This window comes from Cellulophaga sp. HaHaR_3_176 (assembly GCF_019021925.1).
GTDB lineage: Bacteria > Bacteroidota > Bacteroidia > Flavobacteriales > Flavobacteriaceae > Cellulophaga.
Window position 1 is genome coordinate 2,067,672 of the sequence record NZ_CP058990.1, and the last position, 922,746, is coordinate 2,990,417.

General features: G+C 31.8%; 782 protein-coding genes, 8 tRNA genes, 3 rRNA genes and 1 pseudogene (2 of these 794 running past the window's edge). 395 read left to right on the top strand and 399 right to left on the bottom strand.

Translation table 11 applies throughout. The annotated features are described in order from the left end of the window. The 9 genes from H0I23_RS09170 to H0I23_RS09210 form a co-directional block, all read left to right on the top strand. Nucleotides 1-743: the final stretch of a PLP-dependent transferase gene (locus H0I23_RS09170; protein ID WP_216782927.1), read on the top strand. The gene continues 1,096 nt to the left of window position 1, outside the view; the window shows 743 of its 1,839 coding nt (coding positions 1,097-1,839); its start codon lies beyond the left edge, outside the window; its stop codon occupies nt 741-743. Between the two features lie 445 nt (nt 744-1,188). Next, nucleotides 1,189-2,286 (top strand): serine/threonine-protein kinase, encoded by a 1,098-nt coding sequence (locus tag H0I23_RS09175; RefSeq protein WP_216782928.1) that lies wholly within the window; start codon nt 1,189-1,191, stop codon nt 2,284-2,286. Nucleotides 2,287-2,492: 206 nt separating this feature from the next. Next, nucleotides 2,493-3,023 carry a hypothetical protein gene (locus H0I23_RS09180; RefSeq protein ID WP_216782929.1) on the top strand — a complete coding sequence of 177 codons (531 nt, stop codon included), beginning with the start codon at nt 2,493-2,495 and terminating at the stop codon, nt 3,021-3,023. A gap of 208 nt (nt 3,024-3,231) precedes the next feature. Further along, a complete protein-coding gene (locus H0I23_RS09185; protein WP_216782930.1) occupies nt 3,232-4,116 on the top strand; it encodes a hypothetical protein in 885 nt (294 codons plus the stop codon). 253 nt (nt 4,117-4,369) lie between these two features. Continuing rightward, on the top strand, nt 4,370-4,975 hold the full coding sequence (locus tag H0I23_RS09190; RefSeq protein WP_216782931.1) for a DUF998 domain-containing protein: 606 nt from the start codon (nt 4,370-4,372) through the stop codon (nt 4,973-4,975). Between the two features lie 229 nt (nt 4,976-5,204). Continuing rightward, complete coding sequence (locus tag H0I23_RS09195) at nt 5,205-5,903, top strand: tRNA-uridine aminocarboxypropyltransferase (RefSeq protein WP_216782932.1); 699 nt, start codon at nt 5,205-5,207, stop codon at nt 5,901-5,903. Nucleotides 5,904-6,210: 307 nt separating this feature from the next. Next, nucleotides 6,211-6,465, top strand: coding sequence for an autorepressor SdpR family transcription factor (locus H0I23_RS09200; RefSeq protein ID WP_216782933.1), 255 nt, complete (start codon nt 6,211-6,213; stop codon nt 6,463-6,465). Between the two features lie 3 nt (nt 6,466-6,468). Then, the gene (locus H0I23_RS09205) at nt 6,469-7,116 is read left to right on the top strand and encodes an SdpI family protein (RefSeq protein ID WP_216782934.1); all 648 of its coding nucleotides are present in this window, start codon (nt 6,469-6,471) and stop codon (nt 7,114-7,116) included. Nucleotides 7,117-7,175: 59 nt separating this feature from the next. Continuing rightward, a complete protein-coding gene (locus tag H0I23_RS09210) occupies nt 7,176-7,349 on the top strand; it encodes a DnaJ domain-containing protein (protein WP_216782935.1) in 174 nt (57 codons plus the stop codon). 199 nt (nt 7,350-7,548) lie between these two features. Here H0I23_RS09210 and H0I23_RS09215 read toward each other — a convergent pair whose 3' ends face one another. Both H0I23_RS09215 and H0I23_RS09220 read right to left on the bottom strand, forming a co-directional pair. After that, nucleotides 7,549-9,843: a TonB-dependent receptor domain-containing protein gene (locus tag H0I23_RS09215; RefSeq protein WP_216782936.1), complete on the bottom strand. Its 2,295-nt coding sequence runs from the start codon at nt 9,841-9,843 to the stop codon at nt 7,549-7,551. Between the two features lie 26 nt (nt 9,844-9,869). Then, complete coding sequence (locus H0I23_RS09220; RefSeq protein WP_216782937.1) at nt 9,870-11,165, bottom strand: sorbosone dehydrogenase family protein; 1,296 nt, start codon at nt 11,163-11,165, stop codon at nt 9,870-9,872. 475 nt (nt 11,166-11,640) lie between these two features. Here H0I23_RS09220 and H0I23_RS09225 point away from each other — a divergent pair, with 475 nt between their 5' ends. From H0I23_RS09225 to H0I23_RS09245, 5 genes are all read left to right on the top strand, one after another. Continuing rightward, nucleotides 11,641-12,204: a hypothetical protein gene (locus H0I23_RS09225; RefSeq protein ID WP_216782938.1), complete on the top strand. Its 564-nt coding sequence runs from the start codon at nt 11,641-11,643 to the stop codon at nt 12,202-12,204. Beyond that, complete coding sequence (locus H0I23_RS09230; RefSeq protein ID WP_216782939.1) at nt 12,201-12,644, top strand: hypothetical protein; 444 nt, start codon at nt 12,201-12,203, stop codon at nt 12,642-12,644. Before H0I23_RS09225 ends, H0I23_RS09230 begins: the two co-directional genes overlap by 4 nt. Before the next feature lie 104 nt (nt 12,645-12,748). Beyond that, entirely contained in the window at nt 12,749-13,285 is a 537-nt protein-coding gene (locus tag H0I23_RS09235; protein ID WP_254073582.1) for a M23 family metallopeptidase, read from the top strand. 146 nt (nt 13,286-13,431) lie between these two features. After that, complete coding sequence (locus H0I23_RS09240) at nt 13,432-13,794, top strand: PadR family transcriptional regulator (RefSeq protein WP_216782940.1); 363 nt, start codon at nt 13,432-13,434, stop codon at nt 13,792-13,794. Nucleotides 13,795-13,800: 6 nt separating this feature from the next. Further along, on the top strand, nt 13,801-14,223 hold the full coding sequence (locus H0I23_RS09245) for a hypothetical protein (protein ID WP_216782941.1): 423 nt from the start codon (nt 13,801-13,803) through the stop codon (nt 14,221-14,223). 83 nt (nt 14,224-14,306) lie between these two features. On the opposite strand, the gene pgl is transcribed toward H0I23_RS09245, so the two are convergent. Together pgl and zwf are read right to left on the bottom strand one after the other, a co-directional pair. After that, nucleotides 14,307-15,020, bottom strand: a complete 714-nt coding sequence (gene pgl, locus H0I23_RS09250) for a 6-phosphogluconolactonase (protein ID WP_216782942.1) — start codon at nt 15,018-15,020, stop codon at nt 14,307-14,309. Between the two features lie 9 nt (nt 15,021-15,029). After that, nucleotides 15,030-16,559 (bottom strand): glucose-6-phosphate dehydrogenase, encoded by a 1,530-nt coding sequence (gene zwf, locus H0I23_RS09255; RefSeq protein ID WP_216782943.1) that lies wholly within the window; start codon nt 16,557-16,559, stop codon nt 15,030-15,032. A gap of 210 nt (nt 16,560-16,769) precedes the next feature. Here zwf and gndA point away from each other — a divergent pair, with 210 nt between their 5' ends. Further along, on the top strand, nt 16,770-18,182 hold the full coding sequence (gene gndA / locus H0I23_RS09260) for an NADP-dependent phosphogluconate dehydrogenase (RefSeq protein WP_216782944.1): 1,413 nt from the start codon (nt 16,770-16,772) through the stop codon (nt 18,180-18,182). A gap of 79 nt (nt 18,183-18,261) precedes the next feature. Here the strand turns inward: gndA and H0I23_RS09265 are convergent, their stop codons facing one another. Next, nucleotides 18,262-19,464 carry an MFS transporter gene (locus H0I23_RS09265; RefSeq protein WP_216782945.1) on the bottom strand — a complete coding sequence of 401 codons (1,203 nt, stop codon included), beginning with the start codon at nt 19,462-19,464 and terminating at the stop codon, nt 18,262-18,264. Nucleotides 19,465-19,716: 252 nt separating this feature from the next. On the opposite strand from H0I23_RS09265, the gene H0I23_RS09270 reads away from it, so the two are divergent. After that, nucleotides 19,717-20,154, top strand: coding sequence for a response regulator (locus H0I23_RS09270; protein WP_216782946.1), 438 nt, complete (start codon nt 19,717-19,719; stop codon nt 20,152-20,154). Between the two features lie 3 nt (nt 20,155-20,157). On the opposite strand, the gene H0I23_RS09275 is transcribed toward H0I23_RS09270, so the two are convergent. From H0I23_RS09275 to ilvD, 7 genes are all read right to left on the bottom strand, one after another. Beyond that, the gene (locus H0I23_RS09275) at nt 20,158-21,750 is read right to left on the bottom strand and encodes an NADP-dependent glyceraldehyde-3-phosphate dehydrogenase (protein WP_216782947.1); all 1,593 of its coding nucleotides are present in this window, start codon (nt 21,748-21,750) and stop codon (nt 20,158-20,160) included. Nucleotides 21,751-21,930: 180 nt separating this feature from the next. Then, complete coding sequence (gene ilvA, locus H0I23_RS09280; protein WP_216782948.1) at nt 21,931-23,181, bottom strand: threonine ammonia-lyase IlvA; 1,251 nt, start codon at nt 23,179-23,181, stop codon at nt 21,931-21,933. A 71-nt stretch (nt 23,182-23,252) separates the two neighbouring features. Beyond that, a complete protein-coding gene (gene ilvC / locus H0I23_RS09285) occupies nt 23,253-24,722 on the bottom strand; it encodes a ketol-acid reductoisomerase (protein ID WP_216782949.1) in 1,470 nt (489 codons plus the stop codon). A gap of 34 nt (nt 24,723-24,756) precedes the next feature. Beyond that, on the bottom strand, nt 24,757-25,281 hold the full coding sequence (ilvN, locus tag H0I23_RS09290) for an acetolactate synthase small subunit (RefSeq protein ID WP_216782950.1): 525 nt from the start codon (nt 25,279-25,281) through the stop codon (nt 24,757-24,759). A gap of 55 nt (nt 25,282-25,336) precedes the next feature. Further along, entirely contained in the window at nt 25,337-25,918 is a 582-nt protein-coding gene (locus H0I23_RS09295; protein ID WP_216782951.1) for an O-methyltransferase, read from the bottom strand. A gap of 3 nt (nt 25,919-25,921) precedes the next feature. After that, nucleotides 25,922-27,661: a biosynthetic-type acetolactate synthase large subunit gene (gene ilvB / locus H0I23_RS09300; protein ID WP_216782952.1), complete on the bottom strand. Its 1,740-nt coding sequence runs from the start codon at nt 27,659-27,661 to the stop codon at nt 25,922-25,924. Nucleotides 27,662-27,708: 47 nt separating this feature from the next. Continuing rightward, the gene (gene ilvD, locus H0I23_RS09305; RefSeq protein ID WP_216782953.1) at nt 27,709-29,385 is read right to left on the bottom strand and encodes a dihydroxy-acid dehydratase; all 1,677 of its coding nucleotides are present in this window, start codon (nt 29,383-29,385) and stop codon (nt 27,709-27,711) included. 426 nt (nt 29,386-29,811) lie between these two features. Here ilvD and H0I23_RS09310 point away from each other — a divergent pair, with 426 nt between their 5' ends. Continuing rightward, a complete protein-coding gene (locus H0I23_RS09310; RefSeq protein WP_216782954.1) occupies nt 29,812-31,179 on the top strand; it encodes an aldehyde dehydrogenase in 1,368 nt (455 codons plus the stop codon). 1 nt (nt 31,180) lies between these two features. Here H0I23_RS09310 and H0I23_RS09315 read toward each other — a convergent pair whose 3' ends face one another. From H0I23_RS09315 to H0I23_RS09335, 5 genes are read right to left on the bottom strand one after another with little or no spacing between them, the layout of a single operon-like run. After that, the gene (locus H0I23_RS09315) at nt 31,181-32,020 is read right to left on the bottom strand and encodes a biotin-dependent carboxyltransferase family protein (protein WP_216782955.1); all 840 of its coding nucleotides are present in this window, start codon (nt 32,018-32,020) and stop codon (nt 31,181-31,183) included. Further along, complete coding sequence (gene pxpB, locus H0I23_RS09320; protein ID WP_216782956.1) at nt 32,013-32,750, bottom strand: 5-oxoprolinase subunit PxpB; 738 nt, start codon at nt 32,748-32,750, stop codon at nt 32,013-32,015. Before pxpB ends, H0I23_RS09315 begins: the two co-directional genes overlap by 8 nt. Continuing rightward, nucleotides 32,747-33,490: a 5-oxoprolinase subunit PxpA gene (gene pxpA, locus H0I23_RS09325; protein ID WP_216782957.1), complete on the bottom strand. Its 744-nt coding sequence runs from the start codon at nt 33,488-33,490 to the stop codon at nt 32,747-32,749. The genes pxpB and pxpA overlap by 4 nt, the downstream gene beginning before the upstream one ends. Before the next feature lie 2 nt (nt 33,491-33,492). Further along, nucleotides 33,493-34,683 (bottom strand): Nramp family divalent metal transporter, encoded by a 1,191-nt coding sequence (locus H0I23_RS09330; RefSeq protein WP_216782958.1) that lies wholly within the window; start codon nt 34,681-34,683, stop codon nt 33,493-33,495. Between the two features lie 2 nt (nt 34,684-34,685). Further along, nucleotides 34,686-35,786 carry a DUF2891 domain-containing protein gene (locus H0I23_RS09335; RefSeq protein ID WP_216782959.1) on the bottom strand — a complete coding sequence of 367 codons (1,101 nt, stop codon included), beginning with the start codon at nt 35,784-35,786 and terminating at the stop codon, nt 34,686-34,688. Nucleotides 35,787-36,009: 223 nt separating this feature from the next. On the opposite strand from H0I23_RS09335, the gene H0I23_RS09340 reads away from it, so the two are divergent. The 5 genes from H0I23_RS09340 to H0I23_RS09360 all read left to right on the top strand — a co-directional run bounded on the left by H0I23_RS09340 (nt 36,010) and on the right by H0I23_RS09360 (nt 40,224). Beyond that, nucleotides 36,010-36,453, top strand: a complete 444-nt coding sequence (locus tag H0I23_RS09340; protein WP_216782960.1) for a hypothetical protein — start codon at nt 36,010-36,012, stop codon at nt 36,451-36,453. A gap of 250 nt (nt 36,454-36,703) precedes the next feature. Next, nucleotides 36,704-37,693: a glycosyltransferase gene (locus H0I23_RS09345; RefSeq protein ID WP_216782961.1), complete on the top strand. Its 990-nt coding sequence runs from the start codon at nt 36,704-36,706 to the stop codon at nt 37,691-37,693. 175 nt (nt 37,694-37,868) lie between these two features. Next, nucleotides 37,869-39,071 carry an ATP-binding protein gene (locus tag H0I23_RS09350; protein WP_216782962.1) on the top strand — a complete coding sequence of 401 codons (1,203 nt, stop codon included), beginning with the start codon at nt 37,869-37,871 and terminating at the stop codon, nt 39,069-39,071. Between the two features lie 81 nt (nt 39,072-39,152). Then, on the top strand, nt 39,153-39,641 hold the full coding sequence (locus H0I23_RS09355) for an FMN-binding negative transcriptional regulator (protein ID WP_371736626.1): 489 nt from the start codon (nt 39,153-39,155) through the stop codon (nt 39,639-39,641). 118 nt (nt 39,642-39,759) lie between these two features. Next, on the top strand, nt 39,760-40,224 hold the full coding sequence (locus H0I23_RS09360; protein ID WP_216782963.1) for a hypothetical protein: 465 nt from the start codon (nt 39,760-39,762) through the stop codon (nt 40,222-40,224). 33 nt (nt 40,225-40,257) lie between these two features. Here H0I23_RS09360 and H0I23_RS09365 read toward each other — a convergent pair whose 3' ends face one another. After that, nucleotides 40,258-40,737: a Dps family protein gene (locus H0I23_RS09365; protein WP_216782964.1), complete on the bottom strand. Its 480-nt coding sequence runs from the start codon at nt 40,735-40,737 to the stop codon at nt 40,258-40,260. Between the two features lie 103 nt (nt 40,738-40,840). Here H0I23_RS09365 and H0I23_RS09370 point away from each other — a divergent pair, with 103 nt between their 5' ends. Then, entirely contained in the window at nt 40,841-41,782 is a 942-nt protein-coding gene (locus H0I23_RS09370) for a LysR substrate-binding domain-containing protein (RefSeq protein WP_216782965.1), read from the top strand. A 40-nt stretch (nt 41,783-41,822) separates the two neighbouring features. Here H0I23_RS09370 and H0I23_RS09375 read toward each other — a convergent pair whose 3' ends face one another. Next, complete coding sequence (locus H0I23_RS09375) at nt 41,823-42,020, bottom strand: hypothetical protein (RefSeq protein WP_216782966.1); 198 nt, start codon at nt 42,018-42,020, stop codon at nt 41,823-41,825. A gap of 137 nt (nt 42,021-42,157) precedes the next feature. On the opposite strand from H0I23_RS09375, the gene H0I23_RS09380 reads away from it, so the two are divergent. Further along, a complete protein-coding gene (locus tag H0I23_RS09380) occupies nt 42,158-43,432 on the top strand; it encodes a D-alanyl-D-alanine carboxypeptidase/D-alanyl-D-alanine-endopeptidase (protein ID WP_216782967.1) in 1,275 nt (424 codons plus the stop codon). Here H0I23_RS09380 and H0I23_RS09385 read toward each other — a convergent pair. From H0I23_RS09385 to H0I23_RS09395, 3 genes are read right to left on the bottom strand one after another with little or no spacing between them, the layout of a single operon-like run. Next, the gene (locus tag H0I23_RS09385; protein ID WP_216782968.1) at nt 43,416-43,931 is read right to left on the bottom strand and encodes a peptide-methionine (S)-S-oxide reductase; all 516 of its coding nucleotides are present in this window, start codon (nt 43,929-43,931) and stop codon (nt 43,416-43,418) included. The two genes, H0I23_RS09380 and H0I23_RS09385, sit on opposite strands and share 17 nt — an antisense overlap. Nucleotides 43,932-43,944: 13 nt before the next feature. Further along, nucleotides 43,945-44,535, bottom strand: coding sequence for a GDP-mannose pyrophosphatase NudK (gene nudK / locus H0I23_RS09390; RefSeq protein WP_216782969.1), 591 nt, complete (start codon nt 44,533-44,535; stop codon nt 43,945-43,947). A gap of 14 nt (nt 44,536-44,549) precedes the next feature. After that, the gene (locus H0I23_RS09395; protein WP_216782970.1) at nt 44,550-45,020 is read right to left on the bottom strand and encodes a DUF4442 domain-containing protein; all 471 of its coding nucleotides are present in this window, start codon (nt 45,018-45,020) and stop codon (nt 44,550-44,552) included. 137 nt (nt 45,021-45,157) lie between these two features. Here H0I23_RS09395 and H0I23_RS09400 point away from each other — a divergent pair, with 137 nt between their 5' ends. From H0I23_RS09400 to H0I23_RS09425, 6 genes are all read left to right on the top strand, one after another. Further along, the gene (locus tag H0I23_RS09400; protein ID WP_216782971.1) at nt 45,158-45,640 is read left to right on the top strand and encodes a DUF4870 domain-containing protein; all 483 of its coding nucleotides are present in this window, start codon (nt 45,158-45,160) and stop codon (nt 45,638-45,640) included. Nucleotides 45,641-45,800: 160 nt separating this feature from the next. Further along, complete coding sequence (locus H0I23_RS09405) at nt 45,801-46,136, top strand: PadR family transcriptional regulator (RefSeq protein WP_216782972.1); 336 nt, start codon at nt 45,801-45,803, stop codon at nt 46,134-46,136. A 2-nt stretch (nt 46,137-46,138) separates the two neighbouring features. Then, on the top strand, nt 46,139-47,941 hold the full coding sequence (locus H0I23_RS09410; RefSeq protein WP_216782973.1) for a PspC domain-containing protein: 1,803 nt from the start codon (nt 46,139-46,141) through the stop codon (nt 47,939-47,941). A 99-nt stretch (nt 47,942-48,040) separates the two neighbouring features. Beyond that, complete coding sequence (locus H0I23_RS09415; RefSeq protein ID WP_216782974.1) at nt 48,041-48,775, top strand: head GIN domain-containing protein; 735 nt, start codon at nt 48,041-48,043, stop codon at nt 48,773-48,775. A gap of 100 nt (nt 48,776-48,875) precedes the next feature. Continuing rightward, nucleotides 48,876-49,886 carry a dipeptide epimerase gene (locus tag H0I23_RS09420; RefSeq protein WP_216782975.1) on the top strand — a complete coding sequence of 337 codons (1,011 nt, stop codon included), beginning with the start codon at nt 48,876-48,878 and terminating at the stop codon, nt 49,884-49,886. Beyond that, a complete protein-coding gene (locus tag H0I23_RS09425) occupies nt 49,886-50,941 on the top strand; it encodes an aminotransferase class I/II-fold pyridoxal phosphate-dependent enzyme (RefSeq protein ID WP_216782976.1) in 1,056 nt (351 codons plus the stop codon). The genes H0I23_RS09420 and H0I23_RS09425 overlap by 1 nt, the downstream gene beginning before the upstream one ends. 100 nt (nt 50,942-51,041) lie before the next feature. Here H0I23_RS09425 and H0I23_RS09430 read toward each other — a convergent pair whose 3' ends face one another. The 3 genes from H0I23_RS09430 to trxB form a co-directional block, all read right to left on the bottom strand. Next, nucleotides 51,042-52,526, bottom strand: a complete 1,485-nt coding sequence (locus H0I23_RS09430) for a SusD/RagB family nutrient-binding outer membrane lipoprotein (protein WP_216782977.1) — start codon at nt 52,524-52,526, stop codon at nt 51,042-51,044. 11 nt (nt 52,527-52,537) lie between these two features. Next, entirely contained in the window at nt 52,538-55,660 is a 3,123-nt protein-coding gene (locus H0I23_RS09435; protein ID WP_216782978.1) for a SusC/RagA family TonB-linked outer membrane protein, read from the bottom strand. 692 nt (nt 55,661-56,352) lie between these two features. Next, the gene (trxB, locus tag H0I23_RS09440; RefSeq protein WP_216782979.1) at nt 56,353-57,315 is read right to left on the bottom strand and encodes a thioredoxin-disulfide reductase; all 963 of its coding nucleotides are present in this window, start codon (nt 57,313-57,315) and stop codon (nt 56,353-56,355) included. 240 nt (nt 57,316-57,555) lie between these two features. Here trxB and H0I23_RS09445 point away from each other — a divergent pair, with 240 nt between their 5' ends. Both H0I23_RS09445 and H0I23_RS09450 read left to right on the top strand, forming a co-directional pair. After that, a complete protein-coding gene (locus tag H0I23_RS09445; protein ID WP_216782980.1) occupies nt 57,556-60,459 on the top strand; it encodes a PEP/pyruvate-binding domain-containing protein in 2,904 nt (967 codons plus the stop codon). Nucleotides 60,460-60,461: 2 nt separating this feature from the next. Further along, on the top strand, nt 60,462-61,721 hold the full coding sequence (locus H0I23_RS09450; protein ID WP_216782981.1) for a serine hydrolase: 1,260 nt from the start codon (nt 60,462-60,464) through the stop codon (nt 61,719-61,721). Between the two features lie 30 nt (nt 61,722-61,751). On the opposite strand, the gene H0I23_RS09455 is transcribed toward H0I23_RS09450, so the two are convergent. The 3 genes from H0I23_RS09455 to H0I23_RS09465 form a co-directional block, all read right to left on the bottom strand. Next, nucleotides 61,752-64,568, bottom strand: coding sequence for an Npt1/Npt2 family nucleotide transporter (locus tag H0I23_RS09455; protein WP_216782983.1), 2,817 nt, complete (start codon nt 64,566-64,568; stop codon nt 61,752-61,754). A 20-nt stretch (nt 64,569-64,588) separates the two neighbouring features. Continuing rightward, the gene (locus H0I23_RS09460) at nt 64,589-65,506 is read right to left on the bottom strand and encodes a serine hydrolase (RefSeq protein WP_216782984.1); all 918 of its coding nucleotides are present in this window, start codon (nt 65,504-65,506) and stop codon (nt 64,589-64,591) included. Nucleotides 65,507-65,774: 268 nt separating this feature from the next. Then, nucleotides 65,775-66,563, bottom strand: a complete 789-nt coding sequence (locus tag H0I23_RS09465) for a hypothetical protein (RefSeq protein WP_216782985.1) — start codon at nt 66,561-66,563, stop codon at nt 65,775-65,777. 407 nt (nt 66,564-66,970) lie between these two features. On the opposite strand from H0I23_RS09465, the gene H0I23_RS09470 reads away from it, so the two are divergent. The 6 genes from H0I23_RS09470 to H0I23_RS09495 all read left to right on the top strand — a co-directional run bounded on the left by H0I23_RS09470 (nt 66,971) and on the right by H0I23_RS09495 (nt 82,041). After that, the gene (locus H0I23_RS09470; RefSeq protein ID WP_254073583.1) at nt 66,971-73,600 is read left to right on the top strand and encodes a polyketide synthase; all 6,630 of its coding nucleotides are present in this window, start codon (nt 66,971-66,973) and stop codon (nt 73,598-73,600) included. A gap of 135 nt (nt 73,601-73,735) precedes the next feature. After that, complete coding sequence (locus tag H0I23_RS09475; protein ID WP_216782986.1) at nt 73,736-77,716, top strand: non-ribosomal peptide synthetase; 3,981 nt, start codon at nt 73,736-73,738, stop codon at nt 77,714-77,716. After that, nucleotides 77,709-78,464, top strand: a complete 756-nt coding sequence (locus H0I23_RS09480) for a 4'-phosphopantetheinyl transferase superfamily protein (protein ID WP_216782987.1) — start codon at nt 77,709-77,711, stop codon at nt 78,462-78,464. Before H0I23_RS09475 ends, H0I23_RS09480 begins: the two co-directional genes overlap by 8 nt. Before the next feature lie 143 nt (nt 78,465-78,607). Further along, nucleotides 78,608-79,258, top strand: coding sequence for a GDSL-type esterase/lipase family protein (locus H0I23_RS09485; protein ID WP_216782988.1), 651 nt, complete (start codon nt 78,608-78,610; stop codon nt 79,256-79,258). Between the two features lie 11 nt (nt 79,259-79,269). Beyond that, the gene (locus H0I23_RS09490; RefSeq protein ID WP_216782989.1) at nt 79,270-80,886 is read left to right on the top strand and encodes a family 20 glycosylhydrolase; all 1,617 of its coding nucleotides are present in this window, start codon (nt 79,270-79,272) and stop codon (nt 80,884-80,886) included. 21 nt (nt 80,887-80,907) lie between these two features. Continuing rightward, nucleotides 80,908-82,041 carry a lactonase family protein gene (locus tag H0I23_RS09495; RefSeq protein WP_216782990.1) on the top strand — a complete coding sequence of 378 codons (1,134 nt, stop codon included), beginning with the start codon at nt 80,908-80,910 and terminating at the stop codon, nt 82,039-82,041. 4 nt (nt 82,042-82,045) lie between these two features. Here H0I23_RS09495 and H0I23_RS09500 read toward each other — a convergent pair whose 3' ends face one another. The 5 genes from H0I23_RS09500 to ruvX form a co-directional block, all read right to left on the bottom strand. Next, nucleotides 82,046-82,435, bottom strand: coding sequence for a response regulator (locus H0I23_RS09500; protein ID WP_216782991.1), 390 nt, complete (start codon nt 82,433-82,435; stop codon nt 82,046-82,048). Continuing rightward, on the bottom strand, nt 82,435-83,526 hold the full coding sequence (locus H0I23_RS09505; protein WP_216782993.1) for a PAS domain-containing sensor histidine kinase: 1,092 nt from the start codon (nt 83,524-83,526) through the stop codon (nt 82,435-82,437). The genes H0I23_RS09500 and H0I23_RS09505 overlap by 1 nt, the downstream gene beginning before the upstream one ends. A gap of 193 nt (nt 83,527-83,719) precedes the next feature. Further along, nucleotides 83,720-84,154, bottom strand: coding sequence for a DUF5606 domain-containing protein (locus H0I23_RS09510; protein ID WP_216782994.1), 435 nt, complete (start codon nt 84,152-84,154; stop codon nt 83,720-83,722). Nucleotides 84,155-84,211: 57 nt separating this feature from the next. Next, the gene (gene def / locus H0I23_RS09515) at nt 84,212-84,802 is read right to left on the bottom strand and encodes a peptide deformylase (RefSeq protein ID WP_216782996.1); all 591 of its coding nucleotides are present in this window, start codon (nt 84,800-84,802) and stop codon (nt 84,212-84,214) included. Nucleotides 84,803-84,806: 4 nt separating this feature from the next. After that, nucleotides 84,807-85,217 (bottom strand): Holliday junction resolvase RuvX, encoded by a 411-nt coding sequence (ruvX, locus tag H0I23_RS09520; RefSeq protein ID WP_216782998.1) that lies wholly within the window; start codon nt 85,215-85,217, stop codon nt 84,807-84,809. 101 nt (nt 85,218-85,318) lie between these two features. On the opposite strand from ruvX, the gene H0I23_RS09525 reads away from it, so the two are divergent. From H0I23_RS09525 to H0I23_RS09540, 4 genes are read left to right on the top strand one after another with little or no spacing between them, the layout of a single operon-like run. Next, nucleotides 85,319-86,134 carry a 2,3,4,5-tetrahydropyridine-2,6-dicarboxylate N-succinyltransferase gene (locus H0I23_RS09525; RefSeq protein WP_216783000.1) on the top strand — a complete coding sequence of 272 codons (816 nt, stop codon included), beginning with the start codon at nt 85,319-85,321 and terminating at the stop codon, nt 86,132-86,134. 30 nt (nt 86,135-86,164) lie between these two features. Next, a complete protein-coding gene (locus H0I23_RS09530) occupies nt 86,165-86,926 on the top strand; it encodes a glycosyltransferase family 2 protein (RefSeq protein WP_216783001.1) in 762 nt (253 codons plus the stop codon). Beyond that, nucleotides 86,923-88,038, top strand: a complete 1,116-nt coding sequence (locus tag H0I23_RS09535; protein ID WP_216783003.1) for a glycosyltransferase family 1 protein — start codon at nt 86,923-86,925, stop codon at nt 88,036-88,038. Before H0I23_RS09530 ends, H0I23_RS09535 begins: the two co-directional genes overlap by 4 nt. Next, nucleotides 88,039-89,124, top strand: coding sequence for a glycosyltransferase (locus H0I23_RS09540; protein WP_216783005.1), 1,086 nt, complete (start codon nt 88,039-88,041; stop codon nt 89,122-89,124). It abuts the gene before it with no gap. An 18-nt stretch (nt 89,125-89,142) separates the two neighbouring features. Here H0I23_RS09540 and H0I23_RS09545 read toward each other — a convergent pair whose 3' ends face one another. Then, nucleotides 89,143-89,913, bottom strand: a complete 771-nt coding sequence (locus H0I23_RS09545; RefSeq protein ID WP_216783006.1) for a glycosyltransferase family 2 protein — start codon at nt 89,911-89,913, stop codon at nt 89,143-89,145. Nucleotides 89,914-90,088: 175 nt separating this feature from the next. Between H0I23_RS09545 and H0I23_RS09550 the strand changes: the two genes are divergently transcribed. The 8 genes from H0I23_RS09550 (at nt 90,089) to H0I23_RS09585 (ending at nt 106,745) form a co-directional block, all read left to right on the top strand. Then, on the top strand, nt 90,089-90,649 hold the full coding sequence (locus tag H0I23_RS09550) for an L-threonylcarbamoyladenylate synthase (RefSeq protein WP_216783008.1): 561 nt from the start codon (nt 90,089-90,091) through the stop codon (nt 90,647-90,649). A 4-nt stretch (nt 90,650-90,653) separates the two neighbouring features. Beyond that, nucleotides 90,654-92,075: a CCA tRNA nucleotidyltransferase gene (locus tag H0I23_RS09555; RefSeq protein WP_216783009.1), complete on the top strand. Its 1,422-nt coding sequence runs from the start codon at nt 90,654-90,656 to the stop codon at nt 92,073-92,075. Between the two features lie 402 nt (nt 92,076-92,477). Further along, a complete protein-coding gene (locus H0I23_RS09560; protein ID WP_216783010.1) occupies nt 92,478-101,072 on the top strand; it encodes a gliding motility-associated C-terminal domain-containing protein in 8,595 nt (2,864 codons plus the stop codon). A 26-nt stretch (nt 101,073-101,098) separates the two neighbouring features. Continuing rightward, nucleotides 101,099-102,031, top strand: a complete 933-nt coding sequence (locus tag H0I23_RS09565; protein ID WP_216783011.1) for a type IX secretion system membrane protein PorP/SprF — start codon at nt 101,099-101,101, stop codon at nt 102,029-102,031. Nucleotides 102,032-102,040: 9 nt separating this feature from the next. Next, nucleotides 102,041-103,969: an OmpA family protein gene (locus tag H0I23_RS09570; RefSeq protein ID WP_216783012.1), complete on the top strand. Its 1,929-nt coding sequence runs from the start codon at nt 102,041-102,043 to the stop codon at nt 103,967-103,969. A 114-nt stretch (nt 103,970-104,083) separates the two neighbouring features. Further along, on the top strand, nt 104,084-105,118 hold the full coding sequence (locus H0I23_RS09575) for a heme A synthase (RefSeq protein WP_216783013.1): 1,035 nt from the start codon (nt 104,084-104,086) through the stop codon (nt 105,116-105,118). 27 nt (nt 105,119-105,145) lie between these two features. Further along, nucleotides 105,146-105,640, top strand: a complete 495-nt coding sequence (locus H0I23_RS09580; protein ID WP_216783014.1) for a plasmid pRiA4b ORF-3 family protein — start codon at nt 105,146-105,148, stop codon at nt 105,638-105,640. A gap of 46 nt (nt 105,641-105,686) precedes the next feature. After that, entirely contained in the window at nt 105,687-106,745 is a 1,059-nt protein-coding gene (locus H0I23_RS09585; protein ID WP_216783015.1) for a nucleoid-associated protein, read from the top strand. Here the strand turns inward: H0I23_RS09585 and H0I23_RS09590 are convergent, their stop codons facing one another. Beyond that, the gene (locus H0I23_RS09590) at nt 106,746-107,825 is read right to left on the bottom strand and encodes a hypothetical protein (RefSeq protein ID WP_216783017.1); all 1,080 of its coding nucleotides are present in this window, start codon (nt 107,823-107,825) and stop codon (nt 106,746-106,748) included. It abuts the gene before it with no gap. A 94-nt stretch (nt 107,826-107,919) separates the two neighbouring features. On the opposite strand from H0I23_RS09590, the gene H0I23_RS09595 reads away from it, so the two are divergent. The 3 genes from H0I23_RS09595 (at nt 107,920) to uvrB (ending at nt 111,759) form a co-directional block, all read left to right on the top strand. Next, nucleotides 107,920-108,822: an ABC transporter ATP-binding protein gene (locus tag H0I23_RS09595; RefSeq protein WP_216783019.1), complete on the top strand. Its 903-nt coding sequence runs from the start codon at nt 107,920-107,922 to the stop codon at nt 108,820-108,822. Nucleotides 108,823-108,855: 33 nt separating this feature from the next. Beyond that, the gene (locus H0I23_RS09600; protein ID WP_216783021.1) at nt 108,856-109,692 is read left to right on the top strand and encodes an ABC transporter permease; all 837 of its coding nucleotides are present in this window, start codon (nt 108,856-108,858) and stop codon (nt 109,690-109,692) included. Between the two features lie 78 nt (nt 109,693-109,770). Beyond that, nucleotides 109,771-111,759: an excinuclease ABC subunit UvrB gene (gene uvrB, locus H0I23_RS09605; RefSeq protein ID WP_216783022.1), complete on the top strand. Its 1,989-nt coding sequence runs from the start codon at nt 109,771-109,773 to the stop codon at nt 111,757-111,759. A gap of 99 nt (nt 111,760-111,858) precedes the next feature. Here uvrB and H0I23_RS09610 read toward each other — a convergent pair whose 3' ends face one another. Then, nucleotides 111,859-112,296 (bottom strand): Hsp20/alpha crystallin family protein, encoded by a 438-nt coding sequence (locus tag H0I23_RS09610; protein WP_216783023.1) that lies wholly within the window; start codon nt 112,294-112,296, stop codon nt 111,859-111,861. 245 nt (nt 112,297-112,541) lie between these two features. Here H0I23_RS09610 and H0I23_RS09615 point away from each other — a divergent pair, with 245 nt between their 5' ends. Next, nucleotides 112,542-112,910 (top strand): DUF1456 family protein, encoded by a 369-nt coding sequence (locus tag H0I23_RS09615; protein ID WP_216783024.1) that lies wholly within the window; start codon nt 112,542-112,544, stop codon nt 112,908-112,910. Between the two features lie 38 nt (nt 112,911-112,948). On the opposite strand, the gene H0I23_RS09620 is transcribed toward H0I23_RS09615, so the two are convergent. From H0I23_RS09620 to H0I23_RS09630, 3 genes are all read right to left on the bottom strand, one after another. After that, entirely contained in the window at nt 112,949-113,284 is a 336-nt protein-coding gene (locus tag H0I23_RS09620; RefSeq protein WP_216783025.1) for a hypothetical protein, read from the bottom strand. 402 nt (nt 113,285-113,686) lie between these two features. After that, nucleotides 113,687-114,877, bottom strand: coding sequence for an ADP-forming succinate--CoA ligase subunit beta (gene sucC, locus H0I23_RS09625; RefSeq protein WP_216783026.1), 1,191 nt, complete (start codon nt 114,875-114,877; stop codon nt 113,687-113,689). A gap of 81 nt (nt 114,878-114,958) precedes the next feature. After that, nucleotides 114,959-115,597 (bottom strand): LON peptidase substrate-binding domain-containing protein, encoded by a 639-nt coding sequence (locus H0I23_RS09630; protein ID WP_216783027.1) that lies wholly within the window; start codon nt 115,595-115,597, stop codon nt 114,959-114,961. Between the two features lie 157 nt (nt 115,598-115,754). Between H0I23_RS09630 and lysA the strand changes: the two genes are divergently transcribed. Next, nucleotides 115,755-116,993, top strand: coding sequence for a diaminopimelate decarboxylase (gene lysA / locus H0I23_RS09635; RefSeq protein WP_216783028.1), 1,239 nt, complete (start codon nt 115,755-115,757; stop codon nt 116,991-116,993). A 142-nt stretch (nt 116,994-117,135) separates the two neighbouring features. Next, the gene (locus H0I23_RS09640; protein ID WP_216783029.1) at nt 117,136-117,666 is read left to right on the top strand and encodes a DUF255 domain-containing protein; all 531 of its coding nucleotides are present in this window, start codon (nt 117,136-117,138) and stop codon (nt 117,664-117,666) included. 1 nt (nt 117,667) lies between these two features. Here the strand turns inward: H0I23_RS09640 and H0I23_RS09645 are convergent, their stop codons facing one another. From H0I23_RS09645 to H0I23_RS09680, 8 genes are all read right to left on the bottom strand, one after another. Continuing rightward, nucleotides 117,668-118,480: a sulfurtransferase gene (locus H0I23_RS09645; protein WP_216783030.1), complete on the bottom strand. Its 813-nt coding sequence runs from the start codon at nt 118,478-118,480 to the stop codon at nt 117,668-117,670. A gap of 77 nt (nt 118,481-118,557) precedes the next feature. Beyond that, nucleotides 118,558-120,030 (bottom strand): IMP dehydrogenase, encoded by a 1,473-nt coding sequence (gene guaB / locus H0I23_RS09650; protein WP_216783031.1) that lies wholly within the window; start codon nt 120,028-120,030, stop codon nt 118,558-118,560. Between the two features lie 133 nt (nt 120,031-120,163). Further along, on the bottom strand, nt 120,164-122,611 hold the full coding sequence (locus tag H0I23_RS09655) for a TonB-dependent receptor (protein WP_216786059.1): 2,448 nt from the start codon (nt 122,609-122,611) through the stop codon (nt 120,164-120,166). Then, a complete protein-coding gene (locus H0I23_RS09660; RefSeq protein ID WP_216783033.1) occupies nt 122,592-123,956 on the bottom strand; it encodes an HTTM domain-containing protein in 1,365 nt (454 codons plus the stop codon). The genes H0I23_RS09655 and H0I23_RS09660 overlap by 20 nt, the downstream gene beginning before the upstream one ends. Next, nucleotides 123,956-125,086, bottom strand: a complete 1,131-nt coding sequence (locus H0I23_RS09665) for an imelysin family protein (protein WP_216783035.1) — start codon at nt 125,084-125,086, stop codon at nt 123,956-123,958. Before H0I23_RS09665 ends, H0I23_RS09660 begins: the two co-directional genes overlap by 1 nt. A gap of 75 nt (nt 125,087-125,161) precedes the next feature. Next, nucleotides 125,162-126,385, bottom strand: coding sequence for a DUF4856 domain-containing protein (locus H0I23_RS09670; RefSeq protein ID WP_216783037.1), 1,224 nt, complete (start codon nt 126,383-126,385; stop codon nt 125,162-125,164). A 133-nt stretch (nt 126,386-126,518) separates the two neighbouring features. Beyond that, nucleotides 126,519-127,385 carry a hydroxymethylglutaryl-CoA lyase gene (locus H0I23_RS09675; RefSeq protein WP_216783038.1) on the bottom strand — a complete coding sequence of 289 codons (867 nt, stop codon included), beginning with the start codon at nt 127,383-127,385 and terminating at the stop codon, nt 126,519-126,521. Between the two features lie 34 nt (nt 127,386-127,419). Continuing rightward, nucleotides 127,420-128,046 carry a LysE family translocator gene (locus H0I23_RS09680; RefSeq protein ID WP_216783040.1) on the bottom strand — a complete coding sequence of 209 codons (627 nt, stop codon included), beginning with the start codon at nt 128,044-128,046 and terminating at the stop codon, nt 127,420-127,422. Nucleotides 128,047-128,118: 72 nt separating this feature from the next. On the opposite strand from H0I23_RS09680, the gene H0I23_RS09685 reads away from it, so the two are divergent. Further along, nucleotides 128,119-128,535: a Dabb family protein gene (locus H0I23_RS09685; protein ID WP_216783042.1), complete on the top strand. Its 417-nt coding sequence runs from the start codon at nt 128,119-128,121 to the stop codon at nt 128,533-128,535. Here H0I23_RS09685 and H0I23_RS09690 read toward each other — a convergent pair whose 3' ends face one another. The 3 genes from H0I23_RS09690 to H0I23_RS09700 form a co-directional block, all read right to left on the bottom strand. Continuing rightward, nucleotides 128,536-129,576, bottom strand: coding sequence for a quinone-dependent dihydroorotate dehydrogenase (locus H0I23_RS09690; protein WP_216783043.1), 1,041 nt, complete (start codon nt 129,574-129,576; stop codon nt 128,536-128,538). An 80-nt stretch (nt 129,577-129,656) separates the two neighbouring features. Next, nucleotides 129,657-130,070: a hypothetical protein gene (locus tag H0I23_RS09695; RefSeq protein ID WP_216783044.1), complete on the bottom strand. Its 414-nt coding sequence runs from the start codon at nt 130,068-130,070 to the stop codon at nt 129,657-129,659. A 124-nt stretch (nt 130,071-130,194) separates the two neighbouring features. Further along, nucleotides 130,195-133,131, bottom strand: a complete 2,937-nt coding sequence (locus H0I23_RS09700; protein WP_254073584.1) for a TonB-dependent receptor — start codon at nt 133,129-133,131, stop codon at nt 130,195-130,197. Nucleotides 133,132-133,342: 211 nt separating this feature from the next. Between H0I23_RS09700 and pepT the strand changes: the two genes are divergently transcribed. Next, nucleotides 133,343-134,575: a peptidase T gene (pepT, locus tag H0I23_RS09705; protein WP_216783045.1), complete on the top strand. Its 1,233-nt coding sequence runs from the start codon at nt 133,343-133,345 to the stop codon at nt 134,573-134,575. Between the two features lie 203 nt (nt 134,576-134,778). Here pepT and yajC read toward each other — a convergent pair whose 3' ends face one another. The 3 genes from yajC to nusB are packed head-to-tail and all read right to left on the bottom strand — an operon-like array spanning nt 134,779 to nt 136,558. Beyond that, on the bottom strand, nt 134,779-135,084 hold the full coding sequence (gene yajC / locus H0I23_RS09710) for a preprotein translocase subunit YajC (protein WP_216783046.1): 306 nt from the start codon (nt 135,082-135,084) through the stop codon (nt 134,779-134,781). Between the two features lie 4 nt (nt 135,085-135,088). Then, the gene (locus H0I23_RS09715; RefSeq protein WP_216783047.1) at nt 135,089-135,565 is read right to left on the bottom strand and encodes a DUF1573 domain-containing protein; all 477 of its coding nucleotides are present in this window, start codon (nt 135,563-135,565) and stop codon (nt 135,089-135,091) included. Between the two features lie 45 nt (nt 135,566-135,610). Continuing rightward, nucleotides 135,611-136,558, bottom strand: coding sequence for a transcription antitermination factor NusB (gene nusB, locus H0I23_RS09720; protein WP_216783049.1), 948 nt, complete (start codon nt 136,556-136,558; stop codon nt 135,611-135,613). Nucleotides 136,559-136,730: 172 nt separating this feature from the next. Here nusB and H0I23_RS09725 point away from each other — a divergent pair, with 172 nt between their 5' ends. Next, entirely contained in the window at nt 136,731-138,485 is a 1,755-nt protein-coding gene (locus tag H0I23_RS09725; protein WP_216783050.1) for an ABC transporter ATP-binding protein, read from the top strand. Between the two features lie 74 nt (nt 138,486-138,559). Further along, nucleotides 138,560-138,952 (top strand): PUR family DNA/RNA-binding protein, encoded by a 393-nt coding sequence (locus H0I23_RS09730; RefSeq protein WP_216783051.1) that lies wholly within the window; start codon nt 138,560-138,562, stop codon nt 138,950-138,952. A gap of 48 nt (nt 138,953-139,000) precedes the next feature. Here H0I23_RS09730 and H0I23_RS09735 read toward each other — a convergent pair whose 3' ends face one another. From H0I23_RS09735 to H0I23_RS09750, 4 genes are all read right to left on the bottom strand, one after another. Beyond that, complete coding sequence (locus H0I23_RS09735; RefSeq protein WP_216783052.1) at nt 139,001-140,044, bottom strand: lysophospholipid acyltransferase family protein; 1,044 nt, start codon at nt 140,042-140,044, stop codon at nt 139,001-139,003. After that, on the bottom strand, nt 140,041-140,964 hold the full coding sequence (locus H0I23_RS09740) for a bile acid:sodium symporter family protein (RefSeq protein WP_254073585.1): 924 nt from the start codon (nt 140,962-140,964) through the stop codon (nt 140,041-140,043). Before H0I23_RS09740 ends, H0I23_RS09735 begins: the two co-directional genes overlap by 4 nt. Nucleotides 140,965-140,968: 4 nt before the next feature. Further along, a complete protein-coding gene (locus H0I23_RS09745) occupies nt 140,969-141,304 on the bottom strand; it encodes a tRNA-binding protein (protein WP_216783053.1) in 336 nt (111 codons plus the stop codon). Between the two features lie 118 nt (nt 141,305-141,422). Then, entirely contained in the window at nt 141,423-141,950 is a 528-nt protein-coding gene (locus tag H0I23_RS09750; protein WP_254073586.1) for a YfiT family bacillithiol transferase, read from the bottom strand. Between the two features lie 126 nt (nt 141,951-142,076). On the opposite strand from H0I23_RS09750, the gene H0I23_RS09755 reads away from it, so the two are divergent. Further along, nucleotides 142,077-142,715 (top strand): peroxiredoxin, encoded by a 639-nt coding sequence (locus H0I23_RS09755; protein WP_216783055.1) that lies wholly within the window; start codon nt 142,077-142,079, stop codon nt 142,713-142,715. A gap of 118 nt (nt 142,716-142,833) precedes the next feature. Continuing rightward, the gene (locus tag H0I23_RS09760) at nt 142,834-143,025 is read left to right on the top strand and encodes a cold-shock protein (protein WP_215956506.1); all 192 of its coding nucleotides are present in this window, start codon (nt 142,834-142,836) and stop codon (nt 143,023-143,025) included. A 482-nt stretch (nt 143,026-143,507) separates the two neighbouring features. Here H0I23_RS09760 and H0I23_RS09765 read toward each other — a convergent pair whose 3' ends face one another. From H0I23_RS09765 to H0I23_RS09775, 3 genes are read right to left on the bottom strand one after another with little or no spacing between them, the layout of a single operon-like run. Next, nucleotides 143,508-144,440 carry a peptidylprolyl isomerase gene (locus H0I23_RS09765; RefSeq protein WP_216783057.1) on the bottom strand — a complete coding sequence of 311 codons (933 nt, stop codon included), beginning with the start codon at nt 144,438-144,440 and terminating at the stop codon, nt 143,508-143,510. Between the two features lie 51 nt (nt 144,441-144,491). Next, nucleotides 144,492-145,892 carry a M20/M25/M40 family metallo-hydrolase gene (locus H0I23_RS09770; protein ID WP_216783059.1) on the bottom strand — a complete coding sequence of 467 codons (1,401 nt, stop codon included), beginning with the start codon at nt 145,890-145,892 and terminating at the stop codon, nt 144,492-144,494. Beyond that, nucleotides 145,892-146,773, bottom strand: a complete 882-nt coding sequence (locus H0I23_RS09775; RefSeq protein WP_216783060.1) for a PPK2 family polyphosphate kinase — start codon at nt 146,771-146,773, stop codon at nt 145,892-145,894. The genes H0I23_RS09770 and H0I23_RS09775 overlap by 1 nt, the downstream gene beginning before the upstream one ends. Before the next feature lie 176 nt (nt 146,774-146,949). On the opposite strand from H0I23_RS09775, the gene H0I23_RS09780 reads away from it, so the two are divergent. Further along, on the top strand, nt 146,950-147,642 hold the full coding sequence (locus H0I23_RS09780) for a hypothetical protein (protein ID WP_216783062.1): 693 nt from the start codon (nt 146,950-146,952) through the stop codon (nt 147,640-147,642). A gap of 2 nt (nt 147,643-147,644) precedes the next feature. Here H0I23_RS09780 and H0I23_RS09785 read toward each other — a convergent pair whose 3' ends face one another. The 9 genes from H0I23_RS09785 to H0I23_RS09825 form a co-directional block, all read right to left on the bottom strand. Beyond that, nucleotides 147,645-148,808, bottom strand: a complete 1,164-nt coding sequence (locus tag H0I23_RS09785; protein WP_216783063.1) for a sigma-54 dependent transcriptional regulator — start codon at nt 148,806-148,808, stop codon at nt 147,645-147,647. 57 nt (nt 148,809-148,865) lie between these two features. Then, a complete protein-coding gene (locus H0I23_RS09790; RefSeq protein ID WP_216783064.1) occupies nt 148,866-149,750 on the bottom strand; it encodes a mechanosensitive ion channel family protein in 885 nt (294 codons plus the stop codon). 4 nt (nt 149,751-149,754) lie between these two features. After that, complete coding sequence (locus H0I23_RS09795) at nt 149,755-151,092, bottom strand: ABC transporter permease (RefSeq protein ID WP_216783065.1); 1,338 nt, start codon at nt 151,090-151,092, stop codon at nt 149,755-149,757. After that, nucleotides 151,085-152,020 (bottom strand): ABC transporter ATP-binding protein, encoded by a 936-nt coding sequence (locus H0I23_RS09800; protein ID WP_216783067.1) that lies wholly within the window; start codon nt 152,018-152,020, stop codon nt 151,085-151,087. Before H0I23_RS09800 ends, H0I23_RS09795 begins: the two co-directional genes overlap by 8 nt. Before the next feature lie 218 nt (nt 152,021-152,238). Next, a complete protein-coding gene (gene dnaJ, locus H0I23_RS09805) occupies nt 152,239-153,363 on the bottom strand; it encodes a molecular chaperone DnaJ (RefSeq protein WP_216783068.1) in 1,125 nt (374 codons plus the stop codon). 9 nt (nt 153,364-153,372) lie between these two features. After that, nucleotides 153,373-153,948 (bottom strand): nucleotide exchange factor GrpE, encoded by a 576-nt coding sequence (locus H0I23_RS09810; RefSeq protein ID WP_216783069.1) that lies wholly within the window; start codon nt 153,946-153,948, stop codon nt 153,373-153,375. A gap of 179 nt (nt 153,949-154,127) precedes the next feature. Beyond that, nucleotides 154,128-155,045 carry a TIGR01777 family oxidoreductase gene (locus H0I23_RS09815; protein ID WP_216783070.1) on the bottom strand — a complete coding sequence of 306 codons (918 nt, stop codon included), beginning with the start codon at nt 155,043-155,045 and terminating at the stop codon, nt 154,128-154,130. Nucleotides 155,046-155,174: 129 nt separating this feature from the next. Then, the gene (gene mnmD, locus H0I23_RS09820; RefSeq protein ID WP_216783072.1) at nt 155,175-155,843 is read right to left on the bottom strand and encodes a tRNA (5-methylaminomethyl-2-thiouridine)(34)-methyltransferase MnmD; all 669 of its coding nucleotides are present in this window, start codon (nt 155,841-155,843) and stop codon (nt 155,175-155,177) included. A gap of 1 nt (nt 155,844) precedes the next feature. Next, on the bottom strand, nt 155,845-156,348 hold the full coding sequence (locus tag H0I23_RS09825) for a DUF4920 domain-containing protein (RefSeq protein ID WP_216783074.1): 504 nt from the start codon (nt 156,346-156,348) through the stop codon (nt 155,845-155,847). 106 nt (nt 156,349-156,454) lie between these two features. On the opposite strand from H0I23_RS09825, the gene H0I23_RS09830 reads away from it, so the two are divergent. Next, complete coding sequence (locus H0I23_RS09830; RefSeq protein WP_216783076.1) at nt 156,455-157,525, top strand: branched-chain amino acid aminotransferase; 1,071 nt, start codon at nt 156,455-156,457, stop codon at nt 157,523-157,525. Nucleotides 157,526-157,561: 36 nt separating this feature from the next. On the opposite strand, the gene H0I23_RS09835 is transcribed toward H0I23_RS09830, so the two are convergent. Further along, a complete protein-coding gene (locus tag H0I23_RS09835; RefSeq protein WP_216783077.1) occupies nt 157,562-157,945 on the bottom strand; it encodes a nucleoside triphosphate pyrophosphohydrolase family protein in 384 nt (127 codons plus the stop codon). Between the two features lie 334 nt (nt 157,946-158,279). On the opposite strand from H0I23_RS09835, the gene H0I23_RS09840 reads away from it, so the two are divergent. The 7 genes from H0I23_RS09840 (at nt 158,280) to H0I23_RS09870 (ending at nt 163,983) form a co-directional block, all read left to right on the top strand. Next, nucleotides 158,280-158,450, top strand: coding sequence for a hypothetical protein (locus H0I23_RS09840; protein ID WP_216783082.1), 171 nt, complete (start codon nt 158,280-158,282; stop codon nt 158,448-158,450). A 17-nt stretch (nt 158,451-158,467) separates the two neighbouring features. Beyond that, nucleotides 158,468-158,839, top strand: coding sequence for a fluoride efflux transporter CrcB (gene crcB / locus H0I23_RS09845; protein WP_216783083.1), 372 nt, complete (start codon nt 158,468-158,470; stop codon nt 158,837-158,839). Between the two features lie 477 nt (nt 158,840-159,316). Beyond that, complete coding sequence (locus H0I23_RS09850; RefSeq protein WP_216783085.1) at nt 159,317-159,655, top strand: P-II family nitrogen regulator; 339 nt, start codon at nt 159,317-159,319, stop codon at nt 159,653-159,655. A gap of 29 nt (nt 159,656-159,684) precedes the next feature. Continuing rightward, a complete protein-coding gene (locus H0I23_RS09855; RefSeq protein WP_216783086.1) occupies nt 159,685-160,962 on the top strand; it encodes an ammonium transporter in 1,278 nt (425 codons plus the stop codon). Between the two features lie 110 nt (nt 160,963-161,072). Beyond that, complete coding sequence (locus H0I23_RS09860) at nt 161,073-162,110, top strand: outer membrane beta-barrel protein (protein WP_216783088.1); 1,038 nt, start codon at nt 161,073-161,075, stop codon at nt 162,108-162,110. A gap of 246 nt (nt 162,111-162,356) precedes the next feature. Further along, the gene (locus H0I23_RS09865) at nt 162,357-162,695 is read left to right on the top strand and encodes a P-II family nitrogen regulator (protein WP_216783090.1); all 339 of its coding nucleotides are present in this window, start codon (nt 162,357-162,359) and stop codon (nt 162,693-162,695) included. A 10-nt stretch (nt 162,696-162,705) separates the two neighbouring features. After that, nucleotides 162,706-163,983, top strand: a complete 1,278-nt coding sequence (locus H0I23_RS09870) for an ammonium transporter (protein WP_216783091.1) — start codon at nt 162,706-162,708, stop codon at nt 163,981-163,983. A gap of 56 nt (nt 163,984-164,039) precedes the next feature. On the opposite strand, the gene H0I23_RS09875 is transcribed toward H0I23_RS09870, so the two are convergent. Beyond that, nucleotides 164,040-164,681: a DUF1684 domain-containing protein gene (locus tag H0I23_RS09875; protein WP_216783093.1), complete on the bottom strand. Its 642-nt coding sequence runs from the start codon at nt 164,679-164,681 to the stop codon at nt 164,040-164,042. A gap of 174 nt (nt 164,682-164,855) precedes the next feature. On the opposite strand from H0I23_RS09875, the gene H0I23_RS09880 reads away from it, so the two are divergent. Further along, entirely contained in the window at nt 164,856-165,584 is a 729-nt protein-coding gene (locus tag H0I23_RS09880; RefSeq protein ID WP_216783095.1) for a DJ-1/PfpI family protein, read from the top strand. Here the strand turns inward: H0I23_RS09880 and H0I23_RS09885 are convergent. Together H0I23_RS09885 and H0I23_RS09890 are read right to left on the bottom strand one after the other, a co-directional pair. Then, a complete protein-coding gene (locus tag H0I23_RS09885) occupies nt 165,571-166,989 on the bottom strand; it encodes an alpha/beta hydrolase (protein ID WP_216783096.1) in 1,419 nt (472 codons plus the stop codon). The two genes, H0I23_RS09880 and H0I23_RS09885, sit on opposite strands and share 14 nt — an antisense overlap. A gap of 82 nt (nt 166,990-167,071) precedes the next feature. After that, complete coding sequence (locus H0I23_RS09890; RefSeq protein ID WP_216783097.1) at nt 167,072-167,524, bottom strand: Lrp/AsnC family transcriptional regulator; 453 nt, start codon at nt 167,522-167,524, stop codon at nt 167,072-167,074. A 111-nt stretch (nt 167,525-167,635) separates the two neighbouring features. Here H0I23_RS09890 and H0I23_RS09895 point away from each other — a divergent pair, with 111 nt between their 5' ends. Continuing rightward, complete coding sequence (locus H0I23_RS09895) at nt 167,636-168,022, top strand: hypothetical protein (RefSeq protein ID WP_216783099.1); 387 nt, start codon at nt 167,636-167,638, stop codon at nt 168,020-168,022. A gap of 15 nt (nt 168,023-168,037) precedes the next feature. Here H0I23_RS09895 and H0I23_RS09900 read toward each other — a convergent pair whose 3' ends face one another. After that, entirely contained in the window at nt 168,038-171,493 is a 3,456-nt protein-coding gene (locus H0I23_RS09900) for a methylmalonyl-CoA mutase family protein (protein WP_216783100.1), read from the bottom strand. 141 nt (nt 171,494-171,634) lie between these two features. Here H0I23_RS09900 and purU point away from each other — a divergent pair, with 141 nt between their 5' ends. From purU to H0I23_RS09920, 4 genes are all read left to right on the top strand, one after another. Continuing rightward, entirely contained in the window at nt 171,635-172,486 is an 852-nt protein-coding gene (gene purU / locus H0I23_RS09905; protein WP_216783102.1) for a formyltetrahydrofolate deformylase, read from the top strand. A gap of 41 nt (nt 172,487-172,527) precedes the next feature. After that, the gene (locus tag H0I23_RS09910; protein ID WP_216783103.1) at nt 172,528-173,235 is read left to right on the top strand and encodes a DUF4197 domain-containing protein; all 708 of its coding nucleotides are present in this window, start codon (nt 172,528-172,530) and stop codon (nt 173,233-173,235) included. A 359-nt stretch (nt 173,236-173,594) separates the two neighbouring features. Next, a complete protein-coding gene (locus tag H0I23_RS09915) occupies nt 173,595-176,630 on the top strand; it encodes a TonB-dependent receptor (RefSeq protein WP_216783104.1) in 3,036 nt (1,011 codons plus the stop codon). A gap of 13 nt (nt 176,631-176,643) precedes the next feature. Further along, on the top strand, nt 176,644-177,993 hold the full coding sequence (locus H0I23_RS09920) for a RagB/SusD family nutrient uptake outer membrane protein (RefSeq protein ID WP_216783106.1): 1,350 nt from the start codon (nt 176,644-176,646) through the stop codon (nt 177,991-177,993). 79 nt (nt 177,994-178,072) lie between these two features. On the opposite strand, the gene H0I23_RS09925 is transcribed toward H0I23_RS09920, so the two are convergent. Beyond that, complete coding sequence (locus H0I23_RS09925; protein WP_371736627.1) at nt 178,073-178,879, bottom strand: alpha/beta fold hydrolase; 807 nt, start codon at nt 178,877-178,879, stop codon at nt 178,073-178,075. A gap of 204 nt (nt 178,880-179,083) precedes the next feature. On the opposite strand from H0I23_RS09925, the gene H0I23_RS09930 reads away from it, so the two are divergent. Next, entirely contained in the window at nt 179,084-179,275 is a 192-nt protein-coding gene (locus H0I23_RS09930; protein ID WP_216783108.1) for a hypothetical protein, read from the top strand. Here H0I23_RS09930 and pyrF read toward each other — a convergent pair whose 3' ends face one another. From pyrF to H0I23_RS09975, 9 genes are all read right to left on the bottom strand, one after another. Next, the gene (gene pyrF, locus H0I23_RS09935; protein ID WP_216783110.1) at nt 179,276-180,097 is read right to left on the bottom strand and encodes an orotidine-5'-phosphate decarboxylase; all 822 of its coding nucleotides are present in this window, start codon (nt 180,095-180,097) and stop codon (nt 179,276-179,278) included. It lies immediately after the preceding gene. 141 nt (nt 180,098-180,238) lie between these two features. Continuing rightward, nucleotides 180,239-181,315, bottom strand: coding sequence for a peptide chain release factor 1 (gene prfA / locus H0I23_RS09940; protein ID WP_216783112.1), 1,077 nt, complete (start codon nt 181,313-181,315; stop codon nt 180,239-180,241). 152 nt (nt 181,316-181,467) lie between these two features. Beyond that, nucleotides 181,468-182,754, bottom strand: coding sequence for a DUF3570 domain-containing protein (locus tag H0I23_RS09945; protein WP_216783114.1), 1,287 nt, complete (start codon nt 182,752-182,754; stop codon nt 181,468-181,470). A gap of 14 nt (nt 182,755-182,768) precedes the next feature. Then, nucleotides 182,769-182,978: a DUF4266 domain-containing protein gene (locus H0I23_RS09950; RefSeq protein ID WP_216783116.1), complete on the bottom strand. Its 210-nt coding sequence runs from the start codon at nt 182,976-182,978 to the stop codon at nt 182,769-182,771. A 4-nt stretch (nt 182,979-182,982) separates the two neighbouring features. After that, nucleotides 182,983-183,939 (bottom strand): FAD:protein FMN transferase, encoded by a 957-nt coding sequence (locus H0I23_RS09955; protein WP_216786063.1) that lies wholly within the window; start codon nt 183,937-183,939, stop codon nt 182,983-182,985. Between the two features lie 41 nt (nt 183,940-183,980). Next, nucleotides 183,981-184,415: a thioredoxin family protein gene (locus tag H0I23_RS09960; RefSeq protein WP_216783117.1), complete on the bottom strand. Its 435-nt coding sequence runs from the start codon at nt 184,413-184,415 to the stop codon at nt 183,981-183,983. A gap of 27 nt (nt 184,416-184,442) precedes the next feature. Continuing rightward, on the bottom strand, nt 184,443-184,898 hold the full coding sequence (locus tag H0I23_RS09965) for a Rieske 2Fe-2S domain-containing protein (protein WP_216783118.1): 456 nt from the start codon (nt 184,896-184,898) through the stop codon (nt 184,443-184,445). Between the two features lie 47 nt (nt 184,899-184,945). Beyond that, nucleotides 184,946-186,124: an AIR synthase related protein gene (locus H0I23_RS09970; RefSeq protein ID WP_216783120.1), complete on the bottom strand. Its 1,179-nt coding sequence runs from the start codon at nt 186,122-186,124 to the stop codon at nt 184,946-184,948. Between the two features lie 82 nt (nt 186,125-186,206). Further along, complete coding sequence (locus H0I23_RS09975) at nt 186,207-188,393, bottom strand: glutamine synthetase III (RefSeq protein WP_216783121.1); 2,187 nt, start codon at nt 188,391-188,393, stop codon at nt 186,207-186,209. Nucleotides 188,394-188,598: 205 nt separating this feature from the next. Here H0I23_RS09975 and H0I23_RS09980 point away from each other — a divergent pair, with 205 nt between their 5' ends. Then, nucleotides 188,599-189,621, top strand: coding sequence for a glutamine synthetase beta-grasp domain-containing protein (locus H0I23_RS09980; RefSeq protein WP_216783123.1), 1,023 nt, complete (start codon nt 188,599-188,601; stop codon nt 189,619-189,621). Between the two features lie 80 nt (nt 189,622-189,701). Here the strand turns inward: H0I23_RS09980 and H0I23_RS09985 are convergent, their stop codons facing one another. Continuing rightward, on the bottom strand, nt 189,702-190,637 hold the full coding sequence (locus H0I23_RS09985) for a calcium/sodium antiporter (protein ID WP_216783125.1): 936 nt from the start codon (nt 190,635-190,637) through the stop codon (nt 189,702-189,704). A gap of 538 nt (nt 190,638-191,175) precedes the next feature. Here H0I23_RS09985 and H0I23_RS09990 point away from each other — a divergent pair. From H0I23_RS09990 to H0I23_RS10010, 5 genes are all read left to right on the top strand, one after another. After that, nucleotides 191,176-191,328, top strand: coding sequence for an SsrA-binding protein (locus tag H0I23_RS09990; RefSeq protein WP_216783127.1), 153 nt, complete (start codon nt 191,176-191,178; stop codon nt 191,326-191,328). 354 nt (nt 191,329-191,682) lie between these two features. After that, nucleotides 191,683-191,756, top strand: a tRNA-Arg gene (locus tag H0I23_RS09995). A 135-nt stretch (nt 191,757-191,891) separates the two neighbouring features. Beyond that, nucleotides 191,892-192,884, top strand: coding sequence for a GntR family transcriptional regulator (locus H0I23_RS10000; RefSeq protein WP_371736629.1), 993 nt, complete (start codon nt 191,892-191,894; stop codon nt 192,882-192,884). A 20-nt stretch (nt 192,885-192,904) separates the two neighbouring features. Continuing rightward, entirely contained in the window at nt 192,905-194,053 is a 1,149-nt protein-coding gene (gene galK / locus H0I23_RS10005) for a galactokinase (protein WP_216783129.1), read from the top strand. 17 nt (nt 194,054-194,070) lie between these two features. Next, complete coding sequence (locus H0I23_RS10010) at nt 194,071-195,090, top strand: UDP-glucose--hexose-1-phosphate uridylyltransferase (RefSeq protein ID WP_216783131.1); 1,020 nt, start codon at nt 194,071-194,073, stop codon at nt 195,088-195,090. Between the two features lie 185 nt (nt 195,091-195,275). Here H0I23_RS10010 and nagB read toward each other — a convergent pair whose 3' ends face one another. From nagB to H0I23_RS10025, 3 genes are all read right to left on the bottom strand, one after another. Then, entirely contained in the window at nt 195,276-197,204 is a 1,929-nt protein-coding gene (gene nagB / locus H0I23_RS10015; protein WP_216783133.1) for a glucosamine-6-phosphate deaminase, read from the bottom strand. 9 nt (nt 197,205-197,213) lie between these two features. Then, on the bottom strand, nt 197,214-198,560 hold the full coding sequence (locus tag H0I23_RS10020; protein WP_216783134.1) for a sugar MFS transporter: 1,347 nt from the start codon (nt 198,558-198,560) through the stop codon (nt 197,214-197,216). A 445-nt stretch (nt 198,561-199,005) separates the two neighbouring features. After that, complete coding sequence (locus H0I23_RS10025) at nt 199,006-201,309, bottom strand: chondroitinase-B domain-containing protein (protein ID WP_216783136.1); 2,304 nt, start codon at nt 201,307-201,309, stop codon at nt 199,006-199,008. 378 nt (nt 201,310-201,687) lie between these two features. Here H0I23_RS10025 and H0I23_RS10030 point away from each other — a divergent pair, with 378 nt between their 5' ends. Both H0I23_RS10030 and H0I23_RS10035 read left to right on the top strand, forming a co-directional pair. After that, entirely contained in the window at nt 201,688-202,236 is a 549-nt protein-coding gene (locus H0I23_RS10030) for a YSC84-related protein (RefSeq protein WP_216783137.1), read from the top strand. A gap of 177 nt (nt 202,237-202,413) precedes the next feature. Beyond that, on the top strand, nt 202,414-202,599 hold the full coding sequence (locus H0I23_RS10035; RefSeq protein ID WP_216783139.1) for a CsbD family protein: 186 nt from the start codon (nt 202,414-202,416) through the stop codon (nt 202,597-202,599). Nucleotides 202,600-202,701: 102 nt separating this feature from the next. Here H0I23_RS10035 and fucP read toward each other — a convergent pair whose 3' ends face one another. From fucP to H0I23_RS10105, 14 genes are all read right to left on the bottom strand, one after another. Further along, a complete protein-coding gene (fucP, locus tag H0I23_RS10040) occupies nt 202,702-204,000 on the bottom strand; it encodes an L-fucose:H+ symporter permease (RefSeq protein ID WP_216783141.1) in 1,299 nt (432 codons plus the stop codon). Nucleotides 204,001-204,018: 18 nt separating this feature from the next. Beyond that, nucleotides 204,019-205,596, bottom strand: coding sequence for a solute:sodium symporter family transporter (locus H0I23_RS10045; protein ID WP_216783142.1), 1,578 nt, complete (start codon nt 205,594-205,596; stop codon nt 204,019-204,021). A 91-nt stretch (nt 205,597-205,687) separates the two neighbouring features. Beyond that, nucleotides 205,688-206,566 carry an inositol oxygenase gene (locus tag H0I23_RS10050; RefSeq protein WP_216783144.1) on the bottom strand — a complete coding sequence of 293 codons (879 nt, stop codon included), beginning with the start codon at nt 206,564-206,566 and terminating at the stop codon, nt 205,688-205,690. A gap of 150 nt (nt 206,567-206,716) precedes the next feature. Next, nucleotides 206,717-210,751 (bottom strand): two-component regulator propeller domain-containing protein, encoded by a 4,035-nt coding sequence (locus H0I23_RS10055; protein WP_216783146.1) that lies wholly within the window; start codon nt 210,749-210,751, stop codon nt 206,717-206,719. Nucleotides 210,752-210,818: 67 nt separating this feature from the next. Further along, nucleotides 210,819-212,663 carry a metallophosphoesterase gene (locus H0I23_RS10060; RefSeq protein WP_371736630.1) on the bottom strand — a complete coding sequence of 615 codons (1,845 nt, stop codon included), beginning with the start codon at nt 212,661-212,663 and terminating at the stop codon, nt 210,819-210,821. Between the two features lie 11 nt (nt 212,664-212,674). Further along, nucleotides 212,675-215,641: a glycosyl hydrolase 115 family protein gene (locus H0I23_RS10065; RefSeq protein WP_216783148.1), complete on the bottom strand. Its 2,967-nt coding sequence runs from the start codon at nt 215,639-215,641 to the stop codon at nt 212,675-212,677. A 4-nt stretch (nt 215,642-215,645) separates the two neighbouring features. Beyond that, the gene (locus H0I23_RS10070) at nt 215,646-216,716 is read right to left on the bottom strand and encodes a phosphatidylinositol-specific phospholipase C1-like protein (RefSeq protein WP_216783149.1); all 1,071 of its coding nucleotides are present in this window, start codon (nt 216,714-216,716) and stop codon (nt 215,646-215,648) included. Continuing rightward, entirely contained in the window at nt 216,716-219,274 is a 2,559-nt protein-coding gene (locus tag H0I23_RS10075) for a glycoside hydrolase family 3 protein (protein WP_216783151.1), read from the bottom strand. The genes H0I23_RS10070 and H0I23_RS10075 overlap by 1 nt, the downstream gene beginning before the upstream one ends. Before the next feature lie 28 nt (nt 219,275-219,302). After that, nucleotides 219,303-220,721 (bottom strand): alpha-L-fucosidase, encoded by a 1,419-nt coding sequence (locus tag H0I23_RS10080; protein WP_216783153.1) that lies wholly within the window; start codon nt 220,719-220,721, stop codon nt 219,303-219,305. 36 nt (nt 220,722-220,757) lie between these two features. After that, nucleotides 220,758-222,059, bottom strand: coding sequence for an alpha-L-fucosidase (locus H0I23_RS10085; protein ID WP_216783154.1), 1,302 nt, complete (start codon nt 222,057-222,059; stop codon nt 220,758-220,760). Then, nucleotides 222,056-224,386, bottom strand: coding sequence for a GH92 family glycosyl hydrolase (locus H0I23_RS10090; protein WP_216783156.1), 2,331 nt, complete (start codon nt 224,384-224,386; stop codon nt 222,056-222,058). Before H0I23_RS10090 ends, H0I23_RS10085 begins: the two co-directional genes overlap by 4 nt. 5 nt (nt 224,387-224,391) lie before the next feature. Continuing rightward, nucleotides 224,392-226,455 (bottom strand): glycosyl hydrolase 115 family protein, encoded by a 2,064-nt coding sequence (locus H0I23_RS10095; protein ID WP_216783157.1) that lies wholly within the window; start codon nt 226,453-226,455, stop codon nt 224,392-224,394. Between the two features lie 110 nt (nt 226,456-226,565). Next, nucleotides 226,566-228,212, bottom strand: a complete 1,647-nt coding sequence (locus tag H0I23_RS10100) for a RagB/SusD family nutrient uptake outer membrane protein (RefSeq protein ID WP_216783159.1) — start codon at nt 228,210-228,212, stop codon at nt 226,566-226,568. Between the two features lie 18 nt (nt 228,213-228,230). Beyond that, nucleotides 228,231-231,302 carry a TonB-dependent receptor gene (locus H0I23_RS10105; RefSeq protein ID WP_216783160.1) on the bottom strand — a complete coding sequence of 1,024 codons (3,072 nt, stop codon included), beginning with the start codon at nt 231,300-231,302 and terminating at the stop codon, nt 228,231-228,233. A gap of 300 nt (nt 231,303-231,602) precedes the next feature. On the opposite strand from H0I23_RS10105, the gene H0I23_RS10110 reads away from it, so the two are divergent. The 4 genes from H0I23_RS10110 to H0I23_RS10125 are packed head-to-tail and all read left to right on the top strand — an operon-like array spanning nt 231,603 to nt 237,435. Further along, a complete protein-coding gene (locus H0I23_RS10110) occupies nt 231,603-232,991 on the top strand; it encodes a DUF1080 domain-containing protein (RefSeq protein ID WP_216783162.1) in 1,389 nt (462 codons plus the stop codon). Continuing rightward, nucleotides 232,984-234,345 carry a Gfo/Idh/MocA family protein gene (locus H0I23_RS10115; RefSeq protein ID WP_216783163.1) on the top strand — a complete coding sequence of 454 codons (1,362 nt, stop codon included), beginning with the start codon at nt 232,984-232,986 and terminating at the stop codon, nt 234,343-234,345. Before H0I23_RS10110 ends, H0I23_RS10115 begins: the two co-directional genes overlap by 8 nt. A 53-nt stretch (nt 234,346-234,398) precedes the next feature. Further along, nucleotides 234,399-235,580, top strand: coding sequence for a Gfo/Idh/MocA family protein (locus H0I23_RS10120; RefSeq protein ID WP_216783165.1), 1,182 nt, complete (start codon nt 234,399-234,401; stop codon nt 235,578-235,580). Nucleotides 235,581-235,599: 19 nt separating this feature from the next. After that, complete coding sequence (locus H0I23_RS10125; protein ID WP_216783166.1) at nt 235,600-237,435, top strand: family 78 glycoside hydrolase catalytic domain; 1,836 nt, start codon at nt 235,600-235,602, stop codon at nt 237,433-237,435. A 27-nt stretch (nt 237,436-237,462) separates the two neighbouring features. Here H0I23_RS10125 and H0I23_RS10130 read toward each other — a convergent pair whose 3' ends face one another. After that, nucleotides 237,463-238,515, bottom strand: a complete 1,053-nt coding sequence (locus tag H0I23_RS10130) for a substrate-binding domain-containing protein (protein ID WP_216783167.1) — start codon at nt 238,513-238,515, stop codon at nt 237,463-237,465. A gap of 182 nt (nt 238,516-238,697) precedes the next feature. Here H0I23_RS10130 and H0I23_RS10135 point away from each other — a divergent pair, with 182 nt between their 5' ends. The 8 genes from H0I23_RS10135 to H0I23_RS10170 all read left to right on the top strand — a co-directional run bounded on the left by H0I23_RS10135 (nt 238,698) and on the right by H0I23_RS10170 (nt 247,960). After that, a complete protein-coding gene (locus tag H0I23_RS10135; protein WP_216783169.1) occupies nt 238,698-239,513 on the top strand; it encodes an SDR family NAD(P)-dependent oxidoreductase in 816 nt (271 codons plus the stop codon). Nucleotides 239,514-239,529: 16 nt separating this feature from the next. Then, nucleotides 239,530-240,705: a mannonate dehydratase gene (gene uxuA, locus H0I23_RS10140; protein WP_216783170.1), complete on the top strand. Its 1,176-nt coding sequence runs from the start codon at nt 239,530-239,532 to the stop codon at nt 240,703-240,705. A gap of 3 nt (nt 240,706-240,708) precedes the next feature. Then, nucleotides 240,709-242,118, top strand: coding sequence for a glucuronate isomerase (gene uxaC / locus H0I23_RS10145; protein WP_216783172.1), 1,410 nt, complete (start codon nt 240,709-240,711; stop codon nt 242,116-242,118). Between the two features lie 5 nt (nt 242,119-242,123). Beyond that, nucleotides 242,124-243,098, top strand: a complete 975-nt coding sequence (locus tag H0I23_RS10150; protein ID WP_216783174.1) for a TRAP transporter substrate-binding protein — start codon at nt 242,124-242,126, stop codon at nt 243,096-243,098. A gap of 2 nt (nt 243,099-243,100) precedes the next feature. Then, on the top strand, nt 243,101-243,592 hold the full coding sequence (locus tag H0I23_RS10155) for a TRAP transporter small permease (protein ID WP_216783176.1): 492 nt from the start codon (nt 243,101-243,103) through the stop codon (nt 243,590-243,592). Between the two features lie 2 nt (nt 243,593-243,594). Then, nucleotides 243,595-244,899 (top strand): TRAP transporter large permease, encoded by a 1,305-nt coding sequence (locus H0I23_RS10160; RefSeq protein WP_216783177.1) that lies wholly within the window; start codon nt 243,595-243,597, stop codon nt 244,897-244,899. A gap of 344 nt (nt 244,900-245,243) precedes the next feature. Beyond that, complete coding sequence (locus H0I23_RS10165; protein WP_216783179.1) at nt 245,244-246,272, top strand: LacI family DNA-binding transcriptional regulator; 1,029 nt, start codon at nt 245,244-245,246, stop codon at nt 246,270-246,272. Between the two features lie 98 nt (nt 246,273-246,370). Then, nucleotides 246,371-247,960: a solute:sodium symporter family transporter gene (locus H0I23_RS10170; protein ID WP_216783181.1), complete on the top strand. Its 1,590-nt coding sequence runs from the start codon at nt 246,371-246,373 to the stop codon at nt 247,958-247,960. A 94-nt stretch (nt 247,961-248,054) separates the two neighbouring features. On the opposite strand, the gene H0I23_RS10175 is transcribed toward H0I23_RS10170, so the two are convergent. After that, nucleotides 248,055-248,882: an amidohydrolase gene (locus tag H0I23_RS10175; RefSeq protein ID WP_216783183.1), complete on the bottom strand. Its 828-nt coding sequence runs from the start codon at nt 248,880-248,882 to the stop codon at nt 248,055-248,057. Nucleotides 248,883-249,143: 261 nt separating this feature from the next. Between H0I23_RS10175 and H0I23_RS10180 the strand changes: the two genes are divergently transcribed. The 3 genes from H0I23_RS10180 to H0I23_RS10190 all read left to right on the top strand — a co-directional run bounded on the left by H0I23_RS10180 (nt 249,144) and on the right by H0I23_RS10190 (nt 251,262). After that, entirely contained in the window at nt 249,144-249,701 is a 558-nt protein-coding gene (locus H0I23_RS10180) for a YeeE/YedE family protein (RefSeq protein WP_216783184.1), read from the top strand. A gap of 2 nt (nt 249,702-249,703) precedes the next feature. Beyond that, nucleotides 249,704-250,117 (top strand): DUF6691 family protein, encoded by a 414-nt coding sequence (locus tag H0I23_RS10185; RefSeq protein ID WP_216783186.1) that lies wholly within the window; start codon nt 249,704-249,706, stop codon nt 250,115-250,117. Nucleotides 250,118-250,209: 92 nt separating this feature from the next. Further along, nucleotides 250,210-251,262: a Gfo/Idh/MocA family oxidoreductase gene (locus H0I23_RS10190; protein ID WP_216783188.1), complete on the top strand. Its 1,053-nt coding sequence runs from the start codon at nt 250,210-250,212 to the stop codon at nt 251,260-251,262. On the opposite strand, the gene H0I23_RS10195 is transcribed toward H0I23_RS10190, so the two are convergent. The 12 genes from H0I23_RS10195 to H0I23_RS10250 all read right to left on the bottom strand — a co-directional run bounded on the left by H0I23_RS10195 (nt 251,259) and on the right by H0I23_RS10250 (nt 268,985). Then, nucleotides 251,259-252,026, bottom strand: a complete 768-nt coding sequence (locus H0I23_RS10195; protein WP_216783189.1) for a family 16 glycosylhydrolase — start codon at nt 252,024-252,026, stop codon at nt 251,259-251,261. The genes H0I23_RS10190 and H0I23_RS10195 overlap by 4 nt on opposite strands. Before the next feature lie 9 nt (nt 252,027-252,035). Continuing rightward, nucleotides 252,036-254,300 carry a beta-glucosidase BglX gene (bglX, locus tag H0I23_RS10200; protein ID WP_216783191.1) on the bottom strand — a complete coding sequence of 755 codons (2,265 nt, stop codon included), beginning with the start codon at nt 254,298-254,300 and terminating at the stop codon, nt 252,036-252,038. A gap of 99 nt (nt 254,301-254,399) precedes the next feature. Next, on the bottom strand, nt 254,400-256,049 hold the full coding sequence (locus H0I23_RS10205; protein WP_216783193.1) for a glycoside hydrolase family 16 protein: 1,650 nt from the start codon (nt 256,047-256,049) through the stop codon (nt 254,400-254,402). A gap of 18 nt (nt 256,050-256,067) precedes the next feature. Further along, complete coding sequence (locus H0I23_RS10210) at nt 256,068-257,666, bottom strand: hypothetical protein (protein WP_216783195.1); 1,599 nt, start codon at nt 257,664-257,666, stop codon at nt 256,068-256,070. A gap of 17 nt (nt 257,667-257,683) precedes the next feature. Continuing rightward, complete coding sequence (locus tag H0I23_RS10215; RefSeq protein ID WP_216783196.1) at nt 257,684-259,162, bottom strand: RagB/SusD family nutrient uptake outer membrane protein; 1,479 nt, start codon at nt 259,160-259,162, stop codon at nt 257,684-257,686. A 4-nt stretch (nt 259,163-259,166) separates the two neighbouring features. Beyond that, nucleotides 259,167-262,214: a TonB-dependent receptor gene (locus H0I23_RS10220; protein ID WP_216783198.1), complete on the bottom strand. Its 3,048-nt coding sequence runs from the start codon at nt 262,212-262,214 to the stop codon at nt 259,167-259,169. A gap of 228 nt (nt 262,215-262,442) precedes the next feature. Continuing rightward, on the bottom strand, nt 262,443-265,250 hold the full coding sequence (locus H0I23_RS10225; RefSeq protein ID WP_254073588.1) for a triple tyrosine motif-containing protein: 2,808 nt from the start codon (nt 265,248-265,250) through the stop codon (nt 262,443-262,445). A gap of 66 nt (nt 265,251-265,316) precedes the next feature. Then, a complete protein-coding gene (locus H0I23_RS10230; protein ID WP_216783201.1) occupies nt 265,317-265,592 on the bottom strand; it encodes an ATP-dependent Clp protease adaptor ClpS in 276 nt (91 codons plus the stop codon). A 58-nt stretch (nt 265,593-265,650) separates the two neighbouring features. After that, nucleotides 265,651-266,490, bottom strand: coding sequence for a 50S ribosomal protein L11 methyltransferase (gene prmA / locus H0I23_RS10235; protein WP_216783203.1), 840 nt, complete (start codon nt 266,488-266,490; stop codon nt 265,651-265,653). A gap of 64 nt (nt 266,491-266,554) precedes the next feature. After that, on the bottom strand, nt 266,555-267,304 hold the full coding sequence (gene tpiA, locus H0I23_RS10240) for a triose-phosphate isomerase (RefSeq protein WP_216783204.1): 750 nt from the start codon (nt 267,302-267,304) through the stop codon (nt 266,555-266,557). A gap of 32 nt (nt 267,305-267,336) precedes the next feature. Next, nucleotides 267,337-268,434, bottom strand: a complete 1,098-nt coding sequence (locus tag H0I23_RS10245; protein WP_216783206.1) for a BT_3928 family protein — start codon at nt 268,432-268,434, stop codon at nt 267,337-267,339. Nucleotides 268,435-268,439: 5 nt separating this feature from the next. Beyond that, the gene (locus H0I23_RS10250; protein WP_216783208.1) at nt 268,440-268,985 is read right to left on the bottom strand and encodes a DUF1599 domain-containing protein; all 546 of its coding nucleotides are present in this window, start codon (nt 268,983-268,985) and stop codon (nt 268,440-268,442) included. Between the two features lie 107 nt (nt 268,986-269,092). On the opposite strand from H0I23_RS10250, the gene folP reads away from it, so the two are divergent. From folP to H0I23_RS10265, 3 genes are read left to right on the top strand one after another with little or no spacing between them, the layout of a single operon-like run. Further along, the gene (gene folP, locus H0I23_RS10255) at nt 269,093-269,926 is read left to right on the top strand and encodes a dihydropteroate synthase (protein ID WP_216783209.1); all 834 of its coding nucleotides are present in this window, start codon (nt 269,093-269,095) and stop codon (nt 269,924-269,926) included. Nucleotides 269,927-269,969: 43 nt separating this feature from the next. After that, complete coding sequence (locus H0I23_RS10260; RefSeq protein ID WP_216783211.1) at nt 269,970-270,755, top strand: diadenylate cyclase; 786 nt, start codon at nt 269,970-269,972, stop codon at nt 270,753-270,755. Between the two features lie 29 nt (nt 270,756-270,784). Then, on the top strand, nt 270,785-271,564 hold the full coding sequence (locus H0I23_RS10265) for a DUF3667 domain-containing protein (RefSeq protein ID WP_216783213.1): 780 nt from the start codon (nt 270,785-270,787) through the stop codon (nt 271,562-271,564). Between the two features lie 2 nt (nt 271,565-271,566). Here the strand turns inward: H0I23_RS10265 and H0I23_RS10270 are convergent, their stop codons facing one another. Continuing rightward, nucleotides 271,567-273,333, bottom strand: coding sequence for an ABC transporter ATP-binding protein (locus H0I23_RS10270; RefSeq protein WP_216783215.1), 1,767 nt, complete (start codon nt 273,331-273,333; stop codon nt 271,567-271,569). Between the two features lie 2 nt (nt 273,334-273,335). Further along, nucleotides 273,336-274,079, bottom strand: coding sequence for a tRNA pseudouridine(38-40) synthase TruA (truA, locus tag H0I23_RS10275; protein WP_216783216.1), 744 nt, complete (start codon nt 274,077-274,079; stop codon nt 273,336-273,338). A 103-nt stretch (nt 274,080-274,182) separates the two neighbouring features. On the opposite strand from truA, the gene H0I23_RS10280 reads away from it, so the two are divergent. Beyond that, nucleotides 274,183-274,677 carry a metallophosphoesterase gene (locus H0I23_RS10280; RefSeq protein WP_216783217.1) on the top strand — a complete coding sequence of 165 codons (495 nt, stop codon included), beginning with the start codon at nt 274,183-274,185 and terminating at the stop codon, nt 274,675-274,677. 79 nt (nt 274,678-274,756) lie between these two features. On the opposite strand, the gene H0I23_RS10285 is transcribed toward H0I23_RS10280, so the two are convergent. Together H0I23_RS10285 and H0I23_RS10290 are read right to left on the bottom strand one after the other, a co-directional pair. Further along, nucleotides 274,757-276,301, bottom strand: a complete 1,545-nt coding sequence (locus H0I23_RS10285) for a hypothetical protein (protein ID WP_216783218.1) — start codon at nt 276,299-276,301, stop codon at nt 274,757-274,759. A 162-nt stretch (nt 276,302-276,463) separates the two neighbouring features. After that, nucleotides 276,464-276,874: a DUF4293 domain-containing protein gene (locus tag H0I23_RS10290; RefSeq protein WP_216783219.1), complete on the bottom strand. Its 411-nt coding sequence runs from the start codon at nt 276,872-276,874 to the stop codon at nt 276,464-276,466. A 192-nt stretch (nt 276,875-277,066) separates the two neighbouring features. On the opposite strand from H0I23_RS10290, the gene rho reads away from it, so the two are divergent. Together rho and H0I23_RS10300 are read left to right on the top strand one after the other, a co-directional pair. Then, the gene (rho, locus tag H0I23_RS10295) at nt 277,067-278,767 is read left to right on the top strand and encodes a transcription termination factor Rho (RefSeq protein ID WP_216783220.1); all 1,701 of its coding nucleotides are present in this window, start codon (nt 277,067-277,069) and stop codon (nt 278,765-278,767) included. 985 nt (nt 278,768-279,752) lie between these two features. Then, nucleotides 279,753-280,142, top strand: coding sequence for a DUF2306 domain-containing protein (locus H0I23_RS10300; protein WP_216783221.1), 390 nt, complete (start codon nt 279,753-279,755; stop codon nt 280,140-280,142). An 82-nt stretch (nt 280,143-280,224) separates the two neighbouring features. Here the strand turns inward: H0I23_RS10300 and rpsT are convergent, their stop codons facing one another. The 4 genes from rpsT to proS form a co-directional block, all read right to left on the bottom strand. Then, the gene (gene rpsT / locus H0I23_RS10305; protein WP_216783222.1) at nt 280,225-280,476 is read right to left on the bottom strand and encodes a 30S ribosomal protein S20; all 252 of its coding nucleotides are present in this window, start codon (nt 280,474-280,476) and stop codon (nt 280,225-280,227) included. 57 nt (nt 280,477-280,533) lie between these two features. Next, a tRNA-Glu gene (locus H0I23_RS10310) sits at nt 280,534-280,605 on the bottom strand. A 59-nt stretch (nt 280,606-280,664) separates the two neighbouring features. After that, a tRNA-Glu gene (locus tag H0I23_RS10315) sits at nt 280,665-280,736 on the bottom strand. 78 nt (nt 280,737-280,814) lie between these two features. Then, complete coding sequence (gene proS / locus H0I23_RS10320; RefSeq protein WP_216783223.1) at nt 280,815-282,290, bottom strand: proline--tRNA ligase; 1,476 nt, start codon at nt 282,288-282,290, stop codon at nt 280,815-280,817. 99 nt (nt 282,291-282,389) lie between these two features. Between proS and H0I23_RS10325 the strand changes: the two genes are divergently transcribed. Both H0I23_RS10325 and H0I23_RS10330 read left to right on the top strand, forming a co-directional pair. Then, a complete protein-coding gene (locus tag H0I23_RS10325) occupies nt 282,390-283,550 on the top strand; it encodes a hypothetical protein (RefSeq protein ID WP_216783224.1) in 1,161 nt (386 codons plus the stop codon). Nucleotides 283,551-283,583: 33 nt separating this feature from the next. Next, on the top strand, nt 283,584-285,092 hold the full coding sequence (locus H0I23_RS10330; RefSeq protein ID WP_216783225.1) for an OmpP1/FadL family transporter: 1,509 nt from the start codon (nt 283,584-283,586) through the stop codon (nt 285,090-285,092). 49 nt (nt 285,093-285,141) lie between these two features. Here the strand turns inward: H0I23_RS10330 and H0I23_RS10335 are convergent, their stop codons facing one another. Together H0I23_RS10335 and H0I23_RS10340 are read right to left on the bottom strand one after the other, a co-directional pair. Continuing rightward, nucleotides 285,142-286,581 carry a T9SS type B sorting domain-containing protein gene (locus H0I23_RS10335; protein WP_216783226.1) on the bottom strand — a complete coding sequence of 480 codons (1,440 nt, stop codon included), beginning with the start codon at nt 286,579-286,581 and terminating at the stop codon, nt 285,142-285,144. 107 nt (nt 286,582-286,688) lie between these two features. Next, on the bottom strand, nt 286,689-288,482 hold the full coding sequence (locus H0I23_RS10340) for a T9SS type B sorting domain-containing protein (protein WP_216783227.1): 1,794 nt from the start codon (nt 288,480-288,482) through the stop codon (nt 286,689-286,691). 136 nt (nt 288,483-288,618) lie between these two features. Here H0I23_RS10340 and folE point away from each other — a divergent pair, with 136 nt between their 5' ends. Together folE and cysS are read left to right on the top strand one after the other, a co-directional pair. After that, nucleotides 288,619-289,299 (top strand): GTP cyclohydrolase I FolE, encoded by a 681-nt coding sequence (folE, locus tag H0I23_RS10345; protein ID WP_216783228.1) that lies wholly within the window; start codon nt 288,619-288,621, stop codon nt 289,297-289,299. Nucleotides 289,300-289,314: 15 nt separating this feature from the next. After that, the gene (gene cysS / locus H0I23_RS10350) at nt 289,315-290,796 is read left to right on the top strand and encodes a cysteine--tRNA ligase (RefSeq protein WP_216783229.1); all 1,482 of its coding nucleotides are present in this window, start codon (nt 289,315-289,317) and stop codon (nt 290,794-290,796) included. A 7-nt stretch (nt 290,797-290,803) separates the two neighbouring features. Here the strand turns inward: cysS and H0I23_RS10355 are convergent, their stop codons facing one another. Next, nucleotides 290,804-291,718, bottom strand: coding sequence for an AraC family transcriptional regulator (locus H0I23_RS10355; protein WP_216783230.1), 915 nt, complete (start codon nt 291,716-291,718; stop codon nt 290,804-290,806). Nucleotides 291,719-291,938: 220 nt separating this feature from the next. On the opposite strand from H0I23_RS10355, the gene H0I23_RS10360 reads away from it, so the two are divergent. The 9 genes from H0I23_RS10360 (at nt 291,939) to H0I23_RS10400 (ending at nt 300,127) form a co-directional block, all read left to right on the top strand. Beyond that, the gene (locus tag H0I23_RS10360; protein WP_216783231.1) at nt 291,939-293,462 is read left to right on the top strand and encodes an aldehyde dehydrogenase family protein; all 1,524 of its coding nucleotides are present in this window, start codon (nt 291,939-291,941) and stop codon (nt 293,460-293,462) included. 11 nt (nt 293,463-293,473) lie between these two features. Next, nucleotides 293,474-293,854, top strand: coding sequence for a DUF779 domain-containing protein (locus H0I23_RS10365; RefSeq protein WP_216783232.1), 381 nt, complete (start codon nt 293,474-293,476; stop codon nt 293,852-293,854). 99 nt (nt 293,855-293,953) lie between these two features. Then, nucleotides 293,954-294,175, top strand: coding sequence for a membrane protein insertion efficiency factor YidD (gene yidD / locus H0I23_RS10370; RefSeq protein WP_216783233.1), 222 nt, complete (start codon nt 293,954-293,956; stop codon nt 294,173-294,175). A 99-nt stretch (nt 294,176-294,274) separates the two neighbouring features. Continuing rightward, nucleotides 294,275-295,237 carry a prolipoprotein diacylglyceryl transferase gene (lgt, locus tag H0I23_RS10375; protein WP_216783234.1) on the top strand — a complete coding sequence of 321 codons (963 nt, stop codon included), beginning with the start codon at nt 294,275-294,277 and terminating at the stop codon, nt 295,235-295,237. Continuing rightward, complete coding sequence (locus tag H0I23_RS10380) at nt 295,237-295,719, top strand: DUF192 domain-containing protein (protein WP_216783235.1); 483 nt, start codon at nt 295,237-295,239, stop codon at nt 295,717-295,719. Before lgt ends, H0I23_RS10380 begins: the two co-directional genes overlap by 1 nt. A gap of 28 nt (nt 295,720-295,747) precedes the next feature. After that, a complete protein-coding gene (locus tag H0I23_RS10385; RefSeq protein WP_254073589.1) occupies nt 295,748-296,254 on the top strand; it encodes a GNAT family N-acetyltransferase in 507 nt (168 codons plus the stop codon). Nucleotides 296,255-296,279: 25 nt separating this feature from the next. After that, a complete protein-coding gene (locus tag H0I23_RS10390; RefSeq protein WP_216783237.1) occupies nt 296,280-297,512 on the top strand; it encodes an ATP-binding cassette domain-containing protein in 1,233 nt (410 codons plus the stop codon). Between the two features lie 430 nt (nt 297,513-297,942). Next, nucleotides 297,943-298,647, top strand: a complete 705-nt coding sequence (locus H0I23_RS10395; protein ID WP_216783238.1) for a response regulator transcription factor — start codon at nt 297,943-297,945, stop codon at nt 298,645-298,647. Further along, nucleotides 298,637-300,127: a HAMP domain-containing sensor histidine kinase gene (locus H0I23_RS10400; protein ID WP_216783239.1), complete on the top strand. Its 1,491-nt coding sequence runs from the start codon at nt 298,637-298,639 to the stop codon at nt 300,125-300,127. The genes H0I23_RS10395 and H0I23_RS10400 overlap by 11 nt, the downstream gene beginning before the upstream one ends. A 107-nt stretch (nt 300,128-300,234) precedes the next feature. Here the strand turns inward: H0I23_RS10400 and secDF are convergent, their stop codons facing one another. Both secDF and H0I23_RS10410 read right to left on the bottom strand, forming a co-directional pair. Next, nucleotides 300,235-303,219: a protein translocase subunit SecDF gene (gene secDF / locus H0I23_RS10405; protein ID WP_216783240.1), complete on the bottom strand. Its 2,985-nt coding sequence runs from the start codon at nt 303,217-303,219 to the stop codon at nt 300,235-300,237. Between the two features lie 147 nt (nt 303,220-303,366). Further along, complete coding sequence (locus H0I23_RS10410) at nt 303,367-304,293, bottom strand: malate dehydrogenase (protein WP_216783241.1); 927 nt, start codon at nt 304,291-304,293, stop codon at nt 303,367-303,369. Nucleotides 304,294-304,536: 243 nt separating this feature from the next. Here H0I23_RS10410 and H0I23_RS10415 point away from each other — a divergent pair, with 243 nt between their 5' ends. Continuing rightward, a complete protein-coding gene (locus tag H0I23_RS10415; RefSeq protein ID WP_216783242.1) occupies nt 304,537-304,899 on the top strand; it encodes a hypothetical protein in 363 nt (120 codons plus the stop codon). Nucleotides 304,900-305,234: 335 nt separating this feature from the next. Here H0I23_RS10415 and H0I23_RS10420 read toward each other — a convergent pair whose 3' ends face one another. The 3 genes from H0I23_RS10420 to asnB all read right to left on the bottom strand — a co-directional run bounded on the left by H0I23_RS10420 (nt 305,235) and on the right by asnB (nt 310,174). Further along, on the bottom strand, nt 305,235-306,233 hold the full coding sequence (locus H0I23_RS10420) for a DUF6588 family protein (RefSeq protein ID WP_216783243.1): 999 nt from the start codon (nt 306,231-306,233) through the stop codon (nt 305,235-305,237). A 73-nt stretch (nt 306,234-306,306) separates the two neighbouring features. Beyond that, nucleotides 306,307-308,268, bottom strand: coding sequence for a DNA topoisomerase (ATP-hydrolyzing) subunit B (gyrB, locus tag H0I23_RS10425; RefSeq protein WP_216783244.1), 1,962 nt, complete (start codon nt 308,266-308,268; stop codon nt 306,307-306,309). Between the two features lie 232 nt (nt 308,269-308,500). Continuing rightward, nucleotides 308,501-310,174 carry an asparagine synthase B gene (asnB, locus tag H0I23_RS10430; RefSeq protein WP_216783245.1) on the bottom strand — a complete coding sequence of 558 codons (1,674 nt, stop codon included), beginning with the start codon at nt 310,172-310,174 and terminating at the stop codon, nt 308,501-308,503. Between the two features lie 231 nt (nt 310,175-310,405). On the opposite strand from asnB, the gene H0I23_RS10435 reads away from it, so the two are divergent. Together H0I23_RS10435 and H0I23_RS10440 are read left to right on the top strand one after the other, a co-directional pair. Next, the gene (locus H0I23_RS10435; RefSeq protein ID WP_216783246.1) at nt 310,406-310,954 is read left to right on the top strand and encodes a DUF2911 domain-containing protein; all 549 of its coding nucleotides are present in this window, start codon (nt 310,406-310,408) and stop codon (nt 310,952-310,954) included. Between the two features lie 148 nt (nt 310,955-311,102). Beyond that, nucleotides 311,103-313,319, top strand: a complete 2,217-nt coding sequence (locus H0I23_RS10440) for an FUSC family membrane protein (RefSeq protein ID WP_371736631.1) — start codon at nt 311,103-311,105, stop codon at nt 313,317-313,319. Here the strand turns inward: H0I23_RS10440 and H0I23_RS10445 are convergent, their stop codons facing one another. Then, nucleotides 313,320-314,939 carry an amidohydrolase gene (locus H0I23_RS10445; protein ID WP_216783248.1) on the bottom strand — a complete coding sequence of 540 codons (1,620 nt, stop codon included), beginning with the start codon at nt 314,937-314,939 and terminating at the stop codon, nt 313,320-313,322. A 168-nt stretch (nt 314,940-315,107) separates the two neighbouring features. On the opposite strand from H0I23_RS10445, the gene H0I23_RS10450 reads away from it, so the two are divergent. The 3 genes from H0I23_RS10450 to H0I23_RS10460 are packed head-to-tail and all read left to right on the top strand — an operon-like array spanning nt 315,108 to nt 319,003. After that, nucleotides 315,108-315,803, top strand: coding sequence for a hypothetical protein (locus tag H0I23_RS10450; RefSeq protein ID WP_216783249.1), 696 nt, complete (start codon nt 315,108-315,110; stop codon nt 315,801-315,803). Between the two features lie 37 nt (nt 315,804-315,840). Continuing rightward, on the top strand, nt 315,841-317,322 hold the full coding sequence (gene mqo, locus H0I23_RS10455; RefSeq protein ID WP_216783250.1) for a malate dehydrogenase (quinone): 1,482 nt from the start codon (nt 315,841-315,843) through the stop codon (nt 317,320-317,322). A gap of 43 nt (nt 317,323-317,365) precedes the next feature. Further along, nucleotides 317,366-319,003 (top strand): ABC-F family ATP-binding cassette domain-containing protein, encoded by a 1,638-nt coding sequence (locus H0I23_RS10460; protein WP_216783251.1) that lies wholly within the window; start codon nt 317,366-317,368, stop codon nt 319,001-319,003. A gap of 4 nt (nt 319,004-319,007) precedes the next feature. On the opposite strand, the gene H0I23_RS10465 is transcribed toward H0I23_RS10460, so the two are convergent. The 5 genes from H0I23_RS10465 to H0I23_RS10485 all read right to left on the bottom strand — a co-directional run bounded on the left by H0I23_RS10465 (nt 319,008) and on the right by H0I23_RS10485 (nt 327,293). Further along, nucleotides 319,008-319,616: a YkgJ family cysteine cluster protein gene (locus H0I23_RS10465; RefSeq protein WP_216783252.1), complete on the bottom strand. Its 609-nt coding sequence runs from the start codon at nt 319,614-319,616 to the stop codon at nt 319,008-319,010. Nucleotides 319,617-319,828: 212 nt separating this feature from the next. Next, the gene (locus H0I23_RS10470; RefSeq protein ID WP_216783253.1) at nt 319,829-320,917 is read right to left on the bottom strand and encodes an OmpA family protein; all 1,089 of its coding nucleotides are present in this window, start codon (nt 320,915-320,917) and stop codon (nt 319,829-319,831) included. A 138-nt stretch (nt 320,918-321,055) separates the two neighbouring features. Then, the gene (locus H0I23_RS10475; protein WP_216783254.1) at nt 321,056-322,810 is read right to left on the bottom strand and encodes a TonB-dependent receptor; all 1,755 of its coding nucleotides are present in this window, start codon (nt 322,808-322,810) and stop codon (nt 321,056-321,058) included. A gap of 25 nt (nt 322,811-322,835) precedes the next feature. Continuing rightward, nucleotides 322,836-325,853: a tetratricopeptide repeat protein gene (locus tag H0I23_RS10480; RefSeq protein WP_216783255.1), complete on the bottom strand. Its 3,018-nt coding sequence runs from the start codon at nt 325,851-325,853 to the stop codon at nt 322,836-322,838. Between the two features lie 222 nt (nt 325,854-326,075). After that, nucleotides 326,076-327,293 carry a PAS domain-containing sensor histidine kinase gene (locus H0I23_RS10485; RefSeq protein ID WP_254073590.1) on the bottom strand — a complete coding sequence of 406 codons (1,218 nt, stop codon included), beginning with the start codon at nt 327,291-327,293 and terminating at the stop codon, nt 326,076-326,078. A gap of 241 nt (nt 327,294-327,534) precedes the next feature. On the opposite strand from H0I23_RS10485, the gene H0I23_RS10490 reads away from it, so the two are divergent. The 3 genes from H0I23_RS10490 to ppgK all read left to right on the top strand — a co-directional run bounded on the left by H0I23_RS10490 (nt 327,535) and on the right by ppgK (nt 329,852). Continuing rightward, the gene (locus H0I23_RS10490) at nt 327,535-328,218 is read left to right on the top strand and encodes a cell division ATP-binding protein FtsE (RefSeq protein ID WP_216783256.1); all 684 of its coding nucleotides are present in this window, start codon (nt 327,535-327,537) and stop codon (nt 328,216-328,218) included. Between the two features lie 5 nt (nt 328,219-328,223). Then, nucleotides 328,224-329,039 (top strand): NUDIX domain-containing protein, encoded by an 816-nt coding sequence (locus tag H0I23_RS16870; protein ID WP_216783257.1) that lies wholly within the window; start codon nt 328,224-328,226, stop codon nt 329,037-329,039. 63 nt (nt 329,040-329,102) lie between these two features. After that, nucleotides 329,103-329,852, top strand: coding sequence for a polyphosphate--glucose phosphotransferase (gene ppgK / locus H0I23_RS10500; RefSeq protein ID WP_216783258.1), 750 nt, complete (start codon nt 329,103-329,105; stop codon nt 329,850-329,852). Between the two features lie 56 nt (nt 329,853-329,908). On the opposite strand, the gene H0I23_RS10505 is transcribed toward ppgK, so the two are convergent. Next, entirely contained in the window at nt 329,909-330,541 is a 633-nt protein-coding gene (locus H0I23_RS10505) for a 7-carboxy-7-deazaguanine synthase QueE (RefSeq protein ID WP_216783259.1), read from the bottom strand. A gap of 129 nt (nt 330,542-330,670) precedes the next feature. Between H0I23_RS10505 and H0I23_RS10510 the strand changes: the two genes are divergently transcribed. From H0I23_RS10510 to H0I23_RS10535, 6 genes are all read left to right on the top strand, one after another. Further along, nucleotides 330,671-332,179, top strand: coding sequence for a helicase HerA-like domain-containing protein (locus H0I23_RS10510; RefSeq protein ID WP_216783260.1), 1,509 nt, complete (start codon nt 330,671-330,673; stop codon nt 332,177-332,179). Between the two features lie 32 nt (nt 332,180-332,211). Further along, nucleotides 332,212-332,832, top strand: a complete 621-nt coding sequence (locus tag H0I23_RS10515; protein ID WP_216783261.1) for a hypothetical protein — start codon at nt 332,212-332,214, stop codon at nt 332,830-332,832. Nucleotides 332,833-332,960: 128 nt separating this feature from the next. Beyond that, a complete protein-coding gene (locus tag H0I23_RS10520) occupies nt 332,961-333,359 on the top strand; it encodes an ACT domain-containing protein (protein ID WP_216783262.1) in 399 nt (132 codons plus the stop codon). A 91-nt stretch (nt 333,360-333,450) separates the two neighbouring features. Beyond that, nucleotides 333,451-334,386: an NAD-dependent epimerase/dehydratase family protein gene (locus tag H0I23_RS10525; protein ID WP_216786066.1), complete on the top strand. Its 936-nt coding sequence runs from the start codon at nt 333,451-333,453 to the stop codon at nt 334,384-334,386. Nucleotides 334,387-334,779: 393 nt separating this feature from the next. Further along, nucleotides 334,780-335,619 carry an alpha/beta fold hydrolase gene (locus tag H0I23_RS10530; protein ID WP_216783263.1) on the top strand — a complete coding sequence of 280 codons (840 nt, stop codon included), beginning with the start codon at nt 334,780-334,782 and terminating at the stop codon, nt 335,617-335,619. Between the two features lie 8 nt (nt 335,620-335,627). After that, nucleotides 335,628-336,053, top strand: coding sequence for a VOC family protein (locus H0I23_RS10535; RefSeq protein WP_216783264.1), 426 nt, complete (start codon nt 335,628-335,630; stop codon nt 336,051-336,053). Here the strand turns inward: H0I23_RS10535 and H0I23_RS10540 are convergent, their stop codons facing one another. From H0I23_RS10540 to argS, 5 genes are all read right to left on the bottom strand, one after another. After that, a complete protein-coding gene (locus tag H0I23_RS10540) occupies nt 336,054-337,115 on the bottom strand; it encodes a PAS domain-containing sensor histidine kinase (RefSeq protein ID WP_216783265.1) in 1,062 nt (353 codons plus the stop codon). It abuts the gene before it with no gap. A gap of 65 nt (nt 337,116-337,180) precedes the next feature. Beyond that, nucleotides 337,181-338,068, bottom strand: a complete 888-nt coding sequence (locus H0I23_RS10545; RefSeq protein ID WP_216783266.1) for a bifunctional 5,10-methylenetetrahydrofolate dehydrogenase/5,10-methenyltetrahydrofolate cyclohydrolase — start codon at nt 338,066-338,068, stop codon at nt 337,181-337,183. An 81-nt stretch (nt 338,069-338,149) separates the two neighbouring features. Next, the gene (gene ffh, locus H0I23_RS10550; RefSeq protein WP_216783267.1) at nt 338,150-339,487 is read right to left on the bottom strand and encodes a signal recognition particle protein; all 1,338 of its coding nucleotides are present in this window, start codon (nt 339,485-339,487) and stop codon (nt 338,150-338,152) included. 167 nt (nt 339,488-339,654) lie between these two features. Next, nucleotides 339,655-340,431, bottom strand: a complete 777-nt coding sequence (locus H0I23_RS10555) for a zinc-dependent peptidase (protein WP_216783268.1) — start codon at nt 340,429-340,431, stop codon at nt 339,655-339,657. Between the two features lie 18 nt (nt 340,432-340,449). Further along, nucleotides 340,450-342,228 (bottom strand): arginine--tRNA ligase, encoded by a 1,779-nt coding sequence (gene argS, locus H0I23_RS10560; protein WP_216783269.1) that lies wholly within the window; start codon nt 342,226-342,228, stop codon nt 340,450-340,452. 258 nt (nt 342,229-342,486) lie between these two features. Here argS and H0I23_RS10565 point away from each other — a divergent pair, with 258 nt between their 5' ends. Genes H0I23_RS10565 through H0I23_RS10575 form a run of 3 tightly spaced genes read left to right on the top strand, consistent with a single transcriptional unit; the run spans nt 342,487 to nt 345,815 of the window. Then, the gene (locus H0I23_RS10565; RefSeq protein WP_216783270.1) at nt 342,487-342,912 is read left to right on the top strand and encodes a hypothetical protein; all 426 of its coding nucleotides are present in this window, start codon (nt 342,487-342,489) and stop codon (nt 342,910-342,912) included. Next, complete coding sequence (locus tag H0I23_RS10570; protein ID WP_216783271.1) at nt 342,913-344,340, top strand: SDR family oxidoreductase; 1,428 nt, start codon at nt 342,913-342,915, stop codon at nt 344,338-344,340. 2 nt (nt 344,341-344,342) lie between these two features. Next, complete coding sequence (locus H0I23_RS10575) at nt 344,343-345,815, top strand: BCCT family transporter (protein WP_216783272.1); 1,473 nt, start codon at nt 344,343-344,345, stop codon at nt 345,813-345,815. Between the two features lie 3 nt (nt 345,816-345,818). Here H0I23_RS10575 and ctlX read toward each other — a convergent pair whose 3' ends face one another. The 39 genes from ctlX to rpsL form a co-directional block, all read right to left on the bottom strand. Beyond that, nucleotides 345,819-346,748: a citrulline utilization hydrolase CtlX gene (ctlX, locus tag H0I23_RS10580; protein ID WP_216783273.1), complete on the bottom strand. Its 930-nt coding sequence runs from the start codon at nt 346,746-346,748 to the stop codon at nt 345,819-345,821. A 20-nt stretch (nt 346,749-346,768) separates the two neighbouring features. Continuing rightward, nucleotides 346,769-347,680 carry a dimethylarginine dimethylaminohydrolase family protein gene (locus tag H0I23_RS10585; RefSeq protein WP_216783274.1) on the bottom strand — a complete coding sequence of 304 codons (912 nt, stop codon included), beginning with the start codon at nt 347,678-347,680 and terminating at the stop codon, nt 346,769-346,771. A gap of 117 nt (nt 347,681-347,797) precedes the next feature. Further along, nucleotides 347,798-349,081, bottom strand: coding sequence for a citrate synthase (locus tag H0I23_RS10590; protein WP_216783275.1), 1,284 nt, complete (start codon nt 349,079-349,081; stop codon nt 347,798-347,800). Nucleotides 349,082-349,218: 137 nt separating this feature from the next. Continuing rightward, entirely contained in the window at nt 349,219-350,760 is a 1,542-nt protein-coding gene (locus H0I23_RS10595; RefSeq protein WP_216783276.1) for a glycogen synthase, read from the bottom strand. 143 nt (nt 350,761-350,903) lie between these two features. Continuing rightward, nucleotides 350,904-352,196 (bottom strand): phosphopyruvate hydratase, encoded by a 1,293-nt coding sequence (gene eno / locus H0I23_RS10600; protein WP_216783277.1) that lies wholly within the window; start codon nt 352,194-352,196, stop codon nt 350,904-350,906. Nucleotides 352,197-352,313: 117 nt separating this feature from the next. Further along, a complete protein-coding gene (carA, locus tag H0I23_RS10605) occupies nt 352,314-353,426 on the bottom strand; it encodes a glutamine-hydrolyzing carbamoyl-phosphate synthase small subunit (protein ID WP_216783278.1) in 1,113 nt (370 codons plus the stop codon). A gap of 149 nt (nt 353,427-353,575) precedes the next feature. Beyond that, nucleotides 353,576-354,277, bottom strand: a complete 702-nt coding sequence (locus tag H0I23_RS10610; protein WP_216783279.1) for a hypothetical protein — start codon at nt 354,275-354,277, stop codon at nt 353,576-353,578. A 74-nt stretch (nt 354,278-354,351) separates the two neighbouring features. Continuing rightward, the gene (gene rplQ / locus H0I23_RS10615; protein ID WP_216783280.1) at nt 354,352-354,858 is read right to left on the bottom strand and encodes a 50S ribosomal protein L17; all 507 of its coding nucleotides are present in this window, start codon (nt 354,856-354,858) and stop codon (nt 354,352-354,354) included. 55 nt (nt 354,859-354,913) lie between these two features. Then, the gene (locus H0I23_RS10620) at nt 354,914-355,906 is read right to left on the bottom strand and encodes a DNA-directed RNA polymerase subunit alpha (RefSeq protein ID WP_216783281.1); all 993 of its coding nucleotides are present in this window, start codon (nt 355,904-355,906) and stop codon (nt 354,914-354,916) included. 17 nt (nt 355,907-355,923) lie between these two features. Then, a complete protein-coding gene (gene rpsD, locus H0I23_RS10625; RefSeq protein WP_216783282.1) occupies nt 355,924-356,529 on the bottom strand; it encodes a 30S ribosomal protein S4 in 606 nt (201 codons plus the stop codon). A gap of 105 nt (nt 356,530-356,634) precedes the next feature. Then, the gene (gene rpsK, locus H0I23_RS10630; RefSeq protein WP_216783283.1) at nt 356,635-357,027 is read right to left on the bottom strand and encodes a 30S ribosomal protein S11; all 393 of its coding nucleotides are present in this window, start codon (nt 357,025-357,027) and stop codon (nt 356,635-356,637) included. Between the two features lie 107 nt (nt 357,028-357,134). Next, nucleotides 357,135-357,509, bottom strand: coding sequence for a 30S ribosomal protein S13 (gene rpsM / locus H0I23_RS10635; protein WP_216783284.1), 375 nt, complete (start codon nt 357,507-357,509; stop codon nt 357,135-357,137). 2 nt (nt 357,510-357,511) lie between these two features. Continuing rightward, entirely contained in the window at nt 357,512-357,628 is a 117-nt protein-coding gene (gene ykgO, locus H0I23_RS10640; RefSeq protein ID WP_216783285.1) for a type B 50S ribosomal protein L36, read from the bottom strand. Between the two features lie 11 nt (nt 357,629-357,639). Beyond that, the gene (infA, locus tag H0I23_RS10645; RefSeq protein ID WP_013751343.1) at nt 357,640-357,855 is read right to left on the bottom strand and encodes a translation initiation factor IF-1; all 216 of its coding nucleotides are present in this window, start codon (nt 357,853-357,855) and stop codon (nt 357,640-357,642) included. Between the two features lie 3 nt (nt 357,856-357,858). Then, complete coding sequence (gene secY / locus H0I23_RS10650) at nt 357,859-359,199, bottom strand: preprotein translocase subunit SecY (RefSeq protein ID WP_216783286.1); 1,341 nt, start codon at nt 359,197-359,199, stop codon at nt 357,859-357,861. A 10-nt stretch (nt 359,200-359,209) separates the two neighbouring features. Beyond that, nucleotides 359,210-359,662 carry a 50S ribosomal protein L15 gene (gene rplO / locus H0I23_RS10655; RefSeq protein ID WP_216783287.1) on the bottom strand — a complete coding sequence of 151 codons (453 nt, stop codon included), beginning with the start codon at nt 359,660-359,662 and terminating at the stop codon, nt 359,210-359,212. Nucleotides 359,663-359,674: 12 nt separating this feature from the next. Continuing rightward, nucleotides 359,675-359,854: a 50S ribosomal protein L30 gene (gene rpmD / locus H0I23_RS10660; RefSeq protein ID WP_216783288.1), complete on the bottom strand. Its 180-nt coding sequence runs from the start codon at nt 359,852-359,854 to the stop codon at nt 359,675-359,677. A gap of 12 nt (nt 359,855-359,866) precedes the next feature. Further along, complete coding sequence (gene rpsE, locus H0I23_RS10665; protein WP_216783289.1) at nt 359,867-360,391, bottom strand: 30S ribosomal protein S5; 525 nt, start codon at nt 360,389-360,391, stop codon at nt 359,867-359,869. A 7-nt stretch (nt 360,392-360,398) separates the two neighbouring features. Beyond that, nucleotides 360,399-360,755: a 50S ribosomal protein L18 gene (gene rplR / locus H0I23_RS10670; protein ID WP_216783290.1), complete on the bottom strand. Its 357-nt coding sequence runs from the start codon at nt 360,753-360,755 to the stop codon at nt 360,399-360,401. A gap of 11 nt (nt 360,756-360,766) precedes the next feature. Beyond that, nucleotides 360,767-361,309, bottom strand: a complete 543-nt coding sequence (rplF, locus tag H0I23_RS10675; RefSeq protein ID WP_216783291.1) for a 50S ribosomal protein L6 — start codon at nt 361,307-361,309, stop codon at nt 360,767-360,769. 20 nt (nt 361,310-361,329) lie between these two features. After that, a complete protein-coding gene (gene rpsH / locus H0I23_RS10680; protein ID WP_216783292.1) occupies nt 361,330-361,728 on the bottom strand; it encodes a 30S ribosomal protein S8 in 399 nt (132 codons plus the stop codon). 70 nt (nt 361,729-361,798) lie between these two features. After that, nucleotides 361,799-362,068 (bottom strand): 30S ribosomal protein S14, encoded by a 270-nt coding sequence (rpsN, locus tag H0I23_RS10685; RefSeq protein WP_216783293.1) that lies wholly within the window; start codon nt 362,066-362,068, stop codon nt 361,799-361,801. A gap of 1 nt (nt 362,069) precedes the next feature. Continuing rightward, nucleotides 362,070-362,621, bottom strand: a complete 552-nt coding sequence (gene rplE, locus H0I23_RS10690; protein ID WP_216783294.1) for a 50S ribosomal protein L5 — start codon at nt 362,619-362,621, stop codon at nt 362,070-362,072. A 2-nt stretch (nt 362,622-362,623) separates the two neighbouring features. Beyond that, nucleotides 362,624-362,938, bottom strand: a complete 315-nt coding sequence (rplX, locus tag H0I23_RS10695; protein ID WP_216783295.1) for a 50S ribosomal protein L24 — start codon at nt 362,936-362,938, stop codon at nt 362,624-362,626. Between the two features lie 12 nt (nt 362,939-362,950). Continuing rightward, complete coding sequence (rplN, locus tag H0I23_RS10700) at nt 362,951-363,319, bottom strand: 50S ribosomal protein L14 (RefSeq protein ID WP_216783296.1); 369 nt, start codon at nt 363,317-363,319, stop codon at nt 362,951-362,953. Nucleotides 363,320-363,321: 2 nt separating this feature from the next. Further along, nucleotides 363,322-363,579, bottom strand: coding sequence for a 30S ribosomal protein S17 (gene rpsQ, locus H0I23_RS10705; RefSeq protein WP_216783297.1), 258 nt, complete (start codon nt 363,577-363,579; stop codon nt 363,322-363,324). 13 nt (nt 363,580-363,592) lie between these two features. Then, on the bottom strand, nt 363,593-363,784 hold the full coding sequence (gene rpmC / locus H0I23_RS10710; RefSeq protein ID WP_216783298.1) for a 50S ribosomal protein L29: 192 nt from the start codon (nt 363,782-363,784) through the stop codon (nt 363,593-363,595). A 19-nt stretch (nt 363,785-363,803) separates the two neighbouring features. Continuing rightward, nucleotides 363,804-364,223, bottom strand: a complete 420-nt coding sequence (gene rplP / locus H0I23_RS10715) for a 50S ribosomal protein L16 (protein WP_216783299.1) — start codon at nt 364,221-364,223, stop codon at nt 363,804-363,806. Nucleotides 364,224-364,245: 22 nt separating this feature from the next. Continuing rightward, nucleotides 364,246-364,965: a 30S ribosomal protein S3 gene (rpsC, locus tag H0I23_RS10720; protein WP_216783300.1), complete on the bottom strand. Its 720-nt coding sequence runs from the start codon at nt 364,963-364,965 to the stop codon at nt 364,246-364,248. Nucleotides 364,966-364,968: 3 nt separating this feature from the next. Beyond that, nucleotides 364,969-365,376 carry a 50S ribosomal protein L22 gene (gene rplV, locus H0I23_RS10725; RefSeq protein WP_216783301.1) on the bottom strand — a complete coding sequence of 136 codons (408 nt, stop codon included), beginning with the start codon at nt 365,374-365,376 and terminating at the stop codon, nt 364,969-364,971. A 3-nt stretch (nt 365,377-365,379) separates the two neighbouring features. Beyond that, entirely contained in the window at nt 365,380-365,658 is a 279-nt protein-coding gene (gene rpsS, locus H0I23_RS10730) for a 30S ribosomal protein S19 (protein ID WP_216783302.1), read from the bottom strand. A gap of 13 nt (nt 365,659-365,671) precedes the next feature. After that, nucleotides 365,672-366,496, bottom strand: coding sequence for a 50S ribosomal protein L2 (rplB, locus tag H0I23_RS10735; protein WP_216783303.1), 825 nt, complete (start codon nt 366,494-366,496; stop codon nt 365,672-365,674). Between the two features lie 9 nt (nt 366,497-366,505). Continuing rightward, entirely contained in the window at nt 366,506-366,796 is a 291-nt protein-coding gene (gene rplW / locus H0I23_RS10740) for a 50S ribosomal protein L23 (protein ID WP_216783304.1), read from the bottom strand. Nucleotides 366,797-366,803: 7 nt separating this feature from the next. After that, nucleotides 366,804-367,433, bottom strand: a complete 630-nt coding sequence (gene rplD, locus H0I23_RS10745; RefSeq protein WP_216783305.1) for a 50S ribosomal protein L4 — start codon at nt 367,431-367,433, stop codon at nt 366,804-366,806. Beyond that, on the bottom strand, nt 367,433-368,050 hold the full coding sequence (rplC, locus tag H0I23_RS10750) for a 50S ribosomal protein L3 (RefSeq protein WP_216783306.1): 618 nt from the start codon (nt 368,048-368,050) through the stop codon (nt 367,433-367,435). Before rplC ends, rplD begins: the two co-directional genes overlap by 1 nt. A gap of 157 nt (nt 368,051-368,207) precedes the next feature. Next, nucleotides 368,208-368,513, bottom strand: coding sequence for a 30S ribosomal protein S10 (rpsJ, locus tag H0I23_RS10755; RefSeq protein WP_008613600.1), 306 nt, complete (start codon nt 368,511-368,513; stop codon nt 368,208-368,210). Nucleotides 368,514-368,523: 10 nt separating this feature from the next. Beyond that, entirely contained in the window at nt 368,524-370,656 is a 2,133-nt protein-coding gene (fusA, locus tag H0I23_RS10760; protein WP_216783307.1) for an elongation factor G, read from the bottom strand. A gap of 9 nt (nt 370,657-370,665) precedes the next feature. Further along, nucleotides 370,666-371,142: a 30S ribosomal protein S7 gene (gene rpsG / locus H0I23_RS10765; RefSeq protein ID WP_216783308.1), complete on the bottom strand. Its 477-nt coding sequence runs from the start codon at nt 371,140-371,142 to the stop codon at nt 370,666-370,668. Nucleotides 371,143-371,162: 20 nt separating this feature from the next. Continuing rightward, a complete protein-coding gene (gene rpsL, locus H0I23_RS10770) occupies nt 371,163-371,537 on the bottom strand; it encodes a 30S ribosomal protein S12 (protein ID WP_013305196.1) in 375 nt (124 codons plus the stop codon). A 334-nt stretch (nt 371,538-371,871) separates the two neighbouring features. Here rpsL and H0I23_RS10775 point away from each other — a divergent pair, with 334 nt between their 5' ends. The 5 genes from H0I23_RS10775 (at nt 371,872) to rlmB (ending at nt 379,490) form a co-directional block, all read left to right on the top strand. Then, nucleotides 371,872-375,015, top strand: coding sequence for a SusC/RagA family TonB-linked outer membrane protein (locus tag H0I23_RS10775; protein WP_216783309.1), 3,144 nt, complete (start codon nt 371,872-371,874; stop codon nt 375,013-375,015). An 8-nt stretch (nt 375,016-375,023) separates the two neighbouring features. Then, the gene (locus tag H0I23_RS10780; RefSeq protein WP_216783310.1) at nt 375,024-376,475 is read left to right on the top strand and encodes a SusD/RagB family nutrient-binding outer membrane lipoprotein; all 1,452 of its coding nucleotides are present in this window, start codon (nt 375,024-375,026) and stop codon (nt 376,473-376,475) included. 11 nt (nt 376,476-376,486) lie between these two features. Then, entirely contained in the window at nt 376,487-377,395 is a 909-nt protein-coding gene (locus H0I23_RS10785) for a hypothetical protein (protein WP_216783311.1), read from the top strand. A gap of 22 nt (nt 377,396-377,417) precedes the next feature. Beyond that, a complete protein-coding gene (locus H0I23_RS10790) occupies nt 377,418-378,689 on the top strand; it encodes a hypothetical protein (RefSeq protein ID WP_216783312.1) in 1,272 nt (423 codons plus the stop codon). A gap of 66 nt (nt 378,690-378,755) precedes the next feature. Beyond that, nucleotides 378,756-379,490 (top strand): 23S rRNA (guanosine(2251)-2'-O)-methyltransferase RlmB, encoded by a 735-nt coding sequence (gene rlmB, locus H0I23_RS10795; protein WP_216783313.1) that lies wholly within the window; start codon nt 378,756-378,758, stop codon nt 379,488-379,490. A 1-nt stretch (nt 379,491) separates the two neighbouring features. On the opposite strand, the gene H0I23_RS10800 is transcribed toward rlmB, so the two are convergent. Further along, nucleotides 379,492-380,235: a rhomboid family intramembrane serine protease gene (locus tag H0I23_RS10800; RefSeq protein ID WP_216783314.1), complete on the bottom strand. Its 744-nt coding sequence runs from the start codon at nt 380,233-380,235 to the stop codon at nt 379,492-379,494. Nucleotides 380,236-380,324: 89 nt separating this feature from the next. Here H0I23_RS10800 and H0I23_RS10805 point away from each other — a divergent pair, with 89 nt between their 5' ends. Continuing rightward, the gene (locus H0I23_RS10805) at nt 380,325-381,602 is read left to right on the top strand and encodes a replication-associated recombination protein A (protein WP_216783315.1); all 1,278 of its coding nucleotides are present in this window, start codon (nt 380,325-380,327) and stop codon (nt 381,600-381,602) included. On the opposite strand, the gene H0I23_RS10810 is transcribed toward H0I23_RS10805, so the two are convergent. From H0I23_RS10810 to radC, 6 genes are read right to left on the bottom strand one after another with little or no spacing between them, the layout of a single operon-like run. After that, nucleotides 381,599-382,402, bottom strand: a complete 804-nt coding sequence (locus tag H0I23_RS10810) for a hypothetical protein (protein WP_216783316.1) — start codon at nt 382,400-382,402, stop codon at nt 381,599-381,601. The genes H0I23_RS10805 and H0I23_RS10810 overlap by 4 nt on opposite strands. Before the next feature lie 9 nt (nt 382,403-382,411). Then, nucleotides 382,412-383,860: a DUF5723 family protein gene (locus H0I23_RS10815; RefSeq protein ID WP_216783317.1), complete on the bottom strand. Its 1,449-nt coding sequence runs from the start codon at nt 383,858-383,860 to the stop codon at nt 382,412-382,414. Further along, complete coding sequence (locus H0I23_RS10820; RefSeq protein ID WP_216783318.1) at nt 383,857-384,393, bottom strand: hypothetical protein; 537 nt, start codon at nt 384,391-384,393, stop codon at nt 383,857-383,859. Before H0I23_RS10820 ends, H0I23_RS10815 begins: the two co-directional genes overlap by 4 nt. A 52-nt stretch (nt 384,394-384,445) precedes the next feature. Beyond that, nucleotides 384,446-385,135, bottom strand: a complete 690-nt coding sequence (locus tag H0I23_RS10825) for a YjjG family noncanonical pyrimidine nucleotidase (protein ID WP_216783319.1) — start codon at nt 385,133-385,135, stop codon at nt 384,446-384,448. Further along, nucleotides 385,128-386,423 carry a polysaccharide deacetylase family protein gene (locus H0I23_RS10830; protein ID WP_216783320.1) on the bottom strand — a complete coding sequence of 432 codons (1,296 nt, stop codon included), beginning with the start codon at nt 386,421-386,423 and terminating at the stop codon, nt 385,128-385,130. Before H0I23_RS10830 ends, H0I23_RS10825 begins: the two co-directional genes overlap by 8 nt. 8 nt (nt 386,424-386,431) lie before the next feature. Beyond that, nucleotides 386,432-387,130: a DNA repair protein RadC gene (gene radC / locus H0I23_RS10835; protein ID WP_216783321.1), complete on the bottom strand. Its 699-nt coding sequence runs from the start codon at nt 387,128-387,130 to the stop codon at nt 386,432-386,434. A gap of 62 nt (nt 387,131-387,192) precedes the next feature. On the opposite strand from radC, the gene H0I23_RS10840 reads away from it, so the two are divergent. Next, nucleotides 387,193-387,633 (top strand): DUF1569 domain-containing protein, encoded by a 441-nt coding sequence (locus H0I23_RS10840; RefSeq protein WP_216783322.1) that lies wholly within the window; start codon nt 387,193-387,195, stop codon nt 387,631-387,633. 42 nt (nt 387,634-387,675) lie between these two features. On the opposite strand, the gene murC is transcribed toward H0I23_RS10840, so the two are convergent. Next, on the bottom strand, nt 387,676-389,037 hold the full coding sequence (murC, locus tag H0I23_RS10845) for a UDP-N-acetylmuramate--L-alanine ligase (RefSeq protein WP_216783323.1): 1,362 nt from the start codon (nt 389,035-389,037) through the stop codon (nt 387,676-387,678). Nucleotides 389,038-389,418: 381 nt separating this feature from the next. Here murC and H0I23_RS10850 point away from each other — a divergent pair, with 381 nt between their 5' ends. From H0I23_RS10850 to H0I23_RS10870, 5 genes are all read left to right on the top strand, one after another. Next, complete coding sequence (locus H0I23_RS10850; protein WP_216783324.1) at nt 389,419-389,736, top strand: cupin domain-containing protein; 318 nt, start codon at nt 389,419-389,421, stop codon at nt 389,734-389,736. Nucleotides 389,737-389,744: 8 nt separating this feature from the next. Continuing rightward, complete coding sequence (locus tag H0I23_RS10855) at nt 389,745-390,530, top strand: SDR family oxidoreductase (protein WP_216783325.1); 786 nt, start codon at nt 389,745-389,747, stop codon at nt 390,528-390,530. Between the two features lie 138 nt (nt 390,531-390,668). Further along, nucleotides 390,669-396,725, top strand: a complete 6,057-nt coding sequence (locus H0I23_RS10860; protein ID WP_216783326.1) for an alpha-2-macroglobulin — start codon at nt 390,669-390,671, stop codon at nt 396,723-396,725. Nucleotides 396,726-396,856: 131 nt separating this feature from the next. Next, complete coding sequence (locus H0I23_RS10865; protein ID WP_216783327.1) at nt 396,857-397,585, top strand: carboxypeptidase-like regulatory domain-containing protein; 729 nt, start codon at nt 396,857-396,859, stop codon at nt 397,583-397,585. A gap of 3 nt (nt 397,586-397,588) precedes the next feature. Then, complete coding sequence (locus H0I23_RS10870) at nt 397,589-398,599, top strand: transglutaminase domain-containing protein (protein WP_216783328.1); 1,011 nt, start codon at nt 397,589-397,591, stop codon at nt 398,597-398,599. A 56-nt stretch (nt 398,600-398,655) separates the two neighbouring features. Here H0I23_RS10870 and H0I23_RS10875 read toward each other — a convergent pair whose 3' ends face one another. From H0I23_RS10875 to H0I23_RS10945, 15 genes are all read right to left on the bottom strand, one after another. Then, nucleotides 398,656-399,789 (bottom strand): DinB family protein, encoded by a 1,134-nt coding sequence (locus H0I23_RS10875; RefSeq protein WP_216783329.1) that lies wholly within the window; start codon nt 399,787-399,789, stop codon nt 398,656-398,658. A 10-nt stretch (nt 399,790-399,799) separates the two neighbouring features. Further along, nucleotides 399,800-400,531 carry a LytTR family DNA-binding domain-containing protein gene (locus H0I23_RS10880; protein WP_216783330.1) on the bottom strand — a complete coding sequence of 244 codons (732 nt, stop codon included), beginning with the start codon at nt 400,529-400,531 and terminating at the stop codon, nt 399,800-399,802. Next, on the bottom strand, nt 400,528-401,625 hold the full coding sequence (locus tag H0I23_RS10885; protein WP_254073591.1) for a sensor histidine kinase: 1,098 nt from the start codon (nt 401,623-401,625) through the stop codon (nt 400,528-400,530). Before H0I23_RS10885 ends, H0I23_RS10880 begins: the two co-directional genes overlap by 4 nt. Then, nucleotides 401,580-402,662: a sensor histidine kinase gene (locus H0I23_RS10890; protein ID WP_216783331.1), complete on the bottom strand. Its 1,083-nt coding sequence runs from the start codon at nt 402,660-402,662 to the stop codon at nt 401,580-401,582. The genes H0I23_RS10885 and H0I23_RS10890 overlap by 46 nt, the downstream gene beginning before the upstream one ends. A gap of 257 nt (nt 402,663-402,919) precedes the next feature. Further along, nucleotides 402,920-403,276 carry a hypothetical protein gene (locus tag H0I23_RS10895; protein ID WP_216783332.1) on the bottom strand — a complete coding sequence of 119 codons (357 nt, stop codon included), beginning with the start codon at nt 403,274-403,276 and terminating at the stop codon, nt 402,920-402,922. A gap of 31 nt (nt 403,277-403,307) precedes the next feature. Further along, nucleotides 403,308-403,508 (bottom strand): hypothetical protein, encoded by a 201-nt coding sequence (locus H0I23_RS10900; RefSeq protein WP_216783333.1) that lies wholly within the window; start codon nt 403,506-403,508, stop codon nt 403,308-403,310. 32 nt (nt 403,509-403,540) lie between these two features. Then, entirely contained in the window at nt 403,541-403,933 is a 393-nt protein-coding gene (locus H0I23_RS10905; protein WP_216783334.1) for an ankyrin repeat domain-containing protein, read from the bottom strand. A gap of 216 nt (nt 403,934-404,149) precedes the next feature. Next, on the bottom strand, nt 404,150-404,539 hold the full coding sequence (locus H0I23_RS10910) for an ankyrin repeat domain-containing protein (RefSeq protein WP_216783335.1): 390 nt from the start codon (nt 404,537-404,539) through the stop codon (nt 404,150-404,152). Between the two features lie 216 nt (nt 404,540-404,755). Further along, complete coding sequence (locus tag H0I23_RS10915; protein ID WP_216783335.1) at nt 404,756-405,145, bottom strand: ankyrin repeat domain-containing protein; 390 nt, start codon at nt 405,143-405,145, stop codon at nt 404,756-404,758. Nucleotides 405,146-405,361: 216 nt separating this feature from the next. Next, a complete protein-coding gene (locus H0I23_RS10920; RefSeq protein ID WP_216783336.1) occupies nt 405,362-405,751 on the bottom strand; it encodes an ankyrin repeat domain-containing protein in 390 nt (129 codons plus the stop codon). Between the two features lie 210 nt (nt 405,752-405,961). Then, entirely contained in the window at nt 405,962-408,283 is a 2,322-nt protein-coding gene (locus tag H0I23_RS10925; protein WP_216783337.1) for a S9 family peptidase, read from the bottom strand. Nucleotides 408,284-408,440: 157 nt separating this feature from the next. After that, entirely contained in the window at nt 408,441-408,812 is a 372-nt protein-coding gene (locus H0I23_RS10930) for a hypothetical protein (protein WP_216783338.1), read from the bottom strand. A gap of 141 nt (nt 408,813-408,953) precedes the next feature. Further along, nucleotides 408,954-409,484 carry a DUF4136 domain-containing protein gene (locus H0I23_RS10935; RefSeq protein ID WP_216783339.1) on the bottom strand — a complete coding sequence of 177 codons (531 nt, stop codon included), beginning with the start codon at nt 409,482-409,484 and terminating at the stop codon, nt 408,954-408,956. 59 nt (nt 409,485-409,543) lie between these two features. Continuing rightward, a complete protein-coding gene (gene obgE, locus H0I23_RS10940) occupies nt 409,544-410,545 on the bottom strand; it encodes a GTPase ObgE (RefSeq protein ID WP_216783340.1) in 1,002 nt (333 codons plus the stop codon). Nucleotides 410,546-410,591: 46 nt separating this feature from the next. Further along, nucleotides 410,592-411,701 (bottom strand): adenylate kinase, encoded by a 1,110-nt coding sequence (locus H0I23_RS10945; RefSeq protein ID WP_216783341.1) that lies wholly within the window; start codon nt 411,699-411,701, stop codon nt 410,592-410,594. A gap of 116 nt (nt 411,702-411,817) precedes the next feature. On the opposite strand from H0I23_RS10945, the gene H0I23_RS10950 reads away from it, so the two are divergent. From H0I23_RS10950 to H0I23_RS11230, 57 genes are all read left to right on the top strand, one after another. After that, the gene (locus tag H0I23_RS10950; protein ID WP_216783342.1) at nt 411,818-412,990 is read left to right on the top strand and encodes a 5-(carboxyamino)imidazole ribonucleotide synthase; all 1,173 of its coding nucleotides are present in this window, start codon (nt 411,818-411,820) and stop codon (nt 412,988-412,990) included. 26 nt (nt 412,991-413,016) lie between these two features. Next, a complete protein-coding gene (locus H0I23_RS10955) occupies nt 413,017-413,937 on the top strand; it encodes a hypothetical protein (RefSeq protein WP_216783343.1) in 921 nt (306 codons plus the stop codon). Between the two features lie 5 nt (nt 413,938-413,942). After that, entirely contained in the window at nt 413,943-414,431 is a 489-nt protein-coding gene (purE, locus tag H0I23_RS10960; protein ID WP_216783344.1) for a 5-(carboxyamino)imidazole ribonucleotide mutase, read from the top strand. Nucleotides 414,432-414,484: 53 nt separating this feature from the next. Further along, on the top strand, nt 414,485-416,500 hold the full coding sequence (locus H0I23_RS10965) for a M3 family metallopeptidase (protein WP_216783345.1): 2,016 nt from the start codon (nt 414,485-414,487) through the stop codon (nt 416,498-416,500). A gap of 101 nt (nt 416,501-416,601) precedes the next feature. Next, nucleotides 416,602-417,168 (top strand): GNAT family N-acetyltransferase, encoded by a 567-nt coding sequence (locus H0I23_RS10970; protein ID WP_216783346.1) that lies wholly within the window; start codon nt 416,602-416,604, stop codon nt 417,166-417,168. Further along, nucleotides 417,153-418,265: a serine hydrolase gene (locus H0I23_RS10975; RefSeq protein ID WP_254073592.1), complete on the top strand. Its 1,113-nt coding sequence runs from the start codon at nt 417,153-417,155 to the stop codon at nt 418,263-418,265. The genes H0I23_RS10970 and H0I23_RS10975 overlap by 16 nt, the downstream gene beginning before the upstream one ends. Nucleotides 418,266-418,678: 413 nt before the next feature. Then, nucleotides 418,679-419,542 carry a hypothetical protein gene (locus H0I23_RS10980; protein ID WP_216783347.1) on the top strand — a complete coding sequence of 288 codons (864 nt, stop codon included), beginning with the start codon at nt 418,679-418,681 and terminating at the stop codon, nt 419,540-419,542. Nucleotides 419,543-419,813: 271 nt separating this feature from the next. Next, nucleotides 419,814-420,209 carry a transposase gene (locus tag H0I23_RS10985; RefSeq protein ID WP_254073593.1) on the top strand — a complete coding sequence of 132 codons (396 nt, stop codon included), beginning with the start codon at nt 419,814-419,816 and terminating at the stop codon, nt 420,207-420,209. Next, nucleotides 420,209-421,066 (top strand): IS3 family transposase, encoded by an 858-nt coding sequence (locus tag H0I23_RS10990; protein WP_216783348.1) that lies wholly within the window; start codon nt 420,209-420,211, stop codon nt 421,064-421,066. The genes H0I23_RS10985 and H0I23_RS10990 overlap by 1 nt, the downstream gene beginning before the upstream one ends. Before the next feature lie 94 nt (nt 421,067-421,160). Then, nucleotides 421,161-421,838, top strand: a complete 678-nt coding sequence (locus tag H0I23_RS10995) for a response regulator transcription factor (protein WP_216783349.1) — start codon at nt 421,161-421,163, stop codon at nt 421,836-421,838. Further along, complete coding sequence (locus H0I23_RS11000; protein WP_216783350.1) at nt 421,835-423,121, top strand: cell wall metabolism sensor histidine kinase WalK; 1,287 nt, start codon at nt 421,835-421,837, stop codon at nt 423,119-423,121. Before H0I23_RS10995 ends, H0I23_RS11000 begins: the two co-directional genes overlap by 4 nt. A 66-nt stretch (nt 423,122-423,187) precedes the next feature. Continuing rightward, complete coding sequence (locus H0I23_RS11005) at nt 423,188-424,129, top strand: SdiA-regulated domain-containing protein (RefSeq protein WP_216783351.1); 942 nt, start codon at nt 423,188-423,190, stop codon at nt 424,127-424,129. A gap of 86 nt (nt 424,130-424,215) precedes the next feature. Continuing rightward, on the top strand, nt 424,216-424,662 hold the full coding sequence (locus tag H0I23_RS11010; RefSeq protein ID WP_216783352.1) for a PepSY-like domain-containing protein: 447 nt from the start codon (nt 424,216-424,218) through the stop codon (nt 424,660-424,662). Between the two features lie 14 nt (nt 424,663-424,676). After that, nucleotides 424,677-425,447 (top strand): DUF2490 domain-containing protein, encoded by a 771-nt coding sequence (locus tag H0I23_RS11015; protein WP_216783353.1) that lies wholly within the window; start codon nt 424,677-424,679, stop codon nt 425,445-425,447. A 208-nt stretch (nt 425,448-425,655) separates the two neighbouring features. Further along, nucleotides 425,656-426,216, top strand: coding sequence for a YdcF family protein (locus H0I23_RS11020; RefSeq protein ID WP_216783354.1), 561 nt, complete (start codon nt 425,656-425,658; stop codon nt 426,214-426,216). 171 nt (nt 426,217-426,387) lie between these two features. Further along, the gene (locus H0I23_RS11025; protein WP_216783355.1) at nt 426,388-427,353 is read left to right on the top strand and encodes a hypothetical protein; all 966 of its coding nucleotides are present in this window, start codon (nt 426,388-426,390) and stop codon (nt 427,351-427,353) included. A 175-nt stretch (nt 427,354-427,528) separates the two neighbouring features. Beyond that, nucleotides 427,529-428,011: a DUF2004 domain-containing protein gene (locus H0I23_RS11030; protein ID WP_216783356.1), complete on the top strand. Its 483-nt coding sequence runs from the start codon at nt 427,529-427,531 to the stop codon at nt 428,009-428,011. Between the two features lie 22 nt (nt 428,012-428,033). Further along, complete coding sequence (locus H0I23_RS11035; RefSeq protein WP_216783357.1) at nt 428,034-428,600, top strand: hypothetical protein; 567 nt, start codon at nt 428,034-428,036, stop codon at nt 428,598-428,600. Beyond that, entirely contained in the window at nt 428,600-429,733 is a 1,134-nt protein-coding gene (locus tag H0I23_RS11040) for a hypothetical protein (protein ID WP_216783358.1), read from the top strand. Before H0I23_RS11035 ends, H0I23_RS11040 begins: the two co-directional genes overlap by 1 nt. 79 nt (nt 429,734-429,812) lie before the next feature. Next, nucleotides 429,813-430,616, top strand: a complete 804-nt coding sequence (locus H0I23_RS11045; RefSeq protein WP_216783359.1) for a hypothetical protein — start codon at nt 429,813-429,815, stop codon at nt 430,614-430,616. Between the two features lie 128 nt (nt 430,617-430,744). Next, complete coding sequence (locus tag H0I23_RS11050) at nt 430,745-431,749, top strand: hypothetical protein (protein ID WP_216783360.1); 1,005 nt, start codon at nt 430,745-430,747, stop codon at nt 431,747-431,749. Continuing rightward, nucleotides 431,750-432,241: an SMI1/KNR4 family protein gene (locus H0I23_RS11055; protein WP_216783361.1), complete on the top strand. Its 492-nt coding sequence runs from the start codon at nt 431,750-431,752 to the stop codon at nt 432,239-432,241. 113 nt (nt 432,242-432,354) lie between these two features. Next, nucleotides 432,355-433,083, top strand: coding sequence for a hypothetical protein (locus H0I23_RS11060; RefSeq protein ID WP_216783362.1), 729 nt, complete (start codon nt 432,355-432,357; stop codon nt 433,081-433,083). A gap of 224 nt (nt 433,084-433,307) precedes the next feature. Next, nucleotides 433,308-433,565: an immunity 17 family protein gene (locus H0I23_RS11065; protein WP_216783363.1), complete on the top strand. Its 258-nt coding sequence runs from the start codon at nt 433,308-433,310 to the stop codon at nt 433,563-433,565. 26 nt (nt 433,566-433,591) lie between these two features. After that, nucleotides 433,592-434,254 (top strand): hypothetical protein, encoded by a 663-nt coding sequence (locus H0I23_RS11070; RefSeq protein ID WP_216783364.1) that lies wholly within the window; start codon nt 433,592-433,594, stop codon nt 434,252-434,254. A gap of 213 nt (nt 434,255-434,467) precedes the next feature. Further along, nucleotides 434,468-434,896 carry a hypothetical protein gene (locus H0I23_RS11075; protein WP_216783365.1) on the top strand — a complete coding sequence of 143 codons (429 nt, stop codon included), beginning with the start codon at nt 434,468-434,470 and terminating at the stop codon, nt 434,894-434,896. A gap of 117 nt (nt 434,897-435,013) precedes the next feature. Continuing rightward, a complete protein-coding gene (locus H0I23_RS11080; RefSeq protein ID WP_216783366.1) occupies nt 435,014-435,409 on the top strand; it encodes a hypothetical protein in 396 nt (131 codons plus the stop codon). Nucleotides 435,410-435,612: 203 nt separating this feature from the next. Then, entirely contained in the window at nt 435,613-435,984 is a 372-nt protein-coding gene (locus H0I23_RS11085) for a cupin domain-containing protein (RefSeq protein WP_216783367.1), read from the top strand. Between the two features lie 322 nt (nt 435,985-436,306). Continuing rightward, a complete protein-coding gene (locus H0I23_RS11090) occupies nt 436,307-436,627 on the top strand; it encodes a hypothetical protein (RefSeq protein WP_216783368.1) in 321 nt (106 codons plus the stop codon). Nucleotides 436,628-436,997: 370 nt separating this feature from the next. Beyond that, entirely contained in the window at nt 436,998-440,249 is a 3,252-nt protein-coding gene (locus H0I23_RS11095; protein ID WP_216783369.1) for a two-component regulator propeller domain-containing protein, read from the top strand. A 406-nt stretch (nt 440,250-440,655) separates the two neighbouring features. Continuing rightward, complete coding sequence (locus H0I23_RS11100) at nt 440,656-441,630, top strand: MBL fold metallo-hydrolase (RefSeq protein ID WP_216783370.1); 975 nt, start codon at nt 440,656-440,658, stop codon at nt 441,628-441,630. Nucleotides 441,631-441,746: 116 nt separating this feature from the next. Next, nucleotides 441,747-442,544: a S9 family peptidase gene (locus H0I23_RS11105; protein WP_216783371.1), complete on the top strand. Its 798-nt coding sequence runs from the start codon at nt 441,747-441,749 to the stop codon at nt 442,542-442,544. Nucleotides 442,545-442,607: 63 nt separating this feature from the next. Beyond that, the gene (locus H0I23_RS11110; protein WP_216783372.1) at nt 442,608-443,258 is read left to right on the top strand and encodes a peroxiredoxin-like family protein; all 651 of its coding nucleotides are present in this window, start codon (nt 442,608-442,610) and stop codon (nt 443,256-443,258) included. Nucleotides 443,259-443,615: 357 nt separating this feature from the next. Continuing rightward, nucleotides 443,616-444,188, top strand: coding sequence for a hypothetical protein (locus H0I23_RS11115; RefSeq protein WP_216783373.1), 573 nt, complete (start codon nt 443,616-443,618; stop codon nt 444,186-444,188). A gap of 4 nt (nt 444,189-444,192) precedes the next feature. Next, nucleotides 444,193-445,011 (top strand): hypothetical protein, encoded by an 819-nt coding sequence (locus tag H0I23_RS11120; RefSeq protein ID WP_216783374.1) that lies wholly within the window; start codon nt 444,193-444,195, stop codon nt 445,009-445,011. Nucleotides 445,012-445,170: 159 nt separating this feature from the next. Beyond that, the gene (locus tag H0I23_RS11125) at nt 445,171-446,682 is read left to right on the top strand and encodes a hypothetical protein (RefSeq protein WP_216783375.1); all 1,512 of its coding nucleotides are present in this window, start codon (nt 445,171-445,173) and stop codon (nt 446,680-446,682) included. Between the two features lie 402 nt (nt 446,683-447,084). Beyond that, nucleotides 447,085-447,492: a hypothetical protein gene (locus H0I23_RS11130; protein WP_216783376.1), complete on the top strand. Its 408-nt coding sequence runs from the start codon at nt 447,085-447,087 to the stop codon at nt 447,490-447,492. Between the two features lie 200 nt (nt 447,493-447,692). Continuing rightward, on the top strand, nt 447,693-448,361 hold the full coding sequence (locus tag H0I23_RS11135; protein ID WP_216783377.1) for an imm11 family protein: 669 nt from the start codon (nt 447,693-447,695) through the stop codon (nt 448,359-448,361). A 122-nt stretch (nt 448,362-448,483) separates the two neighbouring features. After that, on the top strand, nt 448,484-448,891 hold the full coding sequence (locus H0I23_RS11140; RefSeq protein WP_216783378.1) for a hypothetical protein: 408 nt from the start codon (nt 448,484-448,486) through the stop codon (nt 448,889-448,891). Nucleotides 448,892-449,059: 168 nt separating this feature from the next. Beyond that, the gene (locus H0I23_RS11145) at nt 449,060-449,422 is read left to right on the top strand and encodes a DUF427 domain-containing protein (RefSeq protein ID WP_216783379.1); all 363 of its coding nucleotides are present in this window, start codon (nt 449,060-449,062) and stop codon (nt 449,420-449,422) included. Nucleotides 449,423-449,492: 70 nt separating this feature from the next. Then, nucleotides 449,493-450,008: a DUF1648 domain-containing protein gene (locus H0I23_RS11150; protein ID WP_216783380.1), complete on the top strand. Its 516-nt coding sequence runs from the start codon at nt 449,493-449,495 to the stop codon at nt 450,006-450,008. Between the two features lie 505 nt (nt 450,009-450,513). Further along, a complete protein-coding gene (locus tag H0I23_RS11155; protein WP_216783381.1) occupies nt 450,514-452,100 on the top strand; it encodes a sulfatase in 1,587 nt (528 codons plus the stop codon). Nucleotides 452,101-452,350: 250 nt separating this feature from the next. Beyond that, a complete protein-coding gene (locus H0I23_RS11160; protein ID WP_216783382.1) occupies nt 452,351-453,121 on the top strand; it encodes an SDR family NAD(P)-dependent oxidoreductase in 771 nt (256 codons plus the stop codon). 99 nt (nt 453,122-453,220) lie between these two features. Beyond that, entirely contained in the window at nt 453,221-453,658 is a 438-nt protein-coding gene (locus H0I23_RS11165) for an RbsD/FucU family protein (protein WP_216783383.1), read from the top strand. 270 nt (nt 453,659-453,928) lie between these two features. Next, a complete protein-coding gene (locus tag H0I23_RS11170) occupies nt 453,929-455,140 on the top strand; it encodes a bifunctional alpha/beta hydrolase/OsmC family protein (RefSeq protein WP_216783384.1) in 1,212 nt (403 codons plus the stop codon). Between the two features lie 128 nt (nt 455,141-455,268). Then, nucleotides 455,269-455,958 (top strand): hypothetical protein, encoded by a 690-nt coding sequence (locus H0I23_RS11175; protein WP_216783385.1) that lies wholly within the window; start codon nt 455,269-455,271, stop codon nt 455,956-455,958. Nucleotides 455,959-456,116: 158 nt separating this feature from the next. Continuing rightward, entirely contained in the window at nt 456,117-456,719 is a 603-nt protein-coding gene (locus H0I23_RS11180; RefSeq protein ID WP_216783386.1) for a TetR/AcrR family transcriptional regulator, read from the top strand. Nucleotides 456,720-456,768: 49 nt separating this feature from the next. After that, nucleotides 456,769-457,572: a haloacid dehalogenase type II gene (locus tag H0I23_RS11185; protein ID WP_254073594.1), complete on the top strand. Its 804-nt coding sequence runs from the start codon at nt 456,769-456,771 to the stop codon at nt 457,570-457,572. Between the two features lie 4 nt (nt 457,573-457,576). After that, entirely contained in the window at nt 457,577-458,314 is a 738-nt protein-coding gene (locus tag H0I23_RS11190) for an SDR family oxidoreductase (RefSeq protein WP_216783387.1), read from the top strand. Nucleotides 458,315-458,573: 259 nt separating this feature from the next. Next, nucleotides 458,574-460,103 (top strand): M20/M25/M40 family metallo-hydrolase, encoded by a 1,530-nt coding sequence (locus H0I23_RS11195; protein ID WP_216783388.1) that lies wholly within the window; start codon nt 458,574-458,576, stop codon nt 460,101-460,103. A 230-nt stretch (nt 460,104-460,333) separates the two neighbouring features. Next, entirely contained in the window at nt 460,334-460,897 is a 564-nt protein-coding gene (locus tag H0I23_RS11200; RefSeq protein WP_216783389.1) for a TetR/AcrR family transcriptional regulator, read from the top strand. A 74-nt stretch (nt 460,898-460,971) separates the two neighbouring features. Further along, nucleotides 460,972-461,520: a carboxymuconolactone decarboxylase family protein gene (locus H0I23_RS11205; RefSeq protein WP_216783390.1), complete on the top strand. Its 549-nt coding sequence runs from the start codon at nt 460,972-460,974 to the stop codon at nt 461,518-461,520. A gap of 84 nt (nt 461,521-461,604) precedes the next feature. Beyond that, the gene (locus H0I23_RS11210; protein WP_216783391.1) at nt 461,605-462,420 is read left to right on the top strand and encodes an SDR family oxidoreductase; all 816 of its coding nucleotides are present in this window, start codon (nt 461,605-461,607) and stop codon (nt 462,418-462,420) included. 98 nt (nt 462,421-462,518) lie between these two features. Continuing rightward, nucleotides 462,519-462,827, top strand: coding sequence for an EthD family reductase (locus H0I23_RS11215; protein WP_216783392.1), 309 nt, complete (start codon nt 462,519-462,521; stop codon nt 462,825-462,827). A 63-nt stretch (nt 462,828-462,890) separates the two neighbouring features. Next, the gene (locus H0I23_RS11220) at nt 462,891-463,556 is read left to right on the top strand and encodes a peroxiredoxin-like family protein (RefSeq protein ID WP_216783393.1); all 666 of its coding nucleotides are present in this window, start codon (nt 462,891-462,893) and stop codon (nt 463,554-463,556) included. Nucleotides 463,557-463,583: 27 nt separating this feature from the next. Next, a complete protein-coding gene (locus tag H0I23_RS11225; protein WP_216783394.1) occupies nt 463,584-464,276 on the top strand; it encodes a haloacid dehalogenase type II in 693 nt (230 codons plus the stop codon). A 46-nt stretch (nt 464,277-464,322) separates the two neighbouring features. Further along, a complete protein-coding gene (locus tag H0I23_RS11230; RefSeq protein ID WP_216783395.1) occupies nt 464,323-464,967 on the top strand; it encodes a DsbA family oxidoreductase in 645 nt (214 codons plus the stop codon). A gap of 165 nt (nt 464,968-465,132) precedes the next feature. On the opposite strand, the gene H0I23_RS11235 is transcribed toward H0I23_RS11230, so the two are convergent. Further along, nucleotides 465,133-465,759, bottom strand: coding sequence for a hypothetical protein (locus H0I23_RS11235; RefSeq protein ID WP_216783396.1), 627 nt, complete (start codon nt 465,757-465,759; stop codon nt 465,133-465,135). 234 nt (nt 465,760-465,993) lie between these two features. Here H0I23_RS11235 and H0I23_RS11240 point away from each other — a divergent pair, with 234 nt between their 5' ends. The 5 genes from H0I23_RS11240 to H0I23_RS11260 are packed head-to-tail and all read left to right on the top strand — an operon-like array spanning nt 465,994 to nt 469,237. Continuing rightward, entirely contained in the window at nt 465,994-466,497 is a 504-nt protein-coding gene (locus H0I23_RS11240) for a GbsR/MarR family transcriptional regulator (protein WP_216783397.1), read from the top strand. Between the two features lie 54 nt (nt 466,498-466,551). Next, the gene (locus H0I23_RS11245; RefSeq protein ID WP_216783398.1) at nt 466,552-466,920 is read left to right on the top strand and encodes a hypothetical protein; all 369 of its coding nucleotides are present in this window, start codon (nt 466,552-466,554) and stop codon (nt 466,918-466,920) included. 51 nt (nt 466,921-466,971) lie between these two features. Beyond that, on the top strand, nt 466,972-467,412 hold the full coding sequence (locus H0I23_RS11250; RefSeq protein WP_216783399.1) for a hypothetical protein: 441 nt from the start codon (nt 466,972-466,974) through the stop codon (nt 467,410-467,412). A 12-nt stretch (nt 467,413-467,424) separates the two neighbouring features. Next, nucleotides 467,425-468,312: a cyclopropane-fatty-acyl-phospholipid synthase family protein gene (locus tag H0I23_RS11255; protein WP_216783400.1), complete on the top strand. Its 888-nt coding sequence runs from the start codon at nt 467,425-467,427 to the stop codon at nt 468,310-468,312. A 7-nt stretch (nt 468,313-468,319) separates the two neighbouring features. Continuing rightward, complete coding sequence (locus tag H0I23_RS11260) at nt 468,320-469,237, top strand: TIGR01777 family oxidoreductase (protein WP_216783401.1); 918 nt, start codon at nt 468,320-468,322, stop codon at nt 469,235-469,237. On the opposite strand, the gene H0I23_RS11265 is transcribed toward H0I23_RS11260, so the two are convergent. Then, nucleotides 469,227-469,583: a rhodanese-like domain-containing protein gene (locus H0I23_RS11265; RefSeq protein ID WP_216783402.1), complete on the bottom strand. Its 357-nt coding sequence runs from the start codon at nt 469,581-469,583 to the stop codon at nt 469,227-469,229. The genes H0I23_RS11260 and H0I23_RS11265 overlap by 11 nt on opposite strands. A gap of 79 nt (nt 469,584-469,662) precedes the next feature. Between H0I23_RS11265 and H0I23_RS11270 the strand changes: the two genes are divergently transcribed. Together H0I23_RS11270 and H0I23_RS11275 are read left to right on the top strand one after the other, a co-directional pair. Further along, nucleotides 469,663-470,223, top strand: coding sequence for a sigma-70 family RNA polymerase sigma factor (locus tag H0I23_RS11270; RefSeq protein WP_216786070.1), 561 nt, complete (start codon nt 469,663-469,665; stop codon nt 470,221-470,223). Then, entirely contained in the window at nt 470,220-470,447 is a 228-nt protein-coding gene (locus tag H0I23_RS11275) for a hypothetical protein (protein ID WP_216783403.1), read from the top strand. Before H0I23_RS11270 ends, H0I23_RS11275 begins: the two co-directional genes overlap by 4 nt. Here the strand turns inward: H0I23_RS11275 and H0I23_RS11280 are convergent. Next, nucleotides 470,431-471,267, bottom strand: a complete 837-nt coding sequence (locus H0I23_RS11280) for a hypothetical protein (protein WP_216783404.1) — start codon at nt 471,265-471,267, stop codon at nt 470,431-470,433. The two genes, H0I23_RS11275 and H0I23_RS11280, sit on opposite strands and share 17 nt — an antisense overlap. A gap of 136 nt (nt 471,268-471,403) precedes the next feature. Between H0I23_RS11280 and gcvP the strand changes: the two genes are divergently transcribed. The 3 genes from gcvP (at nt 471,404) to H0I23_RS11295 (ending at nt 476,016) form a co-directional block, all read left to right on the top strand. Then, entirely contained in the window at nt 471,404-474,253 is a 2,850-nt protein-coding gene (gene gcvP, locus H0I23_RS11285) for an aminomethyl-transferring glycine dehydrogenase (RefSeq protein ID WP_216783405.1), read from the top strand. 170 nt (nt 474,254-474,423) lie between these two features. Continuing rightward, nucleotides 474,424-475,482 carry a 3-oxoacyl-ACP synthase III family protein gene (locus tag H0I23_RS11290; RefSeq protein ID WP_216783406.1) on the top strand — a complete coding sequence of 353 codons (1,059 nt, stop codon included), beginning with the start codon at nt 474,424-474,426 and terminating at the stop codon, nt 475,480-475,482. A 12-nt stretch (nt 475,483-475,494) separates the two neighbouring features. Continuing rightward, entirely contained in the window at nt 475,495-476,016 is a 522-nt protein-coding gene (locus H0I23_RS11295; protein WP_216783407.1) for a methyltransferase, read from the top strand. A gap of 80 nt (nt 476,017-476,096) precedes the next feature. On the opposite strand, the gene H0I23_RS11300 is transcribed toward H0I23_RS11295, so the two are convergent. From H0I23_RS11300 to H0I23_RS11310, 3 genes are all read right to left on the bottom strand, one after another. After that, nucleotides 476,097-476,726 carry a response regulator transcription factor gene (locus tag H0I23_RS11300; RefSeq protein WP_216783408.1) on the bottom strand — a complete coding sequence of 210 codons (630 nt, stop codon included), beginning with the start codon at nt 476,724-476,726 and terminating at the stop codon, nt 476,097-476,099. Between the two features lie 779 nt (nt 476,727-477,505). Next, complete coding sequence (locus tag H0I23_RS11305) at nt 477,506-479,221, bottom strand: type IX secretion system membrane protein PorP/SprF (protein ID WP_254073595.1); 1,716 nt, start codon at nt 479,219-479,221, stop codon at nt 477,506-477,508. Between the two features lie 161 nt (nt 479,222-479,382). Continuing rightward, nucleotides 479,383-480,612, bottom strand: a complete 1,230-nt coding sequence (locus H0I23_RS11310; RefSeq protein ID WP_216783410.1) for a cell envelope biogenesis protein OmpA — start codon at nt 480,610-480,612, stop codon at nt 479,383-479,385. A 248-nt stretch (nt 480,613-480,860) separates the two neighbouring features. Between H0I23_RS11310 and H0I23_RS11315 the strand changes: the two genes are divergently transcribed. Beyond that, complete coding sequence (locus H0I23_RS11315; RefSeq protein WP_216783411.1) at nt 480,861-481,712, top strand: glycosyltransferase family 2 protein; 852 nt, start codon at nt 480,861-480,863, stop codon at nt 481,710-481,712. On the opposite strand, the gene pafA is transcribed toward H0I23_RS11315, so the two are convergent. Beyond that, nucleotides 481,704-483,389, bottom strand: a complete 1,686-nt coding sequence (pafA, locus tag H0I23_RS11320; RefSeq protein WP_216783412.1) for an alkaline phosphatase PafA — start codon at nt 483,387-483,389, stop codon at nt 481,704-481,706. The genes H0I23_RS11315 and pafA overlap by 9 nt on opposite strands. A gap of 185 nt (nt 483,390-483,574) precedes the next feature. Between pafA and H0I23_RS11325 the strand changes: the two genes are divergently transcribed. Both H0I23_RS11325 and H0I23_RS11330 read left to right on the top strand, forming a co-directional pair. Then, the gene (locus tag H0I23_RS11325) at nt 483,575-484,312 is read left to right on the top strand and encodes an ABC transporter permease (RefSeq protein ID WP_216783413.1); all 738 of its coding nucleotides are present in this window, start codon (nt 483,575-483,577) and stop codon (nt 484,310-484,312) included. Then, entirely contained in the window at nt 484,312-485,079 is a 768-nt protein-coding gene (locus H0I23_RS11330) for an ABC transporter ATP-binding protein (protein WP_216783414.1), read from the top strand. The genes H0I23_RS11325 and H0I23_RS11330 overlap by 1 nt, the downstream gene beginning before the upstream one ends. Nucleotides 485,080-485,081: 2 nt before the next feature. Here H0I23_RS11330 and H0I23_RS11335 read toward each other — a convergent pair whose 3' ends face one another. The 9 genes from H0I23_RS11335 to porV all read right to left on the bottom strand — a co-directional run bounded on the left by H0I23_RS11335 (nt 485,082) and on the right by porV (nt 494,759). Further along, nucleotides 485,082-486,596: a DUF389 domain-containing protein gene (locus H0I23_RS11335; RefSeq protein WP_216783415.1), complete on the bottom strand. Its 1,515-nt coding sequence runs from the start codon at nt 486,594-486,596 to the stop codon at nt 485,082-485,084. A gap of 3 nt (nt 486,597-486,599) precedes the next feature. Further along, nucleotides 486,600-487,679 carry a mannose-1-phosphate guanylyltransferase gene (locus tag H0I23_RS11340; protein WP_216783416.1) on the bottom strand — a complete coding sequence of 360 codons (1,080 nt, stop codon included), beginning with the start codon at nt 487,677-487,679 and terminating at the stop codon, nt 486,600-486,602. Nucleotides 487,680-487,684: 5 nt separating this feature from the next. Then, nucleotides 487,685-488,287 carry a SprT-like domain-containing protein gene (locus H0I23_RS11345; RefSeq protein ID WP_216783417.1) on the bottom strand — a complete coding sequence of 201 codons (603 nt, stop codon included), beginning with the start codon at nt 488,285-488,287 and terminating at the stop codon, nt 487,685-487,687. A 42-nt stretch (nt 488,288-488,329) separates the two neighbouring features. Continuing rightward, complete coding sequence (locus H0I23_RS11350) at nt 488,330-489,010, bottom strand: SDR family oxidoreductase (protein WP_216783418.1); 681 nt, start codon at nt 489,008-489,010, stop codon at nt 488,330-488,332. A gap of 8 nt (nt 489,011-489,018) precedes the next feature. Continuing rightward, on the bottom strand, nt 489,019-490,059 hold the full coding sequence (locus H0I23_RS11355) for a M20/M25/M40 family metallo-hydrolase (RefSeq protein WP_216783419.1): 1,041 nt from the start codon (nt 490,057-490,059) through the stop codon (nt 489,019-489,021). 114 nt (nt 490,060-490,173) lie between these two features. Next, a complete protein-coding gene (locus tag H0I23_RS11360) occupies nt 490,174-491,793 on the bottom strand; it encodes a pyruvate dehydrogenase complex dihydrolipoamide acetyltransferase (protein ID WP_216783420.1) in 1,620 nt (539 codons plus the stop codon). Nucleotides 491,794-491,797: 4 nt separating this feature from the next. Next, complete coding sequence (gene pdhA, locus H0I23_RS11365; RefSeq protein ID WP_216783421.1) at nt 491,798-492,796, bottom strand: pyruvate dehydrogenase (acetyl-transferring) E1 component subunit alpha; 999 nt, start codon at nt 492,794-492,796, stop codon at nt 491,798-491,800. Nucleotides 492,797-492,991: 195 nt separating this feature from the next. Beyond that, nucleotides 492,992-493,474 (bottom strand): cytidine deaminase, encoded by a 483-nt coding sequence (gene cdd / locus H0I23_RS11370; RefSeq protein ID WP_254073596.1) that lies wholly within the window; start codon nt 493,472-493,474, stop codon nt 492,992-492,994. A gap of 136 nt (nt 493,475-493,610) precedes the next feature. Then, nucleotides 493,611-494,759, bottom strand: coding sequence for a type IX secretion system outer membrane channel protein PorV (gene porV, locus H0I23_RS11375; protein WP_216783422.1), 1,149 nt, complete (start codon nt 494,757-494,759; stop codon nt 493,611-493,613). A 438-nt stretch (nt 494,760-495,197) separates the two neighbouring features. Between porV and gldJ the strand changes: the two genes are divergently transcribed. Then, nucleotides 495,198-496,856: a gliding motility lipoprotein GldJ gene (gldJ, locus tag H0I23_RS11380; protein WP_216783423.1), complete on the top strand. Its 1,659-nt coding sequence runs from the start codon at nt 495,198-495,200 to the stop codon at nt 496,854-496,856. Between the two features lie 68 nt (nt 496,857-496,924). Next, the gene (gene murF / locus H0I23_RS11385; protein ID WP_216783424.1) at nt 496,925-498,199 is read left to right on the top strand and encodes a UDP-N-acetylmuramoyl-tripeptide--D-alanyl-D-alanine ligase; all 1,275 of its coding nucleotides are present in this window, start codon (nt 496,925-496,927) and stop codon (nt 498,197-498,199) included. 385 nt (nt 498,200-498,584) lie between these two features. Here murF and H0I23_RS11390 read toward each other — a convergent pair. The 7 genes from H0I23_RS11390 to H0I23_RS11420 all read right to left on the bottom strand — a co-directional run bounded on the left by H0I23_RS11390 (nt 498,585) and on the right by H0I23_RS11420 (nt 504,560). Next, a tRNA-Val gene (locus H0I23_RS11390) sits at nt 498,585-498,659 on the bottom strand. Between the two features lie 80 nt (nt 498,660-498,739). Next, nucleotides 498,740-499,951 carry a folylpolyglutamate synthase/dihydrofolate synthase family protein gene (locus H0I23_RS11395; RefSeq protein ID WP_216783425.1) on the bottom strand — a complete coding sequence of 404 codons (1,212 nt, stop codon included), beginning with the start codon at nt 499,949-499,951 and terminating at the stop codon, nt 498,740-498,742. A gap of 3 nt (nt 499,952-499,954) precedes the next feature. Continuing rightward, on the bottom strand, nt 499,955-500,842 hold the full coding sequence (locus H0I23_RS11400; RefSeq protein WP_216783426.1) for an energy transducer TonB: 888 nt from the start codon (nt 500,840-500,842) through the stop codon (nt 499,955-499,957). Continuing rightward, the gene (locus H0I23_RS11405) at nt 500,842-501,228 is read right to left on the bottom strand and encodes a biopolymer transporter ExbD (protein WP_216783427.1); all 387 of its coding nucleotides are present in this window, start codon (nt 501,226-501,228) and stop codon (nt 500,842-500,844) included. The genes H0I23_RS11400 and H0I23_RS11405 overlap by 1 nt, the downstream gene beginning before the upstream one ends. Nucleotides 501,229-501,238: 10 nt before the next feature. Continuing rightward, complete coding sequence (locus tag H0I23_RS11410) at nt 501,239-501,931, bottom strand: MotA/TolQ/ExbB proton channel family protein (RefSeq protein ID WP_216783428.1); 693 nt, start codon at nt 501,929-501,931, stop codon at nt 501,239-501,241. A 48-nt stretch (nt 501,932-501,979) separates the two neighbouring features. Beyond that, nucleotides 501,980-503,320, bottom strand: a complete 1,341-nt coding sequence (gene nhaD / locus H0I23_RS11415; protein WP_216783429.1) for a sodium:proton antiporter NhaD — start codon at nt 503,318-503,320, stop codon at nt 501,980-501,982. Between the two features lie 13 nt (nt 503,321-503,333). After that, complete coding sequence (locus H0I23_RS11420) at nt 503,334-504,560, bottom strand: Glu/Leu/Phe/Val dehydrogenase dimerization domain-containing protein (RefSeq protein WP_216783430.1); 1,227 nt, start codon at nt 504,558-504,560, stop codon at nt 503,334-503,336. A 322-nt stretch (nt 504,561-504,882) separates the two neighbouring features. Between H0I23_RS11420 and H0I23_RS11425 the strand changes: the two genes are divergently transcribed. The 3 genes from H0I23_RS11425 to H0I23_RS11435 all read left to right on the top strand — a co-directional run bounded on the left by H0I23_RS11425 (nt 504,883) and on the right by H0I23_RS11435 (nt 512,335). Next, nucleotides 504,883-506,025, top strand: a complete 1,143-nt coding sequence (locus H0I23_RS11425) for an acyl-CoA dehydrogenase family protein (RefSeq protein WP_216783431.1) — start codon at nt 504,883-504,885, stop codon at nt 506,023-506,025. Between the two features lie 335 nt (nt 506,026-506,360). After that, nucleotides 506,361-510,872, top strand: a complete 4,512-nt coding sequence (gltB, locus tag H0I23_RS11430) for a glutamate synthase large subunit (RefSeq protein ID WP_216783432.1) — start codon at nt 506,361-506,363, stop codon at nt 510,870-510,872. Between the two features lie 2 nt (nt 510,873-510,874). Next, entirely contained in the window at nt 510,875-512,335 is a 1,461-nt protein-coding gene (locus H0I23_RS11435; protein WP_216783433.1) for a glutamate synthase subunit beta, read from the top strand. A gap of 538 nt (nt 512,336-512,873) precedes the next feature. Here the strand turns inward: H0I23_RS11435 and rrf are convergent. The 6 genes from rrf to H0I23_RS11465 all read right to left on the bottom strand — a co-directional run bounded on the left by rrf (nt 512,874) and on the right by H0I23_RS11465 (nt 520,466). After that, a 5S ribosomal RNA gene (gene rrf / locus H0I23_RS11440) occupies nt 512,874-512,985 on the bottom strand. A gap of 187 nt (nt 512,986-513,172) precedes the next feature. After that, nucleotides 513,173-516,005: ribosomal RNA gene (locus H0I23_RS11445) — 23S ribosomal RNA — on the bottom strand. A 161-nt stretch (nt 516,006-516,166) separates the two neighbouring features. Beyond that, nucleotides 516,167-516,240, bottom strand: a tRNA-Ala gene (locus tag H0I23_RS11450). Between the two features lie 166 nt (nt 516,241-516,406). Further along, a tRNA-Ile gene (locus H0I23_RS11455) sits at nt 516,407-516,480 on the bottom strand. Between the two features lie 133 nt (nt 516,481-516,613). Continuing rightward, a 16S ribosomal RNA gene (locus tag H0I23_RS11460) occupies nt 516,614-518,132 on the bottom strand. The 16S, 23S and 5S rRNA genes sit together here with 2 tRNA genes alongside, the layout of an rRNA operon. Before the next feature lie 351 nt (nt 518,133-518,483). Further along, a complete protein-coding gene (locus tag H0I23_RS11465; RefSeq protein ID WP_216783434.1) occupies nt 518,484-520,466 on the bottom strand; it encodes a putative porin in 1,983 nt (660 codons plus the stop codon). A gap of 170 nt (nt 520,467-520,636) precedes the next feature. On the opposite strand from H0I23_RS11465, the gene H0I23_RS11470 reads away from it, so the two are divergent. Then, nucleotides 520,637-524,908 carry a thrombospondin type 3 repeat-containing protein gene (locus tag H0I23_RS11470; RefSeq protein WP_216783435.1) on the top strand — a complete coding sequence of 1,424 codons (4,272 nt, stop codon included), beginning with the start codon at nt 520,637-520,639 and terminating at the stop codon, nt 524,906-524,908. Next, on the top strand, nt 524,905-525,624 hold the full coding sequence (locus H0I23_RS11475; RefSeq protein ID WP_216783436.1) for a hypothetical protein: 720 nt from the start codon (nt 524,905-524,907) through the stop codon (nt 525,622-525,624). The genes H0I23_RS11470 and H0I23_RS11475 overlap by 4 nt, the downstream gene beginning before the upstream one ends. Nucleotides 525,625-525,682: 58 nt before the next feature. Here H0I23_RS11475 and H0I23_RS11480 read toward each other — a convergent pair whose 3' ends face one another. The 4 genes from H0I23_RS11480 to H0I23_RS11495 form a co-directional block, all read right to left on the bottom strand. Beyond that, nucleotides 525,683-526,399 carry a hypothetical protein gene (locus H0I23_RS11480; protein WP_216783437.1) on the bottom strand — a complete coding sequence of 239 codons (717 nt, stop codon included), beginning with the start codon at nt 526,397-526,399 and terminating at the stop codon, nt 525,683-525,685. 411 nt (nt 526,400-526,810) lie between these two features. Then, nucleotides 526,811-527,545, bottom strand: coding sequence for a DUF1735 domain-containing protein (locus tag H0I23_RS11485; RefSeq protein ID WP_216783438.1), 735 nt, complete (start codon nt 527,543-527,545; stop codon nt 526,811-526,813). Between the two features lie 13 nt (nt 527,546-527,558). Further along, a complete protein-coding gene (locus H0I23_RS11490; RefSeq protein ID WP_216783439.1) occupies nt 527,559-529,001 on the bottom strand; it encodes a RagB/SusD family nutrient uptake outer membrane protein in 1,443 nt (480 codons plus the stop codon). 21 nt (nt 529,002-529,022) lie between these two features. Continuing rightward, entirely contained in the window at nt 529,023-532,088 is a 3,066-nt protein-coding gene (locus H0I23_RS11495; protein WP_216783440.1) for a TonB-dependent receptor, read from the bottom strand. Nucleotides 532,089-532,420: 332 nt separating this feature from the next. Between H0I23_RS11495 and H0I23_RS11500 the strand changes: the two genes are divergently transcribed. Further along, nucleotides 532,421-533,017 (top strand): ribonuclease HII, encoded by a 597-nt coding sequence (locus tag H0I23_RS11500; RefSeq protein ID WP_216783441.1) that lies wholly within the window; start codon nt 532,421-532,423, stop codon nt 533,015-533,017. A gap of 55 nt (nt 533,018-533,072) precedes the next feature. After that, a complete protein-coding gene (locus tag H0I23_RS11505) occupies nt 533,073-535,526 on the top strand; it encodes a ribonuclease HII (protein ID WP_216783442.1) in 2,454 nt (817 codons plus the stop codon). A gap of 40 nt (nt 535,527-535,566) precedes the next feature. On the opposite strand, the gene lipB is transcribed toward H0I23_RS11505, so the two are convergent. Both lipB and H0I23_RS11515 read right to left on the bottom strand, forming a co-directional pair. Continuing rightward, entirely contained in the window at nt 535,567-536,283 is a 717-nt protein-coding gene (gene lipB, locus H0I23_RS11510) for a lipoyl(octanoyl) transferase LipB (protein WP_216783443.1), read from the bottom strand. 28 nt (nt 536,284-536,311) lie between these two features. Next, complete coding sequence (locus H0I23_RS11515; RefSeq protein ID WP_216783444.1) at nt 536,312-536,467, bottom strand: YqaE/Pmp3 family membrane protein; 156 nt, start codon at nt 536,465-536,467, stop codon at nt 536,312-536,314. A gap of 153 nt (nt 536,468-536,620) precedes the next feature. Between H0I23_RS11515 and lysS the strand changes: the two genes are divergently transcribed. The 5 genes from lysS to H0I23_RS11540 all read left to right on the top strand — a co-directional run bounded on the left by lysS (nt 536,621) and on the right by H0I23_RS11540 (nt 542,503). Further along, entirely contained in the window at nt 536,621-538,312 is a 1,692-nt protein-coding gene (lysS, locus tag H0I23_RS11520) for a lysine--tRNA ligase (protein WP_216783445.1), read from the top strand. Nucleotides 538,313-538,705: 393 nt separating this feature from the next. Then, nucleotides 538,706-541,198 (top strand): zinc-dependent metalloprotease, encoded by a 2,493-nt coding sequence (locus tag H0I23_RS11525; RefSeq protein ID WP_216783446.1) that lies wholly within the window; start codon nt 538,706-538,708, stop codon nt 541,196-541,198. Nucleotides 541,199-541,370: 172 nt separating this feature from the next. After that, complete coding sequence (locus H0I23_RS11530) at nt 541,371-541,544, top strand: hypothetical protein (protein ID WP_216783447.1); 174 nt, start codon at nt 541,371-541,373, stop codon at nt 541,542-541,544. A gap of 182 nt (nt 541,545-541,726) precedes the next feature. After that, on the top strand, nt 541,727-541,921 hold the full coding sequence (locus tag H0I23_RS11535) for a hypothetical protein (RefSeq protein WP_216783448.1): 195 nt from the start codon (nt 541,727-541,729) through the stop codon (nt 541,919-541,921). A gap of 141 nt (nt 541,922-542,062) precedes the next feature. Then, nucleotides 542,063-542,503 (top strand): hypothetical protein, encoded by a 441-nt coding sequence (locus tag H0I23_RS11540; protein ID WP_216783449.1) that lies wholly within the window; start codon nt 542,063-542,065, stop codon nt 542,501-542,503. 42 nt (nt 542,504-542,545) lie between these two features. Here the strand turns inward: H0I23_RS11540 and H0I23_RS11545 are convergent, their stop codons facing one another. The 6 genes from H0I23_RS11545 to H0I23_RS11570 form a co-directional block, all read right to left on the bottom strand. Next, entirely contained in the window at nt 542,546-543,910 is a 1,365-nt protein-coding gene (locus tag H0I23_RS11545; RefSeq protein WP_216783450.1) for a GH1 family beta-glucosidase, read from the bottom strand. Nucleotides 543,911-543,912: 2 nt separating this feature from the next. Further along, nucleotides 543,913-544,911, bottom strand: coding sequence for a glycosyltransferase family protein (locus H0I23_RS11550; RefSeq protein ID WP_216783451.1), 999 nt, complete (start codon nt 544,909-544,911; stop codon nt 543,913-543,915). 193 nt (nt 544,912-545,104) lie between these two features. Then, a complete protein-coding gene (hemL, locus tag H0I23_RS11555; protein ID WP_216783452.1) occupies nt 545,105-546,394 on the bottom strand; it encodes a glutamate-1-semialdehyde 2,1-aminomutase in 1,290 nt (429 codons plus the stop codon). An 8-nt stretch (nt 546,395-546,402) separates the two neighbouring features. Further along, nucleotides 546,403-547,233 (bottom strand): glucosaminidase domain-containing protein, encoded by an 831-nt coding sequence (locus tag H0I23_RS11560; protein WP_216783453.1) that lies wholly within the window; start codon nt 547,231-547,233, stop codon nt 546,403-546,405. Continuing rightward, nucleotides 547,233-548,138, bottom strand: a complete 906-nt coding sequence (locus H0I23_RS11565) for a 1-aminocyclopropane-1-carboxylate deaminase/D-cysteine desulfhydrase (protein WP_216783454.1) — start codon at nt 548,136-548,138, stop codon at nt 547,233-547,235. Before H0I23_RS11565 ends, H0I23_RS11560 begins: the two co-directional genes overlap by 1 nt. Continuing rightward, nucleotides 548,131-548,478 carry a hypothetical protein gene (locus H0I23_RS11570; protein WP_216783455.1) on the bottom strand — a complete coding sequence of 116 codons (348 nt, stop codon included), beginning with the start codon at nt 548,476-548,478 and terminating at the stop codon, nt 548,131-548,133. Before H0I23_RS11570 ends, H0I23_RS11565 begins: the two co-directional genes overlap by 8 nt. A 184-nt stretch (nt 548,479-548,662) precedes the next feature. Between H0I23_RS11570 and H0I23_RS11575 the strand changes: the two genes are divergently transcribed. From H0I23_RS11575 to H0I23_RS11585, 3 genes are all read left to right on the top strand, one after another. Continuing rightward, entirely contained in the window at nt 548,663-548,824 is a 162-nt protein-coding gene (locus H0I23_RS11575) for a DUF5522 domain-containing protein (RefSeq protein WP_216783456.1), read from the top strand. Nucleotides 548,825-548,899: 75 nt separating this feature from the next. Beyond that, nucleotides 548,900-549,451 carry a DUF4136 domain-containing protein gene (locus tag H0I23_RS11580; protein ID WP_216783457.1) on the top strand — a complete coding sequence of 184 codons (552 nt, stop codon included), beginning with the start codon at nt 548,900-548,902 and terminating at the stop codon, nt 549,449-549,451. Between the two features lie 143 nt (nt 549,452-549,594). Beyond that, complete coding sequence (locus H0I23_RS11585) at nt 549,595-551,346, top strand: aromatic amino acid hydroxylase (protein WP_216783458.1); 1,752 nt, start codon at nt 549,595-549,597, stop codon at nt 551,344-551,346. A gap of 2 nt (nt 551,347-551,348) precedes the next feature. On the opposite strand, the gene H0I23_RS11590 is transcribed toward H0I23_RS11585, so the two are convergent. The 3 genes from H0I23_RS11590 to alaS all read right to left on the bottom strand — a co-directional run bounded on the left by H0I23_RS11590 (nt 551,349) and on the right by alaS (nt 555,612). Next, nucleotides 551,349-551,960 carry a DUF4230 domain-containing protein gene (locus H0I23_RS11590; RefSeq protein WP_216783459.1) on the bottom strand — a complete coding sequence of 204 codons (612 nt, stop codon included), beginning with the start codon at nt 551,958-551,960 and terminating at the stop codon, nt 551,349-551,351. Then, complete coding sequence (locus H0I23_RS11595; RefSeq protein WP_216783460.1) at nt 551,957-552,907, bottom strand: GSCFA domain-containing protein; 951 nt, start codon at nt 552,905-552,907, stop codon at nt 551,957-551,959. The genes H0I23_RS11590 and H0I23_RS11595 overlap by 4 nt, the downstream gene beginning before the upstream one ends. 89 nt (nt 552,908-552,996) lie before the next feature. Then, complete coding sequence (gene alaS, locus H0I23_RS11600) at nt 552,997-555,612, bottom strand: alanine--tRNA ligase (protein WP_216783461.1); 2,616 nt, start codon at nt 555,610-555,612, stop codon at nt 552,997-552,999. 189 nt (nt 555,613-555,801) lie between these two features. Between alaS and H0I23_RS11605 the strand changes: the two genes are divergently transcribed. Both H0I23_RS11605 and H0I23_RS11610 read left to right on the top strand, forming a co-directional pair. Continuing rightward, on the top strand, nt 555,802-556,779 hold the full coding sequence (locus H0I23_RS11605) for a M23 family metallopeptidase (protein ID WP_216783462.1): 978 nt from the start codon (nt 555,802-555,804) through the stop codon (nt 556,777-556,779). Further along, nucleotides 556,779-557,108, top strand: coding sequence for a MerR family transcriptional regulator (locus H0I23_RS11610; RefSeq protein WP_216783463.1), 330 nt, complete (start codon nt 556,779-556,781; stop codon nt 557,106-557,108). The genes H0I23_RS11605 and H0I23_RS11610 overlap by 1 nt, the downstream gene beginning before the upstream one ends. Before the next feature lie 154 nt (nt 557,109-557,262). On the opposite strand, the gene der is transcribed toward H0I23_RS11610, so the two are convergent. From der to H0I23_RS11625, 3 genes are all read right to left on the bottom strand, one after another. Then, on the bottom strand, nt 557,263-558,570 hold the full coding sequence (gene der / locus H0I23_RS11615; protein ID WP_216783464.1) for a ribosome biogenesis GTPase Der: 1,308 nt from the start codon (nt 558,568-558,570) through the stop codon (nt 557,263-557,265). A 242-nt stretch (nt 558,571-558,812) separates the two neighbouring features. Continuing rightward, nucleotides 558,813-559,700 carry a GTPase Era gene (gene era / locus H0I23_RS11620; RefSeq protein ID WP_216783465.1) on the bottom strand — a complete coding sequence of 296 codons (888 nt, stop codon included), beginning with the start codon at nt 559,698-559,700 and terminating at the stop codon, nt 558,813-558,815. Nucleotides 559,701-559,748: 48 nt separating this feature from the next. Next, nucleotides 559,749-561,230: a Na+/H+ antiporter NhaC family protein gene (locus H0I23_RS11625; protein ID WP_216783466.1), complete on the bottom strand. Its 1,482-nt coding sequence runs from the start codon at nt 561,228-561,230 to the stop codon at nt 559,749-559,751. A 233-nt stretch (nt 561,231-561,463) separates the two neighbouring features. Here H0I23_RS11625 and H0I23_RS11630 point away from each other — a divergent pair. Next, a tRNA-Met gene (locus H0I23_RS11630) sits at nt 561,464-561,536 on the top strand. Between the two features lie 83 nt (nt 561,537-561,619). On the opposite strand, the gene H0I23_RS11635 is transcribed toward H0I23_RS11630, so the two are convergent. After that, entirely contained in the window at nt 561,620-562,495 is an 876-nt protein-coding gene (locus tag H0I23_RS11635) for a helix-turn-helix transcriptional regulator (RefSeq protein ID WP_216783467.1), read from the bottom strand. A gap of 146 nt (nt 562,496-562,641) precedes the next feature. Between H0I23_RS11635 and H0I23_RS11640 the strand changes: the two genes are divergently transcribed. Continuing rightward, a complete protein-coding gene (locus H0I23_RS11640; protein WP_216783468.1) occupies nt 562,642-563,028 on the top strand; it encodes a DUF983 domain-containing protein in 387 nt (128 codons plus the stop codon). Nucleotides 563,029-563,630: 602 nt separating this feature from the next. Continuing rightward, nucleotides 563,631-564,266, top strand: a complete 636-nt coding sequence (locus H0I23_RS11645) for an SDR family oxidoreductase (RefSeq protein WP_216783469.1) — start codon at nt 563,631-563,633, stop codon at nt 564,264-564,266. Between the two features lie 5 nt (nt 564,267-564,271). Here the strand turns inward: H0I23_RS11645 and H0I23_RS11650 are convergent, their stop codons facing one another. From H0I23_RS11650 to H0I23_RS11685, 8 genes are all read right to left on the bottom strand, one after another. After that, nucleotides 564,272-564,454, bottom strand: a complete 183-nt coding sequence (locus H0I23_RS11650) for a CPXCG motif-containing cysteine-rich protein (protein WP_216783470.1) — start codon at nt 564,452-564,454, stop codon at nt 564,272-564,274. Between the two features lie 2 nt (nt 564,455-564,456). Next, entirely contained in the window at nt 564,457-565,815 is a 1,359-nt protein-coding gene (locus H0I23_RS11655) for a TolC family protein (protein ID WP_216783471.1), read from the bottom strand. A gap of 20 nt (nt 565,816-565,835) precedes the next feature. Then, the gene (locus tag H0I23_RS11660) at nt 565,836-569,039 is read right to left on the bottom strand and encodes an efflux RND transporter permease subunit (protein ID WP_216783472.1); all 3,204 of its coding nucleotides are present in this window, start codon (nt 569,037-569,039) and stop codon (nt 565,836-565,838) included. Next, nucleotides 569,039-570,169: an efflux RND transporter periplasmic adaptor subunit gene (locus tag H0I23_RS11665; protein WP_216783473.1), complete on the bottom strand. Its 1,131-nt coding sequence runs from the start codon at nt 570,167-570,169 to the stop codon at nt 569,039-569,041. Before H0I23_RS11665 ends, H0I23_RS11660 begins: the two co-directional genes overlap by 1 nt. Before the next feature lie 192 nt (nt 570,170-570,361). Then, a complete protein-coding gene (locus tag H0I23_RS11670; RefSeq protein ID WP_216783474.1) occupies nt 570,362-571,249 on the bottom strand; it encodes a hypothetical protein in 888 nt (295 codons plus the stop codon). Between the two features lie 195 nt (nt 571,250-571,444). After that, nucleotides 571,445-572,356, bottom strand: a complete 912-nt coding sequence (locus H0I23_RS11675; RefSeq protein WP_216783475.1) for a leucine-rich repeat domain-containing protein — start codon at nt 572,354-572,356, stop codon at nt 571,445-571,447. Beyond that, nucleotides 572,349-573,224 carry a hypothetical protein gene (locus tag H0I23_RS11680; RefSeq protein WP_216783476.1) on the bottom strand — a complete coding sequence of 292 codons (876 nt, stop codon included), beginning with the start codon at nt 573,222-573,224 and terminating at the stop codon, nt 572,349-572,351. The genes H0I23_RS11675 and H0I23_RS11680 overlap by 8 nt, the downstream gene beginning before the upstream one ends. Nucleotides 573,225-573,418: 194 nt before the next feature. Next, a complete protein-coding gene (locus H0I23_RS11685; RefSeq protein ID WP_216783477.1) occupies nt 573,419-575,332 on the bottom strand; it encodes an ABC-F family ATP-binding cassette domain-containing protein in 1,914 nt (637 codons plus the stop codon). An 88-nt stretch (nt 575,333-575,420) separates the two neighbouring features. On the opposite strand from H0I23_RS11685, the gene H0I23_RS11690 reads away from it, so the two are divergent. Continuing rightward, complete coding sequence (locus tag H0I23_RS11690; protein ID WP_216783478.1) at nt 575,421-575,819, top strand: DUF983 domain-containing protein; 399 nt, start codon at nt 575,421-575,423, stop codon at nt 575,817-575,819. 4 nt (nt 575,820-575,823) lie between these two features. On the opposite strand, the gene H0I23_RS11695 is transcribed toward H0I23_RS11690, so the two are convergent. From H0I23_RS11695 to H0I23_RS11735, 10 genes are all read right to left on the bottom strand, one after another. Continuing rightward, a complete protein-coding gene (locus tag H0I23_RS11695) occupies nt 575,824-576,876 on the bottom strand; it encodes an FAD-binding oxidoreductase (RefSeq protein WP_216783479.1) in 1,053 nt (350 codons plus the stop codon). A 118-nt stretch (nt 576,877-576,994) separates the two neighbouring features. Continuing rightward, nucleotides 576,995-577,897, bottom strand: a complete 903-nt coding sequence (gene gldN, locus H0I23_RS11700) for a gliding motility protein GldN (RefSeq protein ID WP_216783480.1) — start codon at nt 577,895-577,897, stop codon at nt 576,995-576,997. A 101-nt stretch (nt 577,898-577,998) separates the two neighbouring features. After that, the gene (gene gldM, locus H0I23_RS11705; protein ID WP_216783481.1) at nt 577,999-579,558 is read right to left on the bottom strand and encodes a gliding motility protein GldM; all 1,560 of its coding nucleotides are present in this window, start codon (nt 579,556-579,558) and stop codon (nt 577,999-578,001) included. 59 nt (nt 579,559-579,617) lie between these two features. Further along, nucleotides 579,618-580,271 (bottom strand): gliding motility protein GldL, encoded by a 654-nt coding sequence (gldL, locus tag H0I23_RS11710; protein WP_216783482.1) that lies wholly within the window; start codon nt 580,269-580,271, stop codon nt 579,618-579,620. A gap of 76 nt (nt 580,272-580,347) precedes the next feature. Then, the gene (gene gldK / locus H0I23_RS11715) at nt 580,348-581,715 is read right to left on the bottom strand and encodes a gliding motility lipoprotein GldK (protein ID WP_216783483.1); all 1,368 of its coding nucleotides are present in this window, start codon (nt 581,713-581,715) and stop codon (nt 580,348-580,350) included. A gap of 117 nt (nt 581,716-581,832) precedes the next feature. After that, nucleotides 581,833-582,990, bottom strand: a complete 1,158-nt coding sequence (locus H0I23_RS11720; protein WP_216783484.1) for a formimidoylglutamase — start codon at nt 582,988-582,990, stop codon at nt 581,833-581,835. A gap of 12 nt (nt 582,991-583,002) precedes the next feature. Next, the gene (topA, locus tag H0I23_RS11725) at nt 583,003-585,516 is read right to left on the bottom strand and encodes a type I DNA topoisomerase (RefSeq protein ID WP_216783485.1); all 2,514 of its coding nucleotides are present in this window, start codon (nt 585,514-585,516) and stop codon (nt 583,003-583,005) included. Nucleotides 585,517-585,744: 228 nt separating this feature from the next. Then, on the bottom strand, nt 585,745-585,930 hold the full coding sequence (locus tag H0I23_RS16800) for a hypothetical protein (protein ID WP_254073597.1): 186 nt from the start codon (nt 585,928-585,930) through the stop codon (nt 585,745-585,747). 35 nt (nt 585,931-585,965) lie between these two features. After that, complete coding sequence (locus tag H0I23_RS16805; RefSeq protein WP_254073598.1) at nt 585,966-586,334, bottom strand: hypothetical protein; 369 nt, start codon at nt 586,332-586,334, stop codon at nt 585,966-585,968. A gap of 640 nt (nt 586,335-586,974) precedes the next feature. Further along, nucleotides 586,975-587,646, bottom strand: a complete 672-nt coding sequence (locus H0I23_RS11735; RefSeq protein WP_216783486.1) for a class I SAM-dependent methyltransferase — start codon at nt 587,644-587,646, stop codon at nt 586,975-586,977. Between the two features lie 145 nt (nt 587,647-587,791). Here H0I23_RS11735 and miaB point away from each other — a divergent pair, with 145 nt between their 5' ends. The 7 genes from miaB (at nt 587,792) to groL (ending at nt 594,528) form a co-directional block, all read left to right on the top strand. Next, entirely contained in the window at nt 587,792-589,237 is a 1,446-nt protein-coding gene (gene miaB, locus H0I23_RS11740) for a tRNA (N6-isopentenyl adenosine(37)-C2)-methylthiotransferase MiaB (protein ID WP_216783487.1), read from the top strand. Nucleotides 589,238-589,252: 15 nt separating this feature from the next. Further along, complete coding sequence (locus H0I23_RS11745) at nt 589,253-590,524, top strand: sigma-54-dependent Fis family transcriptional regulator (protein WP_216783488.1); 1,272 nt, start codon at nt 589,253-589,255, stop codon at nt 590,522-590,524. Between the two features lie 39 nt (nt 590,525-590,563). After that, nucleotides 590,564-591,070 (top strand): LptE family protein, encoded by a 507-nt coding sequence (locus H0I23_RS11750; RefSeq protein ID WP_216786072.1) that lies wholly within the window; start codon nt 590,564-590,566, stop codon nt 591,068-591,070. Between the two features lie 9 nt (nt 591,071-591,079). Beyond that, complete coding sequence (locus tag H0I23_RS11755) at nt 591,080-592,024, top strand: stage V sporulation protein AA (protein WP_216783489.1); 945 nt, start codon at nt 591,080-591,082, stop codon at nt 592,022-592,024. Then, the gene (gene secG / locus H0I23_RS11760; RefSeq protein WP_216783490.1) at nt 592,021-592,374 is read left to right on the top strand and encodes a preprotein translocase subunit SecG; all 354 of its coding nucleotides are present in this window, start codon (nt 592,021-592,023) and stop codon (nt 592,372-592,374) included. The genes H0I23_RS11755 and secG overlap by 4 nt, the downstream gene beginning before the upstream one ends. A 153-nt stretch (nt 592,375-592,527) precedes the next feature. Continuing rightward, nucleotides 592,528-592,806: a co-chaperone GroES gene (groES, locus tag H0I23_RS11765; RefSeq protein WP_216783491.1), complete on the top strand. Its 279-nt coding sequence runs from the start codon at nt 592,528-592,530 to the stop codon at nt 592,804-592,806. A gap of 93 nt (nt 592,807-592,899) precedes the next feature. Beyond that, nucleotides 592,900-594,528 (top strand): chaperonin GroEL, encoded by a 1,629-nt coding sequence (gene groL / locus H0I23_RS11770; protein WP_216783492.1) that lies wholly within the window; start codon nt 592,900-592,902, stop codon nt 594,526-594,528. A 221-nt stretch (nt 594,529-594,749) separates the two neighbouring features. Here groL and H0I23_RS11775 read toward each other — a convergent pair whose 3' ends face one another. The 5 genes from H0I23_RS11775 to H0I23_RS11795 all read right to left on the bottom strand — a co-directional run bounded on the left by H0I23_RS11775 (nt 594,750) and on the right by H0I23_RS11795 (nt 601,025). Next, entirely contained in the window at nt 594,750-595,106 is a 357-nt protein-coding gene (locus H0I23_RS11775; protein ID WP_216783493.1) for a heavy-metal-associated domain-containing protein, read from the bottom strand. Between the two features lie 27 nt (nt 595,107-595,133). Next, nucleotides 595,134-597,374, bottom strand: coding sequence for a TonB-dependent siderophore receptor (locus H0I23_RS11780; protein WP_216783494.1), 2,241 nt, complete (start codon nt 597,372-597,374; stop codon nt 595,134-595,136). A 19-nt stretch (nt 597,375-597,393) separates the two neighbouring features. Further along, nucleotides 597,394-599,883, bottom strand: a complete 2,490-nt coding sequence (locus H0I23_RS11785; protein ID WP_216783495.1) for a heavy metal translocating P-type ATPase — start codon at nt 599,881-599,883, stop codon at nt 597,394-597,396. 71 nt (nt 599,884-599,954) lie between these two features. Then, a complete protein-coding gene (locus tag H0I23_RS11790) occupies nt 599,955-600,521 on the bottom strand; it encodes an AraC family transcriptional regulator (RefSeq protein ID WP_216783496.1) in 567 nt (188 codons plus the stop codon). A gap of 96 nt (nt 600,522-600,617) precedes the next feature. After that, entirely contained in the window at nt 600,618-601,025 is a 408-nt protein-coding gene (locus tag H0I23_RS11795) for a hypothetical protein (RefSeq protein WP_216783497.1), read from the bottom strand. 142 nt (nt 601,026-601,167) lie between these two features. Here H0I23_RS11795 and H0I23_RS11800 point away from each other — a divergent pair, with 142 nt between their 5' ends. From H0I23_RS11800 to rodA, 8 genes are all read left to right on the top strand, one after another. After that, nucleotides 601,168-602,118 carry a hypothetical protein gene (locus H0I23_RS11800; RefSeq protein ID WP_216783498.1) on the top strand — a complete coding sequence of 317 codons (951 nt, stop codon included), beginning with the start codon at nt 601,168-601,170 and terminating at the stop codon, nt 602,116-602,118. A 57-nt stretch (nt 602,119-602,175) separates the two neighbouring features. Further along, nucleotides 602,176-602,628 (top strand): GAF domain-containing protein, encoded by a 453-nt coding sequence (locus tag H0I23_RS11805; protein WP_216783499.1) that lies wholly within the window; start codon nt 602,176-602,178, stop codon nt 602,626-602,628. 91 nt (nt 602,629-602,719) lie between these two features. Then, nucleotides 602,720-604,252, top strand: a complete 1,533-nt coding sequence (gene purH / locus H0I23_RS11810; RefSeq protein ID WP_216783500.1) for a bifunctional phosphoribosylaminoimidazolecarboxamide formyltransferase/IMP cyclohydrolase — start codon at nt 602,720-602,722, stop codon at nt 604,250-604,252. A gap of 55 nt (nt 604,253-604,307) precedes the next feature. Further along, on the top strand, nt 604,308-605,336 hold the full coding sequence (locus tag H0I23_RS11815) for a rod shape-determining protein (RefSeq protein WP_216783501.1): 1,029 nt from the start codon (nt 604,308-604,310) through the stop codon (nt 605,334-605,336). Nucleotides 605,337-605,425: 89 nt separating this feature from the next. Beyond that, nucleotides 605,426-606,259: a rod shape-determining protein MreC gene (mreC, locus tag H0I23_RS11820; RefSeq protein WP_216783502.1), complete on the top strand. Its 834-nt coding sequence runs from the start codon at nt 605,426-605,428 to the stop codon at nt 606,257-606,259. Further along, nucleotides 606,249-606,758 carry a rod shape-determining protein MreD gene (mreD, locus tag H0I23_RS11825; RefSeq protein ID WP_216783503.1) on the top strand — a complete coding sequence of 170 codons (510 nt, stop codon included), beginning with the start codon at nt 606,249-606,251 and terminating at the stop codon, nt 606,756-606,758. Before mreC ends, mreD begins: the two co-directional genes overlap by 11 nt. A 67-nt stretch (nt 606,759-606,825) precedes the next feature. After that, nucleotides 606,826-608,694, top strand: a complete 1,869-nt coding sequence (locus H0I23_RS11830) for a penicillin-binding protein 2 (RefSeq protein WP_216783504.1) — start codon at nt 606,826-606,828, stop codon at nt 608,692-608,694. Beyond that, nucleotides 608,684-609,967: a rod shape-determining protein RodA gene (gene rodA, locus H0I23_RS11835; RefSeq protein WP_216783505.1), complete on the top strand. Its 1,284-nt coding sequence runs from the start codon at nt 608,684-608,686 to the stop codon at nt 609,965-609,967. Before H0I23_RS11830 ends, rodA begins: the two co-directional genes overlap by 11 nt. Here the strand turns inward: rodA and H0I23_RS11840 are convergent. Continuing rightward, nucleotides 609,964-610,764, bottom strand: coding sequence for a DNA/RNA non-specific endonuclease (locus H0I23_RS11840; protein ID WP_216783506.1), 801 nt, complete (start codon nt 610,762-610,764; stop codon nt 609,964-609,966). The genes rodA and H0I23_RS11840 overlap by 4 nt on opposite strands. A gap of 74 nt (nt 610,765-610,838) precedes the next feature. Between H0I23_RS11840 and H0I23_RS11845 the strand changes: the two genes are divergently transcribed. Continuing rightward, the gene (locus H0I23_RS11845; RefSeq protein ID WP_216783507.1) at nt 610,839-612,404 is read left to right on the top strand and encodes a YdiU family protein; all 1,566 of its coding nucleotides are present in this window, start codon (nt 610,839-610,841) and stop codon (nt 612,402-612,404) included. Nucleotides 612,405-612,461: 57 nt separating this feature from the next. On the opposite strand, the gene H0I23_RS11850 is transcribed toward H0I23_RS11845, so the two are convergent. Continuing rightward, nucleotides 612,462-614,579 (bottom strand): carboxy terminal-processing peptidase, encoded by a 2,118-nt coding sequence (locus H0I23_RS11850; protein ID WP_216783508.1) that lies wholly within the window; start codon nt 614,577-614,579, stop codon nt 612,462-612,464. Between the two features lie 191 nt (nt 614,580-614,770). Between H0I23_RS11850 and surE the strand changes: the two genes are divergently transcribed. From surE to H0I23_RS11875, 5 genes are all read left to right on the top strand, one after another. Continuing rightward, nucleotides 614,771-615,547, top strand: coding sequence for a 5'/3'-nucleotidase SurE (gene surE, locus H0I23_RS11855; RefSeq protein WP_216783509.1), 777 nt, complete (start codon nt 614,771-614,773; stop codon nt 615,545-615,547). Continuing rightward, entirely contained in the window at nt 615,544-615,825 is a 282-nt protein-coding gene (locus H0I23_RS11860) for a hypothetical protein (RefSeq protein ID WP_216783510.1), read from the top strand. The genes surE and H0I23_RS11860 overlap by 4 nt, the downstream gene beginning before the upstream one ends. Nucleotides 615,826-615,828: 3 nt before the next feature. Then, nucleotides 615,829-616,947: a lipid-A-disaccharide synthase gene (lpxB, locus tag H0I23_RS11865; RefSeq protein WP_216783511.1), complete on the top strand. Its 1,119-nt coding sequence runs from the start codon at nt 615,829-615,831 to the stop codon at nt 616,945-616,947. Nucleotides 616,948-617,041: 94 nt separating this feature from the next. Continuing rightward, a complete protein-coding gene (locus H0I23_RS11870; protein WP_216783512.1) occupies nt 617,042-617,608 on the top strand; it encodes a C40 family peptidase in 567 nt (188 codons plus the stop codon). 15 nt (nt 617,609-617,623) lie between these two features. After that, a complete protein-coding gene (locus H0I23_RS11875) occupies nt 617,624-619,642 on the top strand; it encodes a ComEC/Rec2 family competence protein (protein ID WP_216783513.1) in 2,019 nt (672 codons plus the stop codon). Here H0I23_RS11875 and H0I23_RS11880 read toward each other — a convergent pair whose 3' ends face one another. Together H0I23_RS11880 and H0I23_RS11885 are read right to left on the bottom strand one after the other, a co-directional pair. After that, complete coding sequence (locus H0I23_RS11880; RefSeq protein ID WP_216783514.1) at nt 619,643-621,175, bottom strand: peptide MFS transporter; 1,533 nt, start codon at nt 621,173-621,175, stop codon at nt 619,643-619,645. It abuts the gene before it with no gap. A gap of 30 nt (nt 621,176-621,205) precedes the next feature. Continuing rightward, nucleotides 621,206-623,371 (bottom strand): S9 family peptidase, encoded by a 2,166-nt coding sequence (locus H0I23_RS11885; RefSeq protein WP_216783515.1) that lies wholly within the window; start codon nt 623,369-623,371, stop codon nt 621,206-621,208. A gap of 167 nt (nt 623,372-623,538) precedes the next feature. Here H0I23_RS11885 and H0I23_RS11890 point away from each other — a divergent pair, with 167 nt between their 5' ends. Then, nucleotides 623,539-624,858 (top strand): hydroxymethylglutaryl-CoA reductase, degradative, encoded by a 1,320-nt coding sequence (locus tag H0I23_RS11890; RefSeq protein WP_216786073.1) that lies wholly within the window; start codon nt 623,539-623,541, stop codon nt 624,856-624,858. Continuing rightward, nucleotides 624,858-625,766, top strand: coding sequence for a GYDIA family GHMP kinase (locus tag H0I23_RS11895; protein ID WP_216783516.1), 909 nt, complete (start codon nt 624,858-624,860; stop codon nt 625,764-625,766). The genes H0I23_RS11890 and H0I23_RS11895 overlap by 1 nt, the downstream gene beginning before the upstream one ends. Before the next feature lie 77 nt (nt 625,767-625,843). On the opposite strand, the gene H0I23_RS11900 is transcribed toward H0I23_RS11895, so the two are convergent. The 7 genes from H0I23_RS11900 to H0I23_RS11930 form a co-directional block, all read right to left on the bottom strand. Then, nucleotides 625,844-627,964: a peptidylprolyl isomerase gene (locus H0I23_RS11900; protein WP_216783517.1), complete on the bottom strand. Its 2,121-nt coding sequence runs from the start codon at nt 627,962-627,964 to the stop codon at nt 625,844-625,846. Between the two features lie 93 nt (nt 627,965-628,057). Continuing rightward, complete coding sequence (locus H0I23_RS11905; RefSeq protein WP_216786074.1) at nt 628,058-629,287, bottom strand: hemolysin family protein; 1,230 nt, start codon at nt 629,285-629,287, stop codon at nt 628,058-628,060. A 56-nt stretch (nt 629,288-629,343) separates the two neighbouring features. Continuing rightward, on the bottom strand, nt 629,344-629,550 hold the full coding sequence (locus tag H0I23_RS11910; protein ID WP_216783518.1) for a hypothetical protein: 207 nt from the start codon (nt 629,548-629,550) through the stop codon (nt 629,344-629,346). Further along, nucleotides 629,543-630,154 (bottom strand): LPS export ABC transporter periplasmic protein LptC, encoded by a 612-nt coding sequence (lptC, locus tag H0I23_RS11915; protein WP_216783519.1) that lies wholly within the window; start codon nt 630,152-630,154, stop codon nt 629,543-629,545. The genes H0I23_RS11910 and lptC overlap by 8 nt, the downstream gene beginning before the upstream one ends. Nucleotide 630,155: 1 nt before the next feature. Continuing rightward, complete coding sequence (locus H0I23_RS11920) at nt 630,156-631,526, bottom strand: hypothetical protein (protein WP_216783520.1); 1,371 nt, start codon at nt 631,524-631,526, stop codon at nt 630,156-630,158. Nucleotides 631,527-631,543: 17 nt separating this feature from the next. Next, nucleotides 631,544-632,809 (bottom strand): hypothetical protein, encoded by a 1,266-nt coding sequence (locus H0I23_RS11925; RefSeq protein WP_216783521.1) that lies wholly within the window; start codon nt 632,807-632,809, stop codon nt 631,544-631,546. Nucleotides 632,810-632,812: 3 nt separating this feature from the next. Continuing rightward, nucleotides 632,813-633,538, bottom strand: a complete 726-nt coding sequence (locus tag H0I23_RS11930) for a type III pantothenate kinase (RefSeq protein WP_216783522.1) — start codon at nt 633,536-633,538, stop codon at nt 632,813-632,815. A gap of 102 nt (nt 633,539-633,640) precedes the next feature. On the opposite strand from H0I23_RS11930, the gene H0I23_RS11935 reads away from it, so the two are divergent. Then, nucleotides 633,641-633,713 (top strand) — tRNA-Phe (locus H0I23_RS11935). Between the two features lie 302 nt (nt 633,714-634,015). Then, on the top strand, nt 634,016-635,500 hold the full coding sequence (locus tag H0I23_RS11940; protein WP_216783523.1) for a VCBS repeat-containing protein: 1,485 nt from the start codon (nt 634,016-634,018) through the stop codon (nt 635,498-635,500). A 10-nt stretch (nt 635,501-635,510) separates the two neighbouring features. On the opposite strand, the gene H0I23_RS11945 is transcribed toward H0I23_RS11940, so the two are convergent. After that, complete coding sequence (locus H0I23_RS11945) at nt 635,511-636,368, bottom strand: AraC family transcriptional regulator (RefSeq protein ID WP_216783524.1); 858 nt, start codon at nt 636,366-636,368, stop codon at nt 635,511-635,513. Nucleotides 636,369-636,703: 335 nt separating this feature from the next. On the opposite strand from H0I23_RS11945, the gene H0I23_RS11950 reads away from it, so the two are divergent. The 8 genes from H0I23_RS11950 (at nt 636,704) to H0I23_RS11985 (ending at nt 648,602) form a co-directional block, all read left to right on the top strand. Next, a complete protein-coding gene (locus H0I23_RS11950) occupies nt 636,704-639,829 on the top strand; it encodes a TonB-dependent receptor (RefSeq protein ID WP_216783525.1) in 3,126 nt (1,041 codons plus the stop codon). A 4-nt stretch (nt 639,830-639,833) separates the two neighbouring features. Next, a complete protein-coding gene (locus H0I23_RS11955; protein ID WP_216783526.1) occupies nt 639,834-641,537 on the top strand; it encodes a RagB/SusD family nutrient uptake outer membrane protein in 1,704 nt (567 codons plus the stop codon). A 178-nt stretch (nt 641,538-641,715) separates the two neighbouring features. Beyond that, complete coding sequence (locus tag H0I23_RS11960; protein WP_216783527.1) at nt 641,716-645,027, top strand: VCBS repeat-containing protein; 3,312 nt, start codon at nt 641,716-641,718, stop codon at nt 645,025-645,027. Between the two features lie 112 nt (nt 645,028-645,139). Continuing rightward, nucleotides 645,140-645,628 (top strand): rhodanese-like domain-containing protein, encoded by a 489-nt coding sequence (locus tag H0I23_RS11965; RefSeq protein ID WP_216783528.1) that lies wholly within the window; start codon nt 645,140-645,142, stop codon nt 645,626-645,628. Nucleotides 645,629-645,638: 10 nt separating this feature from the next. Beyond that, nucleotides 645,639-646,256 (top strand): TIGR04282 family arsenosugar biosynthesis glycosyltransferase, encoded by a 618-nt coding sequence (locus H0I23_RS11970; protein WP_216783529.1) that lies wholly within the window; start codon nt 645,639-645,641, stop codon nt 646,254-646,256. Then, nucleotides 646,253-647,068, top strand: coding sequence for a purine-nucleoside phosphorylase (locus tag H0I23_RS11975; protein ID WP_216783530.1), 816 nt, complete (start codon nt 646,253-646,255; stop codon nt 647,066-647,068). The genes H0I23_RS11970 and H0I23_RS11975 overlap by 4 nt, the downstream gene beginning before the upstream one ends. 111 nt (nt 647,069-647,179) lie before the next feature. Beyond that, nucleotides 647,180-647,911 carry a DUF547 domain-containing protein gene (locus tag H0I23_RS11980; RefSeq protein ID WP_216783531.1) on the top strand — a complete coding sequence of 244 codons (732 nt, stop codon included), beginning with the start codon at nt 647,180-647,182 and terminating at the stop codon, nt 647,909-647,911. Further along, nucleotides 647,898-648,602: a TIGR04283 family arsenosugar biosynthesis glycosyltransferase gene (locus H0I23_RS11985; protein ID WP_216783532.1), complete on the top strand. Its 705-nt coding sequence runs from the start codon at nt 647,898-647,900 to the stop codon at nt 648,600-648,602. The genes H0I23_RS11980 and H0I23_RS11985 overlap by 14 nt, the downstream gene beginning before the upstream one ends. Before the next feature lie 2 nt (nt 648,603-648,604). Here the strand turns inward: H0I23_RS11985 and H0I23_RS11990 are convergent, their stop codons facing one another. From H0I23_RS11990 to H0I23_RS12015, 6 genes are all read right to left on the bottom strand, one after another. After that, a complete protein-coding gene (locus H0I23_RS11990) occupies nt 648,605-649,615 on the bottom strand; it encodes an N-acetylmuramoyl-L-alanine amidase (protein ID WP_216783533.1) in 1,011 nt (336 codons plus the stop codon). A 64-nt stretch (nt 649,616-649,679) separates the two neighbouring features. After that, nucleotides 649,680-650,645: a hypothetical protein gene (locus H0I23_RS11995; protein ID WP_216786105.1), complete on the bottom strand. Its 966-nt coding sequence runs from the start codon at nt 650,643-650,645 to the stop codon at nt 649,680-649,682. Then, a complete protein-coding gene (locus H0I23_RS12000; RefSeq protein ID WP_254073599.1) occupies nt 650,602-651,858 on the bottom strand; it encodes an outer membrane protein assembly factor in 1,257 nt (418 codons plus the stop codon). Before H0I23_RS12000 ends, H0I23_RS11995 begins: the two co-directional genes overlap by 44 nt. 31 nt (nt 651,859-651,889) lie before the next feature. Beyond that, complete coding sequence (locus tag H0I23_RS12005) at nt 651,890-652,894, bottom strand: glycoside hydrolase TIM-barrel-like domain-containing protein (protein ID WP_216783534.1); 1,005 nt, start codon at nt 652,892-652,894, stop codon at nt 651,890-651,892. Between the two features lie 48 nt (nt 652,895-652,942). Next, nucleotides 652,943-653,812: a transporter gene (locus tag H0I23_RS12010; RefSeq protein WP_216783535.1), complete on the bottom strand. Its 870-nt coding sequence runs from the start codon at nt 653,810-653,812 to the stop codon at nt 652,943-652,945. A gap of 11 nt (nt 653,813-653,823) precedes the next feature. Then, nucleotides 653,824-654,540 carry a DUF547 domain-containing protein gene (locus H0I23_RS12015; RefSeq protein WP_216783536.1) on the bottom strand — a complete coding sequence of 239 codons (717 nt, stop codon included), beginning with the start codon at nt 654,538-654,540 and terminating at the stop codon, nt 653,824-653,826. Between the two features lie 214 nt (nt 654,541-654,754). Between H0I23_RS12015 and H0I23_RS12020 the strand changes: the two genes are divergently transcribed. The 17 genes from H0I23_RS12020 to argH all read left to right on the top strand — a co-directional run bounded on the left by H0I23_RS12020 (nt 654,755) and on the right by argH (nt 672,771). Beyond that, the gene (locus H0I23_RS12020) at nt 654,755-656,101 is read left to right on the top strand and encodes an NAD(P)/FAD-dependent oxidoreductase (RefSeq protein ID WP_216783537.1); all 1,347 of its coding nucleotides are present in this window, start codon (nt 654,755-654,757) and stop codon (nt 656,099-656,101) included. An 18-nt stretch (nt 656,102-656,119) separates the two neighbouring features. Then, complete coding sequence (locus tag H0I23_RS12025; protein ID WP_216783538.1) at nt 656,120-657,700, top strand: 4Fe-4S dicluster domain-containing protein; 1,581 nt, start codon at nt 656,120-656,122, stop codon at nt 657,698-657,700. A gap of 6 nt (nt 657,701-657,706) precedes the next feature. After that, nucleotides 657,707-658,189: a toxin-antitoxin system YwqK family antitoxin gene (locus H0I23_RS12030; protein WP_216783539.1), complete on the top strand. Its 483-nt coding sequence runs from the start codon at nt 657,707-657,709 to the stop codon at nt 658,187-658,189. Then, nucleotides 658,189-658,878 carry a glycosyltransferase family 2 protein gene (locus H0I23_RS12035; RefSeq protein ID WP_216783540.1) on the top strand — a complete coding sequence of 230 codons (690 nt, stop codon included), beginning with the start codon at nt 658,189-658,191 and terminating at the stop codon, nt 658,876-658,878. The genes H0I23_RS12030 and H0I23_RS12035 overlap by 1 nt, the downstream gene beginning before the upstream one ends. A gap of 1 nt (nt 658,879) precedes the next feature. Continuing rightward, a complete protein-coding gene (locus tag H0I23_RS12040) occupies nt 658,880-660,364 on the top strand; it encodes a cellulose synthase family protein (RefSeq protein ID WP_216783541.1) in 1,485 nt (494 codons plus the stop codon). A gap of 2 nt (nt 660,365-660,366) precedes the next feature. Next, nucleotides 660,367-661,746, top strand: coding sequence for a mannosyltransferase (locus H0I23_RS12045; RefSeq protein ID WP_216783542.1), 1,380 nt, complete (start codon nt 660,367-660,369; stop codon nt 661,744-661,746). 196 nt (nt 661,747-661,942) lie between these two features. After that, nucleotides 661,943-662,581: a GNAT family N-acetyltransferase gene (locus tag H0I23_RS12050; protein ID WP_216783543.1), complete on the top strand. Its 639-nt coding sequence runs from the start codon at nt 661,943-661,945 to the stop codon at nt 662,579-662,581. Next, nucleotides 662,578-663,768 (top strand): argininosuccinate synthase, encoded by a 1,191-nt coding sequence (argG, locus tag H0I23_RS12055; RefSeq protein ID WP_216783544.1) that lies wholly within the window; start codon nt 662,578-662,580, stop codon nt 663,766-663,768. Before H0I23_RS12050 ends, argG begins: the two co-directional genes overlap by 4 nt. Beyond that, nucleotides 663,761-664,735 (top strand): N-acetyl-gamma-glutamyl-phosphate reductase, encoded by a 975-nt coding sequence (gene argC, locus H0I23_RS12060; RefSeq protein ID WP_216783545.1) that lies wholly within the window; start codon nt 663,761-663,763, stop codon nt 664,733-664,735. Before argG ends, argC begins: the two co-directional genes overlap by 8 nt. 34 nt (nt 664,736-664,769) lie before the next feature. Then, nucleotides 664,770-665,570, top strand: a complete 801-nt coding sequence (gene proC, locus H0I23_RS12065) for a pyrroline-5-carboxylate reductase (RefSeq protein ID WP_216783546.1) — start codon at nt 664,770-664,772, stop codon at nt 665,568-665,570. After that, a complete protein-coding gene (locus H0I23_RS12070; protein WP_216783547.1) occupies nt 665,567-666,691 on the top strand; it encodes an aspartate aminotransferase family protein in 1,125 nt (374 codons plus the stop codon). Before proC ends, H0I23_RS12070 begins: the two co-directional genes overlap by 4 nt. A gap of 47 nt (nt 666,692-666,738) precedes the next feature. Beyond that, nucleotides 666,739-667,887 carry a glutamate-5-semialdehyde dehydrogenase gene (locus H0I23_RS12075; RefSeq protein WP_254073600.1) on the top strand — a complete coding sequence of 383 codons (1,149 nt, stop codon included), beginning with the start codon at nt 666,739-666,741 and terminating at the stop codon, nt 667,885-667,887. A 2-nt stretch (nt 667,888-667,889) separates the two neighbouring features. Then, entirely contained in the window at nt 667,890-668,651 is a 762-nt protein-coding gene (proB, locus tag H0I23_RS12080; protein ID WP_216783549.1) for a glutamate 5-kinase, read from the top strand. A gap of 27 nt (nt 668,652-668,678) precedes the next feature. Further along, nucleotides 668,679-669,617, top strand: a complete 939-nt coding sequence (locus H0I23_RS12085; protein WP_216783550.1) for an acetylornithine carbamoyltransferase — start codon at nt 668,679-668,681, stop codon at nt 669,615-669,617. After that, nucleotides 669,614-670,393, top strand: a complete 780-nt coding sequence (argB, locus tag H0I23_RS12090; RefSeq protein ID WP_216783551.1) for an acetylglutamate kinase — start codon at nt 669,614-669,616, stop codon at nt 670,391-670,393. The genes H0I23_RS12085 and argB overlap by 4 nt, the downstream gene beginning before the upstream one ends. A gap of 2 nt (nt 670,394-670,395) precedes the next feature. Further along, on the top strand, nt 670,396-671,460 hold the full coding sequence (locus tag H0I23_RS12095; RefSeq protein WP_216783552.1) for a M20 family metallo-hydrolase: 1,065 nt from the start codon (nt 670,396-670,398) through the stop codon (nt 671,458-671,460). Nucleotides 671,461-671,490: 30 nt separating this feature from the next. Beyond that, on the top strand, nt 671,491-672,771 hold the full coding sequence (gene argH, locus H0I23_RS12100) for an argininosuccinate lyase (RefSeq protein WP_216783553.1): 1,281 nt from the start codon (nt 671,491-671,493) through the stop codon (nt 672,769-672,771). Nucleotides 672,772-672,896: 125 nt separating this feature from the next. Here argH and H0I23_RS12105 read toward each other — a convergent pair whose 3' ends face one another. After that, on the bottom strand, nt 672,897-673,052 hold the full coding sequence (locus tag H0I23_RS12105) for a hypothetical protein (RefSeq protein WP_216783554.1): 156 nt from the start codon (nt 673,050-673,052) through the stop codon (nt 672,897-672,899). A 258-nt stretch (nt 673,053-673,310) separates the two neighbouring features. Here H0I23_RS12105 and H0I23_RS12110 point away from each other — a divergent pair, with 258 nt between their 5' ends. From H0I23_RS12110 to H0I23_RS12125, 4 genes are read left to right on the top strand one after another with little or no spacing between them, the layout of a single operon-like run. After that, nucleotides 673,311-680,150: a BspA family leucine-rich repeat surface protein gene (locus H0I23_RS12110; protein WP_216783555.1), complete on the top strand. Its 6,840-nt coding sequence runs from the start codon at nt 673,311-673,313 to the stop codon at nt 680,148-680,150. Nucleotides 680,151-680,154: 4 nt separating this feature from the next. Beyond that, complete coding sequence (locus H0I23_RS12115) at nt 680,155-681,087, top strand: PorP/SprF family type IX secretion system membrane protein (RefSeq protein WP_216783556.1); 933 nt, start codon at nt 680,155-680,157, stop codon at nt 681,085-681,087. 11 nt (nt 681,088-681,098) lie between these two features. Next, entirely contained in the window at nt 681,099-681,641 is a 543-nt protein-coding gene (locus tag H0I23_RS12120) for a hypothetical protein (RefSeq protein WP_216783557.1), read from the top strand. 19 nt (nt 681,642-681,660) lie between these two features. Continuing rightward, on the top strand, nt 681,661-682,260 hold the full coding sequence (locus tag H0I23_RS12125) for a toxin-antitoxin system YwqK family antitoxin (protein ID WP_216783558.1): 600 nt from the start codon (nt 681,661-681,663) through the stop codon (nt 682,258-682,260). Here the strand turns inward: H0I23_RS12125 and H0I23_RS12130 are convergent. The 6 genes and pseudogenes from H0I23_RS12130 to H0I23_RS12155 form a co-directional block, all read right to left on the bottom strand. Next, a complete protein-coding gene (locus H0I23_RS12130; RefSeq protein ID WP_216783559.1) occupies nt 682,247-682,669 on the bottom strand; it encodes a hypothetical protein in 423 nt (140 codons plus the stop codon). The two genes, H0I23_RS12125 and H0I23_RS12130, sit on opposite strands and share 14 nt — an antisense overlap. 8 nt (nt 682,670-682,677) lie before the next feature. Further along, a complete protein-coding gene (locus tag H0I23_RS12135) occupies nt 682,678-683,520 on the bottom strand; it encodes a pseudouridine synthase (RefSeq protein WP_216783560.1) in 843 nt (280 codons plus the stop codon). 99 nt (nt 683,521-683,619) lie between these two features. Next, nucleotides 683,620-684,569 (bottom strand): annotated as a pseudogene (locus H0I23_RS12140) (carbon-nitrogen hydrolase family protein). Then, entirely contained in the window at nt 684,570-685,475 is a 906-nt protein-coding gene (locus H0I23_RS12145; RefSeq protein WP_216783561.1) for a geranylgeranylglycerol-phosphate geranylgeranyltransferase, read from the bottom strand. A 9-nt stretch (nt 685,476-685,484) separates the two neighbouring features. Next, entirely contained in the window at nt 685,485-686,423 is a 939-nt protein-coding gene (locus H0I23_RS12150; RefSeq protein WP_216783562.1) for a mevalonate kinase, read from the bottom strand. Nucleotides 686,424-686,488: 65 nt separating this feature from the next. Beyond that, nucleotides 686,489-687,571, bottom strand: a complete 1,083-nt coding sequence (locus tag H0I23_RS12155) for a diphosphomevalonate/mevalonate 3,5-bisphosphate decarboxylase family protein (RefSeq protein WP_216783563.1) — start codon at nt 687,569-687,571, stop codon at nt 686,489-686,491. A gap of 93 nt (nt 687,572-687,664) precedes the next feature. Between H0I23_RS12155 and H0I23_RS12160 the strand changes: the two genes are divergently transcribed. Beyond that, nucleotides 687,665-688,138, top strand: a complete 474-nt coding sequence (locus tag H0I23_RS12160; RefSeq protein ID WP_216783564.1) for a TspO/MBR family protein — start codon at nt 687,665-687,667, stop codon at nt 688,136-688,138. On the opposite strand, the gene H0I23_RS12165 is transcribed toward H0I23_RS12160, so the two are convergent. After that, the gene (locus H0I23_RS12165) at nt 688,135-688,620 is read right to left on the bottom strand and encodes a DUF1697 domain-containing protein (RefSeq protein ID WP_254073601.1); all 486 of its coding nucleotides are present in this window, start codon (nt 688,618-688,620) and stop codon (nt 688,135-688,137) included. The two genes, H0I23_RS12160 and H0I23_RS12165, sit on opposite strands and share 4 nt — an antisense overlap. 176 nt (nt 688,621-688,796) lie before the next feature. On the opposite strand from H0I23_RS12165, the gene glpK reads away from it, so the two are divergent. Together glpK and H0I23_RS12175 are read left to right on the top strand one after the other, a co-directional pair. Further along, the gene (glpK, locus tag H0I23_RS12170) at nt 688,797-690,290 is read left to right on the top strand and encodes a glycerol kinase GlpK (protein WP_216783566.1); all 1,494 of its coding nucleotides are present in this window, start codon (nt 688,797-688,799) and stop codon (nt 690,288-690,290) included. A 15-nt stretch (nt 690,291-690,305) separates the two neighbouring features. Continuing rightward, on the top strand, nt 690,306-691,037 hold the full coding sequence (locus H0I23_RS12175) for an MIP/aquaporin family protein (protein ID WP_216783567.1): 732 nt from the start codon (nt 690,306-690,308) through the stop codon (nt 691,035-691,037). Here H0I23_RS12175 and H0I23_RS12180 read toward each other — a convergent pair. From H0I23_RS12180 to H0I23_RS12205, 6 genes are all read right to left on the bottom strand, one after another. Further along, entirely contained in the window at nt 691,015-692,298 is a 1,284-nt protein-coding gene (locus H0I23_RS12180) for an NAD(P)/FAD-dependent oxidoreductase (RefSeq protein WP_216783568.1), read from the bottom strand. The two genes, H0I23_RS12175 and H0I23_RS12180, sit on opposite strands and share 23 nt — an antisense overlap. Beyond that, nucleotides 692,299-693,048 carry a glycerophosphodiester phosphodiesterase family protein gene (locus H0I23_RS12185; protein WP_216783569.1) on the bottom strand — a complete coding sequence of 250 codons (750 nt, stop codon included), beginning with the start codon at nt 693,046-693,048 and terminating at the stop codon, nt 692,299-692,301. Between the two features lie 6 nt (nt 693,049-693,054). After that, nucleotides 693,055-694,833 carry an alpha-amylase family protein gene (locus tag H0I23_RS12190; RefSeq protein ID WP_216783570.1) on the bottom strand — a complete coding sequence of 593 codons (1,779 nt, stop codon included), beginning with the start codon at nt 694,831-694,833 and terminating at the stop codon, nt 693,055-693,057. A 13-nt stretch (nt 694,834-694,846) separates the two neighbouring features. Beyond that, nucleotides 694,847-697,159, bottom strand: coding sequence for a glycoside hydrolase family 65 protein (locus H0I23_RS12195; protein ID WP_216783571.1), 2,313 nt, complete (start codon nt 697,157-697,159; stop codon nt 694,847-694,849). Between the two features lie 48 nt (nt 697,160-697,207). Then, entirely contained in the window at nt 697,208-697,861 is a 654-nt protein-coding gene (gene pgmB / locus H0I23_RS12200; RefSeq protein WP_216783572.1) for a beta-phosphoglucomutase, read from the bottom strand. A gap of 61 nt (nt 697,862-697,922) precedes the next feature. Further along, a complete protein-coding gene (locus tag H0I23_RS12205; RefSeq protein ID WP_216783573.1) occupies nt 697,923-698,945 on the bottom strand; it encodes a LacI family DNA-binding transcriptional regulator in 1,023 nt (340 codons plus the stop codon). A 518-nt stretch (nt 698,946-699,463) separates the two neighbouring features. Here H0I23_RS12205 and H0I23_RS12210 point away from each other — a divergent pair. Further along, on the top strand, nt 699,464-700,792 hold the full coding sequence (locus tag H0I23_RS12210; RefSeq protein WP_216783574.1) for a vanadium-dependent haloperoxidase: 1,329 nt from the start codon (nt 699,464-699,466) through the stop codon (nt 700,790-700,792). Between the two features lie 302 nt (nt 700,793-701,094). Here H0I23_RS12210 and H0I23_RS12215 read toward each other — a convergent pair whose 3' ends face one another. Then, nucleotides 701,095-702,747 (bottom strand): solute:sodium symporter family transporter, encoded by a 1,653-nt coding sequence (locus H0I23_RS12215; protein WP_216783575.1) that lies wholly within the window; start codon nt 702,745-702,747, stop codon nt 701,095-701,097. Between the two features lie 222 nt (nt 702,748-702,969). On the opposite strand from H0I23_RS12215, the gene H0I23_RS12220 reads away from it, so the two are divergent. Further along, nucleotides 702,970-703,821, top strand: coding sequence for a hypothetical protein (locus tag H0I23_RS12220; RefSeq protein WP_216783576.1), 852 nt, complete (start codon nt 702,970-702,972; stop codon nt 703,819-703,821). Nucleotides 703,822-703,828: 7 nt separating this feature from the next. On the opposite strand, the gene H0I23_RS12225 is transcribed toward H0I23_RS12220, so the two are convergent. Next, nucleotides 703,829-707,542 (bottom strand): metallophosphoesterase, encoded by a 3,714-nt coding sequence (locus H0I23_RS12225; protein WP_216783577.1) that lies wholly within the window; start codon nt 707,540-707,542, stop codon nt 703,829-703,831. Between the two features lie 56 nt (nt 707,543-707,598). Between H0I23_RS12225 and H0I23_RS12230 the strand changes: the two genes are divergently transcribed. Further along, nucleotides 707,599-708,801, top strand: coding sequence for a Pycsar system effector family protein (locus tag H0I23_RS12230; RefSeq protein WP_216783578.1), 1,203 nt, complete (start codon nt 707,599-707,601; stop codon nt 708,799-708,801). A gap of 142 nt (nt 708,802-708,943) precedes the next feature. Here H0I23_RS12230 and H0I23_RS12235 read toward each other — a convergent pair whose 3' ends face one another. Next, nucleotides 708,944-711,322 (bottom strand): GAF domain-containing protein, encoded by a 2,379-nt coding sequence (locus H0I23_RS12235; RefSeq protein ID WP_216783579.1) that lies wholly within the window; start codon nt 711,320-711,322, stop codon nt 708,944-708,946. Nucleotides 711,323-711,433: 111 nt separating this feature from the next. On the opposite strand from H0I23_RS12235, the gene H0I23_RS12240 reads away from it, so the two are divergent. From H0I23_RS12240 to H0I23_RS12260, 5 genes are all read left to right on the top strand, one after another. Then, a complete protein-coding gene (locus H0I23_RS12240; protein ID WP_216783580.1) occupies nt 711,434-712,330 on the top strand; it encodes a metallophosphoesterase in 897 nt (298 codons plus the stop codon). 67 nt (nt 712,331-712,397) lie between these two features. Further along, nucleotides 712,398-713,048 (top strand): hypothetical protein, encoded by a 651-nt coding sequence (locus H0I23_RS12245; protein ID WP_216783581.1) that lies wholly within the window; start codon nt 712,398-712,400, stop codon nt 713,046-713,048. Between the two features lie 93 nt (nt 713,049-713,141). Then, a complete protein-coding gene (locus H0I23_RS12250; protein WP_216783582.1) occupies nt 713,142-713,795 on the top strand; it encodes a hypothetical protein in 654 nt (217 codons plus the stop codon). A 69-nt stretch (nt 713,796-713,864) separates the two neighbouring features. Beyond that, nucleotides 713,865-714,572 (top strand): SGNH/GDSL hydrolase family protein, encoded by a 708-nt coding sequence (locus H0I23_RS12255; RefSeq protein WP_216783583.1) that lies wholly within the window; start codon nt 713,865-713,867, stop codon nt 714,570-714,572. Between the two features lie 153 nt (nt 714,573-714,725). Then, nucleotides 714,726-716,465, top strand: coding sequence for an ABC transporter ATP-binding protein (locus H0I23_RS12260; protein ID WP_216783584.1), 1,740 nt, complete (start codon nt 714,726-714,728; stop codon nt 716,463-716,465). A gap of 65 nt (nt 716,466-716,530) precedes the next feature. Here the strand turns inward: H0I23_RS12260 and H0I23_RS12265 are convergent, their stop codons facing one another. From H0I23_RS12265 to H0I23_RS12300, 8 genes are all read right to left on the bottom strand, one after another. Further along, on the bottom strand, nt 716,531-716,860 hold the full coding sequence (locus H0I23_RS12265; RefSeq protein ID WP_216783585.1) for a 2Fe-2S iron-sulfur cluster-binding protein: 330 nt from the start codon (nt 716,858-716,860) through the stop codon (nt 716,531-716,533). A gap of 76 nt (nt 716,861-716,936) precedes the next feature. Beyond that, nucleotides 716,937-717,176, bottom strand: coding sequence for a NifU family protein (locus H0I23_RS12270; protein WP_216783586.1), 240 nt, complete (start codon nt 717,174-717,176; stop codon nt 716,937-716,939). A gap of 2 nt (nt 717,177-717,178) precedes the next feature. Then, nucleotides 717,179-718,327 (bottom strand): Mrp/NBP35 family ATP-binding protein, encoded by a 1,149-nt coding sequence (locus H0I23_RS12275; RefSeq protein WP_216783587.1) that lies wholly within the window; start codon nt 718,325-718,327, stop codon nt 717,179-717,181. Between the two features lie 244 nt (nt 718,328-718,571). Beyond that, complete coding sequence (locus tag H0I23_RS12280; RefSeq protein ID WP_216783588.1) at nt 718,572-718,910, bottom strand: MGMT family protein; 339 nt, start codon at nt 718,908-718,910, stop codon at nt 718,572-718,574. A gap of 1 nt (nt 718,911) precedes the next feature. Further along, nucleotides 718,912-719,541, bottom strand: a complete 630-nt coding sequence (locus H0I23_RS12285) for a LysE family transporter (protein WP_216783589.1) — start codon at nt 719,539-719,541, stop codon at nt 718,912-718,914. A 6-nt stretch (nt 719,542-719,547) separates the two neighbouring features. Then, nucleotides 719,548-720,219, bottom strand: coding sequence for a tRNA (guanosine(46)-N7)-methyltransferase TrmB (trmB, locus tag H0I23_RS12290; protein ID WP_216783590.1), 672 nt, complete (start codon nt 720,217-720,219; stop codon nt 719,548-719,550). 103 nt (nt 720,220-720,322) lie between these two features. Further along, the gene (locus H0I23_RS12295; protein WP_371736632.1) at nt 720,323-721,264 is read right to left on the bottom strand and encodes a sensor histidine kinase; all 942 of its coding nucleotides are present in this window, start codon (nt 721,262-721,264) and stop codon (nt 720,323-720,325) included. 116 nt (nt 721,265-721,380) lie between these two features. Continuing rightward, complete coding sequence (locus H0I23_RS12300; RefSeq protein ID WP_216783592.1) at nt 721,381-722,067, bottom strand: response regulator transcription factor; 687 nt, start codon at nt 722,065-722,067, stop codon at nt 721,381-721,383. Nucleotides 722,068-722,244: 177 nt separating this feature from the next. On the opposite strand from H0I23_RS12300, the gene H0I23_RS12305 reads away from it, so the two are divergent. The 5 genes from H0I23_RS12305 (at nt 722,245) to H0I23_RS12325 (ending at nt 728,534) form a co-directional block, all read left to right on the top strand. Beyond that, on the top strand, nt 722,245-725,010 hold the full coding sequence (locus H0I23_RS12305) for a TonB-dependent receptor (protein WP_216783593.1): 2,766 nt from the start codon (nt 722,245-722,247) through the stop codon (nt 725,008-725,010). A 167-nt stretch (nt 725,011-725,177) separates the two neighbouring features. Beyond that, nucleotides 725,178-726,374: a hypothetical protein gene (locus tag H0I23_RS12310; RefSeq protein WP_216783594.1), complete on the top strand. Its 1,197-nt coding sequence runs from the start codon at nt 725,178-725,180 to the stop codon at nt 726,372-726,374. A 198-nt stretch (nt 726,375-726,572) separates the two neighbouring features. Next, the gene (locus H0I23_RS12315; RefSeq protein ID WP_216783595.1) at nt 726,573-726,881 is read left to right on the top strand and encodes a T9SS type A sorting domain-containing protein; all 309 of its coding nucleotides are present in this window, start codon (nt 726,573-726,575) and stop codon (nt 726,879-726,881) included. Nucleotides 726,882-727,129: 248 nt separating this feature from the next. Further along, entirely contained in the window at nt 727,130-727,450 is a 321-nt protein-coding gene (locus H0I23_RS12320; protein WP_216783596.1) for a T9SS type A sorting domain-containing protein, read from the top strand. A gap of 106 nt (nt 727,451-727,556) precedes the next feature. Beyond that, nucleotides 727,557-728,534 (top strand): acyl transferase, encoded by a 978-nt coding sequence (locus H0I23_RS12325; RefSeq protein ID WP_216783597.1) that lies wholly within the window; start codon nt 727,557-727,559, stop codon nt 728,532-728,534. A gap of 2 nt (nt 728,535-728,536) precedes the next feature. Here the strand turns inward: H0I23_RS12325 and H0I23_RS12330 are convergent, their stop codons facing one another. Together H0I23_RS12330 and tyrS are read right to left on the bottom strand one after the other, a co-directional pair. Further along, nucleotides 728,537-728,932, bottom strand: a complete 396-nt coding sequence (locus H0I23_RS12330; protein WP_216783598.1) for a hypothetical protein — start codon at nt 728,930-728,932, stop codon at nt 728,537-728,539. Nucleotides 728,933-728,979: 47 nt separating this feature from the next. Further along, the gene (gene tyrS / locus H0I23_RS12335) at nt 728,980-730,275 is read right to left on the bottom strand and encodes a tyrosine--tRNA ligase (protein WP_216783599.1); all 1,296 of its coding nucleotides are present in this window, start codon (nt 730,273-730,275) and stop codon (nt 728,980-728,982) included. A gap of 90 nt (nt 730,276-730,365) precedes the next feature. Between tyrS and H0I23_RS12340 the strand changes: the two genes are divergently transcribed. Further along, a complete protein-coding gene (locus H0I23_RS12340; RefSeq protein WP_216783600.1) occupies nt 730,366-731,370 on the top strand; it encodes an NAD-dependent epimerase/dehydratase family protein in 1,005 nt (334 codons plus the stop codon). Here H0I23_RS12340 and H0I23_RS12345 read toward each other — a convergent pair. The 3 genes from H0I23_RS12345 to H0I23_RS12355 are packed head-to-tail and all read right to left on the bottom strand — an operon-like array spanning nt 731,367 to nt 733,850. Further along, nucleotides 731,367-731,780 (bottom strand): DUF4296 domain-containing protein, encoded by a 414-nt coding sequence (locus H0I23_RS12345; protein ID WP_216783601.1) that lies wholly within the window; start codon nt 731,778-731,780, stop codon nt 731,367-731,369. The two genes, H0I23_RS12340 and H0I23_RS12345, sit on opposite strands and share 4 nt — an antisense overlap. Nucleotide 731,781: 1 nt before the next feature. Next, on the bottom strand, nt 731,782-733,119 hold the full coding sequence (locus H0I23_RS12350; protein WP_216783602.1) for a dihydroorotase: 1,338 nt from the start codon (nt 733,117-733,119) through the stop codon (nt 731,782-731,784). Continuing rightward, nucleotides 733,119-733,850, bottom strand: coding sequence for a polyprenol monophosphomannose synthase (locus H0I23_RS12355; RefSeq protein ID WP_216783603.1), 732 nt, complete (start codon nt 733,848-733,850; stop codon nt 733,119-733,121). Before H0I23_RS12355 ends, H0I23_RS12350 begins: the two co-directional genes overlap by 1 nt. 154 nt (nt 733,851-734,004) lie before the next feature. On the opposite strand from H0I23_RS12355, the gene H0I23_RS12360 reads away from it, so the two are divergent. From H0I23_RS12360 to H0I23_RS12370, 3 genes are read left to right on the top strand one after another with little or no spacing between them, the layout of a single operon-like run. Next, entirely contained in the window at nt 734,005-735,672 is a 1,668-nt protein-coding gene (locus H0I23_RS12360; RefSeq protein WP_216783604.1) for a glycosyltransferase family 39 protein, read from the top strand. Beyond that, nucleotides 735,669-736,328: a DUF4271 domain-containing protein gene (locus H0I23_RS12365; RefSeq protein WP_216783605.1), complete on the top strand. Its 660-nt coding sequence runs from the start codon at nt 735,669-735,671 to the stop codon at nt 736,326-736,328. The genes H0I23_RS12360 and H0I23_RS12365 overlap by 4 nt, the downstream gene beginning before the upstream one ends. Nucleotides 736,329-736,333: 5 nt before the next feature. Beyond that, nucleotides 736,334-737,080 (top strand): uroporphyrinogen-III synthase, encoded by a 747-nt coding sequence (locus tag H0I23_RS12370; RefSeq protein WP_216783606.1) that lies wholly within the window; start codon nt 736,334-736,336, stop codon nt 737,078-737,080. 64 nt (nt 737,081-737,144) lie between these two features. On the opposite strand, the gene pckA is transcribed toward H0I23_RS12370, so the two are convergent. Further along, nucleotides 737,145-738,752 carry a phosphoenolpyruvate carboxykinase (ATP) gene (pckA, locus tag H0I23_RS12375; RefSeq protein ID WP_216783607.1) on the bottom strand — a complete coding sequence of 536 codons (1,608 nt, stop codon included), beginning with the start codon at nt 738,750-738,752 and terminating at the stop codon, nt 737,145-737,147. Between the two features lie 77 nt (nt 738,753-738,829). Then, nucleotides 738,830-739,216 (bottom strand): DUF423 domain-containing protein, encoded by a 387-nt coding sequence (locus H0I23_RS12380; protein WP_216783608.1) that lies wholly within the window; start codon nt 739,214-739,216, stop codon nt 738,830-738,832. Nucleotides 739,217-739,287: 71 nt separating this feature from the next. Between H0I23_RS12380 and H0I23_RS12385 the strand changes: the two genes are divergently transcribed. Both H0I23_RS12385 and H0I23_RS12390 read left to right on the top strand, forming a co-directional pair. Next, nucleotides 739,288-740,661, top strand: coding sequence for a saccharopine dehydrogenase family protein (locus H0I23_RS12385; protein WP_216783609.1), 1,374 nt, complete (start codon nt 739,288-739,290; stop codon nt 740,659-740,661). 64 nt (nt 740,662-740,725) lie between these two features. Next, nucleotides 740,726-741,196: an Lrp/AsnC ligand binding domain-containing protein gene (locus H0I23_RS12390; RefSeq protein ID WP_216783610.1), complete on the top strand. Its 471-nt coding sequence runs from the start codon at nt 740,726-740,728 to the stop codon at nt 741,194-741,196. A gap of 57 nt (nt 741,197-741,253) precedes the next feature. Here H0I23_RS12390 and H0I23_RS12395 read toward each other — a convergent pair whose 3' ends face one another. From H0I23_RS12395 to leuS, 3 genes are all read right to left on the bottom strand, one after another. Beyond that, nucleotides 741,254-741,952 (bottom strand): zinc metallopeptidase, encoded by a 699-nt coding sequence (locus tag H0I23_RS12395; protein ID WP_216783611.1) that lies wholly within the window; start codon nt 741,950-741,952, stop codon nt 741,254-741,256. Nucleotides 741,953-742,093: 141 nt separating this feature from the next. Further along, the gene (gene ald / locus H0I23_RS12400) at nt 742,094-743,185 is read right to left on the bottom strand and encodes an alanine dehydrogenase (protein WP_216783612.1); all 1,092 of its coding nucleotides are present in this window, start codon (nt 743,183-743,185) and stop codon (nt 742,094-742,096) included. 346 nt (nt 743,186-743,531) lie between these two features. Then, entirely contained in the window at nt 743,532-746,345 is a 2,814-nt protein-coding gene (leuS, locus tag H0I23_RS12405; protein ID WP_216783613.1) for a leucine--tRNA ligase, read from the bottom strand. Nucleotides 746,346-746,685: 340 nt separating this feature from the next. Here leuS and H0I23_RS12410 point away from each other — a divergent pair, with 340 nt between their 5' ends. The 5 genes from H0I23_RS12410 to H0I23_RS12430 all read left to right on the top strand — a co-directional run bounded on the left by H0I23_RS12410 (nt 746,686) and on the right by H0I23_RS12430 (nt 750,151). After that, nucleotides 746,686-747,564, top strand: a complete 879-nt coding sequence (locus H0I23_RS12410; protein WP_216783614.1) for an ABC transporter permease — start codon at nt 746,686-746,688, stop codon at nt 747,562-747,564. Between the two features lie 9 nt (nt 747,565-747,573). Continuing rightward, a complete protein-coding gene (locus H0I23_RS12415; RefSeq protein ID WP_216783615.1) occupies nt 747,574-747,840 on the top strand; it encodes a DUF3098 domain-containing protein in 267 nt (88 codons plus the stop codon). After that, on the top strand, nt 747,841-748,635 hold the full coding sequence (locus H0I23_RS12420; protein ID WP_216783616.1) for an undecaprenyl-diphosphate phosphatase: 795 nt from the start codon (nt 747,841-747,843) through the stop codon (nt 748,633-748,635). Nucleotides 748,636-748,654: 19 nt separating this feature from the next. Continuing rightward, entirely contained in the window at nt 748,655-749,353 is a 699-nt protein-coding gene (gene truB, locus H0I23_RS12425; protein WP_216783617.1) for a tRNA pseudouridine(55) synthase TruB, read from the top strand. A gap of 63 nt (nt 749,354-749,416) precedes the next feature. Continuing rightward, nucleotides 749,417-750,151 carry a hypothetical protein gene (locus H0I23_RS12430; protein ID WP_216783618.1) on the top strand — a complete coding sequence of 245 codons (735 nt, stop codon included), beginning with the start codon at nt 749,417-749,419 and terminating at the stop codon, nt 750,149-750,151. Here H0I23_RS12430 and H0I23_RS12435 read toward each other — a convergent pair. The 5 genes from H0I23_RS12435 to H0I23_RS12455 all read right to left on the bottom strand — a co-directional run bounded on the left by H0I23_RS12435 (nt 750,128) and on the right by H0I23_RS12455 (nt 756,009). Then, nucleotides 750,128-750,757 (bottom strand): thioredoxin family protein, encoded by a 630-nt coding sequence (locus tag H0I23_RS12435; protein WP_216783619.1) that lies wholly within the window; start codon nt 750,755-750,757, stop codon nt 750,128-750,130. The two genes, H0I23_RS12430 and H0I23_RS12435, sit on opposite strands and share 24 nt — an antisense overlap. A 145-nt stretch (nt 750,758-750,902) precedes the next feature. Continuing rightward, nucleotides 750,903-752,306 (bottom strand): TolC family protein, encoded by a 1,404-nt coding sequence (locus H0I23_RS12440; RefSeq protein WP_216783620.1) that lies wholly within the window; start codon nt 752,304-752,306, stop codon nt 750,903-750,905. Further along, the gene (locus tag H0I23_RS12445; RefSeq protein WP_216783621.1) at nt 752,306-753,655 is read right to left on the bottom strand and encodes an HlyD family secretion protein; all 1,350 of its coding nucleotides are present in this window, start codon (nt 753,653-753,655) and stop codon (nt 752,306-752,308) included. The genes H0I23_RS12440 and H0I23_RS12445 overlap by 1 nt, the downstream gene beginning before the upstream one ends. 8 nt (nt 753,656-753,663) lie before the next feature. After that, nucleotides 753,664-755,331: a peptidase domain-containing ABC transporter gene (locus H0I23_RS12450; RefSeq protein ID WP_216783622.1), complete on the bottom strand. Its 1,668-nt coding sequence runs from the start codon at nt 755,329-755,331 to the stop codon at nt 753,664-753,666. 3 nt (nt 755,332-755,334) lie between these two features. Beyond that, nucleotides 755,335-756,009 carry a TetR/AcrR family transcriptional regulator gene (locus H0I23_RS12455; RefSeq protein WP_216783623.1) on the bottom strand — a complete coding sequence of 225 codons (675 nt, stop codon included), beginning with the start codon at nt 756,007-756,009 and terminating at the stop codon, nt 755,335-755,337. A gap of 173 nt (nt 756,010-756,182) precedes the next feature. Here H0I23_RS12455 and H0I23_RS12460 point away from each other — a divergent pair, with 173 nt between their 5' ends. The 3 genes from H0I23_RS12460 to H0I23_RS12470 are packed head-to-tail and all read left to right on the top strand — an operon-like array spanning nt 756,183 to nt 757,978. Further along, nucleotides 756,183-756,746, top strand: coding sequence for a DNA-3-methyladenine glycosylase I (locus H0I23_RS12460; protein WP_216783624.1), 564 nt, complete (start codon nt 756,183-756,185; stop codon nt 756,744-756,746). After that, the gene (locus H0I23_RS12465) at nt 756,733-757,308 is read left to right on the top strand and encodes a hypothetical protein (protein ID WP_216783625.1); all 576 of its coding nucleotides are present in this window, start codon (nt 756,733-756,735) and stop codon (nt 757,306-757,308) included. Before H0I23_RS12460 ends, H0I23_RS12465 begins: the two co-directional genes overlap by 14 nt. Further along, on the top strand, nt 757,289-757,978 hold the full coding sequence (locus tag H0I23_RS12470; RefSeq protein WP_216783626.1) for a DUF2490 domain-containing protein: 690 nt from the start codon (nt 757,289-757,291) through the stop codon (nt 757,976-757,978). Before H0I23_RS12465 ends, H0I23_RS12470 begins: the two co-directional genes overlap by 20 nt. On the opposite strand, the gene aat is transcribed toward H0I23_RS12470, so the two are convergent. The 3 genes from aat to H0I23_RS12485 form a co-directional block, all read right to left on the bottom strand. Next, nucleotides 757,973-758,617 carry a leucyl/phenylalanyl-tRNA--protein transferase gene (gene aat / locus H0I23_RS12475; RefSeq protein WP_254073602.1) on the bottom strand — a complete coding sequence of 215 codons (645 nt, stop codon included), beginning with the start codon at nt 758,615-758,617 and terminating at the stop codon, nt 757,973-757,975. The genes H0I23_RS12470 and aat overlap by 6 nt on opposite strands. A 105-nt stretch (nt 758,618-758,722) precedes the next feature. After that, nucleotides 758,723-759,103: a DUF3127 domain-containing protein gene (locus tag H0I23_RS12480; RefSeq protein ID WP_216783627.1), complete on the bottom strand. Its 381-nt coding sequence runs from the start codon at nt 759,101-759,103 to the stop codon at nt 758,723-758,725. A gap of 6 nt (nt 759,104-759,109) precedes the next feature. Next, nucleotides 759,110-760,009, bottom strand: coding sequence for a flavin reductase family protein (locus H0I23_RS12485; protein WP_254073603.1), 900 nt, complete (start codon nt 760,007-760,009; stop codon nt 759,110-759,112). Between the two features lie 98 nt (nt 760,010-760,107). Here H0I23_RS12485 and H0I23_RS12490 point away from each other — a divergent pair, with 98 nt between their 5' ends. Both H0I23_RS12490 and H0I23_RS12495 read left to right on the top strand, forming a co-directional pair. After that, on the top strand, nt 760,108-761,256 hold the full coding sequence (locus H0I23_RS12490) for a HAMP domain-containing sensor histidine kinase (RefSeq protein WP_216783628.1): 1,149 nt from the start codon (nt 760,108-760,110) through the stop codon (nt 761,254-761,256). Between the two features lie 3 nt (nt 761,257-761,259). Then, nucleotides 761,260-761,616, top strand: coding sequence for a hypothetical protein (locus tag H0I23_RS12495; protein WP_216783629.1), 357 nt, complete (start codon nt 761,260-761,262; stop codon nt 761,614-761,616). 4 nt (nt 761,617-761,620) lie between these two features. On the opposite strand, the gene H0I23_RS12500 is transcribed toward H0I23_RS12495, so the two are convergent. The 3 genes from H0I23_RS12500 to greA are packed head-to-tail and all read right to left on the bottom strand — an operon-like array spanning nt 761,621 to nt 763,020. Further along, nucleotides 761,621-762,022: an HIT family protein gene (locus tag H0I23_RS12500; protein ID WP_216783630.1), complete on the bottom strand. Its 402-nt coding sequence runs from the start codon at nt 762,020-762,022 to the stop codon at nt 761,621-761,623. A 37-nt stretch (nt 762,023-762,059) separates the two neighbouring features. Next, nucleotides 762,060-762,488 (bottom strand): BLUF domain-containing protein, encoded by a 429-nt coding sequence (locus H0I23_RS12505; protein ID WP_216783631.1) that lies wholly within the window; start codon nt 762,486-762,488, stop codon nt 762,060-762,062. Nucleotides 762,489-762,543: 55 nt separating this feature from the next. Next, a complete protein-coding gene (gene greA, locus H0I23_RS12510) occupies nt 762,544-763,020 on the bottom strand; it encodes a transcription elongation factor GreA (RefSeq protein WP_216783632.1) in 477 nt (158 codons plus the stop codon). A gap of 112 nt (nt 763,021-763,132) precedes the next feature. Here greA and H0I23_RS12515 point away from each other — a divergent pair, with 112 nt between their 5' ends. Continuing rightward, nucleotides 763,133-763,582: a hypothetical protein gene (locus H0I23_RS12515; protein WP_216783633.1), complete on the top strand. Its 450-nt coding sequence runs from the start codon at nt 763,133-763,135 to the stop codon at nt 763,580-763,582. Here the strand turns inward: H0I23_RS12515 and H0I23_RS12520 are convergent. The 3 genes from H0I23_RS12520 to H0I23_RS12530 form a co-directional block, all read right to left on the bottom strand. Then, nucleotides 763,579-763,989, bottom strand: coding sequence for a cell division protein (locus H0I23_RS12520; RefSeq protein WP_371736633.1), 411 nt, complete (start codon nt 763,987-763,989; stop codon nt 763,579-763,581). The two genes, H0I23_RS12515 and H0I23_RS12520, sit on opposite strands and share 4 nt — an antisense overlap. A 70-nt stretch (nt 763,990-764,059) precedes the next feature. Then, a complete protein-coding gene (locus tag H0I23_RS12525; protein WP_216783634.1) occupies nt 764,060-765,034 on the bottom strand; it encodes a Gfo/Idh/MocA family protein in 975 nt (324 codons plus the stop codon). A 100-nt stretch (nt 765,035-765,134) separates the two neighbouring features. Further along, nucleotides 765,135-767,261 carry a TonB-dependent receptor gene (locus H0I23_RS12530; protein ID WP_216783635.1) on the bottom strand — a complete coding sequence of 709 codons (2,127 nt, stop codon included), beginning with the start codon at nt 767,259-767,261 and terminating at the stop codon, nt 765,135-765,137. Between the two features lie 374 nt (nt 767,262-767,635). Here H0I23_RS12530 and H0I23_RS12535 point away from each other — a divergent pair, with 374 nt between their 5' ends. Beyond that, nucleotides 767,636-770,116, top strand: coding sequence for an ATP-binding protein (locus H0I23_RS12535; protein ID WP_216783636.1), 2,481 nt, complete (start codon nt 767,636-767,638; stop codon nt 770,114-770,116). Here the strand turns inward: H0I23_RS12535 and H0I23_RS12540 are convergent. The 11 genes from H0I23_RS12540 to H0I23_RS12590 all read right to left on the bottom strand — a co-directional run bounded on the left by H0I23_RS12540 (nt 770,091) and on the right by H0I23_RS12590 (nt 778,279). Continuing rightward, nucleotides 770,091-771,455, bottom strand: coding sequence for a sigma-54 dependent transcriptional regulator (locus H0I23_RS12540; RefSeq protein WP_216783637.1), 1,365 nt, complete (start codon nt 771,453-771,455; stop codon nt 770,091-770,093). The genes H0I23_RS12535 and H0I23_RS12540 overlap by 26 nt on opposite strands. Nucleotides 771,456-771,598: 143 nt before the next feature. Continuing rightward, nucleotides 771,599-771,901 (bottom strand): hypothetical protein, encoded by a 303-nt coding sequence (locus H0I23_RS12545; protein ID WP_216783638.1) that lies wholly within the window; start codon nt 771,899-771,901, stop codon nt 771,599-771,601. Nucleotides 771,902-772,218: 317 nt separating this feature from the next. Beyond that, nucleotides 772,219-772,524, bottom strand: a complete 306-nt coding sequence (locus H0I23_RS12550) for a hypothetical protein (protein WP_216783639.1) — start codon at nt 772,522-772,524, stop codon at nt 772,219-772,221. A gap of 249 nt (nt 772,525-772,773) precedes the next feature. Further along, nucleotides 772,774-773,079 (bottom strand): hypothetical protein, encoded by a 306-nt coding sequence (locus H0I23_RS12555; RefSeq protein ID WP_216783640.1) that lies wholly within the window; start codon nt 773,077-773,079, stop codon nt 772,774-772,776. Nucleotides 773,080-773,404: 325 nt separating this feature from the next. After that, on the bottom strand, nt 773,405-773,710 hold the full coding sequence (locus H0I23_RS12560) for a hypothetical protein (RefSeq protein WP_216783641.1): 306 nt from the start codon (nt 773,708-773,710) through the stop codon (nt 773,405-773,407). A 478-nt stretch (nt 773,711-774,188) separates the two neighbouring features. Continuing rightward, the gene (locus tag H0I23_RS12565; protein WP_216783642.1) at nt 774,189-774,494 is read right to left on the bottom strand and encodes a hypothetical protein; all 306 of its coding nucleotides are present in this window, start codon (nt 774,492-774,494) and stop codon (nt 774,189-774,191) included. Between the two features lie 191 nt (nt 774,495-774,685). Further along, entirely contained in the window at nt 774,686-776,233 is a 1,548-nt protein-coding gene (locus H0I23_RS12570) for a DUF4301 family protein (protein ID WP_216783643.1), read from the bottom strand. Continuing rightward, a complete protein-coding gene (locus H0I23_RS12575) occupies nt 776,230-776,793 on the bottom strand; it encodes an AAA family ATPase (RefSeq protein ID WP_216783644.1) in 564 nt (187 codons plus the stop codon). The genes H0I23_RS12570 and H0I23_RS12575 overlap by 4 nt, the downstream gene beginning before the upstream one ends. Then, nucleotides 776,754-777,386, bottom strand: a complete 633-nt coding sequence (gene pnuC, locus H0I23_RS12580) for a nicotinamide riboside transporter PnuC (RefSeq protein WP_216783645.1) — start codon at nt 777,384-777,386, stop codon at nt 776,754-776,756. The genes H0I23_RS12575 and pnuC overlap by 40 nt, the downstream gene beginning before the upstream one ends. Then, complete coding sequence (locus H0I23_RS12585) at nt 777,370-777,630, bottom strand: thiamine-binding protein (RefSeq protein WP_216783646.1); 261 nt, start codon at nt 777,628-777,630, stop codon at nt 777,370-777,372. The genes pnuC and H0I23_RS12585 overlap by 17 nt, the downstream gene beginning before the upstream one ends. Before the next feature lie 16 nt (nt 777,631-777,646). Further along, the gene (locus H0I23_RS12590) at nt 777,647-778,279 is read right to left on the bottom strand and encodes a 4'-phosphopantetheinyl transferase superfamily protein (RefSeq protein ID WP_216783647.1); all 633 of its coding nucleotides are present in this window, start codon (nt 778,277-778,279) and stop codon (nt 777,647-777,649) included. Between the two features lie 76 nt (nt 778,280-778,355). Here H0I23_RS12590 and ahcY point away from each other — a divergent pair, with 76 nt between their 5' ends. Together ahcY and H0I23_RS12600 are read left to right on the top strand one after the other, a co-directional pair. Continuing rightward, nucleotides 778,356-779,672: an adenosylhomocysteinase gene (gene ahcY, locus H0I23_RS12595; RefSeq protein ID WP_216783648.1), complete on the top strand. Its 1,317-nt coding sequence runs from the start codon at nt 778,356-778,358 to the stop codon at nt 779,670-779,672. Between the two features lie 77 nt (nt 779,673-779,749). Then, on the top strand, nt 779,750-780,853 hold the full coding sequence (locus H0I23_RS12600) for an SDR family oxidoreductase (RefSeq protein WP_216783649.1): 1,104 nt from the start codon (nt 779,750-779,752) through the stop codon (nt 780,851-780,853). Nucleotides 780,854-780,923: 70 nt separating this feature from the next. On the opposite strand, the gene H0I23_RS12605 is transcribed toward H0I23_RS12600, so the two are convergent. From H0I23_RS12605 to rplU, 5 genes are all read right to left on the bottom strand, one after another. Continuing rightward, the gene (locus H0I23_RS12605) at nt 780,924-781,949 is read right to left on the bottom strand and encodes a phytase (protein WP_216783650.1); all 1,026 of its coding nucleotides are present in this window, start codon (nt 781,947-781,949) and stop codon (nt 780,924-780,926) included. A gap of 97 nt (nt 781,950-782,046) precedes the next feature. Next, nucleotides 782,047-784,911: a TonB-dependent receptor gene (locus H0I23_RS12610; protein WP_216783651.1), complete on the bottom strand. Its 2,865-nt coding sequence runs from the start codon at nt 784,909-784,911 to the stop codon at nt 782,047-782,049. A 166-nt stretch (nt 784,912-785,077) separates the two neighbouring features. Then, nucleotides 785,078-786,655: a tetratricopeptide repeat protein gene (locus H0I23_RS12615; protein WP_216783652.1), complete on the bottom strand. Its 1,578-nt coding sequence runs from the start codon at nt 786,653-786,655 to the stop codon at nt 785,078-785,080. 145 nt (nt 786,656-786,800) lie between these two features. Further along, a complete protein-coding gene (rpmA, locus tag H0I23_RS12620) occupies nt 786,801-787,061 on the bottom strand; it encodes a 50S ribosomal protein L27 (RefSeq protein WP_216783653.1) in 261 nt (86 codons plus the stop codon). A 26-nt stretch (nt 787,062-787,087) separates the two neighbouring features. Then, complete coding sequence (gene rplU / locus H0I23_RS12625) at nt 787,088-787,747, bottom strand: 50S ribosomal protein L21 (protein ID WP_216783654.1); 660 nt, start codon at nt 787,745-787,747, stop codon at nt 787,088-787,090. Nucleotides 787,748-787,962: 215 nt separating this feature from the next. On the opposite strand from rplU, the gene H0I23_RS12630 reads away from it, so the two are divergent. After that, on the top strand, nt 787,963-788,379 hold the full coding sequence (locus H0I23_RS12630; protein WP_216783655.1) for a hypothetical protein: 417 nt from the start codon (nt 787,963-787,965) through the stop codon (nt 788,377-788,379). An 8-nt stretch (nt 788,380-788,387) separates the two neighbouring features. Here H0I23_RS12630 and gldD read toward each other — a convergent pair whose 3' ends face one another. From gldD to mutY, 4 genes are read right to left on the bottom strand one after another with little or no spacing between them, the layout of a single operon-like run. Beyond that, nucleotides 788,388-788,954: a gliding motility lipoprotein GldD gene (gene gldD / locus H0I23_RS12635; protein ID WP_216783656.1), complete on the bottom strand. Its 567-nt coding sequence runs from the start codon at nt 788,952-788,954 to the stop codon at nt 788,388-788,390. Continuing rightward, complete coding sequence (gldE, locus tag H0I23_RS12640) at nt 788,944-790,272, bottom strand: gliding motility-associated protein GldE (protein ID WP_216783657.1); 1,329 nt, start codon at nt 790,270-790,272, stop codon at nt 788,944-788,946. Before gldE ends, gldD begins: the two co-directional genes overlap by 11 nt. A gap of 23 nt (nt 790,273-790,295) precedes the next feature. Next, nucleotides 790,296-790,769, bottom strand: coding sequence for a single-stranded DNA-binding protein (locus H0I23_RS12645; protein ID WP_216783658.1), 474 nt, complete (start codon nt 790,767-790,769; stop codon nt 790,296-790,298). Nucleotides 790,770-790,794: 25 nt separating this feature from the next. Beyond that, complete coding sequence (mutY, locus tag H0I23_RS12650; RefSeq protein ID WP_216783659.1) at nt 790,795-791,832, bottom strand: A/G-specific adenine glycosylase; 1,038 nt, start codon at nt 791,830-791,832, stop codon at nt 790,795-790,797. A gap of 126 nt (nt 791,833-791,958) precedes the next feature. Here mutY and H0I23_RS12655 point away from each other — a divergent pair, with 126 nt between their 5' ends. The 3 genes from H0I23_RS12655 to H0I23_RS12665 all read left to right on the top strand — a co-directional run bounded on the left by H0I23_RS12655 (nt 791,959) and on the right by H0I23_RS12665 (nt 794,671). Next, nucleotides 791,959-792,249, top strand: coding sequence for an HU family DNA-binding protein (locus tag H0I23_RS12655; RefSeq protein ID WP_013549904.1), 291 nt, complete (start codon nt 791,959-791,961; stop codon nt 792,247-792,249). Nucleotides 792,250-792,545: 296 nt separating this feature from the next. Further along, entirely contained in the window at nt 792,546-794,096 is a 1,551-nt protein-coding gene (locus H0I23_RS12660; protein ID WP_216783660.1) for a ribonuclease E/G, read from the top strand. Between the two features lie 98 nt (nt 794,097-794,194). Next, nucleotides 794,195-794,671: a regulatory protein RecX gene (locus H0I23_RS12665; RefSeq protein WP_216783661.1), complete on the top strand. Its 477-nt coding sequence runs from the start codon at nt 794,195-794,197 to the stop codon at nt 794,669-794,671. A 52-nt stretch (nt 794,672-794,723) separates the two neighbouring features. Here H0I23_RS12665 and H0I23_RS12670 read toward each other — a convergent pair whose 3' ends face one another. From H0I23_RS12670 to H0I23_RS12705, 8 genes are all read right to left on the bottom strand, one after another. After that, nucleotides 794,724-795,218 (bottom strand): DUF6646 family protein, encoded by a 495-nt coding sequence (locus H0I23_RS12670; protein ID WP_216783662.1) that lies wholly within the window; start codon nt 795,216-795,218, stop codon nt 794,724-794,726. Nucleotides 795,219-795,286: 68 nt separating this feature from the next. Then, a complete protein-coding gene (locus H0I23_RS12675) occupies nt 795,287-796,144 on the bottom strand; it encodes a cupin-like domain-containing protein (protein WP_216783663.1) in 858 nt (285 codons plus the stop codon). A gap of 110 nt (nt 796,145-796,254) precedes the next feature. Continuing rightward, complete coding sequence (gene bioB / locus H0I23_RS12680; protein ID WP_216783664.1) at nt 796,255-797,343, bottom strand: biotin synthase BioB; 1,089 nt, start codon at nt 797,341-797,343, stop codon at nt 796,255-796,257. Nucleotides 797,344-797,476: 133 nt separating this feature from the next. Next, the gene (locus H0I23_RS12685; RefSeq protein ID WP_216783665.1) at nt 797,477-798,631 is read right to left on the bottom strand and encodes a beta-ketoacyl synthase N-terminal-like domain-containing protein; all 1,155 of its coding nucleotides are present in this window, start codon (nt 798,629-798,631) and stop codon (nt 797,477-797,479) included. Between the two features lie 10 nt (nt 798,632-798,641). Next, a complete protein-coding gene (bioA, locus tag H0I23_RS12690; RefSeq protein ID WP_216783666.1) occupies nt 798,642-799,910 on the bottom strand; it encodes an adenosylmethionine--8-amino-7-oxononanoate transaminase in 1,269 nt (422 codons plus the stop codon). A gap of 89 nt (nt 799,911-799,999) precedes the next feature. After that, the gene (gene bioD, locus H0I23_RS12695) at nt 800,000-800,617 is read right to left on the bottom strand and encodes a dethiobiotin synthase (RefSeq protein WP_216783667.1); all 618 of its coding nucleotides are present in this window, start codon (nt 800,615-800,617) and stop codon (nt 800,000-800,002) included. Nucleotides 800,618-800,621: 4 nt separating this feature from the next. Continuing rightward, nucleotides 800,622-801,002: a DUF2007 domain-containing protein gene (locus H0I23_RS12700; RefSeq protein ID WP_216783668.1), complete on the bottom strand. Its 381-nt coding sequence runs from the start codon at nt 801,000-801,002 to the stop codon at nt 800,622-800,624. Further along, nucleotides 800,995-802,164: a pyridoxal phosphate-dependent aminotransferase family protein gene (locus H0I23_RS12705; protein ID WP_216783669.1), complete on the bottom strand. Its 1,170-nt coding sequence runs from the start codon at nt 802,162-802,164 to the stop codon at nt 800,995-800,997. The genes H0I23_RS12700 and H0I23_RS12705 overlap by 8 nt, the downstream gene beginning before the upstream one ends. A 200-nt stretch (nt 802,165-802,364) precedes the next feature. Between H0I23_RS12705 and H0I23_RS12710 the strand changes: the two genes are divergently transcribed. From H0I23_RS12710 to H0I23_RS12745, 8 genes are all read left to right on the top strand, one after another. After that, entirely contained in the window at nt 802,365-804,824 is a 2,460-nt protein-coding gene (locus H0I23_RS12710) for a hypothetical protein (protein ID WP_216783670.1), read from the top strand. An 89-nt stretch (nt 804,825-804,913) separates the two neighbouring features. Continuing rightward, nucleotides 804,914-809,821: an AHH domain-containing protein gene (locus H0I23_RS12715; protein ID WP_216783671.1), complete on the top strand. Its 4,908-nt coding sequence runs from the start codon at nt 804,914-804,916 to the stop codon at nt 809,819-809,821. A 3-nt stretch (nt 809,822-809,824) separates the two neighbouring features. Further along, nucleotides 809,825-810,496 (top strand): hypothetical protein, encoded by a 672-nt coding sequence (locus H0I23_RS12720; protein ID WP_216783672.1) that lies wholly within the window; start codon nt 809,825-809,827, stop codon nt 810,494-810,496. A 269-nt stretch (nt 810,497-810,765) separates the two neighbouring features. Further along, on the top strand, nt 810,766-811,161 hold the full coding sequence (locus H0I23_RS12725) for an endonuclease domain-containing protein (RefSeq protein WP_216783673.1): 396 nt from the start codon (nt 810,766-810,768) through the stop codon (nt 811,159-811,161). Next, nucleotides 811,158-816,119, top strand: a complete 4,962-nt coding sequence (locus H0I23_RS12730) for a hypothetical protein (protein ID WP_216783674.1) — start codon at nt 811,158-811,160, stop codon at nt 816,117-816,119. The genes H0I23_RS12725 and H0I23_RS12730 overlap by 4 nt, the downstream gene beginning before the upstream one ends. Before the next feature lie 119 nt (nt 816,120-816,238). After that, nucleotides 816,239-818,299, top strand: a complete 2,061-nt coding sequence (locus H0I23_RS12735) for a fibronectin type III domain-containing protein (protein WP_216783675.1) — start codon at nt 816,239-816,241, stop codon at nt 818,297-818,299. A 3-nt stretch (nt 818,300-818,302) separates the two neighbouring features. Then, nucleotides 818,303-823,252 (top strand): T9SS type A sorting domain-containing protein, encoded by a 4,950-nt coding sequence (locus H0I23_RS12740; protein ID WP_216783676.1) that lies wholly within the window; start codon nt 818,303-818,305, stop codon nt 823,250-823,252. Nucleotides 823,253-823,331: 79 nt separating this feature from the next. Continuing rightward, on the top strand, nt 823,332-828,341 hold the full coding sequence (locus H0I23_RS12745) for a T9SS type A sorting domain-containing protein (protein WP_216783677.1): 5,010 nt from the start codon (nt 823,332-823,334) through the stop codon (nt 828,339-828,341). A gap of 353 nt (nt 828,342-828,694) precedes the next feature. Here the strand turns inward: H0I23_RS12745 and H0I23_RS12750 are convergent, their stop codons facing one another. Then, on the bottom strand, nt 828,695-828,991 hold the full coding sequence (locus H0I23_RS12750) for a hypothetical protein (protein WP_216783678.1): 297 nt from the start codon (nt 828,989-828,991) through the stop codon (nt 828,695-828,697). Nucleotides 828,992-829,270: 279 nt separating this feature from the next. Between H0I23_RS12750 and H0I23_RS12755 the strand changes: the two genes are divergently transcribed. The 22 genes from H0I23_RS12755 (at nt 829,271) to H0I23_RS12855 (ending at nt 853,821) form a co-directional block, all read left to right on the top strand. Further along, nucleotides 829,271-829,744 carry a UpxY family transcription antiterminator gene (locus H0I23_RS12755; protein WP_216783679.1) on the top strand — a complete coding sequence of 158 codons (474 nt, stop codon included), beginning with the start codon at nt 829,271-829,273 and terminating at the stop codon, nt 829,742-829,744. A 558-nt stretch (nt 829,745-830,302) separates the two neighbouring features. Next, entirely contained in the window at nt 830,303-831,415 is a 1,113-nt protein-coding gene (gene gmd, locus H0I23_RS12760; RefSeq protein WP_216783680.1) for a GDP-mannose 4,6-dehydratase, read from the top strand. A gap of 99 nt (nt 831,416-831,514) precedes the next feature. Further along, complete coding sequence (locus H0I23_RS12765) at nt 831,515-832,597, top strand: GDP-L-fucose synthase (protein ID WP_216783681.1); 1,083 nt, start codon at nt 831,515-831,517, stop codon at nt 832,595-832,597. 160 nt (nt 832,598-832,757) lie between these two features. Continuing rightward, complete coding sequence (locus H0I23_RS12770) at nt 832,758-834,107, top strand: undecaprenyl-phosphate glucose phosphotransferase (protein ID WP_216783682.1); 1,350 nt, start codon at nt 832,758-832,760, stop codon at nt 834,105-834,107. Between the two features lie 148 nt (nt 834,108-834,255). Further along, on the top strand, nt 834,256-836,556 hold the full coding sequence (locus tag H0I23_RS12775) for a tyrosine-protein kinase domain-containing protein (protein ID WP_216783683.1): 2,301 nt from the start codon (nt 834,256-834,258) through the stop codon (nt 836,554-836,556). A 45-nt stretch (nt 836,557-836,601) separates the two neighbouring features. Continuing rightward, a complete protein-coding gene (locus tag H0I23_RS12780) occupies nt 836,602-837,969 on the top strand; it encodes a lipopolysaccharide biosynthesis protein (protein ID WP_216783684.1) in 1,368 nt (455 codons plus the stop codon). Beyond that, nucleotides 837,966-839,123, top strand: coding sequence for a glycosyltransferase family 4 protein (locus H0I23_RS12785; RefSeq protein WP_216783685.1), 1,158 nt, complete (start codon nt 837,966-837,968; stop codon nt 839,121-839,123). Before H0I23_RS12780 ends, H0I23_RS12785 begins: the two co-directional genes overlap by 4 nt. Nucleotides 839,124-839,131: 8 nt before the next feature. Next, complete coding sequence (locus H0I23_RS12790) at nt 839,132-839,947, top strand: hypothetical protein (protein WP_216783686.1); 816 nt, start codon at nt 839,132-839,134, stop codon at nt 839,945-839,947. 12 nt (nt 839,948-839,959) lie between these two features. Further along, the gene (locus H0I23_RS12795) at nt 839,960-840,997 is read left to right on the top strand and encodes a glycosyltransferase (protein WP_216783687.1); all 1,038 of its coding nucleotides are present in this window, start codon (nt 839,960-839,962) and stop codon (nt 840,995-840,997) included. A 193-nt stretch (nt 840,998-841,190) separates the two neighbouring features. Beyond that, a complete protein-coding gene (locus H0I23_RS12800) occupies nt 841,191-842,534 on the top strand; it encodes a hypothetical protein (protein ID WP_216783688.1) in 1,344 nt (447 codons plus the stop codon). An 11-nt stretch (nt 842,535-842,545) separates the two neighbouring features. Continuing rightward, nucleotides 842,546-843,481 carry an acyltransferase family protein gene (locus tag H0I23_RS12805; protein WP_216783689.1) on the top strand — a complete coding sequence of 312 codons (936 nt, stop codon included), beginning with the start codon at nt 842,546-842,548 and terminating at the stop codon, nt 843,479-843,481. A 75-nt stretch (nt 843,482-843,556) separates the two neighbouring features. Continuing rightward, the gene (locus H0I23_RS12810) at nt 843,557-844,699 is read left to right on the top strand and encodes an acyltransferase (protein WP_216783690.1); all 1,143 of its coding nucleotides are present in this window, start codon (nt 843,557-843,559) and stop codon (nt 844,697-844,699) included. A gap of 26 nt (nt 844,700-844,725) precedes the next feature. Next, a complete protein-coding gene (locus tag H0I23_RS12815; protein ID WP_216783691.1) occupies nt 844,726-845,877 on the top strand; it encodes a glycosyltransferase family 1 protein in 1,152 nt (383 codons plus the stop codon). A 26-nt stretch (nt 845,878-845,903) separates the two neighbouring features. Beyond that, nucleotides 845,904-846,350 (top strand): VanZ family protein, encoded by a 447-nt coding sequence (locus tag H0I23_RS12820; protein ID WP_216783692.1) that lies wholly within the window; start codon nt 845,904-845,906, stop codon nt 846,348-846,350. Continuing rightward, complete coding sequence (locus H0I23_RS12825; protein ID WP_216783693.1) at nt 846,338-847,588, top strand: WcaI family glycosyltransferase; 1,251 nt, start codon at nt 846,338-846,340, stop codon at nt 847,586-847,588. The genes H0I23_RS12820 and H0I23_RS12825 overlap by 13 nt, the downstream gene beginning before the upstream one ends. A 183-nt stretch (nt 847,589-847,771) precedes the next feature. After that, nucleotides 847,772-849,100 (top strand): phenylacetate--CoA ligase family protein, encoded by a 1,329-nt coding sequence (locus tag H0I23_RS12830; RefSeq protein WP_216783694.1) that lies wholly within the window; start codon nt 847,772-847,774, stop codon nt 849,098-849,100. Nucleotides 849,101-849,118: 18 nt separating this feature from the next. Further along, on the top strand, nt 849,119-850,168 hold the full coding sequence (locus H0I23_RS12835; RefSeq protein WP_216783695.1) for a sugar-transfer associated ATP-grasp domain-containing protein: 1,050 nt from the start codon (nt 849,119-849,121) through the stop codon (nt 850,166-850,168). Nucleotides 850,169-850,220: 52 nt separating this feature from the next. Further along, nucleotides 850,221-851,210, top strand: coding sequence for a glycosyltransferase family 1 protein (locus H0I23_RS12840; protein ID WP_216783696.1), 990 nt, complete (start codon nt 850,221-850,223; stop codon nt 851,208-851,210). Next, entirely contained in the window at nt 851,207-851,419 is a 213-nt protein-coding gene (locus H0I23_RS16810) for a hypothetical protein (protein WP_254073604.1), read from the top strand. The genes H0I23_RS12840 and H0I23_RS16810 overlap by 4 nt, the downstream gene beginning before the upstream one ends. 8 nt (nt 851,420-851,427) lie before the next feature. Continuing rightward, the gene (locus H0I23_RS12845; protein ID WP_254073605.1) at nt 851,428-852,378 is read left to right on the top strand and encodes a glycosyltransferase; all 951 of its coding nucleotides are present in this window, start codon (nt 851,428-851,430) and stop codon (nt 852,376-852,378) included. Beyond that, a complete protein-coding gene (locus H0I23_RS12850; protein ID WP_216783697.1) occupies nt 852,371-852,916 on the top strand; it encodes a putative colanic acid biosynthesis acetyltransferase in 546 nt (181 codons plus the stop codon). The genes H0I23_RS12845 and H0I23_RS12850 overlap by 8 nt, the downstream gene beginning before the upstream one ends. Further along, on the top strand, nt 852,916-853,821 hold the full coding sequence (locus H0I23_RS12855; RefSeq protein WP_216783698.1) for a glycosyltransferase family 2 protein: 906 nt from the start codon (nt 852,916-852,918) through the stop codon (nt 853,819-853,821). Before H0I23_RS12850 ends, H0I23_RS12855 begins: the two co-directional genes overlap by 1 nt. An 87-nt stretch (nt 853,822-853,908) precedes the next feature. Here the strand turns inward: H0I23_RS12855 and H0I23_RS12860 are convergent, their stop codons facing one another. Next, nucleotides 853,909-856,179 (bottom strand): hypothetical protein, encoded by a 2,271-nt coding sequence (locus H0I23_RS12860; protein WP_216783699.1) that lies wholly within the window; start codon nt 856,177-856,179, stop codon nt 853,909-853,911. 424 nt (nt 856,180-856,603) lie between these two features. Here H0I23_RS12860 and H0I23_RS12865 point away from each other — a divergent pair, with 424 nt between their 5' ends. Continuing rightward, nucleotides 856,604-856,759, top strand: coding sequence for a hypothetical protein (locus tag H0I23_RS12865; RefSeq protein ID WP_216783700.1), 156 nt, complete (start codon nt 856,604-856,606; stop codon nt 856,757-856,759). Nucleotides 856,760-857,086: 327 nt separating this feature from the next. On the opposite strand, the gene H0I23_RS12875 is transcribed toward H0I23_RS12865, so the two are convergent. The 6 genes from H0I23_RS12875 to H0I23_RS12900 form a co-directional block, all read right to left on the bottom strand. Then, on the bottom strand, nt 857,087-857,368 hold the full coding sequence (locus H0I23_RS12875) for a F0F1 ATP synthase subunit epsilon (protein WP_216783701.1): 282 nt from the start codon (nt 857,366-857,368) through the stop codon (nt 857,087-857,089). Between the two features lie 33 nt (nt 857,369-857,401). After that, nucleotides 857,402-858,910 carry a F0F1 ATP synthase subunit beta gene (gene atpD / locus H0I23_RS12880; protein WP_216783702.1) on the bottom strand — a complete coding sequence of 503 codons (1,509 nt, stop codon included), beginning with the start codon at nt 858,908-858,910 and terminating at the stop codon, nt 857,402-857,404. Between the two features lie 188 nt (nt 858,911-859,098). After that, a complete protein-coding gene (locus H0I23_RS12885) occupies nt 859,099-861,885 on the bottom strand; it encodes a TonB-dependent receptor domain-containing protein (protein WP_216783703.1) in 2,787 nt (928 codons plus the stop codon). A 191-nt stretch (nt 861,886-862,076) separates the two neighbouring features. Further along, nucleotides 862,077-863,924 (bottom strand): glutamine--fructose-6-phosphate transaminase (isomerizing), encoded by a 1,848-nt coding sequence (gene glmS / locus H0I23_RS12890; RefSeq protein ID WP_216783704.1) that lies wholly within the window; start codon nt 863,922-863,924, stop codon nt 862,077-862,079. A 122-nt stretch (nt 863,925-864,046) separates the two neighbouring features. Beyond that, nucleotides 864,047-865,843, bottom strand: coding sequence for a DUF4270 family protein (locus H0I23_RS12895; RefSeq protein WP_216783705.1), 1,797 nt, complete (start codon nt 865,841-865,843; stop codon nt 864,047-864,049). A gap of 5 nt (nt 865,844-865,848) precedes the next feature. Next, nucleotides 865,849-866,658 (bottom strand): glycogen/starch synthase, encoded by an 810-nt coding sequence (locus H0I23_RS12900; protein WP_216783706.1) that lies wholly within the window; start codon nt 866,656-866,658, stop codon nt 865,849-865,851. 103 nt (nt 866,659-866,761) lie between these two features. Between H0I23_RS12900 and panC the strand changes: the two genes are divergently transcribed. The 4 genes from panC to H0I23_RS12920 are packed head-to-tail and all read left to right on the top strand — an operon-like array spanning nt 866,762 to nt 870,110. Continuing rightward, the gene (panC, locus tag H0I23_RS12905; RefSeq protein ID WP_216783707.1) at nt 866,762-867,607 is read left to right on the top strand and encodes a pantoate--beta-alanine ligase; all 846 of its coding nucleotides are present in this window, start codon (nt 866,762-866,764) and stop codon (nt 867,605-867,607) included. Between the two features lie 17 nt (nt 867,608-867,624). Further along, nucleotides 867,625-867,975: an aspartate 1-decarboxylase gene (panD, locus tag H0I23_RS12910; RefSeq protein WP_216783708.1), complete on the top strand. Its 351-nt coding sequence runs from the start codon at nt 867,625-867,627 to the stop codon at nt 867,973-867,975. A gap of 1 nt (nt 867,976) precedes the next feature. Further along, on the top strand, nt 867,977-868,942 hold the full coding sequence (locus H0I23_RS12915; protein ID WP_216783709.1) for a lysylphosphatidylglycerol synthase transmembrane domain-containing protein: 966 nt from the start codon (nt 867,977-867,979) through the stop codon (nt 868,940-868,942). A 25-nt stretch (nt 868,943-868,967) separates the two neighbouring features. Next, a complete protein-coding gene (locus tag H0I23_RS12920) occupies nt 868,968-870,110 on the top strand; it encodes an alpha/beta hydrolase (RefSeq protein WP_216783710.1) in 1,143 nt (380 codons plus the stop codon). A 26-nt stretch (nt 870,111-870,136) separates the two neighbouring features. Here H0I23_RS12920 and H0I23_RS12925 read toward each other — a convergent pair whose 3' ends face one another. Further along, nucleotides 870,137-871,576 carry a PLP-dependent aminotransferase family protein gene (locus H0I23_RS12925; RefSeq protein WP_216783711.1) on the bottom strand — a complete coding sequence of 480 codons (1,440 nt, stop codon included), beginning with the start codon at nt 871,574-871,576 and terminating at the stop codon, nt 870,137-870,139. A 107-nt stretch (nt 871,577-871,683) separates the two neighbouring features. Between H0I23_RS12925 and H0I23_RS12930 the strand changes: the two genes are divergently transcribed. From H0I23_RS12930 to radA, 3 genes are read left to right on the top strand one after another with little or no spacing between them, the layout of a single operon-like run. Beyond that, on the top strand, nt 871,684-872,418 hold the full coding sequence (locus tag H0I23_RS12930; RefSeq protein WP_216783712.1) for a hypothetical protein: 735 nt from the start codon (nt 871,684-871,686) through the stop codon (nt 872,416-872,418). A gap of 21 nt (nt 872,419-872,439) precedes the next feature. Continuing rightward, a complete protein-coding gene (locus H0I23_RS12935) occupies nt 872,440-873,843 on the top strand; it encodes an aminotransferase class V-fold PLP-dependent enzyme (protein WP_216783713.1) in 1,404 nt (467 codons plus the stop codon). A gap of 59 nt (nt 873,844-873,902) precedes the next feature. Beyond that, on the top strand, nt 873,903-875,264 hold the full coding sequence (radA, locus tag H0I23_RS12940) for a DNA repair protein RadA (RefSeq protein ID WP_216783714.1): 1,362 nt from the start codon (nt 873,903-873,905) through the stop codon (nt 875,262-875,264). A gap of 13 nt (nt 875,265-875,277) precedes the next feature. Here radA and H0I23_RS12945 read toward each other — a convergent pair whose 3' ends face one another. Both H0I23_RS12945 and H0I23_RS12950 read right to left on the bottom strand, forming a co-directional pair. Next, nucleotides 875,278-876,318, bottom strand: coding sequence for an aldo/keto reductase (locus tag H0I23_RS12945; protein WP_216783715.1), 1,041 nt, complete (start codon nt 876,316-876,318; stop codon nt 875,278-875,280). Between the two features lie 80 nt (nt 876,319-876,398). After that, a complete protein-coding gene (locus H0I23_RS12950) occupies nt 876,399-877,160 on the bottom strand; it encodes an exodeoxyribonuclease III (RefSeq protein WP_216783716.1) in 762 nt (253 codons plus the stop codon). A gap of 1,294 nt (nt 877,161-878,454) precedes the next feature. Between H0I23_RS12950 and H0I23_RS12955 the strand changes: the two genes are divergently transcribed. The 12 genes from H0I23_RS12955 to H0I23_RS13010 all read left to right on the top strand — a co-directional run bounded on the left by H0I23_RS12955 (nt 878,455) and on the right by H0I23_RS13010 (nt 888,433). After that, nucleotides 878,455-878,859: a hypothetical protein gene (locus tag H0I23_RS12955; RefSeq protein ID WP_216783717.1), complete on the top strand. Its 405-nt coding sequence runs from the start codon at nt 878,455-878,457 to the stop codon at nt 878,857-878,859. A 48-nt stretch (nt 878,860-878,907) separates the two neighbouring features. After that, the gene (locus H0I23_RS12960; protein WP_216783718.1) at nt 878,908-879,642 is read left to right on the top strand and encodes a hypothetical protein; all 735 of its coding nucleotides are present in this window, start codon (nt 878,908-878,910) and stop codon (nt 879,640-879,642) included. 85 nt (nt 879,643-879,727) lie between these two features. Then, entirely contained in the window at nt 879,728-880,060 is a 333-nt protein-coding gene (locus tag H0I23_RS12965) for a hypothetical protein (protein ID WP_216783719.1), read from the top strand. Nucleotides 880,061-880,098: 38 nt separating this feature from the next. Continuing rightward, nucleotides 880,099-882,495 carry a TonB-dependent receptor domain-containing protein gene (locus H0I23_RS12970; protein ID WP_216783720.1) on the top strand — a complete coding sequence of 799 codons (2,397 nt, stop codon included), beginning with the start codon at nt 880,099-880,101 and terminating at the stop codon, nt 882,493-882,495. Nucleotides 882,496-882,513: 18 nt separating this feature from the next. After that, nucleotides 882,514-883,074, top strand: coding sequence for a type 1 periplasmic binding fold superfamily protein (locus H0I23_RS12975; protein WP_216783721.1), 561 nt, complete (start codon nt 882,514-882,516; stop codon nt 883,072-883,074). Nucleotides 883,075-883,305: 231 nt separating this feature from the next. Continuing rightward, the gene (locus H0I23_RS12980) at nt 883,306-883,905 is read left to right on the top strand and encodes a GNAT family N-acetyltransferase (protein ID WP_216783722.1); all 600 of its coding nucleotides are present in this window, start codon (nt 883,306-883,308) and stop codon (nt 883,903-883,905) included. Nucleotides 883,906-883,976: 71 nt separating this feature from the next. After that, nucleotides 883,977-884,207, top strand: a complete 231-nt coding sequence (locus H0I23_RS12985) for a hypothetical protein (protein ID WP_216783723.1) — start codon at nt 883,977-883,979, stop codon at nt 884,205-884,207. Continuing rightward, nucleotides 884,189-884,557, top strand: coding sequence for a hypothetical protein (locus H0I23_RS12990; protein ID WP_216783724.1), 369 nt, complete (start codon nt 884,189-884,191; stop codon nt 884,555-884,557). The genes H0I23_RS12985 and H0I23_RS12990 overlap by 19 nt, the downstream gene beginning before the upstream one ends. 155 nt (nt 884,558-884,712) lie before the next feature. After that, entirely contained in the window at nt 884,713-885,309 is a 597-nt protein-coding gene (locus tag H0I23_RS12995) for an ASCH domain-containing protein (protein WP_216783725.1), read from the top strand. Between the two features lie 20 nt (nt 885,310-885,329). Next, nucleotides 885,330-886,247 (top strand): hypothetical protein, encoded by a 918-nt coding sequence (locus tag H0I23_RS13000; protein ID WP_216783726.1) that lies wholly within the window; start codon nt 885,330-885,332, stop codon nt 886,245-886,247. Nucleotides 886,248-886,285: 38 nt separating this feature from the next. Next, nucleotides 886,286-887,110: a phosphodiester glycosidase family protein gene (locus tag H0I23_RS13005; RefSeq protein ID WP_216783727.1), complete on the top strand. Its 825-nt coding sequence runs from the start codon at nt 886,286-886,288 to the stop codon at nt 887,108-887,110. A 180-nt stretch (nt 887,111-887,290) separates the two neighbouring features. After that, nucleotides 887,291-888,433: a sterol desaturase family protein gene (locus H0I23_RS13010; protein ID WP_216783728.1), complete on the top strand. Its 1,143-nt coding sequence runs from the start codon at nt 887,291-887,293 to the stop codon at nt 888,431-888,433. Nucleotides 888,434-888,624: 191 nt separating this feature from the next. Here the strand turns inward: H0I23_RS13010 and katG are convergent, their stop codons facing one another. The 3 genes from katG to H0I23_RS13025 all read right to left on the bottom strand — a co-directional run bounded on the left by katG (nt 888,625) and on the right by H0I23_RS13025 (nt 893,574). Beyond that, nucleotides 888,625-890,859 carry a catalase/peroxidase HPI gene (katG, locus tag H0I23_RS13015; RefSeq protein WP_216783729.1) on the bottom strand — a complete coding sequence of 745 codons (2,235 nt, stop codon included), beginning with the start codon at nt 890,857-890,859 and terminating at the stop codon, nt 888,625-888,627. 240 nt (nt 890,860-891,099) lie between these two features. Then, nucleotides 891,100-892,641, bottom strand: coding sequence for a glycine--tRNA ligase (locus H0I23_RS13020; RefSeq protein ID WP_216783730.1), 1,542 nt, complete (start codon nt 892,639-892,641; stop codon nt 891,100-891,102). Between the two features lie 36 nt (nt 892,642-892,677). Then, nucleotides 892,678-893,574, bottom strand: a complete 897-nt coding sequence (locus tag H0I23_RS13025) for a hypothetical protein (RefSeq protein WP_216783731.1) — start codon at nt 893,572-893,574, stop codon at nt 892,678-892,680. A gap of 47 nt (nt 893,575-893,621) precedes the next feature. On the opposite strand from H0I23_RS13025, the gene H0I23_RS13030 reads away from it, so the two are divergent. Together H0I23_RS13030 and H0I23_RS13035 are read left to right on the top strand one after the other, a co-directional pair. Next, nucleotides 893,622-894,329, top strand: coding sequence for a ComF family protein (locus tag H0I23_RS13030; protein WP_216783732.1), 708 nt, complete (start codon nt 893,622-893,624; stop codon nt 894,327-894,329). A gap of 86 nt (nt 894,330-894,415) precedes the next feature. Beyond that, nucleotides 894,416-896,032 carry an Ig-like domain-containing protein gene (locus H0I23_RS13035; RefSeq protein WP_216783733.1) on the top strand — a complete coding sequence of 539 codons (1,617 nt, stop codon included), beginning with the start codon at nt 894,416-894,418 and terminating at the stop codon, nt 896,030-896,032. On the opposite strand, the gene H0I23_RS13040 is transcribed toward H0I23_RS13035, so the two are convergent. Both H0I23_RS13040 and H0I23_RS13045 read right to left on the bottom strand, forming a co-directional pair. Then, nucleotides 896,016-896,792 carry a nitrilase family protein gene (locus H0I23_RS13040; RefSeq protein ID WP_216783734.1) on the bottom strand — a complete coding sequence of 259 codons (777 nt, stop codon included), beginning with the start codon at nt 896,790-896,792 and terminating at the stop codon, nt 896,016-896,018. The genes H0I23_RS13035 and H0I23_RS13040 overlap by 17 nt on opposite strands. A gap of 8 nt (nt 896,793-896,800) precedes the next feature. Further along, nucleotides 896,801-897,274: an ankyrin repeat domain-containing protein gene (locus tag H0I23_RS13045; RefSeq protein ID WP_216783735.1), complete on the bottom strand. Its 474-nt coding sequence runs from the start codon at nt 897,272-897,274 to the stop codon at nt 896,801-896,803. A 351-nt stretch (nt 897,275-897,625) separates the two neighbouring features. On the opposite strand from H0I23_RS13045, the gene H0I23_RS13050 reads away from it, so the two are divergent. The 4 genes from H0I23_RS13050 to H0I23_RS13065 all read left to right on the top strand — a co-directional run bounded on the left by H0I23_RS13050 (nt 897,626) and on the right by H0I23_RS13065 (nt 902,177). Beyond that, complete coding sequence (locus H0I23_RS13050) at nt 897,626-899,800, top strand: HAMP domain-containing sensor histidine kinase (RefSeq protein WP_216783736.1); 2,175 nt, start codon at nt 897,626-897,628, stop codon at nt 899,798-899,800. Between the two features lie 3 nt (nt 899,801-899,803). Further along, the gene (locus tag H0I23_RS13055; protein WP_216783737.1) at nt 899,804-900,211 is read left to right on the top strand and encodes a response regulator; all 408 of its coding nucleotides are present in this window, start codon (nt 899,804-899,806) and stop codon (nt 900,209-900,211) included. A gap of 97 nt (nt 900,212-900,308) precedes the next feature. Continuing rightward, nucleotides 900,309-901,775 carry a PAS domain-containing sensor histidine kinase gene (locus H0I23_RS13060; protein WP_216783738.1) on the top strand — a complete coding sequence of 489 codons (1,467 nt, stop codon included), beginning with the start codon at nt 900,309-900,311 and terminating at the stop codon, nt 901,773-901,775. 3 nt (nt 901,776-901,778) lie between these two features. After that, the gene (locus tag H0I23_RS13065; RefSeq protein WP_216783739.1) at nt 901,779-902,177 is read left to right on the top strand and encodes a response regulator; all 399 of its coding nucleotides are present in this window, start codon (nt 901,779-901,781) and stop codon (nt 902,175-902,177) included. A gap of 8 nt (nt 902,178-902,185) precedes the next feature. Here the strand turns inward: H0I23_RS13065 and H0I23_RS13070 are convergent, their stop codons facing one another. Both H0I23_RS13070 and H0I23_RS13075 read right to left on the bottom strand, forming a co-directional pair. Continuing rightward, on the bottom strand, nt 902,186-903,559 hold the full coding sequence (locus tag H0I23_RS13070; protein ID WP_254073606.1) for a DUF5689 domain-containing protein: 1,374 nt from the start codon (nt 903,557-903,559) through the stop codon (nt 902,186-902,188). A gap of 12 nt (nt 903,560-903,571) precedes the next feature. Beyond that, the gene (locus tag H0I23_RS13075) at nt 903,572-906,265 is read right to left on the bottom strand and encodes a TonB-dependent receptor (protein ID WP_216783741.1); all 2,694 of its coding nucleotides are present in this window, start codon (nt 906,263-906,265) and stop codon (nt 903,572-903,574) included. 153 nt (nt 906,266-906,418) lie between these two features. Here H0I23_RS13075 and H0I23_RS13080 point away from each other — a divergent pair, with 153 nt between their 5' ends. Continuing rightward, nucleotides 906,419-907,462, top strand: a complete 1,044-nt coding sequence (locus H0I23_RS13080; RefSeq protein WP_216783742.1) for an endonuclease/exonuclease/phosphatase family protein — start codon at nt 906,419-906,421, stop codon at nt 907,460-907,462. A gap of 29 nt (nt 907,463-907,491) precedes the next feature. On the opposite strand, the gene H0I23_RS13085 is transcribed toward H0I23_RS13080, so the two are convergent. The 9 genes from H0I23_RS13085 to uvrC all read right to left on the bottom strand — a co-directional run bounded on the left by H0I23_RS13085 (nt 907,492) and on the right by uvrC (nt 921,965). Further along, entirely contained in the window at nt 907,492-907,932 is a 441-nt protein-coding gene (locus tag H0I23_RS13085) for a hypothetical protein (RefSeq protein ID WP_216783743.1), read from the bottom strand. A gap of 97 nt (nt 907,933-908,029) precedes the next feature. Continuing rightward, entirely contained in the window at nt 908,030-911,242 is a 3,213-nt protein-coding gene (locus H0I23_RS13090) for a carboxypeptidase regulatory-like domain-containing protein (protein ID WP_216783744.1), read from the bottom strand. A gap of 172 nt (nt 911,243-911,414) precedes the next feature. Further along, a complete protein-coding gene (pgi, locus tag H0I23_RS13095; RefSeq protein WP_216783745.1) occupies nt 911,415-913,052 on the bottom strand; it encodes a glucose-6-phosphate isomerase in 1,638 nt (545 codons plus the stop codon). Between the two features lies 1 nt (nt 913,053). After that, nucleotides 913,054-914,331 (bottom strand): peptidoglycan DD-metalloendopeptidase family protein, encoded by a 1,278-nt coding sequence (locus tag H0I23_RS13100; protein ID WP_216783746.1) that lies wholly within the window; start codon nt 914,329-914,331, stop codon nt 913,054-913,056. Nucleotides 914,332-914,333: 2 nt separating this feature from the next. Continuing rightward, nucleotides 914,334-915,299: a tryptophan 2,3-dioxygenase family protein gene (locus tag H0I23_RS13105; RefSeq protein ID WP_216783747.1), complete on the bottom strand. Its 966-nt coding sequence runs from the start codon at nt 915,297-915,299 to the stop codon at nt 914,334-914,336. 125 nt (nt 915,300-915,424) lie between these two features. Then, nucleotides 915,425-916,213, bottom strand: a complete 789-nt coding sequence (locus H0I23_RS13110; RefSeq protein ID WP_216783748.1) for a DUF3108 domain-containing protein — start codon at nt 916,211-916,213, stop codon at nt 915,425-915,427. A 369-nt stretch (nt 916,214-916,582) separates the two neighbouring features. Beyond that, nucleotides 916,583-917,746, bottom strand: coding sequence for a 4-hydroxyphenylpyruvate dioxygenase (gene hppD / locus H0I23_RS13115; RefSeq protein ID WP_216783749.1), 1,164 nt, complete (start codon nt 917,744-917,746; stop codon nt 916,583-916,585). A 172-nt stretch (nt 917,747-917,918) separates the two neighbouring features. Next, nucleotides 917,919-920,159: a patatin-like phospholipase family protein gene (locus tag H0I23_RS13120; RefSeq protein ID WP_216783750.1), complete on the bottom strand. Its 2,241-nt coding sequence runs from the start codon at nt 920,157-920,159 to the stop codon at nt 917,919-917,921. An 18-nt stretch (nt 920,160-920,177) separates the two neighbouring features. Beyond that, nucleotides 920,178-921,965, bottom strand: coding sequence for an excinuclease ABC subunit UvrC (uvrC, locus tag H0I23_RS13125; protein WP_216783751.1), 1,788 nt, complete (start codon nt 921,963-921,965; stop codon nt 920,178-920,180). A gap of 582 nt (nt 921,966-922,547) precedes the next feature. On the opposite strand from uvrC, the gene H0I23_RS13130 reads away from it, so the two are divergent. Next, nucleotides 922,548-922,746 carry the 5' end (the start) of a 5-formyltetrahydrofolate cyclo-ligase gene (locus H0I23_RS13130; RefSeq protein ID WP_216783752.1) on the top strand. It continues 365 nt past the right edge of the window, so 199 of the gene's 564 nt are visible here — the first part of the coding sequence; it begins with the start codon at nt 922,548-922,550; its stop codon lies off the right edge, out of view.

Consider the following 922,746-nt stretch of genomic DNA (forward strand, 5'->3'; position numbering starts at 1 on the left):
TAGAGCAATTAAAAGCCGTTTTAAGTAAGCTTAGAAACACGGCTAGTGGCCAACCAGCAATTGACCCCGTTTTTATATTAGATCAAACTTTTTGCCCTAATGTTTTATTCTTAGGTGAAGGTGAAATACTATCTTCTGTCAGAACTATTTCGTATGTCAGCGGCTCTAAATTTCCTAGTGGTGGCCAATGTACTGCTGGTTATTGCGTAGGGAATAACAAAACAGAATCATTACTACAAAAAATAGAAAAGCACCTTATACTTTGCGATAATGAAGCTACGGCATTACAATTAAAAATATTAGCAAAGCAATTACCATCAATGATTCAAAGAATTGAAGATGCTTATAAAAATACACGTGAGTTTGTAAATTTTATTCACGAGGTTTTACCTGCTGCAAAAATTAATTTTGTTTCAGAAGAATTAGCTGAGCAAGGTTTTACACCTTCTGTATTTTCGTTAGACTTGCCTGCAAAAGGAGATACTATTCAAGAAAAAGAAGCTTATAAAAGAGCTGCAAATCATACCTTAATTAATTTAATGATAACAGAAATACCTGACGAAAGTAAGTACTGTGTTAGTTATGGCCAATTGAAAGGTTGTTATTGGACAATACCTGCAACATCAACACAAGGTACTACTAAAGAGGGTGATAAAGATTATATAATTCGTGCATCGCTTTCTCCTAACTTAAACCTTGAATTGCATAAAAAAGTGTTTTTACAATTTGTAAAAGAAAACTAAATAAGTAAACATCAAATCGATATGTTCTTTTAGTATTTTTTTATAAATATTCAATTTATGATAAATTGAACAATCTAAATTGAAGAAAATAACATTTGTGATTATCACCTTTTTTATTTTATCATCTTGTACTACTCAGTAATAATTTTATAAAACGGAAATTGGAAACTTTACTACAAAAGCGGAAATGTTTTAGATAAAAGCACATTAACTAGTGGCAATGGAACATGACGTTATAGGGCAAGAAAGGTTAATTATTAGAAATAACATTATATAAAAATGGTAACTATGTAAATTACATATTTCCAAAAAAAACAAACATAATGTCTGGTTTTAAATAAATATAGTATTTTTTCTTATGTTTATAACCAATTAACTATATACTGATAAAACACAAATAACCGTAATTGTACGGTTATCCGTACGTTAGCTACAATTTAGAAAAATGAAAATCCAAGACCTAAATAACATTGCAGAAGAAGACGATATTGTCTTACAGATTGAGCAATTCAAAATGGGTTTAATTTCACGAGCTACGGGTGGCGATTTTGAACAAAAAGAATATAGTCGTTTAAGGAAAATGGTTTTAGGAATTCCTGGTGTGGAAAAGATAATACCAAGATTTCTAAAACTATGTAGGACAGCAGATGAATTTTGGGGATATATCAAAGGCGCAGCTCCTTCATATGCGGAAAGACGCGTAATAATTGCGGAAGCTCTGAATCCAATTTTGGAAATGGTTGAGTATGAAACGGGAGAAGGTTCTCTTGAATTCAAGAAAAACTATGAAGAAAAGAAAATTATCGGGCAAGGTGGGTTTGGATTAGTTTATTTATTTGAACATAAACTATTAAAACTTCCTTTTGCAGTTAAAATATTTGCTCCGGCATTTCACGAAGGTGGCGAAAAAGAACTTGAAAGGTTTTTTCAAGAAGCAAGAATGCTTTTTAAATTAAATCATCCATCAATTATTAAGGTTTATGATGCTGGTTTAATTGGTCAAAGACCATTTATTCGAATGGAATACTTTGAAGGCTCGAACCTAAATGAGATTTTAAATAAACACGGCAGATTAACACCCGAAAAGGCTCTAATAGCGATGAAAAGCATAATTGAAGGAATGCATTATGCGCACGAGGAAGTCGGAATTATTCACCGTGATTTAAAGCCTAGTAATATTATGGCTTCTGCTCCAAATCAATTTAGAATAATCGATTTTGGATTGGGAATTTTTATTGAAAATGAATTGCATTCTAGATTGACAAAAACTGGAGAAGCAACTATTAGTGGATACTACAATGCTCCCGAATTAATTGAAAATCCAAAGTTGATTGACAAAAGGTCTGATATTTATTCGTTAGGAGCAATTTGGTTTACACTTATCACAGGGCAACCACCAGCAGGAACTTCCATTTTAGAGTCTTTGGAAGAAATTGACGGAATTAGCGAAGATTATATAAAATGTATTGTGAACTGTCTTGCAAACATAAATTTGAGAACAAAAAATTGCGGGTTATTACTTGATGAAGTAAAAAAACTGTAGCTAACAAAGTGTATAAAACATAGCTATTAAGCGCTAAAACGATAGGTTTGCGCCTATTTACGAAGACCGCCAAATTTTTAAATTTGGCTTTTAAAATAGAAAAAGTAAAAACAAAACATAAAAATTCGGCTCTGTGTTAATCCGAAAAGTTAGTGTTATTTTATACGCTACGTTTCATACACAAACCGTTATCTGCAAGCTGAAAAATGTTGAATATAATAAACATAGAAACTATAATAAGTGAATTAGTAAATACTAATAACTCAATTGTAAATTTTCCTAAAAAAAACACTTTTGAGTTTCCTCTTGATTATAAGAACCTTGTCACTCAGATAAAAACGACGGAAATATCTGCTGAATGTGTTCTATTTGACTCGGTTAAATCTGTTAATGTGTCCAAAGAGTTCTCGGATTTAGATTATTGGAATGAAAATTTTGACGCAAAAAAAATCAAAAACTATTGGTTCTTTGGTGCGAATGGACAAGGCGACTCTTGGATTTTAGATAAAAAAAATAATATTTTGTTTTATGACCATAATAATGGGGAAATATCAAATAAGAATTTGGTTGATTTAGAACTAACTTTTCATCAATGGTTACAATTTGCATTTCTTAATAAAGAGTACGAAGAGATTAGTTTAAATAGTGCTTTAACTCCAGAATTGAAAAATATTTATAAATCAAAGCTATCCGAATTAAGCGTTGGTTTTGAAAAAAAATACCCGTTTGACTTATAAAAGCCAGCAGATAACAAAACCTATAAACAATACGGGCTTCAGGCTTAATCGAATGGTTTGCGTATTTTTATGAAGTCGCAAAATCTTTGGGATTTTGCTTTGGACAAAAAAAATAAAACTAAGCAATAAGCTTTAGCTTCGTGCGCAGACGGAAACGAAAAGTTTCCTTACTACCGCACTACGTTTAGCCTAGTCGTTAGCAAATATTATGAGAAGAGTAATTTATTTTTTATTAATAGTCATATCTACATATTATTCATGCAGGCAAAAAAATAAAGAAATTATAACTAAAAAAAATAAAATTATAGATAGCGTTAAAACATATACGCAACCAAGTAAACTGACAAATGAATACGTTAATTTCAATTCTCCAAATGCAATAAACCGAATAGCCGAAATCGAAAACGAATATTTTAATAGCTATCGACTAAATTCAAGTAAATATTATGGAACCAAGTGGTACGATTATGTAGGACTAAGCATGGAATTATCTGACTCGATAACTATTTTCGATAGATATTCTATAGAAAAAGATAACACAAGGTTAGATAGTATGCATTGCACTATTTTTGCTGTAAAGGGTTTAGAATCTGGATTTGGAAAAGAATTTGAAATAATTAAAAAACATCATATCGATATTTGGTCTGATCGTGAATATGCAGGTTGGAGTTTGGGGTATATATTAACAAAGCACTATAATTGGAAAGCATATCTTTTTATTTCAAAATATTCTGACGAATATGATATTTGTATTAGGAATTACAAAAAAGATAAAAAATATCATGTTTGGAAACAGCCAAATATTCCTATCGAAAAAATTTTCGATGTTGATGATGATAAAGATAAAATTAATAGTCTTTTAAAACTTAATGAGTTTGGTTGGGGTTTTAGTAATCAAGGATGGCATACTTGGATCACTAGGTTTGATTATTTGAAAGAATGTAATTGGCTTGGAGCACCTGCTAAAAAATATGACACAGAAGGTAATCAACCTTTATTCTTGAAAACTAAATTTATTGATTACTATGATTATGATTCTCACATAATAGTTTTCCCCCCGAAAAAAAATAAAACATTTGCTAACAAGGTATAAAAAACATAGGACGTTTGTGCTAAACCGAAAGGTCTGTGAATATTTACAAAGTCCACTAAATATAAAATTTGGCATTTATAGAACAAAAGATAAAAGCAAAATATTTATATTTGACTTAGTACCAGTCCGAAACGTATTGCTTATCACCTGCCCTACGTTTCTTATACGAGACGCTACCTGCAAGTAAATAAAATGAGAATTAATCAAAATAATGGATAAAAATAAATTTACTTTTTTAATCGGAATATTAGGAGTGAGTTTCTTTATTGTTTCTTCTATTGTAGGTGGTTTTCTAATTGAAAACTATAGCATATTGAGTCAATATATAAGTGAAACCTATGCAATTGATACTGAATACGGAGTGATTTTAAGAACCTTTGGATTTATCCCAAGTGGAATTCTTCTCACCTTATTTTGCTTTATTGGGGTAACATATTTTCAACCTTCCAAACTAATCAAAATCGGATTTTATGGTATCGGAATATTTTATGGATTAGCCACAGTAATTGTTGGAATCTTCCCTTGTGATAGTGGATGTAATAGACAGTTGGTTGACCCTAGTACTTCTCAATTAATTCATAATCTAATGGGTTTATTAACATATATATTCGTTCCTATATGTATGATTCTAATTGGTGTAGGGTTAAGAAAGTTTTCAAATAACAATAAGTTCTCTGTACAATCAATCGCATATGGAGCAATAAGCATTTTATTTGTCTATTTATTGATCTATAACTCGAATTCTGTATACATCGGACTATATCAACGAATGGTAGAAATAGTATTTATTATATGGATAATTTCCTGTGCTATTACAATTAAAAATAAAAAACCTACAGGTAACAAAGAACTGTGGTAAAAAACATAGCTAGTTTATACTAAATCGGAAGCTTGTGCGTATTTGCAAACACCGCTAAATCTTTTGGATATAGCTTTGAAAAAGAAAAAATAAAACTAAACAAAAAGCTTTAATTAAGTAATAAACGTAACGTACTAACCACTTATCCTACAATCATTATAGATAATGTTATAGCTATTAGAGAAACAAAAAAATATTCACATTGCAAGTAAAAATAAAAAACCCGAGAATGAAATGTTACAAATGTATGAGGCCTACAAGCACATGTATTTGTAAGCACATTAGTACTCTACAAACTAAAACTCGTTTTATTATTCTTATGCACCCTAAGGAGTACAAGAAAGAAAAAAACGGAACGGGGCATATAACTAATCTACAACTTGAAAATTCAGAAATTATAATTGGTGTCGATTTTACCAATAACAATCGCGTAAATGAAATACTGGCTAAAGAAAATAGTTCTTCTTTCTTACTTTATCCAGGAAAAGATAATTTCAACCTATCAGTAAGAAAGAGTTCAGAAATAAATTCTTTTATGGGTAATAGCCCAACCATCTTCCTTATCGATGGCACATGGCCTTGCGCACGTAAAATGCTTAAACTAAGTAAAAACTTGCAACAACTAAAAAGAGTCAGTTTTGATAATAAAATAAAATCAAAATTTATTATAAAACAGCAGCCTGAATCCCTTTGCCTTAGTACTATTGAGTCAGTCTATACTGTATTAAATTTACTTAAGCAAGGTGACTTAGAACAATGCGAAACGAAAGATTTCCTTATTCCTTTTGAAAAAATGATCGAGCATCAACTTGAATATATGTTAAACCCAAATAGTAAAAACTATTGTTCTACCACGAAAATTGACATTGTACCTAAGACCTTGTATAAGAAAAATACGGAACGAAATATTATTTTTGAACAAGATTAAATCTAATTACTGAATCAAAAAAAGTAATCAAAAAAAATGTAGAAAAAAAATAAAAATTCTCTTCTCTCTCAAGCTAATTCACTATTATAAATATCATATCTAAAAACCAAACATACAAGACGAGGCATATAGAAATGCAAACTACTCAAAAGCAAAATATTTATATTTAGCTAAGTAATAAACCGAAACGAATCGCTTACCACCTGCCCTACGTTTCTTATACCTAGACGTTCTATTCCATTTGAAAAACGAAAAACATTTGGACATTTGAAATAATATTTAGATATTTACCTAAATAACTAAACAAATGAATTCACTATTTAAAGCTCTTAATGATGAAACTCGTAGACAAATTGTCGAATTATTAAAAGAGAAAGATATGAATGCAGGAGAGATTGCAGAACAATTCAATATATCCAAGCCAAGTATTTCGCATCATCTTGACATTTTAAAAAGAGCAGATTTAATAACAAGCGAGAAAAAAGGACAATTTGTAGAATATTCATTAAACACTAGCATATTAGAAGATTTAATAAACTGGATAATAACATTAAAAAAATAAATTATGAACCTAAAAAAAGAATTACCACTAATTACAATCGTATTATTACCCTTTATCTATTTTACATACATCTGGAATCAATTGCCCGAAAAAGTTCCTATGCATTGGAATATTAAAGGAGAAATAGATAGATATGGAGAAAAAATGGAATTAATAATAATCCCGATTTTATTACCTCTACTTGTTTATATTATCTTTCTAGTCGTTCCGAAAATTGACCCAAAAAATAAACTGAATAAAATGGGAAATAAACTTCAAACCATAAAGGTTTTATTAACTACTTTTATGTCAATACTAGCCTTATTTATAATTTATTCAGCTAAAAATCAATCTTTCGTCAATCCGAATTATATTATATTATTAATTGGAGTTTTATACATTATACTTGGTAATTATTTTAAAACAATAAAAGCAAATTATTTTATCGGAATTAGAACGCCTTGGACTCTGGAAAATGAATCAGTTTGGAAAAAAACTCATAAATTAGGCGGGAAATTATGGTTTGTAGGTGGGATTATTATTGTGCTTACAAGTTTGATTTTAGATAAAGAACCGAATGTTTCCGTATTTTTAATAATTACTGGAATAATTACAATAATACCAATAGTGTATTCATACATTATATTTAAAAAAGAAATAAAAGCGGCATAGAACACCGTGTATAATTAATTGCTTTGGCAAGTGCTTATTTGGACAAAACACTTTAAATTATGTTCAAAGATTACTACGACATTCAAAAAATTGTACCTCCGGTAACTGCCGAAGAAATTAAAAAAGCATTCAGAAGCCAATGTATGATTTGGCACCCTAAAAAAAATCCTGACATAAGAAAGACCAAAAGATTAATATTGAAGACTCTTCGCTTTAATATTACTATTGAATAATTGAGTACATCTTTAACATAAAAAACGTTGTACAACAATAGTTACCGTTGCACATGCCAATAATTTATACTTTGAAAATTATGACCGCCTTGAAAGACGGTCATAATTTTAAATGCAATTACGCTACTTTTTTTAAAGAAAAGTAAGCGGCCTTTCTACCCTACATTTTTTCAATTTTAATTGAATTTTAATTATTTATTCAAAGTGTATATTCAATTTTCAAACCACTAAACCAATTTCTTGGTATACCAGGATAATAATAACGGGGTTCAGCTGATCCAAATCCTACTGCATTTATAAGTATTGATGATGCATAAGTTTCATTTGTAAAGTTGTTTACACCTACATTAACTCCAATTGTAAGATGATTGGTAATATTATTTTTATAAGATAACTTCGTATTAAAAATAGTGTACGCATCAGAGTACAATGTATTTGCATCGTTAAGAGGCATGTCTCCAATATGTAATATATTAGTGTTCAGACTAAAATTTTTAAGTCCAAAAGATATTCCTCCATTTACTTTGTTATTGGGTACTCCTGTAAGGTCATTACCCGAATAATCATTAATTCTATCTACAAAATCAATAAACCTATTCTGTGTAATTTCAGCATTTATATATGGGGCAATCTTAAATCCATTTATAAATGTATGCGTATATGAAAGGGAAAGTTCAATACCTTTATGTTCTGTTTTCCCTGCATTTCTACCTACATATTGATCATCACCTACGCGCTCTGCTACTAATAAATTATTTATATCTAGCAAATAAGCCGATAATTGTAGATGTAATGCACGATCAAATACATATACCTCGGTACCTATTTCATAATTAAAGCCTGTTTCAGGTCCCAATTCAGGGTTAATAACACCTTCTGGCGTTAATGTTTCTTCAATAGATGGATAATTAAATCCGCGACTTACATTTATATAAGCGTTTGTATTTGGAGTTAATTGGTATAATATATTTAGATTGGGAGCAAAAATAGGATCAAAATTACGATTAGCATCTTTATTATTCTCTCCTGTATTGAATACATCAATAAAATCATAATTAGTCTTATTGATATTTACACCCAACTGTGCCTTTAGTTTTTCAGTAAAAGGAAGTGTTATTGTCGCAAAAACATTTAAATTATTTCGATTCTCGATATTGTCACTAAGCAGTGAACCTTCTAAACTACCATTCCCATTATTATTCTCATACAAATTCTCTTTAGTTTTCCAATTGTATTGATCCCTATAAAATTCACCTCCGAAACTTAAATTTGCTTTTGCTTCTAAAAAATTAAAATCTTTTGCAAAAAGTGTTCGCATCCCGTAACCATTAGTAAATTCATCTAAAATATTAAATGGTCGTGGCTCATAATGATCTAAATAGTTGTAAAACACAGCCGTTGTATTACTGAAGTTTTCAGAAAATAGATGTGTATAATGTATTCCTGCTAGCACTTGCTTATTATCTTCATAACCTTGAGCAGCACCCCAGGTATATGCTGCTTGTGTAGGATCTTCTTCAAAAGCTGATTTACTAATAGAACTCGGTATTTGAGCATTATTATCTGTATAATTAAATAACACACCTATTTCATTTTTTTCATTAAAGGTGTAGTTAGAATTTAATAATAGGGTACTTCTATCATACCTACTATTATCTCGAAAACCATCAAACTCCATATGGTCATAATTTAAATTGAGAGTCGATTTATCAGTCGCTGTAGCAACAGAAATACTATTTTTTATAAATCCGAAACTCCCTACAGTACTACTGTTTTTAATATATGTTTCACCTGCTGAAGCTTGTTTTGAATTCAGTAATAATGTTCCCCCTAAATTAGTTCCGTATTGAGTAGCTTTGGGGCCTTTAACTATTTCTATATCCGAAATATCTTCTGAGTTAAAAGCATCAATATCTGTAGACCCAGTACCATTTGTGATAGGAATACCATTAAAATAAGCTCTAATTTTATTTGTTCCATACAACGTCCGAGATCCTACACCACGTATTACGATCCTGTTCGTATTCAATGCTCCACTCTGTATATAAACCCCTGGAGTTTCATTAATCGCTGAAACTAAATCAACAGGACTGTATTCATCAAATTTAATTGCTGTAGTTTTCGACGTTGGAATAATGACCTTACTTTGCTTTTGATAAGTTGATGAAATAATCACTTCCTCAAGAGCTTGTGTATTTTTCAAAGCAGACAGTTTAAATACGTTGTTATTTTTTGATAATACAAATTCTTTATTATAATAATCAGGATGTTGAAATTTAATTTTAAGGGGTAACTTAAACGTTTCTGCTACGGTAAAAATACCTTTTGCATCTGTTTTAGAAATTATTTTACTATTCCAGAAAATAACGACATCTGAAATTGGATTATTTGTTTCGTTAGTGACCCGACCACTAATATTTTGAGCATATGCTTTATTTATAGTGGCGATTATAAAAACAACCCCCACCATTAAATGTACTGACAAATATTTCATACTGTTCTAATGTTGGTTTTTAGGAATTAATTGGTATAACTTACTTTCCAAATTGTGTTACCTGAATCATCATTTACCAATAAATCTCCTGTAGGCATAACCGTTACACAAACAGGTCTTCCGTATACTTCAGTATCACTATTTTCTGCAATAAATCCAGTAAGAAAATCTTCTGGTTCTGAAATTGGTTTTCCGTTTTCAAATGGAATAAAAACAACACGATACCCAGAAAGTACTGAGCGATTCCAAGAGCCATGTTGCCCTACGAATACGCCATTCATATATTTTTCTGGAAAATTTCCTTCATCATAAAACGTCAAACCTAAAGAAGCGGTATGTGACCCTACAGATACATCTGGTACAATAGTTTTCGCTACTAAGTCTGGAGCTTCTCCTTTTAATCTTGGATCAGGTATAGCTCCATAATAAGCATAAGGCCATCCATAAAAACCTCCTTGTTTTACACTAGTTACATAATCTGGCACCAAATTATCGCCTATTTTATCACGTTCGTTTACGGCTGTCCAAAGATCACCATTTGCAGGGTTCCAGTCCATCCCTACCGGATTTCGGAGCCCACTAGCATATATTTTTTCATTTCCTCCATCTATATCAACCTCTAAAATATTAGCACGACGAACTTCTTCTTCCATACCATATTCGGCAACGTTACTTGCTGAACCCACAGAAATATAAATTTTATCTTCATTTTTATTGGTTATGATATTTCGTGTCCAGTGATTATTGTACCCTCCAGCAGGAAGATTTACAATTTTTTCACCTTTAGAAGGATCTAATTTAGTTTGTCCTGTTTTATAAGGATATTTATAGAGGCCATCTGTATTAGCCACATAAAAATTATTCTTAATAATTAACATCCCCAAAGGTTGTTTTAATTCTTCAAGAAAAGTTTCCCGCATCTCAATTGTACTGTCGTTATTTTCATCTCTCAATAAAGTGATTCGACCCGCACTATTTTTAGTATTAGCCTCACATACAAAAATATCGCCATTAGGACCAATATACGTCCAACGCGGATTTTGGAATCCGTCCGCAAATTTGGTGACTTTAAATCCATCTGGAGCCGTTGGCATTTTCCCAGCAGGCCAGTCCACAAGTTTATTTTCTTTTTTTACTGATTCTGTAGCATATGGTTTTGGTAAAATTAGCTCACCAATCGCAGTTTGAACCGTATCTGCTGGTTGTTGAGAAATCATAGCTTTCACTTCTTCAGACACTTCTATTTTATTTTTTTCTTTAGATTTACAGGCAAATAATACCGCTGCAATAGTGATAATTAATAAGGGAGTAGTTTTCTTCATAATTAAAATTTTTATGAAAATATAGAATTCATTAAATGCTTATTAACTCAATCGATTTTTTAAAATAATTTTAACATTTCTTTATATTTTTTTCAGAATTAAATATTGCTTGAAAATAACTTAAGGCGCCCCAAAAATGAAAAGGTTTTGTTTGTTTATAAAGGTTGTCAAATCTGTTTGATATGATATTTTAATTTAAAAAAAATCAAATCTAAAGTAAATTTTAATTTGTGATAAATACACAGATTTAAGACGCATGTTTGCCAGTAATATTTCATCCTTAAAAAAAGGAAAGCTCTCTAAGATTCCATTATAACTACGTTAGTTTTTATTAGTAAGAAAACCCACTTTAAGTTTATTAATCGGGTAGTAATTACTAATTTTGTATTATAAATACAGCGTAGAAACAACTGTAGTTTTAAATTAGGATTCCTATCAAAACAGATACGGCACAACCTGTAAACATAACTTTTCTATGAGGAAACATAAAGCCATAAGGGTTTTTATGGTATTGACTGTAGTATTGATTCAAATAGTATTTTTAACCACTATTATAAAAGATAAATACGAAAACGATAATTTTGTTGCTATACTATCTATACTCCTTTTAGTGATAACCCTTTTTTTTGGATATCGCTATATAAACTTACATCATAAAAATTACGAATATGAAAAAATAGGAGTCATTATTTGGGTACCCATAGGTGCTATCATTTGTTATTTATTAAATATTTCTGCAGGCTTAGGTAGTGTTTTGTCTGCTGGCATTACTGGCACTTTAGCATCATTAATACCAGAAATAAATAAAGAATCTCGCTATTTAGAAAAATTGCCAGCTGCCATTTACTGTGGTGTTTTTGTTGGTATGTCTAGCTCAGAAATTGTACCCTCCATTGGTTTTGTGGCTGCTGCTGGTCTATTAGCAGGTGTGCTTCTTATGCTCTCTAAAAATTTATTTTTAGGTGTAGGCGGTAAACTAGGTACCGTAGCTTTCGTTGGTGTAATTATTGTTTCATTGCTTTACGGATTGGCCTTATGAATTATGTAATCATATTCATAACTGCTATTCTGGGGGCTTACCTCACTTTTTTTACCAGCGAACGGTTAAAACAAGGTCCGGTAAGGTCATCTGCTGCTCTTTCACTAATTGTAGGACTATTTTTTTATTATTTGCCTGAACTATGTAGTGCATACTTAACAAAAAATATTCCGATTGTATTTATAGGTGCCTCATTTATCGGCATGATATCTCCACAAGCAAAAGGAAACTACATCCGTTTGACTATAGCCGCTAGTTTGTTTAGTATTATATATTTGAATAAAGGTGATTTTTTTGAAGGTTATGGAGGTGCACTGGGAGCCTTAGCTTTTATTGCTCTACTATCAGCCATGGGTTTTTCGGTTATTATCTCCAGAAGTTCTCGACTAAAAAAAGGTATCGTAAAGCTCAGAAACAAAACTTTAAAACAAAGAAAGTAAACCCAACATAAAAACAGGAAGAGAATAAAAATTAGTACTAAAAATAGCACGATTAATATGTGTTTTAGCACTTTTAATTCTGATAATTAGCAAAACATAGTATATTGAAAATTAAAACTGTATTGAAAAAAAGAAACAAAATTTTAATCTGTATTTTAATATTTCTAATAGTAGGATTTTTGATTCCCCAGAATTTACAAATGCCTGTTAAGGGTGCTACAAAATCTGACTATAATGCTAAAACTTTTTGGTTTTCCCCTTGGGGAAAATCTGTCACACATAAAGGAGTTGATATTTTTGCTAAAAAAGGAAATGAAATTAACGCCTCAACTTCCGGTCTTGTTTTATATTCTGGAGAAATAAGTATGGGAGGGAAATTTATTTTAGTACTTGGCCCAAAATGGCGATTACATTATTATGCACATTTAAATGAATTGAAAACATCTTCGTTTTCTTTTGTTAGTAAAAACTCAACAATAGGCACAGTTGGTACCAGTGGTAATGCTGCCGGTAAATCGCCACATTTACATTATTCTATTTTAACAATTATTCCTTATGTATGGAGAATTGATTCGGACAGACAAGGTTGGAAAAAAATGTTTTATTTAAACCCAATTGAATATTTTAAATCTGAAAATTAACTTGATCTTTTAGGTTTTTACCACCATATATTTCTTGCAAAATCATTAATCATAATTTACCTGAAATCTAAAAAAATTAATAAAATATAAAAACTCAAAAATATTTGTATATTTGTATTATACAAGTTGAATAATACTATTTGATTATGAGTAAAAATATATTACCTGATTTACTATCTTCTTGGGAAGAAACCTACAAAAAGGGTCAATTAACATTATGGATATTTCTTGCATTAAAAGATGGACAAAAATATGTTGATGAAATAAAGGAATTTATAGAAACTAAATCGAAGAACACCATCAACTGTGAAGAACAAAGTTTGTATAGAAACTTACGAAAATACCAACATATTGATGTGGTCTCTTTTGAAAATAAAAAAGGAAATAAAGGGCCTGATAGAAAATATTACTTTTTAACTAAAATGGGAAATGAATTACTTGAAAAATTTATTGATAGAAATATCAAATTGTTTTTCTCTACTGAAATAAATAATCTTTTGAAAAAATAAATAGTGATGAAAAAATTAATAACACCGAATTTATCAAAATTCACTTTAGCTGCAGTACTACTTACGATAATTTTCAGAATTGGATTAAGTACTGCTATAACTAACCAAATAACAATAGTAATTATTTTAAGTGCTGTACTTTATGGTATTTTAATGTGGCTCAATGGCAGTTATTTTGGAAAAAAAGAATATGAACACCTACCTATTTATGATATTGGATTTAGGTTTCATTTAGCTACATTTTTAGCACATAATGTAGTGTCTATATTATGGTTTTCATTGGCATTTCAATCAAAATATGAAAACATTAAAGTTATTTATACGACTGCTTTACTATGGTCTATATTTTTAATTATTCACCTAGTTTATTATTTATCTATTCGAAAGTCAACAATAAATAACTTAAACAAAGAAGACCTTTTCGAATAATTAACTACATGCAAATAAATAGCCTAAAAAACAAAGCCTCCCTTTTGAAAAAAAGGGAGGCTTTGTTTTTAAATAAGTTAATACTAACTAATATCTTTAGCTGCATCAGCATCTAAAAACCATATCAATTTTCCTGCTGTAGGCTTTACCAACGTTGCAGGGTAATCTTTATAATTATCTACCTCTTTTACTATCTCTCTTACTTTTTCTGCTTTGCTTGCCCCTGTAACTAAAAAAGCAACAACCTCAGCATTATTTATAATTTTACCAGTTATCGAAACTCTGCGCTGTCCAGATTCTGGGTGTATTGCTACTTCACAATTTTCTTTAGAGTCCCACAAATGTATTTCGTGTGGAAAAACAGAAGCTGTATGTCCATCATCACCCATACCTAAAATTACTAAATCAAATTTAGGTATATTATTCTCACTAGGTAAATTCTTTTCTAAAACATCGCTATATCTAATTGCTTCATTTTTAGGGTCACTCTCTCCTAGTATTCTGTGTATGTTTTCTTGAGGAATCGTTATTTTAGACAATAAATGTTCTACTGTCATTTTATAATTACTCTCATCATCTGTAGGCGCTACACAACGTTCATCTCCCCAATAAAAATGTATATTAGACCAGTCTATTTCTTCCGAAAAAATATCTGCTAAATAATCAAAAACTATTTTAGGTGTACTACCTCCCGATAGCGCTACATTAAACGTTTTTCCATTTGAAGCTGTCTCTTTAAAAAACACAGAAAATTTTTCTGCTACTATTTGCTTTGTATTGTATATTCTAACTTGCATTGTATGCTTTTAATTAATTTCACAGAAACCAGATTCATCAGTTAAGCGTGGCCCAGGGTTTCTAAAGCCATGGTCGCCTTCTAACAATTGATCTGCATTTTCAGGACCCCATGTACCTGCTGAGTATCCGTAAGTCTTTACATTTTTATCTGCCCAATAATCTAAAATAGGATCTACAAATGCCCAAGCAGCCTCAACCTCATCTGCTCTTGCATATAAAGTTGCATCGCCTTGCATAGCATCTAATAATAATCGCTCGTAAGCATCCATTATATTAGAATCAACTAAACTAGAATATTGAAAATCTAAATTAGCACGTTCTACTTTAAACCCTTGTCCTGGTACTTTTACACCAAATTTCACTAAAATTCCTTCATCTGGTTGAATACGAATAATCAATTTATTATCCATATTGGCAATATCTTGATCTTTATATACTTGATGGTGTGGAGTTTTAAAGTGTATAACAACCTCTGTAACCTTTGTTGGCATACACTTAGCTGTACGTACATAAAAAGGAATATCTTTCCAACGCCAGTTGTCTACAAAAAACTTAATTGCTGCAAAGGTTTCTGTTCTAGAGTCTGCATTTACACCATCTTCTTCTCTGTATCCTTTTACCTCTTTACCATCAATTTTGGAAGCTACATACTGCCCTTTTACAGTATTTGTATATAGCGACTCTTCGTCACGCATTATCCTAAGCGATTTTAAGGCTTTTACCTTTTCATTTCTTATTTCTTCTGCGGTAGAGTTTATTGGTGGCTCCATTACAATTAAAGAAACTATTTGTAATAAATGACTCTGAAACATATCTCTCAATGCTCCTGACTTATCATAATAACCACCACGTTTTTCTACACCTACAGTTTCTGCATTTGTAATTTCAATATGGTGAATGTAGTTTCTGTTCCATAAAGGCTCAAAAATAGAATTAGCAAAACGGGTAACTAATAAATTCTGAACAGTTTCTTTACCTAAATAATGATCTATTCGGTATATCTGCTTTTCTTTAAAATATTTCTGTAAACCTGTATTTAAGTCTTTTGCAGTTTCTAAACTATAACCAAAAGGTTTTTCAACAATTATACGTTTCCAACCGTCACTCTCATCAGTTAGGCCTGCATCGCAAAGGTTTTTTGCGATAGCCTCATACAAACTTGGTGGGGTAGATAAATAAAAGATATAGTTATTGTTTGTATTGTATTTAGAGTTTAAATCAGAAATACGCTTACTTAAACGATCATAATCAGTATCGTAATCGTCTCCTAAATCTTCATAAAATAATTTGTCTGAAAACTCATTGATATAATTGTTTTCTTCTTTAGAAACATCATCTGCTAAAAAAGCACTTTCATGAACTACTTTATTTCTAAACTCTTTATCAGTAATATTACTTCTACTTGCACCTAAAACTATAAAATTTTCAGGAAGATGTTTTCCTTTATATAAATCATAGATTGCGGGAATTAACTTTCTTGCGGTTAAATCGCCCGAAGCTCCAAAAATGATCAGCATTTGGTTCTCAGTCTTATTCATAAAGCTTAGCTTATTTAGGTAAATTTGTTGTATATCCAATTTTTTAATCAACATTGGTTAGTTTATTACGACAAACCTTTTAAATTGGATATTTTAAATTAATTTTGATATCAAATTACGGCTAAATTAACACTATTTTACATGAAAAAATAGTTCAACCGTACACTTAACACAATATTTACACCTATTGTTAGGTAATAAAACAAACATATGGAGCATAAAGATTATGATTTTGGACTAGTAGGACTTGGCGTTATGGGACGCAATTTTATTTTAAATGTTGCTGATAATGATTTTAAGGCTTTTGGTTATGATTTAGATCAAGAAAAAGTTGACGCATTAAAAGTTGAAGGCGGTAATTTAGAAAAAGTTAATGCGACCAGTGATATAGAAACTTTTATTAGTGCTTTAGCACAGCCTCGTAAAGTTATGTTATTAGTACCTGCTGGTAAAATAGTAGATGCTGTTATTGAAAATCTTCTTCCTTTTTTAGATAAAGATGATATAATTATTGATGGAGGAAACTCTTTCTTTACAGATACTGACCGTAGAGAAACTTATTTACAAGAAAAAGGTATTCACTTTTTTGGTTCAGGAGTTTCTGGTGGTGCAAAAGGAGCTAGAAAAGGACCTAGCATTATGCCTGGAGGTAATAAAAAAGCCTATGCTCACGTAAAACCTATTTTCGAAGCTGTTTCTGCTAAATTTAATGGAGAGCCTTGTGTAGCTTATTTAGGCCCTAAATCGGCTGGTAACTATGTGAAAATGGTTCATAATGGTATTGAGTATGGCTTAATGCAATTAACTTCAGAAATATATGACCTTCTAAAAAAATCATGTGCACTTACTAATGATGAGCTGCATACTGTTTTTGACACTTGGAATAAAGGCAGGTTACAATCTTTTTTAGTTGAGATTACTGCTGAAATTTTTAAACAAGATGATGATTTAGGTAATGGTCGTTTAGTAGATAAAATTTTAGATAAAGCAAAACAAAAGGGAACTGGAAAATGGACTTCTCAGAATGCAATGGATTTAGGAATACCTGTTCCTTCAATTGATATTGCAGTAAGTATGCGTGAAATTTCTGCATTAAAAGATGAACGTGTTATTGCTGATAAATTATATGACAGACCTGAGCCTGCTAAAATTGATAAAGAAGAATTAATCAGTATGGCTGAAGAAGCTTTATATTTTGCTTTTATAAATACATATGCACAAGGGCTTCACCAATTAGCAGATGCATCTAATGAATATAAATATGAATTAGACTTATCTGTTATTGCTAAAATATGGCGTGCAGGTTGTATTATTAGAGCCGGCTTATTAGAAGATATTTCTAGTGCTTATGTTACTGATAACAAGCTAAAAAACTTACTACTAGCACCTTCTTTTGTCCCTAAAGTACAAAAGGCTGTTCCATCGGCTAGAACATTGGTAGCTTATGCTGCTAAGAGTGGAATTCCAGTACCAGGCTTATCAAACTCTTTAACGTATTTTGATGCCTATACTTCTAGTAACTTACCTTTAAACCTAATACAAGCTCAAAGAGATCATTTTGGTTCTCACACATATGAGCGTATAGATAAAGAAGGTATTTTCCATACAGAATGGGGAGCTTAAAAGATTAATTATCAGCCTATTAATAATAAAAAAAGCCAATTGTAAATTTACAATTGGCTTTTTTTATTATTAATTATTTTTATCGATACGATAATCGTTTAAATTTTTCTTGTTTAGCAGTTACTCGCCTACTTACAATAATACCTACTGCAATTAATATTCCTGCTGCTGCCATTGCCGCTCCAACATAACTAGCTGATGTAATGCTGTGTCCCATTGCAATTGGTAAACCGGCCAAATAAGCACCAGAAGCATTCCCCATATTAAATGCACTTTGGTTCATTGATGAGCCAAGCATTTCTGATCCTTTTGATGAATTTATAATCGCCATTTGAATTGGTGTAGCAACTGTAAAAGAAATCATTCCGATAAAGAAAGTTAATATAAGTATACCGATCGGACTTGTTGCTACGATTGTATTTATCAGTAGCGCTAAAACCATCATTGATAAACTTATAACTACAGCCTTCATAGGTGTTAATTTTTCTGCCATTTTTGCTCCTAGAAAATTACCAACAACCATACCTAAACCTGCTAAAATCATAGCATAGCCGACCATACTTTCAGGATACCCTGTTACATCTGTTAATAATGGCGCTATGTAGCTATACCAAGCAAAAAAGCCTCCAGTACCTATTGTTGTCAATAAAATTAAAACCCAAAGTTCTAATTTCTTAAATATTTTAAAATCTTTAGCCATACTCCCGTTTGAGGATTTTGGAAAACTAGGCATCCAAAAATAAACACTTAACATTGCTAATACGCCAACTACCCCAACTAATAAAAACGAAATATTCCAGCTGAAATGATGTCCTAAATAGGTACCTAAAGGAACTCCGATAACATTAGCTATAGTAAGACCCGCAAACATAGTAGCAATAGCATGGGCTGATTTACCTGGCGTTGCTAATTTACCTGCAACTACAGCTCCTATGCCAAAAAATGCTCCGTGTGGTAAACCAGATAAAAACCTAAAAACTAATAGACTTGTATAATTTTCTGAAAAAGCGGAAAGTGTATTAAAAATAGTAAACCATACCATTAAAGCTAATAAAACTTTATGAGCCGGCCATTTACCACCTATACTAGTTAATAATGGAGCTCCTACTACTACGCCTAATGCATACGCAGCTATAAAATGACCTGCTTCCGGTATGGTAATATTTAACGAACCTGCTACATCTGGTAAAATACCCATAATAACAAACTCTGTCATTCCAATACCAAAACCACCTACTGCTAAAGCTATTAATGCTTTTTTGTTTGATATATTCTCTTTCATAACCTTTCTGATTTAAATTATTGAATACAACCTTTTCAATCCATTAAATTAATCCACAAAAATAAGAAGCTTAATTTGTTTATATGCTATGCATATTTATCTAATATCTGTTTAATTCTAACATTTAATATATGCTTCAGAAACAATTAATAAATACTTATTCATTTTATTTTTGAATAGTATAATACTAAATCTAAAAAAACACCGTTATAACAAAATGTAATACTTTTCTTACTGAGAAAATATATTCTAATGATTGATAAAAAAATAATTTCGAATACTGATGAGACCTCTGGTAACCTAAAAGGAACCAGGATACTTATTGCTGAGGATAATGAAATTAATATTTTTATTATCAAAAAATATTTTAAAGATTGGGAAGTAGATTTTGATATTGCTAGTAATGGAGAAAAGGCTATAGAATTAGCAGAGGCTAATACCTATAACCTTATTTTAATGGATCTTAATATGCCAATTTTAAATGGCTATGAGGCCACAAGAGCAATTAGAAAGAATACATCTTCTAGCAATCACAATATTCCTATTTATGCTTTATCTGCTTCAATTGGTATTAGTGTAGACGACGAATTAAATGAATCTGGAATGAACGGTCTTTTATATAAGCCATTTGTTCCTCTTGAATTGTACACTACACTATCTAAAATAATTAAAGACAGCAAAACAAAATAGTTTTTACAATATGTAATCTGTACTCACAAAATTAGAAAGCTTAGCATCTAATAGTTGTTCAATTATTTCTGTATTCAATTCATTGTCTTTAAAAGCTACAAATGTTCTAATAGAAAAAGAACGTAATGCATCATGCACACTTAATGTTGCTTGAGCAGAATCTTTTCTTCCTGTAAATGGATACACATCTGGCCCACGTTGACAAGAACTATTCAAATTCACACGGCAAACTAAATTTACCAAAGTATCAATCAACGGAGCCAAAGTATATACATCTTTACCAAACAAACTTACTTGTTGTCCGTAATTAGATGCTGCCATATCATCTAAAGGCTCTTCAATATCTTTAAAAGAAACAACAGGTATTACTGGTCCAAATTGTTCTTCTTGATACACAGCCATATCTTTTGTTACAGGATATAATACTGCTGGCCATATATAATTCTCTGAAGTTTCTCCTCCTTTTTTGTTTAAAATTTTAGCTCCTTTAAGCTTCGCATCATCAATTAAACCTTGAATATAAGCTGGTTTTTGAGGCTCAGGTAATGGTGTAAGCTTTGCCCCATCATCCCAAGGGTTTCCAAATTTTAATTCATCTACTCTTTTTGCAAAGCGTTTATTAAACTCATCTACAATTTCTTCATGAACATATACGACTTTTAAAGCAGTACAACGTTGGCCATTAAATGATAGCGTACCTGCAATACATTCGTCTATCGTTAAATCTAAATCTGCATCTGGCAAAATAATAGCAGGATTTTTAGCCTCTAAACCTAATACTAAACGTAAACGGTTACTTTTAGGGTGTTGATTTTGTAATGCATTTGCTGATTTACTATTACCTATTAATGCTAAAACATCTACCTTACCTGTTTGCATAATAGGCGCTGCAACAGCTCTACCTCTTCCAAAAATAATATTAACTACTCCCTTTGGAAAACAAGACTGAAAAGCTTCTAATAAAGGTGTTATTAATAAAACACCATGCTTTGCTGGTTTAAATATTGTTGTATTACCCATTATAATTGCAGGTATCAACAATGCAAAAGTTTCATTTAACGGGTAGTTATATGGGCCTAAACAAAGAACAACACCTAATGGCCCTCTTTTTATATGTGCATAAACACCATCGTGCTTTTGAAATTTTGCTCCGTTACGATCTAGCTGCTTATAATCTTCAATAGTATCATAAATATATTCTACAGTTCTATCAAATTCTTTTTGAGAGTCTGGTAAAGATTTACCTATTTCCCACATCAATAATTTTACAATCTCTTCACGCTTGGTTTCCATCTTTTTTACAAAAGACTCCATGCACTGTATCCGATCTTTAACGTGCATTGTAGGCCAAACTCCTTGTCCTCTTCCAAATGCTTTGTGAGCGGCATCTAAAGCATCCAAGGCTTCAGTTTCGCCCATGTCTGGGATGCTACCTAATAACGTTGGTTTGTATTCTTCTGTAGATGATATTGTAGAAAAAACTTCTGTGGTATTACCACTCCATTTTTTGAGCTCTCCATTTACAAGGTATTTTCTTTGATCTATAGTTTCTTTAATCTGAAACTCTTCGGGAATTGAGGTGTTTATTTTACTCATAATATAAATTAACTTGAAGTTAAAGTTACATATATTGAATATAATACACCTATAAAACTATTCTCTAATTATAAAGAATAGGGTAATATTAACATAAAACTCAAATTCTATCAAAATCAAACGTTTTCGTTATGCCTCTGTTGTAAATTTGATTTTAAAGAATATACCTCATGCGCTATATTATACTAAATATTGAAACAAATCAGGCTTATCATTTATATAATCTCCAAAGAAGTTATTAGCTTTCATACGCTCCATTAAAGGTTTTAAATCCTCTGCATTTTTCAACTCAATACCTACTACTGCTGGTGCATTTTCTTTACTTGATTTTTTTGAATATTCAAAATGTGTGATATCATCATTAGGACCCAAAATATCAACTACAAACTCTTTTAAAGCTCCTGGACGTTGCGGGAAACGAACAATGAAATAATGTTTTAAATTACCATAAAGCAATGCTCTTTCTTTTATTTCGGCTGTTCTTGTAATATCATTATTGCTACCACTTACAATACACACAACATTTTTACCTTTAATTTTGTCTGCATATTGATCTAAAGCAGCAAGTGTTAAAGCTCCTGCTGGCTCTACTACAATTGCATCTCTATTATATAAATCTAATATCGTTTGGCAAACTTTCCCTTCCGGAACAGTTATGACATCACTTAAATACTCTTGGCAAATTTTAAAGGTTAAATCACCTACTTTTTGAACTGCAGCGCCATCTACAAATTTATCTATTTGTTCAAGCTCTATATTTTTCCCTTCTGCTATAGAGTTTTTCATAGAAGGTGCACCTAATGGCTCTACTCCTATTATTTTTGTATCGGGAGAAAGTGACTTAAAAACAGCGCATAAGCCTGAAGCTAAACCACCACCACCAATAGCTACAAATACATAATCTATAGGTGTTATTGTTTGCTCTAATATTTCTAAACCAACAGTACCTTGCCCTTCAATGGTTTTTGGATCATCAAAAGGATGAACAAATACTTTATTATTCTCTGTACAGTTTTTTATTGCAGCTTTAGAAGAGTCGTCAAAAGTATCGCCTACTAAAACTATGGTTACCCATTCTCCACCAAACAATTGTGTTTGTTCTACTTTTTGTTTTGGAGTTACAGATGGCATGTAAATAGTACCTTTTATACTCAAGTGATTACATGCAAATGCAACACCTTGAGCATGGTTACCTGCACTAGCACAAACTACTCCCCTTTTCCTTTCTACATCTGTTAAAGAGCTTATTTTATTGTAAGCGCCTCTAATTTTATACGAACGAACTCTATGCAGATCCTCTCTTTTTAGAAGAATATTCGCATTAAATTGTTTTGAATATCTAATGCTTTCAAAAAGTGGCATAACTGCCGCTACCTCTCTAATAGTTATAGCAGCTTTACGTATATCATCAATGTTTGGGAAATAACTCATCGTGTAAAAATAAAAAACCTGTCAGGTTTAAAAAAACTTGACAGGTTTAAAAAAAATTATAGTCTAAATATTTATACTATTGGTTTCATTGCTGTCATTGAAGCTCTTAATCTAGCTCCAACAATTTCAACTGGATGCTCTCTTAATGCTTTGTTTACACTAATTAACTTAGCGTTATCTACACCATTACCTTCACCGAATTTTTTACCGATAACATCTGTATCAATGTTTTTCATAAAATCAGCTAATAAAGGCTTACAAGCATGATCAAATAAGTAACAACCATACTCAGCAGTATCAGAAATAACACGGTTCATTTCAAATAACTTTTTACGTGCGATTGTATTTGCTATTAATGGCGTTTCATGTAAAGACTCGTAGTAAGCAGATTCTGCAATAATACCAGACTCTGTCATTGCTTCGAAAGCTAACTCAACACCAGCTCTTACCATAGCTACCATTAATACACCATTGTCATAAAATTCTTGCTCAGAAATTTTATCACTTCCTGCAGGAGTTTTTTCAAAAGCAGTTTCTCCAGTCGCTGCTCTCCAAGTCAATAGGTTTTTATCATCATTAGCCCAATCTTCCATCATTGTTTTAGAAAATTCACCTTGAATAATGTCATCCATATGTTTTTGAAATAATGGACGCATGATTTCTTTTAATTCTTCTGATAATTCAAAAGCTTTAATTTTTGCTGGGTTAGACAAACGATCCATCATATGCGTGATACCACCATATTTTAATCCTTCTGTAACAGTTTCCCAACCGTATTGGATTAATCTAGAAGCATATCCTGCATCAATTCCTTTTTCGACCATTTTGTCGAAACATAAAATAGATCCTGTTTGTAACAAACCACATAAAATAGTTTGCTCACCCATTAAATCTGATTTTACCTCAGCAACAAATGAAGATTCTAAAACACCTGCTCTATCGCCACCTGTAGCTACAGCATAAGCTTTAGCCTCTGCAAATCCTTTTCCTTGTGGATCATTATCAGGATGTACTGCAATTAATGTAGGTACACCAAAACCTCTTTTATATTCTTCACGAACTTCAGAACCTGGACATTTAGGAGCAACCATGATTACCGTTAAGTCTTCACGAATTTGCATTCCTTCTTCTACAATATTAAAACCATGAGAGTAAGATAATGTAGCTCCTTTTTTCATCAAAGGCATAATAGCCTTTACTACACTTGTGTGTTGCTTATCTGGAGTTAAATTGATTACTAAATCTGCAGTAGGAACCAACTCTTCGTAAGTACCAACATTAAATCCGTTTTCAGATGCATTTTTAAATGATTGTCTTTTTTCTTTGATAGCTGCTTCACGCAATGTGTAAGAAATATCAAGACCTGAATCACGCATGTTTAAACCTTGGTTTAAACCTTGAGCACCACAGCCAACAATAACTATTTTTTTCCCTTTCAAAGCGGATACACCTTCAGAAAATTCACTTGTGTCCATGAATCTACATTTCCCTAATTGGGTCAATTGCTCTCTTAATGATAGTGTATTGAAATAATTTGCCATTTTCTAAACTCGTTTATTAAATTTAATTGTTTTTTTATTTTTGAAACTTTGCTAATAATGCCGAAATAGGCATTTCCTCTTTACTTACCGCTATTCTTCCAGAACGTACAAATTGCATAATTCCGTAAGGTAATAGTTGATTGTACATTTCATCTATTTCATGTTTTCTTCCTGTTTTTGCTAAAACAAAGAAATCTCTTGAAACTGTGACGATTGTTGCGTTACAATCTTTTATAATATTCTGAATATTTCTTTCATCAAAAAGTAAGCTAGAGTTTATCTTAAACAAAACAGACTCTTGATAAATAGTTTCATCATCAATATGGTAATATGCTTTTATAACCTCTATCTGTTTTTCAATCTGACCTACAATTTTACGCGCAACTTCTTCTTCTGTAAAAACTACTACCGTAAATTTAGAAACATCTTCAATTTCTGATTTTGAAACATTTAAGCTTTCAATATTTATATGTCTTTTTAAAAAGATACCAGAAATTCTATTTAATAATCCAACATTATTCTCTGAATAAACGGATATTGTGAACCACTTTTTTTCCATTATACTTAATTCTTAATCATACAAAACATCGAATATTAAAAACGATGCCTATTTTTTACGCTACCCTAGTAGCTATAATTAAACCTGTTGACCAATTCATCTTAGTCAAGCTAAAATCTTTTCTTTTCTCTAAATAAGCTATCAAGCCATCTACATTATCAGAATGTCCTTCTGGCCAGTTTGGCTGTTCAGTCATATCATCGATAATATAAAAACCACCTACCTTTACTAGTTTTAAAACCTCATCAATTTCGCTGTACTTACCTGGCCATGCATCTGCAAAAACTAAATCGAATTTACCCTGTTTATAATTTTTTAACCAAATACTACCATCTTCACAAACTAGTTGAAGTCGTTTATCATCTTTAAAAAAATCTTTTGCAATAGCTATAAGCTCTTCATCATTATCAACCGAAATCATAGTCGACTCAGAATCCATGCCATCTAACATCCATGCTAAAGACAGCCCTATTCCTGTACCTAATTCTAAAATAGAAGCTGCAGGTTTAGAAGCTACTAAGGTTTTTAATAAGCTCCCAACATACAAATCAGAAGGCATTGTAAAACCAATCGCTTTAGACTTATCTTCTATTTTAGATAGAATTTCAGGCTTATTTGTAAAGATGTTATCGTTCATGGTTTATTTCAATCTCATGTCTGATACCGATGCTCCTGTTGGAATCATAGGAAACACATTATGTTCTTTCTCTACTTTTACTTCTAAGAAATAAGGCTCATCAGAAGCTATCATTTCTTGTATGGTAGCTTTTAAATCTTTTCTTTCGCTAATACGAGTTGCTTTAATGCTATAACCTTCTGCTATTTTCACAAAATCAGGATTTACCATTACTGTTGATGCATACCTTTTTTCGAAAAATAATTCTTGCCACTGGCGAACCATCCCTAAGTGATCGTTATTTAGCACAACTATTTTAACGGGTAATTTATGCTGAAAGATTACACCTAATTCTTGTATCGTCATTTGGTAACCACCATCGCCAATAATGGCAACAACTTCTCTATCCATCGCTCCCATTTTAGCACCTATAGCTGCTGGCAAAGCAAAACCCATTGTACCTAAACCGCCAGAAGTAACATTACTTTTTGTCTGGTTAAATTTAGCATACCTACAAGCTACCATTTGATGTTGACCTACATCGGTAACAATAATAGCACTATTTTTAGAAGCAATATTTATTTCTTCAATAACCTCAGCCATTGTCAACCCTTCTTTCGTAGGGTGTAAATCGTTTTTGATTACTTCGTTGTATTCTATTTCGTATTTCTTTTTAAACTCATTATGCCAGGCCTCATGACTATTTTTACTAATCAACGGCAATAACATTTGTAATGTTTCTTTAGAGTTTCCTAAAACAGCTACATCAGATTTTACATTTTTATTAATCTCAGCAGGATCTATTTCAAAATGAATAACTTTTGCTTGCTTAGCATAGGTTTCTAAATTACCTGTAACACGGTCATCAAAACGCATTCCGATTGCAATTAATAAATCGCATTCGTTGGTTAATAAATTTGGACCATAGTTACCATGCATACCTACCATACCTACATTTAAAGGATGTTCTGTATCCATTGCAGAAAGTCCTAAAATGGTCCAAGCTGCAGGTATACCTGCTTTTTCTACCAACTCTTTTAATTCTTTTTCTGCTTGACCTAAAATAACGCCTTGTCCAAAAACAATCATTGGTTTTTTTGCTGCGTTTATTAAAGTTGCTGCCTCTTCTACTTTTGTTACATCAACTTTAGGAAATGGATTATAACTACGAACACCTTTGCATTTTTCATAAGAAAAATCAAACTCTTCAAACTGAGCGTCCTTAGTAATATCAATTAAAACTGGACCTGGACGACCTGATTTAGCAATAAAGAAAGCTTTTGCTAAAATTTTAGGTATTTCTGATGCCTTTGTTATTTGGTAATTCCATTTTGTTACGGGAGTAGAAATACCAACAATATCGGTTTCTTGAAAAGCATCTGAACCTAATAAATGACTACCTACTTGGCCTGTAATACAAACCATAGGTGTAGAATCTATTTGGGCATCTGCCAAACCTGTTACTAAATTTGTAGCTCCTGGGCCCGATGTTGCAATAGCAACACCAACTCTACCAGATACACGAGCATAACCTTGTGCAGCATGTGTTGCACCTTGTTCATGACGTGTTAATATATGTGTTAGTTTATCTTGAAATTTATATAATTCATCGTAAACTGGCATTATGGCTCCACCTGGATAACCATAAATCAAATCGACATCTTCAGCTAATAAACAATGTATTATTGCTTCTGCTCCTGTAATTTTCATACTGGTATCCTGGCCTTCTGCCTTCTTTTTATTTTTTAATGTATCTGTAGCCATTCTCTTAATATTGAGATTTCCGATGTACGGAAATGATAAAAATCTATTTAAAACTCATCTGTAACACAACCTTGTGAAGCCGACGAGACCGAACGTGCATATTTGTAAAGCACTCCTTTTTTAAATTTTAAAGCAGGTTCTACCCACGCTTCTTTACGCTTTGCTAACTCATCTGCAGTTACATCTACATTTATAGCATTTGTTTCTGCATCAATCGTTATAATATCACCATCTTTTACAAGGGCAATTGTACCACCATCTTGTGCTTCAGGCGAAATATGACCTACTACAAAACCATGTGTACCTCCTGAAAAACGACCATCTGTAATTAATGCTACTTCTTTACCTAAACCTGCACCCATAATAGCTGCTGTTGGTTTTAGCATTTCTGGCATTCCAGGACCGCCTTTAGGACCTTCGTAACGGATTACAACAACATCTCCTTTTTTAACCTTACCATCGCGAATACCATCATTAGCATCATATTCACTATTAAAAACTTTTGCTGTTCCTTTAAATAACAAACCTTCTTTACCCGTAATTTTTGCTACAGAACCATTTTCAGCTAAATTTCCGTAAAGCATACGTAAATGACCTGTACTTTTTATAGGGTTATCTAATGGACGAATTACATCTTGCCCTTCTTCCATATCAGGTACATCAGCTAAGTTTTCTGCTAAAGTTTTACCTGTAACAGTTAAACAATCGCCATGTAATAAACCATTTTGTAATAAATACTTTAATACTGCTGGAATACCACCTATACGGTGTACATCTTCCATTAAGTATTTACCACTAGGTTTTAAATCTGCTATAAATGGTGTAGTATCACTAATATGTTGAAAATCTTGTAATGTAAATTCAATATCAGCAGCTCTTGCAATTGCTAAAAAGTGAAGCACTGCATTTGTAGAACCTCCCATTATGGTAACTAAACGAATTGCATTTTCTAATGATTTCCGTGTTACTATATCTAAAGGCTTAATATCGTTTTCAAGTAGGTAAAACATTCTTTTACCTGCCTCTATACATTCTACTTCTTTATCTTTACTTATGGCTGGGTTTGATGAATTGTAAGGTAACGACATACCTAATGCTTCAATTGCTGAAGCCATAGTATTTGCCGTGTACATACCACCACAAGCACCTGCTCCTGGAATAGATTTTTTTATAATACACTGAAAGTCTTCTTCTTTCATTGTACCTGCTACTTTTTCTCCCCATGCTTCAAAAGCAGATACTACATCTAGTTTTTTATCATTATGACAACCAGAAGCAATTGTACCACCATATACTAAAATAGAAGGTCTGTTTAAACGTAGCATAGCCATTAAAGCTCCAGGCATATTTTTATCACAACCAACTACAGTCACTAAACCATCGTAAGACATACCTTGTACTACAGTTTCCATAGAATCTGCAATAATATCTCTTGATGGTAAAGAAAAACGCATCCCTGGTGTTCCCATAGAAATACCATCACTAACACCTATTGTATTAAAAATAAGACCGACTGATGCCTGTGAATTAACACCTTCTTTGACCAATTTAGCCAAATCATTTAAATGCATATTACATGGGTTACCTTCGTAACCTGTACTAGCTACACCGATAATAGGTTTTTCGAAATCTTCATCTTTAAAACCTATTCCGTACAACATTGCTTGTGCTGCAGGTTGTGTTGGATCTTGAGTGACGTTTTTACTATATTTATTTAATTCCATTAAACTTATGCTTGTATATTTAAAATCTTCTCTGTGACATCTATCTACTCAAAGATAATTGTTTATAATTCTCTATTTTTTTAACATTCTAAATTGGTTCAAATCCAATTTTATAATAATACACTTAAAAACCTAATAATCAATAATTTAAATATCAATTTCATACCATATTCAATACTTTTAAAGTATTTTAAAAGGACATATTTATAATGATAAACTCATTCGTTTTAGATAAAAAAAAGAGCCTATATCGTTAATTGTGATACAGGCTCTTTTCTTAAAACAAAAAATATCTGCATCATCTCTTTTCTGAGACAATAGTGATGCTAATATTATTTAAAGTGCTATTTTTCATTTTAAGGTTTAAAGATATATAATAACTTGATAAGAGCACAATCTGCCTCAACTTTTATTTAAATTTGACACATGAAAACAGTATTAAACAATCAGCATATTTTTTTTGACACTCAGAAAACAAAAGATGTCAATTTTAGAATTTCATATCTTAAAAAATTACTGAATGAAATTATTGCAAAAGAAGATGTTATTTGTGATGCTCTATATCTAGATTTTAAAAAACCTAAATTCGAGACTTTAGCAAGCGAAACTCAATTTGTTATAGCGGAACTAAAGAGTCTTATCAAAAAAACGAAGTCTTGGGCTAAGCCAAAACGAGTTTCTTCGGCACTACTCAATTGGCCCTCATCTGATTACATATATAAAGAACCTTATGGTGCTGTTTTAATTATTGCTCCTTGGAATTATCCTTTTCAATTAGCCATAGCACCATTGATTGGGGCAATTGCTGCAGGAAATACTGCTGTAATTAAACCTTCAGAAATAACACCAAATACTTCTAAAATTATTTCTGAAATTATAAAAAATGTTTTCCCTGAAAATTATGTAACTGTAATACAAGGTGGTGTAGAGGTATCTGAAAAACTATTAGCCGAAAATTGGGATTATATATTTTTTACAGGAAGTACTAAAGTTGGAAAAATAATTTATGAAAGTGCAGCAAAGCATTTAACCCCTGTTACATTAGAACTTGGAGGAAAAAACCCTACAATTGTAGATGAAACAGCCAATATAGCTGTAGCTGCAAAGCGCATTGTTTGGGGTAAATTTTTAAATGCAGGCCAGACATGTATTGCTACCGATTATATATTAGCACACAACAACATTAAATTGAAACTTATTGGAGAGCTTAAAAAGGCTATTACAGCTTTTTATGGTGAAGATATAGAACAGTCAAATGATTTTGCTAGAACTGTAAGCAAAAATCATTATAATGGTTTAGTTGACATGCTTAATGGTGAAAAAATACTTTTTGGAGGACAAAAAAATGATTCTGATAATTATCTTGCTCCTACTCTAGTTTATGAGCCAAAAGCGAATAGCAAATTAATGGAAGGAGAAATATTTGGCCCCATTTTGCCAATTATTGGCTATGAAAAAGACGAAGAGATTCAGCAACATATTTCGCGCTATGGCAAACCATTAGCTACTTATGTTTTTAGTGAAGACAAATCTTTTCAAGATAAAATTATAGCTAACTATAGTTTTGGTGGTGGAGCTATAAATGATACTGTAATACATATAACGAATAAAAAATTACCTTTTGGTGGTGTTGGTAGTAGCGGTATTGGTGCCTACCATGGGAAAACCTCTTTTGATTTATTCTCGCACTCTAAAAGTATCGTTAAAAAGGGAACTTGGATTGATATTCCTTTACGCTATGCGCCATACACAACGCCAATAAAATGGGTGAAAAAAATACAGAAATTATTTTAGTCTACATCAATTTTAAAGTAATTACATCACCTGTTTTTTTCTGAGATAATATTGAAATACCCTCATCTGTTAATTGCAAAATTCGAGGGTAACCCCCAGTTGTTTGCCCATCTTTCATTAAAATTATTAATTTACCCGATGGTGTAAATTGTATAGTACCAGGTAAAGTAGCTGAGGTTAACATTGATTTAGAATGCCCCATAATTATTTCTACTAATTGGTAAGCCATTCTATTATTCTCGTTTGCTATTGTAAATTTTTTAAAGAATAAACTCTCTAATTGTTTGTCTGACAATAAATCAAATTCAGGTCCTTTAGCTACATGCAAAACTTCTTCACTTAAAAACTCATCTACTTTTAAAGCATTAATTTTAGGTTTAAAAGAATCTACTTTTTTATAATCTACAGTACTTTTATCTTTTAGTATTCCGTTTAATTTTATAGACGAATAATACGATCTACTCCCTAAAACCATATTAGTCTGAAACCCTCCTTTTATAGCAATATAAGCTCTAAATCCTTTTTTTAATCGACCATAAGAGAGAATATCACCTTCTTTAACTTTAATTACTTTATAATTATCTATAGGCTCATTATTCAGCGTCATTGATAACTCAGCGCCTCCTAAAGAAATGAATGTGTTTTTTTCAAATTCTAATGTAGGTCCTGTCATTGTTATTTCTAAAACAGCGTCATTTTCTTCATTTTCAAGCAGCATATTTAACTTATACACTGTTTTTATATCCATAACGCCAGATACTGGTACGCCTTTGTCTCTAAAACCAAAACGACCCAAATCTTGAACAGTAGTAAAAAGTCCTGATTTTAATACCTTAAGCATCTATTTTAATTTTTTCAAATTGATAAATTCCGACTTCTGCTTCAATTTTATGCAAATCGTACTCTGCTTTAGAAATCGCATAAAACTGAACCTTATCTCCCACTTTTACAATACATGGATTTTCCTTTTTAGGATCAAAAATAGGTACCGAGCAATTTCCTAAAATATTCCATCCTCCTGGAGATTCTTGAGGGTATATACCTGTTTGTTTACCTGCTAAACCAACAGAACCTTTTGCTACTTTAGACCTTGGTGTTTCGCGCCTTGGCACTTCAAGGTTTTTAGGTAAACCACCCAAATACATAAACCCTGGTAAAAAACCAATACCATATACGGTATAAACACTTGCTGTATGAGTTTTTATAACCTCTTCTATTGTGGTATTAAGTTTTTCAGCTACTTCTACTAGATCTAAACCAAATTGAGCATCATAACAAACTGGCAAACGCCACAAATAATTTTCTTCTAAAAAAGTTTCTTCTTTAGTTAGGTACCATTCATTTAATTGAGTTTTAAAGACATCAAATTCTATTATTTCTCCTCTTAATACAAGTGTTAAAGAATTGTAAGCTGGTATAAACTCCCACTTATTATCTTTCAAATGATTCCGCTTTAAATCTGAAATAAAAAACAGAATATCTTTAAGAATATCTTCTTCTACCTGTTCTGGCCACTCTATTAAAACAGCATGAACTCCAAAAGGGCGTATTGAAACTGGATATTTTTTCACTTTTTAATAGCTATAAAATGATTTTTTAACTCTTTATGAAGATACGTTAATATTTTCAAAGCATCAGAAGTATCGCCATGAATACAGTAGGTATTTGCTTTAATTTTTATTGATGTATCATTTACAGAAATAACCTGTTCATTTTTGACCATTTCTAATAGATGTTGTAATACTTTTTCAGGAGTTTGAATTAGAGAATTTAGTTTGCTACGGGCTACTAAACTTAAATCATCATTATAATTTCGGTCTAAAAAAGCTTCGTATACGATGTCAAAAGATTGCTTTAATGCTTCTTTTTCTATTATTGAATTGTATGGAACGTATAATTTAATTTCATTTTTATGTGGGAGAATTGCTTCTAAAAAAACTAAAGCTAATTTTTTATCTTTTGCTATATCATTATACAAAGCTCCATGGGGCTTTATATGGTTTAAAATTGCTTTCTCTTCTTTACAAATTTCAGAAAAGTTAGTTATTTGATCACGGATACTTGTTATTAAGTGTTGATGCTGAATATCTATAGAAAGTCTACCAAAATTATTTTTATCAGGATATGATGGATGCACACCGATTAATACAGTATGTTTTTTAGCCAGCTGTATAATATCTCGCATACTATTATTATCACCTGCATGACCACCACAGGCTATATTGCATGATGATAAAAGAGGCAAAAGAAGTGCCTCATTACCAACCCCTTCTCCTACATCGCTATTTATATCTATAAATATTCTATCCATTTTTAATACCCAAAAACTTTTATGATACTTTTAATTCCTAAAACTAGAGTGATTACTATTATTATAGTTCCTAAAATATTTTGAAAAGGAGTATTTTTATAGTTCCCCAAAATGGTTTTTTTATTAACCACCCAAAGTAAAAATACAGCTATTACTGGTAGTAGTATTCCATTTGCTATTTGAGCAAATTTAATAATTTCAATAGGTGTTACCCCTATGTATAAAAAGGAAACCCCTATCACTATAATCAACATCCAAACAAGTTTGAACTTTATATCTTTTAAACTCGCTTTCCAACCAAAACAACTATTTACAACATAAGCAGCAGCCAACGGAGCTGTTATTGCAGAGGTAATACCAGCAGCAAACAAACCAATTCCCATAAGATATTTAGCTGCTGCACCATACAAAGGTTCAAGCCCTAATGCTAAATCCATAACATTTGTAATATTTTTATTTGGAATAACAGAGGCAGAAACCATAATACCCATAGATACTAAGCCACCTAAAGCTATCGATATAATTGTATCACGCCTAACCTGCTTTAAGTCTGATACAGATTTCCACTTTTCACTTACTAATGATGCGTGTAAAAACAAATTATATGGCACTACTGTTGTGCCTACTAATGTAATTATCGTTAAAAGGCTATTATCGGGGAAAGAAGGTACAAAAGCACCTTTTAGGAGTTTACTGATATCTGGTTTCGTAATTATTGCTGTTATAAAAAAAGATAAGCTCATTAAAATAACAAGTGAAACCAACACCTTTTCTAAAACTTTATAATTACCATAATACAATAAAACGAATGCCAAAAATCCTATTATTAATGGATAATACGGAGTAAGTTCTTCTCCAAAAACAGCTTGTAAACCTAATGTTGCACCTCCAATATTACCCCCTTCATAAGCGGCATTACCTATAACTATAGCTGAAAGTATAATACATAAAACTGAATATTTAACCCATGGTATTTTAATTTCTGATTTGATAACATCTGCCAAACCGTTCTGACTAACTAAACCTAGCCGAGCAGACATTCCTTGTAATACAATTGCTGCTATTATAGATAAAAGCATTGCCCATAATAATGCGAAGCCAAATTTAGCACCTGCTAATGTACATGCCGTAACTGTTCCAGGCCCTATAAAAGCTGCTGCTACTAAAACTCCTGGACCAAATTTTTTAAACATAATTATTTTGCATTATTCAGTGCATGCAAAGCAAAACTACCCAACCAATGTGTTCCGCTATAATTTGCATCAATTATATTAGGCAGCGAGTATGAAATGTGGTTATTAGCCATTTTTTTTAAATGAGAATACTCTGGTAAAGTTTCTGCTATACCATATAAACACCAAGCTCTACTAAAATTAAGGCCATCTAAATGTACTAATTTACCATCCGTTCTATCTGAAACTTTACCTGGTTCTAACTCATAATCAGCATCTGTTAGTTCTGGTAAAAAAGCATCAAACCAAATTTTAAAATCATCAGCTGAATATATTCTACGAACTAAATTAGCTTCTTCTAAGCATGGTGATAAAAAATCAAACCCACTAGGTTCCCAACTTAAAGGGCAATCAGCATCATCACTATAAAATCGAGTAACACAATTTTTAATACCTTCTATTAACCCATTATTTTTCAATGTTTCAGCATAATCTAGTGCTAATGATAAACCGAAAGCTGTATTGGTATGCTCTCCTACTCGTATTGGGTAATTTAGTTTTGGTAAAAACTCTAAATAAGAGCTTACAATTAAATCCGTTAATGGTTGTAAATTTTTCTCTAAATCACGCGCTAATGGATCCTCCCAAGTATGTAATTCTTCTGCTAATTTTAAAATCCAAGCCCAACCATAGGTTCGTTCATAAGAACTATTCCCTTCCATCTTAAAATATGCTATTTCTACTGCTATATTTTCAGCCGTTATATTTGCTGCCAATTGAGCTCTAATAGTTGCTGCTTCGTGCAAACTTGGGTATTGTTTTAATAACGATACTAAACTCCAATGACCATGTACTGAAGAATGCCAATCAAAACAACCGTAAAAAGCAGGGTGTAATTCTTTCGGAGAAGCAATGTGACTTGCATCATTTAAAGATTGATTTAATTTATTAGGATACTCTATTTGTAAACATGCTAGCGGCAAACCTGCCAACCTATTTGCCTCTTTAAAAGTCAATTCTGGCACTACTATATTATCTTCTACTGTACTTTCTTTTTTTACATCCTCTTTACAACTATTCAAAAAAAAGGATAATAAAAGAATTGAAATAAGCTTACTATTCATGTGCTACGCTGTTTAAATCTAACCTCATTTAAGAAGGAAGTAAATATAAAGAACTCCTTTTAAACTAGGCAAGTTAGAACTCAATAAAACTCGTTAAACGGTTAAAATACATGTAGTTCATCTAAAACTTTACCGTTCGTCTAATACTTGGTCTTAAAATATACTAATTGAAAAAATCTCAGGTTATAATAGTCCCGAATACCTATTTTTAACCTACTTAATAATGAATTGTTTAGAATGTAACAAAGAGCTAAGTTATGTCAATCATCAAAATGCTATCGACACTTATGGTGTCCGACTTTGCAAACAGCACAAGAGTAGATTAGACAAACTTGTATTAGAAAAAAACACCCCAATTGAGGCTGTTAAACTATATTATGGTTTAAGAGAAATCGGAATAAATTCGATGCTCGAATGGTGGGATGGTAAAAAATCTGTTGACCTAGCTATTTCACGTGTTAAATTAAACATTGAAATAGATACAGAGTATAATACTATCTCGCACGAACAAGCTATAATGGACCTTGAAGAAGCTATGCATTCTTTCAAGAATGGTTTTACAACAATCAGAATTCCTCACGTAGTCGTCAAGTACTATTTGAAAGAAACAGTCAATAATATTAAAGGAATTGTCGAAGGTTTAAAAATGAATATTAAAACTATTTAGCTCAAATAAATTGTAGCTTTATACTACCATATTCTGACAATTTCATTTATTGAATGAATAAAGACAAGTGTATAATTACATTGTTTTTATTCATTCAGTAGTATTACACATTCAGGTTACCTATTTTATATTCTTTAAAAGATAAATATTTTAATACTATTATATTCATAAATAATGGGTCATATTTTATGATCTTTACTGTAATTTTACAAAACACTTATTTATCTATTTTGTAATTTACAAGTATCTTATGAGAATATTAATAGTAAATAAAAGTTTAATTCCCGTAACTCTTTATGGAGGTACTGAAAGAGTAATCTGGTACTTAGGCAAAGAATTATCTAAACTAGGCCATAAAATCACTTATTTAGTAAAAAACGGATCAACTTGTGACTTTGGCACTATTATTCCTATTGATGATACCAAAGATATTATTGAACAAATACCAGATAATGTTGATATTGTTCATTTCAATTTTTCTCCACCAAATATTGACCAAATAAAAAAGCCTTACATAGTAACAATGCATGGCAACGCCAATACTACAAACGAGCTAAATATTAACACTGTTTTCGTTTCTAAAAACCATGCAAATAGATTTGGCTCAGAATCATATGTATATAACGGACTAGATTGGGAAGATTATACAAAACCTAATTTAACAACTAAAAGAGATTCTTTTCACTTTTTAGGTAAAGCAGCATGGAGATTAAAAAATGTACAAGGTGCTATTGATGTTATAAAAGGAACAAAAGCTGAACGATTGAAAGTACTAGGTGGTACTCGATTAAATATTAGCATGGGTTTTCGCTTCACTACTTCTCCTAGAGTTACTTTTTATGGTATGATTGGTGGTACAAAAAAAGATGCCATACTTAACAAATCTAAAGGCTTAATATTTCCTGTAAAATGGCATGAACCTTTTGGTTTAGCACTTACCGAAAGTCTTTATTACGGAGCTCCTGTTTTTGGCACCCCTTATGGCTCTTTACCTGAACTTATAACAGAAGAAGTTGGTTTTTTATCTAATAAAAAAGCAGATCTTGTTAATGCTGTTTCTAATGTTAGTAGTTTTTCTAAAAAAACATGCCATGATTATGCTGTAGAAAATTTTAACAGTAAAAAAATGGCGTTGTCTTATTTAGATAAATATGAAACCATTTTATCTAATCAAAAAATAAATTTAAAATCTCCTCAGTTAATAGCACCTCTAAAAAATAAATTTTTAGATTGGTATTAAAGCTACAATCTTTTTTTTTGCTTCTAAATACTTCGTTTACAGATAAATATTTGGTTTGGTTTATTTTAACTAACCAAAAAACAATTATGTAATTTTTTATTCGTTATCTTAGATTGAAGAAAGAAAAATACTACACATTAATATTGTTTTCTATCTTAGAATAAAAAAAAGATTTATGATTACTCCTAAAGTATATGACAAGGAAAAAGAAAGATTAAATAATTTAAAATCTTATTCAATACTCGACACATTACCTGAAGAAGATTATGATAACCTAACTCGTATAGCTGCAAGTATTTGTGGAACTCCTGTATCTTTAATAACCCTTATCGATTCTGATCGGCAATGGTTTAAATCTAGTCATGGTATTGGAGTAAAAGAAACCGATGTTAATATTTCTTTTTGTGGGCATTTAATAAATGACCCTGAAGAGGTTTTGATGGTGCCAGATTCTAGGTTAGATATTCGTTTTCATGACAACCCACTTGTTACAGGAGATACCAAAGTTATTTTTTATGCTGGAGTATCTTTAGTAAGTGATGAAGGTTACCCCCTAGGCTCTTTATGTGTTATAGATAATGAACCTAAAAAACTTAATAAAGATCAGTTAGATTCTTTAAAAGCACTTTCTAAACAAGTAATAAATTTGCTTAGACTTAGAAAAAATGAAAAAAAATTAAAACACACGTTAGCTATATTAGAAGATAAAAATTTAGAACTAGAGCGCTTTGCTTACATTGCTGCTCATGATTTGAAATCGCCATTGAATAACATATCAGAAATGGCTAAGCTATTTTTAAAACAATACAGTATAAAATTAGATGATGAAGGTGTTGAAATGATGCAAATGATACTAAATTCTTCTGATAAATTAAAAAAACTAGTTCATGGTTTATTAGAATTTAGTAAAAGTGAAACCATTTTAAATGAGAGTAAAGTATCTATAAATTTAAAAACTTTACATAAAAACCTATCCACCTTGTTTTCATTTGAAAATGATTTAAATATAACTTTAGAAACTAAGCTTACTGAAATACAGGCTAATGAAACTGTATTAGATCAAATATTAATAAACCTGCTTACTAACGCGATTAAATATAATGATAAAAACCTCACTCGTATTGAAATTAGCATAACAGAAAACAAAACACATTATAATTTTGATGTTATAGATAATGGTCCTGGAATACCACCAATACTGCATGATAAAATTTTTACCATTTTTAAAATTGGTGCTAACCAAGATAAATATGGTAAACAAGGTAACGGAATAGGACTTGCTACTGTAAAAAAAATTGTTGAAAAATCTGGTGGAGATATTTCTGTTAGTTCAGAACTTGGTAACGGAGCTAAATTCAGCTTTTCTATTAAAAAATAAATATCTCAAATCTATCTTTAAAAAATCATTACTAGAGAATACCTATTTTTACGTGTATAATTTCAATTACATCATTTAATTATGCACATTCCGTCTTCTTATAAAAAAACTGATGTTACTGACATAAAAGACTTTTTAATTCAAAATAGCTTTGGTATTTTAATTAATCAAGTAAATGGCAAACCTTGGGCCACACATATCCCCTTAGAATTAGATGTAGATAAAGATAGTAATGACGTTCTTGTAGGTCATATCTCTAAGGTAAACCCTCAAGCTGATAATTTTATCGAATCAAACGAGGTTTTATGTATTTTTAATGGCCCTCATTCCTATATTTCATCTTCATGGTACGAAAAAGAAGATGCACCTACTTGGAACTATATAGCAGTACATATATATGGAAAATTACATATACTTAGTGAAGATGAGATAATGGAATCTTTTCATAAATTAGTAAACAAATACGAGAAAAATTCAAAAAATCCAATCTCGACAGCTGATATGTCTGAAAAAACATTGAAGGAAATTAAAGGTGTTGTTGGTTTTAAAATTTTAATTGAAGATATATAGGCTGCATATAAATTATCTCAAAATAGACCTCAAGATCATTCTAAAATTATAAATGAACTAACTGATACTGAAAATGCGAATGCTATTGCTATTGCTAAAGCAATTAAAGAACAATAAAATGAAAAACTTTAAACTGAAAATTTTGTTATTCCCAACAGTATTTTTCACATGTATGGTAAGTTATGCACAGTCAAATATAGTTCAAGACACAATATCTGGTTTTTACTTAACGAAAAGCTATGAGGGATATACAGGAAGTAATTATGAAAGTCTTGTTTTAGAAGAGCGCCCAATTATACACATATCGTATATAGAAAAAGTTGATCGAGGTTTTGATTCTAATACAAGAACGGTTGTCATTTTAAAATTAAACAAAGAGGGTGCTCAAAAATTAAAAACAACAACAACAAACCATATCGGAGAGCCAATGGTTTTAGTTTTTGAAACAAAAATAATTACTGCTCCATTTATATCTGGCACTATTGACAGTGGTTATTTAGAAATATCAGGGGATTTTTCTGTTCAAGAAGCTACAAGTATTGTTAACTGGATTAAGAAAAAAACAAAAGCCTTTAAGAATTAACTAAAAGGCTTTTATTTATATTTAAATAGTAGCTTAAATTTCTTCTGTTAACCAAGCTTTCATCATCCAAACTGTTTTTTCTTGCTCACTAATAAAGTCACTCATCATAGAGTTTGTTCCTTCATCATTTGCATCTCCTGCAGTTTCTAAAATTCGTCTTTCGATAACTAATAATTTTTTAAGAGAGTCTACTACTAATCTAATTGCATCCTCATCTCTCGTAATATTTTTACCTACAGCAATTTCTGAATTAGAAATATAATCTTCAAAAGTATGTAAAGGCACATCGCCTAATGTTAATATTCTTTCTGCAATTTCATCTACTTTTAAATTTGCATCAGTATACAATTCTTCAAACTTAACATGCAGGTCAAAAAAACGTTTCCCTTTAATATTCCAATGAATACCTCTTAAGTTTTGATAATATTGTTGAAAATTAGCCAATAATATATTTAAATCTTTACTTAAAATTTCTGATTTTTCGGCGCTTAAGCCTATGCTATTAAGTTTCATATCTCTATCTTATTTTATATCAACAAATTTAAGAAACATTAGTAACTTTACACTATAAGCTTTATCGATAGTTTTTATAATTTTATAGCCTAAAACAATACAAATGACCATTACTCAATTACAATATGTACTTGCCGTTGCAGAATACCAAAATTTTACGCTTGCTGCCGAAAAAAGTTTTGTTACCCAACCAACGTTAAGCATGCAGGTACAAAAACTTGAAGATGAATTAGATATTTTAATTTTTGACAGAAGTAAAAAACCAATTGCTGTAACTGAAGTTGGAAAAAAAATTGTCAGTCAAGCAAAAAATATTGTAAACGAAGCTAATAGAATCAAAGATATTGTAGATCAAGAAAAAGGATTTATAGGCGGAGAATTTACCTTAGGCATTATACCTACCATTATGCCTACTCTTTTACCTATGTTCTTAAATACGTTTATAAAAAAATACCCAAAAGTAAATTTGGTTATTAAAGAACAAAATACAGACGATTTAATACGAAATTTACAAGATGGGCATATAGATGCTGGAATTGCTGTTACACCATTAGAAATTGAATATATAAAAGAAAGACCACTGTATTACGAACCATTTGTAGGTTACGTTCCTAAAAACCATCGATTAAGTAGTTTTAAAAAAATTACATCTACCGATTTAGATATTAACGATGTGCTATTACTACAAGATGGACATTGCTTTAGAGATGGTGTTATCAATCTTTGCAAAGCTTCTGAAAGTCTGTACGATGAAACTTTTCAACTACAAAGTGGAAGTTTTGAGACCTTAGTTAATTTAGCAAATGAAGGTATGGGAATGACTTTACTTCCGTTTTTAAATACACTAAATTTAGATGATAAAAGAAAAGAAAACTTAAGGTATTTTGAAAATCCATCTCCTGCAAGAGAAGTAAGTCTTATATATCATAAAAGTGAATTAAAAATTCAGATAACAGATGCTATAAAAGATGTAATATCTGGTATTGTTCGAGGTGCTATTGCTTTTCAAGATGTGAAAATAATTAGCCCTTTAAATAAAAAGTAAAATAGCGAAATAAAAAAAAGCCACTATATGGTGGCTTTTTTTATGCTTTTAAGTAAATTAAACTTTGTTGTAATTCTGGTTTATCTGTAATAAACTGTATAATCCAATCTTTTAATTCTTCTACTTCTTCAGGTAATAGAGTTGAAACTCCTTTTTTAACCTCTTTACAAAACAATTTCGTATCAAAACTAACTTTTTTAAGTACCGTTTTTGTGTACTCAAGCATAGTTACTCCCATAATTATTTCTATTTAATGATATTTAAATTTAACTAAAAAAAACAAATCATATTGTTTTATCATTGTTAAATAATTGATAAATTGCTCTTAATGTGTATCCAAACAACTAAGTATTCTCAGTTTAAACTCGCTTTATAATGATAAAAAAAAACATCCTATTTCTACTAATTATAAGCATTTTACAAAGCTGCGCTAGTTCAAATCACAAAAGAATAAATAAAAAAACACTAATTTCTCTTCATGATGATTTTTACAAAAATCAGTTTACAGGGTTTATGGTTTTTGATCCTTTTACAAAAGATACGTTAGTAAATTATAATAGCGAAAAATATTTTACACCTGCTAGTAATACTAAAATTGCGACACTCTATACTGCTTTATCAACCTTACCTGATAGCATACCTACTTTAAAATATATCGTAGATCAAGACACTATACATGTTCAGCCAACCGGAGACCCGACCTTACTTCACCCTTATTTTAAAGACAGTACACTAATTTCTTTTTTAAGAAAATTTAAAAATATAAACTTAGACCTCACCAACTTTAAAGATGATAAATATGGGCCAGGTTGGGCTTGGGAGGATTATGCCTATTATTATCAGCCAGAAGTTAGCAAGTTTCCGCTTTACGGAAATGTAGTATCTATACATAAAACAGACTCTTTAAATATTACCCCTTTATTTTTCAAAAAAAATGTTTCTGAGATAGCTTATAATACCTATCGAGAAGAACTTGAAAACACGTTCTATTTTAACCCTTCTAGAAAAGATACACTTCATATACCTTTTATTACAGACAGTATTGTTACAAAACAATTACTCGAAAAAGCTTTAAATAAAAATATCAAGTTAGAAACCTCGTTTCCTAAAGGCATTAAAAATACTTTATATAGTCTACCATCAGATTCTGTATATAAAAGAATGATGTTTAAAAGTGATAATTTTTTAGCAGAACAACTTCTTATACTTTCAAGTGCTGTACTTTCTGATACATTAAGTGGTTCTATTGCTAGAAAGCATATGTTATCAAATAATTTATCTGATTTAAAGGAGAAACCTAGGTGGGTTGATGGCTCTGGATTATCACGTTACAACTTGTTTTCACCAGCATCTTTTGTACATATATTATCAAACCTTTATAATGAGCAACCTCGAGAGCGAATCTTAAATATATTCCCTGCAGGTGGCACATCAGGAACTTTGAAAAACTCATATAAAAATGGTGATAAACCATATATTTATGCAAAATCAGGCTCGTTAGGAAACAATTATTCTTTAAGTGGGTATCTAATCACTAATTCTGGTAAAACACTCATATTTAGCTTTATGAATAATCATTATACTCAACCCACTTCAGAAGTAAAAAAACGAATGGAAGCTATTTTTGAAAATATTAGAGATCATTATTAACCACCTTCTCTTTATTTACATATTTTGAAAATTTATCTAATACTAGTTTTAGTTTCGGAGCTATATAAGTATCGCAAAATGGTTTTTCCGGATTGCTGAAATAGTAATTATGAAACATAACCTCTGAAGGTTTAAACCCCTTAAAAGTATGTACTTTAGTAATTATTTGCTCTTTAAAATTTTTCTGAAGATATAATAAAATTGACGTTATCTTTATCTTTTCTGAATCGTCAAAAACATACACTGCAGATCTATATTTAGTTCGCATTGTATGGTTTTTAGTACTCTTATGGGTATATAAATGTATTTCTATTAAAATATGTAAAGGGATAACTTCTGTATTATAATGTATAATTACAGCCTCTGAAAAAGCAGAATGCTCATCTTCTCCGGCAATAAAGCCCTGTTCAACTAAAGTTACCCCCAAGAGAGATTGAAAAACTGCTTCTGTACACCAGTGACAGCCACCACCAAAAGCAATTTTTTTTATTAAACTCATTTTTTATTTCTATTTATTCTGCTCCAAAAACTTGATTAACTTTTGCATAATATAATAACATTACTGTTTTTGCATCATTAATTTCACCTGATGTTATCATTTTTAATGCTGTATCAAAAGAATATTCTAAAACTTCTATATTTTCTGTTTCATCTTCTGCACCACCACCTTCACTAATTTTCATATTTTCTTCGTAAGAACCTATAAAAAGATAAATGATTTCTGTTACAGAACCTGGTGACATATAAGACTGAAGTACTTTTTTTACTTTATCAACCTTGTAACCTGTTTCTTCTTCTACTTCTTTTTTAATACAATCTTCAGGGTTATCACCATCTAAAAGACCTGCACAAACTTCAATCAACATTCCATCTTCATTACCATTCATGTAAGTTGGCATTCTAAATTGTCGAGTAAGTAACACTGTCTTTTTTGCTATATTATATAAAAGAATTGCAGCACCGTTTCCTCGGTCATAAGCTTCTCGTTGCTGTTCTTCCCAAGTTCCATCTTCTTTTTGGTAGTCGAATGTAATTTTATTTAGTGTATACCAATTGTCAGACAACAACTCTTTTTTAATATTTTTTACTTTACCGTTTTTCAAAATATTTTATATTTCTAAGTTGTTGTCTTATTCTTCTTTATTCTGATAGTCCATTCAAAATTAAATGTAGATACTATTACACCATCTGTATTTACACCCACCGATTTCATCCAAATAGTTTGCCCCTCGCCTGTTGCAACAGTATTAGCTATCGCGTCTTTTATTAAATGTCCATCTTCACATGTAAATGTAATTTTACCTGTAGCTTTTTTGGTAAAACTTGCATTGTTATTTGCTACTAACATCGAAATTTTATGGCCGCTTTCTTTAATTTGATCAATCATCATGGCACCTGTACTTAATTCTGCAGCCATACCTTGTACTGCCCAAAACATAGATTTAAAAGGGTTCTGATTTACCCACCTATGTTTAACAGTTACTACCGCTTTAGTAGTATCTATATGACGTAAACGAACGCCGCACCACCAGGCAGATGGTAATTTAAAAAAGGTAAAAGAATTAAACTTACTTACAGAAACTCCCATGTATATGTGCTTATATTTTTCATAAATGTATTGAAAATAAACGAAGTATAAAATGTTAAATTAATGTTAATATTTAGTACTATGCAACACATAGTACCTTTTTTTAAACATATATTTGCATAAGAAATTACTAAGCCATGACAGATACCTTAACAAAACACGAAAGAAACTTATCCGCTATTATACATGCATCTACGTTTTCTAAGTTTTTTATCCCTTTCGGAAATTTTATAATTCCGTTAGTTTTATGGACTGCTAATAAGAAAGAATATGAGTATGTGAATTACAATGGTAAACAAGCATTAAATTTTCAAATAAGTCTTTTGTTATATTCTTTTATACTAGGTATTGCATCTATTCCATTTTTTATAGGTTTTTTACCAAATGTATTCGACAGTGGTAATTTTAATTTTGGAAACTTCAGCCATTTAAACAACTTCAACTTTCATTTTAATTCTGATAATTTCAGATTAAGCAATTGGTTAATTCCTTTTGGTATTACTGGTTTATTACAAGGTGCTTTAACCATCGTAAATATAGTTTATACGATACTTGCTGTAATAAAAACTAACGAAGGCGAAGTTTTCAAATACCCAATCACTATTAAGTTTATAAAATAAAAAGGTATTAATCACACCTCTAGTATCAAAGTTTATTCATCAATCAAAAAATCAATCAGGATGTTTATTCATCAATCAAAAAACGAACAGTTAATTTATGCAGAACCAATTTTTAAAACTACTTAAAATAAGAGTTCTGCATATCAAGAAAAATTAAATTATGAATGTAGAAAATACAAAAGCGCAAATGCGCAAAGGAGTTCTGGAATACTGCATACTATCTATCTTAAACGGAGAAGATAAGTATGCTTCAGAAATTTTAGGAACTCTAAAAGATGCCAAAATGCTTGTTGTTGAAGGCACTATATATCCATTACTTACAAGGTTGAAAAATGCAGGTTTATTAAATTATAGATGGGAAGAATCTACCTCTGGACCGCCCAGAAAGTACTATACACTTACTGAAACTGGAAAACTTTTTCTGAAAGAGCTAGATACTACTTGGGATGAATTAAGGAATGCCACTAACCTAGTAACCAACAACATAAAAAACTAAAAATGAACAAAACTGTAAATATAAACCTAGCGAATGTACTTTTTCATATTGATGAAGAGGCATACAATAGAATGAAAAGATATCTAGAATCGATAAAACGATCTTTTTCAAATACTTCTGGTAGTGATGAAATTTTAGCAGATATTGAAGCAAGAATTGCAGAACTTTTTCATGAAAAACTAGCAAATGAAAGACAAGTAATTACCTTGAAAGAAGTTGATGAAGTTATTGCTATCATGGGGCAACCTGAAGATTATATGGTTGACGAAGATATTTTTGAAGATGAACCTAAACAAACTTCTTTTGCTTCTGAACAAAAAAGACAGAAAAAATTATTCCGCGATATTGAAACTAAATATGTCGCTGGTGTTTCTGCTGGTTTAGCTCATTATGTAGGTATAAGCGCCATTTGGGTGCGAATTTTATGGATTCTTTTAACCGTTTTTTCTGGTGGTTCTTTTATTTTGATTTACGGGTTGCTGTGGATCCTTATTCCTGAGGCAACCACAACTGCGCAAAAATTAGATATGCGTGGTGAAGATGTTAACATCAGTAATATTGAAAAAAAAGTAAAAGAGGGTTTTGAAGATGTTGCCGAGCGCGTAAAAAACGTTGACTATGAAAAAGTAGGCCACAAAGTTAAAAGTAGCAGTAAAACATTTTTCGATACCATTGGTAGCATAATCATGTTTTTCTTTAAGATCATTGGTAAATTTGTTGGTATTTTTCTAATAATTGGTGGCGCAGCTGGACTCATTGCTTTATTAGTTGGCCTGTTTACTGTTGGTGTTTTTGATAGCGTACATTTTGGACCATTAAACTTATATGAACTTGTAGATGCTACAAATACACCTATTTGGCTTGTTTCGATATTCGCTTTCTTTTTAGCTGCAATTCCTTTATTTTTCTTACTTTATTTAGGTTTGAAAATTTTAATTACAAACTTAAAATCAATAGGTTCTATTGCAAAATTTTCTTTACTAGGGTTGTTTCTTATTTCTTTTATTGCCATACTTATTTTAGGAGCAAAACAAGCAACATCTAGAGCTTTTTGGGATAGTACGTCTACAGAAAATGAGCACTATCTAGAAAATGCAAATGATACTTTAAATATTTCATTTACAAGTAACGATTTACATTGGAATAGAAAGAGGTTTAATATTGGTGACATGATTGTTAGTTATGATGATAATGGTAACGAAATTTTAGTTTCTAACGATGTAGAGTTTAAATTTAAAGTTTCTAAAGATTCTTTAATACATGTTGATGTCCAGAAAAATGCGAATGGCAGCACCTTCTCAAATGCTAGGCTAACTGCCGAAGAAATTGAATATTCATATTCACTACAAAATAACAATTTATACCTAGATGATTTCTTAACTACTAAAAGAGAAAATAAATTTAATAATCAAGAAGTAATTGTTATCATCTATCTACCTAAAGGTATTTTACTCGATTTTCAGAAAGAAGACTCTCACTGTCGAAGAATCAATTTTAAAAACAATCAAGATTTTGGTGGCTGCGATGTTACAAAATATGCTTGGCGAATGGGTTCTAACGGAGAATTACAATGTTTAAATTGTCCAAATGATGATGATGATAATGACAATACTGATGATAACCGAATTCAAATAAATGGTAACGGCATACATATTAATATTAATGAAGATGGCGAAAAAGGTAAAATTCAAATTAACGAAAATGGCATCGATATAGATGTTAACGATAACGGAGAATCTTTTAAATTAAAAATAAATGAAAATGGTGTTAAAGTTAACACCGACGAAAACACCTCTACAAATTAAACAACAATTCATCAATCAAAATCAACAACTGGGTAGTAATCGTTATTATCTATCATAAATAAATAACAAATTTACATCAACCAAAAAAAAACGACAATCATGACAACACTAGTAAAAATTGCAATTACCATCGCTTTTACAATACTTTTATCTTCTTGCGGCTTAGATATTAATATCGGAGATTTTAACTCCGGAATAAAAGGTAACGGAGTTGTTACTGAAGATGCTCGAAGTATTAATGAAAATTTCACTTCAATATCTGCTTCAGAAGGTTTAGAAGTTTATGTTACACAGGCTACCGATTTTTCAATATTAGTAGAGGCTGATGAAAATGTAATAAACTTAATTGAAACAGATATTAAGGATGGAGAACTACATATTCATACAGAAAAAAACATAGGTAATGCTACCAAAAAAGTATATGTTTCTTTACCTAAAATTTCAACATTAAATAGTTCTAGTGGGGCTTATGTAAAAACAGAAAACACCATAAAAACAGGTAGACTTTCTATAGCTTCTAGTAGTGGTTCTATTGTAAATATTGATATAAATGTTGACAACCTAAATCTTGATTCTAGCAGTGGTTCTAACCTTAATATATCTGGCACTGTTGGTAATTCTGAAATAGAAGCCAGTAGTGGTTCAAATATTAATGCGAAAAAATTAACAACTAAATATTGTAATGCATCAGCTAGCAGCGGAGGTAATATAAATATATATGTGAGCGAATCTATAAACGCAAATGCTAGTAGCGGAGGTAATGTTTCTTACTCCGGAGACGCTACATTAACTAGTAAAAAAAGTATTTCTGGCAGTGTTTCATTTAACGATTAAACAAGCAATCTAAACTTAATTAAAAGCCACTGAAATTTCAGTGGCTTTTGATTTTATAATCCTTATGGTTTATCTATTTTAGTACAAACATTCGTTTATCATGAAATTTAGTCTTAAAAAATACATTTTACCATTAAAACATACTTTTAGCATATCTAGAGAGTCACACGATTTTCAAAATTCTTTAATTGTGAGTTTATCAGAAAATAACCAAACTGGTTATGGCGAAGCTACTTCTAACCCATATTACAATATAACGGTAGAAAGTATGATGAACGAAATTAATAGTATTAAAAACGATATCGAGAGTTTTAATTTTACAAAACCAGAAATATTTCATCAATTTTTAGTTGATAAAGGATTATCTAATTTTGCTATTTGCGCATTAGATTTGGCTGCTCATGACCTTTACGGCAAATTATTAGGTAAGCCTTTGTATGAGATTTGGAATACAACAACTGCTACCTACCCTACCACCAATTACACAATTGGTATTGCAAGTATTGATAAAATGGTTGCCAAAATGAAAGAAACTCCTTGGCCTATTTATAAAATTAAACTGGGTACTGATGATGATGTAAATATTGTAAGAGAGTTACGTAAACACAGTGATGCAATTTTTAGAATAGATGCTAATTGTGCTTGGACTGCAAAAGAAACAATTTTTAATGCTCCCCTCTTAAAAGACCTTGGTGTTGAGTTTTTAGAACAACCTTTAAAAGCTGATGATTGGATTGGTATGGAAGAGGTTATGCACCACAGCGTTTTGCCTGTTATAGCTGATGAAAGTTGTATTGTAGAAAGTGATGTTGAAAAATGTGGCCTCCATTATAGCGGAATAAATATAAAGCTTACCAAGTGTGGCGGACTAACCCCTGCTCTTAGAATGATTAAAAAAGGAAAAGAAATGGGTCTTAAAATTATGGTTGGTTGCATGACAGAATCTACCGTTGGTATTTCTGCTATTGCACAACTTTTACCTCAATTAGATTATGTTGATATGGATGGCGCCCTTTTACTTAAAGAAGATATTGCTAACGGAATTATTATACAAAATGACGCTAAAGTAATTTTTCCTTCATTGGGTGGTAGCGGTATAACACTTAATTAATGGTGAATTATATAGACTCTTTTCCTGGTAGAGAAATATCTATTAATAATGAAAAGCATCTTTATTTTGGAGGTACATCGTATTTAGGCTTACAACTAGATGAAGAATTTCAACATTTATATATTAACAATTTAAAAAAATACGGCACTAATTACGGAGCTTCAAGAAAATCAAATATTAGAATTTCCATTTTTGATCAAGCCGAAGATTATTTAGCAAACTTAGTGGGTAGCGAAGCTGCTGTAACAATGTCATCAGGGTATTTAGCTGGGCAGTTTGTAGCACAATCACTATTAAAAAGTAACCATAAATTATTTTATGCTCCCAATACTCATTCTGCACTTTATTTATCTGATACCAGCAAACCCTATGTAACGTTTTCTGCATTAAATATTGCACTTAGAGATCATATTGATAAGAACAAAAAAACAATTCCAGTTGTATTTTTAGATGCTGTAGATTTTTCAGGAGCTAATTACCCCAATTTTGATGGCTTGCAACAATTACCTTTAAATGATATTATTTTAATTGTAGATGACTCGCACGGTATTGGTATTGTAGGTGAAAATGGAGGTGGTGTTTTTGAAACAGTAGCTAACTTAAACCCTAAAGAATTAATTGTTTGCTGCTCATTAGGGAAGGGGTTTGGTGTACAAGGTGGTGCTATTTTTGGTTCTCAAAAAAGAATTAATGCATTAGTTGATACTGATTTTTTTGGAGGATCTAGTCCTGCATCACCTGCTAATTTAGCAAGTATTTTATACGGTGAAAATATTTATACTTCTAAAAGGGTTTTACTTGATATTAACACTCAACTTTTTATAAAATCTTTAGGTAATAATGTTAATTTTAAACATATGCCTAATCACCCTGCATTCAGTTTTTCAAACGAAGAACTGACTACCTATTTAGAAGATAATAAAATTATTATTACAAGTTTTAGATACCCAAATGAAGACTCTAACCTGATGAGTCGGATAGTTATTAGTGCTGCACACACTAAAAAAGATATTTTAAAAATATGTGAGATTATAAACTCTTTCTATAATTCTTAAAAAATAAAAGCTGAACGGTAAAATACCATTCAGCTTTAAAGTTTACAAACATATTGTTTAGTTCACTAAAGTAATTAGTCAACTAATTTCATCATTCATATTAATTATCCCACCAAACTGGTGTAACAGGAGTTTGTTGATTTGCTAATACATTAGTCTCATTTCTAGAGATTTCAGTTGACGGATACTCAGCTCTTCTATACCACTGACCTTCATATTCGTTATTATCAGCTGCATCTTCTAATCTAATTTGAAGCCCCTTAAAAGCATCTTCTGAAAAGTCATATCTTCTAAAATCAACAAACGTTTCCGGGTTTAAGAAGTTATGGATGTATTTTTCTTTTAAAATATGGTTTAACATTAATCCTGCCTCTCCAACAGCTATAGCTGCGTCTGACAAGTAATCAGCACCATCAACACCATACATATCCATGCTTGCCTGTACACCAGATAAATATGCCGTATAAGCATCTAAATTTGAACCTGTACTAATTGTCGTACCTCCGTTAGCTAAAAATGCAGCTTCTGCTTTTATAAACATAGCTTCGGCATAACTAATTAGCATTAATGGAGAATCTACACTAGTATAATATCCATCAGTTTTAAAACTTGTATTTGCATCAGACCCATCTGTTGATATTCCTAAACCTCCACTTACAAAACCTCTGTACTCAATATCTTCATCAGGTATTTCTGCAAATAATGGCAAACGAGGGTCTATAATTACACTACCACTCTGAAATGGGTAATACTCTCCATTCATTGAACTCACTAACTGGCTTGCAATATCATTACTAAAATTACCTGTTGATCTTGCTAAAACCTCAACTGAATACCAAGGATTAATATTTTTATCATCGTAAAACATTTGAAAATCATCATCTGTAGAAGTATAACCATTTGCAATTGTTGTTAAAACATCATTTGCTGTTACAATTCCTTTATTTACTAAATGCAATTGGTAACGTGCTTTAATAGTGTAAGCTGTTCGTAACCATTTATCAGAATCACCTCCATAAATAAGATCAGAGCTTCCTAAATCAAACCCAGAATCATCAGTACTTTCTAAAGCAGAAATTGCATCATCTAATAAAATAAATATTTGAGTATATATTTCTTCTTGCGTATCAAATGTTGGAAAATTATTATCAGGTCCATTTGTTGCATCTGAGTAAGGTATATTATCCCAAGTATCTGTAGCAATACCTAAATTAATTGCAGTTAACACATCAGTAATCGCTCCAATATGTATCGCATTACTTTCAATTGATTTTTCTTTAATTACCTTCAAATTTGGCAAAATATAAAGATACACTTGATCCCAAAGCCCACTTGCTGTTGTTTGTCCAGCAGCTCCTCCTCCTGTACTAACAAAATTTTGCACATAATTACCAAAAGATAACTCAGCAGAGCGTTGAGCCTCCATTGTACTGTGAATTATTGGTGCAATTAAATCTTGCATACGTAATTGGTCTACCGTTGCTGTATTTGAGGGTGTGTTTACTTCAAAATACTCTTCGCTACAGGCTACAAAAACAGCTGTAAATAAAATTAGTATTATTATTTTAGTTATTATATTTTTCATAATTATATTTTTTAGAATCCTATGTTTATACCTAATGAATAGCTTTCAGATATTGGAACGCTTAAGCCTGTAAAGCCATATACATTACTACCTGCACTGTATTGGTTTCCTTCTGGATCAAAACCATCAAAAGGAGTCCATATTAGTATATTATTTGCACTAGCGCTTATACTTACTTTTGATAAATTTAATGAGCTTATAAACTTACTATCAAAATCGTATGAAAGACTTATGTTACGTAGTTTTACCCACGATGCATCTTGAACTAAAACTTCTGAAGCCCTATTGTATTGATTTTCATTTCTATAATAATCTTGATCTATTAATCCTTCTCTTGTATTAGTTACATAACCACCAATACCGTCATCCATAACTCCATCAAGTACAACCAACTCATCTCGTAATAAAGTACTTAAAGGGTTTCCATTTCTTATAGAGTTTCTTAAACCAGAATCATATAAATCGCCTCCTTTTTTATATTCTAGTAAGAAATTAAATCCTATTCCTTTCCATTTAAAATCACTACCTATTGACGATACAAAATCAGGAAAAGCATTACCTACTTTTACTCGCTCATCTAAATTTATTACAGGTAAACCATCTGGAGCAATATATCGCTCACCATCTACATACGTCCATTTATAACCGTATAATGACCCCATCTTATCACCTGCACGAATTTCTGAAGTCACACCCACAAATCCTGAATCTGCAAAAATTATAGACTCAATATCATCAGGAATTTCTAAGACTTTACCTTCACTTGTTGACCAGTTTAAAATAAGATCCCATTTGAAATCTTTTTTCTGAATGATATTTGCGCTTATTAATAATTCATGACCAAAAACTTCAAAATCTCCAGCATTTCTAGTTATCCCTGATAAGCCTGAAGAATACCCTGTACCAACAGTGAAAATCTGATCTTTAACTCTTGTTTCATAATACGCATAATCTAATCTAATACGATCTTTTGCAAACCTTAAATCTGCACCAAACTCAGTAGATTGATTTCTTTCTGGAACTATTTCTAAATCTCCTAGCTGTGTACTTCTTCTATACCCTCCAGAACCTCCGAAAGGAAAATCACCATCAACAATAAAATATTGACCAACATCACCAAAACCAGGTCCTTTACCTACCTCTGCCCAAGAAGCTCTTAATTTTCCGAAAGTAAATACATTGTTATCTCCAAATACATCAGAAATGTCATAAGCTAAACTAGCTGAAGGATAAAAGAAAGATCTATTTTCTTTAGGCAATGTAGATAACCAGTCATTTCTACCTGTTAGGGTTAAAAACAATTTATCATCATAACCTAATTTCAGTTCACCAAAAACACCCATATTACGTAACTGAGTAACCGTATTATTTATAAAAAAATTAGTTGTATTTCCTATTTCATTTATGCCGGGCACATTTAAACCTTCACCTCTAGCTTCTGCATAATCTCTTTTAGAATCAGAAACCTGATGACCTAATGTAAGGTCTGTAGTAAATTTATCAGACCAATCTTTATTAAAGGCTACTAAGAAGTTAGATTCTAATGCTGTAAAATTTATATTTTGATTTAATATAAAACCACCAACTTGTGAACCTCCATCTAAATCAGCACCAACAAAACGATTACGTTTATCTGAGTAATTATCAACTTGCGCTGCATATGTTATATTCACCCAGTCTTTAGGTGCCCAATTGAATGTAGCATTACCTACCCAACGGTTTACATCGTCAATTAAACTACTCGTTTCCATTAAATATCTAGGGTTATCGATAATTCCGAAAGAATAATCACGTTCAGAACCATCAGCATTCTTGTAGTCATTAATAGGAAATGTACTTGAATAAAATGATAATGCACTCATTACCGATTTATCACCACCATTTGCTCTTTTTCCTCCTGAATTAGTATACGATATAGATGTATTGATATTAAAGTTATCGGTTACTTTATAGCCTGAATTTAATCTGAAATTAGTTTTCTCATAATCAGTATTAGGCAAAACCCCTTCTTCACTATTATTACCTAATGAAAAGAAGTAATCTAATTTTTCGTCGGCCCCACTAATACTTAAATTGACTTGAGAATTAAACCCTGTTCTAAAAAGATCATAAGGGCTATAAAATTGATCTCCTGTCAAATCTACTATTGTACCATCACTTAAAGTTGCAGAATCCGCCGCATACTCAGGGCCCCAATTGTAAAAAGAAATTGCATTCTCAACTCTATTAAAGCCTGTTTCTGAAGTAGGATCGTAAAGCGTTCTAGGGAGTCCATTATAACCTTCTCTATACGTTGTTTGCAGTGATGGTGTTTTGTTTATATTTCTAAAAGTAGTTGAAGCCGTTAAAGATATCTTAGCCTTCCCTTTTTTACCTTTTTTAGTGGTAATAATTATTGCGCCATTTGAAGCTCTAACACCATATAAAGCAGTTGCTGCAGCACCCTTTAAAACATTAAAACTTTCAATATCTTCAGGGTTAATATCTCCTGCCCTGTTTGAGAAAGCAAATTGTTCAGAACTACTTGCTGAATTTGAACCTGAACTCGGTCTAACTTCTCCTGAAAAAGTATCATTATTTAATGCAATACCATCTACTATGATTAATGGTTGATTACTTCTATTAGGGTTTACAGATGTTACACCTCTAATTAAAATATCAACTCCGCCACCTGAAGTACCTGAAGTTCTATTAATTTGAACCCCAGCAACTCTACCTTGCAAACTTTCGATTGCATTTGACTGCCCTGCTAAATTTAAATTTTCAGCCTTAACTTGCGTTACTGAATACCCTAATGATTTTTGTTTCTTTTCCACCCCAAAAGCTGTTACTACAACTTCATCTAGGGCACTTGCATCTTCTTCTAAAACAACGCTCAATCTAGAATTTGAACTAATTTTAATGTCTTTAGATTTCATACCTAAATATGAAACTCTAAGTACATCTCCTATTGCCGCTGCAATCTCAAAATTTCCATCAAAATCTGTTGTTGTACCAACCGTAGTTCCTGTAATCAGAACTGTAACTCCTGGCAATGGACCTCCATTTTGATCCTTTACCTCTCCCGTGACATTTTGTGCTATACCATTTGCGCAAAAAAATAGCGCGGTAAGCATTAAAAGTGCTTTTTTCATATTCTCATCTTTTGGTTATTATGAATCTAAAGTCTTAAAAAAAACCAAAAAAACAAACCCTAAGTTTAACTTATACGATATTATTATAATTGAGAATAAAAAAAGAATTATACCTATAAAAAGCATACTATAAATCATTTTTATTGATTTTGATTTAAAAAACAAAAAATGTAAGTTATTTCATGTTAAATCACGCAAATAACTAACAAACAAATACTTAAAAAAAATGGGTGTGAAAAAATAATTAGATTGTTGGTATTGCTTTTAGTTTCTCTTAGTGAAATACCCAGATCTATAATGAGAGACTTTTTTTTTAAAAATACCTGTCAATTTTTTAATTATGATGATATGAATATATCAGATACTATTCAGAACTTAAATGTTTATCTAAAAACAAAGATTTAAAGTAAAGGGCAACTTATGTAGACTCGATATTCAATTGAAGATCTAGCTGGATAGATTTTTTCATTGAAATTATTCAAAAAAAAAGATACTTTAGAAGAGAGACTAAAGTTTAATTCTGAAACTATAATAAATATTCAAAGTACTGTTAATTTGAACTTCATTTAGCTGCTATTAATTATAGCTAAATAATTATTGATGATAATGGGATTAAAATATCATCAGAAAATCACAAATAAATAGACAAAAAAAAAGCCGCTAAATTAGCGGCTTTTTAGTTATTTATATTTTTATACTGTTTCTGGCATTTCTATACTAGCTAAATACCTTTCTGCATCTAAAGCTGCCATACAACCCGTACCTGCTGCTGTAATTGCTTGACGGTACTCTTTATCTTGAGAGTCACCACATGCAAAAACTCCAGGAAGGTTTGTTTTCGTAGATTTACCTTTAGTTATTAAATAGCCTGTTTCATCCATATCTAATTGGCCTGCAAATATATCTGTATTCGGTTTGTGCCCAATTGCTATAAATAAACCTGTAATTGCAATATCGTCCTTTTCACCCGTTATATTGTTAACCATTCTTAAGCCTTCAACAACTTGGTCTCCTAAAACCTCATCTACTTCTGTATTAAAACGAATTTCAACATTAGGTAGACTTTTAACTCTGCGTTGCATTGCTTTTGAAGCTCTCATCTCATCTTTACGAACTAACATTGTAACTTTGTTACAAATATTAGCTAAATAAGAAGCTTCTTCTGCAGCAGTATCTCCTGCACCTACAATAGCAACATCTTGTTTTTTATAAAAGAAACCATCACAAACAGCACAAGCAGATACTCCACCACCTCTAAGCTTTTGCTCACTAGGTATATTTAAATACTTTGCAGTTGCACCTGTTGATATTATAATTGTTTCCGCTTCTATTTGTTTAGAGTCATCAACAGTAACTTTATGAATACCACCAACTTTGTTACTAAACTCTACAGCAGTAATCATCCCTATTCTAACCTCTGTACCAAAACGCTCTGCCTGCTTTTGCAATTGCATCATCATAGTAGGCCCATCAATACCTTCTGGATAGCCTGGGAAATTATCTACTTCTGTAGTCGTAGTCAACTGCCCACCTGGTTCCATGCCCGTATAAACAACAGGCTTTAGATCTGCTCTAGCTGCATATATTGCAGCTGTATATCCCGCAGGACCAGAACCAATAATTAACGTTTTTATTCTTTCAATGTTATCTGACATAATCTAGTTCTTCATTAGTTACTTCAAAAGTAGGTTTTTTGTTAAAAAACTTACATTAAAAGTTATCAAAAGTTTTTATACTTCTATATAATTAAATAGCTATTCTATATTTTAAAGTAAATTACCATCTTTTAAGAATTAAAATTAGCAGCTTCTAATGTATTAAAAATATTCATTTTATTTTCTCTTATGCTATTACAAAAAGTATACTTTTACTATGATTTGAAATTTACCCAACCTATGAAAATTACGTATTTCACATTATTTTTTTTAATTATAGCTACGCCTGTCATACATTCTCAAAAGATTAGTAATGAGAAGATAACAGAACAAATTAATGCCTACAAAAATGATATTCGAGGTCCGTATAAAGATATTCGATGGTTTTGTACTGACGGAAGTATTAGGCAACCCAAAGACCCTTGTCCTGAAAAAATAGGAGCAGGAGTACAACATGCGCGTTACAAAGATGCTGTTGTAGCTTTAGGCACGAGTAATCATGTGTTTTTAGGTCAAATTTTGGCTTATACTGATGCTACAGATTTTTGGGATATTGAATATAACCACTCTCGCTTAAAACAATATCAAATAGATAAATATTTAAAAACAATTGACAATGGTTGGGTTTTACAAAAAGGTCAATATTATAGAGGCTCTATACAATCGGAAGATGAACAAGCTTGGGGTGTTAAATTTTATAAGTGGCTACTTACTGACAAAGAGCGAGTTGCTGAAAATTATTTTTTAATCAGACAATCTTTAAAAGATATACCGCATGAAGGCGATGATAATACTTCTCAATTAATGAGAAGCCAATCTAAAGTCATATCTGATACTTTCGAACCTTTTATGGATCTTAGAGTTAAAATTCATAGCCAGCCAGAATACACTGATATTCAAAAAGTTAAAGATTTTAAACAAAAAAATACTACTAAATTAACGAGTGTAATTCAAAAACAAATTGATGAGTTAATCAATACAATGAATGTGTTTTACATTCCTATTGATGCTAATAAATTTTTAGAAAAAGCGCCTTTGATTAAACAAACTTTTATAGGCGAAAAAATTGCGGCTTATGCCATTACTTCTAAAACAGAAAACCCTCAGGGTTTATTAATTAATTCTGCTGAATTATTATTTGATATTAGAACTGCTATTTTAAGTGAAGCAAACCCTGCTATTAAATTACAATTACTTGATATTTCTTTAAAAATTGAAGAAGTATTATTTAAAAATGCTCCTAAATGGGAACCTTCAAACATAAACGAATTACTTGAAAAAATTTGTTATTTAGGTATGGCAACTGCTGGTGCAGGATATACTGAAATTTGGGAATGGCAAGAGTTAAAAGGATCATTAAGTAACTATGAAAGTGAAAAAATGACTCTGGGTGAGCTTACTTCTGTGTTAGAAAAAGCGCGTAGAGAAGTAGAATGGAGTGCTTCAATGGTTAAAGCCATCTATCAAGATATTGTGAATGAATATACTGCTTTTGAACCAAAAGCTTATGGTTTTATAGATGATAAAATCAGAGGTTCTATTGCATTGCATTTAGGGAAATCAGTTGGTGAACTAGGAGATTTTATTGCTAAAGAATCTTCTTTAAGTAATAAAGTATTGAACATAAAAAACCAAAGTACATTTCGAGGTTTGAACCCTGGCTATGCTCATGGCGAATTAGTGGTTGTAGATGGCTCACCTGATGATATTGAGGTGTCTTCTGATAAAATATACATCTTTCAACGACCTCCTGCCGATCTAAAACCAGTTGCTGGCATTGGCACCGTTGCTGAAGGAAATATGGTCTCGCATGTACAATTATTGGCTCGTAATTTAGGTATACCAAACACAGCGTTATCTGATGAAAATTTAAAAGATTTGAAACAGTACGATGGTGAAAAAGTATTCTATGCTGTTTCTAATAAAGGAAATGTTATTCTGAAATTAGAAAAAGATATGTCAGCTGATGAGCTTGCACTTTTTGCTAAAAAAGAAAGAAAAGAAGAGAAAATTGCTGTTCCTGTAGAAAACATTCGTTTAGAAGAAACTGCAATTTTAAATATGCGTAATGTAGATGCTGAAGACTCTGGTAAACTCTGCGGACCAAAAGCTGCGAATTTAGGGCAATTGAAAAAAATGTTTCCTGATAATGTAGTTGAAGGTTTGGTAATCCCGTTCGGAATCTTTAGAGATCACATGGATCAGACTATGCCTGGAAAATCAGTTTCTTATTGGACGTTTTTAAATGATATGTTTGCTGAAGCAAATAAAATGCGAAACAATAATATAGAAGAAAAAGAAGTTGAAAATTACCAACTTATACAATTAGAAACACTGAGAGCTGCTATTAAAGAAATGCCTTTAAAAAGTGAATTCACAGCAGGATTAGAAAAAGAATTCTCATCTGTTTTTGGTAAAGCATTAGGTGATATACCTGTTTTTTTACGCAGTGATACTAATATGGAAGATTTGAAAGATTTTACAGGTGCAGGTCTTAACCTTACCATATTTAATGCTGCCGCTAAAGAAAAAATTATTACAGGTATTAAAGATGTTTGGGCTTCTCCGTATACTGAGCGTAGTTTTAAATGGCGCCAAAAATATTTATTAAATCCTGAAAATGTTTTTCCTTCTATTTTGGTTATCCCTAGTGTTGATGTAGATTATTCAGGTGTTTTAATAACAAAAGGATTGAGTTCTGGTAATGAAAAAGATTTAACTATTGCTTTTAGCCGTGGAGCTGGTGGTGCTGTTGACGGTCAATCGGCTGAAACGTATTTGATTAAAAAATCTGGTGGGTATGAGTTACTAGCTCCTGCTCGTGAACCGTACCACAATACATTACCTATTACTGGTGGTACTGGCAAAAAAATGGTAACTTTTGAAAAATCAGTACTAAATAGTCAGAATATTAAAGAAATACGTGAGCTTTCTGAAACCATACGAAAAACAATGCCTAAAGAAACAAAAACAGACTATAACGGCGCTTATGATGTAGAGTTAGGGTTTAAAAATGATAAATTATGGCTTTTTCAAATTCGCCCTTTTGTAGAAAACAAAAAAGCATTAAGCTCTACGTACCTAGAGTCTATTACTCCTAAAATTAATATTAATAAAGAAATAGATCTTTCAACAAAACTATAATTATGAAAAAACTAGCACTATTCGCACTACTAATTAGTTCTTGTTTTGCATTTACAACTATTATTTTTTACCCTATTGATGGGTATGAAAAGACAGGTATTAAAAGATTACTACGTCTAGAATTAATAAAAAATGGTGAATTAAAAGATGCTAGCCCTTTACCTGAAGGAGCTAAAAAATCATGGAATGACATTCAACTAAATCTAACCGCAAAAGCATCTGATAGTGTTGGTACTTTTTTACAAGTAGATGATGCTTTTCAGAAGGAAATTAATAGCTTATTTAAAGGATTAGATAAAAGCTATTCTTTGGCTGTTTTAGATATTTCAAATTTAGATAGTATCCGTTATGCCAAAAGAAATGAAACAGCAGGCTACCAACCAGGTAGTGTAGGTAAATTAGCGGTTTTAAATGCTTTATTTACTCAATTAGCTAAGATTTACCCTGACTCTTGGGATAGTAGAACTGAGCTATTAAAAAACAAAACTGTAAAAGCTGGTGTTTGGGGTTTAACTGACGAACATACTATACCAATTTATAACGTAGAAAAGAAAACGTTAGTTAAAAGACAAGTAATTGCTAGCGATGTTTTTTCGCTTTATGAGTGGACAGACCACATGTTATCAGTTAGTAATAATGGTGCTGCAAGTATTGTTTGGCGTGAAGCTTTATTAATGGCTGCTTTTGGTAAAGAGTACCCAGAATTAACTGATGAAAAAGCCCTAGAATATTTTAAAACAACGCCTAAAAAAGAGATTACAGATTTAGCTAATGATGTTGTCAATTTACCGCTTCGCGATTTAGGTATTTCACATGATGAGTGGCGCTTGGGCAGTTTTTTTACGGGAGGTGCAAATACTTATGTTGGTGATAAAGGTGGTAGTATAGGTTCTCCCGCTGGTCTGATGAAATTTTTAATTCAATTAGAACAAGGTAAAGTAGTTGATGAAAAAAGTAGCTTAGAAATGAAACGTTTGATGTATATGACTGATCGTAGAATTAGATATGCACAATCGCCAGCTTTAAAAGACGCTGCTGTTTATTTTAAATCAGGTAGCTTGTATAAGTGTGATCGTTCTAACGGGCAAACCTGTGGTAAATACATGGGGAATATTCAAAACTTTATGAATTCTGTAATAATTGTAGAACACCCTGATAATTGTACTTACATGGTCGTATTAATGACAAACGTATTACGCAAAAACTCAGCTTCTGACCATATGTATTTAGCTTCTGCGATTGATAAAGTAATTCGAAAATAAGTTTTATAAAACTATTAACGAATTAGAAAATTAGCTGTTTTTTAATTCGTTAATAGCTTCATTGGCAAAAGTTCTAACCTTAGTATTATCATCATTTACATACTTTTCTAATAAAGTCATATATTTTTTATCATGCTGTTTACTTATTAAATAAAATACAGCAAGTTTTAATTTTTGATCATTAGCCTCTAATAATAGCTGAAAACACTCTAACTCGGTTAACAATTTCTGTTTAAATTGATGAATTACTTCTTCTGAGGTTACATCGATTGTACTACTTTCTATTATCGGTAATAACTTTCGTTTCAATTCTCCCGAAAGTAAATTGTCTAAAAACTCAATTGCATTTGTTCTTGCTTCTTGCTTTTCGCTAACTAAACCTGCGTAAGCGATATTCATATCTGTTTGTTTGTATTTTAGACCTAATAACTTAAAAATACGTTCTAAGCCTGAATCCAATCTTCTTTCTAATAATTCTAACAAGCTAGCGCGAGCATCTCTTTCAGCTTCAGAAATTACTTCTTTTGATTTCTTTCTATTTCGATATGAAACTATAATTTGAGTATGCATTGCCGAAAGTGTATTGTGATATAGCTTACATTCTTCATAAATACTTTCAATTATTTTAGTTTTGTTAAAATGTAATGTGGAATGCTCTGCTTTCAAATCACTCAATGCACGAATGGCTGCTAAACGAACAGCTAAATCTCTATCTTCTAACAATTGAAATAAATAACGTACTGCCTCTTGAGAATGAAATGCTCTTAAAACTATAGGAATAAAGCGAGCTACTTCTATTGAAATCGTATGCTCTTTTACCATATTCACCAACGTTGGCTCTACTTGTTGTCCAAAATTTTGAAGTGCTTTAATCGTACTTAAACGCATCTTTTTATTTGGTAAAAAATTGACTAATAGAGGAATAAAGTCTGGGTTTATAGTCTGTCCAGCTGCTACAATTGAAGCCTCAACAATCTCATCATTTGGGTGTTGTATATATTCTTTTATAAATACATGAAACTCTATAATATTTGCTGCACCAATAATTTTTAGAAGTATAATAAGGCGCTCTAAATCACTATTATCTTTTTTATATTTATCAATTTCATCAGCTATCCTATCCTTCAAATTATATGTAGTTCGTAATGTATAATTATCTCTCGATTCTCGAGCCAAACATAATAATGCTGTAATTGCAATTAAAGGCTTTTGATGATCAAGATAGGTATCAAATACAATAGCTTCATTTTTCTCTGCATGCAATAATAAATAAGCTAACGTAGCTTCTATCAAATCTTCATCATCACTTTTTAGTAATTCTGGAATTTGAGAAACCATACTCTTACTATTTAAAAAATATAAACTCTGTATAGCTGCTGTTTTAACCTTATCTGATGAATGATTTAAAAGAAGTTCCACATCTACAATAAAGCGTTTATCATTTATCTCTTGCAATTTTTGGAGCATATATAAAATCTGATTTTCAGATCCAGATTTAAATACCGATTTCATACCCGCAACAACCGAAACATTTTTAGTAACAACCTTCGTTTCTTTGACTTTGATATTTGCCATATCAGCCAAATTTTCTCTAAAGGTTTGAAAATATTCTTTTCGAACCTTTACTATAAAATATACCCAAACGAGTACTAAAACTAAAATTATAGATGTAATAAAATAGGTAGGTAAATCAAGACCTTTAATAGCGAAAATTAAAATAAAACCAGCAATACCTGTTGCTATACTATCGACAACAACATCAATAAATGATTTAGTTTTATTCTTTAAATCAAAAGATAACGGTAACGAAAGTAACTCGGTTGCACTTTTATGAATTGACTGTTTTAAGGTTCCATCAACCGCTTTAATAAATATAATAACTGATAATTCTGGGATTACAAAAAATAAAGCTCCTCCTAAAAAAACACCTAAAGGCAATAATACTAATGAAAAACCTACTCCCCAAATACCCACTACTTTTTGAGTAAAAAACAGCTGAATTATCAAAGAAATTAAATTGAATGTAGAAAACCAGAACGCAAAAAATGATGTTAACTCATCAGGATCTTGAATGGTTGCTGATGCAAAATCGCTATACAGGTAATCTACTAATTTAGCGACTATTACACTTACACCTACAATACCTGCTAAGTACGTCAAATGCTTTGAGTTTTTAATTAAGGTAATTGGTTTAACCTCACGTACTCCCGTTCTTTTCTTTTGTTTAAAAGTGTTTAATTTAATGATTCTAGCCTTCCAAATTTTGTTCAATAACAAAATACAAATACCTAAAAATAAGGCTGCAATAAAAATTACATTTTCATTACCAATTAAAGGTGCTAAAAGGGATGTTAAATACCCTCCTAAAATTCCACCTAATATTGCTCCGGAGCCTATAAAACCAAATAAACGCTTTGCTTCTCTAGTATTATATACCAAATTTGCCATCACCCAAAATTGGGATGCAGAAAGAACGGCATGTATAGCTACCCAAACATAAAAAAAATAAAGAGCCCATTTATTTAAATAATCGAACCTCAACAAAAGTGCTAAAGCTATGATTAGAAATATAGAAATAGACAATGTAAAACGAATAATTTTTTTCAATGAAAACTTAGCTAATGCCCTAGAATAAAAGTAAGAACTTATTATTGCTATAGCTGCCACCAATAGAAATGCAGTAGGGAGGTTTTCGACTCCTAATTCCGATAAAAAAAGGGCATTTACTGTTGGCTTGATAATTAACAATGATGCTATTATCAAAAAAATATAAGCCAACATATAGAAAGATATTTTAAACTCTCCCTCTCTTATATCAAATGTTTTCTTAATTAAGGTTAGGAACATATAAGTTTTAAACTATTTTGCTAGTTACTAGCCAAAGATATCCGCTTTTTTAAAACTTTTTCTACAGGCTTTACTAAATCTCTAATAATTTGTTCGCCATTAGGGTCATCAATTAACGCCACTAAAATATAACGACGTTCAGAATCTTCTCCCCAGACAAGTATAGAATCGGAGTGAAAAGTACGCCAAGAACCTGATTTTCTAAACAAACGGGCTTCTGGTGCTATTATATCAAGCGTATTCACAAACTTATGATGTAGCTCTGGATTTTCCATGATATCTAACATTTGCTTAGATCGCTTTTCATTTACTAATTTACCATTTGCTAGCAAGTAATAATAACGGCAAACTTGAGTAACTGTTGCTGCGTGACTTAAATTTTTTAATGGCTCTCTATTTGTATCGCCACCGCTACCATATCGTTTACCAACCCAAAGCCCTCCTCCTTTATGCTCATCGTAAAAAGCATATTTAGGATCTGTCATTACGTCCTCTATTTTTTTATAACCTACTCTATCAATCATTCTGGTTGATGCTTGATTATTTGATTTGCTTATCATTAAACGCATATCTTCTTTCACCTCTTGTGTCTCCTCCAGTTGGCCTTTTTCTATAGCGTCCATTGAGGCTAACAAAACTGCTATTTTAGGTAAACTTGCGGCATACATCATATAATTGCCATTTATTCTTGCAAACCTTGCATTATCAGGTTTACTTAAATCAACCACACCTATTGCCATTTTCTTTTGGATAATTAGTTTTTTCCATTCAGGATTAGCTTTTAATTCTTTTTCTAAACTAGACTGCAAAGCCTTATTTAACAAAGTCGGCAATTGTTTAACCTGTGAGTCAGGAAGCTTAATAGGTAGTTCATCTTGAGCAAATGTAGATGCACCTATTAGTACTAATAAAACCAAAAGCAATGAATACTTTTTCATAGAAAATCTATATATTAAAACAGATCAAATGTATTTTATTTATTCTATAATAAATTGTTAAATTTTTATTCTTGTACAAAATAACACATCCGCATAAACAACTAATCATCAATAAGTTAGTTATTTTATTTTTAAAAGATTTAAAAAGAGTATATTTTATAATTCAAAAACTTATTCTAAAAACAAAAAAGCATTAATAATCAAACGATTACCAATGCTTTTAAACTTATTATGAATAATAAAATTAACGATAGAACATAGCTGCTAATTAATCTGTAGCTTTCATAGTTTTTGATGGATTCATAAAATACATAAAAACTAACATAGTTATAAAATAAATAATAGAAAAAGCTGTATAAGTAGGTATACCACCAACTCTTGGCGACACTGGCATTAACAAGATAGACATATTCAACATATATTGTAATAACCAAACGCATATACCACTTTTTGTTTTGCCATAAATTACAGTACACATACCTGCTGCTCCCAACATATTAAATAATAAAGGCCAAATTGGAAGGTCAGTAATAACACCTGCATTAAGATAAACTACAGGAACCCACCATAAGGTCCAAAAAGCACCTACAATTTGACTTGCATAAAATGGTTTTGTGATTTTTGTTAATTGACGAACAGAGTAACTAACCCATACTACTTCACCTACAAATGCCCAAATTAATATAAAAAAAGCTGCTCTAAAACTTGTAGCAGAGAAATCTAATTGAACAAGTGAGAAGAATTCTTCTCCGTTATAAAAACCTTTTAACAATAATGTAATAGTAGCTATTGTTAATGCAAATAAAAGGCTGAATAAATACCACTTTGGATGAACTCTCCAATTTAACATTGGTCTAAAAACATCCTTTATTCCTTCATTACCTCTTGTAAATTTTACAATACAAACTAATAGAAATAAAAGGGCATAAAACCGACCATGAGTATATGCAAAACCCGGAATTATTCCCTTTATTCTAGCGTAAACAATTATGGTACTTATTAATGGGGCTAGAGTTAAAAATATCCAAACCTCGTACTTCTTTATAAAATCTTTCATAACTTTTTTAAAAAAATTAATTTATCTAACACAACCATCTGTTTTTCAGATAATTAAATTAAAAAAACAACGCTTAATTTTTAGGATTTATTTATTAATATTTAAGATGTGTATTTCATCGATAATTATAGTGTTTACAAGGGATAAATTGCTCGATTTTACTCAATATGTATTATTCTTGCATCGTTAAAATTACCCTTCAAATAAATATATATTTTTTTATTTGCCGCAAATATAACTAATTAATTAACATATGAATTAATAGATAAATAGCCCTCAATAATCTCTGATTATTAATAGATATTTTATCAATGATAATTGTAAAATACTGTTGTGATTTGAGAAGCTAAATCTTTTTATTTTTCAGATTATTTTAATTAAAATACTATTCAAAACTAACCAAAACAATGAAACCTGCTTATACAATACAAGGACCTGCACTTGAGTATCCAAAATCAACTCTTCATGAACTTTTAGAGAAGCAGGCTATAGCTTACCCTAGGGCCGTAGCTTTGGAGTTTGATAATGAAAAAATTTGTTACGGTAAGTTACAAGAAGATATAAATAAAACAGCCCATTACTTATGGAGTAAAGGGGTTCGCCCTGGTCAGGTTATAGCTATTTCATTAGACAGGTCTCCTGATTTAATTACTTCTATTTTTGCTGTTTTACAATGTGGTGCTGCTTATGTACCTATTGACGCTAGCTACCCCACAAAGAGATTCGAAATGATTATTGCTGACTCAGAAGCAAGCTATATCATTTGCAAATCGACTAAAAATGATCTTTCAGATACGTCTAAAAATATTTTCATTGAAGACATTATTAAAGGCAGAAATGATAATTCTTCAAAATCTCTTGATATAATAGTACAACCAATATCGGTTGCTTATATAATTTACACTTCGGGTTCTACAGGCAAACCCAAAGGGGTTCAAGTTTCTCACCTTAATACTATCAATTTAGTTTATTCTATGGGTGTAGAACCAGGAATTAGTAGAGAAGATAAAATTTTCGCACTTACTACCATTTCATTTGATGCTATGGTAATGGAAGTTTTTCTTCCATTAATTCATGGGGCTTCTATTGTTTTAGTTGATGAAGAAACAAGACTTGATGGTGAAATACTATTAGAAAAAGCTTTAAAAGATAATATTACCATGATGTGGGGAACTCCAAGCATCTGGCAAATACTTTTAGATTCTGACTGGAAAACACCTTTAAATATTAAAGCGTTGATTGGTGGTGAACCTGTACCATTAAATTTAGCTAATAAGCTCTTAGAGCTTTGTAGCGAATTATGGAATATTTATGGGCCAACAGAGACTACTGTTTGTGCTTTTCTGACAAAAATTTCTAAAGGCGATACTCAAATTGCAATCGGTAAACCTGTTGCAAACACACACGCTTATTTAATTGATGAAAAAGGAAACCATGTTACTAAAGGAGAAGTTGGTGAAATTGTTATTGGTGGTGATGGTGTATCATTAGGCTATTTAAATAGGCCCGAACTTACTACTGCTTCATTTATTGATGATCATTTTGTTGCAAATAATAAAATGTATTTATCTGGCGATTTAGGGAAACTTTTGCCTAATGGACAAATGCAATGTTTAGGCCGCAGAGACCAACAGGTTAAAGTTAGAGGACATCGAATTGAATTAGGAGAAATTGAAAAAGTTATTGAAACACTGCCAAATATTAAAAAAAATGCAGTTTTAGTTAATAATTTAAAAAGCGGAGAACCAAGATTAGTTGCCTATTTACAATCTGCAACAGCTGATCAAGACTCGAATATTGTTCGGAATCAATTAGAAGAGATTCTTCCTGAATCTATGATTCCTTCAATTTTTATTTGGTTAAACGAATTTCCAATTACTACAAATGGTAAAATTGATAAAGAAAAATTACCACAACCAGAATATGTAAGACCAGATTCTGCACCACTTTTTAAAAAACCACGCACAAAGTTAGAAAAAGATATCGCATCGATATGGAGTGAGCAACTTCAGGTGCCAAGCATAGGTATTGATGACAACTTTTTTGAAATGGGAGGAACATCACTCCTTACTCAAAAAGTAGCAACCTTAATGAGGAAGCGTTTCAAACTAAAAATACCAGTAACAAAAATTTACCAACATCCTACTATAAAAGAAATAGCAACGTATATTGAAAATGACGACAAAACAGCGCCTTCTATTGATTATTCAAAAGTAAAAAAGAATAAAGCATCTAGCGATGTCGCTATTATTGGCATGGCAGGAAGATTCCCCGGAGCTGAATCAATTGATGAGCTATGGGATGTTCTTAAAAATGGAAAAGAAACGACTTCGTTTTTTACTCCAGAAGAACTTGATAAATCTATTTCAGAATCTTTAAGAAATGATCCGCTTTATGTAGGAGCTAGAGGTATTGTACCTTCTGTCAAAGAATTTGACGCAAAGTTTTTTGGTTTAAACAAAAAACTTGCCGAAGCAATGGATCCGCAGCAACGCTTATTTTTAGAAATAGCATGGGAAGCTTTGGAGCAATCAGGTCACCTTCCTAAACATTATAAAGGGAGTATCGGTGTTTATGCTGGTACAGGTACAAATACTTACTATAAAAATAACGTACTACCTAATAAAGAATTATTAAAACAAGTAGGTGTACTTCAGGCCAATACGGTTAACGAAAAAGATTATATATCTTCAAGAACAGCATATCATTTAAATTTAAAAGGGCCTGCAGTAAGTGTACACTCTGCTTGCTCAACATCTTTATTAGCTATAGCAGAAGCTGCAGATGCTATTAGAAATGGTCGTTGTGATGTTGCTTTGGCAGGAGGCTCAAGTATAACGGCACCTATTCATAGCGGACACCTTTATCAAGAAGGCTCTATGCTTAGTCATGATGGTCATTGCCGTTCTTTTGATGAAAATGGCAAAGGAACTGTATTTAGTGATGGGGCTGGTGTAGTACTTCTTAAAAGCTTAGAAGATGCTAAGGCTGATGGAGATATTATTTACGGCGTTATAAAAGGAGTCGGCATAAATAACGATGGCGGTAATAAAGGAAGTTTTACAGCCCCAAGTACAGAAGGGCAAGCTGGTGCTATATCTAACGCGCTAATTGATGCTGGTGTACAACCTTCTGAAATTAGTTACATTGAAGCTCATGGTACTGCAACACCTATTGGTGACCCAATAGAGATTGAAGGGCTAAAAATGGCTTTTGGTAAACAGGCTATTAATGGGTATTGCGCTATAGGTACTATCAAAAGTAATATGGGACACCTTACTGCTGCAGCTGGTGTTGCTGGTGTAATTAAGACAATATTATCATTAAAAAATCGTCAAATTCCCCCATCATTAGGTTTTGAGAAACCAAATCCATCTATTGATTTTGAAAATAGTCCGTTTTACGTTAATAACAAATTAAACGCTTGGGAATCTGATGGTCTCAGAAAAGCAGGGATTAGCTCTTTTGGAGTTGGCGGAACAAACGTGCATATCGTTGTCGAAGAATATAAAAATGAACAAAAAGTTTCTAGTGCTTCGCGATCGTTACAAATTTTACCTTGGTCAGCTAAAACACAAAATAGTTTACAAGGGTACCAATCTAAATTAGGTCATTATTTAAAAATAAATTCTGATTTTTCGCTTGCTGATGTTGCTCATTCTTTAGTTAATACGAGAGATTCGTTTACAAACAGAGGTTTTGTAATCGCAGAGAATATAGAAGATGCTTCTAATAAATTAACATTTGAAGACAATAAAAACATTAAAACAAATTTACTAAGTATTACCTCTAGTGAATTAGCTTTCTTATTCCCTGGGCAAGGTGCACAATATCTTCAAATGGGTAAATCTCTTTATACTGAAGAAAAAATATTTAAAGAAGCTGTAGATAAATGTGCTGAGTTATTAAAGTCTTATTTAAAATTAGATATTAGACAAATAATTTATCCTGATGAGAACTCAGAAGAGGCTGAATTAAAATTAAAAGACACCAAATACACACAACCAGCATTATTTGTTGTAGAGTACGCGCTTTCGCAACTATGGATGAGTTGGGGAATAAAGCCAACATTACTTTGTGGCCATAGTGTTGGGGAATTTGTAGCAGCTCATTTAGCGGGTATATTTACTTTAGAAGATGCATTACATCTTATTACAATGCGAGGTAAGCTAGTTAGTGAACTTCCGGGTGGTAGCATGTTATCTGTTCGATCTAATGTTGAACTTGTTAAAAATATAATTCCTAAAACACTATCCATTGCTGCTATCAATTCAGATCGATTAATTGTAGTTTCAGGTCCTGATAATGAAATTGAAAGTTTTTCAAAAGTCTTAGATGCAGAAAATATTGCTAATAAGCTTTTATTAACGAGTCATGCATTTCACTCTACAATGATGAATCCTGTTTTAGATGTTTTTGAAACAGAGGTAAAAAAGATAACATTAAATGTTCCTCGATTACCTATTGTATCTACAGTAACTGGAGATTGGTTAACAGATGCCGAAGCGACTAGTTCAGAATATTGGACAAATCATTTAAGAGCAACTGTAAACTTTTCGGGAGCCATGGAAACTGTTTTAAAGCTAGAAGATCCTTTATTGCTAGAAGTAGGCCCTGGTCGTGCGCTAACGACTCTGTCTATGCAAAAAACAGGTTTAAAATCTTTAGCTTCTATTGCTAGTTTATCGCTTCCTAAAGAAAATGAAACAGCTCATCATTCTGTGTTATCAGCATTAGGTACTTTATGGCTACACGGAGTAGAACCTAATTGGAATTCTTTTTATGGAGAACAAACCAGACAAAAACTTTTATTACCATCATATGTATTTGATCGTAAACCTTGCTGGGTAGAGCCTCTACCTATCGAGTTAAATAGTAACAAACAAACCAATAATATAGTAAATACCGAAGATCAATCTATTGATCTAGTACATAATACCGATTATAAATTTATGAGAAAACCTATCCTTCTTAATAAAATATCAGAGATTATAGAAGAAAACTCTGGAGTTGAAATTGAAGCTAATGATTTTAATCACAGTTTTTTAGAACTTGGCTTAGATTCTTTAGTGCTAACTCAAATGGCTATAACTTTTAAAAATGAGTTTAACACGCCAATTACCTTTAGACAGTTAAATGATGAACTTGGTTCTCCAAATTTGTTAGCAGATTATATTGATCAAATTTTACCTAAAGAAGTTTATGCTCCTGCCCCAACTGCTAATCCTGTTCAAGCACAAGCTCCTGTAAATCATGCAGCGCCAAATACAACAGTAGCACAACCTATAAATGTTTTAAGTAACCCTAATCAAAATACAGCATTAGGTTTAATTGCTCAACAATTACAACTTCTTGGGAAACAAATGGAGTTATTACAAGGAAACGACAATACAGTTGCACAAGTACAACCTGCGCCTGTTGCTCAACAACAAAAACCAGTAATAGCACCTGTTATTATTGATCCAGAAGGTTTATCTGAAGACGAGAAAAAAGAGCATCAAAAACCTTTTGGTGCATCACCCAAAATTGAAAAAAAATCGACAGGTGTAAATAGTAGTCAAAAAGCATTTTTAGATAATTTAGTTGAAAGCTATAATACTAAAACAGCTGGTAGTAAGGCATATTCTCAGAAGCATCGTAGTTATATGTCTGACCCAAGAGTTGTATCAGGTTTTAAACCAGAAACAAAAGAACTTATATACCCTATTGTTGTTGAAAGATCATCAGGAAATCGTCTTTGGGATTTAGACAACAATGAATACATTGATACTTTAAATGGTTTTGGATCATGTCTATTTGGTCACCAACCAGATTTTATCAAAGAAGCATTACACAAGCAAATTGAAAGTGGTTATGAGGTAGGACCTCAACACCCACTAGCAGGTGAAGTTTGTGAGTTACTTCGTGATTTTACAGGGCATGATCGTATTGCACTTTGTAATACAGGTTCTGAAGCTGTTTTAGGTGCTATGCGTATTGCTAGAACCGTTACTGGCCGTTCACTTATTGTTGCTTTTTCTGGTTCGTACCATGGTATTAATGACGAGGCACTTGTGAGAGGTTCTAAAAAATTGAAAACTTTCCCAGCTGCGGCAGGTATTTTATCTCAATCTGTACAAAATGTATTAGTATTAGAATATGGTACAGATGAAAGTTTAGAAATCATTCGTCAACGTTCGCATGAATTAGCTGCCGTTGTTGTTGAGCCAGTACAAAGTCGTAGACCTGAATTTCAACCTATTGAGTTTCTTAATAAAGTTCGTGAAATTACAAAAGCATCGGAAACAGCACTTGTATTTGATGAAGTTATTACTGGGTTTAGAATGCACCCAGGTGGAGCGCAAGCTTTATTTAATATAAAAGCAGATATTGCTGCATATGGAAAAGTAATAGGTGGAGGTCTTTCTATTGGCGCGATTGCAGGAAATAGCACTTGGATGGATGCCATTGATGGTGGTTTCTGGAAATACGGAGATAAATCTTATCCTGAAGTAGGTGTTACTTATTTTGCAGGTACTTTCGTTCGTCACCCACTTGCTTTAGCAGCTTCTAAGGCTTCTTTAATTTTCATGAAAGAACAAGGGCCCGAATTACAGACTAGGTTAACAGCTATGACTGAAAGTTTAGTTTCAGACTTAATCCTTGAAATTAAAAAACGTAAGCTACCAATTGAAGTTAATTACTTTGGTTCTTTATGGCGATTAAAATTCTTAGAAGAAGTACCTTATTCTGAATTGCTTTTTGTTCTAATGAGAGAAAAAGGTATTCATATTTGGGATGGTTTCCCTTGTTTTATAACTAATGCTTATAATGAGCAAGATATAAATAAGCTTAAAAGTGTATTTACTTCTTGTCTTGATGAACTTATTTCGGCTGGTATTTTAATCTCAAATTCACAAAATAATACATCATTTACATCAGATTTAAATAAGCCACCAGTGACAGGTGCAAGACTTGGTATGGATGAGTTCGGTAACCCTGCTTGGTTTATTAAAGACGTTAATAAAGAGAGTGGATTTGCTAAAATTGAATTATAACAATTTAAAGATTGTTACAACTTAATCTTTATAATGTGAGTTTTAAACGAAAAATGGAGAATTAAAGTAATAAAAATTAGTAAATTACGACTGTTTTAGAGCTTGATTCCATACTAATGAAAACAACCAAAAGCCTTGAATAAAATTAATAATTTCAACCCTTTCTCAGGACCAGAACTTGAAAAAGTAATTCATACAACTCAATCACAAGCTGAAATTTGGACTGGATGTAAGCTTGGTGGCACAGAAGCTAACAGAGCTTACAATGAATCTATATCTCTTATTTTAGAAGGTGAATTAGACCATTCTGCTTTACAAGGTGCATTACTAGCATTAGTACAAAGGCATGAAGCCTTACGCTCTGTATTTAGTTCTGATGGTCGTTTTATGAGTATCATGAAATTCACACCTTTGGAATTTGATATTCAGGATTTTTCCCAGCTTTCTTTTGGAGAAAAAGAAAAATCTTTATCAAATTACTTATTAGGAGATGCTAATTTTATTTTTGATTTAGCAAAAGGTCCGTTAATTAAATTCGGTTTAATTAAAACAAACGCATTAGAACATCAGTTAATTATAACGGCTCATCATATTATATGTGATGGTTGGTCTTTCGGTATTATGCTTGAAGAACTAGGCATTTTATACTCTGCAAATGTTAAAAATGAAGTACCTAATCTTCCTAAAGTAGATCATTTTAGTTCTTATGTTGATGACTTAATCACATATTCTGGCTCTCAAGAAAAAGTTAAAACAGATAACTTTTGGATAGGTCAATATAAGACATCTATACCTGAACTAAATTTACCAACTGATTTTAAAAGACCAGAATTAAGAACTTTTAAAAGTGCTCGTTTAGATTTTCCTATCGACAAAGAATTACTTTCTAAATTAAAAAAAATAGGAATACAGTCTGGCTGTAGCTTTGTAACTACTTTAATGTCTGCTTTTGAAGTATTTCTTTATAAACAAACTGAACAAGACGACATAGTACTGGGCTTACCATCTGCTGGTCAATCTGTTACTGGTAAAACACAATTAATAGGTCACTGTGTAAACTTACTCCCTTTGCGAACTAAAATGGATGTAAATCATTCTTTTAGTGAATATTTAAAAGAGAGAAAAGTTTCTGTTTTTGATGCTTATGATCATCAACAGTTAAGCTTTGGTGAATTATTACAAAAGCTTCATTTGCATAGAGATCCTTCAAGAGTACCTCTCGTACCAGTGGTTTTTAATATAGATATGGGCATGACTAGTCATGTTAATTTTTCAAATTTAAAATTTAAAGTACTTAGCAACCCTAGAACTTCTGAAACCTTTGAGCTATTTTTAAATGCTACTGGCACTGAAGATAATTTTATTTTAGAATGGTCTTATAACTCTGCTCTTTTTACACCATCTACTATAAAACAAATGATGGACTCTTTTAAGAATGTATTAAGTTCTATTATAGAAAAATCAAACATTACAATTGGTGAAATTATAAAAGTGGACGATTCTGACTATGTAAAATTGAATCAAACAGCTGTTTCGTTCCCTCAATTAGCCTTACACGAACTTATAGGAAAAAAAGCCGAAATATTCAATAAAAAAGATGCTATAAAATTCGAAAACACTACAATTTCATATAAAGAATTAGAGCTTCAAGCAAACCGTTTATCTCATTATTTTATTGAGCAAAATGTTAAAGCTGGTGATATTGTAGCTGTAGCCTTACCCCGATCAATAGAACTCGTAGTATCGCTTATTGCTATTATGCAATGTGGAGCTACCTATTTACCATTAGACCCCAATTATCCGAAAAAACGATTGGAGTTTATGCTAGATGATTCAGAAGCTAACATCTTGATATCATCAAAAGAATTTTCTTTATCATTAAACACAAAGGCTTCAGTGTTAACATATGAAGATGTATTTTCGAATTTATCAAAATATTCAGAAAAACCACTTCCTTTAAAAGTTGGAAATAATGAAGTTGCTTATATTCTATATACATCAGGTTCTACAGGTAAACCAAAAGGTGTCTCTGTAACTCATAAAAGTTTGGTTAACTTTTTATATAGTATGATGAAAGAACCAGGTATTAATGAAACAGATAGATTGTTATCAATAACAACAATTTCATTTGATATTGCTGGTTTAGAATTATTTCTTCCATTATTATCAGGCGCTACATTAGTAATTGCTAATGATGAAACAGCAAAAGATAGCCGCTTGATGTTACACCTTTTAGAGTCTGAGAAAATAACAATGTTACAAGCTACGCCTACTACATGGCAAATGTTATTAGATGCCGGATGGGAAAAATTATTACCAATTAAGGCTATTTGTGGTGGTGAAATGCTGCCATTACCTTTATCTAAAAAAATATTAAATAGAGTTGATGAATTGTGGAACGTTTATGGCCCTACTGAAACTACAATTTGGTCTACTGTAAAGCAAATTAAAAAAGATGATGAGTTAATTACGATAGGTGAGCCTATAGCTAATACTCAAATTTATATATTGAATGAAAAAGGTCTATTAGTCGGGTCTGGTAAAACTGGAGAAATTTGTATTGCAGGAACTGGTGTTGCTAAAGGATACTGGAAACGCCCTGAGTTAACTGCTGAGAAATTTGTAGAAAACAAATTTGATGCTGATTTTAAAACAAAACTTTACAGAACAGGAGATTTAGGCAAGTTACTACCTACTGGAGATATCTTATGTTTAGGTCGAATAGATCATCAAGTAAAAATAAGAGGTCATCGTATTGAGTTAGGTGAAATAGAAGAGGCTTTAGATGCCGAAGAAGAAATACAATCTTCAGTTGTTTTAGTAGACTCTAACCACCTTACTGCATTCATTATTCCTACCAATTTAGAAAAATTTTCAGAGGATAATATAACTAAATGGAAGAAGAACTTATTTAATAAGCTTCCAGACTATATGGTTCCTAAAAATTATAATATGGTAAGTAATTTTCCGACTACTTTAAATGGTAAAATCGATCGAAAATCTTTATTAGAGAATAATTTATCTAAGAAAACAAATGAAGCTGATTATACAGCTCCTCGTAACAAAACAGAACAGATTGTTGGAGATATCTGGAAAGAAGCCTTAAACCTTGATAGTATTGATATATTTACCAATTTTTTTGAGCTTGGTGGTCATTCACTTATTGCAGTAAAAGTTATGGTGAATTTAGAAAAAGAGACTGGCACTAATTATCCTCTTTCTTCTTTATTAGAATACCCTACAGTTGAACAACTCGCTAAATTCATTGATTCCGACAGTGATTTATCTGATTGGAGTTCATTGACACCTATTAAAACTGAAGGAAAAAAAGATCCGTTATATGTTATACATGGTGCTGACCATAATGTTTTAATATTTGAAACTTTATCAAGAACACTTGATAAAGAGCAACCTGTATATGGCTTACAAGCAAAAGGTTTAAATGGAATTGATGAACCCCATGATGCTGTAGAGAAAATGGCATTACATTATGTTTCTGAAATTTTAGAAGCAAACCCAACTGGGCCCTATGCTATTGCAGGATATTCGTTTGGTGGGCTTATAGCATTTGAAATGGCTAAAATTTTAAAAGCTAAAAATAAGAAAGTAAAGTCATTAATTATGTTGGATTCTTATGTCTATCCAACTTACAAATACAGTCCTTCTTCTTTCAGAAAAAAAAGAGCACAGCTATCATATACTATGGGCCAAGTTTTTTTCACTATTAAAATGATGCTTAAAGACAAAAAGAGTTTTAATAGATGGCTAAATATATTTAAATTAAAAATTAAATCTTTTACTAATAATAGTAATTCAACTGAAACAAAGGAAGAAAATACGAAAGTTCCATGGCCTATTGAATTAAATAGAATTCATAGATCGGCTATAAGTAAATATCAAATATCGCCTGAGAATTTTAAAATTGACTTACTTAAGGTTGAGGATAACGATGTGTTTTATGCACACGACACTAATTATTTAGGGTGGGAAGAAATAGCTCAAGGAGGTATAGATAGACATGTTATTCCTGGGAACCACCATAATATGTTTAGAAACCCGAATGACAAAAAATTAGGAAAAACACTCCAGACTATTTTAGACAGAGATAATGAATAATTCTCCAATTAAAATATTTTGTAAAACATTCGATATAAATAGTAATGAATTTGTTACGCCTAACAGTTTATTGTTAGGCATAAAAATTTATAAGATTAAAATTTCAGATTATATACAATTTCTACCCAAACTAAAACTTTTTTTAAACGTTTCGGAAAATACACGAGCAAGTAAATATTATCATGAACATGACAGCCACAGATTTATAATTTGTCGAGGCTTATTAAAATTTATTTTAGGAGATGAAACTGGCATGAGTGCTTCTGAAATAGAACTTAAAATAGATAGTAATAAAAAACCCTACCTATCTACCAACCCCTCCATACACTTTAATGTATCACATTCAAAAAATTATGCACTAATTGCTGTAGCCAGCCAACCTGTTGGTGTAGATATTGAATATCTAGCAAAAGATTTTAATTTTTCAGAAATTATCTCGACTGTTTTTAGTGTTACCGAAATCAATGAAGTTCAAAAAAAAGACAATAATAAAAGGTTGCTTTTTAAATTATGGACAAGAAAAGAGGCTATTGTAAAAGCTACTGGAAAAGGTATAAACGATAACATCATAAATATACCGGTTCTTGATGGTGACCATTTATTAAATTCAGATTTTTTGAATTTTAATAAAGATTTACAAGTAATAAGTTTTAATGTTGAAGAAGATTATATTGGAACAATTGCATATTCTGGTCTTCCAGAGCATACTAAAAATCTCCATTTTCACCCTATACCTTTCAATATTTAAGATTTAAATAATTAATTTAATTTCAATTAAAAATCACTGCCATTTTTTATAATTATTGAAATATTATAGAATTATACTATTAACCTTACTTCTATTGACCTTTTAATTTATAAAAAGTATCTTAGAAGCTTAATACTTATTACGTGAAAAATTTTTTAGTCCTATTATTGCTGTTACCTTTATTTTGCAATTCTCAGAAAAACTCTTTTTTTAAAGAAGAAGTTTTAGGTATATCCAAAAAATATGATACTTTGTGGAATTCTTCTCGTGAAACTATTGTTTTTACAGGTAGCTCAAGCATACGATTATGGAGAAATTTACAAGATCTTTTTCCTGAACATCAAATTGTAAATTCTGGTTTTGGAGGTTCACAAGCGATTGATTTATTAGGCTATACTGATGATCTTATTTTAAGGTTTAAACCCAAAAAAGTTTTTATTTATGAAGGTGATAATGATATTTCTTCTAAAAAAAGACCTAATAAAATCTTAAAAGTATTTTCGAAAATTATAGCAAAAATTAAAACCGATAATAAAGCTACCAAAATTGTACTTATTTCTCCTAAACCAAGCATTGCTCGACAAAAATTACAACATAAATATATAAGACTTAATCGAAAATTAAAACGCTTCTGTGAAAGTAACGAAAACATAGAATACGCAAATGTATGGGACATTATGTTCGATTCTGATAAAAAATTAAAAACAAATTTATTCATAAGCGATGGTTTACATATGAATGAAGGCGGTTATGAACTTTGGCATAGTATCATAAAAAATTACATGGATAATTAAAATTTAAAAAAATGAAGAAAAATTTATTTATTGGAGTACTATTGATACTTATTTCTATCGTATTTATTTCATGTGGAGAAAACAAGAAAAAGATTATCTTAAATTTCCCAGAAACGGATTTACTTTCAGAAAATATAATACCGAAGCCTTCAAAAACAATTGCTACTAATTCTGCTTTTGGTTTAGATAAAAACACAGTAATATACACTTCGCAAACAACAGAAGGTTTTAAAGAAGTTGGAGATTTTTTATCAGAAAAAATAAAAGAAATTACTGCTTTTACAATTCCTGTTAATGAAACTAATTCAGAAACTGTTGATCGAATTATTTTCATTAATCAATCTGATAGTACTGATTTACAAACTAAAGAATCTTATCAATTATACATCACTAAAGACTCTATTATTTTAAACTCTAAAACAGCAGAAGGAGCATTCAGAGGCATACAAACGTTAAGACAAATAATCCCTACAAAAAGTAACGATACTATTACAACACACCCAATGTGGCTAGTGCCAACTGGCAAAATTATTGATAGCCCTACTTTTGAATACAGAGGTGCTATGCTAGATGTTGCAAGGCATTTTTTTTCAGTTAAAGATGTCAAAAAATATATTGAGCTTTTAGCTTATTATAAAATAAATGCACTTCACCTACATTTATCTGACGATCAAGGTTGGCGAATTGAAATAAAATCATGGCCAAATTTGACTGTAGCCTCTGGCGGAACCGAAGTTGGTGGTGGAAAAGGTGGTTTTTATACTCAAGAAGATTATAAGGATATTGTTTCTTTTGCCGCTAAACATCATATTACTATTATTCCTGAAATAGATATGCCTGGACACACTAATGCTGCTTCAGTTGCATACCCTTTTTTAAACGGGAATGGAAAAACTCCGAAAACATATACAGGAACACATGTTGGCTTTAGTACTTTTGATGCTAATAAAGACACTGTTTATTCTTTTATAGATGATGTTATTAAAGAAATAGCTACCATATCTCCTGGACCTTATTTTCATATTGGAGGAGATGAAAGTCATGTTACCAAAAAAAGAGATTACGTTAAATTTGTTTCTAAAGTAGAAAAAATTGTTCAAAAGCATGGCAAACAAATGATTGGTTGGGATGAGATAACACAAGCATCTTTAAGTACTAATTCTATTGCTCAACATTGGAGCGCTGAAGCTAACGCTATTAGAGCTGCTAAAAATGAAATGAAAATTATCATGTCGCCTGCTAAAAAAGCCTATTTAGATATGGAATATGATAGTCTTTCTGAATATGGGTTACATTGGGCTGCTTATATACCCGTAGATAGCGCTTACAATTGGTCTCCTGAAAAATACATACCTGAGCTACCACAAGATAACATTTTAGGTATTGAAGCTCCTCTGTGGTCTGAAACTATAACAAACATGGCAGAGTTAGAATATTTAGCTTTTCCTAGAATTATTGGTTATGCTGAATTAGGTTGGACAGCCGATGATAATAGAGATTGGGATGACTACAAAAAAAGATTAGCTAATCAAGTACCATACCTTGAACGTATGAATGTCAACTTCTATAAGTCTAAATTAATAGATTGGGTATCTAAACCTTTAGATACTGAAGTAAAAGTTGAATAATTTAAATATAAAACAAACTAAATGAAAACCTATATTATTTTACTTATAACATTAGTTTTAATAAGCTGTAAAGACGAAAAAAAAGTGAAAAAGGAAATAGTTGAAATAAATAAAGTTAGTGAATTTTATGTTGGTACTTATACTGACAAAGATAGTAAGGGTATTTATAAATATAGCTTAGGTAGTAATGGTATCTTAACTAAAATTGGTCTAGCTGCTGTTTCTGAAAACCCTTCTTTTTTAGCTTTAAGTCCTGATAAAAAATACGTTTTAGCTGTTAATGAAGTAAATAAAGATAATGTAGGTTTTGTTGAATCTTTTGAAATAGAAAATGACAGTTTAAAGCTGATCAACAAATCATCATCTGGTGGTGCAAACCCTTGCCATATAATTATTAATACAAATGGATATGTTTTAACTTCTAATTATAGTGGCGGAAACGTAGGTTTATTGAAATTAGACACCAATGGTAAAATTAGTAATATTCTAAATGTACAACAGCATCTTGGAAAAGGCACCACCGAAAGACAAGAAGCTCCACACGCCCATTCTGCTTGGTTTGATAAAGATGATGCTAATAAAGTTATAGCAATAGACTTAGGAACAAATGAGTTGTGGTTTTCTGAAATAAATACAGAAACTAACAAACTAATAAATAATAAACCTAGCAAGCTCGCTATGGCTGAAGGTGCAGGACCGAGGCACCTTGTGTTTCATCCAAATAAGAAAATAATTTATGTTTTAAATGAATTAGATAATACAATAACTACTGTTTTAAAATCAGAAAATCAAGAGTATTCCAAAAAAACTACAGTATCAATATTACCCGATAACTTTACTGGCTTTAGCAAAGCTGCAGATATCAGAATTTCTAATGACGGTAACTTTGTTTATGCCTCTAATAGAGGTCATAATAGTATTGCTATACTAAAAGTTGATTCAAATGATTACTCACTTTCTTTAGTTGGTTTAGAATCTACAAAAGGTGAAAATCCAAGAAATTTTTCTTTATCTCCAGATAATAAATATCTGATTGTCGCTAATCAAGATACAAATAATTTAGTATCATTTAAAAGAGATGTAAAAACTGGGTTATTAACCTTTAAATCTGAAATAAAAGCTCCTACTCCTGTTTGTATCCTTTTTAACGAATAGTATTTTAAGAGTTCATTTTTAAAAGTATTTGTTGTATTTTTTTAAAATCTAATGGCTTTTCTAGATAGTCAATTACTGACTCATAATTATCAGCAGTTTCCTTATCTGATGGTCTGCCTGATGATGTTAAAATGATAATAGGAGTTCCATTGTAAAGGTTGTTTTCCTCTACATACGATAAAAACTCAAAACCATCCATCACAGGCATATTAATATCTAAAACTATTAAATTTGCATAATTTTTTTCTAAATGTTTTAATGCTAGTTGGCCATTTTCTACTGCATTTACATTTTCAAAACCTAAATGCTTTAGCTTATTAATGGTGATAAAATTTGTGATTTCATCATCATCTACAAGTAAAATCTTAAATGGCTTTTTTGATTGCTCTATCATTAGAAATTTATTTTAAATTCTGTTCCTTTATTTATTTTACTATTTACTTTAATGCCACCTCCATTGTTGTTTATTATAGAGTGAATTATATATAAACCTACACCTAAACCATCAACATGTGTATGCATTCTTTTAAATAAACCGAATATTTTATTAGGATTTATGTCTTCATCAAAACCAATTCCGTTATCCTTAATTGTAAGTGTTTTTTTACCATTTACAATTTTAGTTTTTATATATATTACAGGTTTTCTTTTAGGGTGTTTATATTTTATTGAATTAGAAATCAAGTTATGTAGTATACTCTCAAATTGAATAGGATCATATAAAATTGTTGGACAACTCGAAAAATCTTCTTTAATTATTGTTCTACTATTCAATATTTCTTCAGAATGTGTTACTTTAATTTTGTTTATAATTGCCGAAAAGCTAATCTCTTCTTTTCTTTTCCCAAGGCTTGATTTTAAAGCAATTACATTATTTAATGCTTTTAACTTATCGCACATCTGGTTTCCTACATACTGCACTTTTTTAAATATAGGTTTTCCTATTTCTGAAATTGCATTCTGCGCCTCTAACATATCTAACAAGCTATGCAAGTTTGTTAAAGGTGCCCTTAAATCATGAGCTGCGACATATGAAAACTCTTCTAGTTCTTGATTTTTTTGTTTCAAATTTTTATTAACCTTTTCTAAGTTGGTTTGTGTTGATTTTAGCTGCTCTATGCTATTCATTAAATTCGTAACATCAAGCGTAGTGATTCCTAAACCTTCTCCAATTTTAAAAGCTCGAATTATAAACTTGAAAATACCTTTATCTGTATGAATAAAAACTTCATCAAGACCAATTGGCTCCCCTGTTTCTATAACTTTTTGATAAGCACTATATTTTTCAGTTCCAGATAAGTAAGGAAACAACTCTAACATACTCTTTCCAATAAAGTCTTCTCTTTTTACATTTAATGTAGAAATTGCTGCTTGATTCGTATCAATAAATACTAAATCTTTATTCAAAATTACAAATGGCGAATGCGCCATATCAAAAAAAGCTCCTTTTAAATCATTTTCTACAGTTGCTATATTTCTGTCCATAATTTTGTATTATTTGGGGTATTTTACTTAATTATGGTGCTAATTTCCAATTATTTAACAGAAGCAATCTTCAAGTTCTTTAAAAACGTTTAAACTATAGATGAATAGATATAAAGCTTCGATGAAGAAAATAAAAAAGGGGCGTAAATATGTAAAACATACGTACGCCCCTTTTTAGCTATTAAAATACAACTTACTCTTCAGTAGCTGCTTCTTTCGTGTCTTCTTCTTTTACTTTTTCAGAAAAATCGTTTATCCCCTGCTCTTGTAATAAGTTATACCACTGTACCACTTTTTTAATGTCGCTAGCATAAACTCTATCCTCATCATAATTAGGTAATACTTCAAAAAAGTATTCTTCTAATTTTAATTTATCATCTTTATGGCTAACAGGAGTTTTTTCTCCTTTTTCTTTATCTTTTATTTTTTGAAAAACTTCTCGTAAAGGTACTTCTGCATCTAACGTATAAATTGCAATTTCAGAAAGTACACTTACATTATTTTTAAAACTTACAGTAATTTTTTTACCATCTAATAAAGATTCTGCTACAAAACCTGCTCTTGTTTGTGTTAACAATTTATATAAACCTGGCTTTCCTCCTATTGATAAAATTTTATCTAAACTCATGTATAATTTTTAATTCTGGGCAAATATTAAACTTTTAAATTAATAAAAAAAACAAGATTACCTTCCTTTTTTCATATCAGGAAAACGCATTCTGTATTCAGAATTTATTTTTCCCTTTGATATATTACCTAATTTATTCTTAATCAATCTCTTTTTTAAACTTGAAAGCTTATCCGTAAATAAAACTCCCTCAATATGGTCGTATTCGTGCTGTACTACTCTAGCTCTTAAACCATCAAATGTTTCTTTCTGTTCTTTAAAATTTTCATCTAAGTAAGAAATAACGATAGTGTCTTGTCTACTAACATCTTCTCTAACGTCAGGTATACTCAAGCAACCTTCGTTAAAAACCCATTCTTCACCACTCTCTTCTTCGATTGTAGCATTGATAAATACTTTTTTAAATCCATTTAAAGCTTCTTGCTCTTCTTTTGCTAAATCTTCATCATCAGAAAAAGGCGTTGTATCAATAACAAATAATCGAATTGGCAAGCCTACTTGAGGAGCTGCTAAACCTACACCACTTGCATTATACATGGTTTCCCACATATTTTCAATTAATTTATCAAGGTTTGGATGTTCTTGATTAATATCTTTAGCTACTTTCCTTAAAACTGGATCTCCGTAAGCTATAATTGGTAATACCATACTCTTAAATTCTATTTAAATATGCTTGTAATATTATAGTTGCGCTAATTTCATCTACCAACGCTTTATCTCTTCTTTGTTTCTTTTTCAAACCACTATCTATCATGGTCTGAAATGCCATTTTAGATGTAAACCTCTCATCTTGGCGTTCAATAGGTATTTTAGGAAATGTATCAGATAATTTCTTTAAAAAAGGAATAATTAAAGCTTCTGATTCTGATACCTCATTATTCATTTGTTTAGGCTCTCCAACAACTATTCTTTCTACATTTTCAGTTTGAACGTAATCTCTTAAAAAAGTTAGTAAATCTTTAGTTTGCACAGTTGTTAAACCAGATGCTATTATCTGAAGTTCATCTGTAACTGCCACACCTGTTCGTACTTTCCCAAAATCTAGTGCAACAATTCTACCCATTCTAATATTTTTTGCAAAAATAAAGGATAAATTGTTATAACTATAAATTAGTGCAATTAATTACCTTGTTCGACTTATATTTGGGGAAATTTTAAGAGAAAATGACCGAATTACAACAACAAATAGAGAAAGCTTGGGATAACCGAGACCTATTAAAAGAAACTGCAACCCAAGATGCTATTAGATCTGTAATTTCTTTATTAGATGATGGAAAGTTAAGATGTGCTGAACCAACAGAAAATGGTTGGCAAATTAATGAATGGGTTAAAAAAGCTGTAGTACTATATTTCCCTATTCAAAAAATGGAAACTTTAGAAGCTGGTATTTTTGAATATCACGATAAAATGCCTTTGAAAAGAGGTTATAAAGAAAAAGGTATTCGTGTAGTACCCGGAGCTACTGCAAGACACGGAGCTTATATTTCTGCAGGTACAATATTAATGCCTAGTTATGTAAATATTGGTGCTTATGTAGATGAAGGCACTATGGTTGATACTTGGGCAACTGTTGGTAGTTGTGCACAGATCGGCAAAAATGTACACCTTAGTGGCGGTGTTGGTATTGGTGGTGTTCTAGAACCTTTACAAGCTGCTCCTGTTATTATAGAAGATAACGTTTTTGTTGGATCAAGATGTATAGTTGTTGAAGGTGTTAGAGTTGAGTCTGAAGCTGTTTTAGGAGCTAATGTAGTATTAACAGCATCTACTAAAATCATAGATGTTACTGGTGATACTCCTGTTGAACGTAAAGGTTTAGTGCCTGCTAGATCAGTAGTTATACCTGGTAGTTATACTAAAAAATTCCCTGCCGGAGAATATAATGTACCTTGTGCTTTAATTATCGGAAAACGTAAAGAAAGTACCAATAAAAAAACTTCTTTAAACGATGCTCTTAGAGAGTATGATGTAGCCGTATAGTTTTAATACAGAATGTGATAAAACATAGTGATGAGTAAAATTTCTGGTGTAATAATAACCTTTAATGAAGAACAGTATATTGAAAAATGTATCGCTTCTTTAGTTGGCATTGTTGATGAAATAGTTGTTGTTGACTCTTTTTCTACTGACAAAACAAAGGAAATTTGCGAAAAATATAATGTTGTTTTTATTGAACAAAAATTCTTAGGGTATTTAGAACAGAAAAATTTTGCTCTTAAACAAACTTCTCATGAATACGCTTTATCTCTTGACGGAGATGAAGCGTTATCTGAAGAACTTAAACAACATATTTTAAGTATAAAAGACGACTTAAAGTATGATGGTTACGAATTAAATAGACTGAATAATTATTGTGGAAAGTGGATAAAACACTCCAACTGGTACCCTGATTCTAGAATTCGCTTAATTAAGAAATCATCAGGAAAATGGATAGGCAAAAATCCACATGATTTTTTGGAATTAGATAAAGGCGCTACACTAGGAAAATTAAATGGAGATTTGCTACATTGGGCGTATGACTCTCACGAAGAGCATTTTTTAAAAGTAAATAACTTCACAAATATTTCTGCAAGAAGCCATATTTCTCAAAGCAAGAAAAAAGTAGGATTTGTGAAAATTTTTCTAAGTCCTTTTTGGAAATTTTTTAAGAACTATTTTATTAAATTAGGCTTTTTAGATGGCCTTGACGGTTTTGTTATTTGTTCATTTGCATCTTTCGGAACATTTTTAAAATACATAAAGGTTAAAGAACTTCAAGATAAGCAAAAATGAAAATAGGTTTTGAAGCGAAAAGAGTCTACCATAATACTACTGGCTTAGGAAATTACGGAAGAGATTTAATACGATCATTAGCTAATTTTTATCCTGAAAATCAATATTTTCTTTACAATCCAAAAAAAAGACAAGAAGCTTTATTTACTTCTGAAGCTCAAAATGTTTTTGAAAAATTACCTTCATCAAAATTTTACAAAAAATTTAAAAATTATTGGCGACAAAAAGCTGTTGTCAATGATCTTATAAAAGACAAAATAGAGTTATACCACGGTTTATCTGGCGAACTACCTTCTGGACTAAGTAAAAACAATATAAAAAGTGTAGTGACTATTCATGATTTAATTTTTGTTCACCACCCTAATTTATACTCTTTTTTTGATAGGAAAATTCACTTCTTAAAATTTAAAAAAGCAGCAGAAAATGCTGATATAGTTATTGCTATTAGTGAACAAACAAAACGAGATATTGTTCAATATTTAAAAATCGAATCAAAAAAGGTCAAAGTAATTTATCAAACTTGCCATGATGCTTTTAAAATAACATATGCTGATCAAGAAAAAGAAGATGTACGTATAAAGCATAATTTGCCCAGCAATTTTTTATTAAATGTAGGCACTTTAGAAGAACGTAAAAATGCATTAACAATAGTAAAAGCTATTAAAAATATTGATACAAAACTCGTTTTAATAGGTCGAGAAACCACTTATTCCAATACTATTAAAAGTTATATTAAAGAGCATAAATTAGAAGATAAAATCATCTTTTTAAAGAACATAAATATTAAAGAACTTGCTATAATTTATCAATTAGCGACCATCTTTATTTACCCTTCTATTTTTGAAGGGTTCGGCATCCCTATTATAGAAGCTCTTTACTCTAAAACACCTGTAATCACTTCAAATAGTGGTGTTTTTCCTGAGGCAGGAGGACCAGATTCTCTATATATAGATCCATATGATAGTGATGATTTAAAAGAGAAAATACAGATGTTATTAGTTGACCAAAATCTTAGAAATTCGATTAGTGAAAAAAGCTTTAAATTCGTTCAAAAATTTTCTGCAGATCAAATAGTAGAAGAAGTAAATAACGTATATAAATCTATTCTTTAAATGGGGACTATTTGTTTTTTTAATAGTGTAAAAGCTTGGGGTGGTGGCGAAAAATGGCACTTCGAAACTAGCTTACATATGCATCAAAAAGGACATTCTGTTTTAGTCATAGCCCATACTGATAGTGTACTTATAAAAAAGCTAAAAGAACATAATGTTCCTTGCATTGGAATAAAAATCAATAACCTAAGTTTTTTAAACCCTTTAAGTGTAAATAGTCTTAAAAATAAATTCAAAAAACACAATATTGAAACTATCATTATTAACCTTTCTAGAGATTTAAAACTAGCAGGCTTAGCTGCAAAAAAAGCAGGCTTAAATAGAATTATCTATCGTAGAGGAAGTGCTATCCCTATAAAAAACAGTGGACTAAATCGTTTTTATTTTAAAAATATTGTTACCGATATTCTTGCAAATTCTATAGCAACAAAAAAGACGGTATTAGAAAACAATAAAGACTTATTTCCTGAAAATAAAATAAAAGTTATATATAACGGATTAGATGTAAGTGAGTTTAAAAACAATGAAAACATTACTTCAAGCACCAACAAAAAAGACATAACAACCCTAGTAAATTTAGGAAGATTAGAGTATCAAAAAAACCAACAGTTTCTTATACATGTGGCTGATGAGCTGAAAAAAAGAAAAATTGATTTTAAAATGCTTATTGGTGGAGATGGTAGTTTAGCTAATGAATTAAAAAAACTAACTGAAGATTTAAAATTAATAAAAGAGGTCGAGTTTTCTGGTTTTATTGACAACCCAAAAAAATTCATCGAACAGGGAGATATTTTCTTACTATCATCACACTGGGAAGGTTTTGGGTATGTTCTTGCAGAAGCATCTTTATGTTACAAACCTATTGTTGCATTTGATATTAGTAGTAACCCTGAAGTTGTAATTAATGGCAAAACAGGAATATTAACAAAAGAACAAGACGTTAATGCCTTTGCAGATGCTATAGTGAAGCTTATTAATAATAAAGGTTTACAATACGAAATGGGACTACAAGGATCTAATTTTATACTTAATACATTTTCTAAAAAAGAAATATTAAACAAAATAGAGAGCTACTTATTACAATAAAAATATCATTAATAATTTTTAAAAAAGCAGTTGTTTTTTCACTTCTTTATATTGTTCATTAGCTTTTATACATTTTAAACCGACATAATATGCGGCAATATAAGACCAATAAAAGCCCTCACGACCATTCATAAAATTAAGGTGTAAAAAATACTTTCTCAAAAACTGCAGTTTCACTTTAAAAAAAATAGATACTATCGAGAATTTTTCACCTTCTAAATATTTTTCTTCTGCAAAAATAGATGCTGACATATCTACTTTTTTCAAAAAATCACCTATAAAACTACCTGAATAATGAAAAAAGTGATTTTTTAGACGAATTGAATTCCCTTTTACAATAATATTTTCAAACCCTTTTTTAGTATCAAAAGCAACTTTATCTTTTTTAAATAACCTAAGGTAGTATTGTCTACTCTCATGCCCGTATTCAAAAATTTTTCCTAAAAAAACATGTTTGCTATTCAATAAATAACCATCAACATTTGTAGTCTTACTTAAAATATCTTGAATCTCACTTATAAGCCCTTCTGAAAGAATTTCATGAGCATCTAAACTTAACACCCAATCATTTCTAGTTTGCTTTAAAGCAAATTGTTTTTGCGCTTTAAATCCTTCAAAATCTTTATGAAAAAGTTTCACATTGTATTTTTGGCAAATTTCAATTGTAGCATCTGTACTACCTGAATCTATTACAATTACTTCATCTACCCAAGTTAATTTTTTTAAACATTTTTCAATTATTCGCTCTTCATTATATGTAATTATAAAAACAGATAGCTTACTCTTCATATATCCTCCTAAATAACATCTATTATTCCCTTTACACAAATTACGTAAAAAAAATAGATTTAGTTTTTTTAAACCTATTTAGATGGTAATTTATTGTCTTAAACACACATCTATATTATGAATTTATTGATAATAAAAACTAAAGCCATATTTTTGGCCTTTTAAAAGTTTAAAAATGCAAGAAGAAATTAATAAATGTATTGAAGTACTCTCTAACGGAGGGTTAATTCTATACCCAACAGATACTGTTTGGGGCATTGGTTGTGATGCTACTAACCAAGATGCCGTTGCTAAAATTTATGCATTAAAAAAACGTGTAAATACTAAAACAATGATTTGTTTGGTAGCTAATGACTTTATGTTAGAAAAACACGTAAAAGAAGTACCTGAAGTTGCTTTTGATATTATTGATTTAGCTACAAAACCAACAACTATTGTTTATGATAACCCTGTTGGTCTTTCTAAAAATTTAATTGCAGAAGATAATACTATTGCTATAAGAGTTGCTTCTGATAAATTTTGTCAATACTTAATTAATAAATTTAAAAAACCAATTGTTTCTACTTCTGCTAATATTGCTGGCAAACAAACACCACAAACTTATAAAGAAATTAGTCAAGCTATTTTAAAAGGTGTAGACTATGTGGTAAATTTGCAAAGAGAAGAAAATTCAGGAACACCTTCATCTATCATTAAACTCGGAAATGATGGATTAGTAAAAATTATCCGAGAATAGCACGATGCAAACGAATTACAAACTAGCCCTTACAAATCCTATTTTTTCAACTATTTCAGAAGCTGCTGATGAGCTTGGAATAGACTGTTATGTTATTGGCGGTTTTGTTCGTGATTTTATATTGAAAAGAGGCTCTGCTAAAGATATTGATGTAGTTGCTATTGGTAACGGAATTGACTTAGCAAAAAAAGTAGCTTCTAAAATAAAAGGAAAACCTGAAGTATCTATCTTTAAGAACTTCGGTACTGCCATGGTTAAGCTCGACGATACTGAATTAGAGTTTGTTGGTGCTAGAAAAGAAAGCTACCATACTGATAGCAGAAAACCTGTTGTAGAAGATGGTACTTTAGATGATGACCAAAAAAGAAGAGACTTTACTATAAATGCACTTGCTATATCTTTAAACAAAAAAACTTATGGCGAATTATTAGATCCATTTAATGGCATTGAAGATTTAGAAAATAAAACTATCAAAACTCCTTTAGAGCCAGGTATTACTTATTCTGATGACCCTTTAAGAATGATGCGTGCTATACGTTTTGCAACTCAGTTAAGTTTTGAAATTGAAGAAACTTCATTAAATGCTATAACAGAACATAAAGACAGAATTAAAATTATATCTAAAGAACGTATTGTTGATGAGCTGCACAAAATACTTGCTAGCAAAAAACCCTCTGTAGGTTTTACTTTATTGCATAAAACAGGTTTACTTGATTATATTTTACCTGAGCTAACTGCTTTACAAGGTATTGAAGAGGTAGAAGGTCAACGTCATAAAGATAATTTTTGGCACACACTTGAAGTTGTCGATAACATAGCAGAAAACACCGAAAATTTATGGCTTAGGTGGGCTGCATTATTACATGATATAGGTAAAGCACCAACTAAAAAATTTGATAAAAAAATAGGATGGACATTTCATGCGCATGAATTTATTGGTGCTAAAATGGTATACAAACTATTTAAAAGATTGAGAATGCCATTAAATGACAAAATGAAATTTGTTCAAAAAATGGTAATGATGAGTTCTCGACCAATTGTACTTTCTCAAGACATTGCTACAGATTCAGCTGTTAGAAGACTGGTTTTTGATGCTGGTGAATATGTCGATGATTTAATGACATTATGTGAAGCAGACATCACAACAAAAAACCCTAAAAAACAGAAAAAGTATAAAAACAATTTTAAAATTGTCCGCCAAAAAATTGTTGAAGTTGAAGAGCGAGACCATGTACGTAACTTTCAACCTCCTATCACTGGAGAAGAAATAATGGCCACATTCAATCTAAAACCCTCAAAAGAAATAGGTATTCTTAAAGAAGTAATAAAAGAGGCTATTTTAGAAGGCGACATACCTAATGAGTATAAATCTGCTTATGCTTTAATGCTTGAAAAAGGTAAAAAAATGGGTTTAAAATCAATTTAACACATTTTACTTCAGCATTTTACCTTTAAAATTACAGCGCTTTTACACTTACAAAGTGCTTAAAAAGCTTACAATTCATATTTTTCTCACAGGATAGTCAAAAAGAACTATAATTCCGACAAAATCAATTTTTATCGGGTAAAATACACATAAATATAGAATTTATTATATTATTTCGTATTTTACTGTAAGTTATTACTTACTAAGTAAGTGATCAAAAACTAACTACACTTAACGCATGTTTCGTGTCATTATTAGCTAGTTTCACAACAAAAAATTATTTAAAAATTTACACTCGGTTATATTTGAAGTCAATTGAAAATGTTTCTTTTTCTAGTATGAAATATCAAAAAGACTAAAAAGAAGCGGCCTCATAAGTAATCAGTTTCAAAAAAACCAAATATGAAAAAAACAAGCTTAAAAAAAAATAGATACCTTAAGTATTTCTATCTTTTATTTTTTATTTCGTTTGTAGGCTTTCCAAATATTGGAATTTCTAATTTAGTAATTGATAGTATTTCAAATTATACTTCAACTTTATTTGCTGACCCTATTTTAGATTTAAATTCTACAACTGCAGGGGTAGACAAAGAAGTTCAATTTAAACCTACTACAGGAAATCTTTCTGCTTTGGCGACAGTTCCAAGTTTAGCGTCTGATACAAATACAATTTTAAGTGCGACCATAAATTTTTCTGGAAACACTGATAATACTGAATTTCTTTATGTAACTAATGGCCCAGCACAATTTAATTTCACGACTCCTAGTAGTACTCAAAATTTTAATGTAAATAGTACTACAATTACACTTACTCAAAATTTAAGTAACTTCACAATTACCGAAGAATTTGGAAACCCTATACCTAATGCTGATTTTTTAGCCTTTTTAAATACATTATTTTATAGAAATAATACAAATACGCCAACCGATGGTATAAGAGTTGCTGATATAACAATAACAGATGCTAGCTCTGCTACTGCAACAGCACAAAGTATTATTAGAGTTTATACAACTGCTCCCGTGGCAACTGATGATTCTAATTCTATAATTGCAAATTCAACAGGTACCGTTACAGGTAATATTATTACAAATGATACAGGTAATTCTCTTTCTGTTTCTGAGGTAGACGTTTATCCTGCACAAGTTGGTAATCCGTATCAAACATTATATGGTTCATTAACAATACAAGCAAATGGTACTTATACATATGATGTTGATGAAACGAGCTCTTCTGTTACAGGTTTAAAAAGTGGAGAATCTTTAGTAGATATTGTATCATATACAATTGCTGATAATATGGGTATTATAGATTATGGTATTTTATCGGTCACAATTAATGGGGTTGATGAAGCTCCTGTAGCTCAAGATAATGCAGATGAAATTGTTGTAACGACAGAAACTAATATCTCAGGTAATATTATTACTGATATAGGTGATGATGGTGCCGATTCTTTAGATAGAGGCTTATCTACACTTGTTTGGGAAAATGAATATCCAACAAATGGTACTGCTGTAAATGGCACTAATAGAACCATTGATGGTGTAGAACTTAGTTTTACATCAACAGACCCTTCAAATATTGGCGAGGCTACTAACCAAACGGTAACAACAGCTACAAATGGTGGTCATACAGGTTATTTATTGTATCGAATAAATGCAGAAACAAGCCCATCAAACGATACCGAATTAATTATAGATTTTGATGAACCCGTTTACAACCTAGGATTTTTATTGGTTGATATTGATTTCCCTCAAAGCACATCATGGCAAGATCAAATGAAAATTAATGGTTCATTATCAGGTACTACATCTAATTTTGATTTTGTTACAACAGGTGGTGTTGTAGATGCAGGCAACAATACCTTTTATGGTATTGGTAATGCTATTACTAGTGATGCTACAGGAAATGTAAATGTTTATTTTACTGAACCAATAGATCAATTAATACTAAGCTACAATTATGGACCAAATGCTACTGATAATGACAAAGGTACACAAATAGCAGGCGTATCTGATATATACTGGCAGGGTGGTCTTGATAATATAGTAATTTCTCAAATAGATGGTTCCGCCGGTAATGTAGATACATCATATGTAGGCACTTACGGAACTATATTGGTCAATTCTGATGGTAGTTATACGTATACACCAGATACAAACAATCCTGCAGTTGCTGGTTTATTAACTGGCGACACTCTTACCGAATCTTTTTCATATAGACTTTCTGACGGTACTAATTTCGATGATGCAAATTTAATAATTACATTAAAAGGTTCTAAAACTGCTCCGACTATAGATATAACAACTCCGATTGAAGGTGATGGTATTGTTAATGCTACGGAAGATGACGATGTAACAATTTCAGGTGTAACAACAGATGTAGAAGATGGACAAATTGTAACCGTAACTTTTGATGATGGTACAAATACTCCGGTAACAACTACAGCTACCGTAACTGGTAATGCTTGGGCAGCTCCTGATGTTGATATTTCTGGATTGAATAATGGTAACATTATTGTAACTGCAGATGTAACAGATTTTGGAGGTAACCCTGCAACGGATACTGAAACGATTATTTTAGATAATACCACTCCTACTATTGATATTACAACTCCGATTGAAGGCGATGGTATTGTTAATGCTACGGAAGATGACGATGTAACAATTTCAGGTGTAACAACAGATGTAGAAGATGGACAAATTGTAACCGTAACTTTTGATGATGGTACAAATACTCCGGTAACAACTACAGCTACCGTAACTGGTAATGCTTGGACCGCTACAGATGTAGATATCTCTGGATTGGATGATGGGAACATTACCGTTACTGCAGATGTTACTGATGTAGCACTGAATCCAGCAACGGATACTGAAACGATTGTTTTAGATAATACCACTCCTACTATTGATATTACAACGCCGATTGAAGGTGATGGCATTGTCAATGCTACGGAAGATGGAGATGTGACAATTTCTGGTACAACTACCGATGTGGAAGATGGACAAATTGTAACCGTAACTTTTGATGATGGTACAAATACTCCGGTAACAACTACAGCTACCGTAACTGGTAATGCTTGGACCGCTACCGATGTAGATATCTCTGGATTGGATGATGGGAACATTACCGTTACTGCAGATGTTACTGATGTAGCACTGAATCCAGCAACGGATACTGAAACGATTGTTTTAGATAATACCACTCCTACTATTGATATTACAACGCCGATTGAAGGCGATGGCATTGTCAATGCTACGGAAGATGGAGATGTGACTATTTCAGGTGTAACTACCGATGTAGAAGATGGACAAATTGTAACCGTAACTTTTGATGATGGTACAAATACTCCGGTAACAACTACAGCTACCGTAACTGGTAATGCTTGGACCGCTACAGATGTAGATATCTCTGGATTGAATAATGGTAACATTACCGTTACTGCAGATGTTACTGATGTAGCACTGAATCCAGCAACGGATACTGAAACGATTATTTTAGATAATACTACTCCTACTATTGATATTACAACGCCGATTGAAGGTGATGGCATTGTCAATGCTACGGAAGATGGAGATGTGACTATTTCTGGTACAACTACCGATGTGGAAGATGGACAAATTGTAACCGTAACTTTTGATGATGGTACAAATACTCCGGTAACAACTACAGCTACCGTAACTGGTAATGCTTGGACCGCTACAGATGTAGATATCTCTGGATTGAATAATGGTAACATTACCGTTACTGCAGATGTTACTGATGTAGCACTGAATCCAGCAACGGATACTGAAACGATTATTTTAGATAATACCACTCCTACTATTGATATTACAACGCCGATTGAAGGTGATGGCATTGTCAATGCTACGGAAGATGGCGATGTGACTATTTCTGGTACAACTACCGATGTAGAAGATGGACAAATTGTAACCGTAACTTTTGATGATGGTACAAATACTCCGGTAACAACTACAGCTACCGTAACTGGTAATGTTTGGACCGCTACCGATGTAGATATCTCTGGATTGGATGATGGGAACATTACCGTTACTGCAGATGTTACTGATGTAGCACTGAATCCAGCAACGGATACTGAAACGATTGTTTTAGATAATACCACTCCTACTATTGATATTACAACGCCGATTGAAGGTGATGGCATTGTCAATGCTACGGAAGATGGAGATGTAACAATTTCAGGTGTAACAACAGATGTAGAAGATGGACAAATTGTAACCGTAACTTTTGATGATGGTACAAATACTCCGGTAACAACTACAGCTACCGTAACTGGTAATGCTTGGACAGCTACCGATGTAGATATCTCTGGATTGGATGATGGGAACATTACCGTTACTGCAGATGTTACTGATGTAGCACTGAATCCAGCAACAGATACTGAAACGATTATTTTAGATAATACCACTCCTACTATTGATATTACAACGCCGATTGAAGGTGATGGCATTGTCAATGCTACGGAAGATGGAGATGTGACTATTTCTGGTACAACTACCGATGTGGAAGATGGACAAATTGTAACCGTAACTTTTGATGATGGTACAAATACTCCGGTAACAACTACAGCTACCGTAACTGGTAATGCTTGGACCGCTACAGATGTAGATATCTCTGGATTGAATAATGGTAACATTACCGTTACTGCAGATGTTACTGATGTAGCACTGAATCCAGCAACGGATACTGAAACGATTATTTTAGATAATACTACTCCTACTATTGATATTACAACGCCGATTGAAGGTGATGGCATTGTCAATGCTACGGAAGATGGAGATGTGACTATTTCTGGTACAACTACCGATGTGGAAGATGGACAAATTGTAACCGTAACTTTTGATGATGGTACAAATACTCCGGTAACAACTACAGCTACCGTAACTGGTAATGCTTGGACCGCTACAGATGTAGATATCTCTGGATTGAATAATGGTAACATTACCGTTACTGCAGATGTTACTGATGTAGCACTGAATCCAGCAACGGATACTGAAACGATTATTTTAGATAATACCACTCCTACTATTGATATTACAACGCCGATTGAAGGTGATGGCATTGTCAATGCTACGGAAGATGGCGATGTGACTATTTCTGGTACAACTACCGATGTAGAAGATGGACAAATTGTAACCGTAACTTTTGATGATGGTACAAATACTCCGGTAACAACTACAGCTACCGTAACTGGTAATGTTTGGACCGCTACCGATGTAGATATCTCTGGATTGGATGATGGGAACATTACCGTTACTGCAGATGTTACTGATGTAGCACTGAATCCAGCAACGGATACTGAAACGATTGTTTTAGATAATACCACTCCTACTATTGATATTACAACGCCGATTGAAGGTGATGGCATTGTCAATGCTACGGAAGATGGAGATGTAACAATTTCAGGTGTAACAACAGATGTAGAAGATGGACAAATTGTAACCGTAACTTTTGATGATGGTACAAATACTCCGGTAACAACTACAGCTACCGTAACTGGTAATGCTTGGACAGCTACCGATGTAGATATCTCTGGATTGGATGATGGGAACATTACCGTTACTGCAGATGTTACTGATGTAGCACTGAATCCAGCAACAGATACTGAAACGATTATTTTAGATAATACCACTCCTACTATTGATATTACAACGCCGATTGAAGGTGATGGCATTGTCAATGCTACGGAAGATGGAGATGTGACTATTTCTGGTACAACTACCGATGTGGAAGATGGACAAATTGTAACCGTAACTTTTGATGATGGTACAAATACTCCGGTAACAACTACAGCTACCGTAACTGGTAATGCTTGGACCGCTACCGATGTAGATATTTCTGGATTGGATGATGGGAATATTACCGTTACTGCAGATGTTACTGATGTAGCACTGAATCCAGCAACGGATACTGAAACGATTGTTTTAGATAATACCACTCCTACTATTGATATTACAACGCCGATTGAAGGCGATGGCATTGTCAATGCTACGGAAGATGGAGATGTGACTATTTCTGGTACAACTACCGATGTGGAAGATGGACAAATTGTAACCGTAACTTTTGATGATGGTACAAATACTCCGGTAACAACTACAGCTACCGTAACTGGTAATGTTTGGACCGCTACCGATGTAGATATCTCTGGATTGGATGATGGGAACATTACCGTTACTGCAGATGTTACTGATGTAGCACTGAATCCAGCAACGGATACTGAAACGATTGTTTTAGATAATACCACTCCTACTATTGATATTACAACGCCGATTGAAGGTGATGGCATTGTCAATGCTACGGAAGATGGAGATGTAACAATTTCAGGTGTAACAACAGATGTAGAAGATGGACAAATTGTAACCGTAACTTTTGATGATGGTACAAATACTCCGGTAACAACTACAGCTACCGTAACTGGTAATGCTTGGACAGCTACCGATGTAGATATCTCTGGATTGGATGATGGGAACATTACCGTTACTGCAGATGTTACTGATGTAGCACTGAATCCAGCAACAGATACTGAAACGATTATTTTAGATAATACCACTCCTACTATTGATATTACAACGCCGATTGAAGGTGATGGCATTGTCAATGCTACGGAAGATGGAGATGTGACTATTTCTGGTACAACTACCGATGTGGAAGATGGACAAATTGTAACCGTAACTTTTGATGATGGTACAAATACTCCGGTAACAACTACAGCTACCGTAACTGGTAATGCTTGGACCGCTACAGATGTAGATATCTCTGGATTGAATAATGGTAACATTATTGTGACTGCAGATGTAACAGATTTTGGAGGTAACCCTGCAACGGATACTGAAACGATTATTTTAGATAATACCACTCCTACTATTGATATTACAACGCCGATTGAAGGCGATGGTATTGTCAATGCTACGGAAGATGGAGATGTGACTATTTCTGGTACAACTACCAATGTGGAAGATGGACAAATTGTAACCGTAACTTTTGATGATGGTACAAATACTCCGGTAACAACTACAGCTACCGTAACTGGTAATGCTTGGACCGCTACCGATGTAGATATCTCTGGATTGGATGATGGGAACATTACCGTTACTGCAGATGTTACTGATGTAGCACTGAATCCAGCAACGGATACTGAAACGATTGTTTTAGATAATACCACTCCTACTATTGATATTACAACGCCGATTGAAGGTGATGGCATTGTCAATGCTACGGAAGATGGCGATGTGACTATTTCTGGTACAACTACCGATGTGGAAGATGGACAAATTGTAACCGTAACTTTTGATGATGGTACAAATACTCCGGTAACAACTACAGCTACCGTAACTGGTAATGCTTGGACCGCTACCGATGTAGATATCTCTGGATTGAATAATGGTAACATTATTGTGACTGCAGATGTAACAGATTTTGGAGGTAACCCTGCAACGGATACTGAAACGATTATTTTAGATAATGTGCTCCCTACTACTCCTACAGTTGTAATTACAGAAGATACGAATAATGATGGGTTATTATCAGAAGACGAATTAATAGGAAATATCGGAGTACAAGTTAATTTACCAGCTGATGCTATTGCAGGTGACACGGTTACTATTACAGATGGCAATGGAGGATTACAAAACGTTGTTCTTTCTCCTACTGATATTACCAACGGAACTATAGATATAGAGTTTGTTAGTCCTGGTGACGGTGGAACAATCGTAGCTACGGCTACTATTACTGATATTGCTGGCAACGTAGGACCTGATAGCACAACAGATACTGCTGTACTTGATCTTACTGATCCGATAGTTGATAGTTTCTCTACTATAGATATAACTCCCCTACTAGCTGGTCAAGGAAATCCTAATGAAACTATAGTATTAGAGTTAGATATTGACGGTGATAACATCACAGATATTACATACACTGTAGTTACAGATAATAATGGTGATTGGAGTTTGGATACAGAAAATGCAACTCCTGATAGTGGCAACTTCCCTATACTTGTCGATGAAGATATTATAAATATTACAGCGACAGACCCTGCTGGAAATTCAGGAACTGGAGCAGTAACTATTTCTGTTGATACTGATGGTGATGGACTTACTGATAACGATGAAGTTAACTTAGGAACAGACCCTAATAATACTGACTCTGATGGTGATGGAATTAATGACGGACAAGAAGTAACTGTTGATAATACGAATCCACTAGATGATTGTAGTTCTAATGGAGGTACAGGATTACCAGATAGCGATTGTGATGAAGACGGATTAACTACTGCAGAAGAAACTGCGGCTGGCACAGACCCTATCAATCCAGATTCTGATAATGATGGTTTAACTGATGGAGAAGAGATTGCTTTAGGAACAGATCCTTTAAATCCTGATTCTGATGGAGATCTAATTAATGATGGACAAGAAGTAACAGATGCGACAAATCCTTTAGATGATTGTGATTCTGTTGGAGGTACAGCCTTACCTGCTAATGACTGTGATGGCGATGGATTAACCACATCACAAGAAGATGCAATAGGAACTGATCCGAACAACGCAGATACTGATGGAGACAATATTAATGATGGACAAGAAGTTATTGATGGTACAGATCCATTAAATGCTTGTGAATCAATCGGTGGAACTCCCTCTATAGAAAATGGATGTAACCCTGAAATTGTTGAAAGTGGAATCGCAATAAGTAATGAAATTTTAACTCCTGATAATGATGGTGTAAATGATATCTTTAGAATTGAAAATATAGAATCATTCTCAGATAATACTGTACAAATTTACAACAGATGGGGTGTCATTGTTTACGAAATGACTGGTTATGATAATGGAGGAAATTCTTTTAAAGGAATTTCAAATGGAAGAGCTACAGTTCAATCTGATTCTGAATTACCTGTTGGAGTATACTTCTATGTTATACAATATAACAATGATGGAAGAAACTTAACCAAAGCAGGTTACTTATATATTAATAGATAAACATAACCATATATTAAAAATACAACATGAAAAAATACATTTTTATACTGGTATTCATAATTGCCGGATTTGAAACAATTACGGCACAGCAAGACGCTCAATATACACAGTATATGTACAACACTATTGCTATAAACCCCGCTTATGCTGGATCAAGAGGTGTATTAAGCATAGCTGCTTTACATCGATCACAATGGGTAGGGTTAGATGGAGCTCCAACAACACAAACGCTAAATTTAAATAGCCCAGTTTCTGAAAGAGTCGGCTTAGGTTTATCTATAATAAATGATGAAATTGGAAACGGTACAAATCAAGATACCTATTTTGATGCAGCCTTTTCATATACTGTACCTGTTTCTAATGAAGGAAAACTTTCCTTTGGTTTAAAAGCTGGTGGTCATCTTTTAAATGTAGATTTTTCGAAACTTAGAAATTATGGAGCTGAAAGCAACCTACCTAATATAGATAATAAGTTTTCTCCAAATTTTGGAGCTGGTATATATTATCATGATGAAAAATTTTATGCTGGTCTTTCTGTTCCTAATTTTTTACAAACAGAACATTTTGACAGTGCTGGAAATAATAGCTCTTCTTTTTTAGCTAATGAAAGAATGAACTTTTATTTAATTTCTGGATATGTATTTGATTTAAATCACAACTTAAAATTTAAGCCCGCAGGACTTTTAAAGGCTGTTCAAGGTGCTCCATTACAGTTAGATGTTTCTGCTAATTTCTTATTAGACGATACGTTTTCATTTGGAGCTGCTTATAGATGGGATGCAGCTGTCAGTGCCTTAGTAGGTTTCCAAATATCAGATCAATTCATGCTTGGTTTAGCATATGATAGGGAAATAACAGACTTAGGCGCTACCAGATTTAATGATGGTTCTTTTGAGGTGTTTTTAAGATATGAACTCTTCACTAGATACAAAAAAGTTTTAACTCCTAGATTTTTCTAAATTCACACTATGAAATTAACACACATACTACCTTGCTTAATTTTATCTTGTTTTGCTTCATATGGGCAAGAAAAAAAAGCTGAAACTCGATTTGATAACTACGCATATTCTGATGCTATAGAATCTTATGAAACCTTAGTAAAAAAAGGACATTCATCAACAGAGATATATGAAAATTTAGGAAATGCCAACTATTTTAATGCTAATTATGATGAGGCAGCTAAATGGTACGGTAAACTTCTCGAATTAGAAAATACTACTATAGATGCTGAGTATTATTACAAATATGCTCAAGCCTTAAAATCTTTAAAAAAGTATGAAGAATCTGATAATTGGATGGTAAAATTTGATGCTCTTAAAGAAAAAGACAATCGTGGAAAGTTGTTTTCTCAGCAATCAAATTACATGAAAAATATTAAAGAGAATTCAGGTAGATATACTATTGAAAATAGTTATTTCAACTCTAACACATCTGATTTCGCACCTTCTTTTAATGGTTCTCAATTAGTTTTTTCTAGTGCTAAAGATTCTGGCATAGCTAGTAAAAAAATTCATAATTGGAATGGGATGAGTTTTTTAGATCTATATACTGTACCTATATCTGAAGATGATACTAATTCTGAAAGCATAATAAAACTATCAAAAACCTTAAACAAAAAAACTCATGAATCATCTACCGCATTCACTAAAGATGGTTCTACTATTTATTTTACTAGAAACAATTCAAAGAAAGGATCCTTTGCTAGAGATGATCAAGGTATTAGTAGATTAAAAATATATAAAGCTAGTTTAGTAAATAATCAATGGAAAAATGTTACCGAATTACCTTTTAACAATGATGAGTATTCTGTAGCTCACCCTACTCTATCACCTGATGAATCTAAACTATATTTTGCTTCTGATATGCCAGGAACCGTTGGTGCTTCTGATATATTTTATGTTACTATTAATGAAGACGGTAGCTATAGCGAACCTATTAATTTAGGGAAAAAAGTTAATACGGAAGCCAGAGAAACATTTCCATATATAACCGCTTCTAATAAATTATACTTTGCATCAGATGGTCACCCAGGCCTTGGTGGTTTAGATGTTTTTGCTGTAGATTTAAATAATTTAGAAGAAACTAAAGTTCAAAATGTTGGTTCCCCTCTGAATAGTGAAAATGATGATTTCTCTTTTATTTTCAATGAAGAAAACCAAAAAGGGTATTTTGCTTCAAATAGAGAAGGCGGAAGAGGTGCTGATGATATTTATAATTTCACAGAAAGCTCTCCTCTTAACTTTTCTTGCTCTACTATTGTTACAGGTGTAGTAAAAGATAAAAAAACAAATGCGGTTTTACCTGATACTAGATTAACCGTTTTAAACCCTAAAGGAGAAAAAATTGGAAATACTATTTCTGAATCTAATGGTAATTATACTTTTAAATTAGATTGCTATGAAGGCGATTTTACTTTAATTGCGAATAAAGCAAATTATAAAGAAGAAAATAACAAGTTCAAATTATCACCTGAAAAAGATGAAAACATTGTAAATGTACTTTTAGCATCATCTCTTGAGAAAGCTAAAACAGGTAATGACCTTACCAAAACATTAAATTTAGAACCTATCTATTTTGATTTTGATAAATCGTATATTAGAAGAGATGCTAAAGTTGTTATGGAAAAAGTAGTTGATTATTTAAATCAATACCCAGATGCCATGATACAAATAGGATCTCATACAGATTCTCGTGCTAATGATAATTACAATTTAGCGCTTTCTAAAAAAAGAGCTAAGTCTACTCGTAAATATTTAATATCGCAAGGTATAAATGCTAATCGATTAACCGCTGAAGGATTTGGAGAAACTAAACTCACTAATAACTGTGATAATTCTAGTAGTTGTTCTAGTGAAGCACATCAAAAAAATAGAAGATCTGAGTTTATTATAAAATAAAAAATAACTTTATAAAAAAGAAAAGAGAAAGCATTGCTTTCTCTTTTCTTTTTTAATCAATTTTGACTTCTTTTCTACCCTAAAGGTTTTATTTTTGCATAAGAAGTAAATAACATGCAAAAACAGTTTAGAAAGATTACCATAGTAGCAATAATATTAGTTTATTTAGTTATTATTGCGGGTGCAGTTGTTCGAATGACAGGTAGTGGAATGGGTTGCCCTGACTGGCCTAAATGCTTCGGATACTTGATACCACCTACTGATGAATCTGTATTGCAATGGCAAGAAAACCGAGCTTTTGAAAAAGGACAAGTTATTATTTATGATCAATCTTTAAAGGTCGCTAAAACCACATTTAATACTTCTAAAGAATACAATACGAATAACTGGGAAAATTATACAAAACATGACTATGCTACTTTTAATGTTTGGCATACTTGGATTGAGTATATAAATAGACTTTTTGGAGCGTTAGCTGGCTTAGGAACTCTTGCTTTGGCCATATATTCTTTTAAATATTGGAAGACTAAAAAAAGTATTACCATACTATCTTGGCTCGTGGTTTTTGGGATGGGCTTTCAGGCATGGTTAGGTGCTACAGTTGTATATTCTGTTTTAGAACCTGCAAAAATAACTACACATATGGTAATGGCGCTAGTTATTGTCGCAATATTATTATACATTTTAAATTCTAGCTCTACTAAAAATCGTACAAATATTTACAATAAAAAGCTATTTATTTTATTATCTACAGCTATTGCTTTAACATTTATTCAAATAGTTATAGGTACACAGCTTAGGCAATTTATAGATCATCAAATAGATATTTTTGGTGAGAATTTAAAAACCAAATGGCTAGCTAACCCTGAATTAAATTTCTATGTTCATAGGTCATTTTCAATACTAGTCGTAGCTATAAATTTGTATATCGCATTTTACATATCTAAATTCAATTTAGGTTTTAAAAAAATTAAATGGGTACTTATTTTAATTACGATAGAAGTTATTTCAGGTATGACAATGTATTATGTTGATTTTCCGTTCGGTAGTCAGCCTTTACATTTAGTAATTGCCTCTCTCCTATTTGGTGTTCAATTCTATTTAGTTTTAGAAGCATTAAAACCTTCTAAAAGTCCTAAAACTTTGTAACTTTACCATCACTTTAAAATCAAAGTAATGATTTATAAAATTCGAATAATATTAGACGCTGAAGATGACATCTTTAGAGATTTAGAGGTAGATGCTAGTACTACATTAGAAGATTTTCATAATGCAATTACACAAGCATTTGGATTTTTAGGAAATGAAATGGCTTCATTTTATACCTGTGACGAAGACTGGAACCAAGATGAAGAAATAGCATTACATGATATTAGTGAAAATGGAACTGATATTAAGTTAATGAACGAAACCTTCTTGGAAGATATCGTAACAGAAAATACACCTAAGCTTATTTATGTGTATGATTTTTTAAGCATGTGGACGTTTTTCGTTGAACTTGCTGATATTGTAGAAAAGGAGGACGGAAGAACATACCCAAATATTTTATTCAGTTTTGGTGAGTTACCAGATTCTCCGCCAGAGAAAAAGTTTGAAGCTGACCCAACTATGGAGTTTGATGACACTTTTGACAGCTATGATGATTTAGATTTCGATGAAAATTGGAATTAACCACAGTGCTATTTATTAACAATACCAAAACCTTCAACTCTATACAATGATCAATTTATACGCTACTCAAATAGAAACAATTTCACTACACAGAGTAGGAAATAAAAATAAAGGTGAAGCAATTTTCTTGTCTGAAAACTCACATGCTTTAAATGATGAAACAACAGGTTTATTAAAAGAATATTTCTTTAAGCCTTTTAGAGAAAAAGAAGAAAACTATTTCAATTTTGCAAATGAGGTAGATGTAGAGTTTAACGAAATGTTTAAAATTGTTTCTGATGTTTTTTCAGATCCAGATAGCTTACACGCTAACTCAAAAAAAATTGCAAGTTACTTATACGAACAATCTAACCACCCACACATTAAAAGTGGCGAGGTTTATATTGCCTATTTAAATGGTGTTTTACTAGATAATGTAAAGGTAAATGCTATCGGTATTTTTAAAAGTGAATTAAAACACGATTTTATTCAGTTTGAAGAAAATGGAAGCAATATTAATATTGTTGTTCAACAAGGCATCAACATAAATAAATTAGATAAAGGTTGCTTAATTTTTGATACGGAAAAAGAAGCCGGCTACAAAGTATTATCTGTCGATAGTAACAGGTATGATACCAAATATTGGTTAGAAGAATTTTTAGGTGTCGAAGCACTTTCTGATGACAATTTTAAAACTAAAAACTATTTAAAATTCTGTCAAAACTTTGCTAAAGATGTTGTTTTACCTGCTGAAGATAAGCAGCAAGAGGTTTTGTTTATGAACCGCGCTGTTAACCATTTTGCTAAAAACGATTCTTTTGAAGAAAGTAATTTTTTAAATGAGGTTATGGAAAACCCCGATTTAATTCCTGAATTCAAACATTATAAAACTGAAAAAGGACCAAAATATAGCGTAGAAGATGTTTCTACTTTTGATATCGCAAACAAAGCAGTTTCTGATGCCAGAAAAAAAATTAAAAACGTAATAAACCTAGATACAAACATTCAGATAAAACTTGATTTTATAAATCCAGAATCAGCTGAAAAATTTGTAGAAAAGGGTTGGGATGAAGAAAAGCAAATGTATTACTACTTAGTATACTTTAACAAAGAGCAAAAAAGCTAATTAGAGGTTAATCTGATGTTCCATGATTTGTTTCATACTAACATCTTCATAATTCCGTTTCACAAAATCTAGGGCGAGGTTCAATACTTCGCCCATTTTTTTACAACTTTTAAAATCTACATCTGAGGTAAGTTCATAAATTTCTGATTTTAAAAGCTCTGTATTTTCCTTTGTTGATATATTATCAACTAAACAAGCCTTTAAAAGTCTTTTTATTCTATTTCCTGAACTTTTAATTCTTTTAGCTACAATTGAACGCTCCTCCAATTTATACTGATCAACTGATTTTGACTGAAGTTTAGCTCTTACTAATTCTACCATTTGATAGTTCTCTTTGAAAAATTGTGGCCTATATATTTTTAGTTTTCCTTCAAAGCATTGTTGATCAAAATCTATCGCTCTAATTTTATATACTACATGATCAAAATCATGCGTAGGTACAATTACATAATTATAAGAACGCATATCACCCAAAAGACGAATCATGCACCGTTCATTAAATTTCACAAACTCTTTAGCTAACTGTGCTTTTTCTGTTTCAGTACAATTTGGCAACATTTCTTTTATAAAAACATCTCCAGGTATACCTGCTATATGCTCCTCAATTAATGTATTTTTATATACCAAAAAGTTAAGGTTATAAGGCGAAAGCATATGCTCTAACTCTAAACCATATACTCGAGATGCATCAGTTTTTTTTACATAAAAATAAGTGAAATTATCATTCAAAATATTCCTTACTTTAATTCTAAATGGCTTAGAATTACCGAATGTACAAAAATCAACAGCATCAACATTTAAGTATTGAAAAATTTGATCTCCTCCATCAGATAATAAAATAGAATACACTTTCTTCAAGCTAATATCAATTTCCTGTCTTTCGTATTCAGAATAATAAACTCTTACCCACAAACTATCTTCATCATTAGAATCATAAACTACAACAGAACCAGAAAAACGTAACAAATCTTCATAAAAAATAGGAATTTGTATATTACGGTTATAATGCTCCAAATAACTGTTTAACTTAGCACTTACAGGGTATGCAGGCTTTTTCTTCGACATCAATCGATCAGACATTTATATTTTTTTTTAATTATATGTGTTTAATGCTGTAACAAAATAAGCATTTCCTCGTCAAGTATGTGTACAACCCACCAAAAATAAACTCATTTTGGAAAAAATACTCACAGTAAATAATTTAACAAAAAAATTTGGCCCATTAGTCGCTGTTAATGATTTGACTTTTACCATTGAAAAAGGTAATGTTTATGGCATATTAGGTCCGAACGGAAGTGGAAAATCTACCACATTAGGAATTGTTTTAAATGTAGTAAACAAAACTTCCGGAGAGTTTAGTTGGTTTGGAGGAAAATCGACAACACACCAAGCCTTAAAAAAAGTAGGCGCTATAATAGAACGACCTAACTTCTATCCATATATGACGGCAATCCAAAATTTAAAATTGGTATGCAAGATTAAAGAGGTACCTGATGATAAAATTGAAGAAAAATTAGAACTAGTTGGTCTTCTAGATAGAAAAAATAGCAAATTTAGAACCTACTCATTAGGTATGAAACAACGTTTAGCTATCGCCTCTGCCCTGCTTAATGATCCTGAAATTTTAATTCTAGATGAACCTACAAACGGATTAGATCCACAAGGAATACACCAAATTAGAGAGATTATTAAAAAAATTGCATCATTTGGCACTACTATACTATTAGCCTCTCACTTATTAGACGAAGTTGAAAAAGTTTGTAGTCATGTTATTATTTTAAGAAAAGGTGTAAAACTATATGCTGGTCGTGTTGATGAGATGCTCGTTAGCCATGGTTTTTTTGAATTGCGTAGTAAAAACGAGAAAGAGTTGATAAATTATTTAGAATCGAATGCTAATTTTGGAACTATTAAAAATATTGAGGGAACCATAACAGCTACATTAAAAGAAGATTTAGATGCCGATGAGCTAAATAAAGTTTTATTTGAACAAGGAATAGTATTGTCGCTACTTTTAAAAAAGAAGGAAAGTTTAGAAGAACAATTTTTAGAACTAACGAAAAACGCAACTAATTAAACAGTACTACTCGAAACTTTAAAAAAACTAAAAATGATACGTTTATTACATATAGAATTTATAAAGCTTTGGAATAACAGAGCTAGTAAGGTTTTAATATTTTCTTATTTTATTTTAATTTTAGGTATGGCATTAATATCTATGATAAAAATAGATAGACCTCCAATTGTATTTAATATTGCAGACCAGGGTATTTTCAACTTCCCTTATATCTGGCATATGAATACCTGGATAGCTTCTTGGTTAAAGCTATTTTTTGCAATTGTAATTGTTTCAATGACCGCAAATGAATACAGTAACAAAACAATCAAACAAAATTTAATCGATGGCCTATCAAAAAAAGAATTTATTTTAAGTAAGTTTTTAATGGTAGTAAGCTTTTCTATTTTATCAACCATATTTGTTTTTCTTGTTTCACTAGTATTAGGATTATTGTATTCAGATTTCAATGAAATTTCTATTATATTTTCTGATCTTCAATACTTTTTAGGTTACTTTGTTAAGCTTATTGGTTTCTTTTCTATGTGCTTATTTTTAGGCATTTTGGTTAAAAGATCTGCATTTGCATTAGGCTTCTTAATTTTATGGTGGGCTGTTTTCGAAAATTTAATTATTAGGTTTACTTCTTGGAAATTATTCGATAAAGAAGCTTCAGACACTATTATAAGTATTTTACCATTAGAGGCTATGTCTAATCTAATCATAGAGCCAATTTCAAAATTTAAAGCCGTTAAATCAATTAGCTCTCAACTAGGTACAGATTTTTCACGAGATTACGAAGTACACTGGTACACTGTTATAATTGTACTCATTTGGACAGCTATTTTCATGTATTCTTCTTATGCTTTATTGAAGAAAAGAGATTTGTAGTTATTTAAAAATTAAATGGGTTAAAAATATTACTAAGACATGCATTGACTAAAACCAATCCTTTCGTAATTTTATAGGATGAAATTTAAGGTCGTATCAGAATTTAAACCCGCAGGAGATCAACCAAATGCAATTAAAGAATTGGTTGAAGGTTTAGATGCTGGAGAAAAATACCAAACATTATTAGGTGTAACAGGTTCTGGTAAAACATTTACCGTTGCTAATGTAATTGAAGAGGTGCAAAAACCTACTTTAATTTTAGCTCATAATAAAACACTAGCAGCGCAGCTATATTCAGAGTTTAAGCAGTTTTTCCCTGAAAATGCAGTAGAGTATTTTGTATCTTATTATGACTATTATCAGCCAGAAGCTTATATACCATCTTCTGGTTTATATATTGAAAAAGATCTTTCTATTAATGAAGATATTGAAAAGCTTCGTTTAAGCACAACCTCATCCTTACTTTCCGGCCGAAGAGATGTTATTGTTATAGCATCAGTATCGTGTTTATATGGTATTGGAAACCCTATTGAATTTCAAAAAAATGTAATTTCTATACACAAAGACCAAGTAATTTCTAGAACTAAACTACTGCACCAATTAGTGCAAAGTTTATACTCAAGAACTACGGCTGATTTTAGGAACGGCAATTTTAGAGTTAAAGGAGATGTTGTTGATATTTTTCCTAGTTATGCTGATCATGCTTTTAGAGTTCATTTTTTCGGTGATGAAATTGAAGAAATTGAAGCTTTTGATCCTGTTAAAAATAAACTTTTAGAAAATTATGAGAACTTAAACATATATCCTGCAAATATGTTTGTTACCTCTCCTGATATTCTTCAAAATGCTATACATCAAATTCAAGATGATATGGTAAAACAAGTTGATTACTTTAAAGATATAACAAAACCTTTAGAAGCAAAAAGACTAGAAGAACGTACTAGTTTCGATTTAGAAATGATTCGCGAATTAGGTTATTGCTCTGGTATTGAAAACTACTCTCGTTATTTAGATGGTAGAGAGCCTGGTACAAGGCCTTTCTGTCTTTTAGATTATTTTCCTGATGATTATTTGATGGTGGTCGATGAAAGTCACGTTACCATTTCACAAGTACACGCCATGTACGGTGGTGACCGTTCTAGAAAAGAAAACCTAGTTGAATATGGCTTTAGGCTTCCTGCCGCAATGGACAATAGACCTTTAAAGTTTGAAGAATTTGAAGCGCTACAAAATCAAGTTTTATATGTAAGTGCTACACCTGCAGATTATGAATTAGAATTGAGTCAAGGTGTTTTTGTAGAGCAAATTATTAGACCTACAGGTCTTTTAGATCCGATTATAGAAGTACGACCAAGTCTAAATCAAATTGATGATCTTGTAGAAGAAATTCAACAAAGAACAGAAAAAGATGAACGCACCCTTGTTACTACGCTTACTAAAAGAATGGCTGAAGAGTTAGCAAAGTATTTAGATAGAATAAGTGTTCGTTGCCGTTATATACATAGTGATGTTGATACGCTAGAACGTGTAGAGATAATGCAAGACCTACGTAAGGGTATATTTGATGTATTAATTGGAGTAAACCTACTTAGAGAAGGTTTAGATTTACCTGAAGTATCATTAGTAGCTATTTTAGATGCTGATAAAGAAGGTTTTTTAAGAAGTAACAGATCATTAACGCAAACTGTTGGTAGAGCTGCAAGAAATTTAAATGGGAAGGCCATTATGTATGCTGATAAAATAACAGCAAGTATGCAAACTACTATTGACCAAACCAATTATAGAAGAGAAAAACAAATTGCATTTAATACAGAACATAATTTAGTACCTAAGGCACTAAACAAGAGCTTAGATAGTGCTTTATCTAAAAACTCAGTATCTACATATCATTTTGAAAAAGAAGAACTAAGAGCAGCTGAACCTGATCTAGATTACCTAACAAAAGAACAACGCGAAAAAATGATCCGAGAAAAAAGAAAAGCAATGGAGAAAGCTGCGAAAGAATTAGACTTTATGCAAGCTGCTAAATTTAGAGATGAAATAAAAGCTTTACAAACTCAAGATTAAAAATAAGCGTCTCTATCATTATTGATAGAGACGCCCTCAATTAAACAACCTAAACCAACTATTATGCAATGCCTACTGGCATACATATTTTTTTATACATTACCCTAAAGCAATTAATCTTTTAGGTTTTGGTAATGCTTCTTCTTTTTTTGGAAGTGAAAAACTCAAAATACCATCTTCATAAACAGCTTCTATCTTTTCAGTATCAATTGTATCAGGTAATGTAAATGCTCTTTTAAATGATGAAAAAGAAAATTCTCTTCGTGTATACTTTTCCGTATTTGATTCATTCTTTTCAGAGGCTTCTTTTTTACTTTCAGATGAGATTGTTAAAATGTCGTTGTCAACCTCTATCTTAAAATCATCTTTCTTTCTACCTGGCACATTTAATTCTAACATATAAGATGAAGTATCTTCTTTAATGTTAACTGCTGGCATTCTATTATTTAACACTTCTGCTCCTCCTAACCAATCTGGTTTTAATAAATCATTCATGAAAGAAGGGAACGATACTAAATTTTTATTTACTGTACTCATAACTTATATTTTTTAATTAATCTATTTACTTTAATTGTTTAGCTATGTTCAAAACATATACCAATACAAAAAACAAGTCATTTTGTCACTAAACACAATTCAAAAGATGTCATATTGTCTTAATTACTGCGTAAATAAGTCTCTAATAGTCAGTTTTTATTAAATTTTAAATAGTAGTTAACGAAAAGAGTGTTGCTTCAATAGCATGAACATTAAAAATAGTACCTTGCGAAAAATATTTTCGTATGACCAATAATGACATTTTAAAGAAGCTAAGAGTAGCTTTAATGTTAAGAGATGATGAAATTGTAGACATTTTAAAATTAGTAGATTTTAAAATATCTAAAGCAGAGCTTGGTGCGTTTTTCAGAAAAGAAGACCACCCGAATTACATGGAATGTGGAGATCAAATACTTCGAAATTTTTTAAATGCCCTTGTAATTCACTTTAGAGGAACTAAAGAAAATCCGAAAAATCCGAAAGCAGAATTAGCTAACATAAAAAAAGGGCCTAAAGCTAAAAAAGGATATGACCCTGATTTTAAAGCCAAACAAGAGAAGAAAGTAGATAAGAACGTTATCCACGGAAACTATAAAAACAAGAAAAAATCCTGAGTTACCTCAGGATTTTTTTTTTGATTAACTTAAACTACTTACTCTGTAATTCTAACAGAAACAGTATATGTTCTACCTTCTCGGTAGTCTTCTAAGTTTACCCTCTGATAATTTAATTTTGATTTTACAAAACTCTCTGCCACTTCACTGTTTGTTACAACCGTTAAAACAACAATTTCCCTATCCTTATTTAATACAAAAAGAACATCTGCCGTTAACTCATCTTCAACTTCTAAATAACTATTACTTAATAATGTTGTTATTTGAGTTGATAAACTTTTAGCTGGTTTCTCAGACTTCTTATTGTCGTTTGCAAAAACCGATCCTGTTAATACTAAAAATGCGCTTACAAATACTAGACTTAAATTTTTCATGATAACTTGTTTTAAGATTGATTTATTGATGATATCAGAAAGACCTTTCAAAAAATATAATGTTACACTCGAATCTCGTTTTAACACATTCTTTATTTAATGATACGCTTCTAAATTCGTGTCAAAATTAAAACTTATAAAGACTTAAATATAACTTTACCATGAGCCTTAACACACATTTAAACCTCTTAACACTAAGGTAAAATAACGCTATCAAAAAAATTATAAATTACATATATTAAATATTGATGTAGAGCAGCAAAATACTAATTATGCACAACACAAAGCACAAAATCATTGCACTATTTTTAAGTAATAGTCATTTTTAATGAAAACAAAAAAATGGGCAATGTTAAAATAACATTGCCCATTTCAATAATATATTTTCCGAGTATTTTTAAATTAACCCAATACTGCTTTTACTTTATCTGCAGCTTCTTGAAACTGTACAGCAGATTGTACATCTAAACCAGAATTATCAATTAATTCTTTCGCAACATCTGCATTAGTACCTTGTAAACGAACAATAATTGGAACATTTATAGTTCCCATGTTCTTATATGCATCTATAACACCTTGAGCAACACGATCACAACGAACGATACCACCAAAAATATTAATTAATATAGCTTTAACTGCAGGGTCTTTTAAAATAATTTTAAAAGCAGCCTCTACACGAGCAGCATCAGCAGTACCACCTACATCTAAAAAGTTAGCTGGCTCACCACCTGCTTGCTTAATTAAATCCATAGTCGCCATTGCTAAACCAGCTCCGTTAACCATACACCCAACATTACCTTCAAGATCTACATAATTTAAACCTAAAGCTCCTGCTTCAACCTCAATTGCATTCTCTTCACGAAGATCACGCATTTCAGCATACTGCTTTCTTCTGTAAAGTGCATTATCGTCAATAGAAACCTTAGCATCTACTGCCATAATTTTATCATCCGAAGTTTTTAAAACTGGATTGATTTCAAACATACTTGAATCACTTTCAACATATGCTTTATATAAAGACGCTACGAACTTCGTCATTTCTTTAAAAGCTGTACCTGATAAACCTAAGTTAAAGGCTATTTTACGTGCTTGAAAAGGTAATAACCCTGTTGCTGGATCAATTTCTTCTGTAAATATTAAGTGAGGAGTGTTTTCAGCTACCTCTTCAATATCCATTCCACCTTCAGTAGAATACATAATCATATTTTTACCTGTACCACGATTTAATAAAACCGATACGTAAAACTCACTTGTTTCACTAGCACCTGGGTAATAAACATCTTCTGCAACTAATACTTGGTGTACTTTTTTTCCTTCAGCAGAAGTTTGAGGAGTTACCAGATTCATTCCGATAATGCTTCCTGCAATTTCTTCAACTTCTTTTAAATTTTTAGCTAATTTAACTCCGCCACCTTTGCCACGTCCACCTGCATGAACTTGTGCTTTAATAACGTGCCAACCTGTTCCAGTTTCTGCAGTTAATTGCTTTGCAGCATCTACAGCTTCTTTTGCATTATGAGCCACTATTCCACGTTGGATGCGTACCCCAAAACTTGCTAAAATTTCTTTTCCTTGATATTCGTGAAGATTCATAAGTAAATCGTGTCTTTATTTAATATGGACAAAAATAACAAACCAATACTAATTACCCTAATGAAATTACGCCATGATTGTTTAAAATTTAAAATCATCAAATTTCAAGGGGTCAAGATTCTTAAAATGTCCATTAAATTTTATAGTTTCTTTTGTTCTATTAACCTCTTTTAATACTACAATTAACTCATCTAAATGGGTTTCAATAAAACGCAACCTATCACTCTCAATACTAATCTGTAATAATTTATATTCTTGACTTTTAGATAATCCTATTTTATGAGCTAATGTAAAACTATCAAATTCTTCTGCTAAAGTTTGTACTGACGGAATTCCCATTAACTGATATAACACCTGTATTTTATTAACCACCCTACGTTTTATTTCTATTTCCCCATCTCTTATATCCTCTATGATCGTAACAACACCTCCTGAATATAGCTTGTCACCCATATTTTTTTCAAACGCAACTATCTTAATTACTTTTTTCGCTCTGCATATAATATCCATTTCACCTGTTGAATAGAGTTTAACTATTTCCTCTAAAACTACCTCTACTCCAAAAGGCATTAGTTGATTTAAGTAAACAGGAATACCAAATGAGATTGCTTCATTTTTACAATCGTAGATAAGTTGTAAATAGCGAGGTTCAAAAATATGTAATGGTATTTTTTCTCCTGGAAAAAAAATAGATTGGAGGGGGAACAGAGGTAGTCTCATTTTTTATTTTAAATTTACAACTCACATTCCTATTTATCAAATCTATCTTTTGACATCATTTGTTTTAAATATAACAAATTGTTGCATTTTGACTTTTTGTTGAATTATTTTGTTCAAACGTTATAAGAAGTATAAATTTGCTAAAAAATTCATTGCAATGACGCAAAACGACTTATTGAACATAGCAAAAACATACGGAGATCCTGTATATGTTTATGATTCTGAAAAAATAATATCTCAGTTTAACAGACTGACTAACGCTTTTAGTGGTGTTAAAAAATTGAAATTAAATTACGCTTGTAAAGCATTATCAAATATTACCATATTAAAGTTAATGAACAGCTTAGGTAGCGGTTTAGATACCGTTTCTATTCAAGAGGTTCAATTAGGTTTACTTGCTGGTTTTAAACCTGAAAATATAATATACACACCAAACGGAGTATCTTTAGAAGAAATTGAAGAAGCTTCTAAATTAGGTGTTAGAATTAATATAGATAACTTATCTATATTAGAACAATTTGGCAGCAAATACCCTACTGTACCTGTTTGTATACGTATTAACCCACATGTTATGGCTGGAGGAAACTCTAACATTTCTGTTGGTCATATCGATTCTAAATTCGGTATTAGTATTCATCAAATTCCTCATTTATTACGCATTGTGGAGTTGACAAAAATGAATATTAATGGTATTCACATGCATACTGGTAGTGATATTTTAGATATCGACGTTTTCCTTTATGCTTCTGAAATATTATTCGAAACAGCTACAAACTTTAAAAATCTAGATTTTATCGATTTTGGTAGTGGCTTTAAAGTACCTTATAAAGAGGGGGATATTGAAACAAATATTGAAGAATTAGGAAAAAAATTATCTCAGAAATTTAACGAATTCTGTAAAGAATATGGAAAAGAGCTTACATTAGCCTTTGAGCCTGGTAAATTTTTAGTGAGTGAAGCAGGTTCTTTCTTAGCAAAAGTTAATGTTGTAAAACAAACTACATCTACTGTTTTTGCTAGTATTGATTCAGGCTTTAACCACTTAATACGCCCAATGCTTTACGGGTCACATCACCAAATAGAAAACATTTCGAACCCTAATGGTAGAGAACGCTACTATTCAGTGGTTGGTTATATATGCGAAACTGATACTTTTGCAAGTAACCGTAGAATAAACGAAATATCAGAAGGTGATATCTTAAGCTTCAAAAATGCTGGTGCTTACTGCTTTACAATGGCTAGTAATTACAATAGTAGATTTAGACCGCCAGAAGTATTATGGCACGACGGCAAAGCTGTTCTTATTAGAGAAAGAGAAAACTTAGATGATATTATTAGAAACCAAGTTGATACGAAAGACTTGTTTGCCAAGAAAGAAAAAGCATCTACGAAATAATATTACACTTATATTCTTTAAATAAAAAAAATCCTGTTGAGCAGGATTTTTTTTATTTACAATCCATTCTTTATAAAATAAAACCACCCTAAATTCGTTAGGTTTTTTAGATATAGTAGACTAACATAAAAAATATCTCATTATGAAAAATAACACCCAAATATCAAAGTTTACTGTTTTCGTTTTTTTCTTATTTATTTCATTAGGTATGAACGCTCAAGAAGTAACTTGGTTAACTTGGGATGAAGCCGCTAAACTAGCTGAGACAGATAAAAAACCTAAGAAAATTTTTGTAGATGTTTATACTGACTGGTGCGGTTGGTGTAAAAAAATGGACAAGGATACTTTTCAAAACACTGAAGTAGCTGCTTACATGGAAAAAAACTACTACATGGTAAAGTTAGATGGCGAAGGAAAAGACCCAATAGAATTCAAAGGAAAAACATTCAAGTTTATACCTTCTGGAAGAAACGGATATCACGAATTTGCTGCTGCTTTAATGCAAGGTAAATTAAGTTACCCTACTACTATATTTCTTGATGAGAAAATGAATATGCTATCTCCCGTACCTGGATACCAAAAACCAGATGCTTTTTTAAAAATAGCAAAATATTTTGGCGATGATATTCATAAAGAAAAAGATTGGAAAGCCTACTCTGAAGAAACGAAATAAGCTATTTCACCCTTTGTGCCCATTCTGTCCAAGAACCATCAAACACTGCTTTTTCGTTAGTTATATTAGCTATTTTACTTGCCAGTAAAATAATACAGGCTGTAATACCCGATCCACAACTAAACACTAACGGACGGTTTTCCTTTTCAACATCTTTAAATATCAATTTCAATTCTGATACAGATTTGAATTTCCCGTTATTTAAAACATTTTCATAAGGTATATTGATGGAATTCGGAATATGACCACTTCTTAAATCTTTTCTAGGTTCTGGTGCTGTACCATCAAACCTACCACTAGATCGAGCATCAATAAGTAAAGTATTTTCTGCAGTTGTATTTTCTAACACTGAAGTGAAATTCACTAGTTTACTTTTATCAAAAGATGTTTTAAAATCTCCTTTATTTGATGTGTCAAATATTCGATTTTCTACAGGTAAACCACTACTCATCCATTCTGGAAGGCCGCCATCTAAAACTGCAATATCGCTATGCCCCATTGCGTTAAACATCCACAAAACCCTAGGGCTCCAGTATACTCCTAAATTATCATAAACTACAATTTTACTAGTTGAATTAATTCCTAAGTTTTGGCAAGCTAATTGAAATTTTTCCGCTGATGGTAATGTATTTGGGTATTTACTATCTGTATCTGAAAAATCATTTTTTAGATCAAAAAACCGAGCGCCAGCAATTTTCACACTATCTAAACGTGCCTCTTTCGCTGCAATTGCAACAGAACTAGCATCTAAAATAATTAAATCAGAATCACTCAAGTGATTTTTTAACCAATCAACAGTAACCAAAGAATCCATACTCAAACATTTAAAATTAAAACAAAAAAAAGAGATAACTAAGTTACCTCTTTTTATACATTTTATAAAGTTTAAGTCTACCTACTATAATTAGGAGATTCTTTTGTAATTGTTACATCATGTGGGTGACTTTCATTAATACCACTTGCTGTAATTTTCACAAACCTACCAGTATCTTGGAGTGTTGCAATATCTTTTGCTCCACAATAACCCATACCTGCTTTAAGACCACCAATAAATTGATGTATACTCTCAAACAAATCTCCTTTGTAAGGTACACGACCTACAATACCTTCTGGCACTAATTTTTTAATATCATCTTCTACATCTTGGAAATAACGATCTTTTGAGCCTTGTTTCATCGCTTCAACAGATCCCATTCCTCGATATGATTTGAATTTTCTTCCCTCGTATATAATAGTTTCTCCAGGAGACTCTTTAGTTCCTGCTAATAGCGATCCTAACATTACCGTATCTGCACCTGCTGCAATTGCTTTTGGAATATCACCCGTATAACGAATACCACCATCTGCAATTACAGGAACACCACTGCCTTTAATAGCAGCAGCAACTTCTAATACAGCAGAAAATTGAGGAAAACCTACCCCAGCAATAATACGTGTTGTACATATTGAACCTGGGCCAATACCTACTTTAACAGCATCAGCACCTGCTTCTACTAAATATTTAGCAGCTTCACCTGTTGCTATATTACCTACAATAACATCTAAATCAGGAAATTTAGCTTTTACTTTTTTCAAAACATCAACCACACCTCTTGTATGCCCATGAGCAGTATCAATAACAACAGCATCAACACCTGCATTTACTAACGCTTCTGCTCTTTCAACAGCATCTGCAGTTACACCTAAAGCAGCTGCAACTCTTAACCGACCATATTGATCTTTATTCGCAATTGGTTTTTGAGTAAGCTTTGTAATATCTCTAAAAGTTATTAAACCAACTAATTTATAGTCTTTATCAACAACTGGTAATTTTTCAATTTTATTTTCTTGTAAAATATCTTCTGCTTGCTCTAACGAAGTACCTTCTGCAACTGTTACTAAATTTTTAGTAGTCATCACTTCAGCAATAGGACGATCATTGTTTTTCTCAAAACGTAAATCTCTATTTGTAACGATACCAATCAATTTATCCTCTGCATCAACAATCGGAATACCTCCAATACTAAATTCTTTCATACATGCTTTTGCATCGCGAACTACAGAGTTTAATGGTAAAGTTACTGGGTCGATAATCATACCGCTTTCTGCCCTTTTTACTTTACGTACTTTAAGCGCTTGTTGCTCTATTGACATGTTTTTATGTAACACACCAATACCGCCTTCTTGAGCCATAGCAATTGCCATTTTTGACTCAGTAACAGTATCCATAGCGGCAGATACAATTGGAACATTAATAGTAATGTTACGTGTAAATTTTGTTTGAATATTTACTTCTCTTGGAAGTACTTCAGAAAAAGCTGGGACTAAGAGTACGTCATCATAAGTAAGACCTTCTCCAACAATTTTATCAAGATGTGCTTGCATGGCAATTAAAGATTAATTGCGTGCAAATATACGATATTTATTGGTTTAATTGAATCGAACAACTCATTATTCGAATTTTAACTTTATAACATGAAAAGGTTAGCTGATTATAAATGAATACTAATTTATAAGGTTATAATTTAAATTGTAATGTTGTATAAAATGTTCGTGGCTGAGAAGGTAAGATACCAGGTCCTGGATAGCCTGTAGCTCTACGCGTAAAATAACTATTATCTAAAAGGTTATTTACACCTGTTTCTAATTTGAAATTTTTATAAGAATATGATACTGATAAATCTAAAATATCATAAGCAGGTATCTCTCCAATGATACCACTTTGACTCTCAAAATCTCTTGGAGAATTGGTGGCGTCTGTAAACTGACTACTTAAATATGTATACTGCAAACTACCTAACAGATCTTTATATCCAAAACCTATTCCTGTTTTTATATTAAAATCAGGAATAAACTCAACTTTATTTCCTACCACGTTATTCTCTTCTGATGAAATATACTCACTACCTGTAAATGCCATATTTGCAAATACATTCAGCTTACCACTCTTGTTATGTGATAGTACTTCCCACACATTAAAATCAACAAAACTTTCTAATCCGTATGTTATAGCATCACCTATATTACTTCTAAAACGCTCTTGTTGAATATCACTAACAGAGCGAAGTATGACACCTAAACGATCATCATATCGCAATAAAAAGCCTCCTATATCATAGGATAAGACATTAGATATTCTACCCCTTGCTCCCAAATCAAATGTATAACCACTTTCATCTGAAATATCTGGATCTACAGTTAATGAAGGGTTATTAATACGAATATCATTAAAAGTAACCGATCTATAATTTTGACTAAAATTACCATATAACTCTAATGAATTAAGCGGCTTATAACTCACTCCAACACCTAATAAAACAAATTGACGTGCAAAATCTTTATTATCTGAAACATCTTCATTCAATATAGGATTGCCTGCTATATCTAAATTTATTTGCTTGAACTCCCCTTCGCTTTCTGTTTTTATATATTCGAAACGTATACCTGGAGTAATTGATAGATTATCTTTTATCTTAAAAATATTCTCTGCAAAAATTGCTAAATTCAAGTTAGGAAACTCAAAGTCACTTTGTCTTGAATAGTTTGGATATTCATCATTAGCAAAACTAAAATCTGCATCAGCTCCATTTGTTCCCGGCCCTTGACGCTCTGAATTTTTAGATTGATAATATTTAGAGCCTATTAAAAAAGTATGGTCTCCATCGAATAAATTATATCGCGTTAAAACTCTAGCTTCTGCTCCCCAGTTGTTAAAATTGCCAACAATAAGCTCTCTTGGTGCTGTTAAATCATCTTCTTGAGAAACTCTATTTTCTCTAAAACCAACAGATTTTCTAAAAGCATCTAAAGCAAACAGATTTAAACTAAAGTCTGTTTTGCTCGAAAAAGCATGATCTAATCTCATAGAATACAATTTCCAGTCTACATTAAACCAGTTTCTCGTTCTATTACTAAACGTTGGGTCATCTTCAAATTGTTGATCCGTTAAACCTCCTGGCTGGTGTGCCAAATAATTTAAATAACTAAATTCAAAAGTAAGTTTTGTTCTATCAGTAAAATTATGGTTTACATGAATATAGCCATTATAAGAATCAAATTCAGAATTTGGTCGAAATCCATTTCCTGTTTTATAATTATAAAAAGCATAATACTGTGTTTTACCTACCGTACCTCCGAGACTATTAAAGCTGGTGAATAAATTATTAGACCCCAATGTTTGCCTAGAAATCCACTCTATTTCTTTGTCAGGGTTAGGTTGCTTCATCTTAAAATTAATAAGCCCGCCAAATTGAGTTCCGTACTGTAAAGATGCTGCTCCTCTAACCACTTCTATTTTATCTAAACCTTCTGCTGGTGGCGTATAATAACTCTCAGGATACCCCAAAACATCTGCAGAAATATCATATCCATTTTGCCTCGTATTAAAGCTTGCCGTTCTGTTTGGGTCTAGGCCTCTACCTCCAATATTAAGCTGTAAACCAGCATCACTATTATCGTATATATTTAAACCTACTACCTGCGCATATAATTGCCTAGCTGTACCACTTGCTAAATTCGCTGTAAGATTATCAATTAACACAACCTCACTCTTTTTTCCTTCATAAATTGCAGTCCCTTCTACTGCCTTTAATTTATTTAAAGCAAAAATCTTTTCTTTTCTAGCCACCAAAACAACTTCCGATAATTTTTCGCCAAGAGTTTCTAATTTTAAAGATAAAGAAGTGCTTTTATTCACCTCTAAAGTGTTTTCTAATATTGCATATTCAAAAGAAAAAACAACTAATTTATAGGTACCCGACTTTACATTTTCGAAAGTAAAAGCTCCATTTGAATCACTAATAACTTTTTTTGATAACTCATAGATGTAAATCTCTGCTCCTGTTACAGGTTCGTTATCTATAGCGTTAGTAACTGTGCCCGAAATAGTAAATTGAGCATTCATACAAGCAGATGCTAATAATAAAAATATTACTATTATAATCGTTTTAAAATCCTTTAATATCATCATTAAAATTAAGTATCCATTTTTTTGGTTTGAAAGAATCTTTTTCTTCCACTAAATCAACTTTCGGATCTACATAAGGTTGACTCAACCGACCATTTAAAGCTACATAACTTTCTACATAAACTGCTATATTTTTCTCCCCGTTATCAGAAAAATGATTCGCTAGAAAGTGTGCATATTGTAAAATAAAATCTGGCTGCGTACTCATTTGTTTTTCCTGAAAAGAAGATAAAAAATCATCATTATCAACTAAAAAAGAAGTCCCCTTTTCTTTATCAACCACTTTAAATTGTGCGTAACCTGCTTTTTCCATTAGCATAACCCGCCATGAAAAACGATACCCCTCTTCTGTCCAAAAGAGTTCGTTTTTATAAGCTAAATAACGCCACGGCAAAAGTAATTGTATTATTAGAAACAGACCTAATATTAACAGTGGAATTTTATGATTTGATATTGTATCTATCTGGTTACTAACACCATCTTGTTTGATAGGCTTTAAGCTTAAAAGTTTTGATGTTTTTTGAATTAACTTTTCATGAAAACTAGCATCAAAAAAGATTAATGCACTTACTATCATTACAAAAGGAAATACTCCGATAGGAAATAAAATACGAGTTAACACGTGAAACATTATTACTAGAAAAAAACCCAACCAACGTGTTGGTTTATATAATAATAAAAAAGGAATTAATAAATCATAAAGAGCACCGCCCCAACTAAAAGCATAATGCACCCACTCTTTTTGCAATAAGCTACCTAACAATGGTAAATCGTAATTAGATGGTAACCAAATTTTAAGTGGCATAGCACTCAATAACCAATCACTATTAAGTTTTGCCAAACCTGCATAAAAATATACAATAAACAGCATTACTTTTATACAGTCTATATTCCATTTAGGAATAATCAATTTTTGTTTTAAAGGATTTAAATAAGCGTCTATAGAAAATGTTGCATTAGCTGGTAAAAACATAAGCATAAAACTAAGACAGCTAACAAAATAATAATGATTTAAGTATGTTGTTTTATCCATCAATTCGATATATGTAAAACACAGAAAGAAGAGAACAATACTAAATCTATATTTGTAACCAATAGTTATTAAAATAGAGGTTACAAAACATACAGCAAATAAAAAATAAGTGTAAATACCTAGTGGCTTTATCCATTCAAAACCAAAATAAGAAAAGAAAAATTTAGGTTGAATATACAATTTATCTACCCAACCATAACTTAAAAACCTGATTGTACTGAATAACATCATTAAACCAAAAAAAACACGAAAGACCGCTAAATTAGCGGCCTTAGTGTTTTTAGATAAATATGTGTTCAGTAAATATTTCATTAATCTCCGTCTGCATCAACAAAATCAACGTTTATACTTAATGCCTGCATCATATCAACTTTAAGCAAAATTACATTTCGTTGTAATTCATCGTAAGTCTCTGTCATTTTAGTATTATCATTTTCAACTTGAAAAGATAAATCTGCATTTAATTCCGCAGCTTTTACTTTTGACGTTTCAAACTGGTTATTAATTAAAGTACTTAAGTCTTCGCTATTTTTAATTGTATTTAAAAAATCTAAATATGCTTTTAGACTTAAACCCGTTTCATTTGAATTGAAATTTTTTCCATTAAAAAAATCTTGACTTGCATCAATTGCACTTAACAACAATTGTTTTCCAATTTGTTTACTATACAAAGCCTCTACGTTTAAAGGTAATGGTTCTGTTGAAAAAACACCCGCTGGAATACCAACTTTACCTGCTCTCAACGATTTTTCGTAGTAAAAAAGAAAATCATTAACCAATTTATCAACTGAGCCTGTTGCTGAAGAGCTTGTTGCTGCAACAAATGAAGCTCTATAACTACCTTGCCAATCAGATAAAACTGTTGTTGATAATTCTAAAACAGTAGTTGCAAGATCGTTCAAATATTTTTTATACCCTTCTGAATTTGAACCCGTACTATAAAAACTAACTATTTCTACATCTGTAGTTGCAAGACCATTAATCATATAGTCAATTGCAGGAAAACCTTGAATAGCTATATTTGATGGTAATGCAAAATTATAAGATCCACTAGTAATACTACTTTCTATATTTGTTACAGCTGTAGGATATACGTTTAAACGGTTTCTAAAATTAATTTCTTCTGCTTTCCCTATTTCAAACATTGAAACACTTTGAAAAGAATCATAAGATGCTACCCATATATCACGTAAGCTTTGTAAATTTTCTTCATTAGGATTTTCAGTAAACACTGTTGAAGCTTGGGCTAAAGCAGCAGCACTAATATTAAAAGATTCATGAGCAGGTATAATTATATTATCAGCCCAATTTATAAGCATTGCTCCTCTATCAAAAGAATCTTCAATTCCTGGTCCACCATCAGATTCTCCATCATCACTTGTAGAACAAGCAAAAACTACTAATCCTATAAGAATACAACTCCAAATTTTCATCATTTTCATACCAATCTTTTTATCAACACTAAGCCTTCTTTATACTATAAAGAAGGCTTAATTTTTTATTTATGTAAAATATAATTATTCAACACTTGCAGCTTGTGCAACAGTAAAATCAAATTTAGCAGCAATAGCTTCTGATATTTCTTCTATTGTTTCTGCCTCTAAATCCCATAAACCATTTTCACCATCTCCTAAAAGTTGTAAAAGTAATCCATCAACTTCTTCTTTACTAAAAAATGGAGTATTTGTTCCTGGTTTTCTAGTAAATCTTAAGCTATAAACAAAACCATAGGCTTCTGATAATGCGTGGAATGAACCTGTTCTTTCTTCACTTACAATTTTTGTTTTTGCTTGTTGAAGATAATAGATACCTCTAACTGCTATAACTTCAGATATTTTTTCACGAATTATTTCTGCTTGCTCATCACGAACATCGTATTGTTTTGCTACAATCGCAGCTCTACCTAATTTAAAAGCTTCAAAAATTTCTGAAGCGATTGTTGAGAAGTCTGCATCATCATTAACACGACCTGTATATTCATTTAAAAATTTATCATCTTCACCAATCGTTAAATTTGGGTTGGCAATATTTTCAGAAGTACCATATATATAACCATAAGCTTCATCCCATTTATGCTCCATAGATGTGTATGTTTTTCCATCTTCAAGTACATCGTTATCATTATTCTCACGGTTACTTTCTGCATCTAAAACAGAAGTACTTAAGTAGTTATTCAAAATTTGATCTGTCATTAAAGCCCCTAATAATGATTTTGCAAACATTTGATTGTACTCCAAACCATTAGCATTAACATACCTTGTTGAGGTACCATCAGCAATTTGACCTGCAACACCTGCAGATGCAACTGTATTTTCATTAGGAAAAACCTCATTAATTTGACCTGCAATATAACCCTCAAAATCTGCTTTTATAATTGCAGCCTCAGTAGTATTAGCTGCAAAAAAATCTGAAGATGCCGCTACTTTACTTCTTAAACTTTTATCTGAACTATTTAATGCTGTATCTGAAAAGTCATTAGCACCCTCTTCATGAGCAAACATTGCATTTAATGATGTTTCAGTTGCTGTATCAAAAGCCCTAAGTGCATCTACCGTTTCCCCTGCCATTAAAATTCTAGTCGTTTGTCCATCAAAACTCACTGTCGAGATACCATCTCTTTCAAACATGTATAATGAAGGATTTGTAATCCCTTCAATTTCCTCTACAGAATCGTTATCATCATTATCACAAGAAACAAATAATAAACTTGCACAAAGTGGCAATAAAAGCAATTTTTTCATAACTATACTTATTAAGATTTAATATAAATAATCTTTCGATTGCAAATATATTATCAAAAATGGATTTGACAAATTTTATTTATAATAAATCTAAATAAATCTTAAAATTTATGATTTCACTAATAAAAGCTTATTAATGATATGAAGAAAATAACTCGGTAGCTTTATTATATGCAGCCTCAAATACCATCCAATTTACATTTGTACTAGCCTTTTCTGATGTAAAATAAGAAAGCATTTTTTCAGTTGGCATATTACCTGTCAATTCATCTTTAGCCATTGGGCAGCCTCCAAAACCTTGTACAGCACCATCAAACCTTCTACAACCGGCCTTATATGCGGCATCTACTTTTTCGTGCCATTTAGTTGGTATTGTATGCAAATGCGCCCCAAACTCAATATTTGGATAATTAGGAATTAAATTGGAAAACAAATATGTAATATCTTCTTTGGTTGATGTGCCCACTGTATCAGAAAGTGATAAAACATCAACCCCCATATTTACCAACTTTTCAGTCCACTCTCCTACTATATCAACATTCCAAGGGTCGCCGTAAGGATTTCCGAAACCCATCGAAATATAAGTAACTACTTTTTTATTATTCGATTTAGCTATTTCAATTATCTCTTTCAAAATATCAATTGACTCTGCTATAGTTTTATGCGTATTACGCATTTGGAAGTTTTCAGAAATAGAAAATGGATAACCTAAGTAATCTATTTTTGATTGCGCTGCAGCATCTTCTGCTCCGCGAGTATTAGCAACAATAGCTAGTAATTTACTTTCTGTTTTCGATAAATCTAACAAAGAAAGAACCTCTGCTGTATCTACCATTTGTGGTATTGCTTTCGGGGAAACAAAACTACCAACATCAATAGTATCAAAACCACAACCTAATAACGATTGAATATACTTTACCTTTTCAGCCGTAGGTATAAAGGTTTTAATGCCTTGCATGGCATCTCTCGGACATTCAACTATTTTAACTTTATTAGACATTGCTTTATAGTTACTCTAGTTATCAAAATTACTACTATTTATTTGAAAATAACAGATAGACTGCAATACCCAAGAAAACAGATACCTGAAGCCATTTTAAAACGACTCCAACCTTATTATTTCCCTTAATAAAACTTGAGAGTTGACTTGCAAGAATTGCAATTAAACTAAAAATAATAAACGAAACAAACATAAACAGCAATCCTAAAATATAAAACTGTAATAATGCGCTTATTGTTTCACTAAATAAAAACCCAGGAAAGAAAGCTAAGAAAAAAATGGTAACCTTTGGGTTTAACACATTCATTATAAAACCTTGCTTAAATAACTGAAAATCTGATTTATCAGTTACACCCTTCTGCTGCAAATTTATATCAGAAGGACTTTTACAAACCATAAAGGCTAAATACACCAGATAAGCTGCTCCAAATAATTTTATAATAAAATAGATTGATTCATTCTCTTTTATTAATGCCGAAACACCAAAAGCCAAAAGCGATGTATGCACCAAACAACCAGAAATTAAGCCATAAACAGTGGCTAAGCCTTTTCTTTTACCATTAGCAATACTCTGTGTGAGTACAAATATATTATCTGGTCCTGGAGATACGGCTAGTGTAGCTGTTGCTAAAACAAATGCCAAAAGTATTTGATAGTTCAAATTTCATAATGCTTTTTGAAATTACAAAATACAAATAAGATTGTGCTTTATTTTATATCTTGTATAAAAAACATGAATCTTAAATTATTTATTTACACAATTGTTTCTTCATTATTACTCTTAAGCTTCAACACTTTTGAAACAAAAACTCCCAAAACAACTAATTTGATGATATCAGAAAATGACTCTCTGCTCAGGCATGTCGTACTTTTTAAATTTAAAGACAATGCTCCTGATGAAAAAATAAAAGAAATAGAAAATGCATTTAACGAATTACCCTCTAAAATACCTCAAATACTAGATTATGAATGGGGATTAAACAACAGTCCAGAGAATCTTAATAAAGGACTTACTCATTGCTTTTTCTTAACTTTTAAAAACGAAGCTGATAGGGCAATTTATTTACCTCACCCAGATCACAAAGCTTTCGGAACTTTATTAGATTCTTACTTAGATGATGTTTTAGTAGTAGATTATTGGACGAAATAATTAAGCTTGCTTTTCTAAAATTGCTTTATTTATTTTTTTAACTAAAGCTGGCCCTTCATAAATGAAACCAGTCCATAGTTGTATTAAATCAGCACCTGCATCTAATTTTTCTAATGCATCTTCTGCTGTATTAATACCACCTACCCCTATAATTGGAAACGCCTTATTACTTTTTTCTGATAAAAAACGAATTACTTCAGTACTTCTTTCTCTAAGCGGTTTACCACTTAATCCTCCGTTTTCTTTCAACAGAGATTCTGAAGATTTTAAATTATCTCTTGCTATAGTAGTGTTAGAAGCTATTATACCATCAATTTTTGTATCGGCTACAATAGTGATAATATCTAACAATTGATCATCAGTTAAATCTGGTGCTATTTTTAATAAAATTGGCTTTTCTTTTGCATCCTTAATAACTGCCAATTTAGAATTTTCTAATTTTAGCTGATTTAATAAAGCTGTTAATGGTTCTTTATCTTGTAATTCTCTTAAACCGGGTGTATTAGGTGAACTTACATTTACAACAAAATAATCAACATGTTCAAATAAAGCATTAAAACAGCTTAAATAATCATCCGTAGCCTTATCATTAGGTGTTACCTTATTTTTACCTATATTGCCTCCAACAATAACTTTATGCTCTTTTTTAAGCTCTTTGACTGCCTCTAAAACACCAAGATTATTAAACCCCATTCGATTAATAATTGCTTTATCCGCTTTTAATCTAAAAAGTCTTTTTTTTGGATTACCATCTTGTGGCTGAGGAGTAAGTGTTCCTATCTCTATAAATCCGAAACCAAAATCGGATAACTCGTTGTATAGTTGTGCATTTTTATCAAAACCAGCCGCTAAGCCTACTGGATTTTTAAAGGTAAGACCAAATAATTTTCGCTCAAGTTTTTTATCTTCTATTGAATAGATAGATCTGAAAATTCTTGAAAAACCAATTTTTCCGAAAAATTTAATCATTGAAAATGAAAAATGGTGTATTTTTTCTGGATCAAATAAGAAAAAAATAGGTCGTATTAATAATTTATACATTTCAGCGAAATTTTTGCAAAAATACAAACATCACCAATGAAATTAACTATTTACCACCACTTTTATCAAAAAAAATAATACTACTCTTCAGTAATCGTAATTGGAGTTCTACTCGCTGTATTACATAGTAAAACATATCTTTCGTATTGTTTTTCATTAAAAATTGAAATCAATTTTTGATCGTATTCAATAATCACACCGAACATCTCTTCCTCTAATTCTTTATGTTTTTCAGCCAACACAGTAAGTTCTTCTGGAGTACTCTGAGGATGTGTTTCTAATAACACTTTAACTTTTTCATCAATTGCATCAGTTGCTAACTTCACATCATCTTTCAAAACTTTTAAAGTTTCAAGTTGCTTTTCTTTTAGTTGAAAAGTTTCAATTACTTTTTCTGAATTTTTGCTCCCAATATCCAATATACAAACTTGAGATGTTGCAAAAACTGAAGTTAAACTAAAAACAAAAAGTGCTATTATATGTTTGTAAGTCATCTTAAAAATTTATTATAGAGAATAAGTATATACCTTAATAACGTTGTTTTAGAAAAAAAGTATTTGAAAATAAAAAAGCCACTTTATAAGTGGCTTTTTCTATTGTAAAAATTGAATACTAATCTTATTTTAAATTAAGGCTTACTCTTGCGAATAAAAATCTACCTCCAATACCAAATTGTTGAGCTCTTCTTGACCAATCAAAACGACCATCACTTCTATTTCCAAAAGCTTCTTCTGCTCTGTCTGGATAAATATCAAAAAGGTTGTTTGCTCCGATTGTGAAAGTCAAGGCTTCTGTTGCCTTATAACCTACAGATAAATCTGTAACCAATTTTTCTCCGAATACTTGCTGATTATCAATAACTGTTGTTGCTTCTGTAACTTCACCAAAATATACATTTCTTAAAAAGAAAACTAATTTTTGAGATGTTAAGCTATTCGATAAATTAATTTTAGTTCTTGGCACAGCTTCTTCTAAATAAACTCTACTATCTTCAGGAAAATAAGTATCTATTAAACCTGCATCTGTTAAAACTTGAGAAGCATTAATATCGCCTACTTTTTTAGTTTTTGATAGAGTACCTGCTAAATCTGATTTTAATCTCCAATCATCTCCAAATGATGTTTTATGAGTAATTACAACATCTAAACCTTTAGATTCTGTATCGATTGCATTTGCAAAAAATGAAGCTGCTGTTGCATTAGCTTGACTTAATAAATTATCTAATTCAGTTCCAGTTCCTGGGCCTTCAAATTGACCTGTATACACTACTCTATCTTGAATTTTAACGATATAACCATCAATAGTAACTGTTAAGTTTGCATTAGGAATTTTAGCTGTTAAACCCAAACTAGCACTTTGAGAAGTTTCTTCTTTTAAATCAGGGATACCTAATAATTTAGCTGCTCTACTATCATTTGCAAATGTACCAACCTCTTGAGGATCTCCATTTTGATCAAAAATAGTTGATGTTGAATTAAAATTAATTTGATGTAATGATGGTGCTCTAAAACCTGTATTTAAAGCTGTTCTAACATTTATATTTTCAGAAATTTTATATCTAGATGCTAATTTAAAGTTAATTGTAGAACCAAAATCGCTATAATTTTCAAAACGAGTAGCAAAACTCATTAAAAGTTTATCTGTAATATCTGCTTCTGTATCAAAATATGCAGCTACACTATTGCGACCTCTTGATAATTCGTTTTTAGGACTAAACCCAGGAAAAACCTGAGATCCACCTGGTCGTGAGTTTCCGAAAAAATCTTCAGAAGCTTGCTGTGTTGAAACCGTAATTAATTCTCCTGTTGCTGTATACTGACCATAAGATGCTGGCTCTCCACTAACAATATCATAATTTTCAACTCTATACTCTGCACCGAAAGCGATGTTTAAACCAGATAATACATCATCAAAAAATTGAGTAACATCTAAATTAGATGTGTTTTGAGAAAAAGAAAATCCACCTGCATCAAATAAAGTTGGTGATGCATTCTGTAAAGACGCGTTAAAAGTATTACCAATAGTATACAAAAATGAGTTTTTACCATATGTATTACTAAAATCTACACTCCAATCACCAACTTTACCTTTAATCCCTAAAGAAAATGATTTGTCTTTTATAGTTGAATTAATTTCAGGTAAAAATCCATTCATATACGCTGGCGTGTATGTTCTGCTTTGGTTTGGTAAACGGTAAAACCCTGCCGAATTACCTGTTCTAGAACTGATACCTGCAAAAGAGTACAATTCAGTACCATTTACATCTAATGGAATAGACAAGTTTGCGAAAATACGCCCACCTCTTAATGCTGATTGACCAACACGCATATTATAATCACTTCTTTCTTGGCCTCTTGCTGCTAGTTCCGCTGTTGTATTATCAGCACCAAGAACTGTTCTTAAATCTTCTTTAGTTGTTGCGCCATTTCTATCAAACCCTGCCTGATCTGTATATTGAATAACATCTGCAACATCATCATCTAATAAATTAGAAATATCATAACCGTCAGCTCCCGCAAGGCGTTCTATAGTGTTGTAACGATTAAATATAGTGCCTTCCCATTCATTCATACGACCATATGCATCACGCACATCAAAATCTCCAGAAAGATTAATAAAACCACCATTTTCACCAATTGGCAAACCATAACTTGCCGCAACATTAGTTGTCTGACCATCTACGCCACCTGTTTGATCATTTGCATTTTTAGAGAAATTTGCTCCAGTTGTAACAGTTGCTGTTAACTCGTTCACACTTTTATTTAAAACAATATTTATAACACCAGCAATTGCATCTGATCCATATTGCGCAGCAGCCCCATCTCTTAAAACCTCAATACGTTGTATTGCTGCTGCAGGAATTGCATTTAAATCTGTACCCACACTACCCCTACCAAATGTTCCATTAACATTTATTAAAGATGATGTATGTCTTCTTTTACCATTAATTAAAACCAAAACTTGATCTGGACCTAAACCTCTTAACGAAGCTGGATCAACATGATCTGTACCATCTGATATCGTTTGTGTATTTGATGTAAATGAAGGTGCAACATAATTTAAAATCTGATTTAAGTTTACTTGTGGAGCAATATTATTTAACTCCTTCATATCAATAACATCAACAGGTACCGTACTCTCTGTTGCTGTTCTATTAGGATTACGAGAACCCACAATTACAACCTCTTCCAATGCTAAACCAGAAGATAATTGTATTGTCATTTTCGAACCACTAACTGTAACATTCTTAGTTTCGAAACCGATATACGAAACAATAAGAACATCTCCAACAGCACCTTCAATAGTGAAATTCCCATCAAAATCTGTTGTAGCTCCTTTAGTCGTTCCTTTTCTAACAATTGAAGCTCCTGCTAATGGCGCTCCATCTTCATCTAAAACAGTACCTTTTATATCTTGCTGTACTTCTAGCAGAACATTACTTAGTGCTATCTCATCTTCACTTACTACTAAAAAACTATTAGCAGCAACATTCTTCACCACTCCAATCATAAAGGATAAGAGTAACATTAATTTAAGTGTTTGTTTGTTCTTCATAAATTTGAGTATTAGTTAGTATTAACATATATAAGTATAGAGTTTGTTTTACATATTTATACCCTATTTTTTTTGATAAACTTCAATAAACTTATCATGACTATAATTTAGGAATTTTAAACTGTTAAAACAATTATAAAATTACCAATTAAAAAACCAAATAGCTTATCTATTTAATTAATTCAAATTGTATTTTTATAAAAAAATAAAAATGCAACATATTATAGATAGGTTTATTAGCTATATAAAGATAGATACTCAAAGTGATGCTACATCTGAAAGTACACCAAGTACTGAAAAACAATGGAATTTAGCTCACAAACTTATAGCCGATTTAAAAGCTATTGGTATGCAAGATGTGACTATTGATGATAACGCCTACATAATGGCTACGTTACCAAATAATACAAAAAAAGAAGATATACCTGTTATAGGTTTTATTTCTCATTTTGATACTTCTCCTGATTTTTCAGGAACTAATATTAACCCACAAATTATTAAGAATTATGATGGAAAAGATATTGTTTTAAACGAAGAGCAAAACATTATCCTATCTCCTGATTATTTCGATGATTTATTACAATATAAAGGACAAACAATAATAACTACAGATGGCACAACTCTTTTAGGGGCCGATGACAAAGCTGGTATTACAGAGATAATTACAGCCATGGAATACTTAATTAACAACCCTGAAATTAAGCATGGTACTATTAAAGTTGGATTTACCCCTGATGAAGAGATTGGAAGAGGAGCTCATAAGTTTGATGTTACTAAGTTTGGTGCTGATTGGGCATATACTATGGATGGTAGCCAAATTGGGGAATTAGAATACGAAAATTTTAATGCCGCTGGTGCTATTGTTACAATTAAAGGCAGAAGTGTTCATCCAGGATATGCAAAAGGTAAAATGGTAAATGCCATTACTATTGCAAATGATTTTATGTCATTATTACCAGCTGAAGAAGTACCGCAGAAGACTACAGGTCGTGAAGGTTTTTTTCACGTTCACCATATTTCAGGAGAAATTGAAAATGCAACAATTGAACTCATCATAAGAGATCATGATAAAGATAAATTTGAAGAACGAAAAAAATTAGTTTCTAAAATTGGAGATGATTTAAATGCTATTTACAAAGATGCTATTACAGTTGAAATAAAAAATCAGTATTTTAATATGAAAGAAAAAGTAGAGCCTGTTTTTCATATTATTGAAACTGCAAAAGAAGCTATGGAAGCATTACACATAAAACCTATATTAAAACCTATACGAGGAGGTACTGATGGTTCTCAATTAAGTTTTATGGGACTACCTTGCCCTAATATTTTTGCTGGCGGACATAATTTTCATGGTAAATATGAGTATGTACCTGTTGAAAGTATGGAGAGTGCTGTTGCCGTTATTGTGAAAATTTGTGAACTTACTGCTGCAAAAGCAAAATAAATAATAAAACAAAAACTTATATAGCATTAGAAGTTTTCAGATTTATCTGAAATAAATAAAACTTTAGTTTTCCTCTATATTAACTAATCTATCTAAGAAAATTATAGAAACCAATTGCTAAGAACAGAGGTTTGAATGATTTATATATAAAATAAAAAAGCACCTTAAAAAGGTGCTTTTTTTATTGAAAAAATATAAATTTATTATTTTTTAGCTTCTTTCTTAACTTCAACTGGTGCGTTAAGTTTAGAACTCATTTCCATAGAAATTGCAGATCTATCAAACTTAATTTTACCCGCCATAGTTTCTACTACACATGAAGCATCTTTATCATTCAATTCAACAACCTTACCATGCATTCCGCTTTTAGTGATAATTTTATCACCTTTTTTAAGCTCTGAAGCAAACTTTTTTTCTTGCTTAGCACGCTTTCTTTGAGGTGCTAAAATGAAAAAATAAAATACTACAAATACGGCAATTAACGGTAAAAAAGGATATTTCTCTAACATGTGATTATGATTGTTTTAATGGACCTACTGCCGCAGCATCTTTAGGTGTTACAAATGCTTTTATTCTTAATTGCTCAGTACCTTTTGCTGTGTTTGCCGTTACTGTAATAACTTTTGTTACAGCATTAGCTCCAGAACCATTAAAGTTTACTACTAATTCTCCTGTTTCACCTGGAGAAATTGGACCGTTTGGTTTTTTTGGAACTGTACACCCACAAGTACTTTTTGCATCTGTGATAATTAATGGCGCATCACCCGTATTTTTAAATGTAAAAACAGTTTCTTGAGGCGTATTCTGTACAATATTCCCAAAATCATGTTCTACTTTTTCGAAACTCATTACAGGAAGTTTTTTAGCTGCAGCATCTCTTTCACTAGCAACTTCAACATTTTCTGTGTTAATTTTACTAGATGCGTTTTCCTTACAAGAAACCATTGCTAGTACTAAAACTAAATTTAATGTGATAACTATTTTTCTCATGATCTGTATATATAATTTTAAGATTTAAACAAAAATAAACAATATTTATAATAAGCCTCTCCCGATTTTGTTTAGTTTACCTTCTTGTTGGTATTCTTTAACTAACTTATCTAAAATACCATTTATGAACGTACTACTCTTTGGCGTGCTGTATTCTTTAGCAAGCTCTAAGTATTCATTAATAGTAACTCTTTCAGGTATTGAAGGGAAATTTAACAACTCTGCAATAGCCATCTTTAATAAAATAGCATCAATATCTGCTATTCTATCCTTATCCCAATTAGGAGTTTTGCCTTCTATCTCTTTTACTAATGATTCATTATTTAATAATGTTTTAGCTAATAACCTTCTAGAAAATTCTAAATCTTCAACATCTTTAATTAAAGGTGGTAAAAAATAAGATTCTAAAGCATCTGGTTTTGCTTTTTTAAGCAACTTTAATAAAAAAGTGTTTACTAAAGGAATATCATCTACCCAAGTAAGTTTATCGTCTTCGAAATAATCGTAGATTTTTTCATTAGGTGCAATAATATTTTTAAAAATACTTACCACTAACGCCTTATCTTGATCGAAACTAGTTGTCTCAGCATACATATATGCTTTATAGACATCACTAGCTGTAATTTCTTTATAAAGTAGTTTTACGTATTCTTCGTTTAAATACCAATGTTTTAAATTACGGTTTTCTAATTCAGCCTCTAAAGATTTATTATCAGCTATTAGTTTAATAAAACTATTATTTACAAACCTTTTACGATCTATAAAATCATTAGATTTATCAGCTAAATATCTATTAGAAGAAAGTTCTACTTGTTGGTCTGCCAAAGAGTGAATCTCTTTTAACATGCTCAACATCAATAAGTATAAAGAGTACGTATTGTCTATACTGAACTTTAAAAATTTTTGCTGTTTTTCTAATGAATCGTCATTAGAACGTGTCAATGCATAAATACCTTGCATTACTTTTACTCGAATATGCCTTCTTGTAAGCATTTTTAAAGAACTTAAATGGGTTAAACTTGAAGGCGCAAAAATAGAACTATATTTTCAATACTAAGTAAAGGTTTGATTATATCTTATAAGTTTTATAACATTTGTTTTTACTTCAATGAGTTATCTTTGTAAAAATGTTTTAAAAACAGCAAAATATTAGGGTTACCAGCAAATGAAGGAATTAAAATATATCAACAAATACCTAAAAAAATACGGCGTACAATTACTTTTAGGCTTATTTATTACAATTGTAGCAAGAGTATTTTCATTGTTTACACCTTCGTTTGTAAAAAAGTCTATTAAAGTTATTGAAGATTATGGAAACGACATCATCAGTAAGTCTGAAGCCAAGGAACTACTTTTAGAACATATTCTTATAATTTTAGGTACAGCATTACTTGCTGCTTTGTTTACTTTTTTAATGAGGCAAACAATTATAAAAGTTTCTAGATACATTGAGTATGATTTAAAAAATGAAGTATTTGATCATTATCAATTTTTAAATCTAAATTTTTACAAAAAAAACAGAACTGGTGATTTAATGAATCGCATCAGTGAAGATGTAAGTGAAGTAAGAATGTATGCTGGCCCTGCATTAATGTATGGTATAAATACCATAACACTCTTTGCATGTATTGTACCTTTAATGTTTATTACAGCCCCAACACTTGCAGCTTATACATTAATCCCGTTACCAATTTTATCTGTTTTAATTTATAACATTAGTAAAGTTATTCATAAACGAAGCACTGTTGTTCAGCAATTTTTATCAAAGCTTTCTACTTTTACTCAAGAATCTTTTTCTGGTATATCGGTAATTAAAGCCTATGGGTTAGAAAATAAAATTAATGAAGAACTTATTAGCTTAGCTAATGAAGGCAAAACAAAAAGTATGAATCTTGCTAAAGTTAACGCATGGTTTTTCCCTTTAATGATTTTGCTAATTGGTATCAGTAATATTTTTGTTGTTTATATTGGTGGTAAACAATATATAAATGGTGAAATAGATTCAATCGGCGTTATTGCTGAATTTGTAATTTATGTAAATATGCTTACTTGGCCAGTAGCTGTTGTAGGTTGGTTAACATCAATAGTTCAAAGAGCTGAAGCTTCTCAGAAAAGAATTAATGAGTTTTTAAATATACTCCCTACTATTAAAAACGAATACTCAGAAGAAACACTTATAAATGGCAAAATTGAATTTAAGAATGTAACATTCACTTATGAAGATACTAATATTACAGCTCTTAAAAACATATCATTTACTATTGAAGAAGGCGAAACTGTAGCCTTTATAGGTAAAACAGGATCAGGAAAGTCGACTATACTAGATTTAGTTGCTAGACTATATGATGTAAGTTCTGGAGAAATTTTAATAGATGGCATACCAATTAAAAAGCTAAACCTTAATAGTATTAGAAAAAGTATTGGAGCTGTACCACAAGATGCTTTTCTTTTTTCTGATTCGATTAGAAATAATATAAAATTTGGTAAAAAAGATGCTACTGATGATGAAATTATAGCTGTAGCAAAAAAAGCTTCGGTACACAAAAACATAGTAGGTTTTAGTCAAAAATACGATACTGTACTTGGAGAAAGAGGCCTTACATTAAGTGGAGGGCAAAAACAAAGAGTATCGATAGCAAGAGCTTTAATAAGAGATCCGAAAATATATTTATTTGATGATTGCCTATCAGCAGTAGATACAGAAACCGAAGAAAAAATACTACAAAATTTAAAAAACGCTTCTAAAAATCGAACCACTTTAATTGTCAGTCATAGAGTATCTTCTACGAAAAACGCAGATAAAATCATTATATTAAAAGAAGGTGAAATCTTACAAAAAGGCACTCATAGTTCTCTAATTGAGGAAGATGGATATTTTAAAAATTTATACAACGACCAGCTATTAGATAAAGAATCTTAAAAAAAGTTGTTAGATTAGCTTTTTTTTTTCATTTTTGATAACACACTAATGATTAACTATAGATTTTTTTTAAAATGGGGGAAAAAGATACAATGGATCAGGAAGAGATTTATTCAAAGGTTTTAAGAGCCGGAAGAAGAACTTATTTCTTTGATGTTCGAAGTACAAAAGCAGGAGATTACTACCTTACTGTAACAGAAAGTAAGAAGTTTACGCATGATGATGGTTCTTTTCATTATAAAAAGCATAAAATTTACCTTTATAAAGAGGATTTTTCTGCTTTCAAAGATAATTTAGATGAAATGATGAGTTATATTATTAAGGAAAAAGGATCTGAAGTTATATCAGAACGTCATCAAAAAGATTTTAAAAAGGAAGATGATTATACTTATGAAGGCGAAGACATTAACGCTGCCGAGACTTCAAAAGCAGAAAGTTTTACTGATATTAGTTTTGATGATATTTAAAATTTATTAAAATTCACAAAAAAGGCTCTTATAAATAAGAGCCTTTTTTTATTCTAATTTTTTATAAATCATATTAAAAACAAAAATGCTCCCAACAGAAACTATACTAACTATTAATCCCCAGCAATAAAAACTAATAAATCCTAAAATTAGAAAGTAAATAGAAAAAGCTACTATTGAAAAAACAAAACGAGCTGTACTCAAAAATTCCTTTTCTTTAATTCTTTTTTTAAGTATCATTTTCCAAATAATCAATACCGGAAAATTAAATATATAAAATAGAGTAATTAATATTTTATCGAACCAACCATCTGTTTCTATAAATTCCTCAAAACTATTAAATACCGCAATAGTATCTAGCGTTTTATTTACACTTTCAGGCTTTAAATAATCTACTCCAATTGCATCCAACTTAATTATTGTTGCCTCATATTTATCTTCATTTTCAATGTGTGTTGTCAAGCTCTTTAATCTTTCAAACACAATATCTACAACTCTATTTTTTGATAATTGTCCATCTTCTGAAAGATAAAAATCTTTAAGTAAAATTGGTTTTCCATAAAAAATACTTACTCCATCTGGAAATTTACTTGCATTTTTATAATTTAATCCAACAGGTACTAAGTGTATATCTAAATCTGGATATTTTTCTAGTGCAGTAATTAAAATTCTTGTAAAACCTTTACTTAATGGTCTAACTCTTCTTTTTAAATTATGATTTGCTTCTGGAAAAATAACTATAGATTTATCTTCTTTAAATAAGTCTGAACAAAGATCAAACGTCCTACTATTATTTTTTAAAGCATCTACTCCATCTCTTATTCTATAAATTGGAATCATCTTAAACAAAGAAAATATTTTGTTTAAAAAATTATCCTTAAAAATATCTGATCTAGTTAAAAAATAAGGACTCCTGTTACAATCTGTTGCAATTAAAATAGTATCTAAAAATGCATTTTGATGATTAGATAAAAATAGGACTGGTTTATTTTTCGGAATATTAGATAGCCCATTAATTTCTATTTTTCCAAAATATACGTGCAATAAAAGCTTAATTACAACTCTTGTTATTTTATATACAAACCTCCTCAAGTTAGTTTCCTTTTAATCATATTATTTTTATTGCGCCACAAATTAGCTAAAACTAAACCTGAAATTAAGTGCCAAATACCCCAAAAAGCAGTTAATAAAGCCATACCTCCTAATCCATTAAAAAAGGTGAAAATTAATAAAAGTCCCAAACCTGAATTCTGTATTCCTGTTTCAATAGTAATAGCTTTTGTATTTTCTACTGATAAGCCAAAGGCTTTTGCTAAAGAAAAACCTGTGGCAAATGCAATTATGTTATGTATTACTACAATCCAAAAAACATATAATATATAATTTAAAAAAATATCTATATTCTTATAAAGAGCTAAAAATATTAAAATTATAAAAAACACTAACGAAACATATTTTAAAATATAAGCACTTTTTTTTGCGAATATTGGCTTGTAATGGTTAATTAATACTCCTAAAAAAAGAGGAATACCTAATAACAAGAAAACCAACTTAACCATATCTAATGGCTCAATTGCAACTTGCTTTAAAAGAACAGCTGTAGGCGAATAAAGAGAACCCCAAAAATTCAGATTATAAGGAGTCAAAAATACTGCTAATAAGGTTGCTATTGCTGTTAAGCATACAGATAAGGCAGAATTACCATTAGAAAAATGTGTTATAAAATTAGATATATTCCCCCCTGGACAAGCTGCAACCATAAACATACCTAATGCTACACTAGGTATCGGTTTTATAATTAAAACGAGTAAAAAAGTAACTAAAGGAAGCATAAAAAACTGGCTAAAAGCACCTATAAAAATAGGTTTAGGATTTTTAGCTAATTTTTTAAAATCTGAAATAGAAATATCTAAAGCAATACCAAACATTACTAATGCCAAGGCTGAATTTAAAACCCATAGCGATTGGGAATCAAAATTTATATGTATGCTATCTAAAATAGAATCTGACAAATTTTTATGATATCTTTAAACCATTCTTGACCGATAAACCAGGATGCAGTAAGGTTACATCTTTACCATCAACAGCACCTAATATAAGACATTCACTCATAAAATTTGCAATTTGCTTTTTAGGAAAATTAACTACAGCTACTATTTGACGACCAATAAGTTCATTCAAGCTATAAACTGTTGTTATTTGTGCTGAAGTTTTACGAATACCTATTTCACTACCAAAATCGATTTCTAGCTTATAAGCAGGGTTTCTAACTTCTGGAAATTCGTTTGCCGAAATTATAGTTCCTACACGCATATCAACTTTAGAAAAATCAGACCAACTAAGTGTTTCCATAAATTATTAATTAAAATTTAAATATAAAGACCTTTGCGTTAATAAATAAAAATAGAGTCGCTTTTTAATAATAAATCTATAATTATTAAAAATTAGCAACACAAAGACTTAAAATAAATTACCATCCATTTCTATCTAATAAACCTTGTATATGGGCTAAGTGATGGTTACTATGCCAAGCGTATATTCCTATATTTTTCTTTAAAATTATTTCTACCTTGCTTTCTGGATGAATAAATTTTTTCTCTAAATCTTTTTCAGATAATCCTTTAAGTAAATAAACCAACTTAGCATGTAGTGCTATTAAATAATCTAAAGAAAGGTTTATAGGTGCCGTTTTTGCATCAAAGAGCTCGCTCCAATCTTTTTCTTCATATGCTTTAATCATCGGCTTATTTTCTGTCAAAGCCCATTTAAACCTAGTATAACTATGATGATGACTATCTGCAATATGGTGTACTAATTGCCTCACCGTCCAACCTTCTGGTCTATAAGCCGTATTCAACTGCTCTGCTGATAAGTTTTCTACCAAAGCAGACAAACGATTTGGTAAAAGTTCTAAATCTTTAATCCATTTATTAACATGCTTGTTTGTAATATTTTCAGGACACTCAAAAGCACCTATCGGATATTGTAATTTTTCCATAGAAGTATTTATCATACTTTAAAAATAGAAAATTTTAATAGATTTTTAACCTCTTATAATGAAGAAATGGCTTTTAATCCACTAATTTTATAGGACAATAATATTAAACTTAAAAAACAATATAAAATGGCAACATTAAGATTAGGAGATGTAGCTCCAGATTTTACAGCAGATAGCTCAATGGGAATGATAAATTTCTATGATTATTTAGGCGATGGATGGGGAATTCTTTTCTCTCACCCTGCAGATTTCACACCAGTATGTACAACTGAACTAGGTACTGCTGCTAAATTTAAACCAGAATTTGATAAAAGAAATGTAAAAATGCTTGCTTTAAGTGTTGATGGAGCAGCTTCGCATGTAGAGTGGATTAAAGACATTAATGAGGTTCAAGAGACTACAGTTAATTTTCCTATCATAGCTGATGAAAATAAAAAAGTGTCGGACTTATATGACATGATTCACCCGAATGCAAATAGCACATTAACGGTACGTTCTGTTTTTATAGTTGGGCCTGATAAAACAGTAAAATTAATACTTACTTACCCAGCATCTACAGGAAGAAATTTTAACGAATTGTTACGCGTTATAGATTCTTTACAATTAACAGCCTATCATAAAGTCGCAACACCTGCAAATTGGAAAAATGGAGATGATGTTGTTGTAAGCCCAGCAATAGCAACAGAAGATGCAAAGAAAATATTCTCTAAAGGTGTTGAAGAAATAAAGCCATATTTGAGAATGACACCTCAGCCAAATTTATAGAAACAACTGATACTAAATTAATTAAACGTTAAGAAAAAAATATAACTATCAAAAAATCACTAAGTTAAATTTTAATATATTATATTTGTTACTTAATTAATTTTTTTAATATTTTATAATGAATAAAGGAACAGTAAAATTCTTCAATGATTCTAAAGGTTTTGGATTTATCACTGAAGAGGGCTCAAGCGAAGATCACTTTGTACACATTTCAGGTTTAATTGATGAAATTCGCGAAGGTGATGTTGTAGAATTTGAATTACAACAAGGTAAAAAAGGATTGAACGCAGTAAACGTTAAAGTACTTTAATACATACGATACGTAACAACTTTTTTTTGTTAGAAGCTCAACCACTAGGTTGGGCTTTTTTATTGGATAAAACTCAACTAAAATAAACGTTATTTCCTCTAAAAAATTTGTCTGACAAAAAAAACTTATATTTTTATCTCTTTTTGACGCAACGTTTTTCTTCATTTTACATCTACATGAAAAACGACCTAACTAACTATCTTAGAATAAAGCCATTTTTAAATTTTTGAATTGCCTCACTTTAATTACAGCTACTTGTTATTAAAAACGAAAGCTTCATTAATAAGTTTTATTCTTTTAAAAGTTAAATTATAACAACCACCAAAATAGAAGATATGACCACATTCTTTAGTATTCTTTGTAGCCTTATTGTTGTTAACTTATTATTACTTATTTTAAGTGTAAATAGAAAATCTAATAAAATATAAAAAGGGTTCCAACATATTGGAACCCTTTTATTATATTATGGTTAATTTTAAAAATTAACTTACTTTCATCAACTCTACGTCAAAGATTAATATTGCATCTGGTGGTATAACCCCTCCTGCTCCTGCGCTACCATAACCTAAGTTAGATGGAATAACAAAACGAGCTTTATCTCCTACGTTTAAAAGGCAAATACCTTCATCCCATCCTTTAATTACCTGACCAACTCCTACTTGAAAATCAATTGGTTCTTTTCTCTTATAAGAAGAGTCAAAAACAGTCCCGCTTACCAAAGATCCTTCATAATGAACAGAAACTTCCATTCCTGCTTCAGCTTTAGCACCTGTTCCTTTTTGAATTATCTTATAACGTAAACCACTTTCTGTTTCTGAAAAGCCAGCAGATATTTCATCTAATTCAGCTGATTGCTTTGCTTTTTCTTCTGCTAATCTTTTTTCTCTAGACCCTTCAAAAGTTCTAAAAGACTCAACAGCATTCCAAGCTTCTGCTTCTGCCCCAACTCTAACAATCTCTAAAGATTCTATTTTATCGCCCTGAGCAATTGCATCAACAATATCTTGACCTTCAATAACATTTCCGAAAACAGTATGCTTATTATCTAACCATGGTGTTGCAACGTGAGTTATGAAAAACTGGCTTCCGTTTGTTCCTGGGCCAGCATTAGCCATAGATAACACTCCTGGAGTATCATGCTTTAAATCTGGATGAAATTCATCATCAAATTTATAACCAGCATCGCCAGTACCTGTACCTAAAGGACAACCACCTTGTACCATAAAATCAGGAATTACTCTATGAAATTTAATACCATCATAATATGGTGTACCCTGAGGTTTTACTTTATTTTCTAAATTACCTTCTGCTAAGGCCACAAAATTACCAACTGTTCCTGGCGTTTTATCATGTGTTAATTTTACTAAAATTTCTCCTTTTGAAGTATTGAATTTTGCGTAGATTCCGTCTTTCATTTTATTTTTTTTATGAGCCACAAAGGTAATACTTTGTTTTGTGTTAGAAAACTAGCCTTTAATAATCTTGGTAGTTTTAATTACACCGTATTTATCAAATAAATAAACCAAACTTGCCATTGTTGCGGCTCCTAATTCTAACTCTCTTTTATTTACATGCTCGAACGTATCGTTTGCAGCATGGTGATGGTCAAAATAACGTTGTGAATCTGGTCGTAAACCCGCTAACACCATCTGACTATCTTTCAAAGGGCCAATATCAGCCCCAGCAAACCCCTTCACAAACATATGTATTAAATAAGGTTCAAATAAGGGCTTCCACTCTTGTACTTTATTAAAATTTTCTTCTGTACAGTCAAAAGAAAAACCTCTAGGAGAAAAACCACCAGAATCACTCTCTAAAGCAAAAACATGATTTTCTTTTTTGTTTTTTGCTATTTCAGCATATTTACTACCACCTCTAAGGCCATTTTCTTCATTCATAAATAAAACAACACGTATTGTTCTTTTAGGCTTATAACCTGTTTCTTTTAATAATCTAAGAACGTCCATACTCTGAACAGATCCAGCCCCATCATCATGAGAGCCATCACCCAAGTCCCAAGAATCTAAATGACCACCAACTACCATTATTTCATTTGGATATTTGCTTCCTGTAATTTCTCCAATTACGTTATATGATTGTACATCATCATATTGTTGACAGCTTTGTTTAAAATAAAAATTAATATCTGGATTTAATGTTAATGATACACTTAACAAATCGGCTCCATTTGTACTAATTGCTGCTGCTGGAATTCTTTCATTAACAGGAGTATCACCATAACTCATAGCTCCCGTATGTGGCAAGTCGTCCAATCTTAAGTTCATAGATCTAACGATTACACCAACAGCTCCATATTTAGCAGCTTCTTTAGCTCCTGCATATCGCTGATCTACACAGCCTGAATATGATGAAAATGTATTAATGTTTGTCGCTTCCATAGGTCTGTTAAAAAAAACTATCCGACCTTCAAGACGTTGTTTCCCTAAAATTGCTAAATCATCTATACTTTTAACTTCTACTACATTTGCTTTTAAACCACCTAAAGGCGTTCTTACCGATCCACCTAAAGCGCAAATTGGAATATTTGTTGTAACTCCTGGCTTAGATTCGAAATACGCAAACTCTGGTGCACCACGAGTCCACTTAGGAACCATAACAGGTTGTAACCATACTTTATCTAAACCTAAACCTTCTAACTCTTTTTTTGTGTAATCAACTGCTTGTTGAGCTTGAATAGACCCTGATAAACGTCCTCCTATTTGATTTGATATATGATTAAGCCAATCGTATGCTTTACCGTTTGATAAAGCCGTATCGTAAATAGATTTAATTTGGACCTCATCTGAATCTTGCGAAAAAATTGTTGTCGTTAGCAAAAAACAAATTGCAAAAATTAATTTTTTCATTATTCTCCGTTTTGTAATTGATTTTTATAAACTTCTAAATTAGCCATTATTTTATCATCAAGGGCAGGCTCTTTAATATCTTTGTATTTTTTTAACTCTTCTAATAATGTTTTTGCCACAATTAAACGCGCTGCCTTTTTATTATCTGCTGGGATTACAAACCACGGTGCATGTTTTTTTGAAGTTTTATTTATTGCATCTTGATAACATGCCTGGTATGTATCCCAAAGTTTTCTTTCTTTTAAATCTCCCGGAGAAAACTTCCAGTTTTTTTCTTTTAGGTTTAACCTTCTTAACAATCTTTGTCTTTGTTCTTCTTTTGACAAGTGCAAAAAGAATTTAAAAATTATAGTTCCATTATCAGCTATGTGCTTTTCAAAATTATTTATTTGACTAAAGCGTTTTTCCCAGAATTTATCGTCAATATCTTTTACAGTATGTATACCTGGTATATGTTCACCTAAAACATATTCAGGATGCACTCTTGTTACTAAAACGTTTTCATAATGAGTTCTATTAAAAACTCCAAATTTTCCTTTAGCGGGTAATGCTATATAATGTCTCCATAAGTAATCATGTTTTAACTCTAACTCAGTCGGCACTTTAAAACTATGTACAACAACACCTCTCGCATTAAAATCTTTAAATATTTCTCTTATCAGACTATCTTTACCAGCAGTATCCATACCCTGTAAACAAACTAGAACACTATATTTTCCATGTGCATATAACACATCTTGTAATTCACCTAATTCCTTTCTTACCTTTTGTAATTCTTTTTTTAACTCTTTGTCTTCTGAGTCAAAGTTTTCAAAAGTTGAAATATCTTTTAGATTTACGGGCTGATTAACGCTATAATTTTCTGATTTAATTTTATTCATAATCTGAATATAAAATAAATAATTAAACATTTAAGAAATAAGACTGTAAAACATTTAATCTAAATTACTCGTCCTTACTAAAAAGTATTTTGTCGAAAAAATTGAAGCACTTAAAACCAGTGCCTTATATTTGCAATAAGTTACATCCCAAATGTTACTTATTAATCTTACAACCTATGAAAATCAAGTACTTACTACTTATTTTTTTCCTATTTATATTCTTATCCTCTTTCAATAAAGAAGAAGATAGAGCTTGTGAATACGTAGGTTCTAATATAGAATATATATCATCGCAAACACAAAAAGCTTTACTAGAGACTGATCTCAATAAAACCAAATATCAGATATATAAAGCTATTAATGCTATTGAAAAAACTAAGAAAAAACTAAAAGATTGCGGTTGTAGCTATGCTTCTAAAAATTTATTTACAAGTTTAGACAATTTAGTAATGTCTACAAAAACTTCTAATTTAGGAAATGCCAGAATATTCTTGAACAGGTCTTTAAAAAATACAGCTTCGAGTTTAGAGTCTTTACAAGAACACCATACTCACCAAAGTAAGTATCAAAATGGTGTGTTAAGTTTAAATACGAAAACAGACGAAAATTTAAAGAAAGGATCTCCAATACCAAATGATCGTTATTTACACCAAAAAATAGATTCTTCTCTTGTTAAATTTGAAAAATCGTTAGATGACGTTGTTCGTACAATCGAATGTGGGAAAGCAAAAACATTTACCCAAAGGGTTTTTAATATTTCTGAAAAAGAACTTTTAAAAGAGAACCTTAGTGAAGGTAAAAAATATTATCATTTACGCACTAAGGCTATAGCTGCAGAAGCTCTTAAAAAATTAGAAAACTGTAAATAAATTTATTTGCTAGCAAATAAATTTACATCTTCAACATTTACTTCTGTATTACCTAAAATTATAAGCCTTTCAACTACATTTCTTAATTCACGGATATTTCCTGTCCAATCATAAGCCTTTAATAAATTAACAGCCTCATCAGAAAATGTTTTGGGAGATGTACCATGCTCTAATGCTATTTTTTTTGAAAAGTGATTTATAAGTAAAGGAATATCTTCTCTTCTATCATTAAGCGCAGGAACTTTAACTAAGATAACCGCTAAACGATGGTATAAATCTTCTCTAAACCTACCTTCTTCTATTTCTAGTTTTAAATCTTTATTTGTTGCTGCTACAACTCTAACGTTTACCTTAATATCTTTATCTGATCCAACTCTAGAAATTTTACTTTCTTGCAAAGCTCTCAACACTTTTGCTTGCGCAGACAAACTCATATCTCCTATTTCATCTAAAAAAATAGTTCCATTATTAGCCGCTTCAAACTTACCTGCTCTATCTTTTACAGCTGAAGTAAAAGCACCTTTAACATGCCCAAACAATTCACTCTCAATTAATTCTGAAGGTATTGCCGCACAGTTTACTTCTATAAATGAAGAACTACTACGCGAACTTTTCTCATGAACCCAATGCGCAACAAGTTCTTTTCCTGTACCATTAGGTCCCGTTATCAATACACGAGCATCTGTAGGTGCCACCTTTTCAATCATGTCCTTTATTACTCCAATAGCATCGCTCTCGCCTACCATTTCATAATTTTTACTGACCTTCTTTTTTAAAATTTTATTTTCTAATACTAATTCTTTTTTATCTAATGCATTACGTACCGTAGTTAAAAGTCTGTTTAAATCTGGTGGTTTTGATATGTAATCAAAAGCACCTAAACGCATCGTATTTACTGCTGTATCTAAATCTCCATGTCCAGAAATCATTATAAAAGGTATTTCTGGTTTTATTTTTTTACATGCCTCTAACACCTCAACACCATCCATTTTTGGCATTTTGATATCGCAAAGCACTAGGTCATAATCTTCTTTTTTAAGTGTCTCGATACCCTTTAGCCCATCTTCTGCTTCTTCTAAAATATAAGTATCGCTTTCTTCAGATAAAATTTTAACTAAAACTCTTCTAATCGCAGCTTCATCTTCTATTACTAGTATTCTTGACATGCTTTTATATTTTTAATTTTCGAATGAAAGTTTCTTGATTCATTTAAAAAATTATAATTAACTATTTTTAATATGTACATCGCGCTGTGGAAAAGGAATAGATATATTATTCTCTTTAAACTTAGCATCAATATTATACCGTACGGCACTTTTTATTCTAGGATCAGAAAAACTATCACTTATATAAAAGTTCACAGCAAACATTAATGCAGAGTCTCCAAAATCTTCAAAAAGCACAAATGGTTTAGGGTTTTTTAAAACACCTTTTAATGAGATCACCGAATCTTCTAAAATTTTCGTTACTAAATTCAGATCACTACCATAAGCCACACCGACTCTTACTGTTTCTCGTGTTGTTTTATGGTTCTGCGTATAGTTGTATATTGTTTCATTTATAAATTTATGATTTGGTATTATTATAACCTTATCATCTCTAGTTATACATCTAGTGGTTCTTAATTTAATTTCAAAAACCTTACCAACTTTACCATCAACTTCTACAATATCTCCTACACTTAAAGATTTATCAACTATTATAAAAACACCTCCAATAACATCTTGAAATAACTCTTGTAGAGCCAAACCTAGGCCCACAAATAAAGCTGCGGAAGCCGTAAGCAGTATTGTTATATTTATACCCGCAGCACTCATTGTAAAAACAATTACAATAAGATAAACCACATATCTCATAAATTTAAAAACACTGACAAACTTATTTTTATCATCGGTTTGCATGTTACGAGTAAAAACATGTCGCAACCATTTTAAGACAAAGCTTGTGATAATAAAAGCTAATATTAATAGTAAAATTAAGCCAATAGTAATATGAATTTCTTTTTCATCTTTACCAAAACGGATACCCCAATCAAGAAAATTCTTTATACCGCCCCAAACATCATCCTCTAATATGTCTTTAACTTTTTCAGCATTATCTTGTATCATATACTTAATACTTTAACCACTTATAAATTTCTTTATAACTTGGTTTTTTTCCGTACATCAAAATACCTACACGATAAATTTTAGCAGCTAACCAAACTATTCCAATAAATGTAATAATTAATAATAGAATAGATACTACTAACTGCCAAATTGGTACTCCACCTTCTCCTAAACCACTAGACAACCTCATTAACATAACTATAGGAGATGTTAATGGAAACAATGAAAAACCTACAGCTATTGGACCGTGCGGATTATTAAATACAGAAAAGAAACCCACATATATAGCTAACATTAACGGTGTTATTACTGGCAATACAAATTGTTGCGTGTCTGTTTCGTTATCTACTGCGGCACCAATTGCAGCATAAATAGAACTATAGATTAAGTAGCCTAAAAGAAAATACACTACAAAAAAGGTAATAAGCATTAACCAAGGAATTTTTAATATCTCGACCCCTAATGTCATTACTTTCTCATTCACTCCAGATATTGATGGAATAGGCATTGCGCCGCCACCTGGCATTTGGTTTGCACCACTTAAAACGGCTGGGTCTATATCAAAAATAAATATACAAACAGTAAGTAGTAATGATGCTGAAAAAATCCAAATTGCAAATTGTGTTATCCCTGCTAAAGAAGTTCCTATAATTTTACCCATCATCAATTGAAATGGCTTAACTGATGATATAATTACCTCTATAATTCTACTTGTTTTTTCTTCAATAACACTTCTCATAACAAAGCTACCGTAAATGATTATGAACATCATTATTAAATAACCAAAGCCACCACCTATAAATGCTCTAATTTCATTAATTCCTTTTAAGTTTAACTCTCCTGAAAATGTAGATGTATGTATGTTAAAACTATTTGTAATTTCCGTAAAATCCTTTTTTGAAACACCAAGTTCTTGCAACCTACTTTCTTCAAGTCTACTTTTAAAAATATTTTCTAATTTTTCAACAACAGTAGTACTTGGAGCTTCTTTTGTATAAAAAAATGTTTTTGATGCTATAGCTTCTAAATTTGAGGCATCGGGTATATATAACAATCCGTAGTTACCCATGCTAATTGTAGAGTCTAAAGCTTTTTCTAACGAGATGTTTTTAAAATTTATATATGATGTTGTCTCTGTAGTTATAAACTCGTTTCCAAAATAATCACTTTCATTTAAAACAGTAATAATATGTTTTTCACTATCATTCACTTTTGTTAGAAAAGCAATTAACAATACCATACCCACCATTAAAATTGGACTTAAAAAGGTCATTATAACAAACGACTTATTGCGTACTTTGGCTAAATACTCTCGTCTTATAATTAAAAATAATTTATTCATGAGAATTTTTACTTTCTATAGTTTGTATAAAAATATCGTTTGCTGAAGGTATTTGCTCTAAAAAGTGATTAATAGGTGCTTTTGAAGATAAATGAGTTAAAACTTCTTTTGTATTGTTTGATGATAATTGTAAGTTGAATTTTAATTGGCTCTCATTACTATCGAAAATATCATCTGTAATAGCAAAGTGTTCTTTTAAATCTGTTAAAATTTCTACTCCATTATCAGTATGCATACCTACCTCAAAAATATTCTTTTTATACTCTTTTTTAATATCAGAAAGCTTACCATCTAATATTTTTTCAGATTTATGTATTAAGGCTATATACTCACATAATTCTTCTACAGATTCCATTCTATGAGTTGAAAAAATGATTGAAGTACCTTTTCGTTTTAACTCTAAAATTTCGTCTTTTATCATATTTGCGTTAATAGGATCAAAACCACTAAAAGGCTCATCAAAAATCAACAATTTAGGCTCATGCAAAACAGTTACTATAAACTGTATTTTTTGAGCCATACCTTTAGATAATTCTTGTACTTTTTTACCCCACCAATCTCCTATTTCAAACTTATCAAACCAAAATTTTAATTTCTGCTTTGCATCAGCTTTAGACATACCTTTTAGTTGAGCTAAATATAAAGCTTGCTCACCGACTTTCATGCTTTTATACAATCCACGTTCTTCTGGTAAATAACCAATCATCGCAATATGTTTTTGCGACAAAGGTTCTCCATTAAAAAGAACACTGCCTTGATCAGGATGCGTTATTTGATTAATAATTCGAATTAATGATGTTTTACCTGCTCCATTAGGACCAAGTAAACCATAAATGCTATTTTCAGGAATTTCTAAAGAGACATTATTAAGAGCAGTATAATCTCCATACTTTTTACTGACTTCTTTAGCTACTAAAATATGGTTCATGTAAACAATTTTATCAAAGATATAGAATTGGATTAAAAGACGTATTCTGTTTAACTATTTAGTCTTTAAAAAAACACACGTACTTCTACAAAAACAAAACCCACCCTTAATAAAATCAAGGATGGGAAAAAAATTGCTATGAAAAAGAAAATTAACGTTAGCGAACCAACGTTAAACCAAATATACGTTTTATTTTAATAAGTAAAATTACAAACTACTTATGAAAACATATCTTTCACTTTTTCAAAAAATGATTTATCAGATTTTTCTGGGTTAGGTACAAAATTTTCATTGTCCTGCATTTTTTCAAAAAATTCTTTTTGTTCTTTATTTAAAGTCTTCGGTGTCCATACGTTTACGTGAACCAATAAATCACCAGCTCCATACCCATTAAGACTAGCAATACCTTTACCTCTTAATCGTAATATTTTACCCGATTGTATACCTGGTTCTAATTTTATACGAACCTTACCTGTCACAGCATCTATCTCTTTAGATGTTCCTAAAACAGCTTCAGAAATGCTCACATATAAATCATAATGTAAGTTGTCGCCTTCTCGTTTTAAAGTTTCATGCTCTAATGTTTCAATAGCAACAATTAAATCTCCTGGCACTCCATTACCTGGAGCATCATTACCTTTACCTGAAACTTTAAGTTGCATTCCATCTTCAACACCACCTGGTATTTTAACTGAAACAGTCTCTTCTTTAACAATCATACCTTGAGCATCTGCTTCACTAGGTCTTTTGTCAATTATTTGCCCACTACCACTACAAGTAGGACACGTGGCTGCTGTTTGCATTCTACCTAAAATTGTATTCTGAATTTTAGTTACCTGCCCTCTACCACCACAAGCGCCACACGTTTTATATGTTACACCGCTTGCTTGTATTTTTCTTTTTACTTTTATTTTCTTTTCAACGCCATTAGCAACATCTTCTAATGTTAAAGCAACTCTAATTTTTAAGCTACTTCCTTTAGCTCTTCGTTGGCCTCCGCCACCGCCAAAACCGCCAAAGCCACCAAAACCGCCGCCACCGCCGCCGAAAATATCACCAAACTGGCTGAATATGTCATCCATATTCATACCACCTCCGCCACCGCCAAAACCACCTGCGCCATCAAATGCCGCATGTCCGTATTGATCGTAACGTGCTTTTTTATTATCGTCACTTAAAATCTCGTAAGCTTCAGCTGCCTTTTTAAACATATCTTCCGCCTTTGCATCACCAGGGTTTTTATCTGGGTGATATTGCACTGCTTTTTTGCGATATGCTTTTTTAATCTCAGCTGCTGTAGCCCCTTTACTAATACCTAATATGTCGTAATAATCTTCCTTCATATCTTATTTTTAATTCCCAACAACCACTTTTGGGTGACGGATAACTTTATCTCCAAGCTTAAAACCTTTTTCAATAACATCAATGATTTTACCTTTCATCTTTTTGTCAGGTGCTGGTATTTGAGTAATGGCATCATGAAGGTCTGCATTAAAAACATCTCCTGCTTTTGCTTCTACTTCTTCTAATCCCTTTGCTTTAAGTACTTGTGTGAATTTATTCTGAATAAGCTCAACACCCTTAAACATTTCTTTATCTTTTGATTTTGCTAATTCTAACATTGCTCTATCAAAATCATCAGAAACTGGCAAAAGAGCCACAATTACTTCTTGCCCCGCTGTACGGAATAAATCCATACGTTCTTTAGATGTTCTTTTTTTGTAATTCTCAAACTCAGCAAAAAGTCTCAAAAACTTATCCTTTTCTTTGGTTAAATCTTCTTTTAACTGATCTTCAACAGAAAGTTCTTCTACCTCAACCTCTAATTCCTGTTGATTTTCTGTGTTTTGATCCTCAGTTTGGGCTTCTTGAGATTCGTTATTAACGTTCTCGTCTAATATATCTTCTGTTTTATCTTTTTTGCTCATCTGTAATTCAATTTTGCATTCGCAAGTTACAATTGGCAAAAGTACTGCCAATTCTTCAAAAATGTCAAAATGTCACCAAACTTTACACTAAAAAAGCGCCAAACGGCGCTTTGTGTATATTTATCTTAATTATAGTTTTAAAACCTATAGTTTAAATTCAATTTTCTGACATTTATACATTAGTCTTTTTTACTATAAAAAGATTCCAATGCACTCCCCACATTATCAAAAGCAAAAGTAAAACCTTCTCCTATAATTTTTTTATTGCTAACTCTTTGGCTACTTAATAATATTGAAGACATTTGCCCTAGTATAGCTTTTAATACAAAAGCAGGCACTTTCGGTAATAAAATATTACTCCCTAAACTTTCTGCAATTTTATCTACCAACTTTTTATTAGTAACAGGGTTAGATGCTACTGCATTATAAGCTCCGTTTAATTCGTTTTCTATCGCAAATAAAAAAATACCGGCTAAATCTTTAATATGAATCCATGATTGCCATTGTTTTCCACTCCCAAATGGAGAACCCACAAAATACTTTATAGGCCTTGCCATTTCTGGTAATGCACCTCCTTTATTTGACAAAACTAAACCTACCCTTATTTTAGATACCGAAAAATTAAAGCTTTGAAATTTATCAGCTGCAGCTTCCCAAACACTAACTACTTCCGACAAAAAATCATCTGACTTAACCTCTTCATCTTCACTATAAAATTTACTTAAAGAAGATGGGTATATACCTATAGCAGAAGCTGATACAAAAGATTCTATAGCTGATGAATCAACCTTAGTTAATCCTTTATATAAAGTTTCTAAAGAAGAAACCCTGCTTGATATAATTTTTTTCTTGTAAGATGATGTCCATCTTTTTGATATAGATGCCCCCGCCAAATTTATTATAGCAGAAACATTTTCAAAACAATTTACATCTATTTCAGAAACACTAGGATTCCAATAAAATCCTTTATAATTTTTTTCATGTACTATTTTGCTTTTACTAGTTGTTAAATAGTTAACGCCAATGTTATTTGCATGACATGCTGCAACTATTTCTTGACCAATTAAGCCAGTAGCACCTGTTATTAAAATATTCATAAGCAATTTTTATCAAATATAAATATTTTAATTAGCAGCTAAACAGTCTTTAATTTAGGTTTAACACTTTGATTTACAATAACATTACTTTACCCTTAAAGGCACACAAAAAAAAGTTATTACAATAACTTATATCGTTATTTTTCTTGCTCTAAGCATTTCTCTTTTGCCCGGCGGGCCATCTAAACGTTCTACGGTAAATCCTACAGCAAGCATTGCTCTTCGCACGCTACCTTTTGCTGCATAAGTAACTAACACACCATTTTCCTGTAAAGCTTCGAACATGATTTTAAAAATTGACTCTGTCCATAATTCAGGCTGAACTCTTGCTCCAAACGCATCAAAATAAATAAGGTTATAAGTATCCTTATCATTTATCTCCATAAAGTCTTTTTGCTGCTTTGTTAATTGAAAATCATCTGAAATAAAAGAAGAGGTTTCCCATTCAGACTTGTGCATTACATTAAATTGATTCTCGTATGGCTCAGCTTTTAATTGTTCTATATAATTAAGCTGGCTAATTTCGTCTGAACTAACAGGATAAGCCTCTACACCTGTATAATCAATATTTAGATTAAATTTTTCTGCCTCAATTTTAGTTATGATAGCATTAAGACCTGTACCGAAACCTATTTCCAAAATTTTTACCATCTGATTTTCAAAAAGAGATAATCCATTTTTTATAAAAACGTGATATGCTTCTTGAATCGCTCCATGTATAGAATGATATTGCTCATCCCATTCTACAATTTGTATTGTAGTAGAGCCGTCTGATGTTTTTATTATTTTTCTTTCCAAATTATTGTTTTAATAATACACCATCAGCTTCAAACCTAAATGTTTTTTTAGGTGTCACTATTAAAGCTATTGCTTCATCTGATTCTCCTCCATCTTTAGCATAATGTCTTTGCTCTTGAACAGACATCTCTTCAATAAAAGCTTTCCCATTTACTACAACTTGCTCACCAGCGATACCTTTGGGCATAAAAAAACTATAATCTTTAAATTTAACCATAGCCTCACTTCCACCATCTAATTTAAGTTTCATCCAACAACCTTTTGCTTGGCAAACCTCACTTACTACTGCTGAAAATTTTGTCTCAATAGTGTCTTTTGCAGATAAATTTTCATATTTTTTAGTTATCACCTCGCTTTTAAAAGCATCTTTCACATTAAAAGATGCACCAAAAGAAGCATAATTTACCTTTTCAACAGGATTTAAACCTTCTTCCTTCTGTTTATCCTGCTCTTTGCAAGAGAAAATCAATAAAGTAAACACAACTAATATGTTAATTCTTTTCATTTATATCAAGTTTTGAGCGATAGTTACAAAGTTGGTTATTTTTAAAGAAAAAAAGAAGCTGTAATTATTATATTTCATTAATTTTATTCCTTTAAATAAAAAACAAATGGAAAGTAGCACTAAAAGCCAAATTACGGTAGAAAAGAGTAAGACTTCAAAAATTGATCAAGTAGATTTTGATAATTTAGCATTCGGGAGTGTCTTCTCTGACCACATGTTAGTTTGTGATTACAAAAATGGAGCTTGGGAAACACCTAAAGTTGTTCCTTACGGCCCATTAACTCTTGACCCATCATCTAAAATATTTCATTACGGACAATCTATTTTCGAAGGAATGAAAGCTTATAAAGATACAGAGGAAAAAGTCTGGCTTTTTAGACCTTTAGACAACCATAAAAGGTTAAACATTTCTGCTAAAAGAATGGCTATTCCTGAAATTCCTGAAAACTTTTTCATGGAAGGTCTTAAAACACTTTTAAAAGTTGACGAAAATTGGATTCCTACTAAAGATGGTAGCTCTTTATATATAAGACCATTTATATTTGCTTCTGGCCAAGGTTTTCATGCTTCGCCTGCAAATGAATATAAATTTATGATTTGCCTTGCTCCATCTGGATCTTATTTTTCTGGAAAAGTAAAGGTATTAATCGAAGAAACATATTCTCGCTCTGCAAATGGCGGTGTAGGTTTTGCTAAAGCTGGAGGCAACTACGCAGGTCAGTTTTACCCTACACAACTTGCTGTTGAAAAAGGGTATAACCAAGTTATTTGGACAGACGACAACACGCATGAATATATTGAAGAAGCTGGCGCAATGAATATTTTTGTTCGTATTAATGATACCTTAATCACTGGACCTACTAGTGATAGAATTTTAGATGGTATCACAAGAAAAAGTATTATTCAAATTGCAGAAGACGAAAACATTAAAGTTGAAGTTAGAAAAATAACAGTTAAAGAAGTTGTTGAAGCTGCTAAAAACGGAAGCCTAAAGGAAATGTTCGGAGCAGGTACTGCTGCTGTAATATCTCCTATCTCTACTTTTGGTCATAAAAACACAGACTACGATTTACCTGAATTAACAGATAAAAGTTACTCTTCTACTTTAAAGAAAAGAATAACAGATATTCAATACAATAGAGCTGAAGATAAATTCGGATGGCGCCATGAAGCGTAAGTAAAAAAGAAAAACCGCCAATTGGCGGTTTTTCTTTTATTTTAAAATATCTTTAATATTAGGCTTAAAGTAATTTGGACCTTTTAACACCTTACCATCTTCTCTATATATAGGCTTACCATCCTTACCCAACTTACTCATATTACTACGCTGAATTTCATTAAAAACTTCTTCTATTTTATGCTCCATACCATGCTCCAAGATGGTACCACATAATATATACAACATATCACCTAAGGCATCTGCAACCTCAACTAAATCGTTGTTTTCAGCAGCTTCTAAATACTCTTTATTTTCTTCATCCATTAAATTAAAACGAAGCATATTTTTATCTTTACCTAAGGTTGCTTTCATTTTATCAGAAAGTCCTATCCCGAATGTTTCATGAAAAAGTGCTACAGCGTCAAGTTTATTTTTCATCTATATATTATTAGGTTATTTTTGCATAAAAATATAAAATATGTTCAGTACAGGACAATTAATATTCGCTGCTATTTTTTTCGTTGCTTTTAGCATAATTATCTTCTTTACTTATAAAAAAGACAAAAACCTACATCTTAAAAACTACAAAGGTGTTAAATGGATTGGTATATTCTTTGCTATTTTCATAATCACACTATTTTTAATTAAGTATTTACTCAATAATTAACATTTTACTTACGTTCACCACAAAAATCAAACACTTCACAACAATTTTAACTTTTTTGTAAGAAAACACGTATTTTTGCGTTGTATTACTTAAAACAACAGTTATATGGTAACTTTCTTTAGTATTTTATTTATTTTAATAGGAATAAATGCAGCTCTTTTATTGTTTAGCGTTAACAGAAGTAGTAAAAAACAACAACGTACTATCACTAATATGTACAGTACACCTACTTATCCGTTAAATAGTATTGAACCAAAGTATCAAAAAGCAGTTTAGTTTTATACTTTTAGGGTATGAAACAAATTGCGCTCATATTTATAGGTGGAGGTTTTGGATCTGTTTTACGTTTTTTAATCAGCAAAACATTTAACAATACAATATCTAATTTTTATTTAGGAACTTTCTTTGTAAATTCAATCGGGTGTCTACTAATCGGTTTCCTTCTTGGCCTTTCTCTTAAAAACAACTTTTTAAATCAAAACCAAACTTTATTATTAGTCACTGGTTTTTGCGGAGGCTTTACTACATTTTCAACTTTTGCTTTCGAAAACTACTCTTTCTTAAAAACAGAAGACATTTTTTACTTTTCAATATATACTATTTCAAGTATAGTAATAGGTATTGCTGCAGTATCTTTTGGTGTCTGGATTACTAAATTTATTTAACTAGTAAAAAAAATTAGCTCGTATTTATATCGCTAAGCAAATCATTTATTAAAAATAATTACTTCCACAAAGTACTTCTAGTAATAACATTCCTTAATTACAACCTCATTATATATTATACAATATATAGTAATACTATTACTTAATTTTTTTAAACTCAATTACAATTCCCCTCTTTGTTATAAATAACACAGAGCACTACCCTTTTTTTAAATTTTAAAGTATTAACACCATTTATTGTTAGTTTTTAAACAATTCTTAAAAAAACTACTAAGAAAATTGAATTAAGCCACTTTTTGAAGCAAAAACACAAGTGAATTCAAATAAATAAATATTTAAATTGAATTATTTTGATCATACCCATAAAATTTGAGGGTATAAATTATTATATATGTAAAAATAAAACTGATACCCATCAAATTTAAGGGGTGTTAAAGTTTTTAACATACATTTGCCTCAACAACAAACAATTCAATTATGAAAAAAATCGAGGCAATTATTCGAAAATCAAAATTTGATGAAGTAAAGAAAGCACTCCATCAAATTGAAGTAAACTTTTTTAGTTACTGGGACGTAACAGGAGTTGGAAACGAAAAGCAAGGACATGTTTATCGCGGAATTTCATATAGTACTTCAGATATTCAAAGACGTTATTTGACAATTGTAGTTTCTGATGAGTTTTTAGAAAAAACACTTAATACAATTTTAGAAACAGCTAGCACAGGAAATGTGGGCGACGGAAAAATATTTGTTTCAGATGTAAATGAAGCATATAGAATAAGAACCAAAGAAAATGGTCAAGCCGGAATTAACTAAAAATATTAAGACTTTTAAAAACTATCATTATGACAGAAGTACAACAAGAAGCATTAGATAAAGCTGTTGAAACAATCAACGGTGACATGGGTGCATTATGGATTATAATTGCTGCTATTTTAGTGTTTTTCATGCAAGCAGGATTTACATTAGTAGAAATAGGTTTTACACGCAGTAAAAATGCTGGTAACATTATTATGAAAAACATTATGGACCTTTGTATTGGTTCTATTATGTTTTGGGCTGTAGGTTACGGTATTATGTACGGTAGCGATGCTATATTAGGTGGCTTTTTTAGATCTAGCCCAACAGAACAAGGATATTTCTTTTTTACAGCAACAGATTGGTACAACTTATTTTTCCAAACTGTATTCTGTGCTACTGCCGCAACTATAGTATCTGGTGCAATAGCCGAAAGAACAAAATTTTCAACATATTTAATATTCTCTGCAATTTTAACTACTATCATTTACCCAATTTCAGGTAGCTGGTACTGGCCATTTGATGATGATGCTTGGTTAAATGTTGCTGGTTTTGTTGATTTTGCAGGTTCTTCTGTAGTACATGCTGTAGGTGGTTCTGCCGCTTTAGTTGCAGCTATATTAGTTGGTCCTCGTATCGGTAAATATAAAGATGGAAAAGCAAATGCAATACCAGGTCACAATATGACATACGGTGCATTAGGTGTATTAATACTTTGGTTAGGCTGGTTTGGTTTTAACGGAGGTTCTCAATTAGCTTGGGGTGGTGATAATACAGTTGCCGTAGGTAGTGTAATTATAAACACAAACCTTGCTGCTGCTATCGGAGCAATTGCTGCATTAGTTTTAACTTGGATTAGATACGGAAAACCAGATATTTCAATGACATTAAATGGTGCTTTAGCTGGTTTAGTTGGTATTACTGCTGGTTGTGGTGCTGTAAATGCATGGGGAGCTTTAGCTATCGGATTAATCTGTGGTACATTAGTTGTCTTCTCAATTGAATTTATCGACAAAAAATTAAAAATTGATGATCCAGTAGGTGCAATATCTGTACACGGTGTATGTGGTTTTATAGGTACTGTATTGGTAGGTGTTTTTGCTTTAGACGGAGGTTTAGCTTTCGGAGGTGGCATTGACTTAATAATAGTACAAACTTACGGTTCATTAGCATACATATTATGGGCTGCTTTTGCTTCATTCATCGTATTATTTATCTTAAAGAAAACTATTGGATTAAGAGTTACTAAAGACGAAGAAATGGATGGTTTAGATATTCATGAGCATGACTCTAGTGCATACCCTGAGTTTACAATAAACGATTAAGAAATTTATTAAACATAAAACGGAGTGTTTTACAAAACGCTCCGTCTATCAATCAATTAAATAACATTTTCAACATCCTTATATAAAAAGGACTTATTAAATTATTAATTATGAAGACGATTAAAAAAACAAACTACGTAAAGAATATCTTTTTAGCAGCATCATTGTTTGTAGGCGCTACATTAGTAGCTCAAGAAGAAGCTGAAGAAAAAAAACCACTTAGTATTAGTGGTACTGTTGATGCTTACTATAGAACAAATTTAAGTTCAACTGATGTTGGATCACAAGCTCCAGGTAGTTCGTTTGCAAACGAATCTGGTTTTGCTTTAGGTATGGCAAATGTTATTGCATCTTACGAAGGTGAAAAAACTGGTGCTGTTGCTGATTTAGCATTCGGACCAAGAGCTTTAGATGCTGTAGGTGGTGATCAAGGAGTATTCGTTAACCAATTATATGCTTACTGGAATGTTAGCGAAGGAACGACTTTAACACTTGGTCGTTTTAATACATATTTAGGGTACGAGGTTATTTCACCTGCTGCTAACTTTAACTACAGTACTTCTTACTTATTTTCTAGTGGTCCATTCTCACATGTTGGTTTAAAAGCTGATTTTGCTTTATCTGATGATTTTAGCTTAATGTTAGCTGTTATGAATGTTACTGATGAAAACTTTAACGGTACTAGTACTAATTCTATTCCTGGAGCATATTCTTTAGGAGCTCAGTTAGGATATTCTGGTCAATTTTTAAACTTCTACTATGATGGTAAAGCTAAATTAGGCTTCGAAGTAGATTATACTGGTGGATTTGATCTTTCTGAAGATTTCTTCTTAGGTATTAACGCTGCTTATGCTGATAATGATGGTGCTGGATTTGCAGGAGCTGCATTATACCCACAATTAGCTACTTCTGAAAGCTTTACTATTGGGTTAAGAGGTGAATATTTTTCAACTTTTGATGGTGTAGATGGTACTGATGACCCTAGTGTTTTTGCTGCGACATTAACAGGTAGCTACACTATTGAAAATTTAACTATAAAGCCTGAATTACGTTTAGATAGTAATTCTGAAGAAATATATTTTAATAATGATTTAGAAGGAACTAAAAGTTTATCATCTTTCTTAATTGCTGCTATATACTCTTTCTAATAAAATTTTTGTTTAGTGTTTATATAAGGAGGCTGTTCTTAAGGAACAGCCTCCTTTGTTTGTATACTCAAATCTCACAAATTATTTATTACACGTAAATTTCATAACAACTCAACTAATAAAATTTGAATTTTAAATAACTCATTTTCAGATAATTAAACACAAGTCCTTTTATAGACTTATAATATTGAAAAAGAGTTAATATTATTTTTGTTCTATTTTTACAGATAATTAAACCAATCTATTATGAAAAAAATCGAGGCAATCATCAGAAAGTCTAAATTTGATGAAGTGAAAAAAGCGCTTCATAAAATTGATGTTAACTTCTTTAGTTACTGGGATGTAACTGGTGTTGGAAACGAAAAACAAGGACATGTATATCGTGGAATAACATACAGTACTTCTGACATTCAAAGAAGATACTTAACAATTGTAGTTTCTGATGAGTTTTTAGAAAAAACAATAAATACGATATTAGAAGCCGCTAGTACTGGTAATGTAGGTGATGGAAAAATATTTGTTTCAGAAGTTATTGAAGCTTATAGAATAAGAACCAAAGAAAGCGGACAAGCTGGAATAAACTAAGAATTAAATTATGACTGACGGATTATTTACAGCGAATAACATATGGATGATGATATGTACAGCTCTTGTATTTTTCATGCATTTAGGATTTTCTTTTTTAGAAATTGGACTTACTAGACAAAAAAATACAATTAACATATTATTCAAAAACCTTTTTATTATTTGTGTTGGACTTTTACTTTATTACATAGCTGGGTTTAACCTAATGTACCCAGGCGAAGGCTTTAATGGCTATTTAGGTTTTGGAGGTTTTGGACTTACTCCTCCTGAAAATGGAATGACTGCTGAATATGCAGCGTCAGGTGGATATACCTATTGGACAGATTTTCTTTTTCAAGGTATGTTTGCCGCAACAGCTGCAACAATAGTTTCTGGAGCAGTTGCTGAACGTGTTAAAATTGGTGGTTTCATGATTTTTACAGTAATATACCTTGCTTTAGTTTACCCAATTGTAGGTTCATGGCAATGGGGTGGCGGTTTTCTATCTACCCTAGGTGATACTGTTAATGAAGCAGGCGAAGTTATTGAAAAAGCAGGTTTTCACGATTTTGCTGGCTCTACTTTAGTCCACTCTGTTGGTGGCTGGGCTGCTTTGATTGCCGTAATTTTACTAGGGCCTAGAGTTGGTAAGTTTGATGAAGATGGAGGATCGCAAGCTATACCTGGACATAATATTCCAATTGCAACTGCAGGTGTATTAATACTTTGGTTAGGTTGGTTTGGCTTTAATGGAGGTTCAGTGTTATCTGCTGATCCAGCAGGAACCTCACTTGTTTTAGTGACTACATCATTAGCTGCTGCTGCTGGCGGAATTTCTGCTTTTATTTTTTCATTTGCTCTTTATAAAAACCTTGATTTAACAATGTTTTTAAATGGCATACTAGGCGGCCTTGTTGGTATAACTGCTGGAGCAGATTTAATGTCTCCGAATGAAGCAATAGTAATTGGTTTAATCGCAGGTATTATAATTGTTTGTGCCGTTGCTTTTATTGACAAAATAAAATTAGATGATCCTGTAGGTGCTATAGCCGTTCACCTTATCTGTGGTATATGGGGCACATTAGCTGTTGGCTTTTTTGGAGCAAAAGCAGGCGGAGCTCAAATAATGTATCAATTAGCAGGTATATTTATAATAGGTGGTTTTTGCTGTCTGACTTCTTTTATTATTTTATTTATTCTTAAGAAAACTGTAGGTATTAGAGTATCGAAAGAAGAAGAAATGGAAGGTTTAGACCTTCATGAACATGGAATGGATGCATACCCTGATTTTAGAATGAATCAGCATTAATGATATAATATTGAATAGTACACAAAAAGGTCTGACTAAAATCAGGCCTTTTTTTATTACTTTTTAAATGATTTAACTCCTGCTAAAACAGAGAGCTCTAACGTATTTACTGTTGGCACTATAGGACAAGAATATTTTTTATTATACGCACAATAAGGATTATAAGCTTTATTAAAATCGATTGAAATCGTATCTGAATTTGGAATTCTTAAATCAATATACCTACCACCAGTATAGGTATCTTTACCATTTGTTGCATCTAAAAAAGGTAAAAATAAATAATCTTTAAAGCCATCTCTAGCTGTTAACTCGGGGTTTTGATAAACCTCTAACTGATATTCTTTTCCTTTTAATTTAAAATAAGCAATACCATAAACCACTTCGGTTGATTTACGATCTGTAGTTGTTGGCATTAAAAAAGGTAATGCTTCTGGTGTACGCACAAATTTAGCGGTTACGATAAATGTTGTGTCTGGCATAAAAAAATCTAATCCTGTAAAATCTTTTCGATCTTTATTATATAATGGAGAGGTTTTAGGGTCTTTATATTCTTCATTTAACTCTTTTTGAAACTCTAAAACACTAGCAACACCACTAGGTAAGTCTTGTATAACACTATTATCAGACAAGTCATGATATTTTTTTTCTTGTTTACAACCTGTAATTAAAACAAAAAGAGCAATCAAAACAAATTTCATATCCAACAATTTAATTATCTATAAAAATACAACAATATTGATTTTATTTCAACATAACTTTAAATTCAAACATTGACATTAATCACATTATTAAAACTACTTTTAACATCAAATTTACTTTTGTTTACTTTATAAAATCTATTGTTTGTAATTTTGATTTAATTAATAAAAGCCATGAAGCCGTATTTACCTTATTTACTATTGTTAGTATTAATGATAAACTCATGTAGTGACAAAAATGCTAGTAATAATAAGGCTACTGCAGAAAAAATCATAAAACCAGATCGTTACAATGTGGCTTTTCTTATTATGGATGGCACTTACAATACTGAGTTAACAGCTCCATTTGATATTTTTCAACACACTCAGTATCGTAAAAACATAAAAGCAATGAATGTTTTTACGGTAGCTAATACATTAAGGCCTATTACTACTTTTGAAGGCATTAAAATTTTACCCGATTTTGATTATACAAAAAGGAATTTGCCTAAAATTGACATTCTAGTAATTCCAAGTGCAGAACACCATATCGACACCGATTTAGAAGATGTAGTTATGCTTAGTTTCGTTAAAAAAGTAGATGAAAAAGCTTTATTTATGACAAGCCATTGTGATGGTGCTTTTGTTTTAGCTAAAACAAATTTATTAGACACTGTTGCCTCTACTACATTCCCTGGAGATTTAGATAAATATCAAAAAATGTTTCCTGACTTAAACATTAAAAGGAATTCTCTTTTTGTTCATGATGGAAAATACATAACATCAGCAGGAGGCGCAAAAAGCTTTGAAGCTGCACTCTATTTATGTGAATTTTTATATGGAAAAGAAATAGCAGACTCTTTAGCTAAAGGTTTAGTTATTGATTGGGATAAAAACAAAGTTCCTCATTTTATCGCTCCTTAAGGTCGTAACGAGAATCTTTTAAATACTGTTCTACTAAGTCATTAAACTCTGGTGTTATACGCAATAGAGCAGTATTTTCTATAGCATAAATTTCTTTTTTATTTTTAAACCCAGATTTTAAAAGCTCTTCTAAATAATATAGAGAAGTACTATAATCTTCATTTTTAGCACTGTATGATATTACACTTTTATAAGCTTCGAAATTATCTGAATCTATAATTGTTTTTAACATCCATAAAAAGGTTAATCCCTCTTCATCTTTAACTTTTTCTACATTTAAATCAGCAATATAACTATCCACCAAATAACTCAAAAAACCAATCAGCCTATTACCCATTTGTCTCTCGAAAGGGTTATTACTTGCTACATGCTTGTTAAGCTCTTGCATTTGATAATTCCACCAACCCAAATTATTAAAATTATAAGTGGATGTATCCTCATAAATTGAATAATCATAATCTTCTCGCAAAAGAGATTCACTAAATTTCATGGTCGATTGTGATCGATCCATAGTTTTATACAGCTTATCTTTTCTAATTCTTTTTTCTAATGATTTCAAAGTATCTATATCAAAAAGAGTTCTATAAACATCCTGTGTTTCTACTGATAGACTGTAAGATTGTGTAAATTTTTTTTTATTAATTAATTTATTAATTAAAGCAATATTATTTTTAAATGAAGTATTTAAAAACACAGAATCCTTTGATATATCGCCATTAGCCATAGCCCTTAATGTAAAAATATCAAGTGCTTTATCAATGTATTCAATTAATGTTGGACTTAATTTATTATCGTAAACAAAAAGTTGATTCGGATACCCCAGAAGATTCATAACCTTCTCATTAGCTTCCATTTCTAATAAATTATAATCATCAACAGATACAATACCTATATAATGAAAAGGTGATTTTGCATTTAAAACATCTGTATTAGTAATTGCCCCTCCTAAAGATATCACTCCTTTTATATTCTTTATCAAAATTGGTAATACAGAAGCAAAACGACCACTATCAGCGAAACCAGCCGTATATATTCTATTATTATCAATCGGAAGTATAGAAAGTACGTTATTCATTAACCTACTTGCTATTAAAATGTTCTCAGACAATGTAAGTGAATCTCTAACGCTATTAGAAGTAGCTATTATATAACCTTCCTTTTCTGCCGAATTGACAAACATTTGACTTGTTTTTTTTCCTTCTCCTTTTTTAACGTCGAAAAGAAAGACTATTGGCCATTTTTTATTAACATCAAAATTTGTGGGAAGGTATAAAGCAAATGTTTCTGCTATGGAGTCGTTTATTTTAACGGAGTCTATTACAGTTCCTTTTTTAAGAACCAATTGTTGTGCACTTACTATGCTAAAACATAATAATAGCACCAAGAAAAGTATATTTTTTTTCATAAAAGAATATTCCACAAAAATCTAGCCAAGATTTTATTTTTAAAGCTACAAAAAAATAAATATCAATACTTTTTAAAAGAAATTATTTTACCCTCTTTTTTATAGGTGCATCTGAAACAACTTCTGATAATATAATGTGTGTACGAGTTTCTCCATATTGAATCAACTTATCTATAAAAATTTCTAAATGAAACTGATCTCTAAAAACAACATCCATTATAATATTCTCGTTACCTGTTATCCTATAACAGTTAGATACTTCTTCAAAAGTTTTAACAGCCTCTAAAAAAGGTTTCAATTTTCCCATAAAAGCACGGAGTGTTATTATAGCCTTTAATTGATAACCGGTTTGGGTATGAGAAACGATTGCTTTGTAGCCATTTATAATACCTAAATCTTCCATTTTTTTTATACGCTCTGCTACCGCAGGAGGTGTAAGTCCCACTTTTCGACCAATATTAGCAAAAGATTCTCTAGCATTTTCCTGTAAAATTTGAAGAATACCCCAATTTAAATCATCTATCTTTTGATTCATTAGTTTTTTAGTTTAAATAAATTGTTTTACAAAGCTAAATTAATATATTACTATCTAATAATAAGCTGAAATTTTAAATCTGGTCGTAATTTTATAAAAAAATTAATACCAATGCCGTACAGAAATTTAGGAACGCTTCCTGTTTATCGTAAAGCTTTAGACCTTTGCTTAATTAGTAGAGAGATAGTTTCGTACGTAACAAATAACAAAGATTTATTACATTTATATAAATCTGACAGACACAGAGATATCATTGCAGATTCTCTTTTGACTGATGCAATTTTAATTCCTCAAAAAATAGAATTAGCAGAACGCTCTGATTCATTGAGTATTAGAACATCTACAATACACCATATTAATATAATGACCAAAAACATTTTATCATACTGTATTGGTCTTGAAAAAGATGGTTTAAAAGAAAAAGAATATTTAAATCTGCTTCGAGAAGAAATAAAGATTTTTAAAAAATCATATAAAATTTGGAAACGCTCTTTGTAAAAAGAGCGTTTTTTTTTACATATTTCTTCTATACTGACCTCCAATTTTGAAAAGCGCATTCGTAATTTGCCCTAAAGAGCTCACTTTGGTAATTTCCATAAGTTTTTCGAACAAGTTATCATTCTGCATTGCAGCATTTTGTATTTCAGATAAAGCTAATTCAGACTTTTCTTTATTAATTTCTTTTAAATTCTCTAGAGTTTCAATTTGCGCCTTTTTTTCTTCATCTGTAGCTCGAATTACTTCGGCAGGTAATACCGTTGGCGAGCCTTTTGAACTTAAAAAGGTATTTACCCCAATAATAGGAAATTCACCATTATGTTTTAATGTTTCATAATACAAACTCTCTTCTTGTATTTTTGAACGTTGATACATGGTTTCCATAGCCCCTAACACACCACCTCTTTCTGTAATCCTATCAAATTCTAATAAAACAGCTTCTTCTACCAAATCTGTCAATTCTTCAATAATAAAAGAACCTTGCAATGGATTTTCATTTTTAGCTAAACCTAATTCTTTATTTATAATCAACTGTATTGCCATTGCCCTACGTACAGAATCTTCTGTTGGTGTAGTTATAGCCTCATCATATGCATTTGTGTGTAGAGAATTACAATTATCATAAATAGCATATAAAGCTTGTAAGGTTGTTCTAATATCATTAAAATCTATTTCTTGAGCATGCAAACTGCGCCCTGAAGTTTGAATATGATATTTAAGCATTTGTGCTCTCGGACCCGCTCCGTACTTATTTTTCATAGCTTTTGCCCATATTTTACGAGCAACACGACCTATAACAGCGTATTCAGGATCAATTCCGTTAGAAAAGAAGAAAGATAAATTAGGCCCAAAAGCATTAATATCCATTCCTCTGCTTAAATAATACTCTACATAAGTAAAACCATTAGATAATGTAAATGCCAATTGGGTAATCGGGTTTGCACCAGCTTCGGCAATATGATACCCTGAAATAGAAACTGAATAAAAATTACGCACCTTATTAGTTATAAAATACTCTTGCACATCACCCATTAACCTAAGTGCAAATTCTGTAGAAAAAATACAAGTATTTTGCGCCTGATCTTCTTTCAAAATATCAGCCTGCACAGTCCCCCTAACTTCACTTAATGTTTTAATTTTTATGTCATTATAAACACCTAAAGGCAAAACTTGATCACCAGTAACACCTAACAAAAACAAACCTAAACCATTATTACCTTCTGGAAGCTCTCCTTTGTAGGTTGGTCTTTTATCTTCTTTTCCTTTATATATAGATACTATTTTGGCCTCAATTTCTTTTTCTAAGCTATGTTCTTTTATATATTTCTCACAATTTTGATCAATAGCTGCATTTAAAAAGAAGCCTAAAATCATAGGAGCAGGTCCGTTTATTGTCATACTCACTGAAGTCATCACATGAGTCAAATCAAAACCAGAATACAATTTTTTAGCATCATCTAAACAACAAACAGAAACTCCTGCATTACCTATTTTACCATAAATATCTGGTCGAATATCTGGGTTATTCCCATAAAGAGTAACCGAGTCAAAAGCAGTAGACAATCTTTTTGCTGGCAACCCTAAACTAACATAATGAAAACGCCTGTTTGTACGTTCTGGTCCACCTTCGCCCGCAAACATTCTTGTCGGGTCTTCTCCTGTTCTTTTAAATGGGTACAAACCTGCTGTATACGGAAATTCACCTGGCACATTTTCTTGTACCATCCAACGTAACAAATCTCCCCAAGCTTTATATTTTGGCAAAGCTACTTTCGGAATTTGAGTATGTGATAGCGACTCTGTATGAGTTTCAAGCCTCAACTCCTTATCTCGAACTTTAAATGTATAAATTGGATCTTTGTATGTTTTTACTTTTTCTTCCCAGTTTAAGATAGACTCCCAATGATATGGATCTAAATCTAACTTTACCCTATCAAATTCTTTTATTAATAAGGAAAGAAATTGCTGGTTTTCTTCACTAATTTCTATACCAAAAATAGCATCTTCATCTAAACCATTTTTAGATAAATAGGTCTGTTCTGATTTTTCTGGTTTTATATTTAAAATAGATAAAATAGCTTGAAAAACACCATAAAGCCTTTGAGCTACATGAACTTGCTCTACTCCATTTTTATCGTAACCTCTATTACTTTCTGCTATTTCTGATAAATATCGAGTTCTCGATGGTGGTATTACAAAAGCATGTTTTACATCATCTGTTAAAAAATTAAAATTAGATTGTAAATCTGCACCTGCATTTTCTACTAACTTTTGCATGACCACCTGATACAACTTATTTGTACCAGGGTCATTAAATTGGCTTGCCATTGTACCAAAAATTGGTAAATCGTCTTGGTTTGTATCCCAAAGATTATGATTGCGCATGTATTGCTTTTTCACATCACGCAAAGCATCCAGAGAACCTCTTTTGTCAAATTTATTTATAGATACAACATCTGCAAAATCGAGCATATCTATTTTTTCTAATTGTGTAGCTGCGCCAAATTCAGGTGTCATTACATACAACGAAACATTTGAATGCTGAATTATTTCCGTATCAGACTGGCCAATACCTGAAGTTTCTAAAATTATCAAATCAAACTCAGCCGCTTTTAAAACTTGAACGGCTTCTTCTACATATTTTGACAATGCTAAATTAGATTGCCTTGTCGCTAAAGAACGCATATAAACACGCTCATTATTTATGGCATTCATTCGTATACGATCACCTAACAAAGCACCTCCTGTTTTTCTTTTAGACGGATCAACAGATATTAAACCTATTCTTTTATTTGGAAAATCTACTAAAAAACGACGTACCAATTCGTCTACCAAACTAGATTTACCTGAGCCCCCTGTACCTGTAATCCCTAAAACAGGAATGGTTTCTGGAACATTTATTCCCGAAAAATGTTCTTTAAATTCCTCTGGTCTATTTTCAGCCAAAGAAATTAATCTTGATATTGTATTTATATCTTTAGCTTTTAATGCTTCTGTTACAGATGTAAAGTTTGCCGTTTTTAAGGATGGGACTTTAAAATCACTTTTCTCCACCAAATCATTTATCATACCCTGTAACCCCATTGCCCTACCATCATCTGGAGAATAAATACGAGCTATTCCATAATCCATCAATTCTTTTATTTCTTCAGGCAAGATTACTCCACCGCCACCACCGAAGATTTTTATATGCTCTGCCCCACGTTCTTTTAGCAAATCATACATATATCTAAAATATTCATTATGGCCACCTTGGTAAGATGTTAAAGCTATTGCATTCACATCTTCTTGAATAGCACAATCGACCATTTCTTGCACACTTCGGTCATGACCTAGATGTATCACCTCTACTCCTGTAGATTGAATAATTCTTCGCATGATATTTATGGCAGAATCATGACCATCAAAAAGAGATGCAGCGGTTACAATTCGTATTTTATTTTTTGGACTGTATGGTGTATTTTGTTTCATTGACAATAAAAGGTGTTTTTAATAGGTGCAATTTACGATAATCGTAAATATTAATTGATATTTTTTACAATATTGCAAAAATAAACTTTAAGCAAGAGCCATTGTTTTCAATATCATAATTTTACATCTTAAATTAAACTCGTGAAAACAACTATTTTAATCCACTGTCCAGACCAATCAGGCCTTATTTGTACAGTAACCGGTTTTATACATACTCAAGGAGGAAACATTATTTATATAGATCAGCATGTAGATAAAGAATCTGGGGAGCTTTTTATGCGCTTAGAAAGTGAATTTTCGAGCGATGAATTTACTATTGATAATTTTAAGTCAGTATTTGATAATACCCTTGCTAAAAAATTTCAAATAAAATGGAGTATTCATACTGATGAAATAAAACCTAAAATGGCTTTATTTGTTTCGAAATACAACCATTGCTTATACGATTTATTAAGTCGTTTTAATTCTGGCGAATTAGCGGTCGACATTCCTTTTATCATTAGTAACCATAAAGATTTAGGTTTTATTGCTGAACAATTTCAAATTCCTTTTTACCATATACCTGTTACAAAAGACACCAAAATAGAAGCCGAAACTAAACAGTTAGAACTTTTAAAAGAATATGAAATTGACTTTATTGTTCTTGCAAGGTATATGCAAATTGTAACCAGCCGAGTTATAAATGAATTTCCTAATCGAATCATTAACATACATCACTCATTTTTACCTGCTTTTGCTGGTGCCAAACCATACCATGCAGCCTATAAAAGAGGGGTTAAAATAATTGGAGCTACTGGGCATTATGTTACTGAAGAATTAGATGCTGGACCAATAATAGAACAAGATACTACAGCTGTAACACATACTCACTCCATTCAAGATTTTGTTGCTAAAGGTCGAGATTTAGAAAAAATCGTTTTATCTAGAGCCGTAAAATTACATGTAATGAGAAAAACTATGGTTTACAATAACAAAACAGTTGTTTTCTCTTAATCAATTTAATTATTATTTTAACTTTGAAAAAAACAAAAATTATGAAAAACAAGATTGTATTAATTTGTCTATGCTTTGTGTGTTTTAGTTGTAATGAACTACAACAAGTTGTTAATCAATTACCACAAAGTGGAGGAGCAATAGGTAACGATCAAATAGCTAGTGGACTTAGGGAAGCTTTAGATTTAGGAATTGAAAAACAAGTAACTAAGCTTACACAAGAAAATGGTTTTTTTGGAAATGATTTAGTAAAAATACTTTTACCTGAAGATTTGCAAAAAGTAGATAATGCTCTTAGAAAAATCGGATTAGACAATTTAGCTGATGAAGGATTAAAAGTTTTGAATAGAGCTGCTGAAGATGCGGTAAAAGAAGCTACCCCTATTTTTGTTAATGCTGTAAAAGGAATAACTTTTAGTGATGCTAAACAAATTTTACTAGGTGGTGACAATGCTGCTACAACTTATTTAACATCTACAACAGAAACTGAATTATACACTTCTTTCAGTCCTGTTATAAAAAATTCATTCGAAAAAGTAGGTGCCGATAAAGTATGGAGCAACTTAATTACAAAGTACAATAACATACCTTTTGTTAACCAAGTTAACCCAGACTTAACAGATTACGTAACACAAGAAGCCTTAAAAGGGGTATATACAATGATTGCTGTAGAAGAAAAAGAAATAAGAACAAAAACAGCATCAAGAACCACTACTTTATTACAAAAAGTTTTTGCTTTACAAGATTAAAGTAACTTATTTAAAATAAACGTTTTACAAACACAATAACTTAAAAAAGTTACCGTTACTATAATATAATTCTTTGATTAAAATTAACTTAAGGTTAGTTTAACATTAAAGTCTAAAAATGATATTACTTTTGAATAATATTTGAGTTTAGTAATTTTTTGAGTTAGTTAGTCTAAAACCGATGGGAGCATCGGTTTTTTTATTTTCAAAAAATCATTATACCGCATTAATAAAAACAAATTCTTCATTTTTTAACACTTTCATGAGAATTTAACATAAGTGTTTTTCCAATTCAATTCTGCTTTGCATTTTTAAGTTTATTTTATGATTTTAGATAGTGTAACTCTAAAAAATATAAGATGCAAAAAAAGATTCATGCATTACTAATCCTATTGATGCTCGTGTCAATTCAAAAAGTAATCAGCCAGGAACACACTATTACCGGTAAAGTAACAGACCAACAAAGCCTACCGTTACCAGGTGTTAATGTTATCATTAAAGGAACTACTTCTGGAACTCAAACTAATTTTGATGGAGTATACTCCATCAAAGCTAATACCGGAGATATTATAATTTTCTCTTATTTAGGCCAACGAACATTACAAAAAACGATAGGTACATCAAAAAACATTGATGCTCAACTAGAAGAAGATGCCGCACAACTTAGTGAGGTAGTCGTAGTAGGTTATGGTACTCAGAGTAAAAGAAAATTAACTGGAAATATATCAAAACTTACATCTGATGACATATCAGATGTGCCAAATCCCAATTTGCAAAATGCTTTGGTTGCTAAAGCTGCTGGTGTTCAAGTAACCCAAACAAATGGTAAAGTAGAAGGTGGTATAAACATCAGAGTTAGGGGCGCTGCTAGCGTTAGTGGCGGAACTCAACCCTTATATGTGCTAGATGGCATACCTTTAATAGATCCGACAGGTGGAATAACCTCTGTTGGTAACGGCGCCCCAACAAACCCACTTTTAACTTTAAGTGCCAACGAAATAGAATCAATAGATATTTTGAAAGATGCTTCTTCTGCTGCAATTTACGGGGCAAGAGGCGCTAATGGTGTTGTTCTTATAACTACTAAGAAGGGTAAATTAGGAAAAGCTAAATTTAGTATCAACCTTTCTCAAGGTATTAGTCAACCTACTAACAAAAGAGAATGGCTAAATGCAGAACAATACATTGAACTATTTACTGAAGCTGGAAGAAATTCACCATTTTTCACTCCAGAAGAAGGACAAGCAGAAGCAGAAGCTACTTTTGATTTTTTAGCAGGCGACACTGACTGGAGAACAAATGGTGTAGATACAAACTGGTCTGATATTGCTTTTCAAAATGGGTACCAAACAGATGCTGATTTCTCAATGTCTGGTGCAGATAAAAAAACATCTTATTTTTTCTCTGGTGCATATAATAACACTGAAGGTATTATAAGAGATAACGAATTAGAGCGTATAAATGCTAGAGTTAATGTAAGTCATCAGTTTTCTGATAAATTTAAAGCAGGCATGAATATGAGCTTTTCAAGAACAGAAATAGACCGTATAGCAAATGACAATGCTTTTTCGACACCTTTACAAGCTATTGCTCAATCGCCTCTTTCTGTTGCTAGACTTGAAGACGGATCTCCAAACCCAAATACTTTATATGGAAATTTCTTACTAGATGCTGAAAATGCATTTTTTAATACCAATATAAGAAGAACAGTAGGTAAAGTTTTTGGAGAATATAAATTCACACCTTCACTATCAATAAATTCAGATTTTTCTTATGATTTATTTTCTCAAACAGAGGATAATTTTAGTGGGCAAAATGCTTTATTTCAATCAACTAATGGCGAAGCTTTTTCTTCTGATCTAGGGTCTGAAAGCTACACTTTTAGTAATTACATTACATACAATAAGCTCTTCGCTGAAAAACATAATATAAATATTGTAGCTGGAACAGAATTTATCAATTACAATAGAAGAATTACAAGTGTAACTAGTCAACAATTTGCTTCTGATGATTTATCAACAGTAAGCGGAGGAGCTGAAATTACTGCCGGAACAGGCATCGAACTAAGAAGCGCTTTTTTATCATATTTTGCAAGAGCAACTTATGATCTTAATGGAAAATATTTATTAAAAGCTAGTATTCGACGTGATGGATCTTCTCGTTTTGGTAACAATGTAAGATTCGGAACTTTTCCTGCTTTTTCTGCTGGATGGATATTAAGTGAAGAAAATTTCTTAAAAAACTCTGATGTATTATCATTTTTAAAATTAAGAGCAAGTTGGGGTAAACTAGGTAATGCAGATATTGGTGGTGATTACCCATCATTATTTTTATTTTCAAGTGTATCGTATAACCAAAAACCTGGTTTAGCTCCGAACCAACCTGGCAACCCTGATTTAACTTGGGAGCAATCAACTCAATCTGATATAGGACTTGAGTTCGGCTTTTTAAATGGGCGAATTTCTGGAGAATTAGATTATTATAAAAAAGACACTGAAGATTTACTATTTAGCGTACCACTAGTGCCTAGTAGTGGAGCATCAACTATTAATCAAAATATTGGAACGCTAGAAGGTGATGGTATCGAATTTGTTTTAAACACATCTAATATTGAAACTGAAAAATTCAGTTGGACTTCTAATTTTAATATTAGTAAAAATGATAATAAACTGACATCCTTACCAAACAATAATGCAGATATTATAACTGGACGCCATATAAACCGTGTAGGAGAAAATGTTGCTGCTTTTTATCTATTAGAATATGCAGGTGTAGATTCTGACAACGGAGATGCGCTATACTATTTAAATACACAAAACGATGATGGTAGTTTAAACAAAAACACAACAAACGATTCTAATGAGGCACAACGTGTTGTATCTGGAAATCCATTTCCTGAAATCATTGCTGGTTTAACGAATACAATTTCACTTAACAATTTTGATTTCACATTTACTTTTCAAGGTGAATGGGGAGCAGATATTTATAACTCAGGTGGTATTTATCAATCTGTTAATGCTGATTATTTTGACAATCAATCGATAGATCAATTAAACAGATGGCAACAACCTGGTGATATAACTAATGTGCCACAAGCAAGGTTATATGCTGGTAATGGTACAGCTCATTCTACTAGATTTTTAGCTAGTTCAGATTTTATACGTTTACGTAATTTAACACTAGGGTACTCGATACCTAGTGCAACTACAGAGAGAATGGGCTTAAGTAAACTTAGACTTTATGTTACAGCTATAAACCTACTTACGATTACAAACTATCCTTTTGAAGACCCTGAAGCTAGGTATGATGTAAATGACCAAAACTCTCCTGGTGAAACTTTCTATTCATCTCCTCCTGCGAAAACAATTACTGTTGGAGTTAATATTAATTTTTAATAAAAAAAGAATCATGAAAAAATTTAAAATTATATACACCTTTATCGTCGTTCTTTTAATCTCAGCATGTGAAAATGAACTAGACATAAACCCAACCAATAACCTACCAGGGGAGCTAGCTTTTAATTCTGAAGTAAACATATCGTCTATTTTGATTGGCACCTATGAAGAAGCTGGCCAAGCAGATAGTTACGGAGGTAACTTACAAATGTTTACTGATTTACTAGGGTCTTCTGACCAACTGTTTTGGAATGGTACGTTTCAAGGGTACAGACAGGCTTTTCAAAAAAATATTTTAAATGACAATATTTTTATAGATGAAATTTGGGCCAATGCTTACGAAACTATCAATCAAACAAATCTTGTAATTGACAATATCGAGACTGTTACCAGCAGTACAGAAGAAAAAAATCGAATTGAAGGTGAAGCTAAATTTTTAAGAGCTTTAAATTATTTAGATTTAGTAAAAAGTTTTGGAATGCCATACGTAGCAGGGCAGGTTAATTCGCAATTAGGAGTTCCTTTACGCTTAAATGGAATTATTGATTACACATTAGACACAGCAATTGCCAGAAATACTGTTGAGGAAGTATACACTCAAATAATAGCTGATGCAACTGATGCTTACAATTTATTACCAGATACCAGTGATGAGTTTTATGCAGATAAATATGCTGCACAAGCTTTATTATCTAGAACATACTTTCAACAAGGTAATTATGAAGCCGCTAGAGACGCTGCAGACGACGTGATTGAAAACAGTGGGCATAGTTTGACTTCTAATTTTGCCTCAGCATTTAACAATGATAACAATAGCTCTGAAGACATCTTCGCTTTTCAAGTAACAAGCCAAACAGGTGCTCATGATTTAACAGTACATTATGCATCAGAAGCTGATGGAGGACGAGGTGGTGACATTACCATTGAAGATGGATATTTAGCTTTATTTGATGATGCTAATGATGAAAGAGCAAACTTTACATACATTAACCCTATTAACAATAGAAGACTTACTCTTAAATACACAAATCAATTTGCTAATATTAGCATATTTCGTATTGCTGAAATGCACCTAATAAGATTAGAAAGTAATTTTAAATCGGGAACTTCTATTGGCTTAGACCCTTTAACAGAAATAAATATACTAAGAGCAAGATCAAGTGCACAACCTTTAACTAGTCCGTTAACTTTAGATTTAATTTTTAATGAAAGACAGTTAGAGTTAGCCTTTGAAGGTTTTATTTTAAATGACGTAAAAAGAACACAACAGTCAGTTGGAAGTATAGCTTGGGACGATGACTCATTAATTCTGCCTATTCCTCAATCTGAAATGGATACAAACCCATTAATGGTTCAAAATTAAGAAGAAAAATATTTTCAAAAATCATAAAAACCGGTGGAAACATCGGTTTTTTTCTTTTAAAAAGTAAAAGGTAAGAAGCTTATAGCTTTTTTAAATATTCAATTACAGTAGTATTGAATATACTTGGTTGCTCTACATTTACTACATGCCCGCAGTTTTCAACCACAAAAAGATCTGATTTTACATGAGAAGCAACTATTTTTTCTATAGATGGTAAAAACAAATAATCTTCTCTACCCATTACATAAAGTGTAGGTATCTTAATATCTACCATTCTAAAAAAACGTAACAAAGGTTTTATTTCAGAAGTTAATTTAAACCAACGTATAAATTCTTTTTGATATAACTTTTTTGCCTCACGTACAAATAAAGATCTAGACTCTTTATGATTTTTGTTAGGCATGATTACAAAAGCAAAAAACTTATATAACCATATGTAAGGTATCACCGATTTAAAAATGACCCCTAAGCGCATTAAAACACGTGATCTCAGGTTTAATTTCATAATAGCACCACCCATAATCATACTTTCTACTCTGGTTGGGTATTTTTCGGCAAGATTACGAATTAAGATAGTTCCTAAAGAAATGCCTACAAAATGAGATTTCTCAATCTTTTCGTAATCGATAACGTCTAAAATATCATCCGTAATACAATCAAAAGTGTATTTATCACTAAACACATCTTTTAAATGTGTTTTTGAATTTCCGTGGCCCCTTAAGTCTAAAAGTAGTACGTTAAAATGTTTTCTAAACTCTCTAACTTGCTTAAACCAAATAGTCGAACTACCTCCTGCTCCATGAACAAAAGTCACCCACTTTGATGATGTTTTATGTATGTGTTTGGTGTAGCTAAGCAATTCTATTTTTTTGTAAATATAATCCATTTTTTCTCATGGAGTACAAAAGCATTAACCCTAAACTTTTAATGCAAATAATGTTACCATTAATCGATGTTTTTTACCATTCATCATCAAACTAAAACCACACACACAAAACAACTGATTTTTAGATAGATATAACGTTTTCTAAACATCCAAAATACCTATTTGAACGTATATTTGTAATAAACCATTAATACAACAACTATCATGAAAAGCCAGTATTGCAAAGTAGGCTCTGTTAAACCAATAAACAGTGGCGAACACTCAAACCTAATTATAGAAGGTTTTTACAGAGATTTTATAGATAAATCTAGCAATAATGAATATGCAAATACTAAATTAGGTGAGTTTTTTCAAACAAAAGCATTGCAATTCGAAAAGTTGTTAAATAGTATCTAATTAAAATTTAGCAGCTAATTCTAAATACATTTCTTGTTGTAATTCTTTAGCTTTTACCATTGCAGCTTCTGCAAAATTTTCGTCTGCGCTTGCATATATTATTCCACGTGAAGAGTTTACTAGCAAGCCCACAGATGAACTCATACCATACTTACACACTTCTTTTAAGCTTCCGCCTTGTGCACCAACACCTGGTACCAATAAAAAACTTTCTGGAACAATCTGCCTGATTTCTTCTAAAAAAGTAGCTTTGGTAGCACCTACTACGTACATTAAATTTTTTGAATTTTTATATGTTTTTGAAGTTTCTAAAACACGCTTATACAATTCTTTTCCTTCTAAAGATTTTGTTTGAAAATCAAAGGCACCTTCGTTAGATGTTAAAGCCAGTAAAATAGTATGTTTATCTTCAAAAGCTAGAAATGGCTCTACAGAATCTTTACCCATATATGGAGCTATTGTAACAGAATCAAATGCTAAATCTTCAAAAAAAGCTTTTGCATACATTGTTGAAGTATTACCAATATCACCTCGTTTTGCATCTGCAATCGTGAAAATTTCAGGATACCTCTCATTAATGTATTTGATGGTTTTTTCTAAAGCTTGCCACCCTTTTATACCGTAAGCTTCATAAAATGCTGTATTTGGCTTAAAAGCCACACAATACTCATGCGTAGCATCAATAATAGCTTTGTTAAATGCAAAAATCGGATCTTCTTCCTTTAACAAGTGTTTCGGAATCTTATTTATATCAACATCTAAACCTACACATAAAAAAGATTTTTTTTTATGTATTTGCGCTACTAACTGTTCTGTGGTCATTTCTGGTAATTTGTTATTTGTTTTCTACTTTAGCTATTCTATAAAATAAAAAAAGATTTTGTAATTGATTCTTGAACTGGATTTTCCCATATTTCAAAGTATCGTTTTACAAAATCTCTTCTTACTATTTAATTTAAAAAATTAGAAAATCTCTGAAGCTTCTTTTAGTTTCTCTGTATTTTCTACTAAACTTAATTCATCTAATATTTTCTGAATGTCACCATTCATTATATTTTGCAAATCGTATAATGTAAGTCCTATTCTATGATCGGTAACTCTACCTTGCGAATAGTTATATGTTCTAATTTTTGCAGAACGGTCACCACTACTTACTTGAGAGTTTCTTTTAGCAGCATCTTCTTCTTGTTTTTTCGCCAATTCTTGATCATACAAACGAGATCTCAATACTCTAAATGCCTTTTCTTTGTTTTTATGTTGTGATTTCTGATCTTGACATTGTGCTACCAAACCAGATGGAATGTGCGTTAAACGTACTGCTGAATAAGTTGTGTTTACCGATTGCCCACCAGGACCTGAAGAACAGAAAAAATCAATACGAACATCTTTTGCCTCTATATGAACATCAAACTCTTCTGCTTCTGGCAATACCATAACAGTAGCTGCACTTGTATGAACTCTACCTTGTGTTTCTGTTTGAGGCACACGTTGCACACGGTGTACACCTGCTTCAAACTTTAAAGTACCATAAACATCTTCACCAGTAACCTCAAACTGAATTTCTTTATACCCACCACTAGTACCTTCACTTAAATCTATAACATTGGTTTTCCAACCTTTAGATTCGCAATACTTTGTGTACATTCTAAATAAATCTCCAGCAAATATACTAGCCTCATCACCACCTGTACCTGCTCTTACCTCTACAACTACGTTTTTAGAGTCTTCAGGATCTTTAGGTATAAGCAATAGTTTTATTTCTTCTTCTAAACCTGGCAATCCAGACTTAGCCTCTTCCATCTGCATTTTGGCCATTTCAACCATCTCGGCATCGCTCCCATCAGAAATTATCTCTTGAGCTTCCTCTATATTATTTGTGTACTCAATATAAATATCTCTTTTATCTACAAGACTTTTAAGATCTTTATATTCTTTATTTAAGCTCACATAACGCTTTTGATCTGATATAATATCTGGTTGAATGATTAAATCAGATACCTCATCAAAACGCTGCTTTACTATATTTAATTTATCTAACATAATCGTGCTGACATTTTGTGCGAATTTACAATAAATTTGCACATTTAAACATAACTTAATACTGTGATACATTCAATTTTTAGAAAATTAACTCACTATTTAAGCTGAAATTAATTTTTAATAAAATTTTTCTATCTACAAATTTAAAAAACTTACCTCACAAATGTAGTTCCGAAAGTAACAATGTAAGAATTTAAACCATCACTACGATCGTATTTAGCAAATCGTAAATCGATTGTTTTAAGACCAAATGAAAAAACTTTAGCACTCGTAAATATATCCTTATAACGAAAACCCATTCCATATTGGTGTGCGTTAAAAGCTGATAAATCATAATCTGATGTGTAATATTGCAACGTAGACAAAGTCGTTTCTTTTTGATAAAAATAATCAGCTGCTGTTTGGCTATAATATCTATACGTTGGGTATGCCGTAAAAGTAGTACTCAATTTTATAGGAATTTCTAAACTGGCAGTATGAGATGTAATTCCCCAATCATCAGAATAAAAACGATAATAACTTCTTACAATAAAAGTATCATTAAGAAAGTAATTTAAACGTGCCCCTATCGGAATTTTAAACCGCGTATCTGGCAATCGTTCTACATCATCTGCTAATTGAAAATCTTCAATAAAAAAATCTTCTGTATCAGAAAAATAAACCCTTTGAAAAGGAGTACTCAACAAACCGTTCTGAGAAACCACGTCTAAAAAAACAGACCCTTGCAAACGCTTACTTAAAATTTGAGAAACACTTAATGATAATGAATACGAGTTTCTAACATCAGAATTGAAACTAGAAAAATTAGGACTATAAGTTCCATTTCCAATAATTCTATCATCAAAAAATACACCTCTTAACTCAATCGGATATTGAGGGTTCCACTTGTCAAAATATACTTTTGCACTTGCCGAAACCTCTGTATTTTTTTCATTGAACAACTGAGTGTAACCTCCTCCAAAACCTATAGAAGAATAATCATATTCAGAAGAAAAATAGGCATTTGCATTCCATACCCTGTTCCTATCATCTGAACTATGCTGGTATGATGGATTTAAATGAACCAAAGCATCTGACCTTGAAGCACCTGATGAAGCATTAAAAGGACTTGCTTGTTTGGTACCATCTAGCGGGTTTATATTACTTGAAGATGCCGAAGTATATGTTGAGATGCCGACATCTACAGTCAATATATCATCATCATTCATTGGCACTCTAACAATTAATGAACCTGTTGCATCTGTTAGCTCTTCAGTTCCTTCGCCACCTGAAACTGCCGCGTGCTCACCATCTTGACTGTAATAACTAAAAAGAGCATCAATTTCAGTACTTTCTAACACTCTTTTTTTATAGGATGTGTCTTTTGTTTCTTGAGAATAGCTAACAAAAATTCTGAAACATAAAAAAAGGCATAGATATACAATGTTTTGTTTTTTCATAATTCTAAAGTATTCTAATTACAACCGCAACCACCACCTGTTTTTCCACCATTAGCACCTGAAGAGGCCTCCCTGTATATCTGAAAATTAGTTTCAAATTGCTCTGAATTTTTAGCAGACAACATCATCTCATCATCATTTAAATATACCTTATCATACTCTTTAACCACTACACATGATGTACTACATAATGTTAAAAGTAAAAGAACAGTAATTTTTCTCATAAGTCTAAAGTTTAGCATTGGTATCAAATTGTATTCCTTCGCTTTTATGTACTTTATTATCTGAATCTACAATTATAATTTCAGCACCTTTTAATTGATTTATAAATGACAAACCTGTGTCTTTACCCATTATAAAAACAGCGGTCGCTAATGCATCACACAATTCTGCTGTTTTAGAAAAAACAGAAACACTATTTATACCTTTTGATGGATATCCTGTTCTAGGGTCTATAATATGCGAGTACTTTTCTCCTTTAAATGTAACGAACTTTTCATAATTACCAGAAGTAGCTACAGATGATTCGCTAATAGGAAGCCAAGAAAAAATCTTTTCTTTGTCTAAAGGGTTTGCGATACCTACAATCCATTTTTCACCAGATGCTTGACTACCCCAGGTTGTTAAATCGCCAGAAGCATTAATTATACCTGCATATACCTTTTTAGAAATCATTAACTGCTTAGCTTTATCAGCTGCATACCCTTTACCTATAGCTCCAAAACCAATTTTCATTCCTGGTAACTTTAAAAAAACTGTAGATTTTTCTTTATTTAAAATGATGTTTTTATAACCGACTTTTGAAACAGAATTTGCAATTTCAATTTCGGTAGGTTCAAATTTCATCGTACCATCGTATTTCCAAATAGCATCCATTGATGCATATGAAATATCAAAAGCACCATCTGTAATTTCTGAAATTTTAATTGCTCGTTCAATTAAATCAAACAATTCTGAACTAACTTTAACAGACTTAATACCTGCATTTTTATTAATTAATGAGGTTTCTGAACTTTTATCCCATGAGGATATCATGCGTTCAATTCTATTAATTTCAGCTACAACTTCTTTAATATTTATAAAAGCAACCTCTTCACTTTCTGATACAATTGTAATATCAAAACGAGAGCCCATAAGTTTCATAGACCTTTCTACCGTATGAAGCTTTTTTGCTTGACTTTGCATTCCTACAGAAAATATAAAACCTAAAATAAGAAGTATAACTCTCAATCTAAAAATGAATTTAATAAGGAAATATATGCTTTAGAATTTATTTTTTTATAACCAGTTTTTCCTAAAACATTATTTTCAGAATCTAAAATAACTACTAAAGGAAAGTACCCTTTGGAGTTATATTTTTCTGCTAATTTTTTATTTTGATTTTCTAAATCATCTGAAAGCTTATTCGATTTTCTTTTGGGAAAATCAGCCTTGTAGAGCACATAATTTTCATCTGAGTATTTTTTAAACTCCGCAGACTGCCAAATGTCTTTATCTAACTTTATACATGGCGCACACCAATCTGATCCTGAAAAAACAAGAATAATTGGTTTTTTATTCTTGTTTGCAATAGCCTTTGCTTCTTCAAAATTCACATTCCAATTTTGACTATAAACCGTAACCCCACAAAAAAGCATGGCAACAAAAAGTATCTTCTTCATTTACTTTGTGGATTTTAAGTTTAATGTTTATCCAAAAACTCTAAGCATATTATTACTTAGCTCTTCTGTATTATACACTAACAATCTACTAGTTGTTATCGAATTTAAAGGCTGACCTGTTTGATCAAAACGAGCTCCATGTTCACTACAGCTGAAAATACCGCCACTATCAGATATAAAAGTAACTTTTTTATTTGCTTCATGACTACATACTTGGCTACCCGCTACAAAAACACCTTCTAAATTACGAGCAACAACTATACTATTTGCTATAATAAAACCTCCGTTTGTTGATAAATTAGAAGCTTCTGATGAGTTTAAATCTATTGTAAAATCAATACCTGTAGGGGCCTCTAAACCGCCTCCTTCACCTTCTTCTACCTCTCCACTACCTGAATCAGACGAACAACCGTGCAAACATGGGAATGCTATTGCAAATGCAGCTCCTGCTCCTAATGTTTTTAAAAATGCTTTTCTTTCCATAATGCTTCTTTTTATAAAAAACGAAAAAATAAAGACATTGTTACTTATTAATACTTAAAAGTTCCTTTATCGCTAATAATGGTTAATTTTTTCGAAGTACTTTCTTCTACTCTACCTACAATTTTACCTTTTACACCAAAACTATCTGCTATTGCTATTATATCTGAAGCGATGCTCTCATTTACATAAAATTCTAATCGATGGCCACAGTTAAAAACTTGATACATCTCTTTCCAGTCTGTACCTGATTGTTCTTGTATTAAATTAAACAATGGAGGCACTTCAAATAAATTATCTTTTATAATATGTAGGTTTTCTACAAAATGAAGAATCTTTGTTTGTGCTCCTCCACTACAATGTACCATACCATTAATTTCATTAGAAGAAAACTTCTCTAATACTTTCTTAACTATTGGCGCATATGTTCTTGTAGGTGATAATACTAATTTACCAGCATCTAATGGAGAGTCTTTTACGGCATCAGTTAATTTCACATTACCTGAATACACTAAATCTTCAGGAACATCGGCATCAAAACTTTCTGGATATTTATCTGCTAAGTATTTTGAAAAAACATCATGTCTTGCAGATGTTAATCCATTACTTCCCATTCCGCCATTATATCCTTTTTCATAAGATGCTTGACCGAATGATTCTAAACCAACAATAACGTCACCTGCTTTAATATTTGCGTTATCAATAACATCACTCCTTTTAATACGAGCAGTTACTGTAGAGTCTACAATAATTGTTCTTACCAAATCTCCAACATCAGCGGTTTCACCACCTGTAGAATGTATTGTAATTCCGTGATTTTTTAAATCAGAAATCAATTCTTCTGTACCATTAATAATAGCAGAAAGAACCTCTCCTGGTATCTTATTTTTATTTCTCCCGATTGTTGAAGAAAGCATAATATTATCTGTCGCTCCTACACAAATTAAATCGTCAATATTCATTATCAGAGCATCTTGAGCAATCCCTTTCCAAACAGATATATCTCCAGTTTCTTTCCAATACATATATGCTAAAGATGATTTTGTACCAGCACCATCGGCATGCATTACTAATGCATAATCCTCATCATTTGTTAAATAATCAGGTACTATTTTACAAAAAGCTTGAGGAAACAAACCTTTGTCTATATTTTTTATAGCATTATGCACATCTTCTTTAGAAGCAGAAACACCTCTTTGATTATATCTTTCACTGCTTGACGAACTCATAAATAACGATTTTGGACAAAAATAATGGAAACCATAAAAAAGCACACGTAAATGTGTGCTTTTAAATTAAAAAAAATTAAAATTACTTTTGAAACAGCAATTCTCTATACTTTGTAAAAGGCCAAAGCCTATCATCAATTAAACTTTCTAGCTTATCGCAATGCGATCTTATCTGATCGTAATACGGTTTTACATTATCACAATATGCAAAAGCCTTTTTACTAATATCTTTTTGTGCATTTGCACTCCTTCTTGCATCCGTCATCAAATCTGATAATTTTTTTACATCAGCAATATGCTCTGCAATTTGCTCAATAATAGTTAATTGACCGTCTGATAATTTTTTATGTGCTGCACCATAAATATCTTTTAGCCCCATCACATTTTTAATCAAAATATTCTGATAATCAATAGCTGCTGGAATTACATGGTTGTATACAATTTCATTATAAACCCTACCTTCAATTTGTGTTTGAAAAATATAAGTTTCTAATTCTACTTCCTTTCTAGCTGAAATTTCAATTTCACTCATCACATTCATCGATTTGAATAATGCAATGGTTTCTTTTGAAGTTAGTACTTTAAGTGCGCTAGGGGTATTTTTATTATTACTTAACTTTCTTCTTTGTGCTTCTTTCTCCCATTCATCACTATACCCATCACCATCAAAACGAATTCTTTTTGAAGTTTTTATATATTCTCTTAAAATATTAAAAACAGCCTCATCTTTCTTTAAGCTCTTTTTATCAATTAAAGAATCAACTTCTTTTTTAAAATCTTTAAGTTGCTTAGCCATAATAGTGTTCAAAACCGTCATAGGCTTAGCACAATTGGTTTTAGCACCAACACCACGCATTTCAAATTTATTACCTGTAAAAGCAAAAGGCGATGTTCTATTTCTATCGGTATTATCAAGTAGAATTTCTGGAATTTTACCAACTACATTCAACTTCAATTCTGTTTTTTCTTCAGGTGATAATTTCCCTTGAGAGACACCTTCTAATTCGTCTAATACGCTACTTAACTGACTACCTACAAAAATTGAAAATATTGCCGGTGGTGCTTCATTTGCTCCTAACCTATAATCATTACTAGCTGATGCTATAGATGAACGTAACAACTCTTCATAATTATCTACCGCCTTTATCGTATTAATAAAGAAGGTTAAAAACTGAAGATTTTTCATTGGTGTAGAACCTGGACTTAATAAATTAACCCCTGTATCTGTTGCTAAAGACCAATTATTATGTTTACCCGAACCGTTTATACCTGCAAATGGTTTTTCATGAAAAAGTACTTTAAAATTATGCTTATCAGCTATTTTGTCCATCACATCCATTAATAACAGGTTATGATCAACAGCTAAGTTTGCCTCTTCAAAAACTGGCGCTAATTCAAATTGATTAGGAGCCACCTCATTATGTCTTGTTTTTACTGGAATACCAAGTTTTGTACATTCTTTTTCAAGATCACTAATAAAGCTCAACACCCTTTCTGGAATAACCCCAAAATAATGATCATCTAATTGTTGACCTTTTGCCGCTTGGTGACCAATTAAAGTTCTACCTGTCATTACAATATCTGGTCTAGAATAAGCAAGAGCCTTATCTATTAAAAAATATTCTTGCTCCCAACCTAAAGTAGCATTAACTTTAGATACATTTTTATCAAAATATTTTGCTACAGCTGTCGCCGCTTCATCAACAGCACTTAACGCTCTTAACAATGGTGCTTTATTATCTAAAGCTTCGCCCGTGTATGAAACAAAAATAGTAGGTATACATAAAGTTGTACCATATATAAATGCAGGTGATGTAGGATCCCATGCAGTATAACCACGTGCTTCAAACGTATTTCTAATCCCACCACTAGGGAAGCTAGATGCGTCTGGCTCTTGCTGTACTAATTGTCCTCCTCCAAATTTTTCTAATGCTCTACCATCTGGTAGCAAATCAAAAAAAGCATCATGTTTCTCAGCTGTAGAACCTGTTAATGGCTGAAACCAGTGCGTATAATGAGTTGCCCCCATTGTTATAGCCCAAGCTTTCATAGATTCGGCTACTTGATCTGCTATTTTTCTGTCTATTTTTGATCCCGAAAACATAGCACTCCTAACACTATCTAAAGCATCTTTTGTTAAATATTGGAGCATTCTTTCTTGATTAAACACATTAACTCCAAACAACTCAGATCTTCTACCTTTTTCTTCTATTGTAATACGCTGTCTTTCTTGAATTTTAGAAAGAGCATCAAACCTCATTTTAGACATATTTTCGATTTACTTTACGATTTGCAAAATTAAGAAATTATTAATTTTTTGCTATAAAAAATATATTAAATACAAAATACCCTTCAAAAAGCACGGTCAAATCAAATTATATAGAAAAATTTAATATTTAACCCCTCTAAAATACAAAGTAATGCTAAAAAAATATATTTTTGTTGAAATCAAAAAATTATAATAACAAGATATTATGGCTAAGATTAAATTAGAATACATCTGGTTAGATGGATACTTCCCAACGCAAAACATGCGTAGTAAAACAAAAGTTGAAGAGCATGAAGACTTCAAAGGAACAATTGAAGAATTAGGAAATTGGTCTTTTGACGGATCTTCTACAAAACAAGCTTCTGGAGGAGCATCTGACTGTATTTTAAAGCCAGTTGCAATTTACCCTGATCCAGCTCGTATCAATGGTTATTTAGTAATGACAGAGGTTTTAAATGCTGATGGAACTCCACACGAATCTAACGCTCGTGCAACTATTGAAGATGATGATAATGATTTCTGGTTCGGATTTGAGCAAGAATACTTTATTATGGATACTGATACTGATTTACCTTTAGGTTTCCCAAGAGGTGGTTACCCAGCTCCACAAGGTATGTACTATTGTTCAGTTGGTGGAAAAAATACTCACGGACGTGATTTTGTTGAAGAGCATGCTGATTTATGTATTGAAGCTGGATTAAACTTTGAAGGTATTAACCAAGAGGTTGCTTCAGGACAATGGGAATTCCAATTGTTTGCTAAAGGTGCTAAAAAAGCAGGTGATGAAATTTGGATTGCAAGATACTTATTAGATCGTTTAACTGAAGGTCGCGGAATGTACATTGAGTACCACCCAAAACCATTAGGAAAAGATATGGATTGGAATGGTTCAGGTATGCATGCTAACTTCTCTAACGAAGTTTTAAGAACTTGTGGAGATAAAGATGTTTACGCAAAAATATGTGAAGCTTTCCGCCCAGTAGTAAAAGAACATATTGCTGTTTACGGTGAGTTTAACGACCAACGTTTAACTGGTTTACATGAAACTGCATCTATCCATGATTTCTCTTGGGGAGTTTCTGATAGAGGTGCATCAATCCGTATTCCAATTATAGCTGTAGAAAAAGGATACAAAGGATGGTTAGAAGATCGTCGTCCATCTTCAAACGGTGACCCATACAAAATTGCAGGTAGAATTATTAAAACAGTTAAATCTGCTAAATTATAATCTAGCTTACAAATTTTTATACAAAAAAGAGCCATTGTTTAACAATGGCTCTTTTTTTATTTATTATTTAAGTATTGGTATTAAATTGTAAAGTATACAAATACAATATAAGCGATTAAAAGTATTAAACCTTCCCATTTGCCTAAACGCATTTTTTTAGGAAAGAATACTAACGGTAATAATACAAAAGATATACCTAGCATCCATAATATATCATTATCTAACAACCTTTCATCTACTAATTTTATTGGCGTTATTATAGAGGTTATACCTAAAACGGCTAATAAATTAAAAATATTAGATCCTATTAAATTCCCTAATGAAATAGCTTTCTCTTTTTTAATAACTGCAATTATAGATGCTGCTAACTCTGGAATACTTGTACCTATAGAAACAACGGTTACGGCTATTACACGCTCACTAACCCCGTAAAAACTAGCTAAACCAACTGCTCCTTTTATTAATAACTCTGACCCTCCCCAAAGTGCGACACCACCTAAAGCTAAAAACAAGGCGGTTTTCCAATTAGGTAACAAAACATCGTCTTCAGGCATTTCATCTTCAACAGCTTGTTTTTGAAAACGTAATATATATATTAAAAAAGCTAACAAAAAAACAACCATCAACACTCCCTCGTATTGTTGAATTTCATGATCAAAATATATAAAACCAAAAAAAACTAAAGAAGCTAGCATCATTACAGGCCAATCGGTCGTATAAAAACTCTTTTTCACATCTATAGCTCCTAATAGTATCGTTATCCCTAAAACCAAAGCAATATTAGCAATATTAGAACCAACTACATTACCTAAAGCTAAGTCAGGAAAGCCATCTAAAGCGGCTTTAATACTTACTATAAGTTCTGGTGCCGAAGTTGCAAATGAAACAACTGTCATACCTATAACTATTTTCGGAATCTTTAAGCGTAGAGATAAAGCTACAGCCGATTTCAGCAACCAATTACCACCAAACACCAATAAAGCTAAACCTGCAACAATAAATAAAATGTCTTGCATTTCTGTTTTTTCTGCAAATATAAGAGAATTCAATTCGCTTTTATAGTGTATTAAAAATTGGAAAATTAAAATTTTAAATAATCAAAACCATTAAAAAAAGCTACCTAACAACCATATTCTCCTTGCTAATTAAAAGGTAGCTAAAAAGCCCCCTTCATTAATTTCATATTAAAATAATTTAATCATATTTAGTATTAAAATAAAACTAAATACAAGACAAAAACATAAACATTGAAACACAAACCGTTCATTAAATCATAATATCGTATTCAAAATTAATAAATCGGTAGTACTAGCTTGGTTAATAGCATTACTATTATATATATTGAATGAACAATTAATTATTTAACCATTTATGAACCCTAAAAACCTCCAATTATGATTACTCTCGCTAAATTTATTGTATTAGTACTATTGTCACTGATCATGGCAATAGTATAAGAAGAATCATATAGGCCTATACTATAAAGACTACTGTTCGGTAGTCTTTATCTTTTTCTTAAAAATTTCATTCTATATTTGTAAAAAACCAACGAAGATGAAAAAGTCTCTATTTAAATTTTTAGCCAAAATAAATAAGGTACTACTTCCTTCTTTCTCTAAAAAAAACTTAGACCTATCAAAGGCTTCTAAATTTCAATTAGCTATCATAGGTTGGCGCTATTTTGTAACCACCAATGCGATTGATTAGTTCTTTAATAAGTATTAGATTAAACAAAATAACTCTTCCTTCTATTTTCTGTTTCTTTACTATTACACTATATTAAAAAATCTTTTAACTGTAAATAAGTAGCATTTATCAGAATAAATTTTGAGTTTTAAAGGTTTAATTACAGCTTCTTCTTTTTCAAGGCTAGTACAAAGTAAAAAATTTACATATTTAAAACTTAAATACACAATCATAAACACCTATAAAACAACACCTTATTTAAAAAATAATTTATAATTGATATGCACTTTTTAATTTCTATATAATTTAGTGCTTCTTATTTTGCTATATATTTAAAAAGAAATATATTTGCACCCCGTTAATAAGGAAATTATCGGCCTCGTGGCGCAACTGAATAGCGCACTTGATTACGGCTCAAGAGGTTACTGGTTTGAATCCAGTCGAGGTCACTACTAAAATTGCAAAAACCATATGAATTTTAAAATTCATATGGTTTTTTTAGTTTTAATACTCTCCATTTCCTATAAATCAAAAAACCTACTAGTACCTACTAGTTGTTTATTTAGTATATTTGCATCATGCAAATGATTCATATTAAAAAAGAAAAAGGAACTCCTAAATACAAACAAATCATAGCATCTATTGAAAATGCTATATTATCTGGTACTTTAAAAAAAGGAGATCAACTACCTTCATTAAATAGTATCCGAGATACCAACGAATTATCTAGAGATACCGTTTTAACAGCCTTTAATGAATTAAAATCAAGAGGGATAATTGAATCTATTGTTGGCAAAGGTTATTACATATTAAGCGATGATATACATGTACACCTAAAAATATTTCTACTTTTTGATGAATTTAATTCCTTTAAAGAAGATTTGTACAATGCTTTTATACATGAATTAGATAAAAATGTGCGAGTCGATATTTACTTTCATCATTTTAATGAAGATATGTTTTCTAAGCTAATAAGCGAAAATAAAGGCTCATATAATTATTATGTATTAATGCCTGCTAACTTAAAAAACACCCATAATGCAATTAACGAATTACCTAACGATAAGGTTTACATACTCGATCAAACACACCCAGAATTAAGTAATTATTCAAGTATTTATCAAAACTTTGAAAAAGATTTAATTTTAAACCTTACCAAAGCACTATCACTTATTAAAAAGTATAGTAAAATTATTTTGCTTTTTGATGAAAAAAAACAACCTGAAGGAATGTTAATTGGATTCCATAAATTCTGTAAAACTAATAAAATAGAGAATGAAGTTATTCATTCTTTAAAAAACAGCATACTTGACAAAAACTCAGTTTACATTATTCCTGATGATAAAAACTTGTTACGATTTATAAAAAAAGTAAAAGAAGAATCACTAATACTTTCAAAAAACGTAGGCTTGATTTCTTATAATGAAACTTTGCTTAAAGAAATTGTTGCAGGCGGAATAACAACAATCTCAACTGATTTTTCTGCAATGGGAAAACAATTAGCACAAATGATTTTAAATAAAAAACATTTAAAAATAGAAAACACCCACAACCTAATTATAAGAAATTCTTTATAAGAAAACTCAAATATATAAGAATGAATAAAGCCTTCATTAAAACCATTAAAAAAGGATTCACAACCCAATTTAATGCTATTCCGACATTAATTTTTTCTCCTGGAAGAATTAATATTATTGGAGAACACACTGATTATAACGATGGTTTTGTATTTCCTGCAGCTGTAAATAAAGGTATTATTACAGCAATACATAAAAGTGAATCAAATAGCTCATTTGCTTATGCTATAGACAAAAATGAGTTATTAGAGTTTTCTTTAAATGACATAAAACCATTACCTAAAGGTACTTGGCAAAATTACGTCATAGGTGTTGTAGCTGAAATGCAAAAAAAGGGAATTACAATTGGTAATTTTAATATTGCTTTTGGAGGTAATATTCCTGCTGGAGCAGGTATGTCATCATCAGCCGCTTTAGAAAATAGTGTTGTTTTCGGTTTAAATGAAATTTTTAAACTAAGCTTATCTAAAGAAGATATGATTTTTATTTCGCAAAATGCTGAACATAATTATGCTGGCGTAAAATGTGGAATTATGGATCAGTACGCAAGTATGTTCGGCATTAAAAACAACGCACTACTACTCGATTGCAGAACAATACAAGCTAAACCATTTGAAATAGATTTTAAAGACTACGAGCTTATTTTAATAAATACAAACGTTAAACATAACCTATCAGATAGCGCATATAATAACAGACGCTCGATTTGCGAAAAAATAGTAAAACTTTTAAAAGTTAAAGCACTGAGAGATGTATCTGAAGATGATTTAAAATTGATTGCACATAAAATTAGTGTTGAAGATTTTGAAAAAGCACACTATATAATACAAGAAAATAATAGGGTTTTATTAGCCTCAGATGCAATACTTAAAGGTGATTTAAAAACTCTTGGCAAATTATTATACGCTTCACATAATGGTTTACAAAATAAATTTAAAGTAAGTTGTGATGAGTTAGACTTTCTAGTTGAACAAGCCAAATTAAATCCGCATATTCTAGGAGCTAGAATGATGGGTGGTGGTTTTGGAGGCTGTACAATTAACCTTATTTCAAAATCAGCTACAGCTGCTTTTAAAACACATATTTCTAAGGTTTATAAAAATAAATTTAATATAAATTGTTCCATATACACCGTATCCCTTTCTAACGGGACTCATGTTATAAAATAATTTCAACAAAAAAATTCATGAATACAGATTTACAAGATTATTCTCATAAACGCTTAAACATACTTACTAATGAATGGGTTTTAGTATCACCACACAGAGCTAAAAGACCGTGGCAAGGGCAAAATGAAGAAATCATTAAAGTTAAAGCATCTGCTCATGACCTTTCATGTTATTTATGTGCTGGCAATAAAAGAATTAATGGAGAACAAAACCCCGATTATAAAAACGTTTTTGTTTTTATAAACGATTTTGCTGCATTACAAAAAGACTCAAAATCTTTTGAAGTTAATGATGGTTTACTAACAGCACAGAGTGAAACAGGTATTTGCAAAGTAGTTTGTTTTAGTCATGACCATTCTAAAAGTCTTGCTGATTTAACCGCTGAAGAAATTCAAAAAGTAGTTTTTGCCTGGCAAAAAGAATTTAAAGAGTTAAGAGAAAATGATACTATAAATTATATACAAATTTTCGAAAACAAAGGTGCTGTTATGGGCTGCAGCAACCCTCATCCGCATGGGCAAATCTGGAGCCAATCGACCCTACCTAATGAAGTTGCTAAAAAAGATAAGCAACAACAGTCTTATTTTTTAAAAAACAAGACGAGTTTACTTGGTGATTATCTCTCACAAGAGCTTAAAAAAAGAGAGCGTATCATTTTTGAAAATGATGCTTTCGTAGTTCTTGTGCCTTTTTGGGCTGTTTGGCCTTTTGAAACAATGATTATTCCTAAAACGCACCAACCTAATATTGCTGATTTAAATGCCAAAGAAGCGTTGCTATTTGCTGAAGCTATTTCAGTTATTACAAAGGCGTATGACAAACTATTTAATACTTCGTTTCCCTATTCAAGTGGGATACATCAGTCACCAACAAATAATAAAAATAATAACCACTGGCATTGGCATATGAGTTTCTATCCACCGTTATTAAGAAGTGCTACTGTAAAAAAATTTATGGTAGGCTATGAAATGTTTGGCTCTCCACAAAGAGATATTTCGGCAGAACAAGCTGCTGAGAGTTTAAGGAAGGTTTTATAATTTACTTATAAATATAAAACCTACATTATAGTTTATGTAGGTTTTATATTGAACACATACCTCAATAGAACATAAATTTCTAAAGAGAATAAAGTAAATGAGCTATCTTAAATTTTCTTTAGCACTAGATTCCAATATTTTACATCTTACAAACCTAGCATCGATTAATTTAGTATAGTTTTTTTTTAGAATTCCCACCTTACAAAAGCTTCCATTGCAGCGTAATGCGATAAACCCAACTGATGGTAAACATCTGCAGTTTCTTTATTCCGGTCTTCAGCTCGCTGCCAGAATTCTCGACTATCCGCTCCTTGAAAAACCACTCCATCTTTTTGAGATTGATGTTTAAAAATACCTTTTCGTTTTTGAAGTACTTGATCTGGCCCCATCGGTATTGCCATTTCTATTTCATCGATATTCCATTCTTGCCACGCACCTCGGTATAACCAAACCCAGCAGTCATCCATAAATTTTTTAGGTTTCAATTGTTTAATTGCTGAGAAAATAGCATCTAAACACACTTTATGGGTTCCGTGCGGATCAGCTAAGTCACCAGCTGCATATATTTGATGCGGCTTTATTTTTTCAATTAAAGCTACAATAATATCTATATCTGCTTTTGATAAAGGATTTTTAGCTACCCCACCTGTTTCATAAAAAGGCATTTCAAGAAAATGAATATTCTCATCAGGGATACCAACAAAATGACATGTCGATCTCGCTTCGCCTTTTCTTATTAACCCTTTAATATTTCTAACTTCAGAAATATCAATCTCACTCGATTTTTTATCTTCTAAAAATTCAACAGCCTTTTTGTAGATTCCTTCTGCTTCTTTATTTTTAATTCCAAACTTATCATTATAATCAGTTACAAAATTAGCAAACCGCAAGGCTTCATCATCTGCAACCGCAATATTACCTGATGTTTGATACCCAACATGCACTTCATGACCTTGTTCATGTAAACGTTTAAACGTGCCACCCATGCTAATAATATCATCATCAGGATGTGGACTAAAAATAAGAACTCGCTTTTTTTCTGGCTCTGCTCTTTCTGGTCGTTTAGTATCATCTGCATTTGGCTTACCTCCTGGCCAACCTGTTATGGTATTTTGAAGGTTATTGAATATATTGATATTAATATCATATGCTGGTCCTGAATCGGCTAACAAATCACTCATACCATTTTCAATATAATCAGCATCGGTAAGCATTAAGATTGGTTTATCTAAATGAAGAGCTAATTTCAGTACAGCTTTTCGTGTTAACTTATCTGTCCAATTTATTTTTTCAACTAACCAAGGTTTATTTATTCTTGTTAGTTTAGAAGAAGCTTCTTTATCTAAAATAAATGTAGCATTATTATGGTCTTGTAAGAATGATGCAGGAACTTTACTTGTAATTTCACCTTCAACTGAAGCTTTTATTATTTTAGATTTACTTTCTCCCCAAGCCATTAAAATGACTCTCTTTGCTTCCATTATTTTTTTAATCCCTAATGTAATTGCTGTTCTCGGAGTATTATTTAATCCTGAAAAATCTCCGCTTGCAGCTACTCTAGTAATATGGTCTAATGCTACTAACCTTGTTTTTGAATTTTGTAATGACCCTGATTCGTTAAAACCAATATGTCCATTACCACCTATTCCTAAAATTTGTAAATCTATTCCTCCTAATGCTTTTATTTTAGCTTCATATTGGGCACAATATTCTGCAATTTCTTCTTTAGCTAAAGTACCATCAGGTATATGATAGTTTTCTGGTAATATATCTACATGATTAAAAAGTTGCTCTTTCATAAACCGCACATAACTATGTACAGAATCTGGTTCCATTGGGTAATATTCATCTAAATTGAATGAAACAACATTTTTAAAACTTAAACCTTCTTCTTTATGTAAACGTACAAGTTCGGCATATAAACCTTTAGGTGATGACCCCGTAGCTAAGCCCAGAATACAAGGTTGCTTTTGCGCTTGTTTCACTCGAATTAAATCTGCTATTTCATTTGCGATATCTACTGACGCATCTTTCGAATTTTCGTAAACAACAGTACCTATATTTTCAAATCTCTTCTCAAAGCCTGTCGCTTTATCAATTATACTTTTTAACATAATGTAGGTTTATTTTTGTGTGTTATTTTCTGATTTAGTCCAACTTTTAATCTTATGTCCCCAAAGAGCAAAAAATAGAATTATAGCATAGCAAGGAATTAAAATCCAATAACTAGAAGTTGAAGCCATTGAAGCAGCATCTGAATTTTGTATTCCCTGATTAATTAATTCTCCTTTATTAGCATCTACCATTCTACCATAAAGTATTGGAATTATAGCTCCACCTGATATTGCCATAATTAATAACGCTGATGCGGTTTTCGTAAATTTACCTAAACCCTCGAGTGTTAAAGGCCAAATAGCTGGCCATACTAATGCATTTGCAATACCTAGTGCTGCAACAAATAATATAGATGTAAACCCTGTAGTTGTAATAATGCAAATGCTAAATATAATACCTAATACAGCACTAATTTTTAAAACATTACCCTGCTTTAAATACTTAGGTATCAACACAACACCTAATGCATAAGTTGCTACCATTGCCATAAGTGTATATGTAGTAAAGAATTTTGCTTCTTCTCCGGTGAAACCTAATGATATACCATAAGAAATTATAGTATCACCCGCTATTACCTCTGCCCCAACATATACAAACAAAGCAAATACTCCTAACCATAAATGCGGGAATTGGAATAGGCTTGTTTTAGTGCTTTTACCTACCGTTACCTCTTCTGGTTCTGATGCTTCTACATTTGGTAAAGGTGCTTTTCTTATTAATATTCCTAAAATAAATAACACAATAGCCATAATTAAATATGGCATAAAAACGCTATCTGCCATTGTATCTAACAATACATTCTTTTCTTCAGGACTAGCTACTAAAACTTTTTCTTTTACCTCATCAATACCCGTTAATAATAAAGCTCCAAAAATTAAAGAACCTAAGGCTCCTGCTGTTTTATTTGCAATACCCATAATTGCAATACGCTTTGCTCCACTCTCAATAGGGCCTAAAATAGTTATATAAGGGTTGGAGGCTGTTTGCAATAAAGTCATTCCTACACCTTGTATAAAGATACCAGTTAAAAACACCCAATATGTTCTGGCTTCAGCAGCTGGAATAAACACCAAAGCGCCAATGCCCATTATTATTAAGCCTAATGACATTCCTTTTTTATAACCTATTTTACCTAAAATGTACGATGCGGGTAATGCCATAACTACAAAAGATATATAAGAGGCTGATGCTACTAAATAAGATTGTGAATCGGTTAATTCGTTAATAGTTTTCATAAATGGTATTAGTGCTCCATTTATCCAAGTAACAAAACCGAAAATAAAAAACAGACCAGCTATAATTAAAATAGCACCTGTGGTGTTTTTTGTTTTACTGGCATTTTCATTGTTATTCATGAGTTGTTTTTGTTTAGTTAGTTGTTGTTAAAAATTGGTTTGTTTCTGCTTATAAATTAAGTTCAGTGTTGTATTTTGTTTTATAATGAATTTCTCCATTTAAAAAACGTAAACCCACAGTAAGAATCATCTGCATTAATAACTATAAAGCTTTTTGTATTTAAATTATCAATACAAACACTTATTCCTCTTATATTTTTAAATTTACCCACACTAAAATAGCGAAGAAAAAACACAATCTAATCAATCAACCTCTTAAAGTTTTAAACTTTACAAATAAAGTAATGATTGATATTTCTCTTAATTGAAGTCTCTCTCATTAAATAATTCTTTAAATACTATCATTAAAAATTAAATAGGTTTTATTATAAATGAAAAAAGCTCTAAAAACGAATGTTTTTAGAGCTTTTATATCAATTATTTTAAATGTAAAAACGTATAGAATTTAGTACATTAATTTTTGCTTTAAATTTTGTTCTATTCTTATTTCTCCAGAATTTGTTATCGTATTATTTACTGGTTTTTGTCCTTTTTCTCCCCACAAAACAGCAATTTCTTTTACTGCATTATCTGTAAAGGTATTATCTGAGAAATCAACATTTACAATACCGTGATTTTGAATTAAAATTCCGCTTTCATCATCTTCTCCACTATTGGTAAATGTATTATTTTTTAAGACTAAGCTACCTCCAATAGTTGACTCATCATAACCACCACGATAGTAATTTAATACTGATGCTTTAACATTGTCAAATTTAGAATTCGTGATAAATACAAACTCTGCATTATAATCACCTTTAGCATCAATCTCAGTATTCAATAAAATACCCGTTAAGCAATCTTTAATTATAGTATTATCAATTGAAATAGTATCCGCAAAAGATGCCTTATAAGCGTTTATTACGCTTTTAAAGTTTGATATCTCAGTATTTTTAATGAAAAGATTGTATCCCTTAGACATATTTTTATCTAAAGTTGCAATTGCATCCTGTGTCTTATCTCCTTTTAAAATAACATTATCTAAGTTTAAAATTCCTTTAGGCTGCATTTCAAAACCTGATTTACCTGTAGCAAATCTCAATTCAGCTTTTTTGCTTTTACCTTTAGATGTTATAGTAATATTTTTATCAATAATTAACGTTTCACTTAATTTATAAACCCCACTTTTTAATGATAAAATATCACCTGACTTTGCACTCTTAAGCTTAGCAACTAATGTCTTTGCTGATGTTACTTCTATTGTTCTAGACTTGTCGTCTGATTTTTCGGTTGAAAACCATTTTGCCCCATAAAGTTCTTTCTCTATCAATAAAGGATTTCCTTTTACGGGTAACGTAATAGCACCTACGTTATTTTGATTTTTTCTATCTGCTCCAAAAAAGTCGTTTTTTATGTTTTCAAAATCGAAACCTTGATAAACGTCTTCTTGATTTTTTGTTGGTACATAAAGGTTTTCAGATAGTTTTTTCACCTCAAAACTACGTGTAATAATTCCTTCACCAGAAACATCTCCTTTATTTTCACTGTTAAATAGGTTGTTTTCAAAACTCACACCTTTAACATCATCGTAATTTACAATTGGGTAATTATCTTCTTCATGGTTGTAAACTAAATTGTTTGCAACAATCATACGTTCTGGTCTTGCTGAACGAATTTCAGAAGCTGGTAATACATCTTTTTTATCAATGTTGGTTCCTACACCAAACTGAAATGGTGAAACACAATCGATATATGTATTGTAAGCAACAACAACATCTGTTACTTGGTTATACCTATTTAATGGCGATTTTGGAATACCATTCATCACTGCTAAAGCACTTCTAAATTCGTTTCCTTTTATCTTATAAAAATAATTATTCGTTATCCAATGTCCCGTATTAATTACACGTATACCTCCAATAAATTCTGAATCATCACTACCAATAAAAATATTACCATCAATAGTACAATAGTTTCCGTGTCTTAAAACTAAAGAGCCTTCACTTTCAAAAAAGATATTATTTCTATACTCATTAAAATTCGATTTATTTGAAATAATCTCAACCTCTCCATTACATCTATCAAAAAAATTGTTAGATACATTTGTATGAGAAGGTGTCATTGATGTATAACTACTACCTATCTGTAAAGTTTCTCCATGAGGCCCACCCTTACGTGGTCTTGGTCCAAAATGATTGTTAATGATTTGATGATAGTTATTAACATGTTCATTACCTCTTAAAAAAACTCTTACTGTTGGTCCAAAGTTTGACTTACCTACAATATTACAATGGTCTAACTGGTTATTTCTACCCCAAAATTCTACCCAATGATCTGAATCCTCTCTATTTGGCTGTGTAAACTCATCAATAACACAATTAGTAATACGGCTATGGTTCGCAATAGTGTCATTATCAATTTTAAATTGAATAACACTATTAGATGGTGTATAACCATTTACAAAGTGTAAATCTTTAACAACTAAGTATTTTCCCCCTAATCGTAAATTCGAAACTCCTTCTATGGTAACTTTACCTGGTGTTTCTGCTCTTAAAGTTATAGGGCTTTTTTCTGTACCTTCTCCATAAAATTTAATCTGAATATCTTTCCAAACTCCGTTTTTCATTATAATCTCGTCACCTGCTTCAGCTTTAGCTATAGCCTCTTGCAGTTCAGTTGAATTACTGACTTTAATGGTTTGGGATATTAATTTCTGTTGGTAAGAAACCAATGTAAAGGTTAATAATAAAAGAATAAGACTTTTTTTCATGCTATCTGGTTTATGTGATTTTTAAAAAGTAATCTGCTAAACAGGTAACCACTATTAGTATGCCAAAAAATAAACTCTAATATATTTACTTAAAATATTAAGGTCTATTTAGTGAAATGATCACCATAACTGGTTCACCAAATTGGTTTACCAAATATACAGTTAGTTTACCATTTTGCAGAATTTTTAACTTATTTTTCATCTTATCCAAAATCTATAAGCGACATTTTATGATATTTATTAAAAATGAATAATACCGATATGGAATAAACTTTAATATTGGTGATTTTTTAATGAGTCAAAGAATTGATCAATCAAGCAAATCTGTTCGTTATAATGTCTATAATTTTACAGTATTAATAATTTAAACATACACATATGAAAACTTTAAAAACAATATTTTTATCAGCAATACTATTCACTTCATATAGTGGATTTTCTCAAACAGAGAAAGAAACCAAAATCATTAAAGATTCTGAAGAAGTAAAAATTAAAATGGTTGAAACTGACGAAGGTTTAAAAACTTTTATGGATAACTCTACAGCATACGTAATTTTCCCAAATGTTGGTGAAGGAGCTTTAATTGTTGGTGGTGCTTCAGGTAACGGAGTGGTATACGAAAACGGAAAAGCAATTGGTTTTGCTGATCTAAAAAAATTAGATATCGGACTACAAGCTGGTGGACAATCGCTTTCTGAAGTTATATTTTTTGAAACTGAAGAGGCCTTTGCTAAGTTTAAAGATGATGAACTTACATTTTCAGCCGAAGCATCTGCAGTGATTTTGGAATCAGGAGCTTCAAAAAATGCTAATTACAGTGATGGTGTTGTAGTATTTGCTATGCCTAAAGCTGGTGTAATGGCCGATTTATCTGTAGGTGGTCAGAAACTAAGTTATAACTCATTTGAGGATGAGTCAGGTAAATAATAATATATTATAACTATTCTAAAAAGGCTGTCTAAAATAGACAGCCTTTTTTGTTACTCATTACTGTAAAACAATCAATTATGTATCGCGTCAAATTTTAAATGTTATGGAGCAACGTGACTTACTAATCAGTTGTAATTTTATGTAAACGAAATATTAATCTAAAATATAAACGATATGAATACTACACAATTGGAAGGTAAATGGAAACAAGTTAAAGGTGATTTCAAACAAAAATATGGTAAACTTACTGATGATGACTTAACATATACAGAGGGTAAGTTTGACGAAATGATTGGAAAACTTCAAGAAAAAACAGGAAAGAAAAAAGAAGAAATTGAAAAAGAAATTCAAGATTTATAAGAGCACAATGTTCTTATAAAATTTACTTTTCATTTATAATGATTAAGTAAAAAGAAACCCACTATAAAAAATAGTGGGTTTCTTTTTTAATTATTTTAAAAATTAATCTGCAAATCTTTTATAAACTAAACGGCCGTAAAATGCTATAAATAAAAAGCAAATGAAAGGAAGTATAAATGAAAAGTTTACTTCTGTTACTCCTAAAATTTTAATATCATCTACACTATTACCACCTAAGTCAATTATCATTCCCTGCATTTTAGGCATTAAAGCTCCACCTACAATTGCCATAACCAAACCAGCCGCACCAATTTTAGATTCTTCTTCCGCTAAGCCATTTAATGCTATACCATAAATAGTAGGGAACATTAGAGACATACAGAATGAAACTAAAACTAAACAATACAAGCCAAGTATTCCATTAATAAAAACAGCACCTAAAGCAAATATTGATGCAAGAATAGCTGTGTACATTAACAATTTACCTGAGCTTAAAAAACGAAGCAGGTAAGTACCTATTACTCTGCCCACCATGAATAAGAAAAAAGCTACAAATTGATAATTAGCGGCATCTTCACTTGAAATTAAAATTGCCTCTGCATATTGATAAATATAAGTCCAACACATAATTTGAGCTCCTACATACATAATTTGGGCTACAACCCCTAAAACATATTTATGGTTTTTACCCAGATCTTTAAATGTAGTAGCTAAACTCGGCATCGTGCCATCTTCTTTAGCTTGTGGCATTTTATTAATAAAAATTAGAACGAATACAGCTAATATTACCAAGCCTAAAATCACATAAGGATCTCTAATTACCATTAAATCTGATGTTCGTATCAAAGCTCTCTTAGCCTCCGTAAGAGCACTAAAATTTTCAATATCATCTGATTGTAACCTTTTAAGTACGAATTGTTGCGCTACTAATAATCCTAACAATAAACCTACTGGGTTGAATGCTTGAGCTAAATTTAAACGAAGAGTAGCCGTTTCTGGCGCTCCCATAGCTAAAACATATGGGTTTGCGGTTGTTTCTAAAAAAGCTAAGCCAAAGGTTAAAATATAAAGTGCTAAACAGAAAAACCAGAACTGTTGTGTAATTGCTGCAGGGTAAAATAAAAGCGCTCCTCCTGCAAAAAGTGCTAAACCTATAAGTATCCCTGTTTTGTATGAATACTTTCTAACAAATAAAGCTGCTGGTAATGCCATACAAAAGTACCCTCCATAAAAAGCCATCTGAACCCAAGCTGCCTGAGAATTAGATAATTCTAATACTTTTTTAAATGCTTGTACCATAGGGTCTGTAACGGCATTTGCAAAACCCCATAAAGCAAAAAGTGATGTGATAAGTATAAAAGGTAATAATACCTTTTTTGAGACAATTGCTGGTTTACTCATGTTTGTTTATTTATGGTTTTAGTTTGTACCTAAAAGTACGTAAATGATTATAGTAATTGCACATAACAATATTGCCATAGGCTTGGTATATTTCCATTCCTTCATTTCAACATAATCATGTTCTTCTTCTAATTGGGTTTTATTACTAGGGAAGAAATAAGAAACAGTAAACATTACTATAATATTTAAAACAAACTCTATTCCCCAAATATGAACGAAATGAATATCAACTTTAAATATAAATGTCGTTAAAATATAAAAAGCTAAACCTATAAACAGTGCTGCTTTTGCACCTGTTGCAGATACTTTTTTAAGAAAAAAGCCTGCTAGCATTATAGAAGCGATAGGAATAAAGAAAATTCCGTTTAATTGTTGTAAAAGTTGATACAACCCATCTGGTGCATTTGCAACCATTGGAGCTACAAGTATGGCAAAAATTGCTAAAACTGCAGATGTAAGTTTCCCTATTTTAACAAGCTTCCTATCATCTGAATTTTTTCCAAGATGTCTTTTATAAACATCAATACTAAAAATAGTTGCCGCACTGTTTAAAACACTATTAAAAGTACTTAATACTGCACCCATTACAATTGCAGCAAAGATACCTACTAAGCCAACAGGTAGTACTTTTTTAATTAACTCTGGATAAATCATATCTTGATCTTCAAACAACGAATCACCAAAATAATAAAAACCAATAACACCTGGTAGAATTATAATTATAGGTACTAAAATTTTTAAAACTCCTGTAAATAATAAACCTTTTTGAGCTTCAACTAAGTTTTTCGCTCCTAAAGCTCGCTGGACAATAGTTTGGTTCATGCTCCAAAAATATAATTGGTTTATAATTAAGCCTGTAAACAAAACCTCAAAAGGTAATACTGAATCTTTAGCTCCTATTACATTAAATTTTTCAGGACTATGGTTGTAAACTTTCATTAAACCATCTAATGGGTTACCATCACCAATGCTTACCAATGCGATTATCGGAATAGCTAAACCACCTAATAATAGACCATAACCATTAATAGTATCTGAGATCGCTACTGCTTTTAAGCCCCCAAAAATGGCATATATAGAGCCAAGTACTCCTATTGACACTACGGTAATCCATAAACCTTGTTCTTTTGAAACATTTAAAACTTCAGAAATATTAAAAATACTTTCAATGTTTATAGCACCTGTGTAAAGTACGATTGGTAATAGCGTTACAATAAAAGAAATCATTAAAAATAATGCTACTAGGGTTCTCGTGGTGCTATCAAATCGTTTTTCTAAATATTCAGGAATAGTGGTTAATCCCATTTTTAAATATTTGGGAACAAAATAAATAGCTGCTACGACCAAGGCAATAGCTGACGTTACTTCCCAAGCAATAATAATAAAACCATTTTTATAGGATGAACCGTTCATTCCTATTAAATGCTCTGTAGATATATTAGTCAATAACATTGACCCTGCAATTACAACACCTGTTAAACTTCTACCGCCAAGAAAATAGCCGTCTTTTGAGTCTAACTTTTCTTTTCGGAGTTTAAACCATGAATAAAATGCAACAAAAGCTGTAAAAGCAATGAATGTGATAGCTGTATACATGAAGTAGTTAGTTTGGTTAGAAATATAAAAGCAAAAAAATGCTCTAGTATAAAAATGCTAGAGCATTGGGAAATTTAAAAAAATAACACTACTAAAAACTCAACTTTTCAGGCAAGTATTTTGCCACTAATTCTTTATAATAAGGAAGTAATTCTTTAGCATCTGGCGGTACCGGTGCTTTTGAATACAAATCGTAAGGATTAAATTTTTTCACCCATTCGAACAATTCAATATCTTTTTCATTCATTAAATGTAAATAGTCATTTTCTCTATGCTGAGAATAGAAAGAATGATATCTAATGATATATAATGCTGGATCTGGTAAATAATCTTTCATTATTTGGTATAAATACTCATCATGGCCCCAACTCATCTTTACATTATCTAAGCCGCAATTTGGTTCGTAAACACCATATTTTGTATTGTAACGTTCATCTGTCGAATCAGGATTTGCACTAAAAAATTCTGGATAAACAATTTTATCAGAAAAAGCACAACCCACAGGGAAGGTGTCACCAACAACAGCCCATTGTGGCTCACCAAATAAGCATAAAATTTTACCTAAATCATGAATAAAGCCTGTTAGTACAAACCAATCTGGTTGCCCGTCTGCTCTAATAGCTTCTGATGTTTGTAAAAGATGCTGTAATTGATCTAAATCAATATCTGGATCACTATCATCTACCAAAGTATTTAAGAAATCTACAGCTTCCCAAATAGACATTTCTTTTTTATCAAACTTTAAAAATTCCTTTTCCTTCTCACAAACAAAATCATATGTTTGATATTGATGGTTAATTTTATAGAATTCTTTAACTGTATCTAATCTCTCAGAATCTACATAATTTCTAAATTCTTCTTTTTCTTTTTTTGCTTCTACCGGATCAGGATATCTTTCTAGTAAATTATCCTCCCAATCATCAATGTTATCCATTGGATTTTTGTGGTTACTATTTAATGATTTTTCCATTAAAATTTTATTTGTATTGTTGAGTCAATATTTTCAATGTAATTAAAACCATAATTACACTAGGCAATTTATAATTTAAATTACTTAAGCAAATGGACTAAAACACCAAAAACATGGATTTTTATATACAAAACGAAAAATTAAGACACTCTACTTCAACAGTTTACTAGGCGGGAAGCCAAATTGCTTTTTAAAGCATCGGCTAAAATAAAGTGGATCATTAAAACCAATTAAATCAGTTACTTCTGATACATTGTATTTTTTTGTTTTTAATAATTGTGCTGATTTTTTCAATCGAATAGTTCTGATAAATTCATTAGGAGCAAGATCTGTTAGTTCTTTTATTTTTCGATATAATTTTGAAGAACTCATACCTAACTCTTGACACAAAAAACTAGTTGTTAAATCTGCCTTATCTAAATTATCTTCAATCAAATTTGTTATTTTCTCCATCAATTCCTTATCAACAGGTGAATGTGTCAATAAACCAACTTCACTTTCTACTTCATCAGAAAATTTAGTTTTTAATTCTAATCGTGTTTTTATAATATTTACAATTACCGATTTTAATAAAGAAGGGTCAAAAGGCTTCACTAAATATGCATCTGCACCTACATCATACCCTTTTACTTTGTCCTCATTTTCTGATAAAGCAGTTAATAATACAACAGGTATATGACTTATAAATTCATCATTCTTTAACTCATTACAAAATTCAAGGCCATCCATAACAGGCATCATTACATCTGCCACACATAACATTGGTTTTATTTTTCTGCAAATCTGAAGTCCTTCTTCACCATTTTCAGCTTCATAAACTTTATAATAATCAGATAAATAATCAATCAGATATCTTCTAAGTTCTATATTATCTTCTATAACCAATACTTTCTCTTTTATTTCTGTATTTGTTGTTACTTTTTTAACTGGCACAAAAGGCATAGGCTCTTCAACCTCTGCAGTAGATACAAATTCAAAAACTTCTTTTTTAGTATATTGTTTTCTACTTATTGGAATTTCAAACGTAAAAATACTCCCTTGTTTAGGTTTACTCTCTACTGTTATTGTTCCTTTATGAAGCTCTACTAATGATTTTACTAATGATAAACCTATACCAGAACCTGTGTTATTTTCTTTACTATTTGTTGCTTGGTAAAACCTTGTAAAAATCTTCTCTTGACTTTTTAAAGGTATACCGATACCATCATCACTTACCTCAATAACTAGTATACTATTATCCTCTCCTTTAAGTTTTATAAACAAATCAACATGACCATATTTATTAGTAAACTTAATGGCATTTGATAATAAATTATATAATATTTTATCGTATTTATCCTTATCTATCCAACCAAAAAGGGTCTCATCTTCACTATTAAAATTTAGTTCGATATGTTTATTATAAGCAAATTCTTTAAACGATTCAAATGTGTTTTTTGTATATAAAAGAATGTCCGTTTTAGACACTTTAAGCTTTAACTCCCCTGTCTGTGCTTTTCTAAAATCTAGAACTTGGTTAACTAAATTCAGAAGCCTACTCGCATTTTGGTGAATTAAATTAAATCTGCTCTTTTGATATTCGCTACTACTATCATCGGCTTCTTCTAATAATTGCTTTGCAGGTCCTAGAATAAGTGTTAAAGGCGTTCTTAACTCGTGTGATATATTTGTAAAAAACCTCAGCTTTTCATTATTTAATTTAACATCACGTTCTCTATTTACTTTTTCAGTAACTAATTCCTGCTTTAATCTTAATCTGTTTTTTATTTCTTTTCTTACGATATAAATTACAAAAAACAACAATACCATAAACAACAGTAAAGCTTGGTATGTTAACCAAAATGGAGGTGTTATTTTTATTTTATATGAAACCACTTCACTCCAAAAACCATCACTATTACTTGATTTTATTTTAAATATATAGTCCCCAGGAAATAAATTAGTGTACTGTACTGTTCGTGAATTGCTTGTTGTCGAAATCCAATTCTCATCAAACCCCTTTAGCATATATTCAAACTTATTTAGTTTTTCATTTGCATATGATGGTACCGAAAATTGCAACGAGAAGTTTCTATTCTTATAATTTAAAGCTATATTTTTATCATCGTTAATATCCTTTTTTAAAGGAATTTGATCATTTATTTCTTTTCCTGGGTAAACAACTTCATTCTGGATTTTAAATTCTGTTATTACAGGGTTCGGAGCTATTTGATTTTCTCTAATCGTATAGGGAGAAAAATAAATAATTCCATTTTTACCACCTAAATAAATATTAGAATTTCCAAAATTATAAAAACCACTAGAACTAAAAACATCTAGTCGGTTACCGCTATTTACATTATATATATTGTAGTTTTTTAAATTAGATTTTAACCTCGCAACACTATTATTATTCATGTTTAACCATAAATCTCCATTTGTATCAGTAAGCATATCAGTAATCCATTTCCCCTGAAGTTCTTTAGGTTCTTTTAATGCTTTAAAATTATTTGTTTGAGGGTCAAACCAACTAATACCCTGTCTGGTCGCTGCCCACAATCTTCCTTTTTGATCAAACAAAATATCACTCACATTATCATGCGGTAAGCCATCTTTTTCTATTCTTGATTTTCTATAATATGCAAAAGTATCAGAAGATATTGTATACTTTACAACTCCTGTTTCTGTAGCAAACCAGATATATTCATCAATTTCTTTTACAATCTCATTAATTTGAAATCCTTTTAATAAGTGCTCAGTGCCTTCTTCTTTTTTAAGAGTTTCTGTATTAAAAATAACCGCTCCTTCACCAAATGAACCTAAAACAAGCTTATTATTTCCTAAATTTTCAAAAGCAAAAATGGCCGATTGTTCAAAACCTACACTTATAACTTTTGATGTGTTATTTTTATAATCATACACTAGTAACTTACCATTCCATAAACCGCAATAAAATACTTCACCATCTAATGAGTAAATGCTTGCGATATCTTTCTGGTTATTATATAGAGGTATAAAGCTATCCTCTTCTGAAATAAATAATCCATTATGCCTTGTAGCTACGATTACTTTTCCATCGTGTGTTTTGTTAAAACCACGAATACGAGGTACTTGGTTATTAATATGAAGTGAAATATCTTTATTAATATTAAACTGATTTTCGAAAGGATCATACTTATCTAAACCATCTTCTGTTCCTATCCATAATACCCCTGATGTATCAAAATATAAAGCAGAAACAAGATTATCTACAAGAGAGTTATCGTCTGGTAAAACAGAATAATACCATTTAAATTCACCCCTACTTATATCTTCTAATTGGTTGCATACAATTATGCCCCCTAAAGTACCTAACCAATACTTACCATCTGGCGCTTGTATAACTGATAGAAAATAAGGTCCTAAACTATCTTTAATATCAAGGTTTTCAATCTCAAGGTTTTCAATTTCATTCGTTGTTTTATTAAGCTTATAAAGCCCCTCTCTTGTACCTACAAAAATATCAGATTTAGCATCTTCATAAATAAAATTTAAATACGGGTTTTTTTCAATAGAATTAGGTATTGAAAGTGTATATGTTATAGCTTGCGAAATTTCGCCTTCAGAATCTATTGTTATTCTAGCGACACCTCCACTATCATAACTACCTATCCATATATAACCATTTTTATCTTCAAAAATTTCTTTTATATAGTTGAAATTATTTATTACAACTTTTTTAAATTTTTCATTTTCTGGATTAAAAATATAAAGCCCCTTTGTTTTTGTCCCAACCCAAACTCTTTTCAGCTTATCAACATAAACAGATCTTATTTCTGCATCAGGCAGACTATTAGGTTTATTTTCATCAGGCAAATACGTCGTAAACGTTTGCTCATCTGTTTTAAAAAGCGTTAATCCATTTCTAGTACCAATCCACAAATTATGCGAATCTTCATCAAGAACTAAAGCTGTTATATCATCATTGTAAATTTTATTATCTCCTGTAGATGTACTCAAATACGATTTAAACTCATACCCATCAAATCTATTAAGGCCTGAGAAGGTTCCCAACCACAAAAAACCGTATTTATCTTGAACAATATGGCGTACCGAATTATGCGATAAACCGCTGTCATCGTTATAATGTTCAAATTTTATATTCTGTGCTGTGCTGCACAAAACCGAAAATAGTGCAAAGAATGTTATCGCAACAATGTTTCGCATATGCTAATTTTAATACTTAAGTTGAGTTAAGGTTAAATTTACAAAAGCTAATTGAAAGAAGCCTTTATTATTTAGATACTATTCTTGTAATTTTGTTTGTACTTAAATTTATGTTGAAATGATTTGAAGGCTCTCCATTCTTACTCTTTTCAAAAATTTGAGCCCAAAGCTGGTATGATGTATTTTTAGATTTTTTAAATTCCTGACAGATAATCGCATATTGTTTTAAACGATTAACGCTAATATCAGATAGCGCCAGTTCATCTGCACTCCTTAGCTTATAAAAATCATAAATCATATCAAAACCAGACCAAGATTTAAATTCTTCAAGGCTTAGATTTTTCGCTTCTAGTTGCAACTTGATACTTTCTATATCATCAGAATTTTCTAGTAACAATTCTTTTCCTGTTTTATTCAGCATAGCTTCTGAAAACTCAACTGGCCAATCGTCTGGTAAAAATCGTAATCGAACTAACTCCTTCAAATGCCACTTTGTAAAATCCCTATAATTTTTAGTTGTTAATATATCTTTATCCCAAACCCCGGTTGCTCCTGATTCTTTTAAATAGGCATATTCTCGCTCATATAATGGGAACAAACTGTTGAAGTTTTTGGCTGACGCGATAACCACCGTTTCTACTTCAAACTCAGATGTAGACTTAATGGTTAAGATTTTATAGGCAGGAGCGTAAGCGGCTAAAGAGGGTGTTTGTATATTGAACAAGGTATTGCCTTGATCACTTGTTCTCACCCCAGTATCGTTAATATGCATATGACCACCAAAGTGAATTTGTAGACCTACATCTGCAAAAGTTTGTGCCACTTCTTCCTTTGGAACACGGTGCAGTTGCATTTTAGTAGCACCAAAAAATTGTTTAAGTTCATGAGAAGCATCGTCATTGAAATCTACCATAGGATAATGGCTAAAGGCAATTAAGACTTTCCCTTTTTGCTTTGCTAATGCCGCTACCCTTTTAACCCAAGAGATTAAATGAGACTTTTGCAAAAGCACATTATTATACCCGGTACTCGCCCCTGAAAAATCTTTAGGGTTTGTAGACGCTTCTGTTAATTCTTTATTCGGGACATACACATTGGCGTCTATGGCCAACAGCCAAACACCCTCAGTAGGTTCTACTAAATAACTAGCATCAGGATGTACATTATAAGCATCAATAGGGTATGTTCTTTGTTTTAAAGCTGATGCCGATTTTGCTTTATCAAAACTATAATCTTCATAGGTATAGGTAGAAAAAGGGGTCTCCCAATACACATATTCTTTCTGTGGGTAAAACCCAAAAGAAGACATTTCATTCAAAATATCAGTATAGCCCCATTTTTTAATTTCTGAGGTAATAACTGGTGTAAGATCTCCCGCTACAGATTCCTTTAAATTAGTAACAGTACTGGTAATTATTTGTTCCCTACCTCCTATTCCTAAAAAATCTGATTTACCTGATTCTTGGGTAAATGGTTTTACAGGGTCATGATTCCCGGTTGTTGCAAAGAAGAACATTCCATGCTTTTTAGTATACGAATCCAATATTTTACGCAGCCCTTTTACATGAATAGGTTGCCCGTCATCACTAAAATCTCCAGGCAAAGCAACATATTTAATTCCTCTAGCTGCGATATCATCTAAAGCTTCTATAAACGCAAAGTAGTTTTCGTTAAATATTCTGGTGGACTTTAATTGTGCATTCATCGTTCTGATATTCACAAAGGTTTCCGTGTTTGGTATCTTTATCCCTTGGTAGTCAGCATCTTCAAAATGTGCGTAAATATCTTGAAAATGTGCATCTGCTATAAAGGCAATTTGAACATTCTCGACACTTTTTTCTACCGTTTTATCTGCACAAGAAAGTATTGAAAACAATAAGACCATTAGAATACTCCGCCCTATTATTTTCAATAACAAACTGTTTATTTTTTTGCTGTTTCTTTCGGAAACGCATAGCTCTTTTTCCATCCTCCTAAATCTATCAACACTTGATCTATCATTACTCCAGGGTCTACCATCCATATTTTTAAGGTATGTTCTCCTGCTTTATTTACTACTTGTTTTGCTGATTTTACTGATACATTTTTAAGTACATTCTCTTTCCATTCATCACTACGCCCCATGGTCTGAAAATCTACTAGTACAGGTGCTGCATCATCAATAGCAACGGCGCAACGTACGCCAATCCCAGCGTGTGGCGCATGGGTAGGCACTGCTTGTAAATTTACAGCTACTTCTCCAAAGTTAAAAGTATAAAAATCATATTCTAAAACAGGGCTATTTGCCTTAATGGTATCTAAATTCACATTTGGCGTTGTATTTCTAGGCAAAGCAGTAATTACCTTATTCGTATAACCAATACCCTCAAACAACTGCCAATCTGCTTCATTACCTGCTTTTTTTCGCGTATAATTCTCCGCATTTATGGATACATATCCTTTGTCTTCTACAAAACCTTCATAGTTTTTCAAATTATCAAATTCAGGATTATAAACTGAAACTCCTATCGTTGTTGTTTTTCCTTCCGATATAAAATCTATAGCACTATTTACTTTAAAACTTGGTGGGATCAATTGAAAATCATGACCTAGAGGAGCTTCTTTTTTGTTCTCTCCTTTTGGTACTTTAGTCCAATCGATACTTACCCAAATACGTTTTTCTAGATTTTCAGAACGTAAGGTGCCTTTATCTTCTGATAATTTTATCCAATCTGCTTTTGGTATTGCTCTCCAATCTACTGATCCGTTACCTTCTGCAAAAACATCAATAAAATAAGTGCTATTGGTGTAGCTATTAAATACAGGCAGTACATCTGCATAACTGTTTATGATTTCATCGTTAACTTCCATCTGGTACCCTTCTAAAGCTAAGCCTAATTTTGCTTTTTGATCTGTTTGCACACTTGATGTTGCAGGTTGCGCAAAAACAGGTAAAAACCGAGGAGCCATGGTCATGATATGATTCCACTTTCCGTTTTGAAGTTTTGTATTGTAATATGTTGTTTCTTTTTCTATACGATGGTAAGCTTCTTTTGATAAAGCTCCAAACGCATTGGCACTCTGCCTGCCTTGCTTTGCCGTAAATTTATTTTTAAAACTATACAGCCATTTCTGGTTTAGTTTTGATGCTCCAATTACAGGATAATATACGAGTTGATAAAAAGCATCTTTTCTATAATCAGCTATACCTGCATATAAATCTTCTGTAGTTTCAATAATAGTTTCATAACTCTTAATACGTTCTGAAACCTCATCGCCATAATGGTACTGCGTTAATTCTGTTTCTCCTTCTTTTGTTACAGGTTCTACCTGACTCCAAGCCATAAATTCTGGGCGCCTGATGTAGGCTAGGCGGTTATTTTCGAATAAAACATCGGTAATTTCGGCGGCCGTTTCTTTTCCAAATTCACGTGCTGCCCAACTTTGCATATGTGTTTTCACAGCCGTACTCTTTTCAAAGTTATCCATATCCCAAGCCATGTCTAAAAATAGCTCAATATTATATTCGTGAGGTTTGATATCGCCACAATTCAAAATCCAAATATCACGCGATTGGAACTCGTAAGCTTTAGACATTTCTTCCCACATTAAAACAGGGTTGGTAGAATTTAGCCATAGATAATCATGTGGCCTTCCCCAATATGAAGTATGGTAATATACTCCTGCCCCACCTGGTCTTGTTTGTTCTTTAGGAGTACTTAATTGACGCATATACCCATAATTATCATCCGTCCATACCAATGTAATATCTTCTGGTAATTTTAATCCGCTTTGGTAGTAATTTAATACTTCTTTATAAGGCACAAATGCTTGTGGAATAGTTGTTGGATTCTTTTTAGTTTCCTTTTTTAATATGGCACGTTGATCTGTAATAACACGCTCTAATAAATGAACCTGTGCATCTGTATCATCCTCACCAACAATCATGGGCGAATCATGCTCTCCACGCATTCCTGTAGTATAAATACCTTCTAATTTTGCTGTTTCTTTTACTCTTTTCGTAAATAGATTTTTAATAGTTTCTGAATTTGTATCATAGCGATACTCACCCATTTTATCATGTTTCCACTCTGTATTAATGTTGCTCAACATAGGCTCTGCATGTGATGTGCCTATCACTATAGCATAATCATCTGCCACAAATTTATTCTCAGGATACGAGTAAAATGGTTTGGTACTCGAATGCATAGCAGGCCAAATAGTATTGGCTCTTAATCGCAATAACAATTCAAAAACTTTAGCATACGTTTTAGGACCTATATCTCCTGTTTCTGGTTCAAAATTTAAAGCTGCCCAACGTTGTAAACCCCAATCTTCATCATTTAAAAATACCCCTCTATATTTTACAGACGGACTTTTAGACACCGTATTTTGAATACTAACAGAAAGTACTTCTTTCTTTTCTGGTGTTACATCTGCCCACCATTCCCAAGGAGATACACCAATTTTTCTAGACAATTCTAATAGACCATAAGCTGTTCCTCTGCGGTCGCTACCTACAATGACTAAAGCTTTATCTATACCCTTACTTGGGTTTTTAACAATTTGAATTGCATAACGTTCCCATTGATTTTGAAGCTCAGAAACGTCTAACTTCCCAGAGGCAATCAGTTTATCTATCATGGTATTTTTACCAATAGTCCCTACAATTATAGCCGAAGAAGTTAATTGGGCTTTCGAACTTACAACTGGCTTTTTCCCTGTTACTTTTAAAACATCATTTGCAAAAATAGCTGCTGCAATAGAAACCACTTTTGCATCTTTTTTGTCGATTAAAATTGTTACAGTATTACTCTCATCAACAATTGAGAATTCTGTCTTCTTAATCTCTTGCGCCATTACAATAGCCCCTTGAAAACAAACCAAGATTACTCCTAGATATTTAAACATACTTTTATTTTTTAATTCTTTCATAGGTACCATCATCAAAAATCACTTTATACTCAGAAGTAAATAAGGTAGACCGCACATAATAATCTGTAGAAATTATTTGTGCTCCAGAAGCTTCTGCCATTTTAAATTTCTTATAATTGTTAGTACGTGCTTCTTTTGTAGCCGCATCTGCTCGCGTGCGTACCATATACCCTTTGGCTACTAATGTTTTAATATATTCAAAATCTTTAACGGGGTTATTTATAATTCTAAAGGCTGCTTCAGGGTTACCTTCTTTACTATTTACAAAAAGAACTCTTCCTTTTAAAGATTGATGATCTACTAAATAGTCATTAATTCTCTCTTCTTTTTCATCCAAAACAAATAAGAACTTGCCTTTTAAATTCTTTAGTTTAGGCCAACCAACAGTTAAAATAGCTTCTTCTAAGGTTTTAAAATTACCACGAACAAGATCTGGGGTGATCAATTTATCCGAAGGAAAAACACTTCTAATTTCTACGTCTAAACTATCTAAGGCATTTTTATCAAAAACTAAAGGCGTTCTTGTTTGCGGAACCTTTTGATCTTTTGTATTCATTAAAATAACAATTGGGGAATGGTCTGGATGATTATCAGACCATTTTTTTAAAGATTGTAGCCCGTCTTTAAAGAGTAAATCATGACTTCTAAAATCAATATCTTGTACATGAAACATTTTAAGCCCTGGTACTTTTAATTTTTCTTCCACATCAAAAGCCAAAGGCTCTTCTCCTAAAGATTTTATAATTGCTAATCCTTTTGGATTTGAAAAATGCCCCCCTAGTGGATCATGAAAAACATCTAGCTCTAAATTTCTTAACCCTAAATCTAATTGTTTTTCTAATGATATATGTCCGTACTGTAATCCTTCTATTTTTTCAGGTTCAAGGCTATACAAATAATCATACAAAGGCTTTTCTATCGCTATTTTATAAGAGTTATGGCTGCCTATAACTTGAATATCATTTAGCCTAGTCTTATTACTTTTACAACCAATTAAGGTGAATAATAAAAGTGCTAAAACGCTACGAACATATGAGAGCGAGAAATTCATTATTTGATTGCTTTTGTTTTTTGTAACCTGATATCCTTAGAAGAAGCTCCGATCATAAATTCATAATCACCTTCTTCAAAAGTCCACTTTTTTGTTTTTTCATCCCAAAATTCAAGCTCCTTTTTAGCAACATCAAATGTGATTGTTTTAGAGACTCCTACCCCCAAAGATTCTCTTTTGAAGCCTATTAATTTTTTAAATGGTCTTTTCTCAGAAGGATGTATCGCTTTAAAATATAACTGCACTACTTCATCCCCTTTATACTTTCCAATATTTTTTACGGTTGTTGTTACTGTAATTTTATCAGCCTTTGATTTTACTTTAAGCTTATCATACTCAAATTTTGTGTAGCTTAATCCGTACCCAAAAGGATACAAGACATCACCTTCAAAATACATATAAGTTCTTCCGTTAGACACTTCATAATCATCCATATCTGGCAGGTCTTTTACCGACTTGTAAAAGGTAAAAGGCAATCTACCCGCAGGGTTATAATCACCAAATAATACATCGGCAATGGCCGTACCACCAGCTTCTCCAGGATACCATGCGTCTACTATTGCTGGTACATTTTCATCCATCCAATTTATAGCCAGAGAACTCCCTGCTACTAAAACCACGATGATATTTTTATTTTCGGCATAAATCTCTTTTAGGTAGTTCACTTGATCTTCTGGTAATTCTAAATCTGTTCTATCTCTACCTTCTTTTTCAATAGATTTATTAATTCCCATAACGGCAATAACATAATCACTAGCTCTAGCAACCTCTTTATCTTCTTTATACAAATCATCGGTTAAGGTTGGTACTTCCCATAACAATTGGCAAATAGCATCGCCTCCATTATCAAAATATTCTAATTTGATGGCATATTTTTTTCCCGCCTCCATCGCTATTTCTACTTGATCTGTAGTCATTCCCCGATTGTGCCATTCATCAACAACAAGCTCATCATTCAACCACATTCTTACACCGTCATCAGAATTAACTCCGATTTTATACGTCCCTGAAAAGTTAGGCGTAATATAACCTGTCCAACGCATAGACTTATGTCTAAAACTTGTATAAGGATCTGGCGGATTATTTACAGGATCAAAATTAACAACCTTATCTACTCTTGTTTGCGGAGTTCCTTCTAAGAATTTATCATCAAAATATTCTCCATACAAGCCCGTTTCCTCATTATGGTCATTTCGTAAATTTTCAGCTTCAATAAGGTTTAAATTCCTAGCTGCTGTTTTCCATTTTACATACGTAATATCGGCACTACTACCTACTTTTGCTTTAATACCTTCTAAAGGCGATACTGGTTTTACTACAGATAAGCCACTATAATCTCCGAAAACAACTTGATTTGCATTAAACCCTACCACCGCTATTTTTTTCTTTTGAGAAAGATTTATAGGTAATATATCATTTTGATTTTTTAATAATACAATAGATTGCCTAGAAGTTTCTAAAGCTAAATTTTGATGCTCTTTTGAGCCAATTACATCTGGAGAAATTTTAGTATAAGGGTTAGCTTCAGTACTATCAAAAATTCCTAATTTAAAACGTGCCTTTAAAATTCTTGTGATTGCTTTATCTATACTTTCTTTAGTTACTAAGCCATTATTATAAGCAGTAAGTAAGTGTTTGGCGTAAATATCATTACCGCATTCTAAATCTAAGCCACCCTCTAACGCTACTTTTGCTGCTTGTTCTTTTGTAGATACATATTTGTGTGATTTTTCAATATACGTCGGTGCACCACAATCGCTCACCACATACCCTTCAAAACCCCATTCATCTCTCAGCACGGTGTTTAACAACCAACTATTCGCGGTGCTAGGCACTCCGTTAATGGCATTATAAGCACTCATTATAGATTGTGCATTTCCTTCTTGCACCGTTGCTTTATAGGCCGGAAAATAATATTCCCGTAATGACTTTTCTGATATTTTAGCATTATACGCAAACCTGTTATCTTCTTGGTTGTTGGCTACAAAATGCTTTGGCGTAGAAACCACCTTTAAATACTTAGCATTATCACCTTGTAAACCTTTTACAAAAGACACTCCTATTCTACTGGTTAAATAAGGATCTTCACCATAGGTTTCTGGTGTTCTGCCCCATCTTGGATCTCTAGCCATATTAATGGTTGGCGACCAAAATGTAAGCAAATCGCTATATACATTTTTTTGATCTTTACCTTGGTTGTAAAAATTCCATTTACCCCTAGCTTCATCAGAAATAGCAGTAGATACATCATAAATTAAATCAGGATTCCAAGTTGCGGCTAATGCAATAGCCTGTGGAAAAACCGTAAAACGCCCCCCTTTGACCACACCATGCAATGCTTCATTACCATGGTAATATTTTTCTACATCTAATCTAGAAATTGCTTCGGCTGTAGAAACCATCATGGAAATTTTTTCTTCGATAGTTAAGCGCTCTATTAAATCATCTACCCTTGTTTCAATAGGCAACTCTTGATTTTGAAACGTGTATTTTTCCTGTGAAAAAACTAGGACAGGAAGTAGTATTAAAGCAATTATGAAACTCTTTTTTACTATCATTTTAAAACTAAAATTATGCATTCGTTTTTTATTTTAATTCAATTCTAAAACCAGAAATAGGAATAACTTGATCACTAATCACAGGTATTTTTAAGGTAAGACCCTTTGTGGTTTGCTTCCATTTTGCATTTTTTGAACTGTCTAGTGGTGTCACCGATTTTATTTTAGCTCCGTTTTTTGTCGCTAATGCCGTAATGGTTACTTCTTCAGTAGTTGTACTGCACACGTAGGCATAGATAAAGTTATTCTTTGTTGTGAATATTACTTCTGGGAAAATGTCTTTAGAAGTGCCATCATGCAAATTATCTTTCATGGTATCTTCTTCTTCAGAAGCATTAGTTTCCTTAACGCTTTCAACAATTTCTGTAAGTCTTTCACTTTGTACGCTCCATGGTTTAGAGCCATAGATGCCTTCAGCATTCTGTTTGATCCAAGAACCCATTTCAGCTAATCGTTCTTGCGCTAAATCTGTAATTTCTCCTTTTGCAGTTGGACCGTTATTCAATAATAAATTCCCTCCTTTACTTACAATTTCAAGAAGTTGTCTGGTCATTAATTCTGAAGATTTATAAACGGTATCATACTCAATATACCCCCAATTTTTCCCCATGGTAATACATGCTTCCCAAGGTTCTACTTCCAAGCCATCAACAATTTCTTGCTCAGTAACTTTATAGTCTCCAAAACCATGTTTAATACGGCTGTTTATAATACAATGAGGTTGTAAATCAAGTATCAACTCTCTCAATTCTTTGCTTTCTTCAGAACTAATTAATTCTGGAGTATCAAACCACATAACATCAATTTTCCCATATTGGGTAAGTAATTCTTTTACTTGTGGCTTCACTTTTCGTTCAAAATAACGACTAAACACTTTTATATCTTCATCTGGATAATCTACCAAATTACTACGTCCGCCTTTATGTGGCCAATTTGTTGCCACATCAGGATCTTCCCAATCACGACCTAAAGAGTAATAAAACCCAAATTTCATGTCGTGCTTATGGCAAGCGGCCACCAATTCTTTCATAGGATCTTTGGCGTAGGGTGTTCTACTTTTTATATTATAATCGTTTGACGGAGAATCAAACATTGCAAAGCCATCATGGTGTTTAGAGGTGATGATGATATATTTCATGCCTGCCTCCTTTGCGGTAAGCACCCATTTTTCTGCATCAAAGTTAGTCGGGTTAAAATCGTCTGCAATAGTAGCATACTCTTTTAAAGCTATTTTTTCATGAATCATGAAATGTTCATTTCCTTTTGCTACATGTCCATCCCAATACCCAGCAGTCTGCGAGTATAAACCCCAATGCATAAACATACCAAATTTGGCATCTTTCCACCAGTCCATTTTATCGGATGATTGGGCTAAGGCACTACTCATAAAAATAATTACAAAACCTAAACTCAAATAAAAATTTCTACAGCATACGTCGTTCTTCATTGGTTCTTATTTATGATTCAATTTAGCATTAAATTCTTATTTAGTAATAAACTCTACATCTGTAATTTTTACCACAATTGGGTTTGGCCATACTTTATCGTTATAAAGCCTCTGTGCTCTACTTATTGATATTTCTAACAAATCCTTATGCTGTATAAACCGAGACGTCGGCGTATTTTCTGGCCAATATTCTACTATCAAATCATTCTGCCCTAATACAGAAACAGTAGTTTTTTTAGTCGATTTTATGTTTTTTAAAAGAAAATTTCTTCTAAAACCTTTAAACCAATCTTTTTGTCCTGTAATAAATACATATGCGGTATTTTCATCTTTATCTTTTGTAAACCACATATCACCATCTTTAACAATAGTAGGTACTGGCCTTACATTTTTAACACCTTCTTCATTCACATACATCCAAAGTCCTATTTCACGCAAACGTTCTTCTTGCTCTAAAGGAATTTCACCATTTGGCTTAGGGCCTATATTCATCAAAAAATTTCCACCTTTAGCTCTAATTTCTATTAATTTCTCAATTAATTCTGAACCATCTTTATATTCTTCATTTGTAGGTTTGTATTGCCATTGCGTACCCATCGTCATACACGTTTCCCAAGGGCCAGGCATAGCGCCACCGGGAATAGATTGTTCTGGAGTACTCATTTCTCCTCTGGTCACCACAATATCCGGATTTATTTCATGAACATATTGCGCCATTGGCTTAGCTTGGAATGCATCAAAAAACATCACATCTATAGGGCCGTAATTATTAATTAGCTCTTTAACTTGTAATTTATCGTATTCAAAAAGCTCTTTATTTGCCGTTACTTGTGTCATTGGACCTTTTCGAGAAATTAAATGTCCTTGTTTATGGATAAAACTAAAATCTTCAGGAGAAAAATAAATACCTACTTTTAAATTGTATTTACGTAATGCTGTTATTAATTCTCCAACAATATCTTTACCATAAGGCGTATTCATGATATTAAAGTCCGTCGTTTTTGTATCCCACATACAAAATCCGTTATGGTGTTTTGCAGTAAAAACAACATATTCTGCACCCGCTACTTTAAATAAACGCGCCCATTCATCAGCATCAAATTTATCTGGATAAAATGTTTTAGGAAGTTCGTTAAAATACTTATTCACATAATCATCAGAAGCCCCCACTAAAGAGTGACTAATAACACTCCCCAATTGTGAATCCATACTCCAATGGACAAAAATTCCGAAGCCCATATCCATAAAATCTTCGTTGAGTTCTGGTTTATTTTTCAATTGTGAAAATGCTGAAAAGCAAACGAAAAATAGTATTACAAATGTGTATTTAGATTTCATTTATTAGGTTTGTTAGACATTTCTAATAGTAATTCTCCACCAGCAACAACCTCACTTTGTGAAATTTTATAATTGTCTATTGGGGCACCATTTAAGGTTATTTTATTTACATACACATTTGTTGAGCTATTGTTAATCGTTTTTATTTTAAACGAACTGTTTGCGTAATACGCTGGATTTAATGCAATCGTTACTTCATCAAAAATAGGACTCCCTATTTGGTATTCAGGGTTTTCTTCTGTTCCGCCATTCATTTGAAAAAGGCCTACTTTGAGTAATACATTTAAACTCCCCATCAAGCCCTGATCTTCATCTCCATTATAACCTGTCGATGGTGCTAAACCACTAAAAGTTTTCGCTATTACTTTACGTGTCCAAAATTGCGTAAGGTCTGGTCTGTTTAATTGATTAAACACAAATGAAGTTTGTATCGAGGGTTGGTTACCAAAGTTGATAGGAATTCTACTATATTCAGGATGCATTTCTTGAGAATGAGATGAACCTGCTGTAAAGCCTAATTTCTCTGCTTTTTCAAATTGAATATTTAACTTATCAACTGCAGCTTTTTCTCCTCCCATTAATAATGCCAAACCTTTTAAATCATGTGGAACAAACCATGTAGATTGTGCTCCGTTTGACTCTATAAAGCCGTTTTCAGCTTGATACGGATCATAATCTTTTTTCCATACTCCTTGAACATTTTTTGGAGACATCCACCCTATTTCCTTATTAAAAACATTCTTATAGTTTGATGATCGTTTCATAAAGTACTCGTAATCTTCAGTATGATTTAATTTCTTTGCGAGTTGTGCCAAAGTCCAATCTTGGTAAGCATACTCCATAGTCATACTAGCTCCATCTTGGTGGCTACCAAAATCTCCTTCCGGAATAGGATAAGGAACAAACCCATTATCTATATAATATTTTAAACCGCCACCTAAATTTGTGGTGTGTTCATACCCCGCTTTACCCATAATACCATTCAACATATGGTTCTTTTTTAAAGCTTGATAAATACCTTCTAAATCATCTTTTACAATGCCTTTTTGAATAGCACTAACTATAAACGGTGTAGCAGATGCTCCCGTCATTACATAGGTGTAATTTCCTCCTGATGGTCCTCTAGGAATGAGTCCTCCATCTTTATAATATTGCATTAATGAATGTGTGAATTCTTCTACAATTTCAGGATAAGCAAGACCCCATAACGTATTTAAAGTCCACTGTGCTCCCCAGAAAGAATCTGAGTTATACTGGTTAAATTTTGGTTTACCATTAGCACCTAATGGCAATTGCCCTATTTTAAATTCTTTTCCTGTATTATCTGGGTACGCACCATTTACGTCGCTAATTGTTCTACGGCCTTGAAGGGCATGCCATAAATCGGTGTAAAATCTTTTTTGGTCTTGTTCGGAGCCACCTTTTACTTCAATTCTACTTAATAAACTGTTCCATTCTGTTTTTGAATCGTCAACAATTTCATTAAAGTCCCAATTCGGTAATTCTTTATCAATATTGGCAATTGCATTTGATACCGATGTGTATGAAATACCAACTTTCATTAGTACTGAATTTTGATCATCTTTTAAATTAATAAGATAATTACCTGTTTCCTTATCCTTATCCAAAGAAGCTATTTCTGTATTTAATAGCACTTTAAAATATACAGTTATTGGTTTCGGTCTTCTATGCGTAGGTGTCATTACCAATTTACCTGATAATTCTTTACCATTATTTTGTTCTAAAAAGCCATTTATATTTTCACAAGGGCCTAATATTGTATTTAAGTTGAATAGTATTCCCTTTTTGCTGTTTTCAGGAAACTTATACTGATGTAAACCTACTCTTTTTGTACTCGTTAATTCTGTTTTAATTTGATATCTATCTAATTCCAAAGAATGATACCCTGGTACTATTTGCTCAGTTTCATGACTAAATTTCGAATAAAAATCTTTATAAATAGATTGCTTATTATTTTCATTAATAGTAACAGGCATTACAGAAACACCCGATAATTGCCATGCATGAATATGACTAAAACCTTTAATTGTGTCTGTTTTATAGCGATAACCACTACCCCAAGCGCCTCCTATTTGTGTGTCTGGATTTAAATTTACCATACCAAAAGGACGATTTGCAGACGAAAAGAAAAACCACCTTGAATTTTCTGAATCTAATAACGGATAAACTTTAGCGGTATAATCTACCGTTTCTTTAATCGTGTTCTGAGCTAATTTATTTTCTGTCTCATCTTTACAAGAAGTAAGAAAAAGGAGAGAAATACCTAGTAAAGCAACGCTGTTTTTAAGTGTTTTAATTAATCTCATTTTTCTTAATTTAAAGTGTCCATTTTTTTAAGATTTGCTTCAATAGCATCTAACATCTCATACGTTGGGAAACCATTATTTTGTCGGCGAATACTTATAGAATACCAATTTTCCCATTTGTTATCTAAATCGCCAGTACTTCTATGATCAAAAACTATTTTAAGTTTGCTTTTTGCTTCTGGAAGTATTGCCATAGCCTCTTCTAAAAAAGTATCGTCCTTTGTAGTTTCGTATCGCTTTTTAAGCACTGCCATTTTATGAAGTTCTGTTTCAAACTCAATTAAATCTGTGTACAACTGAACTGGAAGAAAGATATACGAATGGTAAAAAACATCTTTTTTATCTGTTTTTTTATATCCTGTTTCTGCTTCAAAAAATGCTTTTTCTAAATATGATTTGGTTCTTGCTGTATTTTCTAAATCTCCTAAAACACGCTCATAATCATAAGGGATTGGAGTTTTTCCTGGGCGTACTATTGGAGCATTAGAAAGGTAAGAGACTGCTTCTCTTATTTCCCATAAATGCTCTACATAGCCTTTTCTACCTTCTTGTGCTTTATGTAGATATTGCATTGACGCCACAGCGTGTTCTGCAACATTAGGACTGAAATAACGCTCTGTCCAATTTTTATAAAAACTATCACTTGTAAAAGTTTCTGGATTGTAACAAACTTGACTATAAGCCTCAAGATTTAATAAGAATGGTCTAAAATTTTGGCCATTAACTAAGCAATATTTATCTGCTTCATATTTTTGAAACATGTCTTTCATTACCGTTTCAACAAGCTCTGGATACGGGTTATGAACGGTGTGATTTAACCAATACCCTGCATGCATATAGGTGCCAAAATCAAAACCTTTTGTATCTTCTATTTCGTGGTCAAAAGTTCCAAAACCATGGTCTGACCAAACTACTGTCCAATCTTCTGGAGGGGTGAAACCTTCATTAAACATTTCCATACCGTCACTATAACAGATGGCTACTTTTTTAGCATCAGGGTTATATTGATCTACAAGAGCACCAAAGGTCTCATAAACTTCATTAAAAACATCAATTTTAGATTCGCCACAAGAGCTTTTATATTCCCAATCCCAAACTTGATTTCTAGGGCGTAAAACATAAATATCTGTTTTACTTAAAGGTGTTTTTTCTAAATAATATTTCCAAGCAGTGATCCAGTCTTCTTTATACTCAGCCCAACATTCTGCTTTACTTTCATCCATTGGATGTATTTGGTACCCTAATTCAAAATCTATTTGAATTTTCATGCCCTTTAATTTGGCATAATCTATCATCTTGTCTAGATATTCAACATCTATCTGATAGTTCGGGTTTAATTTTTTATATTCAGGTCTTACAAAAAATTCTGGCCTGCCCAACATGTCAAAAAATTGGATTGCATTATAACGTAATCGTACTAAAGAGTTTATCATTTCTGTATAACTCTCCCAATCGTATTCTAAAAGTTTCCCCCTGTAATTTGCTAATTCATCTACATCATTCTCAAAGTATGCTAAAATTGGCACTTTTGGTGGTGCTATAGTTTTGGGTTTAAAATCATAAATAGCCGTTTTAGTTTTCGCACTAGGCAATTTACCTGTCCAATATTCAAATGGATCTACACCTAATATTTCTTTTGCGTAATCATATATTGCGTATTGAAATCCTTCTACATCAGACCCTCCAATAACAATTGCTTCCTGCTCATTTTCTAGTTTTGTTTTTGCCCAAATTCCTCCTCTTGACCCTGGTAACTTAGTAGAGAGTACTATTTTTTTATCAGAAGCTAATTTTTTAATAATTGTATTAGATTCTGTAGTTCCAAGTATAAAAAGAGTACCAGATTCTGGTAATTTTTCTACATCTGTAAGAATAAAAATTTCTTCATTTACAACCTTAGAAAGGTCTTTTTTTAGATCGTTCACAACCTCTAACTCCACAGCATTAGCGGATGAACCAACAATTAAATAATAGTGATCAACGTTAGATTTTGAACATGAAAAAAGCATGAAAAAAACTATGACAGACAAAATGATTGCCACATTTTTTTTATAAAGAGTAGTAGTCATATTATTGATATATAAGACTTAAAAAAGGGTGTAAGAATTTAAAAATATTGGCAGGCAAAAACTTACCTGCCAATAAATTTATTTAAAAAACTAATTCAAAAAAATGATGCTTAATAACCTGGGTTTTGAGTCATCGTTCCTGGTGAAAGTGTCAATTCCTGAGATGGAATTGGACGTAGTAAATGAACATTAGCATCAAATGCACCATGATTTACTACTGCTGGGTTATAAAGGTTTATTCTTTCCTCTAATTTACCAGTTCTTTTTAACACTGCCCATCTATTATCTTCACCTGCAAGTTCTAATGCACGTTCGTTCAAGATATCATCAATAGTAATAGCTGCATATTCATCAGCTACACCTGTAGCTCTTTCACGTACTCTATTAATATGAAATAATGCCTGACCAGAGTTACCTGCACCTAAATATGCTTCTGCAGCAATTAAATGAGTTCCAGCTACTCTAAATACAAACGTATCACGTGCTCCTTCTCCTGTTTCATTAAAATCTAAATCATCAAATTTTTTGAAAATTGGAAAATTGGAAAATTCTGTATTTTCAGAGTATAAAAAAGTTGTACCAGGTATATCAGTTGGTCTACCAAAGCCATATTGATCTGGCTGATATACCCAATGACGATCTAAATGATCTGCTAATTCAACTGCATCTAAAGCCACTTTAGGAAAATATATAATAGTATCACCTACTGCTATTTCTGCTATACCACCTGACTGCTCTTCGTCTGCAATAAGAGCTCGATGTATTGTAACATCTTCACGTGAGTCATTTTCAGAAAATAAAGAATAGAAAAATGGTGTAGGCATATTATTATCGCCTTTAAACCCATAAGGATTACTTCTTGAAATACCTGGCAAGTTAAAAACCTGATACATAAAAAGAGAATGCTTATTATTACTCTTATCTTCAATAATACCTTCTGCTCCAAATTGAGTTGCAAATAACACCTCATCATTTACTTGATTGTTATAATCAAATACTTCGGCATATGACTGACTTCTGATATCATAAGAGCCTATAGCTTGTTCTGCTAAAGTAGCAGCAGTTGAAAAATCTGTACTTGAACCAAAAGATAAATATGCTTTCGACAAATACACTTCTGCTAATACATGCTGAGCTGCTCTTTTAGAAAACCTACCTGGTTCAGGAGCGTCTTCTAAATTTGGAATAGCTGCTTCTAGATCTTCAATTATTTGTGCATAAGTTTCTGCCTCTGTAGAACGAGTATAATCAGAACGAATAGTCAAAGTTTCTTCCAAATCTAGTACCACACCACCAAATTGTTGCACCAAGTTAAAAAAGGCCAAACCTCTCAATGCTCTTGCTTGTGCTATACCGTAAGCTTTTTCACCTAAACGAGATTCACTCCAGCTTATTTGAGTCTCATACCTATTAATTGCTGTATTTGCTTTTGCAATTATATCGTAATTTGAACTCCACAAACCATTAGTATTTGGAGCTGTAACTCCAACATAGTCATTACCTGCACTAATAGAAGTTACATCATTTTGGCTCGTAAATATATCTGTACCTTCATATTTATAGGTGTAGTTACTATAAGCCGAACGTACTTCACCATAAACACCAACTATTAACTGATCTGCGGTATCTTCGTCAATAAAGTTCTCACTAGTTATATCCGAGAATATATCTTCTTCTATATATTCTTCACAAGAGTTTAACAGCATAGCACATGCTATAAAAGCTGTTGTATATTTTATGTTTTTTAAAAATTTCATCTTTATATAATTTAAAAATTAGTAAGATAATTTTAGGCCAATTAAGACTGTCTTAGTCAAGTACCCTCCATTGTAGTTATTTTGAAGTCCTGTTTCAGGATCTGAACCATAATAATCGGTAAACGTAAATGGATTCTGAACATCTAAAGAAATACGCATACTACTCATGTTCAGTTTATCTAATGCTTTTTTAGAAAGCTCATATCCTAAACCTATATTACCTATGCGGATAAAATCAAAATCAGTATAAAACCAATCTGCATTTGCTCCATACTCTAATGCTGGATTTTCAGAATCTGGATTATTAGGAGTCCAATAATCTGTATTTACTTTATTAAATGTAGCATCATCTCCATTCCATGGCAATGAAAGTGAGTTAAATTCAGAATGTCCAAAACTACCCTGTCTTGTATAAGCTTGAATTGAAAGGTCTAAATTTTTATAGGTAAATGTATTTGTCATACCTGCTGTCCACTCTGGAGATAATTGACCTAAAACTACTTTATCATCATTATCTAAAACACCATCTTCATTTACATCTCTAAACTTATAAGCACCAGGAAAAGTATCATAAACAGCAGCTTCTGCAGCTTCGTCTAATTGCCAGATACCAATTTTATCAAGTGCCCAAATAGCATCTGCTGGTTGCCCTACTTGTAAAACACCATGATCTTCGTAAGGCAATAAATCTAAATCGCCATCTAACTCTAAAATCTTATTATTATTTTTAGCAAAATTTAAATTCGTTGACCAACTGAAATTATCAGTTACAACATTTCTTGTATTTAAAGTAATTTCAATACCCTTATTACTAACTGAACCAAAATTACCAATTGCATCATTATATCCTGATATTGGTGATAATTGTCTACCAAAAATACTTCCTACTGTCTTTTTATCATATAGTTCTAATGATAATCTTAATCTATTACTGATAATACCTAAATCTAAACCAATGTTAAATTCTTTAGTACGTTCCCAAGTTAAATCAGCATTAGACAACCCAGATATAATAACACCATTAGATGGATTTCCTCCAAATAAATAATCACTATTACTTAAAAAAGCTAAAGAATCATAAGCGTTTACTGAAGTATCATTACCTGCTTCACCATAACTCAAACGCAATTTTAAATTACTCAACCAGTCTGCATTTTGCACAAAGTTTTCATCAGAAACTTTCCAAGCAAAAGCTGCCGATGGAAAAAATGCCCATTTGTTATCTTTTGCTAATTTAGAAGATCCATCATATCTACCTGAAAAGGTAAAAAGATATTTATCTTGGATATTATAATTTATTCTACCAGCAAATGATGCCAATGACTCTTTCACGTATTCAGAATCATAATCTCTAATATCTGTACCAGACTCTGTATTGAAAAATAAATATGCATTTGTATCAAAGTTTCTAGTTTCTATATTAGAAGACTCTCTTTGATTGTGATATAATGAAGAAATAAGTGTCGCTTTAAGGTTATGACCTTTTGCTACATCGAAATTAAAATCAACTATATTATCCCAAGTATAAGATGTGTTGAAAAAAGAATCATAATGAGATTGAATTCTACTAGGGTCATTACGAGCTGCTTTTGTAAATAAACCTCTAAATTCTCCGAATCTAGTATTTTTTACATTTGGTGCAAATTGCGTTTTAAAACTAATCCAATCGTTAGGCTTATAGTTTAAAAATACATTTGCAATAACATCCATAGACTTCGTATTTACAGTCCACTCACCATTTGCATCGTAATATGGGTTTGTAAAACGAGTATCTTGATCATCTGGAAATAAAATAAGATTACCTTCTGTATCACGAGAATTAACAGTTGGTGCTAAACGTTGTGTACTTCTATACAATTCTCTACTTCCTTCTTCACGTTCTGAATAAGCTAAATACGTTTTTAAACCTACCGTAAATTTATCATTTATTCTTTTAGAAAGTGAAAGACTTAAGTTATAACGCTCAAAAGCTTCAATACCTATAACACCTTCATCTTTTAAGTAACCTAAACTACCATTGTAAACTAATCCATCAGATCCACCAGACATACCTAAGTTATGACTTGTTTGGATTCCTGTTTTTTGAAAATCTTTAATCCAGTTTGTGTAATTTCTGTTAGCTGCATTACTAGCTTCTTCATTTGTAGTTCTTATTTCTGTATTGATAAAAGATCCTACATCTACATTATTATAATCAGCAACTGTAGGTGTACCAGTACTAAAACCTTTAACCCATTCTCTACTTTTTATAACATCACTTACAAAATTAACATATTGATCTCCATTGAAATAATCAGGCTCATTAGCAACTGAACGAATACCTGCTGTAGTTTCGTAAGTAAACACTGTCTTACCTTCTACACCACTTTTCGTGGTTATAATAACAACTCCGTTTGCTCCACGAGATCCATATATAGCTGTCGCTGATGCATCTTTCAAAATATCCATTTGTTGAATATCTGCTGGATTTAAAATATTAATATCTTCAAAAAAGATACCATCTACAACATATAAAGGCTTTGTTCTATCTGATGTTGGATCATCACTTGCTCCATCACGACCTACATAAGCATCATTTCTAATAGCTGTATTTCCTCTAATTCTAATGCTAAGAGGTGCTCCTGGTTTGTTACTAAGTGATCTAACATCTACCCCTGCTACCTGACCTTTAATCGCCTGGCCAATATCTGTCTTCTTTTGCTCAGTTAAATTATCTGCACTTAAAGAAGCAACAGCACCAGTTAAATTGGTCTTTTTCACTGAACCATAACCAATTACTACAACCTCATCTAACAACGCAGTATCTTCTGACATTGTAACATTTAATGAAGACTGTCCTTTATAAGCAACCTCAGTTGAAGTATACCCTATATAAGAAAATTGTAAAGTCGCTCCACTACTTGCTTGAATCTCAAAAATTCCATCAAAATCAGTAACAGTTCCACTCGTTGTTCCCTTCACTACTACATTTACTCCCGGAATGGGCATACCCTGTTCATCTGCAACAACACCAGACACTTTAGTCTGCGCCATTAGTGTCGATGATAAACCTAATAATAAGGTAACCATTAATAGTTTTAGTTTTTCCATTTTTTTCTTTGTTAAGTTAATTGTTCGCTAAAGTAATGTTAAGGGCTTGTTAATGAATGGACATATTATTCTGATATATGGACAAAATATCCATATCAAATTAATCAATTTCATAAAAAAATGACTTTAAAATATTTTTATCACATTAATATCACCCTTAAAATTGTAAATATTAAATTTTGATATGCTATTTTTAAAGTCTAGAATAAACAACCTGTCCATAGTTTGGAGTGATTTATCCATTCAAAAAAACAACATATATAGTAATTTGCCTAACTTAATAACAAACTAAAATTTACAATGAAAAATTCCATTTTCTTAAATAAATTAATACTACTGTCTGTAGCTACTTTATTTTTTAACTGTAAAAACGAACCTAAAGATGATACTCCATGGATAAGCTTATTTGACGGAGAAACACTAAACGGATGGAACCAAAAAGGAGGAGTTGCAAAATACAGTGTTAGAGACGGAGCTATTGTAGGTAGCACTATTCACGATACGCCAAATTCTTTTTTAACGTCTGATAAAATGTATGGCGATTTTATTTTAGAATTAGATTACAAAGTAGATTCTAGTATGAATTCTGGTATACAAATACGTAGTAACAGTTTTCCTAACTATAGAGACGGTAGAGTTCATGGTTATCAAGTAGAAATTGACCCTTCTGATAGAGCTTGGAGTGGCGGTATTTATGACGAATCTAGACGTGGTTGGCTAAACCCGTTAGATGGCAACCCTGATGCACAAAAGGCATTTAAGCAAAATGATTGGAACCATTATAGAATTGAAGCAATTGGTGACACCTTAAAAACTTGGGTTAATGATGTGCCTGCTGCTTTTTTAATTGATGGTAAAACTGATAGTGGATTTATTTGCTTACAGGTTCATGAAATACATGCTGATAAAAAAGAAGGAACAGAGATTATCTGGAAAAACGTAAAAATTATTACTGATAGTGTTTCTAAATACAGTAGAAAATCACCTATCAAACCTATAAACACAAAAAACCAATTAACTATTGATGAGAGAAAAAAAGGTTGGAAATTATTGTGGGATGGTGAAACTACTAATGGATGGCATGGTGCTAAGCTTGATAAGTTCCCAGAAACTGGCTGGAAAATTGAAGATGGAATTTTAAGTGTTTTAGCTTCTGGTGGCGGAGAATCTACTGCTGGCGGAGATATTGTTACAAATGAATTGTATGCTGATTTTGAACTAACTGTTGATTTTAAATTAACACCTGGTGCAAATAGCGGTATAAAGTATTATGTAGATACCGAATTAAATAAAGGTGATGGTTCATCTATTGGTTTAGAATACCAAATTTTAGATGATGCCTTACACCCTGACGCAAAGCTTGGTAATCATGATGGTAGTAGAACAGTATCTTCTTTATATGATTTAATACAAGCTGATACTAATAAGCCTATTCACCCAATTGGAGAATGGAATACTGCTTACATCATATCTAAAGACAACCATGTTGAACATTGGTTGAATGATGTAAAGGTTTTAGAGTACGAAAGAAATAGTGATGAATACTTGAAATTAGTATCTGAAAGTAAATATGAAAAATGGCCAAATTTTGGCGGTTTGGAAAAAGGGCAAATATTATTACAAGATCATGGTGATTTAGTATCCTTTAAAAATGTAAAAATTCGTCCAATTAATACTATAAATGAATAAGAAGATGGGGTCAAACAGAAGAGATTTTATAAGAAAAACAGCCATTGGAGCTGTAGGAGTTACTTTAGGAAGCCATAGCGTAAATGCAATGTCTGCAAAAAGCTACTCTAAAATAATAGGTTCTAATGACAGAATACATGTAGCTATTCAAGGTTTAGGAAGACGTTACAATGCCTATATATCAGCTATGGGCGATAAAAAAAATAACATTGAACTTACCTACTTATGTGATGTCATGAAAAGTCAGCGTGATAAAGCTGCTATTAATGTTTCTAATTCAATTGGCGCTAAACCAAAATTAGAGAATGACATCAGAAACATCATTAATGATAAAAATGTTGATGCTATTTTTATGGCAACTCCTGATCATTGGCATGCACCAGGCGCATGTATGGCTATGCAAGCAGGTAAACATGTTTTTTTAGAAAAACCATGTAGTCACAACCCTGAAGAAGGAGAGTTACTTGTTGCATATCAGAAAAAATACAATAAAGTAGTGCAAATGGGGAACCAACAACGTTCTTCTTTACAGTCTCAAGAAATTATTAAAGATATACACAATGGTGTTATCGGTGATGCATATAAAGCAATTGCTTTTTACACAAGCAAAAGAGGCGCTGTTCCACATCAAGTAAAAGCGAACCCTCCTGAGGGTTTAGATTGGGATTTATTTCAAGGTCCTGCTCCAAGAAGAGAGTATACAGACAATACTTGGGATTATAACTGGCACTGGTATGGTTGGGACTATGGTACTGCCGAAATGGGAAATAATGCAACACATGAATTAGATATTGCACGCTGGGCTTTAGATGTAGAATATCCTGAGCACGTAGATATCAACGCAGGAAAATTCCAATTTAAAGATGATGGTTGGGAAATGTATGATACTATGGAGGCTACTTTCAAATTCGCAGATAAAAAAACAATCCAATGGGATGGTCGTAGCCGTAACGGATATGATAAATATGGTGCAGGTAGAGGTACAATTGTATACGGATCAGAAGGGTCTGCTAAAATAGATCGTGATGGATACCGCTTATACAACCTTAGAGGTGAATTAATAAGAGAAAATGTTGTACCTGGTATAGAAGATGGAAATGCACTAGGTGGTGGTGGACAGCTTTCTGCTGCACATACGGTAAACTTTTTTGATGCTATAAGAGGAAAAGCAGAATTAACTTCTCCTATCGATCAAGGTGCTATAAGCCAAATGCTTACTCACTATGCAAATATCGCCTATCGAATTGATAATTCTTTTGAGGTTGATGAAACCACAGGACGTATATTTAATAGAGAAGCTATGAAATTATGGTCTAGAACTTACGAACCAGGATGGGAGATAAAATCAGTATAAGTTTTTCAATTTAAAAATCTTACATTACCTATTACAACTATTAAAAGTTTGACATGAAAAGAAGAGAATTTATAATCAAAGGTTCTGTTGCATCAGCAGCTTTAACAACATCTGCAGTAGCTTTAGGAAACGTTTTTGATTTTAAAAATGCAAATGACACTTTAAATATTGGCGTTATAGGTACTGGTGACAGAGGAACTGGAATGATATCTAATATCAATAAAATTGATAAATTTAATGTTAGTGCATGTTGCGACGTTTTACCTTTTAGATTAGAACAAGGCTTAAATGCCGTAAAAGGAAAAGCAAAAGGATATGATGACTATCGTAGATTATTAGATAATAAAGCTATTGATGCCATTCTAGTTTCCACACCTTTTAATACACATTCTCAAATTGCTATTGATGCATTAGATGCTGGTAAGCATGTTTATTGCGAGAAAACAATGGCAAAAGGTTATGATGGTATTGACAAATTGACACAAAAAGTTAACCAAGCCAATACTACATTTCAAACGGGTCATCAATACCATAGTTCTAGGCTTTATACCCATGTGGTTGATTTAATAAGAAATGGAAAAATTGGAAAAATTGCCTCATTTGAATGCCAATGGAACCGCCATGGAGACTGGAGACGCATGGTGCCAAAACCAGACCTTGAAAGAGCTTTAAACTGGCGTATGTATCGCGAATATTCAGGAGGGCTATTAGCTGAACTTTGCTCGCATCAAATAGATTTTGCAAATTGGGTTTTAGGTGAAGTACCACACCAAGTTATGGGTGCTGGTGGTGTAGACTATTGGAAAGATGGTCGTGAAACTTTTGATAATATTCACTTAATTTATAGCTACCCTAGTGGTGTAAAAGCAACATTTACTTGTTTAACTAGTAATGCTAAAGATGGATATAAAATTAGAGTTAAAGGAGACAAAGGGTCGATTATTTTAGAATATTCAAAAGCTTGGTTTTATCCAGAAGGAAATGAAAAAAAAGAAATAGGCGTTTTGGATGGTGTTTCTGGAGCAACTATTAAATGGGAAGAAGGTTTAGGCATTCCTATTACTATGGAACATCTTGAGCCAAGTGAACAAGCTTTAATTGATTTTAGAGATAGTATTATTTCTAATAAAAAGCCAATTTCCGATATCGTAACAGGTGCCAATACAGCTATCTGCATACAAATGGGGTTAGATGCCATGTACAAAAATGCCATCATTACTAACCCTAGTTTATAATTATTTTATTACAAATACTATGAAAAAGCATATTGTTTTTCTTCTATTTATTGCATTTATTACAAAAATTCAAGCACAAAACAATAGCGGTAACGTTGAGCTAGAAACGACTCTAATTAGTCCAAAAAAAATCACCAAACTAAGTGAAGGATCTTATCTAATAGATTTTGGAAAAGCTTTTTTTGGCACAGTTCAATTAGAAAGTAAAAAAGCTCAAAACGATTCACTAGTTTTTCATTTAGGTGAAAAATTAGATAACCAGAATAAAGTAGACAGAAACCCAGGAGGCACAATTCGATATCAAAAAGTAGTTTTAAATGGGTTATCTGCAAATAAGAATAATACGCTAACGCTTAGTCCAGATAAAAGAAATACAAGTGGAGCCGCCATACTACTCCCTGAATCTATCGGAGTAATTATGCCTTTTAGATATTGTGAAATAGAGAATTTAAATATCCCCATTGAAGAAATTCAATTCTCTCAAAAAGCAATTCATAATAGATTTAATGATAACGCTAGTGATTTTACATCATCAAATAAGGTTCTAGACTCTATTTGGGATCTTTGCAAGCACACTATAAAAGCTACTAGCTTTACAGGTTATTACGTTGATGGTGATCGTGAAAGAATCCCCTACGAAGCTGATGCTTACATCAATCAATTAAGTCATTATAGCGTAGATAGCGTTTATACTATAGGTCGTAGAACTAACGAGTATTTTATTGATAACCCAACATGGCCAACTGAATGGTTGTTACATACTGTTTTAATGTTTTATACCGATTATATGTATACTGGAGATTTAACACCTTTAGAAGAGCATTATGAGAATCTTAAATTAAAAACTTTAATGGATTTAGAGCGAGAAGATGGTTTAATAAGCTCATCATCTCCAAACCTTAATAGGGAATTAATTAAACGATTAGGTTTTAAAAAACCAGATACCAAAATAAAAGATATTATAGATTGGCCTCCTGCTCAAAAAGATACGGGCTGGAAATTGGCAACTGCTGAAGGAGAAAGAGATGGATATGAAATTGTACCTGTAAATACCGTTGTAAATTCTTTTTACTATTACAACTTAAAACTAATGACTGAAATTGCTGGTTTTCTTGACAAAAAAGAAGATGTTATATTCTTTAAAAATAAAGCAGCGGCTGTAAAAAATGTAATCAATACCAAGTTATTTGATGCTGAAAAAGGATATTATATTGATGGAGAAAACAGCACACACGCCTCTTTACATGGCAATATGTTACCCCTAGCATTTGATTTAGTACCAGATGAGCATATAAAAAGCGTCACCTCTTTTGTAAAAACAAGAGGTATGGCTTGTAGTGTTTACGGTGCTCAATATTTATTAGAAGGTCTTTTTAAAAATGGCGAAGCACAATATGGTTTTGATTTAATTACCGAAACTGAAGGCGATAGAAACTGGTGGAATATGATTGAAGTGGGTGCAACTATGACTATGGAAGCTTGGGATGTAAAATACAAACCAAATTCTGATTGGAACCACGCTTGGGGAACAGCTCCTTTAAATATTATAACACGCTATATGTGGGGTGTAAAACCTAAAACTGCAGGCTTTAAAATTGCAGAAATAAAACCTCAATTAGCAGAATTATCACATACGACCATTAAAGTACCTACTAAAAATGGTATAATTTCTGGAACTTACGAAAAGGATGAAAAATCAGAACTCTATACTATCGAAATTCCTGAAGGAATAACAGCAGAATTTACACTACCTTCTAACCAAAAAAAAGGCTTACTTAATGGCAAGAAAATTAAAAATAATAAAACTGTAATTATTCTCAATAGTGGAATTAATAAAATTCAATTAAAACAGTAAAATTATAATTTTACTGTTTTAATTGAATTACTTATTATGTTTACTAAAGCTTACATTTTCTTTAGTTAAAATCTCTATTGGTGAATATATTCGTTCATCTAATTCCTTTTTATCTACTAAAAAATCTACTATTAATTTAATAGCTTCATAAGCTTCTTTAAAAGGCTGTTGCGATATTAAAAATGCTACTTTTTCATTTTCTAAGCACATTACATTCTTATCAGTACCATCAAAACCAATAAGTACTAAATCGTTTATTTTTGTAGAGCTAATGGCGTTTGCAAATGTAAACACCCTACTATTAGGTACATAAACGCCTTTTATACTAGGGTTCTCAATAAACATAGTCTCCAACTTTTCTTTTAACTCTTTCGTATTATCTAAATCAATGACATTTACATTAATAACATTGATAGGCGCTCTATTTGTCGGAAAATAATCTTCAAAACCTTTTATTCTATTATATATAGCATGGTTATTATCTAGGTTTATCCTTGTTTGCATAATGGCAATCGTGCTCTTTCCCTCTAAAGAAAGCCGCATTAATTTCCCTGCTAAAAAACCACTCATATACGAATCTTGCCCGATAAATGAAATATTATTACATCCTTCTAAATTAATATTCAAGAATAAATAAGGAATCTCTTTCTGATCTAATTCTTTTGTTAAAACTCTAGTAGCAGAACCAAATAAAGGAGCTAATAAAATAGCATCTGGCTGTGAAGTAATTATTTTTTTTAATTGATGTACATAAGAAGCTTCATCAAACTGATTAAAATTAAAACACGCCACATTTGCTCCAATTTTCTTCACTTCATCTTTAGCTTTCAAAACTCCCATTGTTGGAGATTTCCAAAAAGTATTTTCAGTGTCATAATCAGGAATCAGAACTGCAATTTGAACCCTTTTATTTAAAGCTAATGAGCTTGCTAATGCATTAATTTGAAAATCATGTTTTTCTATGATTAACTTAATCTTAGCTTCTGTTTTCTTAGAAACTCCTCCCCTATTGTGAATTACCCTATCTACAGTACCTGCAGAAACTTTAGCCTCTTTTGCAATGTCATTAATAGTAACCATATAGAGCTATTCTAGTTAAAAAATTATTTTTACGTGTGCGCACACAAATATTGGTAAATATAGTGAATATAAAAAAATTCTATCTATATTTACGTGTGCGTACACGGAAATTTTAATAAAAAATTAAAATCAACATGTAACACTTCGTGTTTATAAAAATAACCTAAGTAAAATAACAGGTAATGAATTTGTTTGATATAGAAAATAAAGTAATCTTAATCACAGGCGGTGGCGGCGTATTAGGCGGTGAAATGTCTAACTACCTATTGGGAAATGGTGCTACAGTTATTGTACTTGATCGTAGAGAAGAAACTATAAATACTTCTTTAGATAAATTAAAAAAAGTTAGCACCAATGTTTTCGGTTATGTATGTGATGTACTAGATGAAACTAGCTTAAAAGAAATTGCCGATAAAATTGTAGAGGCACATGGCAAAATAGATGTACTGATTAATGCTGCGGGCGGTAATATGCCTGGCGCAACAATTGGTGTCGATCAAACAATTTTCGATGTAAACATTGATCACTTTAAAAAGGTTGTCGATTTAAATTTATTCGGAAGTATTTTACCTGCTCTAGTTTTTGGCAAAAAAATGGTTGAAAACAAAACAGGTGTTATCATCAATATATCTTCAATGACTGCCCAGAGTGCTATTACACGTGTAGTTGGTTATTCTGCATCTAAAGCAGCTATTGATAATTTCACAAAATGGTTATCTGTAGAATTAGCTTCTAAATTTGGAGAAGGATTACGTGTTAACGCAATTGCTCCTGGCTTTTTTATTGGCAATCAAAATAGAGACTTATTAATAGATAAAGAAACGGGTAAATATACCGATCGCGGAGATACTATTATTAGAAATACTCCTATGAATCGTTTTGGAGAAACAGATGAATTAAACGGGACTATTCATTATTTATGTGCAGATGCTTCAAAGTTTGTTACAGGAATTGTAGTACCTATTGATGGAGGATTTAGTGCATTTAGCGGAGTCTAATTAAAATATTAAAAAGATGGAACAAACATGGCGTTGGTACGGACCAAATGATCCCGTATCGTTATCAGATATAAAACAAGCAGGCGCAACTGGTATTGTCTCTGCTTTACATCAAATTTCAAACGGAGAAGTTTGGGAAGTTGCTGCAATTAAAGAACGCAAAGCTATTATTGAGAGCGTTGGATTAACATGGAGTGTGGTAGAAAGTATACCCGTTCATGAAAACATTAAAACACGTTCTGGTAATTTTGAAACATATATTGAGAATTACAAGCAGAGTATTAAAAATTTAGCTTCTTGTGGTATCCATATTATATGTTATAATTTTATGCCCGTTCTAGATTGGACCAGAACATCACTTGATTACGAAGTAGAAGATGGTTCTAAAGCACTACGTTTTGATGTAACTGCTTTTGCTGCATTTGAATTATTTTTATTAAAAAGACCTGGTGCAGAAAACACATATTCAGACACTCAAAAAGTTGAAGCTAAAGCATATATTGATCAATTATCAGATGCTGACAAAACACAATTAATAAATAATATTATTGCAGGGCTACCTGGTGCTGAAGAAGGCTACACTTTAGAGCAATTTCAAAAAGTTTTAGATACTTATGATGCTATTGATGCTCCTAAATTGAGAGAAAACTTAGTGGCTTTCTTAAAAGAAATTATTCCTGTTGCTGCTCAAGAAAATGTAGTAATGTGTATTCACCCTGATGACCCTCCTTTTCCTATTTTAGGCTTACCTAGAGTAGTTAGTACAGAGGCAGATTATGCTTATTTATTTAAGCAAGTACCACATATAGCAAACGGGATAACCTATTGCACTGGGTCTTTAGGGGTAAGAGAAGACAATAATTTAGTCCAGATTTTTAAGCATTTTGCCGATCGTGTACATTTTATTCACCTTAGAAGCACAAAAAGAGATGCAAAAGGCAACTTTTTTGAAGCTAACCATTTAGATGGCGATGTAGACATGTATAGTGTCGTAAAAGAAATTCTTTTAGAGCAAAAGCGTAGAACTAAAGAAGGTCGAAAAGATGCTATAATACCTATGCGACCAGATCACGGCCACCAAATGTTGGATGATTTAAAGAAAAAAACAAACCCTGGATACTCAGGAATTGGAAGGTTACGTGGTTTAGCAGAATTAAGAGGATTAGAATTAGGTATCAAAAACAGTTTATAAGCAATGGCTTCAATAACATCAAAAAACTTTATTACAGATAATTTTTTATTGAATTCTGATATAGCCGTAAAACTATATCATGATTTTGCTAAAAACATGCCAATAATTGATTATCACAATCATTTATCACCAAAGCAAATTGCAGAAAATAAGCCTATGGCTAATCTTTCTGATGCTTGGCTAAATGGTGACCATTATAAATGGCGCGCTATGAGAGCTAATGGTATCGATGAAAAGTATATTACAGGTAATGCATCACAAGAAGAAAAGTTCAACAAATGGGCAGAAACAGTACCTTATACCTTACGAAACCCTTTATTTCATTGGACACATTTAGAGTTAAAACGTTATTTTGATGTAGATGAAATTTTACAAGAAAATACTGCTTTCGCTATTTATAGTAAAGCCAATAAAATTTTAGCAGATAAAACTCCTGCACAACTTCTTAAACAAATGAATGTAGAAGTTATTTGTACTACAGATGACCCTATTGATAGTTTAGAATACCATCAAGAAATTGTAAAGCAAGGTTTTTTCACTAAAGTATACCCAACTTTTAGACCTGATCAACTTTTCTTAATCAATAAAGATTCTTTCAAAAGCTATTTAGAGAAATTAGAAACTTGTGTTTCTTTCTCTATAAATTCTTTAGATGATTTATTAAAGGCTATACAAAGCAGAGTAGATTTTTTTGATGATAATGGTTGTCGTTTATCTGACTTTGGATTAGAGCAAATTTATGCCTTTCACTTTACAGATGATGACGTTAATACTATTTTGAAAAAAAGACTTTCTGGAGCTGAACTTTCTGAAAATGAAATGAATAGTTACAAATCATGCATACAATATCATTTAAGTAAAATGTATCATGCTAAAAATTGGATACAACAGTTTCACTTAGGAGCACTTAGAGATAATAACACTCGTTTATTGGAAGAATTAGGAGCCGATTCTGGTTGTGATTCTATGGGAGATAATACGCATGCAAAATCCATGTCTGCCTTTTTCGGTAGGTTAGATTATGAAAATATCTTAGCTAAAACTATTAGTTATAATTTAAATCCGTCGCAAAATGAAGTTTTTGCTACTATGATGGGAAATTATAATACTGGAGAATGTGCCGGTAAAATGCAATGGGGATCTGGTTGGTGGTTTTTAGACCAAAAAGATGGTATGGAAAAACAAATGAATGCACTTTCTAATATGGGATTATTAAGTAAATTTATTGGAATGCTTACGGATAGTAGAAGTTTTTTATCTTTTCCAAGGCATGAATATTTCAGACGTATTTTATGTGATTTAATTGCTGAAGATGTTCGCAAAGGTTTAGTTCCTGATGACATCAACTTCTTAGGTAAAATGATCCAAGATATTTGTTATAATAATGCGGTAAATTATTTTAAATTCAACTAAAAGTTATGAAGTATCGTACGCTACTCTTTATCATTCTTACCTTGTTTATCGCTTCGTGTAAAGAAGAGTCTGGAAGTAAAACGCTTTATTTAGCACATACTTTACCACAAACTCATCCTGTACACAAAGGAATTTTAAAATTTCAAGAAGCTTTAGATAAAAAATCTGGTGGTACTTTAAAAATCAAAATTTTCCCTGATGGCCAATTAGGGTCTGAACGTGAAGTTTTAGAATTATTACAAATTGGAAGTGTTGCTATAACTAAAGTTAGTGCTGCAACTATGTCTAATTTTGTGCCTGAATACCATGTACTAGGCATACCTTATTTATTTAGAGATAAAGAGCATCAATTTGATGTTTTGGAAGGGCCGATTGGTAAATCTATCTTAGAAAAAGGAAGTAAATTTTACTTACGTGGCTTATGCTATTATGATGCAGGTAGCCGAAGCTTTTACACAAGTAATAAAGCAATTAGAACTCCTGATGATTTAAAAGGGTTAAAGATTCGTGTAATGAACAACCAAATGGCAATTAACATGGTTAATGCTATGGGAGGTTCTGCTACACCAATGGCTTACGGAGAATTGTATACAGCAATACAACAAGGCGTTGTTGATGGTGCAGAAAATAATGCACCTTCTTTTGTTTCTTCTAATCATTTTGAAGTAAGTAAATATTATACACTTGATCAACATTCTGCAGTACCAGATGTACTTTTAATAAGCACTAAATACTGGGACACATTATCTGAAGAAGAAAAGATTTGGGTACAAGAAGCCGCAGAAGAATCTGCTGAAGCTGAAAAAAAATACTGGAACGATTCTGTTGAAGAGTCTATGAAAATAGCTTCTGAAGCTGGTGTAGAGATAATTATTCCTGAAAAATCTTTATTTGCTGAAAAATCTAAATCAGTTTTAGAAGAATTCGAAAAGGAAAATCCTGAATTAAAAAGCTTAATTAAACAAATTAAAAAGAACTAATAATGAACAAATTAGATACACTCTTTAAAAATACTTGCAAAGTAATGGAAGTACTTTTGATACTTATTTTTGCGTTATTAGTTTTAGACGTTTTATGGCAAGTTTTCTCTAGATACCTTTTAAATATATCTTTTTCTTGGACAGAAGAGTTTGCTCGTTTTTCATTGATTTGGCTCGCTATATTAGGGGCAGCTTATTTAAGTGCTAAAAGAGAGCATTTATCTATGGATTTTTTATATCAAAAATTCTCACCAACTACCAGAAAAAAAGTACTCCTATTTATTGAAGTGTGTGTATTTCTATTTGCTTTAATTGTTATGGTTGTCGGAGGGTTCAACCTAGTTTATACTACATTAGATTTAGAACAACTTTCAGGAACTCTAAGAATACCATTAGGGTATGTTTATAGTATTTTTCCTTTAAGCGGGTTACTAATGATGTGCTTTTCTATTTACCATATATCCAAAATAAAATCTAACCAAATAACCGAATAATTATGAGTATTGAAGTTATAAGTATTATCGTTCTATTTGTTAGTTTTTTTATTTTATTAATGCTTAAAGTACCTGTAGCATATTCTATAGGTATCTCTACCACCATTAGTTTGCTACTAAATATTGAAAGCTTACCAGGTATCACTACTATAGCACAGCGAATGATTACTGGTATTGATAGTTTTGCACTACTTGCCATTCCATTTTTTGTATTAGCAGGTGAAATTATGAAAAGAGGTGGTATTGCCAATAGGCTTATCAACTTTGCAAAATCTTTAGTCGCTAGTTTACCTGGTGGTTTAGCTTATGTAAATGTATTAGCTTCTATGCTTTTTGGAGCTATTTCGGGGTCTGCAATTGCTGCAACTTCTGCTATAGGTAGTATTATGACAGATAGAATGGAAGAAGAAGGATACCCTAGAGAATTTAGTGCATCTGTAAATATTACATCATCTACTACAGGGTTATTAATTCCACCAAGCAATATTTTAATTGTATATGCTTTAGCCAGTGGAGGTACTGCCTCTGTAGCTGCCTTATTTATTGCAGGTTATTTACCTGGAATTTTATTAGGCTTGGCATTAATGGGCTATGTTGCTTTTGTGGCTATTCGCAGAAAATTTTCAAAAGAACAAAGAGCACCTTTAAAAGAAATATGGACTTATTTTAGAAAAGCTTTTTTTAGTCTTCTTTTACTTTTTATTGTTGTTGGAGGAATTGTTGCTGGTGTTTTCACTGCAACAGAGGCTTCTGTAATTGCTGTTTTATATGCTGCTATTCTTGCATTAATATATGGTGATATTCGCGTAAAAGATTTCCCTAGTGTATTATTAACTAGTGCAAAAACTACAGCCGTTGTAATGTTTTTAATTTGTACTTCAATGGCAATGTCATGGTTGTTTTCTTTTGAAAGCGTTCCTGAACTTATGAGTAACTTTTTATTAGAGCAGTTCAGCAATAAATTTGTCATCTTTTTAGTGATCAATATTATCTTATTAATTGTCGGGACATTTATGGATATTACTCCTGCAGTATTAATATTTACACCAATTTTTCTACCTGTTGTTGTAGCCTTAGGAATGGATCCTGTTCATTTCGGAATCGTAATGGTGTTGAACCTTTGTATTGGACTGTGTACCCCACCCGTAGGCACCATCCTTTTTGTGGGAAGTGGTGTTGCAAAAATATCAGTATCACAGGTCATTAAACCTTTATTGCCATTTTTAGCCATCATGGTTATTGTACTATTATTAGTACTTTATGTGCCTGAAATATCAATGTTTTTACCAAGATTATTTGATTTATAATCTATATTAAAACATGAATAAAAAAAGCCTTGTAACTAAAAAATACGGGGCTTTTTACATATAGTCTTAAAATTTACATCACACAGAAATAAGAGATAAAGAAACAACTCTATAAAGTAATACCTGTTATACAGTTGACTTGCTTACAAACTATTTAAAGCTTGAATTAACATAAAAAATAGAATTTTAATTAGCACTTTTTTTTGTAGATTTAATATCTCTTGAGCAAGTTAAGCTTATGAAATTGAGAGTTTTAAAATTATAAATTAAAGTATTCGAACATCTATTACAAATAAAAAATAGTAGCTAACCTCCTTTAATTATAGTAATTAATTAGTATAGATATGAGTAAAAAAATTACACTTAAAGAACTTGCTATCATATCTAAATTTTCTGTTTCAACTATTTCGAAAGCTCTTTCCGATAATAATGAAATCAGCACAATAACCAAGAAAAAAATAAAAGCCATTGCTCGAAAGCATAATTACAAACCAAATGCAATGGCTAGAGGCTTAAAGTCTAAAAAAACAAAAACGATTGGCGTAATAATACCAAATATACTTACTCATTATTTTGCAAAAGTATTATCGGGTATAGAACAAGAAGTTACTAAAAGTGGTTATAATATAATTACTTGCATTTCAAATGAATCTCATAAAAAAGAAGTAAAAAGTATAGAATTACTTGCTTCTGGTAGTGTTGATGGGTTTTTAATTTCTTTATCTAAAGAATCTCAGAAAAAAAATGATTACAGCCATTTAAATGATGTTATCGAAAATGGCCTTCCCATTGTTATGTTCGATAGAACCTCTAATGAAGTTGTTTGCGATAAAGTTATTATCAATGACTTTGAGTCTGCATATAACATAACTGAAGTACTTATTGATGCCTCGTGTAAAAACATAATATACATTTCTCCTTTAGGTGATACTAATGTAGGTACTGAAAGAGCTAACGGATATTCTAAAGCTATCGAGGACAAATTTAACAACAGTACTAAACCAGTTGTATTAAATTTTACTGATTACTCTAAATTCTCTATTGAACTCGAAGAATACTTAGAAAAAAATGTTGTTGATGGTATAGTTTCTTCTAATGAACTTTCTGGAATATTTGCAATGAATTTAGCTATATCAAAAGGATTGAAAGTACCAGACGACATCGCTTTTGTTGCTTTTACTGATGGAATTTTATCAAGAAATAGCAACCCTCCACTAACTATCGTTAATCAAAATGAAACAGAACTAGGGCGGCTAGCGGCAGCTACATTAATAAAAAGGTTAGAAAAAAAGAGTGATAATCAGTTTACGACTCAAATTTTAAACACCTCTATAATTCATAGAAAATCATCAAAAAAAAATATTCTTATTTGAGCTTTAAAAATTAAAAACCTTGTTGCCTTTTGTTGCAAAAAAAGAATACACATTATTATTGAGTATAAGTAAATCAAATTAACAATTAAATCAAGATTATGGAAATTATTTCTTTTCTAGGTTTTACTTTATTGGTTGCCATTATTGCATATTTGGCAACTAGAAAAACCGATGAAACCTCATCAGATGGATACTTCTTAGGAGGCAGAAGTCTTACCGGACCAGTGATTGCTGGATCATTACTTTTAACTAACTTATCTACAGAACAAATTGTAGGTGTAAACGGTGTTTCATTCGCCGATGGGTTACCAATTATGGCGTATGAAGTTTTAGCCGCCATAGCTATGGTATTTACAGCTTTAATTTTATTGCCTAAATATCTCAAAAGTGGTATTACAACTGTACCACAATTTCTTGAAAATAGATACGGAAAAACAACTAAAACCATTGTTTCTCTATTATTTTTATTAGGGTATGCAATTTCAATGTTACCTACAGTATTATACTCTGGTGCATTAGCTATAAATACAATGTTTGACATACCTGAATCTTTAGGTATGGGGCCAGAAGCCGCTTTATGGGTTACAGTTTGGTCTATGGGTATCATAGGTGGTATTTACGCCATATTTGGTGGCTTGAAAGCTGTTGCTGTTTCTGATTCAATCAATGCTATTGGATTACTTATTGGAGGTACTTTAATTCCTGTATTTGGATTAATGTATATTGGTGATGGCAATGTTTTGGAAGGTTTAGATAGATTAACTACTAAACTTCCTGAAAAATTTGATATTATAGGAGGTCCTGAATCTTCTGTTCCGTTCTGGACACTTTTTACAGGTATGATTATCGTAAATTTCTATTACTGGGGAACAAATCAAGCCATAATTCAAAGAGCATTAGGTGCTAAAAATTTAAAAGAAGGGCAAAAAGGACTTTTATTAGCTGCATTTATTAAAATATTAGGCCCTATTATTTTAGTGCTACCGGGTATTATTGCTTTCTATATTTTTAATGGTGATTTAACAAATGCTGATGAAGCTTACCCAATGCTAGTTAAAAAGGTACTCCCTACTGCTCTCGTTGGTTTTTTTGCTGCTGTACTTTTCGGGGCTATACTGAGTTCATTCAATAGTGCTTTAAATAGCTCTGTAACATTATTTGGTCTTGACCTTTACAAAGAATATATCAATAAAAATGCTTCAGAAAAACAAACTGTAAGAGCTGGTAAAATATTTGGTGTAATATTAGGTTTATTCTCAATGGCAATTGCTCCATTATTATATGGTGTTGAAGGTGGTATTTTTACTTATTTGCAAGAATTAAATGGTTCATACAGTGTACCTATTTTAGCAATTGTAATTATCGGTATTTTCTCTAAACGAGTAACTGGCAGTGCTGCGAATGCTGCCATCATTTTTAGTGTTGTCTTATATTTAGTATCGCTATATATTATCAAACCTATATTTGTAGAGTCTGGAATATTCTTTCCTCATTTTTTACATTTAATGGGCATTATTTTTGCGCTCGCAGTTATAATCATGTTTACAATTAGCGCTATTAAACCAAGAGAAACCGACTATATTCAAAAATATACGATGCAAGTTGACATTACTAACTGGAAATATGTATTACCTGTTGGACTTAGTATTTGTACAACTGTAATTTTAATATACTATCTACTTTCTTAAATTTTAATAGAATGCATAAAAAAGCCTTTAATAATATATTAAAGGCTTTTTTGTTACTAAGCTGAATTACATTTTATAAAAAACCTAATAGCTTTTATAAGCTATAAAAATTAATAGCATTAGTTCCCATTATATTTTTTTGTTCTTCAAAACTACATTTAGATATAAAATCGGTAGTTAATTTTTTTATTTCAGAATACTTTCCTGCAACTAAACATACTGGCCAATCTGATCCAAACAATATTCGATCAGCTCCAAATGAATCTAGTACTAAATTCATATAAGGCTCTATCTGGTCTACTGTCCATTTTTTATAATCTGCTTCAGTAACCATGCCTGATAACTTGCAATATACATTTTCACATTTTGCTATCTCTTTCATTAAAATAGCCCAACCTTCAAAAAAACCATCTTTAATATAAGGCTTAGCTATATGATCTATAACAAACTTCTGATTTGGAAATTTTTTCACAAACTCTAACGTAGCGGCTAATTGATGAGGGAAAATTAAAATATCGTAAGTATAATTATACGTATCTAATTTAGAAATTCCTCTGATAAAATTTGGTCTAAGTAAAAAATTAGGATCCGGTTCTGCTTGCACAACATGCCTAAAACCTTTTAGTTTTTTTTCGCATGAATAAACAGATAAAAGTTCATCTATATTTTCTGATCTTAAATCTACCCAACCAACAATTCCTTTTATAAAATCGTTTTTCTTTGATAAATTTAAAAGAAAATCAGTCTCTTTTCCATCTTGATTTGCCTCCACAGCAACACAACCTTCAATATTATTTTCTTTGTAAACTTCTTTTAGATCTTCTGGCAAAAAATCTTTTCGAATTGTAGACATACTGTCATCCAACCAAGAGTGTTTATCTTTATTATAAATCCAAAAATGTTGGTGGCTATCAATTATCATTATTTTTATTTAGAAATAATAGAAATTTTAATTATTTATTACACTTCTCTGTACGGTGACATTTATTTATAATAATGATTATAAGTAACATTATTAATACTGCAATATACATTCTTTGTCATAATTTAAAAATCATCGTCACCATAAAAACGTTCGAGAAATTTACTTTTTCACTATTAAAAATAAATTAAAGCACTGTGTAACATACATTACATACTGCTTGAAATCTGTATGCTATATTTGCCTTATAAATATTTACATATGGATTTTATTTTAGACCCATGGCCTTGGTATGTTTCTGGCCCATTAATAGCTTTAATATTATTGATTTTAGTATTGTTTGGCAAAACATTTGGAATGTCTTCTAACCTAAGAACTCTTTGTGCTATTGGCGGTGCCGACAAGTATTCTGATTTTTTTAAATTCGATTGGAAATCACAACGATGGAATTTGGTTGTTGTTTTAGGTGCAATTATAGGTGGTTATATAGCAACTTTTTTTCTATCAAGTAATGCTCCTATTGATTTAAGTAGTGAAACTATTTCTGACTTATCTAAATTAGGTTTCAACAATGCAGGGCAAACTCTTTTACCTCCCGAAATTTATAGTTGGGAAAACATACTTAGTATTAAAGGCATGCTCATTATTATAATAGCAGGTTTTTTAGTTGGTTTTGGAACAAGATATGCCGGTGGTTGTACATCGGGGCATGCTATTACTGGTTTAAGTAACTTACAAATACCATCTTTAATTGCTGTTATCGGCTTTTTTATTGGCGGTTTAATTATGACTCACTTTATTCTTCCTTTAATTTTTTAATTATGAAGTTTTTAAAATTTTTACTCGTAGGTATCTTATTCGGAATTGTTTTAGTAAAATCTGAAGCTGTTTCATGGTATCGAATTTTTGAAATGTTTAAATTTCAATCTTTCCACATGTATGGAATTATTGGTTCCGCTGTTTTTTTAGGCATTCTATTTTTAGGTCTTATAAAAAAATATAAAATAAAAAGTATAGAAGGTGAGCCAATAAACCTACCCCAAAAAGACAAAAGTTTTGCTCGTTATATTTTAGGCGGAACTATTTTCGGCTTAGGTTGGGCTTTAGCCGGTGCATGTCCAGGGCCAATGTATATTTTAATCGGAGCTGGTTTTTCTAGCATGTTAATTGTCATATTTGCAGCTCTTTTAGGAACATTTGTTTACGGACTTTTAAAAAATAAATTACCACATTAAATCTCAGTCATCATTTTTGGAAAAATTACTTAAAAATTGAGTGCTTTTTAAAGTAATAAAATATATTTTTAGGTAATTGATAATTTTTTGAAATGAAACCAATTACTACTGCACTCTGTTCTTTTGGAATGAGTGGCCTTGTTTTTCATGCCCCATTTATAGCAGCAAACCCAAAGTTTAACTTATACGGTGTCTTAGAAAGAACAAAAAACTTAGCGCAAGAGAAATACCCTCTTATAAAAACGTTTAGATCTCTTGAAGATTTACTTGCGGATGATGCTATAGAATTGATAATTGTAAATACGCCTAATATTACCCATTATGAATTTGCTAAAAAAACTATTCTCGCTGGCAAAAACCTAATTATTGAAAAACCTTTTACAGCCACTGTTGCTGAAGCTGAAGAATTAATAGCATTAGCAAAACAAAAAAATGTTACGATTGCTGTTTATCACAATAGACGATATGACAGTGATTTTCTAAGTTTAAAAGAAGTCTTAAATAGTGGTGTACTTGGTACTATCGTGGAAGCAGAATTTCATTACGACAGATATAAGCCCGAATTAAGTGAAAAAGTGCACAAGGAGGTACCTACCGGAGCCGTTGGTAGCTTATATGATTTAGGGTCACATCTGATAGACCAAGCACTACAATTGTTTGGCACTCCTGATGCGGTGTTTGCTGATATTGCTGCGTTTAGACCAAACTCACAAGTTGGTGATTATTTTGATTTAAAGCTCTTTTATCCAGCACACAGAGTCATTCTTAAATCTAGTTATTATGTTCGTGAGCCTTTACCTGAAAACATCTTACATGGCACAAAAGGTTCTTTTATAAAAACAAAAGCAGATGTTCAAGAGCAAGATTTACAAGCAGGAAAAATACCAAATTCTATGTATTGGGGAATAGAACCCGAAGCCGATAAAGGAATTTTACATACCGAAAAAAACGGGGTAGTAGTAAAAGAAAAAATCACCTCTTTGAAAGGTGATTATATGTTGTATTACGATGCCATCTATAACGCTATAAGAACAGACAAACCTGTTCCTGTAAGTGCAGAAGAAGGTATGCAAGTAATCCGTGTCATTGAAGCAGCACTCCAAAGTAACCTAGAGAAAAGGGTAGTGCCTTTAAGTTCTGATTAGTTTTTATAGACCTTGATATAGTCAATCACAAAATCTTGAGGAAATAGGTCATCATCAATATCATTTCCTCCTAAGTTACCCCCTACTGCTGTATTTAAAATCACATAAAAAGGTTGATTAAATGGCCAATTTTGTGGTGTTTTGTGATCAGGCTTGTATTCAAACATCTTAGCATCATCTACAAAAAATTCAATTTTATCAGGAGACCATTCTACGGCGTACGTATGAAAACCGACTTCTATCCCTTCGATTTCTGTGGTTTTGGAATATCCATTATCCCCAAACTTTTCGTCAAAATGTAGTGTTGTAAATATGGTATTTGGTTTTCTACCAATGTATTCAAGTATATCTATCTCTCCACACAAAGGCCAACCTACTTCTGTAATATTTGAACCTAACATCCAAAATGCTGGCCACAAACCTTTAGCCAAAGGCAGCTTTGCCCTTGTTTCTACTCTTCTATATTTAAATTCTTTTTTTCCTTTTGTTGTTATCCGTGTAGAAGTATATTTTTCATCTTCCTTTTTAATATTAATATGTAAAAAACCATCTTTAAGCGTGTGGTTAGTTTTTGTATAGATTTGCTTTTCATTATTACCCCAACCACATAATTCTGGACAGCCATCTCCTAACTCATAATTCCAAGCTTTCTCATCTAAAGTAGTCCCATCAAAATTTTCTTCCCATACCAATGCTCTTTTATTCGCACAACTTTGCACAAAGAGAGAAAGGCATAAAATAGCTATACGGATGTAATTATTCATAAAGATATATTATTCTACTACCGAAAAATCTGATGTTAATTGTGTCTCAGAACTACCTCCTATAAATACGTTAAAATCTCCTGCCTCTGTTTCCCATCGGTTATTCGCCGTATAAAATTGAAGTTTCTCTTTATCAATTTTGAAAGTCACCGTTTTTGATTCATTGGGTTTCAGAGAAACCATTTTAAAATCTTTTAACTCTTTTACAGGTCTAGTAACGCTAGCAAAAAGATCTCGTATATACAACTGCGCCACTTCTTTACCTTCGTATTTTCCTGTATTTTTTAAGGTAAAAGAGACGGTAATTGACTCTTCTTCTTTCATAGTCGGTGTACTTAAGCTCAAGTTACTATATTCAAATGTAGTATAACTCAAACCATGACCAAACGGGTATAATGGTGCATTACTAACATCACTATAATGTGACCAGAAAACAACATCTTCTCCGGGACTTGTTGGTCGCCCTGTATTTTTATAATTGTAATAAATAGGAATTTGACCTACATTTTTAGGAAATGTCATCGGTAGTTTACCACTTGGGTTGTATGCACCATACAGTACCTCAGCTATAGCATTACCACTTTGAGCACCTAAATGCCAAGCTTCTACAATTGTTGGGATATGTTCTTGTGCCCAGTTAATTGTCAACGGTCTACCGTTCATTAATACTAAAACAATATTTTTATTTACCGCGTATACTTCTTTCAATAACTCCTCTTGTAAGCCTGGGAGATCTAAAGATGTTCTGCTACGTGCTTCTCCTGTTTGAAAGCCGTATTCTCCCAATACCATAATTACAACATCTTTATTTTTAGCAGCCGCTACAGCCTCCTTCATTCCTGTCCTATCTGTGGTATTAATCTTCGTTTCTAAGACAAATTTATTCTCTCCCGTAGTTAGGTTTACTCCCTTTTGGTAGTCTAAAGTATTCCCTGTATACTTTTTTAAACCTTCTAACACAGAAACCGCAGTATTGTCATCTCCTGCAATTCTCCAACTCCCTAAAGGACTATTTTTATCGGCCGCTAACGGACCAATTAAAGCCATTTTTAAACCTTTCTTCTTTAAAGGAAGAAGCTGGCCTTCATTTTTTAAAAGAACAATAGACTTCTTAGCAATATCTAATACTGTAGCAATGTTTTCTTTACTCCCTATTACCTCTTTTTCTCGAGATGTATTGCAATATAAATAAGGATCATCAAAAAGACCCAATTCAAACTTTACGCGCAATATTCTTTTTACTGCATCATCAATCTTTGCTACGTCTACCTTACCTTCTGCTACCAATTCTTCTAAGTATTTTACATACACATAAGATTCCATGTCCATATCAGAACCTGCATTCAATGCTAAATTCGCCGCTTGTTTTCCGTCTTTTGCGTAGCCATGGGAAATCATCTCGCTAATTGAACCCCAATCTGAAACCATAAAACCTTTGTAATCCCACTCTTTTTTTAATACTTCACGCTGTAAAAAGGCATTTCCTGTAGCAGGAATACCATTTAACTCGTTAAAAGCATTCATAAAGGTTTTCACATCTGCTTTAATTGCTGCTTGAAATGGTGGAAAAATAATATTGTATAAGGTTGATGTACCCACATCTACCGTGTTATAATCTCTACCTGATTCTGAAAAGCCATAGCCTGCAAAGTGCTTTGCTGTTGCTGCTATTGTATTGGGCGCACTCAAATCATCTCCTTGAAATCCCTTTACTCTAGCATAGGCAATCTTACTCCCGAGATACGGGTCTTCGCCTGCTCCTTCCATCACTCTACCCCAACGTGCATCACGAGAAATATCTACCATAGGAGCAAAAGTCCAATTAATACCACTGGCTGCTGCTTCTGCTGCGGCAACTTCCGATGATTTTTTTATAGCATCAAGATCCCAACTTGCAGCTTCTGCTAAAGGAATAGGGCTAATGGTTTTATAGCCGTGTATAACATCAAAACCTATAATTAGCGGTATCCCTAACCTTGTTTCTTCTACTGCTATTTTTTGCACTTTACGAACTTCTTCAACTCCGGTAACGTTTAACATTGACCCTACTAAACCGGTTTTAAGGTGTTCGTATTTATTAGCTGCATCACCAGCTTTAGGTACGGGGCCCGTTACATTCCAGAACCCATTATATTGATTCATCTGACCAATTTTTTCTTGAAGGGTCATAATAGAAAGTAGTGAATCTACCTTCTGATCAATGCTTGATTTTTTTCCTTGACTTAGGCCTAGATTGCAAAACAATCCGATACAAATAATCACTTTGAAATTCATGTGTTCTAATTTATTATAATAGTACGGTATTTTAGTTAACTAAAAAAAAGGAGTAATCGAGCTATGAATTCTCAATTACTCCAACATAAAAAAACTCAATTATTGATATACTCTTACATAATCAATTTCCATAGTATCTTCTGTAAAAGCTGCATCTATTGTTCCTCCTAGTGTACCTCCCATAGCAATATTCATAATTAAGAACTGATTTTCATCAAAAGGCCATGTTTGATCATCTTTTACCCCAGGATTATACGTGTAAAAAATAACATCGTCTATTAAGAAAGATATTTCATTTTCAGACCAATTCACAGAATAAATGTGAAACTCTGATGAAACATTAGTTGCTGTGGTTTCTCCTTTATTTATTGTATTTCCAAAACTAGATGGCGTATGAATAGCAGATTGCACAACATTTAGGTTATTTCCAACATGCTCCATGATATCTATTTCTCCGCTAGCAGGCCATCCTACGGTTTCAAAGTTTGATCCTAACATCCACAATGCTGGCCATGTACCAGCAGCCTGTGGCAACTTAGCTCTTATATCTACCCTTCCGTATGTAAAATCAAAAAGTCCTTGAGATTTTAAACGCGCAGAAGTATAATCGCTTCCATTGAAGGTTTCTGCTTTCGCTATAATTTTTAGAGTACCGTCAGAAACTACAGCATTATCAGTGCTATTGGTATAGTACTGAGATTCATTATTACCCCAGCCTCCAGCTCCGATGTCATAGGTCCAATTGGCAGCATTAGGTGTTCCATCCACATCAAAATCATCAGACCAAATTAAATTGGTGTACGTAACATCTACAGAGGAAGGTTCCTGCACTACACCTTCATCATCAGCAGTTAAAATAAACCACCAGTTAAATTCATTATTACCATCAGTAGTGGTAAGAATCATTTCATTTGCTGTTCTGCTAAAAATTCTGTAATTATGGTCACCTCCTGTGTAATACCCTAAAAAAGCAGTACCTCCTAAACTTAAGGTTTCTAATCCATCAGGAGCAGAAAGAGTCCATTGGTTTGAATAATCAGCATATGGGTAATTTTCAATATCTGATCCGTTAGGCTCTTCATTATGAGCACCAAGTTCATCTACTAAATTAATTCTTCCAACTATAGTTCCACTTGTATTTTCAGTAGGGTCATCATTTACGCTATTCGTAATATGAGTAAAACTACCATCGCTATTAAAAATATAACGATCATCATACATACCTGTAGCAGATTTTTCATTTGCTGTTGCACTGTACCATTCTGCTGGAATATTGCCTCCTACAGGGCCAAGTCCGAAATGTCCACCAGATTCTGCTTTAATTCGCCAGGTTCTAGCCCCATCTGCTACCAACATTTGCAATAAATCTTCTGGAGCAGAATACGAGGCAAAAACGTCTAAATCTAACAAATAACTTGTAGACAAGCCTGCACTACCAACTGCAATTACAGTAACGGTATAGGTGTTTAGCCCAGTAGTACTAAAATTATAAGTTTTAGACCCTGAAGGTATAGCCTCCCTATTACCGTTATAAACAAACTGATAAGAGATAGCATCATCTGCTGTAGCTGTTAAATTTACAGTACCACTACCATCGCCATTTGGATTATCTGCATCTGCACCCACCAACTCAACAGATACTTGCAAGTTAGATGGCGCTACTATAACATCTAAATCAGGTTCATCTTCTTGACAACCTAACAAGATTAAGCCAAAAACACTTAATAGAATTATTTTTATATTTTTCATAATAATAGCTTTTTCTTATTAATCTTTTACAAGCTTGAATTGCCAAAAAACACCAGAACCTGTTCCTGTCTCAATCACTACACTCATCGTATTATTATCTATAAATGTAGCATTATAAACAATTGAACTAGGCGCATCTTCTGGAGCGGCTAACTCACCTGTATTTGTTCCTTTCGCAAGTGCAATATATGCTCCAATGCCATTTATAGTAATAGTACCTGCAGACTCATCATAAGCATAAGTAGCAGACGCAGTACCATCATGAGGCGCTACTGAAGCTCCACAAGAATCAGAACCACCTTGCCAGCCTTCAATCCAAGTTTCCGTCCCTAAATTCACAGAATAACTATCATCAGATCCAAAAATATATTCATCATCTATTAAACAAGCACGATCAATAATTCCTTGATCATCTAAAGAAAACCAACTCACATCTCCAATAGCAGGACCAACCCCATAAGAGCCTGATTCTGATGCTATCCTCCATGTACCAATAATTGGAGAAACAACTTTTTTAACTAATTTAAATTGCCAAAAAACACCCTCAGTAGTTTCTAAATAAACGTTCATAGTGTTTTTATCATCAGATAAAGAAACTGTGTACGTAATTGAATTTGGAGCATCAGCAGGTGCGCTTAATTCTCCATTATTAGTTCCTTTAGCTAAAGCTATATAAGCTCCAGTTCCTGTAATGGTAATTGAACTAGATGCATCATCATAACTATACGTTGCTGAGGCAGAACCATCGTGTGGCGCTACAGGAGTTCCACAAGCATCTGTGCCGCCTTGCCAAGCTTCAATCCATGTTTCAGAACCTAAAATAGTACTAAATGTACCACCTGATCCAAAAACATACTCGTCATCAATAAAACATGCTCTATCTTCAATACCTTGTGCATCTAATGAAAACCAACTAACGTCTCCAATAGCAGGACCTACTCCAAAAGAACCTGCCTCTGATGCAAGAACCCAAGTACCTATAAAATCTTCTGAAGTTGCAGAAACAGGGTCGCTTATGCTCACTGTATCTTCATATTCAATAGTGGTGGCACTAGCACCTTTAGCGATAACTCTAATGGTATAATCTCCTGCAGCTGCATAAGTATATGTAGCCACTTCACCTGCCATAATCGTAGTTGCCTCTTCTTCCAATGCTTCTCCAAAATAAACATCAAAAACGGTAGCATCATCTGCAGTAGGAGTAACACTCACCTCATAATTATTAACTACAATTATATCAGCTGATAAATTTGACGGTGGGGTAAAAGAAATTGAAACATTTCTATTAAACTCACTAGTAAGACCTGAAGCACTTAAAGCTACTACTCTTAAAACATACTCACCTTCTTCATAAATATGTGAAACTTCTTGCCCTGGAGCAGCATCTGTAGGTGTTTCTTCTTCAACATCACCAAAATAAACTTGAAAGGCTGTTACACCTTCTGCTGTTGGTGTAAGTGTTACAGTGCCCGTATCATCATTAGATATATTAAATGACGCAGCTACATTGGTTGGAGCTGATACCTCATTAAAAGCATATGAAACTTCATCATCTGCACAAGAATTAAGTGCTATTACTGTTAAAAAGCAAATAACTAAATTTTTTATAATCTTCATTTTTACAATTTTTTTTATTAATATCCTGGGTTTTGCTCCCAACGGTTTCCTGACAATTCTATTTCTATAGATGGGATAGGAAATAATTCATGCTTCCCTGCTTGAAATCCATCTATTTCTTGAGCTGCTCTTCCTGTTCTTACTAGATCGAAAAAACGATGCCCTTCTCCTACTAACTCTACCCTTCTTTCTTGATAAATTGCTGTAGTTAAACTTGAACCTGTCATAGTAACGTCATCCAAATTTGCTCTTTCTCGTACTCGATTTAAATATATAAGTGCACGTGTATCGCTAATATTACCCCTATTTAAAGCTTCAGCTGCCATTAATAAAACGTCGGCAAAACGTATAGCTCTATAGTTATTTGGGTTCGTTAAATTTGCATCACCTGTATTAGAATCTTCAGCTGCATCTAATCTTGGAAGGTATTTTCTGTTGAAATATCCAGTATGCTCATTACCTGTTCCAAAAGTTGCACCGGTTTCTTCTGCCCATGCATCAATATCTAGTATTGCAATATCTCTTCGTGTATCTCCCTCTTCAAAAGCATCGTAAGCTTCTTGAGTTGGTATATTAAAGCTAAATCCTGATTCAAAACCAGGGCCAGCATAATTTCTAATTCCATTAAACCCCACAGCAACATTACCTTCACTACACTGTAAGCACTCAAAACCAGCACCTTCTTTGTCCGTATATTGTACTTCGAAAACAGATTCTATATTATTCTCATTATTTAATTCGAACATGGTACTGTAATCTTCTAAAAGATCATAAGGACCATTATTTATTAATTCCTCTAACACGTTTGCTGCTTCTGTAAACTTATCTTGATATAAATAAGCTTTTCCTAAAAGTGCCTGTGCTGCTCCTTTAGTAATTCTTCCTTGTTGTGTTTGAGTATACGGTAAATTATCTGCTGCATATTGTAAATCAATTTCAATTTGAGCATAAATTTCAGTAACTGATGTTCTCTCTACTAAGTATTGATCGCCAAATAATAATCGTTGATCTACAGCTAAAGGAACATCTCCGAACCATTTTACTAATTCAAAATAATAATAAGCTCTCAAAAAGGTAGCTTCTGCTAAAAGAGCCTCTTTTCCTGTAAAATCAGTTTTATCTTTAAATTCTAAAACATAATTAGCGCGGTTAACTCCGGCAAACATCCATCCCCAAATACTTTCTAATTGTACATTTAAAGAGGTATGTAACATATCATCTATTTGCTGTATGCCTATTACATCTGTAGCACTTTCGCCACCTGCCAAGGTATTATCCGAAGCAATTTCTCCTAACATTACATTAAGATATGTAGATTGAAGTAAATCATAAGCGCCAGTTAAAGCTGATTGATAATCTTCTTCTGAATTGAAAAAATCTTCTGAATTTTCATCTTCTGATTCAACATTTACAAAGTCATCACTACATGATATAGAAAATATCAGAATAACAGCAAACGCAATAACGTGTTTTAAAAAAGTGTTTTTTATCATCATTACATTAAAATTTAAGGTTTAAACCTAATAAGTAGGTACGTGGTACTGGGTAAAATCCTGAATCAAATCCTGAACCTATTGGATCTCCAGAAGATGCTGATGGATCGAACCCTTTATATTTAGAAAAAGTAAAAAGATTACTCGCAGAGACATATAAACGTAATTTATTTATACCCATATCTTTAATACCCTCGCTATTTAAAGAATATCCTAATTGCATGTTCTGCGCTCTAACAAAAGAGCCATCTTCTACATAAAAATCTGAAAATAAAATATTTGAAGTTGCTCCGTTTGTTACCCTTGGATATGTATTAGTACTCCCTTCTCCTGTCCATCTATTTAAAGCATACACAGACTGATTTGTAATTGGATTATTTCTGTCGTAATTTCTAACAATATCATTACCTATTGACGCAAAAACATAAGTTTGGAAATCAAAATTCTTATAATCAAATGAAATATTTAAACCCATTGTAAAATCAGGAATCGGATTTCCAAGATTGGTGCTGTCATCAAAATCTATAGTTCCATCTCCGTTTACATCAACGAAACGAATATCTCCAGGAGCTGCCTCTGAACCAAGGCCTATTTGACTTGGATGTGCATCTACTTCTGCTTGGTTTTGAAAAATACCATCTGTTTTGAGTCCGTAAAAATATCCTATAGGCAGACCAGCTTCCATACGAGAAACGCCTGATTGGCCTATTCCAAAGCTACCGCCTTGCTCATACCCTATTCCATTTTCAACACTTAATACTTCGTTTTCTAAATATGTGAAATTATAATTAATTCCAAATCTAAAATTTTCTGAGTATGGTGTTTCATAACCAATAGCAAACTCAAAGCCACTATTTCGTACAGAACCAGCATTGGCAATAGGATTTCCTGCACCTGGCGCAGAGGTCCCTAAAACACCTGAAGATTCTACTACTAGCAGTAAATTATCTGTTTGTTTATTGAAATAATCTGCAGTAATATTAATTGTATTGTTAAATAATTTAGCATCTAAACCAATATCTAAGGTAGTCTGTTCTTCCCATTGTATTTCTGGATTAGAAACTCTACCTACCGCTTGTCCAAAAACTAATTCATTATCAAATACATAAGTACCTTCACCCGACAATAAAGAAACAAATCCAAACCCAGGTATTCTATCGTTACCTAAGACTCCATAAGATGCTCTTAACTTAACAAAATTTAGCACGTTACTCTCTTTAAAGAAATCCTCATCAGATACTACCCAACCTAAAGAACCTGAAGGAAAGTAACCAAATTTGTTCTCTGGACCAAATGCTGTAGAACCATCTCTTCTTACTACAGCAGATAGCAAATATTTTCCTTTATAATTGTATTGCATTCTAGCAAAATAAGAGAGTAACCTAGAGTCATATAATCTGTTTGCACGTGTTACAAAAGAATCGTTAAATAAAGTTGCTGTTTCTAAATTAGGATCAGACAATGTGGTATTTGTAACACCTTCATAAGTTCCGCCATATTCATCTGCCGTAGTTTTGAATACAGAAGTACCTAATGTAACTTTTAAATCATGAACCTCATTGAAAACCTTATCATAATCAATATAGGCATCAAAAGTATAATCTCTATAAAATTGATTAGATACAACGTAAGAAGCAGTTGTTCTATCAAACACTGTATTATTTCCTACATTCCCAAAATCTGAAATTGGAAAATAAGCTGAATAATCTATCTCTGAATAGTTCCACTGATAATTAGAAGTTATTTTGAAATTATTTAAAAAAGAATAATCTAAACCAAAAACTCCACTGATTTTATCAATTTTTGTTCTGTTAAAAGTATTCTTTGATTGCGCTAATGGGTTTATTACCTCAATTGGATGCCCAACTGCTCTGGTATAACTTCCATCAATATCTGTTGCACTTAATATAGGTGAAATATTTAATGCATTAAATAATACAGAACCCAGACCTCCCTCAGCAAGTATTTTTCTTAGTGTACCTGTGTAAATTAAATTTGCCTTAAAATTTAAACCATCAAACAATTCTGTATTAAAATTAGCCCTTGTATTATAACGTGTAAAATTAGCTTTAGGACCACCAATAATACCATCTTGTGTGAGTACAGATGAACCAAAAGAATATCGAGATTTTTCAGTACCTCCACTAACTGTTAAATTATGATTGAAAATAGGAGCATTTTGAAAAACCTCGTCTTGCCAATCTGTACCAGTACCTAATATTGCTAAATTAGGATATGGAATAGATTGCCCATTTGCCGCAGCTGCCTCATTTTTTATAACACCATATTCTGTGGCATTTAATAAAGGTAATTTTCTTGTAGTTTGCTGAAAACCACCATAAGTATCATAAGAAAATTGTAATGGTGTTGACTTTTTTCCTGTTTTTGTAGTAATTAAAATAACTCCATTTGCTGCTCTTACCCCATATATACCAGCTGTAGCATCTTTTAAAACATTGATACTTTCAATATCTCCAGGGTTTACAACACTCAAATCTTCAATAACGTTTCCATCAACTAAAATTAATGGGTTATTATTTCCATTAGTTGAAACACCTCTAATTCTAATATTTGATGCGCTACCAGGAGAGCCTGATTGAGAAGTAATATTCACTCCTGCAACTTGCCCCTGTAAAGCTTGCTCAATACGTGTTGGTTTTAACTGCTCAATTGTCTCTGCTCCGATAACTGTTACAGCACCCGTAATTTCTTTTTTGGTCTGAGTTCCATACCCTATTACTACTACCTCATTTAAAGCACTAACGTCCTCATTTAATAAAATGGTAATAAAATTAGAATCTTTAATAAAAAATTCTTTAGTGGCATACCCTATGTATGAAACCACAAGTACATCTCCTACTTTTAATTTATCGACGGTAAAATTACCATCAAAATCTGTTGTAGTTCCTCGTGTCTGATTTTTCACAACCACATTAACCCCTGGCAAAACATCATTTATACTGGCATCTTTTACAGTACCCTTTACTGTAAATTCTTGAGCCCAAGAAGTTGTGGTTAAAAAAATTGCTAAGAGCAACAAAAATATGTTTTTCATTATGTTGAGTTTTAGAATTACGAATTTAAAAAGACATATTTTATCATTATAATAATATACCACAACAAAAAATATACATATCGTAATTAAAACTCAATAATTAAAGATATCAATAATGAGAGTAAGCCCTCACGTAGTAAAAGGTTAAGATAATATTATAATAAAAAACTCTTAAAACACACTTTTGTATGGGTAATGTTGTAGTAGAATAAATACGTGTATTGTTAATTAAAGCTTAATGATGTAATCAGTTAAACCCATTTCGTGTGGTAGATCCATTTTTTTACGTAAACGGTAACGTTTTACCTCAACACTTCTTACCGAGATATTTAATAATGGTGCAATTTCTTTAGAAGATAAATTTAACCGTAAATAAGCACACAACCTTAAGTCATTTGGTGTTAAGTCTGAATGACTTTTTTTGATTTTTTTTAAAAATTCTTTATCTGCATTATTAAATGCATCTTCAAAAAATTTCCAATCATCTTCATTATTAATATTCCTATCAATAGTTTTAATTACGGAATTTACTTGTTGTGGTGTCTTACTCTCTTGTAGTTGTGCTTTAATCGTATTTAAAAATTCATTCTTTTTAATAATACTCATGGTAGAAATAGCAAGTTCTCTACTTTTATTATCAATTTCTTGATTTAATTTTTCATTTTTAATTTGAATAAGCTTCTTCTCTGCTTTAATTTTTTTTCGTTTAAGCTTCTTCTCATTCTCTTTTAAAATTTGCTCTTGCTGCTTTCTATAATACCTACGATACAACCTATGTATAAAATACCCTAGAGTAATAAAAAACAGTATGTATATTAATATTGCCAAATTTGAAGCATACCAAGGTCGTAGAATTTCGAAAGTATAGCTCACTATATTCTCACTTAATTCATTACCTACTTTTCCTCTTACCTTAAATGTATATTCCCCAAATGGCAAATTTTCAAAAGCAACTTTAGAATCTTCTGACCATGAGCTCCATACCTCTGATAGACCTATTAATTGGTATTGGTAATTTACCTCTGTATATTTTTCAAAACTTGGAATACTATATTCAAAATACAAGTTGTTATTTATATATCTAAAGGCTTTATCAACACCCTTTAATTCAACTTTTTGTAATAAAGTAGAATCATTATTTTTATTAAATACATCCGTTAAAGCTATACTGAATTTATTAGCACTTAGCTTATCAAGATGCAGTGTTATATAGCCATTAGAAATACCTATTAAATACGTTTCATCATCTATTTTCTTTATATTTTCAAAACCTAAAACTCCTAAACTTCGTCTCAACGAACTTGGGATAGCAATTTTTTTGACTTTTGGTTGTCCATTGAATTTATTAGCAGTTAATGCTATAATATTTTTATTGGTAAAAGCCCATAACATATCATCACTAATATCTGGTATAACAATACCAGATAAACTTTCTTCTGGTTCAAATAAGAGATTGGTTAACAAAGAATCTCTTTCTAATTTTTGGTTTGATTCATTAAAACGCAATACTCCATTATTTGAAGCATGTAAAATGGCTTTCTCATAAGAAACTAAACTTGCACCTGTACCTAACACAGGTGTTTCTACAAGTTTAACAACCTTAGAATAGAAAGAATCTAAGGTTAACCTAAAAACACCTTTAAATTCGTGATTAACGATAATATCTTTATTCTGGGTTAGTTCAAAAAATCGGCTAGAAATATCAAATCCTTCAATTTTGTTTCTAAATGTCCACCCTGTATTCTTCTTTTCAAGAATACTTATTCCGTTATAATTACCTTGTAATAAAAGAGAATCATTTCCTGGAATTTTTTTAATATCCCAAGCTCCTGGGAATGAAGCTATTTGTATTACTTGATTGCCTTCTACAGTAAAAGTTCCTGCATTATGACCACAAAAAAGAATACCCTCAATTTCTTTTAAAAACCAAACCTGACCGTTTGTATTGGCTATAATCTTAAAATCATCATTGCTTGATTTTTGTTTATAAAATAAACCTTGATTAGTACCCAAGTATAAGTAATTTTTATGGATCGCGGCAGTGTACACAACCCCTAATTTACCTACCGTATCAATATATTCTTTAAAAGGCGCACTAAAATTTAGCACACTGATACCATTATTTAATCCCAACCAAACATTTCCATCAAGGTCTTCAAAAATAGAAAGTATAGTATTATCATTTAATCCTTTTTTCTGATTGATCTTTTCTAATAATACGCCAGACTCACTAACATGGTAAACTCCATCTGAAATTGTTCCTAATATAAAACTGCCATTTTTTAATTGAGTACTACTATAAATATTAACCTCTTGCAATTCAGCATTTACAGGCACTTTCCATATATCTAATTCTCCATTTTTTAAAATATAAAAACCTGATTTTTCAGTAAGTATTAACGTACCAAAAGAGGTGTCAAACATACCTATTACAGAATTAGATTTAAAAGCAACATTTTCTGAAACTAAAAGACTTTTACCGCCTTCTATTTTGAAAAGACCTTTTCCTGATTTTTGGAAATAAACACTTGTTTTAGTTTTAAAAAGCCTAGCTCTAGTACTCTGAGAACGTATTATACTAAATTTATCTGTTTTTAAATTGTAGATATAGATTCTCTGCAAAGACTGAAAAAGCACATAAGAATCTAATGTAATAATATTCCAAAATTCCTCATCTTCAATCATTGGAGTAGGCAATTTTTGTTTTAAAGACTCATATAATAGATCTCCAAAATCATCTTTATACCAATACCCAAACTCCATATAACACCCCGTAAAAATACGATCATCTACAACTTTGACTGCGCGTATATGAGAACCGTTAGGAGAAGCGTATGTTTTCCAAGAAGCACCATTATATTCTAACAGTCCATAATTATTACCTACATAAATATTTTTCTTAGCAGATTGAGAAATATTCCAATTTTGATTACCTGCGTTATATTCTAAAGGAGTAAAATTATTTATAGGCGGTAGCTCTTGCGAAAAACAGGTTAACGAAAGAAGTAAAAAGAAATAAAATTTAAAAAAATTCAAATGCATGTTTTTAAAACCATGGGCAGATCATGGATTTGAAGGTAATGAAATAGTATAAGAAAACAATTAAACAATCTCTGCACTTAAACCTGCTTGCAGTAATTTACTGCACCTTGGCTTAAGATCATCATAATCGCCTGTTTTAACGGTACACTTACCGTTATGATGTACTATTATTGAGCATTGCTCTGCTTGCTCTGGTGTATGATCACAAACACCTATAAGTGTATCAATAACATGATCGAAAGTGTTTATGTCATCATTAAATAAAACAATTTCGTTCTGCTTTTGAGTCTCTTCTTCTACAAGTAGATCCTCTGAGATCTTTTCTTTAGTGCTCATAGATTCTTTTTTACTAATATACAAATTCTTTAAAATACTTAAATATTAATTATACTTATTAGAAAGTATATTTTGCGGCTACCCAATTATTCTTTTCTAAATTCGAATTGTACTTCAAAGAAACTTCTTTACATTTTTCTGATATAATTTCGATGTCTTCAGTATAAAAACCACTTAAAAATAATGTTCCATTAGTATTTAAACATTTGGCGTATATTGGTATGTCGCTCAACAAAATATTACGATTAATATTAGCTATAATAACATCGTACTTTTTACCCTCCAACAAACTAGCTTCGCCTTCGTAAACATTTATATGACTACAGTTATTACGCTCTACATTCTCTAAAGCATTTAAATAACACCAATTATCAATATCAATTGCATCAATAGTACTAGCACCTTTCATTGCTGCTAATATTGCTAAAACTCCTGTTCCGCTACCCATATCTAAAACAGAAAGTCCTTTAAAATCTGTATCTAAAATATGCTCTAACATCATATGCGTAGTTTCATGATGTCCAGTTCCAAAGCTCATTTTTGGTTCAATAACAATATCGAACTCAACATTTGTTTTTTCATGAAAAGGCGCTCTTACTGCACATTTATCACCCACTTGAATAGGATTGAAATTTTGTTCCCAAGTAGCATTCCAGTTTTCTTGTTCAATTTCTTTAAAACTATGTTCTATTTTAAAATTAGAATTATCAAATATTTCAATATTTTCTAAAATATTTTCTGACCAATCTTCTTTTTTAATATACGCTAAAACACCTTCTTCTGTTTCTACAAAACTTTCAAAAAGCACTTCTCCCAACTCTGCAATTAAAATATCTGAAGCCGGTTGTATTGGCGCTACTTTAAATTGATATTCTATATAAATATTATATTGCTCCATCCTTATTTTAGCATAAAAAGGGCATCTAAAAAAGATGCCCCATAAAAAATTATTATTTGTAAAATTATATTGCTTTTATAATTGCAATAAAATCATCTGCAACTAAAGCTGCACCACCGATAAGACCTCCATCTACATCTGGCTTAGAAAAAATTTCTACTGCATTACCAGGTTTAACACTACCTCCGTAAAGTATAGAAACGTTATTAGCAATTGTAGCATCATAAGCTTCAGTTATTGTTTTACGAATAAAAGCATGCATTTCTTGTGCTTGCTCTGGAGATGCTGTTTCTCCGGTACCAATAGCCCAAACTGGTTCGTACGCTAGAATAATATTTTTCCAAGCACTTGCATCTAAATCAAATAAAGCATTTTTTAATTGACTTTCTACAACGTTAAAATGATTATCAGATTTACGATCTTCTAACTCTTCACCAAAACAAAACATAACACGAATGTTTTTAGCTAAAGCCGTTTTTACTTTTTTAGCTAGTATCTCATCAGTTTCTCCAAAATAAGCTCTGCGCTCTGAATGACCTATGATAGCAGTATTAATACCAACACTTAATAGCATGTCTGCAGAAATTTCACCTGTATAAGCTCCGTTTTCTGCAAAGTGCATATTCTGAGAAATTACTTCAATTGTAGATGCTTCTAGATTACGTACTGCTGCCGTAAGGTTTATATATGTTGGGGCAACCATTACCTCTGCTTGTGTATCTGGCAATTTCGCAGAAAGTTCTGTTAATAATGCTTCCGTTTCAGAAAGGTTTTTATTCATTTTCCAATTTCCTGCTACAATTTTACTTCTCATTATTATATATTTTATGGTAATACTAATTTCTTTTATTCAAATTTTAATTCATCTAAATCATTAAAATGTACCTTTTGTTTAATTGTACCATTTTCAAGCACCAATACACCTGGGTTAGATCTCACAATTGTTTTTAATGTTGTTTGATCGGTAAAATAAAAATCAAAATTCAACTTATATTCTTTCTGTAATTTAATCTTAAAATCTTCACTAGAAGCAGACATACCAATCACCTTATATCCTTTTTCAATTGCATCATCAGTTATTGTTTTAACTTCTTCAAAAGCTTTATAATTACTCTTAGCTAAATCATAAGCTACAACCACAACTAATTTAGGTTCATTTAAAAATTCTGGTGCCATATCAACACCTTCTTTCTCTATTGTAAAATCATGTATTGGTGGCTCATAGCCTGCCTGTACCTCTATCGTTTCTACATCTACAAAATCTCCATCTACAGTTGGGTAATCTCCTTGTGTTGTTATTATTTTTTCTTTACCGTTAATTTTAAATTTCCAATGGTAATCAAAAATAGCTTTCGGTGCATCTTCTGGCACAGACATGCCTTCTGTAATATTAGCTCCTATTTTATAGGGCCTAAAGTCTATTGCTGGTAAATGATTTAGTACATAATAAGCAAATACGGTACATGCTAATAAAGAAAGCATAGTAACAAACCTATTAAAACCTGCCCCAAAAATTAGCTTTATATACCCTTTCTTAAAAAACAATATCAATATTAATATTAATAAGATTATGTCTTTTGTAAAAGATTCCCAAGGGGTTAATTTTAAAGCATCACCAAAACAACCGCAATCTGTAACTTTATTATAATATGCAGAATAAAAGGTTAAAAACGTAAAACCAACTATCATTAATAATAAGCTCCAAACTGTAAACCTTACTCTAAAACCGATGAGTAAAAGCACACCTAATAAAACTTCTAAAATAACAACTACAATCGCAATTTTTAAGGCATGAGGCTCTAAAAAAGGTAAGTTTAAAACTCCAAAACTAAAATATTCTTCTAGTTTAAATGAAAAACCAACAGGATCATTAAGTTTTATAAAACCACTTATTATAAATAATAAACCGACAAATACTCTACTAAATCCAACTAAAATTTTCATGTATATTATTTAGATTTTGCTGTTAAATGTATCATCGCAAATATTGCATAGTTTACCATGTCTTGATAATTTGCATCTATACCTTCACTAACCAATGTTTTTCCTTTATTATCTTCAATTTGCTTAACTCGTAATAGTTTTTGTAATATTAAATCGGTTAAAGAGCTAACTCGCATATCTCGCCAAGCTTCACCATAGTCATGGTTTTTATTCTCCATTAAAGACTTGGTAATTACAGTATGCTTATCGAATAAATTAATAGCTTCTTCAACATCAATATCTGGTTGATCAGCAATTCCTTTTTCTATCTGGATTAATGCCATTATAGAATAATTTATAATTCCAATAAACTCAGACTGCTCCCCTTCCTCTACTTTACGAACATCATTTTCTTGCAGACCTCTTATACGCTGTGCTTTTATAAAAATCTGATCTGTTAAAGATGGCAGCCTCAGTATTCGCCATGCACTACCATAATCTTTCATTTTTTTAGAGAATAAATCTCTACAAACTTTAATTACTGCATCGTATTGTTCTGAGGTTTTCTGCATGTATTCTTTCTAATTTGTGTAAATTTCGTTCAAAATTTTTAATTGTTCAAGTATCCCGCTTTAAACTTGACCTCTAAACACCGAAACTTAACTAATTATATTAAGAAATGACAATTAATTGTAAAGGAAATCTTATAGATCTAAAGAATCCTAAAATTATGGGAGTTTTAAATGTCACTCCAGATTCTTTTTATGATGGAGGAAAATTTAAAAAAGAGAATGAAATTCTTTTGCAGGTAGAAAAAATGTTATCTGATGGAGCAACTTTTATAGATGTTGGAGCATATAGTTCTAGACCTGGTGCAGTTCATGTATCTGAAGTTGAAGAATTAAAAAGAATTGTACCTATTGTTACGTTATTAGTTGATAACTTTCCTGAAATTATACTTTCCATTGATACTTTTAGAAGTAAGGTAGCCGATAATTGCCTTACTCATGGTGCAGCGATAATTAATGATATTTCTGGAGGCAATTTAGATTCTAAAATGTTTGATATTGTAGCAAAACACAGAGCACCATATATCGTCATGCATATGAAAGGCACCCCTCAGAATATGCAAGAAAATACAAATTACACTAATTTGCTAACTGATATCTTAAACTATTTTTCTGAAAAAATAAAGCTTGGACATTCGAAAAAACTAAATGACATAATCATCGATCCTGGTTTTGGTTTCTCAAAAACTTTAGAACAAAATTATGAGTTAATGCATAAAATAGAACTTTTAAAACCATTAAGCGCACCTATATTAGTGGGTATTAGCAGAAAATCTATGATTTATAACCTTTTAGAGACTGATGCTAAAAACGCATTAAATGGCACTACTATTTTAAATACAATCGCTCTTTTAAAAGGTGCTAATATTTTAAGAGTGCATGATGTAAAAGAAGCCAAAGAATGTATTAAACTTGTAACTCAATTACAGGCCAAAACTAGTTAGTTTTAGTTCATCTATTTTTCTTAATTTTACAAAAACAGCAAGCTTGAATTTTTTAAATTTTCTAGATTTTAGAATTACAGATTTTATCGACATTATTCTTGTCGCAATATTACTCTATTACATTTATAAACTTGTAAGAGGTACAGTTGCTATAAATATTTTTATAGGAATTGTACTTGTATGGGGGTTTTGGAAACTTACCGAGTTGTTAGAAATGAAAATGATCAGTAGTATCATTGGTGGGTTTATGCAAGTTGGTTTAATTGCTTTAATTATAGTTTTCCAACAAGAAATCAGAAAGTTTTTATTAATGATTGGTTCAACAAACTTTGCCAACAAAAGAAATTTTTTAAAACATTTTAAATTTTTAAAGCAAGAAGCTGGAGCTATAGGAACAGATGTAGATTCGATATTGAGCGCTTGTGAAAAGATGAGTGCATCAAAAACTGGTGCTATTATAATTATAAGTAGAAGTAACTCTTTAGATTTTGTGAAATCTAGCGGAGATAAGATGTATATTGAAATTACACAACCTATTCTAGAAAGTATTTTTTACAAAAACAGCCCTTTGCATGACGGTGCTGCTATTATTGAAGATAACTACATTGTTGCTACACGTGTAATATTACCCGTATCTAACGAAAGAAATATTCCATTACGCTTTGGATTAAGACACAGAGCTGCTGTAGGTATTACTGAAAAAACAGACTCCCTTGCTTTAGTCGTTAGTGAAGAAACAGGAATGATTACTTATATTAAAAATGGTGAATTCACCCTTTATAATGATATTAACGAGCTTTCGAGTATGATTAAAGAAGATTTGACGTAAAAAACAAACCACCAACCAAAACCACTTTTATGGAATGCAAAAATTGCAATCTCACCTTAGAAGACAATCATAATTTTTGCACTGATTGTGGAGCGAAAGTGATTAGAAATAGAATTACTACAAATAACCTTTGGTACGATTTCACAGAGCAATTTTTTAATTTAGATAATACTTTCCTACTTACTTTCAAACATTTATTTACAAAACCTGAAACAGTAATAGGCGGTTATATAGATGGCGTTCGAAAAAAATACATGAACCCTATAAGCTACCTAACAGTAGCATTAACATTAACAGGACTTATGGTTTTCTTTTTAAAAAGAACATTTCCTGAAGGGATTGATTTTGATATATTTAAAACAGGTATTTATAGCCCTGAAACATCTAAAAAAATGACAGACTTTCTGTTTGCTTTTTATTCGATACTCTATATATTATACATTCCTATTTTAGCTGCGTGTGGTTGGTTATCATTTAAAAATAAGAATTATTATTATTCTGAATTTATCGTCTCTTTTATATATAGTCAAGCTCAATTAAGTTTTATTTCAGTATTTACAACATTACTAACTATAAGTATAGCTCCTAGTTTGTACACGCTTTTATCTATGCTATCATTATTAATTATGATTAGTTATAGCTTATACGTAATGAAAAGAATATCTGATCAGAAAAAAGGAGAATTTTTACCAAGCGCACTTATATTTCTAGTTATGTTTGGTTTCGGTTTTTTTATATTATCTATACTTCAATTTATTTTGATGTATATGTATGGAGTTATATCATTTGAAGCTTTTATACCTAAATAAAATTAAGCAACTTCATCAGCTGAAAACTGAGCTTCGTAAAGGCTATTGTAGTACCCGCCATTTTTAAGAAGTTCTTTATGGCTACCCATTTCAACAATACGTCCAGCATCCATAACTATAATTTTATCTGCTTTTTTTATGGTAGCTAAACGGTGAGCTATTATAATAGAAGTTCTACCTTCAGTTATCTTATCTGTTGCTTTCTGTATTAATTGCTCTGAATATGTATCAACAGACGATGTAGCTTCATCTAAAACCAATATACTAGGATTACTTACATATGCTCTTAAAAAAGCTATTAATTGACGCTGACCACTTGAAAGCATCGCACCACGTTCTTTAACATTGTAGTTATAACCTTCCGGTAAACTCGATATAAAATCATGTACTCCAATTTCTTTTGCCGCAGCTTCAATATGCTCAATAGTTACATTGCTATCTTTTAAAGAAATATTGTTTGCAATTGTATCTGCAAAAAGAAAAACATCTTGCAGTACTACAGCTATTTTAGATCTTAACGATTTTAATTTAAAATCGTTAATCGCAACTCCATCAACGGAAATAACTCCTGAATTTATTTCGTAAAAACGGTTTAATAAATTTATTATAGTCGATTTTCCTGCTCCTGTTGAGCCTACAATAGCAACAGTTTCTCCTGCTTTTACACCAAATGAAATACCATGTAAAACTTCTTCATCATCTAAATAACCAAAACGTACATCTTTAAACTCTATAGCTCCTTTTACAGATTCTACTTCTACATCTCCAGAATCTTCAATCTGACTATCTGTATCTAGTATTTTAAAAACTCTGTTCGCTGCTACCATACCCATCTGTAAAGTATTAAACTTATCTGCTATTTGCCTTAATGGCCTAAAAAGCATATCAGAAAGAAGTATAAAAGCAAAGATTGCTCCATATTCGCTTACTCCAACACCTGCAACATTTAATAATCCGCCATACCAAACAATTAAACCAATTGCTATAGACGATACTATTTCTGCGATTGGAAAAAAGATTGAGTTATACCAAACTGTTTTTAACCAAGCATCCCTATGCTTTTTATTTATTTCTCTAAACTTTTCTTTTTCAATTTCTTCGCGATTAAATAAATGAACGATTTTCATTCCTGTAATGCGCTCTTGAACAAAAGAATTTAAATTAGAAACCTGAGTTCTAACTTCTGTAAAAGCTATTTTCATTGCTTTCTGAAACACTCTTGTTGCATATGCTATAACAGGCATTAAAGCAAAAACAATTAAAGCTAATCTCCAGTTTTGATAAACCATTACACCACCAACAACTATCATTTTCAATAGATCGGCTACGATTACGAAAAAGCCTTGACTGAAAACCTCTCCTATTCGTTGCATATCAGAAACTGCTCTAGTTACCAAAAGCCCTATAGATGAATTGTCGAAATATTTCATTTTAAAACCAACCATTTTTCCAAAAAGGTCTATCCTAACATCTTTTATTACAGATTCGCCTAACCAGTTTGCGTAATAATTAAAACCAAGCTGACTTATTACTTGTCCTAACAAAACTACAATCATAGCAATAGTTAAGTACAATAGCTTATCTGCATCTTTTAATGTAATAGCTTCATCTACAATATTACCAACTATAATAGCAGTCATAACAGCAAAACCTGACAATAAAATTGCCGCAATTGCCACTCCGTAAAAAGTTACTCTATAAGGTTTTGTATAGGCTATTAACCTTTTAAACAAAATCAAATCAAATGCTTTTCCTGACTTACTATCCATACTTATTTATACAATTTTTCGGGGTACAAAACCTTCGTCAAATATAATCCTTTTGCAGGCACTGAAACCCCTGCTTTACACCGATTTTTGCTTTTTATAATAGCTTTAACACTATTGATTTCTGATTTACCCAAACCAACATCTAACAAAGTACCGACTATAGCCCTTACCATGTTTCTTAAAAATCGATCTGCTGTTATCGTAAAAACCAAAACTCCATTTTTATTTTCCCAATATGCCTCTCGTATATCACATAAAAAGGTATTCACTTCTGTATTTGATTTTGAGAAACACTCAAAATCTGTATGTTCCAATAAAACCGCAGCAGCCTTATTCATTTTTTCAACATCTAATGGATATTTTATATAATAAGCATGCCCTGTATAAAATGGATTTTTTTGTTGAACAATCCAATACTCATAAGTTCTTGATGATGCATCAAACCTAGCATGAGCTTCGTCTTTAGTTTCAAAAACTTTCTGAACAGCTATATCTTGCGGTAACAATGAATTTAAACGATATTCTAGATTTTTTAAATCCTTTATCTCTGAAAAATCGAAATGGGCATACATTTGTTTTGCATGTACTCCTGCATCTGTTCTACCAGCCCCCATTAAAGAAACTTTTTCTCTTAATAATTTAGAGAAAGCGTCTTCTAAAACTTCTTGAACTGTAATTGCATTAGGCTGTTTTTGCCATCCGTGGTATTGCTCTCCGAGGTATGAAAAAGCGACAAAATATCTCAATCGAATACACTATTTTTGTGAACTACAAAGGTAAGAAAGAAAAACTGAATTGAATTTAACTCTTACTACTGTACTTTATTGATTTCATCTTTCAAATTATTCCATGACCCGAATTCTTTTACTTTCTGACACACACAGCCACATTGATGATTCTATTTTAAAATACGCAAAAAAAGCTGACGAAATTTGGCATGCAGGTGATATTGGATCGTTAAACGTTACCGATACTTTAAAAAAAGTAAAACCACTGCGTGGCGTTTATGGTAATATTGATGATAATGTTGCTCAAATGGAATTTCCGTTAGATAACAGATTTATGTGTGAAGGTGTTGATGTTTGGATTACGCACATAGGTGGATACCCTAATAAATACTACCCTAGAATTCGCGAAGAAATTAAATTGAACACTCCTAAATTATTCATTAGTGGTCATTCACATATTTTAAAAGTTATGTGGGACAAAAAATTAAACCTTTTACACATGAACCCTGGTGCTTGTGGCAAACATGGTTTTCATCAAGTACGTACTATGCTGCAATTTGTAATTGATGGAGAAGATATTAAAGATTTAGAAATTATAGAGCTAGGTCAACGATAAAAATTAAACACCATATTTTAAAATAAAAAAGAGGATAATTACATTAAAGTAACTACCGTCTTTTTTATTCTAAGTAAATTTATTCACATGTATTTAGAGCGTTACTAAAAGCTATTAAACTTTCTTGCGTGTTTTTAAATTCCCCCGCTTCAACTCTGGTTTTTAATGCTGGACAACTTTCACAAAAAGAAGCTAACTCTTTATTAAATCCAAAAACAAAATCTTTTCCCATTGTTGAAACACCTTTTTCTGAACCATTTAACAGAAGCACAAACTCACTACCCATATGTTCATAAAGGCTAAATTTAGCACCTTCTACTAATGCTTTAGTAAACTTAAGAGATGGTTCTGAATCACTTTCTATTGATGATTGAAAGTTGACAACAACATAAATATCTCCGTTCGCAACCACCATTTTTTTAACTCCTGTTGCCTCAAAAATTTGTTGTTCTTCATTTTCCGAATTGAAAAAATTAGCAACCGAACTCATTTTAGATAATTCATTTGCTGTTACATTAGTTTGCAGAGTATCATTTTCAATTGTTATTAAAAAGGCTATTGATTTTTCTGAATTATCTTCTGGTGTTTCTACAAAAACTTCTGTAACAACAGGCTCATCAGAAATATCCTCTGTTATAACCTCAAGATGCCTAGTTGTTGTTGCATTAGCCTTCAGTAACTCAATTAATCTATCAGCCCCTTCTATAATTCTTTTACCGTCATTTTTATCATAATCGTTTGCTATTAGCTTTTCAGCATACTCTTTTGCTTTTTCTGGCTGATCTAATTTTAAGTACATCAAAGCTGTATTATAATAACTAGCGTATCTTATTTTTTTGGATTTTTTATCATCACCCGAATATCTTGAAACTACATCATTAAAATAATCTTCATATTTTTTAACGCTTTCTACTTGAGCATCTATTGGTTGATCATATTCTACCTCATCAAAAATTCTAATTAAATTTTCTGCTACTTCTTGATGTTTTGATGTTTCTGGATGTTTTTTAGATGCTAGTATCCAAAAATTATTAGAATTAGTACTTGTATAAGGAACATAACCATAATCACTATTAATTTTATAATAAACACGAGACTCCATAGCTTTACGATGCTTTGTTCTAAATTCGTTTCTAATAGTGTAACGATTCGTATTATAATATTTACTTGCTGCCGAATAAGACGTAAATGTAGAACTTGAATACCTATCTGATTCTGAATAAGAATAAGAATCACTCTCTTCTGAATCACTATTATTTATTGATAAAGAACCTGAAGAAGAAAAACTAGTAACTGCACTATAATAATACTTTGTAGACGTAACGTTACCATCTTTATCTTTTTCCTCGACTTTATCTTTTACAATTTCAACTTCGCCTACTTTAGTTCCGTTAAAATCGAACCTAAGGTCTATAGTACCATTGGCTGCTATTTTAGTAAAACCAGATAATCTAATGCCACTTGTATTACTTGAATATATTCTTTTAGAATTATCTAATATTGGTTTTGATGGAAGCTTTACATAAGAAACCTTAAAATATTCTCTATTTAAATTTGCACTCTGTGCAAAAGATGATAATTGTGAACCTAAAAATAAAATAAATAAAAAAATACATTTTTTCATGAAACAATTGTTTGCTGTTAAAATTATGTTAACGAATAAAGTCAACTCTAACAACAAAAACAAATATTTACATAGAAAATTATCTTCATTTTTTTAATTAGAAAATAAAAAACCCGGGAACAACCCCGGGTTTAACGCACTAATACTACTAAGATGTTAGGCTTAACGTAAGCGATCAACAGATTTTACAAGATCCTCATCCTTCCTAATTGCCTTGTTGGCCAAGACTAAAAAAACGATAGAAAAAATAGGAATCAGCATCCCAATACCTTTCTCTGAAACCAAAGTTTCTCCAGATAAATTTAGCGATCGATAAACGAAAAATCCTAGTAAAAAAAGATTTAATATCATATTCAGTCTGTTTGCAACAAATTGATTTTGTCTTTTCTTAAATAAAACTATAGCTATTAAAGCCAAAACAGCAGAAACATAAAATGCTGCAGAAATTAAAATATCATTCTGAGCATATATATGAGTTCCATTTGAATCTGACCATAGATTAACCCAAAACGGTAAAGCTGCAGTTAAAAGTATAACTATTAGTAAATATAATGTTTGGATTCTTTGAATCATTCTTTAAATTAAAATTTAAGACTGCAAAATAACTGTCTTTTTAAGAAATATCAATGAAATATTGAAAATAATTTGTAATATTGTCTCGAAGTACAATAATACTTACCAATTTTAGGACATCGTTCCATAAACTATCAAGATCACAAGAATACACTTCCAATTTTAAAAGACGTATAATTTATCCAATTATTAATGTTTGAGATTTCAGATTTAAAATCAAAAAAGCTTCCTGAGCTTCAAGAGATTGCCAACGGTTTAAACGTACCTAAGTACAAAACCTTAAAAAAATTAGACCTTGTATATCAAATTTTAGATGTACAAGCTGCCAACCCAAAAGTTGTTCAAGAGGCAATAAGTAAAACTGCTCCTGTAGATATTACAGAAAAGCCTAAGGCTAGAGAACCAAGGCCTAAAAAACCAAGAGTAACAGCTAATAAGCCTAAAGAGGCAGATAAACCTGCTGAAAAAACTGAAACTGTTGACACCAGAACTGAAGTTCCTGTAAAAAAACCTAAGCCAAACCCTAGGCCTAGAGCTGCAGCTCCTGCAAAAGAGAATACAACTAAACCAGAAGCGGCAGTAGCTAAAAATGATAATGCAAGTAGAGAACCTAGAGCTAATCAGCCTAGAAACCCTAATCAGAATCAAAAAAAGGAGTTTCAAAAGAAAACACCTGTACACAACAATCAAAACAAGCCTAATCCGCGTCCTAAACAGGAAAAGAATAACAATTTCGATAAGGATCTTAAAAATAGATACAAAGAACCAGAATATGAGTTCGACAGTATTATAGCAAGTGAAGGTGTTTTAGATATCATGCAAGACGGTTACGGATTTCTACGTTCGTCTGATTATAATTATTTATCATCACCTGATGATATATATGTATCTCAATCACAAATTCGCTTATTCGGATTAAAAACAGGAGATACTGTTTTAGGAAATGTGCGCCCACCAAAGGAAGGTGAAAAATATTTTCCTTTAATTAAAGTAAATAAAATTAATGGTATTGACCCTCAAGTTGTACGCGATCGTGTAGCTTTCGAACATTTAACCCCATTATTCCCTCAAGAAAAATTTAATTTATCAGATAGACAAGGAACAATATCTACAAGAATTATCGATTTATTCTCTCCTATAGGAAAAGGACAAAGAGGTATGATTGTATCGCAACCTAAATCTGGTAAAACTATGTTATTAAAAGACATAGCAAACGGTATAGCTGCAAACCACCCTGAAGTTTATCAAATTATATTATTAATTGATGAACGACCTGAAGAGGTTACTGATATGCAACGTAATGTTCGTGGCGAGGTTGTCGCTTCTACTTTTGACAAAGAACCAACAGAACACGTTAGAGTTGCCAATATCGTTTTAGAAAAGGCCAAAAGATTAGTAGAATGTGGACACGACGTAGTTATCCTTTTAGATTCTATAACACGTTTAGCTCGTGCATATAACACTGTACAACCTCCATCAGGTAAAGTACTAAGTGGTGGTGTAGACGCAAATGCATTACACAAACCAAAACGCTTTTTTGGAGCAGCTCGTAATATAGAAGGCGGAGGATCACTTTCGATCATAGCTACAGCATTAACTGAAACAGGCTCTAAAATGGATGAAGTAATCTTTGAAGAATTTAAAGGTACTGGTAACATGGAGCTACAATTAGATCGTAAGATTGCTAATCGTAGAATATTCCCTGCGATCGACCTTACATCTTCTAGTACACGTAGAGATGATTTATTACTTGATGAAGCAACGATACAACGTATGTGGATAATGCGTAAGTACTTAGCAGATATGAACCCTGTCGAAGCTATGGAGTTTATAGAGCAACGCATCAAACAAACAAAAAACAATGAAGAATTTTTAATGACGATGAGTCAATAAAAACTTTTTATTTGAAATATTAAAACCCAATGACAGAATCATTGGGTTTTTTGTTATCTAAACTTTAAGAAAGTATAGTAAATGAACTGAAAGTAAAATTATTAAACTCTCTAATTTCTTATTTTTAAATATATTTACAAAAATCACAAAAACGCCCCCTAAAATAATTGAAAAATTTACTTATTATCAATAAAAATACTGAAAGAGTATGTCTAAAATAATAAACATACTCCAAGATAATTTATTCATGATATTTTATGTAACATCATTATTATTTTCATTATTTAATTATAAGAAATACTATCACACGCCTTTAAAATATTTTCCAATTCTCTTATTCTATATTTTCTTAACAGAATACCTTGGCTTTCTAATAAAAATAGACCCTACAAAAAATCCATTTTATTCAGAGTTATATGCTAATTACAATTACGTAATCTACTTTATATATCATCAATTTTTTTTTATTTACTTCTACTTCCTTTTTTGGAAATGTTGCGTGTTAAAGAAAAATAAAAAAATCATTTTTTATGGCATAATAGGCTTTATTATCATCACTACAACAAATGCTTTTTATAGAAACATAGCTACAAATAGGCAGTTATTTGCAGACACCTACTCCTCTATATTATTAATAATATCTATTGTACTATATTTTTCAGAAAAATTTAGAAAAATAGAACTTAGAAAGTCTATTCTTTTTTGGATAAGTATAGGCCTAGTTGTTTATCAAATAATTTATGCACCAATAAATATCATTTACAGCTATTTAACCTACGAAACTAATTATATTTATTACCAACTTAAACCTATACATTTATCAGCTACTTATTTTATGCACTTATGTTTTATGATAGGCCTCACCAAGAAAAAACTTTAAGACCTACATTAACAAAATACAGTTCAGCATACCTCTTCCACAGTTCAGTCATCATTATCAATACCCCATAGGTTACTTTTATTATTTTAGTAAAAAAACAACCTTATGACCACAACTTACAAAATTTTAATGTTTACACATTTAATAACTGTTACACCTTGTTTATTTATTGGTGCTTATCTATTATTATTTAGTAAAGGAACTCCTAAACATCGGTTAATTGGCAAAATCTATCTTTCGCTAATGTTTTTTACCGCTATTGTAAGTCTATTTATTCCTGCCCATGTAGGCAGCCAATTCTTAAATCACTTCGGTTGGATACATTTATTTAGCTTATTAACAATTTATTCAGTCCCCACATCCATATTAGCGATCAAAAAAGGCAATATTAGAGTTCATAAATTTAAAATGGTAAGTTTATATTTCGGAGCACTTATAATTGCAGGAGGATTCACCTTAGCACCTGGAAGATATTTACACTCTGTATTTTTTTAGATAAAACAGAGCTACGATAGAAAACAAAAAAGCGCTCAATCTTGAGATTGAGCGCTTTTAATATTATTAAAATTAGCTTAAATTATAGAGCAGCTAATTGCTTAGATAACTTACTTTTTAAGTTAGCAGCTTTATTAGAATGAATGATATTGCGTTTTGCTAATTTATCAATCATACTAACAACTGTAGGAAATAATGTTTCAGCAGATTTTTTATCTTCTTCAGCACGTAACTTTCTCAATGCATTACGCATTGTTTTGTGTTGGTATTTGTTACGTAAACGTACTGACTCGTTTCTTCTGATTCTCTTTAACGCTGACTTGTGATTTGCCATTTTATTTCTTATTTGTTTAATTTAGGATTTATTAAAATCCCGAAAATGTTTTTTTAGTAGTCCGTAGGGGAATCGAACCCCTGTTACCAGGATGAAAACCTGGCGTCCTAACCCCTAGACGAACGGACCATTGTTTTAACTAGAACTTTTTAAATTCGGTTAAAAACTTACGCTTTCAACTTCCTTAGTAGTCCGTAGGGGAATCGAACCCCTGTTACCAGGATGAAAACCTGGCGTCCTAACCCCTAGACGAACGGACCATTGCCTTGCGCAATTGCGGATGCAAAAATACAACTATTTTTTACTATTGCAATAGCTAGCTATTATTTTTTTTAAAATTAATAGGCCTTTGCAAATAATACTCTTTTAGAAGACGGTTTTCCGGTCACCATACAGCTCCCATTTTCCAGCTTCGCATCTATCGGAATGCAACGTATTGTTGCCTTCGTCTCATTTTTAACTTTTTCTTCTGTTTCAGAAGTCCCGTCCCAATGTGCAGAAATAAAACCGCCTTTATTTTTTAAAACTTCTTTAAATTCATCATAAGAATTAACTTCTGTTATGTGATTTGAACGATAATCTGATGCTTTTTTATAAATATTCTTCTGAATATCCTCTAATAAAAATTCTATTTTATCAATAATCGAATCTGCATTTACAGTCTCTTTTTCAAAAGTATCTCTCCTTGCTACCTCAAAAGTGTTGTTATCCATATCTCTTTGACCTATAGCCAAACGAATAGGAACACCCTTTAACTCATATTCTGCAAACTTAAAGCCAGGCTTATATGTATCCCTATTATCAAACTTAACAGAAATTCCTTTCTTTTTTAACTCTTTTACTAGAGGAGCAACTCTTTCTGAAATTGCATCAAGTTGATCATCACCTTTATAAATTGGTACAATAACTACTTGAATAGGCGCTAATTTTGGAGGTAAAACCAATCCATTATCATCACTATGTGTCATTACCAAAGCCCCCATCAATCGAGTAGAAACCCCCCATGAAGATGCCCAAACATATTCTTGCTTCCCTTCTTTCGTTGCAAACTTAACATCAAAAGCTTTTGCGAAATTTTGCCCTAAAAAATGCGATGTACCTGCCTGTAAGGCTTTTCCATCTTGCATTAATGCTTCAATACAATATGTTTCTATCGCACCTGCAAAACGCTCTGATGGCGTCTTCAAACCTTTAATGACAGGCATTGCCATAAAATTTTCTGCAAAATCAGCATATACATTCATCATTTGCTCTGTTTCCTCTATTGCCTCACTTTCAGTTGCATGTGCCGTATGCCCTTCTTGCCATAAAAATTCAGCAGTACGCAAAAACAAACGAGTTCTCATCTCCCATCGAACAACATTTGCCCATTGGTTAACTAATATTGGCAAATCTCTATAAGATTGTATCCACCTTCTGTAAGTATCCCAAATAATAGTTTCTGATGTTGGCCTAACAATAAGCTCTTCTTCTAATTTTGCATCAGGATCTACAATAATCCCACTTCCATCTTCAGCATTTTTCAATCTATAATGTGTCACAACAGCACATTCTTTAGCAAAACCTTCTATATGACTTGCCTCTTTACTTAAATACGATTTCGGAATAAACAAAGGGAAATAAGCATTCTCATGCCCTGTTTCTTTGAACTTTGCATCTAAAGCCGCCTGCATTTTCTCCCAGATAGCATAGCCATACGGTTTGATAACCATACAACCTCTTACTCCTGAATTTTCAGCTAAATCTGCTTTAACAACGAGTTCATTATACCATTTAGAATAATCCTCGCTTCTTTTCGTTAAGTTTTTACCCATGTTTACTAGTTTGGCACAAAACTTGTGCTTTTATTTTAAAAAAAATAGTTCGGTAAAACTAACTATTTTTACAATGTTCAACAATTAAATTTCTAATAGATGATACATACTATACCCTTCAAAAAAATTAGAAGATCTTTATTAATACTTGCCTCTGCCCTATTTTTAGCTTCTTGCGGTTCGTATCAACAATCTTCATATTATGATAATGATGGAATTTATTCTAATAATAACCAGCAAGTTACCGATAATAATCCACAACAATACCAAACAAACGATAATGAATATGCTGCTTATTTTGGAGAAAAAGCAGATCAATATCAAGATATTTTAGATAATGAAATATTTACTGATATTGATGATTATTACGGTCAGGCTGAATATACTGATGAAGAATTAGCTTATCAAGACGATTCTAATAACTATGATGGCTATGGTGGATGGGGTGAAAACCCTACAAGCGTTTCGATAAACTACAATAACAATTTAGGTTGGGGTGGTTACAATCATTGGGGATATGGATACGGAGCATATGGCTACGGTTACAACAATTGGGGTTGGGGCGGTTATAACTCATATTACGGAAGACCTTGGGGTTACAACAGATGGAATAGCTGGGGAGGATACGGATATGGGTATGGATACGGTTATAATTATGGCTGGAACAACTATTATAGACCTTATGGTTATTATAATGCTAATAGATATTACAACAATAATTATAACAGAAGATATGCCTACAACTCAAGAGGCAGAAACTTTACTAACACCAATAATTTAAGAACTTCGTACAGAAGTACGCCATCAAGAAGTAGATCAGCTTCTAACACTGCAAGATATAGAACTACAAGTAGCAGGTCTACAAATAACACAAGAGCTTACAGATCTTCTACTACAAATAGAAATACTCAATATAGAACAACAAGAAGCACAAGAGTTTCTCCGACTTATAGAAATTCTTCAAGCAGTAGTGGATACCAAAGAGGCACAACTACTAGTTCTAGAACATCTAGAAGTACAGCACCAACAAGAACATATACCCCACGAAGCTCTTCTTCTTCATCTACAGGCGTAAGGTCATCAAGCTCTAGAAGTAGCTCTCCTACTACAAGAAGTTCTAGCTCTGGAAGCCGCAATAGCGGATCTTCTGTAAGAAGTTCTAGCAGCAGATCAAGCAGCAGTGGATCTTCTTCAAGAAGCTCTAGTAGCGGGAGTAGCAGCAGATCTTCTTCAGGAAGCAGTAGAGGAAGAAGCAACTAAATTTAGTATTTAAAAAGGCTTAAAAAAATTGAAATGAAAAAATCTATAGTTTTCGTAATAACATTGGCATGTTCATTTGCCAGCGCACAAAACATTAATGATGTTTTACGTTTTAACACTAGCAACACCCAAGGCACCGCAAGATACCAAGCAATGAGTGGTGCTTTTGGTGCTCTTGGCGGAGATTTATCCTCACTAAATAACAACCCTGCTGGTTCTGCCGTATTCAACAACAGCTTAATCTCTTTTTCAGGAACCAATTATAATTTAAAAAACACAGTAACTACTAGAAGTGGAATAGCTCCAAGAGCTAGTAATAACAATTTCCAAATTAATCAAATTGGTGGTGTTTCTGTATTAAAAAACAGCAATCCAAACTCTGATTGGAAAAAGATTACGCTTGCTTTCAATTATGATAGAACTCAAAATTTCAATAGTCAATATAGCGCAGCTTATAATACAGATACAGGTATTGATAATTATTTTTTAAATTTTGCCCAAGGCACTCCTTTAGGCCCATTAAAATTGCAAAATAATGAATTTATTGAAAATGCTTATTTAGATATCGGAGCCAGTTTAGGTTTTGCTGACCAACAAGCCTTTTTAGGTTTTTTCGGAGGCATTATAGACCCTGTTGATATTAATAACGATAATAATACTGACTACATAAGCCTAACTAAATACAATACTGTAAATCAAAATTACAGAAAAACAACCTCAGGTTATAATGATAAATTTACTTTTAATATTGCTTCTCAATATCAAGAGAATTTATACTTAGGCGCTTCTATAAACGTTCATTCTATTTTATACGATCAACTTAATGAGCTAAGCGAAAATGGTTACGATGCAGATTCTGAAGTTCAATTTTCATCATTCGACAATTACTTAAGAACTCAAGGAAACGCTTTTTCTTTTAGTCTAGGTGCAATTGCTAAAGTAAACGATGCTATTAGACTTGGAGGTAGTTACGAATCACCTACATGGTATCGACTATTTGATGAATCTTCACAACAGATAAATTCTAATATTGCCGATGGTGATATTGGCTTTTTAGATTTAAACATCATTAATGTTTATGAAAAATATACTATAAAAACACCTTCTAAACTTACGGGTAGTTTAGCTTTAGTTTTTGGAACGGATGGATTATTGAGTTTAGATTATGGCTACCAAGATATGTCACAAGCTGAATTAAGACCAGAAAGTGATTCTAATTTTGCTGATGAAAATATTTTTATAAGTCAGCAACTACAAGCTGTTTCTAGCTTAAGACTTGGTGGCGAATACAGAATTAAGCAAATAAGCTTAAGAGGTGGCTATCATTATGAGCAAACCCCCTATATTAATGAAAGAATTGGAGATTTAAATGGTATATCAGGTGGTATTGGCTATAGTTTTGGGCCAAGTAAATTAGATATGGCCATAAATACATATTCTAGAGATATAAATGAAAATGTACTAAGCACAGATACCGCACCTACATTTAGCATCGACCAAAAAAATACTAATGTTACATTAACATACACGGTTAATTTTTAATAAAAAACATTATATATCAAATAAACTAAAGACTCACGAAAGTGGGTCTTTATCTTTTTAAAGAAAAATGATTCTGTGCTAATTTAGTCACTAAAACCCCATTTTCAGGTTCAGCATACTCGAGTTTAAACCAATAATCTGAAGCTGGCATCTGACCACCAATGTATGTACCATCCCAAGGCGTGTTTTCATTTAGTTGCTTCAAGAGTTTACCATATCTATCAAAAACATACACCATAGGGTCTGTCAACTCTTCTAACCCCTTTATATTCCATTCATCATTAATACCATCGCCATTTGGTGTGAAAAATTTAGGATAACCAATTACCAAAAACTCTATTGGCTCTGTAATTCCACAATTATTTTTATCATTTACAATCACCATATTTAAACCCGGAGGCACATCTAAAAAGATAGGACTGTCTTGAAACTCACCTCCATTTATAGCATATTCAAATGACCCATTCCCTCTTTCATCCTCTACAATAACCTCAATATTATTCTGATCGGGGTTGTTTGATAGGTTCGAGTTAAGAGTAACAACATCTTGTAATACAGGAGGACCAAAAACAGTTACTAATACACCGCTTTCATCAACAACCGTAATTGGTGATCCTGAAGCTGTAGTAATTTCAACAAAATACCTCCCTGAACTTAAAATTTCAGTAGATACAATTAATTCATCTGCTACACCTATTGGCCCACTTAACAAATTATCATCATCAACAATACCATCATCGTCATAATCTACATACCACCTTATATTAGCTATATCTGGTCCCGCAGGAGACCGCAAAGCACTTAACACAATATCAGCATCATCTTCACAGGCAACAATATCCAAACCTAAAAACTCATCTCGCAAGGTGCAATCTAAAGCTGTATCTTGATCCGCACTTACAGAACTACCAGTAAATGTAATTCCAAAAGATTCTGGATCACCGTCGAAATTCGTGTTATAGTTATTTATTAAAATGTAATATATTTCCCCAGTAGTTACTTGCAAATACTCATCGTATGTATTTAAGCTTTGTGTTAAGTTTGGACGACCTATATCGCCATTTTCAGGATTTACGCCTAATCCAGTAAAATCAGTATCATTAACTTCATAATTGCAACGAATAGGTTCCGCCGTACCATTACTAATAGCAGCACAATCAACATCTGGCCCGTAAACTGCAAAATCCCATTCAGCTGTTGTCGAAAGAGCTTCTAAATCAAACCCAACTTCACCATCAGTACCAGCACGGAAAACAAACCATGAAGTATTATGCTCTATATTTGAACTTGAACCACTACCTTTTTCTAAGCAACCTGTTTGAACCATGTTTTCTGGATCAAAATCCTCAATATCACCAAGCCCATTTGCCTTACCAATATAAGGCATATCAGCACATACAGGAATTGCTGTTCTACAATCGGGCGAATTTTGGGAATAACTAATTAAAGAGAACAATAGTGTGGATATAAAAATGAATGGTATTCTCATAATAATGATGATCTGTGGTGCTTTCTAGTAACTTTATATACGCTGATTTAGTATTTTTAGCTGATATATTTTACCGTTAATCGATGAAATACACAAAAAATGACTTTCTATCGCTTTAAAGAAAAATGACTATTTATATATTTTGCTACTGTACGGTCTCCATTTTCTTCTAAATAACTTAACTGAAACCAATAATCTGAAGCAGGCATTTGCACTCCGTTGTAAAAACCATCCCAACTAATTTTTAAAGGGTTTAGTTGCTTCATTAGCTTACCATAACGATCGAATATTAAAACAACAGGACTATTGAGTTGATCCAACCCTTCTACCAACCATTGATCATTAATACCATCTCCATTTGGTGTAAAAAATTTTGAAAAGCCCATTACAACAATACTTTCTGTAACCGAACCACATCCTTCAATATCTCGAACCTCAATAATATGCGATCCTGGTAAGACAGTATTAAAAAATGACTCAGTTTGATATTCTCCATCATCAATTCGGTACTCAAAATTACCATCGAACTCCGTTTCTATTGTTACCGTATTATTTTCTTGTAAGCTTTCTATTATTACATTTGAAATTATTGGTGTTCTAGAAATTATTACATCAACAGTAAAAACCTCTGAACAAACAACACCTGAAATAATACTAGAAATAGTTACCGTATAAAAACCTTCAGAGTTCACTAGTATCGAAGGTGTATTCTCACCTGTACTCCACTCATAAGTAAAATTATTATTCGGAGTATCATCTCCTACAATAACTGTTGTATTTCCTTCACAAACGGATACTATACTCGGAAAATCCTGCTCGATTTCTTCTGAAACAATCAAATCAAAATTTTGAGAAACATCAAAACATTTTGGATTTTCAAATGAATTTACACGTATATAAATTGTTTCTACTCCTTGATTTTTTTTATGATTTTTATTCAAATTATTTACACCACTTACGGCATCTGAAAAATTAGAATGGTATGAAACAATAAACCTATCTGAACTTTGACTTCCTAATACTTCTGCATCAATAGCGGCCAAATCATAAGTGTCTTCACTATAACAAACCACCTTATCATCCACAGGGCTCGCCGTAGGGTTAGGGGTAAAATTAACCTGAACATCACTTATAATAGTTTCTCCTGGCAAGGTAACCACTACCCTATATAAACCAGAATTAACAACCTCAAAAGTTGCATTATTCTCGCCTATAATTTGATCAAAACCACTATTACTTTCTACATACCAATCATAAGAAAGAACATTAGCAGTTGTCGCATCCAATTCTATAAAATCAGATTCACATGCTGCTATAGGCGGACCTAAAAGGTTGTTTATTATTGTACAATCTAAAGCATCATAAGGGTTGGTAACAAATATATTTCCTGAAAATTGTATTGAAAAACCTGAATTTATATTCGAAAAATTATTGATTAACAAATAATAATCTTCCCCAGGAACCACATCTAACCAGTCTTCATAACTCAGGTTTTCCGTATTCCCTGTAGGATCTTCGCCAACTCCTAAAAAAGAATCTTGATCATCGTTTTCTTTAAAATTACAACGCACTGGCTCACCAAGGTTATTACAATCGGCTGATTTATAAAGTGCAAAATCCCAATCCTCACTAGAATCCATACTAATATTAAACCCTAATTGCCCCGATGCTCCTGTTCTAAAACGATACCATGCAGAGTTTGATTCTATTGCCCCAGATAATGATTTTTCTAAACAACCAGACTCATTTGCCCCGTTAAAGTCATCTATACCATAACTATCTGTGCCACTATTTACTGGCGTATTATTACATATAGGTATTGCTGTTGAGCAATCAGGAGATATTTGCGCAACAGAAAAAAGAGAAAACAATAAAAAGATTATAAATAAACTATATTTCATAAGACGATAGTCCTTCGTAAGGATAAATATAAAAACTCGACATAACGCTCACTAATTAATGTTGTGTAACATAGGTAAACATGCTATTAAATATTAGATTATGTATATCTTTGCAGCACTTAAGAGATAATTTAAGATGAAAATTGACAGCACATTAGAAGAGCAATTTGAAGAAATGGGAGATAACCATTTAGCTACTTCTGAAGATACTCCATTACGAAAAGACGCTTTTAAATTAAGCGATGAGGAGAAAATTGATAAAATAAAAGCAAACGTTTCTGAGATTTTAGAAACCTTAGGCCTCGACCTAACCGACGATAGCTTAAAAGGCACCCCGAATAGGGTTGCTAAAATGTTTGTAAAAGAAATTTTCTCTGGTTTACATCCAGAGAAAAAACCAAAATCGTCAACATTTGATAATAAATACAAGTACGGTGAAATGTTAGTTGAAAAAAACATAACATTATACAGCACTTGCGAACATCATTTATTACCAATTGTAGGTAGAGCTCACGTAGCCTACATATCTAATGGTAATGTAGTTGGTTTATCAAAAATGAATCGTATTGTTGATTATTTCGCAAAAAGACCACAAGTTCAAGAACGATTAACTATTCAAATTGTACGAGAACTACAACATGTTTTAAACACAGAAGATGTAGCCTGTATTATAGACGCTAAACATTTATGCGTAAATTCAAGAGGTATTCGCGATATAGAAAGTAGCACAGTAACTGCCGAGTACGGTGGTAAATTTAAAGAAGAAGCTACTCGTCGTGAATTTTTAAACTTCATCAAATTAGAAACAAAATTTTAACGTTCTACATTTAGCATGCAATTATATAAAAGTCAAAATCTAAAAGTTTACAATTCTTTATCCGGAAAAAAAGAAATTTTAGAACCTATCACTGAAGGTATTATCGGAATGTATGTTTGCGGACCAACAGTATACAGCAATGTACATTTAGGTAACTGCCGTACATTTATGTCTTTTGATATGATTTTTAGATATCTAAAGCATTTGGGTTACAAGGTACGTTATGTACGTAACATTACAGATGCAGGGCATTTAGAAAATGATGCTGAGGATGGCGAAGATAAAATTGCAAAAAAAGCACGCTTAGAACTAATTGAACCCATGGAAGTTGTTCAGCGATATACTGTTGATTTCCATAATATATTACAGAAATTTAATTTTCTACCTCCTAGTATTGAACCAACTGCTACGGGGCATATTATAGAGCAAATAGAAATTATTAAAGATATTCTTAAAAAAGGATATGCTTATGAGAAAAATGGATCAGTTTATTTTAACGTTCCTAAATTCAACGAATCTCATAACTACGGTAAATTAAGCGGTAGAAAGTTAGAAGACATGATTGCAAATACTCGCGAATTAGCTGCTCAAGATGAGAAGCTAAGTCCACAAGATTTTGCACTTTGGAAAAAAGCTGAACCACAACATATCATGAGATGGCCTTCTCCTTGGGGAGATGGTTTTCCTGGCTGGCACCTAGAGTGTACCGCTATGAGCACCAAGTATTTAGGTAAATCATTTGACATACACGGTGGTGGTATGGATTTGAAATTCCCGCATCATGAATGCGAAATTGCTCAAGCCGAAGCTACAAACGGAGTATCGCCTGTTAAATATTGGTTGCATGCCAATATGCTGACAATGAATGGCAAAAAAATGGCAAAATCTACAGGTAATAATATTTTACCTGACGAGATTTTTTCAGGAGATAACGATATTCTTTCAAAAGCTTTCTCACCTACTGTTGTTCGCTTTTTTATGATGCAAGCACACTATACTAGCATATTAGATTTAAGTAGTGATGCTTTACTTGCTTCAGAAAAAGGATATTTAAAATTGATGGATTCTTTAACTTCAATCGATAATTTAGAAGCCTCTAGCAGTACTGATTTTGATATAAACGCATGGAAACAGAAATGTTACGATGCAATGAATGATGATTTCAATACACCTACTTTAATTGCTCATTTATTTGAAGCTGTTAAACATATAAACTTGATTAAAGAAGGGAACGAAAAAATTACAGCTGAAGATAAAGTGCTATTAAAAATTACATTAAATGATTTCATTTTCGACATTTTAGGTATTGAAGACAAGAATGAATCTGGCGTTGATTCTGATAAGTTACCAGATGTTGTTTCTTTACTTATACAATTAAGAAAAGATGCGCGTGATAATAAAGACTTTGCTACTTCAGATAAAATAAGAGATCAATTAGCAGCTTTAGGCATACAACTTAAAGATGGTAAAGACGGAACCACTTTTAGCATTTCGTAAATTACTATCAAAAATACTGTTGCATTTTTAGTTGATATTCTCCCGGAGAAATATGTTGTTTGGTTTTGAAAACCCTATTAAAATAAGAACGGCTTTCAAAACCACACTCCATATAAACATCTTTTATCTTTCTTTTAGGGTTTTGTAATAAACTTACCGCCAATTTTATTCTTTCATTTTTAATAAACTCTACTGGCGATATCCTTAATTCGCTTTTGAAAACACGATGAAAATGAGATGGACTCATACATGCCTTTTTACTTAATTCTTCAATAGTTAATGGTTCATGAATATTACTTCTAATATATTTTACAATAAAAGACAACCTATTATCTTCTGTTAAAGACAATGTTTCTTTAGTATAAATTTTTTGTTGGTTCGTTTGTAAAATTCTAATTATAAGTTCACGCAACATGTTATCTACAAAAAAATCTTTTGAAGCGTGGTTCTCTGTAAATAAAAATAGTAAGCGCTGTAGTATTTGATAAATTCCTGAGTCATTTACAAAGTGAAAATTATAATCCATTAAACTCCATTCTTTACCACTATCCTTAGGCATGTTTTCGTTCATTAAACGCAAAACATTATTTATTTTCTCTTCAGAAATGGCCATGGCCAAACATTTTGTCGGGTTCTTATCTTCTGCTTCAGGAAAATCTATAGACATAATTTCCTTTGCTGGCAATATTAAAGATTCTCCTGGTAAAAATTGAAAAGATTGATGATCTCTTAAATGCATCACTTTTTTACCCATTATCATACTTGCTAAAACAGGCTGATCAAACTGCAACATAACTTTATCTGCTTGTTCATGTGTTTCAAAAACATGCATAGCTGCATTATTTAAAGTATATGAAGTCTGGTTTTCTACAAGAGACTCTAATTTTCTTCCTTTAATAAATTCGTCAGATAACTTAAGCATAACTACTAATTTCAACAATTAAAAAATAGATAACATATTAAATTTATAAAAAAATACGCTAATAATTGTTAAAATCATAAAGTATGATAGTATTGTTCATCAAATTGATAGAATTATTCAAATAAAATAAAAAAATGAAAAGTACTTTTATGAAGTAGCTGAAAATCAACACTTCATAAAATTGATCGCTATAAAATATAAACATTTAAAATATTGAATCATGAGCAACGTACAAACAACAGAACGCAATGTATTAGAAAAACCTAAATTCAAAAGTCAATATGAAAATTATATTGGAGGCAAATGGACATCTCCTATAAAAGGAGAGTATTTTGACAATACATCGCCTGTAGATGGTAATGTATTTACAAAAATAGCAAGATCAACATCAGAAGATATTGAGTTTGCAATTGATGCAGCATGGAAAGCAGCGCCAGGCTGGAACAACTCATCAGCAACAACGCGCAGCAATATGCTTTTAAAAATTGCGGATGTAATGGAGCAAAACTTAGAAATTTTAGCTCGTGCAGAAACATGGGATAATGGCAAAGCTATTAGAGAAACACGTGCTGCAGATATACCATTAGCTGTAGACCATTTTAGATACTTTGCAGGTGTTATAAGAGCGGAAGAAGGGTCAGTAAGTGAATTAGATGCTAACACTGTAGCACTTAACGTAACTGAACCACTTGGCGTAGTTGCACAAATCATTCCTTGGAATTTTCCGATACTTATGGCTACATGGAAACTTGCACCTGCGTTAGCCGCCGGAAACTGTGTTATTATAAAGCCCGCAGAACAAACACCTGTTGGTATATTAGTACTTATGGAATTGATTGAAAATATTTTACCTGCTGGTGTATTAAATATTGTTAATGGTTTTGGCGCAGAAGCTGGTAAACCATTAGCATCAAGTCCTCGCATAAATAAAGTAGCTTTTACAGGAGAAACAACTACAGGGCAATTAATTATGCAGTATGCTTCTAAAAACATTACACCTGTAACTCTAGAATTAGGAGGGAAATCACCAAATGTTTTCTTTAATAATATAATGGATGCCGATGATGATTTTTTTGACAAATGCCTTGAAGGCGCTGTAATGTTTGCATTAAACCAAGGAGAAGTCTGCACAAGCCCATCAAGAATGCTAGTACAAGAGGACATTTTTGATGCATTTGTAGCTCGTGTAGTTGAAAGAACGAAAGCTATAAAATTAGGTCACCCACTAGACCCAACTACAATGATGGGTGCTCAAGCATCGAATGATCAATATCAAAAAATATTAGATTATATTAAAATTGGAAAAGAAGAAGGTTGTGAAGTTTTAACTGGAGGTGAAGCTGCTTACAACGAAGGCCTTGAGGGTGGATATTATATTCAACCAACAATTTTAAAAGGAAATAATAAGATGCGAGTTTTTCAAGAAGAAATTTTTGGACCTGTTGTTTGCTTAACATCGTTTAAAGATGAAGCTGAGGCTATTGAAATAGCTAATGACACATTATATGGTTTAGGGGCAGGAGTTTGGACAAGAGATACTCACCAGGCTTATAAAATCTCAAGAGCTATACAAGCTGGTAGAGTTTGGGTAAATTGTTACCACCTATACCCTGCTCATGCTCCATTCGGAGGGTATAAAAAATCAGGTATTGGCAGAGAAAATCACAAAATGATGTTAAGTCATTACAGACAAACCAAAAATATGCTTATCTCTTATGATAAAAAAGCAATGGGTTTCTTTTAATAGCATTTAAGATGAATGTAAAAAGAATTTTAATTACTAAGGATGCAGAAATCATTCTGAACACATTAAAAGAAAAGTACGGCGACCTTATGTTCCATCAAAGTGGTGGATGTTGTGATGGTTCTTCTCCTATGTGTTTTGAAAAAGGAGAGTTTATGCTAAATGAAAATGATGTTTGGCTTGATATTACTTCTGATTGTGATTTTTATATGTCTAAAGATCAATACGAATATTGGAAACACACACAACTCACTATTGACACAGTGGTTGGCAGAGGTGCTAGTTTTTCGCTAGAAGTTCCTTTAGGTGTTCGGTTCATTACTAAATCTAGGTTATTTACCGAAGAAGAATCAAACAATTTAGAACCCATTAAATATGCTACAACATATTAATTTGTAATTTATTTTTATAAAAAACCCGCTACTTAGCGGGTTTTCTATTACTATACTTTTATTGTATTTTTGATTGAGATTCCATCAGAAAACCTATTAATGAAAAAGATTCTTATTGCTCCTTTTGTTTTTTTAGTCCGTTTCTACCAGTTAGTTATATCTCCATTAACACCTGCAAGTTGCAGATATGCACCAACTTGCTCACAGTACACACTTGAAGCCTTAAAAAAACATGGTTTATTTAAAGGTGGCTGGTTAGGTTTAAAACGTATTTTCAGTTGCCATCCTTGGGGAGGAAAAGGCTATGACCCTGTTCCTTAAAAGAGTTATTTAACGGTATACAAATTTCTATTTTCTTTATCAATCAATCATTCACCTAGCTTGTATTTTGTTATCTTAGCCTAATAAAAAAATACAAGAATGCACTTTTTAGGAATCAACTGGAATCCAGACGGAACTCTTTTTAATATTGGGTTTATTCAAATTAAATATTACAATCTATTATGGATTGCCGCTTTTGCTCTTGGTTGGCTTGTTATGAAGAAAATTTTTCTTCGTGAGAAAAAAACTATGGAGCAGCTAGACTCCCTTTTTATTCATTGTGTCGTATCTATAATGCTAGGTGCTCGACTAGGCCATGTTTTCTTTTACGACTGGGACTATTACAAGAATCACTTATTAGAAATTTTACTACCTATTCGAGAAAATGCTAACGAAACTTTATTTGGCTTTATTAATGGCTATGAATTTACTGGCTTTACTGGTTTAGCGAGTCACGGAGCTACAATTGGCGCTATTGTTGGCCTTTACCTTTTTACAAGAAAATATAAAGACATAAAATTACTTTGGTTATTAGACCGTGCAGTGGTAGCATCAGCAATTGGTACTTTCTGTGTACGTTTAGGTAATTTTTTTAATTCTGAAATTGTAGGTAAACCTGTTGAGGAATCTTTTATTTTTGCGACTCGATTTATTCGTAATTCAGATGATCTGCCTGCTTATAAGGCCATGGCAATTACAAAAGCAAAAACAGCTAATGTAGCGTATGAACTTATAGAGAACAATCCTAAGTTTGCATCCATTTTAGAGCAAATTCCTTTTAGACACCCAGGACAACTATACGAAGGTATTTGTTATATTTTTGTTTTTATCATTCTTTATCTATTATATTGGAAGACTGACAAAAAAGACAAGCCTGGTTATTTATTTGGTTTATTTTTAGTTTTATTATGGAGTATCAGATTCTTTGTAGAGTTTGTAAAAGAACGCCAAAACTCATTAGATGAATCTATGCAAATACTTTCTATCGGTCAATGGCTAAGTGTACCTTTTGTATTAATTGGTCTCTACTTCATGTTCCGCCCTACTAAAACAAGAGCATAATGAAATTATTTACATCTCTTTTAATTATTACAATAGTTTGCTTCACTTCTTGTAAAGAAAAAGTAAAAAACAAAGTAGAAACTGTTACTGTCGAATTCAAAAAAGAAGGAGAGCTTACTATTTACAAAGCAAAAACAGATTCTATAATCGGCTCTTTTGATATTGAAATTGCAGATACGGAATACGAAACTAGCACAGGATTAATGTACCGAAAATCAATGAAAGCAAACAGAGGTATGTTATTCGTTTTTCCTGATGTAGCTATGCATTCATTTTATATGAAAAATACTGAAATACCTTTAGATCTTGTTTTTATTGATGAGAATATGCACATTGCAAGTTTTCAAGAAAACGCAAAGCCTTTTAATGAAACTGGTTTATCATCTCAAGTACCTGTAAAATATGTTCTAGAACTTAATGCTGGTATTTCAGAAAAATTATTACTTGAGGTAAAAGATAGTATTTCTTTTAAAAAAATATAATTCTGATGTTTTTTTGATGAATTATTTAATGGATAACATAGAATCTGAAAGACTTGTTTTCAGAAAACTAGTTCCTGATGATTTTTCATTATGGCTTCCTTTTCATGAAGACAAAAGAACCTCACAACATTGGGAAGGAATACCAACAAATCCCGTTGATGCTTGTAAAGTTGATTTTGACAGAACATTTTATCGATACAAAAATAACTTAGGAGGCAAACTAGCTTTACTAAAAAAAGATACAAAAGAATTTATAGGTTTATGCGGATTATTGATTCAAGAAATTGATGGCAAGCAAGAGCTTGAGATAGCATACTCTTTACTGCCAAAATATTGGAAAAAAGGTTTTGCAACTGAAGCCGCTATACAGTGTAAAATATATACCACTGAGTATAAATTATCTTCTTCTTTAATTTCAATAATTAGCATCACAAATATACCTTCTCAAAAAGTAGCGTTGCAAAACAAAATGGTTATTGATTACAAAACTTCATATAACAACAATCCTGTATATATCTACAGAGTTCAATTCTAATACTACTCATGCAAAACTTATACAAATGAACAATACTCAACATTATATAGTTTATACGGATAACGAATCAAACATTAATTTATTTACAACACTTATTTTAAAAGGTGAATTACCTGAACTGCTTGTTTCTTTAAAAAATTTAAAAGGAGACGTACTTAACAAGTCAAAAATTAATGATTTAATTTTTGAAGAAGAGGTTCATGATATTAAAATTGCCACAAAAAATACATCACAATCTTTGAAATCAATGTCTAGTGGTGAACAGAAAAAAATAGTTTTAGAACACATCTTATCCCAAAAACCAGATTTTATTCTTTTAGATAGTCCATTTGATAACCTAGATATATCATCAGTACAAATATTAAAAGACAGGTTAAAAGTTATTTCAGAAAAAACATGTTTGATTCTTTTAATTAGCAGGCAAAATGATAGTTTAAGCTTTATAAAAAATCAATTTATACTTTCCAAAGACAATACATTACTAATCTCAAAAAAAATAGAAAAACGAAAGAAAACTGAATTTCTATTACCCATACCAAAACCTCATAATAAAAGTACATATTCAGATGATGTTCTAATAGACATGAAAAACATCACTGTCTCATTTGAAGATAGGATAATACTAAAAAATATAAATTGGACAATTAATCAAAATGAATTTTGGCAGCTTAAAGGCAAAAATGGTAGCGGAAAAACCACATTGCTATCAATGATAACAGGAGAAAACAGTAAAGGATATGGCCAAGAGCTATATTTATTTGGTAATAAAAAAGGTACAGGAGAAAGTATATGGGATATAAAGAAAAAAATAGGATACTACTCCCCTACTTTAACTCATAATTTTAATGGGTTACACTCTGTTGAACACATGCTAATATCTGGGCTAAACGATTCTATCGGACTCTATAAACACCCTACAGAATTACAAAGAAAATTAGCTGATGAATGGCTAGATGTCTTAGATATGAAATCTTTAAAAAATTCTTTATTTATTGATTTAACAACAGGAAATCAGAGATTAGTAATGGTTGCAAGAGCTATGATCAAACAACCTTTGTTATTGATTTTAGATGAACCTACTGAAAACTTAGATGATAAAAGTGCATATTTATTTGTTGATTTAGTCAATAAAATTTCAAAGGAAAGTACTACTACAGTACTTTTTGTTTCTCATAGAGATGAGCCGGGATTAAAACCCAAAAAAATATTTGAACTTCAAAAAACAGAAAATGGTGCCACAGGCTCCATTACAAATTAAAAAAAATTATTATTTAAGATTTTTTTATACCTGATTAATGTCTAAGCATAAATTTGATGAGTTTTAAAGCCAATTGAGCTCATTAACAACTATAGCTACTAAATTCTACCGATAAAATAGTTTTTACTCATTAAATCTATTTAAAATAGCTAATTAATGAAACCTATCTAATTATACCAAGAGTACAAATCTCAATTATTTTAATAGTACTAATTGTAATAACATCTACTATTACCAATCTTCTTTATTACTTAAAAAAAGGCACTAAATAACAGCTTATAATTAGAAATAATATAAAGTTTCGTAGCTATTTGTAAGGAGGCTATATTAAAGACTACCAATAACATACCTAAATTATAAAAAGCAAAAAGTGAAAATAGCTAAGTTGTGATGTTAGCGTGATACTTTTTAACTTGATTCGTATATAAATATGAAAAAAATACTAATTATAGAAGATGATCTTGAAATAGTCAAACTTTTAGAGATACATCTTACTGATCAAATTTTTGAGACCTCAAAAGCTACCGATGGTGCTACAGGGCTAGAAATGGCCTTACAAAATGATTACGACTTAATAATACTAGACTTAACATTACCAAATATGAATGGTATTGAAGTTTGTAAAAATTTGAGAGCCAAAAAAAATACTCCAATAATAATGTTAACTGCTAAATCAGAAGAAATTGATCGAGTTTTAGGATTAGAAATTGGTGCTGATGATTACATGACAAAACCATTTAGTATTAGAGAATTATTAGCAAGAATAAAAGCAGTTATGCGAAGAAGCAATACTGTTAAACAAAACACTAAAGAAAGCTCTATTATTAATGTAGACGGAATGCTAATAGATATTGATAAAAGAAAAGTACTTATTAATGATGTAAAAATAGAACTCTCTCCAAAAGAATTTGAACTACTACATCTTATGGCAAACAACCCTGGAAGAAATTATTCGAGAACAGAATTACTGAATATTATATGGGGATATAATTTTAGCGGATATGAACACACCGTAAACTCTCATATTAACAGACTAAGAGCCAAAATAGAAACAGATATGGCAAACCCAAACTACATACTCACCACTTGGGGGATAGGTTATAAATTTAACGAAGATTTACCGCATGAAATCTAAAAGCAAAGCACTAACACCTAAATTAATTAAAAAATTATGGCTTGCATTTGGCTTATTAATTTTATTAATGGGTATATCCTACATTCTTATAACAGGGTACTATGCAAACAAACATAATAGAGCTACAATTCAACAAGTAAATGTCGACGTTGCAAATCATGTAATACAAGAAAAGTTCACAAACGCATCTCCATTTTTAGAAGATGGAAGCGTAAATAAGCTTTTGTTTGGCGATTTAATGCATGATATGATGGCAGTAAACCGCAGTATCGAAGTTTACTTATTAGATGATGTAGGTGAAATTTTATATTCTGTAGTTTTAGATCATAGCAAAAATGCCCCCTCTAAAAAGGTTTCTTTAGAGCCCATTAAACAATTCATTAAAAATAACGGTAGTACGTATATTGAAGGTGATGACCCAAAACACCCTGGTACAAAAAAAATATTTTCAGTAGCACCCTACAATACTCAAGGCAAAAAAGGGTATATCTACATCATTTTAGCTGGCGAAGATTTTCAACATATTAGCGAAGATTTATTGGGCATGTACTTTAAACAATTAGGTTTAGGAGCAACTCTTTTAACCATGCTTTTTGCTGGTATCATTGGCTTATTAAGTATTTGGTTTTTAACTAAAAATTTAAGATTGATTACAAATACAGTAATCCGTTTTAGAGAAGGTGATTTAGAGGCTAGAATTGAGAATTCTGAAAAATCAGATATAGCAATATTCGCAAATTCTTTCAACGAAATGGCTGACACAATCGTAGACAACATGGATAAAATGAAATCTGTTGATTTACTTAGAAGAGAATTAATTGCTAATGTATCTCATGATTTAAGAACTCCTCTAGCTGTTATTAAAGGATATATAGAAACATTACAGATAAAAAAAGAAACACTATCTGAAAAGCAGAAAGAAGAATATTTACAAATAACACACAACAATGTAGATAAACTCTCAAACCTTATAAATCAACTCTTCGAGTATTCTAAATTAGAAGCCGAACAAATTACACCTATTAAAGAGCCATTTTCAATTACTGAACTCTCTTATGATATTATAGCAAAATTCAAGGTTATATCACAGAAAAAAGAAATCAAATTATCGTTAGAATGCCCTGAAGAAAATTGCATGGTATATGCCGATATCAGCCTTGTTGAGAGAGCGCTACAAAACTTAATAGAAAATGCGATAAAATATACAAATCCTTTTGGATCTGTAACACTATCTCTTAAAAAGCTATCAGATGATATTGAAATAAATATATCTGATACTGGAACAGGTATTCCTGTTAACGAGCAACCGTATATCTTTGATCGTTATAAACAAGTAAGCAAAACAAGTAAGCAAGGCCATGGCTTAGGCTTAGCAATTGTAAAAAAAATAATGGATATACATGAAACTACTATTGTTGTTTTAAGTAAACCGAAAGAAGGAAGTTCTTTTATCTTTAACCTACCTTCTTATCAATCTTAAATAAGATAATAACAACAAAATAAAACCCCCAAGAGATAAATCTCTTGGGGGTTCTTTATTTATAAAAGCAAACTAGATAGCTTACTTTTTTTGAATTGGATGATAAACTATTCAGTTATTACATCTTCTTCAGTACCATCTTGAACGCTTTTCTTTAATGTATCATACATTACAGGAGTTGCGATAAATAAAGATGAATATGTACCAACAACAACACCTATGATCATTGCAAACATAAACCCTCTTAATGAATCTCCACCAAAAACGAATATAGCTAAAAGAACTATTATAGTTGTTAATGACGTATTTAACGTTCTTCCTAATGTACTATTTAAAGCCAAGTTTGTGTTTTCCCCTGTCTTCCAACCTCTTTCTGCAATAATTTCACGAATACGGTCAAAAACAACAACAGTATCATTCAATGAATAACCAATTACCGTTAATATAGCTGCAATAAAAGCTTGATCTATCTCCATATTAAAAGGCATGATTTTACCAAATATAGAGAAAATACCTAGCACAAGTAATACATCATGGAATACCGCTGCAACAGCTCCTAAAGAGAATTGCCATTTACGGAAACGGAATAATATATATAAGAATACTACCGCTAAAGACCCAATAATTGCCCAAAAAGCATTGTTTTTAATGTCATCAGCAATTGTAGGACCTACTTTAGTAGACTTCATAATACCTACTGCTTTTGTATCACTAGCAACTACAAACTCATCATAAGTTATACCATCTGGAAGGTACTTTTGTAATGTTGTAAATAATTTATTTTGAATTTCAGCATCAACTTCAATACCTTCTACATCAACTTTATAAGGCGTTGTAAGCATTACTTGATTATCTTCTCCATAAGTTTTAACGTTAGTTCCACTACCGAAAACTGTATTAAACTCTGCCGCTAATTCAGAAGCACTTACTGGCTTCTCAAAACGAACTTGGTAAGAACGACCACCAATAAAATCTACACCTTGTTGTAAGCCTGGGCCAAAAAACAATGAATAAAGACCTATTAAAACTAAAACAGATGAAAGTATGTAAGCAATTTTACGTTTCCCTAAGAAGTTAATGTGAATATTTTTAAACAAGTTTTTAGTAATACCTGTTGAGAAATCTAATCTTCTGTCTTTTCCTGATAAATACCATTCGATTAATAATCGTGTAATAAATATTGCAGTAAACAATGAAGTAATAATACCTATTATTAATGTTGTTGCAAATCCTTTAATCGGACCAGAACCAAATATGAAAAGTATTACAGCAGTTAAACCTGTTGTTATATTGGCATCTAATATAGAAGACAATGCATTGCTAAAACCATCTGCAATTGCTAAAGACTTTCCTTTACCTTTATCTATCTCTTCTTTAATACGTTCGAATATCAGCACATTTGCATCAACAGACATACCAATCGTTAAGACTATACCTGCAATACCTGGCAATGTCAAAACCGCTTTGATACTTGTTAATACTCCAAATATTAATAAAATATTGAATAATAAAGCTACATCTGCAAAAGCACCTGCCTTACCATAATAAAATATCATCCAAAGCAATACAAAAACCATTGCTATAGCAAAAGAATTAAAACCGCTACTAATTGCTTCTTGACCTAATGAAGGACCAACAATTTCGGATTGTACAATTTCCGCTTTAGCAGGTAATTTACCAGCCCTTAAAACGTTTGCAATATCTTTAGTTTCGTTAATTGTAAATGTTCCTGTAATTTCAGAACGTCCACCAGAAATACCACCTGCTTGAGAAACACCTGGCGCAGTATATACTTTATTATCTAAAACAATAGCGATACCTGTACCATTTACGTTAGCATCACTAGTTAGTTTTTCCCATTCTTTAGCTCCTTTTGTATTCATAGACATGCTAACTGCAGGTCTATTACGAGTATCAAAAACATCACTAGCATCACTAACAACATCCCCACTAATTCTTGGACTAGATGTTCTATTAGATTTTACTGCGTAAAGACCAACAACTTCAGCTCCTTCTGTAGGTCTTTCCCACAAGAATTTTACAAATTGTAATTCTTTAGGCATTAATCTACGAACTTCAGGCATGTTTAAATATGCACTAACCTGGGCAGTATCTTTAGTTTGTGCTCTAACAAAAGAATAACTGTTTGGATCTGCTGGTATCAATAAATTACCTAATGGATTTACTTGACTAGCAAAATCAATTGAATCTTGTGCTACATCAGATAATAAAGAATCTATTTCAGACTCTTGCTTATCTTCAACTTGTGGCTTTTCAATATCAACAATAGTTTTCAATTTCTCATTTGCATCAAATAAGAATTTACTCAAATATTGATTATCTGGTCTGTATGTTTCCCAAAACTCTAATTGAGCTGTACTTGAAAGTAACTCTTGAGCTCTAGCTATATCTTTAGCTCCTGGCAATTCTACTAAAATACGACCCGAAGTTCCTTCTCTTTGAATATTAGGCTGAGTTACCCCGAAACCATCAATACGCTCTCTTAACACTTCAAAAGCAGATATGATAGATTCATCAATTTTAGTTCTAATGATAGGCTTAACCTGATCATCAGTCATCTGAAAATTAATAACATCACTTAAACCTTTATTAGCAAAAATTTCTGGTGAAGCTAATTTTGTATCACCTTTTAAATTTTCGAAAGCTTGAAAAAATAGATCTACATACGTATCACTACTATTTTTAGAAGCAGTATCTGCCTCTGCTAAAGCTTTATTAAAAATTGGATTTTGAGTGTTATTAGCCAAACCTTTCAATATATCTTTTACAGATATTTGAAGCGTTACATTAATACCTCCCTTTAAATCTAAACCTTTATTAAGCTCTTTTTTCTTAGCATCATTATAGTCGGTAAATCCCAAGATGGAATTACTTCCGATAGAGTCTAAATAACTGACTTCCAAATCCTTTCTACGATTCAAATAATCATCTTCAGTACTAGATATACTGTTTGCTGCATATTCCGCAGCTTTCTTCTCTACATTGTTTGTAATGAATGTGTAAGACAATTGGTAAATACTCACCAATCCAAACAAAAAAGCGAAAAGCTTTATAAGTCCTTTATTTTGCATTAGTTACTATATTAATTTCTGGTTTTTTTTGTAAGCGTGCAAATATATCATTTAAGATAAGAATTGACAATATATTTTTACATTTATAAGTAAGGGCAGCTACCGAAGTGATAACTGCCCTTGTCTTTTTTAATTTAATAAAGCATATTAAAGCTCTAATAAACCATTAGTTTTCTTTACGCCTTCTGCGCTTTCTTTAATTTTAGCTTTATCAGCATCACTTAAAGGTATATTTACAATTTCTTCAATACCATCTTTACCTAAAACGACTGGAACTCCGATACAAATATCACTTAAACCATATTCACCATTTAATAATGTTGAACAAGGGAATATTTTCTTTTGATCACAAGCAATAGCTTGAACCATACTCGAAACTGCTGCACCCGGTGCATACCAAGCACTAGTACCTAATAATTTAGTTAATGTAGCACCACCAACCTTAGTATCTTGCGCAACCTGCTCTAATCTTTCTTCTGATAAGAATTCTGAAACTTTAATACTATTACGTGTAGCATGCCCCGTTAAAGGTACCATACCCGTATCACTATGACCACCGATAACCATACCGTCTACATCTGAAATAGGAGCTCCTAACGCTTCTGCCAAACGATATTTGAAACGAGCGCTATCTAAAGCTCCGCCCATACCGATTATTTTATTTGATGCTATACTTGTAGTCTTGTGAACTAAATAAGTCATCGTATCCATAGGATTACTAACTACGATTAGAATAACATTTGGAGAATGCTCTATTAGGCTTGAAGCTACTGTTTTAACAATACCTGCATTTATACCTATTAATTCTTCTCTTGTCATACCTGGTTTACGTGGTATACCTGAAGTAATTACAGCTACATCACTACCAGCCGTAGCAGAATAATCATTAGTAATACCAGTTATTTTAGTATCAAAACCATTTAAAGAGGCTGTTTGCATTAAATCCATTGCCTTACCTTCAGCATAACCTTCTTTTATATCTAACAATACAACTTCTGATGCAAAATTCTTAATTGCTATATACTCAGCGCAACTTGCACCAACAGCACCTGCTCCTACTACTGTAACTTTCATTTTATATAATTTTTATTGAATTTATTTGTCCAAAAATACTGAATTTAAATAGAAAATTAGTGATGAAATTTACTTTTTAAATTCTCTTTTTGTTAATTTTTTAAAGATGCTTCATTCCTACTTAATGTTAAAGAAAAGTGTATTTTAACGAAAATTCTTACATTTTAAAGTGTTTCATCGAAAAAAAATGTTGTGAACACTTCATTTTCGTATGTTTACAGTCCCAAATTAAACCTACTTATTATGAACAAGTACACACCCTACACTGTGCTTTGTGCTGCGCTTTTATTTTTTAGCTGCGCTAAAGCCCCAATTAACAACGACCCTGTTATCGGAATATGGACTAACACTATCGAAACAAGTGTTAGCGGAAAAGCTGAACTTCAAACAGAATATGAATGGATTTTCAATGATGCATATCTTGGAAGACATCATCAATATGAAGGAAACGACATTACCGTGGAAACTGATTTTAGATGGCAACAAGAAGATGGTATATATACCATTACATATCCTGGAACAGATTTCCCTGAAGACACTGTAGAACTTATTAATTCAACACTACAACATACAGACGGAGATATTTTAGCGATTAGAGAAAATTAAAATAACTTTTTTTCAATGCAAAAGCCTGAATTTAAAAATTCAGGCTTTTTTTATTCCCTATATTTTTACAAAAAAAGCACAGTAAATATTACAAATCTTTATAAATCAACCAATTAAAGTAAAAACATATAAGGATTTAAGAACACCTAAACAAAGCTAAATAACACTTCCCTAATCACCTTCTCTTAACCAATATCACACCAAGAAAACTCATTGCAATCATTTTCAACAGCTAACAGCCTCAACATTTCATAAATTACTAGATTAACTAAAAAAAACTCCTAAAAGCTAATTGCCTTTAAGAGTTTTTTTTGTTTTAATAATGTGGTTTTATACTATCTAAACCCAAAATTTAAACCTACTGAAAAACTATTAAATTCAGCTATTGTATAATCTGCATTAAGCCTAAAAAATCCAAGTTTCAATTTTGTTCCGATATTAGCAGTAACACCACTAGCGTCTGTATTTAAAGAAAAAGGATCTTCTATTGTTTGCTGAAAAGGCCCTTCTTGAACTATATAAGTTCCTAAAATATCTGTTTTAGACTTTCCTGTCAAATACCCTATACCTCCATAAAAGTTAATTACAGGAAGCTTTGTTGAAACTATCGCTTGAAAATTCCAAGTATTAACTCTTGTTTCTATTTTTTGATTTTCACCCGCTATAATATCCGTATCAGAAAAATCATAACTACCATTTAAATGCGTATACCCTATAACACCAGAAATCGCAACAGGCCAAATTTTATCTACAGGCAACAAACTAGTAAATTCGTGTTGAATACCTAATCCATAAAAGCCAACTGCAACCTCATCTGTACTAATTTTAGGTAAAAATCGAGCTTTAATTTCTGTTCCCTTAATTACACCTACACTAGCTTGCAAAAAAGCAGAAGGAACAAAATTAACACCTTCAGCAGACAAACCTGATGGTAGTGTAAAATTCTGACGAAACAAACCATCTTCATCCTCTACATACACTCCTATACCTTCTAAGTCTCCTAGAGCACTCGAAACTAGTTTAGAATCACTACCATCAGCAAATTTTATATTCTCATAATCTGATGTATTCAAAACAAATGATTTTTTTTCATCTTTAAAAGGAGAAACATTTCCTATTATAGAAATCTCAAAACCACCTAATGGTTTTGCACTTGCCGAATTGTACCATCCATTTGATATGCTATAAATCATACCTTCGGAAACTGGGTTCATATAATCATTAGTAAATCGCTCGGCATCATTTACACCTGCAGCAAAAATATCATTAATATTTGCCTGTCCGATAACCAACGTTGTACACAACATTGCGAATGATAAAAATAGCTGTTTCATAAAATCTTAATTTTCTATAAAACTAAAAAACTCGTACCGATGGTACGAGTTTTTGTTGTGTAAGTATTAGTTTCTATGCATCAATGTTCGCATAAACAGCATTTTTCTCAATAAATTCTCTTCTCGGAGGAACCTCATCACCCATTAACATAGAGAAAACACGATCGGTTTCCGTAGCATTATCAATAGTTACCTGCCTTAATGTTCTGAAATCAGGGTTCATAGTTGTATCCCATAATTGCTCAGCGTTCATTTCACCAAGACCTTTATAACGTTGAATACCAACACTACCGTTAAAACTTTCTGCAATTTCATCACGCTCTTTATCATTCCAAGCATAACGTTTTTTAGCTCCTTTTTTAACTAAGTATAGTGGAGGAGTTGCAATATAAACATGACCTCCCTCTATTAATTCTCGCATATACCTAAAGAAGAATGTAAGAATTAATGTTTCAATATGACTACCATCGACATCGGCATCACACATGATGACTACTTTGTGATATCTTAATTTCTCAAGATTTAAAGCCTTACTATCTTCTTCTGTTCCTATAGAAACACCTAAAGCTGTATAAATATTTTTAATTTCTTCGTTTTCAAAAACTTTATGCCTCATCGCTTTCTCAACATTCAAAATCTTACCTCTTAGTGGCAAAATTGCTTGAAACATTCGGTCACGACCTTGCTTTGCAGTACCACCCGCCGAATCTCCCTCAACAAGGAAAACTTCACAATTAACAGGGTCTTGATCTGAGCAATCTGATAATTTACCAGGCAAACCACCTATACTCATCACCGTTTTACGCTGCACCATTTCACGAGCCTTAGTAGCTGCATGACGTGCTGTAGCCGCAAGAACTACTTTCTGCACGATGATTTTAGCGTCTTCAGGGTTTTCCTCAAGATAATTAGTCAGCATTTCTGATACTGCTTGACTAACAGCTGAAGAAACTTCTCTGTTTCCTAATTTTGTTTTGGTCTGTCCTTCAAATTGTGGCTCTCCAACTTTAACAGAAATAATTGCCGTTAAGCCTTCACGGAAATCGTCTCCTTGAATTTCGAACTTTAATTTATCTAACATTCCAGAAGCATCAGCATACTTCTTTAACGTACCCGTTAAACCTCTTCTAAAACCAGATAAGTGAGTACCACCTTCATGTGTATTAATATTATTCACATAAGAGTGTAAATTTTCAGTGTAAGAAGTATTATAAACCATTGCAACCTCTACAGGTATACCGTTTTTTTCTCCCTCCATAGAAATCACTCCATTAATAAGTGGCTCACGATTTCCATCTAAAAACTTAATAAATTCTTTAAGACCTTCTTCTGAATAAAAACGCTCTTCTACATATCCGTTTGGAGCATCTTTATCTTTTTGTCTTTTATCAGACATTGTAATAGAAACACCTTTATTCAAAAAAGAAAGCTCTCGCATTCTATTTGAAAGTGTTTCATAACTAAATTCTGTAGTCTGTGTGAAAATAGTTTCGTCTGGATAAAAAGTAACTTCAGTACCTCTTATATCAGTTTCTCCTATACTTTTTACAGGATATAATGCTTTACCTTTTTCGTATTCCTGCTCATAAACAGTTCCGTTACGGAATACTGTTGCCTTAAGGTGTTTAGATAGTGCATTTACACACGATACACCAACACCATGCAACCCACCAGATACTTTATAAGAATCTTTATCGAATTTACCACCTGCACCAATCTTAGTCATTACAACTTGAAGAGCAGATACTCCTTCTTTCTTATGAATATCAACAGGGATACCACGACCGTTATCTCTAACCGTTATAGAATTATCTTCATTTATTGCAACAGTAATATTATCACAATGCCCCCCCATAGCCTCATCTATAGAGTTATCAACCACCTCATAAACCAAGTGGTGTAAACCTCTAACTCCGACATCACCAATATACATGGATGGACGCATACGTACATGCTCCATTCCCTCAAGGGCCTGAATACTATCTGCTGAATAATTATTCTTTTTTTGCTCGTCTTTATTTGCTTCTTCGCTCATAAATTAATGGTTTCAATATAAATTTAGCAATCTTACAAATATAACTAATACCGAGCTAAATAAGTGTTTTGAACGCCTATTACAGGTATTAAGTTATCAACAATAATTGTAAAAAATATGAAAGTTAATATTTACGAATTTTTTTAAATAAAAGAAGCACCTTAGTAAGGTGCTTCTTTTTGACTAATTATAATTAAAACTGTGAACAGTGGTAATTCTTATTTTAAAGGCATTAAGCTTTTACGTATGCATCTGAATGCACATTAGCAACGGCTCTACCAGATGGATCGTTCATGTTCTTGAACGCTTCATCCCATTCTAAAGCAATTTTAGTACTGCACGCTACAGAAGCTTCTTGAGGCACACAAAGCGCCGCAGCATCTGAAGGGAAATGTGATTCAAAAATTGCACGGTAATAAAACTCTTCTTTTGAAGTTGGCGTTTGTAATGGGAATCTGAATTTAGCATTTGCTAATTGTTCATCTGATACTTCTTCTGCCACAACTTCTTTCAAAGTATCTATCCAGCTATACCCTACACCATCTGAGAATTGTTCTTTTTGTCTCCAAGCAACACTCTCTGGTATCATATCTTCAAAAGCTTTACGAACAACCCATTTCTCCATGCGTTCTCCGTTAATCATTTTATCTTGTGGATTAATACGCATTGCCACATCCATAAATTCTTTATCTAAGAAAGGAACACGACCTTCAATACCCCATGCTGCTAATGATTTGTTAGCTCTCAAACAATCGTACATATGCAACTTGCTTAATTTACGAACTGTTTCTTCATGAAACTCTTTAGCATTTGGTGCTTTATGAAAATATAAATACCCTCCAAACAATTCATCAGCTCCTTCGCCTGATAGTACCATTTTAACACCCATAGATTTTATAACTCTAGACATTAAGTACATAGGAGTTGAAGCTCTAATCGTAGTTACATCATATGTTTCTAAGTTATAAACTACATCTTTAATAGCATCTAATCCTTCTTGAATTGTAAATTTTATCTCATGATGTATTGTTTTTATATGATCTGCAACTTTACGTGCAGCTGCTAAATCTGGAGAGCCCTCTAACCCTACAGAAAAAGAATGTAATTGCGGATACCAAGCATCAGCAACATCATCAGATTCTATTCGTTTTTGAGCATATTTTTTAGCAATTGCAGATGTTACCGAAGAATCTAAACCTCCTGAAAGTAACACACCGTAAGGCACATCAGACATTAATTGTCTATGAACAGCAGCTTCCAATGCTTCTTTTATTTCTTTTATGCTAGTCTCATTATCCTTAACCGCATCATACTCCATCCAATCACGAGTATACCATTGCTTTAACTCTCCGTCAGAACTGTGCATGTAATGCCCAGGAGGAAAAAGTTCTATTTTAGTACATATACCCTCTAGTGCTTTTAATTCTGAAGCAACATAAAATGTTCCGTTCTTATCCCAACCCATATATAAAGGAATAATCCCCATGTGGTCTCTAGCTATAAAATACTCATCTTTTTCAGTGTCATAAATTGCAAAACCAAAAATTCCATTCATTTCATCAATGAAGCTTGCACCTTTTTCTTGATACAAAGCCAATATAACCTCACAATCAGATTCTGTCTGGAACTCATACTTACCCTCAAACTGCTTTCTTAATTCTCTGTGATTATATATTTCACCATTAGCAGCAAGTACTAACTTATTATCTTTACTAAATAAAGGTTGTTTTCCTGAAGCAGGATCAACAATAGACAAACGTTCATGAGCTAATATTGCTTTATCATTCGCAAAAATTCCACTCCAGTCTGGTCCTCTGTGTCTAATTTTTTTAGACATCTCTAACAACTGAGGTCTTAAGTCTTCTGTACTTTCTTTTACATCAAAGGCGCATACTATTCCACACATAATTTTATATTTTATAAGCAATCTTAAAGCAAAGATGCACTTATTGTTTCTATTAAAAAACATAAACACCAATACTGATTACAATTTAAAACATAAAACCTATAAATTACTAAAAAAAGAAAGTAATCAACAATTCCAAACTATAGTTTCTATTTTTTTGTAAGTTTTAAAAAATGTACCGACTTTAGTACCTTATAATCATATTCACATTTAAGATCTTAATTTAATAACATGAAAAAATTCTTATCAGTAGTATCATTCGCAGCTTGTTTGTTACTTATTTCAACAACTGCAAATGCTCAAAAATTTAGTAGCTTGGACAAAAGTCCTTTAGATGCTGCTGCATACCCTTCTAGTTATAAAGTAGCAGAAAAATTAGTAAAAGTAACGTATAGCAGACCTCAACTTAAGGGGCGTTCAATTTCTGAACTTGCACCAGCTGGAGCTGTTTGGAGAACAGGAGCTAACGAAGCTGTTGAAATTACTTTTTATAAAGATGCAACTTTTGGAGGTAGCAATGTTACTGCAGGAACTTACTCTTTATTTACTGTACCAGGTGCTAAAGAATGGACTTTTATTTTAAACAGTAAATTAAACCAATGGGGAGCTTACACATATGATGAAGCTGCTGACGTAATTAGAGTAAAAGGTACCGTAAGCGAAGGCAAAGATTCTCTTGAAGCTTTTTCTATTGTTTTTAATGAAAGTGATAAGAATGCTGACTTAATATTAGGCTGGGGTAAAACTCGAGTATCTGTACCTGTTTCTGCAAAAATGTAAAAAAACAAACTCAAACTTAAAAATAGCCCTCAATCTTATGGTATTGAGGGCTATTTTTTTTACTATACTTACCTAAAAATCAAAGTAGTTAATTAAAATAGATAAGTACCTTTGCATAATGATTAAGGATTATATAAAAGCAATAATTTTGTTTCTAAAAAGCTCTAATTTCTACAGGGGTGTATTACAAACTATTGCTGTCATAATCCCATTAGCATCATTTAATGCTTTCGGATATATAACTTACGCCATACCAATTGCTATTGGTGTTTTTTTAAACGCCCCTGGAAATACACCAGGAACCTTAAAAAGAAAAACATATAGTATATTAATTGGAACATCGCTAGTAATGGCCGTAACCCTTTTAATGTCTTTTGCTAAAATCAACTTTCTGTTATTAATAGCAACAATAGCTGTACTTTCTTTTCTTTCTGCATTAATTTCCGCTTACGGCTTTAGAGGTTCGCTGATTGCTTTTTCAGGTTTATTAGCCATAGTTTTAAGCTTATCTAAAGATGTTACTGAATTTGGTATTTGGCTACATGTTGGTTTAATAGGTGTTGGCGGACTTTGGTTTTTATTCGTAGTTAGTGTATTTTACTGGTTAGCACCTAAAAAAGATGAAGACCAACTACTTTCAGAAACCCTTTACAGTACAGGAAGCTACCTTAAAATTAGAGGTAAATTATTAGTTGAAAAAGAAAATAGAGAACCTCTTTTAAATGAAATTCTAAAACTTCAAACACAGCTTAATGAGAAACATGAAGTTTTAAGAGAACTACTACTAAGCGAGCGATTAAAATCAGGTCGTTCTCACTTTGACGAAAAAAGAGTGCTGATTTTCATTTCTTTAGTTGATATTCTTGAATTAGCACTAGCAAACACTATAGATTACAACAAGATTGATTTAATATTTGAAAACAGAAAAGCCCTTAAGAAGTTCAAAAAAATGAATATAACTATGGGCAAGCATTTACAAGTGCTTTCTGAAATTTTAGTCCATAAGAAAAAAGTGCAAAGCAAAAAAGATTTACTTGTTGGTTTATCTCAAACGCTGAAATTTATAGAAAAACACATTAAAAATACAAAGCTACCAGAAGGCAGAGAAGGTATTTTAATATTAAGAAATTTGTATGATTACCAAGAGCGCCAAGTTGCTAAAGTAAGAGCAATAAGGCGTATTATGAACAACGTAAGTCAAGAAGAAAAAATTACCTTAAAGCGAACAGAAGTACAACAATTTATTACAACCGAAAATTACTCTATTCGTATTTTATTGCAACATTTTACAATTCAATCTCCTATTTTCAGGCATTCATTAAGACTTACAATTGCTATAGTTATTGGTTTTATTTTCGGAACTCTTGTTGGTGTTAAAAATCCGTATTGGATAATACTAACACTTGTTGTACTAATGCGGCCAAGTTATGGCCTTACTAAAGAAAGAGCTATCAACCGTATTATAGGCACCTTAATAGGCGCTACTTGCGCCACCATAATTATACTTATTACAACAAATACTATTGTATATATGGTATTAGCTGCAATATCATTAACAATTGCCTTTTCTCTATTACAGCAAAGTTACAGGTCTGCCGCTGCTTTTATTACCGTTAATATTATTTTTATCTATGCTTTATTTGAACCTAATAGCTTTATCGTTGTAAAGTATCGAGTTTTAGATACCATAATTGGTGCCATACTAGCTGTAATTGCAAATTATGTTCTTTGGCCTACTTGGGAGTTTATGAATCTAAAACCAATCATCAGTACCACCATACAAAAAAATAGAGCTTATTTATTAGCTATAAAAAACTTATACCACACTAAAGATACTAGTAATTTAAATTACAAAATTGCACGTAAAAATGCTTTTTTAGGTATCAGCAATTTAAATGCTGCGTTTCAAAGAATGACACAAGACCCAAAATCTAAACAAAAAGAAGTTGGCTTAATTTATGAAATTGTATCATTAAATAACACTTTTATTTCTGCTTTAGCTTCTACAGGAAGTTTCATACAAAACCACGAAACTACAACCTCAAGCGAATATTTTGATGCTTTTATTTCTCATATTGAAAATCAATTAGAAAACTCAGAAGTTTTATTAGATAAAGACAGACAAGCCGTTATAAAACAACATTTAAGTATTGAAACTGCTCAAGAAAAACTAAAAAACTCTTATGATATTTTAAGTAATAAAAGAGATCAACAAATTAAAGCAGGCCAAACTATAATTGACAAACAAATGCGTACACAACTACAAGAGGCGCTTTTAATAAACAACCAACTAACTTGGTTAAAAACGTTATCTGAAGACATTCATAAAAGCACAAAAAAATATAATAAAATTTTTATGCCTTAATTACTCTGCAATTTCACCTGATATAAAAACGCTTTGCACATTTGTACTAGGAATTTCAGATTCATCTATAACCATTATATCTCTATCTAAAATCACAAAATCAGCAAACTTACCCGTTTCTATACTCCCTTTTTCTTCTTCTTCAAAATTACTATACGCAGCCCAAATCGTCATTCCTTTCAGCGCTTCACTTCTCGTTAAAGCCTCTTCTTTTTGAAAACCTCCTTCAGGATACCCTTTTACATCTTTACGAGCAATAGCTGCATAGAAAGTTAAAAATGGACTAACCTGTTCTACCGGAAAATCAGTACCCAAAGCAACAATACCTGATTGATTTAAAAGTGTTTTAAAAGCATAAGCACCATGCATACGCTCTGCGCCTATTCTATCTTCTGCCCAATACATATCACTAGTTGCATGTGTTGGTTGTACCGATGGGATAATTCCATCTTTAAAATAATCAAAATCTAATGTACTCAATATCTGCGCATGTTCTACTTTCCAACGTCTATCTTTTTTATTTTTTAAAGCATTTTTATAAGCCCTTAAAACCACAAAATTTGCCGAATCACCTATAGCGTGTGTATTCATTTGATAATCTGTAGCTGCAATTTTATAAGCTAAGCTTTCAATTTCATCAACCGGTGTTACCATTGCTCCGAAATGATTTGGCTTATCAGTATATGCTTTTTTCATTACCGCTCCTCTAGATCCCAATGCACCATCACCATATACTTTTACAGACCTAACATTAAGTTTCTCGGTTTTTACAATTCCTTTGTTCAAATAGTATTTTAAATTTTCAGGGTAATTTGAAACCATAGCATATACTCTAATTTTCATATCTCCAGCTTGTTGTAAACTATCAATTAACTCAATAACTTCTCTAGACAAACCTGCATCATTTACTGTAGTAAGTCCATTTTTAATTGAAATTTGTTCAGCATCTTTTAAAGCGGCAATCATTGTTTCTTTTGATGGTTCAGGAATAATAGCATCGACTAAACCCATTGGACCATCAATTAAAATTCCTGTTAATTCTCCATCTACTTTCACAATTTCACCTCCGATAGCAACTGTTTCATTTGTAATTCCTGCCAGATCTAAAGCTTTCTGATTTACTAAATAAGCATGACCATCAATACGTTCTATAGCTAAAGGTGTATCAGGAAACATTATATCAATTTCTGCTTTAGTCGGAAATTCTTTAATTTCCCAATCGTTTTGATCCCAACCTCCACCATAAATAAATTCTCTTTTATTTTCAAGTTGAAAATCTTTAACACGTTCTAATACTTCAGAAAAACTTGTTGTTGCTACCAAATCAACTGCTTGTTGATTTTGTCCTAATCTATAAAAATGACAATGCGCATCAATTAAACCTGGTACTATTGTTTTTCCTCCTGCATCAACTCTATTTTCAGTCTTATATAATTTCTCAACTTCTTCATCTTTACCTAAAAAAAGAAATTTCCCATCTTTAACCGCAAAAGATTGCGCTTTTGAAAAAGATTCATCAACTGTATAAATATTAGCGTTTAATACAATTAAATCCACCTCTTCTTTTGGAGAGTCACAACTGCAAAAACATGCTAAAATAATTAAGAGTACTTTTTTCATTACTGTAGTTTTAGAAATAAATAGAATATTAACACCACTAAATTACACTTTTTAATTCAACAGTAACAACTGGTGATTATATAGCTAAAACTTCATTTTCATATCTTTATACTCTATTTATAATATGCTTTTTTCACCGATAGAAATATCCATTACTCTAATATATTTATGAATAAAAATCAGGTACCGATTACCAATATTCCGAAAGATTTACAACAGAGAATTGACTCTTTAAAAGCTATTTTAAATACGCTTGAATTAAAAGTAAATACTTTTGAGAATACACTCCGCAATCATTTAGAAGATGCTATTATTGAAGAGCAAGAACTATCTGTACTTTATAAACAACTAAAAAAAGATAAAAAAGAAAAACGCATACTCCAAAAAACAAAAGGAAATAAATTTAAAGAAGAAGTGATTTCTACAGCTAGCGAGACCAAAAATCAAAACAACAAAAATTTCCCTGAAGAAAAAGAAAAAAAACGCTTATACAGAGAAGCTATGCTAAAGGTACACCCCGATAAATTTTCAACAGAAATTGACAAATTAGAAATAGCCACAGAAACCACCACTAAACTTATCGAAATATATTCATCTGGTGATTTAAAAACACTAAAAGCATTTCATCAACATATACTAAATGGCACTATTTTCAACTCTGTTCCTACTATTAAAAGAAACATCGACAATGAATATTTACTTTTAGAAATTGACAAATTAGAACAACAAATACTAGCATTAAAAAACAAACACACTTACAAGGTATTAGAAGAATATGCTAACCCAATGACTTTTTTAGATGAGTTAAAAGCTTATTACGAAGATCGACTTTTTAAACTTCGAAAAAGAACAAGAAAAGGTTAGCAAAGGTTTCTTAACTTTAGAACACTAAATTTAAAAAATGAGTTCTAAACATAATTTTACATTTATAGGCGCCGGAATAATGAGCGCCACATTAGGCGTTCTTATAAAACAATTAATACCAGATGCTCAAATTAATATTTACGAACGTTTAGATAAAGTTGGCGCAGAAAGTTCTGATGCATGGAATAATGCAGGAACAGGGCATTCAGCCTTTTGCGAACTTAATTACACACCAGAAACAGATACTGGTGAAATTGACATAACAAAAGCTTTAAAAATTAGCGAGCAGTTCGAAATTTCAAAACAACTTTGGGCTTATCTAATAAAAAATAATTTAATAGAAACAAACTCTCCTTTTATAAACGATATTGACCACATGAGTTTTGTTTGGGGTGATGGTAATAATGCTTTTCTAAAAAAAAGATATAAAGCGCTTACCAAATTCCCGATTTTTTCAGATATGAAGCACTCATCCGATTTTGATGAAATAGCAAATTGGGTTCCATTGATGATGAATGGACGAAACCCTAATGAAAATATTTCTGCTACAAGAATGCCAATTGGTACTGATGTAAATTTTGGTGCACTAACAAGAGGAATGATAGCTTATTTAGAAAAATGTAATGGAGTTAACATTAATTTAGGGCATCAAGTAGAAGATATTGACGACAAAAAAGACGGTACATGGGAAATAGAAGTTACTGATTTACATACGGATAAAGAAAAAACAATTACAACCAATTTTGTATTTATTGGCGCAGGTGGTGGCGCATTAAAATTATTAGAAAAATCTGATATCCCTGAAGGAGAAGGCTATGGCGGATTTCCTGTGAGTGGGCAATTTTTAAAATGCAATAATCACGAGGTTATTAAACAACATGAAGCAAAAGTATACGGTAAGGCAGAAGAAGGCTCACCACCAATGTCTGTTCCACATTTAGATACCCGCATGTTGAATGGTGAGCGCTCTTTACTCTTTGGTCCGTATGCAGGGTTTTCAACAAAATTTTTAAAGAATGGATCTTATTTTGATTTGCCTTTATCTATTGATGCACATAACATATTCCCTATGCTATCCGCTGGCTTACACAATGTATCGCTCACCAAATACCTTATCGAGCAAGTAATACAATCGCCCAAAGAACGCTTTAATGCTTTATTAAAATATTACCCTGAAGCAAATTTTGATGATTGGGAACTAATTACTGCAGGCCAAAGAGTACAAATTATAAAAAAAGATAAAAAAGAAGGTGGTGTTTTAAAATTCGGTACTGAAATAGTCACTAACAAAAATAAAACATTGGCGGCCTTACTTGGAGCCTCTCCTGGTGCTTCAACATCAGTTTCTATAATATTAAATGTACTAAATGAGTGTTTTCCTGAACAAATAAAAAGCAAAGACTGGGTTATCAAATTAAATGAAATTTTCCCTAGCTATGCCCATTCATTAATAAATGACGGTGCACTTTGCGCTAAAATCAGAAATTATACCACATCCATATTAAAATTAGAAGAATAAATACATTGCTTTTAATTAGTTTTACAACTTCAAATTTTCTGTTATGATTTCTGTTGATAATATTGCCGTTGAGTTTAGTGGAGAAACCCTTTTTAGTGATGTTTCGTTTGTAATAAATGAGACTGACAAAATTGCCCTTATGGGTAAAAATGGTGCTGGAAAATCGACCATGATGAAAATTATTGCTGGCGTACAAAATGCGACACGTGGTAATATTCGTTTCCCTAAAGATGCTGTCATAGCTTATTTACCTCAACACCTACTAACAGAAGACGATTGTACTGTATTTGAAGAAGCTTCTAAGGCTTTTGCTCAAATTTTTGACATGCGAAACGAAATGGATCGCGTTAATAAAGAGCTAGAAACAAGAACAGACTACGAATCTGACAGCTACATGAAGCTTATCCAGAGAGTATCTGACTTAGGCGAAAAGTATTATGCTCTTGAAGAAATAAACTACGAAGCAGAAGTTGAAAAAGCATTAGCTGGTTTAGGTTTTAAACGTGAAGATTTTCATCGTCAAACAAGTGAATTTAGTGGTGGATGGCGTATGCGTATTGAGCTTACTAAGATTTTGTTACAGAAACCAGATTTAATTCTTTTAGATGAACCTACAAACCACGTAGATATTGAATCTGTAATTTGGTTAGAAGATTTTTTATTAAACAAAGCAAAGGCAGTAGTTGTTATATCGCATGATAAAACATTTATTGATAATATTACCAACCGTACCATTGAAGTAACAATGGGCCGTATATATGACTACAAAGCAAACTACTCTCATTATCTACAATTACGTGAAGAACGCAGAAGTCATCAAATAAAGGCATATCAAGAGCAGCAAAAATTTATTGCAGACAACCAAACTTTTATAGACCGTTTTAAAGGTACTTATTCTAAAACTAACCAAGTTACCTCTAGAGAGCGTATGCTTGAAAAGTTACAAATTATAGAAATTGATGAAATTGACAATGCATCATTAAGGTTAAAATTTCCACCTGCGCAGCGTTCTGGCGATTACCCGATAACCGTAAACGAGCTTACGAAAACATATGGAGACCATGTTGTATTTAAAGATGCAAACATGAGTATTTCTCGTGGTGAAAAAGTATCTTTTGTTGGCCGAAACGGAGAAGGAAAATCGACAATGATAAAAGCAATCATGGGTGAAATAGATTTTGAAGGGAAATGTGAATTAGGCCACAATGTAAAAGTTGGCTATTTTGCTCAAAACCAAGCATCTCTTTTAGATCCTAATTTAACAATTTTTCAAACTGTTGATGAAGTTGCAAAAGGAGATATCAGAACTCAAATAAAAAATATTCTAGGTCGCTTTATGTTTAGTGGTGAGGATATTGAAAAAAAGGTAAGTGTTCTTTCTGGTGGAGAAAAAACACGTTTAGCAATGGTTAAACTTTTATTAGACCCTGTTAATTTACTAATATTAGATGAGCCTACAAATCACTTAGATTTAAAATCTAAAGATGTATTAAAGGAGGCTTTATTAGATTTTGATGGTACACTTATTCTAGTTTCTCATGATCGAGACTTTTTACAAGGCTTATCTGAAAAGGTATTTGAATTTAAAGAAAAACGTGTAATAGAACATTTTGAAACTATTGATGCTTTTCTTATACGAAACAGAATAGAAAATTTAAAAGAGATTGATTTAAAATCTTAGCAAACTAGGCACAGTTCTCAAAGCCACTCGGAAAAGGTCGGTATGCATAATACTGCAACACCTCTTCTATTGCTAGCTGTAATGCTTTGTTTACTGGCACAATTACATTTCCTAGTTTAAAATCTATCTGAGAAAGATTCATATAATAATCGGTAAAAATTGGCACGTATAAGCCATTTTTCATCGCTGTTTTAGCATTCTCGTAATTTTCTGCTTGCCCTTCTTTAATAATCTTACAAGTTGCTAAACGTAATTCGCCTAGCTTATCTCTACTTGCACCATAACCAAATAGCCTACAAATTAAACCTCGATATTGATAATCACTACATTTTCCACTAGCAACATCAACAATAGATAGTGGTTGATATATATGACAAGTAGCGCTTGTTTTTAACTTTAACTCTTCTAAAGTTGTATATGCAGTTCCATTTAAAAATAAGTGAAATGCCCATGGAAGAAACTCTAAAGGGGATGCATCCACCTCAGCATATGTACAACATCTACCGCAGCCTGCTTTACAATGTAAATTGGTTTTTGATTGAAATATTGCAATCTCTTTATCTAAATCAGCGTATAATAAATCTACTGCTTTAACTTTCTTTTCTATAGACATTTAAGGGAAGTAATTCGGCGCGAATGTACGCTAAAAACTAATCCGTTAAACATTTAACTATAATATTAAAAATAAGAATTTACAGAACATAAATAATTAATTTACTGATAGTTACATTAACTATCAACTATTACATTTAAAAACAATTAAAAAGATAAATCTGAATACCCTACAGCTTATTGTAACAAAATAAGATACAGCTACTTTACAACTTATAATTTTTCAAAAACAGTTTTAGCATAGCTACTATTTTGCTCTGTAAGCAAAAACTCAACTCTTCTGTTTTTAAACTGTAAATCTTCTTTCTCGTCTGTCACTATTGGTTTTCTAAATCCAAAACCTTTCCATGAAATTCTATTTTCACTTAAACCAGATTTGATTAAAAATTTGGCTACAGTTTCCGCCCTCTTTTGCGATAAATCTTCATTATATTTTAAAGAACCCTTAGCATCAGTATGACCGTATAAATAAACTTTTAATTTAGGGTTTGATTTTAAATGAGAAACTAACTTTTTCAATTGCTCATTATAATTAATCTCTACAACTGTTTCATTAAAATCAAAGTTTAAATTATCAATAACATATAACTCTTCCAGTTTATAAGAATCTACAGCTTTAACAGAAACCATATCTATAAAGTAATAAGCAGACTTACGTGTTGCCTTACGAACAACTTCTTTTTTTGTTCCGCTATTTGTTCTGAAATTACCTAAGGTTAAAAAACGTTCTCCTCCTTTTGCTTTTATAGTTGCTGAAATCTTGGTCCAAGTATCAGAATCTGATATAAATTTAGATTCTATAATTCTTTTGTAATTAGTAGACATACCTGATCTAACATAGTATAAGTCTAAATTTTTGGAAGTATCCATTGTAAAGAGTTTTTTGGTTAATAAAACATCAAACTCATTAATTGCAAACTCTACATTTTCTGCTAAGTTTACCATAAAAGAAATTTCATATGACATCCCTCTCTCTAAAGGAGTAGTCAACTCTGCAGTTATATATTCTCTATAATCATTTGGCGCATATAAATAGAACCCAGCGAACGACTCGCCATCATAAGGTTTTTGAGAACCTATAAAATTGTTTTCAGGAGAAAGTTCTTCACTACATGTTGTGAAATAATCTGTTGTACCTGAAGTTGGTTTTCTCCAGCTTACAGCATCTTCACTTAATGTTCCTAATTCTTTAGGACACCTATTACTAATTTCAAAACTTGGGTTTTTAACTAGGTTTTGACTTTGTAAAAAAAAACAAAATAAATTTGTAATTAAAAACAAGATTCGGGGGAGATTCTTCATTATTTTAATTTTATTATGTAGGTAAAATACTACATAATAAATCGATTTACCCAAAAAACCTGATGAAATGAAATAAAAACCAGTTGAAATGTTAAAATTAGCATTATTTAAGTAAGAATAATGCTAATTTATAGCTTTTTAAAAATCAAATTTATAGGTAGCTCCTAACAATACTTGGAACCCTTGTACTGGATAGTTTGCCCACCTTTGGTAAGAGTTACCAACTATATTGTTTGCTTTTACAAAAGCAGAAAGTTGCGTATTAAATTTATAACCTAGCTGTGCATTTGCATCAAAATAGCTATTTAAAGTAATAATTTCCGAAGGAAATTCAGAAGGTTGCACATTCTGTACTGCATCAGTAGCTAAGTCAGTACGCTCCCCTACATAAAATAATGTTGCACCTAGAAACCAATTATCTAAAAAGTGATAATCTGCAAATAAAGACCCTTTTAGCTTAGGTAAATTCCAAGCAGGATCATCTGTTTCTGTTGTGTATGAAAAAGCTTCTCCATTTACTCCTAAAGTAAACTCTTTTTTAATATTAAAGTTTAATTCTCCAAAAATTCCAATCGTCTTTAAGTCATCATAAAAAACCTCGAAAGAATTTCGATAATAATACCCTTTTTCATCATCCCTAAATTCATTTAAAGGGTTCCACTTAAAAAGAGGTTTTCTATTTTCTGTTTTATATGATGCTTTTACATTATAACTTAAATTCGGTAACAACTGACCTTTTATACCTGCATATGCATTATACTTTTGATCTGTTGGCTGTATTGTTAATGTTGGCGAAACAAAAGAGTTCTCTTCAACAAAATCATGAAACGAGTTTTGTATCAACTCACCTTGAATACCTCCGTAAGCAATAACTGTATCATCTACCAACCTATAACTTGCAGTAATATCTGGGTATATATAGAAATTGCTATCACTGTTTTCTATATCCATGCCGTAAACTAGATTAACACCCAAATTCAATGTTAAATCGTCTCTAAGTATTTCTATACTTGGCCCTATACCTATTTGAAAAAAGCCATAATTTATAGCTGGAGAATTATCAATATTTTTTACATCTGCATTTTTAAAATCTCCCCCTAAATAATCTAGTTTTGTTTTAATAGCTATGTTTTCGTCTCCAATAGGTATTTCTGCAGCACCTTTAAGCATTGCTCTATTTTCGGCAGAATTTGTAGCATCCCAAAAACGACGAATCAGTACTTCTCCTCTTTCAAAATAGCCATCATCTATACTCAAGTGACCAGAAACCTCTGCATTAAAGTAATTTTGTTTAGCATCAATATCGGCTATTTGTTCATCAGTATAGATGCCTATAGGCAATCCGTACCAATTATAAAGCTGATGTTGCAACTCAACATTGGCTCCCCAATCCATATCTCGATCTCTTTTAGAGTATGCCCCTGTCAATTTTGTATCGTAAAAAGCATTATTTAAAGCAACACGATCTACATCTCCTCTAGCTGAATGATGCATTAAACCTATATCTAAACGCTCATCTCTATTAATAGACCTACTTGTATAAAACTCTGCTAAGGCATTATCATATGTTCCAAAACCTAATGATGCATATGAATTAAACAATACAGGCGGTGGTGTTTTTTCAACTTTAGAAGCTTGCCCTTTTTCAGGTGTAAATGTTGATGCTACAGGAACAGAAAATATATTATAGCTAATATTTTTTTTCTTTAAAACTATAGAATCATTAATTACAGGACTAGACTTTATTTTAAAAGCATCTGAAATAGTTGGCTTATATGCCTTAACAACTGTTACCGTTTCTGTGCCAATACTATCTTTATTTTTTTCTTGTGAAACCGCAGTTTGGAAATATCCAAAAAATAAAATTGCGATTAATTTTATGTACTTATGCATATAGTGTCTCTTTTGCAACTTGATATTAGTTTTGTGGATTTACAGACGAATTACTCTTCGCTTCTTTCGATTTAATTCTAAAAGCTTCTTCTTTAGCTTCTTTTACCATTTCAGGATATTGTGCAAAATTGACAATTACACTATCTAAAATGTATGTAGCTTGATAAGCATCGCCTAATGCATCAAAGTTTTTTGCCATAATTATAAGTCCTTTTCCTCCCCACTCTTTATAAGCTGAATAATCTTTAGCTAATTTTTGAACAGAAATATTTGAAGCTTCATAATCTTGTGCCTTATTTTTAAAATATGCATCATAGTACAAGGCTTCAGCTGCTATACCCCCCGTAGCAATTGGTAAAACTTTTTCGTAAGCTTCTTTAGCTTTTTCTTCATTGTTTGTTTTAATAGCAGAACGAGCTATCATAATTTGTGCATCACTCTTAATTCTATTATCTATTTTAGCTGTATTCAACACTTTTTCGGCATACATAATTGTATTATTATAATCTCTTTGCTCAAAATAACCTTTCATTAAGTTAGATTGTGCAAAGGTTACATTCTGTTGAATATTTGCTGTTCTTTCTAATTTTTCTAAAAAGGGAATCGCAGTTGTGTAGTTTGAGTTACCCACATATATTTCGCACACTCTTGCAAGCGCTTGCTCTGAATACTCATTTGCGCCACTTTCAGCAACATTTTTATAATTTTCTAAAGCTTTATTTTTTTCGCCTTGAAAATAGTATAATTGCGCTAAGTTGAAATTTGCTTTTAAAGCATGTATTCCTTTAGGAAACTCTTTTAAATAATTCTGATATCCTTTTATCGCTTGATCTTTTTTTCCTTCTAGATTTTTTTGATCTGCAGATTCATAAGTTGCATTATCTAAATCAGCATCAGTAACCTCAACAAAATCTAAATCTTTAACCCACTCGGCATACTCATTAACCTTACCTAAATCTACATAAATAAGTTTTGCTGTAGTTACTGCCTGTATTGCTTCTTGTGTATTTGGATAATCACGAACAACTGTTTTAAATTTAGTTAAAGCTTGTTCATTTCTATTAGAGTTATAATATACTAACCCTTGCCTAACAATAGTTTCTGGTACTAAAGAACTTCCTTTATATTCATTTATTAATTTTTCATAAATACGAAGCCCTTGGTCTTGACTATTCGCTCTCACATACGAGTTACCTAATTCAAATAAGACATCATCTTTTAATTTAGAAGAAGGATATTTTGTTAAAAATGAATTTAACTCTTCTATTTTAGTTGCTACTCTATCTGTAAATCCATAACAAAGTGCTTTTTGAAAAGCAGCATAATCTTTTTCGCTACCAGTACCTTCTAGTGCACTATTATAAGCCTCAATAGCTGGCCAATATTTACTAGAAGCAAAATAACTATCTCCTAATCTTAAATATGCATCATGTTTTTTATCTGACTCACTTGTTGTACTCGCAAAACGTGTAAAAGATGATGATGCACTATTATAATCTTTTAATTTAAAATAAGTATACGCTAAATTATAATCTAAATTACTATACTCTGGTGTTGATGCCGCCTGAGTATTTTGTTGAAACTCAACAAAACTAATTAAAGCATCAGTAAAGTTATTGCTATTATATTCTGCTTCAGCTTTCCAAAAACTTGCTCTTGCTTTAAAATTAAGATCTTCTGGCTTATTTAAAGATTTTTTAAATGCAATTATTGCTCCTTCATAATCTGCATTTAAAAACAACTCTACACCACGATAAAAAGCAACTTTTTGATATGTGGCATCACTAGCATAAGACCTATTTTTTTCTAAAAGCTCCATTGCTCCTGCAAAATTCTTAGACGTAATATAAGAATCGACTAATAACTCTTGAATCTCATTTGCTCTGTCGTCTTTAGGGTATTTTTCTAAATATTGAGTAAGTACATTTGGCACACTTTCATATGCATTACCAATTTCGTAACTTAATCTAGCATAATTTAAAAAAGCATCTTTTTGAATATCTTTAGAAAACTCCATTTGTGAAGCATTCCTAAAAGCATTTAATGCTTCTGATTTTTTATCTAGTTTTAAATAGCACTCTGCTAGATGGTAGTATGCATTCTGTGAAACGCTATTTGCACCACCTATAATTTTATTAAACTGCTGAATTGCATTAGCAAAATCTCCTTGCTTATAGTAACTATACCCTAGTAAATAATAATCTGTATTACTCCACTTACCATTTTTACCGTTATAATCTAACAGGTAAGGTGTTGCATTATCGTATTGCTTTAAGTTGAAATAACTTTCACCAATAATTTTGTTCAACTCAGATTTTTCTTGTCGTACTGATTTTGGCAATTGTTTTTTTGCTAAACCAATAGCTTCTTCAAATTTCCCTAATTTAAAATTTAAATCGGCCTGGTAGTAAGATAACTTTTCGTCTAAAATTTTCTGATCTGTAATTTGATCAAATCTTTGGTTTGCCCCATCGTAATCATCTTGTTGGTAAGCTATGTAGCCTAAATAATATTTTGCTTGAGAACCATAAGTTTTAGAAGTTGCTACTTTTGTTAAATATTTTTCAGCTTCTTTGCTATTTTTAGAGGTAAATAAAGCGTAACCATAGTTAAAATTATACTTATCTAATTCATTACGAGATAGTGAAGATTGATCTACTTTTTTATACCATTTTAAAGCATAAGGATATTTGCCAGTTTCAAAATAATATTCAGCAACATCAGAATAAGCAGAGTTTCTTTTTGTAGAAGTTGGATATTTTTCAACAAAATCTTCCATTAGCTTATCTGCTCCCAATTGGTTTAACCTAACTGCAGCATTAGCAGCATAATAAGTACTATTTGCTTCTGTTTCAGGATCACTAGTACTATGTTTTACTTTTTCAAATACAGATTGTGCTGCTTGAAATTGTTCATTGTTGTAAAGAGTCAGCGCTTGCTGATACTCCTTTTGATCATGTGTATATATTTTTGATTCTTGTGCGGCTATAAAGTGCAAAGTTCCTATAAAACTAAGCAATAGTGTAGTTTTTTTATTTAGCATAATGTTCTCCAACAATTAAAAAGTACCTTTTTATTATTAATTATAACGGCAAATATTGTACCTAAGTATATTAAAATTTATTTATTTCCTGTATTTCAAGAATGATAATCACCTGTAATTCTATAACTATCTGACTATCAAAATCACTTTAATTTTAAACATAAAAAAAGGTTTAGAATATTTAATTATTATTCTAAACCCAAAATATAATTAGCTCTAAAACTATTGTATAAATGGCAGTAAAATTTTAAAATCACTGCCTTTCCCTTCTTCACTTTCTACCCAAATTTTACCTCCTAATTTCTCTGTAAATTCTTTACACAAAACCAATCCAAAACCAGTACCGCTTTCATTTGCAGTCCCAAATGAAGAATGGCAAAAATCTGATGAAGCATCAAATAACTTTTCCCTAATCCTATCTGGTATTCCTACGCCATTATCTGACACTGAAATTTCTATATAATTATCTTTTGGTTTTGTCAAAATAGAGACTTCACCACCCAAATTCGTGAATTTTATTGCATTAGAAATAAGATTGCGCAAAACTGTTTTTAACATTCTTACATCTGTATGAAAATTAACATCTTCGCAATTACCTATTTTTAGAGAAATACTTTTAGTTTTCGCTATTAAACTAGATTGTTTTATAACTTCATGTACGATACCCGATAAGCTTACTTTTTCTATTTTATGATTAAGCTGCCCAGTTTGCGATTGTGCCCAATTCAATAAATTTTCTAACATTGTTAAACCATCTTTAGCACTCATGCTCATCATATTTAAACACTCATTTACCTTAGCATCATCTCCATCTTTTAAATCACTAGATATAATTTCAGATAAAACTAGAATATTAGAAAAAGGAGTTCTTAAATCATGACCAATTATTGAAAGTAATTTATCCTTTGTTAAATTAAGTTCTCTAAATTTATTTTCACCTTGCTTAAAAGCATCTTCTGCTTTTTTTCGCTTAGTAACATCATTTATTACACCAATTACAAATTTATTACCATCACTATCTATCAATCTCATCTTACGAGTTGATATAACTAATTGCTTGGCTCCTCGTATAGTAAGCGACTCTTCGCTTATATTTTCAATACCATCTGACAAAACTTGTTTATCGATTTTTAAAAAATCTTCTCTTTCTTTTTCTGAAACATGTTCTGCTAAAGTTCTTCCTAGTATGTTTTCCCTTGAAATTCCGAAAACATCACAAAATGAGTCACTAATAAAGACTAGTCGGCTTTGATCATCTTTCACAAAAACAGGGTCACCCATGCAGTTTAATATCGAATGAAAATATTTATTATTTTCTTTTGATCTAATTTCCTCTTGTTGTAACGATTTTAATAATAACTCATTTATTTTTTTTAACTGAGTAATTTCAGTCTCTAATTCTTGACGTGTCAACTTATAATTCATCCCCCATTGATTCATAAATTAAATAATATGAAATACATTTTTTAAGTTTTAATTTAAAAAATAACATCATATAAAATACTGACACTAATATACTTAAATAAAGAGACAAAAGTTTTATTGTCATTAGATTTTTACAATTAATAGTATCTAAACACAACCTGTAACATCATCAATATTTTCAAAATAAGAATTTAACTAGAAAGTTTTATTTAGTTTCGATATTAACTTACTACTTTTATAACGACAATAAAACACCATGGTAGAAAGCGTATTAAAATTAAAAGATGTAGCTGTTTTTCAAAAAGAAAACTTAGTCTTAAATGATATTAATTTAGAAATTAAGAAAGGTGAATTTATTTATTTGATTGGCAAAACAGGTAGCGGAAAAAGTAGTTTTATGAAAACGCTTTATGGAGACCTACCTTTAAATCAAGGATCTGGCAGTATTGTTGATTTTGATTTAAAAACTTTAAAAGAAAAAGATATTCCTTTTTTGAGAAGAAAATTAGGTATTGTTTTTCAAGATTTTAAACTTTTACCTGATCGCACAATTAACAACAACTTATTATTTGTTTTAAAAGCTACTGGCTGGAAAGATAAATCTAAAATGGAAACACAAATAGATGCTGTTTTAGATAAAGTAGGTATGAAAACAAAGGGATTCAAATTTCCTCATGAACTATCTGGTGGAGAACAACAACGTATAGCAATTGCAAGAGCTTTATTGAACGATCCCGAACTTATCTTAGCAGATGAGCCTACTGGCAATCTAGATCCTCAAACTAGTGTTGAAGTAATGAAAGTATTACAAGACATAAATAAAACAGGGCGTACTATTTTAATGGCAACACATGATTATGCTTTAATTTTAAAATACCCTTCTAAAACTTTAAAATGCGATGGCAATAAGGTTTTTGAAGTAGTACAAAAAGCAATGTAAGCAGTATGATCTTAAAAAAACAAACATACCAACCTGATAAAAAAGCGAATCCTTTTATTGGTATTTTGTTATTCTTCTTGTCTATTATTCTATTAGCAATTACTGCTCCTCTTGGTTTCATATATGGTGTTTTTTACAACTTATTTACTAAAAGACTAAGGGGTTTAGGCGAATATTGTCTAAAAATTGCAATTTCAGTAGACCAACTAGGTAATGTGATAATGCAACACTTATTAAACTCTCTTTGGACAAAAACAAACGGTTATAATTTCGGAAATAGAGATGAGACAATATCTAGCGCTATCGGACGAAATAAAAAACTAAAAACATTAACTAAGTCTGGAAAATTAATAGACTATATTTTAGATAAAATAGACCCTAACCACTCTCTAAACTCTATAGATTACTACATAGAACCTTCTGATCAAATTATTGATAAACTAGCTTGGATTCATATTATTGATAAAAAAATTTTAAGCACAAAAAGTAAAGGAAAAACAAAATATTATATTCCTGGAGGTAAAAGAGAAGAAGGCGAATCTGACTATGCTGCACTTTTTAGAGAAATTAAAGAAGAGCTACAAGTTGAACTTGAAATTAAGAATTTAGATTTTGTTGGTATTTTTGAAGCGCAAGCAGATGGACAAAAACCTGGTGTTTTAGTTAGAATGACATGCTTTTCTGGATTATATACAGGTGAATTAGCTCCTGATTCTGAAATTGAAGAAATGGTTTGGCTAACTTATAACGATAAAAACATGGTTTCAGAAGTAGATCAACTAATTTTTGATTACTTACACCATAAACATCTACTTGACTAATAACCGCAAAAGCGGTCCATATATATTTTTCGTTACTTTTGCTTAAACACAAGACTATAATTAATGACATTATTAGGAATTGACATTGGAGGATCTGGAATAAAAGGAGCATTAGTAGATACCATTACTGGAGAGTTATTAACTGAGCGTCACCGAATCGAAACTCCTAAATCTAGAAAACCTGAACATATGGCTAAAGTAGTAGCCGAAATAGTAAAACATTTTGACTATAAAGGACCTGTTGGCTGTGGTTTTCCTACAATTATAAAAAACGGAGTAGCCAGAGCTCATGGAAACCTAAGTAAAAAATGGGTTGGAGTTAATGTTGAAGATCTTTTTAGCGACTTTACAGGCTTACCTTTTACAGTTATAAACGATGCTGATGCTGCAGGTTACGCAACCATGAAGTACGGTACTGGAAAAGATAAAATGGGGCTAGTTTTAATGATTACTATTGGAACTGGCTTGGGCAGTGGTGCTTTTTTCAATGGTGAATTAATTCCAAATTTTGAATTAGGTCAAATTCCATTTAAAAATTATGAGAAATTTGAATTATATGCTGCCGCCTCTATAAAAGAAAAAGAAAAACTTAGTTATAAAAAATGGGGTAAAAGGTTCAATAAATTTTTACAGCATGTTGATTTAATTACTTCTCCTGATTTAATTATACTTGGAGGAGGAACATCTAAAGATTTTGATGAATTTAAAGATTATATCAAAATTGACACCCCTGTGGTTCCTGCAGAATTAAAGAATAGCGCTGGTATAATTGGTGCTGCAACTGCTGCTCTAGTTAAAAAGCCTAGAAAATAAAAACGTATCATTAATTAAAAAGCCTTAAATCTATATGGATTTAAGGCTTTTTAATTTTATGGAATATTTAAATATTTATGTGTTTGCAATGATACTTTCCATTTCGGATTTTTCATCACATAATCAACAATTAGTGGTACCATTTTATCACGTACACTCCATTCTGGTTGTAAATACAGAATACAATCTTTATTAGTCTTAGCAGCTTGTTCTTCAGCAAAAATAAAATCGTGTTTATTAAAAATGATTATTTTTAACTCATGAGCTTCGTCGTATATTCTACCTTCTGGCAATTTATTTTTCTTTGGAGACAAACAAATCCAATCCCAAACACCTGAAAGCTTATAAGCACCTGATGTTTCAATATGTGTTTGTAAGCCTTTAGCTTTCAAACCTTTTGTTAATGGCCCCATATCCCACGTAAGTGGTTCTCCTCCTGTAATAACAATTGTATCTGAATATTTTGCAGCATTATCAATGATAGTGTTAGTGCTTGTTGGTGGATGCGTTTCCGCATTCCAACTTTCTTTCACATCACACCAATGGCAACCCACATCACAACCACCTACTCTAATAAAATAAGCAGCAGTTCCTTTATGAAAACCTTCTCCTTGAATTGTATAAAATTCTTCCATCAAGGGTAACATTTCCCCTTTGTTGACCAATGTCAAAACTTCATTTTCTACCATTCCGCAAAGATACATTATAGTTGCGAGTCTACCTTACACTATACAAAAATGTACAAATACTATCTACAAGCTATTTTCATTTTCTAATTTGATTAAAAAAACCCTTATTTTTATACAAAATAAACTTCCATGAATCCCAAAGATCAATTCATAAAACATATAGAAGAAGGTTACACTACCAAAGGTGATTTTATCACTATGGGTTCTGCTATTTTAGATGGCGAAACCATGACCAATTCTTTTGTAAAAATTCCTTTAAAAACCTTAAACAGGCATGGTTTAATAGCTGGTGCAACAGGTACAGGTAAAACAAAAACACTACAAGTACTTGCCGAAAACTTATCGAATAAAGGCATTCCTGTTTTACTAATGGATTTGAAAGGGGATTTAAGTGGATTGGCACAACCTAGCCCTGGACATGCTAAAATTGATGAAAGACACACAAAAATAGGCTTACCTTTTGAAGCCAGTAGCTTTCCTGTTGAAATTCTGTCTCTATCAGAACAAAAGGGTGTTAAATTAAGAGCTACAATTTCTGAATTCGGCCCTATTTTATTATCAAGAATATTAGATTTATCTGAAACACAAGAAGGTATTGTTGCTGTAATTTTTAAATATTGTGATGATAATAAAATGCCACTTTTAGACTTAAAAGATTTTAAAAAAGTATTGCAATATGCTACTGAAGGCGGTAAAGAAGAATTCACAAAAAACTATGGTAGAATTAGCACAAGCTCAACAGGCACAATACTTAGAAAGGTAATTGAACTGGAACAACAAGGGGCTGACTTATTTTTTGGAGAAAAATCTTTTGATGTAAACGATCTTACACGAATTGATGATAAAGGAAGAGGCTATATTAATATTTTAAGATTAACAGACATACAAGATAGACCTAAATTGTTTTCCACTTTTATGTTAAGTTTACTTGCTGAAATATATGATACATTCCCTGAACAAGGTGATAGCGATAGACCTGAACTGATTTTATTTATTGATGAAGCACATTTAATATTCAAAGAAGCATCAAAAGCATTATTAAATCAAATTGAAAGTATCGTAAAACTAATACGTTCTAAAGGTATCGGGCTATACTTTGTTACTCAAAACCCAACAGATGTTCCTAATGATGTGCTTTCTCAATTGGGGTTAAAAGTACAACATGCCTTACGAGCTTTTACTGCTAGAGATAGAAAAGCTATAAAATTAACAGCTGAAAATTATCCAGAATCTGAGTTTTATGACACCAAAGAAGTATTAACATCATTAGGTATTGGAGAAGCTTTAATTTCTGCTTTAGATGAAAAAGGAAGACCTACCCCATTAGCTGCTACTATGCTTCGCGCACCTATGAGCCGTATGGATGTTTTATCAGACAATGAACTAAATAATCTTATAGACTCTTCTAAATTGGTGAAAAAATATGGTGAAGTAATAGATCGTGAAAGCGCCTATGAAATTTTAACTAAAAAAATAGAAAAGGCTGAAGAAATTGCTGAAGAAGAAAGTAACAAATCAAAAACTTCTAGAGCAAAATCCACTCGAAAAAGTACTGCTCAAAACCCAATTATAAAAGTACTTACAAGTGCTACTTTTATTAGAGGTGTACTAGGTGTACTTAAAAAAGTAATGCGTTAAAAACCAAAATATTAAAAATTGAAATTCTAAAAATGAAAAAAATACTCTTTGTTGTCTGTATCGCAACGTCTTTACTATTTATTAATTGCGAAAAAGAGAACACTAAATTTAAAATTACAAAAGACGCTATTGGTAATTTGACAAAAGATTCGAAAATTTCTGAATTGGAAACTATTTACGCAAACGACTCTATTGTTGCAACTAATGGCTATCCTAAAAACAGAATGAATTACAATCTTAATTCTAATTTAAATGATACTTTAAACGCTGACACAAGTGTTATTAAAGATGATTTCGTTTATCAAAAAATTGAAATATTTGAGAAAGGTGGAACTCATTTATTAAGTTTAACACCTTCAAAAGATACCGTACCTACAATCGAAAACATACGTATTTACGATGCTCGTTTTACGACTGAAAAAGGGATGACGATAAACAGCACTTTTAAAGATCTTAAAGACAAGTATACGATTAAAAAAATAATTACTTCAATGAATAACGTAGTCATTATTTTAAAAGAAAATGGACTTTATTTTACGATTGATAAAAAAGAACTTCCTTCAAGTCTTCGTTATAATTCTAGTGTAAATATTGAAGCTGTTCAAATACCAGATGCTGCCAAAATAAAATACATGATGCTTGCTTGGGAATAACTGATTATTCTTTAAATAGATAATTGAATTTTTATATCTTCTTTTTCATATTACAAAATATAACATAAAATTACTTTTTACAAAATCGTAAATAATAGTAATTTTAATAAAAAAGTAAGAAACAAAAAATGACAGGAGTTAAAAACTTATCAGAGTTAATTAAAAACATGACTCCAGAACTGAATGATGGTATTTATGTTTTTGCAACTGTAAAAAATATTAATACTATTGAACGTTCTAAAGCTATTTGTGAGTTCAAAGAAAAAGAAGGCACAACAGTTATAGTTGATCAAGAATACGCTGATAAATTAGGCCTAGCCTATAATTACACTGCAGCATGGATTACCTTAAAAATTCATTCATCATTAGACGCTGTTGGCTTAACCGCAGCATTTTCTAATAAATTAGCTGAAAGCAATATCAGTTGTAATGTTGTTGCTGGCTATTATCATGATCATATTTTTGTTGAAAAGAAAGATGCCAAGAAAGCTATAGCTGCTTTAAAAAAGTTTTCTATAGAGAAATAAATCTTAAAATAATAAACAATTGATTTTTACTTTGTAAGTAAAAAATGATAATACCTACTTATTACTAGAAGAATAAATGAAGATGAAAAATATGCATACGATACTAGGCGCGAATGGTATTATAGGGGAAGAACTAGCTAAAGAAATTAGAAAAAACTATTCTCAAAACATTAAACTAGTTGGCAGAAACCCTAAAAAATCACATCAAGAAGATTTACTTTTTAGAGCAGACTTACTAAGCTTAGAAAATACTATCGAAGCACTACAAAATACTGAAATTGCATATTTAACTGTAGGTTTACCGTATAACTCAGAAGTGTGGCTCCGAGACTGGGTGCTTGTTATAGATAACGTAATTAGAGCATGTAATCATCATAAATGCAAACTAGTTTACTTTGACAACACCTATGCTTACCCACAAAATATAAAAGTTCAAAAAGAAACTTCACCACTTTCTTCTGATGGAAAAAAAGGAATTGGAAAAAAACTAGCTGCAGAAAGACTTTTAGAAGCTATTGAAAACAATGAAATTAATGCTGTAATATGCAGGGCTCCTGAATTTTATGGACCAGGAAAAACTAAAGGGTTTACAAACAACATGATTTTTGATGCTTTAAAAGAAAACAAAACAGCTAAAGTTTTTTTACGAGATGATGTTTTAAGAACTCTAATATACACACCAGACGCAAGCAAAGCAATGGCATTAATTGCAAATACACCTGACGCCTATTCACAAACATGGCATTTACCTTGCGATGATAACCGTCTTACTTCTAAACAATTTATAAAAGAAATTTCGAACCAATTAGGTCGAGATATAAAATATAAAGTCCTAAATTCTTTTTCACTAAAAATCGCCAGTTTTTTCAACAAAACTATAAAAGAAACACAAGAGTTATTTCCTAGATATAAAATTGATAACATTTTCGATTCTTCAAAGTTTAAAAATCGTTTTCCTGATTTCAAAGTCACTAGTTATCAAGATGGTATTTCAAACATTCTCAGTGATTTTAATTTGAAAAAATAAATTTATACAGATCGGGTTATACCAAACACCAGTCTAAACTAGAAAACCATAGCTCCGCTATGGTTTTTTTATATAATAATTAAAAAATCGCCTTATAAATATGAAAACCATAGAAATTGTATGGTTTTTATATAGTTACCTTTCAATATATTCAAATATATTTGATGATAATTGCAAACGAAAAGCCTTTTTCCCATAAAAATAATAAACGGACTTAGTTAATTAGTTTAGTTACATTTCAAATTTTTGTTATTAAAACTATTGTGAACCAGTATACTTATTATCTTCAAAAATAATAGTATCTGTTATTTACAATAGTTTTTATTTTTTAAACTTATCATTTTTATTATTTTTAAAATAGTGTTCTCAAAAAGTCCCTTACTTTTGCTATACATGAAAAAAATAATTAACAAATATATTCCTCTTGTTTACGGCAGTTATTTTAACTCCTTAGCCTATTTTTCGAGCGAAAAAGCTGCAAAAAAAGCGTTCGCTTTATTTTGCACTCCTAGAAAAGGAAAAATCTTAGAGCATCAAAAAGAGTTTTTAGATAACGCTAAGAGTAACACTATAAAAGTTAATAATTTAGAGCTTCAAATGTACCATTGGAAAGGTACTAAAGATACTATATTACTAATACATGGTTGGGAAAGCAATGTATTTAGATGGAGAAATTTAATCAACTTTCTTGTAAAAGAAGATTATAATATAATAGCTTTCGATGCCCCTGGACATGGATATTCTGAAGGAAAAATACTAAATGTTCCTCTTTACACCATTTGTGCAAATGAAATTATTGAAACTTATAATCCGAAATATATTATTGGTCATTCACTTGGTGGAATGACATCAATGTATAGCCAATACAAAAAACCTTCTGAATCTATTCAAAAAATAATTTCATTAGGTTCGCCCTCAGAATTATCTGAAATTATGGGGCACTACAAAAGTCTTTTAAAATTAAACAGTTCTGTTATGCTTAGCTTAGATAGCTATTTTAAAAAAACATTTAACTTTAATATTGATGAGTTTTCGATATCAAAATATGCTGCGAAATTTACAAAAAAAGGACTTTTAGTTCATGATAAATTCGATTTAATAGCTCCTTATAGTGCTGCTACAAAAATACATCAAAATTGGAGCAATAGCACTTTAATAACAACTGAAGGATTAGGACATTCATTACATCAAGATGATGTAAACAACCAAATTATTGCCTTTTTAAAATCTTAAAAAATAAAATGAATACTGTAACTCCTTTCCACATAGCAATACCTGTTCACAATCTTGATGAATGTAGAATATTTTACAGAGAAGTTTTAAATTGTGAAGAAGGAAGAAGTAGCGATTATTGGGTTGATTTTAATTTATTCGGCCATCAACTAGTAATTCATTACAAACCAAAAGCAGAAACAGATACTTTACACCATAACCCTGTAGACGGACATGCAGTTCCTGTTCCTCATTATGGTGTAATTTTACCTTGGGAGACTTTTCATGATTTCTCAGAGAAACTAACATCGAAGGGAATCAAGTTCGTTATAGAGCCTTATATTAGATTTAAAGGAGATGTTGGTGAACAGGCTACAATGTTTTTCTTAGACCCTGCAGGCAATGCTTTAGAATTTAAATCTTTTAAAGATATGAACCAATTGTTTGCTAAGTAATTAAGATTTAAATGCAATGGTAAACGTAGCCCCTTTATTTATTTGACTATCAACAGTTATAGTCCCTCCTAAATTTGTAATATGACTATTAACTAAATACAAGCCAACACCTTTACTATCGTTATTATTATGGAATTTTTGATGTAAATTAAATATTTTCTCGCCTACTAAATCCATATTAAAGCCTAAACCATTATCCGTAAATATTAGTTTTTTAATATTTTCTTCTATTTTAGTCTTAATAGTAACCTTAGGATTTACACCTGGCTTACTATATTTAATGGAGTTAGTTATTAAATTTAAGAAAATACTTTCTAAATACGATCTATTAAAAGATATGCTTTTTAATTCAGAAAAATCTACTTCAAATTCAATTTTAGAGTCCTGAATTAAAGCAAATATTGATGTTTGAACTTTTTTTAATGATGAAGCAAAACCAACTTTTTCTAAACGAGTTTCCACAACATCTTTTTCAATTTCATCTATATATGTATCTAATGATTTTTTAAGATTATTAGATGATTTTTTAATCAAATTTACAATTTGTATCATCTGAGGATCAACTAATTTTGTTGCGTCAAGTAAGTTACACAACGTAAGTAAATTATTAATAGGTGATCTTAAATCGTGGGAAGTTTTAAAGTTTAACGTCTTTAATTCTTGATTTTTCTTATCAAGAGTTAAAAGATAATTTCGCCTTTCTTCTTCAATTTTTTTCTCATGTGATATGTCTTTAGCAGTAACATACATGAGGTTTTCTTCTACTAAAGGTATTGCGTTCCAGTGCAACCAAATAATCTCGCCTGTTTTGGAAACATAGCGACTTTCAAGATTAACAATTGGTATATTCTCAGATAAGCTCTTTAAAGATGATAGCATTAGATGTTTATCATCAACATGAACCAAATCTATAATTTGAGTTGCATATAAAACATCTTCAGAGTATTGTAGCAAGTTTACAAAAGAAGGATTTAATTTTTTAAAATATCCATCAAAACCAGCAATACAAAGAAAATCTAAAGAAGTCTCAAAAAAAGGCTTCAACTCTAAATTAAGGTTCATTTATGTAGTAGTTAACGACACTAAAATAAACGAAAAAATTTAATCTAGCAAACTAAAATGCTAATCTACTGCTTTTTAGCTCTATGCCTATCTCTTGCTAATAGAGTATTTTTAAGCAACATTGCAATAGTCATTGGCCCTACACCACCAGGTACAGGTGTTATGAACGAAGCTTTTTTACTTACATTTTCGAAGTCAACATCACCCGTAATATAATATCCTTTTTCTTTAGTATCATCAGCAACACGAGTAATACCCACATCAATAATTACAGCACCCTCCTTTACCATTTCAGCTTTTAAAAATTTAGGCACGCCCAAAGCAGAAATAACTATATCTGCCTGAGATATTATTTGAGTAATATTTTTTGTGTGACTATGTGTCAATGTTACTGTAGAATTTCCTGGCCAACCTTTACGCCCCATTAAAATACTCATAGGTCTGCCGACTATATGGCTTCGACCGATAACAACAGTATGTTTTCCTTTAGTTTCAACTTTATAACGCTCTAAAAGCTCTAAAATACCAAAAGGAGTTGCTGGTATAAATGTGCTCATATCTAAAGCCATTTTTCCAAAATTCATCGGATGAAAGCCGTCAACATCTTTATCAGGGTCTACCGCTAATAATACTTTTTGGGTATCAATTTGCGGAGGCAATGGTAATTGCACTATAAAGCCATCTATATCATCATTTTCATTTAGTTCTTTTATTTTTCTTAAAAGTTCTAATTCTGATGTTGTACTTGGTAATTGAATTAAAGTAGACTCAAAACCTATTTTCTCACAAGATTTAACTTTACTACCAACATAGGTTAAACTAGCCCCATCGTTGCCCACAAGTACTGCCGCTAAATGAGGAACTTTTTCTCCTCGCTCGCGCATTTTCGTTACTTGTTCAGTTATTTCTTCTTTTATCTGATTTGATATTTTTCTACCGTCTAATAATTCCATTTTTGTGGCTAGTATTATATCCTTGTTTAAATTAAGGTAAATTGTTTATTGTGTGAAAACTATATGATTGAAAACTTAAATTTATTTCATGCCTTTCATAGCTCCCATCATTTGCATCATTTTTTTACCGCCACCGCCTTGCATCATTTTCATCATCTTACTCATTTGATCAAATTGCTTTAGTAACTGGTTTACTTCTTGTATTGTTCTACCACTACCCTTTGCAATTCTCTTTTTTCTACTAGAATCTAGTTTTGCAGGTGTAGATCTTTCTAATGGAGTCATCGAATGAATAATAGCTTCAACATGTTTAAAAGCATCATCATCAATATCTAAACCTTTTAATGCTTTACCAGCACCTGGAATCATTCCCATAAGGTCTTTAATATTACCCATTTTTTTAATTTGTTGAATCTGACTTAAAAAGTCATCAAAACCAAATTGATTTTTGGCAATCTTCTTTTGAATTTTTCTACTCTCCTCTTCATCGAATTGCTCTTGAGCTCTTTCAACTAATGAAACAACATCTCCCATTCCAAGGATACGTTCTGCCATACGAGATGGATAGAAAACATCAATAGCCTCCATTTTCTCTCCTGTACCAATAAATTTAATAGGCTTATCTACAACAGATTTAATAGAAATTGCTGCACCACCTCGAGTATCTCCATCTAATTTTGTTAAGATAACCCCATCAAAATTCAATATCTCGTTAAAGGCCTTCGCTGTATTAACGGCATCTTGCCCTGTCATTGCATCAACAACAAACAATGTTTCTTGTGGCTGGATAGCTTTGTGAACGTTTGCAATTTCGTTCATCATTTGCTCATCTACAGCTAAACGACCCGCCGTATCAATAATTACAACATTATATCCATTTTCTTTAGCGTATTTTATACCTGCCTGAGAAATTGCAACTGGGTCTGTATTTCCTCTATCTGAATATACCTCAACACCAATTTGATCTCCAACTACATGTAATTGATCAATAGCTGCTGGTCTGTAAACATCACAGGCAACCAATAAAGGGTTTTTAGCTTTCTTAGTTTTTAAAAAATTTGCTAATTTACCAGAAAAGGTAGTTTTACCTGAACCTTGTAAACCAGACATTAAAATAACAGATGGTGTGCCTGATAAGTTGATACCTTCTGCATCGCCACCCATTAATTCTGTTAACTCATCTTTAACCAATTTAACCATTAACTGGCCTGGCTGAAGAGAAGTCAATACATCTTGACCGAGTGCTTTTTCTTTTACTCTGTTGGTAAACTCTTTTGCAATTTTAAAGTTAACATCGGCATCTAATAAAGCTCTCCTAACTTCCTTTAAAGTTTCTGCAACATTAATTTCTGTAATCTGTCCATGTCCTTTTAGAACATGTAACGCTTTATCTAGCTTTTCACTTAAATTATCAAACATAGTAATACTGTATTATCAAGATTTGCAAATTTAATAATAACAACGGGAAGTCTGAAGTTTGATTGAAGATTTTAATGATAAAAAACAGCAAACTTTAAAAAGTTGATTATTTATTCGTATTTGCATACACTAATTTTCATTTTTTACCTTAAATATTCAAGTAAATTTTAATTTGATGTAGGGTTGTAAAAATCAAACTTTAACATATCACCCATTATATCATAAAATTTTGGAAACTCAGCTTTAAATTGAACAGGTGTTTCAACATAATTTTCAGCGGCAACCGCAAAAAATTCGTGCATATTAGTTCGGCTATATGACCTAAAATAGGTGCTATTTTCTAATTGTAAAAGAAATTCAGGAGCATCAAATAAATGATGTACTTTATCTAAATGCTTTTTAAAAAATCGAGATTCACGTGAGTGCTCAAACATAGTATTAAAACTCAAAGCATGTGCAAATTCGTGCACTCCTAAATTTTTATTATCATTCGGAATATCAAAACCTTGTTTCACATGTTCAGCCGAAAAAACAAGTGTTTTTAAACCTAAGTTGTATTCTCCAATATGATTTTGATTGTTTATTACAGAAAAGTATTGGCTTGGATAAATAATGATACGTTCTATTGCTGGAATCTTATATTTCTGTAAGCCCAAGGTGAGCATTGTTGCCGTTGCACTTAACAACAAAGCCATATCTTCTTGCCTTGATATTAAACCATTAAAAACAAATTGTTTGTCTTTTCTAAATCTTAAAATCCGGTATTCAAATTTTTGTTTCTGTTTAACAGAAAGCTTTTTATATACCGGAAAATTATTAAGTATTATTTTCTTCTCTGATAATGATAATGGCTCTAAATCAGAAAAATATATACGGTATGCATAACGAACTATATACAAAAAGTAAGACACAAATACTAATAATACAAGTATAGGTGCTAGCATATATTTTCTATCTTATAATTACATTCTTTCAGGAACTTCAATTCCTAAAAGTTGAAATGCAGAAGCAATTACTGCACTTACTTTTTCAGAAAGCGCCACTCTAAATGCTTTTTTCTGATTATCAGTCTCGCCTAAAATAGATACATTTTGATAGAAAGAGTTAAACTCTTTTACTAAATCATACGTATAATTTGCAATTAAAGCAGGACTATAATTTGTAGCTGCCAGTTGAATAGTTTCAGGGTATAATTGCAATTGCTTGATCAATTCTTTCTCTTTTTCATGAAGTTCTATAAGACCTGCAAAACCATCAAGATTTAAATCTTTCGCCTTTCTTAAAATAGATTGTATTCTAGCAAAAGTATATTGAATAAACGGACCTGTATTACCTTGAAAATCTACAGACTCTTCAGGATCGAATAATATTCTTTTCTTAGGGTCTACTTTTAAGATGTAATATTTTAATGCCCCTAAACCAATCATTTTATATAATCCCTGTTTTTCACCATCTGAATAATCATCAAGCTTACCTAACTCTTCTGATATTTTTGTAGCAGTATCAGTCATATCTACCATTAAATCATCAGCATCAACAACAGTACCTTCTCTACTTTTCATTTTCCCGCTAGGTAAATCTACCATGCCATAGCTTAAATGAAATAAATTATCAGACCAAGAAAAACCTAATTTCTTTAATATTAAAAATAATACTTTAAAGTGATAATCTTGCTCGTTACCAACAGTATACACCATTCCCGAAACATCTGGATTATCTTTTACCCGCTGTATTGCTGTACCAATATCTTGAGTCATATACACCGCAGTACCATCTGATCTTAAAACTATTTTTTCATCAAGTCCATCTTCTGTCAAATCTATCCAAACACTACCGTCTTCTTTTTTAAAGAAAACACCTCTTTCAAGACCTTCTGCAACAACATCCTTACCCAATAAATAGGTGTCACTTTCGTAATACAGTGTATCAAAATCTACTCCTAAGTTTTTATACGTAACCTCAAAACCTTTATAAACCCATTGGTTCATCTTTTTCCAAAGAGAAACAACCTCATCATCACCAGCTTCCCACTTTAAAAGCATTTGTTGTGCTTCTTGTAGAATTGGAGCTTGCTTTTCTGCTACTTCTTTATCTATCCCTTTTACTATTAAATCAGCTATTTCAGCCTTATATGCTTTATCAAAAGCTACATAATAATTACCAACAAGTTTATCGCCTTTTAAGCCTGTACTCTCAGGCGTTTTACCTTCTCCAAATTTTTGCCAAGCCACCATACTTTTACAAATATGAATACCACGATCATTAATTATTTGTGTTTTGTATACTTTTTTACCTGAAGCTTTTAAAATTTCAGCAACAGAATATCCTAATAAATTATTTCTAATATGCCCCAAATGCAATGGTTTGTTAGTATTCGGAGATGAATACTCTACCATTACAGCATTATTACTATTCGTTTTAACATGACCGAAAGTTGCATCACTAGCTATTTCAGTAAAGTAATTTACATAAAAACTATCTTCAATCACTAAATTCAAAAAGCCTTTAATAACATTGAAAGAAGAAACTTCAACAACTTCTTTTACCAAGTACTCACCTATTTGGTTTCCTATCTGAACAGGGTTTCCTTTTATCACTCGTAACATCGGAAAAACTACAATAGTAATGTCTCCCTCAAAATCTTTACGTGTTGGCTGAAATTCTACCGTTGGTAAATCTGCTTTAAATATAGCGCTAACCGCTTCTTTTACTTTGGCCTCTAAAACCGTTTGAATACTCATAGAAATTTAACTTATCGAGCTGCAAAACTAAACATTTTTTACGCTTTTAATAGCACGTTATCCACTAAAACCATCTTGATTTTCTTAACTTTATAGGAAAAGCGCAAAATGAAACACTTTACAAAAGTTGTTCTAATATTTTCTACGCTTCATATTTAAAAAACATCTTCTTTTACTAAAAATAAAATCAGGCATAGCATGATGCCTGATTTTAAGTTAAAATAGTAATATGGAAAACCTTGGTTAAAACTTATAATAATGCTAGTAAACGTATCTTACAACAATAAAAATATAACTCGAAAAGTAGATGATGCTGTTGGCAAACCATTTACTTTAAAAGAACGCTGGAATATGAAAGGTATTGGTTCTCCTAAACTTTTTATTACAGAAACAAGTTCAGAAATTTGGAATCTTTTAATTTTAGATAATAACACAAATTCTTGTAATATAGAAATGCGCCCAAAAGGAATTATTGTCCGTTTTAGATCTCTTTTAGAAACTTTTGCGCTTGTTATACCTTATTACAAACTAACAATTTACAAAGGTGATTTTGCAGTTTTTTCAATATATAAAGATCATTATTTCATAAAAATAACATCTGACACCAAAGCTATTCAAAAATATATTAGAAAAGTACTTGATTATAAAGCTGACAATTTACCAACCTCAATCTCTGATTTATAAATGAAAATACTACTTACAGGCGCAAATGGCTACATTGGTATGCGGTTACTACCCATACTATTAGAACTCGGACATACAGTAATTTGTATGGTTAGAGATGAAAGCAGACTCTCAATAGATAAAGATATTCGTAAAAAGGTTGAGATTATAGAAGTTGACTTATTAGAAAATATAACTCCTAATAAATTCCCAAAAGACATAGATATTGCTTATTTTTTAATCCACTCCATGAGCTCTTCCACGGATGATTTTGACAAGAAAGAAGCCATCACTGCTGAGAATTTTAACGCTTACATGTTACAAACAAACGTACAGCAAGTAATTTATTTAAGTGGTATTGTAAATGACGAAAAACTATCTAAACACTTAAGTTCTAGAAAAAACGTAGAAGACATTTTATACCAGGGTAATTTTAAACTTACCGTATTACGTGCAGGTATAATTGTAGGCTCTGGTAGCTCTTCATTCGAAATTATTAGAGATTTATGCGAAAAACTTCCTTTTATGATTACCCCTAAATGGGTACTTACAAGAACACAGCCTATTGGCATTAGAGACGTACTTAGTTTTTTAACTGGCGTAATTGGTAATAAAAAAACTTATGATGATTCATTTGATATCGCAGGCCCTAATATTTTAACCTATAAAGAAATGCTTCACCAATATGCTGAAGCAAGAGGCTTTAAAAACTGGATAGTTACTGTACCCATAATGACTCCGAAACTATCATCATATTGGTTATATTTTGTCACATCTACATCATATAAGTTAGCTATTAACCTTGTCGATAGCATGAAAATGGAGGTAGTTGCTAAAGATAAAAGACTTGAAGAAATTTTGAATATCAAACCACATTCTTACAAGGAAGCAATTGATAAAGCTTTTATCAAAATTGAACAAAACCTAGTTATCAGTAGCTGGAAGGATAGTATGGTAAGTGGTCGTTTTAAAAAAAATCTTGAAAAATACATTCAAGTACCTAAATACGGCGTGTTAACAGATATTAAAACCATAAAAGTTACAAACCCCGATGTTGCATTAGAAAACATTTGGAAAATTGGAGGTGATAACGGATGGTATTATGCTAATTGGCTTTGGAAAATAAGAGGCTTTTTAGACAAAATATCAGGCGGAGTTGGTTTGCGAAGGGGTCGAACACATTCTAATAAAATATATACAGGTGATGCTTTAGATTTCTGGAGGGTTTTACTTGCTGATAAAAAAAATAAGCGCCTTTTATTATTTGCAGAAATGCGTTTACCAGGTGAAGCTTGGTTAGAGTTTAAAATAGATGATAAGAATATACTGCACCAAACAGCTACTTTTAGACCACGAGGATTAAGAGGTCGATTGTATTGGTACAGTGTTCTTCCTTTTCATTATTTTATCTTTGGCGGAATGTTACGCGGAATAGCAAATAATAAATAAATTTGAAAACAAAAAACCCACTTTTAATTGCACCAGTTACGGTATTACTCTCGCTATCGTTATTTGCACTTATAAAAACCAAAGAAACGTATGATGCTATAGATGCAGCATCTTTATGGGTAAGAACTTATTTCGGATATTTTTATCTATACCTAGGCTTAGGCTGTGTTCTATTTTTACTCATTATAGCTTTTTCGAATTTAGGAAAAATAAGGCTTGGTAAAAAAAATGAAAAACCAGAACATTCACTTTGGTCATGGCTTACTATGCTTTACAGTGCAGGTATGGGGTCTGGTATTTTATTAAGAGCAGTACAAGAACCTGTTTTTATGCAACAAAACCCTCCTTATGAGTCTGACCTGAGTGCCAATACACTAGCTCTTGAGTATACATTTTATCAATGGGGTTTTACGGCTTGGGCTTTTTATGGCTTATTTGCAATGGTTATCGGCTACCATATGTTTGTAAAAAAGAAGAAAACTGCCATCAGCAATACTGTTGACAATATAATACCAAATAAAATAGCATTAAAAAGTATTGATGTACTAACTATATTAACTACAATTTTCGGACTTATTGCTGCTGTTGGTTTAGGCACAACACAAATAAGCGGAGGCATAAATCACCTTTTTAATGAAAACTTTGGAGTAACAAGCAGTCTAACTTTAGCTATTGTGATAACAATAATAGCTGGAATAAGTGCTTGGCAAGGAGTAAATAAAGGAATTAAAATAATATCTAAACTTAATATTTTAATTGCCTTAGCACTATTATTCTATATTTTTTTTATGAGTGATATAAAAGCTATTTTAAGTCAATTTTTAAATAGCAGTTATAATTATATTATAGACTTTGTTCCCATGAGTTTATCAATAGGGAACTACAACCCCGGAATGGCATTCTTATCTGACTGGACTTTTTACTATTGGGCCTTTTGGCTTGCCTGGGCTCCATTTACAGGCATATTTATCGCTAGAATATCAAAAGGAAGAACACTACGTCAAATATTGCTCGGTGTTCTCATAATACCTTCTTTAGGGACTTTCTTTTGGTTTTCTGTATTTGGAACATCTGCTTTTCAACTAATTGAAAATTGGGGTGCGTATAACAATGAATTTGGAAATGTATTCTCTTCTATTTTTGTTTTTTTCGGAAGTTACCCTATGGCTACGCTTTTAAACACAACAACCTTATTTTTATTGGTCAGCTTTTTAGTAACCTCTGTAGATTCTGCTGTTTTTGTTTTGAGTATGTTTACCGATAATGGCAATAAAAACCCTAGTAAAAAACATAGAATACTATGGTCTTCTATAATTCTTATTGCCTCTTGTGCTTTAATTTTTTTAGGTGACGTAAAACCCGAGGTTGATGTTTTAACAGCTGTTCAAAAACTGCTAATTATAACATCTTTACCTTTTGCAATTTTTATACTTGTTATGATTGTTGCCTTTTTAAAAGAAACTGTAAAAAAATAGGGTCTATTTTTTCGGCAAAAACACTTCAGCCATCATACAACGCGCACTACCGCCACCACAAGTTTCAATGGTTTCTAAAGAGCTATGTATAATTTCGCAATGTTTTTCGATAGCTGTAATTTGACCTTGGTTTAAACTATTAAATGCAGAAGAACTCATTACTAAATATCTTTTATCATCAGCACCTAAAACCTGAAGCATGTTTCCTGCAAATTGATGCATTTGTGCTTCGTTTATTCTAATCACCTCTCTACCATCATTTTTAAGATGATCAACAACAGCTTTACGTTCTTTTTTATTGTCTATACTATCTGTACAAATAATAGAAAAAGTTTCTCCTAAAGCCATCATCACATTGGTATGATAAATTGGCATTCTCTTATCATCTACAGATTGGTTTGCTGTAAAAATTACAGGAAAGTAATCAAAATCTTCACAAAACTCAATGAACAATTCCTCATCCGCCCTATCCGATAATGCACAATAAGCCTTATTGTTTAACCGATCTAACAAAATACTACCTGTACCTTCTAAAAAATAACCTTCGTCTTCTGCTGCAGTATAATCAACAACATCTTTTATCATAAATCCATTTTCCTCAAGTGTCTGAAAAATATCTTCTCTACGCTCATTTCTTCTATTTTCTGCGAACATTGGATATAAACCAATTGTACCATTTTCATGAAAAGAAATCCAGTTATTAGGAAAAATAGAATCTGGTGTATCAGGGCTTTTAGTGTCATCAACAACGATCACATGTACTCCCTTATTTTTTAATTCTGAAACAAAAGCATCAAACTCAGCTTGAGCCTTTTCATTAATTTCAGTGTTTTTTATATCAATATCTTCTTGAAAATAATTATTCACTGCCGTTTGTTCGTTCATTCGAAACCCAACAGGCCTAATCATTAAAATGGTATTTGTTACTTGCATTATTTTTTATTATTTAAAGATTAAGCTCTAATTAAAGGCATTGTACTACAGCGAAGCAAACCTTCTTGTTTTGAAATTTCTGCATATGGTATTTCTTCAACAATAAAGCCTTTACTTCTTAACCAATTGTTTAATCTTGTAAAACTCTTCTCTGAAACTACTACTTTTTCGGAAATTGAAAAAACATTACTAAACATAGCATACATTTCATCACCTGTAATTTCAAATACGTTTTCTTTTCCAAAATAATTTACCAACCACTGATACTCTTCTTCTATTAAAAAACCATTTTTATGTAAAATAGCTTTGTCTTTACCTACTGGCTGAAAACAACAATCTAAATGCAATGCATTCTCTTTTGCATTTATTGATTTCCTTAATTCAAAAGACTTCACTTTTTTATTTGGAAATAATTTTGCAATATAATCTACCGCTATTTTATTAGTACGTGCTGTAATTTGATGAGAATAATTTTCTGCTGTATATGTCCCAATAAAGATATGATCATTCCAAGGCATAACATCTCCACCCTCTATATGGGCCTCCTCTGGTAAATGAATAACTTTTTTAGGATCAATTTGATCAATAACATTAGAAATTGCCAAAAACTCTTCTTCTCTATCTGGAAGTATATTTGCTTTAAAAAAAATATCATCAATAACAAAAGCGATATCTCTTGAAAAAATTTGATTACAATCTTTTAAAATAGCAGGCCTAAAAACTTGAACATCATACTTTTCCAGTACAGTACAAAAAGCATCCATTTCTACCACCATGTCTTCTTCCTTCGGATACGTTCCTGCTAGAATATGTTCTAATGATTTAGGGTCATAAGCATCTTCAGGTTTTGGTGTTGGTCCACAGTCTTTTGCTGTTCCTAATATAACAGTTTTCAACCTAGAAGTTTCATCCCTAACATTTAATTCAAGCATAAATTATTCTTTTTGCAAATATGGAAAGTATTTTCCTAAATAAAAAACTAGAAATCATTAATAAAAAAAGCCTTTTTGAATGAACAAAAAGGCTATTAAATACTATAAAATGTATGTTTATCTTTTTTCTACGGGAACAAAAGATCTTAAGTTTTCACCTGTATAGACTTGTCTTGGACGACCAATAGGCTCTCCATTCAATCTCATTTCTCTCCATTGCGCTATCCAACCCGGCAATCTACCTAAAGCAAACATTACTGTAAACATTTCAGTTGGTATACCTAATGCACGGTAAATAATACCTGAATAAAAATCTACATTTGGATATAATTTTCTATCAACAAAATATTGATCTTCTAAGGCTTCTTTTTCTAAACCTCTTGCGATTTCTAAAATAGGATCTTCGATTCCTAAATCTCCTAAAACTTCATCAGCTGCTTTTTTGATAATTTTTGCTCTTGGATCGAAGTTTTTGTAAACTCTATGTCCAAAGCCCATTAATCTAAAAGGATCTTCTTTGTCTTTAGCTTTAGCCATGTACTTTTTAGTATCACCACCATCTGCTTCAATAGCTTCAAGCATTTCTAAAACCGCTTGGTTAGCTCCACCATGAAGAGGACCCCATAATGCAGATATACCAGCTGATAAAGATGCAAATAAACCTGCATGAGATGAACCTACGATACGTACTGTTGAAGTAGAACAGTTTTGTTCATGATCAGCATGTAATATTAATAATTTATCTAAAGCATCAATAATTACTTTGTTTTTAGTGTAATCTTGATTTGGTTTTTTGAACATCATTTTATGAATATTCTCTACATAACCTAAAGAGTCATCTCCATAATCTAATGGCAATCCTTTTTTCTTTCTCAAAGTCCAAGCAACAAGAACTGGGAACTTAGCCATAATTCTAACTATAGCCCAGTACATTTCTTTTTCTGAAGTTACATTAACAGATGTTGGATTAAATGCAATAAGTGCACTTGTTAATGAAGATAAAACACCCATTGGATGTGCTGATTTTGGGAAACCGTCCAAAATCTTTTTCATTTCTTCATCTACATGAGATTCTGATTTTATATCAGCATGAAATTGCTCTAATTCTTTTGTATTAGGAAGTTCTCCAAATATAAGTAAGTACGCAACTTCTAAAAAATCTGCTTTTTCAGCTAATTCTTCAATTGAATACCCTCTGTAACGTAATATACCTTTTTCACCGTCTAAGAAAGTAATTGCACTTTCACAAGAACCAGTATTTTTAAAACCTGGATCAATAGTAATAAGACCAGAAGCTGATCTTAGTGTTTTGATATTAATTGCTAATTCTTCTTCCGTACCTTTTACAACTGGAAATTCGTACTTTTTCCCATTGTATTCTAATGTAGCTTTTTCTGACATGTGGATTGTTAACTTTTTAAACTTCGTAAATTTAAGAAAAAGCAATGCGATTAACAATTACTTAAAATCATTTATTGTATTATTAACAAAAATCGATTTTCAATCAATATTATATAAGAATTCGTAATAATTTTTCACTACATCGTTATAGAATAAAGTTGCTTATAGTAAGCATCAACAGATTTCTCCCAAGTAAACCTCATTTTTTTAGCATTTAATTGCAATTTTTTCCATGTGGTTTTATCGTTTTTAAAGATTTCTAATATGTTATCGAAAGAATTTACCATATTATCTATTTTCTCATCATAGGTATTTCCATCGAAACTAAATCCTGTTTTCATATGTTCTACCGTATCTTTCAAACCTCCTGTATGATGAACCAAGCAGGGGTTACCATTTCTCATTGCTAACATTTGACTTATTCCACAAGGCTCAAAAAGACTTGGCATAAAATAGAGATCTGTTTCTAAATAAATAGAGTCTATAACATCTTCAGATTGACCATTAATAAATATAAAATTTTTATGCTCATAACTCACCTTTCTTAACAACTCTTCATATTCTGGTGCTCCTGTACCTAAAAGAACAAAAACTCCATTTACTTCCTCCAATTTTTTTAATATACATATTAAAGCATGCGGAGAACGAGAAAAGAAATAAAATTTTTGCTCAGTCAATCTTGCCACACTCGAACATATAAAACTTGGAGGATTCCATAAGAAATCAGATACTTTCTCGCCTGTATGTGCTAAAAAATCTGCTTTATATTTTTTAGACTCCTCTTGCAGCCATACAAAAATAGCTTTGACAATATTTTTGTAGATATTTTTTTTACTAGCTACACGTATATTTTTATAATTACTACCGTTTAAAATTCCGAATAAACGTCCTTCATTGTCTGCTTTTCTTAAATCATCCTCTAAACCTTCTCCTCCAATAAACTCAGGAGGATTACTACTTTGTAAAATATCATCTTTATACGATGGCGAAACTGTATGTACTGCATCTGCAAAACGAATACCTACAGCCATCAAATTAATACAATCTTGATATCTGTAGTCTTTTAAAGAATCATAATCTAAATGAACTTCAGGAAACCAGTTTCTTAGAGATGAGTAGTTGTTTTCAAAAGGACGAATGCCTTGAATTGCCAAATTATGAATACTATAAACAAAACGCATTCTTTTTAATATTGAAAAATCAGGATGATAAGCTCTTAAATAAAGTAATAAACTTGAATGCCAATCATGTAAATGAATAATATCCAAATCTCCAAATGCATTTTGATTAACGGCCTCTCCTACAGCAGTACAAAATATAAAATACTTAATTGCATCTGTATAAAATGGTTCTCTTGGGTCGTTATGATAAATATGTGCAATATCACCTGGTTCTATTTCAGGATGATGAATTACATAATGTGTTATATTATCAAACTCTTTTTTAGGAGATACTTTATATAGCTCTGCTGTATAATTTATATTTCTCAGTCTAAAGTTAAGAAACATAAGAAACTCTCCATCTTTATGCAGCCTAGAGTATGCAGGAACAACAACGTGAGTAGAATCTCCTCTTTCTGAAATTTGCCTAGGAACATCTCTAACTACATCACCCATACCACCAGCTTTACACTTAGGTATTGCATCATTTTCCGCAGCCACAAAAAGAAAATTATTCATCAGCAAAATTTAAAAATTACAAACTAATCATTTTATGAGTTTAATATAATTATTTAATTTCTGCTTTGACTTAAAAAATCCAAAAAATCCAAAAAAAAAGCCTTTCTAAAAAATAGAAAGGCTTTTAAATCTTTAAAAAACTATTACTTTATTTTAAAAGCTTTTTCTTGAGGATAATATGCCATACTACCCAATTCTTCTTCAATTCTTAATAATTGGTTATATTTTGCCATTCTATCTGATCTTGAAGCAGAACCAGTTTTAATTTGACCAGTATTCAAAGCAACTGCTAAATCAGCAATTGTATTATCTTCAGTTTCTCCAGAACGGTGAGACATTACAGATGTATAACCTGCATTTTTAGCCATATTAACAGCTGATATTGTTTCTGTTAAAGTACCAATTTGATTTACTTTTATTAAAATAGAATTTGCAATTCCATTTTCAATACCTCTAGACAAACGCTCTACATTAGTAACAAATAAATCATCCCCAACTAATTGAACCTTATCACCTACTTTTTCTGTTAAAGATTTCCATCCATCCCAGTCATTTTCATCCATACCATCTTCAATAGAAATAATAGGATATTTAGCAGATAAATCGGCTAAGTACTGAGCTTGCTCTTCAGATGTTCTGATTTGTCCTTTATCACCTTCAAATTTTGTATAATCGTATTTACCGTTTACATAAAACTCCGCTGCAGCACAATCTAAAGCGATCATAACATCGTCACCTAATTTATAACCTGCATTATCTACCGCTTTTGCAATTGTATCAAGAGCATCTTCAGTACCACCAGCTAAATTTGGAGCAAAACCACCTTCATCACCAACTGCTGTACTCAAACCTCTATCATGTAATACTTTTTTAAGGTGATGAAAAATTTCAGTACCCATTTGCATTGCATGAGAAAAAGTTTTTGCCTTAACTGGCATAACCATAAATTCTTGAAAAGCAATAGGAGCATCAGAATGCGAACCTCCATTAATAATATTCATCATTGGCACTGGCAAAGTGTTTGCGCTTACACCACCAATATATCTATATAAAGGCATTCCTAACTCTTCAGCTGCAGCTTTTGCTACCGCTAAAGAAACACCTAAAATTGCATTAGCACCTAATTTAGATTTGTTTGGAGTTGCATCTAATTCAATCATCGTTTGATCGATAAGATTTTGCTCAAAAACAGACATACCAATAATTTCTTCAGCGATGTCTGTATTAACATTAGCAACAGCTTTTGTTACACCTTTACCCATAAAAGCTTTCCCCCCATCACGAAGTTCAACAGCCTCATGCTCACCTGTAGAAGCACCAGAAGGAACCGCAGCTCTTCCCATTACTCCATTTTCAGTAATCACATCTACCTCTACAGTAGGGTTACCTCTTGAATCTAAAATCTGTCTTGCATGAATGTTAATAATGATACTCATATATATTTTTATTTATGTTGTAAAAAATCACCGTAAATATACAAAAGTAAGCTGTTAGAAAATTGCCTTACCTTCTTAAAAACTGTGACAAATAACCTTTATTTAAACTATAACGTTTTAGTTAAGCTTTGTTTTTATTAAATCAAAAAATTGATCGAACAAATAGTCAGCATCATGAGGTCCAGGACTTGCTTCTGGATGGTATTGTACAGAAAAAACACTTTTATCTTTCATTCTAATACCAGCTACAGTATTATCATTCAAATGAAGATGAGTAATTTCTATTGCTGAATTAGATTCAGCCTCTTCTCTATTTATAGCAAAACCATGATTTTGAGAAGTAATTTCACCTTTGCCTGTTATCAAATTTTTAACAGGGTGATTAATCCCTCTATGCCCATTATGCATTTTATAAGTTGATATTCCATTTGCAAGTGCAATAACCTGATGCCCTAAGCAAATACCAAATAAGGTTTCATTATTTGAAATAATATCTTTAGCTGTATTGATAGCTTCTTTTAATGGTTCTGGATCACCAGGTCCATTAGAAATAAAATAACCATCAGGATTAAAATCCTTCATTTCATCAAAAGTAGCATTATAAGGATACACCTTTATATATGCATCTCTTTTTGCTAAATTTCTTAATATATTTTTTTTAATTCCAATATCTAAAGCTGATACTTTATAAGTAGCATTTTCATCTCCATAAAAATAAGGCTCTTTTGTTGACACTTTTGAAGCTAATTCTAACCCTTGCATGTTAGGCACATTCTCAAGCTGTTCTTTCAAACCTTCAATATTATCAACATCAGTTGATATAACAGCATTCATAGCTCCATTATCTCTTATATAGCTAACTAAAGCTCTCGTATCCACATCTGATATTGCAAATAAATTACTTTTATTTAAAAATTCTTCTAAACTTGAATCCGCTCCTACTCTAGAATAATTATAACTAAAATTTTTACAAATTAAACCTGATATTTTTACTGAATCAGATTCAACTTCGTTTTCATTTGTTCCATAGTTCCCTATATGGGCATTAGTAGTTACCATTAACTGTCCAAAATATGAAGGATCTGTAAATATTTCTTGATAACCAGTCATACCAGTATTAAAGCAAACCTCTCCAAAGGCTGTGCCTTCCTTATCACCAACAGCTTTACCATAAAATATGGTACCATCTGATAATAATATTAGTGCTTTTTTTCTAGTTTGATATTTCATTTTTTAATTTTTTTTTAAAAATAATACAACAAAATTTATACAAAAAAAAAGATAAGCTTTTCAACTTATCTTTAAATATATATTAAAATTAAAACATTAAATATGTTCTAACAATAACAAAATTAAATAATTTATATTTATTCATAATATTAGATACTAGTAAAGTAATCAAATATTTCGACTAAATCACTTTCTTTTTTTGCTGAAAATTTATTTTCAGAAATAAATTTTTGCAATTCAGAGGACTTAGAGTTTGTTAAAAATTTAATAAGCTTACGATTATTCATAGGTAGTTTACGAAGTAAATTATTAGAATTTGTCATAAAATAATCTACCTCAGATAAATACTTACTTGGAGACTCTTTTTGGGTCATCGGATTAAAAACACCATCTTTTATCTGTTTGCGATATCTCTTTAATAAGATTTTACCTTTATTATTTGAAATAATTTCAAAAAAATTATTATCACCATATTCTGGATCTAAATATCTCTTAAAAGTATGGCTACCTAATCTAACCTCATTAATACCTGATGGATTAAATGAATAAACTGAATCTTTAGAAATTCTAGCAATCATTCGATCTAATACAATATTATAATTTAAACCTTCTAGCTTATACTGCTTTCCTTCAGTTGTCGAAATAACTGAAATAGTATTCCAATTATCTAACAAATATGGACTACCTTTAATTTCAGTTGCTTGATTTGAATTACTAATCCAAGCACCAGTAGTATAACTAGACAAACTACGAACATCATCAACACCACTACCTTGACCTAAATTCCCACCTTGTGCAGAAATGTAACAAGTAGTAAAAAAAAGATAACAACAGATAAAATATTTACTCATAGTTTTTAAAAACAAAAATAGGATAAACTTGTTAGTTTATCCTATTTTTTAATATTTACAGTAATAAATACATTTTACTCTTCAGTATTTTCTGATTTAGTTTCTGCAGGAGCTTCTACAACAGGAGCAGCATCATCAGTTTTCTTTGATCTACTTCTTCTTGTTGTTTTCTTAGCAGGTGTCTTAGATGCGTTATAGATTTCATTGAAATCAACTAACTCAATCATTGCCATGTCTGCGTTATCACCTAAACGAGTTCCTAATTTGATAATTCTAGTATAACCACCTGGTCTATCTGCAACTTTTTCAGATACAGTACTGAATAATTCAGTAACAGCATACTTATCTCTAAGGTTTTTGAAAACGATACGTCTATTATGTGTACCTTTTTCAGTTGTCTGATTGTTTTCAGTTTTCGATTTAGTGATCAATGGCTCAATAAACTGCTTCAAAGCTTTTGCTTTTGCAACAGTAGTATTAATCCTTTTATGCTCAATTAGGGAACAAGCCATGTTTGCAAGCATTGCAACTCTATGTGCTTTTTTTCTACCTAAATGATTAACTTTTTTACCGTGTCTCATTACTTTATACTATTTTCTTCCTTATCAGAGTTTATCCCTTCTAATAGAAGTAAAATTAATCTTTATCTAATTTATATTTTGACAAATCCATTCCGAAACTTAAACCTTTATTGATTACAAGTTCTTCTAATTCTGTCAATGATTTTTTACCGAAGTTTCTAAATTTCATTAGATCATTCTTGTTGAATGATACTAAATCACCTAAAGTATCAACTTCAGCAGCTTTTAAACAATTTAGTGCACGAACCGATAGATCCATATCTACTAATTTTGTTTTTAATAACTGACGCATGTGTAATGATTCCTCATCATATGTTTCAGTTTGTGCAATTTCATCAGCTTCTAATGTAATACGCTCATCAGAGAATAACATAAAGTGATGAATTAAAACTTTAGCACCTTCTGTTAAAGCATCTTTTGGAGCAATTGACCCATCAGATTCGATTTCGAAAACTAATTTTTCGTAATCAGTTTTTTGCTCAACACGGAAGTTTTCAATACTATATTTTACATTTTTTATAGGTGTAAATATAGAATCAATAGCTATCGTACCTATTGGAGCTCCAGATTTTCTATTTTCTTCTGCTGGTACATAACCTCTACCTTTTTCAATAACCAACTCCATGTTGACATTTACTTTAGCATCCATGTTACATATAACTAAATCTGGATTTAAAACTTGAAATCCAGAAATAAATTTTTGAAAATCGCCTGCTGTAAGTTGATTTTTACCACTAACTGATATAGAAACAGTTTCAGAATCAACATCTTCAATCTGTCTTTTAAAACGAACTTGTTTTAAGTTCAATATAATTTCAGTTACATCTTCTACAATACCAGATATTACAGAAAATTCATGTTCTACCTTGTCAATTCTAACAGATGTTATAGCAAAACCTTCCAAAGACGAAAGCAATACTCTTCTTAATGCGTTCCCAACAGTCAATCCATAACCAGGTTCCAAAGGGCGGAATTCAAACTTCCCTTCGAAATCGGTAGAATCAATCATTATAACTTTATCGGGCTTCTGAAAATTAAATAATGCCATAATTGGATCAGTGTTGTTTATTTAGAGTATAACTCGACGATTAATTGTTCTTTGATATTCTCTGGAATCTGAAGTCTTTCAGGAACAGCAATAAAATTACCTTCCATTTTTTCAGTATTCCAAGTAATCCATTCATAAACACTGCTACTAGCAGCTAATGAATCTTGTATTGTTGAAATAGATTTAGATTTTTCTCTAACACCTACTACATCACCAGCTTTTAAAACATAAGATGGTATATTTACCAACTCACCGTTTACTGTAATATGTCTATGAGAAACTAATTGTCTAGCACCACTTCTTGAATTAGAAACACCCATTCTGTAAACAACGTTATCTAAACGAGATTCACATAATTGAAGTAAAATTTCACCAGTAACACCATCTTTTCTTTTAGCTGTTGCGAAAATATTTCTAAATTGCTTTTCCAATATACCATAAGTATATTTAGCTTTTTGCTTCTCCATTAATTGGATTGCATATTCAGATTTTTTTCCACGACGTCTAGCGTTTCCATGTTGTCCCGGAGGGAAATTTCTTTTTTCGAATGACTTATCGTCTCCGAATATTGCCTCGCCAAATTTACGAGCGATTTTTGTTTTTGGTCCTGTATATCTTGCCATTTTCTTTAAGTTTGAAAGTATGATTATGAATTAAGGCTTATCCTTCGATAATCGTATCAATACTTTCTGTGAAATATCCGTTGATCGGACAAATATTAAATGTAATTAAACTCTTCTTCTTTTTGGAGGTCTACACCCGTTATGAGGCATTGGAGTAATATCGATAATCTCTGTTACTTCGATACCTGCATTATGCAAAGATCTCATTGCTGATTCTCTACCATTTCCAGGGCCTTTAACGTAAACTTTAACCTTTCTTAATCCAGCTTCATGTGCAACTTTAGCACAATCTTCTGCAGCAATTTGGGCAGCATAAGGGGTATTCTTTTTAGAACCTCTAAAGCCCATTTTACCTGCTGAAGACCAAGAAATTACGTCTCCTTTTTTATTTGTCAAAGAAATAATAATGTTGTTAAAAGATGCAGTTACATGAGCTTCTCCTACTGATTCAACAATTACTTTACGTTTCTTTGTGACTTTTGAATTTGACTTTGCCATAAATTTTTAGTTTCTAGTTGTTAGTTCTTAGTTATTGGAATCCTAAACTTTTAAATTTCAAACAGATTCTTCTAACGTCCAAATACTAATTGACTAATGTCTATTTATTATTTAGTTGCTTTCTTCTTGTTAGCAACAGTTTTTCTTTTACCTTTTCTAGTTCTAGAGTTGTTCTTAGTTCTTTGACCTCTTAACGGAAGACCAGATCTATGACGAATTCCTCTGTAACAACCAATATCCATCAAACGTTTAATGTTTAATTGAGTCTCAGATCGAAGTTCTCCTTCAATAGTAAAAGTCGCAACAGCTTCACGGATACGGCTAATTTCATCATCGTTCCAATCAGATACCTTTGTATCTTCGCTTACTTGGGCTTTAGTCAAAATTTCTTTTGCTCTACTATTACCTACTCCGAAGATGTAAGTAAGAGAAATAACCCCTCTTTTCTGTTTTGGTATATCTACACCTGCAATTCTTGCCATAATTACCCTTGTCTTTGTTTAAATCTAGGATTCTTTTTGTTTATTACGTACAATCTACCTTTTCTGCGAACAATCTTGCAGTCGGCACTTCTTTTCTTTAATGATGTTCTTACTTTCATCCTATTAAATCTTAATATCTATATGTAATTCTTGCTTTACTAAGATCATAAGGGCTCATTTCTAATTTAACCTTATCACCTGGAAGTAATTTTATATAATGCATTCGCATTTTACCAGAAATGTGTGCTGTAACAACATGACCATTTTCTAATTCTACACGAAACATTGCATTTGATAATGCCTCTATTATGCTACCATCTTGCTCTATTGCTGCCTGTTTAGCCATACGTTATGCTACTTTTCTATTTTTACCTGTCTTCATTAAACCATCATAATGACGATTTAACAAATAAGAGTTAACCTGTTGTACAGTATCAATTGCAACACCCACCATAATAAGTAAAGATGTTCCACCATAAAATATTGCCCATCCAGCTTGTACATCCATTAATTTTACAATTATAGCTGGAAGTACAGCTAATAATGCAAGAAAAACAGAACCTGGTAAGGTAATCAAAGACATAATCTTATCTAAGAAATCACCAGTCTCTGCACCAGGTCTTACTCCCGGTATGAAACCACCACTTCTTTTTAAGTCATCTGCCATTTTATTAGTCGGTACAGTAATTGCGGTGTAAAAGTAAGTAAAAACTATAATTAAAAAAGCAAATAATAAATTATATGCTAATCCGAACATATCTTGAAACTGAACTTCCATCCATTGACCCCAAGATGTTTCATTAAAAGTCTTACCTATTAGACCAGGTGCAAACATAATTGCTTGTGCAAAAATGATAGGCATAACTCCTGATGCATTTAGCTTTAAAGGTATATACTGCCTTGATCCCATAATATCCTTTTCATATCCACCAGAGGCAGATCTTCTTGCATACTGAACAGGAATCTGTCTAGTTGCCATTACTAGCAACACACATAACAATATAACCACAAACCAAATAATAACTTCTACAATAACCAACATTGGACCACCAGTACCACTCCATCTAGACAAAGCTTCTTGAGCAAATGCTTGAGGCATATTAGCAATAATACCAACCATAATTAATAGTGAAATACCATTACCAATACCTTTATCAGTAATTTTTTCACCTAACCACATAGCAAATACTGTTCCTGTAACTAATATAATTACTGAAGGAATCATAAAATCTAAACCCTTACCTAATAAAAAAGCACTATCAGGTACACCAAACTGGCTCAATCCTAATAAATAAGTAGGTGCCTGTAAAATACAAATACCAATAGTTAACCACCTAGTTATCTGATTGATAGTTTTCCTTCCACTTTCACCTTCTTTTTGTAACTTTTGTAAGTAAGGAATTGCTATTCCCATTAATTGAACTACAATAGATGCAGAAATATAAGGCATAATACCTAACGCAAAAACAGAGGCTTTCGAAAAAGCTCCGCCTGTAAATGCATTTAAAATACCAAAAATTCCATTTTCCGTACCAGAAGACAACGCTCCTAATTGTGCTGTATCAATACCAGGCAAAGCAATTTGTGCTCCAAAACGATAAACCAACAACAAACCAAGAGTTACAAGGATTCTTCCTTTTAATTCTTCTATCTTCCAAATATTAGATAATGTCTCGAAAAATTTCTTCATAGTATATTTCTTATAAACTTATTGCTTCACCACCTGCAGCTTCGATAGCCGACTTAGCAGTTGCAGTAAATTTATGTACAGATATTTTTAATGAAGTTTTTAATTCACCTCCACCTAAAATTTTAACTAAATCGTTTTTATCTACCAATCTGTTTTCAATTAAAACATCTAAAGTAATAGTATCTTTAACAATACCATTATCTACTAAAAGTTGTAATTTATCTAAATTGATACCAGCATAATCTTTTCTATTGATATTCGTAAAACCAAACTTAGGAACACGACGTTGCAAAGGCATTTGACCACCTTCAAAACCAATCTTTTTAGAATAACCAGATCTAGATTTAGCACCTTTATGACCTCTAGTAGCTGTACCACCTTTACCAGTACCTTGTCCACGACCTACAATTTTACCTGCACGGTGAATAGCTCCTTCAGCCGGTTTTAAACTATTTAAATTCATCTTTTATATTTTTTAAGCTTCCTCAGTAGAAACTAAGTGATTAACTTTAGAAATCATACCCATAATATTAGGGGTATTTTCGTGCTCTACAACTTGACCTATCTTCTTCAAACCAAGAGCTTCAAGAGTCCTCTTCTGATTCTGAGGCTTCTTTATAGCACTCTTAACTTGTTTAACTTTAACTTTTGCCATAATACCTTTAATTTATCCCTTAAAAACTTTTTCAAGAGAAATTCCTCTTTGACTAGCAATTGTCTTAGCATCTCTAATTTGCAATAAAGCATCAAAAGTAGCCTTAACAACGTTATGTGGATTTGAAGATCCTTGTGATTTAGAAAGCACATCATGAACCCCAACAGCCTCTAGAACTGATCTTACAGCACCACCAGCAATAACACCAGTACCATGAGAAGCAGGCTGAATATAAACTCTAGCCCCTCCAAATTTACCTTTTTGTTCATGTGGTATAGTACCTTTATTTAAAGGTATTCTAACTAAGTTTTTCTTAGCATCTTCAATAGCCTTTGCAATAGCTGTAGCAACTTCTTTAGATTTACCTAAACCTTGTCCGACAACACCATTTTCATCACCTACAACAACTATAGCAGAAAATCCAAATGCTCTACCACCTTTTGTTACCTTAGTTACTCTTTGTACACCAACCAAACGATCTTTTAAATCAAGACCTCCTGGTTTTACAACTTCTACGTTTCTGTATTTTTGGTACATATCTTATTTAGAATTTAAGTCCTGCTTCTCTAGCTCCTTCAGCTAATGATTTTACTCTACCATGGTATAAACAACCACCTCTATCAAAAGCTACAGTTTCCACCCCAGCTTTTTGTGCTTTATCAGCAATAGTTTTCCCTACTAAGTTTGCGATTTCAGTTTTAGTTCCTTTTGTTTTTGCAATTTCCTTATCTCTAGAAGATGCAGATACTAAAGTTACTCCACTATTATCATCTATAACTTGTACATAAATCTCTTTGTTACTTCTAAAAACCGATAATCTTGGTCTTTCAGCTGTACCAAATGATACTTTACGTATTCTTCTCTTAATTCGCTGTCTTCTTTCAGTCTTTGATAATCCCATAATTCTACTTATTATGCTGACTTACCAGCTTTTCTTCTTAATTGTTCACCTACAAACTTGATACCTTTTCCTTTGTAAGGCTCAGGTCTACGGAAAGATCTAATTTTAGCAGCCACTTGACCAACTAATTGCTTGTCGAAAGACGTTAATTTAATTATTGGATTTTTTCCTTTTTCAGATATTGTTTCGATTTTAACCTCTGGAGCTAAATCAATTACAATATTATGAGAAAAACCTAAAGCTAAATCTAATTTTTGACCTTGGTTACTTGCACGATATCCTACTCCTACAAGTTCCAATTCTTTAGTCCACCCTTTTGAAACACCATCAACCATATTCCTAACCAATGATCTATATAAACCATGTTTAGCTTTATGATCTTTAGAATCAGATGGTCTAGTTACAAAAACCTGACCTTCTTCAACCTTTATTTCAACAGCGCTATATTCTTGAGTTAACTCACCCAACTTACCTTTAACAGTAAGTACATTATCTTTAATTTCAACGGTAACCCCTTCAGGAATCGTTATTGGATTATTACCTATTCTAGACATTTTTCTAAATCTTTATAGTATTAATAAACGTAACACAATACCTCGCCACCAACTTTTTCTAACTTAGCTTGCTTACTAGTCATAACTCCATGTGAAGTTGAAACAACAGCAATACCTAATCCGTTAAGTACTCTTGGCAAATCTGCAGAACCAGCATACTTACGTAGACCTGGTTTACTTACGCGCATAATTTTTTTAATTATCGGTTCTTTTGTTAGCTTATCATATTTCAAAGCTATTTTAACCGTTCCTTGAACTTTATTAGGTTCAAATTTATAACTTAATATATATCCTTGTTCGAATAATATTTTAGTTATTTCTTTTTTTAGATTAGATGCAGGAATCTCAACGATTCTATGCCCAGCACTGCTGGCATTTCTAATTCTAGTTAAATAATCCGATACTGGATCTGTTACCATATTTATTTATTTACGGAATTGGTTTTTAGCAAAACTACTAAACCTGAAACCTGTTTATACTAATAATTAATTACCAGCTAGCCTTTTTAACTCCAGGTATTAAACCTTGGTTAGCCATTTCTCTAAAAGTAACCCTTGATAATCCAAAAGTTCTCATGTAACCTCTTGGTCTACCAGTAAGCTTACATCTATTATGTAAACGAACAGGAGATGCATTTTTAGGTAATTTCTGTAATGCTTCGTAATCACCAGCTTCTTTCAAAGCCTTTCTTTTCTCAGCGTACTTAGCTACCGTTTTTTCTCTCTTAACCTCACGGGCTTTCATTGATTCTTTAGCCATACTAGTTCTTTTTGAAAGGTAATCCTAATTGAGTTAATAATGATTTTGCCTCTTTATCTGTCGGCGCAGAAGTTACAAAGGTAATATCCATTCCGTTTATTCTATTGATTTTATCAATATTTATCTCAGGAAAAATAATTTGCTCAGTAACACCAAGGTTATAATTACCTCTACCATCAAATCCAGTAGCTTTAATACCTTGAAAATCCCTAACACGTGGCAAGGCACTAGTAACTAAACGATCAAGAAATTCATACATTCTTTCACCCCTTAATGTTACCTTACAACCAATAGGCATTCCTTTTCTAAGTTTAAAAGACGCAACATCTTTCTTAGATATTGTAGTTACAGATTTTTGACCTGTTATTGTTGTAAGCTCCTCAACCGCGTGATCAATTAACTTTTTATCAGCAACAGCAGCACCAACTCCTCTACTTACTACAATTTTCTCTAGTTTAGGGACTTGCATAATGTTCTTATACCCAAACTCTTCTTTAAGAGCGCCAATAACACGCTCATTATATTCTTTCTTTAACCTTGTAACGTAAGCCATAACTATATTACTTCATTAGATTTTTTAGAGAATCTTACTTTTTTCCCATCTCTAACCTCGTAACCTACTCTCGTAGTTTCACCAGATTTTGAATCTATCAAAGATAAATTAGAAATATGAATAAGTGCCTCTTTTTTTACTATACCACCTTGAGGGTTTTTTGCACTAGGCTTTTCGTGTTTAGAGACCATATTAGCCCCTTCTACGATAGCTTTATTTTTGTCAAAATCTACCTTCATAACCTTACCTTCAACACCTTTATGGTCTCCAGCTACGATTCTTACGATATCTCCTACTTTTATTTTTAGCTTTTTCATCTGTTCTAAATGTTATAGCACCTCAGGAGCTAATGATACAATTTTCATGAACTGTTTGTCACGAAGTTCTCTAGCTACAGGTCCGAATACACGAGTTCCTTTCATTTCACCCGTTGGGTTTAATAAAACACATGCGTTATCATCAAAACGAATATAAGAACCATCTTGTCTTCTTACTTCTTTTTTTGTTCTAACAACAACCGCAGTAGAAACAGCACCTTTTTTCACAGTACCATTTGGAGTAGCTTCCTTAACAGCTACTACAATTTTATCTCCTACAGAAGCGTATCTTCTTTTTGTACCACCTAATACTCTGATTGTCAAAACTTCTTTTGCACCAGTATTATCAGCTACTTTTAATCTTGATTCTTGCTGTAACATAATTATTTAGCTCTTTCAATGATTTCAACTAATCTCCAACATTTGGTTTTACTTAATGGACGGGTCTCCATTATTCTCACAGTATCACCTATGTTGCAATCGTTTTTTTCATCGTGTGCAACATATTTTTTAGTTCTTAAAACGAACTTTCCGTACATAGGATGCTTTACTCGCTTAACTTCTGAAATCACAATTGATTTCTCCATTTTATTACTAGTAACAACTCCTACTCTCTCTTTTCTTAAGTTTCTTTTTTCCATAAAGCAGAACCAGTTATTGGTTATCCCTTTTAGTTAATTCTGTCGCTATTCTAGCCACTATTCTTCTCGCTTTTCTTATTTGAAGCGGGTTCTCAAGTGGTGTTACACTGTGAGCTATTTTCATATCTGAATGTTGCTTTTTAGCTTCAGCTAATTTCAAGCCTAATTCTTCAACAGATAATTCCTTTACTTCTGATTGTTTCATGATTCTTTACAATTAAAAATTAAGCTGAATAATCTCTAGCAACAATGAATTTTGTTTTTACTGGCAACTTCTGCGCCGCAAGACGTAAAGCTTCTTTTGCGATCTCTTGAGATACACCACCGATTTCAAACATAATTCTACCTGGCAATACAACAGCAACAAAGTACTCAGGAGCACCCTTACCTTTACCCATACGAACCTCTAAAGGCTTTTTGGTAATTGGCTTATCTGGAAATATTTTAATCCACATTTGCCCTTCTCTTTTCATATATCTAGTAGCTGCAATACGTGCAGCTTCTATTTGTCTAGACGTTATAAAACTTGTATCCAAAGATTTTATACCGAACATACCATTGGAAAGTTGGTGACCTCTACCAGAGATACCTTTCATTCTTCCCTTTTGCGTCTTACGAAATTTCGTTCTTTTTGGTTGTAACATTTTTTCTTACTTCTTTAAAAAATTACTTTCTACGACGTGGCTTCTTGTTACCATCCTGCTTCCCTCCTTTAGATGATTGACCTTTTTCCATGCCAACTAAAGGTGATAGATCTCTCTTACCATATACTTCACCTTTCATGATCCATACTTTTATACCTAATCTTCCATAAGTAGTATGAGCCTCGTGTAAAGCATAATCAATATCAGCTCTAAATGTAGATAATGGTATTCTTCCATCTTTATAAGACTCAGAACGGGCCATTTCAGCTCCATTTAAACGTCCAGAAATTTGAACTTTGATTCCCTCTGCATTCATACGCATTGCAGCTGCAATTGACATTTTGATAGCACGTCTAAACGAAATTCTATTTTCAATTTGACGAGCAATACTAGCCGCAACTAAATTTGCATCAACTTCAGGTCTCTTAATTTCAAAAATATTTATTTGAACCTCTTTATCAGTAATCTTCTTAAGCTCCTCCTTCAACTTATCTACTTCCTGACCACCTTTACCGATAATAATACCAGGTCTAGCAGTTGTAATAGTAATAGTTATAAGTTTTAGAGTACGCTCAATAATAACTCTTGACACACTCGCCTTAGCTAAACGTGCATGAACATATTTTCTGATTTTATCGTCTTCGGCTAATTTATCACCGTAATCATTTCCACCATACCAGTTAGATTCCCATCCTCTGATGATACCTAAACGAATTCCTATTGGATTTGTCTTCTGTCCCATACTCTAGCTTTGTACGTTATTGTTAGAATCCAATACTAATGTAACATGATTGGAACGTTTTCTAATTCTATGTGCTCTACCCTGCGGAGCAGGTCTAAGTCTTTTCAACATAGCCCCACCATCAACTCTAATCTCCTTAATAAAGAGAGCAGCATCTTCAACACTAGCGTCTTCATTTTTAGCTTGCCAGTTAGCAATTGCTGATAAAAGCAATTTCTCTAATTTACGAGAAGCCTCTTTAGAATTGAATTTTAAAATAGCAAGTGCTTTTTCAATTTCAACACCCCTTACCAAGTCAGCAACTAAACGCATCTTTCTTGGTGAAGTAGGACAGTTATTTAACTTAGCAAAAGCAATCTGCTTTTTCTCTGCCTTTATTCTTTCGGCCATTTGTTTTTTACGAACTCCCATAGCTTACTTTTTTCCTTTATTTTTCGTACCTCCATGACCCCTAAAAGATCTAGTTGGTGAAAATTCTCCTAATTTATGACCAACCATGTTTTCTGTAACAAATACAGGAACAAATTGCCTACCATTATGAACAGCTATAGTTTGACCAACAAAATCTGGTGTTATCATAGAAGCTCTTGACCATGTCTTAACGACTGCCTTTTTACCAGAATCTACATTCTGTTGAACTTTCTTTTCTAAACTAAAGTGAACATAAGGTCCTTTTTTCAGTGAACGTGCCATTTCTTTCTACTTTTTATTTCTTTCTACGTTCTAATATATATCTATTTGTAGCCTTAGTCTTAGAACGAGTTCTATATCCTTTAGCAGGAATACCGTTCTTAGATCTTGGATGACCACCCGAAGCTCTACCTTCACCACCACCCATTGGGTGATCGACAGGGTTCATTGCTACCGGTCTAGTTCTAGGTCTTCTACCTAACCACCTACTTCTACCCGCTTTACCAGATACCAATAACTGGTGATCAGAATTAGATACCGCACCAATTGTAGCTAAACACAAAACTAAAATCAATCTAGTTTCACCTGATGGCAATTTAACTGTAGCAAATTTACCATCTCTCGCCATTAATTGAGCGAAAGTTCCAGCACTTCTAGCCATTACAGCTCCCTGACCAGGACGCAACTCTATACAAGAAATAATAGTACCTAAAGGAATAACACTTAAAGGAAGTGCATTTCCTATTTCAGGAGTTGCATTCTCGCCAGAAGAAATCTCCTGACCTACCTGCAATCCATTTTGAGCTACAATATACCTCTTTTCATTATCTGCATATTTCACTAAAGCAATAAATGCAGTTCTATTTGGATCGTACTGTATTGACTCAACAACACCAGCAACATCTTGCTTGTCTCTTTTGAAATCAATAACACGATACCTTCTCTTATGACCACCACCTCTGTGTTGGATAGTCATTTTACCTTGACTGTTTCTACCTCCAGATTTTTTTAACGAAGAAAGCAAGCTTTTCTCCGGCTTATCAGTAGTAATGGCGTCAAATCCATTAACTACTCTAAAACGCTGACCTGGAGTGATTGGTTTTAATTTTCTAACTGACATTTCTTGTCTTTATAGATTATTGTAATAATCAATTATATCTCCTTCAGCAACATCTACAATTGCTTTCTTAAAAGCATTTGATTTACCGTGTTGCACTCCGGTTTTTGTATAACGGGTCTTTCTTGAAGGACCGTAATTCATTGTTCTAACTTTATCAACCGAAACTCCATAAGTAGTTTCAACAGCTTCTTTTATCTGTAGTTTGTTCGCTTTTGGATTAACAATAAATCCATAACGATTATACAACTCACTATCTGAAGTCATTTTTTCGGTAATAATAGGCTTTATTAACACACTCATGTCTCTACTATTTTGTTAAGTTAGACTCTATTCCTTCTAAAGAACCTTCTAGAAGTACAATATTATTAGCATTTAAGATCTTATAAGTGCTTAAGGCTGAGTTGGTTACAACTTCAGTCCCTTTTAAATTGCGTGACGACAAATATACATTATTATTTGAATCACCCAACACAAATAGAGATTTTTTATTTTCCAATCCTAAAGACTTTAAAACATTTTTAAAATCTTTCGTTTTTGGAGCTTCAAAATTGAAATTTTCAACAACTAAAATCGACTTTTCATTTGATTTTATAGTTAAAGCTGATTTTCTAGCTAAACGTTTTAAATTCTTATTCAATTTCTGCTTATAATCTTTAGGTCTAGGGCCAAAAATACGACCACCACCTCTAAAAACTGGAGATTTAATACTACCCGCACGAGCAGTACCTGTTCCCTTTTGTTTTTTAATTTTTCTTGTACTACCAGCTATTTCAGCTCTTTCTTTTGCCTTATGCGTACCTTGTCTTTGGTGCGCTAAATACTGTTTTACATCCAAGTAAACAGCATGCTTATTTGGCTCTATCGCGAATACAGAATCAGAAAGCTCAACCTTTCTACCTGTTTCTTTTCCTTTAATATCTAAAACTGCTACCTTCATTACTTCTCAATAGTTACGTAAGCGTTCTTATGACCAGGTACACAACCTTTTAAAACTACAAGGTTTTTTTCTGGAACTACTTTTAAAACTTTAAGGTTTTGAACAGTTACTCTATCACCACCCATTCTACCTGCCATTTTCATTCCTTTGAAAACGCGAGCAGGATAAGAAGCAGCACCTACAGAACCTGGAGCTCTTAACCTGTTATGCTGACCGTGAGTAGCTTGACCCACACCCGCAAAACCATGTCTTTTAACAACACCTTGAAAACCTTTACCTTTTGAAGTGCCTATTGCATCAACAAATTCACCTTCTGCAAACAAATCAGCACCAATGGTGTCTCCTAGTTTGTAATCACCTTCAAAATCTCGGAATTCAACGACTTTTTTCTTAGGAGAAACACCTGCTTTTTTAAAATGGCCTGATTCAGCCTTATTAGCACGTTTTTCTGCCTTGTCATCGAAACCAAGCTGAAGGGCACTATACCCGTCCACCTCTAAGGTTCTGACTTGGGTAACTACACATGGACCAACTTCGATTACTGTACATGGCATATTTTTACCATTTTCATCGAAAATACTAGTCATGCCTACTTTCTTTCCTATTAACCCAGACATATTTAATTTAATTAATTAGTATTAACTTTTATTATTCACTTTTATTCAAAAAATCAGGGCCAAAAATAAATCGACCCTGATTTTATTTTTTTCCGTTTTTCCTTTGCGAAACGCTTAGGACATGTATATCGTAATTACATAAATTACGACAAGATAATTAAACCTTGATCTCTACCTCAACTCCACTAGGAAGCTCTAATTTCATAAGAGCATCAATAGTTTTCGAAGAAGAACTATAAATATCCAAAAGTCTTTTATAAGAACTTAATTGAAACTGCTCTCTCGATTTTTTATTAACGTGAGGAGAACGTAGTACAGTAAATATTTTCTTATGCGTTGGTAATGGAATTGGACCAGTTACAACAGCACCTGTAGTTTTTACAGTTTTTACGATTTTTTCAGCAGATTTATCTACTAAATTATAATCGTATGATTTTAGTTTTATTCTAATTTTTTGACTCATTTTCGTAAAATTAAGCTGTTAAACCTTTTGCCGCTTTGATAACTTCTTCAGAAATATTAGAAGGAGTCTCAGCATAGTGTGAAAATTCCATTGTTGATGTAGCTCTACCTGAAGACATAGTTCTTAATGCCGTAACATAACCGAACATTTCCGATAATGGAACTTCACCTTTTATCACTTTAGCACCAGCTCTATCACTCATATTAGTAATAGTACCCCTTCTTCTGTTTAAATCTCCAACAATATCACCCATGTTTTCCTCAGGTGTTAAAGCTTCAATTTTCATAACAGGTTCCATAATTACGGCTCCAGCAGCTTTACCAGCAGCTTTATAACCCATTTTAGCAGCTAATTCAAAAGAAAGTGCATCAGAATCGACAGGGTGAAAAGAACCATCTGTCAAAACAACCTTCATACGATCCATTTCATAACCCGCTAAAGGACCAGCCTGCATTGCAGATGTAAACCCTTTTTGAACAGCAGGAATAAATTCCTTAGGAATACGACCACCTTTAATTTGATCAACAAACTGTAAACCAGTTCCTTCGAAATCATCATCAGCAGGACCCATTTCAAATACAATATCACCAAACTTACCACGACCACCAGATTGCTTCTTGTAAGTTTCCCTATGACTAGCCGTTTTAGTTAAAGCTTCCTTATACTCAACCTGAGGCTGACCTTGACTTACTTCAACTTTAAATTCACGTCTTAAACGATCTACAATAATATCTAAGTGAAGCTCACCCATACCCGATATAATTGTTTGACCAGAAGCCTCATCAGTTCTAGCTGTAAATGTAGGGTCTTCTTCAGAAAGTTTAGCCAAAGCCATTCCTAATTTATCAACATCTGCTTTAGTTTTAGGCTCTACAGCTATACCAATAACAGGATCAGGAAAGTCCATACTCTCTAAAACAATTGGATGCTTCTCAGAAGACAATGTGTCACCAGTTTTAATATCCTTAAAACCTACAGCAGCACCTATATCTCCAGCCTCTATATAATCAATTGCGTTTTGCTTATTAGCATGCATTTGATAAATTCTAGAAATACGCTCTTTATTACCAGAACGATTATTTAAAACATAAGAACCCGCATCTAATCTACCAGAATACGCTCTAAAAAATGCTAAACGACCAACAAACGGATCAGTTGCAATTTTAAAAGCTAAAGCAGCAAACGGCTCCTTAACATCTGGCTTTCTAGTGATTGGCAATTCAGTATCAGGATCTGTACCCGTAATTGCTTCCTTATCCAAAGGAGAAGGCAAGTAACGACAAACAGCATCTAACAAAAACTGAACACCTTTATTTTTAAATGACGAACCACAAATCATAGGTATGATACTCATATCCATAACCGCAGCCCTTAAAGCAGCATGCACCTCATCTTCCGTAATAGAGTTTTCATCTTCGAAAAATTTCTCCATCAAAGTATCATCATATTCAGCAACTGCCTCAATAAGATTAGCTCTATACTCTCTAACTTCTGCCTTCATTTCTTCAGGAATATCAACTACATCAAAAGTTGCCCCAAAGTTATCTTCATGCCATATAATAGCTCTATTTTTAACTAAATCAACGACACCTCTAAAGTCCGCTTCATCACCTATCGGTAAAACTATTGGAACAGCATTTGATTTCAACATCTCTTTGATTTGCTTACAAACCATTAAAAAGTTAGAACCCTGTCTATCCATTTTATTCACAAAGCCCATTCTTGGAACTTTGTAATTATCAGCAAGTCTCCAGTTAGTTTCAGACTGAGGCTCTACACCATCAACCGCACTAAACAAGAAAACTAAACCATCAAGAACACGTAAAGAACGGTTTACTTCAACCGTAAAATCAACGTGGCCAGGAGTATCAATAATATTAAAGTGATACGGCTTAGTTTCATCAATTTTCTCCCCATTTTTCATTGGAAAATTCCAAGTACATGTAGTAGCCGCAGAAGTAATTGTAATACCACGCTCTTGCTCCTGCTCCATCCAATCCATCGTAGCAGCACCATCATGCACTTCTCCAATTTTATGACTTACACCCGTATAAAATAATATACGTTCAGTTGTTGTTGTTTTTCCCGCATCAATATGAGCAGCAATACCTATATTTCTAGTAAATTTTAAATCTCTTGACATTTCTGATAATTAAAATCTAAAGTGAGAGAAAGCCTTGTTAGCCTCTGCCATTTTGTGAGTATCTGTTCTTTTCTTGACTGCAGCACCCTCTTCTTTAGCAGCTGCTAGTATTTCACCAGCTAACTTCTGTGACATAGCTTTTTCATTTCTCTTACGAGAAAAACTAATTAACCACTTCATAGCTGTTGATATTTTTCTATCCGGTCTAATTTGCATAGGAATCTGGAATGTAGCACCCCCAACTCTTCTACTTCTAACCTCTACATGAGGCATAACATTAGAAAGAGCATCTTTCCAAATCTCTAAAGCCGTCTTTTCTTCGTCTGTTTTCTTTTCCTCTACAATATCAATTGCATCATAGAATACTTTGTATGCTATAGACTTCTTACCATCCCACATCATCATGTTAACAAAACGCGTCACTAACTGATCATTAAATCTTGGATCCGGTAAAAGAGGTCTCTTCTTAGCCTGTTTTTTTCTCATTGTTTCTGTTTAAAGCTTGATTACTTCTTAGGTCTTTTAGCACCATACTTAGATCTACGTTGAGTTCTCCCAGCAACACCTGCTGTATCCAAAGCACCTCTAACGATATGATACCTAACACCTGGTAAATCTTTAACTCTTCCGCCCCTTACTAATACTATCGAGTGCTCTTGAAGATTATGTCCTTCTCCAGGGATGTATGCATTTACTTCCTTACCATTCGTCAACCTAACCCTTGCAACTTTACGCATTGCAGAATTTGGTTTTTTAGGCGTCGTAGTGTAAACACGAGTACAAACCCCTCTTCTTTGAGGACAAGAATCCAAAGCAGCCGATTTACTCTTCTTAGTAATCGTGGCCCTTCCTTTTCTTACTAATTGTGAAATTGTTGGCATACTATAATTGTATCTTATATATAACTTACCCTATTTTAAGGGTCGGCAAATGTAGTGATTATTACTTACAATTCAAACACTCAAGCATTTATTTTAAAAAATAGTTTAAAACTCGTAAAGAAAATAAGTTTTGAAAAAAGAACATTACGCCGATTTGCATAATAATAATTTAGGATGCTCTAAATTAATAATACAGCAAAATAAAACTGTCAAAAAAGAGAATTAACAATCCATTAACAGTCCTTTAACAAGTTCATAAAATATTCTTAATTTTTATTAGGAATATTAACTTCTAATTAAGACTTTCGCTTTAACTAATTCAAATAAATTAATAATGAAAACAAATTTAAAAGGAATTTTCACGCTTCTTTTAGCGTTTGTTGTGCATTTAACATTTGCGCAAGAAAAAACAATTTCCGGTACGGTCTCAGACCAAGATGGCCTCCCTCTACCCGGTGTAAACATCTTAGTAGTTGGAACATCTAACGGTACTCAAACTGATTTTGATGGAAACTATACTATCAAAGCTGATACGGGCACAACAATCTTATTTTCCTATGTTGGACAAAAAGATAATAAAGTGGTTGTAGGTTCTAGCTCAACTATTAATATTCAAATGACTGAGGATGCCGAAGCACTTGAAGAAGTTGTTGTTACCGCTTTAGGTATCAAAAAAGCTGAAAAATCGATTGGTTATGCTGTTCAAAATGTTAAAGGTGATGATATCGCTCAATCACGAGAAGCTAACTTAGTAAATGCATTAAGTGGTAAAGTTGCTGGTGTACAAATTACTAATAGTAGTGGTGCAGCGGGAGCATCTTCACGTATTGTTCTTCGTGGAGCTTCTTCTATTACAGGAAATAATCAACCATTATTTATTATAGATGGTATTCCTATAGATAACAGTAACCAAGGTGATGCTGACGCATTTGGTGGAATTGATTTACCAAATGGAGCTGCTGATATTAACCCTGATGACATAGCATCTGTTTCTGTTTTAAAAGGACCTAATGCAGCTGCTATATATGGATTAAGAGCATCTAATGGTGTAATTGTAATTACAACAAAAAGAGGGACAAAAGGAAAAGCTTTAGGAGTTACGATTAGTAGCTCAGTAAGCTTCGAAAACCCACTTCTTTTACCAAGTTTTCAAAATTCATACGGACAAGGTAATGTTACTAATAACTTTGACTGGATAGATGGAACAAATGGAAATGGTGGTGTGGATGAAAGCTGGGGCCCTCCAACTGATGTTGGATTAGAATTTGTTCAGTGGAATTCTTATACTGTAGATGGAGCTCCATTACCATGGGTATCTCAACCAAATAACGTTAAGGACTTTTACCAAACAGGTGTTAGCTTAAATAATAACGTTTCTTTAAGTGGTGGTAGCGAAAAATCATCTTTCAGACTTTCTTTTTCTGGTTTTGACCAAAAAGGTATGGTTCCATTTACTGATTTCAAACGTTATACAGTTGGTGGTAACTTCACTCACGAATTATCTTCCGCAATAAGCGCAGGTTTAAATGTAAGATACATAAAATCAGGAAGTGACAATGTAGTAACTCAAGGGTATAGCAATGACAACCCTACACAACAGATTAATGGTTTCGCAGGTAGAAACGTTGATTTTTCTGCATTACAAGACTGGCGTAATCTGCCACTTGCAGCAGTAGGTACAAATGCAGAAGGAACTCCAATAAACTGGAATACAGTTTACCAAAACAATGTTTACTGGCAATTAGAAACTAATACGAATGCTTTTAATAAAGATAGAGTTATTGGTGGTGCTAATGTATCTGTTAATCTTACTGATAAATTAACGGTAACTGGTAGAACAGGTATTGACTACTGGACATCTAATGTAACTGTTAAAAGAGCTCAAGGAAGTAATGCTGACCCTGAAGGAAGATTTAGCCTTGATACTCAATCAAGATATGAGATTAACTCTGAAGCTCTATTTTCATATAGTACAGAGATAAATGACGATTTTGATTTATCTTTAAATGTTGGTGGAAATAGTTTAGTCCGCACATTTGACCGTGTACAGATGGAAGCTCCTCAATTAGAACTTCCTGGAATATATAATATCAATAATGTGAAGTCAGGTATTACACCTGTAATTTCTAATTACACTAGTGAACAAAGAATTAATAGTGTATACGGTTTCGGACAATTAGGTTATAAAAACATGTTGTTTTTAGACTTTACTGCAAGAAATGATTGGGCTAGTATTTTACCTGTTAATAATAATTCATTTTTCTATCCTTCAGCAACACTTAGTGCTGCTTTAAATGATATATTCAAGATGCCTAAAGATAAAGTATCTCTTTTAAAACTTAGAGGTGGATGGGCTCAAGTTGGTAGTACAGGAGTATTAGATCCTTACCAATTACAACCGGTATATCAATTTAGCGACACCCCTTTTGGAAGTACATCTTTAGCATTTTTCCCTAGTTCATTAAACAACCCTAACATTGGTCCTGAAACTACAACCAGTATCGAGGCTGGTATAGATTTAAGATTGTTTAAAAACAGATTAAGATTTGATGCTACATATTATGACTCTACCAGTGAGGATTTAATTGTTGATGTACTTGTTAGTGGATCAAGTGGTATTACTTCTACAATTCAAAACATTGGAGAACTAAACAATAAAGGTATTGAAATACAATTAGGAGGTACCTTAGTAAGGACTGATAATTTATCTGTAGATTTAGATTTAAACTTCGGAAAAAACAACAACAAAGTTGTTTCTCTTGGAGATAATTTAGAAACTTTAGTTATAGGTTCTCAATGGAATGTAAATACAGAAGCTAGAGTTGGCTTACCATATGGCTCTTTATTTGGCCCTGCTTTTGAAAGAAGTCCTGATGGTGAAGTAGTTTACGTTAATGGACTACCTCAGATTGCTGATGAAAATAAAGTTTTAGGTGATATTCAACCTGACTGGACTGGTGGTGCTAATTTAACTGTAAATTATAAAAACTTCAGTTTTGGAGCTCTTGTTGATGCTAAAATTGGAGGTGACATTTACTCTATTACAAATACTTGGGGTAGATACGGTGGTATATTAGAAGAAACATTAATTGGTAGAGAGACAGGTGTAGTTGGCGATGGTGTTAAACTAAACTCAGAAGGTGTTTATGTACCTAATGATGTTGTTGTATCTGCTAAACAATATAATCAAAATGCTTTTAGTAATTCAATTGCTGAAAGTTCTGTTTTTGATGCTTCTTATGTTAAATTAAGACAAGTATCTGTAGGCTATAGCATACCTAGTAAAATGCTTTCAAATACACCTTTACAGTCATTAACATTTTCTGTAGTTGGTCGTAACTTAGCAATTTTACATAAAAATGCTCCACATATTGATCCTGAAAGTGCTTTTAGTGATTCAAATGCAAGTCAAGGACTAGAGTCTGGACAAATACCTTCTGCACGCAGCGTTGGTTTTAATATTAATGCTAAATTCTAAAAAATATTATGAAAAATAAAAGTATAATACTTGTAGTTCTTTGTACTCTACTCACATTCTTCGTAGGTTGTGATAGGGATTTCGAAGAAGTTAACTTAAACCCTAACGACCCTACAGAAGTTCCTGCAGATTTATTGTTAGGTAATCTTTTGTTCAATACAGCAAATGCACTATATTCTGTTCAAGCTTCAATTGACCAAGGAGCAGGATGGGCACAACAAATGGCTAAAGTTCAGTATAATGACGAAATGCGTTACATACCAAGAGAAGGTACAATCCTAGGTGCTTGGAATAATTTCTATGTAGTTACAGCCTCTGATGGTAAAAAAATGGCTGACTTAGCTATAGAGCAAGACAATACCGCTATTCAAGGTGTAGCTTTAGTGATGCAAGCTTATGGTTTTTTAATGTTAACCGATTTATTTGGTGATGTTCCATTTACTGAAGCTTTATCAGCTGAAGAAGGTAATACCTTAGCTGCTTACGATGAACAAGAAGTTGTTTATGCTGGATCAATAGCTTTCTTAGATCAAGCTATAGCATTACTTTCTTCAAGTTCAGATGAAATCAGTTCAAGTCAAGATTTAATTTATTCTGGTAATAAATCTTCTTGGATCAAGTTTGCTGCCTCATTAAAATTTAGAGCTTTAATGCGCCAATCTGGTGTAGTTGATGTTTCTAGTCAATTACAACAATTAGTTAATAGTGGTAACTTATTCACTTCAAGAGATGATGAAGCTAAATTTCCATATTTAGAAGCAGATCCTAGTGCAAATCCATTATTCGAAACAGTAGATTTTGGTGGTAGAGGTGAATATAAAATAAATCAAGTTTTAGTTGAGTATATGGATGGTACTAATGCTATTACAGATGCTAGACTTGCTGTTTATGCGGAACTTAATGATGACGATGAATACAGAGGAAAACCTTCTGGATTATTAGATTTACCAAGTGATGAATTTGGTTACACTAATGTTTCTGATATTGGCGCTAAGTACTTAGATCCAACAGCTCCTGGTTACTTTGTTTCTTATACTGAATTACAATTTTTATTAGCAGAAGCTGCTAAAAAAGGATTTATCAGCGGAGGAGATGCTGCTGCTGAAGCTTACTATTTAGCTGGTATAAGATCTTCTTTAGCAGAAAATGGAGTTGAAGATTCTTTCGACACTTATGTAGCTCAAGGTTCAGTAACTTATACTACAACTGCTGCAATAGAAAAAATTGCTTTACAGAAATGGGTTGCTCTTTACGGACAAGGAATGGAAACATGGATTGAATGGAGAAGAACAGGTGTTCCTGAATTAACTCCAGCAATAGGAAGTACATTAGGCTCTATACCTGTAAGATTTACTTATCCAAATTTAGAATCATCATTAAACGGAACTAATTATGATGCTGCGGTTTCAAGTCAAGGTCCAGATGCATTAACAACCCCAGTTTGGTGGGATAACAATTAAAAAAAACAGAAATGAAAAATATAAAATTTTTAACCTTAATTTTATTTCTAGCTTGTTTCGTACAATCATGCGATAATGACTTAGAAAAAAATGAATCTATAGTTCCTGAAGCTGTTGGTGGTTTGTTAACTGTAAACAATCAGGCAATATCTTATGTTGCTGGCTCTGATGGGACTTACACTTCAACTGGAAGTGTTTATCAAGGTGATGTATCTACAACTAAGATTGATGTATATAAATCATTCAGTACAACTGATGCTGTTAGTAATGAAGTATTGTTAACTTCATTAGATATTGAGCAAAACAGTGGCGCTACAGTGCCTTACAGCTTTAGTTTCACTTATGAAGATTTAGCTAGTGATTTAACTCTTGAAGGTGCTCCGCTACCAGCAACAGATTCATCATTGAATATTGGAGATTTCTGGACACTTAAGTATGTTGCAACAACATCAGAAGGCACTGTTCATGAAAATTCAGTAATAACTAAGGTTGCTGTTGGTACTAGATACGCAGGTGTTTATACCGTTGTTGAAAGTGCTTATTGGAATTCTGGAAGTAGTCAAGGTGGATGGAATGGAGATGAAGTAATTATTGAATCTGTTGATGCTTCAATTTACAGACATGTAGGTTTAGGTGCCTTCCCTGAAAACGAATACTATTTTACTGTTAATAATGAAACAGGCGTTATCACTATTTTACCAACAGACCCTGAAGGAAATGCTGTTTTACTTAATGATTCTCCAATAATGACATGTGCTGGAGCTAATGCTTTCGAAAGTCTTATTTGTGATGATACTACTAACCTAGCAACACCTGATGATGTAAATGGTGAAGATCAATTACAATTTACGACAGGATACTTTAGAGGCGTAGGTGCTACAAGAGAATTTTACGAGAAATTGGTGAAAAAGGTTGACTAATTAATATCCAAAAAATACAAAAATGAAAAATAAATTTTTAAAATATACTTTGGGCTTGGCAATTACAGCTTTCACGTTAGTGAGTTGTGATGACGACCAAAATGTTGATCAAAGTACATTGGTTCCTACAGATCCAACAGTGAGCGTAGCGTTATCTTTCGAAAATTCTACTACATTAATAGAGCAAAATATAGACTATACTTTTACGGTTTCATTAAGTGAGCCTCAGATAGTCGATGTAAAAGTCTATTTAAGCCAAACAGGTGGAGATGCTACTCTTGGTGAAGATTACGACATGCCAGATAGTGTAATTATTCCAGCAAATTCAAATTCTACTACAGGAGTAATTTCAATTTTAGAAGATGATGTAATTGAAGATTTAGAAACTGCAGTAATTACTATTGGTGCAGGAGTAAGAACAGCAAATGCAACTGTAAACTCTACAACTGTAACATTTAACATTGCCAATTTAACAACAGGTGATTTAATGGCTAACTTATCATGGGCTGCATCAGAAATTGCTACTAACAGCTTTGGTGAAGAAATAGAAGCTACTGATCTTGCAGATTTACGTCTTTTAGTTACAGATGCTCCTTACACTACTATCATCGAATCAGAAGATGGAGCAGGTTTTGAAACATTAACGTTAGGAGCTGATACTCCTGATGGTGAGTACTATGTTGTTGCTGATTTTTTCCAAGCTTCTGATATTGTACGTGATTTAGATTTAACTTTATCTATTGATCAAATTGGAGTTATTAATGGACAATCTTTCACATTCCCAGCTGCTTTAAATACTGGGTCTACTTGTTCTGCTGTTTACGCTATACTTGTAAAAGTTATTAAAAGCGGAAACACATATGAAATCGAAGAGGTAGGTCAGACAGTTACTGCTACTGATCTTAGTGCTTTTGTTGGCACTTGGTCTGGTACAGATTCGTTTGGATATGAAACGCAAGTGATAACTTCTTTAGATATTAATGGACAACTTCAAATCACAGGAATGGGACTTGGATGGATGTTAGATTATTGGGGAGAAATAGTAACTAATCAAGAAGTATTACCTGTTACAGTGAATGTTGAAACTGGTGAATTTACTATCGATGAGGCTTATTATTTAACTACAACTTATAATGGTGCTATTCAAGACGATTACAACTTAAGTGCAACGGGTACATTAAACCCTTGTTCTGGAGGAATGTCTATTGTTTACGACTTTATTCAAGCTGGAATATCGTATACTGAACAAGATTACGGACCAGGAGAGTTTTCTGAAAACATTACTGTTGATTAAAACAAATAGTATTAAATAAAAGAAAGGCTAGTTAATTAACTAGCCTTTTTTTATACCTTTACCCCAATGGAAAATACAACCCAAATTTACGGTATAAGAGCAATAATTGAAGCAATTAAAGCTGAGAAGCCAATTGATAAAGTTTTTATTCAAAAAGGCCTAAAAGGTGACTTATTCAAGGAACTAGAAACTGTTATTCGTAAAAATGGAATTAACTCTTCATATGTACCTATTGAAAAATTAAATAAATTAACTAGGAATAATCACCAAGGTGTAATAGCCAACATTTCTCCAATTCGTTTTTATGAATTAGAAGAACTTGTTGAAGGTGTAATTGCTAAAAAAGAAACTCCTTTATTTTTACTTTTAGATCAATTATCTGATGTTAGAAACTTCGGTGCAATAATAAGAACAGCTGAATGTACTGGTGTTGATGGTATTATTATACAAAAAAAAGGTACAGCTCCTGTTACCGGTGATACTATAAAAACTTCTGCAGGTGCTGCTTTCAAAGTTCCTATAGCAAAAGTTGACCACTTAAAAGATGCTGTGTATTTTTTACAATCTTCTGGAATAAAAATTATAGCTGCTACTGAAAAAACAGAATCTTCAATTTATGATGTTTCTTTCAAAGAAGGTTGCGCCATTATTATGGGTGCTGAAGATGTTGGTATCTCCCCTTCTATCCTTAAAGCTGTAGATGCCAAAGCAAAACTACCCTTGCTAGGTGAAATCGGATCTTTAAATGTTTCTGTTGCTTGTGGTGTATTTTTATACGAAACAGTAAGACAGAGAAGTTAATTTAATCTTTTTTATCTGTAGGTTTAATTTCTGGTTTAAAAACGTAATTATATAGAATCTCATCCTGGCTTTCAATTTCAGGCGATTTTTCTATAAAATTACCATCAGCGTCAAAATGCTGAAGAAACTCATCATCTTCTTCATTAAAATCATCTCTCTCCCAATCGTACTTTTTTTGTATTGGTAGCGACATTTTAAAAATTGAAGCAAACAACAAACCCGTCAAAAAACCAGCTAAATGTCCTTCCCATGATATATTTTCTTCAATTGGGAAAATATACCAAATTAAGCTTCCATAGACAAAAACCACAATTAAAGACAGCGCTACCAATCTGTAATATTTTGTAAAAATCCCTTTAAAAAATATAAAGCTAGCAAGTACATAGATAACACCACTGGCTCCTATATGAAAAGATTCTCTACCGATACACCATGTTAAAAAACCAGAGAGTAAAACACCATAAATAAGCACTCTGAAAGCTATTTTTTTATAGAAATAAAATAGAGAGCTTGTAAGTACTGCTAATGGGACAGTGTTATTAAACAAATGCTGCGCAGAACCGTGAATAAAAGGGCTAAATAAAATCCCTTTTAAACCAGATAATTTTCTCGGCATCACACCATACGAATTCAAATTTATACCTAATCGAATTTCAATAAGAAAAACAATCCAAATAGAAAGCACAAAAAGTATTGGCACAAGGATTACCGTATTTGAAAATTTAAAAAACTTATCCTCTTGCATATAACCAATTTATAAAATAGAATTCAAAAACACTACCAGAATTACAAAACATGATAAATTGTCATTCATAGAATTAGTATTTTTGTAATATGAATGAACCACTTGCAGAAAGAGTACGTCCAAAAAATCTAGAAGATTATATTAGTCAGCTTCATTTGGTAGGTGATAACGGGTCTTTAACACATCAAATTAAAAAAGGTATAATTCCTTCTTTAATTTTATGGGGACCTCCTGGAACTGGTAAGACAACCTTAGCTAATATAATTGCTAAGGAAAGTAATAGACCTTTTTATACACTTAGCGCCATTAATAGTGGCGTAAAAGATATTAGAGAAGTTATTGATAAAGCAAAACAAAGTGGAGGTTTATTTACCTCCAAAAACCCTATTCTGTTCATTGATGAGATTCATAGATTCAGTAAATCTCAGCAAGATTCTTTACTTGCTGCTGTTGAAAAAGGATGGGTTACTTTAATTGGAGCTACTACAGAAAACCCAAGTTTTGAAGTCATACCCGCATTATTATCTCGTTGTCAAGTTTACGTATTAAACGATTTTGGAAAAGATGACCTTATTGCTCTTTTAAAAAGAGCCATGAGTGAAGACTCTTACTTAAAATCTAAAAAAATTGAACTTAAAGAAACTGAAGCTTTACTTCGTTTATCTGGTGGAGATGGAAGGAAGTTATTGAACATATTTGAATTATTAGTCAATTCACAAAGCACGGATACCGTTATCATTACTGATGAATTGGTAATGCAAAAACTTCAAAAAAACACAGTTAGATATGATAAAACTGGTGAACAGCATTATGATATTATTTCTGCCTTTATAAAGTCTATTCGAGGTAGTGACCCTAATGGTGCAGTGTATTGGTTAGCTAGAATGATTGAAGGTGGTGAAGATGTAAAATTCATAGCAAGAAGAATGCTAATTTCTGCATCTGAAGATATTGGATTAGCAAATCCGACTGCTTTAGTAATGGCTAATACAACTTTTCAGGCTGTAACCACTATTGGTTACCCCGAAGCCAGAATAATACTTAGCCAGTGTGCTATATATTTAGCTACGTCACCGAAAAGCAATGGTAGTTACATGGCAATTAACAGAGCCTTAAAGACGGTTTCAGAAACTGGAGACCTATCTATACCATTAGCTCTAAGAAATGCTCCCACAAAGCTAATGAAAGACTTAGGTTACGGGGCAGAATATAAATACGCCCATGACTACCAAAATAATTTTGTAGAAGCCGAATTTTTACCTGAAGAAATATCAGGGAAATCATTTTATAAGCCTAATCAAAACCAACGTGAAAATGCTATAAAAGATTTTTTGAAAAATAGATGGAAAGATAAATATGATCTTTAAAATTTAATGTTTAATGTTTTCAATAAAAGTTTTCCTTCTAAATAATATTCAAAATACCATTGATTATTTTTAGAATATAGCAAGCCTGATGCACCACTTTCCTCTTCTCCAATAAAAATATTTTGCTGAGAGGTTTTAAACATTTTCATTACTATTTTGGGAGTACTATCTACCAACTGATATCCATTTTCAATACTTTGAGCATAAAAAATATTTGAATCTGTGTTGGGAGTTGTAGTACTAGTTGCTATAGCAGGTGAAATTTTTTCTACTTCTTCAACTATAACTTCTTGAACATTTGAAGTTTGAGTGTTTTCTTCTAATTTCTTAACATCATTCTTATAAGATATTGTAATTGGTTCTGATGCTTTTTTATTATAAACATAGGCATAACTTGATATCGTTTCAAAAGATTTATTAATAGACTCTGCATACGATAAATCAAATTCTTTTTGCTTGCTTACTCCTTCTTTTAATATAAAAATCTCTTTTGAGTTACAATCTTTAAAAACAACACTTGTTTTTGTTGTAAACATGTTTGAATTATCTAATAGATTTGCCGTTAAACCCATGCATCTATTATTACTTAATTCTGCTGGTAACTGATCATCATAAATTACATTAAACCCCTTTTCAGTAAGTAGATGCTTTACAAGCGTACTAGTTTTATACTGGTTTTGTTGCTTAAAAGCATCAAATTGTTTCGGAACAATAATATACTTGTAGTCGTTTAATTCTGTTTGTCCGTAAGTGTTAGATAGGAATCCTATTAAAAGTATTAGCAATATTTTCTTCATCATTGTATAATATTATTTCTTGCCCCAAGATATAATATTTAATCCAAATTGTAATGACGAATAATGGCTATCTGTAATATTAGCGTAGCCTATTAAGTTATCTGCCATAATATACATATTTACTGGACCTGCTTGTATACTAGCTCCTAAACCAATATTTGTATATGAAAATTTATCAACAGTATAAGTTGTTTTTACACTCATTACATTACCAAATCTATGCTGATAAAAAGCTGTTAACGCTGTTTGTGGACCTCTAGGTCTATTAATAGCGTATAGGTGTCCTCCAACACTATTCTTATAAGCCTTTGTTATTTTGCTTCCACCTGGACGCGTAGAACAATTACAATCTTGCCTAGAATCAATCTCATCACCAAAATCATGTCTAATTGAAGCATTCAATTTCGTTGGTCTGAATGTTAGATAATTTTCACTTGTAACTTCGTAAGGTACCATATCTCGTATATCATCAACAAGACTCTGCCATTGATCTTGCCCTACAACACCTAAATCTCTTGGCAAAATATATTCTAAGCCTTCAACACTTGCCGAACCTTTAAGGCTATATGTACGAACATCTTTATTATGGTATATAAAACCTATATCTAACAAACTACCTGTAATTTTTGTTTGTTCATTTAAGTGATACGTAAACCCAAGATCGAAACCAACACCTAAGTTACCACCCAAGAACGCTCTTTTAGATAAAATTTCAGAAATAGCCGGTCCGTTACTTATATTATCATCTTCAATAATATCTTTTAAATCGTAGACTCCTGAAGTTTGTAATTCAATATCAGCAACTATCGTATTTCGTATTAAATTATTATCACCTTCTGTTGTTGTAAAATAACCTCTATTACTAGTTGATGTTACATTAAATAAACTAGAATATAATTTAGCTCTAACTCCGAGGGTTAAATCTCTTGACACTTTTTTATTAACTCCGAAATGAAAGACATTTACTGCCTCACCTCTAAGTTTTATATCATTAAAATCAAATTTTTCATTTATCAAATTCGCATTACCCTCATATGCTAATGTTACAATGTCTTGCGGATAATAACCAATACCTTCTATTTCTGTATAAATACCAAAAGAATAATAGTTATCAGAATTTTTACCTCTAAAACCTCCATTCAATATTTCAACCTGAATATTACCACTCAGCTCATCTTTATTATCCATACCGTATACAACCTTCTCACGGAATTTTGTATCGTAAAGTACGCCATCATCTAAAAATAAATCGGTTGGTGTAGCCCCTGTGTTTCCAACCTGAAATGAAAAACCACCTAAAAGTGGCACACTAGAATGCCATTTATAACTAGTTGTCATACCTGGGTTTAACAACAGAGATTGAGGTACCTCTTCAAAATCATATAATAATTGTTTGTTCTGTGCTGATAATGCAGTGTTAAACAAAAATAATGATACTATTAAAATATAGAATATTCTCATTTTATTAATTGAATCTTAAACTCTCCTTTTGATTTTAAAATAACCTTTGGATCTGGATTACTAGATGTACTTACATTCCCGCTATTGTTTGTAAAGGTCAAGCGTATTTGTGATAAATTTTTAATTATTTCTATACTTTCACCACCAGGACCGTATATAGCCTCTCTAATCTCTGTTTCATTTTCTTCTAAATTAAAGGATTCATTTCCTAAAAAATTTCCATCTTCATCTAAAAATTCTATTAAAACATCTAATTCTTTGCTAGTGGTATTTATCAACTCATAAGTAATTGTACCAGAAAGCACCCTCCCTGAGAAAAAATCAACTTCAAATGCATCAAAATTTACCGTTTGTGTATACGTATTAATTGTTGTTGCATTCAAAAGGTCTTCAGGGGTTTCTAAATAAAGAATACTGCCTGTAACTGTAGGTCTAAACACGCTACTTACGCTTTCATCTACCAACTCATCTGCACAAGAAATAGCTAAGCTACATAGTATTATGGTTAATAACCCTATTATATATTTTCTCATTTTCATATCAAATTTTCATATATAATTACACAGATTCCAGCTGTGTAAACTTTTATAAATATTCTTTTATTTCATTTAAATCAATAATCATATTACAAATGTCATGCCTTTTTTCATTATGAGCATTAAAATGTAAAGCACTCATACCACAGGCCTTAGCTCCTAAAATATCAGCTTCAAAACTATCGCCAATCATTAAAGCATTTTCAGGCAAAACCCCAGCTTTATCAAGTGCCAACTTAAATATAACAGGATTTGGTTTTTTAACTCCTGCCATTTCTGAATCAATAACATGAACAAAGTAATCTGCAATATTAGAATTCTCAATTTTTTTATTTTGCACTTCTTTAAAACCATTAGTTATAATATGTAATTTATAATTTGGTTTTAAATAATCTAAAATATCTATTGCGTTTGGGAACAAGTAATTAAATGATGATAAATTATCAATATAATCTTCTGCTAATTTATTTATTACATCATCTTGAACCTGATAATTCAATGCATCAAACGTTGTTTTCAAACGTTGATACCTCAACTCAGATTTTGAAATTTTTTCTTCTCTAAACATTTTCCAAAACAATAAATTATTTGGAACATAAACTCTTAGAAAATCGGATAAGCTTATATCTATAGCATTTAGCTTTAAAATTTTATCGAAAGTAAGTTCTGAATTTTTTTCAAAGTCCCAAAGCGTATGATCTAAATCAAAAAAAATATCTGTTATATGTTCTTTATACATTATAATTTTTCAAAATATGTTGGTAAAGTTTTTTCCATGATATTTTAGATTTCTCTCCAAATAATTCATTAGAAAAAACAGTTACAAAACTACCATTTACTTTTTTAACTTCGTTATATACCTTTGCTACTTTCTCTTCAATTTCTTGATTATTCTTTAATTTTAAAAAAGCGTAATCATGAATTGCAAATGGATGTACCTTAACAGGTTGTTGCAATTCCAAATTTATATCATAAAAGTAATACGGCGTGCATGTACTCGCTCTAAAACCTATTTCATGGGTGTAACCCATTGTATAGTCGTCTGTAAATTCTGCTTCTACTAAATTTCGGTATGTTGAAGGGACATCTACTCTGTTATATCTTAATCTTGAAGAACTTACCGATCTATTAATAACATTTGAAAGATTCTTTTTTTCTTTTTTCAAAATTGATATATCCTGAAAAGAACTATATGATGCGCATAAAGAAACAATACTGTAATCAGATACCGACTTAATTAAGTATTTAAAGTTATTATTATAGATAGAAACATTTTTATCAAATGTTGAGTAATCTGCAAATTGAAAAAAGAACATACTCTTAATTTTAAATTTTTTATGATTTTCTATCAACCAACTAAAATTATTGTAAGGATCTTTTTCTGAATTAAACCAAACTTCTATTCTTTTAAATACTCTTTTAAGTTTTAATGATGTTATATCTAACACTAAACCTGACAAACCCCTAACAATACCCCTATTTGCAAAGCAATGAGACGACGTCACATCTATCACTGATGTATAGTTGTAACTATTCTTTTTTGATTCTAAATCAGGAAATTTTTCTTTAAGTTGTTCTAAGAGTTTGTGTGCCCAAATATCAACTAAAGGCTTCTCTAAAAAACCTTTTTTATATGCCAAACTTTCCATTGGCGGAAAACGACCATGTGTGTCTTTTACATGTGGCACATATTCTTCATACCTACTCAGCAAATAAAAGCTTGCCGAAAATATATCAAAAGGTATAGTACTTCTGTCACCTGCATTAAAAAAACATGGAACCCCTTCCCATTCGCTAATCTTTATCTCTATTTCATTTATACCCTGCTCAAACAAAAGATCATTGCTTCGTATAAAAAACTCATTCTGTAACGGTAACTTGGTATATGTGATTTTTGCACCAGAATGCTTTATAAAGTCTTCAACTTTAGCCGTAAATTGAATTTCTAAACCCAAAATACGCTCAAAAATCTGTTTCATTACAAAACTAAATCTAGGCGTTATTTTATGGGTGTAAATTAATAGCATAATTAAATTTAAAGAATATTTTCATCTGCAAAGCTAAAGTAATCTGACTGGGTAATAATCACATGATCTAAAACTTTTATATCTAACCCTTCAGCCGCCTTTTTTATCTTCTGTGTTATTTGTTTATCAGCCTCACTTGGCTTTAATGTACCTGATGGGTGATTGTGAGATAAAATCATTGCAACGGCTCCACACTCCAAAGCTTCTTTCATTATTAAACGAACATCAACTAAAGTACCTGTTATAGAGCCTTTACTTTGTTGTGATTGTTGTAATACTTTATTTGAGTTATTCAAATATACAATCCAAAACTCTTCATGCGGTAACTCTCCCAATTTAGGTTGTAGTAAATCAAAAACACTTTTACTACTGGTTATCTTTGTAATTTTCTGAACATCTCCTCCTCTACGTCTTCTTCCTATTTCTAAAGCTGCTGCAATACTCACAGCCTTAGCTTCTCCAATACCTTTAAACTGCATTAGTTTTTTAATAGAAAGTGTGCCTAAATCGTTTAGATTATTATTTACTGATGCTAATATTTTTTTAGATAAATCAACTGCACTTTCATTTCTACTCCCTGAACCAATTAATATAGCAATAAGCTCTGCATCTGATAAGGCTGATCTTCCTTTTATAATTAGCTTCTCTCTTGGCTTATCATCATCTGACCAATCTTTAATTGAAAAGGAGTTTGAATGTTCTTGCATTCTCTAAAGATAAACATCTAATTTTTTTATTGTAATTTTCATGTATAATAAATCTGACTTTTATGAAATCTATTTTTGATGAGACTACTAAACTTGAATTAATTGACCGTATTAATTTATTAACAGAGGAGTCAGAAAGGCAATGGGGTAAAATGACCGTCGCGCAAATGGTATGGCACTGCCAATATCCTTTAAAAGTTGCTGTAGAAAATAAAAATGTAGGTAATGGAAACTTATTCGTTCGTTTATTTTTAAAAAAAGCAATGTATAATGATAAGGTTTGGAGACAAAATCTACCAACTAGCCCCCAATTGAAAACCACTGAAAACAAAAATTTAAAAATTGAAGCTGAAATACTAAAACAGCTTACTATACAAACCCATAAATTAAAAATAAGAAATAAATGGAATCCACATCCATTGTTTGGAAAACTTACAAAAGAAGAATGGGGTAAAATGGAATACAAACATTTAGACCATCATTTAACTCAATTTGGAGTATAAAAAAAAAGAGCTTTATAATATTATAAAGCTCTTTTTTTGAAACTAATATTCTTCAACGTGAGTTTTTAAATCTTCTAAATTTAGACCTCCATAATTACCAGAACTCATTAATAGAACAACCGAATCAGTTAGGTTTTGATCATATAAATATGCTCTAAATGCTTCCGCATCTGTCATAATTTTTAAATCATCTCTTTTAAAAGCTTCTGCTATTTGGGGTGCTAAAACTGGAGCTAATTTTTTAATTTCTACTGATTCTGGTAAATAGAAAACAATTGGTGAATCTGCCGAATCTAAAGCTCCTTTATATTCTTTTAAAAACTCAGGGTTAAAACTACTATACGTGTGTAATTCTAAACAAGCTATTAATTTTCTGTCTGGAAATTGCTCTTTTACAGCTTTTGTAGTTGCTGCAACCTTACTTGGTGAATGTGCAAAATCTTTATAAGCCACACATGTTTTTCCTTCTGCGATTTTCTCTAATCGTTTTGATGCTCCTTTAAATGTTCCAATTGCCTCATAAAAATCATCTTCATCAATACCCATATTTTGGCAGATCCATTTTGCACCAGATAAATTACTAAGGTTATGTTTTCCGAAAACCTCAATTGGCATTGGCCCTTCTGGAGTTTCTAAAAGTGTTTGACCGTTTTCAACACTATACTCTGGTGTTGTATATGGTAATTTTCGAATTGCATTTTCAGATCCCTCAACAACATTTTTCACATTTTCATCTTCTTCATTATAGGTTATGCTACCACCCTTTACAATACTATCTACAAAAATCTGAAACTGGTCAACGTAATTATCAAAAGTTGGAAATACGTTTATATGATCCCAAGCGATACCACTTAACAAAGCAATATTAGGTTTGTAAAGATGAAACTTAGGTCTTCTATCTATCGGAGAAGACAAATATTCGTCGCCTTCTAAAATTATAAAATCGTTATCTTCTGTTAAATGCACCATTCGGTCAAAACCATCTAACTGAGCTCCTACCATATAATCCACATCTCTACCATGGTAATTAAGCACATGTAAAATCATAGATGTAATAGTAGTTTTACCATGGCTACCACCAATTACAACACGTGTTTTATTTTTTGATTGCTCGTATAAAAATTCTGGATATGAAAAAATATCTAATCCAAGTTCTTGTGCTTTTAATAACTCTGGGTTATTAGCCTTTGCATGCATACCAAGTATAACCGCATCTAATTCAGCTGTTACTTTTTCTGGAAACCATCCAAAATCATCTGGTAATAATCCCTTTTCTGCTAGTCTTGTTTTAGACGGCTCAAAAATAACATCATCACTTCCTGTTATTTTGTATCCTTTATGGTTTAATGCCAAAGCTAGGTTGTGCATTGCGCTTCCGCCTATGGCAATAAAATGTATATTCATGGAGCTTAAATTATGCTGTAAAGATAGGGATTGCTTCATCTATTTTCAAAACTGATTACCATATTGCGTATAAAATAGGGTCTAAAATTATCAAACGCTCACAACTTAAAAACTCACTTTAATAGATTATTTACATTTTCATAACACAAACCCTTATTTTTCAGCCAATGACTTAACCAACTAATCATCAAAAATAATTGAATTACTGCAAATAAAATATAACGTATTGTAAAATACCCTACAGATGATTCTTGCTCAGAAGAAGAACATGGGCTTAACAGAAGGTGCGAATTTATTATTGTAAAATGGAATTAACATTCCTCATTTCTAAAAATTTTAATCCATTGTTTATTTTTACCTTAGAGCTAAATTTTAACAGAAATGGACATTAAATTATCAGAAGTATCTACTAAAGAAATAATACCTGGTTACCACGGTAAGCTTATACACACTAAAAATATGAGTTTAGCTTTTTGGGAAGTTGAAGAAGGCGCTATTGTTCCTGAACATTCTCATGTAAATGAGCAAGTAATGCAAGTTTTAGAAGGTTCTTTTGAGTTTACTTTAAATAACAAAACCAAAATTTACAAACCAGGTGAATTAGTAGTTATAGGTTCTTATATTCCACATAGTGGCAAAGCACTTACAGCTTGCAAATTAATGGATGTTTTTAGTCCAACTAGAGAAGAATATAAATAAAACTACACATGAAAATTTTATTAAAAGATAAACGAGCTTTAGTTGGTGGCAGTAGCGATGGTATAGGTAAAGCAATTGCCATACAATTAGCAGAAAGCGGTGCTAGTGTTACCTTAGTTTCTAGATCAGAAAACAAACTAAAAAACATAATAGCAACATTACCTACTAATGCCAGTCAGAAACACAGTTATATCGTTGTTGATTATTTAAACTTTGCAGACTATAAAACTAAAATAATAACATATTTTAACTCTAATACTATAGATATATTAGTAAATAACACACAAGGTCCACAAGCAGGTACTGCATTAGAAAAAGGTCTTGATGATTATCAAAATGCATTTGATCTTCTGTTTAAAACCACTGTATTTACAACAGAACTTGCTTTAAAAAATATGATTTCTAATAAATGGGGACGCGTTATTAATGTTGCTTCCGTTTCTGTAAAAGAGCCTCTACCTTATTTAGCACTTTCAAATACTATTAGGGCTGCTGTCGTTACGTGGGGAAAATCTTTAGCTTCTGATGTTGGAGAGCATAATATTACTATAAATAGTATTTTAACTGGATATTTTGACACAGAGCGCATTACACAACTAAACGCTACAAAAGCAAAACAATTACAAATTTCTGAAGAAGAAGTACGCAACCAAATGGAAGAAAAAGTATCTCTAAAGCGTATTGGTAACCCTATAGAGTATGGTTATTTGGTTGCCTTTTTAGCTTCTGACAACGCTGCTTATATTACCGGCACTGCCATACCTATTGATGGTGGATTATTAAAATCGCTATAATAAATAAGCAATTTTAATAGCTCGGTATATTATTGGTTTACTTTTTAATACCCCTAACTCACTATAAACAGGGTTTCACTCAATTGTTATTGTACTTAACTTTGCTAAGTCGCATATTTGTTATGTAATTTTATTCTTATGAAAAAAGCAACACTTGTATTATCTCTAATCTTATTCTCTCAATTTATGAACGCTCAAGATGATAAAGAAGTATATTCTGATTTATGGGCTCAAGTTCAAAAATTGGAAAATGAATCTCTTACAAAATCAGCTTTAAAAATAGTAAGCAGCATAGCCGATAAGGCAAAAAAAGAAAACAATTCTCCTCAGATAGTAAAAGCACTGCTATATAGTTCTAAATATGCTTTAACGCTTGAAGAAAATGCACAACTCAAAATTATTGAAGATTTTAAAGCTGAAATTAGCAAAGCTGAATTCCCTACTAAAAACGTTTTAGATAGCTATTTAGCAAATTTGTATTGGAAGTTTTTTCAACAACATAGCTATCAATTTTATAATAGAACAAAAACTGAAGAAAAAGTAGATGAAACAGATTTCAGAACTTGGGATTTAACCACAATATTTAATGAAATAAGTATTCACTTTAATGCATCATTAGAAAATACTACAGAACTGCAGAAAGTAAAAATCTCTGATTTTGATGTTATTTTAAACCAGTATACAAACTCTGAAAAACACCGCCCTACCCTTTTTGATGTATTAGCACATACTGCTTTATCATTTTATAAAACGAATGAAAATAGTATAACTAGACCTGCTGATAAATTTGAAATTAATAATACTGAAATGCTATGTGAAGGGTACGAATTCACTAAACAAAATATAGATACTACTGATAAAACATCATTACAATCTAAAGCATTAGAAATTTACAAAGAGTTACTTAAATTTCATGCTAACGATGTTGATATTGAAGCGTATACTGTAATTGATATTGAGCGTTTAAATTTTATAAATGACAACGCTACATTTAGTAATAAAGAAATTCATTTTGTTGAAATTCTAAAAAATTCTGCTGAACGAATTAAAAAAGATGAAAACGCTGCATTATATCTATATGAAATTGCACAAAAATACCAACACTGGGGAAATACATATGTACCTAAAACAAATGAAGAACATAGGTGGAAACATAAAGAAGCATTAGAAATATGTGAGTCTGTTTTTAATTTATACCCTAATAGTATTGGCGCTAAAAAGTGCATCAACCTTAAGGCTGGTATACTCGGGCAAAGAGTTACTATAACAAACGAAAAATACGTTCCGATTAATAAACCATCGCGTTTATTGGTAAACTACAAAAATTTAGATAATCTAAATTTTTCCGTTTATAAAAGTTCTCCTAATGAACTTAAAAAGTTAGAAGATATTTATGATGATGAAAAAGAGATTGAATTCATTAAAAAACTAAAAGTAGCTAAAACATGGAACGCTAATTTAAAAGATGAAAAGGACTATCAACTTCATACTATCGAAGTTTTGGTTCCTGAATTAGAAAATGGCTTTTATATTATTGTGGCCACTAGCTCTGAAGCCACAGAAAACTCATATGAATATAGTAGTTTTCAAGTTACAAATACGGTTTTAGTCGAAAGTCAAGATAGTGAAACACATACATTCCAAGCTATCGACAGAACTACCGGAAAGCCTTTAGCAGATGCAAAAATTCAACTTAAATATAAAATTAATTACGATAAAAAATTCTTTACAAAAACTTTTATCACTACTGAAAAAGGTTTTGTTGAAATAAAAAAAATAGACAAAAGCTGGACAGATGTTAGCGCTAAAATCGCATATAACGGAGATACTGCATTTTATGGTGATTATTATATAAATACTAATTATTCTAGAAACGAAAATAACTACACCAATTATTCTTCATTTTTATTTACAGATAGAAGTATTTACAGACCTGGCCAACCTTTATATTTTAAAGGTATTGCTATAGCTGAAAGCAATGAAGAAACTAGAGTTAAGGCACAAACAAATGTTACTGTTTCACTTTTAGATGCAAATTACCAAGTAGTTAAAAAACTAGATTTTAAAACTAATGAATACGGATCGTATACAGGTGAATTTATAATCCCCAATACTGGTTTAACAGGTGCATATCAATTACAAGTAAGTTCTAACGAAATAAATTTGAATGGTAGAACTTCTTTTTCTGTTGAAGAATATAAGCGTCCTAAATTTGAAGCTTCTTTTACCCCTGTAACTGAGACTTACAAAGTAAACGACATAATTACTGTAGTCGGACAAGCTAAAGCTTATGCAGGCAGCTTAATTACAGATGCAAAAGTTACATATAAAGTAAGTAGAATTGTACATTACCCACGTTGGTACTATTGGTATAGACCTTATTTTAATTCTACACCACAAGAAATTACAAACGGAGAAACAGTTACTGATTCCTCTGGTAATTTTAAATTAGATTTTAAAGCAATCCCAGACACTAATACCTCACCAGAAAACCTACCAACATTTAGTTATGAAGTTACTGCTGATATTACTGATGTTAATGGCGAAACACATAGTACATCTACTATTGTAAATGTAGGCTACCACTCATTAACAGCGTCAATTTCAATTCCTACAAAAATTGATAAATATGCTAATGATAATAAAATTTCAATCCACACTTCTAATTTAAATGGTCAGTTTGTTGCCTCAAAAGGAACTTTAAAAATATATAAACTAAAAGCGCCTACTTCTGTATTGAGAAATAGACCTTGGGTTGCACCAGATTACGATAGCTTTGGAAAAGACAAATTCAAAGAACTTTTCCCGAATGAAGCATATGCTAACGAAGATGATTCTAGTAAATGGGACAAAGGAAAACTTGCTTATGAAACAGCATTTGATACTGGTAAAGAAAAAGAATTTTCTTTACCTAACCTTAAAAAATGGCTTTCAGGAAATTACATCGTAGAAATTGAAACAAAAGATAAATTTGGACAAACCGTACAAGACAAAGCAGAAACAGCTTTATTTAGTGAAAAAGATAAATCATTAGCAGACAATCAATTGTTTGATGTTACAACAGATAAGTCTTCTTATAAAATTGGGGACGAAGCTAAAGTTAAATTTAGTTCTGCTGCAAAAGATTTAACTATCACAGTTTCAATAGAAAAAAATCATGAAATTATTGATACTAAAATTATTCATTTATCGAATAACTCTAAAACAATAACACTACCTGTACAAGAAAGTGATTTAGGGGGTTTTGTTTTAACGTATAGTTTCTCAGCCTACAACTCTTTCAATTATGGCTCTGTAGCAGTTTCTGTTCCTTACCCAACTACTGATTTGGAAATAGAAACTGTTACCTTTCGTGATAAATTACAACCAGGTACTGATGAAACTTGGACGTTTAAAATAAAAGGAGCCAAAGGAGAAAAAGTAGCTGCTGAACTTTTAGCAAGTATGTATGATGCTTCTCTTGACGCTTTTAAAGGTCACTCATGGTATTTCAATCCTCTCTATAAGCAATTGTATTATTCAAGTAGATATAGTAATGCTAATAACTGTTTTGGGACTACTAATTTTTCAAATTACTTGAGGTTTGACAGTACAACTGTTTCTGTTTATCAAAATTATGATTCATTCAATTGGTTCAATTTCAATTTTGATAATTATAGAGTGTCTAGAACTAGAAAAATGTATAAAAAAACTGGTGTCATGTCTGTTGAATCTATGGAGATGGAAGACAGTGCAGAAGTAAGTATGGAACTAGAGGCACCAATGGCTTTAGCATCTAGTTCTTCTGAAATGAAGAAAGAAAAAGATTCATTAACAAACAAACCTGAAGAGAAATCTACAGAACCAAGTTTTGATACTATTACAATTCGTAAAAATCTTCAAGAAAATGCATTCTTTTTTCCACAATTACTTACCGATAAAGAAGGTAGCGTTTCATTTAATTTTACAACACCTGAGGCACTAACAAAATGGAAGCTACAATTATTAGCCCATACTAAAAACGCAGAAAGTGCGACTACCACTTTACAAACCGTTACTCAAAAAGAGTTAATGGTAACACCAAATGCACCTCGTTTTTTACGTGAAGGAGACAAAATCATCATCAGTACTAAAATTGCGAATTTAACTGACAAGGTTTTAAAAGGGCAAGCAAAATTAGTATTAACAGATGCTGTTACAGGAATTGATATAACTAGCAAATTAACGAATGTTATTCAGAAAGAATTTTCTGTTGACTCTGTTGGTAATACTCAGGTTTCATGGTCATTAACCATTCCTGAAAATTTGCAGGCTGTTCAATATAAAGTTTTAGCAAAAGCTGGCGATTTTAGCGATGGAGAACAAAACGTATTACCTGTACTAACAAATAGAATGTTGGTTACAGAATCTTTACCAATGTGGGTTCGTAGCAATCAAACAAAAACTTTTAGTTTAGATAAACTAAAAAACAATAATTCGACCACACTCAGCAACCATAAATTAACTTTAGAGATTACATCTAACCCAGCTTGGTATGCCGTACAGGCATTACCTTACTTAATGGAATACCCTTACGAATGTAATGAACAAACATTCTCTAGGTATTATGCAAATGCATTAGCTAGCCATATTGCAACCAGCAACCCAAGAATACAAGAGGTTTTTGACCAATGGGCTAATTCTGATGCTCTACTAAGCAACTTAGAAAAAAACGAAGAACTGAAATTACTTATAATTCAAGAGACCCCTTGGTTACGTGACGCACAATCAGAAACGGAACAAAAAAAGCGTATTGCTTTACTTTTCAACATGAATAAAATGAAAAGTGAACAAGCAACTGCTTTACGTAAGTTAGAACAAAACCAAATGTCATCTGGTGCATGGTCTTGGTTTGCTGGCGGTAGAGAAAATCGATATATAACGCAGCATATAGTTACAGGCTTGGGGCACCTAAACAAACTTACCTCATCATCTGAATCAGGATTAGAGTCTAGCCAAAAGAAAATGATTAATAATGCTATTTCGTATTTAGACAATGCTTTTGTGGCGGAATATAATTACATGAAAAAGCATACAAAAAATATAAATAATGATCACTTGAGTTATACTCAAATTCACTATTTATACATGCGTAGCTTTTATAAAGATGTAAAAACATCTAAAAAAGTAAATACAATAACTGACTATTATAAAGGGCAAATTCAAAAATACTGGAAGAGTCGAAACTTATATTCTAAAGGCATGTTAGCATTAATCATGAATAGAATGGATGATGCAAAAACTGCTGAAAAAATTATTCATGCTTTAGAAGAAAACAGTATTACAAATGATGAATTAGGGATGTACTGGAAAGAGAACACAAACTCTTGGTACTGGTATCAAGCACCTATAGAAACACAATCTTTATTAATCGAGGCATTTTCTGAAATTCAAAATGATGTTGAAACTGTTGATAATTTAAAGATTTGGTTATTGAAAAATAAGCAAACTAACCAATGGAAAACGACAAAAGCAACTACAGAAGCCGTGTATGCTTTACTACTTCAAGGTAGTGATTGGCTTTCTCTTACCGATGCTGTGACTGTTTTAGTTGGCGGAGAAAAAATAGATTCTACTAAATTAGAAGATGTTAGGGCTGAAGCCGGAACAGGATATTATAAAACATCTTGGGATACAAAAGAAATAACTCCTAAAATGGCAGATGTTCAAATTTCGAAAAAAGGAAATGGTATTGCCTGGGGTGCAATGTATTGGCAATATTTTGAAGATTTAGATAAAATAACATCTGCAGAAACTCCTTTAAAATTGAAGAAGAAACTATTCTTAAAAAAGAATACAAATACAGGAGAAGAACTTGCTGAAATTACAGAAAAAACAGTTCTTAAAGTTGGTGACTTAGTGCGTGTTAGAATAGAACTACGAGCTGATAGAGATATGGAATTTGTTCACATGAAAGATATGCGTGCTGCTGGTTTTGAACCTATAAATGTAATATCAAGCTACAAATGGCAAGATGGTTTAGGGTATTACGAAAGCACTAAAGATGCGAGTACAAACTTCTTTTTCGATTACTTATCTAAAGGTGTTTATGTATTTGAGTATGATTTACGTGTAAATAATGCAGGAGATTTTAGTAATGGCATAACAACTATACAAAGTATGTATGCTCCTGAATTTAGTAGCCACAGTGAAGGAGTTCGTGTTACTATCGAATAATTTATAAAAGACATACTTTTTAAACTAATTGAAAGTAACCGTTTACTCAACAAGTATTAGATTTAGCTAATTCGTGGTTTTTATTACCGCTCTATACACCTAGTTTAGAGGTATAATAAAAACCACAAATTATGAAAAACACAATAAAAATTTCAGTAAAAAAACCATGTTCAGAAAAATTTAGTAATTTTAGTAAAACTGAAAAAGGAGGCTTTTGCGCTTCTTGTGAAAAAGAAGTTGTCGATTTTACAAATATGCCTCAGACGGAAGTATTAAAACATTTATGTGAGAGTGAAAATGGAATTTGCGGTAAATTCAACACATCACAGCTAGGCGAGTTTAAACACTATTCAACCCCATCAACTATGACAAACTATATATCTAAGGGAATTGGAGCCATGAGTTTTTCACTACTTTCTTTATGTGCCATGAATACAATGGAAGCTCAAGAAGCAAACGCAAACATTCATCTTCAAACTGATCTTGTAATGGGAAAATCTTCTTATTCAAATACCATTAACCAAGATGCTACATACCAAGTAAAAGGTGTTGTTATCGACGAAACAAACTCACCTCTTCCTGGCGTATCTGTCGTTTTAAAAGGGACTACTGATGGTGTTGTTACCGATATAGATGGTAAATTTGAATTCATGAAACCTCTTAAAAAAGGAGATGAGTTAGTTTTTAGCTATATCGGATACCAGACTATAAAACACACCGTAACAAATAACAAAGCAGATAATTTAAATATTGCTATTACTTTTAATGCTGAGCAAATAGAGCTTATGGGCGAAATTGCAATAGAAGGTGTTTATAAGCCAAAAAGAAACTTAGTTCAGAAAATAGGAGATATATTTTAACGGATGAAATATGCCTTTATATTTTTACTAATCTTTATAAAAATTGGTTATGCACAACAGTCAGATTTTAGCCATATTAATTTTCATAAAGCGGATAGTATTGCTCTAAATTTAAAAGGAGAAAGTTTAAAAAACTTACCCATACTTAGTTATAAGTTAACTGCTGAGTTAACTACCGATACTGAAAAATTTAGAGCAATTTATTTGTGGGTTAGCACAAATATCGAAAATGATTACGAATCTTATTTGAAGACAAAAAAGAAACGGAAAAAATTATCAAATGATAGAGTTGCTTTTTTAGAGTGGAATAATAATTTTACTCCAAAAGTTTTCGAAAGACTTGTAAATTATAAAAAAACAGCTTGCACTGGCTATGCTTATTTGGTACGTGAATTAGCTAATTTAGCTGATATTCATTGTCAAATAGTTGATGGTTTTGGAAGAACAGCAACATTAAACCTAACAGAAAACAGTGAACCAAATCATTCTTGGAATGCTGTAAAACTAAATAACAAGTGGTATTTGTGCGATGCTACTTGGTCTGCTGGGTCTATTGTTTTAGAAGATAACCTTCCTAAATTTAAAAGTGATTATTTTGATGGCTATTTTTTAGCTGATCCTGATTTATTTTTAAAAAATCATTATCCAATAAACACAAAGTGGGCATTAACAACTTTCACTCCTGAATTTAAAGATTTTATAGCAGGACCCGTAATTTATAAAGATGCTTTTAGTTTAAATATCACACCTATTTCACCAAAAATGGAATTAGATATTTTTAGAGGAGAAACTATAGCTTTTAAATTAAATGCGCCTGACATAAAAGAAATTGATCACTTCAGCCTGCTATTAAATAATGGACATTCAAATAACAAAACTGAAGCAAAAATTACTGTAGATAACGATATTTATAATTTAGAATATTCTTTTTTAAGACCAGGGTTTTACAGTGTACATATATTATGGGAAGATAAAATTATAGCGACACATATCGTAAAAGTAAAAAGAAGATAATTTATTCTTAGTTAGATATAAAAAATAAAGAGGCTACTTTTAAAAAATCTATACTTTCAATTCTTAATTATTGGTGTTAAATTAATCTCTGGTTTTGGAGGAATTCGCTTTGCTAAAAACAATATTTGCCCTAAATGGCTAGATTGGTGTTCCATAACATGAAACCAACAGTAATGGTTTGTCCAACCGTAACTTGGCTGAACTTCTTCAAACCATTTATCATCACGCTTTTTAAGCTCTTCAATTGTTTTTTCTCGCACCTCATTGTAAATATCAAGGTAATATTGCGCATCATGTCCCTTATACTTTTCTTGTGATGCTGTACTTAAAATCAATGCCTTACCCCAAATTTTCTTTTCCTCTTCATTAAAATCTCTTCCTTCGAATGTAAATACTTGATAATATTTTTCAGCTGCAGCTAAATGCATTATTAAAGCTCCTATTCTGTTTGCTTTTTCATCATGTAAATGATCTAATTCATAAATAGACATATCCTTAACTGTATACTCTACTCTATTTTTTAAATCCTCTAACATTGAAATCATTGCTCCGATTTGAGGAGATGCTCCTTCTACTCCACCAATAGTTTCAGGAACTGGAGGTTCAATACCAGCACCTACATACAGCAATGACTTTTTACCATGGGCTGCATCTGTACTAGAACTAATTTCGTATTCTTTTATTTTCACTATATTCTCTTTTGATACCCCTTGACTCCATTTAGGAATACCACTATAGCTTACAACATTTTCAAAACTTGAATTATTGATTTTAATTTGCTGCAAGACGCCATTATCATCTTCTATATACAGCTCAAATTTATCAAAGTAGAATTTACCATTACTAACACAAACACCTCCAAAATTTAATGTCTCTGAGTTTTCGTTAATTAATCCTTCTACTGTATATGACTTCCAGACATTAGACTTTATAGGTCTATCTCCCATATTATCAAAAAAGCCCTGTTCTCCTCCCTCATCATCTACACGAGCCCAAACACCTGCCCAAGCATTATCGTCGCCCGTATCTACTTTTACATGAGCTACGACTTTAAATTTCTTTTGTTTATTTGATGAAATTTCTAAAAACTGACTAAATGAAGTCCAATCTCCTGAAACTTCTTTAACATTTTGCGCATTTACAGAAAAACTAAAAAGCGTAACTAAAGCTATTACATACTTATATATCATAATAATAAATTTATAGACTCATTCTGTCTTTGAAAATGTACGATTGTCGCCTTGAAACCTCTACCTCTTCACCATTATCCATCTTAAGTTTTAGCTTACCACTAAACCATGGAATAACATTTAAAATATGATTCATGTTAATTATTTGTTGCCTGTTTACTCTAAAGAAATTTGCTTCAGGCAACTTTTCTTCGACCTGATTTAATGACTTATACAGCATAGGTTTTTGATCTTGAAAATACACACGAGAATAATTCCCAACAATTTCAATTAGTGAAATATCTCCTATTTTAACCAACCAACATTTTTCGCCATCTTTAATAAAAATTTGACTACTATCTACTAATCTTTCTATTGAAATTATAGTTTCTTCTGGCTTACTTTCTAGCTTTGTTTTAACTTTTTCAATGGCTTGACTAAACCGTTTATCATTTATTGGTTTTAATAAATAATCTAAGGCATTATACTCGAATGATTTTATAGCATACTCATCGAAAGCAGTTGTAAAAACAGTTATTGGTACTTCATCAAGCATTTCTAACAACTCAAAACCATCCTTTTCGGGCATGTTTATATCTAACAATAATAAATCTGGTTTTGTTTTATTTATAAGTTCATAACCTTCATCAACGTTCTCAGCTTCTCCCACTAAATCAAGTTCTGGGTGCTGCTTTAGCAATTCTTTAATTTCGTTTCTAGCTAAACGAGAATCTTCAACAATAACTGTTTTTATTTTATTCATGCTATGGGAATTTTAATACAAGCAACAACCTCTCCGCTTATTTCCTCTAAAGTAAATAATGCATTTTTACCGTACAATAAATACAACCGCTGCTCTATATTTTTTAGTCCTAATTTAGTTGACTCTTTATCAATACTCAAACTACCTGTATTAGATACTGTAATATTCAATTCTTTTTCTTCAACTTTTGTTATTAATTTAATACTACCACCTTGTTTTAATTTTGATATTCCATGTTTTGCAGCATTTTCTACAAGCAATTGGACTACCATTGGAGGAATTTTTATGGTTTCTGATTCTGAATCAATCTTTTTGATATATGTAAGCCTATCCTCCATCTGAATTTTTGCCAACGCTATATAATTATCGACCATTTCAATTTCTTCACTTAAAGCAATCGCATCAACTGTATTTTTAGATAATGCAAACTGTAACATTTCTGAAAGCTTAGTAATCATCTCTCTAGATTTAGTTACATCTTCTAACATTAAACCTCTAATATTATTAAGGCTATTGAACATAAAATGTGGGTTTATTTGCCCTTTCAAAGTATTTAATTGTGCTTCTTTTAAAATAGAATTTAACTCTAATGTTTCTAATCTATTTTTATTTGAGTTACTAATAAATTTTATCGAAAAATAAATTACTGACCACCCAAAAACTGTAAAAAAACTAGTTATACTTGCAACTATAAAAGATCCATTTTCTTTTATTAAATTGATTTCTTCTTCTGTTTTATGGAAAAAAACATCATACAATTCATCTGAAGCTAAGCCTACTACAAAATAAGCTAAAGAACAAATAATTAAGGCTATAAAAAGTTTATATATACTCTTATAATTAATAGCATCAATATTAAATTCTTTTTTTAAATATAACCTATAAATACTAGTTACTATAATACCCAGTGCTGATGCTGTTATAAAAGAAAAAAATTTGAAAGTAATTGTTAAATTTGGGAGCATGAATAAGATAGAATTCATCATACTAAAGCCTACAATCTGAAGCAGCCAAAATAATAACTCTCTATTTTTATTTAAATCCATATTTATTCCACCTCCGTTTTTAATGAATTTAATGGTAAAAGCACCCAAATTGTATTTTTATCAATTTCAAAATTACTCATATAAACAAACTCATTTACTCCAAATAACAATTTTAATCTTTGCTTTATTGTAGTTTCTAGAACTTGGCGGGGCTTACTAATTTCTGCTTTTCCATTATGGATTATACTGATTTTTAGACCATTTTCTCTTAACTCCGTTTGTAATTTTATTGTCCCATCTTGCTTTAAATTCAACACTCCAAAACGTGTTGCTAATTCTATTAAATTAGTAAGTAACATTGGCGGTATATTCAATTGCTCTGTTTCTTTTGCAATATCATAAGTAACTGTAAATCTATTTTTACCTTCTATATTTAATATTAAAATATAGTTCTCCGCTATCTCTAAATCATCTTCTAGTTTAACTGAGTTTATATTATTCTTTGTTAAAGAATATCTCAACATTTCTGATAAGGTTGTCAACATTGCTCGCGATTTAGTCACATCTTCTAACATTAACCCTTTAATATTATTTAAAGATGTAAATATAAATTGTGGGTTAATATGACCTTTAAGTGTATTTAATTGTGCTTGTTTTACTTGATCTTTTAATTGCAAACGATCAATTCTCAATTTTAAAGATTTTTTTAATAATTTAATGATATAAAAGAATACAGTCCACCCTCCAATAAGAATAAAATAAAAAACATACTTGCCATAACCACTTTTTGATGGTGAACTATTTTTAAAAGCATCAATATCACCTATAAAATAACGAACTATTGAAGCTGTAAAATACCCAAAATAATAAGACAGCATTGGAATAATCGAAACAACAATTGCAATAGCCGCTAAAACTTTTAAAGCTGAATATATATTAAACTTTTCTAATGGAGCTATTTTATTGAGTACCCACCTTAATGCAGATGTAGATAGTATTCCAATAAACATGATGGCCAGCTCAATTATTAAAACCTCAACAAGACTATCATCGGTACCGCCAACATAACCAATAAACATGGATAAGAAACCCCAGCCTATAAATTGTAAGACCCAGAAAAGGTTTTTGCTTATTATTTTTTGCATTAATAGATTATCTAATTTTAAAGTGTAATGCCCCAATTAATAGGTAGCTATATATTTATTTTTAAAGTAATATAACACTAATAATTGCCTCTATTAAAATTTTCACTAAAGATATCATATTGGTCGAATTTAAGCTGGTTGAATAATTTGTTATATAAAAATACTTTTTGATGGCCTTTTTTAAAATGTATTTATGGCGAACGGTAAAATTGAATATGTGAACGGTAATATATAATTCATTTTACGTACTCTAAAAATTAATGTGTTATCTCCGATAGATATATACCAGCTTTCAAGCCAATTGAAACAGCAACTATTAAGAAGATAATTTTTCTTTTGACAAGAATGCTTTTTTCTTTTTTTGAAATTAGATTACTTAAAACTTGAACTTTACCTGATTTATAAAATGTGAATGAATATCCATTCATTGCAGATAAATCAACCCCAGATATAACTTTATAATCCTCATTTTCGATTTCAATATTGTGAACTGTCCCGAAAACCGAATACTTACTGGAAACCTTTTCACCTCCAACAATTATAGTCTCTTTTCCAAAAATTGAATTGTAAACTTCAATGCACGTGTTTTCTATTTTATAGTTTATATATTTCATAGCTTTTTAAAGTTTAGTTGTTTTCTATTACTCATTTACAAAGCGTAACATATGCTGTAGGCACGTACCATAAATTTGTACCAAATGATACCGTAACGATTTCGTACCCTTCAGCATTTTTTTCATTTATGAACTGTTCCACTTCTAAACGTAAAGTTTCACTAGACCAGCAATTACTTCTTTTTATAATCGTGTATTTTCTCATATTATTTACCTGTACTATTGAATTCATGTATTATAATAATTAAATAAGAAAAAGTATACTTATATGTTTCTCAAAACTTTTACAGCTTCTTTAGCTCCAGATAATTCAGCATACTGTAAAGCTGTATATCCTATTTTAGATTTTACTTCTTCGTCTGCGCCATTTGCTATAAGTATGTTTATCAGCTCTACATTATTATAACGTGCAGCATACATTAAAGGCGTCATACCGTTTACTTTGGTCTTAACTTCTACATCTGCGCCAAAAGCTATAAACTTCCTTACAATTGCTACATTATTCTGTGCAACCGCAATACTTAATGGTGCTACATCTTTAATTGATGTTGCAACTATTTTCTTTGATTTTAAATCTGAATTGTTGTTGTTTGCATTTGCTGCAGTTGTCAATGTCATTCCAATAATAAGTCCGAAAGCGATGATTGATTTTTTCATAATATAAAGTTTTAAAATTATTGTTATTTTGTTTCTTATTGTAAATTTACATTGATTATCAAGTAATTAAACTTCTTTTATGACCAACGGTAAAATTTAATCACTGAACGGAAAATCATATTTAAATACTTTTTTACATACTTCGTAAAAATTAAAAAACAAAAAAGCGAACCCATTGGCTCGCTTTTTTTATTGATTGATGATGATTATATTTTATTACTTTCTCAAAAGTTTTACAGCTTCTTTAGCTCCAGATAATTCAGCATATTGTAAAGCTGTATATCCTATTTTAGATTTTACTTCTTCGTCTGCGCCATTTGCTATAAGTATGTTTATCAGCTCTACATTATTATAACGTGCAGCATACATTAAAGGCGTCATACCGTTTACTTTGGTCTTAACTTCTACATCTGCGCCAAAAGCTATAAACTTCCTTACAATTGCTACATTATTCTGTGCAACCGCAATACTTAATGGTGCTACATCTTTAATTGATGTTGCAACTATTTTCTTTGATTTTAAATCTGAATTGTTGTTGTTTGCATTTGCTGCAGTTGTCAATGTCATTCCAATAATAAGTCCGAAAGCGATGATTGATTTTTTCATAATATAAAGTTTTAAAATTATTGTTATTTTGTTTCTTATTGTAAATTTACATTGATTATCAAGTAATTAAACTTCTTTTATGACCAACGGTAAAATTTAATCACTGAACGGAAAATCATATTTAAATACTTTTTTACATACTTCGTAAAAATTAAAAAACAAAAAAGCGAACCCATTGGCTCGCTTTTTTTATTGATTGATGATGATTATATTTTATTACTTTCTTAAAAGTTTTACAGCTTCTTTAGCTCCAGATAATTCAGCATATTGTAAAGCTGTATATCCTATTTTAGATTTTACTTCTTCGTCTGCGCCATTTGCTATAAGTATGTTTATCAGCTCTACATTATTATAACGTGCAGCATACATTAAAGGCGTCATACCGTTTACTTTGGTCTTAACTTCTACGTCTGCGCCAAAAGCTATAAACTTCCTTACAATTGCTACATTATTCTGTGCAACCGCAATACTTAATGGTGCTACATCTTTAATTGATGTTGCAACTATTTTCTTTGATTTTAAATCTGAATTGTTGTTGTTTGCATTTGCTGCAGTTGTCAATGTCATTCCAATAATAAGTCCGAAAGCGATGATTGATTTTTTCATAATATAAAGTTTTAAAATTATTGTTATTTTGTTTCTTATTGTAAATTTACATTGATTATCAAGTAATTAAACTTCTTTTATGACCAACGGTAAAATTTAATCACTGAACGGAAAATCATATTTAAATACTGTTTTACATACTTCGTAAAAATTAAAAAACAAAAAAGCGACCCCATTGGCTCGCTTTTTTTATTGATTGATGATGATTATATTTTATTACTTTCTTAAAAGTTTTACAGCTTCTTTAGCTCCAGATAATTCAGCATATTGTAAAGCTGTATATCCTATTTTAGATTTTACTTCTTCGTCTGCGCCATTTGCTATAAGTATGTTTATCAGCTCTACATTATTATAACGTGCAGCATACATTAAAGGCGTCATACCGTTTACTTTGGTCTTAACTTCTACATCTGCGCCAAAAGCTATAAACTTCTTTACAATTGCTACATTATTCCGTGCAACCGCAATACTTAATGGTGCTACATCTTTAATTGATGTTGTAACTATTTTCTTTGATTTTAAATCTGAATTGTTGTTGTTTGCATTTGCTGCAGTTGTTAATGTCATTCCAATAATAAGTCCGAAAGCGATGATTGATTTTTTCATAATATAAAGTTTTAAAATTATTGTTATTTTGTTTCTTATTGTAAATTTACATTGATTATCAAGTAATTAAACTTCTTTTATGACCAACGGTAAAATTTAATCACTGAACGGAAAATCATATTTAAATACTTTTTTACATACTTCGTAAAAATTAAAAAACAAAAAAGGGAGCCAATTGGCTCCCTACTTTTCTGAATCTTAAAATATGTTTTAATCTCTTAAAAGCATCACTTCAGATTTATTACCTAAATGCTTTGCATAAAAACCTAACATTGCTTCATACAACTCAATTATATTTTCTTCCTTAGAAAAACCGTGTCCTTCATCGTATTTTACCATGTATGGTACATCAACTCCTTTTTCTCTAAGAGCACTTACAATTTGATCAGACTCGTCAATATTTACACGTGGGTCATTAGCACCTTGAACTACAAAAAGTGGTTTTTTAATTTTATCAATATGAAATACCGGTGATACTTCTTCCATAATCACTTTTTCCTCAGGAACATCCTCATCATACCAAACCTCTTTTATAATCTTTACATATGGTTTCCAATAAGGAGGCATTGTATTCATAAACGTAAATATGTTAGATACTCCTACATAATCTACACCACAAGCATATAAATCTGGTGTTTTTGTCAAGCCTCTTAAAACAGCATAGCCACCGTGACTTCCACCATAAATTGCTGCTTTATCTTTATCTACCCAACCTTGTTCTATAACATACTGTAAACCATCTTCCACATCGTCCATTGCTTTTCTACCAATTTGCTTGAATCCAGATTCTAAAAATTCTTTTCCGTAACCGCCAGAAATTCTAAAATTTACTTGCAATGTAGCATAACCTCTACTTGCAAAAAGTTGTGCTTCTGGACCAAATCCCCAAGAATCTCTTATCCCTTGTGGTCCACCATGTGGATTTACAATTACAGGAACTTTTTCCCCATTTATTGCTGCTTTAGGTAAGGTTATGTATCCATGAATAGTTAAGCCATCTCTACTTTTAAAGGTAATTGGTCGCATTTCGGCCATATCTTCTTCCTTTAGTTGAGGCATTAGGTTATATACCAATTTAAATTCGTCTTTCTTCACATCATATGAATAATAAACTCCATATAATTTATCGCTACTTACAACTAATAAATAGTTATTTTCATCATCGGTAGCATCCGTAATTCCAAATTGCTTTCCTGCAAATTCTTTTTCAAATTTTTGATGTAATTTTTTATAATAAGCACTTACAGGCACAATAACAGACTTTTCTCCTTCATACTGAAAATAGTCTAATTCGTAATTACGCTTTCTAGATAATGCTAAGTTTGATACATCATAATCTTTATTCGAAAAAACTTTTTTCAGCTCTTTGTTCAATTTAAAATCATATAATATGATTTCAGATTTATCACTATTCAAATTAGAAACTACATAAGCGTCATTTGGGTTCTCTGTAGCATAATTAAAGCTTAAAATAGTAAAAGCATCTTTCCAACTTAGACTTTTTACCACTTCAAAAACGCCATCATTATTAGCATAATATAAATCTTGATCTACACCATCACGTAATTTAGTAAACGCTTTTAATTTTCCATCTTCATCAAAATTATAACCCATAATTGGGTTTGTAACATCTTCATTTGTATATAATTGCTCTAATTTTCCTGTTACTACATTCAACTTATACGGATCAAAAATTTGAGGATTATTCTTATTTAAAGAGATAATAATATGATCTTTATCTTCCTTTAATAGCTTTAAAAAATCGGCTTGTACTTTTTCAAAAGGCGTTAAATCTTTCTGATTAGAACCATCTAAATCTGCAGCATATATATGATAGTTTTCATCACCACCTTTATCCATTAAATATACAAGGCGATTGTTGTTTACCCAACCATATCGACGAATTAATTCGTCTTTCTCTTCAATAGCTCTCGTAACATTTTCTGTAGCTATTTCTTTTACATACACATGGCGTTTTCCATTTTTATCTTTCTCCATGTATGATATGTATTTACCATTTGGAGAATAATTAAATGAAGAAGCGTTAGGCTTTGCAAAATAATCCGAAACGGAGTATTTAAAATCACCTCTATCTGCACTTGCCATTGCTTTCAATGCTTCATCAGAACTAGGTAATGCTGTATTTCCAGGAATCATTATAACTGTTTTTTCCAAAACTAAAGGAAATTCCATTTCTCCTTGGTAAAAAGTACCAGAAATTTTATCATTTTCAATAGCACCTACATATTTTATACCTGCTTGTTTAAAAACAATTGTCAATTCCTTATCCACTAAAGTAGTTTCATCCATTGGGATACCTGTTGCACCCTGTGCCGGACTATCCATGGTAGTAGTTAATTCTCCATCAGTTTCCGTAATATTAAAAATTAGCGGCATGTCATTTCCCTGAACAGTAAGTGTTCCTTTCCAAGATCCTGATACATCTTGGGCATTTGCAAATTGTGCACTCAAAGTTGTGACCGTGAATAGCACAAAAAAAATAAATCTAATTTTGTGGTTGTTTTTTTTCATAATATATAGTTTTAAGGGTATTTATTTCTAGTGTAAAACTACAACGACACTACTGGTTTACATATCAATATATGACTAGCGGTAAAATTTAGTGACTGAACGGAAACTTAAATAATGTAAATGTTTTAAATGCTTATTAGCAAACACTTTAAACCTATTACCAAATTACCTTATATAATTGCATACCTATAATAAAGCCTAACCAGAGTCCTAAAATTATAATTAAAATCAGTAAATTTCTAGAGCTTTTTGCCATATAGTTTTCTATATTTAATGGCATACTATTTTTATGAATTTTAAAAGATTTAAAATTGGGGAATACTAAATTTCTTTCAAAACGAACATCATAATTGTTACCTCCAAAAGTAAAATAATGTTCCGAACGTAATAGCCCAAATTTCTCAGAAACTTTAGCTCCATTTAATAAAACCCGTTCTTTGCCCATTAAGGAATTAAAAACTTCAATTTTATTATCTTCTATATAGAACTCTGCTCGTTTTTTCATTGAAATAGCCTGTGTCGTCTTCAAGAAAAGACAACTTAAATTATAATTTTTTGTTTTATCGGGGAGGTTGGTAATATTTACGTTCAAAACGCAAATTTGGATTACAAAACTAAAAAATAAATTAAATAAAAAACTTAAAGTTGTGTTAACACTAAGGTTTGAACGTTAATGTCTTAGTTTATTCGGAGGATATTTTTCAAAAACTTTACTTACAATAGCTTGTAAGTTTTTCTCTCTTGCTTCTGGAGAACTTTTTTCATTAAAGCTACTTACCCCTGTTGCTTCCCAAAATAAAAATTCTTTTTGACTATCAACAAGATCAAATTGAATTTCTCTTTCTTGTTTAGCATTACCTAAAGGTAAACCTATAGATATTCCTCCACCAAGATTACGCCCTGAACCACCAAGACCAACACCAACATTATTATTTTGTGGCGCTTTGTAAGATGCGCTTTCTATATTAATAAAAAAATCAGGCTCTTCAGATAATTTAATACCCTTTGCTTGCATTGTAGAATCAACAAGTACTAAAATTCTTTTTGTATCTAAACCGCTTAATCCGGTTTCCATATTTGGATAATAATTATAAGTAGAATAACTAGAAAAGTCTGTTTCTTTATCATAGTCATAATTTACGTTAACTGCAGCGCAAGAAACGAATAATAGAACTACTAAAAAGAAACCTATCTTTTTCATTTGTAAATATTTAATTTAAAAATAAGCAAAAAGCACCCTTACATCAAACAATTAACAAATTAATCGTTTAACATTCTCCAAAGTTTATCTTTTAGCTCAATAAGTCCGGTTTGCACAACAGAAGAAATAAAATGATACGGCGTTCCTTCAAACTCTACATCAAGCTCTTTAGCCATTTCTTCTTTAAGCTCATCATCTAACATGTCACTTTTAGAAATAACTACTAAACGTTCTTTGTCTAACATTTCTGGGTTATACCTACGTAATTCATCTAAAAGAATTTCGTATTCTTTTTTAATATCTTTACTATCTGCAGGTACCAAAAATAATAGCGTTGAGTTACGCTCTATATGTCTTAAAAAATAATATCCTAACCCTTTACCTTCTGCTGCTCCTTCTATAATTCCAGGAATATCAGCCATAACAAAACTCTGAAACTCACGATACTTTACAATTCCTAAATTAGGCTTCAGCGTCGTAAACTCGTAATCTGCTATTTTAGGTCTTGCTGTCGTTAAAACTGACAGTAAAGTAGATTTACCTGCATTAGGGAAACCAACCAAACCAACATCTGCCAATAGCTTAAGCTCTAAAATTACGGCTAACTCTCCTCCTGGTATTCCAGGCTGAGCATATCTTGGTGTTTGATTAGTTGATGTTTTAAAGTGCCAGTTTCCTCGACCACCTAAACCACCTGGCAAAAGAACTTTCTCTTCTCCCGCTTCCGTAATTTCCATAATTACTTCTTCGGTATCTGCATCTTTAATTACAGTACCTAATGGCACATCTAAATACACATCTTCACCATCAGACCCTGTACTTCTACTTTTTGCACCATGTGCTCCATGCCCTGCTCTAAAGCTACGCTTGAATTTAAAAGTTAACAGTGTCCATAAATCTTTACTACCACGAACTATAATATGACCTCCACGACCACCATCACCACCATCAGGACCACCTTTAGTAATAAACTTTTCACGGTGCAAATGCACAGAACCTTTTCCTCCGTTACCAGATTCCAAATTTACTTTTACGTAATCTACAAAATTTCCCTCCGTCATTGCTATCTAAATGTGTTGTGTTCTATTGGTATTTCAGCTTTAAATATTAAAGCTTGTCAATAACCGCTTTTAAGCGATTTGTAATTTCTGCAATTTCACCAATACCATTTACGCTATAGAATTTATTTTTCCCTTCGTAATATGATTTTAATGGCGCTGTTTTCTCGTTATATTCTTCAAAACGATTACGGATTTTAGCTTCGTCTTGATCATCTGATCTTCCGCTTACTTTACCTCTTTCTAGTAATCGTTGTATTAAAATTTCATCGTTAGCTTCTAAAGCAACTGTTGCATTTACTTGCATATCTTTAGAATCTAAAAAAGCATCTAATGCTTCTGCTTGTGCGGTAGTTCTTGGAAAACCATCAAATATAAACCCACTTGCATCTGCATTCTTTTCAACCTCATCTTCCAACATTTTTATAGTAACCTCATCTGGTACTAAATCTCCTTTATCAATGTAAGATTTTGCTAAAATACCTAGTTCAGTCCCATTTTTTATATTGTATCGAAAAACATCACCTGTAGAAATATGTTTCAGATTATATTCTGACTTTAAAAACTCTGCCTGCGTGCCCTTGCCAGCACCTGGTTTTCCGAAAATCACAAGATTGATCATAGTATTTTGGTTTAGTTGATATACTTCTTTTAAATTTCTTCCTAGCTCATTATAATCAAGGCCATACCCTACAATAAATTTGTCTGGTATTTCCATTCCCACATAATCTATATTGTATTCTCCATTATAAACTGAAGGCTTATGAAATAATGTCGCAATTTTAAATTCTCGTACATTGGTTTTTGAAAACAAATGCACCAGTTCTTTCAAAGTTCGCCCAGTATCAATAATATCTTCAATAATAATTACGCTTCTTCCTTTTATTGATTCGGAAGGAACCTCTAATAAAGTTTCAACAATACCTGTTGATGTTAACCCACTATACGAGCTTAATTTCACAAATGAAACCTCACAAGGGTGTTCGTAAGCTTTCAGTAAGTCAGAAACAAACATAAATGAACCATTTAAAACGCCAATAAATATTGGTGTTTCATCCTTATAGTCTGCTGCAATAGCATCTGCAACTTTCTGTACAGCTACCTTAACTTCTTCTTGGCTAAGGAATGGTCTAAAATGCTTATCGTGTAGCTTTATCACGGTATTTTTTTTTGAGTTGACAAATATAGCGTTTTGATTTCTCTTTTTACTTCTAACATGGCTGGTTTTAAGAATTCGGTGTATTTTTGTAATCAACATAGAATTCTGTAACAATTATGTCCAATCAAAACACAAAAAATTACTTTTCTTCAGATTTTAAACTCGGAATATTAGGCGGCGGACAATTAGGAAAAATGCTTTTATATGAAACTCGCAAGTTTGATATACATACTAAAGTATTAGAAAAAGCTAATGATGCCCCTAGTAAAATTGCTTGCGATGAATTTATCATTGGTGATTTAATGAATTTTGATGATGTTTATAATTTCGGAAAAAAGGTTGATGTTTTAACGATTGAAATAGAAAATGTAAACCTTGATGCTTTAGAAAAGTTAGAAACCGAAGGTTTAAAAGTATACCCTCCGACAAAAACATTAAGAACAATACAGAATAAAGCAAGGCAAAAATTGTTTTATGTTGATCATAATATTCCTACGGCCCCTTTTAACCGTTTTGCTTATACCAGCGAAATTAAAGACAGTATTGAAAACGGAGGCCTACAATTCCCTTTTGTTTGGAAAGCGGCACAATTTGGTTATGATGGCCAAGGTGTAAAAGTGGTACGTACAATTGCAGATTTAGAGGGTTTACCTAATGGTGAATGTATTGCTGAAGAAATGATACCTTTTAAAAACGAATTGGCTGTTATTGTTGTACGCAACCCTAATGGCGATGTAGTTACTTACCCTGTTGTTGAAATGGAGTTTCATCCTGAAGCAAACCAAGTAGAATATGTTATTTGCCCTGCGCGAATTGATGCCAAAGTAGCGCAAAAAGCAACAGAAATTGCGCTTCAAGTATCAAAAAAAATGAACCACATCGGTATTTTAGCGGTCGAGATGTTTCAAACTGAAGATGACCAAATTATAATTAACGAAGTGGCACCAAGACCTCACAATAGCGGCCATTATAGTATAGAGGCGAGTTACACCAACCAGTTTGAGCAACACATCAGAGCCATTCTAAACCTTCCATTAGGCAGTACCGAAAGTAAAGTTGCAGGTATTATGGTAAATCTTGTAGGTGCCGAAGGCTATACAGGTGATGTTGTGTATGAGAATATGGAAAATATTTTAAAATTAGAAGGTGTTACACCGCATATATACGGCAAAAAACAAACCAGACCGTTTCGTAAAATGGGACACGTAACTATTGTAAATAAAGATATTTCAGTTGCTCGTAGCATTGCACAGCAAGTAAAAGAAACCATTAAAGTTATTAGCAAGTAATAACGCATTCGATTTTAAATTTTTATATGAAGTATAGCATCATCATTTTATTGCTAATCACTATTTTTTCTTGCAAAACAGAAAAAGACAAACACCCTGAAATGTTGTTTTTTGAAGAAGCTTTAAAAAAAGACTTTAATATTGAAAACCTAGGTAACAAGCCTAATTACTCCGCAGATACTGCCGAATATGTATTCTTTAAAACAGATAACTCTGCTCCTGAAAAAGAAATAGATATCTATGATAAAAAGAAAAAAGAAAAAATAATAAGCTTATCTATTGATCATCTTAAACTTGTTATCGATAACAGCGGTACAATTTTCGGTTTTGATAACGATTTAAAAACTGCTTTTAAATACGAAGCCCCCAATTTTAATAAAAAACAAATTGAAATTGTCTCGCTGGCACATCTTTCAGATAAAAATTTAAAAGAAACTTATGCTTCTGAAATTGCACGAAAAAAGCTAGATGAAGCTAGCACTAATAAATTTATAAACGAAGTAAGAAACAAAACCATTCAAACAAAATTTGTAGATAGTTTAGATTGTGCTATTGAATTGTATGGCTCTTACGAATTGATTTTAAAATACCCATCAAAAGAAATTTATATAAACGATTGGTTACTTTTTAAAGGATCATTTCTTAAATCGAAAAAGTACAACATGAAAGATTGTACTTTAGCAAATACCAATTTAGATGAAACCGACTATTTTGGTGCTAAACATTTAAAACTAGAAGACGAAATTACGTTAGCTTATAATTTAGAAGGCAGCAACCATTTTGTAATGGGTGTATCGTCTAATAAATTGTACTATTACGAGTTTAAACTAAACGATAAAATCACAAAATTTAAGTCTGCCTACCCTATTACAGAAATTGATAATTTTGAAAATCAAATCTTATTAGAGATGGGGTATGACAACTATAAAATCACCACAAAAAAATAAACAACATGAGTAAAGTAGCCGTAGTAATGGGTAGCACAAGCGACATGCCTGTAATGCAAGAAGCCATAGATATTTTAAAAGGTTTTGATATTGAGGTTGATGTAGATATTGTATCTGCACACCGTACTCCTGAAAAATTATTTGATTTTAGTAAAAATGCACATCTTAATGGTTACTCAGTAGTTATTGCTGGTGCAGGTGGCGCAGCACATTTACCAGGTATGGTAGCTTCAATGTCGCCATTACCAGTAATTGGTGTACCTGTAAAAAGTAGCAACTCCATTGATGGTTGGGATTCTGTTCTTTCTATTCTACAAATGCCTGGTGGTGTTCCTGTAGCTACCGTTGCCTTAAACGGAGCTAAAAATGCAGGTATCTTGGCTGCTCAAATTATTGGTGCTTCTGATAAGTGTGTTTTAGATAAAATAATACTTTATAAAGAAGGCTTAAAGGCTAAAGTTATTGAAGGTGCAAAATCTATCAATAAAAAATAATAGCTACACATCAGTTGTTTTAAATACTATTTAATTTTTTCAATACGTTACAAATGAATCCACTTTTAACTTCTTTCGATACAGCACCTTTTTCTACCATTAAAAACGAGCATTTTATGCCTGCTTTTACAAAAGCAATTGCAGATGCTAGAGCAGAAATTGATGCTATAGCAACTAGTATAGAGGCTCCTACTTTTAAAAATACAATTTCTGCATTAGATTATGCTGGCCAACATTTAGATAGAATTTCAAGTGTGTTTTTTAATTTAAATTCTGCCGAAACTAATGAAGAAATTCAGAAAATAGCACAAGAAATTTCTCCACTATTATCTGAGTTCGGTAACGATATTACATTAAATGAAGATTTATTTAAAAGAGTAAAAGCCGTTTATGATCAAAAAAATGATTTAGATTTAAGTACTGAAGAACATACACTTTTAGATAAAAAATATAAAGGTTTTAGCCGCAATGGTGCCAACCTTACTGAAAACAAAAAAATACGCCTTAGAGAAATTGATGCTGCACTTTCTAAACTGAAACTAAAGTTTGGCGAAAATGTATTAGCTGAAACTAATAAATATCAACTGCATTTAACAAACGAAGCCGATTTAGATGGTTTGCCTGATGGTGAAAAAGAAGCTGCTGCACAATTGGCAAAAGCTAAAGAGTTAGAAGGTTGGTTAATTACATTAGACTACCCTAGCTATATTCCGTTTATGAAATATGCTACCAACAGAGCACTTCGTAAAGAGTTATCTATTGCTTTTGGTAGCAAAGGTTTTAATAATGATGCCTTAGATAATCAAGAAAATGTACTGCAAATTGCAAATTTACGCCATGAGCGTGCTAACCTTTTAGGCTATGCTACTCATGCACATTTTGTTTTAGAAGAACGTATGGCTGAAACGCCTGAAAAAGTACATGACTTTTTAAATGAATTGTTAGAGAAAGCAAAACCTGCTGCTCAAAAAGAATTTAGACAGTTAGAAGATTTTGCAAAAAAATTAGACGGAATCGATCAATTAGAAAAATGGGACAGTTCATTTTATTCTGAAAAGCTAAAGCAAAAACTTTTTGATTTAGATGATGAAAAGCTAAAGCCTTATTTTAAACTAGAAAATGTAATTGCAGGTGTTTTTAAAGTTGCTGAAAAATTATTCGGTTTACAGTTCGAAGAGGTTTTTGATATAGATACGTACCATGATGATGTAAAAACATACCGTATTTATGATGATAACAAGGCATTAGTTTCTTTATTCTATGCCGATTTTCACCCTAGAGCAGGCAAACGTGGTGGCGCATGGATGACTTCGTATAAATCGCAATATGTAGAAAATGGTGTAAACGTACGCCCTCACGTATCAAACGTATGTAATTTTACTAAACCTACAGCCAGCAAACCTTCTTTACTTACTTTTAATGAGGTTACTACTTTATTTCATGAATTCGGACACGGATTGCACGGTATGCTAGCAGATACAATTTACCCTGGTTTATCGGGCACTTCTGTTTATTGGGATTTTGTAGAATTACCAAGTCAGGTGTTAGAAAACTGGTGTTACGAAAAAGAGGCTTTGGAACTTTTTGCTACCCATTATGAAACTGGCGAATTGATACCGATGGAATTGGTACAAAAAATTAAAAACTCTGCTACTTTTCAAGAAGGCATGCAAACCCTACGCCAATTAAGTTTTGGTTTGTTAGACATGTCTTGGCATGGCGCAGACCCATCTAACATTACAAATGTAAAAGAGCAAGAAGAAAAAGCTTTTGAAGGTACCAACTTATACCCTGATACACCTGAAACTTGTATGAGCACCTCATTTTCACATATTTTTCAAGGTGGTTACTCATCTGGCTATTACAGCTATAAATGGGCAGAAGTTTTAGATGCTGATGCATTTGCGTACTTTAAAGAAAAAGGTATTTTCAATAAAGAAGTAGCTGCAAAATTTAAAGACCATGTACTCTCAAAAGGTGGTACTGAAAACCCAATGGAATTATATAAAAAATTCAGAGGTTCTGAACCTAAAATCGAACCTTTATTAGAACGTGCAGGTCTATTATAATTTTTTAACTTAGTACACATAAAACAGAAATAACCGTAATTGTACGGTTATCCATACGTTATGCCACATTATGAAAAACATCTAGCCTTCACAAAAACAATATGAACTTAGAAACATTTTTCTCATCTGAATTGATTCTTGAAAACGAGTCAATTTTAATACGCCCTTTATCAATTAATGATATTGACAAAATAGAATCTATAAGCTATAACAAGGAACTAGGAGAGTTTGGTGCAAGGGTAAAAAACAGAAATGACTTATTGGATTACTTTGACTTTTGTCTAAATTCAAAAAAAGACAAAGAAATATATCCGCTATTAATTACAAGTAAAGAAAATAATAATCCAATCGGAATCACAATGTTTGGAAATATTAGTTTCCCCAGTAAAAGATTAGAAATAGGCTGGACATGGATTGGTTATAAATTTCAAGGAACGGGCATTAATGCGGTTTGTAAAGGACTTTTATTAGATTATTGCTTTGACGTTTTAAAACTTAGAAGGGTTGAGTTTAAGATTGACATAAATAATGTAAAATCTCAAAAGGCAATCGAAAAGATTGGAGCTTTCAAAGAGGGTCTATTGAGAAATTACAACATCCAATCATATGGAGATAGTAAAGGAACTTTTATATATAGCATTCTTAAGGAAGAATGGAAAAAGCCATAAGCAAAAATATAAAAACGATGAAATCCAAAATATCAATCCACACAGCGATAGCGCTTCTGCTATTTCTAACTAATTCTTTTGGACAAACAAAAGAGATCGAAATCAATTTATTTTTGGACAACTTAAAGCCAAGCAATTTTTCAGGAACAATTTTGGTTGCAAATAATGATACGATAATTGAGAAGAGAGCTTTTGGTCTTGCCAGTATAGAATATGGAATCCCCAACAAAGTTGATACAAAGTTTAACATTGCCTCGATTACCAAAATGATTACAGCAGTCGCAACCTTGCAACTTTACGAAAATGGCAAAGTCGAACTTAAAAGACCTATTGGAGAATATTTACCCAATTATCCAAACAAACTTGTGAGGGATTCGGTAACAATCCATCAGCTACTGACGCACACATCGGGTAACAATAATTTTTATGTGGGCAACTTCTTGCAAGAGGAAAAATCGAAATACAAGAATATATCGGATTTTGTTCCCTTGTTCGTTAATGACACTTTATTGTCCCGTCCAGGCACAAAATACGATTATAGTGCATCTGGTTTTGTGATTCTAGGTCTTATTATCGAGAAAGTAAGCGGACAAAATTATTATGATTATGTAAAGGAAAACATCTTTAGAACCGCAGGAATGATGAACACGACCGAATTGGAAATCGATTCGGTCGTACCAAACAAAGCTAGTGGATATACTACTTTTTTTGGAGGAAGCAACATTCCAAAAAGAAACGAATATTATCTTTCAAAAGCATCGCCCGCAGGATTCCATTATTCAACTGTTGAAGATTTGTTTAAATTCTCGAAAGCATTGAGAAACGGAATATTGCTAAAAAAATCAACTGCCGAATTAATGTTCGAGCCAAAAGTAAAAGGCTATAACACAAATTTGGGATATGGTATAGACATCGATTTACGTTATAACCAGACTATTCAGGGGCATAGCGGAGGTTGGTATGGTGTTCGAGCGGAACTTATGGATTTTATGAAAGACAAGTATACCGTAGTTATTTTATCTAATATTGACGACAATGGAAAGACAGGTGCTTCTCATGTGGCTGATTTCTTTAAAGAATTGATAGCGGAAAAGTAGACTGAAAAATAACGGGGCATAACAACGGCTATAGCAAATAGGGCGGTAAGTGCTTAATTCAAAGGCTTGGGTATATTTGCGAGGTCGCCAAATCTTTTGATTTGGCTTTTAGAAAAATAAGATAAAACAAAATGCAAAAGATTTGGCTTAGTACAAAATCGAAAGTAAATGTCTGTAACCTGCCCTACTTGCCATAGCCCAACCGTTACCACACATTTTGCAAAACCATCAAAATTTTATAAAAAGTAAAGATTATTGAGATGTTTGAACTTTTAGATAGTGAAGAAAAAATTGGTGGATATGTACTGTCGGAAAAGTATTTTGTTTTCACAAAGTCTTCAAGTGATTCAAGATTTAAGATAATCGTCAAAAATATAAGCGGCTCCACTATTTTTACTTCTAATGAAGAAAAAGTGAGCAGATTTCACTTAGTAGATGATTTTCTAATATACTGCTCAAGAAATGAAGATTTCACAAGAATTGTGAACCTAAAAACATTTGAAGTAAAAAATATCAACCAAATACTTTATAACTTATTACCTAAGAGTATAAACATTTTTGAGAATATTTATTATTCAACAAATGGCTCAAAAGACAATTTAGTTTATGATTTAAAAACTGGTAAAGTTATTTCCAAATTAGTTTTAGATGGGGACTTGCAATTAAATGAAAAGTCATTTTTACTAACAAAATCGAATAACAATTTAACCAAATATCTTAAGCCAACCTTTGAAAAATCATGGTCTATAGAGCTAGGTAACGAAATCAATTATATCGATTTTGATAGAAAAGAAAAAGCAGGAGAAATTAAGAAAGTATATAACTGGGAAAATAAGATTATCGTTCTCACAAAATGTTATTTAATATGTTTGGACTCAGACGGAAACATTCAGTATAAAATAAGATTCCCTGATTTATTGAGAGCACAAACTTTAGTAATTCATGAAAATAACGGATTTATATATAATTATCATGATTACGTGATTATTGACCTGCAAAAAGGAGAACTCATATTCCATAAAGAAATTAAGTCTTTTAAATACGAAGGAAAGGAATTTAACAATTTTGCGCAGGACTTAACGTTTCATGATGGCTTCTTACTTCATTCCGTAAATAGTCTTGGTTTTAGTTTCATACTTGCAATAAAACCTGGAACAGGAGAAACAAAATGGATTAAGAGAATAACTAACAAACACATAAACTCTATTCGTTTTCACAAAGACAAAATGTACATTTTAGATGGAGATGGCACATTGTATATACATGAAAAGAAATAACTCATGCCTAATCATTATGCAGATGGAATTAGCACTCGAACGGAAAAAACGTGTGGTAACAAAACCTATAAACAATACGGGCTTCGGGCTTAAACTCTAAGGTTTGCGTATTTTTATGAGGTCGCAAAATCTTTAGGATTTTGCTTTGGACAAAAAAAGATAAAACAAAACAAAAAGATTTCGCTATGTGCGTGGCGGAAAGCAAACGCTAGTTTGCTCCCGTACTGTTCATAGCTCAACCGTTGTAGCCAATGTTGACCCGTCCTGAAATATGTATACAAAACACTTCAAGTATATGTATAAAAATGATGGATATGTAAAACGCTATAGTGAGAGCTTTAAGCTCAAAGTCTTGGCAGAACTTACCAAAGGAAACCATTCCAAAAGACAAATTGCATTAACTTACGGTATTCAATCCAGTACTATAAACGTATGGATCAAAAAGTATGATCGTAAAGATTTAATGAATACCCGTGTAACCGTGCAAACAGACGATGAACTTTCCCGTATCAAAGCCCTTCAAAAAGAGCTCAATCAACTTAAGGACCTTCTCATTAAAAAGGACCTGGACAAACTGGTGACCGATAGCTATCTCGAGGTAGCGGCCGAGAACCTAGGCTATAGAGATGTTGAAGAATTAAAAAAAAACTTAAACATAAAGCCCTAATGAAAGTAGCACCGATAAACCGTAATGAAAGGCTCTATTCAATTTGTACTATCTGTAATGCCTTTGATCTGAAAAGAGATGCCTATTACAAATTCCAAAAACGTTTTGTTATCAAAAAACAGATAGAACAAGATGTAATCCAACTTGTTCGGGAAAGTAGAAGAACACTACCTCGAGAAGGTACCAGAAAACTCATGAGATCATTAAAAAATGAGTTTCAAAAGTACGACCTTAAAGTCGGTAGAGACCAGCTGTTCCGTATCCTAAGAGAAAATCGATTACTCGTTAGAAGAAAAAAATATTCTTCTAGAACCACAAATTCATATCATAGGTTTTATAAGTATGGTAATATTATAAAAGACTTGAAAATCAATAGACCTAATCAAGTCTGGGCTTCCGATATAACCTACATCAGAACCATTAAAGGATTCTGTTACCTAGCATTGATTACAGATATGTACTCACGTAAAATCGTTGGATATGACCTAAGTGATAGCCTAGAACTAAAAGGGTGTGTCAGAGCTTTAAATAAGGCTATTTACAATGCCAAGAATATTGACCAACTTATTCATCACTCGGACAGAGGTATTCAATATTGCAGTAATGTCTATACTCAAATATTGAAAAGAAAGAAAATTAAAATCAGTATGACTGAAGAAAACCATTGCTATGAAAATGCCCTAGCAGAAAGGGTAAACGGTATTCTAAAAGATGAATTCTATCTTGACCAAACCTTTACCAGCGTGATACATGCGAAAAAAGCAGCCAAAAATGCAATCAAATTATACAACTCTAAAAGATTGCATTTATCTTTAGATTATAAAACACCTAATTACGTGCATCAATATGCCGCTTAAAACTAATATTAATCTGTAGCCGTATTTTAGGACGTGACATGTAAAAACACGACAATTCCCAATTCTTTCCAACATCTTAAAGTAAATTTATCGCGTGAAAATTTTAGTAATCGAAGACGAACCGCAGTTGCTCAGCAACATTAAAGAATCTCTTGAAAAAGAGAAATTTCTCGTAGAAACCGCTACAGATTATCATAGTGCCATAGACAAGGTTTTCATTTATGAGTACGACTGCATTTTACTTGACATTATGCTCCCTAATGGCAGTGGGCTAAATATTTTAGCAGAATTAAAAAAAGAAGGAAAGAGTGAAAATGTAATAATTATCTCTGCAAAAGATTCGTTAGATGACAAACTTAAAGGACTTGAACTTGGAGCAGACGATTACCTTACCAAACCATTCCACTTAGCTGAGCTTAATGCTAGAGTAAAGGCGGTTTTGCGAAGGAATAAATTAGAAGGTAAAAACACCATTGAATTCACCAATATCATTTTAGATTTAACAGAGCGATCATTCCTTGTGAATAACCAAATAATTGCACTCAATAGAAAAGAGTTTGATATTTTAAATTATTTTTTACTCAATAAAAACCGATTGGTTACAAAATCTGCATTAGCTGAACACGTTTGGGGTGACAACTCTGATGATGCTGACAATTTTGACTTTGTATATTATCAAATTAAAAATTTGAGGAAAAAATTGCAATTATCTAATGCAGAGATAGAAATTGAATCCATTTATGGAATTGGATACAAACTTGTTGCAGTATGAAACTACTCAACCAATCCATAAAGTATATATCCGTTTCAATTTTAGCAATTGTTACAGTTTGGGCTACAGCATTTTACTTCAACATGCTCAACGAAATAAAAAGTAGCATTGACGAAGGACTTGAAAATTATAAACGAATAATCATTCAGAATGCCCAGCAGGACTCAACCATACTAACCAAAAATTACTTTGACGAAAGTTTTTTCACCATTCGAAAAATTGACAAACAGCAGGCACTTTCAATAAAAGACAAATATCTTGACACCATTCTAAACATGCAAGATGCCGATGACGAAGAACCTGAAGCTGAACCAGTAAGAATGCTCATTACTGCATTTGAACTAAACAAAAAATATTATGAACTGAAAGTTGCCAACTCAATGGTAGAAGAAGACGATTTAATCAAAGAACTTCTTTACGATATTATTTGGTTATACATAAGCTTGATAATTAGCATTGTTTTCATCAACAACCTTGTGTTAAAAAAGATTTGGAGACCTTTTTATGATTTTTTAAATCAATTAAAAGAATACCGTTTGGGAAAAAGCCCGATGCTACCCGAAGTAAAAACCAAAACAAAAGAATTTACCGATTTGCAGAATGCGGTAAATACATTATTACTCCACACTATCGAAACCTACGAACAGCAAAAGCAATTCATAGGAAATGCTTCACACGAATTACAAACACCTTTAGCAATTGTTACCAACAAATTAGAACTACTTATTGAAGATGGAAACCTCCAAAAAAAACAAGCCGAAAATATTGCAGAAATAATGAGCATTATTGAGCGTTTGGTGCGTTTAAACAAATCATTGCTGCTATTAACCAAAATCGAAAACAAACAGTTTTTGGACAATCAACAAATTCTGCTAAATGATATAGTTCAAAAAAATGTTAGTGATTTAGAAGAAATAGCAACATTTAAGAAAGTAAAAATTAGGGTAAATGAAAATGCCAAACTATCCATTCAAATGGATTCCTCTCTTGCCAATGTAATTATTTCAAACGTACTGAAAAATGCAATTTTCAATAATGTTCCTGACGGAGATATATTTGTAGAGATTGCTGAAAATATCGTCAAAATAAGCAATACCAGCAATTCGGAAAAACTTGATGAAAACCTAATTTTCAATCGATTCTACAAACCCAATAATAACTCTAAAGGAACAGGGTTGGGATTAGCCATTGTAAAAGCTATTTCAGATTTATATGGTTTTCAGGTTTCTTATGCTTATAACAACAATGTTCATACTTTCGAAATTGCATTTCTTGCGACCTAAAGCTCATTCCCAAATCTTTCCAATTTTGTACTGTTCATTTGTTGCTTAACAATTTCAACGAGCGTTATGAAAAGAATTTTCTCAACATCATTTTATATTTTCTATACAGTGTTCATTAGTTTGAGCTGTGCCAGTCCGGCTAGCAACGAACCGGTAGAAAACCTAGCAGTTGTTGCGGAAAACGAAAACAGTCACTTTTCATTTCAATATGATTTGACTTCACCCGAAATGGTGCACGAATTGCCCGCTATTCTTGATGAAATCTCTGGACTTACGGTAATTGACTCTGCTCATGTTGCTTGTTTACAAGACGAATTGGGGATTATTTTTATTTATGACTTCGTTAAAGACAGCATTGTTTTTACGCACCAATTCGATTCAAAAGGCGATTTTGAAGGCATCACTTTCACAGGGAATTCGCTATATATATTACGAAGTGACGGTCGTTTGAGCATTTTTAAAAACTTTGATCCTTTTGCTGATAATGAACAAATTACACATAAACAATTATCACTAGAAAGTAAAGACAATGAGGGTCTTTGTTTCGACACCAAAAACAACTGTTTATTAGTCTCAGCTAAGAGCAAACCTATAAACCACGATTATAAATCTGAAAGATTTATTTATAAATACGATCTAATAAAAGAAGCTTTATCTAAATCTCCCGCTTACAAAATAAATATACACGAAGTTAAAAAAGCTTGTGAAAAATTCAACGTAGAAATCAATACTGAATTAAATAAAAAGGGTAAGGCTAAACCGTTTAATTTTCGACCTTCAGCCATAGCGATACATCCTAATAATGAACTCATTTTCATTTTATCCGCCTCTGATAAATTATTCCTGGCAATGAACAGAGATAAAACTATTTTACACATAGAAAAATTAGATGAAAAGTTATTCCCAAAAGCAGAAGGTATTTCATTTTTAGAAAACGGAACTTTATTAATTTCCAACGAAGGAGATGGAAAAACACCCACAATTTTGGTGTTTCGGCAAAAAGAATAATCCGTCTAAATTCCTTCCCAGATCTTTCCATATTCGGGTCTTTACTTTGTCTTGTAATTAATTATTTAATCTAAAAAATTTACAAGATGAAAAAACAAATTTTAATTTTTGGTGCCGTAATATCTATCGTTTCAACTCTGCAAGCACAAGATATTCCACAAAGTCAAGTTCCTTCGGTTATTCTAAACGAGTTTAACAAGCAGTTTCCAAAAGCTACAGATTTAGAATGGGAAATGGATGGAAATTTATACAATGCTGATTTCGAAATTAGTTGGAACATAGACCACGAAGTATGGTACAATACTGAAGGAAAAATGGTGAAGCACAAGGAAGATATTTCTAAAAGTGAATTACCCAAAGCTGTGAACAACAGAATACAAGCAGATTTTAGTGATTATTCAATAGATGACTTAGAACGCATAACCGACAACGGAAAAGTAGTCTTCAAAATGGAGCTTAACGCACTAACTCAAACCGATTGGGATATTGTGATAGATTCAGAAGGTAAAGTAATAAGTAAAATAGTCGACTAAAGTTTCCACAAGACATGCTAAGAACTTTCTTTACTATCCTTTTGGGAATATTACTCAGTACAAAATGTCTTGCTCAAATCTCTCCACCAGGTTTGGGCAAGGCAAATACTGCTTTTTGGTTTGCCATTGGGTTAAACCAAAATATTAACAAAAAAGATAACATTTCATCTACTACTTATTTCGGGTTAGGACGAATTAGCAGACCAGATAACTACAACCTATTCAACAAACAAGCCTTATATGTAATAAATGAAGAAATAGCACATAGATTTAAGAAAAATTGGAAATACTCATTCGCTCTAAGTTACCGTTGGCAAAACAAATACAAAGCTACTCCTCCTTATGAATTTGACGTACCGAAAGCACGACAAGAACTAAGATTTTATAGTCGATTTTCATATCTCAATTCGTTTAGAAGATTAAACTATTCCTTCAGTTATCGACCAGAAATTCGTTTTTTTTACAACCCCGATTTCAGCACTACGACAAAAAACACTCAATTTCGTTCTCGCTTACGTGGAAAAGTGTCATTTAATCTAAATTCATTAAATACGCATAAAATTATTACGACAACAGAATTGTTGTTTTCTACTACTCATATGAGTCATTGGAGTAAGTTTGAATATCAAGAAGTTCGATTTTGTTTGTACTATTCAGTTTTATTCCCGAAACAAAAAATTGAACTTAATATCGGCTATATGAACGATTTGATAGGGAAATCATTTATAACCGATGTGAATTATCTTGCTTTCGACATAGTAATTAAAAACCCTTTCGAGAAATAAAAAACACAGGCTACAACAATGGCTATACGTAATGCGGGGTGCAGAGTAAAATTAGACTTTGTAATTCGTATTACGCCAAAGCTAAGTTTAGTATTTTTAGAATCAAATTAAAACACAAAACTTAGCTTTGGCTTACATTGGTGCTAGACTGAATGTTTGCAGTTTCAAATCCCGCACTACACATAGCCGGGTCGTTCTATGCAATTCAATGAAAAATCGAAAACAGAAATATAAGTTAGTTTTTACTATATTATTAATATGGTTTTTTGGGCATATAGCTTATATCACAATTGACGGATTAACCAATAATAAAAAAAATGTAGATATTGCAGTAATCCTTGGCAATAAAGTAAATGAAGACGGAACACTTTCGGTAAGACTTGAAAAACGTTTAGAGTGCGGATTAAATTTGTATCAAAATGGACAAGTAAAAAAAATATTTGTTAGTGGTGGTTTGGGAAAAGAAGGTTTTTACGAAGGAGACAAAATGAAAGAATATTTAATTAAAAAAAATGTCCCTGATTCCTTAATTATTGTTGACAATTATGGAAATAATACTCTTGCAACTGTTAATAACACAATTAAAGTAAAAGACAGCCTAAATTTTAAAAGTATAATAGCTGTGTCACAATACTTTCATCTGACAAGAACAAAAATGTTGTTTAAAAAACAAGGTTTTAAGAATATTAGTAGTGCAAGTCCTAAGTATTTTGAACTTAGAGATTTCTATTCCTTATTTAGGGAATTTGTAGCTTATTATGTAGGATAAAAAAATACATTCAAAAATGGCTATAATTAATACGGGTTTCGGGCTTAGACGAAAGGTCTGTGTATATTTATATATGTCGCTAAATATTTGATCAAAAGTTCACTCCTTTTAAGTACAGTACTAATCTGTACCCGAGACGTTAGTTCCAATTTAAAAAACCGATTTATAAAAATGAAAATTGAAGAATACGAGTTTGACCAAAAAACTTTTCTATCTATAAGTGTAGATAATAAACTAACTCCTTCTAATTTAAATAAGATTGAAGATTTAGCATCGAATGATACTATCGGCTATATTTCATTAAATTCTCAGCAAACACTTAAAACTTGGCAAGAAATAAATAGAATTATAGTTACATATAGTCCGGCTATCAGAATTAGTTTAAGCCACCGCGATGATGAATTTGACGACCTATCTTTTTTAGAGAATTTACCAGATATACAAGAACTTTATATATTTCTGTACAAATTAAAAGATTTGAGTCCTATTTCTCATTTAAAAAAACTTAAAGTACTAAAGTTTTTTAATGCTTTTCAATCTGCAAAAGTTCGCTTAAAGCCTTTAACCAGCTTAAAACAGTTAGAAGAACTCAGTATATTTCACGTTAAAGACATAGAGGAGATTACAAACTTTACTTCTTTAAAGAAGCTTGGTCTTAAAAGTCTAAAATCTGATCATCTTAATTTTTTAAAACCTTTAATAAACTTAGAAAAAATTGAATTAAGATCTAGTGATAGAATCACAGATTACTCTGGCTTGTACGATTTACCAAAATTATCAGAAGCTTTTATCGTAAAGAATTATAAAGACACTACAGCAGAATTCGTTTCACATTTAAAACATTTAAAAAAACTTGACATAACGGACTTTAATTCTGTGTCAAAATTTCCATCATTAGAAAAACTAGATAAACTAACTGATTTATCAATAACGAGTTGGAAAATATTAAATGATATCAGTGGTGTTGCCAAAGCAAAAAACCTGATAGAATTCTCTGCTTTCGTAGGTCCTGAATTTAAACCGTCTGCTTTAACGGTTTTAAAAGGACACCCAACTTTAAAAAATATAAGAGCTGGGTTTAACACAAAAATAGAAGAAGCGGATTATGAGACACTTAGAAAAGAAATTTTAGAATAAAAACATATGCTTACTTCTTAATTAAGTAGTAAGCCATAAACTCTAACAATCTGATTCTCTAAAACAATAAAATTTTCAATTTTCAAGTAGTTTAAAACTATTACTAAAAGATATTCGTTATTTAATTGAGTAAACTCTGTACTTAACAATTTCAACAACCAAAAACTTAGAGGATATGAAGCAATTTAAACTGCCATTTTTCAATAAAATAGTTATTGAAAACATTACGGAGGAGCAGGAATATATGAGTGTAGTTTTCCAAGACAGGAATATTATTTTAATGTGGTTTGTAGAAAATGAAATTGACGATGCGTATTTTAAAAATGCTAATACTATTCTTAACGATTTAGATAAATTTGATGAACAGAGTCAACTGTTCCTTCAAACTGAGTTCTCCAACGCTCAAGATAAAACTGTTTTAGAATATTTAGAATTTCATTTAGATGAATTGAGTGAAGAGTTGCATGAGATCATTTGCAAAAGCACTGAGAAATCTGAAAAAACTCAAAAACTATTAAATGCATTGAAGCTAAAAAGTATTGCTTTCCATGATGATGACATTGTAGCAGATTATGTACTAAATAATGAAGTATCTGACGAAATTTTAGCAATTTTCATCAATAAAAATGGCGAGAGAAATATTGCTTGGGAAAGCTAATTCAGCATAAAAACCAAATAATTTGAAAAAAGAAATCGAAATTGGAGATTGGGTTAATTCTTATTCTAAAGGAATATTTAGAGTCGAAAAAATATTTGATAGGTTTTATGAAGAGAGCTCTCCTTTAATACCAAAAGGAAAGAAAATTGGAGATCCACAAAACAGAATTGTTCTTTCGAAAAGGTTTTTAAACTCTAAATTCAAAAAGTCTTTTAGCTATGATAGATGTGATGAATCCTTAATTACACATCTAACAAAAAAGGATCTCAACGTATTAGATAAAGTCATTACCGAAAAACCTGAACTTATAGTTGAACTGGATACGTACGAAATACCACCGCTAACTTCTATTTATAATACAGACTTACAAATCGACAATGAAAATGATTTACAGTTAGTCAATGAATTGGTTGAATTTATAAAAAAGGGAAGGTCCTTTCTAGAAATTGAAACAGAAATGAAAAGACTAGACATACTACGTTTAATACCTAAGTACTTTGGAAACTACAAGTTTCAACTGTTTAATTTCGATGAAGAATCTATGGATAAACGCAAAGTATGGAGAGATGCTAAATTAAATACATACTAATGATTAAAAAACACTCACTTCTAAATAAAGAATTAAATAAGATCTTTAATATTGAGTTAGTAGGCTTGAAGGTTGTTTATGAATCTGGTAAAATAGATAAGCCAAGAACTTATGAGAAAGAGTTTAAATCTGACGAAGAAGCTTTAAAATTCTTTTATAAAAAAGAATGGGAAATGTTGAAAAAAGGATTTGTCTTAAACAATCCAGAAGCAACATTCGGTAATGCCAAATTGCATTATTTTACGAGTAGTGGCTATTCTGGTTGTTTATCTTTCGCAAACACTCCTAATGATATTTTTGTCTATGAACAGGGCTCTTATGATGACCCTAAAGACCAATACGACTTTTTAATTAATATTGATAAAAGCGGAAACTTAAAAAGTAAAATAAAACTTCCCGATATTTTACCATGGGACATTCAGTATAACTCCAGCAACAATTCTTTACTAATTAAATTAGACCATCACATTTACACCTTCAATATCAATGATCAAAGTTTTCACAAAATAGCAGATAGGGAAAAAGGCAACTGGGCAAGTTTCATTTCAATTGCCAAAAAAGCTTATGCATACGGTACAAACGAACAATTGACAGTTAAGGATTTTGACAATACTATCTTATTCAATCAAAATTATAAAGTGGAAATAATTAAAGGAAGTAATTGTTTTTCTGCCACGCTGTCCAAGACTAAAAATATCATTGCTCTTCATAACAAACTAGGCGAAGTTGAATTATTTGACTTTAAAACAAACAACTATTTAAAGACCATTAAAGGTGACTTTAAAGGTATTGATAAAATGGAATTTGTAGCATCTGACAGCATCCTAATTTTAAAACAGCACTACCACCAACCATTACTATATATTAATGTCGAAAAAAATGAACAAGTATATTACCCTAGTTTAGAAATTCCGGAATATTTTAAAGGTGTAGTAGATTTTTGTTTGAATAAAGAAGCATCTAAATTAGTTCTGTCTCAAGGTAATAAAGCCCATGTTTACGACATGGAGAATAAAAAGCACCTTCATAGTTTTAAAATAGAGCATTCCGTAAAAACAGCAAATATAAAATTCATTGATAACGATTTAGGCGTAAGAACAGATTATGGGTGTTTTAGTTTGTACACAGTATAAAACACGGGACATAATACTATAAACGACAACTAAAGCGTTCTTGATAAACTAAAGCTCTTCCCACTTTATAAAATTATATATGACCCATAAACAGATTTTAGATAAGATAGGCTTTATCGCTCTAACTCAAGCAATAGATGAAGACTTAGCCAGGTTGGTTACTAGAGGATTGGCATTTAAAAAAGGAGGAAGTATAACAGACGTTTCTTCCTATGTTTTACCTAAGATTTTAATGCGGTGGAACTGTGTTCTTTTAGCAGATAGCGGTCTTGCTAAATTTTATAAAGAAAAAGTTGTTCTTACCCTAGCTATTCTATTACATAAATATGGCTTTTCTGATAATGAAATAACTAAAAAGGCAACAATCGCAATAGATACTCTAAATGATGGAGTGGTTTTAAGTGATGATTTTTACAGAAAATCTAGTCAAATAAAAGATTTTCTTTTAACCAAACCAAAAGAGCTAAAACGAAAACCTGCAAAACAGCAGAGCATTACATTTTTCAGAGCAAAAGATGTTATTTTCATTAATGTTTCAGGTAAATTTTATATTGCATATATACATGAATTGACAGGAACAAATGAAAGTCCTGTAATAGAATTGTATGATGTTACGTACGATAAAAAACCTACACTAGAGGATATTAAAATGCTTAAGGCAAAAGGAGTAATGTATAATGACGGAATTATAAGAAAGGCTCTTTTTGCAATTTATGGAATGAAATATCAACCAGATTTTGCAAATCAAATTCATTTATTAAAATCTTGCTCAGGTTCAGAAATGTTACCGGAAGACAGCCATTTAGAAGAATCTGTAGGGGTTTATACCGTTAGTAATCTATTTGTCATGCAAGATAAAATCATAGACATGTTTGCAAGCTAATTACCACCCTACAAAGCTGTGTATAAAACATAGCTAGTAACACCTAACTTAGAGGTTTACTTATCTGATTAACAAAAAGCTAAGTACATTTAATTCCCCAACTATAACAGAGACGTAAAAAACAAAGCATGAAATTAAAATGGATAACTAATCCGGTAAGTATAGACAAGTCTTTTATTGAAACGGAAGTTACGTCTGGCAATAATGTTATTGTTCAATGGGATAAAACTACGTACACTGACGAAATGCTTTCTGAGCTAAATACGCTAGCTGGTAAATTAGATAATAATTTGCAGATTAGATTTTACGGACACAGTGATAAAACATTCGATTGTAAAACACTTTTAAAAGTCAGTAACGTTAAAAGTCTATCCATTAATTGTTTGAAAAAAATCAAAAACCTAAATCAGTTGTCTGAATTAAAAAATTTAGAGAAACTTATTATAGGTTTAGATGATTTTAAAGATGTCGAGCTATTAAAATCTGATAATTTAAAAAGTATTACAGAACTGCATTTAGGTGATACTAAAAACATGAATCTAGAATATCTAAAAGATTATAACAAATTAAATAGTTTGGGTATCTCTGGGCAATTCAAGAATATAGATTCCATAGGGGAAATAGAAAACCTAGAAACACTAACCCTAAGTTCAATTGGTCATAAAGAATCTTTAAGTTTTGTCAACCAATTAAAGAAACTAAAACACCTACATATTAGTTTAGGCAGTAGAGAAAATATCGATGAAATTAATGGGGAGCAGTTAGAGACATTAAAACTACTTTGGATTAAAAATCTACAATCACTTAATAACCTAAGTCGATTTAAAAACTTAAAATACCTGCAAGTTGAAAATCAAAGAAACATAACGACACTTGAGTTTAATTCTGAAATGAAATCATTATCAAGACTGGGAGTTATTAATTGCAAAGGATTAGAAAAATTAGAAGGATTAGAAAAACTAAAAGCTCTAAAAACTTTAGTAATTACTAGGTCATTAAAACTTGAATTCGATAGTGTTATAAATCAAAAATTAGCGCCCACATTAGAGCATTTCAACTTTATCACAGAACGAAAAGCTATAGATAAAGGCATCAAAGAAAAAATACGAGAATTAGGGTATAAAACAACTTAAATGGAATTAGAATTATATAAAAAATTGACTACTGCAGGGTTTAATGTAGTACACGCTTTATCTAAAAATGAAATTTCTAAAAGCTTGTTGGAACGCTATGCAAACCTACCTTCAGATTATTTACAATTTCTTAAAAACTTTGAAAGCATTTCTAATTCAACCAATACTGCTTGGTTTAACTTAAACAGTGACTTTAACGGTGAAACGGGCAGTGAGTTTAAATGGAATGAATTTGAGTTATTAAGTTTGGAATGGAGTGAAGATGACAAAGAGGAATTAATGAATATTAAAGAATTTTGGAAATTCCACATCCCCATTGTTTTGTCTGTAAATGACGGATATCAATTTTTCGCAATTTGTTTGGAAGATGAAAAATATGGCAAGATAGTTCATGGGCAAGAACCCGTTTTTGAAGATGTATCTAAAATTTGCAACAGCTTTATAGAACTAATTGATTTATTGGAGAAAAAGCAAATACCAAACATCATTTAATTAAACGAAATAAAACTAAGTCTTACCCGTTCCAAACAGGTAGGTTCAGCAGTTTAGCAAGCTGCTGTTCCCAGTAAAATCTAGATTATATAGCAATCATTAATTAAAGAAAAATGAAATTATTCCCGACTATTGAAGAGGTTTTTAAAGAACCAAAAGAGCACTATAAGTATATATTCTTTCCATTATTGACACTAGTTTTAGAAGAACATAACCTTGGTAAAGGATTGGTTCACTTTGTTTCTGTTTGGGGAAATGGAGATCCTGATAATGAATTAGACCCTGGTAATTTTGAGTACAATTATATAAAATTTAATCGCGAAGGAAATAAATATGTTTTCAATGGCAAATTAGACGAAATCGATACTTTTAAAGATATAGAGAAATGGTATAACGAAGCAGATAAAGAATACCAAGAGAATAAAGGTGATTACTTAAAACAACGAGAGCGTAACGAAGTTAGTGAGAGTAATTTACAGAAAAATCTTGATAGAAGAGAAAAAGTTGGCTTTGACTACTACCACTACTCAAAAGGCATTTTCAACTATTGGATTACTCGTGACAAATATTTAGAAACCGGAAAATTTATTCAGGGTGGTTTTTATTCAGATGCTGAAAGCGGACACGAACGAGAAATATTCGAACAAATTGGTGGCGAAATTGATTACGATGAATTCGAATATTTTATTGAGTTGTTAGAACAACTTAATGAAAATAAAGAAGCGAAACAGTTTATAGGCTCTTTAACTGGCTATGACTATTTAAGTTTTGGGGAAGATAAAATTCACCTATTTTTAGATAACAAAAAAAATGAAGTACTACTTTATTCTGATTGGAGTTAAATAGCTTCTTTTTAAGCGCTTCGCATCATGAACCCACTTTGGCTTTACGCTAAAACAGCAGTTCATCCAACATTTATTGAAACGCTAAAACAATTACCAAATGACAAACAGTCAAAAATCATTGAAAATATAAAGCTGGTTAATAAAATAAAGTTTAAACAATTGCAGAAAGAAATAAACAACAATTTGCACAACATATAAACCTAAAACATCAAACTAAAAATATGGAAGAAAAATTTCAACTAGTAGTCGACTTTTTCCAACAAAACCCAGGGTACGCTTATTTACTGTTGTCTGCTGTTTTTCTAGTATACGGAATCGGTAATTTAATAAACAAAGATTGGGCAATAGACCCTGCAAACAGTACCCAAAAGTTTAACTATGAAATATTTGGACATAATGCATTTAGGTTTGTGAAAGGCTTTTTGTTTATATTAGGAGCTATTGCAGGTATTGTCGGGTTCTTTTCAACTTTAGATTAATAAAATTTAACTTATCCTCTACCCTAATGAAAATTAAATCTGTTATCATATTACTTTTAGTCTTAATAGGGCATTCTTGTAAAACAGCTGTAAAGAAGACGAACACAAATCGAAAAATAAAGATTGAGTGGACTGAAAATTTAGAAGGCGACTTTTCTTTCAAAGAAAATTGGAGTTATAAAGAATCTATATATAAAAACTCCCACGGGCAATTAAGTTGTGATGGAGATTGTCCTCCTGAAATTGATCAAATGAAAGATGAATCAGGTAAAATTTATAAAGATTCATTACAAGCATTCTATACCATTATTGATACAACACATATAAATCACTCTTTACAATCTGAAAACAAAATGTATGAATATTCTGGAACAGATTTTATTGAATTTCAAAAAGTGGAAAACGAAATTATAAAAGGGAAATCGGCAAATAATGTATCAACAAACAGCAGTTTAATAATAGAAATCAAAAACGATTTTTGCTCTGTTTGGGTTGATTTTAATAGCATTAGAGATTTAGGTCAAAATATTTTTCCTCTTGAAAATGGAACAATTAAAATTGACCGCAAACTATTTAAAAAAGGAACTTTGAAAGCTGTATTTGATTTTAAATTCAAAAACACTTTAGAACCTAAAAAAGCTCTTTTTTGGAAAGGTAAAGTTTATAGTGAAATAAAAAATAAAACATAATTTAGTATTTAATCGAAGGTTGTTTGCATTAATATTGTCTTTACTTTTTACAAGTTGTACGAGTGATGTATATTTTGTAGGAACTATATGGATATAACCCTTCTTGTTCTGAAATACAAATTACTGGAAATGGTGGTTGCGAGAGGTAACTTTGCAATCAAATTTTAGAATTAACCCAATTTTAAAATAGTTTAAAAAACGTTATTTATTTTAATGTCAAGAAAAAAAGGATTGCTATTAATGGTTGGCTTTATGATAATCACAATTACGGTTATCAATTTAATTGCAAATAAAAGTATTACTAATTCACGTAAAATCGAAGTTGAATATTTTAAAAATTTAGATTTGAAAGTAACAGGAGTAATTTGCGGAATTGAAAAACAGACTGATACTTATAAATTTCTTATCACTATAAAAAATATAAAATCGAATTATAAAGAGTATTCCAAACCCAGTACTTTAGGCCCGTATTTTTGTATTATAAAAAATGATATAGCCATTTTTGCTGACAGTAATGATGGTTATAAACTCGGAGACTCTATATACATAGGAGAAAATAATACTGATCTTATAAAATGTGTTTCCAAAATGGCAATACTAAATTTACTAAAAAAAGAAAGGATGCTATGCTTTACAGCTTAGGTATTCCGAATAAAAGAATGACAGAATTAATTAAAATTGGTTGTGAATAAAAATTCACCCCCACCAATACTTGTAAATAATGCTAGATTAGTTATTCGAGATAGCTGTATTGAAATTATGAATAAAATACTAAAAAAAATAATCTGGCTACTATTATATTTAGCATTCAATATCTCACTATTTTTTATTGAAATCATTTTCATCTTTAAAAAAAATGACACAATTTACACAAGCAATACTGGGTTTAACTCTTTAGATGATTTAGTAACCATATCTAATTCTGCTTTTAATTTCTTAGGAGAATTAGCGCTAGTAAGTTTTTCATTTATAGCTATGGGTTTAGCACTAATCGCTTTTTTACTTTTTATACCTGTTTATATTTATTTTATAAAACCAAAATACAAAAACCACAAGAAGAGGTTTTTATTTAGCCTGTTAGCTTCTTTTGTTGTAGTGATTGTGCTAAAATTAATCCTGTATACTTGGATGTTTATTGATCTGAATTATTTATAAGACAAATTAAAGATTAACATCAATAAATTAAGAATAAAATTTGATGATGAAAAAACATATGCGCTTGTTTATTGTTGTGCATATTGAGAAAATTTGTTGCTAACAAAATATTAAAATCACAAAATTTATAATTTTTAAACCTCTAGTTTTTTAGAAATAAATTATCTTGCTCAAATCATTATTAATTATAAAAAACAAAGAAAATGGAACGATTAAGTAAAAAATACATCAGCACAAAAAAAATGGAGTGGGAAGTACTTGGTGGAGGTGTATCTAGACAATTTTTAGGTTACGATAACCAAATCATGATGGTAAAAGTAAAATTTGACAAAGGTGCATTAGGTGCTCCTCATCAACATTTTCATACACAAGCTACTTTTTGTGTTTCAGGTAAATTTGAATTTGAAATTGATGGTGAAAAGAAAATCGTAGAAGCAGGAGATGGTGTTTACATTGAGCCTAACTTATTACACAGTGCAGTTTGCTTAGAAGAAGGAATGCTAATTGATACATTTAGCCCTGTAAGAGAAGATTTCTTAAGTGGTGGTGGTGTGTCTTATTTCGGAGACAAATAGTCATAAATAAAAAATAATTTACTCTAAGCTCAAAGATTCAAAACTGATTCTTTGAGCTTTTTTTCATTACATCATTTTCCTCACTTTCTTAGGCAATATTAAATCAAACTCTTCTCTCACTTGCTTAAACTAAAATATTATTCAGATAATCCATTTATATGATGATATCTGAGGATTATATTAGCAAAATTAATATCGAATTTTTTCTTAAGTTTATAAGCTATTAACTATACACGACTATATCGGCGTAAATGTGTAATACAAGAAAAACATAAATTACAAAAGAACCACAAAGTGAACTTTATTAACTTTAATAATTTTTATGAGCATATTTAATCTATTCAAACAAAGAAAAAAAGATAAAACGGAATTTAAATTTAATGATGCTGAAAACAAAGCTGTTTTTACTTGCAACCACGTGACAGATGAAAAAAGCCCAATTTTATACGCATCACACGATAGTGACGGAGATTGGCAATTCTTATGTGGACAAAATAATCACGCAGAAGAAACTGCGAAAATTATTTCTTTGAAAAACGCAGTAGAATTAGATAATACTTTAAATGAATTATTTGAAATGCCTATTGGAGTTGGAGCTGAACGGGATGGAATTGGAAAAAAATGGAAACCGTTTAGAATTTAATTGGAGTTGATAATTAAAAAAAATATAACACGACAACACAGCTTATAAAAATTTGTTATTTTTAACTTAAACAACATTAGTTATTCTGTTTACTACTTCTTATTTTTATAAGGAAAATACTTTCGACAAAACACAACTATTCTTACATATAACCGTTATAAAGTAATAAATTATATTACGAAACATAGACTTGCAATTGAAACTCAATTAAATTATTAAGTGAGTTACAAATTTCAATAGTACTAGAGTTACAGAAAATGTAAGAACATTTTACTCCTCTTGAATTGGAAAATAAAAGTAATAATAAAAGAGTTTTAATTTTCGAATTAGATATTATTTAGGATCATCATACAGTAAAAATAATTTATAAATGCAACGCTTCTCCATTAGGATATTCTTAACCTCTGTATTATACATCCTAACAATATTGGGGCTTAATGCGCAATCTAGCAATCAATTTTTAGAGAAAATTGAAATTAAAAATGGGCTTTCATCAAATTATCCTACAAGTCTTATTGAAGACTCTAATGGATTTATTTGGATTGGCACCAATAATGGATTAAACCGATACGATGGTTATAAACCTAAAGTATTCAAGTATGATCCAAAGGATAGCAACACAATCTCAGAAAATTGGATTACTAGTTTATTAGAAGATTCTAATGGCGATATATGGATTGGAACAGAAGGTGGCGGCCTAAACCTGTACAATACAACTACAGGGGCTATAACTAGATTTATTCACAAAAAAAATGATTCCACTACTATTAGTAGCGACGTAGTAAACAGAATATACGAAGATAGTAAGTCAAGAATTTGGATTAGCACAAAAAATGGATTGAATTTACTGGATCGTTCTAAGCAAACCTTTCAGCATTGGATACAACCTAAAGAATGTAAAAATTGTGACTATTCCATAAAAGCGGTAGCTGAAGATGACAAAGGTAACCTTTGGGTAGGAGACGAGTTTCAGGGGCTTTACTACTTCATCCCCTCAAGTGGTAAATTCACCAAAACTACTTTAAGTGATTCCAATGAAAATGCACTTCCTTCAGAATTTATAAATGATTTGTATTATTCAAAAGGTATGTTGTGGGTTGGCACAGACAATGGATTAGCGATATTAAATACACGTACTGAACCATTTAAAAAAGTATTATTAGATGAGAACGATAAAAATTCTATTGGCGAAATGTGCATATGGAAGATTTATAACGACAATGATGGGAGCATATGGTTATCTACTAATGGTAGTGGCTTAATAAATTATAATTTAAAGACACACGATATAAAAATATATAAGTCTGATGGAATCTCTGCATATAAAATAGGAAGTAATTCTATAGAAGATGTAATCGTAGATAAATCCAAAAATATCTGGATGGCAACCACAGGAAACGGATTAAACAAATTTGACTTAAAAAACTTAAACTTCAGTAGTTGGGAAAAAGACAATAATAATAGTAATTCGCTGGTTAATAATGGCGTGCGAGCAATGTTGCAAGATCTAGACGGTACCATATGGATAGGAACCAACAATGGTCTAAGCCGGTTCAATCCAAAGTCTAATCAATATAGAAATTATGTAAAGGATTTTAGTTACAGAGGTGATGTTAAAATTTCGAGAATCCGTGCTATTCATCGTTCAAAAAATAATAAAATATGGATAGGTACGCAAAGTGGTGGACTTTATAGATATGATCCAAAGCAAGATAAATTTATCTTAGAAGTAGGTTTTACAAATAACACATTAGCAAGTAGAATAGGTCATATACAAAGTATATATGAAACGGAAGATGACATATTGTTGATTGGAACTATAGGAGCTGGTATGGTTACCTACAATACAATTACAAATGAAATTAAGAGTGTATACACAAAAGATAATCCTAATAAAATCTTAACAAGCTTAACTGCTTACTGTGTATTAAAATCTTCTAACTCAGAAATATGGATAGGTAGCGACAGAGGTTTAATTTTGCTTAACACTAATACTTTTGAATTTAAATTATGGGAACATAAAGAGGCTTGCGAAAACTGTATTGTTGGAAATAAAGTTCGTTCCTTATATCGTGATAATAACAATAAAATATGGATTGGAACTAGAAGCGGCTTAGCAATATTTGACCCAGAATCTGAAAAATTTGAGCAATATAGAATAGATGACGGCCTACCCAGTGATATCATATTTGGAATTCTACCTGGCAGTGATGGTAATATTTGGCTGACAACCCCCAATGGATTGTCACAAACAAACCCGCTCAATATGCAATTTAAAAATATTACTATACCCGGAAATAATATTCTGGATATGGGTGGTCATTCTCTAGGCTTAAACGGGAATTTGCTAGTAGGAGGCACATCTGGGTTTACAATTTTTAATCCAAAAGATATCAAAAGCAATCCATACATACCTAACGTAGTTTTTACAGATGTTAAGGTTAATAATGCGCCTATAGAGTTTGATAAAAATATTTCAGAATTGAACTATATAAACTTACCCTATGATCAAAATAATTTAAACTTTGAATTTTCTGCTTTAGAATTTACAAATTCTCAAATCAATACATACAAATACAAATTAGAAGGGTTTAACGATAATTGGGTTGAATATGGTAGTAAACATGACCTTACTTTTACAAATTTAGATCCAAAAACATACGTTTTAAAAATTAAAGGCTCCAATAATGAAGGTGTCTGGAATGAACAAGAAACATCATTAACTATTATCATAAAACCACCTTTTTGGAAAACACTATGGTTTAGAATACTTAGTATTTTATTAATTATAGGAATACTTTTTACAATTTATTATTTACGTATTAAAAGATTGAAAAATACAGAAGTTATGCTTCAAAAAGAAGTGTCCAAACAAACAAAGGAACTGGTAGAAAACAACAAAAAACTAGAGGAACTACATAGAGAAAAGGACGGAATCATTGGTATTATTGCACATGACCTTAGAGGTCCTCTTAACAATATCCAAGGCCTTAGTCAACTATTAGAAAGCAATGAGAATTTAGATGAAAAACAAAAAACATACCTTAGCTATATTAATAAATCTATTAAAAGTGGCAATAGCTTAATCACAGATTTGCTTATCATGAGTAATGTAAATCACCCAGAAAAAACAATTGAATTAAAAGACATTGAGCTTTCTGATTTTATAGAAGAATGGGAAAAAAGTTATATAAAGAGATTAGAGAAAAAAGATCAAGAACTGAGAACGTTTATTGATAAAAAACCTCTTATACTTCATACAGATCAAAAATTGGTAACTCGTATTTTTGATAATTTAATGACCAACGCTATTAAGTTTTCAAACAAAGGAAGTAAAATTGATTTATCAGTAAATTCTAATAACGATTCAATATTTATTTCTTTCAAAGATTACGGCCCTGGTATATCTGAAGCTGATAGAAAAAAGGCGTTTAAAATGTTTCAAAAACTCACTGCAAGACCCACTGATGGAGAAAGCTCCCATGGGTTAGGTTTAGCTATTGTTAAAACATTGGCTGAAAAACTAAAGGGATCAATTAAAATAAAAAGCGAACTTGGGCAAGGTACTGAGTTTATTATCAATTTGCCTAAAATATCAAAATCTAGTCAATTAAGACCATAACATTTTCTCACAACCTTGGTTGTGCCGTTACATCTAAGATGTTTTAATCATACTGTTGACTACTTATATAAACGCAAAAACAATCTAGGTTTAATTGACTTTTCAACCAAGCTGCAGAAATTGGGTTAGTCAATTTCGAAATTGATTTTATCGAAAAATAAAAGTACTAGGCCTGAACTTCAGTTTATTTTAATTATACACCTTTACTTTTAAGTAACAGGGTTTACATCTCTTCACAATCAAAATAACATTCAAAAATTCAGTACATTTAAAAAATGTAAATAACACGATACAAAAAGGTTTAAATAATTCAATTTAACGTCGTAAAATCGTTCTCAATTTAAATTATTCTACCTTCAAATTAAGAAATACCAAAACTAAACCGCTGGCCTTAATTCGATAAAAAATGAAATATTATCTTATTTTTATAGTACTAACATTAATTTATTCTTGTTCAGACAAACCATCTTCTAAGAATACGTCTAAAACCAATACAGATCAAGTATTAAATAAAAAAAGCACTTCTTTAATCGTCCTTGGAACTATTCAAGATGCAGGTTCGCCACATATAGGCTGTATTAAAGAATGTTGTAAAGACCTATTTAAAAACCCTGATAAGGATAGGCAAGTTGCTGCATTAGGCTTGGTTGACAACAACTACAGTAAAAAATATTTGTTTGAGGCAACGCCAGATATCGCAAGACAAATGAAAGCGCTATCAAGAGATGATATTCAGAGTAAGAATGAAATGGTTGACGGAATTTTTTTAACCCACGCCCACATTGGTCATTATGCCGGGTTAATGTATTTAGGAAAAGAAGCGACTAATGCAAAAAACGTTACTGTATTTGGCATGCCTAGAATGAAAAGATATTTAGAAACAAACGGCCCTTGGAGCCAGCTTGTTTCAAATAAAAATATTTCATTGACTCAAATTGAAGAAGAACAATCAATTTCACTTTCGCCAAATTTAATCGTTACTCCTTTTTTAGTACCTCATAGAGATGAGTATTCTGAAACGGTTGGTTATAACATTAAAGGCCCACATAAAACTGCTTTGTTTATACCTGATATTGACAAATGGAATAAGTGGAAAAAAAGTATTGTAGAAGAAATTAAGAATGTAGATTATGCTTTTTTAGATGCTACTTTTTATAGTGGCAAAGAAATAAACAACCGTGATATTTCTGAAATTCCACACCCTTTTATGATTGAAAGCCTTGAGATTTTTAATGAACTTGATATGCCTAATAGAAATAAAGTAATATTTATTCATTTGAACCACACAAACCCAACTATTGATATAAATAGTGATGAAGCAAAAAAAATAATAAATCAAGGTTTTAATATTGCGAGAATTAATGATGTTTATGATTTGTAACCAACATACCCCCTTTACAAATGGCCGACAGCTGTCTCCTATCAATTAAGTTTAGGCAAAATAATAAAGGCTTCTAAACCTTTTCCTATAAAATGCTATTATAAAAAAATACAATAATGAAAAAAAAGATATCCATTTTCGTTCTGTTTATAGTTTTTATTACAATAACATCATTCCGTAATGATACCGTATTTGCAGAATATAAAGTAAAAGAATTTTCGTTTAAAGGGCATGATGCAAAAGTTGTTTTCCCCAATAAACAAAATAAAAATAAAAATTGGATTTGGAGGGCAAGGTTTTGGGGCCATGAACCACAAGTTGACAAAGCATTGTTAGAAAAAGGATTTCATGTTGTTTATATAGATGTTTCTAATTTGTTTGGGAATAATGAAGCTGTAAATTTGTGGAATGACTTTTATGCATTTTGCGTATCAGAATATGGTTTTAATGAAAAAGTTGTTTTAGAAGGTATGAGCCGTGGCGGTTTAATCGCATATAATTGGGCATCACAAAACACAGATAAAGTTTTTTGTATTTATGCTGATGCTCCTGTATGTGATATAAAAAGTTGGCCTGGCGGAATGTTTAATGGAGAAGGAAATTCAGAAGCTTGGCAAACTTGTTTAAAAGCATATAATTTAGATACGGTTTCGGTAAAAACATTTGATAATAGCCCAATACATAATTCTGTAAAGATTGCAAAAAGTGGCATTCCTGTTTTACACGTATTTGGCGATTCAGATAAAGTGGTACCTTATGAAGAAAATACGGCTCTATTAGCTGAAAAATTTAAAGAAGCTGGTGGTCATATCGAGTTAATACGAAAAGAAGGCGTTGGCCATCACCCCCATTCTTTAAAAGACCCTAAGCCAATCGTAGATTTTATATTGAGAAACGTTGGTAATCAGAAATAATATATAAAAACTTCAGCGTAAAATTAGATTTCTGAATTTTATAAAAAATTGAATTATAATTAAATGAAAAAATTAAAAGAATTAACTGATGCTAAAATTGAATCAGGACGAAAAGCAAATCCTGATTTTATGAATGGTGTTGATGCTATTATCAAACAAGCAAAAGCTTTTCAAGAAGGTAATGATGCTATTAAAGTCGGAGAAAAAGCTCCTGATTTTCAATTACCTAACCCTGAAGGTAAAGCAGTATCGTTAAATACATTACTAAGTACAGGCCCAGTTGTGGTTACTTTTTACCGTGGTAACTGGTGCCCATACTGTAATTTACAGCTTAGGGCATTACAAGACAGATTAGATGATATTCATACATTAGGCGCTACATTAGTTGCCATAAGCCCACAAGTACCTGACGGATCAATGACAGATGATGAAATTAGCAAAATGGACTTTATTGTACTATCTGACCAAGATGCAAAAGTTGCTTCGCAATATGGTGTGGCATGGAAGGTACCTGAGTTTTTAGCAGACCATATGCGTGTAGATAGAAATCTTGATTTAGAAAAAATAAATAATGGTAATGGTAGTATTTTACCAATACCTGCTACGTTTATAATAGGTAACGACGGGCTAATAAAATGGAATTATGTTAATGTTGATTATAGAACACGTTCTGAGCCTGATGAGATTATTGATGCCTTAAAAAGCTTATCTTAATTTACACAAGAAACTATTTAAAATTCATTAATAGTATGGTTCGTTTTTATATCTGAAATATTAAAGTAAAGCAAATAAATACTTCATTAAAATAACACGTTATTACGCTAAGCTTATAGATTCAAAAATTGATTCTATGAGCTTTTTTTATTGCACTTATTTACTATTAAAAAAAATAACACATAAGACATTATTTATATGGCTCATTTACAACGCTCTAATTTTACTTAAAAAAAATAATATCGTATTTTTTCTTAATTTTATAACCTATTAACTATATATCGCTAAATTGGCGGATAACCGTAATAGTACGGTTATCCGTACGTTAGCCACAATACCGAAAAACCAATATACCGAATGAGTAAACTGAATTTAGATGTAAGAGACAATTACGAGTATTTACAAAAATTATCGTACGAAGAAAAGAACCTCTCTACCAATCCAATTGTACTCGAACCGAAAAAAAATAATGGAGATTGGCTAAAACAATCAACAAAAATTGACCATTTTACTGTTAATGAAAACATCACATTGATTGTAGAAAAGAAATTATCTCTATACAAATATGGAATTAAATTACATTGCCCGAATTTCACGGAAAAACCATATTTTCGATTTGATTCCGATGGTCCTGCCCATAGAAATAAAACAGAATTACCTCTATCGGAACAAAAAATCACAACACCTCATTTTAATACTTACGATGAAAAAGGACAAGAATTTGCTTATAAAAGTGATACTTTAAAAAGTGAAGAAGATGCTAAAGCAATTGTAGAAAATTTGGATTTTGGAATTAGTCATTTTTTCCAAGAAACAAATATTAAAACAAATGGAAAAACAGAATACCCAGAAATAAAAGTCGATAACCCAGAGTTATTTGAAATTGAGCCTGAGACTGACCCATTAAATGGAATTGATTTTTTAGATTAGCGGAATGGATAAATTGTTAGACATATTTAAGACAATTAAAGATGATTTCTGCTCTCTCACAACTTACAAGTTGAGAGGAGAGAGTTTAGAAATAATCACGCCATTTTCTACTTTAAATAATAAGTTTGTATCTGTTTTTATAAAAGAAATTAAAGGTAAGTATGTTATTTCTGATGCTGGATGGACTGATTTAAACTACTATGATGTTAGCATTAGTGAAGAATCTGATGATATAATTGAACGGATTTTCACTTATTATAAACAAAGTTTTGGAATTTCAACAGCTTCTGACAAAGCTGGTACATTACATTATTTTAAAACTTGTTCAAATCCAAGAGATATTCCTGCAAATGTTTATGATTTAGCAAATTTTGTTGTTGGAGCTGTAAATTCTTTAGGTATTAGATACAAAGACGAGAAGGAAGAAAAAGAAAAGGAGACATTTCGAAAAGATGCTAATACTTTTTTAAAAGTCAATTATAATGACAATGTAAAACTTCAAAAACCTCTCGATGATTTACAAAACATAAAATTTAATGCATTAATTACTAAAAACTCTGATATATATTTAGTGACTTATGTAACAGGAAGTAGTGCATATTATTTCGCAAATGATTTAAGAAAAACTATTGTGAATTTTGAGATTTCAGAAAAATCAAAATACAGAAGTTTTATACGAGAAAAAGTATCTATCATAAATGACAAAGCGGATGGATATCATCCAGAGAAGTTGAGCAGTATGATGAATTTACTTAATGAAAAGGTTACGCAGGAACCAATAAAATGGACTGAAAAAGAAAAGATTTTAGAAATAATCCGATAAAAGTACTGTGGCTAACACCGTATAAAAATAATTGCGGTTTAGTGCTTAAACAAAGGTCGTTGCGTGTTTGTAACGTCTGATTTTCCTTCGGAAAATCAGACGTTACAAACACGCAACTATTCTTATACATAAACGTTACCAATAATTTTAAATAAAAAAATGAAAAAAAACTTATTAATTCAAACACTTGTAATCTTTTTAATTTTTAGTTGTAGTAAAGATGATGAACCAATACCACTTCCTGAAATTGTCACAATAAATATTTTAAATTATGACATCGATGACAGCAGTGTACTTTTAAGGGCTACTGAATTCAATAATGGTCTTACTGGTTTTTGGTCTTTAGAAAGTAATACAAATGGTGATTTTTTGGACCCAACAGACCCTACAACAACATTTAGTGCCAACCTTTTTGAAAGTCATAAAATAAGATGGACTATCTCTAATGGTTCAGATGAAATTTATGAAGAAACTACCATTCAAATTAGTGAAAATTTCACTTTAATTCAATTATTAAATGAAGGTATTGAAATAGAAGTACTTTTAAATGAATATACAATTCAAGAATTATTAGCTGCAAATGTTACTATTGAACAACTATTACAAGCAGGTGTTACTGTACAAAACCTACTAGATGCAGAAGTTACTATTGCTGAACTGCTTTCGGCTGATGTTACAATCCAACAATTATTAGATACAGGTATTTCCATACAGCAATTATTAGCTACAAATGTTACCGTTGAACAACTATTACAAGCAGGTGTTACTGTACAAAACCTACTAGATGCAGAAGTTACTATTGCTGAACTGCTTTCGGCTGATGTTACAATCCAACAATTATTAGATACAGGTATTTCCATACAGCAATTATTAGCTACAAATGTTACCGTTGAACAACTATTACAAGCAGGTGTTACTGTACAAAACCTACTAGATGCAGAAGTTACTATTGCTGAACTGCTTTCGGCTGATGTTACAATCCAACAATTATTAGATACAGGTATTTCCATACAGCAATTATTAGCTGTAAATGTTACCGTTGAACAACTATTACAAGCAAGTGTTACTTTACAAAACCTACTAGATGCAGAAGTTACTATTGCTGAACTACTTTCGGCTGATGTTACAATCCAACAATTATTAGATACAGGTATTTCCATACAGCAATTATTAGCTGTAAATGTTACCGTTGAACAACTATTACTAGCAGGTGTTACTGTACAAAACCTAATAGATGCAGAAGTACCTTTAATACAAATTGTGGAAGCTAACGTTTCTTCATTAACTCTAATAAATTTGGGCGTTTCTAAAGAAAATTTGCAAGCAGAAAATATTATTGTTGAAATTCCAGGAACAAATCTGTATGTTTTAAATTATTTAAGAGAAAAATATTCTCATCTTAGTGCTACTGATTTTTGTAATAATCTAACAACAGGAAATTTCGTTGACTGGCATCTTCCAACAATAGAAGAATTAAGACTTATTTTCACAAATAGAAGCCAAGTACTTTACGAATTTACCGATGAGGATTACTGGTCATCTACTTTTTCTCATAATGGGACGGATGAGAACGGAACAAATCCAAACTATTTTACTAAAAATATGACAACTGGATTTGAATCAACTTTTTACGGGTTTGAAAAAAGAATAATCCCTGTCATTCAACTATAAACTATTGGTAACAAGGTATAAAAAACATAGGGCGTTTCTGCTAACCCGAAAGGTCTGTGTTTATTTACAAAGTCCGCTAAATATAAAATTTGGCGTTTATAGAAGAAAAGATAAAAGCAAAATATTTATATTTAGCTAAGTAATAAACCGAAACGATAGTGCTTATCACCTGCCCTACGATTTCTTATACTTAACGTTGTAAAACATTTTAAATAAACATTGAGCTACACATTTATAACAATATTAGGTTTCCTCATAATCACACCAATCATAATTGCGTATTATTACGATTACAAAGCTAATCCGAAGGAATTTTCACTTTCAATAAAGATTCTAGGCAAAGGACTTATAAAAGGATTAATTTATGTTTCGGTCTATTTAGGAATAAACAAAGTATATGAATTGACTATCCCCTTTAATAAAAATCACGGAATAGAATTTAATTTAGAACGTGAACAACTTAAAATTCCAACTTTAAAATCGAATTGGGAGATTAGTGAATATGAATCTGAACAATTCACAACATATTGGAGGAAACCTGAACCTCATAATGGACATTTCAAGAAAGTAATTGAATACGGAATTTTAGATTGTAAAACTGAAACGGATTATTATCATAACGTAAAATTTAAAGGAACCTCCGCTTGGTCGAAATATGATTATGATAAAGAGTCATTTACCTATTTTATTGAATCACCCAATGTTGAAAAAAGAATAACACAAGTTGATGGATGGAAGGTTTTAGCTCAAACAATTTTAGACGTGGTGTCTAAAGAAGAATTCGAACATTATATTGCGGAATCAAACTAATGACTACACGATATATAGCAAATTGGGCGATTAGTGCTTAACCAAAAGGCTATTATCTATTTGCATAGTCTCCAAATCTTTTGATTTGGTATTAAAAGAGAAAAATTTAATTTGTGACTAAACAGAAAGTAACCGCTTATTTTCTGCCACAAATTACCATATATTAAACATTGTTCGTCATTAAAAACACTCTCTCAAAAATGAAATTTTATAAAATCAGACCGAATGCTGAAATAGTTGGAGAAAGAGAAGTTTATCCGAGTTGGGAATATGATGCTAACCAAGAAAATTCAGAAACGAAACTTGAACACACTACTCTACCAAATTTTAAACCTGTATTCTCAAATGTATATATAAACAGGCTAACAGATGTTATGTTTTGTAATAATATAGGAGGAAAAGGTTTTATTGTGAGTGAAAAACTAAAAAAATTATTAGCAAAACATAATATAGATACTCACAGATTTTATAACCTAAACTTATTTTATTACGATACAAAAAAGCAAGTCCTTAACAATTATTATTGGTTTCAAATTGTTTCTACTAACTTTTTAGATTGGATTGATTATAACAACTCAAAATTTTATTTATTTGATGATTTTGAAGAAAATAAAGTTATGGAATTAGACTTAAAAAATAAAGAACAATTAGCCGAGGAAGTCAAAAACACAATGAATACTGACAATATAGTTATATACGAAAAATTGACTTTCAACTCTAATTTTAAAAATTTGGATTTTTTCTATATGGATGACCTTTTTGATAATCTCTTCAATTATCCTATTGTATCTGAAAAATTAATGTATGAAATTGAAAAAAACAACATTCAATCATTTGAATTTAAAGAAGTGAATATTGTTAAGAATTAACGAAAACGAAAGCTATAACTAGCAAGGTTTTGCTGTTTAACATTAAGCTTCGTTTTACAAAGCAAAAAAAATGCTGACTTTTAAAACGTTCATCAGTATTATTTTCCAAATATTATACCTAAATGAATAAATCACTTAAAAAAAAACTCTTTTTCACCTCTTTATTATTAATTTCATTTTTTCTAGGCACTATTTTTAATAGCCTCAATGATTTTTTGAATAAAGAACCTTCATATAACATTTCAGATGTCGTTCTTATAAGTCGTAGTCCTGAATGGAAATATGGTTTAGGCTTTTATGTTGCTGTAATACTAATTGAAAAGTCAGAAAACGGTTTTGATGTTAGTTGTAAAGTTCATGTTGGCAACCATAATTATTTTGAAAACATACCACTTGGTTCTGTGTCAACAATTGAAGAGGCTTATCATAAGTGGGACACCATTACATGGACTAATGATGAACTTATAATTGGTTCCTCTAGTGATTCTCCCGTAATTGTAAAGCGTAATAAGATTGAGCAACATCGTTAATTTATATTGAATTAAGTTACGTATAGGATCCTAAAAATATACTTTACACTAATTAGAGTGTATAAAATTCTTATTTTAGTATAACATAATGGTCCATACTTGGTTTGTTACCTATCATATTAAGGAGCAAAAACAAAAAAGGGCATATAGTTTTAACAAACAACAAAAATGGAAGAAAAAAGACATTATACCGTTATCGACAACTATAAAAGAAAATTAACTCTAAAATATTTGAATAAGGTAATAGCTGAAACAACAAGTGCCTTAATCTTAAAAGAGGTTGGAAAAAGTGTCTATGATCCTGTATTTTATCTACCAAAAGAAGATGTTTTAATTAAATTAAAACCAGAACCAAATCGTCAAAGTCATTGCCCTATTAAGGGAGATGCCTCATATTGGAATGTTGATGGTGATTTTACAGACAACTATTTTGCTTGGAGCTATGAAGATACATTACCTCGCTCTAAAAAAATCAAAGGCTATGTTGCTTTCAACATGGAGTACATTACGTTTATCTCTGAGCCTATTTGAGCACCAAATCTCACTAAAAAAATCAACACCAAAAAAGTGAAGTGAAAAACAAGTTTTTTTTAAAAAAATTATGAGAGAGAAACCTAAAATAAAATTAGACTTAGCAAATACTGATAAGGTAATTGAAATTACTGGTTGGACATTACTCGTAGGTACTTGGCTTTTAGCAATACTAAGTTTTTCGGACTTACCAGAATCAATTCCTACTCATTTTAACGCGGCCGGAAAAGCAGATGGATTTGGAGGAAAGAATACTATTTTTGTTTTACCCTTTATTGGAACGATTCTTTTTTTTGGAATGACAATGCTTAATAAAAATCCACACATTTTTAATTATCCAAAAACCATTACAAACGAAAACGCACTAAGTCAATATGCCAATGCAACACGAATGATTAGAGTATTGAAATTAATAATCGCATTTGTTTTTGGACTTATATTAGTAATGACTTTACAACATACGAATGGCAATACTGATGGACTTGGAGTTTGGTTTTTACCCCTTACAATAAGCCTATTTATAATTCCAACTTTATACTTTTTTATTAAAGCAATGAAAATAAATTCAAATAAGAAAAACCATTAGCTACTACAAAACTTCAACATGTTCTTGAAAAGAATTGGTATGACTTTCAAGAATTTAAAAGTCCAAAATATAAGGAATATAAAAACGCGACTGAACAACCTCAAATATGGTTACAGAGTATATTGGAAAGTGATACTGATCGAAAAAAATTCGCCGAATTATTTCGTAAGGAACTAAAAAAATAAAAAAGCTATTGCCAAAAAAAGTTATAATTAACACAAGCTTTAGTGCTTTTAACAAATTACATAAAATCTTTACCAAGCTATATTTTAGCTACAACTATTACCTCGCATCTTACGAAAGAGTAAAAAAAATAAAATACTATTTTCAATATTAATACTAACTTTAGGCTGGTTGATGATTGGAAAAGATTATACCATTAAAAATGGTCACCCAATAAGCACTATTTTATTTTTATTGGGTATGGTTATTTATTTTGCTTATTAAATCTTGAAAAAAATCTTAATTAAAAATAAATATTAAAGCATAAAACTATTAAATAGGAATGAAAAAATATTATACTTCATATTTGTTACTCACGCTCTCGCTTTTAATAATATTCAGTTGTGAAAAACCAAAAAAAGAAGTTATTAAGCCTAACATTCTATTTATATCAATTGATGATCTTCGACCTACTTTGGGTGCTTACGAAGATCCTACGGCTATTACCCCAAATATTGATCAGCTCGCTTCTGAAGGAATGACCTTTAGGCAAACTTTTTCACAAGTAGGAGTTTGCGCTCCTTCGCGAGCAAGTTTAATGACAGGCATAAGACCCGACTCCACTCGTGTTTGGCACCTTGGAGATAAGTTTCGTAACATCAACCCGAATACAGTTACCATGCCGCAACATTTTTCGAAATTTGGATACCATACTGTTAACCTCGGTAAAATTTTTCATAATTATATGCCCGACTCTATTTCTTGGGACGAGCCAGACTTGCGCCCTGCTCAATATTTACAATCAGATTGGTTAAAGAGAGATGGTGAAACATTTTATATCAGTGAAGAAGTCAACCGTTCGCAAGCTATTAAAAGAGATTCTTTATTAAAACTTAGACCCGAAAGGTATGCTGATGGATGGAATACTGGCCCAGCTTGGGAAGCTGCTGCTGTACATGACACAATGTATTATGATGGAGCACAAACCGAATTAGCAAAAAAAACATTAACACGCCTAGCTAAAAACGATACTCCTTTTTATATGGGCCTTGGTTATTTTCGACCACACCTACCTTTTACTGCTCCTAAAAAATATTGGGATTTATACGACCCTAATAAAATTCCTCTGGCAGCAAATCAAAATGTTCCTGAAAATGCTCCAGGTCATACCATGAATTCTATGTATGAATTGCGACATTATGATGGGTTCAACCAAATTGGTCATCCTGAATCATCATACCGAATGGATGAAGATACCTCTAGAAAATTGAAACACGGATACTATGCTAGTGTCAGCTATGTTGATGCCTTATTGGGAAATCTAATATCTCATATGAAAGATATAGGCATTTACGAGAATACCATTATTATACTATGGGGAGATCACGGTTGGAAACTTGGCGAGCATAACAGCTGGGGAAAAATGACCAATTATAATATTGACCTACAGGTTCCTATGATTATTCGTTATCCGAACCAAGAAAATAGAGGTGCTCAAACATTTGAAATTACCGAACTAATAGATATGTTCCCATCACTATGTGAATTAGCAGAAATAGAAGTTCCTGATTATATGCAAGGAACAAGTTTTGTGCCTTTGATAAAAAACCCTAAACGCCCGTGGAAAGATGCTGCTTTTAGTCAGTTTCATCGCAGACCAAAACATGCTGCCGATGGAAAGAGGTACATGGGGTATTCTTTAAACACCAAAAAATACCATTATATAGAATGGTACTCATGGGATAATACAACTGGAACTAGAGGAGAATTAAAAAATCTTGAATTGTTTGATCGAGAAAACGACCCGAATGAGACCGTTAATATTGCTGCGCAAAAATCACTCAGTAAAACTATAAAAGCTTTATCTGAAAAACTTGCTAGCGGCTGGAAAAACGCAAAACCTAGCAATACTCAGTTAAATTCTAAATAGCTAATACATATAATTAACAATCTTAAAATAAAAAGAGATTAATCAAAACCACCTCGAATAAAAATTTAAAAAACACAATTAAACTTCTCATTTTTAAAACATTTACTTTAGAAGAAAAAAGACACTCTTATTTCTGTTTTAAATTTCAAAAGCTATTATATTATATTTGTAAAAAACGAAGAGGTCTCTTCAATTTGCACAGGTAGTGATTTTTACAATAATTATTAATTTTATTAGAATTTAAAATAACATGGAAAGCAATACTAAATTAAACGGAAAAAATGTTCTTATCACTGCTGGTGCTCAAGGAATTGGAGAGGCAATTACAAAACATTTTATTGATAATGGTGCAAATGTTGCTATTCACTACTTTTCTAGTGCAGATACTGCAAATGAGTTAAAAGAATATGCTGCTAGTAAAGGACAAAAAGCAGTTGTTATAAGTGGCGACTTAACAAAAGAAGCAGATGCTAATGCTATGGTTGAAAAAACAATAGAAGCATTTGGTGGTTTAGATATTCTAATCAACAATGCAGGCTCACTTGTTGCGCGTAAAATGCTAAATGAAATGGAATCTGAATTTTGGCATAAAGTAATGGACATTAACTTAACGTCTATGATGTTCGTAACACGAGCGGCAGCTCCACATCTTGCAAAAAATGAAAATAGTAGTATCGTTAATTTAGCATCACTTGCTGGGCGTAAAGGTGGCCATCCAGGATCATTAGTTTATGCTACTAGTAAAGGAGCCATCTTAACATTTACAAGAGCACTTTCTACCGAATTAGGGCCTCAAGGTACTAGAGTTAATGCTGTTTCTCCGGGTCTAATTCTTGGTACTTCATTTCATAATACCCATACAACAAAAGAATCAGCGGCAGCAACAACAGCCGGTATTCCAATACAACGAGCAGGTAATGCAGATGATGTAGCTAGAGCGGTTTTATACTTAGCATCTGAATACGATGGTTTTATTACTGGTGCCACGCTTGATATAAATGGTGGTGTTTACAATATGTAATCTCCATTAGTTTTTAATTGACTGTTATAAAACAAGAAATCATTAAGAGCTATTTTACCTCATTATTTTAAATTTAATTAGTATTGAAAACATAAATTTATGCTTAAGACTCCAGTAATACACCCAACAATTATGGAAGTTCTTGCTCGCTCAGGGCATTTTGCACAAGTTGTTATTGCTGACGGTAATTTACCTGTTGGAGCCATGACAGGCTCTAACTCAACTACCGTACACCTCAATTTTCGTCCAGGCCTATTAGATGCTCTTACAGTACTCGAAGGCATATTAGAAGTTTGTCCTGTTCAAGGTGCTATAGTTATGGAAAAACCTATTGAAGCAAATGCTGAAATACACGATTCATATAAAAAATTATTAGGTGATGATGTTACTTGGGATGTTATGGAGCGTTGGGCATTTTATGATCAGATAAGAAATCCAAACACAACATTAATTATTCAAACAGGTGAACAACGTCGTTTTGCTAATTTGATACTGACTGTTGGGGTTGTAAAAATGGCTGAAGAAAGTAACTTTTAATACTTTAGTTTTAGTTTTAGGCTATACAGTTAATCATTAAAAACATTTCGAATAAATAATTTAGAACCACTTTATTTTCTCAAAGTGGTTTTTTTATGACTTTAAATCAAATAGTAAAATCATCTCTTGAAAAGAGATTAGAAATTTGAAAAACTGGTACTAGTAAGAACATTCAAGTATTCGTTAAAAAATACCTCACCCTTTCAAATCTTTTTTTTATTTACTAAATTACATACTTGGCTATACATGCCATTTAAAAGTACTACCTACATGAAAAATAAAACAATATCATTCAAAAACTCAAAAGGAGTAATACTATCTGGCAAACTTGAGTTACCAGCAAACCAACACCCTATTGCCTATGCCCTATTTGCTCACTGTTTTACTTGTAATAAAAATTTAACTCCAGTCAGAAATATATCAAGAGCGTTAACGCTTCATGGTTTTGGTGTGATTCGTTTTGATTTTACAGGTCTCGGACAAAGTGAAGGTGACTTTTTAGATACAAATTTCTCTTCTAACATTCAAGACCTAGAAGATGTCGCAAATTATATGGCTATCGAATTAGAAGCACCTAAATTAATTATTGGCCATTCATTAGGTGGTGCTGCCGCAATTTATGCCGCAAAGGAGATAGGCTCAGTTGAAGCTGTTGCAACAATAGGAGCACCTTCTTCTCCTAAACATGTTCAACACCTTTTTAAAAGTGGTATTGAAGAAATTGAAGCAAATGGCAAAGCAACTGTTGATATTGGAGGTAGACCCTTTGCTATTTCAAAGCAATTTATTGATGACATTTCGAATAAAAATATGGGTGATATTGTAAAATCATTACGAAAACCCCTTTTAATATTGCACTCTCCACAAGATACTACTGTTGGTATAAAAAATGCTGCTGAAATATATACTGAGGCGATGCATCCTAAAAGCTTTGTGTCATTAGATGGTGCTGATCATTTATTATCAGATAAAGAAGATTCTGCCTATGTTGGTAATTTAATTGCGCAATGGGCATCAAGATATATCAAAAAAGAAGACAAAAAGAAACTCACAACATCAAAACAAGTTGTGGTAAAAATTGGGAATAAAAGTCTTACCACATCAATTTTAGCCGCCGGACATCCACTAATTGCAGATGAACCTGAAAGTGTTGGAGGTAATAATTTTGGCCCTGCACCTTATGATCTTTTACTTTCATCTTTAGGAGCTTGTACAGCAATGACTTTACGATTATATGCTGACCTGAAAAAATGGGATTTAAAAGAAGTAATTGTACATCTTACACACGGCAAAGATTATATAAAAGACTGTATGGAGTGTGATGAAAAAAAATCTAAAATCGATCACATTGAAAAAAATATAGAACTAATAGGTGATTTAGATGATACACAAAAAAAACGCCTACTTGAGATTGCTGATAAATGTCCTGTTCATAAAACACTTCATAAATCTGTTGTTGTAACTTCTAACTTGGTCAACTAAACTAGTTTTTAGTTTTGGAGTTATCAATTGAATGAAATGAGCTAATAAAAATTATCACTTATTTTTCTTATAAAAGCATAAGAATTATCTTTAAAAAATCAAATATTTAATTTTTTAAAAAATAATTTATGCGTAAAATAATTTTAGTTTCCTCTTTAATCTGCGGCCTTTTATTTAATAGCTGTGCTAATAAAGCTGATAAAAAAGAAACTACAGAAATTACTACAAAGGATACCAAAAAAGAATTAAAATTTACAAATGAACAGTTTTACGATGATCAAGGAAAATTTCTTGAAGAGAAAGCAAAAGATGCTTTATTGGAAGTACTTGAATATCATAATTATCCAATTTTTGATGGCTTAAGAGAAAAAATATGGGTTACAGATTATAATGTTGGTAATTATTTAGAGCTAGGCTTAGCATCTGTAATGTTTGTAAATAACGAAGAAGATAAATATATGCTAATGGATATATTTCTTTTACCTAATCAAATGTTAGGGGAACATAAACACATAGCTGCTAATGGAAATCCTGTAAAAATGGAAGGTTGGCTTGTAAGACATGGAAAAAGTTATATTGCTGGTGTAGGTGATAATAACAGAGATGAATTTCCGGAAGTTGTCGTACCACATACCCATTGGGATGGAAAAGTGACTACAAACCATATTATTGAAGCTGAAGAAGGAGATTTTGCATCTTTAGTTGAAGCAGAATCATCTCACTGGCAATTTGCTGGTCCAGAAGGTGCAGTTGTAACAGAAGTAGGTAATGTACACACGAATGAAGGTGTATTGCGTTCTGACCCTAAAATGAATTAAAAAAAATTATCTATTTATAATATCAAACAGCACAAATTAAATTTTGTGCTGTTTTGCTTTATAGGTAGTGTTATATCATTAAAAAATTACAGCATGAAAAATAATCGAACTTAAATTACAAAAACATACTACTTGTACTTTTTTATTATATTTGTAGTATGCAGCAAGATTTAAAATCTGAAAATACCAAGCTAATAATTATTGATAAGGCTTTTAATTTATTTTACGAAAACGGTTTTAAAACAACTAGTATCGATAAAATCATGAAAGCTACTACTATGAGCAAAGGTGCTTTTTATCATCATTACAAAAACAAACAAGAATTAGGACTTGAGGTTATTAGCCTTAAAGTTGAAAAAAGAGTTGTTGACGGAATGATAACGCCACTAAAAAAATCTGGTAACGCATTTCAGATATTGGAGCATGTTTTTACAAAACGCTTAAAGGCATTTCCTTTTTATGATAAAAAACATGGTTGCCCTATGAATAATTTGATAAACGAAATTGGTGATAATGAAATTGTTTATCAAAATGCTTTAAAAAGTATTATTGAACAATGGAAAATTGCTTTAGTACAGTTAATAGAACGAGGTAAAAGTGAAAAGTCAATTCGAGAATCGATTTCTAGTAGTGCAGTTGCTATTTATTTAATTAGTTCATTTGAAGGTATTAGAGGTATACGTAAGTTGTATGACAATGACCTTATTTTGGAAGAATATATAGAAGGGCTTTCATTATACTTAAAGCAAATAAAAGTTTAATTTTTTTAATCTAAAAACATACCGATACGTATGTTTTTAACGTAATAATATGATTGATATGACAAATGAAAGAAGGAATTTTTTGAAAAAATCTGCGATAGTAGGTCTAGGTGGTGCAGCAATTCCACAATTTGGTTTCGCAGCTCAAACAAAAAAAGAAAACCAAGATTTAAGTACAAAGCCTAAGGTTTTATTTTTTGATGTAAACGAAACTTTATTAGATTTAACAGCTATGAAAAAAAGCGTAGGTGAGGTTTTAGGTGGCAGACCTGATTTATTATCGCTTTGGTTTACCACAATGTTACAATACTCCCTAGTTTCGACTGTTGGAAGGCAATACAATGATTTTGGAATTATTGGAGCAGCAGCATTACAAATGGTAGCTGCAAACAATAATATTAGCTTAACTGAAGAAGAAGCTAGAGAATCTATACTCACTCCTATACGTTCTTTACCTGCTCATCCAGAGGTAAAAGAATCTTTAAAAAGATTAAAAGACGCAGGTTACAAATTAGTTTCTTTTACAAACTCATCTAACAAAGGTGTCGAAACTCAATTTAAAAATGCAGGCTTAACTCAATATTTTGATGAACGATTAAGTATTGAAGATATTGGTAAATTTAAACCTCATTCAGATGCTTATGATTGGGCTGCTAGAAAAATGGGGATACAACCAAGCGAGTGTATGCTAGTTGCTGCTCATGGTTGGGACATTGCAGGTGCACTTTGGGCTAATTGGCGAGGAGCATTTATTAGTAGACCAGGAGCTCAACTTTACCCACTTGCTGAAAAACCTGAATTTAATGAATCGGATTTGAAATTAATTACAGATAAGTTAATCGCCTTAAAATAAAATCATGCAAAAATTAGAACATAAAGTAATCATTGTAACTGGCTCATCAAAAGGAATTGGTAAAGAAGTTGCTATTCTATTGGCTAAAAATGGAGCTAAAGTAGTAGTAAATCATTCGAATAGTCAGAAAGAAGCAGATGCTACAGTTTCTGAAATTATAGAAAACGGAGGAAAAGCTATTGCTGTAAAAGCTGATGTTAGTGACAGAGATCAAGTGACATTATTATTTGATAAAGCAATAGAAGCATTCGGAAAAATTGATGTTTTGGTAAATAATGCCGGCACCATGATTTCAAAGAAATTAAAAGATAACACTCAAGATGATTTTACAAAACAATTTAATGTTAATGTAAGAGGAATTTTTAATGCGCTACAAGAAGCTGATAGTAAATTAGCCGACAATGGTATTATCATTAACTTTTCATCAAGTACAACAAAATTAATGCTACCAACGTATGCGCTTTATTCTGCAACTAAAGCAGCTGTTGAACAAATGACTCGTGTATTTTCTAAAGAAATAGGAAGAGGTATTTCTGTTAATGCAATTGCACCTGGAGCTACTGAAACTGAACTGTTTTTAACAGGCAAATCTGATGAACAGATTGAGAAACTAAGTGCCATGAATGCTTTTAACAGACTAGCAAAACCAATTGATATTGCAAAAGTTGTTTTGTTTTTAGCTAGTGATGATTCTAAATGGATTTCAGGACAAGTGATTGGTGCAAATGGCGCATTGGTTTAGTATAGCTTGCTCATTTTTAAAAAGGGTATTGCAATCATGTAATGCCCTTTTTTAATAAACTAAAATATTAGTATTAAAGTTTGATTAAATAAAATACGAAGTACGTATCTAAAAAAATATAGCATTTATTAACTTTGGTTTTCATCTGTCTGCTTAATTTTATGACAAACCATCTATTTTTAGATAGTTATCAGAAAAATAGAAATCAAAGTTAATCCAATCAAAAACCGATAACTAGCACATAAATCATTACTACATTATGAAACTAAAAAACAGTATTGCACTTCTCCTTTTAATAGGATTGTCTTCTAGTGGCTTTACCCAAATCGCAAATGAAAAAAATATGCTATCAGCAATTAGCGATGAAGGTTTTAATAATTCTGAAGCAATGACTAGATTAAGCCAACTAACTGATGTTTACGGTCAACGTCTTACAGGTTCTAGATCTTATTTAAAAGCTGCTAATTGGGTTTCTGATGAGATGAAAAAAATTGATCTCCAAAATGTACATTTCGAAAATTATTGTGCTGATTGTAGAGGTTGGGATATAAAATCATTTAATGTTGAAATGGTTGCACCCAATTACATGAATATTTCCGCTTATCCTTTAGCGATGTCTAAAAGCTCAAAAGGTACCGTATCTGGCTCAGTAATAAGTATCGAAAGCTTTTCTGATATGAACGATGTTAGAAAACAGTTTAAAGGAAAACTAAACGGCAAAATTGTTTTATTAGGAAAAGAGCCAAAAAAGAAATCATTAACAGATACCATCGAGTTTAGATTTACAGAAAGTGAATTAAAAAAAATGGAGCAGAAAAAAACTGCTGAAATTAAAACAACACCATTACCAGAGCTTTTTGAAGGATGGAAAACTGAAGATAGAACTGATCAAGATTTTCTAGAATTTATTGAAGCTGAAGGCGCTTTAGCTGTACTTACAACAAAATCTATGTATTTAGGTGTTTTACACCCATCTGGTACGTATTATTATAAAAATGGAGATTTAAAACCTCTACCCTATTTTGCTATAATGCCAGAACATTTTAGCAGATTGTATCGAATGATACAACTAAAAACAACACCAACTATTAGACTTAATTTAGAAACTGAATTTTATTCTGAACCTGAAAATAATGTAAATATAATTGGTGAAATTACTGGTAATGATCCTAAACTAAAATCAGAAAGTATTTTATTAGGCGCACATTTCGACTCATGGCATTCTGGTACTGGTGCTACTGATAATGGAGCAAATGCCATCGTTTTAATAGAGGCATTGCGTATTCTTAAAAAATTAAAATATCAACCTAAAAGAACTTTAAAAATCGGACTTTGGGGTGGCGAGGAACAAGCTTTTTTAGGCTCTGCAGCTTACGCCGAAAAGCATTTTGGAGTTTTAGATAAAAAACCAAATAAAGCATCTAAAAAAATAAGTGCTTATTTAAACTTAGATAATGGCGCTGGTTTGATAAGAGGTATTTATTTACAAAACAATGAATTGGCCAGACCTGTTTTTAAAAAAATATTTGATCCAATAGCTACAATTACCAACAATGCAATTACCATTGAGAATAACCTATCTACAGATCATGAAACTTTTGATTATTACAACATACCAGCTTTTCAATTCATACAAGATAATCTAGCTTACCAAAGTGTTACCCACCATACCAATCTTGATTTTTTAGAATATGTTCATGAAGATGATTTAATGAAAAACGCTGTTATTTTGGCTTTTACAATTTATAGTTTAGATAATATGCAAAATCAGGTTCCTAGAAAATTATAACAATTATACTATTTATTTAAACCACTAACGCTACAATACAATTAGTTAGTGGTTTAAATTTTCCCTTAACACATTTGAAAAACAAGCTATTCAGACCATTCTTCATCAAAAAGGTTTTAACTTGAATTATAGTAAAACCTCAACCCCATTTTTACCAAAATATTAAATAAAAGTTAAAGATTTTTTTATTACTAAACGATTGGTTAGTTTTGTAGCGTATTACAAATATAATGGCACGGAAAAAGCAATATATAGAAGAAGAAGTTATAAACAAAGCAATGCATTTGTTTTGGCGTAATGGTTATGAAAACACTTCTATGCAGATGCTTGAAAAAGAAATGGGTATCAATAAATTTTCTATCTATTCTAGTTTCGGAAGTAAACATGGTGTTTTTTTAGAAAGCTTAAAAAGCTATAAAAAAAGCATTAACAATATTTTCGAAAAATTTAAAAACGGAACAGAGGGTATTGCTGATATTAAACAATTTTTTTATGATTCTGTTGCCCTTAATAATGAAGCTAACAACCAGAAAGGATGTTTAGTTACAAATACATATAATGAGTTTTCTGAAAGTGATGATCAATTAATTAAAGAACAAATGGGGGAATTTATGGATAACCTTAAAGTTTTAATAATTGAAAAACTTGAAATGGACTCTACTAAAGATAAAGACACTGTACGTAAACAAGCTAATTTTTTAGTGCTCGCCAAACATGGTTTAGCAGCAGCTACTAGAGTTAATAGCTCAAAAGAAATTGAAGATTATATAGAAATGACATTTAGTAATATATAAAAACATTTTTTTACACAATAACTAAACGACTGTTTAGATTTAAACCGAAAATTAATAAATTAATAATAGAAATTATGACAACATTAAAAGTTCACAACATTGAGAGTGCTCCTGAAGAAAGTAAAGCATTATTAGAAAAATCACAAAAAGCTTATGGTATGATACCTGGTTTACATGTTGTATTAGCTGCATCTCCACAAGCTCTTGACGCGTACCAACAATTACATGAGTTATTTGTAAACTCTTCATTTAACGAAAATGAATTGACTGTAGTGTGGCAAACAATTAACGTAGAACATGCATGTCATTACTGTGTACCTGCACATACCGGAATCGCTAAAATGATGAAAGTTGATGATTCTATTACTGATGCTTTACGTAATGAAACACCTCTTGCTGATGCTAAATTAGAAGCATTACGTACAATGACTCTTTCTTTAGTTCGTAACCGTGGTAACGTTTCTCAAGAAGAATTAGATGCATTTTATGCAGCTGGATATGGTGAAAGACAAGTACTTGATATAATTTTAGGTATGTCACAAAAAGTGATAAGCAACTATACAAACCACATCGCAAATACACCTGTTGATGCTGCATTTGAAAAATTTGCTTGGAAAAAATAATTTATATTTTTCCTCTACTACATTTTAATTTAGAGGAGCCTTCCGTTATTATTTCGGGAGGCTTACTCATTTAATACAACTTTTATGCATAGATTAGAAGAAAAATATGGTAATACTGCTTTAATAACCGGAGGTTCTTCGGGCATGGGAGAGGCTATTGCTTTTGAATTAGCATCCAAAGGTATTACACCCATTTTAGTAGCAAGAAATAAAGAAAAACTAGCCGTTACTGCTAAAAAAATAGCATCTAAACATAAAATAAATGCTATAACATACTCTGTAGATTTATCTGATATAGAAGCTATAAAAGTTTTTCTTCAAGAAATAAGCAATACTGATATAGGCCTTTTTATCAACTGCGCAGGTATAGAGAATAACGGAAGTTTTACTGAAATTGAAACTGATAAAGAAATTCAGTTAATTAATTTAAATATTACTTCTACATACTTACTAACAAAGCATTTTGCCGATAAAATGGCTAAAAATAAAAAAGGCGGTATCTTGTTATTTTCAAGTTTGTTTGGTTTAATGGGTAGTCCATATTTTGCCAATTACGCTGCTTCAAAAGCATATGTTCATAATTTAGCTATTTCCTTATATCCAGAGCTTAAAGAATTGGGTGTAGATATTAGTGTGTTTGCCCCTGGGTTAACAGATACAGAAATGACCAAAACAGCTGATGTTGACTGGTCTAAAATTCCTATGTCTACAATGCAACCTGATAATGCTGCAAAAATTGCTTTATATAATTTAGGTAAAAAGGCTACTATAATACCTGGTTTTATGAATAAAATGATGGTATTTATGGCTAAAAGAATATTCTCTATGAAAAGCTTTAGTTTAATGAATTCTAAAATGATTCGAAAAGCAATACCTAATAGTAAACTACGTAAAATATAAAAAACTAAATTTTAATACGTGTATTGAAATTAAATAGTACAACAATAAATAGTTGATTTCTATTTTACAATCTTATATAAATTTTAATTAAAAAAGACATGATAAAATTAACAGTAATGTACCCTAATAGTAAAGATTTAAAGTTTGATAAAGACTATTACACAAAACAACACGGTCAATTAATTGGTACTCTTTTAGGCGATGCTATTATTTCATCTGATGTGAATTTTGGTTTGGCTGGAGCAACTCCAGATCAACCTGCACCTTTTGTGGTAATCGCTAATCTAACTTTTGCTTCAATTGAGTCATTTCAAAAATCATTCGGAGCAAATGCTGAAACTATTTTAGCTGATCTTGTAAATTTTACTAATGTAAAACCTCAGGTTCAAATTAGTGAAATTGTATAAAAGCAAATAAAGACACTAATTTTTATAAACCTGATTTAAAATAAATAATTCAACAATTAATATATGGAACATAATAAGAGTAAAGGTGAATTAGATGCATTGTTAGAAGTAAAACGTAAATCAGGTGTTGCTAAATTTACTAAAGAAAAAAATAAAATATATACCGACGGTATTACCAGTGTCGATGAATCCGGGATACTTGAAAAGGCTCTAAATATAGGTGATAAGGCCCCTAATTTTACATTAAAAAATGCCTTAAACAAACCTGTATCGTTATATGACGAATTAAAAAATGGCCCTGTAATATTAACATGGTACAGAGGTGGTTGGTGTCCATATTGTAATATCACTTTACATTATTTACAAGAAAAGCTACCTGAATTTAAAATTCAAGGAGCAACTCTATTAGCATTAACACCTGAATTACCAGACAATTCTTTAAATACTTCTGAAAAAAACAATTTAGAATTTACGGTTTTAAGTGATATTGGTAATACGGTCGGTAAAAGCTATGGTGTTGTCTTTGAATTAACAGAAGAGGTGGCTTCAATTTACCAAGCTGGTTTTGGTTTGAATGAAAAAAATGGAGACACCAGTAACGAATTGCCTTTAGCTGCAACTTATGTTATTGATGAAAATGGAATAATTACATATGCCTTTTTAGATGCTGATTATAAAGAACGAGCTGAAGCAAGTGACATTATCACTGCATTGAAAGCTTTGAAGTAGAAAATATTTTTTCAATAAAAATTACTAATGATGGAAACTAGAAAAAAACCTAAAGTACTATTTTTTGATGTTAATGAAACATTACTTGACCTAACTAAAATGAAAAAACAGGTTGGTAATGCCCTTGGCGGTAATGAAGATTTACTACCCTTATGGTTTACCACTATGTTACAATATTCATTAGTGGTTTCGGCTAGTGGCAAATATGAACCTTTTGGTCATATAGGAGCTGCTGCCTTGCAGATGGTAGCTGCAAACAACAATATTACGATAGCAGAAGAAGAGGCTCGTAAAGTCATCTTAACTGGTTTACGTGATTTACCACCACACCCTGAGGTAAAGGAGGCCTTAACTAAATTAAAAAAAGCTGATTATACTTTAGTTTCATTAACAAACTCATCTAACGAAGGCGTTAAAAAACAGTTCGAAAGTGCTGGTTTGAATGATTATTTTGATGAAAGATTAAGTATTGAAGATGTTGGTAAGTTTAAACCCTTTTCAGACACCTACGCATGGGCTTCTAATAAGTTAAATGTAAAACCTGAAGATTGTATGCTGATTGCTGCACACGGTTGGGATGTTGCTGGTGCCCTATGGGCTGGCTGGAGAGCTGCTTTTGTAAGCAGACCCGGACAACAAGTTTTTCCTCTTGCTCCAAAAACAGAGATTTCAGAACCTGATTTAAAACAAGTCGCAGAAATTCTTATTAGCTATAAATAATGTTCATATTAAAAAATGTTAATGATAAACCGAAAAAAATAATACTATGAAAGAAAAATTGAAAATAGATATCGTTTCAGATGTAGTATGCCCATGGTGTATTATTGGTTATAAACGCTTACAAAAAGCAATATCTGAACTAGGTATAGAAGACCAAGTAGAGATTGAATGGCAACCGTTCGAATTGAATCCTTTTATGCCTGCAGAAGGTCAAGACCTTAAAGAACATATTACTGAAAAATACGGATCTACTTTAGAACAACAAAAACAGTCTCAAGAAAATATGACTGATGCCGGTGCTGAACTAGGATTCACATTTGATTATTTTAATGAAATGCGCATGGCAAATACTTTTGAAGCGCATATTTTACTAGAATACGCAAAAGACTTTGGCAAACAAACCGAATTAAAAATGCGTTTAATCAAAGCATTTTTTAGCGAAAGAAAAGATGTTTCTAAAAAAGAAATTTTAAAAGAAGCTTTATTAGATGTTGGTTTAAACGCTGAAGAAGCATTAGCCAAATTAGATAATGAAGAAGCACGCTCTGAAGTAAGAAACAAAGAAAATTATTGGAAAAATTTAGGTGTTAATTCTGTACCAACAGTTGTTTTTAACAGAAAAAGCGCTGTAACAGGTGCTCAACCCGTAGATTCCTTCAAACAAATTTTATCAGAATTAATTGATGCTTAACAAAGCATTGTTTTAAGAAAACATTTAAGGCTAAAAGCCTATATAAAATACAGCCAGACTTTTATTTCTTTATTTGTTATTGAACAACGATAATAAAAGTCTGGTCGTGTTTTCTTTAAAATATTACGAACTGTAACTAAGTCTTTTGGCTTTATTAATCAAAAATTATTTTTCATAATACGCCTCATATAAATTAGCCATTTTTAAATAATACAAAGCATCTTTAATATCTGGTTGATGTGCAAATTTCTTATACTTTTCGTACACTTCTTGATACTTTTTTTCTTCTGTATTATATGTATAAGCACCTGCTAATAAATATTGATTTGCTGCAATCATCCAATCTTCTTCTCCTTCTTCTAATTCTAAACCTTTCTCTAAATAAGGCCCTGAAATAAAATACTTCCCTTGCTGATTATATAAAAGACCCAGCATAATATTAGCTCTCCCATGGCATTCACAATTACTTATCGCATTCCTATAAGCCTTTTCTGCTTCATCAATAATTTTCTGTCCAGCTCCAGAAAGTTCTTTTTCACTTGCCGTTGCTAAACCTGGCTGTAATGCAATTGTAAGTATTCGTCCATAATCAAAAACTCTATTTGAGCTTTCAGGTTGGGCTAATACATCTGCATATTCAGCCTCTAATTTCTCTAACTGTTTTGAATCCACCTCTCCATTTTCACTAGCTTCAGAAATCCAAGTATCTAAAAGCTTTTTTTCCGCAGGAATAAAAGTCACTTGCGCAATTGCAATCTGTGTTGTTAAAATAAATAAGAATACGTATTTCATCTGTTTATAGGTTTAATTTTAAAAACCTTTGAAAATCGTCGAATACAAGGTTTTTTATGCAATTTAACAAGATCTTTTTTATTAAGAAACCCTGTTTTTAGGGATATTTGATTAAATATAAAACGATTTAACTTTTAGAATTAGTGCATGACTCACTTATTAATATAAAATGATATTCAAAAACAAACTTTCACAAATTATTGAAAGTTTAAAAATAATGATTATATTTGTTTCATGGAATACAAAGAAGCTAAAGATAAATTTATAGGTACTTGGGGAAGCTTAGGTACGCTTTGGGGTATAAATAAAGCTATGGCTCAAATACAGGCTTTACTTTTTATTTCTACAAAACCACTTTCTACTGAAGAAATAATGGAAGAGCTTCAAATATCAAGAGGTAATACGAGTATGAATGTTCGTCAGTTAATCGATTGGGGAATTGTTACTAAAGAATTAGTACCTGGTGAACGTAAAGAATATTTTTCTACAGAAAAAGATGTGCAAGAATTAGCTCGTGTTATTGCTAAAGAACGTAGTAGAAGAGAAATACAACCTGTAATAAAAACTTTAAAAGAAGTTTCTTCTATTAAAGATGATGGCACCGAAAAAACGAAAGAATTAATTAAACAGACCAAAGCATTACATGATTTGGCTGATACTGCAGATGTAATGCTAAATAAATTAGTAAATCAGAATCAAAACTGGATGACAAAATCTCTTTTTAAACTATTTAAATAAAAAAAATTTAAATCATACTTTCAATATTTTCTGAAACTTCTAAATACATAAATTATGAAAACGATACATAACTTAAATAAATGGAGTTTTAATATCACACTTGTATTTTACTTAACCATATACCTAGGGCTTATGGCTCAAATAATACTAGGGTGTATACAAATTCTTATAGCACTATATATTACATTTTATTTAAAATTAAATACTGATGTTCTTAGTAAACTAAAAACATATTGGTCATTTGTAATACCATACTTGCTTTCATTATTGTTTTTAACTGATTATGTAGACGAAACCCTACTCATAGGAATTTACTATGCGTTAGTCCCAATGTCTATAGCTGGTTATTTTGTTTACATAACAAAAACATTAAATAATGAAATACTTCTATTAAAAAATAAAGCAAAAGCAAAAATGCACTGATAGTAAACCATCCAACATTTTCTATTAATTTAAAATTATAAAAAACAAACTATGCAACATACTGTCCCAAATTGGTTACTAATTATCGCAGGATTAGGTCAGATATTTACAGCTTTAATTTACCCATACATTCGTCACAAAGTTTTTGATTGGTATAACGATGTAAAGCAACTGAAGCCTTTAAATCAAGAAATTGCTAAAACTTATGGTAGGTACATTCAAGGTTTGAATTTTTCTTTTGGGTTGATTACAATTTTACTAACTGATGATTTAAAAAACGGAAGCAAATTAGCAATCGCAATTTCTGGTTTAATAGCAGCGTATTGGATTGGTAAAGTCGCTACTCAAATTGCATATTACCCAATGTATGATATTCCTAAAAAGGCACTTTTTAAATTCGGAGGTTACTTTATGAATATACTTTTCACCCTTTTTGCTTTAGTCTTCGCCTGGCTATTTATTATAAACTGCATGTTGTTTTTTAACATCTAAAAAATTAAATCTATGGAAACTACTATCGTAAACATTTCAGAAATTACAAATTCAGAATCTAATCAGAATCGTATAGAAACCGCAAATTTTTATAACGAAGCTACTGCTGATTATAAATTTTGGAGTACTGATTTCAATATGCATTTTGGTTATTTCATTCCTTTTAAAACAAATCCTTTTAAAAGAGATTCAATGTTGAATGAAATGAATAATCAAGTTTTGAAAAAATTAGAGATTCCAAATAACACTGCTACTATTGCTGATTTAGGTTGTGGTATGGGAGGCACTATGCGGTATGCTTTAAAACGATATAAAAATTTATCTGCTTTTGGAATAACATTATCAGACTTTCAGGTTCAAAAAGGAAACGAATTGCTTAAAAACCTGAAAGGGATTATACTTAAGGAAAATTACAACCACACCTCTTTTAAGTCTAACTTTTTTGAAGCCGCAACAGCTATTGAAAGCTTTTGCCATTCAGGCCATAGCAAACAATCTTTCAGAGAGGCATATAGAATACTTAAACCTAATGGCAAACTTGTAATTGCAGATGCCTTTTTAAAAATAAATGAAGATCAATTATGTAATGGTGGTAAATACGCATATCAAAAACTTTGCAACCATTGGAGTTTAGAAAAACTAGGTACCATAACAGCTGTTGTAGAGCAATTAAAAAAACAAGGTTTCTCAAAAGTTGAAGTTGAAAATATTTCATTTAAAGTAGCTCCCTCTGTATTACATGTGCCGTTTGCTATTTTAGGCTTTACTTTTAAAAATTTATTTAAGAAAAACGGTTTAAAAAAAGAAAGTTATCATAATTTAAAAGGTTCTTTCTATGCATTACTATCTGGTTTACATATGCGTAGTTTTGGATATTATATTATTACATGTACTAAATAATTTAGCTATGAATAAACTTATAATCGTAGGTGGTTCAGGATTTCTCGGAAATGCAATTGCCAAACATTTTGTAAATACATTTAAAGACATTGTAATTTTAACAAGAGGTGCTTCTGAAACTAAAAATGGAATCCGATATACTTCATGGGATGCAAAATCGGTTGGTAGCTGGGCAAAAGAGTTTGATAATTGTGATGTTCTTATAAATATGGTAGGCCGCTCTGTAGATTGCAGATATACTAAGAAAAACAAGAGCTTAATTTTATCTTCAAGGGTTGATGCCACTAAAGTTTTAGGTGAAGTACTTTTAAAAAGTGAAAAACCACCTAAAATTTGGTTGAACTCTTCAACCGCTACAATTTACCGTCATTCTTTAGATCTGCAAATGGATGAAATTTCTGGAGAAATTGGAAATGGTTTTTCTGTTGAGGTTGCTAAGGCATGGGAAAAGACTTTTTTCGCTTCACCATTAAAAAACACACGAAAAATTGCTTTACGAACCTCAATTGTATTAGGGAAAAATGGAGGTGCATTAGTTCCTTTAAAAAAATTAGCTCAAATAGGTTTTGGTGGTAAACAGGGTAACGGAAATCAATTTTTTAGTTGGATTCATATTACTGATTTCTTAAGAAGTATCGATTTTATTATTAAAACAGAAAATATAGAAGGTCCAATAAATATTGTTGCACCACAACCTTGCACAAATGCTTACCTAATGGAAAAGATTAGAAAAAGCATCTCTATTGGTTTTGGTATTCCGCTATCTGAAAAGATATTAAAAATAGGAGCTTTATGTATACAAACAGAAACAGAGCTAATTTTAAAAAGCAGAAATGTAATTCCTGGTAGATTACTAAATAAAGGCTTCGAATTTCAATACCCAACTATTGAAAAAGCGTTAAATGATTTGAATACTACTTCTTAGTTTTTAAATATGCATCATAACCCCCTTCTAAATTAACAACAACATACCCTAAAGAGTCTAATTTTTTGGCTGCCTTTGCACTTCTGCCTCCTACCTTGCAATACACATACAATATCTCTTTTTTATTAAATTCTTTTTCAACCTTAATCATAAAGTCTTTATCAAACCAATTAATATTTAACGCATTTAGCAAATGACCTTCATTATATTCCTCAGGGGTTCTAACATCTAACAACACATTATTATCAAATTCACTTTGTGAAACTTCTGTGATAGATTTTGATTTATTTTGAGCGTAATTAACGTTAAATAAAAACAACAAAATAAGGGTAATAACAAGTCTCATATTATAAAAAATTTACTTTAAAAATAATACTATTTCTTAACAAAAAAATCTTGTAACTTTGAAACTAGCAAAAACTTATATGACTTCTCATTCATTGCACCCTGAAACATGGGTTGATCAATATGCAGATTATCTGTTTAATTATGCCATAACACGCGTAAATGATACTGATATCGCGAAAGATTTAGTTCAAGAAACTTTTTTTGCAGGACTCAAATCTGCCAAAAATTTTAAAGGTGAAGCTGCTGAACGTACTTGGTTGATTGCCATCCTAAAAAGGAAAGTAATAGATTATTACCGAAAAATAAATTCGAATAAAGGTAAAGCAGAAGTTCGGATGAACTATAGCTCTAGTTCCGACTCTGAAGGAGATTGGCTAGAAGAACAAGTAGCCGACCCTTTCAGTATGTTAGAAAATGATGCTATAGAAAATGAAGAATTGGGTTTAGCTATTCAAAGTTGTATTTCTAACTTACCAAAAAAACAATCTCAAGTTTTTATGATGAAAACGGTTCAAGGAATAAGTACTGAAGATATTTGTAATGAACTTGGAATTAATCCGTCTAATCTTTGGGTGATGATTCACAGATCGAGAACAAACTTGATGAATTGCCTTAATCAAAATTGGTTTAAAATATGAATTCTTGCGAAAAAGCTGCAATCATTTGCAATAAATCACAATATAACGAAGCTTCTATTATCGAAATAATGAAGCTTAAATTTCACATGCTTATGTGTAAAACATGTTCTAAATTCAGTAAAAAAAATGCTGTATTAACATCTTTATGCCAAAAAGTTAATTTAACTAGCTTATCTGAAAATGATAAAGCTAAAATGAAAGAAATGCTTAAAAAGCAGGATTAAAAAAATAATAAAATATACTTATTACAACCCACCAAAATATAGGAATTGACTCTATCCAAAAAGATGCATAATATTTTTTTTGATCCCTTTTTGTGATAAACATACAAAAGCCTAATAAAATAAATAAGACTCCTTTAGCAATTATATCTAAAGGCAAGATACTTTCTTTTAAAAAAGTTAAAGCAAAAAAAACTACAACAATAAAAGACCCAAATACTTTGGTATTAGCTACTCCAAATCGTTGAGGTATCGTTTTCAAATCTGGAGAATCATAAGCTAAGTCTCTTATTTCAAAAGGTATTAATAAAATTAAAACTATTAAAAACCGCTGAATAGTTTCTATAATAATATCCCACAGTATCACTTTTGAAATTGCTATAGCAGGAAGAACCACTGTAGTGCCTGCCCAAACTAATGCCACTATAAACACTTTTAAACCCCCTAAATTTCTTAAGTTTTTAGTATGTGGCAAAACAGGTATAGCATATAAACCTGTTAAAGCTACCATTACCAATAGAAAAAGTAAAGTTTCTTTTGACAAAAAAAACATACTATACAATGCTATCAGAAGACATATAATACTGAAAACTTGTATTTTTTTAATATAACGTGTTGCTACTAGAATATATTTTTCGGCTTCTACCCCATATTTTACAAAATTATAAGCAGCTATAGTTCCAAAAAAAACAAATGTATTTAAAAAATTATCTGCCGGAATGTTTAACAAAAAATCTGTTACTTCTAAAAGTGCCAACACAGCTAAAGCAACATGTATACTGGCATTAATATAGAAATTAAAAAAACGTATCAACAGCTTCATTAAACAAAAATAGGTAAACTGTTCATAACCTTCATTTTTAGTTAAAAACTTTAATTTAACCGAGATTCAAAGACTCTATTTTCCAGTAATTAATCATTATTTTTGCGTGACTAATTTTTTGAAAACTACTTACTTAATGAAGACAGACGTGTTTGCATCTCGCCATATCGGCATAAGAGCAGAAGATCTTCCTCACATGCTAAAAACAGTTGGTGTTGAAAATCTAGAACAACTTATTTACGAAACAATACCCGAAGATATTCGTTTAAAAAAACCCCTTGCTCTAGATAATCCTATGAGCGAGAATCAGTTTTTAGAACATCTTGAAAACCTATCTCAAAAAAACAAAGTATACGCTACATATATCGGCTTAGGATATCATGAAAGCTTAACTCCTTCTGTTATAAAAAGAAATATTCTTGAAAACCCGGGTTGGTATACTGCTTACACACCTTACCAAGCTGAAATTGCTCAAGGTAGATTAGAAGCGTTATTAAATTTTCAAACCATGATCTGTGATTTAACAGGTATGGAACTTGCAAATGCTTCTCTTTTAGATGAAAGTACTGCTGCAGCGGAAGCTATGACTATGCTTTTTGAAGTAAGAAGTAGAGAACAAAAAAAGAATAATGTTTTGAAATTCTTCGTATCTGAAGAAATATTACCACAAACACTTTCTCTTTTAAAAACAAGGGCTACCCCATTAGGTATTGAATTGGTAATTGGAAATCATGAAAACATGGATTTCAGTACTGATTATTATGGAGCTATGTTACAATACCCAGGTAAAACTGGACAAGTTTTTGACTATGCTAGTTTTGTTTCGAAAGCAAAAGAAAACAATATTAAAGTTGCTGTAGCTGCTGATATTTTAAGTTTAGTTTTACTAACCCCACCTGGTGAGTTTGGTGCTGATGTTGTTGTAGGAACTACACAACGTTTTGGTATTCCATTAGGTTACGGTGGGCCCCACGCAGCGTTTTTTGCTACAAAAGAAGCCTACAAAAGAAATATTCCTGGTCGTATAATTGGTGTAACTAAAGATACTGATGGCAACCCTGCATTACGCATGGCTTTGCAAACCAGAGAACAACATATTAAAAGAGATAAAGCTACATCTAATATTTGCACTGCTCAAGTTTTATTAGCTGTTATGGCAGGTATGTATGCCGTATATCATGGCCCAAAAGGCTTAAAGTATATTGCCGATACTGTACACACCTCAGCTGTTACTCTTGCGGATGCTTTAGAAAAGCTAGGCCTTTACCAGGTAAACACATCATTTTTTGATACTATAACTGTAAAAACTGAATCAGCCCTTGTTAAACCTATTGCTGAAAAATATGAGGTAAACTTTTTATACAGTGATGAAAATACAATTTCGATAGCATTAAATGAAGCTACTTCTATTGAAGACGTACAGCTTATTGTTACTATATTTTCTGAAGCTTTAAATAAAGATACTATTCAAATTACAGATTTGAAAGAAAACTCTGCAATTGAATCGAACTTACAAAGAACAACTTCTTATTTAGATAATCCTGTTTTTAACTCGTACCATTCTGAAACAGAAATGATGCGATATATTAAAAAACTAGAACGTAAAGATTTAGCATTAAACCATTCTATGATTTCATTAGGCTCTTGTACTATGAAATTGAATGCTGCTACTGAAATGCTACCGTTGAGTTCTGCTAATTGGGGTAATATACACCCATTTGCACCTGTGGAACAAGCAGAAGGGTATCAAATTATGTTGAAAGAGCTTGAAAAAAGCTTAAATACAATTACAGGGTTCGCAGGCACATCTCTACAACCAAATTCTGGCGCACAAGGTGAGTATGCAGGTTTAATGGTTATTAGAGCATACCATGAATCTAACAATGAAGCACATAGAAATATTTGTTTAATACCAGCTTCTGCACACGGCACAAACCCTGCTTCAGCTGTTATGGCAGGTATGAAGGTTGTTGTTACTAAAACAGATGAAAAAGGAAATATTGATGTTACTGACCTTGAAGAAAAAGTAGCTAAATACTCTGGAAATCTTGCTGCCTTAATGGTAACATACCCATCTACTCACGGTGTTTTTGAATCATCAATAAAGCATATTACAAAACTTATTCACGATAACGGTGGGCAAGTATATATGGATGGCGCAAATATGAATGCACAAGTAGGCCTTACAAACCCTGCTACTATTGGCGCTGATGTTTGTCATTTAAATTTACACAAGACGTTTGCTATACCACATGGTGGTGGTGGACCAGGTGTTGGACCAATTTGCGTTGCCGAACAATTAGTTCCTTTTTTACCAGGCAATCCAATAATTAAAACTGGTGGAGAGAATGCAATTTCTGCAATTTCTGCTGCTCCTTGGGGAAGCTCTTTAGTTTGTTTAATATCTTATGGATATATAAAAATGTTAGGAGAATATGGCTTAAAACGCTCTACTGAAATTGCAATTTTGAATGCTAATTACATCAAACATCGCTTAAGTGGAAACTTTGAAGTTCTATATACAGGAGAAAAAGGACGAGCTGCTCATGAAATGATACTTGACTGCCGACCTTTTAAACAAAATGGAATTGAAGTAACTGATATCGCTAAAAGATTAATGGATTATGGTTTTCATGCTCCAACAGTTTCTTTTCCTGTTGCAGGTACTGTCATGATTGAACCTACAGAAAGTGAAGGCCTAGCTGAATTAAATCGTTTTTGTGATGCTATGATTTCTATTAGAAAAGAAATTAATGAAGCATCTGATAGCGACTCAAACAATGTTTTAAAAAATGCGCCTCATACTTTAAAAATGGTTACTAATGATACTTGGGATTTTCCTTATAGTAGAGAAAAAGCTGCCTTTCCTTTAGAATATGTATCCGAAAATAAATTTTGGCCATCAGTTCGAAGAGTAGACGATGCTTATGGAGACCGTAATTTAATATGCACATGCGCACCTATTGAAGCCTACATGGAAGCATAATAAACCCAACAAAATCAATACCTTAAAGCCTTTTCATTTTTTTGAAAAGGCTTTTTTTAAACCTATTATTTTAAAAAAAAGCAATTTGAACATCGGGATTTTTACTATGCATGCATAGCAATGATTCTACTTTTTATTACCTTAGTGCAGATTACACCAATACCATAAGCATGAAAATCGGAATTACTGGAACAGGTTCTTATATACCAACTGTTTTAACCACAAATAAAGACTTTATAAATCATAAATTTCTTAATAATGACGGAAGCACGTTCGCATATGAAAATGATGTTGTTATTGATAAATTTAAAGCCATAACAGGTATTGCAAACCGACGTTATGTTACAAATGATTTAAATACTTCTGATATTGCATTTTTTGCTGCTGAAAAAGCAATTGCAGATGCAGGAATTGATAAAGAATCACTAGATTATATAATTTTAGCTCATAATTTTGGTGATGTAAAGCATGGTCAATCACAAGGAGATACATTACCTAGTTTAGCAACAAGAGTAAAGAGTAAATTAAAAATTAAAAATCCTAAGTGCGTTGCTTATGATATTTTATTTGGTTGCCCTGGTTGGATTGAAGGCGTAATACAAGCTAATGCTTTTATTAAAAGTGGCATTGCTAAAAAATGCCTTGTTATTGGTGCCGAAACACTTTCTAGAGTAGTAGATGATTACGATCGAGATTCAATGATATATTCTGATGGTGCGGGAGCTACGATTATAGAAAGCTCTGATGAAAATGGTGAAATTTTAGCTCATGCTTCTGCTACATACGCTTTTGAAGAGTCTAATTATTTATTTTTCGGACAATCGTACTCTTTAGAAGACACTACAACCACTAACTACATTAAAATGCATGGTCGTAAAATTTACGAATTTGCAGTAACAAATGTACCGGCTGCTATGAAAGATTGTTTAGATAGCAGTGGATTACATATTAGCGATGTGAAAAAGATTTTTATTCATCAAGCTAATGAAAAAATGGATGAAGCCATTGTTAAACGCTTTTATAAAGCTTATGGCATGCAAATGCCAGAAGGTATTATGCCTATGAATATTAAAGAATTAGGAAATAGCTCAGTTGCGACCATCCCTACTCTTTTTGATATGGTAAAACGTGGAAAATTAGAAAATCAAGCAATTGAAAAAGGAGATGTTGTTATATTTGCAAGTGTTGGCGCAGGAATGAACATAAACGCCATTATATACAGACACTAATATCCTTTTTTAATGTACGAAAACAGTTTTCCGAATAAGCGTTTTGAACATACTTTAAACTTTCTTCAAAAACATATTTCGACCTCACAACCTATACTCGATTTAGGTGTAGAAAACCCGTTTTCAAAAATCATGAAAGAACATGGTTTTAAAGTAGAGAATACGAAAGGTGAAGATTTAGATATAGATTTTTCTTCTGTTATAAAATCTGATGCAGATGTAGTTACTGCTTTTGAAATTTTTGAACACCTACTCGCTCCTTTTAATGTTCTAAGAGAAATAAAAAGTAAAAAACTAGTTGCTAGTATACCGATGCGATTATGGTTTTCACCTGCTTACCAGAGCAAAACTGATAAGTGGGATAGACATTATCATGAGTTTGAAGATTGGCAGTTTGATTGGCTATTAGAGAAGGCTGGCTGGAAAATTATCGATCGCGCAAAATTTACTAACCCAATTAAAAAAATAGGCTTTCGACCATTATTAAGAAAGTTTACACCTCGCTATTACATTATTTACGCTGAGCGCATTTAAAACTTTCTAAGCAGCACTTGCTTTAAACAAGTGCTAACTTAAAAAGATAATTAAAACACATTAACCCGATTTTAAATATTTTAATATGCGTCTAATGTCTGAAGCTTTTCTAATGCTTCTGATTTAGAATTTACGTTCAATTTTAAATAGATATTTTGAATGTGAAAATTAACAGCACTTGTTGTAATAAATAGCTTTTCGGCAATCATTTTATAAGTACCACCATTACACAAACATTCTATAATTTGGTTTTCTCTCTTCGAAAAAGAATCGTAAGTTTTCTTTTGAAACATAGAGAATAATTTTTCTGCAATATCATGACTCATTGCAGCTCCTTCAAATTTTATAGAATCTAAAGCATGATGCAACCTCTGCTTAGTAACAGGCTTTGTCAAATAACCATTAGCTCTATTTTTAAAAGCGACTTTAACTAATTCAAAATCACTTTTAGTACTAAGCATTATAACCTTAACATTAGGGTCTATTTTTCTAAAATACTTAATAGCTTCAATACCTCCGATATCAGGGATATCGACTTCAGATATAATAATATCTGGCATTATATCGTTATAAACTAACAAAGCATCTTTTACTGTTTTAAAAATTCCTGCTAAGGAATAATCGTGGTAAGTTTCAAAATAATAACGGTAAGCTTCATGAAATTGGGGATCATCATCAAGCACCATTATTTTAGGCATGTAGGATTTCATATTATGGGGGATTTGGGGGACCAATCTTTCAACTTCAAAAATTGAAAAACCAGAGATTAAACTAATTACAATTATACAACTCACCAAGTTCTTTTTTTTTCAAAAAACATAGCAATGACCTTTTACTATTAAAAATAGTAAACAAAAAAAGTCACTTTTTTGCCTTAAATCATTATGAAATAAATGACAAATGTTGGAGCTTTATAAAAATCAGGAATTAACTAGAAAGTGTGTTCTATTATAATTGCAGGAAAAATAGGTTACAATTATTTTTCGAATATTACTTTCTCTTAAATTAATAAAAGGAGGGTAATTAATTAGCAATTTTAAATCTAAATTGCTTTTTAGGTAATCGGTTAGGTTAAGTTTAGTTTTCATAAATTGGGGGATTTAGGATTACTGTTTTTTATCTTTAAGCGTATTCTTGTTCTATTTCTATTTGGTTTTAATAAAAAAATTATCACTCTATTTAAAAGAAATTATGTGCTTTTAAATTTTACTTATTGCTCTAATTTTTTTTAAAAGTAATAAAATATTGATAACATCAAGAGTCTTTAGTAATCTTTTTCCTACAACATATTCAAGATCAACTAATTTCAAGCAACATTAAAGTCGGTAAATATCTGATTTTCAATCGTTAAAAGTTTATTTTTTATCGATATACCGTTCATCGAAAAGTTTATTTAAAAAGAAAGCTATCGTGAAAACAACTTAAAAAGCCCGCTAAATATTTACATATTTTAGCAGGCTCTTACCTCAATTAAACCAATTTTCAATGCTTAATCTTCATACAAATTAACAGCTGTTGCTGAAAAATCATCTACTTGCATGATCCATTTTTCATCATTATACTTACCATTTAAGTTTGACCCGTAAGCCATTTCTGCATCTTGCTTAATATCAAAATCTGCTAAATAAACATAGTACAAACCATTCTCTTTGTTATAAAATTGTTTTGCATTTAAGCCTTTAGCTTTTAAACCATCTATAAAAGCTGTTAGGTATTTTTTAGTTTTATACACATTTGCAATAACATAATACCCAGATTTCACCCCTACAATATCTGTTTGATTTAATACTTTAATTGGTAGTTTTTCATATTTTTTATGATTTACATTATTTAAAGTATAACTTTTTTTAACTTCCTTATAATCATTAGAAGCTACCGATGTTGATGTTTTATTACTAACTGAATTCTCCCCCTTTAAATCTTTTGCCTTTTCTAAATCGTTTCTCAAAATTCGTACTATCGCTTCAAAACGGTCTTCAAAAGCGTCGTTTCTCGCTGTTTCAATAGAGTCTTGTCTTAATATAAGTTCATCTAAAATTAATCTGTTCTCATAAGCCATAGAGTTATCTTTTTCTTCTACTTCATCAATACTAGCTAACCCTAACCCACTACTACCTGCACCAGAATCTATTGTTTTTCTTCTTTTCTTACCACTTTTGGTTGCTGGCTTAATAACTTCTTTTTTAACAGCCTCAATTGTTTCTTCCCCACTTTTATTTTCCTGATCTGCCATTAACTTAAGTATCTGCTCTTCATAGTTTCTAATAATAGCATCTACTTTACTGTCTTGAGAACTATCTACATAATCAGCTAGTGACTTTTTATTATTCTTAAAAGTATATGCTACAGAAACCTCATGATTCCAACCCAAATCTGCTTGATCTTCAACAACGTCTTTTTCCATTAAATACCCTAAAGACATTTTTTTATTCAAATTAAAACCAAAACCCATAGATAAACCATATTCATCATCTAAAGTACTTTGAACCCATCCGAATTCAGGCAATTCTAATATTACAGAACCAACATAAGAAATACTATTATCGTAATTTTTACCAACTTGAAGTAATGGTGATAATCTTGCATTTGCAAACAACCCACGTGAAGCTCTTAAGAAATGAGTGTATTGAACAGATGCTTTTATACTTTTATCATTAAGGTTCGTTAAAAAGCTATTTGTTGTTTGGTTATACTTAAACAAATCTTGTGCATATAAACTAAAATCAAATTTACCAAGAGACAATGTAATACCTGGTTGAATAGCTATTTTACTTTCTCTATTTACATCTGCCAATTCAGGATCTTCTTCCGAAGAGACCATTCTATTTTTATCTAAACCATCACTAAAATAGCTAACATTAGTACCAAATGTTAATGTGCTTTTTTCTCCCAACTTTACAGAAGTTGCATAATTTGCATTAAAGCCAAACTCTTGAACAACGCCAGCCCACTGGCTATAAACACCAATACCTAAAGCTGTATGGTCGTTAATTTTGTTACTAAAACCAACAAAATAGTTTTGATTATTATCTTCAAAAGTTGTGTATTGATTTCTATGCAAAATATTTAAATATGACTTTTCTTCTCTTACCAAAGAAAATGTTGGGTTGATCAAAAATCTATTGAAAAACAACTGATTATGGTATGTTGTTTTAGATCCAAAATCAGCAACACTTTCTTGAGCAGCTAAATTATTACTGCTCAAGATTAAAGTCACTATTAATATAAAATAAATTTTGTTCTGTATTGTTGAAATTGTGTGGGTCATAATTGAAATAATTAATGTTAATCTAAAACTTAACCTTCCGATAATACTTGCTTATTTGGGGATAAACTATCGGTCATAGCTCTTTTAAGACTGCCCTATTAATCTTCGAAAATTGAAGTAGAATAGTTTATTTCAGATTCTTTATTTAATGCTTCAAAACTATTATACTCTTTTCTATTTCTGCTAGGCTCATGGTCATCTGAATAAGAAAAGGCAACTTGTTTTAACCCGCCTTTATCATCAGATCTTTTTAATAATACATAACCTGATCCATTATCCTTCATAAGATCTACAGAGAACTCATCTGAACCGCTATTGATGGGACTTCCAAGGTTGACACTACTGCCAACCTTGTTTTGTGCTACTTCTACCATATAGACATCTAATCCCCCATAGCCTTGATGTCCATTTGATGCGAAGAAAAGCGACGTCCCTCCCACAATATTTGGATATAAATCATCTTCGTTTGTATTTACTTTTTTACCTAAGTTTTTAGCAACTCCAAAAGTTCCATTACTTTTTAAATCTGCAACATAAATATCGAACTCACCAAATGTACCTGGCATATTCGAAGCAAAGAACAAACGCTTACCATCTTGAGAAACTGCAGGATGCATTGTTGAGGAATTCTTCGGTGCCAATGACACTTCTTCCACAGTTCTCCACTGCCCTTTTATTTTTTGGGCTTTATATATTTTACTTACTAATTCTTTTTTTGAAAAAACACCATATAGTGGCTTAACCAAAACAGGTTTCGCATAATATGCTGTTGTGCCGTCTGCCGTTAAAGCTATTGGCGTATGGTCATCTTCAATAGCTATTACTTCATTATTCTCTTTAGAGTTAATATCTTTAGCTAACTTAATTTCTCTACTTACAAAATCTTCTAAAGCCTTTAAATGACTTTTTGATGCAAAGTCAATTTCTCTAAATCGATCAGATGTTTTAACTTTCTTTGTTACATAATCTTGTTTTACTACAGTTGTCCAATCTTTACTATTAGATGCTGCTTTAGAAGTACTTTTACCCGCCATTTGTAATGCAAATTGGTAACGCTCATAATAGCTATTACTTACTCCGTTACCATCTGTAAATTTGAAAAGTTTATTATACCAAAAAATGGCAGTTTCATAGTTGTCACTTAAAAAATTAGCATTACCTAAATCTTCATAAATTTCCTTTTCTTGGTAACCTAACTTTCTTAATTCGTTAAAATTCTCAATTCTTTTATTTAGCTCTAAAGAAGTTGAATTTTGTGCTGATAATGTAGTATTTGAAAACACCAATAAGGTTGTAATTAAAATACTGTTGATTATAGTTTTTTTCATAATAGTAGGATATGGGGTTATAATTCTTAAGCAAAATTCAGAAAACATTTGGATGTAATAACTAATAATATTTCATAGGTTTTACATAGTTTTATGTATTTCATCGAAAAAATATGTTTTTGAGCGTGTATTTTTCGAAAATAATTTTAAATATTAGCCTAATTTGCTTAAACATTCATTTCATTAACGTCCTTATTTTGACATTTTTTATTAACTAGATACTTACCTTTGATTTTTTTAAGCATTATATGAATTACTATATTGTTATACCTGCTCATAATGAAGAGTCTTTTTTAAGGCTAACCTTAGAATCAATCTTAGAACAAACATTACTTCCCAAAAAAGTAATAATCGTCAACGACAACTCTACAGATAACACAGAATCTATTATTGATGATTTTGCTAAAAAAAATCAAATATTCTCAAAGTTAAATATCACATCATCACAAGAGCATATGCCCGGCAGTAAAGTAATAAATGCTTTTAATAAGGGAACTAACCTATTAATTGAAGATTATGATTTTATTGTAAAGCTTGATGCCGATGTTATTTTACCCAACAATTACTTTAAAACAATAAGCTCTATTTTTAATAAAAATCAAAAAGCAGGAGTTGTAGGTGGTTTTGTTTATGAAAAAAACAATGAAGGCCAGTGGTTATTAAATCACCCAATGAATAAAAAGCACGTTCGAGGAGCATTTAAAGCATATTCAAAAGAATGTTATTCTGCTATTGGCGGCTTAAAAAGTGCCATGGGATGGGATACCGTTGATGAATTATTAGCTCAATATTATGGTTTTGAAATTATAACTGATGACAATTTAAAAGTAAAACACCTTCGCCCAACTGGGAAAGCGTACAATAAAAAGGCTAAACTTTTACAAGGTAAAGCTATGTATACTATGAGGTATAAATTAATTATCACATTAATTGCTTCATTAAAAATGGCTTTAAAACAAGGCAAACCAAATGCTTTTTTTGATAATATGAAAGGCTACCTAAAAGCCTCAAAAGAAAAAGCCCCCTTTTTGGTTTCCCAAAAAGAAGGCTCTTTTATTCGTGATTTACGCTGGAAAGGTATAAAAAAACAATTATTTTAACACCTCAACAATCGGCTCTCCTGTTGTGCCACTTGGGTAAGCAATACCTAATAATGATGCTATCGTTGGTGCAATATCAGGAATAACTGTTTTTTGATGCATTGCTCCCTTTTGTATTCCTTTTCCGAAAAATAATAACGGTACATGCGTATCATATGTATAAGGCGACCCATGAGTAGACCCCGTAGTTGAGTAACTAATAAAATTAGGCTTCAATACAATCAATACATCACCTGATCTTTTTTGATTATATCCATTTTGAAGAATGTATGGAATTCCGCTTGTATAACTATTTTGTTTCATCTGGTTTGCAGTGTATGTTCTATCTATATAATCATAAGACAGTAACTCATTTGCAATATCCTTTTGAACATCTTCTAAATCTATATCAAGATTTTTTACAATTTTATGATCTAAAAAAATTTGTCCATTCGATATGTTTTTAACAATATCAACAGTACCATAATTATAATTTAAAAATACATTCAGCTTTTCTTTAATAAGATTAAAATCAACATAACCTGCTGGTATTTTCTTATCTTTTAAATATGAAGGCACATCTACACCTGCATGATCTGCCGTTAAAAAAACAGTATACTCACCCACACCTACTTTAACATCTAAAGTATTTAATAATTTTTCTAAATCAGCATCTAACCTTAAGTAGGTATCTTCAATTTCTTTTGAGTTCACTCCAAATTTATGCCCAACATAGTCAGTACTTGAAAAACTTACTGCTAAAAAATCAGTAATAGCATCCGCACCTAAACTTTCACCTTCTAAAGATGCGATTGCGAAATCAACAGTCAAACTATTACCATAAGGTGTTGCTTTAATAAGGTCATATTCATCATTAGCTGCCCAAAGTGCAGGCAAATCATGAGGAAAAGAAGAATTCATTTCACCTTCAAAAAGTCCTTCATAAGCATTTACATCTGTACCACTTTGTATGTATTCATTTATATTTTTTAAAGTATTCCATGGTTTTTTATATGATATAGCTATGTCTGAAGCATTAAAATCTGCAACCCACTTAGGCAATTCATTCATATAATAAGTGCTAGTAATCCAATTACCCTCATCTTTTCCATGAAACCAGTATGCTGCATTTGCAGAATGACCACCCGGTAAAACAGCACCTCTATCTTTTAGCGCCACTGCAATAACTTTACCTCGCATTTCTGTATGAAGGCGCAATTGATCTGTAATTGTCGTTACGTTGTTTCTAAAAGGTGACATTTTCCCAGCATCTGATGTTGTCCCAACAGAGTTGTAAGTGTCATCTGAAACACAATAAACACTTTCTCCTGAATCTTTATCGTACCAGTTATTTCCTATTATACCATGTGTAGCAGGTGTTGTACCTGTATATACTGATGTATGCCCAGGAGCTGTATATGTTGGAGCATAATTAAAATGATTATTTTGGCAATTAAAACCATCTTTTATCAACCTTTTAAAACCACCATCTCCATATTGCGACCAAAACCTCGTTAAATAATCATATCTCATTTGATCAACTACAATACCAACTACTAATTTTGGACTTGTAAATGGTGCTGTAGCAACAGCTGATTCTTGAGATTTGTTTTTAGATTTTCTTTGTGCACTTAATGAAAGTCCACTCAAACAAATTAATGCCGATAGTAAAAAAGCAGCATGTTTATTTTTAGTCATGAAATTGAATTTTATAAAACAAAATTAATTAAATATATATCGTTTAAAAGAATTTAAAGTTAAATCAATTTAAAAATTAAGTCATATTTCAAAGCTTATGTATATAACAATTTTCTTTTCTTATAATAACAAGTCTCAAACAATATAATATTATTATTTTTACATGAACTAGATTATTTTAATTAATGAATTACCTAGCATCTATTGGCAGCTATTTTATTATGATTCGGGAGGTTTTTAAAAAACCTACCAAATGGAGAATAATGAAAACTCTTATTTTGAAAGAGATTGACGAACTTATATTCGGTTCTCTTGGCATAATCATATTTATTTCCTTTTTTATCGGAGGTGTTGTTTCTATACAAACAGCTTTAAATATGACGAACCCATTAATACCTCGAAATCTTATTGGGTTTGCTACTAGACAATCTGTTATTTTAGAATTTGCCCCAACATTTACTTCTATTATTATGGCGGGGAAAGTTGGCTCGTATATTACTTCTAGTATTGGTACTATGCGAGTAACTGAGCAAATTGATGCCTTAGAAGTTATGGGCGTAAACTCTTTAAATTATTTAGTTTTCCCTAAAATTATTGCTTTATTATTATATCCGTTTGCAATAGCTATTGCCATGTACGTCGGTATTTTTGGAGGATGGATTGCTGGAGTTTTTGGTGGATTTAGTACAAGTGCTGATTTCGTTGAAGGGATTCAATTAGATTTTATTCCTTTTCATGTTACATACTCATTTATAAAAACTATAATATTTGCATTTATTATAGCTACCATACCCTCCTTTCATGGTTATTATATGAAAGGTGGAGCTTTAGAGGTTGGTAAGGCAAGTACAACATCGTTTGTATGGACGAGTGTTGTTATTATTATTGTAAATTATATACTAACACAACTTTTATTAGGCTAATGATTGAAGTAAATGACATACACAAATCTTTCGGAGATACAAAAATACTTAAGGGTGTAACTACTTCTTTCGAGAAAGGAAAAACAAACCTTATAATTGGACAAAGTGGTTCTGGAAAAACTGTTTTTCTAAAGTGTCTTCTGGGTTTATTTGAACCTGAAGAAGGATCTATTTGTTATGACGGAAGAACATACTCCAGTTTAACAGGAGATGAAAAAAGAGATTTACGTCAAGAAATGGGCATGGTATTTCAAGGTAGTGCTTTGTTTGATTCTATGACTGTTGAAGGCAATGTAATGTTTCCTCTTGAAATGTTTACAAAACAATCTAAATCTGAAATGCAGGATCGTGTTGATGCTGTTTTAAAACGTGTCAATTTAATTGAAGCACACCACAAGTACCCTTCAGAAATATCTGGAGGAATGCAAAAAAGAGTTGCTATTGCAAGAGCAATAGTTATGAACCCGAAGTATTTATTTTGTGATGAGCCAAACTCTGGACTTGATCCCAAAACCGCTATATTAATTGACAATCTAATTCAAGAGATTACAGAAGAGTATAATATTACAACTATTATTAACACTCATGATATGAACTCTGTTATGGAAATAGGTCAGAAAATTTTATTCTTAAAAAACGGTTTAAAAGAGTGGGAAGGCACAAATAAAGAAATATTCAAAACCGATAACGAAGCCGTTACCGATTTTGTATATTCATCAGAATTGTTTAAAAAAGTGCGTCAAATGTATATTGAAGAGCGTAATTAAATTTAATTTAATTCCGCTTTAACCTCAATTTTATTATTCTTTAAACGAAGTTTTAGCCAATCAGATAATTTCTTAGTATCTATTTCTGCTTGACCTTTCTTAATTTCTTTTTTCCAACTTACTTCAAAAACAGGAATTGTATCTAATTTTTTAAAATCTGTTTTAATTGTATACGAGAAACCAAGTGTTTCTAAATTTTCATAGTTTGTTTTAGCCTCAGCACTTATATCTTCAAAAGGAATTTGCGAAGTTTTTAGCTTATTCAACTTCACTAAATCTTCTTCTAAAATTTTTATTCGCTCATCTTTCGATAACAATTCTGCTTTTTTAGATTCATAAAGCTCATTTACATATTTAAATTGATCGATAACTTCATTTTTAGAACCTTGAATTATTTTCAGGTCTACATCTTTCAACTCCGTGTAATCTTCATTTTTTATAGATCTCCAACTTGAAATTATGTTATCTGGCACTAATTCTTCTCCCATAAACATAAGTTCTATAGCTGAATTTTCTCTTTTAGTTTTACTACCAAAAATCATTTCAAAAAAATTCTTATCATTACCATGATACTCTATATTGGTGAAATTCCCAAGAAACATTCCATTTCCTGCAAATTGATATTTCTCAATATTATTAGTGATAAAACTTTGAGCTTCACTTTTAAACTTAGATTCTTTCCAAGCTTGAAAGAATGTAAAACTAGCAGGTATCATAACTAAAATAGCTACTAATGATGCCAACCTTGCTATTGTTCTCCTTCTTTGAGAGTTAGCGTAGCGCACCATCGGAAAGCCTAAAATTTTAATAACCAGAAAAGTTGCCAGACCAATAAAGATGGTATTTATTATAAATAAATACATTGCTCCACTAGCATAATCCCAGTTACCAATAGCTAAACCAAAACCTACTGTACATAAAGGAGGCATTAATGCTGTTGCAATTGCTACACCAAATATAACACTAGCTATCGTGCCTTTTTTTGCTCTAGCAATCACCAACGCCAAACCACCAAAAAAAGCTATAAGAACATCTCTAATATCAGGCGCCGTACGTGCTAAAAGCTCTGAAGATTCATCACGTAATGGAAAAAGTTTAAAAAACAGAAAAGCTGTTAAAATACTAAGAACCACCATTACAGCAAAATTCTTTAACGAACGACGAAGTGTATCAACATCATTAATTGCCAATGACAATCCCATACCTAATATAGGACCCATTAGTGGCGAAATTAACATGGCCCCAATAACAACAGCTGTTGAATTTGCATTCAAACCAATTGAAGCTATAAATATAGAGCATATTAAAATCCACGATGTATGGCCTTTAAATGGTATATCTGCAACAATAGATTCTCGAGTAGCTTCTTGGTCAGTATTACTTCTGATATCTAATAACTCTGACAAAAACTGTTTAGTAGAACCTAAAAGACCTTGAAGATCTTTTTTCACCTCTTCTCCTTTAGCTCCTTCATTGCTGTTGGGCGCAATATGTTCTTTATTTAATTCGTCATTCATATTCTAGGTATACTGTTTACCAAATTTTTCTTTCACCTTAACAAGTACTTGCTTAATATCTTGTTCTTTAGATTTTGGGTAGATTAGTAAAACATCTTCTTTATCTACAATAATGTAATCCTTTAAGCCATCAACAACAACAATTTTGTCTTTTGGAGATCTAATCATATTCCCTGTAGCATCTTCTAACAAAACTCTGCTGTTAACTACAGCGTTATCACCTTCTTCTTTATCTAACTTATCATAAAGAGAACCCCAAGTACCTAAATCATTCCAATCAAAAGTAGCAGGAAGAACATAAATCTTTTTTGATTGTTCTAATATTGCATAATCAATAGATATATTTTCTGCCTGAGGATAGTTCTCATTAATAAACTCCTGTTCAGAATCTGTATTATACAAAGCAATTCCCTTTGCAAATAATTCGTATTGCGATGGTTGGTAAGCTTTAAAAGCGTCAACTATTGTTTTAACGCTCCACATAAATATACCCGCATTCCACAAAAAATTACCTTGTGCTAAAAAATCTTTAGCAGTTTCATAATTAGGCTTTTCTCTAAATTGGTTTACCTTTTTAAGGTCTTCTTTATTTTCTTTATCAAATTCTATATATCCAAAGCCTGTGTTCGGAAAAGTTGGTTTAATACCTAAAGTACAAAGTGCATCTTCTTTTTCACATTTATCAAAACACGCTTCAACATTTCTTGCAAAACCTTCTTCATCTTCAATCCAATGATCACTAGGTGCTACTATCATCACCGCATCTGGATTTTTCTTTTGTATTTTTAATGACGCATATAATATACATGGTGCTGTATTACGCATTGCAGGCTCAAGAACTACTTGTTCTTGTTTTACCATGGGTAATTGCTCTAATACTAAATCATTATAGCGCTCATTTGTTAAAATCAGAATATTCTCTGTAGGAACAAACTTATTTAAACGTTTAAAAGTTTTTTGAATTAAAGTATCTCCCGTACCAAGCATATCGTGAAATTGCTTAGGAAATTCAGATGTACTAACTGGCCAAAAACGAGATCCAACTCCACCTGCCATTAAAACTGCGTAATAATTTTTATTCATTTCTTTTAGTCTTTTATTAACTCTACTTCTGCATTAGGTTGAAACAAATAAATATTATTTGTACTCAACTCAATACATTCGAATCGTTTTATTTTTTTATTCCCTTTTTTAAAAATTCTACCATTTTTTAATCTAAATACGCTTCCGATTGGTAATTGAAAAACGTACGAATTTTCTTTAAATTGTGCATCAAATTGTTTTAATGCTATTGATAATTTAGCATCTGTATCACTACTCGCACTGGGGTTTCTAAAGTGATTTGCTATTAATGGCAAAACCTTTGGCGGAAAAACCTCTGGACGAATAAAAGGAAGCATTAAAAATTGAAATGTTTTTTTCCATTCTAATCCATGTGGCTTAATTTTTCTTCCATATTTTTCAAAAGCTACTAAGTGTGCTATCTCATGCACCAAAGTAATTAAAAAACGATACTTATTTAAAGATGAATTAACTGTTATTTTATGTGTTCCGTCTGGTAATCTCCTATAATCACCATGACGAGTAACACGTTGATTTACAATCTTTAAATTAACACTATTTTCCTTTATCAGATCAGCGCACAACTCTACTGCTCGTTCAGGAAGGTATTTTTCTAGTGTTTTATACATTCAACAAAAATAAGATAAATATCAAAAAATTAAACAGCTATTTTATGGTGTGCTATTACTAACCTGTATTAATTTTCCATTAAACAACACATTACCCGTTAAAGCAAATTCTTTAATATAATTAGCCATTTCTAAAGCTGTCGTTGGCGCTTGATAACCCGGAAAAGCTTCTTCTAACATTTCTGTCTGTACCGCTCCAAGAGCTAAAACATTAAATGAAGGACCCGATTCTTTAAACTCTTCTGCCCATAATTCAGTTAATGTAATTACAGCTGCCTTACTAGAACTATATGCTGCTAAACCAGGAAATTTAAGACTTCCTTGCACTCCACCCATTGAACTAATTGTTATAACATGACCTGTTTTAGCCATTTTAGGCACTACAATCTTAGTTACGCTCGCTACACCAAAAACATTCACCTTATACACCTCTTCAAATTCTGATGATGTAATATCTAAAAAGGGTTTATTTAAAAGCTTACCTGCATTATTAATAAGAACATCAACTTGTTCCCATGAGTCTTTAATAAATTTTTCTAGTTTATCTAAATCTTTTTCATCGGATAGATCAAAGGGAAAGGAAGTGATATTAAGATGTTTTAAATCGGAAATAGGCTTATCATTTCTAGACAATGCTAAAACTTGATGATCAGCATCTGCAAAAAGCTTAGCCATTTCAAATCCTATTCCCCTACTTGAACCTGTAATTATAATATTTGCCATTGGTAACCTTAATTGAACTTAATTTCTTTTGTTGTTGCATTTACAATACCAGTAACCATTGGTATTGATTTGTTTACTACAGTTGCCATATGATTAAAATCCATCAATTCTGCTTCGTCATCAACACCATGATAATGGTTGAAATTTGTAAAATCAAATGTGCAAAATGTCTGAGAAGGCACACTAAACTCTTCATAAAATGCATAATTATCAGACCGTTTAAATAAATTCATTTTTTTTGCAGATGGCAAAAAACCAATCAATTTCTCTCCAGAATAATCATTTGCCACTTGTGCTAAGTTTGAATTTTCATACCCTGTAACATACATAAAGTAATCTTTATTTTGTAAGGCAACACCAACCATTTCAAAATTAAGCATAGTATATAAGTTTATATTTCTTTCTTTCAGTCTTTTCGCTAAATCCTTAGATCCCAAAAGACCTTTTTCTTCTGCTGTAAATAAAGCAAATACAATAGTTCTCTTATTATTTTTTGTAGTCGCAAAATAACGAGCAAGCTCTAAAACTGTAGTTGTCCCAGAGGCATTATCATTCGCTCCATTTGCTATAGCATCTCCATTCTTAGGAGCAATTAAACCTATATGATCATAGTGCGCACCAATAACAACAATTTCATTTTTCAAAGAAGCATCTATACCCTCTAATACACCAACCACATTATATGCAGGTTTCTCATAATTTGATATAGTGTCTTTATAATATTCAAAATAAGGCTTAACACCGTTTTCCTTAAAAATATCTTCAATATAATTAGCAGCTATCTCAATTCCCTCACTACCAGCTTCTCTACCTTTTAAATCATCAGAAGATAAAAAACTTATAATATCACCTACATCTTTACTTTTTGAAAACGATGTTGTTGGAATTGCTTTTCTACTTTTCTCCTCAATAACTTCCTCCTCTACATTAACCGTTTCAGAAACAGGTGTTACAGCTTCAATATTATCAGGGTTTGTTTCTACTATTTTAGGAGCTTTACAGCTGTATGTAAAAAGGATTCCAAAAATAATTACGCTAATTTTTTTCATTTATATGTTATTTACTTTTAAATTAAATATTATTTTATCTCGGATTTAAAGATAAAAAAAAGCATCCCAAATAAATGGGATGCTTTAGTATAATATTTAAAAACTACTTATTAACTAAGCAAGCATTGTAACTGGGTTTTCTATATAAGACCTCAACGTTTGTAAAAATTGAGCTCCAGTTGCCCCATCTACAGTTCTGTGATCTAATGCTAAAGTAAGTTTCATTGTATTACCTACTACAATCTGACCATCTTTAACAACAGGTTTTTCTATAATGGCACCTACTGAAAGTATTGCAGAGTTTGGCTGATTAATAATAGAAGTAAAACTTTCTATTCCAAACATTCCTAAGTTAGAAACCGTAAAAGTACTTCCATCCATTTCTGCTGGAGTTAACTTTTTATTTCTTGCTTTACCTGCTAATTCTCTAACAGAACCTCCTATTTGAGAAAGCCCCATTTGATCTGCAAATTTCAAAACAGGAACTACAAGCCCATCTTCAACTGCTACAGCTACACCTACATGAATATGATGATTAAAACGTGTTGAATCAGCACTCCAAGTAGTGTTTACTTGTGGATGTTTTTTCAGAGCCATTGCACATGCCTTTACTACCATATCATTAAATGATACTTTAGTCTCTGGCAAGCTATTTATTTGAACTCTAGATTGCATTGCATTACTCATATCTACCTCAATATTTAGGTAGTAATGTGGTGCAGTAAATTTCGATTCACCTAAACGTTTAGCAATAACCTTACGCATTTGGTTGTTCTTAACTTCTTCAAAGCTTTCCTCTCCTACGGCAACATTTACTGGTGTTGCAGAATTAGAAGCTGCTTTTGATGGAGCTGCAGAAGGTGTATAATTTTCAATATCCTTCTTTACTATTCTTCCATTATCTCCTGATCCAGCTACTTTTGCTAAATCAACTCCTTTTTCTGAAGCTATTTTTTTAGCTAAAGGTGAAGCAAAAACACGCTGACCATCGCTTACTACCGGGGCAGCATTTGGACTTGACACAGTTTCTTTTTTAGCCTCTTCCTTCTTAGCTTCTGCTTTAGGAGCACTTTCCTTTTTCGGAGCAGATGGTTTAGATTTTAAAAGACTATCAACATCAGTACCTTCTGGCCCTATAATTGCCAAAATAACATCAACAGGTGAAGATTCTCCTTCTTGAGTACCTATATATAATAATGTGCCTGAATAGAAAGACTCAAACTCCATTGTAGCTTTATCTGTTTCTATCTCAGCAAGTATATCTCCTTCTTCAACTTTATCACCTACTTTTTTCAACCAAGAAGCTACAGTACCTTCTTCCATAGTATCACTAAGTCTAGGCATTTTAATAATTTCAACACCTTCTGGAATATCAGCTGCTTCTGAAGATTCTTCATTTGAAACTTCTTCAACTGCTGTATTTTCTTCTTTAACTTCTTCTGACTTATCAGCCTCAGCTGCTCCTGAACCGTTTATTAAATCCGAAATATCTTCTCCTTTTTCACCAATAATAGCTAATAAAGTATCAACAGGAGCACCATCGCCTTCCTGAATTCCTATATGAAGTAATGTTCCTTCATCAAAAGATTCAAACTCCATTGTAGCCTTATCTGTTTCGATTTCAGCTAAAATATCACCTTCTTCAATTTTGTCACCTACTTGCTTTAACCACTTAGCAACTGTACCTTCTTCCATGGTATCGCTAAGTCTCGGCATATTTATTACTATTGCCATCTAACTATAATTTATGTTGTAAAAATGGATAATCTTCTTGATCGTAAACCATATCATACATTTGGCTTACTGGTGGATAATCTGACTCTTCTGCAAATTTCTCACATTCAGAAACTAATGCTTTGATTTTTTTGCCTATCGCATCAATTTCATCATCAGATGCATATTTCTTGTCCTTAATCACTTCTAATACTTGACTGATAGGATCAATTTTCTTGTATTCTTCTACTTCGTCCTTAGTTCTGTAATGTTGTGCATCAGACATAGAGTGGCCTCTATATCTATATGTTTTCATTTCTAAGAAAGTTGGTCCGCCACCACTTCTTGCTCTTTCGATAGCTTTACTCATTTCTTTAGCAACAGTAACTGGATCCATACCATCTACTGGTCCACAAGGCATTTCATACCCCAAACCTAATTTCCAAATATCAGTTGAATACGAAGTTCTTGCTACAGATGTTCCCATAGCATAACCGTTATTTTCACAAACAAAAACAACTGGTAATTGCCATAACATCGCTAAATTGAATGACTCATGTAAAGAACCCTGTCTTACAGCACCATCACCCATATAACATAAAGTGACAGCATCACTTTTTTTGTATTTATCAGCAAAAGCTAAACCTGCACCTAAAGGAATTTGACCACCAACGATACCATGACCGCCATAAAAACGATGTTCTTTAGAAAAGATGTGCATTGACCCTCCCATACCTTTTGAAGTACCTGTTACTTTTCCGAATAACTCAGCCATTACTCTTTTTGGATCCACACCCATACCTATCGGCTGTACATGGTTCCTGTAAGCTGTAATCATTTTATCTTTAGAAAGATCCATAGCATGAAGAGCTCCTGCTAAAACAGCTTCTTGACCATTATAAAGATGTAAAAATCCTCTAACTTTTTGTTGTATGTAAACGGCTGCTAATTTGTCCTCGAATTTTCTCCAGAACAACATATCTTCATACCATTTTAGGTAGACTTCTTTTGTGATTTTCTCCATTAAATGCGAATTTTTATAGAACTATAATTATTTCTACTCAACTTTAGGAACAAAAATTGAAAAGCAAAAATACACATATAAATCAATAGGTGAAAAAAATTAAACAAAAAGCTTAACCGCAAATAGAAAATACACGAATATTGATCATAAAGTGAAAAAAATGCAAAAAAAAGACCCTATTTCTGGTTTTTCAATTTATAAAAATGAGCTATTGAATGCTAAAGGAAGAATATCTAACAAAGAATCTATTTTTAAAACCTCTCCTTTTTCTCCCATTAATAAAATTTTGATAGGTAGTTTTTGCTTTTGCTCATACTCAATCATAGATTGTCTACAATTTCCACAAGGTGCTGCTGGCGAATCAACCACATAATTTTTTGATGTTGCTGAAATTGCCACAGCCTTTATAATCACGTTAGGGTATTTTGCACTTGCATGATATATTGCAACTCTTTCTGCACAAAGTCCAGAAGGGTACGCTGCATTCTCTTGATTACTACCAATAACAACTTCTCCGTTCTCTAAAAGAACAGCTGCTCCAACCTGAAAATTTGAATATGGGGCATATGCATTTTTACGAGCCTCTACTGCCGATATCATCAACTCCAAATCTTCAGCATCTAAAGCTTTACAAGATGGATATACACTATAATCAATTACTAATTTATGCTTTTTCAAATTTTATTTTTAATTAAATATAAGTCAACAAATCTAACTTTTACAACTATTTAAAATGTTAATTGATGAAAACTAAAAAATCCAAACCAAAACTACATAGTTTTAATTTGGATTTTCTTAATATGTATATTAGCACTTAATCGTTAAAAAACTCTTCTCCGAAATTAAATGTTAGAGAAAAACGAAGTGTATTTTCTAATGGGTTTTGAATTTTAGAAGATGAAAACAAATAAGAAAGATCTATTTGTGTTGCCTTAAATTTAAAACCCGCTCCAACAGACATAAATTTTCTAGATCCTTTCTCTTCACTTTCGTTAAAGTAACCCGCCCTTAACATAAAAGCATTTTGGTATCTATATTCAGCACCTAAAGCCCATGTAACTTCTTTAATCTCTTCTGAAAAACCTCCAGGAGCATCATTAAAAGATTTAAAAACACCTTCTAAGAAACCTATACTCTGGTATTCTTGTGCATCATCTCCATTAACATCTCCATCATTATTAAAATCTTGAGGCGTTGGCACTAACAATTTATTAAATTCAGTACTTACTGCTATTGTATTATCTCCATCAAGTATAAAGTCAAATCCACCACCAAACTTTAAATTCGTTGGTAAAAAATTCTCTTGTCCTCCTTGATCATAAGAAATCTTATTTCCTAAATTAGATATATTAAATCCAGCCCTCCATCTACCATCAAAATTATTATAAGCAACTTCTCTAGACCTATAATAACCGGCAACATCTACCGCAAACGCATTTGCTGCCTGAGAGTCTGTATTCGCTTGGTCTTGAAATTTAAGGTTAGAACTAATAAAACGCCCCGCTACTCCCATTGAAAATGTTTCACTAAGTTTTAGCGAATAAGAACCATCAATTGCAAATTCATTTGGCTTCACAATTCGAGGGTTGTCTTCAAAATTTTGACGTAATTGTATTTCTCCTAACGTAAAATATCTAATACTTGCCGCAAAAGCACTTCTATCATCAATCTTATTATAAAAATTTGCATTTAACAATGCTATATCTGTAATTATACTTTCTAAATAAGGTGTATAACTTACCGCAATGCCCATTTTATGCTCTGCAAAAGCAAATTTAGCAGGGTTCCATTGTTGAGAATATGCATCAACTGATGTAGCCACACCCATATCTCCCATACCAGATGCTCTAGCATCTGCTGCGATTGTTAAAAAGGGTACCCCCGTCGAAATAACTCTATCATTATCTTGAGCAAACACATTTGCAATGCTTAACAAAAAAGAGACTAAAATTGCTTTTTTCATTTTTGAATTTCTATCAATTTAAAATATAGGTTCTATTGTTAACTTAAATGTAATGAAAACTAAACTATACATTCAATCATATAACTAACGCCTGTATTCTAAAAAACTTATCTAAGAAGATAAAAAAAATGATATTTATTTAAAAAATAAGACTATAACACTTCCTTAAATTTATTACTATATACCTTATTAATTGAATCACAATAATAATTAACTAATAAAAAGAAAAAACAAAATACTAATACTAACTTTGCTGCGTTATAAATGGTGTAATTACTATTAAGCCGAAAAATTAATTTTCTTTAAATAATTTACTTTTCATAAAATATTCTAAAGAAAACATCGTTCTTAAAGCCGAAAGCAATAATTGCAAACCAAAAATATTGATTTACCAAACTACATTAATGTAGTTGATTTTATTGAACTCAAGTCCTAATTATGAAAAAACAATTCATCAAAGTTGTACTCTCTTGTGCTGTTATAGCAAGTAGTGTAAGTAGTTGTAAAAACTCTTCTTCTAAAAACACATCTAGAGCTACAGGTTGGAAAATAAATGCAAAGGAAGGTGGTTTTCAGCACAATACAGATTATAAAGAGCAAGAAACTGCTCCTGGTCTAGTATTCGTTGAAGGTGGTACTTTTACCAAGGGTAAAGTGCAAGATGATGTGATGCATGATTGGAACAACACGCCTACACAACAACACGTTCAGTCTTTTTACATGGACGAAACCGAGGTAACTAATTCTATGTATTTAGAATATTTAGATTTCCTTAAAAAGGTTTACCCTCCTGAAGATCCTCGTTACGCAAATATTTACACAGGTGCTTTACCTGACACATTAGTATGGAGAAACCGTTTAGGTTTCAACGAAACTATGACAAATAACTATTTACGTCACCCAGCATACGCAGAATACCCTGTTGTTGGTGTAAATTGGATTCAAGCTGTACAATTTGCAGAATGGAGAACAGACCGTGTTAATGAAATTATGCTAGAAAGAGAAGGTTACCTATCTAGTGAGGCTAAATACAAAGCTTTAAATAGTGAAGCCGAAGGTACTTTTAGTACTGAAGCTTATTTGAACAGACCAGAATCTGTTTATAATGGTCAAATAGATTCATTACAAGGTAAAATGAAAAAAGATTCTATTTCTAATTTTGCTTCACGTAGTACAGGTATCATTTTACCTGAATACAGACTACCTACCGAAACTGAATGGGAATATGCAGCTGCTGCTCAAGTAGGATCAAGAGAATACAATAACTACAGAGGTAGAAAAAAATATCCTTGGGAAGGTGATTACACTAGAAACGGACAACGTGTTGGTCGTGGAGATCAATTAGCCAATTTCAAACAAGGAAAAGGTGATTATGGCGGAATTGCAGGTTGGTCTGATGATGGTGCTGATATTACTGCCGAAGTAAAATCATACAAACCTAATGATTTAGGCTTATACGATATGGCTGGGAATGTTGCTGAATGGACAGCTGATGTTTATAGACCAATGGTTGATGACGAAGTAAGTGATTTTAACTACTATAGAGGAAATGTTTACATGAAAACCGCTATCGGAGAAGATGGTAAAGTAAATGTTATTAGAGACTCTATCGTTTACGATACTTTACCTAACGGAAAAATAGTAGCAGTAAACTTACCTGGAGAAATTAAAATGGTAGCTGTTGATGAGCAAGAAACTTATTTGAGAACAAACTTCTCTTCAAGTGACAACAGAGGCTATAGAGATGGCGATGCCGGATCATCAAGATTTTATGACAAATTTAATGATGACGAAGACGGAGATGAAAAGAAGAAAATGTACAATTCTCCTAACCATAAAGTTGAACGTGATTCTGCCGGAACAGTTGTTCGTCAATACGATGAATCAAATTACAGAACAACACTTATAAATAATGAAGTAAGAGTTTTTAAAGGTGGTTCTTGGAGAGACAGAGCATACTGGTTAGATCCTGCACAACGTAGATACCTACCACAATATATGGCAACAGATTATATTGGTTTTAGATGCGCAATGTCTAGAGTTGGTTCTAAATCAAAAACAAAAAATAAAACTGTTAGAGGTAAAAAAGCTAAATAATAGCTTAAAACACAAAATTCTTAAAAGTCCTGATGTAACCATCAGGACTTTTTTTATACTTTAGTTTCATGAAAATAGAAAAGCTACACAAACTGTTTTTACAGTTCCCTATAATATGCACAGATACTAGAAAAATATCTGAAAATTGTATTTTTTTTGCTTTAAAGGGCGATAATTTCAACGGTAATTCTTACGCAAATAAAGCTATAGAAGGCGGAGCTTCTTTTGCTATTGTCGACGAAGAAGAGTACGCCACTAACAACAATACCATATTAGTTTCTAACACACTAGAAACACTACAAAAGCTAGCCAATTACCATAGAAATTATTCAAACGCAAAAGTTATTGGCCTAACTGGCAGTAATGGAAAAACTACTACAAAAGAACTAATCAACTCAGTGCTATCAACAACATACAAAACAATAGCAACAGTCGGTAATTTAAACAATCATATTGGCGTACCACTAAGCCTGTTAACCATAAAAGAAGATACTGAAATTGCAATTATAGAAATGGGCGCTAACCATAAAAAAGAAATTGAATTTTTGAGCAGTATAGCTGAACCTGATTTTGGCTATATCACAAATTTTGGAAAAGCACACTTAGAAGGATTTGGAAGCGAAGAAGGCGTGATAGAAGGAAAAAGTGAACTTTATGAATTTTTAATTAATAATGACAAACAAATATTTTTTAATGCTGATGACGCCATTCAATTTGAAAAATTAAATAGTTATATAAAAAAGTACGGGTTTAGTCAAATCGATTCCAAATTCTATCAAATAAAACTAATCGATGCCAATCCTTTTGTTGAAATTGAATTTGACAACATATTAATTACCACCAAACTTATAGGCGCTTATAATTTTATCAACTGTTGTGCAGCTATTACAATGGGGAAATATTTCAACATTACTATATCTGAAATAAAAAAAGGAATAGAAAGTTATATTCCTTCAAACAATAGGTCACAAATAATTGAAAAAAACGGAAATAAAATTATTTTAGATGCTTACAATGCAAACCCTAGCAGCATGCAAGTTGCCTTAGATAACTTAAAAAACCTTAAAGCCGAACATAAAATAGCATTTTTAGGTGATATGTTCGAGCTTGGAAACACTGCTAAAAAAGAACACCAAAATATAGCCGACTTAGCTTTTTCTATGAATTTTGATATTACTTTTTTAATAGGTGAAAATTTCTCAAACACAAATACGAATAACAAAATCTACACATCTTTTGACGAATTAAGAGAACACCTTAAACATAATAAAATCGAAAAAAGCACTATTCTGATAAAAGGATCTAGAGGAATGGCCCTAGAAAGAATCTTAGACTTATTGTAAAACCAGAAATCCATTCAGAAATTACCTATTTTCTAAATTCTGAATGGATATATGTCAAACCAAAAATTTACAGCTTTACTAATTAGCAATAATATTAAAAAGTGATATACAACAAAATCAACAACTGATTTAAAGTTAAAAACATTATTCCGCCACCATTAATCAAAAGCCCACCAAAAGCCACCATTAAAGCTAAAACGCACTTATTTTTGAAAAGCCAACAATAAGAACATCACAAGCGACGACAACTATTCCACTAAGTGCACTTTACCTTAATTAAAGTTCATTAAAATTTTGATTTAATTCAAATTAGAATTTGAAAGAAAACGCAATAGTATAGAAAACAAAAAAACCCTTCAATTTCTTGAAGGGTTTTTAATTACTGTGGGCCCTACTGGATTCGAACCAGTGACCCCCTGCTTGTAAGGCAGGTGCTCTAAACCAACTGAGCTAAGAGCCCGATTTGCTTAACATTGTTTCGCTAAGCGAGTGCAAATATAGAACAGTTTTTTAATTCTCAAAAGAAAAAAAGAAAAAATTTTAAATAATTTCTGCAATTACAAAATTGCTTCCTCCCACAAAAACAAAATCTTCTTTACTTGCATTTTCAATAGCCGCATTAAACGCTTTATTTACAGATAAATAAGAGTCAATTTTAAGTCCGAAGTTTAAAAATCTACTTCTTAATACTTCAACATCTAAACCACGGTCAATATCAGGTTTACACAAATAATATTTTGCGTTTTTAGGCAAAAGAGGTAAAACAATGTCTAAATCTTTGTCTTTTACAAAACCCATCACTATATGCAAATTCTCAAACTGTTGGTTATTGATTTGCTCAATTACAATTTTTAACCCCTCAGAATTATGTGCCGTATCACAAACCACCATTGGCTTATCAGATAAAATCTGCCAACGCCCAAGCAACCCAGTATTTTCAACAACCTTTAAAAGACCTTGCTGAATGTTATTAGATGATATTTTAAAGGACTTTAATTGTTTTACAACACAAAGTACTCCTTTTACATTCTTAACCTGATAACTCCCTAATAAAGAGGTTTTATAATTTTCTATAGTTTCACTGTCTGCAAAAACTATTGAAGCATTTTTATTTTCAGCAATTTCTCTAAACACTGAAGAGGTCTCCTTTTGCGTCTCACTAATTACAACAGGAATATTGTCTTTTATAATTCCACCTTTTTCTACTGCAATTTTCTCTAGCGTATCACCCAACAAATCTACATGATCGAAACCTATGTTTGTTATTAAAGAAACTTCTGGAGTTATAATATTTGTAGAATCTAAACGCCCTCCTAAACCAACTTCTACAATAGCAATATCAACCTTTTCCTTTGCGAAAAAATCAAAAGCCATACCCACTGTCATTTCAAAAAAAGACAGTTTATTCTCTTTTAAGTACACTATATTATCTTCTATAAAGCTTACTACTTTATTTTCATCGATACAGTTTCCATTAATTTTAATACGTTCTCGGAAATCTTTTAAATGTGGAGATGTATATAAGCCGACTTTATAACCAGCCTCTTGCAGAATTGAAGCCAACATGTGACTACTAGAACCTTTCCCATTAGTTCCCGCTACATGAATGCTTTTAAATTTATTTTCAGGATTTTTAAGATACTTAGATAATGATAAAATACCATCTAACTTTCCAGAATGTGCGATTTTACCTTTTTGTTGATACATTGGAAGTTGAACAAACATCCAATTTAAAACCTCATTATAAGTCATGTATTATTCTCGAACTTTAAAATCTACTACTACAAAACCTACTTGTTGGCTTGGCGCATTAGGATCTGGTTTCCATGTATGAGAATTTGCAGTTGCTTTTGCCGGCCCCATTAAACAAGGATCCGTATTCGTTGTACCTTTTACTCCAGGAATAGCATCGATAACTCGACCATTTCTATCTACAAAAATTTTAACAACAACCCTACCTTCTTCATTACAGTCTGGCTTTACAGAACTATTGCCTGCCAATGACCTGCCATTCAATCCATATCCCTTAGTTCCACTTCCTGAACCTGGAGCCCCATAATAACTAGTAGCATAAGGATTACCATCTGGACTACCTTTATCTCCCGATTTCGAATCATTGCCTTCACCACCAGATGATGATCCATCAGATTTATTGAGACCACCCATCATTTCATCAAGCTTTTTGCGTTTAGCATCTTGCTCTCTTTGGGCTTTCTCTTTTGCTTCCTGCTTATCTTTTTCTACTTTATCAGCCGCTTCTTTAGCTGCTTTTGCTGCAGCATCAGCTTTACGCTTAGCTTCTTTCTGTTGTTTTATAACCACAGACTCTTCACTTTCTTGCGTAATAATTTTCTCAGAAGGCTGCTCTTTTGGGGATTCCGCCTCAGGAACTACTTCTTCCACTTTTTCTTGCTCTACAGGAGGTGTAATTGGTTTATCTAAAGGCTCTGACTTTATTTTCTCTGTTGGCTGCACTTTACCGCTACCAAAATCAGTAGTACCAAAATTTATAGCAATTCCATTTTCTTCTGGAGGATCTAAAGATGTAAGTCCGATATAAAAAAGCAACACCAAGAGTGCACTTAACAATATTGTTGTAAGTGTAAGTGATTTCTTCTTGTGTTTTGTATCTAGTAACGACATTAATTAGGTCGCACAGCCAAAATAACTTTAAAATTATTCTTGTTAGCTATATCCATAACATTAACTGCTTCTTTAATAGCTACGCTTTCTTCGGCTCTTAGAATAATAGTTGGTTTCTCTTGACCTTTTAGTGCTTTTTTTAATTCAATTTCAATGTATTCTCCGTTAATTCTTTCGTTATTTACGAAGTACTCTAAATTCTTATTTATACTTACAGATACATTTTGAGAGCTTGTCGACTTTCCTTTTGCTTTTGGCAATAATAAATCTAATGCATTAGGAGAGTTAGATGTCAGCATAAAAAACACTAACAATAAAAAGACAATATCTGTCATTGAAGACATACTAAAGTCTGGGCTTACTTTATTTCTACCTTTTAGTTTCATAAATTAGAAATTAAAGAGGTTCATTCAACAAATCCATAAAATCAACTGCATTAGCCTCCATTTTATGCACAACTTTATCTGTACGGTTCACTAGGTGATTATAACCAATATAAGCTATAATACCAACTATCAAACCTGCCACAGTAGTCGTCATTGCAGTATAAATACCCGATGCCAAAGATCCCATTTCTGCCTGGCCTCCACTTGATGCCATTTCATGAAAAGCTAAAATCATACCAATTACAGTACCCAAAAAACCAATCATTGGTGCCGCACCCGCAACTGTAGCTAAAATACTTACGTTTTTCTCTAGCTTATACACTTCTAATGTTCCTGCATTCTCAATTGCTTTATTAATATCCTCTAATGGCTTACCTATACGAGATATTCCTTTTTCAGTTAACCTAGCTACAGGAGAATCTGTTTGAGCACAAAGAATTTTTGCTGCATCCAATTTACCATTAGTAACGTGATCCCTAATTTGATTCATAAAATTTTTATCAATCTTAGAAGCCGCTTTAATAGCAAAAACACGCTCAAAATAAATATACAAGGCAACAAAAAGCATTACAAATAATACTGATATAATAATAATACTACCTGTACCACCATTAATGATTAAATCTATTACGGAAAGCGTTTTCTCTTCAGAAATAACTTCACCAATTTGAGTTTCATCTACAAGATCTTGAAACAATAACATATACTATTTTATTTAAGTTGCCTTTATAACGTTCTTTTGGAAATTAAATTATGCGTTTAACACAAAATCTCTCAACAATACAAAAGTACCTGCACCAGCTAAAAACCCAATTAAAGCTAACCATGCAATATTCTTTAAATACCAGAAGAAATCTATTTTTTCCATTCCCATTGCAACAACACCCGCAGCAGAACCAATTATTAACATACTACCACCTGTACCAGCTGAATATGCTATAAAGTGCCATAATGGAGCATCCATACCTTCAGAAAACATACCTAAACTTGCAGCAACCAAAGGAACATTATCAATCACAGCTGAACCAACACCAAATAACATTACTACAATATCAGTATTAGGAATTGCTTCATTTAAACTTCCTGCAGCATGAAACAAAATACCTAGAGACTCCATTGCAGCAACAGCTAATAAGATACCAAAGAAAAATAAAATACTTGGCAACTCAATTTTAGATAAAGAATGATGAACTGGGCTATGATGACCTGCAGCTTCACTTTCTCCACCATCTACATTTGTAATATTAAATTTAGAATTACTATATATTTCAGCAAATGTTGCAACAACTGCTAATGATAACATCATACCTACATAAGGAGGTAAATGAGTAACTGTTTTAAAAATTGGAACAAATACGATTGCACCAAGACCTAAATACAACATTATTGCTCCATATTTAGATTTCGGAACAACTTCTTCTTCCTCTAATTCTCCTTCAATTTTACCTTTAAAAACCTTAAACTTACTAGCTACAAACACAGGTATAACCATACACACAATTGATGGGATTAATACATGTTCTACTAACTGTAATGCTGATACTTTATTCGCAATCCAAAGCATTGTCGTTGTTACATCTCCGATTGGAGACCAAGCACCACCTGCATTCGCTGCAATAATGATAATACCCGCAAACCATAATCTAGTTTCTCTTTCTCTTATAACTTTTTGCAAAATAGTAATCAATACAATAGTAGCCGTAAGGTTATCTATAATTGCAGAAAGAATAAAAGCTAAGATTGAAAAAAGCCATAAGAGTCTTGTTTTACTTTTTGTTTTTATAAAGCCTTTTATAGTGGCAAAACCATCGAAATAATCAATTATTTCAACAATTGTCATTGCACCCAATAAAAAGAATAAGATTTCTGCTGTTTTACCTAAATGATGCAGCAGTATTTCTTCTATATGAGTAGGCTCTAATTCTCTAAGTGCTGTATTTACCTCAAAAACATCCATATGAGATAATGCAATTATAGCCCAAAGTATAGCCATCATTGCTAATGCTGGTATAAGTTTGTCTATTTTTAGATTATGCTCTAAAGTGATAGCCAGGTACCCGGCAAGAAAGACAATAATAATAATAGTTTCCATAAAGTTAAGTTAGTTATATTAATTGTTTTAAAGCTATTTCAAAAGCTGTTTTACTTATATTTTGCTTTGTTTTGTTTTGCTCAAAGATATTTAAAATTGCTTTTTTTATTGTAGTAGAGGTGTCATTAAATATTAATTCATCATCCATTGGCACTCTTCCTTCCATAAAGTAAGCAAAAACACGAGCCATTCCACAGTTTGAAATAAAATCAGGAATCAAACTCACCTTTTCATCCGTGTACTCCATTATAGGACCAAAGAAAATTTCTTTGTCTGCAAATGGAACATTTGCACCACAAGTTATCACCTCTAAACCAGAATCTATCATTCTAGAAATTTGTTCTTTAGTAATCAATCTTGAAGCAGCACAAGGAGCAAAAATTTCTGTTTGAAGATCCCATATTTTATTATTTATCTCCTCAAAAGAAAGCATATTATCTGCCACTAATGTATTTCCATCTTTATTTCTATAAAAGGCAACTATTTCATCAAAAGAAAAACCTTCTTCATTAATTACACCACCTGCTCTATCAATAATTCCTACGATAGAAGCCCCCATTTTAGATAAATAAAAAGCAGCTGCGGCTCCAACATTACCAAAACCTTGCACTATAGCCCTTTTGCCTTTTACAGAACCTCCATAAATTTCATAATAATGTTTTACAGCTTCTGCAACGCCATAACCAGTTATCATATCTGCAACAGTGTACTTCCGAGAAGTATCTGGAGAAAAGTTACTTCCTTCTAAAACCTTTACAACACCAAGCCTTAACTGCCCAATTCTGTTAATTTTATCAGCTTCAGTAGGCTTAAAATGTCCATTAAAAACTCCTTCTTGAGGATGCCACACTCCAGCGTCTTCTGTAATAGGAATTACCTCATGTATCTCATCTACATTTAAATCTCCCCCAGTACCATAGTAGCTTTTCAATAAAGGAGCAACAGCATTATACCATCTTTCTAAAACTCCTTTTTTCCTAGGGTCATTTGGATCGAAGTTTATACCAGATTTAGCACCACCTATTGGCGGGCCAGATACTGTAAACTTAACTTCCATAGTTTTTGCCAGAGACAACACCTCGTTTACGTCTAAACCTTCACGCATTCTAGTACCTCCACCTGCTGCACCACCTCTTAATGAGTTAATAACCGTCCAACCTTCAGCTTCTGTTTCTGAATCTTTCCAGTTAAATACTATTTCTGCAGGTTTATTTTCGTATATTTTTAGTAAATTTTTCATTTATATTTTAATTTTAAAAACAGCATAATATTGACATGACTAATTCATGTATTTTTTTTGAAGTAATACTTATGAACAAAACCCCCTAGGGTTAGTGCTGTCTCATATCTGAATTTTTAAAATCAATTAAATGATAATTATTAGCAAATATAAAAATTATGAGTAGAAAAAAAGCCTTTAATTAATAAAGTAAACTCAGATTATTAATAATAAGATTATTATCAATGACATTTACACAATTCCCTAAACTACCCCCTTTAAATTAAAAATAAAATAATATTAACTTATATTTGTAATGCTTTTTTAAATATTTCACAATTATATGGATTTCAAATTAACAGAAGAGCAGCTGATGATTCAACAAGCTGCAAGAGATTTCGCTCAAAACGAATTACTACCAGGTGTAATCGAAAGAGATGAGCATCAAAAATTCCCTACAGAACAAGTTAAAAAACTTGGCGAACTTGGGTTTTTAGGTATGATGGTAGACCCTAAGTATGGAGGAAGTGGTCTAGACACTATTTCTTATGCCATTGCAATGGAAGAGCTATCTAAAGTAGATGCATCTTCTTCTGTTGTAGTTTCCGTAAACAACTCTTTAGTTTGTTGGGGACTTGAAACATTTGGAAATGAAGAACAAAAACAAAAGTATTTAACAAAGTTAGCTACTGGAGAAATAATTGGCGCTTTCTGCCTATCTGAACCAGAAGCAGGAAGCGATGCTACTTCTCAAAAAACAACAGCTATCGACAAAGGGGATCATTACCTTTTAAACGGAACCAAAAACTGGATTACAAACGGCAGTACAGCAAGTGTTTATTTAGTAATTGCACAAACAGATAGAGAAAAAGGACATAAAGGTATTAATGCATTAATTGTTGAAAAAGGTGCTCCTGGTTTTGAAATTGGTCCAAAAGAAAACAAACTGGGTATTAGAGGTAGCGACACACATTCTTTAATGTTTAATGACGTTAAAGTTCCGAAAGAAAATAGAATTGGTGAAGATGGGTTTGGATTTAAATTTGCAATGAAAACTTTAGGTGGAGGTAGAATTGGAATTGCAGCTCAAGCATTAGGAATTGCAGCTGGCGCATATGAACTAGCTCTTAAATACTCTAAACAGCGTAAAGCTTTTGGAACAGAAATTTACAACCATCAAGCTATTGCTTTTAAATTAGCAGATATGCACACCCAAATTGAAGCGGCTAGACATTTAGTTTATAAAGCGGCATGGGACAAAGATAATGGGAACAATTATGATGTATCAAGCGCAATGGCAAAACTATACGCATCACAAGTTGCAATGGATACTACTATAGAAGCTGTGCAAGTACATGGTGGAAATGGTTTTGTCAAAGATTACCATGTAGAAAGATTAATGAGAGATGCTAAAATTACTCAAATTTACGAAGGTACTTCAGAGATTCAAAAAATAGTAATTTCGAGAAATATCATCAATAAATAACGCTTTTTTAACTTTTTTAATTAAAAAATTAAAATCACCCCCTAATAATATTAGGGGGTGATTTGTTTTAAACACACTTAAATCCAATTCAACCCAACAAAAAACACATCAATCAATCAAATTAACACACAAAACACCAACCACCCCCCTTTAAATTACTGACAATAGGTTTATTTAACACAAATTTATCAAAATGATAAAATTAACCCCTCATAAAATCAAAAATGAATAATTAATAACGTTTTATTCCAAACGTTGCTTTTTTTGTTAGATAATGTAACATAGACTTCAAATAACCCATTAAAAATGATATTTTTGAGGAAATACTATATTTTATGACGTGGAAAAAACAGGGTTTATACCTACCGGAATTTGAGCATGAAAACTGTGGAGCAGGTTTTATATGCAACCTTAATGGAGAAAAGAACAATCAAATTATTCACGACGCATTAGAAATCTTAGTAAAATTAGAACACCGTGGTGGGGTTAGCTCTGATGGAAAAACAGGAGATGGTGCTGGATTATTAATCGATATTCCACATGCTTACTTTAAAAGAGTATGTGATTTTGAAATACCTGAGCAAAGAAAATACGCTATAGGTATGACATTTTTACCTAAAAATAAAAATCAATACAAGCATTGTAAAGCTGAATTTGAAAAAGAAATAAAAGCACAAGGTTTAGATATTTTAGGCTGGAGAAAGGTTCCTGTAGATTCTTCTCAATTAGGAGAAATAGCTTTAGCGTCAGAACCTAATACTGAACAAATTTTTATTGCCCAAGGAGATTTAGAAGAAAACATATTTAGAGCTAAGCTATATATGGCTCGTAAAATTGCAGAACATTCTATTCGCAATTCTAAAATGTCAGAATCTAATTATTTCTACTTATCTAGTTTATCAAACACAACACTTATATATAAAGGTATAATAATGCCTGAAGATATAGGTCCATATTATACCGATTTACAACAACCTGATTTAGTTACTAGACTAGCTTTAGTTCATCAAAGATTTTCTACTAACACAATGCCTACTTGGGAATTAGCACAACCATTCAGGTTTTTATGTCAGAACGGAGAAATAAACACTTTAAGAGGTAACGTATCTAGAATGCGTGTTCGTGAAGAAATCATGAAATCTGGAATATTTGGAGATCAGATAGAAAAACTTTTCCCAATTATTTTACCAGGTAAGTCTGATTCTGCCTCAATGGATATGTCTGTTGAATTGTTAACATTAACAGGCCGATCTTTGCCAGAGGTTATGATGATGACAATTCCTGAAGCATGGGAGAAGCACGCTACAATGTCTGAAGAAAGAAAAGCGTTCTATGAATACAACTCTTGTATTATGGAACCATGGGATGGCCCTGCATCTGTACCTTTTACAGATGGAGATTACATAGGAGCTTTATTAGATAGAAATGGATTAAGACCCTCTCGTTATACAGTAACAAAAAGTGGTAAATTAATCATGTCTTCTGAGGTTGGTGTTGTTGATATCGATCCTGCTGATGTAAAAAGTCACGGTCGTTTAGAGCCTGGAAAAATGTTCTTGGTTGACATGAATGAAGGAAGAATCATTGATGATGAAGAAATAAAGAATAAGATTGTATCTGAAAGACCTTATCAAAAATGGTTAAAAGAAAACAGCTTACAATTAAAAGATGTACCGAATACAAACTCAGCTTGCCCAATTGAAACGTTAGACTTAAACACAAGACAACGTTTATATAATTACACTATTGAAGATATTCAAGAAGTTATTGTCCCTATGGCACAAGTAGGCAAAGAAGCTTTAGGCTCAATGGGTATTGATACACCTTTAGCTGTACTTTCTAATAATCCACAAATAATATCTAATTATTTTAAGCAATTATTTGCCCAAGTAACAAACCCTCCTTTAGATGGTATTAGAGAAGAAGTTGTTACTGATATTAGCCTTGCATTGGGTCATGACAAAAATATTTTTGACATTACACCTGAGCAATGTAAAAAATTAAAAATTCAAAATCCTGTAATCTCTAATAACGATTTAGAGAAAATCAGAAATATAGACATTAATGGTTTCAAAGCTGAAACTATTGAAATGCTATATCAGAAGGATAAAGGAATGAATGGTTTAGAGGATGCTCTTGAAAATATAATCATTAGCATTACTAAAGCCGTTGATAAAGGAGTAAATATTATTATTCTTTCTGATAGAGGTGCTAAAAAAGGCCTAGCTCCTATCCCATCATTATTAGCATGTTCTTATGTTCATCATCAAATGAATCGCTTACGTAAGCGATCTTATTTTGATATTGTAATAGAATCTGCTGAACCTCGCGAACCACATCATTTTGCTACATTATTTGGTTATGGTGCATCTGCTGTTAACCCTTATATGGTAAATGAAATTATTCGTTTACAAGTAAAGGAAGGTTTTATTGAATTAGATGAGCAGAAAGCTGTAGATAACTTCAATAAAGCAATTGGAAAAGGGATTTTAAAAGTCATGAATAAAATCGGAATCTCTACATTACATTCATATAGAGGTTCTCAAATTTTTGAAATTGTTGGTTTCAACTCTAGTTTCGTTGAAAAATATTTCCCTTACACAGCTTCAAGAATTGAAGGTATTGGCTTATATGAAATAGAGAAAGAGATTAACGAAAGATACAAACACGCATATCCTGACACTTCTATCGACAAACGCCTAGGCTTAAACATTGGCGGAGAATATAGATGGAGACGTAATGGTGAAAATCACCTATTTAACCCAACGACAGTTGCAAAACTCCAGCAAGCGGTTAGATTAAATGATCAAGATTCTTACGATGTTTATAAAAATGCAATTAACGAACAGTCTAAAAACCTACTTACAATTCGTGGTTTATTTGAATTTAATAACTTAGATCCAATTCCTCTAGAAGAAGTAGAACCATGGACAGAAATTGTTAAACGTTTTAAAACAGGTGCAATGTCATACGGTTCTATTTCTCGTGAAGCCCATGAGAATTTAGCAATCGCAATGAACCGTTTAGGCGGTAAATCTAACTCAGGAGAAGGTGGAGAAGATAGAAGACGTTTTCAGCCCGATGCAAATGGTGACAACAGAAATTCTGCTATTAAACAAGTTGCTTCAGGGCGTTTCGGAGTAACATCTCATTACCTTAGTTCTGCTAAGGAGATTCAAATTAAAATGGCTCAAGGAGCTAAACCAGGTGAAGGTGGTCAATTACCAGGTCACAAAGTACTACCTTGGATAGCAGAAACAAGAAACTCTACTCCCTTTGTAGGTTTAATTTCTCCTCCTCCTCACCATGATATTTATTCAATTGAAGATTTAGCTCAATTAATTTACGATTTAAAAAATGCAAATCGTGATGCTAGAATTAACGTGAAATTAGTATCTGAAGTAGGTGTTGGTACTATTGCAGCTGGTGTATCTAAAGCAAAAGCTGACGTTGTATTAATTTCTGGTTATGATGGTGGTACAGGAGCTTCTCCTTTAACATCATTAAAACATGCAGGATTACCTTGGGAACTTGGTTTAGCAGAAGCACAACAGACTTTAGTATTAAACAACTTAAGATCAAGAATAGTAATCGAGTGTGATGGACAATTGAAAACAGGTCGTGATGTTGCTATAGCTACATTATTAGGAGCTGAAGAATTTGGTTTCGCAACTGCTCCATTAGTTGCCTCTGGTTGTATTATGATGCGTAAATGTCATTTAAACACTTGCCCAGTTGGTATAGCAACTCAAGATAAAGACTTAAGAAAAAACTTTAAAGGTACTCCTGAGCATGTAATTAATTTCTTTTACTACGTTGCTAACGAATTAAGAGAAATTATGGCACAACTAGGTTTCCGTACTATGGATGAAATGGTTGGTCAAACTCAGAAAATTAACACTAATAAAGCTATTAAACATTATAAAGCAAAAGGATTAGATTTATCTGCCATACTATATCAACCAGCAGATTATAAAAATTATACAGTAAAAAATACCGAAAAACAAGATCATAATTTAGATAATGTAATTGATTTTCAAATTTTCAAAGATGCTCATGCAGCAATCTTTAGAAAAGAAGTTACAAGCTTAAATTATAAAATAAAGAATACTGATAGATCTGTAGGAGCTATTTTATCACATGAAATTTCTAAAATATATGGCCACTTAGGCTTGCCTGAAGATACATTAAAGTTAAACTTTAAAGGTTCTGCAGGGCAAAGCTTTGGAGTGTTTGGTGCTCATGGTATTACTTTCACTGTAGAAGGTAATACAAATGATTACTTAGGAAAAGGATTATCCGGAGCTAAAATAATTGTAAAGAAGCCAGTAGAGTCAGATTTTATTGCTGAACATAATATTATTGTAGGTAATGTTTGTTTATTCGGAGCCGTACAAGGAGAAGCGTATATTAACGGTATTGCAGGAGAAAGATTTGCTGTTCGTAATTCAGGAGCCACAGCAGTTGTCGAAGGACTTGGAGATCATGGTTGTGAATATATGACAGGAGGTAAAATTGTTGTTTTAGGTGATACTGGACGAAATTTTGCAGCAGGAATGAGTGGTGGATATGCTTATGTACTAAATACTACTGGCAAATTCACAAATGGATTATGTAACGAAGAAACTGTAGATTTTGATCCTATCTACGAAGAAGATGCTTTAGAATTAAAAGAATTAATACAGAAGCATGTAGCACACACCAATAGTAATAGAGGTGCTGAAATTTTAGCAGACTGGGAAAATAGTCTAGCTAAGTTTGTAAAAGTAATGCCTAAAGAGTACAAAGTAGCTCTAGAGCGTATTGCAAATGAAGAACCAATGGTCGAAGAATTAACTGTATCGTAATTATGGGAAAAGTAACAGGATTTAAAGAAATAGAAAGAATAGACGAGCAATACGAAGCTGCAGATAATCGTATAAAAAACTACAAAGAGTTTACAGTAGCGTTAAGCGAATCTGAAATTAAATCACAAGGTTCTCGTTGTATGGATTGCGGTATACCTTTTTGTCATAGTGGTTGCCCATTAGGAAATTTAATTCCTGATTTTAATCATATGGTACATCAAGGTGAATGGCAAAAAGCATCATTAATTTTGCATTCTACTAATAACTTCCCAGAATTCACAGGTCGTTTATGCCCAGCTCCATGTGAGCAAGCCTGCGTATTAGGTTTAATAGACGACCCTATCTCGATAGAAAATATTGAAAAAAATATAGTTGAACGTGCTTTTAAAGAAGGTTGGATAAAACCACAACCGCCAAAAACTAGAACAGGTAAAACTGTAGCTATAGTTGGTTCAGGACCTGCTGGTTTAGCAACTGCTCAACAATTAAATAGAGCCGGCCATACTGTAACTGTTTTTGAAAGAGATGATGAAGTTGGAGGTTTATTACGATATGGTATTCCAAATTTCAAAATGGAAAAAGGAATAATAGACCGCCGTGTTGATATTTTAAAACTTGAAGGAATTATCTTTAAAGTAAACTCTAATGTTGGTAAAAACGTTTCAATTGATGAATTAAAGGCGTTTGATGCTATCGTTTTAACTGGAGGAGCTACACAAAGACGTTCATTACCTACACCTGGTATTGACGCTGATGGTGTTGTTCAAGCAATGGATTTTTTAACACAACAAACTAAAGTAGTTTTCGGCAAAGAGGTTAAAGATCAAGTTTTAGCTACTGATAAAAATGTTATTGTTATCGGCGGCGGAGATACAGGATCTGACTGTGTAGGCACATCAAATCGTCAAGGAGCTAAATCTGTAGTTAATTTTGAGATTATGCCAAAACCACCTGGACATCGTTCTCCTTCTACTCCATGGCCTTATTGGCCGTTACAATTGAAAACTTCATCTTCACATAAAGAAGGTGTTGAACGTAATTGGCTTATAAATACAAAAGAATTTATAACCAATAATAATGGTAAGTTAACAGGTTTAAAAACTGTTAATGTAGAATGGAAAATGGTTCCTGGACAACGCCCTCAATTAATCGAAATTGAAGGAACTGAGAAAGTTTGGGATTGTGATTTAGCATTATTAGCATTAGGTTTTACCGGTCCAGAAAATTATTTAGCAGAACAATTAGGTTTGCAAACCGATGCTCGTTCTAATTATAAGGCTAGTATTGATAAGTATCAAACTAATGTTCCTAATATATTCACTGCTGGTGATATGAGAAGAGGTCAATCATTAATAGTTTGGGCAATATCTGAAGGTAGACAAGCTGCATATCATGTAGATACATACTTAATGGGATCTTCTGATTTACCATTAAAAGGAGAAGGAGATTTACCTACTTTATAGAGGTATACTTCTACATATATTACATAATCCTAAATGAAAACATTCATTTAGGATTTTTTTTGTTTTATAATTGAATTGACATATGACTCCTATAAGTAATACTTCTTAGACTATTTATTAGTATCCATACTAATATACAAGTTCATAGAGACCATTTATTACACACTATTTAAGAATAATTATATATAGCGATTAAGCAGTAAGCCTAGTTCTCCCCCTCCAAACAGTCATTATGTAAATGATATTTATAAGAAAAATGATAATCATACTGAAGTTATAGTATGATCTACAATAAGCAAATGTATTTTTAAGTATAAACCAAGTGCCGTATTTGTATTTTTCTTAGAAGGTTCTTTATCTACACATAAAGTATAAACTTATTAAAGAGTAGCTTGTTGTCAATAGTTATAGTGTACTACAGTTATATTTTGTCATGATAACCACGTACAATCCAAGCTTGTACATCTTTAGATATATCTTAATACAAACTTCTATAAACAAAAAAAGTCCTTCATATTTCTATGAAGGACTTGATTAAAAAAGGCGACGACCTACTCTCCCACTTGGTATAGCAGTACCATCGGCGCTGATGGGCTTAACTTCCCTGTTCGGAATGGTAAGGGGTGGACCCCATCGCCATGGCCACCTTAAACTTTCAGTTGCGTATATTTATTATTATAAGTAGACTAACAACAATATTGTTAACATATTAAAGGGACAAAATGGTGCCTAAAGACACTCACAAGATTTTAAAAAGTAATTAAAAGTAAACTATAATAGTAGTTTGTAAGTAAAAAGGGTTTCTTCTCCCTGTCTAAGCGAACTCAAACAGGGAGAGCGTGCAAGCCTATGGGCTATTAGTATCACTCGGCTACAGACATTACTGCCCTTCTACCTATGACCTATCAACGTAGTCATCTCCTACGGCCCTTTAAAGAAATCTCATCTTGTGGCTGGTTTCGCGCTTATATGCTTTCAGCGCTTATCCAATCCCGACATAGCTACCCAGCAATGCTCCTGGCGGAACAACTGGTGCACCAGCGGTCAGTCCAACTCGGTCCTCTCGTACTAGAGTCAGATCCACGCAAATTTCTAACGCCCGCAGTAGATAGAGACCGAACTGTCTCACGACGTTCTGAACCCAGCTCGCGTGCCACTTTAATGGGCGAACAGCCCAACCCTTGGGACCTTCTCCAGCCCCAGGATGTGACGAGCCGACATCGAGGTGCCAAACCCCCCCGTCGATATGAGCTCTTGGGGGAGATCAGCCTGTTATCCCCGGCGTACCTTTTATCCTTTGAGCGATGGCCCTTCCATACGGAACCACCGGATCACTATGCTCTTGTTTCCAACCTGTTCGACCTGTATGTCTCTCAGTCAAGCACCCTTGTGCCATTGCACTCTACGTACGATTACCAACCGTACTGAGGGTACCTTTAGAAGCCTCCGTTACTCTTTTGGAGGCGACCACCCCAGTCAAACTACCCACCACGCACTGTTCTCTCAATAGAGAGTTAGGCCCTAGATAAGCAAAGGCTGGTATTTCAACAATGACTCCACAACGCCTGGCGACGCCGCTTCAAAGTCTCCCAGCTATCCTACACATTACTTACCCAGAACCAATACGAAGCTATAGTAAAGGTGCACGGGGTCTTTTCGTCCCACTGCGGGTAACCGGCATCTTCACCGATACTACAATTTCACCGAGCTCATGGCCGAGACAGTGTCCAGATCGTTGCACCATTCGTGCAGGTCGGAACTTACCCGACAAGGAATTTCGCTACCTTAGGACCGTTATAGTTACGGCCGCCGTTTACTGGGGCTTCAATTCAATGCTTTGCCGAAGCTAACATCTCCTCTTAACCTTCCAGCACCGGGCAGGTGTCAGGCCCTATACTTCATCTTTCGATTTTGCAGAGCCCTGTGTTTTTGATAAACAGTCGCCTGGACCTCTTCACTGCGGCCCTCCTAAAAGGAGGGCGACCCTTCTCCCGAAGTTACGGGTCTATTTTGCCTAGTTCCTTAGCCATGAATCTCTCGAGCGCCTTAGAATACTCATCCCAACCACCTGTGTCGGTTTACGGTACGGGCTGCTTCACTTGTTTTTCTCGGAGGATGTTACGCTGGATTATCAACTTAGCCGAAGCCTTGTCGTACTATCGGGGTGTCACCACTCCCTTCAACGCGCTATTCCGTCAGCGCGCACCAACACCACATCCCCGTCACTTTTAACGTGAGCAGGTAGCAGAATATTAACTGCTTGTCCATCCACTACCCCTTTCGGGTTCGCGTTAGGTCCCGACTGACCCCCAGCTGATTAGCATAGCTGGGGAAACCTTGGTCTTTCGGCGTGCGGGTTTCTCGCCCGCATTATCGTTACTTATGCCTACATTTTCGTTTCTATGCGTTCCAGCAAACCTTACAGTTCACCTTCAACACCCATAGAATGCTCCCCTACCCCTCTGTACCGAGTACAGAAGCCATAGCTTCGGTGGTATACTTATGCCCGATTATTATCCATGCGGAATCGCTCGACCAGTGAGCTGTTACGCACTCTTTAAATGAATGGCTGCTTCCAAGCCAACATCCTGGCTGTCAATGCAATTCCACCGCGTTATATCAACTTAGTATACACTTGGGGACCTTAGCTGATGGTCCGGGTTCTTTCCCTCTCGGACATGGACCTTAGCACCCATGCCCTCACTGCTGCAAAACATTTTATAGCATTCGGAGTTTGTCAGGAATTGGTAGGCGGTGAAGCCCCCGCATCCAATCAGTAGCTCTACCTCTATAAAACTATTGCAACGCTGCACCTAAATGCATTTCGGGGAGTACGAGCTATTTCCGAGTTTGATTGGCCTTTCACCCCTACCCACAGGTCATCCCAAGACTTTTCAACGTCAACGGGTTCGGTCCTCCACTTTGGGTTAACAAAGCTTCAACCTGCCCATGGGTAGATCACACGGTTTCGCGTCTACTACTACTAACTATGGCGCCCTATTCAGACTCGCTTTCGCTACGGCTCCGATCCTTAAAATCTTAACCTTGCTAGTAAAAGTAACTCGTAGGCTCATTATGCAAAAGGCACGCCGTCACCCCTAAAGGCTCCGACCGCTTGTAAGCGTATGGTTTCAGGATCTTTTTCACTCCGTTATTCACGGTTCTTTTCACCTTTCCCTCACGGTACTGGTTCACTATCGGTCTCTCAGGAGTATTTAGCCTTACCGGATGGTCCCGGCAAATTCATACAAGGTTTCACGTGCCCCGCACTACTCAGGATACCACTATCAATAACGTCCTTTACTTATACCGGGCTATCACCGTCTTCGGCCTGTCTTTCCAAACAGTTCTAATTCATCGCGCATCAAATGTCGTGGTCCTACAACCCCAGCATTGCCGAAACAATACTGGTTTGGGCTAATCCGCGTTCGCTCGCCACTACTAACGGAATCACTTTTGTTTTCTCCTCCTCCGGCTACTTAGATGTTTCAGTTCACCGGGTTTACTTCTCTTACGAGATACTATACCTTCAATATAGTGGGTTGCCCCATTCGGATATCCGCGGATCACAAGTTGTGTGCACCTCCCCGCAGCTTTTCGCAGCTTATCACGTCCTTCATCGCCTCTGAGAGCCTAGGCATCCCCCATACGCCCTTTTCTAGCTTGTCACTAGTCCTTTTTATTCTATTATATCATAATCCGAAAATTACAATACCTATTATCGTACTTTACTCTTTTTTAATTTGTGTTTCTTGTAACTACAGTATCCCTGAAGATATCTATAATCACTTTGTCCCAATATGTCAATGAACTTTTGGCTGTTAAGCCTTGTGGAGAATATCGGAGTCGAACCGATGACCTCCTGCGTGCAAGGCAGGCGCTCTAGCCAGCTGAGCTAATCCCCCATTTGTTGTCGAACTACATCAGTTAACAGTTATCAGTTAATTGATGACTTATACGTCAACTGGAGTTACCCAACTTCTAAAATTTCCTTTCAATTGATACCAATACTAATCAGTACCATCTTTTTAATGAACGTTTTGACTAAATTAATAATCAAGCTTTAAGTTGTAGTCTCAGGCAGACTCGAACTGCCGACCTCTACATTATCAGTGTAGCGCTCTAACCAGCTGAGCTATGAGACTCTCACTTTGCGAATCTTGCGACTCAATCAATATTTTTATATAACATATATATAAGACAGCGATAAAATTAATATAACTCAAAAATACAAGGACTAGATTCCTACTAAATTACATCTGTGATGCTTTTCTCTAGAAAGGAGGTGTTCCAGCCGCACCTTCCGGTACGGCTACCTTGTTACGACTTAGCCCTAGTTACCGATCTTGCCCTAGGCCGCTCCTTACGGTGACGGACTTCAGGCACTCCCGGCTTCCATGGCTTGACGGGCGGTGTGTACAAGGCCCGGGAACGTATTCACCGGATCATGGCTGATATCCGATTACTAGCGATTCCAGCTTCACGGGGTCGAGTTGCAGACCCCGATCCGAACTGTGACCGGTTTTATAGATTCGCTCTCTGTTACCAGATGGCTGCTCTCTGTACCGGCCATTGTAGCACGTGTGTGGCCCAGGACGTAAGGGCCGTGATGATTTGACGTCATCCCCACCTTCCTCACGGTTTGCACCGGCAGTCTTGCTAGAGTCCCCGACATGACTCGCTGGCAACTAACAACAGGGGTTGCGCTCGTTATAGGACTTAACCTGACACCTCACGGCACGAGCTGACGACAACCATGCAGCACCTTGTAAATTGTCCGAAGAAAAGTCTATCTCTAAACCTGTCAATCTACATTTAAGCCCTGGTAAGGTTCCTCGCGTATCATCGAATTAAACCACATGCTCCACCGCTTGTGCGGGCCCCCGTCAATTCCTTTGAGTTTCATTCTTGCGAACGTACTCCCCAGGTGGGATACTTATCACTTTCGCTTGGCCGCTCAGTCCGAAAACCGAACAGCTAGTATCCATCGTTTACGGCGTGGACTACCAGGGTATCTAATCCTGTTCGCTACCCACGCTTTCGTCCATCAGCGTCAGTGTATAGTTAGTGACCTGCCTTCGCAATCGGTATTCTATGTAATATCTATGCATTTCACCGCTACACTACATATTCTAGCCACTTCACTATAACTCAAGACCGCCAGTATCAAAGGCAGTGCATACGGTTGAGCCGCAGCATTTCACCTCTGACTTAACAGCCCGCCTACGGACCCTTTAAACCCAATAATTCCGGATAACGCTCGGACCCTCCGTATTACCGCGGCTGCTGGCACGGAGTTAGCCGGTCCTTATTCTTACAGTACCGTCATCAATCTACACGTAGATCTTATTCTTCCTGTATAAAAGTAGTTTACAACCCATAGGGCAGTCTTCCTACACGCGGCATGGCTGGATCAGACTTCCGTCCATTGTCCAATATTCCTCACTGCTGCCTCCCGTAGGAGTCTGGTCCGTGTCTCAGTACCAGTGTGGGGGATCTCCCTCTCAGGACCCCTACCCATCGAAGCCTTGGTAAGCCGTTACCTTACCAACTAACTAATGGGACGCATGCTCATCTCTTACCGTAACCTTTAATATAAAATCGATGCCGACTCAATATAATATAGGGCATTAATCCAAATTTCTCTGGGCTATTCCCTAGTAAGAGGTAGATTGCATACGCGTTGCGCACCCGTGCGCCGGTCGTCAGCGGAGCAAGCTCCCTGTTACCCCTCGACTTGCATGTGTTAGGCCTGCCGCTAGCGTTCATCCTGAGCCAGGATCAAACTCTTCATCGTTGTTTTGTAAATATTATTACAACACAAAATATAAAATCATCCGAACCTAGCCCTTAATATTCTTTAAGCTATTATGTTAATTCAATTTATTTAATTACCGTTTCCAGTAATTAAACGCTGTCTTACAATATGTCAATGAACTTTTCTATTCCTATTTTCTCAGCTTATTTACGTGTCGTTGTTTCCCTAAGCGGCTGCAAATATACACCCTCTTTTTAAACCCACAAGCTTTTTTTTAAACTTTTTTAATCTTTTTTCTTTACTATTTCGTAACTACCTAGAAACAAAGAACTAACGATAAATTTACTTTTAAATAAAATTGAAATTAAATGAAATCAATAGAGAAAACGATTAAGAAAAGAAATTCCACACTACACCAAAACGAACGATAAAATCTCGATATGGATAGCTAGGAGCTGAATAATAGTTATTACCAGTAAAGGATGAGTTTATGTGTTCAGCTTTTAGATACAGCCTTGTTTGTTGAATTTTAGCATTTATAAAGAGGTCTATTAAAGGAAAGCCTCCTAAGGTTTCATTATTTTGAATATAGAACTCCCCTAATAATGGATTAAATGAATTCATGTTATAAGAGGTAAAGTATTTAAAAGTCACACCTGTTTGCAAGAACATTGCTTTATCAAAAATCTCTTTTGAAAAATACAATGTATTCCTTGCTGTAAACTGTGGCACGTTTAGAACATCATTAGATTGAGAAACTGCCTGATACATTATAGTGTTATCTAAAGCAAATTTTCCGTACTTAAACTCTTTTCTGTATTTAACTTTTAAATGACTTATACTATTAGACTCCTGATAAGGCTTTATGTATTGGTTTTCAAAACCCCCTTCTTCTATCGTAACAAGAGGATCAACTGCAAAGTAAGTGTAATTATCTAATGTTGTAAACTCCACCGAAGCATCACCTAATAATTTCGATTCAAAATCAACACCTATTATATTCGTATTAACTTTTTCAAAATTATTTTCATTTGACCAATTGTAATTAGCGTAATCACTTTGATATAATAAGTAATTAAAATCTGGCATTCTAGAAGATGAATGTATATGAGCATGAAAAGCCATATCATCATTAAACCTATAGCCTGCAGAACCATTTAAAAGAGTTCCTGTCAAATTACCAGAGAGATTATATGTTAAGTTTCCTTTTACATCAAAATCTCCTATTTTCTTTTCATAATTAGCACCCAAAGAAATTTCTTCTCCCTTTAACTTACCTACCGACAATCCATCATCTTGAATTAGAAATGTATTAAAGTAATAATTATAGTTATAAACATTGACAAACCCCTTTAACCTTCCTAATGTTGTATTATAAAATTCCGCACTTAATTGATTATAAAAAGATTTAAGTCTTGCTTTATCAGATATTTCTCCTGAAACAAAAGCATCTCCAAAATAATCGTTTTGAGTCGTTTGTGTAAATTCATAAAACCTAGTCTCATAATTAAATACATGACCTAAAGACAATGAGGTTTTATCAATAGCACTAGAGTCTCCCTCCTTTTTAACAAGCTTGTATTGGTTTTCAAAGAAATAGCGCTTACCTAATATTTTAGTATCTACATCATTAAAAAAAACATCTATCCCTATTCTATCTTGAAATTCAGAATCTCCAGACTCAAATTGATCTTTATTTGATATACCTCCATTCTCCTGGTTTTCTAAATCTTGAACAGCAATATGAGCTCTTAGATTATATCTTTTATTTTTGCTTTCATAATTTGTAGTTGTTATAAAATTACCTGCTTCGGATTCCGTAGAGTTATATTTACCGAAAGATCTAAAACCAGTATAAGCTATAGAATAATTTAATCTTTCTGACGTATTAAATGTTAGCATTATATCCAAAAATTGTCCTTCAGAAAACACCGTTTTAAACATTACATCCGTAGTGGGCGTTGGAACATTATAATAATTTATATCTTCAATTTCCTTATAATTGTAATGTTTTGCATTTGCACCTATAAAGGGGTAAAACTTATCGTAATCAGTTTTTAAACTTAAACTATTATATGTTTGCCCCATATTAGAAAAGGGTAACAACTCAAAATTGTCTTTACGCAAGTAATTATTCTTATACTCCTTACTTATAGTTAAAGTCGTATCTAAAAAAGTAGTATCTCTTTTAAAGCTAATTATCTTGTACTTATCTATTGAAGGCTTCTTTTGTATAGAATCATTTTTCTTACCTAAAGCTTCTTTATCTTTTTTTTCCAAAGAATTAGAATCTTTACCTGGCTTAGTTGGCCTGTCTTGTGAAAAAACCAAACCTACATTAAATACAAAAAATATAATAAAAAATTGTCTCATTGATATTTACTTATTAAAACAAAGGTAATTTTTTTTGCTGTTAAAGGGATGTGAAAGTTTTACGAATACTCAATAGTCATTTATATTTTAACTACCAACTATTTAACTTTTCTTTAGAAAAAAAATATGAAATTCTAGTAATTTATGAGATATTTACAAAAAAAGATAAAATGCTAAGAAAGTTATTTTTTATTTGCTTCATTATTTCTTCGTTTTCATATGCGCAATTTAACCAAAATGCGCCTTGGATGGATACTTTAGAAAAAAACAGTGTTTCTTCCAAAAAGAATAACACACCCCATTCACTTTATGATATATCAAAAGCATTTGATGAATACTGGGAAAACAAAGATTATACAAAAAAGGGAAGTGGATTTAAACCTTATAAGAGATGGGAAAACTATTGGGGTTATTATATAGATAAAGATGGGAATTTACCAACACCTAATAAATTATGGGAATCTTGGAAAGCAAAGCAAGGTAGCATTGGAAAAGCACTGAACCCTACAGCAAATTGGAATGCTATAGGCCCTTTTACCCACGATACTTATTCAGGTGCATTATCTGGACAAGGAAGAATCAACGCAATTACTGTAGACCCTAATAATACAAACATTTGGTATGTTGGAGCTCCTGCTGGAGGTATTTGGAAATCAATTGATAATGGATCTTCTTGGGTTAATTTGTTTGATGATTTTCCACAAATAGGTGTTTCGGGTATTGCCGTTGACCCAAACAATTCTCAAATTGTATATATAGCTACTGGTGATGATGATGCTGCAGATTCATATAGCGTTGGTGTTTTTAAATCTGTCGATGGCGGAAACTCCTGGAATGAAACAGGATTAAACCCTAGCAATTCAAACATAAACCTTTTAATGAGTGAAATAACCATTAACCCGACAAATTCTAATATTATCTGGGTAAGCACAAGTAATGGCTTACAAAAATCTACTGATGGAGGAAATACATGGGAAGTAAAACTAGGTGGTAACGTTCAAGACTTTAAATTAAAACCGAATAGTCCAAATACAATTTATGCAGTTACCTCTAATTCGTTTTCAAAATCTACAGACGGAGGAGATACTTTTATCGAAATCACAAATGGATTGCCTGTTAACTCTGGAAGGTTAGCAATTGGAGTCAGCGAATCTAACCCTTCTGGTGTATATATACTTAGAGCATTAACAGGTGGTAATAGCTTTGCTTTTGGCGGACTTTATAAATCGTTAGATAGTGGTGAAAGTTTTGAAAGAACAGCTAGTGGGCAAGATATATTCGAATCAAACCAAGCTTGGTTTGACTTAGCAATTGAAGTATCTCCTTCTAATTTTAATGAAGTTTATACGGGTTGTTTAAATGTATGGAAAAGCACTAATGGTGGTGACACCTTTATTAGAATAAATAGATGGAATGTAAGTGACCAAGGTTATACACATGCAGATATACATACTATCAAAATATTTAATAATCAATTATTTGTTGGTAGTGACGGAGGTATTTACATGTCTGAAAACGGAGGAAGCTCTTTTAATGACTATACTGCTGGTTTATCTATTAGTCAGTTTTATAGAATTTCAGTTGCAAAAAATGACTCAGGAAAAATTACTGGTGGACTACAAGACAATGCAGGCTTCATTAGAGACCAAGAGCAATGGAATGTATTTACTGGTGGAGATGGGATGGATTACGAAATTGACCCAAACAACAGTAGTTTAATTTATGGATTTGTTCAGTTTGGCAGTAGCCTCTTTATTTCTTCAGATTCTGGCCAATCGGTCGGAATTGTAGGTGCACCCAGCGACACTAACGGAAATACAATACAAGGTAATTGGATTACACCTTTAGCGATAAGTTCTGATGGTTCAGTTTACGCAGGTTTTGATGCTCTTTATAAATTAGTAAATAATCAATGGTCAAAAATATCATCATCAATAGGAACAGGTAATATTGATGATATAGAAATCGACCCAAAAAATCCAGACATTATTTTTGCTGCTGAAAGCAACCTATTATACAGGAGTAGTAATGGCGGAGCAACCTTTTCTATTATTAAAATTTTAGATTCAGAAATTTCTGATATTGCAATTAATAGTAACGACAGTAATATAATTTACGCAACCACTTCTGATAGAGTTGGTGTTGAACTAAGCAAACAGCCTGCAGAGAGAGGCGTTTTCAAAATAACTATTGACGGAGGCACTATAACATCTGAAAACATTACATATGATATACCTACAGATCAAGCATTTTTTTCTATTGCTCATCAAGGCAGGCATACAGACAACCCTATTTATGTAGGTACAAGTTTAGGTGTTTATAGATTAGATGACACCTTAACAGAATGGGAAGAATATTATACAAACTTACCAAATGTTGCTATTAGTGATTTAGAAATAAATTTAGATGGAGAAAAAATCATAGCATCTACTTACGGAAGAGGAGTTTGGGAATCTACAATTCCGATTCAAATACCTGAGAATGAAGTTAGGTTAATTTCTATCTCACCAAATAGTAATACTGTTTTCTGTGATGAATTTGCTCCAACTGCGATTGTAGAAAACCAAGGTCTTAATGAAATAACAACAATTGAAATTAGCTATACTATAGGCGATAGTGCTATTAAAAATTTTACTTGGTCTGGTAACTTATTAAGTAATGAAACCACCACAGTAGAACTGCCTTTAGAGACAGCTGCTATTTATGGCGAGTCTAACATTAACTTAACAGCTACGATTGAAAATGATACTTATGATGATAATAACAACTTAAGTAATCGATTCTTTGTAAATAAAACAGATATTGGTGGGGTTATCAACACTTTTGAAACCGAACAAGAATCACTTATAACATATAATGACGGAAACGCCGAGAGTGTTTGGCAAAAAGGAGTGCCAACTGGGTCTAAATTAAACCAAGCTTCTTCTGGTACAAATGTATATGGCACAAACTTAAGCGGTAATCACCCTAATAGCACTAAAGCAAATCTTTTAAGTAATTGCTATGATATGACTTCAATTCTAGCTCCTGTACTTAAATTTGATATGGCTTATGATCTTGAGTTAAATTTTGATATAATTTATGTTGAGTATTCGATAGACAGTGGAAGTACCTGGGGTGTTTTAGGTAATATTGATAGCCAACCTAATTGGTACAATAGCAATCGTACAAATGCAAAATCAGAAGAGGCCGATGATTGTCAAAATTGTCCAGGCGCACAATGGACAGGAGAAAATACAGAAATTACAGAATATAGTTATGATTTTACTGCAAACGCAGCAAACGGAGAGCAAGATCTTACTACTGAAACTAATGTTTTGTTCAGAATTGTATTTCAATCAGATCCTGCCGTTACTGGAGAAGGTGCCATAATAGATAATTTAGTTGTTGATGGTTTACTAGATGACGATGATGATGATAATGATGGTATTTTAGATATAGATGATAATTGCCCATTAATAGCAAATGCAGATCAACTTGATACTGATGGTGATGGCGAAGGAGATGTTTGTGATTCTGATGATGATAATGATGGTGTTTTAGATATAGATGATAATTGCCCATTAATAGCTAATCCAAATCAAGAAGATGATGATTTAGATGGCATTGGCAACTTATGTGACGAAGACAGTGATAATGATGGCGTACCTAATAGTATTGACGAATGTGACAATACTGAAACTGGAGTAACCGTAAATACAACCGGGTGTGAAGTATTCTCGCTACCGAATACAAATTTTCAAATTATTACAACTGGAGAATCCTGTTCTTCAAGTAACAATGGAAATATTTTTATAACTGCTCAAAATAAATCTTATACTTATAACGCAGCACTTACAAACACAGACAACTCAATTGATATTAGTTTTTCTGACACTACATCGTTTACAGATTTATCATCTGGCACGTATCAGTTATGCTTAACTGTAGAAGGGCAACCTAATTATGAAACATGCTTTGATTTAACTGTTTCACAACCTGATGCTTTATCCGTAACTTCTAAGGTTAACTCTTTAAATAATGAGGTTACTTTAAAGCTTTCTGGCGGTGAAATATATACAATTTCTTTAAATGATAAAATTTATATTACTTCAGCTAAAGAAATCACACTGCCCTTAGAGAGCGTAACGACAAAGGTATTCGTTAAAACAAGCTTAGATTGCCAAGGTATACATAATGAAGAAATAATGTTAAGTGATGAGTTATTCATTTACCCTAACCCAATTGAAGGTGGTGATTTAACAATTCTATTAAGCCAAAATACATCTGAGAAAATAACTATTTCTCTTTTCAATGCAACTGGCACTAGCCTTTTGAGTAAAGAAATGACTCCTATAAACAATGAGATTAAAATAAATGTTGATGGTTTACCTACCGGTATTTATTTTTTAAACGTTAAATCAGGTAATACATTATCTAATTATAAAATCATAAGAAAATGAAAAAATTAAAATACATATATTTATTTAGCACTCTAAGCTCTTTAGTACTTTCCTGTAGTAGTTCTTCAAGTGAACCCACTACAGAACCTACAACTCCTGTGGCAATAACTCCTAGTTCTGCTTTATTAATTTTTCCAGATGATGATACGGAATGTAATGAAGGGGTAATTGATGCTAACAATGATAGTAGAAGTACGGTAACATTTGAATGGTTAAGTGCTGAAAATACCGATTCTTATGAAATAAAACTTAAGAATTTAGATACAGGCAGTATTACAACTAGTACATCTACTACTAATGAAAAAGATATTAGTATAAATAGAGGAACTCCTTATGAATGGTATGTAATATCACTAGCAAACGGTACAAGTACAACTGCAACTAGTGAAACATGGTCTTTTTACAATCAAGGTAAAGGAATACAAAATTACGCTCCTTTTCCTGCAATTGCACTAACTCCTCAAAGAGGAAGTACAATTACAAATACTGAAACTGTTACTTTACAATGGTCAGCTTCTGATGTAGATAACGATATTGCATCATATGAAATATTGTTTGGAACAAATGAAACTCCAGAAAATTCATTAGGCGACACTACAGAAACTACAATACAAGTAACTATTGCAGCGGGTAATATATATTATTGGAAAGTGATAACAACAGATTCTTATAACAACAGTTCAAATTCAGAACTATTTGAGTTTAGAGTTGAATAAATTAAAAAAGCCAGAAAACATTAAATTGTTTTCTGGCTTTTTTAATAATAGATAGTTTCTATTTAGAAACAGAATTATAATAATTCAAAAACGAAATTACATCTTCCTCTTTTTTCAAGTTCAATTTATTTTCTTTCACATAAATTTTCATCTCTTCTTTTTTATCTCCAGTAAAATCAAGAATATTATTTTTAGATAATTTTATTTTAATAGCATGATTTTCTTGGTCCTTGTTAGATTGATCTAAAATATAGTAAGAACTATTCCATACATAAGTTGGCGGTACATATTTTTCATATGATGTACTAGGCCTTCTTGCTTGTTTTAATACAGATTCTGGTTTAAACAAAAGCTTTAAACCACCTTCATTTAAATCAGAAAAGTAACTTGTTCTAACAGCATCTCTGGAATCTTTATATGTAAAAATACGATACTTCTTATTTCCAATTCTCACACTTATGTATGACCTTTTTAGAAGTGAGTAATAAGAATCTATAGCATCATTATTTAATATTTCTACCTCATTACCATGAGCATTGAATCTCATTTTACCAACAAGTTCAACTTTATCATTTACAATGATTTCACCATCAACAAAACTCTCATTTAAATATGGTGTACCATTAGTTTTACTATCTGTTATTTCAGTAGTGCTTGTTACAAAATTCACAATTCCTTCTTCAGGTACTGGCGAATATGCTTGTTGAGCAAAAGATGATTTTACACAAAAAAGGACTATTGTGGTTAAGGTAAAAAGTTTAGTTATTTTGATCATAAATTTTTTTTTAAATTTAATTATTTATTCTATAATTGATATAAAAAACAATGTTATTAAAAACTTAAAATAACGATTCTTTTCTATGTCATTTTTAAGTTATTGCTGTTAAGGGTTTTTAATATTTAAGAACGGTATAGCTTCATTATTTAAATTATAATGATACGATCTCCAATAAAAATCATCTCCTTCAAATTCCCAAACAATTTTCTTCTCATTACTGACTTCTAAAAAACAAGAAGAGTCACAGGTTACCAAACCGAACTGTTTCTGAAACTTTAGGAAAAAAAACTGATTTACCTTAACTCCAAACCATTTCTAATTCATTATTTGATGAACACTTAACAAAAAAAAATCAGGCTAAATTGCTTTAGCCTGATTTGAAGTTATATTACAATAAAAGTTAATCTCTTATTGGTTTATACAAAACTCTTTAGATTCTGATGCACCAAATGCACCACCTCCGTCTATAATATTTAAAACAGAACATGTAATTGTATAATTACCAGTAACTGTACCATCAGATTGACCATCACCGAATGAATCAAAAATAGTAAATGTATAACAACCATCTTCTAAAAACACTTCTTTAGTAACCGTTTCAACAGCATCAGAAAATGGACCATCAGTAGCAACAACAGCTCCTGATGCATCAGTAATTTCCCATGAAGTTTCACTTCCAAAAGCATCTGTATTAACAGTAACTACAATATCATTACAAGGTAATTCTTTAAAATACGTAATAGTTGCCGTTTCATCAAAAGCAACACCACCTTCAATAGGGGTAAGATTTAGCACTAATGAATAAACTTCTTCATCTACTAACGGCTCAAAATTAAGTGAAACTGCCAATACAGCTGAATAAGCACCTGCTGGTATAGTAACCGTAGAAGCTAAAGCATAATTTTCAGATGCCCCAACAGATGAATCATCAATTGAAACATTAAAAGTTCTATCTGAACTTGAAACAGTAGTAACATTTACTGGAATTTCAATTGCTACACCTTCTGAAGGTATTGTAAGATTATAACTAGTTGTTGCAAAGGAAACACCCGTTTGCCCATTTTCTTTATCAAATACTATTGACTCCTCTTCACAAGAGATAAAAGCAAATAGCACAGATAATATTAATATATATTTTTTCATAATTTTTTAAGTTTTAGTATCCAGGATTTTGAACCATATTTTGATTAGAATTAATCTCCGCAATAGGAATCGGCAATTGAAATCTGAAGTTGTCTGCCGCTAATGTTGGGAAATCTGGAGATGTTCCACCGCCATTAATAAAATCACCCATTGTAGAACGCATAACTGGCTCTCCTCTACGTTTTAAATCAAAAAATCTATGACCTTCAAAAGCTAATTCTGCTCTACGGTTGTATTGGATAGCATCTTCAAGAGCTTGACCAGTTTCACCACCTGCATAAGAAACAAATCTTAAATCTCTAAGTTCGTTTAACGTTGATAATGCATCTTGACCCAATTCGTACTGAGCTTCAGCTTTGTTAAGTAAAACCTCTTCAGCACGCATTACTTTAACATCAACACGACCATTAACCTCACCTGCTTCACCTAAAAATTTAGAGATAGCATTGTATTGATTTCCTGTATTTTCACCTATATAAGAGATAATAGCTAATCTTTGATCATTTGCATCAAAACCGTTGAAAAAATCAAAATCAAATGCAAACTCTAAAACATCTGCAGTTTCAGTTGTTTGACTATACAAAACTCCTACATTATTACCTGCACTTTCAACAGAAGTATTAATAGCTAATTTAACAACTATACCTGCTTCATTACTATCTGTATAAAGATCTTCTAATTCTTCTGCTGTAGCCAATGGAACGCTTACACTATCAGCAGCATCAATTGCTTTTTGGAATTCACCATTATAAAGGTATACTCTAGAAAGTAAACCATAGACACCGTCAACATTTAATTTACCTTGACCATTGTCATCTCCAATTAACTGAACAGCTCTTTCTAAGTCACCAATAATCTCAGTATAGTTACTAGCAACAGTTTCTCTTGCAGGTTCTGCAAAAGGATCTAAAGTATCACCATCTTCAACTTTGATATAAACAACTCCTAAAGAAGCATTTGCATCTGCAGATTGTGTAGGTATTTTTCCATATACCCTAACAAGATCAAAATGAGCTAAAGCTCTAATTGCTAATGCCTGACCTAAAATATTATCTTTATCAGCACCATCTCCTAAATTATCTATTTGACCAATAACTAAGTTCGCGACATTAACTGCCTCATAAGCCTCACTCCAATATAAAGAAATAGCACCACCTGTAGCTGGTGTATATCTATAGTTATAATAATCACTATTAGAATTTCTACCTGTTTGTGCAAGAATTACATTATCAGATAAAATATCAGGAATACCCTGTAAGCCAGAACCCGTATCAGAATAATAGTTCCATAATTGTCTATAAGCACCATCTACACCATTTTGAAAAGCAGATACGCTATTAAAAAATGTTTCTGGATTTCCTTCGACAAAAGGTTGTAAGTCATTTAACTCATCGTTACAGGACGAAAAAAATCCGAACGAAAATAAAAGAACTAATAATTTTATGTTATTTTTCATTTTTAACTTTTTTTTGTTTGTTTAAAATCCTACTTCAATTCCAAATGTAAATGATCTTGTGTTTGGATAGCTAAATAGATTAAATGATCCTGGTACAAAACCAACATCTCCTGGCTCACCTGATTCTGCCGAACCAATACCAACTTCTGGATCTCCACTGAAATTAGTTATTGTGAATATATTTTGACCTGATAAAGAAAATCTAACAGAGTTCAAACCTATATTCTCAAAAGCTTTTCTAGGCATGTTATAATCTAATGTAAGAGTACGTAATCTTAAGTAATCACCTTTCTCTAAAAATCTAGTTGAAGTCTGATCTGCTTCACCTTGAAATAAAGGACTAGGTAAAACATTTGTATCACCTGGTTGCTTCCAGTAATTAAAAGCATCAACTCTTTGGTTTGCATTAATACTACCTATTGCAACACCTGATTGAAGTTGATTGTTATAAATGTAGTTTCCTCCTTTAAAAACAAAATCAGTTCTAAGGCCAAAACCTTTATAAGAAAATGCTGAATAAAAACCACCTTCAATATTTGCAATTGGCGATTTTCCTTCTTGAATTTGTTGAAAAGAAGTACTGTATTCGTTTGTGATATTACCATCTAAATCGTAATATAATGGCTCACCATTTGCAGGGTTTACTCCAGCATACTCTACAGCGTAATACGAATTAATTTCTTCGCCTACTCTTAATATATTATCTCCAAATGTACCTGTTATGATGTCTTCACCATCAACCAATGCAATAACTTTATTGTCAATAAAAGTAATGTTACCACCAAGTGTCCATTTAAAGTTTTCTGTTCTAATAACATCTCCACTTAAAGAAACTTCAATACCTGAGTTTTCAATTTCCCCAATGTTAGAAAAAATTGAATTATTTTCATCACCAACAGTATTAGAGATAGGACGATCTAAAAGTAATTCATCTGAATTTTTCTTAAAGTAATCTACAACACCATTAAGTCTATTGTTAAATAAACCAAATTCAACACCAACATCAAAAATAGCTTGAGATTCCCATTGTATTTGAGGGTTACCTACTCCTACAGGTAATGCAGTAGTCTGTCCATTATATGTATTAGCAAAATCAAGTAAATTCAAATAGTTGAAATCACCAATATTCTGGTTACCCGAAGTACCATAAGAAGCTCTTAACTTAAGTGTATTGAAAATAGAATTTTCCATAAAACTTTCGTTAGAAATATTCCATGCTGCACTACCACTATAAAAATATCCAAATTTATTATCTGGTCCAAATCTAGAAGAACCATCACGTCTTACAGATCCTGAAACAATATATTTACCATCATAATCGTAATCAACAAATAAACCTTGAGAGAATAAAATTCTTCTAGATTCTGTAGAACCAACTGCTGTAGGCTCTGCAGCTACATCTAAGTATGGAATACTTGGTGAAGGAAAACCTCTACCTGACGCAAATAAATCTGTAGATATATTTTCGTTATATTCTAATAAGAAACTTGTAGATAAGTTATGTAAACCATTAAATGTATCACTATAAGTAAATATGTTGTTTACATTGTATTCAAAATCTACAATAGATTCATCTGTTTGTGTTCCAGGAAAAGCTGCCGAACCAACAATTGAGTTTAATACTCCACCAGATATTGAACGAGATGTTCTGTTGTATCTATTGTTAATTAAACCAACACTGAAGTTGTTACTGAATTTATCAGAAAAAGTCATTCCTGCAGAAATATTACCTATCAATAATAAGTTTCTAGTATCCTCAGGCTCTGTTTGTAATGCTAAAGCAATTGGAAACCCTTGACTTGTTGGATTGTATACTTGATCTCCTTGATCATCTGTAACAATGCTACCATCGTTATTAGTTAAAAACAAAGGCTCATAAGGATTATAAGAGTACATAGCTCTAAAAGGGTTCTGAACATTATTTCTATCTCTTGGTAAATCTGTAGTACTACGAGAAACAGAAACATTCATTCCAATATTTAACCAGTCTTTAGCTTGATAATTTGTATTTAAACGAGATGATATTCTTTCAAAACCATCAATATTATCAATAATACCTGAGTTTTTGTCATAACCTAAAGACATATAGTATGTCAATTTCTCATCTCCACCTGAAATAGAAAAGTTATTTGATTGAATAACTGATTTTCTAAGTAAAGCTTCTCTCCAGTCTGTATCTAAAGAAACTAACCTTGCTAATTCAGCAGGCGTAGAAGTAGCCCCTGGCAAACTAGAAGCAGCTCCAACACCTAAAGCAGCATACTGACGCTCTAATTCTAATTTTTGAGAAGCATTCATGATATCGTAATTATCAGGAATCATTTCACCAAAACCGTAAGATGATGAAAATTTAATTTGTGCATCACCAGATTTACCTTTTTTAGTTGTAATTAAAATTACACCATTTGCACCACGAGAACCATATTTAGAAACTGTTGCCGCATCTTTTAATATAGAAAAAGTTTCTATATCACTTGGGTTTAAGTTACTAATAGGATTAAAATCTCTTTCTGTATCAATAGGAATTGGAACTCCATCAATAACATATAAAGGAGTCGTTTGAGCATTAATAGAACCTACTCCACGAATTTGAACAAACGCCGTGTTACCTGGTCTACCATTAGAGGCAGTTACCTGAACACCTGCCGCTTGACCTTGAAGTATATTATCAATACTTGTTGAAGGTACAAAAGCTTCAATTTTCTCAGTAGATACTGTTGAAATTGCAGACGTAGAAAGTTCTCTTGATCTTGAACCATAACCAACAACAACAACCTCTTCTAAAGATTGCGAATCCTCTTCTAATTGAACACTAATAGAACCCGAAGCTCCTATTAATTTTTCTACTGTTTTCTGACCGATATAACTAAACCTTAATTTCTGCCCAACAGTAGCAGTTATGGTATAATTACCGTCAAAATCTGTTTGTGATCCTTTAGTAGTACCTACTACTAGAACAGAAACACCAGGTAATGGCAAACCAGATTGGTCTGTCACTGTACCCGCAATTGTTTTCTCTTGCGCAAAAGAAAAACTCATCATTAACGCCAACAAGGGCGTTAAAATCCATGTTAATTTCGATTTCATTTAAATAAATTTTTGAATTAGTCTGTGACAAAAATGATAATTTAATGTTAATAAAGCAAGTAAACATCGACATTCAAGCCCCTTTTTGTTAAAAAAAGGTTATATTTTATGATATAATTACATTAATTCATCTTAAAATATGATAAATTTATTTTTTTAACTCAAAATCATATATTTTAATTACGAAATAGAACATAAGGATATAATTGTTAGAGATTTTCGTTTATTCATTGCGAATTCATCTAAGCATAAAATCATTTTGTAAGTATATTCGTATTGCAAACAAGCTAAATAATTCATGTTAAAAAATTACTTTTACACAGAAAAAACAAATGCTTGAAAAGTGCTTTTTTTTACCTCTTGAAATAGGAACCGATGAAGCTGGCAGAGGTTGTTTGGCTGGACCCGTTACCGCTGCTGCAATAATTCTTCCTGAAGATTTTAAAAATGATATTTTAAATGATTCTAAAAAATTATCTGAAGTAAAAAGAAATATTCTTCGACCTATTTTAGAAAACGACGCTATTAGCTATGCCGTTTCTCATATCAATCCAGAAAAAATAGATGAAATAAATATATTAAACGCTTCTATTTTAGCGATGCACAAAGCTATTGATCAATTAAATTCTGACGCTACCCATATTATTGTTGATGGTAATAGATTCAAGCAATACAAAAAACATACTCACGAGTGCATTGTTAAAGGTGATGGAAAATATCTAAGTATTGCTGCTGCTTCTATTTTAGCAAAAACATATAGAGATGAAATTATGAATATGCTACATGAAGAACATCCTATGTATAACTGGAAACAAAATAAAGGATACCCAACTAAAGAACACCGAGAAGCTATTCGGAAGTATGGAGTCACAAAATACCATAGAAAAAGTTTCAGACAGCTACCCGAACAATTAAAATTAAATATATAAACTACTTTACTGCTTTAGATATTTGAAAACTTTAAATTTGTCAAAAGATCTTTTCATGAAGTTTAAAATACTCACCTTTATTCTAATTTTATTTTTCAGCTGTAAAAAAGAAGAAACTAAAACAAGCTCTCAACTAGATTATATACCACAAAATGCATCAATCATTATAAAAATTAATGATTTTGATTTATTTAAAAGTGAGTTAAAAAACAATAACTTTTTAAAAGAATATAAACAAACAAAGCACTTTGCGGAACTAAAAGGTAAAGTAAATTTGTTTGATTATTTAAAACCCGAAGAAGAAAGTATTATTTCGATAATTGAAGTTGGCAAAGAAAGTTTTGAATTTCTTTTAAAAACTAAGACCTCAATAAAGTTACTTGATTTAAATGAAGCAACTAATAAAACTATTGAAGAACTTACATATGAAAATTATAGTTACAATAAAATAACCCTTAACTCAGAAACTTTTTATAGTTATATATTAAACGAATCGGTTTTTATTACATCTTCTCAATTATTAATAGAAAATTTAATACGAACTAAAGAAATACCTGAAGTTAATAGTGATTTAAAAAAACTTTACAACACTTCTAATAAAACTAAACCTGCTGTGATTTTCATAAACAGCTTGAATAGCAATTCTATAACATCATCTTTATTAAATGAAAATTCAGCATTCAAGCTTTCAGATTTTTCTGACTGGGTTTCTTTAGACCTCTTAACTGAACAAAATGAATTTAAGCTTTCTGGTATATCTAACTCTAATTCTTCTACTAAGTTTATAAGCTTATTTGAGAACGTTAAACCCTTAAAAAACAATACTCCTTTATATGCTCCTATAAACTCAGAAGCAATAGCCTCGTTCACTTTTGATAATTTTGACGAATTTCACAAAAACAACCAAAAGTATTTAGAGCTTAAAGCTACTAAAGACACTGTTTTTAACAGTGCTCAAGAAATAGGAATAATATATACAAATAATAAAAAAAGTGTTATTCTTGAATCCTACAACACAGACCACATTACAGAGTACTTAACTCTTTTTTCTAATAAAGACTCAAGCTACCAAGGCAATGATATATTAAGCTTAAATAAAAAAGATCTTTTAATTGCTTTTGAATCTATTCTGCCTGATTTTGAAACTAATTACTATTCCGTTATAGAAAACACTATAGTTTTCTCAGAAGATATTGAAACTCTTCAAAACATCATAAGCAGTTATAAAAACGAAGCTACTTTTGAAAAATCATCAATCTACAATACAAGTAAAAAAAGTATTGTAGATGAGTCAAACATTTTATTAATTGCTTCCCCTAAAGCCATCGAAGACTTCATTAACGATGATTTTAAAAGCTCAATTTCTAACGACATAAAATCCATTGATTTTGCTAACCAAATATTGATTGGACAAGTTGTTAGTGATCATAACTTTGCCCATACTAGCATTATTCTAAAAAAAGAAATATCTCAAAGTGAGGTTAATATGACTACACCACTATTTACCGTACGATTAGATAGTGATATAGCCACCCAACCACAGTTTGTAACCAACTACAGAACTCGCAAAAAAGAAATAATAGTTCAAGATCAAGACAACAACCTATATCTTATATCTACAGAAGGGAAAGTACTTTGGAAAAAGCAACTGGATGGTAAGGTACAAGGAAAAATTGAACAGGTAGATATTTACAAAAATGGAAGACTACAATTTGCGTTTACCACTGAAAACTCTTTTTTAATTTTAGATAGAAATGGAAAAACTGTAGAGCCATTCAATATACAATTTGATGGAGGTGATTTAAAAGAATTAGCTGTTTTTGATTATGAAAACAACAAAGATTATAGATTTTTAATTACTCAAAACAAGCAGTTGAAAATGTATGACAATAAAGGTGAAATTGTTAATGGATTCAATTTTAAAGATGCTAGCAGCCCTATTACAAGCACTCCTAAGCATTTTAGAATTCAGAAAAAAGATTACATCGCATTTTCTTTAAAAGATGGTACACTTAAAATTTTAAGTAGAGTCGGATCTGACCGCATACAAGTAAAAGAAAAGATGAACTTTTCTGGAAATTCAATTTTCAAGTATAAAAATAAAATTTCAACAACAGATTCCGCAGGTGTTTTACACCAAGTAGATCAAAATGGAGCAATTACTAAAAGTGATTTTAAACTAAATAAAGACCACGGTTTATACACTACAAGTAACACCTTAGTAACCATGAATGATAATGTTATATCTATTAAAGGAAAAAAGACTGAACTAGAATTAGGACTTTATTCTAAACCCATAATATTTTATATAAACAATAAAATATATGTTAGTGTAACTGATATTCAAAATCAGAAAATTTATCTTTTTGATAGCAATTCTAATCCCATTCAAAATTTCCCGATTTATGGAAACTCTTTGATAGATTTAGCTGATATTAATAACGACAAAAAGCTTGAACTTGTGGCTAAAGATTTAGAAAATTCATTAATAGTCTACAAAATCAATTAAGTACGCAAACGCATTTAACTATAAAAAAGAAACCGAAGTTTTAAACTTCGGTTTCTTTTTTTATAAACGTTGCTTTAAAAAGAGTTGCAAAATGTTTTTTCAACTTTTCTTTAACCTCTTCCATATCTACAACATCCTTACCTAGTTCTACATTTAATGAGGTTACCGCTTTATCTTTAATCCCACACGGAATCATTAAATCAAAATAACCTAAATCTGCATTTATATTTAAAGCAAAGCCGTGCATAGTAACCCACCTGCTAGCTCGAACTCCCATTGCACAAATTTTGCGAGCAAACGGAGTACCAACATCTAACCAAACACCTGTTTCACCATTTGATCTTTCAGCTTTAATACCGTACTCTAAAAGTGTAAGAATCACTACTTCTTCTAAAAAACGAAGGTATTTATGAATATCAGTAAAAAAATTATCTAAATCTAAAATAGGATAGCCAACTATTTGCCCTGGGCCGTGATAGGTAATATCTCCGCCTCTATTTATTTTATAAAAGGTAGCTCCTTTAGCTTTTAGCTGAGCTTCATCTATTAATAAATTTTCAATAGATCCACTTTTACCTAAAGTATATACATGAGGGTGTTCTACAAATAGAAAATAATTAGGCGTATCAATTGATAGCTCTTCCCTTCTATTCTTAATTTTCAAATCAACAACAGACTTAAAAAGGCTTTCTTGATAATCCCAAGTCTCTTTGTAATCTTTTAGACCTAAATCTTTTAAAATGACTTTCTTATTCATTACTACAAAGATACAAAGCTTACATTATTTAATCTGGGTTATTTAAAATTACTAGCGCTGCAATAACTCCAGGCACCCAACCACAAAGGGTTAGTAAAAACACAATAATTATAGATCCGCAGCCTTTACCTATAACCGCTAAAGGGGGAAATAAAATAGCTAATATAACTCTCCAAATACTCATTTTTTGATTTTGATTGATGATTGTATCTATTAGACGAAAAAGTAATAAATATGTTACACTTTTTATTTAAAACCTATAAATGATAATATTTACTTTTCTCAGATTGATGAATTCGAGCATAGTACCTATATTTGCAGCCTTAATATTTAGAAAATGCAACTGTCAGAACAAGAGGTAATCAGAAGAGAGAAATTAACCAAGTTACGCGAATTAGGTATAAACCCTTACCCTGCGGCTTTGTATCCTGTAGATACTACATCAAAAAGTATAAAAACAGATTATAAAGATGGTAAAAAAGTAATTGTTGCAGGTAGGTTAATGCGAAAGAAAATACAAGGCAAAGCATCTTTTGCTGAATTACAAGACAGTGAAGGTCGTGTGCAATTGTATTTTAATAGAGATGAGATCTGTACTGAAGATGACCATTCTAAATATAACGACATTTTTAAAAAGCTAATCGATCTTGGTGATATTATTGGTGTAGAAGGAGAGTTATTCACTACTCAAGTAGGTGAAAAGACTGTTCTTGTAAAAGATTTTACAATTTTGTCTAAAGCACTAAGACCTTTACCTCTTCCAAAAGTAGACCCTGATGGAAAAATACACGATGAATTTAACGACCCTGAATTACGTTACCGTCAGCGTTATGTAGATTTAATAGTAAACCCTTCTGTTAAAGAAACATTTATTAAAAGAACCAAAATAACGAATAGTATCAGACAGTTTTTTAATGACAGAGAATATCTTGAAGTTGAAACTCCAATTTTACAACCAATACCAGGTGGAGCATCTGCGAGACCTTTTTTAACACACCATAACGCACTAAATATTCCGTTATACTTACGTATTGCAAATGAGCTTTATTTAAAGCGTCTAATTGTTGGTGGTTTTGATGGTGTTTATGAATTTTCTAAAGACTTTAGAAACGAAGGTATGGACCGCACCCATAACCCTGAATTTACTGTTATGGAATTGTATGTTGCTTATAAAGACTACAATTGGATGATGGATATGACAGAGCAACTACTAGAGAAAATATCTGTAGATGCTAATGGAAAATCTAAGATACAAGTTGGTGATAACGAAATTGAATTTAAAGCACCATACCCAAGAGTTCCTATTTTAGATGCTATTAAAGAACATACTGGTTATGATGTTGCTGGTTTAGGGGAAGTGGAATTAAGAGAAGTTGGTAAAAAATTAGGTCTTGAAGTAGATGATACTATGGGTGTAGGAAAGCTTATAGATGAAATTTTTGGTGAAAAATGTGAACATTTATATGTACAACCAACATTTATAACTGATTACCCTAAAGAAATGAGCCCCTTAACCAAAGAGCACAGAGATAACCCAGCTCTAACAGAGCGCTTTGAACTTATGGTAAACGGTAAAGAGTTAGCTAATTGCTACTCAGAGCTTAATGATGCTATAGACCAAAGAGAACGTTTTGAAGAGCAATTAAAATTATCTGCTAAAGGTGACGATGAGGCTATGTTCATTGACCAAGATTTTATTCGTGCATTAGAATACGGAATGCCACCAACAGCAGGTATTGGTATTGGTATTGATCGTTTGGTAATGTTAATGACCAACAACGCTTCAATTCAAGAAGTATTATTCTTCCCTCAAATGAGGCCAGAGAAAAAAGCCTTAGATTTATCTGATAACGAAAAAATAATATTTGAAATTCTTAAAAAGAATACACAAATGCCTCTTGCAGAATTAAAAGAAGCTTCTGGCTTGAGCAATAAAGCTTGGGATAAAAGTTTAAAAGGATTAGGTAAACTAGGTGTTACAAAAGTTACGAAAACTGATGACGATTTAATTGTAGAATTGCAAGACTAAAAATTATTATCACAAACATTTTATACTAAAGGGGGAAATCAATTGATTTCCCCCTTTCTTTTTTTTAAACGCTTTTGAGATTATTAGAAAAAACAAAACCTCTGAATAACAGAGGTTTTGAATCGACTAATTCCAATAAAAAAATACTTTTCGATTACGCATAAATTATCGAACATCACAAATAGACACTTAAAAAAGCATATTATTACACTTTTACTACTTAATTAACATTATAAACTCTGTTAGTTAGATTTTAAAGCTTATTTGTTATTAAAATACAAATTCAACCTTAATTATCATATTTATCAAACAACGCTGGTTAAGAATTCATTAACATAAATTAAATTATAATTTTCTTTATTTGGAGTAGACTAATTAAACTAAACTATCAAAATGTTAAAAAATGCAATTCAGAAAACACTTTTTGTTTTCTTATTAGTAGGTTGTTTTACGACAACCCAAGCTCAGATTTTTAAAAAGAAAAAAGTAGCTAAATCAGAAGAAAAAACAGCTGCTAAAAAAGGTGATATTCAGCCTTATGACAAGATTATTACTAAAGAGGCTACCACAGACGAAGGACTTTTCAAAGTACATACTGTAGACAGCAATTTTTTTTATGAAATTCCAGACTCTTTATTTAATAAAGAAATGCTTATGGTTAGCCGAATATCAAAAACGGCAAATGGCATAGGTTTTGGTGGAGGAAAAATAAATACTCAAGTATTAAAATGGGAAAAAAGAGACAAAAAAGTATTACTACGAGTTGTATCGTATGATGTTGTTGCCGCTGACTCTTTACCTGTTCATGAAGCTGTTGTAAATTCAAATTTCGAACCTGTTTTATATTCTTTCGATATTAAAGCTTTTAAGAAAGATTCTTTAAAACCAGCTACAGTTATAGAGGTTAACGATTTATTCGAAAAAGATGTTAACGCTTTAGGCATGCCTGATTTTTACAGAAAAAGATATAAAGTGTCTAGACTAGATGCAGATAAGAGCTATATCGAATCTGTAAAAAGTTACCCATTAAATATTGAAGCCAGACATGTAAAAACATATACTGCAAGCAACTCACCTTCTAACAGCAGTTTAGGTACAATATCTATAGAGATAAACAATTCAATGATATTACTACCTGCTAACCCTATGAAAAGACGTTATTTTGATGAACGTGTTGGTTGGTTTGCTCGTGGTCAGGTAGATTATGGTTTAGAAGCTCAAAAAAGTAAAACGATAAACTTTTTAGATCGTTGGAGATTAGAGGTTAAAGATGAAGACCTTGAGAAATTTAAAAGAGGGGAGCTTGTTGTTCCTAAAAAACAAATAGTTTATTATGTTGACAGGGCAACACCTAAGGAATGGGTGCCTTTTATAAAACAAGGTATTGAAGATTGGCAAGTTGCTTTCGAAGCTGCTGGTTTTAAGGAAGCTATTATAGCTAAAGACCCACCCACTAAAGAAGAAGACCCAGAATGGTCTCCTGAAGATGTACGTTATTCTGTAGTTAGATATTTAGCTTCACCTATCCCAAATGCAAACGGACCTCACGTTAGTGATCCAAGAACTGGAGAGATATTAGAATCTGACATCAACTGGTATCATAATGTAATGACATTATTAAGAAACTGGTATTTCATACAAACTGCGGCTATTAATGAAGATGCTAGAGGAACAGATTTTAAAGAAGAAGTAATGGGACGTTTGATACGTTTTGTTTCTTCTCATGAAGTTGGTCACACATTAGGGCTTCCTCACAATATGGGGAGCAGTGTTGCTTACCCAGTTGATTCTTTACGTTCAGCATCTTTTACTAAAAAATACGGCACTGCACCTTCTATAATGGATTATGCTCGTTTTAATTACGTTGCCCAACCTGGTGATGAAGGCGTTGCTTTAATGCCTGAAATAGGAATTTATGATAAATATGCAATTAGCTGGGGTTACAGGCCTATTTTAGAAAAAACAGCTGAAGATGAAAAGAAAACATTAGATAGCTGGATTTTAAAACATGCTGGAGACCCTTTATATAGGTTTGGACATCAACAAGCTGGAGATGTTGTAGACCCTAGTTCTCAAACAGAAGATTTAGGTGATGATGCTATTAAAGCAAGTACATATGGTATTGCTAATTTAAAACGAATAGTTCCTAATTTAGCAAGTTGGATTGCTGAAGACGGTAAAACCTATGATGATTTAGGCATTTTATATAAAGAAGTTTTATCACAATATAACAGATACATGGGGCATGTTTCTAACAACATTGGGGGTGTTTACGAACATTATAAAACTTTTGATCAAGAAGGAAATGTTTATACCCCTGTAGATAAAGAACGTCAAAAAAATAGCCTTTTATTTGTTCAAAATGAATTATTTAAAACTCCTACTTGGCTGCTAGATACTAGTATTTTTAATAAAATTGAATATACTGGTTCAATCGAACGTTTACGCTCTATACAAGTTAGAACACTAGATAACATTTTAAATTTAGGTAAAATGGCTCGTATTATTGAAAATGAAACTCTTAACGGAAACAGTGCCTACACGCTAACTTCTATGATGAAAGATTTGCGAAATGGTATTTGGTCAGAACTTTCGAGAGGAAGTAAAATTGACACCTATAGAAGAAATTTACAAAAAGCACATATTGATAGATTAGCTTATTTAATGACTACAAAATCTCAAGAGGTTAGCAGAAGGACGAGTCCATATGTTAAATCTACAGCTGTGAACACTAGCCAATCTGACATTAGATCAGTTGCAAGAGCTGAATTAAACACTTTAAACAGAGCTATTAAAAGTGCTATCAATAGAACATCAGATACAATGAGTAAATACCACTTACAAGATGCTGTTGAGAGAATTGATATGATATTAGATCCAAAATAAGCAGCTTTATTTTAAACCAAATTTATTCATACATAGCTGTAGTTTTTTATTAACCTAAAAATACTTAACTACAGCTATTTGTTATTAAACAACAAAAAACAACTGTTTGACAACAATGAATAATTACGATACTTTTTTTTTATTAGATTTAAGGAAATAAAACCCCCAGATCATGACACAAAAAGCAAAAAGTATTGTTTATTTTTCAGTACTAGTAGTTACTTGTATACTTTACAGCTATACAGATACTGAAGAGTCTAATCAGGGTAATTTTGGTGCTATAGAAAATCAAAGCACTCAAAAAATTGATATTGCTTCTACAAGTAATATTTACGGTTTAAACTAAAATAACAAAAACATATTTTAAAAATAGGCATGATATACTCATGCCTATTTTATTTACTGTTCTCATTGAATTTACAGAACATTAAAGTCTTTAATGTTAACCACAAAAAACAAGACTCTCACAACATAAGCATTTTTTTAATAAAGTTTTTTCCTACATTTGTAATCCCAAATTATTACACTATGAAACCTAAAAATAAAAGTATTATATACTTAATTTGCTTTATTGCATGTGCATTATTCTATAACTATTTTATTGAAAATGAAAATACAAAGAATGATTTAAAGTCTGAAAATTTTGCAAAAATACAAATGATAGATTTGGAAAATGATGAGGAAAATTTTGAATCTGAAAGCATTGATGATAGTTTAAATTAAAAAATACCAACCTACCATATTAATTTAAAGCGAACTTAACCAGTTCGCTTTTTTTGTTAAATAAAAACTAATTACTCTATTGTTTTTAAACCTTTTACATCTGCTAGAGTCCTATAGATATAAATTTAAAAAAATAGAATTATGAAAAAATCAATTTTAATCTTACTACTTTTTATAGGGTTTAACTCTTTTGCTCAAAACAGAGAAAAAAGAAATTATACTCCTGAACAACACGCAACGCTTTCTACAAAAAAGATGACGCTAGCTTTAGATTTAAATGAGAGTCAACAGACAAAAATTTACAATTTGAATCTTGATAATGCAAAAGTTAGAAAAGCTAAGATGGAGGAGTTTAAAACACTCAGAAAAAGTGACGAAAACAAAAGGTTAAGTTCTGATGAACGTTACAAAAAAGAATCTGAAATGCTTGATCATAAAATCGCTCAAAAAGAAAAAATGAAATCAATTTTATCAAAAGAGCAATTTGAAAAATGGGAAAAGATGATGCTACATCAAAAAGGAAGAAATAAAAAAAATTCTGACAATAAAAAAAGTAGTCACAAAAATAAGGACAGAAAATAAAAATAAATAAAACCGAGATGAATATCTCGGTTTTATTTTATACTAACTTTTTAAAAACTTCCCAAACCATTTTCCTGAAGCCTTAAGTATCCTTTTTTGAGTTTCAAAATTTACATGTACTAAACCAAACCTTGGCCTATACCCTTCTGCCCACTCAAAGTTATCTGTTAAAGTCCAAACAAAATAACCATCTACTTTCAACCCTTTTTCTTTTGCTTTATAAACCTGTTTTAAATATTCTTTCAAAAACTTCTTTCTTTCCACATCATTTACTTCACCTTTTTCAATAACGTCTTTAAAAGCAGCTCCATTCTCTGTAATTATCAATTTGTTTATCCCTTTATACGAATTAAACTTCTTAATCATTTTATAAATACTCTTAGGGTACACCTCCCAATTCATTAATGTCGTATTTACATTTCGCTTATTTGCTTCAATAATTTTTGTATTTAAATAAGGTACAAAATAGCTATGTTGTACTACTTCACGGGTATAATTTTGTATGCCTATAAAGTCAAAATTAAAAACTGCATCGTCTTCATCACCATCTTTTATATATGGTTTTAAACGCTTTAATATTGGAGCCGATTCAAAAGGATAACCTAACCCTAATGAAGGTTCTATAAATAACCTATTTAACAAAGCGTCTGCTTTTTCTGCTGCTATTATATTTTTTTTCTTCTTATCAATAGGTGTAATATAAGAACATGAAAATGTAGTTCCTACAAGAGCATTCGGCACCATTTTCCTCAATATTCTACCTCCTGCAGATTGACATAAAACAGCATGATGTATTGTCGGTAAAAAATTATTCAAACCTTTACGACCAGGTGCATGAACTCCTAAAAAATAACCTGCTCCTGTAAAAACCATTGGTTCGTTTAAAACCATCCAATGTTTAACTCTATCTCCAAAATTTTGCGCACAAACGCTAGCAAATTCTTTGAACCATGAGATGACTTCTCTATTTACCCAACCTCCTTTTTTTTGTAAAACCTGTGGCAAATCCCAATGATATAATGTCACCCAAGGCACAATACCTTGTTCTAAACAAAAATTAATTACATCATTGTAAAATTGAATCCCTTTTTCACTAACCTCTCCAACTCCATTAGGAATAATTCGCGACCAAGACAATGAAAATCTAAAATTAGAAATATTCATTTTCTTCATCAACAGTATATCTTCTTTGTAATTATGATAAAAATCGCAACTCGTATTAGCATGTTGATTTTTATGAATAACACCTTTTTTACTTGTAAAAGCATCCCAAATTGAAGGGCTTTTATCATCCTTATCATGAGCTCCTTCTATTTGATAGGCAGCTACAGAAACTCCCCAAACAAAATCTTCTCCGAACTTTTTACTTGTAAACTTAGTTTTTTTTGAAGTTTTGTTTTTAATCATAATTAACGAGTCTTCAAATTCTCTAACAATACGGTATCAATTATATCTTCTGTGATATTTGGGTAATCAACAACAACCTTAGCATCATTTACAATCCAATTTTTTATGTGATTTAAATGCTTTTTCTTAAGTGACCTCATCACAGGCACACCTATTTTTTTAAGTGCAGCTGCATTACATTGTTGTTCGTATTGCCCTTTCATTGGTATAACCAATAATTTCTTATTTAAAAATAATGCCTCTGCAGGTGTTTCAAAACCAGCACCACATAGAACACCTAAACTTGTTGCCATGCTTTCAATAAATGCCTCATTAGTAATAGGCTTTATTGTAACGTTACCACTTGTTACAATTTGTTTATTATGTTTTGAAAAAACTTCCCAAGTAGCGTTAGGAACCTTAGATAGTATTTTTAATATTTTCGCATCACTATACGATGGTAAGTAAACGCTATAATGATTTTTTACCTCAACTTTAGCCTTTCGCACATCTTCACGAATTACGGGCGTAAAAATACTAGGGTTAAAATTGCTAAAATGAAATCCATATTGTTTTGTAGTAGGCGCGTATCTCCTTAAAATCAAACGTCCCAACGGATCGGGCTTTCGTGGTTTAGGGCTACCCTTCATTAATACTGCCGCTTGATGACTTACACTAATACAAGGTTTATTTTTTAATTTACATGCCCATGCCGAAACGGGTTCAAAATCATTTATAATTAAGTCATAATCATCAATAGGCAAACTTTTTATTTCTTTCTGGAGTCTTTTTGAATTTGCTCTGATATACGTTTTCCACAAATCAACACCACCTTTTTTTCCAAAAATGAAACTCAAACCCTTAAACTGATATTTTATAGGGTATGGAATATCAATATCTGCTTGCGTTCCGCTCAATAAAATATCTAGTTCGAGATCTTTTTTTAATAAGATAGGAATAATATCACGAGCCCTACTTAAATGTCCATTCCCTGTCCCTTGAATTGCATATAATACTTTCATTTATAATAGCTATTTAGATAGTGTATTTGATCTACAATAAAGAAAGTAAACAAACCTATTTTCAACCCTATCAAATATTATATTATTTTACAGAGATAAATGAATGAGTAGTTTAAGAATACATTATGTGATTGTTAAGCACAAAAAAGAGGCTTTCAGCCTCTTTTTTTTAACTATTAATATAAAATTTAGTCTATTTCAAATCATCGACAATGCTTTCTAAAGCGGTTATTGTTGCATCTAAATCTTCATAAGAAAGTGCATCATTTAAAAAATAACTTTCGAAAGCACTTGGTGGTAAATAAATACCTTTATTTAACATGCCATGAAAATATTTCTTAAAAGTTTCATTATTACCTTTTGCTGAAGATGCAAAATCTACAACAGGCTCATCTGTAAAATGAACAGAAATCATGCTACCAAATCTATTAATTTGGTGTTTTATTCCATTATCTCTCAATACCTTTTCTAAGCCTTTATGCAAATAAGATGTTTTATCTGCTAAACTTCTAAAGATATTAGGGTTTGCGTTAAGTTCTGTTAACATTGCTAAACCTGCACTCATAGCTAACGGGTTACCACTAAGTGTACCTGCCTGGTAAACAGGTCCATCAGGTGCTAATTTTGCCATAATTTCATTACGTGCTGCAAAAGCACCTACAGGAAGACCTCCTCCTATAACTTTTCCGAAAGTAACTATATCAGCATTAATACCTAATACTTCTTGAGCTCCACCTTTTCCTAATCTGAAGCCTGTCATTACCTCATCAAAAATCAAAAGGATACCCTCTTTTGTACATAATTCTCTTAATCCTTTAATAAAATCTTCTTGTGGTATAATACAACCCATATTACCTGCAACTGGTTCTATTATTACAGCTGCAATTTCTCTTTTGTTTGCATCAACTAAAGACTGTACACTTTCTAAATCATTATAATTTGCTAATAATGTATCTTTTGCAGTACCTTGAGTTACCCCTGGACTATTTGGGCTACCAAAAGTAACAGCTCCACTACCTGCTTGAATTAAAAAAGAATCTGAATGCCCATGATAACAGCCTGAAAATTTAATAATTTTATCTTTTCCTGTATAACCACGCGCTAAACGAACAGCACTCATACAAGCTTCTGTACCACTATTTACAAATCTAATTTTATCAATATTGGGCACCATTGAAACTGCTAATTTTGCTAAATCCGTTTCTATTTCCGTTGGCATACCAAAAGAAGTTCCCTTTCTAGCTTTTTCAATCACTGCATTAATAACAGGATCATAAGCATGACCTAAAATTAACGGACCCCATGATGCGATATAATCAATTAAACGATTACCATCCTCATCAATCAAGTAAGCACCTTTTGCTTCTTTTACAAATATTGGTGTCCCGCCAACAGCTTTAAAAGCTCTAACGGGCGAATTTACGCCTCCAGGTATATACTCTTGGGCTTCAGCAAATAATTTACTGCTTCTTTGATATTGCATTTGTAATTCTATTTTTTTAATGATTTTACAACTAATCGTTGACCTACAGATAAGTTGCTATCATTCATTTTATTGATTTTCATTAATTCATCTACAGAAACAAAATACCTTCTTGAGATAGAATATAACGTATCCCCTTTTTCTACAATATGTGTTTTAGTCTCATATTGTTTTGGTGGTTTTGTTTCTGGATATCCTTTATTCACAACACCCCTATCATATTTATGTAATTGATATTGTTCTATAAAAGAAATTAATTTATTGGGATATTTTTTATCAGTTGCATAACCAGCCTGCTTTAGGCCTTTTGCCCAACCACGATAATCATCGTGCCCTAAATCAAAAAGAAAAGAGTAACGTGCTCTTGTAGTTAAAAAAATACTATGATCTCTAAAAGAATACATCGGGTGATTGTACTTTCTAAAACACTCTCCTTTTTCATCATCATCATGAAAATCATAATCGCCCTCCCAACCCTTATGACATTTAATTCCGAAATGATTATTTGTTTTTTTAGCTAAAACACTACGGCCATACCCACTTTCTAAAATACCTTGTGCTAAAGTTATACTTGCTGGTATTCCGTAAGCTTTCATTTCAAACTGAGCAATTTCAGCAAACGTATCTATATATTCTTGCACTGATGTTATAGGAAACTCTATAAATTTACCTGAATCTTCTGGCAACACGTAAACATCACCATTTTCTGTTTCAATTTCAGTAACCTTAACTTCTTCTCTTTTTTCTATAGTAGGTTTTTTAGAGCTAGAAACTGTTCGTTTTTTTGATTTACATGCAGCAAAAAAAACTAAGATGATTATTAGTGTAACTTTTTTCATTATACTTTTAATAGTGGTAAACTTTTCTTTTTCAAAACAATATTCATTCCATTTACACCTTGTAAACCTCCTGTGTGTATTGCCAAAATTTTAGTGCCTGGCTTAAAATAATCTTTAGCAATCAAATCTAACAAACCAAACATCATTTTACCAGTATATACAGGTTCTAATGCTATTGTTGTTTTGTACTTAAAATCATTTATAAAGTCTATCAACTCTTTAGAAACTTTTGCGTAACCCCCAAAATGATAGTCTGTTTGTAACTGCCAGCCAAATTCTGGTGCAAATTTACAAATATCTTTAATTAAAAAATCACCTTTTAAAGCAGGAAAACCAATAACTTTTTGATGTTCTTTAGCTGAATTAATAATCCCAGCTATAGTACTACCTGTTCCAACGCATGATGTAATTACATCAAAATCAGCATCATCTTCATTTAATATTTCTTCACAACCTTTTACTGCTAACGTATTACTGCCGCCTTCCGGTATTATATAAAATTTTTCAAATTCGTTTTCGAGTTCTTGATGTGCCTCTTCACTATTTTTGTTTCTAAACCACTCTCGGGTAACAAACTTAAATTGCATGCCGTTTTTTTTAGCAAAAACTAAAGTAGGGTTGTCGTGCCACTTGTTTGCTAACTCTTCACCTCTAATAACACCTATAGTTCGCAATCCATTTTCTTTACCAGCATAAGCTGTTGCAGCTATATGGTTACTATAAGCCCCTCCAAAAGTTAAAATCGTTTTATAATCTTTTATGTTTGCTTCAATTAAATTATACTTTAATTTTCTGTACTTATTACCTGAAATAAATGGGTGTATCAAATCTTCTCTTTTTACAAAAAGAGAGATTTGTTTTTGATCTAATAAAGGAAGTTTTACTTGTTGATTTATACTATTCACCTTTATGCTTTGAAAGCCAAAGATATTTAATAAAGCTGAAAGGTTTTCTTTCTGATGCGTATTTTAAGTTTTTCTCATTTATATAAGCTTCTCTTTCAAAGCTTATATTTTGGTATGCTTTATAACTATCAAAATAGTAAACGCAACGCAATACCCACTCAAACAAATACAAGATATAAAAAGGCAAAAGCAACAATTCTTGCTGCTGTTTTAAATGAATACGCTCATGGTTGATAAGAACTGTATCCTTTTTAAGCGAGCTATTTTTAAGAATAATAAAAGGCCATAATGTTAACCCTACGTAATTCTTATAAAAAAAATGTTTTGAAACTAAAATCATTCTGACGTTTTGCAATCTATACGAATATACAAGCTAAAAGTGTGCCATAACAAATTTCATAGATTTACAGCCCACAAATGCGACCAAGTACAGAATTGTGAAAAATACAAAAGGTTAAAGTGCTTATTAATTATCGTATTTTATTTAAGAAGATTTATTTTTACAATATAGCTTACTTAAAAATATGAAAAAAAACATACCTATTGAAGAAGGCGATTTTTACCTATCAGAACAAGGGTATAAAGTTTTTACAGAACAGTTTCATTTAAAAAGAGGTTATTGTTGTGAAAGCGGCTGCAGGCATTGCCCATATGGCTATAACGGAAAAACCAACTCACGCAACTGATTATCAATGATTCGGCATGATTGTTGATGCCTTATAAATAGAAAAATTAATGTTAATCCAATAATATAAATTATTATGAAAATAGTTAGACTTTTAGCGATACCTGTGCTTGCTTTACTGGTATTCAGCTCTTGTACTTCTGTACGTGTTTTAGCAGATTACGATAAAGAAGCCAATTTTAATACGTTTAAAACGTATGCTTTTTACAAAACAGGTATTGATAAAGCTCAGATTTCTGATTTAGACAAAAAAAGAATTTTGCGTGCTATTGAAAGCGAAATGAGTGCTAGAGGTTTTTCTAAATCTGAAAATCCAGATATATTAGTAAGCATTTTTACTAAAGAGAAACAACAAGTAGATATCTATAACAACTACTGGGGCGGTGGTTTCGGTTGGGGCTGGAACCCGTATTGGGGTGGAGCTAACATGTATGGAAACCAAGTTAGCACTCGCACTGAAGGGTCTTTATATATAGATTTAATTGATGCCAAAAACAAGCAATTAGTTTGGCAAGGAAAAGGAATTGGATCATTATATCAAACAAAAAAAGTTGAGAAAAAAGAAGAACGAATTAAAGAGTTTGTTTCTGAAATTCTAAAAGCTTATCCGCCAATGGCTGCTAACTAAAAAATACAAACCCGCTACTCAGCGGGTTTTTTATTATATTAATTTATCTTCAAAAATTAATCATAAAAAACTATAACACTCAAAGCTGTACTAATAAGTGTTATCTGTATTTCGTATCTTTAGAACTGAATAATAATTTAATTATGTCTTACGAAAGCAATCCTATTTTAGATAAACTTCCAAAGCATTTACAGCAATTTATAAAACCACAAGACTATAGCGAATACACCGCTGTAAACCAAGCTGTATGGCGTTATGTAATGCGTAAAAATGTAGATTATTTAAGCAAAGTTGCTCATAAATCGTATTTAGTTGGACTGAATAAAACTGGAATTTCTATTGACAACATACCTAACATGTATGGTATGAACCGCATTTTACAAGAAATCGGCTGGGCTGCTGTTGCTGTAGATGGCTTTATACCTCCATCTGCTTTTATGGAATTTCAAGCCTATAATGTACTTGTAATTGCTTCTGATATTCGCCAATTAGAGCATATAGAATATACTCCTGCACCAGATATTATTCACGAAGGTGCTGGGCACGCCCCCATCATTGCTAATCCTGAATATGCCGAATACTTAAGACGTTTTGGTGAAATTGGAAGCAAAGCTATTTCTAGTGCTAAAGATTATGAACTATATGAAGCTGTTCGACATTTATCAATCATTAAAGAAGCTCATGGCACACCACAAGATTTAATTGCCAAAGCTGAAAAGCATATTGAAGATTTACAAGATAATATGGGTGAGCCAAGTGAAATGGCTTTAATTAGAAACTTGCATTGGTGGACTGTTGAGTATGGTTTAATTGGCACTACTGAAAATCCTAAAATATATGGCGCTGGTTTACTTTCTTCAATCGGAGAAAGTGCTTGGTGTATGACCGACCAAGTTGTTAAACTACCCTATTCTATTGAAGCTGCTCACACTCCTTTTGATATTACGAAACCACAGCCGCAGTTATTCGTAACGCCTAATTTTGCATATTTAAGTCAAGTTTTAGAAGAGTTTGCGAATACTATGGCCTTAAGAAAAGGTGGATTATCCGGAATTAAAAAACTTATCGCATCAAAAGAGTTAGGCACTATAGAGTTAAGTACAGGTATTCAAATTTCAGGAAGTTTTACAAATGTTATTGAATTTGATAGCAAACCTGTTTATTTTCAAACCACAGGAAAAACAGCTTTATCTTATAGAGAAAAAGAATTAGTAGGGCATAGCACAAAACACCACACCGAAGGTTTTGGTTCGCCTATCGGAAAATTAGTAGGTATAAACCTTGCTATTGAAGATATGAGCCCTAGAGATTTAAAGGCTTATAATATTTTTGAAGAACAAACAATTACATTAGATTTTGAAGGTGGTATTAAAATACATGGCGACATTATTACAGGAACACGTAATTTAAGAGGAGAAATCATATTAATCACTTTTGAAAACTGTACTGTATCACACGAAAAAACTATTTTATTTAAGCCTGAGTTTGGTTTATATCACATGGCTATTGGTGAACATATTGCATCTGCCTTTAATGGCCCTGCAGATTTATCTAGTTTTGATTTAATTACTCATCAAGTAATAAACACTACTATTAAGCCTATTAAAAACGAAGAGAGTTCTCTACTAGAGCTTTACTACCAACAAATAAAAGAATATAGAGAAGGTATAAATATGACTATTTCTAGAAATAAGGTTTTTCAAGAAATTAAAAGCAACTACCCTAAAGATTGGCTTTTATCAGTAGAGTTGTATGAACTTGCTAAGAACAGTAATGATAATGATTTTGCTCAAGAAATTATTCTTCATTTGAATTCTGTAAAACAAAACAACCCTAAAGTTGGTCATTTAATAGATGACGGTTTAACCTTAGTAAATCAAAGTTTAGTTGTTTAAAACTAGCCTTTTATTAATTCTAGAAGATTATCATCAACTACATTACCATTATATTCCAAAGTCCAGCCCATAGAGCTTGTTAAAATATAAAACTTAGAAAGCTCACTTAACAATCTATTCTGGGCATTGCTTTTTAGTGAAGAACTCTCGACTTTCTTCATTAAAGATGCTCTAACGTTTTTCTTTATTTTATTATAATCATCAGCATCAAACTGGTTTAAAAAATCTGACGTGACATCGTAGTATTCAAAATCAGGATTCAATTTAATCTCTGGCTCTGGAATACTTTTTATAATTAAAGTTTTTGTTTCTTCTTCTACTTTAAATTCTATTTTACTTAAATCGTAACCTACAGTTACATCAGCATTAACAACTACCAATGCTTTTTTCTCTGCAGTTACCAAAGGCCCAAATAAATCTTTAGAATCTTTATAATTATAAACCTCAGCAAAATGCCCTTCTGTTACTATTAACTTAGAAACATTAGCTATTTGCTCTTGAATAAGCATAGAGTTCTCTTTCAAAATAGATTTCTCTTTTTCATCTTCAGAGCAAGATCTAAAAACAAATACTGCTGTTAAAGTGATTAAAACACCTACTATAAATCTTTTCATTTTTTAAAATTCATAAATGAATATTCTTCTTGAAGATAAGCAATTTTACGCTCTAAATTAACAGTGAATTTCTGATGTTGTTCTGACTCTTGATTAAAAGGTCTATGACGTAACCCTTTCTGAATTGAATCGACATCATTCATAATTGGTTCAATACTATCAGATACCCAAACGCTTTTAAATTGCTCCCAAATATAATTTACTGCCATTGTATTTGGGTGTATCATATCATCTGCATAAAAACGATAATCACGAAGCTCATCCATCATAATTTCATAACTAGGAAAATACACCGCATTTCCATCTTTAAGCACTTCATGAATTGCCGTTAACAAATGAGCCTTACTTAATTGATTTTCTACAAAACCATCTTTTAAGTGACGAACAGGTGAAACTGTAAAAATAATTTTCACCTCAGCATTAACACTTTTTATTTGAGCGATTGTATTTTGCAAACTAGCTACAATCTCAGAAACACTTAGTATTTTCTTATCAAACTCCCTCTGTGGTACTTTATGACAATTTGCTACCTCTTGAGCTGTTTCCTTTAAAGCATACACCCATACCGTACCTAGTGTTATAATAACATGAGATGCTTTTTTGATTTGATCTAGTGTAACAGACAAACCATTGTTTAAATTTTGAACTAATTGATCTCTAGAAACGGAAGATAAATCGGAATGCGCATCATAACATTGCCATCTTTCATTTAAATAAAATACATCTTTCTCTGTATATTCATTTTGACCAATAGCCCTTGATATTAATTTTTCAATTGCTAAAGGGTGAAACAAAATTCCGAATGGGTTTTGAACCGTTTGAAATTTATAATATGAAAACTTCTTGCCAATATTTTCTACAAAACAAGACCCCAGCAATAACATTTGACTGTTATAATCAATAGGATGTTCTACTTTTGATAAAGGCACTTGTGTTTGAAGTTTCATTTATTAAAATTAAAAAAGACTTAGTACAATTTACCAAAAGTAAACTACTAAGTCTTATTTATAAATATTTAAGAATAATTATACCGTATCTAAACTAAATATCCTTGCGCTTTTTCTACAGCTTCGGCTATTCCGCCTGGGTTTTTACCTCCAGCAGTTGCAAAGAAAGGTTGGCCACCACCGCCACCTTGTATATACTTACCTAACTCACGCACAACAATTACCGCACTTAACTCTTTACTTGCAACTAACTCTTTTGATATGTAGCAAGAAAGTAATGCTTTCCCATCATTTTCAGCGGCTAGCAACAAGAATAAATTTTCTTTATTACTGCCCATTTCAAAAGATAAATCTTTAATACCCGAGGCATCTAAATCTACCTTTTTCGCTAAAAAGTCTATTCCATTTATAGTTTTTATTTCATTTAATAAATCACCTTTTAGGTTCTTTGCTTTATCTTTTAATAAACCTTCTATTTCTTTTTTAAGTTTTGCGTTTTCTTCTTGCAAGGCTGTTACTGCTTTTACAGGATCTTTTGCATTATTTAAAATATCTTTTACCTGAGATAATTTTTGATTATTTTCTGAATAAAAATCTTTTACAGCATCAGATGTTATTGCTTCAATTCTACGAATACCTGAAGCTACAGCTCCTTCTGATTTTATTTTAAAATGCCAAATATCGCCTGTAGACTTTACATGTGTACCACCACAAAGCTCTATTGACTGACCAAAACGAATGGTACGTACAGCATCTCCATATTTTTCACCAAACAAAGCCATTGCTCCTTGGTCGATAGCCTGCTGCATTGGTATGTTTCTACCTTCTTCTAATGCTAAATTTCCTTCAATTCTTGAATTTACATAATTCTCCACCTCCCTAAGCTCATCACTTGAAACTTTAGAAAAATGAGAAAAATCAAAACGTAAATATTTAGAATGCACAGCAGAACCTTTTTGCTCTACATGTGTACCTAGAACTTCTCTTAACGCTTGATGCAACAAATGTGTAGCTGTATGGTTCGCTTCCGTTCTGCGACGTTGTTTTTCATCTACAACAGCTTTATACACTTCAGTTCTATTTGCAGGTAAATCTTTCGTAAAGTGAATAATTTCGTTATTCTCCCTTTTCGTGTCTAAAACATAAACAACATTGCCGTTACTTTGCTCTAAATACCCTTTATCACCTACTTGACCACCACCTTCTGCATAAAAAGGCGTTAAATTAAATACTAGTTGATATTGTTCTCCATCTTTTTTAGAGGTAACTTTTCTGTATTTAACTAACTTCACGTTAGCTTCTAGCGTATCATAACCAACAAACTCTTGTTCTGAATCGTTTAATAAAACTGTCCAATCTTCTTTAGAAATCTCTGATGCTGATCTAGAACGTTTTTTCTGCTCTTGCATTGCTACATCAAAACCTTTTTCATCTAAACTAAGGCCTCTTTCATTTAAAATAAGTGCTGTTAAATCTATAGGAAAACCATAAGTGTCATATAATTCAAATGCTTTTCTACCATCTATTTCTTTAGAGTTTGCGTTTGATATTATTGTATCTAATAAAACTAAACCTTGATCTAATGTTTTTAAGAAAGAATGCTCTTCTTCTTTAATAACATTTTCTATTAATTGACGTTGACTTTTTAATTCAGGGAATGCAGCACCCATGCTATCACAAAGTACTTTTACCAAACGATACATAAAAGGCTCTTTTGTATCTAAGAAAGTAAACCCATAACGAATAGCTCTACGTAATATTCTACGAATTACATAACCAGCACCTGTATTACTCGGCAACTGCCCATCAGCTATAGAAAATGATACTGCACGAATATGATCTGCAATTACCCTAATAGCTATATCTATTTTTTCATCTTTAGCATAGGTACTATTTGTAATCGCTTCAATTTCTCTTATAATTGGTGTAAAAACATCAGTATCATAATTAGACTGTACGTTTTGCATAACCATACACAAACGTTCAAAGCCCATTCCCGTATCTACATGCTTTGCTGGTAAAGATTCTAATTGACCATTAGCCTTACGATTGTATTGCATGAAAACTAAGTTCCAGATTTCAACCACTTGAGGGTGATCTTGATTTACTAATGATGCGCCCGAAACTTTTGCCTTTTCTGCTGCTGAACGAATATCTACATGTATTTCTGAACAAGGTCCGCATGGTCCTTGATCTCCCATTTCCCAAAAATTATCTTTTTTGTTTCCGAATAAAATTTGAGATTCTGGCACAATATTTTTCCAAAGGTTTAGTGCCTCTGTATCCTGCTCTAACTTATCTGCATCTCTACTGCCTTCAAAAACAGTAACGTACAAACTATCTTTATCAATCTTACAAACATCTACAAGAAACTCCCATCCCCATTCAATTGCTTCTTTTTTAAAGTAATCACCAAAACTCCAGTTGCCTAACATTTCGAACATAGTATGGTGGTACGTATCTTTACCAACTTCTTCTAAATCGTTATGCTTACCACTAACCCTCAAACATTTTTGACTATCAGTAACTCTAGAAGATTTAGGCTCTGTATTTCCTAAGAAAAATTCTTTAAACTGATTCATTCCCGCATTTGTAAACATCAAAGTAGGATCATCTTTCACAACCATTGGTGCAGATGCAACGATTTTATGATCTTTCTCTTTAAAAAATTCTAAAAATTTTGAGCGTATTTCTTGCGACTTCATTAGTTTAATTTTATTGTTCTCAGCAGATAAAGCAAAGTTACAGTCATTATTTTATAGAAAAACGTTTTAATTACCTAAATTTTATAGCAAAAAGCTAAGGTTTTGATAATTTTAACAGAATCTACAAAACAATTTTTATATTTGTTTGTTACCTTATTTAAAAGCACAAAAATAGGATAAAATCCATTTATGTCTAAAGTAAAATATTATTACGATCCAGATACTTTATCGTATCGCAAAATAGAAGCTCAAAAATCTAGAAAATACAGGAATGTTGGCCTGTTTTTACTGGGTTCGCTTTTATTTGGCCTATTAGGCTTGACTATATTATTAAATACAAGTTTTATAAATACACCGAAAGAACTATCATTAGAACGAGAAGTTAGAAACTATGAGCTTCAATTTGAACTTTTGAATAGAAAAATGGTTCAAATAGAACAAGTATTAGCCAATATAGAAGATAGGGACAATAACATATATCGATTATATTTTGAAGCTAACCCTATACCTGACGAGCAAAGAAGAGCTGGTTTTGGTGGTGTTAACCGTTACAAATCATTAGAAGGATTTAATAATTCTGAAATGATTTCTGCTACAACAAAAAGAATGGATATTATACAGAAGCAAATGGTTATACAATCTAAATCATTAGATGAGATAACAATACTTGCTGAAGAAAAAGAAAAGCTACTTGCTGCAATACCTGCTATACAACCCATAAATAATGAAGATTTAAAAAGAATGGCTTCAGGTTATGGCTGGAGGTCTGACCCGTTTACAAAAGCAAGAAAGATGCACTGGGGAATGGATTTTTCTTCTCCAAAAGGAAGTCCTATTTACGCTACAGGTGACGGAAAAGTAACTAGAGCCGACAGTAACTCATCAGGGTATGGTAATCACATACGAATAGATCACGGCTTTGGCTATGTAAGTTTATATGCCCATATGAGTAAATACAATGTTACCGCTGGCAGAAAAGTTAAACGTGGTGACCTAATAGGTTTTGTTGGTAGCACAGGAAGATCTGAAGCACCACACCTACATTATGAAATTTTTAAAGACGGTGAACGCATAAACCCTATTAATTTTTACTACGGAAGTTTAACGGCCGAAGAATTTGAAAATATGTTAAAAACTGCAACGCAGGAAAACCAATCACTAGATTAATGCATATAGAACTTCCTGAAAAAAGATATTATGGTATCGGCGAAATTGCTAAAGCATTTGGCGTGAACACTTCATTGATTAGATTCTGGGAAAAGGAATTTGATGTTTTACAACCTAAAAAAAATGCAAAAGGCAATCGTAAGTTTACACCACAAGATGTAAAGAACTTGCAATTAATTTTTCACTTAGTAAAAGAGCGAGGTTTTACTTTAGAGGGCGCTAAAACACATTTAAAGGAAAATAAGAGCCAAACGCTTTCTACTTTTGATATCATCCAAAAATTAGAAGGTGTTAAAGCCGAACTTATCAAAATTAAAAGTCAATTATAATTTAAGGAACTTACAGTCAATGTAAATTGACATATTGTGCTAATTTAAATGCTGCTGTTCTATTTATTATAATTACTAATATTGACAATAAAAAGAGGGCTGAATTCTTTATTAGAATTCAGCCCTCTTTTATATTTTAACAGTAACCATTTATTTATTTCTTCCTCATAAAAACAGAGATCGGCACTCCATTAAAATCAAAATTCTCTCTTAATTTGTTTTCTAAAAAACGCTTATATGGGTCACGCACATACTGTGGTAAATTACAGAAGAAAGCAAATTGTGGATATGGAGTTGGTAACTGCGTACAAAATTTAATTTTCACAAACTTACCTTTGTAAGCTGGCGGAGGATTGTTTTCGATAATAGGAAGCATCACATCATTAAACTTACGTGTTTGAATTTTGCGACTTCTACTTTCATATACCTGAACTGCAGTTTCAATTGCTTTAAAAATACGCTGCTTAGTTAATACTGATATAAAAAGAATTGGAACATCTGTAAAAGGTTCCATAGCTTCTCTTATTTTTTGAGTATAATGCTTTATACTATTTGTTTCTTTTTCCTCTATTAAATCCCACTTATTAACAAGTATTACAATACCCTTGTTATTACGTTGTGCTAGCCAGAATATATTCTGAACCTGACCATCAAAACCACGCGTAGCATCTAAAATAAGAATACAAACATCGGCATGCTCAATCGCCCTAACAGAGCGCATTACTGAATAAAATTCTAAATCTTCTTTTACTTTAGCTTTTCTACGAATACCCGCAGTATCTACTAAATTAAATTCGAACCCAAAACGATTATATTTTGTATCAATACTATCTCTTGTTGTACCTGCTACATCTGTTACAATGTAACGCTCTTCGCCTATCAATGCATTTATAAAAGATGATTTACCCGCATTTGGCCTACCAACTACAGCAAAACGAGGCAACTCATCATCTTTATCTATTTCTTTCTCAGGCAGTACTTCTACTAAGGCATCTAAAAGATCTCCTGTACCACTACCGCTTGTACTTGCTATGGTAAAATATTCTCCTAAACCTAAAGAATAAAACTCTACAGCATCTTCAGCTCTTTTTGAGTTATCCACTTTATTAACAGCTAATAAAACTGGCTTTTTTACTCTACGTAACAAATTAGCTACATCTTCATCCATGCCAGTAACACCTGCTTCTACATCTACCATAAAAATTATAGCATCTGCCTCATCAATAGCTAATTCTACCTGCTTATCAATTTCAGCTTCAAAAACATCGTCACTACCTTTTACATATCCTCCTGTATCAATAACAGAGAATTCTCTACCATTCCAATCACTTTTGCCATAATGGCGATCACGTGTAACACCACTAACGGCGTCAACAATAGCTTCTCTACGTTGAATTAATCTATTAAAAAAGGTTGATTTACCAACATTAGGTCTTCCTACAATGGCTACAATAGCACTCATACTTCGTTATTTTGCTGCAAAAGTACTATTATTATTTGAAGAAAAATGATATCTTCTATGCCTAAATAGCTGTTACTGTGAAAAGTCGGCTAAAAATAGCTAAAACTTTGATATAAAGTATGAAAGGAGGCTCTATAAATAGAAAAATCCTTAAATCGTATATCAATTTAAGGATTTTTCTTATATTATTTATTACTATTTTATGTTTGAAACATAAAATATATTTAAAACCTAACTACTTATTACCCTTGGTTGTAGCCAAATCTTTTTAACTGGTTTGCATTACTACGCCAGTTTTTATTAACTTTTACGTACAACTCTAGGTGCACCTGCTTATCAAAAAATACTTCTAAATCTTTTCTAGCTTCTACACCTACTCTTTTTAAAGCGGCACCTTTATGCCCAATTATAATTCCTTTTTGAGAATCGCGCTCTACCATAATTACAGAACGCATTCTGATAATAGCCTCATCTTCAAAAAACTCTTCAGTATCAATTTCTACAGAATAAGGAATTTCTTTTTTATAATTCTGTAATATTTTCTCTCTAATAGTTTCATTTACAAAAAACCTTTCTGGCTTATCTGTTAACTGATCTTTAGGGTAAAATGCTGGCGAAACAGGTAGCAATTCAATTATACGAAGAAAAACTTCTTTTACATTAAAATTTTGCAATGCACTAATTGGGTGTATTTCGGCTGTTGGCAATTGCTCTTGCCAATATTGCACTTGCGCTTCTAAAACACCTTGTTCTGAAACATCAATCTTATTTAATAATAAAATAACTGGAATTTTACTATTTTTTAATTTATCGAAGAAACGCTCATCTTTCAATGCTTTCTCTCCTATTTCTACCATGTATATTAAAATATCTGCATCTTCAAAAGCAGATTTCACAAAATCCATCATAGAAGACTGCAACTCATAAGCAGGCTTGATAATACCAGGTGTATCAGATAGGATCATTTGAAAATCATCACCATTAACAATACCTAATATTCTATGTCTTGTAGTTTGTGCTTTTGAAGTGATAATTGATAATTTTTCACCTACAAATGCATTCATTAATGTAGACTTACCTACATTCGGATTTCCTATAATGTTTACAAAACCAGCTTTATGATCTGCCATTTTACTATTTTATCATTTAAAAATACAAAGGTAGTTTATTGTATTGCTTTAATTCATAAGAAACCCTAAAATTAAGTACAACACTACTGTAACTCCTCCACCAATTAAGGCATAAGGCAGTTGTGTATTTACATGATCTATATGATCACTTGCCGATGCCATTGACGAAATTATAGAGGTATCAGATATAGGAGAGCAGTGATCTCCGAAAATACCACCACCCAAAGTTGCCGCTATTACTAAGGTTATAGATGCATCATGAACTTCTGCCATCGGCACAGCTATAGCCATCATGATAGCAAAAGTACCCCATGAAGTACCTGTAGAGAACGCTATAAATGAACTAATTATAAATATAATTGCTGGCAAAAATTCTGGTGACAACCAATCTCTAGACCAGTTTGCTACAAAAGCTCCTGTACCTAATTGGTTACATGCATCACCAATTGCAAATGCTAATAACATTAATAAAGCCAACGGCATTAACTCACTTATCCCTTTTAAAACCAAATCAATCATTTCTTTGGTTTTCATTATTTTTTGTGATCGATACATTACCATTGCTACCAAAATAGCGGTAAGTACTGCATATAAAACAGATGATGAGCCTGAGCCTTGCCCTATGGCCTGAAAAACGTGATCAGAAAATGAAGTAGCATTTTCAACTGATTCCCAACCTGTGTAAACCAAATTAATTGGCATCATAAATACCATTGTTGCCAATGGCACTATCATATTATAAGCTTTTGCCTGTATACCTACTTTTGGAGCTAAAGAAGTTACCTCACTAGAAAGCATTGGTTTAGAATTGTCATTTAAAAGTTTGCCTGTTTCTCTAGTTCTTTTTTCAGCTTTAGCCATCGGACCAATATCTTTTTTGGTCAAAATGACTATAAAAACAATTATTATAGCTAGTATAGGGTAGAAATTATACATTATAGAAGAAAGTAATAACCCAAAAGGATTTTCTAAACCCTGTGTAACTAACAACCCCATTATAAAAGCTCCCCAAGCATTAAAAGGAATTAAAATTGAGGATGGTGCAGAACTAGAATCGGCAATGTAAGCCAACTTCTCTCTTGGTATTTTTAATTTATCAAAAACTGGCCTATACAGCGTACCAACTGTTAAAGAGCTAATGCTTGTTTCTACAAACAATAATAAGCCTGTAAATACTGCTAATAACTGAACTACCACTCTGCTATACCCCTTTTGCTTTTTCTCAAAATATGTTATTACTTTATTTAATTGATTTATAAAACCCTCTACCCCTTTTGAGTATTGAATAAATAATAATAAAGCACCAACAAGTGCACTAAACATTATCGTTCTTGTGTTTCCTTCTGATTTAAAAACATTTACCATACCCTCTATGGCTGATAAGGTTCCTGTCAATACATTCCAATCGTTCATGATTACCCACGAAAACCATATTCCAAAAAGTAAAGCTATATATACTTGTTTAGTTTTAAGCGCTAAAATAATCGCAATAACTGGTGGCAAAATTGACAGTAAGCCGTAGTTTTCCATAAATAAGTGTTTTGTAATGGGGTAGTTTTTTAAAACCCGTACAAAATAGTAAGTTTTTAAGTAAGTAGCTCACAAATACCCTATTTTAAGTAGTTAAATAAAAAAAATGACATTTAATTGAAAATAGATTTGGCAAATCATAAAAAGTAACTATCTTTGCAGTCCGAAATAATTCAGTCAGCATTATGAACTGAAAGCTTAAAAGCTAAGTTGGTTATTTTGAAAACGCAAATCGCGGGATAGAGCAGTAGGTAGCTCGTCGGGCTCATAACCCGAAGGTCACTGGTTCGAGTCCAGTTCCCGCTACTAAATTCAAAGCCTTTCAGGAAACTGAAAGGCTTTTTTGTTTTACACACTTTTATTTAAATAACAATTAATCAATTCAAACTTTACCACTTATCAGCTCCAAGCCGTTCTCTAAATTTTGAAGGTGTAGTTTTTGTATATTTTTTAAAAATTTTAGAAAAATACGAATAGTTTTCAAATCCTAATTCTTGAGCAATATCACCAACAGCTCTATCACTAAAAGTTAACATACGCTTACTTTCAATTACAATTTTCTCTGCAATAAGCATGGTTACCGTTTTATTTAAAACATGCTTACAAATTCGGTTTAAATGTTTTAAAGTAATATTTAACTCCGATGCATAAAAAGATGGGGATTTTTCTGTTTTATAATAATTTTCTAAAATAACATCAAAGCTTTCCAAGCGTTGATGGTATGAATGATACATGTTTACATTTTCTTCTAAATGTTTTCTTGAAGTTTCAATATGAATACAATCAATAAGATTTAATAGCTTATCTATTTTTCTACTATTATTAATTATATTTTCTTTAATAAGAAGTCTGAAATAAACTTCAATATCATCTAACTCCATTTCAGTAAACTGGACTTCGGAGATATTGTTTAAAGATTCATAAAATGGATAATCTTGTATTTTTTTCTGACCGAAATAAGAATTATAAATTTCTTTCGAATAAAAAATTATATAGCCATCTATATCGTCAGATAATTTCCAACTATGTACTTGCCCTGGCTGTATTAAATACATAGCCCCTTTTTGTATTTCAAACGTATTAAAATCTATTTTATGGGTTCCTGTCCCATTTGTAAATAAAACTAATAAATAAAAATTATGCGAATGAGAACTCTCTATAAAACTATGGTTTATTAAGTGATTTTTAAATGTATTAATATATAAATCATTCGTGTTTAAATGAGCATTAAAATTCTGGATTTCATAAATAGGGTAATTCTCCATTCAAAATGTCTTTATAGTATCTAAAAATGCGAATATAAGCGTTATTATACTCCTTAAAAACAATTAAATTAGCCTTTAATTTAGGGAAATTGATTTTGATAAATATATTCAAATGTCCTAAATGTTACATTTTAACGTATTTTAATATGAATTTATTTAAAGAAACAAAATTATATAGTATGATTACAGGTGCCTGCCCTGTATGCCACCAAGAAAGTATGTATATCGAGTCTAACCCATATAAAATTGGGTCTACATTAAAAATGCATGAACGTTGCAGCCATTGTAGTACAAAATATAAAATGGAGCCTTCTTTCTTCTTTGGAGCTATGTATGTTAGTTACCCTGTTGGTATCGCATTTGCATGCGCAGCTTTTGTTATTTCTTATTTCATTTTGAAAATTGACATCTTAACTTCTTTTTTAATCATTTGTGGCGTAATGATTTTTCTGCTCCCAATTATACTTCGATTATCTAGGAATATATGGATCAATTTTTTCAAAAGCTATAAAAAACAAAAAACACCATCTTAAAGTTTAAGATGGTGTGATTAAAAATTTAATAAAAAACGATTTTTAACTATTTGAACCTTCTTTTAGATAATTCTTTTTTATTTCAAGATAAACCAAAACTACTAAAACAATAGCACTGATAACTATAGAGATAGTTGGATTGTTCTCAATAAATCCTAAACATAATTTCAATAATTCTTCCATTCTCAATATTATAATATTACTACTTACTAACGTACAGTAGATGCTATTTATTGAAAGAGTTGCGTACAAAATGTCTTAAAAAAATGTTATTTAAGACCCTTAGTATCAATTCATAATACTCAACTCACTATGATTGTAGATTTATCTTACAAAATTAAAATAACAAGTTAAAAGGTCTCTAAATAAATGATAACAATTATAAAAATTTGCTAAGCTGGTAAATTAGTAATGAACAAACTAAAGTAGTTTTTATTTAAAAAATCTCCCTTAAAAGTTTAAGTATACGTACAGCTCGTTTATTTAAGTTTAATAAAAAATCTTTAACTAACATATCTTATATGCGTTAATATAGATATTGTCTACGACATCAACTTCTCCTCATTGCCTTTAACTTTGTTTTCAAATAAAAAAGAAAGAAAATGGAAAATATATTAATAGCTGGCGCCAATGGTACCACAGGAAAAAAAATAGTAAATCTTTTAAAAGAAACTCAATATTTTAACCCAATAGCAATGGTTCGTAAAGAGGATCAAAAAAAGCAGTTTCAAGATAAAAACATAGACGTTATACTTGCTGATTTAGAAAATAAAGATCTTTCTAAAGCGACAGAAAACATAGATAAAATAATTTTCGCAGCAGGATCTGGTGGAAAAAAAGTTGTTGAAGTAGACCAAGAAGGTGCAAAAAACTTAATTAATGCAGCAAAATCTAATGGAACTAAAAAATTTGTTATGCTTAGCACAATGGGTGCTGACAACCCCGACCAAGCAAAGGATTTAAAAGAGTATTTAGAAGCTAAACACAATGCAGATGTATTCTTGAAAGAAAGTGGATTAAACTATGCTATTGTTAGACCTGGGAGCTTAACTAATGATAAAGGAACTGGAAAAGTTACATTATCTAAGAAATTAAATCAACAAGGTTCTATTAGCAGAGATGATGTAGCACAAACATTAGTAAGGAGTTTACATGATGATGTTGCAAATAAAGAAATGTTCGAAATTTTAAAAGGTGACACTTTAATTGGTGATGCTCTTGATACTGTAAAAAGTTAAACTATTTACTGTTCAATATCATTAGCTTCAAATCCGATAAGCTCATTATCCTGAAATTTAGGCGTGAGCTCTATCGGGTTACAACAAACCTCACAATCTTCAATATATGTTTGATTTGTTACAGAACTATCTAAAAGCATTGATATCTCTTCCCAACAGTATGGACATTGAAAATAATGTTCGAACATAATTAATATTCTACATTTAATAATTGACCTGTAAGTTGTAATAATTGCAGCTCTGCTAATTTAGCATCATACTTGGCTAAGTTTTTATTTGTATTAGCATTCAGCAAATTTATCTGTGCTTGCCTAAACTCTATTGAACTTATTCTACCTAATTGAAATTGCTCTTTAGATCTATTAAAATTATTCTCATTTGTAAGTACATTTTGTTCTTGTATCTGATAAATGTTTAACAAATTACTATAGATAGCTCTTGCATTTTCAACGTCTCTATTAACTTCTAACGTTATCTGCTCCTTCAATAATTCTTGATTTTGATATGCAATTTTAGAATTTCGCACTCTAACTGTTGTACCACCTCCATCAAACAAATTCCATGTTAAACTTGCTCCTACTGCTAAGTTATAACTATCTCTACTTGTACCAGGTATAATTTGACCTGGTAAAAATGATGAGGGTGCACTATTGTTTAAGTTCCAACCGTACGACCCCGATAAACCAACAGTAGGTAAATACCCTGATTGATTAACTTTTATATCGTACTCATTAATTTTTAGGTTTTTCTCATTTCGCAATAAAGAAACATTATTCTCATTAACCTTAGCTATATAACTATCTAACAGTAAAGGAGAAATAAATGACACAATGGTATCTACTTGAAAATTTTCATTTAAACTTCTACTTAATACAACATTTAAATCGCGTTTTGCATTCGTCAACTGTTGCTTTGCATTTAAAAGAGATATGCTATCATTTGTTGCATCTACTTGTGCATTTAAAATATCTAGTTTAGTATTTTGTCCATATTCAAAGGCATACTCTGCTCTTTTTATTCGATCATTTGAAATCTCTAAGGCATTTTTCAACACATTTTTATTTTCAGTCAATCGTGCTACTTGAAAATATACACTAAACATTTGAACAACTGTACTCTCAATTGTTTCTCTTGCCTGTAACGCACTTAATTGATATTGTTCTTTTAATTGCTTATAACTATAATACCTACCTAAACCATCAAACAATGTATAGTTTAAATTTAAAGAAGCATTAAAAGAATTAGACTCAGCATCATTTATCTCTAAATCTGGTCTTGCTTCTCCACTATCAAGAAATTGTCCTGGATACTCTGTATTACTATTTAATTTATTATAATTAACTCCTGAATTACCTGTCAAGGTTGGTAAGTAACCTGAATTTAAAATACTCTTGTTATTTTCTGCTACCTTAATATCGTTTTTAGCGATTTTAATTCCAAAATTATTCTCTAATGCAGATTGTATTGCTTCTTCTTTTGTTAATAGTTTTTCTTGAGCAAAAAGTCCGCCATAGAAGCTGAAAAATAAAATTATATATAGTTTCTTCATTACTGATTATACTTTGTTGGCTAATTAAAATGTTCTTCCTCTTCTTTTTCTTTGATGGCTCTTTCAACCTCTTCTTTTTTGATTGTTTCTCCTGTAACTAACCACTTTGTAATAACTTTTAATTTATTACTAAAAGCTAAAAACAAAGGCAACATTACCAATGTTAAAACTGTTGCAAATGCAATACCATATGATATTGAAATTGCCATTGGCTTTAAAAACTGTGCCTGCCTACTTACTTCTAAAAGCAATGGTGCTAAACCAGCAATAGTTGTTATAGATGTTAAAAATATAGCTCTAAAACGAGATCTTCCTGCCTCATAAATTGCATCATCAAATGTCATACCTTCTTTTAGGTTCGAGTTAAACTTACCGATAAGCACAAGGCCATCGTTAACCATAATACCTATTAATGCTATGATACCTAATAAAGAAAGAATATTTACAGGAAAACCATGTATCCAATGCCCCCAAGATACCGCTGGCAAACAAAAAGGAATCAATAACAACAACATTAAAGGCTGACTGAAGCTACGGAATGTAAAAGCTATAGTTATATAAATCAGCGCTAATACAGAAAGCCCTACAAACCTTAATGAATCAACAAACTTGTTAGCTTCTCTGTTTTGCCCTTCATATAAGGCTGATACTGAAGAATATTTAGATTGAATATCTGGTATTATATTCTGTTGAATATCTAACATTATATCAGTCGCACTAGTTTCTTTACTGTTTTTTAAATCAGCCGTTATTTGTATTTCTCGTTGTCCTTCTAAGTGGTTTATAGCTACATCACCACGTTCTATAATATAACTCGCGATTTCTTTTAAAGGCACCTTACTACCACTCGGAGTGGTAATTCTCATTTCGTCTAAATCTGTTATTGATGATCTGTTTTCTCTATCATAACGAACCCAAACTTTAATTTCATCTTCACCACGCTGGAAACGTTGTGCTTGCACACCAAAAAAGCCTGATCTTACTTGTACCATTATTGATTGCAAGTCTAATCCTAATAAATAAGCGTTTTCTTTTAACTGTAGTTTAATTTCTTTTATACCTGCTGGGTCATTATCAGCAACATCTTTTAATAATGAATTGTTTTCTAGTGCTAATTTCAATTCTTTTTTAGCTGCTTTTAATTCATCTATATTATTACTTAACAATGAAACTGCAATAGGATTACCACCAAAATTACCTCCACTACCATAAACTAAACTTTCTACACCAATTACTGGTCCAACAAGCTCTCGCAACCTATTTGTAACCAATTCTGATGTAATTTCGGCTGGCCTTTCTTCTCCTGGTAAAAGATTTATTGCTAATGATGCTGTAGAAGAGCCTGAGCCTATCGTTTTTATTAAATTATCAAAAAGAACTTTATCTGTCCCTTTTAAGTATTTTTCTGTAAATTCTTGATTTACAATTTTCGCTTTAGATTCTATTAAAGTTATGATCGAATCAGTAATAATTTCATTTGTACCATTTGGCATTTCTAAACTAACCGACACTCGATCACTCGCTACATTTGGAAAAAAAGCAGTTCTAATAATACCTGCTCCTACAGAACCAAAGGTTAATGCTAACGCAATTGCAAAAAACGAAAACGTAAGAATTTTATAATTTAATGCAAATTTTAATATTGGACTATAAAATTCATCCCGCATCCAATTCATAAAACGATCGCCTGCTTGGTTGATGACTCTTAATTTCGCAAAAGCTTGTCCTATTTTAGATTTTGGTTTTTTATCAGTTGGTTTTAGAGCCTTAGAGTGTGCTAAATGTGCAGGAAGTATAACTAATGCTTCAACTAATGATACCACAAGAGTTAGTATTACAATTACAGAAACCTCACTAAATACATCACCAATTCGACCATCTAAAAACAAAAACATTGAAAATGCTAATAGCGTCGTAATGATAGCTGATACAATTGGGGGAACTACCTCTAAAGTACCATCTATTGCTGCTTGCATTGGTGATTTACCCTTCTCGTAATGTTGATAGATATTTTCCGCTATAACAATACCATCATCGACTAAAATACCGATAACGATTATCATACCAAACAATGATAAAATATTTATAGTTACATCAAAATAACCTGCAAAAATAAACATTCCTAAAAAAGATATTGGCAACCCAAAAGCTACCCAAAATGCCAATCGTGTATTTAAAAATAATGATAAAAATATAAGCACTAACAACATTCCTTGCCATGCATTTGTAATCAAAAGCTGCGTTCGTTGGTTAAGTGTTATTGATAAATCCCTAACAACACTCAGTTCTACATTGTTATATTTTTGATTAAAATCTTCTATATATTCATTTACTCTTTCTGCGGAGGTTAGTAAATCTTCAGAATTTGTATTTGTAATTGAAACTGATACAGACAAGTTTCCGTTGTAATATGATGCATTTGGAGATTCTTCAAAACGATCTCTAATAATAGCTACATCTTTTAACCGAATTACTTGGCCCGTTATTGATGCTTTAATAATAAGGTTCGTAAGCTCATCTCCATAATAAGACCTATTGTTAGCCCTTATTAGATACTCTTCTGCATCCGTTTTAATATTACCACCTGTTACTAAAATGTTTGCATTCGAAACAGCCGCTGCCACATCGCTAAACGAAAGGCCATAAGCCAAAAGGCTGTTTTCATTTACAGCTATTTCTATTTCTTCATCTGGAAAACCAGAAATTTCAATTTGAGAAATTCCCTCTATACCTCTAATATCATTCTCAATTTGCCTACCAATTTGTTTTAATGTTACAAGCGGTATATTATCGCCACTTATTGCAAAACTAATTGTCTCTCTAATATTTTCATTTTTAGCGACTACCAAAGGCTCCATACCTGTAGGGAAAGAAGGAACTCTATCGACTGCATTTTTCACTTCTAAAAGCATGAAATCGATATTTTCTCCTTTTTCAATTTCAACGTTTATAGAACCACTATTTTCTCTTGAAGTAGAAGTCACCCTATCAACACCTTCAAGCCCTTTTAAATTATCTTCTATTTTTAAAACAATTCCCTCTTCTATTTCTTGAGGTGAAGCTCCTGGGTAAGCAATTGTTATCGATATGATTTTTGAATCTACTAAAGGAAAAAAAGAAGATTTTAAAGATAATACACCTACGATACCAAATACTGTTACAGCTAAAACAAATACAGAAACCGCTACATGATACTTAATGAAATACGCTATAATACTTCTCATTAGTCGTTCGTATTTTCTAAGTTATCGTCTATTTTTTTCACTAACATACCTGCATAAGCACCAACTACGGGTTTAGAAACTATAGTTACTCCATCAGGAACATCTTTTAATATTACGGTTTTATCTGAAAAGTAAATTGGCTTAACATCAATGACATCTAGAATAGTATCTCTAACTACAAAAATCTGATCACTTTCTAAAAGTAATCCTCTATTTACTTCAATAGCGTTTTCTTCTTGTTTTGCATTTAGTTTAGCTTCTAAATACATTCCTTCCTTCAAGCTTTCATTTTTAATTTCAATAAAAGCTTTAATGGTTTGTGACGCTTGATCTACATTACCATTTATTCGGGTTACAACACCTTTATATTCGTCTGTTTTATTTAGGTTTATTAAATTAACACTTTCGCCTATCTTTAATAAATCGCTATATGTTTTAGGTATAGATACTTCAAGCTCATAAACATCTATATTTATAAACTCTCCAAGTTTTTGACCTGTTCGAACCAACGTGCCTTCATTTACTAAAACCTCTGTTAAAACTCCTTTAAAAGGAGCTGATATTCGATATTTGGCCAATCGTTGTTCAAGATTTTTAACATTGTAATAATTCGTCAATAAGCCACGGCCTGAAATAAAATACTTTTCTTTTTCAGAAACCATTTCTGGAAAAACAGGTGTTGTTGCATTCATATCAAATGCATTTAAGTAGGCTTGCCATTTGTCAAAAATCCCAGGATAATCTAATCTTAAGTCTGGCATTATCGAAGTTATAAGATTGTATAAATTGCTTTTAGCCGATTGTACACTAGCCTTATATTCTGATGCATCAATTCTAATTATAGTTTCTCCTTGATTATAACTTTCTCCTTCTTTGAAAAATTTATTCCCTTTTTTAAAAACCCCTTGTACTTCTGCATATAATTCAACACGTCGTTTTGCAACAACATTACCATGTGCTGAAATTATTATAGGTACCGAACTGTTTTTAGCTATTGTAGTAAATACAGTTTTTACTACTTTTTCAGGTTTAGGCTTTTTGGTGTTTTTACTATTTATTAATAATGTAGCTGCATAAATAGAAAGTGCTATTAGGACAAGGCCTAAAATAGATAATACTATTTTTCTCATAATTATTTTTGATGGCTTGGAAAGGGTATTGACTACAAATCTATCCAATAGTTTAATCGCGTTTAGTTAAACATATCTTAAAATAAATTCATCATAATGATTAACCTATTTAAGCTAATTTTTTTTAATTAAAAAAGGCACACTATTTTAAGTATAGCATGCCTTTTTTGTTTTTATATATCTTTATATTTTTCAATTCTCTTTTACGTCTTCTAATTTAGAATTCACAATTCTTGTAGTACTTAAGTCTAGCTTTTCAAAATCTTTATTAAGCTGAAAATCATCACTATCAAATGCTAATAAACCTTCCTTTTTTATGTTTTGAATACTTGCAAATGAGTTAAACTTATTGCCCTGTAACTGTAAATATTTTAATTCTTCTAAATTACCTATACCATTTGGCACAGCTCCTTCAAAATTATTATATGCTAAACTAATTTCTGATAACTTCGGTAATTTTTTAAAATCAATCGCTATCTCTCCATCTAGTTTATTCCCAAAAAGACCCAAGACTTCTAAATTAACTAAGTCTTCGACTGACTTAGGTATGCTTCCGCTAAAATAATTACCTGAGATATTTAGTACCTTTAAACTTTTTACATCGCCTATTTTTGATGGAATTTCTCCATCTAAGTTATTATTATATAATGTCAATGTTTCTAAATTTTCACAACCTAAAAATTGGCTAGGCAAACTCCCTTTAAAGTTATTCATTTCTAAAGCTAGATTTTTAATCTGCTTTAACTCAAACAACTCTTTAGGCAACTCTCCTTTTAACCCGTTCATTGCTAAATTTAAATTTGTAAGTTTTTCTAGCTTTAAAAAAGATTTTGGCAACCTACCAACCAAATTATTATAATTTAAAATTATAGATACGACATGATTTTCTTTTATAGTAACACCATACCAACTACTAATGGGTGCCTCCAAATCCCACTTTGTTGTCCATTCTTTTCCATTTGTACTACTGTAAAAATCGAGCAAAGCTTCTTTTTCTTGTTCTGAAACTTGTGCAAACGAAAATGAACTAATACTTAAAACAAAAGTTGCAAGTAGGTATTTTGCATGGTTAACGGTCATAAATGGCTAGTTTTAAAATAAATTTGGGTAAAACTTTCTTCTGTTTGTTTTTACATATTTAACATACAAAAAATAGTATTTATTCTATGATAACGCACAAATTGTCGTTTTCTGATATTTACTGTCTATTTAAATGAAAAAAGGAATACAAAATGTATTCCTTCTTCTAATTTAATAACTAACTCAAATTAAATATTATTCATCTTCGAACTTGGTATCTGCCATTCTCGTAGAGTAAACATTTACGTCTGTATATTTTGGAAATTTTTCAATTTTTTCTCTATCAAAATCAAACACCAACAGATTATTGCTTTTAAATGAATTTACATTCTCAAAAGAATTAAATCCATTATTTTGTATTTGAAAAACTTCTAAACTTGCTAATTCACCTACCTCTTTAGGTATTGACCCCTCTAACATATTATTAGCAAGAACCAATTCTTTCAATTTTGATAATTTTCCAAATTCTGAAGGCATTTTACCTTCTAATTTATTTTCAAATAAACCTAAAGTCTCTAAGTTATTCAAATTACCTATTGAAACTGGTATAGTCCCTTTAAAATTGTTACTAGATAAGTTAAGAATTTTTAAGTTTTTTAAATCACCTAATTCACTAGGTATAGAACCGGTTAAAAAATTATTGAAAGCTGAAAGCTCTTGTAAATCTGTTAAGTTATTTAAGCTATTTGGCAAATCACCTTTTAACCTATTCATCTCTATTTTTAAAACCACTAATTTACTTAAGCTATTAATTTGTTGAGGTAATACACCTGATAATTTATTAAATGCGAGGTTTAATGATTTTAAAGCTTTTAAATTACCTATGCTTGTAGGTAAAATACCGTTTAAATTATTATTAAATAAATTAAGTTTAACTACTTCATCGTTATTTACTGTAACACCATGCCATGTTGCAACGGGCTTTTTCAAATCCCATTTATTACTCCAGTTTTCTCCGTTAGTAGCATCATAAAGGTCAATTAGAGCCTGCTTCTCTTCTTTAGAGATTTCTGCATAACTATTAAAACTCATAAATAATAATGCAGCAAATAGTAAATTCACTTTTATGAGTGATTTAAAATCAACTTTTTCTTTAGGTTTATTCATTGTCTTCAAATTTAGTTTGGGCTGTTCGTATTTGATTATTAAAATATAATTCTTTAAAATTTTCTTTCTTTTCATTATCAAAATCAAAAATTGCTAAAGTATTTTCTTCTAACAAAAGTTCTTGCATAAAAAAAGCATCAAAATTATTTTGTTGAATTTGCAACACTGCAAGGTTCGGAAGCTTTAAAATACTCTTCGGAAATGAATCTGAAAATGAGTTATCTGCAATGGTAAATGTCTTTAATGATTTAATTTCTGAAATAACAGCAGGTATAGCACCATTAAGTTTATTGTTAGAAAGCTCTAAACGTTCTAAAAAAACAAGATTACCTATAGATGTAGGTATTTTTCCTGTTAAGCTATTATCTGAAAGTGAAATAACTTTTAATGTTTTTATAAACCCTAATTCACTTGGCAAAACTCCATAAAACTTGTTGCCAAAAAAATCTAATATTTCTAATTTTCTAAGCTTAATAATATCAACAGGAAAAGAGCCTTCTAATTTGTTTTTACCTAATCTTAAAACCGTAAGATTTTCAAGCTTAAATAATGTATCTGGTATTTCTCCTTCAATAAAATTTAATGCTAAATTTAAAACCGTCAAATTTTCGAAGTCACCGATAGTTAACGGGATGTTACCTGACAAATTATTATTAAATAAAGTAATAGAAACCACTCTGTTATTTTCTATAACAATACCTGACCATTTCGATACTGGCTTTGACAAATCCCAAGAATTTGTCCAGTTCTCTCCATTTGTATTATGATACAAATCAATCAATGCATTTTTTTCAATTCTAGGTATTGCAAATGCAAAACTAGATAGCATTAAAAATAATAAAATAGATATTTTGGCTTTAAAAAACATAGGCAATAAAATAATCTCTAATTATCTGATTGTGCACCACCTATCATTAAATAGGAATACTCCTACAAAACTAATGTAAAATAAAAAACAAAAACAACTTACTCGACGAACAGCTTCTAATTTTTATATTTTTGTTGTGAAATGCAAAAAAAACATTGTCTATCAGACAAAATGCATGTTAATCATTTATATAACTACTCTAACTTTTCAATTTTAAGAGTTATACTCTCCCACTCTTCCATATTTTTTTTAAGAGAATTTTTCTTTTTCTCATACAAATCAAAAAAGTTAGGTTTAGCTATAGTAGCATCGTAATTCATTAATAAATCATGATCTATTTCAGCAATATCTTTCTCTAGCTGAGCAATAGAACTTTCGACATTACTAAGCTTATTATTTAAAGATTTAATTTTCTTTTGATCTTCGTAACTAACTTCCTTAACTACTTTTTTAACTTTTTGCTTAACAACAGGCTGCTTCTTTTCAATTTCTCTAAAATCTTCTACTTTACGCTGCTCTAAGTAAAAATCTATATCTCCTAAATACTCTTTTATTTTACCATCTTTAAATTCATAAACATTCTTTGTTAACCCCTGAAGAAAATCTCTATCATGAGAAACTAGTATTAATGTTCCTTCAAAACTTTTCAATGCCTGTTTTAAAACATTTTTTGATTTTATATCTAAATGGTTCGTAGGTTCATCCATCACCAAAACATTTAAAGGCTGTAAAAGCATTTTTGCTAACGCAAGTCGGTTTCTTTCACCTCCAGAAAGTACTTTCACATATTTTTCTACCTCATCACCTCTAAATAAAAACGATCCTAAAATATCACGAACTTTACTTCTATTGGTTTCGTTCGCCTCATCTATCATCGTATCTAAAATGGTTTTATCACCATCTAAATACTCCGCTTGGTTTTGAGCAAAATAACCTATCTGCACATTGTGTCCTAGCTTTAGTTTACCTTGGTGTTCTAGTTCTCCTACCATTATTTTAGCCAAAGTAGATTTCCCTTGCCCGTTTTGACCCACAAAAGCAGTTTTAATATCACGCTCAATCAGCAAATCTATTCCTTGTAAAACGTGTTTATCTCCATAGCTTTTTGAAAGGTTTTCAATTTCAACAACTATCTTACCTGGTACTTTTGAAATAGGAAACTTTAAATTCATTACACTATTGTCATCCCCATCAACCTCTATTCGATCTAGCTTATCTAATTTTTTAATTAAAGATTGTGCCATGGTTGCTTTAGATGCTTTTGCTCTAAATTTCTCGATAAGTTTCTCGGTTTGCTGTATTTGCTTTTCTTGATTTTTCTGAGCACTTAATTGCTGCTCTTGAATTTCTTTACGCAAAATCAAAAACTCTGAATACGGTTTATTATAATCGTAAATCCTCCCCAACGATATCTCAATGGTTCTGTTCGTCACATTATCTAAAAACATTTTATCATGAGATACAATTGCTATCGCACTATTACTTGTTCTTAAAAATTGCTCTAACCAAATTATAGATTCTATATCTAAGTGGTTGGTAGGTTCATCTAATAATAAAACATCATTTTCTTGTAATAACAGTTTTGCTAATTCAATTCGCATACGCCAACCTCCTGAAAAGGTATCTGTATATTTATCAAAATCTTCTCTTTTAAAACCTAAACCTTGCAAGATTTTTTCAGTTTGACCTTGGTAATTATATCCACCAAGTATTTCATATCGGTGAGTAATATCACTCATATCTTCAATAAGCTTCGTATAGCCATCACTTTCGTAATCTGTACGTTCTGCTAGTTGTTGATTGATATAATCTAATTGAGATTCTAACGATTTAATTTCTTCGAATGCTTGATAAGCCTCTTCCAAAACTGTTCTTCCTTGTTCAAAATCTAAATCTTGTTTTAAAAAACCTATTCTAACCTCTTTATCAGATGCTATGATACCAGTATCTGGTTGCATTTCTTTAGAAAGCAATTTTAGCAATGTAGATTTACCTGCTCCATTTTTACCAATAAGTCCAACTCTGTCTCCTGAGTTTAATCGGAATGATATTTCTTCAAATAAATATTCTCCACCAAAAGAGACAGAAAGGTTATGGATATTAAGCATTATATTTTAGATATTTAATTTTGAGAATTATGTCTTAGGTTACACATGTTACCTAATGAAAATCTTATTTTTGTATAAACTTTTGCAAATGTTAAAAAAAGGAAACAAACTATACAGTATTTTAACAGGAACTTGTCCTAAATGTCAAGAAGAAAGCATGTATTTAAACAAAAACCCATATTATATGGGGCAAATATTTAAAATGCATGAACGTTGTTCTCATTGTAATACCAAATACAAAATAGAACCTTCTTTTTTTTACGGCGCAATGTACGTAAGTTATGGCTTAGGAATCGCTTTTGCTGTTGCTGCTTTTGTAATCTCTTTTTTAATACTTAAAAGCTCATTAAAAGTTAGTTTTATTGCCATTATGGGTACTCTTATTTTCTTTATGCCTATAATTATGAGAATATCTAGAAACATTTGGATAAACATGTTTATGAGTTATGACCCTAATGCCAAAGAAGCTTTTTCTAAAAAGAAATAACTTTTTACTTAAAGTGCTTTTTTGTGAATCTATTTATATCCATTTCAGCATCAATAACCTCGTTTTTTTCAATAGCATTAAATAAAGCTTCTGATGCCGTTGGCGCAATCATGACTCCTCTTGAGCCAAACCCATTTAACACGTGAATATTATTATGTATTGGGTGCGTGCCGACTAAAGGTCTTCTATCTGTTACCGTAGGTCTAATACCTGCTACATGAGAAACTATTTCATAATCGCATTGTAAAAATGTGTCTAATTTTTCTAACAATTCAATCTTAGCATCCTCTGTAGGTACATTTGTTTTATCTTTCCATTTATATGTAGCACCTACCCTATATAAATCGTCACCTAAAGGAATTATAAAAACAGAAGATTTAATAACATTTTCTTCTTTTAAACCTGGGGCTTTAATTGTCAAAAGCTCTCCTTTTGTTCCATTTAAAGGTAAATATGAAAAATATGGGTTACTTTTTAAACCAAAGCCTGTAGCAAAAACAATATGTTTTGCTTCTAACCCTTCATATACCACGCTATTTTCTTTTACCTCTAAGGCTTTAAAGTCAAAAGTACTAGCTATTAAATTATTATTTTCTTGAAGATATGTCTTATAAACAGATAACAAGATCTTAGTATCTATTCGCCCTGTACCTAATACCTCTCCATATCCGAAATTAGCAGCTATAGCCGTATTTACATTTTCTTTTATTACAGTAGATAAGAAAATTGAAAGTTGCTTTTTATCTGCCGCTTCAAACCACATATTCTGTTCTTCTATAGAAGCAAAACGTCTTAAAACTGGCACTTTAAAATCTAAGCTTAACTTTAGCTTTTTTTCTAATTTTTCATAAAAAGGTAATGCTTTCTCTAATTGTTCTTTTGCATTCCATGCTAGTGTAAATCTTTTTAATATTACAGGGTTATACAACCCACCCGCAACAACTGATGATGTTTGAGATTCATCTGTTATAACTTGAAAAGATTTACCATTATTTTCTAATTGTTCACAAAAAGAAATACCTGCTAAGCCAAGGCCAACTACTATATAATCTAACATCTTGCAAAGGTAAATTAAAGGAAGTATATAAATTATTATTAAACTAATAAACGCAAAAAAGCCTCGACATAAATGCCAAGGCTTTTTTATTCTATATTTTGAATTGGAATATTCTAAATTAATAACTCCACATATCTTGTTCTTTATCTCGAATAGTTTCTTTAATTCTTTTCGATTCTAACAATTGAAATAATGAGTTATCAGAAATATAATCTTTAATTTCACGATCACCATACACGTTATCTTCTTTATAAATAGTTGCATTAAAACGCCTAGCGTTTAACAACATATCGAAAGATATTGGTTGTGCTGAATTTCGTTGGTTAAATACTTTAGCTTCGTGAAGCACTTGCCTAGCACTCGGGTACCAGATCCAGAATAACGCTACTTTATTTTCTTCTTGATCCATAGAATCATCATCAATAAAGTTAACATCTGGAGCTCTTGGAGCAATACCTAATAAACGATATTTCAATTCTCCTTGACGCTTATCAAAATACCAAATTCCTTTGACTAAGTATTCTTCTAAATCAGCTGCTGTTAAATCTCTTTTATTAATATACTCAGGTGAAATTTGTTCTCCTGCGTTATATTGCTCGTAACCGTATTCTGTTGTATCAATTTTTTGCAAAGTTGCAGAAAGATCACTAAAATCTCTTTTTTCAGTAAAATAAGAATCTACATAGATATCTTTAATTCTACCATTTTTAATATTCTTTACAAGAACATCATACAAAGATCTTCTATCAGATCCTATATCTACAGTATCAATTGGGTAGTATAGAGGAAAGTTTACACGTTCATCTAAATCGATAACCTCCCATACTGTTTTAGACCAAAGAATATCTCTATCATCTACATAACCGTATTCTAATGGAGTATCATTATCCATTTCTATCTGAGAGTTTGTTTTTTTACCTATCTCTTCTGGCTTTTTGGCATTTAATATGTTTGCCTGAGCCATCATAGATATTGGTAATAAAGCTACCGCTCCAATTAATAAAACATTTTTCCAATTCATTTTTAAAATTTTATTTGTTGTACACCTTTACCGAAATTAGAAGTAAACCACTTGAAATTGTATTCAAGCGATTTACAACTTGTTTCAATAAATTTTACTTACTAGTTTGTAAGTTCAACCACTACTGGAGAAACTTTCTTAAGCTTGTAAGATTTGTTATTTGTTATGTAAGCTTGTATGTCAAATATTTGAACAGCATCTCCACGACCAGCTCTTTTTAAAGCAGACTTTGCAGGACCATTTAATTTGTTACCTCTAACAACTACTGTTGGTTGACCAGGAACTTTAAATTTGAAACCACTTACTGCAAGATTTAAATCGAAATCGAAATCTTCTAATAAAGCACCAACTGTAGCAATTTCTAAGTTAGTTCTTGGCATTTTAGCAGTATTAGTTTCTCCTCTAATAGAACCGTTAGGTCTAGGAATATCTTTAATTCTAAATTCAAGCTTAGAACCTACTGGCTTACCATCTGGTAAAGTTCCTGAAGCAGTAATAGTTACTGTTCTACCTGTACCTGGGTTCATAACATAGCTACTACCACTACGTTTAGATAAACCAGGAGCAGATGCTCTAACTTTATTGTTTGGTATACCAGGTATTGATATCGACATTGGGTTAGCAACACCACGGTAAACTACATTCATTTTATCAGCCGCAATTAAAGCAGCACCAGGCTTACTTATTGTTGCAAAACTACTTTTAACCTCAACAGCAATTTCCTCACCATCTTGCTTAAAGTAAATGTTACCAGCAACTTCGTGATCACCAGGAGCACCAGCTGAAATTAACATTTTAACACCTCCAGCTTCGATCTTATAATCTTTACCGTCAGTTAATTTTCTACCATCTAAAGTTAATTCTGCTCTAACTGGAGTAGAAGAATTATCTGTTTTACTGATAATGATTTTACCATCATAAGACTCTCCACCGTAGAATGCAGATTTAGATCCAAAAAGTGATGTTTTAAAGTTCTTTAATGATACCTGATCAGTTAAGTTACCTTCTAACATTGCCTTTAAAGCATCTTCTTCTGTAGATTTAATATCAGATTGTAAAGCTGTGATTTTAGTTAAAGAAGCAATTAATGGAAAACTTTCATAATGATAATTAATCCAATCTTGCTTTGTTTTATCTTTTTTCTCAACTTTACCATTAGCATCACCTGTTTCGAATCTAGCAATAACAGATCCTTTTAATTTTTCAGGCACTAATAAAGATACTTGAGAACGATAATCTTTAATTTTTTTCATGAACTCTTTACCGCCTTCAGCTAAAGTTTCTCCATTAAAGAATTTTTGATCCAAATAATCTGACTTATCCATTACTTGGTAATCCTTTGGGTCTTCAACATCTTTAGTCATCTCTTTCTTTAGACCTTCTAAATAGTCATAATACTCTTGAGATAAAGTTTGAACTTTTTGAGCCTTCTTATAATCCTCTGCATATTTCGCAGCATCTTCTTCAGCTTTAGTTTCAAGACCTGCTAAAAAGGCCATGTTGCTATCCGTCGTTTTAGAGTTAGAAACTTCCATCTTCTCATTCATAAGACCGAATGCCGCTAGAACTTCTTTACTCATATTTAATGCCAGCATACAAATGAATACCAAGTACATTAGGTTTACCATTTTCTGACGTGGTGACTGTTTTCCTCCTGCCATGTTTTTCTAATTATTTTAGTTAAATTTTAATTTGGGTTTGGTTTAAATACTAAAACTAATTAGTTCTTACTCATTGCAGAAAGCATACCACCATATACTCCGTTAAGAGATGACAAGTTTGTAGATAAAGATGCCATTTGATCTTTTAAAGCTGTAGAGTTCTGAACAACTTCTTCATTAATTGAAGCTTGCTTACTAGCACTCTCTAATTGTACTTTATATAAACTGTTTAAAGATTCCATTTGAGAAGCAGCTTGTACCATTTCATCAGAATATTTACGCGTAGATTCCATTGCATCAACAGTTGGAGCGATACCTTTTGCAGCACCTTCAAAGTTTTTGATACTAGAACCTAAGCTTTCCATAAGACTTGCATCTACACCAGCTTCTTTTAATAAGTTATCTAACTTTTTAGATAATGAAGCTTCTGTTTCTGCAATTTCAGCTTTTACGTTTGATTTTTTAGCTGATGCTTCACCACCTGCTAATTCAGGGTACACTAAAGACCAATCTAAATCTTCATCTAAAGGTTCGAATGCACTAATAGCAAAAATAAGTGCCTCTGTAATAAGACCGATTGCTAATAATACACCTCCATTTAAAGGTCCTAATTCCCAGTGTAATATTTTAAATAATGCTCCAATAATTACGATTGATGCTCCAAGGCCGTAGGCCATGTTAAATAATTTCTTTGTTGCTTTTGACTGTGCCATAATTTAATTTGATTTCAGGTTAACGTTAATAAAAATAAGGATTTGGTTATAATTTAATTTGTAATAATTCAATTTACTATTTGTTTAGTGGCTTAGATTCTTCTACACCCATGTAATCTTGTACAGTTCTAAAACCGATATAACTACGAGCTGAATCTTGGTATTCATAATCTCTTGTACTCACCTGTAAAAAGTAAGCAACATCTTTCCATGAACCACCTCTAATAACTTTACGTGCATTTTTACCTGTTCCTCCATTAGGGTTCATAGTAGAAACATATTCGTATGAATTTGGATCGTAACTAGAGTCTGTCCATTCTGATACATTACCAGCCATGTTATAAAGGTTATAATCGTTAGGTTCAAATGATTTAGCTTCAACAGTGTAAAGTGCAGTATCAGCAGCATAATCACCACGCTGAGGTTTAAAGTTTGCCATAAAACAACCTGTGTCGCTTATAACATAAGGACCACCCCAAGGGTAAGTTCCTCCTTCAATACCACCTCTTGCAGCATATTCCCATTCAGCTTCTGTTGGCAATCTAAATTGATTAACAAACTGCTTGTTTTTTGACTTTTGATCGTCATTTTTAAATTTCGTTCTCCAATTACAAAAAGCTTTTGCTTGTTTCCAACTAACACCTACAACTGGGTACTCGCTGTAAGCATCATGCCAAAAATAATCGTTATGCATTGGCTCATTATAAGAATACTCGAAATCTCTAATCCAAACTGTTGTATCTGGGTATATTTCTAACTCTTCTTGTTTGATAAAATCTTTTCTGCTTCCTTTACCTTTAGCTCTAGCTGCAGCTTCAATATCCATCCAAGAATACTTATATTTTAATTGTGTTACATCAATAGTACGTTGACCATTATACGACTCCTCTTCAGGAATATATAATTTGTCCATTACCTCAACATAATACTCATCTGGGTATTCTGATGTTTCCCAAACTAAGTTTTCATCTAAATTTAAGCCACGACCCTCATAACCAGTTTCTCCCATTCCTGAGTAGTTATCAATCATATACTTATCATAAGCAGATAATCTTGTCGTATCTGCATCTTTAAATGCATACTCTCCAACACCACCATCAGCAGGTCCTAAACCTAACTCATCTGCGAGTATTGCCAATTTAGTTCTAACGATAGAATCTCTTACCCATTCTACGAATTGTCTATATTCGCTATTGGTAATCTCTGTGTCGTCCATATAAAAAGAGCGTACAGTAACTGTTTTGGTTGGTGCGTTGAGAACTTGAGCTTGATCTTCTTCACTCTTACCCATTATGTAGGATCCCTGAGGGATTAATTCCATACCGAATGGTTTTTCTGGATACCACTTCTTTCCTTGTGATCCAACTAGTTCTCCTTTTGTTTTAGACCCACAACTGCTGAGCAAAAAAACAAACGCTATAGATGATAACAATAGCTTCTTCATACTTTAGGTTAAATTTCGATTAAGACTGTACTTATTAAACACTTTTACTACTCTCTAAAACTACGTTTTATATGTTTTATTGTGTTTAATTGTATTATGTTATTAATATTTTTTAATTTAATTAAAGCCTTTTTTATAGGCTTTATACCACCTTTCAGGAATAATTTGATTACAAGCATCATAATAATCCTTCTCCGTGCAAGGTAATAACGCTGCTAATTCCGATTTATTATGTGATGTTAAAATAGTAGGCACTTCTACCCACCAACGATTTGTCATGCTACTTTTATGGAAAATTAAATCATCAGCATCTGTTGGCACAATGAATTTTGTAAAATTTTCACTCTTTATAAATGGCGACTCTACAACCCTATAATTATGGCCTTCTATAAAGTACCATATTATCTGTGCTATTAGCTGATAACACTGCGGACTGTTTTCTCCTTCATAAACTCCAAAAACTTTTACCTTATCGCTTATACCCGCATACCTCGCTATTGAGCATATTTCTTTACCATCAAACCCATTAGGTGAAAAATTTTCTGAAAAAGAAACTTCACTAGCCTTAACTGATCGTAAATCAATACTAACAATATGGGCATCTCTAAGTACAGGTTCCGCTAAAGATATATCAGACGAAATTTCACCCAAACGATATCCATCAAAGAAAAGACGATCCATAAGGTCTTTTTCTTCTTGAGCACAAAAATAACTTTGATACCCTAAGTTTGAGAAATTAAAAAGGTTATTGGGTTGATCTGTAATAATCTTACTAATGTAAGAATGTGATGAAATAAGCTCATCTTCTTGACCAAAATCAAACCTACTATCTACCGATACTAAGTTTACCATGTTCCGCAATCCGTCAAAAGCTCTGTATGTTGGGTATGTAATATCTTGTGTTGCACCTATTACAATCGGTATTACATCTTCTTCAAGCAACTCAGCAACAACCTGTCTTACAACAAAATAAGTATCTTCTACTGTTTCTCCTTCTTCAATATCACCTAAATCTACAATAGTACTATTCCAATTACCTATCATCAACTTATATAATTGAAGACGGATATCAGAAATATTTAAAGATTTTGGTTTTTTCTCAAAAGCATTTCGAGACTCATTAACACCTATAAGAGCAAAAGAAGCATTTGCTAAAACTGGCAAACCCTTCCGCTCTGAATGTTTATGTATTTTATTTCCTAATGCCTGTGCCGGTAGAAGTTCACAGTGAGCTAATATTTTATCATTAACTGGAACCAAAAAATCAAATGCCATAATTTTCTATACTTACTTTTTTGCTTTCGTCTTAGGCTTCGCTTTAGGTTTTGCTTTGGCTTTAGCTTTCTTTTTGGGAGTTTTAGCCTCAATTAAAGCAATTGCTTCTTTTAAAGTAATTTTAGTTGCATCTACTTCTTTAGATAATTCAACTTTAATTTTACCCTTTAATACATTATGTCTTCCCCAACGTGCTTTTTCTACCCTAATTCCTTCTTCTTTCCAATCATGAATAACCTTGTCTATTTCTTTCTGCTTTTTGGTTTCAATAAGCTCAATGATATCATCTGTAGATAGGTTATCAAAATCGTATTTCTTATTCACGTTGATAAACATTCCGTCCCACTTAATAAATGGTCCAAAACGCCCTGTACCTTTAGTTACTTCTTTATCTTCATAATTAAATATAGGAGCATCTGCCTTTTGTTTAGCTACAATAAGTTCTATTGCTCTATCTAAAACAACATCGAAAGCGCTTTCTCCTTTATCTAGAGATATAAATTTATCACCAAACTTCACATAAGGTCCGAACCTACCCACATTAGCAAGTACTTCTTCCCCTTCATAATTACCCAATGTTCTTGGCAATGTAAATAGCTCCATTGCTTCTTCGAAGCTAATTGTATTTAAAGATTGCTCTGGCAATAAACTAGCAAAAACAGGCTTTTCTTCTTCTTCAGATGTTCCTATCTGAACCATTGGCCCAAACCTACCTAAACGAACTAAAACTTGTCGTCCAGATTTTGGATCTGTACCTAAAATTCGCTCGCCGCTAGCTCTATCTGCATTTTCTTCAACATCTATTACTTTTGGATGAAAATCTTTATAAAAATCCTTCATCACTTTCTTCCAATCCTCTCTTCCTTCTGCAATTTCATCAAAGTCTTCTTCAACTTTTGCAGTGAAATTATACTCCATAATTCCAGAAAAATGACTTACTAAAAAGTCAGTAACTATCATACCTATATCCGTAGGCACTAATTTTCCTTTTTCTGACCCTACAGTTTCCGTTAAGTTATTTTCTTTAACGGCGTTATTTTCTAAAACCAACTGAACATATTCTCTTTCAACACCTTCAACTGTACCTTTTTCTACATACCCTCTATTCTGTACTGTCGAAATTGTCGGTGCATAAGTAGATGGTCTACCAATACCGAGCTCTTCTAACTTTTTTACTAATGATGCTTCTGTAAATCGGTATGGTGGTCTTGAAAAACGTTCTGTAGCCGTGATATAATTATTTCCTAAAGCTTCTCCTTTTTTCATTGCAGGAAGCATACCTTCTTGCTCTTCTGATGTATCTTCATCATCAAGGCCTTCCATATATACTTTTAAGAAACCATCAAATTTGATAACCTCACCGTTAGCACTAAACTCATCGGTATGGCCTGAACAACTTATTTTAACATTGGTGCGCTCTAATTGCGCATCACTCATTTGCGATGCCAAAGTACGTTTCCAAATAAGTTCGTATAATTTTGTCTGATCTCTTTCTAACGAAACTGACTGAAGTTTCATATCAGTAGGGCGAATAGCCTCATGTGCTTCTTGTGCTCCTTTTGATTTTCCTTTGTAATTACGTGTATTACTATACTCTTTACCGTAATTTTCTTCAATTGCCTCTTTCGCAGCATCTAAAGCTTCTTTCGATAAGTTTACACTATCAGTTCTCATGTAGGTAATTAACCCTGCCTCATATAAACGTTGTGCAACTTGCATGGTTCTACTTACTGAAAAATATAGTTTCCTAGAAGCTTCTTGCTGTAATGTAGATGTTGTAAATGGTGCTGCTGGCGATTTTTTAGCAGGCTTCTGATCTAAACTAGCTACTTCAAAATCAGAACTCATATTCTTTTTCAAGAATGTATTTGCTGCTGATTTAGATGGAAATGTTTTATTCAGTTTAGCTGAAAAAATACTTCCTGCACTAGTTTTAAATTGTGCTGTTATTTTAAATGACGCTTCTGTTTGGAAAGCATCAATATCTCTTTCTCTTTCTACAATTAAACGCACAGCCACTGACTGAACTCTACCTGCTGAAAGACCTGGTTTAATTTTCTTCCAAAGAACTGGCGACAACTCATACCCCACTAATCTATCTAATACACGCCTTGCTTGTTGGGCGTTTACCAAATCGTAATTAATCTCTCTTGGGTTTTCTATTGCTTTTTGTATTGCTGACTTAGTAATGCTATTAAAAACAATACGTTTTGTTTTAGATTTTTCTAAACCAAGTTCTTGTTCTAAATGCCAAGAAATAGCCTCTCCCTCGCGATCTTCATCACTCGCAAGCCATATTGTTTCTGCTTTCTTCGCTAAATCTTTCAATTTTTTGACTAAAGCTTTTTTATCTTGACTTACAATATATTTTGCATTAAAATCATTTTCGACATCTACGCCTAACTCCTTTGATGGTAAGTCGGCTATATGACCAAAACTGGATTCTACTTTAAAGTCTTTTCCTAAAAATTTCTCAATTGTTTTTGCTTTCGCTGGAGACTCTACGATTACTAAATTCTTTGCCATTAACTAGTTTTTGGTATTACAAAAGTATACCAATTTTTTTATTTAAACTTGCTTCCTTTATATATAGGCGCAAAAAAGACCAAATTAAACATTAAAAAACACACTTAAAGCAGTGTGTTTTTTATTAGTTTTTAACTCTAAACTTTAATGCTTATTTTAATAATAACGTACTCATTAATTTCATTTCATTTTCTAAATATTCATATTGATACAACACCTCTTCTCCTATCATAAGCAAACTTTTTCTAACGGAATTACATCAAAAGTATTTATATCATTAAAATGATTTAATGGTATTAAATTCTCTACATCTGTTTTATCATATACTTTTAATCCCGAGTCTCCATCACAAACAAAAATCTTATCACCTTTAATTCCAAGACCATAAGGGCTGTCCATTGCATACGACTTCACTAAATTAGGATTCGACAAATTATTAACATCAATTATTAACAACTACTTTTTGTAGCTCCGCATGAGTTACCACTACGCAATGTTACATACGCATAATTTTCATCAGCAACGACAGGGTCACAAGTCTTACCATGTTGAAATTCTGAAACAGAAACTGGTTTAGATGGCGATGATATATCATAGATATACATTCCGCTTCTGCTTCCTAAAAAAAGATTGTCACCTAAATTAAAAATAGTTTCAATATCAAAGCCCGCATGCACACTTTCTACTTTTTCTGGACTATTTAAGTTTTCAATATTAAAGACGTTTATATTATGACTATCTACTGTATACAAATAATCTTTCACAATTTTAAAGCGAGCTAAAGAGCCTCCTTGCCCTACAACTACATCATTCGTCATCTCTGCAAAAAGAACACTTGACCCTCCAAATCTGTTCTCATATTCCTCAATTGATCTACGCTCTGTAATAGTTTCCCTACCAACAATTATTTCTTATGAAAAATCTACTACGTCATACTCCACAAAATCAACATTTACAGGCCAAATAACATTATTTTGAAGAACGTTTTCTAACCTTTCCACTTTTTTAATATTATTAATATCAGAAATATCTAGCACCACTAAATCTGTAACACTATCTGCATATAAAAATTCATTTTTGATAGAAATATCGACTTTCCCTGCTATTTTTAAATAAGCTACTTTTTCAGGCGCATTTGGGTCTCTATTATATGAATTCCTTTATATTTATCATTTATAAAAATATAATCTTTATAAGCATAAATTTCACCAGACTCTTTAATAAATTTTGGAGGAAAAACACTTATGTCGCTTTTAAACTCTTCCACAGATATATTTAATGGCCTTACTACTAAATATTCAGCATATTTATTATCATCATCGTCATCACAAGAAAAAAACCAAGACTAAGAGAAATAAACAACAATACAATTCTAATTTTCATACCTATTTGTTTTTTTAGTGGTTATTAAATAGATACATCAAATGCATATTGGTTGAGAACTAAAATAAAATAGTATCAAAAATTTTGATAAACGATAGTTTTTATAACACTCTTATCATCATAATCTACCTCTAAAAACAGCTCTTCTTTTGATGGTTTTAAATTAAATGGAGCCTTAGTAATGACTACTCCGCTCTTCTTTTTCAATCGAATACCCTGCCCCGTAATCTTATCTACATTTGGTTCAAAATCATTAGATGGTAAATGTTCTGTAATTATTACGAATTTGAATTTCTTAAATTTTTCAACAAGAGTGTTTATTTCTGTATTTGACAAATGTTGCATTACCTGCCTAACCATTAAACAATCTGCATTTGGTATTTCATCTTTACAAATATCTAAACATTGAAAAATTAAATTATTCTCCTTAAAAAAATTTCGATTTCTCTCAATCAGAGCATCTACAACATCAATAGCAACATATTTTTTAGTGTAGTGAACAAGCTGCCTACCAATATTAAAATCTCCGCAACCTAAATCACAAACCGTTAGTGGCTCTTTAAAAGATTTTAAAAATTCAGAAACAACCTTAACATAAGGCGTTACAATTTTAGAATCGTGAGAACCTGTACCTGAATAAAAATCATAATCTGCCCCTCCCCACATGTGCTGATTATAAATTTGAGTCATAACTGCTTTAGTAGACCATCTTTTTTTTTCATTCAAAACTTTCTTTTCTTTACCCATAAAAATATTTTCAAAACCAATGTAAAAATCATTATTGATAAACCAGTTACAAATTTCACGAATTTTTAACTGCCAATATGACAGAACGCTCGTAAAAATCTTATCTTTGCAAACTAATTAATTATTCAGTTGATTATCATACCGCATGGAGGAGAAGATTATTGATGAAGAAAACCAAGGACAACCTTTAGTTCTTGACAAAACCTTAGGTAACAACCGTAAACTTTATATTGAAAGTTATGGGTGTGCTATGAATTTTTCTGATAGTGAAATTGTAGCATCTATTTTAGCTAAGGAAGGCTTTGACACAACAAATGAGCTTGAACAAGCTGATTTAGTTTTAGTAAACACCTGTTCTATTCGCGAAAAAGCAGAACTTACTGTTCGCAAACGATTAGAAAAATATAACGCTGTAAAAAGACTAAGACCACATATGAAGGTGGGGGTTTTAGGCTGTATGGCTGAACGACTTAAAAGCAAATTTTTAGAAGAGGAAAAAATTGTAGATATGGTTGTTGGCCCAGATGCTTACAAAGATTTACCAAACCTTATTCAAGAAATAGATGAAGGTAGAGATGCCGTAAATGTAATCTTATCTAAAGATGAAACTTATGGCGATATTGCCCCTGTTCGATTAAACACAAACGGGGTTAGTGCATTAGTATCGATAACTAGAGGTTGTGATAATATGTGTACTTTTTGCGTTGTACCTTTTACCAGAGGTAGAGAACGTAGTAGAGAACCACAATCTATTCTAAAAGAAATACAAGAGCTTTCTGATAAAAATTTTAAAGAAATTACCCTATTAGGTCAAAATGTAGATAGCTACTTATGGTATGGTGGCGGCTTAAAAAAGGAATTTGTTAACGCATCTGAAATGCAAAAAGCAACAGCAGTGAATTTCTCTGCTTTGTTAGATATGGTTGCAAAAACATTTCCAAAAATGCGTATTCGTTTTTCAACATCAAATCCTCAAGATATGACGCTTGATGTTATTGAAACGGTTGCAAAACACGACAATATTTGTAATCATATACATTTACCTGTACAAAGCGGAAGTAACCGTATTTTAAAAGAAATGAACAGGTTACACACTATCGAAGAGTATTTTGAATTGATTGATAATATTAGAAAAATACTGCCTGATTGTGCAATTTCTCAAGATATGATTTCTGGCTTTCCTACAGAAACAGAGGAAGATCACCAAGATACATTGAACGCTTTAAAAAGAGTGCAGTATGATTTTGGTTATATGTATTCTTACTCAGAAAGACCAGGAACAATGGCTGCTCGAAAGCTAGAAGATGACATACCTGAAGAAACGAAAAAAAGAAGATTAGCAGAAATAATTGCTGTTCAGCGTGAAGCTGGTCATTATAGAACAAAACAACACTTAGGAAAAATTGAAGAAGTTTTAATTGAAGGTCCTTCAAAAAAATCTGATCAACATTGGATGGGAAGAAACTCTCAAAACGCTGTTGTAATTTTTGCAAAAGAAAATTACAGTGTAGGTGAATTTGTTTTAGTAAAAATAACTGATTGTACTTCTGCAACCCTACTTGGTGAGGCTGTAAAACTTGCAGACAAATAAAAAAGATTAACACTAATGGAATCTGTACAAGCAACAAAACAACGATTTGAAATTATTGGTAATGATTTAAAATTAAATCGTTCAATTGAAAAAGCTATCCAAGTAGCCCCAACAGATATTTCTGTTTTAGTAACAGGAGAAAGTGGTGTTGGTAAAGAGGCTATTCCTAAAATAATTCATTCTCTTTCTCATAGAAAGCACGCAAAATATATTGCAGTAAACTGTGGTGCAATACCAGAAGGAACCATAGACAGTGAACTATTTGGTCATGAAAAAGGGGCTTTTACTGGTGCAACATCAACCCGTAGTGGTTATTTTGAAGTTGCCGATGGTGGAACTATTTTTTTAGATGAAGTTGGAGAACTACCACTAACTACTCAAGTCCGATTATTACGTGTTTTAGAAAATGGAGAATTTTTAAAAGTAGGGTCTTCTCAAGTACAAAAAACAGATGTTAGAATTGTAGCCGCTACAAACGTGCACATGTTTGAAGCGATTAAAAAAGAAAAATTCAGAGAAGATTTATACTATAGATTAAGCACTGTGGAAATTGCAATTCCACCTTTACGAGAGCGTAAAGAGGACATTCATTTATTGTTTAGAAAATTTGCTTCAGATTTTGGTCAGAAATACAAAATGCCAACAATTAGGCTAGATGATGATGCTGTTCATTTACTTTTAAAATATAGGTGGCCAGGTAATATTAGACAATTACGAAACATTGCCGAACAAATATCTGTTTTAGAAGAAAAAAGAGCTATTTCAGTAGCTACTTTACATGGTTATTTACCAAACGCAAACGACTCCAACCTGCCTGCAGTAATAGATAAACATAAAAAAGAAGGCGACTTTAGTAATGAGAGAGAGATACTTTACAAAGTATTGTTTGATATGAAAGGTGATTTAAATGACCTTAAAAAACTTACTTTAGAGTTATTAAAGAATAATGACACTGATAAGGTGCAAGAAGAGAATGAAAATTTAATTCGTAAAATTTACGGAGAAGACGATGATGAAGAATTTTCACATGAAAATGAAGAATCAAATGACGTTTTGCAGCTACCAGAACCTAAAACAGAACCAAGCTACAACAAACCTTTGGTTGAAGACAAATATCATTTTGCCGAAGAAATAGAAGTTGAAGAAACCCTATCTTTACAAGAAAAAGAGATAGAATTAATCACTAAATCTTTAGAACGTAACAAAGGCAAACGAAAAGCTGCTGCTGCTGAATTAGGTATATCAGAAAGAACATTATATAGAAAAATTAAGCAATACGACTTATAGGTTTTTATTTTACTTAAAAAAATACAATTGAAAAAATATATAACATACATAGTTCTAATACTTCTAACAACTACACTTTCTGGTTGTGGTATTTATAATTTTACAGGCGGAGATCAAGGTACTGCTAAAACTTTTGAAGTTAGATACTTTCAAAATTACGCAACACAGAGTCCTGGCTCTACTTTTGAACCGGGTTTAGACAGAGATTTTACACAGGCATTACAAAACTTGATTCAAAATCAAACAAGTTTAGATTTGGTAACAGCTAATGGAGACTTATTATATGAAGGCGAGATAACTGAATTTAGAATTTCACCAATGACAGCAACTGCTGATCAAACTGCTGCACAAAATAGATTAACGATGGGAGTTAATGTGCGTTTTTTCAATACCACTAAAGAAGATGTTGATTTCGAAAAACGATTTTCTTATTTTTATGATTACCCAGCAACATCAACTTTAGCTAGTGTAAAGAGTGCTGCTTTAGAAGAAATTTTTGAACGTATTACACAAGATATTTTTAGCGCATCATTAGCAGATTGGTAAACAAATAATATGAATGTATCCGATTTCACATATTTATTACAACACCCTGAAAAGGTAGTCTCGCCTGTGCAAACAAATCAGCTAGATGATATTCTAGATGAGTTTCCTTATTTTCAAGCTGCAAGAGCTATACAACTAAAAGGATTAAGAAATTTAAATAGCTTTAAATATAACAGCTCTTTAAAAACAACTGCTGCATATACTGCTGATAGAGATATCTTATTTGATTTTATAACCTCTAAAGAATTTGTTCAAAATACGATTGCAGATAGCATTTCTGGCAAATCGATAGCTATAAATGATCAAGAAATAGAATTTGAAACTATTGTTGCTGATAAGGTAATTGATAATTTATTAGTTAACACTGATGAACAAGAAAAGGCATTACCTCAGAATATAAAAGATGCTGAGCAAATTTTAGACCCCTCTTTATTTAGCTCTAAAGATCCGAAAATAGATCTTGAAATTGCTGAAACAAAAAAAAAAGCGAAAGAAAACCTGATAGGTAACCCCCTTCCTTTTTCAAAAAAAGATAAATATTCTTTTGGCGAATGGATGCAACTAGCTTCTCAAAAACCGATTGAAAGAACGGAAAACAATACTCTTCCTGCAGTTAAAAAAGAAGCACCCTCCACCGCTATCACAGATAGTAATACATCTGAAGAAGACGAATTGAAAAAGAAAAAATTTGACCTTATAGATCAGTTCATTCAAAAGAATCCCAAGATAGTCCCTAAAGAAAAAAATGCTCCAGTATTAGAAATTGAGCAATCAACTCAAATAGATAAAAAAGAGTTGATGACAGAAACTTTAGCCAAGGTTTATTTAGAGCAAAAAAAATATAAAAAAGCAATTCAAGCTTACAAAATTTTAAGTTTGAAATATCCGAAAAAAAGTAGTTTCTTTGCAAGCCAAATAAAATTAGTACAGAAAATACAAAAAGAAAATAAATGAACACGTTTACAATATTCTTAATCCTAATCATCATCGTAAGTATTTTATTAATGTTGGTTATAATGGTACAAAACCCTAAAGGCGGTGGACTTTCTTCATCTTTTGGTGGCGGTGGTAGCCAAGTTGTTGGTGGAGTTAAAAAAACAGGAGACTTTTTAGATAAAAGTACTTGGACTTTAGCAACTATTTTAATTGTTTTAATTCTTTTATCAAACATCTCGTTAAAAGATAATTTTAAACAAGAAGATTCTAAATTATTACAAGGTAACGACATCGAGAACACGCTTCCTGATGCTTTACCAGAAACAATTCCTACTCCAACAGAAACAACTGCTCCTGATTCGGAATAAATACTATTAAAAAATAATGAAATGCCAGCTTCTCAAATGACAAGCTGGCATTTTTTGTTTTATAAACTCTACAAACTGTCAGTTAATAAGCAATGGCATAATTTCTGCCATTAAATAGAAACAATATATAATCAAATTAAAAAATATAATCATATGGCTAAAGTTAACATTAAACCATTGGCAGATAGAGTTCTTATTGAGCCAATGGCAGCTGAAACAAAGACTGCTTCTGGACTTTTCATTCCTGACACTGCAAAAGAAAAACCTCAAAAAGGAAAAGTTGTTGCCGTAGGACCTGGAACGAAAGACGAAAGCGTTACCGTTAAAGTTGGTGACACTGTTCTTTATGGTAAATATGCTGGTACTGAGCTTAAATTAGAAGGTTCTGATTACCTGATGATGAGAGAAAGCGATATTCTAGCTATAATTTAATCTCACTTCTGCACTTGCAGAAACCTTTAGATTATTTTAAAAAAAATAAAAGATCTCTTTTTTAATTGAGATTAAAAACTAAAAAACACAAAGATGGCAAAAGATATTAAATTTGATATAGATGCACGCGATGGCCTTAAAAGAGGTGTTGATGCTCTTGCAAATGCAGTAAAAGTTACCTTAGGACCAAAAGGTAGAAACGTAATTATTAGCAAATCTTTCGGAGCTCCTGTAGTTACTAAAGATGGTGTTAGTGTTGCAAAAGAAATTGAATTAGTTGATCCTCTTGAGAACATGGGTGCTCAAATGGTTAAAGAAGTTGCTTCTAAAACTAATGATTTAGCTGGTGATGGAACTACAACTGCTACAGTTTTAGCACAAGCTATTGTAAAAGAAGGTTTAAAGAATGTTGCTGCGGGTGCAAACCCAATGGACTTGAAAAGAGGTATCGACAAAGCTGTTGAAGCAATTGTTGCTGATTTAGCTAAACAAGCTAAAAAAGTTGGTGATTCTTCTGACAAGATAAAACAAGTTGCTTCTATCTCTGCTAATAATGATGAAACTATAGGTGAATTAATCGCTCAGGCTTTCGGAAAAGTTGGTAAAGAAGGTGTAATTACTGTTGAAGAAGCTAAAGGAACCGATACTTATGTTGATGTTGTTGAAGGTATGCAGTTTGACAGAGGTTACCTTTCTCCTTACTTTGTTACAGATTCTGAAAAAATGGTTTCTGAATTAGAGAATCCTTATATTTTGCTTTTTGATAAGAAGATTTCTACAATGAAAGACATTCTTCCTGTTTTAGAGCCAGTTGCTCAATCAGGTAAGCCACTTTTAATTATTGCTGAAGATGTTGATGGTGAAGCATTAGCTACATTAGTAGTAAATAAATTAAGAGGTTCTTTAAAAATCGCAGCTGTTAAAGCTCCTGGTTTTGGAGATAGAAGAAAAGCAATGTTAGAAGACATCGCTATTTTAACTGGTGGTACTGTAATTTCAGAAGAAAGAGGTTTCAACTTAGAAAATGCTTCTTTAGATTTATTAGGTACTTGTGAAAAAATATCTATCGATAAAGACAACACTACTATTGTAAATGGTACTGGTGTTGCTAAAGATATTAAAGCAAGAGTTAACCAAATAAAAGCTCAAATCGAATCTACTACATCTGATTACGATAAAGAAAAGCTACAAGAGCGTTTAGCTAAACTTTCTGGTGGTGTTGCTGTACTTTATGTAGGTGCCGCTTCTGAAGTAGAAATGAAAGAGAAAAAAGATAGAGTTGACGATGCATTACACGCAACTAGAGCTGCTGTTGAAGAAGGTATTGTAGCTGGTGGTGGCGTTGCTCTTGTTCGTGCTAAAATTGTTTTAGCTAACTTAAAAGCTGAAAATGCTGATGAAGAAACAGGAATGCAAATTGTAGCTAGAGCTATTGAAGCTCCATTACGTACAATTGTTGAAAACGCTGGTGGCGAGGGATCTGTTGTTGTTTCTAAGGTATTAGAAGGTAAAGGTGATTTTGGTTACGATGCTAAAGCTGAAGTATACACAGACATGATGAAAGCTGGTATTATTGATCCTAAAAAGGTTACTAGAGTTGCATTAGAAAATGCTGCTTCTGTTGCTGGCATGATCTTAACTACAGAATGTGCCTTAATTGACATTAAAGAAGATGCTCCTGCAGGCCCACCAATGGGTGGCGGTATGCCAGGAATGATGTAGTTACAAAACGCTACAGGTAAAACTAAAAAACGCTCCAATGAAAATTGGAGCGTTTTTTTTTGCAAGTAACTTACCCAAATCTTTCTAATTAAATAATCCTCCAGGGTGGAGCCACGATGGAAGCACAAAACCAGTAAAAATTACAAAAAGAAACTTTTACAGAATAATACATAAAAAAAACGCCCTAATAAATTAGAGCGCTTTTTTAAACATCTGTTTTTTTAATGAAGATTACCATCATCTGAATTATCTTCTCGATACAAACAACAAGGATGTACGCTATTGTATGCTTCTTCAGTAGCCTTTAACTCCTTAGTGTCATGACCAACAGCCACTATTGCCGTTTTTATCTTCATAGCATCTGTTTTACGCTCATCCATAATCACCGATAATTGATGCGTAGGTATATCCCAAGAGGCATATTTTACACCTTTTACACCTAATGCAGCCTTTTCTATTCGCTCTTTACACATTCCACATTTTCCGTTTACATCAAATTCCATTTTTTTGTTTTTGTCTTGAGCAAATGCCAAAACTGTAAACAAAGCCATAAACATGGATAAAACTACTGTCTTCATATTTCTATTATTTAATTATTATTTTATTTAAATTTTAAACCTAAATCCTGCGAAAAACATTCTTCCCATTATTGGAGCATATACAATACTAGTATCAAAATTTGAGCCAAACGGATTATCCGCACCTAAAACAGGATTATCCTGTGTAACATCTGATAAGTTTTCGCCACCTAAATATATCTCAAACTTATCACTAAAAACCTTTGTAATCTGAGCATTCATATGATTATATGGTTCAGAAAACTCTCCTGCTTGATACGCTATCGGGTTAGAACTCGTATCTGGCAATCTCTTTTTACCCAACGTGTGTAACGTATAATCAAACTTCCATTGCGAACCGTTTTCTTTAACTACAGTCTCATAGCCTAAATTCACAAAAAAACGATGTTGTGCCTGTAATGGTTTTTGCAAATTACCACTCTTATAATCTGTAGCAACATCATAATATTTATAAGCCGTACGAACATCTAACTGAGGTAAAATTTCATGACTCACCTCAACTTGAAAACTACTCGCATAACTATTTCCTTCTAAATTATAAAAAGAAACTTCTTGAGGATTTTCCCAATCTACTACTATTTGATTTTTAAAGTCTGTTTTATAAAAATCAACCGTTACATCTCCTTTTCTACCTAAAAAATTAAAGCCTTGCAAAAAACTTACGCCATAATTCCACGCATCTTCAGGTTCTAAACCATAAATATCTCCTCCAGAATTTAAAATCTTTATTTCACGAGATGATGCAAAAAGTTGCTGATTTTCTGCAAAAATATTTGCAGCACGCTTACCTCTACCAAAAGAACCTCTTAAACTTCCTTTTTCCCATGGCGTATACCGAATATGAAATCTTGGAGTAACAAATGTTCCTAATCTATTATGATTATCTACTCGTAAACCTGCTGTTAAATTCACTTTCTCTAAATTATCATAATTATACTCAAAAAAAGCACCTATAGAGGCATCTGTTCTTGAATAATCGTCAAAATTAACCAACTCATCATACCCATCATAAGCGAAAGTCAACCCTGTTTTAAATTTATTTTGAGTATCACCTAAAATAGAATTAAAGAGAAGGCTAGTGTATATACTTTCATGTGTTATATCGTATGTTCTAAGTCCGAAATAAGAATCTTGCGTATGATAACTATACGATGTTTGAAGCCCAAGGCTCTGAAAAGGTAATTTAGGAAAAACATAACCTAGCTTTAATGATGTATCAAAACGACGTGTATCAATTTCACTACCCCAAGAGTTTGTCGTTAACTTATCTATAGCAGGATTAAAATTCGTTTGACCAACCTGCTTTTCATCATTTAAAAAACGAACATTAAAAAAACTTACCCACCCATTCTCAGGATCTTGATATTGCCAACGGTTCATTACATTTAATTGATTTGATAATGGAGCGTCTAAAAATCCATCACCATTATCATCTTCTTTTTGAGTTCGTTTATTCCCATGTACATATAAACCCGTACTCCACTTATCTGTTAGCTTTCTATTAAAATGTGTATTCAACTCATAACGTCCATTTTGGTTCGCATAACCATTTACAAAAACGGCTTTATCTGTTAAAGGCTTTACCAATTCTGTATTTATTTGCCCTGAAATACTTTCATAACCATTAACTACACTACCTGCCCCTTTTGTAATTTGAATACTCTCTACCCAAGTACCCGGTGTAAAGGTTAAACCATAAGCTTGCGAAGCACCACGCACTGTCGGTATATTCTCTTGAGTGATTAATAAATATGGACTTGTAAGACCTAGCATTTGAATTTGCTTTGTACCCGTTAAAGCATCCGAGAAATTAACATCAATTGCAGGGTTTGTTTCAAAGCTTTCTGATAGGTTGCAACAAGCTGCCTTTAGCAACTCTGCACTATTAATAGTTACCACATTTTGCGAACTAAAATATGATTTTTGAACCGCATCACGTTTTTGCTCAACAATCACCTCATTTAATTCATTAGATGGTTTTAGACTATGATGCAGCATTTTAGGCTCATTAACCGTTAGTGTATCTGATTTAAAACCTACATAACTTAATATTAACTTATTATATTCTTTTTTATATGGAATTGAAAACTTACCATCTATATCGGTAATAACACCTATTTGCGAATTCATCCAATATACACTGGCGCCCGGGAGTCCAATATGTTTATTTTCATTATTTGCCTCCATTACCACACCTTCAACTTTATCTTGTGAAAAAGCTAACCATGGCAAAAGTGATGAAACTAGTATCAGTAAATATTTATTCATTTATGTTTTTAAAATTTTATTAATCTATTCTTTTTGTTCTTAAGCGCAATGCATTTGCTATTACCGATACAGAACTAAAACTCATAGCTAAAGCTGCAATCATCGGTGATAATAACATTCCAAAAAATGGATATAGAACTCCAGCTGCAATAGGGATACCTACCGTATTATATATTAATGCAAAAAATAAATTCTGTTTAATATTATTCATCACATTGCGACTTAGTTTATAAGCTTTTACAATACCCTGCAAATCTCCTTTTACTAGAGTTATCGAAGCACTTTCTATTGCCACATCTGTTCCGGTTCCCATCGCAATACCTACATCACTTTTTGCTAATGCAGGAGCGTCATTAATACCATCACCAGCTACTGCTATTTTTCTTCCTTTAACCTGTAAGCGTTCTACCTCTGCAAGCTTACCTTGCGGCAACATATCTGCCTTAAAATCTTTCAGCTCTAATTCTAAAGCAACAGCTTTTGCTGTATCATGATTATCACCAGTTAACATTATTACAGAAATACCTAAATCTTGTAATTCACGAATTGCTTTTTTACTTGTTTCTTTTATTTTATCTGCAATAACTACAAAACCAACAGCCTTATTCCCTACACTTAAATATGATACTGTTTTTGCTTTTTTCTGATACGCCGTTACTTTGTCTTTTAATGATTTAGAAATAACTGCATTTACTTCTTTCATCATTTTTTCATTTCCTAAAGCAACGCTATCACCTGCTATTTTCCCTATAACTCCTTTTCCCGTGACAGAATCAAAGTCATTTACTTTTAAAAGCTCTACTTGCTGATCTTTACCATATTTTACCGTAGCATCTGCCAATGGATGTTCACTAAATTGATTTAAAGAAACGATATACTGTAAAACTTTATCTGCGTCAAAACCTTGTTGTGATTCTATTTTTTCAACAGATGGTTTCCCTTCTGTTATTGTACCTGTTTTATCAATAATCAGCGTATCAATTTTATCCATACGCTCTAAAGCTTCCGCATTTTTAATCAACACACCCGATTTTGCACCTTTACCAACACCCACCATAACCGACATTGGCGTTGCCAAACCAAGTGCACATGGACAAGCAATAATTAAAACTGCAATAGCATTTACCAAAGCAAATACATATGCAGGGTCTGGACCAAAAACTGCCCAAACAACAAACGTAATAACTGAAATAAGTACAACAACAGGAACGAAATAACTTGATATTTTATCTGCTAACTTTTGAATTGGTGCTTGACTTCTACTTGCCTTATTTACCATTTCAATAATTTGAGACAGTAGCGTATCTGCTCCTACCTTTTCTGCCTTCATTACAAAAGAGCGCTTACCATTTATAGTACCCGAACGCACCAAATCACCTTCGTCTTTTTCTACAGGAACAGGCTCCCCTGTTATCATTGACTCATCAACAGTGCTCCCTCCTTCTGAAATAAGTCCATCTACAGGAATTTTATCACCAGGTTTCACTCTAAGTAAATCTCCTTTACTTATTTTATCTATCGCAATTACCTCTTCAACACCATCCACAACTCTAATTGCCTTGCTAGGTGCTAATTTCAATAATTCTTTTACAGCACTATTTGTTTTACTATGCGCACGAGCTTCTAATAGCTGACCAAATAAAACCAAGGTTAAAATAACTGTAGCTGCCTCAAAATAAACATGAACGGTACCTGAATCTGTTTTAAATTGAGCCGGAAAAAAATCAGGCACAACCATTGCAAATACACTAAATACCCATGCAAAACCAGCACCAATACCTATAAGCGTAAACATATTCAAGTTCCATGTTTTTATTGATCGGTAAGCACGTTCAAAAAACATCCAAGTAGCATAAAACACAACAGGTATTGACAAAGCAAATGTTATCCAATTCCAATACTTTAAACTCAAAACCTTAAGTAGTGGGTTATTTGGTATCATGTCTGACATTGCTATTATAAAAATAGGAAGCGTAAAAGCAACTGCTATTTTAAACTTATTTAAGAGTTTATTATAACTTTTTTGCTCTGCAGATATATCCACTTTTTTAGGCACCAAATCCATACCACAAATCGGGCAATCTCCAGGTTCATTTTCTACAACTTCAGGGTGCATTGGACAAGTATACTCTTGCGTGCTTGACGTAGAAGAATTTACCTCTTCAACCAAATCCATACCACATACTGGGCAATCACCTGATTCACTATAAACCTTATCCCCTTCACAATGCATTGGACAATAAAAAACTCCATTGCCGTTTTCATTTGTTTCTTTTTTTTCATTAAAGTGATGTTCTCCCACTTTGTGTATAGAATAATGACCGCCATCCTTTTCCATTGCCTTCTGCAATGTTTTTAATGACACTTTACCATTTGCCTCAACTAAAGCTTCTGCATTTTCTAAATCAACTACAACCTTCTCGACTCCTTTAACAGCAGACAAAGTTTGCTCTACATGAGTTTTACACCCATTGCATGACATTCCGTGAATATGATATGTATGTTTCATTTTCATAAGTTTAATACACTACAAATTTACAATTACAAATAGTAGCTCTTTTGACTATTTATGGGTAAGACTTATACAATTCGGTCTAAAGAAGTACGATTCCATTTTTGAGATGTCTTATATTCAGACATAGAAAAACCAGTAATAAGTTTAAATTGACGAGCTAAATGACTACTACTTTTATAAGCTAATGTATATGCTATTTCTGAAAAACTCAACCTATTCATTTGAATCAATTCTTTTGCTTTTTCAATTTTTAAATTGATAACATACTTTTCAATTGAGACATTTTCTGTTTTACTAAAAAGCTTACTCATTACTGAATAATCACGATTCATTCTTTGAGATAAAAAAACCGATATATTTTCTTCCTTACTACTATCAAGAATATCAACAAACGCTATAAGGTTTGTTTTTATCTTATCTATCAGTATTTTGTTCTTATCTAAAATAAGTTCAAAGCCTTTATTTTTTAAAACTTCTCGTATTTTATCATAATCAACAGCCTCTTTAGATGTTATAGTCACAACCCCTAATTCTAAATTAAGAATTGTAATACCGATTTCTTCTAACGATTGCGAAACAATCATTTTACATCGATCACAAACCATATTTTTTATATGAAGAATAGTAGACATTTTATAGTTTTTAGCAAATACTTAATAGTAAAGTAAACCGGTTCATGAATATAACCGCATTACACTAGATAAAGTGATAAGGATGAAACTAAAAAATCAAATTAAAAAAACATCGTCTAGCAATTGTATGTCTTTGACGATTTTAGGAGAGAGATAATATTTGTGTGGAAAATTCTGAACTTCTAAAGGCTCAAATAAATTAAGATATGTGTATGAATAAACTGTTAGAAAAAGTTGCTGATCTAAATTCAAATCGTTACCAGAAGGCCTAACATCACTCTGCCCCTCAACAGCAATAACTTCATCTGCACAACAAGCTTTTTCAACTGTATCATTATCACCTTCTGGCAACAAATTTACTTCACAATCATCTGCTGAAACAAAAAAAGCAACGTCAATTAAATACCCCATACAATAATGCTTTTCTACTTTCCAAGAAGTAGTTATAACCAAAAGCAATAAAGCCATATTGGTCGCGATTATTTTATGTAATACTTTTTTCATTGCTTCAAAATTACTAAATATCCAGATGTTAATGATGCTAAACATTAATGAATCTTGAAATTGACATTAAAATAGGTGTCTCAAATACTTATTTTAACATACTTTAGCAAAAATAAAGACAACCGAAAACATCATTACTAAAATGAAAAGTCAAAAAATTACAGTATTATTTGTAATTACCATATTCTTTTCTAACTCAATACAAGCACAAGGAATATTTGAAAACGCAAAAAATAAAGTTACTAATGCAATCGGAAAAGTTAGTTATAAAAAACTTAGTAAAGATCCCATTTCAACTAATTTTAAAGACACCAATACAGATATAGATTTAGAGGATAATTTTGGAAATGAAGCCTCTTTTTTATCAATATGTGAACAACAAAGAAATACTGAGAACAATTATATTCTTCATTCTGGTTTTTATGAGCTTGAGAGTATGAGTTTTTGTTTAAAAGCCGGAACATATGGCCCTAGCGAAGGTGACGGATACTTATATGCTCCTGTATTAGGTAAAAAAGAAGAAATAGTTATTGCTATTCTTAAAAATTTCGAAGCACATCCTGAAATACCTCAACGTGATGTTCAATTACTATTATGGGCAATTATAGCTAAGACTAAATTTACAAAACTAGCTAACCCTTTGAAAATAACAGCTACTAAATTATTAACTGCAGAACAAATTTTAGACTTGAACAACGGTATTTTAGGTTTCATACCCGAAAATGCTGTACAAAAAGCAACAAATAACGCACCTCAAACAATAAAAACAGTTATTGAAATTGAAAATAAAATGCGAGGTATGTTTGAGTCTGGACTAAGTACTTATGAAGAGTTTGAAGAACTAGCTATTTTAGGGGGCTCAGCTCCTGAAACAAATAACTTAATAAAAAGAGGCAGATGGTCTTTACATCCTGACGGTTACTATATACGTTATTTTCCGAATGGATATTCAAAAACAAGAGTTCAAATATACGTGCCTGAAGATATTGATATGGTAATTTACAACGGTTCTGACGATATTGCAGTACCAGCTAATACAGGCGCACAAAGACTTGCACAATGTAACATTCCAGTAAAAATTTGTAGCAACTAAAAAAATATTTTCCTATATAACATTGGTATATTAAATATATTTGCGAAAAAATATGCAATGCTTGAAACATTAAAAAAACAAATTACAGCTATTACAGAAAATACTGCCGTAAGTACAGACTCCCGTTTACAAGACATCTGTGATCTTTTAAAAGAAAACATTGATTATTATGATTGGGTTGGTTTTTATTTTAAAAATGGTGATAAACCTGAATTAAAATTAGGTCCTTATGCTGGCGCAGAAACAGACCATACTATAATTCCATTCGGAAAAGGAATTTGCGGTCAAGTTGCCGTAAGTAATAAAAATTTTGTTGTGGCCGATGTTGCTGCTCAAGACAATTACATTGCATGTAGTATTACCGTAAAAGCTGAAATAGTAGTGCCGCTTTTTATAAATGGTGAAAATATTGGACAAATAGACATCGATTCTAATACTCCAAACCCTTTTACAGAGCAAGATGAGCGCTTTTTAGAGTTTGTAAATGCCGAAGTTGCTAAAATTCTTTAAAACTTTGGCTTTTTGTTGATAACATCAAGGTGTTATTAACTTCAAAAAAATTACTTTTGTGTGCTTAATAGTTAACATTAAGCACACAAAAATGAGCACCACTAAAAAAGCTACATCAGCACTAATTTCTGTATTCCATAAAGATGGTTTAGAACCAATTGTAAAAAAGTTTCAAGAACTAGGTATTACTATCTATTCTACTGGTGGAACTGAGAAATTTGTTAAAGATTTAGGCATAGATGTAGTACCAGTTGAAGATGTAACAAGTTATCCATCTATTTTAGGAGGTCGTGTTAAAACATTACACCCAAAAGTTTTTGGAGGTATTTTAAATCGCCAAGACAATGAAAGTGATCAAAAACAATTAGCTGAATTTGAAATTCCGCAAATAGATATTGTTATTGTTGATTTATACCCCTTCGAAAAAACAGTTGCTAGTGGAGCTCCTGAACAAGATATTATTGAAAAAATTGATATCGGTGGTATTTCTCTAATTAGAGCTGCTGCTAAAAACTTTAAAGATGTACTTTGTGTTTCTTCTATGGAAGATTATGCTGAAGTTTTAGAGTTAATATCTACTAATGACGGATCTACAACATTTGAAGACCGTAAGCGTTTTGCTGCAAAATCTTTCAATGTATCTTCTCACTACGATACTGCTATATTTAATTATTTCAATAAAGATAAGCAAGAAACTGTTTTAAAAATTAGTGAAACAAACGGTCAAGTTTTAAGATATGGTGAAAACCCTCATCAAAAAGGATTTTTCTTTGGAGATTTTGAAGCTATGTTCGATAAACTTCATGGTAAAGAATTATCATACAACAATTTATTAGATGTTGATGCTGCCGTTAATTTAATGGGAGAATTTAAAAATGACGAACCTACATTTGCTATTTTAAAACACAATAATGCTTGTGGTTTAGCTTCGAGAAGCACATTGCACCAAGCATATGTTGATGCTTTAGCAGGCGATCCTGTATCTGCATTCGGTGGTGTTTTAATCAGTAATAAAGAAATTGACAAAGCCACTGCTGAAGAAATACATCAATTATTCTGTGAGGTAGTTATAGCTCCTAGCTATGCTGCTGAAGCTTTAGAAATTTTAAAAGGAAAGAAAAATAGAATCATTTTAATTCAAAATGATGTTGCTTTACCAGACACATCAGTACGCACATGTTTAAACGGTGTTTTAGTACAAGAAAAAGATTCAAAAACAGATACTGAAGCTGATTTAACGAATGCAACAAAAACAGCTCCTACAACTCAAGAAATTGAAGATTTAATTTTCGCTTCTAAACTTTGTAAGCATACAAAATCTAACACAATTGTTATTGCTAAAAACAAACAATTATGTGCTAGTGGTACAGGACAAACCTCTCGTGTAGATGCTTTAAATCAAGCAATTCACAAAGCTCAATCTTTTAAATTTGATTTAAATGGATCAGTTATGGCCAGTGATGCTTTCTTCCCTTTTCCAGATTGTGTAGAAATTGCGCATAAAAGTGGCATATCGAGCGTTATACAACCAGGCGGGTCAATAAAAGATCAATTAAGCATCGATTATTGCAATGAAAACGGAATTTCTATGGTAATGACAGGAACACGTCATTTTAAACATTAATTTTGTTACTTTCGTCGATAAAACATACATTTAGTCCACAACCAAATAATTAATAATGGGATTTTTTGATTTCTTGACAGAGGAAATAGCTATAGATTTAGGCACAGCTAACACTCTTATCATACACAATGACAAAGTCGTTGTTGACAGTCCATCTATTGTTGCCAGAGATAGAATAAGCGGTAAAATAATTGCAGTTGGAAAAGAAGCCAACATGATGCAAGGAAAAACCCATGAAAATATAAAAACAATTCGTCCATTGAAAGATGGTGTTATTGCAGATTTTGATGCATCTGAAAAGATGATTAACATGTTCATTAAGAACATTCCTGCTTTAAAGAAAAAATGGTTTCCACCTGCATTACGAATGGTTATTTGTATCCCTTCTGGTATTACAGAAGTAGAAATGCGAGCTGTAAAAGAATCGGCAGAACGTGTAAACGGAAAAGAAGTTTACTTAATACATGAACCAATGGCCGCGGCAATTGGTATCGGTTTAGACATCATGCAACCAAAAGGAAACATGATTGTTGATATAGGAGGTGGTACTACTGAAATTGCTGTAATTGCATTAGGCGGTATTGTTTGTGATAAATCTGTAAAAATTGCAGGTGATGTTTTTACAAATGATATTATTTATTACATGCGTACACAACACAACCTTTATGTTGGCGAAAGTACTGCTGAAAATATAAAAATCACGATTGGTTCTGCTACTGAAGATTTACAAACTCCACCAGATGAAATGTCTGTTCAAGGGCGTGATTTATTAACAGGAAAACCAAAACAAGTACAAATATCTTTTAGAGAAATTGCGAAAGCATTAGACAAATCTATTTTAAGAGTTGAAGATGCCGTAATGGAAACATTATCTCAAACACCTCCTGAATTAGCTGCTGACATTTACAACACTGGTATTTATTTAGCTGGTGGTGGATCTATGCTACGCGGTCTAGATAGAAGGTTATCTCAAAAAACAGATTTACCTGTATATATAGCAGAAGATCCGTTAAGAGCAGTTGTTAGAGGTACTGGTATCGCACTTAAAAACTTAGAGCGATATAAAAGTATTTTAATCAAATAGCAAAGACATTAATTCTTTCGGTAATTTAAACTCAACTTGTTTTAACTTGCCGAAAGAATATAATAATCACTAGCAAATAGTTAAAGTGAATGCAGCAGATTATCAATTTTATAATCCGGAATAAAAATCTGTTACTTTATTTATTCCTTTTATTCATATCACTGAGTTTTACTATTCAGTCTCACTCCTATCACCAATCTAAATTTTTCAGTTCTGCAAGTTGGTTTTCTGGTGGTATTTATAATACTACAAATGGCATCTCATCTTATTTTAATTTAGAACAAGAAAATGAAAAATTAGTAAAAGAGAACATGCTTTTGAGAAATATTCTTATTAATAAAGAATATAATTTAAACGCACCTATAGACTCTTTAACGATAGATACTACAAATACAGATTTTACAATTGTATCCGCTAAAATTATCAAAAACAGTTATTCTCTTTTAGATAATTATATAACTTTGGATAAAGGATCTAGTGATGGTATTACACAAGATATGGGTGTAATTACACCTGACGGAATACTTGGAATTGTAGAAAACACAACTGAAAAGTTCTCTCGCATACAAAGTATATTAAACAGAAGGTCGAACTTAAACGCTAAAATTAAAAATACTAACAATTTCGGCTCACTTATATGGAACGCTAAAGATTTTTCCACAGTACAATTAATTGATATACCAAGGCGAGTACCTATAAAAGTAGGTGACACAATACTTACTGGTGCATCATCTAGTATTTTTCCAGAAAACATTCCTATCGGAGTAATTAAAAAATTTGATTTAGATATTTCTAAAAGCTCTTACAGCATAGACATTACTCTTTTCAACGACATGTCTAACATTAAAAACGTTTACATAATTAATAATTTAAATCGCAAAGCGATAGAAGAACTAGAATCAAAAAATCCTAATGGCCAGTAATTACTACTTCATAAATATAGTTCGGTTTATTTTACTTGTATTAGCACAGGTTCTAATATGTAATAGAATAGGATATTTAGGCTACATAAATCCTATGATTTATATTCTGTTTTTATATTGGTACCCTGTTAAACAAAATAGAGCAGTTTTTTTAATTATTGCTTTTTTATTAGGCTTCACTGTTGATGTTTTTTCTGACAGCCTAGCCATACACACAGCAGCTACAGTGACAATAGCTTATTTAAGGCCAACCATTATGCGTTTTTGTTTTGGTGTCAATTTTGATTTTCAAAGTTTTAAAATTTCTGGAGTTCCAGCCATTCAAAAACTTACGTATTTAACATTATTAATTGTCATTCATCACACAATATTCTTTACTCTAGAAGTTTTTAATTTTGATAATATTCTTCTAATTTTAAAGAAAATAATAATTGTAAGTATTGCATCAACATTAATATGTGTTTTACTCAGTTCTCTTTTTAGTGTTAAAAAAGAATAAAAAACACTTAAGTATCCTATTTTGGCTACTAATTTTATTTCCTTTGTTAAAACTTCTTTCATTCTAAATGAAAAAACTGCTTTTATCTTCGATAATCATAATTATAGGGCTTTCTTTTATAGGGAGACTCTCTTACTTACAAGTATTTAAATACTCACAAACACAAGTATTAGAAGATTCTGCCATAAAAGCCATTTATGATTACCCTGAAAGAGGCTATATTTATGATCGTAGCGGTGAATTACTAGTCGCTAACCAACCAGCTTACGATATAATGGTTATACCACGTGAAGTACGACAATTAGATACTTTAGAATTTTGCGGATTACTAGGTATCGAAAAAGAAGTTTTTTTAAAAAAACTTCTTAAAGCTAAAAAATACTCTACAAGATTACCATCGGTAGTTGTTCACCAACTATCAAAAGCTGATTATGCTCGCTTACAAGAAAAAATGAGAAAGTATAATGGCTTTTATATTCAAAAAAGATCTCTTAGATACTACGACACAAAAAGTGGTGCAAATGTATTTGGTTTTATTTCTGAAGTCAACGATTATGAGTTGAGTCAAAACCCATATTACAAGCAAGGAGAATTAAAAGGTCGTACAGGTATTGAAAAACAGTACGAAGAAGTTTTGCGAGGTAGAAAAGGAGTAAAATACATTCAAAAAGATAGATTCAATAGAGATATTGGACCATATAAAAGTGGAACACTAGACACCTTACCTGAGCAAGGTAAAGCCATTAAAATTACAATCGACAAAACATTACAAGAATACGGCGAACTTTTAATGAATGGAAAACGAGGTGGCGTTGTTGCTATAGAACCATCAAGTGGAGAAATTTTAGCAATGATTTCAGGCCCATCTTATGACCCCTCATTGCTCGTAGGAAGAGAGCGATCTAAGAATTATACAAAGTTATATAATGACTCTATAGCACAGCCTACTTACGACAGATCTGTATTAGCACAAACATCTCCTGGATCTCCTTTCAAAGCTATTAATGCTTTAATAGGTTTACAAGAAGAGGTTATCACACCTGAAACACAAATCAGATGCTTCAATGGGTTTTATGTAGGTAAAAAGAAAAGAGGTTGCCATTGTGGTGGTGGATTGAGAGATTTAAATGTTGGCATTTATAAATCTTGTAATGCCTATTTTGCAGGTACTTTTAGAAAAATATTTGATAAATTCCCAACAACACAAGAGGGGCTAGATGTATGGGAAAAACACGTCAAAAGCTTTGGACTAGGTACTTTTTTAGGTTCTGATATACCAACTGGTAGAAAAGGATCTATTCCTAATAGAAATACATATGACAGAATGTATGGTGAGAATAGATGGGCCGCTACCTATTTTATATCTAATGCGATTGGGCAAGGAGAAATATTAGTTACTCCTATTCAACTAGCTAATATGACTGCAGCAATTGCAAATAGAGGTTTTTACATCACCCCACACATCTTAAAAGAAGTTGACGGAAAAAAAGTTGATGACCCTAATTTTACAGAACCTAAACACACTTCTATAGATAAAAAACATTTTGACCCTGTTGTTGAAGGTATGAGAAATGTTTACACACAAGGTACTGGATACTATGTACAAATACCAGGTATTGATATTGCAGGTAAAACAGGAACTGTAGAAAACTTTACAAAAATCGATGGCGTAAGAACTCAGCTTACAGATCATTCTGTATTTATTGCATTTGCACCCGTTGATGACCCCAAAATAGCTATTGCGGTATATATTGAAAATGGTTATTATGGAGGGCGATATGCAGGGCATATAGCATCGTTATTAATAGAAAAATATTTGAAAGGAGAAATCACCCGAACAGATTTAGAACAGCGCATGTTAGAAAAAACATTAGATAAAGAATATGCTAAACCACTTAGTGGCGAACCTTTTATAATTAACGAGCGTGTCTGGTAAAGATTTATTAAAAAGGCTGGACTGGTTATCTATTCTAATATTTGTTTTATTAGTAGCTATTGGGTGGGTAAATATTTACTCTAGCACCTACTCAGAAGCGCATGGAGGTGTTTTTGATTTCTCTAGTATTTATGGGAAACAACTTATGTTTATTGCTATAGACGTTGCATTCTTAATTATAATACTGTCATTAGAAAGTAATTTTTTCGAACGTTTTTCGAGTATCATATACACCATTTCATTAGTATTATTACTTGGCTTATATATATTCGGAACCACGATTGCTGGAGCTACTTCTTGGTATAACTTGGGGTTCTTTAATTTGCAACCTTCCGAATTGGCAAAAGTTGCAACTGCACTAGCAGTTGCTAAATATTTAAGTGATATTCAAACCGATATAAAAAGAAGAAAAGATCAATTTTATGCCTTTTTGGTATTATTGATACCTGCTATTTTAGTAATACCACAACCAGATCCTGGTAGCGCCCTCGTCTTTTTCTCTTTAGTATTTGTTCTTTTCAGAGAAGGAATTCCAGTTTTCTATTTAGGAATAGGATTGTTTGCAATTATGATTTTCGTTTGCACATTAATGTTTGGTAGCATTTGGATTGCTATAATTTTAGGTTTAATCTTGGCTGTTTTTCTATTACTTAAAAAGCAATCTTTTAAAGTGCCTTTAATACCAATAATTGGTATCTATATTGTAACGATTTTGTTTTCACTATCTGTTAATTTTGTTTTTGAAAATGTTTTCGAACAAAGACATAGAGATCGATTTAGCTTATGGTTAAGTCTTGAAAAAGACCCATCTAAATTAGAAGAAATTAGAAAAACAATTGGCTACAATACCTATCAATCAGAAAAAGCAATTGAATCTGGCGGATTTTTTGGCAAAGGTTTTTTGGAAGGCACTAGAACTAAAGGAGATTTTGTGCCTGAACAGCATACTGATTATATATTCAGCACTGTTGGTGAAGAATGGGGCTTTATAGGTACCACAACTGTTATAATTCTCTTTTCAATATTACTACTTAGACTTGTATTTCTTGCCGAACGTCAAAAAAATGCTTTCAGTAGAATGTATGGCTACGGTGTCGTTTCTATTTTACTTGTACATTATTTTATCAATGTAGGCATGGTTATCGGCGTTTTACCTACCATAGGAATTCCGTTACCATTTTTCAGCTATGGAGGATCAGGTTTATTAGGGTTTACAGCTTTATTATTTATCTTTTTAAAGATGGACTCTAACAGGCTTAAAGAAGGCTTTTAAAATTTCCAACCCGAAGTTTCTATTTTACCTTCTAACTTATTCTCAATATCATCTGAAACGTTTTCAAAAAAATTAATTCCAGTCATATTTTCCAACTCATCTATAGTAACTAAAAACTTTTTTAGAGATTTATTACTACTTTCATTTTTAAAAAGAAAGGCTAACGCTTTTATATCTGCACCTTCTTTTCTAGCTACTATTTTATAAAAATAGTTTGGCACACTAACATCTTCATCACCAATACTTGATAAGTTATTTTCTAATACACCAGCAGTAACAACATAAACACTGTTATATTTCTTAGTCCAATACCTTACTTTTTTCTCTAACTCATTCCAAATACCCGCATTGAAATCATTATTCTGAGGGCTAATATTACTAGTGTAAAAAGTTTCATTATATGCATATTCTGAAAACCTACGATCTCCCGCAGGACATAAATGACCTCTATCATAACCAGAGCCTCTGTAATTTCGCCAATCAGCAGATTTTGTTTTCACCTTAGGGTCTTCAATAAAATAAGGTCTTTTTCTGTCATCATAAGTAAGCTGATCTTTATTTAATTCATAAGCTACCCACTCTGCCTGTTCATGCTTTTCATTATACGATAACGAATAATGATTGTGGTGAACTATAGAACCTGTTGTAGAACTTGGTAAAAAATCATTTGTAATATTAACTGTATTATCTTCCTGTTTAGGCGCCGTATATGTATCAGGAGTATAAAAATTTTCGAACAACCAAAAACCAATAATACAGGCAATGGTTAACAAACTATATATTGTTTTCTTATTCATAGCAAATCAAAAAGCACAAGTTAACTTAAATTTGTATATTCTATTACGACTAATAAGTCAAAATAAAAATTGCTATGAATATTGTCTTGAAAAATACTTTTACGAATGAGCTTCCTGAAGATCCTATCTCAGAAAACACAAGAAGGCAAGTAGAAAAAGCTTGCTATTCATATGTTGTTCCTAAAAAAACTAGTAACCCTCAACTCATTCATACATCGCCAGAAATGGCAAAAAATTTAGGTTTCACATCTGAAGATTTAAAATCAACTAAATTTTTAAATATTATTACAGGAAATGAAATTATAGAAAACTCTAAACCGTACGCTATGTGTTATGGCGGACATCAGTTCGGTAATTGGGCTGGTCAATTAGGTGATGGTAGAGCTATAAACCTTGGTGAAATACTTTATGATGACAAAAAATGGGCCTTGCAATTAAAAGGTGCTGGCGAAACTCCTTATTCTAGAACTGCTGATGGGCTTGCCGTATTAAGATCATCTATCAGGGAGTATTTATGCAGTGAAGCTATGTATCATTTAGGTATACCTACCACAAGAGCTCTATCAATAGCTTTATCAGGAGATAAAGTTTTAAGGGATGTATTATACAATGGAAATCCAGATTATGAAAAAGGAGCAATAGTATCAAGAGTAGCTCCTTCTTTTTTACGATTCGGCAGTTATGAAATTTTCAGCTCAAGGCAAGATTACAAAACACTAAAAAACTTAGTTGATTATACCATCAAAAACTTTTACCCTCAAATCAAATCAACATCAAAAGAAGCATATATCGCTTTTTTCAAAGAAGTTACTGAACGCACATTAGAGATGATTATTCATTGGCAACGTGTCGGTTTTGTTCACGGAGTAATGAATACAGATAATATGTCGATACTAGGTTTAACTATCGATTTTGGACCTTACGGTTGGCTTGAAGGTTTTGATGACGGGTGGACACCTAATACCACCGATAGGCAACATAAAAGATATAGATACGGCAACCAAGGGAATGTTGGCTTATGGAATTTATACCAACTTGCTAATGCACTGTACCCATTAATTGAAGATGCAGAACCGTTAGAAGAAATATTGGAGTCCTATAAAAATGATTACTCTATGAGATATTTAAACATGATGAAATCTAAAATCGGATTGTTTACTAATCAAGATTCCGACAATGAATTATTGAATACCCTTGAAGAAGTGTTACAACTTACTGAAACCGATATGACTATTTTTTTTAGAAAGATTAGTAGTATAAAAAAAACAGATGATACTGACGCTTGCTTAAATAGCATACAAGAAGCATTTTACCAGCCTAAAGAGCTAAAAGGCGAAATACGAACACTTTGGATTAATTGGTTTTCAGATTATTTAAAGCGTTTAAGTGGTGAAAACTACACTGACACAGAAAGACAAGAGAAAATGAATGCTGTGAACCCTAAATATGTTCTAAGAAACTATATGGCACAGTTAGCTATTGATAAAGCAGATGAAGGTGACTACTCGCTTATCGAAACATTTTTTGAATTATTAAAAAAACCGTATTCTGAACAACCTTTACACAATGATTGGTTTGCAAAAAGACCCGAATGGGCACGAAATAAAGTTGGCTGCTCAATGCTATCATGCAGTTCTTAAAAATAAAAAAGGTCCCATTTATTAAATGGGACCTTTTTTATGACTTACTTTAAAATATTAACCTTTAATACTTGCTAATTTTCCGTTTTTAATAGAATTTGTTTTCAAATCTTCTAAAACATTAACAGCCTCTTCTACATAAACATCTTTAGCTAAATCTTTATGCCAACGGTTACGTTTTTCTCTTAAAACTGAATCTTGCACAAATAAGCCTTCTTCATATTTTAATGATTCGAAAGTTAATTTAGAATCGTAATCTGAAAGTGTTTTAAAGTACTTAGATCTTTCTTTATTTATTTTTTCTTCTTGTTTGTAATCGTCATAATTTAAAGAAACTGCAGTTTCATCTTGCTGTTCTTTTAACCATTTTGCGTTCTCTTCAATAAGTTTAATTTGAGAATTACCCGACATACGCTTAGTACTATTTTTCACTGTACTTTCATAATCAATATGCCCATCCCAAACAGTATAATCAGCAGGTGATATTTTATCCCAAGCTAATGGGTTTTGTTGGTCACGCTCACCTAAATCAATATAACTATACTTGTCTGGCACAACTACATCAGACTTCACACCTTCTAACTGAGTTGATCCTCCATTAATTCTGTAAAATTTCTGAGTTGTTAATTTAATAGCACCTAAATCGCCATGCTCATTACTTCGAACAATACGCTCTAAAGGAATTACATTTTGCACAGTTCCTTTACCGAATGTTTGCTTACTACCGATAACTACAGCTCTTTTATAATCTTGCATTGCTGCTGCTAATATTTCAGAAGCCGAAGCAGATAATTCATTTACTAAAATAACTAAAGGTCCATCCCATTGAATACGATCATCAACATCGTCATGAACTTCTTTTTGGTTATCGTTAGATCTAACTTGAACAATAGGACCTTCTTTAATAAATAAACCTGCCATTTCAACAACAGTTTTTAAAGATCCCCCTCCATTATCTCTTAAATCTAAAATAAGACCTTGAACGCCCTCTTCTTTTAGTCTCTCTACCTCTTTAGCAACATCTGATGCGGCATTTCTCTCTCCTTCATAATCATCAAAACTCACATAAAATTGAGGTAAATTTATAATTCCAAATTTCTGATCATCTTTTATAATATTTGCTGATTTAGCAAAAGTTTCTTCTAACTCAACGACATCACGAGTTATTGAAATAACCTCTACACTACCATCAACCTTTCTCATTGTTAAATCAACAACGGTACCTTTTGCTCCTTTTATCAATTTAATAGCATCATCTAAACGCATACCAACAATACTAACTGGCGGCTCTGTATGCTGGCCTACTTTTAGTATTTCATCACCAACTTCAATTTGTTGATCTCTCCATACTGGTCCTCCTGAAATTATTTCAACAATCTTAATACCTTCTTTACGCTTTTGCAATCTTGCTCCAATTCCTTCAAACTTACCTGACATTCTTGTATCAAACTTCTCTTTTTCTTCAGGTGCAAAATAAAAAGTATGAGGATCAAATTCTTCTACAATTGTATTAATGTACTGCACAAACCAATCCTTACGATCTAAATCTGCTACAAAATCAAAAAATTCATCCAATGTTTTTTCTGTATCAGCACGAGCTTCTTTTTCGGCTTCTTTAGAACTCATTTTTTTTGAATCTTCATCGTCTTCTTTCATTATTTTAGAATCATAATTACCAAGAGTAGCATACTTTAATTGCTTTCTCCACCTTTCTTTTAATTCTTTTCTAGAACTAACAAAAGGTTGTTTATCATAATCGATATCGATAAGTTCTTTTGTCTTATAATCAAACGATTCTGACAAAACTTCTTTATAGATACTCTTAGCTTCGTTCATTCGAACCATTAAACGCTCATAAACAGCATTAAAAAAAGCAATGTCTGTATTTTTTATCTGATCATCAATTTGAAATTTAAATTGTTCAAAATCTTGAATATCACTTTCTAAAAAGTAACGTTTAGTAGGATCTAAACCATCAATAAAATCTTCAAAAACTTCAACTGAAAAATCATCATTAATATCTTTTGGTTGATAGTGTCCTTTTTCTAAAACATAGGTTATAAGGTCTAGTAAAAGCTTATCCTTATCATCGTTTTCAAAAGATTTATTTGTAAAACTACATGATGCTACTGCGAATAACATCATTAAAAGTGCGTAGGCTAATTTATTTTTCATGTACTACTTTTTTTTGTGTTGAGGACTTTCAAAATCCTTCTTATAAGAATTAGCTGTCATCCTAAAAATGAATCATCTAAGATAATGAAAAAACCGTGCCACATAGACGGGGGCTTAGCAAAACTTTTGTTAAAGGGTTTATTCAACAATTCTTTATGAAAAACGTATTTTTACAGTAATAATTATACTTTATGAAAAAACCTTTAATTTTAATAACAAATGATGACGGAATTACTGCACCTGGCTTGCGTGCATTAGTCAGTTATATGAAAGAAATTGGTGATGTAATTGTTGTTGCCCCAGACAGCCCCCAATCTGGCATGGGACACGCGATAACCATAGATAACACGCTGTATTCGAAAAAAGTCAAGATTGATTTAGATGATGATAATACAGAAGAATACAGTTGTAGTGGCACTCCTGCTGATTGCGTAAAATTAGGACTACAAGAAATTTTGAAAAAAAAGCCAGATATTTGTGTTAGTGGGATCAATCACGGATCAAATTCATCAATTAACGTAATTTATTCGGGTACAATGAGTGCTGCTATTGAAGCTGGCATAGAGGGTATTCCTGCAATTGGCTTCTCTTTGTGTGATTTTAGTTGGGAGGCAGATTTTAGTCAAGCTAAAAAGTTTATTCAAAATATTGTTACAGAAGCTTTAGAAAATGGTATTCCGCCAGGGGTAGTTTTAAATGTAAATATTCCTAAATTACATAAGAAAGAAATAAAAGGAGTGAAAATTTGCCGACAAGCACGAGCAAATTGGAAAGAAAAATTTGATAAAAGAGTTAGTCCTATGGGCAAAGAATATTATTGGCTTACCGGTAAATTTGAACTTTTAGACAAAGGTGAAGATACCGACGAATGGGCACTTTCAAAAGGATATATATCTGTTGTACCAACTCAATTTGATTTAACTGCGCACCACGCCATACAAACTTTAAATAACTGGAATTTAAAATGAATAAAAAAGAAATACTTATAGGATTTGTAATTGGACTAATAGCGAACATTACAGGTACTTTACTTTATATTATTATTTTTTCAAAACTCAGCATTTCAGAAACATACCAAGCAGCTGTTAGAGAAGAGCACGTAGGTAGCTTACTTGCTCTTGGCGCGATTTTAAATCTAATCGCATTTTTTGCTTTTTTAAAATTAAAAAGAGATTTAAGAGCCAGAGGAGTACTAATTGCTACCATTTTAACCGCTTTATTGATTATGTATTATAAAGTTTTTTAAAGAATGAAATATTATATAATTGCAGGAGAAGCATCAGGGGATTTGCACGGATCTAATCTGATAAAAGCATTAAAAAATAAAGATGTTAATGCTGATATTAGATGTTGGGGTGGTGATTTAATGCAAGATGCTGGTGGAACTTTGGCTAAACATTATAAAGAGCTTGCCTTTATGGGTTTTCTTGAGGTAGTTGCTAATATTGGAACTATTTTTAAAAATATTTCTTTCTGCAAAAAAGACATTCAACTTTTCAATCCTGATGTTATAGTATTTATAGATTATTCTGGCTTTAATCTTCGAATTGCAAAATGGGCAAAACAAGAAGGTTTTAAAACCAACTATTATATTGCCCCTCAAATATGGGCATCAAGAGAAAGTAGAATTGAAAAGATAAAAAGTACAATTGACAAAATGTATGTTACTCTGCCTTTTGAAAAAAAATTCTATGAAGAAAAACATAATTTTCAAGTAAATTTTGTGGGTCATCCATTAATTGATGCAATACACAACACACCTAAAATAAATGAAGTAGCTTTTAGAAAAGAATATAACTTAGATTTAGAAAAGCCTATTATTGCGCTTTTGCCCGGAAGCAGAAAACAAGAAGTATCTAAAATGCTGACTGTAATGCTATCAATCACTAGCGATTTTAAAAAATACCAATTTGTAATTGCAGGAGCACCAAGTTTAGATTTAGATTTTTACAATCCCTTTTTAAAAAATTCTCAAATAAATCTAATTTCAAATAAAACATACGCCTTATTACAAGCCTCGCATGCGGCACTTGTAACTAGCGGAACAGCTACCTTAGAAACTGCTTTATTTAAAGTGCCACAAGTTGTTTGCTATAAAGGTAATTGGATTTCTTACCAAATAGCTAAACGTATAATTACATTAAAATACATTTCACTTGTTAATTTAATAATGGATAAAGAGGTTGTAAAGGAATTGATACAAGATGACTTGACTACTGCAAATTTAAAAAAACAGCTTACTAAAATTCTAGAACCTAAACATAGAGTTGAATTATTGGACAACTATGATTTGCTTGAGAAAAAACTAGGTGGCAAAGGTGCCAGCGAAAATGTTGCTGAACTTATTTACACTAATTTAAATAAGTAGCTTTTATTTTTTAACATTTGACAAGGCACAAATACCTTCATCATTCAAAAATATTTATTTAAATTTGATTATAGAGTTTCCCAAATATTACTTGATGAATCGAAAATTTATTTACCTTCTTTCTTCTTTTTTAATTGTTAGCTGTGGAGCTTCAAAAAAAAAGATATCTTCTAGAAATAGCGATGAACGAAAAATTACCGTAGAGGCCCGTAATACAGATACAAGCAAACCTATAAATATTCTCGAAGTAAAGTCTGAGAAATCTCGTTCTGAAGACACTAAAGTAGATGGTATCATAAATTCTGCTCTGGCATTTTCAGGAACGCGATATAAATATGGAGGAACAACTAAAAAAGGAATGGATTGTTCTGGGCTTTTGTATGTGGCTTTTAACGACCATGATGTTTCTTTACCAAGAGTATCTTATGTGATGGCTGAAGAAGGCGAAAATATTAAAATAAAAAACGTTGATAAAGGAGACTTACTTTTTTTTAAAACCAGCAAAAAATCTAAAAAAATAAACCACGTTGGGCTCGTTGTTTCTGTTGATGATGGAGAGATAAAGTTTATACACTCCACTTCATCTAGAGGAGTTATTGTATCTTCACTAAAAGAAGGCTACTGGAATTATGCATTTATTAAAGCAACCAGAGTCTTATAACTAACCTTTTTATTTATGCAATTATTAAAATTTGTGCCAATTAAATTGACACTTTTTTTAATTGCAGGAATTTTATTTGGTCACTATTTTATATTACCTCTACCTATAACAATTAGCATTGTAGCTATTGGCTTCACCTTTCTTTTATTTTTGTTCAAGCTAAAACAGACTGCTAATTCTATTTATTTCGGAATAACAGCGCTTCTACTAATGTTTTTTATTGGGGTTACAGCTATAACCATAGCTAATCCAAAAAATCTCGACCTTCATTACATAAATAATAATAACAACCAACCGAGAGAAGTACATATTAAAATTATTGATATACTGAAACCAACATTATATTCAAAAAAATATATCGGAGAGGTTTTATCGATTGACAGAAAAGAAAGCAGAGGAAATATATTACTAAACATCATTAAAGACACTACAACAATTGATTTAAAAGTAGATGATGAATTTATCACTTTTAAAAAATTCAGCCCTTTAACCCCTTCTCTAAATCCTCATCAATTTAATTATAAAGAATACTTAGAAGGTCTTGCTATTTATAATCAAATAAATAGTAATGCAGGTGAGCTCATAAAATTATCAGACTCAAATTCCACTATTTACGGCATTGCATCAAATTTAAGATCTAAAATAATTGAAAGCCTTAAAAAACAAAACTTCGGTAAGGAAGAACTTACTGTTATCCAAGCTTTACTTTTAGGTCAAAGAAATGATTTAAGCGAAACAACATATACAGATTACAAAAATGCTGGAGCTGTTCATATTCTGGCATTATCTGGCCTACACATTGGTATTTTACTTTACATACTCCAGTTTTTGTTACAACCTATTGAAAGGATTAAAAGTGGTAAAAAAATAAAATTAGCTCTAATAGTACTCTTATTATGGGGCTTTGCATTACTAGCAGGATTATCCGCATCAATTGTTAGAGCTGTAACCATGTTTTCTTTTCTTGCTTATGCCAAATATTTAAACAGACCAACAAACACATTTAATATTTTAGCGCTGTCTCTATTTTTCATCTTACTTATAAATCCCACTTACCTATTTCAAGTTGGTTTTCAAATGAGTTACGCCGCAGTTTTTGCAATTGTGTGGATATATCCAATGCTACAAAATTTATGGTTTCCTAAAAATTTAATAGCACGAAAAATATGGCAACTTTTAAGTATTAGTGCTGCCGCCCAATTAGGCGTATTACCTATAAGTTTATTTTATTTTCATCAATTTCCAAGTTTATTTTTCATATCCAACCTTATTATTATTCCATTTCTAGGGCTTATACTTGGTTATGGAATTGTTGTAATCATATTGTCAATATGGAACATCCCAATTAATATCATTACAGATACCTATAACGATATTATACATTTAATGAATGCTATCGTTAAATGGATTGCAAAGCAAGAGAACTTTATTATTAAAGAAATTTCATTTGACGCAGTTCAATTATTTCTAGTATACATAGCTGTAGTATTATTAATTTCAACATTTCAAAAAGTAAAATTTAAAAAAACTGTCGCTTTACTTTTTTCAATATTGCTCTTGCAAACTTGGAGTATTTACAATTGTTTTAGAGCATCAAATAAAGAATCTCTTTACGTATTGCACAGGTCTAAAAACACAGCCTTAATATACCAAAAAGGAACTGATGTACATTTATTAAGCAACACCCCTACCTCTTTTATTAAAATCACCAAAACTTACGCCACTGAAGAAAGGGCTGAAATGATAATTATAGACTCTTTAAAGAATAGTTATACTTATGGTTCATCTAATTTGTATATCATTGACAGCACTACTGTTTATCCTTTTATAAAACAAATGAATATTATACTTACTCAATCACCTAAAATAAATTTAGAAATACTGATTGACTCTATTCAACCTAGATTGATTATTACTGATGGTAGTAATTATAAAAGCGATGTGCTACGCTGGAAAGAAACCTGTAAAAAAAGAAAACTCCCTTTTCACTATACTGGTGAAAAGGGAGCTTATTATTTTAATTTAAAAAAGTAACTAGTGTACTTTTCCCATTAATTTTTTTATTAACGGTGATGCTATTAGTACTATAGCTGCCGCTCCAAGAGCATATTTAGCAACCAACCCAAACCCATCAGTATAAATACCTAAAGTTTCTAAACCACCTACATTTTTATCTGTACTCTCAATAGCTAATTGCTTACCAATGAAACCTACGATTTGAAAAGCAAATGCTGATGCTAAAAACCAAATACCCATCATAAATGCTACAATACGCTTTGGAGATAAATCTGTTATTTTAGATAACCCTACAGGAGACATAAATAATTCACCTATAGAAATTAAGAAGTACATGATTAATAAATAAGAAAACGGAACCATCCCATTCTCATCTGCGCTTCCACTACTCATTGATAGTATTAAGAAACTTATACCTGCAAAAGCTAATCCTAAACCAAATTTATATGGAGTACGTGGGTCTAATTTTTTCTTTTTCAAATAAGTAAACATCATTGAAATAGGAATAGATAGAATTATAATATACATTGAGTTCAATGCATTAGTTTGCGAAGCATCTATAAAAGTTAGATTAACGTTACGCGCTGCAAACAATGTAATAATACTACCTGAAAGCTCGTGAAAGCCCCAGAAAATTGTAATGAAAAAAGTTATTAAAATAGCCACAATAAGCTTTTTACGTTCTTCTGCAGTAGCCTCTACTAATATTTTCAATAGAAATAAACCTATTGCTACCGCTATAACATAAAAGATTATGTTTACAATATTATCATCCTCAAGAAAACTACCTTTCTCACCTAAAGCCTTATAAGACGAAAGTAAATAAGCTATAAGAGGAACAGAAGCAACTGCTAAAACAGGAATCATTATTCCTTGTTTTACTCCTAATATTGGCTTATCCAAAATAGTTTCTGTCGGTGGTAAACCTCTGTCTCCGAAAACATTTTTCTTAATTCCACTCCAAAAAGCAATCAAACCTAGCATCATACCAATTCCGGCAAGTCCAAAACCATAATGCCAGCCATATTCTCTACCAAGCCATCCACAAAGTAACGGAGCTACAAAACCACCGATATTAATACCCATATAAAAGATAACAAAACCAGAATCTTTACGGATATCATCTTCTTTATAAAGAGAACCTACAAAGGTTGAAATATTTGGCTTAAAAAAACCATTACCTACAACTATTAGCGCTAGAGCTATAAAAAACGCATAATTATTTTCTACTGCTAAAACAAAATGCCCGAATGCCATTAGTATTCCACCTAAAAAGACGGAATTTCTCATTCCTAATATTTTATCAGAAATACGACCACCAATAACTGTAGATGCGTAAACTAAAGACCCATAAGATGCGTATACGGCTGCTGCTGCAAAATCTCTTGTCGAAAGAGCTTCAAAAACAACATCAACCATGTACAACGTAAGTAACGCTCGCATTCCATAAAAACTAAATCGTTCCCACAGCTCTGCAAAAAACAAATAAAACAGGCCTTTGGGGTGCCCGAACATTTCTTGCTCTTCAAAGGTTTTAATGGTATTTTTCATATATAATTTGTTAGTTTTCTTGAGTTTTGATTATAAATTAGCTTTGATAAAATTTGTCATTTTTGTATACAAATGAAGCCTCGTATTACCCCCATAAATACCATGGTTTTTATCTGGATATATAGACCAATCAAATTGCTTATTTGCCTGTACTAAAGCCTCTACCATACGCATACTGTTTTGCACATGCACATTGTCATCGCCAGTACCATGTACCAATAAATATTTACCTTTTAAAAGTTCTGGATAATTAAATGGCGAGTTATCGTCATAACCACTAGCATTTTCTTGAGGTGTTTGCATATAACGCTCAGTGTATATGCTGTCGTAAAAACGCCATGATGTAACTGGTGCTACTGCTATTGCCATTTCAAAAGTATCATTCCCTTTCAAAACACAATTAGTAGACATAAAACCACCATAACTCCAACCCCAAATACCAGTTCTATTATCATCTACATACGCTAGCTCACTTAACTGTTTTGCTGCAGCTATTTGATCTTCAACTTCGTATTTACCTAATTCTTTCTGAGTAACTTTTTTAAAATCTCTTCCTTTAAACCCTGTTCCTCGACCATCAACACAAGCAACAATATAACCTTCTGATGCCAATAATTGATACCAATAATCATTTGCCGACATCCATGTATTAGAAACTGACTGAGAACCAGGTCCACTATATTGAAACATAAATAATGGATATTTTTTAGTTGCATCAAAATTAGCTGGTTTAATCATCCACATGTTTAAATCATTTCCATTGACAGAAATAGTAGAAAATTCTTTAGCGCTAATTTCATATGACTCTAAGGCTTTTGATAAACCTTCATTATTAAGTATTTCTTTTACTTTTTCACCTGTCAAAGCAGTATGCAAAGTGTATTCTGGTGGTGTAACTGCATTTGAAAAAGTATTTATAAAATAAGTAAAGTCTGCACTAAAATCCGCATTGTTCTGACCATCTTTAGATGTTAATCTTTTTTTAGAACCTCCACTTGTATCAATACTATATACATCTCTATTTATAGATCCATTTTCTGTAGATTGGAAATACACTTTATCTTCATTTTGATCATAACCATAATAATTCGTTACTTCCCAATCACCTTTTGTAATTTGATTCATCAACTCACCATCCTCATTATATAAATAAATATGGTTATACCCGTCTTTTTCACTTGTCCAGATAAAGCTATCATCTTCTAGAAAAGTTAAATTATCAGTAATATCTACATAAGCGGCATCTTTTTCTTCTAAAAGAAGTGACACACTATTTTTCTTTGCATTTACAGCATATAGTTTTAAATTATCTTGATGTCTATTTAAAACCTGAACACTTAGCGTATTTTTACTATTCATCCACTCAATACGTGGTATGTAATAAGCACCTTCGATATTTACATTATTTATGGCTCCTGACTTCACATCTAACATATGTAATGATACGATAGCATTATCTTCACCAGCTTTTGGATATTTAAAAACGTTTTGTGTTTGGTATAAATCTTGACCATATATATCCATAGAAAATTCAGGAACATTGGTCTCATCAAATCTTAGAAAAGCAATTTTAGTACCATCTGAATTCCAATCAAAAGCTCTTACAAATGCAAACTCTTCTTCGTAAACCCAATCAGTAACACCATTAATAATTTTATTTTTCACTCCATCTTGAGTTACTTTAGTAGTTGTTTTGTTAGCTATGTCAAAAATGTACATGTTATTTTCAAATACATAGGCAACTTTACTATTGTCTGGAGAAAGCGTTGGCTCTTGAATTTTATTATCTGAAATTTTAATTGTTGCTTTCGTTTTTACATCATAAATATAAAAAACACCTAAAGTTGAATGCCTAAATACCGATTCAATCTCCGTTGCTAATAAAACTTTGCTTTCATCTATACTAAATTCATATGAAGAAAAGTATGGTACATCTTTTAAATTTGAAGAGTTTACGATAGTTCCTACTTTTTCAAGACTTACATAATCGTATATATCTACACTAGTGGTTTTTGTAGCTCTATCAAAATTTAAGACCGTATATTGAGTTCCATTTTTTAAGGATTTTAAAGCATCTAATCGTTCAGTTCTGAATGTTCCTCCCCAAATTTCTTCAAGTTTAATCTTACTTTTTTGTGCGTTAGTAATAGCTGTTAAACTGAATACCAAAAGGAAAAGAAAAGTTAGTTTTTTCATTTATTCTCAAAATTTCATTAAAAAGGTCAAGTTTAGTAATTATTTCACATAAAAATAAACTTTTAACAATAAATATAACATCATAAATAGCCTAGAAACTCAATGAAAAATGGCTTAAAATCGTAAACTGGTAATTACTATCTTTGAAATTCGAAACCAAATATGATATGATTACTCCTATTCAAGGATTTTCCAAGCTTACAAAAGACCAAAAAATAAAGTGGATTGCGGAAAAGTATACTACAAATACGCAAGAAACTATAACTACTTTGACTAAGTATTGGAACACTGATGCGACACTCCAAAAGCTACATGATGAATTTATTGAAAATACAATCTCTAACTATTACCTGCCATTAGGAATCGCTCCAAATTTCCTGATTAACAACAAGTTATACGCCATACCAATGGCAATTGAAGAAAGCTCTGTAGTTGCTGCAGCAAGTAAAGCTGCTAAATTTTGGCTAGGTAAGGGCGGCTTTAAAACTACTGTTCTGGGTACTGAAAAGGTTGGTCAAGTGCACTTTATGTACAAAGGAGATTCGAAAAAATTAAAAACTTTTTTCGATTATATAAAACCGATACTTTTAAAAGACTCTTTACACCTTACCCAAAATATGGTAAAAAGAGGTGGAGGCGTTTTAGATATAGAATTAAGAAATAAAACAAAAGATTTAGCAGACTACTACCAATTACATTGCACATTTGAAACAAAAGATGCAATGGGAGCCAATTTCATAAACTCTTGTTTAGAACAATTTGCACAAACATTAAAAAGAGAGGCTGAAAATTATTCAGACTTCACAACTAATGATGAAAAGGTTGAAGTTGTTATGAGTATTTTAAGCAACTATGTTCCAAATTGTATAGTTAAAGCAGAAGTTAGTTGCCCTGTTGAGGATTTAAATGATGATAAAACTATTGCACCAACAGAGTTTGCTAAAAAAATGATTAGAGCTGTTAATATTGCAAAAGTAGAACCATATAGAGCTGTAACACATAATAAAGGTATTATGAACGGTATTGACGCAGTTGTTTTAGCCACAGGTAATGACTTTAGAGCCATTGAAGCGGGAATACATGCATATGCAGCAAAAAACGGCTCATACACCAGCCTAACACATGCTAGTATTGACAAAGGAATATTTAAATTTTGGATTGAAATACCTCTAGCTTTAGGTACCATTGGTGGCTTAACTGGACTGCACCCTTTAGTTAAACTAGCTTTAGAAATTTTACAAAAACCTACCGCTAAAGATTTAATGCAAATTGTTGCTGTTGCAGGTCTTGCCCAAAATTTTGCTGCTGTACGTTCTTTAGTAACTACTGGTATTCAACAAGGCCATATGAAAATGCACTTGATGAATATTTTAAATCAACTGGGAGCTACTGACGATGAAAAAAACATTCTTGTAAATCATTTTAAAAAGAATACAGTAACACATAGTGGCGTAATTTCTGAATTTGAAAAACTTCGCAAAAACTAATGACTAAAAAATTTTACAGCAATGGAAAGTTATTAATTACCGGAGAGTACGCTGTACTTGATGGAGCTATCAGCTTAGCCATTCCAACAAAAAAAGGGCAAACATTATTAATTACTGAAAAAGATAATAATGAAATTTATTGGCAGAGTTTAGATATCACCAACAAAGAATGGTTTACTGCTGTATTTGATTTAAACTCATTAACTATTAAAACTACTAGCGATCAAGAAATTGCTAGTATATTGCAAAAAATGCTAATTGAAGCAAAAAAATTAAATTTTGATTTTTTAAACACTTCATTTGGTTATGAAATAAAGACAGAACTAGGTTTCGCTAGAGATTGGGGCTTAGGCTCTTCATCTACACTAATAAACAACATTGCACAATGGGCAAAAGTAGATCCTTATACCCTTTTATGGAACTCTTTTAAAGGCAGTGGCTATGATATTGCTTGTGCTAGCAACAACACACCTATAACATATCAATTAATTGATAAAAGACCTATCACAAGACAAATAAACTTCAATCCCACTTTTAAAGATGCAATTTATTTTATTCATTTAAATAAAAAACAAAATAGTAGAGATGGTATTACTACATACAGAAAGGCTGAATTTGATTTAGATGCGTTTATAATAGCTATTAACAAATTAACCGAAGAATTTATTACCTGCACATATTTAGAAACCTTTCAAGATTTAATAAAAAACCATGAAGCCATAGTTTCTAAAGTTTTAAAAACACCAACAATACAAGAGCAATTATTTTATAATTACAAAGGAGCCATTAAAAGTTTAGGTGCTTGGGGAGGCGATTTTATTATGGCTGCTGGAGATAAAAACACTCCTAATTATTTTAAAGATAAAGGATACACTACTGTTCTTTCTTTTGATGATATGACGCTCTAGAAAATGTAGCATTTATTTAAAATTAAAAAAACCTCCTTTAAAAGGAGGCTTTTTTAATACTATATATTTAATCAATATTAATAAAACATTGATCTGTTATCTTCTATTTCAGAACCTTCCTTTAAAGACTCATAAACAGCTGCATTTACTCTATTTACTTTCGAAGCTTTTAAAGTATTAGAAAAAGTACTATAGTTTTCTAATTTTGTAGCTTCGGTCTTTTTTGTTACAGAAACCATAAAAATACCTGTCTCACCTTCTATAAGACCAGAGGTTTTTCCTTCGCCAAGCACATAAGCTGTACCTACTACTGCAGGCTCTCTACCAGCTCCTGGAAGGGTTGGAGATTTAACTGTTAATGCTGAAGCAGTTGATGAAGACACATTGTTATCTTTTGCAAAAGCATCAAAAGATTTGCCTTTATTATCACTTAGAATTTTAACTGCTTTTTTTTCTTTACGTAAAATAGGAAGAACAGTTGCTGAAGCATCTTCAGAAGACATTAATCCTTTTTTATATTTAGCAGTCAATTGAACAATTGCATACCCATCATTAAGATCAAAACGCTTAATATCTCCTATTTCCGAGTCTGAATTAAATGCCCATTGCACAATACTACGTTGAGATGACAAACCAGGAAGGCTTTCATCCATAGCATTTATTTTATTAACTGGTCTAACAACATAATTTTTAGATTTTGCTAATTCTGTAAATGAACCTTCACCTTCGATAGACTCCATTTCAAACTTAGTTGCATTTTGAAATAACATATCTATTGTTTCTCCTGAAGCTTCAATTTCTCTTTCTAAATTAGCTACTTGATATATATCTTGCTTTTCATCAACCTTAACAACGTGGAATCCAAATTCTGTTTCAACCACTCCAATTGTTCCTACTTTATTATTAAAAGCAAAATCATTAAAAGCCTGAACCATTCTACCTTCTTGGAAAAAACCTAAATCTCCACCTCTTGGCGCAGAAGGCCCTTCTGAATTCGTTTTTGCTAATTCAGCAAAATCAGCATCAGATTTTTTAGCTTCAGATAAAATTTCTTTAGCTTTTTTCTCTGCTTCTTCTTTTGTTCTAATTACATCATCACCTGCAGATTGAGAACCTACATATGTAATTAAGATATGACTAGCTTTTACATTACCACCCTCTTTACGACCTGTTAATTTTGTAACTTTATAAGAATCACCATCACGGTAAGGACCATAAATCCCACCTATTGGAAGAGCAATTATACTATCAGCAAATTTTGATGGTAAATTACTTTTTGGATTATATATAGTATCAAACTTTGAATCAGAATTAATATCTAAAAAAGCTGCGATATTTGTTGTATTTCTAAAACCGGCTTCTGTTACAGTTTCCTTTGTTGTTTCATTAAAAACTTGTTTATCCGATAAAAGCTTTTCAATATTTGCTTTTACTAAATTCTCATCTTCTAAAGAAGCTTTCTCTTGAAAATATACAAATTGAATATCTCTACTATCTTCTTGCTTGAAATTATCTTTATGCTTGTTAACATAAGACTCTATTTCGCTTTTTGAAATAGCGATTGTACTATCTGCTATTGAAGAATAAGGTACACGAACATATTTTATATCTAACTTATCATTAGTTAATTTATAATCTAATTCTCCTTCTTTCAAAGTTGTACCTACACCTGATCTAATTAAGTTATAATAAATTTGCTCTTTAGCCGCATTTATAATTGCTGCTTCAGTTTGCAACCAATCTTGGTAACCTGCTGCGTTGTTTTCTTTTAAATCAGAAACAAATTCGATAAATTTATTTTCATCAAAAACACCATTTTCATTCAAGAATTGAGGTAACTGAGAATATGTAGGGTTTGTTTTTAAAAATTCTACAATTTGATCATGCTCTACAGATATGCCTAGCTCATCAAATTGTTTTTCTAAAATTGCATTTCTAACTTCTTGTTCGTAAACACTATTTACTACTTGCATAGAAGAAGCATTAGCGCCATAGTTTCTAGAAGCTGCATCTACTTTTTGTCTAAACTCATCAATAGAAATACTTTCACCATCTACCTCAGCTATAGCTGAACCTACCTTATCGCCTGAAAATGTATTTGCACTAAATATACCAGATATTACAAATGCAAATAAAGCTAAACCAATGATTAAGATTAAAATGGTTGTCTTCTTTCTTATTTTATCTAAAATTGCCATTATTATATTCTATTTTGTATCAGTCGACGAAAATACCATTTTTCTTTCAAATACTAAAGACAAAAAAAAAGATAATAAAATCATCATTAAAAATTACTCTTTATCAAGTATTTCAAGGGATACCAAATCTATTTTAGTATTAGAAACCTCAAGAATTGTAAATTGGAAGTTTTGAATTCTTATTTCTGTATTCTGTTCTGGTATTTCGCCTGTTTCGTTTACTATTAAACCCCCTAATGTTCCGTATTCATCACTTTCAGGAAGTTCCAGCTTATAGTTTTCATTTACATAATCAACATCTAAACGTGCCGAGAATTTAAATATAGCTTCTCCGATTTGTTCTTCAATTAAATCTGTTTTATCGTGCTCATCTTCTATTTCTCCAAAAAGCTCTTCTACAATATCTTCTACCGTCATAACTCCCGAAGTGCCGCCATACTCGTCTAAAACAACAGCCATACTCTTTCTTCTCTTTATTAGATTATTAAGAATATCATTTATAAGCATTGTTTCTGGCACAAATTCTACAGGCATCAAAACACTTTTAATTGTTTTTGGCTTCTTAAACAACTCATAGGAGTGTACATAGCCAATAACATTATCAATAGTATCTTTATAGACTAGTATTTTCGAATACCCTGTTTCGGTAAATCTTTTAAGTAAGTTCTTAGGAGTCTCATGTAATTCAACAGCTTCAATTTCTGTTCTAGGAACCATTACATCTCTTGCTTTAACAGCTGCAAATTCTAAAGCATTTTGAAAAATTTGAATTTCAGAATCTACCTCATCCTCTTCTTCAACAGTTTCCATTTGCTCATTAATATAATCGCCAAGTTCTATTTTACTAAAAGCAAATTGAACCTCATCACCATCCGTCTTAAAAAATACTTTAAGAATTATGTCTGATATTTTGATTACAAAGTCTGATATTAATGAGAAAAACACATAAAAGAAATACGCCGGTAGCGCCAATACTTTTAACAAAGTATTTGAATAAATTTGAAAAAGTACTTTAGGCAAGAATTCTGCTGTTAACAATATTACCAATGTAGATATAATTGTTTGGGTAATTAAGCTAAAGTCTGTCAATAAAAGATTTAGAAATTGACTTGAAGTGTTTTCAAATGTTAAAAACCACTTCATCAATACTTCACCCATATACAACCCATAAACAACAAGGGCTATATTATTACCAATAAGCATTGTAGCAATAAATTTAGATGGTTTTTTAGTAAGCCTACTTAAAATTTTAGCTAAAAAACCTTCTTGCTTTTTTTCTATTTCAATGTGAATTTTATTTGCTGATATAAACGCAATTTCCATTCCTGAAAAAAAAGCAGAAAGTAATAAACAGACAACAATGATAATTATGTCTCCCACTACTCTTGTTTATTATTTTGCTTATAATTCTCGAATTTTTTTCTGTAATTTCTTCTAAATAAAAACATACCTATTGACACTATAGTGAAAAATATAAATATATATGCAAATTGACGATCTACATTCCAATCTGCATATACACGGTATAATGCTATAAATGCAACTATCAAATATAAGTACTCTGTGTATTTTAATATTTTAACCATCAATATCTTCTTTTATTACTTTATAACCATCACCTGTTTTATGGGCATTTAAAATGGTGAAATCTCTATTAAAATCCATTCCTTCTCCATGAATAAGAGTTCCATCTTTTTGATCTGAAAATTTGAATTTTTCTTGTGTAAAAATCCATTGGTTTACTTGGTCATAATACAATTGTGGAGTTTCTAACAACTTACCATCTTGCATTTTTATAACCACATTACCTTGCAAATCTATAATATTTGTACCAGAATATATAATTCCATAATCTGCTGTAATTGTACTTTTAGCACCTTCTTTATCAAAAAAATCGACTTGTAAGCCATTAGGAAAAGTTCGATAAGGAAAAGATAAATTTTCAAAATCTTCACAAACCTCACCTGTTAATACAGCTACTTTTTTAGTTTCAGCAACTTCTTCTGATGACATTGCTTCTAAAGTTTCTGTATAAATAAGTTTATAGTTTTCGGCAACGCCTTGCGGAAATTTATTTTTCTTTGCTTCTTCACCTATTCTTTCATAACTGTCTTTACAAGCAAAAAAAAGCATTGCCGTAGAACAAACTACAGCAATGCTTTTTAAATTATATAAACTTTTTTTAATCATCTTATAAGTTAGGCACTTTTATGCTACCACCTACCCAACAACTAAAGGTAACAGTTTTACCTGACATTCCTGAACTAAAGATCATTTCTTTAGAAGGAGCTTTACCCATATAACTATTTACAGCTTGGCTAGATTTACTACTTAATGATGGATCTACTCTACCTGCTTGGCGAGCTACATCAGCAGCTTTCCAATAAATAGCTCTTTTTTCGAATGCAGTTGAACCACAATCATTAGCACTTCTAGCATATAAATTTGCTATTAGTAAATAAGCTTTACCGTTAGATGAATTTGCATCGATTGCTTTTTGAGCATATGATCTAGCAGATGATCTACTACCACTTCTTGAGTTAATTGTTGCAACTTTATAAAGTAATTCAGATTTTTTAAATGAATCAGACTCTAAATCAATTGCTTTATTAAAGTTAGATAATGCAGCACTTTTGTTTCCAGCTTTATTTTCTAAAAGACCTAAATACACATAAAGATCTGCTGTTGGCTCTAATGCTAATTGAGCATCAATTAACTGCTTAAACATAGGATCATCAGTACACTCTTTGTTGTACATTCTATTCACCGCTCTTTTTATCCAAGAGATATCCGTTTTCTTTTCTTCAAAACTCTTTTGATATAAAGGAATTAAGTTAGAACATTCAGCTAAAGCTCCTAATTTAGAATCGATACTACCTTCAATTTTACCATAGATTTCTGAATTTTGACTATAAGCCTTCAAATATCTTTTTTCTTTAGAAGTAATTGTACCCGCATCTTCTTTAGGTAACAACTGAGTAATCTTATCTGTAAGTTTTTTGTTTTCAATACCTATTTTTTCAATAACGCTATCGTAAGCATCAAAAACTTCTTGTAAGTCTTTAGAACCTGCATTATGTAAATCTACATATAATGAAAAGTAAAGATAAAGAGCTTTAGGATTACTAAAGTTTGCATAATCTTCTTTAAAAGCTTTATCTAAAACATCAAAAACTTCTTGATCAGAACCCATTTTCTCATCATTCATTAATAATGCCTTATCAATAAGAACAGTAGCTACAGGAAATTTATCTGCAAAGTGTACTCTACTTGCATCATACATTGCCATTAATTCAGTAATAAAAGCTGTTTTTTCTGCTCCTTCTGCTTTCTCTACTTTATATTTTAATATTTTTTCTCCGTAAATAAAGTTTGCTTTATTTAATGCTGGGCAGTTTTCATATACCATTTTCCATGGCGTATAAGCTGCATCGTAATTTTTCACTTTTACGTGCTCAGAATATATAGATAAATTTGTGTTACATTCCGGATTACCCTGTGCAACCATTGTGCTTAAAAAACCGAAAACTGCAATTGCTCCGATATAAAATTTCTTTTTCATGATCTAGTATTTAATGGTTAATTAATTTTTGTTTTTCTGAACCATTTATCATTTAATGATAGTCCAACATTAATTTTAAAATAATTTTCTTCAATAAGTCCAGCTTCGATAGTCCCTCTCTTTCCTATTTCAAACCCTATGTTAAGATTGGAAATACTTCTGCCCATTGGTAACCCTGTTCCAAAAGTTATGCCAAAGTCATTTATCTCTTCGTTATTAACTGTCATTCCTGAGTTAGACATTCTAACACCAGCCCTATATGTTACACGACTAAGGTAACTAGTAAATGAAGAATAGTCTGGGATATAATACCCTCCTATTGAAACTGATGTTGCATCAGAATATGTTACATTACTCGCATCGAAAAAATCATTTTCATAATCTCCTAAATCTTGAAAACTATACTCTGCTCCTGCAAACCATTTCAAATCTTCGCCAATACCTAGTCCGAACGTTATAATTGTAGGAACTCTTATTTCAGTTGACTTTAACCCTTGCGAGGCTAAATCAGATTCGTAAACTTCTACATCAATACCATTAACTCTAGAAAAAGAACCTATTGTTTGAGTATTTTCTGAATTTAAATTTAATTGCGTATCAAACCCAACAGTACTATACACTCTATACTTTTCATTAAGCTTGGGTGAAAAATTCATTCTGTAGTTAAAATCAAAACCATTAACAGTTGATTCTCTCCTATCTAAAGTACCGTATTGAGCTGTCGATAAAGATTGAACCCTAGTAGTATTTATCGTACCAAAATTATAATTCAAAGTCACACCAACGCTTAAATCATCAGTAATAGCATACCCTGTAGATAGATAAGCTCTATTTAATCCCCCATCACCTGTGTATTCGTTAGTTAACGTAGTGTCATCAGTATTAGTTATTGTAGAACTTAAGTCATAACCGACAGAAGAATATGGCATTATACCAAAACCAACAGCTGCCCTACTACTAACAGGAAAACCTATTGATAAATAATCTAGATTTGTAACAGAGGCATTGTCATTAGCATCTGCACTTTTAAGACTTGATCTTTTTTGAGAAATACCAGCAGAATAAGTTGTTAACCTTAATTTGCTATAAGCTGCAGGGTTTTTTAAATTGATATGAATGCTATCCGCATGCATACTAACGCCTCCCATCATTTGATTATCGATTGTACTAGTGGTTCTTAAATCACCTAATCCAAAGTAAGAATATGGAGATGATGTACCATTTTGAGCACTTAACCCCCAAGAGGCGAAACACACTATTGCAACTACTATTTTTCTGATCATTTACTATTTATTGTAATCCAACAAGTAATTTAATCCTTCGAGAAGAAATTTTGGAGTGGCAAATATGGTATTTTTTGTTCGTTTTGACAAGAATAGAGCATCACCTCCTGTTAAAAAAATTGTTAAATCTTTAAAACGCTGCTCATATTGAGCTATAATAGCGTTTATTTCTCCGGAAATACCATTAACAACGCCGCTATGAATACTACTATTTGTAGAATTTCCTATAAAATCAATTATATCTTCAGCTTGTAACAATGGTAATTTTGACGTCTGTTGATGCAATGCTTTATATCTCATATTTAAACCTAAAGATATAGCGCCACCTAAATACTCCCCATAATCGTTCACCAAATCATAAGTTATACACGTACCTGCATCAATCACCAAAGTATTACCGTTGGGATTATGATAAAATGCAGCTGTTGCTAAAGCAATACGATCTACACCAAGTGTTTCTGGCGTTGCATATGAGTTTTTAAAAGGTGTTTTTGATTTTGAAGTTAAGAGATGAACCTTACAAAAAAGACCAACTACTGCAATTTCTTTTTTATCAAGAGCACCAACAGAAGAAATTATAGCGTGTGTAATTTCAGGAAACTCTTTAAATATAGATTTAACCTTCAAAACAAAATTTGAAAGCTCAAATTGCTCATGGTGCAATTCTTTTTTTAAATCATATACCGATGTCTTAATCAGGGTATTACCCGCGTCAATTATTAAATTCATACCACAAAGTTGCAAAAATGTAAAAAAACATTACACTTTTTTTTCGTTTTTTATTTGGATATATTAAAATTGAAAGTATATTTGCAGCCGCTTAACGGCTCTGGTGCCTTAGCTCAGTTGGTAGAGCAATGGACTGAAAATCCATGTGTCCCTGGTTCGATTCCTGGAGGCACCACATTAAAAACCCGAACAGAAATGTTCGGGTTTTTTTGTTTTATATATCTACATAGAGCTTTTAACTATACCCTATCAACCTTATCTGCAATTTTAGATCATATAATTAATTAAAATTTCTGATTCACTAAAACATGGATATACTTACTAAAGTCTATTTCAAAACTAGTAATTGCTATATTTGTTAATATTCACAATAGCAGAAATTTAAATTTTAAGAAATACTATTCTTAGTATATACACTGAAACAAAAAATACTACCTAATTTTCATTACAGACTAACAATTAATTAAAAAAAATCTTTTGAAATCAAAAAAAATAATTTTAGCATTAACATTGGTATTAATTTTAATTATTGCTGGTTTCATCTATTGGAAATTTGATTTTCCTGAAAAAAAACAGAAAGCAAAAACTGGTAAAGAGCTTTCTAAAGTTTATTGCGCAAGTTGCCACTTATACCCAGAACCAAAAGTTTTACCCAAAGCTATTTGGCAAAACTCACTCTTACCTGAAATGAAAAACAGAATGGGATTGGGTGATATTAAAACTATTGCATCTAAATTAGGTTATGATGAGTACATCAACCTTACTCAGAAAGGTATTTACATGCTTAACCCTATGGTAACAAATGAAGAATGGTTACTAATAGAAAAGCATTATCTAGATAATTCACCTGAAAATGCTCCTATTCAAATAAAAAAAACTCAAAATAGCCTACAAAAATCTTCTATAGAAATTATAAAAAACACATCACAAAAACAAGGGTTAACAACATATTTCGGCATTCAAAATAATTATCAATTACAATCTAATATTTTAGGTCAATTAAAATTTAAAAATCTTCAAAACAAAAAAGAACACACAATACAATTACCGAGCCCTGTAGTAGAGGTAAAAAACAACTTAGTGCTTTGCATAGGAGGTAATATGAACCCTACAGAAAAAAAATTAGGAAGTTTACATTTATTTGATGAAACATACAAAAGCCAAAAATTATTGATTGATGAATTACACAGACCTGTCGATTTTGAATATGTGGATTTAGATAATGATAAAATAAAAGATTATTTAATAGCTGAATTCGGTAATCACACAGGGCAAATCACATTTATAAATGGCAAAACAAAAGAAAGAAAAGTCATAACTACAAACCCTGGTGCCAGAAATTTTGTATTGAGAGATGTAAATAACGATGGTATGATGGACTTTTATGCTCTAACTGCTCAAGGAAGGGAACGTATCAGCTTATATACAAACTTAGGGGAAGGTAATTTTAAAGAAATGACTATACTTGAATTTCCTCCATACTACGGATCTAGTTATTTTGAACTAGCAGACCTTAATAACGATGGCAAAGAAGAAATTACCATGGTTAACGGCGATAATGCAGATTACAGTATTGTAAAGAAAAATTTTCACGGCATACGCATTTTCGAAAATCAAAACAATTCATGGACAGAAGTCTACTTTTATCCTGTTTATGGAGCAACAAATTTGTTGAAATTAGATCTAAACAATGATAATTTAATTGATTTAGTTTCCTCTTCATTTTTTGTAGAACCTGAGTTTAGGAAATCAGAACAAATGATTTACTTAATTAATAAAGGTGAATTTAAATTTGATATTTCACACCCAGAACTCCCTGAAATAAACCCAATGACGATGAGGGTTGGTGATGCCAATAATGATAATATTTCTGAAATATATTTAGGTAATTTTGAATTTCAACCTAATTCAAATCCTAATTTTAATTATATCGAATCTATAATTGTAACTCCTGATTTTTAAATTTAGGATATTACAACATCTTTCTTTTTCTAAAAATACTAGGCGTTATGTTTTCTCTAGCTTTAAAGGTTTTTGAAAAAGATTGTAGATTTTCAAAACCGCATTGAAAAGCTATTTCCGAAAAACTTAAATCACTCTCTTTTATTAAGTTTTTAGCCTTATTTAACCTAAGCTCTAAGTGGTACTGCTTTAAAGTCATATTAGTATTTTCTTTGAACAACTTTCTTAATAAAGAATAACTAACATTAAACTTCTTAGCAACATCGTTAAAGTTCAGCTTAAGTCTTATATGTTTTTGTATATATTTTTCAACATCAGAAATCATCTTCCCTTTTCTAGAGATTTGTTTTTTATTTATTAAAAAATTTGAATGTAACACTCTTAATATATCAATAAATATAAATTGTAAAGTAACATCACTAGTAGAAGATTGTTTGCTCTTTAAAATATTAACTAAAGATTCAAATTGCGTATCAATTTCATAATTAAATCCAATTTGATACACTTGTTGATTAATATTAAACAATTCGCTTTCTACTAAATATTCAATATAATTACCCCTAAAGCTTACAGAGTACTCTTCCCAAGTAAAATTCTTATCTGGCACACACCTATACCACGTATTAGGGTAAATAACTAACAAAGTTTCTTTAAGTATTCCTTGCTTTGCAATTTTATCAGATTCGAAAAATCCAGTTCCATCTTTAATATAGATAATTTTATGGTACTTAGATTTTACACCAGTAATCCAATTTTTATTCAATTTTTTCTTTTCTGGATAATACTTGAAATATTCTAAGTTTTGAATTGTAACAGCATTCTCGTTAACAGTTCCATTTGAAGTGATGTTCCATTGAAAATTTTCCATAATAAAAAAAAATATGAATTGAATATTATTTTAACAATTGACAGCTAAAATCTAAAATATTAGCCTCTAACTTTTAAAATTTACTAATCTAATTGTTAAAAAAATTTACTATAACGTTATAGTAAATTCCAGATGTCAAATATGACAAATTATATATCAAAAATGACAAATTAATAAAGTTTTAACATAATACTTTTATTCGAAATATGTATTTACAGGTCTTTTAATTATTAATATTCGTAATCAACTACCTATTAAAATGATAAAAGCTAAAGTTTGTAAATAATTTCTCTCAACTTTAAAACTCAAAATTAATTTAACTAAACTTAAAATTTATGAATCTAAAATCACTTAAAAGTGCATTATTACTTGGAGCTTTGCTTTGCTTCGGGTTTATTAGTGCACAACAGATTACTGGTACGGTGTCAGATGAAACTGGCCCATTACCTGGAGCAACAATTGTTGTTAAAGGAACAACAGTTGGAACACAAACAGACTTTGATGGAAACTTTACCATTGAAGCTGAAGCAGATGCTACACTAGTTTTTAGTTATGTAGGTTATAAAAAAACAGAAATGGCTGTAAACGGAAAATCTACTATAGATGTAGTTTTACAGGAAGATGCTGCAGCACTTGAAGAAGTTGTTGTAACTGGGTATTCTACACAAACCAGAGGTGACCTTACTGGCTCTGTAGGTAGTGTTGATATCTCTGAAGCTACTAAAGCTCCTATTGTAAATGCTGCCGAAGCATTACAAGGAAGAGTTTCTGGGGTTACTATTACAAACAATGGTTCTCCTGGTTCGTCTCCTACAGTAAGGATAAGAGGATATGGTACTGGTAACAGTAATGACCCTTTATATATTATTGATGGAGTTCAAACTGATGATGCTAGTATCTTAAACTCAATAAACCCTGCTGATATATCGCAAATGAATGTACTTAAAGATGGTGCAGCTGCAATATATGGAGCTAGAGCATCTAATGGTGTTGTTATTATTACTACCAGAAGTGGAGGTTACAATATGGACAAAGCACGTGTTTCAGTTGACACATATACTGGTTTTTCTGCTGCTTCAAACCTTCCTGAATTGTTAGATACAGAACAACATGGAGAAATGATTTGGCAAAGTATCAGAAATGATGGTGGTATACCATCACACCCTCAATACGGAAATGGCACGAACCCTGTAACACCAACAACTTTACAAAATACTCCGGATGGTATTTCAGCAACAGTAAAACCTAATGGCGGAACAGATTGGTTAGACGAACTTTACAGAACAGCAATTACTCAAAATGCTTCCATAACTCTTGAAAATGGTAACGAAAAATCTAAATTTCTTTTTTCTGCTAGCTATTTAAATCGTGAAGGTATTCAAATTGCTACTGGCTATAAAAGAGGTTCTACTAGATTAAATTCAGAATTTAAAATTGGAGATAGAATTAAAATAGGTGAACATACAAATATATCTTTTGATAATAAATCTGGTGGCCAGTCTTGGTATAATTTTGCTACAAGAATGTCTCCACTAGTACCTGTTTATGACGATGCTGGTAATTTCGCTGGGAACTATAGTAACTCTACTGGTCTTTCAAACCCAAATAACCCAGTTGCCCAAGCTAATAGACAAGGTGATGATTTCAGCAAAAATTTTAGAGTTTTTGGTGATATTTATGCAACTCTTGATATTATGGATGGACTACAGTTCAAAACTTCTATTGGTGGTTCTATTAAAGCTTTTAATGACAGACGTTTTGAAGCCTTGGTTCCTGAATCATCTGAACCTATTGCTACAAATACACTTACGGAAGCAGATCAAGACACTTACGAGTGGGTTTGGAATAACACATTAAGTTATAACAAGTCTTTTGGCGAGCACAGAATTAATGCATTAGTAGGTATTGAAGCACTAAGTGTTAATTCAAAAGGTAAAGAAATTTCAAGAACTGGTTTTTTCTTTGAAACTCCTGAATATTATTTATTAGAAAATGGTGGCGGTGCTGCTAACGTTGCATATGCTTTTGATAACTCATCATCTTTGTTTTCAGTTTTTAGTACTGCAAATTATAGTTATGGTGGTAAATATTTATTAACAGCTACTGTTCGTCAAGATAGATCTTCTAGATTTTTAGGAGACAACCAAAGTGATATATTCCCTTCTTTTAGTGCTGGTTGGGTTGTTAGTAATGAAAATTTTTGGCCTGATGATGCTATTGTGAGTAGATTAAAATTTAAAGGTTCATGGGGACAGTTAGGTAACCAATCTCTTCCTGTAGACAATCCTACTTTTAATATCTCGGTATTAAGCGAACAATATGCTGATTACGGATTTAATGGTAGTGGAGGAGTAACACAAGGAGCTCTTTTAGAATCTGTAGGTAATGAAAATTTAAAATGGGAAACTAGTGAAACTACAAACTTTGGTATCGAACTTGGTTTCTTTGATAATAAATTAAATCTTGAAGCTGAATATTTTATCATAAGCACTAAAGATTTGATTAGTCAAGATAATAGTGCATTCAGTACTACTTCAATTGCAGCAAATGCTCCTTATGTAAACCTTGGTTCTATAGAGAATAAAGGTATCGATGCGACACTTAGTTTTGCTGACGAATTAAATTCAGGTTTTAAATACGGTATTGACCTTAACTTCTCTAGTTATAAAAATGAGGTTACAGATTTAATCAGTGCTTTTCAAGTAGGGTTTGATGGTTTCAGAACTACTGGTGCCGTTACAAGAACTCAAGTAGGACAACCTATTTCATCTTTTTATGGTAGAGTTGTTGACGGTATATTTGCTTCAGAAGCTGAAGTGGCTGCAAGTGCTGATCAAGGCTTTACAGCAGATGCTGACGGTGTTGGTAGACTTAGATATAGTGACCTTAATGACGATGGTGTAATCAATGATGAAGACAGAACGTTTATAGGTTCTCCTCACCCTGATTTTACATATGGATTAAACTTAAGTGCATCATACAAAGGGCTTGATATCTCAGCTTTTTTACAAGGATCTCAAGGAAATGACATTTATAATAACGATAAAGTGTATACTGATTTACCTACTTTTTTCAATGCAAACAGAAGTGTAAGAGTTCTTGATTCATGGACACCAGATAATCTTGATGCTGCTTTACCTGCATTGAGTCAAAGTATTACTAATAACGAAGGTGCTGCAAATTCATCTTTTGTAGAAGATGGTTCTTACCTGCGTATGAAGAACTTACAAATCGGATATACTTTTAATGATCAATTTTCAAGTATATTAGGTATGGATAGTGTTCGTTTCTACCTTCAAGGTACTAATCTATTTACCATCACTGGTTATGATGGTGTAGACCCAGAGTTACAGCCAAGATTTAATGATAATGGTTCTATTGATAACCTTACTATAGGTGTATCTGACAACAACTACCCAATAGCTTCAATTTACTCATTAGGGATTAACTTAAAATTTTAAAAAAATGAAAAAAAATATATTTTACTCAATATCACTTACATGCATGCTTCTAGTTGCCTGTAATGATGATTTTACCAATATTTCTCCTACAGGAGCACTCTCTGACGATGCTCTACAAAATGTTACAGGAGTAGATTTAAAGTTAACTGCCGCGTATTCTGCTATAGATGGGGAACGTATTGGCCGATTAGGTGAAGGAACTGCTGCTGGTGGAGATAACTGGTGGACAGATGTAGTTTCAGATGATGCACATAGAGGAAGTACAGATAGTGATAATACTGAACTTTTTCAAGTTGAAACTTTAGATTGGCAAACTGGTAGTGGTTGGTTTTTAGGAAGATGGAGCGCACTTTTTGGCGGTGTTAATAGTGCTAATGCTGTATTATCATTAATAGCAACTATACCTGACGAAGATTTAAGTCAACAACAAGGTGAAGCCTTATTTCTAAGAGGATATTATAATTTTGAACTTCAAAAATTTTACGGAAATGTTCCGTTTATTTCTGTTGAAAATTTTGATAACCTAGAATTTAATCAACCAAACCCAGGACCAATTTGGTCTCAAATTGAAGCAGATTTTCAAGCAGCAATTGATAATTTAGGATCAGATGTTGTTAATGGTAGAGCTAATTCATGGGTTGCTAAAGCTTTTCTAGGAAAAGCATACTTGTACCAAGAAAAATGGGATGAAGCTTTTACATTATTAAATGAAGTTGCGACTACCAGTCCATATTCATTAAACAATGAGTATGTAAATAACTTTAATTTTGCAGGAGAAAATAGCCCAGAATCAATGTTTGCTATTCAGTATGTTTCTGATGACGGTCGTTCTTTTAATGGTAACGGTACAGGTACATTGAATTTCCCTGGTGGTGGACCATTAGAAACATGTTGTGGTTTTTACCAACCAAGTCAAGATTTGGTTAATGCGTACCAAACTGATGGTAACGGACAGCCTTTATTGGATACTTATGCTAATACAGATGTTGCTAATGATTATGGTATTGCGAGTACCGCTGCTTTTACACCACATACTGGACCTTTAGATCCTAGATTAGATTATACAGTATCTAGAAGAGGTATCGATTATAATGGTTTTGGTTTAAACCCTGGTAAAGAATGGATAAGAGCTGATTTTGCAGATATTTCTGGACCTTATTTACCTAAAAAAAATGTTTACCAAGCTGATGAAGTTGATGCCAACCGTGGTACTGGTGGTTGGGGTTCAGACTGGTCTGGAATTAATTATAACGTTATGCGTTACGCAGATGTTTTATTAATGGCTGCTGAAGCTGCTGTTGAAAAAACATCACCAGATTTAGGAACCGCATTAGACTACGTAAACAGAGTTCGTAACCGTGCTAAAAACATGACTTATGTTCAAAATGAAGCTGGTAATGCTGATGCTGCCAATTATCAAATTGAACCTTACGGTTCTTTCGCTGGTCAAGATTTTGCTAGACAAGCAGTACGTTTTGAGCGTCGTTTAGAATTTGGAATGGAAGGTCATCGTTTATTTGATTTAAGAAGATGGGGTGTTGCAACCCAAGTTATCAACACATATATCCAAAATGAAGGTGCTGATTTTGATCAATCTAGTTACTCAACTAAATTTAGAGCATATCAAGATAAGAATGATTTATTTCCTATTCCTGTTAATGCTATAGATCAAAGTGGTAATATTTTAAATCAAAATACCGGGTTTTAATCAAACTCTAGTATATATAATTAAAATTAAACAGGGCGTATTTTACGCCCTGTTATTATTTAGAATAATAAAGCTTGATTCATAAAATTGATAATTACTTTTTTTTATCTATTTTCATTCCTAAATAAACACCTATTAACTCCTCACTGATTACCTCTAATTAAATTATAAAAACACTATGCGCTATTTTTGTTTATTGTTGATTTTTCTATTCATTTCTTCTTGCTCTGAAAAGAAAAGTTCGTTATTTTCAAAAATCTCAGCAGAACACTCTGGGATATATTTTAATAATAAAATAGTTGAAACAGATAGTTTTAATATTATAAGTAATGAGTATATTTTTAACGGTGGAGGTGTTGCTATTGGTGACTTTAATAACGACAGCTTACCTGATATTTTCTTCACAGGTAACCAACAACCCAATAAATTATACCTTAACAAAGGAGAGTTAAAATTTACCGATATCTCTAGCGAGTCTGGCACCGAAGCTAAAGAAAACTGGAATACAGGCGTTGCAGTTGTAGATATTAATAATGATGGATTATTAGACATCTATGTTTGCTCTGCAATGTTATCAGACGAAAAAAAAAGAAACAAGCTTTTTGTAAACCAAGGATTAAATAAAAATAACATCCCGACGTTCAAAGAAAAAGCTAATGATTACGGCATATCAGGAAAAGAAAACAGCATGAATGCTACTTTTTTCGACTATGATAAAGATGGATTATTAGACTTGTATGTTTTGAATAATGTTGACATACATATTCTACCTTCTAATTATAGAAAAAAAATTATTGATGGATCTTCTTTAAGCAATGATAAACTATACCACAATAACGGAGACGGCACATTTACTGATGTAACTCTTAAGGCCGGAATCTCTATAGAAGGGTATGGATTAGGTTTAGCAATTGCAGATTTAAATTACGATGGATGGCCAGATATTTATGTGAGCAATGATTATCTATCAAATGACATCTTATATTTAAACAATCAAGACGGAACTTTCTCAAACCAAATCAAAGATGTTATCAAGCATCAAAGTAAATTTTCAATGGGATCAGATATCTCCGACTTCAATAATGATGGGTATTTAGATATTATTACTCTTGATATGTTAGGAGAAACAAATCAAAGACTAAAAACAACCATTGATAAAAATAAATATACGAACTACATCCTTAACGAAAAATTTGATTACGAACATCAATATAGTCGCAACATGTTGCAAAAAGGAAATGGACCTAACGTACCCTATAGTGAAATTGGTCTTATGGCTGGTGTTTCTAAAACAGATTGGAGTTGGTCTCCCCTATTTGTTGATATGGACAATGATGGTTTTAAAGATTTATTAATAACTAATGGCTTCCCTAGAGATATTACAGATTTAGATTTTCGTGACTTTAAATTCAATGTAAGTCGTTATCTGAGTAATGGTCAAATATTAGATTCTATTCCTGAAATAAAAACTCCTAACTATGCTTATAAATATGATGGAGAAAGTAGGTTTATAGATGTTGGAGAAGAATGGGGCCTTAATATTTCTTCTTTTTCGAACGGAGCAGCCTATGCCGATTTAGATAATGATGGAGATTTAGATTACATAGTTAATAATATTAATGATGAAGCTTTTCTTTTCGAAAACAATAGCAATAAAAAAAACAATTATATTAAAGTTGATTTAATTGGGCCTCAGACAAACAAACTAGGTATTGGAAGTAAAGTTGTTGTTCGCTTCGAAAACGAATTGTTTCAATATCAAGAACATTATTTGAGTAAAGGGTATATGTCTTCTGTAGATAGTAAATTACATTTTGGTTTAGGTGCTGAAAAAATAATTAAAAGTATAGAAGTTCTTTGGTCTGATGGTAAATTTGAAAAACAATCAAATATCAATGCGAACCAAAAAATACAATTCAACTATAGTAATGCATACTTGCCCTCTAAAGAAGAATTAAATTTTCCTTTTATTCCAAAAATATCAAAACCCCTGTTGGCTGATATTACAAAAAAGTCTGGCATAAATTACAAACATGAAGAAACAGATATAATTGATTTTAATGCGCAACGCGTATTACCTCACAAACTAACACAAAACGGCCCTTGCCTTGCTTCTGGCGATTTAAATGGTGATGGATTTGAAGATTTTATTATAGGAAGTTCCTCTAGTTTTTCTCCTCAACTATTTTTTCAACAAAAGGAAGGTGATTTCGTTCAGAAAAATTTGTTTGATGATGAACAAAATAAAAATTTTGAAGAAGAAAGTATTGCTTTTTTTGACTTAGATAATGATGGTGACCTTGATATTTATTTAGTATCTGGTAGCAATGAATTTATGGTAGATGATAGCTTTTATGAAGATAGACTACTCATTAATGATGGAAAAGGAAACTTCACTCTAGCAACTGATAGAATGCCAAAAATCAGTTCTAGTGGATCTATTGTATCTGTCAATGATTTTGATAATGATGGCTTTGTTGATGTATTCGTAGGTGGCAGAACTCCTTTTGCACAATACCCAATTGCAGACAAAAGTTTTTTACTTAAAAACAATGGAGGAAAATTAGAAGATGTTACTGAAAGCTATGCTCCGGAGCTAAGAAATATTGGAATGATTACAAGTGCCACCTGGGAGGATATTGATTTAAATGGTATAAAAGATTTAATTTTAGTTGGAGAATTTATGCCTATAACTATTTTTAAAAATGATAATAAATCACTTAAAAAAGCAACCAATACAGGTATAAACGACCTTTTTGGATGGTGGGAAAGTATATCAGGTGCTGATTTTGATAAAGACGGAGATATTGATTTTATTGTCGGCAACATGGGAGCTAATAACTTATACCAACCCTCTACAGAAAGACCTGTTACATTAATCTCAAAAGATTTTGATGAAAATGGAGCAATAGACCCCATCATGTTTGCATATCTGAAGAGTAGTTATGACGATACTAGTTTTAAATCTTTTCCAGTTAATTTCTGGGGAGACCTTTATAGCCAGAGTACGTTATTTAGATCAAAATTTAACTCTTATAAAGAGTATGCCCTTGCTACAGAAAAAACTTTATTATCTAAAAAAGAATTAGAAGGAGCGACTACACTAACTGGTAATTATGACCGAAGTGTTTATATTGAAAATCTAGGGAACGGTAAATTTAAATACACACAATTACCATGGGAAGCACAAGTTGCACCAATAAATAGTATTTTAAATCTAGATTATAATAATGATGGTAATTTAGATATTTTATTAGTTGGCAATGATTTTGGCAATGAAGTTTTTATAGGTCGTTATGATGCCTTAAACGGGTGCTTATTAGAAGGTGATGGAAAAGGAAATTTCAAAACTATAGAAACTAGCGAAAGTGGGTTTTTAGTTTCAGGTGATGCAAAGCATATGATTAAAGTTGAACATGCTAAAGACAAAAATCCTTATATTTTAATTTCTCAAAATAGAGATAGTTTAAAGGTTTTTCAAAAAAATTAGAGTTTGAATATTTGCTTTTTTAATTCATACCAATATATAGAGTAGAAGTAAAGATGTTTATCAATTTTTCTAAATTGTATATTTGCTAGAACAACTATACATTCCATTTCTTATGAAATATATTTTAACAGCCGTTTTTACTGTTTTATCTATTAACACTATATTTTGCCAAAGAACTATAGATAAAACTTTAGCAAAGCTCAACAACAAATCAATTCCGTACATAACACCCGATGAGCTTCAAACATTAGATAATTATATTTTATTAGATTCTAGAAAAGTAAATGAATTTAATATTAGCCATATTAAAAATGCTACTTGGGTAGGCTATAAAGAATTTGACCTAAATTTAATACCCAATACACTAAAAGACACTCCTATTGTTGTTTATTGCTCTATCGGTGTAAGATCCGAAGATATTGGCGAGAAGCTGGTAGCGAGCGGGTATACAAATGTTAAAAATTTATATGGTGGAATTTTTCTTTGGTTAGAAAAAGGGTATCCTATTTATGATATAAATGAAAAAGAAACAAAAAAAGTACATGCCTTTAGCAAGTATTGGGGCAAATTACTGACCAAGGGAGAGAAAATTTATAATTAAAAAAAAAGCTTTGAAATCAAAAAATTTACTTTTAATTTTTACCAGAAATCCTGAGTTCGGAAAATGCAAATCGCGACTAGCAAATAAAGTAGGCAAACAAACTGCATTAGATATTTACAAATTTTTACTAGACCATACCGTTTCTATTACCGAAAAATTAGAAAGTACAAAAGCAGTTTATTATTCTGAAGAAATTTGGGATAATGACATTTGGAATAATGATATTTATCAAAAAAAACTTCAAAAAGGAGAAGATTTAGGTGTACGCATGAAAAATGCTATTGAAGACGGATTTAATACTGGTTACAATAAAATTATTGTTATTGGTAGTGACATGTTCGATTTAAACCAAAAAGACTTAGAGCTTGCTTTTGAAAAATTAAATTCATCTGATTTTGTAATCGGACCTGCAGAAGATGGCGGGTATTATTTATTAGGAATGAAAACTCTAGAACCCTCTCTTTTTACAAATAAAAATTGGGGTACAGAAACAGTTTTAAAAGACACTCTTGATAATTTAAAAAATAAAAAAACAGAAGTTTTGGATACAAGAAATGATGTTGATTACTATGAAGACATTAAAGATATTTCTGCATTTAAGCCCTTCTTAAAAAATATAAAACAATGACTATAAAACAATTAGACGAATCTACTAAATACCTAACAGAAAAAGGTTTTGATGCTCCTGAAATAGGAATTGTATTAGGCACAGGATTAGGTAAATTAGTTGAACAAATAAACAATCCAATTGAAGCTCACTATAACCATATTCCTAATTTTCCTTTAGCAACTGTTGAATTTCATACAGGAAAATTAATTTACGGAACCTTTGAAGGCAAAAAAGTTGTTGTAATGCAGGGACGCTTTCACATTTATGAAGGTTATGATTTAATGGATGTAACGTACCCAATTAGAGTCATGCATCAACTAGGCATCAAAAAACTATTTATTTCTAACGCCTCTGGAGCTATAAATTTAAATTTTAAAAAAGGAGATATGATGTTAATCGAAGATCACCTTAATCTCCAAGGCGGATCACCTTTAGCGTTTAAAAATGTTTCTGATTTTGGAAATAGATTTACAGATATGAATGCTCCTTATGATGCGAGCATGAGAGCAAAGCTTTTGGAAATCGCTAAAAAGCAAAATATAACACTTAAAGAAGGTGTTTACGCATCTGTAGTTGGCCCGCAGTTAGAAACCAGAGCAGAGTACAGAATGCTGAAAATTATCGGTGCTGATGCTGTTGGAATGAGTACTGTTCCTGAAGTTATTGTTGCGAACCATTTAAATTTGCCTGTAGTCGCAATATCTGTTTTAACAGATGAATGCGACCCTGATAATCTACAACCATTTAATATTGAAGAAATAATTAAAATAGCTGAAGAAACAGAACCCAAAATGGTTACTTTATTTAGAGAATTAATAAAAACCCTATAAGTTTATTTGATTTTAGAAAAATTATGCTAGTGATGTTATTTATCGAAAAACGGTATTCTTTTTGTAAGGTTGTTTATAGATTAACAACTTAAAGCTTATAAATATAAAATAATGAAAATACTATATATATTATTTCTAGCATTAACATCTTTAGGGATCACCTCTGAAAACAACTCAACAACGTTAAGCCATGACAAGCCAGATCATACTGCTTGGAATACGCTATTACAAAAGCATGTTGACAAAAAAGGTAACGTAAATTATAGTGCATTTAAAAAAGAAGAAAGTAAGTTAGAAAATTATTTAAATAATTTAGCTAAAAATGCACCTGCTAAAAACTGGTCTAAATCTGAAACATTAGCATATTATATTAATCTCTACAATGCAGGTACTGTAAAATTAATTTTAAACAATTACCCAACAAAAAGTATTAAAGACATAAGAAAACCTTGGGATATAGAATGGATTAAAGTTGCTGAAAACACATATTCATTAGGACAAATCGAGCATAAAATTCTTAGAAAAATGGGAGAGCCAAGAATTCATTTTGCGATAAACTGTGCTTCATATTCTTGCCCTAAACTTTTGAACAAAGCCTATACTGCTTCTAACTTGAATGATGAGCTAGAAAAAGCAACTGTTGATTTTATAAATGATACTACGCGCAATAAAATTTCTGAGAATGAACTTGAGCTATCCAATATTTTTAAATGGTATAAAAGTGATTTCACTGAAAACAAAACTCTTATAGAGTACATTCAACCCTACACTAAAGTTAAAATTGACACTAAAGCAGATGTTAACTATTTAGTATATGACTGGAGCTTAAATGAAATCAAATAATTTAAAAATAAGCATCATAATACCTGTATTGAATGAAGAAGCTTCAATTGCTCGTATTTTAGATTACTTAATATCAAATAGTAGTTCTAAATCTATTTTAGAAATAATTGTCATTGATGGTGGTAGTACAGATGCAACTGCAAAAATAGCTTCAAAAATGGGGGCTATAGTTCTCTATTCAGAAAGAGGTAGAGCTAAACAGCTCAATGTAGGTGCCAAACATGCAAAAGGTGATATACTTTATTTTTTACATGTAGACACTTTCCCCCCTACTAACTATGATTTACAAATTATTGAAGCGGTAAAAAAAGGAAATAATGTCGGTTGTTTTGAAATGAAATTTGACTCTAACAGCCGTTTTTTAAACTTCTTTGCTTGGTTCACTAAAGTAAATCACACTTTATGCAGAGGTGGCGACCAATCTTTATTTATTACCAATACACTATTTAACGAAACTGCTGGTTTTGATGAAAACTATAAAGTATATGAGGACAATGAATTTATTTGTAGAATTTATAAAGTAGCTGATTTTAAAATTCTTCCTTTTAAAATTAAAACGTCTGCCAGAAGGTATGATGAACGCGGTAAATATATACTACAATATCACTTTGGAATTATTCATCTAAAAAATTACCTAGGTGCTGGGCCTGAGCAATTGTATGAATATTACAGAAAAAAGATAGCTAGCTAAACCTACTTTTCAAAATCTAACAATACACCTTCGCTTACCCATTTCGCAAGTGCCTGCCTATTATCTGGGTCTAAAATTCTTCTCTGATCTTTTTCATTTGTTATATTCCCAATTTCAATAAAAGTCATTGCAGGATGTGTTTTTTTAACTAAATATAACGAGCTTCTATCCTCAAAAGTACCAGAATAGGTTCTATTAGGTTGGTACTTTTTATACTTAGCTTCAAATGTTTTATGAATACTTTCTGCTAATTTTTTACCGTTTTTACTTTTTTCATGATGATAAAAAAACACATCTATGTTTTGTCCCACACTTCTACTATCTACATGAGTCACAATTAAACGCTGATATTTTCCTTTATTCTCTTTATATAATTGATTAACAACATCAACACGTTGCTTTAATCTTTCTACCTGATTCAGTGGTATTACTTTGTTTGGGTACACTACCTCATCCCAATCTAACTCTAAAATACGCTCATCTCTAATACCATCATCTGGGTCTCTAACAATTATATAAACCATCGCCCCATGCGATATTAGCTCTCTAGCCAAACGCAAAGTTACATCATAGGCATATTCATCTTCTGAAATAGATTTACCTACATAGGTTGTCATCGCCCCAGGGTCCGGACCACCATGACCTGAAATCAAATAATATACAGCTCCTTCTAAACGTGTACTTTTCGAATCTACTTCAGCATATTTTTTTCCAAAAATATCATAAGACAATCCTTTTATTGTTTTTGTCTCAACATCTAACTTTACATTTAAATCTTCTGCTTTTATCGGAATAACATATGTTCTCCCCTCGTAAAGGTGCACACTATCTCTGAGATTATCTGCATTTACGGAAACAAATTCATCGTAAACATCATAAGGATTTGCACCTTGTTTACGTAATAACGATAAAATTCCATCACCTTTTTCAGCTACTGCATACAGTATAGTATCTTGACTATTAACGTTGCTGAACGCAAAAAAGGTAATTACTAAAAAAACAGCTAATCTCATGTTTTAATTAAAATCTAATTTTAAAAATATTTTCTATAAAGTATTTTATGAATATGGTTTAATCTTAATTTTCCATATTTACAGTAGAGTAATCAATTTGCATACCAGTAGTCACCTTGCCTACAAATTTATTCTTCTCTATTGTTGCATTTTTAGCATCTAGCTTTCTATTTTTTATATAATCAACCTTTACAAAAATCATTGCTGGTAAAGCATTGTTAGCTATGTACAAATTTGTTTTATCGATGAAAACTTTATTTTGGACTTTAAAAATATTTTCTAAATTTTTAGCAAATTGTTTACTTTCTATACTCTTATCATGGTGTTCAACAGAAATGATTGCCTTATTAAATTTAGCACCATCTATACTAACAACCAATAATCGCTGATATTCATCGCTATATTTTAAATAGCGTTTATTTATGGCTGCTACATAATCACCAAGGTTTAAATTATTTGAATCATCAGAATCAAACATAAAAACTCGTGCCCCTTTTTCTAAAAGCTCTTGAGCTATACCATAAACAACTTGATTTTTAACACTCGATGTATTTTTTAAAACAGATAAATTTTCTGAGTCAAATACATCAAATAACAAATAGTAAACTGCTTTTTTAAGTGTACTATCTTTTTTTGTTAAAGACTGCAACCTTGTATTAAAAATAGGAGTATCGACATTTTCAGAAAGATTGATAACCTTGCCCATACTATTAAAAGATGTTTCACTTTGAGGAAGTGTATATGTAACTCCAAATTTAAGCTCACTACCCTTGCTTATTTTACCTTTATTTAAATCTATAAATTTTTGATAATTTGTATTTACATCCAGTCCTTCTCCTTGTAAAACAGAAACAATACCATCTCCTTTTTTAGCTTTAAAAGTTTGAATAATCTCTTGAGAGAAAGCACTTATTGACACAAAAAATAAAAAAGGAATAACAAAAAATTTATTGAAAATCATACCATGTGTCGTTTCACAAATATTATTAAAAATACTGTCCAATTCCAAATACAATTCCGTTAGTTTCATTAGGTGTTATACCATATCCATAATCTAGCCTAAAAATAGCATTGAAAATTTTTTTATGAATGAAACGTAAACCTAAGCCTGGATAAACTCTAATATTATTTGATCTTGTAAAATCATCAAAACCTCCTCCTGGATCCCTCCAAGAACCTGCATCTATAAAAGCGTTACTCTGTAGCACAAACCAATTTCTATCAATTAAAGTATATCTATATTCAGTGTTTAAAACTATCGCCCCTGTACCCCTATCAATACTATTACCTACACCTCTAATATTTAAATTATTATCTAAAGTAAATGGCGCAAATGGTGTTTTTGGGTTGCTAGATAAGCCTAAACGCAATCTATTTGCCCAATTCCCTTTCTTTCCTATTCTTTTAAAATAGCTAAAATCATTAAATCCGATAAAGAATGGCTGTAAATTTTCATCTTTACTACCTACATACTGAAAATTTAAAGCACTTTTAAACCCTGATAAATATTGATGTTGATAATGTACATTATCGTAATTATATAAAAATTTATACAAATGTTTATTTACCTTCAATTGTTGTGGAACATTATCTTTTGTTACTCCAGATATATATTGGTAATCTTCATTAAAAAAGCTATAACCGAAAGCTAATCTATTATTAAAATTTATCTCGTAAAGGCCCAAAATTTCAATACCGTGGTTATTATATTTATAGTTTGCCGTTTCTTGATCAATAAAAACAGGTTCTTCAGTAGTTAAATCATTATAATTTATTGCTAACCCTAATTTATTCGAAAATAAATAAGGTGCTTCAAAGTTTACCCCATAGGAACTAAAGTTATCATATTGATAAAAGCCACCTAAAGTAATATCTTGTCCCAGTAAATTAAATTCTTGTAAGCCTATTCTAAAAGCAAACTCATCATTAGATGAACTAAAGAGATTCGCAAAAGGTATTAAAGTAAAATTTTCTTCAACTTTAAAAACTAACTTATAGGTATTTTTTTTTAAAGGAACTAAAGTATATGTTGTGTTTGATATTGATGGAAGTCGCTTTAATCGCGTAATATCTTTTTCAATTATAACTGAATCTAATTTAACATTAACTTTAGATACAATTATTTTTTTAATAAATGATTTTCTAATTTTTTTTAAGCCGACTATTTCTATTTCAACAACGGTATTATTTTGCGCATACAATTTACCAATTGATAGCATCAGTAACATAATAAAAATGGGCACTATTACCTTTTTTAAAATCAAAATGGTTTTCTTAATTATATATTTTATATAACTCCTTAAGTGTTTGTTCTGCTGGTTTATTTTGAGGTGTAAATCTATTATCGTTATTACCGCCAGATTGCTTATGGTCTATAAACCATTTCCAAACATAGCCTCCTGCAAACCAATCTTCAGACCAAAACTCTTGAATAATCGCTTTAGTAGCATTCACTTGCGCTTCTAAATTCACATTTTCTTCATTACGGTCTACCAACCAAGGTTTTTTAGCAGTATAATCCATACTGCGATACCCATATTCAGTAAATAAAATTGGCCTTTTTTTAGCTATCGCTATTTTCTCTATTCCTACCTTCCATTGTTGCCAACTTTTTCTTAGCGACTCTACAGATGGTGATTGTTCTTCTGAAAGTGGAAAATAAGCATCAATCCCTATATAATCTAAATCCTCCCAGAAAGTTGTTTTAGTGTACTCATCCCAATTAGAAGCGTAGGTTAATTTACCTTTATAAATTTCTTTAATCTCTTTAATTAATTGCTTCCAATACGTTGGCCTATTTTCTACAAATTTTTCTAATTCAGTACCTACACAAAAAATTTCAACATTAGTTTCTGCTGCAAGTTCTGCGTAAGTAATTATAAATTTTTTATAAGTGCTTTCTAAAACCTGCCACTCTTCTTCTGTTTTCATTTCAAGAGCTCCAGTAAACTCACCTCCTCTAATCCATATTTGAGGCTTTAACATTATTTCAATGCCATTTTTGTTAAGCATATCAATATATTGACTTACTCCTTTTTTGGTTTCTCCATACCATTGTCTTTCGGTATTAAACTTAACTTCAGGAGAATTAATATCATTTATAAAACCAAAAGGCATTACTGCAGCATGGTTTGAATTTAAATTTACAACACTATTTACGTGATCTTGCACAACTTCAATTCGAGAAGACACAAAACTAACTCCGTTTATTTTTTTTTTATTTTGACTGGTACAAGAAAGTTGTAGTAGGCACAAAAAGAAAAACCCTATTTTTTTCATCGTTTGTAATTAACGAATCAAAAATAGGGTATATAATTTTATTAATCTTTAAAAGATACCGCGTAAACCTAAATTAAAAGTTTCTCCTAAACCTGTGTTATTTCCCCTAATAAAGTTGGTATATAACAACTCTAAATTTAAAGCTTTCGTTAATTGATATTTTGCACCACCACCAACTGCAGTATAATCTTGTGCAAAATCGTTACCCAAATCAATTCGTTGTGAGTGCTGTGCTAATCCTAAAACTGTAAATTTAGATGAAGGAAAATAGCTTAAAAACACACCCGGCGTCAAGCCCAAACTATTATTGGCAAAACTTTCATTTTTATCACCAAAATGAAGCTCAGAATTTAACTCAGAAAACAATTGCCATTTATCACCCGGAAAAGTGTAATCATAAAAAAATCGATTTTGCCATGTATACCCTTTTTGATCTAAAAAAACTCCGTTTTCAGATTCATTATCAACTAAAGGAATGAAAAAAGAACTTTGAATACTAAAATTACTAACCGATGTAAAAGGCACAAATTTTACTGAAGGAGCAATTGATGTTAGACCCGAACGAGCTGAAGAATTTTCTCCATCAAATTTAAATACATCTAATGCATCCCTACCATTGATAACATTAGATTTAAACTCTAAAATCACACCTAAATTCCACCTTTTATTACTTCCCACTCCCGTGTAAGCTTCTAACGTAGAGGTGAAAAATGTTTGTCTAGGTATATCTCCTTCTACAAAAGTACTTTTAGTTTCAGTGTATAAATTGTTGAACCACTTTAAATCTATTTGACCTTTACCTATTAACTTAGAAGGAGTGTATTGTTGAATATTACTTTTTTCTTCATCATCTTGAGAAAAGCCAAGAGTAATCGTTAACATTAATAATACTATTGCTATAAAGTTTTTGTTTTTCATAATTTGGTTTATTATTTAGCTTCATTTAAAGTCCAATCGTACGGGTAATAATTAATCTTAGAACCCTCTGGCAACTTTTGTGTTTTGTATTTGTTTATAAAATCTGCGGTTGTCTTTCCATTTTTTTCAAAATCAACCTTATACCATTCAAATATTTGCGAAACTTTTACTTTACCCTTTTCTACTACAATAAAATTGGGGTTATCTAATGCTTTTTTTGTTTGCTGTGCCAATTGACTTTTTAATTTAGATGGTAAATAAGCTTCATTAATTATAGGAGGACACCCCAACCCAGCACAGACTAAAACAAAATGAAAACGAGCTTCGTTAGGAAAAACAGCCCTTAACATTTTATTTTCAATATCATTTAATGTAATATTTTTTCCTCCAACATTATATTTTACTTTATCAAAAAAACCAGGCACATCTAAAGGTGATTTTATAGGATAATTAGAAACAACACCACTAATAACTGCAATATTATATGCATTTATCCAAAATGACTGATACTCTAAGGCATTTGCTTTTGATACTGAAATACCTGAAGCTAAATCCATTAACTCCTTTAAACTAGTATCATTTTTTTTAATTCTTGAATAAGAAACCTTCCCATTACTAACATACTCTTTTAAAAATTTATCTGACTTACTAAGGAAGTCATCTGAACTTTGTGAGTAAATAAAATTAAAACTTATTAAAATTAACATTATATTAATAGTCTTTTTCATACGATATTTATTTGTTTGACGTTTAGAAATTAGTCGGTACATTTTCAAAATGCTAACATAATCGACATTTATTAATCTTGAATATTCAAATAGACATAAAGAATATCACAATTCTATAACAGAAATGTTTTTAAAAAAACTTAAATTAAATGCATTATCCATGTTAAGTTTCAAGAATTAATTACGACTCAACCAAAACAACCAATCAAAGCATATGGAAAACATTGTCATTATTGGAAATGGAATAGCGGGTGTAACAGCCGCTAGACATATTCGAAAATTATCCGATAAAAAGATTACGATTATATCTGCCGAAAGCGAATATTTTTTCTCGAGAACAGCTTTAATGTATGTATACATGGGGCACATGAAATTTGAACACACACAGCCTTACGAAAGTTGGTTTTGGAAAAAAAATAGAATTGATTTACTTAACGCTTTTGTAGAAAAAGTAGATCACGAAAATAAAAGCCTACAGTTAAAAGGTGGTACCACTATATCTTATGATAAATTGATTCTAGCAACAGGGTCTAAACCTAATAAGTTTGGTTGGCCAGGGCAAGATTTAAAAGGTGTACAAGGGTTATATTCTAAACAAGATCTTGAAAAACTTGAAGAAAATGCACCAGATAATAAAACATGTAATAGAGCTGTAATTGTTGGTGGTGGACTTATTGGTATTGAAATGGCTGAAATGTTAAGAAGCCGAAAAATACCTGTTACATTTTTAGTAAGAGAAGATAGTTTTTGGAACGGCGTACTTCCAAAAGGAGAATCGCAGTTAATAAATGAACATATTTTAGAACATCATATAGATTTACGTTTGAATACTAATTTAGAAGAAATTATTTCTGATGAAAATGGTCGTGCTAAAGCTATAAGAACAGATAAAGGCGATATTATTGATTGTAACGTCGTAGGATTAACTGCTGGCGTTGCACCAAATATAGATTTTCTTAAAGATTCTGGCATTGAATTAGGTAGAGGTGTAAAAGTAAATAGACTTTTAGAAACTAATATAAAAGATATATATGCTATTGGTGATTGTGCTGAACAACACGAAGGCATTGGAAGTAGAAGACCTATTGAAGCTGTATGGTATACAGGCCGAATGATGGGGGAAACTCTTGCTCAAACCATTTGCAACAAACCTACAGAGTATAAACCAGGACATTGGTTTAATTCTGCCAAATTTTTAGATGTTGAATACCAGACTTATGGTTGGGTTTTTAGTGAAAGAAGTAAAAAAGATGATGAAGCCCATTTTCATTGGAGAGATTCATCTGAAAAAATATGTATTACAATTGCATACCATAAAGAGAGCAAACAATTTTTAGGCATTAACACTTTTGGTATACGGATGAGACATGAAATATTTGATCGTTGGTTAACAGAATCCAAAGATGTATACTATGTAATGGAATATCTAAAAGATGCCAATTTTGACCCTGAATTCTTCAAAAAATATGAAGACAAAATAGTATCAAAATTTAATACAGAATTTGAAACAAACATCAACACTAAAAAGAAAAGCTGGAAAAGAATTTTTAGCAAAGCCTAATAGCTATAAGATAAATTTATGAAAACAATTCAAAATATTGGCCTTGTGATTTTTTTACTAGGCTTAGCAACATTTACCGCTTTACCTCTACTTGGTACTTTTAAAGTAGACCAAACTTCATTCGATCAAATCATTTCAGATAAAAAAATCAAAAGCGAAGTTTTTATCCAAAACATTGAAAAAAATGTTGTCGGGAAAGAATTTAACGGCATGCAGCAATTGTCGCCCAAAGTTAGTAATGCATTAAAAATTGCTAATGAAACCCATGTAAAAAACAAAGAGTACGATAAAAAAATATACACTAGCTCTAGTGATATGGCGGCCCTTATTGGCAAAAAATCAGGCACTGGCTATATCGCTAATCATAAAGGTATAATGTGGTTTTTATCTTTTGGATTAGGAATTATAGGTGCTTTACTATTTATATTGCCTAATGTAATTTTATTAGGTAAAAAAGGAATTAAAAATGACGGTGTTTATCATGATAGTGCAACTAGCAGAGGCTGGATCGCATGGATGGTTTTCATCTTCTTAGTTTCTTTTTATTTAGTTCTTTATTTTGCTTCAGAATACGCAGTAAACTGGACCTTCGTAGTAGATCCTATAAGTGAAAGTTTAAGCGGAAACCCAGCTGGCCATTGGTTTGTATATGGGTTTATGTATTGCGTAGTTATGTCGGTTATGGCCGTACGGATGTATATAAAATATCGCCATAACGTTTACCAAATGGTACGTACAACATCTGTACTGTTTTTTCAAATTGTATTTGCATTTCTTATACCTGAAATAATGGTGCGTTTACAAATGCCTTATTATGATTTTAAAAATGCTTTTCCTTTAGATTATGATTTCTTTTTTCAATGGAACTTAAAAGACCTATTAAATAGTGGAGGAATTGGGCTTTTTATATTAGTTTGGGGTATTGTATTAACATTGGTTGTTGTACCTGTAATGGTTTACTTTTTTGGTAAAAGATGGTACTGCTCATGGGTATGTGGATGTGGTGGATTAGCTGAAACTTTAGGTGACCCCTACAGACAACATTCTAGTAAATCACTTTTTTCATGGAAAGTAGAACGTTGGTTAATACATGGTGTATTAGTTTTTGCCGTGGGTATGACAATATTAACACTTTATAGCTTTTTTGCTGAAACTAGTACCGTTTTAGGTATAAAAACTTCAAGCATTCAAAATTTATACAGTTTATTAATTGGTTCTATTTTTGCTGGAGTTATAGGTACTGGGTTTTATCCAATATTTGGTAATAGAGTTTGGTGTAGATTTGGCTGTCCGCTTGCAGCTTATTTAGGTTTTGTTCAACGTTTTAAATCTCGTTTTAGAATTACAACTAATGGTGGTCAGTGTATCTCTTGTGGTAACTGTTCAACATATTGCGAACAAGGTATAGATGTTAGAGCCTATGCTCAAAAAGGAGAAAACATTGTTCGATCTAGTTGTGTAGGTTGTGGTGTATGTTCTGCTGTTTGCCCTAGAGGAGTTTTAAAATTAGAAAATGGACCAGAAGAAGGTCGTATAAATCCTACTGAAGTTTTACTTGGTAATGACGTAGATTTAATGGATTTAGTAAACAAGAAATAATCAATAATGTATTTAAAAGCTTTTTTTTATGTTTGTGTCTTTGCTTTATTTTGCACTAATGCAACTGCAAAAACATATTCCAAGAAATATTACGAAACTGGAAAACTAAAATCTGAAGGTTGGGTTGATAATGGAAAAAAAAGTGGTTATTGGAAATTCTACTATATGAATGGTAGAATTTCAGAAGAGGGACATTATGATGAAAATAAAAAAATAAAATATTGGCACTACTATAATGAATACGGTAAATTAAAACAACAAGGAAGTTATATAGACGGTCAAAAATCTAAATGGTGGTTGTTTTTTGATACTAATGGTCAAATTAATCACAAGTGTCAATTAAGTGAAGGAGTTAAAAATGGTTACTGTTTAAAGTACATTAATGAAAAACTTTCTTCTGCTGAAAAATATGAAAATGGAAAAAAAATTAATGAATGGTTTAGCTTCTCAAGTTTTAAAAGCGACAACAAACTTTCTGATTTAAAATAATGACCCATATTAAAGTTATTATTCCCGCATTTAACGAGGCTGATTCCATAGCTCATGTTATTCAAGAAATTCCAGACATTGTTTCTGAAATAATTGTAGTCAACAACAACTCTACAGACGATACGGCTAGCAATGCCAAAAAAGCAGGTGCTACAGTACTTACAGAGAAAAAAAAAGGTTACGGATACGCTTGTTTACTTGGTATGGAGCATATCCGTAAACAATCTAAAAAACCAGATATAGTTGTTTTTATAGATGGTGATTATTCTGATTACCCAAAAGAGCTCACAAAAATTATTGCACCAATACTCAATGACAACATAGATATGGTTATTGGAGCCAGGGATGAGAATTTAAGAGAAGAAGGCTCGATGACTCCTCAACAAATTTTTGGAAATTGGCTTGCTACTTTTTTAATGAAATTATTCTTCAGTGCAAAGTTTACCGATTTAGGTCCATTTAGGGCTATGAAATACGATAAACTACTCGAACTGAACATGCAAGACAAAACTTATGGATGGACCGTTGAGATGCAATTGAAAGTTTTGAAAAAGAAATTTACATATACCGAAGTACCAGTACGTTATAAAAAAAGAATTGGCATATCAAAAGTGTCAGGTACAGTAAAAGGTAGTATATTTGCAGGCGTAAAAATCTTAAGTTGGATTTTTAAATATAGTTTAAAATAAAATGACTCTAACAGTTTCCTACATCATTATTGTAATTTACAGTATTTCATTATTGTTAATCTTCTTTTATAGCCTTGCTCAATTAAATCTATTGATCAACTATTTAGGTAATAAAAGACAAAATCAAACTGCAGCTAAATTCAATCTTTTAGATGCAAAAGAAATACCTTATATTACTATTCAACTTCCTGTTTATAATGAGGAATATGTAATGGATCGCTTATTAGAAAACATTGCAAAATTAGAATACCCTTCTAACAAATTAGAAATTCAAGTTTTAGATGACTCTACTGACGATACTGTTATAGAAACAGCTAAACATGTAAAAAAACTTCAAGAAACTGGTTTAGATATTGTACATATTACACGTACAAATAGATCTGGTTTTAAAGCTGGAGCATTAAAAGAAGGATTAGAAATTGCTAAAGGTGATTTTATAGCCATTTTTGATGCTGATTTTTTACCATCTGCCGATTGGCTTAAAAAAACAGTTATTTATTTTAAAGATGAAGAAATTGGTGTTGTTCAAACCCGTTGGGGACATATAAACCGAGACTATTCTACATTAACACGTATACAAGCTTTTGCTTTAGACGCTCACTTTACATTAGAACAAGTAGGGCGAAATGCTAAAGGTCACTTTATTAATTTTAATGGTACTGCTGGTATATGGCGTAAAGAATGTATTCTTGATGCTGGTAACTGGGAAGGTGATACTTTAACTGAAGATTTAGATTTAAGTTATAGAGCACAACTTAAAAACTGGAAGTTTAAATATTTAGAAGATGTTGAAACTCCTGCAGAGCTTCCTGTAGTAATTAGTGCTGCTCGTTCTCAACAATTTAGATGGAATAAAGGTGGTGCTGAAAACTTTAGAAAATCTGTAACTAGTGTTGTTTCTGCTAAACATATCCCATTTAAAACCAAATTCCATGGGGTTATGCACTTACTAAATAGCTCAATGTTTTTATGTGTATTTATTGTTGCTGTATTAAGTATTCCAATGTTATACATTAAAAATAGTTATGGCCATTTAGGGTGGATTTTTGAAGTTACAAGTTTCTTTATCGTAAGTACAGTTATATTATTTGTCTGCTATTGGTTTACCTACAAGAGTATTCAAGGTAGTGGTTTTGAAAATTTCATAGATTACATTAAAATATTTTTTACCTTTTTCTCAGTAGCATTAGGTTTTTCTTTACACAACTCTATTGCTGTACTTGAAGGCCATATGGGTAAAAGAAGTGAATTTGTTAGAACTCCAAAATTTAACCTCGACAACATTAAAAACAGTTGGAAAGGAAATAAATATTTAGCTAAAAAACTATCTCCAAATATGATTTTAGAGGCTGCTCTAATGGTTTATTTCTTATTTGGTATGTATAGCGCAATTCCTTTAAATGATTTTGGTTTATTCCCTTTTCATTTCATGCTATTTCTTGGTTTTGGCTTTGTATTCTTTAAATCATTGACAGCAAGAGCATAAGTATGGAAAAGTATTGGAAACTTCATAAACTTCCAATTTTAATAGTACTTATCAGTGCTATATGCTATAATCTTTTAGCTTTTAATTTTCAAAGAGATGAGTTCATTAAACTAATATCCATTTTTCTTGGATTATCAATTTTATGCTATAAACTCATTGAATTTGAAAAGCTAAATTTTAGGTTTCTTTTATTTTCTGGAATAATATTTAGAATTATTTTTCTTTTAATTCTTCCCAATTTATCGCAAGATTATTTTCGATTTATATGGGATGGAGAGCTACTATCTAATGGTTTAAATCCATATTTAAAAACACCCAATCAACTTATTGAAGAATCTAATTTAATAATTGATAACGTCATTAAACTATATAATGGCATGGGAAGCTTAAGTGCCAAACACTATAGCAATTACCCTCCTCTAAATCAAATCATTTTTGCCATATCAGTATTTATTGGCGGCAAAAGTATTGCGGGTTCTGTAGTTGTAATGCGCCTCTTTATTATTTCTGCAGATATCGGAATTGTACTTATTGGTCGTAAATTATTAAAAAAAATAAATCGAGCTCCTCACCTTATTTTCTGGTATTTTTTAAATCCATTAGTTATTGTTGAACTTACCGGAAATCTTCATTTTGAAGGGGTAATGCTTTTCTTTTTTATATGGTCATTGTACTTAATCTCTAAAAATAATTGGAAAATTGGAGGTGTAATTTACGCCTTATCTATTTCCGTAAAATTGGTCCCACTAGTCTTTCTTCCTCTTTTCTTAAAACATTTAGGCTTCAAAAAAAGCATTTTTTTTTATAGCATTATAGGCCTAACAACATTGACTTTAATAGCCCCTTTCTATTCTTCTGAATTTATACATAATTATTCTAAAACGATTGGATTATGGTTTTCTAATTTTGAATTTAATTCCAGTATTTATAATTTAGTTAAAGAAATAGCCGTAAGTCATTTTGATGCTAAACCTTGGGAGCTTATAAAAGTGTATGGCAAAATAACTCCTATCATCGTTATTACTTCTGTTTTATTATTTACGTTTTTTAAAGTAGATAGAAATATAACAACATTAATAACAGCAATGCTTTGGGTACTTTCTATTTACTACTTTACATCAGCAACCGTACACCCTTGGTATATTATTTTTCTAATACTACTTACCGTTTTTACAAATTACAGATATTCTATCGTATGGTCTTTAGCTGTTGTACTTAGTTATTGGGCATATTCAAATAGTGATTATAAAGAACATTTAGGAATATTGCTTTTTGAATATATTGCAGTATATGGTTTTATGTTTTACGAAATATTTAAGCTTCGTAACAAAAAGCACGTTTTTTGTAAAAAAAATACCATAAATGATGTCAAGTCAAATTAATTTGTACTTTTGATTTATAATGAACAATAAAAATTACATATCTACAACTGACAGGTCTTTCGCACCTGCACGTTCATTTACACCTACACGTCGCCGCCCGTAAGGGTGTGTCATATTATGGAAATAGGTGAGTCCATTTCCGCAGAAAACAAAACGATATTTCAATTAACTTTTACTTTTAAACATAAAATTGGCAATGGAAATACTGATTGCTAACGAATCACATTTTAAATACGCTGAAGTGATTTGCGACACTATAGCCGAATCTGCAAAAATAAGAGGCACTGGTATTGCTAGGCGCACCCCTGAATACGTTTGTAAAAAATTAGAAAACGGGAATGCTGTTATAGCTCTAGAAGATGGTCAATTTGCTGGCTTCTGCTACATTGAAGTTTGGGGACATGAAAAATTTGTTGCCAATTCAGGACTAATTGTACACCCCGATTTTAGAGATAGAGGGTTAGCTAGACAAATTAAAGAACGAGTTTTTAATTTATCAAGAGAGAAATTTCCTGACGCTAAAATTTTCGGTATTACTACTGGTTTAGCTGTCATGAAAATAAATTACGAACTAGGCTATAAACCTACCACTTTTTCAGAATTAACTGATGATCCTGATTTTTGGAAAGGATGCCAAACGTGCAAAAATTTTGATATTCTCACACGTACAGAGCGTAAAATGTGCCTTTGTACCGGCATGTTATATGATCCAAATGCACAGATAAAGAAAAAGAATATCGAAGTGCAACCTGAAAAAGAAAAATTGAACACAAAAGCTTTTAAAAGATTAAAAAGCATAAAAGAATCACTATTCTTAATAAAAAAAGAAAAATGAAAAAATTAGTTTTAGCCTACAGTGGCGGATTAGACACATCATACTGTGCAAAATATTTATCAAAAGACAAAGGTTTTGAAGTACACGCTGTAAGTGTAAATACTGGTGGCTTTTCAACTGAAGAAATTGCCAATATAAAAGAAAAGTCTTTACAACTAGGTGCTTCATCATATACATCAATTGATGCTGTACAAACATTTTATGATAAAGTAGTTAAATTCTTAATTTTCGGAAATGTTCTTAAAAACAACACATACCCTTTATCAGTAAGTGCTGAACGTATTGTACAGGCTATAGAAATTGTAAACTACGCTAAAAAGGTAGGAGCTAGTTATATTGCTCATGGTAGCACAGGTGCAGGAAATGATCAAGTACGTTTTGACATGATTTTTCAAATTATAGCTCCAGAAATAGAAATCATTACACCTATTAGAGATAATAAATTATCTAGAGAAACAGAAATTGCATACTTAAAAGAAAATGGAATTGATTACCCTTGGGAAAAAGCAAAATATTCTATTAACAGAGGTCTTTGGGGAACATCAGTTGGTGGTGAAGAAACGCTAACGTCTAACAAAGCATTGCCAGACAGCGCATATCCTAGTCAACTACAAGAAAAGGAGCCTATAGATGTTAAACTAACTTTCGAAAAAGGAGAATTAGTAGCTGTTAACGGTGTTAAAGATAAGCCTGTTGCTAATATAGAAAAACTTGAAGCTATGGCATCTAAATATGCTATTGGTAGAGATATTCATGTTGGTGACACTATTATTGGTACAAAAGGTAGAGTTGGTTTTGAAGCTGCTGCTGCATTAATCACAATTAAAGCACATCATTTATTAGAGAAACACACACTTACAAAATGGCAACAATACCAAAAAGAACAACAAGGTAATTTTTACGGAATGTTGTTACATGAAGGTAATTATTTAGATGAAGTGATGAGAAACATTGAAGCCTTCTTAACCGATACTCAAAAAAATGTTTCTGGAGATGTTTTCTTAAGCCTATACCCTTTCCAATTCAGATTAAATGGAATAGCTTCTGAACATGATTTAATGACTGATGCTTTTGGTAGTTATGGTGAAGAAAACAAAGGATGGTCTGCAACTGATGCTAAAGGTTTTATAAAAATACTTTCAAATTCAGGCAGAATATACAATCACGTAAACGGTAATAATGATTAAAGTAGGGATAATTGGAGGATCTGGTTACACAGGTGGTGAGCTAATTAGAATATTATTACATCACCCTGAAGTAACTATCGATTTTGTTTTCAGCACTACAAGAGCTGGAAAAAAAATTACAAATGCACATCCTGATTTATTGGGTGTTACTGATATTGCTTTTACAGGCGATGTAAATTTAAATGTAGACGTTGTTTTTCTTTGCTTAGGTCACGGGAATTCTACTTCGTTTTTAAAAGAACACAACTTTTCTGCAACAACTAAAATCGTTGACTTGAGTAATGATTTTAGATTAAATGTAGATGCTGTTTTAAATGGAAAAGAGTTTATTTACGGTTTACCTGAAACAAATAAAAAACAAATAAAAGAGGCTAATTATATTGCAAACCCTGGTTGTTTTGCTACAGCTATTCAACTAGCATTATTACCATTAGCTAAACATAATTTATTACAAAATGATGTTCATATTAATGCAGTAACAGGTAGTACTGGAGCTGGTGTTAGTCCATCTGCAACATCACATTTTAGCTGGCGAAACAATAATGTATCTTGGTATAAACCTTTTACGCATCAACATTTAGGCGAAATAGGCGAAAGTTTATCTTCTTATAAAAACGATGTTGGTGAATTAAATTTTCTTCCTAACAGGGGTAATTTTACTAGAGGTATATTAGCTACAGCATATACAAAATTTGACAAAAGTATAGAGGAGGCAGTAGCTTTATATAATGATTTTTATAAAGATGCTTTATTTACTCAAATATCAGAGCAAGAAATAAATTTAAAACAGGTTGTAAACACCAATCAGTGCCATATTCATTTGCACAAGCATAATAATAAACTTTTAATTACTTCTGCTATAGATAACCTTTTAAAAGGCGCATCTGGTCAAGCGGTTCAAAACATGAATTTGATGTTTGGTTTTGATGAAGGAACTGGACTTAATTTAAAAGCAGGAGTATTTTAGGATACTCAAAAAACAACCTATTAAAAATATAGTAATGAAAATAGCAATCATAGGTGCTGGAAATTTAGGGTTAGCAATAGCTAAAGGAGTTTTAAACTCTAACGGTGCTACATCTATGTTTTTAACCAAACGAAATACTACTGACATACAAAAATTTGAAAAATTTGGTAATGTAACTGTAACTACTGATAATAGAGAGGCTGTTACAAAATCTGATATTTTAATTTTTGCGGTACAACCCGCTCAATTTGAGCAAATACTTGAAGACACAAAAGATTTACTGAACGAAAAACACGTAATTATTTCTACAATAACTGGTGTTGTAATTTCTCAAATAGAAAAAATAATAGGTTCAGAACACCATATCATACGAAGCATGCCAAATACAGCAATATCTGTAGGCAAATCTATGACTTGTATTTGCAGCAATGAAAAAGGTAAAAAACGTATTGATCTAGCAAAAGCTATTTTTAATAGAATGGGTCATTCTATGGAAATTCCTGAAAATCAAATGCAAGCAGCAACTGTAATTTGCGCTAGTGGAGTTGCATTTTGGATGCGCTTGATTAGAGCAACAACACAAGGTGCTATACAATTAGGTTTTGATGCTAAAGAAGCTCAAGAGCTAGCTATGTACACCTGTAATGGTGCTGCTAGTTTACTAATAGAATCAGGAAACCATCCAGAAGCTGAAATAGATAGAGTTACAACACCTAGAGGTTGTACTATTCAAGGTTTAAATGAAATGGAGCATCAAGGCTTAAGTTCTTCTTTGATACAAGGAATTATTGCTTCATACGATAAGATTAGTGAAATTAAAAAAGGAGAATTATGAATCTGTTTGATGTTTACCCTTTATACAATGTAACACCTGTTTCTGCAAAAGGAATAATAGTTACAGATGATAAAAATCAAGAATATTTAGATTTTTATGGTGGTCATGGTGTTATTTCTATTGGACACACACACCCTCATTATGTAAAAAAGTTAGAAGACCAATTACATAAAATTGGTTTTTACAGTAACGCAATTCAAAACCCATTACAAGTAGAATTAGCTACTAAGCTAGGTCAGCTTTCTGGTTGTGAAGACTATAATTTATTTTTATGCAGTTCTGGAGCCGAAGCAAATGAAAATGCTTTAAAAATGGCTTCATTTGTTACAGGTAAATCAAAAATTATTTCTTTTCAAAATAGTTTTCATGGTAGAACATCGGCTGCTGTTGCTGCAACAGATAATGAAAAAATTAACGCCCCAATAAACAAACAACAAAAAGTATCTTTTTTACCTATTGGTAATATAAGTGCTTTTACTGCTGAAATAGAAAAAGGAGATGCTTGTGCGGTTATATTAGAACCTATACAAGGTGTTGGTGGTTTAGATGAGCCAACAACAGAATTTTATCAAGAAATAGCAAAAATAGCAAAGCAAAATGGTGTTATTTTAATTGCTGACGAAGTACAGTGTGGCTATGGTAGAAGTGGTAAATTTTTCGGCTTTCAGCATCATAACATTCAACCAGATATTATTAGTGTTGCAAAAGGCATGGGTAACGGTTTTCCTGTAGGCGGTATTCTAATTCATGAAAGTATTAAAGCTAGTTACGGTATGTTAGGTACAACCTTTGGTGGTAATCACTTAGCATGTGTTGCTTCCCTTGCTGTTTTAGAGGTTATCGACAAAGAAAATCTCATCAAAAATGCTGCTGAAATTGGCGAATACTTTAAAGAATGTGCCAGTACTATTCCACAAGTAAAAAAAATAAAAGGTAGAGGCTTAATGCTTGGTTTAGAATTTGATTTTGAAGTTGCTGATTTGCGTAAAAAATTAATATATGACCAACATATTTTTACTGGTGGCGCAATGAATAAAAAATTACTTAGAATTTTACCTGCTTTAAACATTACAAAACAAGATATTGATTTGTTTTTTGAAGCCCTTAAAAAAGAATTATAGTGAGCTTAACGCTAAACATAGAAAAGAGAAACAAAGTCTTAAAAAGAATGGCTGAATTGGTTGCTTTTGAAAAAGAGGCAATACTTTCTGCTAATAAAAAAGACATTGAAAATTATACTGGCAATGACCTTGCCATGGCCGATAGGCTTAAAGTTGATGATGCCAAGGTTGAAGGCATGATTTCATCCTTAGAACAATTGGCTAGTCAGACAGACCCTTTAGGTGTAGAGCGATTTGCTTTTACGCATGAAAACGGAATTAATGTAAGTAACAAAACAGCACCTTTTGGCACTGTTTGTATTATTTATGAATCAAGACCAGATGTAACTATTGAAGCAGCTGGTATTGCTTTTAAATCTGGAAATAAAATTTTACTAAAAGGGGGTAAAGAATCTTTACAAAGTAACTTAGCACTCGTTAGTCTTTGGCATAAAGCTTTAGAAGAAAATGATTGCTCTGACGAATGGGTAACCTACCTTCAATTTAACAGGGAACAAACGCAAGAATTTTTGCAAAATCCTACTCAAAAAATTGACCTAATAGTACCGCGTGGTGGCGAAAAATTAATTGCATTCACTAAAAAACATGCCACTTGCCCTGTAATCATAAGCGGTAGAGGTAATAATTTTGTATATGTTGATGCTGAAGCCGATTTAGAAATGGCTATTTCTATCATTATTAATGCTAAAACAACTAAAATATCAGCTTGTAACGCATTAGACAAAGTTTTAATTGCTGCTGATATGCCTCGCAAACATGAGTTTCTTCAGCACTTAATTCAAGAGTTAAAAAAGAGTGACGTAACTGTTTATACAGACACTCATTTTTCCGCAATGGAAGGCACTACCCCTATTGAAAGTGAAAATATTTGGTTCGAAGAATTTTTAGATTATAAAATTGTTATTGGCCAAGCTGCCAGTTTAGAAGATGCTATTCTTTCTATAAATAAATATGGAGGAGGACATTCTGCTGCAATCATTACCTCTAATACAAATAGTGCTCAAATCTTTTTAGAGTCTGTAGATTCTGCTGCCGTTTACCATAATGCATCTACCAGATTCACTGATGGATTTCAATTTGGTTTAGGAGGAGAACTTGCTATTAGCACTGACAAACTACATCAAAGAGGCCCAATTGGCTTACAACATTTAGTAACTAACAAATGGTATGTATTAGGTAATGGTCAAATAAGGTAACTATGAAGAAAAAAAGAATTTTACTAAAAGTTGGCACCAATACATTAACAAGAGAAACCAATCATATATCTAGAGGAAAAATAGAAGATATAGGAAGACAAATAGAAAGTTTAAAAAACGAATACGAGTTTATAATTGTAAGCTCTGGAGCTATTGCTGCTGCACGCCAATTTGTAAAGTTAGAGCACAATGGAGAAGATATTAATATAAAACAAGCACTAGCATCAATAGGACAACCTCATCTAATGCGAATTTTTCAAGAGAACTTTAGAGAGTTAGGCCTGTTTACTTCTCAATGTCTATTATCTTATTCTGATTTTGAAAATCCGAAATCAAAATCTAACATAAAAAACACGATTGATGTTTTAGTAGCAAATAACTTTATACCAATTATTAACGAAAATGACACAGTTGCTACTGATGAAATTAAGTTTGGTGATAATGATAAACTTGCAGCATTAACAGCAGCTTTATTAGAAGTAGATTTATTAATGATTGCGACTAATACTGATGGTGTTTACACTAAAAAAACTCTTGAAGGCAACATGCCTGAAACCATAAAAGAGGTTATTGATATGAATGATTTAATAACTGAAGTTGGCGATAATATATCGTCTCACGGAACTGGCGGTATGCAGTCTAAAATAGAAGCAGCTACTATTGCAAAAGATGCAGGTATTGAAACTTGGATTCTAAATGGTTTAAAAGATAATTTTATAACTGACGCTATGCATGGCAAAAGTAATTTCACAAAAATAAAGTAAGCCTTTTAGGTTTAAAAAGAGCACAAAATGAAACATTACACTTCAATACAAGATATCGACTCATTACCAACATGGGTAAATGATGCAAAAAATTTAAAAGCTAACCCGTTACAAGCAAAAAGCTTAGGACAAGGAAAAACTATTTGTTTGTTATTTTTTAACAATAGCCTTAGAACGCGCTTGAGCACACAAAAGGCAGCGATGAATTTAGGCCTTGAAGTAATGATAATGAATTTTGGTAGCGAAGGTTGGGCTATTGAATTTGAAGATGGAACTGTAATGGACCAAGGTACTTCTGAACATATTAAAGAAGCCGCACAAGTTGTTTCTCAATATTGTGACATTGTTGCTATTCGTGCTTTTGCATCTTTGACAGATAAAGTAAAAGATGAAGCAGAACTTGTTTTAAATGGTTTTAAAAAATACGCCAGTATTCCTGTTGTAAATATGGAAAGCTCCGTAGGACATCCTTTACAGGCATTAGCTGACGCTATTACTTTAGGTGAACAAAATATAAAAACCAAGCCTAAAGTTGTCCTTTCATGGGCACCGCATCCAAAAGCTCTACCACATGCTGTAGCAAATTCTTTTACTGAAATGATGTTAAAGCAAGATGCTGATTTTGTAATTACTCATCCTGAAGGGTATGAGTTAAACCCTGAAATCACTAAAGATGCAGCAATTGAATACAACCAAAGTAAAGCATTAGAAAATGCTGACTTTGTTTATGTAAAAAACTGGAGTAACTATAAAAATTACGGTCAAATTATCAATCAAGATACTGATTGGATGATGACTAAAGATAAATTAGGGCATGCTAAATTCATGCATTGCCTTCCTGTTCGTAGAAATGTGGTTGTAGAAGATGCCGTTTTAGATAGCGATCAATCATTAGTTATTGAGCAAGCAAATAACAGAACATACGCAGCACAAATAGTGCTTAAAAAAATTCTTGAAAAGCTATGAAACCTAAATTATCAGTCGTAAAAATTGGTGGAAATGTTATTGAAAACGATAAAGAACTTTCTAAATTTTTAACCTTATTTTCAAAATTAGAAGAACCTAAAATTTTGGTACACGGTGGCGGAAAATTAGCAACTCAACTAGCCTATAAATTAGGTATAGAATCTAAACTTGTAAACGGAAGAAGAATTACCGACGACAAAAGCATCGATATAATTACTATGGTTTATGGTGGTTTAGCAAACAAAACTATAGTTGCTAAATTACAAGCCAACAAATGTAATGCTATAGGCTTAAGTGGTGCCGATGGCGATGCTATACAAGCACACAAGCGCCCTGTAAAACAAATTGATTACGGTTTTGTTGGTGATATTGATGGAATAAATACTAGCTTAATTGATTCATTAATAAAAGTTAATTTAACCCCTGTTTTCTGTGCCTTATCACATGATGGAAAAGGACAAATGTTAAATACAAATGCCGATACAATTGCTTCTGAAATTGCAATAGGAATGGGTGATTTATATGAGACTACATTATATTATTGTTTTGAAAAAAAAGGAGTCCTTTTAGATATTAAAGATGAACACTCTGTAGTAAAACATATTAATTCAGAAAAATATAAAGAATTACTAGATCAAAAAATCATTGCTGATGGTATGCTTCCTAAACTAGAAAACTGTTATCATGCATTACATAATAATGTAAATAAAGTTTGCCTTGGCGATATAGAAATGATTAAAAACAATACTACTTTATTTACAACCATAACACTATAAATATGGAACAACAAAAATTAACGGATAAAGCAATTGAATTACTAAAACAGTTAATTAGTATTCAATCTTTTTCAAGCGAAGAAGATAAAACAGCAGAAGCTATACAAGATTGGTTTACTTCTTTTGATATTCCATTTACTAGAGATAACAACAACGTCTATGCAAAAAATAAGTTTTGGGATGATAGTAAGCCCACTTTACTTTTAAATTCACATCACGACACTGTTAAACCAAACCAAGCATATACTAAAGATCCTTTTCTTCCACATATTGAAGATGGCAAACTATACGGTTTAGGCAGTAATGATGCTGGTGGTTGCCTTGTTTCTCTATTGGCTACATTTTCGCATTTTTATGCACAAGAAAATTTAAATCATAATATTTTGATGGTAGCTTCTGCTGAAGAAGAAAGTGCTGGCAAAAATAGCCTTCGTGGTTTATTACCTAGTTTACCAAATATTAATGTAGCCATTGTTGGCGAGCCTACATTAATGAACTTAGCAATTGCAGAAAAAGGATTAATTGTTTTTGATGCCGTAGTTAAAGGCACACCATCACACGCAGCACACCCTAATGAGAACAACTCTATATACAATACTATTGAAGTTTTAGAATGGTTTAAAAACTATAAATTCGAAAAAACATCAGAAGCATTAGGTGATGTAAAACTTACCGTAACTCAAATAAAAGCTGGTAGCCAACACAATGTAGTACCTTCGCAAGTGGATTTAGTGATTGATGTTCGAGTAAACGACAGTTATTCGAATAAAGAAATTGCAGATTTATTAAAAGCAGAAGCACCTTGTTTTTTGCAGGAGCGTGGATTAAAGCTAAATTCATCTAAAATTGATAAAGATCATGCTTTGGTACAATCAGGCATTATACTGGGGCGAGAAACATACGGTTCTCCTACGCTTTCTGACCAAGCAGCATTAACATGTCAGTCTTTAAAATTAGGCCCTGGAGATAGCACTAGATCACATTCTGCAGATGAATATATACATGTTCATGAAATTGAAGAGGGTATCGACTTATATATTAAAATATTAAAGGGCTTTTTAAATTAAACTTGCCAGTAATTATTAAAAAATACAACTATGAAACTTTGGGATAAAGGTTTTAGCACAGATAAAAAAATTGATCATTTTACAGTAGGAAACGATCGTGAATTAGACTTACAATTAGCGAAATATGATGTTATCGCATCAAAAGCACACGCTAAAATGCTAGGTAAAATAGGACTACTTACCCAAGCAGAAACAGACGATTTAGTTAGAGAATTAAATGTTATTGCAAAAACTATTGAAAAAGGAGAGTTTATAATTGAAGATTCTTTTGAAGATATGCACTCTAAAATAGAGTATGTATTAACTGAAAAATTAGGTGATACTGGTAAAAAAATACATACTGCTCGTTCTAGAAATGATCAAGTTTTAGTTGCAATGCATTTGTATTTAAAAAATGAATTAACAGAGATTAAAAGCGAAACCAAAATTTTGTTTGATTTACTATTAAATCTTGCAGATAAACATAAAAGTATATTAATACCTGGTTATACTCACTTGCAAATCGCAATGCCATCTTCTTTTGGCTTATGGTTTTCGGCGTATGCTGAAAGTTTAGTTGATGATTTATATTTTGTTGATGCTGCTTATAAAATAGCAGATCAAAACCCTTTAGGTAGTGCTGCTGGTTACGGAAGTTCATTTCCTGTCGATAGAGCTTTCACCACTAAAGAAATGGGTTTTTCTGATTTAAAATATAATGTAGTAGCTGCTCAAATGGGGCGTGGAAAGGTAGAAAAAGCTGCCGCTTTCGGTATAAGCAGCATAGCTTCTACGCTATCTAAAATGGCAATGGATATCTGTTTATATATGAGTCAAAATTTTAATTTCATCTCTTTTCCTGATGAATTGACTACAGGTTCTAGTATTATGCCACACAAAAAAAATCCTGATGTTTTCGAATTAGTTAGAGGTAAGTGTAATAGACTACAAGCGGTTCCAAACCAACTAATGATGATTATAAATAACCTACCTAGTGGTTATCATCGCGATTTACAATTGGTAAAAGAAGTAATAGTACCTGCTATACAAGATATAAAAGCATGTATTGAAATATTGACTTTTAGCTTAAAAGAAATTCGAGTAAACGATACTATTTTAGAAGATCCTAAATATGATTATATTTTTAGCGTAGATACTTTAAATGAATTAGTATTGAGTGGTATACCTTTTCGTGATGCTTACAAAAAGATGGGCATGGAAATAAATGAAGGTACTTTTTCACCTAAAAGAGATATAAAACATACGCACGAAGGTAGCTTAGGAAATTTGTGTCTAAATGAAATTCGTAAAAAAATGGATCAAATTATGTAGTTACAACCAAAATTTGAATAGTTTTAAATAAAGAGAATATTGTGTAATTAGGTCAATCTAAATTGCGCATTATTCTCTTTTCTAGTTTATTTTATCTAAATAAAAGCGCTTCAAACTATTATACACTAAGCTTTAATAGCCTCAACAGATCCATTTTTACGTTTTCTCTTTTTTAAAATTTTATACCCCAAATATCCAAATTGAGCTCCCAAAAGCACGAGTTTCAATTTTCTATTTTTCACTAATAACTTTGCTACGCTTAATACTGGATTAACATTCATAATTTTTATTTTTAAAGCAAGATACTTTTCTTCCTAGCACTCCATTTGTCCATATCATTTTTATTTTAACTCATCACCTTTTTCTATCTCTACCACTTATTTTTCACTGCAAACAGTGTATTTACAGATAAACGCTTCTACTAATTTTGTCTTGTTCACCTTTGAAAATTAAAGGTTCACAACAAAAAATTTCAACGTTTAGTTGTCCTTATTATGTTTGATGAACAGGTACGTTTGTTTTCAAGTAACCACCACACTATGATTAAAAAAAGCATAACTCTCTTACTATTATTTATAAGTATTAATCTTTTTTCGCAAGAGTTTACCACTATATGGAATACCAACAATACCGAATCTGGTTCTTCTGCAAATAACCAAATTACGATACCTACTAATCCTGCATATACTACTTACAACTATAATGTAGATTGGGGAGATACCACATCTGATTCTAATGTTACAGGAAACATTACACATACCTACGCCATTCCTGGTACTTACACTATTAGTATTAGCGGTACTTTTCCTGCTATTTATTTTAATGATGAAAATGCTAACGACAAACTAAAAATAATTGAAATACTTAGTTGGGGTACTATACAATGGCAAACCATGGAAAATGCATTCTTTGGTTGTGAAAATTTAAATTTTGATGCTATTGATTCACCTAATCTTTCGCAAGTAACAAGTCTTAAAAACATGTTTAGAGAATGTAAGTCATTCAATGGTATTGTTAATAGTTGGGATGTTTCTACCATTACAGATATGTCGGGCTTATTTGCTTCAGCAAGTGCATTTAATAGACCTTTAAATGATTGGATTACAAATGCCGTAACTGACATGTCTTCATTATTCGAAAGAACAAGGTTTAATGAACCACTAAATAGATGGAATACCGATGCCGTAACAAATATGGCTAACATGTTTAATTCAGCAACAGCTTTTAATCAAGATATAGAAAACTGGAATGTAGCTAATGTAACAAATATGCAAGGTATGTTTGCAATAGCGTTGACCTATAATAGACCTCTCGAAGACTGGAATGTGGCCAACGTTACAGACATGAATCTTATGTTTTTTAGAGCACGAGAATTCAACCAACCATTAGGCAGATGGGATGTTGGAAATGTAACTAATATGTCTAGGATGTTTGATGGATTTTTACCTATGATTTTTGATCAGCCACTAAACTCTTGGAATGTAAGCCAAGTTACGGATATGAGCTCTATGTTTAGGAGATGTCAAACGTTTAATCAACCCTTAGCTAGCTGGGTGGTATCAAACGTTACTAACATGAGTAAAATGTTTGAGAGTGCGATACTTTTTAATCAACCTATTGATGACTGGGATGTAAGTAATGTAAATGACATGTCTGGTATGTTTTGGGGTGAAAATAGTAGTGTTACCATGGCTTTTAACCAACCTTTGAATAGTTGGAATGTGGGTAGCGTTACCGATATGTCTGATATGTTTCGCGATTGCATTGTTTTTGATCAACCATTAACTACTTGGAATGTTGCTATGGTAACAGACATGAGTGGCATGTTCAGCAACGCTACTGCTTTTAATCAACCCATTAATATTTGGAATACAACAAGCTTAACCGATGCTAGTAGCATGTTTCTCAATGCATCACAATTTAACCAAACTTTAGAAAATTGGAATGTTAGTAATGTTACAACAACAGATGGTATGTTTACTTCTGCTAATGCCTTTGACCAAAGTCTTGCCACATGGGACGTTACAGGCATAACAACAATGGCCCAAATGTTAAATAACACTAGTTTATCTCAAGAAAACTATGACAACACATTACTAAGCTGGTCCGCTCAAAATGTTGAAACCAACGTTCCTTTAGGAGCTAATACTTTAAACTATTGTGATAGCCGAGACGCTAGACAGGCACTTATAGACTTACAAAACTGGACAATTACAGGAGATAATGTTAACTGTTCTTTTGTATTATGTACCGAAATAATTTCACCTTTTAATGGAGATACTAATGTTCCTGCAAATTCCGATATTAGATGGAATCCTGCACCAAATGCAGACGGTTATAACATTACGCTAGAAATTATAAGAGGTGGCACAAGAAGTTTTATAGATATAAACGGCGCACCAGCAGATAATCTCGATATCGGTAATATAGTCGGTGTAAGTTTTACAAATGAATTTCTTCCCGGAGATACTGTTTTTGTAACTGTTGTACCCTATAACACCGAAGGTTCGGCCGTAGGGTGTCAAGAAACACAATTTACAACTATTGAAAGCTGGGTCAATAGCCCCGATGCTTTTAAGTTTACCATAGACACTAGAATACTAGATGGTAACTCATCAGCTGTGAATCAGCTATTTCTAGAAACCAATTCCAGTTATACCTATGACTTTTCCATAGATTGGGGAGATAATAGATATGACAATAATGTATCTGGCCAATTAACACATAACTATTTAAGTCCCGGAGAGTATACTATTTCTATAATTGGCACATATCCACACCATCTATATCGAAGTACCAATAGGGATAATAAAAAGTTGATTTCTGTAGACCAATGGGGAACGCAACCTTGGTTAGATATGAGTTATACGTTTTGGTTTTGCGATAATATGGTATACAATGCAATGGATGTTCCTGATTTATCTAACGTTACTAATATGTCGCGAATGTTTAGACGAAACGGATTATTCAATGGTAATATTAATAATTGGGACGTAAGCAATGTTACCAATATGAACAATATGTTTTATCAAGCTGAAATATTTAACCAACCTTTAAACGATTGGGATGTTAGTAGTGTTACAACAATGGTAAATATGTTTGAAACTGCTATCGCTTTCAATCAACCGTTAAACGAATGGGATGTGAGTAATGTTACTAATATGAATACCATGTTTATTCGATGTGATGCGTTTAATCAACCTTTAAATGATTGGGATGTTAGCAGCGTAACCAGTATGAAACAAATGTTTTCTTACACAGACGCATTTGATCAACCTTTAAATGACTGGGATGTTGGTAATGTAATTACTATGGAGCAAATGTTTGAAAGAGCTCTAAGTTTTGATGGAAATATAAGTGATTGGGATGTAAGTAATGTAACTGACATATCTGGTATGTTTGATAATGCTCAAACTTTTAATCAACCACTAAACTGGGACGTAAGTAATGTGGAAGATATGTCTCAAACTTTTCAAGGTACCAGGCTTTTTAATCAGCCACTAAATTCATGGGATGTTAGTAATGTTGTTAGAATGGACTATATGTTCTCTAGTGCTGTATTATTTAATCAACCTCTCAATACCTGGAATGTCTCCTCTGTAACCAATATGCGTAGCATGTTTAATAGTGCTGCGGTTTTTAATCAAAATATAAATAGTTGGAATGTAACAAATGTGCTTAGCATGGAATCTATGTTCGAAAGCGCTGTGTTATTTGATGAGCCACTAAATATGTGGGAAGTTAATTCCGTTGTCAATATGGCATCTATGTTTGAAAGTGCTCAAGTATTTAACCAACCCATCGGAAGTTGGGATGTTAGTGCGGTTGCAAATATGTCTTCAATGTTTAAAGATGCTCAGGTATTCAATCAACCCTTAGCTAATTGGAACGTAAGTTCTGTCACTTTAATGCCATTTATGTTTGAAGATGCTCGGGAATTTAATAGGGTTATAAATAATTGGGATGTAAGCTCAGTAACTAATATGGAAGCTATGTTTAGAAATGCTGACATATTTAATGAGCCTTTAAATAATTGGGATACACGAGAATCATTAACCACTGCTTCCATGTTTCAAGGTGCAACGGTATTTAATCAAAATATAGATACATGGGAGACATCTTTTGTAAGAACAATGGAAGCCATGTTCAATGATGCGATTGCATACGACCAACCTATGAATTCTTGGAATGTTGCCTCCGTAACTACTATGGAAGATATGTTCAAAAACGCAGCTTCTTTCAATTCTGATATTAGTGCATGGAACGTTAGAGGTGTTACTACTATGGAAGAAATGTTTAGTAATGCTACTGCTTTTAATCAAAATCTGAACAACTGGCGTGTCTCCGGCGTAAACAATATGGATTATATGTTTAGAGAAGCGTTTGCATATAACCAACCCATGGATTTATGGAATTTAGGAAACCTAAGTATGCGTTCTACTTTTTATAATGCAACTGCCCTAAATCAGTATTTGGGAGATTGGGATGTAACCGGTGTTTCTAATATGAGTGATATCTTAGATAATACTGCCTTAATAAGAGAAAACTATGACAATACTTTAATTGCATGGTCAGAACAAAACTTAACTCCTGGTATTACTATTGGTGTACAAGATTTACCCTATTGCAGTGCTCAAGAAGAAAGACAATCTATGATAGATAATTTTGGTTGGACTTTTGACCAAGATGTTCGTGACTGTCCTATTCCAGAATGTACACAACTGGCCTCTCCTTTAAATGGAGATACTGATATTCCAGTAAATACAAATATTACTTGGGATGCTGCTCTTTTTGCACAAGGTTATCGATTAACCGTTGGAACATCTTCTGGTGGAAATGATATTGTTGACAACGCAACAATCACAAATGAAACATCATATGAATTTGCTGCTGACTTCAATACTGGAGATACGGTTTTTGTAACGATTATCCCTTTTAATGATGAAGGAGACGCTATAGGGCCATGTACGGAAGAAAGCTTTACCATCTCGAATACCGCAGCAACTATACCAGAATGTACGATCTTAACAGCACCTTTACATGGTGCCACTGATGTTGCAGTTACTACAGACTTAAGCTGGAATCCTATTTCTAATGCCGATGCGTTTAAAATAACTGTAGGTACTTCTAGTGGTGCAAATGATATACTTGATGCAGAAGATGTAGGTAACGTTAATACCTTTGATTTTACTTCAGACTTACCAGAAGACAGCGACATATTTGTTACTATAGTCCCTTATAATGATGAAGGAGACGCAGCAAGCTGTACCGAAGAAATTTTCCATACCGAAATAATACCGGTACCACCAACTTGTACTAATTTAACTACCCCTATTAATAGAGCAACTGACGTACCTATTGATACACAATTAAGTTGGGCAGCAGTAACTAACGCCACCGGATACCTAGTAGTTGTGGGTACAACTTCTGGCGGTATTGAAGTTGTGAATAATGCAGATGTAATTGGAGCTACCACTTATGACATTCCAGGAGATTTACAAGAAAGTAGATTACATTATGTAACTATTATCCCTTACAATGACGAGGGTGATGCTACTGGTTGTATAGAGGAAACCTTTACAACAGGTGATTCTACTAGTCCGCCATCATGCGGAATTTTAAGTGCCCCTGTTGATGGTGCCACTCAAGTTGCCTTAGACACTAACTTAAGCTGGAACGGGTCGGATTCTGCAGATGGCTATAGACTTACTGTAGGTACTACATCTGGTGGTTCAGATATATTTACAGATGACCTTGGAGATGTAACTACATATGACCTCGCAAGCGACCTTCCTGAAAATGAAACTATATTCGTTTCTATTATTGCCTATAACATAAATGGATCTTCTTCAGGTTGCGCTGAATATACGTTTGAAACAGCAGGGCCACCAGAATGTACAACGCTTATAAGTCCTTCAAATAATGATAACGATATTGCCGTGGATACTTCAATTGAATGGAATGCGGTTGCTAATGCCGACGGGTATAAAGTAACAGTAATCGGAAGCAATAGTACAGCAAATAACATGACCGATTTTGAAGTGACTTCTGGCACTACATTTGATTTCGCTAACGATTTTATACAAGGCGAAACGGTTACTGTAACCATAATACCTTTTAATGGAAGTGTAAATGCTAATGGTTGTATTAATGAATCTTTTACTATTGAAACAGCTGTTGGACCAACAACACCTGCATGTACAACATTAACAAACCCTTTTAATGGCGCTACCGATGTGGCCATAGGAACCACACAAATGACATGGGATAACGTAACCGATGCTACAGGGTATAGAATTACTGTTTCTGGCACTGCTAATAATAACGTAACTGATCTAGAGGTTACTACCAACAGCTACAACTTTACAAATACTTTTGTAAATGATGAAACAGCTATAGTAACCATAATACCTTTTAATGGAAGTGTAAATGCTAATGGTTGTATTAATGAATCTTTTACTATTGAAACAGCTGCTGTACCAACAACACCTACATGTACAACTTTAACAAGCCCTTTGAATGGCGCTACCGATGTGGCTTTAAGTACCACTCAAATGACTTGGAATAACATGACCGATGCCACAGGATATAGAATTACTATTTCTGGCACTGCTAATAATAACGTAACCGATGTAGAGGTTACATCCAACAGCTACAACTTTCCAAATGCTTTTGTAAATGATGAAACAGCTATAGTAACCATAATACCTTTTAATGGAAGTGTAGATGCTAATGGATGTTCTAATGAATCTTTTACTATTGAAACAGCTGTTAGACCAACAACACCTGCATGTACAACATTAACAAGCCCTTTAAACGGCGCTACCGATGTGGCTGTAAATCCTGCTTATATTTCATGGAGAGCTATTAATAACGCCGATGGCTATTTATTAACTGTAGGAACTACTCCCAGAGGTAACAATATATTAGATAGACAAGATGTTGGTTTACTTACTGAATATTCTTTTTTACAAGATTTTCCAAATAAGTCTACAATTTACGTTACAATTATTTCATATAATTCACAAGGAGATTCTGGTATATGCGAAGAAGAAACTTTCACTACTATTGGAGAAGAAATTGTGGATGAAACCAAATATGGATTCTCACCAAATAGCGATGGTATAAACGATTATTGGCATATTGATCATATTGAAGAATACCCAACCAATATCGTAACCATTTATAATAGATGGGGTGATACTGTGTTCAAAATTGAAAATTATGATAATATCTCGAATGTATTCCGAGGAAATGCAAACCAAAAAACTAAAATGGGTGCTGGTCGATTACCTTCTGGGACTTACTTCTTTAATATTCAAATAGATGGTGAATCCATTCTTAAAAAAACCAAAGGATACGTAATACTAAAGCGCTAAACCAATGAAGATTTTTAACTGTTTTGGCACGCTAGCACTAGGTGTTCTGCTGTCTTTATTATCATATAACTCAATATTCGCTCAACAAACACCCACGTTTTCTGAGTATAATTATAATCCGTTTATTATAAACTCGGCTTATGCTGGCTTAACACCAGGTACCGAAATTTCGATAAGCAACTCAGGCTATTTTAATCAGTTTGATGGTAGCCCTCGTAGTTTCTCCTTTAGTGGCCATGGTGCTATTAACCGTGGAAAAGTTGGTCTTGGAGCTGGAATACTTAGAGATCAAATTGGCGTAACTACATCTACTCAGTTTTTTGGTGCTTACTCTTATAAAATATTTTTTGATTTTGAAAGTAACCGACCTTACTGGCAGCACTATAGCCCTGGAGTTTTATCATTTGGCATCACTGCTGGCATACAACAATATCAAGATAATTTAATGTCATTAGGTATTATGGGTGATTCTAATTTTTCTGAAAATATAAATGCAACTATACCAACAATGGGGTTAGGCTTTTTGTTTAACCATTCTTCTTTCTATGTAGGGTTTTCCACGCCTAATATACTAGGAGATACTTTAGCTTCTGATGACAATTTAAATTTAGAAAATCCGTATTATGGCTATTTCGGTTATCGATTTTTTAATGATAGATTTCAAGAGATAATGATTAAACCTAATATGCTTTTAAAATATGAGAATGGAGCACCGTTAGAAGCTGATATTAATTTAGCTGTTAGCTTTAAAAATAAATTTGAAATTGGAACCGGATACAGAACGAGCTCTTCGCTAAATTTTTTAGCAGGAGTATTTTTGTTTAATAATGTACGTTTTATATATAATTATAATATGTCTATTAACGATTCGCCTTTAGGAAATACACACGGTTTTATTCTCAGTTATCAATTTGGTGATGGTTATACAATTGATTAAATTAACAATCTATGTCTGTAAAAAATAGTTTAATAATCGTTGGAGTTTTAATGGTTATCGGAATCATTATTGCTTTTGCACTGGGTTTTAGAACAAAAACTAAAGATTTATCTGATAAATTCCCTTATAGTAAAGTTATCAATAATACTTTGGTTACAAAACACTCTTCTTATATTGCTACTAATTATGAGCACTCTATTATAGAGAACCCATATATCTTAAAAATGAATAACTCTAACTTTTGTGAAGATTGCGGCACTGTGTATGAGATACCTAAAGGTACATCTCTTAAAATAGAACAAGCAAAAGCTGTGACCAGTCCTGTTAGTGGAACAACGAGTAACATTGTTTTGGGTAGTGTATACATCAAAGAAATAAATGAAACCGTGAAATTTGAATTCTATTGGGGAGAAAACCCAACCTATGGCTTATATGATTATGACGATAATTACGATATATATAAATTAGCACCGTGGCAAGAAGTCGCACTCCCATTTAAATATTTTTGGAATGGTAGAAAAGAAGTGCATGATTGGGATACATGGGGAGAATAATCTCTTTAATGAATAAAAAATGAAAATTAAACTTTCTATATTACTACTATTTTTGGTGTTTCAATCTTGTAATATACAAAATAAACCCGACAAAGATTCTGGTTTACATATTTCTGTTTCAAAAGAAATAAATGAATTCAAAGACTATTTCGAAAATGGTAATTTAAAAATTATAGGCCAGTTTACTGACAATAAAAAAACTGGAAAATGGACTTACTATTATGATAATGGAAAAATATGGAAAGTTGAAAATTATGTAAATGGGGTTTTTGAAGGAGAATGGAAAGCTTACCACACTAATGGGCAACTATATTTTGGCGGCAATCATTTAAATAACAATAAAGAAGGTATTTGGAAACATTACTTAAAAGATGGCACTTTAAAGTATTTGAGAATCTACAATGCAAAAGGTGCTCATGGAGAATGGAAATCCTACTATGATTCTGGAGAATTATACGTCATTGAAAACTTTGTGAATGGAAAAGAAGACGGAAAATGGACTACTTATTATAAAAATGGAAAAATTAACCAAACTGGAATCATGAAAGATGGTAAAAAAATTGGTGATTGGAAAATTTACAATGATAAAGGTAAATTACTACGAATTATTGCTCATTAGTAACTTTTACCTTTATCAAGGTAGATAACATGATATTTACGAAATATAATATTTGCGCAATAGGAAATACTAATATTGAGAGCCATATAATGACATCTTCAAAACCATTTATAAAATAGTTTATAGTCACACCTACTACCCAAACTAACGTTAAAATAAGATGTGTTATAGTTAAAGAGTATATTAGCTTTATTTTATATTTATTTAATATAAAATATCCGAAACCACACATTAACAACCATATAGCAAAGGATAAAAACAGACTTGAATAACCAATTACGTAATAGGTATCGTAAATATTTATATCAAGAGAAGCTTCATCAATATCAAATAAAAAATAAGAACAATATGTGACTGCTAGTAAGGCACCCAAAAACCATAAAATTAAATGGGGTGTTTTTCTAACCATCACTCTTACTATTTTATCATTCCTAGATTTATTACTTCTTGCTCAGTAAGTGGACGCCAATGCCCACGTGGTAAATCTTTTTTAGTTAACCCTGCATAAACTACTAAATCAAGCTTTACGATATCATACTCTAATTGCTCAAAAATTCTACGTACGATATTATTTCTAGTACTAAAAATTTCTATACCAACTTGATTTTTAGGCGCATTATCTATGTAGCTGATATCTTGAATTCGAACCACACTATCTTCTACCATTAAGCCTTCTTTGATTCTCTTAAAATCGGTACTTAATAATGGTTTTGTAAGCTCAACATGGTAAATTTTACGCAATCCGTTTTTAGGACTATTTAAACGTGTAGATAATTCACCATCATTAGTAAATAACAAAAGCCCCATTGAAGCCTTGTCCATTTTACCAACAGGTAATAATTTCGCTTTTGTAGCATTTGATATTAAACCCATTGCACTACGGTTACCTCTACCATCTTTAGATGCGGTAACAAAGTCTTTAGGTTTATTTAAAACAATATATTCTTTTTTAATTGGGTTCAACAAGCGACCATCAAAACGAACCTCGTCAGATAATTTAACTTTATATCCCATTTCGATAACTGCTTTACCGTTTACAGTAACGCTACCTGCTGAAATAAAAATATCTGCTTCTCTACGAGAGCATACACCTGAATTTGCAACGTAACGATTAAGTCGTAATGTATTAGGATCAGAAGGTTTTTTTGGAGCTACATTTTTTTTAACTGGAGAATTTCCTCTAGCGTAACTTTTCTTTCTAAATGTTCCTCCTTCTCTTCCTGAAGCCTTATTATCATTGTTGGAATCTGACCTACCCATAACTAAAATATTTCCGCAAAGGTACTAAAGGAAATTGGATGTATAAGCAATCTAGCGTGTGATTTAACTGTCTAGATTAGATAAAGTTAAAATTAATTATTAATCAGTGTATTCTACTGTAGATTGTCGTTCTCTATTTACCGTTAGCTTTGTAACATCTGGTCTGGAGTAATGACCTACAACATCAAAATTTTGACGCTCTTCATACACTCTGTTAAAGTCTAAAGTATGGTAAATAAGCCCTTCAGTATCCAAAACAGGTTCTACGAGCCATTCCCCATCAGGACCAGCTATACAAGACCCTCCATTTGCTAAAACATCAGGAGATTTTTCTAAAATTGCTTCTATATGTGGAGTAGCTTTAGGGAAATCTGTTTTTTTCATTAGTGATGATACAGAAATTACATAACTACGAGATTCCCTTGCAATAAAGCGGGTAATATCTTTAGTATTATGATCACTACCTGGCCAAACAGCTATATGTAAATTTTCTCCTAAACCGTAAAGTGCTGTACGTGGTAGTGGCATCCAATTTTCCCAGCAATTTAAACCTCCTACAGTAAATTCTTTTAAAGGATGAACCTGCAAACCATTACCATCTCCTGGAGCCCAAGTTAATCGCTCATCATAGGTAGGCTGTAATTTTCGATGTACAGATTTTATTTCTCCTTGCTCATTAATATACACCAATGAACAATAGATGCTATGGCCTCCTCTATTTTTTGCACGCTCCATAATACCTAAATATGTGGCTATAGAATGTTCTTTTGCTAATTCACAAATCGAGTCTAGTTCTCCTGCTTCTACTTGTATAGCATTACGAACATAATGTGCATGAATTTCTTTATTTATTTTTAAATCCCAAGAAGCACCTTCTGTCAATGCAAGCCAAAATGGATAACCAGGCAATAGTGCCTCTCCAAAAACTATTAATTCTGTTTTTTGGGCTGCCGCTTCTATAATTGAAGATTCTATTTTTTTAGGGTTGCTTCTTTATCTAGCCAAACAGGAGAAATTTGTGCTAGGGCTACTTTAAGTAAATTATTCATCTATAAAATTCTATTTAATACCAGATCTACATTGATCAACAAGATACTAAAAACCCCTGCGATAATGATAAACTTTAGAATATTATGTAATAAGATATAATGTTTTTTAGAGTCTGAACGCAATAAAAGAACAAGGCATAGGAGTAGTAAAATAACACAAGCTATAAAATAGCTATACATGTACCCCACATCAAATTTAAAAATTAATAACATGGAAGGAATTAAGGTCAAAAGAAACAACATGCCGATAATTGTTTTTGAAATATTCTCTCCATATAGAATGGGAATTGTTTTATAATCTTGACTAATATCTCCTGCAATGTTTTCTAAGTCTTTAATCATTTCGCGCGCTAATATGATTAAAAACAAGAACATAGCGTGAACAAAAATTACTGTTTGAAAATTTTTATAGTATACAAAAACGACAAAGAATGGTGCTATAGCTAACGTGGCAGACACGAAATTACCAATAAAAGGTATTTTTTTAAACTTATGTGAGTAAATCCAAATTCCAAAAATATAAGATGCAAAAAATAGCACTGCCTTGAATGAAACATAGCTAGCAACAAATGTTGCTGAAAAATTAAGAATAAAATATGTTGTTAATTTAAAGTTCTGACTCACAAGCCTATCTAACATAGTCTTGTGTGGCTTATTAATCAGATCTTTTTCTCGGTCGTAAAAATTATTAATAATATAACCTGCAGCAATTACTAGTGCTGAAGCTAATACAATAAGAAATAAATTAATATCAAAAACAACCTGCCTTAGCGGTAAATTAGGAGATAATATATAGATAGATGCTAAGTATTGAGCAAGTATAATAACTAAAATGTTATAGCCTCTAACAACTGAAAACAAACTCAATAACTTTAAAAGTAGGAGCTTATTTTTTCTATTAAGCATGCTTTTTTTTTAGAAGTTATATACCACTTCTAACTTATGGCCCTTAAGTGCCTTTTGCGCTTTAGCTAAATCTTCAGTAAAGCCTAAAATATACCCGCCACCACCTGAACCACAGAGCTTCAAATAGTAATCGTTAGTATCGATACCCTGTTTCCAAAGCTTATGAAACTGAGCAGGAATCATTGGCTTAAAGTTGTCTAAAACAACATGAGACAGTTGTTTTAAATTCCCAAATAATGATTTTACATCACCACTTACAAAATCTTCAACACAAGCATCGGTATGTTTTATGAATTGTGTTTTTAGCATTTTACGAAAACCATTATTTTTCATTTGTTCCATAAAAATTTGAACCATTGGTGCAGTTTCACCAATAATACCACTATCCAATAAAAACACAGCTCCTTTTCCTTCTGCATTCTGAGAAGGAATACTTGTAGATTCTATATTGTCTTTTGAATTAATAAGTATAGGAAGACTTAAGTAACTATTTAAAGGATCTAAACCAGACGATTTTCCATGAAAGAAAGATTCCATTTCACCAAAAATTGTTTTTAAACTTAAAAGTTTTTCTCTAGTTAAGTTTTCTAAAACAGTAATTTTATCAAAAGCATATTTATCATAAATAGCAGCTACTAATGCACCACTACTACCAACGCCATATCCTTGTGGTATTGAGCTATCAAAATACATACCTTCTTTAACATCATTTTTTAAAGTCATAATATCAAAAGTCACCAGTTCAGGTTTTTCCTTCGATAGATCTTCTAAATAAGAACTATAATTTAATAAACTTTCATTAGATTTTACAGCTTCTTCTGACGGATTTTCATCAGTCTTTAAAGCTCCTTTAAAAAAATTATAAGGTATAGAAAGTCCTTTAGAATCTTTAATGATTCCGTACTCCCCAAAAAGAAGAATTTTTGAATAAAATAATGGTCCTTTCATTTCTTAAATCTTAAACAATCTAATGTTATTTATAAACGCTAAAAAACTGTTAATGTTTTGGTAAGTTATAGTTTTCTAGCACCAAATCCAATTCGGTCACAAATATACTGCTGGTTTTCACAAAATACAATTAACTCATCCTTAATAAATTGAAAAACGATATCCTTCTCTTTTTCAGGGTAAAGCACATGAACATTTGCTCCTGCATCTAGCGTAAAACAAACATTCGAATTTGTTTTTTCTCTAAATTCCCAAATCTTATTTATAATTTCTAACGTATTAGGTTTCATTAAAATAAAATAAGGCAGACTCGTCATCATCATTGCATGCAATGTTAACGCTTCACTTTCAATAATTTTTATGAACTCTTTTAAATCTCCACTTTTAAATACGGATATAAGTTGATTTAGGTTTTCATGAGCTTGATTAAATCGTTGCTCAGCAAAAGGATGATCATACATTAAATTATGACCAACCGTACTACTTACTTGCTTTTGCCCTTTATCAACTAATAAAATAGTATCATGATATTTTTTAAAATTATCATGTACTTCATAAGGATATTTTACTCCATATAAGTCTGAGCTACCTTTTGTATTTGTATGATTTCCCCATTGTACAATATCACCTTCAATACTTCTGCATGCACTACCAGACCCTAACCTAGCCAGAAAAGATGCTTTTTTTACAAAAAAATCATTCTCAATTTCTGGATTCAATTGTTTTTCTAAATCCATTAAACACAATGCTAAGGCAGACATACCACTTGCCGATGAAGCAATACCACTACTGTGTGGAAAAGAATTTGAGGTTTCTATCTTAAAAAAATAATTTTTCAAAAAAGGTAAATACACCTCTACTCTTGAAAGAAAGGTTTTTATTTTTGGTTTAAAATCTTCTTTAGACTTTCCTTCAAACCATAAATCAAAAGAAAAATCATTAGAAGGTGTTTCAAGCTTTTTAAAGCTAATATTCGTTGTTGTTGCACAAGCATCAAGTGTAAAACTTATTGAAGGGTTCTGCGGTAATTGATTCTCTTTCTTTCCCCAATATTTCACTAAAGCAATATTACTAGGTGACTTATAGCTTACTTTACCTTCTTTAACATCATTTATATAAGCCGAAGGAATAAAGTCTTTATCAATCATTTAATTTATTTTTTACAAAGATAGTTTTTAAGTGCTTTTCGATGATATACAATTAAATTAAATCACTAATTTAGTTGTATTACACTATCAATTTTGAAAAAACAAATATATTACATCGCAATTGCAGTTACTATATGCTTAATCATTGGGTTTTTATCTAGTTTTGCTACAAAATCATCTATTGTAGACTGGTACCCAACGTTAAACAAACCTAGCTTTAACCCTCCTAATAAGATTTTCGCTCCTGTATGGAGTGTTTTATATGTTATGATGGGCGTTGCTGCTGGTATCGTTTGGGCAAAAGGTTTTCATCACCGATGGGTTAAAACAGCATTATACCATTTCATTTTCCAACTCTTATTTAATGCTTTATGGAGTATTATTTTCTTCGGATTAAAACAACCGCTTTTAGCTTTATTTGTAATTATAACTTTATTAATTTTAATAGCATTAACCTTTAAATGGTTTAAAGTCGTAAACAATACAGCGGCATATCTATTAGTACCATACATACTTTGGGTACTATTTGCGACCGTTTTAAACTTTAAAATATGGGAGCTTAATTAATTCTCCTCTAGCATTTCTACTAATTTTTTCATTGTTTTAAAATTACGAGTAGTTGCTTTAACTTTTAATTTTTTTTCAAAAAAATTATTATTACATTTTGCTTTACCATATCCGTTTTTACATATTAAATAAATGCAGTTTTCTTTTAATATAAAAGTTTCGTTTGGGTAAGATTCTGACTTTAATTTTTTACTCAACTCAATTTCTGGAGCATCTTTTAGAATAACAAAATAATTATTCTTATTGTCTAATGTTTCTGAAGAAACAAAAGGAGCTTCATTCTTTATTTTAATAAAATCTTTTTTTGTCAACAGCATTAAAGGAACTACAAACCTAAATGTTTCTACAATTGCATCTCCTATATTTTTTTCTAAAACTAATTTAGATGTTTCTACACTACTGAATACAACATTTCCACTTTGTATATAGGTTTTTATATTTTCTAAATTAAGACGCTCTAACATCTGTTTTAAATCAGACATTAAAACTTTTTTTTGCCCAGATACATTTATACCCCTCAATAACAAAACATAACTATTCATTTTATTGAATTTAAAACATTAAAATTTTTAAAAATACCACCCTTGTTTTGATTAATTCTTAATTTCTTGGCCTTTATTTATTATATTAACATAGCATTTAAGTTAACATCTGTTTTATGGAACAATATATTTTAGCTTTAGACCAAGGAACTACAAGCTGTAGAGCTGTTATTTTTGATAAAAAAGGAACTATTATTTCTACCGCTCAAAAAGAGTTTACACAATATTTTCCAAAACCTGGTTGGGTTGAACATGACCCTATTGAAATATGGTCTTCGCAAGCAGGTATGGCTGCTGAAGCCACTACTAAAAAAGGTTTAAATGGAACAAACATAGCATCCATAGGTATAACAAACCAAAGAGAAACTGTTGTTGTTTGGGATAAGCATACTGGCAAACCTGTTTATAATGCTATTGTTTGGCAAGATAAAAGAACATCTGATTTTTGTGATGAGTTAAAAAAGCAAGGAAAAGAGAAAATAATTAGAGAAAAAACAGGTCTTGTAATTGATTCTTATTTTTCTGCTACTAAAGTAAAATGGATACTAGATAATGTTAAAGGTGCTAGGGAAAGAGCTGAATCTGGAGACTTAATTATGGGAACTATAGATAGTTGGTTAATTTGGAATATGACCAAAGGAGAACTTCACATTACCGACGTTACCAATGCATCTAGAACTTTAATTTTTAATATAAATACTCTAGAATGGGATGATGAACTTTTAGAATTAATGACCATTCCAAAAAGCATGCTCCCAGAGGTAAAGCAATCTAGTGAAGTATATGGGTATACAAGTCCCAATTTCTTTGCTGTAAAAATTCCAATTTCTGGTATTGCCGGAGATCAACAATCAGCACTTTTTGGGCAAATGTGCACAAAAAAAGGAATGGTAAAAAACACATATGGTACTGGTTGTTTTATGCTAATGAACATTGGAGAGAAACCAATTGTATCCGAAAATAATTTGCTAACGACTATAGCATGGAAAATAAATGGAAAAACACATTACGCATTAGAAGGCAGTGTGTTTATAGCAGGTGCAGTTGTACAATGGCTTAGAGATGGTTTAAAAATTATTAAAAAAGCTACTGACATAGAAAAATTAGCCGATTCTGTTGAAGATTCTGAAGGAGTATATATTGTTCCTGCTTTTGCTGGTTTAGGTGCACCACATTGGAACCAAAAAGCACAAGGAACTATTTTTGGACTTACAAGAGGAAGTACAGATGCCCATATAGCAAGAGCATCTTTAGAATCTATTGCTTACCAAACTATGGATATTTTAAAAGCAATGGAAGCAGATTCTGGAATTCCTATAAAAGAGCTTAGAGTAGATGGTGGAGTTACCGTAAACGATATGCTTATGCAATTTCAGGCTGATGTATTGAATACAGAAACAGTTAGACCTAAAGTTGTTGAAACTACTGTAATGGGGGCCGCTTATTTAGCAGGTTTAGCAGTTGGATATTGGAAAAATATGGATGAAATTCAAGAAATTTGGCAAACTGATGTTCATTTTAAACCTACAACCGAAAGAAAAAAGATAGAAGAAGGCAAAAAAGGCTGGTATAGAGCCATTAAAGCTTTAGAGTTTTGGTCAAATAATTAAACTAATTACTATTAAATGACACCATTTATAGCCGAAATTATTGGCACTTTTTTTCTGATCTTACTCGGCGGAGGCGTTGTCGCAAATGTTGTTTTAGAAAAAACAAAATCGACAGACCCTGGTTGGATGGTAATTACCACTGCTTGGGGGCTTGCCGTTTATGTTGCTGTCGTAGTTGCCGGCCCATATAGTGGAGCTCATTTGAATCCTGCTGTTAGTATCGGGTTAGCTGTTGCCGGAAAATTCCCCTGGTCAGATGTACCAAGCTATATTATTGGGCAATTTATTGGTGCTATGTTGGGTATTTCAGTTGCTTTTTTAATATATATCGATCACTTTAAAGCTACAGAAGATGGTGAAATAAAAAAAGCAGTTTTTTGTACTTCTCCTGCTATTAGAAAAACCTCATCTAATTTAATTAGTGAAATTATAGGCACTTTTGTTTTAGTGTTTGTTGTGCTTTATTTTACAGATGCTACTTTATCCGAGCCAGAAACTATTATTGGGTTAGGATCTTTAGGAGCTCTACCTGTTGCCCTTTTGGTTTGGGTAATTGGTTTAGCGTTAGGAGGTACTACTGGTTACGCTATTAACCCCGCAAGAGATTTAGGCCCAAGAATAATGCATGCTATTTTACCTATTAAAAACAAGGCTTCTAGCGACTGGAAATATTCTTGGATACCTGTTGTAGGACCTATTATAGGTGCTTGTTTAGCTGGCGCACTTAGCTTGTTACTTTCGCAATAGCCTTAGCCGCAATGTAAGCCCCTGTCCATGCATTTTGAAAATTAAAACCCCCAGTAATGGCATCTACATTTATAACTTCGCCCGCAAAAAACAAATCAGTAACAATTTTACTTTCATAGGTTTTAAAATTCACCTCTTTTAGGTCAACTCCTCCTGCTGTCACAAATTCCTCTTTAAAAGTGCTCTTGCCATCTACAGTATATTCTCCTGCAGTAATTTCTTTAGCTAATTTTTGAAGTTGAATTTTAGTGACATCTGCCCATTTCAGAGCATCTGAAATATCGGATGCTTTTACTAAATTTATCCATAATCGTTTTGGTATAGCTACAGCATTCGTTCTCAAAACAGTTTTTTTACTTTCTACTTCTTTTATTTGAAATAAAAGTTGCAACAACCCATCTTCATGATAATCTGGCAACCAATTAACTCTTATTTTAAACTTATAATTCCAATCACTCAATTCGCGAGCTCCCCAAGCAGATAGTTTTAAGATTGCAGGTCCGCTCATTCCCCAATGTGTAATTAAAAGAGGCCCTTCAGATTCTAATATTGTTTTTGATGCGGGTTTACTCTTTAAATTAATAGTAATCTCTTTACTACCTATGCTTTTAGCCAAAACCTCAACAACTGCATGTGTAGCAACACCCGGTATATTAGTTATACGCTCATCTTTAATATTAAATGTAAATAACGAAGGAACTGGTGGCACTATTGAATGCCCTAATTTTTTTAGCAGCTTCCATATTTTAGGATTACTACCTGTAGCTACAAGAAGTTTTTTAGCATAATATTTTTTCTGAATAGATTCCACCATCCAACTATCAATTGAATTTTCTTCTATTTTCTGAATATCTACAACAGAGCTATTTCTAAGAACCTTTATTCCCAAATGCTCAACTTCTCTTGTAAAACAATCGATAATAGTTTGTGATGTATTGCTTTCAGGAAACATTCTACCATCTTCCTCAATTTTTAAAGCTATACCTCTTTTTTCAAAAAACCCAATAGTATCACCACTACAATAGGTATGAAATGGCCCTCTCAATTCTTTTTTTCCTCTCGGATAATTTTTCACCAATTCATTAGGGTCAAATTCCGCGTGAGTTACATTACAGCGTCCACCGCCAGAAACCTTAACTTTCGTTAAAACTTCTTTTCCTCGTTCAAGAATAGCAATTTTTAAATTAGGGTTAGCTTCTGCGATATGAATTGCAGCGTAAAAACCAGCAGCACCGCCACCAACAATAAGTACATCAAACATTTATTTAATTCTTTCTGGGTAGTTCGTAAAAACACCATCTACCGCAATTCTTTTCATTTTTAATATTGCTTGAGGCTCATTTACTGTCCAAGGAAATATTTTAAAACCAGCTTCTCTTATTGTATTTGCTATCTCTAAATTCAATTTTTCATAATCTGGATTTATTGCTACAGCGTGCAATTCTTTTGCTAGTGGAATAGCATTTAATGGGTTTTCATCTTCAATTAGAACAGCTATACCTATTTTATTATTTGCCTTGCGCATTACTTTTAACTCATCCCAATTGAAACTTGAAATTAGAAAATCATTTAATTTCCATCCCTTTTCCTCAATATATTTTCGAATAATAGCATTTACATCTTTCGCTGTCCCCGCCCCTTTTAACTCTATATTCAAAGGTACTCTTCTATCTATAACATCAATAACTTCTGTTAATAATGGAATTTTGTGATTGCCAGTTACAACTAATTTATTCAATTCTTCAAACGAATAATCTTCAATGTTACCTATTCCGTTTGTTAACCTTTCAACAGTATCATCATGAAAAACGACAATCTCACCACTAGAAATTTTAAAAACATCAATCTCAATCATATCAACATTTAATACTAATGCCTTTTTAATAGATGTGATTGTATTTTCAGTTTCGTGCCCCATAGCACCTCTATGACCAATAACTAAAAACTTTTCTTCTTTCTGCATACATGAAAATGTTGTCGTTAAAATTAAAACAAACAGTAATTCTTTCATCTTAATTTATTTTAACTTAAATATAAATGATTCTAATGTATGTAAGTGAATTGAAAAATGACCAATTCCGTTAGCATCAATATACAGTTTAGGATTTTCTTCTCCATACAATTGATCTTCCAAAAGATATGTTCCTTCTTCTAGGTTCCATTTTTCCACCATTTCTTGAGGTACCTTTATATCTAATTGATATTCTTTCGATCTATCAAAATTACTTAATATGATAAGCCTCTCATCACTTGACCATCTACAAAAAGAAAACACCCTATGATCGTAATTTTCAGTATGATCTTTATTGTAATAGTGGATTTCTTGATATTCGCCCATTAAAGCATCACTTTGAATAGTAAAATTTAATAAACGCTTATAAAAATCTCTCAAAGCCTTTTCTTGGCCTGTAGACTGGCCTCCGTCGAATTTTTTATTATTTACCCATCGCTGTAGGGTAGGCACACCTATATAATCAAAAATAGAAGTGCGACTTGGACTACCAAAACCAGCTTTTTCTGCTGCTGGCTCACCTAGTTCTTGCCCAAAGTAAATCATTGTTGGCGATGTACTAATCGTTGCAGAAATTACCATTGCAGGCATTGCTATTTTAGCATTTCCTGCAAATTCAGGACTTGCTATACGGTGCTCGTCATGATTTTCTAAAAAATGAAGCATGTTATGCTCAATATCTTTCATGCCTCGCTGTACCGTTTCAATATGATCTGCCCAGCCATGACCTTCCATTATTGGTTTTAAACTATCATACAACTCTACTTTGTCATACAAATAATCCATTTTACCCTTATGAATGTACTCTCTATATAAACCAGGGTTATACACCTCAGCAAGTATAAAAGTTTCTGAATTTTTCATTTTGATATTAGAATTCATGTAGCTCCAAAATTCAACAGGAACCATTTCTGCCATATCATACCGAAAACCATCAACCCCTAATTTCAACCAATAAAGAGCAATATCTTTAAATTTCACCCAAGAGCTAGGCACATTTTTATCTGACCAAAATTTATAATGATCTTTATAATCTCTGATATCATAATCATCAGGCAGCCTATCAAAATCATAGGAACCATCTGGCCTAACACCATAATTTATTTTCACCGTCTCATACCAATCATTAAAATCTGGTTGTGCTAAACGTGATCCATTCCCCGTCCAACGTGCAGGGTTTTCAACATATTTCCCTTCTGGCAATGAATAATCTTCTCCTCCTAATGGCTGATAACCATCTCGCCATTCTGGAATTTTGAATTCTTCATTAGGAACGTAGTAAAAATTGTTATCTCTTTTGTATTCAACCAATGAATCATCAGAAAAACCGAAAGGTTCTGAACCTTTCGGTGTAGATTTACCTTCATAATTACGCGCCACATGGTTAGGCACTATATCTATAATAACTTTTAAACCTGCTTTATGAGATCTTTTAATTAAGCTTTTAAACTCTTCTAATCTTTTTTCTGGCTTATCAGCTAAATCAGGGTTTACATTGTAGTAATCTTTTACTGCATACGGAGAACCTGCTCTACCTTTTACTATTGCAGGATCGTCATTCGAAATTCCGAATTGCGTATAATCTCGAATTACATCATGGTGTGGAACACCTGTGTACCAAATATGTGTAACTCCTAAATTTTTAATTTCTTGAAGTGCTTTTGCTGAAAAATCTGAAAATTTACCAACACCGTTTTCTTCTATAGTTCCCCATGGTTTATTTGTAGTATTCGTATTGCCGAATAAACGAGTAAAAACTTGATAAACAACTTCTTTCTTTTTCATTTTACTTTATATTCTAATTAGAAATAGAAACTGTATTGTTCGGTGAGATTACAACGCGCTTACCATGTACACGTATAGAAGTTTCGTCTTTACCTTCTAACTCAAATTTAGTTTCGTTTTGAGAAACAATAACTTTTAAAATTCTATCTCTAAAGTTAATTTTAAACGAATATGCACTCCATTGTTTTGGAATTTTAGGTGTAAAAGATAACTTATCATCTACAATACGCATACCCCCAAAACCTTCAACAATACTCATCCAAGTGCCTGCCATTGATGTTATATGAAGTCCTTCCTCTACTTCTTTATTATAATCATCTAAATCTAACCTTGATGTTCGTAAATAGAATTCATACGCTTGTTCCATTCTATTTAACTTTGCTGCTTGAATACTATGCACACATGGTGATAATGAAGATTCATGAACTGTAAATGGCTCATAAAAATCAAAATGTTTTTCAAGCTCATCAATACTAAAATGATCTTCAAAAAGATAAAAACCCTGTAAAGTATCTGCCTGTTTTATATATGGTGATCTTAAAATACGGTCCCAACTCCATTTTTGATTTATAGGCCTATCTAACTTAGGAAGATCTGCTACGGTTATTAATTCTTTATCTAAAAAACCATCTTGCTGTAAAAACACATCATGCTCTTTTGAATATGGAAAATACATACCGTCTGCTACTTTTTTCCAATCATCGGTTTCAATGTCTGAAAGTTTAGCAGCACCTACAATTCTATCATAATCTTCAGAATAGCCATCTTTTACCTTATCAAGCTCCTCTAAAGTATAGTTAATACACCATTTAGCTAAGTAATTAGTATACCAATTATTATTTACATTATTCTCATATTCATTAGGGCCAGTTACTCCTAATATTACATATTTATCCTTTTGGGTTGAAAATGTAGCTCTTTGATGCCAAAATCGTGAAATACCAATTAAAACCTCAAGACCCATTTCTGGGATGTATGTATAATCACCTGTGTAACGATAGTAATTATAAATCGCAAAAGCTATTGCTCCATTTCTATGAATTTCTTCAAAAGTAATTTCCCATTCGTTATGGCATTCTTCTCCGTTCATGGTTACCATTGGGTACAATGCTGCCCCGTTAGAAAAACCTAATTTTTGAGCATTCTCAATTGCTTTCTCTAAATGATTATATCTATACTCTAAAAGGTTACGAGCAACATTTCTATCTTTAGTTGCCATGTAAAATGGTATACAGTATGCTTCAGTATCCCAATAAGTACTACCTCCGTATTTTTCACCAGTAAAACCTTTTGGCCCTATATTTAAACGTGAATCTGTACCTAAATATGTTTGATTTAATTGAAAGATATTAAAGCGAATACCTTGTTGAGCTTTTACATCACCATCAATTGTAATATCACTCATTTCCCAAATTTTAGCCCAAGCTAATTTTTGCTTTTCAAGTAAAGCATCAAAACCTAAATCTGTCGTTTTTTTCAAAACTGTTTTAGCTGCTTTTAGTAAATCTCCTTTATCATGATTTCTATCAACAGTATAACCTCCAAATTTATAAAGTGCAATGGTTTCTCCCTTTTTTACTTTTTGAGTATATTGATGTTTTATTACTAATTCTTCTTTTACCTCTGAAGGGTTTTTATCTAAAATTTTATTGTTATACAACACCTGCGATTGCATAAACGTACATGTCGCAAATTCGGTTTTCATGGTATGAGCTTCAATGAATGCTTGATTACCATCTGATGAAATTGAAGTTGTATTCCAGAATTTATCATCCCAGTTGCTATCTTCATTCTGAATACTACTATCTAAAAAGGGCTCAAAAAGTATTTCTGCATCCGCATTTACAAGAATTACTTGATATTTAATGGCTCCAATCTCATTAATATTTAAACTCAAAAATCGCGTAGCTTTTACTTGTATTTCAATATCATTTTGTAAAATTGTATTAAAAGAACGTTGATACCAACCCTCTTTCATATTCAATTCTCGTTTATAATTAGAAATTGATTTACAGGTGTTTAAATCTAAAACTTCTCCACTTATCTGTATCTTAATCCCAATCCAGCTCGGTGCATTTAAAACTTTAGCAAAATACTCGGGATATCCATTTTTCCACCAACCAACACGAGTTTTATCAGGGTAATATACACCTGCTATATAACTACCTTGAAAAGTATTGCCACTATATGTTTCTTCGAAATTAGCACGTTGCCCCATTGCTCCATTTCCTATACTAAATAAACTTTCAGAAGACTTAACGTTTTCAGAGTCAAAACCTTCTTCGATTATAGACCATGGGTTTTCTTTGATATAATCTTGATTCATTATTTTAAATTGATTTAGGAATATTTAAGATAGAAAAGATTCTTATTTTTAAGATAAAAGTGTTTTCAAAAAACTAAAATCTATCTCCGTGAAATTTTTGAAATTGTATTTTGCTGCTGTTAAAATTGAAGAGTCACCAATACCTATACTAACCATATTTGCTGCATTCGCAGCTTGAATACCTGCTTTTGCATCTTCAAAAACCACACAGTTATTTGCAGAAATACCTAATTGCTTAGCTGCTATTAAAAATACTTCAGGGTCTGGCTTTGCTTTTGTTACATTATTACCATCAACAATAGCATCGAAATAATGTAATAAATTAACTTTTTCTAATATTGGCTTTGCATTTTTGCTCGCAGAGCCTAAAGCAATTGGAATGTTTTTATCTTTTAAAAATTGTAAAATTTTCGGAACATCAGGTAAAATTTCTGAAGCATCCATTTTTTCAATATAGGCTAAGTAATCAATATTTTTTTCAACCATCCAAGTATCAAATTGCTCTTGGGTAGCTGTAATATTACCTATATCTAATAAAATTTCTAAACAACGCTTTCTACTTACTCCTTTAAAAAGTTCATTTTGTTCTTTAGTGAATTCAAAACCTAATTCGTTAGCTAATTTTTTCCACGCCAAATAATGGTATTTAGCAGTATCAACTATTACCCCATCTAAATCAAATATAAACCCTGTACTATTCATTTTTATTATTTTACAATTCTAAGAACTGACAACTAAAAAACAAAAAGAGACTGTATTAAAATTAGTTATTTGTTGACTCTCGTTCTATTATTGTTGGCTCCAACACTTCTGTTCTGTACGTTTCTACTTCTTTATCACTTTCTATTTTTTCAATCAACATTTTTGCAGCAACTTCTCCCATTTGGTCTCCATGTTGCGCTACTGATGTTAATGTTGGGTTAGAAAACTTAGACAGAATACCATCTGTAAAACCAATAAAAGCGATGTCTTCTGGTATTTTTAAACCCATTTTCTGAGCTAATCGCATACCGTGTATTGCATAAATTTCATTCACACATAAGACAGCATCTACTTTTTGATTGTGTAAAAAATCTTCCATTTCTTTACCTTCTACGCTGTTCATTGAAGGTAATTTAAGAATTAAACTTTCATCAATTTCTAAATCATGTTCTTTTAATGCCTGAAAATAACCATCTGCCCTATTCTTACTCACACTCAAATAATCTTCAGTAGCAACCAAAGCAATTCTTTTTCTACCGTCTTCTATTAACTTTTTAGTTGCTCTAAAAGCACCATCCTTATCATTTATTAAAACTTTATCACAAGCAACTTTATCTGTCACCCTATCAAATAAAACTAAAGGAATACCTTGTTCTGTTAACTCTATTAAATGATTATAATCACCATTTAATTGTGTATCTGAAGATAACGACATAATAAAACCATCAACACTGCCATTGGCTAGTATTTCCATATTTATAACCTCTTTATCAAAAGACTCATCTGAGACACAAACAATTACATTATAACCTTTTGTATTTGCATACTTCTCTATGCCCCTAAATACAGTTGTAAAAAAATGATGTACAATATCTGGAATTATTACTCCAATATTCTTAGTCTTCTTATTTTTAAGGCTAATTGCTATGTTATTGGGTTTATAGTTATATAACTTCGCAAAAGCCTGTATCTTCTCTTTAGTATCTCTACTTATCTCTTCACTATTTTTTAAAGCTTTAGACACTGTTGATATCGAAACTTCTAATTCTCTGGCTATATGTTTTAATGTTATTTTCTGTTTCAATTGAAATTTATGGTTTTAATATTACGATATCAGTTTAAATATGTTAATGTAAAACATTAATAAAGAACCTTAAGAACTTTTTCTTAATTTAACAAAAACAGATGTTTTTTATTCCTTTATACTTAAAAAAAATACACTTTATTATCATTACAAATTTTCATATTGTTATTTTTCAACCCTTTTTATTAATAATCATTATTTACTGCATCATTAGCTAAAAAACCCTTAAACAACAAAGTTACTAACACGAAACCGTTTTCGCAAAATATGAAGAAAGTACCACACAGACTTTTTATGTTATAAAAAAATCAGTAACCAGAAATTATTTTTGATATTAAACCTTTTCATGGTAGATTAGGTTTTTTTTAAGAGATCTTATAAAAGACTCTAAAAATATCGCGTTAAAAATAAAATTGGGTTAAATTTCTCATTAAAATTAATTAGAAATTAAAAAATCACATACAACAATAAAAAACCTTATTCAATAACGAAAAAGCTCAAGTTTATAAAATAATAATATGAAAATAATAACACAGGCATTAGTGGTTTTAGTTCTTTTTTTAAATTCTTGCAAAGAAAAAGAATCTGTAGTAATAACTACAGAAGAATATCATTCATCAGTAGATAAAATAACTACCATAATGATTCATGATATATTTTCACCACCTGTTGCCAGCAGAATTTTTGCTTACCCAAATATTGCTGCTTATGAAATAATCGCACAAAATAACAACGACTACAATTCACTCGTTGGTCAAATAAAAGATTTAGAAGCAATACCTAAAGCTGAAAAACAAGGAATCAACTACCAGATGTCTGCTTTAATTGCCCATATGGATTTAAGCAAAAGGTTAATTTTTTCTGAAGCTAAAATGGAAGTACTAAGAGATAGTTTATATCAAGTTTGGGAAACTAAAAACGATGTTGAATTTAATGACTCAAAAGCATACGGCCTAAAAGTTGCTGAACATATAGCCGTTTGGATGAATAAAGATAATTACAAGCAAACGAGGACTATGCCAAAGTTTACGGTAGACACTGATGACGAATCTAGATGGCAGCCAACACCACCAAGTTATATGGATGGTATTGAACCTCATTGGAGTAAAATTAGAACTTTTGTTCTTGATTCCGCTAGTCAATTTAAACCTGTTCCTCCTCCTGCATTTTCGATGGATAAGGATTCTCAATTTTATAAAGAATTGATTGAAGTATACGATGTAAGTAAAGAAATGGAGCAGAAAGGAGATACATGTGAAGAAATAGCAATTGCACAGTTTTGGGACTGTAATCCTTACGTATCAGTTACTCAAGGACATTTAATGTTTGCTAAAAAGAAAATTACCCCTGGAGCACATTGGATAGGGATAACAAAAATTGCGAGTAGAAAAACAAATGCTGATTTTGATAAAACTGTTTTTGCTTATACAAAAACATCAATAGCTATTGTTGATGCTTTTATTAGTTGCTGGGATGAAAAATACAGAAGCAATTTAATTAGACCTGAAACACTTATTAATAAATATATTGATGAAAACTGGAAACCCGTATTACAAACTCCTCCGTTTCCTGAATATACGAGCGGCCACAGTGTAGTTTCAGGAGCAGCATCAACAGCACTTACGAGTGTTTTTGGAGAAAACTTTGCTTTCGATGACGACACTGAAGTTTTGTTTGGCTTACCAATTAGAAGTTTTAAATCTTTTGATCAAGCTGCAGATGAAGCTGCAATTAGTAGAATGTACGGAGGCATCCATTACCGTGCGGCTGTTGAAGTTGGAGTAGTTCAAGGCCGAAAAATAGGCAAGCTTGTAGATGAAAACCTAAGCATGAATACAAAAAAATAAATATTAGTATTCCGAAAAAATATAATAGAGCTTTACAACCGACTCTATTTCTTTTGTTATTAAGGCTTATAAATACTGAAAAATTAAAAGTGGCATATGCTCAAAGCAGAATATAAGAGTAACTATACAACATTAGACTTAGGCCAGTATAAGCCTATTTAATTTTGGTAGAAATATATTGAATTGGAAAGCCGAAATTTTCATGCCTATAGTTGAAGATTAAAAATTATAAAAAAAGGGAAACTCTAAATAGAGTTTCCCTTTTTTTTTGTAATCAATTTACATCACATTTATATGTGAAATTATTTAGCAAAATAAATATAAATAGCAATAACAATAGCACAAATAGCAATACCTACTTGATTCACGTATTTGTAAGGTTCTATAGATACTTGCTCTGTATATTTCAATTCATAAGCTTCTTTTCTTGGAGCTACCGCTCCAATAATCAACATAATAACAATGTTTAAAACAAACAATATTGCCATTATATGAAGATAATGTGGGTAAGCATCTGCTTCAATCAGGTTTAAAGCAGCTTCATCTACAATACCAGATGTTTTGGCTTCTGCTAATGCCTTATCTACAAAATAGTTCTTTAACCCAAATTGACTTACACAATATAAAACTGAACCAGAGAAAATACCAATTTTAGCAGCTATTGCCGGAACTCTTTTCGTTAAATATCCCACTACTATTATTGTAAAAATAGGAATACTATAAATACCATTAATTTCTTGTAGGTAATTAAACAAACTACCTGCATTTGCAATTAACGGAGCTATAAACATTGCTGCTAATGCTAAACAAATTCCAAAAATTTTACCATACTTAACAACGGTAGTTTCTGGCGCATTCTTATTTATGTGTTGTTTGTATATATCAATACCAAACAAAGTCACAGAGCTATTTAAAACACTGTTAAACGAACTTAAAATAGCCCCGAACAATACCGCAGCAAAAAAGCCAATAAGCGGTTTTGGCAACACAGCGCGTACTAATTCAGGGTACGCTAAATCACTTGAAGCTAAATCACCTTTAAAAAGATAATATGCTATCATTCCAGGAAGTACTAATATTAATGGACCCAATATTTTTAAGAAAGAAGCCAACAATAAACCTTTTTGACCCTCTGCTAAATTTTTAGCTCCTAAGGCTCTTTGTATGATTTGCTGGTTGGTCCCCCAGTAAAATAATTGCACCAACATCATACCTGTAAAAATTGTAGAAAAAGGAACTTCTTGCCCCGCATTACCTGTAGAGTCAAAACGTTCTGGACTTGAAGTAATCAATGTATCTAATCCTGAAAAAACACTTCCATCACCAATAGCCATTAAACCGAAAATAGGTATTAAAAGCCCTCCAATTAATAACCCAATTGCGTTTATCGAATCTGAAACAACAACGGCTTTTAGCCCCCCAAATACAGCATATATTGAGCCTATAACACCTATACCCCATATGCATATAACAAGCGCTGTTTTATCTGAAACACCTAATAATGTAGGAAAATCAAACATACCACTAATTGCAACAGAACCTGAATATAAAATCACAGGTAATAACACAACAACATACCCTGTTAAAAATAAACCTGAAGTTATCGTTTTTGTAGCAACATCAAATCGTGTAGCTAAAAATTGCGGTACTGTTGTTAGTCCACCTTTTAAATATCTAGGCAATAAAAATATGGCAGTAACTACCATTGCAATTGCTGCTAAAGTTTCCCATGCCATTACAGATAGACCATCTTTGTAAGCACTACCATTTAAACCTACAATTTGCTCTGTAGATAAATTAGTTAATAATAAAGACCCAGCAATTACACCTGCTGTTAGACTTCTACCTCCCAAAAAGTATCCATCTGAAGATGTTTCGTCTGAATTTCTTGTCGCAAAATAGGATATAATTGCCACAAGTGCTGTAAACCCTACAAATGAAATAATTCCTAACATTTTTATTTAGTTTGATTATAATTTATAAATATATTGGAATAATTACACATAATTTAATTTACACGCCTATAATTATTAGTTTAATAGAATCATTTGTGATATCCATACAACTACAACGTTTTCTTAAATCAAAAAATCAATTTAACAAGAATTTCACCATTTTAAAAAAGCTATTTCGTTGCTTTGTAAAATCTAAATGAATACTTTTTTAAATCGTAAAAAATGAAACTTTTATCGTTTGTATCTATTGCTATTTTTTTAATTGGCTGTTCTAATTATGGGCAATTAAATTTTATCACCAAACTACCTAAAGCTGTTAAAGAAAATTCTGGAATTGCGTATTATGGAAATGAGAAGGCTTGGTTTATTGAAGACCATGGAAACGATGATATTTTATATCAAATAGGTTTTAATGGAAATCTTTTAAGAGAAATCAAAGTTAAAAATGGAGGAAATAATGATTGGGAAGATTTAGCAAAAGATTCTGAAGGAAATTTATACATTGCCGATACTGGTAATAATAATAACAAACGTAAAGATCTTACTATTTATAAAGTTCCAAACCCAGAAAATAACAGTGGCAATAGTATTGATGCTGAGAAAATTACTTTTAATTACCCTGAGCAAAAAGAATTTCCACCTAAAAAAGATAATTTAATTTATGATGCTGAAGCTATATTTTACAAAAATAATAGCATTTTCATTATTACAAAAGATAGATCAAAACCTTTTAAGGGTCGCGCATTAATTTACAAAGTACCTGCAAAAAAAGGAAATTATGAAGCTGTATTAGTCGGCGAATTTAACCCTTGTAATACAGATGGAATTTGCCAAGTTACATCTGCAGATATTTCTCCGGACGGAAAGAAAATAGTTTTATTAGGCTATGGTTTATTATGGGTTTTTTCAGATTTTACTACTGATAATTTCACACAAGGCTCTTTAAAAACTATAGAATTAGGAGCCACGACTCAATTAGAGTCTGTTTCTTTCTCAGACAACAACACCTTATTAATTTCTGATGAAGAACGCGGTAAAACTGGTCAAAATCTTTATTCTTATAAATTGAATTAATCAAATATTAAAATCCAAAACCAACTCCAAAAGTTGCTCTTAAGCCATCTTCACTATTAAATACTCCTGCATTTATTGATAAAATGTCGGCTGTATTTAAAAATAATCCCCCTCCATAAGACGTATGCCATCTTTTTGAGTCAAAATCAGATATCCAAACTTTTCCATAGTCGAATCCTCCAAAAAACCCAAGAGCTGTTGGTAGAATACTTGTTCTCTTTTTTCTAAAACTAAATCTCAAATCAGTATTTTGATAATATGCAGTTTTACCTGTAAATCTTTGATTTCTGAACCCTCTTAAACCATCGTTTCCACCAATACTTGCACCTTGATAAAATTCGAAATCATTTCCTATATTAAAATGAGCTTTCCATTTTGTCGCCAGTACTAGCTTGCCACTCGAAATTAACTTGTAATTAAATGCTACACTAGGTATAACGTAACCAAAACCGTTACCACCTGCTGTTATTGATTTTTTATACCCTATGTTTAATGCTGTTTCCATACCCATTGTTGGAAAAGCTGCATTATCTTTATTCTCATAATCGTAAGCTACATCTGCTCCTAAAAAGCTATTTCTAGTCTCTTCTCCATTAGCTTGGTAAAATGAATTTACAAACCTATCGTCCGTTTCTTCAACTTCTATAGTTTCATAAGACAGCCCAGCTCTAAACTTACTCCCCATTCTTCCTCTCCAAACTAAAGACGGCGCGAAATTCAATGTTTCTAATTTTACACGATTATAATCTAAACTTAAATCGTCATCCAAGTTTTCAGTTTCATTACCAAAACCAAAAAAGTTTGTTGAAAAATTTGGTGTAGTTACTCTTGCTGCTATCTCTAAATTCCAATTTTCAAAAATATGAGCAAACTCACCTTTATACCCTACTTCAAAACCGCCTGTTGCAAAAAAATATGATGCATTAAAATCGTGCTTTTGGGTAAATGGATTTAAACGGAAATTATTACGAACATATGTTTCTTGTATTCCTATTTTAACACCATCATCAGGGTTAAAACCTATTGTTGGTATTATTAAATTAGAATTAACTCTAGGTTTTAAAGGCTGATACGTGTTTAAGACATAATCATCAGACAATTTAACTTTAGCACCTTTTACATTTTTAAATGTGCTTTTTTTACTTTTGTAGTCGTAAATTCTAACTTTTTTGGAAGCTTCAACATCGTAAATGTCATTATTCTGCCCTCCAATTAAACGAACTAAAATTGCACTTTTATTTTCACCATTTACTTCAAATAAATCATCATCATCTAAACCATAAATCCAAATTTCTTTAGTGTACTTTTTATTAAAAGTTTTCTCAAAAAATAGCTTTTTCTTTTCATCTCCGATATTTCTATATGCTTTTACCTGAGTTTCATTTTCATTAATTCTATTAACTTCAAACCAATCATCTTTATCTGTACCTACAATAACTGCGTACCTATTTAAAACTGAATAGTACTCACTTGCCGTTTGATCTATTGTAGATAACCGAGCTAAAACTATTCTTTTAATTTCTTCAAGTGTTACTTTATCCCTTACCTCTTCTGGCATATGCTGAAGTGCATTATCAATTACTTCTGGCGTTAAGTTTTCTTGTAAAAAAGAGGCTTCTTTTTGCCATTGCTCAAATGTAGTTTCTGGGAACAAAACCATATCTAAAACAAAAGTTTTAGGTGATGAGTTAAAACCTTTTACACTTCTTATTTTTTCGGTAAAACCTTCCATAATTTTTAGAGAGTTAACTACTCGAGTTGCGATATTCATTAAAGCTCCATCTCCCATTTTAGAAAAAATTTGATCTCTGTCTCTAGGGAATGGTTTATATATAACTTTCTTTGTTTTTTTATCTTTTTGCTCAACCCAACGCCATTGGTCGGTATGCCTGTCCCAATCGCCAACAACCATATCAAACAATCGGGCACGTATATACATACTTGTATCTACAGAATATTTTTCATCATCCCTTAAATCCTCTAGCATTGTATCTGTACTCTTTAACTCATCAGCATACCCAAAGCTTTTCAAATCTCCATGACCATCTCCCGCATGCTCTTCAATCATATATAATTCATCTCCAAAATTTGCGTTAAACTCCTTTAAAGCTTCTTGTTTCGGAACATAATACAAAACAGGGTTGGTATGGTATAAGTTAGCAGCATCTGATAAGGTAGCTACTGTAAAAGGTCCGTATGGATGTGAGCCTGTATAAAAATCTTCAAGAATTTCTTGCGTATAAGTATCCTTTAAATCCTCTAATACATACTGATCTTGAAACAACATAGATTGTAAATATAATTCCGCACTTTTTTTAAGTGCTCTCATCACATATTCTTTGCCATCTTTATCTTGCAGTCGTAATGATTTAGATTGGTGTCCTCCACCCATTTTAACAGGTTTTAAACCACCAAACAATGTATCAATTCTAACGGTAGGTGCTTTTACTTTTGTTGCATAGTATTTTCGGTACCTTTCTCCCCAAACTTTTTTGAAAAATCTAGATTTTTCTGTTTCTTCTTTTTCATAAACAGATGCTTCTACTGTAGCTGGAAAATTAGTTTCATATTCTTCAGGGCTATATTTCACCTCTGAAGGAAGTACTTCTGTACCGTATAAAAATGTTTCACTCCCATCTTTATCTAATCCAAAGAAACGAACTTTAGAAGAGCCGTCTTTATATATCTCTAAAGTAGCATAACCCATAGCGCCTGTAGAAAACTTACTTCCATTTATTAACCTTGACACACCTTTTTTTGACCCTGAACCACTTACTATTTGTGGTAAGCCTTTTTCAACAATATATTGTAATGTGTGTTCATGACCAGAAGTAAAAATAACTTTATCAGAAAATTGAGCTAAGGTTGTTATTCTGTCTGTAAATTCTGTATATAATTTATTTTGTTTATCTGCTATTGATGGCCCTGCTGTCTTTCTTAATAGATTTGCAAGACTACCTAAAATTGGCAACGGTATATTTCTGTTAGTAGGAAACAGTTGTTGTTTTAAAGAACTTTCCCCGCCATGAGGACCATAAGTAAAAACAGGATGATGTAATGCAATTATAGTAGTCTTATCTCTATAATCTTTAATAATATCTTCTATTTCTAAGAAAAATTTTTCTCTACTCTTTATTTCACATTTATCATTCATCCCTGGTCTTTTATCCCAGTTTGTCATATACCATTCCGTATCGAGAGCAACAATTACCACATCATCATTAACTTCTATAATATTTATCGGACAGCCATCTTCTGGAAAAAAAACGTCATCACTATCTAATTTTTCTTGAATGTAATCTTGTTCTCTTTCCAAACCTACAAGTCCCTCAGTATACCAGTCATGATTGCCTGGTATAAAAAATTTATTCCCTTTAAAATTTTCAAGAGTACTTATTTGTGCATTTAAATGGCTGGCTGCTGTTCTATATGCCAATGTAGAATCTATTGGGTCTGGCAAACCTGCAGGATATATATTATCTCCTAAAAAAATTGCTGTACTATTTTCAGATGCATTATTTAATTTTTTCTTAAAACTTTTTAAAACAGGATTCATTCCTCCTAAAGGAGATAAACCAGCATCACCTATTAAATAAAGTGTATGTGATATTTCTTTAGTCGTTTTTGCATCTTTAGAATCTTCTAAATTTTCATATTTAGAATGATAGGTTGCGCACCCTGTAAGTAAAAGAAATATGATGAGACTAAAATGTTTACCCATAGCGATAATATAACAATTTCTATTTTTGTAATTTGGATGCCTATAATAATAAATTCATGGAAAACATAATTTCTAAAACTGAAGATTACGTTACTCAATTATTAACAAGCAAACTTAATTCTGATTACTTGTACCATAATCTTAGGCACACGCAAAGAGTCGTTAAAAGTACTAAAGAATTACTTAATTATTATAATCTTAAAAACGAAGAAAATGTCGCAATTACGGTTGCTGCATGGCTACATGATACTGGATACACACAAGGCCCCAAAAATCATGAAGAGAATAGTTCTGAAATTGCTAAGAATTTTTTAGAAAATCTAGGCTGTACTCCTCAGTTTATTCAATTGGTTTCTGATTTAATCATGTCTACTATTTTTGGTATTGAACCTAAAAATTTATTAGAAGAAATTATTAAAGATGCTGATTGCTCTCATTTTTCACAGAGTAGTTATTTAGAAACTTCAGAGTTATTACGTGAAGAATTTGCTAACCTAGATGTTGCTAATTATTCTAGAAAAGAATGGCGTAATAAAAATATTGAATTATTTCAAACACAACATAGATATTATACTGATTATGCCATTGAAAATTGGCAGCCTAAAAAAGATTTAAATTTAGAAGGGCTATTGAAAAAGAAGAAGAAAAATAATAAATTAGTAAAAAAAGAGGAATTAAAAGTTAATCTAAAAAACAAAAGTCCAGAGAGAGGTATACAAACCATGTATCGTGTTACCATGCGCAATCACCTAAAATTAAGTGATATTGCAGATACAAAAGCAAACATTTTACTCTCTGTAAATGCAATTATAATTTCTTTGATATTATCAAACCTAATTCCGAAATTAGATAACCCGTCAAATGATTATTTAGTTATACCTGCTATAATTTTTGTGACTTTCAGTGTCACCTCAATGATTATGTCTGTATTGGCTACAAGACCAAATGTTACTAGCGGAGAGTTTACTAAGGAAGATGTTGAAAACAAAAAAGTTAATCTTTTGTTCTTTGGTAATTTTCATAAAATGAAACTGCAAGATTATGAGTGGGCAATTCAAGAATTAATAAAAGATCAAGAATATGTTTACAACTCACTTACTAAAGATTTATATTTTTTAGGCCTAGTACTAGACAAAAAATATAAATTATTGCGTTGGACCTATACCATTTTCATGATTGGTATGGTTTTATCTGTAATTGCTTTTTTTGTAGCATTAAAATTTTATGGACCTGAACGAATTATAGAATTACCTGTTTAGTTTTAAATAAAAAAAGCTCAAGAATATTACACTTAAGTATTATTCTTGAGCTTTTTGTTTAAACACGCTAATAAACCTCTTTATTTTAATAAAATTAATGTCTTTACTTTTATTAAAAAGCAAAACTTAATCCATTTTAATATTAAGCTTTTATATTAAACTCTTCAATAAGTTCTTCATAAGTAAACGTTTTAGCTCCTGGAGAGTTTTCTGATTTATAACGAATATCAGCACGTATTGCCTTTAAACCCGAAACACCCTGAAGGCCTTCTAGCTCAACAATTTCTATTTTACCAGTAAAAAATTCTTTAGATTTTAAAAACTTTATATACCTTAAATATTCAAGCTCATCATTTTTTTGCGAGTATACAATAACCATTTTACCTGGCTCTGTAATACGCTTTGTTGTGCCTTTTATATATGCTTTATCTATTCTTTTTTTAATAATCTCATAACGAGCATTGTATGTGCCATCAACATCAAATCGTTTTTCATCCATCCTAAAACGGATAGCTAATGATGAACTGTATACTAACATTAAAGATGCTACATCTAATGGCACGGGTATTAATGGTTTTAAAAGATAATGTTCATTTTCCATCTCACACATTACCTGAAGTTGCCACAATCTTAAATTACTTAAATAAAGAGGGTTAAATTCTTTATCATCAACAATTGAAGCGCCTACATATATATTATGCTCTACCCCATCCGTTTTATAACGTTCAAAAAAATGAGGAAACATTTCTTGAGCTTCTAACTGTTTCTTATCAATAACCGAAGAAAGCTTTTTATTGATTTGCATTACACTTTCATCATAATTTCTTCGATGATCATAATATGAGAGTGTTCCCATATCAATATCAGACTCGTATGAAATTATAGCTTTTTCTAAATCAATATCACCTTTTTTCAAGTACTCAAAAACAGGTGTTATTTCGTCTTGAACAAAATTAAAAATTGCTTGCTCACTATTCGTGTTTAAAACTTCTTTAACCTCATCGATATGATTGTTTACCCTAAACATCAATTCTTCAAAAACAGGAAGTTTATTTTTTTCCCAAGCTAAAGACAACACCTTATTAATTGCAGAAAGATGAATCATTAAATCGCGCTGTATAGCCTTATTCCTAGCTATAGATGAGTCTTTAATATCTACTTGACCATATAAAGGATAAACATCTTTAAAAACTATTTCTTTAAAAGATGATGCTCTATTTTCAACACCATCAGTTATAAACCGTTTAGCTTCTTCTTTAAATTTCCAGTAAACAGAAGAGTGAACAGATGTACATTCGTTCTGAATAACCGCGTCTATACGATTTTCCTCTTCATTCATAGAACGTAAAACACCCGATACAATAAATGGCATTATATCCACTAATTTATTAGCATTTACACTATTTAAAGCATTCTTTTTATAAGAAACCAGTTCTAAAACACCTAACAATTTTCCTTTATCTGCAATGGGTGCAAAAATAGCACTCTTAATATTTTGTTCTTTTAAACCCTTATAAGGCAGACTATTATCAGATAAAGTAACATATTTATCTACATCAGAAATAGTAAAACTTGTATTATCTTTTAATAATTTACTGTATGAATTTTGACAAAGTGCCTCTGTACAAGATTTTATTTGATTGTGCTGTAAAATAAAACTTTCAATACCTAAACCTACAACTTTTTCAAATTGATTTTTCTTAGAATTATATGTTACAAAACCAGCTTTTACATCTGACACACTAAAAAAAGATCTAAAAGCTTCTTGTAAATTGGTCATGAAGCTATCATTGCCTCTTTTATCGTTACCAATTAAGCTCGATTTTATTTCTGAAATAGCATTTTCAGAAGTAACATCAAACATTGAAGAGATTACAAAACCTTTACAAATAAAACTATCTACAGGTATTTTTTCTTTCCAAAGTTCTAAATCATCAAAGTTTTCTAATAATTCATCAATATCGTCTTGAGAAAGATCTTTTGCATTCTCTGTTGGAAGTATTTCTATAAAATCTGCATTATACAATATTCTGTAATGGCGCATGACACCATGCTCATCAATAATATCATAAAAAAAAGGTGGCCTAACATCTAACTGAAAACCATAATATGAGCTCAATATTACTGTACAAGACATAACATATAGCTGGTGATCAGAAAAATTACGCATTACAGGAATAAATTCCTCTCCCCCCGCATCTTTAAGTATTTTTTTAAACCTTTTCGATGAATTAAAAACAACATTATCAAATGGTATTGATGCTGTTTTAATTTCATTAGTTGTTAAAACTTCAGAAAAGGAATCACTTAAAATTATCTTTATAACATTTTCATACTTTTTAAGTAATGAATAATCTTTAAAGCCCTCTCGTAAAATCGGGTATGGTGCTTGAGCCTCTAAAACAAATTTAGCCTTTGCTGCTTGAAAAGTATCACTACTATCTGCCATAGCATCATATTGCTTTAATAACTTATCAAAGCTAATAACTTGAATTAATGGAGATATTCTATTTTCAATCATAGTAGTAATATGTCGTATATAACATTACAAAATTACAAAAGAAAACCTATAACTTTGTATTTAAGCTAGTTTACGACCAATTCACCTGTTTAATGTCACAAAATAACCTATATGTCTTCCAATACTAGATTATCAAGAGCATACAAAAACGCAAAACAGGTTTCTTTTAACAATTCTTCTAAGTTTATTTTATTTAGTGATTGCCATAGAGGAGATAATAGTTTTGCTGATGACTTTGCGAACAACAGAAACATTTATTTTCATGCTTTAAAACATTATTTTAAAGAAGACTTTGAATATATTGAGCTTGGTGATGGTGATGAATTATGGGAAAATTCGAATTTCGAATCTATTTTTAATGCTCATAAAAATGTTTTTCAATTACTAAAAGAATTTCATATTAGAGGTAGGCTGCATATGATTTGGGGTAATCATGATATGATTTATAAAAACCCAATATATGTAAAGAAAAATTTGAATAGTTATTTTGAGCCTATTGAAGGTTGTGAAAAAGAACTTTTTGAAGATATAAATTATAATGAAGCTATTATTCTAAAACATCAAGAAACTGATCAAGAGCTTTTTTTAACGCATGGCCATCAGGCAGATTGGTGGAACTATACGTTTTGGAGAGTAGGTCGTTTTTTAGTTAGAGTACTTTGGAAACCGTTACAAGTTTGGGGTATTGCAGACCCTACTAGCCCTGCGAAAAATTATACAGAATTAATAAAAGTAGAGCGTAGAATAAAAAGATGGATTGTTAAAAACAAACTTTTAATAACTATTGTCGGCCATACTCATCGGCCTCGTTTTCCTGAACCTGGTGATATTCCCTTTTTTAATGATGGCAGTTGTGTTCACCCTAGAAGTATTACTGGCATAGAAATAGAAAATGGCAATATCACTTTAATTAAATGGCATATAGCGACTACCGAAGATGGTATACTTAGAGTTGTTAGAGTTGTTTTAGAAGGACCTCAAAAAATTAGCAATTATAATAAAAAGTGATTTTTGTGCTAAATTTTAAACAGGTACCTATTTTCATTAATTTAGCATCTTATTTAAAAACACAACCATGTTAAAAAAAACATCTCTTATCCTTTTAATTGCTTTTACATTAACCTCTTGCTGGAAAAGTAAAAGTCCTGAAGACTTAATCAGATTAAAAGAAAAATTTAAATCGCAAGTTTCTACTTTTGAGAATAAAAAAGAAAACGCAAATAAAATTGTTAACTCTGGCTTAGAGTCTTTAAACGCACTTAAAAGCGCATTAGAAGACACTAAAAATGAAGATAAAGAATTTGCTAAAGTTTACGGTGACTGGGAAAAAGTTAATAATAGAGTAGAAAAGCTGAATAAAGAATATGAAGATTTAAAAGAAAAAGCTTCTAATCTTTTCACTGCTATGGACACTCAAACTAATAGCCTAAGTGATGAAAAAAGTAAAAAAACATTATTAAGAGCTATCGAAAAAGCAAGAACCAAATACAACAGTACGCTTGCAAACACATCAAAAGCAATTGATAAATTACGTTTATTACATGGCGATGCTGTTGAAGTTGTAAAAGCATTAGAAGTAGCTGCCGCACTAAACTCTTTCGACAATATTAACGGACAAATGGAAAGCATTGAAAGCCGTGTTGACGGAATTATGCAAGAATTAAATGTAGCTGTAATAGAAAGTAAAAAATTATACGAGAAAAAAATCACTGAATTAGGAGAATAAGCTAATTTGCCGCTTATCTTTTAACATCAATTTTATAATTATTTGGCAGGGTATTTGTTACTTTACAGGTAGTTACCTACTTATTTTATAGTTATGAAACGAATACTTAGTCTACTAATTCTCTTATTTATTTTTCAGCTTGGGTTTTCTCAGAAGGATTTTCCTAAATCTCAAGTTTTGAAAATAGAAAGTAAAGACACTCCAACAGATTTAAAGTTATTTCCGCAAGAGAAGCAGAAACTTTCTCTAAATATGCCAAATTTATTAGGTGAACAGAAAGAGTATAATTTAAAAGATTCCGTTAAAAACAAAATACAAATGCTGCCTAATGAGAAATTAGTTCAAGCAGGAGCTGACTTAAAACTAGATCCTAAAATACTCGAAGGAAATGGCTATAGCCCAGGAAAACATTTTCCTGACATGTATTTAGGCGATGTAAAAAATAATGGAGAGTTTATTGGTATTGTTTGTCGAGATCACCAATATGTTGATGGAGACTTAGTTCGTATAATAGTAAACGGAGAAGTTGTTGAACCTAAAATGTTTTTAACAGGCGCTTTTAAAGGTATAAATGCTGATTTAAAAAAAGGGTTTAATAGAGTTGAATTTGAGGCATTAAATGAAGGATCTTCTAGTCCGAATACTGCCCAAATAAATGTTTACGATGATAAAGGTAAACTTATATATGCCAATCAATGGACTTTATCCGCAGGATCGAAAGCTACATTTATAGTTACAAAGGAATAAGTTTTTCAGCTCTATTTTCTACACAAAAACCTAAATATAAAAATTCTCGTATCTAATGTAAAGAGAATTATGCGTTTATACAGTACTCTTGTTTTAAGCTTTCTATTTTTCAGTTGCTCTAGTACCGAAAATATCGCGACTCAAAACATATACGAAACCTCAAATAGCACGGCTGCATACCACTACCTTGCATTAGGTGATAGCTACACCATAGGTGAAAGTGTCTCTAAAAAAAATAGTTTTCCTTTACAATTAGATACTAGTTTAGAAGACAATTTAGACACTATAGTTAATACAGAAATTATTGCAACTACTGGTTGGCGAACAGACAATTTATTGAAAGCTATAGAAAGTGGTTCAATTAGAGACAATTATGATTTGGTAACACTTTTAATAGGTGTCAATAACCAATTTCAAAGAACACCTTTTGATCAATATAAAAAAGAGTTTACTGAATTAATAGAAAAATCAATCGCCTTAACTAATGAAAATATTGAAAATGTAATCGTAATTTCTATACCAGACTACGCATATACTCCTTACGCACAATCAGGTTCTAATAGAGAACAAATATCTAAAGAGATAAATCTTTATAACGATTTTGCACAACAAACAGCATTAGCATATAATGTTGCTTTTATTAATATTACTGATATTACAAGACAAGGTTTAGAAAACCCTAATTTGGTTGCTAATGATGGTTTACACCCATCAGCAGAAGCTTATGCTAAATTTGTTGAAAGAATATACCCGATTGCGCTTTCTATTTTAAAGTAGATATTTAAAATAACTTCTCACTAATTACACCTGTTCTACATCTTTATAACAAACACACTATAATGCGCTGTTTTTTAAGGTAACTTTGTTATCGTTTTTGTGTACCTGACTCAGGTATTCAAATATGTAATAAAATAGCAGATTTACAATACCATGGCAGAAAAAAAAGTAAGTATACTTAGCGCTTTCAAAACAATTATTTGGCCTCGTCGAAACCTTGTTTTCATTGGCCTTTTATTAATTGTAATAAGTAAAGCTGCAAGTTTTGTAGCCCCAATGTCTCTTAAATATTTAATGGATGATATTGTTCCAAATGAAAACATTTCATTTCTAAAAACCTTGGTAGGTATCGTCGTAATTGCATTTCTTGTGCAAGCTATCACTTCTTTTTTACTAACAAAAGTATTAAGCATACAAGCACAATATCTAATCTCTGAATTAAGGGCTCAAGTACAAAAAAAAGTACTTTCATTACCTATTAGCTTTTTTGACAATACAAAATCTGGTAGTTTGGTTTCTCGTATTATGAGCGATGTTGAAGGTGTTAGAAATTTGATAGGCACTGGTCTTGTACAACTTGTTGGAGGAACAATTACAGCTATTGTTTCTATTATATTATTAGTGAAAATTAGTCCTGAGATGACACTTATGGCATTTATTCCATTAATTTTATTTGCAGTAATCTCATTAAAGGCATTTAAAATTATTCGTCCTGTTTTTAGAGAAAGAGGAAAAATAAATGCTGAAGTAAAAGGTAGGTTAACTGAAACTTTAGGCGGTGTACGAGTAATAAAAGGTTTTAATGCCGAAGATCAAGAAAGCAAAGTTTTTGAAGAGGGTGTTGATCGTTTATATCAAAATGTAAAAAAGAGCTTAACTGCAACTGCATTTATGACTAGTTCTTCAATATTTTTATTAGGCTTAGCTACTACTGGTATAATGATGGGGTATGGAGGTTATTTATTAATAATCAAAGAACTTACAACTGGAGAGTATTTTGAATTTACTTTTTTACTAGCTCTTATGGTAGCACCAATAGTGCAAATGAGTAATGTAGGGAGTCAATTAACCGAAGCTTTAGCTGGCTTAGACCGTACGGAGGAATTAATGAATATGACTCCTGAAGCTGATGAAAAAGACAGAACCATTGTACTTGATACTATTAAAGGTGACATGGCTTTTAATAATGTTTCATTTGCTTATGAAGAAGATAAAGAGGTTTTACATAATATTGATTTTGAAGTAAAATCTGGATCTGTAGTAGCCTTAGTAGGTAGTTCTGGTTCTGGAAAATCTACCATAGCAGGTTTAGCAGCAACGTTCTTAAACCCACAATCTGGTAATATTACTATTGATGGTCAAGACATGTCAAAAGTAAACCTCAACAGCTTTAGAAAAAACTTAGGTGTTGTTTTACAAGACGAATTTTTATTTGAAGGTACAATTAGAGCCAACATTTTATTCCCAAGACCAGATGCTAGTGAGGAGGAACTACAAAGAGCTGTAAATGCTGCTTATGTAAATGAATTTACAGACAGGTTTGAAAAAGGGTTAGAAACTTTAATTGGTGAACGTGGTGTAAAACTTTCTGGCGGGCAAAGACAACGTATTGCTATTGCAAGAGCCATTTTAGCTGACCCAAAAATATTAATTTTAGATGAAGCTACATCAAACCTAGATACTGAAAGTGAAACTTTAATTCAAAAAAGTTTAGCTACACTTACCGAAGGCAGAACAACCTTTGTTATTGCACACCGATTAAGTACTATTAGAAAAGCAGATCAAATATTAGTAATTGAAAATGGACGAATTGCAGAACAAGGAACACATGATGATTTGATTGCTAAAGAGGGTCGTTATTATAACCTGTTTACTTACCAAGCTAGAATATAAACAAGAAAAGCCAAAAATTTATAGTATTTAAATTTTGGCTTTTTATTATTTGTTACTTCTCGTATTTAACTTTCAGGAGCTAACTCGATCTCCAACCCATCCATTTCTTCTGATATGTGAAGTTGGCACCCTAAACGGCTGTTATCTTTTACATAAAACGCTTCTGCAAGCATTGCATCTTCATCGTCAGACTTTTCAGGTAAATTAGTATCACTTTCTACGTAACACTGGCATGATGCACACATTGCCATACCACCACAAACACCAATAGTACCTTCAGGAGCAAGCTCATAAGCTCGAACAAGTTCCATAATGTTCATATTCATATCAGTCGGAGCATCTACTTCATGATGAACCCCATCTCTGTCTTTAATCTTTATTTTTACGTCTGACATTGTAATGTATTTAAAATTCCCTCAGAGAGCAACAAAGCTATTCATCGGGAATTATAAGAATTTTATTGGTATTAATCTATGCTAAATTTATTACTTCTTGTATTTGAGGTGCGTATTTTTTAATAGTCATTTCTACACCACTTTTCAGCGTCATTTGGTTTACTGAACAACCTACACAAGCACCTTCTAACTTTACTTTTACAGAAGAACCATTATCTATAGAAACAAGAGAAATATCACCTCCATCACTTTGTAAAAAAGGTCGAATTTCTTCTAACGCTTTTTCTACATTCATTTTAAGCTCTTCTGATGTCATAATTATTTCTTTTTAACAGCAGAACAACCTGCCATAGTAGTTATTTTAATAGCTTCAGTAGCTGGTAAACTATCGTTTCTGTTTACCACCTCTTGCACTACATTTTTTGTAATTTCTTCAAATGCTGCTTCAATTGGTGTACCTGATTGCATTGCTGCTGGTCTACCTACATCACCTGCTTCACGAATACTTTGCACTAAAGGAATTTCACCTAAAAATGGAACTTTTAAATCTTCTGATAAATGTTTTGCCCCTTCTTTTCCAAATATATAATATTTATTATCAGGCAATTCATCAGGAGTAAAGTACGCCATATTCTCAACGATTCCTAACACAGGCACGTTTATAGAGTCTTGTTGAAACATTGCAACACCTTTGCGTGCATCTGCCAAAGCAACTTCTTGCGGAGTACTAACTACAACTGCACCTGTTACAGGCATTGCTTGCATGATACTCAAATGTATATCTCCCGTTCCTGGAGGTAAATCCAACAACATAAAATCTATTTCACCCCAATGTGCATCAAAAATCATTTGATTTAATGCTTTTGAAGCCATTGGTCCTCTCCAAATAACAGCTTGATTAGGTTGTGTAAAAAAGCCTATCGAAAGTAATTTCACACCATAACTCTCAACTGGTTTCATTTTCGACTTTCCATCAATAGTAACTGCCAAAGGTTTTTCTTGAGCAACATCAAACATAATTGGCATAGAAGGTCCATAAATATCAGCATCTAACAACCCGACTTTAAAACCCATTTTAGCCAATGTTACCGCAAGGTTTGCAGTAACTGTAGATTTACCTACACCACCTTTACCTGAAGCTACAGCTATTATATTTTTAATACCAGGAATTGGTTTTCCTTTTATTTCATTTGATTTTGGAACTGCAGAAGGTGTTGGTGCCTCTACTTTTACATTGATTTTGATTTTAGCTTTTTCATAAACTTCTTTATGAATAATTTTTAAAATCTCAACTTCCGTTTTTTTACGTGCTTGAAGACTTGGATTTCTAATCGTAATATCGACCTCAACCTCATCTCCAAAAATTTGAATATTTTTTACCGCTCCACTTTCCACCATATTCTGACCTTCACCAGGTACAGTAATATTTTCTAAAGCTTTGAGAATATCTTTCTTCTCTAATTTCATCAATTATATGCCTTATGTTTATTAGTTTGACGTGGTTTTTTAGTAAAAATTTCAGCCTCAGCTAAAAAAGTTAAAAAAGCTACTTCACCACATCAATTTAGAACTCTTTTATTAAAACTAATTCTAAATCACAAAGATACATTATAGAAGGGATATTCCGAAAGGTTGAAATTGAAATATAACATACTCTTATAAGAATGTCTAATGCGGTGGTTTCTAAAAATTTTAATAAAAAAAGAAATAATCACAATTCTATTTCCAACTCAGTATATGGGTTCCAAAAATGCTTTTCTAAATCTTGAATTTGATTTTCAATAACTACAATGCCTTCATTTTCTAACAATTGCTGCATTAAGTTAGTACCATCAAAATGATGCTTACCAGTTAGTAAACCTTTTTTATTTACAACTCTATGTGCTGGTACACCTTCAGGAGAACCATTCATTGCCCAACCTACCATACGCGCACTACGTGCAGCACCTAAATACGTTGCAATTGCCCCGTATGATGTTACCCTACCAAAGGGAATTTGCTTTGCCACATCATAAACTTTTTCAAAAAAATTAGGCTCTTCTTTTTCCATTTTATTGATTGAAAATTCGGAAAAGAGTAATCACAAAAAGCAATGCCATTAAAGCGCTCAAAATATAATTCGAGTTTCTAGAAAAAGTGTTATTTTTTGATTCTAACTTATAAAAGTAAATAGTATACAAATACAGAACAGTAAATGTACCTAAGCCAGCTGCTACAATAAAAATTAGAATATCTGCAAGTCCAAAATTGATCCAGCCTGATGTTTTCCACATGGCATTTAAACCGCTATAATACGGAATAGTTAAAAGATTTAATGCGGCAAGTAAAACACCTTTAAAAAAGCTGTTTTTTTTACTCACATTAACGACCTTTTCTTTCTGAGGCTTGTTTCTTTTTGCTAAAACAAAAAAGTAAATTGCAAAAAAAGCAAATACAACCAATGCTATTTTTAATAATACAGCAACAACCTCAGGGTGATTGTGAAGGTATTTAGATATTAAAACAGCAATATACGCCTGTACCATTATCATCGTTGATACACCAAGGCTAAAAATAATTCCGTTTAATTTTCCTTTTTCAACACTTGTTTTTGCTGCATTCATATTTAGCAAACCTGGTGGTACTGTTGCCATAAAAGCCGCCGAAAAGGTTACAAAAAACAGAATTAATGAATGTATCATTAGTGGTTATCTAACTTTAAATTGAGTAAAGGTTATTGGCTTTCCTTTCTCAAGATACTGATTTTCGTAGAAAGTTTGAATAGTTAGCACCTCTTTTGGGCTGCCTTCGTTTTTATATACATCGTGATTTGCATAAATAACCTCAAGGCCTAAACCATGTAAAAGACCTAATGTGTACCCATGCATAAATTCACTATCAGTCTTTAAATTTACCAAACCATCATTATTTAAAATATGGTTATACTTATCTAAAAATATTTTATTGGTAAGCCTATGCTTTGTTCTCTTATATTTTATTTGAGGGTCTGGAAAAGTAATCCAAATTTCAGAAACTTCATTTTCAGCAAAAAGATTATCGACAAGCTCTATTTGACTTCTTAAAAAAGCAACATTAGATAAATCGTCTTCTAGGGCAGTTTTAGCACCTCGCCAAAATCTTGCTCCTTTAATATCTACTCCGATAAAGTTTTTGTCTTTGTTTTGTTTAGCAAGTCCGATAGTATATTCCCCTTTACCACAACCTAATTCTAAAACAATAGGGTTATCATTTTTAAAGAACGCACTCCATTTTCCTTTTAAATCAAATAAGTCATTCTTTACATCTTCTCTATCTGGTTGAAGAACATTAGTAAATGTATCGTTCTCTCTAAACCTTTTCAGCTTGTTTTTACTCCCCACTTTAATTCAAAATTTTATGAAAGCGCAAAGCTAAGAAAATCTTAGATTAAGAGTTGCACTACTTTAAGCTTATTAAAATGTAATTTAAAATTTATCTTTTTACTTAATTTTCTATTTCTTTTTGAGTTTTTTCTAATGTAAAAGAAAACTCTGACCCTACACCTATAACGCTTTCTACGTATATTTTTTCGTTATGCGCTTCTATTATGTGTTTAACAATAGACAAGCCTAATCCTGAGCCGCCTTCCTCTCTACTTCCGCTTTGGTCTACTCTATAAAAACGCTCAAAAAGACGTGGAATGTGTTTTTCTGAAATTCCTTCACCATTATCTGTAACCCTAACAATGACTTTATTTTTAATCAAATTTTCTACACTAACTTCTGTAGTACCATTTACTTGACCGTATTTTATTGAGTTAACTAAAAGATTAGTTATTACTTGCTGAATTTTTTCTTTATCTGCGTTTACTAAAATTGGTATACTATATTTCATATCAAAAGTCAATGAAATTTTCTTCTTAGCAGCTTTCATTTCCAAAAGATCAAATACACTTTGTATCAGCTCTACAATATTAAACTCTGAAACCTCAACATTTAAATCACCAACTTCTAGCTTCGTTATTAAATCTAAATCTTTAACAATATAAATTAGGCGTTCGACTCCTTTATTTGCTCTTTGAAGATATTTTTTAAGAATAGCTTTATCTTTAGAAGCACCATCTAATAGGGTTAAAATATACCCTTGAACAGTAAAAAGAGGTGTTTTAAGTTCATGAGAAACGTTACCTAAAAAATCTCTTCTATATTCTTCTCTAATTTTTAATGTGTCTATTTCTATCTTTTTATCCTTAGCAAATTTTTCTATTTCTGCCGTTAACGTACCCATATCAGTAGTTACTGTTCTAGACGTAAGATTTGATGATTCTAATAAGGAAACATCATCATATATTCTTTTAACTCTTTTATAAATAAACTTCTCTACTCTAAGTTGAATAATAAAAAAACAAACGAGAAATGTAATTGGTATTGAGATAACAAAAAACATCCAATCAAACTGTTTCGTCAGCCATAAAAAAAAGAACAAATAAAACGAAAGTAATATGGTAATATATAGCGCTGAGCGAAAAGCAAATTTGTAAGATTTTTTAAATAAAATTGCCATTATAATATAAACTTATACCCTACACCTTTAACCGTTTTGAAATAATCATCGCCTATTTTTTCACGTAATTTTCTAATATGCACATCAATAGTACGGCCACCAACAACAACCTCATTACCCCAAACCTTATCTAGTATGACTTCTCTTTTAAATACTTTGTTTGGTTTTGATGTTAACAAAGCTAGTAACTCAAACTCTTTTCTAGGCAAAGTAAGCTCTTCGCCATTATTTATAATTTTATACTCTTCTCTATTTATTACAATATTACCTACAGTAACAATATCTTCAACCTCAACAGCTTCTTCTTTTAACCTTCTAAGAAGCGCTTTTATTTTACTAATCAAAACTTTTGGCTTTATAGGTTTTGAAATATAATCATCAGCACCTGCGTCAAAACCAGCCACCTGAGAGTAATCTTCGCTACGTGCAGTCAAAAAAGTTATAATTGTATTTTCTAAACCAGCAGTGTTTCTAATAATTTCACAAGCTTCAATACCATCCATTTCTGGCATCATTACATCTAAAATAATAAGATGCGGTTGCTTCTTTTTTGCTTTTGCAACACCCTCAATACCATTTTTTGCAGTTATAACATCATACCCTTCAGAGGATAAATTATAACTCAAAATTTCAAGAATATCTGGCTCGTCATCTACTAACAGTATTCTAATGTCTTTATTTTTCATTAGGAATTTTAATTGATTATTCGCTCAAATGTAAAGATAATAGTATTACAACTAAGTTACTTAACATTGATTTAATATCATAACATTAATGTAACATTAAGTAAATCTATTTTTAACTCACAGGTAACATAGCCTTTACGAGTAGGCCGTTCCTTTGCCGAAAATTAAATCATAGAAATGAGACTAGTATTATTAAGTTTTTTATTTATCGCTACTATAAGCTTTTCAAATGCTCAAGATACAGGGAGTATTGTTGGAAAAATTATTGATAAAGAAGCTAATGATGAACCACTTGCTTTTGCAAACGTACTTATAAAAGGTACTACAAAAGGTACCACAACAGATTTTGATGGACTTTACGAAATTGGAAATGTAGCCCCAGGCACATATGTTCTTAACTTTAGTTATTTAGGGTATGAAACTATAGAAATACCTAATATAGTTATTGAAGCAGGTAAACAAACTACTATCAATGTACCTATGGCCGCAAGCGAAGGTATGTCTTTAGATGAGGTTGTTGTAACAACAACAGTTAGTAAAGATACCGAAGCCGCTTTATTACTAGATCAAAAAAAAGCTATAGAGATTAAAACAGCTATTGGCGCCCAAGAGCTTGCTAAAAAAGCAGTTTCTAATGCTGCTGATGCGACTACTAAAGTAACTGGAGTAAATAAAAAAGAAGGCTCTAGTAAAATTTATGTAAGAGGGCTAGGCGACAGATATAATAGTACTACTTTTAATGGTTTACCATTACCTGCTAACGACCCAGGAAACAAGAATATAGATTTGTCTCTTTTCGGAACTGATATTATTGAAAATGTAGGGATATCTAAGTCCTTCTCTTCTAATCTTTCGTCTGATGTTGCTGGTGCTAATATTGATATTGTAAGTAAAGAAATGACTGCTTCTTCTTTATTCAAAGTAAGTATTTCAGCTGGTGGTAATACACAAACAACATTTAAAGATTTTAAACAAATTGATGGAGCCAATTGGGTTGGTGTAAACTCTAACACAAACCATGAGATTAGAGACTTAACTAAATATAGCTTCACAAATAGTTACTCACCTAATAATAGTATTGCTAGTCCTGAATTATCACTGTCTATTAATTATGGTAAGAAATTTCAAATTTCAGATGAAAGCACTATTAGTATATTTTTAGTAGGTTCTTTTGATAATTCATATAGTTTTCAAGATGGTGTTTCAGAAAATATTATTACTGCTGACAATATTGGATCACAATTTAATACCGAGACATATAGCTATAATGCTTCTAAAATGTTAATGGGTAATTTAGTATATAAAATTAATGCAAATCATAAATTAAGTTTCAACCACCTATTTGTTCACTCTAACAATCAAAAAATTCAAGATTTTGAAGGTACTACTACAGACGTTGGTAGAGGTAGTGATGATAATAGACTTGTTAATTTATTATTACAGACTGAAGTACAAAATAGACTTTTCGTAAATCAATTATTATCAACTAATAAATTTGGCGAATCTTTCGATATCAACGCTTCCCTTGGTTATAGCTCAATTTACAATGATGAGCCAGATCGTAGAAAAAACACTTTCATTATTGACAATGATGATAATACCACAAGAATTTCGCAAAATGCAGTTAGAGACAATAGTAGATTTTATGGTAATTTATTTGAAAATGACATTTCAGGAAATTTAAATGCTATTAAATATTTAGGCGATCGTTTCGAAAATAAAGGAAAAATAACGCTAGGTTATAATGGTAGGGTTACGGATAGAAAATTCGATGGTATTTATTTTGACCATAATTTTACTGCTCCTAGAACCACATTTGTAGATGTTAATAACTTAGATAATACGTTCAATCAAGAAAATCTTTCAAATGGACTTTTCGGTATTGAAACATCAAGAGGAAGAAATAATAATGATTCAGAAACTTATCTACCTCAATTATACGATGCTAAAAAAGATGTACATGCAGCATATGTTGATGCAGTATATAAGTTCGGAGATAAATTCACGGCAAACCTTGGCCTTAGAGCTGAAGATATTAAAATGAATGTAACCTGGAACACTAATATAAGTTTCCCTGGTTTTTCAAATAATAGTAGTATTGATTTAGATAAACAATACATTCTTCCTTCATTAAACTTGAAATATGAGTTGAATGAAAAAATTAATTTGAGAGCTTCTGGTAGCGTAACATATACATACCCTCAATTTAAAGAGATTGCTCCATTTGCATATGAAGGAATTAATTACCAAGAATCTGGTAACCCTGCACTTTTACCTTCTGACAATTATAATGCGGAAGTTAAATTTGAACTATTTCCTAAATCAAATGAATTATTTGCAATTGGTGTTTTCGGAAAATTAATTGAAAACTCAATAAACAGACTTGAAAGAAACTCGGCTATCGAAAGAGATTTTACATTTGACAACTCAGGTGATGCAACTGTATTTGGTGTCGAAGTTGAAACGAAACTAGACATTTTTAACAGCGAATCTGATAATTTCAAGAGAAACAATATTAGTGTTGGTGCAAATGCTACGCTTATGAAAACGAAATTAGAATACAACATCGACAATACTTCTTTTAATTATACTGGTGACAGCTCTAAATTAGAAGGCGCATCGCCGTTTACAGCAAATGCAGACATTTCTTATAAATTTGATTTTGAAGAAAAAGAAACTATTGCCTCTTTAGTATTCAACTATCAAAGTGACAAGGTATACAGTATAGGTACTAATTTTCAAGAAAACATAATTGAAAAAGCTGTCCCTATCATTGATTTAATTTTTAGCCATAAATTTAATAAAACAATAGGGCTGAAATTAAACGCTAAAAATATTTTAAACCCGAGTTTTGAACTCTACAGAGATGTTCCTGAAAAATTAACAATGAACTCTTATCAAAGAGGAGTCAGCTTCTCTGCTGGTTTATCTTTAAACTTTTAATTAAAACATTCAAAACCTCCTCTAAAAAAGGAGGTTTTTTATTTAAAAAAAAATCAAGATACATATTCTTAACATTGGCAAACATCCTTAACATAATACTAATATTTACGTAAAACCTTATTCATAATTGTATGCTTAATTTGCTTCAAATAAAAAATAATACTAAAATGAAAACTTTAAAGACACTACTATTAACTGCTTGTGCAATTTCCATCATCTCTTGTTCTTCTGACGATGAAAACAGAGAAATAATAGCACCTGAAGAACCTACCGGAGAAATCACAGGAAGTGAACTAACGGGAGAAATTACTGAAGACAGTAAATTATTAGCATCAATTGAATATACTATTACTGGCTCATTAACTGTAAAAGAAGGAGCTACTTTAACTATTGAAGCTGGTACAGTTATAAAAGCAAGAAGCGGAAGAACAGATATTTTTTTAGCTGTTGAAAGAGGAGCTAAATTAATTGCAAAAGGTACTGCTGCAAGTCCAATAATATTTACATCTGACGCTACCACACCTAAAGAAGGTGACTGGGGTGGTATTGTATTAGCTGGTAAAGCACCAACTAACGAAGGTACTGATGTACAATCAGAAGTTGCTGGTTTATTATACGGAGGTACTGTTAGCGATGACGATTCGGGGGAATTAAGTTATATAATTGCAGAATATACTGGAGCCAAAATTGGTGGTGAGCAAGAATTCAACGGTATTTCTTTCTTTGGTGTTGGTAATGGTACTATCGTAAACAACATTGTAGTAAATAACGGTAATGATGATGGAATTGAATTTTTCGGAGGTACTGTTAACGTAACTAACGTATTTTGTTCAAACATTGCTGATGATATGTTTGACTGGACTGGTGGATATTCTGGAACTATTACAAATGCTTTTGGTGTTCGTAATGATGGATTTGATGTTGCTTCGGAAGACCCAAGAGGTATTGAAGGTGATAGCAACGGAAACGATGTTACAGCAACTCCTATATCTATGCCTACATTAAATAATGTAACAATTTTAAACTTAAACCCAGGTGTAGCACTTAAAGCTGGTGCTGAAATAAGAAGAGGTACAGTTGCTGCTATAAACAATGTTCTTTTTGCGACTTATGGTTCTGCTTCTTTTGATAATAGAGTTGACACTGCTGATGGTAATGGTAACGGTACTGTTACATTTACCGAAGCTTATGCACAAGGTACTGTTGGAGAAGATAATGTTGGTGGAGACATCAATGGTGAGTTTTCTGTTATAGTAGATGGTATTACAGTATCTGCTGACAATACTGTTTCTGCAAAAGCAGGAGTTGGAGCTGATTTATCTGCTTTTGATTGGGCTAGCCCATCATTTGTAGTTATACAATAATTATTAAGAATTTAAATAGATATTTTCAAAAGCCTCGCAACTCGCGAGGCTTTTTTCATTACTAGCAACTTTATTTTACAAAAAGTAGTGTTTTTCCTCAATTTTTTATCCATTTCATCGATTTTAATTTAACGCGAGTTAACGTTAGCTGTGTAATTTTAGTATCTTCGTGGTATACTTTTTGTAAACAGTTTATACATGAAACAAATCTACTTCGTAATCTTACTACTAACAGTTAGCTTTGGCTATAGCCAAGACAAACCTGTATCGCAAGATATCGATGGATTTAAATTATACCCAAACCCTGTTACTACAGGCAAAGTTTACATTAATACTACACTAAATGCACCAAAAAAAATTCTCATTTTTGATGTATTAGGCAACAAAGTTCTTGAAACTACTATACTTGGTAAAGAATTAAATCTTTCTGAAATAGATGCCGGTATTTACGTATTACGTGTAATTGAAAAAGATAAGATCGCCACAAGAAAGCTTATCATTAAGTAATAAAAACACTCTTAATAAACATCCTTCCTATTAAAACAAATAGCAGTACCATTTATGCTATTAACGAACAACTCCACCTATTTATTAATGTTTTCTACAACTAGCACAACACATTGATTTTCAATAAAAAAGATTAAAAAAACAAAAAAAGTGAGTTAACATACAATATCCGTTGTTTCACAACATTTTGTATTTTTCAAATACACCTTATTGTTACTTTTACTGAACACACCCCAAATCAATTAAAAATGAAGAAAATTTACTTTATCCTGCTTATGATTTTTGCTTTTAGTCTTTCTGGGCAAGAAAACATAAATGACACTATAGGAGGTAGCGAGATTGAAGGGTTTAAATTATTTCCAAACCCTACACATAATGATGTAGTATACATTACTACCAAACATAACGCTGTTAAAGATATTATAGTATATGATTTATTTGGTGAAATAGTTTTAAAACAACAAACATCATATAAGGAGCTAAATGTTTCTAAATTAGATGCAGGTGTTTATATTGTTAGAGTAAATGAAGGAACAAAAACTATATCAAGAAAATTAGTTGTAAAATAGCAAACCAAACCAACCAATAAAAAAACTCCTATTTCGATTGTGAATTAGGAGTTTTTTGTTTTAACAACATATTTAGTATGTGTACTTTTGTAACCGCAAAAGATATATGGACACGTCTAAAATTTTTACTATTTCTTCATCAAAAGAACTTGAAAAAGTTTCTTTAGAAGTCTTTGTACACCAATATACCTCAAACAAAGTATACCGAGAATTCTGTACCTATTTAAAAAAAAATCCACAGAATGTAAACAGTCTAGTTGACATTCCTTTTTTACCCATTGAATTTTTTAAATCTAAAAGAATAGTCTCAACACCTACTGAACCTCAAATTACATTTACAAGTAGTGGCACAACAGGCACTGCAACAAGTAATCATTATGTTACTGATGTGAAAATTTACGAGGAGAGCTACCTTAAAGCTTTTAAATATTTTTATGGAGATATAAAAGACTATTGTGTTTTAGCCTTATTACCTTCTTATTTAGAGCGAGAAGGGTCGTCTTTAATATACATGGCTGACGATTTAATTAAAAAAAGCCAACACCCCGAAAGTGGTTTTTATTTAAACGACATTCAACTTTTAACAGAAAAATTATTACTCCTTAATCAAAAAGGAATCAAAGTTTTATTAATTGGTGTTTCTTTTGCTTTATTAGATGTTGCCGAAAATTACAATTTAAATTTAGAAAATGTAATTGTAATGGAGACTGGAGGAATGAAAGGCCGCCGTAAAGAAATGATTCGTGAAGAGTTGCATGCTATTTTAAAAAATGGCTTTGGCGTTCCTGCAATTCATTCTGAGTATGGAATGACCGAACTTTTATCACAAGCATACTCAAAAGGAAACGGAATATTTGAAACTCCACCTTGGATGGAAGTTTTAATACGCGACACTGAAGACGCCTTAAGTTATCAATCAATAGGTAAAACAGGAGGCGTCAACGTTATCGATTTAGCAAATATTAATTCTTGTTCTTTTATTGCCACACAAGATTTAGGAAAAAAATATAAAGACAATACTTTTGAAATTCTTGGTCGCTTTGATAATTCAGATATTCGTGGGTGTAATTTAATGGTGTTGTAAATTTATTTTCTCTTATACGCATACGTTACCTCATCATCTGCTATCATTGGTTCATCTACGTAAATCAATTTCAACTCATCATCATTAATTTGATATGTAAAACTGCGATTGTCAATCGTAAATAATATAGCATCAGCTGTACTCACATAATCATACTCTCCAGATTCATATAAATAATTCGTATCTGAGTTATTTATAACAATAACCGTGTTTTTTTGACTTGAAAATGATAACTCATGAGTATTAAAATCAACATCTTCAGGAAAAACACAAAAACAAACAACATCAGTTAAAACCCATTCACCAACTAGGTTACTATCAATTGCAGTTCCTTCATCATCGTTTGAGCAAGAGGTGCAAAACAAAAACACACCCAAAATAAATGCCGCTATTTTCATATTTAGACTTTTACTTTAGATGTGCTTTACACGCATTAGTTGCGTATTTATTTAACCAATATCACAAAATAATTTTTCTTACCTCTTTGTAATAAAACAAATTTATTATTAATTAGATCTTCTTTTGTAATTGTGTAATCTTCTTTAACTTTTTCTTTATTAACTGAAATAGAGTTTTGTTTCAATTCTCTTCTAGCCTCTCCATTAGATCCTAAAAAATTAGTTTTAGCAGCCAAAGCACCAATCATATCTAAGCCCTCTTCTATATCTGCCATAGTTACTTCAGCCTGAGGAACGCCTTCAAAAATATCTAAAAACGTTTTTTCATTCAATTTTTTTAAACTCTCAGAAGTAGATTTTCCAAAAAGAATTCCACTAGCTTCTACCGCATTGTCTAAATCTTCTTGAGAATGAACCATTACAGTAATTTCATCAGCTAAACGCTTTTGCAATACACGTAAATGAGGTGCTTGCTTGTGCTCTTCAATTAAAGCATCAATTTCTTCTTTTGTTAAAAAAGTAAAAATCTTAATGTATTTTTCAGCATCATTATCTGAAGTATTTAACCAATATTGGTAAAATTTGTAAGGCGATGTTCTTTCAGAATCTAACCAAACATTACCACCTTCTGTTTTACCAAATTTAGTACCATCTGCCTTAGTTATTAGCGGACAAGTTAAAGCAAAACCTTTACCTCCTGCTATTCTTCTAATCATTTCCGTACCGGTAGTAATATTACCCCATTGATCGCTACCGCCCATTTGCAAGGTACAGTTATGCTCTCTAAAAAGGTGTAAAAAATCATACCCTTGCACTAATTGGTATGTAAACTCTGTAAACGACATTCCTTCTTTTGCTTCTGAAGAAAGTCTCTTTTTTACAGAATCTTTAGCCATCATATAATTAACTGTAATGTGCTTACCAACATCACGAATAAATTCTAAGAATGAAAAATCTTTCATCCAATCATAATTATTCACCAATATCGCAGCATTATTAGCATCACTGCTAAAATCTAAAAATCGTGAAAGTTGTCCTTTTAATGCATCTTGATTATGGCGTAGCGTTTTTTCATCTAACAAATTTCTTTCTGCAGATTTACCTGATGGGTCACCAATCATTCCTGTAGCACCACCAATAAGCGCATAAGGTTTATGTCCCGCCAACTGAAAATGACGTAGCATCATCACTCCAACTAAATGCCCAATATGTAATGAATCTGCAGTAGGATCAATACCAACATAAGCTGATTGCATCTCACTCATTAAATGCTCTTCTGTTCCTGGCATTGTATCATGTAACATGCCTCTCCACTTTAACTCTGCTATAAAATTGGTCTTCATTATTCTGTTTTTTATTACTGGCTGCAAATATAAAAGAATTGATGTGTTTTCTCATTGAATAAATACCTTAGTATTATGTATTTTTAACACATGATTTTAGTAACCGGAGGAACAGGTTTAGTTGGGGCACACCTTTTAGTTGAGTTAGTTAAAGCAGAAACATCTGTAAAAGCTATTTACAGATCTCAAAGTAGCCTAAAAAAAGTAGAGAAAATCTTTTCTTGCTATTTTAAAAACTACCAAGAAAAGATTAATAAAATAGAATGGATTACTGCAGATTTAAATGACATACCTGCTTTAGAAAATGCTTTCGAATCTGTTACTCATGTATACCACTGTGCAGCTTTAATTTCTTTTGACCCTCGTGATTATGACAAATTATATAAAATAAATTGCGAAGGCACTGCTAATATTGTAAATATTTCTATTGCTAAAAATATTCAAAAACTTTGCTATGTTAGCTCCATTGCTACTATTGGCAAAGAAGTTAACAACCCCCAAGTTACCGAAGAATCTGAATGGAGTAAAAATGATGCAAATGTATATGCACTCACAAAATTTGATGCAGAGATGGAGGTTTGGCGAGGATCTCAAGAAGGTTTACCTGTTATAATTGTTAACCCAGGTATTATTTTAGGCCCAGGATTTTGGGAAACAGGAAGTGGTGCTATTTTTAAAGCAGCTGCTAAAGGTCAATCATATTATCCACCAGGAGGCACTGGTTTTGTTTCAGTTACCGATGTTGTAAATATCATGTTATTAGGCATGAAATCGACAATAAACAAAGAACGATTTATTCTCATAGCAGAAAACCTAAGCTACAAATTTATATTAACTGAAGTCGCAAAGTGTTTAAATATAAAACCGCCACATAAAAAATTAAAGGCTTGGCAATTAAGTATACTCTGGAGGTTGGATTGGTTTAGAGGTTTATTTTCTAGTAAAAAAAGAAAACTAACTAAAAACTCAGTTATATCTTTAAAAGAAGAAACTATATATATTAATCACAAAGCAACCTCTGCTTTTAATTTTCAATTTAAACCAATTAAAGAAACTATTGATTTTTGTTGTAAAAAATACGTAGAAGAAAATTAATCTTTTTTCAGCTTGTCTTGCCTTTTAATTTTAGCGTTTTTATTAGAAATACTGTCCTGCTTTTTCTTAGCTACTTTTTGCTCCCCTCGTTCTGCTTTAACTTTTTTTAATCTTGCTTCTACATCCTGATAAATTTCTTTATACACAGCAGTTTTTGAAGCATAATAAGCATCACTTTTAACAAACTGAATACTGTCAATATCATGCTTTGTGAAAATATAATTCATACTTTCAATATTGTTATTCTTTAAAACAACATCACTTGTGTTTTTTGCAGCAGTAACAATTGCCAAGTCATAAAAAATTGTCACCATTTTATCTCTTGAGATAAGGTTCTCCGGCTTTTCTATAATATCTTCTGCGCAAGAAGTCAATAAAATTAAAACAAGTAAAAAACTTAATTTTTTCATCTTATGGTCTATTGAAAGTAAGTCTTTTTCCTTTTTTATCTTCTGAAAAATTACCGTTCTCATATGCCAAATGCCCGTTTACAAAAGTATGTGTTACTTTTGACCCGAAAGTAGTACCTTCAAAAGGAGACCAACCACATTTATAAGCAATATTTTCTTTCGAAACTGTCCAAGAGTCTTTCAAATCTACTAAAACTAAATCTGCATAATACCCTTCTCGAATGTAACCTCTCTTCTCTATTTCAAAAAGTATAGCTGGGTTGTGGCACATTTTCTCCACAATTTTTTCTAAACTGATAACTCCTTGGCTATGTTTTTCTAACATTGCTGGTAACGCATGTTGCACTAAAGGTCCGCCAGATGGAGCTTTAGTATACACATTATCTTTTTCTTCAATAGTATGTGGTGCATGATCGGTCGCTAAAACATCAATTCTGCCATCTAAAAAAGCATCCCATAATTTACTTCTATCATCAGCTGTTTTAACCGCAGGATTCCACTTAATAAGCGATCCTTTTGTTTTATAGTCTTCATCAGAAAACCATAGGTGATGCAAACAAACCTCAGCAGTAATCTTTTTATCTTTTAAAGGAATATCATTTCTAAACAGATCTGTTTCTATACCTGTTGATAAATGAAACACATGAAACCTTGCTCCTGTTTTCTTTGCTAAAGCAATTGCTTTAGAAGAAGATAAATAACAGGCTTCTGCACTTCTAATTATTGGGTGATATTCCATCGGAATATCATCACCAAATTGTTCTTTATATTTTGCTAAGTTATTTTTAATGGTAGTTTCATCTTCACAATGTGCTGAGATAACCATTTCTGTAGTTCTAAAAATACCTTCAATAACTTCTTCTTTATCGACCAACATATTCCCTGTTGATGAACCTAAAAATAATTTTACACCTGAACATGCATTTTTATCTAATTTCTTAAGCTCTTCTAAATTATCGTTGGTACCGCCAAACAAAAAAGAATAGTTTGCAAAAGAGCTTCCAGCTGCAAGTGCAAATTTTTCTTCTAATTTTTCTATTGTAGTTGTTTGTGGGTTTGTATTTGGCTGTTCCATAAAAGTGGTAATACCACCAGCAACAGCAGCTCTACTTTCACTTTCAATGTTTCCTTTATGTGTTAAACCTGGCTCTCTAAAATGTACCTGATCATCAATCACACCTGGCAAAACATATTTACCCTCAGCATCAATAACTGTAGCATTAGCATCAGTAATATTTGCGTCAATTTTTAAAATTATATTTTCTTGTATAAGAATATCGGCTTTGGTTTTCGAATTCTCATTTACAATTGTAGCATTCTTTATTAAAAACTTAGCCATTATTTAAAGTTGTTTTTTGAGAATAAACTCATCCATTTCATTTTTAAAACTCCAAATACCGCTTCTCGAACAATTGAAGAATTCATTTTAGATTTACCTAATACACGATCTGTAAAAATAATAGGCACCTCTTTAATTTTAAATTTTTTGAGGTGTGCTCTAAATTTCATTTCTATTTGAAAAGCATACCCCACAAAATGTACTGAAGACAAATCTATAGTCTCCAAAACATTTCTTTTATAACATACAAAACCTGCGGTAGGATCATGTACTCGCATTCCTGTTATAATTTTTACGTAAAATGACGCCCCGTATGATAGGAGTACGCGATGTAAAGGCCAGTTAACTACGTTTACACCTTTTATATATCTGGAGCCGACCGACATGTCAGCGCCATCAACACAGGCCTGATACAATCTTATAAGATCTGCTGGTGTATGCGAAAAATCTGCATCCATCTCAAAAATATAATCATATTTTTTAGCAATTGCCCATCTAAATCCATGAATATATGCGGTACCTAAACCAGCTTTTTCCTTTCTAACTTCTAAAAACAACCTGTCAGCAAAAACCTCTTGCAGCTCTCTTACCTTAGCTGCTGTACCATCAGGAGAGTTATCATCTACGATTAAAACATGAAAATTTTTCTTCAAACCGAATACAACACGAATAATTGCTTCGATATTTTCAATCTCATTAAAAGTTGGGATAATTACTAGACTATCTGTCATTTATAAAAAATATATGCTTACAAAAATAGTTTTTTTATAACGCTAAAGAAATTAAGGATGTTCATTTATGATTTTTTTAAACATTAGATCGTAAACTTATTTGATGTAAGTATTCTATAATTTGTAATTTTGCCAAAAATATTGACAACTTATAATGCCAAAACTGCCTAAATTATTCATCTATCTATTAGGATTGCTTTTTATAATTAACATTATACAAAGTTCTTTTACTGAGCTAATTTATGACGAAGCATACTATTGGTATTATTCACAAAACATGGCCTGGGGTTATTTTGATCATCCTCCGATGATGGCCTTGATGATAAAAATAAGTAGTTTGTTTTTCGACGGAGAACTTGGTGTTCGTTTTATGACTTGTGTTTTATCTGCTGGCACCCCTATTCTACTTTGGCTGCTTATTGATAATCCGAAGAAAAAAGATTACGTTATTCATTTTTTCGTTCTCATTTTTTCTATGACACTGCTTAATGCATATGGTTTTTTTACATTACCAGATACTCCTTTGTTATTTTTTACTACGCTTTTTCTTTACTTATATAAAAAGTTTATTAGTACACCTACATTTATACTTTCCATAGGCTTAGGTTTTGTAATGGCCGCACTTATGTACAGTAAGTATCATGCAGTTTTAGTTATTGTTTTTGTACTGCTTTCTAATTTAAAACTAGTATTTAATAAATATGCTTGGTTAGCTGTTTTCACTGCTTTACTTTGTTACACCCCGCATTTTTATTGGCTTTACGAAAATGATTTCGCAAGCATTGCATATCATATTTTTGAAAGACCTAATAGTGCTTATAACTTCAATCAATTTACACTTGGCTTTTTTTTAAATTTATTAGCCTTATTTGGTTTTACTTTTTTTTGGATCTATAAAGCACTTATTAAAAACGACACTAAAAATCTTTTTCAAAAAGCATTAGTGTATTTAAGTTATGGTGTAATCTTATTTTTCTTCATATCTAGTTTTAATAGAAGAATTCAAACTCAATGGATTATTATTATATCTATCCCGCTTGTCGTTATTGCTTTTAACTATATGTTAGTAAATGAAAATGCTAGAAAATGGATTTACAGAATGGGAATTGTAAATATTTTTATATTGATATTTTTGCGTTTCGCTTTAGTTTTTGAGCAAATTTCACCCATACATTACGAATCTCATGGAGCTAAAAAATGGGTTGTAGAAATGGCGAAAAAAGTAGGCAAAACTCCTGTTATTTTCGAAAATTCATATACAAAACCCTCATTATATACTTTTTATTCTGGCAATACTTCTTTTGGCATGAATAACGTTAGGTACCGACGAAATCAATATTCCTTAGATGATTCTGAATCAAAAGTTCAGCACAAAAAAGTTGTTTTAATTATTCCTGAAAAGCCTAATAGTGATTACACTTTTGAATTTCCTAAAAATAAAATCGGCAGTGGTACAATCATTAATGATTTTGAATCGTTTAGAAAACTAAGAGTTATACTTAATGAAAAAGAAATTTCTAAAAAAAGGAAAGATAGTATAGCTTTTAAAGTTTACAACCCGTATTCGGAAGATATAGATTTGAAAAAAATAAAATACAATATTGCTTTTCATGATTCATACCGACACCCAAAAAGTGTAGTACCGATAAAGGTTACCCTTAATGATAAAAAACTTACTGTTTTAAAAGCTAAGGATACTACATATTATACTTTTAAGTTGCCCGAAATTAATATTGAAGATCCAGGTTATTTTAAAGTTTCTATTTCCGAAAATGGTTTTTACCCTGGTTTAAATGGCGATAATATTAAATTGGTAGAATGAAAGAAGCTTTTTTAAGAAACATATTCGATACCGATTGGATTACAATTATATTATGTGTTAGCATATTATCTATTGTTTTTGCCAAGCGATTTTTCTATGGACGATTTATCAATTTTATAATTCTACCTTTTAACAACAAGTACATATTTTTATATAATAAAAAAGATAAATTATCACACTGGTTTACCATATTCTTTTCTGTGTTTCAATTTATCAATCTAGCTTTATTTATATACTTAATAAATTCAATTTTTGGCGTTAGTGATCAAAAAAACAACCCCTATTTTTATGTCATAATTCTTGTTATAGTAATCTTATATATAGTAGCTAAAGTGCTCTTATTGTTAGCAAATGCCTTTATTTTCAACATTTCAAGTGTTATTTCAGAATTTATTTTTAAGAAAATTTCCTACTTAAACTACAGTAGTCTTATCATGTTTGGTGCTAATATTTTACTTACATACGTCGTAAGCGACTCTAAAACTGTAGTTTACGCAAGTCTTCTGCTAATTATCTTAATTAATGGCATAGGATGGATTACAGTATTGAAGAATCATCAAAAATTAATAACAAATAATTTTTTCTATTTTATTTTGTACCTTTGCGCACTCGAAATTACACCTCTAGTGTTAATTGGAGACTACTTTAAAGATTGATGCTTATGAAAGTAAAAACGATTTTGGTTTCTCAACCAGAACCGAAAATGGAAAATTCTCCATATTCAAGACTTATAGATAAGGAAAAGGTGAAAGTAGACTTTAGACCTTTTATCCATGTCGAAGGCGTAGATGCCAAAACTGTTAGACAACAAAAAATTGATTTAAACAATTACACTGCTATTATTCTTACGAGTAGAAATGCAGTAGATCACTTTTTCAGAATTGCAGAGGAAATGCGCTTTAAAGTGCCTGACTCTATGAAGTATTTCTGCCAATCGGAAGCTGTTGCTTACTACTTACAGAAATATGTAGTATACAGAAAACGTAAAATTTATGTTGGGAAAATGAATTTTCTTGACCTTTCTACTTTATTTAAAAAGTATAAAGATGAAAAATTCTTACTACCTTCTTCTGATACATTAAAGCAGATTGTTCCTGAAACTTTAGATGCTCTTGAACTTAATTGGACTAGAGGTATTTTTTACAAAACTGTTGTTAGTGATTTATCTGATTTAAAAGATGTTTATTACGACATTCTTGTATTCTTTAGCCCTTCTGGAATAGAGTCTTTACTTAAAAACTTTCCTGATTTCAAACAAAACGAAACTAGGATTGCTGTTTTCGGAAACTCTACTGTTAATGCTGCTACAGATGCTGGTTTAAGAATAGACATTAAAGCTCCTACGCCAGATACTCCATCTATGACAATGGCGCTTCAAAAATACATTGCTGGCTTAAATAAAAAATAAGTCAATTATATTCTATAAAAAAAGCCTCTTTTTCAAGAGGCTTTTTCTTTTTAGATACTTTTATTTAAAATCCATAACGCTGCGGACCTCCACGACGTATTTCTTCACTTGCATAAGATTCAAACTTTTTAAAATTTTCTCTAAAAGCATTTGCTAATTTAAATGCTGTTGTATAGTATTTCTCATCATTGTCCCAAGTAGCTCTCGGACTCAAGACACTTGTTGGCACTCCTGGGCACTCTCTAGGTTGCGCTACACCAAATACTGAATGTATGTGATACTTATCGTAAGAATACAGTCCTAAATCGCCGTTTAAGGCTGCTGTAATCATTGCCCTAGTATACTTCAACTTCATTCTAGTACCTATACCATAAGGGCCACCTGTCCAACCTGTATTAACCAACCACACATTAACACCTGCTTCTGTCATTTTTTTACTTAACATTTCAGCATATGCCGTAGGATGTAACGGCATAAATGGCGCTCCAAAACAAGCAGAAAAATTAGGTGTAGGTTCTACAACACCCGCCTCTGTTCCTGCGACTTTTGCTGTATAGCCTGAAATAAAATGATATGCTGCTTGACTCGGCGTCAATTTAGATATTGGAGGTAAAACCCCAAAAGCATCTGCAGTTAAAAAGAAAATATTTTTAGGGTTATCACCTGTTGATGGTTCTTGAATATTTTCAATATGGTGAATTGGGTAACTTACTCTTGTATTTTGAGTAATCGAAGTATCTGAAAAATCAACAACTCCATTACTATCTAAAACAACGTTTTCTAATAAAGCTCCTTTTTTGATTGCTCCATATATTTCTGGTTCATTTTCTGCAGAAAGGTTAATTACTTTCGCGTAACAACCACCTTCAAAATTAAACACTGTATTTTCTTTAGTCCAACCGTGTTCATCATCTCCAATTAATTTTCTATTCGGATCTGCTGATAAAGTCGTTTTTCCAGTACCTGATAGTCCAAAGAAAATTGCCGTATCACCATCTTTTCCAACATTAGCAGAGCAATGCATTGGAAGTGTATTTTTATATACTGGTAATATAAAATTTAAGGCCGAAAAAATTCCTTTTTTAATTTCACCTGTATAACCAGTACCACCAATTAGTGCTATTTTTTTTGTAAAATTTAATATTGCAAAATTATGTTGGCGTGTGCCATCTTCTTTTGCTACAGCCATAAAACCAGGCGCATTTACAACAGTCCACTCTGGTTCAAAGTTTTCTAATTCTTTTTCTGTAGGTCTTAAAAACATGTTATAAGCAAACATATTAGACCATGGGTACTCGTTTATAACTCTAATATTTAGTTTATAATCTTCGTCTGCACAAGCATAACTGTCTCGCACATAAATTTCTTTATTTCCTAAATACTTAATGACTTTGTCATACAATTTGTCAAAAGCAGATGGCTCAAACGGAATATTAATATTCCCCCACCAAACTTTATCTTTTGTAATATCGTCTTTCACAATAAATCGATCCATCGGAGACCTACCTGTAAATTCACCTGTATTAATTGATAAAGAACCTGAAGAAGCCTCTTTACCCATTCCCTTTTTTAAAGTAATACTCTGTAGTTCTTCTGGTGATAATTGATAATGAATAGTGCCAGATTTGATACCGTACGATTCTAACGAAATCGTTTTCGCAATTTTACTCATAATTATTAAAGATTTACTATTATTAAGTTAGTTACTAAAAGCTATATTAATTATTATCGATTATATGTTTAAAACACTTATTTAGAATTTTTTAAAGCGCTATAAAACAGCAAAACCCAACCCATAATAAGCAGTAGACCGCCAATAGGTGTTAAGAAAAATATGGGTTTAAAATTTACGCTTGTAAGACTATTTGTGGCTAAAAAATAGATTGAAAAAGAAAATAGCACAATACCTGTTGTTATAAAAACATAAATCATTTTTTTATGCTTTTCAGAAATTTTAGAAATACTACCAATCACTAAAAGCAGTAAAGCATGATACATTTGGTATGTAACACCAGTATTAAAACTACTTAAAGAATCTTCTGTAATTAACTCTTTTAAGCCATGAGACCCAAAAGCTCCTAATACTACAGATAGTAATCCGAAAACAGCTCCAGTACATAAAATTGTTTTGTTCATAACTAAAATGATTGTTATTTTTACAAATATAACAATTGTTATTATATTTATATCCAATAAAGATAAGAACTATGCTACGTAATATACTTGTAATTGGTGCCGGAAAATCTACTTCTTACTTATTAGACTACTTTTTAGAGAAATCAGAAAGTGAAAATTTAAAGATTATAATTGCCGATTTAAACCCAAATCATATCTCTCAAAAATTTAAAGATCACGCACATTTTGAAATAAAGATGCTCGATATTTTAGATAGAGAAGCCCGACAACAAACAATAAAAGAAGTTGATATTGTTGTTTCTATGCTTCCTGCTTTTTTGCATATTAAAGTTGCAAAAGATTGTATTTTATTTGAAAAACATTTAGTTACGGCATCTTACGTTAGTGATGAAATAAAATTGCTTAATGATAAGGCGAAAGATAAAGGGCTCGTTTTTATGAATGAAATAGGTCTTGACCCTGGTGTTGACCATATGAGTGCCCTACAATTTATTGATAAAATAAAAGAAGATGGAGGTAAAATGCTTCTGTTTGAATCTTTTACAGGTGGTTTAGTTGCACCTGAATGTGACACCAATTTATGGAATTACAAATTTACTTGGAACCCTAGAAATGTAGTATTAGCTGGGCAAGGCGGAACTGCTAAATTTGTACAAGAAGGTACCGATAAATATATACCATATCATAAATTATTTAGAAGAACAGAATTTGTTGATGTTGATGATTTTGGAAAGTTTGAAGTATACGCCAATAGAGATTCTTTAAAATATAGAGAAGCTTATGGCTTAGAAGATGTGCTTACACTTTATAGAGGTACTATGAGAAGAGTTGGTTTTTCTAAGGCTTGGGATATGTTTGTACAATTAGGTGTTACTGATGACACTTATACTATCGAGAATTCTGAAGGAATGTCGTACCGAGCATTTATCAATTTGTTTTTACCATATTCACCAACAAATACAGTCGAACTTAAACTGCGCCACTATTTAAACATTGATCAAGATGATATAATGTGGGAAAAGCTAAAAGAGCTAAACCTATTTGATACCACAAAAATTATCACATTAAAAAATGCTACACCTGCTCAAATCCTACAAGAAATATTAGAAGAAGATTGGACTTTAGCTGATACTGATAAAGATATGATTGTAATGTACCATAAGTTTGGTTACGAAATAAATGGCGAGAAAAAACAAATAGACGCTAGTATGGTGGTTGTAGGTGAAAATCGTTCACATACTGCAATGTCTAAAACTGTTGGGTTGCCCGTTGCCATTGCAACATTACTTATTCTGAATAAAAAAATTACGACTCCTGGTGTTCAAATACCGATACAAAAAGAAGTGTACAAACCTATTTTGAAAGAATTAGAAACTTATGGAATAATTTTTAAAGAGAAAGAGGTGCCTTACGTTGGCTATAATATTTCAACTCCAAAAAACTAACACATCACTTAAAACAATATTGAAACTATTTATCTATATTTAATCAATATTTGAAACCAGATAGATGAAAATTGATAATGAAAATGTAAAAATTGACGGAATAGACAAGAAGATATTAAGGTTTTTAATGTCTGATGCTAGAACACCAGTTTTAGAAATTGCTAGAAAAATCGGGATTTCAGGTGCTGCTATTCATCAACGATTAAGAAAATTAGAAAGCTCTGGTTTAATTGCAGGTTCTAAATTTGTTATCAACCCAAAGGCATTAGGTTATTCTACTATGGCATATGTGGGTATTTATTTAGATAAAGCAATGAGCAACCCATCTGCAGTAAAGGAGTTAGAGAAAATTCCTGAAGTATTAGAGTGTCATTATACCACTGGTAACTGGTCTATATTAATTAAAGTGCTTTGCAGAGATAATGAGCATTTAATGCAGGTATTAAACATCAACATTCAACAAATAGGCGGGGTCTCGCGAACAGAAACATTTATATCGCTAGACCAACAAATAGAAAGACAGATTACTATTTAATAAAAAACAAAAAAGCTCCTTAAAAGGAGCTTTTTTTTATATGTTTTAAACACTATTTTAATCTCTTCTACCACCAAATACTTGCAATGCCCAATATGCTAATGTTGCCACAGAGCCAATTGCAGCTATTAAATACGTTCTTGCCGCCCATTTTAATGCATCTTCAGAACCTTTATATTCTTCTTGGGTTACTATATTTTTTGCCTTTAACCATGCTAAAGCTCTATTACTAGCATCATATTCAACAGGCAACGTAACCAAACTAAATATTGTCGCAAAACTCATCATAACCAAACCTGCAACTGCAACCCAATACCCAAATCCAAATCCTGCAGCGGCACCTACCATTAGTCCACCAAAAACGACCCAAATAGACATACTAGAAGTAACATTTACAATAGGAACTAAATTAGATCTTAAACCTAACCATTGGTATGCTGTTGCATGTTGTACTGCATGCCCACACTCATGTGCCGCTACTGCTGCTGCAGATGCATTACGTTGGTTATAAACACCCTCACTTAAATTTACTGTTTTATTAGACGGGTTGTAATGGTCTGTAAGCATCCCTGGTGTAGAAATTACCTTTACATCTCTAATACCATGATCTGCAAGCATTTTTTCTGCAATTTCAGCACCACTCATTCCGTTACGCAAATGCACTTTTGAATAAAACTCAAACTTACTTTTCAACTTTCTGCTTACCAACCAGCTGGCTAACGCAATACCACCTATTAATATATAATATCCTATCATTGTTTTAGTTTTAAATTAATTAAAGCAAAACCTCGCTTTTTATTACTTACTAATATAATGCAAAAATCCCGCCAAATTCTCCTATATCAAAAATAGGAAAAAATGTCAGGATTTTAATCTGTTATTATTTTGTATTAAAGACTAAGAAACCCAGTCAAAAGCTTCAATAATTTCTTTATAAACTACTTCACCTTGAGAGATATTTAAACCTTTTTGTAACCCTGGATCAGATGCTAATGCTTTTTTCCATCCCATGTTTGCAATTTTTGTAGCATAACTCGTTGTCACGTTTGTTAATGCTATAGTAGATGTGTAAGGTACAGCACCTGGCATGTTTGCTACAGAATAATGTACAATTTCATCAATAATATAAATAGGATCTTCATGAGTTGTTGGTCTTGTAGTTTCAACACAACCACCTTGATCTACAGCAACATCAACAATTACAGCTCCAGACTTCATCGTCTTAAGCATATCTCTAGTAATTAAGTTTGGTGCTTTTTTACCTTTTAATAATACACCACCGATAATTAAATCATGTGTTTGTACAAATTCTCTAATGTTGTATTCGTTAGAAAATAAAGTAGTACAGTTGTTTGGTAAAACATCATTTGCATAACGCAAACGTTTCATATCAACATCTAAAATAGTAACCTGAGCACCTAAGCCAGATGCCATTTTAGCTGCTTGCATCCCTACTACACCTGCACCTAATATTAAAACTTTTCCTGGAGGAACCCCTGGTACACCGCCTAATAATAGACCACGACCTTTTACAGGCTTCTCTAAATATTTTGCTCCTTGCTGAATAGACATTCTACCTGCAACTTCAGACATTGGTGTTAATAATGGTAAACCACCATCCCTATCTTCAACTGTTTCATAAGCAATACAAACAGCGCCACTAGCAATCATTGCTTTAGTTAATGGCTCGCTTGATGCAAAATGGAAATATGTAAAAACAATCTGATCTTTTCTGATTAAGCTATACTCTTGTTCAATAGGCTCTTTTACCTTAACAATCATTTCAGCAATAGCATAAACTTCCTCAATAGTATCAAGGATAGCTGCACCAGCTTCTATATAAGATTCATCTGTAAAACCACTATTATCACCTGCAGTAGATTGAACGAATACCTCATGGCCATTCTTTACAAGTTCGAAAACACCACCTGGAGTCATACCTACACGACTCTCGTTGTTTTTAATTTCCTTAGGGATACCTACTTTCATACCTCGTTTTTTAGAAAAAAAAGAACACTGACAAAATCAAATATTTGGTTTACAAACTTCAATTTGCCAGTGTCTATTTTTATTATAATTAGTCCCTCCAAATTTGCGGCAAATAGTTATAATAAAAAAACAAAAACGCCTAAAAATGCACTGTACTGACTAAAAATCAGACATTTAACAAATACTCATATAATTTATTGACGATAAATTCAAAATCGATGAATATTATGCAATGAAATTGGCAAATTCGTGATTTTTTAACAACCCTAGCTCACAAAAGAGAAAAACAAAACAAAAGTTCCCTTTTTATATTAAAAAATAACAAGGAAGCTTTTGTAATTTACTGTTAACCAACAATATTGATAATTTTACCAGGAACGATAATTACCTTTTTAGGTGCTCTGCCTGCTAATTGCTGTATTGTTTTTTCGTGCGCCATTACAACTTCTTCTATCTGATCTTTTGTAAAATCCATCGGAAGCTCTAATTTGAAACGCATTTTTCCATTAAAAGAAACCGGATATTCTTTACTGCTTTCTACTAAATGTGATGCGTCAAATTTTGGAAAAGGAGCTGTTGCAATAGATGCTGTATGCCCTAATTTACTCCATAGTTCTTCCGCGATATGTGGTGCGTAAGGAGATACCAAAACAATTAAAGATTCTAGCACTTCTCTACTCGTACATTTTTGAGTCGAAAGTTCGTTTACCGCAATCATAAAAGTAGATACAGAGGTATTGAAAGAGAAGTTTTCAATATCTTCTTGTACTTTTTTAATAGTTTTATGCAGTGTTTTTAAACTGTCTTTTGATGCTTCAGTATCGGTAATTTTAATACCGTTATCGCCTACATATAAACGCCATAATTTTTTAAGAAAACCATGTGTACCTGTAATACCTGCCGTGTTCCAAGGTTTAGATTGCTCTAATGGGCCTAAAAACATTTCATACAAACGCAAACTGTCTGCCCCGTACTCTACACAAATACTATCTGGACTTACCACATTGTATTTCGATTTTGACATTTTTTCTACTTCGCGACCAACGATGTACTTACCGTTTTCTAAAACAAATTCCACCTCTTTATATTCTTCTCTCCAGTTTTTAAATGCTTCAATATCTAATTCATCAGAGGCATTTACAAATGATACGTCTGCATGAATAGGTGCCATCTCTTTATCGCCAATTAAACCCTTAGAAAATAATTTCCCAGACTCCTCATCCCTAAAAACAAAAGCACTAGTACCCGTAATCATTCCTTGATTGATGAGTTTTTTAGCAAACTCGTTTTTAGGCACTACACCCTTATCAAACAAGAATTTTTGCCAGAAACGTGCATATAACAAATGCCCTGTGGCATGCTCACTACCTCCAATATATAAATCAACATCTTGCCAATAGTCAATAGCTTCTTTAGAGAAAATATCTGTATCATTATTTGGGTCCATATAACGATTAAAGTAAAAACTACTCCCCGCCCAGCCTGGCATCGTATTTAATTCTAAGGGCCACACCGTGGCGTTATTTATCTTACTGTTATCTACAACCTTGTTAGAAACGGTGTCCCAAGCCCAAATGTTAGCGTTACCTAATGGTGGCTCTCCAGTTTCTGTGGGTAAATATTTTTCTACTTCTGGTAATGCAATAGGTAAATGCTTCGCATCAATCATTTGCGGCATACCATCAACATAATACACTGGAAAAGGCTCTCCCCAATACCGTTGACGGCTAAAAACAGCATCACGCAAACGGTAGTTAATCTTCCCTTTTCCTTGTCCTAGTTTTTCTAATTCGTAAATCGCTAATTTCATAGCTTTCTTATACGGCAATCCGCTTAAGAAATCAGAATTTGCAATTACAGTTTTATCTTTATCAGCATGTGCTTCTTCAGAAATATCTACCCCTTCAAAAATATTAGGAATATCAATGCCGAAATGTTTCGCAAAATCGTAATCACGCTGATCACCACAAGGCACCGCCATTACAGCTCCTGTACCGTAACCTGCCAAAACATAATCACCAATCCATATTTGAACAGGTTGCTTTGTAAATGGGTGTTCGGCATAGGCACCAGTAAATGCGCCCGAAATAGTTTTTACATCAGCCATACGCTCACGCTCGCTACGTTTTGCAGTTGCTTCTATATATGCTTCAACTTCCGCTTTTTGCTCAGCAGTAGTTATTTTTGAAACCAATTCATGCTCTGGCGCTAAAGTCATAAAAGAAACTCCAAAAATAGTATCAGGGCGAGTTGTAAACACGTCAATCACCTCATCATGTCCGTTCACCTTAAAAACTGCTGAAGCTCCTTGAGAACGACCAATCCAATTGGTTTGTGAGTCTTTTAATGGTTGTGGCCAATCTACCGCAGCCAAATCATCTAATAAACGTTGTGCATATGCAGAAATACGCATACTCCACTGTGTCATTTTTTTACGAATAACAGGGTGTCCACCACGTTCTGAAACTCCGTTTACAATTTCGTCATTTGCTAAAACCGTACCTAATGCTGGGCACCAGTTCACTTCTGTTTCAGCCAAATATGTTAACCTATATTGTAAAAGAAATTCTTGTTGTTTTTTAATATCGAAGGCTTTCCATTCATCTGCTGTAAAAGCAATAATATCTTCATCAGAAACTGCATTTACAGTAGTATTCCCTTCCTTTTCAAAAAGAGTAACCAATGTAGTTATGTCTTCTGCCTTATTAGAGTCGTTATTGTACCACGAGTTGAACAATTGAATAAATATCCACTGTGTCCATTTATAATAATCAGGATTAGATGTACGTACTTCACGAGACCAATCGAAAGAGAAACCAATTTTATCTAATTGCTCTCTATATCTTTTAATATTAGTTGCTGTTGTAACTGCTGGATGCTGCCCAGTTTGAATTGCATACTGCTCTGCTGGTAAACCAAAAGAATCGTACCCCATTGGGTGCAATACATTAAACCCTTTATGTCTTTTATAACGTGCATAAATATCACTAGCAATATACCCAAGCGGATGCCCAACATGTAAACCCGCCCCTGATGGGTAAGGAAACATATCTAACACATAAAACTTTTCTTTATCTGAATTGTTCTCTGCTTTAAATGTTTGGTTTTCTGCCCAATATTTTTGCCATTTGGCTTCAATTTCTGTGAAATCGTAGTTCATTATGTAAAGTTTGTTTAAACCTAGACGGTTTTAATGCGGTGCAAAAATAAGTTTATTATAGCAAAGGGGAAAAGATAATATAGTAACACCTTAAACCTACTAACGATAAATTTTTAAAAACCAATTAAGATAAAATCTTTACTACACAAAAACTGATTACCATTAGCTTGTTTTGAAGTGAAATAAAAACGGGTAAGAAACTTTTAAAAGGTCATTTTACATTAAAAAGACAGAAAAGACTGTTTTTTCTTAAAAATTTGCCATAAAAACGGTGCAAACTGTTAACATAGATTTTATATTACATATACTTTCCTATTTTTACATACCGTTTTCAACAATTATGAGTAAATCTTTTGAACGCTATCAAAAACGAAAATTAATATCAAGTTATTTTTCTGTGGTTTTAAGTATCGGTTTGGTACTTTTTTTATTAGGCATTTTAGGTCTTTTAGTTTTAAACACTAAAAAAATGGCCGATCATTTTAAAGAACAAATTACTATTTCTGTTTTCTTAAAAGATACTGCTAAACAGGTGGAAATTGACCAACTTCAAAAAAGCTTGGCTATGGCAGATTATACAAAAAATACTGCGTACGTATCAAAAGAAGAAGCAGCTGAACAGCATAGTGAAGATATTGGTGAAAATTTTCAAGACTTTTTAGGTTACAATCCTTTAAAAAACTCATTAGACGTTCAACTAAAGGCTGATTTTGTAACGCCTGAACAATTAGAAGAAATTGCTACTGAAATTGGGTCAAAAAACTATGTAGAAGAAGTAAGTTACGATAAGCCTTTAATTGGTTTATTAAACGATAACGTAAAAAGAATTAGCTTTTGGATTTTAGTGGCTAGTGGTATTTTTACTTTTATAGCGGTATTACTGATTAACAGCTCTATTCGCTTATCAATCTATTCTAAACGATTTATCATTAAGACCATGCAAATGGTTGGCGCTACTAAAACATTTATTAGAAGGCCATTTATTTGGACAAATATTAAGTTAGGAATCATCGGCTCTATCATAGCAATGATAGCATTAGCTGGTGTTTTATATTATGTAAATGAAAACTTCCCTGAACTTGGTTTAATGAACGACCCTGTTATATTAATCATCTTATTCTCTAGTGTTTTTGTTTTAGGACTTCTAATTTCTTTAATAAGCACCTATTTTGCGACACAACGTTTCTTAAATCTTAGAACAGATGAATTATATTATTAAATTTGCAGCATGTTAAATAAACAGAACAACAAAACAGCAACAGACTCTAAACGAGAATTCATTTTTCAAAAGAAAAATTATATGTTCATGTTCATCGGGTTAGCTTTTATTACTGTAGGTTTTATACTTATGAGTGGTGGCGGAAGCGATGATCCGAACGTTTTTAATGACGAAATATATAATTTCAGAAGAATTAGATTGGCACCTACAATGGTTTTAATTGGTTTAGGCATCGAAATTTATGCTATTTTATTGAACCCTAAAAAGAATAAATAATTGGAAACATTAGATGCTATAATCCTAGGTATAATTCAAGGTCTTACTGAATTTTTACCTGTTTCTTCAAGTGGTCATTTAGAATTAGGAAAAGCTATATTAGGGGATAACTCTGTACCAGAAGAAAGTTTACTTTTTACCGTTGTACTACATTTTGCTACAGCATTAAGTACTATCGTAGTTTTCAGAAAAGATATATGGGAAATATTAAGTGGTTTATTTCAATTTAAATGGAATGAAGAATCACAATTCTCTGTAAAAATTATTATTTCAATGTTGCCTGCTGTTTTTGTAGGTTTATTTTTTGAGAAGCAATTAGAAAGCTTTTTTGGCGGCAATGTTCGCTTTGTAGGTTTCATGCTTCTAATAACAGCTGTGTTATTATATTTTGCTGATAAAGCAAAAGACACGGATAAAAAAGTAAGTTTTAAAAATGCATTCATCGTAGGTATATCTCAAGCTATTGCTATGTTGCCTGGTATTTCAAGAAGTGGAGCTACAATTTCTACTTCTGTATTATTAGGTGTCGATAAAACGAAAGCTGCACGTTTTTCTTTCTTAATGGTAGTGCCTCTTATTTTTGGTAAAATTGTTAAAGATCTATTAGGTGGCGAGTTAACTTTTTCAGGAGAAAATAACTTTGCAATGGGAGCTGGTTTTATCGCTGCTTTTTTAGCTGGTTTAGTTGCTTGTACTTGGATGATTCAATTAGTTAAAAAAAGCAAGCTTTCTTATTTCGCTATTTATTGTTTAATTGTTGGCCTAATAGCTATCGCCTACGGATATTTAGCTTAAACCCATTAGAACACACCTATTGAAAACAAAAGAAGATTTTTTAGAAGGTCAAGTATTATTAATAGACAAACCTTTAACATGGTCTTCGTTTCAGGCTGTAAATTCTGTAAAATGGACTATCAGAAAAAAGTTTGAACTTAAAAAAATAAAAGTAGGTCATGCGGGTACTTTAGATCCTTTGGCAACAGGTTTACTTATTATATGTACTGGTAAATTCACCAAAAGTATTAACGAAATACAAGGTCAAGCAAAAGAATATACTGGTACGATTACACTTGGTAGCACAACACCATCATACGATTTAGAAACCGAAATTAACGAAACCTTCCCTACTGAACATATCACCGAAGCTTTAATTAAAGAAGCTACGCAGCAGTTTATTGGCGATATCGAACAAGTACCACCTATTTTTTCAGCCTTGAAAAAAGACGGAAAAAGATTGTACGAATATGCTAGAGAAGGTCAAGAAGTAGAAATCAGAAAAAGAAGTATTACCATTTCTGAGTTTGAAATTACAAGTATAGAAGACAATAATGTTCACTTTAGAGTAGTGTGCAGTAAAGGCACTTATATACGCTCTTTAGCGTATGATTTTGGCAAAACTTTGCAGTCTGGCGGGCACTTAACTGCCTTAAGAAGAACCAAAATAGGAGATTACAACGTAAATAAAGCAATCACCCCTGAGGATTTCAATAAAATGGTAAATGCTATAAACTAGAGCCAGTTACTGCCATTCAACGATTTTTTTAAAATATAATTCTAAAAATGTGGTTATAGAAATATGAATTTGAATCGAAGTCAACTTTCTTTATTAATTACTTTTTGCTCCATGTCTATCGTGGTGTTGATACTTTACAATATACACTTAGGTGGCAAAGAGAAAGAAGAGTATGTTATTGAAATGGCAATGATTGAAGATGATATTGAAGACATTATAAAGGAACAAGAACTTTTAGAAGACCAAGCAAAAGCTGAAAGTATAAAAAGCCACATGGCATACAATGAAGCATCAAAACCTAGCTACGGCAACCCAGAACCGTTAAAAACGCTTGAAGAATTAATGGAAGAAGCTGAAAGCTCTTCCGATAGCGACGAGCCTTCTGAACTCTTAACTTCTAGCTCAGGTGAATATGCTGCTAACTTAAAAGAATTACGTAAAAAAAGAAAAGAAGCAAAAGAGTTATTAGGGGAACGTGAAGCTCAAAAAGATGTACCTACAAATAACCTAGCAAAACGAAGAACATCAATCTCATATTCATTAGTTGATAGAGTTAAAAAACATTTACCGATACCAATATATACGTGTATTGAAGGCGGTAAAATTGTTATTAATATTGAAGTAAATAGCAGTGGAAATGTTGTTGATGCTACTTTTAATAAAAAAAGTTCAACTACAGATAATGGTTGCTTGATAGATAATGCTACTGCATACGCCTATAGATCAACTTTTACAAATAGCTCTAAAGGTTCTCAAAAAGGAACCATCACCTATTTATTTCAACAAAAGGCTCGCTAATAAATCTTTTATAGTATTTTGGCCTTTATCTTTTGTGTACCACATTTGTAAATCTTGTTTGAATTCTGGCGTTAAACTACCATGCTCTTCCTTAAAATCATTTACCATTTTTGTAGCCACAGTTGGTCTCGGACCCCAATCGTTTATAACCTCACCCGTTATATCATCAACCATTATCAACTTAGGGATGGACAATGAATTATTATATAAAAAACGATTCATCAATTCTAAGTTTTCATCTCGCTGCAATACTTTAAAATCTATGTTCGAATTTAATTTTGCAATCTTGTTCATTATTGGCATTGTTTGGGCAGCATCACCACACCAACTTTCAGTTAACACCAACCAAGTTACTTTTCTATCGATTTTTTTAATTTCGATAGTATCTTCTTCACTAATTTTTAAAGTTTTATCTAAACGCTTCATACGCTTATCATTCAACAACGTATAGTTTATCAAATTATCGGTCTGAAAGATACCTGTTGACTGCTTTAAAGCTACCAGTGCACTAACCTTAGATCTATATTCTTCATAAGAAATACCTTTAGGCAAACTCTCTTTTACGATTTCAAAAGTTGTTTTTGATATATTGGTTTCTTCTATCATTTTTGTTGGATCAGTTATACTATAAAATTAAATTCTCCCTATTCTATAGGATATGAGATATATCATATTTGTAGAAAAAAAATAAAAAAACTTACAAACACATTTTTTATCGTGCCAGCATCATACTATGTTCCCCATCATAAATTTATAAATTCTGTGGATTTACAGCCAAACTATTAAATAATTTAGCCTTAGTTGTAAAGAATTTATTTTGCACCAATACCTGTTTTAATTTAGATTCTATTAATTTATTTTCCCTAGAGTTTATTAAAAATAAAGAACTTTCTCCGAAGCTAAACTTGCGTTCTTCCGCACTCAATAAGGTTTCATAATTAAACACCATATCATCTATAAGAACGTTTTGTTTCTCAAAAGAATCTAACTCACGATAAAGCGCAATTATTTTATTTTTAATTTGAATTTCAGCATTGTCAATTTCAAATTTAGCGTCTTGCATCTTAATTTTAGCTAGCTTTAAATCACCTCGTTCTTTCCTTAAAAAAATAGGCAATTGAAAACTAATTCCACCTTTGTAATAATCTGTTCGCAAAGAGTTTATTAGCTCAGGTGTTTCTGTTAAAAAATTATATTCGAGTTCAATTTTTGGTAGTAATTTATTTGCTTTCAAATTTTTATCAACTCGCAAACCATTTAATTTAAAGTCTAGTGATTTAAGTTTTGGGTGATTATCTATCGTAAAACTATCTAACGGTATTCCTGAAATTTCTAAGGTACTATCAATATCATTTTGCACTTCATCATCAGGCACAACATTAGGTTGTAACTCTACTGGTAAATTATTATTTAGCCATAAATACCCTGAAACCTCTAATGATTTTTGCATTAGCTTAACTCTTGCTTGCTCTAAATTTAAAGCTCTGTCTTGAACTACAATTTTTGCCTCAACAGTATCTATAGCGGCAATTTGCCCTACGGATGCACTTTTTTTAATACCTTGAAAACGTATTTTAGCATTCTCTAAAAATCCTTCAAATATTTTACTTTCACTATAAGCTTGTAGCCAATTAAAATAAGCTAAAGCGGCATCAAAAAGCACTTGATTGACTTCTATATCTCTATCAACCTTAGTTTGTTCTCTAAAATATTTCGCTTTTTTAAGCGTCGCCATTCGGTCATTAATCCATAAACCTTGCCCAACAGACATGCTTATTCCTGCACTATACAATCCATCATCAGGCACAGTATACTCAGGGTTTAAATAGGTACCTTCATTTTGTTCAAAAACACCTTTTAAGTTAATCCCATACCAAGTAGGTATTTTAAATGTCGCATTTAGCTTCTCATAGTATTCGGTTCCTTTAAACTGCTTAGTACCATAATCAACTTCAATTTTAGGATCAAAACTTCCTCTTGATTTTAAAAGATACGCTTGCCCTTCATCTAAAGTTAATTCTGCTTGTTTTGCAATCGGATGATATTTTTTCACATACCCCAGATATTCTTTAAATTTTAAAACAGAAGAATCAATCTGTTGTGCTGGCAAAGAGAAACTAATACACAATAAACCTAAAAAGATAAAATTTCTCATTATTTTTTGTCTTTAGTTGAAGTAACATCAGGCTGATAATAATTTGGCGGAAAACCATTTAATTGACGCCATAACTCATACCAAATAGGAACATCTTCTAAAAGAGCAACCGTATTAGCTCCTGAGCCTACACGTATTTGATCTGGCCAAGATTGATCGTCTGGGTCTTGAGAAAGTAATACCCTATACTTACCATTCGGACTTATAAAAGTTTCAATAGCAACCACAACACCACCATATGTACCATGCGAGGCATTAGGCCAACCGCTAAATACAATAGATGGCCAACCATCAAACTGAATACGCACTTTTTCTCCTTTATGTATCAAAGGCAAATCTAAAGGTGTTATATACATCTCGACAGCCTTATCATAATCTACAGGCATTATACCCACTAACTGATCACCTTCTTTAAAAGTTTCTCCTAAACCTGCTTGTATTGCTTTATTTATATAACCATTTTGTGGAGCTTTTATATAGTATAAATCATTTCTCATTTCATAATTCGTAAATTGATTTTCTAACTTACTCACTTGTGCCTGAGAATCAAATTGCCCTGATTGGGCTGTATACATATCGCTTTGAGCCTTTGAAATTTTATCTGTATATGCAGCTTGCACACTATTAATTTCCATAGAGGCATTTAAAATATCATTTCTGCTTGTTAATAATTTATTTTCTTGAGCAATTAATTTAGCTTGGGTTTCTTGCAATTTTAGCCTTTTTTCTTCTACATCAGTAAGTGCTTTTAGGCCTTCTTTTTCTAATTGAACCGTACGGTTGTATTGACGTTCTGCTATTTCAAGATTTGTATTTGCAGCTTGAAAATCGATACTATCGCTTTTCACTTTAAGCTTAGATTGTATTAATTTATTCTTTGCTTGCTCTAACTTTAGTTTTCGTTCTGTAGACAAGGCTCCTATCTGATTATTTAACGCCTGCACCTTACCTTCATAAGAAACTACAGACATTTCTTTTGCTTTTATTTGATCGCCTGTACGCTCTACTAATTGAGGATCAAAATATTCGTTTTTTATTTCTGAAATAAATAAAATAGTATCTCCCTTACTTACATAATCCCCTTCTTGCACAAACCACTTTTCTATTCTACCTGGTATTGGCGACTGAATAGTTTGTGGTCTTTGATCAGGCTTTAAAGTTGTTAAGGCTCCATTACCTCTTACATTCTGAGTCCATGGCAAAAATAAAACCACACAACCAAACAAAGCAGACCCTATTAAAAATCTATTAAAATATTTATAATGCTTTTTATGAAAAACACGCTCTGCAGACTTGTACACACTAAGGTTTACCTTTTTATTTAATATGTTATTTGAGATATTAAGCATAGCTTTATTTAATTAGCATTTATAATTTTACCTCCATCAAGTGTGATTATTCTATCTACTCGATTTTCCCAGTTTTTATCGTGACTAACAATAACCAATGACCAAGGATTTGATTTATCAGATAAAAAATTCATAATTGAAATCACTTCTTCTACATCTAATTGATCTAACGGTTCCTTTAAAATCAATAACTTTGGTTTTCGAACAATAGCTCTTGCTAAAAGGATTTTTTTAGCAACGTTATGTGGTATTTGCTGTCCCTCAGGAAATAAAATTGTATGAATACCTTTTGGTTGTTCTTTTACAAATTTTGTTAAGCATGTTTTTTCAATTGCCCAATACAAATCTTTCTGCGATATTGTTTCGTCTCCAAATGTTATATTGTTTAATATACTACCCTCAAAAGGGCTCTCTTCAGTAAAAGATTGGCCAATAAACGATCGGTAATGATTTGGCACAATATTATCCAATGCTATATTATTTACATAAACAGCCCCTTCTGTCGGCCTCACTAAACCAGCCATTAATCGTAATAATGTAGTTTTACCTGACCCATTTTTACCTAACAAAAGTGTTGTTGTATTTGGTAAAATTGTTAACGAGATATTGTCTAATATTTTATTTTTAACACCGTAAGACTTATAACTTAAATCAGATATTTCGACTGTTAAGCTTGTTTCAGTTGTTAATGGAACCTCCCCTTTTTGCGACTCTAAATCTTTATCTACTACTTGCCCTAATTTCTCTAATGAAGTTAATAAATCATATATAGTTTCTAACCCACGAATTAATTTTTCTACCGAACTAATAACTAGTAAAATAATTATTTCAGCAGCAACAAACTGACCTATATTCATTTCTTGATTTAAAACCAACAAGCCTCCAATAAGCAATAAACCTGCTGTTACCAAAACCTTAAAACCTATCATTTGAATAAACTGAATGACTAAAATTCTAAAATGGTTTTCTCTTGCTTGAAGATATTCTCCTACTAGTTCATCATTTTTATCAAGTCCATGAGTCGTATTACCTGATAGTTTAAAACTAACAAGAGAACGAGCAACTTCTTGAATCCAATGTGCTACTTTGTATTTATATTTAGATTCTTGTAAACTTGTTTCTAATCCTTTTTGAGCTGTAAATTTAAATACCACATAAATTAGCAACATTAATAACAAGCCATAAATAATAAAAAATGGATGATAAAATGATAATAACAGCAACCCAAAAATAATTTGCAGTAAGGCCGCAGGAAAATCTAATAAAACTTTAGAAAGCGATTTTTGAACCGTAAGTGTGTCAAAAAATCTATTAGCTAGCTCCGGCGGATAGTAATCGCGAAGCTCACTCATTTTTATTTTCGGAAAACGATAAATAAATTCAAATGATGCTCTTGTAAAGATTTTCTGCTGAACGTTTTCTATAATTCTAATTTGCATTAGCTGCAACAAACCACCAAAGGCCACACCACCAGTTACCAAAACAACTAAAACAATCCAAGAAGTGCTAATTTGAGCGCCCTGAATTAAATTAATAATTGCCTGAATACCTAAAGGCAATGTTAAGTTTACGATACCCGCGAAAATAGCATAATAAAAAGTTTGGAAAATATCGCGTTTATCAAGTTTTAGTAACCCTATTAAACGCTGCCAAGCTGTAAGTACATTTTTTGCCATGCTTTAATTTTGTATTGTTTTTAGAACTACTTCTGTAAAGTAGCATGTTGAAGATTTAGAATTATGACAATCAGTAAGCGTTGGAAAATGTTCTTTTAAAAAAAACTGATGCAAATTTCCCTCTAACACAGTACTCGCCATACTCGAAGCATATTTATATTCAGAATTTACTCCTGTAATCATTTCTGCTAACCTAGCAATAAGCCTTTTATAAATAGTAAAATAACCATCTTTATTCTCCTCATCAACTTCTTTAGTTAAATATGATTTTGAATATTCATTAATGACAATTTTACTTAAAACAATTTCATTGATATGTGAAAAATGAGAATCTTCTTCGATCACTTTAGTCACAACCTCTATCGCTTTCGTAAGTTTTTCAATAGGGTTAGTTATACTATTAGTTGAAAATACTAAATGATATTCTAACCAACCCCAATACCAAGAGGTTAAATACAATAATAGTTTATGTTTATTCTCAAAATAACGATAAATAGAACTCTCATTAGACTCAATAGCTAAACCTAGTTTTTTGAATGTAAATTTTTCGAAACCAATTTCATGAATTAATAAAATACTATCTTGAATTATTTTCTTTCCTAATTCAGAAGATTCAGGGTCTTTGATATAAATCTTATCATTAATAGTAATTTTCATCGATTGTAATAGCCTATCCATCTCTAATAAATTATTATTTTAATCACGAATTTAATAGTATTGCTATTAATACGCAATAGTTAAACATTTTATTTTAAAAGCCTTACCTTGAAAAAAATTATAAACCAGAATTAGTTAATTTAATTTCTAATAAAATAGATTTGTAAATCTTATCTACCTTTAAAAGAACTAGAATGGAAAAACATAGATGTGGATGGTGCCAAGGTGATGATCTTTATGAAGCGTATCATGACTTAGAGTGGGGAGTACCCGTTAAAGATGATGACAAACTATTTGAATTTTTAATTCTAGAAACTTTTCAAGCGGGGTTAAGCTGGATTACAATTTTGAGAAAACGAGAAAATTTCAGAAAAGCATTTGACAATTTTGATTATAAAAAAATTGCGACTTATAATGAATCCAAAATTGAATCTTTATTGCAAAACGCAGGAATCATTAGAAACAAACTTAAAATTAGAGCCACCATTTCTAACGCAGATGCGTATATGAAAATTCAAGAAGAATTTGGTAGTTTTAGCACTTATATCTGGAATTTTGTAGATGGAAAAACTATCAAGAATAAAGTAAAGCATTATAAAGAAGCACCTGCTAACACGGAACTATCTGATAAAATCAGTAAAGATTTAAAAAAAAGAGGCTTTAAATTTGTTGGCAGTACCGTTATATATGCGCAAATGCAAGCAACCGGTATGGTTAATGATCACGAAATAAATTGTTTTAGATATGAAGAAGTTTAGTCTTTTATTATTGTTACTAATTAGTACCCTAACTTGTTTTAGTCAAATAAAATTAGAAAGAGAATTTCGTATTAAAAAATCTGAATTCCCGTCAGAAGCATTGTCTTTAATCAAAACAAAGCTAACAGATGCAAAAAAAATAAAATTCTATAAAGAGATTGACAGTAGCAAGGTAACTTTTGAAGCTAAATTTAAAAAAAAGCGCTTATGGTATAGCGTAGAATTTAATGAACAAGGTCATCTACAAGATATTGAAGTTTTAATTAAAAGTATTGATATACCTAATGACACTTTTGAAAACGCAACTAAATATTTAGACCAGAATTTTGAGAAATATAAAATTGTAAAAATTCAACAACAATACCCCGTTATTGAAAATGATGAAAAAACTATAAATAACGCTTTTCAAAACCTTATGTTACCTACTGTTAATTATGAAATAATGATTAATGGTAAAAAAGAAAAAAACTTCGAGAAATTTGAAATCTTATTTGATGCTACAGGAAAATTTAAATCTATTCGAAAATCACTTCCTATTAATTATGATCACATACTTTATTAAAATTTTTATTTTTAGTTGCATATTACTTTCAACAACCCAGTTCTTTGCCCAGGGCAATTTTACTGGTTTTATTGAACCTGATTTTTCTATTAATTATGATATTAGCAAAAACTATTCTCACAACTTTTCAATAGCGAATAGAATTTATTTTTATAAAGACAATGACTATAACGTTGAAGTAAGGCAACTTGATTTTAAACATTTTTCAAATTTTAAATTAAAATATAACCAGAGTGTTGCATTTGGTATTCAGTACCGATTTAGAGAAACCTTTGAAAAAAATAAAAATAACGAGTTACGTTTTACTGAACAGTATAACTTTACACACAAGCCGAGTAATGTAAGATATGGTCACCGACTTAGAGCAGAACAACGCATAGCTCGTAATTTAACAACACACAGGTTTAGATATAGGTTTGCTGCTGATATGCCATTAATGGGCACTATTTTAGATACTGGAGAACCTTATTTTATTGCTTCGACTGAAAGTTTATTAAGCGTAGCAAAAGGGTATAAACCAAGCTATGATCAAAGATTTACAAGCTCAATAGGTTTTGTATTAACAGAAAATACAAAACTACAAGCTGGCTTGGAGTATCGATTTGAAAATTATAATATTGAAACAACTCAAAACCTGTTTATTTTAACATCGTTAAGCCTGTCTTTATAAATAGGATATAAATGTTTGCCTGGATATTTCTTCTGCTCCCAAACTTTCTAAATGTTCAGTATACACTTGACAATCAATAAGCTTGTAATTATTTTCTTGTAGTTCTTTTGCTAAATGTATAAAAGCAAATTTTGAAGCATTACTTACTAGACTAAACATGCTTTCTCCACAAAATACATCACCTAAATTAATACCATATAAGCCACCAACTAATTCTTCATCTTCCCAAACCTCATAAGATTCGGCTACACCCCTTTTATGAAGCTCTAGATACGCTGTTTTCATATTACTCGTAATCCAAGTCCCTTCTTGCCCCTCTCTTTCTATAGCTGAACAATTATCTAAAACAGACTGAAAACAAGTGTTTTTTGTTAATTTAAATTGAGTACTCTTTAGCACTTTTTTCATGCTTTTAGAAATCTTTATTTTTTTAGGAAACAGTACCATTCTCGGGTTTGGACTCCACCAAAGAATAAGCGAGTCTTCATTAAACCAAGGAAAAATTCCGCTTTTATACGCAAGTAATAGCCGCTCAGGAGATAAATCACCTCCATAAGCCAACAAGCCCTCTTCATCTGCATTTTCAACAGGAGGAAAATATAAAGAGTTTGGCTCTAAAACTATAGGTTGTTGATTCAATTTCTATTTTAAAAATTTAAATTAAAAATATACTAAACTTTTATAAAAATAAAAAACCTGAATTGCGAAAGCAAGACAGGTTTTATAAGTATTGTTATTTACAACCTAAAAAGGTAAATCATCATGATCTTCTTCATTCAAATTATCTGCAGGCTGGAAAGAATCCATCGGTGGAGCTGGAGGAATACCTGAATCAGTTGAAGCAGCAGCTTGTAAATTCTCAATTCTCCATCCTTGAATAGAGTTGAAGTATTTAGTTTCGCCTTGAGGGTTAACCCATTCTCTACCTCTTAAATTAATTCCTATTTTAACTGGCTGACCTACAGCTACGCTGTTTAATAAATCACATTTATCCTGAACAAATTCAACCATTATGTGTTGCGGATATTGCTCTTCTGTTGTTACAACAACTTCTCTTTTTCTAAATCCGTTACTTCCAAAAGTTTGCGTTTCGCCAACCATTTTTACTTTTCCTTCTACTTCCATTTCCTCTTATTTTGATAATAATACTTTCCAAGCGGAAAGTACGTCGTTTTTATGTAAATACTCTTGTGCTTTTTTATGTAATTGGTTTTCTATACCAGAATTTATTAAGGCCTGAATTTCTGAATTATCTTTCAAAAAAGCAGTTATATCTTCTTTAGTCGGTAATTTTTCAACATTACCTAATTTACCTAAATCGTTACCTGTTAAAACAGAACTTAACCTAATATTATTAGGTATATTATCAACTCCAACACCTAAAGATGAAAGGGGTTTCGGCACTTCAAAAAGGCCAGCGTTAGCACGGCTATACCAGTTACCACCCATACGAGCGACTAAATCTATTTTGGCCTGATCAATACTACCATTTTCATCTAAAATAGCTTTATCAATATGCACTTTAACTACTTCTGAAAATATTAAGTTTCCCGCCCCTCCATTTTCTCCTAAAGCTTCTACTTTTATCACCTTACACTCAAATTGCACTGGTGACTCAGCAACCCTAAATGGTTTTACAATGTCCGATTTCAACATTGTTAAACCTGCTTTTAAAAACTCATTTTCACCTTCAGCATATTCTGTACTAGACAAAGACATCTGTTGTACAATATCATAATTTACGATATTAACAACCACCTCCTTAGTCTTCAAAACATTTTCTAAAGTGTGCTTAGTCGTATTATCCCTAACTCTTCTCGAAGGAGAAAAAATTAAAATAGGAGGATTCGCACTAAAAACATTAAAGAAACTAAAAGGCGAAAGGTTTGGCTTTCCGTTCTCGTCTAAAGTACTAGCAAAAGCTATTGGTCTAGGACCAACTGCACCTAAAAGATAGCCATGTAATTTGGCTGTTATAACATCTTTTGGCAATACAGAAATCATTTCTCGCATAGAAATACAAAAGTACATAAATTAGCAACATATATGAAAGTTAGTAGTTATCAAATGCATAGAATAACTTTTAACAATTTGCGTTATATTGTAAGAATTAATAACCATTTAATTGGATGAACTTTAACCCAGAGAAAAAAACCACAACTATTATTCTTCAAGTAGCATCATTTGCTATAGTGAGTTTGATACTTTGGAACACCAATAGCTTTTTTAAAAAATTTAAAGAAGAAGAACGTAATAAAGTAGAAATTTGGGCAAGTGCCCTTGTAGAATTACAATCGCTACCTGCAGATGCTGACCCTGGAAATCTACCTTTAAAAATTTTTCAAAATAACACTACTACACCTATGATTCTAGTAAATAGGGATGGAGCTATTAAAGTTAGCAACATGCCTAAAGAATTTGCAACGGATACTGTGGTTGTTAAAAGTAAAATTGAAAAGTTTGAAAGCGAAAATACACCTATAAAAATAGATTATAAAGGAGAAGAGCTTGCTACTTTATATTATGGAAATTCTGAAGTTTTAAATAAATTAAAATATTACCCTATTGCTCTACTTTTAATTATATTCCTTTTTGCTGCGGTTATTTATTTCTTTTTTAAGATCAATAAATCATCAGAGCAGAACAAGCTTTGGGCTGGTATGGCAAAAGAAACTGCTCACCAAATAGGTACACCATTAACATCTTTATTAGGCTGGAATGAGCTTTTGAAGGCTGAAAATGTAAATCCAAATATAACTTCTGAAATTGAAAAGGATATTTCTAGATTAGAAATTATTACAGAACGTTTTTCTAAAATTGGATCACTACCTGTTTTAAAAGAAACAAATATTGTTGCCGAAACACAAAATGCTTTTGAGTATTTAAAAAACAGAAGTTCTAAACTCATTCTTTTTTCAATAGACAGTAGAATTGATGAAATCCCTGTATTATTAAATAAACCTCTGTATCAATGGACTATTGAAAACCTTGTTAAAAACGGCATTGACGCCATGCGTGGCAAAGGAAGTATTAGTGTAGAAATTTTAAAAGAAGGTAATAATGCCGTAATTTTGGTGTCTGACACAGGACAAGGTATATTAAAACGCAACTTTGACACTATTTTTAATCCTGGTTTTACTTCTAAAAAAAGAGGTTGGGGACTAGGCCTTTCTTTAGTCAAAAGAATTGTAGAAGAGTATCATAAAGGAAAAATCAAAGTTCTTTCTTCTAGTAAAGAAGGTACTATAATGAAAATGTCTTTTAAAATAAACTCATAAGTTATGGCGAAGATTATAATGGAAGTGATAAAAGAGGCAGAATTAACGAATAATTGCCCCGAATGCTTTAATCAAGAACTAAAATTATCTTTTTACCAAAAACACTCACATGGTAAGTTTGTTCACAAAGTCACCAACGAAGTTAGCTCTGAAATAAAATGTAAAAAGTGCTTTACACTTATTTACCCTGTTACTTGGACGCCGGATATTGAACGTGTTTTCGAATATTATCAAAAAACCGCTATTCCGCAAAAAAGTGCAACTAAGTATACGAGCTTATTTTATATTCTTGTATTAATAGCAATATTTATTATTGCTGCTGGATTTTATATCGTTTTAAATAAAGAAAATCTTTTTTAAAGGATTACATTCCTTGATTTAATTCCGCTTTAATTTTGTCTGCAATAGCGATAAATTCTTCTTCTGTAAATGAAACTTTAGACTGAAAAGTTGCATCTTTCATTTCATTTAAAGGTATTAAATGCACATGTACATGTGGCACTTCTAAACCAATTACAGTCATACCTACACGCTTGCACTCAATAGCTTTTTCTAATGCCTTACCAACTTTTCTTGAGAAAGCCATTAAAGCCATATATGTAGCCTCATCAAGATCTAAAATTTTATTCACTTCCTTTTTTGGAACACAAAGTGTATGCCCTTTTGCGTTAGGATTGATATCTAAAAAAGCAAAAAAATTATCGTCTTCTGCAATTTTATAACATGGGATTTCGCCCGATATAATTTTAGTGAAAATTGTAGCCATAATGCAAATACTGTTTTTATTAAAAATAAATAATTAGCTAAACAGGGCTTTTGATAATTCTACTTATCCCCGCCCAAAACATCATTAAAGTAGTTGTTGGTTTCTCGGTAAATTCTGAAAGTAGTATTAAATTATTTGCATAACTTTTAACTTCTTCATTCGCATTTTCACCCTTATCAAAATTGGCGTATGCCATATTCCATTCTGGAAAAAAACGCTCTTCTTTTAATCCTTCTGAAAGAATTTTGACACTATAATGTCTAGGATCTTTGGCTATTTTAGAAAAAATATCTTTTACTTTTTTTCTGTCTCCTTCTAAAATTTGAATAAAATAGTTATCATAAAACACCAAACAACCTGTAATTTTATTATCTAAATTGAATTTATTAGCACTCTCTAAAATATCAGAAATATCCTGTTTGCTAATATTATTTTTCGCTACAGAGCGATACGCTAATTCAAACATTCAATAAAATTAAATTAAACACTTAAGATAAGGTAAATACTTTACTAAAAAATAACTACGCTCTTGTAATTTCAATAATCTCAAGTTTTAAAACTCCATTAGGTATTGTAATTTCAGCTGTATCACCTACTTTTTTACCTAACAAACCTTTACCGATTGGGGAGTTTACAGAAATTTTACTGGTTTTTAAATCTGCTTCACTTTCTGCTACCAAAGTATATTTCATTTCCATTCCATTGTTTTGGTTTTTAAGCTTTACTGTAGAAAGCACCAAAACTTTAGATGTATCTAATTGAGATTCATCAATTAATCTTGCATTTGCATATACATCTTCTAGCTTAGAAATTCTAAGTTCTAAAAGACCTTGAGCCTCTTTAGCTGCATCATATTCAGCATTTTCAGATAAATCTCCTTTATCTCTAGCTTCAGCAATGTCTCTAGATGCCTTCGGGCGTTCTATATCTTTAAGTTGATTAAGTTCGTCTCTTAACTTCTTTAATCCTTCTGCTGTATAATAAGATGTTGTACTCATAATTATAACAATTTGTAAAATAAGAAAATCCTCTTTTTTATAGAGGATTTATGACAAATATACATTTTTTTTGTTCAACTTTGTGATGGGTATATTAAAATACAGAGGTGTTATGTACAGATTATTAGGTCTTTTTTTAATGGTATTTATTTTTTCTTGCAGTAAAAATTCTACCAATAGGAATCCATATTTACAAGAGTTTAATTTTAGGTTTGATATTAATACAAATCTTCCCTTATATAGCGGACTAACTAATGAAGGTAGCGCTATCTATATATCAAATGAACAAGCAGGAACTCGTGGTATTTTTGTAATTAAAACACTATCATCTTTTAGTGGGTTTAGAGCTTTTGAAGCAAGCTGCCCTAACCATACACCTAACGAGTGCTCTACTATGTCATTAGACTCTAGCAGAAACTCTGTAACCTGCGAATGTGAAGATTATAATTATTCATTATTTACTGGCCAATTACTAAATAGCCCTGAAGATGACACTCGATTCTATAACATGTTAGAATACACGGTTACTACTTCAGGCAATATAATTTCAATTACGAATTAAGTTTCTAAAAATTGATTAACAGTACCATTCTCCGCAATCTCTTTTAATGCTATATTTTTTTGAGTTAGAAATTTGATCATATATTTTTTTAGGAAAAGAATATTTGCAAGTTTACCTAAAATTCCCAAAGGTGCTTCATAATGAAATACATCAATCATTAAAGTAAAACCGCCTTTATCTTCAAAAATATGCTCATGTTTGAAAGAATTAAATGCTCCTGAAACCATTTCATCTACAAAATAATCTGGCTTTTCGAATACTGTTATTTTAGATGTTAAATTTTGATACACACCAAAATGCTTCGCTCGCCATGTAACAGATTCTCCCAAACTTATTAAACCAGAAGTCTTCCCTGCTATTGCTGTTTCATTAGTTTTTGATGTTGATAACTTATAGAAGATCAACATTTCTTATTAAATCAAAAACCCTATCAATAGGTAATACAATTCGAGTTTCTAATTTAATTTCTGGCATATATTAGCGTAGTATTTTATCCATTACCCAAGCTGTATGTAAAGCAGTTTCACCAGTTGATGGATGTTTAACACCTTCTAAAAGATCAGCTTTTAAATTATTTACATGAAACTCCTGTACATGTTTTGGGTTTTCAATAAAAAGACTTTTAACGCCACTATTATTATCTAAAACAACATCTTTTTCAGCAAAAACAGGAAAACTTATTTTACCTCTACTACCTAATATTTCGACTCTATCTTCTCTTTTTAAACTACCAAAATTCCAGCTACCTTGCCCCGTTACTCCATTTTCATGAATCCAACAAGATGTTATCGCATCTTTAGCAGTATACAAACCTTGTTGGTTTGTACTAAAGCCATTTACTTTTTCAAAATTACCTAATAAATAAGCGAACAAGTCTAACCCATGACTTGCTAAGTCATCAAAATAACCTCCCGGAGCAATTTTAGCATCTGTACGCCAGTTGTACTCCCCGCTCAAATCAATCTCATTAGCTGGTTTAGAAAAATTCCAACTTATATGCCTTACCACCCCTATTTCACTTTCTTTTAACCACTTTTCAACTTGTAAAAAGCGAGGCAATGATCTCCGGTAATAAGCTACAAACAAAGGTGTGTTTTGCCTTTTAAAAGCTTCTACAATCGCCAAACCATCCTCGTAAGATGGCGCTAATGGTTTTTCAATACAACATGGTTTACCAGCCGCTGCTACCAACAAGCCATACTGCTTGTGCGTATCGGGTGGTGTTGCTATGTAAACAGCATCAATGTTTGGATCATTTATCAAACTTTCAGCTTCTGAATAAAATTTTGGAACATTATGTCTTTTAGCAAAACCCTCTGCCTTTTCAGCATTTCTACGCATTACAGCATCTAAACTAAAACCTTTTGTAAGTTGATAGGCTGGACCACTTTTAACTTCTGTTACTGCTCCACATCCTATAATTCCCCAACGCAAAAGCTTTCTATCTTCCATATTATTCAACTATCATAAATTTGAGTACTAAAATAAGGAAATAAAAAAAGGGTTTCTAAAAAAGAAACCCTTCAATAATACAAACTTATAAGCTAAGTTTTTAAAAGTTTAATGTTGCACCTAACAAGAAGTTTGTTCCTGCTTGTGGATAGTACCCTTGTACCTCAAAGGATGTTGGACCTTCCCAAAAATTTAAATAGGTATACCCGTTTGATTCATACTCTTCATTAAAAATATTATTTACCAAACCTGACAAAACAATTGATTTGAAAATAGAGTTTGTTTTAATTTCATAAGTAACATTAAAATCGTTTGTAAAGTAAGCATCTAACTTAGAAGCTTCCGTATCTGTATTACTTAAATATTGCTCGCCTACATATTTGGACAACAATGAAAAACTTAAATTTTCTAGCAGTTTATAGGTTAAAATATTACCTGCAATAAATGAAGGAGAGAAAGCTATATTTGTATCTCCTATATTACTTATAACACCATCTCTATCCAATATAAAATCTTCAATTTTATTCGTACTCAATGCTATATTTGGTGTTATTTTAAATTTTTCGCTGACACTAATATTCGCATCAATTTCAAGACCTAATCTATAGCTATCAGGTACATTTGCTCTTAAATAATTACCAACATCATCTATATTACCTGTTAACACTAACTGATCTTTATATTTCATGTAATATACGTTAGTATTAATCTGTGTGTTTTGAGAAACGTAACGCCAACCTAACTCAAAATCATTTAACCTTTCTGGTTTGGGCGAGCCACTTTCGTAATCTGTTCTATTAGGTTCTCTATTTGCAACGGCATAAGAAAAATAAAGGTTATTATTTTTATTTACATCTAATGTAATTCCTGCTTTCGGGTTAAAAAAATCAAAAGTATCATCAACTAAACCTGTTTCATCACCATTAGCTTTGTAATTAACTGATCTATATTGTAAATCTCCAAAAAGACTCCATTTATCATTTAACTTATAATTTACTTTCGTGTAAAAATTAAAATCTGTTTTTGTTGAGTTATTTTCATAATAACGATCTCTAATTTCACTTAAGCTTGCATAACGCGCCCAAATAACTTCGCCATAATGCGTGTTTTCATACTTATTCCAACCTCCACCAAAAATTAGATCTAAATTTTCATTTACATAATTTGCAGAAAAAACAGTTCCATAGAAGTGATTATCTAACCAACGTCTACGAATAATATCTGTAGTATTCACATCTTCTCCATTTACAGTAATTGGTTCAAAACCATATGTTTCAAAATCGTCTTCTTCTTTATATTGCTCAAAATATCCACGTCCTCTGGTATAATGAAATGCTAAATTAGTACTCCAAAATTTATTTAATTTTTGATTCCACAACAACTGAGAATGGTCTTGTTTATAATTATCAACCTCATTTTCGTATGTATATGGATTTGCTGTTCTATCTGTTTCTAATTGCGAAGCTTCTATTCCGAACCAAGATTGATACGTAATTTCATGGCCCCCGAACTGCAATGCTTTAATTAAAGTATTTTCATCTTTATAAGCAGCTTGTAAAAAATAAGATTTTAAATCAGAGAAAGCTCTATCAACATATCCGTCTGAGTCAATTTTTGATAACCTACCTGAAACTTCTATATGGTCGTTTAATAAACCTGTACTAAACTTTAATGTGTTTTTTAAGGTATTGAAGCTACCAATTGAAGAAGAAATTTGAGCATAAGGATCTTCTGAAAAACCATCTGTTAACAAATTTAAACTAGCACCAAAAGCACCTGCACCATTTGTTGATGTACCTACACCACGTTGCAATTGTAAACTCTCTACAGATGAAGCAAAATCTGGCATGTTCACCCAAAAAGTACCTTGAGATTCTGCATCATTGTATGGTATACCGTTAATAGTAACATTAACTCGCGTAGCATCACTACCACGAACCCGAATACCTGTGTAACCTACACCTGCGCCAGCATCTGACGTTGTAACTACAGATGGTAAAAAGTTCATTAAAATAGGAATATCTTGCCCTAAATTTCTTGGCTTGATTTGTTCTTTCGTTAAATTTGAAAAGGTAACAGGAGTCTCTTTTGTTACTCTAATCGCTGAGACAAAAACCTCATCTAAAACCACTTTTTTTCCTTCTAAAGAATCAGTTGGTTTTTGCTGTTGTGAATTCGCGTTTATTGCGACACATAAAATGGCAAATACTGTACATACAATTTTCATTCGTACTATAAATTAAGTGACGAATAAAAGGGGTAATTATTCCTGTTTGTAATTGATTTTCTAGGTTTTGTTCTGCAAAATATTAGCATAACAAGAAACCTAAACGTTCCTAATGGCGATTTACGCGTCCCTTGGCAGCATTACCCGCCCAGGTTCATTGGGTATAATCTCAGCTTTATTCTTAAATAGAATTCGGCACCCCTTTGAGATACCGCAAATATACTATCGTATTTATTAATTTGAATACTAAATAACAGAAAATAAAAAACGCTCCCTTTTTTATTAAAAAAAAGAAATATCCACAACATATAATTAACATTACACTGCCAACTATGTTTATAAAAAAAACGTAAGTATATTAGTAGCTATAATGTATGGAAAAGAATAAATCAAAAAATAAATTTACGCTTCGAATTATACTGAGTTACCTTATTTTAGGCGGCCTAGCATTAATTGCTGGTATTTTTATACTTGCAGAAGTAAAGAGCTACTTAGTTACAGACACATCAAGCAAAAACGATACAAAGCTTATTAGAACAGGCTCTTTGCTTACACAACTATATGAAGCGGAAAGCTTATCTAAATTAGCATTACAGACAAAAACTAAAGAAAATTTTACTGCTTATGCTCAAAAAATAGATTCTGTTTCTGTCGAAATAGACTCTTTAAAGCAAGTTATATTTAACCCTTATCAGACTAAATTATTAGATAGCGTTCAATATTTATTAAAACAGAAAACATATAACAACGAAGAATTAAGAAGACTTAAACTAAAGAATGATGCTAATAGTTCGCTTGACGCTGCCTTAAATAAATTCTTAAAGATGGAGGCTTCTTTTGAGAAAATATCCATCTATGATTTTAACCCAACTCCACAAAAATTACCTGAATACGAGCGTAAGGTTCTTGAAGATTGGGTTGCATTACTAAATGCGAATGTACCCAGCAATAATAAAACTAACCCCAACACAAAAAACATAGATTCTATTTTACAGGTTTCTAAAAAGATTTTAACAGAAGCAAAAAATAAAGACGCACTCACGCAACGCTCACTTGCAGAAAAAGAAATGGAAATCAATAAAAACGATCTTGATTTATCACAACAATTACGCAGAATTATTTCCGCCTTTGAACAAGAAGTAATAAATGCTACTTACAACGACAATCAAAAAAGAGAAGATATTTTAAACAGAAGTACGCGCTTGGCTGGTATTGCTGCTCTACTCGGCTTTATTGTGGTTGGTATATTTACTTTTCTAATAACTCGCGATTATTGGCGTGTACAAACATACCGTCAGAATTTAGAGGAGGAAAAAAAATACTCTGAATCTTTATTAAAAAGTAGAGAGCAATTGATATCGACTGTGAGTCACGATTTACGAACGCCATTAAACACCATTACAGGGTACTCTGAATTAATGGAAAACACTGGCCTTACGGGTAAACAGGTTGGTTATTTACGAAATGTAAAATCTGCAGCAAAGTATGTAGATAGTTTAGTAAATGACCTATTAGATTTTTCTAAGCTCGAAGCTGGAAAATTAAAGATTGAGAATATTCCGTTTATTTTATCTGATTTGATTGAAGAAACATCATCTAACCTTCAAGAAATTAATAAGAAAAAAAATATTGAACTTATTATTCAAATAGATGATAAGCTTGACCAAGCTGTAATTGGCGATCCGTTTAGAATAAGACAGGTATTAACTAATTTAATAAGCAATGCTTACAAATTTACCCACGAAGGGAGTATTAAGGTAATTGCCTCTGTAGAAATAGATCAACATAAAAAATACCAAACCAAAATAGCTGTTATAGATTCAGGAATAGGTATTGAAAAAGAAAAACAGCAACATATTTTTAAAGAATTTACGCAGGCAGATGATAGTACTGAAAAGAAATATGGTGGTTACGGATTAGGATTAACCATTTCAAAAAAACTTGCTGAATTATTAAACGGTTCTTTAAAATTAAAAAGTGAAAAAGATAAAGGGAGCACCTTTACTCTTCAAATTCCTTTAGCTGTTTCAGAAAACAAAACTATTATAAAAAAGAAAAAATTAGTTTCATTTATAAAACCAGGCTTATCAATTTTATTAATTGACGATGATACTGCTATGCTACGTTTACTGAAAGAAGTATGCGAAACACTACATATCGAAGCCATAAGTTTCTCTGATTTTAATGAGATTGACAAAACTAAAAATTTAAAATATGATGTAGTTTTAACGGATATACAAATGCCCACTATTGATGGCTTTGAGGTTTTAAAACATTTAAAAAGCGGCAATTATAAACATTATAAGAACCAGCCAATTTTAGCGATGACAGGCAGAAAAGATCTTAGCCAAGAAACGTATTATAAAGCCGGTTTTACAAGTACACTACAAAAGCCATTTTCTAAAGATATTTTCTTAGATGAGTTAAGTACATTGTTCCCCGAAAAGGCACTGAATGTTGAAAACAAAAGTAAAATTGTTACAAAAAATATAATTTCATCGCTTTATAGCTTAGATACTATATCTTCATTTTTAGGAGATAACGATGATGGTGTAAAGGACGTTATTAATACTTTTTTAATAGATACAGAAACTAACGTTACACAATTAAAAAACGCTACACGAACTAAAGATTTAAAAACGATAAATTCAGTTACTCACAGAATGCTACCAATGTTCAGACAGCTACAAGCAAACGAAATTATACCAACGCTTGAACAGTTTGAAACCTTAAAAGAAGATGAACTAACAGACAAAGAGATTAAGACAAAATTTAGAAAGGTTGAAAATAGTATTATAGCACTAAAACTAGCTTTAAATACTAATCAAATTATAAATCCAGATTATAATGGTTAATTTTATTATAAAGAGTTTTACGAGTTATTTGTAACAGTTTAGCCGCTTTAGATTTATTGAAATTTGTTTCTTTTAATGCTCTCAAAATTTGCTCTTTTTCATAGGCGTCTTTCGAGAAATTTTCTCCGACTACTTTTTTGCTAGGCTCAAAAAGCTCCTTAGGTAAAACAATCGTATCTATATAATCTCCATTTGTTAAAAGTACAGATCGTTTTATTACGTTTTGAAGTTCTCTTAAATTACCAGGCCAGTGGTATTTTCTAAATACAGCTTCGGTTTCGTCAGATAAGCCTAATACTTTTTTATCTAATGATTTGTTCGCTTTATCTAAAAAGAAGTCTGCAAATAAAATCAGGTCTTCTGAACGTTCTTGTAAAGAAGGTGTTTCAATCGAAAATTCATTTATTCGGTGATATAAATCTTCTCTGAAAGTACCTTTTTCTACAGCATCAATTAAATCTTCATTTGTAGCTGTAATTACGCGAACATCAACACTTATTTCTTTTGTACTACCTACACGTTTAATTTTTCTTTCTTGTAATGCTCTTAATAATTGTATTTGATTTTCGTAAGAAAGGTTTCCTATTTCATCTAAAAATAAGGTCCCTTTATTCGCAGCTTCAAAATGTCCAATTTTATCTTCAATTGCCCCTGTAAAACTACCTTTAACATGCCCAAAAAATTCGCTTGTAGCAATTTCTTTTGGTATAGCTCCACAATCTACTGCTATAAAATTAAAATCTTTTCTTTTACTATTATCATGTATTGCCTTAGCGGTAACTTCTTTTCCTGTTCCACTTTCACCTGTAATTAAAATTGACATATCAGTTGGCGCTACCAATTTGATATATTCGTTTAATTTTTTCGAAGCATCACTAATACCAGAAATAGATCCAGATTGAACCGCCTTGTTTTCTTCTTTATGGCTTTGCTTTTCTTTTACTGTAGGTGTTGATTTTAGCCCATCCAAAGAAGTGTTTTTTTGCTCTAAAGCATTGTTAATTACCATAACAATTTCCTCAGGAGTAAAAGGCTTAGATATATAATCGAAAGCCCCTTTTTTCATTGCATTTACAGCCGAGCTAACTTCTGCATAACCAGTCATAACAATAACTGGTGTTTTTGGGTTTATAGCCTTGATTTCTGATAATAACTGAATGCCGTCGTAATTCGGCAATCTTAAATCTGTTATTACTAAATCAAATGTATCATTTTTAAATTTCTTCTTTCCTTCTTCTGCATTGAAGCTTATGATAACTTCAAATTCTTTCTTCGTCAAAAACTTTTGTAACATTTGACAAAAAGCAGCATCGTCTTCAATAATTAGAATTTTCGGCATATAATTAGGTTGTACTATACTTACGCAAAGAAACTACTTTTAAGATTGCTTTCATACTTTAAAATTATCTTAAAAAAAAAGGGAGCGTAAAAACGCTCCCTTACAAACAAACCAACTTGATACAAATCAAAAAACTGGGTTTATTATAGTTCTATCCAATTTCCTTCTTCATCTGCGTAAACAGTACTTGCTGAACCATCTTCACTTGAAAGTTCTAATTTATACTGCATTTCTTCGTTTACGTATGCTTTATTAATTGTTGCTGTTCCAAAATCTTTTGCAACTGCTTCAACTACTGCTTGTGGCAAAGCTTCTGCCATTATTTCTGAGAAATTATCTTGAGTATCCTCAATAACTTCTGTTGATATCATTGCTATTTCGCTCTCTTGAGCAAATGCTGTTAAACCTACTAATGTAAATACTGATGCTAAAAATAACTTTTTCATGATATATATGTTTTAATGATTATTAGTATTAAACTTATTATACCTATAGAAAATATAATGCCGCTTGCTTAAAACAATACCAAATAAACATATAATGCTAAAAATCAACAACTTACAACAATTTAATGAAAAATGATTTTGTATAAATTTGGGTAAAGACGCTATGATGTGTGTAATAAAGAAACATAATTAAGAACTTTATTTCTTTTATTGCTCTATACTATTATTACCTTAAAAATAGTATACTAAAAAAGGTTGCCGAAGCAACCTTTTTTTAAATTGAACTAAGTCAATTATCTATTTTATAATTAAGTAATTTACATATTTAACCACTTACCATTTTTATCTACATATACAATATATGATGATGTACCACCTTCATTAAAAAGCTCTAGCTTATACTGCCCTTTCTCATTTACAGATGACTGAGTTATTATTGCTGCAGAATAATCTTTTGCAGTTGCTTTAAAAACTGCTTCTGGTAAATCTCCTGTCATAATTTCTTTAAAACCATCTTGAGAAGTTCCTACAACTTCAATCGGTTCAGCTTCAACCTCATTATCTTGAGCAAAGGTTACAAAGCTTGTTAATAAAAATACTGACGCTATGAATATTTTTTTCATAATATGTTTTTAAAAAATTGAATTTTAAGTATAAATTATAGCACTTGCATTATATAATAATTCCAGACTTAAGAGAATTTATACTTACAGTTTATAATTAATAAACGTTGATAACAGGTTTCTATTATCAACGTTTATTTTTTTGATTTATTTTTCTAAGAATTTTTTAATTTTTAAACGTAAAAAAGGTTGCCGAAGCAACCTTTTTTTATCAAACTAAACCAACTATCTAAATCTCAATTAAACAGGTTACATGTCTAACCAATTACCTTCTTTATCTGCATAAACAGTACCTGCTGTACCATCTTCTAAAGAAACCTCTAATTTATATTGCTCTTTATCATTTACATATGATTTATCGATACTTGCCGTAGGGTAGTTTTTACCTACTGCTGCAGTAACTGCTTCTGGCAATTGATCATTTGCTACTTCTGTAAAACTATCTTGAGTTGCTACTACTACTACTGTTTCAGTGTTCATTGCTGTATCACTCTCTTGAGCAAATGCTGTTAAACCTACAAATGTAAATACTGATGCTAAAATTACTTTTTTCATAATATATGTGTTTTGAAATGTTTATTAATATTAAACTTATTATATCTATTGAAAATATAATGCCAACTAAAAAAAAGAGCTTAAATAAATTATAAATAACTAATTATCAGTTGTTTAATATAATTTTGAAATATTTTAAACTGTGTAATGATGGGTAAAAGCGCCACAAATTGTGTAATTAATAAACGCTTAAAAATTCTTAATTCTTATTTTTTCATAATATGAAGAAGTAAAGAATAATCAATTATTTAAATTTTAAACGTAAAAAAGGTTGCCGAAGCAACCTTTTTTTATCAAACTAAACCAACTATCTCAATTAAACAGGTTACATGTCTAACCAATTACCTTCTTTATCTGCATAAACAGTACCTGCTGTACCATCTTCTAAAGAAACCTCTAATTTATATTGCTCTTTATCATTTACATATGATTTATCGATACTTGCCGTAGGGTAGTTTTTACCTACTGCTGCAGTAACTGCTTCTGGCAATTGATCATTTGCTACTTCTGTAAAACTATCTTGAGTTGCTTCTACTACTACTGTTTCAGTGTTCATTGCTGTATCACTCTCTTGAGCAAATGCTGTTAAACCTACAAATGTAAATACTGATGCTAAAATTACTTTTTTCATAATATATGTGTTTTAAAATGTTTATTAATATTAAACTTATTATATCTATTGAAAATATAATGCCAACTTAAAAAAAGAGCTTAAGCAAATCACAAACAACTAACTGTCAGTACTTTAAATGATATGGGGATTTTAGTACTATGTGTAAACTTGTGTATTAATTATGGGCTTTGTATACTAGGTAAACACTATTTTACACAATTAAAATATAACTGCGTTGCTTGATAAGAATACAGAAAACCTACAATGGTATTTTAAATAAACGATTTATCATTTGTCTAACACATGCAACTTAATTTTATGCCCGCCTATTTATAACTCTAACTACTTTTTAAACCTCCTGATAAGCTTCAATAAACGTTTCTACTCTCATCATAAAATATGAGATACGGTTTTTTTTGTAAAGTTCAAAAACAAAAAAAGGTTGCCGAAGCAACCTTTTTTTAAACCAAACTAACTAATCCTATCTAATACTATTTTACATATCTAACCAATTACCTTCTCCATCAGCATAAAGTTCTAATCCTTCTCCGCCTTCAACCGATACTTCTAATTTATATTCTGCCTCACCATTTACATGAGCTTTTTTAATCGTTGCTCCCGGAAAATCTTTTTCAAATGCTGCAGTAATAGCCTCTGGTAATGCTTCTATTTTAATTTCAGAAAAATCTTGTGCAAAAATTTCTTCCATTATACCGTCATGAAATATAGGTGCTGGTATTGCAGCATTCATTGATCCTAAACTTCCTATTGCAATTGCTGTTGCGTATACTAAATTTTTCATGTTGTTATATTTTAATTATTTGACATCTAATTTTGTTCCTGATTGATATATAGAAAGAATAGTGCCAAATAAAAAAAAACCTAAAAATCAAAATAAGTATTTGATTTTTAGGTTTTTACAATTAAAATTTAAAAACACAAAGTGTGTAAAATTGTATACTTAAACTATATATTGAGTAATATATGCACAGTTTATTCTGAAACTTGATGTGCAGGTTTTAATAAATCATTAACTGTTTTTACAGGATTAAAAGTTACTAGAGGCACCTCAACAAAAATAGTATTCCAAAAAGCCATTGCTCCGTTCCATAAACCAGGAAGCTCTAATGCTTTTAATTCTTTTCCATCTTTTGTTTTATCAGTAATAAAACCTTGTTTTTCATCGACAAAGTTTAATAAATTATATTTTTCTCCTTTATGATTTTTAACGCCACAAATTAAATCTACAGGGTTAAAATGAGTTGAATTGCTAAAAATCTCTTTTTGTTGCGAATTAGAAACATCGACTTGAGCAGATTCGATAATTTGCAATGAAATATTATCTTTTTTATCTTTTATCCAAAAAGGACCTCCACCTGGTTCTCCTTCATTTTTAACCATTCCACAGACACGAATAGGTCTATTTATTTTATCTTTTAAAATCTCTAATTGCTCTGCCTGTGAGTACCCTTTAAAGTGATCTGATATTTTTGCATTCAATTCATTTTCTAAAAATTCTTTAATTTCAGAAATTGATTGTGTATTCACATCTGATCCTTTTTCTAACAAAGCGGCATAACTAAATGCCTTTTGTTGAACCTTTAAAAGCAGACCTGCTAAAACTTTTTTACTATCCGAAACTTCGTTCAACAAATCAGAAGTAACTACGTTATCTATATTCTTGATAAAAATAACATCTGCATTTTGCTCGTTTAAATTTTCAATTAAAGCCCCATGCCCTCCTGGTCTAAACAAAAGCGAATCGTCTGAGTTTCTAAACAAACTATTATCCATATTTACAGCAATAGTATCCGTTTGCGGCTTTTGAAATGAGTAGCTTACATTAAAAGATGTGTTAGTTTGACTCGACACACGCTCTTTTACTTTGTCAAATTCTGCATTAAACATATCGCCATGCTGCTCAGAAATCGTAAAATGCAAATTAGCTTCGTTATTTGTGTTTGCATAAAGCGACGCTTCTTTTAAATGCTCTTCAAAAGGCGTTGATGCAAAATCTTTATAATTATGAAAAGGTAATAATCCTTTTGGGAAAAACCCGTAATTAAGTCCTTTTTCACTTAGCATTTCTTCAATAAACAAATACAACTCTTCTCCTTTAGTAGTAGCCTTACCTTTTATTCTTTTTTGAATAATTTCATAAAAAGGTAAACTTTTTAAGCCTTCGCTGAATGTTTTTATAGCCGAATCATTAGTTCTGCCCAAATAAGCCTCTAAAGTTTCTTTTTCAGAATTATACTTATCTAAAAAATTGAAAAATGCTTTAAACATTCTTGATGCTGCGCCGGAAGCTGGAACAAATTTCAATAAAGACTTATTTTCTTTATTGCTTTCAAAAAAGCTTATTAATTCTTGTTCTTCCTTTTTATCAAATTTTTCTATGCCTTGCCCTATAACAGCTGCACTTTCTAATTTAACGAAGGGAATACCTTCTTTAAAAGTTTCTATTTGATTTAAAACCTTTTTTTCTTCAATTCCTTTTGATGCTAATTGTTTTTTGTCTGTTTCTGAAAATTTAGTCATTTAGCTAGTAATTTATTTATGTGTTCAACAGCTGTTTTTAATCTCGTATTCTTATCTCCTTTTAAAAGTACATACTTCCGATTATATTTCTCTAAGGTTTCTTTAAAATACTCAAACATTCGTTCTCTTTCTAATGGCTTATCTCTTAAGTCATCTTCTTCCCAAGGAATATCTATATAAGTTAAGAAGTATAAATCGTATGTATTTTGTAATGCATGCTTTTCTAAAACAGGATCGCAATACCCTATATAATATGCTTCCGAATATACTTTGGTTTCCAGTAAATCGGTATCGCAAATCAAAATTTTATTTGCTCTTTTAGTAAGTTTATTTTCTAATCGTATTTGACCTTCTGCAATTGGCAATAAATCTTTTGGCTCACACGTTTTTTTTTCTTCGTTCCATTTATCTTGTAAATACTCTCGAGCATATTCAGGTGTCCAAACAGTGTTGTAATAATGTGCCAATTGGCCTGAAAGTGTTGTTTTACCAGTTGACTCAGGGCCAAACATAACTACCTTTATAATATCTGAGGGCTCTTGTTTATATTTTTCTTCCATGCAGAATAACCAAAAATTGCAATAATTGTAAATATTAAATATTGTAAACTTGTAAATGTAAAACCTTTATAAAAATATAGTGGAACCGAAATTATATCACCGACAATCCAATATAACCAATTTTCAACTTTTCGTTTAGCCATTAACCACATTCCAACAAAAAATATAGCAGTTGTTACAGTATCTATATAAGCCACCCAACTGGTCCATTTATCAAAAATTTGATATACTATAAATACGAATACTATTGTTATTAAAAATATGGCTATTGAAATCAGATGCTCTTTTCGTGTTGTTTTTGATATTTGAGTTATCTGTTCACCACCTTTTTTCCGTGTCCAAACATACCAACCATATATGCTCATTATAAAATAATAAGCATTAATCATCATATCACCAAGTAGCCCCCAAACAATTAATAAATAAACAAAAATTGATGTGCTTATCATCCCCGTAGGGTAAACTAAAATATTATTCTTTTTTGAAAAAAGCACAGATAACAAACCAAAAACAACAGCTATTATTTCTAATACTATATGGTAGGTTTCGTACGTTGAATATTGCTCAAATAGAAAATTAAAAATGGGGCTCATATTCGCTTCTGTCTGATTTTACTATTTTCATAAAAAGAACTCCATTATCCATCAACTCAAAAGCTTCTTTAATATCATTCTGAAGTACAGACATTACTTTATCATAATCTCCATAAACTTGAGTGCTTAAAGGGTTTTCTAAAACCGTTAAGCCTGATGCTCGTAATTTTTTTATAAAATTAATTATAACCTCTTCAAAAGTATCTTGTAATGGCGATAATGTAAGCTCAACAGAAATATTCATTTTCGATAAATTTATTTTATAATTTTATAGCATACACACAAGTATAACCTTCAAACTCTATATAATCAACAGAATAAGAAGAGTTTTTACCTTCATATAAAATTTCGGCAATACTTTCGCCTTCTTCTAAACCAAACTCTTTTACATCTATATGATGTAAAAAACTTAATCCTTTTTGAGAGTAAATCTTATAAAGTGATTCCTTAGCTCCCCAAACAACAGTAAGCTTTCTAATTATAGCATCAGAATTTGCTAAAGTTTTATACTCTTCAATTTGGGTGAATTTATGAGCGATTTTTAAAATCTTATCTCTTTGTAATTCAATATCAATACCAACCTCATCAGTACCCGCAACAATAATGCCTGTAAAAACATTAGAGTGAGTAATAGATATATGGTTACCATCTTTCAGAAAAGGTTTACCAAATTCGTTATAATATAAATCATGATCTACATAACCAGCTGTTGCTAATAAATGTCGAATACTTAAAAATCCTTTTCTGTGTTGTTCAGATTTCATACCCGACATACGTTTTTCGCATACATCAGTTAATATAATTCCATCTGCAAGTTCGTCCTCATTCTCCGTTATCTTCCAGATATAAACGGTAATGCTAGGTGTTACTGTTATTGTTTTGTAAAGAGGCATGGCTTTAGTACCTTTGTAGCCACTAATTTATAGTGGCTATAATTGCTATTTAACGAAAGTAAAAATAAAAAAGGATATGAGCACTAAAACAGTTTCCTATGTACCTAATAAGGTAAAAGATATTTCTCTTGCAGATTGGGGAAGAAAAGAAATAAACTTAGCTGAGGCTGAAATGCCAGGCTTAATGTCATTAAGAGAAGAATATGGTGACGAGCAACCTTTAAAAGGCGCTCGTATTGCTGGTTGTTTACACATGACTATTCAAACAGCTGTACTTATTGAAACTTTAGTTGCCTTAGGAGCTGAAGTTACTTGGAGTTCTTGTAATATATTCTCTACCCAAGATCAAGCTGCTGCTGCAATTGCTGCTGCAGGAGTACCCGTTTATGCTTGGAAAGGTATGAATGAAGAAGAATTTGACTGGTGTATTGAACAAACGTTATTCTTCGGTGAAGATCGCAAGCCATTAAACATGATTTTAGATGATGGTGGTGATTTAACAAATATGGTTTTAGACAAATACCCTGAACTTGCAAAAGGTATTAAAGGTTTATCTGAAGAAACTACAACTGGAGTACACAGATTGTACGAGAGAGTTAAAAATGGTACACTACCAATGCCTGCCATTAACGTAAACGATTCAGTTACAAAATCTAAATTCGATAACAAATATGGTTGTCGTGAGAGTGCTGTAGATGCTATCAGAAGAGCTACAGATACAATGTTAGCTGGTAAAAGAGTTGTAGTTGCTGGTTATGGTGATGTTGGTAAAGGTACTGCTGCTTCTTTTAAAGGTGCCGGCTCTATCGTAACCGTTACTGAAATTGATCCTATTTGTGCTTTACAAGCTGCAATGGATGGTTTTGAAGTTAAAAAATTAGAAACTGTTGTTGGTAATGCTGATATTGTAATTACTACTACTGGTAACAAAGATATTATCCGTGCTGAGCATTTTCAAGCAATGAAAGATAAAGTTATCGTTTGTAACATTGGACATTTCGATAATGAAATTGATATGGCATGGTTAAACAAAAACTATGGCAATACTAAAGATGAAATTAAACCTCAAGTAGATAAGTATACTATTGATGGTGTAGACATCGTTTTACTTGCTGAAGGTCGTTTAGTAAACTTAGGTTGTGCAACTGGCCACCCTAGTTTTGTAATGAGTAATTCATTTACAAACCAAACTTTAGCACAAATTGAACTTTGGAAGCATAGCGATAAATATAAAAACGAAGTTTATATGCTACCTAAGCACCTTGATGAAAAAGTTGCTAAATTACACTTAGCTCGATTGGGAGTTGAATTAACAGAATTGAAAGATTACCAAGCGGAATATATTGGTGTAACTGTTGACGGCCCATTTAAGCCAGAATATTACAGGTACTAATTAAAATAAATATTTTAATCTAAAATCCTTATTTGAGTAATACAAGTAAGGGTTTTAGTTTTTACAACAAACAATTAATGAATATACTTTTAACTGGAGCTACTGGAACCTTAGGTTCAAGAGTTTTATTTTCACTTTTAGAGCAACGTTTCGATACTATAGAAAAGCTCTACCTTCCCGTTCGTAAAAGAACAATTACTTCTCCAGAAGATCGTATTAAAAATGTAATTTCAAGTGAATTTGCTACCGATTTTATTAAAGAAAATCTAATTGAGATTTTTAATAAAATAAAAGTTATTGATGCTGATGATTTACTAAATCCTGATTCTTTCTTAGAAAATAATAAAGTAGATTATTTCATTCATTCTGCTGGCTTTGTAAACTTATCTACAGACCCAAATGCAAAACAAGAAATTTTCAAAGAAAACTTACAGTTTACAAAAGACATTTTCAATGCCTTTTACAAGCACATTGTAAAGTTCGTTTATATAAGTACAGCTTTTGCCGCTGGCAATATTGGCGGAACAATAGATAATGATTACACGGTTATTGAAACCGAAGATTATAGAAACCATTATGAAGCATCAAAGCATGCTTCTGAGAAGTTTTTGCTTAAAGCAGGAAAAGAAAAAAATATTCCTATTCAAATATTAAGACCTAGCGTACTTGGTGGAAATATAAATGAAAGCCCCAATTACTTTATATCGAAGTACATGGTTTTTTATCTGTTTGCTAAATTTTTTAATAATAATAATTCTGATGATGCTATTAGAATTACAAGTAACATAGATACCGGCTTAAACATTATTCCAACAGATTATGCCGCACAAGTAATCGCTAAAGTTATTTCTTCTGATATTGAACAATTAAATATTGTACACTCAAAAGAAACAAATATGATAAAAGGTATTTCTAAAATTTTGAATGTAGTTGAATTTTCTAACTTTACTTTTACTGATGAATTAATTAATTCATCAACTGGCTTTTCTTCAAAACTAGAGCAGTTTTACTACGAAACAATTGGCGTGCATTTACACCCATACATGACATCAAAACCTAATGAATGGGACACCAAATTATTAGAAAGCATATTACCGATACCAACATATAATTTAGAAGATTATTTATCTGAAACTGTTGCATTTGCAAAAGACAAAAACTTCAGAAATCAGAAATGGTAATCCTTTTTAAATCAAAAAAAACCTCTAATATTTATTTATTAGAGGGTTTTACTTTTTAACTTATTGTAGCTTACTCTTTCTCCGCTAAGCCTAATACGTCTAAATCGTAGAAGTAAAAATTTTTCTCATCATTCATAGCTACAAAAAGGCCACTTTTAAAAGTTGAATTCAAAGGCATTGTTACCACATCGCAACCATCCGTTTCAAGGGTTGATAAGTTCACCGCTTTTACAAACTCATTTGTTGTTCTAGAAAATACATTAAACTGCCCTTTTTGTTGATCAGAAACAATTATATAACCCTCTCCATTATCATATCTAGCAATTGCAATACCTTCTATGTCTGACTTAAAATAATCACCACCGAAACAACTAATTTCTTCATTTCCCATTTCTGGCTCTGCATAATATTTTCTTATACAATGTTGCTCATCAGAATAATAAACAAATCCCAGTTCGTGATCTACTGCTATGGCTTCAATTTCTTTTTTACCACTAAAATTTCCAAACTTTCTAACCAACTCAACTTGAACATTACCAGAAGTATTTGTCACTAATTTATACTGATATAAATATTTTTCCAGAGGACCTGCTTTACGACCTACAATCGCATAAATAGCTCCATCTTTTGGAGACTTATATAAACTAATTCCCATCGGAAATTGAAATTCAGCATTTGCTTCATCAGTAAAAACAGGAAAACCACCATTATCTAAAGGTTTCATATCAGGTACCGAAAACAACCTTATTTGTTTCTTTTCACGCTCCGTAAACATTAAAACATCTACCGTCGTAGAATCATTTAATTGAAAGCCATATGCAAGATCTACGTTATTTGGTCTTTTTATATTTCTAATGGTTTTACTTTCCATTACCTTCCCATCTAAATCAAATGCATAAATAGCACCATTAGTTTCTTTATCAGTACCGAAAACAATACTTTTTGATGCATCTGTAGGATTCACCCAAATTGCAGGGTCGTCGGTATCATTTAACGTAAACTCCGTAATAACTGATGGACTTATAGCTGGCAAACTATTAATCTTACAAGATGAAATTATTAAGCTTGTTAATGAGTATATAAATATTTTTTTCATGACATAAATTTTATAATAAAGACTAGTTCTTAAAAACAATCTTCACTTGTTTTATTGAATTTTATTTGTTTTTATGAGGCAGCACCTAATCTGATTTTTATTTTTTAAATAAATCGTATTTCAATCCAAACGTTAGGCGTTGTCCGTAATACTCCAACTGTTGTGTACGGCTTTCAACACCTTGAAAATAGCGTAATGGTTGGTTTGTGATATTATTTAAATCCATGTAAAAACTCAAACTTTTATCTACTTTAAAAGAAGCGTTAAAATCCACGAATAATTGAGTGCCATAATATCTATCTTCAAACTCATTACCACCCAATTCATCTATATAAGAATCAGAAAAATTTGTAGAAAGTCTTGCTGAGAATTTTTTATCGTTATACCCTAATGAAGCATTAAAGGTATTTGGTGTTGTATTGGGTAAATCTATATTTTCTCTCTCTTCTCCATCTTCATTTTTTATACCATCAGCTGAAGAAGAAATAAAAGTGTAATTTACATATAAACTAAAATTACGCGCAAACCCTGGAAGAAAATCTAATTGACGCTGGAAAGCAAATTCCGCCCCAAATATTTTTGCCCCATCTCCATTAAGTGGTTGAAACAATTCATAACCCGTTGTTCCTGTTCCAAAAGCTTCATCTACAGTCTCTGTTCTTGAAGTATAAATAAAATTATCTATGTTTTTATAGAATACACCTCCTGAAATAATCCCTACACTCTCAAAATAATGCTCTCCCATAACATCAAAATTCATCGATGTTGTTGCTTCCAAATCAGGGTTACCAATAACAATTTCTTCATCACCAGATATTATATCTACAGAAGGAACTAAGTCTGCATAATTAGGTCTAGCTAATGTATTTGTCCATGCAAAACGTAAAATTGTTTGCTCTGCAAGAGCATATTTTAAATGCATACCAGGCATTATGTTTGTATAAGAACTCTCTTTTGTTATTTGTCCTTCTAAATTCTCCTCATCCGCAATTCTATTCCCTATTGCCGTAATATTAGTTGCTTCAACTCTTACCCCAAAAAGAGCACTTAATTTTTCTGTGACTTTTTGGTTTGTCATTGCATACCCTGCAAACACATTTTCATCTACATTAAAATTTGCTCTTAAAAACTCGTCTGGCACAGATTCTCCGTTAACTAAATTCAAAGCTCCTAACCATTTTTCGTCAGCAAATGTGCCTATCTCATACTGGCTACCTGCTAAAAATTTAGAATCTGATAAATTATTTGTAGGCACACTGGCCAAAGTTGGAAAATCATCTTCAAGATCAAATTCAAAAAAATTATTATCTCTTAATTTAGATTTTATTCTTGCTCTTGCTCCAAATTTCACAAAACCATCTCCATTTCCGAAAATATCTGACGGAAGTTCAAAATTTACAAATACATTAAAATCTTTTTCTTCTGTATATTGATTCTCTTCTGTAGCTTCATCATATTCAAAATTATCGAGACTTGCATCTGCAACATTTTCAGTTATAAACAGAGGATAATTTGAGTCAGTATTATCATTTAACACACTATACTCACTTTTAAAAACGATATATCTTTCGTTTAATCTTTCCTCTGATGCTTTTGCTAAAGAAGTCATCCAATCTACTTTTAAATTACCCCATAAATGTTTTCCACCAAGACTATAGTTTTGCATACGTTGATCTTCTAAACGACGATTTTTGTTTCTATCGTTATCAATACCGCCTTTCGTCTCTCTTGATATTTCCGCAGGAAACCTTGTTACGATTCCGTTAGTAATCGTAAAATCACTCTCTTCAATATCTTCTGCATCTAACATTTCACTTTGCACTCTAAATCTATTTTCCCTGTCATCTCTCCAGTTATAAATCGTTTTTAAAAAAACAGAGTTATTAGCATTGAACCTATAATCCATATTAGCAGAAAAACTTCTTCTAATACGCTGAACTAGGTACTCACGTTGCTCGAAAACATTTGCATAAGGATCAACATCTATTTCTTCCAAAATAGGCTCTCCTTCACCATCATCAGATCCTGTATAATATTCAAACTCATCTGTCCATTCTGCTTCAATATTATCAGAACCAAAATCACTTGCGTTGTAAGATGCCGAGAGCATCCACCCAAATTTACCGTTAGTACTTCTATCACCTAAAAGAAATGAACCATTATAATTTAATTTATCATTAATAAAATTAACTCCAGAACCTAAAGTAGATGACAACCTAAAGCTCTGTGAAGATGTTCTTGTAATTAAATTTACAGAACCACCCAATGCATCTGCATCCATATCAGGTGTAACTGCTTTACTAACTTCAATGGTTTGAATCATGTCTGCCGGAATTAAATCCATCTGAACATTTCTATTATCACCTTCTGCCGATGGTATACGACTACCGTTTAAAGTAACAGAGTTTAATTGAGGTGAAAGCCCACGAACAATTACATTTCTAGCCTCACCTTGATCAACCTGCATAGTTATACCTGGTATACGTTTTACAGCATCACCTATGTTAGAGTCTGGAAACTTCCCGATCTGATCTGTTGACACAACATTTGTAATATTTAAGTTTGTCTTTTGTGTATTCAATGCTTTTGACTGACTACTCAAACCATAACTTACAACATCAACTCCATCAAGCTCTACACTTTTAGGTGTGATATAAATTGATACTACAGCTGTTTCATTATTTACTACAGTTACACTTTGTTCTAAATCTGCGTACCCTAAATAAGACACAAAAAGACTGTATGTTCCCGTCGGCACATCAATTAAAGAAAATGTACCATCAAAATCAGTTACTGATCCTTTTTTTAATGTTTTAATAAATACTGTTGCACCTGGTACATTTATTCCGTTCTCGTCAGATATAGTACCTTTTACATTTCCACTTTGCCCCATAATTGCAGTACTACAACAAGCAACAAGCAGTAGAAATAAAGTGAATTTTAATGTTTTAATAGATTTCATTTTCGTTGGTTTTATTACCGACAAAACTATGTATACCAAACAGATACAATGTTTATTTAAAGAGAACAAAAAGGAAAGATTAGTTAAAACGAATAGAAACAATAAGGCAACAATAAGAATTTATTTACATTGAGCTAACCCTTTGCAAATATTACGCACGAAACACCTAAAAAGACTTTAAAAAAGCGCTCAAACTTTCTTTAGAATCGATTGGTAATTTTTTTCTGAGTCTGTAACGAGAAACTCGAACACTATCAGGTGTCAACCTTAATATAGATGCTATTTCTTTTGAGGTTAAGTTAAGACGTAACAGAATACTCAATCGCAATTCTGCAGCAGATAAAACACTTAAAGCTGAATTTGTAATTCTCTTAATATAATCTGGATGTGTTTCTTTAAAAAATGACATAAATTCATCCCATTCATCTTCTTGTTCTAAATTATAGTCAATCTCGCCAATTACTTCATTTAGCTTTCTTTTTAAATCAACATTTGTACGTTCTAAACTATTTTTTAAAGTATTAGAAAGATTAGAAAGCATTTTATTTTTCTGAGATAAGTGAAGGCTATATCTAGAAAGCGTTAAATTCTTTAAATCCACCTCTTTTTTAAGGCTATCTTCTTCTATTTTCTTTTTCTCTAATTCAGCATTAACAATTCGCTTCTCATATTCTAAAGCCTGCTTTAGTACTCGACGCTTTTTTGAAATATATAAATACCAAGCTAATCCTAAGAAAACAACTGCTATTATAGATAAAAGCAGTAAGTTATTATGCGCTTTATCAACTTTACTATTTTGAAGTAACAACCTTATTTTAGATTCTTTTTCTTTGGTATCATAAATTGTTTGGAGTGCATTAGCTTGATTACTACTTTGAAGTTTTCTATTCTCTATATCTAATTCAATAAATGTATTTAATGCATTATTTGATTTTTCAAAATCCTGTAACAAAGCATAATTTTTAGAAAGATCCTTATACGAACTAGCTTCTCTTTCCGTATCTCCAATTTGTTTCGCTACCGACAAAGATTGTTTAGTATAAATTAATCCTTTATCAAAAAAACCAGTTTTCCGATACACGTCGCCCAAATTGTTTAAAATACTAGATAATCTAACATCTTGTTTATCTACATGAAGCGACAAAGCTTTTTCAAAATACTTTTTAGCAAGGTTAAATTGCTCCAAATCTTCATATATACTGCCAATATTTTCATTTACGACTGATATTCCGTCGACGTCAGCTATTTGCTCATATAATAACAAACTCTCTTTTTGATGTTCTAAGGCTATTATATAATTTCCTTTTTTTTCAAAACAAGCACCTAAATTACTTTTACTATATGCAATTTTCTTAGTATCACTCAAATCAAAAGCCTCATCAACACCTTGCCTAAAATATCTTTCAGCAGTATCGTAATTTTTTAAAGACAAATGAATTTCCCCTAATTTATTTAATAGCGAAATGCAGAGGGAATCTTGCTTACCGCCCTTACACAAATAAAGAGATTCATTAAATTGATTTATAGATTCTGTATAAACTGATTTTTGTTGGCAAAAAGCACCAAGATTAAAACGAGCTAAAGCTATTGTTTTAAAATTTTCAGATGCTATAGCTTTTTTCAACTCATCATTTAGTTTTATATAAACATCATCAGAGTTTGCTGCTTTAGAGGGCTGAGAATAAATAGTAATTGAAAAACAAAAAAGTGAAGTGCAAAATAAATAAAGTAAGTTTCTAACCATAATAAACAATTAAAACAATTGTCCAAATTACTGGTTATAGTTTTCCTAAAGATTAAGAGTCCGTTACCTTATAGTGAAATTTAAAACAAAAAAACTCTTTCCATTTCTGAAAAGAGTTTCTAAATTTTGAATACTAGAAAGATTTCTAAGCCTCAAAAGGCTCAATAGAAACGAAAGATTTACCTCCTACTTTCTTTTGGAATTTTACGATCCCATCTACACGTGCGTGTAAAGTATGATCCTTTCCTGCGTAAACATTTTCTCCTGGATTGTGTCTAGTTCCACGTTGTCTAACGAGAATGTTGCCAGCTATTGCAGCTTGACCACCAAAAATCTTAACACCTAAACGTTTTGATTCTGACTCTCTACCGTTTTTAGAACTACCTACACCTTTCTTATGTGCCATTTTGTTACGGTTTTATTTTGTTATACTTATGCTGGTTTCCCACCATCTAATTCATCTTGCCATTTCTTCAACTCATCCCATTTACCTTCAGCAGCTAATTTAGCTTGTGCAGGCCATGTATCAGTTACGTGGTTACCACGAACGTCAGCGATGATTTCAGAGATTTTTGCAGCATCAGTTTTTGCTAATTCAGCAAAAGTTGAAATTCCTGCAGCACTCAATGTTTCCGCAATTTTTGGTCCAATACCTTCAACTTTTTTCAAGTCGTCAGCTTTTCCATCTTTTTTAGGAGCAGCGGCTTTAGCAGCTACTTCTTTTTTAGGCTCAGCTTTTTTTGGAGCTGCTTCTTTTTTTGGAGCTGATTTTTTAGCACCAGAAGAAACTATACTCTCAATTACTAACTCAGTTAAATACTGTCTGTGACCGTTTTTAACCTTGTAACCTTTACGTCTTTTTTTCTTAAAAACGATTACTTTGTCACCTTTAAGGTGCTTAATGACTTTTGCCTCAACAGCGGCTCCGTCTATAGCTGGGGCGCCAATAGTAATGTTGCTACCGTCTTCTAATAAAAGAACATTGTCAAAAGTAACTTTACTTCCTTCTTCGTTCTGTAAACGGTGAACATACACTTTTTGGTCTTTCGCAACTTTAAATTGCTGCCCTGCTATCTCTACAATTGCGTACATAGCTTGTGTTTGTTATTAATCAATATTTCAACACCTATTTTCAATAGGCGGGTGCAAATATACTGCTAATTCCTTAATAAACAAGTGTTTTTATCATAAAATAAACTAATAATTCATACTCAAATAATCATCCAAAATTAAGAATAACGAACTACATTTAATTAAAGAAAAGAAAGAAATAGTATCTTTACTTTTATCACTTAAAGATTTTTGACATGAAAAAAATTACCTTACTTATCAGTTTCGCTTTATTGACTTTAACTTTTTCTTGCAAAGAAAAACCTAAAAACGAAGAGCCTAGCCAAATGTTACAGGTAATGGCAGTACATGACGAGGTAATGCCTAAAATGAGTACTATAGGAAAATTAATTGGCCAAATTGATGATAAAATTAATAAAGAAGGAAGTTCGGAAGCTCTTGTAAATGCCAAACAAGAACTTAAAGACAGTAACAAGGCTATGATGGATTGGATGAGAGGTTTTGGAGATAGATTTGACACCGATGAAATCATGAAAGGAAAAGCTTTGACCGACGAAAAAAAGAAATTTTTAGATGAAGAAGAGATAAAAGTTAACGCTCTTCGCGATAAAATGAATTCTAGTATTCAAAATGCCGAAGCAATTCTTAAATAAATTTAAATCTACTCTTCGCTAGACCATCTTAATGTTTCCATAATTGTTCTCATATCACTCTGTAGATAATCTGCGGCAGGTAATATGGAATCGTAGTTTGGTTTTCTATAAAAATATACAGAACCAGTTACAAAATGATTTATACTATCGGTTAAATAGAATTGTGATTGCGATGCAGCGTCCCCTATAATTTGAAAATAAGTTCCATAAACTTTATTATCCTCATTTATAAAAGTTCGTGGTTCAATTTTATCTGCCTTTTTCATATGTTCTAATGAAAGTTTTTCGGCATCAGTTATTAAATTTTTAAGATTATCATCTATTTTTTTATAGGTTATAAAAATAGCCCCCTTCATACCTGGATAATCTATAATAATTGCATTCTTATTTTTAATTACCGGCTTGGCTTGCTCATTATAATTAAATGTCAGCTCCCCAACGTTCAACTCAGCTTCTTTTGCCATAGGATACTCTAAACGAAGCATTGCCTTTGGCTTAGGCATAACATTTTCATCTTCACAACTTACGAGTAAAAAACCAAACAAGAATAATACAACAGCAGATTTACAGTTCATTAGGCAATGTAACTTTAATTTGTTTCAATCTTTTTTTATCTAAACTTTCTACAATAAACTTATAGTCTTTAAATAAAATTTTTTCTCCTCTTTTAGGAAAACTACCTGCTATTTCTAAAATAAAGCCAGCAATTGTTTCAGATTCTCCTTTTTGATCTTCAAAGTCACTTTCATCATCAATTTTTACGACACGATAAAAATCTTTCAGGTTCGTCTTTCCATCAAAAATATAATTATGATCATCTAATTTTGAGAATATTAAATCTTCATCATCAAACTCATCACTTATATCTCCAACAATTTCTTCAATAATATCTTCTAAAGTAACAATGCCTGAGGTTCCTCCGTACTCATCTACAACAACGGCTAAATGATTTTTTTTATCTTGGAACTCCAATAATAAATCATCTAATTTTTTATTCTCAGGAACAAAATAGGGCTCCCTAATTAAAGACATCCAATTAAAAGTTTTACGCTCTATATAAGGTAGCAAATCTTTTACATACAAAACCCCTTGAACATTATCCATATTCTCGGTAAAAACAGGAATTCTAGAATATCCTCTTTTTTTAATTTCATCAATAACCTCTATGAATTTCATATCTGAGCTTAATGCAAAAATATCAATACGAGGACGCATTACTTGTTTGGTATCGGTATTACCAAAAGAGACAATACCTTGTAATATCTTCTGTTCCTCTTTAGTTGTATCCCCTTCTGAAGTTAACTCCAAAGCTTGAGAAAGATGATCTACACTTAGGTTTGATTTCTGTTTCCCTAATTTATTATATAAGAATATGGTTACAGAACGCATCGGTGAACTTAATGGCGTAAATAAAAAATCTAAAACCTTTAAAGGAAATGCCATTGTTATTGCAAATGTTTTCTGATTTCTATTTGCATATACTTTCGGTAAAATTTCTCCAAACATTAATATTAAAAAAGTCACAACAACTACTTCTAACAAGAAACGAACAGAAATAAAATCAAGTATTTGGTAATTGATATCAGCAAAAAAAACATCACCTAACGCCGTAAATAATAATACAATAGCAATGTTTATAGCATTGTTAGCAATTAATATAGTTGCCAAAAGTTTTTTAGGTTTATCTAAAAGCTTTACAACTATAGCACCTTTTGCCGTTTTCTCTTCATCAATACCATGAACATCTGTACCTGAAAGTCCAAAAAAAGCTACTTCTGCTCCAGAAATTAAAGCAGAACATAAAAGTAATAATATAAGTACTACTATTTTTAGCACCAATGTACCATCTAGTACAATGAAATCTAATAATATCCTAAAGGGGTCTGGGTCCAAAGTTGAAGTTTAAATTATTTTAATTAAAATGGTAAGTCATCATCTTGTTGAGGCTGACTATTAGCTGGTGCCGGAGAAGAAGGTTTATTTGTGTTTTCTGTTGGTTTCTGAGTCATTGGCTTTACAGATGGAGCTGATTGAGCGCCACCCATACCTTCTTTTTTAGTTGTTAAAAAAGTAAAGTCTTGAACATGAACCTCAGTTGTATATCGCGCTTGCCCATCCTCCCCTTGCCATTGTCTGTTTTTCAACCTTCCCTCTACGTAAACCTTGTCTCCCTTACTTAAATATTTTTCACAAACTTCAGCAGCTTTATTTCTAATAACAATATTGTGCCAATCTGTATTTACTACCTTTTCTCCTGTTTGTCTATTGGTATATGACTCGTTTGTTGCTAGCGGAAAACGCGCAATACAATTACCACCATCGAAATAATGAATTTTAACTTCATCACCTAAATGACCTATTAACATAACTTTATTTAACGTACCACTCATACCATAAAATATTTTGACAAAAATACTAAAAATTAAACGTCTTTATAAAATCTGCGATCAAAACTGGAACAGGATATTTACCTAAATCTTCTACTGGAATTCCGTTTAAAATTTCTCCTTCACTGCTCACTATCCAAAAAGTAGTATACAAATGCTGATGCGACAATTTATGTACGACCTTATCTGAATTATGCTTAACTAAATCAACACTTTCATCTATATCTATAAATTGGCTCAACTTAGATAAAATAATATTTTCATCTATCTCGTTTTCAGCTTCCACAAGCGGAAATTCATATAAATTTTGCCAAATACCCTTACCTATCCTTTTCTGTAAATATGTTTCGTTATTATTATTTACAATAACAAGGTAATTAAAATACCTGATTTTAACTTTAATCTTTTTTAATTTAACGGGTAGCTCACCTATTCTATTGTCTTTATAAGAAACACAATTATTTTTTAAAGGACAAACTGAGCAATTAGGGCTTTTAGGAGTACACTGTATAGCTCCAAACTCCATTATACCCTGATTATAATCTCTTATATCATCAGAGTCCATTACTTTTCGAGCTAAATCTTTAAAGTGCTTAACACCCTCAGTACTATTAATAGGTAAAGCTATTCCAAAAAATCTTGACAATACCCTATATACATTTCCATCAACAACTGGTTCTGGTAAATTGAAACTAATAGATGCTATAGCACTCGCTGTATAATCACCAACCCCTTTTAACTTTAAAAGCTCTTTATAAGTATTAGGAAAAACGCCATTATAAGTATCAGAAACAATTTTTGCTGTTGCATGTAGGTTTCGAGCACGTGAATAATACCCTAAACCTTGCCAAAGTTTTAAAACCTCTTCTTCACTTGCCGACGCTAAATCTTGAATAGTTGGAAAATTTTTTACAAATTTCAAATAATAAGGAGTACCTTGAGCTACTCTAGTCTGCTGTAACATGATTTCAGACAACCAAATATTATAAGGGTTTGTCGTATTTCGCCAAGGAAGATTCCTTTTGTTTTCAGCGTACCAGAGAAGAATTTGTTTCGAAAAAATCATTTATAAAAAGCTAAGCATCAAAAGTAATAGTTTATATACTTAAAATTAAGTTCTTTAGAGTGAACATTGAATTTTAATTTATATATTTGCATCCCGAAAAAAACATAGATAAAGCTATTACAGAAAATGACGAAAGCGGATATTGTAACGAGAATCTCAGAAAAACTGGGAATTGAAAAAGGAGATGTACAGGCAACTGTTGAATCTTTTATGGAAGAAGTGAAATATTCATTGGAAAATGGAGACAATGTATATTTAAGAGGTTTTGGTAGTTTTATCATCAAAACTAGAGCTGAAAAAACAGGTAGAAATATTTCAAAAAATACTACCATTAAAATACCTGCTCATAATATTCCTTCTTTTAAACCAGCAAAGGTTTTTGTAGAAAGTGTAAAGAGCAATGTTGAAGTAAAATAAAAAAATTATTAATCTTAAAAGTATATTTTTATGCCAAGTGGTAAGAAGAGAAAAAGACATAAGGTAGCTACACATAAGCGCAAGAAGCGTAGAAGAGCTAACCGTCACAAGAAAAAGTAGTTGTTTCAACTACTTTTTCGTTTTAATACGTTCATTGACATAGAAATTCTGAAAAGAATTTCATCAGGTTTACAAAAAAAACACAAACCTGTTAGACAAAATTGTTTAACCATTTATTTTTTAAATTGACTTTCAAAAAAAGTTGTATTTAAATAAATAGAGAAAAATTGATTCAGGTGAATAGAGAATTAATCGTAAGATCTAGTTCCGAAACCGTCGATTTTGCCTTATTAAAAGATGGGAAATTAACTGAGTTACAAAAAGTAGAAGACAGTAATAATTTTTCTGTTGGTGATGTTTTCATTGCCAAAGTCAGAAAACCAGTTACTGGATTAAATGCTGCTTTTGTAAACGTGGGTTACGAAAAAGATGCTTTTTTGCATTACCACGATTTAGGACCTCAGTTAGCTACCATGCTAAAATTCATAAAGCAAGCAAGCACAGGAAAATTAAAAGATTATTCCTTAAAAGACTTCCCGTTTGAAAATGATATTAATAAAGATGGTGTAATTACAGATGTAATTAAAGCAAACCAATCTTTATTAGTGCAAATTGTTAAAGAACCTATCTCAACAAAAGGACCAAGAATAAGCTCAGAATTATCAATTGCTGGGCGTTACTTAGTTATGGTTCCATTTTCTGATCGTGTTTCTGTTTCTCAAAAGATAGAAAGTACAGAAGAAAAAGATAGGCTTAAAAGACTTGTAAAAAGCATAAAACCAAAGGGATTTGGTGTTATTATAAGAACAGTTGCAGAAGGCAAAAAAGTCGCAGAACTCGACAAAGATCTACAAAACTTACTGGCAAAATGGTCAGTAATGTGTAAAAAATTATACAAAGCTCCGCATCCATCAAAAGTTCTAGTAGAACTAAACAGAGCATCATCTATACTAAGAGATGTCTTTAATGATTCCTTTACAGGTATTCATGTTGATGACGAAGTGCTTTATGAACAAGTAAAAGATTACGTAGCTGAAATAGCTCCAGAAAAAGAATCGATTGTTAAATTGTATAGTGACAATACCGTTCCAATTTTTGAAAAATTTGGAATAGAGCGTCAAATTAAAACCTCTTTTGGTCGTACCGCTGCAATGAGCAAAGGTGCATACCTAATCATTGAACATACTGAAGCGTTACATGTTGTAGATGTTAACAGTGGAAACAGATCTAACAAAGCAAAAAACCAAGAAGACACTGCTTTAGAAGTAAACTTATTGGCCGCTTCTGAAATAGCTAGGCAACTTCGCCTACGTGATATGGGCGGGATTATTGTTGTAGATTTTATCGACATGACCAAAGGCGAGAATAGGAAAAAACTATTTGATCATCTTAGAGATGAAATGAAAGACGACAGAGCAAAACATAAAATTTTGCCTCCTAGTAAGTTTGGCCTTATACAAATTACAAGACAAAGGGTTAGACCCGAAATGAATATTAAAACAACTGAAGAAGACCCTAACCAAAAAGGTCAAGAGGTAGAAGCTCCAATTGTTTTAATAGATAAAATTAATGCCGATCTTGAGAAATTACTCAACGGACCAGCAAAGGATAATGGAATTACATTAAACATTCATCCATTTATCGCTGCTTACATTACAAAAGGTTTTCCATCATTACGCTCTAAATGGTTTTTAGAACACAAAAAATGGATTAAAATACAACCTAGAGATGCATATACATATCTCGAATACCGTTTTAAAAATAAAGACGGAAAAACCATATACTAATACAAAAGCGATCTCAGCAATGAGGTCGCTTTTTTTGTTTTACACAAACTTGTTTTAGTACCTTTATTTTAAACTACAAATAGTATCGGATTTACAACATGTACAAACCTCAACCTTCATACACCATTAACGAAGCAACAAAAAAAATTGAGTATTTTTGTGCATATCAAGATCGTTGCCATAAAGAAGTTTCTCAAAAACTAAAAGAAATGGGAATGATTCCGATTGCCATTGACACAATCTTAAACACTTTAATTCAAGAAAATTATTTAAACGAAGAACGTTTTGCAAAAAGTTTTGCGCGTGGTAAATTTAGAATTAAAAAGTGGGGAAAAAGGCGCATTATAAATGAGCTAAAACAACGCGAAATTTCTAAATACAACATAAACACTGCTCTTAAAGAAATTGATGCAGACGACTACCTAAACACGTTGCATGCCCTAGCAGTTAAAAGAACTGAAGCTATCAAAGAAACTAACATTCAAAAGAAAAGAAAAAAACTAGCAGACTATTTATTATATCGTGGATGGGAGTCTAACTTAGTTTATGAAAAAATTACGGAGTTAATTAAATAAAAAAGGCGATTGTAAAACAATCGCCTTTTTTATTTAACCGAATAACATTCTACTACAAGTTAAAAGTAGCTCCAAAACTGAATACAAATTGATTATGTAATTTCTCAGCAGGTGTTAAATTTTCTGTTTTATATTTTGCAAAAGGTGTTGATGCCTCAATAAACAAACCAAAACCATCAGTAAAAAAATAACGCCCACCTAAATGACCACCAAAATTTTTAAGACCTAAGTTCAATCCAGGGTAAATATCTACATTATCCCCTAATTGAAATACATTACCAAGGTTTGCATTAAAACGAGCTTTTAAATCTACTCTATCTCCAAAATCAGCCCCTAACTCTTTATCTATTCCTAAAACATAAGAAGAAGAAAGACCTAAAGAAAAATTCTCTCCCATACCATAATCATAAACAACTACGATACCTGTTCCATTTTTCTGAAAATTTGCTCCTATCTGAAATTTAGAATCTTCTTTACCCTCAAAAGCTTGAGCATTTACAAAAGACACACCTAAAATCATTGTTAAGGCAACTATAACTTTTTTCATAACTATTTTAATAATATAATTAATACTTTTATTAAGCTGGCAAAGATATCCATTCTAGTTTAATTGCCCTATTTAGCCAGACTATTTGTTCTGTTAATTGCTTTTCTATTTTTCTTATCAATCCACTTCTGCCCATAAAGCCTCCTCATTATATTATCATAATATCGCATAAATATTAGATTATAAACTGCTTTACTTAAATTTTTAGGATTGCGTGCCAATGCTCTTAAACTCATTGAAAAACCTGGAGTTATATATTTCATATAATGCCAATAACCTTCTGGCATATATAAAACCTCACCATGTTTTAAAAAAGTTTTGTGCCCTGATGCACTTTTTAATGCTGGCCATTTTTTAAAATCAGGGTTAGAGAAATCTATACTCTCATGAGTAATCAATGAATACGGTACCTTGTAAAGATGTTTGTTCTGAGATTGATCAAAAAGTATAATTTCTTTTTTCCCTTGAAAATGAAAATGGAATATGTTTGCTAAATCAATATCATAATGCATAAAGGTATATGAATCTTGCCCTCCAAAAAACATCATAGGTAAGCCCTTTAGCATTTTCAAACCAAAATCAGGATAATTAAAATCATCTTGCAATTGAGGAACTTCTTTTAAAATATTCCACAAGAAAATACGAAATTTTGTAGGTCCTTTTTTTAATAAATCGACATATTCAGACATTTTCATCTTAGCATGCGCCTCGTTAAAGCCATCTTCATGACTAACGGGTCGATCATCATACAAGGGGACTATTTTTTCACCCGCAACCGATTTAATATAATCGAGATTCCATTTTTCATATGCAGGCCAATCTTCTATAAATCTCTCAATAACCACAGGCTTTTGAGGCTTAAAATATAGATTAATAAAGTCTTCTTTAGTAATATCTTTTACTCTAGGTATTTCTTGTAAATTCAATGATAAAACAATTTTAAAATAATATTAAATTTAAAAATCCTCTCGACTCTTAGCTTATTAAAATTATCATAAAAATGTCTGCTTACTAAGTAAAGAATTTACCTTATCACCTAAAGTTGAGTCTTTGATTTAGCCGCTTCGTTTCTTTCAATTTTATGACCAGGTCTAGACCATTTAGGTTTTTCACCTAATGTCTGAAATTCTGAGTCTTGAGCTTCAACGGTTTTTGGTTGTGAAACTTTCGTGAATGGTTTTTGAGGGTTTAAACCTAATAATTCAAACATCTCCATATCTTGACTTACATCAGGGTTTGGAGTCGTTAAAAGTTTATCACCTGCAAAAATAGAATTAGCTCCTGCGAAAAAACACATCGCTTGGCCTTCTCTACTCATTTCAGTTCTACCAGCAGATAGTCGTACTTGTGTGTCTGGCATTACAATTCTCGTTGTAGCAACCATCCTAATCATATCCCAAATTGCAATAGGCTCAATATCTTCCATCGGAGTACCTTCTACAGCAACTAGTGCATTTATAGGCACTGACTCTGGTTGTGGGTTTAAAGAAGCTAAAGCAACTAACATACCCGCTCTATCTTCTAATTTTTCTCCCATTCCAATAATTCCACCACTACAAACAGTTACGTTTGTTTTACGAACATTGCTTATCGTATCTAAACGATCTTCAAAAGCTCTTGTTGAAATTACATCTTTATAATAATCTTCTGAAGTATCTAAATTATGATTATATGCATATAAACCAGCTTCTGCTAAACGTTTTGCTTGGTTTTCGGTAATCATACCTAATGTACAACAAACCTCCATATCAAGCTTGTTTATAGTACGTACCATTTCTAATACTTGATCAAACTCTGGTCCATCTTTAACATTACGCCAAGCAGCACCCATACAAACTCTTGAACTACCAGATGCTTTTGCTCTAAGTGCTTGAGCTTTTACATGAGGCACAGTCATTAAATCGTTTCCTTTAACATCGGTATGGTAACGAGCGGCTTGAGGACAATACCCACAATCTTCAGGACAACCACCTGTTTTTATTGATAAAAGTGTAGATACCTGAACTGTGTTCGGATCATGATTTTTACGGTGTATTGTTGCCGCATCATACAATAACTCCATCATTGGTTTATTGTATATATCAAGTATTTCTTGTTTTGTCCAGTTGTGTTTTGTCTCGCTCATGTGCTCAATTAAATCAAGTGTCAAAAATAGCCTTTTTGTAATTCAAATCCCAATAAAGAAATTCTTGTTTATTAAAAAGCTCCTTCGAGAATAAATTCAAAAGAGCTTTTACCTTTTTATTATCTTTCTTATATTATTTTTTCAGCAATATGCTTACAGCATTACCACCAAATCCAACTGCATTTACCAATACTCTTGAAATTTTATCAGGGTGCTTATCGTTTTTTATATAAGGTACATTAATTACTTTTTGGTGTTGTAGCATTAAAACCCCTAACTCTAAACTCAACATACCTGATGCACCAAAAGTATGACCTATCTTCCATTTATTTGTAGTACAAAATGGCTTCTTATTTTTAAATATTTTCTCTATTGCGTTAACTTCTGAAGAATCTCCTTTTTTTGTGCCAGGGGCATGCATTACAATTACATCAACATCATCAGGGCCTATAGTACCTAAAGCCATTTTCATGGAACGCTGAAAACAAACTGCATCAGCAGAAATAGAGATATTATGTTCTAAAATTTCAGTAGCATAGCCTATGCCTTCAATTTCTGCTAAGCTATTTTCTGTTACTCCTTTTTCTAAACACACTACAGATGCACCTTCACCTAAAACCATAGAATTAAATTTTTTATCTAAATCTAAAGCTCGACAAGGATATTCTGTATTTTCTCTTGAATAAATTTTCAATGCTTTTATTTGGGCAATTGTAAACGGTGTTAAAGGTGCCTCACTACCACCCACTAAAAACTTTTCTGCCATACCACCGCGCAACCACGCAACTCCGTTTAATAAAGAGTGTAATGCTGTTGAACACGTTATTGAGTGTGACACTTCAGGACCTTTTGTTTGTAAATCGTGCGCTACCCATGAAGCTATATTACCTAACGTTGTTGTTGGCGAAGCTAATGTTGTAGACACTCCATCTTTTATAAATTCTTCATGATATTTTTCAAACAAAGCAGTAGCCCCTCTTGAAGATCCCATATTTATACCGAAATTATCACCTGCTTTCCAACCTGCGTTTTTTACAGCATTTCGAGAAGCAAATAATGCATACAAGACACTCTCATCTAAACTTTTATATTTAGCATCTGACTGCTGTAATTTTTTTATTTCCTTTTGTCCTTCACTAGTAAGTGCTCCTACCCAAACATCTTCATTATTAATGTTTCTCTTTTTCAAAAGAGTTTTATCTTTTTGGTATGCTTCCCATATCTCTTCTTGAGAAATTCCCAAAGGAGATATAGATGATATTGCAGTTATTGCTATTTTTTCAATCAAAATCTTACTTCTAAATTAATTCCAAAACAGAACGTATACTATCATATATTTTCTGTAATTGTTGTTCTGTAATTACATAAGGTGCTGAAATATAAATGGTGCTTCCTAATGGGCGCAAAAATACTCCATCATCCATAAAATGCTTCATCAACTTATCTCTCAAACTTCCGTATCGTTCCATTTCAACATTTAAATCTAACGCATATATAATACCCGTTTGCCTTGTTTGAAGCACTTTTGGGTGTTCTTTAATTTCTGCATTAAACTTTTTATGTGAAGCCATAATACGCTGTATATTATCTTGAATTTCTTTCGATTTCAACAATTCTATACCTGCTAATGCAGCCGCACATGCTAATGGATTACCTGTATAGGTGTGACCATGAAATAAACCTTTAGAAATTTCACCGCTATAAAAAGCATCATACACATTTTGCGTACAACTTGTTGCCCCCATAGGCACCAAACCTGCAGTTAACGCTTTTGACATGCAAATAACATCTGGTTTTGTAGTAATATAATCTGAAGCAAAATATTTTCCTGTTTTACCAAAACCTGTCATCACCTCGTCAGCAACAGTTATTACTCCGTACTTTTTTAGGAGTTTCAGAATTTCATTTAAACCATCAGCGTCATGCATTTGCATTGCTGCAGCTCCTTGTATTAAGGGCTCATATATAAAACCTGCTACATTATTATTTTTCAACAGCTCTTCTAGCTGATCTAAGGTGTTTGATATATTTTCTTTTGTCGGAGGAGCTATACGCTCTACTTCAATAAAAAAATCTTCAAAAGGACCATTATACACCGAAAGACCTGAAACTGACATTGCTCCAAACGTATCACCATGAAAAGCATCTTCAAAAGCTAATAAAACATTACGTTTTTCACCTCTATTAAAATGGTATTGCAAAGCCATTTTAATTCCGATTTCGGTAGATGTAGAACCATTATCAGAGAAAAATATTTTTTCTTGATTTTCAGGTAATATTTTTATTAATTCTTCTGATAATTTTACAGCAGGCTCATGTGTAAAACCACTAAAAACAATTTGATCTAATTGCTGCATTTGAGCTTGTACTCTACCTAAAATAAAATCATTACAATGGCCATATACACTAGTATACCAAGATGATATACCATCGATATATTCTTTTCCTTCTTCATCTGTTAAAACACAACCTTTAGCTTTTGTTATCGCCAACATGCTATCATGCAATTTATGCTGAGTTAAAGGATGCCAAATGTGTTTTTTATCTCTTTCTGAAATGTTTTTCAATTGTCGTATTTTTAAAAAATCATTGTTAATACACTGCAAAGATGCTAATTAATATGCAACAATTACGACAAGATTAAAACTTAAAATGACTAAAGTAAATCGATGCTTGGTTTTAAAATGTCTGCATATTTTTTGATGGTAGCCTTATCAAAAACTAACTCTTCATTTATTCTACCAAGTATAGGAACTCCTGTTTTTTTACTAATAATTTCTTCTGTTGACGGATGTTCATCTCCACTAAATAAAATGACTACATCATAACCTTTTAATTTTAACCACTCTACAGTCAACAATGTATGGTTAATACTCCCTAAATAATGTCTTGAAACAACTACAACCTTATAATCGGGCATAATAATATCTAACATTGTATCCTCTTCATTTAAAGGAACCAATAAACCTCCCGCACCTTCTATAACCAAATGGTTATTTGTTTCAGGAGCTTCAATATGAAATCTATCAATTTCAACACCTTCTTTTGCTGCAGCAGCATGCGGGCTCATTGGATATTTTAACTCATAACTGTTTTTGTGAATTACAGTTTTTGAATTTGATATTAAACTTTTCACCTTATGACTATCAGAGTTATCCAATTCTCCAGCTTGTATAGGCTTCCAATAATCAGCCTCTAACGCTTCTGTTAAAATTGCTGATGCTATTGTTTTACCTACTTCTGTTGATATTCCTGTAACAAAAAGTCTTTTCATATTTTTAAGGTTTTGTGATCATTTTACAATTTAAACATAAATATTTTCTCTTTTCAAAAAAAGGAAATAGCTTGTGAAAAATACTTTTTCTCTCGTAATAACTTTCTGATTTTTGAGCTTTACAGTTTGGGCATGTTATAGGCAATCCATCATCTCCAATAGCATAACTACGTATACTATCATAAATTTCTAAAGCCCTTTTCTCATCTTCTTTAAATACTTGTAGTTTTGCACCACCAATTGCATGGCTTATCATCGGATCTGAATTTAATGTGTTTTCATCTTTCAAAAAAACTTGAATTTCTTCAGATTCAAGCTTGGTTTTAAGCACTTGCATATCAGACACGTACTCGAATACAGCTATCGTAACAAACTTATCACTCATTACTATTTAGTTTTTCTTTTAAATAAGATAACACCTCAAAAATTTCTTTTTTTGTATTATAACTATGTAAACAAAATCGAATTCGCTCTTGCCCAATTGATACCGTTGGTGATAAAATAGCTTTTACATTAAAACCTTTTTCTTGAATATCTTCAGCTATTTGCTTCACTTCTTTATTACCTGAAATAACGCAACAATGTATTGCCGAAGCACTTGAAATAAAAAACGAACTTAAATTTAAGAATTCTACCTGCTCATTAAAATATTTGATGTTATCTAACAATTCGACTCTGGCAGGTTTTAAATTTTCATGTTTTGTATGCAATTCAACATAAGCTACGCCAATTGTTGCTACAGAATGTGGCGGTAAACCTGTAGTATATATAAAACTACGTGCAAAGTTTATTAAAAAATTCTTTAATTTTTCACTCCCTAAAACAGCAGCGCCATGGCACCCCATTGCCTTACCAAACGTTATTATTCGTGCAAAAACTTGATTTTGAATTCCTAATTCAGATACCAATCCTTCTCCGTTTTCCCCAAAAACTCCAATAGCATGGGCTTCATCAATAATAAAATTAAAATCGCTAGAGTCACAATAGTGAGCAAAAGATTTTAGATCAGGAGAATCACCATCCATCGAAAAAACAGACTCTGTGATTATATAAACTTCAGCAGTTTTTGAAGTAACCACTCGATCTATTACTCCTTTTAAATCCTCTAAATTATTATGGCTAAATTTATATGATTTTGCGTTACTTATTGCTATTCCATCTCTAATACTAGCATGTATATATTCATCATAAAATATAAAATCTCCTCGCTGCGGAATGCAGCTAAAAAAACCCAAATTAGCATCATAACCTGAGTTAAATAACAAAGCAGCTTCTACTTTATGAAATTTTGCAATTTGCAATTCTACCTCATCGTATAATTTATAATTACCAGAAATTAAGCGAGAACCGGTGGCTCCGTTTTGAATTATGTTTCTATCTGATAAGAAACTTGAAGTATTATTAAAAATAGTAGCATTTCTAGAAAAACCAATATAGTCGTTCGAATAAAAATCTACAAAACTAGTAGACGTGTTTAAAGACCGAATAGAGTTTTCAGATTCTCTTTCTTCTAATTTTTTATGAAGTTTATGTGGAAAACTTGACATACAGCAAAGGTAGTATTTTGCACAATAGACTAACGAATAATTAAGCCACATTCGCACATGGCGTTACATATTTACTACAAATCATAATAAGTAAATATTAAATTCGTTTTTTATGTAGAAAATTATTTCAAACCGTTCGTCGAATATTTTATGTCACCTAACTATATTTAACTTATTTTTAACTTTTAATCGCATTCCTATTGGCTAAATTTTTACTTCTATTTTTCTTGTGTTGTTCTTACTGCTTTGCACAAAGTATAAATTTCGATCAACTTGATAAAGAAAAGTGGTTACGATATAACGGTGGTATTTCTGCAAATGGGGTTTATTATGATGGCACTGCAGATCGTCAAAACCTTACGTATTACCTTACCGGAAATTTAAATTTCAATATTGCGGGCTTATATAATATTCCGCTTTCTTTTACATACTCTAATCAAAATTTTGATTTCCCTAGCCCCTTTAGCTTTAATCGATTAAGTCTTCACCCTTCTTATAAATGGGCAACAGCACACATTGGAGATGTTAGCATGACCTTTTCTCCGTATACACTTAGCGGTCATCAATTTACAGGTAGTGGCATTGAGTTAAATCCGGAAGGTAAATTTCAAGTGAGCGCAATGTATGGTCGTTTTTTAAAAGCTACAGAATATGACTCCATAGCGCAAGGAGGAATTACATCGTATAAAAGAAAGGGGTTTGGCCTAAAGACAGCTTATGATTTTGATTTTATGAAGTTGGGTGTTATTTTATTTAAAGCCTCTGATGATGCCGAATCTATAACAGAACCTTTTCCTACAGAATTAAATTTATCACCAAAAGATAATGCCGTAGTATCTTTCGAATCTGATTTTAGAGTTTTTGATAAGGCCAATATTCATATAGAATATGCAATTTCTGGTGTCACTGAAGATTCTCGATTAACAGAAGAAAGGCCCAATAGCGGCCTGCTTTCTTTTTTATTGAAAGAAAACATTAGTACTAATTATTACAATGCGATAAATGCTTCTTTTAATTACCCTGCAGGTAACGGAAGTTTAGGAGTTGGATATGAACGCATAGACCCTGATTATAAAACTCTAGGAGCTTATTATTTTAATAATGATTTAGAAAATATTACTGTAAATGCAAGCCAAACTATTTTTAATAATAAACTTAACTTAAGCGTTAATGCGGGTTTACAGCAAGATAATTTAGATAAAGCAAAAACGTCAGAACAACAACGTATTGTTAGTGCTATTAATGCTAGTTTAACAGCTTCAGAAAAATTGACATTAAATGGGTCGTATTCAAACTTTCAATCGTATACCAATATCCGTGATCAATTCGATTATATCAACCAAGTAGGTGCTCTTGATAATGTAGATACATTAAACTACCGCCAAGTGTCACAAAATGCAAATTTAGGAATCAACTATATTCTTAAGCAGACGGAACAAAAGCAGCAAAGCACTAATCTTAATTTAGTATATCAAAACTCAAACAATGAGCAAGAGGGAGAAACTATAGATGGTGGAGAAAGTGCTTTTTATAATGGAACGGCCGCATATACTTTAGGCTATCCTGATAAAAATTTGAATATTTCATTAGCTGCAAATACATCTTTTAACACTACTGGTGAAGACAAAAGTTTAACTCTAGGACCTACATTAGCTATAGGTAAACAATTTTTTGACAAACAATTACGAACTAATTTTTCTAGTTCTTACAACACATCATACAGTAACGGCGAACAACAAAACAATGTTTATAATTTTAGATTAGGCAGTAATTATGTTTGGTTCGAAAAACACAATTTAAGTCTTAATTTTTTAATGCTATTTCGTAATTCTGTTTTAAATACAAATCGCGATTTAACCATAACTTTTGGGTATAGCTACGCATTTGACAACTTTAAATTTCATCTTAATAAAGGAGAAAAAAACATTGATCATCGATTACAAAAAGCCACAAATGATATATGGAGTTTTAGATATAAAAATGTATCCTACAGTGGTACTGCTGCAGAACTTAATGAACAATTAACAAATGTTTTTCATAGCTCTGAATTTGCCAATATTCCTAAATTTAAAAAAGATGATTTAGAATTACTATTGGCAATTACTAAAAAAGAAAGAAAAGAAGAAAGCTACAAAGAAAGTGCTTTAACCTTCTTAAAAGAATTGTATAGCTACGCTGATTTTAAAGAAACCTACGAGAAAGCCCTTTTTGCGGTCATCAGAAAAATACAAATTGATATGCGTAAAATCGATATCGCTCTTGAACGCCTATTTGTATCTGCTAAACTTGAGGTTGATAACAACCCACTACATAATAAAAAAGAAAGTGACTATACTTCGGAAGATTTAGGGTTAGCACAAGACTATAAACTTGCTGTAAAAGATCAAGAAACCCGCTTGAAAAAATTAGTAGGCCACCGTTGGATGGAAACTAAATTTGCTGAATTTACAGATATAAGTTTTGTAATTGAACCATTAGGCTATTTAAGAGAGTTTAAAGAAAGTAACACGCTAGAAGCATATAAAATATTTGATGAAACTAAAGATGTTACCAAATTAAAGGACTATTTAGAAAATGAAATTATTGATTTCTATTATAAGAAATCTTTAAAAGTGGTAAACCCTGAAAGTTTTGAATTACGATATATAAACAAAAACTAAAAAGGTAATAGCAAGAATGCTGGTGGCATATATTTTTAAACCACAAGCATTCTGTAATGTGAAAAGATAATTAGAGGAATAAAAATCCTATGAAAAAAAATAAAACATACACAAACCCAAAAAGCGTATTTGCTACAATTTTCAGATGTAAGCAAGGGCTACTTTTTTCGCTTTTTTACTTTTTTATTACTGGTGTTTTTGCCCAAAATTTTCCAGTTCAGATTATACCACAGGCAACGCCACCACCACCTATTTACCTATCTAATTATGCTGATGCTAGCACTGTAAACAGTCCGTTGCGGGTACAAATAATTTTAAATGATTTAAATATACAAAGTAGAGAAGTACGTTTAAAAGTTTATTTTCAAGGCAGTGGTCTAACCTTTGAAAGCAATGATTTTGTTACAGGTGCCTCTCCTTTATTTCTAGAAGGTGGCTCACCTTTAATTTTAACTAACGTAGAGCTAGCTCCATACTTCAAATTTGAAAATATCACAGGTATTTCTCCAAATGTATATGGCAACTCTATACCCGAAGGAACCTACCAATTTTGCTTTGAGATTTTCGATGTCGCTACAGGTAATCGTCTCTCTCGAAAAAGCTGTGTAACTAGTGTTATTTTTAAAAACGAACCTCCTTTCCTTATATCACCAAGAAATAAAGACAATATAGCAGAAACTAACCCACAAAATATTGTTTTTCAATGGACGCCACGAAGTATTAATGTTACGAATGTGGAATACGAACTTAGTTTGGTTGAAATTTGGGACACGCAAATAGATCCTCAAGCGGCTTTTTTAAGCTCCCCTCCTATTTTTCAAACAACTACAACATCTACAACCTATGTTTTTGGGCCGAGTGATCCATTATTATTATCAGGTAAAAATTATGCTTGGCGTGTACAAGCAAAAGCAAAACAAGGCATTGAAGAAATTGGCCTATTTAAAAACCAAGGGTATAGTGAGATATTCTCTTTTAGCCACGCAAGTGCTTGTGATTTGCCATTAAGTATTAACCATGAGGTTAAAGGGAGTACTATTACCAATATTTTTTGGGATGATTTTTCTAACGAAGTACCAGAATATACTGTTCGCTACCGTAAAAAAGGAAATAACAATGACTGGTTTTATAACAAAACGTCTTCTAACACTACATCGCTTTGGGATTTAAAAGCAGGAACTACATACGAATATCAAATTCGAAAAAAATGTAGTGTTACCGAAAGCGACTGGAGTATTACCAAGCAATTTACCACCCATATCGCCGATAATGAAGAGAGTGTTTACGAATGCGGTATTACACCAAATTTTACACTGAGCAACACAGAACCTTTAGCTACAATTGAAAATGGTGAAAAATTTACTGCTGGCGATTTTCCTATACATGTATTAGAAGTTAGTGGTAGCAACGGCAGGTTTACAGGTAAAGGGTATGTTACTATACCCTATTTAAATAGTATTCGTGTAGGGGTAAAGTTTACTAACATTTTAATTAATACCGATAAGCAAATGGCCGAAGGTACTGTAATTACGATGTATGACCCTTCGCTAAAAAACCTTTTAGACGTTGACGATGCTATAGAAACTGTTAGCAATGCTGCTGAGGCAGTTGGCGAATTATTTGAAGGTGATAATGACCTTGATGAAATTCGTGTAAATTTTGATATACCTAAAGATAAATACACAGATTATATTTCGGTAAAAGATGGTATTGTAACCATAACAAACCCAGCAAACGGTGCTACAGAAACAAGTCCACTTGGTGATGATAAAGTAATTGTAGATAAATCAGGACAAACATACCATATTGATGCTGGTGGAGCAATCACACCTGGTGGACAAATAGATCCAAGCGGCTCTGTTACAACTGGTAATGTTACTGGTGTTTCTAGAAATGGTGATTTAGAATCACTTACTGCACAAGGCATACAAGTAACTTTTGAAAGTACAGGAATATACGGGTACGACCAAATGCCAACGAGCGCTAATGATAAGTTAAAGAAAGAGTACACTACAGTACTTGATGCCTCTGGTAGCGATTATACTTTAGCACATATTGCAGTAGAAAATAAGAAAACAATTACTGTTACTGCAAAAGTAGCCTTCAATTCAAATTCAGATTATACTCTAGCTGACTTAAAATTTAAAACATTAACTGGTGAGCTTATACCAGTTGCAGTTATTAATGAAAGCAACAATACTATTGACCTTAATTTTACTGGCCATTACACCACAGAAAGTGAAACTATTTATGCTGTTGTACCTTCAAAAGAAGATACTACGAAACAATTAACTGCTGGTGCATTTACCCTTTGGCATTTAACCGATAGAGTTATTGATGTTGTTTTAGTTTCTGTAGATAACGCTCCTTTACCTAACACTACCGAAATAGCTAAAATTTTCAAAAAAGGCGTTGCGACTTTTAATTTTGAAACTGAAACAGCCTCATTAAAAGGTTCTGATGCTTTAGGTGCTGACGAAACACTTGCCATTGCAGACAACCCTTGGTTAACAGCGTATAATGACGAACAAAAAGCACTCATTAAACACATAAAAGCTCAGTTTAATTATGATAAAGACAAATACTATGTATTAGTATTTAATGATGATTTTAAAACCACCAAACCGCTAGCTGGTTTTATGCCATTACAACGCCAATTTGGTTTTGTTTTTAATGGTGGTTTAAATAAAGGGGAAGAAGCTAAAGGAGACGTAACTACAGTTACTGCGCACGAACTAGGCCATGGTGTTTTTGCATTACAACACCCATTTACTGAATACGGTACGGTTGAAGGAAGTACCGAGTGGTTAATGGATTACAAAGATGGTGCTACAGGTTTAAACCACATGAACTGGGCACAAATGCATAACCCTGCATTAAAGTTTTATGTGTTTCAAGATGAAGAGGATGGGGAAATAAATATTAATCAAACAGATCCTTTTGCCGATTATATTAAAAGCAAATTAAAAGAACTAGGAAATAATTTCTATGCAATTATTCATTGTGAAACTGGGTGTAATGAAAACAATAATGAAAGTAATTATCAGTATTCAGAAATAATTAAAGCTTCAGAAGAAATAAATTCTATAATTGATGGAAACCAAAATAATTCAACCTTCTTTAAAACCAAAAATATATTTGAGTTTCGACTTCAGTTTGCTGAAAAAGCAAGCCAAAAATGCATGATAATTTATTATCAGGATAATTCAAATAATAATAATAATAATAGTAGTGCAATTTTGGATAATTCTAATTCAGAAACAAATGAGATCTCAAAAAAGCTATTGTATGTTACTAAAGAGGAAACTTTGGATTGTTTCGATTACTTAGCGAATTGGAATTCAGAATTATGTAGCTACAATACACAAAATATTTTTACACTTTCTTCAACACCATATTTTGACACTTTATTTCAAGTAATAATAAACTGTATAAATAAGGATAATAATTCCGAACCAATAGATCTTGTTGCAATAGAAACTATCTTAAAAGATGCTGTTAAAGGTAAGCGAGATAACCAAAGTGTTGAGTACGCAAAAAACGGAAATGTTTACAAGCTAGATAAAAATGGTACAATTGAAAAAATTGATACTCCGCTCACTGATAATGAAATTAATGAAGGTATATGGGAAGATGCATCTGAGGTAAAAATACGCTTGACACATAATAACAGTGGAATTTTACAATACCAAGCGTTAGGTTTAAATAAAAAATTAAATTTTGATATTGCCAAAATAAATAAAACTGCAAATCTCATAGAAATTGCTTCAAAAATTAAAAATAGTGCAAATTTATTTTTTGAAGAAGCCAAAATTAAAACAGTTACTATTACACCTAAGGAGTTAGGTATTTCTTTAAACAATAACACTCAAGTGTTTGCAGATGGAAAAACACTACAAATAGATGAAAATTCCGCAGGATGGAAAATTACAACAGAGGCATTAGGCCTTTTAACAAGTCTTTTAAAAACTGCCGAGATTGAAGAACAAACCTATTTAGAGAGCACAGAAAACACAGCTACTATACATGCTCCTGGTTTAGTTACTGGAGGTGTTGAGGTTGTAGCTCAAAAGGTTACGGACCTTACTAGTTTATGTGTACAAGTAACAGATTTGGCTTTAAATGAAAAAGCTAGAGAGGAAATGTACAACCAATTCTACCAAATTAAAACACAAATAGGTGAAGACCCTTCTACTTTCTTCCCAATTTTGGTAGATGTAACTATCGCCGCAACTACGGGTAATAGTACAGAAGAATGGAAAGAAACTTTAAACAAAGAAACAGATATAGGTAGGCGAAACCATAAAGTAACTTTTGGTACAGGTAATGCAGTTGTAACCGTAATGGCTGGAGCAGCAATTGTAAAAGATCTTCCTGAAATAATTGAGAAACTTGGAGAGAAAATAGATGATATTTTAAAAATTGGAAACAAGGTTTTCAAATCTGCCGATGAATTTGCCGAGGCTATTTATAAAGCTCGAAATACAATTAGAAAAAAAATAATTGACTTATCTGAAACAAAAGATTTAGCAAAAGACTTTTTTGAACACATGAAAAAAACAGATATTTCTTTAAAAGATATGAGTTTTGAAGATTGGTTTAAAGATACCTTCAAAAAGTACGACTTAAAAGGTGAACTTGTAAATTTTGAAGCACATCATGTAATACCTGCTGATGTTTTAAAGAACAACCCAGATCTAAAGGAACTTTTGTTTGAGCTAAGAAAAACTGATCCTGATTTTGACTTCGATTTTAACAGTATAGATAATGGTATAATGATACAAAAGAAAAGTCTAAAATTAGAAAATAATGGACATACAAGTCACAAACAATATAATGACGCTATAAGTGATAAAATTACTGACATTATTAGTAATGCAAATAATCCACAAAGAGCTTTAGATGAAATAAAAGATTTAATAACTTCTACAAAAGAAACACTTAAAAAAGAAGTTTTATTAGGTAATAAAGATGTAAACGATATTATAGATTTTTAAATCATGAAATATTTTAAATTAGAAATGGAAAGAAGATTTCCAGAACAAGATAAGGTCTTAGGTCATGCCAACGGTCAGTATGTCCCTAACGGCAAAATGTATTTTGATAAAATAGGTAAAAGAGAAATACTTTTAAACACTCCAATCTTTGATTATTTTCATTTACAAAGCTATGGGCCTGAAAATGAATGGGAATGGAGACTACAAGATGTGCATGGTGGTATAGGTGTTTATCCAAGGGGCGGTTATTGGTACATTTCTAATGATTTTAAAATATTATTAGAGAATTTTAAAATAGCACCATCTTATCATTTTTATGAAACTAGGCTTTTATATCAAGACAAAAAATTAGTGTATTGGATATTCCAGTTTCCTACTAATCCGTTAGAAAATTATAACTATAAAAAAAGCGAATATTATTTAGACGGTGAAAGAGTAACTGGTTTAAAAAATGCAGATGAATATGATGCATATGATTATGATGTTTGGAAAAAAACAAAGAAAAAAATAGAATGGAAAAAATTAGTATTACAAGATAATTACGATTTTTCTATTGGTATAGATGGCAGTAAAATAGTATCAGAAAATTTAAAAAATGCCATTGAAAAAATGCAACTAAAAGGTTTTATTTTTTCAGAATTAGATTATGAAGTAGTTGTTGAATCATTAATATAAAGTAACCCCGCTAGCGTGAGCGTCACGCTCGTGACAGCAGTAGTAATTTAAGTATAATATGAAAAAAGTAAATAATAACCATGCGTAAAACACCCCTGCCTATCGGCAGTCCCCTCAAGGGGACAATTGTTAACGTATAAGTTCCCCCTTACAAGGGGGTGCCCGCAGGGCGGGGGATGTAAAAAGGTTGAACAATGCTAGTAATTTGAAAAACAGTACAAAAAAATAAACATAACACCCCCATAATCCCCTAAAGGGGATACTAAATTATGAACAAAAAACGCAACAACATAATACCCTATAACCCTAAACTAAAGGAGTATGCTAGGCAGTTGCGTAATAATAGCACCTTGTCGGAGGTTTTACTTTGGCAAAAAATAAAAGGGAAAGCATTGGGCGTTGAATTTCATAGGCAAGTACCCATAAATGAATTTATAGTAGATTTTTATTGCCACGAAATACAATTAGCCATTGAAATAGACGGCAGCAGCCACGATACTAAATATGATTACGATTGCCGCCGTCAAGGCATTTTAGAAACAAAAGGCGTAATCTTTATTCGTTTTGACAATCATACAGTAAAAAAAGAAATGTTCAGTGTTTTACAGGCATTAAAACATAAAGTAGCAGAATTAAAAAACACCAATCATAACCAACAATTATGAATAAAAAATACCTATTACTACTAGTACTAATTTGGAGTTTTGTAGGGAGTGCAAAAACACCTCTACATTCCAGCTATCTCACTTCGGCTACAACAGACCCAGGTGATTCGGTTAAAATTAAAAAAGCAAATGCTAGCCAGTTAAAATACCTGCAGCAATTAAATGCTTTGCGTACTAAAACTGCTCTGCCTATTACATCTACTACATTAAGCACAGATTTAAAGGGGGCTAATGATAACTCTTTAGGAAGTGTAGAAAGCACTAAAACATTCCGTGCTTTCCCTTCTCTAGACCAAAAAATAGTAGAAAACAACAATTTTAATATAAGTGTAGCTAAAAATAGCCCAGAGTTTACACCCGAGTTTATTGCTGCAAATTTTGAGGCCAACCCAAAAGTAGATACCATTGTTGCGCAAGCAAAAAAAGCTTTTGAAGAACTTAAAAAGCTAGGCAATTTTGTTGATATTTTAACCGGTAAAGAGTTGTTAGAGCTCCCAGTTGGTTTACGTAAAAAAGTAGATTCCACCTCAGGTAACTCGGTAGAATTAGCCATTGTTCAAGTCAAATTCACACCACAATATGCCGAATTTAAGGCGTGGGCAAAACTAATATTACCTGAACAAGGTGAAAATGGAGCCGCAGATCGTGAGCTTTACTTTGGTGCTGAAGGTATAAAAATGTCACACGATGGTGCTTTGTTAGGCGATATGAAATTGGTATTATTAGGCAACCAAGCCATACCGATTCAGGGAGATAACTGGCTACTAACCTTAAAAGGCGGTATCGATTTAAAAACAGGTAATTTTACCGATCAATCATATGTTGAGTTTGATTGTGAAGGACTTAAAGGTATTGGGTTAGAAGGAGATTTACGTATTTCTAGAAATGTGCTTTTACCTATTGACGACCAAGGGGAATATACTTGTGGGACTGTTTCAGAAAATCAGTATTTTGAAAATAAAGATGGAGATAAATTAATTGATAATAAGTGCTACGTTGGTGCATCTTTCAGTTTAGCTGCTAATGGATGGAATGATTTATTGATAAAAGATATTACGTTACCTAAATTTGAGGTTGTTGGTCTTAAAGGTTGGGGTTTTCATATAGAAAATGCGACGCTCGATTTGAGTGATTCGCGTTCTTCTGATAGCTTTCAGTTACCAGAAACCTACAACAATTTATACAATTCTAGTAATCAAAAACTGTGGCGTGGCTTCTATGCTAAAGAAATTAGTATTATGCTACCAAAAGGTATCGAAAACACTGCAGAATCAGATGGTCGAGTTAAATTCGGTGCCGAAAATTTAATTATAGATAGCCAAGGAGTTTCTGGTAAATTTTATGGAGAAAACGTTTTAAATATAGGAGAAGGTTCTGCTGGAAAATGGGCGTTTACTGTTGAAGATATAAGTATATCATTAGCAATGAACTCCGTTACAGGAGGCTCAATGGGTGGTGATGTTTCCGTCCCTATTTTAAAGGAACCAATGGAGTATGAAGGGTATATTTCTTCGGCTGGTTGGGGATTAGAGGTTGGTAGAAAAAATGACTACCAAGCGCCTGTATTTATGGGAGAAATTTTACTTGAAAAAAATTCTCGAATCGGAATTGATGTAAAAGAAGGCAATGTTTATCCTTATGCTAACTTAACGGGGCAATTATCTATTGCTGGTAAAATAAACCAAAAAGAAGGTGAAGAGCCGCCAACAAAAGAAGAAATTGCCGCAGACAGTAAAGGGTTTACTTTCCCAGGTATTGAGTTTCAAGAACTAAAATTAGAAACCGAGCCTGGTAAAAAACCAATTAGTGCATCATCATTTGGATTTACTGGAGAAATGCAGCTAATGGGTTTCCCTGCATCTGTTTCTGATCTAAAATTGGTAACTCCTGATCAAGAAATTGGCCTTTCTTTTGACCTAGCGATTAACTTAGATGAAGATGGCTCACATGCTACTACAAGCATGAATATTTTAGGAAAGCTAGAAGATGGCGCTAAAATTCAAGAATGGAAATTTAGCAGAGTAAAGGTTGATGGAATTCAAATAAAATATTCAAAAAGTGGTTTTGCTATCGAAGGTGGTTTAGAAATTATGGAAGATGACCCAACCTATGGTGATGGTTTTTCTGGAAACCTAACGGCCACTTTTGAAGAATTAAAATTTAGTGCTTCAGGTAGAGCCATGTTCGGAAAAACAGATTTCAGATATTGGTTTGTTGACATTTGGACAGAAGAGACTACGGGCACTGGAGATACTAAGTTACCAATACGATCTTTTGTTGGTGGAGTATCTAACAAAATGCGTAAAGCCAGCGGTAATTCATCTGGTTTTGATCCAGGATCAGCAGTTTATGTTCCTGATGTGGATACAGGGCTTGGTGTTCGTGCTGGTATAAAAATTACCACTGAAAATGAAAGTACTTTTGCAGCAAAAGCATACTTAGAAATGGAGTTTAATACTCACGGCGGATTAAACCGAATTGGTTTTATGGGTGAAGGTGCTTTTATGGGTGACGATAAAGGTTTTAAAACCGAAAATGCAAACGCAGAAATCGGTAAAACGTTTACAAAAGTCAACGATTTTATTGAAAAAAATAAAGATAAGGCTAAAGAATATGCTAAGTATGGTAATTTCTTAGGCTTATCACAAGAAGCTATACCTGTACGTGATGTTGCATCAACAGGAGGTATTGGAGTGTATGTTGGTATTGAAAAAGATTTTGTAAATGGCACTTTTGATGGAGAGTTCGAATTATATGTTGATTTAGAAGGTATAAAAGGTGGCGGAACAGATAACCTTGCTGGTTATGCAAAAATACATACAGGTCCGCAAGATTGGTATTTATATTTAGGTACTCCAAAACGTAGAATAGAATTACTTTTTAATGCAGGGGCTCAGGTAAGAGTTGGTGGTTATTTTATGACTGGAACTGTTTTGCCTTCTCCTTCTGAACTTTCACCACACCCTATGGTTACAAAAATATTAGGTGATGATATATTTACTGGAAATAGACAAGAAAATCAATTAGAAGCTGGAAAAGGTTTTGCTTTTGGCCTGAACTTTGGTTACGGATACAATTTTGACTGGAAATTATTCTATGCATTTGTTGAAGTTGGTGCTGGTTTTGATGTTATGCATGCGTACTACCCTAATGCTAAATGTGTTGGAAGACCCGGACCAATTGGTAATGACGGCTGGTATTCTATGGGGCAGGTTTATGCTTATATCTATGGTGAATTTGGCGTTAAAGTTGATTTGTTTTTCATAAAAGGCAAGTTTGTAATTGCTGAAGCTGGTGTAGCAGCATTACTACGAGGTCAATTTCCTAATCCTGTATATATTCAAGGACATGTTGGCATGTATTATAGCATATTAGGTGGCTTAGTAAAAGGTAACATGAGAATGAAAGTTGAAATTGGTGAAGAATGCGTATTAGAAAATATTAATACTGCTGTCGGTGTACCAATGATATCAGATATAACACCTCGTGATGGTGGTAATGACGTTTCTGTTTTTGCAGCTCCACAAGCAATTTTTAATTATGCTGCAGACAAGGATTTTTCAGTAGAATTAGATAGTGGTCGTAAAACTTTTAAACTTAGATTAAAAAATTTAACAGTAACCTCTGAAGGAAAACAATTAGAAGGTGAGTTAGAATGGAATGACACAAATGATGCTGTTACTTTCAAACCTGTTGAAACACTTCCATCAGAAAAAGAAGTAACAGTTGTTGTTGAGGTTAGTTTTGACGAAAAAATTGGAGGCTCATACCAAACTGTAATCCAAAATGGAAAACCAGCTGTAGAAAGGTTAGAATCTACATTTATGACAGATAAAGCACCTGATCATATTCCTTTAGAAAATATTGCATACATGTATCCTGTATTAGATCAAGAAAGTTTTTATCCTGAAGAATACAATAAAGGGTATGTTAAGATGATAACTGCGCAAAATTATCTTTTTGATAGTGGTTATGAAATGCGAGCTGAGTTTGTTGCTAAAAATACGGGACAAGGTATACGTACCGACTTAAATTATGATCGTGGGAAAGCAACTGTTTTTTATGACATACCAGATATGAATTTGAATAATCCGTACGCTCTTAATTTAATCGCTTTTCCTCCAGGAGCAGATATTCAAACGGAAATAATAATTGTAGAAACAGATGCTTTTAGTGATAATGAAGATGCTGGAGAAACAAATTGGTATGATGTTACCAGCAATAGTCAAGGTAAAGAAACCATAAACACATCTAGTAGTGCGGTAATTTCAAGTAAAAAAGCAGCAAATGTTACCATTTCAAATGGGTCACCAAAATCGATACTTGATTACAGCTTTAAAACAAGTACTCATGCCTCTTTTAAAGATAAAGTGAACGATTTAAATGTAGTTGATAATCTTACAAATTTTATTTACGCAGATGTACATTCACTATCTATTAAGGTTGCCGATTATGAGTATTTAAGTAAAATGGAAATATTAGGCAATAATTATACAGGTGGAGAACCTTTAATTTACGCTCAAGCTATTTTAGATGACCAGTATTATAAACAGCAAATTTATGGTTTGCTTTATGAAGATTATCCTTTAGATAATAGTATAAGGGTAGATAGAGACGAAGATATTTTAGGTATACCACCTATTCGATCATTTTATATTGGTGATGAGTATTTAGCAAATATTGATCAAAATTCTAGTTCTGCTTGGGTAAAAAACAGAATTCCATTTATATATAATTTGCCGTATCAATATAAATTAGATATGGTTTATTTAAGAAATAAAATTGCTAATAAATATACTATTAACGGAGGTAACCAAAGTATGTATGATACATACAAATACCTAATTAATAGTTCATTTCCACCTTTACCTTTGGGTACTTTTAAAGCTCAATTGATATATAGAACACCAGGTAATATGTATCAAAAAGGGTATCAAATAAAATATAAAAATGATTAACACTCTTTTGATTACTAAATCTGTGCTTTAATTTTTAATGAAATAAACACAGAGTTTTAACCGTAACTAATTGAATTGTTGACTAAAGTTTTTGAAGTCAAAAAATAAAAATAAAAAAAGTGAAGCATCTTTTAATCATATTCGTATTATTAACCTCTTTTGTTAAAGCACAAGACACCCCTAGTGTTCAAGTAATATCTCGAACATTACAAAATAAAGTTTTATTGCGATGGGCTGTTGACGAACCATCTGCCTGGAAAAAAGCAAATGAGTACGGTTTTTTAATCGAAAGAAGTACGATCTCTAGAAATGGAGAAGCAGTACTTCCTATTGAGAAAAAACAATTACTTTCTACTCCTTTAAAGCCAAAGCCGCTAGCTGAATGGGAAGCTATAGCTACTAACGACCAAAATGCTGCAGTAATTGCTCAAGCATTATATGGCGATAGTTTTACAACCACTACTCCTGACAATGATTTAGGTGCTATTTATGCTGTTAGTGATGAGTTGGATCAACGCTTTACTTTTTCTTTGTTAGCTGCAGAACAAAATTATGAAGCTGCAAAACTAGCTGGTTGGGCTTTTGAAGATACTTCTGCCGTTTTAGGTGAAAATTATTTGTATACTATTAGTGTTGCTGTGCCATTAGAAGATACTATTAAAATTAATAACGGATCAATATATACAAGCCTTGATAGTTTTGAAGAGCTACCAAAACCTATCGGATTTATTGGAACTTATGAAGACAGGCGTGTTATTCTACGTTGGAATTTTCATTTACTACAGCAATTATACACCAGCTACAGCATAGAACGTTCTGAAAACAATGAGATTTTTGAAGTATTGAATGGTGCTCCCATTTTTAATACACAAGAAGCTAAAGATGGAAACAGCAGTTCACTTTCTTATACTGATTCCATACCTAACAATACTACTTTTTATTACCGAATTAAAGGTAAGACTGCCTTTGGAGAAACTGGGCCTGTTTCAGAAACTGTTTCAGGAAAAGGAATGGAAAGTTTAGGTTTTTATCCGCGTATTTCAAGAAAAGAAATTCCAACCGATAGCACTGCTATTTTGTATTGGGAGTTTGATGAAAAAGGAAATGATTTAATAACAGGTTTTGAGGTAAGGAGATCTAATAGCGATAAAGGTGTCTTTGAAACTGTAAAAAACAATTTAACACCTACAGACCGTAAAACAACAATTAATGGTCTAAAAAGGATAAATTATTTTACCGTAGTAGCCCTTGGTAAAAATGGTGTAGAAAGTGAATCTTATACTGCTATGGTTCAGCCTGTAGATTCTATACCACCAACACCTCCTACAGGTATAACCGCTGTAATGGATACTACTGGTATTATTAAATTAAACTGGAATAAAAACTCAGAAGAAGATTTAAAAGGCTATCGAATATTTAAGTCTAATAATCCTGATGTCGAATTTACTGAAATAACAGAAACTACCCATATAGGAGAGCTATTTACAGATACTATTCCTATTAAAAATTTGAACAAAAAATTGTATTTTAAACTAAAAGCTGAAGATTACCGTTATAATCGTTCTAGTTTTTCTGAAATACTAGTAGTAGATAAACCAGATATAACCCCTCCTTCTGCACCTGTACTTACAAAGTATATTGTAACTAATGAAGGAGTTGAACTTAATTGGATTCCTAGTAGTAGTTCTGACATAGCATCACATGTAATTTTTAGAAAAGATAATTCGAACCCAGCAAATTTATGGGAGCAAATAGCTGAGAATACTAATATTACAGATAGTATTTATAATGATGCTTCAATACCGTCTGCTGGCTCATATTCTTACACAATGATTGCTAAAGATAAGGTTGGTCTAGAAAGCGAACCTACAGCTGTTTTACCAATTGTTTGGAATGGAAAAGAAATTACCGAAGATGCCATAAAATTTTCTGGAATTGTAGACAGAGAATTGCGCTTCATAAATCTTTCTTGGAAAATAAAATCTTCGGATGTCGTAGAGTATAGATTATACCGTGGTATTAAAGAAAATGATTTGAAGTTATATAAAACGGTTAATGGTGATGCTAAAGGTTATAATGATGTGGCTTTAGAAATTAATACCACATATTGGTATGGTTTACAACCCATACTAGCTGGTGGAAAAACTACTTTAATTAAAGTGATCAATTTAAAGTATTAAGGTATGAGAAAAGGCATATATTTATTTTTAATAATGATTTTCTTCGGCAACAATTTAATTGGTCAAGTTGAAGAGTACGGTCTTTTTGTTGAAACCTCTATATACTACAGTGGCAATAATTCAGTTACCGAAATTAATTTATATACTGATAATAATTTTTCAAAGACTGTAAACGATTATTCTACAAATGATCGTGGTTTATCATTTTATGACTTTGTTAAAATTCCAAATGGATTTACTCAAACCAGTTTACTTTTCAATAGTTATGACGTAAATACTTTTAATTGTGAAAAATACGACTTTGTTAATTTTCCTTTAGAAAATTTCAAATATGCTTCTCCGATACCTTACAATGGTTGCTCCTCTACGTCCGTTATTTATACTTTACACCTACCTACGCCAAGTATCGAAGACTCATATATATGTGAAACGGATAACATCTATCTATCTATGGGCTGGAATTGGCAATATCAATTAGTAAAAACAACAGGCGTCGGGCCTTGGATTGACTTACCACAATCTTATCAAAATAGAAGAATTATTAGTAGTTTAACTTTAGAAGATTTCATAACCAATCAAAATGATTATAACAATCTAAATCGTGTACAATTCAGGACCGGGTTCAATAAAGATTTTAATCCCAGTTCAGAGAATGGTCAGAGTAGAGGGTCTGGATGGCTAAAACCTATTTCATATACATTTAAGCCTTGCTCCCCTACATTAACGAACACTACAAAAAGTGATGAAACCTGTTCTGATTCTAACGATGGTAGTGCTACATTAACTTTTGATGGTAATGTGGATACTAATAACGGTTATGAAATGCGATACTTTCTTTATGAAGGTACACCTCCTCAAAACCCAAGTGACCCTACTTTGAATGACACAAACTTACAAAGTGAAAACCCAACATTCCCTGGACAAACAAAGCAAACCGTAGCAGATCCTTTTATCGTTTTAAATAACTCTTTTCAAGGAACTATAAATAACCTTGATGGGGGTACTTATTTTATCGTATATCAAGAAGTAAAATATAACAATGTAACAGCTACAGTAAAAAGTGGAGAAATTTCATCTGAATTTACGATAGGGAGTCCAACTCAAGTGGTTACTTCTGGTACTCTTACCCCTTCTAGTTGTGGTAATGATGCTAGTATATCGCTTTCTGCTTCTGGTGGCAACTCAAGTAATGGCTACACCTACCAATATAGTATTAACAATAATACCGATTGGCAACCAGCATCTAACCCTTTATTGATACCTCCAACTACCACACAACAAACAGTATACACTAGAGCTACTTCAGTTGTAGGCAGTTGTAAAGGCACCGAGGTACAATACACCATTGCCGCAAGCACACCGCAATTATCAATCGTAGGCACTCCTACTTTTGTTCCTCCAACAACAGACAGTAATACTGATGGTTCTATTCGTATTGAAATACAGAATGGTTCTCCTAATTACATTTATGAACTAAATAGATTAAACACCAATACTAATAGCTTTGAAAATATTGAAACCGTTACTAGCTCTTTAAAGTTAATCGACTTTTCTAATATTACTATTGGAACTTACAACATTGTCGTAACTGATGATTTAGGGTGTATAAAAACATCGAATACTATTATAGTTACTAAAGAACCTATACCTAATATAGTTGGTGATACTCCACAGCAAATCACTTGTTTTAATAGTGCTAATGGTCAAGTAAGTGCTACTGTTTCTGATTTTGGAACAAACTATAAGTATCAGTGGTTTTTGGACACTACTGCTCTTGATGCTCCACAAAATTCATCCTCTAACACACAATCTTTATCGAACTTAAATGTGGGGGGAACCTATGTATTGAGAGTTGGGTCTAGCAGACTTTCAGATGCTGATTTTGGAATAGCAGAAAATTATAATGAAGTTACATTTTCTCTTGATAACCCTACGCAAGTAGCCATCAATACGACACCAACCCCTACAAACGCTAGCTGTAATAGTGGCGCTGATGGTAGTATAGCTCTTGACCTTTCTGGAGGAACGAGCTATCAATACTCTTTTAATGCAACAGATTGGACAGACTTTAACGGAACTAACATTACAGGTTTATCCTTTGGGTCTTACAGCCTAACCATCAGAAATCAAAACGGATGTGAATCACAAACTGTTACGGTTCTAATTGATCAACCTGATGCTTTAATCGTTACTGAAGACGCTTCATTAAGACAAGATGTTACTGCGAATGCCGGCAGTAATGGTGCTATTTTTATCAACGAGCCTATCGGAGGGACCGCTCCATATGAGTATACTTGGTCGGGTACCCTAATTAGTGATGGTTCTTCTTATTCTAATACTACTAAAAATATTGAAAATCTTTTTGCAGGTACTTATACGCTTACCGTTACCGATGATCAAGGTTGTTCTATAACACTACCTAGTATCGAAATTACAGAACCAGGACCTTTAGCGGTTGACAATCCTCCTGCTATAGTAACTCCTATCTTATGTTTTGGAGAAACTACAGGTAGAATTGATGCGCAATATGAAGGTACTCCTGAATTTACATTTGTTTGGTACAATCAAAACGGTGATGCTCTTAAAACTGGTACTGATGATTTTATTGATAATCTATCTGCGGGTGACTATTACTATACCATCGATGATGCTACAGATGCAGCTATGCTAACAAGTGCTATCATTACTATTGACCCTGCTCCAGAGGTTATAAATGCAACTATTACTGCCAATGGAACTTGTCTTGGTTTTCAAACGGGTGCTATTACTTTCTCTAATGTTACTGGCGGTACGCTTATAACAGGAGAAAATTACACCTATACCATCACCAATAACGACACCGGAGATGCTTTTACCAACACTGCTCCTGCTCCTTTTACTTTTGACACCTTACAAGCAGCTACATACACTGCAGTTGTAGAAGATAGTAATAATTGTCAGCTTATAAACAATAGTGTATCTGTGGTTACTTTCCCTGTAATAACCTGGGATGAACCAAATACTATTACATTTAATATAAGTGAAAGTGGAAAAACCGATGGCGTAATATCTCCTGTCTTTACTGGCGGAGCTCCTCCATTTTCATATTCTTGGTCTGGACCTAATGGGTTTACAGAAACTACAAAAGACATTACTAATTTAGAAGAAGGTATATATACGGTAACTGTTACCGATACTAATTTCTGTACCACTTCACAATCTTTTAATATTACAGAACCTGGAGAGTTAGTTGTAACAATAGAACAAGTCGGTGCTTCTGCCTGTAATGGCGATAATTCTGGGGCTTTAGAAGCAAAAGCCGAAGGTGGTATACTTAACTACACTTATCAGTGGTTTCAATCTGTTAATGGAAACGATATTGTTTTAGATAATGAAGATTCTTTTCTAATTACGGATCTACAACCTGGCGCCTATTTTGCACGTGTTACTGATACTAATGGCATAGTTAAAAACTCTAACACCATTCAAATTATTGAACCAGATATTTTAGAGGCTACCTTAGTTACTAAAACAGATGTGCTTTGTAATGGTGAACAAACTGGCGCTATTGAAATTACTGTTGCCGGCGGCACTGAGCCTTACGAACTATACTGGAATCAAGAACTTAGCACACAAAACTTAAATAACTTGCCTGCTGGGCAGTATTCATTTTTAGTTGTAGATGCTAATGATTGTTCTGATACATTGGAAGTAACTATTCAAGGACCTGCAAATCCTTTAGCTATTGAAAACCTTATTGTTACTAATGCTTCAGAGTATCAAGCTACCGATGGAAATATTTCTTTAGAAATTATAGGCGGTGCGCCTGACTATACCATTACATGGACTAGGTTGTCTGATAATACGGTTATTAGTGACCAAACTACGATTACCAACTTAACCGCTGATGAATATCAAATTAACATCACAGATACTAATGGATGTTCTCTAACGGAGGTTTATACCATTACTCAACCTGATATTGTAGAAGAAACTATAATTGCGCCTTCTTGTACTGGAGGTGATGATGGTAGTATTAGCCTTCTTGTAAATAAAGGAAATGGGAACTTTACCTATTCTTGGAGTACTGGAAGTACTTCTAATAGTATTACCAATCTTACAGCGGGAGAATATACCGTTACAATAACTGGTTTTGATACGCCTTTAACTAGAACCTATATAATAGAAGACCCATTACCAATAAATATTGATTTAGGAGGAGATAGGGTGCTTTGTAAAGAGCAAAGCCTAGAACTTGATGCTACCGTAGAAAATCCGAATGCTTCTTACGCTTGGACTTCTGACAATGGATTTACAAGTACTACCCCTAATGTGGTTTTGTTCGAAAAAGGAAATTATACGCTTACCATCCAAAATGAAAATGGATGTATCACCACAGCTGCTATTTTTGTAGATGTAACTAGCGAAGAAATTAGTGCAGAATTTGCAGCTTCTTCTCAGGTGTATGTGAATGAAAATTTGATTCTAGTAGATATTAGCTACCCATTACCGGATAGTATGGAATGGATTATTCCTGAAAATGCAACAGTAATTAACAGTTCTACCGATGAGGCTGAAATACGTTTTGATACCCCTGGAGAATATGAAGTAGGTATCATTACACAAAGGGGACCTTGTACCGATATACAAACTAAAAAAGTAATCGTAGTCGCTAACGACCCTACAGTTACTCAACAAGATACCGAAAATGGAAAAAAACTAGTAGAAGACTTTTTAATTTACCCGAACCCAACAACAGGAAAGTTTAATGCAAAAGTTACCCTAACTGAAAAAGGGAATATCAGTATTAAAATATTTAGCCTTAACAACAACTCCCTTATTGCAAGTGAAAACCAAAGAGGAGAAGCGCTATATGATATCCCTTTTGATATTAGTAATATGCCTGCTGGAGTTTATGCAGTGCTACTAGAAACTCCTTACGGAAATACACTGAGAAAAGTAATTGTGAAATGATAATTGAGAAATTAGAAAAACTATAGGTTTCAATTCGTATTGATTGAATGCAAAAACATTTTAATTAAAATATTAAAGCATGAGAAAAAAATTATATTTATTAATTATTGTCTTATTTGTTTGCTTTAAAATGGAAGCACAAGACCAATACTATTTTCAGTTTAATTTAAATATTGAATATGCGCCCTCTTGTTCTAACCAAACTCAAGATGGAGAAACTATCGATGTATCAATTTTAGATGAAAACAATAGAGTTATTACAAATTACGGCATTGACCTTGTCAACTTACCATTATCATACAATAATGGTAATGAAGTATACACTTTTGTTTCAGAAATAACAACATTGAACGAAAGACCATATAGAATTACTGCTGATTATACGGCTTATTGTGAAGGTGCTGGTGGCTCTGCTAATGCTTTTAATTCTGATTTGGTATTCAATCACGGAAGTTTTCATGATTATGATATTCAAAGCACAAATACTGGTTTAGGTATATATACTTCGATTGATGCCACAATAAGTCCTGTGTTATCTACACCACATACAAGTCCAATTTGTCCGAATGAATTAATATTTAATGATACTGAAGCTTCAGAGTTTGTGTATGGTTTAACATGGCTTTTTCTAAATTCAAATAATCAATGGGAAGAACTAAATAACTATAGCGATTACTATCCTTTAAAATTCACCATAGAGAATGTCTTTGGGCCAGATTATTTATCAAACCCAAATTCAAATACATTGCAATTAATGTATAGGTATAAATACAATTCTTCTTCAAAAGAAATTGAATCTAACCCTATAATTGTTGATGTAATAGGTTGCTCTCCTACATTAATAAACACTACAAAAAGTGATGAAACCTGTTTTGATAAAAAAGATGGCTCAGTTACGCTTACATTTGAAAGCGATATTGATAGCGATAGCGATATGCGTTATTACATTTATCAAAAACCTGCAGGAGCCACAAATGTGGAAGATGCTTTTTCTGGTGATCCAGAAGCTCAAAACCCTCCTCAAGCATATGCTGAAGTAAGGCTTGGCAGTTTAAACGACAATAATAATGGCACTTATTCAGGAACTTCCAATCTTGGCGACATTATTTCTGGTGATGGAAATTTAGAAGCTGGAGACTATTATATTCTTTATCAAGAAGTAAAATATAATAATGGTATTGCTACTGTTAAAAGTGGTGAACTTACCCCTAACTTCATCAATATAACAAGTCCCTCTCAAGTAATTACTAATAGCTCATTTACTCCTTCAACTTGTGGCAATGATGCGTTAATAGAGATGTCTCCTACTGGTGGTAATAATACAAATGGCTATTTTTATCAATACAGCACTGACAACGGGACTTCATGGATACCAACAACAAATCAATTATATGTTACTCCTAGTGCCAATCCACAAGTAATTAATGTTAGAGCTTTATCCACTGTAAATAGTTGTAAAGGCACCGAGGTACAATACACCATTGCCGCAAGCACACCGCAATTATCAATCGTAGGCACTCCTACTTTTGTTCCTCCAACAACAGACAGTAATACTGATGGTTCTATTCGTATTGAAATACAGAATGGTTCTCCTAATTACATTTATGAACTAAATAGATTAAACACCAATACTAATAGCTTTGAAAATATTGAAACCGTTACTAGCTCTTTAAAGTTAATCGACTTTTCTAATATTACTATTGGAACTTACAACATTGTCGTAACTGATGATTTAGGGTGTATAAAAACATCAAATACTATTATAGTTACTAAAGAACCTATACCTAATATAGTTGGTGATACTCCACAGCAAATCACTTGTTTTAATAGTGCTAATGGTCAAGTAAGTGCTACTGTTTCTGATTTTGGAACAAACTATAAGTATCAGTGGTTTTTGGACACTACTGCTCTTGATGCTCCACAAAATTCATCCTCTAACACACAATCTTTATCGAACTTAAATGTGGGGGGAACCTATGTATTGAGAGTTGGGTCTAGCAGACTTTCAGATGCTGATTTTGGAATAGTAGAAAATTATAATGAAGTTACATTTTCTCTTGATAACCCTACGCAAGTAGCCATCAATACGACACCAACCCCTACAAACGCTAGCTGTAATAGTGGCGCTGATGGTAGTATAGCTCTTGACCTTTCTGGAGGAACGAGCTATCAATACTCTTTTAATGCAACAGATTGGACAGACTTTAACGGAACTAACATTACAGGTTTATCCTTTGGGTCTTACAGCCTAACCATCAGAAATCAAAACGGATGTGAATCACAAACTGTTACGGTTCTAATTGATCAACCTGATGCTTTAATCGTTACTGAAGACGCTTCATTAAGACAAGATGTTACTGCGAATGCCGGCAGTAATGGTGCTATTTTTATCAACGAGCCTATCGGAGGGACCGCTCCATATGAGTATACTTGGTCGGGTACCCTAATTAGTGATGGTTCTTCTTATTCTAATACTACTAAAAATATTGAAAATCTTTTTGCAGGTACTTATACGCTTACCGTTACCGATGATCAAGGTTGTTCTATAACACTACCTAGTATCGAAATTACAGAACCAGGACCTTTAGCGGTTGACAATCCTCCTGCTATAGTAACTCCTATCTTATGTTTTGGAGAAACTACAGGTAGAATTGATGCGCAATATGAAGGTACTCCTGAATTTACATTTGTTTGGTACAATCAAAACGGTGATGCTCTTAAAACTGGTACTGATGATTTTATTGATAATCTATCTGCGGGTGACTATTACTATACCATCGATGATGCTACAGATGCAGCTATGCTAACAAGTGCTATCATTACTATTGACCCTGCTCCAGAGGTTATAAATGCAACTATTACTGCCAATGGAACTTGTCTTGGTTTTCAAACGGGTGCTATTACTTTCTCTAATGTTACTGGCGGTACGCTTATAACAGGAGAAAATTACACCTATACCATCACCAATAACGACACCGGAGATGCTTTTACCAACACTGCTCCTGCTCCTTTTACTTTTGACACCTTACAAGCAGCTACATACACTGCAGTTGTAGAAGATAGTAATAATTGTCAGCTTATAAACAATAGTGTATCTGTGGTTACTTTCCCTGTAATAACCTGGGATGAACCAAATACTATTACATTTAATATAAGTGAAAGTGGAAAAACCGATGGCGTAATATCTCCTGTCTTTACTGGCGGAGCTCCTCCATTTTCATATTCTTGGTCTGGACCTAATGGGTTTACAGAAACTACAAAAGACATTACTAATTTAGAAGAAGGTATATATACGGTAACTGTTACCGATACTAATTTCTGTACCACTTCACAATCTTTTAATATTACAGAACCTGGAGAGTTAGTTGTAACAATAGAACAAGTCGGTGCTTCTGCCTGTAATGGCGATAATTCTGGGGCTTTAGAAGCAAAAGCCGAAGGTGGTATACTTAACTACACTTATCAGTGGTTTCAATCTGTTAATGGAAACGATATTGTTTTAGATAATGAAGATTCTTTTCTAATTACGGATCTACAACCTGGCGCCTATTTTGCACGTGTTACTGATGCTAATGGCATAGTTAAAAACTCTAACACCATTCAAATTATTGAACCAGATATTTTAGAGGCTACCTTAGTTACTAAAACAGATGTGCTTTGTAATGGTGAACAAACTGGCGCTATTGAAATTACTGTTGCCGGCGGCACTGAGCCTTACGAACTATACTGGAATCAAGAACTTAGCACACAAAACTTAAATAACTTGCCTGCTGGGCAGTATTCATTTTTAGTTGTAGATGCTAATGATTGTTCTGATACATTGGAAGTAACTATTCAAGGACCTGCAAATCCTTTAGCTATTGAAAACCTTATTGTTACTAATGCTTCAGAGTATCAAGCTACCGATGGAAATATTTCTTTAGAAATTATAGGCGGTGCGCCTGACTATACCATTACATGGACTAGGTTGTCTGATAATACGGTTATTAGTGACCAAACTACGATTACCAACTTAACCGCTGATGAGTATCAAATTAACATCACAGATACTAATGGATGTTCTCTAACGGAGGTTTATACCATTACTCAACCTGATATTGTAGAAGAAACTATAATTGCGCCTTCTTGTACTGGAGGTGATGATGGTAGTATTAGCCTTCTTGTAAATAAAGGAAATGGGAACTTTACCTATTCTTGGAATACTGGAAGTACTTCTAATAGTATTACCAATCTTACAGCGGGAGAATATACCGTTACAATAACTGGTTTTGATACGCCTTTAACTAGAACCTATATAATAGAAGACCCATTACCAATAAATATTGATTTAGGAGGAGATAGGGTGCTTTGTAAAGAGCAAAGCCTAGAACTTGATGCTACCGTAGAAAATCCGAATGCTTCTTACGCTTGGACTTCTGACAATGGATTTACAAGTACTACCCCTAATGTGGTTTTGTTCGAAAAAGGAAATTATACGCTTACCATCCAAAATGAAAATGGATGTACCACCACAGCTGCTATTTTTGTAGATGTAACTAGCGAAGAAATTAGTGCAGAATTTGCAGCTTCTTCTCAGGTGTATGTGAATGAAAATTTGATTCTAGTAGATATTAGCTACCCATTACCGGATAGTATGGAATGGATTATTCCTGAAAATGCAACAGTAATTAACAGTTCTACCGATGAGGCTGAAATACGTTTTGATACCCCTGGAGAATATGAAGTAGGTATCATTACACAAAGGGGACCTTGTACTGATATACAAACTAAAAAAGTAATCGTAGTCGCTAACGACCCTACAGTTACTCAACAAGATACCGAAAATGGAAAAAAATTAGTAGAAGACTTTTTAATTTACCCGAACCCAACAACAGGGAAATTTAATGCAAAAGTTACCCTAACTGAAAAAGGAAATATCAGTATTAAAATATTTAGCCTTAACAACAACTCCCTTATTGCAAGTGAAAACCAAAGAGGGGAAGCGCTATATGATATCCCTTTTGATATTAGTAATATGCCTGCTGGAGTTTATGCAGTGCTACTAGAAACTCCTTACGGAAATACACTGAGAAAAGTAATTGTGAAATAATAATTGAGAAATATAAGCAAAATTAAAAAGGCAAACCTTTACGGGTTTGCCTTTTTAATTTTCTCACTAACTATTGTAGTTCAAATAAACACTTATTAAAATATTTTTTTAAAATAAAATGTATCAAGAAGTAAAAATTACAACTAATTTTAATTACCTCTGAAATTCTCGAATCAACTACTTATCACTTTATCAAAGTGAACCATCAAGACCTTTTATTAATGCCTTAATACCGTTTGTCTTTGCTAATAGATAAATTACTTTTATTTAGTATTAGTAGTACATGAGTATACTTATCTTTTCTTCACATTTATCTATAAAAAAATAAAAATTCAAGAACCTAACAAGCATGATTACTCCAAACTAATTACTATTTTATTTTTCTTTTTTGTGTGTTGAATTTTTTTCATTTTAGCCATCATCAGTCTCGAATATTCCAATTGATTTGCTTCTATTTGCTGTAAATCTAATGAGAGAGGTTTTGCTGTTTTTCTAACTTTGGTCTTCGTATTTTTCTTTAAAGATGATCTAAAAAAATTAATACCAAACTCAGCCAGCAATTGATCTAAGCTATTTGTTCTCCATTTTTTTGTAATTAATTCTTGCTTAGAAGTGCTTTTACACTCCCTCTTAAATAAAGTAGAAATCATAAGTAGGTAATTTGGGTTCTATAAAGTTAACGTAATAAATTGGACAATCGTACAAAAAATAAATAAAATTTAAGAAATTTCCTACAAATTGTAATTGTAGTCATATTGAATCAAAATAATGACCGCTAAAACTAGCCTATATTAAAGAAAATAACAATTTTTCAAATCAAAAAAAAATTCGATTGGAGTAGTTTATTTGTTAATTCTTTAAATTCAACGCTATTATTTTGAGAATCTAGCGGTTATCTATATATTTCAAACTTGATAAGAGAAAAAACTATGAATTGGTATGTAGTATATGTACAATCTAAAAAAGAAAAAAAAGTAGCAGAAATTTTGCAACAAATGCAAATTGAAGCATACTGCCCTCTTATTAAAGAAGTTAGACAATGGAGTGATCGAAAAAAAACAATTGAAAGCCCTTTGTTCAAATCTTATGTTTTTGTTAGACTTACCGACAAAGAACGCTCTAATGTTTTTTCTGTACCAGGGGTCGTTCGGTATTTATTTTGGCTAGGCCAGCCCGCAATTGTTAGAGATGAAGAAATAACTATTATTAAAAAATGGTTAGAAGATGACTCTATTGAAGAAATAACACTAAACAAACTTCTACCTGGTGACGAAATACTTATAAAAAATGGTCTTTTAAAAGATAAAAAAGCAATCATACAAGAAATAGGAAAAAAAAGACTGCGACTAGCCATACCAGGTCTAAGTATAATTATAAATGCAAAAATAAAAGATGTCGTGTAATTTCTTCTTTAATAGAATAAACACTCAATGCATATCAAGTTTATATTCTTGAATATTTTACATGAAAATTTATAGCTTTTTTCTTACATATCGCTTATGTGGACACACTTCATCGACAAAATGAACCTTACATCTATGCTATCAAATAAATACCAAATCAAAGTGCATATGCATATCTTAAATTGTTAAGCCACCAAATAGAATAAACTCATCAAGACCCTCTTTTAATTATCAACTTCACAAATCTTAACAAAGTTCTAACATAAACTTTGTACTATCAATATCCCCTGTTTAATTTTACCGCTAAATAATTTTTAGGCTTATGTGGAAAACCACATAACAGCATCAATTTACTCAACTAACTTTGATGATTCTAAAATAAATTTTAACCCGTGACCCGAATATGTGGTTTACGGCGCGGAGCGCTAAAAGAGACTCAATTTTCTAGCAAAAAAACCCTCCTAACTTAAAAAATAATTCCATAAAATTTAATCTTCGAATGTTCACTATACTCTAATTAGTGTCATTCGATCTAATAACCTCTAATACAATCAATATATGAAAGTAGCATTTATCACAGGAGTAACCGGACAAGATGGCGCTTACTTGAGTGAGTTCTTATTAAAAAAAGGATACCAAGTACATGGTTTAAAAAGAAGAGCTTCTTTGTTCAACACTGATAGAATCGATCATTTATACCAAGATCCTCATGTAGAAAATCGTAATTTTATATTACACTACGGAGACATGACCGATAGTACTAACCTAATTCGTTTAATTCAAGAAATTCAACCAGACGAAATATATAATCTTGCAGCAATGAGTCACGTACAAGTGTCTTTTGAGGTGCCAGAATATACAGGTAATGCAGATGGTTTAGGTACATTACGAATTTTAGATGCTGTTCGTTTATTAGGTTTAGAGAAAAAAACACGTATCTACCAAGCTTCTACCTCTGAGTTGTACGGTAAAGTACAAGAAGTTCCTCAATCAGAAACAACACCTTTCTACCCACGTAGCCCATATGCAGTTGCAAAAATGTATGCTTATTGGATTACCGTAAACTATAGAGAAGCTTACGGCATGTATGCTTGTAATGGTATTTTATTTAACCATGAATCACCAATTAGAGGTGAAACTTTCGTTACTAGAAAAATTACACGTGCCGCTTCAAGAATTTCTCTTGGGTTACAAGATAAAATCTACTTAGGAAATTTAGATGCAAAAAGAGACTGGGGTCACGCGAAAGATTATGTTCGTATGATGTGGATGATTCTACAAGCTGATGAAGCTGAGGATTGGGTTATTGCTACCGGAAAAACTACTCCTGTTAGAGAGTTTGTACGTATGGCATTTGCAGAAGTTGGTATTGAATTAGAATTCAAAGGCGAAGGTGTTGAAGAAAAAGGATATGTAAAAGCTTGTTCTAACCCAGAGTTCCAAATTGAAATAGGTAAAGAAATTTTAGCCGTAGATCCTAAATATTTTAGACCAACGGAAGTAGATTTATTAATTGGTGATGCTACAAAAGCAAATACAAAATTAGGTTGGATTCCTGAATATGACTTGCAAGATTTGGTGAAAGATATGATGAAGCATGATGTGAAGTTGATGCAGAAAGATCAGCATTTAAAGGAAGGTGGTTACGACACTTTTAATTACTTCGAGTAAATCTAATTTCAATTCAAAATATAGCACCAATATTCTTTACTAAAGTTTAGGTATTGGTGCCTATTCACAAAGATTCAATCCTATTTTTAACGAGTACACATGGAAAAAAACGCGAAAATATACATAGCTGGTCATAGAGGTTTAGTGGGTAGTGCCATTTTAAAAAATTTAGATACTAGAGGGTATACTAATTTTATCACTCGTACCCATAAAGAATTAGATCTTACGGATAGCAATGCCGTAGCAGCTTTTTTTGCCAAAGAAAAACCAGAATATGTGTTTTTAGCAGCAGCTAAAGTAGGTGGTATTGTTGCCAATAATACATACAGAGCTGATTTCATCCATGCAAACTTAATGATTCAAAATAATGTGATTCACCAAAGCTATGTTCATGGTGTAAAAAAAATGATGTTTTTAGGAAGCACATGTATCTACCCAAAAAACTGTCCTCAACCCATGAAAGAGGATTATCTTTTAACAGACACATTAGAGTATACTAATGAACCATATGCAATTGCTAAAATTGCTGGTATTAAAATGTGCGAGAGTTACAACTTGCAATACGGTACTAATTTTATTTCAGTTATGCCCACCAACCTCTACGGGCCTAATGATAATTTTGATTTAGAAAAATCACACGTATTACCTGCTTTAATTCGTAAAATGCATTTGGGTAAGGCTTTAGAAAATCGAGATTGGGATACCCTCAGAAAAGATTTAAACAAACTCCCTATTGAAGGCTTTAATGGCGTATCAATGGATGAAGACATCTATTCTATTTTAGACAAATATGGTATTCAAAAAAAGGGAGATACGATACACTTAGAAATTTGGGGTTCAGGGAAACCGATGCGTGAATTTTTATGGAGTGAAGATATGGCTGATGCTTCCGTATTTTTAATGGAAGAACGTGATTTTACAGACTGTTATAGCTCTAAAACTAGTGAAATTAGAAATACACATATTAATATAGGTACAGGGGTCGATATTTCAATTGAAGAGCTAGCTAAACTAATTAAAAAAACAGTTGGCTTTAAGGGTAAACTATACTTTAATTCAAGTAAACCTGATGGCACAATGAAAAAATTAACCGATCCGTCTAAACTACACGGCTTAGGTTGGAAACACAAAATAGAATTGAAAGAAGGCGTTCGTAAAATGTACGAATGGTACAAAGCCTAATCGGGCTTTTACAACACACCAATATTTAAAAGAGAACATAATTAATGTATTAAAAAACAGAACCTATCCTATTTCCTGTTTTTTAAAATTTGATTACAACAATTCAAATAAAGCTATTTGAATTGCTATTATTAAGCTTCTATTTTCAGAAAAGATAAAAATGAAAAAGTCATATTTCGTTATCCCATTATCGTTCATATTTCATATAATTACTATTAATGTAATTCTGTATTTATTAATTCCAGAAACCTACAGAATAGGGTATAGCATTTTATACTATAACATTACGTGGCTTATAGTCACTTATGCTATAGATTTTTACCCTACGGCACGCAGAGAAAGTTTTACGACCAATGTTCGTAATTTCTTTATGCTCTTTCTCATCTATGGCTTAGTTTTCTTTACCTCTTTCACCTTTTTAGGAGAACACAGATATAGGCCGACCTATCTTGTATCGGTATATTGCCTTATTTGCCTAATGCTTACTTTGTTTCGCTTATTATTTTATTGGGCTAGAAATTTATACCGAACAAAAGGACTTAGTAAACAAGTAAGAGTAGTCGTTATCGGTCGTGATAAAAATTTAAAAAAGCTACGCCGCATTTTTGACACTAAAAATTATGGATACCAATACATGGGGTATTTTGATAATTCTGATTCTAGTAGCCCAACCTATTTAGGATCCATCGAAAAATCATACGCATACATTTTCGAGAACAATGTAGAAGAAGTGTATTGTATGGCATCAAGACTATCAAAAGGTGAAATTCAAGAATTAATGCGAATTGCTGATAATAGCCTGAAAAAAATTAAAATTGTTCCTGATAATAAAGAATTATTTTCGAGAGCAATGTCTATTGAATTATATGGCGAAGTTCCGATCTTAAACTTAAGAGCTTCTCCTTTAGAGTTAGAGTATGCCAACGTCGTTAAACGTCTTTTCGATATTGTATTTTCAAGTTTGGTGATCCTTTTTGTTCTTTCTTGGTTAATACCTCTAGTTTGGATTTGTATGAAAATTGATTCAAAAGGACCTTTATTCTTTAAACAAAGTCGCCATGGTGTTAACCGAAAAAGCTTTGGCTGTTACAAGTTCAGATCCATGACGGAAAGTAAAACCAGTGATACTCAAATGGCTACAAAAAACGATATGCGTATTACTAAACTTGGTCGAATTTTAAGAAAAACAAGTATTGATGAGTTACCACAATTCTTCAATGTGCTAAAAGGTGAAATGAGTGTTGTTGGACCTAGACCACATATGAGGTTGCATACAGAGCAATACGAAAAATCGGTAGACAAATACTTAGTTCGTCATTTTCTAAAACCGGGCATTACTGGCCTTGCACAAATAAAAGGATACCGAGGTGAAATATTAGAGCAATCTGATATCGTAAACCGTGTTCGTTATGATATTTTTTATATGGAAAAATGGTCTATTCAGTTAGATTTTTCTATTATTTATTACACCGTAGTCAATGCCATTCGTGGTGAAGAAAGAGCCTATTAATAGTTTACAAATCAATTAAGGCTTTTGAGTATTCGAAAAATAACTAAATTCGAGCCCTGATACTTACTTACAGTACCCTTTCAAACAAATACGCATACAACAAAAAGTTACAAACTAGCATTTAAATAACATTCTCACTTTTAAGATAATGAAAGAAGTAAATCAAGAATTAAATTCATTCGAGCAAAATGACATTCGCTCAATCATTGGCAAATATTTAAAATTCTGGCCCCTATTCGCAATAAGTTTACTAATTGGTTTAACTATAATATTTCTTTATATGAGGTATTATGCTGAAAAAGAATATGAAGTACGCGGCACTATTTTATTGAAAAATGTAGAGGCAGGTCAAGGTTTTGGTGGCTTAAGCGATTTCACAAATATGGGCTTGGTAAAAAACACCCATAGTTTAGAAGATGAAATAGGCATTCTAACTTCTATCGGTATTATGGAAGAAGTGATTTCTAAAAACAATTTCAATATCACCTTTTATATCGATGGCAGTATTCGTGATGTTGAAGTGTACGGAGAAAATGTGCCTATTAATATTACTGTAGATGAGACTGCTGAAAACATTATTTATAATTTACCAGTTACTATCAAATTTATTAATGACACAACTTACGAACTTACCGCGCTTATTCAAGAAAAGGAAGTAAAATCGACACACACCTTTGGCGAAGTTGTTACAGCGCCTTATGGTACCTTTACAATTGCCACAAAAGGACAAGCTCCTGTTTTTAAAAACTCAAAAAACATGTACTTTAAAATAGGAAATAAAGATGATGTTGTTTCTAGCTTTAGAGGCAAGTTAAGTGTAATGCCTGCTAATAAAACAGGTAGCTCTCTAAACTTAAGCTTTATTGCTAATGATAAAGTTAAGGGAGAAGAAATTCTTTCAAAAATTGTTGAAACCTATATCGAAAAAACTATTAAATACGAAAATGAATTAGCAGAGAATACGATTAAAATGATTGATGATCGTTTAAAGCTTTTATCTGGTGAAATAGAAGATGTTGAAAAAACTGTGGTAGATTTTAAAACGCAGAATACAGTAACAGATATTGCTAGCAATGCAAATACTTATGTTCAACAATCTAACGATTATAAAAACAGAGTAGCTGAGTATCAAACTCAAATTAACATGTTAGAAGGGGTTGAGTTTTCTCTTGAAAATGGTAATAGCCAATCAGCCATTGGTGGTACTAGTGTTAATGATCCTACCGTAAACAGTTTAATAGTTCAATACAATCAAGCTTTAGCTGAAAAACAAAGATTATCACAATCAGCTTCAAGCTCTAACCCATTGGTTGAAAATTTAGATAAAAATCTTAATGTTCTTCGTCAATCAATAGTCCAAAATATTCGTAACGTAAAAAGTGGATACTCTATCGCACGTGGTAACTTAATGGCAAATGCAAACAGGTATGACTATCAAATTGCAAAAGTTCCTGGCATGGAAAAGAAACTATTAGATATTAGTCGTGATAAAAGCACAAAAGAAGGTTTATACCTTTATTTATTACAAAAAAGAGAAGAAGAGGTATTGTCACTAGCAGCTCCAGTTTCTTCAACACGAATTGTAAGCTACCCTAAAGCTGGAAAATTTCCTATCAGCCCTAATAAAAAATTACTTTACTTCTCTGGCTTACTTTTAGGACTACTTATTCCGGTTTCATTACTGTATGTAAAAGATGTGCTGAATAATAAAATTACGAGTGTAGAAGAATTGACACAAAATTTATCAGCACCTTTTTTAGGTGAAATTGCTAAAAGTAAAAACAATACAATTGTTGTTACTGAAGATAGAAGCTCATCTCCTGAGTCTGAATTGTTCCGATTATTGCTTTTCAATTTAGATTATTTAAAGAAAACTGAAAAAAACCAAACCATATTGGTTACCTCAACTGAAAAAGGAGAAGGTAAAACCTTTATTGCTTCTAATTTAGCATTAACCTATGCTTCTAATGGTGAAAAAGTAGTGGTTTTAACTTTCGATTTACGTGAACCTAAATTAATGGAAAATTTCAATCTTCCTAACTCACCTGGTATAACCGATTTTATTGTAAAAAAAGGACTTCCTGTTGATCAAATCATTCAAAAACACCCAAGTATTGACGATTTTTATTTAGTAGGTTCAGGTAGTACTATGAATCAAGTAGGACGTTTAATGGTGAGTAATAGAATAGGCATATTAATGGACACCTTAAAACAAGAATATGACCGTATTATTATTGATACAGCCCCTATTGGTCTTATCTCTGATGCTTTTGCTCTAAATAATTATATTGATAGCAGCATTTATGTAGTTCGGAAGGATAAAACTAAAAAACAAGCTGTAAAAACTATCAATGCAATTTATGAAAACGACCGTCTAAAAAATACAATGGTAGTATTTAATGATACAAAAGCAGCTGCTTCTTACGGGTATGGCTCTATAAAAGGCTAATTAATTATTAATCAATATAAATACTTAAACGGTTTTTAAAGCACTATGTCCTTAAAAAAAAGATTAGTCAATAATGGCTTAGCATCTATACTTCAAAAAGGTGTTCGGGTTCTAGAACAGTTGTTCCTAGTACCCTTTTTCATCTCTGCTTGGGGTGCTGCCTATTATGGGGAGTGGTTAACATTAACCATTATCCCTAGTGTCATTGCTTTTTCAGATTTAGGTTTTGGTACAGCTGCAGCCAATAGTTTTGTATTAAGCTATGCCTCAGGGGATAAACAAAAAGCTGCTGATATAAGCAAAACAGGTATGCACATCATCAGTCTTATGGTACTTGCAGCCATGGGTATAAGCGTATTAGCTATTTTTATCTTAAACTATTTTCATGTATTCGAAAAATCATTAATTGATAGTCAAGATGCCATTACAGCGGTATCAATTTTAATATTAGCTCGCCTTTTAAACTTTTACAATCAATTAATTGAATCATATTACAGAGCTGCCCAAAAGGCTGCATTAAGCATCAATTTATTAACCGTAAAAGCAGCATCTAACCTTATTGGTGGTTTATTAGTTTTACTTCTCGGTTATGGTGTTATAGAATTTGCCCTTTCTCAGTTAATCGTTATTATTCTTTTTAATATTTTTTACTGGTTAAAAGGTAAACAAGTTTTAAACTTATTTAGTGAATATAAAGGAAATAAAGATAAAATCATATTAAAGAATATTACGAAAAAAGGTTTAGGTTATTTATTATTTCCTGCATGGCAAGCTATTTATTTTCAAGGCACAACGTTCGTTGTTCGTATCATTCTAGGGCCTGAAGCTGTTGCTGTTTTCAATACAGTTAGAACTTTAAGCAGATCTGTGAATCAATTGCTAAATATTGTAAGTTCAAGTGTTTTTCCAGAATTACAGTATGAAATTGGACAAGGAAACACAGAAAAAGCTCAAAAAATCTATCGCTTTTCTATCGTTTCATCCTTTATAATTGCTTTTCTTGGTGTTATTTTCCTTGCTTTTTTTGGCCTATGGTTTTACGAAATATGGACTAAAAATGAATTAATTGTACCTCCATTAATGTGGTATATATTTGTGATAAGCATTTTATTCAATGCCTTTTGGTGGTCATCAGAACCAGTTTTTAGAGCTAAAAACGAACCATATAAATTTGCTCTTACAGGTGTTTTTTCGGCCATAATATCAGTAGTCTTAACATATGTTTTATCAAAGTTTTTAGGTTTAACAGGTGTCGCCCTTGGTGCTTTATCGTTGGATGTCTTAATGGCTTTAATCATATTACCATTAAGTGCTAAAATGTTACAAATGAGTGTAACTGACATTTTTTCTAATGCATATAATGATATACATAAATTATATCAGAATATTAAAACAAAATTTAAAACCTCATGAAAGTTACCCAAATAACACCCGCTAGATTCCACCATTTCCACTTGGCTCGTCAAATGGAAAAACAGGGCCTTTTAGAAAAAATATATACTGGTTATCCTAGGTTCAAATTAAAAGATGAGCAAGGTATTCCTACAAATAAAATCTCAACATTTCCTTGGTTACAAGCGCCATTTATGAAGAGAAGTTTACTTGGTTTAGATAAGTTAGAGAAACTGAACAAAGAATGGATATGGCAACGTGTTGAATTGCTAGATAAATTCGTTGCAAAAAAAATAGACAAGTCTGGTGTTTTGATTGCATTGTCTTCAAATGGTTTACATTCCGGAAAAAAAATGCAGTCTTTAGGAGGAAAATATATTTGTGATAGAGGTTCCTCTCATGTTGTTTTTCAAAACGATTTATTAACAGAAGAATATGAGCGTTGGGGTTTAAAATGGAAAGGTACTGATCCACGCATAATCGAAAAAGAACAGCTAGAGTACGAACAAGCTGATTATATAACAATAGCTTCTGAATTTGTCAAAAATTCATTCATTGAAAAGGGAGTTCCTGAAAAAAAGCTCATTAAAATACCTTATGGTGCTCGCTTAGATCGTTTCAAAAAAACAGGAGAACCTAGTAAAGATAAATTTTCAGTACTTTGGGTAGGCCAAGTTAGTCTCCGAAAAGGTTTCATGTATGCATTAGAAGCTTTTAGATTATTGAAGCATCCAAATAAAGAATTTATCGTTATTGGACATGTTAGTCAAGAGATTAAAACTTTAATAGAAAAAGCAAACCTTAACAATATTACTTTTAAAGGCAATGTTCCAAACGCTGACTTGTTAAATTACTATAGTTACTCTAGTGTTTTCATATTTCCCTCCATAGAAGATGGTTTTGGTATGGTAATGGCCGAGGCTTTAGCCTGTGGATGTCCCGTAATTGCTTCTAAAAACACAGGAGCATTTGATCTCATAGAGAACGAAAAAGAAGGCTTTATTGTGCCTATAAGAAACCCTAAATCAATACTAGATTGTTTTCAAAAACTCGTAGACACCCCTAATTTACGTGAAATAATGAGTGAAAATGCATTGATAAAAGTTAGAACAATAGGTGGTTGGGATACTTACGGGAATAATTTCAAAAATTTTATTGATTCAATAATTCCTTAAAAAAATATATGAGTTCAATTATTAATTTATTTGATAGAATCTTATTTAAATGGCAGTTTTCAAAGTTAAATATTATTAAAACAGTAATTTTTAATTTTAGAACGATGCCATTTAAGACAGCTTTAAAGCTACCTGTATTATTATATGGTAAGGTAGACCTATACACTCTAAAAGGCAAAGTTGAATTCCAAGACTGCACCATCCGAAAAGGAATGGTGAAAATGGGAATGAATAAAGAATTTTTATCAACTGAAAAAGGAGCCTCTTTATTTGTACTCAGAGAAGAATCTAAATTAATATTTAAGGGGCCTTCTGAATTCAGTAGTAATTTTTTAGTACGAACAGGAAAAGGCGCTAAGTTGACTATCGGACAAGATACTTTCTTTGGCTCTACCGTTAAATTAGTATGTATCTACCAAATAACTATTGGAGAAGGTTCGAGAATTGCTTTCGAATCGCAAGTAATTGATTCCGATTTTCATTACATCTATAACTTAGATAAACAAGAGGTAAAACCAAGAGAAAAAGCTATTACTATTGCTCCTTACAATTGGATTGGCAATAGAACGACGATTTCAAAAGGAGCAACAACAAATCCATATACAATAGTAACTAGCTCATCTGTTCTTAATAAAAATTACACTAGGTTAGAAGATGAATATGTGGTGCTTGGTGGACAACCTGCTAAACAAATTACAAAAAACATTAGAAGAATCTACCCACTTGATATTGAAGAAAAGTTAGTAGAACATTTTGAAAAAGAGGATCAAACTATGCCTTTAGAGCTTAAAAAAAACATAGAAAAATCATTTCTTCAAGAATAATACTAGTATATAATGAAAATTTTATCAGTAGGTTGGTTTCAAAAAGTAAGTAACACTTCGTTACATAGACACTGGGCATTAGAACAAAATGCTAATGAGATTACAAAAATTGATCTCGGAAAAAGTAAAACGTCCTTTAAATATAAACTGGCCTATCATTTATTTCAAAAAGGATTACCTATTCCCTTACCTGATGAATCTGATGCAAATCAGCAAATTATTAAATCCGTAACAAAACTAAAATATGATATACTTTGGATAGATAAAGGGGTAACTATAAATAAAAAAACCCTATTATTTGTAAAACAAAATTCACCAAAGACGATAATTGTAAGTTATTCTCCAGATAATATGGCTTTACGACATAATCAAAGTCAAAACTATTTAAATAGTTTGTCCTTATACGATTATATATTCACCAATAAATCTTATATACTAGAGGATATGAAAAATTTAGGAGCTAAAAATATAAAGTTCATACATAACATGTATGAAGCTTCTTTTCATTACCCAAGAGAATTATCTAATACAGATATAGAACAATTAGGTGGTGATGTTGGTTTTATAGGAGCTTGGGAAAAAGAGCGCTTTGAGAGCATATTATATTTAGCAAAAAATGGAATAAATGTAAAAGTTTTAGGAGATGGAAAGTGGAACGATTTCAAAACCATTTCTCCTAATTTAACAATACAACCTGGTGTCTTTTCTGAAGAATATTCAAAAGCATTAAGTGCTTTTAAAATTTCTTTATGTTTTTTACGTAAAATGAATTTTGACCAACAAACAACACGCACAATGGAAATACCGGCTTGTGGTGGTTTTATGATGGCAGAACGTACACAGGAGCATCAAGAGCTGTTTGAAGAGGGTAAAGAAGCTGCTTATTTTTCCTCAAATGAAGAATTACTTAAACTTTGCAAGTATTATTTAGCCAATAAAAATGAACGTACGAGTATAGCCAAGGCAGGCTTAGAAAGATGTATATCATCAGGTTACTCAAATGAAAGAACAATAAAAAAAATGCTTGATATCGTTTCTATAAATGAATAGAGAACCAATTCATATTTTAAGACAAGCCAAAAAAGGTTTAAGCATATTAGTTATATTAGCCATAATTTGCGAATTTATTTTCTTTCCTACTCTCGCAAATTTTTATGGATGCTTAATGACCCTAATAAGTTATTCTATATTTTCTTATTTCTTAAAGGAAAAATACATAAGATATAACCCCTTTGCCTTCTGCATGTACCTGTCAATGTTCATGTATCGTTTCTTACCACTTATTGCTACTTTGGCTGAAGGAAAACCCATCACTTATGGTTTTGAACGACCTTATGATACCTTTATGTATGAGATTATTTTGTTTTCAATTTCATCATTAGCTTTTTATCTAGCCTGTAAAAAGACTACTAAAAATAATTTAATCACAAATAGTTTATATCAAATAAAGTTTTTTGAAATATCCCCAGCAATCATTTGGAGTTTAGGTTTAATTGGACTAGCAATTCGTTTATATAATTTTGGTGCAGGAGATGTAGAATATGGAGACGTTGGAGGAAAGTTTTTATCTGGCTTAAATTATTTAATGTATGCACCATTAATATTAATATTTCCTAAGTTAATTAATATAAAATATAGCAACAAAAAATATATATGGTTTTATACTACTCTTATATTTTTTATAAATATTGCATCAAACAGTAGGCAAAGTATAATAACGCCAATCGGCATCATAATACTTTTAGCCATACTATATATTGTATCAAATAATTACAAACTAACAGAATTCCTTTCACCGTTAAAAATATTTTTCCTGGTTGTATTTTCGATTTCTTTGATTAGTTTTTTATCAATGATTTCAACTGCAATGCTATTTACTCGAGGGATTAGAGCAGATGTTAGTCGGCTAGAACTTTTCCAAGAGACAATTGAGGTAATGCAGAATCCTGAGTTGATGGATAGACTAGCAGAAGCTGCTGAAGACAAAAGAGGTTCTTTGATTTCATACCAAGAAGGTTGGACTGAAGACTACGTCGATAACTTTATGCTAGCACGTTATGCAAATATGAGAATAACCGACCAGACTTTATATTATGCTGAGCAAAAAGGATATGGAAACAGACAAATGCAAATACTTTTATGGGAAAGCCTTGTAGCCACATTACCAACACCAATATTACGTTATTTAAATATTAAACTTGATAAGGGTAAAATGCAGTTTTCCCGAGGAGATTTCCTCTATGGTTCAGGTTTTGGCGGATATCGTGTAACCAGTCATGTTGGTGATGGGTTAGCCACGTTTAGTTATTGGTATTTTCTTATACAGTTTGTTGTTTTTTTTATAGTTTTCAAACTTTTAAACACGTTTGTCATAATAAGAAAAAATCAAATTATATATGCTCCATATGCTTTAATGAACATATTTATATTTTTAGGTATGTTTAGAAACGCAATCGGAATTACAGCAGATATCACTTTTATAATAAGGGGTTTCTTACAAGGTATAGTGACTTATTTAATACTTTTCTATTTTGTTAAAATTATATTGAAAGTTCTGATTCCTAAAGATTCAACATATAGCCATTAGGAAATAAAAAAATGAAAAAAAGATTTGGTGGTCTAGATATTTTAAAGCACATCCTTGCAATATTTGTGATAACACAACATATGCACTCTCAAAGTAGATTTTCTATTGAAGTTAATTTATATTTAACCGAAATAATAAATTATATAAATGGAGCAGTTATAACTTTCTTTATGCTTTCAGGTTTTTTCTTTAGCACAAAAGACTCAACTAAAGTAAGTATTAAAAGAATATTTAATAGAACTATTATACCATACACACTTTTTTCTATTATATATGGCGCTTTTTTAATCCTTTATCAAAATGATTCAATTATCAAACACTTATTAAGTTTTTTTACTCTCAAAGGAAGTGCTATGCAATTATACTTCCTTTCTTTCTTATTTTTAATATATACATTTTATATCCTTTACTTTAAAGCTATAAAACATTTAAAATTCAATAACAAATACGCAGAACTAATACTTTTATTATTACTAACATGCTTATCTTATTTTTTACCGACCGTAAGCCCTACAGGGAGTGATTATAAATTAATATTCCTGTATACCCTTTCTTTTGGTATTGCAATCCATTTATCTAATCTGCGAAAGCAAAATAAAAATAAGTTTAAAAAAACATCTATTGTTCTTATATTAATATATTTATTTTTGGGCTTAATAGATTTCAGGTTTTTTCATATTTCTAGTTCAATTTTCTTATTATCGATATTTTTACAATTATCTGAAAAAATAAAATATTTTAACAAACAATTTCCTGGAAGTGGTGGTGTTTTTTTACTTCATACACCAATTGTAAATTTCGTTATATCTATAATATTATTAAAACTTGGTTTTACAGAAAAATCAAATCTTTTTTCAGCAATTGTTTTAACTTATTTTTCAACATTAACTTTTACAATATTATTTATAAAAATTTGGCCTAAGCATAAATCTATTTTATTAGAATAATGTTATTTGTCACTATTTTTTTCGAAAAAAATTGTCAACACAAAAATATTAATGGCTCCAACCTATGTTTAAAAAATGGAAGTAGATAATAGAAATTATACGTTAGATTTCATTAGAGGATTAAGCGCATTAATAGTAATGGCTGGTCATTTAAGAATTGCAATATTCAAAGACTATTCTGAATTAATAAATTTAGAAAGTAGTTCTATATTAAATAAGGGGTTTTACTTTATTACTGGTTTGGGCCATCAAGCAGTAATGGTATTCTTTGTTTTAAGTGGTTATTTTGTTGGTGGATCAGTCCTTAAATCCTCCAAGAAATTTAGTGCTAAAAATTATTTAATAGCTCGAATTTCTAGATTATGGACTCCATTATTTCCTGTGCTAATTCTTACTTTTATTATCGACTATTTTATTGGAATTGTTTCTCCTGAGTTACTACAGGGTGATTATTACTCTATAATTAATTCAGGACCTAGAGGCGACTATTCTATCGGATTACAAACATTTATTAGTAATATTTTTTTCTTGCAAACAATTTATAGCCCAGTTTATGGCTCGAACGGCGCTCTTTGGAGTCTTGCTTATGAATTTTGGTACTACATTTTATTTCCTTTATGCGTAATAATTTTAAATTTTATTCCAAAGAGTAGGTCTTACAAAGTAGTTTCAACTATTCTCCTTCTACTAATTATTAATTTTATTGCTTCTAGCATATTTGAAGGGTTTTTAATTTGGCTGATGGGTGTCGCTGTTTATATATTCTCAGAAAATAAAATATTAAAAATGAAAAAATGGTTTATATGGCCGTCCCTAGTCTTCTTTATTTTTGAATTGATCGATAGTAAATTTATTTTTTTGGGGCATGATATTCAACGTTATAGTGATATTTTAGTTGGGCTAAGTTTTAGTATTTTTTTAATCATGTTGTTTGAAACAAAAATTTCTTCATTTCCCAATTCCAAGATGAACAAGATTTCGTACTTTATTTCTGAGATATCCTACACACTCTATATTGTACATTTTCCCATAGTTTTATTAATTTACGCCCTATTTTACTCTCAAAATCAACTAAGTTTAAATATAAATAGTTCAATACAGTTTTCAATTTGGATGATTTTAATAATTTTAATTAGTACGCTATTATGGTATATTTTTGAAAAGAACACATGGTTTGTCCGGAAAAAAATGAAAAAATTTTTCAATCGTGTTAATTAAAGGAAAATAAAAAAAATCATATTCTCATGAATGTAAAATTTCTGATTCATCAGAAAAATTCTTTAGGCTATAGCATGGCCCGTTACATTAAATTCATAAGTAACGGTATGCTTATAAGAGGTCACAATATTGAGGTTTGGGGACCAAAATTATATTTATCGGGAGGTAAAATACCAAACCCAATAAAAAAATGGTTGCGTTATATAGATCAATATATACTATTCCCGATTTGGTTTAAATGGCAAAGCAAAAAATATGATAAAGACAACCTTTATGTCCTAATAGATCAGGCTTTAGGCATCTGGACTCCATTAATCAAAAAAAAAAAACACATAATTCATTGTCATGATTTTATTGCTCTAAAATCTTCTCAAGGACTACTCAAAGAAAACACCACGAGCTGGACAGGAAAAATATATCAAAATTTAATTTTAAGTGGCTTTTCAAAAGCAGAAAATTTTATTTCAATTTCAAAAAACACGCAAAAAGAATTGACCCAATTCTTAACTAAAAAACCAGCAATCAATGCACAAATATATAACGCTATTGATGCTCAATTTAAACCTGAACCAATCGATGGTGCTAGATTATATATAAGTAAGTACATAAAATCTGATATTTCAAAAGGTTATATTTTACATGTAGGCGGTAATACTTTTTATAAAAACAGAAATGGAGTGCTTCAAATTTATTCCGCTTGGCGAAAACAAAGCACTCAAAAACTACCTTTAATTATGGTTGGCTCAGCACCAACAGCTAGTATGGTAACATTAAAAGAAAATTCGCCTTATGGTAACGATATTTATTTTTTAACACGCGTAACAGATACGACACTGATAAATGCCTACCAAGGAGCCAGCGTATTTCTTTTTCCTTCTTTACTAGAGGGCTTTGGGTTTCCTATTGCAGAAGCCATGGCATGTGGCTGTCCTGTAATTACAACCAATGAAGCACCAATGAATGAAGTAGGCGGCGAAGCTGCTTTCTACATTCCTAAATACACTTCTACAACTTCTGAAGAATGGGAAATAGAGGCTTCAAAAGTAGTAGAAAAGATAGTTTCCTTTAATTCTGAAACTAGAAATACTGCAATTAAATTAGGCTTAGAACAAAGTAAAAAATTTCAAGAAGATCTCATCCTTGATCAAATAGAAGAAATTTATCAGAAAATAAAATAGTAGTTTGTTTTTAATACCCCTCATTAATGTCAAAATATTCATCATCCAAAAAACTTAAATTCATCGGAATGCTTCTTTTTGCTTTCGGAATATTTTTGGTATTTCTTTTTAGTTGGAAAAGCAATCCTAACATTGGGGAATATACCTTCTTGCCCGAATGGCTTATTGATTGGGCTGACCAATATCGAAATAACAAAAAAAGAACAGCCGTACCCTTTGTTTTTTTAGGTTTCTTATCTGGAATATATTTACTCTATATTCAAAAGAAAAGTTTGCGATTTTGGTTTTTAACACTTTTAATTTTAACCATTACCGTTATTATTGCTGAACTAGGACAGTATTTTATTCCTTCTAGAGAACCCGATTTAAAAGATGTGCTTTGGGGTGTTATAGGCACTGCATTAGGTTTATTACCGCTTTTCGTATTTCACATATTAATGATCATAAAAAAAAGTAGCTTTTGGAAAAAGTAGCAAAAAAAAATATTTTATTCATCGGGTATAATTTTTCACCAGAGTTAACAGGTATTGGCAAATACTCGGGTGAAATGATGCATTGGCTTGCTGCACAAGGCCACCATTGTACAGTGCTTACAGCCTACCCTTATTATCCATACTGGAAAGTACAAGAGCCCTATCGAAAAAATCGTTTTTGGTATAAAAAAGAGGTTGAAAACCTTCCTTCTGGCGGAAAACTAACCGTAGTTCGATGCCCTATGTATGTACCGACAAATCCAAGTGGTGCTAAGCGAATGCTTTTAGACACCTCTTTTTCTACAGCTGCTTTTGCCGTGGTATTTACAAAACTATTTCAAAAAAAATACGATTGGGTTATTTCTATAGCGCCTTCATTTCAATTTGGCCTTTTAGGGGTCTTTTATAAAAAATTAAAAGGAGCAAAACACTTACACCATATTCAAGACCTTCAGATTGAAGCTGCTCAAGATTTAGGCTTGATAAAATCACCAACACTTTTAAAGATGTTGTACGGTACTGAACGCTTTATATTTAAACATACTGACATTGTGAGTAGCATTTCTGACGGAATGATGGAACGTATTGAAAAGAAAGCAAATAAACCTTTATTGTTTTTTCCTAATTGGACAGACACTACAAGTTTTTATCCTTTAGAAAACACAAATGAATTAAAAAAACAATTTAGACTCAAAGCCGATGATTGGGTTGTACTTTATTCTGGTGCGATAGGAGAAAAACAAGGTTTAGAAGCAATTTTACATGCAGCGGCAGCATTAAAAACAAAACAAAATATTCAATTTGTAATTTGTGGAACCGGACCTTATAAAGAAAAATTAATAGCAATGACTAAAGAAATGAACTTAACAAATATTCATTTCTTACCCTTACAACCAATGGATGCTTTTAACGCTTTTTTAAATATGGCTGATTTACACTTAGTGATACAAAAAGAAAAAGCAAGCGACTTGGTAATGCCTTCAAAATTAACTACTATTCTGGCTGTTGGTGGTTTGGCTTTAGTAACCGCAAACTCTAATGCCAGTCTGCATAAGTTAATTGCCAAGTATGGAATGGGCATATTGGTTGATGCAGAAAACCAGGAAGCTTTAAATCGTGGAATTTTACAAGCATTTGAAGATACAAACACATCAAAAATGACTGATGCAGCAAGAGCTTATGCACAACAATTTTTAGCGATCGAAAACATTATGACTTCTTTTGAAAACCAACTCTGATTTTCAAGAGATTAAACCTTGCACTTAGTCGATAAAATACACAGCCTATCTATAATTATAAAAATACCTTAGTTTCACAATGTATCTTTATAATTAAGGGGTTTGTGAATAAAAGTTCTAACCAAACTACATGTTTTAAAATCATATTCTATTTTAAAACAGCTAAAAAAAAACGAATAATACATGGGGAATAGCTTAATTGAAGCAGTTTTTTCGTTTAAAACAAAAATTTTAAATCCAAAACTAAACCGCTTACATCAAAAAACGAAACAAAACTTAAACCAAACAGATTTAGAAACCTTAAATTTCGAAAAACGTCAAGCACTTTATAATCATGCCATAAAAAACTCACCGTTTTATCAAAAAAAATATGCTGCGTTATCCATCTCAAAAAATGGCCTCATAAACAACGAAGATTTTTTACAGCTGCCCCCACTGTCAAGATCTGAACTTCGTGAGAATTTTGAACAGATTAAGTCTAAAAACATTTCATTATCTCAATGTAGAAAAGCAAGTACTTCAGGCAGTACAGGTTCACCTATAACCGTTTTACACGACAAAAGGCAACCCGAAACTCCTATTCGCTGGCGTATTTTAGATTGGTGGAATATTAAACCTTGGGAAAATCAAGCCTTTATCTATCGCTATAAAAGAACATTTTTTAAACGAATGGGTAATGCTCTTATGTGGTGGCCTACGAAACGTATATTTTTAGCAGCTGCCAACCCAAGCAAACAGCATTTAACTAAATTTGTAACTGATTTTAATCGCATTAAACCTACCTTATTACAAGGTTATGTTGATGTTGTTTTTGAATTTGCGTTATATCTGTTAGATAATAACATCAAAATTCATTCTCCAAAAATGGTTTGGGTTACTTCTGCCCCATTGTTTGAAGAACAACGTGAAATAATGCAAAAAGCCTTTGGTGCTCCTGTATGTGATCAATATGGGAATACCGAAATTATGCTAATTGCAGCAGAATGTCCTAAGCAAAAAGGATTACACATTATGCAAGATACGGTTCATATCGAATTTGTTGATGAAAACAATCAACCTGTACCGCCAAATACTACTGGAAGAATACTGTTGACCGATTTGACGAACTATGCCTTTCCACTAATTCGTTATGATATTGGGGATGAAGGAAAATACATGAATCAAATATGTGATTGTGGCAAAAAACTGCCACTAATGGAAAATGTTCGTGGCAGACAAGCACATAACATTAAAACACCTTCAGGTTTAGCTATTAAAGGAGAGCACTTGATGGCTATGTTTAATGGTTACATAAAACCCTTTAAAGAAATTCAATTGCGCCAAGAAGCAGATTACTCAGTTTCTATTGATTACGTTTTAAGATCATCTACTCAAAATAATCATAACGTTAAAAAAATGGCTGAATTATTAGAGCAACGTTCCCGATCAGAAATTAAGGTTACGACTAAAAAAGTACAAAAAACACAGCAAGTTGGGCGAAAAAAGCCTCTGATCGTAAGCCTCATTAAATAATTTAGAATCTCAACTTTCATGGGTGTACTTAAAGAATTTACGAAGGCAAATATTGAAAAACTAGAAGCTTTCCGGTTTCATAAAATTTCAAATGCGATAGCCACTTCAACACTTCAACACTTAACAGAAGAAAAGGGTATATTCTCCCCTCTTCTTAAAAAAAGAGCTGATGAATATGCTTTGGACGTATTGGGCTGGAAAGGCTTTGCGCCTTGGTTATATGTGTACAGTCATTTTACAGGCGAATTTAGAGAAGGTTGGATACCTGATAACTATTATGCTAAAATCGTCATTCCTAAAATACAAGGTGATTATGGTCAGGTTTCTATGCTAAAACCTTTAACAAATCGATTATTTGAACAACGGATTACCCCTGATTTAGGTTATTATATTAATGGAAAATGGTTTGATGCTAATTATTATCCCATTCAAGAAAAAGAAGTGCAAAGCTTATTTTTTTCTGAAGCAGATAAGGTAATTTGTAAGTTAGATAAATCGTATCAAGGTAAGGGCATCTATATATTAGATAAAAAAAACTTTAAGACCTCAACGATTAAACAACTAGGAAATTGTGTCATTCAAAATTTTATACAGCAGCATAATTTTTTTAATGACTTCACTCCCAAATCTGTTGCGACAATCCGATTAACGACTGTCGTTGAAAGCGACAATAAAATTAGCCTACGAGCTGCATATTTACGTTTAGGGCGTAAAAACAATACGCATGTAGCCTCTGAAGATCATATACGCATACCAATTGATATGACTACAGGAACACTTGATGCTATTGGTTATTTGCCAAACTGGCATCAAATTGAAACACACCCAGACAATCAAGTGTCTTTCTTAAATAAAAAAATTCCAAACTTTCAAGCCTGTATCGCTTTAACACAATCTCTTCATCAAAAAATGCCAATGGTAGTTTCCATTGGATGGGATGTAGTTGTTAATGATAAAAATACTCCTGTAGTAATGGAATGGAATGGCTATAGTAATGATATTAAATTTTCAGAAGCAACCCAAGGGCCCTGTTTTAAAAATCTAGGCTGGAATAAACTACGTATATAAACTATGATTTATTCCCTTAAATTACAACCTTCAAAAAAACATCAATACATTCATGAAGATTAACTATTTTTTCAGGCATCCAAAAGTAGGCCATTCTATACAGCGAGTATTTAGAACCCTAATCGATGAAATAAATAAATCTACAGAAGTCTCTATTTTTGAAGTTCCTAGTAAATCATCGATGCCATGGGATATACTCGAAAACAGTGTATATGTTTATAAAAAAAGAGATAAAAAAGCTGTACATCATGTTACAGGACATATACACGATGTGTTATTAGCTTTAATTGGTGTTAAAACCGTCTTAACCATCCATGATTTAGTATTTATTGACAATTCAAAAAACCCTATTAAGCGATTCTACAAGTGGTTATTCTGGCTCTATTTACCTATAAAAATAGCCAACAAAGTAGTTTGCATATCAAATCAAACAAAAGAAAATATTTTAGGTAGGCTGAAAACAGATAAACTTGTAGTTATCTATAATGCAGTAGATCCAAGTTTCACTTTTTCAGAAAAAAACTTTAATAAATCTAGTCCTGTGATATTACATGTTGGTACTGGTTGGAATAAAAATTTAGAAAAAACCATTAAAGCATTAGCAGACATACCATGTCACCTTCGTATTGTAGGTAAATTAAAAGAATCACAACTCCATTTACTTCAGAAGTATAACCTGAACTATTCTAATGGACTAAACCTTACGGATAAAGAAATAAAAAAAGAATACGAAAATTGTGATATCGTTAATTTTCCGTCTGTATATGAAGGCTTTGGAATGCCAATTATTGAAGGGCAACAAACAGGTCGAATAGTGATTACTTCTAAAATTGAACCAATGCTTGAAGTTGCTAATGAAGCTGCAATATTTGTAGTTCCTGATGATGAAAACTCTTTAAGGCAGGCCTATCTAAAAGCGATACAAGATGATGCTTTTCGGGATACAATAATAAAAAAAGGATATATAAACGCACAACGTTTTTCAGTAACAAATATTTCTAATCAATATTTAGAACTTTATAAAAAATTATTGCAAGCATGAAAATACTTAGACTAATCTCTAGCATGGACCCTGTAAGTGGTGGTCCGTGCCAAGGCATTCGAAACGCCATTCCTGAATTAGATACGTTAGGTACTTATAATGAAGTAGTGTGCTTAGATGATCCTAATGCTGAGTATTTAGGAAAAGATTCTTTTGTAATACATGCCATCGGAGCGGCCGCAACACCTTGGGGTTATCAAAAAAACTAATCCCGTGGTTGTTAGCTAATTTTCAACGATTTGATGTTATTATAGCTCACGGTTTGTGGCTGTACCATACTCATGCGGTTATTAAAGCCATTCTTCAGTATCGAAAAACAAATGACACCTCTCCTAAAGTATATGTTATGCCTCATGGAATGCTAGATCCCTATTTTCAAAAAGCTAAAGAGCGTAAGCTAAAAGCCTTGCGAAATGATGTGTATTGGAAACTATTTGAAAATAAGGTAATTAATGAGGCTGACGGCGTACTATTTACATGTGAAGAAGAATTACTCTTAGCACGTACTACATTCCCCAATTACAAGCCTAAAAGAGAAATAAATGTCGGTTATGGTATACAAGCACCACCAGCCTACGAGAATCAAATGAAACTAGCTTTCATTAACAAAGTGCCTGAATGGAACAAAGAACCTTTTTATTTATTTTTGAGTAGAGTTCACCAAAAAAAAGGAATTGATCTTTTGATAAAAGGTTATTTAAAGCTTGAAAAAGAATTTAAAACCATACCACAACTTATAATTGCCGGACCTGGCCTTGAACATGCTTATGGTAAAGAGATGCAAATGTTAGCTAGTGCTTCTTCAAACATACTATTTCCTGGAATGTTAAGTGGTGATGCAAAGTGGGGTGCCTTCTATGAAAGTCAAGCCTTTATTTTACCTAGTCACCAAGAAAATTTTGGAATTGCAGTAGTTGAAGCCTTAGCTTGTAATAAACCTGTATTAATTAGTGATAAAGTAAATATTTGGAGAGAAATTAAAACTGAAAATGCGGGCTTGATAGCAAAAGATAACGAAGAAGAAACGTATCAACTTTTACAAAAATGGCAAAACTTAAGTGTTCTTGAACAAGAAATGATGAGTAAAAATGCCTATAAAGCGTATCAAAAATTCTTCACCATTAAACAATCCGTCAATCAATTTCTAAAAAGCATTGAAAATGCATAATCAAGATACATACACAGGCGCTTCCTTTTCACTAAAAAATAGAATATCTAGAGTTATCTGGAATACTACATATCTCTTTTTGTTTAAATATTCTCCTAGACCTTTTCATTCATGGAGGTCATTTTTATTGAAATTATTTGGCGCAAAAATAGGAAAAGGGGTACATATTTATCCTAAAGTTAAAATTTGGGCACCATGGAACTTGGTAATACATGATGAAGTTGGTGTTGCTGATGGTGTAGATTTATATTCACAAGGTAAAATTACGCTAGAGCATAGAGCCATTATTTCGCAACGCTCCTATATTTGTACAGGAACTCATGATTTTAATCAAAAAGGACACCCTTTATACACCCAAGACATTTGTATTGGTAGAAATGCATGGGTTGCAGCCGAAGCTTTTATAGGGCCTGGCGTAACAGTTAACGAAGGAGCTGTTGTTGGAGCCCGAGCTGCTGTATTTAAAGATGTACCCTCTTGGACTGTTGTTGGAGGAAACCCTGCTAAATTTATAAAAAACCGCCAAACCTTAAATTAATGCATTCAATAACCACAATAATACTTACATATAACGAAGAAAAGCACATTGCTCGTTGCATTAAAAATGCACAGCAATTTTCTAGTAAAATTTTTTTAGTAGATTCATTTTCTAACGATAAAACAGTAGCGATTGCAGAATCATTAGGCGCTAAAGTATTCCAAAATAAATGGGAAAATAACCATGCCAAACAATTTAATTGGGGTTTAGAGAATTTACCCATCACCACAGAATGGGTTTTTAGATTGGATGCCGATGAATATTTGACAGAAGATTTGATACTCGAAATAAATAAAAAAATGCCAAGTATTTCAGAAAAAATCTCTGGTATCGTATGCGAGCGTAAAATGTATTTTTTAGGCACACTAATGACCAAAGGTATGGTACAAATGAATATGTTACGCTTATTTAGGTATGCAGATGGCATTTGCGAAGACCGTTGGATGGATGAGCACATTGTGCTTACAAAAGGTGATACTGAGCAATTTGAAGGGTATTTTGTAGATGACAACAAAAACTCGCTAGGTTGGTGGGTTGAGAAACACAACAATTACTCAATTAGAGAAGCCGTTGAATTATTAAACCTAGATTATCATATAATTACTCCTAAATCAGAACAAGCTATAGCGCATGAATTATCTGATGATGCGAAATCTAAACGCGAAAAGAAAAGGAAATATGCTAATATGCCATTATTCTGGCGCGCATATATTTATTTCGTCTTTAGATATTTTTTTAAATTAGGTTTTATCCAAGGCAAAGAAGGTTTTTTATGGCACTTTTTACAAGGTTGGTGGTACAGAACCTTAGTCGATGCAAAAATATATGAGGTTAAAAAAGCTTGTGGTACTGACCCTAAAAAAATGAAACAATTTATTTTAGAAAATTACAACTTAAAACTTTAACTTTTAGAGTTATTATAACGAATAAAAAAAGGGCATAATTTTAAAAATTATGCCCTTTTTTATATTATGCTTACAGCATACTTAAAATTAATCATATTGATAATCAGCCGTGAGCTCTACGGTTATTTCAACCTTTCCTGTATTATTAAAATCACCATCAGCATTTAAGTAAATATATCTATTGCCTATTACCTCTGTAATTTCAGCTATGGTTTTTGAAACAACACCTTGAGTTTTAGAAACAGCATCCATTAGATTATCAACTAATGAAGTGCTTGTACCTATAGAAACCTCAATACCAGAAGCTAAACCTTCTAAGGTATTAGCCGAAATATTTTGAACCATAAAACCTGATGGTATATTTATATCTAATTTTTGACTTGTTCCATATCCTAAATCTACTATTTCGGTACGAGTCCAAATATCTTTTTGAATATTATTAACCTGTTCTATAATCATGTTATTACTAACATCTGTTACTTTTGCATAATTAACATGCGTGTTACTTGAATTAGCAAATAACATTCTACAACTTTGACCATACACATCTTCATCTATATTCCGCCAACCATTTACTGTAATTTCATAATGGTTATTTGATCCATTTTTTAAAGTTTCTTCGTCATGATATATAAGACCCATATATAATTGTTCTGATGTATGTTCTTCAATACTTAAACTTGAATTGATGATAGTATTATTAGAGCCGAATATTCCAAAAAAACCTCCATGATTTGTATTTAATTCTTTAACAGATACTTGAATGTTATCCCAAGTAACATAATCGCCTGTTCCAAAATCTAGAGGATATATTCCTGAGATATCAGAGTTATCTTTTAACGTAATATTTTCCAAAACTGTACTAGTTAAAGGGCCTACAAACCGTAAACAATTAAATTTCCATTCCGAATTAAAAATATCAGAAGTGTATTCTCCATATAAATTTTTAAATTCCCCATTGGTGATATCACCTAAATCACCCAAACCATCTCTACGGTAAGAACTATAATTATCAACTAGCACGTTCTCTACCTTGCCAACCATTTTCAATGAATTACAATAACCACTTGCCCCCCTTGTATTAACAGTACCGACATATTCACCATAATCTATAATATTTTTTAGTTCAATATTTTGAGGAAAATGATCATTAATTGCTGAATCTGTATTTAAATAAAACAAATGAGGTGGTGGAAATCTATATGTATCATTACCTACAAATGCACCAAGATTACTACCATCTATATTTTGCATATCGGAATATCTATAAGATTTCAAGTTATTTACCACAAAACCATTAACATTACCTTGAACACCCATTAATGTACCATCAAATGTTATATTATTGAATGTAATGTTTGATGGAATAGAAGTTAGACCTATTGCTTCTGAATTAATTGTTTGATTAGCATTATACTGTTCTTTAAATTTAAAAACAAATTGCATAAACGTATTTGCCGTTGTTCCTTTAGCTTTAAAAATCACATTATCATATAAAATATTTTCTGACCCTTCTAATGAAAAAATTGTATGAAAAGAAGTAGTACCCTTAAAAATAGGATTTGTAGAGTTAAAAATAATTTCTCGTTTTTCAGACAAGTAATTTTCTAATTGTTGTTGATTTGTATGATTATCTGTTGTCAATGACCAATCATAACCGGCATCATATGAATTATCATATAAAAAAGTAACATTTTTTATTGTTATATCTTTTACTAAAGCCATATAAAATGCTGGTGAATACAAGCTATTTATAATGATATTAGCGCCATTCTTTCCCTCAATCCAGGTATTATCCTCTATAAATATTGATTTTTTTCCTAATTCTTCAACATCTAAAAAAATATTTTGGTCAACCATTATTTTAGCAGTAACGGCATGGGCTTGTGCTAGAGTTTCTACAAAAACATCACGATCATCAGTTATACCATCCATAACAGCTCCAAACCAGTAAGGCACTAAATATTGTTCTTCTATAAATGTGCCAGACAAACTAATCGTATTAAAGACTTGGTACTTTGTTTTAGAGATAACTTCACTTTCATCACCAGTTATAACCCCATTACGTAAAGAACCACCACTAAAATATAAAGTAACATTTTCTGGCAAAATGATAGTTTCTCCTTTCAAATCAAAGTCAAATTGAATATCCCAAATAGCATCACTAAACCCGTCTGGAATATTATTCCAATCGAAATCTTCAGAAATTACGAGTGTTTCTTTTTCTTCGATTATAATTTCTTCATCTTCAGAAGCTAAAATTGATTGAACAAATAAGTCACTACTATTTTGACAAGAAGTTCCTGAAAAAAGAATACAGACCGTTAAAAATACGGTACTCAACATAAATCGATTCATTTTATTTTATTTTGTAGGTTTTGCATTGTAATTAAATTGGGGTTTATCTACAACGTGAATATTTTATCGTTATAACGCAAAAATACAAGGTTAAAGTGCTCAATCCGAAATGTTTTTATCACAATTAAGACATTTACATTTTATTTTATCTCTTGAGAAGAATACTTCAAAAATTTTCTAAAATAGATGATTTTATCACATTAAATTATTCATTTTCAATACCATAAGCTGTTAACTTATACTTTTATATATAATATTTTATGCAGTATAAAATGAATATCACTTATGTTATAACTAAAACATAAAAAAATTAGAGCAAATAATAACATTACAACAAGCTAATTTGTATAAATATGTTACGGAAGTAAAAAAAAAGATGAATGTATTGTAACCACAGAACATACCTTTTAAATTTTTAAAAGCTATGAATGATGTTTGTGCACATACTATTACTACATATAGGGATGATGTTATTGGATATGCACTTAACATGCATCCGTTTTTTGGAGATAAAGTTGAAGTTTTAGAGCTATTATTTGAAATAATTAGTAAAGAAGGTATATTAATCAGTGAAAAATAGATAACAATGGGTCACAAGTTTACATCTCTAAAAACCATAGCAAAAAAGCTATAAGCTAAAAACTGAAAATGATTTAACTATATCGTATCATGCCTTATAATTGGCAACGTAAAATAAAGAGTAAAGAGCTTGCAGAAGTTATTGTGATACCTGAGGCAAACGTATCCATATTAAAACCTGGTAAATAGAGCTATTCATTTCTCTACACCTGAAGCAATCTGTAAAACTTTAGAATACTAACCTGCTGATATATATTAGAATACCAACCATAAAAAAAGCCATACATTTCTGTATAGCTTTTTAATATATTTGATTGTTTTAACTAATTTAATCTGCTAAAACAATAACCTTATTATCTTTCATTTCAACTGTACCACTTGAAATTGCTAATGTAATTGCACCGCTATTAGACTTGGAAAATTTAGCCTTATTAGCATCTGCTATAATAACATTATTTCCTTGAATTTTAACTGTACCCTCTTGCAACAATGAAACTATTGGTGCGTGATTAGCCAACATTTGAAACTCTCCGTTAATACCAGGTACCGTTACCGAAGTAACTTCTCCTGAAAATAATGTAGCTTCTGGCGAAACGATTTCTAAATACATAGTTATAAAAGTATTAAGTACTTATTTATAATATTATGCTTCTGAAAGCATTTTCTCTCCAGCCTCGATTACCTCTTCAATTGTACCTTTAAGGTTGAAAGCAGATTCTGGTAAGTGATCAAATTCACCATCCATAATTCTGTTAAATCCTGTAATAGTATCTTTAATATCTACTAAAACACCCTTAAGACCTGTAAATTGCTCTGCAACGTGGAATGGCTGAGAAAGGAAACGTTGAACACGACGTGCTCTACCTACAGCTAATTTATCTTCTTCAGATAATTCTTCCATACCTAAAATGGCAATAATATCTTGAAGCTCTTTATAACGTTGTAATAATTCTTTTACTCTTTGAGCACAAGCATAATGATCTTTTCCTAAAATTTCAGCTGTTAAGATTCTAGAAGTAGAATCTAAAGGATCTACCGCTGGGTAAATACCTAATTCAGCAATTTTACGAGAAAGTACCGTTGTTGCATCTAAGTGAGCAAACGTTGTTGCTGGTGCTGGATCCGTTAAATCATCTGCAGGTACGTAAACCGCTTGTACAGATGTAATAGAACCTCTTTTAGTTGATGTAATACGTTCTTGCATAGCACCCATCTCTGTTGCCAAAGTTGGTTGGTAACCTACTGCAGAAGGCATACGACCTAATAATGCAGATACCTCTGAACCAGCTTGTGTAAAACGGAAAATATTATCTACGAAAAATAATACATCTTTACCTTGACCTTCACCTGCACCATCACGGAAATATTCTGCAATAGTTAAACCAGATAAAGCAACACGTGCACGTGCTCCAGGAGGCTCATTCATTTGACCAAAAACGAAAGTCGCTTTTGAATCTTTCATTATATTTTTATCTACTTTAGATAAATCCCATCCACCTTCTTCCATAGAATGCATGAAATCATCTCCGTATTTTATAATACCTGACTCAAGCATTTCACGAAGTAAATCGTTACCCTCACGAGTACGCTCACCTACACCAGCAAATACAGAAAGTCCACCATGACCTTTTGCAATGTTGTTAATTAGCTCTTGAATCAATACTGTTTTACCAACACCTGCTCCACCAAACAATCCAATTTTACCACCTTTAGCATAAGGCTCAATTAAATCGATAACCTTAATACCTGTGAATAAAACTTCAGTAGAAGTAGATAAATCTTCGAATTTTGGTGCTTCTCTATGTATTGGAAGACCATCTTTACCAGATTTTGGCAAGTTTCCAAGACCATCAATAGCATCACCAATCACGTTGAACAAACGACCGTACACATCATCACCAATTGGCATTTGAATTGCACTACCTGTTGATAGAACCTCTGTTCCTCTACTTAATCCATCTGTAGAATCCATTGAAATGGTTCTTACTGAATTTTCTCCCACATGAGACTGAACTTCAAGAACTAAGATGGACCCATCTTTTTTCTTGATTTCTAGAGAATCATATATTTTTGGAAGCTCTGAACCTGATTGAAACTCAACATCAACAACCGGCCCTATTATTTGGGAAACTTTACCTGTAACTTTAGACATTACCTAAGTATTTATGTTTAGAATTAACACTTCTTAAAAACTCAATTGACTAATTTTTAGTCAACTATGTTTTTCAGGGTGCAAAGATATGTTTTTAGATTTTAAATAGAAATTGTTTTTTGACTTTTATGCATATAAAAAAAGCGTTATTAAAATAACGCTTTTTAAACCCTTAAATATTTGATATTCTATAAGTTAATACCCCATGATAAATAATATATAGATCCTATATTACCTGTTCCTGTTGCAGTAATATATTCTTCACCTAAAATATTAGACCCACCGATCTTAAAAACTGACTTAATACTTGGCACTCCATAATTAATTTGAGCATCTAAAACTGTATATGCTGGAATATTTCCATCAGCAAATGTTGCTTGCCAGAAATATGTATCTGTCCATCTGTAGTTAATGTTAAATCCGAAGTTTTCAAATAATGCAGTATTACCGAATGCAGCTTTCACCTTATGTTTAGGCGTATTGAAACTTGGTCTAAAATCTGGGAACGCATTCTGATTAAAATCAAAATCAGAATAAGTGTAACTCCCTCCTAAATCAAAATTACCAAAAACCTTGGTGTCAATTCCGATAGTTGCTCCGTAAGAGTCAATCGGCACTTCAGCATTTGTATAAGTTTGAAATGGTTGAAAATCTCCATTACTTAATGCAGCAAGTGCTAATGGTGTTGTCGTATTTGGTATTGTCTGAGTTCCCTCTACATCTCCATAATAAGGCGATACAACTGTTGTATTAGAAATGAAATTCTTATATCTGTTATAATACCCACTTAAATCGATACTTACTTTACCCAATTGAGCTCTATAACCAAGTTCATAAGCTGTAATTTCTTCTGGTTGAACTAAATCTGTTTTTACAACTTCTGGAGCTCCTGCTTCTACAGAACTTAATGTCCATGCATTTTCATAAGCATCTCTACCTGTAATTTCAGATGTAGAAGAACCTGTCAAGGCTTGACCACTTCCGTTAGGGTTATTTATTACTGTAGTCGAATACCTATCAAGATTTGTTGGAGATGAACCAACTAATATTGCTCTACCTGCATTCAACCCTATAAATAAATCTTGTGTACTTGGGTTTCTAAAACCTTGTTGAACAGATGCTCTTAGGTTATGGTTCCCGTTTTCTCCTAAAGTATATACAATAGAACCTCTTGGTGATACAAAACCATTAAAAAATTCATTTTTATCGTAACGAGCAGAACCTGTAAGCTTTAAACGATCATCTAAAAATTTCTTTTGAATTTGCATGTAAGCACCAAACTCACTGTATTTAATTGGACCACTGCTATCTGTAAAAATTGTTCCATTAGAACTCAATTCATACTCTCTAAAAGAACCTCCAACTTGGATATCTGCGAAATCTTTTGTTAGATGTGTGAAATTATAATTACCATCTGCATGACGTAATTTTGTATTGTCAATAAAACGAGCACCACCGTTAACTAAATCTCCACTTGATATTACTGTATTAAAAGCTGAATCAAATTCTGCCGTACCAGGAATAAGTCTACCTGTATCTGCAGCTTGCCTTGCTGCAGCATGTGCACTAGCCTCATCTAACTGAACACCTGTACCCACACCTAATCGAGCGCCAATAAATGTTGTTGCATAATCCGTAAACCAATCTGTATTCTCTTTCCATGCATTGTTTACATTTATTGCAGCAAAACGAGTATCGTATGAATCTCCAGAATCTTCACTTGTTATATAAGCACGAACAAAAAAGTTGTTATTTCGAACTTCAAATTTATGCTGTTGCATCATGAAGTTTTTTATAGAATATCTATTCGTCCCTTGATATAATGTGTTACCTCTTCCAATTCTACCATTATATACAATTTCAAAATCATCAGCGAATGGCTTATAATGTACAGAAAAATCTGTTTTGACACTCTGAGCTCCGTAATCTACAAGGTCACTTTCATTATATCCTGTTCTAGAAACTACCGAAGATCCTAAAGTACCTGAAGGTAAACCACCTGCCAATGCATCAAAATTTAATTCAGTAGATACTTCATCACCATACACGTTTAACCCATCGTATGCAGGATTAACCCTTGTTCCTCCTGGATTTGCAAGATCTTCAATGCTATTTGCATGCCAATCTTCACCTTCTAATATTGATAAGTTAACTTTTACCGCAAATTTATCACTGAAAGCATGTGCTGCGCGAATTCCGAAATCGTAATATGCATTATCACCTGCTGCTTGCTGAGATGTATAGCCTGTTTTAAAATATGTACTTATACCTTGATAGTCAAATGGATTTTTACTTGACATAAATAAAACACCATTAAATGCCCCTGCTCCATATAGCGCTGAAGAAGCTCCTGGTAATATTTCAACACTTTGCACCTCTAATTCAGACATACCTACAAGGTTACCTAAAACAAAGTTTAACCCTGGTGCTGAATTATCCATACCATCTACCAATTGCAAAAATCTATTATTTGCGAATGTTGCAAAACCTCTTGTATTTACAGATTGGAATGTTAAACTATTGGTATTAACATCAACACCTTTTAAATTCTGAAGTCCTGAATAAAAAGATTCTGAAGATGTGTTCTTAATTTCTTTTAAACCAAAACGCTCTACAGAAACTGGAGATTCAAATATTCTCTCTGGTGTTCTTGAAGCTGAAATAACAATTTCATCAAGCATGGTTTGCGATTCATTTAGTGTCGCTGTAATATTTTGATTGTTTTTAGTTACTTCTTCTGTACTAGATGAATAACCAACACTCGTAATTTTTAAAGTAAAAGGAGGTTTCTCAGAAGTTTGAAGCAAAAAGTTACCGTCAAAATCCGTCACTGTTCCAACGGTTTTTCCTTCTATAACAATATTCGCTCCTGGTATTGGCTGGTTGTTTTCGTCAACAACATTTCCTTTTATAGTAGTTTGAGAATATCCAAACACACCTATCATAAAAAAGAATAAATATAGTATTGTTTTCATTCGAGGGATTTAAGTTAATTTAGTTTGATTCCGAAGATACAGAATTTTTTAAACCAACTATAAGAAAATGAAAAAAATTATGCATGCATAATACTATTTTGATAAAATAAACCACTTTTTAGTTCGAAATACTCAAAAAAAATAGGGGTCACCTGAGAAGATGACCCCTATTTAACGTATAATTATGACTTTTACTCTACAGTAACTGACTTTGCTAAATTACGTGGCTGATCAACATTACAACCCCTCATTAATGCAATATGATATGATAATAACTGTAATGGTATCGTTGTTAATAGCGGAGTAAGGCTCTCTAAAGTTTCAGGAACTTCGATTACATGATCTGCTAATTCTTTTACCGTAACATCTCCTTCAGTAACAATAGCAATGATTTGTCCTTTTCTAGACTTAATCTCTTGAATATTACTAACTACTTTTTCGTAATGACCCTTTTTAGTTGCAATAACAAAAACAGGCATATGTTCGTCAATTAAAGCAATCGGACCATGTTTCATTTCCGCAGCAGGATATCCTTCTGCATGAATATAACTGATTTCTTTTAATTTTAACGCTCCCTCTAATGCTACAGGAAAGTTATAACCCCTACCTAAATAAAGGCAATTTGTAGAATCTTTATAAACTTCAGCAATTTTCTCAATTAAGTCATTAGAAAGCAATGCCTTTTCAACTTTAGATGGTATATTTTCTAATTCAGTTAAAAACTCACGATACTTACTTTCTGAAAAAGCACCTTTTGATTTCGCTAATTTTAAAGCAATTAATGTAAGTACTGTAATTTGAGTCGTAAATGCCTTAGTAGAAGCAACTCCAATTTCTGGACCTGCATGTGTATATGCACCTGCATGAGACTCTCTTGAAATAGTTGAACCTACTACATTACAAACACCAAATACAAATGCTCCTTTTTCTTTAGCTAATTTTATAGCAGCCAAAGTATCTGCCGTTTCTCCTGATTGAGAAATTGCAATAAGAACGTCTTTATCAGTAATTATAGGATTCCTATATCTAAATTCAGATGCGTACTCAACCTCTACAGGAATTCTAGCTAAATCTTCAAAAATATACTCAGCCACAAGCCCAGCATGCCATGATGTACCACAAGCAACTATAATAATTCTATTTGCGTTTAAAAATTTTTCGATATTATCATCAATACCCGACATTTTTATGAGACCTTGATCTGCCAATAATCGACCACGATATGTATCTAAAATAGCTCTTGGTTGCTCATATATCTCCTTCATCATAAAGTGATCATACCCACCTTTTTCAATCTCTTCAATATTTAATTGAAGTTCTTGAATCATAGGATAAACAACAGAATCATCTTTAATTTTACGAAGTTTAATTTCTTTCCCTAAACGTAAAATAGCCATTTCTTCATCTTCCAAATACATTGCATTATTTGTAAACTCTATAAATGGAGATGCATCAGACGCTATAAAAAACTCATTCTCGCCAATACCTATTGCTAATGGACTACCCAATTTAGCAACCACGATTTCATCTGGCTTATTTTTATCAAAAACAGCTATTGCATATGCACCAACAACTTGGTTTAAGGCTATCTGAACTGCTTTCCCTAATTTAACACCTTCTTTAGTTTTTACTTCTTCAATAAGATTCACTAATACTTCCGTATCCGTATCTGATTGAAAAGTATATCCTCTATTTTTTAATTCGGTTTTAATTGAATCGTAATTTTCAATAATACCGTTATGAATAATCACTAAATCTCCTGAATTAGAATAGTGAGGGTGAGAATTCACATCATTTGGTACGCCGTGAGTTGCCCAACGTGTGTGTCCTATTCCCAACTTTCCTTCTAAAGAAATTGTTTTTTCTGATTTCAATTTTAAATCTTCAACCTTACCTTTAGTCTTACTAAGGTTGATTGAATTTCCATCGTATAAGGCAATACCGGCACTATCATAACCTCGGTACTCCAAACGCTGTAAACCCTTAATAATGATTGGATAAGCATCTCTATGACCTATATATCCTACAATTCCACACATAATATTAAACTAAATGGTTAACAAATAAATTACCCCACAAAACTAAACTAGTATCAGGGTGATTTTTTAAAATATAGATGAATAACGAAAAATAACTGTAAATGGTATTTACAAAAGCCTATTTAATTTGGCTTTGTATATGAGATTTCTAGTTTTAATTGTTTATCAGAATTCGAGTCATCAACATTGTTTCCGAAAAGAACGGTTCCCAATGGATTTATAGTAGACATAACTGGCACGTTTACCTCACCAGAATTCAACATAGCACTTCCTACGCTTACAATTCTAATATCTGAAGTTAAAGAAAGACCTAAAGTTACATTCTCACCATCTCTGATAAGTAAATTATTTATATAATCTGTAATACGGATTTTATACTGAACCCCTTTACTACTTTCTTTTTCCAAAATTCCATCATAAAACAAATAAGAATCTAAAGACGACCCCGTTTGCAAGCTAAAATCTGTAGCGATATTATACAAAGGTTGATTTGTTTCCGTATTATACAAATACAAACGCAAAGGCTCTTCAACGTCTCCTGCTGCATCTAGAGTTTCTCTATCTACATAAAAAACTAAGCTCGCTTCATTAATAACCCAATTGTTAGATTTTAACTCATCAATGATACTAGCACCTATTGCATCATCTTCGCTAAAAAGTTTGATTTCAGCATAAGAACCCGCCCCTCCTTTTAAATATATTTTTTCAGCACTTTCTAATGAGTTATATGCTTCTGTTATTTCAACAGGATATTCTTCATTAATAAATGTATTTACAGCATTACCAACCTTAGTAGTCAATCCTCCTGTAGTTAAATCGATAGCACCACCGCCAACAAAACCTAAAACAAAATCTTCTTCTGCTTTTTCTAATACTCCATCTACTAATGAGTCATACTCATACGTAATAGTTACAGTAGCAGCTGATAAATTTAATAACATAAATATATCATCAGATTCAGAGATTGTAATATGTAAACCTCTTAAGAATTCTTTAAAATTTTCATTTGTAGACAACTCATTACTACCTTCTTTATCTAATATTCTTTCTTGGAAAAAAGCTGTATTATCTAATGAAACCCATATACCTGGAGCTATTGTCTTATCAACAGTAAGGCTTTCATCAGTATCTTCTGTATCAGCATCATCTTCATTAAAAAACAGAAGTTCAGTATCTCTTACTGTCTCTTGCCCTTCATGAATTAAATCGCCTATAAACTCAGGTGAAAACTCTTTATTTGAAAAGTATTCTTGAGATTGTTCGAAATTTGTATTAGGATCTAAATCACGTAAATAAAACTTAGATTCTTCAATTTTTATATTGAAAGCAGCATCTCTATTTCCAAAAATACTATCTAAAACGAATTTTTTAGGAAAAGCTATATTGTCATTAGTACTGCTTAATGGATTTGTACCAGCAATCCTTTCGTCATTATCAGAAAATCCATCACCATCAGAATCACTATTAGGATCTTCCGGGTCGACGTCTAAATCATCTACAACACCATCTCCATCTGTATCAATAGCATTTGTTACATATGGAATGAATAATCGAACTTCTTTTACGATCTCATTTTCCTCAATTAAAGTATCAGAAGTTCCTTCTTCTGATTCTGATATTGAACCAAAAATTGGTGCAGCTGAAGAAATTTGAAGCTGCGTTGTTATACTAGCAACTGTTTTCCCATATAAAGGATCATCAAAATTACCTAATTGGTATAATGGCAAACCGTTTGTTTTAACTGAATTGATTTTTTTGTTATATGCAAAAACATCAAAAACCTCAACTCCGGTCTCAAAAGGATTTTCTCCGATTACACCATCACCAATTGCCGTTAACTCTTCTTCACAAGAAGAAAATATTGCAACAGAAATAACTGCTGCAATAATAGGCGTAGCCAATCTTTTATAAAATGCCATGTAATTTATTTTAAAACTTCAGTGTTGTAAAAATTTGCGTATGCTTCTTCAAATTCATGAAAAGGAACATACTTTAGCACTGGTTTTTCAAGGTTGGTAATATGGTTACTCAAGTCTTCTGAGACTTCTTCTGCAGCTAAAATTACAGCATCAGAATAATCTACAGCTACTTTTAACAAATTATTATAATCAGGTTTCTTCAAAGCTTCAACGCTATCTTCTGAAATGCCATCAAAAGCAATTTTCTTAACCATTTCAGAACTTAACTCACCTTCAAACCCTTTAGAATATACTGAAGTAACTACTTTGCTTTCAGAAAACAATGGTTCATCAGCATAATATTTCTTTAAATACAATGGCACTAAAGATGCCATCCATCCATGTACGTGAATAATATCTGGAGACCAGTTTAATTTCTTAACTGTTTCTACAATTCCTTTTGCAAAGAATATTGCACGTTCATCATTATCAGGGAAAAGCGTACCATCTTCATCAGTAAATGTTGCTTTTCTCTTAAAGTACTCTTCATTATCAATAAAGTATACTTGTATTCTTTCCTTAGGAATCGATGCTACTTTAATAATTAAAGGCATATCCATGTCATTAATTACCAAATTCATCCCAGACAACCTAATTACTTCATGCAATTGGTGGCGGCGTTCATTGATGTTACCGTACCTAGGCATAAAGATTCTTATCTGGCCTCCATTTCCGTTAACCATCTTTGGTGTCTCGTAAGACATTAAAGAAACTTCGTTCTCGGGTAAGTAGGGTACTAATTCTGAAGATACAAACAATATCTTTTTACCATTCATAAAAGCTATTTTTTATTTATTTTCTCGGCGTGGGTGCAAAATTACAAAAATTATGCAGATTACCAGTAATTATATAAGTTTGCGGCTTGATAAATACTTATTAATGCAATTGATAAACACAAAAAATGAATTAAAAGACACTTTGTCAGTAATTCTTTCTCAATCAAAAACCCTTGGTTTAGTCCCAACAATGGGAGCTTTACACAAAGGGCATCTCTCATTAATCGAAAAAGCTTTTAATGAAAATGACTCTTTAGTTGTTAGTATTTTTGTTAACCCAACTCAGTTTAATAACAAGGAAGATTTAGAGAAATACCCTAAAACTTTAGAGAACGACTTGTCTTTAATCACTTCTGTTTCAGATGAAATTATTGTTTACACACCTTCTGTTGAGGAAATTTACGCAGCTAATGTAAAAGCTGAAGTATATAATTTTGAAGGTTTAGACAGAGTTATGGAGGGTGAATTTAGAGATAATCATTTTAATGGCGTTGGAACAATTGTTGAAGAATTACTAACATCAATAAAACCAACAAAAGCTTATTTTGGCGAAAAAGACTTTCAACAGCTGCAAATAATCAGAAAATTAGTTGCTATAAAAAATATTCCTGTAGAAATTATCGGTTGCCCAATTGTTAGAGAAGCTAATGACCTTGCAATGAGTTCTAGAAATGAAAGACTGCCAAAAGAACTTAGAGAAAAAGCTTCTTTTATATACCAGACTCTACTAGAAGCTAAAAATAAGTTTGGCACAAAAAGTGCATTAGATGTAATTAAGTGGGTTGAAAATGAATTTGAAAATAATCAGAATTTTAAATTAGAATATTTTCAAATTTCAGATAGTGAAGATCTAAAACCCGTTATTTCAAAAATTAAAAATAAAAAATACAGAGCTTTTATTGCTGTTTTTGCAGACGAAATTCGTCTTATAGATAACATTGCTTTGTAATTTATTAACTTTGTACTATGCTAATAGAAGTTGTAAAATCTAAAATTCACCGTGTAAAAGTCACTGGAGCTGATTTAAATTATATCGGTAGTATTACTATTGATGAAGATTTAATGGATGCTGCTAATATCATTCGCGGAGAAAAGGTTCAAATTGTAAATAACAACAATGGTGAGCGTCTTGAAACGTACGCTATACCTGGACCAAGAAAAAGTGGCGAAATTACTTTAAACGGAGCTGCATCTAGGAGAGTCGCTGTTGGTGACATTCTTATTTTAATCACGTACGGACAAATGGATATTGAAGAAGCTAAAACCTTCAACCCATCATTGGTATTCCCGAATGAAGAAAACAATTTATTGAACTAAGTTGAAAAAAAATATAAAAAAGAATTTAAAAACAATACTCCCAATAGCCTTGGGAGTTTTTTTGGTTTGGTATTCTTACAACTCCACATCACCTGAAGACAGAAAGCAAATAATTTTTTACATTAAAGAAGCAAACCTTTTATGGGTAGGCTTATCTGTTTTCTTAGGAATTCTAAGTCACTTCTCAAGAGCAATTCGTTGGAATTATTTATTAGAACCGTTAGGCTACAAACCAAAAATAGCCAATAATGTTTTAATAATTTTAACTGCATACTTTGCCAATTTAGGTATTCCTAGGTCTGGAGAAATTTTAAGAGCAACAGCTTTAACAACGTACGAAAAAGTACCCTTCGAAAAAGGGTTTGGTACTATTGTTACAGAACGAGTTATCGATTTAATTATGCTGCTTAGTATTGTAATAACTACGTTTTTTTTGCAAACTGATATTATTTTAGATTTTTTTAAAACCAAAGGCTTTAACATAACCAATATCATCATATTACTTAGCGTAGGTATTGTTGGTGCTGCTATTCTATTTTATATCATAAAAAAATCTACACACCCTTTTTTAATAAAAATAAAAGAGTTTGCTACAGGTTTAATACAAGGCGTGCTCAGTATTTTTAAAATGAAAAATAAGTGGGCTTTTATTTTTCATACACTTTTTATTTGGGCCGTATATGTTGGTATGTTTTGGGTTATAAAATATACTGTTCCAGAAACAATAGAATTATCTATTAGTCAGCTACTGGTTGCTTTTGTATTTGGAGCATTTGCCATGACCGCTACAAATGGAGGTATTGGCTTATACCCTATCGCCGTAAGCAGTGCACTTGCTATTTTTGGAATTAGCAGTATATCTGGAGATGCATTTGGTTGGATAATGTGGATTTCACAAACTTTAATGGTTGTTGTGTTTGGTGCAATATCTTTTCTTGTATTACCGTTATTAAACCGTAATCAATAAAAACACATTAGTCAAAAATATATTCATGAAACAATTACTTCCCGTATTTGCACTTTTACTTTGTTTTAGTATTAATGCACAGGTTACTCAAGAAATATTTGAATCTTATAAGCTTCAAGAACGAAGAGATCTTCAATATTACGTTCCCGAAAACTATTCTAAAGAAAAAAAATACCCACTAATTGTTGTTTTAGATGCTGAATACTTATTTAGCACCGTTACTGCAACTGCTGAATTTTATAGCAGATTTCACGGAATGCCAGAGGCAATTATTGTAGGCATTAATCAATCAAAAGATGATTTAAGATATGAAGATTGCGGATTTGATGATGTATCAGGTTTGCCAACCGAAAAAGGAAAGTTATTTTTCGAATTTTTAGGTCAAGAAGTAATTCCATATTTAGAGACAAGTTACAACATAGCTCCACTTAAAATGATTATCGGCTATGATATTACAGCAAACTTTACTAACTACTATCTATTTAAAGAAGAGTCTTTATTTAACTCATACGTTTCAATTTCTCCGACATTAGCCCCTCAAATGGAAACAAGAGTTCCCGCGAGATTAAGTGCAACAGATAAAACATTATTTTACCACCTTATTACTGACGGCGAAAATTCTAAAAAAGACAAACAAATGCCTGTTTTAAATACGGGAATAAAAGCTATCGAAAACGAGTCTCTTCATTACTTTTTTGATGAATATGAATCTGCAGATCATTTATCAGTAGTTACTTATGGTATTGGAAAAGCGTTTGATAATGTTTTTAATATGTTTAAACCAATTAGTACAGAAGAATATAAAACGCAAATACTTACTAGCCAAGAACCTGTTATTGATTACCTGACTACAAAGTATGATATGATTGAAAAGCTATTTGGGTTTAGAAAAAATGTGCATTTAAATGATATTATGGCAATTTATGCTGCTACTCGTAAAAAAGAAGAGTTTGAATCATTAAAGCCATTATCAGATTTATGCAAAAAAGAATATCCAGAAACGATGCTAGGCTTCTATTTTGAAGGTGAATATTATGAGCAAATTGGCGAACCTAAAAAAGCTTTAAGAACTTTTGAAAAGGCTTTTGGAATGGATGAAATAGATTTTTTAACTAAAGATATGGCTTTAGAAAAAATCGATGCCCTAAAAGCTGATTTCGGATTTTAAAAAACTTAAAAAAACAGATTCGCTAGTTACATCATTTCTTTAGCTAGCGAACCTAATTTTTTTAAACCATTTTCAATTTCATCACTCCACTCCATTGCATAGCTTAATCTCATGCAATTATGGTATTGATCTTGCAAAGTAAAAATATCACCTGGCATAAATATTACATTACACTTTTTTGCTCTTTCATAAAGCGTTTTTGTTTTTATCTTTTTGTTTAGTTCTACCCACAAAAAAAAACTCCCTTTTGGTTTACTTACTAAGGTATCTTTCGGAAAATAATCACCAATTGCTCTAATATATTTTAAACTATTAGCATGAAACGTGTGCCTTAAATTTCTCAAATGATAATCATACCTTCCTGTCGACAAAAACCCTGCTATTGCCTCTTGTTGTATTGTTGTTGTTGATGAGCTTAAATACAGTTTAAGCTTCATAATATCAGATTTAAATCTTCCTGGCGCAATCCACCCTATACGGTAACCACCCGCTAAGGTTTTCGAAAAAGATCCCAACCACATTACAAGCCCACTATCATCATATAACTTACATGTGCTAGGTCTCTTTTTTCCATAATATATTTCCCCACAAATATCATCTTCAATTAATGGTATTTGGTGCTGCTGAATAATACTTACTATTTCTTTTTTATGCTCATCAGGCATAAGACTCCCTGTGGGGTTACTAAAATTTGGAATTAAAACAATTGCATTTATTTCTTTAACCTTTAGCAAGTTTTTTAAAGCACCTATATCCAAACCATAATTGGGGTCAGTAGGCAATTCTATCACCCTAAGTTTTAAAGTGTTTGCCAACTGCAATATTCCAAAAAAAACAGGGCTCTCTACAACAATTGTATCTCCTGCTTTTGTAACTGCCATTAATGCTAACAATAATGCATTTGTACACCCAGCTGTAATAACAATATCACTCTCGACTAAATTACCTCCCCATAAAAGTGTTCGTTGTGCTATCTGTCTTCTTAAATTTTCACTGCCCTCTATATTGTCATAATAAGTACCACCTGCTGGCAGTTTTATTATGGTTTCGTGCATCGTTTTATTAAGTTTTGCAATAGGCAGCAATTCTGCTGAAGGCACACCTAACGATAAATTAACCAAACTTTTATTACTCAAATGATGATAAAAATCGATTATCATATCTGTTACACTACCTAAAACCGCATTTTGCTTTGGGTTTGTTTTTTCAGGATCTTCAGGTCTATTTTCTGAACAAAAAACAACATAATAACCAGACCTAGGTCTAGGCTCAACAAGGCTTTTTGACTCTAAATGATAATATGCTTGCAAAATAGTGCTCACACTTACTCCATACTCATTTTTTAAAATCCGAACTGATGGCAATTTATCACCTGTTGCTAAAACACCATCATAAATTTGAGATTCAATTTTTTGAGCAATTTCTAAATATAAAAAGGTATTCTTCCTGCTTTTCTTTATTTCCATAAATCACATCTGTACTGGTCAAATATACAAAAACTGAATCTGTTATGTTTTAACTATTTTAAAGATCTTTGGATACACGAGTTTAGTCATTCTATAAGTTAAGCTATATGAAAGTAATTTTGGACAGAATTAAAATTCCAGCACAATTAAAAAATTATGTGGCTTACGTATACTCAAATTCTACCATAAATAATTTTCCTGATATTGAATTACCCGATGGGTTACCTGAAGTTTTATTTATTATAGACGGGGGAATAAAAAAAAGACCTCTTTCTTCTACTGAAAAACCTAATACTATAAGTCAATCATCTATAATAGACTTACAAGAAGATGCCTGTATGACAACCAACCTTGGCAATTTAAACAGTATAGGAATTAAATTTACACCAATAGGGTTTTACCTTTTTTTAAGTAGTTTGGGTATCCTTAAAACCAATAAACTTATCTCAATTTCAGAAATAAAAAATAAATTTTTATCAACTTTAAATAACGAAATACTTCTTAGCAAAAACTCAAATGAAGCTATTTTGATATTAGAAAAATTCTTTGAAAACATTCAATTAAAGTTTAAAGAAAAAGAGAGTGACACGACTGCTTTACTTTCAGATTGCATAACACTAATTAAAGCTTCAAAAGGAACAATTAAAAAAAATCAACTTGCTAAAAAAGTCAGTATAAGCACCGATAATCTTGAAACATATTTTCAAGACTACTTAGGCGTATCTATCGAAAAATTAATCGCTATTTTAAAAATAGCAACTGAAGATAAAATTAAGCCATTTGAACCAATCCTTGATGAAATTTCTATTTCAGATTTAATGAAAGATGTGCTCAAAAAATAAAGCTTCACAAATAATAAAGCTATGAAACAAAAAACATCAATACAACAAAAATTACATAGCGATATTGACAACAAGAAAGTTTTTAAAAAAGCATTTAAATACGGCTACAAAAACCTAATAAACATATTTAATCGTAATGTATACCCTACTAATACAGCTATAAAAAATTTAAATATTTTTGATGAAAATATGCCATCCGAACCAACAGATGCCGTTTCCGTAATAGATATTTTAAATACATATGGAGCCCCTGCAACAGTAGCCACTTTAGGAGGTAGATATTTTGGTTTTGTATCTGGAAGTTCAGTACCTGTTGGACTTGCTGCTAAAAACCTTGCAACATTTTGGGATCAAGCACCTGCTATGCACGTGCTTTCCCCTATAGGGTCTAAGCTCGAAAGCGTTGTAGAATATTGGTTAAAAGAACTTTTTAACCTCCCTAAAAAAACGGTAGCCGGATTTGTTAGCGGAACATCAAGTGCTAATTTTTGCGCACTAGCTGCTGCTAGGTATAGATGTCTCTATAATTTAGGCTGGAATGTGAATGAAAAAGGATTATTTGGCGCACCGAAAATTAGAATAGTTACTGGCAAGCATACACATTCTACAATTTTAAAAGCGATTACCCTAGTTGGTTTTGGAACAGAAATTATTGAATGGGTAGATGTAGATGAGCAAGGAAGAATATTACCTGATTTAATACCTGAACTTGACAATAGCACTATTTTAATTTTACAAGCAGGTAATGTAAATAGTGGCTCTTTTGATGATTTTGAAACCATTTGTAAAAAAGCAAATAAAGCAGGTGCTTGGGTACACATTGATGGTGCCTTTGGATTATGGGCAGCCGCAGTTTCGAAATTAAATTATCTAACAAAAGGAATCGAAAAAGCAAACTCTTGGGCTGTAGATGGCCATAAAACTTTAAACACACCATATGATAGTGGCGTACTACTCTGTAATGACCCTGAAGCCACAACCGCTGCTTTACATATGGCAGGTAGTTATATTGTTACTAGCGAAGAACGTGATGGTATGTTTTACACTCCTGAAATGTCTCGAAGAGCAAGAGTTATAGAGTTTTGGGCAATTTTAAAAAACTTAGGTAAAACAGGTATTGACGAAATGATTTTAGGAATGCACGAAAGGGCAATCCAATTTTCTAAAGAAATTAACGAAATTGAAGGTTTTCAAGTTTTAAATGATGTTGTCTTTAATCAAGTATTGGTTTGTTGTGCGACTGACGAATTAACACTAAAAACAATGACTAAAATTCAAGAGCTTCGAGAATGCTGGGTTGGCAGTTCTGTTTGGCATAATAAAAAGGTAATTAGAGTAAGTATTTGCTCATGGGCTACAGATATAAATGATATAAGCCGCTCTGTTCGTTCTTTTAAACAAGCGTTAAACGAATCTATTTCATAAACAATCTTTGGTTTTTAATCTTTGCCGCAATACCTTTATCCAAAAGGTAAAAACAGGTAATGGCTAAAACTAAAACAACTTTCTTTTGTCAAAATTGCGGTACACAACATGCCAAATGGGTAGGACAATGTTCTGGCTGCAAAGAATGGAATACTGTCGTTGAAGAAGTAATTCAGAAAGAAGAAAAATCAAGTTGGAAAACCCCTACTAACACAGCCAAAGTAGTTTCTAAACCGCTTAAAGTTAATGAGATTAGTACTGAAAAAGAACTTAGACTTAATACCTTTGATCTTGAATTTAATCGTGTTTTAGGTGGTGGACTTGTGCCTGGATCACTAACCCTTTTAGGAGGAGAACCAGGCATTGGAAAAAGTACTTTATTACTTCAGATTGCTTTAAAGTTACCTTATAAAACATTGTATGTCTCAGGTGAAGAAAGCCAGAAGCAAATAAAAATGCGTGCCGATCGTATTTATCCAAATAGCGAAACCTGCCTAATTCTAACAGAGACTAAAACACAAAATATTTTTAGGCAAATTGAAGCTACTGAGCCAGATATTGTTGTTATCGATTCGATACAAACATTACATTCTGATCATATAGAATCGGCTGCTGGTAGTATTTCACAAATTAGAGAATGTACTGCTGAGCTTATAAAATTTGCGAAAGAAACGAATACTCCTGTAATCCTAATTGGTCACATCACCAAAGACGGCTCTATTGCTGGACCAAAAATATTAGAACACATGGTAGATAGTGTTCTTCAGTTTGAGGGCGATAGAAACTATGTATATCGAATTTTACGTTCATTAAAAAACAGATTCGGATCTACATCAGAACTTGGTATTTACGAAATGCAAGGCAGCGGTTTGAGAGAAGTGAATAACCCATCTGAAATATTAATTTCTAAAAATGACGAAGGGCTTAGCGGAACAGCCATAGCTTCAACAGTAGAAGGTATGAGACCTTTAATGATTGAAATTCAAGCCTTAGTAAGTACTGCTGTTTATGGTACACCTCAACGTTCTACAACAGGGTATAATGCCAAAAGATTAAACATGCTATTGGCTGTTTTAGAAAAACGTGCAGGCTTTAAACTGGCTGCTAAAGATGTTTTTTTAAATATAACAGGTGGTATTTCTGTAGATGACCCAGCAATAGATTTAGCGGTTATTGCTGCAATACTTTCTAGCAATGAAGATATTGCTATTGAAAAAGGAGTGTGTTTTGCTGCCGAAGTTGGTTTAGCTGGCGAAATAAGACCTGTACAACGTGTAGAACAACGTATTTTAGAGGCTGAAAAATTAGGCTTTCACACTATTTTCGTTTCTAAAAACAACAAAATCACTCTAAAAAACACTGAGATTAAAATACAATTAGCTGTAAAAATCGAAGATATAGCGAATTATTTATTTGGATAATATATTATTAGACTTAAGGCGCAGGATTAGGTATTTCATTATGAATTTTCTTAATGCCATCTAAAATTTCATTAGTCAAAACCACATCAATACTACCAATATTTTCTTCTAATTGGCGCATTGAAGTTGCCCCTATTATGTTACTCGTAACAAATGATTGTTGATTAACAAATGCTAAAGACATTTGGGCTAATGATAAATCGTTTGCTTGTGCTAACTCGTAATATTTTTGGGTTGCCTCTGCCGCTACTTTACCGATATACCTACTATACTGAGGAAATAAAGTAATACGAGCATTGTCAGGCATTCTACCTCCTAAATATTTTCCACTTAATACTCCAAAACCTAAAGGCGAATATGCTAATAACCCAATATTTTCTCTATGTGCTACTTCAGCCAAACCCGTTTCAAATTCTCTATTTAAAAGGTTGTATGAGTTTTGAATTGTAATCATTCTTGGTAAACCTGCGTGCACTTTACTCTCTTCTAAGTAACGCATTGTACCCCATGGTGTTTCGTTAGAAATACCAACTTGTCTAATTTTTCCTTCTCTTACTAAATCTCTTAGCGTTTCTAATATTTGATGAAAATTATCTTCCCAAAAATCGGTAGCATCATGCACATAGCCACGTTGCCCAAAATAATTGGTTTTACGCTCAGGCCAATGTAATTGATACAAATCTATATAATCAGTTTGTAAACGCGACAAACTACCTTCAACAGCACTAATTAAAGCTTCTTTACTAAAACCTGTGGTTCTAATAAATTTAGTCATGTCTGCTCTACCAGCAATTTTAGAACCTAAAATCACTCTGTCTCTATTTTTATTTTTCTGAAACCAATTACCAATTATAGTTTCAGTAACAGAATGCTTGTCTTTATTAGCAGGTATTGGATATAACTCTGCCGTATCAAAAAAATTAATTCCTTTATCTAAGGCATAATTCATTTGTTCATGACCTTCTTCTTCGGTATTTTGGATACCCCAAGTCATTGTTCCTAAACAAATTTTACTGACTTCAATATCGGTATGTGGTAATTTAGTGTAGATCATAAAAACAATGTATTCTGAAAATTGTTAAAATCAAATTTCAGGGTTTGTACTAAATATGTAATCTTTTATTAAAATAAATATTAACTCAATTCAACTAAAATCGGACAATGATCACTATGCTTTGCTTCAGCTAAAATAACAGACCTTTTAAGTCTACTTTCTAAAGGTGTACTTACTAAGCCATAATCTAAACGCCAGCCTTTGTTATTATTCCTTGCATTTGCACGGTAACTCCACCATGTATAATTATCAGCTTCTTTATTAAAAACACGGAAACTATCTATAAATCCGCTATCCATAAAATCACCTATCCACTCACGCTCAACAGGTAAAAACCCTGATGTATTTTTAAGTCCTACTGGGTTATGAATATCAATAGCCTCATGGCAAATATTATAATCACCAAGTATTATAAGGTTAGGATGTTTTACTTTTAAATCATTTACATATTCCTGAAAATCGGCCATGTATTTAAATTTAAATTCCAATCGATCAGAATTTGTTCCTGATGGTAAATACATACTCATAATAGATACATCTCCAAAATCAGCTCTAAGGTTTCTACCTTCAAAATCCATATACTCTATACCCGTACCAAACTCGATATGATCTGGCTTTGTTTTCGATAAAATAGCAACACCACTATATCCTTTTTTTTGAGCGCTAAACCAGTAATTATATTTATAACCCGCATCTTCAAACAACGTTAAATCTAACTGATCTTCTTGTGCTTTTATTTCTTGCAAACAAATAACATCGGGGTTTACGCTTTGTAACCATTCTATAAATCCTTTTTTTAAAGCAGCCCTAATTCCGTTTACGTTGTAAGAAACAATTTTCATTCAATAAATTTTCATCGAAAATAAGGAATGTTTGCTATAAGATAAAATATAGGAGTTATAATTATATCAAATTAAAGCAACCCTTAAACTTCAAAAAACATCCTACAGAAGCATAAGATGCTCGACTTACATTATTTTTAAATACTTATTTATAAGTAGTAGTTTCTCAAACCCAAATCTAGAAAAAACCTTAACACCTAATAGCATTACAAGCCCTGATATTAAAAGGAAACATGTACCAATTACGAATTGGGGACGCTCCTTAATTTTGATAACAAAACTCCAAATTAATATGGCTGTTTACTGAAATGGGTATAAAAATGTATTGATTGTAGAGTGTATAACCGATAATCAATACATAGGTGAAAATGAAGTCAAAACAAGACATCAAAATATTGAAATTGCTGTCAATTATTTTTTTACAATTTCTAAAAAAATAAAATTTAATCCTTTTATAAATCACGCCTACAACCATCACAAATTTGTAACGTTTACTCATACTAACGAAAATTTTTCAGGCATACAAGCCTCGCTTTTTAATAACCATTCTTAGGGCATCACACATCAATATTTTGGTGATGCTAAACCACATTATTACCCAAGCAACAACCTTAATTATTACGAAGTTTTACAACACTGCCACATTTTGTAGTTTTTATTCTATATTTTATTATAAATAGATAGTATATTTAGCTGCAGTATAGGTATGTGCATATTTTAAAAAAATTATGCTACTTCCCACACTTTATTTGCAAATTACTGTGAGTAGATATATAAAATACCTTACCCATAGGATATGGAATAATTAAACATAAATGAAAAGATACCATGTTATGCAACCTATTTCTAATGGCGTAAATGATAAAGCTAAAATCGAATAAAACCCACATACAGTAACAAAAATACTTATTCAAATCGTTGGCACTATAAAAGCTCAACACAAATATTTAAATAAAACTAATAAAGTATATAATCAATTTAACTAGCTTTTAAGTTTAGGAAAAAATTATGAATAAAATAAATACATTAGCATATGTAGGGATGTTTTTAAACATCTTAATTCTACTTTTTATTGGGTTATCACCTGAGTACGCTACTCTTTTTATAATGACATTAATTGCCTATATCTTCTGTATAATAGGCCTCATTCTAATAATAAGCAATCAAATAAAAATAGGTAGTATAATTTTCTACATTGCGAGTATTCTTTTTATACCCATTGGCATTATAGGAATAATGGGGATACAAAAGAAAATTAGCAACATAGAAGAGTCTAAATTTAATAAAGAAAATTATGGAAAATAAAACTGAAGAAATAGGATTAAGTTGGAAAGGTAAAAATCAATCTTTTGTTGTAGCAGGTATTTTTATTCTTGGGACGCTTATTTTAACAGCTATGAGCAAAACGCTAGTTTTAATGCCACTAATTTTGGGAGTAGTTTTTATTATTATAGGTTTCTTAAAAATGAATATCAAAACATTTACTTTTTTTGAAAAGCATTTTGTTTTTCAAGTAGGTATGAATAAAAAACTTATTTTAAATAAAGAATTAGAAAGTTACGATATTCAAAAACGTAAAATCATTATAAATTATAAAAAAAATGGTGAATTAAAAAAAGTTATGTTTTTAAAAGAAATAATTACTGATGAAGATGTTACATTCTTGAAAAAAAAATTAGATAGGTTGCTTCATAAATAAAGCACCTTTTCAGAACAATAAAAATCACAAAGCTAGAATCGAATAAAAATGAAAAAATTAATACTCATTACGATAACTATATTTTCAATAACTTCTCTTTTAGGGCAGGCAAATGACAATTATTCAGATGAGCTATTATCATCATCTTTTAAATTATATCGAGAAGCTGATATAGAACTATCTTTCCATATATTCCCGTTTCTTAAAGAAAGATTTATTAAAGAGCTGCAAGATTCTACAAGTTTTTATAACCCTTATGATAGTTTAGCTAAACAAATAAATATTAAACACTCGCTTGATGGAGTGCTAAAAACATATACTTGGGAAAAAAGAGATAGTGGTTGTTGCCATTCTTCAATTAACTACGCTCAGTACAAAACAAAATCAGGTGTCATAAAATCTTTAGATTTAAATTATAAAGGACCAGGGTATGAAGAAATTTTTATTACAGACTTACAGTTTATAGAAATAGATAATAACCCTTATTATTTAATGCTGGGCTGGGGCACTTGCTGTGGTGGAAAACATTACAGTACAGTTACCTTGTATAAAATAGAAAACGAAACACTAGTTAAGTGTGATACTAATATATTTAATAACAAAGCGGACCTTTATATTGGAGCCAACAGAGGTGATAAAATCAATTTAAAATACTCACCTGAACTTAAAATACTATCCTATAATTATTATGGAGAACTCGATGATACAGGGTTTTACAATCACAAAGGGAAAGTTATTGAGTGGAAGCTAAAAAAGAAGGGGTTTGAAAAAATAAACTTATAACAAAAAGTTAAAAACCACTATAAGTCCGTTTTAAGTTGCGCTATGTTAAATTGTTTTCTAATATTGTAAATTGATAAAAAGTTTAATGAAAGAAAGAACAGTAATAGGTAAAGCTATAGCTTCGGTATTTTTACTGAGTGCCTTGCTATTTCCTTCTGCTATTCAGTTCACTCATGCTTTTGAAGGTCATGAAGATATTTCTTGTAAACAGAAAAGCACTCATATACACCAAAAAGTATCAGAATGTCATATTTGTGACTTTCATTTCTTTTCTTTTAATTATGATATTATAAAATATCAAGAGTTTGCGAAAATAAGCATACCATCAAAAATGGTTACTAGTTTTACAACTCAATTTTCCAATTTATTAAATAACAATAATACTTCATTAAGGGGCCCTCCCTGCATTCTTGCTTAATTAAAAATCTTTTTATTATTATTTAATCAAGAATATCTATGCGCATTTATGCACTGATGGCTTTGCTATTTTTTAGCATTGTTTCATTTTCGCAAAATTGCAATAATTCTCTATCCGGAAAAGTAATTGACTTACATGATGGTACAGCTCTAGTTGGAGCGATGATTATTGTTGCAGGAACCGAACAAACTGTATTTACTGATAATGAAGGAAAGTTTATACTTCCTGAATTATGTAATGAAATGTATGCCCTACAAATTTCACATCCGTATTGTTTAACAAACGGATACAAAGTGAATGTAGATGGCAACATTAATAAAACCTTTTATTTAGAACATCATCTAGAAGAATTAAATGAAATAGTACTTAAAGGCCACACAAAGCATAAGCTTAATACGGTGTCTGAAAATAAATTATCTAAAGAAAAAATAGAGCAATTTAGTAATGGATCTTTAGGTGATGCCTTAAAAAGTATTTCAGGTGTAAGCTCATTAAATACAGGTAGTACTATTATTAAACCTATTATTAACGGGTTACATAGCAGCAGAGTTGTACTTATCAATAATGGCGTTCGTATGGAAGATCAAGAATGGGGAGTTGAACACGCCCCTAATATTGATATTAACACAGCTGAAAATATTACACTAATTAAAGGTGCAGGTGCTATACAATATGGAGGCGATGCAATTGCAGGAGTAATTATAACTGAGCCGGAAAAGATTTTTATTAAAGATAGTTTATACGGCAAAACACTACTTAGCGCTAGTTCTAACGGAAGAGGTTCTACAGTAACATCAAAACTCACTAAAAGCTATGACAATGGCTGGTTCGGAACTGTACAAGGAACTTTAAAACGTTATGGCGATTTTGAAGCACCAGACTACACACTAAGCAATACTGGCACTTTTGAGCGCAATGCATCATTACGTTTTGGACTTAATAAATTTAATTATGGCATTGAAGGATATTACTCTTTTTATAAAAACGAAATAGGAATATTATCAGCGTCTCATATTGGTGGTGCAGAAGACCAAGTTCGAGCTATAAATAGCGATATTCCATTAGTTATTAACGACTTTACTTATGCTATCAATAACCCAAGGCAAGATATTACGCATCATTTAGCTCGCATAAAAGCTTTTAAAAAGTTTGATGGTTTTGGTAAGATAGACCTTCAATATGATTTTCAACAAAATCAAAGATTAGAGTACGATATCCGTATTGGTGATGCTGCTGATACACCTTCATTAGATCTTGTTTTAAAAACACATACGCTGTTATTAGATATTGATAGTAAATTATCAGAAAACACTACTTTAAAATCTGGTATAATAGCTAGGTATCAAGATAATTTTGCGGACCCAAGTACTGGAGTTCGCAGGTTAATTCCTGATTATAAAAAATATGATTTAGGAATCTACGGTATTAGTTCATTTCAATTAAAAGAAAATTGGTTAGTAGAAGCTGGTGCTAGGTTTGATTACACCTATATGGATGTCTATAAATTTTATAGAACATCGTTTTGGGAAGACAGAAATTATGATGAGCTTTTTCCTGAAATAGTGGTTGAAGAATTTGACAATCAAATTTTAACAAATCCGGAGTATAATTTCAATAATATATCAGGTACACTAGGTTCAACATATTCTTTTAAAAACAATTATAAATTGTTCTTAAATTACTCTTTGGCATCTCGCGTACCAAACCCATCAGAACTATTTAGTGAAGGCCTGCACCATTCTGCTTCAAGAATTGAGTTAGGTGATTTAAGTTTTACAAGTGAAATTGCCAATAAAGTAGCTTTAACATTGCAAAAAGAAGGTGCTGTTTTTGGGTTCTCAGTTCAACCCTTTATAAACAATATTAACAATTTTATTGTTATTGAACCTACTGAAGTAGAGCAAACCATAAGAGGTAATTTTCAAGTGTGGGAATATAGGCAAACCAATGCTCAATTATTAGGGGTAGATATTGATGCTTCATATGCATTTACTAATAATCTCAAATTGAAACATCAATTTTCATTAGTAAAAGGATATGAGCGCAGTGAAGGCGAACCTTTAATCAACATGCCTCCAGCAAACACAACCAATGAAATTACTTACGAAAATGCAAAAGTTAACAATTTAAAATTAGCATTACAAAGTGAGTTTGTATTTCGTCAAAACGAATATCCTAACAATAATTTTGAAGTTTACATTGCTGAATCTGAAACTTTCGAATTAGTTGATGTAAGCACACCTCCTGACGCGTACCATTTATTAAATTTTAGATCAAGCATGGATTTTCCCATAAATCAAAAATCAAACCTGACGCTAGGTTTGAGTATTACAAACCTTTTAAACACAAGTTACAGAAATTACTTAAACAGCCTACGTTATTACGCAGATGATTTAGGCAGAAATATTTTATTCAATCTTAAATTCAATTATTAATCTATTAAAACAATTAAAATGAAAACAATTAAAATTTTAAGCTTATCTGTATTAGCAAGTCTTGCATTTACTGCATGTTCAAACGATGATGATGATAATATACCAGAAATTGTAAATGAAGAAGAGATAATTACAACATTAACCGTTACACTTACACCACAAGATGATGGAGAAACTATAACCCTACAAACACAAGATTTAGATGGTGATGGATCTAATGATCCTGTTATAACTGTATCAGGTAACTTAATAGCAGGTATGGTATACGATGGTGGTATTGTTTTATTGAATGAAACAGAAAGCCCTGCAGAAAATATTACTGAAGAAGTTGAAGAGGAAAGTGATGAGCACCAATTTTTTTACACAATAAGTTCAGGACTTGATGTAACTACTGAATATGCAAATTTTGATGAAGACGGAAACCCTCTTGGTACTGCCTTTACATTAACAGCAGGAGACATAAGCTCAGGTACTATTACCTTTACATTGCGCCATGAGCCTACTAAGCCTAATGATGGTATTGTTGATGCTGGAGGAGAAACAGATGTTCTTGCGACTTTTAGTATTGCTGTAGAGTAAGCAATTAAAAATGAAAACGTAAAAAGGGGTGACTTAGAAATAAGTCACCCCTTTTTTAATTAAACTAGACGATATTATTTATTGTTAATGAAAAAGGAATAAAAATATAAAGTACTAAACCTAGTTCCTTTTGTATATTTATAAAATCACAAAAATTGATTCGCTTTAAAAAAGTTAGCGTCTTTATATGAGCTGCGTTTCACACTTAAATCGTTAACAACAAAATTAAAAATGAAAATAAAAATATTAAAATCAGACTTTCAATTAGAAAATGACAGGGTATTACTTGTTCCCTTTGATAATGAAAGAAATGAAGAACTCAAAGAAATAGTTTTTGATAAGGAAATTTGGAAATTTATGGGAATGAACATAAATAACGAACAAGGCTTAAAAAACTACATTGCAAAAACCATTAAAGATAAAAACAACCGCCTGTGTTACCCTTTTTTAATTATTGATAAAGAGACAAACAAAGTTGCAGGTTGCACAAGATATGGTAATGTAAATACTGCAAATAAAAAATGTGAGATTGGATGGACTTGGTACGGAACCGAATTTCAAGGCACAGGCTTAAACAAAGCTTGCAAGTACGAATTACTAAAATTTGGTTTTGAAAATATCGGATTTAAAAGAATACAATTTAGTACCGATAAACAAAACTTAAGATCGCAAAAAGCAATTGAAAAATTAGGCGCACAACAAGAAGGTGTTTTCAGAAACAACTATATTGCCCCAAATGGAGAAAGCAGAACTGATGTTTACTATAGCATCATAAAGGAAGAATGGGAATCGATTAAAAATGAAAAATTTTCTGAATTTATAACTTATTAAAACCATCGTTATTTATAATATAAGCCTATAAAAGTGGACACAGAGCAATTAAATAATGACTTTAAAAACGATTGATAAAATATGATTACGAAATCGTAAAAGAAGATAGTTATAGATTATATTTTAGACATCAAAATGAAGATTTTGGAACAGCCTTGTTAGCCAAAAGAGCACTTTATTTTACTGCAAATTGGAATGAAAATTCAATTTTTGAAATCGGAATGACAGCTTCTGAATTTACAGACACAGGAGAGTTTGCTAAATTTGATTTCCAAATTGGAAAATGGGAAATAGAAGAATGAATAATAAAGAAATAATCGGACAGCTAAATAAAATTGGGAAACTACCTACTTCTGAAATTTCAGATGAAGTAGATTTTCCGCTTAAAGAGTTTGATAATTTGCTACAGAAATTCACATTACCAATTGATTATGAGACAGCTGTAAATTTGGTGAATCTTTCACCACCAACTGATGAAAGTTGCTACGAAGTTGAATGGGCTTTAGTCCATTTAATCGAAAATATAGATATTAACGAATTACAAAAAGTATTAGATAATTCGAAAGAAGGAGAAGTTAAAAGAATAATTCAAATTAGACTTAATAATTACAATGCAAAAAAAACAGTTCCTAACAATGTGCGTAAAACCTAGTTAACAAGTTTTAAACTAAAAAAATTATGTAGTTGCTTACTTGGACTGAAATAATTACGGTTAGATTCATGAATGGATAATGAAAAATTAAGGAATTGATTCTTCTTTTTTGTCATCAAATTAGAAAAAGTATAAAAACACTACTATATAAACCTATGAAAAACACTCTCCTCATTTTTATTTTGATTTTTATTAGCTGTAAAAGTGACCCTAAAGTAGAAATAAAAACGGGAAATGAATCCAACTTAGAAATTGAAGAAATACAAGAAACGGAGCGTGGTATAGATAAAACTGTTTATGAAATGTGGAAGAACTATACTGAGGCAAATCCTGAATTTAGAGATCAGCAAATGCCAATGTCTGACTATTTTCATGATAATAAAGAAGATGCAGATCGATTAGCTGAATTAGCTTTAAATGGAAAAAAGAAAGCTTCTTCTAGCTTATATTTTTTATACGAACAGTATGGTGTTGATTTACCCGAAGTCGGAAAAAAACAAATAGTAACCGATTTTGATGGTAAAGCTCAAGCAATAATAGAAACTAGTCGTGTAGATACAATTGCTTTTAATAAAATATCTAAAAATTATGCTCAATTAGATATGGGAACCGATATTGAACCACTCAAAAAATGGAAAGAAGAACATTTGAACTTTTTTAAGACTGTAGTACCTGAAAGAGAACAAAAAGAAACTGATAAAATGTTGATTGTTTGCGAGGTGTTTGATGTTATATGGACAAAAAATAATTAATAATAAAGCAGTGTATAACCATGGCTAGAATTTATATATTATTCATTTTTTTAGGTTTTTTTTCCTGTAAGAATAACAAAACACAAGAGAAGAGTATAGAACCTCAAATTTCTGAAGTTATATCAGAAAACTATGAACTTTACAAGCCCCTTAAACAAGCTAAAGCAGTTTTAATACTATTTGGTGGTTACCCAGAAAATATTGAAGATATTAAAAGAGAGTTTAAAATACTTGAAGTGTCAAAGGAAAATGACATTGCTGTTCTTTATTTAAATTACAATAAAAAACTTTGGTTAGAGGAAAATGAAAAACACCTACTTGCAGAAATGCTTCAAGAAATTATAAAAGAAAACAAATTGCCAAATGATGCTATTTTCATTGGTGGGTTTTCGAGTGGCGGCGTTGTAAGTTTATCGATTAGCAATTATATATTAAGTATGGACCAATTTAATATTAACCCTAAAGGTGTTTTTATTATAGACTCACCTATTGATTTAGCAGCATTGTATTATTCATCAGAAAAAAATATTGAAAGAGATTTTTCTAAAACCGCAATACAAGAAAGTAATTGGATAATAAAAACTTTAGAAAATGCTTTTGGAAATCCTAATGACTCATTAAGCAATTACGAAAACAAATCTTTATTCACTTATAAATCAAACCATACATTAAACTTACAGAATTTAAAAAACACTAAAATCAGGCTTTATACAGAACCTGATACAATTTGGTGGAAAAAAAATAGAATGGCTGGTTTTGACCAAACAAATGCTTACTACATCAAAAATTTAGAAGTAAGTTTAAAAGAGCAAAAATTTAAGAATGTAGAATATATTGCTACAAACAATAAAGGTTATAGAGCAAATGGAGAAAGACACCCGCATAGCTGGTCTATAGTTGATAAAAAAGATTTAATAAACTGGATTTTAGAAAAATAAATAGCATATTAAAATTAGTACTATTTAAAATAACTTTAATGAAAAACTCACTATCAATTTTAGTAGCAATTATAGCTTTAACAACATTATCATCTAGTAATTTTTCTAACGATGAAATTGAATGGAAAAAAATTGATGAAGGTCTGTTTTATACAGAATATCTAGCGCCTAAAAAATCCACGCTTGGAGATAGTAAAATTTCAATTCTTAAAATTTCTCCTAAACTATATAACTTTAATATACACAGTGCAAAAGAGCATAAACAAAGCGTAAGAACTGCTGCAAATTGGGCTAAAGAAAAAAACCAGATTGCCGTAATTAATGCAGGTATGTATATGAGAGATTATGCCACTAACCTCGGTTACATGAAAAATTTTGATTTTGTCAACAACAATCGATTAAATAGCGATAATACAATTGCTGCTTTTAATAGAAAAAATGATAGTGTACCTGAGTTTCAAATTATTGATCTAAAATGTCAAAATTGGGAATCTTTAAAAAACCAATACAACTCATTTACACAATCTATTCGTATGATGGATTGCAATCAGACAAACAGATGGGGCCAACAGAGTAAAAAATGGAGCATGGTTGTAATTGGAAAAGACAAACAAGGTAATGCCCTTTTTATATTTGTCCGATCTCCTTACTCTGTACATGATTTTATAGATATTCTATCAAAATCTTCTCTTGATTTATATAACTTAATGTATTTAGAGGGTGGACCAGAAGCCTCTTTTTACTTGAACCACAACGGAACCACGGTAGAAAAAATGGGCAGTTATGAAACAGATTTTAATGAGAATGATGACAATAATCAATACTGGGGTATCCCAAATGTAATCGGGATTTCTAAAAAATAGAAACAAATAGCATTTACATATACTTCTTGTAATGTTATTTTAAAAACTGGATTTTTTTCTTAAATCATTGTAAGTAAAGAAACTTAATACGCTATTACACACTATACTCAATATACATTACGTTAATAATTACAACCAAACCAATGACGGAGTTAATATCCGGAGTATAAGTAATTAAAAATGAGCAACCAGAGTAAACGAATGCGAGTGGGTCAAGGGCGGATTAGTGGAGCTATATCGGTATTTCTTGGTCTCTTATCTTTAATTGGCATTTTATGCTTCAAATTTCCTGAACAATTAACAACACCTGAATTTAGAGAGGTTTACACGGCAAATATGGTCGAGAATCTTTTATTGGGCGCAATCGTTGCTACATTTTTATTTGCTCTAATTAGTGTATTACTAAATAAGACTAAAAAAAATGCTGTTATAGGAGTTATTTTAGGAGTAGCTACAATTGCCGTAGGTGGTTTTTCTGTTGAAGGTAGAGCTGTAGAAAAGGTAAATTGGAGTATTGGTCTTGACTGGCTTATTTTAGATTTGTTTATTATGGCATTATTATTTGTGCCTATAGAACTCGCTTTTCCAAAAAATAAATTGCAAACCAAGTTTCATGATGAATGGAGGACAGATCTTATCTATTTTGGAATAAGTCATTTAGCTATTCAGTTATTTGGTATTTTAACTAAAAAACCTGCTGTAGCTTTTTTTGGTTGGATGAATTTAGAACAAGTTCAAGAATGGGTATCAGGTTTGCCTTTTGTTGCTGAACTACTCATGGCTTTATTAGTTACTGATATATTTCAATATTGGGCACATCGTTTCTTCCATTCGCATCATTATTTATGGAGATTCCACTCCATACACCATTCAACAGAAAACATGGATTGGCTCGCAGGATCTCGTACTCATTTTATAGATATATTCGTTACTCGAAGTGTGTCATATATTCCACTATACGTATTAGGTTTTTCTACTTTAACATTTAACGTATATATTGTTTTTATTGCTATACATGCTGTTTTGATACATTCTAACACAAGTATTAAATTTGGTTTTTTTAAATATATTATAACAACTCCTCAGTACCACCACTGGCACCATTGTGAAGAGCCAGAGCATTATGGTAATAATTTTGCAGTCGTGTTTCCTTTTATTGATAAAATTTTTGGAACATACTACTTGCCAGGAAATGAATGGCCAAAAGGAACCGGTTTAGTTGATGCTACCTTTCCCAAAGGTTTTGCCAAACAACTTGTTTTCCCTTTCACGAAAAACCCCTTTAAAAATGATCTTTTACCCGAGGAGCGGAGCAATAGATAGTTTGATTTATTACCGCTAAACTTGCCCACTTTTATGCTATAATTAAAATAGTTGTACTAACCAGACTAAGTAAAGCAAAATCTTTACTATCTGAAATAATTTAGCTCAAAAATCTATATACTTAAAGTATATAAAAATAAAAAGGTGGTCTATAACAGACCACCTTTTTTATTATACATTATAAATTTTAATTACTTTTTTAAATCGTAACGATCTAAATTCATCACTTTAGTCCAAGCTGCAACAAAATCTTTAACAAAACGATCTTGTCCATCATTTGCTCCGTAAACCTCAGCAATAGCTCTCAATTCAGTATTAGAACCAAAAATTAAATCTGCACGAGTTCCTAAAAATTTAGATTCTCCTGTCTTACGGTTAGTACCTTCAAATACAGTATCATCTTCATCAATAGCTTTCCATGTGTATGTAAAGTCTAAAAGGTTAGAGAAGAAATCGTTTGTTAAACTACCAACTTTATCTGTAAATACACCATGTATTGATTGATTGTAATTAGTACCTAACACACGCAGACCACCGACTAAAACAGTCATTTCTGGTACTGATAATGTCAAGAGGTTAGCACGATCAATTAATAAATCTTCAGCTGCAATTTTTAAACCTGGTTTGATATAATTTCTAAACCCATCAGCTAAAGGTTTTAAGTAACTAAAGCCTTCAACATCTGTTTGTTCTTGAGTAGCATCTCCTCTACCAGCTGTAAAATCTACTTTAAAATTATAACCAGCATTTTTAAGTGCTTTTTCAACACCTACATTACCTGCTAGTACAATTAAATCTGCTATAGAAATTTCAGCTTTAAAATCAGCTTTAATACCTTCTAAAACTGTTAACACCTTATTCAATTCAGTTGGGTTGTTTACTTCCCAACTTCTTTGTGGCTCTAACCGTACGCGTGCACCATTTGCTCCACCTCTTTTATCTGACCCTCTAAAGGTTGATGCAGAAGCCCATGCTGTACTAACCATTTGTGATATCGTTAAACCTGAATCTGAAATCATCCCCTTTAGGGTAATCACATCATTTTCACTTAAAGCATATTCAACTGTAGGTATTGGATCTTGCCATAATAATTCTTCTTTAGGAACCTCAGGTCCTAAATAACGAGAGATTGGCCCTAAATCTCTATGCGTTAATTTATACCAAGCACGTGCAAAAGCATCTTCAAACGCTTTATGATCTCTATGGAAACGCTTAGAAATTTCTAAATAAGCAGGATCTTCTTTCAATGCAATATCTGCAGTCGTCATCATTAAAGCCTGCCTTCCGTTAGCATCACCTGCTTTCGGCGCCATTTTAGCGTTAGATGCCGCTGTTGGTGCCCATTGGTGTGCACCGGCCGGACTTTTAACTAACTCCCAATCGTAATTTAATAATACGTCAAAGTAATCAGCATCCCATTGTGTTGGGTTTGGCGTCCAAGCACCTTCTATACCACTAGTAATTGTATCATCTAATACACCTGTACCGAAACTATTTTTCCACCCTGTACTCATTTCTTCAATTGGAGCACCATGCGGTTCTTTACCAACATATTCATTAGGATCTGCTGCCCCATGTGCTTTACCGAAAGTATGACCTCCTGCAACAAGTGCTACAGTTTCTTCATCATTCATTGCCATTCTTCCAAAAGTCTCTCTAACATCATGTGCTGAACCTAATGGATCTGGGTTTCCGTTTGGTCCTTCTGGGTTTACATAAATCCAACCCATCATAACAGCTGCAAGAGGATCTTCTAATTTACCATCATCATAACGTGCTTCGTTTGCACCCCATTCGGTCTCACTTCCCCAATATACATCTTGTTCTGGCTCCCAAACGTCTTCACGACCACCTGCAAAACCAAACGTTGGAAAGCCCATAGACTCTAACGCACAGTTACCAGCCAGAATCATTAAATCTGCCCAAGAAATTTTGTTGCCATATTTTTGTTTAATAGGCCATAATAATAAACGTGCCTTATCTAAATTTCCGTTATCTGGCCAGCTATTAATAGGTGCAAATCTTTGATTACCTGCCCCTGCTCCACCACGACCATCACCAACTCTATAGGTTCCTGCGCTATGCCAAGCCATACGAATCATAAACCCTCCGTAATGTCCATAATCTGCAGGCCACCAATCTTGAGAATCTGTCATTAAGTCAATAACCTCTTGCTTTAATGAAGCAAAATCTAAACTATTAAAAGCTGCTGCATAATCGAAATCGTCACCCATAGGGTTAGACTTTGAAGCATTTTGACGCAAAATATTTAATTTCAATTCGTTTGGCCACCAATCTCTATTTTTAATACCACCACCAGAGGTTTGGTTATTAGTACCGCTTAAAAAAGGGCATTTTGCTGCACTTTCATTTATATCAAAATTTTTCCCGTTGGGTTGTCCACTTGAATGAGGGCTGTTTTCCATTATTATTAATTTTTATATTCTTTTATCGACCACTAAATTACCAAACTTTTTTTTATCAAAATCTTTTTTTTAATAGATAAAAACTATGCCTTATATTGATTTTTGATACTTATTGAAAATACAAAAAAAATACCAGTCATAAAACAAAAAATTATTTTTGTAGGTAATAGATTACAAAAACGAAAAAAACTCGTAATTATTATGAATCACGAGTTTTTTATTTTTTTTTGAAATAAGTTGTTACATTTTCATCAACCATTCTTTCATATCCACTTCTTTACCTATAATAGCTTTTAAATCTGCTATTGCAACTCTTTGTTGCTCCATTGTATCTCTATGTCGAATAGTTACTGTTTTATCTTCTAATGATTGATGATCTACAGTTATACAGAATGGTGTACCGTTAGCATCTTGCCTTCTATAACGCTTACCTACAGCATCTTTTTCATCATAAAAAACATTAAAATCCCATTTAAGATCTGCTACAATTTCATTAGCAAGCTCAGGCAAACCATCTTTTTTAACTAAAGGAAACACGGCTGCTTTTGTTGGTGCTAATACTGCTGGTAATTTTAAAACGGTTCTTGTTGTTCCGTTTTCTAATTCTTCATCTTGTAATGAGTTAGAAAAAACAGCTAAAAACATACGATCTAATCCTATTGAAGTTTCAACAACGCATGGCACATAACTTTCTTTTAAATCATTATCGAAATATTGAAGTTTTTTACCTGAGAATTTCTCGTGTTGTGATAAATCAAAATTTGTTCTTGAATGTATTCCTTCTAATTCTTTAAAACCAAACGGGAAATTAAATTCAATATCAGCAGCAGCATCTGCATAATGCGCTAATTTTTCGTGATCATGAAAACGGTAATTATCAGCACCCATACCTAAAGATAAATGCCACTTCATTCTATTTTCTTTCCACTTCTCGTACCAATCTTTTTGTGTGCCTGGTTGTATAAAAAATTGCATTTCCATTTGTTCAAACTCACGCTGACGGAAAATAAACTGCCTTGCGACAATCTCATTTCTAAAAGCCTTACCAACTTGAGCGATACCAAAAGGAATTTTCATTCGCCCAGTTTTCTGAACATTTAAAAAGTTTACAAAAATACCTTGAGCTGTTTCTGGACGCAAATACAAATCCATAGAACTATCTGCAGAAGCACCTATTTTTGTGCCAAACATTAAGTTGAATTGTTTTACATCTGTCCAGTTTTTAGATCCTGATATAGGACATACAATATCTAATTCATCAATTAAATTACGAACGTCTGTTAAATCTTCGTTTTCTAAAGACTGACCTAAACGTTTTAATATTGTATTTATCTTTTCTTGATAATCAACAACACGCTGATTCGTTGCTAAAAATTGTTCCTTATCAAATGAATCTCCAAAGCGTTTTGCTGCTTTCGCAACTTCCTTATTAATCTTCGTTTCTATTTTAGCCGTATAATCTTCAACTAAAACATCTGCTCGATATCTTTTTTTAGAATCTTTGTTATCTATTAATGGATCATTGAAAGCATCTACATGCCCAGAAGCTTTCCAAACTGTAGGGTGCATAAAAATAGCAGAATCAATCCCCACAATGTTGTCATTCATCTGAACCATGGCTTTCCACCAGTATTCGCGAATGTTCTTTTTTAGTTCAGCGCCATTCTGAGCATAGTCATATACAGCACTTAATCCGTCGTAAATTTCACTAGATTGAAAAACATATCCATACTCTTTAGCATGAGATATTACTTTTTTAAATTGATCTTCTTGATTTGCCATTGGGCAAAAATAGAATATTAGCCTAAATTGAAGAATTTATTTTAACTGAAATTCAGTTGAGCTAAGTAATTTTTCGTTTTCGAAAATATTAAGGGTGTAAAGTCCGTTAGGTAAAGATCCTTCAGGAACGGCAATGTATTCACAAATTTCTAATTTATTACCATCAAAAGCAAACTCAACTTTTCTACTATACGTGTTCCCGTTTACGTTTATAGTATTTGCATTGTGGCTAATAACACCTTTATTAGGGTCTAAAAATTGAAAGTATAATACTTTATCTTCCTTAGTTACCGTTAAATCTTGCTCTACCACCAAACAACCTCGTATTCTTGAAATTGTTGACGCTTTGTTTGTTTGTATCGGATTTCCACTTCTTAATCGATACCCTAAAGCTTCAGGAGTACTTAACCTCAAGTAACGCTTAATCTTTAGTTCTTCGTTTAATAATTTATTTTGTTTTCGTAAAATAGATTCTGCTTCTTCTAATGATACACTCTTGTTTTCTAAAGCATCCATTTTAGCCTTAGTATCATTATATTTTTGTGAAACTATAGAGTTGTTGTAACGTAAGGAATTATTTTTAAGCTTAAGACTATCGTGCCTTAACTCCATTAAACGGAGTTCTTTTTTATACTCTCTTAATTTAGCAATATCGAAATTAAGAGTACCAACGGAATCCAGTAATTGATTAATTTTATATTTAGAATCTTCTAATTCAATTTCATTCAATTCACTTGCAGACTCTAATCGAGTAACTTCCGCTTTCATTAAAGTAATATCCTTAACTAAAATTTCTTTCTCATCTTCTAAAAAATCAATTTGACTTTGACTTCTTGTATGACTATAGTAAAATGCAATTAAAACACCTATGATAACAGCAAATAATGCTGCTAAAAGTATTTTATAATTGAATTTAGTATCTTGAGAATTCATTTTTGGTTTAAATCGGTTAGCGTAAGCTGGTTTTAAAAATTTTACTTATGTTTAATAGGGTTTCAAAGATACTAAATGATATTAACAGAATCCTAGTACCTAAGGGGTGTTTTGGTTGTAATGCACAATTGAGCATGGGTGAACGGCAATTATGTACACTTTGTCGTAATCAACTTCCACTCACCGAGTACACTTATAACGTAAAAAACCCATTTGATAGTATTTTCTTTGGTCGTGTTTTAATAAAAAAAGCTAATTCTTTCCTTTTCTTCTCTAAAAATGGAATAGTTAAAAACTTAATACACAACTTAAAATACAAAAATCAAGAACAAATTGGTGTTTTTTTAGGTGATTGGTGTGGCCAAATTATAAAAGAGAACAACGAATTAGAAAATATAGACTTTGTTTTTCCTGTTCCCTTACATAAAAAGAAACAAAAAAAGAGAGGCTACAATCAAGTATCTCTTTTTGCGGATAGAATTGCCTACCATATAAACTCTAAATATATAGAAGATGTTTTAATAAAAAATAAAAACACAAAAACACAAACTAAAAAAGATCGGTATTTTAGATGGAAGAGCAATCAAAATTTATATTCATTAAACTCTAACTATATCCTTAAAAACAAAAATGTTCTTTTGGTTGATGATGTGGTAACTACTGGTGCAACTTTAGAGGCTTGTGCTAAAGCATTAGAAAACATAGAGGGTGTTTCTATTTATATTCTCACAATGGCCATTGTACCTAAAGCTTAACACTTTGTTGAGTTTTTGCTTTGTTTTACTACTTTATCTTTATTAAATATGTTGTTTCTTTGTTATTTATTTTTTCAAGTAAAATTATGGCCAGAAAAATATTAGCTTTTTTATTTTTGTTTTTAGCTACGTTTTCATTTTATCAATGTGCTAAAAAAGGTACACCATCTGGTGGAATTAAAGATATTATTCCTCCTAAGTTAGAATATGCTGAGCCCGCTAATATGACAGTGAATTTTAAATCTGATAAAATTCGATTGTATTTTGATGAATATATAAAACTTAATGATGTTCAAGATCAGTTAATTATTTCCCCTCCTTTAAAAAACAAACCTATTATCAAGCCTGCTGGCTCTGCTAGTAAATTTATAGAGATACAATTAAAAGATACCTTAAAAGAAAATACGACTTATACTATAAACTTTGGGCAGAGTATTGTTGATAATAATGAAGGTAACCCAAACAGTTTTTTAACCTATACTTTTTCTACAGGAAGTTATATTGATTCGTTATCATTTAAAGGAGTTGTTGAAGATGCTTTTAAAAAAAAGGCAGAAACTTTTATTAGTGTTATGCTTTACGAAATAGATAGCGCTTATACAGACTCTACAGTTTATAAAAAACCACCCAATTACATTACAAATACATTAGACAGTACTGTGATTTTCGAGTTGAAAAATTTAAAAAAAGGAAAATACGCTTTGTTCGGTCTTAAAGACGATGCAAAAAATTACACGTATGATCAAAAAGTAGATAAAATTGCTTTTTTAAATGATACCATAATACTACCTACCGAAGATATTTTTTTACTTACCTTATTTAAAGAGCAACCTGATTATACTATTTCTGTACCTAAATACGAAGCAAAAAATAAAATTGTTTTTGGTTACCAGGGTAACTATAAAGATATTGAAATAGAAACGCTGAGTATTTTACCTGATACAGTTAAAACTAAAATTACAAAAGAGAGAGATAAAGATTCTTTAAATTATTGGTTTACACCTTTTGAAGTCGATTCTCTCATCTTTAAAATTAAAAATGAAAAACTGAAAGCAATAGATACTTTTATTGTTAAAAAAAGAAAAGTAGATATTGATTCGTTAGTTTTAAAGCCAACCAAATCTGGTAGCATAGGTTTTGAAGATCGTTTTTCAATTAATGTAAACACTCCAATTATTAAGATTGACACTAGTAAAATAGAATTAATGAATAACGATTCTATTCCTGTAAAATTCTTGGCATCATTAGATACTATTGATAATAGTATTCATGTAGATTTTGAAAAAGAACCTAAAGAAAGTTATAACTTAAGAATACTACCCGATTTATTAGAGGATTTTTTCGGGAATACAAATGATACTTTAGTTTTTAAACTATCAACAAAGAGCTATGCTGACTTCGGGAATTTAGAGTTAGAACTAAGTGGAGAAATTGAATACCCTGCCATAGTTCAGCTTACTGATGAAAAAGGAACAGAAATAAAAAGAGAAGTATACGCAACAGCACCAAACCCAATTTATTTTAACAATATAAACCCTGGTAAATACTCTATAAGGGTAATTTTTGACACTAATAAAAATGGGAAATGGGATACTGGAAACTACCTACAAAGAATACAACCTGAACGTGTAAGCCACTCTCCTAAAGTTATTGAAATGCGTGCTAATTGGGAAGAGAAATACAATTTTATTCTATCAGAGTAAAATTATCTTTATCTGCTAAAAATTTTAGTTTACCTCTAATTAAGTCAATATGATCTTTTTGTAAAGTGGTATAAATAACTTCATTTTTATCAGAAAAAGAAAGAGTTCCTCCTAAACCATCGTAAACAGCAGAATGGCCTGAGTATTTTAAACCAGTATCATCTGTACCAACTCTATTAACACCTACACAATAGGTCATGTTTTCTATGGCTCTTGCTTTTAAAAGAGTATCCCAAGCTTTTACTCTTACTTCTGGCCAGTTTGCTACATATAATAAAATGTCATAATCTTCTACATTTCTAGCCCAAATAGGAAAACGCAAATCATAACAAATAAGAGGACAGATTTTAAAACCTTTAAAATCTATAATTAATTTTTCACTTCCTTTTTTATATATTTTATCTTCTCCTGCTAAAGTAAAAGTATGTCGCTTGTCATAAGTATCAATTTTTCCGTTTGGTTGAACAAATAATAAACGATTGTAATAAGAATCATTTTCAAAAAAAGCTACACTACCTGTAATTGCTAGTTGTTTTTCGCTAGCAATTTTAAGCATCCAGTCTATTGTTTTCTGTCCTTCATTCTTATCTAAAACACTAGGCTTCATTGTAAAACCAGTTGTAAACATTTCTGGAAGTATAACCAGGTCTACCTGAGAAGGCATTTCATTAATTTTGGCTTCAATTAAATTCCTGTTCTTATTTGGATTCTCCCAAATAAGCTCTGTTTGAACTAATGCAATTTCTAATTTTTTAGCCATATTAAGTTTTATTTCAACAAATCGATAATTAAAGGGTTTCCTTGCATTTTAGCATGGTCTAATGCCGATTTACCTCTAGCATCTTTTATGCTTGCATCTGCACCACATTCTACTAATAGTTTTACAATTTCATCTTTACCAAAAGTAGCAGCGTATATTAATGATGTTGCTCCCATACCATTTTGGTTATCCACATTTGCACCTTTATCAATTAACAAGGCAGCCAAATTAGTAAATCCTTTAAAACAAACTCCCATCAAAGCAGTATTTCCTGATGAATCTTTTGCATCTATATTAAAACTAAATTCTAAAAATAGTTTAACAATCTCTTCTTGCTGATAATATGTAGCCAATATTAAAGGTGTTGATCCTCTAGCATCTTTTGTTTTTAACAACTCTGGCATTTCATTTAATAAACTTGAAACCTCTGACAAATTACCTTGTCTTATTTGCTCATAAAATACTTCTTTTTTATCCTCCATATATTAAGATATTACAGTTATACCAATTTTATAATTTACTCTATAAACCATAAAAACTATTATTTATAAACACATAAATTAGCTACACAAATTTAACAAAGAAAAAGACAGTGTTATAAACAAACCATATTATAAACAGATCAAACAATAAGTTTTAACTATAATCCTTCTTTTTAAACGGCTAATTTGCATGAAAATTAGTTATAAAAACACACGCTTTTCCTTTTTTAAATAAAACTGAAGTTAATTTTCTTCTTTTTCTGTATATTTACTTTTAAGTGAATAAGTAAATTCTTACTTATTTTTAAAAGCTTTAGCACAATTCTATAATTTAGATGACCCCAAAAAAATATGATTCAAGAATTTCCAATTGCTACAGCAATTATAGATTTAAATCTAAAAATTAAACATTATTCAAAAATATGGTTAAAAGAATTTCCTACAAATAACTCAACAGAAAATTCTGATGTTTATTTTAATGACATACCAACTATACCTGAAAAAGTAAGGTCAAGTGTAAAAAGTATTTTATCTGAAAATAGTGTTTTTAAAAAAACATTAGAAACAAAAGATGAAAATAGTATCTGGTTTGAGTGGAAATTAAATGGCATTAAAGACAAAAATAACAAAATAACTGAGGTTATAATTGTTGCCGAAAATATTACAAAAAGCAAGAAAAAAGAAGAGTTATTATTAAAAGTAGAAAGCGTATCTAACATTGGTGCTTGGGAGGTTGACATATTAACAAATAATATATTTTGGACTGACACTACAAAAAAAATTCACGAAGTACCTTTATCATATACGCCTACTTTAGAAGGAGGTATAAATTTTTATAAAGAAGGCGAAAACAGAACTAAAATAACAAATATTGTTACTGAAGCCATGAGTAACGGAACCCCTTGGGATGAAGAGTTACAAATAACAACATCGACTGGTAAAGACCTTTGGGTTAGAGCTAAAGGTGAAGCTGAATTAATTGATAATAAATGTGTTAGGATTTTTGGGACATTTCAGGATATTGATAATAAAAAAAAAGAACAAATAAAATTCAAAGAGATTTCTGACAGGCTAGCAATTGCTACTAGCTCATCAAAAATTGGTATTTGGGAATATGACTTGTTTAATGAAAAACTTATTTGGGATGATAGTATGTTTGAAATTTACGATGTAAAAAAAGGTTCGATAAAAGATATTAATGATTATTGGATAAAAAGTTTACATCCTGATGATAAAGAAAGGTACCTAAGAGAAAGAAGGTCAGCCACAACTAACTCAAAAGGTTTTGATTCTGAATTTAGAATTTTATGGCCAAATGGCGAAGTCCGGTATATAAAAACCAATTTCACCCTTCAAAAAGATAAAAAAGGGAACCCTAATAGATTAATTGGCACCAATTGGGATATTACAGAGCTGAAAAAAACACAACTTAAACTTACAAAAAACGAAGAATCGTTTAAAGGCGTTTTTGAAAACTCGGCTATTGGTATGGCTTTAGTAGGTTTAGATGGTAGTTGGTTAGATGTTAATGATAGTATTTGCAACAGTTTAGGGTATACAAAAGAAGAATTGCTACAGTCTAACTTTCAAGAAATAACACATAAAGATGATTTGAAAAGTAATTTGAATCACCTTTCTAAAATTTTAAAAGGAACAACTAAAGATTATCAGGTTGAGAAAAAATATATACATAAAAATGGATCAATTGTTAATGCTATAGTTACAATAACACCAATCAAAGATTATCAAGAAAAAACAACACATATTCTAGCCCAAATTATTGACATAACCTCTAGAATAACAGCAGAAAATGAAACTAAAAATTTAATCTCAATTACTAAAACCCAAAATAGAAGTCTATTAAACTTTGCTCATATCGTTTCTCATAACTTAAGATCTCATTCTACAAATTTATCAATGCTAACCACTTTTTTAAATGAAGAAGAAGACAAAACTGAGAAAAAAGAAATTGAAAATATGCTTATTGATGCTTCTGAAAGTTTAAATGAAAGTGTGCACCACCTTAATGATGTTGTACAGATAACAACAACTATTAAAGAAAAAATTAAAGAAGTAAATATTTTTAACTCTATTAAAAGGGTTAGAAAAAATATAAGTGTACTGTTAAAAGAAAAAGGGACCATTTGCAACATTGATATGCCTATAGATTTAATTATAGTTGCCGTTCCTGCTTATTTAGATAGCATATTGCTTAATTTATTTACCAATGCTGTAAAATATAGTGCTAATGATAAAACTTTAGAAATAAATATAAAACACAAGATTAAAGACAACAAAACTGTCATTTATTTTTCTGATAATGGTTTAGGAATAGATTTAAAACGCCATGGCAAAAAACTTTTTGGCATGTATAAAACTTTTCATAAACATGAAGACTCTAAAGGTATTGGCCTTTTTATAACTAAAAACCAAATTGAGGCAATGAATGGCGAAATTAAAGTAAAAAGCGAAGTAGGTGTCGGAACCACTTTCATTTTAACTTTTATGAACCAAAAAACAATTTAAATTATGACTGAAATAATAGACACTTGCGTAATTGATGATGATCCGATATGCGTATTCGGAATGAAAAGAGCTATGAAAGGATTAAATTTCAGTAAAAACATCTCTGTTTATACAAATGGTTTAGATGCAATTAACGGCTTTAAAAAAATATTAACTGAAGGAAAAAAACTACCATCAGTTGTTTTTTTAGATTTAAACATGCCTATAATGGATGGGTGGGAGTTTTTAGAAGATTTTGTAAAAATACCAAACCACAACAGAGAAGGTGTTAATATTTATATTATAAGCTCATCTGTAGACCCAGCAGACATTTTAAGAGCAAAAGAGATTAGTGCGGTTACCAATTATTATATAAAACCTATTACTTCAAAAGGGTTAAACGAAATTTTAGAAGAACTGATTGACTCATAATTCATTTATACAAAAAATAACTAAAAACTCTTATATAAAAAAAACTTAAAGTATTAACCTAAAATGTACTGCATTGGATTTTTCTAGAAAAATTAAAATGAATCTTCTAATGGAAGATGCTCATGAAGTTGCCAGAACGGGTGGCTGGGAAGCCGATTTAATTACCAATGAAATCCTTTGGACAAAAATGGTTAATATTATTCATGAAGTTCCTTTAGATTATATTCCAAAAACGTTTGAAGAGTGTTTTGAACATTTTAAGGAAGGAGAACACCGTGACAAAATATATGCGCTTGCAAATAAAACGATTTCTGATGGCACCCCTTGGGATGAAGAAGCTATAATGATAACAGGCAAAGGCAAGGAAATCTGGATACGTACAAAGGGTGAAGCTGAGTTTAAAAACGGTGTTTGCACACGTCTTTTTGGAATTTGCCAAGATATAAACGATTTTAAATTAGCCCAATTATCCTATAGAGAATCTGCCACTCAACTTAAAAGAGCTGTTACGGCATCGAAAGTTGGGTCTTGGGAGTATAATTTAAATAACGGAGAAACTGTTTGGGATGAAATGTGCTACGAATTACACGGTTTAGACAAAAAAACGGCAATAGAAAACCCGTATAGAATATGGAAAAAGGCAATACACCCTGACGATTTTGAGGCTGTAAAAAACGAACTTTTGCTTTATTATAAAGGAATTGGGTTAGGCACAATTGAATATAGAGTCATTTTACCTAACAAAACTATCAGATACATAAAGGCAACGGTTACGTTTTTAAACGAGTCAAATAATAAATACTATAAAGCAATAGGTATTGCTCAAGATGTAACCAAAGAAAAAACATCGGAGAAGCAACTGAAAGAATTTGCAAATTTAACTGGAGAACAAAATAATAGCCTGACTAATTTTGCTCATATGGTTTCTCATGATTTACGTTCACATTCTACAAATTTATCGGTATTAACATCATTATTAATAGATAAAAAATATTCTGAAAGTGAAAAAAGCGAGATACTAGAAATGCTTAAAAAAGCTACAGAAAGCCTAAATAGCACTGTTTGTAATTTAAATGAAGTTGTACAATCTAATAGTCAAGAAATTAAAGGAAAATTAGTTTCTGTAAATCTGTTACAAGCTATTACTACTGTACAAAATAACATAGGAGTTATATTTAAAGAAAAAAAGGCTATTTGTGTTTTAGATATATCATCAGACCACAAGGTAACTGTTGTACCAGCCTATCTTGATAGTATATTACTCAACTTATTTACAAATAGTTTAAAATACTGCTCTCTTATCAAATCCCCTATTATTCAAATTACTACCGTTAAAGAAAAAGATACTTTAGTGATGACATTTGCTGATAATGGAAAAGGGATAGATATTATTAAACACGGTAAAACAATTTTTGGAATGAATAAAACTTTCCATAGAAATAAAGATGCCCGTGGTGTTGGGTTGTATATTACTAAAAATCAAATTGAAGCAATGGGCGGCTTTATATCAGTAGAGAGCGAAGTGAATATCGGAACTACTTTTACAATAACTTTTAAAATTTAAATCATGTCAGAAAAAAATAAGAAAGTCTTTTTTATAGATGATGATTCTATATTTATTTTCGTTTCAACAAAACTTATTGAAGAAGAGGATTTTTGCGAAAATCTTGAAGTTTTTGAACATGGAAAAAATGCAATAGAAGCTCTTGTAGACACAAGTAATTCAAATCAGAGTCTACCTGAAATTATTTTTTTAGATTTAAGCATGCCTGTCATGAGCGGCTGGGAATTTTTAGATAGTTTTCAGGCTGCTCCAATTTTGAACAAAGAGTCTATAAAGATTATTGTTATGAGTTCATCCATTAACCCATCAGAAATAGACATGATAAAATCATACCCTATTGTTCATGATTATATCGTTAAACCATTAACTCCGGCTGATTTAAACAAAATTAAAAATTCTTAATTAGCTTCTTAATTTTGCCCTGGATTAAAATCTTGTGGAGCATTTTGGGGCTGGTTTATAGTTCCTGAATCACCTGTATCATTATAAATAATCCATTCATTAAAATTGAAAACAGGGTTAGCTTGCACTATATTAAATTTACGAACAGCCTTACCATCTTCAAACTCATGGTTTGTACTTGATCCATCTTCACCAACTACGCCAAAAATATCTATAATTTCACCAAAAGGGTCTATTAATACAATTGTATCATCTCCATTAGAATCTGCAGCACTACCAGTACCCCCAATTATATCTGCTGAAAATCCATACGTATTTTCAAATTCACCACCATTTGATGCAATAACAAGTGTAGCACCTGGTTCTAAGTCATTTTCTGATAAATTTATACTAGAACTAGTTTCTGTATTTGCATTTGTATACCTACTTAAATTCCAATTTTTTAAACTTATGGTATTTGCTCCACTATTAAATAGTTCGACAAAACGAGCTTTAGAGTTATTATCAGGATCAGCAATCTCTGATATAAAAACTTCTCTAGATGTAAATTCATCAACTAAATCTTCACAACGGTCTTCTATAAAATATATATCGTTTAAACTTCGTATTCTTAAAAAAAAGTCATCATTTTCTTTTGTCAAAACAGCAGTAACACTTCCTTTTTTAAAAGGTAAAATAGAATTTTGAAAGTCTGAAAAACCACTATTCAATAAACCTATTTTTTGATCATCGCAATTCGTTAATGTTCTTAAAGTTTCCTCTCTTGTTATCGCAAAAGACAGGCCTAAATCATCACCAATAAATTCTATCTTATTTATAGATACTAAAGTGTTTATGTAATTATTTAAAGAATCATTTAGTGTTATAACTTTAGGGATAACATTAACAACTTCACCACATGATATAGAGATGTGTTGCTCTAATACTGAAGCTGGTAATCTGCCGACAGACTGATTACCGAAAGAAGCAAAAACACCACCAACTTTATAAACACCTTTACTTTTACCCAAATAGAGCCCCTTTAGGTTTAAAATAATCTTTCTTCCTATCGGATAAATTAAATGTGTTTCACGAGCATCAACTTCTATTTGAAACCCTTCGGTTGGGTTATTTGATTTATCTTGAAAATATAACTCACTAAAAAAATTACCAGCTTCATCAGAAGAAATTACATACCCTTCAATAATTAAATCTTCCTGAATTTGAATTGTTTTATCAACATACAAATCTTTTACATCGGCATAAGAAGCATTCGCTTTTAATGTATTTGAACAGTTTGTTTCTTGGCTTTTAAAATCTCTGTTTTTAACACAAGAGTATAATGTTGAAATTAACAAGAATATCCCAGAATAAAATCTAACAATTTTACTATTTAGCTTCATAACATTATACATTTAAAAGCTTATAGCCAAGTTCAAAAAATAAGTTCGTCCGTACCCGTACCAATATTTGGTACCGAATGAAGGCGTACCACTTAAATTATCTTGTTTCAATTGCCCATAATTTCCGTTTCTACTCTGTTCGTATCCACCTGATCTATATTTTACATCAAACACATTATTAATACTTACAAAAGCACTTACATATTTGCCTTTTTTTAGCCATGATTTACCTCCTATTAAATTCAATAAATAAAAATTATCTAAAGGTTTTTGCTGTAATAACTTTAAAACATTTTCTTTTGTAGCATCAGGGAATTTATCACCTGTTTCTGGATCAAAGTAAAAACTTTCTGTTCTTGTTATTGTCGATATATTCGCATAATTATTAGCTAAATAATTTGCCGTTAAACCTGCCCACCAATATTTTGGATCTCTATAATTTATACCAATAGCAAATGCCTGTTGAGGCCCTTGTGCTAATTTGTAATCTTTAATTTTTGCTTGCCCTAAATTTAAATTACCTTCTAAATTTATCAAATCTTCCTCTGCTCCTGCTGTATCAAAATTAATTGAGACATTAGGGTTGTTTGCATATACATATTTACCTACACCAGCTGCTGCTGTTAATTTTACTGATGATGAAAGTTCGTATTCCAAACCCAACTCAATACCCAAATGCCTTTTATCTAAACTTGTTAGAACTTCTTGCACAAAATCAGAACCTACACCCGTATCCACAAAAAAGAAATTTACATCAGTAGTATTTTTAAACAGTGTATGAAAACCTGTCAACCTACCTACTAATTTTGGTAATCTAACAATATAAGATGTATCAAAAGTCTGAATGTTTTCTAACTTCAAATCTGATACAATTTTGTTGTTTTCTCTTGGGTTTATAAAAACATTCTGTAAAATTGGTGCTTTATTAATATGTGCAATATTGATTGATAGCCAATTTCTTCCATCAACTTTATATAACACCCCACCTTTTACACCTATTCCTAAAAAACTTAACTTTTCACTTTCCCCTTTTGAGTTGTCTAAGAATCTTTCATTTGTAAACACGCCTTCCCTTTGGTAATTAATTGCAGACTGATTCACTGCTAAAAAAGCATTCCAGTTTTTTTTATGCATCTGTAATTGCACAAAAGCATCAAATTCAGAAGCTCTGAAAATGTAATTATAATTAAAAATTTCATTCTCTCGCTTCTCTAAATCACCATCTACATTATTTAATGTATTCGAAAAAACATCTATATCTTCATGAATATTAGCTCCAAACAAATCATTAATTAAAGCATAGTTTTTTGAGGTTAAATTTTTATAAGAAAAACCAAGGTTTAAATTCAAAATGGGGTTAATGTTTAAACTGGCATTTGTATTAAATAAAAACTGTTGGTCTTTATTAACATCATCATACAATACATAAGCGGCTTTATCTTTATTATTTGCGGTATAAATAGTATTCCAGTTTAATTGTGGGTTTTCTAAAAATCCATCTTTTGCTTGATTAGCACTTAAAAAATTTGCTCCTATCGGGCTGTTTATATAAAAACTAGGTAAATATCTATAATAAGTAGGGTCAGGGTTTGGGGCGTTATAATACCCCAATCTACTTTTTGAATTTATTCCTGTTTGATATGCTAACCCTGTGTGAATTTTTATTTTTTCTGTTTCATGATAATAATTAAGCATTAGTATTGGTTCAGCAATTTTTCGTTCTCTAGAGTTTCTAATTTCACCATCTTGCTCTCCCCAATATGGATTATACCTGTTACCTAAAAGCTCAAACACCTCTTCAGTAACTGCTGAAGATCGACCTCTTCTATTAGATGCCATAATGCCTGTTAACATAATAGTGTTTTTTGTATTTATTTTATATTCAATTACCCCAAAAAGAGAATATGCATCATATAAAGTTCCATCTACATACCCTTGTTTAGACCATCTTCTAGAACCTGAAAAACTATATGTAAATTCACTATTTTGTATTGAAGAAGTATACGTTGCCATTAATCTGCCACCGTAAGTACGGTTTGAAGCTGAAGTAGAAACCCGAAAGCCAGGTCGCATTTTAGAGGGTCGTGTATCTATATTTGTTACTCCTAAAACACCTCCAAAAGTGTATGATGAAGCCTCTAGGCCGTTTGAAAATTGTTGATTTCTTGTAACATCATTCAATCCTCCAAAATTATTCCATTGCGGACGACCGCCATAAAACTTATTCATTGAAAGTCCATTAACTAGAACTTTTCCATTTTGAGAATCGTAACCACGTACTTTAAAAAATGCTTGACCAAAATCGAATGCAGCTTTAGTTAAATAAATATCTTTTGTAGCTTGCAATAAACCTGACGAACTTGAACTTATTTCATCATCAAACAACTCAGAATCAGTCAAAGAAATTAAATTATCAGTTTGTTCTATTTCTATATCTAATTCTAGATAAATAAGCCCTAAATCAACATCAACACCATCTAAAGACAATGGTATTCTTTTTATGCGATAATTAGGCGCTTGAATAAAAAGTATATTATCAATTAAATTTTCATTTTTAAGACTGAAGTTACCAAACTCATCTGTATCAGCCGTTATTAACCCTCCTTCAAACTTAACGGAAACACCTGTTAATATTTTTTTTGATTCACGACTTACAATCTTTCCTTTAACAAAAAGAGTACTTTGAGAAAACATGTTATTTGGCATAAATACCAAAAATAACAGACAAATTAAAACATAAATTTTTAAATTCTTAATAACACATAGAGTTAATATTCTTCATAATATTAACTATTTAACGATTATAATCCTAAAAAATACGTATATTTAATATTGATTATGTAATTTAAAGAACTGTAAATGAGAATAAGCATCCTTTTAATAATGATTTTATTCTATAATTACAGTGTGTCACAAAAGAAAACATATCAAGTTAAAACAATTGCTTTTTATAATGTTGAAAATTTATTTGACATCACAAATGATTCTCTGACTTTTGATGACGACCGAACACCTGACGGGAAAGATAATTGGACAAAAAAACGATATGATAAAAAAATAGAAACCATATCTAAAGTATTATCTGAAATAGGTTTTGAAACATCTAATTCATCTGCTGATATCATAGGTTTATGCGAAGTTGAAAATAAACAAGTTGTTGAAGATTTGATACATCACCCCAACCTACGCCAAAAAAATTACGGTATAGTTCATTTTGACTCTCCAGATGAGCGAGGTATAGATGTTGCCTTACTTTATAAAAAATCGGCATTCATTCCTAGTTCTTTTAATAGTCATAGATTATTACTTTTTAAAGATGACGGTTTCAGAGATTACTCTAGAGATCAATTGGTTGTTGGCGGGTATTTAGGTGATGAATATTTCAATTTTATCGTTAATCATTGGCCTTCAAGAAGTGGAGGTGAAGCCAGAAGTAAACCAAACAGAATTGCCGCAGCAAAACTAAATAAGAGAATTATCGATTCTATTTTAAGAACGGATATAAATGCCAAAATAATTAGTATGGGAGATTTAAATGATGACCCAACTAGTGATAGTTTAAAAAAGATTTTACGAACAGAAGGTAAAATAAAAAACATCGAAGAAAATACACTTTTTAACCCTATGGAAAGGCTACATAAAAAAGGTGTTGGATCATTAGCGTATAGAGATAAATGGAATTTATTTGATCAGATTTTTTTTACTAGTAACTTAGTTAATACAAACAGAGAAAATTATACATTTTGGAAAGTTGGAATCTACAACCCAACCTATCTTATTGATCAAAAAGGTCGTTATAAAGGTTATCCATTAAGAACTTATGCAGGCGGTAGCTATGTAGGTGGCTACAGCGACCATTTTCCTGTATACATGCATTTATTAAAAGAAAAAAGAGCCGAATAGGCTCTTTTAATATTTTGTAAAATTATGTTTTATGCAAACCACTGACTCCATGGTAAACGACTTAAAATAAGCAGAAGTCCTATTCCATAAAAAATTGCAATACTTTTAAACTTTTTGTTTCCTTCCATAAACTTCTTATGTCTAGACCAACCAATTGTAATAAACACTAACGCTATTATATTTATAAAAGGATGCTCTACAGCTAATAATCGTGATGCAGAAGTTAAGCCTCCCATACCAAGCTGTTGAATAGCGTTAAAACCTTTTGGAGATACAAAATATAATATTAAACCTACAAGCAATTGCAAATGAGATAATATCATTGCAAAAAGACTGATTCTGAAGTCTTTTTCTAAATTGAATATTCTTTTACTCATTAAACCAGAAACAGCGTTAAACACTGCTAAAATAAGCATAGCGAGTACAGCATATGCAAAAAAGGAATGTAGGTTATAGATAATTTCGTACATGTTATTTGTTTTAGTTTGAAAGCCAAAAATACTAAATTTTAAGCATAAAAAACCCTGCTAAAAAGCAGGGTTTTAAAAATTATAAATTAAGCATTAGTTAGAAACTATATCTAAGACCTAATTGCATTTGCCACCTTGAAGAATTCAATCCTGAATCATCAATAATGTTTTTTGTATCTGGAGCACTATCATCAAAAGTAAATGTAGGCGTAGTTCCATCTGCTTGAAAACCTTCAAAATTTAACAACTGAACTTGATTGAAGTTTGTAAAAGTTCTTACACCCCATTTCTTATTCAATAAATTTGTGAAATTGAAAATATCAGCCGTAAACTCTATTTTATTTAAAGTTTTTCCTGTGTAAAAACGGAATTCTTGTGCAAACTTTAAATCAACAATATGAGCCCAATCCGAACGAGCTGCGTTTCTTTCTGCAAATTGTCCTCTTCTTGAACTTAAATATTCATCACCTGAAATAAATGCGTCAAGAGATTCCCATTGCTGAGCAGCTGTAATAGTAGCGTCTCCACTTGTATAAGGAACTAATTGCGCTTCAGCTAAAGTTGCAGGAACATATGCTAGAGCAGAGAAAGAGCCTGTATCAGACAATAACCCACTTCCATTATAAACATAACTAAAAGGAGAACCTTCTGAACCTTCGTAGAATACACCTAAACGAGTACGTAAATTATCATTCCATTTAAACTCAATAGTTGAATTTGCAATAATTCTATTTCCTGGAGAGAAATCAGACGTTGAAAGATCTGGTCTGTTAGAACCATTAACAGTTTCTAAATTTCTCCACTGAGAACTATTCTGAGAAGAAGTAGCATCAAATATACCATCAGAATCACCATAAGAGTAAGTCACATGAGATGTTACATCCACTTTAGTTGAGTAAAAATTCTTACTCAAACCTCCACTAATATTATAAGAACTTCCCTCTCCTGTATTTGATCCTAAATAAATAGCACCATATGTATTATCTAAAGTTCCAAAACCATAGTTAGGTCTAGAACCAGCACCAGTTGTTAAAAAACTTGGAGTGTTAGGTAAATTTAGATTTTCATAGGTAACTGCTGTAATATTATCATTCCAAATAAAGTCTCCTGAAAATACAATTCCACCAGGTAATTTTTGATCTAATGCTATATTAAGTTTAAATACCTGTGGTAATTTAAAATCTTTTGCAAAAACATTTATATCTCCTCCTAAAGCACCTGTACCTGGAAGTGGATCTGCAAATTGATTATTAACATCTGGATTAAATACAGGAACATCAGCACCTGTTAATTCAACAGAACCTGCAGTAATACCATTATTATTATATGCACCACCTGGCCATACTAAAGGTATTCTTGACGTAAAAACACCAAGACCACCTCTAATTTGTGTAGAACGATTTCCTTTAACATCCCAATTAAAACCTACTCTAGGAGAAAAGTGAGCAGTAGCATCTATACCTTGACCAACACGAGCGCCTTGTAAGTCTTTACCATTAGCTTCAAGTAAAGCTACTGAACGAGTGTTAAAATCTTCATTTACTAAACCATCTGCCCAGTAAGGAACATCTATACGCGCACCCATTGTAAATTTAAAATTATCTGTAACATTTACTTGATCTTGAATATAAACTCCAAATTGAAATAAATCAAAATCAGCAGCTCCTTGAGAATCATCTCCACTACCACCTAGTAATGAATATCCATATCTATATCTGTTACCTTGAGCTCCACCCAAAAAGTCTTCTAAACTGTTATATCTATAAGCACCGAAGTTGTTTCCAAAAAAAACATTATAAGCAGAAGATAACTCACTGTTAACACCAACTGTTACGGTATGTCTTCCTGAATAAATTTCAAAATTATCTGTAACAGTAAATACATTTTGCTCTAGCAAGTTAGCTGTTGAAAATGCTTCAGAACCAAAATAGATAGAAGATCCTGAAGAATCAAATATTTGTACATTAGGAAAAGGGCTTCCAGCAGGACCACGATCATCTCTAACACTTGTATAACCTACAACTAAGTTATTTGCAAATTTATCTCCAAATTTAGAACTCAGCTCTAAAGCTGAAGAGTTCGTAATAGACTCAAAGTTAATTGCATTATTTACAAAGTTAATTGCTCCTTGATTTGATCCATTTGCGTTAAACTGAACTGCTTTAACATAACTATGTTTTAAAGATAATTTATGATCTTCATTTATGTTCCAGTCAATTTTCGCTATTAATTTATCACTTTGTAATGTTGAAGTATTATTTTCATACCCTCCTGCATCATAGTTATAATTAGTACTTAAGAAATCTGAAAGTTGAGACAAATCATCTGCTGTAACACTACCTCTGTATGAAGAAATATCAAATGGTTGTGGTGTTTCATTATCTTGTCTTTCGTAATTCACGAAATAAAACAATTTATCTTCTACTATAGGACCGCCAACACGTAACCCATAAGTCTGTGATGAAAATTCTGCCAACTTAGTTCTTTCATTACTTCCTGCAAGACCTACAGGTGTTTTACCTGACAAATCTTGATTTCTATAAAACCCGTAAACAGAACCTTCAATTTGGTTTGTTCCTGATTTTGTAACAGCATTAATACTACCTCCAGCAAAACCTGATTGTCTAACATCAAAAGGAGCTACATTAATTTGAAAAGATTCAATCGCATCTAAAGAGATAGGACTAACCCCTGTTTGACCTCCATTGGTACCATTACCAGCAAGACCAAAAACATCATTATTTACAGCTCCATCAATATAAATAGCATTGTATCTATTATTTTGACCTGCAATTGAAATAACATCATCACCTGAAACCTGAGCTTGAGGAGTTAATCTAGCAAAATCAGCAATATTTCTAGAAATTGTTGGTAATGAGCTAACTTGCTTTTGAGAAACATTTGTTCCTGCTCCAGTTTTACCTGAATCAAACAAACCGTTTGATTGTGCAGTTATCACTATTTCATCAAGTTCATTTGCAGACTCTCCAAGTTTTACACTAAACCTTTGAGCATCTCCTAATTGAAGATATAAATCTTCTTTCTTGTAGTCAACATAACCAATATAAGAAATAGTTAACTTGTAAGGGCCACCTACTCTCATGTTAGATACTCTATAGTATCCATCAAAATCTGTTGCGGCACCATAAGTGGATCCAGAAGGTGTGTGAATCGCAACTACACTTGCCCCTGGCAAAGGTTCTCCGGTCTCATCAGTTACTTGCCCTCCGATTGCAGAGGTTGTAACCCCTTGTGAAAAAGCAACTGCCGTAAAAAGTAAACCGACAATTGTGAAATACAATTTTCTCATTTTTAAGTGTTTTTTTAGTTTTAGTTTTTCGCTGCAAAAGTGGAATATTAATTACACTTGAACATTAACAAAACGTTAAATTAGTCTTCACAAATTTAACATAAAAAAACACTCGCAATACTTGAAGAACAATAAGTTATCAAATTCCTTTAAGAAATAATAAATTCCTTAATTATTTCTTAAATTTTTGCAAAAGTTGCAACGTTGATGAATCATGACTACTTATTTCTGAATTCTCTATATCCTTTAAAATAGTTGTCGCTAGTTGCTTTCCTAACTCAACACCCCATTGATCGTAGCTAAATATGTTCCAAACGATGCCTTGAACAAATATTTTATGTTCATACAAAGCTATAAGTGACCCTAAACTTTTAGGGGTTAGCTTATTTATAAGAATTGAATTTGTTGGATTATTACCTTCAAAAACTTTAAAAGGTACTAAATCTTCGATGGCATTTTTATCCATTCCTTTTTCAGACAACTCACTTCTTACCTCATCTGCTCCTTTACCATTCATTAAAGCTTCAGTTTGTGCAAAATAATTTGCCATTAGCTTATTATGGTGATCAGTATCACCATGTAAAGAATCTTTATAACCAATAAAATCTGTCGGAATCAACTTCGAACCTTGGTGTATTAATTGAAAAAAGGCATGTTGAGAATTTGTACCTGGCTCTCCCCAAATAATAGTTCCTGTTTGGTAGCTTACTTTTTTACCATTTCTATCTACAGTTTTACCATTACTTTCCATTATACCCTGTTGTAAGTATGCTGAAAAACGACTTAAATATTGTGTATAAGGAATTATGGCTTCTGTTTCTGCTCCATAAAAATTATTATACCAAACACTTATTAATGCTAAAACAACTGGAATGTTAGCATCAAAATCAGTTGATTTAAAATGCTCATCCATCTCATTAGCTCCCACTAATAAATCATCAAAATTTTTGAAACCTACTGCTAAAGCTATTGATAGCCCAACTGCGCTCCATAATGAAAAGCGACCACCAACCCAGTCCCACATCGGAAATACGTTTTCAGGTGCAATACCAAATTCTGCTATTTTTTCTGTATTTGTTGATACTGCCGCAAAGTGCTTAGCAACATCTGCTTGTGTAGCATGCTTTAAAAACCACTTTTTTATAGTTGTAGCATTACTCAATGTTTCTTGAGTAGTAAATGTTTTTGAAACTACTACAAATAAAGTTGTCTCTGGATCAAGGTGCTTTAATGTTTCATATACATGATCACCATCTACATTAGATACAAAATGCATTTTTAAATGGTTTGCATAAAACTTCAAACCTTCAGTAACCATTGCTGGTCCTAAATCAGAACCTCCAATACCTATATTAACTACATCTGTAAAAGCCTTACCCGTAAAACCTTTCTTATCTCCAGAAATTACACTTTCTGTAAAAATCTTAATCTTTTCTTTTACTTCGTATATTTCAGGAACAACATTCTCACCATCCACTACTACAGAATCTGTTTTTTTAGCTCTTAAAGCGGTATGCAAAACAGCCCTACCTTCTGTCTTATTTATAATATCACCCTCAAAATATTTACTAATAGCATCTTTTAAGTTTACCTCTTTAGCTAATTCTAAAAGTAATGTTATCGTTTCTTTCGAGATTCTGTTTTTCGAATAGTCAACTAAAAAATCATTCCATTTAATTGTAAAATCACCTGCTCTACTTGCATCTTTAAGAAATAGATTTTTAATCTCTGTATTTTTTGAATCATCAAAATGAGATTGTAATTTTTTCCAAGAATTTGTTGTTGAAGGGTTGCTATTCTGTAGTGCCATTTTAGTTCTGTGTTATCTGTTGTTCTTCTTCTTTTTCAATAATTGTATACTCAACATTATCCAATTTAGTTTTAATTGGATTAATAAATTTTAAATAGTCCGCTCTTAAAGAATCGACTATAGGGTCTGCTGCTGGTAATTTTTCTTTTAAAGGATCGACTTGTTGGCCGTTTTTCCAAAAACGATAACACACATGTGGACCACCTGTATTACCCGTCATCCCAATCCAACCTATTACATCACCTTGTTTTACAAAGTCACCCTTCTTTACATTCTGATTTTTCATATGTAAATACTGAGTACTATAGGTGCCATTATGTTCTATTTTAACATACTTTCCGTTTCCTCCTCTTCTAGTAGACTCTACAACGGTACCATTTGCAGTTGCCAAAATTGGCGTACCCAATGGCGCTGCATAATCAGTACCTTTATGTGGGCGAAGTTTATAACCGTAATATTTGATTCTTCTATTAAGATTAAACCTAGATGATATTCTACTAAACTCAACCGGTGCTTTTAAAAACGTTCTTCTCAAGTTTTTTGCTGCATCATCATAATATTCAGTAATATTTTTTAAAGAATCGACTTGATACTCGAAACCATAAAAAGATTCTCCATTGTGTTCAAAATAAGCCGCCTCTATAGGTTCTGCACCTGCGTAAATAGAATCATTGATATACTTTTCTTTATAAATAACCTTAAATTTATCACCTTTTTGAAGTCTAAAAAAGTCAATAGACCACGCATATATTTCAGAGAGATTATTGGTAACCATATAATCTATCCCTTGTTCATTAATTGCAGTTGATAAATTAGACGTAATTACACCTGATGCTACCCTTTCTACATATTTCACATTTTTCTTGCTTCTATATGCTACTACAGAATCTCTTAAATCAACCACGGTATAATTTATTCTGTCGTTTTCATAAACAAAATATTGTGTTGTTTGTGTAGTGTCTTTTGATTTTAAAATAGCATATGGTTTCCCTATTTGTATTTTTCGAACATCAAAAGTATCTTTAAGCTCAGTTGATACTTTAAAAATTTTCTGGTAATCAACCTTATTTTGCAACATCAACTCACCAAAACTATCTCCATTTCGGACTGTGTCTCTAACAATTTCAAAATCGGCAATATTAAAGCCATAAGCTTCAATAATTACAGGTTTTTCAATTACTTCTACTTTTTCAATTTTTTCATTAGCAGTTTTTTTATCTCCACATGAAAATAAAAGAAGACTGCTTAAAATACCTAAACAAAATTTTTGTGCTCTCAATTCTATAAACTTTTCTCAGGGTTAAAGATATGGTCTACCCATTGTTTTCCCCAATCATTTAACTCATCTTTAGTGTATAATTCTGGAAAGAAGATAATTTTCTGAAAACTTGGCGGCAAATATTCTTTCCAATTTGTACCTCCTGTTGCATCTACAGGTTTTTTATCTTTTGCTAAATATCTATAAGCTGAACCCATATGCATTAACGGCCAGTTTACATTTGCATTAATATCTAATTCCTTCAATGCCTTTATCAGCTCAGGGTTTGCTTGTTCGTCTTTACTAAGGTTTAAATATTTAGAATATATAGTTTTGTTTTGCACTTGCTTTGCAATTCTTATTAAACGAGGTGTATATCGATATTCAAACTGCTTAAGTGTTAATGTTTTCTCGCCAGTTTCTTTATCTGTAGCTCCTTTTTTCCAATAAATATTTTCATATAGATCTTCAATACTGTTTTCAGATGAAAACACTTCTCGTTCTGTATGGTGCACCAAATACTCTAATGGAGTAGAATGTATCTCAATCATTCTATATTGAGCAGACTGAAAACCACTTGCTGGCAATAAAGCCATTCTATATTGCAAAAATTGCTCTCTTTGCATACCATTAATCATGATACTGAACGAAGATATTAAAGCTCTATAATAGCTATTTATTCGAGTTGCTTTTTCTATAAAAAAATCAACAGCTTGAGTTTTATCATCAATCAGCTGTTTTTGTTCGTGCAAAATCAACTTAAAATACAATTCTGTAATCTGGTGATACATGATGAAAATTTCTTCATCAGGAAAATGAGTTCTTGGTATTTGTAAACTCAATAAGGTGTCTAAATGAATATAATCCCAATATGTTAAGTAGCGTTGGTATAAAAGACCATCTAAATAAGAGCTTAGATCTTGACCCGAGTTCTTATACTTTTCTTCTAATTTGGAGATCTGTAAATCAATTTTCTCTTTATTTTTCAAATGAAAAAATTTTAATTGGAGATTAATTATAAAAATATGTTGAATACAAAAATAGGATAAAGTATTTACATAAAATTATTTATGCACAAACAACACAAACATTACCAATTATTGGTGAATTTTAATTAATCCATAATTATTTTAAACTGATTTTTAAGCCCATTATAGCCATCTAAATCTGCTTTTATTGAACCAACAGCTATATCTGCCTTTATTCTTATTGGAATTTTATTATCATCATTAGAAACCCACAATGACAAACTCTCTTCTTCTTTAAAAATTCGACCTGACTGCACATAAGGTCTAAATTTTAAACACTCAACTTTGCCGTATTTTGTTTTCAAAATTTCTTTGCCAACATATTTTAATTTAAATTGATATACCCCATCATCATCATATAACATATCTAACTTTATATACTCACCAATTACCAAATCTGAAAATTCATAATTTTTTCGGATATGGTAAAATGCAGAAATCAAATCTTGAACACCACTGTTAATATCAAAAGTGAATTTTTTGTCACTTTTTTTGTCATTTAAGATTGCCTTGTTTTTTGAATAGTCAAAATTAATCTCAACATCTTTAGTATAACCTCCTTCGTTAATATTTCTAACAAACTTATACGGTCTACCATCTACCTTGTCAAAGTAACTTTCATAAACATCTTCTACTTTAAAAAAAGCTTTAGCTAAACCAGTAGTTTTACCTTCTCCTCTAACTCTATAAACATTTTTGCCGTCTACCTTATCATTAGTTATGTGTAATGTAGCAATGCTTGCATTAAAAATACCATAATGAATTCTAAATTTTAACCACTCACCCGTTTCAAAAGATTCTTTCTTTTCTTGAGCCGATGCTATTGTGGTAAAAATCAACAATAAAGCTATTAGGTATGAATTTACTTTTTTCATGCTATTTCTTTTTATGCCTTATGAGCATTTGTGCCAAATTTAAAAGTAGCCTTTGTAAAATTAAGAAAAAGGGAATCACAAAATGTACTTTACATTATGTTAAACAAAATTTATTCCAAAGTATTGTTTTAAATTAAAAGTATAAAAAAAGCCCAGTGTTTCCACTGGGCTTTCCCTAAATAACCAACCAAACTTTAAATTATGAAAAACAATACTTAAAGTTAATAAGGGAACCACCCCTTATTTGATTTCAAAATTACAACAAAGCTTTTATTTTAAAATCAGTTTTAACGTACTTTAACTATAGCGTTAACAGTAATTTATATTTATGGTTAGAAATTTAAACTTTTATTAAGAAAAATTACAATTTTAAAGAGTGCCTCGAGCTTCTTGCTCACGCTCAATAGCCTCAAAAAGTGCTTTAAAATTACCCACACCAAATGATTGAGCTCCTTTTCTTTGGATAATTTCGATAAACAAAGTTGGCCTATCTACAATAGTTTTTGTAAAAATTTGCAATAAATAACCTTCTTCATCTCTATCTATTAATATACCATGCTTTTTCAGCACTTCTACATCTTCATCTATATTACCAACACGCTCTAGCAAATCGTCATAATATTCCTCAGGCACATATAAAAACTCCACCCCTCTATCTCTCATTGCCGATACAGTTGCCACTATATCATCAGTAGCCAAGGCCATGTGCTGTACCCCTGGTCCATTATTAAAGTCTAAATATTCTTCTATCTGAGATTTCTTTTTCCCCTTAGCAGGCTCGTTTATTGGAAATTTAACTCTCCCATTTCCATTACTCATTACTTTACTCATTAAAGCAGTATATTCTGTAGCTATATCATCATCTACAAAAGACACAATTTGAGCAAAGCCCATAACCTCCCCATAAAACTTGCACCAGGTATTCATCTCATCCCAACCTACATTACCCACCATGTGGTCAATAAATTTAATACCTGTTGGTTCTGGATTATAATGTGATTCCCATTTTCTATAACCTGGTAAAAATATGCCATCATAATTTTTACGCTCTACAAATATGTGAACTGTTTCGCCATACGTATATACACCTGAACGAACAACTTTACCGTTTTCATCCTCCTCTACTGTTGGTTTTAAATAAGGCTTAGCCCCTCGCTTAGTAGTTTCCTCAAATGCCTTTGCAGCATCATCAACCCATAAAGCAACAACCTTTACTGCATCGCCATGTTCATCAATATGCCTATTAATCTCACCACCTTTACCCAAAGGTGTAGTCAACACCAATCGTATTTTATCTTGCTTTAAAACGTAAGAAACCCGATCCTTAACACCCGTTTCTAGCCCCGCATAAGCCTCTGATTGAAAACCAAACGCTGTTTTATAAAAATGCGCAGATTGCTTTGCGTTACCCACATAAAGCTCTACATAATCTGTTCCTAATAAAGGAAGAAAATCTTCTGCTTCTTTGAATAATTTTTTAAGAGAGTATTCTGTATTTTTTAAATCTTTTAAGTTTTTTATTTCTGCTGCCATATTATTTTTTTGATTTTTAATTTGTAGAAAAGTAAAGTCACCCCTCTTGAAAAAGAAGGCTCAAAAAAAATTACCACATCGCCCTAAGGTGGGCTGTAATATCAACTCTATATTGTAGCATAACACAAATATCGTAAAATTAACTTTAACTCTCTACTATTTAGTATACACCTTAAAACCAATACCCTATACTGAAAAATAATTTATTTTCTTTACCCTCAGGAGACCAAGAATATACTACCTGAACAGGACCTATAAATGACTCCCAACCATAGCCGACTCCGTAACCTGAAAATTTTGGCACTTTAAACCACTCACCCGTTCTAAATAAATCATCATCTACATTTGCGTAATTTGCCATAAATGTAACATGGTTTTTAGCAACGAATTCATAATCTAACCTTGCCGAACTTTTTACAAAACTATTTCCTGGAAGCCCTAAAAAATCATACCCCATAAAAGGTACAAAATTATTGAATTTCGCAGCTCCGAAACCTCCCAGAACAAAATCAAAAGAAGATACAGGCGAAATCCCTAATTTAAAACCACCTTCTGCTTCTATATTTAATGACAGTTTGTTTATTAATGGAAAAGCAGCACCCATTCGGGCCTGAGTTACTGAAAAATCTTTAAAATTATTATTAAAATCTGAAGAGGCTACGTAATAATGGAAATCTCCATTAAAATACACTCCTTTAGTCGGAAAAAACTTATCATCATATGTATCTAGTATTAATTTACCATATACACTATAAAAATTACTTTTTTCTAAATCAAATCTTTCACTAGTTGAACTAGATTCTTCGCCCAAAGTTTTTGTGCCAAATTTTAAAAATTTATGCTCTATACCTAAAGTAAAAGCAAACTCTTCTTTTACTTGTGTTTGCACATAAAATTGGTTTGTAAAGTCTGAAATATCAAGACTCACTGTGTTAATATTCTGACCATTAGGTACATCAAAATTTGACTCAAATAAATCGTAATCAATTTGCTGACTAAAACCAAAATATCTAGAATTAAAACCAAAACTCCAATAGGTTCCTTTATCTACATAATATTCTAAATTATAACGAACATTGTCGCCTATTATAAAATCTAAAGACCCAACATCATCACCAAAAAATATTTTCTTTTTTGTAATATTAACTAATGCAGCAGTATTCAATAAATCATCATAATGCATACCCATTTTTATATAGGTATTTACTGGATTTTCGTTTAATTTTATTAGCAAATCTGCCTTATCATCATTTGAATGTAATTGATATCGTATGGTTTTGAAATTACCTGTAGCTGCTAAATTGCTAACGCCTTGTTGAAGCCTTTCAAATGATAAACTATTATCTGTTGGCAACCTCAATTTACCCTTTACATATCCTCTCGAATAATGATCACTACCTAGTATGCTTAAATTTTTAATAGTAAGCATATCTTCAATTTTAATTCTGCTTTTAGGCCTCTTCTTTCTTTTTTGTTGATTAGCTAGCTCCTTTAAGGCTATAAAATTTTCTCTCGCAGCAACTTCGCCTTTATCAATTATTTCATTTAACAAACCAAAATCGATAACCGAATATTTTTCAATGTCTGGTTTTATATAAATATCGGTGTTTTTTGATTTTTCAACCATATCCTTCACCGTTCTGTAGTTGTTAATTTGCAACAAAACTTCTGTTGCTGAAGAAAGCGTTTCTCTATCTGACAAACCATGCTGAACATCTACACCAATAATAACATCAGCTCCCATTTTCTTAACCTTCTCTACAGGGTAATTATTCACAACCCCACCGTCTATCAATAAGTTATCACCTATATCTGACGGCTCAAATAAAGATGGAAATGTACCACTAGCCATAATAGCCTCTGGTAGATACCCTTTATTTAAAACTATTTCCTCCCCCGTCTCTACATCTGTTGCTATACAGAAAAAAGGAATTGGTAAATCGTTAAAATCATCTACATCTCTTACATGATATAAATAACGAACCAATACATTATAGATACTCTGACCACTAGAAATTGCAGCAGGAAACGATACTTTGAATTTTTCAAACGGTAGTGATAATGCATATCTTTCTGAATCTTCTTTTTCATAAAAAGTTTTAGCATTACGCGGTATATCACCTTGAATAAGTTTACTAAAGTCTGTTTTCCTGAAAATAGAATCTAGCTCTGCTGCAGAATACCCCGAAGCGTATAATGCACCTACAATAGCACCCATACTTGTACCACCAATATAATCGATTTGAACACCTGCTTCTTCAATAACTTTTAAAGCCCCTATATGTGCAAAGCCTTTAGCGCCTCCTCCACTAAGTACCAAACCTACTTTTATATCTTTTTTTGAGTTCTTTTTTTGAGAAAAAAGGCTAGAAAAAGAGCATAAAACAAGTAGTGTTATTAAAACTTTATTCATGTGTTATTTTATCAATTATTAATGGAAAGCATCAAAAACTTTTTTAGCTCTCGCCATACCAACGATTTCAGCAATGCTTTCAAGCGATGCTTCTTTTACCCTCTTCACTGATTTAAATTTTTTTAGTAGATCTTCAATTGTTTTCCCTCCTATACCTTCAATACTTTCTAGTTCTGAATTTATAGCACCAATACTTCTTTTAGTTCTATGAAAATTTATACCAAAGCGGTGTGCTTCATTTCTTAATTGCTGTATTATTTTTAAACTTTCAGACTTTTTATCAAGATACAAAGGAATAGTGTCTCCTGGAAAATAAATTTCTTCTAATCGTTTTGCTATACCTATAATTGCAATTCTACCTCTCAACCCTAAAACATCTAAACTTTTAAGTGCTGATGATAATTGTCCTTTACCCCCATCAATAACTATAAGCTGTGGTAAAGACTTTTCCTCTTCAAGCAATCTTTTATACCTTCTAAAAACAACTTCTTCCATGGAGGCAAAATCGTCAGGACCAACAACTGTTTTTATATTATAATGACGATATTCTTTTTTTGAAGGTTTTCCATTTTTAAAAACAACACAAGCAGCTACAGGGTTTGTCCCTTGTATGTTTGAGTTATCAAAACACTCAATATGCCTAGGCTCTTCAGACAATCGCAAATCTTTTTTCATTTGCCCCATTAACCTATTTGTATGGCGATCTGGATCAATAATTTTTATTTGATTAAAACGTTCTTGCCTATGCAGTTTTGCATTACGCTCAGACAATTCTAAAATTCTCTTTTTATCTCCTAATTTAGGAATAGTAATTTTTAAGTCTAATTCTAAATCCACTTTAAAAGGAACATAAATTTCTTTTGAAAGAGAATTAAAACGCTGCCTTATTTCTACAATTGCTAATTCTAGTAATTGTTCGTCTGTTTCATCTAGCTTTTTCTTAATTTCAAGTGTATGCGACCTTATAATTGAACCATGTGATAATTGAAAAAAATTAATATAGGCAAAAGCCTCATCTGAAATAATCGAAAACACATCTACATTTGTGATTTTCGGGTTTACAACAGTAGATTTTACTTGGTAATTTTCTAAAACATCTATTTTTTCTTTTATAGCTTGCGCTTCTTCAAACCTCATATCTTCAGCCAACAATTTCATTTGCCGTTTAAAATATTGAAGTGACGATTTAAAATTTCCTTTTATAATTTCACGAATATCATCTACCTGGTTCAAATACTCTTCGGAGCTTTGCAAGCCCTCACAAGGTCCTTTACAGTTTTTTAAGTGATACTCTAAACAAACCTTATACTTACCTGAACCAATATTTTCATCAGAAAGATCGTAATTACAAGTTCTTAATGGATATACACTCTTTATTAAATCTAACAAAGTTCGCACGGTTTTCATACTTGTATAAGGTCCATAATATTCTGAACCATCTTTAATATGCCTACGTGTTGGAAAAATACGCGGAAAACGTTCATTTTTAATACAAATCCACGGGTATGACTTGTCGTCTTTAAGGAGTACGTTATATCGCGGTTTATATTTTTTAATTAAATTATTTTCTAATAACAGCGCATCTGACTCAGTGGGAACAACGATATGCTTAATACTTCTTATTTTTTTTACTAAAACTCGAGTTTTACCTACTTCGTGGTTTTTAGTAAAATAAGAACTAACTCTTTTTTTTAAATTCTTTGCTTTTCCTACATATAATATCTTTTCATCAGCATCATAAAACTGATAAACTCCAGGGTTATTCGGAAGCGTACTAAGTTGTAATTCTAAAGAAGGTTCTTGCATTAATATCTATTATCTTGATGTAATTTTAGATACGGTTAAATTACTGTGTTTTTAGCAAAAGCTATAATTTTTGTAGACAATTAACTAGATTAATTGGTTTGTCATTTTCTCAATTTTAAGTCCTTAAAATCATAATTAACCAAAATTAACGCCTCAAAATTCATTAAAATTCATTTTAAAAAGCTTTCGAAAGCTACTTTAAAAGCGCTTTTTAAAAATTTAACATTTTTTTAGTATAAAATTTAAAAACACGAAATAATTTCGAGCTAAAATTAATACTTTGATTATCAATTATTTATAAATAAAACAAACAAATCAATTTCTTTATTTTACTGAAATTTGTTAAAAAAAATCATATTTAAGTGTATTTCGTCGGTTAAAGTATACTCTTTGTAGATTTGTATTGATTTTTTATTTACATTTAGATTATACAAAATTAACATACAAATGGAAAACTATATAATCACTTTAGGAACATATTTAATTTTAATGCTTTTCTTCAAAATTTATGTAGCAGTTGCTGCAAAAGAATAGTTTTATAGAATTTAATTACTAACTTTTTTAATTTAGTCAAGACTTTACATGTTTAAAAAAGATCTTAGATTAAAGTTTTCCGCACAAAGAAATTTACTTTCCTGTTCAGAAATATCTGACTTAAGTTTAGAAATAGCAAATAAGCTTTTAAAGCTCTCTATTTGGAATTTAAATTATTTTCACACCTACTTACCAATAGAACAAAAAAAAGAGGTAGATACCAGTTATTTACTTTCTATTCTGCAAG

Excerpts from the sequence above, each read along its gene's own strand:
- rplR (WP_216783290.1), bottom strand. The coding sequence starts at position 360,755 with ATGGGATTATCAAAGACTGAAAGAAGACAGCGAATTAAGAGAAGAATA.
- rho (WP_216783220.1), top strand. The coding sequence starts at position 277,067 with ATGTTTGAGATTTCAGATTTAAAATCAAAAAAGCTTCCTGAGCTTCAA.
- H0I23_RS11020 (WP_216783354.1), top strand. The coding sequence starts at position 425,656 with ATGAAAAATCGAAAACAGAAATATAAGTTAGTTTTTACTATATTATTA.
- H0I23_RS10460 (WP_216783251.1), top strand. The coding sequence starts at position 317,366 with ATGATTTCTGTTGATAATATTGCCGTTGAGTTTAGTGGAGAAACCCTT.
- rpsD (WP_216783282.1), bottom strand. The coding sequence starts at position 356,529 with ATGGCAAGATATACAGGACCAAAAACAAAAATCGCTCGTAAATTTGGC.
- H0I23_RS11515 (WP_216783444.1), bottom strand. The coding sequence starts at position 536,467 with ATGAGTATTTGGAGAGTTATATTAGCTATTTTATTTCCCCCTTTAGCG.
- H0I23_RS11530 (WP_216783447.1), top strand. The coding sequence starts at position 541,371 with ATGACACAAAAAGCAAAAAGTATTGTTTATTTTTCAGTACTAGTAGTT.
- H0I23_RS12115 (WP_216783556.1), top strand. The coding sequence starts at position 680,155 with ATGAAGATTTTTAACTGTTTTGGCACGCTAGCACTAGGTGTTCTGCTG.
- H0I23_RS11240 (WP_216783397.1), top strand. The coding sequence starts at position 465,994 with ATGGAATACAAAGAAGCTAAAGATAAATTTATAGGTACTTGGGGAAGC.
- H0I23_RS11775 (WP_216783493.1), bottom strand. The coding sequence starts at position 595,106 with ATGAAGACAGTAGTTTTATCCATGTTTATGGCTTTGTTTACAGTTTTG.
- H0I23_RS11735 (WP_216783486.1), bottom strand. The coding sequence starts at position 587,646 with ATGGGTAAAGAAAAGAAAGTTTTGAATGAAAAAAAAAGATGGTCTACT.
- H0I23_RS09270 (WP_216782946.1), top strand. The coding sequence starts at position 19,717 with ATGATTGATAAAAAAATAATTTCGAATACTGATGAGACCTCTGGTAAC.
- H0I23_RS12075 (WP_254073600.1), top strand. The coding sequence starts at position 666,739 with ATGGCTGAATTGGTTGCTTTTGAAAAAGAGGCAATACTTTCTGCTAAT.
- H0I23_RS11220 (WP_216783393.1), top strand. The coding sequence starts at position 462,891 with ATGGAACATAATAAGAGTAAAGGTGAATTAGATGCATTGTTAGAAGTA.
- H0I23_RS09200 (WP_216782933.1), top strand. The coding sequence starts at position 6,211 with ATGAATTCACTATTTAAAGCTCTTAATGATGAAACTCGTAGACAAATT.
- alaS (WP_216783461.1), bottom strand. The coding sequence starts at position 555,612 with ATGAAGTCGCAAGAAATACGCTCAAAATTTTTAGAATTTTTTAAAGAG.
- H0I23_RS09955 (WP_216786063.1), bottom strand. The coding sequence starts at position 183,939 with ATGCAAAGTCAAGCAAAAAAGCTTCATACGGTAGAAAGGTCTATGAAA.
- H0I23_RS09210 (WP_216782935.1), top strand. The coding sequence starts at position 7,176 with ATGTTCAAAGATTACTACGACATTCAAAAAATTGTACCTCCGGTAACT.
- H0I23_RS11025 (WP_216783355.1), top strand. The coding sequence starts at position 426,388 with ATGAAAATTGAAGAATACGAGTTTGACCAAAAAACTTTTCTATCTATA.
- H0I23_RS10030 (WP_216783137.1), top strand. The coding sequence starts at position 201,688 with ATGAAAACTTTAAAAACAATATTTTTATCAGCAATACTATTCACTTCA.
- H0I23_RS11985 (WP_216783532.1), top strand. The coding sequence starts at position 647,898 with ATGAAATCAAATAATTTAAAAATAAGCATCATAATACCTGTATTGAAT.
- H0I23_RS10955 (WP_216783343.1), top strand. The coding sequence starts at position 413,017 with ATGAAGTATAGCATCATCATTTTATTGCTAATCACTATTTTTTCTTGC.
- H0I23_RS10825 (WP_216783319.1), bottom strand. The coding sequence starts at position 385,135 with ATGTATAAAGAACATATAACAGATATTTTTTTTGATTTAGATCATACG.
- H0I23_RS09435 (WP_216782978.1), bottom strand. The coding sequence starts at position 55,660 with ATGAAAAAAGCACTTTTAATGCTTACCGCGCTATTTTTTTGCGCAAAT.
- bglX (WP_216783191.1), bottom strand. The coding sequence starts at position 254,300 with ATGAATTTCAAAGTGATTATTTGTATCGGATTGTTTTGCAATCTAGGC.
- H0I23_RS12505 (WP_216783631.1), bottom strand. The coding sequence starts at position 762,488 with ATGTTTGAATTAGCGTATCGCTCTGTAGCGAAAAATAATATTAGCAAA.
- H0I23_RS13035 (WP_216783733.1), top strand. The coding sequence starts at position 894,416 with ATGGCCAGAAAAATATTAGCTTTTTTATTTTTGTTTTTAGCTACGTTT.
- hppD (WP_216783749.1), bottom strand. The coding sequence starts at position 917,746 with ATGGCAGCAGAAATAAAAAACTTAAAAGATTTAAAAAATACAGAATAC.
- H0I23_RS11695 (WP_216783479.1), bottom strand. The coding sequence starts at position 576,876 with ATGTTAGATTATATAGTAGTTGGCCTTGGCTTAGCAGGTATTTCTTTT.
- H0I23_RS10515 (WP_216783261.1), top strand. The coding sequence starts at position 332,212 with ATGAAAAAAATACTCTTTGTTGTCTGTATCGCAACGTCTTTACTATTT.
- H0I23_RS11355 (WP_216783419.1), bottom strand. The coding sequence starts at position 490,059 with ATGAAAAAAATTAGCGTAATTATTTTTGGAATCCTTTTTACATACAGC.
- H0I23_RS09350 (WP_216782962.1), top strand. The coding sequence starts at position 37,869 with ATGATTACTCCTAAAGTATATGACAAGGAAAAAGAAAGATTAAATAAT.
- folP (WP_216783209.1), top strand. The coding sequence starts at position 269,093 with ATGACAATTAATTGTAAAGGAAATCTTATAGATCTAAAGAATCCTAAA.
- H0I23_RS10110 (WP_216783162.1), top strand. The coding sequence starts at position 231,603 with ATGAAAAATTCCATTTTCTTAAATAAATTAATACTACTGTCTGTAGCT.
- lipB (WP_216783443.1), bottom strand. The coding sequence starts at position 536,283 with ATGAATAAGAAAGTCATTTTAAAAGATTTAGGTCTAAAAGATTACAAA.
- H0I23_RS12850 (WP_216783697.1), top strand. The coding sequence starts at position 852,371 with ATGCATAATCAAGATACATACACAGGCGCTTCCTTTTCACTAAAAAAT.
- H0I23_RS10590 (WP_216783275.1), bottom strand. The coding sequence starts at position 349,081 with ATGTCAGAAAAAGCTACATTAGAATACAATGGGAAAAAGTACGAATTT.
- H0I23_RS10525 (WP_216786066.1), top strand. The coding sequence starts at position 333,451 with ATGCATACGATACTAGGCGCGAATGGTATTATAGGGGAAGAACTAGCT.
- secG (WP_216783490.1), top strand. The coding sequence starts at position 592,021 with ATGAACACGTTTACAATATTCTTAATCCTAATCATCATCGTAAGTATT.
- H0I23_RS09395 (WP_216782970.1), bottom strand. The coding sequence starts at position 45,020 with ATGGGAGTTTCTGTAAGTAAGTTTAATTCTTTTACCTTTTTTAAATTA.
- H0I23_RS10595 (WP_216783276.1), bottom strand. The coding sequence starts at position 350,760 with ATGAATAATTTTCTTTTTGTGGCTGCGGAAAATGATGCAATACCTAAG.
- H0I23_RS11500 (WP_216783441.1), top strand. The coding sequence starts at position 532,421 with ATGCTTGAAAAGTGCTTTTTTTTACCTCTTGAAATAGGAACCGATGAA.
- H0I23_RS10545 (WP_216783266.1), bottom strand. The coding sequence starts at position 338,068 with ATGGAATTATTAGACGGTAGAAAAATATCAAATCAGATAAAAGAAGAA.
- obgE (WP_216783340.1), bottom strand. The coding sequence starts at position 410,545 with ATGACGGAGGGAAATTTTGTAGATTACGTAAAAGTAAATTTGGAATCT.
- H0I23_RS10380 (WP_216783235.1), top strand. The coding sequence starts at position 295,237 with ATGAAATTATTTACATCTCTTTTAATTATTACAATAGTTTGCTTCACT.
- rpsK (WP_216783283.1), bottom strand. The coding sequence starts at position 357,027 with ATGGCAAAGTCAAATTCAAAAGTCACAAAGAAACGTAAAGTAATTGTT.
- H0I23_RS11960 (WP_216783527.1), top strand. The coding sequence starts at position 641,716 with ATGCGCTATTTTTGTTTATTGTTGATTTTTCTATTCATTTCTTCTTGC.
- ahcY (WP_216783648.1), top strand. The coding sequence starts at position 778,356 with ATGAGCACTAAAACAGTTTCCTATGTACCTAATAAGGTAAAAGATATT.
- H0I23_RS12885 (WP_216783703.1), bottom strand. The coding sequence starts at position 861,885 with ATGAAAACAATACTATATTTATTCTTTTTTATGATAGGTGTGTTTGGA.
- H0I23_RS10135 (WP_216783169.1), top strand. The coding sequence starts at position 238,698 with ATGAATTTGTTTGATATAGAAAATAAAGTAATCTTAATCACAGGCGGT.
- H0I23_RS12970 (WP_216783720.1), top strand. The coding sequence starts at position 880,099 with ATGCGCATTTATGCACTGATGGCTTTGCTATTTTTTAGCATTGTTTCA.
- H0I23_RS12465 (WP_216783625.1), top strand. The coding sequence starts at position 756,733 with ATGAAGAAGTTTAGTCTTTTATTATTGTTACTAATTAGTACCCTAACT.
- H0I23_RS12105 (WP_216783554.1), bottom strand. The coding sequence starts at position 673,052 with ATGAATGTTAATCCAGTATTAAGCGTAGCAAAGTTATTAGTGAAAAAT.
- H0I23_RS09460 (WP_216782984.1), bottom strand. The coding sequence starts at position 65,506 with ATGAAAAAGTATTCATTGCTTTTGGTTTTATTAGTACTAATAGGTGCA.
- H0I23_RS10085 (WP_216783154.1), bottom strand. The coding sequence starts at position 222,059 with ATGAAATCTAAATACACATTTGTAATACTATTTTTCGTTTGCTTTTCA.
- H0I23_RS09385 (WP_216782968.1), bottom strand. The coding sequence starts at position 43,931 with ATGAGTTTAATAAAAAAAATTGCTTTTGGTGGTGGCTGTCACTGGTGT.
- H0I23_RS10075 (WP_216783151.1), bottom strand. The coding sequence starts at position 219,274 with ATGATAGTAAAAAAGAGTTTCATAATTGCTTTAATACTACTTCCTGTC.
- H0I23_RS11650 (WP_216783470.1), bottom strand. The coding sequence starts at position 564,454 with ATGTTCGAACATTATTTTCAATGTCCATACTGTTGGGAAGAGATATCA.
- H0I23_RS10610 (WP_216783279.1), bottom strand. The coding sequence starts at position 354,277 with ATGAGTAAATATTTTATCTGTTGTTATCTTTTTTTTACTACTTGTTAC.
- H0I23_RS09505 (WP_216782993.1), bottom strand. The coding sequence starts at position 83,526 with ATGGACAGAAATATAGCAACTGTAGAAAATGATTTAAAAGGAGCTTTT.
- rplU (WP_216783654.1), bottom strand. The coding sequence starts at position 787,747 with ATGTACGCAATTGTAGAGATAGCAGGGCAGCAATTTAAAGTTGCGAAA.
- glmS (WP_216783704.1), bottom strand. The coding sequence starts at position 863,924 with ATGTGTGGAATTGTAGGATATATAGGTCATAGAGATGCTTATCCAATC.
- H0I23_RS11880 (WP_216783514.1), bottom strand. The coding sequence starts at position 621,175 with ATGAAAAATACCATTAAAACCTTTGAAGAGCAAGAAATGTTCGGGCAC.
- groL (WP_216783492.1), top strand. The coding sequence starts at position 592,900 with ATGGCAAAAGATATTAAATTTGATATAGATGCACGCGATGGCCTTAAA.
- carA (WP_216783278.1), bottom strand. The coding sequence starts at position 353,426 with ATGAAATATCAAACTAGAAAAAAAGCACTAATATTATTATCAGATGGT.
- H0I23_RS13030 (WP_216783732.1), top strand. The coding sequence starts at position 893,622 with ATGTTTAATAGGGTTTCAAAGATACTAAATGATATTAACAGAATCCTA.
- H0I23_RS09580 (WP_216783014.1), top strand. The coding sequence starts at position 105,146 with ATGATTTATAAAATTCGAATAATATTAGACGCTGAAGATGACATCTTT.
- H0I23_RS11215 (WP_216783392.1), top strand. The coding sequence starts at position 462,519 with ATGATAAAATTAACAGTAATGTACCCTAATAGTAAAGATTTAAAGTTT.
- H0I23_RS11150 (WP_216783380.1), top strand. The coding sequence starts at position 449,493 with ATGAGAGAGAAACCTAAAATAAAATTAGACTTAGCAAATACTGATAAG.
- crcB (WP_216783083.1), top strand. The coding sequence starts at position 158,468 with ATGAAACAAATTGCGCTCATATTTATAGGTGGAGGTTTTGGATCTGTT.
- H0I23_RS09915 (WP_216783104.1), top strand. The coding sequence starts at position 173,595 with ATGCAAAAAAAGATTCATGCATTACTAATCCTATTGATGCTCGTGTCA.
- H0I23_RS12955 (WP_216783717.1), top strand. The coding sequence starts at position 878,455 with ATGGAAAATAAAACTGAAGAAATAGGATTAAGTTGGAAAGGTAAAAAT.
- H0I23_RS12800 (WP_216783688.1), top strand. The coding sequence starts at position 841,191 with ATGTACCTGTCAATGTTCATGTATCGTTTCTTACCACTTATTGCTACT.
- H0I23_RS09695 (WP_216783044.1), bottom strand. The coding sequence starts at position 130,070 with ATGACTTACAAACATATAATAGCACTTTTTGTTTTTAGTTTAACTTCA.
- H0I23_RS11110 (WP_216783372.1), top strand. The coding sequence starts at position 442,608 with ATGAAAAAATTAAAAGAATTAACTGATGCTAAAATTGAATCAGGACGA.
- H0I23_RS12045 (WP_216783542.1), top strand. The coding sequence starts at position 660,367 with ATGGAAAAGTATTGGAAACTTCATAAACTTCCAATTTTAATAGTACTT.
- gcvP (WP_216783405.1), top strand. The coding sequence starts at position 471,404 with ATGAAGACAGACGTGTTTGCATCTCGCCATATCGGCATAAGAGCAGAA.
- H0I23_RS11270 (WP_216786070.1), top strand. The coding sequence starts at position 469,663 with ATGACTTCTCATTCATTGCACCCTGAAACATGGGTTGATCAATATGCA.
- yidD (WP_216783233.1), top strand. The coding sequence starts at position 293,954 with ATGAAAAAGATTCTTATTGCTCCTTTTGTTTTTTTAGTCCGTTTCTAC.
- H0I23_RS11405 (WP_216783427.1), bottom strand. The coding sequence starts at position 501,228 with ATGAAACTAAAAGGTAGAAATAAAGTAAGCCCAGACTTTAGTATGTCT.
- H0I23_RS10385 (WP_254073589.1), top strand. The coding sequence starts at position 295,748 with ATGGATAACATAGAATCTGAAAGACTTGTTTTCAGAAAACTAGTTCCT.
- H0I23_RS10185 (WP_216783186.1), top strand. The coding sequence starts at position 249,704 with ATGAAGTTTTTAAAATTTTTACTCGTAGGTATCTTATTCGGAATTGTT.
- H0I23_RS10170 (WP_216783181.1), top strand. The coding sequence starts at position 246,371 with ATGGAAATTATTTCTTTTCTAGGTTTTACTTTATTGGTTGCCATTATT.
- H0I23_RS11425 (WP_216783431.1), top strand. The coding sequence starts at position 504,883 with ATGGATTTCAAATTAACAGAAGAGCAGCTGATGATTCAACAAGCTGCA.
- H0I23_RS12340 (WP_216783600.1), top strand. The coding sequence starts at position 730,366 with ATGATTTTAGTAACCGGAGGAACAGGTTTAGTTGGGGCACACCTTTTA.
- H0I23_RS12345 (WP_216783601.1), bottom strand. The coding sequence starts at position 731,780 with ATGAAAAAATTAAGTTTTTTACTTGTTTTAATTTTATTGACTTCTTGC.
- gldD (WP_216783656.1), bottom strand. The coding sequence starts at position 788,954 with ATGAACTGTAAATCTGCTGTTGTATTATTCTTGTTTGGTTTTTTACTC.
- H0I23_RS12285 (WP_216783589.1), bottom strand. The coding sequence starts at position 719,541 with ATGATACATTCATTAATTCTGTTTTTTGTAACCTTTTCGGCGGCTTTT.
- ald (WP_216783612.1), bottom strand. The coding sequence starts at position 743,185 with ATGAAAGTAGGTATCCCTAAGGAAATTAAAAACAACGAGAGTCGTGTA.
- H0I23_RS12440 (WP_216783620.1), bottom strand. The coding sequence starts at position 752,306 with ATGAGAAATTTTATCTTTTTAGGTTTATTGTGTATTAGTTTCTCTTTG.
- H0I23_RS12330 (WP_216783598.1), bottom strand. The coding sequence starts at position 728,932 with ATGAAAATAGCGGCATTTATTTTGGGTGTGTTTTTGTTTTGCACCTCT.
- H0I23_RS13060 (WP_216783738.1), top strand. The coding sequence starts at position 900,309 with ATGAATCTTCTAATGGAAGATGCTCATGAAGTTGCCAGAACGGGTGGC.
- H0I23_RS10245 (WP_216783206.1), bottom strand. The coding sequence starts at position 268,434 with ATGAAAATTTTAGTTGGATTTAGTAGAGTATTTGTCGGTTTATTATTT.
- H0I23_RS09365 (WP_216782964.1), bottom strand. The coding sequence starts at position 40,737 with ATGAAACTTAATAGCATAGGCTTAAGCGCCGAAAAATCAGAAATTTTA.
- H0I23_RS10215 (WP_216783196.1), bottom strand. The coding sequence starts at position 259,162 with ATGATGATAAAAAACACTTTTTTAAAACACGTTATTGCGTTTGCTGTT.
- pdhA (WP_216783421.1), bottom strand. The coding sequence starts at position 492,796 with ATGGAGAAAATCACAAAAGAAGTCTACCTAAAATGGTATGAAGATATG.
- H0I23_RS12485 (WP_254073603.1), bottom strand. The coding sequence starts at position 760,009 with ATGTACTTTTGTATTTCTATGCGAGAAATGATTTCTGTATTGCCAAAA.
- H0I23_RS12265 (WP_216783585.1), bottom strand. The coding sequence starts at position 716,860 with ATGTCAGACGTAAAAATAAAGATTAAAGACAGAGATGGGGTTCATCAT.
- H0I23_RS09245 (WP_216782941.1), top strand. The coding sequence starts at position 13,801 with ATGAAAAAATTAATAACACCGAATTTATCAAAATTCACTTTAGCTGCA.
- lptC (WP_216783519.1), bottom strand. The coding sequence starts at position 630,154 with ATGATTAAAAAAAGTTTATATAATTTAAAAAGCATTGCTGTAGTTTGT.
- H0I23_RS10870 (WP_216783328.1), top strand. The coding sequence starts at position 397,589 with ATGAAATATGCCTTTATATTTTTACTAATCTTTATAAAAATTGGTTAT.
- argB (WP_216783551.1), top strand. The coding sequence starts at position 669,614 with ATGAAACCTAAATTATCAGTCGTAAAAATTGGTGGAAATGTTATTGAA.
- H0I23_RS12125 (WP_216783558.1), top strand. The coding sequence starts at position 681,661 with ATGAAAATTAAACTTTCTATATTACTACTATTTTTGGTGTTTCAATCT.
- rpsS (WP_216783302.1), bottom strand. The coding sequence starts at position 365,658 with ATGGCACGTTCACTGAAAAAAGGACCTTATGTTCACTTTAGTTTAGAA.
- gltB (WP_216783432.1), top strand. The coding sequence starts at position 506,361 with ATGACGTGGAAAAAACAGGGTTTATACCTACCGGAATTTGAGCATGAA.
- H0I23_RS10035 (WP_216783139.1), top strand. The coding sequence starts at position 202,414 with ATGAATACTACACAATTGGAAGGTAAATGGAAACAAGTTAAAGGTGAT.
- H0I23_RS12780 (WP_216783684.1), top strand. The coding sequence starts at position 836,602 with ATGTCCTTAAAAAAAAGATTAGTCAATAATGGCTTAGCATCTATACTT.
- H0I23_RS09870 (WP_216783091.1), top strand. The coding sequence starts at position 162,706 with ATGACTGACGGATTATTTACAGCGAATAACATATGGATGATGATATGT.
- panD (WP_216783708.1), top strand. The coding sequence starts at position 867,625 with ATGCTAATAGAAGTTGTAAAATCTAAAATTCACCGTGTAAAAGTCACT.
- H0I23_RS09410 (WP_216782973.1), top strand. The coding sequence starts at position 46,139 with ATGAACAAAACTGTAAATATAAACCTAGCGAATGTACTTTTTCATATT.
- H0I23_RS12025 (WP_216783538.1), top strand. The coding sequence starts at position 656,120 with ATGAAAACAATTCAAAATATTGGCCTTGTGATTTTTTTACTAGGCTTA.
- porV (WP_216783422.1), bottom strand. The coding sequence starts at position 494,759 with ATGAAAAAAGCAATTTTAGTCTCTTTTTTGTTAAGCATTGCAAATGTG.
- H0I23_RS10045 (WP_216783142.1), bottom strand. The coding sequence starts at position 205,596 with ATGTATACAGCTATCACATTCATTGCTTTTACAGCTTTTGTTGCATTT.
- H0I23_RS12220 (WP_216783576.1), top strand. The coding sequence starts at position 702,970 with ATGAAACTTTTATCGTTTGTATCTATTGCTATTTTTTTAATTGGCTGT.
- H0I23_RS10290 (WP_216783219.1), bottom strand. The coding sequence starts at position 276,874 with ATGATTCAAAGAATCCAAACATTATATTTACTAATAGTTATACTTTTA.
- H0I23_RS09530 (WP_216783001.1), top strand. The coding sequence starts at position 86,165 with ATGAGTAAAATTTCTGGTGTAATAATAACCTTTAATGAAGAACAGTAT.
- H0I23_RS10620 (WP_216783281.1), bottom strand. The coding sequence starts at position 355,906 with ATGGCATTATTTAATTTTCAGAAGCCCGATAAAGTTATAATGATTGAT.
- H0I23_RS11255 (WP_216783400.1), top strand. The coding sequence starts at position 467,425 with ATGGAAACTACTATCGTAAACATTTCAGAAATTACAAATTCAGAATCT.
- rpsT (WP_216783222.1), bottom strand. The coding sequence starts at position 280,476 with ATGGCAAATCACAAGTCAGCGTTAAAGAGAATCAGAAGAAACGAGTCA.
- H0I23_RS09780 (WP_216783062.1), top strand. The coding sequence starts at position 146,950 with ATGAAAATCAAGTACTTACTACTTATTTTTTTCCTATTTATATTCTTA.
- H0I23_RS12050 (WP_216783543.1), top strand. The coding sequence starts at position 661,943 with ATGGAAATACTGATTGCTAACGAATCACATTTTAAATACGCTGAAGTG.
- H0I23_RS09540 (WP_216783005.1), top strand. The coding sequence starts at position 88,039 with ATGGGGACTATTTGTTTTTTTAATAGTGTAAAAGCTTGGGGTGGTGGC.
- H0I23_RS13010 (WP_216783728.1), top strand. The coding sequence starts at position 887,291 with ATGAGCAACCAGAGTAAACGAATGCGAGTGGGTCAAGGGCGGATTAGT.
- dnaJ (WP_216783068.1), bottom strand. The coding sequence starts at position 153,363 with ATGAAGGAAGATTATTACGACATATTAGGTATTAGTAAAGGGGCTACA.
- H0I23_RS10570 (WP_216783271.1), top strand. The coding sequence starts at position 342,913 with ATGAAAATACTACTTACAGGCGCAAATGGCTACATTGGTATGCGGTTA.
- H0I23_RS12500 (WP_216783630.1), bottom strand. The coding sequence starts at position 762,022 with ATGGCTACAATTTTCACTAAAATTATATCGGGCGAAATCCCATGTTAT.
- H0I23_RS11145 (WP_216783379.1), top strand. The coding sequence starts at position 449,060 with ATGGAAGAAAAAAGACATTATACCGTTATCGACAACTATAAAAGAAAA.
- H0I23_RS10510 (WP_216783260.1), top strand. The coding sequence starts at position 330,671 with ATGAATCCCAAAGATCAATTCATAAAACATATAGAAGAAGGTTACACT.
- H0I23_RS12565 (WP_216783642.1), bottom strand. The coding sequence starts at position 774,494 with ATGAAAAATTTAGTATACGCAACAGCAATTGCAATAGGAAGTTTAGGA.
- H0I23_RS09415 (WP_216782974.1), top strand. The coding sequence starts at position 48,041 with ATGACAACACTAGTAAAAATTGCAATTACCATCGCTTTTACAATACTT.
- H0I23_RS09875 (WP_216783093.1), bottom strand. The coding sequence starts at position 164,681 with ATGAAATTTGTTTTGATTGCTCTTTTTGTTTTAATTACAGGTTGTAAA.
- H0I23_RS12995 (WP_216783725.1), top strand. The coding sequence starts at position 884,713 with ATGAAAAACACTCTCCTCATTTTTATTTTGATTTTTATTAGCTGTAAA.
- H0I23_RS09465 (WP_216782985.1), bottom strand. The coding sequence starts at position 66,563 with ATGAAAGATTTTATAAAGAAGTACGAGGTTTGGATATTTTTAACTCTA.
- surE (WP_216783509.1), top strand. The coding sequence starts at position 614,771 with ATGAAAAAACCTTTAATTTTAATAACAAATGATGACGGAATTACTGCA.
- H0I23_RS13045 (WP_216783735.1), bottom strand. The coding sequence starts at position 897,274 with ATGGAGGATAAAAAAGAAGTATTTTATGAGCAAATAAGACAAGGTAAT.
- H0I23_RS11905 (WP_216786074.1), bottom strand. The coding sequence starts at position 629,287 with ATGGAAATTGCGTTTATATCAGCAAATAAAATTCACATTGAAATAGAA.
- ruvX (WP_216782998.1), bottom strand. The coding sequence starts at position 85,217 with ATGGGTAGAATTGTTGCACTAGATTTTGGGAAAGTACGAACAGGTGTG.
- H0I23_RS10895 (WP_216783332.1), bottom strand. The coding sequence starts at position 403,276 with ATGAAATATATAAACTATAAAATAGAAAACACGTGCATTGAAGTTTAC.
- rpsH (WP_216783292.1), bottom strand. The coding sequence starts at position 361,728 with ATGGTAACAGATCCAGTATCGGATTATTTAACTAGAATTAGAAATGCC.
- bioB (WP_216783664.1), bottom strand. The coding sequence starts at position 797,343 with ATGAGCGAGACAAAACACAACTGGACAAAACAAGAAATACTTGATATA.
- def (WP_216782996.1), bottom strand. The coding sequence starts at position 84,802 with ATGGTATTACCAATTATAGCTTACGGAGATCCAGTTTTAAGGAAAGTA.
- H0I23_RS10065 (WP_216783148.1), bottom strand. The coding sequence starts at position 215,641 with ATGTTTAAATATCTAGGAGTAATCTTGGTTTGTTTTCAAGGGGCTATT.
- H0I23_RS13025 (WP_216783731.1), bottom strand. The coding sequence starts at position 893,574 with ATGAATTCTCAAGATACTAAATTCAATTATAAAATACTTTTAGCAGCA.
- H0I23_RS10920 (WP_216783336.1), bottom strand. The coding sequence starts at position 405,751 with ATGAAAAAATCAATCATCGCTTTCGGACTTATTATTGGAATGACATTA.
- H0I23_RS11180 (WP_216783386.1), top strand. The coding sequence starts at position 456,117 with ATGCAGCAAGATTTAAAATCTGAAAATACCAAGCTAATAATTATTGAT.
- H0I23_RS12070 (WP_216783547.1), top strand. The coding sequence starts at position 665,567 with ATGAATCTGTTTGATGTTTACCCTTTATACAATGTAACACCTGTTTCT.
- H0I23_RS12020 (WP_216783537.1), top strand. The coding sequence starts at position 654,755 with ATGGAAAACATTGTCATTATTGGAAATGGAATAGCGGGTGTAACAGCC.
- H0I23_RS11675 (WP_216783475.1), bottom strand. The coding sequence starts at position 572,356 with ATGAATAAACCTAAAGAAAAAGTTGATTTTAAATCACTCATAAAAGTG.
- rpsC (WP_216783300.1), bottom strand. The coding sequence starts at position 364,965 with ATGGGACAGAAGACAAATCCAATAGGAATTCGTTTAGGTATCATCAGA.
- H0I23_RS11580 (WP_216783457.1), top strand. The coding sequence starts at position 548,900 with ATGAAAATAGTTAGACTTTTAGCGATACCTGTGCTTGCTTTACTGGTA.
- H0I23_RS09665 (WP_216783035.1), bottom strand. The coding sequence starts at position 125,086 with ATGAAAATGATGAAAATTTGGAGTTGTATTCTTATAGGATTAGTAGTT.
- H0I23_RS11525 (WP_216783446.1), top strand. The coding sequence starts at position 538,706 with ATGTTAAAAAATGCAATTCAGAAAACACTTTTTGTTTTCTTATTAGTA.
- H0I23_RS10365 (WP_216783232.1), top strand. The coding sequence starts at position 293,474 with ATGAATGTAAAAAGAATTTTAATTACTAAGGATGCAGAAATCATTCTG.
- H0I23_RS11465 (WP_216783434.1), bottom strand. The coding sequence starts at position 520,466 with ATGAGACAATTTTTTATTATATTTTTTGTATTTAATGTAGGTTTGGTT.
- H0I23_RS13020 (WP_216783730.1), bottom strand. The coding sequence starts at position 892,641 with ATGGCAAATCAAGAAGATCAATTTAAAAAAGTAATATCTCATGCTAAA.
- H0I23_RS10950 (WP_216783342.1), top strand. The coding sequence starts at position 411,818 with ATGTCCAATCAAAACACAAAAAATTACTTTTCTTCAGATTTTAAACTC.
- mqo (WP_216783250.1), top strand. The coding sequence starts at position 315,841 with ATGAGTTCTAAACATAATTTTACATTTATAGGCGCCGGAATAATGAGC.
- H0I23_RS09295 (WP_216782951.1), bottom strand. The coding sequence starts at position 25,918 with ATGAACGATAACATCTTTACAAATAAGCCTGAAATTCTATCTAAAATA.
- H0I23_RS11395 (WP_216783425.1), bottom strand. The coding sequence starts at position 499,951 with ATGACTTATAATGAGGTTTTAAATTGGATGTTTGTTCAACTTCCAATG.
- pnuC (WP_216783645.1), bottom strand. The coding sequence starts at position 777,386 with ATGAGCCCCATTTTTAATTTTCTATTTGAGCAATATTCAACGTACGAA.
- H0I23_RS09425 (WP_216782976.1), top strand. The coding sequence starts at position 49,886 with ATGGTGAATTATATAGACTCTTTTCCTGGTAGAGAAATATCTATTAAT.
- H0I23_RS10985 (WP_254073593.1), top strand. The coding sequence starts at position 419,814 with ATGTATACAAAACACTTCAAGTATATGTATAAAAATGATGGATATGTA.
- H0I23_RS10850 (WP_216783324.1), top strand. The coding sequence starts at position 389,419 with ATGGACATTAAATTATCAGAAGTATCTACTAAAGAAATAATACCTGGT.
- H0I23_RS09880 (WP_216783095.1), top strand. The coding sequence starts at position 164,856 with ATGAAGCCGTATTTACCTTATTTACTATTGTTAGTATTAATGATAAAC.
- H0I23_RS10220 (WP_216783198.1), bottom strand. The coding sequence starts at position 262,214 with ATGAAAAACATATTTTTGTTGCTCTTAGCAATTTTTTTAACCACAACT.
- H0I23_RS10010 (WP_216783131.1), top strand. The coding sequence starts at position 194,071 with ATGAATACAGATTTACAAGATTATTCTCATAAACGCTTAAACATACTT.
- rplF (WP_216783291.1), bottom strand. The coding sequence starts at position 361,309 with ATGTCTAGAATAGGTAATAATCCAATAACGATTCCTGAAGGGGTTACC.
- rplQ (WP_216783280.1), bottom strand. The coding sequence starts at position 354,858 with ATGAGACACGGTAAAAAAGTTAATCATTTAGGTAGAAAAAAAGCACAT.
- H0I23_RS09560 (WP_216783010.1), top strand. The coding sequence starts at position 92,478 with ATGAAAAAAACAAGCTTAAAAAAAAATAGATACCTTAAGTATTTCTAT.
- H0I23_RS12610 (WP_216783651.1), bottom strand. The coding sequence starts at position 784,911 with ATGAAATCTATTAAAACATTAAAATTCACTTTATTTCTACTGCTTGTT.
- H0I23_RS10330 (WP_216783225.1), top strand. The coding sequence starts at position 283,584 with ATGAAAAAATCTATAGTTTTCGTAATAACATTGGCATGTTCATTTGCC.
- H0I23_RS09375 (WP_216782966.1), bottom strand. The coding sequence starts at position 42,020 with ATGGGAGTAACTATGCTTGAGTACACAAAAACGGTACTTAAAAAAGTT.
- H0I23_RS11410 (WP_216783428.1), bottom strand. The coding sequence starts at position 501,931 with ATGTTATTGTTTCAAGATCTTGTAGATGAAACTCAAATTGGTGAAGTT.
- mreC (WP_216783502.1), top strand. The coding sequence starts at position 605,426 with ATGCAGCAGATTATCAATTTTATAATCCGGAATAAAAATCTGTTACTT.
- H0I23_RS11195 (WP_216783388.1), top strand. The coding sequence starts at position 458,574 with ATGAAACTAAAAAACAGTATTGCACTTCTCCTTTTAATAGGATTGTCT.
- H0I23_RS12040 (WP_216783541.1), top strand. The coding sequence starts at position 658,880 with ATGACTCTAACAGTTTCCTACATCATTATTGTAATTTACAGTATTTCA.
- H0I23_RS11895 (WP_216783516.1), top strand. The coding sequence starts at position 624,858 with ATGACTAAAAAATTTTACAGCAATGGAAAGTTATTAATTACCGGAGAG.
- argH (WP_216783553.1), top strand. The coding sequence starts at position 671,491 with ATGAAACTTTGGGATAAAGGTTTTAGCACAGATAAAAAAATTGATCAT.
- H0I23_RS12035 (WP_216783540.1), top strand. The coding sequence starts at position 658,189 with ATGACCCATATTAAAGTTATTATTCCCGCATTTAACGAGGCTGATTCC.
- H0I23_RS10080 (WP_216783153.1), bottom strand. The coding sequence starts at position 220,721 with ATGAAGAACGACGTATGCTGTAGAAATTTTTATTTGAGTTTAGGTTTT.
- H0I23_RS10465 (WP_216783252.1), bottom strand. The coding sequence starts at position 319,616 with ATGTCTATAGAAAAGAAAGTTAAAGCAGTAGATTTATTATACGCTGAT.
- H0I23_RS12605 (WP_216783650.1), bottom strand. The coding sequence starts at position 781,949 with ATGAAAAAAATATTTATATACTCATTAACAAGCTTAATAATTTCATCT.
- argS (WP_216783269.1), bottom strand. The coding sequence starts at position 342,228 with ATGAGTATTCAAACGGTTTTAGAGGCCAAAGTAAAAGAAGCGGTTAGC.
- H0I23_RS11655 (WP_216783471.1), bottom strand. The coding sequence starts at position 565,815 with ATGAAGAAACTATATATAATTTTATTTTTCAGCTTCTATGGCGGACTT.
- H0I23_RS12920 (WP_216783710.1), top strand. The coding sequence starts at position 868,968 with ATGAAACAATTACTTCCCGTATTTGCACTTTTACTTTGTTTTAGTATT.
- H0I23_RS16870 (WP_216783257.1), top strand. The coding sequence starts at position 328,224 with ATGATCTTAAAAAAACAAACATACCAACCTGATAAAAAAGCGAATCCT.
- H0I23_RS10855 (WP_216783325.1), top strand. The coding sequence starts at position 389,745 with ATGAAAATTTTATTAAAAGATAAACGAGCTTTAGTTGGTGGCAGTAGC.
- H0I23_RS12925 (WP_216783711.1), bottom strand. The coding sequence starts at position 871,576 with ATGGAAATAAAGAAAAGCAGGAAGAATACCTTTTTATATTTAGAAATT.
- H0I23_RS12930 (WP_216783712.1), top strand. The coding sequence starts at position 871,684 with ATGAAAGTAATTTTGGACAGAATTAAAATTCCAGCACAATTAAAAAAT.
- H0I23_RS10055 (WP_216783146.1), bottom strand. The coding sequence starts at position 210,751 with ATGCGAAACATTGTTGCGATAACATTCTTTGCACTATTTTCGGTTTTG.
- H0I23_RS09990 (WP_216783127.1), top strand. The coding sequence starts at position 191,176 with ATGAAAAAGTCTCTATTTAAATTTTTAGCCAAAATAAATAAGGTACTA.
- H0I23_RS09930 (WP_216783108.1), top strand. The coding sequence starts at position 179,084 with ATGAAAAGCCAGTATTGCAAAGTAGGCTCTGTTAAACCAATAAACAGT.
- H0I23_RS12720 (WP_216783672.1), top strand. The coding sequence starts at position 809,825 with ATGAAATATTTTAAATTAGAAATGGAAAGAAGATTTCCAGAACAAGAT.
- H0I23_RS12175 (WP_216783567.1), top strand. The coding sequence starts at position 690,306 with ATGACACCATTTATAGCCGAAATTATTGGCACTTTTTTTCTGATCTTA.
- H0I23_RS11310 (WP_216783410.1), bottom strand. The coding sequence starts at position 480,612 with ATGAAAAAAACTATAATCAACAGTATTTTAATTACAACCTTATTGGTG.
- H0I23_RS12840 (WP_216783696.1), top strand. The coding sequence starts at position 850,221 with ATGAAGATTAACTATTTTTTCAGGCATCCAAAAGTAGGCCATTCTATA.
- pgmB (WP_216783572.1), bottom strand. The coding sequence starts at position 697,861 with ATGAATAGTACAGGGTTTATATTTGATTTAGATGGGGTAATAGTTGAT.
- H0I23_RS10165 (WP_216783179.1), top strand. The coding sequence starts at position 245,244 with ATGAGTAAAAAAATTACACTTAAAGAACTTGCTATCATATCTAAATTT.
- secDF (WP_216783240.1), bottom strand. The coding sequence starts at position 303,219 with ATGCAAAATAAAGGACTTATAAAGCTTTTCGCTTTTTTGTTTGGATTG.
- H0I23_RS12945 (WP_216783715.1), bottom strand. The coding sequence starts at position 876,318 with ATGATCTACACTAAATTACCACATACCGATATTGAAGTCAGTAAAATT.
- H0I23_RS09975 (WP_216783121.1), bottom strand. The coding sequence starts at position 188,393 with ATGTCTAAAATGAGGTTTGATGCTCTTTCTAAAATTCAAGAAAGACAG.
- H0I23_RS10000 (WP_371736629.1), top strand. The coding sequence starts at position 191,892 with ATGATTCATATTAAAAAAGAAAAAGGAACTCCTAAATACAAACAAATC.
- H0I23_RS10175 (WP_216783183.1), bottom strand. The coding sequence starts at position 248,882 with ATGATAATTGATAGCCACCAACATTTTTGGATTTATAATAAAGATAAA.
- H0I23_RS11230 (WP_216783395.1), top strand. The coding sequence starts at position 464,323 with ATGAAAGAAAAATTGAAAATAGATATCGTTTCAGATGTAGTATGCCCA.
- H0I23_RS09855 (WP_216783086.1), top strand. The coding sequence starts at position 159,685 with ATGACAGAAGTACAACAAGAAGCATTAGATAAAGCTGTTGAAACAATC.
- H0I23_RS09745 (WP_216783053.1), bottom strand. The coding sequence starts at position 141,304 with ATGGAAACACTTAGTTGGTCTGATTTTTCTAAAGTTGATATGCGTGTA.
- H0I23_RS09315 (WP_216782955.1), bottom strand. The coding sequence starts at position 32,020 with ATGCTTAAGGTATTAAAATCAGGACTTTTTACTACTGTTCAAGATTTG.
- H0I23_RS11475 (WP_216783436.1), top strand. The coding sequence starts at position 524,905 with ATGAAAAAATTAAAATACATATATTTATTTAGCACTCTAAGCTCTTTA.
- H0I23_RS11720 (WP_216783484.1), bottom strand. The coding sequence starts at position 582,990 with ATGGCATTTGATTTTTTGGTTCCAGTTAATGATAAAATATTAGCTCAC.
- H0I23_RS09900 (WP_216783100.1), bottom strand. The coding sequence starts at position 171,493 with ATGAAACAAAATACACCATACAGTCCAAAAAATAAAATACGAATTGTA.
- H0I23_RS11665 (WP_216783473.1), bottom strand. The coding sequence starts at position 570,169 with ATGAGAAAAATAGTATTATCTATTTTAGGCCTTGTCCTAATAGCACTT.
- H0I23_RS12260 (WP_216783584.1), top strand. The coding sequence starts at position 714,726 with ATGGCAGAAAAAAAAGTAAGTATACTTAGCGCTTTCAAAACAATTATT.
- proB (WP_216783549.1), top strand. The coding sequence starts at position 667,890 with ATGAAGAAAAAAAGAATTTTACTAAAAGTTGGCACCAATACATTAACA.
- H0I23_RS10585 (WP_216783274.1), bottom strand. The coding sequence starts at position 347,680 with ATGCTTGAATTAAATGTTAGGGATGAAACTTCTAGGTTGAAAACTGTT.
- H0I23_RS09925 (WP_371736627.1), bottom strand. The coding sequence starts at position 178,879 with ATGGATTATATTTACAAAAAAATAGAATTGCTTAGCTACACCAAACAC.
- H0I23_RS12815 (WP_216783691.1), top strand. The coding sequence starts at position 844,726 with ATGAATGTAAAATTTCTGATTCATCAGAAAAATTCTTTAGGCTATAGC.
- H0I23_RS12180 (WP_216783568.1), bottom strand. The coding sequence starts at position 692,298 with ATGTTTGATGTACTTATTGTTGGTGGCGGTGCTGCTGGTTTTTACGCT.
- H0I23_RS11965 (WP_216783528.1), top strand. The coding sequence starts at position 645,140 with ATGAAATATATTTTAACAGCCGTTTTTACTGTTTTATCTATTAACACT.
- H0I23_RS12315 (WP_216783595.1), top strand. The coding sequence starts at position 726,573 with ATGAAACAAATCTACTTCGTAATCTTACTACTAACAGTTAGCTTTGGC.
- H0I23_RS11875 (WP_216783513.1), top strand. The coding sequence starts at position 617,624 with ATGCAATTATTAAAATTTGTGCCAATTAAATTGACACTTTTTTTAATT.
- H0I23_RS11745 (WP_216783488.1), top strand. The coding sequence starts at position 589,253 with ATGGAATCTGTACAAGCAACAAAACAACGATTTGAAATTATTGGTAAT.
- H0I23_RS10790 (WP_216783312.1), top strand. The coding sequence starts at position 377,418 with ATGAAAAATAAATTTTTAAAATATACTTTGGGCTTGGCAATTACAGCT.
- gndA (WP_216782944.1), top strand. The coding sequence starts at position 16,770 with ATGGAGCATAAAGATTATGATTTTGGACTAGTAGGACTTGGCGTTATG.
- H0I23_RS10775 (WP_216783309.1), top strand. The coding sequence starts at position 371,872 with ATGAAAACAAATTTAAAAGGAATTTTCACGCTTCTTTTAGCGTTTGTT.
- H0I23_RS12005 (WP_216783534.1), bottom strand. The coding sequence starts at position 652,894 with ATGAAAAAAATAGGGTTTTTCTTTTTGTGCCTACTACAACTTTCTTGT.
- H0I23_RS13120 (WP_216783750.1), bottom strand. The coding sequence starts at position 920,159 with ATGAATAAAGTTTTAATAACACTACTTGTTTTATGCTCTTTTTCTAGC.
- H0I23_RS09480 (WP_216782987.1), top strand. The coding sequence starts at position 77,709 with ATGAATAATTCTCCAATTAAAATATTTTGTAAAACATTCGATATAAAT.
- H0I23_RS09550 (WP_216783008.1), top strand. The coding sequence starts at position 90,089 with ATGCAAGAAGAAATTAATAAATGTATTGAAGTACTCTCTAACGGAGGG.
- H0I23_RS11790 (WP_216783496.1), bottom strand. The coding sequence starts at position 600,521 with ATGTCTACTATTCTTCATATAAAAAATATGGTTTGTGATCGATGTAAA.
- H0I23_RS11260 (WP_216783401.1), top strand. The coding sequence starts at position 468,320 with ATGAATAAACTTATAATCGTAGGTGGTTCAGGATTTCTCGGAAATGCA.
- H0I23_RS11490 (WP_216783439.1), bottom strand. The coding sequence starts at position 529,001 with ATGAAAAATAACATAAAATTATTAGTTCTTTTATTTTCGTTCGGATTT.
- rplD (WP_216783305.1), bottom strand. The coding sequence starts at position 367,433 with ATGAAGGTAGCAGTTTTAGATATTAAAGGAAAAGAAACAGGTAGAAAG.
- H0I23_RS12470 (WP_216783626.1), top strand. The coding sequence starts at position 757,289 with ATGATCACATACTTTATTAAAATTTTTATTTTTAGTTGCATATTACTT.
- H0I23_RS11910 (WP_216783518.1), bottom strand. The coding sequence starts at position 629,550 with ATGGTTAAAATATTAAAATACACAGAGTACTTATATTTGATAGTTGCA.
- H0I23_RS10555 (WP_216783268.1), bottom strand. The coding sequence starts at position 340,431 with ATGCTAGCACCTATACTTGTATTATTAGTATTTGTGTCTTACTTTTTG.
- H0I23_RS10530 (WP_216783263.1), top strand. The coding sequence starts at position 334,780 with ATGAAAAAAATAATTAACAAATATATTCCTCTTGTTTACGGCAGTTAT.
- H0I23_RS10535 (WP_216783264.1), top strand. The coding sequence starts at position 335,628 with ATGAATACTGTAACTCCTTTCCACATAGCAATACCTGTTCACAATCTT.
- H0I23_RS12785 (WP_216783685.1), top strand. The coding sequence starts at position 837,966 with ATGAAAGTTACCCAAATAACACCCGCTAGATTCCACCATTTCCACTTG.
- rpsJ (WP_008613600.1), bottom strand. The coding sequence starts at position 368,513 with ATGAGTCAAAAAATTAGAATAAAACTAAAATCATACGATTATAATTTA.
- lpxB (WP_216783511.1), top strand. The coding sequence starts at position 615,829 with ATGAAATATTATATAATTGCAGGAGAAGCATCAGGGGATTTGCACGGA.
- H0I23_RS12445 (WP_216783621.1), bottom strand. The coding sequence starts at position 753,655 with ATGCTTAATATCTCAAATAACATATTAAATAAAAAGGTAAACCTTAGT.
- H0I23_RS10400 (WP_216783239.1), top strand. The coding sequence starts at position 298,637 with ATGAAATCTAAAAGCAAAGCACTAACACCTAAATTAATTAAAAAATTA.
- H0I23_RS09535 (WP_216783003.1), top strand. The coding sequence starts at position 86,923 with ATGAAAATAGGTTTTGAAGCGAAAAGAGTCTACCATAATACTACTGGC.
- H0I23_RS09205 (WP_216782934.1), top strand. The coding sequence starts at position 6,469 with ATGAACCTAAAAAAAGAATTACCACTAATTACAATCGTATTATTACCC.
- H0I23_RS12525 (WP_216783634.1), bottom strand. The coding sequence starts at position 765,034 with ATGGAAGATAGAAAGCTTTTGCGTTGGGGAATTATAGGATGTGGAGCA.
- H0I23_RS11330 (WP_216783414.1), top strand. The coding sequence starts at position 484,312 with ATGATTGAAGTAAATGACATACACAAATCTTTCGGAGATACAAAAATA.
- H0I23_RS11000 (WP_216783350.1), top strand. The coding sequence starts at position 421,835 with ATGAAACTACTCAACCAATCCATAAAGTATATATCCGTTTCAATTTTA.
- H0I23_RS10785 (WP_216783311.1), top strand. The coding sequence starts at position 376,487 with ATGAAAAATATAAAATTTTTAACCTTAATTTTATTTCTAGCTTGTTTC.
- H0I23_RS10130 (WP_216783167.1), bottom strand. The coding sequence starts at position 238,515 with ATGGTTACTATTAATGACATTGCAAAAGAGGCTAAAGTTTCTGCAGGT.
- topA (WP_216783485.1), bottom strand. The coding sequence starts at position 585,516 with ATGGCAAAGAATTTAGTAATCGTAGAGTCTCCAGCGAAAGCAAAAACA.
- H0I23_RS12980 (WP_216783722.1), top strand. The coding sequence starts at position 883,306 with ATGAAAATAAAAATATTAAAATCAGACTTTCAATTAGAAAATGACAGG.
- H0I23_RS12965 (WP_216783719.1), top strand. The coding sequence starts at position 879,728 with ATGAAAGAAAGAACAGTAATAGGTAAAGCTATAGCTTCGGTATTTTTA.
- H0I23_RS09835 (WP_216783077.1), bottom strand. The coding sequence starts at position 157,945 with ATGAAAAATAAACTTGACGCTGTAGCACTTTTTCATGAAACATTCGGG.
- H0I23_RS12095 (WP_216783552.1), top strand. The coding sequence starts at position 670,396 with ATGGAACAACAAAAATTAACGGATAAAGCAATTGAATTACTAAAACAG.
- H0I23_RS11925 (WP_216783521.1), bottom strand. The coding sequence starts at position 632,809 with ATGATCAGAAAAATAGTAGTTGCAATAGTGTGTTTCGCCTCTTGGGGG.
- H0I23_RS11625 (WP_216783466.1), bottom strand. The coding sequence starts at position 561,230 with ATGGAAAACTACGGCTTACTGTCAATTTTGCCACCAGTTATTGCGATT.
- H0I23_RS12365 (WP_216783605.1), top strand. The coding sequence starts at position 735,669 with ATGAAAGAAGCTTTTTTAAGAAACATATTCGATACCGATTGGATTACA.
- trxB (WP_216782979.1), bottom strand. The coding sequence starts at position 57,315 with ATGTCAGATAACATTGAAAGAATAAAAACGTTAATTATTGGTTCTGGT.
- H0I23_RS12155 (WP_216783563.1), bottom strand. The coding sequence starts at position 687,571 with ATGATTGATAAAGACTTTATTCCTTCGGCTTATATAAATGATGTTAAA.
- pgl (WP_216782942.1), bottom strand. The coding sequence starts at position 15,020 with ATGCAAGTTAGAATATACAATACAAAGCAAATAGTAGCAGAAAAATTT.
- rpmD (WP_216783288.1), bottom strand. The coding sequence starts at position 359,854 with ATGGCAAAAGTTAAAGTTAAACAAGTTAAGAGTGCTATAAAGAAGCCT.
- H0I23_RS09950 (WP_216783116.1), bottom strand. The coding sequence starts at position 182,978 with ATGAGAAAAATTACTGTTCTTTTACTTTTAACATTATGTAGTACATCA.
- H0I23_RS11495 (WP_216783440.1), bottom strand. The coding sequence starts at position 532,088 with ATGAAATCGAAATTAACATGGATTTTAACGCCCTTGTTGGCGTTAATG.
- H0I23_RS12855 (WP_216783698.1), top strand. The coding sequence starts at position 852,916 with ATGCATTCAATAACCACAATAATACTTACATATAACGAAGAAAAGCAC.
- H0I23_RS09310 (WP_216782954.1), top strand. The coding sequence starts at position 29,812 with ATGAAAACAGTATTAAACAATCAGCATATTTTTTTTGACACTCAGAAA.
- tyrS (WP_216783599.1), bottom strand. The coding sequence starts at position 730,275 with ATGAAGACCAATTTTATAGCAGAGTTAAAGTGGAGAGGCATGTTACAT.
- ilvN (WP_216782950.1), bottom strand. The coding sequence starts at position 25,281 with ATGGAAAAAAAGTGGTTCACAATATCCGTTTATTCAGAGAATAATGTT.
- H0I23_RS09970 (WP_216783120.1), bottom strand. The coding sequence starts at position 186,124 with ATGAGTTCGTCAAGCAGTGAAAGATATAATCAAAGAGGTGTTTCTGCT.
- H0I23_RS09800 (WP_216783067.1), bottom strand. The coding sequence starts at position 152,020 with ATGAACCATATTTTAGTAGCTAAAGAAGTCAGTAAAAAGTATGGAGAT.
- rplE (WP_216783294.1), bottom strand. The coding sequence starts at position 362,621 with ATGGCTTACGTTACAAGGTTAAAGAAAGAATATAATGAGCGTGTTATT.
- H0I23_RS11210 (WP_216783391.1), top strand. The coding sequence starts at position 461,605 with ATGCATAGATTAGAAGAAAAATATGGTAATACTGCTTTAATAACCGGA.
- H0I23_RS09495 (WP_216782990.1), top strand. The coding sequence starts at position 80,908 with ATGAAAACCTATATTATTTTACTTATAACATTAGTTTTAATAAGCTGT.
- H0I23_RS09640 (WP_216783029.1), top strand. The coding sequence starts at position 117,136 with ATGAAAAATAACACCCAAATATCAAAGTTTACTGTTTTCGTTTTTTTC.
- H0I23_RS12795 (WP_216783687.1), top strand. The coding sequence starts at position 839,960 with ATGAAAATTTTATCAGTAGGTTGGTTTCAAAAAGTAAGTAACACTTCG.
- H0I23_RS10470 (WP_216783253.1), bottom strand. The coding sequence starts at position 320,917 with ATGAAGAATCTCCCCCGAATCTTGTTTTTAATTACAAATTTATTTTGT.
- H0I23_RS12745 (WP_216783677.1), top strand. The coding sequence starts at position 823,332 with ATGAGAAAAAAATTATATTTATTAATTATTGTCTTATTTGTTTGCTTT.
- H0I23_RS12210 (WP_216783574.1), top strand. The coding sequence starts at position 699,464 with ATGAAAATAATAACACAGGCATTAGTGGTTTTAGTTCTTTTTTTAAAT.
- H0I23_RS10335 (WP_216783226.1), bottom strand. The coding sequence starts at position 286,581 with ATGAGAATACCATTCATTTTTATATCCACACTATTGTTCTCTTTAATT.
- H0I23_RS12975 (WP_216783721.1), top strand. The coding sequence starts at position 882,514 with ATGAAAACAATTAAAATTTTAAGCTTATCTGTATTAGCAAGTCTTGCA.
- ppgK (WP_216783258.1), top strand. The coding sequence starts at position 329,103 with ATGACATTATTAGGAATTGACATTGGAGGATCTGGAATAAAAGGAGCA.
- H0I23_RS09445 (WP_216782980.1), top strand. The coding sequence starts at position 57,556 with ATGAAAATTACGTATTTCACATTATTTTTTTTAATTATAGCTACGCCT.
- H0I23_RS10195 (WP_216783189.1), bottom strand. The coding sequence starts at position 252,026 with ATGAATAATTACATCCGTATAGCTATTTTATGCCTTTCTCTCTTTGTG.
- H0I23_RS11890 (WP_216786073.1), top strand. The coding sequence starts at position 623,539 with ATGATTACTCCTATTCAAGGATTTTCCAAGCTTACAAAAGACCAAAAA.
- H0I23_RS11125 (WP_216783375.1), top strand. The coding sequence starts at position 445,171 with ATGAAAAAAAACTTATTAATTCAAACACTTGTAATCTTTTTAATTTTT.
- H0I23_RS11350 (WP_216783418.1), bottom strand. The coding sequence starts at position 489,010 with ATGGCAAATATTATAATTACAGGTTCAAGTAGGGGAATAGGATTTGAA.
- tpiA (WP_216783204.1), bottom strand. The coding sequence starts at position 267,304 with ATGAGAAGTAAAATTGTAGCAGGAAATTGGAAAATGAATAAAAACCTT.
- H0I23_RS11360 (WP_216783420.1), bottom strand. The coding sequence starts at position 491,793 with ATGGCAATAGTAATAAATATGCCGAGACTTAGCGATACCATGGAAGAA.
- H0I23_RS10395 (WP_216783238.1), top strand. The coding sequence starts at position 297,943 with ATGAAAAAAATACTAATTATAGAAGATGATCTTGAAATAGTCAAACTT.
- H0I23_RS12725 (WP_216783673.1), top strand. The coding sequence starts at position 810,766 with ATGAACAAAAAACGCAACAACATAATACCCTATAACCCTAAACTAAAG.
- H0I23_RS10280 (WP_216783217.1), top strand. The coding sequence starts at position 274,183 with ATGACCCGAATTCTTTTACTTTCTGACACACACAGCCACATTGATGAT.
- H0I23_RS11870 (WP_216783512.1), top strand. The coding sequence starts at position 617,042 with ATGAATCGAAAATTTATTTACCTTCTTTCTTCTTTTTTAATTGTTAGC.
- rplV (WP_216783301.1), bottom strand. The coding sequence starts at position 365,376 with ATGGGAGTTCGTAAAAAACAAATGGCCGAAAGAATAAAGGCAGAGAAA.
- H0I23_RS12730 (WP_216783674.1), top strand. The coding sequence starts at position 811,158 with ATGAATAAAAAATACCTATTACTACTAGTACTAATTTGGAGTTTTGTA.
- H0I23_RS10890 (WP_216783331.1), bottom strand. The coding sequence starts at position 402,662 with ATGCAAAAAATAATAAGCAAAAACCTTTTCTGGGTCTTACAATTTATA.
- panC (WP_216783707.1), top strand. The coding sequence starts at position 866,762 with ATGCAATTGATAAACACAAAAAATGAATTAAAAGACACTTTGTCAGTA.
- rplO (WP_216783287.1), bottom strand. The coding sequence starts at position 359,662 with ATGAATTTAAATAGTTTAAAACCGGCTGAAGGAGCTATTCACCGTGCA.
- H0I23_RS12755 (WP_216783679.1), top strand. The coding sequence starts at position 829,271 with ATGAATTGGTATGTAGTATATGTACAATCTAAAAAAGAAAAAAAAGTA.
- H0I23_RS12145 (WP_216783561.1), bottom strand. The coding sequence starts at position 685,475 with ATGCTTAATAGAAAAAATAAGCTCCTACTTTTAAAGTTATTGAGTTTG.
- H0I23_RS09860 (WP_216783088.1), top strand. The coding sequence starts at position 161,073 with ATGAAGACGATTAAAAAAACAAACTACGTAAAGAATATCTTTTTAGCA.
- H0I23_RS11950 (WP_216783525.1), top strand. The coding sequence starts at position 636,704 with ATGAATCTAAAATCACTTAAAAGTGCATTATTACTTGGAGCTTTGCTT.
- H0I23_RS11325 (WP_216783413.1), top strand. The coding sequence starts at position 483,575 with ATGAATTACCTAGCATCTATTGGCAGCTATTTTATTATGATTCGGGAG.
- der (WP_216783464.1), bottom strand. The coding sequence starts at position 558,570 with ATGAGTGCTATTGTAGCCATTGTAGGAAGACCTAATGTTGGTAAATCA.
- H0I23_RS16805 (WP_254073598.1), bottom strand. The coding sequence starts at position 586,334 with ATGACGAATGATGTAGTTGTAGGGCAAGGAGGCTCTTTAGCTCGCTTT.
- radC (WP_216783321.1), bottom strand. The coding sequence starts at position 387,130 with ATGCAAGAACATTCAAACTCCTTTTCAATTAAAGATTGGTCAGATGAT.
- H0I23_RS09965 (WP_216783118.1), bottom strand. The coding sequence starts at position 184,898 with ATGGAAAGAAAAGCATTTTTAAAAACATTAGGAGCAGGAGCTGCATTT.
- H0I23_RS12435 (WP_216783619.1), bottom strand. The coding sequence starts at position 750,757 with ATGATAGAAGAAACCAATATATCAAAAACAACTTTTGAAATCGTAAAA.
- H0I23_RS09585 (WP_216783015.1), top strand. The coding sequence starts at position 105,687 with ATGATCAATTTATACGCTACTCAAATAGAAACAATTTCACTACACAGA.
- H0I23_RS09865 (WP_216783090.1), top strand. The coding sequence starts at position 162,357 with ATGAAAAAAATCGAGGCAATCATCAGAAAGTCTAAATTTGATGAAGTG.
- H0I23_RS09175 (WP_216782928.1), top strand. The coding sequence starts at position 1,189 with ATGAAAATCCAAGACCTAAATAACATTGCAGAAGAAGACGATATTGTC.
- H0I23_RS12740 (WP_216783676.1), top strand. The coding sequence starts at position 818,303 with ATGAGAAAAGGCATATATTTATTTTTAATAATGATTTTCTTCGGCAAC.
- H0I23_RS09840 (WP_216783082.1), top strand. The coding sequence starts at position 158,280 with ATGGTAACTTTCTTTAGTATTTTATTTATTTTAATAGGAATAAATGCA.
- H0I23_RS11245 (WP_216783398.1), top strand. The coding sequence starts at position 466,552 with ATGAAAACGATACATAACTTAAATAAATGGAGTTTTAATATCACACTT.
- H0I23_RS12225 (WP_216783577.1), bottom strand. The coding sequence starts at position 707,542 with ATGGGTAAACATTTTAGTCTCATCATATTTCTTTTACTTACAGGGTGC.
- H0I23_RS12895 (WP_216783705.1), bottom strand. The coding sequence starts at position 865,843 with ATGGCATTTTATAAAAGATTGGCTACGCCTATTATTGCAGCAGTTATT.
- H0I23_RS09615 (WP_216783024.1), top strand. The coding sequence starts at position 112,542 with ATGACCAATAATGACATTTTAAAGAAGCTAAGAGTAGCTTTAATGTTA.
- H0I23_RS12700 (WP_216783668.1), bottom strand. The coding sequence starts at position 801,002 with ATGAGTGATAAGTTTGTTACGATAGCTGTATTCGAGTACGTGTCTGAT.
- bioD (WP_216783667.1), bottom strand. The coding sequence starts at position 800,617 with ATGAAAAGACTTTTTGTTACAGGAATATCAACAGAAGTAGGTAAAACA.
- H0I23_RS09345 (WP_216782961.1), top strand. The coding sequence starts at position 36,704 with ATGAGAATATTAATAGTAAATAAAAGTTTAATTCCCGTAACTCTTTAT.
- H0I23_RS11535 (WP_216783448.1), top strand. The coding sequence starts at position 541,727 with ATGAAACCTAAAAATAAAAGTATTATATACTTAATTTGCTTTATTGCA.
- H0I23_RS09490 (WP_216782989.1), top strand. The coding sequence starts at position 79,270 with ATGAAGAAAAATTTATTTATTGGAGTACTATTGATACTTATTTCTATC.
- H0I23_RS09910 (WP_216783103.1), top strand. The coding sequence starts at position 172,528 with ATGAAAAACAAGATTGTATTAATTTGTCTATGCTTTGTGTGTTTTAGT.
- nhaD (WP_216783429.1), bottom strand. The coding sequence starts at position 503,320 with ATGGAAACTATTATTATTATTGTCTTTCTTGCCGGGTACCTGGCTATC.
- cysS (WP_216783229.1), top strand. The coding sequence starts at position 289,315 with ATGCAATTATATAAAAGTCAAAATCTAAAAGTTTACAATTCTTTATCC.
- H0I23_RS10125 (WP_216783166.1), top strand. The coding sequence starts at position 235,600 with ATGAAAAAGCATATTGTTTTTCTTCTATTTATTGCATTTATTACAAAA.
- H0I23_RS09670 (WP_216783037.1), bottom strand. The coding sequence starts at position 126,385 with ATGAAAAAATTGCTTTTATTGCCACTTTGTGCAAGTTTATTATTTGTT.
- H0I23_RS11060 (WP_216783362.1), top strand. The coding sequence starts at position 432,355 with ATGAAATTATTCCCGACTATTGAAGAGGTTTTTAAAGAACCAAAAGAG.
- H0I23_RS13075 (WP_216783741.1), bottom strand. The coding sequence starts at position 906,265 with ATGCCAAATAACATGTTTTCTCAAAGTACTCTTTTTGTTAAAGGAAAG.
- galK (WP_216783129.1), top strand. The coding sequence starts at position 192,905 with ATGAATAAAGCCTTCATTAAAACCATTAAAAAAGGATTCACAACCCAA.
- H0I23_RS13085 (WP_216783743.1), bottom strand. The coding sequence starts at position 907,932 with ATGTACGAAATTATCTATAACCTACATTCCTTTTTTGCATATGCTGTA.
- H0I23_RS09370 (WP_216782965.1), top strand. The coding sequence starts at position 40,841 with ATGACCATTACTCAATTACAATATGTACTTGCCGTTGCAGAATACCAA.
- H0I23_RS12165 (WP_254073601.1), bottom strand. The coding sequence starts at position 688,620 with ATGTCTGATTTAAAACAGATGTTAGAGCGTCTTAATTTAGAAAATATA.
- H0I23_RS10865 (WP_216783327.1), top strand. The coding sequence starts at position 396,857 with ATGAAAAACACAATAAAAATTTCAGTAAAAAAACCATGTTCAGAAAAA.
- groES (WP_216783491.1), top strand. The coding sequence starts at position 592,528 with ATGGCTAAAGTTAACATTAAACCATTGGCAGATAGAGTTCTTATTGAG.
- H0I23_RS10810 (WP_216783316.1), bottom strand. The coding sequence starts at position 382,402 with ATGATGAAGAAAATATTGCTAATACTTTTAATAGGATTCCTATCTAAC.
- H0I23_RS09825 (WP_216783074.1), bottom strand. The coding sequence starts at position 156,348 with ATGAAAAGAATTAACATATTAGTTGTGTTTACTTTATTGATTTTCTCT.
- H0I23_RS12765 (WP_216783681.1), top strand. The coding sequence starts at position 831,515 with ATGGAAAAAAACGCGAAAATATACATAGCTGGTCATAGAGGTTTAGTG.
- H0I23_RS09795 (WP_216783065.1), bottom strand. The coding sequence starts at position 151,092 with ATGAATAAATTATTTTTAATTATAAGACGAGAGTATTTAGCCAAAGTA.
- H0I23_RS10160 (WP_216783177.1), top strand. The coding sequence starts at position 243,595 with ATGAGTATTGAAGTTATAAGTATTATCGTTCTATTTGTTAGTTTTTTT.
- H0I23_RS12010 (WP_216783535.1), bottom strand. The coding sequence starts at position 653,812 with ATGAAAAACAAAAACTTTATAGCAATAGTATTATTAATGTTAACGATT.
- H0I23_RS09215 (WP_216782936.1), bottom strand. The coding sequence starts at position 9,843 with ATGAAATATTTGTCAGTACATTTAATGGTGGGGGTTGTTTTTATAATC.
- H0I23_RS11185 (WP_254073594.1), top strand. The coding sequence starts at position 456,769 with ATGATTGATATGACAAATGAAAGAAGGAATTTTTTGAAAAAATCTGCG.
- H0I23_RS12120 (WP_216783557.1), top strand. The coding sequence starts at position 681,099 with ATGTCTGTAAAAAATAGTTTAATAATCGTTGGAGTTTTAATGGTTATC.
- H0I23_RS10480 (WP_216783255.1), bottom strand. The coding sequence starts at position 325,853 with ATGCTAAATAAAAAAACTACACTATTGCTTAGTTTTATAGGAACTTTG.
- H0I23_RS12455 (WP_216783623.1), bottom strand. The coding sequence starts at position 756,009 with ATGGATAGGCTATTACAATCGATGAAAATTACTATTAATGATAAGATT.
- fusA (WP_216783307.1), bottom strand. The coding sequence starts at position 370,656 with ATGTCAAGAGATTTAAAATTTACTAGAAATATAGGTATTGCTGCTCAT.
- H0I23_RS11840 (WP_216783506.1), bottom strand. The coding sequence starts at position 610,764 with ATGAATAAGAAAACAATATATAGTTTGTTAACCATTGCCTGTATTATT.
- gldN (WP_216783480.1), bottom strand. The coding sequence starts at position 577,897 with ATGAATTGGAAAAATGTTTTATTAATTGGAGCGGTAGCTTTATTACCA.
- H0I23_RS11170 (WP_216783384.1), top strand. The coding sequence starts at position 453,929 with ATGAAAAATAAAACAATATCATTCAAAAACTCAAAAGGAGTAATACTA.
- ctlX (WP_216783273.1), bottom strand. The coding sequence starts at position 346,748 with ATGCAAGTAACAAATACCATTTTAATGATTAGGCCTGTTGGGTTTCGA.
- H0I23_RS09225 (WP_216782938.1), top strand. The coding sequence starts at position 11,641 with ATGAGGAAACATAAAGCCATAAGGGTTTTTATGGTATTGACTGTAGTA.
- H0I23_RS09360 (WP_216782963.1), top strand. The coding sequence starts at position 39,760 with ATGAAAAACTTTAAACTGAAAATTTTGTTATTCCCAACAGTATTTTTC.
- H0I23_RS11920 (WP_216783520.1), bottom strand. The coding sequence starts at position 631,526 with ATGAAAAAGAAATTTTATATCGGAGCAATTGCAGTTTTCGGTTTTTTA.
- H0I23_RS12550 (WP_216783639.1), bottom strand. The coding sequence starts at position 772,524 with ATGAAAAAAATATTCATAGCGTCAGTATTTTTATTAACAAGCTTTGTA.
- H0I23_RS09545 (WP_216783006.1), bottom strand. The coding sequence starts at position 89,913 with ATGAAGAGTAAGCTATCTGTTTTTATAATTACATATAATGAAGAGCGA.
- H0I23_RS10925 (WP_216783337.1), bottom strand. The coding sequence starts at position 408,283 with ATGAAAAAAAACAACCACAAAATTAGATTTATTTTTTTTGTGCTATTC.
- H0I23_RS11980 (WP_216783531.1), top strand. The coding sequence starts at position 647,180 with ATGAAAATACTATATATATTATTTCTAGCATTAACATCTTTAGGGATC.
- H0I23_RS09340 (WP_216782960.1), top strand. The coding sequence starts at position 36,010 with ATGAATTGTTTAGAATGTAACAAAGAGCTAAGTTATGTCAATCATCAA.
- H0I23_RS09945 (WP_216783114.1), bottom strand. The coding sequence starts at position 182,754 with ATGAAAAAACAAAACATTGTATATCTATGCCTTTTTTTATGTTTCAGA.
- era (WP_216783465.1), bottom strand. The coding sequence starts at position 559,700 with ATGGCAGATCATAAAGCTGGTTTTGTAAACATTATAGGAAATCCGAAT.
- rplN (WP_216783296.1), bottom strand. The coding sequence starts at position 363,319 with ATGTTACAGCAAGAATCAAGATTAAAAGTAGCTGATAATACTGGTGCA.
- purH (WP_216783500.1), top strand. The coding sequence starts at position 602,720 with ATGAGCACCACTAAAAAAGCTACATCAGCACTAATTTCTGTATTCCAT.
- H0I23_RS11595 (WP_216783460.1), bottom strand. The coding sequence starts at position 552,907 with ATGAAACTTCAAACACAAGTGCCTTTATCAAAAGTAGAACATCCTATT.
- H0I23_RS09765 (WP_216783057.1), bottom strand. The coding sequence starts at position 144,440 with ATGAAAGACGGAATCTACGCAAAATTCAATACTTCAAAAGGAGAAATT.
- H0I23_RS12370 (WP_216783606.1), top strand. The coding sequence starts at position 736,334 with ATGAAAGTAAAAACGATTTTGGTTTCTCAACCAGAACCGAAAATGGAA.
- H0I23_RS11685 (WP_216783477.1), bottom strand. The coding sequence starts at position 575,332 with ATGCTTAATATCCATAACCTTTCTGTCTCTTTTGGTGGAGAATATTTA.
- H0I23_RS10410 (WP_216783241.1), bottom strand. The coding sequence starts at position 304,293 with ATGAAAGTTACAGTAGTAGGAGCAGGTGCTGTTGGTGCAAGTTGCGCT.
- rpmC (WP_216783298.1), bottom strand. The coding sequence starts at position 363,784 with ATGAAACAATCAGAAGTAAAGGAATTATCTGTTGAAGAATTAGGCTTG.
- gldL (WP_216783482.1), bottom strand. The coding sequence starts at position 580,271 with ATGGCACAGTCAAAAGCAACAAAGAAATTATTTAACATGGCCTACGGC.
- H0I23_RS13000 (WP_216783726.1), top strand. The coding sequence starts at position 885,330 with ATGGCTAGAATTTATATATTATTCATTTTTTTAGGTTTTTTTTCCTGT.
- H0I23_RS10935 (WP_216783339.1), bottom strand. The coding sequence starts at position 409,484 with ATGAAAAAGATAGGTTTCTTTTTAGTAGTTCTATTATTCGTTTCTTGC.
- H0I23_RS12615 (WP_216783652.1), bottom strand. The coding sequence starts at position 786,655 with ATGGTTAGAAACTTACTTTATTTATTTTGCACTTCACTTTTTTGTTTT.
- rplW (WP_216783304.1), bottom strand. The coding sequence starts at position 366,796 with ATGAGTGTGTTAATAAAGCCTATTATTACCGAAAAAATGACTTCAGAT.
- H0I23_RS12585 (WP_216783646.1), bottom strand. The coding sequence starts at position 777,630 with ATGAATATTTCTGTTGAGCTTACATTATCGCCATTACAAGATACTTTT.
- H0I23_RS12750 (WP_216783678.1), bottom strand. The coding sequence starts at position 828,991 with ATGATTTCTACTTTATTTAAGAGGGAGTGTAAAAGCACTTCTAAGCAA.
- H0I23_RS10120 (WP_216783165.1), top strand. The coding sequence starts at position 234,399 with ATGAAAAGAAGAGAATTTATAATCAAAGGTTCTGTTGCATCAGCAGCT.
- atpD (WP_216783702.1), bottom strand. The coding sequence starts at position 858,910 with ATGTCTAAAGTTACAGGTAAAGTTTCCCAAATAATAGGGCCGGTTGTT.
- H0I23_RS10975 (WP_254073592.1), top strand. The coding sequence starts at position 417,153 with ATGGAAAAAGCCATAAGCAAAAATATAAAAACGATGAAATCCAAAATA.
- gyrB (WP_216783244.1), bottom strand. The coding sequence starts at position 308,268 with ATGAGCGAAGAAGCAAATAAAGACGAGCAAAAAAAGAATAATTATTCA.
- H0I23_RS10830 (WP_216783320.1), bottom strand. The coding sequence starts at position 386,423 with ATGCTATTAATTTACACCCATAAAATAACGCCTAGATTTAGTTTTGTA.
- H0I23_RS09700 (WP_254073584.1), bottom strand. The coding sequence starts at position 133,131 with ATGAAGAACAAACAAACACTTAAATTAATGTTACTCTTATCCTTTATG.
- yajC (WP_216783046.1), bottom strand. The coding sequence starts at position 135,084 with ATGTTAGAGAAATATCCTTTTTTACCGTTAATTGCCGTATTTGTAGTA.
- H0I23_RS12415 (WP_216783615.1), top strand. The coding sequence starts at position 747,574 with ATGTTAAATAAACAGAACAACAAAACAGCAACAGACTCTAAACGAGAA.
- H0I23_RS10025 (WP_216783136.1), bottom strand. The coding sequence starts at position 201,309 with ATGAAAAAAAGTCTTATTCTTTTATTATTAACCTTTACATTGGTTTCT.
- H0I23_RS10490 (WP_216783256.1), top strand. The coding sequence starts at position 327,535 with ATGGTAGAAAGCGTATTAAAATTAAAAGATGTAGCTGTTTTTCAAAAA.
- H0I23_RS11640 (WP_216783468.1), top strand. The coding sequence starts at position 562,642 with ATGAATTTATTTAAAGAAACAAAATTATATAGTATGATTACAGGTGCC.
- H0I23_RS10285 (WP_216783218.1), bottom strand. The coding sequence starts at position 276,301 with ATGAAAAAATGTATTTTTTTATTTATTTTATTTTTAGGTTCACAATTA.
- H0I23_RS10415 (WP_216783242.1), top strand. The coding sequence starts at position 304,537 with ATGAACAAGTACACACCCTACACTGTGCTTTGTGCTGCGCTTTTATTT.
- H0I23_RS09185 (WP_216782930.1), top strand. The coding sequence starts at position 3,232 with ATGAGAAGAGTAATTTATTTTTTATTAATAGTCATATCTACATATTAT.
- H0I23_RS11420 (WP_216783430.1), bottom strand. The coding sequence starts at position 504,560 with ATGAAAAATTTACTAAAAATATACGAAAATAAACCTGCAGAAATAGTA.
- H0I23_RS12255 (WP_216783583.1), top strand. The coding sequence starts at position 713,865 with ATGCGTTTATACAGTACTCTTGTTTTAAGCTTTCTATTTTTCAGTTGC.
- H0I23_RS12480 (WP_216783627.1), bottom strand. The coding sequence starts at position 759,103 with ATGGAAGTAGAAGGAAAAGTAAAAATGGTTGGCGAAACGCAAACTTTT.
- leuS (WP_216783613.1), bottom strand. The coding sequence starts at position 746,345 with ATGAACTACGATTTCACAGAAATTGAAGCCAAATGGCAAAAATATTGG.
- H0I23_RS10450 (WP_216783249.1), top strand. The coding sequence starts at position 315,108 with ATGAATAAAAATCAGGTACCGATTACCAATATTCCGAAAGATTTACAA.
- H0I23_RS09380 (WP_216782967.1), top strand. The coding sequence starts at position 42,158 with ATGATAAAAAAAAACATCCTATTTCTACTAATTATAAGCATTTTACAA.
- H0I23_RS10360 (WP_216783231.1), top strand. The coding sequence starts at position 291,939 with ATGAGCAACGTACAAACAACAGAACGCAATGTATTAGAAAAACCTAAA.
- gmd (WP_216783680.1), top strand. The coding sequence starts at position 830,303 with ATGAAAGTAGCATTTATCACAGGAGTAACCGGACAAGATGGCGCTTAC.
- H0I23_RS12380 (WP_216783608.1), bottom strand. The coding sequence starts at position 739,216 with ATGAACAAAACAATTTTATGTACTGGAGCTGTTTTCGGATTACTATCT.
- lysA (WP_216783028.1), top strand. The coding sequence starts at position 115,755 with ATGACGCAAAACGACTTATTGAACATAGCAAAAACATACGGAGATCCT.
- H0I23_RS11105 (WP_216783371.1), top strand. The coding sequence starts at position 441,747 with ATGAAAAAAAAGATATCCATTTTCGTTCTGTTTATAGTTTTTATTACA.
- H0I23_RS13090 (WP_216783744.1), bottom strand. The coding sequence starts at position 911,242 with ATGAGAAAATTGTATTTCACAATTGTCGGTTTACTTTTTACGGCAGTT.
- H0I23_RS12900 (WP_216783706.1), bottom strand. The coding sequence starts at position 866,658 with ATGAATGGTAAAAAGATATTGTTTGTATCTTCAGAATTAGTACCCTAC.
- murF (WP_216783424.1), top strand. The coding sequence starts at position 496,925 with ATGAAAATAGAAAAGCTACACAAACTGTTTTTACAGTTCCCTATAATA.
- H0I23_RS12360 (WP_216783604.1), top strand. The coding sequence starts at position 734,005 with ATGCCAAAACTGCCTAAATTATTCATCTATCTATTAGGATTGCTTTTT.
- H0I23_RS12320 (WP_216783596.1), top strand. The coding sequence starts at position 727,130 with ATGAAGAAAATTTACTTTATCCTGCTTATGATTTTTGCTTTTAGTCTT.
- rpsL (WP_013305196.1), bottom strand. The coding sequence starts at position 371,537 with ATGCCAACAATTTCACAATTAGTAAGAAAAGGAAGGGCCACGATTACT.
- H0I23_RS09725 (WP_216783050.1), top strand. The coding sequence starts at position 136,731 with ATGAAGGAATTAAAATATATCAACAAATACCTAAAAAAATACGGCGTA.
- H0I23_RS12395 (WP_216783611.1), bottom strand. The coding sequence starts at position 741,952 with ATGATAGGATATTATATATTAATAGGTGGTATTGCGTTAGCCAGCTGG.
- H0I23_RS12275 (WP_216783587.1), bottom strand. The coding sequence starts at position 718,327 with ATGAAATTAGAGAAGAAAGATATTCTCAAAGCTTTAGAAAATATTACT.
- miaB (WP_216783487.1), top strand. The coding sequence starts at position 587,792 with ATGGAGGAGAAGATTATTGATGAAGAAAACCAAGGACAACCTTTAGTT.
- H0I23_RS11050 (WP_216783360.1), top strand. The coding sequence starts at position 430,745 with ATGAAATTAAAATGGATAACTAATCCGGTAAGTATAGACAAGTCTTTT.
- H0I23_RS10970 (WP_216783346.1), top strand. The coding sequence starts at position 416,602 with ATGAACTTAGAAACATTTTTCTCATCTGAATTGATTCTTGAAAACGAG.
- H0I23_RS11805 (WP_216783499.1), top strand. The coding sequence starts at position 602,176 with ATGCTTGAAACATTAAAAAAACAAATTACAGCTATTACAGAAAATACT.
- H0I23_RS12630 (WP_216783655.1), top strand. The coding sequence starts at position 787,963 with ATGAAAAAAATTACCTTACTTATCAGTTTCGCTTTATTGACTTTAACT.
- H0I23_RS09690 (WP_216783043.1), bottom strand. The coding sequence starts at position 129,576 with ATGTATAAATTATTAATACGACCTATTTTTTTCTTATTTGATCCAGAA.
- H0I23_RS12570 (WP_216783643.1), bottom strand. The coding sequence starts at position 776,233 with ATGACTAAATTTTCAGAAACAGACAAAAAACAATTAGCATCAAAAGGA.
- H0I23_RS11785 (WP_216783495.1), bottom strand. The coding sequence starts at position 599,883 with ATGAAACATACATATCATATTCACGGAATGTCATGCAATGGGTGTAAA.
- H0I23_RS11645 (WP_216783469.1), top strand. The coding sequence starts at position 563,631 with ATGGAAAATATATTAATAGCTGGCGCCAATGGTACCACAGGAAAAAAA.
- H0I23_RS13005 (WP_216783727.1), top strand. The coding sequence starts at position 886,286 with ATGAAAAACTCACTATCAATTTTAGTAGCAATTATAGCTTTAACAACA.
- H0I23_RS11570 (WP_216783455.1), bottom strand. The coding sequence starts at position 548,478 with ATGATTTTAGTTTCAAAACATTTTTTTTATAAGAATTACGTAGGGTTA.
- H0I23_RS11065 (WP_216783363.1), top strand. The coding sequence starts at position 433,308 with ATGGAAGAAAAATTTCAACTAGTAGTCGACTTTTTCCAACAAAACCCA.
- gldM (WP_216783481.1), bottom strand. The coding sequence starts at position 579,558 with ATGGCAGGAGGAAAACAGTCACCACGTCAGAAAATGGTAAACCTAATG.
- H0I23_RS09240 (WP_216782940.1), top strand. The coding sequence starts at position 13,432 with ATGAGTAAAAATATATTACCTGATTTACTATCTTCTTGGGAAGAAACC.
- H0I23_RS10115 (WP_216783163.1), top strand. The coding sequence starts at position 232,984 with ATGAATAAGAAGATGGGGTCAAACAGAAGAGATTTTATAAGAAAAACA.
- H0I23_RS09920 (WP_216783106.1), top strand. The coding sequence starts at position 176,644 with ATGAAAAAATTTAAAATTATATACACCTTTATCGTCGTTCTTTTAATC.
- ilvD (WP_216782953.1), bottom strand. The coding sequence starts at position 29,385 with ATGGAATTAAATAAATATAGTAAAAACGTCACTCAAGATCCAACACAA.
- rpsQ (WP_216783297.1), bottom strand. The coding sequence starts at position 363,579 with ATGGAAAAAAGAAACTTAAGAAAAGAGAGAGTAGGAGTTGTTACTAGT.
- katG (WP_216783729.1), bottom strand. The coding sequence starts at position 890,859 with ATGGAAAACAGCCCTCATTCAAGTGGACAACCCAACGGGAAAAATTTT.
- H0I23_RS10155 (WP_216783176.1), top strand. The coding sequence starts at position 243,101 with ATGAACAAATTAGATACACTCTTTAAAAATACTTGCAAAGTAATGGAA.
- H0I23_RS09470 (WP_254073583.1), top strand. The coding sequence starts at position 66,971 with ATGAAACCTGCTTATACAATACAAGGACCTGCACTTGAGTATCCAAAA.
- rplX (WP_216783295.1), bottom strand. The coding sequence starts at position 362,938 with ATGAAAAAGCTAAAAATAAAAGTAGGAGATATCGTAAGAATCGTAGCT.
- H0I23_RS09180 (WP_216782929.1), top strand. The coding sequence starts at position 2,493 with ATGTTGAATATAATAAACATAGAAACTATAATAAGTGAATTAGTAAAT.
- ilvC (WP_216782949.1), bottom strand. The coding sequence starts at position 24,722 with ATGGCAAATTATTTCAATACACTATCATTAAGAGAGCAATTGACCCAA.
- H0I23_RS10520 (WP_216783262.1), top strand. The coding sequence starts at position 332,961 with ATGACAGGAGTTAAAAACTTATCAGAGTTAATTAAAAACATGACTCCA.
- H0I23_RS12670 (WP_216783662.1), bottom strand. The coding sequence starts at position 795,218 with ATGAAAAAAGTTATAGTTGCCTTAACAATGATTTTAGGTGTGTCTTTT.
- H0I23_RS12770 (WP_216783682.1), top strand. The coding sequence starts at position 832,758 with ATGAAAAAGTCATATTTCGTTATCCCATTATCGTTCATATTTCATATA.
- H0I23_RS09450 (WP_216782981.1), top strand. The coding sequence starts at position 60,462 with ATGAAAAAACTAGCACTATTCGCACTACTAATTAGTTCTTGTTTTGCA.
- H0I23_RS09600 (WP_216783021.1), top strand. The coding sequence starts at position 108,856 with ATGATACGTTTATTACATATAGAATTTATAAAGCTTTGGAATAACAGA.
- H0I23_RS11300 (WP_216783408.1), bottom strand. The coding sequence starts at position 476,726 with ATGAAATCCTACATGCCTAAAATAATGGTGCTTGATGATGATCCCCAA.
- H0I23_RS11560 (WP_216783453.1), bottom strand. The coding sequence starts at position 547,233 with ATGAAAAAAGTTACACTAATAATCATCTTAGTTTTTTTTGCTGCATGT.
- H0I23_RS11295 (WP_216783407.1), top strand. The coding sequence starts at position 475,495 with ATGTACGAAAACAGTTTTCCGAATAAGCGTTTTGAACATACTTTAAAC.
- glpK (WP_216783566.1), top strand. The coding sequence starts at position 688,797 with ATGGAACAATATATTTTAGCTTTAGACCAAGGAACTACAAGCTGTAGA.
- H0I23_RS11900 (WP_216783517.1), bottom strand. The coding sequence starts at position 627,964 with ATGGCAATTTTAGATAAAATAAGAAAGAAGACAACCATTTTAATCTTA.
- H0I23_RS09275 (WP_216782947.1), bottom strand. The coding sequence starts at position 21,750 with ATGAGTAAAATAAACACCTCAATTCCCGAAGAGTTTCAGATTAAAGAA.
- H0I23_RS12600 (WP_216783649.1), top strand. The coding sequence starts at position 779,750 with ATGAATATACTTTTAACTGGAGCTACTGGAACCTTAGGTTCAAGAGTT.
- H0I23_RS11400 (WP_216783426.1), bottom strand. The coding sequence starts at position 500,842 with ATGTCGTTACTAGATACAAAACACAAGAAGAAATCACTTACACTTACA.
- rplC (WP_216783306.1), bottom strand. The coding sequence starts at position 368,050 with ATGTCTGGGTTAATAGGAAAGAAAGTAGGCATGACTAGTATTTTCGAT.
- H0I23_RS11100 (WP_216783370.1), top strand. The coding sequence starts at position 440,656 with ATGAAATATTATCTTATTTTTATAGTACTAACATTAATTTATTCTTGT.
- H0I23_RS11850 (WP_216783508.1), bottom strand. The coding sequence starts at position 614,579 with ATGAAAAATAAATTAGCCTACGCACTTTTAATGATGTTATTCGCAGTA.
- H0I23_RS12235 (WP_216783579.1), bottom strand. The coding sequence starts at position 711,322 with ATGATTGAAAATAGAATATCTCCATTAATTCAAGTTATTAGCTTTGAT.
- H0I23_RS11480 (WP_216783437.1), bottom strand. The coding sequence starts at position 526,399 with ATGATCAAAATAACTAAACTTTTTACCTTAACCACAATAGTCCTTTTT.
- H0I23_RS12545 (WP_216783638.1), bottom strand. The coding sequence starts at position 771,901 with ATGAAAAAGTTATTTTTAGCATCAGTATTTACATTAGTAGGTTTAACA.
- H0I23_RS10270 (WP_216783215.1), bottom strand. The coding sequence starts at position 273,333 with ATGGATAGTAAGTCAGGAAAAGCATTTGATTTGATTTTGTTTAAAAGG.
- H0I23_RS10050 (WP_216783144.1), bottom strand. The coding sequence starts at position 206,566 with ATGGAAAAATCATTAAATAGTAACCACAAAAATCCAATGGATAACATT.
- H0I23_RS09355 (WP_371736626.1), top strand. The coding sequence starts at position 39,153 with ATGCACATTCCGTCTTCTTATAAAAAAACTGATGTTACTGACATAAAA.
- H0I23_RS12015 (WP_216783536.1), bottom strand. The coding sequence starts at position 654,540 with ATGAAAAAGACTATTAATATAATGTTAATTTTAATAAGTTTTAATTTT.
- H0I23_RS09760 (WP_215956506.1), top strand. The coding sequence starts at position 142,834 with ATGAATAAAGGAACAGTAAAATTCTTCAATGATTCTAAAGGTTTTGGA.
- prmA (WP_216783203.1), bottom strand. The coding sequence starts at position 266,490 with ATGGAGCAATATAATATTTATATAGAATATCAATTTAAAGTAGCGCCA.
- H0I23_RS11070 (WP_216783364.1), top strand. The coding sequence starts at position 433,592 with ATGAAAATTAAATCTGTTATCATATTACTTTTAGTCTTAATAGGGCAT.
- H0I23_RS12325 (WP_216783597.1), top strand. The coding sequence starts at position 727,557 with ATGGACACGTCTAAAATTTTTACTATTTCTTCATCAAAAGAACTTGAA.
- H0I23_RS09830 (WP_216783076.1), top strand. The coding sequence starts at position 156,455 with ATGGAAAGTAGCACTAAAAGCCAAATTACGGTAGAAAAGAGTAAGACT.
- pyrF (WP_216783110.1), bottom strand. The coding sequence starts at position 180,097 with ATGACCACAGAACAGTTAGTAGCGCAAATACATAAAAAAAAATCTTTT.
- H0I23_RS11540 (WP_216783449.1), top strand. The coding sequence starts at position 542,063 with ATGAAAAAATCAATTTTAATCTTACTACTTTTTATAGGGTTTAACTCT.
- nagB (WP_216783133.1), bottom strand. The coding sequence starts at position 197,204 with ATGTTAAAAAGTATAATTGATAAAGCGACAGGCTTTGAGAAGAGATTT.
- proC (WP_216783546.1), top strand. The coding sequence starts at position 664,770 with ATGAAAATAGCAATCATAGGTGCTGGAAATTTAGGGTTAGCAATAGCT.
- H0I23_RS10420 (WP_216783243.1), bottom strand. The coding sequence starts at position 306,233 with ATGAAACAGCTATTTTTATCATTCGCAATGTTGTGTACAACGTTGGTT.
- H0I23_RS10505 (WP_216783259.1), bottom strand. The coding sequence starts at position 330,541 with ATGGTAGAAAATGAAGTTTTGACATTGGTCAACAAAGGGGAAATGTTA.
- H0I23_RS11190 (WP_216783387.1), top strand. The coding sequence starts at position 457,577 with ATGCAAAAATTAGAACATAAAGTAATCATTGTAACTGGCTCATCAAAA.
- uxaC (WP_216783172.1), top strand. The coding sequence starts at position 240,709 with ATGGCTTCAATAACATCAAAAAACTTTATTACAGATAATTTTTTATTG.
- H0I23_RS09980 (WP_216783123.1), top strand. The coding sequence starts at position 188,599 with ATGGCTAAGATTAAATTAGAATACATCTGGTTAGATGGATACTTCCCA.
- H0I23_RS09195 (WP_216782932.1), top strand. The coding sequence starts at position 5,205 with ATGAAATGTTACAAATGTATGAGGCCTACAAGCACATGTATTTGTAAG.
- H0I23_RS09510 (WP_216782994.1), bottom strand. The coding sequence starts at position 84,154 with ATGAGTTTAGATAAAATTTTATCAATAGGAGGAAAGCCAGGTTTATAT.
- H0I23_RS10340 (WP_216783227.1), bottom strand. The coding sequence starts at position 288,482 with ATGAAATATAGTTTATTTATAATCTTTTTATTGTTTTCTCTTTTTTCT.
- H0I23_RS11830 (WP_216783504.1), top strand. The coding sequence starts at position 606,826 with ATGAAAAAACTGCTTTTATCTTCGATAATCATAATTATAGGGCTTTCT.
- H0I23_RS11340 (WP_216783416.1), bottom strand. The coding sequence starts at position 487,679 with ATGAATAAAAATTATTACGCAGTTTTAATGGCAGGTGGAGTTGGATCT.
- H0I23_RS11115 (WP_216783373.1), top strand. The coding sequence starts at position 443,616 with ATGAGTAAACTGAATTTAGATGTAAGAGACAATTACGAGTATTTACAA.
- H0I23_RS11990 (WP_216783533.1), bottom strand. The coding sequence starts at position 649,615 with ATGAGATTAGCTGTTTTTTTAGTAATTACCTTTTTTGCGTTCAGCAAC.
- H0I23_RS10180 (WP_216783184.1), top strand. The coding sequence starts at position 249,144 with ATGGATTTTATTTTAGACCCATGGCCTTGGTATGTTTCTGGCCCATTA.
- H0I23_RS09590 (WP_216783017.1), bottom strand. The coding sequence starts at position 107,825 with ATGTCTGATCGATTGATGTCGAAGAAAAAGCCTGCATACCCTGTAAGT.
- H0I23_RS11680 (WP_216783476.1), bottom strand. The coding sequence starts at position 573,224 with ATGTTTTTTAAAGCCAAAATATCTATTTTATTATTTTTAATGCTATCT.
- H0I23_RS12950 (WP_216783716.1), bottom strand. The coding sequence starts at position 877,160 with ATGAAAATTGTTTCTTACAACGTAAACGGAATTAGGGCTGCTTTAAAA.
- H0I23_RS09525 (WP_216783000.1), top strand. The coding sequence starts at position 85,319 with ATGACCGAATTACAACAACAAATAGAGAAAGCTTGGGATAACCGAGAC.
- H0I23_RS10880 (WP_216783330.1), bottom strand. The coding sequence starts at position 400,531 with ATGAATAAAATAAAAACAGTTATTGTTGAAGATTCTCGTTTAGCTAGA.
- H0I23_RS11605 (WP_216783462.1), top strand. The coding sequence starts at position 555,802 with ATGTCTAAAGTAAAATATTATTACGATCCAGATACTTTATCGTATCGC.
- H0I23_RS12190 (WP_216783570.1), bottom strand. The coding sequence starts at position 694,833 with ATGAAAAAGAAAGAAGTTGTTTATCAAGTTTTTACTCGTTTATTCGGC.
- H0I23_RS12085 (WP_216783550.1), top strand. The coding sequence starts at position 668,679 with ATGAAACATTACACTTCAATACAAGATATCGACTCATTACCAACATGG.
- H0I23_RS11005 (WP_216783351.1), top strand. The coding sequence starts at position 423,188 with ATGAAAAGAATTTTCTCAACATCATTTTATATTTTCTATACAGTGTTC.
- H0I23_RS11040 (WP_216783358.1), top strand. The coding sequence starts at position 428,600 with ATGATTAAAAAACACTCACTTCTAAATAAAGAATTAAATAAGATCTTT.
- H0I23_RS12830 (WP_216783694.1), top strand. The coding sequence starts at position 847,772 with ATGGGGAATAGCTTAATTGAAGCAGTTTTTTCGTTTAAAACAAAAATT.
- H0I23_RS11135 (WP_216783377.1), top strand. The coding sequence starts at position 447,693 with ATGAAATTTTATAAAATCAGACCGAATGCTGAAATAGTTGGAGAAAGA.
- proS (WP_216783223.1), bottom strand. The coding sequence starts at position 282,290 with ATGGGTAAAAACTTAACGAAAAGAAGCGAGGATTATTCTAAATGGTAT.
- sucC (WP_216783026.1), bottom strand. The coding sequence starts at position 114,877 with ATGAATCTTCACGAATATCAAGGAAAAGAAATTTTAGCAAGTTTTGGG.
- folE (WP_216783228.1), top strand. The coding sequence starts at position 288,619 with ATGAAAATTGACAGCACATTAGAAGAGCAATTTGAAGAAATGGGAGAT.
- radA (WP_216783714.1), top strand. The coding sequence starts at position 873,903 with ATGGCTAAAACTAAAACAACTTTCTTTTGTCAAAATTGCGGTACACAA.
- H0I23_RS09660 (WP_216783033.1), bottom strand. The coding sequence starts at position 123,956 with ATGAAATATTTACTGAACACATATTTATCTAAAAACACTAAGGCCGCT.
- H0I23_RS12390 (WP_216783610.1), top strand. The coding sequence starts at position 740,726 with ATGAAAATTGATAATGAAAATGTAAAAATTGACGGAATAGACAAGAAG.
- H0I23_RS12865 (WP_216783700.1), top strand. The coding sequence starts at position 856,604 with ATGAATGATGTTTGTGCACATACTATTACTACATATAGGGATGATGTT.
- H0I23_RS12430 (WP_216783618.1), top strand. The coding sequence starts at position 749,417 with ATGAATTTGAATCGAAGTCAACTTTCTTTATTAATTACTTTTTGCTCC.
- H0I23_RS12030 (WP_216783539.1), top strand. The coding sequence starts at position 657,707 with ATGTATTTAAAAGCTTTTTTTTATGTTTGTGTCTTTGCTTTATTTTGC.
- rpmA (WP_216783653.1), bottom strand. The coding sequence starts at position 787,061 with ATGGCACATAAGAAAGGTGTAGGTAGTTCTAAAAACGGTAGAGAGTCA.
- H0I23_RS11795 (WP_216783497.1), bottom strand. The coding sequence starts at position 601,025 with ATGAAAAAAGTATTACATAAAATAATCGCGACCAATATGGCTTTATTG.
- H0I23_RS09685 (WP_216783042.1), top strand. The coding sequence starts at position 128,119 with ATGAATCTTAAATTATTTATTTACACAATTGTTTCTTCATTATTACTC.
- hemL (WP_216783452.1), bottom strand. The coding sequence starts at position 546,394 with ATGCAATATCAAAGAAGCAGTAAATTATTTGCTGAAGCCCAAGAGTAT.
- rplB (WP_216783303.1), bottom strand. The coding sequence starts at position 366,496 with ATGTCAGTTAGAAAATTAAAACCAATCACTCCAGGTCAGCGTTTTAGA.
- H0I23_RS11315 (WP_216783411.1), top strand. The coding sequence starts at position 480,861 with ATGAATTACTATATTGTTATACCTGCTCATAATGAAGAGTCTTTTTTA.
- H0I23_RS09810 (WP_216783069.1), bottom strand. The coding sequence starts at position 153,948 with ATGAGCAAAAAAGATAAAACAGAAGATATATTAGACGAGAACGTTAAT.
- H0I23_RS10435 (WP_216783246.1), top strand. The coding sequence starts at position 310,406 with ATGAAAAAATTCTTATCAGTAGTATCATTCGCAGCTTGTTTGTTACTT.
- H0I23_RS12490 (WP_216783628.1), top strand. The coding sequence starts at position 760,108 with ATGAACTTTAACCCAGAGAAAAAAACCACAACTATTATTCTTCAAGTA.
- H0I23_RS11670 (WP_216783474.1), bottom strand. The coding sequence starts at position 571,249 with ATGACCGTTAACCATGCAAAATACCTACTTGCAACTTTTGTTTTAAGT.
- H0I23_RS11155 (WP_216783381.1), top strand. The coding sequence starts at position 450,514 with ATGAAAAAATATTATACTTCATATTTGTTACTCACGCTCTCGCTTTTA.
- H0I23_RS11755 (WP_216783489.1), top strand. The coding sequence starts at position 591,080 with ATGAATGTATCCGATTTCACATATTTATTACAACACCCTGAAAAGGTA.
- H0I23_RS11485 (WP_216783438.1), bottom strand. The coding sequence starts at position 527,545 with ATGAAAAAATATATATTAATATTATCTGTGCTATTTGCTTTTATCTCT.
- H0I23_RS09755 (WP_216783055.1), top strand. The coding sequence starts at position 142,077 with ATGGCAACATTAAGATTAGGAGATGTAGCTCCAGATTTTACAGCAGAT.
- H0I23_RS10990 (WP_216783348.1), top strand. The coding sequence starts at position 420,209 with ATGAAAGTAGCACCGATAAACCGTAATGAAAGGCTCTATTCAATTTGT.
- H0I23_RS09790 (WP_216783064.1), bottom strand. The coding sequence starts at position 149,750 with ATGATACAAGATAATGCTGAAAAAGTTAAAGACATATTAGAGGATGAT.
- H0I23_RS12185 (WP_216783569.1), bottom strand. The coding sequence starts at position 693,048 with ATGAAAGAATTACTGTTTGTTTTAATTTTAACGACAACATTTTCATGT.
- H0I23_RS10820 (WP_216783318.1), bottom strand. The coding sequence starts at position 384,393 with ATGAGAAAATATATAATAGGGTTATTAACCATAATACTATGTAGCTTA.
- H0I23_RS10210 (WP_216783195.1), bottom strand. The coding sequence starts at position 257,666 with ATGAAGATTATAAAAAATTTAGTTATTTGCTTTTTAACAGTAATAGCA.
- H0I23_RS13040 (WP_216783734.1), bottom strand. The coding sequence starts at position 896,792 with ATGGCTAAAAAATTAGAAATTGCATTAGTTCAAACAGAGCTTATTTGG.
- H0I23_RS11030 (WP_216783356.1), top strand. The coding sequence starts at position 427,529 with ATGAAGCAATTTAAACTGCCATTTTTCAATAAAATAGTTATTGAAAAC.
- H0I23_RS10780 (WP_216783310.1), top strand. The coding sequence starts at position 375,024 with ATGAAAAATAAAAGTATAATACTTGTAGTTCTTTGTACTCTACTCACA.
- murC (WP_216783323.1), bottom strand. The coding sequence starts at position 389,037 with ATGAATATACATTTTATTGCCATAGGCGGAAGCGCAATGCACAACCTA.
- argC (WP_216783545.1), top strand. The coding sequence starts at position 663,761 with ATGATTAAAGTAGGGATAATTGGAGGATCTGGTTACACAGGTGGTGAG.
- H0I23_RS10860 (WP_216783326.1), top strand. The coding sequence starts at position 390,669 with ATGAAAAAAGCAACACTTGTATTATCTCTAATCTTATTCTCTCAATTT.
- H0I23_RS11335 (WP_216783415.1), bottom strand. The coding sequence starts at position 486,596 with ATGAATGACGAATTAAATAAAGAACATATTGCGCCCAACAGCAATGAA.
- H0I23_RS10020 (WP_216783134.1), bottom strand. The coding sequence starts at position 198,560 with ATGAATAACAATGAAAATGCCAGTAAAACAAAAAACACCACAGGTGCT.
- H0I23_RS12540 (WP_216783637.1), bottom strand. The coding sequence starts at position 771,455 with ATGCCGAAAATTCTAATTATTGAAGACGATGCTGCTTTTTGTCAAATG.
- H0I23_RS16810 (WP_254073604.1), top strand. The coding sequence starts at position 851,207 with ATGAAAATACTTAGACTAATCTCTAGCATGGACCCTGTAAGTGGTGGT.
- H0I23_RS12530 (WP_216783635.1), bottom strand. The coding sequence starts at position 767,261 with ATGAAAATTGTATGTACAGTATTTGCCATTTTATGTGTCGCAATAAAC.
- H0I23_RS12665 (WP_216783661.1), top strand. The coding sequence starts at position 794,195 with ATGTACAAACCTCAACCTTCATACACCATTAACGAAGCAACAAAAAAA.
- H0I23_RS11045 (WP_216783359.1), top strand. The coding sequence starts at position 429,813 with ATGACCCATAAACAGATTTTAGATAAGATAGGCTTTATCGCTCTAACT.
- H0I23_RS09220 (WP_216782937.1), bottom strand. The coding sequence starts at position 11,165 with ATGAAGAAAACTACTCCCTTATTAATTATCACTATTGCAGCGGTATTA.
- H0I23_RS11165 (WP_216783383.1), top strand. The coding sequence starts at position 453,221 with ATGCTTAAGACTCCAGTAATACACCCAACAATTATGGAAGTTCTTGCT.
- H0I23_RS11250 (WP_216783399.1), top strand. The coding sequence starts at position 466,972 with ATGCAACATACTGTCCCAAATTGGTTACTAATTATCGCAGGATTAGGT.
- H0I23_RS12535 (WP_216783636.1), top strand. The coding sequence starts at position 767,636 with ATGGAAAAGAATAAATCAAAAAATAAATTTACGCTTCGAATTATACTG.
- H0I23_RS11345 (WP_216783417.1), bottom strand. The coding sequence starts at position 488,287 with ATGTATAAAACACTAGAAAAATACCTTCCTGAACGAGCAGTAGAGTTG.
- fucP (WP_216783141.1), bottom strand. The coding sequence starts at position 204,000 with ATGAGTAAACCAGCAATTGTCTCAAAAAAGGTATTATTACCTTTTATA.
- H0I23_RS11575 (WP_216783456.1), top strand. The coding sequence starts at position 548,663 with ATGAAAAAAAACATACCTATTGAAGAAGGCGATTTTTACCTATCAGAA.
- H0I23_RS09815 (WP_216783070.1), bottom strand. The coding sequence starts at position 155,045 with ATGAATATTTTAATAACAGGTGCTACTGGCTTAATTGGTCAAGAAATA.
- secY (WP_216783286.1), bottom strand. The coding sequence starts at position 359,199 with ATGAAGAAATTTTTCGAGACATTATCTAATATTTGGAAGATAGAAGAA.
- H0I23_RS12805 (WP_216783689.1), top strand. The coding sequence starts at position 842,546 with ATGAAAAAAAGATTTGGTGGTCTAGATATTTTAAAGCACATCCTTGCA.
- H0I23_RS10325 (WP_216783224.1), top strand. The coding sequence starts at position 282,390 with ATGATACATACTATACCCTTCAAAAAAATTAGAAGATCTTTATTAATA.
- H0I23_RS12150 (WP_216783562.1), bottom strand. The coding sequence starts at position 686,423 with ATGAAAGGACCATTATTTTATTCAAAAATTCTTCTTTTTGGGGAGTAC.
- H0I23_RS11225 (WP_216783394.1), top strand. The coding sequence starts at position 463,584 with ATGATGGAAACTAGAAAAAAACCTAAAGTACTATTTTTTGATGTTAAT.
- guaB (WP_216783031.1), bottom strand. The coding sequence starts at position 120,030 with ATGCAAGCACATCTTGATAAAATTGTTGGAGAAGGTCTTACTTATGAT.
- H0I23_RS10445 (WP_216783248.1), bottom strand. The coding sequence starts at position 314,939 with ATGAAAAAAGTACTCTTAATTATTTTAGCATGTTTTTGCAGTTGTGAC.
- H0I23_RS11590 (WP_216783459.1), bottom strand. The coding sequence starts at position 551,960 with ATGAAAAGATTTATAGTAGGTGTTTTAATCACTTTAACAGCAGTATTT.
- H0I23_RS09455 (WP_216782983.1), bottom strand. The coding sequence starts at position 64,568 with ATGTTCCTAACCTTAATTAAGAAAACATTTGATATAAGAGAGGGAGAG.
- H0I23_RS10105 (WP_216783160.1), bottom strand. The coding sequence starts at position 231,302 with ATGGAAAAACTAAAACTATTAATGGTTACCTTATTATTAGGTTTATCA.
- H0I23_RS09430 (WP_216782977.1), bottom strand. The coding sequence starts at position 52,526 with ATGAAAAATATAATAACTAAAATAATAATACTAATTTTATTTACAGCT.
- rpsE (WP_216783289.1), bottom strand. The coding sequence starts at position 360,391 with ATGTACCAAAAATACAGAAACGTAGAAGTTGTAAAACCAGGAGGTCTT.
- H0I23_RS12450 (WP_216783622.1), bottom strand. The coding sequence starts at position 755,331 with ATGGCAAAAAATGTACTTACAGCTTGGCAGCGTTTAATAGGGTTACTA.
- H0I23_RS11845 (WP_216783507.1), top strand. The coding sequence starts at position 610,839 with ATGAATATTGTCTTGAAAAATACTTTTACGAATGAGCTTCCTGAAGAT.
- H0I23_RS12280 (WP_216783588.1), bottom strand. The coding sequence starts at position 718,910 with ATGGAAAAAGAAGAGCCTAATTTTTTTGAAAAAGTTTATGATGTGGCA.
- H0I23_RS10300 (WP_216783221.1), top strand. The coding sequence starts at position 279,753 with ATGACCACAACTTACAAAATTTTAATGTTTACACATTTAATAACTGTT.
- H0I23_RS10565 (WP_216783270.1), top strand. The coding sequence starts at position 342,487 with ATGCTAGTAAACGTATCTTACAACAATAAAAATATAACTCGAAAAGTA.
- H0I23_RS09850 (WP_216783085.1), top strand. The coding sequence starts at position 159,317 with ATGAAAAAAATCGAGGCAATTATTCGAAAATCAAAATTTGATGAAGTA.
- H0I23_RS12705 (WP_216783669.1), bottom strand. The coding sequence starts at position 802,164 with ATGTCAAGTTTTCCACATAAACTTCATAAAAAATTAGAAGAAAGAGAA.
- H0I23_RS12130 (WP_216783559.1), bottom strand. The coding sequence starts at position 682,669 with ATGGTTAGAAAAACACCCCATTTAATTTTATGGTTTTTGGGTGCCTTA.
- H0I23_RS10910 (WP_216783335.1), bottom strand. The coding sequence starts at position 404,539 with ATGAAAAAATCAATCATCGCTTTCGGACTTATTATTGGAATGACATTG.
- H0I23_RS09630 (WP_216783027.1), bottom strand. The coding sequence starts at position 115,597 with ATGAGACTACCTCTGTTCCCCCTCCAATCTATTTTTTTTCCAGGAGAA.
- H0I23_RS12590 (WP_216783647.1), bottom strand. The coding sequence starts at position 778,279 with ATGCCTCTTTACAAAACAATAACAGTAACACCTAGCATTACCGTTTAT.
- H0I23_RS13080 (WP_216783742.1), top strand. The coding sequence starts at position 906,419 with ATGAGAATAAGCATCCTTTTAATAATGATTTTATTCTATAATTACAGT.
- H0I23_RS11090 (WP_216783368.1), top strand. The coding sequence starts at position 436,307 with ATGAGCATATTTAATCTATTCAAACAAAGAAAAAAAGATAAAACGGAA.
- H0I23_RS12835 (WP_216783695.1), top strand. The coding sequence starts at position 849,119 with ATGGGTGTACTTAAAGAATTTACGAAGGCAAATATTGAAAAACTAGAA.
- H0I23_RS10485 (WP_254073590.1), bottom strand. The coding sequence starts at position 327,293 with ATGAATCAATGGGGGATGAATTATAAGTTGACACGTCAAGAATTAGAG.
- H0I23_RS10805 (WP_216783315.1), top strand. The coding sequence starts at position 380,325 with ATGAATGAACCACTTGCAGAAAGAGTACGTCCAAAAAATCTAGAAGAT.
- H0I23_RS10095 (WP_216783157.1), bottom strand. The coding sequence starts at position 226,455 with ATGACTACTACTCTTTATAAAAAAAATGTGGCAATCATTTTGTCTGTC.
- H0I23_RS12555 (WP_216783640.1), bottom strand. The coding sequence starts at position 773,079 with ATGAAAAAAGTAATTTTAGCATCAGTATTTACATTTGTAGGTTTAACA.
- H0I23_RS10250 (WP_216783208.1), bottom strand. The coding sequence starts at position 268,985 with ATGCAGAAAACCTCAGAACAATACGATGCAGTAATTAAAGTTTGTAGA.
- H0I23_RS12310 (WP_216783594.1), top strand. The coding sequence starts at position 725,178 with ATGAAAACTTTAAAGACACTACTATTAACTGCTTGTGCAATTTCCATC.
- H0I23_RS12215 (WP_216783575.1), bottom strand. The coding sequence starts at position 702,747 with ATGTTAGGAATTATTTCATTTGTAGGGTTTACAGCACTTGTGGCAATT.
- rpsN (WP_216783293.1), bottom strand. The coding sequence starts at position 362,068 with ATGGCTAAAGAATCAATGAAAGCCCGTGAGGTTAAGAGAGAAAAAACG.
- H0I23_RS11015 (WP_216783353.1), top strand. The coding sequence starts at position 424,677 with ATGCTAAGAACTTTCTTTACTATCCTTTTGGGAATATTACTCAGTACA.
- nusB (WP_216783049.1), bottom strand. The coding sequence starts at position 136,558 with ATGCTTACAAGAAGGCATATTCGAGTAAAAGTAATGCAAGGTATTTAT.
- H0I23_RS11290 (WP_216783406.1), top strand. The coding sequence starts at position 474,424 with ATGAAAATCGGAATTACTGGAACAGGTTCTTATATACCAACTGTTTTA.
- H0I23_RS09500 (WP_216782991.1), bottom strand. The coding sequence starts at position 82,435 with ATGATAGAGCAATCAAAAAAGCCATTTAAGATTTTACTTGTAGATGAT.
- H0I23_RS09960 (WP_216783117.1), bottom strand. The coding sequence starts at position 184,415 with ATGAAGAAGATACTTTTTGTTGCCATGCTTTTTTGTGGGGTTACGGTT.
- H0I23_RS10230 (WP_216783201.1), bottom strand. The coding sequence starts at position 265,592 with ATGAGCACTAAAGAAAAGATCTCAGAGGATCTACTTGTAGAAGAAGAG.
- mutY (WP_216783659.1), bottom strand. The coding sequence starts at position 791,832 with ATGATTTTTTCGAAACAAATTCTTCTCTGGTACGCTGAAAACAAAAGG.
- H0I23_RS11550 (WP_216783451.1), bottom strand. The coding sequence starts at position 544,911 with ATGAAAGTATTATATGCAATTCAAGGGACAGGGAATGGACATTTAAGT.
- H0I23_RS09265 (WP_216782945.1), bottom strand. The coding sequence starts at position 19,464 with ATGAAAGAGAATATATCAAACAAAAAAGCATTAATAGCTTTAGCAGTA.
- H0I23_RS13050 (WP_216783736.1), top strand. The coding sequence starts at position 897,626 with ATGATTCAAGAATTTCCAATTGCTACAGCAATTATAGATTTAAATCTA.
- H0I23_RS10150 (WP_216783174.1), top strand. The coding sequence starts at position 242,124 with ATGAAGTATCGTACGCTACTCTTTATCATTCTTACCTTGTTTATCGCT.
- H0I23_RS09675 (WP_216783038.1), bottom strand. The coding sequence starts at position 127,385 with ATGTCTAATAAAGTTAAAATAGTTGAATGTCCGAGAGATGCCATGCAA.
- H0I23_RS11265 (WP_216783402.1), bottom strand. The coding sequence starts at position 469,583 with ATGAGACTTGTTATTACCCTTATTTTGTTGTTTTTATTTAACGTTAAT.
- H0I23_RS10900 (WP_216783333.1), bottom strand. The coding sequence starts at position 403,508 with ATGAATTCAATAGTACAGGTAAATAATATGAGAAAATACACGATTATA.
- zwf (WP_216782943.1), bottom strand. The coding sequence starts at position 16,559 with ATGAATAAGACTGAGAACCAAATGCTGATCATTTTTGGAGCTTCGGGC.
- H0I23_RS09230 (WP_216782939.1), top strand. The coding sequence starts at position 12,201 with ATGAATTATGTAATCATATTCATAACTGCTATTCTGGGGGCTTACCTC.
- H0I23_RS12515 (WP_216783633.1), top strand. The coding sequence starts at position 763,133 with ATGTACAGATTATTAGGTCTTTTTTTAATGGTATTTATTTTTTCTTGC.
- H0I23_RS12295 (WP_371736632.1), bottom strand. The coding sequence starts at position 721,264 with ATGTTTTTTGTTATCTCAATACCAATTACATTTCTCGTTTGTTTTTTT.
- H0I23_RS12240 (WP_216783580.1), top strand. The coding sequence starts at position 711,434 with ATGTCTTCCAATACTAGATTATCAAGAGCATACAAAAACGCAAAACAG.
- H0I23_RS12790 (WP_216783686.1), top strand. The coding sequence starts at position 839,132 with ATGAGTTCAATTATTAATTTATTTGATAGAATCTTATTTAAATGGCAG.
- H0I23_RS09750 (WP_254073586.1), bottom strand. The coding sequence starts at position 141,950 with ATGGAAAAATTACAATATCCGATAGGTGCTTTTGAGTGTCCTGAAAAT.
- H0I23_RS09400 (WP_216782971.1), top strand. The coding sequence starts at position 45,158 with ATGACAGATACCTTAACAAAACACGAAAGAAACTTATCCGCTATTATA.
- H0I23_RS09885 (WP_216783096.1), bottom strand. The coding sequence starts at position 166,989 with ATGAAAAAAAATATACTTTTCTTGGTGCTATTATTATGTTTTAGCATA.
- mreD (WP_216783503.1), top strand. The coding sequence starts at position 606,249 with ATGGCCAGTAATTACTACTTCATAAATATAGTTCGGTTTATTTTACTT.
- H0I23_RS11085 (WP_216783367.1), top strand. The coding sequence starts at position 435,613 with ATGGAACGATTAAGTAAAAAATACATCAGCACAAAAAAAATGGAGTGG.
- H0I23_RS11505 (WP_216783442.1), top strand. The coding sequence starts at position 533,073 with ATGAAGTTTAAAATACTCACCTTTATTCTAATTTTATTTTTCAGCTGT.
- H0I23_RS12820 (WP_216783692.1), top strand. The coding sequence starts at position 845,904 with ATGTCAAAATATTCATCATCCAAAAAACTTAAATTCATCGGAATGCTT.
- uxuA (WP_216783170.1), top strand. The coding sequence starts at position 239,530 with ATGGAACAAACATGGCGTTGGTACGGACCAAATGATCCCGTATCGTTA.
- H0I23_RS09775 (WP_216783060.1), bottom strand. The coding sequence starts at position 146,773 with ATGAATAAAATTAAATCAGAAAATTATAGCGTTAATCAGCCCGTAAAT.
- ilvB (WP_216782952.1), bottom strand. The coding sequence starts at position 27,661 with ATGGCTACAGATACATTAAAAAATAAAAAGAAGGCAGAAGGCCAGGAT.
- rlmB (WP_216783313.1), top strand. The coding sequence starts at position 378,756 with ATGGAAAATACAACCCAAATTTACGGTATAAGAGCAATAATTGAAGCA.
- H0I23_RS12300 (WP_216783592.1), bottom strand. The coding sequence starts at position 722,067 with ATGAAAAATAAAGACATTAGAATACTGTTAGTAGATGACGAGCCAGAT.
- H0I23_RS12935 (WP_216783713.1), top strand. The coding sequence starts at position 872,440 with ATGAAACAAAAAACATCAATACAACAAAAATTACATAGCGATATTGAC.
- ykgO (WP_216783285.1), bottom strand. The coding sequence starts at position 357,628 with ATGAAAGTAAGAACATCATTAAAGAAAAGAAGTGCCGACTGCAAGATT.
- H0I23_RS12350 (WP_216783602.1), bottom strand. The coding sequence starts at position 733,119 with ATGGCTAAGTTTTTAATAAAGAATGCTACAATTGTAAATGAGAATTCG.
- H0I23_RS11815 (WP_216783501.1), top strand. The coding sequence starts at position 604,308 with ATGGGATTTTTTGATTTCTTGACAGAGGAAATAGCTATAGATTTAGGC.
- H0I23_RS12245 (WP_216783581.1), top strand. The coding sequence starts at position 712,398 with ATGTTAAAAAAAACATCTCTTATCCTTTTAATTGCTTTTACATTAACC.
- H0I23_RS11235 (WP_216783396.1), bottom strand. The coding sequence starts at position 465,759 with ATGAAATACGTATTCTTATTTATTTTAACAACACAGATTGCAATTGCG.
- H0I23_RS12270 (WP_216783586.1), bottom strand. The coding sequence starts at position 717,176 with ATGACATCAGAAGAGCTTAAAATGAATGTAGAAAAAGCGTTAGAAGAA.
- H0I23_RS09645 (WP_216783030.1), bottom strand. The coding sequence starts at position 118,480 with ATGGATTCTTTGGTTACTGTTGATTGGTTAAAAAATCACTTGAGTGAT.
- H0I23_RS11075 (WP_216783365.1), top strand. The coding sequence starts at position 434,468 with ATGTCAAGAAAAAAAGGATTGCTATTAATGGTTGGCTTTATGATAATC.
- H0I23_RS12810 (WP_216783690.1), top strand. The coding sequence starts at position 843,557 with ATGGAAGTAGATAATAGAAATTATACGTTAGATTTCATTAGAGGATTA.
- H0I23_RS11205 (WP_216783390.1), top strand. The coding sequence starts at position 460,972 with ATGACAACATTAAAAGTTCACAACATTGAGAGTGCTCCTGAAGAAAGT.
- purE (WP_216783344.1), top strand. The coding sequence starts at position 413,943 with ATGAGTAAAGTAGCCGTAGTAATGGGTAGCACAAGCGACATGCCTGTA.
- uvrB (WP_216783022.1), top strand. The coding sequence starts at position 109,771 with ATGAAATTTAAGGTCGTATCAGAATTTAAACCCGCAGGAGATCAACCA.
- H0I23_RS11160 (WP_216783382.1), top strand. The coding sequence starts at position 452,351 with ATGGAAAGCAATACTAAATTAAACGGAAAAAATGTTCTTATCACTGCT.
- H0I23_RS10100 (WP_216783159.1), bottom strand. The coding sequence starts at position 228,212 with ATGAAATTTTTAAAAAACATAAAATATACAACAGCTTTTATAGCATGT.
- H0I23_RS12655 (WP_013549904.1), top strand. The coding sequence starts at position 791,959 with ATGACGAAAGCGGATATTGTAACGAGAATCTCAGAAAAACTGGGAATT.
- H0I23_RS11095 (WP_216783369.1), top strand. The coding sequence starts at position 436,998 with ATGCAACGCTTCTCCATTAGGATATTCTTAACCTCTGTATTATACATC.
- H0I23_RS09335 (WP_216782959.1), bottom strand. The coding sequence starts at position 35,786 with ATGAATAGTAAGCTTATTTCAATTCTTTTATTATCCTTTTTTTTGAAT.
- H0I23_RS09555 (WP_216783009.1), top strand. The coding sequence starts at position 90,654 with ATGCAAACGAATTACAAACTAGCCCTTACAAATCCTATTTTTTCAACT.
- H0I23_RS09575 (WP_216783013.1), top strand. The coding sequence starts at position 104,084 with ATGCAAAAACAGTTTAGAAAGATTACCATAGTAGCAATAATATTAGTT.
- H0I23_RS10800 (WP_216783314.1), bottom strand. The coding sequence starts at position 380,235 with ATGCAAGAGGATAAGTTTTTTAAATTTTCAAATACGGTAATCCTTGTG.
- H0I23_RS11435 (WP_216783433.1), top strand. The coding sequence starts at position 510,875 with ATGGGAAAAGTAACAGGATTTAAAGAAATAGAAAGAATAGACGAGCAA.
- H0I23_RS09620 (WP_216783025.1), bottom strand. The coding sequence starts at position 113,284 with ATGAAAAATTTAAGTCTAGTATTTGTAAGCGCATTTTTAGTATTAACA.
- H0I23_RS11860 (WP_216783510.1), top strand. The coding sequence starts at position 615,544 with ATGAATAAAAAAGAAATACTTATAGGATTTGTAATTGGACTAATAGCG.
- H0I23_RS09405 (WP_216782972.1), top strand. The coding sequence starts at position 45,801 with ATGAATGTAGAAAATACAAAAGCGCAAATGCGCAAAGGAGTTCTGGAA.
- H0I23_RS10475 (WP_216783254.1), bottom strand. The coding sequence starts at position 322,810 with ATGCATAAGTACATAAAATTAATCGCAATTTTATTTTTTGGATATTTC.
- H0I23_RS09785 (WP_216783063.1), bottom strand. The coding sequence starts at position 148,808 with ATGTCAAGAATACTAGTAATAGAAGATGAAGCTGCGATTAGAAGAGTT.
- greA (WP_216783632.1), bottom strand. The coding sequence starts at position 763,020 with ATGAGTACAACATCTTATTATACAGCAGAAGGATTAAAGAAGTTAAGA.
- H0I23_RS11930 (WP_216783522.1), bottom strand. The coding sequence starts at position 633,538 with ATGAATTTAATAATTGACGCGGGTAATACCCTGATTAAGACATCGGTA.
- H0I23_RS11585 (WP_216783458.1), top strand. The coding sequence starts at position 549,595 with ATGTCTTACGAAAGCAATCCTATTTTAGATAAACTTCCAAAGCATTTA.
- H0I23_RS11010 (WP_216783352.1), top strand. The coding sequence starts at position 424,216 with ATGAAAAAACAAATTTTAATTTTTGGTGCCGTAATATCTATCGTTTCA.
- H0I23_RS12250 (WP_216783582.1), top strand. The coding sequence starts at position 713,142 with ATGAAACGAATACTTAGTCTACTAATTCTCTTATTTATTTTTCAGCTT.
- H0I23_RS11635 (WP_216783467.1), bottom strand. The coding sequence starts at position 562,495 with ATGGAGAATTACCCTATTTATGAAATCCAGAATTTTAATGCTCATTTA.
- H0I23_RS09655 (WP_216786059.1), bottom strand. The coding sequence starts at position 122,611 with ATGATATTAAAGGATTTTAAAACGATTATAATAGTAATATTTTTATTA.
- H0I23_RS10265 (WP_216783213.1), top strand. The coding sequence starts at position 270,785 with ATGGAATGCAAAAATTGCAATCTCACCTTAGAAGACAATCATAATTTT.
- H0I23_RS11470 (WP_216783435.1), top strand. The coding sequence starts at position 520,637 with ATGCTAAGAAAGTTATTTTTTATTTGCTTCATTATTTCTTCGTTTTCA.
- H0I23_RS11080 (WP_216783366.1), top strand. The coding sequence starts at position 435,014 with ATGAATAAAATACTAAAAAAAATAATCTGGCTACTATTATATTTAGCA.
- H0I23_RS11610 (WP_216783463.1), top strand. The coding sequence starts at position 556,779 with ATGCATATAGAACTTCCTGAAAAAAGATATTATGGTATCGGCGAAATT.
- H0I23_RS11975 (WP_216783530.1), top strand. The coding sequence starts at position 646,253 with ATGACTATAAAACAATTAGACGAATCTACTAAATACCTAACAGAAAAA.
- H0I23_RS12385 (WP_216783609.1), top strand. The coding sequence starts at position 739,288 with ATGCTACGTAATATACTTGTAATTGGTGCCGGAAAATCTACTTCTTAC.
- H0I23_RS11995 (WP_216786105.1), bottom strand. The coding sequence starts at position 650,645 with ATGAAACTAACGGAATTGTATTTGGAATTGGACAGTATTTTTAATAAT.
- H0I23_RS12230 (WP_216783578.1), top strand. The coding sequence starts at position 707,599 with ATGGAAAACATAATTTCTAAAACTGAAGATTACGTTACTCAATTATTA.
- H0I23_RS09730 (WP_216783051.1), top strand. The coding sequence starts at position 138,560 with ATGGGGGAAAAAGATACAATGGATCAGGAAGAGATTTATTCAAAGGTT.
- H0I23_RS12460 (WP_216783624.1), top strand. The coding sequence starts at position 756,183 with ATGGAAAAACATAGATGTGGATGGTGCCAAGGTGATGATCTTTATGAA.
- rpsG (WP_216783308.1), bottom strand. The coding sequence starts at position 371,142 with ATGAGAAAAAAACAGGCTAAGAAGAGACCTCTTTTACCGGATCCAAGA.
- H0I23_RS11945 (WP_216783524.1), bottom strand. The coding sequence starts at position 636,368 with ATGGAAAATTTTCAATGGAACATCACTTCAAATGGAACTGTTAACGAG.
- H0I23_RS09330 (WP_216782958.1), bottom strand. The coding sequence starts at position 34,683 with ATGTTTAAAAAATTTGGTCCAGGAGTTTTAGTAGCAGCAGCTTTTATA.
- H0I23_RS11140 (WP_216783378.1), top strand. The coding sequence starts at position 448,484 with ATGAATAAATCACTTAAAAAAAAACTCTTTTTCACCTCTTTATTATTA.
- rpsM (WP_216783284.1), bottom strand. The coding sequence starts at position 357,509 with ATGGCAAGAATTGCAGGTGTAGATATACCAAAACAGAAAAGAGGGGTT.
- H0I23_RS10815 (WP_216783317.1), bottom strand. The coding sequence starts at position 383,860 with ATGAGAATATTCTATATTTTAATAGTATCATTATTTTTGTTTAACACT.
- H0I23_RS10070 (WP_216783149.1), bottom strand. The coding sequence starts at position 216,716 with ATGAATTTCTCGCTCTCATATGTTCGTAGCGTTTTAGCACTTTTATTA.
- H0I23_RS13110 (WP_216783748.1), bottom strand. The coding sequence starts at position 916,213 with ATGAAAAAAGTAAATTCATACCTAATAGCTTTATTGTTGATTTTTACC.
- H0I23_RS09420 (WP_216782975.1), top strand. The coding sequence starts at position 48,876 with ATGAAATTTAGTCTTAAAAAATACATTTTACCATTAAAACATACTTTT.
- gldK (WP_216783483.1), bottom strand. The coding sequence starts at position 581,715 with ATGAAGAAGCTATTGTTATCATCTATAGCGTTTGTTTTTTTGCTCAGC.
- H0I23_RS10205 (WP_216783193.1), bottom strand. The coding sequence starts at position 256,049 with ATGAAAAATATAAAAATAATTCTATTAAGTGTTTTTGGCTTAATCTTG.
- ffh (WP_216783267.1), bottom strand. The coding sequence starts at position 339,487 with ATGTTTGATAATTTAAGTGAAAAGCTAGATAAAGCGTTACATGTTCTA.
- H0I23_RS09570 (WP_216783012.1), top strand. The coding sequence starts at position 102,041 with ATGAAATTAACACACATACTACCTTGCTTAATTTTATCTTGTTTTGCT.
- H0I23_RS11275 (WP_216783403.1), top strand. The coding sequence starts at position 470,220 with ATGAATTCTTGCGAAAAAGCTGCAATCATTTGCAATAAATCACAATAT.
- H0I23_RS11055 (WP_216783361.1), top strand. The coding sequence starts at position 431,750 with ATGGAATTAGAATTATATAAAAAATTGACTACTGCAGGGTTTAATGTA.
- H0I23_RS11280 (WP_216783404.1), bottom strand. The coding sequence starts at position 471,267 with ATGAAGCTGTTGATACGTTTTTTTAATTTCTATATTAATGCCAGTATA.
- asnB (WP_216783245.1), bottom strand. The coding sequence starts at position 310,174 with ATGTGTGGAATAGTATGCGCCTTTGATGTAAAAGAAAGTACAGAAGAC.
- H0I23_RS09890 (WP_216783097.1), bottom strand. The coding sequence starts at position 167,524 with ATGAATCAAAAGATAGATGATTTAAATTGGGGTATTCTTCAAATTTTA.
- H0I23_RS11120 (WP_216783374.1), top strand. The coding sequence starts at position 444,193 with ATGGATAAATTGTTAGACATATTTAAGACAATTAAAGATGATTTCTGC.
- lgt (WP_216783234.1), top strand. The coding sequence starts at position 294,275 with ATGCACTTTTTAGGAATCAACTGGAATCCAGACGGAACTCTTTTTAAT.
- H0I23_RS11885 (WP_216783515.1), bottom strand. The coding sequence starts at position 623,371 with ATGAAAAAACTAACTTTTCTTTTCCTTTTGGTATTCAGTTTAACAGCT.
- H0I23_RS09985 (WP_216783125.1), bottom strand. The coding sequence starts at position 190,637 with ATGCAAGACATTTTATTTATTGTTGCAGGTTTAGCTTTATTGGTGTTT.
- H0I23_RS09895 (WP_216783099.1), top strand. The coding sequence starts at position 167,636 with ATGCCGTACAGAAATTTAGGAACGCTTCCTGTTTATCGTAAAGCTTTA.
- H0I23_RS12575 (WP_216783644.1), bottom strand. The coding sequence starts at position 776,793 with ATGGAAGAAAAATATAAACAAGAGCCCTCAGATATTATAAAGGTAGTT.
- H0I23_RS12560 (WP_216783641.1), bottom strand. The coding sequence starts at position 773,710 with ATGAAAAAAGTAATTTTAGCATCAGTATTTACATTTGTAGGTTTAACA.
- H0I23_RS10840 (WP_216783322.1), top strand. The coding sequence starts at position 387,193 with ATGAAATCTATTTTTGATGAGACTACTAAACTTGAATTAATTGACCGT.
- gldJ (WP_216783423.1), top strand. The coding sequence starts at position 495,198 with ATGAAAAAACAATTCATCAAAGTTGTACTCTCTTGTGCTGTTATAGCA.
- H0I23_RS11660 (WP_216783472.1), bottom strand. The coding sequence starts at position 569,039 with ATGAGAAGTATTATAGCGTATTTCATTAAGTATCATGTAGCGGTTTCT.
- pafA (WP_216783412.1), bottom strand. The coding sequence starts at position 483,389 with ATGACTAAAAATAAACATGCTGCTTTTTTACTATCGGCATTAATTTGT.
- H0I23_RS12775 (WP_216783683.1), top strand. The coding sequence starts at position 834,256 with ATGAAAGAAGTAAATCAAGAATTAAATTCATTCGAGCAAAATGACATT.
- H0I23_RS12135 (WP_216783560.1), bottom strand. The coding sequence starts at position 683,520 with ATGGGTAGGTCAGATTCCAACAATGATAATAAGGCTTCAGGAAGAGAA.
- H0I23_RS12960 (WP_216783718.1), top strand. The coding sequence starts at position 878,908 with ATGAAAAAATTAATACTCATTACGATAACTATATTTTCAATAACTTCT.
- infA (WP_013751343.1), bottom strand. The coding sequence starts at position 357,855 with ATGGCTAAACAGGCAGCAATAGAGCAAGATGGTAGCATAATAGAGGCA.
- H0I23_RS12520 (WP_371736633.1), bottom strand. The coding sequence starts at position 763,989 with ATGTTGATCTTCTATAAGTTATCAACATCAAAAACTAATGAAACAGCA.
- H0I23_RS10965 (WP_216783345.1), top strand. The coding sequence starts at position 414,485 with ATGAATCCACTTTTAACTTCTTTCGATACAGCACCTTTTTCTACCATT.
- H0I23_RS13070 (WP_254073606.1), bottom strand. The coding sequence starts at position 903,559 with ATGAAGCTAAATAGTAAAATTGTTAGATTTTATTCTGGGATATTCTTG.
- H0I23_RS11200 (WP_216783389.1), top strand. The coding sequence starts at position 460,334 with ATGGCACGGAAAAAGCAATATATAGAAGAAGAAGTTATAAACAAAGCA.
- H0I23_RS11545 (WP_216783450.1), bottom strand. The coding sequence starts at position 543,910 with ATGATTAAAAACAAAACTTCAAAAAAAACTAAGTTTACAAGTAAAAAG.
- H0I23_RS12860 (WP_216783699.1), bottom strand. The coding sequence starts at position 856,179 with ATGAATCGATTTATGTTGAGTACCGTATTTTTAACGGTCTGTATTCTT.
- H0I23_RS12410 (WP_216783614.1), top strand. The coding sequence starts at position 746,686 with ATGAGTAAATCTTTTGAACGCTATCAAAAACGAAAATTAATATCAAGT.
- H0I23_RS09770 (WP_216783059.1), bottom strand. The coding sequence starts at position 145,892 with ATGAAAAAATTAATTTTTGCAATTTGTTTTTTGCTAACGACAACAATT.
- H0I23_RS11175 (WP_216783385.1), top strand. The coding sequence starts at position 455,269 with ATGCGTAAAATAATTTTAGTTTCCTCTTTAATCTGCGGCCTTTTATTT.
- H0I23_RS12715 (WP_216783671.1), top strand. The coding sequence starts at position 804,914 with ATGAAAAAAAATAAAACATACACAAACCCAAAAAGCGTATTTGCTACA.
- H0I23_RS11780 (WP_216783494.1), bottom strand. The coding sequence starts at position 597,374 with ATGAATAAATATTTACTGATACTAGTTTCATCACTTTTGCCATGGTTA.
- H0I23_RS12305 (WP_216783593.1), top strand. The coding sequence starts at position 722,245 with ATGAGACTAGTATTATTAAGTTTTTTATTTATCGCTACTATAAGCTTT.
- H0I23_RS10540 (WP_216783265.1), bottom strand. The coding sequence starts at position 337,115 with ATGAACCTTAATTTAGAGTTGAAGCCTTTTTTTGAGACTTCTTTAGAT.
- pgi (WP_216783745.1), bottom strand. The coding sequence starts at position 913,052 with ATGGCACTACAGAATAGCAACCCTTCAACAACAAATTCTTGGAAAAAA.
- pckA (WP_216783607.1), bottom strand. The coding sequence starts at position 738,752 with ATGAGTAAAATTGCGAAAACGATTTCGTTAGAATCGTACGGTATCAAA.
- lysS (WP_216783445.1), top strand. The coding sequence starts at position 536,621 with ATGCAACTGTCAGAACAAGAGGTAATCAGAAGAGAGAAATTAACCAAG.
- H0I23_RS12195 (WP_216783571.1), bottom strand. The coding sequence starts at position 697,159 with ATGAATCAAGATTATATCAAAGAAAACCCATGGTCTATAATCGAAGAA.
- H0I23_RS09565 (WP_216783011.1), top strand. The coding sequence starts at position 101,099 with ATGAAAAAATACATTTTTATACTGGTATTCATAATTGCCGGATTTGAA.
- H0I23_RS10355 (WP_216783230.1), bottom strand. The coding sequence starts at position 291,718 with ATGCTTAAGTTATCTGACGAATTTATTAAAGGAAGAAAATTAGAGTCT.
- H0I23_RS12110 (WP_216783555.1), top strand. The coding sequence starts at position 673,311 with ATGATTAAAAAAAGCATAACTCTCTTACTATTATTTATAAGTATTAAT.
- H0I23_RS10090 (WP_216783156.1), bottom strand. The coding sequence starts at position 224,386 with ATGAGATTAATTAAAACACTTAAAAACAGCGTTGCTTTACTAGGTATT.
- H0I23_RS12875 (WP_216783701.1), bottom strand. The coding sequence starts at position 857,368 with ATGTATTTAGAAATCGTTTCGCCAGAAGCTACATTATTTTCAGGAGAA.
- H0I23_RS13055 (WP_216783737.1), top strand. The coding sequence starts at position 899,804 with ATGACTGAAATAATAGACACTTGCGTAATTGATGATGATCCGATATGC.
- H0I23_RS13065 (WP_216783739.1), top strand. The coding sequence starts at position 901,779 with ATGTCAGAAAAAAATAAGAAAGTCTTTTTTATAGATGATGATTCTATA.
- prfA (WP_216783112.1), bottom strand. The coding sequence starts at position 181,315 with ATGTTAGATAAATTAAATATAGTAAAGCAGCGTTTTGATGAGGTATCT.
- rplP (WP_216783299.1), bottom strand. The coding sequence starts at position 364,223 with ATGTTACAACCAAAAAGAACGAAATTTCGTAAGACGCAAAAGGGAAGA.
- pepT (WP_216783045.1), top strand. The coding sequence starts at position 133,343 with ATGCAACATATTATAGATAGGTTTATTAGCTATATAAAGATAGATACT.
- argG (WP_216783544.1), top strand. The coding sequence starts at position 662,578 with ATGAAAAAATTAGTTTTAGCCTACAGTGGCGGATTAGACACATCATAC.
- H0I23_RS11690 (WP_216783478.1), top strand. The coding sequence starts at position 575,421 with ATGTTAAAAAAAGGAAACAAACTATACAGTATTTTAACAGGAACTTGT.
- ilvA (WP_216782948.1), bottom strand. The coding sequence starts at position 23,181 with ATGAGTTATTTCCCAAACATTGATGATATACGTAAAGCTGCTATAACT.
- H0I23_RS12990 (WP_216783724.1), top strand. The coding sequence starts at position 884,189 with ATGGGAAATAGAAGAATGAATAATAAAGAAATAATCGGACAGCTAAAT.
- H0I23_RS10875 (WP_216783329.1), bottom strand. The coding sequence starts at position 399,789 with ATGATATATAAGTATGTAATAGCTTTAGTTACGCTTTTTAGTTTTTCT.
- H0I23_RS10190 (WP_216783188.1), top strand. The coding sequence starts at position 250,210 with ATGAAACCAATTACTACTGCACTCTGTTCTTTTGGAATGAGTGGCCTT.
- H0I23_RS12495 (WP_216783629.1), top strand. The coding sequence starts at position 761,260 with ATGGCGAAGATTATAATGGAAGTGATAAAAGAGGCAGAATTAACGAAT.
- H0I23_RS11955 (WP_216783526.1), top strand. The coding sequence starts at position 639,834 with ATGAAAAAAAATATATTTTACTCAATATCACTTACATGCATGCTTCTA.
- eno (WP_216783277.1), bottom strand. The coding sequence starts at position 352,196 with ATGAGTATCATTATTAACATTCATGCAAGACAGATTTTAGATTCAAGA.
- H0I23_RS10905 (WP_216783334.1), bottom strand. The coding sequence starts at position 403,933 with ATGAAAAAATCAATCATCGCTTTCGGACTTATTATTGGAATGACATTG.
- H0I23_RS09610 (WP_216783023.1), bottom strand. The coding sequence starts at position 112,296 with ATGAGTACAGTAAATAAAAATTTAGTATCGTTCCCTTCTTTCATGAAT.
- H0I23_RS10390 (WP_216783237.1), top strand. The coding sequence starts at position 296,280 with ATGAACAATACTCAACATTATATAGTTTATACGGATAACGAATCAAAC.
- H0I23_RS10915 (WP_216783335.1), bottom strand. The coding sequence starts at position 405,145 with ATGAAAAAATCAATCATCGCTTTCGGACTTATTATTGGAATGACATTG.
- uvrC (WP_216783751.1), bottom strand. The coding sequence starts at position 921,965 with ATGCAAGAACCTTCTTTAGAATTACAACTTAGTACGCTTCCGAATAAC.
- H0I23_RS11800 (WP_216783498.1), top strand. The coding sequence starts at position 601,168 with ATGAAAAGTCAAAAAATTACAGTATTATTTGTAATTACCATATTCTTT.
- H0I23_RS12645 (WP_216783658.1), bottom strand. The coding sequence starts at position 790,769 with ATGAGTGGTACGTTAAATAAAGTTATGTTAATAGGTCATTTAGGTGAT.
- H0I23_RS12355 (WP_216783603.1), bottom strand. The coding sequence starts at position 733,850 with ATGACAGATAGTCTAGTAATTATCCCAACTTTTAATGAGATTGAAAAT.
- H0I23_RS09715 (WP_216783047.1), bottom strand. The coding sequence starts at position 135,565 with ATGAGAAAAATAGTTATCACATTAAATTTAGTTTTAGTACTAGCAATG.
- pxpA (WP_216782957.1), bottom strand. The coding sequence starts at position 33,490 with ATGGATAGAATATTTATAGATATAAATAGCGATGTAGGAGAAGGGGTT.